Genomic DNA, 922,746 nt, shown 5'->3' with positions numbered 1-922,746 from the left:
TCGAGTATCCGGAGGAGGTCAAGCGGCCGAAGCCTGATGCAGGGGCGGTTTCGGGTGATTCATCCAAGCATGCAGATTCATCCGCGCCTGAAGCGGATCAGAGAAGGAGCGTTTAAGGAATGAGCCTTGAGCTTGTATGGAACAATGAACAAGACCAATTTGAGATTACGGAGGAGCTCATCGCTTTGCTTGAATCGATTCTGCAGAAGGCCGGCGAGGCCGAAGGGGTCGAGGACGGAGAGGTGGATCTGACCTTTGTCGATGATGAAGCCATCCATGAATTGAACCGGGAATATCGCGGAATCGACCGTCCAACGGACGTATTGTCCTTCGCCATGCATGAAGTAACGAATGACGAGCTGGAGATCATTTATGAGCTCGATGAAGGCGAAGAGCAAGGGAACGTGCCGGACGTGCTGGGGGACATCATTATTTCGGTCCCGCGCGCGAAGCTGCAAAGCGAAGAGTACGGCCATTCGCTTGAACGCGAGCTCGGATTTTTATTCGTCCACGGCTTCCTGCATTTGCTCGGCTATGATCATCAGGACGAGGCAAGTGAGGCGGAAATGATGGGCAAGCAGGAGGCCGTTCTAGCCGAAGTGGGACTGACGAGATAGTGAAGCCGTACAGATCCACCTTGCTTAGAGCTTTTGGTTACGCGATGACGGGCATATGGACCGCCGTACAGCGTGAACGAAATATGAAAATTCACATTGCTGCTGCCGTGAGTTGCTTCATCGCAGCAGCTTTGCTGCAGCTGGACAAAATCAGCTGGCTGTTTCTACTATCTGCCGTTGCGGCCGTGTTCATTGCGGAGCTGGTGAATACGGCGATAGAAGCCGTTATTGATCTCGCATCCCCGGCGGAGCATCCGCTTGCCCGGGTGGCGAAGGACACGGCTGCGGGTGCGTCGCTGGTTGCCGCGGTTTATGCAGCAGCTGTCGGCATCCTTGTATTTTGGGAACCGTTCATGCAGTGGATTCAATCCATAACAGGCTGATGAAAGGGAGGAATTGGGTATGGATACAGGATTATTGATGCAGGAAGCGATTAAGGCGCGTACACGGGCTTACATACCTTATTCGCAATTTGGTGTAGGTGCTGCTCTCTTGGATGCGGGCGGTAAGGTTCATCATGGCTGCAATGTCGAGAATGCTGCCTATGGTCCAACCAACTGCGCCGAGCGAACCGCGCTCTTCCGCGCGATTGCCGACGGACATGAGCCCGGAAGCTTCAAGGCGATTGCGATCGTGGCCGACACCGAAGGCCCCTGCTCGCCGTGCGGGGTATGCCGGCAGGTGCTGGTAGAGCTGTGCAAGCCGGATATGACGGTCATTTTGGGAAATATGAAGGGAGACATCCGCGAAACAACGGTAAGCGAGCTGCTTCCGGGCGCGTTTGGTCCTTGGGATCTGAACAACGAATAATCTTCGCATAAATATAGACTGAAATTTAGGTTATCATGTAGTTACGTAGGCGGATGTTGGACCGGCAAGCTGTAGCGTCACCCACGGCCATTTTTTTGGTCAAGAACCTAGATGACGGAATCTCGGAGGGGGACGAAAAAAAGCTGTCAAAGTGCCCATTCGCCTTAAGGTGTTAGTAACGCAGCTGGAGGAATGGTATGCAGAAAAAACAATTCAAATCAGGCTTTGTGGCGATCATCGGCAGACCTAACGTAGGGAAATCTACGCTGATGAATCAGGTCATCGGTCAGAAGATTGCCATTATGTCGGATAAACCGCAGACAACAAGAAATAAAATCCACGGGGTTTACACTACGCTGGACTCCCAGATTGTATTTCTGGACACGCCGGGGATTCACAAGCGTCAATCCAAGCTCGGCGATTACATGAATCAGACGGCGCTCGGCACGCTGGGTGAAGTGGAGGCCGTATTGTTTCTGGTGGACGCATCCGAAGGTATTGGCGGAGGAGACCGGTTCATTGCCGAACAGCTGAGCAAAATCAAGACCCCGGTCATGCTGGTGATGAACAAGATCGACAAGATCGAGCCGCCGGCGCTGCTCCCGCTTATTGAAGAATACCGGAAGCTGCATAATTTCGCGGAGATTGTTCCGATTTCGGCCAAGCTTGGCAGCAACGTCGAGACGCTGCTGGATCAAATCCAGAAATATTTGCCGCCGGGCCCGCAGTACTATCCGGAGGACCAGGTGACGGATCATCCCGAGCAGTTCGTCTGCGCTGAGCTGATCCGGGAGAAAATCCTGCACATGACCCGGGAGGAGGTGCCGCATTCCATCGCTGTCACGATTGAGGATATGCGCGTGGAGGAGAACGGAACCGTCTATATCTCCGCCGTCATTTTTGTGGAGCGCGATTCACAGAAGGGCATCATTATCGGGAAGCAGGGGGCCCTGCTCAAGGAAGTCGGCAAGCAGGCCCGCCAGGACATTCAGCGGCTTCTCGGCTCTAAGATTTTCCTGGAGCTATGGGTTAAGGTAAAAAAAGATTGGCGCAACCAGGAGCGTGTTCTTCGTGACCTCGGATTTCACCGCGGGGAGTAACTAAATACCCGTACCGAAAGAAGGGAGCCTTCGGGGAGCGGTGCCGCCGATTGCTGCTCGCGCAGCCTGCCAACAATTGCAATTCATAAATCCGCACGGTACGCACATCCTATTCTTCGTAGATGCAGACGTCATTTCCGAAGAAAGGATGAATACGAATGCGAGATTTTTCGTGGAAGTATTTTGCGATGACTGGAGATGTCGATGCTTATTTGCTGTATAAAGAAACCGACGGTGAACGGGTTCTTGCAGCTGCATCCGCAGAAGATGAGGCGGCCCAGCATGAAGAGGACGAGTAATTATTGGTTGTTCCAAGAATGGTTGGGGGATAATGCATGCTATATCGGGCGGAAGGAATTGTCATCCGCAGCATGGACTACGGTGAAGGGAACAAAATCATTACGCTTTGCACCAAGGAATCGGGCAAGGTAGGGGTGCTGGTCAGAGGAGCCAAAAAGGTCAAGAGCCGGCATGCTGCTCTGACCCAGCCTTTTACGTATGGGGAGTATGTGTTTTTTCGCAATACGGGGCTTGGAACCCTGAACGCGGGCGAGATTATAGAATCCCATCATGAATTGCGGGAGGATTTGATCAAAGCTGCCTATGCTTCCTATGCCTGCGAGCTCCTGGACCGGGTGCTGCAGGATGAGGAGACGGGGGCTTTTTGGTTCCATCAGCTGAAGGCATGCCTGACATCCCTTCAAGAAGATAAGGATCCTCAGATCATTATCAATCTCTATGAGATGAAAATTTTGCAGGCGGCAGGGTACGGGCCGGAGCTCCATGTATGCATATCGTGCAATCAGCCGAGAAACGATGAGGACATGCTGGTCAGTCCGCGTCTAGGCGGAGTCCTGTGCCGTTATTGCAAGCATTTGGATCCGCCGGCGATGGCTGTATCGGTCCGGACCTTGAAGCTGCTGCGCCTGTTCGCCAGGCTGGATCTCAGACGGCTCGGTAATGTGGACGTTAAGGCCGAGACGAAGGATGAGCTCAAGAAGGTGATGAGAGCCTTGATGGATATGCAGCTCGGCCTCAGGCTCAAATCCCAAAACTTCCTGGACCAGATGGACAAATACAACATTTGACGTAAGGTTCGGATTGAGGTATTATATTTATCAGTTTATTAGTTATTGCATATTGACATGCGTTGAACGGGAAAGTAGTGAATGGCCATTCGTTATAGCGAGCCGGCGGCGGTGGGAGTCCGGTACGAAGCATTCATGAACATGGCACCCGGGAGCATACTTGAAACGATAAAGTGGGTTTAGCTGAAGCGCTGCTGCACGGCGGCTGCGGGGAGGCTGGCCAAGTAGGGTGGAACCGCGGGAAGCGACAGCTCTCGTCCCTATGTCTGTACAGCAGGCATGGGGCGAGAGCTTTTTTGCGTTGTACAGACTGGATTGTCGGATGGTTTATTATGAAAATGAAAGCAAAGGAGCTAAAAATCATGAATTTCCAGCAGATGATTTTGACGCTGCAGCAGTTCTGGGCGGAACAGAATTGCATCATCGTGCAGCCGTATGACACCGAAAAAGGTGCAGGCACCATGAACCCGATGACCTACTTGCGTTCGATCGGGCCGGAGCCGTGGAATGTCGCATACGTTGAGCCATCCCGCCGTCCGGCAGACGGCCGTTACGGGGAAAACCCGAACCGTTTGTACCAGCACCATCAATTCCAGGTCATTCTGAAGCCTTCCCCGGACAATATTCAGGAGCTGTATCTGGAGAGCCTGAAGCGTCTTGGCATTGACCCGCTCGATCACGACATCCGCTTTGTCGAGGATAACTGGGAAGCTCCGACTCTCGGCGCATGGGGCCTCGGATGGGAAGTGTGGCTCGACGGCATGGAAATTACGCAGTTTACGTATTTCCAGCAGGTCGGCGGCATCGATGCCAATCCCGTTGCGGTTGAGATTACCTACGGTATGGAGCGGCTCGCGTCATACATTCAGGACAAGGAGAACGTATTCGACCTCGAATGGGTGGACGGCATTACGTATGGCGACGTGTTCCACCAGCCGGAATATGAACATTCCAAGTACACGTTTGAAGTGTCGGATGTGAAAATGCTGTTTACGCTGTTCAACATGTACGAAGAGGAAGCCAACAAGGCGATGAATCAGCATCTCGTCTTCCCGGCGTACGATTATGTGCTGAAGTGCTCCCATACGTTTAACCTTCTTGACGCCAGAGGAGCGATCAGCGTGACGGAGCGAACCGGTTACATTATGCGCGTGCGCAATCTCGCGCGCCAGGTGGCAGCTACGTATTTGGAGGAGCGGGAGAAGCTTGGCTTCCCGTTGATTAAGAAAGGGGGCGCTGGACATGCCTAAGGATTTATTGTTTGAGATCGGGCTGGAGGAAGTCCCTGCAAGATTTCTGCGTGCGGCGATGGAGCAGCTGGAGGACCGCCTCGTGAAATGGCTGGAAGCATCTAGAATCGGACACGGGGAAGTAACCGCCTATGCAACGCCGCGGCGGCTTGCCGTATGGGTCAAGGATGTTGCAGATAAGCAGGAGGATGTCAGCGAGGAGGTTAAAGGGCCTTCGCGCAAAATCGCGCTGGACGAGAACGGTCAGTGGAGCAAGGCGGCGCTCGGCTTCGCCCGGAGCCAGGGCGTCGATCCGGAGAGCTTTACCTTTAAGGAGCTTGGAGGCGTCGAGTATATCTACGTCACCAAGAGCAGCATCGGCGTGGATACCCAATCGATTCTGTCCGAAGGGCTTCACGGCATCCTGACAGCGATGACGTTCCCGAAAAATATGCGCTGGGGTGCGCATGAGTTCAAGTTCGTACGTCCGATCAAATGGATCGTTGCGCTCCTGGGCAGCAAGACGATCGCGCTTGAGGTCGCCGGCGTGCAGGCGGGCAATGTCACGAGAGGGCATCGCTTCCTGGGATCCGATGCCGTCATTCCGGAAGCGTCGGCCTATCGGGAGATCCTTCGCGAACAGCATGTGATCGTGGACGTGAATGAGCGCCAGGAGATGATCGTATCGCAAATTCAGGCGCTCGCCAAAGAGAAGGGCTGGAATATCGCAATCAAGGATGATCTGCTGGAAGAGGTATTGTTCCTTGTTGAGACGCCAACGGTGCTCTACGGAACCTTCGAATCCTCGTTCCTCCATATCCCGCAGGACGTGCTGATCACCTCGATGCGCGAGCATCAGCGCTACTTCCCGGTTCTGGACGACAAGGGGCAGCTGCTTCCTTATTTCGTGACGGTGCGCAACGGCGATTCCCGTTCGCTTGATGTTATTGCCAAAGGGAATGAAAAGGTATTGCGGGCACGTTTGTCGGATGCGAAGTTTTTCTATGAGGAAGATCAGAAGCTCCAGATCAAGGACGCACTGTCCAAGCTGGAAAGCATCGTCTTCCATGAGGAGCTCGGCACGATCGGGGACAAGGTTCGCCGCATCCGCCGCATTTCCGATCAGCTGGCCGTCAAGCTTGGGATCCCCGCGGATGCAGCGGATTCTGTCAGCCGCGCCGCCGATATCTGCAAATTCGATCTCGTAACCCAAATGGTGTATGAATTCCCGGAGCTCCAAGGGGTTATGGGTGAGGATTACGCGCGTAAAGCAGGAGAGAAGGAAGAGGTGGCCAAAGCGGTATTCGAGCATTATCAGCCGCGCTTTGCCGGCGATGCCGTTCCTTCGACGCAGGTCGGCTCGATCATAAGCATAGCGGACAAAATCGACACGATTACCGGCTGCTTCTCCATCGGCATCATTCCGACGGGCTCCCAGGATCCATACGCGCTGCGCCGCCAGGCGCAAGGCATCGTGCAGATCATCCTGGACCACAAGCTTCCGATTGCCTTGTCTGACGTGTTCGGCATTGCGCTGGACGTTCATGAGAACATCCGGGCGCTCAAGCGGTCCGCGGGCGAAATCCGCAAGGATCTCCAGGAATTCTTCGGGCTGCGCGTGAAGAAGCTGCTGTCCGAGAACCAGCGGTATGACGTTGTCGATGCGGTGATTTCGGCCGGCTTCGATTCCGTGGTATCGGTTGTGAACCGGGGACAGGCGCTGATGCAGGCGGTTGAGTCCGCCGAGGACTTCAAGACCACGGTGGAATCCCTGAACCGCGTCAGCAACCTTGCAGCCAAGGCCGGCAAAGCTGCGGTGAACCGGGAGCTGTTCACGGAATCTGCGGAAGGCGAGCTTTACGAAGCCTGGCAGGCGATCCGGAGCGACTACGAAGCGGCACTGGATGCTGCGGACGGCGAACGCGCATTGTCCCTGCTCAGTGGACTGAAGGCGCCGATTACCGGCTTCTTTGACTCCGTCATGGTCATGGCCGAGGACGAATCGGTGCGGGCCAACCGTCTTGCACTGCTCTCCGGCATTGACGGCGATTTGAAGCGGTACGCCGATTTTTCAAAATTAGTGTGGTAAGCATAGTGACATGATCATTTTGCAAATGTTATAATGGTTTGTTCAGCGAAAGCGACAGCCCGTGCGGTTAAGGCACAGGATGGCGCTTTCGCTGTGAGTAAGAATGGTTGGCCGTACAGCAAGGCAGACTGCAGCCCGTTGTTTTTTGGGAAGCAGGATTTTAATCGGTTCAAGACGTATATAATAGTAAACAGCACAGGATGGTTCCAAAAGTACAGGAAAAGCCGGTGATATCAATGATTGAAGGTTCCTCCTGCCGGATCGTGGTAGACGGCGACGCATGTCCCGTCAAGAAGGAAATCGCAGAGACCGCCCGTGCATTTCAGGTGCCGGTGCTGCTCGTTTCTTCCTATGACCATATGCAGCAGGCCGAGGAAGGCGTCGTGACGATCCAAGTGGACCGGAGCGACCAAAGTGCGGATCTCTATATTGCGAACCATATATCCAAAGGGGATATCGTGGTTACCCAGGACTATGGTCTGGCTGCGCTGGCATTGGCGAAATCCTGCTATGTCATCTCGTTCCGCGGTCGCATATTCCGCAATTCCGACATCGATTTCATGCTGGATTCGCGCCACCATCAAGCCAAAGCCAGAAGGCAGGGGAAATACGGCAAAGGACCAAAAAAGCTGCTTGACGAAGACCGGGTTTTTTTTCAACATAAACTGACAAAACTTTTGCGTGAATTGCAGGAGAATGTCCACTCGTAGCGAATACTATTTACGTGCCAAATGAGATGAAGGTGGTTTGGATGAATACCGGACAAGGCAATATTCCGGATGATGTCATTGAGGCGGTGCTGGCCAAAAGCGATATCGTGGATACGGTCAGCAAATACGTGCATCTTACGAAACAGGGGAAGTATTTAAAGGGCCTTTGCCCTTTTCATTCGGAAAAGACCCCATCCTTTACGGTTACACCGGAACGCCAAATCTTCTACTGCTATGGCTGCGGCAAGGGCGGTAACGCCATTAAATTCAGAATGGAAATCGAAGGATTTTCCTTCCCCGAAGCCGTAAGAACCATGGCCGAAGAGAACGATATCTCGTTACCGGAAGGTCAAGGGGCTCCCGTAATTCCCCGCAATCCGGAGAAAGAACGTTTACTTGAAGCTTATGAGCTGAGCGCCAAGCTGTATCATTATCTGCTTAAGAATACGGAGCATGGCACCGAGGCGATGAAGTACTTACGGTCCCGCGGCATGAGCGACAAGATGATCGATCAGTTTCAGATCGGCTATGCGCCGGATCGCTGGGATACGCTGGTCCAATTTCTTACCAAGCGGTCATTTGACCTGAAAGAGATGGAGAAGGGCGGCTTGTTGTCCGCAAGACATGAACAGGAAGGCTATCTCGACCGGTTTCGGGGACGCATCATGTTTCCGATCCATGACCGCAGCGGCAAAGTAATTGCATTCGCCGGAAGGATACTCGGGGATGGACAGCCGAAATACTTGAACTCCCCGGAAACGCTATTGTTTAACAAAAGCCGTACGTTGTACAACCTGCACCAAGCGAAGACGTCCATACGCAAATTGCGTCAGATCCTATTATTCGAAGGTTACGGCGATGTGATCTCGTCTTGGGAGGCTGGGCTTCAGAACGGCGTGGCAACGATGGGCACGTCCCTAACGGAAAATCAAGTAGCCATCATGAAATCCATGGCCGAAGAGGTTGTTGTCATCTATGACGGCGACCGGGCCGGTATGGCAGCGGCGATGAAGGTCATCCCGATGCTGGAAGGCGCAGGCCTTCGGGTGAAGATCGCGCTTGTCAGCGAAGGGCAGGATCCGGATGAATACATCCGCAAATTCGGTGCCGAGCGATTCAGGCATGTTGTGGAAACAGCCGTTTCAACCACGAAATTTAAACTTATATATCTGAAGAAAAACCATATACTGCTAGAAGAAGATGGCAAGATCGCGTATACGAAAGAAGCGCTGCCGATTATCGCCGCACTTCATTCCTCAACCGAGCGTGAGGTTTATTTGAGGGAATTATCCTCGGAGCTGAACCTTTCCTACGAGAGCCTCAAGCAGGATTGCAATTTGCTCAGGCAGTCCATGCAAAAAAAGAGGGGCGATGGGGATAATAAGGAAAAAAGGTGGAATAATGGTAGGCATATTAACGGGCGTCAGCCCGCCCCGGCGCTGCTGCCTGCCTATCATGCGGCCGAACGGCGGCTGCTGTCGCTGATGCTGCAGGATGCGGAAGCCGCGCGATACGTAGGCGAACGACTGGGAGAAGCGTTTAATATCGAAGATCATGCGGCGATAGCTGTTTATCTATATGCTTATTATGCACAGGGCAAATCTCCGGATATTAGCCGTTTCATGTCATCTCTCCATGACGATCGTCTGGAGAAGACCGTCAGCTCCATTATGATGATGGAGGCACCCGCGGAATGGAATATTCAAGTGCTTGACGACTGCATCCGGGAGGTACTGAAATATCCGCAGCAGCGGGAGATCGAGCAGAAGAAAGAAGAAATGATGAAAGCAGAGCGCTCGGGAGATTTTTTGCGGGCCGCACAAATTGCAAGTGAGATTATCGCCCTAGAAAGACAATGATGTCCGCACATTGCCGCTTCTAGGGAGGAGGGAGTCGAAAAATGGCGAATGATCAGCATACTGAACTAGAAACGGAATTTACGCTGGATCAAGTCAAAGATCAATTGATTGAGCAGGGTAAAAAGAGATCCGTATTAAGCTATAAAGATATTATGGAGAAACTGTCGCCATTCGATCAGGATACGGAGCAAATGGAGGAGTTCTACGAGCAGCTTGCCGACCTCGGCATCGATGTGGTGAACGAAAGCGACGATGAGGTCAGCCACCGGGCATCGGATGATCATGAATCCCATGACAATGAGGATTTCGGCTTCGATGACGATTTGTCGCTGCCGCCGGGCATCAAGATCAACGATCCGGTGAGAATGTACTTGAAAGAAATCGGACGTGTACCGCTCTTGTCCGCGGATGACGAGATTGAGCTTGCGAACCGGATCGAGCAGGGGGATGAGGAGGCCAAGCGCCGCCTGGCCGAGGCGAACCTGCGGCTGGTTGTCAGCATCGCGAAGCGGTACGTCGGTCGCGGCATGCTGTTCTTGGATCTGATCCAGGAAGGCAACATGGGTCTCATTAAAGCGGTGGAGAAGTTCGATTACAAGAAAGGCTTTAAATTCAGTACGTACGCCACATGGTGGATCCGGCAGGCCATTACGCGCGCGATTGCCGACCAGGCCCGTACGATCCGGATTCCGGTGCATATGGTTGAGACGATCAATAAGCTGATCCGGGTATCCAGGCAGCTGCTGCAGGAACTGGGTCGCGAGCCATCGCCGGAAGAGATCGCGGCAGAGATGGAGCTTAGCGTGGAGAAGGTTCGGGAAATTATGAAGATCGCCCAGGAACCGGTGTCCTTGGAAACGCCGATCGGCGAAGAGGACGATTCCCATCTCGGCGACTTTATCGAGGATCAGGAGGCACTCGCTCCAGCCGATGCGGCAGCATACGAGCTTCTTAAGGAACAGCTTGAAGACGTGCTCGATACGCTGACGGAGCGGGAAGAGAACGTGCTTCGTCTACGGTTCGGTCTTGACGACGGGCGCACAAGAACGCTTGAAGAAGTAGGCAAGGTGTTCGGCGTTACGCGTGAACGGATCCGGCAGATCGAGGCCAAGGCGCTTCGGAAGCTTCGTCATCCGAGCCGCAGCAAGCGGCTGAAGGATTTTCTCGAATAGCGTGATCAAGGGACCTTCTGCATTTTTCGGGCAGCAAGGTCTTTTTTCTGTATCAAGATAATCTGCTTATAAGCGCGTAGCAATTGGAGGTTAAAGTTCACCGTAATACGTAATGCGGTTTGCGCCGGACGGCTTGTTCTCCTTGGTTCTGGAATTTCTGCCTGTATTTGTTGTATTGGTCTTTATTTTATCTCTTTTCCAGGATCAATGCAAATGATGGACGGGCCGAATAACCTGAGAATAAAGAACGGTTTTCGAATGAGATGGAATGATTGGGTGGACTCAATATGCTGAGCGGATTTGCAGTTTATGATGCGGTCTGTTACGTTAAAAATGTAACGCATCGTGCAACTATAATGGATGTAGGAGTGTCATCGTGAAATTATCAAAAAGGTTACAGCTAATCCTGGACCAAATCCCCCAAGGCAGCCGGTTGGCCGATATCGGGTCTGACCATGCACTGCTCCCTGTTGCAGCCGTGGAATGCGGAGCGGCCGTCCAAGCGATTGCAGGCGAAGTGAATCAAGGCCCGTTCGAGGCTGCCGCAAAGCAGGTGAAGGAATCCGGGATGGAGGACTGCATTCAGGTCCGCAAAGGGGACGGCCTTGAAGTCCTGTCAGCAGGCGAAGCGGATGTCATTACAATCGCGGGCATGGGCGGGAGTTTGATCGCTGCGATTCTCGATCGAGGCATCGGCAAGCTTGAAGGGGTTCGCCGGCTCGTGTTGCAGCCGAACGTCGGTGAGGATATTTTGCGCAAATGGCTGCTTGCCCATGGCTGGGTGCTGATCAACGAGTTCATTCTGGAGGAAGACGGGAAAATTTATGAGGTGCTCGTGGCCGAGCCGGAGGGTCCGGAGAGCCCTGTGACGAATGAGGAAATCTACTCGCGGCGGAGCATCGCCGGAAAGATCTCGCTATCCGCCGAATGGCTGCAGCGCATGGGCCCGTGGTTAATCCGGGATGCGGGCACCGTGTTCCATGATAAATGGAAATCCGAGATCGGGAAGATGAATCAAATTCTGAAGTCGTTGTCGCGCTCGGATCTGGAAACGGCTAAAGGCAAGGCAGCGGAGATTCGGGCGGATATCGAGTTTATCGAGGAGGTGCTGGCATGCTTGCCAAAGGACAAACCGTAATACAATATATGGAGCAGCTTGCTCCGAAGCATGTGGCTGAGCCGGAGGACCGGATCGGACTTCAGCTCGGTACCCTTCAGAAGGAAATTCGTACAGTGCTGGTTGCGCTGGATGTGAATGATGAAGTGGTTGACGAGGCGATTCGCCTTGAAGCCGATTTGATTATTGCCCATCACGCCATTATCTACCGGCCGCTCAAGCAGCTTCAGACTGATACGCCGATGGGCAAGGTCTACGAGAAGCTGATCAAGCATGATATAGCCGTTTACGTCAGCCATACGAATCTGGACGTAACCGAAGGCGGGATGAACGATTGGATGTCCGAGGCGCTCGGAATCGAGAATACTTCCCCGATTCATGATCTGCATAATGAGCAGCTGTCCAAGCTGGTGGTATTCGTGCCGAAGAGCCATCACGAGGAAGTGCTGAACGCGGTGCTGGGCGCCGGTGCGGGCTGGATCGGAAACTACAGCCATTGCAGCTTTAACATTGAAGGGTTCGGTACGTTTGTCCCGAGAGAAGGAAGCAACCCGTATCAAGGCAAAGCCGGCCGGATGGAACGGGCCGAGGAGGTGCGGATCGAGACGATCGTGCCACATACGATCCGGAACAAGGTCATCCAGGCGATGCTAAAGGCCCATCCGTACGAGGAGGTAGCCTATGATCTGTATGCCATGGATTTGAAGGGACGGTCGCTGGGACTCGGGCGCGTCGGCAAGCTGAAGGAGCCGCTGACGCTGGCGGAGATGGCCGAAGTCGTGAAGGAGAAGCTGGACGTTCCGCATGTCCGGGTCGTAGGCGATCTGAACCGGACGCTTCGCAAGGCGGCGGTGATCGGAGGCTCCGGCGGGCGCTTTTATCCCCAGGCGTTGTTCCGGGGCGCAGATGTGCTCGTAACGGGTGACATTGATTACCATACGGCGCAAGACGCGCTTGCCGCAGGCCTGACCCTTATCGATCCCGGACATAATGCCGAGAAGATCATGAAGGGCAAGGTTGCCGAATGGATGCAGCAGAAGCTGCAGGAGAACAAGTATGACACCAAGGTCGTCGCTTCGTCTGTCAACACGGAGCCGTTTCAATTTATGTGAGTGTCGGTATATCAGCCGTCATTCAGGTACGCGGCGTACAAGGAGGCGGGCGGTTGATATTCAGGCATGATGATTGATGGCCGCCCTGGTAATTTCATCATCATCTGCTAATGATTTAAGGGTTGTGCATGGAGATAAATCAAGATATAATATGTAATGTTGTCCGGAAAGTTTGACAGACAATCGCTGGCGGCGAAAAGCCGCGAGAGGAAAGTCCGGGCTCCATAGGGCAGGGTGCTGGATAACGTCCAGTCAGCGCGAGCTGAAGGATAGTGCCACAGAAATGGACCGCCGATGGCTGTGAATTCACAGCACAGGCAAGGGTGGAACCGAGGTGTAAGAGACCCCGAGGAACGCTGGTGACTTCGTTCCTGGTAAACCCCACCTGGAGCAAGACCTAATGGGACGCGAGTCTCCCTTGAGGAGACAGCCTTTGCCCGAGGCGCGTCTGGGTTGGTCGCTTGAGCCGGTTAGTAATAATCGGCCTAGATAGATGATTGTCGCTTATAGTGGCAGGGTAGTTCCCGAGATGACCACGAAGAGCACAGAACCCGGCTTACGGAAAACTTTCCAAACTGAACAACTGCTACTTTCAAATGTAAACAACCTTATAAACGCGCATATTCTTGAGCTTCCCTAGGGGATACACAAGAGCATGCGCGTTTTTTCATGTCCGGGACCGGGATATTTTTTAGATAACATTTGCCTGAAAAAGGACAGTCGTCCATACCATAATGCCCTTCTGTTAATAAGCTATAATCATCAACGGAAAGGAGATGCGAAAATTATGTCATGTCAACATCATGGACCATGTCCTGAGGTTTCGCCAATCGTGTGCGACCCGATCGTTATCGTAAGAGATCATTATGTTCCGCAAATTGTCCCGGTTATCCATCCGATTAAAGTGGTGGATAAAATTCATTGCTGCCCTGTCGAGAAGCATATTTATACGTATTCGCAGGAAGTGGAGGACGGCGTTTACGGCGGTGCCGGTGTCAGAAACGTTGCGGTTTCCGCCAAGTCGTCCAAGAAGCGCGAACGCGCCCGCTCACGCCGCAAGAGATAACCTCGTGCCGCGTACTTGAGATTGGAGTGCGTACGGCTGACTGAGCAGTTCGCCCGCCGCTTATAAAGAAATTGACCCGCAAGGAATGGCCGCTAATCGAAGCTTCGACCAACCCCTGCGGGTCCTTTATACCAGGTGTAAGCTGCTTTTATTTACTTGCTCCGCCGAGCTTCTGAAGCTCGTTCTCGAGATGGCGAAGCGCCTGGCTCGGCCACATTTGGAGCGGGACCCCGGAATTGCCGGCTGCCTTCAGCGATTGGAAAATATCGATCTGGCCATGGCCGTAATACTTGTCCTTTCCTTTATCCCCCAGATCCACGGCATGGTTGATCATAAGATCCATGACCTCCTGGTTCGTCAGCTCAGGGTTCAAGGAGCGGATAAGCCCCGCCATGGCGGCTGCATGCGGGCTGGCCATCGAGGTTCCCGAGAGCGCTGCATACTGGTTGCCCGGAAAGGTGCTGGCGATATTCGTGCCGGGAGCCGATACGTCGATGTAGTCGCCGTAGTTCGAATATTCGGCACGCTTTTGGTCTGCATCGATGGCAGCGACGGCCAGCACCTCCGGATAAGCGGCCGGGTAGCCTGGACGCTCGGTATTGTCGTTGCCGGAGGCGGCGACAAGCACAACGTCACGATCATAAGCGTACTTTACCGCATCGTGCAGAAATTGGGAATCGGCATAGTTGCCGAGGCTCATATTAATGACCTTGGCCCCGTGATCGGTTGCCCAAATAATGCCTTCGGCGACGGCATAGGTTGTGCCCGAACCTGTGCCGTCAAGCGCTTTGACCGGCATGATCTTGTTGTACCAGCTGACACCGGCAACGCCCTCGCCGTTGTTGACAAGCGCGGCGATAATACCGGCTACATGGGTTCCGTGACCGACATCGTCCTGAGGCTGGGCCTCCTTGTCCACGATGTTGTACCCTTCCACCAGCTGTCCGTCCAGATCGGTATGGGTCAGATCAACGCCTGTGTCGATTACCGCGATGATCACATCCTCGCTGCCCTTGGAAATATCCCAGCCGCGATTCGTCTCGATGACCGGCAGATTCCATTGATACTCGGAGAAGAGCAAATCATTCGGGATGTTGACCTGCCCGTCCGGACCTTCAGGCATGATATCCGAGGCTGCACCGGATTTAGCCTGCCGGTCGTTGGTTAAATAAATATAGTGGGGCTCGGTGTAGTTGATGCTCCACTGCTTCCCGAAATAGCTCCGCAGTTTGTTGTAGTCCATATGTTTGGAGCGGAATACATAGGCATAGCCAAGCTTGCGGGAGGATTCGGCTGAGATGTCGCGCTCGATGCGGCTGAGGTCCTCCTTGCTCGGTTCGGACTGAAACGACACGACGATTTCGTTCTCGTAATAATGGCTGGCCTTTTCATTGTCATGCCCGGTCTTGACGGTAATGTCCGATAACGTATCGGCGTGTATCGATTCGACCTTGAATTTCCCTTCCTTCGGATAGGGAATCATGCGAAGATTGCGCTTTTGATGATTGGACACCTCGTGCAGCACCGCTTGATTCACCAGGGCAGCGGCACCATGCTTGCCGTCCTTCGAGGGCTCGGCCACAACGAAGTAAGGCTTGCCGGCCGCGTAGAATTTCGGGGAATCGTAAGGCTTACCCTGCTTCAGGTTCTGCAGCGCCATCTGGAAATGGTGGGCGATCAAGGCCTTATCCTTTTTGCTCATGGGCGGCAGCTTTCCGTTAATGTCCGTGCTTTGGTTGTTCCGGAGCTGGTACCATCTCACCTGCTCGAAATGCTGATGGGATTTCTGCTCCTTGAGGGCATAGGATTTCACTTGCCCGGCGTTGCGCAGTTTATCGTTGTTCAGCATCGCCCGCAAATGCCCCTTCGCATCAACCCGGTTCAATCGGTCGGTTGATTCGATATCGCTGAGCAGGGTCATATGCTTGGCTTTATGCTCACCCTGAGGCTTCAGCGGCTGCGGGGGCTGTGCGGTCTGGCCGGGCTCCTTGGAGCCTGGAATGAACAGGAGGACCAGAAGCACTCCCAGAACCGACCCCGCAGCGATCCAAGTCCACAGTTGACGTGATTTCACATGTATTCCTCCTCACCGCCTAAGACGGATTTGATATGGTTAGCGTGGGAAATGGGCACCTGTTTTATTCGCGATGAGGGGCTTGTGGAAAGTGGAAGAACTTGAGCTAAGGTCAGCACCATAAATATCCTTGTAAGTGCATTCAGAAGGGATTTCGCTCGCTCCAAATTTGTGTTAGGATAGTACATATTAGTACGACCGTTAGCGTGCAGGGATATTAGCTCTGGCGGTCACACCATTAAGGGGGATCTATCGTAATGCCAGCAGACAATCTTCAGAAATTATGTTCGGAGTCCAGAGACAAGTTGAAATCTGCTATTTCGATTATGGAAGCGTTTTTGAACGAGTATGCTTTACCGCAGCTGGTCGAGGAACGCGATGAAGAGACCGTACATTTTTATAAGGGATTTCTGTCCGATGTTCGTCATCTGCTCGTATTTTCAGAAGTTTCCTATGAGAAGCTTGGCGTTGTGCAGCGTCGCCCTAATTTTGATGCCGATTTTGCCGAGAAGGCTTTGTATAATGTGTATCATCGCTGCGTAAACAGCTTTTTTTATCCTGTCAACGAAAGCTACTCCGAAGACGGCCGCTATGCCTACACTGGCCAGGATGCGATTCGCTTCCGGAAGAAGCCGGTGCGTCCGGCACGCGACGTCATCATGAACATTACGAAGATCTACGAAGAGCTCCGTGACGACCTGGCTTATTATGAGAGTGATTATTTGACGGAGCGCCGGATGCATTCCGAGAAGAGCCACGCTTAATCAGAAAACGCCTAAAAACTTGAACGCCGATCCTTATCCGGCCGCAGGTTGTTCCGCACTCATTTTTAACCTGACAAGAGCTGTCCCCATGCAGTTTGCAACTGCAGTGGGGATGGCTCTTTTTTTTGTGCTTCAGAACTCATCATTGAAACTGATTTGCTCTTAACCTTGTGCTACTCCGCCGGAAACATAAATAGCCTGGCCGAGCTTCGGATTCCTCGTCCTGACACCAACTGACAGTCGAAACGGTGCATACCGCCGCTGTACTCAGGAAAAAATGTTGACGAGGTGATGCTAAATGGCCAACGAAGCCAAACCATTAGTGAAATGCAGTGTAAGCAATTGTCATTATTGGGGAGAACAAAACGTGTGCAAAGCCGAAATGATTATGATCGAAATTGACCGCCATGCCCACATGAAGCTGAATGAGGAGTACGGAGCAGAGGCGTACACGAATGACCACCAGGATGTCGCGGACAAATCCTCCGAAACCTGCTGCTTGACCTTCAAGCCTCGGGCATAATGCTTGGGCGTACGGTAACAATGATTTGTGGTCTCATTCCTTAAATTTGGCAGCTATTCAGGCATTTTAGAATGATCCAATTAGGAGGTGTATGCATTGGATAAGAAACAGGGACGAACTAAGATGAAGGTGGTCAACGGTAAGCGAAGCCGCGTCGATTTTCCGCGCAAGGATCACCGGGAGGAATATGCGGCCGAGGTTGCCCCGCCTAGCGACGTGTCCGTCAACCGGGCCGAAGATGCGGGCAGGGAAGGGACCGCTGGCCGGACCGCCGGATATGTCGGGCTCGGGGTCGGTATCCTTTCATTGTTCATGTGGTCTGTTATTTTGGGGCCGATTGCCGCTGTGGTTGGTTACTACGCTTACAATAAAGGAAGCAGAACGACCGGCGCATGGTCGATCGGTCTTGGCATTCTGGCCACGATCAGTTATTTCATTCTGATTCCGTTCGCCAGATAAACCCATAGCCGCGAAAAGAAGCATTGGGCGAATCCATCCTAGGAGAAAACAAGGGGGGTTCGTCTTTTTTTGTCGAATAGGCCTAGCAGATTGTTCCAAAGCCATGGTAGAATAGGACCAGAACATTGAATTTTGCGGAGGAAAGTGAGTTAGAATTATGCAAATTGATCCGATACTCTGGTCGCAGAGCACAACCCATGTGCAGCGGATGCACACCGGCTCGGGAGAGACCGTGTCAGGGTTCAGCGATGTGCTTAGCCAACTGTTGACGGAGGAGCCGACAACCGCGCCTCAAGCCCGAACGATAAGCGCGCTGCCGCCCGGCGTGACTTGGGAGGACGGTCTGCTGTGGCAGCAGCTCGGTCCGGTCAGCGATACGAACCCGGTTATCGGGACTCAGGATTATTCAATCGAAGAAGATGCGGGATCTACGGTCAAGACAAGCTTTGACGATTTAATCGCCGCGGCTGGGGAACGCTATGGTGTACCGGTATCTTTGATCAAAGCCGTCATTGACGCGGAGTCCTCCTTTAATCCCGATGCGGTTTCATCCGCCGGCGCCAAAGGATTGATGCAGCTTATGGACGGTACCGCCCGGGGCTTGGGTGTAACCAACCCGTTCGACCCGGCGCAAAATATCGAGGGCGGCACGAAATATTTGGCCAATCTGCTCCAGCGGTTCGGCGGGGAGCTGGCGATGGTGCTTGCCGCCTACAATGCGGGACCGACCCGAATTGCGGGGCTGGGCGTTTCGAGTGATGAGGAGCTTATGTCCATGCTTCATGTCCTCCCGGAGGAGACCCAGGCCTACATCGGCAAAGTAATGAATGCACGCACGAAGTATATGGCATAACAAAGATGGAATAATCATGCGCGCTCGCTTGAGGATCAAACGGTAAGCTTGTGGATGTCCGATTCACGGACGGCGGCTTTACCGTTTGATCTTTTTGTGTAAATATAAAAGTCTGGGTTACAATGAACTGCCGTTAGTGGGAATGGAAAGGGGAAATGACCTTGATATATTGGGATCACGCCGCTACGACGCCTCCATTGGAGCAGGTGGTGGATACGATGTCCGAGATTATGAAGATGCATTATGCAAACCCGTCAGCCCTTCATCGCTCAGGCGAGGCTGCCGGGAAGCTTCTGAAGCGGGCACGAGAAGTGTGTGCGGCCGCGCTGCAGGTGCAGCCAAGTGAGATCGTGCTGACATCGGGGGCCACGGAAAGCAACAATATGGCGATTAAGGGCGCAGCGATGAAGTATCGCAGCAGAGGGCAGCATATCATTACGACCGGGACCGAGCATCCATCCGTATACGAATGCTGCAAGCAGCTCGAAGCTCTGGGCTGGGAGGTTACCTATTTGCCGGTGGACGCCGAAGGCGTTGTCGATCTGGCTGAACTGGCCGATGCGATACGGAAGGACACGGTGCTGGTGAGCATCATGCATGTCAACAACGAAATGGGAGCCATCTCCCCGCTTGCGGATATCGGCCGGATCGTGAAGGAACTGAATCCGCGCACGCTGCTGCACGTGGACGGCGTCCAGGGATTCGGAAAGCTTCCGGTTGAGCTGGCCGCATGGAAGGCTGATCTGTACAGCCTGTCCGCTCATAAATTCAACGGTCCCCGAGGAATGGGCCTGCTGTACGTCAAACAGGGCGTCCAGCTATTTCCAATCCTGTCGGGCGGATCGCAAGAAAGCGGCCACCGGGCCGGTACCGAAAATGTTGCCGGAGCGGTCGCGATGTCCAAGGCGATGCGCCTCGCACAGGAGGGCCAGCCTGAATTGTTTGCCCGAATGACCGAAATCAGGGATCTGATGCTTCATGAAATTCGCCAAATTCCGGGACTGGAACTGAACAGCAGCGAACGGAGCGCGCCGCATATCGTTCACTTCTCTTGTCCGGGATTGAAGCCGGAAGTAATGGTGCATGCCTTGGAGGAGCAGGGGATGCTCGTGTCGACCAAGTCGGCGTGCTCCTCCAAGCTAAGCGAGCCGAGCCGGGTACTGCTCGCCATGGGCAAGGATACGGCCCATGCTTCTTCCGGCATCCGCATCAGCCTCGGCAAGGAGCATCAGCCTGAGGATGCGGCTTCTTTGGCGCAGGCGCTCCGCATTGTGTGCGACAAGCTGCGCCCGATTATGGAAAGAGAGGGACAACGAGAATGACTTATGATATGCTGCTGCTTCGCTTCGGCGAATTTACGTTAAAAGGAAAAAACCGCAGCCGGTTCGAGAGATCGGTGCATAACCATATCAAGAGCGTGCTGCGGCCGTTCCCTAACGCGAACATCATAAAGGAATACGGAAGATTGTATGTGGAACTGAACGGGGAGTCTCCCGAGGCGCTGGCGGGTGCGTTGAAGAAGGTATTCGGCCTTGTATCGATCAGCCCCGTCCGAGTATGCCCCTCCGAGCTGGACAGCATTATCAAGACCGCTGTTGAATTTGTAGGGCAGAAGGAATTGACGAAGGAAACAACCTTTAAAGTGACCGCCAGACGGGTGTGGAAGCCGTTCCCCCACTCCTCCCAGGAGATGAACCATCTGGTCGGCTCGCCGCTGCTGCGGGTCTATCCCCAGTTGAAGGTACAGGTGAAAAATCCGGAGATCGAGCTCCGGATCGAGATCCGTCAAGAAAGAACCTATCTGTTCTATGAGGTGATCCCCGGTGTCGGCGGATTTCCTCTCGGAACGAACGGGAAAGCCATGCTGCTCTTGTCCGGCGGGATCGACAGCCCGGTAGCGGGCTGGGAGGCGATGCGGCGAGGACTTGAAATTCAGTGCGTTCATTTTTACAGCTACCCTTACACAAGCCAACTCGCCAAAGAGAAGGTTATGGAATTAACCCGGATTTTATCGGGGTATGCCGGCAGGCTGAAGCTGCATCTCGTTCCATTTACGGATGTGCAGACGTCCTTTGTCGGGATCGGGCAGGATAATCTGATTATCACCCTCATGCGCAGGGCAATGCTGAGAATAGCGACCACCCTTGCCGAGAAGGAGGGGGCGCTGGCGATTGTTACCGGCGACAGCCTGGGCCAGGTAGCGAGCCAGACGCTGGCGAGCATGAACGTCATCGGCCGGGCCACTGACCTGCCGATTCTGCGTCCGCTCGTTACATCCGATAAGAATGAGATTATCCGGACGGCGATTGATATCGGCACATATGAAACGTCCATTCTTCCCTATGAGGATTGCTGCACGCTGTTTGTTCCCAAATCCCCGACAACGAATCCGAACCTGCATGTCGTGGAGAGAGTGGAGGCTTCGTTGGAGCAGCTGGCTGCACGGATTGAGGCAGCCGTAGCCGGAACCGAAACGCTGATCATTAAACCTGACACGAACATCGGCGCAAGCTCCCCGAACGATGAGGAGCCAGTTGTTAACGAGGACTGGTTCTAGGGAGCGGGTTAGCAGATTAGGCTTCAGCAGCTTCAGCATTAGCGTCAGCAGGTTAACAGGGGGCCGCCCGCAGGCTCCAACCCGCAATATACTTAAAAAAAAGCAAGCGGCTAAGGTTTTCCTTGGCTGCTTGCTCTTTTTTACATGAAAAAGGTAAATGTCTCCCGAAGGTTAAGAACCTATTAGGATGCCTCTTATCCACAGAAGCATCAAGACATTGTTGACGATTGCCGCTGCTGCGATTTTTTCTTCAGATGGCCTGCCGTCAACACCCCAACGATAATGAGGGCGATGAACAGATACTTGATGATCTGATGGCCTTCAAAATAAGTATGGAAGTGCTTCTCGTCGGTAATCATGGACGAAGCTGTGTAGGCGAGCACGGCCGAGCCGAGGTAAATGATCCATGGAAAACGATTGATCAGTTTAATAAACAGGGTGCTGCCCCAGACCACGATCGGTACGCTGATCAACAGCCCGATCGTAACCAGCACCATATTGTGCTTGGATGCGCCCGCTACGGCGATGACGTTGTCGAGTCCCATCGCGGCATCCGCCACGATGATGGTGCGGATGGCAGAGCCCAGGCTTTTGCCTGCCTTAATATCGTTATGGTCGCTGTTATCATCGGTCAGCAGCTTGTACGCAATGCCGATCAAAAGAATGCCCCCGACCAGCAGGAGCCATGGAATATTGAGCAGCCAGACAACGAGAATGGTGGCTATAATCCGGAGCACAACCGCTCCGCCCGTTCCGTATAAAATAGCCTTCTTCTGGGTGGTCGGCGGAAGATTCCTTGCCGCGAGCCCAATGACGATGGCGTTGTCCCCGGCTAGAATGAGATCGAGAAAAACGATGTTGATAAGGGCCAGAAAAAATTCGGCGGTGGTTTCCATGCATGTCACTCCTCTTCGTATACGGTTCCACAATAACAGAAAGCCGATTCATTATATGCCTATTTTTCCGGTTGTGCAAGCATAGCCTGACCACCTGACTCATATGTGTTAGAGTGGGGGTGTGACATACATGGAAACGATGCTTCTGCTTGGACAAATTCTGATGATCAATCTCGTATTAAGCGGTGACAATGCACTGGTAATAGCCATGGCCAGCAAGGACCTTCCCGATAAGTACCGCAAACGGGCTGTATGGATCGGAACCGTTGCGGCTGTCTTGATGAGATGTGTGCTGACCCTGGCTGCGGTATTGCTGCTGAAAATCCCCTTTCTGCAGGCTGGAGGCGCACTCCTCCTCGTCTGGATTGCCTTCAAGCTGATGGCCCCTAAGACGGTCGATGATGTTTCCATATCCGCATCGCTTACGCTCTGGTCCGCGATCAACACGATACTTGTTGCCGATTTTGTGATGAGTCTGGACAATGTGCTCGCCATTGCAGGCTTGGCTAACGGCGATTTGGCATTGATCGCGATCGGCATACTGCTGAGTATTCCGATCGTGGTGTGGGGGAGCGGCCTGATTTCTTCGATGCTTCATAAGTTTCCGCTGCTCCTGTACATCGGGGCAGGGATATTGGCCTTTACCGCAGGGGAAATGCTGACGCAGGATGCGCGCGTCGGCGTGCTGCTCGCTTACTGGCTGCCTCACGGCCACAGCCTAATCCCGTTAATGCTTGCGGGGGCCGTCATCCTGATCGGCGGTCTGCAGACGATGGGGAAGCGGCATAGAGCTTAGCTCGTTTGGCGTGGCAAGGGTTGAATCGGCGTACGGAAAGCACGAATAACGATGGGTGACGGGTCCGGTAATGGACCGTCATCCATTTTTTTGTTGAAAACCGCGATTTTGGTTAATTATTTAAATGGAACAAGCTCGGGATATAGTTTTTTTTGTCGGTTTGGGCTAAAATTAACGTATCGAACGACTAATAAAACGCGCGGCTGTAATGAATCATACATATTGAAGAGAGGGTGATCAGATGTCCTCAAGAAAAGATTTGGCGCTCGGCTTGTTTATCGTCGGGGCCGGTATTGTCATATTCCTTGGCAAACTCGGCGTATTCGGCTTTTTGGGCCGGACGTTATGGCCGCTGCTCGTGCTGCTGCCGGGCATATTGCTCCATCTGCTGTATTTCGGCCGCCGGATGTCGGCAGGCATTCTTATCCCGGGCGGGATCTTAACCGTATATGGTCTGCTGTTCCTGATCTGCAATTTTGCAGGATGGGGGCTTATGTCATCCTTGTGGCCGATCTTGATTTTGGGCGTCGGGGTCGGCTTGTTTGAATATTATTGGTTTGAAATGCCGCGGCCGGGCGGAGCGCTTCCGATGGCGCTCGGATTAATCGCGCTGTCCGTGCTCATCCTCTTCTTCACATGGCTGTCGTCGGCGGCACTCTACATCATCGCGCTTCTGTTGATTGCTTCAGGCGTATGGATGATCGTGAGGCGCAATAGCTCCGGACGAAACAACAAGTGGAGCCGGGGATGGTAATATTACTGGAAGTTTTCTGAAAAGACTTGATTTCACCATTCGTTTCCCTATATTATTAGGAGTATGTTGAAGCGTCGGCATGTCGTCCGGCGCTTTCTTTGTGGCTCATTCGAACAGAAGGGATTTGAGATACATTTATGCAATCAAGAGATCAGATTCGCAACATTGCCATTATTGCTCACGTCGACCATGGCAAAACAACACTTGTAGACCAGCTGCTGAAGCAATCCGGTATTTTCCGGGAGCATGAGACGCTGCAGGAGCGCGCGATGGACTCCAACGATCTGGAGCGCGAACGCGGGATTACCATCTTGGCCAAGAACACGGCTATCACGTATAAAGATTATCTGATCAATATTGTAGATACTCCGGGACACGCCGATTTCGGCGGCGAAGTGGAACGGATCATGAAAATGGTTGACGGTGTTCTGCTCGTCGTCGATGCCTATGAAGGCTGCATGCCTCAAACCAAATTTGTGCTCGGCAAAGCGCTTGCACATAACTTGACGCCAATCGTCGTTGTGAACAAAATCGACCGTCCGGCTGCCCGTCCGGCTGAAGTTATCGATGAAGTGCTCGACCTGTTCATCGAGCTTGGCGCAAACGACGATCAACTGGATTTCCCGGTCGTTTATGCATCGGGCTTGAACGGAACCTCAAGCAAGGATCCGGACAAGCAGGATGACAATATGCTCGCCATGTACGAAACGATCATCGAGCACATTCCTTCCCCAACGGAGAAAGTGGACGAGCCGCTTCAGTTCCTCGTTACATTGATGGATTACAACGAGTACTTGGGCCGCATCGCGATTGGCCGCGTAAACCGCGGCATTATCAAGCAAGGACAATCCGTTACGGTCATCATGCGCGACGGATCCAGCAAGAACGCCCGGATCGAGAAGCTGTTCGGCTTCCAGGGCTTGAAGCGGATTGAAGTTTCGGAAGCCGGCGCAGGCGATATCGTTGCCATTGCCGGTATCAAAGACATCAACATCGGAGAGACGATCGCCGATCCTCAGCATCCGGAAGCACTGCCGGTGCTGAAAATCGATGAGCCGACGCTCCAGATGACATTCCTCGTGAACAACAGTCCTTTCGCCGGACGCGAAGGGAAATGGGTGACGTCCCGCAAGCTGCGCGACCGCTTGTTCAAAGAGCTCGAGACGGACGTCAGCTTGAGAGTGGAAGAAACCGACAGCCCGGACGCTTATATCGTCTCCGGACGCGGTGAGCTCCATCTCGGGATCCTGATCGAGAACATGCGCCGCGAAGGCTATGAGCTTCAAGTATCCAAGCCGGAGGTTATCGTCCGCGAAATCGACGGCGTCAAAATGGAGCCGATCGAGCGCTTGATGATCGACGTGCCGGAGGAAAGCATGGGTGCGGTCATGGAGAGCCTTGGAACGCGCAAGGCTGAAATGGTCAATATGGTGAATAACGGCAACGGACAGGTTCGATTGGAATTCCTGATTCCTGCCCGCGGTTTGATTGGATACCGCACGCATTTCTTGACGCTGACCCGCGGTTATGGCGTGATGAACCACGCATTTGACAGCTACGGACCTCTGGTAGGCGGTCAGGTCGGCGGACGCCACCAAGGCGTGCTCGTATCGACGGAGAACGGAACGTCGACCTTCTACGGCATGCTGTCGGTAGAAGACCGCGGAACGCTGTTCCTCGAGCCGGGAACCGAAATTTATGAAGGCATGATCGTCGGCGAGCATACCCGTGACAACGACATCGTCGTAAACATCTGCAAGGAAAAGCAGCTGACCAACGTCCGTTCCGCAACGAAGGACGACACGGTGAAGCTGAAGACACCGCGCATCTTCTCCCTGGAGCAGGCGCTTGAATATCTGAATGATGACGAATATTGCGAAATTACGCCGAAGTCTGTGCGTCTGCGGAAGAAGATCCTGAACAAGAGCGAACGCGAGCGTGCAGAAAAACATCGTAAAATGGCGCAAGCGAATCTATAATAGAGAGTAAGCTAAAGATTACTTGTCCGTAAAAGGAGTGAGCCTGTCATGCAGGAATGGTTGGCCGCGCATCCACTCATCTCGTATATTTTGATCTTTGTGATGATTACCTACGTGTACAACAAGGTGTTTCGGGTTAAGCAGAAGCTCCCCTTGCTTAAGGAGATTCTGCTCTACGTTCTGATGCTGCTCGGATCGGCGATTCTGCTCGTGTTCCAAATCGATAAGCTGCCGATCATCCAATGTCTGCTTGTAGCGGTCGCCTTGATGTTCATGGTACGGATACGCTATTTTGTGGAAGAACGCCAGAAGAAAAAGACGCAGGCGGAATCCAAATCGTAATATCGGTGTCAGCATACACGATTTTATGCTGATGATCGGCAACTTTTTGTCAGTCCCCGTCGTTTAATAAGAGAGAGAAGTAACCCATGGTCCGATGAATGCCCAGTCCTTAGGTCTGAGCGTCCATCGGACATTCATCTAATTTGAATGAAATCAGGTGCAATGATATGAATCCTAATCATACCAATCTCCCTCCAAGATCAAAAAGCGGGGGGAAGGGCAAGAAATCGTCTGCTCCAAAACGAAAAAAAAGCGGCGTGAAAACATTTTTCAAAACGATTCTGATTATTCTGCTGATCGCAATCCTATCCGCCGCAGGCTATGCAGGTTATTTGTTTTTTAAAGGCAATGAAGTTATCGAGAAAAGCGGAATCGACAAGCCGGTGCCTCCAGGGCAATCCGCCAAGGAGAAGCCGATCACGATGCTGCTTCTCGGAACGGACTACCGTCCGAAAACCGGGACTTATTTGACGGACGTTGTCATGGTGGTGTCGCTGCATCCCGAAACGAATACGGCGACGCTGGTATCGCTCCCAAGGGATACGCTCGTCGAGCTTGATGGGTATGTGCCGAACAAGCTGAACTCGTATTATCCGAAGTTCAAAGCTGCCTTCAACAAGGCCGAGAAAAAACAGCCGGGCAGCGGGATTAAGCCTGAGGATGAAATGAAGGTCATGATGAGCAAATACATGGGAGTGAACATCGATTACGTCACCGTCATCGATTTCCAGGGCTTCCGCGATATTGTGGATACCTTTGGCGGCGTTGATGTCAACGTGAAGTACAATATGTGCCACAGGGACTCCGTTGATGGCACGGATATCAACCTGAAAGCAGGCCCGCAGAAGCTGGACGGCGCTAATGCGCTGGATTATGTACGCTACCGGAAATCGATGAACTGCAACCCGAAAACCAAGGAATCCAACGATTTCGACCGCAATGCCCGTCAGAGCGAAGTGCTTCACTCCTTGCTGGACCGCATGAAGTCTTTAGGCGGGGTGGCCAAGGTCGGCAATGCGCTGGATGCGGTATCGGACAATATGATTACCGATCTGGAGCAGGATCAAATCCGCAACCTGATCGCAACATATTACGATATCAAGAAGGATGACGTTCGGTTTATGCCGGTGACCGGCGAATGGCGGAGCCCGAATGTGTATATCAGTTCGGCTGAGCTGGAGAAGGCGAAGCAAGCGCTGCAGGAGGAGCTGGCCGGCAATCATAAAGCCGGGACAGCAGGGGGAGAAGCGGAAGATACCGTCTCGCCGTGACAATTGAAGGCAAGTTTTACCGTGTGATATAATACAATGTAACAGATGGAGATCATTGTACAGGAGGCCTCATTTATGTCCTACCCAATGATGCACACGACACGCGCGCCGATCCGGTATGTTCAGGCTGCTGATGCAGCTTGGGGATTTGTGCGGTCAACTTCCATCCGTATACACTCCGCAGAAGACGACATCTGCTCCGTTTCGAAGTTCGTTCCGCCGCACGGGTCGGAATTGGATCTCGAAACGGGCGGATTTTCGCTGCCATTTCTTGAATACGCCGGCCGTTGCTCTCAACCAGCAGTTTTGCTGAATAAGGGAAAGCTATGGCCATGTAAAAAGCCCAGTGGAATTTCACTGGGCTTTTTTGTATGAAAAATGTGGAGTCTTGACGGACAAACACGGATCTTCGTCCGAAGCCCGAATCGATTGCCGTCATGAAATGTCTATCTGCTGCGGTTGGTGTTTTGCGGTGCATTCCCTTGAGGACTGTTCGGCTGTACCGTCCGTCCTCCGTGATCTTGCGCGTTTCCGTTTCTAGGCGTGACATCTTTGGGCAGCTGCGGAATGATGCGGCCGACGATATCGGCAAGCTCGCTGGCCAGTCCGGCTATCGGGTGGCCCTCCTGGATATGCCGGCCAAGCTCGGCAATGCGGTTTGTAACGTCCAAATCGGCTGTTACGAGCGCGTTGGCCCCGGCAGGATCCTTCTGTAAAGCTTCGGCGACCGTGTATTTGATGGTGCCTACTTCAGCACGGTCGAGATTTCCATCAACATTAAGTCCCACAACGGCCGTATTGCCCATGACCACACAGTTGGCGTTCTTGACGCCTGGTACACTTTCGGCCAACGATTTCAAATGATTGGCGGTAGACGTATCCACCTGCGCATTACCTTGGGTATTGTCAGCCGCGTCCCCCCTGTTCGTGATACCCGGGCCCCAACCATCGACATTGTCGGTGGCAAGGCCTCTGTTACCATTCAAGCTTTGGGCTGTCGTGTTGTTCGTCTGCCCATTCGTTTGATTACGAGGAGAGGGTGATGCATTGTTATTGGCAGTCCCGCAGCCTGCGAGAAGCAACATCGTCAGCACTAGGGATAGAGCAGCTTTCATATGAATCTGTCCTTTCGTCGTAAATTTCATTCGATTACTCCAGAGGCTAAGCTTATTATGTCCGGGACGATATGGTTTAATGTGTACCTGATGATGAAGAAGCAGTGGAGGGATAAGATGAGTAAAATATTTGTGCTGGATACGAACGTACTGCTGCATGATCCTCAATCCATTTATGCTTTTGAGGAGCATGAGGTCATCATTCCTGCGGTGGTTCTTGAGGAGATCGATTCTAAGAAGCGTAATGCCGATGAAATCGGCCGAAATGCCCGCACCGTTTCCCGGCTGCTGGATGGTTTACGGGAACGTGGACACCTCCATGACGGGGTGCTTCTGGAAAATGGCGGGACACTGAAGGTCGAGCTGAATCATCGCAGCTTCGTCAAGGTACAGGAACTGTTTAGTGAGGCTACCAACGACAATCGAATTTTGGCTGTCGCGTTAAATTATAAATTGGAGGAGGAACCGAAGGAGGACGGCAAAGCTGTCGTGCTCGTCAGCAAGGACGTACTGGTCCGGATCAAGGCGGATGTGCTTGGATTAACGACGCAAGACTACCTGTCCGACCGGACGGCCGATCCGAGCGAATTGTTTCCCGGTTATTCGACGATCAAGGTACACCCGTCGGTGATCGACGAGTTTTACAGCTACCGCTATCTTCCGATCAAACCGCTGCAGCTGCCTTATCTGTTGTATCCGCACGAATTCGTCATTTTGAAGGATGAGATGGGCTCGGCCAAGTCGGCATTGCTTCGCGTCAATGAGGATGCGACCCGGCTTGAGCCGCTGCACTTAAGCAATGAGCCGGTGTGGGGAATAAGCGCCCGGAACGCCCAGCAGCGAATGGCGATCGAGCTGCTGCTGAACGACGATATTCCGCTCGTGACGATCACGGGGAAGGCGGGAACGGGGAAAACATTGCTGGCGCTCGCTGCCGGTCTGTCCAAAGTCGAGGATGAGCACCGATACAAGAAGCTGCTCATTGCCCGGCCGGTCGTTCCGATGGGGAAGGATATCGGTTATTTGCCCGGCGAGAAGGAGGATAAGCTGAGACCATGGATGCAGCCGATTTATGATAATCTGGAATTTTTATTCGACACCAAGAAATCGGGCGATATCGATAAAATACTGATGGGGCTCGGCAGTATTCAGGTCGAGGCGCTGACTTACATTCGCGGCCGCTCCATTCCGGGCCAATTCATTATCGTGGATGAAGCGCAAAACTTATCGCGGCACGAAGTCAAGACGATTGTGTCAAGGGCCGGAGAAGGAAGCAAAGTCATTCTTATGGGAGATCCGGAGCAGATCGATCATCCGTATCTGGATGCAGTGAGCAATGGCCTGACCTATGTGGTAGAGCGGTTTAAGCAGGAGCGTCTGAGCGGTCATATCACATTAACGAAGGGAGAGCGCTCCAAGCTGGCTCAGCTGGCTGCAGATTTGCTTTAAAGCTGGTATTTCCCGAGAAATAAAGAAAGAGTACAAACGATATTTCGGATGATAAAAGGGGCGGTTCGGAAGATACTTATATTTCCGGACCGTCTTTTCTGATATATTTCGGAGCATTGGGCTGCAATAGAGATCCTTCGCATTCGCTGCTACTGCCTGAGTGCCTGCCGCTAAGGTACCCGAGGGAGGAGCCACTCAAAGCGTTCCGGATTCACTTGACAAGATTCTATACAGCTGCGCAGGTTATGTTTCGTATAGTTCTATCTGTCTGTTCTTTCAAACCGATGGTATAATCTATAAATGAGATAGGACAAGAGGACTAGAGGTTTGGTAAAATAAGGGCAAGCGGCTTAAAGGAGTGAAGCGGGATATGAAACGGAAAAAATATTGGTTCCTCTTTGCGGTCTTATTATTGTCTTTATCCAGTTTATCTCCCAGTTTCGACTTCACTCATTATACCAAACGTGAGCCGCCCGGAGATGAGCCGGTTCCGCCCGAACAGCGTCCGGAAACGCCGGAGGCTGACCAGGGCCCGATTCAGGTCGGGGTTCAGTTAAGCGGCGCCGAGCTGAGGAAGCTGAATGAACTGAATGAGCAGTTTATGCGAGAATACGGCGCCGAGGTTAAGATTGTTCCTCTGGAATCGGATGATCCGGACGGAGAGGAATCCCTGGATGCCTTTATGAAGCAGTTAAGCCTGGGAGAAGGGCCGGATATCCTTTTGACCGATTCACATGATATAAAAGCGCTTGCAGTGAATGGTTATTTGCTCCCGGTCGATGCCTCCCAAGCGGTTGTGCCGGACGGCGAGGCATTGAGCGGCCTGCTCACGCCCCTGCAGTGGAACGGATACCAATGGGGCCTGCCTTTCGACATCGACCCCTACGTCATGGTCTGGAACGGGCACGGGAAGGACGGATCCTCCGGGGAGTTTCCCCGAAGCCGGAAGGAATGGAAACAATATTTCGGCGTACATACATCCGGTGCGGTGCTATCCTTTGACTTAGGGGATCCCTATGCCTTTGCAGCCGCCATACACCTAATGGAAGGAGATCCGTCCAAGCCTGATCGGGAAGCCCTGGACTTGCTCCTTCGGGGCGTCAGACCGGCTTCGGAGATCACGAGCGACGAGCAGCAGGAGCCCGGGGAAGGATCAGAACCAAGCAAGGAGCCGGGGAGCCTTAAGATCGGGCCATATTCAGGCTTTGCCGGTCAGGATATTGACGGTCGGTCGCTTGCCTTGGCTATGGGGAACGATCGCCCCAAGTCGCCTGTCGTGCGAACGCGATGTCTTGCCGTCGCGGCACAGACGGAATCTTCCGCGCTCGCCATGAAATGGATAACCTATATGACGGGGAAAGAGCAGCAGCGCGAATGGAGCAAGTCGGCGGGGACGCTGCCTGTATTGTCGGAGCTTTACGTGACCAGCAGCCACTTGCTTCATGATCAAGGTATCTGGCAAAAGACGGCCGTACCGGTTCAACTGCTGCTTGCCGAGAACGAAGCTTCGGTGCTCGATTTTGGAGCGTCAGGAAGCTTCCAGACTTATGCCGAAGCGGCCCGGAACCTGCTGAGCGGCGAAATAACCATAGAGAAGTACCTAGAGCTGCATCCTCCTGAGTCACAATAGAACGCGATTAGAATTCGCACGTCAAACAGCTGCCCAAACGTTGATTGTGAACGTTTGGGCAGCTGTTTTGGTTGTTCAACCTATGTAGTCGATAAATAGAGGCAGCGATCTAATGTCAGTTAATCCGTACAAGCATTATCGATGATAGCGGCGGGGGTTGGTACTGTCCATGCTGTGCTTAATTGCAGTGGTCTACTTCAGATAAAACATGCTTATAAATCCAGCTCCATTGTGACCATAAGCCTCTGATTGGCGCTGGAAACCTCCGTTGCTTTCAGAAAGGACACCAGCTGCTTCGGATAGAAATTCATGTCGAATTCCTCCTGAAGCGCTTGGCGCGTCGTGTCGGGAAGCTCGATCCGGTTGAATACAAGCTTGTCGACCTGGAACATAATCGCGTTCTGCGGATCATCGACAACCGTGTACCGGCCTTCGATCAGGAGCGATAAATTGCCGCTTTCTCCGGATGCAATGACCTTGCCGTCGTTGAAATGAAAGGCGAACGAGTTGAAGAGCTCATCCTCGGATCGAAGGAAAGCATTGAGCTCATCCTCATGAATGTTGATCGTATACACTTTCCCATTTGTCTTCAAAATGTTCTTGCTGCCCTGAACGAAATCCGGAAGATTTTCCATTGCGTTTGCCAGGGCCCGGAAATGGCGCTTCACCTCGTAGAGGCCGACGTTCTCCCAATATAAAGTAAACTCCTCAATCAGCTTTTTCATCGCTTCCGGGTTGCTGCTGGCCGATACGGCGCTGTCGACCTGCTTCTCCAGCGCAAGCACTCGTTCCCGCTGCCTGACCAGATTATCCTTGACTTCAACAAGCGCAGCTGCATTCCGGGCAGCCTCAGCCTTGGAGGAGGCAAGCTCCTGGTATTGGCGGTTGTAGGCCGTTAATACGTCCCGGTCATTTTGAATGATCAAATCGTAAAAGTCCAGCACGCGGAAAAAGCCGGCCAAGCTTTTAGCGGATAACAGCATGTAATATAACTGCTCGCGCTCGCCCATGTAATAGGAGCGCAGCACAGCTCCGGCGCGTTCCCGGCGGTCACGAATCGTCAGCTCCAATTCACCGATTTTCCCCTGGAGCTCGTCCTGCAATGCTTCAAGCTCCATAATCCGGCTCGAAATCCGGGAAATCTCCTCATCGATCTCGACAATGGACAGACTATCCTGCAAGATCCGGCGCGCCTCTTCGGAGTCCGGCATGAGGGGGCCGGCATCCTGCTCGGAGTATACCGCAGGAGTAAACATGAAACAGAACAACAGAAGCATCGTAAGCATGAACGGGAGGATCGGCGTTTTTAATCGTTCAATCAACAGGAGTCCTCCTTGAATGGTTGTTTAGACGAAAGGAATCCATCCGCTGTCCCTTCATTGTTAACCAATATATGATGATGACACTATAAATATCAACCTTTTGGAGCTGAAAAAAAACGACCCGCAGCCAAATGCTCCGGATCGCTTTTTCTTTGAAGATACTGTTCACGAATCGCAAGGAAATCATCCGCGCCCGGCTATAGCCTAGCCGGGTTGTCCAAGCTAAAAGCGCCAGCGGGAGCGGATATTCGCCTGCTTGGTTTGTTGGCATTCATTAGAGCGGCTTGCCCATAACGAAGACCGTCCAGTAGCTGAAGCCTGTGAAGGTCACGATCATATAAGCCCAGAAGAGAAGAATATAGGTTCTCTCCGTGAATTTCAAATATCCCAGGATCACGAAAAATGCGGTCTGCAGGAAGAACAGCAGAGCCATTTCAATAAGATCACCGGCGAAGGCCATTAACCCGATCGTTAGGGTAAAAAAGCCCAGCACTCGAAACATCCGTGCCACGATATATCCTCCTCTCGTATGTACGCACATAATGCCGCTATTCCCATTATAGCGTTACGGGAAAATGGTGTAAACGCCTAACTCAAGAAAAACCTGCTTTTATTTTTATTATGTGCAAAGAAGGTTCCGAAATAATCAGGAAGTTTTTCTGGCGTTTCGGACCAATTCCCCGTATAAGCGTATGATCTGTAATCAAAATGGAAATACATTTTAGTATCAAATAGATTCTATGAACTCTATGAGAGGCATAGGAATTAATTAAGCAGTTTTTATACCCTATTCAGCAGCCGATTTACGGTATTGAAGACGGTTATTTTAGGATGTCGTTAGGAGGGTTTTATGGTATGTCAGCAGTAAGACAGGATGCATGGAGCGCAGAGGATGATCTGATTTTAGCGGAGGTGACCCTGCGCCATATTCGGGAGGGCAGCACCCAATTGGCCGCCTTTGAGGAAGTGGGAGAGCGGATCGGCCGCACTTCGGCCGCCTGCGGATTTCGATGGAACAGCTGCGTGCGCAAAAAATACGAGGAAGCGATCAGCTTGGCGAAATCCCAGCGTCAAAAGAGAAGTTATTATAAAAAGCAGTCGTCGCTTAGCGGCCCGCAGGTTGCAGGCGTGGCTGCCCAGGAACTGGAACAGGATGCTTATAAAAATGACGGGGCCACGGAAGAAACGCTGTCCATTGATGCCGTCATCCGTTTCCTTCGTCAATGGAAGGGCGGATTGCAGGAAAGCTCACGCCAGTATAAGCTGCTGGAGAAAACGCTGCGCGAGAAAGAGGAAGAGCTTGCAAGACTACGCAGCGAGAATGAGCGTCTCCTGAAGGAAGTCAGCGAAGTGAAAACCGATTACCATGTCGTCAATGATGACTATAAGGCGCTGATCCAGATCATGGACCGTGCGCGAAGATTGGCCTTTCTGAATGAAGAAGACGAGGAGCTCAAGACCCGCTTCAAAATGGACGCCAACGGAAATCTGGAACGAATCGAATAGAAACAGGCTAGACATTCGATGCTAGCAGCCGTAACCCGCATTAGTGCATTTCATGCGCTTTGGCGGGTTATTTGTGCGTATATGAAATCTTTCTGATATATACTAGAGCTAGTACAGCATTTTGTTATTTCTAGCGATGGCGGAGGTAAGCATGAACATACATATTTTGGGTGCCGGTTCCTTGGGCTTGCTATATGCCGCGAAGCTTGCGGCAGCAGGAAATGACGTTACATTATGGTGCCGCAGCGTTCAACAGGCGGAGAAAATCGGGACAGAAGGGATTTCGCTTGAACATACGGCCGGCGAACGGACCGTGGTCCAGCCGGACCGGATCGAGGCATATCCGCTGTCTGCCTTCTCGGCTCGGGGCGGGGCGGAGGAAGCAGATTATCTATTTCTAATGCTGAAACAGCAAGGAATCGAGGAGACGGCGAAGCAAGTTTTCCTCCCGTACGGGGATGCGAAGCGCAGGTTAGTTTGCTTCCAAAACGGAACAGGCCATATAGAGCTTCTTAATCGCTTCCTGCCGGCCTGGGAGCTTTACGCAGCGATAACGACGGAGGGCGCCAAGCGTAACGGAGCGGCATCGGTGCTTCATGCAGGACACGGAACGACGACGATCGGGAAGCTGCCCCAAGCTGAGGGGTCCAGCGGTCTGGAGCAGGAGGACGAATCCGAAATCGAGCTGGTGAGACAGCTTAACCGTGCAGGATTTGAGTCGTTTTTGTCGAAAGAAATGGAAGAGATGATCTATCGGAAGCTGCTCATGAATGCTGTCATCAATCCGCTGACGGCGTTGTGGCGGGTTCGAAACGGAGAGCTGCTTGCCTCACCGCAGCGGGTGGCGATCATGAGGGCGCTTTACGATGAAGGAAAGGCCGTATATATGGCAGGCAATATCCCGTTTGGGAGCCATCTATGGGAGCAAATCGAGCAAGTCTGCCGGTCTACCTCGGATAACACCTCCTCGATGCTGAAGGATGTGCTTGAGGGGCGCACAACGGAAGCGGCCTGGATTAACGGAAGTATCGTCCGCATGGGCAGAAGGTATAGAGTAGCTACACCACACCACGAGCTCATTTTACAGCTTATTGAGGGGATGACTATATAGGAGGTACGTTGGCATGGGTTTCTTGAATAATCTGTTCTTTTGGTTGAGTGTAATTCCGTTCATTCCGTTCTTCTTGGTGTACTTCATCGTCATTCGAAAGGGAAACAGCCGTAAGCAGGCGATTGAGCTTGCTATGGACGTGACGACCTTCTTTTTAATCTTCTCGGTATCGGCCTTATTTAACATTACCTTCCAGTCAAAATTCGGTTTTTATCTCATCTTACTGCTGCTGCTCATCGGGGCAGGGCTGATCGGAAGTGCACAAAACCGCTGGAAGGGCCGGGTTAATGGGAAAAGACTCGTCAGGGCGGTATGGCGGCTGGGGTTTGTCGGATTAAGCGCAGGGTACTTACTTTTTACATTTTTTGGACTATTAACATACATAATTAAGGTTACATAGGGACAACTTAATCGTTAAGATAACACTTGGGGAATCTGCCAGATCTAGGATCAGGCAGATTTTTCAATTTTCTGATTTATGGATTTTTTTGACCACTGGTTGTATAATCGATAAGCATATACCTAATTTTATGAGGGGGATAACGCAAGATGAAGAAACACAAGAAACTGCTGCTTCTCATGACACTGATTCTTGCCTTCAGTTCAGTGTTGGCCGCATGCGGAGCTGACAAGAATGATCAAAGTGCCAACAGCGGAACAGGGAACAAGCCGAAAGAACAAGTCTTTCGCATGAACCTTGCCTCCGACCCTCCGACATTGGATCCAGGATTGTCCCAGGACAATACATCGAATACGGTAATCAACGCTGTGTTTGAAGGTCTGGTTCGCAAAGGTGCCGACGGCACGGAAGAACCTGGCGTAGCGGAAAAATGGGACATCTCCGAAGATGGCCTCAAATATGTGTTCACCCTTCGCAAGGACGCCAAATGGAGCAACGGCGATCCGGTAACGGCCAAGGATTTCGAATTCGCGTGGAAGCGCGTGCTCGACCCTAACTTTACTCCCGCATCCCCTTACGCTTACCAGCTGTACTACATCAAGAATGCTGAAGCGTACAACAAAGGAGATTTGAAAGACGTTAACGAAGTCGGTGTAAAAGCAACCGATGACTACACGCTGGAAGTGACGCTGGAAAACCCGACGCCATACTTCCTGAGCCTTATGTCGTTCCAAACGTATTTCCCGGTTCATAAATCCGTTGAAGGCAACGCTTCTTGGGCAACGAAACCGGATACGTTGATCGGCAATGGTCCGTTCAAAGTTTCACAAATGACGAAAGGCCAAAAGATCGAGCTTGTGAAGAACGACCAGTATTGGGATAAAGATTCCATCAAGCTTGAGAAAGTACAAATGAGCATCGTTAACAGCTCTGCGACCGAGCTTGCCAGCTATCGTAACGACGAGCTGGATTATGCCGGACATCCGACAGGAAACATTCCGACGGACCAGCTGAACGCGGTGAAGAAAGAGCTTGGCGATGAGCTCGTGATCAAGGGGATCGCCTCGACGTACTTCTATATCTTTAATACAACGGAAGAACCGTTTGATAACGTAAACATCCGAAAAGCATTTTCGATGGCAATCGACCGCAAGGCGATCGTAGAGAAAATTACGCAAGGCGGACAGCTCCCGGCTTACGGCTTCGTTCCTCCGGGCATCAAAGGCGAGAAGGATGAATACCGTAAAGAAGTTCCTGACAACTACTTCAATGAGAATCTGGAAGAAGCGAAGAAGCTGCTCGAGCAAGGCATGAAGGAAAAAGGCTATACGACGCTGCCAGAGGTTACGCTGATCCATAACTCCGATGACAACCACAAGAAAATTGCGCTGGCCATCGCGGATATGTGGAAGAACAACCTTGGCGTAACGGTTAAGGTACAAAACCAAGAGTGGGGCGTATTCTTGAAGAACCGTACGGATCTCAACTACCAAGTCGCACGTTCCGGATGGGGAGCCGACTACAATGACCCGATGACCTATATCGACATGTGGACATCGACCGGCGGCAACAACGATACCGGCTTCAAGAGCGAAGAGTATGACAAGCTTGTCAAGGAAGCCTATGCGACCAGCGACAATGCGAAGCGCATGGAATTGATGTCTCAAGCGGAGAAGATTCTCGTTCAGGACAACCAGGTTGTTATGCCGATCTACTACTACTCCAGCGTTTCCCTGGTTAAACCTTGGGTGAAGAACCTCCATCTTGATTATAAAGGCGATATCGATTTCACACGTGCGTATATCGAGTAGTCTTCTGTAATTCCTTTATAAAAGGTTGCAGTTCGGGATATATATGTGGGGCTTCTTACACCTCATATATATCCCGATTTTTTTGTATGAGCGCCCGGTTACCAAATCCTGTGTCCATTGGTGAAACTTATTGGATGCTCATTTGATTAGGGAAGACTACAATGAAATAGACGGCTTGGTATAGAACAACAGGAGCAGGAGGACGACAAGAATGCTGAGGTATGTGGCGAGTAAGTTTTTTTACATGCTTGTATCCTTGTTCATACTGATCTCAGCCACTTTTTTTCTTATGAAGGCCATACCGGGAGATCCGTTTATGGGAGAGAAAAAACCATCGCCTGAAATCTTGGCGAGGCTGATGGAGCAGTATGATTTGGATAAACCGGTTTTTCAACAATATACGAAATATTTAGGTAATATCATTCAAGGTGATTTCGGATTGTCTATGAAGCATCAGGGGCAATCGGTCACCGATATTATAGTAGATACGTTCGGACCTTCGCTTCGCTTGGGTCTGATCGCGATTGTCGTCTCCGTTATCGTCGGCGTACTGCTGGGGATGCTGGCAGCACTTTATCACCGGAAGCTGATTGACAATATAGCGATGATTATCTCGGTTCTCGGGATCGCGGTTCCGAGCTTCGTCCTGGCATCCATGCTGCAGTTCGTATTGGCGGAGAAGGCCGGCCTGTTCAATGTCATGGGCTTTGACGGTCCGCTCGATTATGTCCTGCCTGTTATGGCATTGTCCGCGCAGCCGATCGCGTTTATCGCCCGTTTGACCCGCTCCAGCATGCTGGAAGTGCTTCATTCGGATTACATCAAGACGGCGAAAGCCAAAGGACTGAACTGGTTTGCGATCATGTTCCGCCATGTCATCCGCAACGGCATCCTGCCGGTGGTTACGTATGTCGGTCCGATGACGGCCAACATTATTACCGGTTCTGTCGTTATCGAGCAAATTTTTGGTATCGGCGGCATCGGCAAGCAGTTTGTGGAAAGCATTACGAACCGTGACTATACGGTGATCATGGGGATTACGATTTTCTACGGCATCCTGCTGATGCTGGCGCGTTTCGTCACGGACATCGTATACGTATTCGTAGATCCGCGCATTAAACTATCCGGCGGGAAGGAGGGGTAAACATGGCGACAGAACAGGGAATGCCTCATCCGGCCGCTCAGCAATTAACGCCTGAAGATTTCCGGAAGATCGGTCCGGATGAGAAGCAGTCGGAAGTCATCCAGCGGGAAAGCTTGTCTTCCTGGCGGGATTCTTGGGAACGATTGCGCAAGAATAAGCTTGCGATGACGGGCCTCGTTGTCATGATCCTGATTGTCATCATGGCGATCATCGGACCGATGATTTCGAATTATGACTATGAAACCAATGATTTGATGAATACGAACGCTCCGCCTTCCGCCGAGCATTGGTTCGGTACGGACGATCTGGGCCGCGACGTGTTTGTCCGCACCTGGATGGGAGCCCGCATATCTTTGACGGTAGGCCTTGCGGCGGCAGCCATTGACCTGATGATCGGCGTTATTTACGGCGGGATTATGGGGTACTTTGGCGGGCGCGTCGACGAATTCATGAATAAGTTCGCAGAAATTTTGTATTCCATTCCTTACTTGCTGGTTACGATTTTGCTTCTGGTCGTATTTGAGCCGAGTCTCGGGACGATCATACTTGCCTTGACGATTACAGGGTGGATCAACATGTCCTGGATCGTGCGAGGCGAAATTATGCAGCTGAAAAACAGGGAGTTCGTGTTGGCTTCCAGGTCCATGGGCGCAAGCGCGCCGCGGCTGCTGTTCCGGCACTTGATTCCGAATGCGATGGGACCGATCATCGTTACGTTGACCTTGTCGGTGCCGAGCGCGATCTTCTCGGAAGCGTTCCTGAGCTTCTTGGGCCTTGGCGTACAAGCGCCGGTCGCTTCGTGGGGCTCCATGATTAATGACGCTCTGTCGGGATGGATGTACTATCCTTGGCGGATGCTGTTCCCGGCTCTGTTCATCAGCTTGACGATGCTTGCATTCAACATTTTCGGTGACGGTCTGCGCGATGCGCTGGATCCGAAATTGAAAAAATAGGAGGTGGGAAGGTATGGAACCGATCTTGCAGGTTAAAGACCTCAACGTATCGTTTCGCGTTCGCGGCGGCGAGGTAAAGGCTGTGCGCGGCGTGAATTTTGAAGTCGGCAAGGGGGAGACGGTTGCCATCGTTGGTGAGTCCGGCAGCGGTAAAAGCGTAACCGCCCAGACCATCATGCGTTTGATTCCGTCGCCGCCGTCAGAGATCAAAAAAGGAGAGGTCATTTTCCAAGGGCAGGACCTTCTCAAAAAAACGAATAAACAGATGGAAGCGATCCGCGGCAAGGATATCGGGATGATCTTCCAGGATCCGATGACCTCGCTGAATCCGACCATCAAAATCGGCAAGCAGATAACCGAGGTGCTCGTGAAGCATCAGCGCATGTCGTTCTCCGAAGCGAAGAAGCAGGCGATCGAAATGCTGAAGCTCGTCGGCATCAAGAATGCCGAGGAACGATTTGATCAATACCCGCATGAATTTTCGGGCGGCATGCGTCAGCGTGCGATGATCGCGATCGCGCTTGCCTGCAAGCCGACGCTGCTTATTGCGGACGAACCTACAACGGCGCTGGACGTGACGATCCAAGCTCAAATCATGGACGTCATGAAGGAGATGCAGCAGCGTCTCGGCACCTCGATTATTCTGATCACCCATGATCTCGGCGTCGTGGCCGGCATGTGCGATCGCGTGATCGTCATGTATGCCGGCGAAGTGGTAGAGACCGGAACGAAATGGGAGATCTTCAAAAATCCCCAGCACCCCTACACGAAAGGGCTGCTTCGTTCCATGCCGCGCCTGGATCAGAAGAAGGACGAGCCGCTCATTCCGATTATCGGAACGCCGCCGGATCTGATTAAGCCGCCTGTCGGCTGCCCGTTCTGCGCCCGCTGCGATGAGGCGATGAAGATTTGCGAACGGATCGACCCGGGGGCGACGGAATTCAGCGACACGCACATGGCGCGCTGCTGGAACCTGCATCCGATGGCGAAGGAGGCGCAAAGCTCATGAAGGATAACCATCTGATTGAAGTGAAAGGCCTCAAGAAGTATTTTAATGTCGGCGGAGGCAATGTGCTCAAGGCGGTCGACAACCTGAACTTCTATATCCGCGAAGGCGAAACGCTCGGTATGGTCGGGGAATCCGGCTGCGGCAAATCAACAGCGGGCCGGACGATTCTGCGTCTGTACGAGCCGACGGCAGGCAGCGTTAACTTTAATGGTACGGACATTTACAAGCTGTCGCCGAAGAAAATGAAGGCGATGCGCCGCGATATGCAGATGATCTTCCAGGATCCGTATGCATCGCTGAATCCGAGATTCACGGTTTCCGACATTATCGGCGAAGCGCTGGATATTCACGGCATGGCCGGCAGCCGCGCAGAGCGCAAGAAGCGGATCGAGGAGCTGCTTGACATGGTCGGCCTGAACAGCGATCATGCGACGCGTTATCCCCACGAGTTCTCGGGCGGCCAGCGGCAGCGGATCGGCATAGCGCGCGCGCTTGCGGTCAATCCGAAATTCATCATTTGCGACGAGCCGATCTCGGCGCTCGACGTATCGATTCAGGCACAGGTCGTTAACCTGCTGAAGGATTTGCAGAACCGCCTCGGTTTGACGTACCTCTTCATCGCTCACGACCTGTCGATGGTCAAGCATATCAGCGACCGCGTAGCGGTAATGTATCTCGGAAAAATGGTCGAGCTGGCCGACAGTGAAGAGCTGTATGCCAACCCGATCCATCCTTACACCAAAACGCTGCTGTCCGCCATTCCGATTCCGGATCCGGAAATCGAGGCGAACAAGACACGTCTTAAAATGGAAAATGACATGCAGGGACCGATTTCGGCCGCCAAGGGCGAGGACGGAACGGTCCAGCTGGATGTGGATGATACCGAACTGGTCGAGGTATCCAAGGGCCATTGGGTTGCCAAGGCTTATGCATAAATCGGCCCTGACAAGTAGGAATAGCCGCAGGCAATAATGCCGGCGGCTATTCTTTTCCTTTGACGCACAATGCCAACATTCGGTACAATCAAGAAAGGTTTTATTAGGTTAGAATAAATGATGATCGTACACATATTGGAATTTTGGCGACGAGAGAATAGGAGGCGACCTCATGAATATCGTTCCGGAACCATTAAACCTCGCCTCGCGTCTTGCTCGGGACTATATTCACCGTTTCGATCAAGTCAGCGGACTATACGGTGGAGATTTCCGCAGCGAGCGAAGTTTTGCCGAGCGGGCAGCATGGCTGGACCTTTCGGAAGACAAGCGCACGCCGCGCAAGGCGCTGGTCAGTTGTCTTCGGGCATATAATAAGAAACACAATAATCATCCTGCAGTACATACGACACTTGATGCACTGGAGCAGGAGGGTGCGCTGGTTATGGTCGGCGGGCAGCAGAGCGGGTTGTTTACAGGACCGCTGCTCGTTGTATATAAGGCCATCACGATCATTCAGTCTGCCCGAGAAGCACAGCGGCGGCTTAACCGGCCGGTCGTGCCTGTATTTTGGATCGCAGGGGAGGATCATGATTGGGACGAGGTGAACCACACGTATTTCTTGTCCCCGGACCAGCGCCTCGCCAAAGTGAAGCTGGATCCAAAGGATGCGCTGAGAACCTCTGTCAGCTATACGAGAGTAGACCGGGCCGATTGGGACGGACTGCTGAACGAGCTGCAGCAGCAGCTGCCTGACAGCGAACACAAGGGCGAGTTGTTGAGGCTTGTCAGCGAATCGGTCCAGGATGCGCCCTGTTTAAGCGATGCCTTTGCAAGGCTGCTTGGCGTGATGTTTGGGAAATACGGATTGATTTTGCTCGATTCCGCCGACCCTGCGCTGCGGGAGCTTGAGGTTCCCGTGTTCGAAGCGATGATCATGCATAATGAAGATTTATGCCGTTCCTATCAGGCGGCCGCTAAAGAGATTACCGGACGGGGCTATGAAGTGCAGGCGGAGGTTGCAGAGAACGGAGCGAATCTCTTCTACGTGCATGAAGGCAGACGGCTCCTGCTGTTCCGCGAGGGGGATGTCTACTCGGACCGGAAGGGCCTGGTATCATTTACGCGGCAGGAGCTTCTGGACGAGCTGCATCAGCATCCGGCCCGGTTCAGCAACAATGTGCTGACCCGTCCGATTATGCAGGACTCGCTGCTCCCTGTACTCGGAACCATTCTCGGCCCAGGCGAGATTTCGTATTGGGCGATTACCCGCGGGGCTTTTGCCGATCTGGGATTGCGGATGCCGCTGATTATCCCGAGAATGTCCTTTACGCTTCTGGACGGAACCGTTCATAAATATATGGATAAGTATGAGCTGACCTTCCAGGATGTGCTGCTCCATCTTGGGGAGAAGCGGGATGCATGGCTAGCTGGTCAAGACAAGCTGAACTTGGATGGCCGGTTTGCCGAGACGAAAGTCGCTTTTGAGGCGCTGTACCAGCCTTTGATAGAAGATATTGGTAAAATGCAGGCGGGGCTGTTAAAATTAGGGGAAACGAACCGCGCGAAAATATTGGAACAGATGGATTTCCTGCTCAGCAGATCGAAAGGTGCCCTGGCCCAGCAGCATGAAGCAGCTCTGGCGCAGTGGAAGCGGATCGAGCTGTCGCTTCTGCCGGAGGGCAGCCCGCAGGAAAGAGTATACAATATCATAGAATACATGAACCGCTACGGGCTGAATCTGGTGGACCGCCTGATGGAGATCCCGTATGAAGGTTCCGGCACTCATCGTGTCGTATTCGTATAATAAGCCGGTATGCATCAAACACACACCATAGGAGGTTAGTTGTATGAGTTCATCCGCATTACAGAACAGCAGCATCGCCGACGTCAAATTGGCGCCGGAGGGTCATTTGAAGATTGACTGGGTGAAGGCGCACATGCCGGTCTTGAACCGGGTGCGGGAGCAGTTCGAACGGGAGCTTCCGTTCAAAGGCTTGAAGGTTGCCATTTCCTTGCATCTTGAAGCGAAGACTGCCTATCTTGCGAAAGTCATTCAGGCCGGAGGAGCCGAAGTGACCATCACCGGCAGCAATCCGCTGTCCACCCAGGACGATGTGTGCGCGGCTTTGGTCGAGGACGGCATTACCGTGTTTGCGAAATATAATCCGGAGCCGGAGGAATACAAGCAGCATCTCATCTCGACATTGGAGACGAGACCCGATCTCATAATTGATGACGGCGGCGATCTCGTTACGATTTTGCATGCCGAGCGCACGGACCTGCTTGAAGGCATTCGCGGCGGTGCCGAAGAGACAACGACAGGCATCCTGCGACTAAAGTCCCTGGAGAAGGATGGAGCGCTGAAATTCCCGATGGTGGCCGTAAATGATGCATACTGCAAATATTTATTCGATAACCGCTACGGTACAGGCCAATCCGTATGGGACGGCATTAATCGGACGACGAATCTGGTCGTGGCAGGCAAAACGGTTGTTGTCGTCGGCTACGGCTGGTGCGGCAAAGGGGTTGCGATGCGGGCCAAAGGTCTTGGTGCCAACGTCATTGTTACCGAAGTGGATGCCATCAAAGCGGTTGAAGCCTATATGGACGGCTTCCGGGTGATGCCGATGCGCGAAGCGGCGAAGCTGGGCGATTTCTTCGTAACCGTAACCGGCAACCGCGACGTAATCAGCGGCGAGGACTTCGACGTCATGAAGGACGGAGCGATCCTGTCGAATGCCGGGCATTTCGATGTGGAGGTCAACAAGCCGGATTTGGCCGAGCGCGCCCAGTCGGTTCGCACCGTTCGTCGCAATATTGAGGAGTACCATCTGAAGGACGGACGCAAAATTTACTTGCTGGCTGAGGGCCGCCTCGTCAATCTGGCGGCGGGCGATGGCCATCCAGCTGAAATTATGGATATGACCTTTGCGCTTCAGGCGCTGTCCCTTAAGTACGTGAATGAACAATACCAGCAGATCGGTACGCGGGTACTGAACGTTCCTTATGAGCTGGATGAGCAAGTGGCGCTCTACAAGCTGGAAAGTCTAGGCATTCAAATCGACAGCTTGAGCGATGAGCAGAAGGCTTACCTGGATAGCTGGGCCCAGCATTAAACCTTACGGCCCCAACACATGAGAACCTCCTTCCATTCCCGGCAGGGATTTGGAAGGAGGTTTTTTGGCGCGGTCATCTTGAGAGAAATAACCAAAAAAACAAAATCCCGCTTGAAGGAATTTGATTCTTGACGCCGAATCTATTATCCTAAAGTGGTGGAAAGTGGTGCAAAGTGGGGACACGGGGTTAAGGGGTGGAATGCCTGATGTTTATGGGGGAGTTTCAGCATAGCATTGATGACAAGGGAAGAATCATCATCCCCGCTAAATTTCGGGAGCTCTTGGGCACCTCGTTTGTCGTTACCCGCGGATTGGACCAATGCCTATTTGTATACCCCAGAGAAGAATGGTCCGTTATGGAGCAGAAGCTCAAATCCCTGCCGCTCATGAAGTCGGATGCCCGTGCATTTACCCGGTTTTTCTTTTCCGGGGCAACCGAATGCGAATGGGATAAACAGGGAAGGGTAAATTTGCCGGGCAATTTGCGCGAGTTCGCCAAGCTGGAGAAGGAGTGCGTCGTTATCGGCGTTTCCAACCGCGTGGAGATCTGGAGCAAGGAGCAGTGGCAGAAGTACTACGAGCAGTCGGAGGAGACATTCAACGAGATCGCCGAGAAGCTGGTCGATTTTGATTTCGATCTTTAAACTGCCCCCAGTAGTACATGAACGATTGAGTAGCAAATGTAAACGACTAGCATGTTGAATTCAGACACAATGGAGGGCTGCAGCTTTGTTCCATCACATCACGGTGCTTAAGCAAGAAGCGACAGAAGGGCTGCGCATCAAACCAGATGGTATATACGTTGACTGTACGCTTGGAGGCGCGGGGCATAGCTCGCTCATTGCTTCTCAGCTAAGTTCGAAAGGGCGGTTGATCGCATTGGATCAGGACGACTGGGCGCTGAATAATGCCCGGGAAGTTATGAAGCCATATGCAGACCGGATTACGCTCGTCAAGACGAATTTTCGCGAGCTGGAGGAGGTGCTCCGGAGCGAAACGACGCCAGGCGGAAACGAACAGCCGCAAGTTGACGGTATACTCTTTGATTTGGGCGTATCTTCTCCCCAATTCGATGAGGGAGAGAGAGGGTTCAGCTACAATCACGATGCGCCGCTGGATATGCGGATGGATCAATCCGCTGAGCTGACCGCTGCAACGATTGTCAACGAATGGCCGGAGCAGGAGATTTCGCGGATATTGCACGAATACGGCGAGGAGAAATTTTCGCGCCGGATCGCCAAGGTCATTGCGGAAAGAAGGGCGCAGCGGCCTATTCAGACAACCGGTGAGCTTGTCGAACTGATTAAGGAAGGAATTCCGGCAGCAGCAAGACGTACGGGCGGCCATCCGGCTAAGCGCAGCTTTCAGGCGTTCCGGATTGCGGTCAATGATGAGCTCGGGGCATTCCAGGATGCGCTGCACCAGGCGGTAAGATGCCTTGCCCCGGGTGGAAGAGTGTCCGTCATCACGTTCCATTCGCTGGAGGACCGGATCTGCAAGCAGATTTTTAATTCGTATATTCCGAAATGCACTTGCCCTCCGGATTTTCCAATGTGCGTATGCGGAGGCGGCCAGGGGGATTTGAAGCTGGTGAACCGCAAGCCGATCATACCGTCGGCGGAGGAAATCGAGGGCAACCCGAGAGCAAGATCGGCGAAGCTGCGGATTGCGGAAAAGCAGTAGCACACATTATACCTGAAGAAGGAGAATCGCCATGGCATACACACGCGGTAATTTGGCTGTACAGGAGAGACAGAAGGAAACGCAGTCCGCCTATCTCGAGAAGACGAAAGTCATCAAACGCCGTTCCCAGTTACCCCAGAAAGAAAAGCTTCTGTACTTGTTGTCCGTGGTATTCATGGTTGTGGTCATGGGCGTGATCGGCATGAGCCATGTTCATTCCTATGACCTGAATCGGCAGATTCATGTAACGGAGAATAAGATTGAAGAAGGGAAACGGACGGTTACACAGCTGCAAGTCGAGAAGCAGACGCTGGAGATGCAAATTTTGGACAAGGCAAAAGAGCTTGGTTACGTGCCCATTGATGAAACAGACGCCATTCATTTGTCGCCGGTATCCGGACAATCCGGAACAGAGGCTTCGAAATCCGGACAAAATGATTAAAGTGTGAGGTTACGCCAATGGTTAAAAAAATCAAACTGCGCACCGTGCTAATAGGGGGATGTATAACCCTCTTTTTTGCTTTATTAATTGGTCGGGTGTTTTGGCTGCAGGTCATCGACAACGATTTCTGGAAGGCCGAAGCAATGAAGCGCTGGTCCCGCTCGCAGGATCTCCCGGCATCCCGGGGGACGATCATGGACCGGGACGGCGATATCCTGGCGATGGATGCGCCGGCCTATACCGTTGTCGTCAATCCAAAGGTCATTCAGGCAAACGGCCTGGAGGAGGATGTCGTTAAGGGGCTGCATGACATTCTGGGCAAGGATGAGGACGAGCTTTTGGAAATGGTCCGGGCCAAGAACGATAAGGGAGAATATCTGCAGGGTCGCGAGGTCCGCAGCGAGGGCTGGAAGATCGACGAGGAGACCAAGGAGAAGGTTGAAGAGCTGAGGAAGAGCCTGGAGCAGAAGCTGAGGAAAGACGGTAAAATCGCCGATTCGGGCATCGGCCTCCAGCGGGAGCAGAAGCGCTTCTATCCGCAAGGCACAGTGGCAGCCCATGTCATAGGATATACGGATCTTCAGGGAGAAGCGGTCGGCGGCATTGAGGCCTTTTACGACGACTACCTGCGGGGAAAGGATGGGTTTGCCTCCTACAAGAGCGACAAGAAGGGCGTCAAGCTGCCGAGCCAGGATGATTTATACCAGCCTGCCATAAATGGGAAAAATTTATTGCTGACGATCGATGATACAATCCAGTATTATATCGAGGACGCAATGCGCGAAACGTTTGAAAAATACAAGCCGATCAGCATGACGGTGATTGCGGCGGATCCGAAGACCGGAGAAATTCTCGGCATGGCGAACCTGCCGACCTATGATCCCAATACATACTGGGAATCGGAATATAAGAACTTTTACAATCATGCGGTAAGATCGCGGTACGAGCCGGGATCGACCTTCAAGATCGTTACCTTGGCGAGCGCCATCCAGGAGAAGCTGTTCAACCCGAATGCAGCTTACCAGTCAGGAACTATCCGGGCCGGGGGGCGGACCCACAAAGACATCCGTCCGGAAGGATGGGGACCGATTACGTATCTGGAAGGCGTAAAGCGGTCGAGTAACGTGGCCTTCGTCAAGCTGGGGTACGAAATGCTTGGCAAGGAGCGCCTCACCAACTATATCAAGCAATTCGGCTTCGCGGAAAAGACCGGTATCGACCTTCCGGGCGAAACCTCCAGTATCCTTAATATGACTTATGATTCAGATATTGCGTCCATGACCTACGGCTATGCCGTATCGGTCTCGCCGATCCAGCAAATTGCGGCCATCTCGGCCGTTGCGAACGGCGGCAAGCTGATGAAGCCGCATTTGGTGAAGGAGGTCGAGGATCCGAACACCGGCAAGACCGAGAAGATCGAGCCGAAGATGGTCCGCCAGGTGATCTCGCCCGAGTCGGCCAGGGAAACCGGCAAATATCTCGAGCAGGTCGTTGCCGACGAAGACAAAGGTACAGGGCACGCGGCGTATATCGACGGTTACCGGGTAGCGGGGAAGACAGGTACCGCCGTCAAATCCACCGGTGGTTATAAGGATACTACCAAGCAGGTCGTCTCCTTTATCGGTTACGCGCCGGTGGAGGATCCGAAGATCGCCGTCCTGGTCATCATCGACGAGCCGAACGAGGAAGTCGGCGGAGGTAAGCTCGCCGCCCCGATCTTCAAAGAGATCGTGTCCAAAACGCTGACGTACTGGGGCGTCCCGAAATCGAATGCCGAGGAGAAGGGCAAGTCGAAGGAGACCGTCATTCCCGACGGGGCCTATGAAGCGCCGAAAATGACGGGCATGAAGGTAAGCGAAGCGAAGGCAAAGCTGCTTGAGGAGGGCGTCGTATTCGAAACGCTCGGCAGCGGAAACACCGTAAAGAAACAGTTTCCGGAGCCCGGCACGCCGATCAGCGGCGCGCAGCGCATCTACCTCTTGACCGAGGATGAGGCGACGATGTCCATTCCGAATCTGCAGGGCGAGTCGCTTCGCGATGCCATGGAGGTTCTGACCTTAATGCGGGTCAAGGTCATGGTTCAAGGTGAAGGCTACGTTACCAAGCAGATGGAGACGACCGAGAACGGCCAGCGGACCGTGCATCTGACGCTGACGCCTGCCGAGGATAAGGAGGCAAGCGACAGCGAAGCCGGGGCTGAATCCGAATCCGATACCGCAGGCCAAGAAGAGAACGCAACCGATGCCGCCGATCAGGCGGCGGAAGGCGAAGGGGACAAGGAATAGCTTGTTCTATCCCCGGTTTGTCCCGAATACTCATGTGATGAAGGCATTTCATGAGCTTTCGGGTTCAAACGGGGAGGGAAGCTTAAGGTGAAAGTATCCAAGGTATCACAGCGGCGCCGTCTGCTCTGGAGCCTGCTGCTGCTGCTCCTGCTGTTCTCGGCATTGATCGTCAGGCTGGGATATGTCCAGATCGGAAAAGGCGCGGAGCTGTCAGCGAAAGCAGAGGAGCTGTGGCGCCGGGCCATTCCGTTTACGGCTAAGCGGGGAGAAATTCTCGATAGAAACGGCACCGCGCTTGTAACCAACATCACGACGCCGACCATATGGGCCATTCCGGCGCAGATCCAAAACCCCGATGAAACGGCCAAGACGCTCTCCGGCATTTTGGGGGTAGGCGAAGCCGACGTGAAGAAGGTCATTACCAAACGGAATTCCATGGTAGAGCAAATCAAACCCGGAGGGCGTAAAATTACGATGGAGCTGGCGCAGGAAATTCGTGATTTGAAGCTGCCGGGTATCGTTGTTGCCGAAGACAACAAGCGCTATTATCCATACGGCGATCTTGCCGCTCATATTCTGGGATTTGCCGGCATTGACAATCAGGGACTTACCGGCATGGAAGCGAAGCATGATGATAAGCTGAAAGGGTTCAACGGGAATATCTCGTACCTGTCGGATGCGGGGGGCAGGCTGATGCCTGGCTCCACCGAGACGTATAAGGAACCGCGAAACGGCTTGAATCTGGAGCTGACGATCGATAAATCGATTCAGTCCATTATGGAACGCGAGCTCGATCAGGCGATGGTGAAATACCAGGCCAACGGTGCTTGGTCCATCGCCATGAATCCGAAGACGGGTGAGATTTTGGCCATGGCCAGCCGTCCGAGCTATTCGCCGGCGAACTATCAGGAATTCTCCCCCGAGACGTACAACCGGAATCTTCCGATCTGGATGACGTACGAGCCGGGGTCGACCTTCAAGATCATCACGCTGGCCGCCGCGCTGGAAGAGGGGAAGGTGGATCTGAAAAACGATCATTTCTTTGATTCCGGCGCGGTCGAAGTTGGGGGCGCACGCCTTCGCTGCTGGAAGCGGGGCGGACACGGCAGCCAGACCTATTTGGAAGTCGTCCAGAACTCCTGCAACCCGGGCTTCGTGGCACTCGGCCAGAAGCTTGGCAAGGAAAGTCTGTTCCAATACATCCGCGATTTCGGCTTCGGCTCGAAGACGGGGATCGATTTGAACGGGGAGGAGAACGGTATCCTGTTCAAGCTGGACAACGTCGGGCCCGTTGAGCTTGCGACGACGGCATTCGGACAGGGGGTCTCGGTGACTCCGATCCAGCAGGTGGCCGCAGTGTCTGCCGCCATTAACGGAGGGAAGCTGTACAAACCTTATGTGGCCAAAGCGTGGATCCATCCGGAAACCGGCGAGGTGGTGGAGGAGGTGAAGCCGCAGATGGTAAGGCAGGTGATCTCGGAAGAGACGTCCAAGCAGGTTCGCGAAGCGCTGGAGAGCGTCGTGGCCAAAGGCACCGGACGGCCAGCCTTCATCGACGGCTACCGCGTCGGCGGGAAGACGGGAACGGCCCAGAAGGTCGTCAACGGGCGTTATTCCTCCACCGAGCATATCGTATCCTTTATCGGCTTCGCGCCGGCGGACGATCCTGAGATTGTCGTCTATACCGCGGTCGACAATCCAAAGGGAATTCAATTCGGGGGCGTGGTTGCGGCTCCGATCGTGCAGAACATTCTGGAGGATGCGCTGCATTATATGAATATCCCGCCGCGGAAGGATCAGGTTCCCCGCGATTACAAATATGGGGAAGTGCCGACCGTAACCGTCCCGGATTTGGTCGGGGCGACGGTTCAGGAGCTGTACGAGGATTTGAACATGAACTTTAACCTGGCCAAGTCAGGGACCGGCAATACGGTCATTTCCCAGGCGCCGAAGCCGGGAAGCCGAGTGGAGCGGGGATCCACGATCCGTATCTACATGGGTGAGGCTCCGGACGAAGCAAAACACGAACATTAAGCCGTATCATCTGGATGGACGCCAAGCCGGATGATACGGATATATAGAGAGAGGGATATCCATGAAATTGAATGAATTATCATCCGTGCTGGCAGCCGCCGTGATCGACGGTGCCGGTGACGTTGAAATTACCGGAATCCAAGTTGATTCTCGGGAAGTAAAGCCGGGCGATCTGTTTATTTGCCTTCCAGGCCATACCGTGGACGGCCATGACTTTGCCGCCCAGGCTGCCGAGCGGGGCGCGGCCGCGCTGGTTGTCGAGCGGAAGCTTGACATCGATCTTCCCCAGATCCTCGTAAAGGACAGCCGGTTTGCGATGGCCGGGCTGGCCAATGCGTTCTTCAACCAGCCCAGCTCGCGGATGAAGATGATCGGTGTAACGGGGACCAACGGCAAGACGACGACCACCTATCTGATCGAGAAAATTATGAATGATCATGGTTTAAAGACCGGATTGATCGGAACCATTCAGATGCGATATGCAGGCAAATCGTTTCCGATGCCGCGCACGACGCCGGAAGCGCTGGAGCTTCAGCGGAACTTGAACGAGATGGCCGAAGCAGGCATGCAGTGCTGCGTGATGGAGGTTTCCTCCCATGCGCTGGAGCAGGGGCGAGTCAAGGGCACGGACTTCCGCACCGCGATCTTTACGAACCTGACGCAGGATCATCTTGACTATCATCATACGATGGAAGAATACCGGGCGGCCAAAGGGTTATTTTTCTCCCGCCTTGGCAACGCTTTTCCCAAGGACGAACCGTCCCGCAAATACGCCGTGCTGAATGCCGATGACGAGGCTTCCGCATATTTCGCCAAGCAGACGGCTGCGGAGGTCATCTACTACGGCCTAGGCGAGCGGGCGGATGTGCGGGCCAGCAACATCTCGATCACGGCGCAGGGCACATCGTTCCATGTGGATACCTTCCGCGGCAGCACGGATATTTCCATCAAGATGGTAGGGAAATTCAATGTCTATAACGCTATGGCTGCCATTGCGGCAGCGCTGCTCGAAGGCGTTCCGCTTGAGGACATCAAGCACAGCCTGGAATCCGTTCCGGGCGTCGACGGCCGCGTTGAGGTTGTCGATGAGGGTCAGCCGTATGCGGTGATCGTTGACTATGCGCATACGCCCGACGGGCTGGAAAACGTGCTGCGGACGGTCAATGAATTTGCGGAGGGACGCGTGCTGACCGTGTTCGGCTGCGGCGGCGACCGTGACCGCACGAAACGCCCGATCATGGGTAAGATCGCTGCCAAGTACAGCGATATCGTGCTGGTTACCTCGGATAATCCGCGCACCGAGGACCCGGCAGCGATCCTTAAGGATATTGAGGCGGGACTGGTTGAGGACCGCGTGTCCGAAGACCGCTATAAGCTCATTGTCGACCGCCGCGAGGCCATTCAAAAGGCTATTGAAATGGCAAGCCCGGGCGATGTAGTATTGATTGCGGGGAAAGGTCATGAGACCTACCAGCTGATTGCGGGCGAAGTGCTTGATTTTGACGACCGCATCGTAGCCAAAGACGCGATAAGGGGCAGACAATAGTGATCCATAAATCATTGCGGAGCATTGCCGACATGTGCGGCGGTACGCTCTTACGAAACCAAGACAACGATATGATGATTCAAGGAGTCGGAACCGACTCCCGCACAATACAGCCGGGCAATCTGTTTGTTCCGATTGTCGGCGAGAAATTCGACGGACATCAATTCGGAGAGGCTGTGCTTGCAGCCGGCGCCGGCGGCCTGCTGTGGCAGCGGGATCATGAGCCGGTTCCTGACGGCCCGGTCATCCTTGTGGATGACACGCTGTCGGCTCTCCAAGCGCTTGCGGGCGCTTATTTGGCGGAGACCAACGCCAAGGTGGTCGGCATTACCGGAAGCAACGGCAAAACCACCGTCAAGGACATGGTGACCGCCCTCCTCGAAACCCGTTACAAAGTTCATAAGACGCAGGGCAACTATAACAACCATATCGGCCTTCCTTTGACGGTGCTTGCCATGAAGGAAGATACGGATATCGCGGTGCTTGAGATGGGGATGAGCGGCCGGCACGAGATCGAGCTCCTCTCTTCGATCGCGCACCCGGATATCGCCGTGGTCACGAATATCGGCGAAGCGCATTTGCTTCAGCTCGGCTCGCGGGAGGAGATTGCCCGGGCCAAGCTTGAAATCGTGAGCGGCATGAAGCCCGGCGGGCTGCTGGTATACCATGGCGATGAGCCGCTGATCGATCAGGTGCTGCAGGAGCCGGGTACGGTCAAGCCGGCATCGATGAACACCTTTACGTTCGGCAGCCGGGACACCAACGATGCTCATCCGACAGGCCTGATGTTTCACGCACGCGGCATTGTGTTCACATCGAACCGGTATGAGGGCGAAGGCTTCAGCCTTCCGCTGCTCGGACGCCATAATGTCATCAACGCCCTGGCTGCCATGGCGGTAGCGACGCATCTGGGCGTCAGCGATGAGGAGATTCGCCGCGGCTTTGCCGGTCTCAAGCTGACGAGCATGCGGATCGAGGCGATTGAGACGAACCATGGGGTTACCGTTCTGAACGATGCTTACAATTCCAGCCCGACGGCAGCAAAGGCTGCGATCGATGTGCTGGGCGACATGAAGGGCTACCGGTGCCGGATTGCCGTTCTTGGGGACATGCTGGAACTTGGGCAGCGCGAGCAGGAGTTTCACGAGGAAATCGGACGTTATCTGTCTCCGGACCAAGTGGAGCTTGTATTAACCTACGGCCCGTTGTCCCAGCACACGGCGGAGGCGGCAAAGGCGAAGTACCCGGACGGAGCTGTTCTCGCGTTCACGGACAAGGAGCAGCTTATTGCGGAGCTGCTGAAGCGGGTGTCCGAGAAGGACATCGTTTTGGTGAAGGCTTCGAGGGGAATGAAGCTGGAGCATGTGGTCGATGCGCTTAAAGCCCTGCCAGGCGGAAACAACGGAGTGAGGGGGTGAGCTTATGGACTTTCAGCTGCTGTTATTGACCATCGGTGTAGCGTTTATACTGGCTGTCATTTCGGCCCCGCTGCTGATTCCGCTGCTTCGCAGATTGAAGTTTGGACAGCAAGTGCGAAACGACGGTCCTCAAAGCCACCTCAAAAAAGCAGGCACGCCGACAATGGGCGGCGTCGTCATTCTGCTTGCGTTCACGCTGACGTTCATCAAGTTTTCGCCGGTCGATACCGACTTTTATGTGCTTCTAGTGGCAACATTGGGCTTTGGCCTGATCGGATTTCTTGATGATTATATTAAAATCGTGTTCCGCCGCTCATTGGGACTGACCCCACGGCAGAAGCTGTTCGGACAGCTTCTGTTCTCGGGGATCATGTGCTGGCTGCTCATCTCCAACGGGCACAGCACGGCGATCGGCGTACCGGGAATGAACTGGTCGTTTGACTGGGGTCCATGGTTCTACTATCCGTTCATCGTGCTGATGATGCTGGCGATCAGCAATGCCGTCAATTTCACGGACGGTCTGGACGGACTGTTATCCGGCGTCAGCGCGATAGCATTCGGAGGCTATGCCATTGTGGCGATCCAGTCGACCTCGTTCGCGGCGGCCTTCTGCGCGGCGGCGATGATCGGCGCGGTGCTCGGGTTTCTGGTGTTTAACGCCCATCCGGCCAAGGTGTTCATGGGAGATACAGGCTCGCTGGGGATCGGGGGCGCGATCGGCGCCATCGCTATCGTGACGAAAAGCGAGCTGCTGTTCCTTATCCTCGGAGGCGTATTCGTTATCGAAATGCTCTCCGTTGTGCTCCAGGTCATCTCGTTCAAAACGAGAGGCAAACGCATCTTCAAGATGAGCCCGATCCACCATCACTTTGAGCTGTCCGGATGGTCGGAGTGGCGCGTCGTTATCACATTTTGGGCCGTGGGACTGGTTTTGGCGGGACTCGGGCTCTATATCAACAAGGGGTTGTAGCATATGAAGCATCCAGATGAATACCGGGGAAAGACCGTCGTTGTTCTCGGACTTGCCAAGAGCGGCGTCCAAGTAGCCAAAGTACTGCATAAAGCCGGGGCGGAGGTCACGGTGAATGATCGAAAAGAAAGAGAGCAGTGTCCCGAAGCGTCGGAGCTCGAAGCTTTGGGCATTTCTGTTATATGCGGGGGGCATCCGGATGACTTGATTCATCCCGGCGTAACGCTCCTCGTCAAAAATCCCGGCATTCCTTACTCGGTGCCGCCCGTTCAGAGGGCGATGGAGCTGGGCGTTCCGGTCGTAACCGAGGTAGAGGTCGCCTACCATATCTGTGCTGCGCCGATGATCGGCATCACCGGCTCCAACGGCAAGACAACAACGACAACCTGGGTCGGACAGCTGCTTGAGGACGCGGGCCTGTCCCCGATCGTTGCGGGCAATATCGGCACGCCGCTGTCGGAGGCTGCCCAGGAGGCGAGACCGGACCATTGGATGGTCGTGGAGCTCAGCAGCTTCCAGCTCAAAGGAACCGAGGATTTCCGGCCGCGCATCGCCGCGCTGCTGAATATAGCCGAAACGCATCTTGACTATCATGGCGGGATGGACGATTATATCGCATCCAAAGCCAAGCTGTTCGCGAATCAGACGGCGGACGATACCGCTGTGCTCAATTGGGATGATCCCGTGTGCAGAAGCCTCGTCCCGTATATCAAGGCCCGCATTTTGCCGTTCTCGATGAACGAAGTCCTTCGTGAAGGGGTTCACGTGATGCCGCCTTACGGAGCAGAGGGTCAACTGGCGGGCGGCGAGGAGCCGGAGAGAACCGTCGTCTATACGGACGGCAAGGGCTTTACGCATGAGATCATCCGTGTGGAGAACATCGGGTTGCCCGGCAGATTCAATGTCGGGAACGCACTCGCGGCATCAGCGATTGCGATCTCGGCAGGCGTGAGTCCGGATAAACTGGCGCCGGTATTGTCAAGCTTCCGCGGGGTGGAGCACCGGCTTGAATTCGTCGGTGAGCGGGACGGCATTGCCTATTACAATAACTCCAAGGCGACGAACTCCAAAGCCACCAACATGGCGCTGACCTCGTTCAAGGAGCCCGTCGTGCTCATTGCAGGCGGTCTTGACCGGGGCTCGGATTACGAGGAGCTTGTGCCTTCCCTAAGAGAGCGGGTGAAGGCTGTCGTTCTCCTGGGCCAGACGAAGGAGAAAATCGCGGCTGCGGCGGAAAAAGCCGGATTAAAGCAAATTATCCTCGTCGATAATGGAAAGGACGCCGCCGATACATTGACTATGGCTGTCCAGGAGGCGGCCCGGCTGGCCGAGCCCGGCGATATCGTTCTGCTGTCGCCGGCATGCGCCAGCTGGGACATGTTCCCTTCCTTTGAAGCCAGAGGACGCATTTTTAAAGAGGCGGTGCATAACCTTTAAGTAGGGGGGTGGATAAGCCCCTACTAAGGATGTACGAGGTGGCCTTTCCATGAACAAGAACCGCCAGGCGCCCGATCTGTGGCTGCTTATATGCATTTTGGCCCTGCTGGCCATCGGGATCGTAATGGTATACAGCGCAGGCTCCGTACTCGCTTTCCATGATTACGGCGATAAGTTTTATTTTGTGAAACGGCAGGCGTTCTTTGCTTGCCTCGGGCTTGCGGCCATGTATTTCACTTCCAAAATCGACTATAAAGTATGGAAGAAATACAGCAAGCTGGTGCTGCTCGTCTGCTTCTTTCTGCTCGTTATCGTTCTGATCCCGGGGATCGGGGTCGTTCGGGGCGGCGCGAGAAGCTGGCTCGGCATCAGCTCGTTCGGCATTCAGCCTTCCGAGTTTATGAAACTCGGAATGATTCTGTTTCTATCTCGGTGGCTCAGCAAACAAGATTATGATATTACTTCATTCAGCAAGGGACTTCTCCCGCCGCTGGGTTTGATCGGCCTCGCCTTCGGATTGATCATGCTGCAGCCGGATCTTGGCACCGGCGCCGTTATGCTCGGGGCAGCCATGATGATCGTGTTCACGGCCGGAGCGCGAATGAAGCATCTGGGATTTCTTGCTCTGGGCGGTGTCGCGGGCTTTGCTGGACTTATCCTTACGGCACCGTATCGTTTGAAGCGGATAACGGGCTTTCTCGATCCTTGGTCGGATCCGCTCGGGACCGGCTACCAGATCATTCAGTCGCTGTATGCGATCGGCCCCGGCGGCCTCGGCGGCCTTGGCCTTGGCATGAGCCGCCAGAAATATGCTTATGTGCCTGAACCGCAAACCGACTTTATCTTTTCCATATTGGCCGAAGAGCTTGGCTTCATCGGCGGGCTGATCGTGCTGCTGTTGTTCGCGGCTTTGGTATGGCGAGGCATGAGGGTCGCCATGACGGTTCCTGACGGCTTCGGCAGCCTGCTCTCCGTAGGGATTGTCGGAATGGTCGCGATTCAGGTTGTCATTAATATCGGCGTTGTCATCGGGATGATGCCGGTAACCGGCATTACGCTGCCGCTGATCAGCTACGGAGGAAGCTCGTTGACACTGATGCTGACCGCGCTCGGCATTCTATTAAATATTTCCCGTTATGCGAGGTGAACAGTATGCGTGTCGTATTAACAGGCGGCGGGACGGGGGGGCATATCTACCCCGCAGTCGCCATTGCAAGACAATGTGAATTGGAAGATCCGAAGACGGAGTTTTTATATATCGGCGGGGAGCGGGGCCTTGAGAGCAAGCTGGTGCCGCAAGAGAAGCTCCCGTTCGAAAGCATTGATATTACGGGCTTTCGGCGCAAGCTGTCGTTTGAAAATGTGAAAACGATCATGCGCTTTTTCAAAGGCGTCAATCGATCCAAGGCGCTGCTGTCCCAATTCAAGCCCGATGTTGTGATCGGTACCGGAGGCTACGTATGCGGACCTGTCGTCTACGCAGCCGCAAAATTAGGGATTCCGACGATGATCCATGAGCAGAATGCAATTCCCGGGCTGACGAATCAATTTTTGAGCCGCTACGCGGATACGGTAGCGGTGAGCTTCGAGGGCTCCGAGAAGGCCTTCCCTAAAGCCAAAAGAGCGGTGTATACAGGGAATCCACGCGCGACGACGGTCCAATCCGCCAATCGCGAGCGTGGATTTGCTTCGCTTGGCATTCCGATGGACAGCCAGGTCGTTCTGATCGTTGGCGGAAGCCGGGGGGCCAAAGCGATCAATGATGCCATGATCGGCATGGCTTCTCATATCGGACGTCTGCCAGGTATTCATTTTGTGTTCGTAACGGGCGATACTTATTTTGAGCGCACGCGCGAGGAGATACGCAGCCGTCTCGGCACGATGCCGAACCATCTTCATATCATGCCTTATGTTCATAACATGCCGGAAGTGCTTGCTGCGACTTCCCTGATCGTAAACCGTGCCGGAGCCTCTTTTCTGGCCGAAATCACTTCGCTGGGCATTCCTTCGGTCCTCATCCCGTCACCGAATGTGACCAACAATCATCAGGAGGCAAACGCCCGACAATTGGAGGATGCAGGCGCATCGAGAATGATCCTGGAGAAGGATCTCACAGCGGAAACCTTATTTGGGCGGCTTGAGGAAATTATGACAAGCCCCGATGTCCGGAAGGCGATGTCCGAAGCTTCCCGAAAGCTCGGGAAGCCGGATTCCGCTGCCGTCATTGTGGAGGAAATCCGCCGGCTTACCGGCAAACGCTAAAACGGCTGGGCGATTGTCACACACCTATGGAGCCTGACATAAGATACTCTATAATCGTGACACACCCATGAGGCCGGCATTACAGACAGCGGCCATCTTCCCGCCAGTTTCGGGGGAATGGCCTTTTGTTTTGAAAGTCAAGGGAGGTTTATTTACAATGCAGCAGTGGAAATCGCTACTATCTGAAGCCAATGTCGGAGCCGTCTTATGGAATGAACCGCTGGCCAAATACACAACTTGGAAAATAGGCGGACCTGCCGATTGTCTGGTTGTTCCCGAGAATAAAGAGCAGCTCGCCGAGCTGATCGCTCTTCTCCATGCCCATCGCATTCCTTGGACACAACTGGGACGCGGCTCGAACATGCTGGTATCCGATAAAGGCATTCGGGGAGCGGTGATCAAGCTGGGCCAGGGCTTCGAGGATTATCGGTTCGAGGGTGAGACGGTGACGGCAGGCGGCGGCCTGTCGCTCGTCAAGCTCAGTGTTCTGGCCGGGAAACAAGGATTATCGGGTCTTGAATTCGCCGGAGGCATTCCGGGATCGGTCGGAGGGGCCGTTTACATGAATGCAGGCGCTCACGGGTCTGATGTGTCACGCATATTTAAGTCCGCTGACATTGTACTGGAAACAGGGGAATTGGTTACGTATGCTGCCAAAGATATGGCGTTCGATTACCGGCACTCCATTCTGCACGAACGAAAAGGGATTGTGACGGAAGCGGTATTTGAGCTCCAGCATGGGGACCGCAAAGAAATTTCTGCTCGGATGGCTTCCTATAAGGACCGCCGCCGGCGCACGCAGCCGCTCCAATCGGCAACGGCAGGCAGTGTGTTCCGCAACCCGCCCGGCGACCATGCCGCGAGGTTGATCGAAGAAGCGGGCCTTAAGGGGCTGCGGATCGGAGGGGCGGAAATTTCGTTGCAGCATGCCAATTTCATCGAAAACACCGGTCAAGCGACAGCAGAGGACGTGCTCGCCTTGATTGAGCATATCAAGGAAACCATTGCGAAGAAGAACGGAATTGATATGGTACCCGAGGTGTATGTTCTAGGCGAGCGGTAAACTCGGAGGTGATACATTGGACAAATTGGTGATTGAGGGTGGAAGGCCCCTATCAGGAACCATACGTATCCATGGTGCGAAAAATGCAGCTTTGCCTATTTTGGCCGCAAGTCTGCTTGCAGAGGGGACTGTAAAATTAAGCAACGTCCCGCATCTGCTGGACATTGAAGTGATGCTCAGCATTCTCAGCCGTCTCGGATCCAAATGCAAGCACGAGCTGGAGACGGTTACCGTGGATACCTCGTCTGCCAATTCGTTTCATGTCCCGGAAGATTTAATGAAGCAGATGCGATCCTCCATCTTCTTGATGGGACCTCTGCTGGCCCGTTTCGGTGAAGTGACCATTTATCAGCCAGGCGGCTGCGCGATCGGAGAACGAAAAATCGACCTTCACCTGCAAGGGCTCCAGGCGCTGGGCGCGCAGATCGAGGAAAGCAGCGATAAAATCCATTGCAGGGCCAGCCGGCTGGTCGGAACGGATATTCATCTGGATTTTGCCAGCGTGGGAGCAACGGAGAATATCATGATGGCGGCGGCTACGGCGCACGGCACGACGGTCATTTCGAATGCCGCAAGGGAGCCGGAAATTCAGGATCTTCAGCATTTTCTGAACAAAATGGGCGCTAACATCATCGGGGCGGGAACCGACACCATTACGATCCACGGCGTGGAGCGCCTGACGCCTTGCGAATACGAGATTATTCCCGACCGGATCGTTGCGGGAACCGTCATGATCGCCGCTGCCGTCACCCGGGGCAGCGTAACGCTGACGAAGACGAATCCGTCCCATCTGACCTCCCTTATGCATGTGCTGAAGCGCGCCGGTGTTCAAACCAGTGTATGCAATGATATAATAAACATAAGCTGCATGAGCCGTCCTAAAGCGGTGGAACGAATCGTGACTTCGCCGTACCCTTCATTCCCAACCGACCTGCAATCCCAGGTGATGGTGCTGCTGTCAGTAGCGGATGGTTTCAGTGTGATGAAAGAAACGGTATTTGAAGGACGATTTAAGCATGTGGAGGAGCTTTCCCGGATGGGGGCCGATATCTCCACGGATATGAACTATGCCTTTATACGCGGCGTTCAGCGAATTTATGGAGCGACCGTAGAGGCAACCGACCTGCGGGCCGGTGCGGCTCTGGTCATTGCCGGATTGGCCGCGCAGGGAACGACGGTGGTCGAGCAAGTGCATCACATCGACCGCGGTTATGATCGGATCGAGAACATGTTCCAAGGCTTGGGAGCGCGTATTTACCGCCAGGCTTCCATACCGAAGCCGCTTGATTTAGCCAATTGAGGTCCTGGTCATCCCCTCCATGCGGAGGGGGTGGGAGGTCTTTATGGAGAGAGAGGATATGTCTAATACTCATATACCTGTCCTGAAACAGGACAAGCCCAAACCGAGGGCGGCGAGAAAGATTATATGGATTCTGCTGCTATTGTTCATAGCCCTGCTGACGATTCTATTCTTCCGTTCGCCGATCAGCCAGGTTACCGAGATTCAATTCAAGGGCAATACGCTGAACACCAAAGAGCAGCTGATGGAGACAAGCGGACTTCGGATCGGAGAGCAATATTTCGGAGTCGATCCCGATGAGGTCAAGCAGCGATTAGCCAGGCTCGGCACGATAAAATCCGCTGAGGTGGTTAAGAGCTTCCCCGGCGAGATCAGCATCGTGATCACCGAGTATCCTGCAGTCGCTTATGAGCTGTCCGCAGACGGCGATTTTCAAGCGATCCTGTCCAGCGGGACATCGGTTCCCGTTGCGGCAAGCGGAATCGCCGTAGAGAAGCCGATTCTGACCAAGTGGGATCCGGCCGACCCGAACAAGGCAAAGCTCAGCGAGGTGCTCGCCGAGATACCGAGCAGCATGACTTCCGACATTTCGGAGATTATGCCTTCGCCAACGCTTTCCTTCCCGGACCGGATCAAGCTGTACACGCGCTCCAAGTTTGAAGTCATTACCTCCATTTCGCTGCTTCGGGATAAGGTGGAGTATCTGAATCAAGTGACGGAATTGGAACAGCCGGGGATCATCACGATGCTGGAAGCAGACTCCTATGTGCCTTTCGATGAAGAAGTTGAAGAAGAGGCCCCGGAAGGGGAATAACCCTCTACTCAGGAATAGGAATAAATGGTACAATTGAAAGTATTGACAACATTGGGCGCTCGTTTATATTTCATGAATTTTACGGTCCTCTATAGCAAATGTTGGCAGTAAAAATAATGTAGAAAAAAGAGGGATAGCCCCTTCTATGTTGAATAAGTAGAAATGTAAATTTTTTATGACGACTTTATTTGTTAAAACAGGAGGTGCCAGAGCTTGAGCAACAATGACATCATTGTTAGTTTGGACATCGGTACATCCAAAGTTCGTGCTATTATTGGGGAAGTTAATAATGGAACCTTTAATATTATTGGAGTTGGATCTGCCGACTCGGAGGGAATTCGCAAGGGTGCAATTGTAGATATCGACCAGACCGTACAATCCATTCGCAACGCTGTTGATCATGCGGAGCGTATGGTCGGTATTCAAATATCCGAAGTATACGTCGGCATAACCGGTAATCATATCGGACTTCAATCCAGCCACGGCGTTGTGGCAGTATCGAACGAGGATCGCGAGATTGGGGAAGAAGACATCGACCGCGTGCTGAAAGCCGCTGAGGTTGTGGCGCTTCCTCCGGATCGGGAAATAATCGATGTGGTGGCAAAGCAATTCGTAGTAGACGGCTTGGAAGGAATCTCCGACCCTCGAGGCATGATTGGTGTGAGGCTTGAGGTCGAAGCGACGATTATTACCGGCGCGAAGACGGCAATACATAATCTGCTCCGCTGCGTGGAGAAATCAGGTTTGAAGGTCAAGGACCTTGTGCTGATTCCGCTAGGCGCCGGCCAATTGGCTCTCTCGAAGGACGAGAAGACGATGGGCTCGGTGCTCGTGGACGTAGGAGCAGGATCAACGACGCTTGCGGTGTTTGAAGAGGGAAGCATTGCTGCAACCTCCACGCTGCCGGTAGGCGGGGATTTCGTGACGAATGACATTGCATACGGATTGCGGACGTTAACCGACCAGGCGGAGAAGGTCAAGCTGAAATACGGCTGTGCGCTTATGGAGAGCGCCGCGCCTGAAGTCACGTTTAAAGTTACGAGAATCGGAAGCAATGTGGACAAGGAGTTTAACCAAGAGGACCTGGCCGCCATCATCGAGCCTCGGGTTCAGGAAATATTCCAGCTGGTGCGTCAGGAAATCAAACGACTGGGTTACAATGAGCTTCCGGGTGGTTATATACTTACCGGGGGCACGATGTCCATGCCTGGTGTGCTGCAGGTGGCACAGAACGAGCTGGCGACCTCCGTCCGGATTGCCGTTCCCGATTTTATCGGTGTGCGTGATCCGGGATACTGCAGCGGAGTCGGCATCCTCCACAATGCAATCCGGAATGTCCGAGTGCGCAGCAGTGCAGGAGGAAGCAGCAACAGCGGAAATAGCAAGAAACCGGTGAACCGCGCTAAGCAGCAAAATCCTGTCGCAGCAACTCAGGAGACCAGCCAGAAGCCGGGATTTATTGAACGCTTGAAAAAAATGTTCAGCGAGTTTATATAGCGGATTCATTTGACTGTGGACGTGCCATCCACGCACATTGAGGGGGAGATGGAATAGATGTTGGAATTTGATTTCGAAATGGAGAGCTTAGCTCAAATTAAAGTAATCGGTGTTGGCGGCGGCGGAAGCAATGCAGTCAACCGAATGATTGAAAACGGCGTGCAGGGCGTTGAGTTTATTACGGTAAATACGGATGCCCAAGCGCTCCATCTTGCTAAATCCGAGCATAAACTGCAAATCGGGGACAAGCTGACTCGAGGACTCGGGGCCGGCGCTAATCCTGAAGTAGGCAAAAAAGCCGCCGAGGAATCCCGCGATTTGATTATGAACACCTTAAAGGGTGCGGATATGGTTTTCGTTACCGCCGGTATGGGCGGGGGCACGGGTACCGGTGCAGCTCCTGTCATTGCGGAAATCGCAAAGGAATGCGGAGCATTGACGGTCGGCGTCGTAACCCGCCCGTTCACATTTGAAGGACGCAAGCGTTCCTCTCATGCAGAGCTTGGCATCGAGGCTTTGAAGGAGAAGGTGGATACGCTTATCGTCATTCCAAATGACCGGCTTCTCGAGATTGTGGACAAGAAGACTCCGATGCTGGAAGCGTTCCGTGAAGCGGACAACGTTCTCCGCCAAGCGGTTCAAGGTATTTCCGACTTGATCGCGGTGCCGGGTCTCATCAACCTCGACTTTGCCGACGTGAAGACAATTATGACGGAACGCGGATCGGCGCTGATGGGCATCGGTATGGCGACCGGGGAGAACCGCGCATCCGAGGCGGCCCGCAAGGCCATCATGAGCCCGCTGCTGGAAACGTCCATCGAGGGCGCGCGCGGCGTCATTATGAATATTACCGGAGGAGCCAACCTCTCCTTGTACGAGGTGAATGAAGCGGCCGAGATCGTAACCTCCGCTTCGGATCCGGAAGTGAACATGATCTTCGGTGCCATCATCGATGACAGCATGAAGGAAGAAATCAAGGTGACGGTGATCGCAACCGGCTTCGAGAGCAAGCCGATGCCGACACCGCCGGGACGGCGTCCGGCGATGCCGCAAGGCGAACAGCAGCCGGCCTCCGACAAGGGCAATGTGAATCTGAGACCATTCGGGAATCAGAGCACCAATGACCAGCTTGATATTCCTACATTCCTTCGCAATCGTTCGCGTAATAATGATTAATACGAATAAGCCTGCGCTTTCAGCCCCTGCGGCAAAGCGCAGGCTTTTTTTTATGAAAATCCACCCCACATTCAACAACCTTGCCCTCCCATGTCAGACTTTCGCGAATATCGCTTATACGAGACCATCCGGCTATAAAGCGCCGACCCGAAGCTGCCTGTGACTTCGTGAATCAGGTATTGGCGGCCGGGTTTACCGCGCCCCTTTCTCCTGTCTCTAAAAACTGCCCTCCATCGACAAAAAAAGTCTGCGAACGGCCCACAGGTTTAGACAGACTTTGATTCCTATTCTTCTTATACTAGTAGCATCTCCCAAAGCCCTGATCAAGAACAAACGCATCCGAGCGAACAAAGAGCGAAAAAGGAATTCAGACTAGGCGGGTGAAGATCCTGGTTGTTTATATCGATCTCATTTTTATCGTGAACCTGCTGATTGACGGGGTTCTGCTGGCGCTGACGGCCTGGATGCGAAGAACCAAGCTCAAGTGGTGGAGGCTGGCCCTGTCATCAGCGGCAGGGGCACTCTATGTCGTCATGATGTTTGTCCCGGAGCTCTCCTTTTTGTACACCTTCCTGATCAAGTTCGGATTATCCCTGCTGATGCTGTGGATTGCTTTCGGGTTTACCAGCCTGCAAAGCTATATTCACCATTTGGGCGCCTTTTACATGGTCAATTTCGCTGCGGCAGGGGGAATCATCGGTGTTCATTATCTGGTTCAGAATTCGGGGGATCTGTTCAGCGGGATATGGTATACGGCAACCGGGGGATTGTCATTTGAGCTGAAGGTGGGGTTTTGGGCTGCGTGTATTACCTTTTTTGTAGTTGTATTCGGGTTTAAGGCCGTTCAGACCACGAAACGCAAAATGGAGAGCAGGGAAACGCTCCTGGGAGAGGTTACGGTATGGATCGGAAGCGTGAAAATAAGCTGCAGGGGCCTACTGGATACCGGCAATCAGCTCAGCGATCCTTTGACTCGTACACCCGTTATGGTCATGGAGGCTTCGCTCTGGGAGGCGTTCCTCCCAGAAGGTTGGAGCGAGCGGCTGGTGCAAGGAGAGCCCGATCGGTTGATTATGGATCTGGGAATGGAGGAATTTGAATGGCAGGATCGCCTGCGGCTCGTTCCTTATCGCGGCGTGAACCGCGGAGCAGCATTCATGCTCGCCTTGAAACCGGATGCAGTCCGAATTGAGCTCGGCGGCATCGAATATACGACGACCAAAGTACTGATCGGTCTAGACGGAGGCACCCTGTCCGGGGACAGAGCCTATCGGGCTATCATTCACCCGGCGCTAACGGAAGGGGAGGGAGCTCCGAATACTTCTTCGCATGCCGCTGCGGATGCGGCGGCAGCCAGAGGGAGCAACCGCGGAGCAGCACCGGAGGAAGCCAAGCCGGCCGGCTGAGCCTTGCGAATGAGTCTTTGAAAACTTGGGTGTAAGCCGCTTTCTATGAAACCTATGATTCATGTCCGTTTTCCCTTCGGGAAAGCCAGCAGGCATAGTAATCAAACGTTCGTTTCCCATCAGGAAAACTTTTAGGAGGATAAGAGATGCCCGTAAAATGGAGATTAGCGCTGCAGCTTCAATATTATCGCGTATTGTTTTTGCTAGGCTTGAAAAGTCAGGAAATCTACTATATCGGTGGAAGCGAGGCCCTTCCGCCTCCGCTTACGAAAGAAGAAGAAGAATACCTGCTGAAAAAGCTGCCGACAGGGGATGCGGCAACCCGGGCGATGCTGATCGAACGCAATCTTCGTCTTGTCGTGTATATTGCCCGCAAATTCGAGAACACGGGCATCAATATCGAGGATTTGGTCTCGATCGGCGCCATCGGATTGATCAAAGCGGTCAATACCTTCGACCCTGAGAAAAAAATCAAGCTGGCCACTTACGCCTCCCGCTGCATTGAGAACGAAATTTTAATGTATTTGAGGCGCAACAATAAAACGCGGAGCGAGGTTTCCTTTGACGAGCCGCTCAATATCGACTGGGACGGCAATGAGCTGCTGCTCTCCGACGTGCTTGGCACCGAGAACGATACCATCTATCGCAACATCGAGGAGCAGGTTGACCGAAAGCTGCTGCAAAAGGCGCTAGATAAGCTGAGCGACCGGGAGCGCATGATTATGGAGCTTCGGTTCGGCCTGCAGGACGGGGAGGAAAAGACGCAAAAGGACGTTGCCGACCTGCTTGGCATCTCGCAATCCTACATTTCCCGATTGGAGAAAAGAATTATTAAGCGGCTCCGGAAGGAATTCAACAAGATGGTGTAACTGGAAAAGGCAAGGAATAAAATAACCCCCCTCGGAGATAATGTACAGTAATGTTTCTCCTTGGGAGGTTAGTCATCATGACGCGAAACAAAGTTGAAATTTGTGGTGTGGATACGTCGAAGCTGCCGGTTTTGACGAATGTGGAAATGAGGGAGCTGTTCCATGATCTGCAGCAGAACAACGAACGGTCAGCTCGAGAAAAATTGGTGAATGGAAATTTGAGGCTGGTCCTCAGCGTCATCCAGCGTTTCAACAATCGGGGGGAATTTGTTGACGATCTGTTTCAGGTCGGCTGCATCGGTTTGATGAAAGCCATCGACAATTTCGATCTGTCGCAAAACGTTAAATTTTCCACGTATGCCGTACCGATGATTATCGGAGAAATACGCCGTTACTTAAGGGATAACAATCCGATCCGCGTCTCGCGCTCCCTGCGCGATATTGCCTACAAGGCGCTGCAGGTGAGAGACCAGCTGACAAATGCGAATTCGCGCGAACCGACCATCTTTGAAATTTCCGAAGCGCTGAACGTGCCCAAGGAAGATGTTGTTTTTGCACTAGATGCCATTCAAGATCCTGTCTCCTTGTTCGAGCCGATCTACCATGACGGCGGCGATCCGATTTATGTGATGGACCAGATCAGCGACGACAAGAACAAGGATATCTCCTGGATTGAGGAAATTGCGCTCCGGGAAGCGATGCATAAGCTCGGACAGCGCGAGAAAATGATATTGTCCATGCGCTTCTACGAAGGGAAAACCCAGATGGAGGTCGCCGATGAAATCGGCATCTCGCAGGCGCAGGTGTCCAGGCTGGAGAAATCAGCAATCAAACAGATGCAGAAGCATGTAAAAACTTAAGATGTACCGCTATCAAACCAAAAAACATAACGATCCCCGTTGACGGGATCGTTTTTTTAATGAAAATAAGCTATTTTACGCGTTTGGCTCATATAGTATACCAAGGGATTCCAGGGGGTCTATGGAGGTCCCGATGAAATACATCTAAGGTGTGATGCGGATGATACCTGATAATCAGATGGTGGGGAAAAAGATGAAAATATCCGATTTTCAAACGAAGGATGTTATTAATATCATCGACGGGAAGCGGCTCGGCCAGATCAGCGATCTGGAGCTTGATCTCCGTCAAGGACGGATCGAGGCGATTGTGGTGCCCAGCTACGGGAAGTTTATGGGGTTATTCGGAGGCGGGAGTGATCTGATCATCCCTTGGCGCAATATCGTGAAGATCGGTTCGGACGTCGTCCTGGTCAAAATGGAGGAGCTTAGACGTGTGCCGGAGGATGAGGGAACGGTGGAATATCTGGACCGGCCGGAGCGGCAGGACAGAAGGAATTTCTAGAGAGGTCAAAAAGGATAAACTTCGGAAGATTTGCTGCCTGATCGGTTTCGATGAGCCGACGTTTGGTATGCTTGATTAGGGTTGCGTTAGGCGGAAGGAGCTGTCACCAATCGCTGACATGCCCTCCACAAGGATATCGAATTCAACGATTTGCGAATGCGGCAGCGGATAGCGGTGTCTCCGGGCTGCGTTTTCTGTTACACTGGGGTAGAGGTGAGTGATTCGATGGAACCTTTCGTAAAACAACATGGGCAGGAGTCCGGACGGTTTGTGCTGGAGAGCTGGGAGCGCGGTGCGCCGGACGGGAGGCTCACCGCCGGGTTTACCGGACGGCATGGCGGAGTCAGCGTGAAGCCCTATGACAGCCTGAATTTGGCATTTCACGTAGGGGACGTTCCGGAGCATGTTATCGGGAACCGGAGGCGGATGGCCGAAGCACTCGGCTTCTCCCTGGAAGACTGGACGTGCGGCGAGCAGGTCCACAGCGGCAATGTCGCGATTGTCCGGGCAGAGGATCGGGGAAGAGGCAGCCTCGACCGTGATTCTGCTTTTCAGGATACGGATGGACTGGTCACGAACGTGCCCGGCATTCTACTGACATCCTTCTACGCGGATTGCGTGCCGCTGTATTTCTGGGACCCGGTAACGGAGGCGGTCGGTCTTGCCCATGCCGGGTGGAAGGGAACGGTGGCCGGCATCGCCGGGAACATGGTCAGCGCGATGGCAGGCGAATATGGCAGCGATCCGAGCCGGATCCGGGCGGCGATCGGCCCCTCGATCGGAGCCTGCTGCTATGAGGTCGATGATCGCGTGATGGATCGCGTAAGAGCGCTACAACTCCCGCCGCAGGATTCCGCGGAGAACCCGCAATTCACCATATGTATCGACAAGGGAAACGGGAAATACATGCTGAACTTGAAAGAAATAAACAGACGCATTATGATTAAAGCAGGAATATTGGCGGAACATATCGAATGTACAACATGGTGTACAAGCTGTAATAACGGCTTGTTCTTCTCGTATCGCAAGGATGGGGGAACGACAGGCCGCATGGCAAGCTGGATCGGGATGAGAAAGAGGTGAGTCGTCCCTTGAGTTTGAAGGAACGTATCGATCAGATAGAACAGCGAATCACGGAGGCATGCGCGCGCAGCGGCCGGGACCGGAGCGAGGTCAATGTCATCGCCGTCACGAAGTATGTCTCCTTGGACACGACAGCTTCGGTACTGGATCAGGGGCTCCGGCATATCGGCGAGAACCGGTGGCAGGATGCCCAGCACAAGTGGCAGGCCCTTGGAGACCGAGGGACATGGCATTTTATCGGCCATCTCCAGACGAACAAGGTCAAAGACGTGATCGATAAATTTCAATATATCCATTCACTGGACCGCTTATCGCTGGCGAAAGAGCTTAATAAGAGAGCTGCCGCTCTGGATCTTCAAGTATCTGCGTTCATGCAGGTGAATATTTCGGGCGAGGAATCGAAATACGGCCTTCCTCCTGAGCAAGCGGCGGAGTTCTTGAAGGGGATCGCGGATTTGTCCCACGTAAAAGTTATCGGACTGATGACAATGGCTCCTTACGAATCATTGGCGGAGCATACGCGTCCCGTATTCCGCGGCTTAAGACAACTAAGAGATGAGCTGAACCGGCAGGCGCTGACGAAGGAGCCGTTGACGGAATTGTCTATGGGCATGTCGAACGATTTTGAAGTGGCTGTTGAGGAAGGGGCGACCTGGGTGCGTCTCGGCTCGATTTTAGTAGGGAAAGAGGAGGAGTGAGGATGGGCGTGATGAACCGGTTTATGAATTTCTTGGGATTGCAGGATGAGGAAGAGGTTGTGGAGCGCGAAGTGCTTGCCGCACAGGACGAGCCGGTGGAGCCGACGCCGTTCGAGCAGCGCAAAAGCCAAAAGGGCGGCAATATCGTCAGCATCCATTCCCAGAAGAATGTTAAGGTAGTATTAGTCGAGCCTCGTTCATATGATGAAGCACAGGAGATTGCAGACCATCTCCGATCCTTCCGGACCGTCGTCGTGAACCTGCAGCGCGTCCGCAACGATCAAGCGCTGCGCATCATCGATTTTCTTAGCGGGACGGTGTACGCGCTAAGCGGAGGCATATCGAAGGTAGGCGGCAATATTTTTCTGTGCACCCCGGATACGGTTGAAATCCAGGGCTCCATCTCAGAGATATTGGCTGACGAGCATGACTATACGAGAATGAGGTGACCTAGACTTTGTCCATAGAAATTTTCCAAATTGTACGTACGCTGTTCCAAATCTATTTTTATATGATTTTGATCTATGTGTTAATGTCCTGGCTTCCGAATGTGAGGGAGAGCTTTGTCGGGGAGCTCCTGGGCAAGCTGGTGGAGCCTTATCTGTCCCCGTTTCGCCGGTTTATCCCGCCGATCATGGGCATGATCGACATTTCCCCGATCATTGCATTGTTCGTCCTGCAGCTAGCCGAGCGGGGAGTTTATGCTATTCTGGAATTCATTCTAGGGTGACGAACGATGAAGCCGGACATCTATGAGCATTTTCACCAAGACGAGCGCGAGTTCGTCGATCGGGCTTGGGAATGGGTCGTCAACGCAGGACAGTATCATGAGGTGAAGCTGACGGACTTTCTCGACCCCCGCCAACGCTTCATTCTCGAGACGCTGGTGAACCGGCACCCTGACGTCCACGCCGCTTTTGAAGGCGGCTACGCGGATGCCGAGCGGGTACGCGCCATCATCGCGCCCGATTACCGCGATCTTGAAGGCGAAGACTTCAAAATCAAGGTGCTCAGCATCACGTCGGGAGACCAGAAGCTTCTGGAGCTCGAGCACGGGGATTATATGGGCTCGATTCTCGGCCTCGGCATCAAGCGATCGAAGCTCGGAGATATTCACGTGATCGAAAGCGGATGCCATGCCGTCGTATCGGAAGAGATCGGCGCATTCCTGAACCTGAACCTGAGCCAGGTGCACAGGGTGCATGTGATGACTGAGCTTCTGCCGATGGACAAGCTGCAGGCAGCCGAGACGAAGCTGGATACGATGGACATTACCGTGGCCTCGCTTAGACTCGACGGCATTGCCAGTGATGCACACCGGATCAGCCGGACAAAGATCGTTGTTCCGATCAAGGCTGGACGATGCCGGGTGAACTGGAAGGTAGAAGAGGATCCGTCAACCAATTTAAAAGAGGGCGATGTCGTCTCCATCCAGGGAATGGGCAGATTTGCCGTGCTGGAGATCGGCGGCCTGACGAAGAAAGGGCGGTACCGTGTCAAGGTTGGTAAATATGTCTGACCTTTGAAGGAATTGCCGTTTTTTTGTCGAAATCATTTAGGACGTACATTTAAAATGCGGAATGAATTGCCGATAAATCAGAATGACCGCTATTGTCCTCAGGGACGGGTGGTCTGGCTTATACAGCGGATAACCGTCTTGTGAGGCCCATATATTTAGGAGGTGCACACCATGCCATTGACACCGCTTGATATACATAACAAAGAATTTGCCCGTCGAATTCGCGGTTATGATGAGGACGAGGTCAACGAGTTTTTGGACCAGGTCATTAAAGATTACGAGAGCGTCATTCGGGAGAATAAAGAGCTCGGTAATCAGCTGATGGCGATGCAGGAGAAGCTGGATCATTTCGCCAACATCGAGGAAACCTTGTCCAAGACGATCATCGTAGCCCAAGAGGCTGCCGATGAGGTGAAGAATAATGCGAAGAAGGAAGCGCAGCTTATCGTGAAGGAAGCGGAGAAGAACGCGGACCGGATCATTAACGAGGCGCTCGGGAAATCCCGTAAGATTGCGCTGGAAGTGGAAGAGCTCAAGAAGCAGGCATCAATCTACCGGACCCGGTTCCGTTCTCTTGTAGAGGCGCAGCTGGAGCTGCTGAAGCAGGACGGATGGGAGTCCTTAGAAAGCCGTGAACCGAGCCTGGAGCCTAAAGAGGTGTATTAGGCCGGGGCGGCCTTGACTTTTCCCTTGAAGTCGTCTATAACTAATATCATATTATTGATTAAGACGAAAATTTGTTGATGGGAACAGTAGGCAGAGGAATTGTCCTTCAGAGAGCCGGCATTTGCTGAGAGTCGGCGGTCAGTCCTGAGCTGAAGATCATCCCGGAGAAGCGAAGCTGAAGCGTTATCGTTACGTGCGTAAGCTGAGCCGTCGGCCGAACGTTATATCGGACCATGCCGGTAGTTATAGGCATGGATATGAGGTGTCGCCCGGTACAGTCGTTCACGGCTGGATTTGCGGGCGGAATTAGGGTGGTAGCGCGAGAACAGGTTCTCGTCCCTTTCGGGATGAGGGCCTTTTTTTATTCCCTTGGGGAATTTTACTCACATTGGTGAAAGGAAGATCTGCAATGAACAGAGTTGACGTGAAAGAGAAGGCGCGGGCCAGAGAGCTTCGCATCCTCGACAAATGGAATAAGGAGAACACCTTCAAGAAGTCGATCGAGCTCCGGGCGGGCAAGCCGAACTATGTCTTTTATGAAGGGCCGCCGACAGCTAACGGCGCACCGCATATCGGTCATGTGTTAGGCCGGGTAATCAAGGATTTCGTAGGCCGTTACCAGACGATGAAGGGCTACCATGTTGTCCGCAAAGCGGGCTGGGACACGCACGGGCTTCCGGTTGAATTGGGCGTCGAGAAGCAGCTCGGCATTTCCGGCAAGCAGGAGATCGAGAATTACGGCGTGGAGGCGTTCATCAAGAAATGTAAGGCCAGCGTGTTCGAATATGAGCATAAGTGGCGCGAGCTGACCGAAGCGATTGCCTACTGGACCGATCTGGACCATCCTTATATCACGCTGGAGAACAACTATATCGAGAGCGTATGGAACATTTTGGCGACGATTCATGACAAGGGGCTGCTGTACCGCGGACATCGCGTCAGCCCGTACTGCCCTTGCTGCCAGACGACGCTGAGCTCCCACGAAGTGGCCCAAGGCTACGAAGATGTAAAGGATTTGAGTGCAACGGCGAAGTTCAAGCTGCATGACAGCGGTGAGTACATCCTTGCATGGACGACCACCCCATGGACGCTGCCATCGCACGTTGCGCTTGCGGTGAACCCGAATATGGAATATGCCCGTGTCCAGCAGGAGGACGGCATCTACATCGTGGCGAAAAACCTGGTGGAAGACGTCATGAAGGGCGAGTACACCGTCCTGTCCACGCTTCAAGGCTCCGAGCTGGTGGGCAAATCTTACACGCCTCCTTTCACATATGTGAAGGCCGAGAAGGCGAATATCGTTGTCGGAGCATCGTTTGTTACGGATGCAAGCGGTACGGGGATCGTGCACATGGCTCCGGCCCACGGGGAAGACGACTACCGCGTATGCCGCGAGAACGGCATCAGCTTCGTAAGCGTCGTAAACGGTCAGGGACGGTATACGGACGAGGTCACGGATTTTGCCGGACGCTTCGTGAAGGATTGCGATCTGGATATCGTGAAGACCCTTTCGGAGAAGGGACTGCTGTACAGCAAAGAGAAATACGAGCACAGCTATCCGTTCTGCTGGCGCTGCAAATCGCCGCTGCTCTACTATGCTATGGAAAGCTGGTTTATCGAAACGACCGCGGTCAAGGATCAGCTCATCGCCAACAACAACGAGGTGACCTGGTATCCTGGCCATGTGCGCGAAGGCCGCTTTGGCAAGTTCCTTGAGGATCTGGTGGATTGGAATATCAGCCGGAACCGGTATTGGGGAACGCCGCTGAATGTATGGGTGTGCGGAACATGCGACGGGCAATTTGCGCCGCACAGCATCGCCGAGCTTCGCGCTCAAGCGGTAAGCGAGGTCTCCGAGGATCTGGAGCTGCATAAGCCGTACGTGGATGAAGTCAAGGTGAAATGTCCGCATTGCGACGGCGGAGTCATGGAACGGACCTCTGAAGTGATCGACGTCTGGTTTGACAGCGGATCGATGCCGTTCGCGCAGTACCATTATCCGTTCGAGGATAACGAGAAATTCGCGCAGCAGTTCCCAGCCGATATGATCTGCGAAGGGATTGACCAAACACGGGGCTGGTTCTACAGCTTGCTCGCGGTATCGACGCTGTTTACGGGCAAGGCGCCATATAAGGCGGTTATGGCTACGGGACATATCCTGGACGAGAACGGGCAAAAAATGTCCAAATCCAAAGGAAACGTCATCGATCCTTGGGAAATCATCGAAGAATACGGCACCGACGCGTTCCGCTGGGCGCTGCTTGCCGACAGTGCGCCTTGGAACAGCAAACGCTTCTCCAAGGGCATCGTAGGCGAAGCCAAGTCGAAGGTGATCGATACCCTTGTAAACACCCATGCTTTCCTGACGTTATATGCCGGAATCGACGGCTACAATCCGGCGGAGCACCCATTCAAGGGCTCGGACAACAAGCTCGACCGCTGGATTCTGTCCCGACTGAACAGCTTGATTCAAGTCGTGGACAAAGGGCTGTCGGTGAACGACTTCTTGAATGCGGCGAAAGCGATTGAAGCTTTTGTCGATGAGCTGAGCAACTGGTATATCCGTCGTTCGCGGGACCGCTTCTGGGGCAGCGGCCTCGGAGAAGATAAGCTGGCCGCCTACGGAACGCTGACCCATGTGCTGCTGACCGTTGCCAAACTGATGGCTCCGTTTACGCCGATGCTGTCAGAGGATATCTTCGTAAACCTCGGCGGCGGAGAGAGCGTGCATTTGGCCGACTTCCCTGAAGCGGACGAAGCGCTGATCGACAAGTCGCTGGAGCAGGACATGGAGACGGCAAGACAGATCGTCGAGCTTGCGCGCAATGTCCGCAACGAGACGGGCATCAAGACGCGTCAACCGCTCTCCGAGCTGATTATCTCGATGGATCGTCAATTTGATCTTGCCGGGTATGAGGCGATCATCAAGGACGAAATCAATGTGAAGTCGATCATCGTGGAAACAAGCGACAGCGGCTTTGTTGATTTCACCTTGAAGATGAACCTGAAGGTGGCGGGTAAAAAGTACGGTAAAAATATCGGCTTCCTGCAGGGCTTCCTGAAGGGCATGAGCAGCGACGAAACCCGTGCGGTCGTACAGAACGGCGGCGTGAACGTCACTTCGCCGGAAGGGGAAGAGCTGCAGATTACGTCGGAAGAGCTGCTGATCGAGAAGAAAGCGAAGGAAGGCTTCGCCTCCGCGTCCGGTTATGGATTGACGGTTGCCCTCAACACCGACATTACGCCTGAGCTTGAGCAGGAAGGCTGGGTGCGCGAGGTTGTGCGGGCGGTGCAGGACACCCGGAAGAAGCTGGACCTCGCCATCGAGAAGCGTGTCGATCTGACTCTTGATACGGATGAGGAACTGAAAGCCGCGATTACGGCATTCGAACAAGTGCTGCGCGAGAATGTACTCGTAAATGAGCTGCATTTCGGCAAAGCAGGCGATATGGAACGTGTTGAGCTCGGTGGAAAGACAATCGGGATTTCCATTGCTTAAATCGGGATTATTGCGAAAGTTCGGATGATCGCGAAAAGCCGGACGATTGCGAAACCTCGGACAAAAATCGGGATGATTGCTTTAATTCGGATGAGTTAGACAGGGCAGTATCTCCCATAGCTTATAATCCTGAACACAAATCTTTGCTTAGAACGACAAGACCATGGAGCGGTAAAGCGGCTTCCATGGTCTTTTTTGTTGGCAGCCAAAGGGACTTGTTCCGGCAATCGAGGGCAGTTGCAGCCGCCGATCTCGGGAGAATGATATGATCGCAGCGGATGCATACTATCCATGTATTTTTTGTAGAACACGGCGAGCGTGTTATGCACGATTTCGGAAAAAGGGGATCGGCCCAGCCCGCATTGCCGAGGCTGTCCAGTGTACAAGGAGGTAGCGGTGCCATGGCGGAACGCACGGATACGAAGGATCCAGCGGAGCATGCGAAAATGAACGAGGAGGAGCGCTTGAACGCCATCCACCGGATGCTTACGGATATCGCACAGCAGCTTGAAAAGTCCAGGATTGCGGATTATACGCAGCTTCTGAATCGCCCATGGCGGCTGATCGGAACCAACTTGCTGGCGGGGACGGCGCGCGGCGTGGGAATTGCGCTCGGATTTACATTTTTCGCCGCAACGATTATTTATGTGCTTCAAGCTCTGGGAGCGCTCAATCTCCCCATTATCGGAGACTATATTGCCGATATCGTGCGTATCGTGCAGCGGCAGCTGGAGCTTCGGTAAGGCCCCGGGCAACTAAGCCGGTGGGAGTATGACTATGAGTATGAGTATGAGTATGAGTATGAGTATGAGTATGAGGTATGTAGAGGCCGGCAGCCTAGAGGATCCCCAAGCTTGCTGCCGGTCCCGCTCACGAGCAAATTAGATAAGCGAATCGTCGTCGGACTCCGCATGAGGATCCAGCAGGTAGCTTCCTTCTCCCCGATTCAGGTAGTCGATGTACTGCGGGCTGCGGACGATGAACACTTCCGACCCGTCGATGTTGGTGGCCACGAAGTTTTCATACACTTCAACAAAACCGCCCAAATCATCCTCGTGCTCGATATCCATTTCGTTATAGCTGTCAATATTATTCGGTTCCGCTAAAGCAGGTGAATTGGAGTTCCCCCAGCTCTCAACGATCTGCCAGGCATCCTCGCCGTCGAAGGCCGCATACTCATGCTCGTCCATGCTGGATTTGCCGAAGGCGGGAGCCAGCACCTCTTCTTCAACCGGGCGGTCTCTGGAAATTTCCGTTTTCGGCGTATGCTCAACGCAATATTTGGTATCGGGAAGGACTTCAAGCCGTTCATACGGAATCGGCTGACCGCAGGTCTCGCATACACCGTATCGCCCGTGGTGGATGGCTTCAAGCGCGAAAATGACGCGCTGCAGCTCAAGATCCACCCTGTCTTGGAGCGCAAGATCCTTCCCTCTTTCATAAACCTCGGTACCCAAGTCTCCGGGATGGTTGTCGATATGGGATAACTCGCCTGTATTATCCCGCTCCGATTCGCCGAGCCCGTGCTGGTCGTTGTGTACCATCCGTGATTCGAGCTCAGCCTTCCGTTCCATCAGTTTCTGCTGCAGGGTACTTAGTTGTTCCTGAGTAAGATGCGACATGTTAGGCTCCTCTCCGGTCCGAAGTTGACCTTCTTGTTCTTACCTATATAGTGCACTGTGCGGGTTTGTTTTACTGACGGAAAATGTTCACCTCATTGGAGAGGAATGGACGTTGTCGGAGCCCCTGTGCTACAATAAGACGAGTTACTGTCCGGCCTTCGAGGAGCTTGCCGACTCGGGGACGAACCGACAGATGTAAAGATCGGAGTGACATAAACGAGTGGTATATTATTTGATTGCATTGGTGATGTTTCTTATCGATCAGGGCACCAAATTTCTGATCGCCTCGAGGCTGGAGCTTCATGAGCAAATCCCGGTCATCGGCAATTTTTTCTTGATTACATCGAGCAGGAATCGGGGAGCCGCATTCGGTATTCTACAAGACCAGCTGTGGTTCTTTATCGTCGTAACGATTGCTGTCGTGGCCGGTATTGTATGGTATCTGCGCAAAATGACGAAGGAAGGCCGCAAATTGCTGCCGACAGCGCTGGCGCTGGTGCTTGGCGGTGCGCTGGGGAATTTTATCGACCGTTTGCTGATGGGCGAGGTTGTCGATTTTCTTCAATTCAATTTCGGCAACTACACCTTCCCGATATTCAACATTGCCGATTCCTGTATCGTGATTGGCGTTGGCCTGATCATATTGGACACCATTCTGGATGGAAGACGGGAGAAGCTCCATTCATCAAGAGAAGTTTCTGGAACGGAAGGGAATGAGTAATGTTGCAGGACGAGCAGCGTACAGATCATGTGATGGATTCGGACGAGCAGGAGCAGGACACTCAAGAGTGGGTCGTCGACGCCGAGTCCGCCAAGACCCGAATTGATAAATATATCACCGAAGGACTCGATGAGGATGTATCTCGCTCACAGGTCCAGCTGTGGATCGCCGATGGGCATGTCCTAGTAAACGATTCGCCGGTGAAGGCCAATTACAAGGTAAGCCAGGGAGACCGAATCTCGCTGGCTATACCAGCCCCATCGGTCGTCGAAATTGTTCCGGAGGATATTCCGCTCGACATTGCGTTTGAAGACCGTGACGTAATCGTGGTCAACAAACCAAGAGGGATGGTGGTTCATCCGGCCCCCGGCCATGTATCCGGGACTTTGGTGAATGCGCTGATGCACCACTGCAAGGATTTGTCCGGCATTAACGGCGAACTCCGTCCGGGGATCGTCCATCGGATCGATAAGGACACCACAGGGCTGATCATGGCCGCCAAGAATGATAAGGCGCACGCGTCTCTGGCCGCACAGCTGAAGGAGCATAGCGTGAACCGGCGCTATCTCGCATTGGTGCATGGCAGCATCAGCCACGATCAGGGAACGATCGATGCGCCGATCGGCCGGGATCCGCAGGATCGCAAAATGTATACGGTCACGGACCGGAACAGCAAGCATGCGGTGACGCACTTTACCGTTGTGGAGCGATTCGGCGATTACAGCCTGCTCGAGCTGAAGCTGGAGACCGGCAGAACGCACCAAATCCGGGTGCATATGAAATATATCGGCCATCCCCTTGTCGGAGATCCGGTATATGGCAAGAGCAAAGGGATCAAGCTGAACGGACAAGCGCTGCATGCAGCCGTCCTCGGCTTCGTCCACCCAGCCACCGGACAATATTTGGAGTTCTCGGCACCTATGCCGGACGATATGGAAGAACTGCTGACGATTTTAAAGAGCCGTTAGCGGTTCTTTTTTTTAGGATATCTGGCGTTCTTCTAAAGGATTACATGGCCTAATGTCGGCACTCTACGCTGCCTAGGTCCGGGTGCAGGCTTCTGCTTGTTGCCCGCAAGCGTCGTCGCTGATCATCGTGCAGCAGTCATCATTACACCGCCCTTTTGCGGCAGCCGTCCATCTGCAGACTTGCGAATTCATTTGGCAATATGGTATATTGTCGATAACTTGAATGAAGGAGGTGAGGCAGGATGAATATCGAGATGGTGAACGACCGTATTAGCCAGCTGCCTATGGCAATTGCTGGCATTGTTCATGCTTTTTCCTACAACGGGAGAGGTCTGTCCATTTTTAAGCATACGGAATTTACCATCGAGAAGTCACCTGCCTGCCTGAACGGATGAAGCCTGATTAATGGGGCTGTTTAGTAATCCTTAAGGTCTCGCGGAGCTTGCTCTGCGGGATCTTTTTTTATTCCGGGCGAGGTCTTCTCCAAAATACGGATTCGGCATGGGCTTTTATGATTATCGTCATGCCGTACAGGAGGAAGCCTAGAATGAATATAATTGATGCACAACAGTTAACGTATTACCATGGCGCCAATCTGGTGCTGGACCATATATCGTTTGAAGTACGCGAAGGCGATAAAACGGCGCTGATCGGACGAAACGGCAGCGGAAAGACGACCCTGATGCGGCTTCTAGCCGGTATCGAGCAGCCGAGTGAAGGGCGATTGGCAATCAAGAAGGATGCAAAGGTCGGATACCTGGAGCAAATTCCGATAGATACGGAGGATTGGACGGTATGGGAGGTACTGTCCTACGGCTTGCGGCCTTTGAAGGAATGCAGGTCGGCGATGGCCGAGCTGGAGTCCCGGATGAGCGATCCGGTAACTGCGGGGAATGCCGATGAGTTGGAGAGGCTGCTCCGCCGGTATGCCGTACTCCAGGAACAGTTCGAACGCGGGGGCGGCTATGAGATGGAGGCCGGCATTGACAGGATCGCATCCGGACTCGACATTTCCAAGTCGGTTTATGACCTTCCTTTCAGTGCCTTATCGGGCGGAGAGAAGACCCGGGTGATGCTGGCTTCCCAGCTGATCGTGAAGCCGGATTTGCTCCTGCTCGACGAGCCGACCAATCACCTGGATTTGCGGCGTACCGAATGGCTGGAGTCATTTTTGCTTGATTATTCCGGCACCTGTATTATCATCTCGCATGATCGGTACTTTTTGGACCGGGTGGCGACGCGGACCATAGAGCTGGAGGACGGGGAGGCCTTTACGGCCGACGGCGGCTATACGGCTTATATGGAAGCTAAGGAGGCAAGGCTGCTCCAGCAGTTCGAGCAGTACCAAGAGCAGCAAAAGGTCGTCAAAAAGATGAAGGAGTCGATACGCCAGCTGGAGGAGTGGGGGAGGATCGGCGGAAACGAGAAGTTCTTCAAGCGGGCGGCCTCGATGCGAAAGGCGCTGGAGCGGATGGAGCAGGTCAAGCAGCCGGTGCTGCAGCGAAGATCGGCCGATTTTGACCTGAACCCGGAGGATCGGGCGGGACGTCGGGTGGTGAGCTTTGAGCAGGTTGTCCATGCTTATGGTGATGAGTCTGTGCTTCAAGGCGTCTCGGGGCTGCTTGAATATGGGGAGAAAATCGTGCTCATGGGGGCGAACGGCAGCGGAAAAACAACGCTGTTCCAGGTGCTGCTCGGCAAACTCACGCCTGCCGCGGGCTCCGTCCAGTGGGGCGCCCGCGTGGATGCCGGTTATCTCGCCCAGGAAGAGAAGCCGGAGAACCCGCAGGAAACCGTCCTCGAATACTTCCGGAAGCATGCCGGGATCGGCGAAGGGGAGGCACGCGGGAAGCTGGCCCGTTTCCTGTTCTACGGTCCGGCGGTTTTCAAGGCGGTGGGCCAGTTATCCGGCGGGGAATGGACGAGGCTGAGGCTGGCTGTGCTGATCCATCGAAAGCCGAATTTGCTGCTCTTGGATGAACCGACCAACCACCTCGACATCGAATCCCGGGAGGCGCTGGAGGATGCACTGCAGGAATTCTCGGGCACCGTGTTTGCCATCTCCCACGACCGGTACTTCGTCAATCGGATCGGCGAGAAAATCTGGGAGCTGGATAATGGCCGCCTGACTGCCTACTTAGGAAGCTACGACGATTTCCGTGCCAAGAAGGAACAGCTTGCTGTGGCTAAAGCAGAGAGAACCGGCAAGACGGAGTCAGCCGATCCGGTGATGATGCCGGCTCAGCAGCTGTCCGCCGAGGATCGGGATAGAAAAAAAGCTTCATCTGCAGCTTCCATCATAGAGCCGCCTGCTAAGGACCGGATGAAGCGGTTGGAGAAGGAAATCGCAGAGCTCGAAACGCGGATCCAGCGCCTGGATGAAGCGATTGAAGGAGAAGCTCATCCGGAGAACGAGGCAGACTTCGCACGGCTCCAGGAGCACTGGAAGGAACGGGAAGCTTTATCGGCAAAGCATGACAGTTTGCTGGCAGAATGGCTTGAGCTCTCGTGAGATTGACGGATTCTCCCAACTAGAAAAAGTACAAATCATCTGATATAAAATACATGGCTCCAGCAGTCCATTTGCGGCATATTTAAATTAAAAATTGGATTGTAAGAGCAGGAGATGAGTACAAACGATGAGTATCGATAAATATCAGGAAACGTACATTCAACAGAACTTTGCCGACCGAATCGGCGGTGCGAACTACGGAAAAGACACAGCCATTTATAAATTCGAGAAGATCAAAAGAGCCAAAGCTGCCGCCAAGCTGGAGCATCCCGATACGGAGCTGATCGATATGGGCGTCGGCGAACCGGACGAGATGGCTGACGCCGGGATCGTTGCGAAGCTGGCCGAAGAAGCGGCTAAGCCGGAAAATCGCGGTTATGCCGATAACGGAATTGCCGAGTTTAAGGAAGCCGCTGTCCGCTATTTGAAAAACGTGTTCGGTGTGCAAGGGATTGACCCGGCCACAGAGGTGCTGCATTCCATCGGCTCCAAGCCGGCGCTTGCCATGCTGCCGTCATGCTTTATCAATCCCGGCGACGTCACGATTATGACCGTTCCGGGATACCCTGTGCTCGGTACGCATACTAAATATTTGGGCGGCGAAGTATATAATGTAGAGCTGAAGAAGGAGAATGATTTCCTGCCGGACCTCAGCTCCATACCGGAAAATATCGCACGCCGGGCGAAGCTGCTGTATCTGAATTACCCGAATAATCCGACGGGAGCAAGCGCAACCTATGAATTTTTCGCCGAGGTCGTTGAGTGGGCCCGCAAATACGGCGTCGTTGTTGTGCATGATGCTCCGTATGCTGCGCTGACCTTCGATGGCTTGAAGCCGCTCAGCTTCTTGTCCGTCCCTGGGGCGAAGGATGTCGGCGTGGAACTGCATTCCCTGTCCAAATCCTATAACATGACCGGCTGGCGCATCGGCTTTGTTGCCGGGAACCCGCTTGTCGTCAAAGCGTTCGGCGACGTAAAAGACAACAACGACTCCGGACAGTTCATCGCAATCCAGAAGGCTGCCGCTTACGGCCTGGACAATCCGCAGATTACGGAGAAGATTGCGGAGAAGTATTCCCGCCGCCACGATATGCTGGTGGAGATGCTGAATGAGCTCGGTTTTACGGCCGAGAAGCCGAAGGGATCCTTCTTCCTATATGTTGAAGCTCCTAAAGGCATTAAAGGCGGACGACGTTTTGAATCCGGCGAGGACTTCTCCCAGTATTTGATCCGCGAGAAGCTGATTTCAACCGTACCCTGGGATGATGCCGGCCATTTCGTTCGGTTTTCCGTAACCTTTATTGCGAACGGGGAAGAGGAAGAACGGCGCGTCATCTCTGAGATTCGCAGAAGGCTCAGCGACGTTGAGTTTGAATTCTAATTGGTAAAATTTTTAGGTTTGGTTCATGACAGCGTTCGACTTGATTACAGTTGACAACTCTTACTGGGTCTGTCATAATGGGATCAATCGAATAGCACCTTTAAATCAGTCCCGTGAGGCTGGCAAGGTAACGTGAACCGAGGTTCATTATTGTGGAGGCATAGCTCTGTCTGCGGACGGTTGCTGCTGCCTGCCTATCTCTGTGAGATCAACTCCTTGCCCAGCGGGCAAGGAGTTTTTTTGTTGTGTATGAATCTGGTCAATTTCCACAGATGGTTAAGGTCTAACCCACTGAAGAGGGGCTAATCCAAGAACGTGATAAGGAGGAAACAAGGATGAGCAGTGAACAGCATGTCATTATGGACGAGACGGCCATCCGCCGTGCGCTGACAAGAATTGCCCATGAAATATTGGAAAAGAACAAAGGAATTGAGGATTGCGTGCTGGTTGGCATCCGAACACGCGGGGTCTTCCTGGCGCAGCGAATCGCTGAGCGCATGAACGACATCGAAGGCACCCCGATTCCTTGGGGGGAGATCGACGTTACCTCTTACCGGGATGACCGTGACAGCAAGGGAGCAGCTGGAGGCGCAGGCGAAGGGGCCAAGCAAAGCCTGGCGCATCTGGACATTCACGACAAGAAAGTAATCCTGTTTGACGATGTGCTGTACACCGGACGGACGATCCGGGCGGCAATGGACGCCTTGATGGATTGCGGTCGTCCGAGAATGATCCAGCTGGCGGTGCTGGCAGACCGCGGACATCGCGAGCTGCCGATAAGACCGGATTATATCGGCAAGAATGTTCCGACCTCCAAGCAGGAGGAAATTACGGTGTCGCTGACCGAAATCGACGGCAAGGACGAAGTGACCATCAGCCACAGAGAGGAACGATAATATGATGACAACGGCCATTTCTTTGAAAGAACGCAGCCTGCTGGGATTAAAGGATATCAGCCGGGACGAGATCGCATCGATCCTGGACCGTGCAGCTTACTGGGAAGCGCAAACGGACAAGGTGATTCCGGTTCTCCAATCGAAATTTGCAGTGAATATGTTCTTCGAAAACAGCACGAGAACGAGATTTTCCTTCGAAATGGCCGAAAAGCGTCTCGGAGCCGAGGTTATGAACTTCGCGGCGGCTGCTTCGAGCGTCGAGAAAGGTGAATCCATCTACGACACGGTACGAACGCTGGAGTCGATGGGCGTTGACGCGGGCGTGATCCGGCTGAAGCCTGCAGGCGTTCTGCAGGAGCTGGCCGAGCGGGTCTCGATCCCGCTCGTGAATGCCGGCGACGGGAACAACGAGCATCCGACGCAGGCGCTGCTGGACCTGTATACGATGCGAAAATGTTTCGGGGAGCTCAGAGGGCTGACCGTATCGATCATCGGTGACATCAAGCACAGCCGGGTGGCCCGCTCCGATTTATGGGCTCTGCAAAAATTCGGCGCGAACGTACAGTTCTGCGCACCGGAATCGATGCAGGCTCCGGAGCTTGCGCAGTATGCGCCTTACGTTTCGATGGAAAAGGCGCTGAAGGCCGATGTGGTCATGATGCTCAGAGTTCAGCTGGAGCGTCACAATGAAGGGCTGTTCAAGTCAAGCAGCGAATACCGGGAGCAATACGGTCTGACGGAAGAGCGTGCCTCGCAGCTGGCCAGCCATACGGTGATCATGCACCCGGCACCGGTCAACCGGAATGTGGAGATCGACGATGCGGTGGTGGAAAGCCCGAAATCGATGATTTTCAAGCAGATGTCCAACGGAGTTCCGATCCGGATGGCGGTCATGGAACGTGCGATGAAAGGGTAAAGATAGCGTCATAAGAAGGAACTCAAATGAATCGATATTAATAAATATACACAAATATGAATTTTTATTATACAATATACAAAGAAGCGAATCGAAGCTTCGCTTTCGGAGGGGAATCTTAAGATGCAGATGCAAGTCATTAAAAATGCAAATGTGATCAATGAGCAGGGGCAGCTGGAACTTAAACATATCGTCATTGCAGGCGGGTTGATCGAAGCGGTGGTCAGTAAGCTGGAGGACCTGCCGCAAGATGACCGCGCACAAATCATCGATGCGGAGGGCAAGCTGGTCACGCCGGGATTCATCGATATGCATGTGCACTTAAGAGAGCCGGGCTACGAGCATAAGGAAACGATCGAAACCGGCAGCCGCTCGGCGGTTAAGGGCGGATTCACGACGATCGCCTGCATGCCGAATACAAGACCGGTAACCGATACGCCGGAGACGGTGAAGCTGATCCTCGATAAAGCGCGCGAAGCGAATCTGGCGAAGGTGCTGCCATACGCGGCCATCACGAAGAACGAGCTTGGACGCGAGCTGACGGATTTCGAAGCCTTGAAGGAAGCCGGGGCCATTGGATTTACGGATGACGGCGTCGGCGTACAGAATGCGCAAATGATGAAGGATGCGATGAGAAAGGCCAAGGCGCTCGGCATGCCGGTCATCGCCCACTGCGAGGATGACTCGCTGGTGAAAGGCGCTTGCGTAACCGAAGGAAAGTTCGCGGAGCGTCACGGTTTGAAGGGAATCCCGAACGAATCGGAAGCGATTCACGTCGGCCGCGACATTTTGCTGACGGAAGCTACGGGTGTGCACTACCATGTGTGCCATGTGAGCACGGAGCAGTCGGTCAGACTGATCCGCCAGGCGAAAGAGATCGGCATTTCCGTAACAGCCGAGGTCTGCCCGCACCATCTGGTGCTCTCGGATGAAGATATTCCGGGGCTTGACGCGAACTGGAAAATGAACCCCCCGCTGCGCTCCCCGCGCGATGTAGAGGCCTGCATCGAAGGGCTGCTGGATGGAACGCTGGACATGATCGTAACTGATCATGCACCGCACAGCGCCGAGGAGAAAGCGAAGGGGATGGAGCTGGCCCCGTTTGGCATCGTCGGATTCGAGACAGCCTTCCCGCTGCTCTACACGAAGTTCGTCGCAACGGGAAAATGGGATCTGTCGCTGCTGGTACGCCGGATGACCAGCGACCCGGCTCGCGTGTTCGGACTGGACAGCGGAGTGCTGAAGGCCGGCGCCGCTGCTGATCTGACCATGATCGATCTGAACGCGGAGAAGGAAGTGGACCCCGAAACGTTTGCGACGAAAGGCCGCAATACCCCGTTTGCCGGATGGAAGCTGAAGGGCTGGCCGGTGATGACGTGGGTCGACGGCGAAATCAAATGGTCCGAACAAGGCGGGTTTTAGTAACACTTAGGCAATTCACCTATACAATATATTACACATAGATGACAGGAGTGATTTGGGATGCAGGCAAGATTGTTACTGGAGGATGGAACGCTGTTCGTCGGGAAATCCTTCGGCGCGGATGCTGAAATGACCGGAGAGGTCGTGTTCAATACAGGAATTACAGGATATCAGGAGGTGCTGAGCGATCCTTCGTACTGCGGACAGATCGTAACGATGACGTACCCACTGATCGGAAACTACGGCATAACGCGGGATGACTTTGAATCCATTCGTCCGTTCGTGCACGGATTCGTCGTTCGCCGACATGAGCCTGTTCCCAGCAACTGGCGTGCAGAGTACAGCGTTGATTCTTTGCTTAAGGAATACGGCATTCCGGGGATCAGCGACATCGACACCCGGATGCTTACCCGGATTATCCGCCACCACGGTACGATGAAAGGGATTCTGACCACGTCGAGCAAACCGGTGGAAGAGCTTAAGGAAATGCTCGGCCTGACCACGATTGACGAGCTGCGGAATCAAGTTGCCAGAACATCCACGCCGCAAATGTTCTCGAGTCCGGGCTCCAAGGAGCGGATCGTCCTGGTAGATTTCGGGGCAAAAAGCGGGATCCTGCGCGAGCTGACCTCCCGCGGCTGCGATGTGATCGTGGTCCCTCATGACACGACAGCCGATGAGATCCGCAGACTGCATCCGGACGGCATTCAGCTGTCCAACGGTCCCGGGGACCCGAAAGACGTGCCTTACGCGGTGAACATGGTGAAAGAGCTGCTCGGCGAATATCCGATCTTCGGGATTTGCCTGGGTCACCAGCTGTTCGCGCTGGCTGCCGGAGCCGATACCGAGAAGCTGAAGTTCGGCCATCGCGGCGGCAACCACCCGGTAAAGGATCTTGCCAGCGGCCGCTGCTACATCACGTCCCAGAACCATGGCTACACGGTCAATGAGGAATCCGTCAAGAACACGGAGCTCGAAGTGACCCACATCAACAATAACGACAAGACGATCGAAGGCCTGAAGCATAAGAAATTCCCGGCTTTCTCCGTACAATATCACCCGGAAGCTGCACCTGGTCCTCACGACAGCAGCTACTTATTCGATCAGTTCCTTGAAATGATTCGAGAGCACAAGCAGAATGAAGTCCGGAAACCGCGCCAGGCGGTTCTGGCCGCAGCCGTGAAAGGAGCTCGCTAATATGCCAAAAAATGAATCCTTGAAAAAAATACTCGTCATCGGCTCCGGTCCGATCGTAATCGGTCAGGCCGCAGAATTCGACTATGCCGGCACGCAAGCCTGCCAGGCGTTGAAGGAAGAGGGCATCGAGGTTGTGCTGATTAACAGCAACCCGGCCACGATCATGACGGATACCAACATGGCGGATAAAGTATATATCGAACCGATTACGCTGGATTTTGTAACCCAAATCATTCGCCAAGAACGTCCGGACGGCCTTCTGCCAACGCTGGGCGGCCAGACCGGCCTTAACATGGCGGTGGAGCTTGCACGCGCCGGTATTTTGGAACAGGAGAACGTGAAGCTGCTCGGAACGCAGCTGGAATCGATCGAGAAAGCGGAGGACCGCGATCTGTTCCGCGAGCTGATGCGCGAGCTTGAGCAGCCCGTGCCGGAAAGCACGATCGTTACGACACTGGAAGAAGCGCTGGCATTTGCCGACGAGATCGGATACCCGGTCATCGTACGTCCGGCTTATACGCTGGGCGGCACGGGCGGCGGCATTTGCGCGAACGAGGAGGAGCTGCGGGAAACAGTTAGCTCCGGACTTCGGTACAGCCCGATCAGCCAGTGTCTGATCGAGAAGAGCATCGCCGGCATGAAGGAAGTGGAGTATGAGGTTATGCGCGACGCGAACGATAACTGCATCGTGGTCTGCAACATGGAGAACTTCGATCCGGTCGGCGTTCATACGGGAGACAGCATCGTTGTGGCGCCGAGCCAAACGCTGTCCGATCGCGAGTATCAAATGCTCAGATCCGCTTCGCTTAAAATCATCCGCGCCCTGAATATTGAAGGCGGATGTAACGTACAGTTCGCGCTTGACCCGAACAGCTACCAGTACTATGTCATCGAGGTTAACCCGCGGGTCAGCCGTTCCTCGGCGCTCGCTTCGAAAGCGACCGGTTATCCGATCGCGAAGATGGCGGCCAAGATTGCCATGGGTTATACGCTGGATGAAATCGTCAATCCGGTAACGGGACAAACCTATGCCTGCTTCGAGCCGACGCTGGACTACATCGTCAGCAAAATCCCGCGCTGGCCGTTCGATAAATTCACGCAAGCAAACCGGAAGCTCGGAACGCAGATGAAAGCAACGGGTGAAGTGATGGCAATCGGCCGTACCTTCGAAGAGTCGATTCATAAAGCGGTCCGCTCGCTTGAGATCGGCGTTCACCGTCTTTACCTGAAGGGTGCGGACGAGCTGAGCGACGAGGTCCTGAAGCAGCGTCTCGTGAAGGCCGATGATGAACGCATCTTCCTGATCGCCGAAGCGTTCCGCCGCGGCTACGGGCTGCAGGAAATTCAGGATCTGACCCATGTTGATTGGTGGTTCCTGGACAAAATCGAGCGCTTGATCCAATACGAAGACCATATCCGCCAGGAAGCTGCGCTGACCTACGAAACCTTGTACGAAGCGAAGCGTCTCGGCTTCACGGACCGCGCGATTGCGGAGCTCCGCGCCGAAGGCAAGGCGAGCACGCATACGACCGAGGAATCGATCCGCTTCCTGCGCCGTGAGCACGGGCTGCGTCCGGTATACAAAATGGTTGACACCTGCGCAGCCGAGTTTGAAGCATCGACACCGTACTATTACTCGACCTACGAGACGGAGAACGAAGTGATCGAATCCTCCAAAGAGAAGATTGTCGTTCTGGGCTCCGGACCGATCCGGATCGGCCAGGGCATCGAGTTTGACTACTCCACGGTGCACGCCGTCTGGGCGATCCAGAAGGCGGGTTATGAAGCCGTCATTATCAACAACAACCCGGAAACGGTATCCACGGACTTCAACACGTCCGACCGTCTCTACTTCGAGCCGCTCTTCTTCGAGGATGTCATGAATGTCATTGAGCAGGAGAAGCCGGTCGGCGTAATCGTGCAGTTCGGCGGACAAACGGCCATTAACCTGGCTGCACCGCTCGCGAAAGCCGGCGTGAAAATTCTCGGCACAAGCCTAGAGAGCATCGATGAGGCCGAGGACCGCAAAAAATTCGAGGCGCTGCTGTCCAGACTCAACATTGCCCAGCCGAAAGGCAGCACGGTGACGTCGGTGGATGAAGCTGTAGGAACCGCCCAATCCCTCGGATATCCGGTTCTGGTGCGCCCGTCGTATGTACTAGGGGGACGTGCGATGGAGATCGTCTACTCCGACAGCGAGCTGCTGAGCTACATGGAGCAGGCCGTGAAGATCAATCCGGAGCATCCGGTTCTGATCGACCGCTACATGCTGGGCAAGGAAGTCGAAGTGGACGCGATCTGCGACGGCGATACGGTACTCATTCCGGGAATCATGGAGCATGTGGAGCGCGCAGGCGTTCACTCCGGCGATTCGATCGCGGTGTACCCGCCGCAATATCTGACGCAGGAGCTGAAGGACAAGATTGCCGAAATTACGATCAAAATCGCTAAAGAATTAAAAACCCGCGGATTGGTGAACATCCAGTTCGTTATCTATAAGAACGAAGTGTACGTCATCGAAGTGAACCCGCGCTCTTCAAGAACAGTGCCATTCCTGAGCAAGGTCACCGGCATTCCGATGGCCAACCTCGCTACCCAGGCCATCCTGGGCGGCAAGCTGAAGGATCTTGGCTACGAGGAAGGCATGTGGCCGGAGAGCGAGCATGTATCCGTCAAGGTACCGGTCTTCTCCTTCGCGAAGCTGCGCCGGGTTGAACCTACGCTCGGTCCGGAGATGAAGTCGACCGGCGAGGTGATGGGCCGTGACGTGAAGTATGCCAAAGCGCTGTACAAAGGCTTGATCGGAGCCGGAATGAAGATTCCGTCCACCGGCGCAATCATTGCAACGATTGCAGACAAGGATAAGGCCGAAGCGGTAGATCTGCTCAAGGGCTTCCATAAGCTCGGATACAAGATTGTGGCTACCGGGGGTACGGCAGCCGCACTGAAGGATGCCGGACTTGATGTGACGACCATCAATAAGCTGTCCGAAGGCAATCCGAACATCCTTGACATGATCCGGACGGGCGAAGCGAACTTCGTCTTCAACACACTGACAAAAGGCAAGACGCCAGAGCGTGACGGATTCCGGATTCGCCGGGAAGCCGTTGAGAACGGCGTAGTATGCATGACCTCACTCGATACGGTTCGCGAGCTTCTGACGATGCTGGAGACAATCAACTTCTCCTCTGAAGCGATGCCGGTTTAAGTCGGGAGGAGGAAACAGATGAACGCCAGCTATCAAGAAATGGCGGGCCGCCTGATGGTGGCCCTGGATTTTCCGGATGCCGGCCGCGCGATGGAGCTGGTGCGCCGGTTAGAGGGTATTCCATGTTACATGAAAGTCGGCATGCAGCTCTTCTATGCTGCAGGTCCGGATTTCGTAAGAGAGCTGAAGGCAGCAGGGTACTCCGTGTTCCTGGATGTCAAGATGCATGATATTCCGAATACCGTAAAAGGCGGCTCGCACAGCGTTACCCGGCTTGGCGTGGACATGTTCAATGTCCACGCCGGCGGCGGGCTGGCGATGATGCAGGCGGCAATAGCCGGGGCGGAAGCCGCAGTGGCGGACACCCCGGGTCTTGCCATGCCTACGGTTATCGCGGTCACGCAATTAACGAGCACGAGCCGCCAGGTTATGAACGAAGAGATCGGTATCGCAGGTTCGGTGGAGGATACCGTCGTTCGATACGCATCGCTTGCCCGCCAAGCCGGACTTCACGGCGTTGTGGCTTCTTCGCTTGAAGTGGAGGCCATTGCCGCAGCCTGCGGGAAGGCGTTTAAGACCGTGATTCCGGGCATCCGGCCGGCAGGCTCGGATGTGGGCGATCAGAAGCGGGTGCTGACACCGGGAGAGGCGATCCGCAAGGGCAGCCATTATCTGGTTGTCGGCCGTCCGATTACGGCCGCTTCGGATCCGCGGCAAGCCGCCGAACAAATTATTGAGGAGATGATTCAAGCATGAGTACACTCGCGAATATTCCGCAACAGATCGCATCCTATTTGCTGAAGATCGAGGCGGTATCGCTTCGTCCGCACCAGCCGTTCACCTGGACATCGGGCATTAAATCCCCGATCTATTGCGACAACCGGCTGACGATGTCCTATCCAGAGATTCGCGAAACCATTGCTGAGTCATTCGCGGCGATCATCCGGGAGCAGTATCCGGAGGCGGAAGCGATCGCGGGAACCGCAACGGCAGGCATTCCTCACGCGGCATGGGTATCCCAGAAGCTGAATCTCCCCATGTCCTATATTCGCGACAAAGCGAAAGGCCATGGCAAGGAAAATTTGATCGAAGGCCTGATCAAGCCCGGCCAAAAGGTCGTTGTCATCGAAGACCTCATCTCCACCGGCGGCAGCTCGCTTAAAGCCGCGCAAGCGGTGAAAGATGCAGGCGCACAGCCGCTCGCCGTGCTGGCGATCTTCAGCTATCAGCTGGATAAAGCGGTACAAGCCTTCGCCGAGGCAGGCATTCCGATGCAGAGCTTATCCAACTATACGGCTCTGATTGACGTAGCGCTTAGCGAGAAACGGATCCTACAGGAGGATGTGGAGCTTCTCAAATCCTGGAGAGCGAATCCGTCGTCCTTCGGAGTATAAATGCATTCATAGATGCCTACTAAACTTAGAGGCTGTTCCAGGTTCAATAGACTTGGGACAGCCTCTTTTTTGCTTAGGGCCATACAGTGCCTTTCCAAACCATTTCCCCGCATTGATTGAAACCGAGGCGGTATTTAGAGATCCACAGAACGAAATTAGACTTTTAAACTCAAAATAGTATAAGAAAGTGGAAATATTTTTTATTAACCTAAATAATTTATACTATAATTAATGTAAAGGGTATAATTTAAGCGGGTGAGGGTGAGGGTGAGGGTGAGGGTGAGAGTGAGAGTGGGAGTGTGGGTGTGGATACGGATATGGAGGTGGGGAGTCTGAAGCTGTACGTCAAGGAAAGCGGCAATGAAGACGCTTCGCGGATGATGGTGTTCCTGCATGGGGGCGGCGTAAGCGGTTGGATGTGGAACAAACAGGTATCCTTTTTTAAGGACAGCTGGTGTTTGGTCCCCGATTTGCCCGGCCATGGCCGGAGCCCCGTAGAGCATGGCTCTTTTACCATACAAGGAACCGTTGAACAGTTATGTGAGCTTATTTCGGAAAAGGCGGACGGCAGGGAGGTTGTTGTTGTCGGCTTTTCATTAGGTGCGCAGATCCTTGTGGACATGCTGTGCCGGAATCCTGATCTTATCCATTATGCCGTCGTAAACAGTGCGCTGCTGCGTCCGATGCCGGCAGCTCTTCGGATGATCGCACCGTCGGTTCGTCTCAGTTTCCCATTAATGAGGAGAAAATGGTTTTCCAAGCTGCAGGCCGGCACGCTGTACGTTGGCGAGGACGATTTCGAGCAGTATTACGCCGAATCGCTTCAGATGAACCGGGAGCTGCTCGTTTCCGTGCTAACGGAGAATATGTCCTATTCGCTCTCGCCGAAGATTGCGGAATCGCATGCGAAGCTGCTGGTAACGGTCGGGGAGAAGGAGCGGGGAATCATGAGAAAATCGGCGGAGGATCTGGTAACGTGCTGCAGCGCTGCTGCCGGCATCGTGTTTCCGGGCGTCGGGCACGGCATACCGCTTGCCAGTCCCGAGCTGTTTAACCATACCGTTGACGGCTGGATTAAGACGGGGGGCGTCTCCTCAGATGTCAACTTGATCCGGGCGAATCCGCGGTAAGCGAAGCAGGAGGGGCCGGGTCCGCAGTGGTCGTCGCAAGGCGATAGGCACAGGGAATCTTATGGGCGCATAACGAAAGAGGAGGATACCCAACTTGATGAAGGCGAAGAAAGAAGCCGTGCTGGAGGCGGGGAAGCGGTTATTTTTAGAGCAGGGTATTATGCAGACGAGCATGGAGCAAATTGCCGAAGCCGTTCCGGTGTCCAAAATGACCCTCTATAACTATTACCGCAGCAAAGAGGGGCTTCTGAATCACGTCGTGGACCGGCTGATTGAGGAAATGATGACATTATACCGCGGCGTGATGGAGCAGGCGAAGGACCCGCTTGAGGCATTGACAAGCTTGTATAAGGATCAGGAGAAATTCCGGAAGATTGCCTCGCAGAAGTTTGTCACCGACCTGGCCAAATTCCCGGATCAAATGAAGAAGCTGAAGCAGTTTAATGACAAGCATGTTGTGCCGGAGTTTGAAAGGCTGATCTTTAAAGGCCAGCAGCTGGGGCAGTTCCGGAAGGATATTTCGCCGCAGGTGCTTGCAGCCTTTTTGGCCTTCATTAAGGAGTTCTCCGCCCGAACGGAGTGGTATGCAAGTCTTGGGAGCTTGAACGCGGTCAGCGAGCAGCTGATGACAATACTGTATTACGGTATCATTCAAAGAGAGGAACCGCCCGAAGAGTGAATATGCGAAGAACATTCCGGAGAGGATCTCTTCACCGGAATGTTTTTTTTGTATGGCTGGGGAAAAGAAACGTTTGAATACTGCCCGATTTGGGTATATGTTCCTATAAATTTAGTTCCGGAATTTGGTAGAGGCTATGAATCGTCCTACCCTATAATATTACTGATGCCGCATCCGGTCGTTCCTTGGCCCGATGCCTAAGCAGAAAGGAGGATGTGAGGCTTTGGACACCCAGAGCAGGATCAAGCTTACCGGCAAGGAGTTTTTTATATTGACCGGCATTGCCCGCGCAGAGGCTGTCATCGGGCTTGAGGATCCTTTTCGAGGGACGCTGTCGGAGGAAATGCCGTTTGAGATTGCCCGGGTGGAGCAGGCTTTGCAGGCCAAGGGCTGGATCCATACGGATCAAGGCGAGCCGGTTCTTGCAAGAGAACTGCTTGAATACATAGAATTATGCAGCCGGACGTTATTCACGATTCATATCAAGGCGATGGAAGCCGGAGGCGTTTGGCGGGAACGGTTTTTATATTTCAGCTCCTCGCTCGTCGTGCAAGCGGAGATTGCAGAAGAGGGCGGAGAACGTATATACCTGCTGGATCAACTGGGCAGCCCTTCAACCGCATGGATGAAGGTGATGTCGTATATGGAGCCGGCGCAGCGCGTTAACCGGAATACGGGGCAGCTGACACTTCCCGGCCGCTGGCTGGAGCAGTGGATGAGCAGGGAGCGCATGGACACGGATCCGAAGGAGCACCTGCTGGCAAACGGCTGCCCGGAAGCCGTTGCGTCCGAGCTGGCTCAAGCGGTCCAAGCGCCTGAGCGCTACGCTTCCTTTACGGTGTATTACCGCAAGGGTCGGGACTGGCGGATTGAAGGGATTCGGCTGCTGAGAGGGCGGGAGTCCCACTGGCTTGTCCGCGGCGAAGGGAATCGGGATCAGCTTCGCGGCGTCTCTGCTGCAGAAATCATTCGGGAGCTGGGCTCGGTCATTGAACGAGTAAAATGATATTTTCCATGGAGGATTGTCCGATATGACGAAAATACGTGTAGTGCCTGAATTTTTAAACCAGCAAGGAGCAGCGGTATCCGGCATCGCCCGAGAAGTTCAGCAGCTTCAGGAACGGATGCAGCATCGCATTCAGAGCATGGCTTGGGAAACCAAGCACCGTGCCCAAGTAGAGCAGCGGCTGTCACAGTGCCGGGCAGCATGCCAAGCAGTAGTCAGCCGGCTGGAACAAAACGGGAGCCAGCTCGTAAAAAAAGCGGGAGATTTCTCGCAGACGGATCAAACGCTGGGGAATCAGCTCGCTTTCGGCAAACAGGCGGTTGCGCATGTAAGCCCGCATCTGCTGCTGCAGACCAGCTTGGCCCAAGGAGGCAGCAATAAAAATGCTCCTCCCGTCACGGCAGCCGGCGTCGAATTCAATGCGCTGGCCCCATTCGGCGGCGGGGCCGATCAATGGTCCAGCAATCCGATTGCGGCAGCCGGCGTCCTGTTCGGAACGGCGACGGCGTCGGGGACGATGTATAAATATTGGGATATGTACCGCAAAGGCTTCGGCGTGTGGCTGGAGCGGGACCGCAGGGGGAACCTGCGTGCCAACGTCACGAACGGGATGCTTGCGAATATCCGTAAAAAATCATATGCGGAATACAATTGGCGGAATCATCCCCGTATACCAAAGTACGTGCTTGCCAGTGCTGCGGTAAAGGACTCGCTCAGCTGGAAGGGCGGAAAGCTGGGCTATGCAGGCATTGCCATGCAGACGGTCGGCAATCTGGCCACCAATATTCGCGAAAATAAGAGCGGCGCCAAAATTGCAGGGGATGCGGCCGTTGATATCGGCGTCGGGGTCGGTACAGTGGTTGCTTCGGCAGCGGCGGGAGCGAAGGCCGGCGCATTGATCGGGACGGCGGTCGGCGGTCCGATCGGAACACTGGCCGGCGCGGCCATCGGCTTTGGCGTATCGGTCGGGGCATCCTACGTCATGGATGGCATTAAATTCGCGGATTTTGACGGCGACGGGAAGAAGGATACCGTGACTGAAGGCTTGAAGATGGGGGCGGAGAAGATCGGTTCAACGATTGCCGGCTGGTTCAAATAACAAGGGGGAGTGGATGGGGCGATGAACATTACAGAGGAGGAACGGTTTCATTTTCGGCTCATTCCGGCGGAGCAGATTCGAGGGGGCGTCGTATGCTTTCTGTTCATTCTGCTAATTCCGGCTCTCGTCACACTGGCGTCGCCGATGATGTCGCCGTACTTCTATGCGGCTTGTGCGATCTGGGTCCTGATGCTCCTATGGGGAATCGGCATCGGGAGCAATCCTTACCGGTCGGAGGTCGCGTTTGTGCTTTTCATGGGCGTCTTCGGGTTGGCGCTGGCATTTACCTGTCAAATTGCGGTCCTTAAAATGATGTACGATTTGGCCGGACTGACCGGCATCGGTTACGGCGCAAGTTCCCTGGGGGTTATGGCGCTGCTGTTCGGCGTGTTCTATATGCTGCACTTCAGGGCCCTTCAGAAAGGCGCTTACCAATCGATGGAACGAAAGGGCGGAGCCGGCAAGGCGGGGAAAGCGGCTTTGCTGTGTGCGGGCATCGGCTATGCAGCTTACTATATAGCAGTCGCTGTGATCGGGGATATCGGCAGCTTTGTGATGGGAATGGCCGCCTTCACGGTGCTGCTGGTCCTCGGCATCTATATGGCGGTCGTCTTTATCCACCGCTATCTCTTTATCCGGCAGCATATGGATAAGCTGAAAGCCCATTACCCTGTGCTGGGCCTGCCGAAAGAGCAGCGAACGGCGGCGCATTTGACAAGGATGAACGGCGGAACCGGGCAGCAACAGGCCCAGCGAACCCGCAAAAAAAGGAGGGGATCGAGATGAAGGAGCAGACGCTGCTTCCGAACGGCTCTATCGTCATTTTAAAGGAAGGCGAGAAGAAGCTTGTCATTTATGGACGCAAGCAAATTCTGGCCCTCGATGAGCCGATCCTGTACGACTATTTGGCCTGTCCGTATCCGGAAGGGTATATCAGCCCGGAGTTTTCCTATGTGTTCAATCACGAGGACATTGCGGAAGTGATATTTACCGGATACACGGATGAGGAGGAAGAAAATTTCCAAGAAGTATTGGCTGAAGCTTAAGCCCAGATTTGCAGCAACGATTGCCAGAATGAATGAGGAGGTGGGTTCCTTCATGTCAGGACGGATTGATGTTTCTCCGGAGGAGCTGCGCCGCGCGGCTGCCGATATCCGCAGCGGGAGCGAATACGGCGGCGAACTGGTGGCGCGCCTGTCGCAAATCATCGAAACGCTGAACGCCGAATGGGAAGGCGTATCCCAGCAGCGCTTTCGGACGGAGGCGGAGGAAACGAAGGCGGAGCTGATGAATTTTATAGCGTTGATGCAGTCCGTGGAGCAGGAGCTGATGAGCATAGCAGCCCGGTTTGCCGAAGCTGACGGTCAGCGGTAATGTAAACGAACGAAACGGCCTGAATTGCAGCCGTCATCTAAATAACCGCTTGCGTGTCGCATGTGCAGCGGTTAATGGGATGATGGTTATTGCATGTGCCCCCGCTTTCGGCGGTACAATGGTTTTTTACAGGACAACTGGACATAATATACTTTGTCTAGATGATCTTGGGCAAAGGAGCAATTGTAGATGAACTGGGTATATTATGGAAAGCTCTACACGAGCAAATTTCAGGCCGGCTGCTTTGCCAAGCGGCTGGAGCAGGATGCATGGCTGTTCGGCTATAATGACCCCCGGATCGTTGAAGTCTACCGATCGAGAAAAGGCCGCTATGGGGTCCGCTTCCTCCCTTAATGAAAATTCCACCAAAACATACTTGACGAGCGCCAGTGAAATAGTGTATATTTATTCTTGTCGCTGTTTATGACAGCATTGTCGCGGGGTGGAGCAGTCCGGTAGCTCGTCGGGCTCATAACCCGAAGGCCGCAGGTTCAAATCCTGCCCCCGCAACCAATTTATAACCTTCGATGTATGACGTCCTTATGAATACGTGTACATGATTAATCAGGGCCCTTAGCTCAGTTGGTTAGAGCGGTCGGCTCATAACCGATTGGTCACAGGTTCGAGTCCTGTAGGGCCCACTCATGAAAGATCCTTGCCGAGCAAGGATCTTTTTCTTTTTTGCAGAGATAACGTTCATGGACCGACGTGTCGGCCTTGGCAGAATCTGATCAGGTGGGTGGGAGATAGACTTAGAACCAGCAAGCTTTAAGATGACAAGATTCTATTATAAATAGGATAGGTTAGTCCGTAATTAACAAACAACCAGGATTATTACGCTGGCCAAAATGCCGCTGCCCGCAATGAGATACAGCCAGCCCATCCTTTTCGTTCTTAGGATCATATGCTCAGCCCCTGTTTGCGAGCGGCCATGCTTCAGCTCCCATGCTTTATACATCGTGCTCCAGGCGGGACGGCATATGCATAACCAGCCACGAACGATAAAAAAGACAGCAAACACCACCATCGTGATGACGGACATGGTTCACCCCTCTATATAAAAGTTCAGTCTATGGCCTGCATCATGGAAAAACGAGACACACGCAATCTTTTATGTGAATTATACCATGATTTGGAAGGTTCTGTGCGGTGATTTCATGACGGCGGGACGTTTATGAATCGAAAACCCTGCGTCCCCATGAAACGGTTGTTCCTGGTGCTGCGTATTAACCATAACGAAGCCTGGAGGGGGAGTCTTAGATTCCCCCATTTGAAATTGTGGACAGCTTAAGTTACATTTTATAAGGGAAAATGGAAAATCATACATTGAACGGGACGGGGGATCAGGCGTGTCAGAATGGCTGCTTAATCAGTCGTGGGGACTGCCGGTATTGGCGGCATTCCTGGCGGTTGTGCTGGTGTTCGAGATAAGGAAGGCCGTCAAGGCCTTTAAGGAGCAGAAACGATTTGAGTTCGGTATGGCGCTTGTGTTTGCGGTTGTCGCAGGCCTGGCCTTGTTTGTATTATTTTATTTTTAGGTAGCTCGGTTGCCGAATAGTCCATATCGTTGCAAAAAAAAGCAAGCTGCCTGAGGATCGGTCCTCGGCAGCTTGCTATATTTTTGACGTTATTTGCTTGTGTCGCCAAGCTCCCGACAGGAAGCTGGATTTGGTCATCCCCGTTCCGGAACTGCGTTTTCCGTCGCCGTCCAGGCTCTTCCGGCTCTCATGGCAAGAATGAAGCATAGAATGAGGACAATCGATGCCGAAATATACGGATAATTAATATCAAGATCGAACAAATAACCTGCGACGAGCGGTCCTGCAATGTTGCCAAGACTGGTGTAGGCCGAGTTCAGACCGGCCACATAACCTTGCTGGTCGCCGGCCAGCTTCGACATCTGCGTACCGATGGCCGGACGCAAAATATCGATGGACAGGAAGACAAGGAACGTTACCAGGAAGATGAGCCAGTACTTGTGCACGAACAGCGTAAGCAGGATGCAAATTCCAGCCGTAATCAGACTGATCGTAATCACTCTCTTTTCGCCGAACCGGTTCAGAATCCAGCCGAAGATGGTCGCTTGGACAACGGCTCCGGAGATCGATCCGAATGTGATGATCATGGCGATATCCGTCGGCGTGAAGCCGAACTTATGGTCGACGAACAGTCCGAATACCGTTTCGTAGTTGGCAAGACCGAAAGACAGTACGAATACGATGATGAGACTCAGGAAATACGGCTCCCGATAGGAGCGGGCCAACTGGACCGCCAGGCTAGGCTGTTTTTGCCCAGGTGAGGCTTGTACCTGCTTCTGAGCGGCCGACTCCGGCAGCATCAGCAAAGTGATCAAGGCGGCAACCGCGCCTGCAACGGCAGCGGCATAGAACGGTACGCGAATACCGAATTCGGCAATAAAGCCGCCGATGCCGGGACCGATGATGAACCCGGTCGTAATGGCAGCGTTGATGAAGCCCATCCCCTTGGCTCGTTCTTCTTTCGATGTCACATCGGCGGTGTAAGCCATAACGGCAGGCATAATCAGCGCTGCCCCAATTCCCCCCAGCATTCTGGAAGCGAATAGCAATACAGGCGAACTTGCGACCCCGAACAGCCATTCCGAAACCGCGAACACGAGCATCCCGGCGATAATGATTCTTTTGCGGCCCATATTGTCCGACAGCCTTCCGGCAAGCGGTGAGAACAGCAGCTGGGTGAGCGAGAAGGCGGCGACGAGCATGCCTACCGTGCCTCCGCTGATGTGCAGCTCCGACATGTAGGTCGGCATGATCGGGATGACAAGCCCGATGCCGGTAAAAACAAGAAAGATGTTGAACATAAGGAGCAGAATGGCTCCATTATTACGAAGTAACAACGACATGATGACAATTCCTCCAAAAGTTGAAAATTCAAGTGTGCATAAAATGGTTCCATATCATATACTGACTGTTCGGTTTGTATGAATGTGTAACCGGGTGCCTGACATAAGCTGACCGACTATGCTTGCAAGAAACAAGGGAAGCAGGTCGCCTGTTTTACGGATCACCGCAGCGGCAGAACTATTTCTTGGCAATGCCGTGCAGGAATACATGCATCGCCGAGTGATATACCGGAAGCGCGTCGGACAGCTTGGTGATGCGGGTTAACTGGCACAAGCCGGCGAGCAGGCTTTCAAAAATGATGGACAGATGCTCGACATTATGTTTCTCGAACTCGCCTGACTCAATGCCCTGCAGCAGCAATTGTTGATTGAATTCCAGCCGCTTATTGAAAATATCGGAAATCTTCTGCTCAACGTCTTCGGTCGCTGCTTCATTATTCGTTATAAATTCATCGAGCGCCTTAGTAAAGGGATGGTTAAGGTCATCCTTCACCAGCTGCTCCGCCATTCGGAACAGTTTATCCATGGTGGTCGTGTACTGTTCTTCCGTGCTCATCCATTTCTGAAACCATTCCAAATCCCATTCCTCTATAAGATGAAGAAAGAGGCCTTCCTTGCTCTTGAAATGATAATAGATATTTCCTTTACTGCTTCCGGTCGCGTCAACAATATCCTCGATGGACGTGGATTTATATCCTTTTTGCATGAACAGGGCTTTTGCGGCTTCGGCAATCCGTCGCTTGGTATCTTCGCTTTGCTGCTGCTTTTTGTTCATTGGCGCCTCCCTGTATGAAAATTGAGTGATAGTTTTATTATACTGAACGTTCGTTCTGTATCTTATCACGAGGTACGTGGACATTCAAGAGAAAAGTGTGCGGCCAGCGTCCGGAATGTAAAAAACCGCCATCATGGATGGCAGTGGTTACGGTTAGCGGCATACGTAGTCGGAACTTAATCGTTTACCTCGATATGCTTATGCGATTTTTCGTGATAAGACAACAGCTCGGATACGGTAACGAACGAGAAGCCCCGTTCTTTAAGCTCCGGCAGGATCGTTTTGAGCGCTTCGACCGTCTGATCGCTGCCCGGTACGAAATCATGCATGAGCACGATGTCGCCATTTCGGGCGTTCTTCAAGACGGTCCGCACGATAGCATTAACGCCAGGCTTGCGCCAATCCAGCGTATCCTGGTGCCAGGACCACAGGACGGTGAGCATCCCGGTTTCCTTGCTCGCGCTGACGATTGCATCGTTATAGCGACCTCCGGGGGGGCGAAACAATACAGAGCGGATCCCCGCAGCTTGATAAATCGCATCCTGTGTCTTGGTCAATTCCTTCCTCAAGGCATCTGCCCCGATATTATAGAATGGAGGATGGGAGTAGGAGTGGTTGCCGATTTCATGCCCTTCATCCAGCGCCCGTGCTACGAGCTCGGGAAACTTCTCGACACGGCTACCCACCACGAAGAAAGTCGCTCTGGCATCATACTGTTGGAGCAGGTTAAGGATTTGTGCCGTGTGCTCCTTATGGGGGCCGTCGTCAAAGGTAAGGGCAATCACTTTATTATCGGTCGGCACTTCCCACACAATATCACCACGCTCCTCGTAGTAGCTCCTTTTCTTCGCCGAGGAAGGCATGGAATTGGCATCGGCATGTCCGTGAGCTGCGCCAAATGCCGTGATTAAGGTTAGAAGTAAAACAATGGCTTGTCTGTTCATAGGTCCCGTTTCCTTTTCTATGCATTATTCGTGGCATCCGGCAGCGGGTTGCAGTTCCTCTTTATCATTTGGCGAATGTGCTCAAAATATTCCGGCACCTGCCGCTAACCCGCGACAAAAAATCCCGAGCGGTGCTCGCCCCATCGGGTGATTCGGCATATGGTAATAGGAGAGAAGGAGTGATGACCGATGCAATCCAGAAGCGTTTCGCACGCGCGGGGAATCGATGTAAGCCGGTGGCAGGGAAGCATTGATTGGAAGCAGGTTCGGGAAGCGGGGATATCCTTTGTTTTCATCAAGGCCTCTCAAGGGAGCGCGCTGGAGGACCCGAAATTTGTTGAGAATGCGCAGGGAGCTAAAGCCGCAGGCTTGCTGATCGGAGCCTATCATTTCCTAGCGGCGGCAAGCGTTGTGGGGGCAAGGCAGGAGGCAAAGCATTTTGTCGAGACCATGAAAAAAGCGGGCCCGCTTGCCTGGTTCGATCTCCCGCCGGCGCTTGATTATGAGAATAATCCGGCAGGGATCAGCCGCGCAGCCATCAATCAAGTTGCGGCTGCCTTCCTTGAAGAAGTGGAGCGATTGACTGGAAGGCAGCCGATTCTATATACCGGCAACGCGTTCGCGGCCAATTTCGATGAGTCCTTGGGCAAGTATGACCTGTGGATTGCAAGGTACAGTGAAACCCGGGTTCCGGATGACCGTCCGGCATGGACCACGTGGACCTTCTGGCAATACACCGATGCCGGACGGATTAACGGCATAACGGGAAAGGTGGATCTGAATGTTTATGCCGGCACCTTGCCAGATCTGAAAGCGTATGCCTCCCGGGGAAGCCGGGAAGACGGTGCGGCTGATCCGCCCGAAGGGACTCGCGATGTCAGTCCTTGGGCCGAAGCGAGCTGGCGGGAAGCGGTCGAGAACGGCTACCTCGATGATGCCCGTCCCGGTGCCCCGATGACGCGCGAAGAAGCGGCCGTCCTTGTGCACCGGCTGCTGCGCGAGCTGCGCCAGCTGATTGAGGACCAGGAGAGACGGATCGAGTCGCTTGAACGGGAACCGGACATTATATAAGAAGAAACCGTTGGAAAGCCGGGTGATGCGTAAAATAATAGAGTTCATATATTGACATCATATGGTTAGGCATGGTATTATCATTTTTGTCGCTGAGACGAAAAACTCGCACGAATGATGTATGAAACTTCCGTTGTTCGGCATGAATCCCATACGGTGATTCGGCATTAAGCGAAGTTAGTTCGCTTGACAGCGCAGCAATATTTGCCGGGGTGGCGGAATTGGCAGACGCACAGGACTTAAAATCCTGCGGTAGGTGACTACCGTACGGGTTCGACCCCCGTCCTCGGCATTATGACTCAACGCCCGAGTATTTATGAAGAATAAGTCGGCCCCCTGCAGGGTGCCGGCTTATTTTTTAAGATACCCATACACATATTTTCGAAGTCCAGCCCAGGGATGTAGGGAGAGTAGGAGCATGCGGTTGTTTAATAATGATTGGGACCTGATCCTGCAGGAAGAGACGGACAAGCCGTATTTCAAAGAACTGCTTGAACGGATCGACGAGGAGTATCGGCTGCATACGGTCTATCCGCCGAGGGATGAAGTTTTTCGTGCTCTTCAAGAGACGCCATATCAATCGACCAAGGTGGTCATTCTCGGACAAGATCCATACCACGGACGGGGACAGGCGCAAGGGCTCAGCTTTTCGGTCCAGCTTGGCGTTACAATCCCCCCGTCTCTGCGCAACATTTACAAAGAGCTGGCAGCCGATCTGGATGCACCGATACCGGATCATGGATCCCTGATCTCTTGGGCTAAGCAGGGGGTTCTATTGTTGAACGCCGTGCTTACCGTCAAGGAAGGCGAGCCCAACTCCCATAAAGGGCTGGGTTGGGAGCAGTTCACGGACGCGGTCATTTCGAAATTGAATGAACGGGAGCAGCCGACGGTCTTTATTCTTTGGGGAAGCTATGCGCAGAAGAAAGGGGCGTTTATCGACCGAAGCCGGCATCTCGTTCTGGAGAGCGCCCATCCCAGCCCCTTTGCTGCACGTAAAGGTTTTTTCGGTAGCCGTCCATTCTCAGCTTCAAACGCATATTTAATCCAGCACGGGATGGCCCCGGTCGATTGGGTCATTCCAAGCATCACGGACATTGGGGATGAATAATCCGTAAGAGATGAAGAGGTGACCTTCATGAAGCATTGGATTGGCCGTCATGTAGTCATTGAGCGTTTAGATGGGGGCAGAACGACGGTGGAAGGCATTCTGAAGGGGTGGGATCCGGTGCAGGAGAAGGCGATTCTCGGACCGGACGAGCTCGCGATTCCGTTTCGCGCCATTCACCGTATCATGCCCAAAACAGCTTATCCGGTGTTGAATTCCATCGGGTATTCGGTGCATCATACCATTCAATTCGATAATGCCGTATATTTCGGATCATGCGTCATGGTGTGGAGAGGGAACCGGCTCATCCATCCGAAGGCCGTTCTTGCTTCCCATGATGAGGAAACCGTGACGCTGACAAACGGACAGCGGCTCCGTAAGGACGAGCATCACTTTGTTGTCCGCTCTCTAAGGGGCAACGCATAAGCGGTACGCAGATTGCGAAATGAAACGAAAAGATGTCCCCAGGCCCTGATTTCCTAAGCGGAATGAGACCTGAGGACATCTTTTTTGCGTGTGCGGGGCTCTATAATTCATCCACTTTCTCGGCCAAGAACATTTCATAAATCCGCACCACAATGATCTTGATGATCATATAAGCTGGGATGGCGAGCAGAATGCCGAGGATGCCGAAGAAGTCGCCGCCGACGAGAATAAGAACAATGGTCGTCAGCGGATGGATATCAAGCTGCTTGCCATAGATCACCGGCGTCAAAATATTATCTTGAATCTGTTGAGCAATAATAATGACGACAAGGGACCATAGGGCAATGGAGGGCGATTCGATAAACCCGATAATAAGGACGGGAATGCTCGCAAGAACCGCGCCGATGTACGGAATGAAATTCAGGAAGAACGAAACGACCGTCAAGAGCAGCGAATACGGAAGGCCGATGATCAGAAATCCGATATACATCAGCACGCTCAGGATCAGATTCAAAATCACTTTGCCGATAATAAAGCTGCTAAGCGCATTGTCGATCTCTACGAGAACCTCCTGCCCGTCGCGCCGGTAGCGTCTTGGCAGCACGCTGAGCAGTTTAGGGGGGAGCTTTCCGCCTTCCTTCAGCATGTAGTACAGAATAATCGGAATCGTTGCAATGATCACGAGCACGCTGGACACAACCGTAATCAGATGATTGACAGAATTGCTGACCCACGTAACGATTCGGTTCATGTATTCGGTTAAGGATGTCGCGAGCTCCGATTCGGTCGGGATAAAGCGGGACCAATACGGCGTCTGCTGCAGCTGGTTAAGCTGATCCTGCATGTCCTCCACCAGAAAAGGCATATGGCTGATGAAATTCTCGATCTGTTCCCGCAATGTCGGCCATACAACGATGCCGAAGATGGCGATCAGGCCGGCGAATACGAAGTACAGCATGAGCACGCCGATCGATCGTTTGATTTTGCGCCGTTCCAAGTAGTCCACAATCGGTCTAAGCAGGTAATAGAAAAAGCCGGCGATTGCCACCGGAAAGATCAGCATGTTGAACATGGAAACGATGGGGCGGAACAGGAAGCTGACTTTAGAGCCTAAGTAGATGATCAAGAGCAGGGCGATTATACCGAGGCATGTACGAAAATATTTGCTCTGCATCATGGCAATCCCTCCATAACGGCAATAGTAGTTAAGATCAAGCACCGTTTAACAGTTGTATTTAACCCGTTTGGCGACATTTGAAAAGGATCGGAGGGCTGCCGTTTGTTTTTTGCAAACTATTTTCGGATGGTCACGCGGGTATGGAGAGGCACGAGTGAGGCGAGCTCAAGCACGTCTTTGTTATACATACGCACACAGCCGTGGGAAACCGATCTGCCGATGGACGAGGGATCGTTCGTCCCGTGGATGCCGTAATGCGGCTTGGACAAGCCGAGCCAGTAGGCGCCAAAAGGACCGCCGGGATTGGGCTGCTTGTTCACGATCGTATAATTGCCAGGGGGCGTCTGGGTTGCCAGCTTGCCGATCGCTACCGGATACGTATGCACGACAATATCTCCGTCCAGCAGATGCAGGCGGTAATCGGATAAATCCACAATAATGCGATATTTGGGCATCAGCATTCTCCTTTCTTCTGAACATGCTATGAAAGCAAGGGGGCATCCGCCCCTCTAAACCCCAAAATAGGCAAATGCTGACTTCACGGAATTGGTGAATATTTCAATTATTGCGCTTCCCCTGCCGATGTTATAGTAAGTACAGATAGTTGATGCACAAGGCGCTAATTTCACAGGAAGGGGATCCTCTTATGTCTCCTGCAGGGTTGTACCGGAAATATATTAAAAACAATATGTTTACCAAAATATTGCTGCTGATCGCCGTGATTGCGGTCATTACGATCGTGGCTTTATCTTATTTAATGTACTATTTTCTGTTTCAGTCTGCGGTCCGCAGCGAGCTGGACATTCAGCGAGGGGCTGTGGAGAGGGTCGAGCGATATGTCGATCAAAAATACGAGAACGTGCAGTCCTATGTCAATGAGCTGTACCGGAACAGCTCGCTCGGGCTGGACGCATCCTATTTCCTCATGAACTCGTTTAACGAGTACATGGTGAAGCGGATGGACCGGATCGTCGACAGCACCCAGTCCAATACCGACAGCGTGCTGGCGTACTTCAAGCAGAGGCTCGACGATGATCCGGACATCCAGAACATCATGCTGTACAGTGCCGAGGAGCAGTATGTATATGTGTACAAGCAGGGGAGCATGACCCGGCTGTATCAGGCTAACGCTACGCGCTCCTATATTCCCGATGTGATGGCGATGGAGACCCAGAGCGTTACGCTGCCGAATCTGTGGCTGCGGAAGCTGACCGGTGATGCCAGCGTGCCTTTGATATCCATTCGCAGTCCGATCAATGACATGACCACATACAAGAATCTGGGCCAGCTCCTCGTACTGTACCGGACGGAAGCGCTGGATAGGGTCCTGCGAAGCAATGAAACCGAAATGAAGGGCTATGTCATGATTCTGTCGGGGGACGGCCAGGTCATGTTTGACTCTTCGGGAAAATACTACGGACAGAAATATCCTTACACGGACCAACTGGGGAAAGTGAAGGATACCGCTGCGCTGGAAGAGGAATCGTATGTGACCACCGCCGTGCACAGTCAAGCCGGCTACACGGTCGTCGGCGTTACGCCCAAACGCGTCATTGCCGGCGCCTTCGAAGGGCTGCGGAACACGATCATTGCGACGGCGCTGCTGTGCATTGTAGTTGCGGTGTCCATTCCATCGCTCATGATCGTCAACTACTCGAAGCGGACCAATAACATCATCCGGTTCATGCGCAAGGTCGAGAAGGGGGATTTTGTGGCCCGGATCCAGGATGCGAAGGAGGATCAGCTCGGGCAGATTTCCAGCAGTTTCAACGAAATGCTCGACAAGCTGACGAGGTATATCGACCAGGTCTATAAAGCCGAGATCAACCAGAAGAACGCGGAGCTGTCCGCGCTGCAGGCGAGGATCAATCCGCATTTTCTATACAACACGCTTGAAGTGATCCGGATGAGGGCCTTGTCGCAAGGGGCTCAGGACGTCGGGGACATGATCTACAGCCTGTCCATGCTGTTCAAAAATATCGTTCAGCATAAAGCGAGATACACGCTGAAGGATGAGCTGGAGGCATGCCGGCTTTATCTGGAGCTGTTCCGCATTCGGTACAAGGACAAATACATTTATAAAATGTATTGTGACGAGCAGATCAAGGATGTGCCGATGATCAAAATGTCGCTGCAGCCGCTGATCGAGAATTATATCGTCCACGGCCTCCGGAGCGAGCGGGACGACAATGTGCTCTCGATAACCGCGGAGCTGAAGGATACAGAGATTTGGATCGAGATTCGGGATAACGGTAAAGGAATCGGGCCGGAGCAGCTCGAGGAGATCAGAGCCAGGCTTGCACTGGCCGAATCGAGCGGGGAGTCATTCGGTCTGCGGAGCGTGAACGAACGCATGAAGCTGACCTATGGACAAGCCTACGAATTGGACATCCAAAGCGAGCCGGACGAAGGTACGGTCGTAACGATCCGTATTCCGGTTACAGAAGAGGAGCTGAACCGAGTTGTATAAAGTATTTATCGTCGATGATGAACCGTTTATTATTGAAGGATTATATGATGTCGTGGATTGGTCCAAGTATGGAATTGAGATTGTAGGGCATGCCGAGAACGGGCGCCAGGCGCTGGACAAAATGATGATCATCCCGGTCGACATCCTCATTACGGACATATCCATGCCCGTTATGACCGGGCTTCAGCTCATCGAGGAGGCGAGAAAGCTCAATCGCAATCTGAAGGTCATCATCCTCAGCGGCTTTGACGATTTCGCTTACTTGAAGGAAGGGATGCGGCTCGGCATCGAAAACTACTTGCTGAAGCCGATCAATCTGAAGGAGCTGGAGGAGACGATCGCCAGCACGATCGACAAGATGAACAACGCCCGCAGGGAGATGCGGCTTGACGAATATGATATGAACATCCTGCGGAGCAATATATTGTACCGCTGGATTACGGATCGCATCGAGCCGGAGGAGCTGAACGAGCGGGCAACCCTGCTCGGCTTGAACCTGAATATGCCCTACCTGATGGTATCCATCCTAAGGGCGGATTTCCCCCCGCTCGAGACGATGCTCCGCGATTTGATGGAAAGGGAGCCGGGCGTGATGTACTTCCGCGACAATGACGGTGATCATGCCTTGATCTTCATGATGAGAGACCCGGATACGGAAAAGGCGAGAGCGGTTCGGCTGCTACAGCAGGTGCGGGAGCAATGCTACGACGAGGAAATCTGCATCTCGCTGGGCAGCGTGCAAAGCCTCGGCGCCAATTATCCGGACAGCTATCTCCATGCCAAGGAGGCGCAGGAGTACTATTTGCTGCTGGAGCAGCCGGCTTATGTGGATTACGTGGACGTCCAGCTGAAGAAAGGGGAGGCCTCCGAATCATATAATGTGCAGTGGCCGGATTATGCCAAGGGCATCGCGGCAAGGGATAAGGCTGCGCTGTTCCGGCTGATCGACACGGATTTCGAAGGGCTCCGCCACACGCAGGGAATGAATCCGGCAATTCTGAAGAGCATTGCTGTGGAAATGGTCATTCGGCTCAAGCTGGAGCTGAACGATATTCAATATACCGCCGCCCCCGATTTTGTGAAGAATACGGTCCATGAAATTATGGAGTCCATCTCGATTGATGATCTGATCGCGGCCGTCAAGGGCGGAGTCGGCGGTCTCGTCGATTCCCTTACGAATGATGTGAAGAGTCCGGTCATCCAGCAGATTCTCCATCATATCCAGCAGCGCTACAATGAGGATCTGTCCCTCAAGGTGCTCGGGGCCCAGTACCACATTCATCCCGTGTATTTGGGCCATCTGTTCCATAAGGAGACGGGCGACAGCTTTACCGAGTATATTAACCGGTTCCGGATCGACAGGGCCAAGGAGCTGCTGCGGACAACCCCGATGAAAGTCCAGGATATCGCGAAGCAGGTCGGTTATTGGGAAACCGGTTACTTCTATAAACAATTCAAAAAATTCGTTGGCGTATCGCCAAGAGATTTTAGAGGAATGCTCTGATTGATCGAATCAGAGCTTTTTCTTTATTTTCACCAGTAATCCTTTAATTTTTCGCCTATATGAAACTGCTTTCATCAGATAATCTTAATGGTGTAGAGATACTGAGATTCAAAAGGGAGGATTCACATGAGTAAATCGAAGAAAAAATGGCTCTTGCCGCTGACGCTTTTGTTATCTGCTTCGATGCTGCTGTCGGCATGCGGAGGCAAGAAAGAAGAAAGCGCTGGCAGCGCTGAAGGAACGGCTGAAAAGCCGGTTGAGCTGATCTGGTACACGATCGGAACTCCGCAGAAGGACGTCGACAAGGTTGAAGCTGAGATCAACAAATATACAGCTGAAAAAATCGGCGTTACGATCGACATGAAAATGATCGATTTCGGTGACTACAACCAGAAGATGCAGGTTATGGCTGCATCCGGCGAACCGATGGACATCCTGTTCACCAGCTCCTGGGCATTCGATTACGTGCAAAACGCGCGTAAAGGCGCATTCCTTGAGCTCGACGAGCTTCTGGAAACCCACGGCAAAGGCATCAAAGAAACGATCGACCCTGCGTTCCTGGAAGGCTCCAAGGTCGATGGCCACAACTACGCAATCCCTGCCAACAAAGAGCTTCCAGCACAAGAGGCATGGCGCTTCAACAAATCTTTGCTTGATAAATACAATCTCGATATCTCCAACGTAAGATCGATGGAAAGCCTTGAGCCGCTGCTCAAAACGATCAAGGAGAACGAGCCGAACGTCGTTCCGCTGGCGATCAGTAAAGACTTCGGACCATTGCTTCCATTCGACTACATCATCGAGAAAATGCCGATGGCCGTTTACCTGGATGACAAGGAAGAGCTGAAGGTTGTTAACTTCCTTGAAATGCCGGAAACATTGGAAACGCTCAAATTGATGAACAAGTACTACAAAGCGGGATATATCTCCCCTGAAGCAGCAACAACGACTTCTACGCAGGATCTGATGACTTCCGGAAACTGGTTCGCCGACCGCGCCGCTACACAGCCGTTCGCGGACAACCTGTGGAGCCAAAGCTACGGCTATCCGGTCGTATCGACGCCTGCCGGCGATGCAACGATCTTCAACTGGTCCGTAATGGGCTCCATGCAGGCGATCTCGGCCAACTCCGAGCATCCTGAGAAAGCGATGGAATTCCTGAACCTGCTCAACACCGACGTATATCTTCGCAACCTGGTGGATTCCGGTATTGAAGGCGTTCACTACAAGAAGCTCAGCGAGAACGTAATGGAGAACCTGCCGGAGTCGAAAAACTACGACATGCCGACCTTCTCCCTCGGTAACGTCATGCTGACGTACCTGAACCCTGAAGATCCTGAGAACAAATGGGAAGAGTTCAAGAAGTTCAACGAGTCCGGTAAGCCTGCACCGCTGCTTGGTTTCAACTTCGACCCAACCAAAGTGTCCACCGAGCTCGCTGCGGTCAACAACGTAAAAGAAGAGTTCTGGGCGCCGCTGATGACAGGTACGGTAAACCCTGAAGAGTACCTGCCTAAAGCGAACGAGAAGCTGAAAGCTGCGGGTCTGGATAAAATCATCGCCGAGGCGCAAAGCCAAATCGATGCGTGGAAAGCAAATAACAAGTAATAGAATTCCCTCGGCCTTCCGGCCTGCTGTTCGCCCCTTGATGGGCGGCAGGCCGGCCTTCAGGGCCGAAACACTGGACGGGGCGGCGGAATATGACCGCCCTTCTTTTGTCATTTCATACTTCACGAGGAGGGGTAAGCGTGAGAGCAATCGGACAGTTTTTCAAAAATCTTATGACAAACAAAGCCATGCTGTTCATGGTTTTGCCGGGGACGCTGTGGTTCCTCTTATTCTCATATTTGCCCATGTTCGGGACGATTATTGCGTTTAAAGAATACCGCTTCAGCCGGGACGGCTTCTGGGCCAGTATCGTAAACAGCGAATGGGTCGGATTCCAGAACTTTAAGTTTTTGTTCAGCACGAACGATGCGTACATTATTACGCGAAACACGGTGCTGTATAACTTTGTCTTTATCATTCTAGGGCTGCTCTTCTCGGTGGCGCTGGCCATCGTGCTGTCCGAAATCGTCAACAAGCGGCTGGCGAAGGTGTACCAGACCGGCATGTTCCTGCCCTACTTCCTGTCCTGGGTTATCGTAGGATACTTCGCGTTCAGCTTTCTGAGCATGGACAAAGGGATGCTCAACCAGATTCTCGGCTGGTTCGGCATGGAGCCGGTGCAATGGTACTCCGAGGCCAAGTATTGGCCGATCTTCCTGACGCTGATCAGCTTGTGGAAATCGGTAGGATATAACAGCGTTGTGTATCTTGCAGCGATCATGGGGATTGACAAGTCCCTGTACGAAGCGGCCATGATCGACGGCGCCAACAAGTGGCAGCAGATCAAGGCGATCACGATTCCGATGCTGAAGCCGCTGATGACCATTCTGACGCTTCTTGCGATCGGCAAAATATTCTACGCCGACTTCGGTCTGTTCTACCAGGTGCCGAGAGATTCCGGAACCTTGTATTCGGTAACGAACGTAATCGATACGTATGTATACCGCGGCCTGAAGACGACCGGAGAGATCGGAATGAGCACGGCTGCAGGTCTGTACCAGTCTGTTGTCGGATTCATCCTCGTCCTCGTATCCAACTATATCGTTCGGAAATATGACCGGGATAACGCATTGTTCTAAGACTCGCAGCTTTCTAAGAGGGAGGTATGTAATGTGTTAAAAGCAAGAAGCAAGATGAAGGATTTCCACCATCTGTCCACCGGATGGAACGTTGTGTTCAACCTGATCGCCGGCATCTTCTCGTTCCTGTGCGTGTTCCCGTTCTTGTTCGTCATGATCATTTCGTTCACGGATGAAGCATCGCTTGCGCGGAACGGTTATCAGATCTGGCCGGAAAAATGGAGCCTGGAAGCCTATAAGTACGTATTTCAGACAGGGGATACGCTGCTCCGTTCTTACGGCGTAACGATCTTCGTAACCGTCGTGGGCACCTTGATCAGCTTGTTCATTATTTCGCTCTATGCTTACGCCATTTCCCGCAAGAGCTTCAGATACCGTAATTTCTTCTCGTTCTTCGCATTTTTCACGATGCTGTTTAACGGCGGCCTGGTGCCGACCTACATCGTGGCGACCCAGCTGCTGAACCTGAAGGACACGATCTGGGCGCTGATTCTGCCGCTGGCGCTGAACGCCTTCTATATTATGATTCTCCGTACGTTCTACAGCACGAGCGTTCCGGACGCCATCATTGAATCCGGAAAAATTGACGGCGCAAGCGAGTTTAAAATATTCTATAAACTGGTGCTGCCGTTGTCCTTGCCGGGCTTGGCTACCATCGGCCTGTTCAGCACACTGGGCTATTGGAACGACTGGTTCAATGCGCTTCTGTATATCGATGACCCGAACCTGGTGCCGCTGCAATCGATGCTGATGCGGATCGAAACCAGCATGCAGTTCATTTTGCAAAATTCCCAAAATTCATCGCTGAGCATGGCTGCACTTCAGAGCATGCCGCAGGATACGTCGCGGATGGCGATGGTCGTTCTCGCCACGGGCCCGATCATTCTCGCCTATCCGTTCTTCCAGCGTTACTTCATTCAAGGTCTGACGATCGGCGCGGTGAAAGAGTAAACTACTGGACGCGAGCGGAGGAGATAAGATGAGTTATAAAGACCCCAGCAAGCCTATTGCCCAGCGGGTAGAGCATCTATTAAGCCTTATGACGGTGAAGGAAAAGGTCGGCCAGCTGGTCCAGCCCTTCGGCTGGAAAACGTATGAGTCGAAGGACGGCAAGATCACGCTGACCGAGTCGTTCAAGGAGCAGGTGAAGGAAGGAGGCGTCGGTTCCTTGTACGGCACGCTGCGTGCCGATCCATGGACCGGCGTCACGCTGGATACGGGCCTGTCCCCGCGTGAAGGAGCAGAGGCTGTGAATGAAATCCAGCGCTATGCGGTCGAGCATTCCCGGCTCGGCATTCCGATCCTGATCGGGGAAGAATGCTCGCATGGGCATATGGCGATCGGCGCGACGGTGTTCCCTGTTCCGCTGTCGCTCGGCAGCACGTGGAACACCGCGCTGTATCGCGAGATGTGCCGCGCCGTAGCGCTTGAAACGCGCAGCCAGGGCGGGGCGGTGACGTACTCGCCGGTGCTTGACGTCGTCCGTGATCCGAGATGGGGACGTACGGAGGAGTGCTTCGGCGAAGATCCGTATCTGATCGGGGAATTCGCTGCCGCATCGGTTGAAGGGCTGCAGGGCGAATCTCTTGATGGAGAGGCCAGCGTGGCGGCCACCCTGAAGCACTTCGTCGGCTACGGAAGCTCGGAAGGGGGCAGAAATGCCGGCCCTGTCCATATGGGAACGCGCGAGCTGATGGAAGTCGATATGTATCCGTTCAAGAAGGCTGTGGAAGCGGGCGCTGCTTCCATCATGCCGGCTTATAACGAAATTGACGGTGTGCCATGCACCGTGAACGAGGAACTGCTGGATGGCGTGCTCCGCAAAGAATGGGGCTTCGACGGCATGGTCATTACCGACTGCGGCGCGATCAATATGCTGGCCGCGGGGCATGACACGGCCGAGGACGGCATGGATGCCGCCGTTTCGGCGATATCGGCCGGCATCGATATGGAGATGTCCGGCGAGATGTTCGGATTGTATCTTGAGCGTGCGGTCGAAGAGAAGCGGCTGGATGTTTCGGTGCTGGATGAGGCCGTGCGCCGGGTGCTGACGCTGAAGTTCAAGCTTGGCTTGTTCGAGAATCCTTACGCCGACCCGGCGCGGGCGGAGCAGGTCATCGGCTGCTCCCGTCACCGGGAGATGGCCAGACAGCTCGCGGCCGAAGGAATCGTGCTGCTTAAAAATGAAGGCAGCACGCTGCCGCTGTCCAAAGAAGACGGCGTTATTGCCGTCATCGGACCGAATGCCGACCAGGGTTACAATCAGCTCGGTGATTATACTTCGCCTCAGCCTCCGTCCCGCGTCGTAACGGTGCTGGAGGGCATCCGCGCGAAACTTGGAGGGGACAAAGGGCGCGTGCTGTATGCGCCCGGCTGCCGGATCAACGGGGATTCCAGGGAAGGGTTCGAGCTTGCGCTTTCCTGCGCCGGGCAGGCCGATACGGTTGTATTGGTGCTCGGGGGCTCTAGCGCCCGCGATTTCGGCGAAGGCACCATCGATCTGCGGACAGGTGCCTCCAAGGTTACCGGCAATGACTGGAGCGATATGGACTGCGGGGAAGGCATCGACCGGATGACGCTCCAGCTGTCCGGCGTCCAGCTGGAGCTGGCCCGGGAGATCCACAAGCTCGGGAAGCGTCTGGTTGTCGTGTACATCAACGGACGGCCGATTGCGGAGCCGTGGATTGACCGGCATGCGGACGCCATTCTGGAGGCATGGTACCCGGGGCAGGAAGGCGGCCACGCGGTTGCCGACATTCTGTTCGGGGACGTGAACCCGTCCGGAAAGCTCACGATTTCGATTCCGAAGCATGTCGGGCAGCTTCCCGTGTACTATAACGGCAAGCGGTCCCGCGGCAAGCGATACCTTGAGGAGGATTCGCAGCCGCAATATCCGTTCGGCTACGGACTCAGCTATACGGAGTTCCGGTATTCCGATCTACAGGTGACCCCGCAAGCGATAAGAACGGGCGAAACCGCGGTCGTCACGGTGAATGTGGAGAACAGCGGCAGCGTAGCCGGAGCCGAAGTCGTGCAGCTATACATTAATGATGCGGCAAGCCGATTTACAAGACCGGCCAAGGAGCTCAAGGGCTTCCGTAAAATATACCTTGAACCCGGAGAGAAACAGCGAATCGAATTTACTGTCGGCCCCGAGCAGCTTCAGTATATCGGGCAAAATTATCAACCCGTCGTTGAGCCCGGCTTGTTCCGGGTCATGGTCGGAAAGCATGTGAACGACACGCTTAGCGCGGATTTGACCGTGCAGGAGGACTGATGCCCATGGAGAGAATCAGACGATTTATTCGCGAATTGTCGGAGCGGCAATGGCTGGAATCCGTTTCATTAAGAGATTGGAGCATCACCCGGTCCACCTACGTGGTGCCGGGGGTGTACGAGAATTCGGCGCCTTACACGGAAGGCGAGGACTTCAATCGGTTTCCGAGCAAGCAGGGAACGACGTATTTCTTCCGCCGCAGACTGGAGCTGCCGAAGGAGTGGCTGGAGGAAGCGGGAACGGTGGGGCTTATATTCGAGTCCGGCGGTGAGGGCCTGCTGCGCGTAAATGGAGCGTCCTATCACGGGTTGGACCGCAATCATACATTCGTCACCCTGGATCCCGAGCGGACGGGCACGCGGATGGAGCTCGAAATCGAGCTGTACGATCCGATTCCGGAGCCGGTTGACCCGCTGAATCAGCAGGCGGTTATCCAGCCGCCGATTACGCGCGTCTCAAGCCAGCTCGTAAAGGTGAACCGGCCGGTCCAAAGCTTGATGTACACCGTTATCATCGTGAGAGATTCGCTCAGGCTGCTGCCGGAGTCCGATATGCGGCGCATCCGGCTTATGGAAGCGCTGCATGCCGCTATGGACGCCTTCGTCAGCATGGATGAAGGCTCAATCCGAGAAGGTGCCGCGGTAACCGGGCTGGAGCAGGAGCTTGTCCAAAGAGTCAAGCGGATCGGAGGCAACAGTGAAGGCACCGAGCATATGGTCGGCCAGTCGCACATCGATATCGCCTGGCTGTGGCCGGTCCGCGAAACGGTGCGCAAGACAAGCCGGACGTTCTCGACGGTCGATGCGCTCATGAACGAATACCCGGAGTATCGCTACGCCCAGAGCCAGCCGCTGCTCTATCAGTTCCTGAAGGACCATGATCCCGAGCTGTACGAGCGGGTGAAGGCAAGAATTAAGGAAGGACGCTGGGAGCTTGTCGGCGGAATGTGGGTCGAGCCCGATCTCAACATTCCGAGCGGGGAGTCGCTGATGCGGCAGATGCTGTACGGCCAGCTCTTTTACCAGGAGGAGTTCGGCAGACGCTCGCATATCGAATGGCTCCCGGACACGTTCGGTTACTGCGCCTCCTTGCCTCAGATTTTGAAGCATGGCGGCATCCGTTACTTCATGACAACGAAGCTCGGCTGGAATGATACGAACGTTTTCCCGTATGACCTGTTCCACTGGGTCGGCATTGACGGAACGCCGATGCTGTCCTATCTGAATCACGGCGTGAACGAGAACACGCTGCCGAAGGACGTGCACGATCATTGGCAGTCCTACCGCCAGAAGGCCGTTCATCCCGAACAGATGCTGCTCTACGGGCATGGCGACGGCGGTGGCGGCGTCACCCGCGAGATGCTGGAGAATATTCATCGAGCCGACCTGATGGTCGGGCAGCCTGCCAGCAAATACAGCACGGCAGCACAATTTTTCGACGGTATCGAAAAGGGGCAGCCGAAGCTCCCGAAATGGCGGGGTGATCTCTATCTTGAGCTCCATCGCGGTACGTACACGACGCATGCCCGCAACAAGCGGCATAACCGGAAAGCCGAAATTCTGTACCGGGAGGCCGAGCTGTGGGGCTCCATGGCATTCCCTGCTCTGGATCCCGGCGAGCGCAAGGGCATGCTCCGCGCATTGCATGAAGGCTGGAAGCTGATTCTGCTGAACCAGTTCCACGACATTATCCCGGGGTCGGCGATAACGGAATCGTATGTCACGTCGGAGAAGGAATACAAAGAGGTATTCAAGCTTGGGCAGACGAGCCTTCATACAGCTGTGAAGGCGGTAGCGGAACAGATCGATACCGATGGGGAAGGCATCCCTTATGTTGTATTTAACGGGCTCGGATGGACCCGGGATGCCGTCATATCCTTGACGGAGGATGAGGCGCTTGCCGGACATGCGCCGCATGAAGCGGACGGAACGCCGCTTCTTTACGATATCATCTCCGGGGAGCCGGGCGCGGAGCCGAAGACGATGTATGTTTACGTTCCTGCCATTCCGGGCCTTGGATACACAACGATTTGGCTCAAGGCTACCGGCGCTAACGAACCAGGCGATAGCCTGATCGATGGACGGCACGATGAATCGAACGATGGACGGAACGAAGAACTGAACGATAAACGGAATGATGAACTGGTCGACGATTCGAACGACAACCGGAACGATGATCAGACAAACGATCTGAACGGCAACCGGAACACTGGACGAGATAACGATCTGAACCATGAACGGATCCATGAACTGAAGGATGGAGATGCGGGTTCGGCGCTTGCGATCGGGCAGATTCAGCTTGGCGACGTTTGGGAGACGAAATATTACCGGATCCGGTTCAATGACCGCGGCGAAATCACGAGCCTATGGGACAAGGAGGCGCAGCGTGAAATCGTGAAGCCGGGCGAGGCGGCAAACCGCTTCCACTTCTTCCATGACCGTCCGACGCTGTGGGATGCGTGGGATATCGATACCCGCTATGAGGAGCAGCCGGCCGGCGACGCCGAACTGATCGGAAAGCAGCTGGCGCATCAAGGCGCCGTTCAGGACGTGCTGCGCTTCAGCTGGCGCATCCATAAATCGGTCATCACGCAGGACATGATCCTGTATCACCATGACAAGCGGATCGATTTTCAGACGCATGTCAGCTGGAACGAATCGCACAAGCTGCTTAAGGTAAGCTTCCCGATCGACGTCGTGGCCGACAAGGCGACCTATGAAATTCCGTTCGGCACGATCGAACGTCCGACCCACCGCAATACGAGCTGGGAACAGGCCCAATACGAGGTGTGCGGCCACCGCTTTGCGGACGTATCCGAGCATGGATACGGCGTCAGCCTGATCAATGACTGCAAGTACGGCTACGACATCCAGGACAGCACCATTCGGCTGTCGCTCCTGAGAGCGCCGAAATGGCCGGACCAGACAGCCGATCTCGGCGAGCATGTATTCACTTATTCGCTGTATCCGCATGAAGGCGATTGGAGACAGGCAGGAGTTGTACGCAAGGCTGCCGAACTGAATCATGAGCTTCCTTGCGTGAAGACGAGTCCGAAGAAAGGAACGCTTGCCCCGGTTCATTCATGGATCGAGCTGGACAGCTTGCATGTCGTGCTGGATACGGTTAAGCCGGCGGAGGACGGCAGCGGCTATATTCTCCGCCTCTACGAATCGGCCGGTGGCCGGGAGGAAGTGAGGCTTGGATGGCCTCACGCTTATGAAGCGGCATACCTTTCCAATGCGCTCGAAGAGGAGCTTGAACCGATCGTTTGCGAAGCCGGCAGCTTAACGCTTGCATTTAAGCCGTACGAGATCCGAACGATCAAGTTAACAACGAAGAACTAGAAACGACACATTACTGAACGTAAAGGAGCCAGAACAACATGGAACAATTCAGACTCCCCAAAATCCCGATGCCGCCACTCGAGCTGCCGGCATCGATCCAGGCCGTGCTAGAGGAAGCCGAGGAGAAGCTGGCGCACCGTCCGAAGCTGCTGCGCCTTTTCAAGAACTGCTTCCCGAACACGCTGGAGACGACCACGAAGCTGATGGACGACGGTACGACCTTCGTCATCACCGGCGATATCCCTGCGATGTGGCTGCGCGATTCGGTGGAGCAGGTCGTCCACTATATCCCGTTTGCGAAGGAAGATCAGCAGCTGCAGCGTATATTGAGCGGGCTGATCAAACGCCATTTTCAATATATTCATATCGATCCTTACGCGAATGCCTTTAATGAGTCGGCCAACGATTGGCACTGGAACACGACAGACGTAACCGACATGTCGCCATGGGTGTGGGAGCGGAAGTTCGAGATCGACTCGCTTTGCTTCTCCGTCCGTCTGGCCTATCTATACTGGAAGGAAACGGGACTTACGGACGTGTTCGACGCGAACTTTAAATCCGCAATGCTGAAAATCGTGGAGCTGTTCAAAACCGAGCAGCGCCATTTCGAAAAGTCTCCGTACCGGTTTACCCGCAACAACGGGATCCCAACGGATTCCCTTCGCAACGATGGTCTCGGCATGCCGGTCAATTATACGGGCATGATCTGGTCCGGCTTCCGCTCCAGCGATGACGCATGCGATTTCCACTACAATATTCCGGGCAATATGTTCGCGGTCGTTGCCCTGCGCCAAATGCAGGAGTTCGCCGAGTGGGTGTTCCGGGATATGGCGCTGCTGGACGAGCTGAAGCGTCTTGAAGCCGACGTAGACCATGGCATTCAGCTGTACGGGATTTACCGTCATCCTGAATTTGGGCCGATCTACGCGTACGAAACCGACGGATTCGGCAATTACTGCCTCATGGACGATGCGGGAACGCCGGGCCTGATGTCGATTCCGTATCTTGGATACGTTACGGCGGATGATCCGATCTATCAGAACACCCGCCGGTTCGCGCTTAGCAAAGAAAACCCGTTCTATTACGAGGGCACCGCGGCCAAAGGCATCGGCAGTCCGCACACGCCGCCGGGCTACATCTGGCATATGGCATTATCGATGCAGGGGCTGACGGCACAGACCGCTGAAGAGAAGCTGGAGATGATCGCGCTTCTTGAAGCGACGGATGCCGATACGGGCTTCATGCACGAAGGCTTCCATGCCGATAATCCGTCGGAGTTCACTCGATCATGGTTCGCCTGGTCCAACAGCCTCTTCTCGCAGCTGGTCTATCAGGCGATGAAGGCGGGGATTCTATGAGCGGGCGTCTGATTGTATTGTATGATCCGGCATTTCCGGCGGCTTCTGCCGCCGGGCTGCCGGCTTCTGCCGCAGTTCTGGAATCGTTCGGCCTCGTGTGCCGTGCCGATGAGCTTGCGGAGGCGTTGTCTGCAGCGGGACCGGGGGCAAGCCTGGTCAACCTGCACGCTCCGTATTTTCCGAAATCCGCATGGCGCTCCATCCTGGATTTCCTCCGGAACGGAGGCGGTCTCGTAAGCATCGGGGGCGCGCCTTTCAAGCGGCCGGTGCGTTTCGAGGACGGCCGCTGGATCGTCGAACATGAGCAGACGGCCTATCATCAGCAGCTGCACATCCATGAGGCGCTGCCGGTTGATTGCGGGCGCGTGGTCCGCTTGGAAGCTAGCGACGAGATTCCATTGATGGAGAACAGCCGGGAGCTGCTGCAGGTAGCAGATACGTGGAACCTGGTTCCGCACGTAACCAAGAGCAGCGACCTTCCGCATCAAATGGGTTCGGCAGGCCCGATGGACACCCGCATTTATGCGCTGCTTAAGGGAATGACGTCCGAGGACCGCGATGTTGCCGCTCCTGCGGTGCTGTGGGAGCATGTGGGCGGCCCGTATGCCGGCGGCCGCTGGCTTCTGGTGAACCAGCCCCTCTCCCCTCGCTTCTGGGAAGAGGGCGGGGGAGAGGAGGTACGACGCTGGGCTGCATTCACGGCTGCCGGGGTGACCGAGCTGTGGATCAAACCGAACTACGCTTCGTATGAAGCCGGCGAGCGCCCCGTCCTTACGCTGCAGACGCAGAGACTGGGACGCGCCCTGCCTATCGCCGAGCCGCAGGAGTGGACGCTCCGCATAACGGTCATGCATGAGCAAGAGGAAGGTTTGCGCTGGACCCGGGACCTTCAAGCGGGCGTAAACGGCCAGTTCCAGGTGGAGCGGATTTCCGTTCCGCTTGATATCAAACCGGGTGCATACCGTGTCGTATGTGAAGCCCAAGGTCCGGACGGTGAAGTGCGGAGGCTGAAACAGGGCTTCTGGGGAGCGGATGCGGAGCTGCTTCAAGCAGGAACGCCGGTCAGCTGCAACCGGGATTATTTTATCAAGGACGGACGTCCGCTGCCTGTGGTGGGCATGACCTATATGACCTCCGATGTGGCGCGGAAATTCCTGTTCCTTCCGAATACCGACGTCTGGGACCGGGATATGGCGCAGATGAGAAAGGCCGGCATCAACTGGATCCGTACCGGCATCTGGACGGCCTACCGGAACGTGATGCAGGTCGACGGACATGCATCCGAAGAGGTGCTTCGCTCGATCGATGCATTTCTGATGACGGCGAAAAAGCATGATTTGCAGGTAACCTTTACCTTCTTCTCCTTTACGCCGGAGACGTGGGAAGGCACGAATCCATATTTGGACCCGCGCAGCGTTGAAGCGCAGAAACGGTTTATCCGCTCGATTGTGTCAAGACACAAGGATACGAAAAACGTGGACTGGGACTTGATCAACGAGCCGTCCATGTTCGATCCGCCGCGCATCTTCTCGGATGGGCCGCGCTCCGCACGGGATTCGTATGAGCGGCTGGCCTTTGCCGAATGGCTGAAGACGCGCCACGGCTCGATCGAGCGGCTTCAGGAGCGCTGGAATATGACGCCGGAGCAGCTGCCTTCATTCGAGGCGGCAGCTGTGCCGGAGCCCGAGGAGATCAACTTCGATGTGCAGGATATGCACCAGGGCAAGAAGGGCACCCGCTGGCTCGATTATGTGCTGTTCTCCATGGAGATGCACAACCGCTGGGCCAAGGAGCTGTATTTGACGATCAAGGATGTGTGCCCGAACCATATGGTGACCGTGGGGCAGGACGAGGCCCTCGGCGCACAGCGGCCATCCCCGTTCTTCTATGCGGAAGCGGTGGATTACACGACCGTCCATTCCTGGTGGCTGAACGATTATTTGATTTGGGACGGCATTTTTGCCAAAACGCCGGATAAACCCAATCTGATTCAGGAAACGGGCATTATGTATGTGGAGACCCCTGACGGCCGGGCGAAGCGGAGCGAAGCCGAGCTGCGGAACCTGCTTGAGCGTAAATACGCATACGCATTCTCCACGGGAGGTGCGGGGGCGATCCACTGGATCTGGAATACGAACTTCTATATGGATAATGCGAATGAATCCCATATCGGGGCGCTGCGCGCTGACGGCACGGAGAAGCCGGAGGCGGACGTCTCCTATGACTTCGGAGCGTTCATGGCCGGAATCCGGGATCTGTTTACCGGACGGAAGCTGGAGGAGACCGCCGTGGTATTCCCGTACTCGAATGATTTTTCGAACCGCAAGCTGGCCTTCGAGGCAACGACCAAGGCGACGCGGGCACTGGCTTATGAGCTGAACGCGCCGTTCCGCGCCGTCGGCGAATATGATCTTAGCTCCCTGCGGGATCAGCCGGTGAAGCTGATCATTCTGCCAAGCGCCCATAATGTGGACGACCGGGCTTTCGACGAGCTGATCGACATCGTTAACAGTACGGGAGCGACGCTTCTGGTAACGGGACCGATCGGGCTGGACGCATATTGGCATCCCGTGAACCGTCTAGCCGACGAGCTCGGCGTACGTGAGCTGGCCAACGTCCGCCGCGAGGAAAGCGTCCGCATCGGTGACCGGCTGATGGCCGTATCCTACGGCCACCGGAAGATTGCGGAGCTGGCGAAGGAAGTGCCGGCCGCAGGCATTGCGGGCAGCGCTTCAGGTTCGGCTGCCGGATATCCGGTGCAGGAAGTGAAGCTCGGACAGGGACGACTCCTTTGGTGTCCGCTGCCGGTTGAACTGAATGACCGAACCGATACGCTCGTTGAGCTGTACCGCTATGCGCTGGAGCTGTCCGGTCCGGATACGGGACTGGTATGGAAGCAGGGCGGCGAGTGGTCCGGCGTTTATGGCCGAAAGCTATCCTTTGATAAAGGTGCGCTCTTCGTATTCGGATCGGAGCAGTCGTGGGACGTTCCGGTTGAAGTGATGGATCCGGCGACCGGACGGGGCTATTCCTTTACGCTTGAGGCGGATCGATCGGTATTGTTCGCGGTCGATGCAGCCGGCGCGCTGCTGGCAGTATATCGGGAACGTGAAGTTGAAATTACCGTATCCTAGCGGTAACAAGGGGGACACGCGAGAGATGGAACAATCGAGAAAAGCACATATCATTTCACATACGCATTGGGATCGAGAGTGGTATCTACCGTATGAAAAGCATCATGTCCGGCTGATCCAGCTGATGGACAGCCTGCTGGAGACGATGGAGAAGGATTCCGAGTACCGCAGCTTCTTCCTTGACGGACAGACCATCATCATCGAGGACTATCTGCAGGTTAGACCCGAGAAGAAGGAGCAGCTGCTGAAGCTGATCGCGGACGGCCGCATCATCATCGGCCCTTGGTATATTTTGCAGGATGCGTTCCTGACAAGCAGCGAAGCCAACGTGCGGAACATGCAGATCGGGCACCAGGATGCGGCACGCTACGGCTCCGTGGCGAAAATCGGATACTTCCCGGATACGTTCGGGCTGACGGGACAAATCCCGCAGCTGATGCGTCAATCCGGGATCGACAATGCCTTTTTCGGACGCGGCGTGAAGCCGACTGGCTTCAATAACACCGTCTCCGACGGCGGCTATGAGTCCTCATTTTCGGAATTAATGTGGGAGAGCCCGGACGGCTCCAAGGTGCTGGGCATTCTGTTCGCGAACTGGTACAGCAACGGAAACGAGGTTCCCGTCGATGAAGAGGAAGCCCGCAAATTCTGGGACCGTAAGCTGGCAGATGCCGAGAAATATGCATCGACGCCGGAGCTGCTCTACATGAACGGGTGCGACCATCAGCCGATCCAGCGCGATCTCGCGGAAGCGATCCGCACGGCAAGAAAGCTGTATCCGGACACGGAGTTCATCCATTCGAACTTCAACGATTATTTGAAGGCATTGCGGGGCAAGCTGCCTGAGGATCTGTCCTCCGTGAAGGGCGAGCTGCGCAGTCAGCGGACGGACGGCTGGGGCACCCTGGTCAACACCGCCTCGGCGCGCGTCTACCTGAAGCAAATGAACCAGCAGGGACAAACTTTGCTTGAGAAGGTGGCGGAGCCGCTTGCTTCCCATGCAAGCATGCTCGGCCAGGAGTACCCGCATCATCTGTTCACGTATGCATGGAAGACGCTGATGCAGAATCATCCGCATGACAGCATCTGCGGCTGCAGCGTGGACGAGGTTCACCGCGAAATGGTGACGCGATTTGAGAAGAGCCGTCACGTAGCGGAATCGATCGTGGCGGACAGCGTACGCGTGATTGCGGATTCGGTGGATACATCGGCTTTCACGCAGTATGGCGAGGATGCGCTGCCGCTGGTCGTATGGAATACGACCGGCTGGAGCCGCAGCGGCACGGTTACGCTCGAGCTTGATGCGAAGCGCCTCTATTTCCGCGAGGGCTTCACGCTTGCAGAAACGAGCCGCCGGATGAAAGAGCTGGATCTGTCGGGCCGCGTGCTCGTTAATGACAAGGGCGAGGCATTGCCTTGCACGGTAGAGGATCTCGGTGTGCAGTTCGGCTACGATCTGCCGGACGACCGGTTCCGTCAGCCGTACATGGCGCGCAGAGTCAGATTGACCTTCGAGGCAAGTGAAGTACCGGCCGTGGGCTTTGCTACGTACGCTTGGGTCAAGAGCGACGCAGCCGCTCCGGAGGGAGCTTCGCTGATCAGCGGAGCAAACGTATTGGAGAACGCATGGCTGAAGGTTGAAATTGCTGCAGACGGATCCTTTACCTTGACCGATAAAAAGGGCGGGCAGGTGTACCGCGACCTCGGCGTTTACGAGGATACCGGGGACATCGGCAACGAATACATGTACAAGCAGCCGAACGGCGAAGCTGCACTTACGACGAAAGGCCTTCCCGCGCAAATCCGGGTGGTGGAGGATACTCCGTACCGGGCCGCGATCGAGATTGTGCACGACTGGGAAGTTCCGGCATCGGCCGACAGCAGATTGGAAGCGGAGCAGATCGAGCTCGTATACTACCCGCAGCGCAAGGCACAGCGGGTTGCCGAGACGGTTCCGATGAAGATTCGTACCGTCGTTGCTTTGAACAAGAGCGGCCGCGGGGTCGAGATCGAGGCGACCCTCGATAACCGGGCGAAGGATCATCGCGTTCGCGCCCTGTTCCCGACCGATCTAGAGACGAAGACCCATTTCGTTGACTCGATGTTCGAGGTTGCCGAGCGCAGCAATGTGCCGGCTGAGGAATGGACCAATCCGAGCAATACGGCACATCAGCAGGCATTTGTCGATGTAAGCACTTCGGAGGCCGGGCTTACCGTGGCGAACCAGGGCTTGAATGAATACGAGGTGCTGCGCGACGGTCGCAACACGATTGCGGTGACGCTGCTTCGTTCCGTAGGCGAGCTCGGCGACTGGGGCTACTTCCCTACGCCGGAAGCCCAGTGCATCGGCGAGTTCACCGTTCGCATGGAGGTCATCCCGCATCAGGGCGATGGCATCGGCTCCGGCGCCTACGCCGAAGCATACCAGTTCCAGGTGCCTTGGACGGCCGCACAGACCGGCATTCATGAAGGATCGATTCCGGCGACATACGCGCCGCTGGGCTGTAGCCGCAGCGACCGCGAGCTGGCCTTCTCATCGATGAAGATCAGCGAACGGACGGGCGATCTGATGCTGCGCTGGTTCAATATGGCCGGTACGCAAGCTGAGCTTGGGCTGCAATGTGAGCTGGCTTGCGAAGGCGTCTATAAGAGTACGATTCTGGAGGATGAGGGCGATGTTCAAGCCTTCAGCGAAGACGGAAGCTATTCCATGACGGTCAAGCCTTATGAAATCGTCACTTTGGGCATTAAGACCGCCCGCTAAGCAAGAGTTCATTGCAGAGCAAGAAGCGATGCATTCATTGTAAGGGCAAGGCCTGTTTGCGAATGCAGGAGATCGGCCTTGCCGCACATGAATAAAGGAGCTGTCCCTTACCAGTCTCGTCAACCTGGATTAAGGGGCAACTCCTTATTTGTTCATCGGGACGGATTTCTCCAAGCACTTATGGTTCAGCTTGTTCCTTCATAGAAAATGAGTCTACTGCTGTTCGCTGCCGTCCTGCTTTTTCTCGTAGGCGATCAGCGTAATCTCCTTGCCGGTGAGCTCCGCAATTTTCGTTTCCGCATCTTCAATCGCCTTCAAGGTGCCTTCGTTTCCGTTTAACGCAGCGATTTTATATTCATTCGTGTGTATATCCATCTACTCGCTCCTCCTCTGTAATTCCTTTGCGGGTCATTAACGTTATATAAGTTTTCCTGTACAATGAACAATCATACAATCAAATGCACAACTGCAAGGAGGGGATATCATTCATGATTCAATTCGAGCGAATTCATCATGTCAGCTTGGCGGTCAGGGATTTGGACAAGGCAAGGGCATTCTACTCGGATATCCTGAAGTTCCGGGAAATTCCGCGACCGCCGTTTCAGTCTAAGGGAATATGGTATGAGGTTGGCGATCAGCAGCTGCATTTGCTGGAGCATCCGATCAGCGACACGCTGCGGGAACGGGGGATCGATACGACGGACGGTCATTTTTCGATCTGGGTGAAGAGCTACAGCGAAACGAAGGCATGGCTTGACCGGATGGGCGTTGAATATGTGGCTAGCCCCGACAGCGTAGCAGGTTTTGCTCAAATCTTCGTATTGGACCCGGACCGGAATATCATCGAATTTGGCGCCGAATACGGATCCTAGGACCAGTCTGGAATGCGAAGCGGGCAGGATAGCAGCAGCCTTAGCCTACTTAAAAAGCCGTACGCGACCCAGGTCACGTCCGGCTTTGGGGTAAAAACGGTATTATTTTTGAATGAGGACGGGCGTGCTCATCTTAACCCGGTCATAAAGCCAGATGACGTCTTTATTATGCATGCGGATGCAGCCTGCGGAGACGTACTTGCCTATGGAGCCGGGGTTATTCGTTCCATGGATGGCGTATGCATAGCTGGCTTTTCCGTTTATTTTTACATTAATGCCGAGCCAGCGGGCCCCAAGCGGATTCCGCGGATCGCCGCCCTTGATGCGTTCCTTGTAATAGGGGCGGTTCTTCACCTTCTCGTGAATCTTGAACAGGCCTTCCGGCGTATAGGAAGGCTTTTTTCCTGTGGCTACAGAAAACGACTTAATCAGCTTGCCTTTTTCGTAATACATTAGCTTGTTGCTGGATTTGTCAATGACGATGAACTGCGCATACCGGGTGTATTTGCTGTCCAGCTTCTGTCCCGAAGCGGCGTGGGCCCCAGAAGGGAGAAGAAAGATCAGCAGAAGCGCAAACACGAGTACGCGGTAGATCCCCCTTATGATGTTACATCACCTCTTTTCGCTCTCCCCCATATATATGCAGCATTTCGCGAATGTTGACGGATTTGTCGGGTGGCATTCATAGAACAAGCCGTTTTCAAAGAATGGCCCTGTTTTCTGATTGAAAACGACATGCATGTCGTTTATAATGAATGCTAATAACGACATTAATGTCTATTTTGGAAAAATGGAGATGAAATGCCCATGTGCCCGAGGGTTAGCGACGAGTACAAAGAAACGAAGAAGCGGGAGATCGCGGCTGCCGCAAGACGCGTCTTTATCCGGAAAGGCTTCGCCCATGCCGTCATGCAGGACATTATGGATGAGGCCGGCATATCGCGCGGTGCGTTGTATGCTTATTTTGACAATCTGGAGCATGTCTTCATGGAAGTGCTGCGTTATGACGATGAAGAGCTGTTTCAGTGGACTGGGCCGGAACTGCAGTCCCCGGTGTGGGAGACGCTCATGAAGTGGCTGCGCGAGATCGAGCAGGATCTGATGAAGCTACAGCATTCGCTGGTACGGGCGAGAGCGGAGTTCTTTCTCTCCTCCGCCTATGTGAGGAACAAACAGCATTATCCGTATATCCAGCAGCGTTACAAGAATGCCGTCGATGCCATCAGCCGGGTGATTCGGGCCGGGGAGGAGCGGGAGGAGTTTCAGCCTTTGCAGGACGCCCGGACCATTGCGGGGTATACCCTCTCGTTTCTTAACGGACTGATGCTGGATACGTATCAGCTTGGACCCGATGCTACCCGGGCGGAGCGGCAGCTGGATGCGTTCCGGAACACGCTCAAGCTAATGCTGAATCCCTCGCGTACGGACGGTCATCCCCATTATCTATAGGAGAGTGAAGAGATGTTATTCCAATCCGAACGTTTGGTTTGCCGGAAAATGACCATGGAGGATGCAGAGCAGTATCATGCATGGAGAAACGATTTGGAGGTCATGCAATCGACTAGCCCTTTCCTGGACACGTATACGATGGAGGAGACCAGAGATTTTATGCAGCATGTCATCCTGGGCTCAGCCTCGTCGAAAAGCTATCTGCTCCTGCTGAAGGAGTCGGGCAAGCCGATCGGCATCATGTCCCTTATCCATATCGACCTCAAGAACCGCAACGCGGAATGCATACTCGACATCGGGGACAAAGACTGCTGGGGGCAGGGGTACGGCGCGGAAGCGATGCGGCTCCTGCTGGATTATGCCTTCCTTGAAATGAATCTGCACCGGCTGGGGTTGCGCGTATTCTCGTTTAACCAACGGGCAATTCGGTTATACGAGAAAGTTGGCTTCACGCGTGAAGGCAGCGCAAGACAGAGCCTGTTCCGGGGCGGGAGCTTGCATGACGTCATCTATATGGGGATTTTGCAAAATGAATATGTCAAGAAAGGTTGATTTTGACCATCTTCCATAATAAGGTAAAGGCAGGCGTTAAAAATTATGGAGGAACAGGAGAACGAATATTCATGTCTACGGAAGAAGTGCTGTCGATTCAGGATCTGAGGATGAAATATGATGGCCGGTATGTGCTTAACGGAATTGATCTTCATGTACGCCGTGGCGAGATGATCGGGTATATCGGTCCGAACGGGGCCGGGAAGAGCACTACCGTCAAGATTATGCTCGGCCTGGTAGAGGGATACACGGGGACCGTCCGGATCTTCGGGCAGGATATTGCCGATGGCAGCGTCGAGTACAAGCGGAGAATCGGATATGTGCCCGAGGTCGCGGAGCTGTACGATCAGCTGACGCCGGCGGAGTATTTGACGTTTACAGGGGAGCTGTACGGGCTTTCTTACGAAGATGCTTATGAGAAGGCCGGACGATTAATGGAGTGCTTCGATCTGGGAAAAGCCTATCACTCGCGGATTGCTACCTTTTCCAAAGGGATGCGGCAGAAGGTGCTGCTCATTTCCAGCCTCCTTCATGACCCGGACCTGTTGTTTCTGGATGAGCCGCTGAGCGGCCTGGATGCGAACAGCGTTATGGTGGTGAAGGAAATTTTGGCCAAACTGTCGGCCGCAGGCACAACGATATTTTACTCCTCCCACATTATGGACGTCGTGGAGAAGATCAGCAGCCGGATCGTGCTGCTTGCCGATAGCCGCATTGTTGCGGACGGAACGTTTAAGGAGCTGCAGCAGCAGTCGCAGGAAGGTTCCTTGGAAGAGGTGTTCAACCAGCTGACCGGATTCCATAACCATGGCGCGATTGCGGACCGATTCGTTTCGATCATTCGGGAGGGCTCCTGATATGCTGCCGCCGGAACCGTCCTTTCGGACGCTGCTGCTGCTGGATAAATTCAAAGGGATCCTGGCCCGAATGGGTGCCGATTACGAGATGCTGCGCCGCATTTTGCAGGTGAAGCTGCTGATGGATTCGCGCCGGGTGCCCATTATCTTATCGAATACGAACCGGAAGGACGACGATGCGGATAAGAACCTGTTCATTCGGTCATTGTGGCTGTACGGCTTGATGGGGATCGTACTCGCGCCGTTCGTATATATTAGCGATCCGAACTATATGATGGCAATGAGTGTCGTGGCTGCCATCCTCATGTTTTTCATTATGACTTCCATGATTTCGGACTTCTCGTCGGTGCTGCTGGATGTGCGCGACCGGAGCATACTCATGACGAAGCCGATAGACGGGCGTACGGTCGGCCTTGCAAGATCCATCCATGCGGGCATATATATGCTGCTGCTCACAGCCTCGCTGTCGGCTGCCTCGCTCGTGACCGGCTTATTGATCAACGGCGTGATGTTCTTCCTGATTTATCTTATCGAGCTTATTCTGATGAATCTCCTCATCTTGGCGGTTACGACGCTTGTTTATCTGCTGCTGCTCAAGTACTGGGACGGGGAGAAGCTCAAGGATTTGATCAATTATGTGCAAATTGGTCTATCTGCGGTCATAGCGATCGGGTATCAGTTCGTGATCCGTTCGTTCGAGCTGGTCGATTTCAATATTTCATTTACGCCGGCTTGGTGGCAGTTGCTGCTTCCACCGGTTTGGTTCGCGGCCCCGTTTGCGTGGCTGCTTGGCGGGGAAGCGGACCCTTGGATTATCGCTCTCTCGCTTATGGCCGTAGCCGGCCCGATCGTGCTGCTGCTCATCTATCTCCGCTATATCCCGTCATTTGAATTATTTCTGGAGAAGCTGTCGCACAGTGACGCGGGATCGGGTAAGGAACGGGGACGCGCGGACCGGGCACTTGCCAGGTGGTTCTGCAGGACGCGTGAAGAACAGGCATGCTTCCGATTGTCGGCCAGCATGATGAAGAGCGAACGGGAATTTAAGCTTAAGGTTTATCCCTCGCTCGGCTTATCGATGATTTTGCCCTATTTGTTTTTCTTTACGGCGCTCAGGGGCTCGTCACTAGCGGAAATCCGGTCGAGCTCGTCTTTTTACGTCCTATACGCCATGCTGGTCATGATCATAACGACCGTGATGATGCTGAAATACTCCGGTAAACCAAAAGCGTTCTGGCTATTTCGAGCGGCACCGCTCCCGTCGCTGGGACCTCTCTACAGGGGAACGCTCAAGGCGTATGCCGTGAAAATGTTTTTGCCGCTGTTTGCGGTCAATGCTGTGATCTTCCTGAGCCTGTTCGGCATGCGGATCGTTTGGGATCTGGTCATCATCCTCCTCACCGGGCTTGCGCTCATTCCTGTAGCTGCCAAAGCCATGCTGCGGACGCCGCCGTTTGCGAGAGCCTTTAGCGTTACCCAGCAAAAAGACGGCTGGATCGTGTTGTTGTCATTTCCGGTGCTGGGCGGACTTGGAGGTCTGCATTATGCCAGCAGCACGATTCCGTTCGGGGCTCCGGCCTATATCCTTCTGCTGCTGATCGCGAACGGATGGCTGTGGACGAAGATGTTCACCAAGGCCGGCCGAACAACCATTCTTGAATGAAGATCAGGATGGGATGGAAGGTATATTTGATGAGCTTAGGCAGGAAGAGGGGAGCATCCGGGGTGAATCCGAAGTCGCCTTCGCTCCGGACGCTGGGCAACAGCTCCTCTGTCGGTGCTTCCAGGTTATAGGCGTCACGCAGCCTCTGTTCCGTTTCGTTGTCAATCGGGCGGGAATCCATGGCATAGCTTGTTCCGATGCCGGATAGGAGGAAGGCCAAGAGAAAAAGGATGGCGGCGGATTTTCGGTAACGCATATGTGAACACGCCTTTCAAAATGAAATCGGGTGTCCTAGAAGCAGAGTCGTATTGCTTCAGGGCACTTTTATATTATATCGTACCTGAATTTGAACCTGTTGGGTAAGTGAGATACGCAGGACGCGTCTCTTCAAACGGTCATTCGTAACTGGGCTGCTTTCTGCCGGCTTGCGACTGAGTGGACCACGAATGGTTGGTGTGAAATATTTGATGGAAATAGATTGAACGGGAACAAATGTTCTTGTATAATAGGGCTTGGATATCCTGCTAAATCTCTTGCGACCGGTTTGCATTGTTATATTCATTGGTATATTTGCATTTAGATTTGCCAACATCCATTTACTCCATGGTTTCAGCCTCGCGAGCATCATTTCCTCCATCTTCTGAGGGATCGCTTTCTACACATTGTGCTTTTGACGCCGCATTTGTATTAAATTACCTGTTAAACCTGCACCATCGCCTTATATAATCATACTTAGAATTTCACAGGAATGAAGTGAGGTCGTCAGAGTCTGTTCAATGGAATATGTTATGGACAAGTCATCATGTATGCCCAACTTCAACATCGATACATGTTGATTGACTTGTGCTTTCCATCAGAGATTCCCGGCATTTTAAGGAGCGGTAGTCGCCACCGGAATAGGCCTCAAGAATTTGCATCATATGTGACGACCTCGATTCGATACCCGCATGTCTTTCTTCTGCTGGCATGACGCATTCAGCAGTGAATTGCAGGGATGCGCTTGGTTTCGGGTTGAGGAGTGGCGTAGACATGAACCATTCTTAAGCTGCAAGGAGGAGTTGTCCTGTATGGAAGCTGTCTTATTTATGTTCTTTTCAACATTAGAAACACTGGCGATTCATGGGCTGATCATGAGCCTGCTGCGGATCCCGATATCCCGGCACCTGGGTCAAGCGCTGCTGGTTATGACTTTGGCAAATGTTCAGAGCCTGATCTTGCGCAGCGAGTATCATTTGGATTTTCTCGTTCCGTTAATTAGTCTTCTAATCTTCTTGTTCTTATACTCGACCATTATCAAGATTCCTGTCATCTGGTCCGCCGTCTGCACGATGATCGGTTACATGCTGTATGCCGTGATCCAGGTTGCCTATTTGTCCTTGATATTCGACTCGATTGAGACTGTGCAAACCGATCGTTTTGACGGATACATTCTTCAGGCACTCAGCGCAGGAACAGGTCTGTTGGCCGCGTGGATCATGTATAGGTTCCGTATCGGCTTTCGTTTTAATATGGAGAGGACGCGCTTGAAATTCGAGCATGTTCTCTTGATTGTCCTCATCGGGATCGTGCTCGTCCTGGTCGCCATCTTGTTTTATCTAAACCATTTGTGGCTTCATTTTGTTTTCTTTGCCAGTACTTTTGGAATCTTCTTGTATTATGCCATCCAATCGGAGGAGCGGGATCGCCGTGATGTTAGAGGAAACCGCCAAACGGATCGCAGAGAGGATCAAACGACAAGTACCCGAACATAAATCGACTCTCCCCGTCTTGGCACATGCTGTTGCCATTGTGTTAAATGTGGTGTTGATCGTATCGCTAACGATGCTGATCGCATGGTTGACCGGCAATACGGGACAGGCTGCGCTCTCCCTGATCGGATTTGCCCTCCTGCGGCAGTTCTCGGGAGGGATGCATCTGAAATCCGGAGCCGCATGCATTGCCGTGACAACCGGAATGTTCACCCTGGTGTCCTTCCTCGAGCCGGGCCTTGTATACATACAACTGTTGAATTTGACAAGCCTGCTGCTTGTCATCCGCTTTGCCCCGAGCCGCATTAAAGGCCAATCCCGTATATCCAGCGTGCATTACCCTAAACTTCGCCTGATCAGCTGTTTGATCGTGGCGATGAATGTGGTGATTCAATCTCCAACGTTAGCGATCGTCTTTTTCATCCAAGCGGTAAGTTTAGTTCACGGGAGAGGAGGAGGCTCGTATGTCCCGGATCGGCAAAGCGAAACACCGCTTCTATAGCGGTGTCGCATCGGCCCTGACGATGGTTGCGGTGTTTGTTGTCAATTCCGCAAGCCCATTATTCGTGTACCGCGGCGAGACCCCGGAAGAATTGCTGAAATGAAGTGAAGTTAGGGAGTCCTGCCGTTCACATCTTTAAACATTCTAACAGGAGCCGGATCCTTGGACACGGCTCCTGTTTGTTATGGATACGCCTAACAATCTATTTGTGAAGGATCCATAATAGGCTGGAAAGCAGGGATGGGGCAGAATCGTTGGAAACATTATATGGTTATTTGGAAGCGGGGGAAGCTTTTATGATCATTTAAGAAGATACACAATCCCGGCCGCTGCTAGTAATACGATCCCGGCTATAAGAACCCATTGGCCGCTTTCTTTTTTGATGCCCGATCATCCTTCGAATCCGCATAAAAGCTCCCCCTTTGCTGGTATCCCGTCGTCCATGCGCCATTGATTCACTCCCCGCTGAAAGGATTGATATAAGATTGTCGTCCATTCGTGCCGTTCCCGCACAAAGTGTTTTGGATAATATGATGTCATGATTTACAATACTTACCGCCTCTCATAGAACATGCCAAACGGTATAATCGATGGAGAGGTGTTCCTATGTTTATTAGCCCGATGTTACTAGAGACAGCAAGTGGCCCATTTAGCCATAATGATTATATATTTGAGCCCAAAATCGACGGGCACCGGCTTCTGTTCTCCCAGGAGGACGGCCGAATCCAGTTGTATACCCGGCATAAGACATGCTGTACGCGGCAGTATCCCGAGCTCCTGAAGCCGTTTGAACATGATATCCTTCTAGATGGTGAGGTTGCTTGTACTGATCCGCAGACGGGGCTGGTTGACTTCGAAAACGTCATGACCCGGTTTCAGGCCAAGAAGGAGCAGCGTATCCGGCAGCTAATGGACATATCGCCAGTGACCTATGTTGCGTTCGATATCCTGAGATACAAGGGGCAGGACCTTCGAGAATTGCCCCTAGTGCGGCGAAAAGAGATTCTGGCAGGCATCAGCATGCCGAACAGACACTTCGGTATCATCCCCTTTGTGGAGGGCGCAGGAGAGGCACTGTTTGAGCAAATGAGGGCCCAGGAGCTTGAGGGAATGGTCGGGAAGCTTCAGGGCAGCCGATACGAGAGCCGCCGATCACCGGCCTGGCAGAAGGTCATCAATTGGACCTATGCCGAGGTGTTTATCACCGGCTATCGGAAAGAAGAATTCGGTTGGTTAACGTCTGTGATGACGGAAAACGGGCGGCTGCGGCCGACTGGTATTGTCGAGCTGGGCGTGCCGCCGAAGGCCAAGCGAGCCTTTTACGGAGTGAGCCAGCAGCTTGTAACGGGTGAGGATAAGAATTTCGTTCACCTGAAGCCACGGATCCGGGCGAAGGTGAAAACCCGGAACTGGACCAAGGCAGGCATGCTGCGGTCGCCGGCGTTTGTTGAATTTGTCATTTGAATAGCAGCAGGGAAATCCCTCTTCTTATCAAACCTGTGGATGTAAGAAAAATAGAAGGGATTTACTTGACCTGAAGTAACTTATAACGGAGATACAACTGAAGGAGATTGAAAGGATAGAAAGCTGCCCTTAGGCGGCTTTTTCTTTTACATAAAAACGCAGGAAGAAGGTGCATGGTATGATTCAGTTGCCGACGAGCGTTGCGTTTATAATTATTTGGGAAAACAGGGATCGACTTCTCGATGTCGAAATACCAAATACATGAGTGACAATCAAATCGGCTCCATGTTGTGGAAGAACTGACCATTAGAAGGGTGGTATCCTATGATTGAACTGGTGTATCATGTTGCCGTAACTGCTGATCTTTTTATTGCGGACAAAAATGGCGTTGCGGATGATTCCGTATTTCTGTATGCGGATGACGGCGGCGATTTCTTCGAAAGTGTCCGGCAGTATCATGCTGTATTCATGGGTAGAAAAACATATGAATATGGATTTCAATATGGATTGAAGCCGGGTGAACCTTCCGGAATTGCGCAGGCGGCTCATCCTGGGCTGAAGCATTATATTTTCTCCAATCAAATGGAGTTTGAATCCAATGAGCAAGTGGAGCTTGTCAAAGAGGATGTGGTGTCGTTTTGTGCGAGGCTAAAACAGGAAACTACGGATCAGCAGAAAAAAATATGGTTATGCGGAGGGGGAAATCTGGCCGGAAAGCTCCTCGACCACCAATTGATTGACACGTTGATTTTGAAGGTCAATCCCATCATTCTTGGTGAAGGCATTCCGTTGTTTGGAGCCAGCAAGAAGAAAATCGATCTGAAATTAACTGACATCAAGTCTTATGAAAGCGGAGTGATCGTGCCTACCTATCAGATTATATATTGAGAGTGTATACACCAGAAGAGAGCTGCAATATACTTACGAGTGCAAGCTCTGAATTTGTAAATATAAAGGCGTACAACTTTAGCTTTATCTAGTGCCCTTCTACTCCTTGACGGGAAATCGTGTGTAATATACGAAAAGCACCTAATTGGGTGCTTTTTTTTATGGGATTTGACGGAGGGGAGTGATGTGTCAACTTACCGCGTAACCCTCAATAAAACCAGTTCGGCACCAATTCGACACCCTGGACTGGTGAGTGAATGAGACAAAAACAAAAGAACCCTTGCTACGCAAGGGCTCTCGGTGATGATCTGTAGTGGGCTCGAACCACTGACCCCCACCCTGTCAAGATGGTGCTCTCCCAGCTGAGCTAACAGATCAGAAATAAAATATAAAATTGAGGTAATTCATATATTACCAGCAGACAAGCTGGCTGTCAACGTTTTTTTCGTTATAAAATAGGACGTTTCGGTTCAGACTAGGGAAAGCGTCATTTTTCCATAAACAGGAGCGTGAAGTCCATGAAACAAGCAGGTTACTTCAGGATATTCAGGATGAATCGAATCGCGGCTGCAGGGTTAATTCTAACCGCAATTGCAGTCGTCAGCGGATGCAGCGTTCCGGAGCGGACGTCGGTTCAGCTTGAGCCCTTGCATTCGCCAGCGGCTCCTGTGCTGTTGGATGTATACAGCCGTTCGGTCCATAACGAAGTATATTCAAGAGACGGGGACCTCCTTCGTGAACCGATGTCAACGCTTGAATCCGATCCATCGCTGCCGGAGCTGACCGATTGATTCCGTTTCGGCATCATATCCGTCATTAGAGGAGCGGTTGTGCCGCTGCTTCATGCCATAACGTGCAAGCGGATGTTCGGTTACCACCGGCACAAAGGCTGGCGGCGGCATGTTAACCCGGTTATCTATTCCTCATCCCATTTGCGGGAGTAACCCTTCTTTATTGCCCAGAATACTGGATAAATGATGAGGACGGCAATGATAGCGGCTACAAAAATCGTGCCTCCGATTCCCATGCTCGGCCAAGCTCCTTTCTAAGAAGACGTTAGCTTCTACTATACAGGAAATCAAATCTTTTGTATAATATTTCGATCTGATAAAGTATAGGGATCCAATAGACGAATCTACATAAAGAGGTGTGAATCAAGTGGCAGCAGAGATTATTAATGTGACGACCGAAGAACAGCTGGAGCAAGCGCTCGACATCCGTAAGGATGTGTTTGTGCTGGAGCAGAAGGTACCGATTGACCTGGAGATTGATCATTACGACCGGTTGGACGCTGAGGCTTGGCATGTATTGATTAAATCCGAAGGGCAGTATGCCGCAACCGGCCGCTTGACCTACTATAATAAGGATTCGGCGAAAATGCAGCGTATTGCCGTCCGCAAGCCGTTCCGTTCCAAAGGCATTGGCCGTGTGCTGATGATGGCCTTAGAAGCGCAGGCTCGTGAGCTGAAGCTGCCTTATGCGGTGCTGGATGCCCAAGTACAGGCAGAGCCGTTTTACCGTAAGCTCGGGTACGAGACGATATCGGATGAACCGTTCGATGATGCGGGCATCCCCCATGTTCGGATGAAAAAAGAGCTATAATCCGTTATATCTCCGTATTCGGCATGAAGAAGAGGCCCAGCGTTGGATCGCTGGGCTTCTTGATCGATCTTTAGAACGTCGGCAGATTGTCCAAATTGTTGCTTGGATCGCCATCGGCATTCGAACGGAGATGCTCGTCACCGTCACGTCCGCGAAATACATTCACATTCTTGATTTGTTTATTTTTCGCCATCTGCTGGGCTGTTTTGTAATCAACGACCGTTCCGTCCTCCATCTTCAGCTCGACGATATCGCCATCGCCGTTTTTCCGGACGCCTACGACTTCTTGTGAATTGTTGTCCATCATATATCGCCTCCCGGGTTTAGAGTTCCCGGGTCCGGTCGTATCTATGCGTGCCAAAACCATGCACTAAATCTCCTGTCGGATTGCTATGGAAAAATCAAACGGTAGTATAAAAGCCTTCCACCAGAACCGAAGTTATTCCTTACGGTAATGGCGTTACAGCTCGTAGATGCGCTGCTGCTCCAGAAATTCCATCGGTCCGGTCTTTCCGATAAAATCTTTGGCATTGTCTCCATAGTGCATCAGATAAGTGCGTTCTTTAACATTCTCCGGCAGACTCAGCAGCTCCTCCAGCGTGGTGTGAACCTCGCCCGGACCCTGAAGCTGACATTCGTGCAGAATCACCTCGCACCCCCGGTCCTGTACCAGCGTGCGAAGCAGCGCAGGATCGAATACCATATCGGCGCTGTAAAAAATGCGTTCATTCAAATAAAGCGAGTAGCTGCTCTTGCCCGGGATATGTCGGGTTTGAATCAGCTCCACGGACAGTCCGGCGGAAATATCCGTCTTTACACCGGGCTTCAGCGGACGAACGTCAAAGATATCGTCCAGCGAAGTGATGTGGCCTTCTTGGTACATGCCGCCCCGCAGAGTGTTCTCCCACAGCGGCTGGACGAGCGCTTCGCCGATGTAGAGTGGAAGCTTGCGCTGGTATTGCAGCTTCGTGATAAAAGCAAGCTCCTCCAAACCGCCGACATGGTCCCCATGAATGTGGGTGATCAGAACCGCATCGATATCATTGAACGTAGCCCCGAGCTGGTGCAGCGCCATAGGCGCCGTGATCCCGCAATCGACCATCAGCGTAAATTCGTTGTCATAAATCAGCGCGTTATTGTTGTAGTACTGCTTGGCAAACGCACTGCCCGTGCCAAGCATTTGCAATTTCAATGTCAATGTGCCAAACCTCCTGATGGAATGATGTGAAAATCCTGGCAAGCTACTTTATATTGTACCGAAACCAAGGCGGAAGTACACGGTCTTTAATTACCTTCCTGAGCCTTTAGCTTTACCAACAAAATCGGACAAAATTTTTTTCGCAAACTGATGGACGGAGCGCAACTTGTCATTTGGGTTGTAGTATACACATATAACAACATGATGAGCTATTGGGGGGAACTGACAAGATGAAGTGGAAGAAGGTTTGGGCATGCGTTCTGGTCCTTTCTCTGATGGGTGGCAGCACGCTTTTATTTGCAGATTCCGTCCAAGAACGTGTCCGGGTATGGCTCAACGGCCGCGAATTAAAGGACGGCGGTTATGTGATCGACGGCAAAACCTACGTGCCGGTGCGGGAGTTTGATGGTGCCGTGGACTGGAATTCGAAGACAGGCAATGTCCAGGTAATCAAACCTAATGTGCATATTTTCTTGTTCAAAGGGGACACTGTATTCGGGAACGTCAACAAGGGCAAGCTGAAATTCAATGTATTCAGCCAGGTCGACAGCCTGAATAACGATATCCATGCGGTGAAGGTAGCGATCGAAGACCCGTCCGGTCATGTAAAGGATATTCAATCCCAGGTCGTTCAAGACCGGAAGGACAATTTTTGGTTCCGCACCTATGATTTTACGTATGACTTTAAAACGTCAGGCAAATACTCGGTCGGCTTTTATGTCCAGGTGAAACCCGATTCCGGCTTCGTCAAGGTTGCTGAAAAGGTGATCACGGCACTGAACTAAACGCAGGTTGTGACCGCCACAGGAAAAATTGACCTGAAGAAGCCTTACGTGATACGATACGAAAGTATGATAATTTAACCCGAAGTGAGGTTTTTTCAATGAGCGAACACAAACACGAACACGGAGATGCTTGCGGCTGCGGTCACGATCATGACCACGACCATGATCATGAGGAGTTTGTGCTTACATTGACGGATGAGCAGGGCAAAGAGGTGGAAATGGTTCTCGTAGAAACTTTTGATGTGGGCGAGAAGCTTTATGCACTGCTGCTTGAGCGCGACAATCCGGAAGCGGACGGCGTCATCCTGCGTATGGAAGAAGAGAACGAGGAAATGGTTCTTTACAATATCGAGGACGAAGCGGAATGGAACGAAGTAGAGGCCGCGTATAACGAGCTGGTCGCTGCAGCGAATCAGGAATAACATCCGCATAGGAACAAGAAATCAGGCTGCCTCTGGGGATCTCCCGGAAGCGGCCTGTTTTTGCGTTCAATCAAGGAACCGGATTTCATCCTAAGTGCACCGTCTTAAGGATTCATTCCATCTGGTATTACGATAAGTACTTGTAAATACACCTCCCGGATTCGAGGACGCTTAACGACCGGCCTTTCTTGCGAAGACAACCTCCGCCACTATCGGCAAATGATCCGATGCTTCCGTTTGGATGACACGCTGGTTTGCGTGTGAAACACCAGGTGAGGTTAAAATATAATCGATTGTAGCGGACGGGTTGCGAACTGGAAAGGTATAGGCATCCTCGACACCTTCAAAGCTGTTGACGAATAACCCGCTGTTCAGCAATAACCCCACTTCCTCGCTTGCAGGCTCGGCGTTCAGATCACCAAGCAGTAAGGCCGGCCCGTCGGAGCCCGAAGCTGAAGCGAGATCAACGATTTCCTGCGCCTGCGCCAATCGGCTCGTTACATCGAGGCCAAGATGCGTGTTATATACGTCCACATGGACTCCCCGTACATTGATCACAGCATGCAATACACCGCGTTGTTCCTTGCCGAAGCTGCTGAGCCACACGTTTTCGGATTTCAGGATCGGATATTTGCTAACAATCGCGGTTCCGTACTGCCGGTTCTCAGTCTGTCCTTCGGCTGGAGCCAAATCCAGGTTCGCCCCGTAAGCATAATGATAGCCCAGCAATTCAGCCAGTTCCTTGGCTTGATCCTGGAAGCCGCTTCGCTCCCCATAGAACCGGTCCACTTCCTGCAGGCCGACGATATCCGCCCCGGCATCCCGTATGACTCCTGCAATCCGCTCGAGACTTAATTGGTTATCCAGGCCGACCCCATGGTGGATGTTGTACGACATAACGGTTGCCGGGACCCTGCTTCCGTATCCGTTGTCCGCAGCATGAGCGCCGAGCGGAAGCATGGACATAAGCAGCATGGCAGTGAAGAGCGAGAATACGTGTTTTTTCATCAACAAATCTCCCTTCTATGAATGGATGCTGGAAGAACAAAAAAACCTGATTTGGATGAAGCGGTTCCAAACCTATTATACATCGCTACTGTAAAGGCCGGATGAAATTGGACATGGGGATGGGAAAATTGAGGAGTAGGACACAGTCTTCCGTTAAGCGAAGCCTTCGTGTGATTCAAACGGCGGGTGTCATTAGCCATATTATTGGATGAAGGGGGTGACCATGGTCCCTGATCACGCTGATTAAATGGTAAAGGACAAAAACCCGGAGCAGACCTGCTCCGGGTTAGACCTGGGTAAAATAAGTTTAACGGTTCATTAGAAGATCGGATCGGCTTCTACAATAACCTTAACGTTCTGAATGCTGCGGTCCTCAGGGCCTTTCACGGGGAGTCCGACTTCAACGTGATCAATAATGTAGTCGATGTTTTCCTGGGAAATAACTTCGCCCGGAAGCAGAATCGGAATTCCCGGCGGGTAGACATAAATAAATTCGGCGATGATGCGCCCGGCCGATTCTTTGAATGGAATGATCTCGGTGTCCCCGTAGAAGGCATCGCGCGGGATAAGGGACAGCTGAGGAATCTCCGGTGTTTTCACAACAAGCTCATTGATTTCATTCACATGAAGATATTCGTCGGACAGCTCGCGCAGAGCAGTCAGCAGCGTATCGACCGTATCCCGGTTATCGCCCGGTGTAATAAGGCACAGGATGTTGTACATATCACTGAGCTCTACCTCGATATTGTAATGATCGCGGAGCCAGTTCTCGGTCTCGTACCCGGTAATGCCCAGATGGCGGACATGGATCGTCAGCTTGGTCGGGTCATAGGAGTAAGTCGCCTCGCTGCCCAGGATTTCATCCCCGAAGCAGTACAGCCCCTCGATCTCGTTGATTTCACGGCGGGCATATTGTGCGAGCTCGATCGTTCTCGCGGCCATTTCCTTCCCGTGCAGCGCCAGATTGCGGCGTGACGTATCCAGCGATGCAAGTAAGATATAGGAGGTTGAGGTCGTCGTCAGCATACTGATAATCGTCTGCACCCGATACGGATTGATATAGCCGTTCTTCGTATTGACGTTCAGAACCGAGCTTTGCGTCATGGAGCCGCCGAGCTTATGGACGCTGGTCGCAGCCATGTCGGCGCCTGCTTCCATAGCGGACATCGGAAGCTCTTCATGGAAATGGATCAGCACGCCATGTGCTTCGTCCACCAGAACCGGCACGTTGTAGCTGTGGGCAAGATCGACAATTTCCTTCAGATTGGCGCTGACGCCGAAATAGGTCGGGTTGATGACTAATACGGCTTTGGCGTCCGGATGGCGCTTCAGTGCTTTGCGCACCGAGCTGATCGTAATCCCGTGGTCGATCCCGACGTTGGGATCCTGGGCCGGGGATACGAATACGGGCTTGGCCCCGGTGAAAATGATGGCGGACAAAACGGATTTATGCACGTTGCGGGGAACGATAATTTTATCCCCTGGGGCACATACGGACATGATCATGGTCATGATCGCCCCGCTTGTCCCTTGTACACTGAAAAACGTATGGTCCGCGCCAAAGGCGTCGGCGGCCAGCTTCTGGGCCTCTTCGATAACACCGGTAGGCTGATGCAGGTCGTCCAGCGGCGCGATGTTGATCAGATCTATGGAAAGGGCATTATCCCCTATAAATTCTCGAAACTCGGCATCGGTGCCTAAGCCCTTCTTATGTCCCGGAATGTGAAATTGAACCGGGTTTTTGGCCGCGTGTTCCTTGAGTGCGGTGAAGAGCGGTGTACGGCTATGGTCCATTGACGCTGTCACAACCTTTCCTTATGTGTATGGTTAATATTTGTCGGTTACTGCTTTTATATAAGCAAAATTGAGTATAGCAAAATGGGGGGGGAATGCAAGAAATTTTCAAGCACGAAAAAAAGAGCTGCCAAAGCAGCCCTTTTCAAATGATGGTCCTGCCGTCAGAACGACATTTTGTACAGCGGCAGAAGCGTCTCGAAGGTCTCCTGGACCTTCTCCAGCAGCTTGTCCCCGCTCAGCTTGACGGCTTCCTCGCGCGGGATGCGCAGTCCGCACATCACTTCAGCCTTCTTGACCTCCTTCAGCTTATGAATAAGCTTCTCGAAGTCGCCTTGACTCATGGCTTGATGCAGCGTTCCCTCGGGGTTCATATGGTCCATGGACCAATAGAAATGGTCCGGCAGCGCTTTGATCGTCTTCTTCAGCTTCGTTTCAAGATTGGCTGCGAACACGGCTTTGTTCGGACTCTCGTAAATGATCGCAAAAATAACAAACAGATGCGTGCCGAAGAGACCCACTTCAAAATGGGGAAGCGCCTTGTAGCCGCGCTTGTTGGCAGCCCAGGCGACCCATGTATCGATTGGAGGGTTCACCTTGCGTCTGGCATGCTTCGCAACGTGCACGTACATGTCCTCCCCGGCGAGAGCGGAAACAAGGGGGGCCAGCTCCGCCCCGATCAGCTCCAGCTTCGGCCGAACGCGCTCGATGAGCGCCTCCATGCGAGCTTCGAGTCCGGGGACGGAGAATACGTCGAAATCTTGATCGTTAAATCCTGTAAACGCTGTTGTCATCTATGTGAAATCCTCCTGTTAAGTATCTTCATATGACCTATGCTAGCTATTCCAATGCCTTATTATACCATAGGTTAACCGTACTTCCCGCAGCATGGGCATAAGCTTCACGGTAATTTCATCTGGGGAAAAATAGTCAATAAACCAAGTTACCGTTACATAAGATGGAGTATAAGATATAGATAAGACAACGTCAAAAAGCTGTGCAAGAGGGGGAATCTTCACCGTCGTTTTGTGATCGGTAGTAAACCGGAGGAGGGAGTGCCGTGAATAAGAGCGAGGAAGTGGAGTATTGCAATCTGGAGCTCCGGTTTGATCGCCGGCATATCCAGGACCTGATCAAGGAACTGATCCAAGAAGGATACTCACTGTATTGGAGCGAGAATGAGTCGCAGTTTATCATATCAATCCGGACGGGACGCAAGCTGGTAAAGCTTCGGTTTCAGCGCACAGGCAGCGGGTTTAAACTGGTCGGCGATTACATGATCCGGGATCCGAAGCTGGCGGAATGGATGGAGAAGCTGATCGAGAATACCCGAGGGCACGCTGTCGTCAAACGCTTCAAGGACCGGCAAATTTTAATCGAAAACATACTGTTCGGCGAGGTTATCCGCCTTGTGGAAATAACGGGCTACCGCCAGCGCGTCCTGTTCCAGAAGGGGACGCCGATGACAGAGCAGGAAATGATGCGATTATTCGAATCGGACGAAGGGGAACGAAGACTGCTGCTGTGCAGGCTGGAAACCGATGATGAGCTGGAGAAGCTGTATGAAGCGATCCAAGCGGGCGACAAGGAGAAGATCATGAGCTGCAAGCAGAGATTGAAGGAGCTTGCCTTAGAGCTGATGAGGCTTGAGTGGTAAGTCCCGTTTTCGATAGTTCCATGCGGAAAGCACGAACAACACTCCGAGCCAAAAGGGGTGTTTTCGCGCGCGTTCGCAGGTGGTCCCCTTGAAGCCGGCATACGACGTTTTTGATACAGGGGTTCACTTCTCCAATGAAAAACGTTAAAATGAGAATAATGTAATCATCCCGATAGGGATTGGGTTGCTTATAAAATATACTGGAGTAAAGGATGGAGAACCAGATGTCAAAACAACAAATCGGTGTCATCGGCCTTGCTGTTATGGGTAAAAACCTGGCCTTGAACATCGAAAGCAAAGGTTTTACCGTTTCTGTATATAACCGCTCTCCGCAAAAAACGGAGGACATGCTGAAGGAAACCGTCGGCAAGCAGGTTAAAGGCACCTATTCGATCGAGGAATTCGTGGACTCCCTTGAGAAGCCGCGCAAAATTCTGATCATGGTTCAAGCCGGACAAGCTACAGATGCTACGATCGAGCAGCTGATCCCGCACTTGGATAAAGGCGATATCATTATCGACGGCGGTAATGCTTACTTCCCGGACACGCAGCGCCGCAGCAAGGAATTGGCCGAGAAAGGCTTCAACTTCATCGGTGCAGGGGTATCCGGCGGAGAAGAAGGCGCCCTGAAAGGCCCATCGATCATGCCTGGCGGACAAGAAAGTGCGTACAAGCTGGTTGAGCCGATCCTGACGGCCATTTCCGCGAAAGTAAACGATGAGCCTTGCTGTACATATATCGGTCCAGACGGTGCCGGCCATTACGTGAAGATGGTTCACAACGGCATCGAGTATGGAGATATGCAGCTGATCTGCGAAGCATACCAATTGCTGAAAGACGTTCTTGGTCTGAATGCGAAGGATCTTCATGAAATCTTCACAGAATGGAATAAAGGCGAGCTCGACAGCTATCTGATCGAGATTACCGCCGACATTTTCTCCAAATACGACGAGGAAACCGGCAAGCCGATGGTGGATGTCATCCTCGATACTGCCGGACAAAAAGGCACGGGCAAATGGACAAGCCAAAGCTCCCTGGATCTTGGCGTGCCGCTTTCTATGATCACCGAATCCGTGTTCTCGCGCTTCCTTTCCGCGATGAAGGACGAGCGCGTTGCGGCAAGCAAAATTTTGAATGGTCCGAAAACCGCTCCATTCGACGGCGACAAAGCGGAATTCATCGAAAATGTACGCAAAGCGCTGTTCGCAAGCAAAATCGTATCTTACGCGCAAGGTTTCGCTCAGCTCCGCGTAGCATCCGATGAGTACGGCTGGAATCTGCAGTACGGCAACCTTGCCAAAATCTGGCGCGGCGGCTGCATTATCCGCTCCCGCTTCCTGCAGAACATCACGGACGCTTATGAGAACAATCCGGAGCTGAAGAACCTTCTGCTCGATCCGTTCTTCAAAGAAATTATCGAATCGTACCAGGATGCTTGGCGTAAAGTCGTGGCTTCCGCGGTTTCCCTCGGTATTCCTGTTCCCGGCTTCTCCAGTGCGCTGGCTTATTATGACAGCTACCGCACGGCGAATCTTCCGGCTAACCTGCTTCAGGCTCAGCGCGATTACTTCGGCGCACATACCTTCAAGCGCGTGGACAAGGAAGGAACGTTCCACTACAATTGGATGGAGTAATTATCGGGTCTATTTGCAAGGAGGGCTTCCGTCGGCTTGGAGGGGATCAATTCCCCTCCTCCGCCGGAGGGAGAAGCTGAGGCTTGCAGACCGGAGAGGGGGCTAAGGCCTCCTGCAGCTCTGAAAGTCCGTGCATCGCCTCCAGCAAGCAATTGCGAATGTCGCCGTTTTGGGCGTGGACATGGCTTCCGCTTCCGAACAGGAGCAGTGCGGCTTCGCAATAGCTGTAGAAGTTTTGCAGCAAACGTGGCTTTGAAAGATCCAGCAGGGCTGGATCCTTCGAAGCCACTTTTTTTTGTACAAAATGAAGCACCCAAACCACATCCTCCCTGCACAGAGGATAGGAGGGATCGAGGATCCGGCGGATCCGCAAGGGCGCCGAAGCGATCGAGGAACGGTGGTCGGACATATGGACGCGGTTCCTCCTTTCTTTCATTCTTGTATTCTTCCATTTCATTATATGATCCGGATGGCCAAACTAGACTTTCTATTAGATCTATCCGTTAACCTTACTAAAGCCGCGTATTGTTCGGGTAAGCGAGTAAGCCAGATCCATTGTCGAAAGTTTTGGGGCTATGGTATGATATGAACAACTTTATAGTGAAGCAGCAAATGGGGTGTAGCATTGAATACAAGGAGCGGGAACATCATCCTGATCGGGATGATGGGAACGGGGAAGTCAACCGTTGGGCGTCTCGTCGCCGAGCATCTGAACTATTCGCTGGTCGATCTTGATGCCGAGATTGAGAGAATGGCCGGCAAGAGCATTCCGGATCTATTCGCAGCGGACGGAGAGGGCCGCTTCCGGGATTTTGAAACGGCGGCGCTGCGTGAGGTGCTGCATCGGTCGAGCCAGGTTATTGCGACCGGAGGGGGAGCGGTGCTCCGTTCCGAGAATTGCGAGGCGATGAAGCGGGGAGGCTGGGTCGTTGCATTGACGGCGGATGCCGATACGATTGTGGAACGGGTCCGGGGCGATGCCAACCGGCCGCTGCTTGCGGGGAATGTGGAAGAGCGAGTGCAGAGCATCCTGATGGAAAGAGCCGATAAATATCGGTTTGCCGATCTGATGGTGGATACCGCAGGTCTGACGGCGGATGAAGTCGCGTCTGAGATTTTAATGCATTACCGCGGCTAAGATAATCAGCAGTCTATCTGATATGCTCTAGCGGGAAAACAACAAGGCGGGGGAAATTGCAGCTTCCCCCGCCTTCCTGCAAACCACTAGCGGCTACTCCTCTTCATGCCACTGAAGCATGCCGCCTTTCAGGTTGATCACATTATGAATCCCTTGATGGTTCAGAAATTCGCACACATGCTGGCTGCGTCCGCCGCTGCGGCAAATAATGACTACCTCTTCATTGCGAGGGATCTCATCGAGCCTGGCAGGGATTTCTCCCATCGGGATATGCTTGGCGCCATTGATCATGCCGGCAGCCACTTCCTCGTCTTCCCGGACATCGATCATGTACACTTGCTCGCCGTTGTGAAGACGGCGTCTAAGCTCGGAAGTTTCCATTTGGGGAATCGGTTTCATCTGTTGACCTCTTTTCTGCAACATGATAACGTCCCGAACAATTCAATCGGGCCGTCGGAACATTTAAAAAAGTGATATGAACAATGATAACCAAGCGGCGATTTCTCTGTCAATCGATCGCATCAGGATCATTTGGAAATCAGCGTATAAGCGCTATACTATATACAAGGAGAGATACATATTATGGATATCATTGTAAGGCCTACTCCCAAACTGCAAGGTGAGATCGGTGCGTTGTCGTCCAAAAACTACACGACGCGCTACCTGCTCGCGGCAGCGCTCGCCGAAGGGACAAGCACGGTTTATTACCCGGCTCACAGCGAGGACAGCGATGCGATGAGACGCTGTATCCAAGATCTCGGAGCCGTCCTCGAGGAGGACGATGAGAAGGCGGTCATTACCGGTTTCGGCAAATCGCCGCGTAACGTCAAGGAATTGAACGTAGGGAATGCCGGAGCGGTGCTGCGTTTCCTAATGGGCGTAGCCGCCCTGTCCGAAGAGGTTACGTTTGTCAACACATATCCGGAATCGCTAGGAAAGCGTCCGCATGATGATTTGATCGATGCGCTCGGACAATTGGGCGTACAGGTGGATCATAACGAGGGGAAGCTTCCGATCACGATTCGCGGAGGCAGCCCGAAGGGCGGACGCATTACCGTCTCCGGCGAGGTGAGCTCGCAATATTTGAGCGCCCTGCTGTTCCTGACGCCGCTGCTGGCTGAGGACAGCGAGATTACGGTGACCGGGGATCTGAAATCGAAGGTGGTAATCGGGCAGACGCTGGAAGTGCTGGGGCAGGCCGGGATTACGATTCATGCGGACGAGGATTACATGTTCTTCCGGGTTCCGGGCGGCCAGTCCTACAAAGCGCAGGTCTACACGGTTCAGGGCGACTATCCGGGTTCCGCGGCGGTCCTTGCGGCTGCGGCGGTAACGGAATCGGATGTAACGATCCGCAATCTGGCGGAGGACAGCAAGCAAGGGGAGCGGGCGATTATCGACGTGCTCCGCATGATGCACGTTCCTCTTACCCACGAGAACGGCAATGTACGCGTCCAGGGCAACGGCCGGCTCAAGGCGCTGGAATTTGACGGGGACACGGCAACGGACGCGGTGCTGGCGATGGTGGCGGCCGCGGTGTTCGCTGAAGGCACCTCCCGTTTTTACAATGTGGAGAATCTCCGCTACAAGGAATGCGACCGGATTACGGATTATTTGACGGAGCTGCGGAAGGCAGGCGCCAATGTGGAAGAGCGCCAAGCCGAGATTATCGTTCACGGCCGTCCGGAAGGTGTTGAGGGCGGCGTGGAAATTAATGCCCACTATGATCACCGCGTGATTATGGCATTAACCGTGGTAGGGCTTCGGTCCAAGCAGCCGCTGCGAATTCGGGACGCGCACCACGTCGCCAAATCCTACCCGCAGTATTTCGATCATTTGAAGGCGCTTGGAGCCGATGTGGAATGGGTAAAATAAGGGTAGCCAAAGGGCCATACGAAAACTCCGAAAGGTGGTAACATCCCATGGCATTTGAAAATCCGACCCGCGAGCAAATTGCGGACATCTTGAGAAATGCAGGCAACATTGCCGTTGTCGGCCTGTCCGACCGGCCGGACCGCACCTCCCATATGGTCGCTGCAGCGATGCAGAGCCGGGGGTACCGGATCATTCCGGTAAATCCCGGAGCAGACGAAATTCTTGGGGAGAAGTGCTATCCTTCCTTGAAGGACATCCCGGAGCCTGTAACGATCGTGAATGTATTCCGGCGGAGCGAATATTGCGCCGACGTGGCACGGGAAGCGGCCGAGATCGGCGCGAAGGTGCTCTGGCTTCAGCAGGGCATCATCAGCGAGGAGGCGGCAGCGATCGCCGAGGAGAACGGCATGGTTGCGGTCATGGACCGCTGCATTAAGGTAGAGGACTCGATCGCCCTGCGCGGGAATTAATTTTCTCGGGCGGCGGCAGAAGGCAAGTCTTGCGTGAGAAGCAACCGGCAGGTCAAGGATACGGCACGTCCCGGTTCCTGGCCGTCTTTGGTTCGATCAGGCAGGACTTGCTTTTTTGTGTGGAGGCATCCGGTTTTCTTTTTGACAAAAAGAGGAGGAACGCTTACCATCAAGGATAGAAAGGAGGGCTCGCCTTGAATTGGTTGGGATCGTTGCAGCAGCTGGGCAGAGCCGTTATGCTCCCTACAATGGCGCTTCCGGCCGCAGCTCTCCTGCTTAGCGTGGGCAGTCTGCCGTGGGCGGCCTGGGGCTTCGGAACTTTGGGCGAGATTGCTCAAGCGGCGGGACACGGCGTGTTTTATTATATGCCGTATTTATTTGCCATCGGGGTTGCCTGGGGGCTCTCGAACCAGGGGGGGCCTGCAGGTCTTGCGGCTCTGGCCGGCATGTTTATATATGATCAGGTAATTTCCCGTCTGGGGGATGGAGGCGTTCAGCCCTCCACCTTGATCGGGATCATTTTTGGTGTGCTATCCGGATATGTCTATAACCGCTTCAAGCATATTAAATTGCCGGAGGCGATCCAGTTCTTCGGAGGCTCCCGCTTCGTGCTGTTGTTCATGGGGCTGTTCTCCGCCGTGTTCGCATGGTTCATGCTGGGGATGGCTCCGATCGTGCAGCGCGGTCTGGACTCCTTCTATGAGCTGACGGTGCATATGGGCGCTTTCGGTCTGTTTCTGTACGGCATCCTGTACCGGGTGCTTACGGCATTTGGCCTTCACCATCTGCTGAACAATGTGTACTGGTTCCAGCTTGGAACGTACGAGACCAGTGACGGCACGATTGTTCAGGGGGATCTGCCGCGGTTCTTCGCCGGCGATCCGACGGCCGGCGATTTCATGGCCGGACTGTTTCCGATCATGATGTTCGCGCTGCCGGCCATCGCATTTGCAATTATCCAGGAGGCGCGCGAGGATTTAAAGCCGAAGGTAAAAAAAACGTTTATGCGCTCGGCGCTCGTCTGCTTTTTGACCGGGGTATCGGAGCAGATCGAGTTCGCGTTTTTATTCGCCTCTCCTTATCTGTATGTGCTGCACGCCCTTATGGCCGGCTTCGCCATGGTGCTTACGTACATGTTTGATATTCATCACGGCTTTTCGTATTCGGCAGGCTTCATTGACTATGTACTAAACTACCACCTGTCACAGAATGCCTGGATGATCATACCGATCGGCATCGTATACGGGCTGGTCTATTATTTTCTGTTCCGCTGGGCGATCCGGACCTTCGAAATTCCGACGCCGGGGCGGGAGGAAGGCTCCGCGCTGGAAGGACGGGCCGGCGATATTCCGTATCAGGCGCCGCTCATTCTGGAAGCGCTGGGGGGCAAGGACAATATTGTACAGGTGCAGTCCTGCATGACCCGGTTAAGGTTGACCGTGTATAATGACCGCCAGATCGATTCCGACGCGCTCAAGCTCCTTGGCTCGGCAGGCATTATCAAGCTTGGCGGAGGCAATGTGCAAGTGGTGTTCGGGACCTATTCCGAGCTGATTCGCGAAGAGATCAACAAGCTGATGCAGCAGGATCTGCCGCGGGTGCTGTTCAGCGCTCCGGTACAAGGACGCATGCTGCCGATTGACGAAGTGCCGGACGACATCTTCGCCGCCAAGCTGGTCGGTAACGGGGTCGCATTTATACCTGAGAAGGGGGAGCTCGTCTCCCCGGTTTACGGTACGGTCATGCATGTGTATCCGACGATGCATGCCATCGGGATCTCCACCCCGGATGGTCTTGAGGTGTTGATCCATATCGGCATCGATACCTCCCAGCTGAAAGGGCCGTTTACGGCTGTCGTCAGCGAAGGGGATACGGTCGAGCCCGGCCAGCTGCTGGTCAAATTCGACCTGGCGTATCTGAAGGCGCACGCCGCATCGCTGGCCACGCCGATGGTGATCACGAACCCGGATAAGGTCAGATCCTGGAGCTACGCTCCGTTCAAATCGGTCAAGAAAGGACAGTCATCCGTCATGTCCGTTGTATTAAATGAGAGTAACGCTGGGGGTAGAGAAACATGATACAAGGCATTGGCGCAGCAACAGGCGTAGCGATCGGAAAGGCTTTCGTATTGCCGCATTGGGAGCTGGATCTTCCGGATTCCGAATTGGACGCCGTCGATTTGGCCAAAGAGTTCGAGCGCCTATATGAAGGCATACGAACCTCCAAGAACGAAATCGAATACATCAAGAATGAATTCAAAGAAATGGTGGGGCATGAGGAATCGCAGATTTTTGACGCGCATCTGGCCATCCTGGACGATCCGGTGTTCATGAACGAAATCCAGGGGATCATCGAACGTCAGTACAAGGCGGCCGAAGTGGCGGTTAAAGAGGCGATTGACCATTTTGTCTCCATGTTCGATTTGCTTGACGACGAATACATGAAGGAACGGGCGCTGGATATCAAGGATGTAGGCAACCGGCTGCTGAAGCATCTGCTCGGCGCGCCGGAGGTTAAGCTGCCTTCCGACACCCAGCCCTATATCCTGGTTGCCAAGGAGCTCTCGCCGTCCCAGCTGGTTCATCTCAATCCTTCCCATGTACTGGGGATTGTCACCTTGACCGGGGGCAAAACCTCCCATTCTGCGATCATGGCCCGTGCCCTCGGCATTCCGCTGGTATCCGGCATCGAGAACAAGCTGGAGAAGCCGATCCAGACCGGTGAGCTGCTTATTGTCGACGGGGATGCTGGCCATCTTTACCTTGAACCGGATCCGCTGACCTTGGAGCGTTATGAAGGCATTCGCAACGAGCAGCGGAAGCGTAAAGAGCAGCTTCAGCTCCTGGCCACGGTGGATGCCGTTACCAAAGACGGGACTTTCTTTAACCTGGCCGCCAACATGAGCTCGGTGAAGGAGCTTGATATTGCCTTGCAGAACGGGGCTAAAGGAGTGGGCTTGTTCCGGACGGAATTTTTGTACATGGACCGCCACAGCTTCCCGACCGAGGAGGAGCAATTCGAGGTCTACCGTCATGTTGCGGAGAAGGCCGGGCAGTCCTCTGTCGTCATTCGCACCTTTGATATCGGCGGCGACAAGCAGCTTGATTATTTCTCGCTGCCAGAGGAAGACAATCCGTTCCTGGGCTACCGCGCCATCCGGATCTGCCTGGACCGCACCGAGCTGTTTCAAACCCAGCTGGCCGCCATTCTTCGGGCCAGCGCCTTCGGCAATGTCAAAATCATGTATCCGATGATTTCGTCGGTCGATGAGATCCGGCAGGCCAATGAGATTCTCCGCCAAGCGATGGCGGATCTTGACCGTCGCGGCATCGCCTATGATCCTAATATTAAGGTAGGGATCATGATCGAAGTGCCGGCCGCGGTGGCCATTGCGGATCTGCTGGCGGAAGAAGCTGACTTCTTCAGCATCGGCACAAACGATTTGGTTCAATATGTGTTGGCCGTGGACCGGATGAACGAGCAGATCGCCCATATGTACCATCCGTTCCATCCCGCCGTCCTGCGGATGCTCCGGACGACCGTTGAAGCGGCGCATCAGGCGGGGATTCCGGTCAGTGTATGCGGGGAGCTTGCCGGAGATGAACGGGCGATTCCAATCTGGCTCGAGCTGGGCGTCAAAGACCTCAGCATGTCGCCGCAATCGCTGCTGCGCGTGAAGCATCGTATTCTGAATACCAATGCGGCGGAGGCGAAGAAGGAGGCGGCTGCCTGCTTCAAGCTGCGGACCAACACGGCTGTCGAGGAACGGCTTAATGCGTTTGCCGAACGGTGCAGCTTCGCAAGCGGAGGCAGCGGTACCGACAGTTCGGCTTCATAGAGGGCTTTCAGCACGTTGTCCGGCTCTATCGAGCGACTCTTTTTTCGATGGACAAGCGATTACGGCACGTTCTGAAGCTCAGATGACATAGGGAGCGCAAGCCTTCGGTTGTGTTGAAAGCGAATTTAGAAATTAGCTGATATCCGATCAAAAAGAGCATATGGTGCTATATAAACCAAAAGCCGCCTGTTTCATGCGATTTTCAAAAGGAATCGCATTCGAAACGGGCGGCTTTTCATTTAGGGATGGCAGCTTACCCGCGTTCGGCGAGCGCGTCGCAGAACGCCTTGCCGTAAGGCGGCAAATCCGGCGGGCGGCGGGCGGATATGATGTGGCCGTCAGTCACGACCGCTTCATCCTTCCAGATCGCGCCGGCATTCTCCATATCATCCCGGATCCCCGGCGTGGAGGTGACGGTGACGCCGTTCAATATTTTGGCCGAGATAAGGACCCAGCCCGCATGGCAAATCTGGCCGATCGGTTTCTTGGCTTCATGCATCTCCTTAACCAGCTGCAGCACTTTGCCATAACGGCGCAGCTTGTCCGGCGCCCATCCGCCAGGTACGAGAATGCCGTCGTAATCGCTGCTGTCCAGCTCGTCGAAGCTGTATTCGGCTGTGGCAGGCACGCCGTATTTGCCGGTATACGTTTTTCCTTTTTCGGCACCGGCAAGATGAACCTCGGCCCCTTCCTCACGAACCCGGTATACCGGGTACCATAACTCCAGATCCTCGAATTCTTCATCCACAAGCGCAATGACTTTTTTGCCTGATAGTCTTGTCATCGTTATAAGCTCCTTTCCCGTGTGCCCATTTAGACATTAGCACCGGCTGCGATCTCTTCTTCATTGTAACAAAGATCGAATGAGGTTTCATAGAACCCGCCAGGTCTGCACATCGATCAAGGAATACGATACAGATTTGGTAAATAAAGCATTATCACATTTTTGAAGGAATCTCTGGTATGATAGTCGAATAGAACTAATTTAGGTGACAGATTTGTGACAATAGAGTTTGCAAAAAAGATTAAGTTGTTAGATTTGGGGTGGGCAATTTGTTCAAAACCTGTAACTGCGGACATTCCATGAGATTGGAACTGCGCAAGCTGATTCATGACAAAAGGATCCGGATACGCCATGTACCAGTATACTCCTGTCAGGCCTGCAAGAAGTATGAGCTGCTACCACTGATTAAACCGCATCTGCTTCGATATATTGCATCGCTTGGCCATGGCACCGAGAGACTAAAGGTTTCATTCGCGGACGTTAATGAAGCGGCTTACGTTCTGCGGGAGGTGTTCCGTACATACGTGGATGAATCAACGGCAGATGAAGAGGGGCAAGCGCTGCAAGCACGCTGCAGGGAGGCTTTTGACGGAAGGATCAATATGCTGCTGGACCTGTTTAGCTATGCGCAAAGCATAAGGGATGAGGAATGGATGAAACAAATTGAGGGACGTTTGGAGCAGCTTAGCGCCTTGAAAACGCTGATTCCTGAAAATTCAGGCTATTTCGCCAGATAATTTTCAGAAAATTTTCGTGGTTGTTGGATTTTTCACGCACTTTTTGTTAGGATAGAGGGTAGGAACTTCAATACAATGATAGGGAATGTATATCCTACGGCGTCGTTGTCGAAAATGACTACTATTAAACAATTACGCGCCGCGCTTGATTCTACGGATAGAAGACCCTTGCTATTGTTCAAGCATAGTACCGGATGCCCAATTGTGTGCGTGAATCTACGGGAAGCGGAAAGCAGTCTTTCTTTAGCGTCCCGGCGGGCAGCATGGCTATGATTTGACCGAGGCCACCCGCGATCCGTACGGTATCGTACCAGGCAGCAGAGGATCTTGGCATCCGACATGAATCGCCTCAAGTTCAAGTTATACTTGTGCAGAAGGAGCGCCAGTCTGGCATACATCCATTCCCATATTACGACTGAAGCGCTGAGCACCCGATTGAAACGGCAGGAAATGCCGTGTCATTGCATGAAGCAGTAATTTGTCGTATCATAAATTCAATTGGTATTGAACGAATGAAAATCTATTGGCAATGGAGAGAAGGAATTTGACGGTAACCATTTACGATGTTGCGCGCGAAGCAGGCGTTTCCATGGCGACGGTATCCCGGGTTGTTAACAATAACCCGAACGTAAAGCCTCAGACCCGGAAGAAAGTATACGAAGCGATTGAACGTTTGGGATATCGTCCGAATGCGGTAGCCAGAGGCCTGGCGAGCAAGAAGACGACAACCGTAGGCGTTGTGATCCCTGATATTTCGAACTCGATCTTTGCGGAAATTGCCCGCGGTATCGAGGATATTGCGAATATGTACCACTATAATATTATCTTGTGTAATGCCGATAAGCGGAAGGAGAAGGAGATCCGCGTCATCAACACCCTGCTCGAGAAGCAGGTGGACGGGCTCCTCTTTATGGGCGGAACCGTAACGGACGAGCATATCCAGGCGTTCCAGACCTCCGCTGTTCCGATCGTCCTGTGTGCGACCAGCGATGAGAAGGGCTCCTATCCATCGGTAGATATCGACCATGAGCAGGCTGCATTTGATGCGGTGAACACCTTGATCCGCCATGGACATCGTGAGATCGCCATGATCAGCGGCACCCTTCAGGATCCCGCGAACGGTTATGCCCGTTTCCAGGGATATAAGAAGGCGCTGGAAGCTGCCGGTATCGAATATCAAGAGGATCTGGTCCGTATCGGCAACTATCGCTATGAATCCGGCGTTGAAGCGATGAAATATTTCCTCGGTCTGAAGAAGAAGCCGACGGCTATTTTTGCGGCTACGGATGAGATGGCGATCGGTGCCATCCACAGCATCCAGGATGAAGGCTACAAGGTTCCGGATGATTTCTCGATCATCAGCGTGGACAATATCCGTATGGCCTCCATGGTTCGTCCTCAGCTGACAACCGTGGCGCAGCCGATGTATGACCTTGGTGCGGTGGCGATGCGGCTGCTGACCAAACTGATGAAAAAGGAAAATGTGGAGAATCCACGTGTTATTTTGCCGCACGAGACGATTTTGCGTCTATCGGTAAGCCATGTAAACGAGTAGGCTTGAGAATGGATGATCGAATCAAAGCATCCATTAATTTGAAAAAAAGCTCCTGGATTCAAGGGGCTTTTTTCTGCTGAAAGCATTTGTGAATATCATTGTGGAGGGGTACAGGAATGACAACACAGGTAATCGGTCTGATCGGGGCCATGGACGAAGAAATCGAATTGCTGCTGCAGCAGCTGGACAATAAGGATACAACGGTGAAAGCAGGCGTTACCTATGCCGCCGGCACCATTCACGGCAAGCAGGTGGTCGTATGCAAGAGCGGCGTCGGCAAGGTGAACGCAGCGGTTACAACCCAAATCTTGATCGATGCCTTTGGCGTGTCGAAGATTGTGTTTACCGGGGTTGCCGGTGCCCTCCACCCGGAGCTTAACATAGGCGATATCGTCATTTCGTCCTCGTGCATGCAGCATGATATGGATGTGACGCCGCTTGGTTTTGCGAAAGGCGTCATCCCTTACCAGGAGGTGTCCGATTTCCCGGCGGATCAAGGGCTGATAACGATTGCCGAGGAAGCGTGCAAGGAGCTGGCGGACGGGCATTATATCGTCGGCAAAGTCCTGTCGGGCGACCAGTTTATCGCAAGCCGGGATACGGTGCAAATGCTGTACAGCGAGCTGAACGGGGCTTGTGCGGAGATGGAAGGCGCAGCCGTGGCGCAAGTGTGCCACATGAATGCGGTGCCGTACGTTGTCATTCGATCGATGTCGGACAAAGCGGACGGCTCGGCCCATGTCAATTTCCCGGAATTTACGGTGAAGGCTTCCAAGCGCTCTCACGAAATCGTAAACCATATGCTGTCGAGACTATAAGAAGCCTGTATCCTCTAGACCCTGGAATACGATGGACGCGCGGAGCTGCTCATAGAATCAAATATCCCCGAGGTTAAGTCCCCGGGGATATATTGGTTTCTTAGTACATAAAGCGCTGTCTGAAACGAATGCGGTCGAACTGCTCCTGCGATGACAGCGGCACTTGCCGGCCGATTCGGACCATAAGACAGTTGGCGGGATGGGAGCATATTTCCGGATCGTCAGTCGCGTACCATTCCATATCCACGACCTTCATCAGCCGTTCCATCATTTTGCGGTAATCCCATACGTTCAAGCCGCTCCCCTTAAGATCCCAATGCCAGTAGTATTCGGTCGTAAAAACGATATACCGCTCCATTTGGTCTTCCTCGAATGCGGTTTTGATCATCTGTTGGCCGAGGCCCATCGAGCGATACTCGCCGGCAACTTCGATTGCCCCCAGCTCAATTAAATCTTTCATATTCCCTTCAGACCACCGTTCTTGCTCATCCGGGTAATGGAAGGTTACATATCCTACAATCGTATCGCGGTCCCGCGTGATAATAATTCTGCCCTCGGGGAGGCCTGCAATTTCCACCAATGCCTCATGCTGCTCCGCAGGACGGCGAAACGCCTTGAGATCAGGGTGCATCGTAAGCTTGGATAACTGCTCGGGAGGTACAGGTCCTTCGATGATCAGGCGGCGGTCTTCAGGAAACAAAACATGAGACTGGTAAAGCTTGCAGTGTTCCATCCGTTACGCTCCTTTCATTTCCATACCCTACTTATAGCAAAAAAATAAAAAAATGAAAAGCAATGACAGGAAAACATAACATATGATATAATCACTTCGACATAAAACCTTCACATTTATCACATTGACAACAGGAGTTGGCTTAACGAATCCCTAGGGTTAATTGCTCGATGATCGGAGGCAACGTGACGACCCGCCGCAAGCGCAATATGCAACTTCCAAAATGTTTCATTCAATTAAATTTGAAAGCGCTGTCCACAAGGACGAGACTGATTTGAGAATGAGGAGGATGTTATGATGAATCAGACGCATAGCGAAATTTTACCAAGTGAAGTCTCGCATTCCAATATGAAGAGCTACGAGGAAGCACGTTCCGAGTTTTCATGGGATACGATCGAGAGACATTTTACATGGTATGAGACGGGGAAAGTCAACATGGCTTATGAAGCCATCGACCGTCATGTAGCGGAAGGTAAAGGGGATAAAATCGCGCTCTTGTACAGCGATGCAGCAAGAGACGAAGCGATTACCTATTCCGAGATGAAAGAGCAGTCCGACAAATTTGGCAATGTGCTGCGCAAGTATGGGATCGGTAAAGGCGACAGAGTTTTTATATTCATGCCGCGCAGCCCGGAGCTCTATGCGAGTCTGCTGGGGATTCTGAAGGTGGGTGCCGTCGTGGGACCGCTGTTCGAAGCGTTCATGGAGACGGCGGTGAAGGACCGGCTGGAAGACAGCGGTGCCGTGGCCTTGGTCACAACGCCTGCGCTTCTGCCGCGCGTCAAGCGTGACGAGCTGCCTGAGCTGAAGCACATCTTCGTGGTTGGGGATCTGGAGGATGAGGATCCGCAGTTGATCTCTTACTTCCGGGAGATGGAATCCGCGTCCAGCGAGCTGGAGCTGGAATGGCTGGAGCGGGAAGACGGATTGATCATGCATTACACTTCGGGCTCAACGGGGAAACCGAAGGGCGTCTATCATGTGCAGAATGCCATGATCCAGCATTATTATACCGGCAAGGTCGTGCTGGATCTGAGAGAAGACGATATATACTGGTGTACGGCTGACCCGGGCTGGGTAACAGGCACCTCGTACGGTATTTTTGCACCATGGCTGCACGGCGTAACGAATGTGATCCGCGGCGGCCGATTCAGTCCGCAGGACTGGTACGGCACGTTGGAGAAGAACAAGGTGACGGTGTGGTACAGCGCCCCGACCGCCTTCCGGATGCTCATGGGAGCGGGCTCGGATTTGATCGACCAATTCGACTTGAGCCATCTGCGCCACGTCCTGTCCGTAGGAGAGCCGCTGAACCCAGAGGTGGTGCGTTGGGGTTATAAAGCTTACAAGCAGCGGATACACGATACATGGTGGATGACGGAGACCGGCGGACAGCTGATCTGCAACTATCCGAGTATGGCGATCAAGCCGGGATCCATGGGGCGTCCGCTTCCAGGCATTACAGCCGCGATTCTGGATGATCAGGGGAACGAGGTTGCTCCATATACGATGGGCAATCTGGCCATCAAGACACCGTGGCCGTCCATGATGCGACAGGTCTGGAACAACCCGGCCAAGTATGAAGAATACTTCCGGATTCCGGGCTGGTATATTTCCGGCGATACGGCGTATATGGACGAAGAGGGCTACTTCTGGTTCCAAGGCCGAATCGATGATGTCATCAATTCTTCCGGCGAGCGCATCGGGCCGTTCGAGGTCGAGAGCAAGCTGGTTGAGCATCCGGCTGTAGCGGAGGCGGGCGTCATCGGGAAGCCGGACGTAACCCGCGGAGAAATCATTAAAGCGTTTATCTCCCTGCGCGAAGGATACACGCCTTCCCAGGAGCTTAAGGATGAAATCTACCGTTTTGTAAAAGAGGGGCTGTCCGCGCATGCTGCTCCGCGCGAGATTGAGTTCAAGGATAAGCTGCCGAAGACACGGTCAGGCAAAATCATGCGCCGGGTATTGAAGGCCTGGGAGCTGGATCTGCCGACCGGGGATTTGTCCACCATCGAGGATTAATATCATATCATAATGCACAAACAGGCTGACTTGCCGCTGAACCATCAGTGGCGGGTCAGTTTTTTTGTGGATGAGAGCTCCGTGAATCGGCAGATGGAAGCAAATCATCGAATTCTGAAAGTGCAGGTCGGATTGAATCGTGGGGAGCCCCGTGGTAAATGAAATGAACGTGATAATGTGATGATCCGCAGCCCGTTCTTCCACCTTGCACATCAAAAACCGCTTCGAACGAAAGCGCACCCGGATGGGTGCAACTCTTTCAAAAGAAGCGGTTTTGTTGATATCTTTATTCGGTTTTCTCGAAAAAGACGGTTGGCGAAGGAGGCGATTCCCCGGCCGAATTCACGGCAGTCACTCTAAACGTACCGCTCATCGGCCCGCCTACGTAATAATAGTCGGTGCTTTTGCTTGTGCCGAGAACTTGGTAGTTCCCGTCACTGTTCGGACTGTAGTAAATGTTATAAGCGATGACCTCTTCCTCCGGCGCGTTGCCGCTCCACTTGACCGTGAAGCCATCCGGCGTAGCGGTGATCGTTGGCTGCCCGGGAGCAGCAGGAGGGGCGGTAATGCCCTCGGAGCCCAGGTCTAGGTCATCCTCCGGAACGTCCTCGATGACCTCTCCGTCCGTGCCGAGGTCTTCCTCCGGCTCCGTCTCCGTCTCATCCGGGGTGGTAAAGCCCGGGGCGCCGGTGCCTACGATCGTGCTAGGCTCGGAAGCGTTGCCGGCCACATCCACCGCCACTACGTAATACGAGGCAAACAGGCCGTCGGAGCCCAGGCCGGAGAAGACGTAGTTGCCATCGGCAAGGACCACCTGCCCCTGATGGGTGAACGGGCTGCCATTGACCGATTTATAGAGGCGATAACCCACAACGTCAGGGGATCCGCTTCCACTGAAGCTGATTGATCCGCTTCCGATATTATAATGGACATTCTTCGGCGGCGTAGGCGCTCTGCCGTCATCCCTTCTCGGATCGAGCTTGGTCGGCATGCCTTTCTTGGCGTCCTGCGGAAGATAGTATTCCAGCGGCATGCGTTCTCCCTTCATCACCTTCAGCGCATTCTCGAGCTCTTTGATCAGCTCATCGAGCGGCTTCTCCCGTTTAACGACGATTTGCTCTTTAAGCATATCGAGCGGCGTTGATTCGTGAGGAATGTAATTCACGCCCCGGTAGGTAATGTATTTAGCCTTGGCAATGCCGTCGTCCGGCTCGGTCGGTACATACTTAGCATTGAAAATATCCGTAACGAATCGGTCGGTCAGCGCCGTTGGGAGCTTCCCGCTGTACGCCGATACAGTCTTGGAAATAATGCCCTCCGGCTTCTCAAAGCTCTTGGTTGGGAAGAGCTCAGGCTTGACGTCGGTGACTTCATTCATAATTTTCGCCCAGATGCTCTGCGCATGCTTCCGCTGATCCCCGACGAGCACATGCTTCTGCTCCTTGTAACCGACCCAGACGCCCAATGTGATGTCAGGGGAATAGCCCATGAACCAAACATCTCCGTAGTTCTGCGTGGAGCCGGTCTTGCCGACAATCGGGATTTCATTGAATTTCTTGTAAGTATCCCGGACCTTGCTTCCGGTACCGTTCGTAATGACGGTACGCATCATGTCGGTCATGAGATAGGCCGTTTGCTCGGAGAACACTTGTTCCGGCTTCACTTCGTGCTTATAAACGATATTTCCTTTGGAATCGACGATCTTCTCGATCATAAAGGCATCGTTGAATTTTCCTTTATTGCCGATCGAGCTGTACGCATTCGTCAGCTCTTCGACGGTTACGCCCCGACTAAGGCCCCCTAGAACTCCTGTAGCCGCGGAATAATCCTTCTCCTCCAGCGTGGTGATGCCGAGCTTTTTGGAGAATGCCCAGGCATTGTCGATACCGACGGTGTTGTTGAACAGTTTCAACGCGACCGTGTTGGTGGAATCGTTCAGCGCTTGCCGCGCCGTCATCAGGCCTCTGTAGCCGGTGTATGCGTTCTTCGGAATATGGTACACCTTCGAATAATCTCTTAAGATGATGGGGGAGTCATCCACGACGCTGGCCGGCTGAATCGCTCCCGATTCAAGCGCCGGCAAGTAGGCGGCGATCGGCTTCATGGCCGACCCCGGCTGACGTTTCATCTGAGTAGCGTGGTTCATCTGCTCGATGTTGAAATCGCGCCCTTCAATCATGCCGAGGATAGCTCCGGTTTTGTTGTCGATCATCATCGCGCCGGTCTGCTCCACGCCTTTCTCGCTGTCCGGGAAGAAGTTGCTGTCATCTTCCGCGATGGCCCGCATCGTGCGGTATACAGTACGGTCTATCGTGGTATATACACGATACCCGCCGGTCAGCAAATCCGATGTTTCTTCATCTTTTTTCTCTTTCTTGTCAACGGCAGAATCCTCGAGCTCCAGCTGAGCTAGAATATCAGCTGCCTGGCGTTCCACTTCCATCATGAGATACGGATAAGTCACATAAGCCTTCTGAGTCCGCGGAGCCAGCGATGCTTTAATATCGAAGTCCAGCGCTTCCCGATATTCCGCCGGCGTAATCTTGCCTTCCTTGAGCATGCTGTCCAGGACCCGGTGCTGGCGGTCTACCGCCCGGTTGAAGGACTTTTCATCAAACTCTCCCTTGCCGTTAAAAGCAGAGTAGGAGGATGGCAGCTGCGGCAGGCCTGCAAGATAAGCAGCCTGGGCGATATTCAGGTCCTCCAGCTTGTTGATGTTGAATATCCCTTTGGCGGCAGCCTTGATGCCAAACACCTGGTAACCGCTTGAACCGTTGCCGTAAGGAACCTTGTTCAAATAGGCGGTCAAAATCTGGTCCTTGCTTAGAAACCGCTCCATACGCATCGCCAGCAGCATTTCCTTCACCTTCCGGTTGTCCGTGCGATCACGGCTGAGAAAGGTCAGTCTCGCCAGCTGCTGGGTCAGTGTGCTTCCCCCGGTCTGGACCGGCTCGTTCAGCAAACGTTCTTTAACTGCGCGCGCAGTGCCTTTTATGTCAACACCCTTATGTGTATAAAAACGGTTGTCTTCTATGGATATGACGGCATCTTTAACGATTTGGGGAATTTCTTCAAATTCGACAGGTCGTCTGTCTTCTTCCGTCCTGAGCTGGCCGATCGGCGAGCCGTCACGGAAGTAGGCAAACCCGGTGATGGCATTATCGTTCATCGTCTTCTCGATGAGTGCCCGCGACCTTACAGGCTCATCCTTAACGATCGAGGTGACATAGCCCGCAACGGCTCCTCCGGCGAACAATACACCTGTCAGGCCTATAATAAAAAGCCATCCGATGACAGATCCGAAAACCCGCAGAAAGGAACGTTTTCGCGGTTTTTTCTGTTTTCCGGAACCCTGTTTTTTCTCCTCAACCATGAATGATACTCCTCCTTTTTAACGCACCTATTATAGCATAAATCGAAGGGTTTGAATCATTTGTCCCTTTATAGAATGTCCTTTTTTAATGAAGAATGATTTATTTTGGGACACGTAAATGCATGATGAATTTATTACCATGCCAAGAAGGCGCTTCTAGCGGCTGACCCACGGAGTAAACCGAGGAGACGGAAGAGGCGGAGGAGATGAGCAGACAGGGCAGATGGAGTAGACGGATCTGACGGGAGAGACGAGGAGATGGACCGGACAGTAGAGGCGGAGAGATAAGCAGGCGGAGCAGATGGAGTAAACGGATCTAACGGGAGAGACGAGGAGATGGTAACTTTAAAGCGGCCGTGTCGTGCATTTTCCTCTGTTTTTCCAAGGGCGTGGTGAAATGATGATTGCTGCACGATGATCAGCGCCAACGCTCGGACGACAAGCCATGCGCCAGGGAAAACGGTCGCATCCTTTAAAGCACCGGATTAGAATAATAAGGACGGGCAGGGGATAGGGGAACAGCATGGACAGGAAGCGGCAAGAAGCTCGAGGGATAGGAGGCATGGCAGCTTCGAGACGGGCATTAGGGGACTAGATGCATTAGAAGCAATAGAAGCTCTAGAAGCATTAAGAGCAATAAGAGCATTAAGAGGATTAAGAGCACTATGAGCATTAAGCGCACTAGGAGCATTTTGGGGAAACAGGCAACAAAAAAAGAAACCTGAAGGCCGCGAGGGCTTTCAGGTTTCTTGGGCTCCGCTTTAATCTTAGCGGTTGTAGAATTCGACGATTTGCTTCTCGTCGATATCTTGGGAGAGCTCGGAACGCTCTGGAAGACGGATATATTTCCCTTCCAATGCAGTTTCGTCGAACTCAAGGTAAGCAGGCAAATGAACGCGGTTAGCCAGTGCTTCTTTAACGGAAGTCAGGTTGCGGCTTCTTTCGCGAAGACCGATTACATCGCCAACACTTACGGAGTAAGAGGCGATATCAACTTTCTTGCCGTTTACAGTGACGTGACCGTGAGCAACGAGCTGACGAGCACCTGCACGGGAATTGCTGAAGCCAAGACGATACACGAGGTTGTCCAGACGGCTCTCAAGCAGGAACATGAAGTTCTCACCCGCGATCCCTTTCATGCTGGTAGCTTTATCAAACAGGGTGCGGAATTGCTTCTCGCCCAAGCCGTACATGTGGCGCAGCTTTTGCTTTTCTTGAAGCTGCATGCCGTAGTTGCTGACTTTTCTCCGTTGGTTAGGACCATGTTGTCCAGGAGGGAAAGGGCGTTTTGCTAATTCTTTACCTGTACCGCTCAGGGAGATTCCCAGACGGCGGCTCAATTTAAATTTAGGACCGGTGTAACGTGCCATTGTTATATAGACTCCTTTTTTAAATAAATTTCATCAGGGCTCTATTTGCGCCGTATTTGTTTGCTCTTACCAGATAAGCCCGGAAGATCTGCCAGGAAAGTTCAGCCGCTGTCCCGACAGTAACAAATAACGTGAGGGTGACACAACGTTTCCGCCCAAATTCATCGAATGCATTGCATTCTTACTCAACAATAAATATTATATGAAGTAATGACTTAAAGTCAAGCTAAACCTATTGAAAAGGTTGATTGAACTTTGTCTAATTTTGTCGATAGGACCATGGACCTAAAAATATTGTGGCGAATGCAGAAAAGTTAATGCTAAAATGGGTAGAAAAGAGTAATATAAGATTGGATTATGTAGTCGTTTGTATCTAGTTGTCTTTCAGCAAGAATGGAATCCTTACATATATTAAATACAATTTATGGACGCCAATATCTTAGATAGGCCTTTATAATGGTGCAAAGGAGCGCCCAATATGTCAGAGGAACAACCGAAAGTGTACGAAAGACCACCCGGTTATGCGGACATGTTCAATGATGCCGGGCCTAATACTGGAAACAAGTCGCTATCCCTCCAGGGATTGGATATAACCCCTTATGACTATCCCTACCTTCGGACTCTAATCGAAAAGAGTTATGCGGAGTGGCAGAAGGAGAACGCAAGCGCGGAAGCATTAAAGAAGTTCAGATGGGCCGTTCTGTCTCATCAAGGGGCGTGGCTTGCAGGGGATGCTGAGCTCAGGGAATATTTTGCTGCCGGGGATGACGGAATCGTGCACCGCTCATTGAGCGGCAAAATTCCGGCATCCGGTATAAGTCCCGGCCTGCACGAAGGCAGTGTCGTATGCTCGGCGCCGCTGTTTACGCGAAGCGAAGGCGACCTGTTCACCGTGATGGTCAGCGTGTCGCAAGACCTTGCGGGGGAAGAGATGGCGCTCATGGTGACGGAGTCCCAGGCGCTATTGTTTCGGACATGCTTTTACCGCAAATTTGAAGCCATGTTCGTGAATGATCTTGTCCGGGTTCACGACCATGCCAAGCTTGAGGCTTACCGCCGATCGGTGCTGTTTCAGTACGTGAAGCGCATGCATGTTCAGATCGATGTGCACAGTGTGTTAAGCGAGGCGATCGACAGCGTGCTTGCGCTGTATCCGGAAGCGAAAGTGGAGCTGTTCATGTCCCAGGACCATGAAAGCAGCCATCCTCTCGTCCGTCCTCTGCTTCTTCATCATTGGCAAGAGGATGTATACGTCCGAACCTTTATGGAGGGCGTCCTAACGATCCGCGAGCATCCCGAGCCGTGGAACACCGTCGAGATCGGATTGCCGATGGGAGGCAAGCAAGGGGTTTACGGTGTTCTGCACATCGAGGTGGACAAGCCGATGCTGCCGGATATGGACCTTGAGCTGCTCGGCATGATGTCCGACGCTGCGGGCACCGCTTTCGAGAATGCCAAGCTGTATGAGCAGTCCAACCTGATGATTCATGAGCTGCGGATGATTAACGAGCTGACACAGAGGCTGAACAAGAGCCTGCATTTGGCGGAAATCTTCCAGTTCGCGAATCATGAGCTGCTTAAGATCCTGGGAGCGGACTATTGCTGCATTCTAATCTACAACGCGGAGCTCGGCGGCCTAGAAGTGGCATCCTGCAATGCGGAATGGCTGGCGAAGGAAGTGTTCGAGAAGGACTATGGCATCGGCGGTCTCGTATATCATTCGAAGGAGCCGCTGATTCTGTCCGATTACAACGAAGAGCGGCCCGCCGAATCGAAGCTGATGGAGACGACGAATTCGAGCTCGTTGATTGCAACCCCGCTAACGGTGAACGGCGAGGTCCGGGGCGTCGTGCTGCTGACCCATGCCAAGCGGCATTATTTTTCCTATGACAGCTACCGCCTGCTGCAGGCGCTGACCAGCCACATCGGCCTGGCGATCGGGAACGCCTTCCTGCACGCGGAGGTCCGCAGAATGGCGAACCGGGACATGCTCACGGAGCTGTATGCAAGGCATTATCTTGATGAAGTGATCTACGAATGCCAGAACCGTGATTTCTGCGGGGCCCTCATCGTTATTGATATCGACCAGTTCAAACAGGTGAATGATACATTCGGCCATCAGCGGGGCGACAAAATACTGAAGCAGGTCAGCAACATCGTCAAGAGCACGATCCGCCACAGCGACATCCCGGCCCGTTGGGGCGGAGAGGAGCTGGCGGTTTATCTGCCGGGCATCGAAATACAACAAGCCGTACAGGTGGCGGAGCGTATACGCACCAGAGTTGCCGAGGAGACGGATCCGAGAGTAACGGTATCCTGCGGAATTTCGGAATGGAACTGGACGAATAACAAGATCAGTGTGGAATCATTGTTTTATAGAGCAGATATGGCTTTGTATGAAGCCAAGAAGAACGGCCGGAATCGCATTGTCGTCGAGAATGCCGAATCGGTATGAACGAGGCTGTCCCGCAAGAGGGGATAGCCTCGTTTTATATTATCCCCAGAGCGTTCAGGAAGCTGGGCAGACCTAGCAGTCCTTCGTGCGTGAAAACATGGCCGCTAGATAGGGATACGGTCATCCATATACCGCTGTAAGGCTGCGCTTTTATATGCGATTGTATAATGTCGCGTCCTGCAAGATAGCCTAAGAGCATGACAAATGAAAGGCTGATGATGATGCTGAAAAAACTGCGGGTTGTGCGGGGCATGCTCTGTGCCGCCCTGTTGCTGTTAAGTTTGCCCGCCTGCGCATGGCAGGATAGGCTAAGTCCGGAGGACTCTTTTAAACGGGCGTTGGCAGGATTATCGGGGGTGGATAATTTCGCATTTAAAGGGGAGGCTGCGATCCGGACGGAGGAGAATGGCTTGTTCCAGGAGACGCTTGCTTTCGAAGGCAAGCTGCAGAACCATACGAGCTTAACTTTGTCCTCGAGAACACCGGAGCGTACCATACAGGACACGATCTCGAAAGCAAATCTTGAGCAGCCGGCAGCCGGCTCGGGCTATACGGCGGATGGACTTACCGTCTCGCTGAAGCGCAAAGAGGGCAAATGGAGCGCGCTTACCTCCGGGCAGGCCGAGGAGCTGTGGATGACCCGGCTCAATCCGCTGGAGCAGCTTGAATATATTGGTGAAGCGGATAAGAAAATATCCGCCGAGCTTGGCGCCGCCAGGGGGACGAAGGTGCTCCGGATCGAGCTGTCGCCGGAGGCAGCGGCCCATATGACAAAGCGTTCGCTTCAAGAACAGATGAAGCTGCTGCTTGAGCGGATGCAGCGGAAGGGTGACCCGTTGTACAGTGAAGACCCCAAAGTCCGGGCCCGGCTGAAGGCCGTATGGGAGCGGGACAATGAGGAGCTGATCCGAATGCTTGATCAAGCGGACGCCGCCTCCGTCTGTCATCTGACGATCGATAAGCGGTCACAGCTGCCGATCCGCATGACCATGGAGAGGTCGGTGTCCTATGTGGACCGGTCCGGCATGGCCAGAACCGAGTCGCTCTTGTCCGATGTTACATTTACTGGATATTGATTGAACCGCGAATGCAGAATTTCTGCATCATGTAGCTGACGGAAGGCAAAGGTGCGTGCTACAATGAGGTATAAATTTACCGCTGTTCAATTTTTGGCAGCGGTCTCAACATAAGGAGGACTAGACATATGCGTGACCCCAGAATTCAGAAGCTGGCTCATAATCTCGTGACCTACTCGGTCGATATGCAGCCGGGCGAAAATGTGCTGATCGAAATGATTGGCTCGGAGCGGGACCTGCTGAATGCGATCATCGAAGAAGTGTCCAAGCATGGCGGACGTCCGTTCGTGCAATTGACCGACCGTACCGTCCAGCGCGCCATGCTGAAACATGCAACCAAGGAGCAGCTTGAGCTGTGGGCGGAGTTCGATGTCGCCCGCATGAAGAAGATGGACTGCTACATCGGGATCCGGGCAGGCGAGAACGTGAACGACTTGGCCGATGTGCCCGAAGAAAATATGAAGCTGTACAACGCACTGTATTCCCATCCGGTACATAGCGAAGAGCGGGTCAAGCACACGAAGTGGGTGGTGCTCCGCTATCCGAACGCCAGCATGGCGCAGCTGGCCAACACCAGCACCGAGGCGTTCGAGGACTTCTATTTCGACGTTTGCAACCTGGATTATTCCAAAATGGACCGCGCCCAGGACCCGCTTGCAGAGCTGATGAGAAAGACCGATAAGGTCCGCATCGTCGGTCCGGGCACGGATCTTACCTTCTCCATCAAAAACATCGGTGCCGAAAAGTGCTCCGGCCAGAAAAACATTCCGGACGGCGAAGTTTATACCGCTCCTGTACGGGATTCCGTCAACGGGACGATTGCTTACAATACTCCGACGCTGTATAACGGCGTCACCTTTGAAAACATCAAATTCCGTTTCGAAAACGGGAAAATTGTAGAGGCGACCGGAAGCGACACGAAGCGTCTGAACGAGATTTTGGATTCGGACGAAGGGGCGAGATACATCGGAGAATTCGCCATCGGCTTCAATCCGTACATCTTAACGCCGATGAAGGATATTTTGTTCGACGAGAAAATCGCCGGCAGCCTGCATTTTACACCGGGGCAGGCATATGATGTAACAGACAACGGCAACCGTTCCTCCATTCACTGGGATCTCGTGCTGATTCAGCGTCCGGAGTACGGCGGCGGTGAAATCTATTTCGACGACCGGCTGATCCGCAAGGACGGATTGTTCGTCATTCCGGAGCTGGAGGCGCTCAACCCGGAAAATCTTAAATAGATTGGAAAATAGGTTGCATAAGAAAACGGATTCAATGTATCATGAAGGTGCAATGTGAGATATTTTTTTCACATCCTAAAAGTTACGGAGGGATTCGTATGTCCAATAACAACACAGCGATCGTAGAAATTTCGCAAACGGCCAGTAAGTTCTCATCCTCCATCGTCTTGCAGGCGGAGAACAAGTACATCGACGTGAAGAGTATTTTGGGCCTGTTCACCACGCTGGTGAGCAACCAAAGCTACGAGCTGCATGTACACGGACCTGATGCTGACGAAGCTAAGCAAGCAATGATCGACGTATTTAACAAGCATGGCTTGAATGTCTCCGTCGTGGCTGAATAACAGCTGAAGAACGCCCTTCCACCGAATGGAAGGGTGTTTTTTCGTTAGCATAGAGTCTATTTTTTTCAGGTCCTTGTATTGCTCCGCGATTTCGACTAATATTAAAGATAGTAACTGTGCTGTGATTTTGGACATAGGGGGGAAGATCATGACTTCATCTGATCTACAGGAACAGCTGAATCTTAAAGCGATCAGTCTTCTACATGAAGATGCAGATAAAATCCTAAAGCTTATTGAAGTACAGATGGAGAATCTGGCGACCCGTTATTGCCCTCTCTATGAGGAAGTGCTGGATACCCAAATGTACGGTTTTTCGAAAGAGGTCGATTTTGCGGTACGGGCCGGACTTCTTCCGGAAAGTACGGGAAAGCAGCTGATCAGCAAGCTTGAACGCAATCTGGCTCTCCTGTACGAAGCCATGAATCAATCCGAATAGCCTGTACTTGTACAGGCGCATACATAGAAGAGGCTGTCCGAATGGTCTGTAGACCTGGACAGCCTCTTGGTATGTTATGGGACGTTAACCGAGGTAACCCCCTGCGCCAATCCAATGAAGCGTGTCACAGGCTAGACGAGGAAGAAGGACACGCCAAGGATGATATACACAGCCAACAGCAGCAAGCCCTCGTACCAGTTGGAGGCGCCGTCCTGGGTGATGGATCTGGCAATGAATACGGCAACCCCGATCGCCACAAGCTCGAGCGTCGTGAATACGAGATCCATCGTGTCGCCCATAAAGAAGCTGACGAACACAAGGACGGGGGCCACGAACAGGGCGATCTGCAGGCTGCTGCCGACCGCAATTTCGACGGCTGCGCTGATCTTGTTTTTCAGAGCCAGCATGATCGCTGCGCTGTGCTCGGCCGCGTTACCGATGATGGCGACTAGAAATGCACCGATAAACAGCTCGCTGAGGCCGTATTCGTGGCTGATCGGCTCCAGCACGCCGACAAGCCATTCACTGACGAAGGCGACCATAACCGTTGCAATGACGAGGTACAGAACGGAGCGTCCCTTCGACCAGGTCGCTTCTTGCTCATGCGGTAGCGCATCCTGGTCGCTCTTATCTTCGCTGACATCAGCCAGATACTCCTTATGCGTGATCATGGAGAAGCCGAGCCATGCTATGTAGGAGACGATCAGAATTCCTGCGACGATCAGGCTGAGCAGCTTCGTTTCGTCTTCCGTAATCGAGTGGGTATTCAGGAAGACAGCGGGAACGAATAGTGCGATGATGGCCAGCGTCATAAGAGAGCCGTTCAGCCCTGCCAGCGTCATGTTGAATTTCTGGATTTTAAACTTGAGTCCCCCCGCAAACAGGCTCAGGCCGAGGACGAGCAGCAAATTGCCGATGATCGAACCGGTGATGCTCGCCTTGACCATATCGTACAGGCCTTCACGAATCAGCAAGATAGCGATGATCAGCTCGGCGGCATTGCCGAAGGTGGCGTTCAGAAAGCCGCCAAGGCGCTGGCCTGCATAATGGGCGACGCTTTCGGTCGCTTTGCCCAGAAAACCGGCGACAAAGATGACCGAAATGGAAGAAAGGATGAACTGGAGGGTAAAGTTCCACCCTGCATAATGACCGATTGCGCTGAGCAGGAAGGTCACGATGAGAAGCGCCGGGCTCAACCATTTTTTCATAATGTACACCTGCCTTTTGTATTGTCGTTCGAAGAAGCGATCGTACGAGCCGAAACGACGATTCTCGGGGTTCTTTTTACAATATACCCATTTTGTTTGAAAAATTATCCGGCGTTTGTGACGCGGGCATTTGCTTTTTGGGCCTGTTAGGATTTACAATAACGGATAATGAGGTGAAGGAGGATTTGGCATGACGGAACAACTTCAACTGGATAACGGTTTGATTCGGATATCGGATGATGTCGTATCGAAAATTGCCGGACTGGCAGCCTTGGAGACACCAGGAATTGCAGCGATGTCCGGCGGATTGTCGGAGGGCTGGGCCAAGCGGCTGAGCGGTAAAAATGTGCAGAAGGGTGTTACGGTAGAGGTAGGGCAGCTTGAGGCCGCAATCGATTTGCGCATCATCGTGCTCTATGAGACACCTATACATGAAGTGTGCCGCATGCTTCAGCAGAACGTCCGCGAAGCGGTCGAGAGCATGACAGGGCTTCGTGTCGTCGAGGTTAACGTCAAGGTCGAAGGCGTGGCGTTCAAGGATGACGAAATCGACGATCTTCCGCAGCGCGCGAAATAAGTCGATACCAAGGGAGGGATAATGTCCCTCCCTGCAGCCATGAACAAGATGGCTTGTACATAAAAAAGACTACCGGGCTGTCCGGTAGTCTTTTTTAATGACGGATTTGACCTGTTCCTGCTTCGCCGGGCGGTTGCTGTCCCTGGATATGCTGAGAACAATCCCCATACTGAGCATCATGACGAGCAGGGATGAGCCGCCGTAGCTGATAAACGGAAGGGTAACGCCGGTAATCGGAATCGTGTTGGTCACGCCGCCGATATTAATGAAGGCCTGAATGGCGATGAGGCCCATGATGCCCACGCCCGTCAGCGTCCCGAAAGGATCGGAGCATCGGAGCGAGACGATGATGCCCCGGATAATGAAATACAAGTAGAACAGTAAAAATAAGGCCGTGCCGATAAAGCCGAATTCCTCGCCGATGACGGAGAAAATAAAGTCGTTGTAGGGGTTTGGCAAATAATGCAGCTTCTGCACGCTCTCGCCGAAGCCTGCCCCGGTGACCCCGCCTTGACCGATGGCAATCAGGGATTGGACCAGGTTGTAGCCCGTACTCGATTCATCCTTGAAGGGATCCAGAAAAGCCTCGATCCGTCCGATCTTATAGTTCTTGGAGGCTTCCTCCGGAGTATCGTCTGAGTTAAACAGCGAGCCGACGCCGAGCGTAAGCACCAAACCGAGCGCGACGAGCGAAATACAGCCGAGAATATGCTTGAGGTTCGCTCCGCCCGCATAGATGAGCAGCCCGCAGGTCGCGACCAGAATGAAGCAGGAGCCGAGATCCGGCTGCAGCATGATGAGCCCGGCGACGATGCCCACGATGATCAGGACGGGGAAGAATCCGCCCTTCCATTGACGGATGCGCTCCCCTTTCTTCGTGATCAAGGCGGACAGATACACGATCGTAGCGATCTTGGCAAGCTCGGTAGGCTGAATGCCCAGCGACCCGAGCTGGAACCAGCTGACGGCGCCGTTGGTCGTCTTGCCGAGCATCACGACCAAGATGAGCAGGATCAGTGTTAGAAAAAATACAGGAAGGAACAGCTTCTTGTATTTCTTGTAGTTGATGTTCATTGCCACGAACATGACAAAGGTACCCAGTACGGCAAAGGCGGCCTGACGCTTCGTAAAGTAAAGCGGATCGTTGTTGAATTTCTCATTGAAGACGGTCAAGCTGGAGCTGGAACTGAACACCATAATCAGTCCGAATCCCACCAGCAGCAAAGTCATGATGAGCAGCTGGAAATCAGGTGTGCCTCTCTTCGGCTGAGGTTTGGTCGTATTCATGGCGTAACCACTACGCTTCCAGCAGAGCTTTCAGCTCCTGAATCTTCTTGGTGGCCACATTCATGACCGGCTGAGGCGCCATGCTCTCATACTCCAGACCGTGAGGGAAGGTAGCCTTGCCCATATAGACGGCTTCAATCTTAAGAATGGTGTCAGGCTTCTCCAGCCTGCCTTCCACGGCGCGCGTGTTGATGCGCAGGAAGTATTCTGCCTGGTTCTTTTTATCTTCGATTTTCAAATCGTATGTAGCGCGGTAGTATTCCCACTGCCAGCGAATGAATCCTACCTTTTCCGCACATTCGTCGAGGTAAGCCAAATCGCTGTGTAATCCGTCTAAGCCTGTATTTTCAAAAATCATGTGGTCATAAACCCCCTTAATATTCCTAGCAAAGTTCTTTAATATGATAGTATGTTTCAAGAACTTCTGCAAGCCTGTAGCGCCCGCCCGGCTTCAATTTGAGACCATGTATCCAGAAGATATTTTGGTGACGACAGGCATTCCTCTTTTCTGTTAGAATAAAACGAGGAGCAGATCGGTTTTGAAATGTACGCTTTCCATCCGCGCGGTTATATATTCATATGGTTTATCATTCAGCGAAAGGCGGGGAGCGAAATGAACCGGACCGTGTACAGGACGGAATATTATGCAGTAGAGGAGAACGATCAGCACGAAATCGTTGTATTCGACCAGCTGCCGGAATCAGCCTCGGTGGTCGCGCTTCATGAAGGGTGCCTGCTGCTGGTGCGCCAGTATCGGGAAGCGGTGGACGAGATGACTTGGGAGCTTCCCGGAGGGACCGTCCGTCCCGGGGAAGAGGCAGCCGCAGCCGCCCGGCGCGAGCTGGAAGAGGAAGCGGGCATTCTGTGCAAGGATTTGAGCTATATGGGCAGTGCATACCCGATGGCTTCGCTCGCGAACCGGAAGGTGCATTATTTTTTTACGGATGCGGTGAAGCCGGACCGCGCTCTGGACCGCCGTCCGGACGATGACGACGTGGCTGCCGTATGGGTTCCGCTTCGGGACGTGTTCCGAAAGGTTCAGCAGGGCAGCGCAGACGCTATGGTCGGACACGGCCTGCTTCTGGGGAGCCTTAACGGTTACATTTCGATCGAATGATCGTTCATAGTTCGGGGAGGATGATGAAGCTTGATGAAGGAAGCATTTTGGGAACAGTGGTTTCCGCGAATGGTAGAGTGGCGACGTCATTTACATATGAATCCGGAAGTATCGTATCATGAGAAGGAAACCTCGAGATTTGTTGCGGACCGGTTGCGGGAGCTCGGCCTCGAGGTCAAGACCGATGTCGGCGGTTACGGCGTCATTGGCATTTTAAGGGGCGACAAGCCTGGAAAAACAATCGTCCTGCGAGCGGACATGGACGCGCTGCCGATCGAGGACGGCAAGAGCTGTGAATACAAATCCAGCGTTCCCGGAGTGATGCATGCCTGCGGACATGACGGCCATACCTCCATGCTGCTTGGAGCAGCCGCTTACTACAGCACATACCGGGAGGAGCTTCCGGGCGAAATCCGGTTCATGTTCCAGCCTGCCGAGGAGGTATGCCCCGGCGGGGCGATCGAGATGATCAAGGACGGTGCCATCGAAGGCGCCGACGTGGTCTACGGTCTTCATCTGTGGACGCCGCTCCCTGTCGGCACCGCAGCAAGCGCCCCGGGGCCGCTCATGGCCGCTGCGGATGAATTCTTCATCGATATTACCGGACGCGGCGGTCACGGCGGGATGCCGCATGTGACGGCGGATGCGCTTGTAGCCGGGGCTGCGCTTGTCATGCAGCTGCAGACGATCGTCAGCCGAACGGTCGATCCGCTGCAGCCTGCGGTTGTCACGATCGGAACGATGCAGGCAGGCACGGCGCAGAACGTGATCGCATCGTCCTGCCGGATTACCGGAACGGTGCGCACGTTCGACGAGGCTACGCGGACGCTGATCCGCGAGCGGATCGAAATGATGGCCCGCACCGTATCCGAAACCTATGGCACGGAATCGTCGGTCCGTTATCTGATCGGCTATCCGGCCCTGGTGAATGATGAGCAGGAGACGGCCCGGTTCTTCCGCATTGCGCCGAAGGTGTTCGGAGAAGGGCAGGTACAGCTGTCGCCGAAGCTGATGCCGGCCGAGGATTTCGCTTACTATCTGCAGAAGCTTCCGGGCTGCTTCATGTTCGTGGGCGCAGGGAACCCGCAGAAAGATGCGGTATACCCGCACCACCATCCGATGTTTGATTTCGATGAAGAGGCGATGCGCTACGGCGTTCAGCTGCTCGTGGAGATGGTGTCAAGCTGCAGGGAGGAAGGCTAGAGAACCTGCCGTCTTTAAGGCAGGCGCATGAACGGGCGATTTTTGGCAATCCTATAGATCATAAGGGGAAGTTCAGATCCAATGCTTGTTTGGATGTGGACTTCTTTTTTTTAGGAACTGAGACCATTTTTCGCAAAATTCATGCCAAAGGAGGAATCGACGATGACCCCGAAGCCATGCATCGTCCAAAGGGATCGGACCGTTCTGCTTGAGACCGCACACCCCGAATTCGAGCAGGCCCGCCGGCAGCTGTCGCAGTATGCCGATCTGCTCAAAAGTCCTTCGTCGTTTCATACATATCGCATCACCCCGTTATCGCTCTGGAATGCCGCCGCAAGCGGGATGAGCGCCGAAACGATCTGCTCCAGCCTGCAAGGGCTGGCCAGATGGGAGGTTCCGTCGCAGGTTCTGGCGGAAATCCGCCAGCTTGTCACCCGTTACGGGCAGCTGTCTCTGCTCCCGCATCCGGGCAAGGAGCAGCATCTGCTTCTGCGCAGCGACAGCGAGCCGCTGCTGAACGAGCTGCGCCCACTTCGCGCGCTGGCGGACATCGGGCTCGTCTTCCGTTCATCCAGGGAAGCGGAGGTCCCGGCGGACCGGCGCGGCTTATTGAAGCAGGAGCTGACGCGCCTGGGCTATCCGGTACTGGACCATGCGGGATACCAGGACGGGCAGCATTTGGATATCCGGTGGCGGGGAGAAACCGTTCAGGTGTCCGTAAATCCAGGCAGCGCATGTATTCCGGAAGCTTCTGATCCCCGCATGGAGGAGAACGGGCAGGGCTTTCAGCTTCGCGATTACCAGCGCGAGGCGGCCGCATCCATTCGGGATGCCGGAGGCGCAGGGGGCAGCGGCGTGATCGTGCTGCCGTGCGGGGCGGGGAAGACGGTAATCGGCATGGCGGCAATGCGCGAGCTGCAGTGCGAGACGCTGATCCTTACTTCCAATACGACCTCGGTCAGACAGTGGGTCGATGAGCTATTAAAGAAAACGACGCTGACCCCGGAGGACATCGGCGAATATTCCGGACATCGCAAAGAAGTCCGGCCGGTCACCGTCGCTACGTATCAGATATTGACGCACCGGCGGGGCAAGGGAGACGAGCAGCTTCATATGAAGCTGTTCAACGAACGCCGCTGGGGGCTGATCATATACGATGAGGTTCATCTGCTGCCCGCCCCGGTATTTCGCGCCACCGCCGATATCCAGGCGACGAGGCGTCTGGGGCTGACGGCCACGCTGATCCGCGAGGATGGACGGGAGCATGACGTTTTTTCACTGATCGGTCCGAAGCGGTATGAGATGCCGTGGAAGGAGCTCGAGGATCAGGGGTGGATCGCCGAGGTGGACTGCCTGGAGGTTAAGGTTCCGATGCCTTCGCATCTGAGAGCCGAATACCGGGCTGCCGGAAAGCGGGAGCAGTATCGGCTCGCGGCCGAGAATCCGGTCAAGCTGCCAACGCTGATCCGGCTTATCGAGCGCCATCCGGGGGCACAGATTCTCGTTATCGGCCAGTACCTGGATCAGCTGAAGGCCATTGCCGATCGGCTGCAGGCCCCGCTCATTACCGGGCGGATGGCGCAGAATGAACGGCATGCATGGTATGCCGCTTTTCGCAGCGGGGAGACCCGGCTGCTGGTCGTCTCGAAGGTTGCCAATTTTGCGGTGGATCTGCCGGATGCGTCGGTCGCTATCGAGGTTTCCGGCAGCTACGGCTCGCGTCAGGAAGAAGCCCAGCGTTTGGGGAGGCTGCTGCGGCCCAAGCAAGGTGAGAACAAGGCGCATTTCTATACGCTCGTAACCGAGGACAGCCGCGAGGAATTATTTGCGCTGCGCCGCCGCATGTTCTTGATTGAGCAGGGGTACGAGTATCATGCGATGACCGTCATGGAGGAGGCGGCACCCGCCCCTGCGGATGCGAAGCGGGCTTCGGGCCGCAACGAGCGGAAGCCGGCGGGCAAAAGGGAGGCATCAAGCACATGACGGCGATGGGGAATCATGAAAGCGGAGGAACGGCCAGCCTGGATCAGCTGCGTCCCTTGGAGCGTACGGTGCTTTGCTCGATTTGGCGCAGGTTCGCCGGGCGGCCCTTTAATGAGGACCATCTGCGTACTTTGATCATTCCGCGTTTGAGCGGCGCGGAGGTGCAGCTCGGGGTGCAGCTCCTGCGAAGACGGGGATGGATTAGGGCGGCAAGCAAAGGATGGAACGAGTGGGAGTACTTTATTCCGTTTCATCAGCTCGGTTCCCTTCAATCGTCGTTTTGCGGCTTGCAGTCAGTCCCGGAGGCCGCAGAGCCCTCCAGGCTGCTGCAGGAAGGGAGTGCCGGCATATCGCTCGATGTATTCAATACGCTGGTCTACGCCCTGAAAACCTCTTTAGCCGTTACATCCCGCGGCGTACTGCACAAGAAGCATATCCGGCGGCTGGAGGAAATCGCCGCCCTTTCTCCTGCCGATCTGGATGCGGCGGTGCTCCGATTCACGCAGCATGAAGCGTATCCGCCCCAAGTAGCGCTTATTCTGGACCTGCTTCAGTCCCTCGGCCTTGCCGCCGTCGAGCGCCACGGGCTGATTATTAACCGCCGGGCTCTCGGAGAATGGCTCAAGCTTTCGCGCGAAGCGATGGACAACAGGCTCCTCTTCATGCTCATGGAACGCTGCATTCCGGAGAATCCGGCCTACCAGCATTTCGTCTGGCGCCTGTGCGATCCGTCGCTGCCTTCCGGCCGATGGATCGATCCGGTTCTGCTCCTGGCGGAAAGCTATGACGACAGTCAGAAGGGGGAGGACTCCGGCACCAGCAACCGGTTAAACGCCGGGGATGTCCTTCCATGGCTTCGTTTGCTGGCCGGCTGCGGGTACATCGACCTCGGAGCGGATGGCGACGGGAGCATCGTATTCCGGTGGCGGATAACGCCATCCCCGGCGCCGGCTTTTTCCGGGGATATCGTAAGCAGCGAGGCAGAATGCGGCCGGCTGTATATTCAGCCCGATTTCGACATCCTGATCCCGCCCGACGTTCCGTATACGCTGAGATTTCAGGCTGCGCTGTGTACGGAACGGTTATCGGATGACGTCATGTCGGTTTATCGGCTGACCCGGGACTCGGTCTTGGATGCCGTTAGGGCAGGCATTGATCCGGATCAGATCATCGAGCTGCTCGAGAAAGGGTCGGCAGCCGGATTCCCTGACCACGTCCGGACAGCGATCGTCCAGTGGGGCATGGAGGACGATTCAGGGAATCGCCCCCATCCGCCGGCCAACCGGCTTCGGCAGGGCAACGCTGACCTTGCCGACCTTGCCGACCTTGCCGACCTTGCCGATGTAGCCGGTGCCGGAATCAACCGCTATTCGCTGCCCTGGTCTCTGGATTCCGCAGCGGCTGGGAGCGAGGAGCGGGTTGGTGGCTTTGACGAAGCCCGGAGCGAGCCGAATGGGATGGAGGAGCAGGTGCCCGATATCGACTCCCTGCTCCCGGATCTCACGCGGATTCCTGCGATGTGGACGAAGGAATGGCGGGCTTACCACAGCTCAACGGCCAAACAAATGATGGAGCAGGCGCTCGCTTTATCCGTAAAACTGGAAATTTCGATCGATGGAAGGCGGATGGAATTTATTCCGCGCGAGCTTGGGCGAAACCCCTGGAAAATGACGGGCGCCCTGTATCCACCCGACTCAGGCGGCCCGGAGTCGGTCGTGCAGCTTGGCGAAGGACAATGGAGAGAAATGCGCCTGCTTCTCCCTGGAAGCGTATGAATTCCCCCCTTCTTAAGAGACGTGCGTTATGCTATGATGGAAGAGTCCACGAATGCACAAGCAAGGGACGAATCTAATAGAGAAGCGGGATGAGTTCATGAGCGTATCGGAAATAAACACGATCGATATGGCCGAGGTGCTCACCTATGCCTACGAGATCGGCGATATGATTAATGCTTCCGTCGAAGTGGCGGATTATTTATATTGGAAGCAGGCGGTTGAGCGTGATCCGGCCATCCAGAGCCTGATCAAGAAGCTGGAAGCCAAGAAGGAGCTGTTCGAGGAGACGCAGCGGTTCGGCCACTTCCATCCGAACTACCATTCGGCGAAGGATGAGGTCAGCAAGGTGGAGGCGGAGCTGGAAGCCTTTGAACCGGTCGTCCGGTTCAAGCAGGCGGAGAAGAACCTGGATGATCTTCTGCACTCAATGTCCGAGCGAATTGCCTTCTCGGTTTCGAGCAGCATCAAGGTCCCTAGCAACGATCCTCTTCCGAAGAAGGGCTGCGGCAGCGGCGGTGCCTGCCAGTGCGGATAAAGCGCTGTTTGCCGATAAGAGAATGAAAGCGAGGCGAGGACCTTAGGATGTTGGCGGAACGTACCGGTTTTATTATATGGGTCAGCGATGTAAAGGCAGCGAGGAATCTGGAGAAGTACGGCAGCGTGCATTATATTTCACGCCGGATGCATTACGTTGTGATGTACGTCAACGCGGACCGTGCCGAGGAAACGATGAAGAATATCCGGAGATTATCATATGTTCGCAAGATCGAACGCTCTTACCGGAACGAGATTAAGACGGAATATAACAGCAAAGGTCCTGACAAGGCGAAGTTCTACGGTCCATAGACTGCAGATAAGCCTTATAAGGCGCTGGTTTAAAGACAGTCAGAAACGAACATAAGGCAACCACAGGTTGCAGCAAGCGGATTAGCGGCCCTTTTCGGGCCGCTTTTTCGTCGTCCGCCGGGGAGAGCCGGTGATCCGACCGAGAACCGTATTTTCATTTTTATAAAAATTATCGGCAATAGCTGAAATAGATTGGAATAAATCGGAATCTCCGTCGATAATATAGATACAACTAGAGGAATTACTAAATTTTCGGTAAATGTTCACAAGAAGCAAGGTTTCAATCTTGTGAATCCTAGTGGAATGATGTAATATGTTGGGTATATATACATAGATATAAAGACCCATTTGGTGGAGAGTGATATTCCATGCGCGACAAAGGGACTGAGCGTTGGAGCACATACGAGCCGTTTTATATTACATTGAATGATAAAAAAGTGGCTGACATCGTCGTCACCAATCATGCGAGAAGCCGGTATACGGATCGGGTAAAGGGCGATGACACGACCCATGAGGAAATCGGGGCATGGATGTGGGAATGCCTGAAGCAGAACCGGATCGTGCCGTACTACCGCAATGAACAGGACGTTTATTTAATTGACGATGATTTGGTCGTGGTAGCGGAGTTTTCCGAGCTGGAGGATGAGCGTGATCTTATCGGCAACCCGCTGCATCGGATGATTATCGTGACTTTTTTGGGACGCATGTCGGAGACGATCGAGCTTCGCGACCTGAAGTCGTATTATTCGTGGCTGCGCCATTCGCGGCGTATGACCTTGATCAAGAACAGCCGTAAGCGAAAGTAATGTTAAACATAATATATCCCTATATAGAAATCCACATTGGCATGCGAGCGATCTGCGCGGATGTCTTTTTTGTGCGTTTGCCGGCAATCGGCTACAATGGTGTTGAGCCAGGCAGCGAGAGGGGTAACGATCGTTATGAATTTTCATCAGCTACATATTTTCTATACGGTGGCGGAGCGGGGGAGCTTCTCGGCAGCCGCCCAGGCGCTTCACATGAGCCAGCCTGCGGTCACGATGCAGATCCAGGCCCTGGAGGAGCATTTCGGCACGAAGCTGCTGAACCGCTCCACGAAGCGCATCGAACTGAGCGAGGCCGGCCGGATTCTGCTGCCCTATGCCCGGAAGATCCTGGAGCTCTCTCGGGAAACGGATGCGGCGATGGCGGCCTTTTCCAATATGCTGCTGGGAAGGCTCCAGCTCGGCGCAAGCCTGACCATCGGCGAATATGTGCTGCCGCGCCTCCTTGGCCCTTTCGGGCGGGCATATCCCGACATTTCGATTATGCTGAAGGTCATGAACACCTCGCAGATCCTCGAGGAGATCGCGGGTCATCAATTGAATTTCGGGCTGATCGAAGCCCCGGTGGAGCACCCGGATATGGTGCTTGAGCCGGTCATGGAGGATGAGCTGAAGCTGATTGTCCCGTCGGGGCATCCGCTCGCGGCTCGACCGGATCCGGTCGAGCTGCACGAAGTGCTTACCTATCCGTTTGTGCTTCGAGAGAAGGGCTCCGGAACCCGGAAGGTGATGGAGGATGTGTTGATAGAGCGGGGGATTGACCCCAGGGGAATCCGGACCGTCATGGAGCTCGGCAGCACCGGCGCGGTCAAATCAGCCGTGGAGGAGGGGCTCGGGATTACGATGCTCTCCACCTCGACCGTCAAGCACGAAACGGCGCTCGGGCTGGTCAAGATGATTGATATTGCGGATGCATCGTTCAGACGAAACTTCTATGCGATTCAGCTGCGGTCCGCACTGCTGCCGATGTCGGCGACGACCTTCCTGACTTACTTGAAAGAGCAGCGGCAGTAACCCGCGCTTGTAGACGTGCAGCGGCCGCAAGTACTGTGGCTATGGCCCAATGCGAAAGGAGATTGGAAATGCCCATACGATTACCGGATGACGTAAAGGGAGGCTGTGATTTGCACACGCACACACAGGCTTCGGATGGAATGAATCGACCGTCTCAAAATGTACAGCTCGCTTTCGAGCGCGGCTTACACGCTCTGGCCATTACGGACCATGATACGGTCGCCGGCGTCGAAGAAGCTCTCCTTGCCGGAGGACGTCTCGGCATTGAGGTGGTGCCCGGCGTGGAGATCAGTACCATGGCCGGCGGCAAGGACATTCATATCCTGGGGTATTATGTGAATATCCATGACGAAGTCTTTCTCGGACGGCTGGCGGAGCTCCGGCGAACGAGGGAGCTGCGCAATGAGAAGATATTGGCGAAGCTTAAGGAGCTCGGAATCAGCATCACGATGGATGAAGTCATCCGGGGGCTGGGGCGGGAGCTTGCTCCCGACGAGAGCATCGGCCGGCCTCATATCGCCGATGCGTTAGTCCGCAAGGGACATGCAGGCAGCATGCGCGAGGCGTTTGACCGCTATCTCGCCCAAGGGGCGGCAGCCTATGTGCCCCAGGAGCGGATTCATCCGTCGGTGGCTTGCGGTTGGATCCGCGATGCAGGAGGCGTTCCCGTTCTTGCCCACCCGGGCATTTACGGGGACGATGAGCTGGTGGATATGATCATTCGGGAGGCCGCGCCGGTAGGCATCGAGGTGTACCACTCCGACCATGGAGCCGACGATGAAACCCGCTACTTGGCCATGGCCGAGCGATACAGCCTCATCGTGACCGGCGGCTCGGACTATCATGGCGTGAGACAGGGCGAGGTGTTTCACGGAGACATCGGTGCAAGGCGCGTAGCGGCCGAGGTGCTGGATCAGCTGCGGAATTCACGGCGATCCGGACAGTGAACGGATATGAATCAGACATATCAATAAAAACGGGTACCCCCGATTTTCGTTATCATGGGGGATACCCGTTTTTTATTCCGGTTCTATACTTTTATACCATCCGCTGCCCGGTCAAGGACGGGCGCTATCGGTTGTTTTTCACGGTGCTCGGCAGTCCCTTGATCAGCTGTTCATCCGGCGTGACGAACAAGGTCTTCTGATTATCGTAGATGACATATCCCGGCTTCGCTCCGTTTGGCTTGCGGACATGCCGGATCAAGGTGTAATCGACAGGCACGCTGCTGGACTCCTTGGCCTGGCTGTGGTAGGCGGCCAGCTGCGCCGCTTCCTGCAGCGTCGCCTCCCCGAATTCGGTGCCGCGGATCACGACATGCGACCCTGGAATATCCTTCGTGTGAAGCCATGTATCGTTTGGGGAAGCCAGACGGTTGGTAAGGTACTCGTTCTGCAGATTGTTCTTCCCGACGTACAGCTCGATGCCCTCCGATGAAGTGTAGACATGAAGCGTAGGCTTGTCGTTCTTCTTCTTTTTCTTCGTCTTGCGGCTTCGGTCCCGAAGGTACCCTTGCTGGATCAATTCTTCCCGTATTTCGTCAATGTCGTTCAAGGTGGCGTGGTCGAGCTGCTGAAGCAGGTTGTCGAGATAGCCGATTTCCTCGCGGGTCTTGATCAGCTGCTCGTTAATGACGGCCAGGCTGTTTTTATATTTGTTGTATTTTTTAAAATAGCGCTGGGCATTATCCGAAGGCGTCAGGAGAGGGTCCAGCGGAATGGTGACGACCGCCTGCTCTTCATCATAATAGTTGACGAGCCGGACTTCCCGATCCCCCTTCTGAATTTGGTGCAGCGAGGCGAACAGAAGCTCGCCGAAGATCCGGTAACGGTCCGCATCGCCGGCTTCCTCCAAATCCTCATGCAGTTTATCGAGCTTCTTGATATTCTTGGTCCGCTCGTTCTGCAGAAAACGCAGAAGATCGCTTACCTTCTGCTTCACGGCGTCGCGCTGGGCTTTATCGCCGTAATAATCCTCCATGCACTCGCTCACCGAGCCATAGGTCTTGGTCTCTTCCGCCAAATGGGTGAGCGGAATGACCGAGAATACCGACTTCCCTTTTGCATTAAGTCCGGATACGGGGCTGTACCGATGCTGGCGCACCATCTCCATGACCTCGTTGAATGCGCTCCACAGGCCGCCGCAGTTTTTCTCCGATTCTTCTCCGGAGGACTCTCCCGCTCCGGCCCGGTGCGTGATCTCCTGGGCGGCGAGCGGGCTCAAACCGCTGAAGGTGCCCACAAGCCACGAAACAGCCGGTTCCTCGCTGAGCAGGCATGCCTCGCGAAAAGCCTCTTGTCCCGTCTCAAGCGGATTCTGCTTGAACTGCTCGGGCGGGCTTGTGTAGGCAAAGCCGGGCATGACAACTCTGTAGCTGCTGATCGCCGGCGTGACATGGTGAATGCCGTCCAGGATCGTGCCCGTGGCCGGATCGAGCAGGATGATGTTGCTGTGCCTACCCATCAGCTCAACGATGATTTTTTTGGTGGATATATCGCCCAGCTCGTCGCGCTGCCGAACCGTGATCTCGATGATCCGCTCCATGCCGACCTGCGATATATCCTCAATGATGCCGCTCTCGCAGTGCTTGCGCATCACCATGCAGAACATGGGAGCTTCCGCCGGATTGACGAACGCTTCGCCGGTAAGATGCACCCGGGGATACGTCGGGTTCGCGGACAGCAGCAGCTTTGCATTGCCCTGCTGCGTGCGGATATGCAGGACGATGTCCCTCTCATTCGGTTGATATATCTTATTGATCCGTGCGCCCCGGCATGATTGAAGCTCATGCACGATCGCCCGTGTAACGATTCCGTCCAGTGCCATGAATACATTCTCCTTCTGTCTCTTACCCTTCCTATCTTACTTCTCTATGATGCCATATTTCCTGCGAAAACTTAATAGCCCCTTCTGTGATAATTCAGGTTTTGTCCGAATACATTTACGTAGCAAGGGTGGAAAAGCTGTCAATCCGCCGGAATTTTGCGTAAAACAACCGGGAGGGAAAGGAAGCATGGAACAAAAGCAATGGCACCAGATGGATGTGGATGAATTGCAGCAGGTGCTGCATTTGCGTCCGGAGCAGGGCCTCACGGAAGAGGAAGCCGGGGAAAGACGGAAAACCAGCGGTTATAACGAGCTCTCCGAGGGGGAGAAAATTTCCCCGCTTGTTCTGTTTTTGAACCAATTCAAGGATTTCATGGTGCTCGTGCTCCTTGGGGCGACCCTGATCTCCGGATTGCTCGGGGAGTATCTGGATGCCGTAACCATCGTGGCGATCATACTGATAAACGGGATACTCGGTTTCGTCCAGGAGTTTAAGGCGGAACGGTCGCTGCGGGCTTTGAAGCAGCTGTCCGCCCCGTCCTCCAAGGTGCTGCGGGACGGCAAAGTGGTGCACCTGGCGGCCAGGGAGCTGGTGCCTGGAGACGTGGTGCTGGTGGAGAGCGGCGACCGCATTCCGGCCGATGTCCGCTGGCTAGAGACAAGCAGCTGCAGCGTCGAGGAGTCGGCATTAACCGGGGAGTCGATGCCGGTGAATAAGCATGCCGAGCCCATCCCCGAGGCGGATGTGCCGCTTGGCGATCGCAAAAACATCGGCTTCATGGGCACGATGGTCACCCGCGGTTCCGCCAAAGGCGTTGTCATCCGGACCGGGATGGATACGGAAATGGGCAAAATCGCCGATCTGATCCAAAGCACGGAATCCCAGGAAACGCCGCTGCAGCATCGTTTGGAGCAGCTTGGGAAAATATTGATCGGCGTGTCGCTCGCCCTTACGGTTCTGGTCGTCGTGGCGGGAATCCTGCACGGGCAGCCGGCGGCGGGCATGTTCCTGGCGGGCGTCAGCCTTGCGGTTGCAGCCATTCCGGAGGGGCTTCCGGCCATCGTTACGATCGCCCTGGCGCTCGGCGTCCAGCGGATGATCAAGCGCAAGGCCATCGTCCGGAAGCTGCCTTCGGTCGAGACGCTCGGCTGCGCCTCTGTCATCTGCTCCGACAAGACGGGCACGCTGACCCAGAATAAAATGACCGTCACCCGGATCTGGCTCGGGGGTCGCATCTTGGAGGTGACCGGACAAGGCTATGATCCGACCGGACAAATCCTCCATAAGGGCAAGCCGGTCGAGCTGCGGTCCGATCAGGCGCTGCGCCGGCTCCTGCAGATCGGAGGACTATGCAACAACGCCGAAATCGTCGAGACCCTGCAGCAAGAAGCGCGCAACAAGCGCAAAGGCAAGGAGGAGCCGGCGGCGCCTTCCGCTTGGGAATTGAAGGGCGATCCGACCGAGGGCGCCCTGCTGACCCTGTCGTCCAAGATGGGTTTGACCAAAGCAAGCTTGGCATCCGTGTACCAGCGGGATAAGGAGTTTCCGTTCGATTCGGAACGGAAGCTGATGTCCGTCATCGTCAGCCATCAGGGGGGACGCCTGCTCTGCACGAAGGGTGCGCCGGATGTGCTGCTTGAAGCATGCACGTATATGTTATGGGACGGAAACGTCGTGCCGCTGACACCGACGCTGCGACAGAAGGTCCTTGCCGCGAACGAAGGCATGGCTTCCGAAGCGCTGCGGGTGCTCGGCCTTGCATACCGGGATCTCCGGCCTTACGACAAGCCGGAAACGGACAAGGAGGCGGAGGGCCAGCTGATCTTCGTCGGATTGGCAGGGATGATCGATCCGCCTCGCCGCGAGGTGCGCGACGCGATTGCGACCTGCCGCCGGGCGGGCATCAAGACGGTGATGATTACCGGCGACCACCGGACCACCGCCGAAGCGATTGCCGGCCAGCTCGGCATCATGCCGAGGAACGGCTTATCCTTGACCGGACAGGAGCTGGCGCGGATGGATGACAAGGAGCTGGATGCCAAAGTGGACCAGACCTTCGTCTATGCCCGCGTATCTCCGGAGCATAAGCTCCGTATCGTCAAATCGCTGCAGCGCAAGGGCCACGTGGTGGCGATGACCGGCGACGGGGTCAACGATGCGCCGGCCATCAAGGCGTCGGATATCGGGATCGCAATGGGGATCACCGGCACGGATGTAACCAAGGAAGCCTCGTCGCTCGTGCTCAGCGACGACAACTTCTCGACTATCGTATCGGCGATAGAAGAAGGCAGGAGCATCTATGAGAACATACGCAAGTTCATCCGCTATTTGCTGGCATCGAATGTCGGCGAAATTTTGACGATGTTCTTCGCGATGATGCTGGGCCTGCCGCTTCCGCTCGTGCCGATCCAGATTCTGTGGGTAAACCTCGTCACCGACGGGCTTCCGGCGATGGCGCTCGGCGTGGACCAGCCGGAGAAGGACCTGATGGAGCACAAGCCGAGAGGGGCCAAGGAGAACATCTTCGCCCGGCGGCTCGGCTGGAAAATTATCAGCCGCGGCGTTTTGATCGGCCTCTGTACGCTGGGAGCCTTCTGGATTACGCTGTCCGGCTCGCCTGACGATTTGGTGAAAGCCCAGTCGGTTGCCTTTGCCACGCTGGTGATGGCGCAGCTGATCCACGTGTTCGATTGCCGCAGCTCACGCTCCATTTTCCACCGTAACCCGCTGCAAAACAAGGCGCTGGTGCTGGCGGTGCTCTCCTCGATCCTTCTGATGCTGGGCGTTATGTACATCGAGGTGTTCCAGCCGATCTTCAAGACGGTTCCGCTCGGGCTGAAGGAATGGGCGCTGGTGCTTGTTGCCGCCGGAATCCCGACCTTCCTGATGGGGGCCGGCAGCGTATGGGGAGGACGGAGAAACCGGAACCGGAGCCGCCGCAGCATGATGACGAAGAGTGCAAATATTTCGGCATAAAATCAATTGGTCAGCCCATCCGATTCGTATATGCTAAACTCAAGTTTTGCTATTGCGGAGGAGATGGGTTTGACGATGGATTTTACAAAAATGCACGGACTCGGCAACGACTTCGTTGTCGTGTACGGAGAACAGGAATTGCCTTCGAACGCCTCCGAGCTGGCGGTGAAGCTGTGTGACCGCTTCTTCGGCATCGGCGCGGACGGACTCGTATATATACTGCCTTCAGCCAAGGCGGATTTCACGATGCGGATTATGAACTCCGACGGATCCGAAGCGGAGCAGTGCGGCAACGCGATCCGCTGCGTTGCGAAGTATGTTTACGATCATGGCCTGATCGATCGCACGGAAATGACGATTGAGACGCTTGGCGCGGGCGTGCAGAAGCTGCGCCTTACCGTCGAGGAAGGAAGGGTCGCCAGCGTGCGGGTCGATATGGGCGAGCCGATCCTGGATGGACTTCGCGTGCCGACAACGGTGGATCAGCATCCGGTGGTGAATCATCCGATCGAGGTTGACGGGCGGGAATTTCGCTTTACGGCCGTGTCGATGGGGAACCCGCACTGCGTAATCTACGTAGACGACGCCGTCAGCTTCGATCTCGGCACCTGGGGGCCGAAGCTGGAGGTTCACCCGCTGTTCCCGCGGAAGACGAACGTCGAATTCGCGACCGTCAACTCCCGGAATCAGATCGATATGCGGGTATGGGAACGCGGTGCAGGACCAACGCTTGCTTGCGGCACCGGAGCCTGTGCAACACTCGTGGCCTCTGTCCTTAACGGTTCGGCCGACCGCAGCGCGACCATCTCCCTTAAAGGCGGCGACTTGTTCATCGAATGGGATGAGCATGACAATCACGTATATATGACCGGGCCAGCCGAAGTTGTGTATACGGGAGCCGTTGTCCTGTAATAGGGTTGCTGCACCGTTGCTTAAGCGTTCATGTCGGAATCGTTAGACGAACTGGATATACCGGTATTTGCGGCAGCAGCTGTCCATTGCCTGGAAAATGCATGAAGGAGACCTGAAGAGGTCTCCTCTTTGTCTCTTTATCTTTAGAGAGGTTTTGTGATACATTAGTGAAAATATTAGTCAGGTGGAGGGAAGGCACAGTGAAACCGGATCTAAGGCAGGCATGGGAGAATCAGGTACTGATCGGGGACGGCGCCATAGGTACCTATTTATATCAACTTGGGTTCCCCGTAGGCATATCATATGAGGAGCTGAACCTGACCTCTCCGGAGGTTATCGGAAACGTTCACCGGCAGTATGTGGACGCTGGCGCGCAGGTGATCGAAACGAATACATTTTCGGCCAACTACGACAAGCTGTCCAAGTACGGTTTGGAGTCCAAGGTCGGGGAGATCAACCGGGCAGGCGTGCGCATTGCCCGCGAGGCTGCAGGCCGCGACGGCTATGTCGTCGGCGCTGTCGGCTCCATTCGGGCCGGCCGCAGAAGCAATATATCGACAGGCGAGCTGAAGCGGTATTTTGAGGAACAGCTCGGCGTTCTATTATCCGAGGACGTGGACGGCATCCTGCTGGAAACATTTTATGATGTCGAAGAAATCCAGCTGGCGCTGCAGCAGGTCCGCAAGCTGACCGACCTGCCCGTCATTTGCCAGTTCGCGGTCGAGAATATCGCCCGGACGCTCGACGGCTTCTCGATGCAGGACGCTTACCGGATTCTAAGCCAGGACGGCGCCGACGTGATCGGCTTTAACTGCCGGACGGGACCGAACGGGATCATGCGCGCATTGGAAACGCTGAGCGGTGTTATGAATCTGCCGGCATCGGTCTATCCTAATGCTGGGATCGCCGATTACGTGGACGGCGAATTCCGTTATGGCGCAAGCCCTGAGTATTTCGGTCAAATGGCGGTGCCGTTCGCGGACCTCGGCGCCCGGATTATCGGCGGATGCTGCGGAACGACGCCGGCTCATATCGCCGAGATCGCTTCGGCTTTATCCGGCTACGCGCCATCGCCTCTGCCGGAGGTCGAACCGGCCGAAATCAACCGGGTCGTCATTCAGGAGCCTGCGGAGAGCAATCCGCCAGAGCCCTCTTCCGAGCCTTCCCTCGTCGATCTTGTGAAGGAACGCCACACCGTCATCGTGGAGCTGGATCCGCCGCGCGACCTCGACATCACCAAGTTTATGAAGGGGGCCGAGGCGCTGAAGAACGCGGGAGCGGATGCGCTGACGCTGGCCGACAACTCCCTCGCGGTCACCCGGATGAGCAATATGGCGCTGGGGCATCTTGTACAAGCCAGAATCGGCCTTCGGCCGTTGATTCATATCGCCTGCCGGGACCGGAACCTGATCGGGACCCAATCCCATATGATGGGCTTTGACGCGCTCGGCATCGATCATGTGCTTGCAGTTACGGGCGATCCGGCCCGTTTTGGCGACCTTCCGGGCTCAAGCTCGGTTTACGACATGACCTCGTTCGAGATCATCCGGATGATCAAGCAGCTGAACGAAGGCATCGCGTTCTCCGGCAAGCCCCTGAAGCAAAAAGCCAAGTTCGTTGTCGGAGCGGCGTTTAATCCGAATGTGCGCCATCTGGATAAGGCGGTTGCGCGTCTGGAGAAGAAGATTGCGTCCGGCGCGGATTATGTGATGACGCAGCCGGTGTATGATCCGGAGCTGATCGCTAGGCTTAGAGAGGCAACCGCTCACCTGGATATCCCGATTTTTATCGGCATTATGCCGCTGGCCAGCGGACGGAACGCAGAGTATCTGCACAACGAGGTGCCGGGCATTCAGCTGTCCGATGAAGTCCGCAGCCGCATGGCAGGGCTGGAAGGGGAAGCCGGGCGAGCGATGGGCGTCCAAATCGGCAAGGAGCTGCTGGATGTCGCAACCAAGCATTTCAACGGCATTTACCTGATGACGCCGTTTATGTTCTATGAAATGAGCGTGCAGTTAATGGAGTACGTGTGGGAGATATCGGGCCGCCGACTGTCCCCCTTGTTTCATTAATAATTATCAATTACAATAGTGTAATGGATGTGATTCCGATGTCATTGAGTATGACCGGATATGGACAGTCCGCCGTCGATTATCAAGGGTATCATGTGTCAATCGAAGTGAAATCGGTCAATCACAGGTATTGTGAAGTCGTCTTCAGAATGCCTCGTGAATGGTCGCGCTTTGAGGATTCGCTTCGGAGGGCCGTGCAGACCCGGATCGGACGCGGACGGGTTGATGTTTACATTAACAAGGAAAATAACGGCGAGTCCCCGAATGCGGTGCTGAATCATGCCATGGTTAAAGCATACCTGCAGGCTGCAGAGGAATTGAAGCCATACGGTATTCAAGGAGAATTGACGGTGCGCGACATGCTGTCCCTGCCGGATGTCCTCGTCAGTCCCGGGGGGCTTCCAATGGATGAAGCGCAGCAGCAGGAGTGGCATGATGCGCTTCTTCAAGGTCTCAACAAGGCGCTTGACGGCTTGGTGCAGATGCGCAGCAAGGAAGGGGCATTCCTGGTGAAGGATATCGAGGAACGGCTGGGCCGCCTTGAATCGCTTCACGGCGAAATGGCCGAGCTGGCGCCTGAAGTGCCCGAAGAGTACCGGAAGCGTCTGAGACAGCGCATCGAGTCGCTCGATGACGGATCGCTTGCCGTTGATGAACATATATTCGGTATGGAAGTGGCTTTGTTTGCCGAACGCTGCAACGTCGAGGAGGAGCTGATCCGTCTTCGCAGCCATTTGGAGCAATGCAGGGAATTGCTTAATCAGAAAGGCCCTGTAGGCCGCAAACTGGATTTTCTGATTCAGGAAATGAACCGAGAAGTCAATACGATTGGATCGAAGGCCAATCATCTGACTCTGGTAAACCGTGTTGTCGAAATGAAAGCGGAACTGGAGAAGATTCGTGAACAAGCCGCCAACGTGGAATGAACTCGGCTTAATCGGCAAATAGAGTCAAATGTATAGGGGGAGCAGTCGCACTATGGCAATCAAACTTATTAATATTGGCTTCGGAAACATCGTATCGGCCAATCGGATCATTTCGATCGTGAGCCCTGAGTCGGCGCCGATCAAGCGAATTATCCAAGAAGCACGGGACCGTCATATGCTGATTGACGCTACGTACGGCCGAAGAACGCGGGCTGTTATTATTACCGACAGCGACCACGTGATTTTATCGGCCGTGCAGCCCGAAACCGTGGCGCACCGTCTGTCCAGCAAAGATGACGACAACGACGAATAAGATGAGGAGTACTATGTCTAGAGGATTATTGATTGTATTATCCGGTCCATCCGGAGTAGGGAAGGGAACCGTCTGCACCGCTCTTCGGAGCCGTGTTCCGGAATTGGTCTATTCCGTGTCGGCCACGACACGTTCGCCCCGCCTCGGCGAGGTAAACGGCGTAAATTATTTTTTCAAGACCCGCGAGCAATTCATGGAGATGATTGAGAACGATCAGCTTCTGGAATATGCGGAATATGTCGGGAACTACTATGGTACTCCGCGGGATTTCGTGGAGGAGACGCTCTCTCAGGGCAAAGACATCATTCTGGAGATTGAAGTCCAGGGTGCGCTGAAGGTGAAGGAGAAATTTCCGGACGGGATCTTTGTGTTCCTGATGCCGCCGTCGCTTGAGGAGCTGAAGGACCGAATTCAGGGCCGAGGCACGGAAAACCAGGCGACCATCGAGCACCGCATGTCCGTTGCCGTCGATGAAATCAATCTGCTGCAGCATTATGACTATGCGGTCGTTAATGATGAGATTAATCTGGCATGCGAGAGAATAGAAGCTATTATTATAGCCGAGCATTGTAAAGTGAGGAAATAAATCTTGCCAGTCGATAACGGCTGCGGGATTCCAGTATAGAAAGAAGAGGTGTTAGAGCTATGTTATACCCATCCATTGATGAAATGATGAACAAAGTGGACAGCAAGTACTCGCTCGTTGTTGCGGCTTCCCGCCGTGCACGTCAGCTGCGCGAAGGCCAGCCAAGCGAACTCCAAAATCCGAAATCGCATAAATTCGTAGGCGTTGCGCTCGAGGAAATCTACGGCGATTATGTGAAGATTGAACGGGAAGAAGCTTAAAACAGCTTCTCCTACATCTGAATAGGAATGCGTTCGCGCAAAAAAATGTGACAACCGAAAGGTTGTTATTTTTTTGCGGGAGCGATTATAAGGTACCTTCAGACCAATCGAAAGCGGGGAATTGTCATGTTGAACGGGAAAGTCATCGTCCTTGGCGTAACCGGCGGCATTGCCGCTTATAAAGCGGCCACGCTGTGCAGCCGGCTTGTTCAGAGGGGAGCGGACGTGCATGTCATAATGACGGAGTCTGCGAAGCAGTTCATTACGGAATTGACGCTGCAATCCCTGACCAAAAACCCGGTATATTCGGATACCTTCGGCGAGAGGGATCCTTCGGTCGTTTCGCATATCCATCTCGCCGATATGGCGGACCTCTTCCTCGTTGCGCCGGCAACGGCCAACGTGATCGGCAAGATGGCCCACGGTCTGGCGGACGATATGCTGACAACGACGCTGCTCGCGACCACGGCCCCTGTCATGATCTCGCCGGCGATGAACGTCCATATGTATACGCATCCGGCCGTGATGGCCAATCTGGAGACGCTGGCTTCCCGCGGCGTTGGCATGATCGAGCCGGGCGAAGGGCTTCTGGCTTGCGGCTATGTCGGCAAAGGAAGGATGGAGGAGCCGGATACGATCGTGGAGGTTGTGGAGCGTTTTTTCCAAGAACAGGACAAGCAGGGCGGCCCATCCCTAAGGGTTGACGGAATGCCCGAATCTTCAGCCGACCATGCAGCGAACGGATCGCATGGCTTGCTGAGCGGCAAGAAAGTGGTCGTTACGGCGGGCGGCACGATCGAGCGGATCGATCCGGTCCGGTATATTACGAATGATTCTTCCGGCAAAATGGGATTTGCGATTGCCAAAGCCGCGAAAGAGCTTGGAGCCGAGGTCCGTTTGATTGCTGCCCATACCGACGAGGCGCCGCCGGAAGGGATCGACACAGAAAGGGTGGAATCCGCGGAGGATATGTACCAGGCGGTGCTGCGCGCTTTTCCTGACAGCGATATCGTCGTAAAGGCGGCGGCAGTCGCCGATTACCGTCCGCGGGAGGCCGCTTCGTCCAAAATCAAGAAGCGCGGCGACACCATGACGCTGGAGCTGGTGAAGACGACGGATATTTTGGAGAATCTGGGACGCCAAAAGACGACCCAGTTCCTGATCGGCTTTGCAGCCGAAACCGACTCCGTGGAGCAGTATGCCAGAGAGAAATTGAAGCGCAAAAATTGCGATTTGCTCGTAGCGAATGACGTTACGGCAGCGGGAGCAGGATTCGGTACGGACACGAACCTCGTCCAGATTTATGACGCAGAGGGACTCGTCGAGCGGCTTCCGCTCATGTCCAAGGAGGAAGTGGGCCTGCGGCTGCTGACGCTGGCGGCCGGGCGGCTGTCCGGGAGGTCTTCTTAATGGAAATGGCACGGGTTATTGTGGACGTGCCGTCCAAGGATACGGACCGTCCGTTCGACTACTTGATTCCGGAGCGGCTTCGGCCATGGATCGAGGTCGGCAGCAGGGTCGGCGTCCCCTTCGGCCACCGGACGCTGCAGGGCTTCGTCGTATCCCTTCATCCGCGTCCCGAGATGGAGACGTCGAAGATGAAGCCGATCCAGGAAATATTGGACGTCATGCCGCCCCTGTCGCCGGAGCTGATCGAGCTTGGCGAATGGATGAAGGAGCGCTACGCCTGCCGGTTGATTACGGCGCTGCAATCCATGCTGCCGACGGCGCTGAAGGGGAAAGCGGAAAGGTATATCTCGCTCGGGGACGGCAGCGGGCTGGAAGCAGAGCAGCCGGACAGCCTGTTTGCGCTGCTGCCGGAGAGTGAGCTGGAGCAGCAGCTGATCGCTTTTGTATCCCAGCGGGGCGAAGTGTCCCTGCAGCAGCTCACCCGCGCGTTCCCGGATGCAGCCCAAGCGATCAAGGGGCTGATTGAACGCGGAAGGCTGAGCGAGCATCAGCAGATTAAAGATAAATTGCAGAAGAAAACGTTGAAGGCGGTTGGTCTTGCCGTAACGGCAGAGGAGGCCGAAGGAATCCTGGCTTCGTTTCCGGCGAAGGCTCGGAGGCAGAAGGAGATTCTGCAGCATTTGCTTGAAATGGAGCCCTTCCTGCCGCTCCCGCTGAAAGACCTGCTGCAGACGCTTGGCGTGACGGCAGGGACGGTCAAGGCGCTTGCCGATAAGGGCTGGGTCACGCTGGAGGATGTAGAGGTGTTCCGCGATCCTTACCGGGGACGGAATTTCAAGCCGAGCGAGCCGCTGGCCCTGACGTCCGAGCAGCAGCATGTTTACGATAGAATTGTCCGTACGCTGGATCAGCGTGCACACGGCGTGTTCCTTCTGCACGGGGTAACCGGCAGCGGCAAGACGGAAATCTACCTTCAGACGATCGCCCGATGCCTCGATCAGGGGCGCCAGGCGATCGTCCTGGTGCCTGAGATTTCGTTGACGCCGCAGATGGTCGAGCGCTTCAAGGGGCGCTTCGGAGACCGCGTAGCCGTCATGCACAGCCGTCTCTCGGACGGGGAGCGCTACGACGAGTGGCGCAAAATCCGGGAAGGCCGGGCTTCGGTCGTGGTCGGGGCTAGATCCGCGGTGTTTGCTCCGTTCGACAACCTCGGGCTCATCATCATGGATGAGGAGCATGAAACTTCCTATAAGCAGGAGGAAACGCCTAAATATCATGCGAGGGACGTGGCGATCCACAGGGCCTACCGGACCGGCGCCGCCGTCATTCTGGGCTCGGCGACGCCTTCGCTGGAGAGCTATCATGCGGCGAGATCGCAGGCGCAGGATGATTTTGCCCCGGTTCTGCTGGAAATGAAGGCCCGGGCGCTCGGGAACAAGCTGCCGGCGGTCCGCGTGATCGATATGCGCGAAGAGCTCCGCGAAGGCAATCGCTCCATGTTCAGCCGGCCGCTGCACGAGGCGATTGCCGGGCGGCTGGAGCGGGGGGAGCAGACGGTGCTCCTCCTGAACCGGCGGGGATACTCCACCTTCGTGATGTGTCGGAGCTGCGGATATGTGGCGGGCTGTCCGGAATGCGACATCTCGCTGACGTATCACCAGAAATCGAACAATTTGCGCTGCCACTACTGCGGTTATGCCGCCAAGACGCCGGAAGTGTGTCCGGATTGCGGCAGCGAGCATATCCGCTATTTCGGAACGGGCACGCAGCGCGTGGAGGAAGAGCTGGCTAAGCTCTTCCCCGGCATACGCGTTATCCGCATGGACGTGGATACAACGACCGAGAAAGGCTCGCACGAGAAGCTGCTGAAGCAGTTTCGGGAGAAGAAAGCCGACGTGCTCCTGGGCACCCAAATGGTAGCAAAGGGACTCGACTTCCCCGATGTGACGCTGGTTGGCGTCATTACCGCCGATTCCGCGCTGAACCTGCCCGATTTCCGGGCGGCGGAGAAGACGTTCCAGCTGCTTACGCAGGTTGCCGGACGGGCGGGGCGGCACCAGCTGCCGGGCGAAGTGGTGATCCAGTCCTACACACCGGAGCATTATTCGATCGTCCATGCAAGCGGGCATGATTATTTATCCTTCGTCAAGGACGAGCTGAAGCACCGCAAGGCGCTCCATTATCCGCCATACTGCAGGCTGATTCTGGTGACGCTGTCCCATGAACAGCTGCCGCTGCTCGTCCGCATGGCTGAAAATTTTGCCGCAGGGATCAAGTCCGAAGCCGACCGGCGCGGATGGTTCGGCAGCCTGGACCGTTTCGACGCGAGCGCGCTCGATATTCTCGGCCCGGTGGCTTCGCCGATTCCACGGCTTAAAAATAGATACCGATTTCAATGTATGATAAAATGGCGGGGAACGATGGACGCCGTCTCGCTGACGCGTTCCGTGGCCGAGCAGCTTCAGGATTCGGCGCGGGACAGCACGCTTCAGATCAGCATTGATGTCGATCCGCAAATGTTAATGTAAACCAGCATATACTGATGAAAAGCACAAGGATGGTGTCGTTGAGATGGCAATTCGCTTGATCGTAAAGGAACCGGATGAGGTTCTTCATAAAAGAGCAAAGGAAGTTACGAAAATTACGCCGAACGTTCAGAAGCTGCTGGACGACATGGCTGATACGATGTACGATGCCGACGGCGTCGGCTTGGCCGCTCCCCAGGTGGGCATTTTGAAGCGGCTGATCGTCGTTGACGCGGGCGATGAGCACGGATTGATCAAGATGATCAACCCGGAAATCATCGAGAGCGAAGGCGAACAGTTCGGTCCTGAAGGCTGCCTCAGCATTCCGGGCTGGAACGGGGACGTGCGCCGCGCGGAGAAGGTCACCGTCAAAGGGCTGGACCGGGAAGGCAATGAGCTTGTCGTGACAGGCACCGGGCTCTTGGCCCGCGCGTTCCAGCACGAGATCGATCATCTGAACGGGGTGCTGTTTACCGATATCGCCGAACGGGTGTATGAATATACGCCGGAGCAGCCGAGAAGAGAGCTGGAAAACCGATGAATATCGTATTTATGGGAACCCCTGCATTTGCCGTGCCGAGCCTGGAGATGCTGATCGAGGAAGGATATAACGTCGTTGCCGTCGTTACGCAGCCGGATCGTCCGCAAGGCCGGAAAAAGGTGCTGACGCCGACGCCGGTCAAGGAAGCCGCGCTTCGCCACGGCATACCGGTGCTGCAGCCGCAGCGCTTGTGGAACCCTGAGGCGGTAGCGGAGCTGGCGGAGTATAAGCCGGATCTGATCGTTACGGCGGCTTACGGCCAAATTTTGCCGAAATCGGTGCTCGATATGCCGCCGCTCGGCTGCCTTAACGTGCATGGCTCGCTGCTCCCGGCTTACCGGGGAGGCGCGCCGATTCAGCGCAGCATTATCAACGGAGAGAAGGTTACGGGCATCACGCTGATGTACATGGCCGAAGGGCTGGATACCGGCGATATGATCGCCAAAGTCGAGGTTCCGATCGAGGATGACGATACGGCCGGGACGATGTTCGACAAGCTGAGCCTGGCCGGCGCGAGACTGCTGAAGGAGCAGCTGCCGGTTTTGGTTCAGGGCAAGGTTGCGGCCGAGGCGCAGGACGAGTCCGAGGCGACCTATGCACCGAACCTGACCCGGGAGGACGAAAAGATCGATTGGACGAAAACCTCCCGTCAAATCTATGATCAAATCCGCGGCCTGGTTCCGTATTCGGGCGGCTTCACGCTCTGGGACGGGGACGTGTTCAAGGTATGGGCCTGCGCTAAGCCGGAAAAGAGCGACCAAGGCAAGGGCGATGCCGAGCCTGGAACCGTGCTTGAGGTTGGCGAGAGCGGCATTGTGGTCAAGACAGGCGACGGCGTGTTGACGCTATTGACAGTGCAGCCGAGCGGCAAGAAGGCGATGGACGCTGCCCAATTCTCGCGGGGGACGAGCCTCGTGCCCGGGACGGTGCTGACGTGAGCGGCAGCCCGAAGGGACGTCCGGCGTCGCCGCGGGAGCTGGCGATGCATGTGCTGACACAGGTTGAGCAGGAGGGGGCGTACAGCAATCTTCTGCTCAACACCGCTTTGCAGAAAGCAGCCCTGTCCAAGAGTGATGCGGGTCTGGCCACAGAGCTGATCTACGGGACGATTTCCCGGCTGAACACGCTCGATTATTTTTTGGACAAGTATGTGAATAAAGGCACCCGCAAGCTCCAGCCTTGGGTGAGGGCCTTGCTGCGGCTGAGCCTGTACCAGATTATCTACTTGGACCGCATCCCGGATCATGCGGTGGTGAGCGAAGCGGTCAATCTGGCAAAGCGGCGGGGGCACCAAGGCATCTCCGGGATGGTGAACGGCGTGCTCCGAAATATACTGCGCCAGAAGGAAAGCTTGGCGATCCCTGCCGATCTGCCGGCCGCGAAGCGGATTTCGCTTCAGCATTCGCATCCGGAGTGGCTGGTCGAGCGCTGGATTTCCCAATACGGGCCGGAGACGGCGGAGGCGATCTGCGCGGCCAACAATGAGCCGCCGGCGGTCAGCGTCAGGGTAAATACGACGATGATCAGCCGGGAGGAGATGCTGAAGGAGATGGAGGGTCACGGCTTGCAGGCGGCTCCATCAACGCTTAGCCCGTACGGCATCGTCGTGAAGGGCGCCGGCAATATGGCCCTGACCGATTGGTATCGTGAAGGCATGATCTCCATCCAGGATGAAAGCTCGATGCTGGTCGCCGAAGCGGTCGCTCCCGAGCCCGGCATGCGGGTGCTGGACTGCTGTGCCGCCCCTGGCGGAAAAAGCGCCCACATGGGGGAATTGATGAAGGACGAGGGCTCCATTGTAGCGAACGACATCCACTCCCACAAAGGCAAGCTGATCGCAGATCAGGCCGCCCGGCTGGGGCTGGACTGCATCCGTACGGTAACGGGCGATGCCCTTGAGCTCCCCGCCCGGTTCGAGCCGGCTTCCTTTGACCGGATTCTGCTGGATGCCCCGTGCTCGGGGCTGGGCGTGATCCGCCGGAAGCCTGACCTGAAATGGGGGAAGACGGAAGAGGATATCCGCGAGATCGCGGCGCTGCAGTCGAAGCTGCTGGATTCCGTATCGGCACTGCTTCGCCCCGGCGGGGTGCTGGTCTACAGCACCTGCACGATCGAGCCGCAGGAGAACGAAGGCGTGGTGACGTCTTTCGTGAACCGTCATCCCGAGTTTGCGCTCGATGAGACGGGAAGCCTGTCCCGGCTCAAGGACAACGCGCTTGTCCGCGGCGGCGGCATTCAGATTTTGCCGCAGCACTATCATAGCGACGGCTTCTATATCGCAAGACTGCGAAGACGCTAAAACGAACCCGCGCGCCAGCCCGGCAAGAGGCCCTGCAGCCGTATCCCGCCCGCCGTGCTCTCCGGCGGGTTTTCTCTTTTACCGTCTCTTTTATTTATGGTAAAATAGGAAGAATGAAAAAAGAGTTGCATATGAATGAAATAGACAGGTGTGGTGAAATGAAACCCTTTATATACGATTTTTCGTTGGAAGAGCTTCAGGCGTGGGCCCAGGAGCAAGGCGAGCCCGCGTTCCGCGGCTCCCAGATTTACGATTGGCTGTACGTTAAACGCGTCGATTCCTTCGAGGAGATGACGAATCTCTCCAAGGAGCTTCGCTCGAAGCTGGATGCGTCGTTCAGCTTTGTAACCTTGACGGAAATTACCAAGCTTGAGTCGAAGGACGGCACGGTCAAATTTCTGTTCGGCCTTCATGATGATCATGCGATTGAAACGGTCATCATGAAGCACAACTACGGCAACAGCATCTGTGTTACGACACAGGTGGGCTGCCGGATCGGCTGCACGTTCTGCGCATCGACGCTGGGCGGCCTGAAGCGGAACCTGACGTCCGGGGAGATCGTTGCCCAGGTGGTTCAGGCGCAGAAAATTCTGGACAAGACGGGCGAGCGCGTTTCCAGCATCGTGATTATGGGCTCGGGCGAGCCGTTCGAGAACTATGATGCCACGATGAAGTTTTTGCGCACGATGATTCACGAGAAAGGACTGAACATCGGACAGCGCCACATTACCGTTTCGACGAGCGGCATCGTGCCGAACATTTATAAATTCGCCGAAGAGGATACGCAGATCAATCTGGCGATTTCGATTCATGCGCCGAACGATAAGCTGCGCTCGAAGCTGATGCCGGTTAACCGCCGCTTCCCGTTCGACGACGTCATTGAAGCGCTGCGCTTCTACCAGGCCAAGACCGGGCGGCGCATTACGTTTGAGTACGCGCTGATCGGCGGCGTGAACGACCAGGTCGAGCATGCCGAGGAGCTGGCGGACGTCATTAAGGATATGAACTGCTTCGTCAACCTGATTCCGGTCAACCATGTGCCGGAACGCAAATACGTTCGAACATCGCGCAATGACATTTTCAAATTTCAACGTGCGTTAGCAGACAAGGGGGTCAATGTGACCATCCGTCGTGAACAAGGCCACGATATTGCTGCCGCTTGCGGACAGCTCCGGGCCAAGCATATGGAGTTGAGGTGAGAAGCTTTGATCAGAACGGTTCATGTCAGCCATGTCGGACGCGTTCGTCCTGTCAATGAAGATTCTGTGTTTGTGAGCACGCTGGAGCACGGCTATACGCTGGGTGTGGTCGCTGACGGCATGGGAGGCCATTTGGCAGGCGACACGGCCAGCCGGCTTGCGGTCGATACGGTTGCCGCGGATTTATCCTCCCTCGAGCCGGGTATGCCTTTGGAAGGGATTCGTGCCGCCCTCGGGGATGCGATTCTGCATGCCAACGAAGTGATCTATCAGGAGGCTTCGTCCGATGAGCGGCTTCACAATATGGGCACGACGATTGTAGCGGTGCTGCTCAGCGGCTCTGAAGGCTATATCGGGCACATCGGGGACAGCAGAGCTTATAAGGTTGCTTCCGGGCAAGTGACGCGCCTTACGGATGATCACACACTGGTGAACGAGCTGTATAAAAGCGGACAGATCACCGAAGATCAGCTGGAGACCCATCCCCGAAAAAATGTGCTGAGCCGGGCGCTCGGAACGGATGAGGATGTGACGGTTGAGCTTACGCCGGTATCGATTGCGGACGGCGAAGTGCTGCTGCTGTGCAGTGATGGACTCAGCAACCGGGTAAGCCGCGACCTGATTGGTCAAATTTCCGGCTCCCTTGACCTTCCTCTGGAGGAACGGGCGGATCGCCTGCTTCAACTGGCGCTTCTCGCCGGCGGCGAGGACAACATTACAGTCGCTATGTTTGAGCATCAAGAAGAGGTTGTCGGGCAACGTAAAAAGGGGTGGGATTCATGATCGGGCATGAATTGGCTGGTCGTTACAAAATTATAGAACGCATCGGCGGAGGCGGCATGGCGCTCGTCTACAAGGCGCAGGATATCCTGCTGAACCGGAATGTAGCGATCAAGGTGCTGCGCCAGCAGTTCGTCCATGACGAGGAATTTATTCGCAGGTTCCGGCGCGAGGCGCAATCGGCCGCATCGCTGTCCCATTCCAATGTGGTCAGCATTTACGATGTCGGCCAAGAGGAAGACGTGCACTATATCGTCATGGAATATATCGAAGGTCAGAATTTGAACGAGATCATTAAAGAGCGGGCGCCGCTGCAGGTGGACGAAGCAGTGCGGATCGCCACCCAGATCTGTGATGCGCTGGATCATGCCCATCATAACCAGATTATTCATCGGGACATCAAGCCGCATAACATTCTGATCGGACGGAACGGACGGGTGAAGGTGACCGATTTCGGGATTGCCCGGGCCGTGACGTCGACGACGATTACGCAAACCGGATCGGTTGTCGGATCCGTGCATTATTTTTCGCCCGAGCATGCCAAAGGCGTCGTGACGGGTGAAAAATCGGATTTATATTCCCTAGGTATCGTGTTATATCAAATGCTGACCGCCCGTCTGCCGTTTCTCGGCGAGAGTCCAATCAGCGTTGCGCTGAAGCATCTGCAGGAGGAGTTCGACGAGCCGCGGGAGGTCAATCCGCTCATTCCGCAAAGCGTGGAGAATGTCATTCTGAAATCGATGCGCAAAAATCCGGAGGAGCGCTACCAGTCTGCTCAAGAAATGATGGCTGACCTGGAGACCTGCCTTCTGCCTTCGCGCTTGAACGAGCCGAAGATGGAGTTCGAGGATGACGAGGATTCCACGCGGGTGATGCCGGCACTCAAGACGATGCAGCGCAGCAGCCATCATCCGGACGATGAGCCGGATGAGGATGACGAAGAGGATGATGAGGAGGACCGGACGCCGGGCAAGCCGAAGAAGAAATGGGTGAAGCCGACGGTCATCGTCGCTTCGGTGCTGCTGTTCCTGGGGATCATGGCCGGTGTGGTCATGTATGTGAACAACATGCTCGAGGTTCCGGAGGTTACTGTACCTGGGGTAATCGGCATGACCGAGGAGGAAGCCATCCGGACGCTGGAGGGCGAAGGATTGACGGTGGATCCGGAAGTGATCCGCGAATACAAGCCGAACGTTGTGGAAGGCGAAGTATTTGACCAGAGTAAGCCGGAGGGCACGAAGGTGAAGAAAGACTCTCCGATTCAGTTGTCCGTAGGAGCTGCGAAGCCGCTTGAGAAAATGCCGAACCTGAGCGAGAAAACGTATGAGCAAGCCGTCGAGGCTCTGACCGCGCTGGGCATTGACGTAAAGGCAATAAATAAGACTGAAGAAAACCACGACGAGATCGAAGCGGGCATGATCATCAGCCAAAATCCGTCGCCCGATACGGACATCGACCCTGCTAAGGCCGCAGTCAGTCTGGTCGTCAGCAAAGGCAAGAAATTTGTCAAGATGCCGGCTCTCGTCGGCATGACCGAAGAGCAGGCCAGAGATGCGATCGAATCACGGGGCCTGGTCGTTGATGCGGTCAAGCAAAAACCGAGCTTTGAAGTCAAGCAAGGCATCGTGATGGAGCAGTGGCCTTACGAGGCGAATCAAGAAGTCGCCCCCGGGGAGAAAATTACGTTTTTCGTCAGCTCCGGCTATCCGCCCGAGGCGCTGGAATACAATTACAGCGTGCCGATCACTCCGGCCTATGAAGGACAGGAGAGCAAAATTCGCATCGTGTTCTCGGACGCGCTGGGCGACAACCAAGAGGCCGTAAACAAAACGATTACGACCTCCGAATGGGTGTCGGTGAAGCTGCTGCTCGCACCGGATAAGCACGCTACCGTCCAAATTTTCCGGGATGGCCGTCAGGTGGAAACGTACAGCGTCAGCTACAGCGACGTCAAGAACGGAACCGTGCCGCAGCCAACGATGGAACAGCCGCCTTTACCGCCGGATATGCAGGTCGATACGAATCCGGATGAAGGCACCGAAGGAATCGATGGCACCGAAGGCACCGATGGCACCGATGGCGCTGAGGAAGGCTCGGACGCGGAAGACGATTCCGCTTACGAGTGGGAGCCGGGCAACGGTAATGGAAATGGTAAGGGCAATGGCCGCGGCAAGGGCAATGAATGATCAAGCGGAATGCGATAGCAGCCAGTCTGGTATATACCATCGTGAAAACCAAATGAAATACATCCAAATTTCAACAAGAAAGGTGAGGCCTATTTTATGCTCGAGGGACTGATCGTGAAGGCACTAAGCGGATATTACTATGTGAAACCATTGCGAGATAACCAGTTGATATCCGGGGAGGACCAAGCGGTTCAATGCAGAGCCCGCGGCATTTTCAAAAAGAGAGGCATCTCTCCGCTCGTTGGAGACCGCGTCATGTATTCATTGACTGAGAATGGAGAGGGGACCGTGGATGAGATTCTTCCACGGTCTTCCGAATTAATTCGCCCGCCTGTCGCTAATGTCGACTTGGCGGTGCTCTTGTTTTCGGTTAAGGAGCCGGATCTGAACCTGCTCCTGCTGGACAAGTTCCTCGTGCATATTGAGCACGCGGGGCTTGACGCCGTCATCGTTCTGACCAAGCAGGATCTGACGGAAGCTTCGGACGAATCCGCGGAAAAGGTGAAGCGGATGTACGAAGAGATCGGCTACGAGGTGATGATCACGAGCTCGCTTCAAGGCATTGGCGTCCAGCAGGTGAAGGATCGCCTGGCAGGCGAGATCAGCGTGTTCTCTGGGCAATCCGGGGTCGGCAAGTCGACTTTGCTCAATGCCCTGATGCCGGGGCTGGCGCTGGAAACGAGCGAAATTAGCCTGCGCCTCGGGCGCGGCCGCCATACGACGCGGCACGTCGAACTGATCGAGCTGGATAACGGCGGGTATGTTGCGGATACGCCGGGCTTTAGCCAGCTGGACTTCCTGGAGCTCGGCGTCGAGGAGCTGTCCAGCTGCTTCCGGGAATTTGCTCCCCTTGCAGCGGAATGCAAATTCAGAGGCTGCAGCCATCTGCACGAGCCGGGCTGCCGGGTGATCCAGGCCGCCGAGGACGGAATCATCCAAGTCGGCCGCTACGAGCACTACGTGGAGTTTTTTACGGAGATGAAAGACAAGAAGCGGAGGTATTAAGCGATATGATTAAAATAGCGCCATCGATATTGTCGGCGGATTTCGCCAAGCTAGGATCCGAAATCAGGGAGGCGGAGGCGGCCGGAGCGGATTGGATTCATGTGGACGTCATGGACGGCCATTTTGTTCCCAATATTACGCTCGGGCCCCCGATCGTCCAGGCGATCCGGCCGCATACAGCGCTGACGCTCGACGTGCATCTGATGATTGAGCAGCCGGAGCGCTACGTTGCCGATTTCGCCAAGGCCGGAGCGGATTTGATCACGGTCCATGCCGAAGCCTGTCCGCATCTTCATCGCGTCGTTCACCTGATCAAGGAGCAGGGGGTAAAGGCAGGGGTTGCCATCAACCCGGCCACGCCGGCGCATGTTCTGGAGGAAATTCTTCCGGATCTCGACCTCGTGCTGGTCATGACCGTCAATCCGGGCTTTGGCGGACAAGCCTTTATCGAACGGACGGTAGGCAAAATCTCGCAGCTGCGGACACGCGCCAATGAACTTGGCCTGGCTTCCCTTCATATCGAAGTGGACGGCGGCATCACGGCCGAGACGGCGCCGCTGGTAGCGGGCGCCGGTGCGGATGTGCTGGTTGCGGGAAGCGCGGTATTCGGCAAGGCCGACCGGGCGGAAGCGATTGCCCGAATCCGGGACAGCGCAACATCTTAATCCGGAAGCGGCAGTCCGAATGTCATAGGGCGGGGAATTTCCGCATAAATATGGTTACATGAGCTGGGTTCTCATGTAGCCTTTTTTGTCTGTGTTCACATCTATGGGCTTGGTGCATAACATAGTCTAGGAAGGCATGAGAATGATGGGGAGGGTGAGACATGAAATTCTATACGTTCAAGCTGCCGAAGTTTCTGGGAGGTTTTGTGAAGGCGATTCTCAACACGTTTCACAAGAGCTGACAGCTTGTCCCGGCGTAACACAAAACCTCCGCCCGGGACGGCCGCGCCATGCCGGCTAGGGGAACAGGCAGGATGCAAACCGATCGAAGTGCCCGAGCGAACAAGACATACTGCAGCTTAAGGGGCTGTTCTTGCGCGGCGCAAGGGAGTGCAGGCTTGGCAGCGGGCCGGCCTCAGCTTCTTATGCGCGGGTAAGAAGCCCAGGACATAATGAACGCCAAGTGGAAGCCCGTACCTAAACCGGAAGTTTTTCCTGCATACAAACAGAATGCATCTGCTTTCGGAAGTCCCGGCATAAGGGCACTCGCTGATCTTTGCCGCTGAAGGCTTGCTAACGGGGAATTCGCGATACAGACGGGGAGGAGCTGCTTTCTCCCACTAAAAAAAGCACCTGCGATCCGCTGAAGGTGCTTTTTGTTTAGGAGCATATTATGTATCGTAAACGCAAGAAAAACTTCCTTGTCCCGATGCCGCCCCTACCATTGGAGCGCCCTGGAGATTACAGAAGTTTTTCTTCATATAGCATGAGATGATTATACGCGAGTCACTTTACCGGATTTCAATGCGCGAGTGCTGACGTATACACGTTTTGGCTTGCCATCCACGAGGATGCGAACCTTCTGAACGTTAACGCCCCAAGTGCGCTTGTTGTGGTTATTAGCATGGGAAACATGGTTACCGCTGCTTGGTTTCTTGCCAGTTACATAACATTTGCGAGCCATCAATTACACCTCCTTGTTCCTAAACCCTGCATGAAACAATACTTAAATATAATATCACAGTAAAAATTGCCGCGTCAACTGCCCTAAAAACATTTATTTCTCTTTCTTCTTATAGTACAATGTTGATTAGTCCATAATATTCGAGATACAAGTGTGTATTGTGGGCTGGTCGGCATGACTCCGTAAGCTTCTGGAGACTGCCCGAGACGAGAGGAGACGAGATCAGCCCATCAGCATGTTGCGATCGGTTTAATCATAGGAAGTCTATTATTTATCGCTTTGGGCATTTCGTCGGCTATTAGCTATCAAATAGAGATAACGTTTTTCGTAAGAAGGTTTAAAGGGTATCAAGCCAGGAAGGGGAATTCTCATTGAGTAAGCGTTCTTTGAATGGAACAGAATTTACCGCGATGGTCCTAGCCGGAGCGGAGCAGCTGCAGCAGCATGCGGAACATGTCAACTCGCTGAACGTGTTTCCGGTGCCGGATGGCGACACGGGAACGAACATGAATTTGACCATGACCGCAGGGGTTGCCGAATTAAAGAGCAAGCACTCGGAATCCGTCGGACACAGCGCCGGTGTACTGTCCAAGGGGCTTCTAATGGGCGCGCGGGGGAACTCGGGGGTTATTCTGTCCCAGCTGTTCCGCGGTTTCAGCCGGTATGCGGCACCTTATGCGGAGCTGAATGCACATCAGTTCGCCGCCGCATTGCAGACCGGGGTTGAAGCTGCCTATAAAGCCGTAGTCAAACCCGTTGAAGGAACGATCCTTACCGTTGCCAAGGAAGCGGCCAAGCATGCCGTCTATTATTCCCGCCGCAGCAGCGACATCATCGAGCTGATGGAGCAAGTGCTGGCTAAGGCGAAGGAGACATTGTCGCAGACTCCGGAGATGCTTCCGGTGCTGAAGCAGGTCGGCGTCGTAGATTCGGGCGGGCAGGGTCTTGTGTATATTTATGAAGGATTCCTGGAAGCGCTCCGTAGAGAGGGTGCACCCGGAACGTTTGCTGCCGCAGGGGGACAAGCCGCAACGGTCACAGGCAAAGCCGAGCCCGTCAGTATCCCGGCTCCGAGCCTCCAGGCGGTTACCGCACCTCCATCATCCGCTCAATCCCAGTTGTCGACGGAAGATATCGAGTTCTTGTATGATATGGAATTTTTCATCAATCGTCAGCTTGGTGATGGAGCACGTGCCGAATTTGATGAGGATCAATTCCGGAAAGCGCTTGCTGTTAATGGGGATTCGATCATCGTCATCTCCGATGACGAAACGATTAAAGTTCATGTTCACTCCAAAGCTCCAGGTGATGTGCTGAATTTGGCACTGCTTTATGGCGAGATCACCCAGATTCATATTTTGAACATGCGTGAGCAGCATCGCGAGCTGTTGACGACCGGCATGGATATTGCGCCGATGCCGGAGCTGTTTGCCGATATCCCGGCCGAGCCGAAGACTCCGGAAGCTCCGGCCGTGCCGCCGGCGGATGAGATCGCACCGTACGGGTTCATCGCCGTATCCTCGGGAGACGGCATTTCGGACATCTTCAAGAGCCTGGGCGTTGACGTCGTGCTGTCCGGCGGGCAGACGATGAATCCGAGCACGGAGGACTTCGTGAACGCGATCTCCTCGATTTCGGCGCAGCAAGTCTATATTTTGCCGAACAATTCCAATATCGTGCTTGCTGCCCAGCAGGCCCGAGAACTGCTGGAAGGCGAGCGTCAAGTGACGGTTATTCCGAGCAAGACAATTCCGCAGGGGATTGCGGCCGCGTTTGCTTTCCAAGAGGATGAGAGCATAGACGTGAATACGGACAACATGCTGGATGCGATCTCCCGGGTGCAGTCCGGGCAGGTGACTTATGCGGTGCGCGACACGACGATCGACGATTTGGAGATTAAGGCGGGACAGTTTATCGGAATCCGCAACTCCAGCATCGTGGCAGCGACTCCTGATCTGATTACGACGTCCCAGGAGCTGCTCGGCAAGATGCTTCAATCCGGAGACGAGATCGTCACGCTGCTTACGGGAGCGGACGCATCCGAGGAATCGACCAACGCATTGACGAATTGGCTTGAAGAGCAGTATCCGGATGCGGAGGTCGAGGTTCATTACGGCGGACAGCCGATCTATGCCTATCTGTTCTCTGTAGAATCTTGATCGATCGGACCGGTGTTCATTTGAAGGTATTTTTTTAGGAGGGGTTCCGGTGAATAAGACCGTGATTGTGACAGACAGCACAGCGGATATTCCGGCAGACCTGGTGAAGCAGCACAACATTCATATCGTGCCGCTGAGACTGATGTTCGGAGAAGAGACCTATTTGGACGGTGTTGAAATATCGGCGGGGGAATTTTACAAGAAGCTGATACAGTCAGCGCAGCTGCCGACCACCTCCCAGCCGTCGCCGGCGGATTTCGTTGCCGTGTATGAATCCATTCTGGACCGGTATCCGGGCTGTTCGATTATATCAATACACATTTCATCGGGACTGAGCGGCACCTACCAGTCCGCTCTGCTCGCGACTTCGCTCATTGAGCGGGATGCGGATATTACCGTATGGGATTCCAAGTCCGCCTCCTACGGCTTCGGCCTGTTTGTCGTACATGCAGCAAGGCTTGCCGAAGAAGGAGCGGCTGCTGCGGATATCGTCGCCTCCTTGGAGGAGCTTCGCAGCAAACGGAGACTGTATTTCCTGGTCGATACGCTGGAGTATTTACAGAAGGGCGGCAGAATCGGCAAGGCTTCGGCGGTGCTCGGTACGCTGCTTAACATCAAGCCGATCCTGTCCATTGATGATGAAGGCATTATTTTTCCGGTGGAGAAGGTTCGGGGACGCAAGAAAGCGACCGCCCGCATGATCGAGCTGTTTCAGCAGGATCTGCCGGAGGTTCGTCATATCAAGGTGGCTGTGGGACATACGGCTGACCGGTCTCTGGTGGAGGATTTCCTGCAGCAGCTGTCAGCGGTGTTCACGGTGGAGGATGTCGTATATTCCGAAATCGGCCCCGTGATCGGCACGCATGTCGGGCCGGGAACGATTGCAGCTTATATTTGGCCTGCTTAAGTGAGGTAGATGATAGATATGAGTCTCAAACTCGATTCCATATCCGTCAGACAGATCAACGGCGTGAGCGCTCTGAAAGAAGGGGAGCTTCACGCCTTTGGCGTCTATACGGTTAAGGATTTGCTCGAATATTATCCGTTCCGGTATGAGGATTACCGGCTACGGAGTTTAAGCGAAGTGAAGGACGGGGATAAAATCACGATCCAGGCGAAAGTCGCCAGCGTCCCCGTTCTGCAGCGTTACGGGCGAAAGTCCCGCCTGACCTGCAAAATGCTGGCCGAGAGCTGGATGTTTACGGCGACCTGGTTCAATCGGCATTTCCTGAAGGACCAGCTGACCGCCGGGCGGGAAATCGTGCTGACCGGCAAGTGGGATCAACGGAGAATGCAGCTGACCGTCTCGGAATCGGAATTTCCCGATAAAGGGGCGTTCCGCAGCGGCACACTGCAGCCCGTCTATTCCATCGGCGGGAAAATTACGCAGTCCTGGATCCGCAAGACGATGGGACAGGCATTGGAGCAGTACGGGGAGATGATTCCTGAAATTTTGCCGAAACCGCTGCTGCAGAAGTACGATCTGATGCCTCGCAAGCGTGCGATTATGACGATCCATCAGCCGGTCGACTCCAAGGAAGGGCAGGAAGGCCGGCGCCGGATGGTATATGAGGAGCTGTTTCTGTTCCAGCTGAAGATGCAGGCGTTCCGCGCATTGAACCGCGGCCGGATGGACGGCGTGGTTCATACGGCCGATAATGCCACCATACGGGAATTCGTGCGCAGCCTGCCGTTCGAGCTGACCGACGCCCAGAAAAAGGTGGAGCTGGAGATTTTGCATGACATGCGCTCTCCTTATTGCATGAACCGTCTCCTTCAAGGAGATGTCGGTTCCGGTAAGACGGTCGTTGCGGCTATCGCCTTGTATACAACCGTGCGATCCGGCTTTCAGGGGGCCTTGATGGTGCCGACCGAAATTTTGGCGGAGCAGCATATGCGCTCTCTGCAGAAGCTGTTCGAGCCGTTCGGCATTACGGTAGGCCTGCTTACCGGAAGCGTGACGGGGAAAAAGCGCAAGGATCTGCTGGCCTCGCTCCAGATGGGATTGACGGATGTCGTTGTCGGCACCCATGCTCTCATCCAGGATGATGTATTTTTCCGGCAGCTGGGTCTTGTCGTCACCGATGAGCAGCACCGGTTTGGGGTCAACCAGCGGAGCATCCTGCGCCGTAAAGGCTACAATCCCGATGTGCTTACGATGACCGCGACGCCGATCCCGCGGACGCTGGCTATCACCGCCTTCGGCGATATGGATGTGTCGACGCTGTCGGAGCGTCCGAAGGGGCGCATTCCGATCACCACGTATTGGGTCAAGCATGATCTGATGGACCGCGTGCTTGGCTTTATCTCCAGGGAAGTGGATCAGGGCCGGCAGGCGTATCTGATCGCGCCGTTGATCGAGGAGTCGGATAAGCTGGATGTGCAAAATGCGATCGATCTGCATGTCCAGATGCAGCAGGCGTTCCCGCGCTATCGGGTCGGCTTGCTGCACGGGCGGATGACGCCCGCCGAGAAGGATGAAGTGATGCGCCAGTTCTATGAGAATGAAGTGCAGCTGTTAATTTCGACCACGGTCGTGGAGGTCGGCGTCGATGTGCCGAACGCCACCCTGATGGTCATCATGGACGCCGACCGTTTCGGCTTGTCGCAGCTGCACCAGCTGCGGGGCCGGGTCGGCCGCGGTGAGCACGCGTCGTACTGCGTGCTGGTCGCCGATCCGAAGTCCGAGGTTGGGCAGGAGCGGATGCAGGTGATGACCGAAACGGAGGACGGCTTCGAGGTGTCCCGGCGGGATTTGGAGCTGCGGGGGCCCGGGGATTTCTTCGGGACGAAGCAAAGCGGTCTGCCGGAATTCCGGCTGGCCGACATGGTGGCCGATTTCAAAGTCGTGGAGGAGGCAAGGGATGATGCGGCCGCTCTGGTGAGCGACAGCTCCTTCTGGACCTCGCCCGAATATGAGCCGCTGCGGGATTATTTGCAGCAGGAGAAGATTTTTCAAGGCGATATTATGGATTAAAATCCAAGGGGCGTAGAAGCTTCGAAGAAGCAGCCTCAAGCCGGGAGCGGGCAGGATGCGGGAATCCGTTGGCACAATGGACGGGCCTTCGTCATATACTCAAAAAAGGCGACAGCAATTATTACGGGAGGTGCCTTACCATTGAGTTATCAGCAGTACGGGATTAGTCCGCAGCTGGTGGAACGCATCAAGCTTAAGATGAAAAACCCGCTCGTCAAAGAAAGAATCAAGGGCCTGACGCAAGGCTTGACCAAGGCGGATCTGCAGAACAGCGTGAAGGTCCATCAATTGGTGCGAACCGCCAGCGGCATCTTAAACGAAAGGCTGAGCTCCGTGCAGGAACAGCAGATCGTTCAATTCGTGCTTGCACAGCGCATCGATCCGAACAATACATTTCATTTAATCAAGCTGTGGGGGATGTTCCGTTAAAAATTGAGCATGCATCGGGAGATTTCAGCATAAGAAGAAGCCCCCCGGAGGAAGGGTCTCCTCCTCAGCCGGGGGCTTCTTGCGTTTGGGTTCATTCGCTGCGGGGATATCAGCTGCTTGTTATCGAGCGGATGCATTCCTCCGTATCATTCTTGACGGAGTTGACGATGGTGCTGACGGGATGGGCCTGCATCTCCTCGGCCGGATAGGGCTTCAGGAGCTCGCGAAGCGGCTCGAGCGCGGAGGATGCGCCCGGATCGCTTCCCTCCAGGGCCGGGCTACGGTCAAGCCATAGCGCTTCGTCCTCCGGGCGGAGAATGACCGGCATCCGGTTATGGATGGGCTCCATCAGCGTGTTGGGCTCCGTTGTAATGATGGTGCAGGTGCTTAATTTCTGCCCGTCCGGCGTGATCCACGTGTCATAGAGTCCGGCCATGCTGAAGATGCGTCCGCTGCGCATGCTGATGCGAAGGGGCTGCTTTCCTGCGTCGGTTTTCTGCCATTCGTAAAATCCGTCGGCAGGAATGAGGCATCTTTTCCGATAAAAGGGCATCCTATAAGCAGGCTTCTCCTCAAGCGTTTCACTTCGCGCATTGATCATCTTGCTGCCGGCGGAGGGGTCCTTCGCCCACGATGGGACAAGTCCCCACTGCAGCTGGCCGATCCGGTTGGACCGCCCGTCATGGATGATGGCCGTTACCATTTGCGTCGGGGCAATATTGTAGCGTGGCATGTGAAAGGGAGAGACGGACTCGGGATCGATCAGATACCTCATCATCAGCTCTTCCCAGGTGACGGTGAGCGTAAAACGTCCGCACATCGGTTTTTTCGGCCTCCTCAACAAGCGAAATCATCGGTTTTTAGTTTCAAGTATACCATGCGCGGGACCGCATCCCCAAGAAGCTCTTGGCTTCTCTCATGTTACAAGCATTAGAAATGGAGGATATTTTGTGTTTGATTTAAAAGCTAACGGCACCTCGGTAAAGACCGAAGTGGTTGCCGGTATTACGACCTTCTTTACAATGGCTTATATTACGGTGGTGAACCCGCTCATATTGTCCGAGGCCGGTGTGCCGTTTGAGCAGAGCTTCACGGCGACGATCATTGCTGCCGTGATCGGCACCCTGCTGATGGGACTTGTGGCAAGGTATCCGATCGCCGTTGCGCCCGGGATGGGGCTGAATGCGTATTTTACATATTCTGTCGTTCAGGGGCATGCGGGACTTGGGTACATCGAAGCGTTCTCGGCGGTGTTCATTGCCGGTATCCTGTTCCTGCTGCTGTCCATGACGACTCTTCGGCGCAGGCTGATCGAGATGATCCCGGCGAATCTGAAGCATGCGATAACCGTCGGAATTGGATTGTTCATTGCCTTTCTCGGCTTGCGGATGAGCGGTATCATTACAGCGCATCCGGATAATTTGGTGGCGCTCGGTGACCTGCATCAACCAAGCGTGGTGCTCGCACTGGTTGGTTTGGTCGTAACATTGATCCTGTTGTCCCGCGATGTGAAGGGCGCTTTGTTTATAGGGATGATTATTACGGGAATCATTGCTTATTTTGCGGAAATGCTGTCGTTTACGAACGGTGTCGTGTCGGCGCCTGCGCTCCCTGAAGGAATTCTCGTATGGAACCCGATCACGGCGGCGTCCGATGTTATTTCCCACAGCCTGTATGCGGTCGTGTTCTCCTTCCTGCTGGTGACGCTGTTCGATACGACCGGCACAGTCGTCGGCGTTGCCGAACAGGCGGGCTTTATGAAGGATAACAAGCTGCCCCGGGCCGAGCGTGCGATGTTCTCGGACTCCGTGGCGACCGTTGCCGGCTCGATGGTCGGCACCAGTCCGACCACCGCCTATATTGAATCGGCGGCAGGCGTCGGCGCAGGCGGCCGGACCGGCCTTACCTCAGTGGTCGTGGCGCTCCTGTTCGTGGTAGCGGCCTTCTTCAGTCCGCTCATCGGCGCCGTCGCCGGCTTGTCTGCGATTACGGCGCCTTCGCTGATCGTGGTCGGATGCCTGATGCTGAGCAATGTCCGCCATATCGATTGGAGGGACTTTGACGAGGCGTTCCCGGCTTTCCTCGTCATTCTGACGATGCCGCTTACGTCCAGCATTGCGACCGGCATTGCGTTCGGGTTCATTTCGTACCCGCTGATGAAAATCGTAAAAGGCAAGTGGAAAGCCGTTCATCCGCTTATGTATATTTTTGCCGTGCTGTTTGTTCTGCAGCTTGTGTTTGTGCCGCATTGATGTTCTGCCCCGCAGGACCACCTTCTTGATGATCCGTTTGTTTTGACAAGCCCCTTCGGCCTTGCGTGCCGGAGGGGCTTGTTTGCTGCGAAAGTTTAATGGATCCCGCCGACTCCCAGGGACGCCCCGGGGACAACAGGGTTAAATTTACATTGATAAAAGAACGAATGTTCGCATATAATACAAACAAACGTTCCCGTTACGAGGTGGATAGTGATGTTGAGTATTGGGCTAAAGTCAGACGAAACCAAGCTGGTAAAGGACTACGCTCTATTGCCGTTATTGCTCGATGTGCTGGAACATGACCGGGACATTCTGTTCCGGTCGGATCTAAAGTCCTCAGAGCTGACCAAGGTTATGATCGAGCGCATACAGAGGGCGGCATTGGCCGATTTAACGGCGGCTCGAAGGAACATGCGAGAGATCGGCTTAAAGGTATACGACAATCGAAAGACCAGGCTCGGAATTGAAGTGGAATTTATGTGCAGAGGGTATCGCCATAAGCTGTCCATGCTGTGGGGGCTGATCGAGGCGGAAATCGAGGAGCGGTCGTACAGCTACCTGGGCTTGAAAATCGCAGACAAGGGGTGTCTGTCATGAAGCCGGCCAAACGGGTTGTCATGTTAGCGGACTGCCAGTCTTTTTACGCCAGCGTGGAGAAGGCGGAGCATCCCGAATATAAAGACCGCCCTCTAGTCGTTGCCGGCGATCCGGAACGACGGTCCGGCATCGTGCTGGCGGCATGCCCGATTGCTAAGGCTAAAGGCATAACGACAGCCGAAAGGCTCGGAGAGGCGCTCGCGAAATGTCCGGACGTCGTCGTTATCAAGCCCCGGATGCAGAGGTATATCGATGTCTCCATGCAGATCACGGAGATTTATAAATCCTATACCGATTTGGTGGAGCCGTACAGCATCGACGAGCAGTTCCTTGACGTGACCGGCAGCTTGCATTTGTACGGCTGCACGCCGGAGGAGCTTGCCCGAATGATTCAGGCTCATGTTAAGGATGCGACAGGGGTGCATACACGCTTCGGAATTTCCGAAACGAAAATTCTCGCCAAGACGGCCTGCGACAATTACGCGAAAAAATCCGCATCCGGAATCTACACCCTGCCTAAAGAAAATCTTGCCGAAACGCTGTGGAAGCTTCCCGTAAACCATATGTTTATGGCCGGCAGCAGAATGACCCGGCATTTCAATGTCATGGGGCTGCCGACGATCGGCAGCGTCGCCCAGACCCCCCTCCCTAAGCTCAAGCAGATGATGCGGCGAAAGTTCGGGAAAAACTCGGATATCCAGGCTGAACTGTACTGGAGAATTGCCAACGGGATCGATGATAGCCCCGTACGTCCGGGCACGCACCAGGTCGATCCTAAGTCGGTTGGTCATATGATGACCCTGCCCCGCGATTACGGCAGGCTGGAGGAAATTAAGGTCGTGCTGCTGGAGCTGACGGAGCTCGTATGCCAGCGATGCCGCGGGCTCGGCTTTATGGGCCATGTCGTAACCGTCGGCTGCATGGGAGCGGATTTTGACCGCCCTACGGGATTTTCGCGGCAAATGAAGATGGAGGACCCCTCCAACATTACGAATCAAGTTTACCGCTGGGCGTGCAGGCTGCTGGAGAAATATTGGGACGGCCTGCCGATCCGCAGGGTGGGCGTCAGTTTATCGCAGCTTACCCCCGATACGGAATATCAATTGTCCCTCTTCGATATGGGGCGCGAGAAATCGATGGCGCTTGAGCGGGTGACCGATGCCTTAAAGCGCAAGTACGGGGATGGCATCGTCATTCGGGCCGTCTCCAAAACCGAGGCCGGCCAAGCGTTGGATCGTTCAGCTAAGATAGGAGGACACTTTAAATGACAACACGAAAAAAGCTGGAAGGCAACGGGCTGTGGGAATCCAGCCGCATGATGCTGCCCGAGCATAAAGCGACGATTATCCGGCGGCAGCTTGAAGAGGGGAGAAAGGATAAGCCGAACCTGGATCCGCAGGAAATGGAGCTGATCGAGCGCATGCTGGCCGAATCTTTTCATGAGTGCCGGACCATTTCGTTGCAGCTTTACGATGAATACGAGGATGTCGAGCTAACCGGTGTCGTTACGACCGTGCTGACTCAAAGACGGGAGATCAAGCTGGCCGTCGGACCCGGGGAGTGGGAATGGATAAAGATCGATGAGATCGTATCCGTCAAATAATAAGCTGGTTTGAGGCGGCGGCAGATTACCTGCCGCCGTTTTGGGTATGAACAGGATAGTAGCGGGCAGAAATGAAATAGAACGAGCTACACAGGTTCTTCACAACCGGTTGATATGATCGGAAGCATCACGGATCGAAAGGAGTTTTTGGAACGATGTTCAAAAAAGGATTAAAACCGATGGCTGTATGGCTCATCGCCGCGTCCTTGCTCTTGGTCCTGGGAGCTTGCGGCAGTACAAATACGAACGGCGATACGGGCGGTGCAGGAAATCAAGGCCATGCGGGGGAAATGGACCATAGCAATATGAATCATTCCGGCTCAGGCGAGGTGCCCGAAGGCTTGAAGGAGGCCCCGAATCCGACTTATGGCATAGGCACGCAAGCCATCATAGACTCCGATCACATGGCGGGCATGAAGGGAGCAACGGCTACGATTGTGGGTGCTTACGATACAACGGTTTATACGATTTCTTACACGCCGACCACCGGCGGGGAAGAGGTCAAGAATCATAAGTGGGTCATTCACGAAGAATTGCAGAACCCGGGAGCTCCACCTTTGCAGCCAGGGACGGAAGTCGTCGTTAATGCATACCACATGGAAGGGATGAAGGGCGCAACCGCAAAGATCGATTCGGCCCAGCAGACGACGGTGTACATGGTGGATTTCACGCCGACGACAGGCGGCGAGGAAGTGAAGAATCATAAATGGGTGACGGAAAGCGAATTATCGCCGGTCCAGTCATGATTTGGCATGGATAGAAGCATTACGTGAAAGCTCCGGCAAGCGGTTTTTTTGGTTACACGTATTCATGAATGAAGCAATTCATTCAGGGCATGTCAAATGGGGTGTCATTTGCAGTCACTTGCAGTCATTGCACGCCCACGCTCTAGGAACGGACTCGCTGCGGCGTGTCCGTTTTTTTCGTTTACTCACTCGCTAGACATCCTCCCGAATCCGTTACCCTAAAAGCCGATGTTGTCCTGGAGGTATCCCGAAACATAGACGCCGGACGAGGAGGGTGCCCAAACCAAACAGCTGCATCGCAAAAAGATCAGAAAGCCCCCTTCACCGCGACAGAATCCGGAGTATAGGTTTACTTTTCATCCAAACGAAGGTTTAATGAAGGTAATCAGAAATTGAAAACGCTTTACGCTTTAGACGTACATATGCCAGGGAGGAAATGGAATGCAGTCTAGCCAAAGCCAAGAAAGGCCTAACATGTTGTTGATTACGGTGGATCAGATGCGTTTTGATTGTCTTAGCATTGCGGGCCATCCCGTCGTCGAGACGCCCAATCTGGACGAGCTCGCCCGAACCGGCGTACGGTTCAGCCGCGCCTATTCGGCTACGCCGACCTGCGTGCCTGCACGGGCAGCCATCTTTACCGGACAATCGCAGCGAACTCACGGCCGCGTCGGATATCAGGACCGCGTCCCTTGGAAGTACGAGAAAACCTTGCCGGGAGAGCTGGCGCAAGCGGGTTATCATACGCAGTGCGTCGGCAAGATGCATGTGTATCCTGCGCGCAGCTTGATGGGATTTCATAACGTCGTCCTCCATGACGGGTATCTGCACCATAACCGCAACAATCACAGCATTCCGATGCAGGAGCACTACGATCAAGTCGACGATTATGTTCCGTGGCTTCGCGAGCGGGTACCCGGGGCGGATCTGATCGATCTCGGCCTTGACTGCAACGCATCGACGGTCGCCCGGCCTTGGCATCTGCCCGAAATGCTGCATCCGACCAATTGGACGGTCACGCAATCCATTGATTTCCTCCGGCGCCGGGACCCCGGGAAGCCGTTCTTCCTGTGGATGTCCTTCGTGCGCCCGCATCCGCCATTCGATCCCCCGCAAGCCTATCTGGACCTGTATGAGGAAGCCGAAATACCGGAGCCGCCGGTTGGAGATTGGGCAGAGAAGGAGGATGTCTCTCAGGCGGGGCTTTCCCCGGTCACGGGGCGGGGACTCGTGCCCAAAAGGCGCCTGCGTAAAGCCATGGCGGCCTATTACGCCCTGATCACGCATTTGGATCATCAGATCGGCCGTTTCCTTCAGGCGTTACACGAATATGGGGAGCTGAACAATACAGTGATTGTGTTCACCTCCGACCATGGCGAGCTGCTCGGGGACCACCATTTGTTCCGCAAGTCTCTGCCGTACGAAGGAAGCGCCCATGTGCCGTTTATCGTAAACGATCCGGGGAACCGTCTGGGATTAAAACGCGGCCTGGTGGCGGATCAACTGGTGGAGCTGCGGGATATTATGCCATCGCTGCTTGAAGCAGCCGGTGTGCCTGTCCCGGATACGGTGGAAGGACAGAGCATCTGGGGGCTCGCATCGGCAGAACAGGGAGGGAAGAAAGGAGCCGTGGCTTGGCGCAGCCACCTGCATGGCGAGCATGCTCAAGGGCTTCAGTCGAGCCACTGGGTCACGGACGGGAAGGCGAAGTTCATCTGGTATTCCCAAACCGGCGAGGAGCAGTTCTTTGATCTGGAGCATGACCCGCAGGAGCTTCACAATGCGATCGAGGATGAACCGCATCAGGAGCGCATCAATCATTGGCGATCCGTCCTGGTTCGGGAGCTGGAAGGGCGCGAAGAGGGCTATACGGATGGCCGGAAGCTCATTGCAGGCCGCCAGCCGAAAGCCGTGCTGTCGCATATCCGGGTATGAGGTTGAATGCCCGCATGTTTTCGAATCCGTCATCCGAAAATGACGCAAAGTCGTGAACGGTTCCCTGAGCCTGCACGCACTTCAGGTATACTTTATGTATAATGACATTATGGTCATGTCGCTTGGAGCAGCTGAATTTCGATAGAAAAGGATGCGATACAATGAAAAAGATCATGAACAAACCGGAGAACCTCGTCAAGGAAATGTGCAGCGGTTTTGTCATGGCTCATCCGGAGCTGGAGTTTGACCCGAAATATACGTTCATTAAGAAAAGAGAGCTTAATCAGGATAAAGTCACCCTGATCAGCGGCGGGGGCAGCGGCCATGAACCGGCGCATGCCGGCTTTGTAGGGAAGGGAATGCTGGACGCGGCCGTCTGCGGCGACGTGTTTGCTTCGCCATCCCAGATCCAGGTATATCAGGCGCTCAAGTCAACGGCCAGCCGCAAGGGAACGCTTATGATCATTAAAAATTACAGCGGAGACATGATGAATTTCAAGAATGCCGCCCACCTGGCCGGCGAGGACGGCCTTCAGGTCGATTATGTCAAAGTCGATGACGACATTGCCGTGGAGGACAGTTTGTATACCGTAGGGCGGCGAGGCGTCGCAGGGACGGTGCTGGTACATAAAATCGCCGGTGCAGCCGCTGAAGCCGGGCTGTCTCTGGATGAGGTCAAAGCCGCGGCGCAAAGCGCGATTGACAACGTCAAAAGCATCGGCTTTGCGCTCACCTCATGCACGGTGCCGGCCAAAGGCACACCGACCTTCTCCATCGGCGATGAGGAGATGGAGTATGGAGTCGGCATCCATGGCGAGCCGGGAATCCGCCGGGAGAAGATGGTGTCCGCGGATGAGCTGGCGAAGCGGATGGTGGCGGAGCTGCTGGCAAGCCTGCAGGCCGGCGGCGCTTCCGTGAAGGAGGCTGCCGTGCTGGTCAACGGATTCGGGGGAACGCCGGTGCAGGAGCTATATTTGCTGAACCATGCGGTTATGCGGGAATTGCATCGCCTGAATGTGGCGGTATACCGGGTCTTTGTCGGGAACTACATGACCAGCATTGATATGGCAGGCGCTTCGCTGTCCATCATGAACTTAAATGATGAACGGAAGCGCTGGCTGAGCGCGGAATGCAGCACGCCGGCCCTCGTCGTCCGGGAGCAGGGGGATCATCAGCCGGTCCGGTACATCGGAGATTCGGCGGAGAAGGACAGCCCGAAGCCGGTGTCGTTCCGGACGATAACCGATGAGGCATATGCGGTCATTCGGGGAGACCGATTGTCGCTTCACAATCTGATTTATGCCATCGATAAAATGAGCGAAATCATTATCGAGAATGAAGTTCCGTTCTGCGAGCTGGATGCCCATGCAGGCGACGGCGACTTCGGCATGAGCGTGGCCAAAGGCTTCAAGCAGCTCAAGACCGAATGGGACGATCTATTATCCCAGGCGAAAGATATGGGGAGCTTCCTCGGGGCATGCTCGCTGGTCATTATGGAGCACTGCGGAGGAGCATCCGGTCCGATATGGGGCTCCGCCTTCCGCGCCGCAGGCAAATATGCCGGCAGCCGTACGGAGCTGAGCGTACCGGAAATCGCCGAAATGCTGGCTGCGGTCGTTAAGGGCATCCAGGAGACGGGGGAACGCTCCTTCGGCAGAGGAGCCGTCGTCGGCGACAAGACGCTGATGGATGCCCTGATCCCTTATGCGGAGTCCTGGAAGGCGAGCGCAGGCTCCGGCGAAGATCTGATCGAAGCCGGCGTCAATGCGGCCCGGGCTGCGGTGGAAGGCGCGAAGCGGACGGAAACTTTTGCAGCGCGGATGGGACGGGCCGGCACGGTCGGCGAGCGGAGCATCGGGTATCCCGACGCTGGTGCCCATGCGCTTGGCGTCATATTTACGGCGCTCTCTGAGTCTTTTCGGAAATAGTCCCTTGCAGCTTCTCCCAGGCATGGAAAGACGACCTCGGCTCTTTAATGTCTTGGGGTTGAGCATGTATTCTTGAGGCGCTGCTATTTATCTGCTGCGGGCCGGAACGAAAATCCTAAGGAAAGCAGAGCGCTGGATGCATGGGGACGGCGAGGACGGTATGCCGGGCATAATTGGATGGGAGCAACTGCTTGGCAATTGGATGGTGTGCGGGTCCCGTTTGTTCATTATAATGAAACTTGCAAGTAAATCGCCGGATCAACTCATGGAGCCGCTCCATGGGGTGTTAGGTCACAATGAATAATCGAATGGGGTTGTATGGGGATTGGTTATGTACATCATCGTGATCGCCCTGGCAATCATCGGCGGCGTATCCACACTGCTGGTGGGATTGTCCAAGGAAAACCAGAAAGAAAATCCGAACTATATGCGCAAAACCCGAAAAAATCTAACGAAACTGCTCATTATCTATCTGGCTTCCATCATTGCGTTCATCGCGATATGGCTGATCTTTAAATGACGATAGGCGCGCAAGGCTCCCGGTCAAGCACCGGGAGCCTTTTGCGTATGGTTACATCATTGAGTTTGGTTACGTCATTGCGTTGGTTACGTCATTGCGTGGTTACCATAATGCGTGGTCAGCATAATAGGAGAGATGTCAGTTTAAGACGGACCTTAAGGCAGCGGCGAACCGGGAGATGCCCTCCGGGATATCCTCCGTATTCGCCCGGCCGTATGTCAGGCGCACATGGCCGGAGGCGGATCCGTAGACGCTGCCCGGAACGAAAACCATGCCCCGCTGAATGCAGGCCTCAAGCAGCTTGCCGTCATTCACCTCGGGCGCGATGGTGCACCACAGATGCAGGCCGCCCTCCGGGTGCCTCCAACGAATCATGCCGGGGAGCTCACGCTCCAGTGCGGCGATCGTTAAATTGCGTTTATGACGCAATCTGGACCTCAGCCGGTCGATGTGGGGAAGAAAATAGCGGGAGTTCAAAAATTGGGCCGCTACCTGTTGGGGAACGACGCTTAATCCGAAATCCATCTGCTGCCTTGCATCGGACAGCCGTTTCACGATCGAATGGGGGGCCACCATCCAGCCGACGCGCAGTCCGGACGCCGCCATTTTGGAGAAGGAGCCGATGTAGAGAACGGAGCCGGCGCGGTCCGCCGATTTCAGTGAAGGCGCCGGCGTCCCGTCATAAGCTGTCATGCTAAACGGATCATCCTCAACGATCGGCAGCCCGAGCTCGCCTGCAATATGCAGCAGACGCTCCCTTCGTTCCGGAGAGAGCAGGGCCCCCGTCGGATTCTGGAAGTTGGGATTGAGAAAAATCATTTTGATGCGGTGTTTATGATACAGCTCGTAAAGGTCATCCGGATGGATGCCCTGTTCGTCGACGGGAAGCCGGAACAGGCGCAGCCCGGCCGATTGGAACATAGGCAGGGAGTAGCAGTACGAAGGATCTTCGATAGCGACCGCATCCCCCGGCGACAGCAAGCATTGCGTAATGAGGTACAGCGATTGCTGGGACCCTGATGTAATTAAAATGGAGGATGCCGCCGTATGGATGCCCCGGTATTCCCGCAAAAATGAAACGAGCGTATCCCGCAGCGGCTCATAGCCCTGCGGGTTGTCGTATCCAAGATACATCAAGGGCAATTTCTCGCTCATGATGGTATGAAGCTCCTCGAGCGGCGACAATTCGGCGGCAAGCTCGCCGCCTGCAAAATCGATCATCGAAGGATCGAGCTCAAGCGCCTCGCGGATTCTGCGCAAAAAGGGCGGGCTTGGAAGAAAGCTGCCGCCTTCGGCATAACGGTGCCAGTTCGGCGTATGCTTTGGCGTGACGCCCCACTTTGTGACGCTGACCCACGTGCCGCTGCCCAGACGGCTCTCCAGAATTCCCAGCGAGCGAAGCTCCGAATAGGCCAAGACCACGGTGCTGCGGTTCACCCCGAGCTGGTCCGCCAGCTTTCGTTCCGATGGGAGCAAGCTGCCGGCCGGGAATTCGCCGTAAGCGATTTTTTGCTCCAGTTCGTCGGCAATTTGTTTATAGAGGGGTTTGGTGCTGGTCCGATCAAGTTCCCACAAATTGTTCATCCTTTCGGTTGAAGATGGTTGCGGCGCTCCTGTTATCATACCATCCTTTGCAAGCCTCATCGCTTTTCAATATGTAACATAATGATGACAAATTCCATATAGGTTGCTGCATATCGTCGCCGTCTCATAGGTGGCGCGGGGTAAGTCAGACAATGAGCGGGGAGGAAGCTATTTCTGCTCCTTTAACTGCGTCAGGGCCGCTGTAAGCTCGGGATATCGGAACCGGAAGCCGTGGGCCAGCGCTTTTGCCGGGACGATGTGTTGGCCCTTGAGCAAAATGAGCGACATTTCGCCGAGGACGCCTTTAAGCAGAACGGCTGGAAGCGGAAACCAGTGCGGCCGGCGGTACACGCTGGCGACCGTTCGCCCGAACTGGTCGTTCGTGACGGCATACGGCGAGGCGGCATTAACCGGGCCTGATATATCGCCATGGCAGATGCAGTAATCTATCAAGCCAACCATGTCGTCAATATGGATCCAGGAGAACCACTGCCTGCCGCTTCCGATTTTGCCGCCCGCCCCGAGCTTATAGGGAAGCAGCATCTTCGGATAAGCGCCGCCTTCATTGCCGAGAACGACGCTGATGCGAAGCTTGATCAAGCGCCCGGCAGGAATGCGGTCTGCCGCCGCCTCCCATTGCTGGACGACACGAGACGGGAAATCCTGGACGGCAGCAGGGCTGGTCTCATCGAACGTCAACGTTTCGGACGTGCCGTAAATGGCCATGGCCGAGGCTTGGACAACGACAGGAGGCTTATGCTTCAGGCGGTGCAAAAGTTCAGCCACAGCCAAAACGGTCTGCTGCCGGGAATCCATGATCCGCTGCTTCCCGCGTTCCGTCCAGCGCTGGCTGAGCGATGCTCCGGCCAGATTGACCAGCGCATCCAGATGCTCGAACCGCTCCGGGCTGTCCTTCATATCATCCCAGGTGGCATAAGATAATTGCCCTTGGCTGTGCTGAACCTGGAGCTGGCGTCCATCATCAGGGAGCGATCTCGTAACGATAATAACCTCATGTCCTTCGTTTAACCACCGCCTGGATAACGCCTGCCCGATAAAGCCGGTGCCTCCGCATATTGCATAACGCATGAATATTCGCCTCCTTCATCTGACCCGTATTGATCTGATTTCATCATAGAGGACGGCGGGGCTTCAATCAACCGCGGCAGGCCCGTCCGCCAGCCTGTTAGGTCAGCGAGGCTGCTTGCGAACGGGCAGCATTTTGCAAAGGCAAAAGGCAAGAGGCAAAAGGCAAAGGCGTGATGCGCTAACGGCAAAGCTTGGCGGTTCGCCTTCAAATTATGGGGTCGTATCCTGAAAGGCCTGCCTGATGCATTCAAACGCCTGATCCAGCTCGGACTTTCGTATGACGAGCGGGGGAGCGAAGCGGATGGTATGCTCATGGGTTTCCTTGCACAGAATGCCAAGCTTCATGAGCCTCTCGCAATAGGGCCGCGCAGGAACGTTAAGCTCCATGCCGATGAATAATCCTCTGCCCCGTACTTCCTTCAAATCGGGATGCTGGATTGTGCGGAGCCTGCCGGCAAAATATTCGCCAAGCTCCCGGGACCTTTCCGCGAGCTCTTCCTCTTCAAGGACATCCAGCGCAGCGATCGCAACGGCGCAGCCCAGCGGATTGCCGCCGAAGGTTGAGCCATGGGAGCCCGGCTCGAAGACGCCAAGTACGTCTTTATCCGCTGCAACGGCAGAGATGGGGAACACGCCGCCGCCTAACGCTTTGCCCAAGATGTAGAGATCCGGCTCCACCTGCTCCCAGTCGCAGGCAAACCGCTTGCCCGTCCGGCCGAAGCCGGTCTGGATCTCGTCGGCGAGCAGGAGGACGCGATGGCGGCTGCAAAGCTCCCGCGCTTCCCTTAAGTAGCCGTCCGGCGGGATGACGATGCCGGATTCGCCCTGGATCGGTTCAACCAGAAATGCGGCGGTATTCGGCGTGATGGCCTGCTCCAAAGCATTCAGGTCGCCATAAGGGACCTGCCTGAACCCCGGCGTAAAGGGACCGAACCCGTTCCGGTATTCCTCCGACGAGGAGAAGGAGGTGATTGTGATCGTCCGGCCGTGGAAATTGCCTTCACAGACGATGATCTCGGCCTGATTCTCAGGGATGCCCTTGTTCCGGTACGCGTAACGGCGGGCTGCCTTGAGGGCCGTTTCCACCGCTTCCGCTCCCGTATTCATCGGAAGAATCAAGTCTTTGCCGGTATAGTTAGACAGCCGTTCATAGAAGAAGCCGAGCTGATCATTGTAAAATGCGCGAGAGGTCAGAGTCACTTTGTCCGCTTGGTCCTTAAGCGCCTGAATAATCCGGGGATGGCGGTGGCCGGCATTTAGGGCGGAGTATGCGCTGAGCATATCGATATAGGTATTGCCTTCGGTATCGGTGACGAGAACACCTTCCGCTTTCGCAACGACGACAGGAAGCGGGTGGTAGTTCCTGGCGCCGAACCTTTCGGACCGCTCGATATGGGATAAATTGCGGTGCATGCTTTTTCGTCCTCCTTCGGGCCATAAAGAGCATGCAGACGGTCAGTGCCGGCCTGCATACATGTACTTCTCCTGTTTCATAAGGCCGTACAGCTTATAGAATTCGTTCTCCTAACAAGGAGGAGATGAGTCCAACCAGGAGCCGGGACGTACGCTGGCCGGAATCCAGGAGCGGATTGTTCTCCACGAACTCGGCCGAGCTGAGAATTCCTGCTTCATGCAGCGTTTCCAGCGCAAGATGCGCCTCCCGGTAGCTTAGGCCGCCCGGCACCGGCGTCCCCGTGCCCGGAGCGATCGATGGGTCGACGCTGTCAATGTCAAAAGAGAGATGAACGCCGTCCGTTCCGGAAGATGCGATGCGAATCGCTTCCTCCATGACACGGAACATGCCCAGACGGTCGATGTCCTGCATCGTGTAACAGGTGATGCCTTCACGGCGGATCAGCTCCCGCTCGCCCTGGTCAAGAGACCGGGCTCCGATAAGCACAACATGCTCAGGCGATATAGAAGAGCCGTCGCAGCTGATGGCGGTCAGCCGGGCGTCGCCTTTCCCAAGGCCGACGGCCAGCGACATGCCGTGAATATTGCCTGAAGGCGTTGTGTCCGGCGTATTCAAATCGGAATGCGCATCCACCCAGATGACGCCCATCCGACGATAGTGCCGGGTTAATCCGGCAAGGGTGCCGATTGCGAGGCTGTGGTCGCCGCCGAGAACAAGGGGGAAGTGGCCGGCTTCCGCTGCAGCGTGGACTCTGGCGGCCAGCGCTTCGTTCACGCCGATGACCTCGGGCAGATTTTTTAGCCGGCCGTCACGTGCCGTGCCTTTGGCATGCGGCGGCGGAGCAAGCCGTTCGGCGGTATATTGGACGCCAAGCGCCTCAAGCTTGCGCGCCAGGCCTGCCCGAAACAGGGCCTCCGGTCCCTGGGCGGCGCCCCTGCGTGCGGCACCCCGGTCGAATGGAACGGAAAAGACGGATACTTGGGAGAATCGATGATTTGTCATTCAATGCTCACCTCCCGTCATCAGTGATACGGTTTTTGGTTTTGGCTGGTTCTGAGGGTCAAGACGCATTGATCGCTGTTTGCACCGCGCGATGACCAGCCTTGGCAGCGGCATGCTGCGGCCCATTGTCTGTGTAGCATATGGATGCTGCGCTAAGCCCGTATCCCGCAGCAGAACTTTAAGCGCCCCCTGCGTCGTTTGATTTGGTCATCCGGATCCGGCCGGCTCGAAATGAATCTGAAAAATGAGTAAAGCGGAACATGCGTGCAGACGAGCAGTCACAACGGGCGGCGATGTATGAGCGGGATGGAATGCTGCCTGTCATGCATCATATGCTTTGGCCTAGCCGTATGGCTTGGGCGGTTGGGTAGGCGAAAGGACAAATAAGGCGGCAGCCTTGTTCATCATCGGAATTACGACATCACTGATAGGCTCGGTGGGGTAGCCAGCACTGCGAAAATGATTGCAGGATAGGCGATAGTGGAAGCAGGACGAGAGATGATTGCAAATAAACAACGGTGAGTGAAGCAATGCGAATAGTACATCTCCAATAGACTGAAGTCGCTGTAAAAAAATCCCGAAGTTAAAATGCTTGCGTCATGAAAGCGTTTGTGATAATCTATACCTGTAACCGGTTACACACCGGTTTACATGGATGAGGTGATGACGCAGATGACGACCATTCGAGATGTGGCCAAGCACGCTGGTGTTTCGGTCGCTACCGTTTCACGGGTTTTAAATGGAAACGGTTACGTTCATGAGGATACCCGCTCCAAGGTGGAGCAGGCGATCCGCGAATTGAATTATACGCCCAATGAGGTGGCAAGGTCTTTATATAAGCGAAAGTCGAAACTAATCGGATTGCTGCTTCCCGATATTATGAACCCGTATTTCCCGCAGCTCGCCCGCGGAGTTGAGGATGAGATGCAGGAGAACGACTACCGGTTGATTTTCGGAAACAGCGACGAGAGCAAGAAGAAGGAAATGGAGTACATCCAGACCTTTATCCAGAACAACGTGGTGGGGGTCATTTCTTCAACCAACGATCCTGAAGCCGACATGTATCAGGATTTGAACATTCCGGTCGTATTTTTGGACCGGACATCCAATGACCGGCCGTCGGTATATGCCGATGGACGTGAGGGCGGACGGATCGCGGCAAGGGAAATCGTGCGCCGCGGCAGCAAGGCTATCACCTTGATGCAAGGTCCGGCGAACGTGCGGCCGGCGCAGGAACGCTTTGAGGGGGCAGCCGAAGCATTGGCGGAGCAAGGCGCGTCGTTTCAAGTGCTGAAGACGACATCCTTTTCGTTATCCCGCGCCGAAGGCTTTGCCCAGGAAGTGTTCCGGCGGTATCCCGATACGGACGGCGTCATTGCAAGTAATGATATCCTGGCATCCGCCGTATTAAAGGAAGCGCACCGGCTGGGAAAGAGAGTACCGGAGGACGTGCAGATCATCGGCTTTGACGATATTTTGCTCAGCAGCCTGCTGTACCCTTCGCTGTCGACCATTCATCAGCCTGCTTATGAAATGGGCAGGGAGGCGGCCAAGCTGCTGATCGGACTGATTGAGGGAGAACGGATGGAGCGAAGCAGCGTCGAGTTTTCCGTCACATTTATCGAGCGCCAGACAACGAGAAAGGTGGAATCATAATGGCTAAAATAACGGTAATCGGAAGCGCATCCATGGACCTGGTGGTAACGTCCGCCACGCGTCCGGGAGCAGGCGAAACCGTGCTCGGGGACAGTTTCAAAACGGTCCCCGGCGGAAAGGGAGCGAATCAAGCGGTTGCTGCGGCAAGGCTTGGCGCCGAGGTGACCATGATCGGACGCGTAGGCGACGATTCGTTCGGCCAGGTCATTTTGAACAATTTGAAAGGTAACGGCATTGTTGCCGACTATGTGGAACCGGTTACAGATATGGAGAGCGGAACGGCTCACATTATTTTGGCCGAAGGGGATAACAGCATCGTTTTTGTGAAGGCAGCGAATGACTTGGTAACGCCGGACTATGTTGACCGGGCCGCCGAGGTTATTCAAGGATCGGATATCGTGCTGATCCAGCAGGAAATTCCGGAGGAAACGGTCGTGCATGTAAGCGATCTGTGTGCGAAATACGGCGTACCGCTTATCCTTAATCCCGCGCCAGCCCGGCCGGTGCCGCAATCGGTCATCGAGAAAGCAGCTTATATTACGCCGAACGAGCACGAAGCTGCCGTTCTGTTTGGCGAAGAGCCTCTTGGCGAGGTGCTGAAGCGTTATCCGAACAAGCTGATCGTGACCGAAGGGAAGAAGGGCGTACGCTATTACGACGGCTCTCAGGAGGTTGTTGTTCCCGGCTACAAGGTCGAAGCAGTCGACACGACGGGAGCAGGCGATACGTTTAACGGAGCATTCGCGGTGGCCCTTGCCGAAGGCATGATTCTTTCGGACAGCCTGGATTTTGCCAATCGGGCGGCTGCCTTATCCGTAATGAAGTTCGGGGCACAGGGCGGCATGCCGACCCGCCGCGAAGTGGAAGGGGGCAGCTTCCAATGAAGAAGAACGGTATGCTGAACAGTCATATTGCGAAGGTGCTGGCCGATCTGGGACATACGGACCGAATCGTTATCGGCGATGTCGGGCTTCCGGTGCCGCCGGGAGTTCCGAAGATCGATCTGGCCTTGCGTCTAGGCACCCCGGGCTTTAAGGAAGTCGTGGATGCCATCGCGGAGGACATGGTCATCGAGAAGGTAGTGATCGCCGAAGAGATGAAGGCTGAAAATAAGGAAACACTGCAGTATATAAATGATACATTCCGGGATTGCGAGATTGAAGCTTGCCCGCATGAGCGGTTCAAGCAGCTGATGGGGGACGCAAAGGCGGTCATCCGGACGGGTGAAGCGAAGCCGTATGCGAATTGCATTTTACAGGCGGGGGTTCATTTCGGTTAATAAGGAGGTTGCACCATGAACATTGAGATGAAGAATATTCATAAGTCCTTCGGGACAAACCGGGTGCTGGCAGGCGTGGACTTTGATCTCCGGGAAGGAGAAGTCCATGCCCTGATGGGAGAGAATGGTGCGGGCAAATCGACGCTTATGAACATCCTGACCGGGCTGCACAGCCGGGACGAAGGCACGATCGTGATCGACGGTCAGGAGACGTACTTCAGCAGCCCGAAGGAAGCGGAAGAGAAAGGCATTGCCTTCATTCATCAAGAGCTGAACATTTGGCCCGAGATGACGGTGCTGGACAATCTGTTTATCGGCAAGGAGCCGACGTCGGGTCTTGGTTTTTTGAACATGAAGCAAATGAAGGCGCTTGCGAAGGAGCAGTTCGGCAAATTGTCCGTGACGATTCCGCTGACCCAGGAGGCCGGTGAATGCTCCGTCGGCCAGCAGCAAATGATCGAGATCGCCAAAGCGCTGATGACCAAGGCAAAAGTCATTATCATGGACGAACCGACGGCGGCGCTAACGGAACGGGAAATCGAGAAGCTGTTCGAGGTCATCCGTTCGCTCAAGAAGGAAGGCGTCTCCATCGTCTATATCTCGCACCGGATGGAAGAGATCTTTACGATATGCGACCGGATTACGGTCATGCGCGACGGCAAATCCGTCGATACGAAGCCGATTCCGGATACGAACTTCGACGAGGTTGTCCGCAAGATGGTCGGACGGGAGCTGACCGAGCGCTATCCGGCCCGGCATCCCGTTCCAGGCGATGTGGTGCTGGAAGTGAAAAACATCAGCAGCAAAGGTAAATTCGAGAACGTAAGCTTCTCGGTAAGAGCCGGCGAAATCGTCGGAATGTCGGGGCTGATGGGCGCAGGACGCACCGAAATGATGCGGGCCATCTTTGGGCTGGATCCGCTGGGTAGCGGCGAGATCTGGGTGCGCGGCAAGAAAGTCAATATCCGCAAACCGGATGACGCGGTTAAGCACGGCATCGGTTTTATTACGGAGGACCGGAAGGATGAAGGCCTTGTGCTCGACTTCTCCGTCCGCGAAAATATGGCGCTGACGAATCTGTTCAGCTTCTCGTCCAAGGGGTTCATATCGGCGAAGAAAGAGCTGGATTTTGTGGACACGCTGACCAAGCGTCTGCAGATCAAGACCCATACGACCGAGACGCCTGCCCGGAATCTGTCGGGGGGCAATCAACAGAAGGTCGTCATCGCCAAGTGGATCGGCATTGGTCCGAGCCTGCTCATCCTGGACGAGCCGACGCGGGGAGTGGATGTCGGAGCCAAGCGGGAAATATACCAGCTGATGAATGAGTTGACCGAACGCGGCGTGGCCATCCTGATGGTTTCTTCAGAGCTGCCGGAGGTGCTCGGCATGAGCGATCGGATTCTTGTCGTTCACGAGGGCCGGATTTCCGGAGAAGTGAGCGGGGAGAATGCAACGCAGGAACAGATCATGACTCTAGCTACAGGAGGACAATAATATGACAACCATTCATGATGCGAAGGCGGGAAAAGGCTTTAATGTCGCAGGCTTCACGCAAAAGCTCGGGCCGCTGCTCGGACTGATTATTCTCATCGTCATCGTTTCGGTTCTGAATCCGAGTTTTTTGGAACCGCTCAACATTCTGAACCTGCTGCGCCAGGTTTCCATTAACGCCCTGATCGCGTTCGGGATGACGTTCGTCATTCTAACGGGAGGCATCGACTTGTCGGTCGGCTCCATTCTGGCACTGTCCAGCGCATTTGTCGCCAATATGATGGTGGCGGGCTTCGACCCGATTCTGTCGATTATTATCGGGGTAGCACTCGGCGGTGTCATGGGGATGATTAACGGCCTCATGATCACGAAAGGAAAAATGGCTCCATTTATTGCAACATTGGCGACCATGACGATATTCCGGGGGCTGACGCTCGTCTATACCAACGGAAATCCGATCACGGGTCTAGGCGACAGCCTGGCGTTCCAGCTGTTCGGCCGCGGTTATTTGTTGGGCATTCCGGTGCCGGCGATTACCATGATCATTACCTTTGCGGCATTGTGGGTAGTTTTGCATAAGACGTCGTTCGGTCGCAAGACCTATGCAATTGGCGGCAACGAAAAGGCTTCGCTGGTATCCGGTATTAAGGTTTCACGCGTAAAAATTATGATATATTCCCTGGCAGGCATGCTGTCCGCGCTGGCGGGCGCGATTCTAACGTCCCGTCTGAACTCCGCCCAGCCGACGGCAGGAACATCGTACGAGCTTGATGCCATCGCCGCTGTTGTGCTTGGCGGTACGAGCCTGACCGGCGGACGGGGACGGATCGTCGGCACCCTGATCGGTGTGCTGATCATCGGTATCCTGAATAACGGACTCAACTTGCTCGGTGTCAATTCCTTCTATCAGATGGTCGTAAAGGGCGTCGTCATTGCGATTGCCGTTCTGCTCGACCGGAAGAAATCGGCTTAAGGGAGAGAGAACTATGAAAAAAATAACGCTATTGCTCATGTCGCTCATGCTGGTCTTCATCACCGGCTGTTCCTTGGAGCCGCCGGAATGGGCGAAGCCGAAGCGGAGTGGAAACATTGAAGATATGAAGATCGGCCTGTCGATCTCCACGTTGAACAATCCGTTCTTCGTATCGTTGAAGGACGGGGTCGTGGAAGAAGCGGCCAAGCAGGGAATCGAGGTTGTTGTCGTGGATGCGCAGAACGACTCTGCCAAGCAGAGTAACGACGTGGACGATCTGATTCAGCAAGGGGTCGACGCACTGCTCATCAATCCGACGGATTCTTCCGCCATCTCCACGGTGGTGCAGACGGCGAACAGCCTTGATATACCGGTTGTAACGCTGGACCGCTCTGCGGATAAAGGCGAGGTAGCGGCGCTGGTCGCATCCGATAACGTGAAGGGCGGTCAGATGGCTGCGGAATTTATCGTGGAGCAGCTGGGCAAGGACGCCAAAGTCATTGAGCTGGAAGGCGTTCCGGGTGCATCCGCAACGCGGGAGCGCGGCAAAGGCTTCCACGACATCGCGGATGAGCAGCTGAACGTAGTTGCGAAGCAGGCGGCTGATTTCGACCGGACGAAGGGTCTGACCGTAACCGAAAACCTGCTGCAGGGCAATCCGGATGCAAAAGCGATTTTCGCCCATAACGACGAGATGGCGCTCGGCGCAATCGAAGCGATCCAAAGCTCCGGCAAGGATATTATGGTCATCGGCTTTGACGGTAACGAGGATGCATTGAAGTCGATCGAGGCCGGCAATATGACGGCAACGGTCGCGCAGCAGCCGGAGCTGATCGGTCAGCTTGCGGTACAAGCGGCGAAGGATGTGCTGCAAGGCAAAGAGGTGGAGAAAAACATCGCCGCTCCGCTGAAGATGGTCGTGAAGGAGTAATAGAGCAATGCGCTCGGCTTGCTTGCAGCTTGATGTGCGTATAATGCCGCCTTGCTGAAGGATTAGAAGAAGCATGGCCAGCTCAAATGGGTGTGAAGAAATATAGATTAGCGCAGTCCCGGTTGAAAAGCCGGGAGCTGCGTTTTTTTATGGCCTTTTTCCAGAAAGGGCTTCCTGAAGCGGATCTTTTGGTGGCAGTTAGGGAGGCTAATTGACTATGAATGCCGCGGCGGGGGCGAGAAACGAGTCTGAGTGGAGCTCAAACGAGCCCGGGAAAGGCGAACAAGTCCCGAAAAGGTACTTGTGGAGCTCAAACGAGCCTGAGAAGGGCAAGCAAGTCCCGAAAAGGGACGTATGGAGCGCAACCGAGCGCGAGAAGGGCGAGCAAGTCCCGAAAAGGTACTTGTGGAGCTCAAACGAGCGCGAGAAGGGCGAGCAAATCCCGAAAAGGTACGTGTGGAGCTCAAACGAGCCCGGGAAAGGCGAACAAGTCCCGAGAAAGTACTTGTGGAGCGCAACCGAGCGCGAGAAGGGCGAGCAAGTCCCGAAAAGGGACGTGTGGAGCGGAAAAGAGCGTGAGAAGAGGGAGCAAGTCCCGAAAAGGGACGTATGGAGCTCAACCGAGCGCGAGAAGGGCGAGCAAGTCCCAAAAAGGGACGTGTGGAGCGAAAACGAGCGCAAGAAGGGCGAACAAGTCCCGAGAAAGTACTTGTGGAGCGCAAACGAGCGTAAGAGGGGCGAGCAATTCCCGAGAAAGTACTTGTGGAGTGCAAACGAGCGCGAGAAGGGCGAGCAAATCCCGAAAAGGTACGTGTGGAGCTCAAACGAGCCCGGGAAAGGCGAACAAGTCCCGAGAAAGTACTTGTGGAGCGCAACCGAGCATAAGAGGGGCGAGCAATTCCCGAGAAGTACGTGTGGAGCGAAACCGAGCCTGAGAAGGGCAAACAAGTCCCGAAAAGGGACGTGTGGAGCGAAAACGAGCGCAAGAAGGGGGAGCAAGTCCCGAGAAAGTACTTGTGGAGCGCAACCGAGCGCGAGAAGGGCGAGCAAGTCCCGAAAAGGAACCTGTGGAGCGAAAACGAGCGCAAGAAAGGCGAACAAGTCCCGAAAAGGTACGTGTGGAGCGCCAAGGAGCGCGAGAAGGGCGAGCAAGTCCCGAAAAGGGACGTATGAGCTGCGTGCTGGCAGCGTATCTGAGCTGCCATGAAGTCCCCTAATCCATCGATCCCGCAAAAAGGCTTCAACGGAGCAGGCGGAATCATGCCGGAAAAGCGGAGCGTTCTCCTTTGTCCTCTAATTTTAACGATAGATAAGACCATTCCAGAAAATTAGAGGACAACAGAGATTGGAGGCATGATCCGCATGCGGAGTGATGGCACACAGAAGGCGGCATGATCCGCATGCGGAGTGATGGCACACAGAAGGCGGCATGATCCGCATGCGGAGTGATGGCACACTGAAGGCAGCATGATCCGCATGCGGAGTGATGGCAAACAGAAGGAGGCATGATCCGCATGCGGAGTGATGGCAAACGGGGGTCCGGGTACCGGCCGTAAAAAACGGCTCACCCCAACACGCGCTGCCCCTCGGCCACCGCCCGCCGGTAGTCGCTCGGCGACCAGCCGGTATCCTGCTTGAACAGCTTCGAGAAATAAGAATAATTCGAGTACCCGACCTTCGCCGCGATCTGATAGACCGAGAGCGAGGTCGTCTCCAGCAGCTGCCGGGCCGCTCTGATGCGGACCTGAATGATGTAGGTCCCGAGCGATACGCCGGTTTCCTTCTTGAATACGCGGGCCAAGTAATCCGGGTTCAGATAGACGATTTCCGCCAAGCTGGCCCGGGTCAGATCGTCCCCGTAATGGCGGTGGATGTACTGTCGGATTTCCTCAACGACCGTAGGAGAGGGGTCGCCGAAAAAGTGGTAATCCGCCGCCGTCTGCACCAAATACGCAATATAGTTCTCCATATCCTCGATCGAGTTCAGCGATTGCAGGAACAGCTGGTCATGCGTCTTGCCGCTGTACAGCTTGTGCGCCTGGATTTCCCGGCTCTTCAGATAGGCGTACACCAGCTGCACGATATCAATCCGGAGCTGCCTCAGCACGGAAGCATTGCAGACGCCTTGGCGGGCAAGATTGCGCAAATAACCGCGGATCTTTTCCAGAAACGCCGCCGGGTCATTCTGGTGCAGGAGTGCCTCCCATGAAGCCGAATCGGGCGGAGAATAAGCGGTTTCCTCCAGCGGATGATGCGCCAGGAACATGATTTGATTGCGCTTCTTGATCAGATCCTCGTTCATCTGCAGCAGCTCCCGGATCAAGCCCGGAACGCGTCCGAGCTCTGCGGTATCGGCGACGCAGCAGCAGGCATCGCTCTTGAGGAATTTGTTGGCTTGCTGAATGAACGAGAGGAACGCCGACTCGATCGCCGCCGGGTCCGGAGCCTGGCTCCATTTCAGCACGAGGATCCAATTATAATCCTTGAATTCCTGGACCGTCTCCACCGAGAAGCGCGGATCCTCCAGCAGCTCGCTAAGGACATTGAGCAGTGCGTAGTCGAACAGATCCTTGTCCTCCTTCCCGAGGCTCCGGTCGTAAGGGAAAATGGTCAGGTGGACCGGGGTAAACCGATCCGACGCGCGATAAGACACATCATGCTCGGCGGCCGATTCCGCAATGGCGGCAGCATCCGCGGGCGGCCTTTTTTCGTGAATCCATTTGCGCCAGAATTGCTCCTGCAGCTTACGCTGATTTTTTTTCCACAGCTGCCCTTCCTTCAGCGCCTCCTGATAGCTTTGCTGCTCCTTCGCCTTGTATGCCGCCTTGGAGATGATCAAGGCGAGCTTATCGAACTCGATCGGCTTCAGAAAATAATCGAAGCTTTGCAGCTCGATCGCCTTCTGCGCGTAGTTGAAGTCCGCGTAATTGGTCAGGAAGATGGTCTGCACGGCGTAACGCTCCTCCCGGATCCAGGCTAACAGCTCAAGGCCGCTGCCCTGCGGCATTTCGATATCGCAGATAAGGATTTGCACGGCATGCTGCTGCAGGATCTCCCGGGCCTGGGCGACATTATAAGCGGTAAACACTCCCTCAATCGAGAGCGCGTTCCAATCGATCTTCTGCTGCAGGGCGGCTACGACAAAAACATCATCATCGACAAGCAATACGTTCATCGTTCGGCTCCTTTCAGGGTAGCGTCGGATAGCAGCAGCGGCAGCTCCAGGGTGATCCGGGCGCCGCCATCCTCACGGTTTTCGAAAAACGCCCGGGCCCGGTGCTGGTAGATAAGCTCCAGCCGCTGCAGGGTGTTCATGATGCCGATGCGTTTGCCGCCGGATTGCATAAGCGGCCGTCCGTTCTGAAGGTGCTCGAGGATGTCCGGCGGGAATCCGGGCCCGGTATCGGAAATTTCGATGCGGAGCCGGGTATGCTCTTCCTCGGTTTGCAGAGCGACATCAAGTGTAATCAGCAGCGTCTGCGTACGGGATACGGCGTATTTAACGGCATTCTCAATGAAGGTCTGAAGCAGCAGCGGCGGGATTTTCAGCCCGCTCAAATCATCGGTCATTCCGGCAATCCGGTACATGAACGCGCCCTGGTAACGGTGCTTTTGGATTTCCAAATAAATGCGGACATGCTCAATTTCGTCGCCCAGCCTGACCAAGTCGTCGCCGCTTTGAAAGATATAGCGGAAGTATTTTGATGTGGACAAGGACATGTACTCGATTTCCTTATACATCTGCATTTGCGCCATACTGTAAATATTCGTCAAGCAATTCAGGAAAAAATGAGGGTTGATCTGCAGCTTCATATAGTTCAGCTGGATCCGCTGCTTCTCGAGCTCTTGCTCGTACATCTCGATCTTGAATTTCTTGATCTGCTCGATCAGGTGCTTGAACTGGGAATTGACCTGCTCCAGCTCGGTGATCTCGCTGCTTCGGAAATCCAAGCTTTCGCTGTCCTCGTGAATGCGCCTCAGATTTTCCGAAAAATTCTGAATGGGCTTCAGCACCTTTTTCTTGAAATACAGCATGACGACGCTGAGCGTGCAGGTCAGCACAACGAACAGCAGCATGATGAGCAGCTGGGCGATCATGATTTTCTCGAACATGCCGAATTGGATCACCAGCTGCACATGAAAGGATGCATTGGAGAACTCTTTGGTCACGGTGGTTGTTGAGGGCGGGAACCTCAGCAAGGAAGCCGCTGCGGCGCTGACGGGGGCTTGCGGGTCGTCGCCCGCTGCCGGGCCCGAAATGGCTTCTCCGCCGGGTCCGATCAAGGAAACGTAGCCTTCCTCGCCCAGGTTCAGCTCGCGCAGGGGCCGGATCAGATCGTCTGCGGAAATGAGGCAGATCAAGTAGCGGTTATGGTAGGGCACGATATTCACGATGTAGTGGGTATCCCGAACTCGGATCGGCTTCCAATTGGAGTAAAAGGTCTCATAAACGTTTTTCGTATCGGTTAAGGAGACGATCTGCTCCTTGATCTCCAGAAACTCCGAATACGTCACGGACATCGGGGCGTAGTTTTGGAAGAAGTCCTGCTCCTTCAGATAAAAAAAGAAGTTGTAGCCCTGGCCGTAATTTTTTTGCAGCTCGTTAAACCGTTTATGAACGCGCTCGCTTGCTTCAATGAAATCGACGTATTCGGTATCCTTCGCATCCAGCATCTTCACGCTTTCGTCGTTAGCCAGCGTCCATCCCATGTAATGATTGATATAAGCGAAATCATGATTGATCTGCTGGATGTACAGGTTGGCCGTATCCTGCAAATACCGCGTGGACTGCTGCTTCACGATGAAGATCGAAGCGAAGCTGATCACGAGATCGACGACAAGGGCGAAGATCGAGATAAAGAGCATGATTTTGACATAATGCCGGATCGGGTAGGGCTTGTTATAAAGCGACTTGACCATCGGAATTCTCCAGTTCCTTTCGCGAACGCCCTGAAATGAAAGCGTTTTTAAGGATAGTAAAGCTATTATAAAACGAAAGGTGCAAAAAAAACATGGCGCTCCAGGACGCTTCCCGCGATAAAGTCCGGATATTGCCGGTTTAAGTCCGGATAACGGCAGGACATTGCCGGGACGGGGGCTAAAGACTTGGCTCGGGTAAAGGAAAGGTCCGATTAGCGTTCCAGAAGGTCCGGTTAATGCTGCTCCGCCGGAGTATACTGAAGCTGTTCGATACAACCTAACGCTTTGGAAGCGGCGGGAGAGAAAGGGGGATTCCATTGAAAGCAGGCCAACTGAATGACTCCCGGCAGCTTTTTTCGCGGATCAAGAAAAATTGGGGGCTGTACCTGCTGCTGCTGCCCGCGGTGGTGCTGGTCCTGTTGTTTTCCTACGTGCCGATGTACGGCATCCTGATCGCCTTTAAGGATTACAGTCCTGCGGCAGGCATTATGGACAGCCCGTGGGCAGGGCTCAAATACTTTGGGAAATTTTTCCGTTCCTATCAATTTGAGACCACGATCAAAAACACGGTCGTTATCAGTCTGTACAGCGTGGCTACGTTTCCGATTCCGATCATGCTCGCATTGATGGTCAACCAGATGCGTCCCAACCGGTTCAAGCGGTTTTTCCAGACGGTGACCTACATGCCGCATTTCATATCGACGGTGGTCATGGTCGGCCTGATGCTCATCCTGTTCTCGCCCAGCACGGGCTTGATCGGCAACCTGTTCCGTCTTTTCGGAGCCGAGGCGCCGAATCTGATGGGCTCGGCCGGGTGGTTCAGCAGCGTCTATGTGTGGTCCGACGTGTGGCAGCACATGGGCTGGGACAGCATCATTTATATCGCGGCGCTGTCGGCCGTCAATCCCAGCCTGTACGAGGCGGCGACGATGGATGGCGCGAGCCGGTGGCAGAAGATCCGCTACATCGATATCCCGATGCTCATGCCGACCATGATTACGCTGCTGATCCTGCGAATCGGAAATCTGCTCGGCGTCGGCTTCGAGAAGGTGTATCTGATGCAAAACAATCTGAATATCACGTCCAGCGAGGTGATCGCGACCTACGTGTACAAAATCGGGATGCTGAGCAGCCAGTACAGCTTTTCCTCGGCCATCAACCTGTTTAACACGGTCATTAATTTCGTGCTCCTGATCATGGTCAACTACATTTCCAAGAAGTACAGCGAGAACAGCTTATGGTAAAGAGAGGAGGGTTTCAATGAGCGGAATGGAAGCAAGAACGAAAAAAGGGGCGCACGCCGTCTATGTCCGTTCCTCTGACCGCATCCTGGAGATCGCCATGTACATCTTCGCCGTCCTCTTGTTGATCGTGCTGATCTATCCGATCTATTTTATCGTCATTGCCTCATTCAGCGATCCAGCGGCCGTTGCGAACGGGCAGGTGTGGCTGTTTCCGAAAGATTTTACGCTGGCAGGCTATCGGGAATTGCTGAAGCATTCTAATATATGGGTGGGGTACCGTAATACGATCCTGTATACCATCGTGGGAACGGCGATCGGCCTGGCGGTCAACATTTCGGCAGCCTACGCGCTGTCCAGACGGGATCTGGTCGGCGGCAAGTACATTTCCCTGCTTTTTATATTCACGATGTTCTTTAACGGCGGCCTGATCCCTACCTTCATGACGATCCGGGATTTCCAGCTGTACGATACGTTTCTCGTCATGGTGCTGCCGTTCTCGGTAGCGGTATTCAACATCATCGTAGCGCGGACGTTCTTCAAGACGAGCATCCCAGAGGATTTATGGGAGGCGGCCCAGATCGACGGATGCGGGAATCTGAGGTATTTTGTCCAGATCGTCATCCCGCTCTCGAAAGCGGTAATCTCGGTCATCGCCTTGTGGACGGCCGTCGGCCATTGGAATTCATACTTCAACGCGCTGATTTATTTGAAGGATTCGAATCTGTATCCGCTGCAGCTTATCCTGCGAAACATTCTGGTGACGAATCAGATGCAATCGGCTCTCGGAACGGGGGAAGCCGCGGCCGTCGCGCTGCGCTTGGCAAACCTGATGCGGTATGCGGTCATCATTGTCGCTACGGTTCCGATCATGTGCATTTACCCGTTTGTGCAGAAATATTTCAACCAGGGGGTGATGATCGGAGCCGTGAAGCAATAATGTTTGATTCGATGCATGTCCTATCATCAAAAAGCTTGGGGGGATTAAGGAATGGTAAAGGGCTTGAAGCTTAAGGCATTTCCGGTCAAGACGGCGGTTTCGCTGCTGCTGGCTGCGCTGCTGGTGTTTAACCTGGCGGGGTGCAGCGGCGGCAAGGAACCGGCTGCGGAGTCGGATGCGGCTTTTAATAAAGAAGGGCTGCCGATCGTGAACGAACCTGTCACGCTGGACGTGCTGACCGTTCGATGGGGGAATATGGGGGATACGTTTCTTCAGAATCAATGGCTGAAAGATCTGGAGAAGCAAACCAACGTGAAGATCAACTGGCAGATTATGTCCTCGAACGATTGGGGCGAACAGAAATCGATCATGCTGGCAAGCGGGACGCTCCCGGATATCATATTCGGGGACATTGTGTTCAGCGATTCCGACATCGTCAACAATCTGTCCTACTTCCGTCCGCTGGACGAATACATCGACCAGTATATGCCGAATTTAAAAGCAGCAATGGAAGAAACGCCGGAGATGAAGCAGATGAGCACCTTCCCGGACGGAAAGATTTACTCTCTTCCGGCACGTCTGCCGTCGAGACCCGAGTCGTCGATCCAGCCGATCATCAACAAAACCTGGCTTGACAAGGTTGGATTGGATGTCCCGGACAACACAGAGGAGCTGTATCAGGTGTTCAAAGCGTTCAAAGAGCAGGATCCGAACGGGAACGGAAAAGCCGATGAAATTCCGGTCAGCGGTTCCGGGGATATCAGCGTGGATTTATACAATCCGTTCGGCATCACCGACCTCAACGCCAACAGCATGATGGTGGTGGACGGGGAGCCCGTGTTCTATCCGATTACGGAAAATTATAAAGAAGCAATAAAATGGGCGCATCAGTTGTACGCCGAAGGTCTGATCGACCAGGAGGTGTTCACCCAGGACAACACCATGCTGACGGCCAAGCAGCAGAATCCCGACGTTCCGCTGGTCGGCTTCTCCAATCAATGGGTACCCGATGCCGTGTTCGGGAAGTGGAAGGATCAATACATCGCCATTCCACCGATCGCCGGCCCGGACGGAAAACGCTACCAGGGCGGAGAGCCGGGCGGCTTGAGCCTGCGGCGGAACCAGCTTCTCATCACGACCTCCAACGAGCATCCGGAAGTATCGGCGCGCTGGGCGGACCAGTTCTATACCAATGAAGCCAGCATCCAGAATTTCTGGGGCGCGATCGGCACCGTTATTAAGAAAAACGATGACGGCACGTACACGCTGATGAATCCGCCGGAGGGCACGAGCGCGGATGCATGGTATTGGGAGCAGTCGGTTCGCGATTTTGGACCGAAATACGTCAGTCCGAGCTTTGAGCGCAATATCATTCTGGACGAAACGACAGGGGACGGCCTGAAGCTGGTCATCGATAAGCTGGGCAGCGATTATGTGACCACCCCGTTCCCGAACGTTATGTACAGCGCGGAGGAATTCCAGGAGCTGCCTACGCTGACGACCGATATCGACGGTTATGTCAGCACAACCCGGGCAAAATGGATTACGGAGGGCAACATCGATCAGGAATGGGACGCTTATGTGAATAAGCTGAACGAAATGGGACTGGAGCGGCTGCTCCAGATTCGCAAGGATGCTTATAAACGGTATACCAGCGCAAAGTGATGCCAGTATAGAGGCGGATGCGGTCCTGCGAATGGGAATAGGCAGGGCCGCCGCCGTTTTCACGGGGCAACCTACATTTCACGAACAAGAGGAGAGCGTTAGGCATGAACAAGTTTCGGATCGGTTTGATTGGGCTCGGCGGTATGGCGCAAGAGCATATCCGCTGGATGAAAGCAGAGCATGTGTATGAGTTTGTTGCCGTAAGCGATGTGAACGGGGAGGCGATGGCGAGAGTCGGCGATCAACTAGGCATCGAAGGCGGCAAGCGCTACGTGAATTATAAGGGACTGATCGAGGACCCGGAGGTGGATGCGGTGGTCTCCGTGACGCCGAATAACGTGCATGCCGACATCATGAGTGCGTGCCTTCAGGCGGGAAAGCCTTTTCTGGCGGAAAAGCCGTTTACGCGCGTCTTCGAGGAGGCTGTGCCGCTGCTCGAAATGTATGAGAAACGTCCGGTCCCCGTCATGATCGGCTTTACGTATCGTTATACGCCCGCATTCCGTTATGCCCGGGAGATCGTGCGTTCCGGGAAACTGGGCACGGTCCGGCACTTCTCTCTCCAATATCTCCAGGGCTTTGGTGTTCCGCACCAACAAATCCCGTATATGTGGAGGTATAACAAGGCTATCACCGGTACGGGCGCTTTAGGCGATCTCGGCTCGCATATGATCGATATGGCTCGCTTTCTCTTCGGAGAGTTCGAGGAGCTGACCGCCCAGCTGCAGACGATCGTTCCGGAACGCCGCGACCCGGTCACGGGCGCGATGGCAAAGATCGAGGTCGATGACTTCGCAAGCTTTCAGGCCCGGATGTCAGGGGACGTTATGGGCGTGTTCCAGACGTCGCGCAATGCATTCGGCTCGGGGAACCAGCATGAAATCACGATCTACGGCGATATGGGGACGCTTCATGCGGGAACGCTGGACCCGGACCACATCGTGTGGATTCGTGAGGAAGAGGGCGGACAGCTGGCGAGAGCACTCGTCGAGGTGCCGGCGCATTGCAAGGTTGCGCAGTATGCCGATTTTGCCGCCGTTTTAAGAGGGACCCCGGCAGACGGCGTGCCCGGCTTTATGGACGGGTACCGGAACCAGGAGGTGCTGGATGCCGTCGTAAGAGCAAGCGAATCCAAGTCTGCCGTGCGGCTTACAGCGGACTGAGCGCATCCGGATCGCTTAAGCGTTTGTGACTTGTCGTGCACTGAAACACCAGATGGCCGTTCACATTGCTTTCCCCATCCAGATATACAGCGGCATTAAAATAAACAGGAACAGGCAGAAGTTAACGGTTACAAAAAGGGATCTGAGCATGGGCTTACGGTGGAGATCCACAGGTGTGCGTAAACCTCCGGTACCCTCGATCACGAACAGGATCAGCAGCGTGTGGATAATCGTATGGCCGATCACCTCTTTGTGGCCGAATACAAGGCTCGTCATGAAGAAGATTCCGGTTACGAGCAGTGCCGTGAAGCGGTTCATAATTCCCATCATAAAGGCCCATGCCAAGCCGATCTCGACGAAGGCGCTGATCAATACAAATTGCTCGAGGGTAAAACCGAAGGTGGGAAGCCCGTAGCTGCCCATGACGGAGCAGGCAAGGGCAGGCATGGTCAGCTTTTCCATGGCGAGCCAGGAGAGCGAGAACCCCATACACAGATACAGGACAGCGGGAGCGGTTCGCATTAACGGCGTGCCATTAACGAACAGGCAGTAAACGATCCCGACATACATCAAATAATCCAAGGCGTGAAAAACTCCGTATTCCAGCGAAGCTTGGACATACAGCAGGAACAGAATGGCGCCGCTCACTTTTAACGTTTTCGTATTGGCCAGGCAGGCGGCGGCAGTGAACAGCCCAAGGACGATCCACATGGATTTGATGGTGAACTCGGGGGCAAGGTAAGACCCGCTAAATAGCTGCAGAAGGAGCCCGATGCCAAGGCCGGTGCGCAGGATGAGCTGGGTGTGCTGCTTCATTCGGCACAGCCACGCATGAATCCGCAGGATCGGACGCGCGCGGCCGATCGGCCCGGAAACGGCACAGGCGAGCCAGAGCATCAGGACGGTAAACCCTAGCCAGAACAGGAAGGACGGGGTGACGATGCGGGAGAAAGGCAGAGGGTCCCATTCGAAGCTTTCCGTAAACCATTTTACGTGTACATAGAAGTTGCTAACCTTGGAGAAATGCATTACCATTCACTATATTCCTCCCTTAACCGCGCTAATCACCTATCCAAGATAATACAAAATTAACTTAAAAAGTATATTCTGGACGAATATATCCCTCCTTGTTAAAAATTTATCCCTTAAAGAACTTAAGGACGACCAAACCTATCATTCAGCCGATGCGAGTAAAGATGGAGCGATCCTCGCCGCCGTTCTGCTATAATGGTCATAACCTAAGTCGAATAACGGAAAAGAGTGACGCAGATGAAACAAAGCCATGAGGGAGGATCCCGACCGTACGAGGACAAGACTCGCCGTATCTACGATCATCCCGGGACACAGCAAGAGAGCGGCGAGCTCAAATACCTAACGGATATCACGGAAATGCCCGTGGAGCGGCGTGAGGAGCAGGGAGCCGTGCTTATGCTGCAGGGGACAGCCTCGGATGTCGGAAAGAGTATTGTCACGACGGCACTATGCCGCATTTTTCTCCAGGACGGCTACCGGCCGGCTCCATACAAATCGCAAAACATGGCGCTTAATTCGTATGTGACGCCAGACGGAAAAGAGATTGGCCGGGCACAGGGCGTTCAGGCTGAAGCCTGCGGCATTGCTGCGACGACCGACATGAATCCGATTTTGATCAAGCCGGTGAAGGACATGACGTCCCAGATCGTCATCCATGGGGTGCCTGAAATGCAGATGAGCGCGATGGATTACAGGAACCGGTTCCTGCCAAAAGCGAAGGACATAGTGCTCGAGGCTCTTGAACGCTTGCGCCGGCAGCATGACATCGTGGTGATGGAGGGAGCGGGCAGTCCGGCGGAGATCAATCTGAAGGATCGGGACATCGTCAATATGAATTTAGCGGGATGGGCCGATGCCCCGGTCATCCTCGTTGCGGACATCGACCGCGGAGGCGTGTTTGCCTCTATTGTCGGGACGCTCGAGCTGCTCGAGCCCCATGAGGCAGCCCGGGTGAAGGGCTTCATCATCAACAAATTCCGAGGGGATGTTGCCCTGCTGAAGCCGGGCCTGGACTGGCTCGAAGAGCGGACAGGCATTCCTGTGCTGGGGGTCCTGCCCTACATTCCGGACATGCGCATCGAGGCGGAGGATTCTGTCGTGCTGGAGAAGCCGGCTGCTCGTTCAGGGCCGCGGAAAGAGCTCGATATCGCGGTCATCCGGTATCCGCGGATCTCGAACTTTACCGATGTGGATGCATTGGCCGGTGAACCGGACGTGCAAGTCCGCTTTGTGAGCATGGCGGAGGATTTGGGTGAGCCGGATGTCATCCTCCTGCCGGGCTCAAAGGATACGATCGGCGATCTGGAGTTTTTGAGAGAGCAAGGCTTGGCGCGGTGCATTCTGGACTTGGCGCCTGGGAGAAACGTGCAGATTGTCGGCATTTGCGGCGGCTATCAGATGCTGGGCAAGCGTCTGTCCGACCCGGATGCGGTGGAAGGAAGCGCACGTGAAGCGGAGGGGCTCGGGCTGCTGCCGCTGACGACGATCTTCCGGAAGGAGAAGAGAACCGTTCGGGTCCGGGGGAAGCTGGCGCAGGGGCATCCTTTAGCGCTGGGGACTTCGGCTCCCGCCGCCGATATGCCCTTAGAAGCGTATGAGATCCATATGGGGATCAGCGAGTCGAACGGGTCGATCGAGGACGGAGCGTATGCTCCGCTGTTCATCATGGGATCCGGACCCGATGGGACTTATCCGGAGGAAGGGCACTCGGAGGGACTGGGCACGACGGACGGTTCGGTATGGGGCAGTTATTTACACGGCCTGTTTGACAATGACGAGCTGCGCAGGGCATGGCTGAACGGCATCCGCGAGAAGAAAGGGCTGGCCCCGATCGGGGAAACCTTCAATGCGCGCAGCCGCAAGCTGCAGGAATTTAACCGGGTGGCCGACATCGTAAGAAGTCATCTGGACATGGACAAAATTTATGCGATAGCCGGATTAAGGCAGCGCGCCAATCGGGAATAAATGGATATTTGAACGGGAATACCAAGTAATAGTTGGAATAGCACCATGCAGACTGCATGGTGTTATTTTGCGTCGTTTTTTTATTGGCTTGCCCCCAAGTGAACTCCAACCTTGATTAAATATAGGATAGGGGGGTATACTAATAACAAGAAAAGATACATGCATGAAAGTATACAACTACAAGATTGGAGTGATCGCGGATGAGTAAGAAAATGGCCCTGCTGACATTAACGACCCTGCTTGCTTTCGGTTTCTTCACGGGATGTGATGATCCGAATCCGGGGGGAGACTCCAATTCCGGAAACCAGCGATCCCCGCAGGATAAGGCCGGCGGTGAAGGGCAGGCTGAGGGGCAAGGCGAGCATGGGGCTCATGCAGCACATGGGGCACATGCAGAACATGGAACACATGGAGCTCATGCAGAGCATGGGACCGGGCATGGAACATCGTCGAATGAGTACAAGGCGGTTTTCCAATTCGACGGGGCGGTGAAGGCTGGCAGCGAGGCGGACCTGACCATTCACATTACCGACCGGGGTCAGCCGGTGCAGCAATTTGATGTTAACCATGAGAAGCTGATGCATCTGATCATCGTCAATGACGATCTGTCGTACTTTGAGCATATTCATCCTGATTATCTCGAGAATGGCAGCTTTACCGTGAACACAATATTTCCTGCAGGCGGGAAGTATAAGCTGTTCGCGGATTTCGTCCCCAAGGGAGCTTTCGGAGCAACCCTCAGTGAGTGGGTAACGATCCCGGGAGAAGAACATCCGCAGACACCGGTCAAGCCGGATACAAACCTCGTGCAGCAGGTGGACGGCAAGCGAGTCGAGCTATCGCTCAGCAATACGTTGTCGAATGAGGAGGCTGTGCTCACTTTCGAATTTCAGGATGCGGCCACCAAGCAAGGGATCGATAATCTGGAGCCTTATCTGGGCGCTGTCGGCCATGTCGTTATTTTGTCGGCCGATGCGGAGCAATACCTTCACGTGCATCCGGTGGATGAAGGCGGAACCGGACCGAGAGCGGAGTTCGCCACATCCTTTCCGAAGAGCGGCATTTACAAAATCTGGGGACAATTTCAGCATAAGAACAAGGTCATCACCACTGCGTTTGTGGTAGAAATTCAATAAATCAAGGAGTGATCGATATGTCCGAAGCGGTGAAAATATATACGATCCCAACGTGCAGCGACTGCCATTTTGCCAAACGTTATTTGAAGGAACGGAACGTTCCATATACGGAATACAACTGTGAGGAAAACCCGGCATATGCCGAGGAAGTAAGGGAGCTGACCGGAAAATCGATCGTTCCGACGATCGTGATCAATGACCAAGTGTTTGTCGGCTTTGCTGACAACCTGGATGAAATTCGCAAGCTGATTCCATAAAATATGCGTTCCGACCGTAAAGAAGCGCAGGCGATCCTATAAGGGTCGCCGCGTTTTTTTGTGGAAGTAGGCGCTGAGGCGGCGGGAACGGCCGCTTTCGTGCATGAAGCCGGGAAATTTTTACGAATTCTGATCCAATTTCACGGGTGTCAAAAATCAGTAAGGGTGTTATTATATGGTTTGTGTGTTTCTTAGGAAAACGGCGATTGATCATAGATTCGAATGACGAATCATGAAACGATCGGAAATATGTCACGTATCAATATTCACCAAGCTTTGAAGGAGGGAGATTATGTTGGATAACGGCATGAATGTCATTTTGTTCGAGAAGAAGCCTGACGGAGAGCTCCGGCAGATTGAAGAGCGGACATGGACGATGAACATGGTAACGGCGCTCGAGCACGTGAATTATATCGTAGCGGGCGGCCAGGAGTATGAGACGATTGAAGGCAGGCTGAATGTAGATTCCGGGAAATTGGAGCTGCTGCTCGTTCCGATGCGGAATGTGTGACACTTGTCCGAAAGGAGAAATCATGTTGAGTAATGAAAAAGACAAACAGGAATCGCCGGCATCCAAATGGCTGACGCCGGAAGGCAAGCCGATCCGCGTCCTGTCGAGCTCGCTCGGCATCGCGCTGCTCGCCAATGCTTTTCTGGTATCCGGGGCCGCTGCCGCCGGCACCCCGAACGAGCTGGCCTCGGAAGCCGTTACATCGGCCGACGAGCCGAAGCTGGTCTCATGGTCGACGGAGGAAGTGAAGAAATACTTCGATAAGCATACCGACTGGAACATCCCGTTCCCTAAAGAAGAGGATTTCCAAGAGGCAGAGGCCGGGTCGGGCTCCGGCGGCACGACGGTTATCAACAACTACAGCGGATACAATGCCGGCTTCGGCTGGGACGATCTGCTGCTCTATCATATGCTGTTTAACAACGGGTCCTATTACTCATCGAGAGGCTGGTACGATAATCACCGCGGCTATTATGCGAATACCGGCAAGCCTTACAAGCCGCGCACGTACACAAGCGGAGCCTTTCAGAACAAGCCGGTAGTCAACTCCAACGTGCGTCCTAAGACCTCGACATCGTCTACCGGGACGATCGTTCGGCGCTCCACCTCTTCCAAATCCGGTGGAATCGGGGGCAAGTCCAGCGGCTTCAGCTCATCGTCCAGCTCGAAATCGAGCTCAAGATCGGGCGGATTCGGCGGATGACCGATTCGAGCGTGTTTGAAGTCGCGGGACAGCCGGCCCATAACCGGAGCGAGCGCGTGAAGCAGCTCGCGGAGCTTGGATTCACATGGGCCGATCTGGAAGAGGAGCCGTATTGGATCGACCAGATCGTGATAATGAATGAAGACGTTTACGCCGAGCTCGAGGCTGCAGCTTCCATGCTGTGGCGGATCGTGGACAAGACCGTTCGCTATATTCACGGCAATCATCATATTTACCATCTGATCGGCATCCCCGAAATTCTATGGGAAATGCTCGATCGATGCCCCATCCCGGAGGAAGGGCTGATCAGCCGCTATGCCCGCTTCGATTTTGCCGTTGCGCATGACGGTGCGATCAAGCTGCTCGAGCTGAATGCCGACACGCCGACGGGATATGTGGAGGCCTCCATCGCAACCCCATGGCTGTGCCGTCAGGCAGGCATCCGATCCGTGAATGACCGGATGGCCGGACTGGTTGCAGAGGCTTGGGGAATCGAGCGGCCGGATACGGCGGCTTGCATCGGCTATGGCGAGCATCTGGAGGATTCCGGTACGATCGAGGCTTTGGTCCGGCACAGCGGATTGGATGTCCGATTGGTGGACTGCCTGGATTTATGGGTGGACGAAGGCGTTCTGAAGGACGGCGAAAATCGCGAAATCCGCAGGATGTTTGCCCTATATCCCAAGGAATGGATGTCCGTTGACGAAGGCGGCGATGCGCTCGCCTATGCGATTGAGACCGGCAACCTTGCGATGTTTAATCCGCCGCACAGCATTCTGATGCAATCCAAAGGCCTGCTCGCCGCAATCTGGGGCATGTTCGAGCTGGGACTGCTGTTCGGTCCGGAAGAACGGGAGGTCATTGAGAAATACATGCTCCCGACCTATAACAAGCCGGTATTCTCCGGCAATTTCGTCTCCAAGTCGATGTTTGGCAGGGAAGGCGGTTCGGTAAAGCTGTACGACAACGCGGGGCAGCTTGAAGTGGAGGACCAGGACGGCTTCGACACCAGCGTAATGTTCCCGACGGTCTATCAGCAGCGAGCCGAGCTGGCCCGGATCCGCACAGCGGAGGGCGAGTTTCATCTATTGACAGGCTTGTTCATCCTGAACGGCACGCCCTGCGGGCTGCTGGGACGGGCGGGCGGTCTGATTACGGGAAATACGAGCCACTTTATCGCAATAGGAGTGAAGTAAATGGATTGGAATGAAGGAAGGGAGCGCCAAGCAGCGCCTCGGAGGAAACGCAGATCCTCGCTTGCCGCGTACGGATGGGTGGCGGCCAGCCTGATGCTGCTGTTCGTGCTGGGCGCGTGCTCCAGCAGCCAGACGGTGTTTCATACCGGAAGCTCAGGGGAGGAATCCATTTCAACGGCAAGAGTTCCCTGGGATTACCGGATCGTTGAAGGCACTGTGGGCGATCTGATCGGCGGGGATATGACCGTGCTGCCGGATAATGAGCTGCTGCCCAACGACGGCAACTATGCGACCGGAGACAAGATCTGGACACTGCAGTTCATGGACGCCGAGCTGACGACCGACGAGAACCAGCGGAATAATATCCGCTTATCCTCCTGGCAGACGATCAAATCCTACAAGGATGAGAAATCGGCGCAAGAGGATTTAACCAACCTCAAAGTCATCGTCAAAACGGATGTGGAACTGGTAGGCGTGTACGCAACCACGCATAAAAACGAAACGAGACGCTTCGCCGTAATCGAGCTGCCGACGGGGAACCGGATCAAGCAGCCGATCGACGAGAAGCGTTATGCGGCAATGGAAAAAGAGAAGACGGTTGACGTTGTATTGGAGGAAGTGCATGACTTCGCCGATTACGACTTGGCCTATGCAAAATTTCGGGGGTGGGCGGAGTGACGGTTGTTATCAATATCGCGGTTAGCGTGGTATGCATGATTTTGCTTCAATTGCTGGGGATGGTAGTATTCAGCTGGATGACCCGGTTTAACGACATGGCAGAGCTGAAGAAGGGAAACGCGGCCGTGGGGCTGGCCTTCGGCGGCAAGTTTATGGGAACGGCGATTATCTTAGGCGTCTCTGCCTATACAAATTCATCGATCTGGCACATGATGCTGTGGTTTGCCGTCGGGTATGTGTGCCTGATCGTCGTCTATTGGGTGTTTGAGCTTGTAACGCCGGGCCTGAATATTTCCGAGCATCTCCAGAAGGGGAATATGGCCATCGGCATTTTGCTGGCGATGGTGTTTATCGGCACGGCTTTTGCTGTAAGCAGCCTGATCATCTGATGGTTCGTACAGCTTATGCGGGAGAGGAGCAGTAGTGGGTGCATTTTTTTCTGAAATGGTCCTTAAAAATGATGCGTCTGCGCAAAACGACCATCACCTGCATCGTGGTGCTGTTTGTCGCATTGAGCGCAACCGCTGCCTATTTGCTGGAGCCTGATACCTATAAGACGTGGTTCAATGCGCTGTACTGGGTGCTGACCACGATGGCAACGGTAGGCTATGGCGATTACTATGCCGTCACGGTACCGGGCAAAGTGCTGACGATATTTTTGTATATTTTCGGAATCGGGCTCCTCAGCCTGGTGATCGGGAAGATCGTAGAAGCTTTCGGCAGCGTCCAGCGACAGAGAGGAGCGGGGAGATTGAATTATCGCGGCAAAGATCATGTCATCATTATTAATTGGAGCAAAAAGGCGCAGTCCGCCATCGATGAAATATTGTCCTATGATTCCGCACCGGGCATCGTCGTTATCGACGAATCCGGTCGTCATCCGGTCGAGCATCTCGAGCAGGTGCATTTTGTTAGCGGTGACCCGGCATCTGATGATACGCTATCAAGAGCCAATATTCATGAGGCAAAAGCGGCGATCATCTTCGCCGATTCGCGGATTGACGAGGCTTCGCTGATCGATGGGAAGTCGCTTCTCATCGCCTCGAGCATCGAACGGATTGCGCCTAAAGTGCATACGACGGTTGAGATCGTGCAGGAGCAGAATGTTCAGAACTTCCGCCACATTAATGTGAACGAGTTCGTGCTGGCGCATGATGCCATTTCCCGGTTAGCGGTCCGGGCCGCGCTGCAGGAAGGCAACTCGGATGTGTTGATGCAGCTGCTGAGCCGTTCGTTTGGCGATGACATTTACGAGATTCCGGTAAGCAGCGTCTGGAAGACCTACGGCGATGCATTCCAGGATTTGCTTCGTCAGGGCGCAACGCTGATCGCCGACCGGAGCGATCTGGGAATCAACCGCAAGCTGGGACAGCCGATTCCTGGGGATGCACGGCTCTATATTGTTTCGGATGAGGCGACGTATCGGAGAATCGTAGATAAAGGATAAAGGCTAAAAGAATAGGATAGTGGATAGAGGTTAGAGGATCTCAAGCCCTCGCTCTCAAGATGGCAATCTTGCGGGCGGGGGCTTTTTTAGGTCCATTGGCGGGATGAATAGGACGTCATTGGCCTGCTAGATCCATGAGCAGACGCTCACTGCTTCTCTCCAGCTTCATGGGAAATCGCTTAACCTTTCCAGGAGAGAGAGCCTCTACTTCATCATAGGCGGCATCGGAGGCGTAGATCCGTTCGGATGTGTTGAGCTGGCGGAGCAGATCCTCCCGGTTATCGAGGCTTGCTGTGCGGGCGATGATGCCATCAATACCAGCCTCTTGGACTCTCCGGGCCATCCACTGGGCCCCCGCCTTCCCTAAACAGACAAAGCTGATATCGCTGCCTGGAGCAAGAAGGGCGATCTCTAGCAGCAGCGATGCTTCTGCTGACGCCCCGATCACGAATGTTTTTTTATCATATTTGGCGAACAGCTGCTTCACTTCGGCATCGTGATTCAGCGTTGTGACCATGACGGAAGAGTACTCCAGCGCCTCGCTTATGGCGGCTTCGCTGCTGCGAAGATCCTCCAGAAATACGGTCTTCACGGAAGCCTTTGTAATATCCTCGATAGCTTTCCTGTAAAAAGGGTGGTCATGCTCCCGGCATTCCACCAGCAGTATGCGCAGACCATCGCTCAACACGGGCTCCCGGAGCATCGTGTAGGCCAGCGAGGCGGCAAAAAATTCAGCCACCGGAAGGTTGAGCGCCCGTGCCTCCTCAATTGTGCGTTCGGCCAGCGTGTGCATCAACGTTCGGCTCGTACGGAGCTCCTCCACCTGAGCATTATCGAGGACCGTCGTACCTCTGCCTTTATGCATGGACACGAGGCCTTCGTCCTTGAGCTGGTTATAGACCAGATTCACGGTATTGCGGTTCACCCCGAGAAGATCGGCAAGCGCTCCTGCAGAAGGCAGCATATCGCCTGGCTTCATCATTCCGATGCCGATTAGCCATTTCAACTGTTCCTTGACCTGAGTGCTTACGGTAAAGGTAACATGCGGATCAATTCGGAGGACTGGCATCTGGTTCATCCGATTTAAACTCCTTCCCTAGTCAATTAGTAATTTAAATGTACCCAAGTGCACACGATTTGGCAACAAAAGCGTTGACAGAAACGGTGGGAAGCTGTAAGTTAATCATAACCAAATAACTAGTTAAATAGTAATATGAGGAGTGAGCAGATGAAACAACAGACGAAGCTGTACCTGCAGAAGATGAAGGGGGGGACAAGAAGCCCCTTAACCGTTCGGCCGCTCAATATCATCGTCGGCTTTATCGGTGGCGTAATTTCCATTGGACTCTTGGCTCTCTTGACTTCGGTTGGGGACAGCGTATGGATTATGGCGCCGTTCGGGGCAAGCTGCGTCCTTGCTTTTGCCGTATGGGATGCGCCGCTGTCACAGCCAAGAAACATCGTTGGCGGCCATCTGGTGTCCACATTGGCAGGACTTACGGTCCATGAACTTTTAGGAGACGGGGTAATTGCGATGGCAATTGGCGTGGGCGCAGCAATCAGTCTCATGGCACTGACTCGTACGACCCATCCTCCGGCAGGCGCCGACCCGCTGGTCGTCATGATGGCCGGAAGCGGCTGGTCATTTTTGCTGACTCCGGTGCTGGCCGGATCCGTCATCATTGTGCTGGTTGCCCTGCTGGTCAATAATGCGGTAAAGGAACGGAGATATCCGACTTTCTGGTGGTAAACCCTTATTTTGCTTTGTTAAATTAATGGATGCATAGGTAATAAATATCTTCATATTGGAGGATCAGTTCCATGGAAATGCACGGCCGGGAATTGATCCTCTCTTTGTTGCGCCGGCAATTATTAAGGATTTGTAACTAATAGATATACCATAAAAAAAGGACTTCGAAACAGCATCCCGGAAAAATAGGATACGATTACCACTTGCACCTGAGTTGTAAAACTATAGAATATAACCCAAACCCGGTACGGGACTCTATTCTTATTTTGTAGATATGGATAATATTTACAAACCTTGATGGAATGCGGATCTCAGCCGTTTTTTTATAAGACTAAGGTATCAATTTTGTAATAACTATGGATAATGATGTAAAAATGACCGGAACTTTAGCAATTTTTCTGCGTTTATATTAACGATTCACGAAAATTTTCAGAAAACCATCGTGATCACGCTGAACTCATCTCGTGTACTGCTGTATAGGGATTCTTCGGGTTAAACAGCGTCCAATTTTCAGACACGCAGCGAGCTAACATTCGGATGCAACCTTGTCAAACAGCACGGCTGAGATTAGAGCGAAGCATGCTTTGGGGGAGATCCGCGAATGATTAAAGGTTTGCTTCTTTATGACTACTATTCCAATCGGAAAAGTTAGTAAAGAAGAAATATGGTATCGGGCGTGTATCGGCCGTAGAATGACGAGTAGCAGCAGCTCCGTCTTCACGAAACAAGCCGGTACACAATCATTAGGGATTGAAAGGGCAGGTGAACGAGGAAGACGATGAGCAGACGAAAATGGTGGGTGATCGCAGCACTGTGCACTATAGTGCTTCTAAGCGGTGCCGCTGTAATACTCGGAAACTTCCGTCCGGTCATAACGACGTATGCGGGAGCGGACGGTGTGAAGATGAAATTCAAAACGGAAGGCACTTCTTTCCTTGTGTACGGGGAAGATGAGAGCTGGCGTGAGGTATTCGCCAAGGGCGTCAATCTCGGCGCGACTGTTCCGGGGCATTTTCCGGGCGCGCTGCCGGCAACCGAAGAGGACTACTTGCGTTGGTTCAAACAGATTGATGAAATGGGAGCGAACATCATCAGGGTCTACACCGTGCACAACCCGGTCTTCTACTCGGCTCTGGTAAAGTACAACCGGAACAAGGGGGAGGATCCTCTGTACTTCATGCAGGGGATATGGTCTCCGGAAGAGCAGCTGATCGAGCGTCGGGACGCATACGACGAAGAGATTGTGCAGATGTTTAAAGCCGAGATTTCCAAAGCGGTAGCGGCTGTATACGGGGATATCACCGTAGAGCCGAAGCATGGACAATCTAGCGGCGAGTATAAGACGAATGCGGGCAAATATTTGATGGCCTGGCATTTGGGAACCGAATGGGATCCGTCCATGGTCGACAACACGAACAGGGTACATAAGGATGCGCCAAGATACGACGGGACATTCTTCTCCGGCACGAAGGACGCGAGCCCGTTCGAGAATTGGCTGGCCTCATTACTGGATTACACGGCACAGCAAGAGCAAAAGTACGGCTGGCAGCATCCGATGACCTTTACGAATTGGGTCACGACCGATGTCCTGGAGCATCCGGGCGAGCCTCTGTTTGAGGAGGATCTGGTGTCCGTCGATGCCCGGCATATTGAACCGGTTAACTGGGATGCCGGATACTTTGCGGCCTATCACGTGTATCCTTACTATCCGGATTTCTTCCGTACCGACAAAACCTTGCGGACGATTCCGGACGGGAATGGCGGATATAACACCTATAAGGCCTACCTCCGCAAGCTGAAAGCGGAGTATGACGATATGCCGATCATGGTTACCGAATACGGCGTTCCATCATCGATCGGCGTGTCGCACCACGGACCCGGGGGTCGGGATCAAGGGGGGCATGATGAAGCCGAGCAGGGCAATATTAACGCTTCACTGACCCAGGAGATATTCGATGAAGGCTACTCCGGGGCGATATTGTTCATGTGGCAGGACGAATGGTTTAAGAAAACATGGAATACGATGCCTTTTGAAATACCGGCAGACCGACGGGCCTTCTGGTTGAATGTCCTGACCAACGAGAAGATGTTCGGGGTGCTCGCCATGGAACCGGGCAAAGCGGGGCAGATTTCCATTGACGGCGATTTGGCCGATTGGGACAACCTTCCTGAGGGAGAGGTCAAGCAGTGGGAAGGAACGGCCCCGGGCGTTAAGGGAATGAAGCTTGCGCACGATGAAGCATACCTGTATATCGGGATGGAGCTTGAGGAAGCCTTCGATCCGGAAGAATCCAAGCTGTTCATCGGAGTCGATACGATTCCCGGCGGGGATATTCCGAAGAAGGAGCTTGCCGGCAGAACACTTGCCGGGGGCGAACTGGAGACGCTGATCCAGCTCGGCCAGGATGAAGAGTCCCAGGTAAGCATCGCGCCGTCCTATGATTTCCACAGCCGTTTGTACGGCCCGGACGGTTATTGGATGCTGCCGGAGAAACCGAAAGCCGGGAGCAAGGATGATCCGCTCGTCCCTGGCGGCACGTTCCATGCCTGGAAGCTCGCGATCAGCCTGATGATGAATCCGCCGGACACGCGGTTTGCGCACCCGTTTATCGATGAGACGGTAGGCATGCTCAAGCGGGGCAGCACTGATCCGGAATCTCCGGATTTCAACTCTCTCACCGCATGGCAGTCCAAGGGCCGATTCGTGGAGATGCGCATTCCTTGGATGCTGCTGGGCTTCGGAGACCCTAGCTCTCTTCAGGTGGTCGATTACAGCCCGCTCAAAAATAAACGGGAGTTCACGACCGTCACAACCGAAGGAATCAGGCTTGCTCCGTGGATCGCGAAGCGGTCGGAGCTCGACGGGTCGGCCGAATCCGCGGCGAAGACAATGGAGATCGATCTTGAGGGGATTCGGCCATACACCTGGGAGCTGTGGGAAACGCCCGTGTACAGTGAACGCTTGAAGCAAAGCTATTACGATATGCAGGAGATATTCACGCGTCTGCCTTAAGTCCGGGAGGGCGGCCAGATGCTAAATACAAAGAGGAGGCACTCGAATATGTTTTCAAATTTAGCCTTGGCCTACGGATTTATCTATGTTTGCCTTGGCCTGATTGCTGCCGGGATCATAATGCTGTTCTGCATGAAAATCAAGCATAATGCCGAGCAGCGGGAAATGGAGCACTATGCTGCCAAGCATCACGATTACTTTGTTTATGTTCAGGCCCATCTGCATGATGATATCAAGCTTGAGCTGCCGCCAGGGAAGCTGACCCGTGCCGAGCGCAGGGTCATCCAGGCGAAATTTATCGAATGGATCGAGCAGTTCAAGGGAGAAGCGAGGGAGAAGCTCCTTCACCTGTGCAGGGAAGCGGGCTTCGTGGAAGAGGATCTGCGGGCGTTGTCCAGCCCGCGCAAGGGGCGGCGCATTGAAGCGGCGTACCGGCTCGGGGGCATGCGTGCCGAAGAAGCGGTACCGCAGCTTCAGCAGCTGATGAACCGGACCCGTTACGGGCCGGTGACCATCATCCTGGCCAGAGCGATCGCCAAGAGCGCGAATGAACAGCGGCAAATCCGCGAAATGCTGTCGCGTTTGCTGTCGTACGGCAAGGCCATTCATCATATGGCTGCCGACATTTTGCTTGAGACGCGGCTGGATGCCCCGAGCTTGATGCGCAAGCTGCTGGATGATCAGGACCCGGGACTCGTCAAGGTGGCGCTCGTTGCGATGTGGGGACAGGCTGTTCCGGCGGCCGTTCCTACTTTGAACCGGCTGGTCGGCTCCGAGGAGAAGGATGTGCGGGCTGAGGCGGTTAAGCTGTATCTGGGCTCGAATCCGGCGCTTAAAGACGATACGATTGCTGCGCTCATGCACGATCATGCCTGGGAGGTACGGGCAGCGGCAGCCAAAGCGCTCGGGAGGCTCCATGCGGCCGGCAGTATTCCGCTGCTTGCCGAAGCGCTGAAGGACGAGAACTGGCATGTGCGCAATCATAGTGCGGAAAGCTTGGCGATGCTGGGCGAGCAGGGTTTCGAAACGCTGTGTCAAGCGGCTTTGACGGGCACAGGTCCTGCGAGAGAGACGGCGCTGTACCGGATTGAACGGATCATGGCGAAGGAAGGCGACCATGAAGAGGTCGAGCAAATGGTGGCCTTCAATAAGAAAAAGCTTGTTTATGACCGTTACTTCGGCGTTCAACCAAGTAAACGGATCGGAACAGTTGCAGGAGTAGGAGGGGATTACACTGCTTAGGGATATCCTGCTCACTTACGGCACGGTGGCGATTTATTACGTCATGGCCGTCAGCGCGCTTTATTTTGTAATTATTATGCTTTCTTTCAGAAACATCTGGAATATTTACAGACGGGCGTCCTATTCCAAATATAATACGCTCTCCGGATCGGAGCTCGTCCCGTCGGTCTCGCTGTTGGTTCCTGCATATAACGAGGAGTTGACCATCACGGAGAACGTCCGCTGCCTCATGACGCTCAATTATCCGACCTATGAGGTAATCGTGATCAACGACGGTTCGTCGGACCGGACGCTCGATGTGCTGATTGAGGAATACGAGCTGACGCTGCTGCCTAATCCGGAAGTTCGCGGAAGACTCGAGACCAAACAAGTACGCGGGATCTATTACAACCCGCAATATCCGCATCTGTACGTCATCGACAAGGAGAACGGCGGCAAGGCCGACTCCTTGAATGCGGGCATCAATCTTTCGCGTTATCCGCTTATTTCCTCGATCGATGCGGATTCCCTGCTGGAGAAGGATGCATTGATCCGTATGGCTCGGATGTACATGGAGAATCCGGAGGAGACCGTGGCCATCGGCGGCGATGTTCGGATCGCGAACGGCTGCGTGATCGAGAACGGAGCGGTCAAGAACGTATCCCTGCCGCGTAAAATGTGGCCGATGTTCCAATCGATCGAATATATGAAAGCCTTTCTGGGCGGACGGATCGGCTGGAGCCAGATCAACGGCCTGATTATCGTCTCCGGCGCCTTCGGCATGTTCCGTAAGGACTACGTGATCGCCGTTGGTGGCTACCGGGGCGGCTATCCGGGCGAGGATATGAACATTATCATCAAGCTGCACCGCTATATGCTTGAAAATAAAATCCGCTACCGCGTCGCGTTTTGTCCCGAAGCGGTGTGCTGGACGCAGGCGCCGGACACGTACAACATCCTGTCCAACCAGCGCAAGCGCTGGGGACGCGGTAACCTGAAGAATATGATTGAGAACCGGGATATGGTTTTCAATCCGAAGTACAAAGTCATGGGGCTCCTGACGATGCCCTACAACGTTATTTTTGAAGCGTTAAACCCTTACTTCAGAATTACGGGCCTTCTGGCTCTGCTTGGATATGTCATGACGGATATGACCAATTGGCAGGTTCTGCTGGTATTCGGATTGGTGAATTTCCTGAGCGGTTATCTGCTCAGCATCGGCGCACTCCTTCTCGAGGAGATCGCCTTCCGCCGCTACACGAAGCTGTCCGACCTGGTGAAAATGCTTCTGTTCTCGGCGCTGAAATTCGTCGGCTACCATCAACTGGGCGTGCTGTGGAGAGTACAGGGCCACATCCAATACCTGCAAAACAACAATTCATGGGGGACCATGACGCGGCAGAGCTGGAAAGATAAGAAGGAAGCGGCATGACATCTGGCCCAAAGTTCACAGCATGATTGCCGTACCAAAAACAATAAAGAGAGGTGGGACTAGCAGTTATGTCTCAATCCGTAACATTGCAACGTGGACAGGCGGTTGATTTTTACGGCCGCCTGGAGGAGAAAGTGAGAGAACACCAAAGCGGCGCAGCCTTGCTGTTTCTGTACTGCGAAGACCAGCCCGGAACGGAGTCCTGCGTTCAGCAGTTCGTGGATCAGCTGCCGGGCGTGGAGACGGAGGTGCTGCGGGACGAGAGCACGGGCGTGCTCGCCGTCGTCATGCCGGGATTCACGCTGGATGCGGCCCACTACCAGGCGCTTCTGCTGAAACAGCAATTGCAAAGCCGGCTTCAGCAGGCGGATCCGCGGATTACGCTGGCGGCCGTACAGGAGGCGCCGTCCATGCAAACGATGAAGCAGATGGCCGAGACGGCGCGTCTCAGCACATCCTCCGACATTCATATATTCACGGAAGAGGATACAGGCAGCGCTCAAAGCCGTATCCTGATCGTTGATCAGGACAAAGCGGTCAGGGAGTTTCTGCAAATTCGGCTTACGATGCAGGGTTATGAAACGCTGGAGGCCGTGGACGGTCTGGAAGCACTGGAGCTCATTCCGAAATGGGAGCCGGATCTGGTGCTGACCGAGCTGAACCTGTATGGGATTGACGGCCTTCCGTTCATCCATCATATCCAGCAGCTGGATATGAAACATCCACCCAAAATTGTCGTGCTGACGGAGAAGCGCGTGGAACAAACGATTAGTCAATGCTTCCAGAGCGGAGTGGATGATTATGTGACGAAGCCCTTCTCGCCGGTGGAGCTGGATGCCCGCATCCGGCGCTGCCTTCACTAAAGCGGGGGGCGGGTGGACTTAAACGACTTTACTCGCACAGGAAACATGTTCATGGGAGCGGGAAAACTGAGCTTTTTCAAGGATCCAAACCGTATCATCCCGGTGCCTCCCGAAAAAGAGAGACCTGCTGCACAATGTTGAGATCCTTTTAAAAGAAGGGCTCAGGCAGACCGAACAGACTATACATCCGATGGAGGTTGAATGCTTGTGAACGAAGAATACGAAACTTTATTGAACGCCATTGAGAATAAAAAGGCGGTATTAGGTGTTGTGGGACTGGGCTATGTAGGATTGCCGCTGGCTGTAGAAATGGTCAAGCAGGGCTTTACGGTTGTCGGGATCGATCTTGATCCGAACAAGATTGAACGGATTTATCGCGGCGATTCGTATATTACCGACATTTCGTCCGAGGAGCTGGCCGCATGCATGGAGACCGGACGCTTCAAGCCGACGACGGACTACAGCATGATTGCGGTGATCGACGCAGTCAGCATCTGCGTACCGACTCCGCTCAGCGAAAACCAGGACCCGGATACGTCTTACATTACGATGGTGGTCGATCAAATCAAGCGATTCATGAAGCCTAATCTGCTCATTACGCTGGAGAGCACGACCTATCCGGGAACGACGGAGGAACTGATCCAGCATGAGATCGAGAAGCTCGGGTTCAAGGTCGGCAAGGACTTCTACCTGTGCTTCTCGCCGGAGCGGGTGGATCCCTCCAACAGCAAGTTCAATACGCGGAATACGCCGAAGGTAATCGGCGGCACGACCGAAGCTTGCCTTAAGCTGGGCGTTGCGCTTTACCGTCAGTATGTCGAGACGGTGGTGCCGGTCAGCAATCCGAAAGTAGCCGAAATGTCGAAGCTGCTGGAGAACACGTTCCGCAGCGTGAACATTGCCTTCGTGAACGAGATGGCGATGATGTGCGACCGGATGGGGATCGATGTCTGGGAAGTCATCAATGCCGCCGCTACGAAGCCGTTCGGGTTCATGCCGTTCTATCCGGGGCCGGGCATCGGCGGACACTGCATTCCGCTTGATCCGATGTATCTGTCCTGGAAGGCGAAGGGCTTCCGCTTCTACAGCAAATTCATCGAGCTGGCCCAATCGACCAACGACAATATGCCGTACTACGTCATCAACAAGACGGCAACGATACTGAACGAATATGCGAAATCGGTCAAGCGCTCCAACATTTTGCTGCTGGGCATGGCCTACAAACCGGACATCAGCGACCTCCGGGAGTCTCCGGGGCTTGAAGTATATGAGCTGTTCAAGGAAAACGGAGCCAAGGTGGAGTACTACGATCCGTACGCCGTCAGCTTTGTCGACAAGAACGGGGAGACCATCCGCAGCGTGGAATACGATCTGGCCAAATTCCGCAGCTACGATTGCATCGTGCTGATCACGAACCACAGCAAGCTGGACTACGGCACCATCGCATCCCTTGGTGTTCCGATTCTGGATACGCGAAATGCGTTTAAGGACTACGCGCGCCCGCATATCTACAAGATCGGCCATTCCGTGCAGCATGTGACCGAGCCGGACGAAGCGGTTCTGATCTAAGGACATCGAAAGGAGAGGAATGAGGTTGAACCACGCAAAAGCAAAGTACGGCATCCTTGCGGTCCTCATCGGTCTTTTGCTGCTGATCCTCTTTCTTCCCCATTCCGAGAAGGTGAATCAGAACAAAGCGACCTGGCTGTGGGATGCAAGTCTGATTCGGAGCGAGCCGGAGGAAATTGTCACGTTTAGCGTGAATCACGGAATTACGACGATCTTTCTGCAGATCCAGCAGGACGTGCAGGAGGAGGAGTATCGCCGCTTTATATCGGCGGCATCGCGTGAGGGCATCCAGGTCCACGCGCTGGACGGCCACCCGGAATGGGCTTATGAGAACGGCCGCGAGGAAGGGCTTAAGCTGTTGTCCTGGCTTGAGGCTTACAATCAGGTAGCCTCGCCTGAGGAGCGGTTTCAGGGTGTGCAGCTGGATGTGGAGCCTTACGTGCTGAAGCGATGGGATCGCGAGCAGGCGCAGGTGGTGAAGGAGTGGAGCGCGAACATGGAAGCCTGGGTACAGGAGGCCGAGCGCATCGCCCTTCCCCTTAGCGCGGCGGTTCCTTTCTGGCTGGATTCCGTGCCGGGGCCGGAAGGCAATCCAGATGGCTCCTTCAGCCGATGGATGATCGAGCGTACGGATTCGATCGCAATCATGGCTTACCGCGACAGCGGCGAGCAGATGTACGAGCTGTCCAAGGAAGAGCTGGAGCAGGCGGATGAGCTCGGCAAATCGGTCTGGATCGGAATGGAGCTTGCCCATACGGATGAAGGAGAGCATCTCACCTTCTATGCCAAAAGCCGGGGAGAAATGGAGGACGAAGCCGAACGGGCGGCCTCGCTCGGGAGCGGGCATCCGTCATTTGCCGGCATCGCGGTCCATCATTATCAGGCGTGGGTGCACAAGAACATGGCGATGGCTAAGGATGAGCAGTAGAGAGGCACCTGTCCGGACGTTCATCCCTTGCTCCGATCCATGACGAATAGGCCATGTATTCTTGGGTGCATGCAGCACTTATATCAAAACCGGAAGCTGTAATCATAAAGACTGCGTAAAAAATTCACAAAGACACCTTTCAACGTCTTCATAGACGGGCGAAGGTGTTTTTTGTTTCTGCAATTTTTTGCTTCTGTAATTTTTTGTTTCTATATATAAGCTGCCAATGCCGTTAAAATGGAAACTCCACGATAAAATCAGGGTGATTTGAGCCGCTGTCAAAATTATTTGAAAAAATTTTTTTTGAAGGATAAAAGCGGCTGGAGACACGGATTACAGGGCGATTGCGTCCTTCCTTTGACGAGCGGCGGCCTTCTGCATGCTCCGACTTATTCAGATTTTATTTAGAGTGTCTCTATATACTGATCCATGGCATGCGGCCGATAAAGTTTATCTATCGCTCGCAAAGGATCAGCTGAAGCGGGATTTCATGTCGGGATTCTTTGAAAATGAAAGTAATCATATGAAAACAAGAAAGAAAAGCTGTCGGAATCAGAAAAAATAATCTATATTCTAAATAGGAAATTAGAAGGGAGACTAAGGTCCCGCAATGAATAGAAGGAGTATAAATATGAATGGATTAACCACGAAATCACAGGCCGCATTACGCAGTATCATGATCGTCGTCATGCTGTCGATGCTGTCTGCTTGCAGCCTTTTCGGAGGATCAGCTGCAACCAAGGAGGAGACCGGCGCGGTCGAGCCTGCAGCCAAAGTCGAACGGTTCACCGGCGAGAAAAGCCGGGAGATCGATTTCGTGTATACGGCACGAAAAGAGCTGTCCTTGACCTTTAACGGCATGGGGGACAAGCAGACGATGCAGGCACTGCTGAACGAGCTTGATACATACAACATCAAGGCTACCTTTTTTCTGCCCGGGATGAGAGTCGCGGAGGAGCCTGACATTGCCAAGGAGATTTTGGCCCGCGGACATGAGATCGAGAATAACACGCTCAATGCGCTCGATTTGAGCAAGCTCGATTATGACGGGGTGTATAAGGAAATTCGTCTTGCGAACGATGTCATCCAGCGCGAGACAGGCGTTCAGCCGAAGTATGTTCGGACCCGGTCCGGCGACTATCCCGAAGATGTCCCGCTGGCGGCCGCACATCTGGGAATGAAGGCTGTCGTAAGCTACAACATTAACCCGAAGGACCGCAACATGCAGAGCGCTCAGGAGCTTGGCGAGTATATCGCAAGGTATATGTCCAGGGGCGGGATTATTTCACTGAACACGGACATCAATCCGGAAGTGGTCGGTTCCGTGAAATATATTGCGGAGGCTGCCGGCGACATCGGGTATTCGCTTGTAACACTGGACGAGCTGGTGAACAACGGCGGCGTGCGGAAGCCCCTGGAGCAAATTCCGGGTTACGACGCGGCCAAGATCAATCCAGACTATAAAAATTCGAAGTACGAGCTGGTCTACAAAGCTGACACGAACCGCAAAGAGGTGGCGCTGACGTTTGACGACTTTGGCAGCGACAAGACGGTGACCAAGATTCTGGACATCCTGGAGGAGCATGATGTCAAAGCAACCTTCTTCCTCCGGGCCAAGGGCGTCGAGTCCAACCCGAACCTGGCCCGGGCCATGGTGGAGGGCGGACATGATGTAGCCAACCATTCCTACAGCCATCCTGTTGTAACCACCCTTACGCCGGAGGCATTGCAAGAGGATGTCGTAAAAGCCCACCAAGTCATTACGGAAGCCATTCAGGAGCAGCCCGTCATGCTATTCCGGCCGCCGACGGGCGTCGTCGACGATATTCGCGCCAAGGCGCTGGCGGCAACCGGATACCCGGTCATCGCCATGTACGATGTCACGACGCTCGATTGGGACGTGAGCAACAGCGCGGACGATATCGTTCACGGAGTCATGACGAAGACGGAGCCGGGAAGCGTCATCCTGCTCCATATGCTTGATGACATCCATACGATTGAAGCACTGCCAAGGGTGCTCGAAGGTCTCAAGGCGAAAGGCTATACGTTTGTAAAGATGGCGGACCTGATTCAGGAACAGGAATAACAATTTGCATATTGGGGATGGAATAAAATGGATACTTATCAAAACATCGCGGACCGTGTTGATAAATTGGCGGTGGTGGGGCTCGGATACGTCGGGCTTCCGCTGGCCGTGGCCTTTGCCAAGAAGGTTGATGTTATCGGCTTCGATCTGAATTCGGAGAAGGTCATGCAGTACCGAAACGGCATCGACGCGACAGGGGAGCTGGAGCTTGAGCTGGCCGGATGCACGGCGGAGTTTACATCCGATCCGGAAAAACTGAAGGAGGCCCGCTGTTTCATCGTAGCGGTCCCGACGCCGGTCAAGAGCGGGAACGTGCCCGATCTGAAATTCGTGCGCGATGCGAGCCGTTTGATCGGCCGCGTGCTTGCACCGGGATCGATCGTTGTGTATGAATCGACCGTATACCCTGGGGTCACCGAGGATGTGTGCATCCCGATCCTGGAAGAGGAGTCGGGGCTTGCCTTCGGAACGGATTTCAAGGTCGGGTATTCTCCGGAACGCATCAATCCGGGGGATCGGGTGCATCGGCTGGAGAATATCGTAAAGATCGTCTCGGGCAGCGATCCGGAAGCGCTGGAGACGGTAGCGCGGCTCTATGAGCTCATTATCGAGGCGGGCGTGCACCGGGCCGAGAGCATCAAAGTCGCTGAGGCGGCCAAGGTGATCGAGAATGCCCAGCGGGATATCAACATCGCCTTCATGAACGAGCTGTCCATGCTGTTCAACGAGATGGATATCGATACGAATGCCGTACTGCGGGCAGCCGGGACAAAGTGGAATTTCCTGCCGTTCCGGCCCGGTCTGGTCGGCGGGCACTGTATCGGAATCGATCCGTACTACCTGACTTACAAAGCAGAGGATAGCGGGTATCATTCAAAAATCATACTGGCCGGAAGACATATTAACGACGGCATGGGCAAATACATCGCGCAGCAGGTCATCAAGCTGGCCGTCCAGAAAGGGCTGGACATCAGCCACGCCAAGGTGGCTGTGCTGGGGCTTACCTTTAAAGAGGATTGCCGCGATATCCGCAACTCCAAGGTGATCGATATTATCCGGGAGCTGCAGGATTACGGCGTGCAGCCGCTGGTCGTGGACCCTTGCGCCGACGGCAAGCAGGCCTATAAGGAGTACGGGATTGAACTGACCGCTTTGGAGGAGCTGCAGGACATTCAGGTTGCGATCGTAGCGGTTGCGCACAGCGAGTTCAAACAGCTTGGAATTACGGAATACACCGAGATGTTCGGCTCCGGCCAAGCGAACATCATGATCGACGTAAAGGGCATTTATCCGAGAAGTTTATTCGAGAATAACGGCTTCCATTACTGGAGCCTGTAACGATGGATGGGAGAGCTCAATGTTGAAGTTTAGAAAAAAAGACAAGAGGATCAAGGAGGTTCTGACGGAACCCCGAGCCGACCGCCGTACCCTGTCCTACGTGCCGGATCCTGAACAGATCCGGGTAACCGCCGACCGAAGAGGCAAGCATGCGATGAAGAATGGAGACAACGGAGCCGATCCGGACTACTTGAACCAGCTTCGAACCCTCAGCCTGCGCTATGTCGCTGAGTTCGACGTGCGGATTCTTCCTGGCGGACAAGGGCGTAAAGCAGCCCTTCAAGGGACCTCTTCGGACATATCGGCCACGGGCATGCTGTTGAAGCTGCCTGCAGCTAATCCAGGCATTAAAGTCGGGGACAAAGTTCGGGCGAAATTCAAAATTCCGCCCGGCGCCATGCCTGAAGGGTTTGAATCGCGCGTTCATATTGACGCAACCGTTGTCCGTGCTTTCGTAGACGCGACCGGCGGCACCCAGGTCCATATGCTGGCCATTGAATTTGATAAGCCCCTGACGGAATACATGAGGCGCAAGCGCTGGGGCTACTCCGTATATTCGGCCAGCGCGCTGCTGTTCGGAGCCGTGCTCTTCATCATGCTCATGCGGGCCGAGAGCATCATCTATTTCAAATATAATATGGTCCTGTATTTGTACAGCTTGATTGCGGCGCTGTTTCTTCTAACCCGGTATCTGTTCGGAGCGCTTTACCGGGATGTGCCGATCAATCCGGAATATACGCCCGGCGTGTCGATCATTATCCCGTGCTTTAACGAGGCGGAATGGATCAAGCGGACGATCCTCAGCTGCATGAATCAGGATTACCCGGTCGATAAGCTGGAGGTCATTGTCGTCGATGACCGGTCAACGGACCAGTCCGTGGAGCAAATTGAAGAGATGATCCAGCTCATCCATAGCGAAGCGGAGCGGTATTCTACCCGGGACCGGCTCACGTACACGGTTCTGCCTGAAAATGCAGGCAAGCGGGTCGCGCTGGTGAAGGGCGTGGAAATGGCCAAGCATGATTTGGTCGTGTTCGTCGATTCGGACAGTTTCCTCGATCCGACGGCCATTCGCCACCTCGTGCAGCCGTTTCAGGATCCGAAGATGGGCGGCGTTGCCGGCCGGACCGATGTCGAGAACAAATACACGAATGCGATCACGAAGCTGCAAACCGTCCGCTACTATATTGCTTTTCGGATTATGAAGGCTGCAGAGTCGTGGTTTGACAGCGTAACCTGCTTGTCCGGACCGCTGTCTTGTTACCGGAAAGAGCTGATTCTCCAGCATGCGGACGCGTGGCTTAACCAGAAGTTTCTGGGGCGGCCGGCTACGTTCGGGGATGATCGGAGCATGACGAACTTTATTTTGAAGACGCATCGCACGACCTACCAGGATTCGGCGATTTGCTCGACGATCGTGCCTTCCCAGACGAAGGTGTTCTTGAAGCAGCAAATGCGCTGGAAGCGTTCCTGGCTGCGGGAATCGCTGCGGGCCGGAGGATTCATTTGGCGCAAAGAGCCGTTTATGGCCCTGTTCTTTTATATCGGCTTGATCGTGCCGATAGCTGCGCCGGTCGTCGTCGTGTATAACCTGATGTACGTTCCGATCGTTCACGGGATTTTCCCGGGGACCTTCCTGATGGGACTCCTGATGATGGCTCTGCTCATGAGCCTCGCGCATCTGCTGCTCCGGAAGAGCAGATTGTGGGTATTTGGCTTCGTGTTCTGCTTGTTCTATGAGTTCGTGCTGTTGTGGCAAATGCCGGTCGCCTGGTTCACGTTCTGGAAATCGACCTGGGGCACGCGGGAAACGCCGCAGGACGTCGAGGCGAAGCTGAAGAAGGAAGCGCGCAGGCGCAAAGGCAAAAAATTCGGACTGCCGCAGTAAGGCAGCTGCCGATGTTGAAATGAGGATGGCGCAAAAATGAGTAAGAAGCGTAACCCTGCCCTCAACGTTAAGAGGAAAAATCGCAGGAAAGTCATAAAGGTCATCGGCCAAATCATACTCCTGGCGGTGGCGGCCGTCGTTTTGATCAACGCGGTCTTCGACCTTCAAACCTACCAGGAGCCGGACAAGTCAAAATGGCGTCAGGACGAAGGCTTCATCGCCTTGTCCTACTTCGGAGTCGGACGGAGCGGGACGTCCAAGCTGGTGTCGCAGGATCAGCTGGACGCCCAGCTCAAAGCACTGTATGATCAAGGCTACGAGACGATTTCGCAGCAGGACGTGATCGATTATTACGAGAAGGGCGCGCCGCTGCCGGATAAAGCCCTGTTCCTGTCGTTTGAAGACGGGCGGAACGATTCCGCGCTGTTCGCGCAGCCGATTTTGGAGAAGTACAACTTCAAAGCAACCTTCCTGTCGTATGCGGACAAAATGGGCAACAGCGAACGAAAATTCCTGCAGCCCAAGGATATGCTGAAGATGACCCGGACCGGCTATTGGGAGCTTGGGACGAACGGTTACCGCTTGACCTATATTAATATTTTTGATGAGGACGGCCGCTACATGGGCGTCAAGGACGAAAAGGATTTGACCGACAAATCGAACGTTGAATATTACAACCATTATCTGATGGACTTTATCCGCGACGAGAATATGATTCCGATCGAGGACCGAGCGGAGATGGAAGCACGGATCGGCGCCGATTATGCGGCGATGCGCGATGTGTACAGCAATAAGCTCGGTTACGTGCCGGGAGCCTATATGATCATGCATGCGAACGCCCTTGGCGAAGGGATGAATGAGCTGGTCGACAAGGCGAATACTGAGCAGATCCGGCAAACGTTCAAGATGAATTTCAGCCGCGAGGGGACGGCGATGAACGACAAGCAGGGAGATTTGTACAACCTGACGCGCGTCCAGCCTGCGCCCTACTGGTCTACCAACCATTTGAGCATGAAGCTGCGCAAGGATTCTGGGCAGGATATGACGTTTGTGACGGGCGACGATAAAGAGGCTGCCCGATGGGCAGTGGAGGGCGGAGCGGCCGAATTCGACGGCAGTCGCATCATCGTAACCTCTCCTCCGTCCGGCGAGGGACGTATTCGTCTTCGCCAGGATCCCGGCGCTGATATGACCGTAACGGCCAACCTGCTCGGCAACGTGGTCGGGCGGCAATCGATCTATGTTCGTGTGGACGAGAAGGGGGATTCGTTCCTGCGGCTCGTTCTTGAAAATAACGTGCTGCGGGTAGAGCAAAAAGCACCGGGCCAAGAGCCGAAAGAGCTGTTCGAGCAGACGCTGCCAGACGTGCAATGGGGCGAAGAGGACCTGAGGTTCGATAAAGCATCCGTATACACGAAAGAGCAGACTTTATCGGGGGATCGGGACGATGATGAAGAATATCCGATCAATATCCTTGGCAACAGGAAGCTGGAGCTGACGGCAATCGGCGATACGCTTAAGATTAGCGTTGACGGCCAGGTGATCCTTGGCGGTCAGCCGGTGGACAGCGCAATCCGGGGAGGCGGCGTCGCCCTGGGATCGATGTACCATGAGCAGAACCAAAAGGACGACATCTACGACGGGATCTTCGAGAACGTTACGGTATCTGCTATTGATCCGAATGGGGGCAAGGACGTACGGTATACGAACAAGCCCTCAGGCTTGGAAGGCGCCGTCTGGCGCGTTCGCCGCACATTCGATACAGCTGTGAATTGGGCGGTCGAAACATTCTAAATGGGATCGAGCCGTCGAAATCTTCTTAAGTGAGATCCAGGCGGTAGCGACACCCCAGGTGAAGTCTAGGCGGTCAGGACATTCTAGGTGAGAGTCAGATGGACGGGACATCCAAGATGATCATAGATGGACGAGACAGCTAGGTGAGATCAGGCGGTCGGGACACCCTGGGTGAGACCATAAATGGACGAGACTATATGAGAAGGTGGCGGTAAATATGAGCCTCAACAAAAAATGGATCTGGGCGGCGGCCGTCACTATTCTCGCTGCGGCGTTTTTTCTATGGCGCGAATGGAGAAGCGGCGCGGATGAACTGCCGCCACCGCCGTCATCCGGGATTCGCCTGTCTGCCTGGATCGCGGATTGGCAGTGGAAGCCCGGGGTGCTAGATCTGGAGCAGCTTGGCGGAAGCGTTAAGGGGCTCAGCATGTTCGCGGCTTATTTTAATCACAGGGATGAGCTTCATTTTACGGAACAGTACGGAGAGGCGCTGCCTGAAGTCCGAGAGGCTGCGACAGCAGCCGGTGTGGAGCGCATGCTGCTGACCATCGTTAATGACAGGTTTGGCGAGGATGGAACGGCGGTTCAGAAGGATCCGGACCTGGTGTCGAGGCTTGTGGCTACGGACACGTCCCGGGAGAAGCATATCAACCAGATCGTCGACACGGTGAAGGACTCCGGATTCGACGGGGTTGAGATTGACTACGAAAAGGTTCATAAACGTGATCTTCGCAAGCTGACTTTGTTCTATGGCGAGCTGTATGAACGCCTCCAGGCAGAGGGATTGAGCCTTCGCATTGTGATTGAGCCCGGCTTGAAGACGGAAGGACTGGATTTTCCGGAGGGTCCTTCTTATGTCATGATGGCCTATAATCTGTACGGTGGCCACAGCGGCCCGGGACCGAAGGCCGACCACCGGATGATCCGGAATTTGGCCGACAAGCTGCGCAGTTTTCCCGGGAACACCTCCTTGGCGCTGTCGGTGGGAGGCTTCGATTGGCCGGATGGCGGCAAGGTCGCCTCGTTGACCGAGAAGCGGGCGGCCGAGCTGGCGGATTCAAGCTCCGCCGCTCCCCAGAGGGATGCCGATAGCGGCGCTCTGCACTTCGAGTATACGGATGATGCGGGGGTCCGTCATACCGTTTGGTATGCGGACGGGACGACGCTTGCAGGCTGGATGGCAACGGCGATGAACGCCGGCATTTCGGATATCGCCATATGGCGTCTGGGTGAGCTCGTGCCGGATACGCTGAAGCGGTTGAGGGAGGAAGCGGGCAGTTGATTGGTGAAGGAGCTAAAAGTAGCTGGTAAGCGTCGGAACAAGTTCCTTCTAGGGGCTTGTTGGGAGCCAAAGTGGCAGGTAAGCACCGGTGCAAGTCCCTTTTGAGGACTTGTGGAGCCAAAGTGGCAGGTAAGCGTCGGAACAAGTCCCTTCTAGGGACTTGTGGAGCCAAGGTAGCTGGCAAGCACTGGAGCAAGTCCCTTTAAGAAACTTGTGGAGCAACCGGAGCAACCGGAGCCCCCTCAGCTAAATAAAATGCGGTTAAAACGGAATTTTGGTAACTATAATCCGTCGATAAATTGCTATAAATAGTGGTAATCGATCATTATTCAAAAATAAAGAGATGGTGGTGCGCGGATAACATCCCGGGCGCCGCCATCTTTTGTCTTGGATAAGGAGTAAAATGTAACGCATGCTGTATAGTGGAGACTATTGCGGCACCCGCGCGGAATGCCATCGAGGATTAATGTATCAATTTGGACTCCCTGGCTTTGCGGACCAGTCCGCTGCTTGCCCGGTTGATCGGCTTTTTAAGGACGATGCCGATGACAAGGGCAATAACAGCGAAAATTAGCAGCATCAGCAAATCCCGGTAGACGATATCCCATAGGATGCCGCCGACGGCTTCACGCATCATGCTGATGGCGTAGGTGAACGGCAGATAAGGGTGCAGCGCCTGGAAGAAGGGCGGCGTCATCTGGATGGGGAACGTGCCCCCCGCGCCGGCCAGCTGCAGAACGAGCAGCACGATCGCCAGCGCCTTGCCGACATTCCCGAACACCGAAACCAGCGTATAGACGATCAGCATGAATACAGCGCTGGCCAGGAGCGCGAATACGATGAACCAGTCCGGATCGGATACGTAGGTTTTCAGTAAATACAGATCACCAATCGTGACGAACAACGCCTGCAAAAGCGCGATGGTAAGAAACGTCAGGTACCGTCCGAAATACACCTCTACGCTGCGAAAGCTCCTTTCCTCGTCATGCACGTCGACCGTAAGGAGCGAGACGAGCAGCAGCGCCCCGACCCACAGCGATAAGGTGGTGAAGAAGGGGGACATTGCCGAGCCGTAGTTGGGAATCGGGTACAATCGATTCTCCTTCAAAACCACAGGCTCGGCAAAAAATTGGCTCTCGAGCTCGAAGTTGTTTTGCAGCAAATCGATAATTTCCTGGATATCCCCGCCCGCCTCCAGCTCGCGTATTTTATTGGCAAGATTCGTTATGCGCTGCTCCGCCTCCGGTAGCCTGTTTTTCGCGAGCTGTACTTCTTGACCCCCGAGCTTCAGGCCAGCCCCGGCATCCTTTAGCAGCTTCTGGATATCCGGTACGATTGCCAGTGCATGGCTGAGCTCGCTTTGTACCCGTTTCGCCGTTTCTTCGCCTTTGTTGAAGGCACCTCGAATCGCCGGGCCAATCTCGCTGTCATACCGCGTCAGCAGAGTGCCGGTCAATGCGTGGATGTCATCGGCCAGCTTCTTGAGCTTGTCGATCGACTCCTGCGGTGGCGTATCGCCTTTCTCCAGCGCTTCTCCGATTACGGTAAGGACGGATTCGGCGGAGGCAAGCCGAGCGGCGATCTCATTCAGCCGTTCCGCCCCTGAGGCGGCTGCAGGCGAAATACTGCCAAGCCGCTGGAACAGTGCGCCGAGCCGCTTGGCTGCCTCGGATCCGACCTTTGCCCGCTCCGCAGCGGTTTGGATCCGGCGTTTGAGCTCTTCGGGATCGATATCGGTCTGACCGAGCGCATCTGCCGCTTGCGATATCGTACCCGATACTTGCTCAAGCACCTCCAGATCCTGACGGAGCGCGGGATCAAGCGAAGCGGAGGCCGCGGCTGCGCGATCAGCAAATTCGACCAGCGCCCCCGCCATTTGCTCTCCTGTCTGCGCAATATCCTTGAGGCGGGGCAGCGCGGCATTCGCCTCTTTAACAAGGCGATTGGCGAGCTTGATATCCTCCTCGGCCGTCATGACCGCTTGATTCAGCTGCGGGAAACTGTCCTCCAAACGGAACAGCAGGTCGCGGACCCTGTTAATGGTCGGCAGCTCGTTCTTGATTTCGATGCCCAGCCGGTTGAAGATTTCAAAGATGGTTCCGTTTGCCGTTTTGATGAAGTTTTTGCTAATCTCCTCCACGACGCCCGACGCGCCCTGTGCGGTCACTTTTGGAGAAATGGCATTGATCTTCTCGTTCGTATAATACAGAATTTCGGCTTTGACCGGTTCATCCCCAAGCACGGTTCCAATGCGGGCAGAGAAATTCTCGGGAATGACGATGGCCGCATAGTCATCGCCGCGGCGCACGCCTTGAACCGCCTCCTCGCTGCCCTCCGTGAACCGCCATCCCAGCTTTTCGTTGGTTTTCAAGGATGCAACGATTTCCTTGCCGAGATTAATCGGCTGATCGCGCAATGTGGTGCCTTTATCCAGATTGGCTACGGCAATCGAAATGCCCGAGGTCTGGGCATAGGGATCCCATGAGGCAAGGATGTTAAACCAAGCGTACAGCGAGGGAAGGACAGCGAGCCCGAGAATGATGACGGATGCGGCCCAGTTTCGGGTTATTCTTCTGAGATCGGCTGCATAGATATGGAAGATATTCTTCATAAAAGCTCCTGCCTTGTGTGTATTTGGAGCTTAGTATGGCTTATAAACGATTTTGGGATACGGCCCCGATCCGTGCTGCAAGCTCCTGCATGAAGGCAGCCGAGTCGAATGCTAGCATGCATTCGTATCCGCGGCACAGATACTTGATTTCGAATCCGGCGGCGGTACGGCGACGGGCCAGAATGCGTATGCCGCGGTGCCGCATCTGCCGCCGGACTGTCCATAGCCGGTCGGCATTATCTCTGCCGGCATGCCGGAGGATGAGAGCATAAAGGTCAGCCAGCTTGAGCTCGAGGGTTGGCAGCAGATTCATATCGCGTGTAAGCACGGATTCAATGACCGCATGCAGCATGTAGTCTTGAATGAGGGCTTCATCCTCCCGGGTGGGAAGAGGGGGGGCCGTCCGTTTCATATGCGACACATCCTCAACGATAGATTCAAAAGGGAACATGTGTTCTATTATACCTATGGTATGCCAATCGTATGCTTCCCGCAATCCATAATTTCTGCCAGAAGGGAGGAGGGGCATCAAAGACGTCAAAAACCTCTTTAATTTTTTACAAAAGCTTATGTGAATTCCAGTAATTGAAAGCTGTCTGTTTAGCTTGCTGCTCTTTTGTGTTATAATGATATTAGCAGTCAACTAAAAGAGAAAGGATCAGGATACCATGAGTCCCCGAAGGACGAATCCCCAAAGGACGATTTGGAAACGTTATGATCTCTCATACACATAGCTTCCTTCGTAGAGCGAAGTCGGACGTCTGAAGACCAGGACGGTCTCTACGAAAGGAATGGGAACTATGGTTCGAAGGATGAACTCCTCACGGTTGCCTCTGCGTAGAGATTGGCCTGTGTCTGACCAATCTACTACGACAAGAGGGATCCTGTATGAGGAAAAATCAAGAGTCGATTATCGCCATGTCGGCGATGATGTTCGGAACGTTTTTAATGGCATTTGCGTATTACCACATTAATTTTTATAATCATTTGACGGAAGGCGGATTTGTTGGCCTGGCGCTGTTGGGCAAGTATGTGCTGGATATTCCGCCTGCGCTCAGCATGATCCTGATGGATATTCCGGTATTGCTGATCGCTTGGTTTGTAAAGGGAAGAAAATTCATCATTCATACGGTTGCGGCAGCGAGCATGTTCACGCTCTTCTATGCGTTGATGGAGCGATACTCGACGCTCGTCATCGATCTTGGGAATAATCTATTGGCAGCTGCGCTGCTGTCCGGGGTGTTGACCGGCTTTGGTGCCGGCATCGTCCTCCGATTCGGCGGAGCTACGGGTGGAGATGACGTGATCTCTGTTCTGTTCAGCGAATGGAGCGGACTGAAGGTAGGAACGGTCTTTTTCCTAATGGATGCGATCGTGCTTCTCCTTTCCCTGTTTTATATGCCGCTGGTTGAAACCTTGTATACCATATTAGCCGTATCCATTGCGGGGCAAATCATCACGTTGACGGTAACCTTCGGTACGGAGAGAACCGGCAAGAAGCAAGGCCCGAAGCCAGCGCGCTCCCAGCGAGCCGCCGTTGCGCCGAAACCTGCGCAGCATACGGTAAGCGGCCGGTGATGATCCGGTTGTACGAGAGGAAGGGGCGGTCTATGCTTAAGCCCCGGTGTGAAATGCACTTGTTCAATAAGCGAATCCATCATACAAGCAAAACGGCCTTTTTCCTGAATGTGATTGGGGGGAAGGCCGTTTAACTTTTACTGGCGTTATTTTGGTGTCCAAGGAAAATGCGAATACTGCACCGAATAAGAAAAACTAACATGCCGGTCGGATCTTGGTCTGCTTACGATAAAAAAGAAGACCGGTCTAACGCTGCGGCAAACCTGAGCTTCATCCTGAACATCCGATATGGGGCAAAACATTATGGATTAGGAGGACAAATATGAAACGAATGCCATTTGAACGTCCAACCGAGCATTACGATGAGGACATTTATCACATTGATGAACAAATTTGCAAACTGCTAAAAGAACGCAAGGAGCTCTCAAACCATAATCCAGGCTATCCGCCATTAGAATACATAGAGAAATGGGCAGCTGATTATGAGTTCTATCCGGATTTTTTAAAATCCGTGTTTGCTGCATTGTTAACCGAACAATATTTCAAGCCCGTCGTAAAGCCGACCGGATTCAGAAAGCATATTCCCGTGCTGAAATCCGTGGAACAAGGGGAATTCTTCTATACCGTGACCTCTGTACGGCAATATGACAATGCAAGCGTAGTCACCTTCAATGTGGACTGGGACGTAACAAACGAATCGGAGCCTTCATATGAACTGAAGCATTTCGAATTATATGTGGGAGATGAATACGACTGCAGCATGGATACCGGACGCAGTGCCTCTGGTCATTCATCGTTTAACTACATCATATCCCCGCCGCTTTCTGATCAAATCCAAGGGATGGAATTCATTTTCAGTGAGTTCAGCAGACCCTTCTCGAATAAACCAACTGGCCAAAAAATCACGATACGAGTAGATTAATTTCCATTTCATGAATGAAACCAGTGGCTTGGGTAGTGAGTGTTTAGCTTTTACTAGAATATTAGCGGGATTCGATATACGCAGCCAATATGAAAAAAACAAGTCCCGTTCTCGGGACTTGTTTTCTATAAATGATATAGGTAGCGTAAACCATCAGACTACTCCTTCTCATCCGGATGGTTCTCGTCCCACTCCTGGGCTTTGGCCGTGGCGATGGCAATCGCGCGGCCTTCATCGTAATCTTCCTCCAGCAGGGCGTTCGCGATTTCCACGGCTTTGTTCCGGACCCGGGGCTCGAGGTTTTTCATGGATGGCGGATAGTCATGCTTGCTCCAAGGCATCGTGAAATCCCTCCATTTATATGTTCGATTACTGTCATATTACCCGGCCGGGCCCGATATTAATCGGATGCAAAGACGGAAGACCCGCTTACTTCTCAAACAGCTGCAGGTATTCGCCGTAGCCTTCCTTCTCCAGATCCTTCTTCGGAACGAACCGAAGCGCGGCCGAATTGATGCAGTAGCGAAGGCCGTTCGGCCCTGGACCGTCGTCAAACACATGCCCCAGATGGGAATCGGCTTTCTTGCTTCTTACCTCGGTGCGCACCATCATGTGGCTGAGGTCGAGCTTCTCCTTGATGTTGTGCTCGCGGATCGGCCGCGTGAAGCTCGGCCAGCCACAGCCGGCATCATATTTGTCGGTCGAGCTGAAAAGCGGCTCGCCCGAGACGATATCCACATAGATGCCTTCGCCGTCATGGTCCCAGAACTCGTTCCGGAACGGCGGCTCGGTCGCGTTATTCTGGGTGACCTCATATTGGATCGGGGTCAAGCGCTGCTTAAGCTCCTCTTTATCGATCGGCTCGGACCAATGGCGCTCGATGAAATCCTCCCTGCCGGAGCCTTTACGATACCGCTTGTAATGGCCCGGATTTTTTTTGTAATAATCCTGGTGGTACTCTTCCGCCTCGTAAAACGTGCTGGCCGGAATAATCGGCGTTACGATCGGCTTATCGAATCTGCCGCTTGCCGCAAGCGCCGCCTTGGATTGCTCGGCGAGCTCGCGCTGCTCCTCGGTATGATAGAAAATCGCGGTACGGTAGGACGTTCCGCGATCATAGAACTGCCCGCCTTCATCGGTCGGGTCAATCTGCTGCCAGAACAGCTCCAGCAGCTTTTCATATGGGAAGACCTCCGGATCATACGTAATTTGGACGGCCTCGTAATGGCCGGTCGTATCGGAGCAGACCTCCTCGTAGGTCGGGTTCTCGGTGTGGCCGCCGGTATAGCCGGACACCACCTTCAGGATGCCTGGCAGTTCGTCAAACGGAGAGACCATGCACCAAAAGCACCCTCCGGCAAACGTGGCCAGTTGACTTGGGGCTGTACGATTATCCATATTTTATCCCTCCATGCGTTCATTACAAGATGATGAAACCTTATGTTCTATTATAATCCTTTTACCCGGTGAAACCAAAATTTCGTCAAACGTTCGCACGGCGCCTTTTCATGCAGCGGTAAAGAGCCAGGACGGCAGCTGCTGCCAGCATCATGGCTGCGGCAAGCAGGGCGAACAAAAGAGGGCGGTCCGCAAGGCCGCTTCCGAGCCAGGCATACAGAACAATTGCAGGGATCTTCCCGAGCGCCGAAGCGGCCGTAAAGGTCCAGAACGGAACCGAAGCAATCCCGGCGTATAGATTCACACCCGTCTGCGGAATGATCGGAAGCAGCCGCGCCAGGAATACCGCTCGAAAGGGATGACGCTCCACGGCTTCCGTAAAGGCGTGCAGCATCTTATACTTGCCGAGCAGGCGCCTGCCGGATTCCCGGTACAGCGTCCGAACGCCAAAATACACGATGCAGGCTGCCGTCGTCGTACCTAGCCATGCAGCGGTCGATGCCCATACAGGGCCATAAGCGTATCCGAGCACGGCAATGACGGCTTTATAGGGGACGATGGGGATCAGGGCGAGAAGAGCGGCCAGCAGCGTCATGAGCGGGAGGGAACGGTTCTGCTGAAGCCAATCCAGCAGCTCATGGCGGAACGTAAGGCCGGCTGCGAGAATTCCGGCATAAATCGCGGGAATCATCCATCGGCTCCATCTTTTCATAAATGTATAAACCTCGCTTTAATAACAACAGGAATAGGAATATGATAACAAACATTCGGACGGAGCGGAAAGCTATTGTAAACGAAAAGAGATCATCTAGCCCGGGGACATTCCGCCGGGGATGTCGAATCCAAGTGAAAGCCTGGGAAACAAGCGTCGAACCAAACCGGTTCAAGCCACCGTTTTGTATACATGCAGGCAAAGCGTTATAATGTCCTCATGATGTAAGAAGGCGGCCATGGGCATGGCTGCTTCTCGGGTGAGGAGGAGAGAGAGAATGGATGCTGAAGGAAAATCCATGGAAGATCGGATCGTGGAATCCTACCGGCAGGACGAGGATATGATGATCCTTGTGTTTGCGCAGTGGTGCGTCAATCACGGCCTGGATCCGGCGGAGCTGTACCGGAAGGCGTATCCCGGACAGCCGGATAACGAACGGCTGGGCCGCGTCCTGGAGCTGACGGTGCCGAAGGAGGAGGCTGGGGATATCCCGGACCAGACGGTTCTTGGCGTGCTGTCGATGTACGGCAATGACGACTTGGCAGCAGTTGTTGCCGAAGCGGCGGCCGCGCGGCACGCTCGGCCGTAAATCGCAGCCCTTGAGGGACGATAGCGCGCTTCTCGTCTATGTAACTAAAATGGAAGGACCGGCAAGGAGCAAATCCTTGGCCGGTCCTTTTTGTGTCGCTCGCAATCGATCGCTGCTTTAAGTCGGCGTCCGGCTGTTCAACCGGAACTGCTTCGGCGATTGGCCGAATCGGGAGCGGAACACCCGGTGAAAATAGGTGTAGTTGGCAAAGCCCGACGTTTCGGCGACGTCCTCCAGCGACAGCGGGCTGAATACGATTCTCTCCTTGGCCATGTTCAGGCGGACATCCATCGTATACTGCATGATGGTGGTTCCGAAGGTTTCCTTGAACAGGTGCACCGCCCGCGAGACGCTGATGCCCACATGCGCGGCGACGTCCTCCAGCTTGAACATGGAGGATGCGTTCTCTTCAATATAATTTTTCATGCGGTAGGCCAGATAGGTCTTCGGCGTGGTGGTCGGCTGCTCGGAGAGCAGGCGGTCGACCTCCAGGCAGAGAATTCTAGCCGTGTAGTCCGATATTTCCGGATAAGGATTCGAAACCCGGCGCTGCTCCAGAACGATCTGGCGGAACAGGCTCAAGTACCGCTCTTCGACCGGGACGCGGATTTTGGAAGGACGCTTCTTCGATTTCCACCAGGCATCCGCCCAAGGCCCCTTGAAAAAAATATGATAATCTCCGCTCTCAATCGTCAGCTCTCCCATGGCATTGACTTCATCGTCAATACGGAGCTCGTAGAATTGGCCCGGAGGAAAAATCAGCAAATCGCCGGCTTCGACGAGCGCAAGCTCATCGTCAATGCGGGCCCGGCAGCGGCCGTCCGTCTGCCACCGCATCAGGTAGGTGTCAAAGCCGTCCGGCATCGTCATGTTAAAGGGCTTGCGATGAAATGAAAAATCGGCTGCTACGACTTGGTTCGTTAAATTGGAATCCATTGCTTACGTCCCCTTCTGAATCACACAAAGAAATGAAGAAAATAATGACCAGATTGTTCATGTTTCGATCATATTATTCATTTTAAACGAAAGCATTAAAGAATACCATGGTACTAGTCCGGGGCACATCTTACACTCAAGGAGTGACATCGATGAACAAAATGAAAGCAGGCATTATCGGCTGCGGCAACATCAGCGGCATTTACTTCACGAACTTGAAGAACAGCCCGTGGATCGAGATCGTGGCATGTGCCGATTTGATTATGGAGAACGCGAAAGCGAAAGCGGAAGAATTCAACATCCCGAATGTTTATACCGTCGAGGAGATGCTCGCACAGCCCGACATTGAATTTATTATCAATCTGACGATACCGGCCAGCCACGCGAATGTGGATATCGCCGCACTGGAAGCGGGCAAGCATGTGTACAGCGAAAAGCCGCTGGCCATAACGCTGGAGGAAGGCCGGCGGGTGCTGAACCTCGCCGATCAGCGGGGGCTTCGCGTTGGCTGCGCGCCGGACACGTTCCTCGGCTCCGGGGTTCAAACGGCCAAGGCCGCCATCGAATCCGGCATGATCGGACGGCCGATCGCCGCTACGGCATTCATGATGGGATCCGGGCCGGAGGCCTGGCACCCGAACCCGGAATTTTTCTATGCTGCGGGCGGAGGCCCGATGATGGATATGGGACCTTATTACGTATCGGCATTGGTCGAGCTGCTTGGTCCTGCACGCCGTGTCAGCGCGTCGACCGGCATCCAGATCCCGGATCGGACGGTTGGCTCGGGCCCGCTTCAAGGCAAGCCTATCCACGTGCAGACGCCGACGCATTTAGCGGGAACGCTTGATTTTGAGAACGGTGCCATCGGCACGATGATCACAAGCTTCGATATCTTCGGCGGTTCTAATCTGCCTTGGATCGAAATTTATGGGACCCAGGGCACGCTCAGCCTTGGCGATCCGAACTTCTTCAACGGCGAAGTGAAGCTGAAGAGACACGGCTCCGATGCATGGGAAGTGCTCGAACCGGTCTTTGAATGCGGCAATAATGAGCGGGGGCTCGGCATCAACGACATGATCCAATCGATTCATGAGCAGAAGGACCATCGCTCCAGCGGCCGCATGGCCTATCATGTGCTGGAGATTATGCAGTCATTCCAGCAGTCCTCGCTTGAAGGCAGACATATCGTTCTGAAGAGCACGTACCGTTACGGCAGCCTTCCGGCTCCGCAGCAGGCCGAATCCGCCGAATAACGGACTTAAAGACTTAGGTCTGTCATATGGCTTGCTTCATACGGGAGGGCCGAAGGTCCTTTTATGATCAATGAGTCCATCATGAACTGGAATCTCGGCCAATCATCCTGTACACTTGGTCATGAAGCAAGCATATGAGCTTATAAATGCGCAATGCGCGAAGGAGCTTATCCGCGCAATTACCGAATGTAAGCGTTACACCACCGCTATTATCACTTACGAAGATGAATTCACAGGGGAGGAAACGGACATGTCGAAAACATTACGAATCGGTATTATCGGCTGCGGCGGGATTGCCAACGGCAAGCATATGCCAAGCTTGAAAAAGCAGGCCCAGGCCGAAATGGTTGCCTTCTGCGACATTGTGGTCGAGCGTGCGGAAAAGGCCGCTGCCGAGTACGGCGCTGAAGGGGCCAAGGTCTATTCCGACTACCGGGAGCTTCTGAGAGACGAAAGCATCGACGTTATTCATGTATGTACGCCGAATGATTCCCACTCGGAGATCACGGTAGCGTCCTTGGAAGCCGGAAAGCACGTGATGTGCGAGAAGCCGATGGCGAAGACCGTTGCCGAGGCGAAGCTGATGCTGGAGGCTGCGGAGCGTACGGGCAAGAAGCTGACGATCGGTTATAACAACCGCTTCCGCAACGACAGCATGTACTTGAAGGGAATCTGCGAGAATGGCGAGCTTGGCGACATCTATTACGGCAAAGCGCTTGCCCTTCGCCGCCGCGCCGTTCCGACCTGGGGCGTATTTCTGGACGAAGAGAAGCAAGGCGGAGGCCCGCTGATCGATATCGGCACGCACGCGCTTGATTTGACGCTGTGGCTGATGGACAACTACAAGCCGAAGAGCGTGCTCGGTTCGACCTTCCACAAGCTGGGACAGCGCGAAAATGCAGCCAATGCCTTCGGTCCTTGGGATCCGAACAAATTCACGGTCGAGGACTCCGCATTCGGCTTTATCACCATGGAGAATGGTGCAACGATCCAACTGGAGTCCAGCTGGGCGCTCAATGTGGTGGAATTCGGCGAAGCGAAGACGATTCTTGCCGGCACGGAAGGCGGCGCCGATATGCAGGATGGTCTTCGCATTAACGGCGAGAAAATGAGCAGACTGTACGAGACGAAAATCGACCTGAACGCCGGCGGAGTCGCATTCTATTCCGGCACGAGCGAAAGCGATGCCGACCGTGAAGCGAGAATGTGGCTTGAAGCGATCATCGAAGACAAGGAACCTGTCGTCAAGCCGGAGCAAGCCTTCGTGGTCACGCAAATCTTGGAAGCTATCTATGAGTCGGCGAAGACCGGCAAAGCGGTTTACTTCGACAACTAAGGTCTAGGCAACTAAGTTCTAATTGATCACCAAATACTTAAACTTTAGAAAATCAGGAGGTATACAATGAAACTAGGCGTATTTATGGTATTGCTGAGCGGACGTAAATTTGAGGATGCACTGGATTACGTGGCTTCCAAAGGCCTGAAGGCGGTGGAGATCGGTACGGGCGGATACCCTGGCAATGCACACTGCAATCCGGCCGAGCTTCTCGAGAACGAAACCGCGCTGAAAAACTTCAAGAACGCCGTAGAATCCCGCGGCTTGATCATAAGCGCGCTGAGCTGCCACGGCAACCCGCTTCACCCGCAAAAAGCGGTAGCCAAAGAGTTCCATGACGTGTTCGTCAAAACCGTGGAGCTTGCAGAAAAACTGGAAGTACCGGTTGTCAACACCTTCTCCGGATGTCCGGGGGACCATGAGGATGCCAAATATCCGAACTGGCCGGTAGCACCTTGGCCTAACGATTATCAAGAAATTCTGACTTGGCAGTGGGAGAATAAAGTCATTCCTTACTGGACTGAGTGGGGCAAATACGCTTCTGACCGCAACGTAAAAATCGGCCTCGAGCTCCATGGCGGATTCTCCGTCCATACGCCGGGAACGCTGCTCCGCCTTCGCGAAGCGGCCGGTGAAGTGATCGGGGCGAACCTCGATCCGAGCCATATGTGGTGGCAGGGCATCGATCCTGTTCAAGCGATCCACATTCTGGGACGTGCCGGAGCCATCCATCACTTCCACGCGAAGGATACCAGCATTGATCCGATCAATGTGAACAAACACGGATTGACCGACATGCAGTCCTACGCGAATATGCTGGACCGCGCTTGGCAGTTCCGCAGCGTGGGCTTCGGGCACGATGTGAAGGAATGGGCTGACATGATGAGCGCCCTTCGCCTTGTCGGATATGATTACGTCGTGAGCATTGAGCATGAAGACGGACTGATGTCCGTTGAGGAAGGCTTCTCCAAAGCGGTGCAAAACCTTCAGCAAGTGCTGATCGAAGAGCCGCTCGGAGAAATGTGGTGGGTCTAACATCGTACAGCAGCAAGTGAATACGCAATTAGGGGGAGCAACAGCATGCTTAATGTAACCATTTGGAATGAGTTCGTACACGAGAAAATCCACGATGAGGTCCGCACCGTATACCCAAGCGGGATCCATACGGCTTTGGCGGAGGGTCTGCAGCATCCGGATTTTATCATCCGCACGGCAACGCTGGATCAGCCGCAGCACGGATTGACGGATGACGTACTGGACTCAACCGATGTGCTGTTATGGTGGGGGCATATGGCTCATGACCAGGTCAGCGACGAAATCGTCAGCAAGGTCGTCAAGCGGGTATTGGACGGTATGGGTCTGATCGTCCTGCATTCGGGACATTTTTCAAAGCCGTTCAAAGCCCTGATGGGAACAAGCTGCGATTTGAAGTGGCGCGAGGCGGGAGAGCAGGAAATCATTTGGAGCGTGAATCCGACGCATCCGATCGCTGCGGGCCTTACAGGTCCGATCATCATTGAGCATGAGGAGATGTACGGGGAATTCTTCGATATTCCGGCACCGGATGAGCTGGTCTTTGTCAGCAACTTCGAAGGCGGCGAAGTATTCCGCAGCGGGTGCACGTTCAAGCGCGGCCACGGGAATATTTTCTACTTCCGTCCAGGGCATGAGACGTATCCGACCTACTACAACCCTGAAGTGCTGAAAGTCATTACGAACGCGATCCATTGGGCTTATTCCGCAGCAGGCAAGCAGACCTTCGGCAACAGTCAGCCGGTTCGTCCGCTGCCGGTGCTGGCATAAATTCCGACTATAATGAAACGAGCCGAGCAAGGCATCTGCCTTGAACGGCTCGTTTTCTACTTTAAAGAACGTGATGCCATTCATTTTTTTATGGGTAAAGGATACAATATACTAAAGCATAGGGTATTTTAAATACTAGGTAGAGTATGGATAACTCGGCGAGCGTCGACGCTGATCATCGTGTAGCAGTCATCATTACACCGCGCGCCGGGAGAGGCACGCGGTAATATCGTCGATGCTGTGCAAGGAGGGATGACGGATGAAGGATACCCAAAGCGCGCCAGTAAGTCCGGAGACGATCGCCTTATGCAGGTCAAGGCTTGCCCATGAGCCTGTCGAGGGATTTTTGCTGGGGAGAGGGGCCGTACCTGCCAAAGTCATGTTCGTCGGGGAAGCGCCCGGTGCCACCGAAATTCAGGAAGGCAAGCCTTTTACCGGCCAAGCCGGCCGGGAGATGGATGCCTATCTGGAGCGCCTGGGTCTCTCCCGCAGCGAGGTCTATATTACAAGCACGGTAAGGAGCCGGCCGTTTAAGGAACGTATCATCACCCGAGCTTCCGGCGAAAGGGTGATCAGCCGTTCGAACCGAACGCCCACGAAAGTCGAAATTTTGGCCCATGCACCGATCCTGGACGAGGAAATTCGCTGGGTTCGTCCGCAATTCCTGATCCCGATGGGGAATATTGCGCTGCACCGGTTGATCGGGAGCCATGAAACCGTCACTTCGCTGCACGGGAAATTGATCGAGGGACCCGTTCAGCAGGCGGCAGAGCGTGACAATCCCGGTGCGGGCTATCGATTTTCGCTGGAGACCTATAGCATCTTCCCGATCTTCCATCCGGCTGCCGTCCTGTATAACCGAAAATTGTCCCGGATCATCGAATCCGACTTGGATATTTTGGCACGGATATTAACGGAATAAGTGCTGAATTTATGGGAAAAAGGGGCCAGGTGGTTTTCAGCTTCCCGAAAATGTGTTAAAATGAAACATACTAACTAATCGTAAGTTTTTCGATCTCTCGTTAAACGAATACATTTTTGAAACATATGGTGACTTCGTAAAGAGGTGAAAGGATATGGAAGTTACAAACATTACGCTGTGTCCCCGCTTTGAATCCGCGTTTTCTTTTCTGGGTAAACGTTGGAACGGATTGATTATCCAGACATTGATGAGCGGTCCGAAGCGTTTTAAAGACATCTCCAACCTGATTCCGTCCATGAGTGACAAGATGCTGTCGGAGCGGATGAAGGATCTGGAATGCGAAGGAATTTTGATTCGTCATGTGTACCCGGAAACGCCGGTTCGTATTGAATACGAGCTTACGGAGAAAGGCAAAGCGCTTCGCCCGGTCATGGAGCAGATTGCTTCCTGGGCTGAACAATGGGTCGAGAAATGAACCATTGGCGGCGTTCCCATCACTAGCTGAACCCTGACATGAGAACAACTCATATCAGGGTTCTTTTTTATTTTGTTACAGAAAATACGAACCTCGGAGGATCTGCTGCCTGATATCGCAAGCGTAATTATTGTTCAGTTGTGATCTGTCTGCTTGGAGCGTACGCCGAATGACGTTTTCTGATGCAGCTTAGCGGGGATCAGCGTGGAGAAAACAGGAAAATCTAACGAGACATGCACCAACTCCGCTGTTCGTTTATATGATGACAGTAGATCTGCTTGACGTCAGACGAAGGAGGCGATCTTAAGGATGGAACGCGGCTGTATTTCCCATTTTCATTATGGACAAGAAGACATCGCCGAGCTGGCGAACGCTTCGCTCAAGGTGAGGCATATTGTCGAGAAGACGCGCCAAATGCTGGTTCAGCATGCCGATGAGCAGCGGCTGACGGTTTTAAAGGGAACAAGCCCGGATCAATCCGGACGCAGCGGAGAGGGCGAACTCATGTTTCAGAAATGGGTGAAGGGTCCGCGCGGCTGGAAGTTTATCGATTATGAGAGATACGGCGTGCAGACCGGAGACAGGCTGGAGAGCGGCCGGACAGGACGATTGCTGCAGATGTTCATCTGGTCGCATTTTGAAAATATACTTATGCTGCATCCGTTTATAGGCGGCGAGCCCTTTTATGACGGAGAGGAGCTAGAAGTGATCGGCAAATATTTCGTGCCTACGTACAGCAGCGCCATTCCATTCTTACAGAGCGGCAAAGCGTTTAAGACGATTCAGGCGGGCATTCCGCTGTATCAGGAGCTGATTCCCGCACCGGTGGTCATCGCCGGAGCCAAGGGGGAAGAGCATGCAGGTAATTGGGTGACCGGCGTGAACCTGAACGCTGCCGGATATGCGGGCATTATGCCCTATTTGAAAACGAACGGAAGACGGGAGTTCATGGAAGCCCGTATGATATAGCCATCCGAATCCACCGGATGTAACCTTGCCTTGATGCATAGGCAGGGTTATTTTTGCTGAAGGTTAAAATTTTAATCAAGAGTGTGAAATATATCACAAGTTATTCGGACATAAGACGATATAATCAATTTGAAAGGATGGATGGGATAACGCAACAATACAGTGTGGGAGGAATAACCATGCCAGCAGCAAAAAAACAAAAGCTAGTGGTCATCGGCAACGGCATCGCAGGAATCAGCACGGTCGAGCAAATTTTGAAGCTTAGCGGGGCATTCGATATTACGGTGATCGGCCAGGAGCCGCACCCGAATTACAACCGGATTATGCTCTCTTATGTGCTTGAAGGCACCAAAACACTGGATGACATCGTCTTGAATGATTGGAAATGGTATGAAGATAACGGAATTACGCTGCATACGGGTACAAGCGGACAGCGGATTAATGAAGCCGCCAAGGTTGTCATGACGGACAACGGGATGGCAGTTCCCTATGATCAGGTCATTATCGCAACGGGGTCCAAGCCCTTCATATTGCCGGTACCCGGCAGCGACAAAGAAGGCGTGATCGGCTTTAGAACCATCGCCGACTGCACCCGGATGCTTCAGGCAGCGAAAACGTACCGGAAAGCTGCGGTCATCGGCGGAGGATTGCTGGGACTGGAGGCTGCGAAAGGCCTCGTGAGTCTCGGCATGGATGTTACCGTCGTGCACCTGATGAACGATCTCATGGAAAGCCAGCTCGATTCTGTGGCTGCGCATATGCTGCAGGATGAGCTTGAGCGGCAGGGTATCCGCTTTTTATTAGGGAAGCAAACGGTCGAGGTATTGGGAGATGCGAGGGTAACCGGTCTGCGCTTCAAGGACGGCGATGAGCTGGACGCGGATCTGGTCGTCATGGCTGTCGGCATCCGTGCCAATGCGGAGGTAGCGCAGGCGAGCGGGATCGAGGTCCGGCGGGGCATCGTCGTAGACGATTATCTGCAAACCTCGATGCAGGATGTGTATGCCGTCGGGGAATGCTGCGAGCATCGCGGTGTATGCTACGGGCTAGTCGCGCCATTATTCGAGCAAGGACAAGTGCTGGCCAAGCGGTTATGCGGCGTGGACACCCCTCCTTATCAAGGTTCGATAGTGTCGACCAAATTGAAGGTAAGCGGCGTGGACGTATTCTCGGCCGGCGAATTTATCGAGCAGCCGGAGCATGACGTTGTTCTTGCCAAGGATGACTGGAAGAAAACCTATAAGAAAATCCTCATCAGGGACGGAAGGATCGTTGGCGCCCTATTGTTCGGGGATGTAAGCGAATCGGCCAATCTGCAGTCTTTGATACGCAAAAAAGCGCAGATGACCGACGATATCTATCACTCGATCATGGGCGGCTGTGCCGGAAAAGGGGCCGATGCGGCCATGCGCATCGCGCAAATGCCCGACGACGAAATCGTGTGCGGCTGCAACGGCGTGACGAAGAAAGCGATCGTGGACGCCGTCACGGTTCAGGGAATGACCACCGTGGATGAGATCAAGGCATGCACCGGGGCGACGCGGTCCTGCGGCGGCTGTAAGCCTGTGGTGGAGCAAATTCTCCAGAGCGTACTGGGAGACGGCTTTACGACGGCGGCCAAGCAGGGAATCTGCCCGTGCACGACGCTTGATCGGGATACCATCGTTGCGGAGATCCGGGCCAAAGGCTTGACCACAACCAAAGAGGTCATGCATGTTCTGGATTGGAGCAATCCGGAAGGGTGCTCGAAATGCCGTCCGGCGCTGAACTACTACCTGACCATGCTGAACCCGCTGACGCACCGGGAGGAGCGGGAGTCGAGGTTCGTGAATGAGCGGATGAACGCCAACATCCAGAAGGACGGCACTTATACGGTCGTTCCCCGTATGTACGGCGGCGTAACAACACCGGAGGCGCTGAAGAGAATTGCGGACGTATCGTTAAAATACAATGTCAAGGTCGTCAAGGTGACGGGGGGACAGCGTCTGGATTTGGTCGGCGTCAAGAAAGAGGACTTGCCGAAGGTGTGGGAGGAGCTGGATATGCCTTCCGGTTATGCCTATGCCAAATCGCTCCGGACCGTGAAGACCTGCGTCGGCTCGCAGTTTTGCCGATTCGGCACGCAGGACTCGATGGGAATGGGCGCTTACCTCGAACGGAAATTCGAGCGGCTTGACTTCCCGGCCAAATTCAAAATGGCGGTGAACGGATGTCCCCGCAACTGTGCGGAAGCTTGCACGAAGGACATCGGCATCGTAGGCAATGACGGCGGCTGGGAAATTTTTGTCGGCGGTAACGGGGGTACGAAGGCACGGCTGGCCGATTCGTTCTGCAAGGTGAAAACCGATGAAGAGCTGATCGAGATCTGCGCAGCCCTCATGCAGTATTACCGCGAGACGGGGAATTACCTGGAGCGGACATCGGAATGGGTCGAGCGGCTTGGGCTTGAGGCGATTCGCGAGGCAATCCTTCATAAAACGCAACAGCGCAAGGAGCTTGTGGGGCGAATCGAGCTGGCCTTGTCGCAGCTGTCGGATCCTTGGAAAAAAGTGCTGGAAGATGACAAGCTTCGGGATGTGTTGTACCGGGACGTGCAGCCGGTCGTCGCGACATAGACCTCGCTTTCGGGTGAGTCCGGCGTGGGGCGAGTAATTTGAGTACACTAGCGCTTATCGCCCCAGACATTCCCGTTGAACCCTTGGCTCGGTATCCAGGTGAGCAGGGCCGTACAGGCAGGTATATACGGCTGCCGACACTCGGCTAAACGCCCGATCAGCGTCATAGCCTCGTGCTCGGTCAGACCTGGGGGATGAGGTAATCGCGTTTGAAGTACCGGATTGATGAAAGAAAGTGGGTCTCATGTTCCGGCGCAGCAGAATGTTATAAGTTTTTTTATGGAGATGTTTCACATTTGCATGGGTCTTCGGAATATTGGTCCGGCTATTTGTGCTCATTTTTAGATGGCAAACGTTGTACATGGAGGTTGATCCTATATGGAAAATGGTCAATACGTAGTGATCGGGCAGGCTGAGGATTTTCTGCCCCAGATCGGCAGGGTCGTCAGGATCGGCGAGCAGGAGATCGCCGTCTTCCGGACCTCCGATCATCGATGGTTCGCGCTGGACAACAACAATCCGCACCCGAAAGGGGGACCGCTGGCGGAGGCCATACTGTCTGGGCATTATATTTACGACCCGCTGTACGATTGGAAAATCGAGCTGGCGACAGGTAACGTTCAGGCGCCCGATTCAGGGAACGTGCGAACCTATCCTGTACGGGAACGGGAAGGAAGGGTCGAGCTTTGCCTCACGTAGCGAAATGTATCCATCGTTTCATCAAACCGACAAAAATAAGAGGTGTTGTCCCATGATCGCAAGCGATGTGGAAGCCGTCGTCCAGACAGCGGTCAAGAAAAAAGAAATGATGAATGAAAGCCTGCTGCGCTATATCGTCTCGACCATGCTCGCCGGCGCTTATGTCGGCATCGGCATCGTCCTGATATTTAAGCTGGGGGCTCCGCTAGCCGCGGCAGGCTCGCCGTTTCAATCTCTCGTGATGGGGGCTGCGTTCGGCATCGCGCTGACGCTGGTCGTATTCGCCGGATCGGAGCTTTTTACCGGTAATCATATGGTATTCACCATGAGCACGTTATCCGGAAAAACAACCATCCTGGATACGCTTAAAAACTGGGGGATCGTGTTCATCGGTAATCTAGCGGGAGCGGTCCTGCTTAGTTATCTGGTTGCTGCCACCGGTCTTTTCAAGGGCCTTCCGGCCGATCACCTCATTTTTACGGCTGCAGCTAAAAAAATGAACGACCCGTTCATGGAGCTGTTCTTCCGGGGAATCCTGTGTAACTGGCTGGTCTGCCTGGCCATTTGGACGGGCATGAGAGCGAAAAACGAGGTTGCCAAACTGATCTTGATCTGGTGGTGCTTGTTTGCCTTTATTGCAACCGGCTATGAGCACAGCGTTGCTAACATGACGCTGCTTACACTTGCCAAGATTCTGCCGGGACATCCGGAGACGGTGTCCGTCGCCGGCTGGATCAGCAACATGGTGCCGGTAACGCTCGGCAATATTGTTGGGGGCGGGCTGTTTGTCGGCAGCGCGTACTGGTTTATTTCGACTCCGAAAGGAAGCAAGAAGCAGCAAGCTTCAGGCTAAACGAAAATACCGGGTTTTAAAAAGTAGCTTCAAGTTTAACAAACAGTCGCTTGTAGTATAACAAAAGTAGCAGTAATCAAAGTGAACCAAGGATTTAAAGCAGCACGAATCTGATACCCTTTTCTATTGCGACTTCATATACCCGGTAACGTAAAAAAGCGGACTCTACGCCAAAGGGCGGGGTCCGTTTTTGTATGCAATGCAAAGTGCGCAGGCCTGCCTGTCTCTTGCCTTGAAATCCATCGCGGAAGAGATGTCAGGCAGGATTGCTGCGCGTAATGTCCTCCAAATCCTTACCGGTGTTCCACCAGGTCAATCGCACCCAGCACGACATGGGCCAGTCCGAAGCCAAGAATACCGGTTGCGGCAAGCTTATACTTGCTGCAAAGCAGAGCGGCGCCTGAAGCAGAAACTACAGTTCCGAGAACAGCAGGAATCAAACCTTCACGCATGCGTTTACACTCCCTTGGAATGGTTTTGGAAAGACAAGGATTATTGTGGGCAAAGACAGGCAGATTATGCACGGCGGCGGGGATGGGAGGAGCGAAGAGGGAGCCGTGCCAGTGCGCAAGTCCCGAAAGGGGACTTGTTGGAGCGCAGTGCGCGCCACAGAAGCAAGCAAGTCCCTATAAGGGACTTTCAGCGGTGGAATGCGTGCCACAGAAGCAAGCAAGTCCCTATAAGGGACTTGTGAAGGCGCAGCGCACGCCACGCAGGGTGACCAAGTCACCCTAGATCCGGCAGATTTCCTTCGGACACAGCTCGCAGTGGCAGATTTCCTGCAGCATCGACAAGTCTTTAATGACGATCAGCCCGCCTGCATATTCGATCGCTTCCTTTTTGCGGAGATCGCTCAGCATGCGGTTGACGCTCTCGCGCGTGGCTCCGATCATGTTCGATAGGTCGGTATGTGTAATTTTTTTGTTGATCAGGGTGCTGCCGTCAGCTTGCTGTTGCCCGTACGTATTGCCAAGACGGATTAGCGTCGAGCACAGCGCCCCTGGTTTGCCGTACATCATCAGATCCCGAAATTTGGTCTGCGTAATCCGGTGGTGGACGCCCATCCACTTCATGAAATCAATCGCAAAGTCGCAATGCTGGCAAACCAGCAGCTCCAGATCCTTATTTTCGATGACGCCGACCACGCTGCTTTCCAGCACTTCAGCCGAGTAGCTGTGATTGCTGCTGATGAACGGATCGGCATGCCCGATCAGATCACCCGGATGATACATATATAGAATAAGCTCTTTGCCTTCATCGGTCGTTTTCGTTAATTTAATGCGTCCCTGCTTTACATAGTAAAGCTTGTCGGCCAAGTCGCCTTCCCAGAACAAATGCGAGCCTTCAGGGAGTGCGCGTTCCTTCATGGTAACCAGCAGACGGTTTCGATTTTGTTCCGAGAAGCACTGGATATTCCCTAAGCTTTCTAGTTCTAAAACGTTGTCTACAGTATTCATGTCGGTGTCTCCTAACATCTTTAAATTTGATCAGTTCAATCTTGAATGATTTGTTACCTCCATTATAACGTGAAAAAAATCACTTGAAAGGGTAATTTGGAGGAAAATAGTGGCGAATTTTCAAACTTTGTGATCTAGTTCACGAACAGGAAGGTTCCTCTTAACCTTTTTTCTTGCGTCTCTCCGATCGTGACAGCTCCGAAGAGGATGTCACAAATCATCAAAAAACATATAGTCGACCCAATATATTGTGAAATAATTCACATAATAATATAAGACGCTATGTTACGATCGAACCGTAGACAACAGATACCTATAAACAACCGCGAAAGCAACCAAACAGAAAACCATGGGAGGATGAGAGAGATGGCTGTAAGCAAAGCATCTGGAGAAACCAAAGCATCCGCAGAAACCAAAGTCAAAGAACAAACGGCTGAACAGTACGTACAGGGCTTAATCGACCGGGCGAACCGGGCTCAAGCGCAGTTTATGGAGCTGGACCAAGGACAGGTGGACCGAATCGTGCATGCGATGGCGATGGCCGGGCTCGAGAAGCATATGATGCTGGCAAAAATGGCGGTCGAAGAAACCGGACGCGGCGTATACGAAGACAAGATCATTAAAAACCTGTTTGCAACAGAGTACATCCATAACAGCATCAAGTACGACAAAACGGTGGGCGTTATAGAGGATAACCCGTATGACCAGTTCCAAAAGATCGCCGAGCCGATCGGGATCATCATGGGGATCACGCCTGTAACGAACCCAACCTCAACCACCATCTTCAAAGCGCTGATTTCAATCAAGACGCGCAACCCGATCATTTTCGGATTCCATCCATCGGCCCAGGCATGCAGCCGGGAGGCTGCCGCCATTTTGCTGGAGGCCGCGCGCAAGCATGGAGCCCCGGCGGATTGCATTCAATGGATTGAAGAGCCGTCCATGGAGAAGACCCATGCTTTAATGCATCATCCGGACGTGGCATGCATATTGGCAACCGGCGGTTCCGCGATGGTAAAAGCGGCTTACAGCTGCGGCAAGCCGGCACTCGGCGTCGGTCCGGGAAACGTGCCGTGCTTTATCGAGAAGTCGGCGGACCTCGACCAAGCCGTGAATGACCTGATTTTATCGAAGACGTTCGACAACGGGATGATCTGCGCGTCGGAGCAGGCCGTTATTATCGAGGAGCCTGTGTTTGAGCAAGTGAAGAAGAAAATGATGGCGGCCGGCTGTTATTTTATGAACAAGGAAGAAACCGTGAAGCTGTCGGCCAAGGCCATGATATCCGACAAATGCGCGGTCAATCCGGCGATAGTCGGTCAGCCGGCGGTTAAGATTGCCGAGCAATGCGGCCTGGATGTCCCGGCAGGCACCAAGATTCTGGTAGCCGAGCTGGACGGCGTCGGGCCGGGCTACCCGCTGTCCGCGGAGAAGCTGAGCCCTGTGCTGGCGTGCTACCGTGTCAAAAACGCGCAGGAAGGCATCAAACGTTCGGAGGAAATGGTCGCCTTCGGGGGGATGGGACACACGTCCGTCATTCATTCGCATAATGAGGACGTGATCCGGGCGTTCTCGAGCCGCATGAAAACCTGCCGCATTCTGGTGAACCAGCCGTCCTCTCAGGGCGGAATCGGGGATATCTACAATACGAATCTTCCATCCCTGACGCTGGGGTGCGGTTCGTATGGCCGCAACGCAACCTCTTCCAACGTAACGGCCGTTAATCTGATCAACGTGAAAAGGGTGAACCGCAGAACCGTGAATATGCAGTGGTTTAAAGTTCCGGATAAAATATACTTCGAAAAAGGCTCCACCCAATATCTTGCCAAAATGCCGGGCATATCGCGCATTGCCATTATCACCGACCCGATAATGGTGAAGCTCGGATACGTGGAGCGGGTTGAGCATTACTTGCGGCAGCGAAGAGCACCCGTAGCGATTGAGGTGTTCTCGGAAGTGGAACCGGATCCTTCAACGACTACGGTTGAACGGGGAACCGAAATGCTGACCAGGTTCCAGCCGGACTGCATCATTGCTCTCGGCGGCGGTTCGCCGATGGATGCGGCAAAAGCGATGTGGCTGTTCTATGAGCACCCGGATGCCGATTTCAAAGATCTGAAGCAGAAGTTTATGGATATCCGCAAACGGGTGTATAAGTATCCGAAGCTTGGCCAGAAAGCGAAGTTCGTTGCCATTCCCACCACGTCGGGCACGGGCTCGGAGGTCACGAGCTTTGCCGTTATCACGGATAAAGTCTCCGGTCACACCAAATACCCGCTGGCCGATTACGAGCTGACGCCGGATGTGGCGATCATTGATCCGGAATTTGTCTATACGCTGCCGAAGACCGCCGTCGCCGACACCGGCATGGACGTGCTGACACATGCCATCGAGGCCTACGTGTCGATCATGGCGAACGATTATACGGATGGGCTTGCCATCAAGGCCATTCAGCTCGTATTCCAGTATCTGGAGCAATCGGCGCTTACCGGCGACAAGCTGGCCCGGGAAAAAATGCATAATGCCTCGACGCTGGCCGGCATGGCCTTTGCCAATGCGTTCCTGGGCATCAACCACAGCCTTGCGCATAAATGGGGCGGTCAGTACCATACCGCGCATGGTAGGACGAATGCGATCCTTATGCCGCACGTCATTCGCTACAATGCGAAGAAGCCGACGAAATTCGCCGCTTGGCCGAAATATACGCATTTTGTGGCCGATCAGCGGTATGCCGAGATCGCCCGAATCCTCGGACTGCCGGCTCGGACGACGGAAGAGGGCGTCGATAGCCTGATCCTTGCAATCCGGGAATTGAACGCCAAGCTCGGCATCGAAGAGTCGTTCCAGCAGCTTGGCATAGATCCGCAGGATTTCGAGAATCGCGTCGACGAGTTAGCCGACCGGGCGTTTGAGGACCAGTGTACGACGAGCAATCCGAAGCTGCCGCTCGTATCGGAGCTTGCGGATGTATACCGCAACGCGTTTTATGGACGGTTTTAATCACGATAAGCGAATGGGGTAAACCCTAGGGATGGATGCAGCCTTCTGCCGGCCGTGCTTGCCGATAGCAGAAGGCTGCCTATTTGTCTTTAATCAGCCAGAGGGTTCAAATTTGATCAGTCATAGGGCTGCATATTTGTCCCTAGCCGGCCCGGATTTGTATCTATCCAGCGATAAGGGGAGATAAGAGAGGAGATAAGGAGGGGGGAGGTAAGGGGGCCATAAGGGGGCTTATACTCAGCGGCAATCGCTTCTCGCGCACACGGTCCCTGAACCCGGAGCATGCTTCGTTGGGTCTCGACACATCCAGCAGCTAAGGGTTAAGGAAAGCGGGATGGAACGCCATGGGAAAGACGCGGTCCAGCCCCAACACGTGATATAAATCACGAAAAGCAGCATCTTTGTGATTATTATCACAGATGTAAGAATCCACGAAGGTTACAATAAAGGTGTACCAAATAAGCGAGATGAATCTCGGATCTTTACAAAAGCAGCTTGCAGGCATATGGAGCAACTAACGCGCTTTAAACCGCATTAATTCACTTTCACTTTAAATTAATCTTAATCCGCCTCAATTAGTGAAATAAATCACATTAAAGTGATTGGATCGGAAAGTCGGGAAGTACCCGTAGCGCGGAGGGTTACGCCGAATGTGCAGGCTGCAGCTTAAAACTAGGAGGGATTCGAAATGTCGGTGATGGAGCAGTACGCAGGCTGGAGAGCATTCAAGCCGGGGAAATGGAATAGGAGAGTCGACGTCAACGATTTTATTGCCAGAAACATAACGCCATATGAGGGGAACGAGGAGTTTCTTGCCGGACCGACGGATCATACGAAGGCTCTTTGGGACATCGTATCCGATCTGACCCGCAGGGAACGGGAGGCCGGAGGGGTGCTGTACGTTGATGTGAATACGCCGTCGACGATCACTTCCCATCAGCCGGGGTATTTGGACAAGGAGAAGGAGCAGATTGTCGGGCTTCAGACCGACGAGCCGTTCAAGCGCTCGATTCAGCCGTTTGGCGGCATCAGGATGATGATTGACGCATGCAATGCATACGGTTTTGAAATGCCGCAGAGCATCATCGATATGTTCACCCATATCCGCAAAACCCATAACCAGGGGGTGTTCGACGCATACACTTCCGAGATGAGGGCCGCGCGCAAAGCCGGAATCATTACCGGCCTTCCGGACGCTTACGGACGCGGGCGCATTATCGGGGACTATCGCCGGGTGGCCCTGTACGGCGTGGATACGCTCGTGCAGGATAAACTCAGAGAGCTGGCCGAGCTTGAAGTGGACGCGATGGATGAACCGGTGATCCGTCTGCGCGAAGAGCTGTCGGAGCAGATCCGGGCGCTGAAAGAGCTGAAGGAAATGGCCGCCATGCACGGCTGCGACATCTCCAAGCCGGCCAATACGGCCAAAGAAGCGTTCCAGTGGCTGTATTTTGGCTATCTGGCCGCAATCAAGGAGCAGAATGGGGCCGCGATGTCGCTGGGGCGGGTCTCTTCCTTCCTTGATATTTACATCGAGCGCGATCTCGCCGAAGGCAAGCTGACGGAAGAAGCGGCTCAGGAGCTGGTGGATCACTTTGTCATGAAGCTGCGTATCGTTAAATTCCTGCGTACGCCGGATTACAATGAATTGTTCAGCGGAGATCCGACTTGGGTGACGGAATCGATCGGCGGCATGTCCTTAAACGGCGTTACCCGCGTGACGAAGAACAGCTTCCGCTTCCTGCACACCCTGTATAATCTGGGACCTGCTCCGGAACCGAACCTGACCGTCCTATGGTCCGAGAAGCTGCCGGAAGCCTTCAAGAAATATTGCGCCAAGGTTTCGATCGAAACGAGCTCGATCCAGTACGAGAACGATGATCTGATGCGTCCGATTTACGGCGATGACTACGGCATTGCCTGCTGCGTATCGGCGATGCGAATCGGCAAGCAAATGCAATTCTTCGGCGCAAGAGCAAACCTGGCCAAAGCGCTGCTCTATGCTATTAACGGCGGCAGGGACGAAAAGAGCGGTGCTCAGGTCGGTCCGGAATATCCGGCGATCACGGCCGAGGTTCTCAGCTACGAAGAGGTGATGAAACGGTTCAAGCCGATGATGGAATGGCTGGCGAAGCTCTACATGAATACGCTGAACGTCATCCACTACATGCATGACAAATACAGCTATGAACGGATCGAGATGGCGCTCCATGACCGGGATATATTACGGACGATGGCATGCGGGATCGCGGGCTTGTCCGTAGCGGCGGATTCGCTGAGCGCAATCAAGCACGCGAGGGTTAAGCCGGTTCGCAATGAGCAGGGACTTGCCGTGGATTTTGAAATCGAAGGGGACTTCCCTTGCTACGGCAACAACGATGACCGGGTGGACAGCATTGCGGTGGAGCTGGTGGAGACGTTTATGAGCATGATTCGCAAGCACAAGGCGTACCGGGATGCCATGCCGACGCAGTCGGTGCTGACCATTACGTCGAACGTCGTGTACGGGAAGAAGACGGGAACGACCCCTGACGGTCGCAAAGCAGGCGAACCGTTCGCGCCTGGAGCGAACCCGATGCACGGCCGCGACAAGAAGGGCGCGCTGGCCTCGCTGACGTCGGTTGCAAAGCTCCCTTACGAGGACAGCCTTGACGGTATCTCGAACACGTTCTCGATCGTGCCGAAGGCGCTGGGCAAGGACGCCGATACCCGCATTCGCAATCTCGTTGCGATGCTGGACGGATACTTCGGCGATGATGCTCATCACCTGAACGTCAACGTATTCGACAGAGAGCAGCTGATCGATGCGATGGAGCATCCGGAGAACTACCCGCAGCTGACGGTGCGCGTATCCGGATATGCGGTCAACTTCGTCAAGCTTACGCGCGAGCAGCAGCTGGACGTCATCAACCGGACCTTCCACGGTTCGATGTAATGAAAAACCGATAGAGATTGTCATACGAAAGCTTGGATGGTCAAGCCGCAATACAAGCCGCGGGGGATTTTCCGCTAGGTTATGCGGATTCAGAAAGAGCGGAGAGTGTTCCCGCTGGCAATGCGGATACGGAAAAAGCGGAGAACGTTCCGGTTGGCTGAGCGGAGACAGAAAGGATGATGCCCCATGCTGAAAGGCCATGTACACTCCATCGAAACGTTCGGAACGGTGGACGGTCCGGGAATCCGCTTCGTGCTTTTCATGCAGGGCTGCCTGCTAAAGTGCCAATACTGCCATAACCCGGACACGTGGGGTTTGCACGAAGGTCAGGAGATGACGGTGGAGGATGTATGCCGGGAGATCGAGCCGTATTTAAGCTATTACCGCGGTTCAGGCGGAGGGCTGACGGTTTCCGGCGGGGAGCCGACGCTGCAATATCCGTTCGTGGCCGAATTGTTCAAGGAAGTGAAGAAACGCTGGAACCTGCATACGGCCTTGGACAGTAACGGATACAACGAACCGGATAAAATTGCGGAGCTGCTGGACTATACAGACCTTGTGCTGCTGGATCTTAAGCATATTCGCGACGACAAGCACATCGCGCTGACAGGCAAATCCAATGAGCGCACGCTAAAGATGGCCAGATGGCTGTCGGACCACGGAAAAACGATGTGGATCAGGCATGTATTCGTTCCGGGCATCCATGACGAAGAGGAAGACCTAACCGATCTAGGGCAATTTATCCGTACGCTTGAGGGCGTGGAAAAATTCGAAATTCTGCCGTATCACCAAATGGGTGTATATAAGTGGAAGGAGCTTGGGATGGCCTATCCGCTGGAAGGCGTGCCTTCGCCGACAGAGGAGGAAGTGGCGCGCGCATACCGGTTGATTGGAGAAGTCGTCTGATATGCAGGGTACTTCATCATCCCTTTAAGCCAGAATTAATGCCACATAATATGTTAAGATAAATGACAATGACCTTTCCTGATTATGGAAGGGTCATTGTTTTTTGTGGAAGATTTTATCCCTAAGATAGAATAATGTCGACCTATCGGAGAATGGAATCGCTTTCTATAATGAAGATGTAACAAAAACAAACAAACCTTTTGGAGGGTCAAAGACAATGAAGAAAAAGGGTCTGGCATTACTCATGTCGCTTCTATTCGTCTCGTCTGCGCTGTTGTCTGCCTGCGGAGACAAGGGAGCTGAGAAGCCGTCAGGCGGTACGGGCGGAGCAGCGGGCAGCGAACCGTTTGAAATTACGATCCGTCACACGCAAGTGGGCGAATCCAAGAAATTCCGTCTTGCGCTGCTGAACGACGTCGTCAGCAAAACCGAAGCGGCGGTCCCAGGTCTGAAGATCAAGCTGGATGCCGTCGACTCGGAGGTGAACCGCAAAGAGAAGCTTAGAGGCGAGATGGCTGCGGGCAAGCCGCCGGAAGTGTTCGATGTGTTCGGAAGCCCGGACGCAGGTGTATATGCGAAGGAAGGGCTGATGCTCGATCTGACGCCGATCCTCGACGAGCTCGGCATTAAAGACAAATTTACGACGCTGGATCCTTTCACCCACGACGGCAAAATCTACGGATTGCCGATCGGCGGCTCCATCGAAGGTATTTTCTATAACAAAGAATATTTCGAGCAGAAAGGCCTCTCCGTGCCGAAATCGCTGGCCGAGCTGGAGCAAATTGCGGAAGCGATCAAGGCGGACGGCAAAATCCCGTTTGCGCAATCCTCGAAGGACGCATGGATTCCGCTCATGACAACCAATAATCTGTGGAGCTACTATGCAGGACCGGAAGTGACGTACGGCTTCAAGACCGGCGAAACGAAATGGACGGATCCGAAAGTGGTCGAAGGCGTGAAGAAGCATCAGGAATGGGTGGAAAAAGGTTATTTCAAGAAGGGCGAGCTCGGATTCGAGTATGCGGACATGAGAAACCAGATTCTCTCCGGCGAAGCTATCATGATGATGGACGGCTCATGGGCCAATTCGGTATTCCGTGATCCGGAGCAGGCTGGCGATATGGTCGGCAAAATCGGTTACTTCAACCTGCCGCCTGTAAACGCGGGCGACCCTGTCGTCGTCATGCAGGATGCGAACAACGGTTACGGCTTCTCGGCCGAAGTGGCGAATGATCCGCGCAAGCTGCAGGCGGTCAAGGAGTTTATCAAGAACATGTGGACCGATGAAATGCAGCTGCGCGGCCTGAAGGAAGACGGGGTGCTGCCGGCTATGAAAATGGATCTGGAAACGATGAACTCGACGTCCGACGATCCGCTTATGCAGGATATTTTCAAAGGGGTCAGCGAGATCGGCAAATCCTTCCCTGCCTTTGATGCGCTCGTGCAGGCTGACGTGAACACCGCGCTGAGCATGGGCATCCAGCAGGTAATCGGCGGCGAGCTTGACGCTCAGAAGATGCTGGAGAACGTTCAAGCGGCGCAAGAAGCAGCCAACGCTGCGGAGGAATAATCAAGTGCAGGCGATCTAAGGCACTACCCGCTGTCATGGGGGTGCCTTTTCGCCTAAACGACTGACATCAATACGGAGGTTACTATGAATAAAGCGCTGAGAAATCCTCTGATCTACATTTTGTTTGTGCTGCCGGCGTTCATTCTGTTCCTGGCATTTTTCATTTACCCGATCTATACGGCAATTGACAACAGCTTTACGAGCTGGAACGGCATTTCCAAGGACGTGAAATATATCGGATTTGACAACTATGCTGCGGCCATGTCGGATATCGCGTTCTGGAAATCGGTTAAAAACAACGTCTATTTCATTCTTTTCTCATGCTTCGTCCAGGTTCCGCTGATCGTCATCTTCTCGCTCCTTATCGCCAATGTGAAGCGGCTGAAGGGTCTGTACAAAACCGCCGTATTCGCCCCGTCGATCATGTCGACGGCCGTCATCGGCATTTTATGGGGCTTCATTTATAATCCGGACTTCGGCTTGATGAATCAAATCCTCGGGCTGTTTGGTGTGGAGCCGATCTATTGGCTGTCGGACAAAAACTGGGCGATGCTCTCGATCTTGATCACAAACGCTTGGCAGTGGACCGGCTTTTACATTGTGATGGTGCTGGCCGCGATCATCTCCATTCCCAAGGAGCTGGATGAGGCAGCGGCAATCGACGGGGCCACCGGCTGGCAGCGAGCCATGAAAATTACGCTCCCTTTGGTTATGCCGATCATCTCCGTTGTCATCATGCTGTCGATCGCCGGGGCGATGAAAGCCGCCGATATTATTCTGGTAATGACCAAGGGCGGGCCGGCCGGCTCGACGGACGTCATGGCAACCTATATGATCCGTTACGCCATTACCAGCTTTAAGCACGGCTTCGGGAATTCGATTGCCGTTCTGATCTTCGTCTTTACGATGATCATTACCGCGCTCTATCAGGTACTGATCGCACGCCGCAACGAAAGGATTGAATACTAAATGAGAGCGATGAAGAAACTGATCCCGCATATTTTCCTGATGGCTTACCTGCTCGTCATTTTGTATCCGTTCCTGTTCGTTCTGTTCTCGTCGGTAAAGACGGATAACCAGTCGATCGCGGCCAACCCGTTCGGGCTGCCCGACACCTTCGTGCTCGACAATTATGTCAATGCGTGGGTGAACGCCAAGATCAGCACTTATTTCTGGAACAGCTTGTATATCGGCGTGCTGTCCGCATGCTTGTCGATCCTGTTTGCGGCGATGCTGGCCTTTGCCATTACGCGTATGCGCTACAACCGGATCAGCGTCATCCTCTTCCAGTGCATCCTGCTGGGCATGCTTATTCCGAACAATTCCTTGATGCTGCCGATCTATGGCATCATGCGTCAGTTGGACATTCTGAATACGCATCTGGCGCTCATTCTGCCTTACGTGGCAAATGCGATACCATTCTCCGTGATCATTTTGGCGGCTTTTATGCGCTCGTTGCCCGGAGAAATCGAGGAAGCCGCCGTCATGGATGGATTGAGGTCGGGGGGCTTGTTTGCTAGAATTATCTTGCCTCTGACCGTTCCGGCGATCGTAACCGTATTTATCATTAATTTTTTGGGGAATTGGAACGAGTTTTTGCTTGCTAACTATTTCTTGTCCAATGACGAGTTGCGAACACTTCCAGTCGGGATGGTCGGTTTCAGGGACGCTTACAACATGAACTACGCCCAAATGTCGGCGGGGATCGTATTCAGTGTTCTGCCGGTTCTGATCATCTATGCGATTCTTCAAGAGAAGATCATTGAAGGGGTCACCGCGGGAAGCGTGAAGGGGTAATACGAGAGCGGGAGCATGCGTATGAATCTGCGGAACAAATTGTTTACGGCTTTTTTGGGACTCATTATCATTCCGTTATTTTTGCTGGGCCTGTTTACTTTTTTTATCACCTATAACTCGATTGAGGAAAAATACAGCCAGCAAGCCGAATACTCGCTTAAAGCGATCAGCTACAGCATTCTGAACGTGTTCAAGGAGATGGAATACGTGACGGACAACGGGATTGCCACCTCGGTGTTCGCGATGGCGCTGAATGCGAAGGATCCGAACGATCAGAACCTGATCAAGGAGTCCAATGCGGAGCAGCTGAAACTGAATGACAGGCAGCGCAGCTTCCGGAATCTTCTATATAATCACCCTGCGATCAGCTACGCTTTTTTGTATCATTTCAACCGGGAGTCGCCGCCGATTCCGATCTTCAGCAAAGAAAATTTTCGAACGCTTCCGTATGACCAGTTTAAGGGCAGCCCGTTATATGATGAAGTGGTGTCGCTGAATGGAAGACCCAAGTGGCTTGCACCCCATGAATTTCAGGAGCTGACAGGCGAAGAGCCGGTTTTCACCCAGATCCGGTTGATCAAGGACGTGACCACGCTGCGCAAGCTCGGCATATTGGTCGTCCAGATCAAGAAATGGGAGTTCGAGGAAATCTTTCGCAATTTGACGATCCCTAACAATCTGCAAAACACCTCGTTCATGCTCGTAAATAATGAAGGATTGGTTCTGTTTGATCCGGAGAACAGCATGGACGGGCAAAATATCAAGCAATACATGAAGCATAAATTCGAGTTCAAGCAAGGCTACCAGAGCTTTAAGGCCAAGTTCAACGGGAAGGAGCACATCGTCTCCATTTACCATCTGAATGATTACGGCTGGAATCTGGTCTCCTTAACCGATTGGAACTCCTTGTCCCAGGAAGTCACGTCGTTTGCCAAATGGTTCTTCGTGATTATGGGTGTCTGTCTTGTAACCGCAATCGTCTTTAACCGGCTGTTCATGAACCGGATTACCGGGACAATTGCCGTTATCGTCCGGTTTATGCGCCGGGTCGAGGACGGAGATCTGAATGCTAGAGTCGAGGAGAAGGGCGAGGATGAGCTTCTGCTGCTCTCGAAAGGCTTTAACAATCTGATGAAACGGATCAACGATCTGTTCGTGCAGGTGAAGAAGGAGCAGCGGCAGAAGACGGAAGCGGAGATGCGGGTGCTGCAGGCGCAGATCAAGCCGCATTTCCTGTTCAACACCCTGGAGTCCATCAATGTGCTTGCTATCCAAAACGAAGGCCGCAAGGTAAGCGAGATGGTATACCGGCTGGCGAGCATCCTGCGCATCAGCATTCAAGGCAAGGAAGAAATCACCCTGGAGGAAGAAATCAAACATCTGCAGAGCTATTTGGAGATCCAGAAGTTCCGGTTCGAGGATGTGTTCGACTATGAAATCGACATTCCGAAGGAGCTGATGCACAGCCGCATCCTCAAGCTGACGCTGCAGCCGCTGGTGGAGAACAGCATCCAGCACGGATTTGAAGGAATCTCGTACAAGGGGCTCATTCGGATATCGGCATGGAAGGAACTCGGCAATGTCATCATCCGGGTGGAAGACAACGGGCTTGGAATGACCCCGGAGCAGTTGTCGATGTTTGAATATATGGTGCATGACGATTCGATGTCGCAGCAGGCGAAGCTTCAAAATTTGAAGGTGAATCAGGAACGCCGCGGGCTTGGACTGCGGAGCGTAGCGGACCGCATACGCATTCAGTACGGGGATTACTACGGTCTGTTTATCTGCTCAAGCCGTCCCGGCGGCACCGTAATACAGTGTGTCATACCCAATTATGATAGGGGGGAAGGGCAGCGTGTTGAAGGTATTATTGGTCGATGACGAGGCTCCGATCTTGAACAATCTGAACAGGGTGCTCCCATGGGAAGAGATGGGCATGAAGGTGATCGGTTTGGCCCGCAGCGGGACGGAAGCATTGGAGATCGCTGAACAGTATACGCCGGATCTGATTCTGTCGGATATACGGATGCCCGTCATGGACGGCCTGACATTCATTTCGAAAATCCGGGAGGAGGGGAGCCGCGCGGAAATCATCCTGCTTACCGGCTATCAGGAATTCGAGTATGCCAGGGAAGCGATAAAGCTCGGCGTCAAGGATTATATCAGCAAACCGATCCATTATGGCGAGCTTGAGGATAAGGTGCGCGGGATCGGGGAGGAGATTCGCAAGAAGAGGGCGAAAGAGAAGTATTACAGCACCGTTTCGCTGATCGATGATGTCCCGGGGCCGGAAACCGCCAAGAAGACGCCCGAGCAGCTGGTTGCTTCCGCCTTGGAATATATCAATACCAACATGGGACAGGATCTGGGCATTGAAGAGCTCTCGGAGCATTTGGGCATCAGCTCGAGTTACTTTTGCCTGCTGTTCAAGAATCATGTCGGGTTGACCTTTGTCGAATATTTGACGAAGCAGCGGATGGAGGCGGCGAAGTTCCTCCTCGTGAACAGTGATAAGAACATTGCGCAGATCGGTTCCTTTGTCGGTTATCATGAACGGCGCTATTTCACGAAGGTGTTTCAGAAAGCGACCGGCATGACCCCGTCCGAATTCCGGGAAATGTCCGGCAAAGCAACGGTATGAGCTTATTCCGGACGCTGCAGGCAGCCTCTTGCATCATGCTGATCTCATCATAGGCCTGCGAAGTCCCTAATATAAGAGAAAGTAGGTACGTAACGATGAAGTGGACCGCAGCAGATTTAACCTTGGAGCAAAAAGTTGGGCAAATGTTCATTTGCGGATTCAATGCGTTGACGCCTAACGAGCATGCGAAAATATTGGTCGAACAGTATCAGGTCGGCGGCATCTGTTATTTCCGCCGCAACGTTGAGACGCTGCCGCAGCTTGCGGAGCTGTCCGAAGCTCTCCAGCGTATGGCCGAGGAGACGCATCGCATCCCGCTGTTGATTTCCATCGACCAGGAGGGCGGCATGGTCGCCCGCATTGACCATGACGGGATCAGCCGCATTCCCGGAAATATGGCGCTCGGCGCTGCAGGCAGCGTCGAGGATTGCTATGAGGTGGCAAGGATCGGAGCCCGCGAGCTGCGCTCCCTCGGCGTGAACATGAACTTCGCCCCTTGCCTTGATGTCAACAATAATCCGCGCAATCCGGTCATCGGGGTGCGTTCCTTCGGCGAGGATCCTGAAGCGGTGGCAGCCCTTGGCGCGGCAAGCATCAGGGGGTATCAGGAAGAAGGCGTATCCGCTACGGCCAAGCATTTTCCCGGGCACGGCGATACGAGCGTCGATTCCCACCTCGGCAGAGCTTCGGTTCCACATGACAGAGAGCGCTTGAACCGGGTGGAGCTGTATCCGTTCATCGAAGCGATCAAGCATGGGGTAGACGCGATTATGACGGCCCATGTCAGCTTCCCGGCAATTGAGCCGAGTGATCTGCCGGCAACCTTATCCCGCGCGGTGTTGACCGGACTGCTCCGGGAGGAGCTGGGCTTCGAAGGGCTGATCGTAACCGACTGCCTGGAAATGCATGCTATTTCCAAAGAATACGGCATACCGGAAGGCGCCATCCGCGCCATCCAGGCCGGGGCGGACTGCGTGCTCGTCAGCCATACGCTCTCGGAGCAGACCGCGGCGATTACCGCTGTCATCGAGGCTGTTCGGAGCGGCAGAATTCCGATGGCGCAAATCGATGCTGCCGTGGGCCGGATCCTGGCTTTGAAGGCGCGTAATGCCAAGCTGGCAGCCGAGCTGCCGGTTCAACCCGTAGCCCGGGTGAGCGAGGAGACAAAGCAGCTGCTGTTCGATATTGCAGGAAGAGGCGTTACCCTTGTCAAAGACGAGGATCGGCTGCCGCTGCAGGCGGAGCAGCCAGTTGCGGTGATCTGGCCGGAGCTGCTTAAGGCCACCCAGGTTGATGAGGCTTGGAGCAAGAGCTATACGCTGGGCAACGCGCTTAGAAGCCGAGGGGTCCAAGCGGACGATGTGCGTGTCGGCACCAATATGACGGACGAAGAAATAGAGCAGGCGCTTCAAGCGGTGAAGGGGTATACGCAGATCGTGGTTGCCACGTATACTTCCGAAAGTCGGCTTCCGGAAGGCCAGAAGAAGCTGGTGGAGCGGCTGTCCGAGCTCGAAGGCATAACGTTGATCGTCGTAGCGACCCGCAACCCGTACGATCTTTGCGATCTCCCTTCGGTTCCAACGTATTTGTGCACGTATGAAAATACGCCATATTACATGCAAGCCGCGGCGGATGTGCTTCTTGGTAAGCTAAAGCCGGGCGGCAGACTCCCGGTCGGAATCAGCGAAACTTATCCGCTGGGCTGGAGCTATAATCAGAATGTTGCCAAGCGTTAATTCGCGATATACCATGCTGTATCACGTGCAAAACCGGAGCCATCCTCCTAGAGGGGGCTCCGGTTTTGCTATTATCCTGACCTTTTATAGAAACTTTTCGGGATTTATGGCGTCTAATAGTATGTCTGATAGAGACAGTAGAGACTATAAAGCAGTGTTAAAGGAGTAGAGGATGAACTTCAGAAGAATCTCATTGATCACCGTCCTTGCTGCGGCACAGGTATTTGCAGCCGTACCGGCAGCAGCCGCATCACCGGATTACACGGCTCCGGCCCAATCCGCCGGTTCGACGCTGCAGTCCACCGCGGTGGAACAAGGCCAGCAGAACCTGCAGCAGCAGACGGATCAGCATGACGTACAACCAGAACAGCAGTCAGTAGAAGAACAATCGGTCCAAACGGATTCCATCGAAACGGATTCAGTACAGCAAGGTAGCGCCGATTCGATTCCGGATGAAGCCGAGGAAGTTTCATCGTCCGTTGATACGGAGCAAGACAGTGAACAGCCTTCGAATCAGCAGCAAGCGGAGGAAGAGGGGAACCGTTCGGGAGACACCGGGAATAGCACCGGGGATAGCACCGGCAACACTGGCAACAGCTCAGGCAATACCGGGAACGATACGGACAAATCCAGCACCTCCGAAACATCGCGGGCTTCCAAAAATGAGCTTGTGCTTTTGATGAACAGCGACGTGATGTACCATAACGGTCAGCGGTATAAGGCCGGTGAGCCGATGGCCGTCAAGAAAGGCGTATCTTATATAGCGGTTCGGGCTATGGTCGAGCGCGCAGGACTTAAGCTATCTTTTGACAATAAGACGAAGGAAACCATTATCATCAAGGATGGCAATGAGCTCCGCTTCAAGACAGGGAGCAGCAATTATAAAGTAAACGGACAGGTTCGCCCGATGAAGGGGCCGGCCTATATTTCCAACAATGTGTTTATGGTTCCATTAACTTCGATTACGCAAGCGCTTGATATTCCATATACGGTTAATCAATCCGAGAAGAAAGTGATTCTTGACCTGTCCCGTGGCGGCAGTGGAGACGGAGGCAGCAGCGATGGAGGCAGCACCCAGCCTGAGCCGGGAGACGGCGGCGGGGGAAGTCAGGTGCCGAACATTCCGAATCTCGGTCCGAACGATCTGATCTTGATGATGAACAGCGATGTTATGTATCAAGGGGGCAAGATGTATAAGGCCGGACAGCCGATGGCCGTGAAGCAGGGGGTATCCTACGTCGCGATCCGATCGCTGGTCAATCGGGTTGGCCTAAGGCTGACCTATGACGCGAAGACGAAAGAAACAATCATTATCCGTGGCGGCAATGAGCTTCGGTTCAAAACGAACAGCAGCGTATATACCGTCAACGGAGAGCGCAAAACGATGAAGGGACCTGCTTATCAGAGCAGCAATACGTTCATGGTACCGCTGACAAGCATCACGCAGGCGCTGGATATTTCCTATAAGGTGGACCAGCCGAACAAGCGCGTCATTCTCAGCTTGAGCACGAAGCCGGTCGCATCCTTCACCGTGTCGCCGGCCGAAATTTATGCCGGAGAGACCTACGTAACGTACCGGACGAATGCCTATTCCCCGACAGGGCTTCCGATTGTGGATGAGCGCTGGGAGGGGCGGGAAGAGATGTTTAGCGAGCCGGGCACCTACCCTGTCACCTACTCGGTCCAGGATTCAAGCGGCGAGTGGAGCGACCCTTACACGCTGAATATTCAGGTCCTTGCACCGAATACGCCGCCGGTCGCCATGTTCACGACAGACAAAGAGCAATACAAAATGGGTGAGAAAATCACCTATATCGACCAGAGCTACGACCAAGACCCGGGCGACGAGCTGACTTACAAATGGGAAAATAACGAAAAGGCCTTCTTTACGGCGGGCTCGCACAAAGTCCGGTTAATCGTAACGGATAAAAAAGGTGCAACCAGCACGTACGAGAAGATCATCACCGTGACGAACGAGGTATTGTATACCCAAGACGAGTTCAATCAATTGTTTACGGATATCGGCGACAGCTATTCATTCAACGGCTCCGTGGTTCCGGCTTGGGATTTGCTGCCAATTACCCGAAGCTCCGAGCCGACGATGCTGATCCGCAGTAACTCCCCGGAAACGGTGTACCAGGAAGGGATTGTGTATCGGGAGACCGGCAACGGCAGCACCCGGTTCATGATCCATCATTTGAACGCTACCGGGAAAAATATGAAGATGTACGTCGTAGCCACCAATATCAACAGCCTACCGACAAGGCTGACAACCGAATATTCCGGCATGGGCGGACCGATTAATATTCCGACCGCTACAGGCAAGGCGGCTGTGCTTCGTTACCTGGAATCCATGCAGTCCTCGGAGGATTATCAAACCATCACGCTGGCTCCGGGGGAGAGCCGAGTGATTTTGAAGGATCTTAACGCCCAATCGCTGAAGAACGGTCAGGTCGTTTCCATGCTCGCTGACCTGTATTCGGATGCGCCGATCCGCTATGATGTCATCATGATCGATGAAACGAAGGATCCGATCCAGAAGCTGCCCCATCTGATCTTGCAGTCGCCGGACGGTGTGCATAACCGGGGATCCTATGCGGACTCGACGAGAATCATCGAATCCTACGAGCTAGTAGGCAATAAGCCGGGACGCCTTGCGATCGGGGACAACACGAATGACCCGAACCTGGAAGGGTACGACGGAATTAACGGCTCCTATACGCTCAATGCCGGCAATTTCGGCGTTCTGTACAAAATCAAGCTGCACCGTGTAGCGCCGAATACGCTGATCACGCTGAATCCGCGCGGCGGCAAGTACATGGGGGCCATGATGGTCAACGGCAAAATTATTCAAACGCCGAATACGAGCAATGGCGCGGTATCCGCTCCGAACGATGCAGCCGTGCTGTATCGAACAGGCAGCTACGAGGAAACAGTGGAATTTCTATTCACGGCAGCGCCGGGAAGCAGTCTTCCGATCAATCTTCTTGTGCAGCCGCTGCCCCAGTTAAAGAACGAATCTTGATCATTGATGAGCTTGTTACGATGAATGGAATCAGCACCGCGGCCTGGCGATCCTAACACTAACCGCTCCGCGGTGCAGGGGAGGCTGTTTTCGAACCGTACATGACGGTTTCGAGAACGGCCTTTTCCCGCTCATGGTGGGTATAGCTTTGACTTTATAGCAGTGCCATTATTCGACGTTCCGGCATGGGCGGATAACCGCTTTCATTGACGATGGCTGTTTTTTGAGGCATTATTAAGAGAGTTGACACGAACAGGAGGTCGCTTGCGTATGCTTACGACGGAACAGATAATTGACGCCATGTCGGAACATGGGCTGCGCATTACCGATCAGCGAAAGACGCTTGCCAAATTGTTTGGAGAGCATCAGGGCTATCTGAAAGCTAAGGACGTTTATGAATATATGGGCCGGAAGTACAGCGGGCTAAGCTTTGATACGGTATACCGTAATTTGCGGGTTCTGTATGAGCTCGGCTTGCTTGAGCAGGTTGTGTTTGAGGAAGGCATCAAATTCAGAGGTCGCTGCAGCGAGAATCATCACCATCATCACATGATCTGCCTGCAATGCCAGAAGACGTATCCGATTACGTTCTGTCCGATGCAGCTGACCGATGCGCCGGACGATTTCCAGGTCGTCCAGCACAAATTCGAGGTGTTCGGTTACTGCCGCGATTGCTGCAAGGCGGATGACGGCGGACAGGCCGCCAGGGGCGAAGGAAAGCAGGAGCACCGGGTATGAGCACCGCACGCCGGGTAGCGAAGGTTCCGATCCGCTTCTATCGGAAATTCATCTCTCCATTGAAGCCGGCGACCTGCCGGTTCTATCCGACTTGCTCGGCCTATGCCCTCGAAGCGATCGAAGTCCACGGCGCTTTGAAGGGCTCTTGGCTGGCTGCCAAGCGAATTGCGAGATGCCACCCGTTTCACCCCGGGGGCATCGACCTGGTCCCGCCCCGGAAGGGCGAGGAGAGGGCACCGTCGGAATAGCCGGCTGCTGTAGCTGCCTGATGGCAAACGAATAAATTCGATGGAATTGCCCATGCTGTGATTACAAGGGCAAGATACACCTTGACACTCGTTATCATGGTTGATTAAAATGGATACAACCTATAAATCGAGATCAAAAAGTGGGATTTTCAAGATTCAATGCCGAGTTACTTCTTGTCTCACTTCGTGATCAAAAGACGACTTTTTGATCAACCTTCTTATAATGATTTCCAATGAAGAGATAAGTACGAGAGCTGACGCCATGTCCAGAGAGCCGGGGAAGCTGCAAACCGGTCTTGGCGCGTTTCGGAAAATGGTCTTGGAGGAACCGCTTTTGAGCGTGCAGCTGGTCGAAGAACGGGCTGCCGTAAAGGAGCGGCGTGAGCCAGCGTTAATGGCAGTCCGCGAATGAAGCGGCAGATGAGCCTGTAATCCGTAAGGGTTGCGGGGAAATTGGGTGGTAACACGTGAGATATGCTCTCGTCCCATTGGGACGGGAGCTTTTTATGTTGATTTGAGCATCTCCATATCACGGTAAAGGAAGGATCACAATGACAGACAAGAAGACATTTTATATTACGACCCCGATCTACTATCCAAGCGACAAGCTGCATATCGGACATGCGTACACAACGGTGGCCGGTGACGCGATGGCCCGCTACAAGCGGCTGCGCGGATACGATGTCCGTTATTTGACGGGCACGGATGAGCATGGTCAGAAGATCGAGCGGAAGGCGGCCGAAGCCGGCAAGACGCCGCAGCAGTTCGTTGATGACATCGTGGCAGGCATCAAGGATCTCTGGACGAAGCTGGACATTTCGAATGAGGACTTCATCCGCACAACCGAGAAACGCCATACGTCGGTTGTACAGGAGGTGTTCGAGCGGCTGCTGAAGCAGGATGATATTTACAAAGGCGAGTACGAGGGCTGGTACTGTACTCCTTGCGAATCGTTCTTCCTGGAGCGGCAGCTGGTAAACGGCAACTGTCCGGACTGCGGACGGCCGGTTGAGCTCGTGAAGGAGGAAAGCTATTTCTTCCGGATGGGCAAATATGTGGATCGACTCCTGCAGTATTATGAGGAGCACCCGGATTTCATTCAGCCGGTATCCCGTAAGAACGAAATGATCAACAACTTTATCAAGCCGGGTCTTGAGGATCTGGCCGTCTCCCGCACAACCTACGAATGGGGCGTCAAGGTCAAGAGCGACCCGAAGCACGTGATCTACGTATGGATCGATGCGCTCCTGAACTATATCACGGCGCTTGGCTACGGCTCGGAGGACAGCTCGCTGTTTGATCGGTACTGGCCGGCGGATGTACATCTGATGAGCAAGGAGATCGTCCGGTTCCATACGATCTACTGGCCGATCATTCTGATGGCCCTGGATCTGCCGCTTCCGAAAAAAGTGTTCGCACACGGATGGCTGCTGATGAAGGATGGCAAAATGTCCAAATCCAAAGGCAATGTGGTCGACCCGGTTACGATGATCGACCGCTACGGCCTGGATTCGCTCCGATATTATTTGCTGCGCGAGGTTCCTTTCGGGGCGGACGGCACGTTCACGCCGGAAAGCTTCGTCGAGCGGGTGAACTCGGATCTGGCCAATGACCTAGGCAATCTGCTGAACCGGACCGTGGCGATGGTATATAAATATTTCGATGGTGAGGTTCCGGCCTTCAAGGCAGGCGTGACTCCTTACGATTCCTCCATCGAGGAAGCCGCTAAGGCGGTCTATGATAAGGTCGAGACCGCTATGGAGAATATGGAGTTCTCCGTGGCCCTGACGGCAATCAGCCAATTCGTCAGCCGCAGCAATAAATATATCGATGAGACCCAGCCGTGGGCACTGGCCAAGGATGAGAGCAAACGCGAGGAGCTTGCTTCCGTCATGAGCCATTTGGTAGAGACGCTGCGCGTTGCCTCGATCCTGCTACAGCCGTTCCTGACCCGGACGCCGAAGAAAATCTGGGAGCAGCTCGGTCTCGAGGAGGGCGAGCTGACCTCGTGGGATAGCGGCCGCGGCTTCGGCGCGATCCCGGCGGGAACGAAGCTTCAGAAGGGCGACCCGATCTTCCCTCGCCTCGATCCCGAGCAGGAGGTCGCTTATATCGCGGAAGCGATGACAGGCGGCGCAAAGGCTGCTGAGGAAGCCAAGAACGATCCGAAGGCGGCAGCTTCGGCTAAGGCGGATGATGAGGCTCCGGAGCTGAAGGAGGAAATCGGCATTGAGGATTTCGCCAAAGTCGAGCTTCGCGTTGCACAGGTAGTTGCAGCCGAGCCGGTCAAGAAGGCCGACAAGCTGCTGAAGCTGCAGCTCGATCTGGGCTTTGAACAGCGTCAAGTCGTGTCGGGCATCGCGAAGTTTTATAAGCCGGAGGAGCTGGTCGGGCAGAAGGTGATCTGCGTGACGAACCTGAAGCCGGTGAAGCTCAGAGGTGAGCTGTCCCAAGGCATGATTCTGGCTGCCTCGAAAGGCGACCAGCTTACGCTCGCAACGGTGCCGGAGAGTATGCCAAACGGAGCGATCGTCAAATAATTAGCGGCTCGAACTGAATGAAGAAGGTTAGAAGGGTGTACCCTGTTAACGGGTACGCCCTTTCTCTATGGAAGAAACTAGATAAGCTAAAATTAATAGTAACGGTTACGATGTAGTTGACAATCTCGTTTTTCTTCTTTTATAATCTTGTTAGTAAAGATTACGATTAGATAGAACGGAGCGGGTGAGAGAAACGTGAGCAGGAACAAGAAAGCGAAGTGGACATGGGGATTGGCTGCATTGCTGTCGGCACTGTTAATCGTGTCGGGCTGCGGCAGTAAATCCGGCGGCAGTATTGTGGAAGGGAAAATCAATGTTATAACGACCTTCTATCCGATATATGAATTTACGAAGGAGATTGGCGGCGAAGAGGTTAATGTCGTTAATTTGCTGCCGACGGGAGTCGAGCCGCATGATTGGACGCCGAAAAGCCAGGACATGGTCAATGCCTCCAAGGCCCAGTTGTTTTTATATAACGGTGCCGGGTTTGAAGGCTGGGTACCTTCCTTTCTCAAGGGACTCAATAAAGATTCCGAAGTGAAGGCCGTCGAGGTAAGCCAAGGCATTCAACTGATTGATGCCGAGGGGGATGACGGTCATAATCATGGAGCCGGCCACGAGGCCGGACATGATCACAGCCATGAAGCTGAGGAAGGGCATGATCATAGTCACGAGTCGGCTGAAGAAGAGCATGACCACAGTCATGATGAGGCAGCAGCGGAAGCGCCTGCCGGAGAGTCGGGTTCCGCCGAAGAAAGCAGCCATCATACCGATCCTCATACATGGGTGAGCCCGAAGTCAGCCTTGATCATGGCCGAAAATATCAAGAACAGCCTGGTCGATGCGGATCCGGAGCATAAAGCGCAGTATGAACAGCGTTATGAAGCATTGAAGGATAAGCTTGCCAAGCTCGATCAAGATTTCACCGAACAATTGTCCGGCCTGCCGAAGAAAGACATCGTCGTCTCCCATCAAGCGTTCGGATATTTATGCCGGGACTACGGGTTAACGCAGCACGCGATCATGGGGTTGTCCCCTGATGCGGAGCCGCGCGCGCAGGATATCGTGAATCTGACGAAGACGGTAAAAGAAAAGGGACTCCGTTATGTGTTCTTCGAGGAGCTTGTGTCGGATAAGCTGGCCAAGACGCTTGCAAGTGAGGCCGGCGTAGAGACGCTTGTGTTAAACCCGGTAGAGGGATTGACGAAGGAGCAGGCGGCGAACGGAGAGAACTACTTCACGATTATGGAGAAAAATTTGCAAAATCTAAAGAAGGCCTTACAATAATAGAGAAGGGGGGAGCCTAAGTCCCCTCTTCTTCCTGTCATTACAGGGGATGAAGTGCGTATATTTGAGATTTCCAAATTAATGGATAGAAAGGCGGCCAGGTTATGGAACCGGCAGCACAGGATTGCCACCAAACGATTATACAAATCAATAATGTATCCTTTAATTACCGGGATCAGAAGGTGATTAAGGACTTGAATTTCTCAATTAAAGAGCGGGATTTTGTAGGCATCGTCGGCTCGAACGGAGCGGGCAAGACGACCTTGCTGCGGATGATCGTCGGGCTGCTTCCGGCTGCGGAGGGCTCGATCGAGCTGTTCGGCCAGCCGATCCGCAAATTCCGGGACTGGGAGCGCATCGGCTATGTGCCGCAGAAAAATGCATTCAATCCGCTCTTTCCTGCTACCGTCAGGGAGGTCGTTCTTTCGGGATTATATAACCGCAAGAAGATGTTCCGCCGCGTCAGCCGCGAGGACCACCGCAAATGCGAGGACGCCCTTGAGGTTATGCGGATTCAGGATATTGCGGATAAGCGGATCGGCGCATTGTCCGGCGGCCAGCAGCAGCGCGTGTTTCTGGCGCGCGCGCTGATCAACCGTCCGGATCTCCTCATATTGGACGAGCCGACGATCGGAATCGACGCCGAGACACAGGCCGGTTTTTTCGACTTGATCACCCATATGCATGCGCATCACCACATGACCTTTCTGATGGTCACGCATGATCTCGATATGGTGAAGGATTATTTGGGAGAATCGCCGGTATCGCATAACGGAAAAATCCAGTTTTTCGTTCGGCATTCCCATGAGATCGAAAACTGCGAGATCGAGGATCTTCAGCATTCTCTCGTTTAAATTAGGTATTAACTCATTGGATGCAAGAGAAGGAGACGTTGTCATTGCTTGATATATTGCAAAGCGATTTTTTTCAGCGGGCGCTTGTCGGGGGAGTATTGATCGGCATCACCGCACCGCTCATCGGCATATTTCTAGTGCTGCGCCGGCTGTCCATGATCGGGGATACGCTGTCCCATGTGACGATAGCCGGCGTTGCTCTCGGATTTCTGATTGAAGTATACCCGCTGGCTGCCGGGCTTGTGTTCGCGGTTGCGGCATCCTTCGCGATTGAGAAGCTGCGAAAGGCGTATAAGAGCTATGCCGAGCTGTCCATTGCGATCATCATGTCAGGCGGCGTAGCGCTCGCCTCGCTGTTCTTCACGCTGGGAATGGGCTATAATACGGATGTCATGAGCTATTTGTTCGGCAGTATCTACACTTTGGACACGACGGATATTTACATGGTTGGCGGCGTTACCGTTATCGTCATTGCGGTTGTCTTCCTGCTGTTCAAGGAGTTTTTCCTGCTAAGCTTTGAGGAGGACGCTGCCAGCGTCAGCGGACTTCCGGTCAAAATGATGAACATGGTGATTACGGTCTTGACCGCACTGGTCGTCAGCACGGCGATCAAAATCGTAGGGGCGCTGCTCGTATCCGCGCTTCTGACAATACCCGTCGCCATCAGCCTGCTGCTGGCACGCAGCTTCCGGAGCTCGATCATTCTGTCCGTAGTCATCTCGGAGATCGCCGTCATCGGGGGCTTGATGCTGGCCGGCGTATTTAATCTGGCGCCTGGAGCAACGATTGTACTGCTGCTGATCGGCCTGCTCATCGTCGCATTGGTCGGCAAAAAGGGTTTTACGACGTAAGGGGGTCTCGTATTCAATGGCTGATATTAACGTCGGCATCGCATTTGCAGCCGGATTCGCATCCTTTATATCTCCATGCTGCTTGCCGTTATATCCGTCTTATTTATCCATCATCACGGGCATGTCGGTCAATGATTTGAAGAATGAGCAGAACCGCAAGGAGGTCCGCTTCCGGACGATGACGCATACCCTTGCGTTCATTCTCGGGTTCTCCGCCGTTTATTACACCCTTGGATGGGGGGCGGGGCTGTTCGGGGAGTTCTTCATGGAGTACCAGGACTTGATCCGCCAGCTGTCCGCGCTGTTAATCATTGTCATGGGGCTTATGCTGGTCGGCATTTTCCAGCCCCGATTTTTGATGAAAGACCGGAAATTCAACTTTAAATCCAAGCCGACCGGATACATAGGAACCTTTCTGTTCGGAATCGGATTTGCCGCAGGCTGGTCGCCTTGCGTCGGACCGATTCTGACGGCCATTATCGCGCTTGCCGCTTCGGATCCGGGCACATGGTTTCCGCTGATCACCTCCTACTCGCTAGGCTTTGCGGTGCCGTTCTTTATTCTTGCCTTTTTCATCGGATCGACGCGGTGGATTTTGAAATATTCCAGCATCTTGATGAAGGTGGGCGGCATATTGATGATCCTGATGGGGATCCTGCTGTTTACGGACCAGATGTACAGAATCACAATTTGGCTGCAGAGTATAACGCCTGAATGGCTGAAGTTTTAATGCCGGTCTGGCTCCTGGGTTTTGGGTTGTGGTAAATAATGGGATATTCAGGGGCCAGGACTTGCCAACAGGTCTAAAAAACATGTATCATTACAAGAGCAGGTAAATTGAGGTTTTGGTACAGGTTATGTAATTATAGAAGAGAGAGGGAAGAAGATGCCGACACCTAGCATGGAGGATTATTTGGAGCGCATCTACAAACTGATTGACGAGAAGGGATATGCGCGCGTTTCGGATATTGCCGAAGGCTTGGAGGTTCACCCCTCATCCGTCACGAAAATGATTCAGAAGCTGGACAAAGACGAATATTTGATATATGAAAAATATCGCGGCTTGGTACTGACCAGCAAAGGAAAGAAGATGGGCAAGCGGCTCATGGAGCGCCACCATCTGCTCGAGGAATTCCTCGAAATGATCGGTGTTCAGGATGAAAATATTTATAGGGATGTTGAAGGAATCGAGCATCATCTAAGCTGGGATTCCATTACGCGTATCGAAACGCTTGTCGAATATTTCAAGCGGGACGAGAACCGGCTGCAGGAGCTGCGGGACATTCATAACGAACTGGTTAGCGAATCGTAATGGGGCATCTGTCCGCTTGTGACAGATGTCTTTTTAAACTGATGGGCATATTAAAGATGTTTGGTTCATAGGTTAGCATTACCTGCAAATTTCATATTTTCGGAGGATTAATAGAATGAAGCTTCGGCGATGGTTACTAGTATTAATGATGCTGCTATTATGTCTCCCGTCGGTAGTCTCTACAGCACAGGCGAAGTCATCCGGTATCAGCATACAGCTGGACGGCGTGAAGCTGGACAGTGACGTATCCCCGTACATACTGCCTAAAGTGAATGTGACGATGGTTCCGACCCGGGTCATCAGCGAAGGACTTGGCGCTTCGGTCGCTTGGGAACAATCCAAACGGACGGTAACGATTCGTAAAGACGGCAACACCCTGCAGCTGACCTCGGGCAAAACCTCCGCATTGGTGAATGGTTCAGCGGTTGCGCTGGACGCTTCGGTGCAGATCAAGCAGAACCGCGTCATGGTACCGCTCCGATTCATCAGCGAGAATCTCGGCTTGAAGGTCGAGTGGAACCAATCGGCGCAGCGGATTTCGCTCTTCTCGGGCCCGGTGGTTGCTCCCCCGCCCGTTTCGACGGTGGATGAAGTAAGGGGAGCCTGGATTTCGACGGTATTTAATCTCGACTGGCCGTCGCCTAAGAGCACGAGCGAACAGCAAAAAGCAGAATATATCGAGCTCCTGGATTCTCTCCAGGAAGTCGGCATTAACACCGTATACGTTCAGGTCCGGCCGGCCGGGGATGCACTGTATCCATCAGAGCTGGTACCTTGGTCCAAGGTACTGACCGGTATACAAGGCACGGACCCGGGCTATGATCCGGTTGCATTCATGGTCGAGGAGACGCACAAACGGAATATGGAATTCCATGCGTGGTTTAACCCCTTCCGGGCCAACACCGACGTGTTGACCGCGTCGCTGGATCCGTCCCATGTCGCGCTTTCTCATCCGGATTGGATCGTAAACACCGGCAAGCAGTTATATATCAATCCGGGGATTCCGGATGCTCGTCAGCATATCATTGATACGATCATGGAAGTGGTTGACCGTTATGATATCGATGGGGTTCATCTGGACGATTACTTTTATCCGTCCAATACGGCCTTTAAAGACGATGCCGCGTACCGCTTGTACAATGATGGTTCTTATACGAACATCGGCGACTGGCGGCGGGCGAACATTAATGATTTCGTCGCTGCATTGGACCAATCGATACACGAGTCCAAGCCGGGCGTCGAATTCGGCATCAGCCCGTTCGGGGTGTGGAGAAACGCCTCCGTGGATAAGACAGGGTCCGATACAAAGGCGGGCGTGACGGCCTACGACAGCATGTATGCCGATGTTCGAGCCTGGATCCAGAACGGCTGGATCGATTATGTTGCCCCGCAGATCTACTGGAGCATGAGCAATGCGACGGTCGATTACGATAAGCTGGTAGACTGGTGGGTGAACGAGGTGAAAGGCACGGGCGTCGATCTGCTGATCGGTCATGCCCCATACAAGCTCGGCACGTCCGAGGTCGGATGGCAGAGCGCATCGGAAATCATCAACCAGTTGAAGTACAATCGAGGATTTTCTGAAATCAAAGGCAGCATCTTCTTCCGTGCGGAGAACATTTTAAGCAATCCGTTAGGCTTTAAAGAGCAATTGCAATCCTATTATAAGTGATAAGTTATAAGTGATCGTTCAAAAGGTCTATTTATGGACTCACTTCGTGATCAAATGATGACGTCTTTTGAGCAACCTTCATAATTAAGATTTGGCGCACGTCCTACAGGTATGAAACATCCCCCGCCCTCATACATAGTCATTAGACCATGTGAGGCGGGGGATTTTTCTGTATGCAGATCAATGCGGTTTTTGAAGGTGGAGGCGTTAAGGGCATCTCTCTCGCCGGCGCTGTCAAAGCAGCCGAAATGGCGGGGATCGAATTTAGCCGCGTTGCCGGAACGTCCTCCGGCTCGATCGTCGCGTCCGTGCTTGCAGCAGGGTACCGTGCGGATGAAATCCGGCAGATCATCGAGGAGACCCCATTTCATACCTTTTTGCAGCGCGCACCGGTGTTCAATGCAAAGATCATCGGACCGGCTTTGAGGGTGTTGATCAAGAAGGGGCTGTATTCAGGCGAAGCGCTGGAGAACTGGATCCGAAAAATTCTGCTGGACAAAGGCATATTCACCTTCTCCGATATTCCGGCCGGAAAGCTTTACATCGTAGCTTCGGATATTACGAACGGCAGGCTGCTGGTCCTGCCGGACGATTTGCGCCAATACGGCATTAATCCGGCGACGTTTCCGGTGGCCAAAGCGGTGCGGATGAGCTGCAGCATTCCCTATTTTTTCGATCCGGTCATTCTTCGGCTCATTGGCAGAGCAGCTAAAGGGAAAGCGTTCGCCGAGCAATTTGTATATATCGTAGACGGGGGACTTCTTAGCAATTTTCCGCTGTGGCTGTTCGATCGCGAATCGAAGGGAGGTCCGAAGCCATTGCCGGTGCTGGGCTTTCAGATGGTGGGGAAGAACAGCAATTCTCCGCATGAGATCGACGGCCCCTTCAGCATGCTGACGGCGATGTTTGAGACGATGCTGTCGGCGCATGATGAGCGGTATATCGAGCAGCAAAACCGCAGCCGCACCATCAAAATTCCGACCCTCGGCATCGGGACGACCCATTTCCACCTGACCAAGGAAGAGAGCATGAACCTGTACAACTCAGGCTTGACGGCAGGCACGCAGTTCTTCTCCAGATGGAAGCCGGAGCAGTCATAGAGGCTTATAAACAAAAAGCGCAGATTCCGAGGCGGCTGTAGCCTTGGGACCTGCGCTTTTGCTTCAGTGATATTTCGGTAGATCATCGGAAGGATCGGACTTGCCCTTCTGACCGTCGATGACCTGGAACGGATACTGTTTGCGTGTAGCGGAGGGGCTTGTTTTTCTTGCCGGGTGGCTCTTGCGCGCCAGCTTGGCGGCGGTTCGCTTGGACGGCTTCACCTTCGGACGCTTGTTAAAGCGGCGGGGCGGAAACTTGTACAGCAAGTAGACGATTGCGACGATGATGGCCGGAATCAGCACCATCATCCTTGTACCCGGGCTAATCAGCAGGGCCAAAACGCCTACTGCGGCCAACCCGATAGCCGTCCAAAAAATGATCGCATGCCTTCTCATGGATTCATCACCCTTTCGCGGGATCCAGCACACTTCCTGTCACAGATTGCGACACGGGAACATTCTCGTATTGGGCATCTAATTCACGCATTCTGTTAAAGGATGCGATGGATACTTCGACTTGATCGTCCGTCGGCTCCTTCGTTGTGAGCAGCTGCAGCCACAGCCCGGGATAACCGAGGAAACGGAGGACGGGAATATCCCGCATGGCGTTGGTAAGCTTCAAGAATTCAAATGATATGCCGAGCACGACCGGAAGAAGAGCGATTCGCTGGATAATCCGTTCTGTCATCGTATCCCATGGGACGATCGAATATACAACGACACCCAGTACGATGGTCAGCATCATGAAGCTGCTGCCGCAACGGTAGTGCAGTCTCGTATACTTCTGCACGTTCTTGACGGTGAGCTCTTCACCGGCCTCATATGCGCTGATCACTTTGTGCTCGGCACCGTGATACTGGAACAGCCGCTTGATGACCGGCGTCTGGGAGATCGCCCATAGGTAGACAAGAAGCAGGATCAATTTAATGATACCTTCAATCAGGTTATGCACGATATAGTTATCAAATGTATTACCAAATAAGAAATCTTCAACAAAAACCGGCACGAGGGTAAAGAGCAGCTTGCCGACGATAAAGGACAGCACGCTGACCGCGGCAACGCCGATGATCATGCTCAGGCTCCAGCCGGACTCTTCCTTCTCCTTCTGCTTCTCGCGCTCTTCCGGGTCCAGGCTGTCATCAGCGAATGCATCTGCGGAGTAGTTCAGATGCTTCGAGCCCTTGATGGTTGAATCTATCAGACTGACGATGCCGCGAAGAAGCGGAACCTTCCGCAGCTTCCGTACCCATTCCTTATCCTCGCGAGGCACCTCTAGAAACTTGATCTCGTTATTCTTGCGACGAACGGCCGTTACATTGACATGCTTGCCGCCGAACATAACGCCTTCGATTACAGCTTGGCCTCCATAGCTGATCGGGGTTGACTTTTGGGACAACCAGTTCACCCTCCCTGACATGTTTTTCGTTCTATTAACTATTGTATCGAATTTTGAAAGTAATTTCTAGTTGGATTGACCGGTGGGAAGCGGAGCATACTATCTGCTAAAGAAGGGAAGACGAGCATCAACTACCAAGCAAAGGAGGATTCAACATGACCGAAGATCAGTTTCGAAAGGACAACAAGGTGACGAATCCGTTTCTGTACGCCCTGGAGCTGGGGTATTACGCAGGGCTGATTTGGGGAGCGGTAAGGTGGATATTTTATACGCTGAAATTCACGAGGGTGGTGCCGGGCTTCCTGATGGAGCCTTTCTTCAAGCATGGGTTTCTTCTCACCGCGGCCGGGCAAATCGCGGGCTGGCTGTCGTTTATCGCATTCTCCGTCATCGCTGCGCTGATTTATGTGTTTTTATTCCGCAAGCTCAAAGGTCCCTGGCCCGGCATCATTTACGGCGTCATCTGGTGGATCGTGCTGTATATTGCCCTCAACCCTTGGCTCCGGTTTACGCCTCCGGTTAAAAAGCTGACGTGGGATACCAACATAACGGAGTTTTGCATTTTTTTATTATGGGGACTCTTTATCGGTTACACGGCTGCCCAGGAATTTACCGACGAACGGATGCGCGAGCCGAAGCAGGTGACGGGTTAAAAACAATAAACTTCTCAATCCGATACCGCCTATGGTAAAATAGCACTTGGTTATTTGACGAAAAGGTGGGAAACCCTATGAAAACCATATGGGTGATAAACGGACCGAATTTAAACCTGCTCGGCTTCCGGGAACCGGGGATATACGGTTCGCTCAGCCTGCAGGCGATCGAGGATAATTTGCGCAAGCAAGCGGATGCTGCGGGGATCGGTATTACCTTCTTTCAGTCTAACCACGAGGGTGCGATCATTGACCGGATCCATGAAGCGATCGGGCAGGCGGATGGAATACTGCTGAATCCGGGCGCGCTGACGCATTACAGCTACGCTGTGCGCGATGCGGTCAGCTCGGCGCGGATTCCCACCGTGGAGGTTCATCTTTCGAACATTCATGCAAGGGAAGAATTCCGTCATACTTCCGTCATTGCGCCTGTTGCCGCCGGTCAAATCGCGGGCTTCGGCGCGGCCAGCTACACGCTGGGCTTGTCAGCCCTTTTACAAATTCTGGAGACCGGGGAGGCATAGCGGCGTTAGGATACCCGCTTTGATCCCGGCATGGGTGAGAGGAGATGGAACAATGAGCAGCAAACGAGTAGCAGGACTGCGCGAGAAGCTCGAGGCCAAAGGCTTGTCGGCCATGCTGATCGGAAGCCCGATCAACCGCAGATATTTGACAGGGTTTACGGGATCTGCAGGATATGTGCTGATCACGAAGGAACAGTCGTATCTGCTGACGGATTTCCGTTACATGACGCAGGCTCCGCAGCAAGCGACCGGCTTTAAGGTCATTGAGCACGGAGCGAAGGTTATGGATACCGTAAAAGAACTGCTTCAATCCGAAGGCATTGCCTCGCTCGGTTTCGAGCAGGACCATGTTACATACGGAGTATATTCCGGTTATACGGAGCAGCTTGCACCGATCAGCCTCGTTCCGGTATCGGGACTGGTGGAGGAGCTCCGTATCATCAAGGATGCCGAGGAATTGAAGATCATGCAGCGCGCTGCCGATTTGGCCGATGAAACGTTCAGCCATGTGCTGACCTTGCTGAAAGCGGGCAAAACCGAGCGCGAAATCGATCTGGAGATGGAAATGTTCATGCGCAGCCGCGGCGCGACTTCCTCCTCCTTCGACACCATCGTCGCTTCCGGGGAACGCTCTGCGCTTCCCCACGGCGTTGCCAGCGACCGGGTGATTCAAGGCAATGAGTTCGTCACCTTTGATTTTGGCGCGCTCCTGGATGGATACTGCTCGGATTTGACCCGGACGGTAGCCCTCGGCAGCCCCGATCCGAAGCTGAAGGAGATCTACGACATCGTGCTCGAAGCGCAGCTGCATGCGCTTGCGCATATCAAGCCGGGCATGACGGGACGCGAGGCCGATGCGCTGGCGCGCGACATCATTACCCGGTACGGATACGGCGAGTATTTCGGGCACAGCACGGGACATGGACTGGGCATGGAGGTTCATGAATCGCCGCGACTGTCCAAGGCGAGCGACGATATTCTGAAGCCGGGCATGGTCGTTACGGTGGAGCCTGGCATTTACCTGCCGGGTCTCGGCGGCGTGCGCATTGAAGATGATATCGTAATCACGGAAACGGGTATTCAAATATTGACAAGCTCGTCCAAAGATTACACCGTGCTCTAAATGAAAAGAAGCTATAACAAACAAGAATTAATCAAACCGTATCCTTTAGGAGGGAAATTCAGTGATTTCAGTCAATGATTTTAAAACAGGATTAACCGTAGAAGTGGATGGCGATATTTTTACCGTTTTGGATTTTCAGCATGTAAAGCCAGGTAAAGGCGCCGCTTTCGTACGCTCCAAATTGAAGAACTTGCGCAACGGCAACACGGTGGAAAAAACGTTCCGTGCCGGCGAAACGATCGGACGCGCGCAAATCGACAACCGCGGCGTGCAGTACTTGTATGCAAGCGGACAGGAGCATGTGTTCATGGATAACGAAACCTATGACCAGTTCAGCTTGACCAGCGAGCAGCTGGAATGGGAACTGAATTTCCTGAAGGAAAACATGAACGTTAACATCATCAGCTATCAGGGAGAAATTCTCGGGATCAACCTGCCGAACAGCGTCGAGCTGAAGGTAGTGGAAACCGAGCCGGGAATTAAAGGTAACACAGCGACAGGCGCTACGAAAAATGCGAAGGTGGAAACAGGCCTCAATGTGCAGGTTCCGCTGTTCATCAACGAAGGCGATGTGCTTCTGATCGATACCCGTGAAGGAAAATACATCTCCCGCGCATAAGGCTGGCTTAATCGGCGAAACGATCTAATCGCTCCGCCTCTGCCAATATCTTCTGTTGCAACGCGACTCCTGTACGTCAAGTACGGGAGTTCTTTTTGTATTTTCTAGATTGAATGGCGTTCAGAGCGGGATATCTTTCAGACGAAAGCCTTGACGGAGGGTGTTACTTTCGTATTATACTGTTTTAAAGTGAGAAACCATGAACCAATGCACTGGTACATACTGATATCAAGTGGGGAGTGAAAGAGGCATTGTCATTGTACGTCATGAAATTCGGAGGCAGCTCTGTAGGGGATACAGAACGCATGAAGCGCGTTGCCGCACGAATTGTAGAGAAACAGGATGAAGGCCATCAGTGCGTTGTTGTTGTATCCGCGATGGGGGATACCACCGACGATCTGATTGATCAAGCTAAACTATTAAATGAAAACCCGCCCGCGCGGGAAATGGATATGCTGTTAACGACAGGAGAGCAGATCTCGATCTCGCTCCTCTCGATGGCGATCCACAGCCTGGGGCGCAAAGCTGTATCTTTTACGGGCTGGCAGGCCGGATTCCGGACGGAAGCCGTCCACGGCAAAGCCCGTATTACCGATATATCTCCGGAGCGCGTGCACAAGGCGCTGGATGACGGTAATATCGTCATCGTCGCCGGCTTCCAGGGCATGTCGGAAGAAGGCGAAATCACGACCCTCGGCCGCGGAGGCTCGGATACGACCGCGGTGGCGCTGGCTGCAGCGATTTCGGCCGATGTGTGCGAAATCTACACGGATGTGGACGGCGTATATTCTACCGATCCGCGAGTCGTAAAATGCGCACGGAAGCTCCCTGAAATTTCATACGATGAAATGCTGGAGCTGGCGAACCTCGGGGCAGCGGTGCTTCATCCGCGGGCCGTTGAATACGCCAAGCACAATCAAGTGAAGCTTGTTGTCCGATCAAGCTTTAATCATAACGAGGGAACGGTTGTTAAGGAGGAAACGAGCATGGAACAAGGTGTAGTCGTCAGCGGTATCGCATTTGATAAGAACGTGGCCAGAATCAGCATTTTGGGAGTAGCCGATACCCCGGGCATTCTGGCGCAGGTGTTCGGAGAACTGGCCAAAGAAGGGATCGACGTGGATATCATCGTACAAAGCGGCGTCCAGAACGGGGAAGCAGATTTCTCCTTCACCGTATCCCTGCATGACCGGGAGCGTGCGCTGTCCGTCATCGAACGGATCCGCGGCGAGCTGCCGTACCGCGACGTAACCTCCGAGGACAATCTGGTGAAGGTATCGATCGTAGGCGCAGGCATGGTAAGCCATCCTGGCGTTGCCGCCCAGATGTTTGACGTGATCTCCCGTCAAGGGGTCAGCATCAAGATGGTCAGCACCTCGGAGATCAAAGTATCCTGTGTGATCGACGGAAGTAATCTCGAAGGCGTCGTTCAAGCACTTCATACGGCGTACGGACTGGACACCGACCAGCAGGCCAGCATCGGAGGCCCGCAAGTTCGCCGTTAAGTTCATATCATTCTAGTGCTGTTCATAGAGCAAAGACTGTCTCAAGGGCAAATGCCCGGGGCAGTCTTTTTTTTGTTGTGAGAATCGTGTCTATGAAATAAAAAAATAGAGATAAATTCGGTGATGCATGCATATTTTTAATCATCACACTATGGAAGAAGGAGGGAAAATTTTTATGCTGGACAAGTTCGTCGCCAGCATGGCAACGCTTCGGCTGTTCTCGGGCAGCCTCGAGATCGTGGCTGCGATTGTCATGCTTCGCCTGAACCAAGTAGATAAGGCGCTCGCCGTCAATTCCGCGCTAGCGTTTACCGGCCCGCTCATTCTGATCCTTACCACGACAATCGGGCTTGTAGGCATGGCGGATAAGCTGTCATGGGGGAAGATCGGCTGGATATTGTGCGGGGTAACCTGCCTCTTATACGGAGTCTTGAAAAAATGATAGATTCCCGTCATAAATGCGGGGTACAAGCATACACATGGGATAAGAAATCTTTTTAACAGAAGGCAGATTTTCAAAAAAAGGACAACTTGGGGGAAATTGATATGACTCTGAATTGGCTGGGGCTGTTTCCCGAATCCGTCAAACGAATGCTGCTGAACCTGCCGAGTGAGCTGCTGGAGCAAGTGGAGGAGGTGCGAATCCGGGAGGAGCGCCCTCTCGAAATCAACTCGCAGGGCAGATACCACTTCCTGGATCGCAGAGGCGGATTGACGCTGCGGCCGGAGGAGGCGTACAAGCCGACACGGGAGGATACACACAGGCTGCTGGATCTGATCAGTAATCATTCCCTTTACACCATGGAAGAGGAACTGCGGAAAGGATTCATAACCATCCCCGGCGGGCACCGGGTCGGTCTGGCCGGGCGTACGGTTCTCAGCGGCGGGAAGGTGGAGCATATTCGGGATATCAGCGGCTTTAATGTGCGGATTGCCAAAGAGATTCGCGGGGCGGCCGACGAGATGCTCCCGCATCTGCTGGATCGCAAACGCAAGCGCGTCATGCACACCTTGATCCTCTCCCCGCCTCAGCATGGAAAGACAACGCTGCTTCGGGATCTGGCCCGTCAGATCAGCTACGGCCAGTGGGGGGCAGGCGCCGTTCGCTGGCCCGGCATGAAAGTGGGCATTGTGGACGAACGCTCCGAAATCGCCGGCTGCCAGCGGGGAGTTCCCGGGTTCGACGTCGGTCCAAGGACGGACGTGCTGGACGGCTGTCCCAAAGCCGAGGGCATGATGATGATGATCAGATCCATGTCGCCGGATGTGCTCATCGTGGACGAGATCGGCAGGGCCGAAGATGCGGAGGCGGTCGTCGAGGCGCTCCATGCCGGCATCAGCGTCATCGCCACGGCGCACGGCTCATCCGTTCAGGATATGCGCGGACGGCCGGCGCTGTCGGGACTCATCGAGAACCGAATGTTCGAGATGTACGCGGTGCTCAGCCGCAGCGGGGATACGAGGTCCTTCAAGCTCTATGACGGAGGGCAGCGAACGCTTCAGTCCGCCGCCAGCGGTCCGCCTGGCGGTGATGCCTATGCTTAAACTGATAGGTGCTTTGCTCGTCATTGGTGCAGGAACGCTGGCAGGCTTTTATCAGGCCCAGCAGTTCGCGGTCAGACCAAGGCAGCTTCGGGAGCTGATATTGGCGCTACAGCGGCTTGAAACCGAGATCAGCTATGGCTTTACGCCGCTTCCGGACGCACTGGAACGAATCAGCGCCTCTCTCCGGGACCCTCTGAAATCCTTGTTTGCCCAAGCCGCGCAGTATATGAGGCCGGATTACGGCTTATCGGCTCAGGACAGCATACGCAAAGCTCTGGAGGATTACTGGAAGCGGACTTCCATGAGAAACGCCGAAAGGGAAGTGATGGAACAGCTCAGCGGCGTACTTGGCACCAGTGACAGGCAGGACCAGATGAAGCATATTGCGCTGGCCGCCCAGCAGCTGAAGCATGAAGAAGAGGCGGCAAGGGAGGACCAGGCGAAATATGAAAAAATGAGCAAGAGTCTGGGGCTGTTAATTGGAGCATTGATCGTCATTTTGATCTTTTAGCGAGGTGCCAAGGAAATGAACATTGAAGTCAACGCCATCTTCCAGATCGCCGGGATCGGCATCATCATCGCCATGATTCATACGGTCCTGAAACAGATGGGCAAAGAGGATATGGCACACTGGGTGACTCTCATCGGTTTTGTGGTGGTGCTGTTTATGGTCGTCAGGCTGCTCGATGATCTGCTTAAGGAAATCAAAAGTATTTTTCTATTCCAGTAGGTGGACCTTATGGAAATTATCCAGGTGGTAGGCCTCGGTCTAATCGCTACCGTACTGATTCTGGTCGTCAAGGACCAGAAGCCGTTATTCGCTTTCCTTCTCGCCGTGGCGACTTCCGTCATGATCTTCCTGTTCCTGATCGGAAAGATCGGCGACGTGATCCGGATGCTGGAGGATTTGGCCGAGAACTCCGGCGTCCAGATGATCTATCTCAAAACGGTGCTGAAGATCATCGGGATAGCCTATATCGCGGAAATGGGGGCGCAAATCGTAAGGGATGCCGGTCAGGAATCGATCGCTTCCAAAATAGAACTGGCGGGAAAAGTGCTCATATTGGTACTCGCTGTACCGATTATCGGGATCATCATCGAGACGGTCCTGAAGCTCCTCCCGGCTTGATAAGGAGGGAGGGGCGTGGCAGGTGGAGGATCGTGTAAAACCGGTTTATACAGGCTGATCATCCTGCAGCTCATGCTGCTGGTGTCGAGCATGTTCATAAGCATAGCGCCTGCGGCCGCTACGGCTACCGCTGCCGACAATCCTGCCGGAGACCTGGTAACGGAGCAAACGGAGCAGCTCCCGACCGAGCAGGTGGAGAAATACTGGGAGCAGCTGATGAAGGACTACGGCGGGTTCTTTCCCGAGGGCAGGACGCCGTCCCTGATGGATATGCTTCTGCCGGGCGGCGATGGCTTCAGCTTTAAAGGCATGATGTCCGGGCTTGGAAAATATCTCTGGCATGAGGTGCTATATAACGGAAAGCTGCTAGTTACGATCATCATGCTGAGTATCATGAGCCTGATCCTGGAAAATTTGCAGACGGCCTTCGAGAAGGGCACCGTGAGCAGGGTAGCGTATACGATCTGCTACATGGTGGTGCTGGTCATTGCGGTCAACAGCTTCAGCGTTGCGATCGGCTACGCCAAAGACGCGATCACCGGCATGATCGACTTCATGATGGCGATGCTGCCGCTGCTCTTTGCCCTGATGGCATCGATGGGCAATGTGGTGACCGTATCGGTTGCGCATCCCTTGGTCATCTTCATGGTACATACGGTAGGAACGCTCATTAGAACCATCGTATTTCCGCTGCTCTTCTTCTCGGCGCTTCTGCACTTGGTGAGCTCGCTGTCGGTAAAGTACAAGCTGACCCAGCTCGGCAATTTGCTCCGGGGGATCGCGATGGGGTTCCTGGGCGTCATGCTGACCGTCTTCCTCGGCGTCATCTCGGTGCAGGGCATTACGAGCTCCGTGGCGGACGGCGTCACGATCCGCACGGCCAAGTACGTCACCGGCAACTTCGTCCCGGTGGTGGGAAAAATGTTCGCGGACGCAACGGATACCGTGATCTCGGCATCGCTGCTCGTTAAAAATTCAATCGGTTTGGCAGGGGTCATCATCATCTTGTTTCTCTGCGCTTTTCCGGCGATCAAGATTTTGACCCTCGCCTTGATCTACAATCTGGCGGCGGCCGTCATGCAGCCGCTGGGCGACACGCCGATCACAACCTGCCTGCAGGCGATCGGCAAGACGCTGCTGTACGTATTCGCCGCGCTGGCTGCCGTGAGCATGATGTTTTTCCTGGCGATTACGATTCTGCTTACCGCAGGCAACATAACGGTCATGATGCGGTGACGCTCTTGCCGGTCAAGCGCAAGGAGGGATAATCGATGGACTGGCTTTCGGATTGGCTCAAAAATGTCATCATGGTCGTGCTCTTCGCTGCTTTTGTAGACCTGATTCTTCCAGGGAAAGCGTTGGAGCGGTACGCGCGGCTGGTTCTGAGCCTGATCATCCTCCTTACGCTGCTCAGCCCGATCATCCGCCTGCTGACAGATCCGCCGGAGCAGCAGCTGGCGCAGGAGCTTGAGCGGCAGGAGAAAGGGCTCCCGCCGGAAATGCAGCTGGAATCCATTCTGGCCCAAGCCGACAAGCTGAAGGATGTGCAGCAGAGCCAGAGCCTGGAGTGGGCAGGCAGCGAGCTTGCCCGCGTCATGAAAGAGGAGATCGCAGCCGAGACGGGAGAAGCGGTGCAGGAGGTCGAGGTCGTGCTGGCGGCAACCCGGGCGGAGGGCAATTCGTACACGGGAGCGGATATTCGCTCCGTGGATGTGAAGCTAAACGCACCATCCGAGGCTGCCGTTTCCGAAGAGGGCGCAGAGGAGAAAGAGCCGATCGGGGTAACCCCTGTCGAAACGATTGAAGTAAATATAGAGTCCGGCACAACGGACAACAAGGGCCGTGCGGAGCCGCCTCAAGGGCGAGAGGCCGTAAGCAAAGAATACAAAGCACGAGAGGCACAGATTGTCAAATACATCAGCCAGAGATGGGATCTTAACCCGGATCTGATAACGATACATTTGCCGGAGCATGGACAGGATGACAAGAAGTTATAACGGAGGTGAGGATGATGGGAAAATGGCTGAAGCGGCTTGAACAGTGGCTTGGCGGCGGCGCCGGCGGAGCCAAAAAAATGCAGACCTTCCGCTGGCTGATAATACTAGGACTCATTGGCGTCGCAATCATGCTGTTCAACTCCTTCGTCAACGTAAAGAAGCTGGATCATGAAAATATCGGCCGCGAGCCGCCGGAAACCGCGGCGGTATCATCGACCGGCCAGGGCAGCGAGCCTGCCGGCGGAAGCAGCGAGTTCGAGAGCATCGAGCAGGACTTCGAGATGCGGACGCGGACGATGCTGGAGCAAATCGTAGGGGTCGGTGCCGTCGATGTCATGGTCACCGTGGAATCCACGGAGGAGCTTGTCGTTCAGAAGGACATCAAGGACACCCAGGAGCTGACCGAGGAGACCGATGCCAACGGCGGCAGGCGCCATGTCACGAGCTACCAGCGCGACGGCCAGATCGTGACTTATGATTCATCCGGCAAAGAAACGCCGATCGTCACAAAGCGGATTAAACCGCAGGTTCGCGGAGTGCTCGTCGTCGCCAAGGGAGCAGAGAACGAGATCGTCAAGAACTTGATTGTGGATGCGATCCAGCGGGGACTCAATGTACCGTCCCACCGCATATCGGTTGTTCCGCGAAAGCAGTAGCAGCGTTTTACCGCCCGGATGACCATTCATTCGCGGCTCAAAGTTAAGGCTTTTTATTTAAAGGAGGATACGTTCAAATGAATAACAAAAGACAAACCATATGGTTGGTTTCGATGCTGAGTTTAATGGTGATCCTGTCAGCCTACTATCTGTTCACGGATGAATCCGGCACGAAAGCGCCGCCTGTCGCCGAAAGCACGCAGGTTGACGGCCAGAAGCCCGCAGCCGGTCAAGGCGCGAACGGCACAAGCGACGAGCTGGTTGTAAATGAAGTGATCGAGGAAGGAACCGACGGGGATTCCGGCGCGAATGAGCAGAATGCCGAGAGCACGGACACTGGAGCACAGACCGGCAGCGAAGATCCGGCCGCAGCCGCGCAAGGAGATCAAGGCAAAGCAGGAGAGCAAAGCAAAGAAGGAGAGCAAGGCAAGCAAGGAGAGCAGGAACAAGCCGGAACCCCACAGGACAATGCTGCAGAGCCTAAGGTAACGGAGACCAAAGAGGGTGAAGAGAATCCTGCAGAAACAAGCAGCACGCAAGGCGGCAAAACCGAGCAGCAGGTGCTCGAGGAAGTAGCGGCCCAAGCCTCCTCGGCTCGAGCTCAGCTGGATGCCTATAAGCTGGACCGGGAACAGAAGAACATGAAATTATATGACGAACTGATTTCGAAGATCGACAACCATGAGAGCAAGCCGGAGGAGACCGCCCAAGCTTCGGAGCAATTAAAAGAAGCGGAGGAAAAAGAGGAGATCATTCTCAACATCGAGGCGCAGCTGCAGCAGCAGTTCGGCAATGCCGTCGTGAAAGAAGAGAGCGAAAAATACAATGTCGTCGTGCTCAGCGACAAGCTTGACGCCAAAGGCGCCGCCGATATCGTCGGCCTCGTCATGAAAGAGCTGAAAGTATCGCAGGATAAGGTTACGGTTCAATATGTTGCCCCGTAAAAGCATCCGCAGTTTTTCAACATAAACCACCTTTATATGATAAACATTGCGGAGTCCGGGATTATCCTGGACTCTTTCTATTTCGCTCGATTGTGATATAATACTCTAAGCTATCGACTGACTGTCCGAATCAGGGCTTCTACAGAAAGTGAAGGAGTGAACGACTGATTATGTTTAAATTAAACGAGATTAAAGAGCTTATTAAACTGGTGGATGAAACATCCGTACATGAGTTGGAAATTGAAAATGAAGGCACGCGTTTGTCTATTAAGAAGCCAAACCCTGCCGAGGCCGTCATTCAGCAGGTAGCGCCGCAAGCCTACATTGCTGCGCCTCAGGCCGTAGCACCGCAAGCCGTACAGCAGCAAGCCGCGGTCAACCAGGCTCCTGCAGCAGCAGCCCCACAGGAAGCAGCGGAGGTCAACAGCTCATTACATAAGATTGTATCGCCGATGGTAGGGACCTTCTACCGCGCCCCTTCGCCTGAAGCGCCGTCTTTCGTCAGCCCCGGCGACAAGGTAAGCGAAAAGACAACGGTCTGCATCATTGAGGCGATGAAGCTGATGAACGAGCTGGAGGCCGAGGTTAAAGGGGAGATCGTTGAAGTCCTCGTCGAGAACGGCCAGCTGGTCGAGTTCGGGCAGCCACTGTTCCTGGTGAAGCCGGAGTAGTGCACGCTGTACTCGCCATGAGCGGGAGTCTTATGAGTCCGAAGGAGGTTACTTCATGACATTTCAAAAAGTCTTAATCGCAAACCGCGGCGAAATTGCAGTCCGCATCATCCGTGCCTGCCGGGAGCTCGGCATCTCGACGGTTGCGGTATATTCCGAGCCTGACCGGGACTCGCTGCATGTTCGCCTGGCGGATGAAGCTTATTGTATCGGTCCGACGTTATCGAAGGACAGCTATCTGAACTTTACGAATATTATGAGCGTGGCGACCTTGACCGAATGCGATGCCGTCCATCCGGGATACGGCTTCCTTGCCGAGAATGCCGACTTCGCCGAAATTTGCGAATCCTGCAACATCACCTTTATCGGTCCGTCAGCCGATGCCATCAACCGCATGGGTGATAAGGCGGTAGCCAAGCAGACGATGAAGGATGCCGGCGTACCGGTTATCCCCGGCTCCGACGGGCTGATCGAGGATCTGAATGAAGCGGTTATGCTGGCCCGCGATATCGGCTATCCAGTGATTATCAAAGCCACCGCAGGCGGCGGAGGCAAGGGCATCCGGATCGCCGAGGACGAGGAAGCGCTGATCAAGCAGATTACGACGGCCCAGCAGGAAGCTCAGAAAGCCTTCGGCAATGCCGGCGTTTATCTGGAGAAATATTTGACGGGCATGAAGCACGTCGAAATTCAAATTATCGCGGACAAGCACGGTAACGCGGTCCATCTCGGAGAGCGGGACTGTTCCGTTCAGCGCCGGAGACAGAAGCTCGTCGAGGAAGCGCCTTGTCCGGTGATCACGGACGAGGTCCGTACCCGGATGGGAGAAGCGGCCGTGCGTGCAGCCAAGGCGGTTCAGTACTCCGGAGCGGGAACGCTGGAGTTCTTGCTCGGTCCGGACGGGCAGTTCTATTTCATGGAGATGAATACCCGGATCCAGGTGGAGCATCCGGTGACCGAGATGGTAACCGGCGTTGACCTGATCCAGGAGATGATTTCGGTGGCTGAAGGCAATCCGCTCTCCTTCACCCAAGAGGATATCGTGATCAATGGTTGGTCGATTGAGTGCCGGATCAATGCCGAGAATCCTGACAAAGGCTTTATGCCGGCACCGGGTACGATTCAATTCTACCTGCCTCCGGGAGGTCCTGGCGTGCGCGTGGACAGCGCGGCTTATCCGGGCTATACCATTTCGCCGTATTACGATTCCATGATCGCGAAGCTGATCGTATGGGCGCCGACCCGGAACGAAGCGATTGCGAAGATGAAGCGCGCGCTTTCCGAGTTCGAGATTGAAGGCATCTATTCCACCATACCGTTCCACCAAAAACTGATGAACCATCCAACCTTTATCAAAGGCGATTTCGATATTAAGTTTTTGGAAGAAAATGAGGTTTAAAACGTTTGGCCAAGTTTGTCATAAACTTGGCCAAATGGTATAGTATGAGTAATAAGAGCGCATGCCTCAAGCAGTCCCTCGAGCATCCGCAAACTTATTCCCGAAAGGTGTGTTGAGACTATGGCTGAGACATTGCCAACTACAGAATTTGAACGTACGGATATCGGTGAAATTCAGATTGCGCCCGAAGTCATCGAAGTTATCGCAGGGCTTGCAACGGTAGAAGTCCGCGGGGTTGCAGGAATGAGCGGCGGCTTTGCCGGCGGCATCGCCGAGCTGCTTGGCCGGAAGAATCTGTCCAAAGGCGTCAAGGTTGAAGTCGGACAACGCGAGGCGGCTGTTGATGTATCCGTTATCGTCGAGTACGGACATCGTCTTCCGGAAGTCGCTGGGGAAATCCAGCGTAACGTGAAGCGGTCCATCGAGAATATGACAGGTCTTACCGTCGTTGAAGTCAACGTACATATTCATGATGTGCATTTCATGAAGACAAGCGAGAAGAACGACGATCTGGATCTGGTGCAGCGCGTGAAATAAAATGAATCATTTCATAGCCCCCGGCAGCAATGTCGAGGGTTTAATCTAATTTAAGGGAGGCTGTGCGGGTCGTGGCCAAAATCATGGACAGACTTCTGCTGTTTATATACAGCTTAAGTATCGGTGTTATATCTGTAATTGCCATCCTCCTGTTAAGCGGTGCGGTTCCGTATCAATTGACGTTTGCCCAGGAGCAGCAGCTCATCCTGGCGGGAATAATCATTGCTGCCGTATGGTTTCTGCTCAGCATCCGGTTCTTTTACATTTCGGTACGGCGCGACCGCTCCACGCTGAATTCGATCGATCAGCGCACGGAGTTTGGAGACATTCAGATTTCGGTGGAAACGATTGAAAATCTGTGCCTGAAGGCAGCGTCCAAGGTGCGAGGCGTGAAGGACCTGAAGTCCCGGATCAAGGTATCCCAATCGGGGCTTGAGATTGCTATCCGTGCCGTGGTGGACGGTGAGGAATCCATTCCGGCGCTGACGACCGAGGTGCAGAAGCAGGTGCATGATTTCGTTGAAGAGACGACGGGCATTCCAGTCTCGTCCGTATCCGTGTATATCGCTAACGTGGTTCAGGCGCCTAGCTTCAAGAGCCGCGTGGAATAGAGGTGAATTTCCCAAATGCCTTGGAAAGAAATATGGGAGAGTCACAGAGGGCGGATCGTCGGCGTCGCCGGCGGACTTGTGTGCGGACTGATTTATCTATTATCCGGTTTTTGGGATATGCTGTTCTTTGCATTAGTGGTTTTTATCGGCTATATATTTGGCAAGCGCAAGGATTTGAACCAAGGCTCCATCTTCCACTTCCAGGAATGGGCGCGCTGGTTGTCCGAGCGTTGGCGGCCGTTTAAATGAACCCTGTGATATGCTTCTTTCGGCAAAAAAGCTAAAGGACAGGTTAATCATGCCTTTTTTGCGGAAAGCAGCGGTTCACAGGTTTTTTTATTGTGAAGATCATGCCATGGATTCCAATGAGGGACCTTTCGGTGCGCGATATCATAGAGGGAAACCGTTCGGTTCGTCAATAAAACCGTTCGGTTCGTCAATAAAACCGTTCCCTTGGAGCAGCTGGAATCGAACTTTGCGAAATCCTGGTCAAAACTTTATGGAAAATTGATAATACTAATCAGAAAAATGGATTCAGGCAGGGTCCACAGGAGGAACAAGATGAAAAGACGTGTAGCTAGGGAGATCGCCGTTCAAAGCCTGTATCAGATGGAAATGAACGATGTCGACAGCCTGGAGGCTGTATCGATGCTGCTCTCGGAGGCGGCCGAAGAGAATGAGACGGAGCGTGTGATCGGCGACGAGGTTCAGATGAAGGAGTATGTGCTGGAGCTGGTCAACGGAACATGGGGCTCAAGGGAAGCGATCGATGAGCTGCTCGCTCATTACTTAAAGGGCTGGCAGGTTAGCCGCCTTTCCCGCGTGGATCGCCAGATTCTCCGTCTGGCTGTATACGAGCTCGGGTACCGTGATGACGTGCCCGGCAAGGTGGCCGTCAACGAAGCGATCGAGCTATCGAAGCATTTCGGTACCGAGGAATCGGGCAAATTCGTAAACGGCGTATTAGGCCGCATTATCCAGGAGCTGGATCAAGTCAAAGCGAAGTTGCATCAATCATAATCCTGCGCCCAACAATGGCAGGCGGTCAGATCATTCAAATCATAGTGAGGAGAGATTAGGATGACAGCAGCAACGATCATTAATGGTAAACTGATATCCGAAGAAATTCGCGAAGGAATCGCGCTGGAGGTGCAGCAGCTGTCGAAGCAGGGCGTGCGCCCGGGCCTGGCGGTCGTGCTGGTCGGAGACGATCCCGCTTCCCATGTCTATGTCCGAAATAAGGAAAAAGCGTGCCATGATCTCGGCTTCTATTCCGAGGTGCATCGACTTCCTGCGGATTCCAGCCAGGACGAGGTGCTCGCTCTGGTGGACAAGCTGAATAAGCAATCGTCCATTCACGGGATTCTCGTTCAGCTTCCGCTCCCGGGCCATATTCAAGAGAAAGCGGTGATCGATGCGATTGCCGTTGAGAAGGATGTGGACGGGTTTCACCCGGTCAATGTGGGGAACCTGGTCATCGGGGACGACAGCCTGCTGCCATGTACCCCGGCGGGCGTCATTGAGTTGATTAAACGGACAGGCGTCGAAATATCGGGCAAGCATGCCGTCGTGATCGGCAGATCCAATATAGTAGGCAAGCCGGTTTCGCTGCTGCTGCAGCGGGAAAACGCGACCGTAACGATGTGCCATTCCAGAACGAGCAACATGCGGGAGATCGCGAAGCAGGCCGATATTCTGGTCGTCGCCATCGGTCGGGCGAATATGATTGACGCCAGCTATGTCAAGCCGGGCGCCGTCGTGATCGATGTCGGAATGAACCGGCTGGAGAACGGCAAGCTTGCAGGTGACGTCGATTTTGCGAGCGTCAAGGCGATTTCGGGTCCGATTACGCCAGTTCCCGGAGGCGTCGGTCCGATGACCATCACGATGCTGATGAAGAATACGCTGCTGGCCGCCAAACGGCTGAGCGGCATTGAATAATATGAAATCCGTGGATCCGGGACGCGTCCTGTCCGTTAAGGATTTGAACCGATACATTCGAATGAAAATGGAAGGCGACTCCAGACTGTCCGACGTCTGGATTCGCGGAGAAATTTCGAATTTTACGCATCATTCCAGCGGACATATGTACTTTACGTTGAAGGATGAAGGCAGCCGAATCCGGGCGATCATGTTTGCGAGCCATAATCAGCGTTTGCCGTTTATCCCCAGAGAAGGCTCGAGGGTGATAGCCAGAGGCAATGTCTCCGTCTATGAACGGGACGGTCAATATCAGTTTTACGCCATTCAGATGCAGCCGGACGGAATCGGCAGCCTGTATCTCGCGTACGAGCAGCTCAAGTCAAGGCTTGAAGAAGAGGGCTTGTTTGCCCAGGAGCTTAAACGTCCGCTGCCGAGCTATCCGAAGACGATCGGGGTCATTACCTCACCGACCGGGGCTGCGGTTCGCGATATTATAACTACGATCCAGAGACGCTATCCGCAAGCGACCGTTCAGCTGTATCCGGTCCTGGTTCAGGGAAAGTCGGCAGCCCCCTCCATTGTGAAGGGGATCCGTGCGATGAACGAGCTTGCCGAAGCGGATGTGCTTATTGTCGGCCGGGGCGGAGGCTCGTTGGAGGAGCTGTGGGCGTTCAATGAGGAGATCGTCGCCAGGGCGATCCATCAATCGAAGATTCCGGTGATCTCGGCCGTCGGCCATGAGACGGACTTTACGATCGCCGATTTTGTGGCTGATGTGCGGGCAGCAACGCCGACAGCGGCAGCCGAGCTTGCGGTTCCGAGCCGTGCGGAGCTGAAGGGACAGATCATGCAGCGCCAACGGCAGCTCAATCAAGGGCTGCAGCAGCGGCTTCAGCGGAGCCGGGAACGCCTAGCGAGACTTCAGCGCTCGCCCGTGCTGAACCATCCTCGCCGCTACATGCTTCAGCATGCCGAGCGCTTGGACATGCTGTCCTACCGTCTGCAAGGAACGCTCAAGTCGCAGCTTTCCTTCTACCGACAGCGGCAGCGGTCGCTGCATCAGGGACTGGTCAGATTCAATCCGCGCGCCCAGGTCGAGCAGGCCGGGGTGCGAAAGGAACAGGCGAAGCGGCGGCTGATGCTTGCCATGCAATCGATCCGCAGATCGAAGCTGTCCCAGCTGCAGACGGAGATTCGCCATCTGGACGCGCTCAGCCCGCTTAAGATCATGTCCCGAGGGTACAGCCTGGTTTATGACGAGCAGGAACAAAGGCTGATCAAATCAGTGGAAGATGTGCAGCTCGGCGATTTGGTTCAAGTGAGGGTCAATGATGGCCGGCTGCAGTGTCAAGTGTGGGGAATGAAGGAGGATGAAGAACGTGGCTAATGAGACAAACGACTTGATGGAGATCAGCTTTGAAGAGGCGATGGCACAGCTTGAACGGATCGTCGAGCAGCTGGAGGACGGAGACGTCCCTTTGGAGAAGGCGATCGACTTGTTCCAGCAAGGGATGAAGCTGTCTCAAATGTGCAGCCAAAAGCTGGAGCAGGTTGAACAGAAAATCGAGATGATCGTCGAAGAAGGCGGGGAACTCAAGCGGAAGCCCTTTGGCGGTGCGCTTGATGAGACAGGTGAATTGAGTGAATAACAGACTTCCTTTTCAGCAATATATGAATGACATCTGCGACAGGCTGGACAGCGAGCTTGCCGCCCTTTTTCCGGAGGGGTGGAAAGTTCCTGAAACCCTTCATCGGTCGATGACGTATTCCTTAATGGCAGGCGGAAAGCGTCTGCGCCCGCTGCTGGTCATCGCGGCTTGCGAAGCAGCCGGCGGGAGCAGAGAAGCGGCTATGCCGGTGGCGTGCGCCGTTGAGATGGTGCATACATACTCGCTCATCCATGACGATCTGCCTGCGATGGACGATGATGATTTCCGGCGGGGGAAGCCTACGAATCATAAAGTATTCGGTGAAGCAGCGGCGATTCTGGCAGGCGATGCGCTGCTGACGCATGCTTTCTACAGCATTGTGCAGTCTTCCCGCAAGCACGGGATTCCTGCCGATCGGGTGCTGTCGATTGTTGAGGACCTAGCGGAATATGCCGGTCCCCGGGGCATGGTTGGCGGCCAAGTGGCCGATATGGAAGGTGAGCAGGGATTAACCAGCCTCGAGCAGCTGGAGTATATTCATCTGCATAAAACGAGTGATCTGATCATGTTCTCCCTCATGGCTGGTGGACGGGTAGCAGGCTGCTCCGAAGCCCAGATCGCGTCGCTGCGCTCCTTCGGCAAGCACATCGGGCTGGCTTTCCAAATCCAGGACGACATCCTCGATTTGATCGGCGATGAGGCCAAGCTCGGCAAGCGGACGCAAAGTGACGTGAAGCAGGAGAAGGTGACGTATCCGTTTTTTATCGGCTTGGAGGCCTCGAAGCGGGAGGTTGAGCGTCTGACCGCCGAAGCGAAGAGCGCCATCTCCGAAGGGAATTTTCCGGACCCGTCCAGACTGCATGAAATTGCGGACTTCCTGTTGGCCCGCGACCACTAGAGCGGGGTTACTTGCACCCAAGTTATTTGTGATATAATGTCTTTATGTGGCTGATGATAGCGCAGCCTTCATGTATTCGTTAACTTTACTTTATCAAGGAAAGCGGGGAGATTCTTCGTGCTGCTTCCAAATATCAAACATCCCAACCAACTGAAAAACCTGTCGGTGGACGAACTTGAGGACCTGGCGGTACAAATCCGTCAGTTTCTGATTGAAAAGCTGTCCGTGACCGGCGGTCATCTTGCACCGAATCTGGGAGTGGTTGAACTCACGCTGGCCTTGCACTATTGCTTTGACAGCCCTCGTGACAAGATGATTTTTGACGTGGGCCATCAAGCCTATGTCCATAAAATATTGACGGGACGGATGGATAAATTCGACACCTTGCGCAAATACAAGGGGCTATGCGGTTTTGTGAAACGCGCGGAAAGCGAGCATGACGTCTGGGAAGCCGGTCATAGCAGCACTTCCCTCTCGGCAGCGATGGGCATGGCGATGGCGCGGGATCTGAAAGGCGACGACAACCGGGTGATCGCGCTCATCGGCGATGGCGCCCTTACGGGCGGGATGGCGTTTGAGGCCCTGAATCATATCGGCCATGAGCGAAAGAAGCTGATGGTCATCCTGAACGATAATGAAATGTCGATTGCTCCGAATGTCGGGGCGATGCATAACTATTTGAGCAAGATCCGCTCGGACCGCTATTATTTACGGGCGAAGGACGAGGTCGAGATGCTGCTCAAGAAAATTCCGGCGATCGGCGGCAAGCTGGCGAAGACCGCGGAGAAAATGAAGGACAGCCTCAAATATATGATGGTTCCCGGCGTTCTGTTCGAGGAGCTTGGCTTTACCTACCTGGGACCGGTGGACGGTCATGATTTGGGCAAGCTGATCGACACGCTGCAGCAGGCCGACAATGTCGACGGACCGGTGCTGATTCACGCGGTAACCACCAAAGGCAAAGGCTACCGCCCAGCCGAGTCGGATTCCCATAAATGGCACGGCATCACGCCGTACAAGATCGAATCCGGACAGGTGTTGAAAGCGGTAGGCAATCCGATGTATACGGAAGTATTCGGGCAAACGCTCGTAGAGCTCGGCGAACAGGATGAGCGTATTGTCGCCGTTACGCCGGCAATGCCGGGAGGCTCGGGCTTGATTCCGTTCGGCAAGAAATTCCCGGACCGGATGATTGACGTCGGCATCGCCGAGCAGCATGCGGCGACGCTTTGCGCCGCGCTGGCCATGGAAGGCTTGAAGCCGGTATTTGCGGTTTATTCCACCTTCATGCAGCGGGCATACGACCAGATCGTGCACGACATCTGCCGCCACAATGCCAACGTGATGATCGCCATCGACCGTGCGGGCTTTGTCGGCGCTGACGGCGAAACCCACCAAGGGGTGTACGATGTGGCCTTTATGCGCCACATTCCGAACATTGTCATTATGATGCCGAAGGACGAGAATGAGCTTCGCCATATGATGAAGACGGCGCTCGACTATAACGACGGACCGATCGCCTATCGTTACCCGCGGAACAATGTTCGCGGCGTTCCATTAGATCCGGAGCTCGTACCGATCCCGATCGGTACATGGGAAACGGTCCGCCGCGGCGAAGGCTATGCGATCTTGGCTGCCGGTCCGATGGTGCAGCTGGCCGAAGAAGCGGCCGATCAGCTGAAGCGGGAAGGCATTTCCGTTGAGGTCGTGAATGCGCGCTTCCTGAAGCCGCTTGACGGCGATATGCTGAAGAAGCTGGCGGCATCCGGAACGAGCATGGTCGTTCTGGAAGAGACTTCGCAGGCCGGCAGCCTTGGCAGCAGCGTGCTGGAGTACTTTGCCGAACAGGGAATTCATGATGCGGTTGTTTCGTTAATGGGGATTGAGGACCGGTTCATTGAGCACGGCAGCATCCAAGAGCAGCGGGAAGAGGTCGGCTTGACGCTGGAGGCGGTATGCAGCGAAATCCGGAGCCTCAAGTCTGCACGGACGGCAGCGCTCGGGAAGAGAAGTTTTACGTCTTAGAAACCATCAGGAGTGTTTTATGGAATCATCTCACAAGGAACGTGTTGATGTCCTGCTTGTGGAGCAGGGATTTTATGATAGCAGGGAGAAAGCCAAATCCGCCATTATGGCGGGTCTGGTCTATGCCGGAACCGAGCGCATCGAGAAAGCCGGCATGAAAATCCCGCGTACGACGGAGCTGAAAGTTAAGGGCTCTGTCCATCCTTATGTAAGCCGGGGCGGCCTCAAGCTTGAGAAGGCGATCTCTCACTTCGGTCTGGATATGAAGGGCAGAACGATGCTGGATATCGGCTCGTCCACCGGCGGCTTTACCGATTGTGCGCTTCAGCACGGAGCAAGCTACGTCTATGCGATCGATGTCGGATACAATCAGCTTGATTGGTCGCTTCGGAATGATGAACGCGTATGCGTTATGGAGCGGACGAATTTCCGCTATATGACGCCCGAGGATCTCAAGGGCCCCCGGCCGGATATCGCCAGCATCGATGTATCCTTTATATCGCTGCGAATTATTTTGCCGACGCTCAAGACGCTTCTGGACAGACCCGGAGATGTGGCGGCGTTAATCAAGCCGCAGTTTGAGGCAGGACGGGACAAGGTCGGCAAATCCGGCGTTGTCCGAGATCCGAAGGTCCACAAGGAAGTTCTTACGCAGGTGCTTCATTTTGCCGAAGAAATCGGATTCAGGCTGAACAACCTGACCTTCTCGCCCATCACGGGCGGGGAAGGCAATATTGAATTCCTGGCCCACTGGCGGCTTGAGCCGGAGGACGCGGCTGAAACGGAAGAACCGGTACAGCGAATGGATTCGTCCGAGCTGGATCAATGGATCGACAGCATTGTTAAGCAAGCAGCTCATACATTTACGGGAAACTCATCGAAATGATGGGTTTCTTTTGCTGAAAAAGAGGAATTTATGTTCCCATCCGCGAATATCAAATTCGAGGTGAGAGGATGAATGAGCGTTATGATGGATTGTTGATGGTGCTGCTCGGCATCGTTATCGTGCTCTTGATCGGCTACAGGGTCAACCGCTGGCTGATGTCACCGCAGCCTGACCTGCTGCCGGGAATCCCGATTAATGACCGAATTCCGGATCACCCAGCCATTGGGTTGCTCGAACAGGAAGGATATGAGGTCGTCGGGGGCAAAGTAAAGGTAAATCTGTCGTTTGACGCGGGGCACAAGCCGATCCGCAGCAGGCTATTCATTGATTACGTCGCATCCGGCAGCAACGGGGAGCTGTATATGGTCAAGCTGGCGCGTGAACGGATGCCGGTGGACTGGACGGGGGCCGGAATCCGGGATCGGCTGATGCCATACCTGCTGCTGTACCCCGAGTGCGCCGGGCTCCTGTATGTAGACATGAACGAGGGGGAAGTGCACCGACTCACCATGGATTGGTCCGATGAAGAATGGAATGGAAATGATGAATATAACACCTAAATTTCGGGAGGCTTTTACGAATATGAAGGGACAACGCCATATTAAAATCAGGGATATCATTACCCACCAGGACATCGAAACGCAGGACGAGCTGGTTGATGCTCTCCGTGCCGAAGGTTTTCAGGTGACCCAGGCTACGATATCCAGAGATATAAAGGAACTGCTGCTGATCAAGGTTCCGACCGACGATGGAAGGTATAAATATTCCATGCCGACGGATCAGCGTTATAATCCGGTACAGAAGCTGAAGCGGGCGTTGGTGGACAATTTCGTATATATTGACCGGGCCGGCAACCTCGTTGTGATGAAATGCTTGCCGGGCACCGCGAATTCGGTAGCCGTGCTCCTCGACAATATGGAATGGAGCCAGATTATGGGCACGATATGCGGGGACGACACGATTTTGCTGATATGCCGCACGGAGGAGGACGGGGAGCACGTTGTATCTCAGATCAAGAGCTATATATCGTAAGACTCGTATTCACGAGGCATTCATTCGATTTGCGGGTTGAGGGGGTTATAGGGATGTTAAATACGTTATCCATTCGGAATTTGGCGGTTGTTGAAAGCGTGGATGCTCAATTCTATCCGGGCTTTCATGTTCTTACGGGGGAGACAGGAGCAGGGAAATCCATCATCATTGATGCGCTGGGGCTGATTGCCGGCGGGCGCGGATCGGCGGATCTGATCCGGTACGGCTGCGATAAAGCGGAGATTGAGGCGCTGTTTGATCTCCCCCCGGCACATCCGGTGTGGCAAACATTAACGCATCTAGGCATTGAGGCGGATGCCGAGGAGCATCTGCTGATTCGGAGAGAGCTGACGTCGCAAGGCAAAAGCACATCCCGGATTAACGGTCAGCTTGTGAACTTGAGTATGCTCCGTGAAGTAGGGGAGAAGCTGATCAACATTCACGGCCAGCATGAGCATCAGAGCCTGCTGCGTTCGGAGCAGCACATGAGCCTGCTCGATACGTACGGGGACAAGATCATCGGTCCGGCAAAGCGAAGATATCAGGAGCTGTATTCGGAATTCAGCAAGGTGGAGCAGGAGCTCAAGGAATTGCAGGAGACGAGCCAGAAGGCATATCAGATGCTCGACATGTACCGGTTCCAGCTGGAGGAAATTGCGGCAGCCCAGCTGAAGCCTGGAGAGGACGAGGAGCTGTCCGAAGAGCGGGTCAAGCTGTCCCACAGCGAGAAAATGATGGACTCCGTCGCAGGCGCCTACGAGCTGTTATATGGGGGTTCATCAGGCTTGGAGGCGGTCAGCCGGGCGCTCAGCAGGCTGGAAGATGTCTCGGCATATGACGAGAAAGGGCTGAAGCCGCTCGTGGAGCAGCTGCAATCAGCTTATTACCAGCTGGAGGATGCCGTATTCCAGCTCCGGGATTACCGGGACGGGATTGAATTCAACCCGGAGCGGCTGAACGAGATTGAGCTTCGTTTAGATATGATCTCCGGTTTGCGGCGGAAATATGGGGATAATGTGGAGCAAATTCTGGAATACTACGGGAGAATCCAGCAGGAAACCGACATGCTGGAGAACAAGGACGAATTCATCCAGAGCTTGGAGAAGCGGCGGGACGAGCTGCTCACTGTAGCTTTGGAAGCCGCCAAGAAGCTAAGCGATGCCCGTAAGCGGTGCGCACGGGATTTGGCGACCCAGGTGGAGCGTGAGCTGAAGGACCTTCAAATGGAACGAACAAGGTTCGAGGTCCGTCTGGAGCTTCAGGATGCGCCGGACGGTTACGAATATGAAGGACAACGCATCCGGTTGACGAGACAAGGGATCGATACCGCGGAATTTCTGATATCGGCGAACCCGGGCGAGCCGCTGCGTCCGCTCGCCAAAATTGCGTCCGGCGGCGAAATGTCCAGAATCATGCTCGCCATGAAAAGCATTTTCGCCCGGCATGATCAAATCCCGGTTTTGATCTTTGACGAGGTGGATACCGGCGTTAGCGGCAGGGCCGCCCAATCGATCGCGGAGAAGCTGTACCTGCTGGCCAAGACATGCCAGGTATTCTCGATCACGCACTTGCCGCAAGTGGCATGCATGGCCGATCATCAATACCTGATCGAGAAGAAGGTCGTATCTTCAAGAACGATGACCCAGGTGGAGAATTTAAGCGAAGAGGGGCGGATCAAGGAGCTGGCACGGATGCTCGGCGGGGTCGAAATTACCGAAAAGACACTTCATCATGCCCAGGAAATGCTCAATCTGGCGGCGGCGCAAAAGGCTTCCAGAACGGCTTCGGGTCAATGATTGACAGTTATAAAAGCCAGGGGGCAGGGTAACTTAAAGGTACGCAATTGGCGACCACCTTTTCGTCAAGCGAAAGAAGAAAAAGGGAGCGTGACAGCCATTGAAGCCCAACCTCAGGAGAAAACTGCTCGGTTTCGTTCTTGCTTTCCTTCTTTGTTACCTTGGAACTGCTGAGCCTGTCCAATCTTTTGCGTCATTGCCTGATGAGCTTAGGTTGATTGCCGGCCGGCAGGCCCGCCTGGACGTGGCGATGCCCGTCCAAGCCCTCGCTTCAGTCGATCGTCCCGATGTGGTGCAGTTAAACGGCTCCCGGGAATCGAAGCTCCGAGTATCATTAAAGCAGCCGCTCCAGCTAAATCCCCAGCAAAGCGGCACAGCAGAAGTTACCCTGAAATTATTCGGTAAAATTCCTTTGAAGACAGTCCATGTCAACGTGATGCCGGAGCTGAAGGTATTCCCTGGCGGGCAGACAATTGGCGTTAAGGTTAAATCCTCCGGCATCCTGGTGGTCGGACATCATCTCGTCCGCGCTTCAAACGGGGCAAAGGTATCTCCCGGCGAGGCTGCCGGTCTCAAGCTTGGAGATCTGCTCACCGCCATGGACGGCAAACCGCTGAACGATGTAACGAAGGTCGCCGAGATCGTGGAGAAGGCGGGGAAAGCCAAACGACCGCTTGACATCACGTTCAAACGAAGCGGCAAGGTCATGAAGACCAAGCTGAGTCCCGCTTTCGACGAGGACGATAAAAGCTGGCGTCTTGGGCTTTATATTCGCGATTCAGCAGCCGGGGTAGGCACGTTAACCTTCTATGCCCCGCATCAAAAGGTCTATGGTGCGCTCGGCCACGTCATTACCGACATGAATACCCAGACCCCTATTGAAGTGGGCAGCGGGCAAATCGTACAATCCAATGTCACATCGATTTCAAGAAGCGAAGAAGGGGAACCAGGGGAGAAACGGGCGACCTTTTCCAAAGACGGCAAGGTGCTTGGTAATGTTGAACGCAACACCCATTTCGGCATTTTCGGTAAAATGAAGGATCTGCCGGAGCATGGCCTGTACACGGAGCCGATTCCAATCGCCATGTCCCATGAGGTGAAGGAAGGCCCGGCTGAAATACTGACCGTGGTGGAAGGCCAGGCGGTCGAGCGTTTCACCGTTGAGATCGTTCATGTCTCCAAGCAGGATACGCCCGCAACCAAAGGGCTTGTGCTGCGCATCACCGATCCTAGGCTTCTCAAGAAGACCGGCGGGATCGTGCAAGGCATGAGCGGCAGTCCCATCGTTCAAGACGGCAAGCTGGTCGGGGCGGTTACCCATGTATTTGTGAATGATCCGAAATCCGGCTACGGCTGCTTTATCGAGTGGATGCTTCAGGACTCCGGCGTGTTACCTTCTACAGAATCAAAACCAACACAAAATCTTAAGGCAGGTTGATGCCTTGAGATTTTTTGTCGTAATACGACGAAATACATACTAATTTGAAATAAAATATTTAATTATAAATCAACTTCAAAAAAAAATAAAGAAAAAATAATTTTCGACAGAAGGAATTTAAATCCGTCTGTCGAAAACCATATACACAAGAAAAATAACCAAAAAATCCTAAGTGATCGGATAAAGGAGGAGCACGAATTGCAAAAGATTGAAGTATTATTGGCAGACGACAACCGTGAATTTACGAATTTGCTCGGCGAATACATTTCGGATCAACCCGATATGGTGGTTTCCGGAATCGCTTATAACGGGGAAGAAGTACTGAGCATGATCGAGGAAACGGGAAAAGTACCGGATGTGCTGATCCTTGATATTATTATGCCGCATTTGGACGGTCTCGGCGTCCTTGAGCGTCTCCGTGATATGAATCTGTCCCCGCAGCCGAAAGTGATCATGCTGACCGCATTCGGTCAGGAGAACATCACCCAGCGGGCCGTTCAATTGGGAGCTTCCTATTACATTTTGAAGCCTTTCGATATGGAAGTGCTGGCAAGCCGGATCCGCCAGCTGGTCGGTTCTCCAAGCAACCTGTCGTCCAGCACGCCGTATACGAATGTGAAATCCAATGTCGTGCCGATGGGCAAGGGCAAAAATCTGGATGCGAACATCACCTCGATCATACATGAAATCGGCGTGCCTGCGCATATTAAGGGATATCAATATCTGCGCGAGGCCATTACGATGGTGTACAACAATATTGAAATTCTCGGCGCGATCACGAAGACGCTGTACCCGGCCATCGCCGAGAAATTCAAAACAACGCCATCCCGCGTGGAGCGCGCGATTCGTCATGCTATCGAGGTTGCCTGGACGCGCGGCAACATCGACAGCATCTCGCATCTGTTCGGCTACACGATCAACATTAGCAAATCCAAGCCGACCAACAGCGAATTCATTGCGATGGTCGCTGACAAGCTGAGAATCGAGCATAAGGTTTCTTGAAATGACGGTGTAACGCGGAAATCGGACGGGGATTAGAACGGGTGTCCGTTAGCCTTATATCGGACATGACTTTGTATGTCTCATAAATCGGCACGCGGCTTCCTTCATCCTCCGGTGCTTTCCGTATTCACCTCAAGCTGCACAGCCTTATTGATCGGATGTTTTTAAGCTGAAATACGAAGTAACTTTGCAAACCTTCCTTACCATCCAATGAAAAGCTCATAGCCGGGTCCCTTACTGCTGTTAGGGATATCGAGTTATGGGCTTTTTCTTATGACACATGAAGGCACAGCTTCCGAAACGAGAAAAGGGGCCCTCCCCTCTGGTCTGAAGACCTTCAGGGAGGACCCCTAATTCATCGTTTCCCGGGCAATAATTACAGATAATAGAGCTTAAACTCGATATCCTGATTGTGATTGCCGAATTTTTTGCCAAAGATCGTAGCTCCGCCGACATGCTCGGCATCCTCTTTAACCTCGATCCGAAAAGTCCACCGGTCGCATGTGGTATCCAGGTCCTGAACGGAAATCGCGGACAGCGGATCCCCATCAATGTAAGAGCCGTGCGATGTAATCCGTATGGTCTTCAGCAGCCCATATTGGTTAAGATTGTGCGGCCACCAGTCCGGCGTAAGCTTCCCTCTCGTATCAGCGAAGTCACCGGGACTCGTCCAGGTGCCGAGCTCGATTCCATTAAGCGAAAACGTAATGTCCGAAGGCCAGACGTCATTGGAGAACGGAAATTCAGAGGAGATTTCCAAGCTGATCTCGAACTGCTGCAGCTTCTCGTCCTTCTTGAGGAAGTTCGGGATGTTGTATTGAATGAAGCCCTCGGTAAACCATAGAATCTCCGCGTCCACTCGTTTCGGATCCATAAAATATTTCGGTTCGTCGACTCTTCCGATGAACTCCTTATCGGTTGCCAGACCGCAGGTCGGCTTAAGATCATAGTCCGTGTAGTGCCCGATTGGCACCGAGGTCTCGTAAGAGGCGAAGGAATGGAAGATTTTCTTAGGAAAATTAATTTCGATATGATCGACCTTCAGTATCGATATTTTCTGCTGACCCGATTTCCCCGGCACCTTCTCGGTCTTGATGATTCCGGCATCCTCCAGCTTTTTGATATGCTTGGTGACAATTGCGCTGCTGAGCTGAAGCTCATGGGCGAGGTCCTTGATGTTCATTTTATTTTTGGAGAGAAGCTGGATAATCCGAATTCGAACTTCACTCGCCAGCGCTTCATAGACGACAAGCGAGGATTTGTCTATTTCCAACTGCATTGATCCCACTTCTTTCAATTGGATTTGATTTCCTGGCTTTCTTAACTAATATGAATGATACCACAATTATGGTTAACCTGTACATAAATCAATCAAAATAATGACTGAAAATTTCGCTAATTTAATTAACTAAAACATTAATTAAGACTAAAATTATATAATTAAATTTATACAAATGTTATTGACACCGTTTTCATAATGCATGTATACTGAATCACAGTTAATCGTTTCCATAGCCTTTGAATGAAACGGTTAACGAAATGAATTGTAACAGGAGGAGAACGTGTTGAAGAAAAAAATGGGGGTTTCATTAATACTTGTATTGTTGGCCGTATCCGTATTATCCGGCTGCGGCAGCGGGGACAAAAATACGATAACCTTCTGGACGCCTCTCACAGGGGATGACGGCGCGTACATGGATCAACTGGTGAAGGACTACAATGCCACGAATCCGGAATACAAGGTTAAGCACGTAATCACATCAGACATGTATACGAAGATTTCTACGGTTCTCAACTCCGGCAAGGGCGTTCCCGACCTGGCCATCATCCATGCCGATCGTGTTCCCGGCTTTGTCAAGCAAGGGGTACTGGAGCCAATGACCGGTGTTATGCAAGCGCAACCAGAGCTGAAGGAAGAGAATTATTTGCCGCAGGCTTGGAACACGGGCAATATCGACGGTACCCAGTACACGGTTCCCCTGGATATTCACAGCAATGCGATGTACTACAACAAGGATTTGCTCAAGAAGTACAATGTGGAAAGCTTCCTGGACGATGATGTCGTAACAATCGATGAAATGCTGTCCCTCCAAGGTAAGCTGGACGAAGGGGATTATGTCGTTAACGATGCCTTGTTAGGATGGGTCGTACTGGCACAGATTCAAAACCTCGGCGGCGATATTCAGCAGGAAGGCAAGCCGGCCGTGAATACGGAAGTGATGAAGCAGGCGTTCCAAGAAATTAAAAAGATTGCCGATGCCGGTCTGATGACACCGTTCGGCGAGGACGGCTACTTGATGTTCCAATCCGGCAACGTGATGTTCTCGACAGACGGAACATGGAGCTCGACCGCTCACGCAACCGTAGAGAACCTGAATTTCGGCGTAACAAACATCTACTCTGCAAATGCGGACAAGTTCACCAACCGCGCCTCCTCCCATCTGTTCGCGATGCTGAAGAACGACAAGCGAACGGATGAGAAGGAAGCCGGAATCGGTCAATTCCTGGAGTTTATTCGCCAGAACTCGATGGAGTGGGCGAAGGCAGGACAGATCGTTGCAAGTAAGCAGGTCATTGAAAATCCGGAATACAACAATTACATCCAGTCCTTCTTTACAGCGAGCGATAAACAAATTGAGTCCTTGTACATTTATACTTACGAATACTACCCTTACGTAGCTGAAGCCGTTGATACGTATGCCGCTGATATCGTGCGCGGAAACGTTGATATTGATGAGACTCTCCAAACGATGCAAAAGTTCGTCGAGGATAAGATCGCTGAGGGCAGTAAGGCAGCGGAATAGGCCGTGCGCATGAACAGATAGCAAAAAAGCAATGTGCCATCCGATCATGGCGCATTGCTTTTCCCAAAGGAGAAATGAAAGGGTATGAAAAAGAAGTCGTTGACACCTTATTTCTTTGTAGGTCCACACTTGATTCTGTTTGCCGTATTTATTTTCTTACCGACCATCTACGGTATCTATGCGTCATTCACCCAGTGGAACCTTATCAACGACCCGGTATGGGTCGGACTGGCCAACTACAAGACGATTTTGTTTGATACGGAGTCTACGTTTTACACGCAATTTTTTAACGGGATCAAGAACACTTTGATTTTCGTTGTCTTAAGCGTTCCGATTCTGATCATCATCCCGCTCTTGATCGCGGTGGCGCTGGAGCATAAGAAGGTAAAGATGAAAGGGCTTATGCAGTCCATTCTGTATATCCCGGGCTTGATTTCGATTTCCGCCGCAGCGCTGATCTGGTCGCTGATCTTCAACAAGCAGCTCGGCATTACGAACAACCTTTTCGGTTCGGATACGGTATGGGCGGCCAATCAGCCGTACGCCTGGCTAATTATTATCATCATCACGGTATGGGGCGGAGTTGGGGGCAATATGATCATCTACCGTGCTTCGATCAGCGGCGTATCCAAGGATCTGTATGAGTCGGCCGAAATGGACGGGGCCGGTCCCATCCGGAGATTCTCAAGCATTACCCTGCCGTCGATCCGTTTCCCGCTGATTTATACCTTCGTGATGACAACGGCCGGGGCATTCAACGTGTTCGGACAGCCGTTAATGATGACTGACGGCGGGCCAAGACAAAGCACCACCGTATTAATGATGTACATCCGTCAGCTTGCCTTCGGTCATGGGGAATCCATCGCCGGCATGGCATCCGCCATGGCGGTGTTGCTCGGACTGGTCATTCTCGTCATCTCGGCATTCCAGTATTACGTGATGAATCGGAATGCTTCATAGCCGCCTTGAGCAAACTGCGGCCGGCTATTCGAACGCCAAACGTTAAAAGGTAGGTGTACTGTACATGTCGAACCCGGTGTTGAAGGATGCGGAGGCGGCTCCAAGGGCGGCTAGCCGCAAAGGCGTCCGGTCATCCTCATCCAGCTTGAACATATCGAAATACTTAGCTTATTTGTTTCTTATCATTCTGTGCGTCATATGGGTCATTCCCGTTATTTTCGGCATAACGACATCCTTCCGTTCCCAAACGGAGGTTGTAACCACCGGTTTTCGGCTGCTGCCGGAAAGCTGGATCTTCGATAACTACGTAGCGATCCTGGAAAATACGTCAACTGCGCCGATCCTGCGCTGGCTGATGAACTCGGTCTTTATTGCGACGCTGCACACGCTGCTTGTCATTGTCGTGATATCCATCACGGGTTACGGATACTCCCGCATGAGCTTTAAGGGAAGGGACACGCTGTTCTTCACGCTGCTGGGCATTTCGTTCTTTCCAGGCGTCGTCAACCTCATCCCATCCTATAAAATCATCGATGCCTTGGGCTGGGTGAATACGTCCTGGGCGATGATTATTCCCGGGCTTGCGGGTATGGGGAATATTTTTCTCGTCCGCCAGTTTATGAAAGGCATCCCGAAGGATCTCGACGAATCTGCCCGGGTGGACGGCGCAGGTGACTTCCGGATTTATTATTCCGTTATCTTGCCGCTCATCAAACCGGTGCTGATCGTGTGCGGGCTGTTTTCTTTCACCGGCTCGTGGAATGATTTTCTCTGGCCGGTCATCGTATACACCGATGTCGAGAAGATGCCGGTTACTGCGGGACTGCTGCTGCTGCAGGATATTTACGGAAACTATCGCATGATCGGGCAATTGATGGGGTCGGCTATTCTGGCCATCATTCCGACCTTGCTGCTGTTCCTTTTTGCCCAGAAGTATTTTGTGCAGTCCATAAATCTGAATGCCGGGATTAAAGGTTAATACGACACAAACCTGCGGGTCCCAACCAATAAATATAAAAATCATCATACTTGGATAGGAGTTATCATCATGTCAGAATTGAAATTGAACAATCCCCTCATCGAGCAGAGGGCAGATCCTTGGATTTATAAGCATACCGACGGTTATTATTATTTTACGGCTTCGGTTCCCGAATACGACCGGATTGAGCTGCGTCGCGCCCGTACCATCGCCGGTTTGGCGGAAGCGGAGGCGAAGACGATCTGGGTGAAGCATGAAACCGGATGGATGAGCGCGAACATCTGGGCACCGGAAATTCATTACATCGACGGCAAGTGGTATGTGTATTATGCCGCTGCACATACATCCGAGACAAGGGACGGATTATTCGATCATCGCATGTTTGTCATCGAGAATGAAGCGGCCAACCCCCTTGAAGGCGAGTGGGTCGAAAAAGGGCAGGTCGTGACGAAATGGGAGTCCTTTGCCCTGGACGCAACTACGTTTGAGCATCGCGGTACTCGGTACTATGTGTGGGCCCAGAAGGACCCGGGCATTCCCGGAAACTCCAATCTGTATATTTCGGAAATGGAGAACCCTTGGACGCTCAAGGGAGATCAGGTCCTGATCTCCAAGCCTGAATATGATTGGGAGAAGCAAGGATATTTAGTCAATGAGGGCGCGGCGATCTTGAAGCGGAACGGCCGGATCTTCATGACGTATTCAGCAAGTGCAACTGACCATAATTATTGTATGGGGTTGTTAACAGCGGATGAGAGCAGTGATTTGCTGAATCCGAACTCATGGAGCAAGTCGCCGAAGCCGGTATTCACTACCTCGGAGGCCAACGGCCAGTATGGACCCGGGCATAACAGCTTCACCGTCTCGGAAGACGGCACGCAGGATATTCTTGTCTATCACGCGCGAAGCTACAAAGAGATCGAAGGCGATCCGCTGTATGACCCGAACCGCCATACCCGGGTGCAGCTGATCCGGTGGCATGAGGACGGTACGCCAGACTTCGGCGTGCCGCGCCCGGATACGAAGCTCGTTAATGCAGACTGATTCAACTGAAGCATAAGAGCGGCCAGCGACCATTGCTAAGCGCAATGGAATGCTGGCCGCTTTTTTCATAAAGGAGCCAATAGGGCAGGTTCATCCTGGACGATTCTTGTCGAAGTATAGCCAAACGACGGGATAGCAGCTTTAAATCGGAGCCCGGATGGATGGCTTAGAAGGAATATCGACCCGCGATGGAGAACAAAGGTAAAGTGCGAATTTTCGGTTCATTAAATCGTGTGGGAGGAATATGCAATGGCTAATGTATTGGTCTTGGGCGGAACCCGTTTTTTTGGCAAAAGACTGGTCCAGCGCCTGATCGATAACGGGGACGAGGTCACCATTCTTACGCGGGGCAACCATGAGGACCCGTTCGGCCGGCATGTGCGGCGGATTGCGGCGGATCGGAAGGATCCGGGCGCGCTGAAGCAGGCTGCCGGTGAATCGGATTGGGATATCGTGTATGATAATATATGTTACACGCCGGAGGAAGCCAGGCAAGCCGCCGATATATTTGCAGATCGAACGGGCCATTACGTGCTGACATCGACGCTGTCGGTTTATGATTTTGCCGATCATTCGCTCCGCGAGGAGGATTTCGATCCGTACCGGTATCCGATTATTATGAACGACCAGCAGGACTACAGCTATAAGGAAGGAAAGCGGCAGGCTGAAGCGGTGTTGTTCGGGAGGCATAATTTGAATGTTACGGCAGTGCGGCTTCCGATCGTGCTCGGCCCCGACGACTATACCAAGCGGCTGCTGTTTCATATCGAGCATGCCGCTGCCGGCGAGCCGATCGGATTGCCGGCGCCTGATGCGGAAATATCGTTCATTCATGCCGAGGAGGCTGCCGAGTTCCTCCAATGGGCAGGGGCAGCGAGGTTCGAAGGGCCGATTAATGCCTGCTCCAATGGAACGATAACGGTTAGAGAAATTATGGTCTTGATCGAGAAGGAGATCGGCAGGTCGGCGCCGCTTATGCCGTCAGCATCTCCCGAGCATATGTCTCCGTTCGGAATTCCGGACAACTGGACGATGGACAACTCGAAGGCGTCCGAGGCCGGCTTCCGGTTTTGGAACTTGCGGGATTGGATGCCGCGGTTAATATCCGAGCTATCCACCGAGGTGAGGTTATCTTAGCTTAAGCTCGGGTAAGGCTATACAGAAAGGAAGAAACACCATGAATGACAAAATCGAAGCTTTCAAGATACGAATCCAGCAGTTGACGGCTGACGGAAAGTGCTCCCCCGAGGCTGCAGCGCTGATCGACGATATGGTTGTGGAGCTTGAGGCGGCCTATAAGCAGAACCTGAACCTGAGAAAGACGGCCCTTAAGGCGGTATCGAAGCAGGATAGGATGTCCAGCAGGCTGAAGGATGCGCTTATGGAGTGAGCCAGGTTCTTTGTATGAACGCTCGGCCGTAAGGTAAAAGTTAATGTTCATTAACGAAGTTTGCCCTAGCTAAAGGGGATGCCCCCAAGATCTGATTGATCTTAAGGGCATCCCCTTTAAGCAGTTGACTGTGCCTAAAGTCAGCTTCCGGATGAGGTTCCCGGCTTCGGTGTAGAACGCTTCTTCTTAAACCGAGGGCCGACATAATTGCGCTTACGGTCACGGAACAGAATCCAGCCGCCAAGAAAGCCAATCCCCAGCACAAAGAGCGCAAGACCGCCAAGGAACGGAAGCCAGCCGAAGGAGGGATCGGTCACGCGATCATCCCCATGGACGGCGATATATAGAAACACCGCATCTTTCATCATTAAGAAGCCTTTCATCGCCATAAAGCCGGGAATAACCAAAATAAGGATGGCGATAAACCGCGAAATAATCATTTTCATAAGGAGATTCCTTCCTGAGACTGATGTAAAGTTCTATCGTTTATCATACCTTTTTCCATAGGAGATGTCTATTTGGTTTAAGGCGGTTTCGATTTTGTGTTCAGCTAAAAAGAGAGTACAATGATAGAGAATAACTGGACTTATGTTGGAGGTGCCGATTGTGGCAATTACATGTGATGTAGCGATACTTGGCGGGGGGACCGGAGGATATGTTGCTGCCATCCGGGCGGCCCAGCTTGGAAAAAATGTGGTCATCATTGAACAGGACAAGCTGGGAGGAACCTGCCTGCATCGCGGCTGTATTCCGAGCAAAGCCTTGCTCCGGAGCGCCGAGCTTTTTGCAGAGATGAAGGACAGCGAGCGCTACGGCATCGAGGCGGACGGCGTCCGTTTATCGTTTGGCAAAGTGCAGCAGCGCAAAGAAGGGATCGTTGATAAACTGTATCAAGGCGTTCAATATTTGATGCGGAAAAATAAAATTACCGTGGTCCAAGGAAAAGGGAGAGTCATCGGTCCTTCCATTTTCTCGCCGCGGAGCGGGGCGGTCGCCGTAGAGCTTCCGGACGGCGAGATGGAGACGGTCGTTCCAACCCATTTGATTATTGCCACGGGCTCCAGACCGCGCCATCTGCCCGGGTTAGAGCCGGACGGCGTACATATCCTGACCAGCGACCATGCGCTCCGGCTGGAGGAGCTTCCCGAATCCATCCTCATTGTCGGTGGCGGCGTCATCGGCGTGGAATGGGCTTCGATGCTGAATGATTTCGGTGTGAACGTCACCGTGATCGAGGCGGCGCCGCAGCTTTTGCCAGCAGAGGATGAAGAAATCGGGCGGGAGCTTAAAAAGCAGCTTGCCGGAAGGGGCGTTGACATCCTGACGGACGCCAAGCTGCTGCTCGAAACCTGCGAGATTCAAGAAGGCAGCGTTACGGTTACGGCCCTGCATAACGGCGAGACCAGGGTGCTGACCGCGGATAAGCTTCTGATGTCCGTAGGAAGGATTGGTAATACCGATCAGATCGGCCTGGAGAACACCGATGTCCGCGTGGAGAACGGAATGATTGCCGTGAATGCGAACATGCAAACGACCGAACCGCATATTTATGCGATCGGCGACTGCATCGGGGGTCTTCAGCTTGCACATGCCGCCAGCCATGAGGGGATCACTGCCGTGAATCATCTGGCCGGCGAGGCTCAGGTGACTTATCGCAAAGAGTGGATCCCGCGCTGCATTTATTCCCGTCCCGAGGCGGCCAGCGTAGGCCTTACGGAGAAGGAAGCCCGGGAGCGCGGACATGCGGTCAAGGTCGGCAAGTTTCCTTTCTCCGCGATCGGCAAGGCGCTGGTCAACGGGGTGCAGGAAGGCTTTGTTAAGGTGATTGCTGACCAGGAGACACAGGATATTTTGGGCGTTCATATGATCGGTCCGCATGTCACGGAGCTGATCGGGGAAGCAGCCCTTGCGCAGGTGCTGGATGCCACGCCTTGGGAAGTAGGAGCAGCGGTTCATGCGCACCCGTCTTTGTCGGAAATCATAGGCGAAGCGATGCTGGCCGTGGACGGAAAATCGATCGGTTTATAGGCCTTAAGGCTTCCTTTGTGGAATCCCTCATTTCTTTTTGGTTAAAAAGGGATTATAATAACATTAAGCCAAGTCTTAGTACCAGGTTTTAATACTTGCTCTGATATGCCGTTGATGACGGTGCTAACGCACCGAACCTGGAGGGCGCGGCTCATGATAAAGGAGGGATCTCCATGAAAGAACAAGAAACGATGACTTCAAAGACCAATCGGCATGAACAGCTTGGGCTTACTGACGGACAGGTTCTGGACATGTACAAATATATGGTGCTGGCGCGCAAGTTCGATGAGCGCAACCTGCTGCTGCAGCGTGCCGGCAAAATTAACTTTCACGTATCCGGGATCGGACAGGAGGCTTGCCAGGTCGCTGCGGCTTTTGCTCTCGACAGGGAGAAGGATTATTTCCTGCCATACTACCGTGATTACGGATTTGTGATGGCTGTCGGTATGACCCCTCGGGAGCTTATGCTGTCGGCATTTGCGAAGGCGGAGGATCCGAACAGCGGCGGCCGGCAAATGCCCGGGCATTTCGGGAGCAAGCGGCTGCGCATCGTGACAGGGTCCAGCCCGGTTACAACGCAGGTTCCGCATGCAGTAGGGATCGCGCTGGCGGCGAAGATGCAGAAGAAGGATTTTGTGACATTTGTTACGTTCGGCGAAGGCTCGAGCAACCAGGGAGATTTCCATGAGGGCTGCAACTTTGCCGGTGTTCATAAGCTTCCGGTCATTTTGATGTGCGAGAACAACCAATACGCGATTTCGGTTCCGATTCACAAGCAGCTCAGCGGCAAAGTGAGCGACCGGGCGCTGGGATACGGCTTCCCGGGCATTCGGGTAGACGGCAATGATGCTCTCGCCGTGTATGCGGCGGTCAAAGAAGCGCGTGAGCGGGCCATCCGCGGCGAAGGGCCGACGCTGATCGAATCGATGATGTATCGTCTGTCCCCGCATTCCACCTCCGATAATGATTTGGCTTATCGTACGAAAGAGGAGGTCGAAGAGAACTGGAAGAAGGATGGCGTCGCCCGGTTCAAGAATTATCTGATCGATTGCGGATTGTGGGACGAAACGCGGGATCAGGACCTGATCGCACAATTGAATCTGGAAATAAAAGAAGCGACTGAATCCGCAGACAATGCGCCGTTTCCTAAGCCGGAAGATACGCTTCTTCACGTATATGCCAGTGATGAAGGAGGGGCTCAAGCATGGCGGTAATGGAGTATATTGATGCAATTCGTCTTGCAATGAAGGAAGAGATGGAACGGGATGAAGCCGTATTCGTCCTCGGTGAGGACGTTGGCGTAAAGGGCGGCGTGTTCACCACAACGAAAGGCCTGATGGAGCAGTTCGGAGAAATGCGCGTAATGGATACTCCGCTCTCGGAGTCGGCGATCGCCGGCGTAGCCATCGGGGCCGCCATGTATGGCATGAAGCCGATTGCGGAGATGCAGTATTCGGATTTTATGCTTCCGGCGACCAACCAGATCATCAGTGAAGCTGCCAAGATCCGTTACCGCTCGAATAACGACTGGAGCTGTCCGGTGGTTATCCGTGCGCCGATCGGAGGGGGAATATTCGGCGGACTGTACCATTCCCAGTGTCCGGAATCGATATTCGTCGGGACGCCGGGACTTAAGATTGTCGCCCCTTTCTCGGCGTATGATGCGAAGGGACTGCTGAAGGCGGCGGTGCGCGATCCGGATCCGGTCCTGTTCTTCGAGAACAAAAAGTGCTACAAGCTGATCAAGGGCGAGGTTCCGGATGACGATTACGTCGTACCGATCGGGAAGGCCAACCTGCTTCGGGAAGGGGCCGACATTACGGTGATCGGCTATAGTCAGCCGCTGCATTTTGTCATGCAGGCCGCTGAGGAGCTGGAGAAGGAAGAGGGCATCACCGCCCACGTGCTCGATCTGCGCACCCTGCAGCCGCTGGATCAGCAGGCGATCATAGATGCAGCCCGCCAGACAGGGAAGGTGCTGATCGTGCATGAGGACAACAAAACCGGCGGTGTCGGCGCTGAAGTAGCGGCGATCATTGCCGAGCACTGCTTGTACGATCTGGATGCGCCGATTATGCGCCTGTGCGGACCGGATGTGCCGGCGATGCCGATTAGTCCGCCGATGGAGAAGTTTTTTATGCTGAACAAAGATAAGGTCAAAGAATCCATGCGTCAGCTGGCGCTTTACTAAGAACAGGGAGTTGTGAGCATGTCCGATAAACAGAAATTGACCGATGTTGCGATGCCTCAGCTAGCGGAATCCCTAGTTTCCGCAACGATTGCCAAGTGGTTGAAGAAGCCGGGGGATCCGATCGAGCAGTATGAACCGATCTGCGAGGTCATCACGGATAAAGTGAATGCCGAGATTCCGTCGACGATGGATGGCGTAATGGGTGAATGGTTGGCCCAGGAAGGACAGACGGTGAACGTCGGTGAAATTATATGTCGGATCGCAACCGCGTCTGCTCCGGAAAGCACGCCATCCGCCCAGCCTGCGGGCTTATCCGCACAGGCTTCCCATAGCAGTACGGTTTCAACGGAGGGAGAATCCATGCGTCACCGGTATTCTCCTGCAGTCCAAAGCCTGGCGGCTGAGCACCAGATAGATCTAAACCAGGTTCAAGGTACCGGAATGGGCGGCAGAATTACCCGTAAAGACGTTCTGGCCTATATCGGGCAGGGACGGCCGGCTGCTGCCGCCAACCGAGCCTCGGGCATGGTCTCGAATGAAGCCCAGACCACGGCGCAACAGTCGCCTTCGCCGTTTGAAGGCATGCAGCGCCAGACGCCTGCCGCGCCGACGCCGCCGCCTGGAACAGCCATCCCGGATGTGCGTCATTCCGGTCTTCATTTGACCGAAACGCCGAAGATTCCGACCATCGAGGTGGAAGGTATGGAAAACGGGCGCTCGGAATATTTTATTGATGTTACGCCGATTCGTAATGCAATTGCAAGAAATATGCGTCAAAGCGTGTCTGAAATCCCGCATGCCTGGACCATGATCGAGGTGGATGTCACCAACGTCGTCCTGCTGCGGAACAAGCTGAAGGATGAATTCAAACGGAAGGAAGGGGTCAATCTCACCTATCTGGCATTCCTGCTGAAGGCAGTTGTCAATGCGATAAAGGATTACCCGATTATGAATTCCTTCTGGGCTGTCGATAAAATCGTCGTTAAACGTGATATCAATCTGTCGCTCGCCGTGGGTACGGAGGATTCGGTGCTTACACCGGTCATCCACCGCGCTGACCAGAAGAATATCGCCGGTCTTGCGAGAGAGATCGACGAGCTTGCGCGCAAAACCCGCGAAGGCAAGCTGACGCTCGATGACATGCAGGGCGGCACTTTTACGGTCAACAATACGGGCTCCTTCGGCTCCATCCTTTCCTATCCGATTATCAACTATCCGCAGGCAGCGATTCTGACGTTCGAATCGATCGTGAAGAAACCGGTCGTGATCAATGACATGATCGCAGTCCGCTCCATGGCGAACCTGTGTCTGTCACTGGATCACCGGATATTGGACGGCGTCATCTGCGGCCGCTTCCTGCAGCGGGTGAAGGATAATCTCGAAGGCTTCAGCATGGACACGAAGCTATACTAAACCGGAGCTGATCCGGTGGTAGGACCTGATAATTGACAGAGTAACACTTTGTAAAATGCCCGTGCGTACGCTCACGGGCTGTTGTGATCATGGCATTCATTTCGGATGCCGGACCCCAGTGGAGAGAAGGGTGAGCACAATGACGAAACCGTTAAATGTCTCGTATACGCCGATGCTCGATTACGGCATGGCCTGGGAGCTGCAAAAGCTCCATGTGGTGGAAATCGACAAAGGGGAGCGTCACGAAAGCCTGATGCTCCTCCAACATCCGCCTACCTATACGATAGGCTCGCAGCGTCATCCGGAGCATTTGCTGCTCAGCAAGGAAGAGCTGGAGAAGAAGGGCATTGGCCTGTTCGAGATCGATCGCGGAGGGGATATTACATATCATGGACCCGGACAGCTGGTCGGGTATCCGCTGTTGGTGCTGGAAGGCGGCAAGGGGCTCGATTTACACGGGTTTCTTCGCAGCGTGGAACAAGTCATCATTGATTATTTGGCGGCGCATCAAATCGAAGCAGGCCGCAAGCCGGAGTATACGGGCGTGTGGGTCGGCGACCGCAAAATATGCGCGATCGGCGTGAAATTCAACAAGCGCCGTCATGACCGGGGATTTGTCACGAGCCACGGCTTCGCCTTTAACATTAAAGCAGGCATAGCCGAATCCGGCTTCACGGGAATCATTCCATGCGGGATTCAGGAGTATGGCGTGACATCGCTGGAGGATTGCACCGGCCGCACCTTCGAAGTAGAGGAAGTGGCCCGGGAGATCGTGCCCTACTTCACCAAGGTATTTCCCTATAAGGCGCATTGGCCGGATAAAGTCTGGTCATAAGCCCTCGCTTAACGCAAGAGAAGGGGCTCCAGGACAATAAGCAGTGTGGATCCGATCATGGCGATCAGCATGAGATAGATAAACACTCGAAACCATTTTTTACGTTGCATGGTGCAGCTCCTTTGAAAAAGTTTAATGATATACGATCTTTATCGTAGCATTTATTTCGTTTAAAAGGCTATAAGCCCATTGTATCGTAACTGTGAAAGAGAGGGAAGTCCAGTGATCTCAAGAGAACGAATCATTCAAGAGTTTATGGAACTGGTTCAGGTGGACAGTGAAACGAAGCATGAAGAGACGATATCCGGCGTATTAAAGGAAAAATTCGTAGGCCTCGGGCTCGAAGTGTTCGAAGACGACGCCAAGGAAAAGACCGGGCACGGGGCCGGCAACCTGATTATAACCTGGAAGGCGGAAGGGGTAGAGCAAGCGCCGAAGGTGCTGTTTACCTGCCATATGGATACCGTTACACCGGGACGGGGAATTAAGCCGGCGCTCGGGGAGGACGGCTGGATACGCAGTGACGGAACTACGATTCTCGGCGCGGACGATAAGGCCGGAATCGCCGCTTTACTCGAAGCGATCCGGGTAATCCAGGAGAACAAGGTTCCGCATGGCCAGATCCAATTCGTCATCACCGTCGGCGAGGAGTCCGGTTTGGTCGGAGCTCGAGCGCTCGATCCGAAATACCTGGAAGCGGAAATGGGATTTGCGCTCGATTCGAACGGAGAGCTCGGCTCCATCGTCGTTGCGGCTCCGACCCAAGCAAAGATCAAGATGATCATTAAGGGGAAATCGGCGCATGCCGGCGTGAACCCGGAGGATGGCATCAGTGCCATTCAGGTCGCCTCCAAAGCGATATCCAAAATGAAGCTGGGGCGTATCGATCAAGAAACGACAGCGAATATCGGCAAGTTCCAGGGCGGCGGAGCTACCAACATCGTGTGCGATTACGTCGAGATCGACGCCGAAGCAAGAAGCATCGTGCAGGAGAAGGTGGATAAGCAAGTTGGCGAAATGCGGGAAGCGCTTGAAACCACGGTCCGGGAGTACAATGCGAATTGCGAGTTTATTAGCGAGATTGTATATCCTGCATACAGCTTTAACGAGCATGATGCGCTTGTGCAGCTTGCACAGCGGGCGATCCGCGGCCTTGGCATGCAGGCGGATACGTTTACGTCCGGAGGGGGCAGTGATGCCAACATTTTCAACGGACTCGGTATTCCGACCGTTAATTTGGCGATCGGGTACCGCGACATTCATACTACCAAGGAACGGATTAAGGCCGAGGACCTGGTCAAGGCCGCACAGATCGTTGTAGCCATCGTGCAAGAAACAGCCAAATCCTAATACCAATAAAGTCCGCAGCGGGCATCACCCGCTGCGGACTTTTTTATTAGGCTGAGGCGCCTCGGCTAAAGAAGAGGGAGCGTACCTTAAAGCTGCTTAACTCTTCGAGGGATTCCCGTCGTCCTTACATGAACCCTAATTGACCAGCGAACGTTCAGCCTCAAAGGGATCGTTCCGCTGCTGCGCCGGTGACCAGGATGTGTGCCAGCCCGTGCTCTCGACCACGTGGAGCGCCGCATTAATTTTGCCCAGATAGGCCTCGATTTCTGTTCTGGCTTCAGCCGAGGCATACACTCTTTCCAGCCTTCCGGAGAGCGAGATCAAGGTGGACTGCAAATAACAGGCCGCTTCGCCGAACCGAGCCGCAGCAAAGGAGGGCCGATGGCTGCGAAGCTGAGCGAATAATTCCGCCGACTCTTCATAGGAGCCTTGGTCGTACAGACGCTCTGCCGCTACAAAAATCAGGTCGGTGCTGTACACGCCCGGATCCTGCAGGGGCAGTTCTTCGAGCGCGTGGATTTTTGTCGCTGCAAGCGACTTATATCCTTCCTGATATAATAGACAAATCAGCGCATAATAAGCATGATCGCCGTATTCGGACAGCAGTTCCTCGGCCGCATCGATCATGCCGAGCGATACGGCGATGTCAGCCCATTCGATCCGCTCGGTCAAGCCGAGACTCGCCTCGAGCTGCGTATGATTCAGCTTTCGTTCACAAAGAAGCTGTATGATCCGCTGCTTGCGCATCCGGTCCGTGAGCTCCTTCCGCCCTTCGCCGCGCTCCGCAGAATTGTACCCACGCCTCATAAGCTGCAGCGCTTCGGAGATATGTTCGCTCCGGATCAGGCTGCATATGTACATATGCCATTGTTCGTGGCTTAAACCATCCAGGCGCGAGAAACATTCAGCGGCAAATGAGTAGGAGCCGATATAATTCAGTGCCTTGCCCAGCATAGCTTCCGAATTCGGACAGCCTTCAACTTCCCGTGCGAGGGAAGCGTAAATATCGGGATCCGCCGATCCCTGTGCATGGAGGAGGGCAGCCCAGTGGTTCAATGCCTCCTGCGCATAAACTCCCTTCTTCGAGAGAACGGTCCGAAACGCACGCTCCGCATCCTGGAAAGATCGAAGACGCATGCTTAATAGACCATACTCCAGCCAGATCAGATCTGAATCCTTCCAGTCGGTTTGGGCCCCTTGGTCTCTATTCAATGGAGAGGATAGCGCCGCCTCCCTGAAGCTCACAAGCGCTTCCTCAAGATATCCGCGTCTTTCGTACCACTTCCCGCGTTCATAGATCGTAGAAGGCGGGCTTGTAATTGGTTCGGTTTCAATAAAAGGTATATGTCGCATGTCGAAGCCTCCCAATGTAATAACACAGGTTCGGGTGTGAAAGTCATGGTCGAAATTCGAAAAAAAGAGAAAAAAGTCGAAAAAAGAGTCTGAAGTCCTAGTCATGATGAGAGTTTGCGTGTTTATTCAATCTTTTGGTGGAAAGGATATCCGCAATGGTTGCCTCCGGCCCCCACTGATTCTGCCACTGCTTGAGCATAATGCGGATCTGCCAGGCTCGTCCCACCATATGAATCGATTGCTCCCCTTGATAGCTCTTCATCGCGCGTTCCTTCTTTCTCGGAAATTTTGATATAATACACCTTATGCACTAGCATGGGCAGACATGCCGTTTTTAAACTTAAGGAGGCTAAATCTATGAACGTGACCGGCAGCAGCAACCGCGAAACTTCAAATAAAATGCTGGAAGAAACGACTTTATCGACAAAGCCTGTATTCGACGGGAAGATCATTTCCCTTCAGGTGGATACCGTCCGGCTTCCGGACGGGCAGACCGCAACGCGGGAAGTGGTAAGGCATCCCGGTGCCGTCGCGGTCCTTGCGCTAAAAGGAGATAAAATGCTGGTCGTCGACCAGTTCAGGCAGCCGCTGGGGCGCTGTGAGGTCGAGATACCTGCGGGCAAGCTGGAGCGCGGCGAGGATCCCCTGGAAGCTGCAAAGCGGGAGCTGCAGGAAGAGACAGGCTATGCATGTGGTTCGATCCGCAAGCTGCACTCCTTTTATACGTCCCCGGGCTTTGCCGACGAAATCATTCATCTTTATCTGGCCGAAGACCTTGTGAGCGGAGCCATGAACCCGGATGAGGATGAATTTCTCCAATTGATGGAAGTCACGCTGGAGGAAGCCTTTGAGCTTATAAAGGAAGAAAGAATCAGCGATGCCAAAACGATTTTGGCGGTGTATGCATGGAAAATGTATACGATGACGGGAACGATCTGACATGAGTTCGGGTAAAAAGCTTGACCAACAGCAGAGCCTGCAAAGCTACTATTGCGATATGCATATTCATATCGGCCGCACGGACAGCGGACAAGCTGTCAAAATTAGCGCAAGCAACAACCTGACATTCGAGAACATTGCGGCGGAAGCTTCCGAGCGGAAGGGAATCCGCATGATCGGCATAATCGACTGCCACTCTCCTTCCGTGCAGGACGATATCACCCGCTGCCTGGACAGCGGGGTCATGGAGGAAATCGAGGGCGGGGGCATCGCCTACCGGGATACGGTCATCCTGCTCGGCAGCGAGATCGAAATTCGAGAGCCGGGTATGGGAGCGGCGCATGTGCTGGCGTATTTTCCGGATTTGGGCACCATGCGCGAGTTCACGGACTGGATGTCCCGTTATATGAAAAATGTCCAGTTGAGCTCGCAGCGAATCTATGTGTCTCCGCGACAGCTGCAGCAGGAAATCATCGGCCGCGGAGGGCTGCTCATTCCCGCGCATGTATTTACGCCTCATAAAGGGCTGTATGGCAGCATGGCGGATCGGATGAGCGATGTGTTTGATCTTGAAGGGATTGCAGGCATCGAGCTTGGTCTCAGCGCCGATTCCTCGATGGCGGGATTGATCAGCGAGCTAGACCGCTACACCTTTCTGACCAATTCGGACGCGCATTCGCTGGGGAAGATCGGCAGGGAATACAACCGGATCGATATGGCCGGCCTATCGTTTGAGGAATTCAAATTGGCGCTTCAAATGAAGGACGGACGGAGGGTGTCCGCAAACTATGGCCTGAACCCGAAGCTTGGGAAATACCACCGGACCTATTGCGGCGGATGCGAGAGCATCCTTGACGAGGAGCATCTGGCTGCTGAAACCGGGCCGCCAAGATGCCCGTACTGCGGCAGCACCAAACTGGTCCAGGGCGTCCTTGACCGGATTCTTGATGTTGCAGACCGTGAGGAACCGCTAATACCGCCGACCCGGCCGCCGTACCACTATCAGGTTCCGCTTGAGTTCATCCCGGGGCTCGGCAAATCGGCGATGGGGAAGCTGCTGGCCGCCTTCGGGACCGAGATGGCGATTCTTCATCAAGCTACCGAATCGGAGCTTGCGGAGGTCGCAGGAGAGGCTCTAGCCGCCAGCATTGTCAAGGCAAGGAACGGAACGCTGGCCCTGTCCTCGGGCGGCGGAGGGACCTATGGCAAGGTAATGAAATAAGAAACTCCGAGGCTCGCCCCGGAACCTTTCTTCCAGTCATAGAATCCGAGAGGGGATCATAGAGTAGAGTAGAGACAGGAAAGGAGACTCTATTCTATGCAATTTTTTCGCCAGACGTTAAAGGATCAGACACCGCTCTATGTATTTGTTGCTGTCTTGTTTCTGGTCGGCGTGCTCTTCGGGGCGCTGATGGTCAATGCGCTGTCGTTGGAGCAGCAGCAGGACATGGCCAGGCACTTGAACCACTTTTTTATCAGCGTGCAGGACAGCGGCGAAACCATGATGCAGTCCTCCTACTGGAGCATAGCGGGTCTTCATCTGAAGTGGATCGGATTAATATGGATTTTGGGCCTGTCGGTGATCGGCCTGCCGGGCATTCTCATCCTCGATTTTCTGAAGGGGGTGTTGATCGGCTTTACCGTCGGGTATTTGGTCGGGCAATACTCCTGGACCGGTCTGCTATTCGCGCTGGTATCCATCGCGCCGCAAAACCTGGTCATTATCCCGATGCTGATGATGTGCAGCGTTGCTGCCATCTCGTTCTCCCTATATATCATCAGGAATCGATTTCTGATGCATCGCGGAGGCAGCATGGTCAGGCCGCTGGCATCTTATGCGCTGATAACGCTCTGCATGGTGGTTTTGGCGCTAAGCATTTCGTCCTTTGAGACGTGGGTAACGCCGGCGATGATGCAGTGGGTAACCCCGATGCTGCTGTAATGCCGCGAGTTTTAGCGGAGAGTAAAAGCGTTTGACTTTGTTTGTCAAATCCCCCTATAATGAAGGAAGTGACAATGACGTGCAGTGATTTCCAAGGGGGAGGGAAACGATGGAAGCGCGGATCGACAAAATTAAGCAGCAGCTGCAATCCCAAGGTTACAAATTAACGCCCCAGCGGGAAGCCACGGTTAGCGTGTTGTTGGAGAATGAAGACGACCACCTTAGCGCAGAAGATGTATTTATGCTCGTAAAAGAGAAAGCTCCGGAGATCGGTCTGGCAACCGTATACCGTACCCTGGAGCTGCTGAGTGAGCTTCATGTCGTAGAGAAGATCAATTTCGGCGATGGTGTCGCAAGATACGACCTTCGAACAGATACTTCGAAGCATCATCACCATCATCTAATATGCACTCAATGTGGAAGCATGGATGAAATACGCGAGGATTGGCTCGGTCCCCTAGAGGAACGGCTGGAGCGCGAATTTAATTTCACCGTGCACGACCATCGGCTTGATTTCCACGGCATATGCTACCGTTGCAAGGAGAAGGGCAAGAACGACCCTGATAAATCTTAACTTATAACCAACATCATATGGCGTGATGATTCATCACGGCAAAGCCCTCTTTAACGCATACAGCCGGGAGGGCTTTTCATTTGGGGATGGAATGGGCATTAGTACATACTCCATTCAAGGAATCATGGCGCATTGCGCCTAGCCTCTACCCGGTGCCGGTATAAATATCTGGACGGCATCATAGTCTTTATGTGATACGAGCTTTTTAGGCTCGGACGCACAAAGACCATAATGAGGGGACGCATGATCATGATTATTTCGGTCCGTAAAATCGCCGCATGGATCCGCTTCATTTCCATGTTCGCCTTATTAACGATGTTTTTCTATTATATCCTTGGATGGGTGGGAGATTGGTTAACCCCATCCGACCCTTACCGTACGCCGACCGGTCATGCCGTAAAGGCATTTCAGCCGGAGAGCACGTTAGATGCTAGATATTCGCCGATGGAACGTCTACGTTTATATTACTGGTATGGCGAGTAGATGTTTCATGGGCATGCGGGGTCAGGTGTAAACGATGCTTCAATATGTAGATGAATACTTAGAATACCTGGAAGAAACCAAACGATTGTCGCCGCGGACGATCGAGTCGTACCGGACGGACATCACCAGCTTTATCGCTTTTGCGGCCGAGAGGGAGGTCACGGAACCCGGGGATGTAAACCGTGCGCTGCTCGGAATATATCTTGCACGAATGCGCCAGCAGGGGAGAGCGGTTTCAACCCAGCTGCGCTGCATCGCATCGCTCCGGTCTTTTTTTCAATATTTGGTTCGTCAGGCCGTCATGATCCAGGATCCCACCCTGCTGCTGGAATCGCCCAAGCCGGAGCGCAAGCCTCCAAAGGCTCTTGAGGAGGAGCAGGTGGACAAGCTGCTGGCGGCTCCCGATTGCGATTCTCCACAAGGGGCAAGGGATAAAGCGATGCTAGAGCTTCTCTATGCCTCCGGAATTAAAGTTTCGGAGCTGGTGTCGCTGAGCTTGGCCGATGTGGATCTTCGGATGCGGTTTTTGCGCTGCGCGGCTGCCGGGGGCAAGGAACGGATTTTGCCGATTACCAGAACCGCCGCCCGGCATGTGGAGTTTTATGTTCTTGAAATGAGGGACAAGCTGCTCAAGGATCCTGGAGAAGACGGCCTGTTCCTGAATACGCAGGGCAAACGCCTGTCGAGACAAGGCTTCTGGAAAATCATCAAAAAATACGGCAAGTCGGCCGGTATCGAGGAGGAGATAACGCCGCACACGCTCCGGCATTCCTTCGCGGTCCATCTGCTGCAGAATGGTGCCGATCTTCGCTCGGTACAGGAAATGCTCGGGCATTCGGCCCTGTCGACGACAGGCATGTATCAATCGGCCAAGAAGAGCATGAAGGAAGTTTACGACCATTTTCATCCCAGGGCTTGACTCTAGACAAGCGTTGGTTGTGAACGGCAACTTTATCGATAACCTTACAGTTAGGAGAGAACGAGATGAGTTCAGTAAACCAAGCAAGCATTAAAGAAGCCGCGGATTATATCCGCGGGCAGCATGACGTCAAGCCCGAGGTGGGTCTCATCCTGGGCTCGGGTCTCGGCGTCCTGGCGGATCTAATGGAGAATGCGGTATCGATCAACTATCAAGACATCCCGCATTTTCCGGTATCGACGGTTGAAGGCCACGAAGGCGAGCTGCTGCTGGGAACGATTCACGGCCGCAGCGTCGTGCTGATGAAGGGCCGGTTTCATATGTATGAGGGCTATGGTCCCGAGCTGACTGCTTTCCCTGTCCGGGTCATGAAGGAGCTTGGGGTGCAGAGCCTGCTTGTCACCAATGCCGCCGGCGGCATCAACACGTCTTTCGAGCCGGGAGATCTCATGCTGATCTCGGATCATCTGAATATGACGGGGAAAAATCCGCTGATCGGACCTAACGATCCGGCCCTGGGCGTCCGGTTCCCGGACATGTCCGAGGCTTACAGCCGCAGACTGCGTCAGCTGGCGAAGGAAGTTGCGGTAAGCCAGAGCGTTGTCCTCCGGGAAGGGGTATATGCCGGCTTGCTGGGTCCTACCTATGAAACCCCGGCCGAAATCCGGATGCTGCGTACCCTTGGCGCCGACGCGGTTGGCATGTCGACCGTTTCCGAAGTGATCGTTGCAAGACATGCCGGACTAGAGGTGCTGGGTATTTCCTGCATCAGTAACATGGCGGCGGGAATTTTGGATCAGCCGCTTTCCCATGACGAGGTTATGGAGACCGCGGAGAAGGTGCGGGAGAAGTTCCTCGGTTTGGTCATGGCGATTATCCCGAAAATGTAATCTATCTTCCCAAGCGCTACAGAGACCTGTACTTGCGAGCGTGAATAACGCTGTCGGCAAGGACGGGTCTTTTTTTGCATCCAGCCTAAATACTGGAATAATTTGTTTCCAACCTGACGACAATGGTTAGAGAGACCCGTATACATACGGGATGCCATTACGAAGTCAGGAGGGGACGGAATTGAAAAAAGCGTTAATTGCTGGATTGCTTGCTTTCGTTATGGGATGGTCCAGTGCGGCAGTACCAAGCTATGCCGAGGAAAACATCAATACCGGCGGATCATCCCAGGGGGAGCTGGCGCCTAGTGCCCGTTCCGCCATCTTGCTTGATGCGGATACCGGAACCATCATTTACGAAAAAAACAGCCATGATAAGCTGCCTCCGGCGAGCATCACAAAGATTATGACGATGCTGCTGACGATGGAGGCCATTGACGAAGGGCGCTTGAAGTTGACCGATAAGGTTCGCACCAGCGAATATGCCGCTTCGATGGGGGGATCCCAAATCTTCCTCGAGCCCGGGGAAGAAATGACCGTCGAAGAGATGCTCAAGGGGATCGCTATGGCATCCGGCAACGACGCTTCCGTAGCGATGGCGGAGAAGATTGCAGGCACGGAGGAAGCCTTTGTCAAGCTGATGAACGAGAAGGCGGCGGAGCTCGGTATGAAGGATACGCATTTCGTCAACTGCAACGGATTGCCGGCAGACAATCATTACACTTCGGCGCATGACATCGCCGTGATGAGCCGCGAGCTGCTGAAGTATGAGGGTATTACGAAGTATACCGGCGCCTATCAGGATTATTTGCGGAAAGATACGCCAAAGCCGTTCTGGCTGGTCAATACGAACAAGCTGGTCCGTTTTTACACGGGGGCGGACGGTTTGAAGACCGGCTACACCTCGGAGGCCAAATTCTGCTTGTCGGCAACGGCCAAGCGGGACGGGCTGCGCACGATCGCGGTGGTGATGGGAGCTCCGGATACGAAGACCCGCAACAATGAAGTATCCCGGTTATTCGATTATGCGTTCTCCCAATATGCGATGCATTCCATTTATAAGCCGGGCGAAGTGCTCGGCGTCCTGAAGGTGGAGAAGGGCAGCGTGCCGGAGATTACCATTCAGGCGGACAAAGAGTACAACGTGCTGGTTAAAAAGACTGCGAAAACCGAGGATATCCGGCATGAGCTTCAGTGGAACGAGGGTCTGAAGGCTCCGGTTGCTGCCGGGCAAGTGATCGGGAAGCTGTCGGTTTATCAAGGGGACGCGCTGGTGAAGGAATTTGAACTGACATCACCGGTCGAGGTGAAGAAAGCCGGATTCTGGAAGCTGTTTAAACGGACGACAGGCAAGTTGTTTCATGTAGATTGATAGGAGTTTTCTTCTAGTTTTGTCGGGGGGCAGGAAAGTCTTTTTCCATTGTAGAAATCTTTGTTCATGTCAGGGAGGAGAGTGAGCAAACATGAATCTGCATGTTGATATGGAGCATCACAGGCATGTGCTGATCGTCCGCTTGTCGGGGGAACTTGACCATCACACGGCCGATTCGGTTCGCCTTCAGCTGGATGAGGCAATCCAGCGGCGGCAAACCGAGCACCTGGTGCTGAGCTTGAAGGATCTGGAGTTTATGGACAGCTCGGGTCTTGGCGTCATTCTGGGACGCTATAAATTCATCAAGCAAAAAGGCGGCAAGATGGCGGTCTGCGACGTCAAACCGCAGGTTTATCGTCTGCTTGAAATGTCGGGCTTGTTCAAGATCATGCCGATCTATGAGAACGAGGGTACGGCGCTCTCGGGTTTGGAGGTAGTGTCATGAGTGAAGGTAAGTCGCAGCATAATTTTATGACTCTGCAGTTTGCCGCCAAGTCGGAGAACGAATCCTTTGCCCGTGTTGCCGTGGCAGCGTTCATCTCGCAGCTGGATCCGACGATGGATGAGCTGAGCGACCTGAAGACGGTCGTTTCCGAAGCGGTGACCAACTGCATCATTCACGGCTATGACAGCAATCCGGAGGGGATCGTGAAGATCGAGGCTTCGATTGACGGAGATGTCATCACCCTCTGCATTGAAGATGACGGCAGGGGCATCGAGGATCTTGAAATGGCCAAGCAGCCGCTGTATACGTCCAAGCCTGAGCTGGAGCGGTCCGGTATGGGGTTCACGATTATGGAGAACTTCATGGATGAATTTGAAGTGGTCAGCCAGCCGGGCAGCGGCACCTCGATCAAAATGAAAAAGAGGATCGAATCTAAGAAAGCTTTATATAATTAGGGGTTGGACAAATGGATGCCGATGTGAAAAAAACTTCGCAGACTTATTTGGACGACGCGGAGGTCAAACGACTCATTGCACTCAGCCAAAACGGGGATCATGTTGCCCGGGATACGCTTGTCAATTGTAATATTCGGCTTGTCTGGTCTGTCGTTCAGCGGTTTATGAACCGGGGGTATGAGCCGGATGATCTTTTTCAAATCGGCTGTATCGGTCTCCTGAAGTCCGTGGACAAGTTCGATCTCAGTTATGACGTAAAGTTCTCTACCTATGCCGTGCCGATGATTATCGGGGAGATTCAGCGCTTCCTGCGGGATGACGGGACCTTGAAGGTCAGCCGCTCCCTCAAGGAAATGGCCAATAAAGTCAGGAAGAAGCGGGACGAGCTGTCCAAGCAGCTCGACCGTCTGCCGACGGTGAAGGAGGTTGCCGAGGAGCTGGGGGTAACGCCGGAGGACGTGGTGTTTGCCCAGGAAGCCAACAAGCCGCCGACCTCCATTCACGAAACGGTATTTGAAAATGACGGGGATCCGATTACGCTGATGGATCAGATTGCCGATGATTCGCAGGAGCGCTGGTTCGACAAGCTGGCTTTGAATGAAGCGATCGGAAGCTTGACCGAACGGGAACGCCTTATCGTCTATTTGCGGTATTACCGCGATCAGACGCAATCAGAGGTGGCAACCCGGCTCGGGATCTCCCAGGTCCAGGTGTCGAGGCTGGAGAAAAAAATACTGCAGAGCATACGGAATGAAATCGCGCAGTAGCGTAATTGCCGATTCCGGAATGCGATGTGCTCGGAAGGAGCGCCTCTTTCATAATTGAAGAGGCGCTTTTTCATGTCCTCCTGACCGCAAAGAGGTACAGGCCGTGATTCTAATCGCGGGAATGCTGCATGATTTTTCAGTTGACACAGCAGTCTTTTTGGGGAATTGGAGTAGAATTCACAGGGATTTCCCATACTAACGGTAATTTAGCAGTAAAGGAGTGTTTCTGGATGAAGGTCAATCCCACTCCGACGGTGTTTCTGCAGCTGCGAAGCCGCATTCGTATTCCGAAAGACCAAACCGTTAAGCTTGGCGATGTCGCTTTCATCGTCTGCGATCCGGAATGGGAAGATCGGTTAGCCGCCCTTCCCCTCGTGCAGCCGAAGGACATGGACGGCAATCGGATGGTGATGGACTTGATCCAGATCATACCGAGGATCCGGCAGCTCATTCCGGACGTTCATATCGAGCCGATGGGCAATCATCATACGCTCGTCGAGCTTACCGGACCGGAGAGCAGAGGCTCCAGGCTGTGGTTCCCTCTCGTTTGGCTGCTGCTGTTCTTCGGATCGGCGCTTACGATCATGAATTTCCATGCGGACGTCAATATGCTCGAGGTGCAGATACGAATAGTCGAGATGGTAACGGGAGAAAGGGATGAGCATCCTTACCTGTTCCAAATTGCCTATTCCCTCGGTCTTGGGTTCGGCATGACGGTATTCTTCAATCATTTGTTCAAGAAAAAATGGAATGAGGAGCCGACACCGCTGGAGGTCGAGATGTATTTGTATCAGGAAAACCTCGATCAATATGTCGTGGCTGAAGAATACCGCAAAATGAACAAAGCGGCTGAAGGGCGCGGGAATGAATCGTGATGACTTCCATACTCCAAGGGATATTTACGTGCATGCTCGGCGTGGCCGGGGGAATCGCGGTCGGAGGCGGGGTCATTGCCCTGATTATCGTGCTCGATATCATTCCGCGGCTGTCCCAGCTAACCTCGACCTACCGTCGGGTTCATTGGTATGAGGGAGCGCTGATTTCCGGCTCCTTCGTCGGCACGCTTGCCGACTTTTGGCATTGGTCGATTCCGCTCGGACCGGTTGTGAGCACGGTGATCGGGCTGATGTGCGGCATCTTTATCGGCATGCTGGCAGCCGCACTGACCGAGGTGTTGAATGTTCTGCCGATTTTGGCGAAGCGGCTTCGTTTAACCGGTTATTTATTCGGGCTCCTGATGGCGATGGTCGCCGGAAAGGTCGCCGGCTCGCTGTTCGATTGGCTTATATACAATCAATGATAGTTACACGATCAGGAGGTATACGATGGACGAGAATAGAACCTATAACGACGGCATAGAACCGGACATCCCGGTGATCCCGCCTCCCGAAATCAAGGAGCTGGAGGAGGAGGCGCTTAAGGAAAAGAGAAATGCGGAAACCTCGGACAGCACGGAGGAATCGGTCATATACTGGCAGGGTGAGGACCGCGTGCCGGAGAAGATCAGCGTCCTGAAAGAGACGCTGAAGGAAGTGATGGGCTACGGCGTGTCCTTTGACGTCATCATTCGCGAGATGACCTTTGCAGGGAGGCCGGCAGCGCTTCTGTTCCTGAACGGCTTCACGAACGACGTCATCGTTTCCGAAATATTAACCCGTCTTACCTACCTGAAGCCGGAGGATGTCAGGGACGGCCACGCGCTGAACGACATGATGAAGGCGTATATTCCTCATGTTCAGGTCGAGCAGGTGTCGAAGCTGAGCAAGGTGATCAATGACGTGTTATGCGGAATATGCGCGTTGTTCATCGAGGGCTCAAGCACCGCCATCCTGCTGGATACCCGGAAGTATCCCGTACGCGGGCTGGAAGAGCCGGCGGTCGAACGCGTCGTTCGGGGGGCGAGGGACGGGTTTACGGAGACGATCGTAACCAATATCAATCTCGTGCGGCGCCGGGTCCGTGACCCGGGGCTTCATGTGGAGACGATGAAGGTCGGAAGACGGACCAAGACGGATGTGAGCCTGCTCTTCATCGACGATATCGTTGATCGCGTGCAGGTAGAAGCGATTCGCCGGAAAATCAAGCAGCTCGATCTCGAAGGGCTGCCCCTTGGCGACAAGCAGCTGGAGGAAGCAATCGTGAATAAGGGCTGGCATCCGTACCCGCTCGTCCGATATTCCGAACGGCCGGACGTGGTGGCCTCTCACCTGCTGGAGGGACGGATCGTCGTCATGGTCGATACATCGCCCAGCGTGATGATCATGCCGACGACCTTCTTCGATCTATGCCAGCATGCCGAGGAGAACCGGCAGACCGCGTTCATGGGCACCTATTTAAGATGGATCCGGTTTGGGGGCATCTTTGCCTCGATGTTTCTGCTGCCGCTCTGGATGCTGCTCGTCGTCCATCCGGAGCTGAAACCGCCGGCGCTGGACATCCTCGGGCCGCAGGAGAACGCCAAGATTCCGATTATCGGACAGTTTCTGATCGTCGAATTCGGCGTGGATTTGCTGCGCTTGGCTGCCGTTCATACGCCGACACCGCTTGCCTCGGCCATGGGCCTGATTGCCGCGATTCTGATCGGCGATATCGCCGTCAAAACCGGGCTGTTTGTCAACGAGGTGGTGCTTTATATGGCCGTGGCGGCTATCGGCATGTTCGCCACACCAAGCTATGAGCTCGGGCTGGCCAACCGGATGGTCCGGCTCGTTCTGCTTGTGGCGACCGCGCTGTTCGGTGTGAAAGGGTTCGTTATCGGCAGCACGCTGCTGATTCTATCCTTAACGACGCACCGGTCCTATAACTCGTCATATTTATGGCCTTTTATACCATTTAGTGCAAAGGCCATGGGCGAGATTTTGTTCCGCAAACCGCTGCTGACGTCAACGAGACGCCCGGCCCTTAACAAAACAAGGGATCACACCAAAATGGGAACTGAAATGAATTCCAAAAGAAGGCATTGATAATAACACAAATGATGTGTTGAAAAATCCATTTTGCTTACGTTTCGTTGTCTGCTATACTGTGAACAATTATTCGATTATCCTATTTTTGATAAAGCGATCGGAGGAATTGTAAGCATGTTTCTACACGGTACCAGCAAGATAAACGAACAGGGACACTTGGAGATCGGCGGATGCGACACATCCGAATTGAAAGCCCAGTACGGTACGCCTCTATATATTGTGGACGAGCAAGCGGTCCGGAACCGCTGCCGGGAATATATTGAAGCCTTTAAGGCATCCGGCTTGAAGTTTCAAGTCGCGTACGCCAGCAAGGCGTTCTGCGTAATGGCTATGTGCCAGCTGGCCGATGAGGAAGGAATGTCGCTGGACGTCGTTTCCGACGGGGAGCTGTATACGGCGCTGCAGGCCGGCTTTCCGGTGCAGCGGATCCATTTTCACGGCAACAACAAGACGCCTGAAGAAATCGAAATGGCCATTGATGCCGAAATCGGCTGCTTCGTCGTGGACAATGTAGTCGAGCTGCATATGCTCCAGGCCATTGCTGCCGAGAAGAACCGGAAGGTGAACATTCTCCTTCGGTTAACGCCGGGCGTTGAGGCGCATACCCATGAATATATCTCGACAGGCCAAACCGATTCCAAATTCGGATTCGATATCGGAAACGGCTCGGCTTTTGAAGCGGTGAAGCTGGCAGCCGCCCAGAACAATCTTCAATTGATCGGCATCCATTCCCATATCGGCTCGCAGATTTTCGAAGTCGAAGGCTTCCAGATGGCCGTTTCGCGCGTTGCCGAATTTGCGGCGAAGGTCAAGGCGGATCTTGGCGTCACCTTCAAGGTCGTCAATCTTGGCGGCGGCTTCGGAATTCGTTATGTCGACGGGGATACCCCGCTTCATGTATCCGACTACGTTAAAGCGATTACGGATGCGGTGAAAACCCATTTTGCCGGCATTGACAGCGAGCTGCCAGAGATTTGGGTAGAGCCTGGCCGCAGCATCGTGGGTGAGGCAGGCACCACGCTGTATACAGTAGGCACCAGCAAAGACATTCCGGGGGTACGGAAATACGTTGCCGTAGACGGCGGGATGACTGATAACCCGAGACCGGCCCTATACGAATCGAAATATGAAGCCATGCTGGCCAACCGTGCCAACGAGAAGCCGGAGGAGACGGTTTCGATTGCCGGCAAGTGCTGCGAGAGCGGCGACATGCTGATCTGGGACCTGGATCTGCCTAAGGTCAACACGGGAGACCTGCTGGCCGTATCCTGCACGGGCGCGTACAACTATTCCATGGCTAGCAACTACAACCGGATCCGCAGACCTGCCGTCGTTTTTGTTAAGGATGGCCAGAGCCGGCTTGTCGTTCGACGCGAGTCGCTTCAGGATATTATCAGCAATGACGTCGTTCCTGCGCGGATCGCTAAAGAAACCGTTACAAGCTAAAGTCGTTTCCATCGGCACAAATTGCACCTTACAGGGTGTGAATCAACAGCCGACGATTCCTGTGCAAAGCCCGCCATGCCGGTACGATCGGTTTGGCCGGGCTTTTTTAAGGACTGCCGGGTCTTCACGGGACGATGGATGGACGCTGCAAGATGCAGGTTCATTTTGCGTCCCAAGTTATTTCATAGTAAACTAGAAGTTGCATGTTTTATGAAATGCGTATCTTAGGGAATGTACATCGAAAGGAGATATTCGATATGGCAAAAAAAGCGAGAATTACATTGGAAAACGGTAAAGAGGTACTGCTCGATCTGTTTGAAAAGGATGCACCGAACACGGTTGCAAATTTTGAGAAGCTCGCGAATTCCGGCTTCTATAACGGTCTAGTATTCCACCGTGTCATTCCGGGCTTCGTTGCTCAAGGCGGCTGCCCGAACGGAACAGGTACAGGCGGACCGGGCTACACGATCGATTGCGAGATCAACCCGAACAAGCATGAGCGTGGAAGCTTGGCTATGGCGCATGCCGGACGCAATACGGGCGGAAGCCAGTTCTATGTATGCTATGAGCCGCAGCCTCACCTGGACGGACAGCATACCGTATTCGGCAAGGTGGTTGAAGGCATGGAGCACATCGATGCTTTTAAAGGCCGTGACAAAATGGAAAAGGTCGAAGTATTCGAAGCGTAATATGTAAGTATTGGATGGACAGGCCTCCCTTGCGGAGGCCTGTTTTTTATGCGGTCGGGTAAAGCCATAGGCGAAGCTTGTAGCCGTCGATAGTCGGCGGTTTAACTGGGCTAAACCCGTGTAATGGCTGGTTATTCCAAAATTATGTCGAGGCTCGTTGAAACAACGCCCGTAATTCATCCGGAACAGGCCGGCTCTTGCGGGAGTGAATATCGATCGTCACGATCGTTACAGCGGCATCGGCGCAAAGCTCGCCGTCAGCGTTATGGATCTGCTGCAGGAGCACCAGGCTGCTGCTTCCAAGCTTGTGGGACTCGGTTGTGATGGTCAGCCGCTCTCCCTGTCTGCATTCCTTCCTGTAATTAATATTAATGTTGACCGTGACGGTCTGCACACCCAGTTCTTTCAGCACATCGTAGTGCAGATTTCCCGCCTCGTACCATTCTTCTCTTCCCCATTCCAGGTACTCCAGGTATTTGGCGTTATTGACATGACCGTTCACATCGATTTCCGTCGGTCTTACGATGATGTTAAGCGACGTTTTCATTTGCTTGATCTCCTTTACCACGATACAAATACGTACTTGGTTTTTCTTCAGCATTATTGGGTTCTCCTTGAGCGCAGCAATTTCCTTCCGGGACAGGAACAGGGATAAAAAAATGCAGCGGAAAAGTTACTGACTAAATAAAAGTGAGTTATTTATCTTGCATTTTCGTCTTTGGAGTGTTAAGATTCATCGTAAGTAACAGCTAATTTCATATGAATCCTTCGGGGCAGGGTGAAATTCCCTACCGGCGGTGATGATCGCAGCTCCGGCTGCGTCTTAGTCCGTGACCCGGATACGTATCGTATGCGGTGGACCTGGTGAAATTCCGGGACCGACAGTATAGTCTGGATGGGAGAAGGAACGAAAGTGGACTTGAGAGCACTTACCATAGGTATCTCTTGTCTTAGCTTTCTGATGTCATGCGTTATGTGGAGTTTTTCACATATGACGATGTTCGGAGCGGGTGTGTATAGGTTAATGCCGCTTCTTTGGTCGTTGTATGAGAATCTCGGAACGAACGGTTATTTATGATGTCGTAAAGTGAACTGGTTTATTACGCCCTGTTTTGGATGAATGCTAATCCGAAAACAGGGCTTTTTTATTCTGGAAAGGGGCATGGGGGTCATGGAGATCATCAACGATGAATTTTATATGTCGCTTGCACTGGATATGGCGGAACGGGCTCAAGGGCAGACCGGCATAAACCCGGTCGTAGGCTGCGTCGTCGTGAAGGACGGAGCCCTTGCGGGCGTCGGGACCCATCTGGAGCGGGGAATGCCGCATGCTGAGGTCCATGCATTGAATATGGCCGGAAGCAAGGCTGCGGGAAGCACCGTATACGTGACCCTTGAGCCCTGCAGCCATTACGGGGCAACTCCCCCATGCAGCGAAAGACTCATAGCGGAAGGCGTTAAGCGTGTCGTCGTCGCCTGCCAGGATCCCAATCCGCTGGTTGCCGGCCGTGGGCTGCAGATGCTGCGGGCTGCGGGCATTGAAGTAACGACCGGCGTCCTCGAAGAGCGTGCGATCCGGTTGAATGAAGCCTTCAACAAGTTCATTACGACCGGACTGCCTTTTATCACCTTAAAAACAGCCAGTACGCTGGACGGGAAAATCGCCTCAAAGACCGGTGACAGCAAATGGATATCCAATGAGGAGTCCCGTGAGCTGGTGCACTCCCTCCGGCATCGTCACCAGGGGATCATGGTAGGAGTGGCCACCGTGATTGCGGACGACCCAGCGCTGACGACGAGACTCCGCGTAGACGGTCTCCAGCCTGTACGAATTATCGTGGACTCGCAGCTTCGCATCCCTTTGGATAGTCGGGTAGCGCGTGATGGCGCCGCCAAAACAGTGGTGCTGACGACGGAGCTGGCCGACAACGCGAAACGGAGCGCGCTGGAAGGACAGGGAGTGCAAATTCTGGTCTGTGGCCCTGGCCCTAGAGTCGACCTGAAGGCTGCGCTTATGGAGCTTGGTCGCATGGGCATCGCCTCCATTCTTGTTGAAGGAGGAGGCACCTTAAGCGGAAGCTTGCTGGAAAACAAACTGGTGGATCGCATTATCCAATTCATTGCCCCGAAGATTATTGGAGGGTACGATGCACCGGGAAACTATATGTTCAGCGGGTTTGAGTTGATGAGCGAAGCGATTGAGCTGACAGGACTTGAGACCCAAAGACTTGGCGACAATATTTATGTGACCGGCCAGCCGGTATGGAAGTCGTAAACGATTGAATGAAAGGAGGGACAGGATATGTTTACAGGGCTGATTGAAGAGATCGGCGAGATGAGACGAATCGGCCGCCAAGGTGAAGCGATGGTGCTCAGCATTTCGGCAAGGAAGATCCTGGATGATCTAAAGCTTGGTGACAGTGTCGCCGTCAATGGTGTTTGCTTGACTGCGACAACGATCGACAAAGACAGCTTTACCGTGGATGTCATGCCGGAAACGTATCGAAACACGAACCTGAAGCAGCTTCAACCGGGCAGCAAAGTCAATCTGGAACGGGCCATGGCAGCCGGCGGACGATTCGGCGGTCATATTGTACAGGGCCATGTGGACGGGGTCGGCGTGATTCGAAGCGTGAGATCCGACCAGAATGCGGTCGTCTATGAAATTGCCCCGTCGGACGACGATGTGTTCAAATATATCCTTCCGAAAGGGTCCGTAACGCTGGATGGAATCAGTCTGACCGTCGTTCGAACGACGGAGCATTCCTTTACCGTCTCCATCATTCCCCACACGCTTGCCGAAACGGTACTGGCTTATAAGGGACCGGGAGACACGATTAACATCGAGTGCGACATTTTGGGCAAATACGTAGAGCATCTGCTGAATTACGGCAGCGACGGAAACAGCTCAAGAAGGAGCAAAGCGGGGATCAGCCGGGATTATTTAGCCGAGCACGGCTTTGCTTGATTCGAGCATCCGACGGACCCGAACCGGATTTACGAGAAGGAGGAGTAGGAATGGAAGAACGATTTTCTTTTCATCCCATAGAAGAGGCATTGCAGGATTTAAAGGAAGGGAAGATCGTTATCGTCGTTGACGATGAGGACCGCGAGAATGAAGGGGATTTTATCGCTCTGGCCGACAAGGCAACCCCCGAGGTGATCAATTTCATGATTACGGAAGGGCGTGGGCTGGTGTGTCTCCCGATGACGCAGTCGCGGGCTCAGGAGCTGGATCTGAAACCGATGGTAAGCCAAAATACGGACTATCACGGAACGGCCTTCACCGTCTCCATTGACCATAAAGATACGACAACCGGCATTTCGGCCTATGAGCGCTCCGTAACGGTTCGCGGCATTATGGATCCGGATGCGACCGCAGCGGATTTCCGCAGGCCGGGCCATATGTTTCCGTTGATTGCCAAAGAAGGGGGCGTCCTTCGCCGGGCAGGTCACACGGAGGCGGCTGTCGATCTCGCGAAACTATGCGGCTCTTATCCTGCCGGTGTCATCTGCGAAGTCATCAAGGAAGACGGAACCATGGCGCGCTTGCCGGATCTGATCGAAATATCGAAGAAACACGGGATGAAGCTGATCAGCATCAAGGATCTGATTCATTACCGCAATGAGAAGGAGAAGCTGGTGCACCGGGAAGTGGCGGTGCGGATGCCGACGGATTACGGGGTATTCCAGGCCGTGGCTTACACGAACGACGTCGACAACAAAGAGCATGTGGCTTTGGTCAAAGGAGAGATCAACGGCGATGAGCCGGTGCTGGTTCGGGTCCATTCCGAATGCTTGACCGGCGATGTTTTCCACTCCCACCGCTGCGACTGCGGCCCGCAGTTCGAGGCAGCGCTGCGGCAGATTGAGGAGGCCGGCAACGGCGTACTGCTGTACATGCGCCAAGAGGGCCGGGGCATCGGCTTGATCAACAAGCTGAAGGCTTATAAGCTGCAGGAGGAGGGCCTCGATACGGTCGATGCCAACCTGAAGCTGGGCTTCCCGGCGGATTTGAGAGATTACGGCATCGGCGCGCAAATTTTGAAGGATCTCGGCATCCGGAAGATCCGATTGCTTACCAACAACCCGCGGAAGATCAAGGGCCTTGAGGGATATGGGCTTGAGGTTGTGGAGCGGGTGCCGATCCAAATGCCGGAGAACGAGGACAATACCGGGTACCTGCATACCAAGCAGGCTAAGCTAGGGCATATGCTGAAGTTCGACGATTTGGAGCAGAACGAGAGCGCCAATTCTTAAAGGGAAATGCCCCAGCGGAGCGGCGGAATGCAGCAGAAGAACCGAAGCGTTCGCCCTTTGCCGCCGGATTCCTACCTTGTAAATGAGTCGTTCAGGGAATCCGGTGGCAACAGCGATCGGAAGCTGCATCCGAGGCGCGGCGGACAGGGAAATAGCATCGAAGCAGGCGACCTGCATCCGGTGCGCAGCGGACAATTCAAAATGCGCCCACCAATTTAGGGTGGGCACGAATCCCCAACTCCGCAAGCGTAATGGTCCATGATGCATTCGCAAACGCCGACTAGCTCGAAGAGTCAGCCCGCATTTGCTACCAGAATGGACCTAGCGGAGCGGCGGAATGCAGCAGAAGAAGCGAAGCGTTCGCCTTTGCCGCCGGATTCCTACCTTGTATATGAGTCGTTCAGGGAATCCGGTGACAACAGCGATCGGAAGCTGCATCCGACGCGCAGCGGACAGAAATCGATAGGCATCAACGAGCGCTCATCGAGCGCAAAAGTGCAGCATGCATCAACAATAACAATACTCCCATTTGAAAGGATGTCCATAACCATGGCAAACATTTTTGAAGGCAACTTAGTATCGGAAGGCTTGAAATACGGAATCGTGGTCGGACGGTTTAATGAATTTATTACCAGCAAGCTGCTGAGCGGCGCGCTCGACGCGTTGAAGCGCCACGGCGTGCAGGATGATGAAGTGGATGTAGCTTGGGTGCCGGGCGCATTCGAAATTCCGCTGATCGCCCAAAAAATGGCGGAAAGCGGCAAATACGATGCGATCATCACCTTGGGCACCGTCATCCGCGGATCGACAACCCACTACGATTACGTCTGCAATGAAGTCGCGAAGGGCGTGTCGGCCATCAACCTGAAGACCGGCGTGCCAACCATCTTCGGCGTCGTGACGACGGAGAACATCGAGCAGGCGGTCGAGCGCGCCGGAACGAAGGCTGGCAACAAAGGCTGGGATTCCGCGATGGCGGCGATCGAAATGGCAAACTTGACGAAAAGCTTAAAATAGTGCTTATTTAATGTAGTGCTCTTTTTCATCAGGGCACTGCATTTTATTTTTATGGCGGGAGGATTCACCGTGAGCGTATTATATAAGCTGGAGACGTTTGAAGGACCGCTCGATCTGCTGCTTCACCTCATTGATAGAGCGGAAATCGACATCCAGGATATCCCCGTCAGCGAGATTACCGAACAATACATGGCCTATCTGCACAACATGCAGGAATTGGAGCTTGAAATTACAAGTGAATTTCTGGTGATGGCGGCGACGCTGCTGTCTATTAAATCGAAGCTGCTGCTTCCAAAGCCTCCGGTTATCGAGATGGACGAGTTTGATTTTTACGAAGAGGAAGACGTGGATCCGAGAGCGGAGCTCGTTCAGCGGCTGATCGAATATCGTAAATATAAGGGAATTGCTCGGCATCTGCACGAGAGAGAATGGGAGCGGAGCATGATTTACTCGAAAGAGGCGGAGGATTTAACGCCCTACATGCCGGAAGCCCAAGAGAATCCGGTCGAAGGGCTCCACGTTGCCGATTTGATCCGGGCATTCCAGAAAGCCTTAAGCAAAGCCGTAAGACGAACGTCGTATGCCCGGATTCAGCGCGATGAAATATCGGTTAAGGATCGGATCCGCCAGGTGATCGATACGCTCGAGCAGGCGGGGCCGGGGGGAAGGGTGCTCTTCTCCAAGCTGCTTCACGAGGAGATGGAGCGGCATGAAATCGTGGTTACCTTCCTGGCGATATTGGAATTGATGAAGATGAAGCAGATCGTTTGCTATCAGGAGCGGCTCTTTGAGGATATTGTGATGGAATGGAGAGGGGAAGAACGCATTGATGGATTATCCGAAGCTGAAATCGATTATTGAGGGACTGCTGTTCTTGGCCGGCGAGGAAGGTTTGTCGGTCAAGCAGGTCGCCGAGATTACGGAGCAGTCCACGGGGTTGGTTGAGGAAGCGCTGGAGGATATGAAGGAGGAGTGGGCGCGCCAGGAGCGGGGCTTGCAGATCGTTCAGATCGCCGGCAGCTACAAGATGGCGACGCTGGCGGAGCATGCGCCATACTTCGAACGTCTGGCCTATTCGCCTTCGCGCTCCTCCCTATCCCAGGCGGCGCTCGAAACGCTATCCATCGTCGCTTACAGACAGCCGATCACCCGGGTTGACATCGAGGAGATCCGCGGCGTCAAATCCGAGCGGGCGATTCATACGCTGACCACCAAAGGCTTGATTGAGGAGGTGGGCCGGGCAGAAGCGATCGGCAGACCGATTTTGTACGGCACGACGAAATCATTCCTCGACTATTTCGGGCTTGCCAGCATTAAGGATTTGCCGGAGCCGTCCCAATTTGAGGATGCGGAGTCGCTTGAGGAAGAGACGCAATTGCTGTTTGATAAGCTGGACGGTCACCAGCTGACATTTGATGATGTGGAGAATTGATCGACAATGGACGTTATATGAAGATACTGAAATCCCGAGCGGAAAAACTGCTCGGGATTTTTACGTTGCATCGCTTTCCTTTCCCACAAGCCGTTGGTTCGATCCGCTTAACCACCTCAAGTGATTAAATTGGGGCACGGTCCATTGGTTACCCCTGCGACGTGATGGGAAGGAACGGAACAGGTTCGCATCATTTACCTGGCGATTTGCCATACTAAGCCAAGCGGATGCATTATATTAAGCTCGTTTCTGGGGGTTACGCTTGTGAGCATTTGGATTTATATTGCGATCGGACTTGGGGTGCTGCTCATTGTACTGGCTGTCATCCTGTTGAACTCGGCCGTGACGATTCGGCTGGACATGGTCATGCGAAAAAATGAATACAAGCTGCATGCCGAGGTAAAGATGGTCTATGGATTGATCAAGCGGATCTATGATCTGCCCTTTCATCTGGCGAACGGCGGTATTGAATTCAACCAGGAATCGGTATTCAAGCAGGGGATGACATTTGGACAGGACGAGGACGAACAGGCGGATCAGAAACCAGCAAGCCGAACCATTCGGTTTCGGCAGTATTCAAGCGCTATAATGGCCACCAAAGGATTCAAGAAATGGGTGCGGCAAACGCTGGCAAACGTCCATCTTCGGGATATCCGGTGGTCGACGGAGGTGGCCCTTGAGCATGCTGCCGATACGGCCGTCGCTTCCGGGCTGCTGCACGCCGTCAAGCATACCGTGCTCGGCTGGTTGTCCTACCGTCTGATTATGGAAGAGAAGCCGGCCGTCGATGTCGTCCCCCGCTTTAACGGCCCGCCGCATTTTTCCACAGAGCTGAACTGCATAGCGAAAATCTCCTTCGGAAAAGCTATGGTTGCTGGACTGGTATTCATAGTTCGCGTGTTAAAGGTGAAAGGAGGAGTTAGATCATGGCAGAACACCCTATTCAAGGCTTGATGCAAACCGCGATGGAGAACATCAAGGGAATGGTGGACGTGAATACGATCGTTGGCGACCCCGTAAACACACCTGACGGCAGCGTAATTTTGCCAATCAGTAAAGTGGCGTTTGGCTTTGCGGCCGGCGGAAGCGACTACAACATTGAAGCCGGAGGCACTCGCCATTCCGCAGACGGGATGCACGGCCATTCATCCACGCATCCGTTTGGCGGCGGAAGCGGCGGCGGCGTATCCATCAGACCGATTGCGTTCCTTGTCGTAGGCAAGGAGGGCGTCCACATCGTTCCGCTCGACAATCAAACGCATCTGTTCGAGCGCATCATTGATGCGACCCCGTATTTGCTGGAGCAAATCCAGGCGATGTTCCAATCAGGCAGCAACGCCAATGCCAACAACGGCGGTAACGTGTCGGCGTACTAAACGGCGCTTAGCAAATCCCCTCTCGCTTGAAGCGAACAGGGGATTTTTGCATGTGGACATACTTTCGGGTGGGACAACATATACTTGTACAAGATTTCTGAACACCGGAGGAAAAAATAATGAAAATGAAACGGACGACATGCAAGTCCTTGTTATCCATACTGCTGGTGGTTTGCCTAATGGCCGCCGCCGGTCCTGCCTATGCGGATCATGAGGGGGGGCCGGCCAATCACGCCCAGGCTGCCGCGTTGATCGATGTCACATCCGGCAGGCTTCTGTACAGCAAGAACGGGGACAAGCGGCTGCGGATTGCCAGCCTTACCAAAATCATGACGGCGATCGTTGCCATCGAGCACGGCAAGCTGAGCGACCGGGTCACGGTTTCGAAGAACGCATTTGCCAAGGAGGGCTCCTCCCTCTTCTTGAAGCTTGGCGAGGAGATGACATTGGAAAACCTGCTCTACGGCTTAATGCTTCGTTCGGGCAATGACGCCGCCACCGCCATTGCAGAGCATGTGGGGGGGACGGAGGAAGGCTTCGTCCTGCTGATGAATCAGAAGGCGCAGGAGCTCGGGTTGACCAACACGCATTTTATGAATCCGCACGGGCTGGATCATGACGAGCACTATTCCTCCGCCAACGATGTCGCCAGGATGACCGCCTATGCGCTTCAGAACCCGACGTTCAAAGAAATCGTGAAGACCCCGACCAAGCGGGCGCCGAACCCGAACGAGTCCTGGGATTACAAATGGGATAACAAAAATAAAATGCTGCACCTTTACGAAGGGGCCGACGGTGTTAAGACCGGTTTTACGAAGAAAGCGTTCCGCTGCCTGGTCAGCTCTGCCACGCGAAACGGTCAGCAGATCGCCGCGGTTACGCTTAACGACGGCAATGATTGGAATGACCATGCCAATATGCTCGATTACGGCTTCAAGCATTTTCCGCTAAAGCAGGTGATCGAGAAAGGACAAAAAATCCAAGGTTACACACTCGTCACAGGAAGCATATTTCAGTATGCGTTCACCCATGACGAGGAAGCCCGGCTAGTCAAAAGGCTCGTTCTTCACAAACAAAGCTCGCCGGATGTGTCCTTCGGGCTGCGGGGACACATCGAGCTGCTGCTGGACGGCATCAGCATCGGCAAAGTTCCTGTATACGAGCAAGGAGCCAGACTTCCCGAGCCGCCGACTGCCTTGCAGAAGTCAAGAAGCGCATCCGCGCAGGGAGCTGCCTTGTCCTTATGGCAATCGGCCGCCGAAGTGCTCAGGCATCTGGTGCGGGCCAATCATCACTAGGTTTCGCTAAGATGGCGAACTCTCGATATCGCGAGTCAAGAACGGGGGCGTGGAAAAGCTATGATCAATATGATCTGGATGGGGATGATCCTGATCGGGTTTGGCTTTGCAGCGGTGAACGGAAATATCGACGCGGTAACCAAAGCCGTATTTGATGGAGCACAAACAGGTGTAACCGTGTCTTTCGGGCTGATCAGCATCCTGGTTTTTTGGCTGGGCATGATGCGGATTGCCGAGGATTCGGGTCTTCTGAAGAAGGTTGCAGTCATGCTGGGACCGGTCGTAAGATTTCTGTTCCCCGACGTGCCGAAGGATCATCCGGCGATCGGGTATATTTTATCGAATATGAGCGCGAATTTGTTCGGTCTTGGCAATGCGGCGACACCGATGGGAATCAAAGCGATGCAGGAGCTGCAGAAGCTGAATCCGGATAAAGACACCGCGACACCGGCGATGTGCACGCTGCTGGCGCTTAACACAGCCAGCATCACGTTGATCCCGACAACGCTGATTGCCATCCGCCTGAATTACGAATCGGCGAATCCGGCGGAAATCGTAGGTACGACGCTGCTGGCTACGGCAATCGCGACAGCGGCGGCCATTCTAGCGGACAGGTGGTATAGAAGGCGTTCCATTCGTCGCCAGCAGCCGTCCGGAATCGGAGCTGGAAGGAATCCGGATATGAAAGGGTGATGAACATTGCTGTCATGGATTAGCGTCATCTCGGCCTGGTCTATTCCCATTATGGTCGCGTTCATCCCGCTTTATGCCTATACCCGCAAAGTACCGGTATATGAATCGTTTGTGGAAGGAGCCAAGGGCGGCTTCTCCACTGCGATCGGCATCATCCCCCATTTGGTCGGCATGATGGTGGCAATCAGCGTCTTCCGCTCCTCCGGAGCGCTGGAGTTCTTTGTGGGATGGACGGGCCCGTTTCTGCAGTCTCTCGGAGTCCCGAGCGAAATTCTGCCGCTTGGCTTGCTTCGACCGCTGACTGGGACAGGATCGCTGGCTTATACAACCGAGCTGATCCGCGCGTACGGGCCGGATTCAATGATCGGCCGAATCGCTTCCACGATCCAAGGAAGCACCGACACGACATTGTATGTGTTGACCGTCTATTTCGGAGCCGTTGGCATCCGCAACGGCAGATATGCGCTGAAGGTCGGCCTGTTCTCCGATCTGGTCGGATTTATTGCCGCTATCGCCGTATGCTTGCTCGTATTTGGATGACGACGGCGCGATATAGGCGCGAATATATCAGCTTCGTATGAGCTTAAGGGCTTGCATCAGACCGAGCCCCATGTCAAAAGAGGTAAACGAAGATGCATCATCTAAGATCAATACGTAACCCCGATATCGTGCTTGCGGCTGCGCGATAATCGGGGATTTTTGTTTACTGTAATGGGAACAGGCGCCTATACCGGGGGATCCGCACAGTCATATACTGCTGAATCAAAAGAATGAATCTTGTGCGGCAGAGGTGATGATATGGAATTCGAAGGCTTTGTGATCCATCATTCCGCATGCGAGCAGGAGACGCGAGTAGGGTTCGATTTTACGGTTCATTCGGACGGATCGGTCACGTCCTCCCCGATGCTTCTGCATCAGAAACTGATCCATATCTGTTTGGAAGGCAATTTCAATCGTCGTTATGAGCTTATGAGCCTTGAACAGAAAACCCAGCTGTTTACCGCCAGCAAAATCATTATGGAGCTTTCGAGATTGCATGATATTTCCCCGCTGTACCTGTTTCCGCATGCAGAAAGCTGCCCGGGAGCGGCTTTTCCGTGGAACGCGCTTGTGATTTATCCTGTCGATGGTTATCATTAGGGATGAGGTGACCTATCGAACATGGAGAGATTACAGAAAATTATGGCACAGGCCGGAGTCGCATCCCGCCGAAAGTGCGAGGAACTGATTCTGGAGGGCAAGGTGCAGGTGAACGGGGTGACCGTTACCGAGCTCGGGACCAAGGCCGACCCTGCCGAAGATATCATTACGGTTTCAGGGAAACCGATCAAGCATGAGAAAAAGGTCTATTTGATGTTGAATAAACCAAAGGGAGTCATTACGAGCGCATCGGATCCGGAAGGCCGAAAGATCGTATCGGACTACCTCAAGGGCATAAAGGAGCGCGTCTATCCGATCGGCCGTCTGGATTACGATACGGAAGGCTTGCTGCTGCTGACCAATGACGGCGAATTCGCCAATCTGCTCAGCCACCCCAAGTATCATGTGCCGAAAACCTACCTGGCGACGGTGAAAGGGGTGCCCCACGGATCCGAGCTGGACAAGCTTCGCCAAGGCATCATGCTCGAGGACGGGATGACCGCCCCGGCCGAAGTCGAATACCGTGACGTAGACCCGGAAAACAAGCAGTCCGTCATCACCATTACGATTCACGAGGGACGCAACCGCCAGGTGCGGAGGATGTTCGAAGCGATCAATCATCCGGTAATCCGGCTGAAGCGGATCGCGTACGGCGATTTGCTGCTTCAGAATCTAAAGCGGGGCCTGTACCGTCATTTGACGCCAAGTGAAGTCAATGAGCTGCAGCAGATGGCCAAGGCGGCGAAACCAGGCGGCAAACCGAAGAAAAAACGGTAACCCGACACATAATATTCAAAATGGCGAGCGGCGTTTATGACGAATTTCGTTATAATTGTTCATAGGATGTTCACACCCGCCTGCACATTTATGATGAAAGTCATAGAAAGGAAGCTGCTGCACTATGGGCAAATCGAAGAAAAGCATACAGATCGTTATACTGCTTGCCATCGTCCTGATCGGCGCGTACGCCGTTGCAACCGTTGTATTCGGCTCTGACGAGGTGCCTAAGGTCGGTGAGAAGGCTGCGAATTTCGAGCTTCTGGGCATGGATGGCAATGTACATACCATGAACGAATACGAAGGCAAAGCCAGGGTTATCAATTTCTGGGGGACCTACTGCCCACCATGCGTCCGGGAGATGCCGGCACTGCAGGCGCAGTGGGAGAAGTGGAAGGATCAAGGGGTCGAAATCGTCGGGATCAACGTGGGCGAGAACAAAATGACGGTGGAAAATTTTGTGGCTCAGACCGGCGTGAAGTTCCCGATCCTGATGGATCCGAATCGGGATGCGGTGGCCAGCTACGGCGTTGGCCCGATGCCCACGACCTTCTTCGTGACGGCCTCCGGGAAGATTCACCATATTCGCATCGGCGAGCTGGATCTGGATACGCTGGATAAACAAATCGAACAGTTGGTGAAAGCAAAATGAGTGAAGGTTCCAAGCCTTTGATCCAAAACACGAAATGTGAATGCGGACATCAGAACCCGCCCGGAACCGTCCTGTGCGAAGCCTGCGGGAAACCGCTGACAAAGGAAGCGGAAGCCCAGTCGATCCTGGAGATGCGTTACGACGGGGTGGCCCGCCGCTCGCAGAAAGCCAACCCCGGCTTCATCGACAAGGTCTGGAATTTCTTCTCCTCGGTGAAGGTTGCGATCTATTTGATCCTGCTGACGCTGATCGGCTCATCGCTCGGAACCATCCTGCCGCAGGAGAGCACATTCCTTAACATTGACCCCTCTGTCTACTACAAAGAGGAGTACGGACAGCTGGGGCATATTTATTATCTGCTCGGGCTGTCCCATACATATACGTCTTGGTGGTTCGTGCTTCTGCTGGTTATGATCGGCGCATCCTTGGTCATCTGCAGCCTGGACCGCGTGCTGCCGCTTTACAAGGCGCTAAGCAGACAGCGCATCCCGAAGCATATGTCGTTTCTGACCCGCCAGCGGGTGGTCTACCAGGGAACGGTCGAGCAAGATGGAGCCGAGTGGGTTGAGCGGGTTAAGCCGCTGATCAAGAAAAAAGGATACCGCGTCCGCACGGACGGGGGCACGCTGCTTGCGGAGAAGCAGCGTTTCAGCCGATGGGGGCCGTATGTGCTCCATATCGGCCTGATCATCTTTCTTCTGGCTGTTCTCGGACGGAATTTGCCGGGCCTTCATATGGACGAGCATATGGCGTTTCCGGAAGGCGAGCCCGTGCACATCAAGAACACGAGTTATTATCTGATGAATGACGGATTCAATGTAGAATTCTATACGGAAGAGGATTTGCCGAATGAATTCAAGGGCAAGGGCAAGGTGCTGCCTAAGAAATTCGAAACCGAGGCGATCCTGTATGTGTGCGAGTCCAATTGCGATACACCGGGCCAAGAGCCGCAGCTTAAAGAGGTCACCCGCCATAACATCGAGGTGAACCACCCGCTCAACTACAAGGGGCTGAAGGCATATCAATTCGATTATGATTTGACTCCGATTCTCCGGACCGTATCCCCGATGTTGATTGACAGCAAAACCGGGGAACAATATGGAAAGATCGATCTGTCGATCAAGGATCCCGTAAGAGAGTACAAGGCGGGGGATTACACCTTGACGCTGACGCAGACGTTTACGGATTTCGGTCTCGGTGACGACGGAAAGCCCGTCAATCTGTCACCGAACCCGAACGCACCCGCGTTCCTGTTCCTGATCAAGGGACCGAACCTGCCGGAGGAAGGCATTCAATATTTCTACTTCCCGAAACAGGTCGACAAGGAGCGATTCCAGCAGGATGCGATCAACGCGCAGCTTGCCGGAGGCGAGAATCTCATAACGCTGGACGTACTCAGCATGGAGGACGTCGACTTTGCGGAGTCAACGACGTATTTGAACATCCGCGTGGACAAGGCGATGCCGTTCATCTGGGTCGGCGCATTTATCGGCATGATCGGCCTGGTCATGGGCTTCTATTTCCATCATCGCCGGATTTGGCTGCGGATCGATGACGGAACGCTGACGCTCGGTGCCCACACGAACAAGAACTGGTTCGGTCTGCGCAGGGAAGTCGCCGCCATCCTGAATCAGATGAATATCGAGGTCGACGAAAAGTCGCTGGAGAATAACAGGGGGAGTCAAGCATGAATCTAATCGATTTTAGCGGTGATGCATTTGTTGTGTCCTTTTTGCTATATTGCGCATCGTTTATCATGTATGCCATTGCGGTCATGGGCCGCCGTTTCCGGAAGCGGGAGCCCGAAGCCCATCTTGCCAAATGGGGCAAGATCGCATTCGTAACGGCATCGATCGGCCTGATCGGCCATCTGCTGTATTTCTTCACCAGATGGGCAGGCTCCGGACATGTGCCGGTGAGCAACATGTACGAGTTTATGTCGTTCCTGGCCATGGCGATCATGATTGCATTTCTGGTGCTGTATTTTATTTATAAAAAATCGCTGCTCGGCCTGTTCGCGCTGCCGCTCGTCATTCTCATTATGGCGTATGCGGCCGTGTTCCCTCAGGAAGTGCAGCCGTTGATTCCATCGCTGCAGTCGTATTGGCTCGGCATTCACGTCACGCTGGCTGCGCTCGGCGATGCGTTCTTCGCCGTCGGCTTTATCGCAGGTCTGATGCACCTGCTGCGGACGGTCAACTTCGCCGCTACAGACAAAGGCGCGCGGAGAGAACAGCGTTGGCTCGAGCTGTGCATGTTCGCGATCGTCGTTCTGCTCGGCTTCATCCTGTCGGTCTACAGCTTCCGCACAGCCGGTTACGAAGCCGTGTTCAATCAAACGCAAGTTGACCCTAAAACGGAAACCAGTAAAATAGTAAAAGTGGAGTACAACATGCCGCCGATTGTAGCCCCGTATCAGAGCGAGACGGAGAGCATGCAATCATTCCTGGGCATGAAGGCCCCGCTGTTCGAAGCTCCGTCATGGATGCATGGCGTGAACGCGGGCAGGAAGCTCAACACCGTGATCTGGTCGCTGGTGAGCGGCATCATCCTGTACGGACTGCTGAGGCTCATCATCCGAAGACCGATTGCGAAATTCATTCAGCCTGCACTGAACAAGCTGAATCCCGATGATCTGGACGAAATCAGCTACCGTGCCATCGCGATCGGATTCCCGGTATTCACGCTGGGCGGACTCATCTTCGCCATGATTTGGGCGGAGATTGCTTGGGGCCGCTTCTGGGGCTGGGATCCGAAGGAAGTCTGGGCGCTGATTACGTGGCTCTTTTACAGCGTGTACCTGCATTTGCGGCTGTCCCGCGGATGGCAGGGCAAATACTCGTCCTGGCTGTCGGTTATCGGATTTATCGTCGTCATGTTTACGCTGGTTGGCGTCAACCTGATCATTGCCGGTCTGCATTCCTATGCCGGAACGGATTAAAAATGAAGTTAAATAGCAACGGATTAGAAAATCAGGAGGGCCCTTACGTTTTGAGGGCCGTTCTGATTTTCCCCTATAACAATGAAGGAGCTGCTGTCAATGTCTGAGCATGGAAACCGGATACTCGTAGTCGATGATGAAGAGCGTATTCGACGTTTGTTGAAGATGTACCTGGAGAAGGAAGGATATGAGATTGACGAGGCTGAAGACGGGGAAACGGCCCTACGCAAGGCAACCGGTGAGGATTACGGATTGGTTATATTGGATGTGATGCTGCCGGGTATGGACGGGGTGGAGGTATGTACACGTCTTCGGCAGGTGAAGTCGACGCCGATCCTGATGCTGACTGCCAAGGGCGAGGAGATCAACCGCGTGCAAGGCTTCGAGGTCGGCGCGGACGATTACGTCGTTAAGCCGTTCAGCCCGCGGGAAGTCATCTATCGGGTCAAGGCGATTCTGCGCCGCTCCTCGGCTACCGCTTATCTTAGCAAGGAAACCAACCCGAGCAACAGCATTGTCTTCCCTCATCTCGTCATTGAGCACGACGCCCACCGGGTGACGGCAGGGGGACATGAAATCAGTCTGACGCCGAAGGAGTATGAGCTGCTGCACTATTTGGCCTCCTCGCCGGATAAAGTGTTTTCCCGGGAGGAGCTCCTGAAGGATGTTTGGAATTATGAATTTTTCGGTGATCTGCGTACCGTCGATACGCATGTGAAACGGCTGCGGGAGAAGCTGAACAAGGTTTCTTCGGAGGCCGCCGCCATGATCACAACCGTATGGGGAGTAGGCTACAAGCTGGAGGTTCCGAAGTAACGTGAACTTCTGGAGATCGCTTGTCGGCAAGCTGTGGATCACGATTACGTGCTTGGTTGCCTGCGTGCTGTTGACGCTGGGATTATTTTTGCTCCCCTACATTGATACAACCTTCACAAATTCAAGTGCTATCAAACGTTTGTTTACGTATGTGTCGATCATCGGATTTTCGATGACGACCTTTTTCGGGCTCTTCTTGTTAACGAAAATTACGCAGCCGATGCAGCAGCTGATTGAGGCTGCCAATGACATCCGCAAAGGGAAGTACGGAACCCGCCTCAATTTGGTCACGAGCGATGAAATCGGCGAGCTTGCGAATACGTTCAATCATATGGCCGCCGAGCTGGAGACGAATATCCGCAATCTCAATCACGAGAAGGAGCATTTGTCCAGCGTGCTTCGAAGCATGAGCGACGCCGTGATTACGTTCGATAACCACGGACAGGTAATTCTCGTTAACCCCCCCGGACAGGAAATCATGAAGACCTGGAAGGGGCTTGAGTGGGATGATGATTTGCAAGGGGGCGGCTGGGCGGCAGACGTGATGCCTAAGCCGCTGAGCGAGCTGTTCTACAGCACCGTGAATGAAGGCAGGGATCAAAGCGCAGATCTGCATGTGAACCAGGGGATTTGGTCGGCACACATGGCGCCGCTCTATTCCGATGACGTGATCAGGGGCGCTGTCGTCGTGCTCCGGGATATTACGGAACAGGTCAAGCTGGAGAAGATGCGGACGGATTTCATCGCCAACGTATCGCATGAAATCCGGACTCCGCTGTCGATGATGCAGGGATATAGCGAGGCGCTGCTCGACGGAATGGCGGCTTCGCCTGAAGAAGGCCGGGAGCTGATTCAGGTCATCCATGAAGAGTCGCTGCGCATGGGCCGTCTGGTGAAGGACTTGCTGGATCTGACGCGAATGGAGGCAGGACACGCCGAAATGTCGCTGAGACAGGTGGATGCGGGCGAGCTGTGCGAGCGTGTCTACCGGAAGTTCTCCGTCAGAGCCAAGGAACAGGAGATTGATCTGCAGCTCTCTTTGCATTCGGATCTTATCCTTGAATCGGCTGATGAGGATAAGCTCGAGCAGGTGCTGACCAACCTGTTGGACAACGCTTTCCGGCATACGCCGTCCGGCAGGCAGGTGAAGATCCAGGCACACCGGGTCAAAGCGCCTAAAGGAGATACGCTGCAGGTGATCGTCTCCGACCAAGGCGTCGGCATACCTGCAGGGGATTTGCCGTTCGTGTTTGAACGTTTCTATAAAGCCGATAAAGCGCGTGTCCGCGGCGAAACCGTCGGAACAGGGATCGGCCTGGCCATCGTCAAAAACATCGTGACTGCCCATCACGGCACGATTACAGCGGCTAGCGAGGTAGGAAAGGGCACCGTGTTTACGGTGACGATTCCGATGAATGCGGCAGAATCTTAGGAAAAGAACGCCTAAAAGACAAAACACGCTCCGATCGGAGCGTGTTTTTTGTTGAAATTCGTGGGCTAATCTTGTTCAACGTGGAACATAGGGATTAGCTAAGCACGATTTGTTGAGCTGTATTGAGTTCCGGAAGTCCGGTCAGCTTCACGAGCACTTCCTTAGGAACGTCCTTGTCGACGGTCAGGCACATGATCGCTTCACCGCCGATGACTTTCCGGCCGACCTGCATCGAGGCGATATTCACGTCGTTCTCGCCGAGCAGGGTGCCGACGCGTCCGATAATGCCAGGCTTATCGTTATGCGAGATCAAGATCAGGTGGCCTTCAGGCGCTACATCGACCGGGAATTTGTCGAGGCGCACGATCCGTTCGCCGTATCCGAGGAGCAGGGTGCCTGCAACGATGCGTTCCTGTCCGTTCTGGGTTTTTAGCGTTACGGTAACGAGATTCGCGAAATCCTTCGTTTTCGGAGTCTGGGACACAACGACATGCAGATCGCGGCTTTTTGCCAAGTGCATCGAGTTGACGATATTCACTTCGCTGCCGAGATGACGCTCCAGCACGCCTTTCACAATGTAGCGGGTGAGCGCTTGGGTATCGACCTCCGCCAGCTCGCCTGCATAGTCGACATGAATTTCTTTCACGGCATGAGCGGTAATTTGAGCCGCTACGCTGCCCAGCTTCTCACCGAGGGAGAAGTACGGCTGCAGCTTGTTCATGACGCTAGCCGCTACCAGCGGGAAGTTGACGGCATTTTTGAAAGGCTCGTTACGCAAAATATGAAGGACCTGTTCCGAAACGTCAATAGCCACGTTCTCTTGGGCTTCGATGGTCGATGCGCCAAGATGCGGTGTGACGATGACCTTCGGATGGCTAAGGAATGGATGGTCGCTTTCAGGCGGCTCATGCTCGAACACGTCAAACGCGGCTCCGGCAACAATGCCTTCGTCGATTGCTTCAACGAGCGCGCGTTCGTCGATGATTCCGCCGCGGGCACAGTTCACGATGCGCATGCCGCGCTTCATAACCTCGAATTGAGGGCGGGCGATCATATGACGGGTTTCCGGAGTCAGCGGCGTGTGAACCGTGATGAAATCGGCGCTGCGGATAATGCTGTCGACGGAAGCGAGCTCGACGCCAAGCTTATCGGCGCGTTCCTCGGTCAGGAACGGATCGAATGCCATAATATTCATGCCGAATGCCTTAGCGCGTTTTGCGACCTCGCTGCCGATCCGGCCCATTCCCATCACACCCAGGGTTTTGTTGCGCAGCTCCACTCCGAGGAAGGATTTGCGGTCCCATACACCGTTGACCGTCTTGGCATAGGCCTGAGGAATATGGCGGGCCAGGGCGATCATCATGGCAAACGTATGCTCAGCAGTCGTAATCGTGTTTCCATCAGGAGCATTGATAACAACGATACCGCGCTTCGTGGCGGCTTCCAGGTCGATGTTATCCACTCCGACACCGGCGCGGCCAACCACCTTCAGCTTCGTTCCGGCGCTCATAATACGCTCGGTGACACGGGTCTGGCTCCGGACCAGAAGGCCGTCGTACTCTCCGATAATGGCAGTGAGCTCATCTTCGCTGAGCCCAGTCTTTTTGTCTACCTGCACATCGGCTGCATCCATCAATTGCTGGATCCCCAAATCGCTGATCGGATCCGATACCAAAACTTTAAACATGGTTTCACTTCCTCCTTAAATTCTCTATAAATAGTGCTGCAAATATTGAATAAGGAGCGCGCCGGTTAACGCGCATCCGTTATACCGTTGGCTTGGTAACGCTTGGTTCTTGTGGCAATTGACGCGGTGCCGTAGCAAAGGATCGAGAAATATAAAAACTCCCGACTCCGCATACTACCTCCGTAGTAAGGGACGAGAGTTATTCGTGGTGCCACCCTTATTCACTGTCCGTCAATCGGACAGCCTCAAGCGGTCTACATCAGACCATGATTGGTAACGGAATCATCCGATTTGCGCCTACTAATGCCTTCAGCGAAATATCTCAGGAACGCTCAAGAATAACCTTCCGCCGCCGATTCTCACCAACCATCGGCTCTCTGCAGGCGTAACAGCTTCTTATTTCCATCATCGGTTTTGTACGAGATTAATTTTTTCATAATGTAACATGGCTTTTACATTGTGTCAATAGTCGGCCATCATCGGTATAATAGGGCAATAAAGGACTTCTTATGCTTGCGGGAGCCTTGAATGTCATGCCAACAATTTGCTATGATGCATATGCCCGCCATATTTCGCGTCAGCCCTGGATTTGTCGAATTTAGGGTGAAGAAGCACGAACCGTTCAAATACAATGATGAAAGACAGGCACAACTTTTATGAAAAAATTTAAAATAAGAGTGAAAAGAATCGAAGCCCACCAGCTAAACGACCGCCTTCTTCTTATTAATTTGTACCTGACCCAAGCGCTTACGCTTATTGTCGGCCTGATCTGGATTTTGTTCCAGGGCCGGAATCCGCTGACGCTTCTCGCTGTGCCGAAGGAGCTGGAGTTCCTGTATTGGGGGCTGGGGCTTGCAGCGGCCATGCTGGTCGTGGATTTGATATTATCCCGCTTTGTGTCCGAGGACAGCATGGATGACGGGGGAATCAACGAGATGCTGTTCCGGAATCGGCCAGTCTGGCATATTCTCGTCATAGCAATCGTCGTTTCCGTATGCGAGGAGCTGCTGTTTCGCGGAGCGATCCAGCATGCATTCGGGCCATATTGGACCAGCATTTTATTCGCACTGATCCACGTCAGGTATCTGAAGCACTGGCTTCCGACCGGCTGGGTATTCTTGAGCAGCTACGGTCTTGGTCTTGTCTATATTTATACGGGAACATTATGGGCACCGATCCTGTGCCATTTCCTGATCGATTTCATCTCGGGAATGCTGATTCGATTTCGGAGGAAAGAGGAGAATGAACGAACTTAGCAGAATGGAAAGACACCGGGGCCGAAGCAAAGGCCGGAAGAGCCAAGCATCATCTGTCTCTGTCTCGCCTGCATCGCCCGCCGCAAAGCCAACAAGACCGGATGCCGGTGAATACACCGGGCTTAGCCGGTCTAAGCCGAAGGCGGCTGAGGAGCGGCGGACATATGCGGCCGGCGGGGAGGAAGGGCTCTCCCGGTCCCGCAGAAAGCAGTCGGCTACCCACGACACCATGGAGGAAGCTTCCGCCCCGCGTCGAACACATACATATTCTTCCTACCGTGTTCGGATGAGCAAATGGTTTGTGAACTCATTAATCGTCATTTTTATTTTATTGATGGCCAGCTTGCTGTGGTGGGGGCTGATCGGGGCGCCACCTGTAAGCGAGCTGATAAAGGAGTTATTATGAGCATATGGTTGTGGCTGTCGGGCGCCGCGGCGGCGGGTGTCGGTGTCCTTGGCTGGATGAGAGCTGAAGCGGAGGGCTACCGGGTACGCGAGGAAGAGGTGGCGTCGGAGCGAATTCCGGCTTCCTTTGACGGATTCAGAATTCTGTTCCTGACCGATATCCATCGCAGAGAGTTGTCGGAACGGAAGCTGATGGCTGCGCTGCAGCCCGTAGACTGCGTCCTTCTTGGCGGCGACATTACGGAGAAAGGCGTTCCCCTGGAAAGGCTGAGGCATAACATGGAGGTGCTCCGGCGGGTTGCTCCAGTCTATGCGGTCCTCGGCAACCATGATCTGTATGCAGGCAAGGATGCAGTGAAGAAGGTGCTGAAGGAAACCGCCGTGACCCTGCTGAGCGATAAAACGGTTCCGATCACGGTCGGGAGCGACTGCATCTCCCTTAGCGGCATTCGCCAGCCTAAGAGCAAACGGCATCCGTACTCCCAGTTCAAGGGCAGCTTGCAGGGCGGCGAATACCATATCCTGCTCGTGCATGATCCGATTTGGCTCAAGGGCCGGGAGGAGGCGAATTGCGATCTGCTGCTTGCCGGGCATACGCACGGCGGACAAATCGTGCTTCCGCTTGCGGGGGCGGTCCGGCTCGAGCGTTTCTACAAATCCTTCAAGTCCGGATGGTACTCGATCCCAAGGGCTGCAAGCGGCGATCTGCCGGACACGCGCGTGCTGATCAGCCGGGGGTTCGGAACTTCGCACATCCCCCTCCGGCTGTTATGCCCGGCGGAGTACCACGTGCTGACTTTGCGTAAAAAGTGAAAAAGCCTTTATTCTTCCCTGTAAAGCCAGGAGTAGAATAAAGGCTTTTTTTATTGCGCTTCAGCGTATGTGAGGCTCAATGGTCCGGGGATCCACGAAGCCATATCCTTTGGCTTCCAGCTTCGTCAGCAGATCGTCGAGCGCTTCGACCGTCCATGGAAGCTCGTGCATCAAAATATTGCTGCCCGGATGGAGCTGCTCCAGTACGTTGTTGATGACCGCTTCGGGCTTGTTTTTATTATTGCCCTCCCAGTCCAGCGAGCCGTTGGACCAGGTCATGTACAGCAAGTCGTTCTCTGCAGCGATATCCTTGACGACATCCCCGCCGGATCCGAACGGAGGTCGGAAGAACGCAGGCTCCGTGCCGACCGTATCCTTCACGATTTGCTGCACGTCTTCAATTTGCTGACGGACCTTCGCTTTGCTCTCCTGCTTCAAGTCGATATGGTCCCAAGCGTGATTGCCGATGATTTGCCCCCGGTCATGAATGATGCCGAGCAGTTCGGGATTGGCTTTGACCCGGTATCCGTTCACGAAGAAGATCGCCTTGGCCTGGTGCTTGTCCAGCGTGTCGATCAATCGGTTGATCATGTCCGCATCCTTCGGTCCATCGTCGAACGTGAGCAGCACGACCTTCGAAGGGACGGATTCGTCATTCGGCACGATGCGGTACACCTTGTTCATGTGATACTTCAGCTCCGGCTTCTCTTCAGCTGCCGGCTTTCCGCTGGCTTCATCCTTCGCAGGGCCTGATCCTTCCGTAATGCCGGCAGTTCCGTTCGGCACTTTATCGGCGGCAGGAGGAGGGGCTTCTTGCTCCTTAGGCGCTGCAGGCTCAGTCGTCTTCGCATTTGGCGTGGTTTGATTGCCCGATTCAGAGGGCATGCTATGGTTCTGTCCGTTTCCTTGGTCTCCGCAGGCGCTGAGCAGAACGCAGCAGGCCAGCAGGATGATCTTTGTTGTCGATTTAACCATGATTCCATCTCTCTTTCCTGTATTTATGTAGCATGAGTTGTTGCCGGCTCGAGAACACTAATCCCGAGTTTAACATAGAAGGAGGTATCATTTGTGAAGACTTCGTCATTTCTGTACGGCGTAATCATCGGTGCGGTCGCAAGCCGTATGATATCCCGCAAAGGCAATTTGTCGCTCTCCTCGATGATGAAAAACGTCAACGTCGGCCGGTTTGCCGACACGGCATTAAGCAAGATTCAACACGGAATCGGTAATCATGATGGCTCAAGCCAAGAAAGCGTGCGTCCCAGTTCAAGCCGACATGATTCCGCTAATCCCGTTGGAGTTGCAGGGGTATCGTCATCGTCTAATTCGAAGGCTGCCAACCTGAAGCAGCTGAAGGATTTTATCCGCAGCAATCCGGACGTTAAACACGAGGTTGAGCAAATCTTGAAAGAAACGCATACCGTCTTACCGGGATTGTAAACGAGGCAATTCTTTTTGAATCATTCCGTGGGGAAACCATCCTTCCATCCCTGTGAATGATTCTTTTTTCTTAAACTACATATTTACGTGCATTTGCGGGTATTAAATGATAAAATCAATTATATAAAACCATTTTTATCACGTCATAATCCAGGCATCATAATTTGTTATAAACTTTTGTATACGTTAGGAGGATCCTGTCATGAAAATAGAACGTTTGAGTCAAGATAAGATACGGATTTTCCTCACGTTTGACGATCTGAGTGAGCGTGGGATCCAGAAGGAAGAAATGTGGCAGGAAATACCGAAAGTTTATGACCTGTTTACAGAGATGATGGATCAGGCATACAGTGAGCTCGGATTTGATGCCACCGGACCTCTTGCCGTTGAGGTGTTTGCACTGCCTGCCCAAGGCATGGTGGTTATAGTGACGAGAGGGAAGTACGATCATCATTTCGGCGGCTTGTCCGAAGACGATATGCCGGACGAGATTTATGAAATGGAAGTTACCCTGGATGAAAGTGATAAAATCGTCTATGTTTTCCAGGATTTTGAAGTGCTCATTGAAGCATCGCATATGCTGAAAGACCTCGTAGACGGAGCAGGTACGCTTTATCACTATATGGATAGATGGTTTTTGTATCTGGAGCCTGAGGAGCTTCAGAGCGAGAAGTTGCCGGCGGTCATTGCAGTTCTGGCAGAATTCGGCGAATCCTCCTCGGTAACGGAGGCTATGCTGGAGGAGTACGGGAAGAAGATCATGCCTCAGCAAGCGATTGAGGTTATTTGCAGTCACTTCCAGCGTCAGCATTAATACAATGTGGGCGTGAGTGCCGGACTAGAGGCTCGAAACTAACGGAGGGGAATTTTGGTGCTGGTGTTCTCGATCATAGCGTCGGCTTTGGCGCCGGGACTCGCGTTGCTCACGTATTTTTACCTGAAGGACAGGTATGATCAGGAACCTTTGCATATGGTCATCAAGGTATTTCTGCTTGGGGTTCTGGTCGTCTTTCCTGTCATGATTCTGCAGCGGGGAATGATACTTTGGCTTGGCGATCATCCGGTTGTCCAATCATTGCTCGTATCTGCGGGCATCGAAGAGTTTTTGAAATGGTTTGTCATGTATCACATTATTTTCAACCATACGGAATTCGATGAGCCTTACGACGGGATTCTGTATGCTGCGGCGATTTCGCTGGGCTTTGCTACCGTGGAGAATTTGCTGTACGCATGGTACAGCCAGGCAGCGTTCGGTCCCATGTTCCTGCGGGCGCTGCTCCCTGTGTCGGGTCACGCCATGTTCGGCGTGATTATGGGCTATTACATCGGGCACGCCAGGTTTTCAGGGGAGAGTCGCAAGAGGTTTTATCTGGCTCTTTCGTTCATCGTCCCCTGGATATGGCATGGACTGTATGATTTGATTTTGAATCTCTTGACCCATACGTGGATTTGGTTTATCGTTCCGCTCATGGTCCTGTTGTGGTACGGGGGCATGGGGAAAATCTCCAGGGCAAACAATCGCTCGCCTTTTCGTTTCATTAACCGGGAGGAAGAGATTAACACGTAACCAAAAAGGACACACTGGGGCTATAGGCGCTTATGCTGAAGGCATAAGGGCGAATATAGCTCTGGAGGTGTCTTTTTTTGCGTATCAAGGTGAAAATTCTTTGCAAGGATTGCGGCGAGCGCTTCATTCTTCGCGGCAAGAAAGAGCATGGCCGGATCGAGACCGGCTTTAAGCAATGCTTATGCAACAATCGTGATCATTTCGAGATTGAGGAAGATTTCTAAAACATGAAGTGATCGCACAGCGATGCATAAGACTTCTTTTTTCTAGTCAAACTAACGGCAGTGAGTAGAAGAAAGGAGACTAACGCATCATGTATAAACGACTTAGCGCGATTCTGTTCCCTGTCGCCACCGTTTTACTGATCGGGGCTTTGGTGTGGGGATATCAGGAGAACAAAGAGAAGAACGCGATATTGATTAATGCAGAAAACCAGTATCAACGGGCCTTTCATGATTTGTCCTATCATATGGACCGGCTGCATACCGAGTTAGGGAATACGCTCGCCGTCAGCTCCACTTCTCAGGGCATGCACCGGAAGGGCCTTATGAATGTGTGGCGCATTACGAGCGAAGCCCAAAATGAGATCAACCAGCTTCCATTAGGTCTGCTGCCGTTCAACAAGACGGAAGAATTCCTGTCCCGCATTTCCAATTTCGCCTATAAGACAGGCGTTCGGGATTTGACGAAGGAACCGCTGAGCGAAAATGAAGTCAAGACGCTGAAGACGCTCTACACCAATTCCGGTGAAATTACGAAGGATCTTCAATCGGTGCAGAACAAGGTCATTGCCAGCGGGCTTCGCTGGATGGATGTCGAGACTGCGCTTGTGTCGAACAATACGCAGGATAACTCCATCATCGACGGCTTTAGAACCGTTGACAAAAAGGTCGAGGCTTATCCCGAGCTGGATTGGGGCCCGTCGGTCAGCAGCATCTACGACCGCAGGTCCGTGAAGCAATTGGCAGGCATGCCTGTATCCGCCGAGGACGTCAAACGCAAAGCGATGAAATTCGCGGATACGGACGGAAGCGCCAGATTACGCGTAACCCAAAACGGGAAGGGGACCGATTGGTCATCCTATACCGTTCAGGTGAATCAACGCCAAGGCCACAAAATCAGCATGGACTTTACCGAAAAAGGCGGCCAGCTGATCTCGTATACGAAGGAGCGCAACGTGGGCGCGAAGAAGGTTTCCGTGCAGGAGGCCATCGATAAGGCGCAGGATTTCCTGGCCAAAAAAGGATATGCCGACATGACGGCGGTATCCGCAGACCAGTTTGACAATATGGCAAACTTCTCCTTTGTCCGCGAGGAGGACGGCGTTCTCATCTATCCGGAGAAGATCACGGTCCGCTCAGCCATGGACAACGGGGAGGTTCTCGGGTTCCAAGCCAGCGATTTTGTGTACGAGCATCAGATCAAGCGCGAGATTCCGCAGCCTAAGCTGAAGCTCGCCCAAGCGAAAAAGACGCTGAATCCGGAATACAACATTTTGTACAACCGCAAGGCGTTAATTAAGAACGACCGCAACGAGGATGTGCTGTGCTATGAATTTGGAGGGCGCATCAACGGGTCGCAGTATCGGATCTATATCAATGCGGATACAGGGTTAGAAGAAACGGTTGAAGTCATCAAGGACGCGCAAGCCGGTATTCGGTAACTGCCGGACGTGTTGAGGGTCGGCCGCTCAAGCATCATTGCTTGGGCGGCTTTTTTGATAGGATTGCCGACATCATAAGGATTAGGCCCGGTCATACTGCCGTGAAAAACGAGCGAATTATCCGTACAGCCCGCCTGCCCCCGTGATATAATGGAAATTATTGATTATGAAGAAATTGTAGGTGAGCGCTTTGTATCCGAAGATCAATGAGGTCCTCTATATCCAGCTCGATACGGGGGATCAGAAAGAAGCAGATATTTTGTATAAATCCCGCATTTCCGACATGGATGACGAATCGATTTATATGGAGGTTCCCCTTCAAGAAGGGACAGGGAGACTGAAGAAGCTGTATATCGGCGATGAGATATCCGCTTACTTTCTGACCGAGGGCGGAGTGAAAAATTATTTTAATTCCTACGTGCTGAGCCACCATGAGGACGTCATCAAGCTGGTTCGGATCAAGAAGCCGGAGTCCGACCAGATTACGAAGGTGCAGCGAAGGGGCTTCCTTAGGGTACAGGCCGAGCTGGAAGCAGCCGTGAAGGCAAAGGACGGAACCCGGTTTTTAACCAAGACCGAGGATGTTGGCGGCGGCGGTATCTCGCTGTATTTGGAGCCGGGCCAGACGCTTAAAGAAGGGGATCTTCTGGATTGCTGGATGCTGGTTCCCTTTAAAAACGGATCGGTTGAGCATATTCCGTTCGAAGGCGAGGTCGTCCGGCTGAAGGAGCTTCCCATGGGCCGAAGCATCGTGATGATGAAATTCAATCAGATTTCGGATATGGAGCGCCAAAAGCTGATCCGGTATTGCTTTGAAAGACAGTTCGATTTTCGAAACCGATAATTCCTTGCCCCGCGGATGCATAATTTACGCCGGGCTGTGGCACACTACCGGAAATTTCATGGTGGAAGGAAGGTTGTGTCATTATTGAGGAGCGAAACGAATCGATAACGGGGCAGCGCGAACGGGAGACCGGCGAGGTGCATGATTCAATGGGACAAGCCATGGAAGCGCTGGCCGGAAGGCTGCTCCTGCGCGTGCTGATCGGTCTCGCGGCGGCAATGGTCATCATCCAGCTGCTGCTGCATTACGAGCCTGCCAGGCCCTATATTTCGCCGGTTCAGCAGATGGAGGGAGTCCCCGTAAACGAGCAAAATGTCAACGATTGGATGGGGGGAAACACCCCTTCTCTTTTGCATCACTCCAGCTAGTGTGGTATAATTTTCACGTCGCAGGCAGGCGCCTGCTTTTTTCTTGAAGGTTAAGAGGGTATAAGTCTAATCTTGCACTTTCTTATCTTATTTTCTCTACAATCATCTGTCATATCATACGCAGGAATGCAATGCTAGAGGCGGCGGATGGGCTGGAGACGTACGTTTGAGGAGGAATGCCCCGTTGGTTATGCAGGGGACAGGTTACCAGGACAGAATCAATATTGCCATCGACGGTCCTGCAGGGGCGGGTAAAAGCACAGTAGCGCGTATGGTGGCCAGCAGGCTGCAATACATCTATGTGGATACCGGCGCCATGTACCGGGCGGTGACTTGGTTTATGCTAAATCAAGGAATTGATGCAGAAAATCACGAAAAAGTGCTTCAACATGCGCAAAACATGGTGATTGAATTAAAACCGCATGAAACAGGCCAAATGGTGTTGTTGAATGGGGAAGATGTCACACCGTTTATCCGCCTGCATCAGGTGAGTGCATCCGTTTCCAAGTATGCGCGGATCGAAGGCTTGCGAACCAAGCTTGTCCACCTGCAGCAGCAAATGGCGACACAAAAAGGCGTCGTCATGGACGGACGCGACATCGGCACTACGGTTCTGCCGGACGCTGAGCTCAAGATCTTCATGACAGCCAGCGTCAAGGAGCGGGCGCTTCGCCGGTTCAATGAGCTTCGCGACGAGAGCATTACGCTGGAACAGCTGGAACATGATATCGCAGAACGCGACCGTCTCGATGCGGAGCGTGAAGTATCGCCGCTGAGATGCGCGGAGGATGCCATCGTTCTGGATACGACGCAAATGGATATCAACCAGGTGGTCGAAGCGATTCTTTCATATTGCGAAACTGTATTGGATGGGGAGAGGAAGGCATGATTTACGTTTTTTGCAGAGCGGTGGTCCGCGGTTTGTTCGCTATTCTGTACCGGTTTGAGTCTGTCGGCGTACATAATATCCCTTCCGAGGGCGGCGTACTGATCTGCAGCAATCATCTCAGCGTGCGAGACCCGATTTCGGTCGGCATTCACGTGAAGCGCCAGGTTAAATTTATGGCGAAAGCGGAGCTGTTCAAAATTCCGGTATTCGGATGGCTGATTGACAAGCTTGGCGCATTTCCGGTAAAGCGGGGCGGCGTCAGCAAAGAATCGATCAAGACCGCACTGACCATTCTGCGTCAGGGAGAAGTGATGGGGATTTTCCCGGAGGGGACCCGGAATTCGGATGCAACCGCAGCGAAGCGGGGGGCGGCAAGCTTTGCGCTCCGGAGCGGAGCGACGGTAATCCCGGCGGCGATCATCGGTGACTATAAGCTGTTTCGGAAGGTTAAGATCATTTACGGAGCGCCTGTAGACTTATCCCGTTTCGAAGGCGACAAGTCGCCCGAAGCACTCGATGCGGCAACCGAGATCATTATGAGCAAAATCCATGAAATGCGGGCAACCGGTAAGCCGACCGTCAACTGATCAATCGGTTTGATGCATAAAAAGCGGTGTTTTCATGGAAAGATACTACAACAATTTATGTTTTGAACTTCGCCTATGCGAGTTTAAATAAATGGGGTTTGAATTGAGGAGGTTATTTGACATGTCGGAAGAAACAAGAAACCAAGAGTCTGCTGAAATGCAAAGCCAGGAGCAGCTCGACCAAATCGTATCCTTGAAAAAAGGGGACACCGTGAAAGGGACGATCGTCAAATTGGAGGACAACCAGGCTTATGTAAGCATTGGATATAAATACGACGGCGTAATTCCTGTTCGCGAACTGTCTTCTGTCCAGCTGGACAACGCATCCGATGCGGTTCAGGTTGGCCAAGAGGTTGAGTGCAAGGTTGTGAGCATCAATGACGACAAGGAAAGCCTTGTTCTGTCCAAGCGCGCAATCGACTCCGAGAACGCTTGGGATGAGCTGGAGAAGCATTTCGAAGCACAAGACGTGTTCGAAGTGACTGTTGCAGACGTCGTTAAAGGCGGTCTTGTAGCTGACGTTGGCGCACGCGGCTTTATCCCTGCTTCCATGGTAGAGCGTCACTTTGTAGAGGATTTCAGCGACTACAAAGGCCGCACGCTTCGCGTAAAAGTGAAGGAGCTTGACCGTGAGAACAACAAGGTCATCCTTTCCCAGAAGGACGTTTTGGAAGAGGAATTCGAAGCCAACAAGCAGAAGGTAATGGCCGAGCTTAAAGAAGGTCAAGTGCTCGAGGGCACGGTACAGCGTCTGACCCAATTCGGCGCATTCGTTGACGTAGGCGGCGTTGACGGACTGGTTCACGTATCCGAAATCGCTTGGAATCACGTGGATAAGCCTTCCGACGTATTGTCCGAAGGAGATCAGGTTCGCGTGAAGGTGCTTAAGGTTGATCCTGAAAAAGGAAAAATCAGCCTCAGCATCAAGGCAGCGGGGCCAGGACCATGGGAAACTGCAGGCGAGCAATTCCACACCGGCGACATCGTTACAGGCGTGGTTAAACGTCTTGTGAGCTTTGGCGCATTCGTTGAATTGGCTCCTGGCGTAGAAGGCCTGGTTCATATCTCTCAAATCTCGCACAAGCACATCGGCACTCCGCAAGAAGTGCTGAAAGAAGGACAGGAAGTTCAAGTTAAAGTTCTTGACATCAATCCTTCCGAGCAGCGTGTAAGCTTGAGCATTAAAGAAACAGAAGAAGCGCCGGCGCAGGCTCCTAGAGCAGAAAAACCGTCCAAAGGTCCTAAAATCGACCTGAAAGACAACCCGAACGTTTCTTTGAACAATCAGGGTATGAGCGTAACGCTTGGAGAGCGCTTTGGCGATAAGCTGAGCAAATTCAAGTAAGCCCGAAAATTGTCATGTACGGTCTAATGACCTGTCATAACGAGTCGGCGAACCCACATTTCTGGGTTCGCCGTTTGTTTTTGTTAGGGACGAATGCGAACGGATGTTGTAACATGGGGAAGAGCATAATAGAAATGATATGAAAGGTTAGCCAATTGAAACGATTTTTGCTATGATGATAATCGTAAGAATTGACAGGAGGAGTGAATATGGCAAGACCCGTAGTGGCCATTGTCGGAAGGCCAAATGTTGGCAAATCAACGATTTTTAACAGGCTGATCGGCGACCGGTTGGCCATTGTTGAAGATAAACCGGGCATCACCCGGGACCGGATTTACGGAAGCGCCGAATGGAACGGCAAGGCGTTCAGCGTCATTGATACCGGAGGCATCGAAATCGACGGAGACGACATGATCTTAAAGTCGATCCGGATGCAGGCTGAGCTGGCTATCGAGGAAGCAGACGTTATTATTTTTATGTGCGACGCAAAGACCGGTGTAACGCAATCTGACGAGGAAGTGGCACAGATTCTGTTCCGGTCGGGCAAACCGGTCATTCTCGCAGTGAATAAAGTGGATAATTTGAAGCGCGCTGAAGATATTTACGAATTCTATTCCCTGGGCTTCGGCGATCCGGTAGGCATATCCGGAAGCCACGGCACCGGAATCGGAGATTTGCTGGATGTGGTCGTTGAGAACCTGCCGGATCTGGCGGACGACGACTATGATGAGGATGTGATCCGCGTGGCGCTGATCGGTCGTCCGAACGTCGGCAAATCATCGCTTGTCAACGCCATTCTTGGCGAAGAACGGGTCATCGTCAGCGATATCGCCGGCACTACCCGCGATGCGATCGATACTCCGTTCGAGAAGGACGGTCAGCGTTATGTGCTGATCGATACGGCCGGCATGCGCAAACGCGGCAAGGTGTACGAGACGACGGAGAAATACAGCGTCATGCGCGCGATGCGCGCCATTGAGCGTGCGGATGTCGTACTGGTGCTGATTAACGGCGAAGAGGGCATTATCGAGCAGGACAAGCATATTGCCGGCTATGCGTACGAAGCCGGGAAGGCTTCTTTGTTCGTCGTCAACAAATGGGATGTCGTCGAGAAGGATGACAAAACGATGCAGCAGTTCGAGCGCAAGATCCGGGACCATTTCCTGTTCATGACCTATGCGCCGATCGTTTTCCTGTCGGCCAAAACCAAACAGCGGCTGCACAAGCTGCTGCCGGTAGTCAAGCATGTGGCAGAGCAGCACTCGCTGCGCGTGCAGACGCATCTATTGAATGACGTCATCTCCGATGCGATTGCGATCAACCCGCCTCCAACAGACAAAGGCAGAAGATTGCGCATTAACTATTCAACACAGGTAGCGGTCAAGCCGCCGACGATGGTTGTATTCGTTAATGACCCGGAACTGATGCACTTCTCTTATGAGCGATATCTGGAGAACAAGATCCGGGCCGCATTTAATTTTGAAGGTACGCCCATCAGGATATTTACACGAAGAAAGTCTGATGAGAGTTAGGGGAGAATAGCTTGGTTCTGGAGATCGTAGCGATACTTGTATGTTACTTATTGGGTTCGGTGAGCTTTAGCGTGCTGTTTGCCAAGTTTCTCAAAGGAATCGACATACGGCAGCACGGCAGCGGCAATGCGGGGGCAACCAATACCCTTCGTGTCCTTGGAAAAGGACCTGCAATCATGGTGCTTGCACTCGACGTTCTCAAAGGCATCGCAGCCGTATGGATTGGCCGGTGGCTGGGGGGAGACAACGAATGGCTTCCGGGACTTTGCGGCATTGCAGCGATCGTTGGCCATAATTGGCCGCTATATTTCCGCTTCCGCGGGGGCAAAGGCATCGCCACGGCGATCGGCGTACTCGCAACGCTGTGCTTCCTGCCCGCGCTCTATGCGGGCATCATCGCGATTACGTCCATTGTATTTACCCGGTACGTTTCATTGGGGTCTCTTATTTTCGTCGTGCTTACACCGATATTTTTGCTGATTGCCGGGTATCCTTGGCCGGTATTTTGGACCAGTCTGATCATATGCGTGTTCGCCTTCTGGCGGCACCGCAGCAACATTGTAAAGATCGTACAGGGCCGCGAAAACAAGCTCGGCTCCGGCGGTAAAGGCAAGGATAAAGGAGGAAAGCGCGTTGTCTGATAAAGTGGCCGTTCTCGTTGCTGGAAGCTGGGGAACAGCGCTGGCAAGCGTTCTCGCTTCCAACAACCGGGAAGTATGGGTTTGGACCAGAACGGAGGAGCAGGCCCGGGAGATTAATGAATCGCACACCAACAGCCGTTATCTGCCAGGGATCACGCTCCCTTCCAATATACAAGCGACTACCGATATGAAGGCCGCCGTTGAATCGGCAGCAGCCGTCGTGATCGTTGCTCCATCCTCCGCCATGCGTGAGGTTGCCGGGCAGCTCAAGGAGCACTGGAATGATGAGAAACTCGTCATTCATGCAACGAAGGGCTTTGAGCTCGATTCGTTAAAGCGGATGTCAACGGTAATTGCCGAGGAGCTCGGCTGTGAGGAAGGGCGGATCGTGGTGTTATCGGGACCGAGCCACGCGGAAGAGGTGGTAAGACGGTGTCCGACGACCGTGGTCGTGGCTTCCGCGGATGCGAGCGCGGCCGAAGCCGCCCAAGACCTATTTATGAATACCTATTTCAGGGTATACACGAACCGGGATATGCTGGGCGTTGAGCTGGCCGGTGCCTTAAAGAACATTATCGCGCTCGGGGCGGGCATGTCCGATGGCCTCGGCTTCGGCGATAATGCGAAGGCGGCGCTGATTACGAGAGGCATTGCGGAGATTCTGCGCGTCGGCATGGAGATGGGGGCGAACCCGCTAACCTTTGCCGGTCTTGCAGGAATCGGCGATCTCGTCGTAACCGCAACGAGCCGCCACAGCCGGAACTGGCGCGCAGGCTCCATGCTGGGACAGGGCAAGAGCCTCGATGAGGTGTTGAGCTCGATGGGGATGGTTGTGGAAGGCGTTCGAACGACCAAGGCTGCCTACACCATCTCACAGAAGTACGGCGTCCAGATGCCGATCGCGGACCAGTTATATCACGTGCTGTTTGAAAACCGCGACCCCCGAAGCGCTGTAGAGGGGCTCATGGGACGCGGGCCGAAGACCGAGATGGAGATGATGCCGCTCGAAACTTGGGAGCAGTGGCATACCTAGCTTATTCACCAATCCGAGGACTTCCTCATATATTAAGTTGAGGATGCCCGGAGGAGGGGTGGAAATGAGCAAAAGCTTTCACAAGGATGTACTGAACGCAATCAACAAGAAAAGCGGCAAAAAAATTTCTGCAGGGGCAGTCAACAAGCTGGCTAGCACGGTAAAACCGTCTACCATGCAAAATGAAGCCCAGCTCCGTCAGCTGATCAAGCAGGTATCGTCCATGGCGAACATACCTGTCAGTGAAGATACGGTTCAGGAAATCATTGCTGCTGTCAAGAAGAGCGGGATGAATCCGAGCAATATGGAAGCCTTGATGAAAATGATGATGAACAAATAGGTTAGGCCTAGCGTATTTGGCGCTAAAGCCGCGCCCGTTCCCGGGCGCGGCTTTTGTTTTTTTCGGGCAGGGCTTGGATGAGCGGATGCGGTTTTCATGGTATAATAGGTTGATATTACATGAGAGAATGGAGAGTTTCGTGACATGGATCCGATGCAAAAGATGTGGCTGTCCCTTGTCGCATTGTTGATTATGGCTCTGTCCGTCATCGTTGTTACGCTTGCGCGAAGCAAGACCAAAGGGTTTATCCGCGGAGGTCTGTCGTTCGTCGCCTTTATGATGATGATCGTGGGCTTCATCCTTGGACTGGCCTCGATCATTTAACATGGGGAAGGATCGCGCGGAAGATGGTAAAAAGGGGTGCAGAATGAAGCTGAGTGATGTGCCAGTGCTTGAGAGACTGCTGTTCGAGACCGTCTGCAAGCTGAACCCTACGGGTCAGCCGTGGCTGCTCGGAGGAAGCTGCAGCTTGCTTCTTCAAGGCGTACAGCTGGACAAGCCGCCTAGAGATATTGATATTTATGCGGATGCGGAAAGCGTCCGTAAGCTGCATGCCTCGCTTGCCGATTGGGCGGAGGATTCCCCTCATCTGGATCAGGAGGGCATATATGCCTCCATACTGAGCCACTATGGTCAGCACGGTGTATCCATCGAGCTGGTGGGTGGCTTTATCGTCATGACGGGGGGATCCGAATATCGCGTGGAGATCGGCCCGCTGCTGCATCATGCCGCTCCGGAGCATCGAATTCAGGGCGCGGCGGTCCGCTTAATGCCGCTGGCGCATGAATTGGTATTCAATGTGCTTCGAGACAGGCCGGACCGGTATGAAGCGATTGCCGAAACCATCCTGCTCAGGCCGGATGAGCATCTTCCGCTGCTCTCGCAGATCTTAATCCGGAATAAGCTCAACGCGCAGCATCGCTTAATCTTGAGCGGTCTGCTTGACCATTTGATTTGAGTGCCGATGGTGCTCTGCACGAACCATACATACAAGGCAGGAGAGGAGTGCAACAGCCATTGGATTACGAGGTGCTGTTTCAGCCGGATGGCAAAAAGGTCAGGGTCCGTCCCTTGACGAACGTCCTGGACGCCTCCCGCCGGGCCGGTGTGCGCATCCCGACCCGCTGCGGCGGCAAGGCCGGCTGTTTGATGTGCAAGGTGATCATACCGGAGGGACAGCGCGAGTCCTGCCTGCCCCCGGAGGACAAGGAGCGGAGGAAGCTGGGCTCCGCTCTGCTGGAGCAGGGGTACCGGCTGTCCTGCCAGACGAAGATTACGGGAGGCTTGCAGGTAAGCATTCCCGAGGACCCGCTGAAGGCGGCGATCCGCAAACAGCTGGAGGCCGCACGAAACCGGGATGCGGATGACTTTATTTAAGCGAAGGATGATGTTGATTTGAATAGGATCCATCGGATGATTCCTGCTGCAGGAAGCGCAAAGCCTCTTTGGGCAGCCCTGGTCCTGGTGTTGTTCTCATTGCTGATGACCGGATGCCTGTACCCTGACGAGGGAGCGGGCGAGAATAAAGTTTCATACAGAGAGAGTGTTAAGCGGATTCAATCCGCCGTAGATGATTACTTTAAGGAGCAAGGGGTGCTGCCTATCATTACGGCAGGACCTGAGGTGCCTCGTTATGAGAAGTACCGCGTGGACCTGGAACTGCTGAAGAACCGCGGCTATATCGATCAAATCCCGGCAACCGCTTTTGAAAAAGGCGGGACCGGCTATTTCCTGATCATTAATGAAGAGAGCGATCCGACCGTCAAGGTGATGGACCTGACAACCGTTCAAGCGGTCAACGATGTACAGCGTGCCGTCAATTTGTACAAAATGGGCAATGATGGTGCCCTGCCGGCGGGGGAGACGCTGTATCCCGGTTATACGGCAGTGGACCTGTCCAAGACCGATGCCAAATCGCTGAAGCTGATGAGCGTCTTCTCCGGCCAGGAGATGACCTTCATTATGGATGAGGCAGGCAAGGTGTATGCCGATTATGCCTTCGATATCATGCAGGCCGTCCAGAAGGATGGCTCAGAGCCCAAGGAAGGCGAGGACTTAAGGGTATTCCTGGAGAAGGAGTCCTATTTCGTTCCGGTAAAATCCGTGCCGTACGCCTGGATCAATCAACAGCCGGTTGCCCAGCCGGTATCTTGAATAATTCCATAAGAGCATTCCCTTCGTAGGTTATCCTACCGGGGAGTGCTCTTTTTTCTATCGATCAAAAAGTTGATCCATATTGCCAATCTATTGGAATATCTATCAGCGTCCCGACATACACATAATCTGAAAGAGTCGTGCGGGCATGATGCCGGTTGCCCATAGCATGATCGCGTTAAGATTAGTATCTATCAAAGCAAAAAAAAAGGACGGAGACATCGTGGGCAACCGTCATATTTTTAGACCCGGTACATAAGATGTTACTAGTCCAAATGCATGTACGAGTTACGCCGCTTTGCCGTTTCCATCCATAAAAACCATGGAATCTTCGGCGGCGGACTGCTGGCGACAAAGGTGAAAGCTGCTCATCTGTTGCAATGGCTTTGGCTGTGAGTGGAACACGAAGCGGATGCTCTTAAAGCATTTTTCCTTCGGAGTAATTTGAGGAGGGGATCTCTTTTGGAAAAAGTGGACATTTTTAAGGACATTGCCGAACGGACCGGAGGGGACATTTATTTAGGTGTCGTCGGGGCCGTCCGTACGGGAAAATCAACCTTCATCAAGCGTTTTATGGAGACGGTTGTGCTCCCGAACATTACGAACGAGGCGGATCGGGTAAGAGCTGTCGATGAGCTGCCTCAAAGCGCTGCAGGAAAAACGATCATGACCACCGAACCAAAATTTGTACCGAACAACGCGGTGCAGATTAAAGTTACGGAAGGGCTTGAGGTCAACGTAAGACTGGTAGACTGCGTCGGGTATGCCGTGGAAGGGGCCAAGGGCTATGAGGATGAAAACGGTCCGCGAATGATCTCCACGCCATGGTTCGAGGAGCCGATTCCGTTCCAGGAGGCGGCCGAAATCGGAACCCGCAAGGTCATCCAAGAGCATTCCACGCTCGGCGTTGTCGTTACGACCGACGGAAGCATCGCGGAAATTCCGCGCAGCTCCTATGTTGAGGCGGAAGAGCGAGTCATTGAAGAGCTCAAGGAAGTCGGAAAGCCGTTCGTTGTCGTCATCAACTCCACCCGCCCTCGAAGCGAGGAGGCACTGCAGCTGCGGAACGAGCTGGCCGAGAAATATGATATTCCGGTCATGACGCTCAGCGCGGCCACGATGACCGAGGATGATGTTACCGGGGTTCTGCGTGAAGTATTGTATGAATTCCCGGTTCATGAAGTCAACGTAAACTTGCCGAGCTGGGTCATGGTGCTGAACGAGAACCACTGGCTGCGCAGCAACTACGAGAACTCGGTAAGGGATACCGTGAAGGATATCCGCCGTCTGCGCGATGTCGACCGGGTTGTAAGCCAGTTCATGGAATATGACTTTATCGACCGCGCCGGACTGAGCGGCATGAATATGGGGCAGGGCGTGGCCGAGATTGATCTCTTCGCGCCGGACGAATTGTACGACCGGATTTTGATGGAGGTCGTCGGGGTCGAAATCCGCGGCAAAGATCACCTGCTGCAGCTGATGCAGGAATTCTCCCATGCGAAGCGCGAGTATGACCGGTTCGCAGAGGCGCTTGAGATGGTGAAGACGACCGGATACGGCATTGCGGCGCCTTCCCTTGCCGAAATGGCGCTGGATGAGCCGGAGCTGATCCGTCAAGGCACCCGCTTCGGGGTCCGCCTCAAAGCGACCGCACCGTCCATCCATATGATCCGCGTCGATGTCGAATCGGAGTTCTCGCCGATTATCGGCACCGAGAAGCAGAGCGAGGAGCTTGTCCGCTATCTGATGCAGGACTTCGAGAACGATCCGATCAAGATTTGGGAGTCCGATATTTTCGGCCGATCCCTCCATTCCATCGTCCGGGAAGGCATCCAGGGCAAAATCGCGATGATGCCGGACAATGCCAGATACAAGCTTCAGGAAACGCTGGGACGTATTATTAACGAGGGCTCCGGCGGTCTGATCGCAATCATTCTTTAAGAGGAAGTTCAAAAAGTCGCCTTTTGATCACGAAGTGAGTCAAGAAGTAATTCGGCATCGAATCTTGAATTTAGCCGGGCCTAAGATTATGCTTCTGAAGTATGTTTCCTGCGGAAACATTTCAGGTGCTCACGTACCCAGAACAGCAGATGCTTTCGAAGACGTTTTCTGCGAAAACGTGTAGCTCCGCTCCTCAGTCCCTTGCTTTATCAAACCTAAAGCGTTTTGAAAAAACGCACTTCGGAAGCATAAGCCTCGGTGCTGAAAATTCGACTTTTTGAACACGCATTGTAAGTGAGCGCCAATTTAGTGTTGAAAACACAGCCGCTAGCGGGCCAAAAGTCCCGATTAGCGGCTGTTTTTCGTGTTTTCATCGGTCTGCTAAAGCAAAACGCTTGAAATTATGAGATGGCTGTATTACTATAAATTTGTTCCGCGTCATGCATTCGAAGCGCGAAATAGGGGAAAATACCCGATTGCACGTATAATTTGCGGTAAAACGGAAACAGTGTATAGCAAGTGGAGCACATTCCTTGTTAGGGAGGTGAAAGAATGAATAAATCGGATCTGATTACTCAAGTAGCTGAATCTGCTGAGCTTTCCAAGAAAGATGCGACTAAAGCGGTTGATGCCGTTTTCGATGCAATTTCCGAAGCACTGCAAAACGGGGATAAAGTTCAATTGGTTGGTTTCGGCAACTTCGAGGTTCGCGAGCGTTCCGCACGGAAAGGCCGCAACCCGCAAACAGGTGAAGAAATCGAAATCCCTGCGAGCAAAATTCCTGCATTTAAACCTGGTAAAGCGCTCAAAGACGGAATCAAATAAAGATTTCTACATATTACCTAAGAGCACAGGTCGTGAATTCGTTCACGGCCTTTTCTTTTAGATTGACGGTGAGGAGGTCTGTGGAATGGAGAACGTTCAAAACGGCGATTATTTCGTAATCAAGGCGCTGGATCACGGCGTACAGGTGATCGGCCTTACACGCGGTCAGGACACGCGGTTTCATCATACCGAGAAGCTGGACAAGGGCGAGGTTATCATCGCCCAGTTTACGGATCATACATCTGCGGTGAAGATCCGCGGCAAAGCTGAGATCATGACGAAGCACGGAAAGATCGAATCCGGCAGCTGATTTTGGGAAAGCCATCGGGGAAGCGGCTATGAACGATGGCGGCTTAAAGGCAGGCAATATCGAACATTCATCTATCATTTATTTTGCAGCAGGCATAGCCTGCTTTCAGATTGTCGAGAAACCCTGTACTTTTTTCTAAAGTGCAGGGTTTCTCAATTTCAAGTGGTCACTTCAAAAGTGAAAACGGGGAGATTACCCCCGTTTTTCCAGGCGATCCAGGTGGATCGCCATCTTCTTCATGTTCTGTACAGCTGCTGTCATCAGGGCCTGTTCCCTGACGTTTTGCAGCCCGCGCAAACGGCAATAGCGAAACCCATGGAGCTCTTTGGCATCCGCGAAGCTTCGCTCAATCGTTTCTTTTCGTTTTCGGTAGAGATATTTCCCGGATCGACTCAACCGGTTGCCTCGCACCCACTCTTTGCTGTCCTCCCAGACATGACGAGTTACCACCTTTCGGTGGTTGCGAGACCGCGTGCATTCATTTAATAACGGGCAGTTCTTGCAGTGCTGTGGATCCGAAGCGTACTGTCGGTATCCCTCACGGTTGGTCGTCTTGTACGGTAATTCGTGCTTTGCAGGGCAAACATAAAGATTGCGCTCCGCATCATACGTGAACTTCCATTTAGGGAATAAACCCTGGGTCGGGTGAAATCTTCGGTGAGCAATAACGGCAAAGATGTTTCGGCTTTGCAGCCCTTTGCAGATGGGTGAAGTCAAGTACCCGGAGTCCAGAGCAACGGCTTCGACTTTAAAACCAAATCGTTCTTGTTGACGATCCAAACGGGACAAATATGGTACAGAATCATGGACATTTCCGGCGGTGACATGGACATCCGTAATCATATTATATTTCAGGTCCACGGTACGGTGGTCTAAATAGAAGAATCCTTCCGGTTTCCCATCACGAATCATATAACCGCTTTCGGGATCTGTCGTGCTCACTTTAACTTCCTTTTCCTCGATCACGTCCTCTCTTGGCTTTAGCGCTTTTTTCCATGTGCATTCCGGTCAGCCTCTACGGCCGCATTAAGTTCACTCACATAATCACGAGTGTTTTGCAAAACCTGTTCTTTTGTGTATTTATGCTTGTTCGCATTCGCTTTGACGTGGGTTGAGTCGGTAACTAAGACACGTCCGCCCACCATACGGTGCTGGATAGCTTGAAGCACAATCTCATCGAAGATCTCCTGAAAAATCTCGGTGTCTTTAAAGCGCGTGCGACGATTCCAGCTAATCGTAGAGTGGTCCGGCACTTTGTCGGTTAAACCTAACCCCAAAAACCAGCGGTAAGCAAGGTTGGTTTGAATTTCACGTTCGAGTTGGCGTTCGGAACGGATGCCATAAAAATAACCGAGGAAAATCATCTTAAATAACACGACAGGGTCGATAGCAGGCCGCCCAGTATCCGCACAGTAAAGCGGACGAACCTTTTCGTCGATGAAAGAGAAATCGATATACTTGTCCACTTTACGGAGCAGATGATCTTGAGGAACCAATTCTTCAATCGAAACAAATTCGTAAGTCTGCTGTTTTTCTCGATTCGAACGCAACATATGTAACACCCTTCCGAACGGTTTATTTACTATTATTATACAACATTAACGCGGTGTCGTGTTGAATTAAATTCACAAGAAAATAGCTGTCGAGACTTTCTCGACAGCCTGAGCAGGCATAGCCTGCTTTTTTTCTTTATACAATGAGGTATGGACTTAAGAGGAGCGGAAGAAACTAAGGCTAGGGGGGTATAGGACATGAAGCAATGGCAAATTGTACGGGCTGTGCTTGTGCCGGCCGCGATCGCATTCATGATGCTCGTCATCCTGCTGGAGCTCCAATCGCATGCGCGCCAAAAAATCGAGACGGTTACCGCTGCGGTCCCTTATCACAGCCGTGAGCTGTCGGATGCCGGATTAGTCGACTCGCTGATGAATCTGCCGCTTCATCTCGGAATAAGCCGGGCGGATTATGATGACGGCACGCTGACGATGGATATCAAACTAAGCGACCCCTCGGAGGAGGTCGGCGACGTGTATGAGGATATCGCCGGCATCCTGTCCTTCGCGTTCGAAGGCACGGATAATGTGAATCAACTGTATTTGCGAGTGATCGCGATCGATCGCTGGGGCGGGAAGCGGTATCTGCTGCTGGCTTCCAATATGAACAGGGATTCCTGGGAGCCGCGTTATGCGGAGGCGCTGAGCCGGCTGCGAAACGGCGACGTGCCGCCATCCTTGGCTGCCTCGCTCAATTTAACTTTTACGAATCTTTGGCAGAAGCAATTCAGCCGTCCGTGAAACGGTTAAAATAGTAAGTGACAGGCATGTACGTGTCCTGAACATGTGTTATAATAGATTGGATTGTTGGCTCAATAGACCATAGAACATCAAGTGCACGGAGGCTGAGGATGAAACCGTATCGCGTACCAGAACTGGCAGAGAAATATATAAATTATGATATGATCCAGAATCACACGGAACTACCGGACTTTCCGGACGCCCGTGTTCATTTGCTATACATATTTTTGAAGGACTCGGGAAGGAATATTGCCGGACTCGAAGAATTATACGCGCTGGTCGCCTCGCTGGTTCAGATGGGTCTTGATACGCATGAGAGCATCGATGTTGCCGAAGGCAACCAAGGGGAGGCCATGATGCGCTCCCGTCAATTAAAGGTGCTTGCCGGGGACTACTTCAGCAGCCGGTTTTACCAGCTTCTTGCACAGAAGGGCGAAATCGCGGTCATCTCGCTTTTGAGCCGGGCGGTAAGCAGTGTCAATGTGATGAAAATGAACCTGTATGGCAAAATGAAAGATACGCTGGTGCCTTCTGAAGAATATTTACGGCAAACGGTACAGCTGAATATGCAGCTGTTTCTTTCTTTTACCCCCCTGCTTGAGAAATCGGTTCACGAGACATGGAGGACGCTGCTGAAGGAATTCACGCAGTGCGAAACCCTGGTTCAAGAGATGAAGCGCTGCGTTTCTCCGGATTCGGGAAGATGGAGCTACAGTTATTGGCACTTGATCGAAACGGCAAACGAAGAGGAGCGCAAGCTGCTGGTCGGGAAGAAGGCGGACCCGAAGGATTGGAAAAAGCTGATCCTGAAATACAAGGCTGCCGAACGGATCCTGGACAAGCTGCGGGAGACGGTGGCGAACCTGCAGCAGCTGCTTGCGGGACGGTCTGGGGATTGCCCGTACGCCGGCTTGCTCGAGCCGTTCCTGCACCGGCTGGGTACCGTTTCGTCCGTTGTAAGGGGAGGATAGGGAGATGTCTGTGGATAAACAAACGATGATGCCGGATTCCCGGCGTAACGGCGGCACGCCGAAAGAGGAGCATGTCCATTCCGTATTTGAGAGCATTGCCGGCAAGTACGATCTGATGAATGATATCCTCAGCTTTAGAAGGCACAAGGCCTGGCGCAGGTTTACGATGAAGAAGATGAACATGCGCCCGGGCGACACCGCAATTGACTTGTGCTGCGGAACTTGCGACTGGACGATTAGCATGGCCCAGGCAAGTGAAACTGGACACATAGTCGGGCTTGATTTCAGCGAGGGGATGCTGAAGGTCGGCCGGGAGAAGGTGTCCAGAAACGGTCTGGAGGGGCAGATCCGGCTCGTGCAAGGCAATGCGATGGAACTGCCGTTCGAGGACAATCAGTTCGATTATGCGACGATCGGGTTCGGGCTCCGGAACGTTCCGGATTATATGCAGGTTCTTCGCGAAATGCAAAGAGTGGTAAAGCCGGGCGGGATGGTGGTATGCCTCGAATTGTCCAAGCCGACCTGGCAGCCGTTCAAAGGACTTTATTATTTTTACTTTCAACAACTGCTGCCGCGCATGGGACAACTGGTGGCGAAGCGGTATGAGCAGTATAAATGGCTGCCCGATTCGCTGAAGCTGTTTCCCGGCCGAGAGGAGCTAGCCGAAGCTTTCCGTCAGACCGGACTTAAGGAGGTCCAGGCCTATCCCTTGACTGGTGGCATCGCAGCCTTACACATTGGGATCAAGGAGAATCGGAATGTTTAAGAAAATTGGGACTTATCTGGAAATGATCAAAGTGGAGCATACCTTGTTTGCTCTGCCTTTCGCATTTATGGGGGCGATTCTGGGATCGGCGGTCGTGTTCGACCACCTGCCTTCCTGGGGAGACATCGGCTGGATTTTTCTGGCCATGTTCGGTGCGCGAAGCGCCGCGTTCGGGCTTAACCGGCTGACCGACCAATACATTGACGCGAAAAACCCGCGGACTGCAGGACGGGCCATTCCGGCCGGACTGCTCAAGCCGTTTGAAGTCATTATCTTTATCATTTTATCGTTCGCCGTCTTTTTCTGGGCTACCTATGAGCTGGACCCGTTCGCTTTCCGGCTGCTGCCGATCGCTATCTTTTTGCTTGTTATTTATTCCTTTACGAAGCGTTTTACATGGCTGTGCCACGTCGTTCTTGGCTTGACCACCGCGCTTGCGCCTCTGGGGGGCTGGGTCGCCGTTACGGGCCAGGTGGATTGGAAGGCGCTGCTCTTCTATGTCGCACTGGCATTCTGGACGGCCGGATTCGATGTGATCTATGCATGCCAGGACCAGGAGTTCGATGAGAAGGAAGGCCTGTACTCGATCCCTTCCCGCTTCGGGCTGCAGCATGCGCTATGGTTCGCCCGCGGCTTTCATGTGATCACTGCCGTAGGCTTTATCGTGTTGTTTTTCATAACGCCGCTCAGCTGGTGGTATCTGATCGGGATGATCATCGCCCTAGGCATTCTGTTTTACCAGCATTACATCCTGTCGCCGAACGATATGAGCCGCCTGCAGACCGCTTTCTTTACGATGAACAGCACGCTGAGCATCGTCCTGTTCGTCTTTACCCTGATTGATTTGGTGGTGCGTTACCTTTGATGGAGGCCGTGAGGAAAAAAAGCTGGGTCGTCGGGATTACGGGCGCAAGCGGAAGCATATACGGCGTGCGTCTCACGGAAAGCCTGCTCTCGCTTGGATATGACGTCCACCTCGTCATCACGAATGCCGGTTGGCGCGTGCTGAAAGAGGAGCTGGGCTTTGAAGCGGCAAGCCGGGAGGCTGCCGTTCTCGAGCGCTTCGGAGGATATGAGGGACAGGTCGTTTATCATCCGATCGCCGATATCGGGGCCACCATTGCCAGCGGCTCCTATCTGGTCGAGGGCATGATCATTATGCCATGCTCCATGGGGACCTTGTCTTCGGTGGCCCACGGGGCTTCCGACAATTTGATGGGACGGGCCGCCGACGTCATGATGAAGGAAGGGCGTCCGCTCGTGCTCGTTCCGAGGGAAACGCCGCTGCATGCGATCCATCTGGAGAACATGCTGACGCTGGCCCGGCTCGGCGTAAAGATTATTCCGGCGATGCCGGCATTTTACTTCGGGCCGCAAACGCTCGATGATATCGTGAATTTTATGGTGGGCAAAGTACTGGACAGCTTGAGAATCGAACATCATTTGTATAAAAGATGGGGTGACTAATATGCCGGGGGAAGACAACAAAACCATCATCGGCAAGATCAGTTATACCAACGCTTGGCCCGTGTTTCATTATGTGGATCCTGCAGCGCTCGGCACGCAGGCGGAAATGGTCGCGGCCGTTCCGGCCGAGCTCAACCGGAGAATGCATGAGGGCAGCATCCACATCGGCGCATTATCCTCGTTCGCCTATGCGGAGGTTGCGGATCGCTTGCTGCTTCTGCCGGATTTATCCGTCAGCGCGGACGGGGCGGTTAACTCGATCTTCTTGTTTACGAAGGTGCCGCTTCCGGAGCTGAAGGAAGCCAAGGTCGCGCTTACGAATACGTCGGCAACGTCGATCAACTTATTGAAGATCCTGTTGGAAAAATCGCTCGGCGGCTCCTATTCCTACATCACCTGCGAGCCGGATCTGACCGAGATGATGGCTCAAGCGGATGCGGCCCTCTTAATCGGCGATCATGCGATTCGGGCTTCATGGAGCAATACGGAATATTACAGAACGGATCTCGGCCAGTGGTGGAAGGATTGGACGGGGTGCAGCATGACGTTTGCCGTCTGGGCGGTGAACCGGGACGCCGTGGAGCGTGATCCGGAAGGCATGGCGGAGATCGCCGATATGTTCCTTGACAGCAAGCGGCGGAGCTTGAGCGATTTGACCCCGATCGTTGAGGAGGCGGTCAGCCGGATCGGGGGAAGCGCAGCCTACTGGCAGCATTATTTTACGAACCTGTGCTACGATTTTGATGAACGACAACAGGAAGGACTTCGCTTATATTTCAAATTCGCTTATGAGCTCGGCCTGCTGGATCATCTCGTCGTGCCGGAGCTGTGGAATGAGAAACGAAGCGTGCGGGTGAAGAAATGAAACGATTTGATATATTCGGAACTCTTAAAAAAGATATGGATGTCATTGAAAAAGAGCTGTACCGCAGTGTGGAAGGCGACAGTCCGGAACTGACGGAGACCTCGCTGCATCTGCTCCGGGCGGGCGGCAAGCGGCTTCGTCCCGTTTTCGTTCTGATGGGCGGCAAGTTCGGCAGCTATGACATTGAGAAGCTGAAGCATGTTGCCGTACCTCTGGAGCTGATTCACAGCGCTTCTCTGGTGCATGACGACGTGATCGATGATGCCAGCACGCGCCGGGGGAAGCCGACGGTAAAAGCGAAATGGGACAATCGGATCGCGATGTACACCGGCGATTACATATACGGCAAGGCGCTGGATTTGACCACCCGGCTGAAGCAGCCGGAAATTCATCAAATTCTGGCCAAAGCCATGGTTGAGATGTCCATCGGCGAGATGGAGCAAATCCGCGATTTCTTTAATGTCTCGCAGGATGTCAGAAGGTACCTGCTGCGTATCCGCCGCAAAACCTCCCTCCTGATCGCGATCAGCTGCCAGCTCGGAGCGCTGGCCGCCGATGCGGACCGGAGAATCGCGGCCAGCCTGTACAGGTTCGGCTACAATGTCGGAATGGCCTTTCAGATCCAGGACGACCTCCTGGACCTGTGCGGCAGCGAGAAGCAGATCGGCAAGCCGCCGGGAAGCGACATGCGCCAAGGGAATATCACGCTCCCGGTCATCTATGCCCTCGAGGATCCCGAGCGCAGGGAGCCGCTGCTGAAAGAGCTGGACCGGATCCATGCGCTGAACGGCCAGTGCGACGTTACCGAAGCCGTTAAGCTTGTGACGTCGAGCAGCGGGATCGCCAGATCGGAAGCGCTGGCGGACCGGTATATCGCGAAGGCGCTGGACGCCTTGGCGGACCTCCCGGACATCAAGACGAGAAAACAGCTGAAGGATATCGCACATTTTATAACCAAGCGGTCATATTAGTCATATCGGCAGGAGACGCTTTCTGTTAAAATAAGGGTACACATGTAACATCACATGAGCATGGCAAGATTGTTCAATATCCTGGCAGGAGAGGAAAGTGATGAGGGCAATGGAACGTACTTTTTTAATGATTAAGCCGGATGGGGTCCAGCGCGGATTGATCGGCCGCATCGTCGGCCGTTTGGAGGATAAAGGCTTCAAAATGGTTGCCGGCAAGTTTCTGCAGATTTCGGACGAGCAGGCAAAGCGCCATTATGCGGAGCATGAAGGTAAGGATTTCTACGATAATCTCGTCGGCTTTATTACTTCGGGACCGGTATTCGCGATGGTATGGGAAGGCGATGACATTATCGCCCTGTCCCGTCAGGTCATCGGCAAAACGAATGTGAAGGAAGCGCAGCCGGGTACGATCCGCGGCGACTTTGCCTCCCATACGCCGCATAATCTGATCCACGGATCGGATTCGCCGGAGAGCGCGCAGCGCGAGATCGCCAACTTTTTCGATGAGTCGGAGCTGGTGCAATATGAGAAAACGCTTGCTCCTTGGCTGTAGCCGAACAGGAATTGCTAAGCAGGTCAGAATAATTTACAGTAACAGGATGATAACATGACGGAACATGGACTATTGACGGAGGACCAGGATTATGTCGGCTTTGTCCGCAGCATCGAGCGGAGCACGGGAATCAATCTGGCCGATTACAAGGAAGCGCAGATGAAACGGCGGCTGACGACGCTGCGCAACAAGAAGGGCTACTCGACCTTTGCGGCATTTTACGATGCGATGATGAAGGACAAGCCGCTATTTCACGAGTTTCTGGACCGGATGACGATCAACGTATCAGAGTTCTGGCGAAACCCGAACCGGTGGGAAATTTTGAAAGAGAAGATTTTACCCTCCATCGCCGAGCAGAACCCGGGTACGCTTAAGCTGTGGAGCGCAGCCTGCTCTACGGGCGAGGAGCCGTATACCCTTGCGATGATTTTGGCGGAGAAGAAGCTGCTGAACCGGGCGCGCATTACGGCAAGCGATATCGATGAAGGAGCGCTGCAGAAGGCGAAGGAAGGAATGTATCTGGAGCGTTCGCTAAAGGACGTGCCGCAGGAGGTTGCCTCGCGGTATTTCACGGAAGAAGGCGCCCTGTACCGGTTCAGCGACAGTCTGAAGAAGGAGATCGTTTTCCAGAAGCAGAACTTGTTGACGGACCGGTTCGAGACCGGCTTCGATCTGATCGTGTGCCGGAATGTCATGATTTATTTTACAGAGGATGCCAAGCATAAGCTGTACATGAAGTTTGCGGCAAGTCTGAAGCCCGGCGGATTTCTGTTTGTGGGCAGCACCGAGCAAATCTTCAATCCGGGCCAATACGGCTTGGAGAGCAATGAAACGTTTTTTTACCGGAAGCTCTAGCTCACTGTGTGCGAAGCTGCGCCGGAGCGAGCAGCCGGGATCAGGATCGATACCATCCAATCATGGTTGGCAATCGCGGTGCGCGAGCAGGCTGACCATAAAGGCGAAGCGCTTTTCCATCCGGGGATGAGAGGCGCTTTTGCTGTATAGAGGGATTCTTGTCAAAGCGTATTAGCTATACTATAATGATCAGAAGATATTTACGGATTTTAGCGTTTTAACGCTTAAAAGTTTAAAGGGGGAAAAGCATCATGAGTTTACGTTTTCTAACGGCGGGAGAAACGCACGGGCCTCAGCTGACTACGATTATCGAAGGGCTTCCGAGCAATATGAAGATCGATTTCGATGCGCTGAATTTTCAGCTGCACCGGCGCCAGAAGGGATACGGCCGCGGACGGCGCATGCAGATCGAGAAGGATACGGCCCAGATTCTCGGGGGAGTGCGCCACGGATATACGACCGGCGCGCCGGTTGCGCTTGTCGTGGAGAACAAGGACTGGACGCACTGGAGAAACATCATGAATGTGGAGCCGATCGAAGGCAATGACGAAGCGAAGCGGCGTGTGCACCGCCCAAGACCCGGCCATGCGGATCTGAACGGCGGGTTGAAATATAACCTGAAGGATCTGCGCAACGTGCTGGAGCGCTCCAGCGCGCGGGAGACGACCGTACGGGTAGCCGTCGGCGCCATCGCCAGACAGTTTCTGGAGCAGTTCGGCGTGAAGGTGGCGGGACAGGTCATCCGGATCGGCGAGATTGAGGCGCCTCCGCACAATCTCCCGATTGACGAGCTGATCGAGCGCACGGAGGCCTCCTCGGTCCGGGTCGTTGATGCTGAGACGGAGAAGAAGATGGAAGCCTATATTGACCAAATCAAGCAGGAGGGCGATTCCATCGGCGGCGTCGTCGAGTGCATTATCGAGGGATTGCCGGTCGGCCTTGGCAGCCATGTGCAGTATGACCGCAAGCTTGACGGCCGCATCGCCCAGGGCGTGATGTCGATCAATGCCTTTAAGGGCGTCGAGGTCGGCATCGGATTTGAAGCCGGAGAGCTTCGCGGCTCCCAGGTGCATGACGAGATCATGTACAGCGAGGAACGCGGCTACTACCGCGCGACCAATCGCTTGGGCGGCTTCGAGGGCGGGATGACCAACGGCATGCCGATCGTTGTCCGCGGCGTCATGAAGCCGATCCCAACGCTGTATAAGCCGCTTCAAAGCGTGGATATCGATACGAAGGAGCCTTTTACCGCCCAGGTGGAACGCTCGGATGCATGTGCGGTCCCTGCGGCCAGCGTCGTCATGGAGCATGTCGTCACATGGGAGGTAGCCAAAGCGTTCCTGGAGAAATTCGGCGGCGATTCGATGGAGGAGATCCATGCGAATTACCAAAACTACCTGAAGCAGCTGGAGAGCTACTAAGATGAGGACGCTGCGAGTTGAATTGGGAGAGCGCTCATACCCCATCTATATCGGCTCAGGGATAATGGATTCGATCGGGGAACTGAGCCGAAAGCACGGCATTAGCGTCAAGAGCCCCCAGCTGATCGTAACGGATGACAAGGTAGCGCCTTATTACTTGGCCCAGGTTGAGCAAGCGTTGACAGCGGAAGGCTACTCGGTTGTTACGCATACCGTACCGTCCGGGGAATCCTCCAAATCGCTGCAAGTGTACGAGGAGGTTATGACAACCGCGATCCGCGGCAAGCTGGACCGCAGCTCGGCGGTGTTTGCCCTCGGAGGAGGCGTCGTCGGCGACCTCGCCGGCTTCGTCGCGGCTACTTATATGCGCGGGGTCACGTTCGTCCAGATCCCGACGACCATTCTCGCCCATGACAGCAGCGTGGGCGGCAAGGTTGCGGTCAACCACCCGCTTGCCAAAAACATGATCGGCGCCTTCCACCAGCCGGCGATGGTGCTCTATGACGTGGATACGCTGAAGTCTCTCCCGCCGCGCGAGGTCTCGTCCGGACTCGCCGAAATGGTGAAGCACGGGCTCATTTTGGATCGTGATTTCGCGTATTGGTGCCGGGATCATGCCGAGGAGCTGCTCGGGCTCGTTCCGGAGACGTTGATCTACGGCCTGGAGCGGGGCTGTGCCATTAAAGCCGATGTCGTCTCCAAGGACGAGCGGGAAGGCGGTCTTCGCGCCATTCTTAATTTGGGCCACACGATCGGCCATGCGATCGAAGCTGTCGGTGGTTACGGACGTTTCCTTCACGGGGAAGCGATTGCGATCGGAATGGCCGGCTCGGCTATGCTGGCAGGCATGCTGGGAAGAGACCAGAGCCTGTATGCCGAGACGGTCGGCATGCTGCAGGCATTGAATCTCCCGGTGACGCTTCCTGCCGATATCATGGTCGAGGACATTATGGACGCGATGCAGCATGACAAGAAATTCGCCGAAGGCCGGATGGTGTTTATCGTCCCCGAGGCCATCGGGTCAGTCAGCATCGTCAAGGATGTACCGGTCGATGCTGTTCGAACGGTCGTTGAACAGCTGAAGGGAGAGGTTAATACATGATGAATCGGGGAATCCGGGGAGCCACAACGGTGACCCGCAATGAAGAGCAGGAGATTTTGCAGGAGACGCTTCGCCTGTTGGAAGAGATCGTTAGGCGCAACGACCTTCAGCCGGAATATATAAGCAACATCTGGATTACGATGACGCAGGATTTGGACGCGGCCTTCCCTGCTCGTGCCATCCGCCAGCTGGAGGGCTGGGACCTCGTGCCTTTGATGTGCTCCGTCGAAATACCGGTGAAGGGCAGTCTTCCGCGCTGTATCCGCTTCATGGTGCAGGTCAATACCGACAAGAGCCAGAGCGAGATCAAGCATGTGTATTTGAACGAAGCGAAGCGGCTTCGCCCGGATTTGTCCGGCGCGGGGGCCGACAAGCAAAATTAAGGGTTGCGGATTACCGCCATCATCCTGTATAGTGGTATCAGAATATAGCTGAGTAGAGTTTAGGTTTCACAGATGAGTTGAGTTGAGAAGAGCAGAGTTAGCATTTTAGGCAATTTCATATCGGGATTAGGAATCCGTGGTTCATTGATCATGATTGGGCTATTCTAACTTGGCGGAAGGAATGCCGGCAGATGCCGCATTTTATGTCGCGTCAGGTATACGAACAGCACGGCATTGGATTTGGTGAAGCCTTCGGGGATTTCTGTACCGTGCTCTTAATAACAATTCTCATATGCAGAACGAACCAAACCTCTACTTCGGTAGAGGTTTTTTTGTATTTGACAATCATGAAGGAGGGTTTGGCATGGCACATCCATCGATGGAGAAAGTGGTGGCAATGGCAGGCGAATATAATCTGATTCCGGTAGCGATCCGATTGCTGGCCGACATGGAAACGCCGATTCGCTTATTTCAGCGGTATGCGGAGCGGAAGCGGGCATTTTTACTTGAAAGCGTAGAGGGCGGCGTGCAATGGGCGCGCTATTCGTTCATCGGAACAGATCCCTTCTTGATGATTCGCGGCAAAAAAGGCGGCATCGAAATCGAAATGAACGGCGAGCGTTCCGTGCTGAAGGGAAAGCCGGTAGAAGAGCTTAAGGCGCTCTTGCGAAAATACCGCAGCCCGCAGCTCAAGGATATGCCTCCCTTTACAGGCGGGGCGATCGGATTTTTCGGATACGATCTGCTGCAGTATTACGAGAAGCTGCCTGCGCATGCGCTCGACGATTTGGGCATGGATGATATCCGGTTCATGTTCTGTGACCAGGTCATCGTGTTCGACCACGTGAAGCAGCAAATCATGCTTATCGGCAACGTGCACGTCGAGCACGGGGATACGGACGAGGACATTCGTCAGAAGTATGACCATGTACGCCGCAGGCTCGAGGCGGCGGCGGAGCAGCTGCAGGAAGACGGGCCGAGGGAGAATGTGAATTCCAGAAGCATTCCGGCAGATGTCGAGCTCGGAGATATTCAATCGAACATGACCAAAGAGAAATATATGGCCAACGTAGAGCAGGCGAAGGAGTATATTCGGGCTGGCGATATTTTTCAGGTCGTGCTCTCCCAGCGGTTTCATATTGAGACGGACGTAACGCCGCTTCATGTCTATCGCGTGCTTCGCACGCTGAATCCTTCGCCGTATATGTATTACCTCAAATTGGACGACGACATCATCGTGGGGACGTCGCCGGAAGCGCTGGTCAAGGTTGATGGACGTCGCGTAGAGACGAGACCGATTGCAGGAACCCGGCCAAGAGGCATCGACGAAGCCGAGGATCAGCTGCTGGCGGAGGAGCTGCTGCAAGACGAGAAGGAGCGGGCGGAGCATCTGATGCTGGTGGATCTGGGGCGTAACGACCTCGGACGCGTATCGGAGTTCGGCTCGGTGAAATGCGACACCTTTATGGAGATTGAAAAATACTCGCATGTGATGCATATGGTATCCGGGGTTTCCGGACGCCTCAGCGAGAATAAGGACTTCTTCGATGCATTCCTTTCCTGCCTTCCGGCCGGAACCGTGTCAGGCGCGCCGAAGCTCAGAGCGATGGAGATCATTGCGGAGCTGGAGCGGGAAGCCCGAGGCGTTTATGCCGGAGCGATCGGATATCTCGGCTTTGGCGGCAACATGGATTCCTGCATCACCATCCGGACGATTATTTTCCGCGGGGGAAAAGCATATGTTCAGGCCGGCGCCGGCATCGTCTGGGATTCCGTACCCGAGAAGGAGTATGAGGAGACGGTCAATAAAGCCAAAGGCATGCTGAAAGCGATCCGGGTAGCGGAAGCGATGTTCCCTGCTAACAGCGGCGCTGAGGATTTCATTAATCAGGATTACCTGTATCAATACACACCTTAACCTAGAGGAGGAGAACGAGATGAACATTATGGAACCGGTACAATCCAGCCTTTCCAAGCTGATTGAAGGCCAGGACCTGAGCCGTGAAGAAGCGCGCGGAGTGATGCAGTCCATTATGGACGGGCAGGCCACTCCTTCTCAGATCGGAGGCCTGCTGACCGCCCTGAGGATCAAAGGGGAGACTGTCGATGAAATCACTGGCTTTGCCGAGGCGATGAGAGGAGCCGGCGGGAGAGTTGTCACGGAGCGCAACCGGCTGCTGGACACCTGCGGAACCGGCGGGTCGGGCATTCATAAATTCAACATTTCAACGGTATCGGCCATCATATCCTCCTCGGTATCGGTCCGGGTGGCTAAGCACGGCAACCGCTCCGCTTCGGGGCGCGCCGGGAGCGCGGATGTGCTGGAAGCGCTAGGAGTTAACATTCACCTGACGCCGGAGCAGGCCAAGGCATGTCTTGACGAAATCGGCATCTGCTTCCTGTTCGCCCAGATCTATCATCCGTCGATGAAGCATGCGGCCGCGCCGCGGAAGGAGCTGGGGGTAAGGACGGTGTTCAATATGCTGGGACCGCTGACGAATCCGGCCGGGGCGGACCGGCAGATGCTCGGGATATATGACATGAGCAAGACGGAAACGATCGCCCATGTGCTGAAAGAGCTCGGACTGAAGAGAGCCATGGTCGTCACAAGCCATGAGGGGTTGGATGAAATCAGCGTATCCGCTCCGACCCGAGTATCCGAGCTTCGGGGCGGGGAAGTGCGCACCTATGACATTCATCCTGCCGACCTTGGCCTGCAGGTTCATCCGATGGAGGCGATCCTCGGCGGTGACGCCCAGGAAAATGCCGCGATTATCGGCTCGGTGCTCCGCGGGGAGAAAAGCGCATACCGGGATATCGTGCTGGCGAATGCCGGAGCCTGCATCTACGTAGCCGGACTCGCGGACAGTCTTAAGGAAGGCGTGCAGCAGGCTGCGCATGCTATTGATTCAGGGCTTGCCCAGGCGAAACTGGAGCAGCTTATTATACGGACGGGGGAATTAAGCTATGTATCTTGATCGAATCGTAGCCACGAAGAAGCAGGAGGTCGCGAAGCTGCGCGAAACGTTCTCCGCTGCGGAAGCGGAAAGCCGGATTAAGGAATTGCCGCCGACTATCGGATTTGCACGAACGCTTGCGGAAGGGCGCAAACGCAGCATGGGCTTGATCGCCGAAGTGAAGAAGGCTTCGCCGTCCAAAGGATTGATACGGCCGGATTTTGATCCGGTCATGATCGCGAAGGCCTACGAGGCCGCAGATGCCGATTGCCTTTCCGTCCTGACGGACCGGGAGTACTTTCAGGGCAGCGGAGATTATTTAAAGGCCGTTCGCGAGGCTGTCCGTTTGCCCCTGCTCCGCAAGGATTTCATTATCGACGAGACGCAAATTTATGAAGCGCGCTTGCTTGGCGCGGACGCTATTCTGCTCATTGCCGCAATTCTTACGGAGGAGCGTATGGCGGAATTTATGGACCTGGCCTCTTCCATCGGGCTGGACTGCCTGGTTGAGGTGCATGACAGTGAGGAGCTTCGTACGGTGCTTAAGCTCAATCCGTCTTTGATCGGCATCAACAACCGGAATTTGCGCACATTCGAAACCTCGCTCGAGACGACAGCCGATCTGGCAGGCGATGTGCCTGAAGGAGTGACGCTTATCAGCGAGAGCGGCATATCGCGGCCGGCCGATATCTCGTATTTGCATTATGTTGGGGCGCATGGCGTACTGGTTGGAGAACATTTCATGCGACAGCCGGATGTTTTCCGTGCCGTGAATGATTTGATGGGACCGGTCCCGGTTGCCACTGACTCGGAATAAAAGGGGAGCGGCTTGATGAGCGAGACGGCAGTAAAAATATGTGGACTTCAAAGCGTTGAAGTGCTAAAATCTATGATAAACTTACCTGTGGATTATATCGGATTTGTATTTGCCAAGAGCCGGCGGAAGGTGACGCCCGAGCAAGCCGGGGAGCTGATCGGCATATTGAAGAAGTGGAGCTCAGGACAGGCGCCCGCCGCCGTCGGCGTGTTGGTTAATCCTGATTGGAGCGAGCTTGAGGAGCTGCTTTCGCATGCCCCGCTCGACATCGTACAACTGCACGGTCAGGAAACGCCGCAGTTTTGCCGGGAAGTGAAAGAGCGCTTCCCGGTTTCCGTTTTTAAAGTGGTGTCGATCGGCGGGGAGAAGAGCGATGAAGCACGAATGGCTGCGCTCGACTCGTATGCAGGCTGCATCGACGGACTGCTCGTCGATACCTTCGATCCGGAGTATGGCGGGGGATCAGGCAAGACATTCGCCTGGGACCTCATTCCGCCTTACCAAGACTGGGCCAAGCAGCATGGAATTCCGCTCTTCGTGGCCGGAGGGCTCGATGCGGATAATGTATCGCAATTAATTAGCCGGTACGCTCCCGATGGCGTGGATGTATCCAGCGGTGTCGAGCGCGAGCCGGGCGTGAAGGACATACAGAAGGTGCAAGCATTCGTGGAAAGGGTGAAGGGGATATGAGAACAGAGCTGCCTGACGTCAATGGACGTTTCGGGGTGTTCGGCGGACGGTTCGTACCGGAAACGCTGATGAACGCCTTGATCGAGCTGGAACAGGAGTATAACCGCTATGCGGAAGATGCTGAATTCAAGGAGGAGATCGCCTATCTGCTGAAGCAGTATTCCGGCAGGGAGACTCCGCTGTATTACGCCGAGCGGTTCAGCCGTCATCTTGGCAAGGCCAAGATCTATTTGAAGCGGGAGGACCTGAACCATACGGGCGCCCATAAAATTAATAATGCCATTGCCCAAGGCGTACTTGCCAAACGGATGGGCAAGACCAAGGTCATTGCCGAGACTGGGGCCGGCCAGCATGGAGTGGCGACGGCCACCGTGGCTGCGCTGCTTGGACTGGAATGCAAAGTATTTATGGGCGAAGAAGACACGAAGCGGCAGCAGCTTAACGTGTTCCGCATGAAGATGCTCGGAGCCGAGGTTATACCGATAACGTCCGGCAGCCGCACGCTGAAGGATGCCGGCAACGAAGCGCTCCGATACTGGGTCAGCAACGTGGAGGACACGTTCTATGTGCTCGGATCGGCTGTGGGACCGCATCCGTATCCGATGATGGTTCGCAATTTCCAGCGAATCATCGGAGACGAGACGCGCAGACAGATTCTGGAGAGCGAAGGCCGGCTTCCGAGCATGATATTGGCACCGGTGGGCGGCGGCAGCAATGCAATCGGCATGTTCTATCCGTTTCTGGAGGATAGCGAGGTGCGCCTGATCGGCGTTGAGGCGGCCGGCAAGGGCGTTGAGACCGAGTTCCATGCCGCTACGATGACTAAGGGAACCCAGGGCGTATTCCAGGGCTCGATGAGCTATCTGCTTCAGGATGAGTACGGCCAGGTTCAGGAGGCCCATTCCATCTCGGCCGGCTTGGATTACCCGGGCGTCGGCCCAGAGCATTCGTATTTGAAGGATATCGAGCGGGTCCAATACGAGCCGATCACGGACGCGGAGGCGCTTGAAGCGCTGCAGCTGCTGTGCCGGACCGAAGGGATCATTCCGGCGCTGGAGTCCGCGCATGCCCTGGCTCAAGCCGTGAAGATGGCCCCGCAATGGACCGAGGAGGACCTGATCGTCATCAACTTGTCAGGTCGCGGCGACAAGGACGTAGAGTCCATTATGGCATATACGGGAGGGAAGACGCTATGAACCGGATCGATCAGACGTTTGAAACATTAAAATTGCATAACAAAACGGCGCTCATCCCGTATTTGACCGTTGGCGATCCCGACCCGGAGACGACCCTGGACATCATCGCCGAGCTCGAAAGCTCCGGCGCCGACATCATTGAGCTGGGCGTGCCGTATTCGGATCCGCTGGCCGACGGACCGGTGATCCAGCGGGCTTCCGAGCGGGCGCTCAAGAACAAAGTCACGATCCGCACCTGCATGGACATCGCACTAAAGGCTCGGGAACGCGGCAGCCAATTACCTTTCATCCTGTTCACTTATTATAACCCGGTGCTGCAGATGGGCCTGGACACCTTCTTTGAGGAAGTGCTGAAGCACGATATCAGCGGCCTGATCATACCGGATCTGCCCGTGGAGGAATCGGCGGAGATCCGTACCCGTGCAGCAGCGGCTGGCGTTCACCTCATTCCGTTAGTGGCACCGACCTCCCATGAGCGGATCGCTACCATCCTTTCGGAGGCAACCGGATTCGTTTATTGCGTGTCTTCGCTCGGAGTAACGGGTGAGCGCACGGATTTCTATTCCGGCGTGGAGGCTTTCCTTGAGACGGTGAAGGAATACAGCCGCGTGCCGATCGCGATCGGCTTTGGCATTTCAACAGGGGAGCAGGTGGCCAGATTCTCCAAGATTTGTGACGGCGTCGTAGTCGGCAGCGCCATCGTCCGCACGATCGAATCGAATATTCCGCTGCTGGAGCGCGAGGAGACTCGCGGACAAGGGCTTTCGCAAATCGGACAATTTGTGGCACAATTAAAAGGAGCGAAGCTTGCCCTAGACCGATAGGGTGTTTAAAGAATTAGTTGTAGAGATAGATATGAAAGGTGAGGCGAATATCAAATGAAACCAAAAGCGCAAATCGTGGATCTTCCCGTCTACCAGCCGGGAAAACCGATCGAAGAGGTGAAGAAGGAGCTGGGGCTGGATCGCGTGATCAAGCTGGCTTCGAACGAAAATCCATACGGCTGCTCGCCGCTTGCAAGAGAAGCGATCACGGCGGAGCTGGAAACGCTCAGCCTGTATCCGGACGGCAGTGCAGCGGAATTGACAGCTGCGCTGGCGGAGCATTTGAACGTTGCAAGCCCTCAGATTATTTTCGGCTGCGGCTCCGATGAGATCATCGCGCTCATTATCCGGGCATTCCTCGTTCCGGGCGACGAAACGATCATGGCCGACCAGACGTTCTCGGTATATAAGACAAACGCCGAGATTGAAGGTGCGGTCAGCATCGAGGTTCCGCTTGTCGATGGAAAACACGACCTCCAAGGCATGCTCGACGCGATCACGGATAAAACCAAAATCATCTGGGTATGCAATCCGAACAACCCGACCGGCACCATCGTTTCGGAGGCGGAGCTTGTTCAGTTCCTGGACGCCGTTCCTGAGCACATTATGGTCGTTCTCGATGAAGCTTACTTCGAATACGTCACCGATGCTTCGTACCCGAACAGCATCCCGCTGATGGGTCGCTACCCGAATCTGGTCATCCTCCGCACCTTCTCCAAGATTTACGGGCTGGCGGCGATGCGGATCGGGTATGGGGTTGCACAAGAAGAGGTGATCTCCCTAATCAACCGTGTACGGGAGCCGTTCAATACGGGACGTCTAGCGCAGGCAGCAGCCAAGGCAGCGCTGAAAGATCAGGCGTTCGTGGCCAAATGCCGCAAGCGGAATGAAGAAGGGATCAAGTACCTTCAAGGAGAATTAGACCGTCTCGGGCTGTCGTATTTCCCGGCACACGGCAACTTCATCATGATCGATGTGAGAAGATCCGGAAAGGATGTCTTCCAGTCTCTTCTCAGCAAAGGCATTATCATCCGCCCTGGATTTGAGCGGTATCCGAATTGGATTCGGGTAACGGTCGGGTCGCAGGAGCAGAACGATGCTTTTATCGGAGCGCTTGAGCAGGTAATCGCCGAAGTGAGCCCTGTAGTATAACAATCAAGGAACGGATTTGAAACAACCATAATCACCATAATCAGCTAAACATCGCAGTTTGAAACGAGTGAGAGAACATGACCATGCATATATCCATATTTGGTGTCGGCTTGATCGGCGGATCGCTGGCCTTGTGCTTTAAAGGGAAGCCGGGCATCACCGTTACCGGCTACGCGCACACCGAAGCTTACGCCGAACAGGTGAGGTCCAAAGGCGTAGTAGACCATGTTACATTATCGGTGGAGGAGGCAGCCCGGGACGCAGACGTTATTTTCCTTTGCGTTCCCGTGGGCAGCCTTGAATATTACCTGAAACAGTTGAACGAGATTCAATTAAAGCCCGGCTGTATCATAACCGATGTGGGAAGCACGAAAGCAAGCATCGCCGAGTGCGCCTCGCAGCTTGAGCTGAAGGATGCCTGCTTTATCGGCGGGCATCCGATGGCCGGTTCGGAGCGTTCCGGCGTCGGGGCGGCTTCGACGCTGCTGTTCGAAAATGCCTATTATGTGCTTACCCCGGCGGATAACGTACCGGAGGAGAAGCTGGATACCCTTGCACGCCTTCTGGCGCATACCCGGGCGCATATCGTACGGGTTGAGCCGCGTCTTCATGATGAGATTGTGGGTGCCATCAGTCATCTGCCTCATATCATTGCCGTCGCGCTCGTGAACCAGATCAGCGCTTATAACGACGATAATGCGCTGTACCGCACGCTGGCGGCCGGCGGCTTCCGCGATATTACCCGGATTGCATCGAGCGACCCGGTCGTTTGGCGGGATATCCTGCTGAATAACCGGAACGTCATGCTGCCGCTGCTGCGTGATTGGAATGAGGGGATTCAGCGCTTTATGGATATGCTGGAGGAGGGCAACGGAGCTGCCATAGAAGAGGCTTTCCGCCGAGCGGGCGAGTTCCGCAGCGTGCTGCCGGAAAGACGCAAAGGCATGATTGTATCCCAGTATGACTTGTATCTGGATGTGCCTGACCACCCGGGTATTATCGGCCGCATCGCGACCGAGCTCGGTGCCAACAGCATCAACCTGAGCAATATTCAAATCATCGAAAGCCGGGAAGATGTGCCGGGCGTTATGAGGCTGTCCTTCCGGAACGAAGTGGATCAGGAACGGGCGAAAGAGCTGCTGTTATCGAAAGGTCATCCCGTTTATCAATAGCTGTTGCGGTTGTTTTTAAAACAACCGCAAATAAATACGTTTACTGTATTGACAAAATGAAAACGTATACATATAATAAAAGTACAGTATGGTTTCTCTCCACTCCTATCCAAAATATTGCACTATGTGCGGCCGTCTTCAGATGAAGGCGGTTTTTTTTTGTCAATTTCCTGAACATGCCAAGGAATCTGGCATAAAACTGATTCTTTCTCCAATATGTGCTATAATGCTAGAGTGCTAGTGTAGAAGATTTGGGGAAATTGCCAAATACATAGAATAGTCAGTCACCAAGAGGCGTAACTATATATGGTTTGACGGTACTTTTACAGATCCTAATTGATCGTTTCCTTGGACATTCAAGGAAGTTGAGGCACCGGTGGGAGAAGGAGGAACGAAAAATCATATGACGGATTCCCAGTTAATACAAGAAATCAAGCAGGGCAATACCGAGCTGTACTCGGAGCTTATGCGTCGTTACCAGAGAAAAATATTGGCATTTGTCTATCATATGTTAAAGAGCTCCAATATGGAGCTGATGGCGGAGGATTTATGCTCCGAGACATTCTATAAGGCTTTCCGCAGCCTGCATTCGTTTCGCGAGGTGGATGCATCGTTCTCGACATGGCTGTATACCATCGCGCGGAATACGGTGCTGAGCGAGCTCCGGAAGCATCGCAGCGGTACGCTGCCGCTGGAGGAGAGCGGGGTCGTTCCCGTGGCTCCGATTGAGGTCGCACCCGAACAGGCGATTTTACGAAGCGAACGCGTACATATGGTAAGGGAAGCCATCAATAATTTACCCGAGAAGCAGCGGTCAGCGCTGATTCTCCGGGAGTACGATCAGCTGGACTATCAGGAAATTGCAGACATATTAGGTCAAAGCGTCAGCTCCGTCAAATCCCTGCTGTTTCGAGCCAGAGGCAGTGTCAAAATTCAGCTCGAGCCTTATTTCTACGAACCGGTCATGGAAGAGCTGAGAGGGATGGGGAGCAAATGAATTGCCAAGAAGCCCGAGAGCTGATGGAAAGTGTCTGGGATTTGCCTGACGAAGATCCGCGGCGACAGCGGCTGAATGCGCATGTAAATACCTGCAGCGCGTGCGCGGCGGAGTACGAATTGTGGCTTCAGAGTTTGAACATGGTTCATGTTCTGGAAGAGGAGGATATTCCGGGAATCGATAGCGAACGGATCAACCGCAACGTCATGGACCGGATTTATCGGGATTTTCCTTGGCTGGTGGAGGAAACCTCGAAGAGCCGGGCAGTAAGCCGAGTATTTCGTAAGCGGTTGACCTTATGGATAGCCGGATTTTTGGCACTGTTCGTTTGCAGCTTCATTTATTTTGCAGTCATCGAAAGCCCGGCTAAACCGGCACCCGAGGCGGTTGCAACCGGGATTATCCCGACGGGGATCGCAGATACCGGTCAGAGCCTGACGGGCAAGGATTACAACATTCCGAAGACCAACAGCGGAATTATCGATCCGTTCGTGGTTGGAATGAGTCCTACCGAGCCGCAGTATTGGATGCTGCTGTCGCTCCTGAGTGTGGGGCTGGCCATGTATTTCCTGATGCGGCTAAATCGGGTCAGACGGTAACGTATGCTATGAAAGATAGATGAGGAGGAAGATCATGCTGATAGGGTTGGTTCGCCACGGTTTAACGGACTGGAATGCGATGGGGAAAATACAGGGACAGACGGATATTCCGCTGAATGAGGAAGGACGGCGGCAGGCACGGCTGCTTGGCGAGCGGCTTCGCCAGGAGCCCTATCATTGGGATTTTGCGATCAGCAGCGGCCTGTCCCGTGCGGAAGAAACCGCGCAGATCGTCGCGTCCATGCTCGGCATTCCGGTAGCTGACCCGGATCCCCGTGTAAGGGAGCGCAGATACGGGCAGGTCGAAGGCCTCACGGCGGAGGAGCGGGAGGCCCGTTTCGGTCCCGACTGGCATCAGCAGGATCTGGGACAAGAGACCGATGTGGAGCTGATGTCCAGAGGACTTGTCTTTTTGGACGATATGGCGCTCAAGCATCGGAACAGCAATATCCTTGTTGTAAGCCATGGCGGTTTCCTCGCACAGCTGTATAAGCTCGTCTGCCGCGGTCAGCTAAGCCAGCGTATCGGCAACCTGTCGCTGACGATCGTGGAGCGCAAGGACGATGACTGGTCGCCGCTCCTGTACAACTGCACGAAGCATTTATTGACGGAACCGGCGGAAGGCCAAGGATCGAATGTGCTGCCGACGAAATAATTCCCCACGATTCAAAATAAGACGTCCCTAATCGATGATTCAGCAGATCATCGATCAGGGGCGATTTTTTTATATAAATGAGATCAGCCGAGGGAATAACAGTTCCGCAATACCCTATTACAATGAGGCGATCATAATAAAACGATGCTGCCTTACCTCAAAATAGCCCCGGGATCGGATCAATTCATGAATGTGATGCAGCTCATCCCGATACCGATCCACCGTAAAATTCGGGACCTGCCATGGAATCGCTGCAAGATAATGCGAGCGTCAGATTTTTGTTACATACACCAGCAGACGTTTTGTAGCCCGCAGCTTAACATATATTTTCCTTTTCGCTGAGAATACCGCATATTCTATCATGGAATAAGAGGGCATAGAGATAGTATAAAAAAATACGCAATTTCACGTTTATGGAGCCGCTATTCCGTTAAAGATGATAAAACCACCATGCAGATCAATTGATTACGCCTCTTACTAGGGACAAGAAACTTCATGAAACGTAAGAGAACAGGTATCAAATGATCAAAACATTCCCATAATGGATGTAAAACGGCGAGGCGATGAACGATGAATCTAGCGGATATGCTCACTTATGCCGATATCGGTCAGCTCAGCAGCATCGCGAATCACTATCAATGCGACGCCAAGAGAAACTCGAAGCATGAATTGATCCAGAGCATCTTAAGCAAGCTGGGAGGAAGGGAATTCTTAGAGCAGCATATCAGCAGCCTGTCCCCAAGCGATCTTCGCTTTCTGAACCATCTGGTCTTTGACGCCAGGAGCGGCTACTCTCTGGAAGAGCTGACGGCGGCGATCCGCCAAGCTGCTGAGATTAACAGCGACAATCAGCAGGGGAAGAGCGAAGCGGGAACAACCGAAAGCCCTCGCGAAGCCGTAGCTCGCTACCGCAGAAGCGGCTGGCTGTTTAACGGATTCACCCATTCCACGAAATATATGTTCCAGGTTCCTTCCGATCTGAAGCTGCGCTTCAGGGAAGTGCTTCGTGAACGCCTTCTCGAACCGCTGCAGCGGCTGCCGGCCGATCCGGAGGCCTACCGGGACGAGCAGGGGTTGATCGTGGAAGATTTGCTGCTCATGCTCAAGTATATCAGCAGCCATGACATTGAGCTGAACCAAGAAGGGTTTATGTATCGGCGGAACCAACAGCAGCTTATGGGCAAGCTCCACATTGATGAACCGCTCATAGCCAAAGGGGCGTGGAGGTTCGGATACGGACGATCCTGCATTGCCTATCCTGACCGCTTAGCTTTGTTATACGATTACGCGTATGCCCGGCAATGGGTCAGGGAGAACGGCAGCCGGCTGGTGCTTACCGACAGCGGAGCCTCGCTCCTCGATGAAGGAAATCAAGTTAGCGTGATGCAGATATTCCGCTTTTGGTTAAGACTTTATAAAGGCGCAATTCCCAATATGACCTCGCTTGTATACTGGATCAGTCAATGCACGCGGGATTGGGTAAGTGCCGCATCGCTCTATGAATCGCTGGGATGGCTCGTCCGACCGTTCTATTATGACAGCCCGAACAACATTCTCGAACAGAGGCTGATTCGGATGCTGATGCATCTGGGCTTGCTGCGAATCGGGGAAAGCGCGTCGCACGGCACAGCGTACAAGATAACGGCGCTCGGCATAAAGGCAGCGGAGGCTTGCATCCATATCAACGATTCGAAAGAGCTGAAATAAAGGCAGCAAATGGCCGTCCGGGTGACGAATGATATGGTGGTTGGTGGTCAATTAGGAAAGCAAGACATAAGGCAAATCCCTTATTTAAAATTTGGTTTGGAGGTGCATCCTAATGGATAAGATGAAGGTTACTTACGAAGTTATGTTAGGTCTGGCTGCTGAAATGGTATGGGACGAGGCATTGCGTAAGCATCGGAGTGAAGAACTGTATAAGGAAATTGACGCAGCGCTGGCATCCGGAGATGAAGTGGCTTTCAAAAACCTGACGGATGAACTGAGGACTTTGAACTGAAGAAATGCCTCCATGCATTTCTTCTTTTTTTTGCCTAAACCGGGCTCTCACTCGTATAATGATGTAAAAAAGCGTTTGGCGTGAGAGAAAGGATGTAACGTTTACATGAAATTTAGTGAAGTGGACGAGCAGACTTGGCCGGAGCTGCAGCCTTATTATGACACCTGTTTAATACCGTTCACCGGGTTGACCGGCCAGGAGCCTCCATGGGAAGCGACCGGCGCGCTAGAGAGACTGCGAGACTTCATGGATTTGGCTGAAATTCCGTTTAAGGGCAGAATCGTTACATATCCTGCCGTACAATATGGAAAGACTGAAGATACGACGCTTTTAAATGAAGTATGTCACAATGTTAAAAAGGCCGGCTTTAAATATGTCGTCGTTATGACGGCGGACGTTGATCTTAGCCCGGAGGATGTCCCCGAGAGCACGCTCGTGCTGTCCCGGCGCAGGATCGAGGCGGATGGAAGCAAGGCTGGCGCAGCCGTTTCGGCGGGCATCAGTGAAATGTGGCAGGGGTAGTGAACAACGGTGCATGAAATTGTGACAAAATACCAACAATTTAAGAGAGGCCTGTTGGAAGCGAACCCATTTTTGGCCTTCACATTCTTGACGGTCTTGGGTGCCTAATATATTATTAGTATGTCCTAGTACGTCGTGTGATTTTAATCATTGATGACACTTAAGAACGGTTGACAAAGGGGGTTGAACACAGAATGAGCAGCAACCACAATGACGAGCATGAAGAATCGCACAATCCACCCCGCCGGAAAGAGATGTCCCGCAGACAATTTCTTACATACACGTTGGGCGGTGCCACAGCTTACATGGCTGCTGGGGTAGTTTTGCCAATGCTCCGTTTTGCCGTGGATCCAATTCTTCAGAACAAGGAAGAGGGAGCTTTCGTTAAGGTCGTAGAGGAGAGCAAAATTACCAACGAACCACAAGAGTTCCATTTTGAGCTGCAGCAGCAGGACGGCTGGTACAACAGTACGGCTACGTTGACGGCGTGGATTCGCAAGAATGATCAGGGTGAGATTATAGCGCTTTCGCCGATTTGTAAGCATCTGGGATGCCTTGTCGGATGGAACAGCAACAAGAATTTCCCGGATGAGTACCACTGCCCTTGCCACGGTGCCCGTTATACGCCGGACGGCAAGAACCTTGCAGTCGCGCCGAAGCCGCTTGACCAGTACGAGACGAAAGTGGAGAACGGCTGGATTTACCTCGGCGAAATTGTACCAAATACCGTAGTATCATAGGAGGCGTAGATTCGGATGTTGAAGAATGTCTACAACTGGATTGACGAGCGTCTCGATATCACGCCGATTTGGAGAGATGTTGCGGACCACGAGGTCCCTGAGCACGTAAACCCTGCACACCATTTCTCCGCGTTTGTGTACTGTTTCGGCGGTTTGACGTTTTTTATCACAGTCATCCAGATTTTGTCGGGAATGTTCCTGACGATGTATTATGTGCCCGATATCATCAACGCGTACAACAGTGTCGAATACCTGCAGACCCAGGTTGCCTTCGGGCAAATCGTCCGCGGTATGCACCACTGGGGCGCGAGCTTGGTTATCGTCATGATGTTTCTGCATACGATGCGCGTGTTCTTCACAGGCTCTTACAAGGCGCCTCGTGAAATGAACTGGGTAGTCGGCATGCTTATTTTCTTTGTTATGCTTGGCCTTGGCCTGACAGGCTATCTGCTGCCATGGGATAACAAAGCTTACTTTGCAACAAAGGTTACACTCGAAATTGCGAACTCCGTGCCTTGGCTCGGTCCGATCATTAAAGAATTGCTGCAGGGCGGTACCATTGTCGGCGCCGAAACGCTCACACGTTTCTTCGCCATCCATGTATTCTTCCTCCCGGCTGTGCTCCTGGCCCTACTGGTAGGACACTTTATCATGATCCGCAGACAGGGTATTTCCGGACCACTATAAGAAGAAGGGAGGCGCAAATTTATGGCACATGGTCATAAATCTGATGAGAAAGTTGTTTTTGTCGGTGATTCCCGTGTACGCAAGGGCAACGGCTGGGTCGTACCGCCGGATTACACCGCTTACCCTGGCAAATCAGAAGCGTTCATTCCTAACTTCTTGTTAAAGGAATGGATGGTTGGTGTTGTCGTTCTGGTCGGTTTCCTAGTGCTGACCATCTCGGAGCCGGCTCCGCTCGGTTATCCGGCTGACCCGGGGGCATCCGTAATTCCGATGCCTGACTGGTACTTCTTGTTCCTTTATGAGTATTTGAAGCTTCCGTACGCTTCCGGCGATTATGTGGTGCTCGGAACGATCGGCGTGACCGGTATCGCATTCGGCTCACTGCTGCTCGCGCCATTCCTGGATACAGGCAAGGAACGCCGCTTCTATAAGCGTCCGATCGCTTCGTCGCTCATGATTTTGTCGTTGATTTCGATCGTCTATCTGACGAACTCGGCTTGGACGCACTATCAGCATGAGCTGAAAGAATCCGGTCAGAAGCCTGAGCATATTCAGCGGGAAGAAGAGGCTGAAGAGAAGCATGCTGCAGGGCTGCCGACGTCGAATGCGAAGCAGCCTGAGGACAGCGTGGTAGCGATTGTCGATAAAGACAATCCGGCCATGGAGACGTTCAAGACGGCTACTTGTATCTCGTGTCATGCAGCTGACTTGAAGGGAGCTTCCGGTCCATCCCTTCGCGGTGTCGGTGATACCCATACGAAGGAAGAGATCGTTGCCATTATCGAGAAGGGTCAAGGCTCGATGCCTCCAATGAAAGACACTGCGCTTAATGCCGGTGTAACGGAAGAGGAGCTCGACCAATTGGCCGAATGGCTTGCAAGCCAGAAGGCTGAAGCGGCCGAATAGCAAGAAGCAAGAACCTGATCGCATCATGCGGTCAGGTTTTTTCTTTGAAAGGCTATCGTTGATGATCCCGTCCGGTTGAACCGGAAACGAACTGCGACAGGTGAAAAAGAGAGTTAGATGGGTTATAATACCCGTTAGTCGCGAACATCGAATGAACGTTAACATTAGAGGGGGACGGAGTTTGTCACTATCATATTATTGGAGCAAGGAATTCATCGGAAAACGGCCGTTCCTGTGGCTGCTGCTAATCTGCAACGTGCTGGGCACGATATATGGATACATATGGTACGGCCATCAAATTTCCGACACGGTGACCCGGGGCCAGTATTGGCAGGTCATCTTTGTGCCCGACAGTCCGACGGCCAGCTTGTTTTTCAGCATTGCGATCCTGCTGCTTCTTTATCCTCCCAGAACAGCTTTAAGCGCGATGGTTCAGCAATGGATCGAGGCGCTGGCGGTCGTTACGTCGGTCAAGTACGGGATCTGGGCCGTCGCAATCATCTTTGCCGGACAAGCCCAAGGGGATGTGCTGGTGTGGCAGGATTGGATGCTGGTTGTGTCCCACACGGCGATGGCCGTGGAAGCGCTCCTGTTCGTAAGACTGTTTCATTATCGGTGGACCGCCCTTGCAGGGGCGATCGCTTGGACATTCCTGAACGATACGGTGGATTATTCCTTCGGTGTCTTCCCGTGGCTGCCGGGTCAGCTGTATGACGATTTGTCGGCCGTTGAGCTATTCACCTATCTGCTTACACTGTTCAGCGGTCTGGCCGCCTGGCTGTCCAGGAAATACGCATTACCTAAATCAAGCATGTGACTGACTCATATTACCTTTTGGGTTCTATGGACATCCCTCCTGCCATAACATATACGGTAGGAGGGATGTCCCATGTTACGAAACATGCCTAAACTGAGCCGATACGTACCTGCTGTTCTCATTTTGCTCGTATTCGCGATCGGCACGGGGAATCCGATAGGGGCGGGGTCGGCCGCTGCATATGATGCAGACGAATCCTCACCCGCTGCCCCGATACAAGCGAAGGCATTTAATAAGGAAGTGGAGCTGCTGTATCGTCAAGTTGAAGAAGGCAATATCCAGGCGGTTTTGGAGCAGGTCAGGAGAGTGTCAGGCATCTTTGAAGCCTCCTCTTTTCAGGGCTTAACCGGAGTCGAAGGCATTCATGTGCTGGCTGAGAGCATCATTGAAATGAAGGAAGCGACAGCGCATGCCTCCCAGGATCCGGAGCACTGGATGTTGACCGCTGGGAAGCTGCGGTTGGCCGCGGACAGCCTGACCCATACGAAGGACGCGCTGTGGCTGCAGTATTTTAAGGTCGTAAGAGAAGATTTGGATAGGATGAAGGAGTTTGCGGGTAAGCAGGATAAGCAGGGAATGTCAGGCGCATTCGAGAGCCTGCAGGGCCATTATGAGCTCATTCGTCCATCGGTCATCATCCAGCGCAAGCCGGATGAAGTCAATATGGTCGAGTCCTGGCTTTCTTATGCGGGCGGACTCGTATCGTCCGGAGATACCGAGGGAGTTCAGCGGATCGTTCCGCAAGGGGAAGAGCTCGTCAATGCTTTATTCGGTAAAAAGAGGGATGAGCCCGCCCTGGCTCCGCTCGGTGAAGTAAAGGAGCCGTGGACCTGGCAGGTCGTCATAGGCGCAATCATACTGGCTGCGTTAACCTTTGCAGGGTACCGGAAATATCGGGGACAGCTGAACAGCTCCAAGCCGCTGTTTCCGCCCAAGGCCTAAAAGCTTATGGGCCAAGGGGCAGCGTCAACGCAGCAAATTATGAACAGCCCGGCGAAAGCCGGGCTATTCTTCTTTAAATCCTTCCCCGTGCACATCATTGACATCGTTTATGATCATAAACGCCTTAGGATCGACGGATTTGACGATCCCGGTCAGCCGCCTGATTTCCTGCCTGGAAACGACGCAGTAAATGATGTGCTTGGCTTTTTTGGAGTATACGCCTATCGCCGGGATCAATGTCACTCCCCGCTCCATGTCAACGGTGATGCGGCCGGCGATGTTCTCCGCCTGATCGCTGATAATGGTAAAGGCCCTGGCGGCATACGCCCCCTCCTGGATAAAGTCGATTACCTTGGAAGCGATAAATACGGCAACCAGGGTATACAGAATCCGTTCAAGCGGGATAAAAAACAAGGACAGCCCGATGATAAGGATATCCAGACTCAAGATCACCTGCCCCATGCTAAAACCAAGCTTCCGGTTAACGATTCGGGCGATAATGTCGGAGCCCCCGGTCGTTCCGCCAAAACGGAACACGATTCCGAGTCCTGTGCCCAGCGTGACTCCAGCGTAAAGGGAGGCGAGAATATAATCATGCTCCGTCCGGAAGGGGATCATCCAGCCCTTGTCGATCAGAAGCTCGAACAGCCAGAGGAACAGCGTTAAGGAAACGATCCCGAGCCCGGTATAGATGGATTGGCGCTTGCCAAGAATTTTCATGCCGAGAAGAAACAGCGGGATATTGATGACGATCGTAGAGATGGAGGGGGCGATATGGAACGCATAATTAAGAAGTACGGTAATGCCGGTAACGCCGCCTTCCATCAATTCGTTCGGAATGATAAAGTACAGCAGTCCGAAAGCATAAATCGCCGTCCCGAGCATGATCGGGATGATCAACTGAAGCTGTCCAAGCCATTTGATTGATTTCATGTTACCCCTCGCATTCTGGTCTGTAATGTTCCGTTATGTTCAGGTTTCCAGATTAACCCGCCTAGTATGTACCGATCGGGGATGGGATAAAAAATATTTGTTTTCAAAACCGCTTTACGATAACATAGGTTTAAAACAATCTTGGGATCCCTTCATGGCATGAGGCGGATTCGGAAAGATCGGGCACAAGCCTGGAAGAAAACGAGCATTGAAGGGAGTTAATGATCTTGGAAAAATCAATGGCTGAAATGCAGCAGGAAGTCGATCGCTACATCTCGCAATTTAAAGAAGGATATTTCAGCCCGTTGTCCATGATGGCCCGGATGTCGGAAGAGGTTGGCGAGCTGGCACGCGAGGTTAACCACCAATTCGGCGAGAAGCCGAAGAAAGCGGATGAAGCGGACAATTCCATTGAGCTCGAGCTTGGCGATATTTTGTTCATCACGATCTGCTTCGCGAATTCGCTTGGCATTGATTTGACCGAAGCCCATAATAAAGTGATGCACAAATTCACGACGCGTGACGCCGACCGGTGGACGAAAATAAACACCGATTAGGCCGCTGTTACATATGCTGTACCAAAACCCGCTGCGGGGGAGGGACAGCCAGTGAAATCGGAAACTTATATACAAAAAGCATACCGATGCATACTTCAAAATGATTTCGAAGAGGCGCTCCGCTGGTTCGAGGAAGCGATCCAGGCCAATCCCGGGGATGCCGAGGTTCATTATCGCTGCTCGATCACGTACGGCCGGAGCAACCGGCTGGAAATGGCAATCTCCCACGCGGAGGAAGCGGTGCGGCTTCAGCCGGACAAACCTGAATACGCCCTTCATTTGCAGCATATCAAAGCTGCTGAGCTGGTTCAAAAGGCTAGAAAAATGGTCGAGGGGCGTACGGATGTCACCAAGTCGGAGCTGTACCAGGCGGTTTCGCACCTGAAGTCCGCCGTTGCAATGGATCCGTTACATTCGCAAGCCTATGTATGGCTTGCCCTCGTTTATAGCGAGCTGAATGAGCATGCCTTGGCTATTGCCACCCTGAGGGAAGTGATAGCATTATTTCCGCAGGAGAGCAGTCTGCAGCATATTATGGAAGAGCTTAAGCAGCGGCTGAAATCATATTTGCAAGAACCGGCATCGGACAGAAAGAGAGGACATGAAAATGGCAGATAAAATATCGGTAATCGTTGTCGGCGCCGGCGGGCGGATGGGTAAAGAGGTTGTGAAGCTCGTGCTGGGGGATCCTGAGCTCGAGCTGGCGGCAGCGGTCGGGCTGTCGGATGCGGGCAAGGATGCGGGGACCCTGGTAGGTCTTCCGGCCTGCGGTATTGAAGTGACATCGGATTTGGAAATGGCGCTGGTAGAGTCAAAGCCTGACGTTATGGTTGATTTTACGGCGCCTCAGTTCGCATACAGCAATACGGCGCTGGCGATTAAGCACGGTGTCCGCCCGGTCATGGGCACTACCGGCTTCACGCCGGAGCAGATCGAAGAGCTGGACAAGCAGTGCGAGGAGCGGGGAATCGGCGGATTAATCGCGCCGAACTTCTCGATCGGGGCCATTCTGATGATGAAGTTTGCGGCGCAAGCGGCCAAATACCTGCCGCATGTTGAAATCATCGAAACGCATGGCGATCAGAAGCTGGACGCACCGTCCGGGACCTCGATCAAAACGGCTGAGATGATAGCCGCTAACCGCGAGGAAATCCGGCAAGGCAATCCGAAAGAGGAAGAGGTTATCGAAGGCGCAAGAGGCGGTTATTACAAAGGATTCCGTATCCACAGCTTGCGGCTTCCCGGCGTATTCGCGCAGCAGGAGGTCATATTCGGCGGCTACGGACAAAGCTTGAAGATTCGTCACGATTCCTATGAACGTGCAGCATATATGCCGGGCGTGAAGATGGCAATCGAGAAGGTAATGGGGTATACCGGATTAATCTATGGATTTGATCATTTTATCGACTAACATAGGGGAGAAATCAGATGAATATTGCATTTATCGCACACGACCGTAAAAAAGAAGAGATGGTCAACTTTGTTATCGCCTATGAGGGCGTTTTTAAAGACCATAAGTTATATTCGACCGGCACGACAGGTACGCGCATTATGGAGCAGACCGAGCTGAGCATTCACCGATTCGCTTCCGGCCCGCTTGGCGGCGATCAGCAGATTGGAGCGCTCGTTGCGGACAATGAGATGGATCTTATCATTTTCTTGCGCGATCCGTTAATGGCTCAGCCCCATGAACCGGACATTAACGCTCTGCTTCGCTTGTGCGATGTTCAGGGAATCCCGCTTGCAACGAATGTGGCAACGGCAGAAATTTTGGTCAAAGCACTGGACCGCGGAGATTTTGCATGGCGGGAGCTCGTTCATAAGTATAAGCCGGGCGTGGACGGACAATGAGCGACAAGCTGGATATATTAATCTTCGGCGCGCATGCGGATGATGCGGAGATCGGCATGGCCGGCACGATCGCCAAGCATGTTGCGGCAGGACGGTCCGTCGGTATATGCGATCTTACGCAGGCAGAGATGTCGTCCAATGGGACGGTGGAAATCCGCCGGGAGGAAGCGAAGCAGGCAGCCGAGGTGCTAAACCTTAAGGTCCGAACAAACTTAGGACTGCCCGATCGAGGATTATTCGTAACGCCCGAGCATGTCGAGCGGATCACGGCCGAGATTCGGAAGCATGCTCCGTCCATCGTGTTTGCACCGTACTGGGAAGACCGGCATCCGGATCACGTGGCTGCCAGTCGTCTTGTTGAAGAGGCGGTGTTTAATGCGAAGCTGCGGCGGTATCTGCCTGAGCTTCCGCCGGTCAAAGTGGACGAGCTTTATTTTTACTTCATTAATGATATCGGCAGAACGGATCTGATCGTGGACGTGACCGAGCATTACGGCACGAAGGAACAGGCACTCTCCTGCTACCGCTCGCAATTTGAGAAGACGGACGAGAATTCCGTGTCCACGCCGCTGACCGAGGGGTATATCGAGCGCGTGCGGGCCAGGGATTCGTTACTGGGAGCTCGCAGCCTGATTCCATACGCGGAAGGCTTTGCTTCGAAAAGTCCGTATACCGTTCATCTATTCGGCTCCAAACAGGCATAATATACAGAAGGTGACGTTTAAGGAGGCCTTATATGAAACAGCAACCTTTAAAAATCGGGATTACCTGCTATCCTTCATTGGGCGGGTCTGGCGTGGTGGCGACGGAGCTTGGGAAGCTTTTGGCGGAACAAGGCCATCAGGTTCATTTTATAGCACACAGCATTCCGTTTCGTTTGGGCTCCTTTCATAAAAATATTTTCTATCATGAGGTAGAAGTAAACGATTATTATGTATTCCGGTACCCGCCTTATGATCTTTCGCTGGCGACCAAGATGGCGCAGGTGGCGAACATGCAGCAGCTTGACGTGCTTCATGTACATTATGCGGTTCCGCATGCCGTCTGCGCATTCCTCGCCAAGCAGATGGTGGGGGACCAGCTGAAAGTCGTAACGACGCTTCACGGGACCGACATCACGGTGCTGGCCCAGGACGAATCTCTGAAGGACCTGATCCGGTTGGCGATCAATGAGAGTGATGCCGTAACAGCGGTTTCCGAGGATTTGATCCGCGAGACAAGGGAGCTGCTCGACATTACCCGCGACATCGACTTGACCTATAATTTCGTTGATCCGAGAGTGTACTATCCTCGGCATTCGGAATCGCTCCGCAGGGACTACGCCAGCCCGGCGGAGAAGGTACTCATGCATATCTCCAACTTCCGCCCGGTTAAACGGGTAGGGGATGTGCTGGATATATTCGATCGGGTCCAGCAGAATATGCCTGCGAAGCTGCTGCTGGTAGGGGAAGGGCCGGAGCTTCCGAAGATTCAATGCCGCATCAAGGAGATGGGGCTGGAGGATAAGGTTCATTTCCTCGGCAAGCAAGACGAAATTGCGCATGTCATCTCGATGGCCGATGTGCTGCTGCTTCCATCCGAGAAGGAAAGCTTCGGCCTAGTTGCACTGGAGGCGATGGCCTGCGGCGTGCCGACGGTAGGCTCTACGGCCGGCGGGATTCCGGAGCTGGTCACGCACGGCGAGACGGGCTACCTGGCCCCGATCGGCGATACGGCGGCGATGGCGGAGCATGTGCTTACCATATTCAAAGATGCGGAGCTTGGGGAGCGGATGCGCAAGGCTTGCCTTCAGCGCGCCACAACGATGTTCTGCAATGAGCTGATTCGCGGCAAGTATGAGCAAATCTATTACCGAGTATTGGGGCGGGAGGTTAACGAGCTGAAGCCGGTATGCGGCTGAAGCTCAGATCCTCTCGTCTATTTTTCGGATAAAAAAGGAACGTCAAATCATGAGTAATGGGCAGAAATCAATACAATGGCGATATGCGGATCAAACCATGGCGGATCGGAGCGCGGAAGTCATCCGGACGCTGCTTCAGCACGGCTACGAGGCTTATTGGGTCGGCGGTTGCGTTCGCGATGAGTATATGGGCCGCCGGGTCAGCGATATGGACATCACGACCTCTGCCCGGCCGGAGATTACGGCCTCGCTGTTCCCGAAGGTCATTCCAACCGGCATCCAGCACGGGACGGTAACCGTTCTTGTGGAAGACGATGCCTTTGAGGTGACGACCTTCCGCATTGAAGGCGGATACGAGGACCACCGGCATCCGACGGAGGTGGCTTTTGTCGGAGAGGTCAAAGAAGATCTGAGACGGCGGGATTTTACGATGAATGCGATGGCGATCGGGCTTGACGGAACATGGGTAGATCCGTTCGGCGGGCGGGCGGATATCGACCGGCGCAGGATCCGCTGCGTGGGGGACGCTTCCTTGCGATTCCGGGAAGACGCGCTGCGCATGGTCCGCTGCATTCGGTTCGCTTCGGTATTCGGCTTCTCGATCGCGCCGCGAACATGGATGGGGATCCTGGCGGAAAGAGATACGCTAGGCTTTATCGCCATGGAGCGCATCCGAAGCGAATTCGAAAAAATTATGGCAGGTCCTTCGCCGCTTCGGGGCTTGAGCATGTTCGTCCGCAGCGGGCTTTATTCACGGATGAAAGCACCGTTCGTTTATGCCGGCCATGACGATCGCATGATATCGGCGATCCCGCTCATCGACCCGGCACATGCGCATATCCGTTGGTCGCTCCTCCTGCTGGCTTGCGGCATCCAATCCCCCGCCGCGGACGAGCTGCTGCGGGGGTGGACATTCTCCAACAAGCAGCGGCAGAACATCGTGAGCCTGATGTCCATTCAAGAAGAATGGCTTAAGCTTACCGGGGCCAATCAAGAAGGAATGGATAAGCTTTCATGGGTTCGCCTTGCGCTTACGCATGGGAAGGAATCGGCTGATGGCTGGCTGCTGATGCAGCGGGCGCTCCATCAAGCCGGTGCCCCCGCGATGGCGCAAACTGCGAACAGGCAGCTTGCCGGTTGGCTGGAGGAGATGTCGATCCGGAGTCTGAAGGATTTGGCCGTGACGGGTAATGAGCTCGTACAGGCGCTTGGCAAACGCGGCGGACCATGGCTTGGCGAGCTGCTCGGGCAGCTGCTGCTGCATGCTGCGGCCGGCCAGATTAACAACGATAAGGAATCGTTGATTGATGAAGCAAAGCGGGTGGTAATGAATCATGAAGGATCATGATCAAGAGTATTCCTTGCTCCATATGTTCCAGGAGCATCCCGGTCAGTTCCTGTCGGGAGAAGAAATCAGCCGCAGGCTGTCTATCAGCCGCACGGCGGTATGGAAACAGATCAACAAGCTCCGCAGCCTCGGATATGAGTTCGAAGCCCTTCCGAGGCTCGGCTACCGCATGGTGGACGAGCCCGACGTGCTGGATGAACAGCTGCTGGCAGCCGGGATGAAGAGCTGCTCCTTCGGAAAGCAGATCAAGCTGCTGGACCGAACCGTGTCGACCCAAGAGGATGCACGTGAGCTTGCGGAGGCAGGCGCGCCCGAAGGGACGCTTGTCATCTCGGAGGAGCAGACGGGCGGCCGCGGCCGGATGGGGCGCAAATTCCATTCGCCCCGCGGCAAAGGTATCTGGATGAGCTTGATTCTAAGGCCGAAGCAGCCGCTGCATTTAACCCAGCAGCTGACTTTGCTCACAGGTGTGGCGGTATGCCGCGCCATCGGAAAATCAGCGGGTGTGCAGACACAAATCAAGTGGCCTAACGATATTTTATATCAAGGGAAAAAGGTTTGCGGCATTCTGCTGGAATCCACTGCCGAAGACGGGCGGATCCGTTATTGTGTTGCGGGAATCGGAATCAGCGTAAACCTGAAGGAGACCGATTTTCCGGAGGAGCTGCGAAGCGTGGCAACTTCGGTAAGGATGGCGGGCGGAAACGTCGTCAACCGGACGGAGTTGATTCAAACGATCATGCAGGAGATGGAAGTTCTCTACGAATTATATAATGAGCAGGGTTTTGAGCCTATCGCTTCCGCATGGGAGGCGCTGTCGGGCACGGTCGGGCGCGAAGTCCGGGTGCAGTCGCCGCAAGGCGATTTCACGGGAACGGCTACCGGCTTGAATAAGGACGGCGCGCTGATGGTGCGCAGCGACGCAGGTGAGACGGTTCCGGTATATTCCGGCGAAATTCTTTTTAATACCAGGTAAATCAAACAGGGTGAAAAAAATTTCGGACTTTGTTATACTATAGCCAGAGGCGGTATCGCAATCGATTGCGAGCTGCACTCTTGGCAAGTAGCTTTTGAAATCATGCCTTATTATAGAACACCTTCATAACTGTTATGCCGGTTACGTTGGATTCTGCTCTGAGCCGAAAGGACCGAGACAGAAGGGACGATCGCGAGTGACTCTTTTTTGCCTTTCGGACCTTTTTAGCAAAGCTGTGCTAAAAGGTTTTTTTGTTGTGCTTATACTTTATACGACAGGGAGGCTGTGTCACAATGGCAGGCAAGCAACCATTGAACATTGTTAAGATGAGAAATATGAAGCGGGACGGCAAGCCGATCAGCATGCTGACCGCCTACGACTACCCGTCCGCAAAGCTGGCGGAGGAAGCGGATATTGATATGATCCTGGTCGGGGATTCCCTCGGCAACGTCGTGCTGGGCTACAATTCAACGATTCCGGTTACGCTGGATGACATGGTGTACCATACGCGGTCCGTGGCCCGCGGTGCGGAGTATACGTTCATCGTTGCCGATATGCCGTTTATGACGTATCACGGGGGAATCGACGAAAGCCTGAAAGGCGTGCGCAGACTCATGCAGGAAGGACATGCGCATGCCGTTAAGCTCGAAGGCGGCGCTGAAATCGCCGATACCGTCAAACGGATCGTTCAGTCGGGCGTGCCCGTGCTCGGACACATCGGCCTCACTCCGCAGTCGGTTAATCAGATCGGCGGCTACCGGATTCAAGGCAAGGACGCCGAGGATGCCAAGCGGTTGATGAACGATGCCAAAGCGCTCGAGGCAGCAGGCGCCTTCGCGGTGGTGCTGGAGCTTGTCACGGAAGAGACCGCAGCCGAGATTACGAAAGCATTGGCCATCCCGACCATCGGGATCGGCGCGGGCCGATATTGTGACGGACAAGTGCTTGTGTACCATGATATCTTGAAGTACGCATCCCCGTACCGCGACAAACGCTTTGTCAAAACTTACGCGGACATCGGATCCGTCATCCGAGACGGAATCGCTCAATATGTAAGAGAGGTCAAAGACCGCTCGTTCCCGGCCGAAGAGCATGTATTCAAATCCGAGAATAAACAAGCCTCCGAACCGGCGCTCTACGGCGGCAATAAGGAAAAGGTGGGCACTTCATGAACGTCATTCGCACCATTGCGGAAGCAAGAGCATTTATCCAAGCAAAACAAAACGAAGGAAGCGGTGCCGTCGGACTTGTCCCGACCATGGGTTATCTCCATGAAGGACACGCGAGCCTGATGCGCAAGGCCAGAGAAATGTGCGGAACGGTTGTTGTCAGCATATTCGTCAATCCGATCCAGTTCGGACCGGGTGAGGATTACGAGACCTATCCGAGAGACGAAGCGCGGGACCTGGCCCTGGCGGAAGCAGAAGGGGTGGATGCCGTATTCATCCCGTCCGTGGAGGAAATGTATCCCCAACCAACAAAAACGAAGATAGCCGTAGCGGAGATTACCTCGCTGCTATGCGGCGCTTCGCGTCCGGGGCATTTTGACGGGGTGACCACCGTTGTATCCAAGTTGTTTCATATCGTAAAGCCGGCCTATGCCTTCTTCGGAATGAAGGATGCACAGCAGGTGGCCGTCATCGAGCAGATGGTTCGGGATTTGAATATGGACGTAAGCATTGTCCCATGTCCGATTGTCCGTGAACCCGACGGCCTGGCCCTAAGCTCCCGCAACGTTTATTTGAGCCCGGAAGAGCGGAGACAGGCGCTGGTCTTGTCCGGCTCCCTGAAGGCGGCGAAGGCATTGCTTGAGCAAAGCACCGAGGTGACGGCAGGCGAGATCCGGACGCTGCTTCGTGAGCATATTTCGCAGTCGCCGCTGGCCGATATCGATTACGCCGAGGTGCTCACGTTCCCGGAGCTTGCGCCGATTGCGGATTCCGAGCGTGTCGCGGGGACTGACCATGGAGTCATTATGGCGCTCGCTGTACGGTTCGGCCGTACGCGCCTGATCGATAATGCGTTAATTCAACCGAAAGTGGGGGATTCCCATGTTTAGAACAATGATGAAATCCAAAATTCACCGTGCAACCGTTACGGAAGCGAATTTGAACTACGTGGGCAGCATTACCATCGATGAGAACCTTATGGAAGCGGCGGACCTGCTTGAGAATGAAAAGGTTCAAATCGTGAATAATAATAACGGCGCCCGGCTGGAGACCTATGTCATTAAAGGAGAGCGCGGCAGCGGCGTAATTTGCCTTAATGGAGCTGCTGCACGGCTCGTTCAGCCGGGGGACAACGTCATCATTATTTCTTATGCCATGATGTCCAAAGAGGAGTATGAGAACCACACGCCGACGGTCGTCATCGTTGACGAGAACAATAAGCCCGTTACGACATCATACCGCGAAGTACACGCTGCAATGCTGTAATGACCAAAATGTGTCGGGAGCATAAAGGGATGAAAAGCACCACTTCTACAAAAAATGAGTTCAGGTCGACGCACTGATCTCATTTTTTCGCTAAGGGTGGGATGCACGCTATGTTTCAACATGTATTCGCCGAAATGAACAACATGTTAGATGAAATTGTGAAGCATTACCCTACCGCTAATGGCCCTAAAAAGCAGGCGCTTGTACAAAACTGGAATATGCTGAAAAGCATGAGCGACGGCATTATTGAGGAATGGCTCCGTTTCGAGGAACGGATGGCCGTCTTCCGCGAATCTGCCGTTTCTCCTCCGGTTTTTCCGCCGACCGAGGCGCCTGAGCTGCAGCATGATGCCTTCATCCGGGGACAAGGCTATTACAAGCTGCTGATGTTTGAGCCGGCGATCGCGCAGTTCAAGCTCGCTGCAGCCGTTTATCCGGAAAGTCTCTTGATTAAGCTGTACATTGCACTATCCCAGCTCCACTTGGGGGAGACCTCACAGGCATCCGACGTGCTCATGTCCATCCTGCCGATGGCCGAAGACCGGAAGCTGCGGGCCATTGTGTATAATGCGCTCGGCTGCGTTCAAGCTTTAAACGGATGCCAGGCGGAGGCAGAGGAATGTTTTACGCTTGCGATTCACAGCGACCCGACATTACCCGACCCGATAATCAATTTAGAGGTTTGCAAGAAAAACCGGGGTGATCTGCAGTACGGCAGTCAGTTGATCTCGCTGCTGTAAGCAGCAGATTGAACAAGAAGCGATGCTAAGGCTCAGGGATTGAGCTTTTCAGCATCGCTTTTTGCCGTTTGAACAAGGGATACCGGTTACCTTCAATTACCTTATCAGGGACACGCGGAAACCTGTGATGCGCGAACGAATCCGGAGCATGGGAGCCGGTATTCTGTATGCCGGAATGTTCAAAAGCCGCAACTTCTGGTATGCTGTTAATTAGTCTGGAAGAAAGGGATTTTAACGAAATGAAATTTGCCGTATTGGATTTTGAAACCACGGGCAACCAGTCTGCCGATGAAATTATCCAGGTCGGGCTGGCCATCATCGAAGAGGATCGGGGCATCTCCCGCGTGTACGGCACGTACGTCAATCCCGGGATTCCGATTCCTCCGTTTATTACCGGTCTGACCGGAATTTCCGACAGCGATGTGGCCGATGCGCCATCCTTGGAGGAAATGATGATGGAGCTCGTGCCCATGCTGGACGATGTGGTCCTGGTCGGGCACAACGTGGCTTTCGATTTTAACTTTTTGCAAAACGCGCTGGATCGCTGCGGTTATTTGCCGTTCAGCGGCCGGATTTTAGATACGATGCACTTTTTGAAAATATGCTTCCCCTCACTGCCATCCTATCAGCTCGGCATGGTATCCTCGCATTTCGGCCTCGAGCATGACCGTCCGCACCAGGCGGACAGCGATGCGCTTGCCACAGCGAATGTGCTGCTGAAATGCTTGCAGGAAATCGATGAGCTTCCCCTGCTGACCATACAGCGGCTGAGTGATCTGTTTGCGGAAGAGGACAGCGATTTGGCCTGGTTCTTTGACGGCATCCGCGTGGAGCGGGAGATGCAGGCCGTCCAGGATGGCAGCATTCATACCTACTACCGCCAATTCGCATTAGGCGTTGAGGACTGGACGGATATCGCCCCGGTCCGCGATGAAGCCGAGCCTAATCCGCTGGCAAACATGAGCTTCGAAGAGTATATGGATGAGGTTCGGAGACGCTTGAAGGAAGTGCTTCCGCAATATGAGAGCCGGGATGCGCAGGACATGATGTTCCAGGAAGTGATGCAGGCTCTTGAAGAAGACAAGCATCTGTTGATCGAAGCCGGCACCGGAACGGGCAAATCGCTTGGATACCTGCTTCCGTCCATTTACCAAAGCGTCAAGCAGGAGCAGAAGGTGATGGTCAGCACGCATACGATCAACCTGCAGGAGCAGCTTCGAGACCGGGACATACCTCTGCTTACCCAGGTAGTGCCATTCCCTTTTAAAGCAGCCATTTTTAAGGGAAGAGGTCATTATTTGTGTTTGAGAAAATTTGAACATAAAATAAATAGGAGAGATTTTCATTCGCCGAAGGAGGACGTCATCACGGCGGCCCAGATGCTGGTGTGGCTCACGCAAACCGAAAGCGGCGACGACGAGGAGCTGAATCTCGGCGGCCGCGGGGGCGATTTCTGGGAAACGATCGCCAGCGATTCCGATTCATGCCTTGGACGCAGCTGCCCCTGGTTCCGCAAGTGCTACTACCATCGGGCGAAGCATGAGGCCGGCATTGCGGATGTCGTGATCACGAATCACTCCAAGCTGTTTACCGACGTAAAAGCGAACCACCAGCTGCTTCCGAGCTATGAACGGCTCGTCATCGACGAAGCCCATCACTTGGAGGATGTGGCAGGCAAGCATCTCGGGCTGCAGATGAAATATTTTACGGTGGTTCATACATTGACCCGTCTGTACAAGGACAGCCGAAGCGGGCAGCTCCCTGCGCTGCGGCAGCTGCTGCAGGCTTCTCCGCATGAGAAATCCGGGGAATGGTCGGCGGTCATCGACCGGATCTATCCTGATCTGATCACGGTGAAAGAAACTTGGGACCGCCTCAGCGACCAGCTGTTCGGCCTGCTCCCGGAACGCGGCGACGCTTCGCCGGGAGATGCCGGGCAGTATTCGCTGCGGCTCTCGCCTGCGAAGAAGCCGAAGGATTGGGGAACGCTCGCCGAGCTGGAACAGCAGATTCACGTTACGCTGGGAGATGTCGTGCGCAAGGGAGACAAGCTCGTCGCCGAAATAAAGGAAGAGCTGGACGATTACAGTGCGGACAGCCTGCTGACGGACCTGTCGGGCTTGTTTAAGGATCTGGCTGCGCACCGCGAGGATTTGCGGTCCTTCATGGCTTTGAACGACGAAGGCACCGTGTACTGGATGGAGGCCAACGGCAATTTCCGCAGCAAGTCGCTGCAGCTCTACGCCGTGCCCGTTGATGTCAGCAAGCATTTGAAGGAATTGTTTTTTGACAAGAAGCGGAGCGTGATTCTCACATCGGCGACGCTGTCGGTCGATAAATCGTTTCAATTCATGATCGACAATTTAGGGCTCCAGGAAGCGGCGGACGCAGGAAATCTGAACACGGTTCAGCTGCCCTCCCCGTTCAATTACAGGGAGCAGGCGCTGCTTGTCATTCCGCGGGATTTTCCTAGCGTGAAGGGGTCTGTGGGGGATGCGGTATTTGTAAACACGCTCGTGAAGTCGCTCTCCGAAGCGGCAATAGCGACCCATGGTCGTATGCTCGTCCTGTTTACGTCCTATCGGATGCTCCGCCAGGTGCATGAGCCGCTTAAGGAAGCGCTGGCTGCCAGCGATATTACGGTGCTTGGCCAGGGAATGGATGGAACGAGCCGTACGAAGCTGATTCGCCGGTTCCAGGATAGCAGCGCCTCAGTTCTGCTGGGGACCAGCTCCTTCTGGGAGGGCGTTGACATTCCCGGAGAAGCGCTGACCTGCCTGGCGATTGTCCGGCTGCCGTTCCAGCCGCCCAACCATCCGCTGGTCGAGGCGAAGAGCGAGCTGCTGCAGCAGCAGAAGAAGAATCCGTTCATGAAGCTTTCGGTGCCGCAAGCGGTCATCCGCTTCAAGCAGGGCTTCGGGCGGCTTGTTCGGACTGCCCACGATAAGGGGATCGTGATTGTCTACGATACGCGGGTGATCGAATCATATTATGGAAAATACTTCTTGTATTCCCTGCCCGGACCGAAGATGGAGCATATGCCGACCGAGGGGATCGTCCCTCGTATTGCGCAGTGGCTCCAGGAAAGGGAAAATGAAAAAGAGTGAACCTCGAGGGGAGCAGGGTTATTACATTGGAAGCGATGAACTATCATCCTATTAATAGGGGGAGCATGCATGAAATCGGATAAAATTTCAGAGGCCGTCGTCCGCAGATTGCCAGTCTATTTGCGCTATTTGAATGAGCTTCATAAGCGGGAGGTGTCCACCGTCTCCTCACAGGAGCTTGGGCAGAAGCTCGACCTGAATCCGGCCCAAATCCGTAAGGATTTGGCCTATTTCGGTGATTTCGGCCGGAAGGGCATCGGTTATGATGTCTCCTATCTCATTGAGAAAATCCGCCAAATCCTGAAGCTGGACCAGAAGATCAACGTTGCGCTGGTCGGTGCGGGCAATCTCGGACATGCGCTATCCAACTACAACGCATTTCTGAAGGATAATATGAAGATTGTGGCGATTTTCGACTCGTATCCTCCGAAGATCGGGCTTAAGATCAATAATTTGACGGTGCAGCCGATGGAAGAGCTGGACCAGACGGTCCAGGAATACGGCATTCGAATCGGGATTATTACGGTTCCGGACTTTGAAGCGCAGAACGTAGCCAATCAGCTGATCAATGCCGGAATCGAGGCGATTTTGAATTTTGCCCCGACGATTTTGAAGGCACCGTCCCACATCCGCATTCATACCGCGGATTTTACGACGGATCTGCAAAGCCTGGCTTACTATTTGGACAATGGGAAGGAGGATGCACAGCATGACAACGAAGTGGATGGTTAAGAACGGAACATTTGCCGTGCTTCAGGAAGGACAACCGGTTATCCGCGGGTATATGGTTGTGGAGGACGACCGCATCACGTATCTGGGGGAAGAAGAGCCTCAGGTCGATGCCGAAACCCGGGTGATGGACGGGACGCATCTGTTATTCCTTCCGGGGCTCGTCAACACGCATGGGCATGCAGCCATGTCGCTGCTCCGCGGCTTTGGCGACGATCTGGCGCTGCAAGTTTGGCTGCAGGAGAAGATGTGGCCGATGGAAGCGAAGTTTACGGCAGACGATGTCTATTGGGGCACTTCGCTCTCGGTGCTGGAGATGCTGAAGGGCGGTACGACAACCTTCGTTGACATGTATGACCATATGGATCAGGTAGCGAAGGTTGTCCAAGACTCCGGCATGCGGGGAGTTCTGACGAGAGGCGTCATCGGCTTATGCCCGCCAGAAGTGCAGAAGCAGAAGCTGGATGAAGCGGTTGCTTTTGCGAAAGACTGGCACGGTCAGGCGGAGGGGCGGATCACGACGATGATTTCGCCGCATGCGCCTTACACATGCCCGCCGGACTTTATCGAGAAATTCGTTCAAGCGGCGCATGATTTGAATCTGCCGATCCATACCCACATGTCCGAAACGGCAGCCGAAGTGCAGCAGAATGTGAATGACTATGGACTGCGCCCGGTGGCCCATCTGGAGAAGCTTGGCGTGTTCTCGCGTCCGGCGCTCGTTGCGCATGCGGTGCATTTGACGGATGAAGAGATTGAGATCTTGGCTAAGCATCAGGTGGCGGTATCCCATAACCCGGGCAGCAACCTGAAGCTCGCCAGCGGGGTTGCGCGCGTGCCCGAGCTGTTGAAAGCAGGCGTGACGGTGTCCCTGGGAACCGATGGACCAGCGAGCAATAACAACCTGGACATGTTCGAAGAGATGCGTCTGGCCGCTCTTATCCACAAGGGCGTCAGCGGCGATCCGACAGCCGTTCCGGCAGCCGAAGCGCTTCGAATGGGAACCGAGTATGGAGCGAAATCGGCATTTCTTGATAACGTAGGCAGACTGGCCGTCGGGATGAAGGCCGACATGATCGCGCTGAATACCGATCAAGCGCATTTCCTGCCGCGCACGGATTACATTTCGCATTCGATTTACTCGGCATCCGCCAAGGATGTGGAGCATGTATGGGTTGACGGCAAGCAGGTTGTTAAGCACGGCTCCTGCCTCACGCTGGATGAGGAACGGATCCGCCGTGAAGCCCAGCGTTCATTCGAGCGTCTTTCGACCCTTTAGGGCAGATTAAGGGGAGGATCAGACGGTTTGAAAAAGAGAACAAAGTGGATACTGCTTAGTATATCCGGGCTGCTGCTGGCGCTGCTGTGCGTGCAGCTGTACTATTCCTATGTCATGAAGGACACGTGGAATGAGGAAAGCTTGGCGGTGCAAGCCGCTCGTCAGCATGGCGGCCTGGTGACGAAAGATAAAACCTACAAATCGGTTTGGGGCGAGAACAACAATTATTGGGTCATCACCGGCACGAATCAGAACCAGCAGGAGATCATGGTTTGGGTGAAGTTTACGGATGACAACATGCCTGTAGAGGGCAAGGACGCGGTTCAGGCCGAGCTGCTCGGCAACGGATTGTCCGAAGAGCAGATGCGCGAGCAGATTCGGAAGGAGATGCCGGGTGCTGTGGTCAAGCGACTGCTCCCTGTAATGTACGAAGGCGAGTATACATGGCAGCTCCAATATGAGAATCAGGGCCAATTAGGTTATCGGTTCTATCGCTTCCAGGACGGACAGGCGATCGGAGAGGACATTATTCTTCCAAATCAATAAATCAGCTATACAGAAAGAGGCTTTCTTGTACGCGGTTGTACAAGCAAGCCTCTTTGTTTTGAGTTTGAAAGCGTTGTCTGAAAAAAATGGAAAAACTGTTCTTAATATTTTCACAGGAAGGCATGAAAAAGTATAGATTATATGATATACTCATTGTTGTACTCACAAGGCAAATAATAATCTATTAGTCATAGCATATGTTGTTCTATATAAAGTGATAGATAATTTCTACAAATTATTACTGAAGGAGGCACTTCATGAAACTACGCATTGTCCCTATCATGCTGACGGTTGTCATTTCGGCATTGGTGCTTTTCGGCGGATGGTTTCTATATCAGCGTTTCGCTGTTCAAAGTCCGCTGGCCGATGTCGTTTCCCAATATGAAGGCGTGAAAAGTTCTCATATAGATATTAAACAGGATGCCGTATCTTTGAAACTCGATCTGGCTCCGGACACGAATTTGCAGGACTTGGTTCAGCATATCAAGCGGGAAGGCAAATCCGTAATTGGCAGCCGGGAGCTTAAAATTCAAGTCGAGGACCACTCCTCGAAGGCCTTGGACGAGTGGTGGGAAAAGGCGATGCTGTCCGTTGCGGAAGCTATGGACAACAAGCAGTATACCAACATTCAAACCTCCCTGGATCGGCTGGCAGCCGATACTCCGAATTTGAAGGCGAAAGCGACGATCGACGACAACAATGTTTACATCAGCCTGTCGGATGGAGAGTCCGGTAAATTCATCATCCTGCCGCGTCAGCCCGGCAAAATGGAGGTGTGGAGCCATGCCTAAATGGACAAAAGAAGTAGCGATCGGCTTTGTCCCGGTATTATTGGTGTTCCTGGCTTTTATCGGGGTGAATATCGTGCCGGTCATCATTGCGGTTGCTCTTGTAGGCGGTTTGCTGTTCATCGCAAAGATGCGAGGCGGGATCGCCGTCGGAGCAGGCAATGAGCGCAAACGCAAGAAAGCGGGTCCTTCGAAGCTGACCTTTGAAGAGATCGGCGGGCAGGACAATGCCAAGCAGGAGCTCCGGGAAGCACTTGATTTTCTGATTCGGCATGAAGATATCAAGAAATTCGGCATTCGTCCGCTGAAGGGCATTCTGCTCACCGGTCCTCCGGGGACGGGGAAGACGCTCATGGCCAGAGCGGCCGCCCATTATACCAATTCCGTCTTCGTGGCTGCATCCGGCAGCGAATTCGTTGAAATGTATGTCGGCGTCGGCGCAGGACGCATCCGGGATTTGTTCAAGGATGCCCGCACCCGGGCCGAGAAGGAGAATAAACAGAGCGCGATTATCTTTATCGATGAGATCGACGTCATCGGCGGGAAGCGTGAAGGCGGGCAGCAGCGCGAATATGATCAGACGCTGAACCAGCTGCTGACCGAAATGGACGGGATCTATTCGACCGAAGCGCCGCGTATTCTCGTCATCGCCGCCACGAACCGCAAGGAGATGCTGGATAGCGCCCTGCTTCGTCCGGGAAGATTTGACCGTCATATTCAGGTGGATCTGCCCGATAAGAAGGGACGAGCCCATATTCTGAGACTGCATGCGGCCAACAAACCGCTGCATGAGGATGTGGACCTTGAGAAAATCGCCGAGGAAGCGTACGGCTTCTCGGGCGCCCAGCTGGAAAGCGTCATGAACGAAGCGGCGATTTACACGATGCGCGAGAATGAGCAATTCATTCACCAGCGCCATTTGTCCATGGCCATCGATAAGGTCATGATGGGTGAGCGGTCAGACCGCGAATCCAATATCGAGGAGAAGAAGCGGGTAGCGATCCATGAGCTGGGTCATGCCATTATGGCGGAGCTCGTACGTCCCGGCAGCGTGAAGCAGGTGGCGCTCAGCCCGCGCGGCAAGGCTCTTGGCTATGTGCGTCACAATCCGCAGCAGGAGCAGTATCTCTATACGAAATCGTTCCTGGAAGAGCAGATTATGATCGCGCTTGGCGGAGCTGCCGCGGAAGAAATTTATTACGGCGGACGGAGCACGGGCTCCAGCAATGACTTTGAGCAATCGCTGAACATTGTGGAGACGATGATGAAATCCGGCTTAACCTCACTCGGCATCATCAACATGAATATGGTTACGACCGAGGAATTGATGCGGGAGAATAATATGATCCTAGAAGAGCTCATGTCCCGGACGAAAGGCCTGTTGGAACGGAATCGGGCGATATTCGACAATTCGCTTGACATCCTGATGAAAGAGGAAATCCTGTCCGGTGAGCAGTTTCGTTGTCAATTTCGTGAAAACGCGCTTTTACCAGCATAATTTGTTATGCTGGTTATTTTTTTTTACTTTTTTCTCATGCTAAGATATTATTATATTTTGTGCTCTAAAAATGCATGTTCAAAAAGTCGGTTTTTTAATTTTTTGAACTACTTCTAAAAATGCATTTTTCGACAAATAGGGGTACAATACTGTATAGAGATAAGGAAAGGGTGGAGTAGAAACCATGTACTTCAAAAAAATCGGCGTTGTCGGCGGCGGTACGATGGGGCAGGGCATTGCGGAAATGCTCGCCGCCAAAGGGCTTGACGTGCTGCTCGTTGAGAAATCTCCAGAGAGATTGGACTATTCATACCGCATGATCGAAACCAGTCTGGATAAACAGCTGGAGAAATGGGGCATCACGCAGGCAGAGAAGAAGCTTATCCTTAGCCGGATTCAGAAGGTGACGCATATCAAGGAGCTTGGTACCTGCGATATGGTCATCGAGACGATTATAGAAGATTTGGATGCAAAAAAGGAAGTATTTGAACAGCTTGACCAAGTATGTCCGAGCAGTGTCATCTTGGCGAGCAATACATCCACGCTCAGCTTGACGGAGCTTGCCAGCTCCACGAAATATCCCGAGCGTGTTATTGGCATGCACTTTATACATCCCGTATCCAAGGTGGATCTCGTTGAAATTATTCGCGGCTTGAAAACGTCCGAGCAGACGTTTACCGAAACGAAGCGTTTCGTCGAGGAAGTGGCTGACAAGAAAGGCATTATGGTCTATGAGTCTCCTGGCTTCGTAACGACGCGCATGATTACGCTCATGATCAACGAAGCGCTGCATCTGCTTCAGGAAGGCGTAGCGTCTGCGGAAGATATCGACGATGCGATGCGAATCGGCTACAACTTCCAGCACGGGCCGCTTGAAATGGCGGACCGTTTCGGTCTTGACTCCATTCTTGCCGCACTGGAACGCATGTTCCGCGAATACGGCGAGCTGAAATACCGTCCGTCCATCGTGCTTAAGAAGATGGTGCGTGCCGGACAGCTGGGCGTGAAGACCGGCGAGGGCTTTTTCAAGTACGACAAGGATGGTGACCGGATATGAATATTCTCGTAATTAACGCAGGCAGCTCCTCGCTTAAATATCAGCTATACAATATGGAGGATGAATCCGTACTGGCCAAAGGCCTGGTGGAACGGATCGGGATGGATTCCTCGATTCTGACCCATAAGCCGACCGGGAAACAGGAAGTGACCGAGGTCAGCGAAATATTGGAGCATACGACCGCGATCCGCAAAGTGCTCGGCATGCTGACGAATGAAGAGCATGGCGTCATCGAATCCATCGACAGCATTCAGGCCGTCGGCCATCGGGTCGTCCACGGCGGCGAGTCCTTCAAGGAATCGGCCCTGGTAGACAGCGAAGTCAAGGCGGAAATCCGCCGCCTGTTCGACCTGGCTCCGCTCCACAATCCCGCTTCCATGATGGGGATCCGGGCAGCGGAAATGAATATGCCGGGCGTACCGCAGGTCGTTGTGTTCGATACTGCCTTCCATCAGACGATGCCGGAAAAATCATACCTGTACGCTATCCCGAGAGTTCTTTATAATAAATATAAAGTACGTCGTTACGGTGCGCATGGTACGTCCCATGCTTATGTGAGCCAAGCGGCAGCCGAGTTTCTGAACCGTCCGATCGAAGAGCTCAAGATCATTACCTGCCACATTGGTAACGGGGCTTCCCTGACCGCCGTTGACGGCGGAAAGTCGGTCGATACATCGATGGGGATGACGCCGCTTGAAGGCTTGATGATGGGTACGCGCAGCGGCGACCTGGATCCTGCCATCGTTCCTTTTGTCATGCATAAGGAAGAGCTTACCGTCAATGAAGTGAATTCGATGCTGAACAAGCACAGCGGCTTGCTCGCGATTTCCGGAATTAGCAGCGATATGCGCGAAATTACGGAAGGCATGGAAAAAGGCGAGCCGAATACGACTTTGGCATTCAACATGTACGAGTACCGGCTCCGTAAATATATCGGGTCCTACGCTGCCGCGATGAACGGCGTGGATGTCATCGTATTTACGGCGGGCGTAGGGGAAAACTCGATTGTCCTCCGCAAAAAGGTGCTTGAGCAGCTTACCTATCTCGGCGTAGAATTGGATGAGGAGCTGAACAGCATTCGTTCCGGCGAACCTCGCCGCATTTCCACGGCGAATTCGAAGGTCGAGGTGCTTGTCATTCCTACCAACGAGGAATTGGTTATCGCTCGGGATACGCATCGTATCGTACAAGCTTTATACCGTTAATTCGCAGTGATAAAGGGAGAGATTTAAGCATGGCCACCAAAAGTGTGATTCGTCACGTCAGCCAGCATGTCGGTGAGACGGTAACCATCGGCGCCTGGATTAACAACAAGCGTTCCAGCGGCAAGATTCAATTCCTGCAGCTTCGGGACGGTACCGGATATATTCAAGGCGTAGTCGTTAAGAATGAAGTGTCCGAGCAGGTATGGAATGATGCAAAAAGCCTGACGCAGGAAAGCTCGCTCTATGTAACGGGCGAGATCCGCGAGGAGCCCCGCAGCCAATCCGGTTATGAGATGACGGTAACGGGCATCGAAATCATCCATCTGACAGAGAATTATCCGATTACGCCTAAAGAGCACGGCGTCGATTTTCTGATGGATCATCGCCATCTGTGGCTGCGTACGCAGAAGCAGCGCGCGATTATGGTCATCCGTGCGGAAATTATCCGTGCGATTCAGGAGTATTTTGATACGAACGGATTTACGCTGGTGGATCCGCCGATTTTGACGCCGACATCCGCGGAAGGAACGACGAACCTGTTCCATACGAAGTATTTCGATGAGGATGCCTATCTGACGCAAAGCGGACAGCTGTATATGGAAGCGGCCGCCATGGCACTTGGCAAGGTCTACTCCTTCGGTCCGACATTCCGGGCCGAGAAATCGAAAACCCGCCGTCACCTGATCGAGTTCTGGATGATCGAGCCGGAAATGGCGTTCACGGACCATGAAGAGAGTCTGAAGGTACAGGAGCAGTTCATCGCTCATGTCGTGCAATCGGTCGTTAAAAACTGCCGCCGGGAGCTGGAAACGATCGGCCGCGATATTTCGAAGCTGGAAGCGATCCAGGCTCCGTTCCCGCGGATTACGTATGACGAGGCCATCGAATTCCTGCACACGCAAGGCTTCGATATTCCTTGGGGTGAGGATTTTGGCGCGCCGCATGAAACGGCGATTGCCGAAAAATATGACAAGCCGGTCTTTATTACGCATTATCCGGCCGGCATCAAGGCATTCTACATGAAGCCGGATCCGAACCGTCCGGAAGTCGTGCTGTGCGCGGACATGATCGCGCCAGAAGGCTATGGCGAGATCATCGGCGGTTCGCAGCGGATCGACGATCCGCAGCTGCTCGAAGAGCGCTTCAAGGAGCATGACCTGTCGATGGACACCTACCAGTGGTATATGGATCTGCGGAAATACGGAACGGTTCCACACTCCGGCTTCGGGCTCGGACTGGAGCGGACGGTAGCCTGGATCTGCGGGCTGGATCATGTGCGTGAAACGATTCCGTTCCCAAGAACATTGTATCGGTTGTATCCATAAGCCGTGAGAGGTGAGTCTATGGATCACGGCAATGCCGGCGGCAGCCGGGGATCTTGGGCCGACGGCGCGGCAGCGGGAATGAGCCAGGGCATGGCGATTATACCGTACTCGCTCCTTCGCTACTACCGGAAGCTGGGCCTGACGGACCGAGAGGCGATGCTGCTGATCCATTTGATCGGTTTTCAGCAGGTCGAATTCAAGGCATTTCCGTCCCTGGAGGAGCTGTCCGATGTAACGGGCATTCCAGCTGCTTCGATCGCTCCCAGCCTGCAGCGGCTCATGAAGGAAGGGCTTCTCGGTATCGATGAATACGTCGACGGAGCGCAAGGAATCCATTATGAGCGGTACAACCTGAACGGGTTGTACAAGAAGCTGGCGGATTGCATGGCCGAAGAGGATACGGCCCCTCAGCCGGACCGAAGCAAACCGCAGTCCCCGCTCTCGGGTCGAGGAGGGTCCGCTTCGCCGGAATCCGCAGGAGCCCGGACGGTTCCGGAGAAGGAAGAGCGCAATCTGTTCACCATTTTCGAGAAGGAGTTCGGCCGCCCGCTGTCACCGATGGAACTCGAGACGATCTCCGGGTGGGTGGATGCGGACCGTTATCCGGATGAGCTGATCCTGCTGGCCTTGAAGGAAGCGGTGTTTGCCGGAAAGCTGCATTTTCGCTACATCGACCGGATTCTGCTGGAGTGGAGCCGCAATCGCGTGCGCACGGCCCAGGATGCCAAAGCTTATACGCAGAAATTCAGAAATATCGGAAGATAGACAAGCAGCACGCCCTTAGAGGCGTGTTGTTTTTGTTTGGTGAACTTTATTAAAAAATTCCCTGGCAAAGGACCAATGCTTGAAACAGCGGATTTTCCGTCTTTGAACGATCTATGTTCATGCGTTGATCCCGGAGTCGTAGGCTTCGGCTCAATCACTCAGGTATACTTCGAGCGTTCTTTTCGATATAATGAACGTAACCTGTCGGAATTCCATTATCTAGAAGGGAGGGGCCCAATATGAAGAAGTTGACAGTGTGCTCTATGCAAAGTCTATTTGATGAACAACGGCGGTTGTTTGCATGGAGCGAGAAGATGGTTACCGCCTGATTTCCTCTTGGTGAAAAGAGGCCGTTTATCACGTGGACTTTGCATCCTTAAAATTTCGAATTTACATTTTAAGGAGCAAGGATGCCATGAAATATATAAACGCGGATATTATACTTCCTGAGGAGCTGCTGAAGGAAGTTCAGAAATATGTGCAGGGCAAGATGGTGTACATCCCGAAGCCCGAGGGGCTGCGGAAGAAATGGGGAGAGAACTCCGGAAGCAGGGCCTATTTGAAAAATAGGAACGAGGAAATCCGCCGGAAATTTGCGGAGGGGGCTTCCATCGACGAACTGTCCTCACACTATTGCCTGTCGTGCGATTCGATCAAGAAAATCGTTTATACCAAAAACAACAAGTAAGCGCAAGTCACATTAGATCCACGTTCTAATGTGGCTTTTTTGTGTTTACATTGGTTCAACTCATTTGCTGCATATCCCTGGGCATGGTTTGCCGGCTAGAATCGATGATGTAAGAATCGAGTCGGGAGGTGTAGAGATGGAGCATGATATAAAAGTGGATGCGGAAGAAACGCGGGCAGCTTTACTGGACAAGGCGCAGAAGCTGGCAGGGTCCGCGTGCAAGCATTATGAACTGCACGGAGCCGATGTGGCGTTTATCGGATTTTCCGAATGTGCAACCTACCGTATTCGTACGGCGGGGGAGGACAAGCATCTGTTGCGGATCCACTTGGATCGGCGAAGCAAAGCGGAGATCCAGTCGGAGCTGTTCTTTCTCGAAGCATTACAAGGAGTCGACTCAGGCGTTCCTGACCGAAACGGAGAAACCGTGATAGAGCTTCGTACGGACGATGGCAATTCCTCTTCATATATAACGCTGATGAATTGGATTGATGGGCAACCGGCTGCGGAGGGAATCACGGATCAACAGGTGTATAACGTTGGCCAATTGCTCCAGAGGCTTCATCAGGCAGTGGAAGGCATCGTACTTCCTCCCGGGTTCATCAGGCCGCGATGGGGAGCACGCAGCTTTGACGAGGCCATGACCAGACTTGCGCGATATTACAGCAGCTTTTTAACAGAGCCGGAATGGCGGTTGTATGGGCATGCAGCAGCAAAGATCCGTACAGCGCTTGCAGGAATGAAAAGAAACGCGCATACCTATGGACTCATCCATGCCGATCTGCACATTGGAAATATCGTATTCGACGAGGATGACCCTCGTCCGATCGATTTCGGAAGATGCGGTTTCGGTTATTTTCTGTATGACGCAGCAGCAATCCTGCTCGCGCTCGGGCCGGAACAGCGGCGGAATATGCTCCGGGCATATCATGGAACCCGCCAAATGCGCGAGGATGAAGTGAAGCAATTGGAGTGCTTTTTTTATCATGACCATGATGGAGAACTACAGCCACCATGCTTCCAATCCGCTGGAATGGGAAGGAGCGCGGGCTGAGCAGCCGTACGCCTTGGCCTATATTCAGGCGTTTCTAATGGGGGAGTCCTTTCTGTTCCGCAAGCTTGACCCAGTGAATAGGAGGCAGAATCACTAATTTCTACATGAAAATATATCCAAAATGGCAGGTGTTATTGCGGCTCTATTCCATATAGAATAGGTGGCGTAATACACTGCCGTCCTTTTTGGCAAGCGCTTTCAATCTATACTGCGCATTTGGATTTCACCAAGTCATGAATGGCGCAATAAGAGGGGGGAGCATCGAAACCGGTTCAACGAAAAAGTTATCGCAAGCATGCAGTTTTTTGGTTGTCCAGAACGGTACAGGAGGGATTTCATGTTCAAAAAGCTTTGTAGTATCACCTTAGCCGCCTCGCTGACATTCTCGATCGGTGGAGCTGCCTTCGCCGGCTCGCCGGGAGATCAGGGCAAGCAACCACCAGGAAGAAACGGCATCCAGGAACAAGCTTACAGCTGGGATCGTGCCAAAGTGGTCGGGGGCGGCTTCATTCCGGGCATTGTATTCAATCCGAGCGAGAAGGATCTCATCTATGCCCGTACTGATATCGGCGGTGCATATCGCTGGAATCCGGAGACCGGCTCCTGGATCCAGCTGATGAATTTCGTAGGCTTTGACGAATGGAATATGCTCGGAGTGGAAAGCTTGGCAACGGATCCTGTCGACCCGGACCGGTTGTATATTGCGGCCGGTACATACACGAACGACTGGACGGATATGAACGGCGTGCTGCTTCGATCCAAGGACCGCGGCGACAGCTTCGAACGAACAGCGCTTCCATTCAAGCTTGGCGGCAATATGCCGGGCCGGTCAATGGGCGAGCGGCTCGCGATCGATCCGAACGACAATCGGATCCTGTATTTAGGGGCCCGCAGCGGAAACGGGCTGTGGAGAAGCACAGATTACGGGAAAACCTGGAGCAAGGTGACCAGCTTCCCGAATGACGGAAGCGCCAAGGATTTCTATGGCGATATCGTTGGACCGGTATGGATTACATTCGATCCGTCAACGGGCAGTCGGGGACAAGCTACGCAGACCATCTATGTCGGAGTTGCCGATACGGCCAACAGTATCTACCGGAGCACTGATGGCGGCCAATCTTGGGAGCTGCTTCCGGGACAGCCGCGCCAGAATTTCTTCCCGCATCACGGCGTATTAAGCTCTAATGGAAACTTGTATATTACGTACAATGAGTTTATCGGTCCGTATGACGGCGGTACGGGAGCCGTATGGAAGTATAATACGAAGACGGGCCAGTGGACGGATGTCAGCCCGACAGGCAGCACCGAGCATCCGTATGGGGGCATCTCGGTGGATGCCAGACATCCGGATACACTGATGGTGGCGACGATGAACAAGTGGTGGCCGGACGAGTTCATCTTCCGCAGCACGGACGGCGGCAAAACATGGACATCGCTATGGACGCTGGACTATTCGAAGGATCCGGTCAGGGATAACCGGTTCACGATCGATTACGCGATATCTCCATGGCTGGACTGGGGAGAGAAGAAAGCGCTGCCCGAAATTTCGCCTAAGCTGGGCTGGATGATCGGCGATCTGGAGATCGATCCGTTCAATTCGGACCGCATCCTGTATGGTACGGGGGCGACGCTATACGGGACCGATAACATGACCGCACTTGATCGGGGGCAGAACGTCAACATTTCCGTGCAGGCGAACGGGATCGAAGAAACGGCGATTCTCGGCTTGATCAGTCCTCCATCGGGAGCGCCGCTGCTGAGCGCGATGGGGGATATCGGGGGCTTCCGGCATGAAGATTTGACGAAAGCGCCGCAGATGATTACCAATCCGTATCTCGGTACGAGCACCGATATCGACTATGCGGAATTGAACCCCAACATCATCGTTCGGGTAGGTAATGCTGAAGGTACGGCTCCAAGAATGGGCATTTCCATGGATAACGGGAAGACCTGGACGCCAGCCGCCAATGCCTGGCCATCGGCCGAGGGCGACAAGACCGAAGGCGGATGGGTGGCCGTCGGTGCTGACGGAAGCCGAATTGTCTGGAGTCCGAAGAGCAGCTCATCCGAAAGCGTACGCCCTGTAAGCTACACCAAGGACCGGGGTCTTACCTGGCATGCTTCGCAAGGGATACCGGAAGGAGCAATCATTTCTTCCGACCGCGTAAACCCGAGCAAGTTCTATGGAATGGCCAACGGCAAGTTCTATATCAGTAATGATGGCGGGGCAACCTTTAGAGCCTCTCAGGCGACGGGGCTGCCGCAGACCTTGACCAGCAAATTCAAGGCGGTTCCGGGAACGGAAGGGGAGATTTGGATCGCGGCCGCCAGAGACAACAGCAACACGCAAAGTGCTTATGGTTTATGGCACTCGACGGATTCCGGCAAGAGCTTCGTCAAGCTGGAGGGGATCCAGGAGGCGGCTACCATCGGCTTCGGCAAGGCAGCACCTGGGCAAAACGTGATGGCCCTGTACACCTACGCCAAAATAAATAACAAGTACGGAATCTATCGTTCGGACAACGGGGGAGCGAGCTGGATTCGAATCAATGACGATGAGCATCAATTCGGATCGGCCAATCGCGTCATAACCGGCGATCCGCGGGTATACGGAAGAGTGTACATCGGGACCAACGGTTTGGGTATCGTGGTCGGAGATATCCAGTCCGATTCCAAGGGAAACGCGAAGCCTGACAAACAGGATAAAGACAAAGACAAAGACAAAGACAAGGATAAAAATAAAGATAAAAAAGAAAAGCAGGACAATAAAAATAACAAGGACAATAAAAACAACAGCAAAAACAACGGAAGTAAGAGCAACAACGGAAATAAAAACAACAACGGAAATTAAAGTAACAGCAGTACGACCAAAATCGACAAAAAATAGTTGAGCATCGAGACGAGATGTCTACGTCAGCGGGCCGGGAAGGATCCTTCCCGGGCCTTTCTTTTTGTTATGGCAGCATACGAATAAGACTTGGTTGTCATGTCCCGCTTCATCCGAACCTGACTCCGCCAGGCAGCTGCCTGATCCCGCGAAGCGCCGACATTTGCTAAATGTATTGAATGTGAGCCGCTTCAAGCGTATCATGAAAAGACAACAGTATTTCGGATGGGGAGAACAGATTGCTGCATAAGAAAATATCAGGCGAATGGACGGCCTGTCTGCTGCTGATGGCAATAACCATCATTGGCGCCCAGCTGGCCGCTCCGGGAGTGGCATGGTTATGGGGATTAGGCCTCCTCCTGGTTGGTTATGCCCTCCGTCACGCCTCGGAGGTATTAAGCAGAGCCGCTATAACGGCTGCCTGCATCATGGTTGGATATCGGATGTACAGCGCGCTGGGAGACGGCATAAAAGAGTGGCTAGCCGATGACATGGGACTGGCAGTGGGCTTGTCAAGGCTAAGTCTAATTGCCTTCATTCTCCCTATGGCCATCTTCAGTCGCTTTCAAAAGAGCAAGCCCCGTTATATGGCCATAGGGAAATGGACCAACCCGATCTATTTCCCATGGATCATGAGCGGGGTATTCAAGGAACCAATCTGGAGATTCATTCTTATATTCACAGCCGTAACTGGAGCCGTATTTGCTTTCATCATCGATTGGGGGCAGCCTGGACTCTTCGCTCTGACCGGATATGCGCTCCTGTTTGCATCCATGAATTCCGTGCTGGAGGAGCTGCTGTGGCGCGGGTATATCCTAAGCCGGCTGACGGAAGACTTTGGCGAGATCCGGGGGTTGGTGATTGCCGGAGCCGCTTTCGGCTTCTATCATCTGCATTTGGGCTTCCCGTGGATCGTTTGCCTGCTATTTTCCATCTTTGGCATGATGATGGGCGGCGTTACCATCCGCTCGCAGGGACTGGTTCCGGTCATCACCATGCATTTCGTCATGAACATATGGTTTGTTCTCAGCGGGATGATCCTTTGACGAAGAGAGTGCAAGGAGCCGCTGGAGAATTGATTTCGCATGGATCTGCATATCAAGCCATCGTCAAGGTCAAAATACGTTCGGAATAAGACCTTGAAGAAACTCAAAATCGAAAATAGCGGCAGATCAAGGGCGCCCTTCGGGCCGCCCTCTTTTTATGGAGCCGGCGCTTGGCATCGCCAGATCCCGCTGTGGGATTGATTCCGTCCAGGGCAACTCCGGCGGCTTCAAGGGGGGAATGCAAGCTTTTTTCCTTTACGCACGCAGGGGGAGATGAATTAGCTCTGCCTAGGTGAACGATTTTTCTGGTATCTTAAAAATTTTTTTCGAAATTTGCAGGGGCGGGCGTGATGTCTTGCGTCAATGGATATTGGGAAGGAGGGGAGAGTTATTGAAGTCGAACGATTAATAAGGCGTATCCTTCAAGGCGAGCAGGAAGCCTTTCGGGAGCTGGTGGATACGTACAGCCAGCACGTGTTCCATACCACATACTCGGTGCTTCGAGATGTGAAGGATGCGGAGGATGCGTCGCAGGAAGTGTTCATACAAGTCTTTAGAGCTCTCCCCCAATACCGTTCCGAAGGCTTTAAGACATGGATCACACGCATTGCCTTAAACAAGGCGATCGACATGAAACGTAAGCGGGATCGAAAACCGCCTGAGCATAGAGCGGGCGGAAGTGAAGAAGTATTAGACAAGCTCCCCTCCGGAGATGAGGATACCGTTACTTTGCTCATTCATAAGGAGCGAAGGGAGACGCTGCGGGCGCGAATTGATCAGCTGCCTGCCAATCACCGGGAGATCATATCGGCATTTTATTTGGAAGAGAAAAATTATGAGCAGATTAGCTCCGAGCTGAACGTGTCGGTCAAAACGGTGGAATCCAAGCTGTACCGGGCCCGGCAATGGATCCGGACGCACTGGAAGGAGGAAGAGTGGAAATGACATGGTCGATTCAAGAGCGCAAAGAATTGACGGAGCGTTATGTAAAAGGGGAAGCTGCCCCGGAAGAACAGGCTTTGTATGAAGAGCGCCTGTTGTCGGACGATTCGCTGCTGGAGCTTTACATGGAGACGCTTGGCCGCCAAGAAGGGCTGCCGGATCTGCCGGACCCGGCCTCCTTCGCAGATCAAGTCATGCATCACGATAAGATTAAGCCGTATCCGCGAAGAGCAGCGGCATACGCCCCGGACCGGCCGAAGCGATGGTATGAGAAGGCGATCGTTCACTATGCGATTGCTGCATCCGTCACACTGCTGTTCCTGTTTACCGGTGCGTTCGACCGGCTGCAGACGGTCAGCCCGGAGCATGAGGCGCCGCTTTCCCAATCGCCGTCCTACAGCGATCAGCTGGTAGAGAAAACATCGGGCTGGATCGACAATCTAATATCCAAATAAGGATTTTTGGAAAGGAAGATGAACTGTGCAACCACCGCGTAGCAAAATGCTTGCATTCATATTGAACCTCGTCCCGGGTCTCGGCCATTATTACTGGGGGAGAAACGGGCGTGCTGTCCTCTATCCGCTGCTTTTCTTCGGCGGCTTGTTCGGAGGATTTGTGCTCACGTTTATGGCTGGCTCCAATTCCGTGTTTGTTATGACCATTCTTGGCGCATTGCTGATCTGGGGCATCAGCATGCTTGATTTACTAATAGTTCTGCTTCGTTACACGCCGGTTTCCTACGTTTATGATGAATTTGGCCGGCCAATCGAAGTGCCGAACGAACGAAGCGACGATTCCGAGCGCTTCTTCACGATTCTGCTGTCGTTTATTCCCGGGCTGGGACATTTCCAGCTTGGCCTGATGCAGCGCGGACTGTCATTTCTGATCGCATTCTTCGGCCTTGGCACCATCCTGGTGTTCCTGACCGGATTGACGCACGAGTCGGTATTTCTGCTCTTTCTGGGCATCTTGCCGGTGATCTGGCTGTACTGCATGTTCGATGTCGTTCAGCTGCTTAACCGCAAGCAGGCAGGAGAGTTTTTGATGGACCGGACGCTGTTCGAAGAGCTGGAGAGCGGTCGTGAGAGCGGACGGCGCAGCAAAGTGTTCGCAACGCTGCTGTCTGCATTCCCTGGAGCAGGGCAAATGTACCTCGGATTGCAGAAACGGGGCCTTCAGCTGATGATCCTGTTTCTGGGCAGCATCTATGTGCTGGATGTGCTGAGACTGTCGCTGTTTCTGTTTATGATTCCGCTGATCTGGTGCTACGCCTTTTTCGACGGCCTGCAGCAGGTCAGCCGGTACGGCCGGGAGCCGCTTCGCGACCGGCCGATCATCGCCAGCACATCCGGCCAGCAGCGCTGGCTCGGTCTAGGACTTGTGCTGCTGGGCGTTTACTTCGTATTTTCCAGTGTGGTCCTGCCGTATCTCGAAACGCTGTTTCCGAATATGTACCTGGATTCCCGGATTCGGGATTTCATGAAGACGGCGATCGTCACCGTGCTGCTGATCGGCGGCGGCATCAAGCTGATGATGGGACCCAAGCGGGGAGCCCGGTTCGAGGACCGGCCCTACGATGATTTCGATCGCGATTAATCGGCTAGAGGGATGAGGAGGAGACGTTATGGTTAAAAATTTGGCGTATGTGCTGTACATTTTACTGTTTGTCGTGACATGCCTGTTCGTCGTAAGCCATTACCTGCCATCGGATCCGGAGCCGTATTCAAGGATTTCCTACGCCGAGTATGAGCAGGGACATTTATAACAGGCATCCGCCAGTCATATGCAAGAAGCAAAAAAACATGTAAAGCGATCCTGGAGAAGGATCGCTCTACATGTTTTTTAATTTGCGTTCAACCAGAATGTAAATCAGAATGAACACGACGATGGTTGCAATGCCGGTAGCCGTAAAGCTGCCGGTCAGCCTTGCGATGACGAGCAGGACGGCCCCGAATATCATGAGCAGCAGGCTGACGTATGCGTTGGCGACTTTAAAACGCCGCTCGCTTTTAAGCGAAGACGTTGTTTTGTAGGCATAAAAGCTCTTGGTGCTCTTGGGGGGAACGAGATATAGGAGCAAACCATACAAAATGAAGATAATGCCTATGGCTAATCCTTGAATCACGGAAAACACTCCTCAGGAAATGATGCCCGCTCTGTGCCCCGAGCGTCTAGCAACAATCGGGGCGCAGCGGACTTTTCGCACAGCGCAGCGGTTACCCGGGTCCGGGCCCGCTAACTTAAAGGGTTACCTAGCCTGGTTGCTGCCTGCCGCATTCAGGAGCAGGCGGCGGTAGGTGTATTCAAAAATAAATTCAAACGCCTCCAGATGCTTCTTCGCCTCGAAGGCGTTCCGGCCCCAGGCGTAAATGCCGTGGTTCCGCAGCAGGATCCCGGGCACGGCGGGATCAAGAGCGTCCGGCACAAGCGCGGCAATTTTCGGGATGTCCGCATAGTTGGGCAGGATCGGGATGGAGATGGCCGCGTCCTCTTCCCAAATATTGAATGCCTTGATCAGCTCGATGCCTTGCGCAGGAACGAAGCCCTGATCGCCGTACCAGTCGCTGACCAGGTTGTTGTCGATTGTATGGACATGGAAAATGGCACCGCAGCCGGTCTTGCGATAAATCTCGCAATGGATCAAGGTTTCGGCGCTGGGCTTGAGCGCGGTCGCCTCGCACGGCTTCCCGTTACGGTCAACGAACAGATAATCCTCCGGCGTATGTACGGACTTGTCCTTTCCGCTCGCGGTTATGGCAAAGTAAAACTCCTCGGGCGTAAAGTCGCCGACGCGGACCGAGAGATTTCCGCTTGTTCCGGGAAACCAGTTGCGCGAGGCAAAAAGCTCCTTGACGCCGCGCAGGTCGTCAAGGGCTGCTTGTTTTTGTTCCAGCAGGATATCGGTATATGCCATATCACAGCACCCCCTGTTTCAGCTTGTCGTTCAGATCGGCATAGATGTCGGTAAAGGTTTCGAACGGCACATGGTGCACGCCAAGCTTCCGGCACTGCTCCGTGAGCGTTGAGCGCGAGTACACCAGATCAGCCTGCTTGGCCCCTTCGAAATCGGTGAGGCTGTCTCCGATCAAAATCCGGTAATATCGATCCGCCGGGAATCGGTCCATCACAGTTACCTTACACATGCCGCAATCGTTGGTGCACGAATCCTTGCATGGGTGAGGCCATGTAATCTCGATCGTGTCTCCCTCAAAGTTGGAGCCGTTGCAGAATATATGGTCTGCCGGAATGCCGTACGGCTTCAGGATCGGATCGACGAAGAAATCGATACCGCCGCTCGTGACGAAGAACTCGATGCGTTCCTGCTTCAGATACTCGAGGAAAGCGCCGAAGCCTTCGCGGATGCCCGCATGCTCAAGCACGAAGGACGTAATCTCCTCTTTCATCGAGGAAGGGAAGAGGGCGAACATCCGTCCGACCCCTTCCCGGATCGATATCGCCCGCTCGACCGTATCCTTCATGATTCCCTCATAGCCTTCCGGTTTGAAATGCTTCATAATGGCTACGATATTGTCATTGTTCGTGATCGTTCCGTCAAAATCGCAAAAAATGACGGGTGTTCTTCCGTGAGCTGTCATGCTTCTCCTCCCCAGATGTCCAGTGCGGCTTTCAGTTCTTCGCGCTCTTCCGCATAGTGGGCGAGCGGCACGGATTTCATCGTGGCTTCGATCGCCTGAACGAAGGCTCTACCGCCGGCTTCAGTGCCCAGCGGATGGCCGTGGATGCCTCCGCCGGCATTCACGACCACATCCGTTCCAAAGTCGCGGATAATGCGCGGGACGAGTCCGGGATGGATGCCTGCGGACGGAACCGGCATGCTCCGCTTGACGCCGAGCTTGACCGTATGCAGCTCGTCCCGAATGCCGAGGTTCTCTTCCCGGGGCATCGTGACCGAGCCGTACGGCGACGGGAACAGGACCAGGTCTGCGCCGGCGATCCGCATCAGCTGGCCGAGCAGAACCGGCGCGGCGATTCCGTGATACGGAGACGGGTAGATGGCACCTGCAAGCGCGGGATGGGCGGCGATCGGCACGTTGATGTCCGGATCGGAGCTGAGCTCGTGCAGGACGTCATACCCGTAGGACAGGACGTTGAACAGCAGCGCGTTGGCCCCGGCGTCGATCGCTCGAAGGGCCTGATCCCTCAGCTTCGAAGTATGACCTGTCAGGTTGGCAGCATACAGCAGCTTCTTGCCCGTCTGCTGCTCGACCTCGCGGGCGGCTTCGATGCATAACCGAACCCGTTTCTGGATCGGGGTCAGCTCATTTTCGAACAGAATTTCATCATCCTTGATCAGGTCAACGCCGCCGAGGGCCTGGCGAATGAACTGCTCCCTTAGCTCATCGGCGCTTAGCCCGATCACCGATTTGAAGATGCTCATCAAGAGCGGACGGTCGTGAACCCCTAGCAGGTCGCGAACGCCGTCGATCCCGAATTTCGGCCCCGGGAAAGCCGACAGGAATTCCGGCGATAGATCCAGGTTGGTCAGCTTGATGCGGCCGTCCATGGAGATCTTGCCGAATACCGTCACAAGCAGGGCAGGAATGTCCCGGCTGAAGTTAATATCCGGATAGGCGATGCTGATATCGGCATAACGGCTTCCGGGCTCCCAGCCTTCATGGACCTGAATGTCCACCACTTCGCCAAGATGCTTCTGCATGGCTTCCTGCTTGGCCGCAGGCAGCTCGGTCCAGCTCCCGACCGTCATGCCTACGGCGATGGAGGTCGCCTTTTTACGAAAATCCGCCTGGTCGTCATAAATTCTGTAGGTTGCGATTGAACGGCTCATAGGGCTTGCTCCTTCAGCATTGCGCCCATTTCTTTGGAGCGCTCTGCGCAGCGATTGACGGCAGCGATGACCGTCTCGAAGAAATCGCCGCGGTCCAGCGTCTCAAGAGCTGCTTGCGTGGAGCCGTTCGGCGAAGTGATTTTTGCTCGTAGCGATGCCGGCGGCTCGCCGGTCTGCTGCACCATTCGGGCTGCGCCCAGAATTGTCTGGAGCGTCAGGTCACGGCTTTGTTCAGGCGATAAGCCGCCGCGGATGCCGGCAGCCGTCATCGCTTCCATCATGTAGTAGAAGTAAGCTGGACCGCTTCCCGAGATGCCGGTAAGGATGTCCATTTTCTCCTCTTCAATGACGGTTACCTGGCCCACCGCTTCAAATAGTGTAAGGACGAGCTGGCGCTGCTCCTCGCTGATTTCCTTCGAGAAGGAGATGCCGGTCGAGCCCAGCCCGATCGAAGCGGACGTATTCGGCATCGTGCGTGCTACTGGCTGATTCTTGCCGAGCAGCGTTTGGGTCGTATGAATCGAGAGGCCGGCAATGACCGAAATAATCAGCTGATCGGGGGACAGCATCGTCCCCAGCTCCTTCAATACTTTTGCTGCATCTTTCGGCTTCATGGCCAGCACGATGACGGGGGAGGTTTTGAGAATTTGATGCTTCGCATCCGCATCGCTATTAAACTGCACGCCGTATCGTTGGCTGAGCTCCTCGAGACGCTGGACATTGCTGCGGTTCAGCATCGTGATGCGTTCGGGATGTATGACATGTCGGGTAATGAGGCCTTTCACGATCGCTTCAGCCATCGAGCCCGCACCGTAAAATGTAATGGCACTATCGATCAATGGGCGGTTCTGTGGGGTTTGGCACATAGTAGGTTTCCTCCTTCATGGATGATATGAATGTATGGATTTATTCTCGTATTTGGCCACTACCGATAATAACATATTTGGAGGAAGTAAGCGCAGGAAGACCCATAGGTCCCCGGGCATGCAGCTTCTGGGTGCTGATTCCGATTTCGGCTCCGAAACCGAATTCGAATCCGTCGGTAAAGCGCGTCGACGCATTGTGATACACGGCGGCGGCGTCGACTTCTTGAAGGAAGCGCTCGGCATTTTGCCCGTTCTCCGTCACGATGCATTCCGAATGCTTGGTGCCGTACTCGGCAATGTGCGCCAGGGCCTGATCAAGATCGTCGACGATTTTAACATTTAAAATATAGTCGTTGTACTCGGTCGCATAATCCTCGGAAGAGGCTTCGCGCGCCCATGGCGCGTAAGACAGCGTGCGCGCGCAGCCGCGAAGCTCCACATTCCGTTCCTTGAACGCTTCGGCCAAGGAATGGAGATGGGATTTGGCAAACGCCTCATGCACGAGCAGCGTCTCCATCGCATTGCAGACCGAAGGACGCTGAACCTTGGCATTGAGGCTGATCGCGGCAGCCATGTCCGGCTGGGCCGACTCGTCGATATACGTATGGCAAATGCCGGCACCTGTTTCAATGACAGGCACGGTGGAATTCATTACGACATTTTGAATCAGCGAGCTGCCTCCGCGAGGAATAATGACATCGAGCAGCCCGTTCAGCTTCAGCATCTCGTCCACGGACGAGCGGTTCGCATCCTCAATGAGCTGCAGGGATGCGGCAGGGAGGGCGGTCCGCTCCATCGCTTCGTGGAGCACCTCCACGATTTTGCGGTTGGAGGAGAGGGCGGAGGAGCCCCCGCGGAGGACGACGGCGTTGCCCGTCTTCAGGCATAGTCCCGCCGCATCCACCGTTACGTTCGGACGGGCTTCATAGATGATGCCGATGACGCCAATCGGGACGCGTTTCTTGACAATATGCAGGCCGTTCGGACGTTCGATCGTCTCGAGCGTGTCGCCGATCGGATCCGGAAGCTCCACGATCTGCCGCAGCCCCTCGGCAATGCCGCGGATCCGTTCTTCATTCAGCGCTAGCCGGTCAAGCAGGGAGGAGGACGTTCCGTTCTCCTTGCCGCGCCGCAGGTCGTCGGCGTTCGCCTCAATGATATCGCCGGCGCGCGCAATCAGCGCATCGGCCATTTCAAGCAGAGCCTTATTCTTTTCATTCGTGGTCAGCTTGCCGAGCACGGCGGCGGTTTGTTTGGCAAGCTGTGCTTTTTCCCTTACTTCACTCACGGTTCATTCCTCCTTATAATCAAACGGTTGTTTATGATCCAATCATCCTTATTTCAAGGTAATCCATTCGTCACGGTGGATCACCTCAAGCCGGTGCACGTCGCCGATCAGCTCGAAGACGCGGCTGCTCGGCAAGCCGATCACGGCCTGGAGCTGCTCCTCGTCATAATTGACGATGCCTCTTCCGAGCCGTTCCCGGTTCGTGTTCAGCACTTCGACGACATCTCCGGCATGGAAGCTGCCTTCCAGCCGCTTGATGCCGACCGGAAGCAGGCTGTGCCCGCCGTGAAGGAGCGCTTCCTCCGCCCCCTCATCGACGATGATCCTTCCCAAGGGGGAGGACATAAAGCCGAGCCACTGCTTTTTCATCGGCAGAGAAGAGAGCTGTGTCGCAAAATACGTGCCCTTCCCGCGATGCTGATAAGCCAGCAGCAGATCTCCGGCCTCGTCGGCTTTTCCGATGAAGACCGGAACGCCGCCGCGCGTTGCGATTTTGGCTGCGTCGATCTTGGAGCGCATCCCGCCCGTACCGACGCTGGTGCCGGCCCCTCCGGCCATGCTGTAAATCTCTTCGGTAATTTCCTCGATCTCCTCATACCGGGTGGCATCGGGAGATTTGCGCGGATCCGCGGTGTACAATCCGTCGGTATCCGTCAGGATAATGAGCTGCTGGGCTCGAACGAGGTTAGCCACGAGGGCGGAAAGCGTATCATTGTCTCCGAATTTCAGCTCGTCAATCGAGACGGTGTCATTCTCGTTAATGATCGGAATGATGCCCTGCTTCAGCAGCTCCGAAATGGTCATATTCGCATTGTTCATGCGCTTCCGGTTCGCAAAATCCGTCCGGGTCAGCAATATCTGCGCCGCCTTCAGCCGGTGCTCCGCTAGGGCATTCTGATAGGCCCTCATCAGCAGCGCCTGACCGAGCGCCGCCGCGGCCTGCTTCTCATGAAGCAGCTTCGGTCTGCTATCATAGCCGATCTCGCGGAAGCCTGCGGCAACCGCGCCGGAGGTCACGAGGAGAACCTCATGGCCGGCATCGCGCAGGGCTGCCAGCTCGGCAGCGAAGAAGGCGACGGAATCCAGATTCAAGCCGCCTTCCTCGGTTGTGAGGGAGCTGCTTCCGATCTTGACGACGATGCGTGCGCTCATCGCAATCACTTCCTTGTACGTAATTTTTAGTCTCTACCATGGATGGATGCATGATCATGGAAATAAAAAAACTTCCGCCCTTATGAAAAAGGACGAAAGCTAGTCTTCCGCGGTACCACCTTTATTGATGAGCTTAACGTCATGCCCATCCGGCTTTGGCCTTGTAACAGAAGGCGCTGTCCTGCTTGACGCAGGCCGCTCGGGGGTAGGTTTCGGAAAGGGGCCGCGCCGAGCCCTCTCAGCCAGTGGAGCTCGTTCTCTGGTTTGCGCGCCGTATGCTTTCGTACTGGTCCCGTCATCGCGTTTGACGATTCAATGTTCATGTATTGCAAGAATATCATATTGATGCCGTTTTTTCAAAGCAAAAACAAAGCTTCTAGAAGAGGCCCAGCTTCCCGATGCGATATGCCGCCTCCTGCATCCGCTCCTCGCTGCTCAGCAGACCGACGCGGACATACCCTTCACCGTGATCGCCGAAACCGACTCCCGGGGCAACGGCAACCTTGGCTTCCTCAAGGAGCAGGTTCGCGAACGCGACGGACGTATAGCCCTTGGGAACAGGCAGCCAGCTAAAGAACGAGCCTGCCGGCTTCGGCGCATCCCAACCGATCTCCGACAACGCTGCGAAGAATGCGTCCCGCCGGCTTTGATAACGGCTTACCAGCGATTTGACGCAATCCTGGGGGGAAGTCAGGGCAGTAGCTGCTGCTGCCTGGATTCCTCCGAACAAGCTGACGTAAATATGGTCCTGAAGCAGGTTGATCAACGAGATGATCTTCGCGTTCCCGAGAGCGAAGCCAACCCGCCAGCCGGCCATATTATATGTTTTGGACAGCGTATAGAACTCCACGCCGATGTCTTTGGCTCCCTCAGCCTGCAGAAAGCTGACAGGCTGCTTGCCGTCGAAGCCGATCGCGCCGTAAGCGAAATCGCTGGCCACGACGATTCCGTGCTTTGCGGCAAAGTCCACGGTTTCCTCGTAAAAGGACAGGGGAGCTACCGCTGAGGTCGGGTTGTTTGGATAGTTCAGGAACATCAGTTTGGCCCGCTCCCGGTCGGACGGGGCGATGCTGCTATAATCGGGAAGAAAGCCGTTGTCCGCCGTAAGCGGCATAAACTTCATTTCCGCGCGGGCAAGGGCAACGCCGGACCAGTAATCCGGATAACCCGGATCGGGCACGAGACAGACGTCCCCGGGGTTGAGGAGCACCTGCGGCAGCTGAACGAGCCCGGTCTTTCCGCCGAACAGAATGGCGACCTCGGTTTCAGGATCCAGGTCCACGTTATAATCCTCCTTATAACGATGGGCAATCGCTTCCTTAAGAAACGAATACCCGGTAAACGGCGAGTATTTATGATATTGAGGATTGTCGGCCGCCTCCTTCAGGCTTGCCACGATATGAGGAGGCGTCGGCTGATCGGGATTCCCCTGGCCGAGATTAATGACGTCGTGACCCTGGGCCACCTGCCGGTTGACATTCGAGACCAGCGTCGCGAAAAACTGGGTCGGCAGCGTCGGCATTATCTCGGCCGGCTCGATATGGAATGGTTGATTAGGTTTGCTCATGGCGGATTCATCACTCCGGTTATTGAATTGCGCTTGATTCCCCTTCATTATGCATGGTTGTATCAGCGGTCTTAAAACAATTAGCATTAATTTATCACGATTTATCCGGGGTGTATAGAGGGAAATGGCGTACAGGGTTGCGGCGGCAGGCCCTTCGGGGCTATGATGTTGACATGAACAGCCGCGGGTAGGTTTTGGACAGGGATCGCAGTCGTTAATGGAGAAGGTTTGCCAGGATTCCTGCAACAAGATTACCGGCATGACAAGGGGGAACCGAAAGTGACTGATGGAGCTAAGCCTCAACTGAATATCGCGCTCATTCAAGCTTATATCGAGATAGGCGAACCGGGCGTCAATATGAACCATTTGGCGGAGATAATGGAGAAAGCCGTAGCCGCAGAACAAAAGCCGGACGTAATCGTGCTGCCGGAGATGTGGAATACCGGATATGCGCTGGACCGGATTGGAGAGCTGGCCGACCCGAACGGGGAGGAGACGAAGCGGCGGCTGAGCGACTTCGCCAAACGGCATGGCGTTCATATCGTAGGCGGATCGGTAGCGGAGAAGATCGGCGATCGGATATACAACACGATGTACGTCTTTGGAAGAAACGGCGAGTCAACCGCCAAGTATTCGAAAATGCATCTGTTCCGCTTGATGGACGAAGAGAAATTTCTTCATGCCGGGGAGGAGGCGGTCACCTTTGAACTGGACGGAATGAAAGCCGGGGCATCGATCTGCTATGACATCCGATTCCCCGAGCTGTCCCGCACGCTGGCGCTCGCAGGCGCGGACGTGCTGTTCGTTCCGGCCGAGTGGCCGCATCCGAGACTCCATCACTGGAGAACGCTCCTGACGGCCCGGGCTATTGAGAATCAAATGTACGTCGTTGCCTGTAATCGGGTCGGCCGCAGCGGAGAGACGGAGTTTTTCGGGCATTCCATGCTGATCGATCCATGGGGTGAAGTGATTGCAGAAGGCGGTGAAGAGGAAGCCGTCGTCACCGGCACGCTGGACTGCGCTCTGCCGGAAGAAGTAAAGGGCCGGATTCCGGTATTCGAGGATCGGAGGCCTCACTTGTATTTTAAATAAGGATTATGCAACACCCAAAGCAAGCGAAAACGGATTGCGCCCCTGAAATTTCAGTTTCATATGCGGACAGCCGGGTATACTATGGGTAATCCGACTGAGAGGAGGTTTTCGAACGCATGGCAGAGAACAACCAATTCGACAGCCGCGGCATTGAGCAGGAAGATCAGAAGGCGCAGTTTCGCAGCTTCGTCGAGCAAGTAACGGGCGGTGGAAGCAGCAGCAAAAACGAATCCTTGCAGGATCAATCGCGCACGGCGGATGAGCAAAATCGGATGTTCGACCAGCACAATTTGCGAAAATAGGCGGCTGACCTTAAAATTGCGGCAGCTTCGCTCTTTCGCAGGTTATGATGGCAGGCACGGTGCTAGGACAGAGAACTATAAATGGAAGGCCCTTGTAATAGGTCATCGACCTCGGCAAGGGCCTTTGTTTCGGGATTATTCGTTATAGAAGGAACCCGTTTCCGGTTTGAAAATGGTGAAGGACCGAATCCCCGTCTAGTCACGCACGCTTTCCACCACGAGCTTATCCATGACCTGCTTGAACGTATCGATGAAGGCGTCCGCCGCCTTCGATAAGTACCGTCCATTGCGGAAGGCAACGACGAGCGTCCGGCTGGGGACGGGCTCGGCTAGCGGCAAATAGACCGGGATAAACTCGCTCCGCTTCGCCCTGGCAATGAAGCGCGGGACGAGCGTAACCCCCATGCCTGTAGCAACCAGGGATTGCAAGGTTTCGATGTTATTGCTCTCGAACACCACCTTCGGCTCGAAGCCGGCCTCGCGGCAAATATCAAATGTAAGCTTCCGAAAGCCCTGCCCCTTCTTCAGCACCACGAAGTCCTCGTCCCGAATTTCATCCAGCGAAATCGGCTGTATCGGCTCAAGCGCCGCCCGCTCTGCCAGCTTGTGCTGCGGAGGAACCGCGAGATCGATCATCTCTTCGCCGATCGGTATCCAGGATAGCGAAGGCTCGGTGAGCGGAAGCGCCAGCAGGCTCAAATCAGCCTTTCCGCTCGCCGTCAGCTTCTCCAAGTTCATGGACGAATCCTCCAGGAGTGTAATTTCAATATCCGGATACCCTTTCTTGAACGCCGGCAGCACCCTTGGCAGCAGATGGGACCCCGTGATCGGCATGCTGCCGACGACGACCTTGCCTTTGCGAAGCTGGGAAATGTCGGACATCTCCTGCTTCAGCTGCTCGACGGCGTCCATGATCTTCTGGGCATGCTCAACAAAGCTTGCGCCCGCGTGGGTTAGCTCGACCGAGCTGGTGTTGCGCTGAAACAGCAGAACGCCAAGCTCCTTCTCCAGCTTGGACAGCTGCTGGCTCAGGGAGGGCTGGGCGATGTGGAGCTTCTCCGCGGCTCGGGAAAAGTTCTTGTCCGCCGCGATTTGCAGCGTATATTGCAGTTGTCTTAGTTCCATGAAGGTCATCACCCCGTTATAGCTGTATCCTATTACATCTATAGTTATTATATCTTGGAACAATGAAGAAGGAAATGATATATTACTATCAACGTAAGGATGATGCGCGGCAATGCCTGTACCACCGGGCGATCAACGGCGTTCATCCTGTTAATGGACGATAGAACAATGGGGTGATATTGATGGGTAAGAAGACAATGTTCGAAAAGATTTGGGATAATCACGTTATTCATCAGGAAGAGGGTAAACCGGGCATTTTGTACATCGACCTGCATCTCGTTCACGAGGTGACTTCGCCTCAGGCGTTCGAGGGACTGCGTCTCAGCGGCCGCAAGGTGCGCCGTCCGGAGCTGACATTCGCTACAATGGACCACAACGTGCCGACAAAGGACCGCTATAACATTACGGATCCGATCTCCAAGCAGCAGATCGATACGTTGACCAAGAACTGCCAGGATTTCGGCGTAACGCTGTTTGATCTGGACACCATCGATCAGGGTGTCGTTCACGTCATGGGACCGGAGCTTGGACTCACGCATCCGGGGAAAACGATCGTGTGCGGCGACAGCCACACCTCGACGCACGGGGCATTCGGAGCGCTTGCCTTCGGAATCGGCACAAGCGAGGTGGAGCATGTGCTTGCCACGCAGTGTCTTCAGCAGGCGAAAGCCAAGACGATGGAAGTGCGCTTTGTAGGCAAACGCAATCCGGGCGTAACGGCTAAGGATATGATCCTCGGCGTCATCGCGAAATACGGAACGGATTTTGCGACCGGATACGTCATTGAATACACAGGCGAAGCGATCCGCGAGCTGTCGATGGAAGAGCGGATGACGGTCTGCAACATGTCGATCGAAGGCGGAGCGAGAGCAGGGATGATCGCACCCGATGAAACCACCTTCGAATATCTGCGCGGACGTCAATACGTGCCGCAGGGCGAAGCCTTTGACGAGGCTGTTGCGGCTTGGAAAGAGCTCGTAACCGACGAGGGTGCCGAGTTCGACAAGGTTGTGGAATTCGACGTTGAATCGCTGATTCCGCAAGTAACGTGGGGAACGAGCCCGGGCATGGGAACCGACATTACGTCAACCGTTCCGAATCCGGCCGATTTCAAGACGGAGAACGAGCGGAAAGCTGCCGAAAAGGCGCTTGAATACATGGCGCTCGTTCCGGGTACGCCGATGTCGGAAATTCCGATCGACTACGTGTTCATCGGCTCCTGTACCAACGGGCGCATCGAAGACCTGCGTGCAGCGGCCGCCGTTGCCAAAGGCCATAAAGTGGCGGACAACGTGACGGCCATCGTCGTGCCGGGCTCGGGGCGCGTCAAGCTCCAAGCCGAGAAGGAAGGGCTTGACAAAATTTTCATCGAGGCCGGTTTTGAATGGCGTGAAGCGGGCTGCAGCATGTGCCTTGCGATGAACCCGGATGTGCTTCAGCCAGGACAGCGCTGCGCATCGACGTCGAACCGGAACTTTGAAGGACGTCAAGGCCGCGGGGGCAGAACGCATCTCGTATCTCCTGCCATGGCGGCGGCAGCTGCGGTGAAGGGCCGTTTCGTTGATGTTCGCGACTGGAATTTTATTGCTGAAGAAGTTGTAAGCTAAGAGGACGGAGGAGAAACGTATGCAAGCATTTACGAAATTAACCGGTATCGTGGCGCCTGTCGACCGCGTAAATGTCGATACCGACGCAATTATACCTAAGCAATTTCTGAAACGGATCGAGCGCACAGGGTTTGGGCAGTTCCTGTTCTATGAGTGGCGCTTCGACGAGCAGGGGAAGGAAATCGAAAGCTTCCCGCTTAACCAGCCGCGTTATCAAGGCGCTTCGATCCTGATTTCGCGGGCGAACTTCGGCTGCGGTTCCTCCCGGGAGCACGCGCCTTGGGCAATCCTGGATTACGGCTTCCGCGTTGTCATTGCACCGTCGTTTGCCGATATTTTCTATAACAACTGCTTCAAGAACGGCATTCTGCCGATCAAGCTGTCCGAGGAGCAGGTGGAAGAGCTGTTCCAGCGCACCGATGCCAGCGCCGGTTATCAGCTGAACGTGGATCTTGAGAGCAAGACGATTACCGATAATCAAGGTCTTCATATCGACTTCGAGCTTGACGAGCATCGCCGTCAGTTTCTGCTTCAGGGCTTGGACGATATCGGCTTGACGCTCCAGCACGAGAGTGCAATCGACGCTTACGAGAAGAAGCACGCATCCCGTTTGTTCGCCTAATCTTGCAGGCTCGTCCGTCAAAAGATTACAAGATTATTAAACTTCCATTTCTTATGTAGGAAATGGAAGTTTTTTTTGGTATGATGGAAGTAATATGCAGCATTTGTTCATGGACAAGCGTTGAATGTCGGTATTTGTCCGGTACATTTTTTCTCCGAAAATGCCGATTTACATAAATGATAGATTGTAAGTGGCGGTTTGTCGGGTTGTCGGTTTTACGTATGTTGTGTATTTCAATCATGGGATGATCGAGGTGGATTCATGAAGAAGTTAGGTTTTTTGTTGGCGCTGATTCTATGTTTGATGGTGTTCCCTAAGTCCGTGGACGCGGCTTCTTCCGGCGCGACCATTTATCTGGACGGGGAGCAGCTGAGCTTGTCGTCCGGCGTCAAAGTTGACAACATCAAGGGAAATGTGATGATTCCGATCCGGGTCGTATCGGAGAACCTCGGATTTGACGTCCGCTGGGACAAGTCCACGCGGTCGGTGACCGTATCCAATAGCGACAAGAGCGTGCGCATGGTCGTTGGAAATGCTCAAGCGGAGCTGGACGGAGCCCTGGTCGATTTAAATCTTCCTCCGGTATTAAGCGGGGACACGACGCTGGTTCCGCTGCGCTTCGTCAGCCATCAGATGGGCCTGGACGTCAAGTGGGACAACGCTGCGAAAGCGGTCTACCTGACATCGCCTGTTCCTTCGTCCCCCGATGCTGGAGCACCGGGTAGCGGAGGAGGTTCGGGGACGGACTCGCCAGCTCCGGGGAATAACGCCGAATTATCGGCCCTGACCGGCATTTCGTTCAGCGACAATCGTCTGATGATCTCGACAGACGGAACGGTTACCCCGAGTGTATTCCCGATGAAGGGGCCGGACCGGATCGTGGTGGATTTGCCGAATACGGCATTTTCCGAAGCCTTTCTGGCCGATCACGTAATGAATCCTACAAGCGGCGGCGAGATGGCCGTGACAGATTATCCCGACGTATCAAAGATCCGGTTTGCGCTCTTCAGCCATAGCCCGTCAACCGTACGGGTTGTCATTGATTTGAACGGACCTGCGAGCTACGGGGTGACGCATGAATCGGGGCTCACGATCGTTGATCTCAATGCGGAGGGAGACACGGGCATCCCGCCGATTCCTCCGGTATCGGGAAGCGGGAAGAAGATTGTGGTGATCGACGCCGGACATGGCGGGAGCCAGCCGGGTGCGACCAGTGTGACGGGCAAATCGGAGAAGGTCATGAACCTTGACCTGGCACTGAAGGTTGAGGCCCTGCTTAAGAATGAGAAGAACATTGAAGTCGTGATGACACGCAGCGATGATTCCACGCTAGGACTCAAGGATCGGGTGAAGATAGCCAACGATTTGAAAGCGGACATTTTCGTTTCGATCCACGGCAACAGCAGCACGTCCAGCAGTCCGAACGGCACGGAAACGTATTATACGAGAGATGCGAGCAAACAGCTTGCCAACGTGATCCACAAGCATTTAGCCAAAGCGACTGGGCTGTTCGACAGGGGCGTTAAATACAGCAGCCTGCATGTAACCCGGGAAACGAAGATGCCGGCGGTCCTCCTCGAAATCGGCTTCCTGAGCAATAAGGGTGATGAAGCCCAGTTGTTTAACGAAGATTTCCAAAATCGTGTTGCACAAGGTATTGTTGAGGGTATAAAAGAATATCTTAAGTGAGGTTTTATTAAGGCTCATCGATCCGGGACCACTTACATAGGACTGATCAAAAATGATGAGACCCGAACACTTCCTTCACGTACAATTACCTGTACAAGATTTTATGAACCTAGAGGGGGACACAACGATGAACAAGAAATACTGGATGACAGGAATGCTGGCGCTGCTGCTTGTTTTTAGCGCAGGCTGCGGCCAGAAGCCGGCTGCAGCCCCCGCCGATACCCCGGAACAGACCGCGGATGTGGATCAGGCGGATCCAGGCGATAAGGCGGCTGACCAAGTGAACGAGGAAGAAGCAGTTGAACCGGTTAACGCGGGAGCAGGGGAGGGAACAGGCAGCACTGCGTCCGGCGGGGAAAGCACAACAACTACAACAACAACACCGGCCGGCGGAGAAAAGACGCCTCCGACTGAACCCGAGAAGGTAGATGCCGCCGTCAACCCTGAGAATAAGTCGAGCATCAAGCTTTACTATACCGACCCGGAGATTATGGAGCTAAAAGAGACAAGCCGTGAAATCACCTACGCGGGTGACGAGGATAAGTATAAAAAAGCATTCGAAGCCCTTCAAACAAGCTCCGACGCATCCCTTAACCCGTTATGGTCGGATAAAATTACGTTGAAGTCGCTAAAGTTCGATCAAGGTGCATTGACGCTCGACATCAGCAAGCCGGCTGAGGCGAATTTGGGTGCCGGCGGCGAAATGTTTGCCATCGACGCCTTGCAGAAAACCTTTTTCCAATTTGAAGAGGTCAAATCGATCGAATTGCTGGTTGACGGACAGCAGATCGAAAGCTTGATGGGGCATGTGGAGCTTGAACACCCGATGACCCGGAATTAATACCGCAGAACTATTTGGTTTCTCATATATGAAAGTCAAAACTCCTATTTCAGTGATGAAGTAGGAGTTTTTTTTGGTAATATGGGAACAATTTCGCAACTTTCAGCAAGGGTTAGCGTCTATAGTTTGTCAGGTAATGTCGTACAGGCCGATTGCAGAAACGCCAATCTATGGCAAAATAATAGGATGGTAGGGGTGAAGGATGAAGAAGTTCGGTTTTTTATTGTTTCTGGTTGTCATGATGATTGCGTTTCCTAAGATGGCGGATGCAAGTTCGTACAGCGCAAAAATTTACCTGGACAGTCAACAAATCAATGTGTCATCGGGTGCCAAGGTGGAGAACATCAATGGGACGGTCATGGTGCCGATCCGAATCGTATCCGAGAATCTTGGCTTTCAGGTTGATTGGAGTAAGGCAGCCAAAACGGTAATTGTCCAAGACGGATCCCAGACAGTAACGATGACCATCGGAAGCCAGTATGCCGACATCAACGGGCAGCGGGTCCAAATGACCAAAGCCCCGATTCTTCGAGGCGGGACGACGATCGTTCCGATTCGATTTGTCAGTGAACAGATGGGGCTGCAGGTTCGATGGGACAATGGGACGAAATCGGTGCATTTGACTTCCGGATATACAGGAAGCATCCCGGATGGAGACGCCGGTGCTCATACGGCCACAGTAGACGGCATCACCTTTAGCGACAATAAACTGATGGTTGCAGTCACTGGTAATGCCAAACCGAGCATTTCGAAGCTGAGCAATCCGGACCGGATCGTCATTGATATGGTAAATACGGAGTTTTCTGACAGCTTCGGCACCATGAACGATTATGACGAAGTGAACAAAATCGGACAAATGACGGTGTCCGGGTACTCCGACGTAAAGTCGGTTCGTTATTCGCTCTTTAACAGCAGCCCGCTCACGGTTAGGATCGTGCTTGATCTGAACCAACCGGCAAACTATACGGTTTCCGGACTTGAGAACGGCTCCGGGATCTTGACCGTGGCATTGACTGCCGCCACAGATCCATCACCGGGTACCGGCGGCAAAAAGGTCGTCGTGATTGATGCCGGTCATGGGGATCATGATCCGGGTGCGATCGGCGTTACGAAGAAGAGGGAGAAGGATTTCAACCTTGCCATGGCGCTGAAGGTCGAGAAGCTGCTTGCGAATGAACCGAATATTGATGTTGTGTTGACCCGAAGCACGGATAAATTTCTCGAGCTGAAGGATCGCGCAAAATTGGCGAACGATCTGAAAGCGGACGTTTTCATATCGATACATGCGAACAGCGGCCCCTCCGCCGCAACGGGCACGGAAACGTATTATTACGACCAATCCGACAAAGCGCTGGCAGCCGCCTTGCACAAAGAAATCGTCAAGGCCATGGGCTTGAAGGACCGCGGAGTAAGATACGGCAATTTCCATGTCATTCGTGAGACGAAGATGCCGGGAGCGCTGCTGGAAGTCGGCTTCATGAGCAACAAGACCGACGAGAGCAAGCTGTTTGATCCCGCAACCCAGGATCGTGTGGCAGCGGCCATTGTTCGCGGTATTAAAAATTATTTGAATGTGAATTGATGAGACAAGTCCAGCGTAATTTGCAGGAGGTGGCGATTTTGAACAAAAAAATATGGTCGGCCGGATTTCTGGCAGCTGTCATGCTGATCGGCGCCGGCTGCGGACAGAAGCCCGGAGCTGCGCCGGACGATACGCCGGAGCAGGTAACTCCTGCACCCGAAGATCAGACAGGCCAGGGAAGCGGCGGCGTGACGAACGGCTCGGGCGGAACGTCAGGTGCCGGAAACGAAGCGACTGCGCCCGAAATGAAGACGGAGAGCATCAAAGCGTATTATACCGATCCCGAAATGATGGAGCTGGTCGAAGGTTCGGCTGAGATTTCCTATAAGGATGAGCTTGGGAAATACGAGGCCGCATTCAAGACGCTTCAGCAGAGCAGCGATGCGGACAAGCTTCCGCTGTGGGAGAAAATCCAGCTTCATTCGGTTCAATTCGAAGGCGGGAAGCTGACGATTGATGTAGCCGTTCCGGACGAAGCCAATCTGGGAGCCGGCGGGGAGTCGTTTGCTGTCGATGCGCTTAAGAAGACATTCTTCCAGTTCGACGAGGTGGATTCGATCCAGCTTCTCGTAGACGGACAGCAGACGGAGTCCTTGATGGGACACGTCGATATGGAAAATCCGATGACTCGGTAATGATGGTTGAAGGAGATCACGATCTGCTGTCGAATAGTAGTATATGATGAAGCAGTAGTTAGGAGAGGGGAAAGAGAATGGTACTTAGACACAGCAAACATATTCATTCCAAAAAAGTGGTCTCCGCCGTCATGGCCGGACTTATAGCATTGGGGGGCGGCGCTTCCGCCGTATCAGCAAACGAAACCGCGGGAGGCACGGCAGCAAGCACAACGCAATCAAGCCTAAGAGCATTCAGTGATGTCGCTGCAGGCTATTGGGGAGAAAAGTACATTTATCAGTTGGCGGCACAAGGGATCGTAACGGGGAACAACGGAAAGTTCAGACCGAATGATCCGGTTACACAGCAGGAAGCTGTGACGATGGCGATCCGCTTTTTAAGCATGCAGGATCAGCTAGGCAGCGGCGCTGCGACATTACCGACAAATATTAAAGTTAACGATTATTTCACGCAGTACGTTCAACTGGCTTTTCAGCAAAACCTGCTCGACAAGCAAAAGGAGTCCGGTTATTCGGACGAAAAGGTCATCTGGGGTGCGCAGAAGGCATCGCGGGAATGGATTACCGAAATGCTGGTGCGCTCCATCGGACGTACCGCGGAGGCAAATGCCGCCAAGAATAATGCGACAGGCTTTGCAGACAATGCCAAAATTTCTCCGGATCGCCTGGGCTATGTGAATGTAGCGGTAGAATTAGGACTGGCCCAGGGCGTTACCGGCAATAAATTCGATCCGCAGGGGGCTGTAACGAGAGCCCAGCTGGCAACGTTCTTCAGCCGCGCGCAAGCGTATATCGATACGAAATATGCCAACCAGTACGAAGGCTATATCGCTTCCCTGGATAACGGCAAGCTCGAATTGTACGTTGACGGCAAGCTGCAATCGTTCAAGCTGGATGCATCGACCGCATACTTTACTTCGGATTCCGCGAAGAGACAGCAATTCTCCGATCTGAAACCTTTTACGAAGGTTGTAGTCGTGGCGAATAACGGAACAGCGGCTTACGTAGAAACCACGGATCCCGCGCAGCAAGTGGAGCGTTTCGAGCGTACATATGCACGACTGTCGCCCAATCATGTCATTTGGTTTGACACGGGCAGCACCTTTGAGGAGCTGAGCTATGATGCCAATACGCTGTTCCTCGATCAAAACGGCAATAAAATTGATCCGAAGACGCTTGCGGCGGGCAGCCTGCTTACCATCGAGCGCGAAACCTTCAGCCCGCAAAAACGAATCGTATCGATTCGCGTGAAGAGCGGGTTGGTGAATAAGGCGTCCGAGGGCGTCATCACAAGCATCGACACCGTAAATAAAACGATGACCCTGAAGGACAGCACCGGGTACGAGGATACGTTTGCCTGGGATGAGAAGACCGTGATCCGTTACCAGAATCAAATTCTGACTCCAGCTGAGCTGAAGGCCGGCTATACGGTAAAATTCTCCGTGGAGAACAGTGTTCTTCAGACCGTGGAAGTTGCGCAAAGCGTAGAACGTACCGTTCAAGGCATGCTGTATTCGGTTGAAGAGAACGGCAAGACGATCACGTACAAGCGCAATGGCAGCACGCAGCTGGAAACGAAGTTTTTGGCGGACAAGCCTGAGATTATCGTTAGCGGCGTAGCCAAGCCGGTGCTTTCGGATCTACTCGCGGATGCCGTTTCCGGAGACAAGGTTCTCCTGACCATCAATGGGGAAGAGCAAGTGACCAAGATCGAGGTCACCGGCCGGCAGATGGAACAGCTGGATGCCGCCACCATCGTGAACTACGATCCCAAAACGCGCTGGTTGACCGTTCGTGATGCGAATAACCAGCCGCGGGTCATCATTTTGGATGAGAAGACCAAGCTCGAAGCAAGCACTGGCACGACGCTAGACAAAGTGGAGCCGCTCCTGGGGGCGGGACGCAAAGTCAGCGTGTCTGTGATCGGGACCCGGGCACTGTCGCTCGAAGTCGTTTACAAGGTCGAAGGCAAGGTCAGCAGCATGAACACGTCCAAGAGAGTCATCTCGATTGTGGATGCGAACGGTAAAGTGGAGGAGATACCGTATAACACTACGCTGAGCGTCGAAATTTTCGGCAAGTCCTCCGCATCGCTGGCGGATGTCCGGGTAGGTGACGAAGTGTCAGCTCAATTGTCTACCAACCAGGATTATCTGCAGACGTTGAAAGTGAAGACGGCTGCCCAGTTCGAGGTTGTCTTTACGGAGCCTTCGAAGAACCGGATTCGTGTAAAAGCAAACGGAACGACCAGCGATATTTATACCGATAAAGCAACGCTGACGGGCGAGAGCGGACAAGCCATCCTGCTTGCAGACCTCCGTCCTGGCACGTTGGTCAACATTTCGCTGCAAGGGAACACGGCCGTAGCGATTACCCAAGTGAAGCTGACGCTTGGCGAGATCACCAACGTGGACGCGTCCGGTAATGTGGTGACCGTGAAGGATTACGCCGGCAACAGCCAAGCCATCGGGGTAAGCACAGGAGTGAAGGTCCTCCGCAACGGGTCAACGGCTGCGAATCTGAGCACGCTTGCCGTCTCGGATCGCGTTGAAGTCCGTAAGGATATTCAAGGCGTGACGATCATTAATGTGATGGATAAGCTGGAGCGCTCCTTCTGGCAGGCCAGCAATTCCGAAATCCAGGTGAAGCGCAAATCGATCAACGATAACTACCGCTTCGCCCTGTCGGACAAAGTTTTTGTTCATCAAGGTGACACGACTTTGTCCGTGCAATCCCTGAAGGAAAATGATAATATTGTACTGTACCTGAACAACGGTGTCGTTGTGGAGATTGTAAAACAGTAGGATTTTATCATCCGGGGATTACTTGAGACACACCGTCTTGATGCGGGGGCTTCTTCGCATCAAGATTTTTTTTTGCGGGAGGGAAATCATGTTATGAATGCGGCAACGGTACGGCATATTCTGGATACGATGGCTACGATGTTTCCGGATGCACACTGCGAACTGAATCACAGCAATGCGTTTGAGCTGACCATCGCTGTGCTGCTGTCCGCCCAGTGTACGGATGAAACCGTGAATAAAGTGACCAAGGATCTGTTTCAGAAATACAAAACTCCGCTGGATTACGTATCGGTGCCGCTTGAGGAGCTGGAGCAGGATATCCGACGGATCGGCTTATACCGAAACAAGGCGAAGCATATTCAGAACCTGTGCGCGATCCTGATCGAGCAGTACGGCGGCGAGGTGCCGGAAGCTCATGACGAGCTGGTCAAGCTGCCGGGCGTGGGACGGAAGACGGCGAATGTCGTCGTATCCAATGCTTTCGGCGTCCCGGCCATCGCAGTGGACACGCATGTCGAGCGAGTATCCAAGCGTCTCGGTCTGGCCGCGTGGAAGGATTCGGTGCTGGAGGTGGAGAAGAAGCTGATGAAGCGTGTGCCCCGTGAGGAATGGACGATCACGCATCATCGGATTATCTTCTTCGGCAGGTACCACTGTAAAGCGCAAAATCCACAGTGCCAGATTTGTCCGCTTCTCGATGTCTGCCGTGAAGGAAAGAAGCGTATGAAAACATCGGCAGTCAGGAAGAATAAGGAACAGCCGAAAGTAAGCAAGACATAGACAAGATAAGAGGATGGGATAACACATGAAATGCATCTCCGTTTACACCGACAACTTTGAATTGTTCTCCGATATTTTCGAGCATGTGGTGGAGAGCCAAAGCCAACTGAATGAGAATGAAGAGCAAGAGGTGGAGGGTATAACCTTCAGCCATTCCGGGGAAGCGCCGGAGCACTATTTGGAAAGAATGTCGCAAAAGCCGGAAGTTGTGGTCATGCGCGACAAATCCCGCGGTTTGACGATTCTGCAGCACGGCAGCGTGTTTGAGATTCTGATTCCGGCGGAAGACGAAGCCGTCGTATCTTAAAGCACGCATGTCCGCGCTCGCCATTTGCTTCATTTAAATGGCTCAGCTGCGTGCAATCGATCCGATGTTTGACAAGAGGCTGTCCCATAAGGTCTATGACCGGGGGCAGCCTCTTCGTATGTTGAGGAAGCAGAACGGAATGACTGGTTACGGAGATCTTGCGTATCGACAGCCCGATGACGTAATCTCGAAGAAGCATGCGGCTGAGGGCAAATGAAGGCATATGTCGGTTAATTAGAGTCTCCATTGGTTGAGCCGTGATCTTTCATTAATATAAAACCATAATAATAAGAGGAGATCTGGACCGGAAAAATCTAACCAATCATCATCTTGGAAGACAGGATACGCAGGGATGAGCAGGGCAAATCTGCACATGAAGAAATTAACCCAACTTACCAATAGAGCAATTGGCAAGAGTAAAGAGGAACGTGGATAAAGGAAAGAGGTAAGGGGAAAGAGAAGAGACGCGCACGGATCCGAGGAAATCGGGAGCTTGTTCAGTCGCATTCCAAACAACGGTACGCATTCCGCAAATCGCAGGAGTCTTCATTCAGGTCTATGCCCAAGCCGCATGCTGCGCAGGAAGCCAAGACTTCCGCTTCGTAAGCGCGGATATCCCCGCCTCAATGATAACAGGAATCGAACGAATGGCTTATAGCGTGCCTAACATGTGTTTGTCGATTCATTCATCTACTAATAAATTGCGCGGTACCTTATCATCTTCTGCGGGAGTGAATCCACGATCCCCGGGAGAGCATCCTGCGTCGTATTGGTAATATGCCATGTCCTTCTTACGAAGAATGAAAGGATGGATCCGGAAGGGGACTTAATGTGTGCTTCGTACATAAAATGTCGCAAAATCGAAACCAGGCTCGAAATGGGATGATTCCTTTAATGCCCAAGCGATGATACAATAAAAAGATGTGAATAGAATGTGTCAGAAATATAGGATTCATGGATTGGAGCGAGAAAGGACATTGAAGACAGCCGAACATGAACTGGGAACCCATGAGCTTGAGCTTAACAAGACGATGACAACGGTCAGGGACCGCTTTTTGGATTGGAATGACGAATCTTCCGCGGCCTTAGCCGAGGATTTGATACGCAAGGGAGCGAGCGGGGAACTGACGCTTGCGTTCTGCGGCCACTTCTCGGCCGGCAAGTCCAGTATGATCAATGCGCTCTGCGGCAAGCCGGTCCTGCCATCCGGACCGGTGCCGACCAGCGCCAATATCGTGACGATTCGCAACGGCTCACCGAAAGCCCTCATTCATCGCGCAGCCGATGACCATGGAGAGCCGATGGCGGTGACGATCGAGGAGCTTGCTGATTATTGCAAAGAGGGCAGAGCCTATTCAGCCATCGAGGTATGGGAGGACATTCCGCTGCTCGGCGAATCCGGCGTTCTGATGGATACGCCAGGGGTGGATTCGACGGATGATGGTCACCGGCTGGCGACCCACTCCGCGCTTCATATGGCCGATGTCGTTTTTTACGTGATGGATTATAACCATGTACAGTCGGAGAGCAATCTGTTGTTCGCGAAAAGCCTGTCCGATTGGGGCAAGCCCCTGTATCTCATCGTGAATCAGGTCGATAAGCACCGGGATCAGGAGCTGTCGATAACGGATTATTTGCAGGATGTAAAAAAAGCCTTTGCGCAGTGGAAAATCGCCTACAAAGGGCTTCTCTGCACGTCGCTGAAAGCGAAGGATCATCCGTATAACCAATGGGAACGGCTCACGTCGCTGATTCGTGAGCTTATCACGATCAAGGATCCGCTGCTTGGCTATAGCGTATCCTGCTCGATGCATCATGCGGCGAATCAGCATGTCGACGCTTTCGTCCGCTCCCACCAGCCGGAGAAAGAACGGCTGCTTGAGGAGATGGGCGGTGAGGAGGCGGCCGCGGCCCTAAAGGCCCGACTTGAAAAGCTGGAGTCACGGAAGAGGGAGGCGGAATCGCTGCCTGCAGCTGCCCGCCAAGCGCTTCGCAGCGAGGCGGATTCCCTTCTTGCCAATGCCAACCTGACGCCGGCGGATGTGCGCGAGCTTGCCCGCCTGTTCTTGGAAAGCCGCCGCAGCGGGTTCAAGGTCGGATTCCTGTTCTCCGGCGGAAAAACCGAAGAAGAGAAGCGCCGCCGTCTGGAAGCGTTCCGTGCCCGATTGAAGGAACAGACCTCGGCTCAGGTCGATTGGCATGTCCGGCAATTGTTCCGCAGCATCACCGAGAAGTACACGGAATGGAATACGGAATGGGAAAGCATGCTGGATCATGAGCTGCCTACGATGCAGGACGATATGATTACCGGACGGATTCAGGCGGATGCGACTGTATCCGGCGAGTATGTGTTGAACTATTGCCGGGAGCTGGCGGAGAGCATCAAGGCCAGCTACCGCCGTGCCGTGTCGGTGCTGGCCGACCGGCTGCAGGCGGCGCTGACGGACGCTTCGGCCGACCGTCTGCAGGAGCTGGGGCGCCAGCAGGAGGAGCTGCTGGCGCAATCGGCGGCTTCCGCCCGCTATGCTGCCCTGCAGCAGGCGGAAGCCGCCCGCGCGGCGGAGCTGGCGCAGCTGCTCCCGCCGCGGGCCTCCCTCACCCCCGGCCTCCTGCCGGAAGTGAGGGAGCCGAAAGGGCAGCCCGCCCAGGCGGCTGCCCAAGGCGCCCCGGCTGCGCAGCCGGGGCCGGGGCGCACCGCGCCGCGCCGCAGCAGCGCCGCGCCGGGGGCGCCCCAGCGGCGCCAGCAGCTTGACGCTGCGGCAGCGCAGCTGCACGCGGCCGCCGCGCTGCTGGCGCCGTACCCCGCGCTGGGCTCCGCCGCGCGGGACTTGACCGCCCGCGCCGAGGCGCTTGCGGGCGGCTCGTTCACGATGGCGCTGTTCGGAGCGTTCAGCGCCGGCAAATCCTCCTTCGCCAACGCCTTGCTTGGCGAAGCGGTGCTGCCGGTATCACCGCATCCGACGACAGCTGCGGTGAACCGCATTCTCGCGCCGGCTGAAGGCAAGCCCCATGGGACCGCAGCCGTGCGCATGAAGACGCGCGAGATGTGGTGGGACGATCTGAAGTATTCCTTCAGCGTGCTGGGACTGCCCGAGCCAAGTCCGGACCGCTGGCGGGTGGCGGCGGAGCAGCTGACCCCGTCAGGGCTGCACCCGGCAGCTTTGCCGCATTACGGATTTCTGAAGGCGGCAGCCTCCGGCTGGGAGGAGATGGAGAGCAGGCTCGGGACGACGGAGCTTGTACAGCTGCCGGAATACCGCGGATATGTTGCCGACGAGCGGAAATCCTGCTTCGTGGACGGGATTGATCTGTATTACAGCTGCCCGCTCACCGAGCAAGGGATCATCCTGGTCGATACGCCGGGGGCAGACTCGCTGCATGCCCGGCATACGGGCGTCACGTTCAGCTATATTAAGAACGCCGATGCGATTGTATATGTGACGTATTATAATCATGCCTTTTCCAAAGCGGACCGCCAATTCCTGTCCCAGCTCGGACGGGTGAAGGACAGCTTCGCGCTCGATAAAATGTTCTTTATCGTAAATGCCGCCGATCTGGCCCAGTCTGAAGAGGAGCTTGGGGAAGTCATCAAGCACGTGCGCAGCAATCTGACGGCAAACGGCGTCGGCAGCCCGCATCTTTATCCGGTGTCGAGTCAATCGGCCTTAACCGGGAAGCTGCAGGACGATGAGGACATCCTCGCCGCATCCGGCTTTCCGGCATTCGAGGAGGCGCTAGGCCGCTTTGCCGCCGTTGAATTGCCGAAGCTGTCGCTGCGCGCAGGGTATGATGAGGTGGCCTCCATCCGGGACCGGATTCGGACGTGGGCCGAAATGGCCGCTCAGGATGCTTCGACGCGCCAGCAGAAGATCCATGCGATGGAAGAAGTGCGAAGACAGGCGATTGCGCGGCTTGAGCGGTTAACCGAGGATACGATGGCGCGCGATATTGCGCAGGAATGCAGCGAGCTGTTGTTCCATGTGCGGCAGCGGCTCGATTACGCGATGAACCGATTCTTTCAGGAGTCGTTCAACCCATCCGTCCTCCGCGAAGACAGCGGAAATATGAAATCGGCATTTGCCGCATGCGGCCAGGAGTTGCTGCGTACGCTATCCCTAGAGCTGGATCAGGAGCTGTGGGCGACGACGCTCCGTTTGGAGCAAGCGGGACGTAAGCTGACCGAAGGCGCAGCCGGCAAAGCGGCCGCCGAAATTCAAGCGATGGAAGAGGGCCTGGCGTTCATCCTCCGGCTCGAGCCGGAGTGGCCTTCTCCGGAGCTTGCCGAAACGGAGCTTTCGATCGAGGGCGGCTGGCTGGCGTTCTGGTCCTTGTTCAAAAATCCGAAGCATTTCTTTGAAGGCAGCGGCAGCGCCAAGCTGCGTGAAGCGGCCGAGCCGAAGGTGAAGGAAGCGATCGCTTCGGTCGTCAGCAAACGCGAGGAGCAGCTGGCGGAGCATTATGCCCGTATGGTCGCCAATTCCTTGCGCCATCATGCAGGAGCACTTGAGGAACAGCTTCAGGAGTCGGTTGAAGCCATCATCGACTCGCTGAAGGATGGGCAATCCCCGCAAGTGTGGAATAAGCTGGCTGATGAATTGCAGGAGCTGACGGTCGCCGGACTTCAAGGCTGATTCAAACCAAACGTCCTGTAAGCAAATGGGACGATAGAGCGGTTCGCGCTTTTTAAATGAAACTTAGCTAGCATAGACGTCTTCCGAGCCATTCAACATGGCGGTGAAGGCGTCTTTTTTATGGAGCTGTGCATTTCCTATTTATGTAACTTCAATGCTTGACTGAAAAGTAACGGCTGCACAATATCTTGTGGATATGAGGCAGGAGACTCACATCACGCAATCGTCGGATGGTTGCTATCGGGCCTAAAATCACCGAATCCCGCCTTCGGAAACCCTTCTCAAAAAAGTCCGGAACCGGGACAAATTGCACAGTCGCTGCCCGGAGCGGCCGCTTACGGGAGAAAGCGTAGCATAGGTGAGAATTAACGATTATTTAATCAGTAAACAAAGATAAGTTTAACTATTTGCCTTCATTAGGTCCTTTTGGCTCATTTATGACGGTTATTTCTCTTTGCCGCCCGTTCAGGTCGATGATAAACTTCATAAATGCTACATAACCTGAACGAAAAAAATCCTACGGAGGAAAATCATGAATGTTCTTAGGCAACTGCAGGGCTTCTTTTGGGAGAAACGAAGTTATCTCTTTCTCTCCATTCTCTGTCTGGCGATTGCAACGGCGCTGGGACTTGTGTACCCGTACCTCTTGCAAGTCCTGATTGACGATGCGATCAAGATGGAGAACTTCGGCATGGTTCCGCAGCTGGCACTGACCGTATTGGGGGTTGTCATCCTCAAAGCCTGCATGCAGTTTCTGCACGGCTTTTTTGGAGGGAGGCTGGGCAACTACCTCGCCTACTCGCTGCGTAACGCCTGCTACGAAAAATTGCAATTTTTATCGTTCCGTTACTATGACACGGCACGCACCGGGGACTTGATGTCGCGGCTGACCGGCGATCTGGAAGCGATCCGGATGTTTATCGGCTTCGGCTTCGCCCAGCTGCTCAATCTGGTGCTGATGGTCACCTTCGGGTCCATCATGATGTTCACGATCAGCTGGAAGCTGACGCTGATCACGCTTGTCGCAATGCCGTTTCTCGTCGTCGCAGCGCTCAAATTCGAATCGAAAATTCATCCGGCGTTCCAGGAGATGCGGCTTGCGCTCAGCTCACTGACCACCGCCGTGCAGGAGAACATTACGGGTGTCCGCACGGTCAAGTCTTTCGCCCGCGAGCCGCATGAAGTCGAGAAGTTCTCGGAGCGCAACGAGCGCTACAAGACGAATCAGATCTTTGCATCCTCCTTGTGGGCACGCTACTTCCCGATGATGGAGCTGTTCGCGAACATCAGCGTGGTCATTTTGCTCGGCGTCGGCGGCAGCCTGGTCATTAACGGATCGATGTCGGTCGGACAGCTGGCGGCATTCTTTACCCTGATCTGGTATATCATTGGTCCGCTTTGGGGGATCGGCTTCCATATCAACAACTACACGCAATCGAAGGCGTCCGGCGAACGGGTGCTGGAACTGCTGAACCAGCCGATTGACGTGAAGGACCGCGAGAACGCCGTGGATTTGGTGCCTAGTGAAGTAAAGGGCCATGTGGAATTCAATGAAGTGACTTTCGCATACGGAAACAAAATGGCGGCGGTCAAAGACATTAATTTGAATGCGCCTCCAGGATCGGTCATCGGCCTTCTGGGCGGAACCGGATCCGGCAAATCGACGATCATCCAGCTCCTTATGCACGCATACAACGTGAACCAGGGGACCATAAAGCTGGACGGGATCAATATTAATGACATCAAGGTGCGCAGCCTGCGAAGCCAGATCGCTACCGTATTCCAGGAGACCTTCCTGTTCTCGTCGAGCATCCGCAACAACATCGCCTACGGCATGAAAGACGTGAGCATGGAGGATATCATTCGGGCTGCGAAGCTGGCGAAGGCGCATGATTTTATTATGGAAATGAAGGACGGCTACGATACGATCGTCGGCGAGCGGGGCATGGGGTTATCCGGAGGCCAAAAGCAGCGGATTGCGATTGCCCGCGCCCTGCTGAAAAACCCGAAAATTCTGATTCTGGACGATGCGACGAGCGCCGTCGATATGGAAACCGAGCATGAGATCCAATCCGGTTTCCAGGAAGTCATGAAGGGGAGAACGACCTTTATTATTGCCCACCGCATCTCCTCGCTGCGCCATGCCGACGAAATTCTCGTTCTCGACGAAGGACGGGTCGTTCAGCGCGGCAAGCATGAGGAATTGATTGCAGTACCGGGGCCATACCAGGATGTATACAAAATACAATATGCGGACCTTATCGCGAGGCAGGCTCAAGCGGGAGGGAAGCAAGGGCAGGTGCAAGCATGAACGCCAACGTAAATACAGAACCCCATCATAGGAGAAAGGCTCCCAAGTCCGAGCAGGGCCCGGGAGCGAAGAACGAGCGCTTTGTATACAAGGATGACGATGCGATCGAGAAACCGTTCAACTGGAAGCAGCTGACGCGGCTGATCTCGTACATGAAGCCATACGCAAAGCAAATTTTGCCGCTGGTCGGGCTGATGATGATCATCGGAACGATCACGAAGTTGGCGATTCCTTTTCTGACGAGCCAGGCCATTGACCATGCCATCGAGCCGGAAAACGGAAGTCCGAGCCTGACGCTGCTCTATCAGATCACGGTCGGCGTGCTGGCTATGTACGTTATTCAGTGGATCGCGGGTATCTTCCGAATCAAGTACACCAATATTATCGGGCAGCGGGTCATTTACGATCTTCGCGCCGATTTGTTCAGGCACATCCAGCGGCTGTCCTTTAACTTCTTTGACAAACGGCCGGCGGGATCGGTGCTCGTGCGGGTGACGAATGACGTCAACTCGCTGCAGGATCTGTTCACGAACGGGGTCGTCAATCTGATCATCGACTGCGTTCAACTCGTCGGCATTGTCGTTATTTTGCTCGTGATTAACTGGAAGCTCGGTCTTGCGGTGATCGTAACCGTGCCGATCATGTTCTTCATTTCCACGAAGCTTCGCGTACGGATCCGCCGGGCGTGGCAGGACGTACGGATCCGGAACTCCCGCATCAACTCCCACTTGAACGAGTCGATTCAGGGGATCCGGGTGACCCAGGCGTACACGCAGGAAGAAGAGAACATGAAGTTCTTCGACCATATGAACCTGGACAGCAAAAAATCCTGGGATAAGGCTTCGGCCATGAACCAATCCTTCGGCCCGCTGATTGAAATTACCGGCGGCTTCGGAACGCTGATCCTGTTCTGGCTCGGTGCAACCCTTATCCAGCAAGGGGAGCTGACGATCGGTCTTTTGATCGCCTTCACCCAATATGTCGGTAACTTCTGGGAGCCGATCAACCGGCTCGGCCAAATGTATAACCAGCTGTTGGTTGCGATGGCTTCCTCGGAACGGATCTTTGAATTTATCGACGAGAAGCCGAGCATCGACGATAAGCCGGGCGCGGTCAAGCTGCCGAAAATTCAAGGGGACATCAAGCTCGAGAACGTAGTATTTGAATACGAGAAAGGCCGGCAGGCGCTGAAAGGAATCAATCTGGACGTCAAAGCCGGGCAATCGATCGCCCTCGTCGGCCACACCGGCTCCGGGAAGAGCACCATTATCAATCTGCTGAGCCGTTTTTACGACATCACGGCAGGCAAGCTCACCATCGACGGCTATGATATTCAATCGGTTACGGTAGAGAGCCTGCGCAACCAGATCGGCATCGTGCTCCAAGATACGTTTATCTTCTCCGGCACGATTCGGGACAATATCCGTTTTGGCCGGCTGGATGCAACGAACGAGGAGATCGAGCAGGTGGCCAAAGCCGTCGGCGCACACGAATTCATCGTTCAAATGCCTGGCGGCTATGACACCGAGGTCGAGGAACGCGGAAACATGCTGTCCATGGGGCAGCGCCAGCTGCTGTCCTTCGCCAGAGCGCTTCTTGCCGATCCGAGAATTCTCATTCTGGATGAGGCCACGGCGAGCATCGATACGGAAACCGAGCTCAAGATCCAGGAGGCGCTAAAAGTCCTGCTTAAAGGCCGGACCTCCTTCATCGTGGCGCATCGTCTCTCAACGATCCGGCATGCGGATCACATCGTCGTTCTGGATCATGGACGGATTATCGAGGAAGGTAACCATAACCAGCTTATGCAGAAGCAGGGAACCTACCATGGACTTATTGAAGCGCAATACCGCTTTTTGTAAAAACGTCTTAACAAAGGTTTAACAAAACCGACACAAATGTAAAAAAAATGTCGCCTGACACTTGCAATCTTCTTCATAAACTTACAAAATAGAAATAGAGTGATTCAAGAATTTCATAGAAGAAGGGAAGCATGAGGGTATAATGAGCATCGAAAGCGTCTTGTCTGCGCCTGCACTGCTGATTCGAAACTTTGAGAAGAATGATTTGGAAGCTGTCACATCCTTGATGCGAGAACTGAATTATCCGACCACGCTGAACGTGATGCGTGAACGGATGGAGAACATGTCGTGCAATCCGCTGTACTGCAACATGGTTGCTGAATTGGACGGAACCGTCGTCGGCATGATCATGCTTCGTCAAGTCAAATCCTTCGTTATGACCGAACCGGTCACTCAAATTACTTCGGTTATTGTAACCTCAAGCTGCCGCCGCCAAGGCATTGGCAAACGATTAATTCAAGCTGCAGAAACTTGGGCTAGACAGCAGGGCAGCGACCTCTTGTTTCTCACGAGCGGCAACCGGGAAGAATTAGCCCCGGCACATGCATTTTATGAACATATCGGATTTGAAAAGGCAGGCTATCAGTTTAACAAAAAGCTGTAGCTGCAACCTTTTGTTAACCCATCCCGGGCACGGGGTGGGTTTTTTCTTGCGTGAATCTGAAGGATTTCCAACAATTGTGGTCTTGTTGAGGGTATCAATTATGTTACAATGTGTTCGTAGGTGATTACAAAAATGTAACCAACGCTTGATCCTCTGACATCAAGAACTCACCCTCTAGAATTTATGAGGATCAAGCAGCCCAACAACAAGACTACAGGAGATGATGGATTGATGAATAAGCAATGGATGAAGAAAGTCGCAGGCGGCAGCATCGCTGCGGTAATGGCTGTAGGCATTATGCTTCCGACAACGGCATCTGCCGCGCCCGCTGAAAACAGCCACGTCGTAAGCTGGCAGCAAAAGATTCAACAGTTTCTGGAGTCTCAAGGCTGGGAAGGACAGTTCAAATGGGTAATTCAAATGCCGCAGGCAGAAAAGCCTGAAGCATCGAAACCTGCAGCTCCGAAACCGGAAGCGTCCAAGCCGGAAGCCGAGAAGCCGCAACCGCAGCAGCCTGCGGAGAAGCCGCAGACGAGCAAACCGGATACGAGCGCGCCGACAACGCCGGCGAAGCCTTCCGAACCATCCGGATCGACGGATACGAGCGACAAGGCGAGCTTTGCTTCCCAAGTTGTCGAGCTCGTTAACCAAGAGCGTGCAAAGGCGGGCTTGAAGCCGCTTACCGTACATGCCAAGCTGACGACCATGGCATTGGATAAAGCGAAGGATATGAATAATAATAATTACTTCAGCCATACTTCTCCAACCTACGGTTCGCCGTTTGATATGATGAAATCTTACGGAATCTCTTTCGGCTATGCCGGCGAGAATATTGCTAAAGGCCAGCGTTCGCCGCAAGAGGTCATGGAAGCGTGGATGAACAGCCAGGGACACCGTGAAAATATTTTGTCTCCGAACTTTACGATGATCGGGGTAGGATACTACAACGGTTACTGGGTACAGGAATTTATCAGCCAATAATATGGAATGGAACATCGACAGGGACTGTCCTGATCGCGAGAGCCTGCTCTTGCGCGTCAGGGTGGTCTTTTTTTGGCTTCATGATTTGCAAATTTTTGAAAGAAGTTTTATGGTAGAGTACATGAGGATTTTTGCGGGGGGGAGTGTCATGAGAACATCGTCATGGATTTGGAGGATTACCGCTTGCGCCTCGGCTTTGGCAACCATTGTGCTCGTCATTGGCTTTATATATGCATGGAATGATATCAACTATCCCCAGGGAGAGCCTCTTGCCGCAGGGAGCGATGCGGGATCAGCATCGCCTTCGGCGCCTGGTGCCGTACCGGGGGAAGAGGTCGGCGCGGACCGGGAGGATCAGACTGGCCAGGGCGAAGACGCAGCGATTGCACAGCCGCTGCCGGATCACCTGAACGTGACGGCGATCGGTGATTCCCTTGCCAAGGGGACCGGCGACAACACGGGGAGCGGGTTTGTCCGGCGGAGCATTGAACAGCTGAGCGGTGATGGGCGGTCGGCCAAGCTGCTAGCCAACCTGGCGATCAACGGGATGACGACCGAGGCGCTTCTGCCTAAGCTCGACGACAAAGGCATCCGTTACGCCCTGCAGCGGGCTAACGTAATTATGCTGTCGATCGGCGGCAACGACCTGTTTCAGAACAGCGGGCTGTTGAGCGAAGAGACCGACCCGGATGCGCTCGAGGTCGACCCGGTGAAGCTGATGGCTTCGCTGCCTGAGGCCTCCGAACGCCTGCAGTCGATTCTGCAGAAGCTGCGGGCCATTAATCCGGATGCCCGCATCATTTATGTCGGGCTGTACCACCCGTTCGCTGATCTGAAGGAGCTGCAGATCCCGGGGAATATCGTCGTATCGACGTGGAACCATAGCGTGATGGAAATTGTGAATCAGGACCCGAATATGACGCTGGTCCCCACGTTTGATCTGTTTCAGCACAAGCTGGATGCCTATTTGTCTTCCGACCATTTCCATCCGAATGGTGCGGGCTATCAGGCCATTGCGGACCGAATCGTACAGGGCTTGAAGTAAAACGGGGATATAGGGAACCCATTGATTCATAGAAGGAGTTGTGGCCGATTGAATGACCATTTCTCGGAAATCGTGTTATCGGTAAAGAATGTGACGAAGAAAATCGGACGAAAATGGATTATACATGACGTGACCTTCGACGTTCGCAAAGGGGAAATTTTCGGTTTTCTTGGCCCGAACGGTGCGGGGAAGACGACAACGATCCGGATGCTTGTCGATCTGATCAAGCCGACCTCGGGAACGATCAAGGTGTGCGGCTATGATGTCAACCGCCAGCAGGAGCAGGCGCTGCGACACATCGGTTCGATCGTCGAGAATCCCGAGATGTACTCTTTTCTGACCGGCTGGGAGAATCTTGAGCATTTTGCACGCATGCAGCCCGGAATCGACCGCGACCGGATCGCCGAAGTGGTGAATATTGTCCGGTTGGAGCGGAGAATCCATGACAAGGTCAGCACGTATTCACTAGGCATGAGGCAGCGGCTTGGAATCGCACAGGCGCTTTTGGGAAGACCGAAGCTGCTTATACTGGACGAGCCGACCAACGGGCTGGATCCGAAAGGCATCAAGGAGATGCGCCATTTCATTCAGCAGCTGGCAGAGGAAGGCCTGGCGGTATTCGTTTCAAGCCACCTGCTGAGCGAGATTCAGCTGCTGTGCGACCGGGTTGCCATCATAAGCGGAGGGCGTGTGCTCGCCGTCGGCGAAGTGGATGCACTGATCTCCGAGAGCAACGATTATGTCGTCTGGGAGCTGAAACCGGCGGCGCAAGGGAAGCGAATATTGGCGGGGCTTGAATACTGCGTCATTGTGGATGAGCCCGAATCGGTGCTTGATGATAGCCTGCTGGCCGGAATGTCGGCCGAGGCGATCGTAACGCGGATATCTCCCGAGCATACCTTCCGCGCCGTCGAGCGTCTGGTAGCCGCCGGAGTGGAGGTTCGGGAAGTCCACCGGATGAATCCTACGCTGGAGCAGCTGTTTCTCCAAATGACGGAGGGGGAGAGCCTTGAGTAACTTGGTCCCGCTGATACAAAACGAATGTTTGAAAATTTTGAAAAGGAAGCGTTTTTACGTCGTGCTCCTTGTCCTGCTCGTTCTGGTACCGATGTTTACCTATGCACAGATGAAAGCGGCGGAACGGAGCCAGGAGAAGTTTAACAGCGATTGGCGCCTGGAGCTTCAGCAGCGGATCACGGATAATGAAAACTCGCTCAGCAGCGACCGGGTACCGGATGAATGGAAGAGATACCGCCAAATTTTCATTCAGCAAATGCAGTATTATTTGGAGCATGATGTGAATCCTAATCATCCAAACGGGGTTACCTTTACCCGGGAGTTCCTGAATAATGCGATATCATTATTCATTCCGCTCTTAATTATGGCAATCGCCTCGGATATCGTATCCGGTGAACGCACGTCGGGAACGATCAAAATGCTGCTTACGCGTCCGGTAAAACGGTGGAAGGTGCTTCTGAGCAAGCTGATCGCCCTGCTGATGTTCGTATCGTTGATCAATGTATCAACGTTTATTATCGCCTATCTCATTTCGGGACTGGCTTTCGGATATAAAGGCTTTGACATCCCGGTATTTACGGGCTTTCGGATTGTCGGCTCGGAAGTGGATATGTCCGGGGTGCATGCGGTGCCGCAGTGGATGTATTTGCTGATGCAAGGCGGCCTGGTATGGTTTGTCGGCATTTGCGTGGCCATGCTGGCATTTATGGTTTCGGTGCTAGTCCGGAGCACGGCGGCAAGCATCGTCATCATGATGGCAGCCTTGATCGCTGGAAATATACTGACCAATATGGCCTCTGCGTGGAGCAGCGCCAAATATTTGTTTATGGTCAATCTGAACCTGACGGACTATCTAGCAGGAAATTTGCCGCCGATCGAAGGGATGTCGCTGAATTTCTCACTCGCCGTATTGGCCGTCTGGGCAGTCTGCGCGGTGATCGTTTCATTCAGTGTCTTTACGAGAAGGGATATCTTGAATTAAAATGGACAAAGCATGAAACATTTGTTTGCATTTTTACCGGAGGTTATTGCAAATATCCAAAGAACGAGCTTCAGATCAGCATATCGGGGCGAAACTTGGTTTGGTTCGTCTAAATGCTGTACACTGGAGCGCCCGGATTCAATTTTGCAAAGTATTTAAAACTCGTGTGTAAACGAATGGTACAATGAATAGAACTGAACATGATACGCGAAAATTTGAAGGAGGAGCATGAATGGTCGAACAGATCGATTTGTTTGCAGAGTCATCACCGAATGGCGGAGGAAGCCGTTCAGGATACGATGCTGACGACATTCAAGTGCTCGAAGGCCTTGTTGCGGTACGCAAACGGCCAGGCATGTACATAGGGAGCACAAGCTCGTCGGGCTTGCATCATCTAGTGTGGGAAATTGTGGATAACGCTGTCGACGAGCATTTGGCCAAGTACTGCTCGAGAATTGAACTTACCTTGCATAAAGACGGGTCCGTTACCGTGTATGATAACGGACGGGGCATTCCGACCGGCATGCATAAGACCGGCATTCCGACGCCGCAGGTCGTATTTACGATCCTGCATGCGGGCGGCAAGTTCGGCGGCTCCGGATACAAGAAATCCGGCGGCTTGCACGGGGTTGGCGCGTCGGTAACGAACGCATTATCCGAGTGGCTGGAAGTGGAGATTTACCGGGAGGGCAAGATCCACCGCCAGCGTTTCGAATATTGGCAGGACAAGAAAGGGAAAGAGCATGTCGGGGAGCCGGTTACCGGACTCGAGGTGCTGGGCAACACGTCGAAGACCGGAACGAAAGTTACGTTCAAGCCGGATGCGCGCGTGTTCTCCTCCGGCATCCAATTGAATTACGACACGCTGGCGGAGCGGCTGCAGGAGATTGCGTTCCTGAACTCGGGTCTTCGCATCGTCTTGAAGGATGAGCGCAGCGGGAACAACGACGAGTTTTTCTACGAAGGCGGAGCAAGCCAGTTCGTACAGTTCCTGAACGAGGGCAAGGATGTACTGCATGACGTCATCCATTTCTTTGCCGAGAAGGACGATATTGAGGTGGAAATTGCGCTTCAATATAACGCAGGTTATACGGAGACGCTGGCCTCGTTCGTCAACTCGATTCCGACGCGCGGCGGCGGTACGCATGAGACCGGCTTCAAGACCGCTTATACCCGCGTGATGAATGATTATGCCCGCAAGAATAATCTGTTGAAGGAAAAGGACAAGAACCTGGAGGGCAACGATCTGCGGGAAGGCATGATGGCGGTCATCAGCGTGAAGATGGCCGAGGTCGAATTCGTCGGACAGACGAAGGACCAGCTCGGGAGCGCTTCGGCGCGCAGTGCGGTTGACAGCATCGTTACCGAGAAAATGCAAATCTTCCTCGAAGAGAATCCACAGGTTGCCCAAACGCTGCTCAGGAAGGCCATCCAGGCTTCGAAGGCGCGCGAAGCGGCGCGGAAAGCCCGGGATGAAATGCGAAGCGGCAAGAAGCGAAGCGAAAGCTCGAATCTGGGCGGCAAGCTGACGCCGGCGCAGTCGAAGGATTTCTCGAGAACCGAGCTGTTCATCGTCGAAGGCGATTCGGCGGGCGGTTCGGCGAAGCAGGGGCGCGATTCGAAGATTCAGGCCATCCTGCCGCTGAAAGGAAAACCGATGAATCCGGAAAAATCAAAGCTGGCCGACATCCTCAAGAATGAAGAGTACCGGGCTATCGTTTCGGCGATCGGCTCAGGAATCGGCAATGAATTTTCCTCGGCGGACAGCAATTATTCCAAGATCATTATCATGACGGACGCGGATACGGACGGCGCCCATATTCAGGTGCTGCTGCTGACGTTCTTCTACCGGTACATGAAGCCGCTGATCGATGAAGGCCGTGTCTACATCGCACAGCCTCCGCTGTACAAAATCGCCAGCAAATCCGGGAAACTGGAAACGGTCCGTTATGCGTGGACCGAAGAGCAGCTTGCGAACTACTTGAAGGAATTCAAAAATTACGAGCTGCAGCGTTATAAGGGACTTGGCGAGATGAATCCGGAGCAGCTGTGGGAAACGACGATGAATCCCGAGACGCGGACGCTGCTTCAGGTGCAGATCGAGGATGCGGCCAAGGCGGAAAGACGCGTATCAACCCTGATGGGAGATAAGGTCGATCCCCGCAAACGTTGGATCGTAGAGAACGTTAATTTTGCGGAGTTTGAGGAATAGAAGGTGGAAGCATGAGTTTATCTGAACAGTTTTTGCCGGCATACCTGGAAGAGGTCGTAGGGGACCGCTTCGGCCGGTATTCGAAATATATTATTCAGGACCGGGCGATCCCCGACGTTCGCGACGGCCTGAAGCCGGTTCAGCGCCGCATTTTGTATGCGATGTACGACTCCGGCAACACGCCGGACAAGCCCTACCGCAAATCCGCCAAGACCGTCGGGGACGTTATGGGTAATTATCACCCTCACGGTGATTCGTCCATTTACGAGGGCATGGTCCGGATGGCCCAGCCTTGGAAGATGGGGCATGTACTGGTCGACGGACATGGCAACTGGGGCTCCCAGGACGATGACCCGGCTGCAGCGATGCGTTATACCGAGGCGCGTCTCTCGCCGATCGCGATGGAGCTTCTGCGCGATATCGAGAAGCGGACCGTGCTGTTCAAGGACAATTTCGACAATACGGCGAAGGAACCGGTCGTTCTGCCGTCCCGGTATCCGAATCTGCTGGTCAACGGGGCAAGCGGAATTTCGGCAGGCTTTGCGACGGAAATTCCGCCTCACAACTTGCGGGAAGTGATCGATGCCTGCATTGCGGTCATGCAAAAGCCCGAGATCGAGCTGTCGGAAATTATGACCTTTATCAAGGGACCGGACTTTCCGACGAGCGGCATCATCATGGGCGGCGATGGCATCCTGGATGCCTACCGGACGGGCAAAGGCCGCGTATACCTTCGCTCCAAGACGGAGATTGAATCGCTTCGCGGCGGCAAGCAGCAGATCGTCATTACGGAGATTCCGTATCAGGTCGTCAAGTCGAGACTGGTAACCGCGATGGAAAACATCCGGCTGGAGAAGAAGGTCGAGGGCATTGCCGAAGTGCGGGACGAGAGCGGACGCGAAGGGCTCCGCATCGTGGTGGAGCTGAAGAAGGACGCCGATGCGAACGGCATTCTTGCTTATCTGTTCAAGAAGACCGATCTGCAGATTACGTACAATTTCAATATGGTTGCGATTGTAAACAAAACCCCTCAGCAGCTGGGCCTTAAAGCGATGCTGGAGGCATACATCGAGCACCAGCGCGAGGTCGTCACGCACCGAACGCAGTATGAGCTGGAGAAGGCGGAGGACCGGGCGCATGTATTGGAGGGCCTGGTTAAGGCGCTGAACATTTTGGATGAAGTCATTGCGGCGATCAAAGCATCCAAGAACCGTCAGGATGCACAGAATAACCTGCAGTGGATGTTCGGCTTTACGGAGCGCCAGGCGGATTCTATTCTAACTTTGCAATTATACCGCCTAACGAATCTTGAGATCCATTCGCTGCAAAAAGAGCTGGACGAGCTCATGAAGAAAATCGACAACCTGCGCGGCATTCTCGCCAGCGACAAAAAGCTGATCGGGGTAATCCGCAAGGAGCTGCTCGAAATTCGCGAGAAATACGGGGTGGACCGCCGCTCCGTTATTCAGGAAGAAGTGGAAGAGATCAAGGTGAATCTCGAGGTGCTCGTCAATGCGGAGGACGTGCTCGTTACGATGTCCCATGATGGATACATTAAGCGGACCAGCATGCTCTCCTTCACCCGAAGCGGCGGGGAGCTTGAGAGCTCGGGGATCAAGGAAGGGGACCACATCACCCGTCTATTCGAAGTGAACACGCTGGACAACCTGCTGCTGTTCACAAGCCGCGGGCAGTATTTCCTGCTGCCGGTTCACCAGATACCGGAATATAAATGGAAGGATGCCGGAACGGCGATCGTCAATGTCATCCAGCTTCCGAAAGAGGATACGATCGTATCCGCCATTCCGGTAACGAATTTTGAAGAGCCTGGAAAATCGCTCGTCTTCGTTACCCGCAAAGGGCAGGTGAAGCGAACCGAGCTGAAGGATTACGTCACCAAACGATCAGGGGCGGTTGCTGCGGCCAAGGTAGCAGCGGATGACAGCGTCATCCAGGTCGTGCTGAGCGACGGGACGAAGGATATTGTGCTCATCTCCAAAGACGGCATGAGCATTCGCTTCAAGGAGCAAGAGGTTAACGCGATGGGCCGCGTGTCCGCCGGCGTCCGGGGCATCCAGCTCCGTGAAGGGGATGAGGTGGTTTCCGCCTTGTGGGTGGAAGAGGATGAAGGCGAAATCTTGACGATTACCGATCTGGGATACGGCAAACGGAGTCTGCTGATCGACTATCCTGCCCAAAGCCGAGGCGGCAAAGGAATCGCGACCTTCGAGTTCAAGGAAGGCAAGCGGGTGAAGCCGAACGGCAGCGCCATCGCCGGAGCATTCTATTGCAGAGAACCGATCGATATTACAGCCTACGGGGATGACGGGCAAGCGTATCCGATTCATTCCGAGAAAGTACCGATCGCTGAACGGAAGTCGATAGGCAAGCTTCTGGCCGATGTCGGCAAAAAAGGACGGATTGTGAGTCTGGTTCATTTGCCTAACAGCGGGCAGGACAAAGAAGTTTAGTTTCGCTAAGCTGATGAAGTTGTTAGCTGTAAAGCTGTTAAGTTAGACAGTTAAGTTTAAATCTGCTAAAGCATCCCTTGCGAGTCACATGTGCGTCTCTATGCGCAAGTGCTTCAACAGGGATGCTTTTTCATATTCATAATAGGAGTCACCGAGCGACTGTTGGTAGTAAGTTCGGAGATTAGTAGAAAGCGGAAGTCATCCTCTGCTGCTTGGATTTATACTTTTTGACATATGTCTTGCCTTGTCGAAGGAATGTGATTATTGAAAAATGCCGTCATACTAGGGCTGGTGGGTTTTGTCGCATTGTTGGAAATTATATTTTTTAACGAAAAAAGAAGGATATTGGTAGGCGATCCGCGAACAATTAATCTAATAAACGACTTATGGAGAGCTGGCAGCTCGGCTTAACAACGGCGGCCTATGGAGATGCGGTGCAGATATCGGGTGATTTCGAATCAGGTTCGATCAGATATAGCAGAAGGGATGGATGAACATGCATACTGCTGAATTCGCGAAGGTATGGTCCAAGCTGGCCAAGGATTACAAGCTTCATATGGAGGCTGGACTTGCGCCTACGTTGACCGAAGCGCAACTGACCGTGCTGGAGGTGCTTCAGGAACAGGAGCGGATGAAGCCCTCGGATTTTATCCCGTATCTGGCTACCAGTCCGGCTGCGGTCACGATGCTTCTTGATCGCATGGAGAAGAATGGCTTGATTAAGCGGGAGCGTGATGAGCATGATCGGCGCATTGTGTGGGTTACGATTTCCTATAAAGGAAACGAGGAATACAGCCGCGGCATGCGGGTTCGGGATGAATATCTGTCACAGGTGCTAAATCGTATCTCTTCGCATAATCAGCAGCTGCTGGTATATTTGCTTGGTAAGATCAGCACGTCTCCACAGGAAGCCTTAGTGGAGGTATAACTGCCAGCTTATCATCGGATGATGCTATTATTCAGATGATATTATTATTCGGATGATGTTATTATTCGGATATTGCTCGCGACGGATAACATGAAGCAGCCCCGCCTGCGTCGAGCCGAGAGGTCCGCGAGTGGGGCTGCTTCTGTTTTATGCGTTTTGCGCTGCCAGAATTCCTTCAAGCAGGCCGTTTAAGCACATCTTATTTCAGGAGCCACAATGCCGGAACATTGGCCGGCTCCCAGCCCGGAAGAGAGGTATGGGCTTGGCGGCATTCGTATGTTTTCCCGCCATAGGATACGAGTGCACCCTGCTGATAGGAGGTATTTGGAGCCCATGCAGGGATCTCCGGCGCCGAGCCGTCCAGCGTCTTTACCTCCAGCGCATTGCTGGCGGCCGAGGCGTTGCCGGCTGCATCACGCGCTTTCACGGTAAACGAATAGGCCGTATCCGGCGTCAGGCCGGTGACCGTGTAGCTGAGGGCAGTGCCGGAAACAGTCGTAACCAAAGCGTCACCGCGGTATATTTCGTACCCGGTTACGCCGACATTATCGGTTGCCGCGTTCCATTCCAGCGAGACGCTGGTCGATGTCAAGTCGGCTGCTCTCAGATGGACGGGGGCGGAAGGAGCCTGCGTGTCGGGGACCGGATCGCTCGTTGAAGCGGTCAGCGGAGTGCTCGCGGCCGAGACGTTGCCTGCCCCATCAAGCGCTTTTACGGTAAACGTATAGGAGGCTCCTGCTTGTAATCCGGTGATCGTATGGCTCAAATTAGATCCGGACACCGTGGCGACCCGGGAGGAGCCTTGGTAGACTTCATAGCCGGTTACGCCGATATTGTCGGTTGAGGCGTTCCATGCGAGCGATATGGAGCTGCTTGTCGCTCCGGTCGATCGAAGGCCGGTCGGGGCGCTTGGAGGCTGGGTATCCTGATTGCCCCCGCCATTGTTCAGATTCACGTCGATAACGTTATAGAAGGCATTGCCTGTATCGGCGATTTCCCACACGGCGAGGATCAGGTAATAACCGCTGCGGTCATTCGGAACGTTGCACGCATGGGTTACCGTGTTCGGCGGTCGCTTGCCGCCGTCATTGAACGAGCAGAACAGCTCGAGGTCGGCTCTTGCCAGCGGTTTGTTGGCATCCCAGCCTTTCTTCGTAATATAATACTTCCAATCCGATGTTGCATGCGCAGCGGTCAACACCCATTTAAAAGTGTTCGGACCGCCGTTCATGTTCACTTTGCTCCACCGCGTCGGGGTTTGTTCATATAGCTCGGTAAAAATGCCCGCGCCCGTAATTTGCCCGTCCGCCGGTCCGCCCGTCGGGAAATTCCCTTTCCCTTCCAGGGACTGTGGTTCATAAATAATCCGGCCGCAATTTTTGTTCTCGCCGAGCTTGCATTTGTAGGCACGACTGGCAGGCGATTCGATATAGCCATGTGCGGAGGCCGTATTCGTCGTAATGACCATTACGAGGAAGAAAGCAGCAAACTTCCGAGAAAAATCCACAGCGGTTCAACGATAGGCGGCGTGAAGCTTGAACGTGAATCTCTTGCATCATGAAATTCCCTCCTTCAACATATGTGCTTCTTAATGAACGTCTGGTTGCAGGGTTCAGCCACTTTCCGATCATGTCAGTGCTTTCATTACGATCAACAACGCATGTGACAGGCTGACTCCGGAGCGTTCACCTCCTTAAATAGGGGATAGCTTATATAAACTCATACGAAATGAGTTTATACCATGATTGTACAATTCGACTAAAAATTGTTAAACTATTCTATTCCTATTCTTCGGAATTCCTTGGCTCGTGTAAAGGATAAAATTGTATTATCGAGGGGGAAAATATTTGAACGTAATGGGTTGGCTACATAAAAAAGACGAGCTCCGCTGTGTTATCAGCGGAGCTCGTCTTTTACTATGTTCAGCAAGTGAAGGTGGCAGTCAATGCCTCTTGGTTATCGAAAATGCATTCTTGTCGAACGATACGAATGATTCCCAACGATTCAACGATTCGAAGGATTCGAACTTGAGCGCGGTTTATCTTTCCTCATTGGCTTTGGAGCGTCCGCATCAACGAATCCATCGAGAATTGGGACCATGGATGAACGGCAGGGGGCGCCGAGTAAATATTGACCTCCTCTTTGGTGGTAGGGTGGGGGAAGCCGACCCGTACAGACCAGAGCGCAATTTGCTGCCCGGCTTGATTCACCTTGCTGCCGTATTTTTGGTCTCCATACAGCGGGTTATCCGCATGACTGAATTGCACGCGGATTTGATGCGGTCGGCCCGTGTGCAGCTCGATCAGCACAAGACTTAGGCCATTCATGGATTCAAGGACGGTGTAATCCAATAGCGCTTCCTTCGCGCCAGCCGTGGCTTTGGGAACGACCCGAACCGTATTGGTCTTCGTATCCTTCAAGAGGTAATTGTGAAGCCTTCCGGAAGGCTTTGACGGAATACCGTGAACAATGGCTGCATACTGTTTCAGAAAGCTCCTTGAGCGAACGGCCTCCGATAATCGGGAGGCTGCCTTGGAGGTTTTGGCAAACACCATAGCTCCTCCGACCGGACGGTCCAAGCGGTGCACCAATCCCAGATATACGTTGCCCGGTTTGTTGTACCGTTCTTTGATATCCTGCTTCAGGATGGTCAGCATATCGGGATCACCCGTAGCATCCTCTTGGGACGGCACATTGACCGGCTTGGCTACGCCGAGCACATGATTATCCTCGAAGAGAATCGGCACGCTTGGGTACGGGCGGTGAGAGTCACGGTTCGTCATCGTATCAGGACTCCCATCTGCCAAGAATGCCGCAGGGGAGATTCAGCCCCGAACGGGTGATCGGGAGGCCGATTTCACCGGCGCTGATCGTACCGCCATACTTTGGCTTCATCGTCATGGAGAGCATATTGTGCAGAACGGTCGGCGAAATGCCGGTCGTATAGGAATTGATCAGCATAAACAGCGGCTGGTCGGAGACGATGCTCAGGCAGCTTTCGAGGAACGGGTACAGGCTCTGCTCGAGCTTCCATGTTTCGCCTCCCGGTCCCCGGCCGTAGGACGGCGGGTCCATAATGATCGCATCATATTTGTTGCCGCGGCGCTGCTCCCGCTGGACGAATTTAAATACATCATCGGTGATGTACCGGATCGGCTTGTCGGCTAGGCCGGATAAAGCGGCATTTTCCTTGGCCCACTGGACCATGCCCTTCGCCGCGTCCACATGCACGACCTGGGCTCCGGCATAGGCCGCCGCCACGGTTGCGCCACCGGTGTATGCGAACAGATTAAGCACCCGAATCGGCCGCTTGGCCGCTTGGATTTTGTCCATCATCCAGCGCCAGTTCGCCGCTTGCTCCGGGAACAGGCCGGTATGCTTGAAGTTCGTCGGCCGGATGTGAAATTTTAGTTGATCGTAGGAAATCGTCCAACGTTCCGGGAGCTGCTTCTTCATCTCCCATTGGCCGCCTCCGGACGAGCTGCGGTGATAATGGCCGTGAACATTCCGCCATAATCCGTCCTCCCGTTCGATAGGCCAGATGATCTGCGGATCCGGACGCCGGAGAATAATATCGCCCCAGCGCTCCAGCTTCTCGCCGCCGCCGGTATCAAGAACCTCGTAGTCTTGCCAATCCTGTGCTACATACATGTTGAAATCCATCCTTCAAATAGTCATTTAGATTTTATTGTACAACAAACCGGAAGCCGAATGCCACCTAGTACAGCCGGTGAGCGAAAAAGGAATAGAGCTTGCTTTGCCAGCCTGCTGGAGTACAACAGAGCGATCCTGTCCCTGGACACGCCTATCCTGCTTTTTTTAGCCGAGTCCTTCGAACGCCGAGTGGAAACGAAATTCACCCTGCATCGATTCAAGCGAACCTCGATGAAGCTCTGCTACCATAAAGACCTCATCGGGCACCGTAAACTGGCGGATCTCGAAGCCATGCGCCCTGGCTTGAACAAAGCCAAACCGCGGGTAATAGTCCTTGTGGCCGAACAAGAACACGAGCGGATAACCGTGTGCCCCGCATCGTTTCTTGCCTTCTTCGATCAGCTGCTCGCCGACGCCCCGCCGCTGGCATTCGGGAAGGACCGCAAGCGGTCCGAGGGCGGCAACCTGATAGAGCGTCCCGCCGTCATTCAGGGTGGCAGGACTGAACATGATGTGCCCGATCACGATCCCATTATCTTCGGCAACGATGGATAGCTCCGGGTTTATGGCCGGATCTATGCGCAGCCTTTCCATTAATATTTTCTCGTCCTCTCCGCCAAAGGCGCGGAGCAGAAGCTGATGAACGCTATCGATATCGTCCTTGCTCTCTGTTCGAATCCTCATATTCCATCTCTCCTTATCAGCGTTGGAATCGGTTCAATAATCTATACTTGATTGACGCCGTTACACCGACAAATTTATGTCTCATCCGGCTTTGTTTCGATCGTAAGTCCGTCAATATGCTTCCGTCTCATCAAGTTTCGTTTCTTGCGGTTCTCTTTGCTCTCAAAAACGATGTCGAGATCATAGTCATCCGGATACAAGTCTTCAGCAGCAATGAACGGCTTCAGCCGCTTGTGGTTGATCCGATGCTTGACCTGCTGAATCAATACGCCGACATTCCCTTTGGCATCCTTCGGCTCATACACCGTGCCGCTTCGTTTCAAATAAGGCACATAGACCCGGTCGCCGAGACGGAAGAGGGGAGGAGAAGCTGCTTCCACGTTCTCCGCGGCTATCGGTGCTGCGCCTGAATCCGGGAACCCTGTTTCCGTAGCCGGAGCTTTAACGGCCTCAGTTGTTTCCACAGACTCTGCTGCTACCGCTTCCGCCGGCGGCGTGGCAGCATTTTCTTTCTTTGGCTCGCCGGCCATCGGCAGAGCTGTATTCGCCTGAACAGCCGCCGTGGCCGTTGGCTGCGCCGCGCCCAACACCGTTTCCCGGGGCGTACCTTGATGAGCTTCAATCGGTGCTTCTTCATCGGTTGTATTAGGCATATACGTGCCGAACTCACCCGGAAGCGCCCTCGTCTCCCCAGGCTCCGCGAAGTGAGCCGTTACCGCTTTGGCTTTCGTAATTTCACGGGATCTCGCGATAATCGGTTCCGGAATTCCGAGTTTAGCCGCGATGACAAAGGCATAGCTGTGACCTGCCTCACCAATGCGCAGCCGATACAGCGGCTCCAGCGTCTCCGTGTCGAATTCCATGCGGGCATTTTCAAATCCCGGGGTGCGTGCGGCAAAATTTTTAATCTCGGTAAAATGGGTCGTTACGACTACGGTCGATTGACGCTTATGAAGTTCCTCCAGTATGGCAATTGACAAGCCGACCCCTTCTCCGGGATCGGTTCCTGACGCCATTTCATCCAGCAAGATCAACGTGGAGGGGCCTGCGGTCTGCAAAATTTCCCGGATGTTGCGAATATGGGCAGAGAAGGTGCTGAGCGCATGCTCGAGGCTTTGCCCGTCGCCGATGTCTACGGCAACCTCGTCGAAGACGGCGCACTGGCTGCCTTCTCCGACGGGAACGAGCAGTCCTGACTGCACCATCAGCGTAATGAGCCCGACAGTTTTAAGCGCCGATGTTTTTCCGCCGGTATTGGGCCCAGTAATGATGAGCGTCTTATAACGATCACCGATCGCGAAATCCAGCGGTACCATGGAGGCGCCGATCAGCGGATGCGTGGCGCTCCGGAGCCGGATCAGGCCTTCCTGATTGATGCCGACGTTCCTGCCGCCGATGGACAATGCATATTTGCCCCTGGCGATAATGAAATCATAAATGCCGACGGTATCCGCATTCATTCTGAGCTCGTGCTCATACTGCTCGGTCATCGAGGTCAGCTCGCTCAGCACTTTCGTCTCCTCGCGGGCTTCATCGGCATGAAGCAGATTCAGTTCCATCTGCAGCGATTGGAGCTCGGAAGGCTCGATAAACACCGTTTGGCCGCTTGCGGATTCATCCAGCACGCTCCCGTTCAGCGTTTTCCGGAACTCCTTCTTGATCGGCAGGACATACCGGTCGCCGCGCTTACTGATGACATGCTCCTGCATGATCCCTTTATAACGGCTGACAAGACTGTCGAGCTTGCGCTTTATCCGTTCTTCGGCAACAAGGATTTTCTTGCGAATTTTGGCCAAATCTTTGCTGGCGCTGTCAACCACCCGGCCGGCATGGATGCTGCGCTCAAGCTCGGACAGCAGCGGCTTCAGCTCATGCATGGAGGAGGCGTAAGAGCTGACGGTCGGTGCGATAGCACTCTTGTTCTCCATATATTTGATCAGCTGACGGCAGCTGCGAAGGAACTGGATCAGATGCCCGAAATCGCGTTCGGTCAGCACATATCCGGTACCGATCAGGTCGAGAATCAGCTCGATCCCTTCAAGCGACGGTATGGGTACGCTGGCGCCCGCATTCAGCAGCGCGCGGGCTTCCTCGGTTTCATCAAGCCTGTGGCGAATGGCTTTCAATTGCGTGAGCGGAGTCATGTTCCGGATATGCCGGATACCCAGATACGACATGGCAAAGCGTTCAAGCTCGCCCTGGATTCGGTAATACTCTAATTTGTTTAATGCGGAAGGATTCATGCTCTTCGATTCTCCTTTATTGTTCATAATGGCTAGGCAAAGGGATGCGGTAAAGTTTCATACAAACGCAAAAGGGCGGAAAGTGAACATAGGGTTCACTCTCCGCCCGGATGCAAGGCTATTCCGATAAATGTATGCTCATGAGTTGCGCCTAAATAACCCTTGGCCTAGACAAGGGGGGGCGAACCTAAAAAATCCGCGCCAAAACTGCAGCGCGGATGAGCATAGCATATCTGAATAAAGCCTAAAGGGGCTTCAATTGATATCCGCAGTTCTTAACTAATTCATCGGAGGAAATGTGGATACCCATCAAGAAATAAACATAGACCCGGAGGGGTTATGCCCATTATTTGCCAATCTTGACGATCACGCATTCCATCCCTATGAAATTGGCTTAGTTAAGAACGACCACCGACATCAAAATCTCTCCTTTAGGTAAGGTATGGTCCTACTATATACATATTCCCGAATAGTTGTCAAGGGGCAAGGGGGGAAATGGCTGGGTTGATCGAAACTGTGATATGATGGAAATGGTTTCTTTAACGGAACATGAACAGACGGGATTCATTCGATCGCACAACATGTGAGAGGAGCTGTAACCATGGGGAAAATGCTGGCTAGAAATGAGGTTAAAGTCGAAGCAACCTGGAATCTGGACGATTTATTTGCAACGGAGCAGGAATTCGAAGCAGGCTTGCAGGACGTGGAAGCACAGGCGGCCCGATTGACGCGGTTTCAAGGCAGACTGGGCGAGGGGGCGCATGTTCTTCTTGAATGCTTGAATGAGCATGAAGCGCTTATGGAGCGAATCGGAAAGGTATCGGCCTATGCCCGTCTCCGGCAATCGGAGGACGGGACCAATCCGGCGAATCTTGCCAGAGCCGCCAAGACGGGCGACTTGGTATCACGGATCAAATCCTCGCTGACATTCCTTGAATCAGAGCTGCTTGAGCTGGAAGAAGGCGTCATTGATACATATATCCATCAGGAGGAGGGACTTAAATCGTATGAACGCAGCTTGAAGCTGCTGCTCGAAACGAAGCCGCACCGGCTCAGTCCCGAATCGGAGCGCGTTCTTGCATCGCTCAGCGAAGTGCTTGGGGCTCCATACCGTATTTATTTGCGGGGCAAGCTGTCGGATATGACGTTCGACGATATTTCGCTGCGGGAAGAAACGATGCCGGTTTCCTTCCGCCTCTACGAGAACGCGTACGAGATGTCGGAGGATACCGAGCTCCGCCGTGAAGCTTATGCTTCGTTCACCAAGTCGCTCCAAGGCTCGAGGCACACGTTTGCCGAAGCATACGCGACCGAGGTGAAGAAACAGGTCGTGCTGTCCCGGCTGCGCGGCTACGAGTCCGTGACGGACATGCTGCTGCAGCCGCAGCAGGTGACGAAGGAGATGTACAATCATATCCACGATACGATCCTATCCGAGCTTGCTCCCCATATGCGCAGGCTCATGGCTCTGAAGAAGCGGGTGCTCGGTCTGGATCGGATGCAGTTTTGCGACCTGAAGGCGCCGATGGATCCGGACTTCAATCCAAGCATTACGTATGAGGAAGCATGTGCCACGATTACCGACTCGCTGGCGATTCTGGGGTCTGAATATACGGATATCGTCGAGACCGCATTTGCGAACCGCTGGGTGGATTATGCGGACAACATCGGTAAGTCGACGGGGGCCTTTTGCTCCTCGGTATACGGCGCACACTCCTATATACTCTTGACATGGGCGGACAACATGCGAGGCGCTTTTACGCTGGCGCATGAAATCGGCCATGCCGGTCATCTGATGCTGGCAGCCCGCAACCAGCGTATGACCAATGCGCGCCCTTCCATGTATTTTATCGAAGCTCCGTCCACGATGAACGAGCTTCTGCTGGCAGACCACCTGATGAGCAAATCCCAGGACAAGCGGATGCGCCGCTGGATCATTCTTCAGCTGCTCAGCACCTACTATCATAATTATGTGACGCACCTGCTGGAAGCCGAATTGCAGAGACGGGTATACGCGCATGCGATGGCGGATCAGCCGATCACGGCCGATACGCTCTCGTCATTGAAAGGCGCCGTGCTGTCCGACTTCTGGGGAGATGCGCTGGAGCTGGACGAAGGCGCTAAATTAACCTGGATGAGGCAGCCGCATTACTATATGGGCTTGTACCCGTATACCTACGCGGCGGGCTTGACGGCCTCGACGGCCGCGGCACAGCTCATTCGCGAGGAAGGCCAGCCCGCGGTAGACCGCTGGCTGCAAGTGCTCAAGGCTGGCGGCAGCATGACGCCGCTGGAGCTGATGTCCCTTGCCGGCGTCGATATGACGACAGCCGAGCCGATCTCTAAAGCCGTAGCCTATGTTGGGTCGCTGGTGGATGAGCTGGAGTCTTTATACGCTTGATCTTCACAAAAAAAAGGAGAACCGAGGGGCATTTCTCATGCCCTCGGTTCTTTTTTTCATTATTCATGCGCTTCCTCAAACATCGTCCGGACCGTATCCTCCGGCTCTACGGCCCTTGTCGGAATGGAGAAATAGAACGTGGAGCCGCCGAATTCCCGGCTGTCTACGCCGATCATGCCGCCCATGAGCTCGACGAGCTTCTTGCTGATCGCCAGTCCCAGCCCGGTACCGCCGTACTTGCGGTTTAACGATGGGTGAAGCTGGGAGAAGGAGAGGAACAGCTGATGCTGACGGTCGGACGGAATACCGATCCCGGTATCCGTCACCCGGATCGTCAGGGTGAACTCGCCGGTACCGGTGCGCCGGATCGCATCGGCGGTCAGCGTCACGCTGCCATGCTCCGTAAACTTGATGGCGTTGCTGACCAAATTGACAAGCACCTGGCGAAGCCGCAAAGGATCGGCCATGATGGCATCAGGAACGCTCTCTTCGTTCACGCTCCAGGATAGACTCAGCCCTTTCTCGCTTGCTTTGGCGGAGAACAAGTCGGCAATGCTTCCCAGCAGGCTGCGGACATCAACACGCTCCTCGCTAATCGTCATTTTACCGGTCTCGATCCGGCTGAAATCGAGGATTTCGTTCAGGATATGCAGCAGCGATTCCCCGCTCTCCTGAAGAATGTCCGTATAATTTGCCTGTTCTTCATCGAGGTCGGTCGATTTCAGAAGATCGATCATCCCGATAATGCCATTCATCGGCGTACGAAGCTCATGGCTCATCATCGTCAAAAATTCCGTCTTGGCCTGATCCGCCCGCTCAGCCGATTCTTTGGCGCGTATGATCTCTTTCTCATCGGTAATATCGCGGAATACCATCACGGCGCCTTTTCGCTCGCCCCGGTCCCAGATCGGATTGACCTGGTAGTTGGCCAGAAAGCTGGTTCCGTCGCGCCGCCACAGCACGATCTCGGTACGGAGGAGAGGCGTTCCTTCAAGGAGTGCCATCACGAGGGGAGAGTTCCTCCTGCGGTAAAAGCTGCCGTCATGGCGAATCTCCCTGATGATTTGATGACAGGACCTGCCGATGACATCATCCGCATCTTCCCCCAGCATGGACGCACCGGCCGGATTGATGAAGGCGACCTTGCCGTTTATGTCCAGCCCGATAATGCCTTCGGATACCGTGTTCAGCAGCAGCGTGAGCTCACGGCTCAGCTTTTTGATCTCCTCCATCGAACGGTTACGCTCGGTAATGTCCCGGGTAATTCCGTAAACGCCGACAACCTCTTCATCCACGATGATCGGAATGTTGACGGTATTGATTTCAATCGGATGTCCTTCCTTGTGAATAATCGTCAGGTCATAGCTCTGCGGTTTTCCTTCCTTCGCCTGGCTAAAATGGTACTGCGTCCGCGGCAAATCCTTATCCGCCACGATGGGACCGTAATACATGCCGACAAGCTCGTCCAGCGAATAGCCGGTCAATGTCTGCAAATTCCGATTAGCCGTCAAATATTCGCCTTCCAGATTCATGGAGTAGACGGCAAGCGGATTATACTCGAAGAGTGATCGGTACCGCTGCTCGCTTTCTTTCAGCTTGAACTCGATGCGCTTTCGTTCGGATATATCCCGGGCGATGGAGATGATTTCTCGATGCCCGTCCTGGCCCGTAATGAACTTGCAGTTTACTTCGAACCAGATATGCCTTCCGTCTTTATGTAAGTAACGGAAGGTGATCGGAGTAAGAGAGGTTTCCTCGAGGGTGCGCTGCAGATACGCTTTGAGCGGCCCGATGTCCTCCGGATATACGTAATCGTAAGCGCTGGTCCCCACAAGCTCTTCAGGATTGTAACCGAGGAGCGAAAAACAGGAAGGCGAGCAGTATAGAAAGGTGCAATCGTCAGTCGTATTCCGCGAGATGAAATCCAGCGAATTTTCCGTAATCAGCCTGTATTTCTTCTCGTTCTCAACCATTTGCTGCGCGATTAGCGATTCCTCTGTTATGTCCTGGGCCATCCCGACCAATTCGATCGGCTTGCCCTCGCTTCTGGCCGATACTTCCCACTGTGCCCGGAGCGTTCGGATAGAGCCATCGGCAATTTGGATCCTGTAAATAATCTCGTCGGGCTGCCCCTTGATAGCCGACAGAATCGCACGGCGGAGACGCTTGCGGTCTTCAGGGACAACCGCGGAAAGAAGGGATAAATGATTGCGCTCGACCGCCTGCAGCCGGTAGCCGTAAATTCGGCGTATTTCTTCGCTGAAGGATAATGTCCGGGTCACAAGATCCCATCTCCAGGAACCGATTTTCGCGATCCGCTGGGCTCGGGCGAGCGTGTCCTCATCGATTTTGCGCTTGGTAATATTGCGTGCGATCGCCAGCACCTTTGTTATATGACCGTCGGCCTCCCGGATGATGTGGAAGGAGGTTTCAAACCACAGATAATGTCCGTCCTTATGGCGGATGCGCCTGTTAAATATTTCGCTATCCGAGAACAGCTTGCCGGGCTGTTTCATTTCTTCGGAATCGGCCGGATGGTAAAACTCGGCGCGATGCCTCCCAACCATCTCTTCCTGACGATACCCTAACAAGGGGGTTGCGGAAGGGGAGACATATTCAATAATCCCGTCTGCATTGCTGATCGAGATAAGATCTTGTCCGCTCTTCAGTATGAGCGCAAGCAGTTCTTCCTGACGGATCATCGGCAAGGGAGGTTCCTCGGTCTGCACCCTGTCAATGCAGCACAGGATGAGCGGAGCCTCTCCGCTGGCCGGTGATGCCAGGAGAGAGAACTCCGCGGTTATGGACCTTGCTCGTCCATCCGCGGACTGAAACGTAATCGCCTCTTGAAGTCCATCGGCGATATCATAGCTTTCAATTCGCTGCAAAGCTTGTTGGGAGAGGCCCTCCAGAACCTGGAGATCACGAGGCGTTCGTGTCAGCAGCTCGGAACGCGGGGATCCAAGGATTTCGCAGAAGCGTTCGTTCAGCATTACAATCTGCTCCGTCTTTAAGGATATCAAAACCGCCCCGACAGGCAGTTTGTTAAACATGGGTTCCCAGAACCAATCTTCCGTAAAATTCCTCATATCATAGGCTGCCTCCCTGAGAAATGCTCTACCACTTTGATCATAGTGGATCGTTCTTTGTTCTAGCAATAGATAAAAGGATACAAATCAACATGACAAAACTTATGCGAAAGAGCTTACCGGTAAGCCCTGTTCGTACGAGATTTGGTGCAAATATGTAGGATGGATACCGAACATGCTTGCTTAACGCGGGTTCGAACTTCTAAGGAAATCTTAACATCCGTTCTTCAGATAAAAAGCCCCTGAATCTTGTCAGGCTCCCGCAAACGCGTGCTTGAACAATCCGTAACCTCCTTATTTGGTTGTACTATACCCGTATCATTCTTCGTTTAAACCGTATTTCGGCTGTAGGCTAACACCCTGTGCGGCCTAATTGCATAGTATGCAGGGTAGAAGATAACGAAGGAGGAAACATCATGAACACCTATCCAACTCAACAACAAATGCTGTTTCAATGCGATCATCATATGGCCCATTCCATGAAGAAGCACAAGGAGAACGCCCATGCTGCCTTGAAAAAGGCAATGAAACACAAGGTCCGCGTAGAGACGATGGATGATGAAGTATTCGAAGGGGTCGTCGTCAATGTAGACGCTAAATACGTGTACATCCAGATCGAGCAGGAAGGAAGCAGAGGCTTTTATCCGGGCTATCCATATCCGAGACCGCCGTTTGCGCCGTATCCATACAATCCGTATTACAGTAACGTCATCCTGCCGTTGGCGCTGTTTGACCTGCTGGCCGTCAGTCTGCTGTGGTAATTCATTAGTGCACGGGGTGCTCCTGAAGGTGATTGGACCAGGTGCACCCCCTATTTTTGGAGCAGTGAAGTGCAGCATCCTACTTGTCAGGGAAGAACAGCATTGTCGAAATAACGAGAAACGACCGCGCTGTATCAAACAGCTTTTGCTTCTTCAACGTTGGCATTTTGATGGGAAGGAGAAAAAAAATTTAAATGTTTACATACATGCTGTATGTATGTTAAATTATACCCATAAACGAACAAGGAGTTGTTGATGCAATGAACGTACAAGGCTTTTATCCGGTTATCATGTCGGGGGTTATGGAAGAGAGCAAGGATTTTTATACCCGTTTGTTCGGCTTCGAGGTTGTCTTTGAAGCGGATTGGTACATAAGCCTGAAACGAAATGCCGGACCGGACAAGGCATACGAGCTCGCCGTATTATCTTGGAATCATGAAACGATACCGTCTGCTTTTCAGAGAAAGGTGCAGGGAATGATTCTCAATTTTGAGGTGGACGATGTCGACGCTGAATATGAACGGCTGATCAAGCAGGAGGGTCTCCCGCTGCATCTGGATATTCGTGACGAGGCCTTCGGTCAAAGACATTTCATCACAAGCGATCCGAGCGGTGTGCTGATCGACATGATCCAGATTATCCCCCCATCCGAGGACTTTGCGGACAACTATAAGGAAGACGTATGGACCGATCCGGAATCCAAGGCCGTCCAATGACGCAATCCAAGCCATTAAAAAGTTATTTCGGGAGGGAGCTGGCCCTGACCTTATCGGATCTGATTCAGCCGCTCGTTCCCCGGTTTCCTGCCGAATCATTCGTTGTGTCCGTAACCCGGCAATCCGAATCCCTAGAGCTCAAAGGAAGAGTTGCGATGATCGCGGCCGAGCTTCATCAAGCGCTGGACATGCCTTATGAGGACAGTCTTGAGGTTCTCCTTAATATCCTCGGCCCGGAAAATGAAACCGAGCAGGGCATGTTCACGAACGGCTATTTCTTAATGCCGGTTGCGTACTATGTCGAGCGTTACGGACTTCAGCATATTGATCTGTCCATGCATGCTTTATATGAGATTACGAAGCGGCATACTTCGGAGTATGCAATCCGTCCTTTTTTGCTGCAGTATGAGGATCAGTGCCTTGAACGGTTGATGGAGTGGAGAACGGATTCCAGCCTGCATGTCCGCAGACTCGTTAGCGAAGGAACGCGTCCCCGCCTCCCTTGGGCCAAGCGGATTCCGTTTATAAAGGGGGATCCTTCCCATCATCTTGCTTTAATCGAGCCGCTGCTCAATGACCCATCCCTCTATGTCAGAAAGTCCGTGGCCAATCATCTGCACGATGTAAGCAAGGATGACCGGGATCTTGTAATCCATTGGCTGGCAGAGAGACAGCACAGCGGCGGGGAGCATTTTCCTTGGATCGTTCGGCATGCGTGCAGATCATGGATGAAGAGCAGTGAAATGAAGAGCATGCAGGAGCTTTTCTCTTCTGCTATATTTACAACATAGAAAGAAGATTTGAAGAGAGGCATTCACCATGAAAAGAAGCAAGACAGAAGCCCAGGAGACGATGGAACGTCTGCTGCAGGTTGCAAGAGAAGAGTTCGCGGAAAAAGGCTATGCCGACACTGCGCTGGAAATGGTTGCGGATATCGCCCAGGTAACCCGGGGCGCGCTCTATCATCATTTCAAAAATAAAAAAGGGCTGTTTCTCGCCGTTCTGGATCTCGTACAGCGCGAAGTTTCAGAACGCGTCGCCTCGGAGGCGAGCCGTTCCGGGGAACCCTGGGAGCAGCTTCTGCTTGGCTGCAGAGCTTTTATCGCCGCGGCGGTAGAACCGCAGAACAAGCGGATCATGCTGATTGACGGTCCGGCAGTCGCCGGCTGGGAGACTTGGCGCCAGATGGATGAAATCCATTCGATGCGTCATCTGCGGGAGCAACTGGACGGAATGCAGCAGAAGGGGGAGATGAAACAGCTTCCCGTCGATGCGATGACCCATGCGCTGTCGGGCGCCATGAATGAATGCTCGTTGTGGGTAGCCGAAGCTGAGGATACGGCTCAAGCAGCTGATGAGTCGATGCAGATTATCGAAACGATGCTGACGGGATTTCGGCACTGACAAGCTGCAAGCCGTTCGCGGATACCGAATCAGGAGATATGCGATCGGTCCGCAAGACAAACAAGCACCCGAACGGGAGGGATCTCCAAGGTTCGGGTGCTTTTCTTCCAATAGTTGCTTTCCGGCAGGATCATTCTGGCTTCGCGGGAGGCTTTGTTCAGAGCATGGCTCGAAACCTTCCTGCCGCTTTAATCCATCGAGTCCATCAGCTTAACGATAGAGGGAGTTGTTCGCTCGTAAGATCAAGCCAATCCAATTCTTCCCGCGTCAGCCTGATCTGCGCTCCCTCATCACAGGATTTCAGTTCTTCCGCGTTTTGGGCGCCGATCAGCGCGCAGGTCGGGAAGGGCTGATTCAGAACATAAGCGAGTGCGATCTGAATCGTCGTAACCTGCTTGGCTTCAGCAAGCTTCTTGGCACGCTCGAGCCGCTCCCAGTTGGCATCGCTATAGAACACACGGACCAGATCCGCGTTGTCCCGCACCTCAGGAGTGAATCGCCCCGTGAAAAATCCTCTGGCCTGCGACGACCAGGACAATAGCGGGAATTGCTCGGCTTCATGCCATGCGCAGGTCTCTGAATCCGCAGATACGCAGCCTTTCCAGAAAGGCTCATTCGGTTTTGCAAGGCTCAAATTCGGACTGCTGAAGGAGAAGCCGACGAGTCCGTTCGCTTCCGCATATTGATTCGCCTCCCGGATCCGTTCCCAGGTCCAGTTGGACACGCCGATCGCTTTCACGGTTCCGGATTCGACATATTCGTTGAGCGCTTCCACAACTTCGCCAGCCGGCACATTCGGATCGTCGCGATGCAGTGCATACAGATCGATATAGTCGGTCTGCAGCCGCTGCAGGCTGTCGGTGATGTCACTCTTGATATCCTTCCGGGTCACGCGCGGACCGTTATGGTCGTGGTGGGCGCCCTTGGTCAGAATAACAAGCTGCTCCCGATTGCCCCGCTCCTGCATATAACGTCCGATAACTTCCTCACTTTGTCCGCCGCAATAAATATGGGCCGTATCGATCGAATTGCCCCCGATGGCCAGAAATGCGTCCAGATTGGCAGCTGCCCGCTCGTAGGAATCATGGTAGAAGTAGTCCGATCCTTTCATAAGCACGGAGACGGGTTTGTGCAAGCCCTTGATTGAAATATACTTCATGTTCATACCTCCCTTAAAAAAGTCACAATACGATTCTTGACCGCTCATGAGCGGATTTCAGACAGGCATCAATGACCCTCATATTGCGGACGGCGTCTTCAGTTGTGTATCGGAGCGGCTTGCCGTCCAATACCGCTTCGGCGATACGGTCACCCTGCTCGCTGTATGCGTTGGCGGAAGGAACCTCGATTTCCTTCCGGTCTTCACCGGTCGTCAAGAAGAAATTGGCCCCGTTCTCGGGCAGGCTGTATGCATACGGCACCTCGATCAGCCCTTCGGTCCCCACGATTTCAAGCGGATTACGGTAGGCGGCCCACATGCCGCAGTCAAAGGTCAGCGATACGTCGCCTTCAAATTCGACCAGTCCGGATGCCATCATGTCGACATGATCATGCTCCGGCGAGAAGAAGGCCTGGACGGTAACGGCTTCAGGCTCTTTATCAAGCAAAATCCGGGCTGCGTTAATCGGGTAACAGCCGACGTCATAAATGGAACCGCCGCCCCAGTCCTTACGGAATCGGACGTTGCCATGGTTGGCCGAGCTGTTAAAAGTGAAGGCGCTGCGGATGCCTCGGATCTCGCCGATCGCTCCGGATGCGATATATTCCTTCAAAATATCGTACCGCGGGTGGTAACGGTACATGAACGCTTCGGCCAGAACCACGCCGGCTTTCGCTGCGGCATCAGCCATCTCGGCGGCTTCCGCCTCCGTCAGCGCGATCGGCTTCTCGCAGAGCACATGCTTTCCGGCTTCGGCCGCCCGGATGCTCCATTCTTTATGTAAATGGTTAGGAAGGGGAATGTAGACCGCATCAATGTTGGGATCCTCGAGCAGGGCTTCATAGCTTCCATACGATATATTTATGTTAAGATCTTCGGCGGCTTGCCTTGCTTTATCCTCCTGCCGGCTTGCGATGGCTGCAACTTCATTGCGCCGGGATTGCTGGAGTCCGGGAATGACCGCGCGCTTGGCGATGCTGGCGCAGCCTAAAATGCCCCACCGTAGTTTCTTGCTCATCTTCATCAGCTCCTCCTTCGTTCTTTGAATAAGATTATATTGCGATTATAAGAGAGAATAATTAAAATTAATATAATATTATTTTGTATTCCATTAGAACAATATTGTCATCAAGGAGACCCAGGGATGAAACGCCAAATCCACTTGTTGACCCTGCCGGAGATGCCGTTCTTCTGCTTTCCCGAATCGGTGGGCATTTACCGGGATGAGCCGGAGCATTCGGTTATACGGGCTGCGGGGGCGCTGAACAATTTCAATATTCACTACGTCGCTTCCGGGACGGGCTATGTGGAAATCGATCAGCAAGTGCATACGCTTGGGCCCGGTGAAGCTGTCCTGTATTTCCCCATGCAGGCGCAGCGTTATTACAGCAGCGAAGACGATCCATGGGACGTGCGCTGGTTCCATTTTTACGGAAGCGGGCTGCAGAACTATTTGATCGAACGGGGATTCAACCGCAGTCAGCTGTGGAGTGTCCGGCAGCCTGCTGCATACGAGGAGGCGCATGAAACGCTGTTAAGGGAGGCGGAGAGGCATCGGATGCTGAACCCGGCCCAGCTGTCGACGCTAACCTATTCGCTGCTGACGGTCTTCGTGGAGCAGGCGTCCGCGCTCTCTGACCATAAATCCAGCAATTCGGGCAGCCGGATTCTCGAATTACTGCCGATCATTCAGCAGGAAGCCGCCAAGCCGTTTATATTGGAGGAATGGGCATCAAGGATCGGGGTCAGCACCTATTACTTCTGCAAGCTGTTTCGAAACGTCATGGAAATGACACCGATGGAGTTTGTTACCAGGTGCCGCCTGCAAATGGCTAAGCAATGGCTGCTGGAGCACAAGGAGAAGACGATCGGACAAATTGCCGTTGAGGCCGGTTATCCGAGCGTCAGCTATTTCAATAAGCGGTTTATGGAGCATGAAGGGATGACGCCGTCTTCCTACCGGCGCTTGCACGGAGGATAGTCCGGTCGTCCTGTTCCGTCGAACGGGAACGAGCCCGACTTAGGTCCAGGTTCTAATCACTTCTAGAGTCGGTTTTGGCTTTGGTTTAACCGGATTACAATGGAGTTAACGAAGGATTTGACGAAATCCTGACCGATGATCACGTTAAACGGGGGAAAGACCAATGTCCGATACTAAGAACTTATATATATTGTTAACCGATACGGGAACGATGTTTACGAGGCTGATCAAGCGAATTACGGCTGCGCCGTATAACCATGCTTCCATTGCACTGGATGGCCAGCTGAATGAGGTGTTCAGCTTCGGCCGGAAATGTGCCGATAATCCTTGGGTGGGAGGCTTTGTCGAGGAAGACGTATATGAAGGAACCTTCAGCCATTTTCCGGGTACGCGATGCGCGTTATTGCGCTTTGGGGTGACCCAGCAGCAGTATGATCAGGTCCGCACGGTGATCCAGCGCTATAAAGACGAGGAGGACGCCTACCGGTATAATCTGATCGGATTGTTCGGTGTACTGATGAGGCTGGATATTACGAGAGAGCGGTCCTACTTCTGCTCTCAATTCGTTGCCGAGACTTTGCGCCAGAGCGGGATCCGCCTGTGGGACCGTTCGTCCACGCTGGTGACGCCGCATGATTTTCTGCTGCACCCCTCGATGGAGGTTGTGTATGAAGGCATGCTGTACGACTATCCGCTGCTAGATCAGACAAGACTGGCAAGCTTCCATCATCCGTTTCAATCGGCGGCACAGTAGAAGGCGTCCTGAAATGGCTGGGTAGGACAGCTGAATATGATGATGTTCATCCTCTGCCGGATGGCAGAGGATGATTTATTGTTGCCGATCTCCATGGAGTCGTGCCGATCCTTATTAGAGGTATGTATGTTGATCTTCATGGGAGCCGCTCCGATCCTCGTGGGAGTCGGTCTGATTCTCATTGGAGCCGCTCCGATCCTCATGGGAATCGCGCCCATCTTTCCTATTGGAGTTGTGTCGATAGCTTCCAGCTTGAGTTGTCACGAACCATGGACAACAGGCATACCGTTATTTAATGTGTGCATTAGCCTGCCGGATTATCGTTTCAATCCGCTGTTCGTGTTGGAAAATGCTCTGCTTCTTCTCCAGAATTTGGCCGGAGAGGGTGAGCATCCGTCCCAAGGTATCCGATGTCCTTGACGGATCCTGCGATTTTACGGCGGCTTTAAAATTCTTCCATTCGGTGTTCAGCAGCTTGTTCGGAGTCGAAATCGCACTTTTTTCGCTTTTGATTTTGCTCTTGTACGGATCGATCCCGGATAGAACGGACCGCACTTTGGCCGCCTTGCCGGTACGTTCCTTCTTGGCTGCCGTCAGCGCCGCTTGCTTCCGCTTGATATCCTGCCTCCCGATATTTACCAGCAGCTTCATGCTGTTAGCCTGCGTCTGCAGCATCTTCGATAACGTCTTGTCCTTCAATTTCTTGGCTGCCGCAACTTGCTTGTTCAGCGCCGTGTAGCTGTCGAATAAAGGCTGATATTTACGCTTCGCCGCACTCAGCTGCTCCTCCAGCTGACGGATCTTATCCTTATCCAAATCGCTGATCCTCCTGCGTACTTCCGATGCCTTGGCTTCGTTGGCATAATGCAGCGCCGCGATCTTGTCATCCCAATCCATGGTCTCTTTCCGTTCGGCTTTGAACGTATCGTACTGCTTGAGCAGCTTGGTTCCGCCCGCACCGCCGGCACGGCCTGCGGTTTCGCTTAGCTGTCGGTTGATCGCATCCGTGAATTCGATCGCTGCGGCTGCGGCTTCTCGGACCGGAACTATACCGAGCAGCATATGCACTGCAAGATAGATCATGAACATTTTCTTCATCATGACAGTAACGCTCCTTCCATGCATTGGATTCGTTCCGAAAAGCTGCTCGTAAGCTCATATGAAGTCCGGGTAACTACGCAAAAAAGCACCCGGGCAGCAGGCATCAATGCCTGGCTTACGGGTGCTTCCTTCGTAAGAATCCAGAATAAGTTTAGTAGAATATACAATATATATCCTATATTTGTCAATCCACTTTTTAGGTCTATCGTTTTCCCAATGATTTTTATAATGATTATTCGAGACGAATCTTTGACAGGATCGCTGCCCATGCTTCCGTATCGCCTTCCCATGTCCTGCCTCTAGGGATGCGGACAAGCCTGGCATCTTCAGCGAATGAGGGCAGCTTCGAAATATCCGATTCCGGTCCATGAAGAATGAATAGCATGGAAATATGGGGATTGGCATACGTTTCATGGATGGAGGCATAGATGGCTTCGGCCTCATGCTGATGCTGAATGATCCGGACGAGGAGAACCCTCCGTTCGGATGACAGGCAATCATTGAACCGGGCGATCCTTCGATCCAGCCGTTCCCGAAACTCGACATAGTCGTACAGCGGCGGCTGGTTGGGGATATTTTTAAAATCGTGAAATGACAAACAGGTTGACTGCCGATCGCGTACATAGTAGTTGTTGACGGATTTGCCGTAAGCTTCTAAATGCTCAAGCTGCATAAAGCCTTCAAACCGCCTCCGGATTACGCCGCAAAATTCCGCAGCCGAAGCGAAATTGAACCAATCCCAGGGACCTGCCTGCCGACGCAAACCGTTTCGTTTGAGCTGAGCGGCAACCTGACAGTTATGACCCAGGCTGTAAATTGACTCGAACCGGTACGGTTGTATCTCCATTTTCGAGGACCTCCCTTCCAATCTATCATTTTTATTCTATGTTGATTGATAGAAAGGGGAAGGGCGAAGGAGATTTCCGAAGGCACTCCAGCTGCTTCACCACCGTCTAAGGTAACGTTTCGGAAAGCGTGCGGCGCATATTGGGCGATCTTCTTTCATTTCCGGCATTACCATCGTCGTGATGGCGGGAGGCTTCCATATGCGGCGGTTTACGGTCTATTGCTATGGCAACGGCTCATTGACAGGAATAGAGGTGAGGTGATATCCTCCAATCAAACACGGGGTTTATCCGGGAAGACAACGAAATGATCCGAATCTGCCCCCTTGCCGCGGGCCCTGCTCCGGCGCGTGAGGTCGGTTACGGCGGCATCGAATATACCGTTAACCAGAAGCTCTTCACTTGCGAAGAGTTTTTTTCATGCGGAAGAACCGTGTACTACTGCGAAAAGAATGTGATGACAGATGCTGGTTCGACTACGAACCCGAATGAACGGTTTACTTCATAATCATTTTTCCGGCGAGTCGATGGACTACCGGCAAATCTTTGCACTCATGCTCCCGATCCTGATCGACCAGGCTTTTATCATTGGCCTTAATTTGGTCAACACGGCAATGATCAGTTCATCAGGCGTGGCGGCGGTCAGTGCCGTCAACATGGTCGATGCGCTGAATATTTTTCTGATCAACGTATTTGTAGCGGTGGCTACCGGGGGCACCGTCGTGGTTGCACAGTATAAAGGCAGCGGCAACGGGCAGATGGTGTCCAGGGCATCGGCGGCTACGGTCACCTCGGTCACGTTGATTGCACTGGCCATTGCGCTTCTTATCATCGGACTGCATAATCCGATCCTCCAGCTTCTGTTCGGCTCCGCTTCGCCGGAGGTATTGGAGAGTGCCCGGATATACCTGATCGGCAGCGGAACATCCTTTTTAGGTATTGCGGTTGTCCAGGCGGTATGCGGCGCGCTCCGGGGCATCGGAAAGACGCGTGCGTCCCTGGCGCTTTCCCTGATCATGAATCTGTTGTACGTGCTGCTGAATATTTTGTTTATTACGCTGCTGCATATGGGAGTCTTCGGCATGACCCTGGCCATCAACATTGCCCGGTTTGCGGGCGCGGCCTGCGCCCTGTACTATTTGTTCAAGGTCGATGCAACGCTGCATATCCGGCTGAAGGACTTGTTTCATTTTCCACTGTCAATGCTTCGCAAAATCATGTTTATCGGCCTTCCGTTCGCGGCAGAGCAGATGTTCTTCAACGGGGGAAAGCTGCTGACGCAGGTGTTTATCGTAAGCTTAGGCACCTATGCGATCGCTACGAATGCGATCGGCGGATCACTTGCGATGCTGACGCAAATACCCGCGAGCGCCTTGTCGCTGACGATCGTGACGGTAGTCGGCCAATGCATCGGCCGGGGGGATATCGCGGATGCCCGGAAGTTCATCCGGTCATTTCTATGGCTAGGTGCCATCTCTCTGGCGGTAATGGGACTCATCCTGATCCCGCTGTTCAATCCGCTCGTCGGATTGTTTAATCCGCCGCAGGAAATCGTGCATGAGCTGTTCGTTGTCATGCTGATCAACGTGATCATTCAGGTCCCGCTGTGGTCGATCAGCTTCATACTGCCCTCCGCACTCCGGGCGGCGGGCGATTCACGGTTTACTTCCATTACCTCCATGATGACTATGTGGCTGTTCCGGGTCATCCTCGGTTACATCATGGGGATCGTGCTCGGCTGGGGCATTCTCGGCGTCTGGCTCGCCATGAACTGCGAGTGGGGCGTGCGTGGCGCACTCTTCCTCTGGCGGTTCCGCGGCAAAAAGTGGTATGCGCATAAACTGATATAGCTATTATCCATCTAATCCAAGCTCCTTTCGAGGAGCTTTTTTTATTTGCTCCATGCGACTGGAATATAATCCCAACTTGACTATATACCTATGGGGGTATATATTTTAACCATGCACCAAAGTCATTTATCGGTGATATCCGATGGGTTGGAATACAATGAACGAGGAGGGAATGGGATGAGGTACGACGATCAGATGAAAAATCGGGTGAAACGGATCGAGGGCCAGCTCCGCGGCATCCTGCGGATGATGGAGGAGGGGAAGGATTGCAGGGACGTCATTACGCAGCTGTCGGCCACGCGCGCGGCCATGGACCGGGCGATCGGCGTCATTGTCAGCACCAATCTCGTGGACTGTGTCAAAGAGGCCCAGGAGAACGGCCGGGATACGGAGCAGCTGGTGGTGGAAGCGGTGAACCTGCTTGTCAAAAGCAGATAATATCGCGCGCGATGTAAGCGGGCATTTGACCCAGGGTGAAGCCTCGAAATCAATGGGTTGATGTCCATTTGTTTTAGCAAAATATATACCCCTGCGGGTATGTATTAACAAAAGGAAACTACGAAGGAGGAATGTTGGAATGCGTGCTGATCAAGTATTGGATGCCAAAGGCTTGGCATGCCCTATGCCGATCGTTAAAACGAAGAAGGCAATGAAAGACATGGAGAAGGGTCAAGTGCTCGAGATTCATGCGACGGATCTGGGCGTAAAGAGCGATTTGACGGCCTGGGCCCAATCGATGGGGAATGAACTGCTGGAGCACCGCGAGGAGGACGGCGTGTTGAAGTTTTGGATCCGAAAAGGATGATTTTTCATATCGAGAAATATACCCTTGGGGGTAAGAGAGCACATAGACAGGAGGAAGGGAAATCGTGACCGAACAGAAGCGAACGACCATTATTTTATTCAGCGGTGATTATGATAAAGCGATGGCGGCCTACATTATTGCTAATGGCGCGGCTGCGTATGACCATGAAGTGACCATTTTTCACACCTTCTGGGGGCTGAATGCTCTGCGGAAGGATGAGGACGTGATGCTGCCCAAGAAGAAAGGAATGATGGAGAACCTGTTTGCCAAAATGATGCCGCGTGGCGCCAACAAAATGGGACTCTCCAAAATGAATTTTGCCGGCATGGGACCGAAAATGATTAAGGATGTCATCAAGAAGCACAAAGCGGTTCCGCTTCCGCAGCTGATCGAAATGGCGCAGGAGCAGGATATCAAGCTGGTTGCATGCACGATGACGATGGATCTTCTCGGCCTGCAGGCGGAGGAGCTGCTCGACGGCATCGAGTATGCGGGCGTTGCGGCCTATCTGGGAGATGCCCAGGATGGGAATGTAAATTTGTTTATTTGACAAGGAGATCCAGGCGCAAAGTTGAAAGGATCCCGAGTATTAATGCCATTTTTCTTTAATGAAAATGCAGATTGAATTTTTTTAATCGAAATTATACCCCTATGGGTATATAAAAATTCGAATGGAGGTTTGATTGTAATGACTGCAATCCAATCCGATGCAAAGCTGGACGCGAAAGGGCTGGCATGTCCGATGCCGATCGTGCGAACGAAGAAAGCCATGAAGGATCTGCAATCGGGCCAGGTGCTCGAGGTCGAGGCAACCGATCCGGGATCCAAGGCCGACATGAAAGCCTGGGCGGAAAGCTCGGGGCATCAGTATCTGGGTACCTTGGAGGAAGATGGCGTACTGAAGCATTATCTTCGCAAAACGACTGATCAGGAGCAGGCTGTGCTCGAGTATTCCGAAGTATGTGAACCCGCAGAACTACAGAAGACGCTTGAAGCCGGAGAGTCCATCGTTGTGGTGGACGTCAGGGAGGCGGCGGAATTTGCTTTCTGTCACATTCCAAACGCGGTTTCGATCCCGCTCGGGGAGCTGGAGCTTCGGTTAAGTGAGCTGGACAAGGAAGACCGGATCTATGTGATTTGCCGGACAGGCGCACGCAGCGACATGGCGGCGAAAAGGCTTGCAGACAGCGGCTTCTCGCGTGTCGTTAACGTTGTGCCCGGCATGAGCGGCTGGAGCGGCCAGACATGCAGTCTGGAGAAATGAGCGGGTCCATGGTGTGACCGATCGATGACGAAGATGCTCTCATCATGATAATCAAGCACGGAGAATGCTGAACAGGAAATAACGGGTTTTTTAAAGATGGAGGAGGAAAAGCACGATGTCAATAAGAGCGATGCTCCCGCAGGAGGCTGCAGAGAAAGCGATCCGTAAGGAGCAGTTATTCATTCTGGATGTTCGCAATGCTGCCGATTTTGCAGATTGGAGGATCGAAGGGAAGCGATTCCAGCATTTGAATATTCCGTATTTCGACCTGATCGACGGCGTGGAGGAAATTCTAGCGCAGCTACCGGAGGAAGAAGAGATTCTGGTCGTATGCGCCAAAGAGGGCTCGTCTATTATGATAGCCGAAATGTTAGCCGAGCAAGGCCGGAAGGCTGCTTACCTGAAGGGAGGAATGAAAGCGTGGAGTGAGCATCTCGTTCCGCTCAAGCTCGGGGATTTGAAGGATGGAGGCGAGCTGTACCAGTTCGTTCGGATCGGCAAAGGGTGTCTGTCGTACCTGGTGGTGTCCGGCAACGAAGCCGCTTTGATTGACGCGACGCGGATGACGGAGGCATATACCGATTTTGCGGCACAATTAAACGTAAGCATCAAGCATGTCTTGGATACGCATCTGCATGCAGACCATATTTCGGGCGGGCGAAAGATCGCCGAGGCGACCGGCGCGCGGTACTGGCTGCCTGCCAAGGACGCCAAAGAAGCGGCATTCCAGTATGAGCCGCTCGAAGACGGGAGCGAGCTTCTGCTTGGGAGCAGCGTGATCCGGATTGAAGCGCTCCATTCCCCGGGCCATACGGCCGGATCGACCTCATTTGTGATTGACGGTCAATATTTGCTTACCGGAGATATCCTGTTCATCGATTCGATCGGCCGGCCGGATCTTGCAGGGCATGCGGAGGATTGGGCCGGCGATTTAAGGGAGACGCTGTACTCCAAATATAAAGAGCTCTCAGGGGAGCTGGTGGTGCTGCCGGCTCACTTCATGATCATGGACGAGCTGAACGCGGATGGAACCGTAGCTAAGAAGCTCGGCGAGCTGTATGAGCGGAATCACGGGCTGAGCATACGGAACGAGGAGGAATTCAGAATGCTGGTAACGAAGAGCTTGCCGCCGCAGCCGAACGCGTATCGGGAGATCCGGCAAACGAATATGGGAATCCTGATGCCGGATGCGGAGCAGCAGCGTGAAATGGAGATCGGACCGAACCGGTGCGCGGTTCGTTCATAAGGACACGGATTGCTAAGCGACAAGGGAACCGGGTGACGGTTCCCTTTTTTAAAGAAACAAGGGGGCATGGACATGGAATGGTCTGTAACTTACATCTTGGCGATATTCCTCATCGGTTTTATCGGCTCCTATATATCGGGCATGGTCGGTATCGGCGGCTCAATCATCAAATACCCGATGCTGCTGTATATTCCGCCATTGCTCGGGCTTGCGGCCTTCACGGCGCATGAAGTATCCGGCATCAGTGCGGTTCAAGTGTTTTTTGCCACGATTGGCGGCGTCTGGGCTTACCGGAAGGGCGGATATTTGAATAAAACCCTAATCTTGTATATGGGTTCGGCGATTTTACTTGGCAGTCTTCTCGGCAGCTTTGGCTCGAACCTCATGAGCGAAAGTTCTATCAATATCATGTACGGCATATTGGCATTGCTTGCAGCCGTGATGATGTTTATTCCCAATAAAGGACTGGATGATATTCCGGTGGCTCAGGTAACCTTCAACAAATGGCTGGCTGCGGGATTGGCGCTTGCGGTCGGCATCGGAGCAGGGATCGTCGGGGCGGCAGGCGCGTTTTTGCTCGTGCCGTTGATGCTGGTCGTCCTGAAAATTCCCACGCGGATGACGATTGCCACCTCGCTCGCGATCACCTTCATCTCCTCCATCGGATCGACCCTAGGCAAGCTTTCGACGGGGCAAGTCGATTACGTGCCGGCCGCCATCATGGTGGTTGCAAGCCTGATCGCCTCCCCGCTAGGCGCTTCCGCCGGAAAGCGAATGAAGACAAACGTGCTGAAGATGATTTTGGCACTGCTCATCCTGGCGACAGCGATTAAAATTTGGCTCGATATATTGTAGCTCCGCTGCATCTTAGTATAATGGCTATAACGGATTTGCCGCTGAGAAGGCGAGCTAAATGACCCGATCCAGCCCATTTGGATAGGATGTGAGCAGTCTTTCATTGAAGCGGCAAGATGATGCCGATGTAAATCGAATAAGAAGGCAGGTGGCAGAAGATGAATCCGTGGAACAAGCGCTTCCAGGGAGAGGAATATGTATACGGAACGGAGCCGAACGCCTTTGTTGTCGACATGCAGAGCCGGCTCTCCTTATCCGGCCGGACGCTGGCGATTGCAGAGGGAGAAGGAAGAAATGCGGTATATCTGGCCGGGCATGGCCACGAGGTAACCGTGTGGGATTACGCAGAAGCGGGGCTGAACAAGGCGAATAAGCTTGCGAAGGAGAAGGGCGTTAAGATTGCTGCCCGTCTTCAGGATCTGCAGGATGCGGCGTGGACGCCGGATCAGTGGGATAACATCGTGTGCATATTCGGGCATTTTCCGAAGGAGCTGCGCCTCCGGACGCTTCGCGGCGTTAAGGAGGCGGTGAAGGCGGGCGGATATTTCATAACCGAGGTGTATTCTACTTATCAGCTCCCTTACAAGAGCGGCGGTCCTCAGGAGATAGACATGTTATATGAGCCGGAGGATATTTTGCGGAACTTAGCGGATTGGAGAATCCTTCATTTTTTCATGGGAGAGGTTCATCGCAGCGAAGGAGCGCTGCATCAAGGTCTGTCCCATGTGATTCAATTTGCCGGGCAAAAGCCCGTGATTACGTGAGCGCCGGGGGAAAGGAATGTGACGGGTGATTTCAAAGATTGGGCAAGAACCTATAATGATGATTGAACGTTTGATCCAACAGTGCTGGCCGGAGTGGGTCGGGACGGTCAGTCAAGGCGCAGGCGGCTGGAACAATACGACGTGTTTCATCCATCAAGCAGGCCGCGGCTGCGTGCTCCGCATCTATAACACCCACCGCGACAAGGACAAAATCGAATTCGAGCTTGACGTACTGGAATCGCTGAGACATAGCGAGCTATCCTTCGAGACGCCGATGCCGATCCCCTCGGCAACAGGGGAACGGATCGTGCAGATCCCGGACGGAAGCGAACGTTATGCGGTGGTGTTCGAGTTCCTTGAAGGGCAGCGACCGGAAGGGAACAGCCTCCTAGCGGCTTATTCCTTCGGGGAGAAGACGGGAGAGCTTGTGGAGGCATTGGGGCAGATCGATATGGTGCGTCCTCCCGTTTACCGGCCGTATCATGAACTGCTTCAGTCCTATCCCGCCTGCACGAGGGAAGCGATCGAGGGATTCTGTTTGCAGCCGGAACCGGCATTTCTGGGTCTGCACCAGGAGCTCCGGCAATTACTTGATGCGTACGACGACATCAGCCGAAGACTCGGGGCGTTAAGGAAGCTCCCGCAGCAGCTGGTCCACGGGGATCTCAATTTCTCCAATTTGCTGGTCGATCCCCTTCAGCCCGAGAAAGTTACGGCGCTGCTGGACTTTGAATTTTGCACCCGGGATGTCCGGGTGGTGGAGCCGGCCGTGGTAATCTCGGGATTCCTTGGGCTCGAGGGCGAGCACGAGGCCATCAGCCGATTCTGCCAAGGTTTCGGGAGCCGAATCCGCCTAAATGCCGAAGAGATTGAGGCGATCCCGGTCTTAATCCGGCTGCGCATGGTGGATGTATTTCTGCACTTCCTGAGCCGGTACCGCGAAGGTACGGATGATGCCGCGGTGCTGCAAGAGCAGGTCCGCATATTGTCGTCAGGGTTGAGGCAGCTTACGGACAGCGTGGCTTGGATCAGGGAAGCTGCAGCAAGGTATTTGCTCTGATTGCTTGAAGACAGGATTGGCAGATGCAGGTCTTGCCCGCGTATTTCTTGGGGATGCTCTTCAAGACGCGCTCCGGAAAACTCTCTCGCGTACACCAGCATGCATTGGCATCAGAGAGCTTCGCCGCGTACGCGCACTGATTGGGCTGCCGGCAGAGAGGACAGGTCGTCTGATCGACGAGGGCTTCGTCTTCCGGCTCGGCAGGTCTCGTTTCCATCGAATAAGAACACCTCGATTCATGGTCTAATCAACCTTAAGCGTATCCGGATAAGGCCTTATTGTCCAGTAAGCTCTCTCTACTACGAACAAAAACGAAAAGCCCGGCCCTCCGTCAAGGAAGAGCCGGGTTTCTTGGCATGCGCCCCCCAGGTGAAGAAAGCTTTGAGAGAGCTGCAGGGAAGAACGTGTTATTTTTTCAATAAATTGATATGATCCAAATCCGTGCTGCTGTTAAAGATGAACTCCAGCTTGTAGGCACCCCGATGATAAGTGAGCTTCGTCTGCGTGCTGTCGCCGTTCTTGAATGTCGTGGTGGAGGCTGGGGCATACCAATTCTGCTTCAGCATCTTCATCGTAATGCCTCCGATATTCGTTTGCCGTTCCACATTCGTGCCGTAATAACGAATCTCGCGAATCTTGTTCAGCTTATAGGAGATCGCGTAACCGGGACTGCCCATATTCGCGCTATACAGATCAAAATCATCTGCATGCTTACGCGTTATGGAAGGTTCGCCGATCGTGTTGATCACGTCCTGCCGGGTGCTCTTGCCGACGGTCAGTTGGCCGACCACGCCGGGAAACTGACCTTTCAAAGCGGGTTTATAGAAGCTGTTCAGCGTCTTTAATGCTTCCTTGGCTGCGTAGCTGTCGGCAGCGGCGGCTTCACTGTGGCCGGCCGCCTCAGCATGTGGCGCGGATAAAACGGCCGGAGTGATTCCGAGCCCCGCCAAACCGACGGTCCCCGCCACCGTAAGTGCGATGACTGCTTTTGAAATACGCTGTTCGTTGTTCATGATGCATCCTCTCCTTGTAACATGACATTACCACCAGTGATGTTCTTCAAACAAAATCTATGTTTATCGTAGTGGAAGAGGGGAGGGATTGGGTTACGAATCCATGAAAATGAAATTTCAGAATTGTGATTAATGGATAAGAGAGTATACATTCGTATCATAGGATTTCCCGTTCTGATGGATGTATTTACGAAGGACGCCTTCCATTTCAAAGCCTAAGCGGATGAGCAGGGCATGAGAAGCTTTGTTGTCGATGAATACGACGGCCCCGACGCGATCAAGCCCCAGTTGTTGAAATCCGAACGACAGGACGGCGGAAGCCGCCTCACGGGCATAGCCCTGCCGCCAATAGTCCGGATGGAGCTCATAGCCAATCTCGGCTCGCTTATGCTTGGGTGCCCACGCGTTGAAGCCGATCGTCCCCACCAAGCCTTTCCTGTCTTTCAGCTCGATTCCCCAGCGGATTCCGCGCCGTTCCAAGCGGTTCTTGGCGAACAAATCGATCAGCTGCTCCGCTTGCTCGAGCGTCGTGAAAGCTTCCTGCCCGTAATATCGGGTTACTTCTTGATCTGAAAAACAGCGGAAAATCGCCGGGGCATCATCCGGCGTAATTTCCCTTAAATGCAGACGTTCCGTTTCGAGGATCGGAAACATGGCTACCTCCCGTTATAAAAAACTGCCGCTTCGCTCAACAGCGAAGGGCAGTTTGGGTTGATTGAATGTCAGGGCTATGCTATTGCTGCACAATGGCGATAATTTCGTCTTCGAGCTCCAGCCTTACCTGTTCGCTGTATGCCCGAATGTTGTACTCGGAGTGCAGATAACGGAGGATGGCTTCGATCAGATTCGCTTCGATCAAATACTGCGTTCTTCCGTTAACCCATACTTCCGCCGTATATCCGGTATCCTCATCCCAGCTCAGCTCAAGCGACACATCCGTCGGTTTCACGCCTCTGCGCTCCGCCTGATGCAGGCAGACCGCGTTGACGATTTCGTCCATGCTAAGAATCATGGCTTAGTACCGATTGTTGTTGTTATTGTTGTAACGGTCATCATCATTACGATGATGCTCGACAGCCGGCTTGCGGCGGTTTCTTACGGCGCGTACAACCGCCATGATCACCATGATGAGCGCCCAGATCGCAATGAGGTTAATCAGCAAGCCCATAATCTCGCCCATGAAGCCCATGCCTGCGAACATGCTGCCGAACAGGAGTCCTGCCAGACCGCCGATCATCAGGCCTTTCATTAAGCTTCCCCCGCTGAAGAATCCGCGGTTTGCTGTATTTCCGGCAGTTGTCCCGGATTTATTCGTGTTGCTCGTGCTGTTGGATTGCTGCACGTTGCTATCGTTCTTTTTCGGTGTGTTCGAGTAGGACTTTGTGCCGGATTTAAAGCCGCCTCTTCGGGCGTCTACGGAATCGACCGGCGCGAGCGCTACAAAGAACAGGGTAAACGCAACTAGAATCGTGAGTACTTTTTTCATCTTGTACTGTCGTACCTCCCGGTAAATAAAATTAGAGAATAATGTGTAATACGGACGGGTCACGATAAGGTTTCAAAAATTATTCACCATGCTTCGCTGCCGCTGCACGCTGATGCTCCTTCAGCAAGCCCAGCACCCAGTCGCACCATTTCAGCTCCGTTTCGGCCATCATCAGGCCTTTGGTTGCCAAAATGTAATTGCTGAACGCTTTGCTTCCGATCTCCCGGGTATCCTCGGGAATCCCGGCCAGAATCTGCTCGAAGTAACGCTTCTTCTCTAAATAGCTGCTTCTGCGGTCCTCGTAGATATCGATCGCGATGCCGATCTCGGTCAGCCACAGACAGAAGGTGCGCAGGGAAAGCTCATCCTTGGTGACGGCAGGCGCAATGGGCTGGTACATCCACTCGCGCAGCTTTTGCATGCCTTTCTCCGTAATCGCGTAGATCTTCTTATCCGGTTTGTCGGTCTGCTGAACCCAATGCGAGGATAGCAGCTGCTTCTCTTCCATACTGGCCAAGAGAGGGTAGATTTGACTGTGCTTGGCCTGCCAAAACGGTTGGATCCGAAGCATGAGGTCATAACCCGACGACTCTCTTCTGGCGAGCAACCCTAACAAGCCGTATGACAACGTATTCATGGACATAACTCCCTTTGAAACGCATATCGTGGACACAAGGCAATCATGGTTATTGCCTAAGGGGTCCGGTTGATAGAAAGTGTACACTGAAACTGTATGGTTTGACAACAGGGGAGAAGGCTGACGTGATGGTTTTTTGGTAAAATTGTGACTAAAAAAGCACAAACGCAACGTGCGCTTGTGCTTGAAATTGACTTTTATTGTTTTATTTGTTCTCGTATCCCTCGACAACGAGATCCAAGGCCCCGGTGTTCGGGTCAATGACCATGCCGTGAACCGGAACGTTCGGCGGCAGCAGCGGGTGATTCTTGATGAGACTAACGGTGTTGCGAACGCCGTCGGTCACGTTGTCGAAGCCGCGAAGCCATTTATTAAGCCGGATGCCGGAATTCTCAAGGGTGGAGAGCACTTCGTCCGAGATGCCGCGCTCCTTCATATGGGAGATCATGACGTCAGCGTCCAGCGATGCCATGCCGCACTCGTAGTGGCCGACCACGATCACTTCCTCCGCATGCAGCTCATATAGAGCGACCAGCACACTGCGCATAACGCTGCCGAATGGCTGGGAGATGATGGCTCCGGCGTTTTTGATGATTTTGACGTCTCCGTTCTTGAAGTTCATTGCTTTGGGGAGCAGCTCCACCAGTCTTGTATCCATACAGGTTACAACGACAAGCTTCTTCTCAGGGAAGCGGCCGGTCAGGTAAGGCTCATATTCTTTCTTCTCTACAAAGCTGCGGTTATGCTCCAGAATGCGGTCCAAATGTTTTTCCATAGAGTATCTCTCCTTCTGTATCTAAGAGTAGTTTCAAACACGGGTGTCGGTTGCTATGATATTTGTTCCATACGTCTGATTGCGGCTTGTGAGACGAAAATTAACGGTGCCGGCGTGCACGTCCAGCTTCAGCTCTTCCTCGAAAAAAACCTCCTGCTTGCCATGGATGACCAGAGGGATCGAGCTTTCCGTTTGAATCGCGGTATCGCCTTCGGCAGCACCATCCACGATCTGAAGTCCCGGAACGCCGTTGACGGCGCATCCGCAGCCCTCGGTATCATAGATCAGTCTCACGGCCCCAGGCTTGTTCCCGAGCATTTCCTTCAGCTTCAGGTCGGCCTCCGGGGTAAGTTGGATTATCACAGTACCAGGCCTCCCTCGATACAGCATCTGATATTGCCGTTTCTGAAAGTTGATTATATACCTAGCAGAACGTATCATCAATAGAGTAGTTATGAATCCACTCTAAAAAATTTAAAAGAGCAGGTGAGCTGATTATGGAAGCGCAGGTATCTCAGCAATGGGAACAATTTCAGCAATTGGTACACAAAATCATGAGCTACTATGAAGCGCTGGGCCTTCTTCAATGGGATCTGCGGACAGGCGCCCCGCGCAAAGGAACCGACGTACGCTCGGAAACGATCGGCGTACTATCGACGGAAGCATTTAAACTGCAGGTATCGGAGGAGATGGGACAGTTTCTCGAGTTCTTTGCCGATCCGAAGCACGAAGGGCAACTGGACAGCCGAAATCGCCGCATCGTAGCCGAGATGCGCAAGGTCTATGAGCAGAACAAATCGATTCCGCCGGAACGCTTCCAGGAATATTCCATCCTTGCCTCCCAGTCGGAGACGAAGTGGGAGGAAGCCAAGAAGAACAGCGATTTCGCCGGATTCGAGCCCTACTTGACGAAGGTCGTCGCATTCAAGCAGGAGTTTATCGACTATTGGGGCGTGAAAAATACCCGTTATGACACGCTTCTAGACATGTATGAGCCCGACTTGACGGTGGAGAAGGTGGATGCGATTTTCGACCGGCTTAAGGCTCGGCTTGTGCCGCTTGTGCAAGCGGTATCAGAATCCTCATTCAAACCGGAAACCGGATTTCTCAAGCAGCTGTTCGATAAGGAACAGCAGGATAAATTCAGCAAGTTTCTGCTCGGGGAGATGGGGTATGACTTTGAGGCCGGCCGGCTCGATGAGAGCGTCCATCCGTTTGCGATCGGACTTAATCCGGGCGATGTCCGGATCACCACCCATTATTTGCAGGATGACGTCCTCAGCGCGGTATTCAGCTCCCTGCATGAAGGCGGACATGCCTTGTACGAGCAAAATATCGACAAGAGCCTGGCGGGCACGCCGCTGTCGGCAGGGGCATCGATGGGCATCCACGAGTCCCAGTCGCGGTTATGGGAAAATATGATCGGTCGGAGCCGTCCGTTCTGGCGCCGCTATTTCGGCGATCTTCAGCAGCATTTCCCTGAACAGCTGAAGGACGTTGCGCTGGAGGATTTCTATCTGGCCGTCAATAAGGTCGAGAACTCCCTGATCCGCATCGAGGCTGATGAGCTGACTTATAACCTGCACATCATTATCCGTTATGAGATTGAGAAGCAGCTCTTTAACGAAGGGCTTGCCGTGAAGGACCTGCCGGAGGTATGGAATGCGAAGTACAAGGAGTATCTCGGCATCATGCCTCCGAATGACGGGCTCGGCGTGCTTCAGGATGTCCATTGGTCCGGCGGGGACTTCGGTTACTTTGCTTCTTATTCGCTCGGCAATATGTATGCGGCGCAAATGCTCCATACCCTTCGCAAGGAAATGCCGAATCTCGATGCGTTGATTGAGCAAGGAAATTTGGCGCCGATCAAGGAATGGCTGACGGAGAAGGTCTACCGATACGGAAAGAGCGAGACTCCGTCGGAAATTATCCTCCGCGTAACCGGTGAAGAACTGAATCCGGATTACTTGGCCGATTATCTGGAGGCCAAATATAAAGAGATATATAAACTGTAGGCCCTTCATAAAATAAGAAGCCGTATCACAGCTCCCGGAGGAATGAAATCTGACGGGAAGGCGCGGCTGACCCCATAGACGTTCGTTTAGGAACGGCGGTGCACAGGGATCGTATCCCGGCACCGCCGTTTTTATTATGGGGAAAAGCACGAGCTGCAAAGAGAAGACTTTAGAAAAAGACTTACGTTTCTTAGCAGCGCCGGTCCCTTCCACCTCTATGAAGGCTAGTTAACCATTGGGCGAGTGGGTGCATATGCTGAAATGAAACGGTAGGTTAAGGGAATGGAGGGGTAGCATGAAGCGTCGGATATGGCGGGGGCTGGCGGCAAGCCTTGTGCTTGTGTGCGCCGCAGCGCTGGCAGGATGCGGGGGCGGCAGCGGCTCGGCAACGAAGGTCAAGGTGGGCGAAGTCACACGCTCAATTTTCTATGCGCCGCAGTATGTCGCACTGGAGAAAGGTTTTTTCAAGGAAGAGGGGCTTGACGTCGAGCTGCAGACGACTCCCGGCGGAGATAAAACGATGACGGCGCTCTTGTCTGGGGCCATCGATGTTGCGCTTGTCGGGTCGGAAACTTCCATTTATGTGTATCAGCAGGGCTCGGAGGATCCGGTGATCAACTTCGGGCAGGTAACGCAGACGGACGGCACGTTTCTTATGGCGCGGAACGCCGGCGCAGAATTTGATTGGGATCAGCTGAAGGGGAGCGTGTTCCTCGGACAGCGCAAAGGCGGAATGCCGCAGATGGCCGGAGAATTTACGCTGAAGAAAAATGGCATCGATCCCCATGCCGATCTGGAGCTGATACAGAACATTGATTTTGCAAACATCGCATCGGCTTATGCCTCGGGGACAGGGGAATATGTGCAGCTGTTTGAGCCGCAGGCCTCGATATTCGAGAAAGAAGGGCGCGGCAAGGTGGTGGCATCCTTCGGCGTCGAGAGCGGTAACTTGCCGTACACCGTGTTCATGACCAAGCAAAGCTACATTAATAACAATGAGGCAACGGTGCAAAAATTTACGAACGCTCTTTATAAAGCCCAGCAGTGGGTAGACGCAAACAGTCCGGAGGACATCGCCGACGCGATCATGCCGTATTTCAAGGACAGCGACCGGGATATCGTCATCTCGTCTGTCAAGCGTTACAAGGAGCAGGGCAGCTTTGCAACGGATCCGATCGTGGATGAGGCCGAGTGGAACAATCTGCTGGACGTCATGGAGCAGGCCGGCGAGCTGAAGGAGCGGGTCGCCCCTGACAAAATCGTCAATAACAGCTTTGCTGAGAAAGCCAAACAGGCAAAATAGCGCTTCACCTCCCATCCATGGAATGAAAGGAGAGTGCACCATGGTACCGGTAGTTGAACTGAACGATATCACGCATGTATATGTGACGGATCGGGAAGCCTCTCTGGCTGTGGAAGGAATTGATTTGAGTGTGGAACCGGGCGAGTTCATCAGCTTGGTCGGACCGAGCGGCTGCGGCAAGACAACGATATTGTCCGTCATTGCCGGCCTGCTCCAGCCAACGAAAGGCACGGCGATCGTTAACGGCAAGCAGGTCAGCGGCCCGTCGCCGGAAGTCGGCTATATGCTTCAGCAGGATTACTTATTCCCGTGGCGGACCATCATGGACAACGCCTTGATCGGATTGGAATTGACGGAGCGTCTCAATCCGGACAGCCGGAGCGAGGTGCAAAGCCTGCTGAAGGAGATGGGGCTTGGCGGCAGCGGTCCATTGTACCCGTCCCAGCTGTCGGGGGGCATGAGGCAGCGGGTAGCCCTGGTGCGTACGCTGGCTACGGATCCGGGGCTGCTGCTGCTCGATGAGCCTTTCTCCGCCCTGGATTATCAGACCAAGCTGCAGCTGGAGGACCTTATTGTCGAAACGCTGAAGGAGCGGGGAAAAACCGCCATCCTGGTAACCCATGACTTGTCCGAAGCGATCGCCATGAGCGACCGCGTCGTCCTGCTGAACCGCAATCCGGGACGCATTCACCGCATGTTCGATGTGCCAGGGAATATTCGGGCCGTACAGCCGTTTTATGCCCGCAAGGAGCCCGGCTTTAATGAACTGTTTCATGAAATATGGGGCGAAATGCAGCGAATCGGGAAGGAGTGAAGCCATTGACGACGAAAAGCGAGCGGAAAGAGCCGGCTTCTTCTTCAAATCGCTGGCTCCAGGATATTTATGATAAGCATCGAAGGAAAAAACGCAGCACCCAGAGCCGGGTGCTCGCCGTCCAGCTCAGCCTGCTGCTCCTGTTCTTCGCATGGTGGGAGGCGGCGGGCAGATTAAAGTGGATCGACGTGCTTCTGTTCAGTTATCCTACCAAAATATTTTCGAATATTTGGGATAACATCGTGAGCGGGGAGCTGTGGGGCCATCTGGGGATTACCGTCGGAGAGACCGTCGTCGGATTTCTGCTCGGCACCCTGGTCGGCACCCTGCTTGCGGTCATCATCTGGTGGTCGCCGTTCTTGAACAAGGTGCTCGATCCCTATATGGTGGTATTCAACAGTATGCCGAAGGTGGCGCTGGGGCCGATCTTCATCGTCATGTTTGGCGCCGGCTTTACGGCGATTGTCGTGACGACGCTGTCGATCACGGTGATTGTGACGACCCTCGTCGTATACAACAGCTTCAATGAGGTGGACTCCAATCTGATCAAGGTTGTCCGCACCTTCGGCGGCACGAAGCGCCAAGTATTCCAGCGCGTCATTCTGCCGGCCTCCTATCCAGCCATCGTATCGACCTTGAAGGTTAATGTGGGCATGGCCTGGGTCGGCGTGATCGTCGGCGAATTCCTGGTTGCGAAATCCGGGCTTGGATATTTGATAATGTACGGATTTCAGGTGTTCAACTTCACGCTGGTGCTGTCGAGTCTTCTCATCATTGCCGTCGTGGCGACGGCGATGTACCAGATCGTTGTCTATATTGAAAGAAAGCTGCTGACCCACAGGTAGCATCCGCTTGCGGAGACTCGCTTTTCGCGGCAGAGGCTGAGGGCGGTTGTGAATGACATGAAAATAGGCTAGGATGGAACAAGATCGAACTTGATTATCCACGCTTGGAGGCTTCTGATTTTCATGGGATTCCGTGTCATTAAAACCGCTGTAGCAAGTCTGCTTGCCATCCTAATAACTGATGCTTTTAATATACCGGGGGCTACGTCCGCCGGTCTTCTTGCGATCCTGGGCGTCGACGTCACCCGCAAGCGCAGCGTCATCTCCATCTCGTCGCGGTTCTTCGCGTCACTGCTGGGGCTGGCGCTGGCTTGCATTTTATTCTATTTGCTCGGGTTCCATTATTGGGTACTGGCCCTATATATTCTGCTTGCGTTTCCACTCATATCGAGAGCCAATTTCAAGGAAGGCATCGTCACCAGCTCGGTTGTCGTGTTCCGGGTGTTCCAGGGAGAAGAGATCGCGCTGGACATTATGCTCACTCAGGTAGTGCTGCTTGTGATCGGGCTGGGCTCCGCGATGCTTGTGAATCTGGTGTACATGCCCAATAGTGAAGGAACCATGATGGACATCCGGCGTAAGGTGGACGGGCTGTTTTCCGTGATCTTCAGTCACTTCTCCCTGACCCTGCGAGATCCGGAGCATATCTGGGACGGAAAGGAATTGATCAAGGCAAGCCGCCAGATCGACCAGGGGATTGAGGAGGCCAAGCGGGCATCGGAGAACCAGATGATCCATCCGGACGGATCGTGGAACATCTATTTCTATATGAGAAAGGAACAGATGGAAAATATCCAAAGCATGATGCATCAAATCTCTCAGGTATACGAGAGGCTGCCGCACGGGATCCTCGCTGCCGAAGTATTCGAGCAATTAAGCAAGGACGTCATATCCGAAGGCTATACCGGCAAATCGGAAGCCTTGCTGAATGAGCTGGAAGATCGCTTCAAGCGGATGGAGCTGCCGGCCACGCGGGAGGAATTCGAGGTCCGGTCGGCGATTCTCCAGCTGTGCCGGGAGCTTGCTTATTACTTGAATATTTCAAAGAAATACAAGGCCCCTACGGCTAAAAAAACGCGGAAGCCTGCGGGTTCCGCAGGCTGAATGCGACAATTCTGAACGTTTCTTTCAATTTTTTTGGCATCATCCGAATTTATTTGGACCACTTCATTCAACATTCGCCCATGTCGTGCATACACATGTATGGAATGAGTGTAAGGAGGAGGTTCGAAGATGTCATTGAGTCATAAACACCAATGTAGAGAAATCATCACGAAGGCGATCTGCGGCAAGGGTCGTAAGTTCTCTACCGTAACACATACCGTGACTCCGCCTAATAATCCGACCAGTATTTTGGGGGCTTGGATTATAAACCATCAATACGAGGCGGTTGCCGCCGGAGACGGAATTGAGGTTATTGGTACTTACGATGTGAACATCTGGTATTCCTATGACAAAAATTCGCAGACCGACGTGGCGAAAGAGACGGTATCCTATGTAGAACGCGTACCTCTCTCCTATCTGGATCCGAAGCATCGTGCTTCAACGGTTGAGGTGTCGGCAGAAGCGACACAGGAGCCGAGTTGTGTGGAAGCTAGCGTATCCTCCAATGGCACGAGTGTCATTCTACGGGTAGAGAGAGAGTTCGCGGTAGAGCTTGTAGCCGAGACGAAGGTGGTCGTCAAAGTGTGCAGCCACCATCACGGCGATTATGAAGACAAAGAGTTCGACTACGTCCTGGGAGACGGAGGCGACGATTACGAAGACCTGGACTATGAAGGTCTGGAGGATGAATTGTAAGTTAACCCTCCATCAGGGAAGCTTATAATCCAGCATATGCGGTGAAAGCAGCTTTGCGGAGGGCGGATGCCCTCTTTTTTATTTTATTTTTTGAGGGGGCCGTCTGATATGGCACTGGTCATGGGGGGAACAGGGGAAAAACGCGGATCCGCCGTTCTTGACGGCTCCGCCGCAGCGCGCGCTGCGGCTAGATTGTCGAGATCCGGCATCCCGTGCCGGCTTGGCGCAAGACCCGATCCGGCAGGAGGCTATGCGGCCAGATACACGGTGCGCGTACGGGAGCTGACGGCCGAATGGATAAAGCATGATCAGATCGGAGGCGGCAGCACCCGCCATGAGCCGGAGCATGACAGCGGAAGATATGCCGACGGTCTGCACCGAAGGCTGGAGAAGGCGGCGGTGCGTTCGCTGTACACACTGGGAGCCGAGGAAGGGGAAGTGATGATTGCGGTTCGGCCCGGCCGCAGATATGTCGTGGAGGAACTTCGATTCCAGGGCTCTCCCGGCCGGGCGGTCATGAGCGCCAAGGCGGATCCTGCAGGACGAGGCTCCCGCCTGAGCCCGGGTGGTGCGGAGGCGGGGGCAAGCGCAGGTGCAGATGCAGGTGCAGGTGCAGGTGCAGGTGCAGGTGCAGGTAACCTGCTGCTGGGAATGGATCCTGAGTTTATACTGATGAGGGATAACGGAGAGGTTGTTCACGCATCAGCGTTTATGGAGCGCGGCGGATTGGCCGGCAGCGATGCCGTCAGGTTTCGCGGCGAAGTCATTTATCCGCTGGCAGAGCTGCGGCCTGATCCGAAGCCGCAGCCGAAGGAGCTGCTTTGCGAGCTGCAGCGGGCGATGCGTGAAGCGTATGCCCTCATTACGGACCGGACGCTGTCGTGGCGGGCGGGGGCATTGCCATATACGGATTTTCCGCTCGGCGGTCATATCCACTTCAGCGGCGTGCCGCTGACTTTATCGCTTCTGCAAGTGCTCGATAATTATCTGGCGCTGCCGCTGGCTCTTCTGGAAGACCCGCAAGGACGGGTGCGGAGGCCGCGCTACGGCTTTCTGGGCGATTTCCGCCGCCAGCCGTACGGAGGGTTCGAATACCGGACGCTTCCGAGCTTCCTGATCTCGCCCTTTGTAACCAAGCTGTCGCTTGCGATCGCATACCTGGCGGCCAAATACAGCGACCTTATGCCGGCAAGGCCGCTGAATGCCGAGCGGTACCACCGCGCGTACTATGAAGGCGACAAAGCCGCGCTTAGGGAATGTGTTCCCGGCTGGCACCGGGATCTGTCGGCGCTGCCGGAATACCCCCGGTTTGCCTGTGAAATCGAAAAGGCGCTGTCGTATATCGAAAGCGGCCGGACGTGGGATGAGAGCAGGGATATCCGGCCGCTGTGGAATATTCCTTCGATGCCGTGAGACAAAGGATGCATTTCTGTTATAATAGAGTTCAGCTATAAACGGCATGGAGGTTAGTCATGGCTAAATATACGCCGATGATCGAGCAATATTTGAAAGTGAAGGAACAAGCGCAGGACGCGTTTCTTTTTTTCCGTCTGGGCGATTTCTATGAAATGTTTTTTGATGATGCGATTTTGGCTGCCAAGGAGCTGGAAATTACGCTGACCGGCCGCGAGGGCGGAGGCGCCGAGAGGATTCCGATGTGCGGCGTGCCTTACCATTCGGCAGAAGGCTATATTCAGCGTTTGATCGAAAAAGGCTACAAAGTCGCCATATGCGAACAGATGGAGGATGCCTCCGTCACGAAGGGCATGGTCCGCCGGGAGATCGTCCGGGTCGTCACGCCGGGAACGATCATGGAAGGCAAGGCGGTTAGCGATAAATCCAACAACTATATGGTGTGCGTAACGGAGGCCGGGGGTCTTTTGTCTCTCGCCGCATGCGATCTGTCCACAGGGGAGCTGTACGTCACCTCGGTGCCGTTTTCCGAGGAATGGCTGAGGGATGAGATCAATATTTACGAGCCGTCCGAAATTATCGGGGATTCCAAGCTGCTGGAGATCATTGCATCCCAGGCGCTTCCCGGCAGCCGTAACGTGGTGCACACGGCATGGGAACGGCGGGAGGACGGTCTGGTCAAATCCCAATTCGGGGAGGCTGCCTGGGCCCGCCTTGAGGAGGAACGAAGAGCGTGCATATCTCTTCTGATCTCGTACCTGAGCGAAACCCAGAAGCGTTCGCTCGGCCAGCTAACCCAGATCGATTCCTATGAGCCGGGTCAATTCATGGTTCTGGATCCGTTCACCAGACGCAATCTGGAGCTGGTCGAAACGGTGAGGGAGCGGTCGAAGAAAGGCTCGCTGCTGTGGCTTCTGGATCAAACCGAGACGTCGATGGGTGCGAGGCTGCTGCGTCGATGGATCGATAAGCCGCTCTTGTCCCGTGCGCGGATTGAGGAGCGGCTTGAGGCTGTTGAGCATCTGTACAACCAGTACATACTGCGTGAAGATTTGCGGATGGCGCTGAAGGAAATTTATGATCTCGAGCGTTTGGTAGGCCGGATCGCATTCGGCAGCGCCAACGGACGGGATCTGAATGCGCTGAAGCTGTCGCTGCGGCAAATCCCGGCACTGAAGGAGCTGTGCTCGCAGTCAACCTCCAGTACCCTTCGCCGCTTGGCGGAGGAGACCGATACTTGCGAGGAACTGTATCAGCTTATCGAGGATGCCATCGTGGATGAACCGCCGGTTTCGGTGCGGGACGGCGGAATCATCAAGCCCGGCTACCATGAGCGGCTCGACGAGCTGCGGGAAGCGAGCACGAACGGCAAGCGCTGGATCGCGGAGCTTGAAGCGAGGGAGCGCGCCGCGACAGGCATTAAGTCGCTTAAGATCGGTTACAACAAAGTGTTCGGCTATTATATTGAGGTGACGAAATCCAATCTGTCCTCTCTGCCTGAAGGCCGGTATGAGCGCAAGCAGACGCTGGCGAATGCCGAGCGGTTCGTCACGCCCGAGCTCAAGGAGAAGGAAGGATTGATCCTTGAAGCGCAGGAGAAGATGGTCGATCTCGAATATGCCTTGTTCACCGAGCTGCGGGACAAGCTGAATATGCAGGTGTCCAGATTGCAGAAGCTGGCCGAACGAATCGCGGAGATGGATGTGTATCAGTCGCTGGCTGCGGTCAGTGCGGAGCACCGGTTCGTGAAGCCGGAGCTGAGCGAAGGCTATGATTATATCGTCGAAGGCGGACGCCACCCGGTGGTGGAGGCGGTGATGAAGGATGCGGCGTTCATTGCCAATGGGACGGAGCTGCGCAAGGAGGGTTCCTCCATCCTGCTGATAACCGGTCCGAACATGGCGGGAAAGAGCACCTATATGCGCCAGGTTGCGTTGCTGTCGATTCTGGCGCAGATCGGCTGCTTTGTGCCGGCGGAGCGCGCCGTCATTCCGCTGGTAGACCGCATCTTTACCCGGATCGGGGCCGCTGACGACCTGATCGGGGGCCAGAGCACCTTCATGGTGGAAATGGCCGATATTCAGGTCATGACCGAGAAGGCGACTCCGCGAAGCCTTATCATTATTGACGAGCTGGGACGGGGAACCTCCACAAGCGAAGGAATGGCAATAGCCCAAGCCGTGATCGAATACGTGCATGACCATATCGGCTGCAAGGCGTTAGTATCGACGCATTTCCATGAGCTGGCCCATCTGCAGGAAAGCCTGAGCGGGCTTCGCAACTATTCGATGGCCGTTCAGGAGAGCGGGGACAAGGTGCATTTTCTGCGCAAGCTGATTCCTGGCGCCGCCGACAGCAGCTATGGAATATACTGCGCACGGCTGGCGGGTCTTCCGGGCAGCATCATCGATCGTGCCTATGGCCTGCTGCAAGGCCTGGAGCAGGCTTCCTTGGCCGCTGTCGCTTCCGAGCACGGCGCTGCGCTTCAGCGTGCCGAATCTGCGCAAGGAGCCGCCGCGGAGGGATATGTCACTGCGCAGCCGCGCGATATTGTCAGGGAAGCGGTGGAGGGAGCCGAGCCCTTCGCGAAGGCTGGATCAGAGAGCCGTGAGAGCCGCGAAAACGGCAGAACCGGAGAGGTGATTCAGCTCTCGATTTTTGACGATGAGGACGTCAAAGAGCCGCAGAATGCCGTAACCGGCAAGGAACAAGGAGCTTCCGAGGAGGCAGGCGTCTCCGCGTCGCAGGATCCGTCCGTTCGGGCGCTTATCGAAGCGGTGAAGGGTGCAGACCTGATGAATATGACGCCGCTGCAAGCAATGCAGCTATTGAATGATCTGAAGATGAAGGCGAAGGATATGTAGCGGTGAATTAAGACCGAATCCGACTTATAAACGAATCTGACTTGTGATCAAAGCTGCTTTGCAATCGAAGCTGTATCGCAATGAAGCAGCATTGTTCCCGAATGTGCAATGGTGATTTAATCCAATCTGCAGTTTGTAAGATGCATTTGCTATTAAATTAGTGCAAGGAAACGGAGGTAGGGTTTCATGGGAAAAATTCGCGTATTGGACGAGCATATTGCGAACCAGATTGCAGCCGGCGAGGTGGTTGAACGGCCTGCCTCCGTGGTGAAGGAGCTTGTGGAGAACGCGATCGATGCCGGCAGCACGAGGATCGACGTGGCCGTCGAAGAAGGGGGCCTTGACAGCATCCGCGTTACGGATAACGGCTCCGGCATTGATCCTGACGATTGCGAGACCGCCTTCTATCGGCATGCGACGAGCAAGATTGCCGAGGGGCGCGATCTGTTCCAGATTATCAGTCTCGGCTTTCGGGGCGAAGCGCTGCCTTCGATCGCAGCCGTGTCCAAAGTGCGTGTCGTAACGTCGAACGAGCAGGACGGCCGCGGGCGTAAAATCGAAATCGAGGGCGGCAACCTGCGTGTGAACGAAGAAACCGCATCGCCTAAAGGGACGGATTTCCTTGTAAGGGAATTGTTTTACAACACGCCGGCAAGGCTGAAGTATATGAAGACGATTCAAACGGAGCTTGGCCATATATCCGACTATATGTACCGCCTGGCGCTGTCCAGGCCGGATATCGCTTTTACGCTCCGCCATAACGGCAATACCCTCCTGCAGACGCTCGGTAACGGGGATGCCCTGCAGGTCATCGCTGCCATCTACGGCACGCAATCCGCGAAAGCGATGATGAAAATCGAAGCGGAAAATATGGACTATACGCTTCACGGTTATATCAGCCGCCCGGATTTTACAAGAGCCAACCGGAACGGCATGTCCTTGATCGTCAACGGACGTTATATTCGGAACTACGGCCTCATGCAGGCGGTTCTGAAGGGGTATCATACGCTGCTGCCGATCAACCGATATCCGCTCGTCGTGCTTCAGCTGTCGATGCATCCGTCGCTGATCGACGTAAACGTCCATCCGTCCAAGCTGGAGGTCCGCTTCAGCAAGGAGCCGGAGCTGTTCTCGTTCGTAGAGGAAGCGGTCCGGAATGTGCTCCGGCAGGAGATTCTCATTCCGCGTCCGGCCAAGCAAACGATCGGCAAAAGCGATAACGCATTTATCCAGGAACAGCTTAATTTTCCTGCTCCATCCTATGAAGCGCCGAGCCGAGGGGAGCGGGCGGGAATGCCTCAAGAGAGCCTTGGCGGCAGGTCCCAGGCGGAAACTGCTGGCAGTGATTTTCGGCGGGAGTCATCGCCGAAACCTGATTCGCTGCGTGCTTCCATAACGGGTTCTTCGCCTGATTACAAGGACTGGACCGCGCAGCAGCCGCAAATGAGAGAAACGGCTGCGGCGGCCGCATATCCATCGAAGCCTGGCTATGAGGACCGTACGGTGGAACGCAGATCGGCCAATGTGCCGGCCGTCACGAAGGAATGGATGACGGCGGCATCGGGGCCCGCTCCGGACATTCCGCCGTTTCCGGAGCTGACCTATATCGGGCAGCATCATGGAACCTATATTATCGCGCAGAATGAGACGGGCCTGTATCTGATTGACCAGCACGCGGCCCATGAGCGCATTAACTACGAATACTACTATGAGCAATTCGGCAAGCCTGCGGATGCCTCGCAAGAGCTGCTGCTGCCGATCACGCTGGAGTTCACGCCTTCGGAAACGGAGAAAGTGAAGGAACGCCTGCATTGGTTCGAGAAGGCCGGCGTATACATGGAATTTTTCGGAGGGAATACCTTCCTGGTCCGTTCCCATCCGTTCTGGTTCCCAAAAGGCGATGAGAAGGCGCTGATCGAGGAAATGGCTGAGTGGGTGCTAAGCGAGCGGCACATCGATATCGCCAAGCTAAGAGAAGCGTCCTCGATCATGTGCTCCTGCAAAGCCTCGATCAAAGCAAACCAGAAGCTGACCGAGCAGGAGGCGATGATGCTGATCCGGCGTTTGGCCGAATGCCGGCAGCCGTATACCTGCCCACACGGACGACCGATTGTCGTCTCCTTCTCCCCGTATGATTTGGAGAAAATGTTCAAGCGCGTCATGTAACAACAAGGAGGAAATTCATGATTATTACAACTGGAGAAGCGGAAGCGCCGGACATTGTGGAACGCGCCAAGCGCTTAGCCCAGGAAACCGGCTGCCGGTATGTTCCAAGAGGCGGCCAATCGTTAAGAAAGCTGGCCCGCCGGATGGGCGAAGAGGACGTGCTGGTCGTGCTGCACGACCATGTCCGCTTAAGCGGTCCGGATGGGTCGGTCACGGAGTTTCATCCCAGCATGGGCTTTGTAAGGCTGAAGCGAGTGCTCCGCGGCAAACCGGACCCGATGCTGGAGGCTTCGCGCATGGAGGAGGGCGATTCGGTGCTCGACTGCACGGCGGGGCTGGGCGCGGATGCGCTTGTTTTTTCCGGAAAAGGCGGGCCGAACAGCCGCGTGGTTGCGCTAGAGAGCTCTCTGCCGCTGTTCGCCATGCTGAAAGAGGGGCTCAGGACCTATAAGAGCCAGTTCGAGAAGAGTGATGAAGCGATGCGGCGCATTATTGTCAAGCATGGCCATCATTTGGAATATTTGCGGTCGCTGCCGGACCGAAGCGTCGATATCGTTTATTTTGATCCGATGTTCCGTGAGCCGATTACAAGCTCCGACTCCATGAATCCGCTCAGACTTTATGCTAACGGCGAGCCGCTGGATGAGGAGAGCGTGAGACAGGCGGTCAGAGTAGCCCGCAAAACCGTTGTCATGAAGGAAACCCGGTACAGCGGCGAGTTCGAGCGATTGGGCTTTACGGTCATGCCGCGGGGGCAATCGAAAACTACGTACGGAGTGATATCCATTGACAGTTGAATCCAAACCGAGATTGCTTGTCCTGATCGGTCCTACAGCCGTCGGCAAAACAAAACTGAGCATTCAGATCGCCAAGGAATTTGACTGTGAAATTATTTCCGGCGATTCCATGCAGGTATACCGGGGCATGGATATCGGAACCGCCAAGATTACGAAAGACGAGATGGAGGGCGTTCCCCATCACTTGATCGATATCCATGAGCCGGACTACCCTTACTCGGTGGCGGAATTTCAGGAGCAGTCCCAGCGCTTGATTACCGAAATTACGGAGCGCGGCAAGCTGCCCTTCATCGTCGGCGGAACCGGGCTTTATGTCGAATCCGTCTGCTACGGCTACCAATTCAGTGAGAGCGGAGCGGATGAGGAGTTTCGCAAGGAGCAGTTCCGTTATGCCGATGAAAACGGGGCGGAGGCGCTTCACTGGAGGCTAGCGGAAATAGACCCGGAGAGCGCGGAGCGGCTGCATCCGAACGATCTGCGCCGGGTCGTTCGTGCTTTGGAAGTATTCCATGTGACGGGCATCCCACTTTCGTCCCAGTTGGCCCCTCAGAAGAAGGAGTCTCCGTACCGATTATGCCTGGTCGGTTTGACAATGGACAGGCAAATGCTATATAACCGTATTGAAGAACGAATCGATCTGATGTTGCAGCAGGGGCTTGTCGATGAGGTGGCAGCGCTTATGGAGAAAGGGTTCGGTCCCGGGCTTGTTGCGATGCAGGGTCTTGGCTACAAGGAAATCGTTTCGTATCTTCAAGGGGAATGCAGCTATGAGGAAGCGGTGACGCTGCTCAAGCGCGATACCCGCCGGTTTGCGAAGAGGCAGCTATCTTGGTTCCGCCATATGAAGGACATCGAGTGGGTAGACGTCACCGACTCGGGAAATTTTTCTGCGAACTATCAAAAAATCCGTGCTATAATAGCAGGAAAGTTTCACTAATATCTTGAATATATTTTTCAAAACAATCTAAATGAACCATTGGGGGTACGGCTAATGAACAAGTCCATCAACATCCAAGATACGTTCTTGAACCAACTGCGCAAAGAGAACATCCCGGCTACGGTATACCTGACCAACGGCTTTCAGATCCGTGGAACGATCAAGGCTTTTGACAACTTTACCATCGTGATTGACAGCGACGGCCGTCAGCAAATGGTGTACAAGCATGCCATCTCCACGTTCATGCCACAGCGCAATGTTTCCCTGATGCAGGATAACAGCAACGATCAATAAAATTTCACGGATTTTTGCACGATATGATTGGGATTATGTCTCTATTCCTGGATTTCCCTAATTATCGCTGCAATCATGAGGTCATTAGCGGGCCCTGGCTTCTTGGAATGATCGCGTCCTGATTAACTTGAAACTTTTTGGTTTATATTTCGTTTAGTTTATAAGGAGTGCAGAGAGCAACCTGAGAAGGTTGTTCTTTTCTTTCCGAGAGCCTGTACAACGCACAGAGTTTTGATCCCGCAAGGGAGCAAGGAGGGGGACAAATGGCTGGAAGAGATAACGAGATGTCCAGGGTGAACAAAAACAAAGACAACCCGAAGGCATCCAAAGGATCCAAATCAGGGTCAAAGAAGAAGAAAAAAGGCAGAGGCAAGCGGATTGCATGGGCTTTGTTTTTTACGGCGGTTATCGCCATATTTTGCGCCCTGGCAGGGTATTTGTTTATCTTGGTCAGCGGCGAGAAGCTCCTGGAGCAGAATAAGGACAAACTGACCGCTTACGGTACGTCGAAAGTATATGATCGACAGGGCAATTTAATGGGCGAGCTGTCGATTCAGAAGAGCGATCCGGTTGATTACGAGGATATTCCGGAACAATTGGTTAATGCATTTATAGCAACAGAGGATAGAAGATTCTGGGAGCATAACGGCGTCGACATTTGGTCGATCGGCCGCGCTGCCGTGAAGGATATTATGGCCCGTTCCATGGTGGAGGGCGGAAGTACGATCACCCAGCAGCTGGCGAAAAACATTTTTCTGACCCGGGACAAAACCTTCTTCCGCAAAGCGACCGAAATGTCGATCGCGCTGGCATTGGAGCGGAAGCACAGCAAGGAAGAGATCATTGAGATGTATTTGAACCGGATTAACTTCGGCGGACCTTATTACGGCATTAAGGCGGCTTCCGAGCGTTACTTCGGCAAATCGGATCTTAATGAGCTCGACCTGTGGGAAATGGCGACGCTGGCCGCCATGCCAAAGGGGCCTTCCCGATACAACCCGCTGAAAAATCCGGAGCTGTCCAAGGAGCGCCGTGCGGTCGTGCTTACGCTGATGGAGCAGCAGGGCTATATTACGGCCGAAGAGGCGGAGAAGGCGAAGAAAGTCGATTACGACTATACGCCGCCGGAGAGAAAGCAGAAATATACGGCCTTTATCGACTACGTTATGGATGAGGCCGAGGAGAAGTGGGGACTTACCGAGGACGATTTGAATATCGGCGGCTACCAGATCTATACGACGATGGACGCGAACGCCCAGCAGGCGATGGAGGAAGAATTCAACAATCCGGCCAACTTCGAGGAGAGTCCGGATGAGGAGATCGTTCAAGGCTCCATGGTTATCATTAATCAGGAGAACGGCGGGATCGTGGCGATATCAGGCGGCAGAGAGTACATGCGCGGCGGATTCAACCGTGCGACCGACAGCCGTCGTCAGCCGGGCTCGGCACTGAAGCCGATCGTGTCGTATGCGCCGGCTCTGGAATCCGGCAACTTTACGAAGGATTCCAGGCTGAGCAACAAGAAGCAATGCTTCGGAGATTACTGTCCGAACAATCTGCATGGATATTCCGAGACGATCAGCATGCCGGAAGCGATTCAGCGCTCCGAGAACATCCCGGCGGTATGGCTGCTGAACCAGATCGGGGTTAAAACCGGGGTCGAGTTCGCCAAGAGTCTGGGCATCCAGATGACAGAGGCCGACGCGAACCTGTCCCTGGCTCTTGGCGGCATGAATTCCGGAACGAACACGTTCGAGATGGCTCAAGCGTTCAGCGCATTCGCCAATGGCGGCGAGCTGAAGGAAGCTTTCGCCATCAAGGAAATCCGGGACAATAAAGGCAAAGTCGTGCATGAGAATAAGGGAAGCAAGGGCAAGCGTGTCATGAGCGAGTCGACGGCTTCCCAGATGACGGAAATGATGGAGCGTGTCGTTCAGGACGGAACGGGCCGGAATGCCCGGATCAGCCGTCCGGTTGCCGGTAAAACCGGTACGACGCAAAGCGGTTATGAAGGCATCAGTTCCAACCGTGACGTTTGGTTTGTCGGTTACACGCCGGAACTGACGGCGGCCGTATGGATGGGATACGACAAACCGAACAAGCAGCATCTGCTGAAGCGAAGCAGCTCAATGTCCGCAGCGCTCTGGGGCAAGATTATGGAGAAGGCGGTTCAGTCCTATGAGCCGAAAAACTTCCCGAGCACCGAGCCGGCCCCGCCGGTGGTGGAGACGCCGAAGCTGGAGCCTGTCAGCGGCCTGACCGGATCTTATGACGGCGCGAATCAGACCGTCTATCTGAGCTGGAATGGCGTTCAGGGCAGCGGCATTCAATACCGGATTTATCGCCGGGAAACCTCGGAGAGCGAATTCACGCGGATTCTGGATGCGGTGAACAGCACCTCCACGGATGATATGAGCGCGATGGAGGGGCTGACGTACGAATATTACGTAACGGCTTATGACCCGGCAACGGATCAAGAATCCGAGCGCTCGAACGTGCTGCAGATCGCTGCCGTATCCGAGCTGCCGCCGGAGGATCTGGAGCCGGACCCGGGGGATATTGAGGATGTGATCCCACCGGATGAAGGAGATGCCGGCGATGGCATCGACAATCCAAGCGGCGAAGACAATGGCAGCGGCCAAGACAACGGCAACGGTCAAGGCAATGGAAACGGCCAGGGCAACGGCAATGGTCAAGGCAATGGAAATGGAAATGGAAATGGAAATGGTAACGGTCAAGGCAATGGTCAAGGAAACGGCCAGGACAACGGCAGTACCAATCCGCCTGTAGATGGCGGACAGGACGGTGGATCCGGGTCGGATGCAGGTGATGGCACCGGCGGCGAGGATTCTGGAACGATTGAAGGCACTACCGATTCGGGCAACGTCACGACGGTTCCCGGAACAATCGTGGAGCCGGAAGTACCGGCCACCGAGTCTGAACCGAACCAAGTAAGTCCATAATGAACAAAGAAGCCTTCGCGGATAAGCGGGGGCTTCTTTGTTTTGAGTGTGAAACCTAAATGTGGTAAGCTGGGAATACGATATGGGGAGGAAAAGTTCCATGAAACGTAAATTCGGAGATCGGGCAAATTGGCGCCGTATCACCCGCCGGCACTTCACTTCCCGGTATGTGGATTCCGAGCAATTCACAGGGTACCTGACCTTATACACCATATATGGCCTGAAAGAACCATTATGGAAAACCTATGGCAGCCATACATACCGCATTGCGGACAAAGGCTATTCTTGGCTGCAGTATTATCCGAAGGACAGCCATTATATCGTTACGGCCATGTTTGACGACAAGCGAAACATCGTGCAGTGGTATATCGATATTTGCAAGAAGCAGGGCGTAACCGACCAGGGCGTGCCGTGGTTCGATGATTTGTATCTCGACGTTGTGGTCGTCAGCAACGGCGAAGTGTTCCTGCTGGATGAAGATGAGCTGGAGGATGCCCTGAACCGCAATGATATTACCCGCGACGACTATCGGTTGGCCAAAGTAACGGCGAAAGGTCTGCTCCGGGCGATCGATGCGCATGAATTCCCCTATTTCATGATGTCTCTGGAGCATCGGCAGCAGCTATTTCACAACGGCGAATTCAGGAGGAAGTCATAATGCGGCAGGAAATTAACGGAGAAGAGCGGGTTATACGTGCCATGACCGGGAAGAAATTATGGATGAAGAGGGCTTTATATGCGCTGCTCATCCTCGTTGCGGCCGGCGTATTATGGTCAGGGTATGCCTACTGGAAGATCGAAAGCGCCGTCAGCAATCCGGCTGACAAGGCGGATGTTGGCATCATACTCGGAGCATCCATGTGGGGAGAGCAGCCGAGTCCGGGGCTCCGCGAGCGGCTTGAGCATGCTCTCTCCGAGTATAAGGCAGGGCGGTTTCGCACGTTTATCGTAACCGGCGGACTCGACAAGCCCGGCTATCCTTATACCGAAGCGGAAGGGATGCGCAATTATTTAGTTGCGGCGGGTGTGCCGGAGAGCGACATTTATTTGGAAAACAAAGCGACCAGCACCTATGAGAATTTGCTGTACAGCCAGGCAATTATGAAAGAACAGGGATGGAAGACCTCGATCATCATCACGCATGACTATCATGGAACGAGATCGATGGAAGTGGCGGCTGCGCTCGGCTATGAGCGACCGACGGTTTCGCTGACGAAATCTACCGTGCTTCCAATGGCGAAGCATAAATCCAGGGAAGTGCTTGCCTATACGAAATGGACGGCCGATCGGCTTCTGATTGCAGCCGGGCTCCTATGAGGACGAAACTTCTAATAAGCAGGCTGTCAGTAGAATACATTGGAATAGATAGTCAGCCCTTTGGATAAAGAGGTGAGGAGCTATGAACGGGCGAGTAACGGCCGCAAACGGCCGATCTGAAGGACGGCCATCCAGACAGATTAATGTCGTGCTCCGCAGCGCGGAACCTCCGCTTATCAGCAGCGCAGTTCCCGAGCGGGAACCGTCCCCATCGCCAAACCCTGTTTCCCAGCACAGTCTATTCCAGGAAATACAGAAGGAGCTGGATCAGCTTGTAGTTCAAAGGAAAGAGCGATGCTAAAAAGAAAGAAGGTGTTTCCGTTAATTTACGAAGTACATTATGAACATAATTTATCGCTTTCTGAGATATATAAAAAATATGGCTTTAGTCCAACCCATTCTAAATAAGTTCTGAGCGAAGGTAATTGTCAAGACACCATAAAGACTTTATAGACGAGTAGAAATGAATACACGGGCATTTAGAACGTCTGAGAGGCATTTAAGCAAATTAGCCCACCTTTAGAATAAAAGCAATTACATACTTTGTTGTTGCGAGGTGATTTCTTTGGGCGGGAGCCTTAGACAAATAACCATAAACGATTCCCGAATGAACATTACATTTAAATCTCAAGAAGAAGAGAAGGAGTTCATAAAGGAAAAACTAAAGGAATCGTCTATTCAGCCTGAACAGAATGAATCAATTAACCATATATTTCACGAATTAAATTCAATGATCGGATTGGAAAAAGTTAAGGATCTAATTTATGAAATATATGCGTTTTTGCAAATCGAGAAAATGCGGAGTGAGGTTGGATTAAAGGCTGGAGCCCAATCTTTTCATATGTTGTTTAAAGGGAATCCTGGGACAGGGAAGACAACAGTGGCTAGACTGGTTGCTAAGTTGTTTCAGAAGATGGGTTTATTAAGTAAGGGACATTTGATCGAAGTGGAGAGAGCAGACCTTGTTGGTGAATACATTGGACATACCGCTCAGAAAACACGGGATCTGGTCAAAAAGGCTATGGGTGGAGTTCTGTTTATAGATGAGGCTTATAGTTTAGCTCGTGGAGGAGAAAAGGACTTTGGTAAAGAGGCTATAGATTGCCTTGTTAAAGTGATGGAGGATAAGAAGGACGATCTAATAATTATTCTTGCTGGGTATCCCGATGAAATGGCTGACTTTATGGATACCAATACTGGTCTTCCTTCACGGTTTCCAATCAAAATTGACTTCCGAGATTATACTGTTGATGAGCTAATCTCAATTGCTCATAAGATGGTAAAGGAACGTGAATATATCCTCAGTGAAGCAGCGGTGAGAAAACTTAGAGAATTACTGGTCGATGAAAAAAATAATGAGTTCGTATTTAGCAATGCAAGACTTGTTCGGAACCTAATTGAAAAGGCGATACGTAATCAAGCAGTGAGATTGATGAGCAGACATACAAAATTATCTAAACAAGATTTAATGCTAATCCTGCCTAATGATATGGTTGGAACTATGGAGAGTAGCGTAAAAACTGAAAGTATTAGTTCGTGAAAAAAGCCCCTCAAAAGGAATTATATCCTTAAGAGGGGCTTTAGTGTATCTTATGCTGTTTTTCATCTTTTCTGCGTACTCAAAGAACAGGACGATATAGAACAGTTACAAGTGTTTAGAAGTCAGTGCTTTGACCGCAGGAGTATTTACAACTGGATTTCCATTCGGAACTTTTTGTTCTGTTATTGCCTCCACAGCTTCTAATATCCATTGGATACATATTTTCAACACTTGACAACGTTGCTTCGAGTTCCTTATGGTTGTCAGCTTTCAGCACCAGCTTCGATGGGGGAGGGTAAAAGAATTAAAAAAATTTTACAAAAAGAATCTTTGATGATACCATATGTATCGATTGCGATTCAATTTGTAGCAAAAAACTAAAATTATATATTTTATCGGGAGTGATATGTGATGGCCTTTGCAATAATTATTTCTGTATCCACTACATTATTTTTCTCTTTTATTGAATATATGAGAATGAAACACAGGATGAAATAAGGAGAGGTGCATAATGACTCAACCAGCTGTATATACTGACTCATTAAATAGTGTAGTTAAACGCGACAGTGGATTCATAAAACTCTACTTAATCTTTCCTTTTGCTCTACAAACAATTTTGATAATGTCTTTATCCAATTTCATGAATCCAACAATAGGATTATTTATGAATGTGATATGCACAATAGCAGTTGTAGCTACTTACGTTTTTATATTGGAAAGAACTATGCTGATGTTTATACATCTTTTTGTGCTTATAGTAACTCAAAACTTGACTATTGGAATAGGTATGACGTTCACCAATATTGAAATTGGAAGTGATAGTTTAAAGTTTTTACTAATCAACAAGGAAATATTTGCAATAGTATTTTTGCTGTGTATGCTGATAAGGTATATAAATAAGATAAGGCTGTATAAATACGAATTAACTATACCATTAGTTTTTGGCGTCTCATTTTTGAGCTTTATTATTTCTGACGCCAGTTTTGATGCAAAAGCATACTATCTCAGAACGCTTTTTATTATATTTGTAGCTTACGCTATTGGGCGAATACTGTTCTTCAGTTTTTATAATAAAAAAATCGAATTAAATAGAGTACTATCCTTTGTTAGCTACACAGGGCTTTTAGTTGCCATTATAGGTTTCGGGATGATGATGCTACCTAAATATACCTATATATGGCAAGATTGGTTTAACCTTGGTGTAATTACCGAAACGAAAACAGGAAAATACAGTCCCTATCCAAACTGGTCTACCCCATTGGGATCTTTAATTTTTCCAAGAATGTTTTCAATAATTTTTGACCCCATATGCCTTGGCTACATATTGGCTACTTCGTTACTTTGTTACATTATAAAAGGTAATCGTATGCCTTTTGTAACTCCAATACTTGCAACAGCTTTGTTATTTACCTTGGTTAAGGGCGCAATCGCTATAGTAATAATATCTTTACTTTGGACATTGTTTTTGCGAAATAAAAAAATACCGCCGCTGCCCATCGTATTAACATTTATAGCCGCAACAATAGCGGTATTCTATATACTTCCTTACACAGGTTTTAAATCGAGTCATGATGTACATTTCAATGGTTTCATTGAGCCCATACTTAATTTGCCACAAAATTTAATTGGGGAAGGCTTGGGTAATGGAGGAAACTATTACTCTATGAAGGTTGGTATACCTGCCTGGGAGCTGTCTTACATGGGAACAGAGAGCGTAATTGGTGTTCTTGTTTATCAATTGGGATTGCCTGGCCTTATTCCATATGTATCCTTTTTTATGTTATTGACTAGTAATTTAATGAAACACTCCTATGTTTTAAAATGCAAGGAAAGAATCCTCTATACTTTACTTTCTGGTATAGTCCTTTCAATTTTTTTGGCCGGTATGTTACAAGAGAGTGCATTAGGAATCAATTATACAGGTATACTCATGGCTATTATAGGATTTTATGTTTCAAAGATGAGTCAGAATAAGCAGTATAATCATACACCATGAAGATTATACCAAAGATGAGATCTAAATCGTCTTTGGTATTTTTAATTACCAGATAGAAATTTTTTATCTACCCATGAAGTTTGAAGATCGTCATCGGGTTATAGGAGTCCGGTCAAAAAGTTCCAGTAACAAAGGTGATATAATCGCCGGCAATCCATAATATACGGAACTGTATAATGCCGGAATAAAGTATATATTGATCTTGGGAATGTATCGCCGATGGAACCCCTGGGATTATATGGAAACTCAGATAGGGGACAAGCCGCTTACGAATCTAAAAAGTAAGCAGTTTAATTTACTCACTAAAATAAAAGGCGTTTTTCACAGATAAATTAATAAACGGTACACACTTGAAGTATAAAGATGTGTCGTTTATTAATTTATCAAATGCATTATATAAACCCCCGACCAGTTCCCAGATACTGAACGTTAAAAGCGACTTGGCAGCGTTTCTTTTGATTAGTAACCCTAAAGCTAAGATAATTGAATCCATCATCCTTAGTTACGAAAGCGGGAGAGGAGATGAGTATGCGAGAAGCACTATCGGTAGTCACTGGTGATGATACATTAAATCCTTTGGCGATAATTAGAGTATTCTTCTGAATAAAAGCATCAGAATTATCATCATTTCTAATTAAGGAACAAATATCGAATGAAAGGATTCCTGGTGTCGTAAGTGGCTGCGGAATAAGAGTTTTAATATTTACATCGATAGTTGCTCCATCTTCTATCATTAATCCCTGAGATTGATAGGTGTCTGCAGATCGATTATACCTGGAGAGGGAGCCAGAGCAATTAGTTAATCGTATTGCATTGTTCTCAACTATTCCATTGACAGGACTATCGGAGTAACAGCCTATAAGATCAACTTGACTTAGTGAATCGATATTAAAGCCAGCCAACTTAGGCTCGCTACCCATACCAGATGAGCGACAACCAATTAGTTTTATGTTTTTAGATTTTCTAATTGCAAAGTCATTCTCGTATGCATAGACATTGGATGACTTATATGACCAACAATCAATAAGACTAAATCCGTTAACGGTATCTTGTATTTGCCAACCATTGCGGCCATTCGTATCAGCATAACATGCGGTAAACTGCGAGAAGTCAGCACCCACAAGGTAAAAACCCATTTCTTTATTGTTATACGAGTGAACATGGTATCCAGTTATAGAACCCACACCATTTGAATAAAGTCCGTGAGTATTGAATTCAAGATATACATTTTGCAAATAAAGATCCGGTTTTTGAACTTTAATTCCTGCAATTGATCCTCCCTTGTAATTCCCGAAAAGTACTATTGTTTCAAGTCCATCAACTACTAAAGCGTTTTCTGATTTTCCTTCAACGGTGCAATTTTTTAGTGTAACTCTAAACCCCTGTGTCTTTATCGCGTTTTTAACAGAACCGGAAGTGTTGATTGTCGCATTAATTAATTGGCAATAGTCTGCTTTTAGCGTGACAACATCACCGAGGGAAGTGCTTATTAGTTTAGAATTAGATGCAAAACTAATGATCTGATTGTTAGTACTCACAACTAAATTCGATACCTTATATGACCCGCCTTGACCATGAACATGCTTCCCAGTATCAAGCGCTTTTTGAAAAGGGGTAGTATCGTCTGTTATTCCATCTCTTTTAGCGCCAAACCATTCAGGATATATCTTTTCTACTCGAAAGTCCCCGTTTATTTCCCCACCTAAAGATAAGTCAAAAATCTGATCATTAGTATTGGCATCCCATGATCCATTAATGGTTACAACTGTGTTCAATGAAGGTTTTAATCGAGCATTTCGGTCAAAAATAATTTTCTTTGAGGAGGGAAAGGTGATATTTTGTGTTATTAGGTAGGTTCCTTTTGGAATGAATATGGAATCGGTCGTGTTAACGGCTAAAGCCTTGCGTATAGCTTCAAAATTATTAGAAGATCCTGTCGGATCTGCCTTACCCGTATCTATTATGTTGACTGGATTAACATCTTTATTATTAATCATCTGTTTCACCTCCCTAATTCACTTTATTCAAAAACTGTTCCAAGTGATCTAGGCGAAATATTGATTTCGTTAAAAGAAACTTGCCCTTATCCGGTGGGTTTTTCTTTAGGTTCTTTATCTTTTGGGATGTTTTTTTCGAAGAGGCTAGTTGTTCTAAACTTCTTAATATATATCTGCATTAAATTATGCAAATCTTCTGTTAAGGGAGAAAGTAGATGGGTGTTACCACATCTCAGCTCATCACTTATGACTACGAAACTCAACGAAGCTCTAAATATAAAAGAACCTAAGGATGGTGTAGTTCCTGTTCCTGATGTAAACAAAAATTGTGTAGAAGATATTGCTTCAAATACGTTAAATGAGACTTATTGCTGACATCATTACTTTTAATGTATATTCTGAAGAAGTTGAGCCTTTAGATCATGACCCTAAAACCAGAACATTAATTAAAGATGAAGGGGCAACCCTATCAGTTCTTAATGGGTTCATCGTCTCCAAGCTGCGGTAAGAGCATATCAGTGAACCCTAATGTAGAATTAGAGTTAATACTTTCAATAATTCCATCTTAATGATACAGACACGGCTAAAAAGTATTTTGGTCGAGTTAAAACAGTTAATGTAGTAAAACCAGAGCGAATTAGGGAATTGAAATCTGAAAAACATTCGGATATAGTTGTTAGAGATTTGAAACTAATATTTGATTTTAAAGGAAACATTGCTTCCTCATCTAGAGTAAGTGAAATAGGTGGACAACTCACTACATATGATATTTGTCTTACGCAATTGACGAAACTTTTGCACCTAAAACGAAATATAAGCTAAAGGGGTTTCAGGATGTCTTGTTGATTTCTTTAACTATTTAGTTGTTTCTTTTGTTCGCAGTTGTTAAATAATCCAAATAACTTCAGTTTCACTTATATTAATCACGAATCCCGGCCTGCATTCCCGTTTTCCGATTCAGATGGATTTCCCGGATTATAATTTGGATCAGCTGATCCAAATCTCCGAGCTGATGGCCAAGGAGCGCGATTACATCCTGATGCCCCAGTCGCTCGGGAAGCTCAAGGAGCATCTGCAAAACGAGAAGGAGCAGCGGCTGCATGCGTTCAGCAACGCCCGCTATGTTCGCAATTTGATCGAGAAATCGATCCGCAATCAATCGGTCCGTCTTCTGAATCAGTATGTGACGGGGAACCCCGGCAAGCTGGAGCTGATGACGCTTCGGCCGGAAGACTTCAAATTAAACGGAAAATTACAATGATTTGACGCAGTTTTTCGGCCATAATGAAGAGGTAACGAAGCATTCGTCTCGAAAGGGATGGTTTAGAAGGAGCGAATGCGGGTTGTATATGTTTTAAGGTACGTTATTGTTCAAAGGAGCTGGATATATGGCAAATATAACACATAATACCTCGACCGAGATTGAAGATAAAGCGATATTGGTGAGCTTGGTAACCGATGCGGTGAAGCGCTCGGGCATCAATCCGGAGCATTCGCTGCAGGAGCTGGTACAGCTTGCCGAGACGGCAGGCGTGATCGTGCTGGATGTCATCACGCAAAACCGGGAAACGCCGGATTCGAAATGGTTTATCGGTAAAGGAAAAGTAGAGGAGCTACGCATGGCGGTCGATGGCCTAGGAGCGACTACGGCTATTTTTGACCAGGAGCTCTCCGGAGCGCAGGTACGCAATTTGGAGGAAGCGCTGGATGTGAAGATCATTGATCGGACCCAGCTGATTCTCGATATTTTCGCACAGCGGGCCAAGACGCGAGAGGGCATTATCCAGGTTGAGCTGGCCCAGCTTACCTATTTGCTGCCGCGTCTGTCGGGTCACGGCAAGAACCTGTCGCGCCTTGGGGCAGGGATCGGGACACGAGGACCGGGGGAAACGAAGCTGGAGACGGACCGCCGGCATATCCGCGACCGGATCAGCGATTTGAAGCGCCAGCTGGATGAAGTAACGCGGCACCGCAATCTTCACCGCGAGCGCCGCAAGAAGAGCGGCGCCGTCCAGGTAGCCTTGGTTGGCTATACGAATGCGGGAAAATCCACCCTGCTGAACCGTTTGACCAATGCCGATGTCTACATTGAGAATCAGCTGTTCGCAACGCTCGACCCGACCTCCAGAGTGCTGGAGCTGCCTAGCGGCAAGGAAGTCGTGCTGACCGACACGGTCGGCTTCATTCAGAACCTGCCCCACGATCTGGTAGCGGCATTCCGCGCCACGCTGGAGGAGGCCAATGAAGCGGACTTGATTCTCCATGTGGTCGATGCGTCTTCCACGATGCGGGAGGAGCAGATGGCGGTCGTCCAATCGATACTGGAGGACCTAGGCGCAGCGGATAAACCGCAAATCGTCCTGTTCAATAAGAAGGACGCCTGCCAGCCGGAGCAGCTTGAAATGCTGCCTTCCGGGGACGGCTACTTGAAGATCAGCGCCTACGATGACCAAGATTTGACGAAAGTCCGCGAAACGATCCAGGAGCGTTTATCCGGCGGGAACGTGACGTTCCGGATCCCGGCCGACCGTGGCGATTTGAGCTCGGTTGTGTACCGGGTAGGAGATGTCGTGGAGCAAACTTTTGATGAGTCCGATATTTTGTACGAGGTGAGGATCAACAAGGCCGACTACGAAAAAATGGGATATCTGCTGCAGGATTATGTCCAGCAATGAGCGGCATGGATGCCTGGCGGCAGCGATCGTCCATAAACATGCTTGATGTCTTCTAAGGATACGCCCTGCCGGCGCTGAAACCGCGGATGATTTTAATGTGATTGCTAGATAGAGTAAAGATCGAGAAGGCAAGCGAGGCATGAATCCGAATACGCATTCGATTGCAAGTAGAGCCCCAATCGGGGCTTTATTTGCGGTTTGGCGGAGTTGGCCGACCCATGCTCTTTAAAGAAATACGTTGGACCCGTGATGGAATCAAGGGGAACCGCGGGTGATAAGGCAGGGCGGGCCTGTCCGTGCGGCGTTGTAAGGTGGTCCGCTGCCTTTTGCCTGCGGAGTGAAGTAGAGCGCGCAAACGGATCGAAAGGTCAACGGTCGCAACCACCAGGCGAGATATGTTAAGATGTGAGACATGATGTGTTATAGAGGAGAGAGCTGTACGAGATGGTGAAATTTTCGCAGGACTTAATGGATTTAAGCCAACAGATTGAAATGAACATAGCAGATCGGGTTCGTGAGATCGATCGGATCGTAGACGTTAACCAGTGGAAGGTGATCGATGCATTCCAGAAATACCAGGTGAGCGATTATCACTTCGCGAATTCCACCGGTTATGGATACAATGACCGCGGTCGGGAAGTGCTCGATGAGGTGTATGCGGAAGTATTCGGTGCCGAGTCGGCGCTGGTGCGTCCGCATTTCGCTTCCGGAACCCATACGATATCGGCAGCGTTGTTTGGCGTGCTGCGCCCTGGGGATGAGCTGCTGTATATTACCGGACGTCCCTACGACACGCTGCATAAAGTCATTGGACAAGCGGGCGATGGCACTGGCTCGCTGAGGGATTTCGGCATCGGGTATGGAGAGGTAGCGCTGACTGAAGAAGGCGGCATCGACTGGGAAGGCGTGGAGAAGGCGATTAAACCGGAGACGAAGGTCATCGGTATCCAACGCTCCCGAGGGTATGATTGGCGTTCTTCTTTCACGGTGCCGCAGATTGGCGAGATGGTCAGCCGGCTCAAAGCAATCCGCGAGGATTTGATCGTGTTTGTCGACAACTGTTACGGAGAGTTTACAGAAACGATGGAGCCGACTGAGGTTGGCGCGGATTTGATGGCGGGATCGCTGATCAAAAATCCAGGCGGAGGCATTGCAGAAACCGGCGGGTATATTTGCGGCAAAGAATCCTACGTGGAGCTGGCTGCGTACCGCTTGACCGCCCCCGGCATCGGACGCGAAGTAGGGGCCATGCTCGGAACGACGCGCTCGATGTATCAAGGGCTGTTCCTCGCCCCTTCCACGGTTGGACAGGCGGTGAAAGGAAGCGTATATGCAGCGGCTATGTTCGAAGCGGTAGGCTTCATAACCAAGCCCGGATGGGAGGAGGCGCGGACCGATCTGATCCAAGCGGTGTCGTTTACGAGCCCCGAGCATCTGATCGCTTTCGTGCAAGGCATTCAGAGAGCGGCGGCGGTTGACAGCCATGTCGTGCCTGAGCCGTGGGACATGCCGGGATACGAACATCCGGTGATTATGGCGGCAGGAACCTTTATTCAAGGAGGAAGCCTGGAGTTATCCGCAGACGCGCCGATTCGCGAACCCTATATCGGTTATATGCAAGGCGGCCTAACCTATTCTCATGTCAAATACGGGGTGCTTATGTCACTTCAGCGTATGAAGGACCGTAATCTCTTGTGAGTTATCCTTACATGCGGTTGACGCAGCTGATCAGGAAATGTACAATAGGATCAGAATAGACCACTTGGAAGGTTGATGAGATATGGGTGATGAGATTCGGAGGAATATGGCGCTATTTCCGATCGGCATCGTAATGAAGCTTACGGATTTATCCGCCAGACAAATTCGTTATTATGAACAGCATAATTTGATTGTCCCCGCACGCACATCAGGTAATCAGCGCCTGTTCTCCTTCAATGATGTCGAGCGTCTCCTGGAGATCAAGGCATTGATTGAGAAGGGCGTCAATATCGCCGGCATCAAGCAGGTCATGAACCCTGTCACGAAGGAGTCCGAGGAGGCAACCGTGATTACGGCGGATACGGAGAGCAAACGACGGGAAATGTCGGAGTCTCAGCTTCGGCGTTTACTGAAGCAGGAATTGATTACCGCTAAAAGACCGGGTCAGGTTTCATTGATTCAAGGGGAGTTATCCCGGTTTTTTAATAAATAAAGAAGCTGTTAATTCTTGACCAAGCCATTCATGACAAAGGAGAGGGTAAAGTGAGTTATACCAAAGAGGACATACTACGCATTTGTAAAGAGGAAAATGTTCGTTTTATCCGCTTGCAGTTCACCGATTTGCTCGGGACGATCAAGAACGTTGAAATTCCGCTAAGCCAACTGCCCAAAGCGCTTGATAATAAAATGATGTTTGACGGTTCTTCCATCGAGGGATACGTGCGTATCGAAGAATCCGATATGTATCTGTATCCGGACCTGGATACGTTTATGATTTTCCCATGGGTATCCGAAGATCGCGTTGCCCGTATGATTTGCGACGTGTATTTGCCTGACGGAACGCCATTTGCCGGAGATCCTCGTGGTATACTCAAGAGATGCCTGAAGGAAGCCGAGGAAATGGGCTTCACCTCGATGAATGTCGGCCCAGAGCCGGAGTTCTTCTTGTTCAAGACCGATGAGAAGGGCAATCCGACGATGGAATTGAATGACCAGGGCGGATACTTTGACCTCGCGCCAACGGACCTTGGCGAGAACTGCCGCCGCGATATCGTATTGACCCTGGAAGAGATGGGCTTCGAGATCGAAGCTTCCCACCATGAGGTAGCTCCGGGGCAGCATGAAATCGACTTTAAATATGCGGACGCCGTGAAGGCGGCCGACCAGATTCAAACCTTCAAGCTGGTCGTCAAGACGATTGCCCGCCAGCATGGCCTGATCGCAACGTTTATGCCGAAGCCGATCTTCGGGGTGAACGGTTCCGGTATGCACTGCAACCAGTCGCTCTTCAAAGGTTCGGAGAATGCCTTCGTAGACGAGTCGGATGAGCTCGGCCTGAGCAAGACGGCACGCCATTACATGGCAGGCATCCTGAAGCATGCCCGTGCATTCACGGTGATTACCAACCCGACGGTCAACTCGTATAAGCGTCTTGTACCAGGCTATGAAGCACCTTGTTACGTGGCATGGTCTGCGAGCAACCGGAGCCCGATGATTCGTATTCCGGCTTCCCGCGGGCTGAGCACGCGGATCGAGGTTCGTAACCCGGATCCGGCCGCCAACCCTTACCTGGCCCTTGCAGTTATGCTGAAAGCCGGTCTTGACGGCATCAAGCGCGAGCTGGCACTGCCGGCGCCGATTGACCGCAACATTTATGTGATGAGCGAAGAGGAGCGGATCGAGGAAGGCATACCAAGCCTGCCGGCCGACCTGAAGGAAGCGCTGAATGAGCTGGTCCGCAATGAGGTAATCTGCGAGGCGCTCGGCGACCATGCACTGGCTCACTTCTATGAGTTGAAAGAGATCGAGTGGGACATGTACCGCACGCAAGTTCACCAATGGGAACGCGATCAGTACATCACCATGTATTAATAGAGGAATCCCTTGCGCCGTATGGCGTGGGGGATTTTTTTGTTTGGGGGCAAAATGAGGATTGAGGTCATTTCGAAGGATGTGCCCCCAAAACGCCCCCAGAAAATCTATTTTCGTATTTCTCCATATTGTCTTTCTCCATCTTCTTAGAAATGTGAGCATACACGTCTGAAGTAATTTGAATACTCCCATGACCTAAGCGTTCCTGAACATATTTCATTTCTACACCGGCTTCAAGTAGCATTACTGCATGGGTATGACGAAGTGCATGGATTGGGATGCTCTCAATCCCAGCTCTTTTCAATATTCTTGAAAATGAATTGAACAATGAAGACTTAGGCATGAAATTACCATCATCTCTACAGAGAACAAGGTTTAAATCATGGTGATATAGATCATTAATCGCTAGTTTATTCTGATTCTGATAATTCATGTGGTACCTTAAATCATTTGTTAGTGAGCTACTCATTTTAATTGTTCTTTTAGAGTTGAAGGTTTTTGGGTCACCAAACAGCTCTTCTTTGGTTTTAGCTGTGAAATCAAGTGTTTTGTCAATGGTGATTGTTTGATTCTTAAAGTCTATGTCTGTCCATTGCAAAGCGGCTGCTTCACCTTTTCGCATACCTGTTTCTATCAGAACTTTGAAAAATATCCAATAGATATATCCATACTGATGAGCAGCTTGCAAGAATTTAGGAATATCACTTGATTCAATAAAGTGAATACTTTGTTGTTTTTTTTCTTGGCCTTTAATAGTTACGCCAACACAAGGATTTTTTTCTAATTTCCCCAAAGTTACCGCTTTATCCAAGGCATTATGCATCGTTGCATGGATTAATTCGACAGTCCGTTTACTATAGGATCCTGTTAAAGAATTCAAAAACTCCTGATACATAATCGGCTTGATTTCTCTCAAATTAATCTCTTTGAAATAAGGAATAATATGGTTCTTTATATTATTTTGATGCAAAACCAGAGTGTTTTTTCTAACCGTTCCCTCTTTATATTCTGTCATCCAGCGTTCAAGAAAAGCGGTTAACTTTATATCCTCTGTTTGCTCGTAACCTTCCTTTATACTCATTTCAAAGGCAGCCGCAGCTAGTTGTGCTTCTTTTTTTGTAAGGAATCCTCTTTGTGATTTTTCCTTATACTTCTGTGTGAATGGATCCTTGTATTTAAGTCGATACTCCCAACCAGTACTATGTTTTTTGAAATTTGCCATTACACTCCCTCTCCTCCGAATGTATGTTCTGTTTCGGTGTATGTTAAACCGCATTATGCGGTGAAAGCGCAGAATGATTAATTTTGTTATTCAAATACATTTAAAGGGTCAAGATAAATGACCTTGTCATCTAAACTGATATGTAAACCATATTTGCTTTTGTAGTAATTTAATGCATCCTCCAAAAAATCCTCTGAAATACCCAGCATTTCAGAAAACTCAAATCTATTACGAACCCCATTTCGATAGGCTTCTAGAATAGCAGAAACAGGAACAAGCTTTTCATAGGCCCATCTACGGGCAATTTCTTCTTGCTTCTTATTTTCTATAATTCGTTGATTAAAAATGTTTCCAACAGTTTTATGATAGTGGCCAATTTCTTCAGCGAGAACACATTTTCTCTCGCACTCACTGGTTATGTACTTACTAATCATTATGAATTTTTTGGACCTTGTTTCTAAATATAATCCCTTAAACCTTGAAGGCAAATCAGCGCGATCATCCAGCAAAACATCTATCTCATTTACCAAATCATCGTACGTAATCATAAGGTTTACCTCCTGCTGTTCATCAAGATGGTGAGATTATTTTTCTCTAGATAATGCGATCTTCATAGCAAGTTTTATTTGTTCTATTTCCTGCTCTGATAACGGACCGTCATGACCTATTTGATGGGCAGCTAAAGTAATAATCTCTTCCTCGCTAAGTTTGTTGTTGCTGTCTAACTTTTCAATTTCTCTAAGATCAGTGGTCCCAAATTCGGCCATCTTTTCAAGTTGGTCTGTTGTAATTCCGAGACCTTTGCACACTTTGATTACGTTATCAACCGATGCTTTTCCGACTCCTCTCGATAGCATAGATTGCAGTGTTGTAGCCGGCAACCCGATTTTTTCGGCAAAAGCTCGTCTACTCAAGCCCATTTCTTCGATCAATTTATCTATAATCACAGCTTTCTCCACTTTCAATCCGCCTTCCTAAACTAATATGTATACGAAATTTCGTATACAACCTCATGATACAATATAAATCTTTCCGTGTAAACAGATATTTATACGCAAATTCGTTCAGTTAAATAAATTTATCGTTGACTTTGAACGCAAATGCGTTTATAGTTTGAATCAAGCCGAACGCAATTGCGTTCATCAGCAGGAAGGAGGTGAGTAGGTTGTACAAAAACCTTCGTGCAGAGATGACAAGGAACGATGTGACCATCGGCGATATGGCGAAAGTTTTGGGCGTTAGGTATGCCACTGTCAATGATAAGTTAAATGGGAAGTTTCGGTTTTATTATGACGAGGCATCCAAAATAAAACGTCATTTCTTTCCTAACTGCGATCTTGAATATCTGTTCGATTCCACTAACCAGAACACTGCATGATGTTCTGAGAAAGGAGGAAAAATGGGAGGTCTGGTTACAGTTCAGCTTAATGAAACTGAAGTTTTGAAAATCTACGAAGAAAAAATAGCCGAGATGCTAAAAGACGCTGACAAGGATCTTGTGTTTTGGGATTCAGGGGAACTAACCAAACGGACGTGTATGAGCTGGAGCACGATTCAGAATACATTTTTTTATGACCCGAGATTTGTTAAGAGAAAAATCGGAGGTAAGTGGTACTTTCCAGCACAAGAGACTAGACAGTTTCTTGAAATGTGGATAAGAGAGCAGAGGGCTCGATGAAAGGAGCAATGAAATGAGTCAACTACAACCTATCGAGCATCAAGGTCAAAGAGTTCTTACCACTTCACAACTTGCAGAATCATTCGGAACCGATGCTCGAAGAATCTCGGAGAATTTCGGACGAAACCTTGAGCGTTATAAATCAGGAAAGCACTACTTTGTTTTGTCTGGTAACGAAAAGCGTTCTTTTCTGGACCGTACGCAAATTGCGGATAGTTCGAAAAATGCACAACTCCTGTATCTCTGGACTGAAAAGGGAGCTTGGATGCATGCAAAGTCACTGAACACCGAGCGAGCATGGGAAGCTTACGAAATGCTTGTTGATGATTATTACCGAGTGAAGGAAACGGCAATAGACTTAACCGGCTTAAGCCCTCAACTCCAGCTCCTAATCGCTATGGAACACCGTCAATTACAGATCGAGCAGAAACAGCAGGAACATGAACAGCAGCTTGCAACGATCAAAGAGACGTTCTTGCAACGTGATGATAACTGGAGACAGAAGATCAACGGAATGCTGAACGGTGCCGCTCGGAGATCCGGTAAGAGCTTCCGAGACATCCGGACAGAAAGCTACCAACTGCTCGAAGAACGCGGTAAGTGCCAGCTGAACATCCGGCTGAAGAATCTACAGGATCGTTTAGCTGATACGGGAGCCACCAAAACGAAGATCAACGAAACGAACCGGCTGGACGTGATTGAAGCTGATGCTCGACTGAAAGAGATTTACACGACCATAGTCAAGGAACTGTCGATTGGCACTTTAGTTTAATCCAATGAAATGGAGAGTGGTCCCATGAAAGGCCTCGCTATCCATCCTAGCCATCGTAAATTAGCCGAGATAACATTCTTGAACTTAGACAAGAAAGGCAACTTGATCATTGATGAATTAACGCTTCGAGTGTTAGCGCCGTACCTGATGCAAAATCTTGAGATCATCCGCACCTTAGATGAGCTAAGTAACTTGTCTATGGTAGCTTATACGGCTGGTCAAATGGATTGGTTGCATGATATTTGCGGTGCTATTGATTACATCCAGGACGAAGGTTTCCTGAAGAAAGGAGTAAGCACATGCCGAAACCAGATGAATCCTTGAGAGCTGCTTTTCAAAACTGCATTGATCGTAAATGCACAACCGATCAACTTAAAAGCTTTTTGAATAGATCCCGTACCCAATGGGCCGGAGATACAAAGATGCTTCAGGTCATTGATGAACTTCAAAATCAAATTTAGGAGGGTCGACATGACAAACGAACGCTTAAACCAACGTTTAGCAGCTTACATCCGTCTCAAAGAACTTTACAGAATCAAAGGTCACCAGCACTTGTTGTATGGGGCCGGAAGTGACTTGATCGACAATGAGATTCACCGGTTAGAGAATGAACTTCGACTGAAGGAGTGGCAGCTATGAACCTAGATCGATTCGAACAAGGCCTGCCGGATCCGCAAGAGTCCGAAGTGGTTGACGAGTGCCTTGGGTGTAACGCAGAAATATATGCCGGTCAGGAAGTCGTGCAGTTTGGTGATGGACTATGTTGCAACTATCGGTGCTTAGCAACTGCTATGGGTGCTGTAGTGATTACGGTAGGTGAGGACAAATGAACCTAGGCTACCGCATCAAGGCAAGCGAAGAATACGCCGACATCCAAGCTCTGGCGTTTGTGGGAGGCAGAGTATCAGACGGTCCTTATCCAAAATTCATTTTTAGTAGTGACGCTCAATACGGCACTTACGATGAAATCAGAAGACGGATCAGGGGAGGGGAGAGCCTTGAGGCAATTGCAAAGAGCTATAACATTTCTTGAGGAATTACAGGAGTGTCAGAAGCGTCCAACCAAGTATGGCAGCATTGATGCTCAACAACTTATTGCCGGAATGCTGGATCCTGTTATAGACGATTTGAAGGAGTTGCAGAACGATTTATTAACGAAAAATGACCACAGCTGCAACTGTAGTCATTGAAAGATCATTTTCAAAATTTTCTTACGGTTAAAATAACATATTTTTTAGGAGGTTGTAAAGGGATGAGTTTCGATAATGAACAAGAGATAGATTATTCGAGCTACCTTCCATCAGCGCCGCAAGCACGTTCTGCGGCTGCTGAAATGGTGGCAACGCGCCAAAGTGAACAGGTGAAGGCGGCGTTGTTTTCTGCGAAGCAGTTCCCTCGTGACCAGCAAGCGGCATTTAACCGCATTATGCAAGCTTGCCAACGCAAGAAGTTGGCTGAAGAAGCAGAATATGAGTTTCCGAAAGGCGGATCTAAGGTTAGTGGCCCATCTATCCGACTTGCAGAAGTCATTGCGCAAAACTGGGGGAACATGGAATACGGCGTGATTGAGCTCGAACAGGTCAATGGAGTCTCGAAGATGGAAGCATATGCTTGGGATATCGAAACGAATACACGGCGTTCCATGATCTTTAATGTCAAGCACGAACGGAAAGCAAAAGGGAAACTCAGCAAATTAGACGATCCTCGGGACGTTTACGAGCTTACCGCAAATATGGGGGCCCGTAGGGTGCGTGCTTGTATCCTTGGTGTTATTCCTGGAGATATCGTTGACGCTGCATTAGAGCAGTGCCGGAAGACGCTTAAGGATGGCTATAAAGAACCGTTGGCTGATCGTGTCAGAAATGCCCTTCTCAAGTTCCATGAAAAATACGGTGTAACCAAAGAAATGATTGAGGAGTATTTGGGTTGCAGCCAGGAGTCATTCACGGAAAATGATTTTCTTAGAATTGCAAACATATGGCGTTCGTTGAATGACAACATGGCAAAACGAGAGGATTATTTCAACTTCAAGCCGGTTAAGATCACAACCGCGGCTGAGGAAGAGTTCAAACAATTGCAAGCTCAAGAGACGGGCGGTGAATCTGATGTTCAAACTGGACAATCAAAATTACCACTCGAATGAGGCTAATTTACAATACTGGTCTAACAGCCAGTACAAGGACTTTCTGAGCTGTGAAGCCCAGGCAATGGCAAAGCTTCAGGGGTGGAGTGAACCACCCTCCGATGCCCTTCTGATTGGCTCCTATGTGCATGCATTCTTTGAAAGTCCGGAAGCATTTCAAGAGTTCAAGGATACACATCCGCAGATCATTTCATCAAAAGGACCGACCAAGGGACAACTGAAGGCGGATTATCGTTTTGCAGATCGGATGATACAGACATTGGCTGATGATCCCTTGTGTATGTTTATCCTTCAGGGACAGAAGGAAGTTATCATGACTGCGGAGTTTGCTGGGGCTCAATGGAAAATCAAAATGGATAACTACAATCCAGAACGGCTGCGTTTTTCAGACATTAAGACCGTGCAATCCATTACAAAGGAGACCTGGGACCCTGAAGGCGGTTATGTATCGTTCGTGCAAGCCCAGGGATATGTAACCCAGATGGCGCTATATGCAGAGGTTGAGCGGCGGCAGCATGGCCGTGACGGTTGGATTGAGCCGTATATCGTTGCTGTATCTAAAGAAGATCCACCAGATAAGGCAGTCATCAGCATAAATGCAATGGATGTTGATCGAGAACTGGAATCCATTCAAGCGCGTATGCCTCGACTTATAGAGGTAAAGGCAGGTCGGGAAGAACCAATTCGATGCGAATCATGTCGGTACTGCCGTGAGACAAAACGCCTTAATAAAATCATTCATTATTCCGAGCTTGTGGCTCGTTGAGAAAGAAGGTTTATAGATGCTAAATCGAGTTATCCTGATCGGCAGATTAACCCGGGATCCGGAATTGAGATACACCCCAACAGGGGTTGCAACAACAACATTTACGTTAGCTGTTGATCGGCCTTTTACTAATCAAAGTGGTGAACGTGAGGCTGATTTCCCCCCAGTCGTGACATGGCGGCAGTTGGCTGAGACATGCGCCAACTATTTGCGTAAAGGTCGTCTGACAGCCATAGAAGGCCGCATTCAGACACGTAACTATGAAAACAACGAAGGCAAGCGCGTTTATGTAACGGAAGTTATCGCGGACAATGTGCGTTTCCTTGAATCGAATCGCGAAAACAGACAACCGGATAACCAGAACACCACTCGTAACAATCAAGACCCTTTCAGTGAAGACGGAAAACCAATTGATATATCTGACGATGATCTCCCGTTCTAGGAGGTGTCTGAATGAATGACTTCGGATTTCACCCTGTACCCAAACCAGGGAAGGCTACGAAAGAACGGCGTAACAAGATTCAGACCAAGCAACGGACTAGAAAGAAAGAAGGATCTGAACTCTCCAAAGAACAGGTCAGAGAAGAAGTCAAAAGGCGTGACGGGAACTGGTGCTTGCTAAGTGGCAAGCCCGGTCCCGGCCTTCATCTTCATCGGGTTGTATACAGTGGCATGGGCGGCGGTAACGGAAAGTATGAGGTTTGGAACTGTGTTCTGCTCTCAAATGAGATGCACGCTTTGGTGCACTCCAGTAAACGAACCTGGATGCCAATGTTACTTGAATACTTGACCCTAAAGAAGTTAGGAAAAGATCCTTCCGCTGTCCTTAGAAAAATGCGTGATAAAGCGAAAGAGAGTGAGGGGTGACGAATGGCGCGTCCTCGCAAAGAAGGAATGGATTACTTCCCTCATGATACGGATGCGGTGAATGATACCAAAATTGAAGCGCTGCGGATGCTGTACGGTAATGACGGTTACGCATTTTACTTTATCCTTTTGGAACTCATTTATCGGCAGCCTAATTTTGAGCTAGACGTTTCTGACGCAGAAACCCTCCAGATACTCGCCAAGAAAGTGGAAGTATCACCGGAGAAATTCAGCAATATGATGCAAACTGCGATTAAAAGAGAGTGTTTTGATCCTGTTGCATACCACGAAAGAGGTGTTTTGACATCCGAAGGGGTGAAAAAACGGTCAAAAGTAGTGGTTGATAAGCGTGAGAAGATGCGTAAAAAGTCCAGTAACGGCGCGGAAAACGAGTTATTGCCGGATTCCTGTATAGTTTCTGACGCAGAAACTAGGGAAGAAAGTACACAAAGTAAAAGTAAAAGTAAAAGGAAAGTAAAAGAAAAGATAAATAAAATACACTACGCAGAATTCGTAACTCTTTCTCGGGAGGAATATGACAAACTCATTTCCTCCCACGGGGAAGAGAAGACGAATCGAATGATTGAGATTCTGAACAATTACAAAGGATCAAACGGCAAGAAATATAAGAGTGATTACCTAGCCATTTTAAACTGGGTTGTCAAAAGAGTAGAAGAGGAGGAGCAACGCGGTGAACGTAGACAATCTGAACCTTTCTCCCGAGAACAAACAACTGCTAATCAATACAATGCGAACGGCTCCTACCATTCCAACTCGAACGGTAAGCCGGTCACCAATACAGGGTATGCTTCGGGAGCTAGAGTCCAACCACAGGCAAGCGGAAGTGACAAGGCCCCTTCGAAGTACAACGAGTTTGTTCGCAGATGATCAGTATGAGGGAACATACTGCTGCCTCGGATGCCGCCAAGAGATCACCCGAACCTTTTTCCCCTTCAAAAAGCAATGGGGCCTAAACAAAGCTTGCCCATGCGTCATTGCTGAAAAGGAACGGGAAGAGAAAGAGAATGAGCGCCGATATCGCAGGGGCCAGATGGAACGGGTATTTGCACGGAGCATTATGAACGACAAACTCAAGCAAGCATCGTTTGATAGTTTTGAGCGCCGTACAGGAACGGAAACGGCCCTCTCAGCCGCTTTAGAGTTCGTCAAGGGTTACGACACCCGAGAGACTGGATTGCTCCTCTACGGGCCTCCTGGTAACGGAAAGAGTCATCTAGCCGCAGCTATCCATCATGAGTTAACCCGACAAGGTTATGTATGCCTCTTCCTGGACGTTCCACAGTTGATCGAAATGGCGAAGGGAACCATGAAAAACAACTCAAAGATATCGATCACTGACATCGTTTCTGGGGCCGTATCTTGCGACCTGCTAACACTGGATGAATTGGGGGCCGGGAGCCTAACAGAGTTTGAATACAAGGATCTATTGTTCCCGATCATCAACGGGCGGCAGGGGAAAATCACAAACTTCACATCAAACCTTGATTTAGACCGACTGGAAGACTGGCTGCTCTACGACAAGTACGGAAATATAGTGGATGAACAAGGACGATTATTTGACCGGATCCTAGGTTGCACGGACATTTACGAAAATACAGCCACATCAAAGCGCCGAGAGGATGCTTTGCGGCGAATGAATGGGGGATAAGTGAATGAACGTCATGGAGAGAAAGAAAGATGTTGAACTCATTGAAATCATAATGAACTGTGAACTTGACTTTGACTGTAGGAAGCATGCGGCTATGGAAGCAATAAAACGCCTGGGAGTGAGTGCGGAATGGGTCGTAAGCAAAAGAATCATGAGCCAGTGATGGATGAAATATTTGGAGCTTGGGAATGGCACATATTCCAGCACTTACAAAGCGCTGATCGGATGATTGCCAAGGCTTCAGAGGAAGCGACAATGTTTGGTGTACCGGCTCCTTACCGCAAAGAATATATCCGAAACAAGATAGTCGATATGATCGATCAAATAGCTGAACGGCGTGAAGGTGAAGGAAACAACAAACCAAGTTTATGGCGGGTGAGCGTATGAAAAAGGTATTTGAAAAAGGCCAACCATACAGACCGGCTGCAATCGTCGACAAAGTCAAAAAAGGTGAGCCTACAGTTCTGATAATACGGGGAAAACGCTATGTACTAGACCATAAAGATAGGGGACGGGCGAAATGACAAGATACATTGGAATCGATCCAAGCGGCGAAACGGGAGTTGTGATCTTGGATCGGAACGGGAATTACCTGGATGGTTTCGAAATTGCTCCAGATACCAATGACAAGACAGTCAAGATATGCGAGATTGTAGAAACCATATTCGACAACTTGGAACTTGGTGACGTGATAGCGATTGAAGGATTCAGTTTCGGATCTAAGGGCAAAGGAATCGACTTTCAATTTGGTTTAGGCCATGCAATCAGACTTGAACTATACCGGCAGAACATGAAATGGATTGAAGTCACTCCGACTCAGGTAAAGAAATTCGCAACCGGCAAAGGAACAACCAAGAAAGAAAACATGATTCTCCCAATAAATCGACTGTGGGGGTTCGAACACGAATCTAACAACGTACGAGATGCGTTTGTTTTGGCCCAGGTTGCGCGATCTGTCCATAACGGATTAACTCTGACTGAGTACCAACAGGACGTAATAGAGGCGATTTTAGGCCCATCAGAGAGCAAGCGAAAAAGAGCATAAGAGCCAATAGCAATTATTTCGTACCCTGTTACACCCATCAAACCAAACTGGTGTTCCAGTGAATACAAATTATGGAGGTAAAACATGCGAGTAAAAAAGTTGCACCCTGATGCAGTTATCCCTAAATATGCAAAGCCCGGAGATAGTGGATTTGATCTGGTGGCGGTAGAAGATGTTCATATCCTGCCGGGAGAAACAACAAAAGTTAAGACTGGATTAGCCTTCGAGATTCCAGAAGGGTTTGAAATGCAAATACGGCCCCGGTCGGGCGTGACTTCAATAACAAAGCTTCGTGTTCAGCTCGGAACTATTGATGCCGGTTATCGTGGTGAGGTGTCTGTGATTGTCGATAACATATCCCAATGCGAAGAAGGTCATTGCATAGGAATTGACGGTAAAACAATCTATCTTCGTTTGGGTGGAGAAAAGGTTGATCAGCCAGAAGGGAATTATCTAATCCGCAAAGGTGACCGGATAGCACAAGGTGTAATTGCTCCAGTAACTCACACAACATTCGAAGAGGCAGATGAACTAGGAGAAACAGAACGCGGCACAGGCGGCTTTGGCAGCACCGGCTATTAACCCATTAACCCCCAAAGGAGCGATAAAGGATGGAACTTGAACAATTCATCGAAATGCTGGACGAAAAAATATTCGAATTAATGGACCAACTTCGAGAAGAACACGGAGCTTCAAACTTGGTAATCAAGCAAGAAAGTGATTACAGCACAGGGAAGATTCGAATTGACATATTCGACAAAGATCAGTCTTAACCCCCATACCCCATATAAGGAGAGATAACGGATGGAACTAACAATAACAGAAGAACAAGTTGCTGCCATCGTAGAAAAAGAAATAATCGAGCGCATTGATAAGAATTTGACCCTTTTGCTCAAGAAAAAATACATGAACTATCAATACCTCGGAGAGATTTTCGAACGGACCCTCGAGAACGTATTGGAAAAGAGATTGACACAGATGTTTAGCGATAAGCAAATCAAAGAGCTGGTCACTTCGGAAAATGTTTCTAAGGTGCTTGCAGAAAAGTTAATCAAAACAGTGTCAGAGGACCTTGTAGATCGACTATTGGAGGGAAGATAACATGAAAGTTTGCATAGAAAACAACCTGTATCTGGAATCGGATGGACAGCAATTCATCATAAAGGAATATACCGGCAAGCAATCGGTAAGCGAAGGCGGCAAAACAACGGACATTTATAAAACGATCGGCTATTTCCCAACCATCCGCAGCGCATTGAACAAGCTGGTAAAGATGAAAGTCATGGATAGCACTGCTCAGACGCTCGGACAGCTTCTACAAGAGGTTGAAGGAATCCGGCAATACATTGAATCCAAAGTAACGGTATAGGGGCTGTATAAGCCCCACAATAGCCCATAAGGAGAGATAACAAATGCACGAACCAAAAGCACAAGCGCTTAACGCAACCACAGTTGCTCTATTCAATAATGGAACAATCACAATCATAGAAGCTCAACAGGAATACGAAGGTGAACAGGGCGCGGTTGTTCCGGCGAAATCAATTTGGCTTAACAAATATCACGCTCAACTACTGAGAGACTTTCTGAACGAACAATTTCCAATGGAGGGCAGATAACAATGAGCGAACAGAACAAGATAGACGAGATAAAAGACAGATTGCGGAAGGCACCGGTTGGAAGTGGCTACTACGAGGATGTTTCATACCTATTACAAGAGATCGAACGCCTACAAGGAGAAGTAGTGTTCTGGAAGGTAGCAGCTGAGAACCAAAAGGATAACAACATGAAACTGATCTCTGTAATCCATGACAAAGATGAAAAGGCTCGCGAAGCAATCAAGATATGGGAAACGGCGACTCCAGAAGATGACTTTGACGATATCATGCATGCAGTAATTGACGAGATAAAAGACTCTTTAGCCCTATAAACCCAAGGAGGGATAAGACGGAATGAAACACGTAGTCATGTACTCCGGTGGAGTTGGTAGCTGGGCAGCAGCTAAGAGAGTAATAGAACAGCACGGAACGGAAGACACCATCCTGTTGTTTACAGATACAAAGATTGAAGACGAGGACCTTTACCGGTTCCTCAACGAAACGGCTGTAAAAATGGGCGTGGACCTCGTTTGGTTAGAGGATGGGCGCGACCCTTGGCAAGTATTTAAAGACGTTAGATGGATCGGTAACAGCCGCATAGCCCAGTGCTCTCATTTACTCAAACAGAAAGTGTCCAGGGAATGGGTAGAGGCGAATTTTAAGCCTGATGAAGTGGTCTTATATGTCGGTATTGACTGGACAGAGATACACCGCCTTCCCTCCATCGAGAAGAACTGGAAGCCGTACACATTAAAAGCACCAATGACCGAATCACCGTATTGGGATAAGCAAGAAATGCTGAGAGCGCTAAAACGTGATGGAATCCGAAGACCACGGCTCTATGATATGGGATTTGCGCATAACAACTGCGGCGGTTTCTGTGTTCGTGCTGGACAAGGACATTTTATAAATCTGCTGCAAAACAAACGGGACTTATACCTTTATCACGAATCAAAAGAGCTTGAAATGCAAGAGTACCTAGGCCGCACAGATATATCCATCCTCACACGAACGGTAAACGGTAAAGAAGAGACGCTAACCCTCCGGCAATTGCGAGAAGAATGGGAATCTGGACTAGGCAATCAAATCGACTTACTTGATATTGGCGGCTGCGGATGCTTTGCATTTGACGCTTAACAAAGGAGCATAACCATGGATCGTTATCTAACAAAATGCTGCTGGGCCGAAACCGAATCAACCCGAGACGATGGCGGCAATCCGGAATCCTATTACTGCACAAGATGCCGGCGCATTGAGCCCGAAATGGAACTCGTCGAATTTTGCCCTTATTGCAACAGACCGGGAATGCACTGTACGTGCCCTTAATCGATGGCGGCTATGCCAAACCAAAGGAGAGAATACGATGCCAAACCATGTTACGAACAAAGTAAAAATCATAGGTACAACTGAGCAAGTAAATGAAGTGCTTGAATTCATCAAGAATGACGAATTGGGTATTGGGACGATTGATTTTAATAAAATCACACCTATGCCTAAATGGGTGTATGGTAATTCACCTGATGTATTTGGAATTAGTTTGGCAGACGAAAGAAGATGGGGAGAAGAGAATACTGTTCTAGGTTGGGCTAGGCTTAACTGGGGAACTAAGTGGAATGCTTACGAACAACCTGACAAACGAAACGGCGGAGGAATTATTTATTTCAACACAGCATGGAACGGCGTACCTGACCTTATTCGAAAAATAGCTTGGATTTTCCCGGAAATTGAAATCGAATATAGCTTTGCAGACGAAGACTTAGGCAGCAGTAATTGCGGCATCTATAGATTTAAATACGACAAGGTACAAGAATTTGCTAACTACCCATCCCAAAGTAAAGAGGCCTACGAACTTGCATTTAATCTTGTTCATGGGGGTATTCCTGATTACTACGTTTTTGATCCTGATACAAACACTTATGAGTACAAAGAAGATTAATTGGCCGAAGGCCTCCGATTCGACCGCAATACCCAGTGAAACGGGGGCCGTATAAGGCCCTTCAGGTTATCCCTTTAGAGAGGAAGAAGAGAAGATATGAATAGACAACAGTTGCAGGATGACTATGTGAGACGATGGGGAAATGCTCAAAAGTGTGAATCATGCGGTTTCGTTCTGGCTTATGGGCCATTTGATAAAATCCATAAATGCTGTGGCAAGGCAATGCAACCAGTCAAGGAGGTAACCCATGAATAACCAAGTAAAGCTAATAGATGCTGATAAGCTTATGAAATGGCTGGAGGAAAGCCCAGAAGCCGCTAAGTTTTGGCTTACACAAGTTGAACCTATTGAAAAATATGATTTGATCGAGGATGCAATAGGGATGGGCAAGTTTGACCCCGACACCCCACCAGTACCCACCATAGGATGCTCAGAATGCGATTACAAAGGCTATTTTGAATACGAGACTGGAGTGGTAGACGAGGGAACACAGATCAAAGAGATCGCAAAAGAGCCGTGTGACTGCGTTATTGATCGGGTACCCACCATTAAGCCGGGAGATACCAGAAACGCAGAAAAGATACTCGACGGAGTACTTAGAGAAATAGATAAACTGAAGCTACGCACCATAAACCCAGCAGCATTTAAGAGGGTCATGGACATTATCAATGGGGAGGTAGTGGAATGAGTAGAGACTGGCAGCTAGACATGGAACGTTGCAAGGACTTTACATCAATGGAGAGTAAAAGCGTGTACATCAAAGCGCTAGAATACTGGCTCCAACAATACGCAGCCACCAAAGAAGAACTAGCCAAGATCAACTGTGACTATTATGCAGATAAGCAAAGGTTTGTGGTACAGCGTAGAGAGTTGGAAGAGAGCAAGGCACGGGAAAAGAAGTTGCGTAGTGCAATACAAACCGTGCTAGAAATGGAAAGTTTAAATATTGAACAGATGGAAAATGACCCTAAGGGCGTTTACAATGCCGCAATGTGGTTTCTCTCAGGCATTATGGATTCCCTTTATCCAAAGGAGGAAACCAACCCAGCAGTATTAGAGGATATCAACCTCCCAGGGGAGGAAACAACCGAATGAATACGGAAAAATTCAGCACACTTATGTATGCACTGACAAAGATCGCTGCACGTGATAGTTTCATGGAATTCTTGGAAAATTGGGATATCACAGAAGAAGAGTACAACAGCATTCGTGACTACTTGAAAGAAAAATACGGCGTTAAAACATACGTTTGATGGTCAAGGAGGAATAACAGTGACACCTAACACCGTAAAAGCACAAAGCTATTGGGTCTGGACTCAAAAGGCCGAGGAAGCCGATCCTAAGCGTCATAGAGCCGGGGAAAGGGTTTGGCCCCACTATGAGAAGGAAGCACCAGCAAGATGGCTAGAAGACGGTCTAATATGTGACTCTACTGAAGTGGTGAAGGAAGGGCAAACGGACTTATTTGATTATATAAAGGGGTGAGTACATTGGAAGACCTGTTAAAGCTTTATAAAGAGGCAAGAGCCAAGCTAATGAAAGCTAAAGAGCTGCCTATGGATGAAGAAGACAAAAAGCTAATCAACAGCATGCTTTCCGATGTGCAATTTGCAATTGACTGGCTCCATAAGGGGCATAATCCAGGACCAAGGAGGGGCATACATCGCAGATCAGGCCGACAACGCACCATTACAGTAGATCCGCTACATATGCAGTCATATGCGCAGCCAGCGGCCTGTGGTAGCCCGACAACCTTATCCGACTTCGAACGGTTCCAGATAGATGATGCCTTAAGTACGTTATCAGAGAGAGAAAAGCAAGCATATATTCTCCATTTTGGATTGTGCTTCAGCATGAGACAGGTTGCCTTAGAGATGGGGATCACAAAAGGCGCAGTACAGACCATGCTTGAGAGAGCAGAGAAAAAGATACTGGACAATAAAGCAAATAGCCTATTCCTTGTGGGATAGGCTTATAGTAATGTAAATAGGTAAATGGTATTATATACCTAAAAGTAGGAGGTGCTGTATGGACACTAAGGAGACGGAAGATAGTTCAATCAAACCTGAATCTACTGATGAGAAGAAAAAACCTACTTCAAATAGGATAACTAAAGCTGAGAGAACCCAAAGGGAGATTGATCGGTTAAACACTGCTCTAGCTACTGGGAAGTTAGATACACTCATCTCAAGGGTGGCGTATATACTAAACAACTTTAAAGAGAGTCGCAACTCTGATATGGTGCTTAAATTAAAGTACTGGGAAATTTTCCAAGGGTTTAAAGGAAATGTAGTTGATGTTAATCAAATGTTTAAGTTGGAAAGAGACACATCAATTGCAAGAGCAAGGGCAAAGATTCAAAACGAATATAAATTGTTTCAAGCGGATGACAAGATAAGGTGGTTCAGAAAAAGTAGTGAGGAAATAGAAAAAGAACAACAAATAGCTAACAAGCCTGGGAATCCAGTAGTTTCAATATATGCTGACGAAAGTGGTAAGAATGATACATATTTGATCATTGGAGGCCTCTGGGTACTTGTACCAGAGAGAGTAAGATCATTAGAAGCGCATTTTAGTCAATGGAGAAGAGATAGAGCAGATAGGAATTTGCCGAAAGAATTTCATTTCACTGAAATGAAAAAACATCAGTTGGAGATGTATAAGGAAATATTTACTGAATTGGTTTCATTATCAGATATGATTAGTTTGAAGGCGGTTGTTACAGAGCGATCCAAGAGCAGATCAAAGTCTATTGATAATTTAGTTTACTCACTTTACTACCAACATGTTCATCATGGCATTGAACATGAGGTGTCTACAGGGAGAGTAACATTACCTAGGTCAATTAATTTCTGGAAGGATATGGAGGAAGGGACAGACGCGGTTTTTCTTGCTGAGTTGAAGCAACATATGGTAACAAATTTTGAAGGTTACTTTAAAGATTCTCTTGTACTAAGCACTTTTAGCCCAATTAGCTCCATTTCGAGTATACTAATCCAACTAGCTGACTTGTATACAGGAAGCATCAATCGTATTTTGAACCCACCAAAAGAAAACACTAGAAATCATAAAGATGAATTTGCTGAATTTGTTTTTGATATTCTGAAGTTGGATAAAAGCAATTTTAAGAATCAAGAGCAGGATATGGCTATGATTCATTTCCTTGAAATTGAAACCACTGAATACAATGCCAATTCTGATGATTTGGAGCCATAAATATAGATTGAGAAATCTTACATTACTTACCACCAATCACTGATTATTCGTAACTGTATAATCAGTAGAGAGGTGGTTTTGTGTTTATATCCCCGATGTTACTAGAAACGGCGCATAGCCCTTTCAGTCATTCAAACTATATATTTGAACCTAAGATAGACGGTCATAGGCTAATATTTTCTCAGCAAGGTGGAAAAATCAAATTATACACCCGACATGAGACGGATTGTACACGGCAATATCCCGAGCTACTGCATCCATTTGGTGATGACATTATATTCGATGGAGAAGTGGCTTGTACCGATCCAGAGACAGGCGCGATTGACTTCGAAATGGTGATGAACCGGTTCCAGGCCAAGAAACCAGATAAGATACGGCAGATAACTGTCACTCAGCCGGTAACATATGTGGTATTCGACATTCTTTCTTATAAGGGCCAAGACCTACGCAAGCTGCCACTGATGAAACGCAAGGAAATCCTAAGCAGCATTTCAATGCCGAATAAACACTTTGGAATAATACCGTTTATTGAAGCAGAAGGAGAGACATTGTTCAGTCAGATGGAAGCTCAGGAGCTTGAGGGTATGGTTGGAAAGAGAATGAATAGCGTATATGAGAGCCGCCGATCTCCATCATGGCAAAAGGTGATTAACTGGACTTATGCAGAGGTATTTATCACTGGATACCGTAAAGACGAGTTTGGATGGCTTACTTCAGTCGTTACCGAGTCAGGAAGACTACGTCCAACCGGGATTATAGAGCTTGGTGTACCGCCTAAAGCTAAACAAGCATTCTACGGAGTAAGTAAATCAATCGTAACTGGCGAAGATAAGAATTTCGTATACCTTGAGCCTAGAATAAGAGCAAAGGTAAAAACACGGAACTGGACTAAGAATGGAATGCTTCGATCACCAGCATTTGTTGAATTTAATTTATCTACGGGGTGAAGAAGCGTGAAACAAGGCAATAAAGGAACGAACTCTTCAAAAGTAAATGAACGCAAAGTGAACATGGTATTCAGCTCTCAATCTAAAGAAATAAGAAGACAGGTTCTCAAGGATTTTGCAATAAATAAGATCAGTGAGAAAAAAACAACATAGCATATAATAAAAGTCGCTAAAAAAGCGGCTCTTTTTTGTATTACGCTTGCCACCTATATATGACGGGTGAATACGGGATGCCGAGATAACTATACGGCACGGTCTCGGTGTCCCTTATTATGAATTAAAATAAAAAAAGCCCACTGTGAGTGGGCAACCCATTATTCAAAAGAACATTACTTCGCCTGTTGTAATGTCGCATGCACCAACTGTTACACTTAGTCCATGTTTTCGAAGAGTTGTTCTAACGGCTGCGACGTGTAACGGGCGAGAAAATTCATCACATGGGATGACTATGGAAGTTTTGTGGCCTGTCTTGCTAAAGGCTTTTAATTGTGCGATAGAATGAGGATCTTTGTAACTATCAAGAGTTTCCACCTCGATGATATGGATTGATCCGTTGATGTCGGCAACAATATCTGGGATGTAACCATTCATCTCTGGTGGTTGGGACAAACCAATGTGGTCGGCCATGAGTCGATAACCGTTATTATGTAATCTGTTTGCAACTAATCTCACGACTCTTTTGTGAATCGTATCAGAATTATGTTTTCTGAAGTAAGACAGCGGTTTTAATGCCTTCTTTTCCAACATAGTTTCACCTCCAAATAATTATTTCATCTATTATACCATCCAGTCACAATATGTTGTATATATTTCCCGTAATTGCCCAATATTTTGTGATTATAGCTGCCGAGAGGCGGTTTTTTAATTTCGATTTCTAAAGGAGAGAGGAGAGAATGACCATTGAAAGGGAAATACGGATAGACCGGCACGCCTATGATCGGTATTGCGAAAGAGTAGAGCCGATAGGATGGCGAGAACTTGAGAAACAGGTCCGGGGATATGTTGACCAAGAATACTTCCAACAAGATGGGTACCTAAAATTGGGCGAAATTTGGTGGCGAGGTTTTGTGTCGGATTCTGAAATAATGCTGCACACATGTTACGGCAAAACTCACATCGATATTCCTAACGCGATTAGGTGGGCAAAACGCTATAATGATCGGCTGAGGTTAAACATATATGCCGACTAAACCATTAAGGCCATGTAACAAGCCAGGATGTAGAGAGTTAACATCTGATGGTTACTGCACTACACACAGGAGAGACACCAACCGATACTATGACCGACACATACGGGACAAAAAAGCCACGGACTTTTACCACAGTGTAGAGTGGCAAAGAGCCCGGGAGGCCGTGCTCATGAGAGACCATGGCTTGTGTCAGCATTGCTTAAAAGATAATCGTGTGACACCAGCAGACATGGTACACCACATCAAGCCACTGAAGACGCACTGGATGTTAAGAGTAGTGTTGAGCAACCTGATAAGCCTGTGCAATGCATGCCATAACAAAGTGCATGGAAAGGGTGAACAGTAATGGAGAAGTCAACGGATATCAGTGAGCATCCGTCAAGCTTTGCAGTGAGTACGAGCAATGATGAGGATGTGTAAGCCAAGATGGAATACTTCAAGACACCAGAGAAGGCGAATGCACGCTTTGACATGGTTGTTGGTGAGTATGACAACGTCTATCTGTACAAACTCCTGCGTTGCTCCGAGGTCCGCGAGGGCTAAAGGAGGGGGCGAGGGAGGTGCCGAGGGGTGCCGGGGGAGGCAAAAAAAATTTTCGATTCACGCTTCCGAAGACCGGCGCGCCGTCTTCTGCGAAGAAAGTTCCCCACGAAAAATTTCGAAAGGAGGGTCCGGTATGGCTGGGCAGAGGGAGCCTTTAAATTTGCTTCTGATTAAAGGGAAGAAGCATTTGACCAAAGAAGAGATCAAAACGCGCCTGGAGAGCGAGGTGAAGGCGAAGGATGACAATGTTAAGCCGCCGAGCTACCTTCCCAAAAAGTTGAAAACTGAATTCGAAGAAATTGCAAACGAGCTAATGCGCATTGAGATCATGTCTAACCTGGATGTGGATGCCTTAGCTCGTTTTTTGTTGGCCCGAGAGCAGTATGTAAGGGTAAATAAATCGTTGCGCTCAATGCCTGTGATGGTTGATGCAGAAACAAAGAGCGGCGAAACTATAAAGATACCGAATGAGTCTTATGGTGAGCTGCTCATAAGCCAGGACAAGCTATTCAAACAATGCCGACAAGCTGCTGCGGATCTTGGATTAACCATCAGTTCTCGTTGCCGTTTAGTGGTTCCTAAGAAGTCGGAGGAGAAGCCGAAGACAGCAGAAGAGAAGATGTTTGGTGATGTGTTATGAATGAAATCGAACGCTTGATTGAGTCGATTGTCCAATACTCAGAAGATGTGGTGGATGGTCGGGTAGTAGCGTGCAGAAAACATAGGTCGGCATGCGCTAGATTCCTTGAGGATATCCAGAAAAGCGACTCCGATGATTCCCTGTTCTACTTTGACATAGATGAAGTATACCGATTCTACCGATGGGCACGGATGTTTAAACACAGTAAGGGTGTTTTGGCCGGGAAACCAATCGAGTTAACGCCGTTCCAACTCTTTGTAACAGGCAATATCTTTGGGTGGAAACGGCGTGATAACGGCCTTAGAAGGTTCCGAAAGGCTTACATCCAGTTGGCGCGGAAGAATGCAAAGTCCCAATTGCTTGCACTAATCGCAAGTTATGAGGCGTTTCTATCGCCGGAACAGTCCGAAGTTTACATTGCTGGATGGGGCCGAGAGCAATCAAGCATCGTATATGGGGAAATTCTAACCCAAATCCGCGGCGTTGAGATGCTTGAGGGGAAGTTTACCGACTCTTACGGTCGGATCCGGCATTTGCGCAGCGGCAGCGTGATTCAGCCATTGTCCAAGGAAGCTCGTAAAACTGGTGACGGTAAGAACCCGAGTTTGGGGGTCGTGGATGAATACCACGTTCACGAAACGAGCGAGATATACGATGTTCTGATATCCGGTATGGTTGCAAGACCGAATCCATTGCTCGTTATCATTACAACAGCCGGCTTTGACATGTCGAAACCGTGTTTCACTGAATACCAGTATTGTTCCGATATCGTTGATCCTAACAGCCCAATCGAAAACGAGGAATATTTCGTAATGATCTGTGAGTTGGATAAAGACGATGATATAAAAGATGAACGAAACTGGCCGAAGGCAAACCCGATCGTATGCACGTACGAAGAAGGGGTTGCCTTTTTGCGTTCAGAACTCCAGACGGCACTTGATGTGCCTGAAAAAATGAGAAACTTCCTAACCAAGAACATGAACCGGTGGGTGGATCAGAAGGAGAATGGTTATATGCCGATGGATGCATGGCGCGATTGCGGGCCGAGTGAAGGGAAGAAACTGCCTGATTTGTCCGTACGTGACTGCTATGTAGGCGTAGACCTTTCGATGAAAGTCGATTTGACCAGCATCGGCGGCGTTGTTCCTCTTGGTGATGGTCGTGTTTATGTATGGCAGCACAGCTTTATACCTGAAGACACGCTGTCAGCAAAGCGAAAAACAGATAAATTCGATTATGATTTAGCGATTCAGCAAGGGGCGTTGACTGTAACGCCTGGAGCTGTCGTTGATTATAGATTTATACAGCAAAAACTCAAGGAAATAGCAGCGGAGAACCTTTGGACGGTTCAGGAAGTCTGTTATGACCCTTACAACGCCACTCAGTTCGCTCAGGAGATGGAGACTGATGGTTTTACCATGGTCGAGATCAGACAGGGCATGCGGACGCTCTCAGAGCCTACCAAACTGCTCAGAGAACTCGTGAAGTCGGGCAGATTAATCCATAACGGAGATAAACTCCTAACCTGGGCCGTTGGTAATGCGATCGTAAAACAAGATCATAACGAAAACATTCAATTGGATAAAGAAAAATCCACGAATCGGATTGACCCAATTGCCGCAATTATTAATGCCATGGTGCGTGTGGTCATAAACGAACAAAGCGCCGATGTTTCGGAATTCGCTGAAGAAGATTTCCTCAGTAAACTTTGGGGCTGACTATGAGGGGAGGAGGTGTGAATGTGAAAATCATAGACTACACAAAGCGAATGTTTGGCATCAAAGAAAAACGTGAGACGTTAGAGTTGAACGTGGACGACAGACGATTGCTAGAGGTCCTAGGGATCGATATGGATGATATCAATGTCAAAGGTAAGGGCGCTCTTAAAATCGACACAGTCTATGCTTGCGTGCGGATCCGCAGCGAGTCGGTTGCCAAACTGCCTCTTAAAGTGTACCAAGAGGATGAATCAGGGGTCCAAAGCCAAAAGAGACACCAGATTTACCAACTGCTGAAGCTTAGACCTAACCCATATATGAGTGCTTTTGACTTCTGGAAGGTTATTGAGGCTCAAAACTGCTTATACGGCAACGCTTATGCAAACATCGAGTTTGACCGTAAGGGTAATGTCGTTGGATTGTGGCCTATGGACACGAGCCGAGTGAAAATAGTCGTGGATGATGACACATCCATGAGCGGCATGGCAATGCCGCGTTCACATGTGGCGTATAAGGTCGATTTAGGCTATGAACAGCGGAAATTGAAAGCAGATGAGGTTCTTCACTTCAAAGGCGGCGTAACTCTTGACGGTCTTGTTGGTCTTTCGCCGTTGGACTGCCTAAAAGGCACGCTTGAGAACGGGGCTTCGGCAAGCAAATTCGTCAATAACTTCTACAAGCAGGGGCTGCAAGTGAAAGGCCTTGTGCAGTATGTTGGCGACCTGGACGAAAAAGCGAAGCGAAATTTCCGTGAAAAGTTTGAAGCCATGTCATCCGGCCTCAACAACAGTCACCGGATAGCCCTTTTGCCAGTGGGTTATCAGTTCCAACCGATCTCAATCAGCATGCATGACGCTCAATTCCTGGAGAATAACCAGTTGACCATCCGGCAGATTGCGGCGGCGTTTGGAATTAAGATGCATCAACTCAATGATTTGACGAGAGCAACGCACACCAACGTTGCAGAACAGCAAAACGAATTCTATACCGATACCCTTCAACCAATCCTCACGATGTATGAACAGGAGATGACTTACAAGCTCTTGTTGGATGAGGAAATCCAAGAAGGGTATTTTTTTAGGTTCAATATTGATGCAATCCTAAGGGCCGACCTCAAAACACGTTATGAAGCGTACAGAATCGGCGTACAAGGCGGTTTCCTGAAGGCGAATGAAGCGAGAGCTAAAGAGAACTTGCCGCCAGCAGAAGGCGGTGACGAGTTGCTCGTAAACGGTAGTTACGTGCCGATTTCACAGGCAGGCATTGCTTACGCCAGGAAAGGGGGTGATGGAACTGGACAAGGAGAAGACGCTGACGAATCAGAAGGAGATTCGAGCACTGCCGGTGACGCTGGAAGTGAGAGCGAGTGAAGGTGAAGAAGGGCAACGGACCATCACCGGGGCGATTAAGTACAACACAGAAAGCGCGGAGATGCGCGACTATTGGGGCGATACATTTGTTGAGACAATCGACAAAGAGGCCTTTAAAGACAGCCTAGCAAGCCGTAACGTCATTGGTTTGTGGAGCCATGACACAAGCCAAGTGCTCGGAAATACCAAGTCGGGAACGTTGCGGTTGACCAACATGGAAAACGAACTACGGTTTGAACTCGATATTCCGAACACAACCGTTGGAAATGACGCTTGGGAGTTGATTCAGCGCGGCGATGTTGACGGTGTTAGCTTTGGAATGAAGGTGACCAAGGAACAATGGTCAAGCGAAAAGCGCGATGACGGCCGTCTGTACCGCAGAAACATCCTGAATGCGGATCTGTACGAGATTAGCCCTGTGGCTTTCCCGGCATACCCTGCGAACGAAGTGGCAGCGAGATCCTTAGAGGAATTTAAGGCTTCGGAAAAACGCGCTGCTGAAAAGTATGAAACTGAAAAAATGCTTCTCGAACTCGACCTTTACGGTTGAGTTTTTTTATTTCCCAAATAAACCACGGAGGTATCCAAATGACTAAAGAAATGCGCGCTTTGCTCCAAAAACTGGAGAACGCAAAACAAGAAGCAAGAAGCTTGCTTATGGAGGACAAGACTGAAGAGGCTAAAAAAATGATGCCGGAAATTCGCAGTCTCCAAGAAAAAGTTGATATGCAAAAGGAACTGGATGAAGTAGAAAACCGCGACTTTGGCGGCAGAGAGCACAGAGAAGGCGGTCAAGGCGAAGAACGCGACATGAAGGAACTCGAAGCCGAATACCGCAGCATCTTCCTCCAAGGCATCCGGCGCAAAAGAATCACTGAAGAACAGCGTTCCGTGATCCGTGATTATGAAAAACGTGCTGTTATGAACGAGGGTGGCACGAATCCAGCCATTCCGGACGGTGATTCGGGCATTGTGGTTCCGCAAGACATCCAAACTCGTATCAACGAATTGATGCGTGACTGGAACGACCTTTCCCAATATGTAACGGTGGAGAACGTTACAACCTTGTCCGGATCCCGGGTCCTTGAAACAGACGCTGATATGACTCCTTTTGCTGATGTGGATGAGTACGGGAATATCCAAGAAACGGACAACCCTAAATTCACTCCAATCAGTTACAAAGTTAAGAAGCGCGCCGGTTACCTGCCACTTACCAATGAGCTGCTTCAGGATAACGATGCGAACCTGCTTGGTTATGTAACCAGCTGGATTGCTCGCAAGGCGGCACACACAAGAAACGTGCACATCCTGGCTCTCTTGAAAACACTGACTCCTAAAGCGCTCGCTGATCTGAAGGCTATTAACTCCGTCCTTAACGTTGATTTGGATCCGGCAATCAGCCGCAGCTCGGTTATCTTGACGAACCAGGACGGTTTCAACTGGTTGGATAACCAAGTTGATGGAATGGGCCGTCCAATCCTGATGGACGACTTCACGCAACCAGGACGTAAGCTCTTCAAAGGTCGTCCAATTGCGGTCGTATCTAACCGCAACCTGCCTTCGGATGGTACCAATGCACCGTTGATCATCGGTAACCTGAAGCAATTCATGGTGCTGTTCAACCGTCAATTCTTCGAACTTGCATCTACTCGCGAGGGTGGCGATGCTTGGAGACGCGATACCACAGAGCTTCGTACCATTATGCGCGATGATTACGTTAAGTGGGATGCTGAAGCTGCTGTATTCGGACAACTGGACATTACACCAACGCCTTAAAATTACTGAGTAGGGGGCTGTTAAATCAGCCTCCTTTTCTATTGGAGGTGAGATTGTGGCTAAGGTTATCCAAACATTCAGAGAGAAGTACCATGACGACAAAATCTATTATGTCGGTCAAGATTACCCTGAAGACGACAAAGAACGTGTCAAATATCTTGTGAAACAGGGTTTTTTGGACGCTGTGATTGAAGAAGAACCTGAAAATCACAAAAAACGGCGCAAGAAAGACGTGAATTCTGATGGCGATTCTGACGCTTGATGAAACGAAACTATGGCTGCGAGTAGACGGAAACGATGAAGATGCTATAATTCAGACCCTTATGGGGGCTGCTGAAACGTATCTCGGCAACGCTGTAGAGGTCCAATTTGACTCTACAAATCAACTCGCAAAGCTGTTTTGTCTCGTTTTATGTGCTGATTGGTACGAAAACAGGGAGTTAATCGGCTCGCAGCCGAGCGATAAGGTGCGTTTTACTTGTCAATCCATCATGACGCAACTACAAAACGCCTACGGGCCGCCAGAATACGAGGAGGGGTAGCGTGTCGGGATCAAGTGCTAAGAACTTTTTGCAAAACGGTGACACCTGGGTCATCGGGGGAGAAATTCAACTTGTCGGAGACGGTGTTATCACAAAGGACGGTCAGCCGGTAGTTGGAGGAGATGGATCGGGTGTTGATATCCCAGACGGAAGCATTACCACGGCTAAGATTGCAAGCAAAGCAATTACGGACGACAAGCTCGCAAACCCGAAAGTGGATGTGCCGCCCACCTTAATTCCGAAGATGGTGATCGGTACAACATTGGAAGGCAATAAATTGGGCATTGTGCCTTATGAGCAAACACCAACCGCCGACCATCTCGCCATGTATCAGTTTGGCGGACAATTGGCTGTGGCGGATCCGCAAGCAGATAATGATGCGGCGAACAAGAAATACGTAGATACCAAGACGTATAACGCCTCAGCCATTAATGCCGGAACTTTTGATGCGGCGCGCATCCCAACGTTGCCACAGTCGAAGATAACCAACCTGACGACCGATCTTGCGGCCAAATTAACTGCATCCAAAGCGGCGGCGCAAGCCGATAGCACGGCTACGGACGTGGATGGGCTGAGAGCAGACCTCAACGCCGTGCTTGCGAAGTTGAGAACCGCAGGAATCATGTTAACATGAAGCCTTTCGTAAATGATCTGAATCGGCGAATCACCATTCAGCATTACACAACGGTGGAAGTCGATGACGAAGGGATTGCACGAAAGGATTGGGTTCCTTTGGCTACGGTATGGGCTGCTAAGAGTTACGCTGCAACCGGGGCGAGAGAATACTTTCAGGCTGCTGCAATCAACGCCGAGAAACGCATTCAGTACAGGATCCGTTATCGGAAGGACATTCTTCCTAAGATGCGTGTTGTAGATGACGGGAAAACGCTAGAAATCATCACGGTCATGGAGGATATCAACAGCGATAGAACCGTTACGCAAATTATTGCGGAGATGTTGGAAGATGGCTAGACGTGAAATCCAGTTGCAGGGTATCGATCAACTACTATCTGAGTTGCGGCGGCGGAGTGAAGCTGCTTCAAAACGAGTAGAGAGTAAAGCTTTAAAGGCTGGCGGCGAGGTTATGGCTGAGGATATGCGCGAACGTGCGCCTTATTCTAGCTTCGACAAGGTCCATCTAAGGGATAACATTGTCGTCACCAATGTAAGGCGTAAAGACGGCGTGAAATACGTGCTTGTGGGTCCTAACAAGCGCGTTTCTTGGCGTGCCCACTTTCCTGAGTTTGGGACAAGTAAAATGCCAGCTACGCCGTATATTACGCCCGCGTTTATAGCCAAACGCCGAGAAGCCTTGGAAGCAATTGCTGAAGAACTAGGAAAGGGGCTGAGAGGGTGAATCTGAACGATATAACCATTAATGTCGCAGTCACAGAGACAGACCTTTTCAGGAATATGCTTGAGGTATTCAAGGATTTTGCTAATGACGAAGAGATACCGGCAGACAAACGAAAGTTGTTTGTTGAAAGGCTGGTACAGATTGGGGCCATTCGCGGATGAAGACGGATGTGAAAGCCGAGATACGCACGGCCTTGATTTCAAACCAACAACTAGTATCGTTGCTTGGGGGCCAGCGAGTCTATCAGCTCGCAGCGCCGAATGCAACAGAATATCCACGAATCACTTTTTTTGAAATCGAAAACTCAGATAGTCAGTTCGCAGATAACGAAGTGTACGCATCTGAAGTTTTCGTTCAAATAGATGTTTGGTCCAAAGGCAGCACCTCCGAAATTAGCGGCGAAGTTGATCGCACTATGCGGCAACTTGAGTACAGCCGTTACGGGGGTGCTGATTTATTTGAGCCGGACACACAAATCTATCACAAGGCGCTGAGATATCGGCGCACATTTGAGGAGGGTTAACATGGCAGGAGTACGCATTGGTATGGATAGCATTTACTACGCCATTATGACAGATGAGGCACTCGAGACTTACGACACGCCTAAACGAATCCCAGGGGCTATCACGGCGACTGTATCGCCAACAACGAACAGCACCACGCTTTACGCTGACGACCAAGCTGACGAAGTTGCAACAAGCATGGGTGATATTGAGATCGAGATCAATCCTAAGGACCTTACGCCAGAAATCCTGAAGGACATTCTTGGTGCAACAACAGATTCCAACGGGGTCTTGATTCAATCGTCCACGGACAATGCACCTTACGTTGCTCTCGGATGGCGCAGCCGGAAATCCAACGGCAAATACCGTTACTTCTGGTACTACAAAGGTAAGTTCCAACCGAACGAAGAGGAGTTCCAAACGAAGGAAGATACTCCGACCTACCAAACGCCTACGATCACAGGCTTGTTTGTTCCACGTCAAAAGGACAATCAGTGGAAAGCTAGCGTAGACGAAGATGGTACCGGCGTAGGCGCAGATGTCACTAAGAACTGGTTCACAACTGTATACGAAACACCAGTACCTACACCATAATGCAGCGGCCTTCGGGCCGCTCTTTAATTTAAAGGAGGCGTAATTTATGTTGAAAATTGAAATTCGTAAAGGCGATGAAGTAAAAACGTACGTGCAGGACTTTATCAGTGGTCGGATGTTCCGCCGGACTATCGAAATCCAAAAGCTTTTTCAAGTTAATGAACAAGGTAAGAACGTCATTGACGAAACGCACATTGATGCACTAGTTGCTTACGTTGTGGAACTGTTTGGCAAACAATTTACAGTTGACGAATTTTACGATGGTGTTGAAGCTAGATCCCTGATTAGCACGATCATGAGTTGTGTTCAAGAAGTTGCAGGTCAAGTAACCCAAGCAGCAGGGGTTACGGACCCAAACTAGAAGGGGCGGACGGCGATCCGCTCGATTCAACTAAGGATCTTTATTTAACTCTGCTCAAACAAGGGTGGACATTGCCGGAAATAGACGGAATGGACATCCTTTTTTACTTTGAATTGCTTCGACATTCAAGCAAAGAGAACAACGAAAAAACAGTTCCTGTTGATAGCGTGGGCTGGTTGTAAGGGGTGAGGAAATGGCAGATATCGAAGTGGGCGATCTTGTCGCCCGAATATCTTTTGATGATACCGGCTTGAACAAGTCGATGGCGCAAATTAACCGCCAGATGCAAATCGTACAATCTGAATTCCAAAAAGCATCTAGTGCGTTACAGGGATACGGGCGAGAAGAAGACCTATTGAATGCAAAAGCTTTAAGCCTCAGCCAGCAAATGCAGTTGCAACAACAGAAAATCAACAATCTGAATCAAGCGTTTCAGAAAGCGGCCCGGGAAAAAGGGTTAGATGCTCAACAGACTCAAAATCTTGCGGTCAAACTTAACAAGGCTCAAGCTGAATACAGCAAGCTGGAATCCGAATTAAAGCAGACCAACTCCCAACTGAACACGCAAGAAAAGGAATTGTCATCTCTACAGAGAGCATGGAATGATTCGATGGTTCAGGCTAGGCAATCCGTAGGGAATCTGTCGGACCAGCTTAAAAATGTTGGGGCGGGAATAACGGCTGTGGGTGCCGGAATCGCTGCTGGTCTGGGTGTTGCCGTCAATAAAGCGGCAGACTTCGAACAGGGCATGGCTAACGCCTACTCAGTCATGGCTCCAGATGAGGTGGCGAGGTTCCGGGATGAATTGGAACAGTTAGCTATTACGATGGGCTCAGACACCAAATACAGCGCCACAGAAGCCGCCCAAGGTATCGAGGAACTGGTTAAAGCTGGTGTTAGTGTCGAGGACATTATGTCCGGTGGTTTGTCCGGCGCTCTGTCCCTCGCAACCGCTGGTGAACTTGAGCTGGCTGACGCTGCCGAGATTGCTTCCACGGCCCTCAACGCATTCCGGGATGATGCGCTGGACGTTAACAAGGCGGCTGACATCCTAGCCGGAGCCGCTAACGCTTCTGCAACATCGGTCAGTGAGCTGAAATTCGGCTTATCGCAGGTTTCCGCTGTTGCAAGTTCTGTAGGCCTATCGTTCGAAGATACAGCCACAGCGCTTGCGGTATTCGCTCAGAATGGCCTTAAAGGTTCTGATGCTGGTACATCACTTAAAACCATGCTAACAAGACTCACCCCAACGACAACCGAAGCTTACGAGCAGTTCGATGAATTGGGATTGATCTCTTTCCAAACAGCGGACGCATTGGAATACCTCACTAAAAACGGGATTAAGCCAGCGTCCACACAAACCAAAGATGTTGTTGATGCGCTCATGACATACGCAGCCAAATCCGTAGGGGCTAAAGTCGGTACGGATAAAGCAAACAAGGCATTTAGAGATATGGCATTCCAGGTAGGGGCCCTGTCTTCAGTGTTCTATGATGCGAATGGTGATTTGAAGGGCATGGCAGAAATCAGCGGCATCCTGCAAGATTCCATGTCCCATTTGAATAGTGAGCAGCGTCTGGTTGCCATGAACACCATGTTTGGATCGGATGCTATCCGAGCGGCAAACATCTTGTTTAAAGAAGGCGCTGAAGGCGTTAATACGATGGCGACGGCAATGGGCAAAATCTCCGCTGCTGATGTCGCAAAACAAAAGATGGATACCCTCAAGGGTGCCGTTGAGGAATTGAACGGCTCCATGGAGACCGCTCAGATTTCTATTGGTGATGCACTTGTGCCGGCAATTCGAAAAGTTAGCGAATGGGTGCAGAAACTGGTAGATAAATTCAATGACCTATCGCCTTCAACGAAATCATTTATAGCGATCGGCGGGGCGGTAGCGGCAGCACTGGCTCTTATCATCGGCCCGATTACGCTTCTTATAGGATTCCTCCCAAGCATCGTAGCAGGTTTTGGCATGCTGGCTCCTGTATTTGGCGCATTACTCGGTCCAATAGGGCTCGTTGTTGCTGGCCTTGCTGGCTTGGTTGTTGGTGGTGTTGCTCTTTACAACCACCTAAGCAAAGAATCAATACCGGAAATACAACGGTTCGGCAAGGAAGTTTCGGAGTCGACACAGAAGGCCGTTGGCGGCTTCCTGGACCTCAATGACCAAGCGACTTTAGCATTGAATCAACTGCATTGGTCTGGTCAAACGGTAACGGCTCAAACAGCGCAACGCATTATCACAACGTTCTCTCAAATGGGCGATCAGGTTCTGGTGGCGATGAAAGAAGATCACGCTGCTCAGCTCCAAGAAATGACCAACTTCTATGCGTCAACTTCTGTGCTTACCGAGCAAGAGGAACAAGCGGCTCTCGCTAAAATGAAAGAGTACCAAACGGCGCAAACCACAGCGATTCAAGAAGGACAAGCCCGAATCAAGGAAATCTTGGAGACAGCGAAAGCTGAAAAACGAGCAATCACAGATGCCGAGCGGAATGAAATAAATAAGATCCAGCAGGAAATGGTCAAAACCGGCATCAAGCATATGTCCGAAAACGAACTCGAACAAAAAGCCATCCTTGAACGCATGCGTCAAAATGCTAGTGCTCTCTCTGCACGACAAGCGGCTGAAGTGGTGAAAAACAGCGTCAAGCAGCGTGATGAAACGATTAAAGCGGCAGAGGAACAGTATAACGATGTCGTTAAACAGATCATTATGCAACGCGATGAAGTTGGAAGCATCACAAAGGAACAAGCAGACAAACTCATTGCTGAAGCCAAGAAACAAAGGGACGGCGCTGTAAAACATGCACAAAGCATGCACAACGATGTTCTGAGAGAAGCAAAGGCCCAGGCCGGGGAGCATGTGAACCAAGTCGATTGGGAGACGGGTAACATCCTTTCGAAGTGGCAAGTTTTCGTCAATAAAGTGAAAGAAAAGTGGCAGCAGTTGAAACAATGGGCGGCCAACATTTTCGGCGACTTGTTCAAGACCATAAACAACAAGACAGAAGAGATCAAAACGAGTGTAGTCAACAAGTGGAATGACATCGTGAACTTCTTTAAAAACATCGACTTGAAGAAGATCGGTGCGGACATCATGAATGGCCTCAAGAACGGAATCAAGAGTAAAACGCAGGAACTGTACCAAGAGGCTATTAACATATCCTCCAAAATCGGTAAGGCAATCCGGGACTTCTTCAACATCAAATCTCCGTCACGTCTCATGATGGGATATGGTGAGTATATTTCTGAAGGTCTGGCTATCGGTATTGCAGATTCAGGGAAAGAGGCCATAAAAGCCGCTGAAGATGTTGCTAAAGGCACCAGTGATGGAATAAGAAAGACCCTTCAGATCAATTCGCCGTCCAAGGTCACCACTAAGTTAGGCGAGGAAACTGGAGAAGGATTATCAGCAGGGCTTAACAACAAGAAAAAAAAGGTCAAAAAATCTGCTGAGGAATTGGCGAAAGCGGCATTCGATGCCAGCAAAAAATGGATAGATGAACGCAAATACTACAATGAACTTTCGCTGGAGCAAGAACTGAAAGTTTGGCAGAAGATTTCGCAGAAGTACAAAGCCGGTACGGAGCAAAGGAAGCAAGCCGACCGGGAAGTTTACCGGATTAAACAAGAGCTCATCAAAGCCGAGCAAGAAGCTGAGAAAAAGGCATTCGACCAATCGAAAACTTGGATCGAAAGCAAGAAAGAACTCAACAAATTATCACTCGCTGAAGAGTTGGCTGCCTGGGAACGCCTCACGGCTCGCCAAAAAGAAGGTAGTGCAGAACGGGCCGAAGCCGAGAAGCAAGTTATGAGGGTACGACAAACCATCTATACTGAGCTTAAAGCTGCGTCAGACGACTATTTAGCGAAGGTAAAGCAAGTAAACGAGAATGTAGCTGCGGAAGAACAACGTCTGAACGAAGTGTACGAACAGGCGGTTGAGAATCGCGCCAAATCAATTTATAGCTTTGCTGGCTTGTTTGATGAGGTTACTCAGAAGGCTGAAGTATCAGGACAGCAACTTGTTGAAAACCTCAAGGGTCAAGTAGAGACCATAACCGAGTGGTCAGAGACGCTTAATCTCTTGGGTAAGCGCGGCCTAGATGATGGCCTTATGTCCGAGCTTAGAGAAATGGGGCCAAAGGCTGCGGCTGAGATTATGGCGCTCAACTCTCTGACAGATGCCGAACTGACGGAATATCAAAATCTCTGGCGCACCAAGAACCAAATGGCACGCACTCAAGCGGTCAGGGAATTGGAAGGCCTTCGGGTTGATACACTCCTGCAAATTAAAGACCTGAATGTTAAGGCTGCTGCCGAACTGGATGTATTGCAAAAAGAGTTTGCGGATCGCGTAAAGAAAATTAGATCCGGCACCAAGAACGAGTTTAACGCCATGACAGCATCCATGCCGGAAATCGGACGAGAAATCATCAACGGTTTGATGGCTGGAATTGACGAAATGGCCGGACCACTCAAAAACAAAGTATCTCAATTGTCTAAGAGCATTTCAAACACAATCAAGAACACCCTTAAAATCAAGTCACCATCCCGAGTTACTATGGGGCTTGGTGAGTTTGTTTCTGAGGGGCTTGCAGTTGGTATAGAGAATGCCCAAGGGCTTGCTGTTAAGTCAGCAATAAACCTCTCAGGTGCTGTGGCAAACGCCATGGCAACGGATGCGGCAAAGGTTGCATTCTCAACCTCGGGAGTTGCCGCTCAACAAGCGGCTACGAACCACAACGTAAACATGTACGGGCTGTTTGCAGGAGCCAATATCCACATTCGAGAGGATAACGACATACGCAAGCTTGCACAACAAATTGGAAGCCTCACAACGGGGAACGCAAGAGGATTAGGAGGTGCGCCGGCTTGAGCCGATACGCAGTATTAACTTTAGATGGTAAAGCACCACAGGAGTTAGGCATGGGCGTGTTCCGGGGGAGCCAGCGCCCTATCCTCTCCTCTACGGTTGATACCATAGTAACCGTCCCAGGAATGCATGGAGCCTATGATTTCGGAGCGACCATGGGGCCAAGACAATTCGATCTGGAATGTGCCTTCGTTGCCAAAAACTCAATGGAATTGCAGCAACGTGTTTCCGCGTTTGCTGCTTTTTTATTGGGGCCAGATGGAAGGCCGAGAACCATGCCGGTTGTCTTCTCAAACGATCCATCGAAGCAGTACATGGTTAGATATTCCGGAGACCTTCCGATCGACCGTGTAAGTGGTCTTGGAACATTTACGCTCCCGTTTGTAGCTTATGATCCATGGGCGTATAGCAAGGAGTCAACTTCAGATTTACTTACATGGGATACAGATTATACATGGGATGATGACTTTGCTTGGGATGATGGTTATTCCTATGAATTCAGAGGTCCGGGGACGGCGGAGATCAATAATCTAGGCACCCTTAATGCCGAACCAATCATAGAAATCACCGGCAGCTTTTCTTCACTATCCTTAACAGTGGGAGGAGTTGTTTTCACATATAACGTTCCGATGTCTGGGACGTTGGTGCTCGACTTCAGGCGGAAGACCGCCAAGATCGGAACGCAAAATGTATTACAAAACACAAATGCTCAATTCGGAAAGTTGCCACTTGGCATTTCAAATATCGTTGTTGGTGGTTCCGGACTAAACATAACCATGGACGTCAACTTCAAGTTTAAGTACGCGGCCTAAAGGAGGCGAGTATATTGGCAAACATTCAGAACATTCCTTTGAAAGAGAAACTGAGAGACAGTAACCCCAAGATCAATCAAAACTTTCAAAATCTAAATACTGAATTGACCGGTCATATTAGTTCTAAAACAGCGCACAAGGCCGAAGATATAACATACACAGGGCAAGTACCTGGAGATGATGTAAAAGAAGCAATCGATAATGTTAATAGACGTATTAGCGAAATAGTTGCACAGTCCGGAAACGACAACACAGAAATCGTTGATGCTCGTGGTGGGTATCCGGTTTTGGGGGATAGGCTTAATGATTTTGATGAACGGTTTTCAGATTTATCATATAACGTAAAAGCATTTGGAGCTAAGGGTGATGGCGTTACAGATGACACAGCAGCGATTCAAGCAGCATTAGACTCAAATGCGACAAAAATTTATTTCCCTGCCGGGAAGTATTTAATTACAACCCCTTTATTTCTAAGACGACGTGGTGTATGTATTGAAGGCCCGAACGCATCCCAAAATGATGATAGTGGAGGTAATGAATACACCGGAGCTGCCATATACAAAATGAATAACGCGACCCGAACATTCACGGGAATTAATCAAGATGGAGATCCGGAAACTCATACGGTCAACGCTCACCTAATCATAGCCATCGAAAATGGATATGGCGCGCCTTACTGGGCGCATGGAACTAGAGTCAAGAATCTTGGTTTCTTCGGTGATGAAAATTCACAAGATAAACCAGTTGCAATATTTGGTTACAGAGTTCCTAACTCTACTTTCGAAAATATAATCGCTAAACATGTGTCCTACGGGTTTCAAGGCTATGATTGTTGGCGTACTCGTTGGGTGGCATATCAAGTTTGGTATGCAGATGTATGTGGTATTAAAAGCGTCGCCGCAACGTCTAACCATTTGGATAATTGTTACGTAAGCAATGCCCCTGTTAGTTATATACTCAATAATACCTACTCACAGTTATCGAATTGCGCGTCAGACCACGCCGTAGAGATTGCATATTGGATTCAAGGTGGTCAATGTACGATGTCAGCGTGCGGCGAAGAAGGTTCAAAGGGTATAAAGGTCCTTTCTGGATTCAACGGGTCTGCAAATGGTGTTGTTAATCTGGTTGGTTTTTACCCGAATACTACAGATGACTTAGTGAGAACAACTGAATTTAAAACTGTTGAAACCAATTGGGTAAACCCAGTGATTCTGCAATACAATTATTTCGGGTATGGAGAAATTAACGTTACAGGTATGCGCAGTAGGGCTTCCGACGAGCGTGGAGCAAGTTACATTCATAACGAAAACGTTAACTTTGTCAATAGCAGTTATCCAGGTACATTGGGTATGCCGACAGAAACAAAAGCAGTGAACTATACCGAACAGTGGGAATATCACGATGTTATGTTGAATGACGGCAGCCCTACAGGTGGTGCAGTCGTGGGAAAAGCGTACGTTGGTTATGATGGTCACTTCAAACACATCATATTTGACATTGATATTGATCCTAATGTTGCGCCTGCTTGGGGAAGTGTAGGATGGATACTTCGTGATAATTATGGGGCGAATTACGGAGTAGACCGACAAGACAAAAACAATCAGTATGCAGATGGAGGACAGAAGAAGATATATTACACCTTTGGGAGTGGAATGTTTCCATATAACTTAATCAACTTTTTTAATCTGTTTGATTTCGTTGTATATGACAAATCTACTGGAACAAACAGTGGTAAGAATGCTAATTATTATGTTAGGTACAACACTAACACAAGAGCTTTTGAGTTGAGCGAGGTGTCGTCTCAGTCTGTTGTTAATCCTGCCACTACAATAGGAGGTGCCAACAAAAAACTGTTAATTATCGGGAAGTTGCCAAATTGGGCGTAACAAAACAATCCACAAATTACCACTTATATGCTAATATTATTAGTATTATTTTTTTGTGGAGGATTAAATGAAAAGAGTAATAGGAATAGACATCGTGAAGGTAGTAGCAGCTTTCTTTGTAATATCAGTGCATTTTTTTCTCAATACCCGTTATTATAACCAGCCATTAACTCCTGGAGAAAATCTCTTTACACAAACAAGTCTAAGGTGGCTATTCCTAAACTGCGTTCCGCTATTTTTGATTTCGACTGGTTTTCTTCAAATGAATAAAACAGTTTCTTCAAAATACTATAAAGGTATTCTCCCAATATTGGGAGTTTACTTATTCTATTCTGTGATTACCATAATTGTGAGAGACGTTCACTTCGATGAACATAATAGTTTTTTGGGATGGGGTTATCAAATACTTAGTTTCGGAGCAGTACCTTATGCATGGTACGTAAACATGTTTATAGGTCTGTATTTGATCATCCCGTTCCTAAATGCTATCTTTCACAGTTTAGCGGACAAACAAAAGAGGCTTATTCTGATCTTGATACTAATCATTCTTACGGGATTACCTTTATTTTTTAATTATTTGCCGGTTAAGATAATGTTTTTCCCGGGGTGGTGGATGGGGCTATACCCCTTGGCATATTATTTTATCGGCTGCTATATAAGGGAATATAGGCCGAAAATCAATAAATGGATCGCGCTTGTACTTCTGGTACTAGTTACTCTCTCTGAAACGATTATTACTTATTTATTGGCAGCGGGAGGCCCCTTTAAATCGGACTTGGGGGATTACGGTTCTATTATTGTAATGGCTTCATCTGTTTTGTTGTTTTTGCTTTTGTATGATCTGGATTTTAAAAACTCGACATTACGGACTGTTGTTAGTAAAATCTCTACAATAACACTGGATATATACTTAGCATCATATCTGGCCGACAGATTCGTTTACCAATATGTGTGGGACAAAATTTTCGAGTCTAACTATCAGATTATTTATTATTTCGTGCCAATTGTGGGTTCAATAATTGCTATATCCGTAACGGTGGGGTTAGTCCGGAAATGGTGTACTGATTTTGTTTTGGGAATTATAAATGGAAACGTAAGGAAAAGAAATACAGAAGGGGTGGACATCCAATAAAGGTTACATGGAGGTGATACCTTGATAACCATCCTAAACCAATCACATCAACCTCTAGCCGTCATAGAGGATTACTTCAATGATGAGATTCTCGAGCAAATCAACGGGTCATACACGTTAAGTTTCTCGCTATACCTGGATGACGAGAAAAGCCAATACATTGCAATGGGTAACATTGCTGAAGTGGAAAACCAATACTTTAACATTATCCATCACCGCCGAACCCGCTCTGAAGACGGGAAAGTAGAAATAGTGGTATATTGTGAGCAGGTCGCCTATGACCTGCTCTTTCATTTGTTCGAAGGTGGTTTCATCCATTCCGGCACGCCGCAACAGCTTTTAACCCTGGCGCTTGATGGCACCAAATTTGCAGTAGGGTCGGTACAACCAACCGGATATATCAGCATTGAACTCAAAGAGGGCGTAAATGCGCGTGGTGTCTTGATGGAGATCGCTGCTCAATCTGGTTGTGAATTGCTCTTTGATCAATACGTGGTTTCCTTGCTTAATAAAAGGGGCCAGGATCGCGGCGTACAGTTCCGATTAGGCAAGAACCTCAAAGGCATCATAAAGGACGTGAACGGGCAAACAGGCGAGATTTTAACGTCATATGAAATCGATGTAGTGGAGCTCAACACGTTGCCAGAGTTTGCAGGTCTGGAATACTTTGAACTTGGAGATGTTGTGGACATCATTGACGAGGAATTGGGCATCAATGAACAGCAGCGCATCATCGAATATTCCTACTCGCCTAAACGCCGGATTAACAGCAAGGTGAAAATTGCGAATTACATCGAAGGTATCCAAGACACCATATACCGGATTCAGACGACAACCGTAGGTAAGGATAAATGGATGTATGGTGTTAAGATTGGACCGGATGAGGGAATAGTGATTGAGCGCTATGACAAGATGGCCCGTTCAATTTGGAACGCTGATGAATTCCGGATGCAAAAAGGAAACGGAAACGGCAGCTACACCGATTCGCTATACTTCGATCCGATCAATCAGGAGTATGAGTTCACAGGAGTCGTGAGAGCTGGTCAGTTCATCGGAGGAAGCATTCAGATAGGTAATGATTTCAGCGTTGATGAAACAGGCCACATGAAGGCCGTAGGGGCTGAATTCAGCGGTGATATATCCGCCTCGACCATAACCGGGGGAGATATCTACGGATCGTTCATACAAGGCGCTGATATCCTTGGTAGTACGATCAGGACGGCAGCGTCAGGTGAAAGGATTGTCCTTGATCCCTACGGATTCGAATTCTTTGATTCCTTCAATGCGTTGAGGGTTACACTCGGGACAAATCCACAGGCCAACATTTCAGGTCACACTTATTACAACTCATCAAGCCAGTCACAGGGATTAATATACGCTTCCGGCAACCAGTTGCATGTCATAGGGGTTAACGACTTATTCATGCGAGCACTGAACGGTTCTACCATATTCCAAGGTACTGTGGACTTCAGCCAAGCAAATGTTATCGGGCTGTAATATGAAACATTTACCATGTTTCTCCGTAGTGTTATATTGACTGTATTAGAACCTACGGAGGAGGACAATTCATGAAAACGAAAAGGTTGCTCGGTTTTGTTGTTGCATTTGTACTTGGTGTTTCTGTAGCTGCGTTCGGACAAGATGTGTATGCTCAGATAAATTCAATGATCGGCAAGAAAGTTACTGGTGAGTATACAGTTATAGTAAATGGCGAAACACTCTCCGAAAAAGGAGCAATCATTGATGGTCGGGCTAACGTTCCGGTTAGAGCGTTGTCTGAGTCCTTAGGAGCTGATATAAAGGTGGAAGGAAACACAATCATGGTTACGGCTGAGGAAACTCCAGTTAACAACCAAGTCGTTCTGTTGGATGGTAAATACTACACGAAATATGACTTGCTGAACGAACAGAAAAAGATTACGGATTTACTGGAGCATTTAAATAGCAGCATTGAAAAAGAAGAAGCAAAGACAGAATCCATGAGTGAACAAACTGGTGTGGTTAAACAGGTGTGGGAAGATGGTTTGAAGAGCCTTAGAGAAAAGGTTGATCAGAACACATTGAAACTAAACAATATCAACGAAGCATTAAAAGCATTCGAATAAGTACAATGAAAAGTCCTGCCAAACGGTAGGGCTTTTTAATTTGACTAAGGGGTGGTTGAATTGGCGAGGATCCAGAACAAATTGATGGTCGAGCTATATCCGACTGTACAAGACGTGTGTGAAGTAATCTCGGCAGTCGGGACCTATTACCAAGGTCAGGAGGTGGAATACTTATCGAGCATCCAGAGAGCCATTACAAAAAGGTTAGAAGTCATCAGTAACCATAAAGAAACCACGAAGCAAGAAGAATAGGGGGAACCGGAGTGGATGGAGTACAATCCGAAATGCTGCAAAGAATCACCAGAGTAGAAACGAAGGTGGACAACATGGATGAAAAGTTAGATAGAGCGATTAATGCCAACGAGACAGCAATCAAAGCATTACACGAAGCGAATTTGGCAAACACCAGGCTGGACAAAATCGAAGATAACCAAAAATGGCTCTGGCGTACATTCGCCGGGGCTTTTGTTTTGGCAGTCGCTGCCTTTATTATCTCGGGCGGCCTTAAATAATTTGAAAGGGTGATTATAGTGGAGTGGAACATGATTATGGAATATATCAATGCTGAACTGGTTGGGGTCGTCTTAGCTTGCTGGATTATCGGATATGTACTGAAGCAAACTCCGCTTATTCCAGATTGGAGCATTATTTACCTGGTTACGATCATTGCTATAGTATTCGCTTGTATGTTGTTGGGCTTCACTGTCCAAAGCGTTATCCAAGGCATTCTTTGTGGGGCTGTGGCTGTATTCGGCAATCAACTCGTTAAGCAGGGCAAGAAGGGAGTGGAGGGAGAGTGATTTACCGCAAGGACCACATACCACGCTCGACCGCTTGTAACCGGCGGCCGGGCCTGTCTATGTCCGCGAAAACAATCACGATCCACAATACAGGAAATCCATCTTCTTCAGCTAACGGCGAAAGGGGATGGCTCACCAATCCGGCTAATGAACGTCAGGCATCTTTTCATATCGTAGTGGATGAACGCGAAGCCATTGAATGCATTCCACTGAACGAAAATGCATGGCATGCTGGTGATGGTAGCGGCAGCGCTAGTGGTAACCGGACATCGATCGGCATTGAAATCTGTGAGAGTGGAAATTACGCCAAGACAATTGATAACGCAGTGACGTTAGTCGCTCAGATGTTGATGGAGCGAGGTTGGGGCGTGGATCGACTGCGCAGACATTGGGACTGGTCGCGCAAGATATGTCCGCGCCTTATGTATGATGGCGGCACATGGTCAGGGTGGTATGCATTTAAGGCCGCTGTACAAGGTCGCTTGAACGAGATGAAGAAGGGGGGCTCTGCTGTCGTGAATGATAAAGTAACCGTGGAAGCTTACGGGAAACAGATCAAAGACGGAAAACTAATCGATGGTACGGTGTATGTCCCATTGCGAGCTGTTGCAGAGGCCCGGGGTGATAAAGTATCCTGGGACAATAAAACAAAGACAGCAACAATTTCCGAAAAGTAATTTACAATATGTCCCAAATGCATTATAATGATGACAAAACCGAAAGCATCGGTAAGAGAAGCCCTGCTATGCTACGCGCTGGTGGGGCTTCTTTTTTAATATTTCTCCTTCAATTCCTTCGGCAGCGTAGGATCGTAAAAAGACGATATATCCAACCCGAGATACTTACGCATCATTATAGAAGCTTCCGCTCTTATATACTCCCATCTCAATTCAATAAATGATGTATACCCACGACACATAAACTTCGCTTTTCTCCCGATCTCGGTTGACTGTTCATCGTACACTTTTATCCCCTTAATCCAAAAATGCTTCTTCACATCCATCAAATCCTTGTGAGCCCGATCAATTGCTCCCTTGATTACATCCACATATGGCCCGGGTGTCTTTAGCTGCTCCTCAATATACCGGCTATCACGCTCAAATGCCGTTATGATCATGGGTAATATAATGTATCGTTTTACATAGTGACGGTCTTCGTTTGTAATTGCCTCCGCTATACTCATCTAACACGCCTCCATCTATACGAACGTATGTTTCTATGATAAATGCAATATTTCGATAAAGCAACTGGAACAAAAAAAGCACCTCGACTCCTTAGAGTCTTAGTGCTTAACTAAAATGCCCCCGGAATTGCCCCCGAAGTGCCCCCAAATAGAAGAAAAGGTTAATGAATATAAACGAATGTGTTTTTCAGAAACGCACTAAACATCTTGTATAATAGAAGAAAAAAGCGTATTTATAAGCGATAACCATAAACCGCACGCAAGTTCACCAATGGGAACGCGATCAGTACATCACCATGTATTAATAGAGGAATCCCTTGCGCCGTATGGCGTGGGGGATTTTTTGTTTGGGTCAATTTAATTCAAAGAGGATATTTCGAAGGGAGTGCCCCAAAACGCCGCACCTAGAGAATCTGTTTTCTATACCTTGTGGCAATTCCAAGCTTGGACGGCATATCCATCCATCGGAGGGCCTCGGAAAAATCATGAACGCCGGTGCGCGCGGGTAGGGGGCAGCCCAGACTGTACGCCGATAACTGAACTGCAGGGGACCCATGAAACTATTTTACAGTGAGATCATCAATTCTCATTTTTTTTTAAGTCAGTGAGTTGGTATCGATAAAAGAACTCGGTAGCTATTTTGCATGCAGGGTTATTTTTTTGGCCCTCGACTGTTTTTTTCTCCGATTTTATATTCATATAGAGAAGAATACATACAAAGAACCCAATACCAATCGATCCAGTAACAATCGGCATCAATCGCGTTTCGCCAAAATCAAAAAAGATATGCCCAGTATGTATAATGCTAAGAGAACAATCCAGTGATCCGGTTTGGGGAGGGCCCGAATATGTTTATGGCAAAATATATCATATGTACAATTTCCTGATACTGTTGTGTGCAGTCGTTGTTATGGCGGAGCGGACAACTCCGTTATTTTGGAGAAAAATAACATTGATGCAAGAACTAATGTTCGCATATAATACAAACGAATGTTCTTGTATTGGAGGCGGGGGTTGATGGAAAAGTACATTGGAAATGTAATTGAGATCATTTACATTGATCGCGAAGGGAAGCTTACACATCGTAAAATTAAGCTGCAGGGTATCAGAAATAAATTGATTCGTGCGACGTGTCTAAACACCAATCAACCAAGGATTTTCCGAATGGATAACGTTTTGTCCTGGGGCCCGGCAAAAGGGGCTGGAATGGATGCTTCCTGATCCAGAGCATAAATTGCTCCGATTTTTATAACGAAATGCACCCTTCCGGAATGCAGCGGATGAATACGAGTTCGTTTCTCCAACGGCTAATCTAGAGGGTGCACTTCGTCCAGCTGCAGTGTTTTCTAACTACAGGCTGTCGATCACTTCTTTATATTTATCAAATTCCGAAGCTTCCATATCACCGGACATTTGAATGAGTACATTACCTTTTGCATGTGTATGCGAGAAGAACATGGCGGAGGTCTTGCCGAGCTCATCGTAGTAGCTCTTCAGCTCCTCCATATCCGCTTTCTTCTTGAACACGAACAGTCGGCCTCCAACATCTTCTCCGAGCGAAGGGACGACGATCCGCTTGCCTTCCTCGAACTTCATAGGAGCAATCCCCATATCATCTGCAGCAAGATCTTTGACATTCTCCGCCTCTAATCCGGCTTCTTTCAGCTTGGCGACCACATCATCCAGCTTTACAGCCGGTTCACCGCTCGAGCAGGCCGATCCAAAAACAAGCAGCATAGCAACGACAAGCAACAAACTAAATCTTTTTCTCAACAACACGGTTCCCCCAATTCTGAGATATAATGACAAATTCCAGTCTATCAGAACTAGGAAAATATTGCTAGAACATTTATGGAAATTCTGGGTCTCTCGGAGGGTGCGGACTGCACCTGCGAATGACAGTCATGCTCGCTGCGGGAAGGATAGATTTTTCTTCAATAAAAGGGAACTTTTCGCCCTGAGTTGGACTCTAATTGGATGAGGTGAATCGGTTGGAGTTCGAATACGTAAAGCACATGGCTTCCATGGATACCGACACGTTAGACGCGATCATGGAGCATTACGGCAGTGAGATCTGGAATTACTCATACTTTTTGACGGGGCAGCACGCGCTTGCGGACGACATTGCTCAAGAAGTCTTTATCAAAGCTTATTACGGCATACATACCTTTCGCGGACAATCCAGTTTGAAAACTTGGCTGCTTACGATTACGCGGCATACGGCTTTTCGGCATAAGAAGTCATTTTTTCTAAGGCGGGTAACCTTATTGGATCGGATTCAACCGGCAGGGCACAGCACCTCGGCGGAGACGGAGTATCTGGACAGGCAGTACACGGACGATATCTGGGATATCATCATGGAGCTTCCGGTTAAATTCCGAGAGGTGCTGATGCTGGATCTTCATTATGATATGCCGATTCAACAGATTGCCGAGCTGCTGGGGATTGCGGCCGGCACGGTTAAATCCAGGCTGCATCGGGCTAGGCAAAAAGTACAGAACAAACTGGGGGAGCATCAGATATGAACGAGCATAAACCTGGGTGGTATGAAAGGGCGAAGAATGGGCCGTTTGAAGCCGTGCTGTTGCTGCCTGAACTGAAGAGGCGGGTGTATAAGCGTCTGAAGGAGAGGGAGGGCCAGAGTATGAGGAGACCTAAACGCCGCAGGAGATGGACTGCTGCCATCGCCGGCGTTTTGTTGATTATCGCTTTCCTTTGGTTGGGGGGAGGAGATCCATTTTCGCCCAAGCCGAAGCCGAAGCCGGAGACGGCTCCGCTTGCGACGGAGGCCGCAAACCGGCAAGCCGGAACGGTTCGTGCGCAAGGGACCGGGCCGGAAGGGAAGCTGCTCGTCGTAGCGGAAGGGAGCGAGGCCGTTCAGCGGCTCGGTGCGCCAAGCTGTTTCGGAATGGAATCGGATCAAAAGATTTCAGGAAGATATGATGTCATTTATACAGCTGCGGATGGCAGTGTAACCAAAATCGGGGTATTGGAAGATCGAACATTTATCCAGCCGAATTCGGAACCGATTGAAATGCTCTGCTTGCCGCTTCAGGATGCGGACGTATTTTTGCTCGCCCCGCAGTATCGGGATTGCCATGCCATCGAAATTTATGCTTTCGCCATGGATCGGGGAACCGGCGAAGCCTTCCCGCTGTCGTTCAAGGAAAAAGAGGCGAGCTTTGCCACTTCCTACTACAAGCCGCTAAGCCAACCTGCGGTGAGAAACAATCGATTGGTGCTGCAATCGACGGAAGGACCCGGAGGAGAAGGCTCGCCTGATTTTGACGGGGAGCGCGAGTACAGGCTTGACCTCCAGGAGAAAGCCCTCATTCTGGAATGATGTGCAAAATATAATGAGCATCCTTTGGGGTGCTTTTTTAATGATTTTTTATAATTGCTTTTAAATCCGGTTACCTTTTAGTGAATATCCAGGGATATTTAAACTAGAGAACAAAAGCTGCATGTGAAATATGCGGTTGATTAAGACGACTAAGAAATTACCGTGACTTGTAACTTTTTTCCTGATCAAAAATCATTGACTCCTTGGATCCGTGTAAGTAAAATCGTATAGTATACAAAGTATATTGAATTAGTCGGATTAATAGATAAGGGGGCATCGAATTTGGCACAAATGATTATTACAGGATTATTATGCGGTGCTTTACTCGGATTTGTCATGCAGCGGGGACGTTTTTGTCTGACAGGTGGATTCCGGGATATGTATCTGACAAAAGATAACCGGATGTTTTACGCGCTGCTGATTGCGATCAGCGTACAGAGTATCGGCGTATTCGCATTGATCCAGATGGGACTTATTCAGTTCCAAGCCGGGGAGTTTAACTGGCTGGCTACGATCCTCGGTTCTTTCATATTTGGAATAGGCATTATATTGGCCGGCGGCTGTGCGACAGGGACATGGTATCGGGCAGGGGAAGGGCTGATCGGAAGCTGGATCGCTCTTTTCGGATACATGGGGATGAGCGCTGTTATGAAATCCGGAGCCCTGTCGCCGGTGAACAACAGCCTTAAAGGAATTTCAACACCTACGAACTCCATTCCGGCCACGTTCGGTTTATCGGTATGGCCATTTATCGCTTTACTTGCTCTAATTACTATTTTTCTTGTCGTCAAGCAGCTGCGCAAGCCAAAAGTGTTTATTCCGTCGCTGCCGCCGAAGCGTAAAGGCCTTAATCATCTGTTGTTCGAGAAGCGCTGGCATCCGTTCTTCACCGCGATCCTCGTCGGACTGGTTGCTTTATTGGCATGGCCGCTGAGCGAAGCGACGGGCAGGATGTCGGGGCTTGGAATTACCACGCCTTCCGCTAACATTCTTCAGTATCTGGTAACCGGAGATGGCGACAAATATTTGAATTGGGGCGTGTTCCTTGTACTAGGTATTTTCCTAGGCTCATTCGTCGCCGCCAAAGGAAGCCGCGAGTTTCGCTTCCGGGCTCCTGATGCCAAGACGGCCGTATCCAGTTTTTCCGGCGGCATTTTGATGGGGTTCGGGGCCAGCTGGGCAGGCGGCTGCTCCATCGGAAACGGCCTGGTCATGACGGCGATGATGACGTGGCAGGGTTGGGTATCCTTAATCTTTATGATTTTAGGTACGTGGGCAGCTTCTTATTTTGTATATGTGCGACCACGTGCCAGCGCCAAGAAGAAGGCGGCAGTTTATCAAACGACAACGGCTTAGGAGGTTATATTAATGAAACAAAAATTAGCTGTGCTTGGAATGGTATGTCCTTTTCCTTTGATTGAAGCGAAAGAAGCGATGGAATCTCTAAAAAGCGGCGACGAGCTGGAGATCGATTTTGACTGCACGCAGGCAACGGAAAGTATTCCGCGTTGGGCTGCCGAAGCGGGCCACAAAATTACTAATTTCGTTCAGCTTACGGATGCATCCTGGTCGATTACGGTTCAGAAGAAGTAACGGACCATACTAAATCTTGACTGAAGTATTCCATGGATAAAAATATGTATCTTTAAAACGGCTGGTCATTTGTTTGATCGGCCATATCTATCTGCCCATCTTGCTAAGTTCCTGCGTCATTAGGCAAATATTTGCGCGTTTGATCGTTTCCGATCTTACGCGGCGGTTGTTTTCAGATTCCAAGGTAAGGTTTAACCCGATGCTGTCCTGTATGTAGTTGGAGGGTATTTTTGGATCTGAGGTTACAGGAATATTATATCTAGCATATCACCGCTAGAATAATAGAACCCGCTCATCCTCTTGTTGAAGAGGGAGCGGGTTCTAATGGGTTGAGCCTATGCTAGTGAACATCGCGGAACAATCCAATGACTTTACCGAGGATCGTCACGTGATTGAGGCGCAGCGGCTCATAACTTGGGTTCTCCGGCTGAAGCCGAATATGGTCCTTCTCCTTGTAAAAGGTCTTCACCGTTGCTTCGTCCTCTTCCGTCATGGCCACGACAATATCGCCGTTATCGGCGGTTTGCTGTTGACGGACGATCACATAATCGCCGCTGTGGATGCCTGCTTCGATCATACTGTCGCCGACGACGGACAACATGAACACCTTGTCGTCGCCCACATAGTGCTGCGGCAGCGGGAAATAATCTTCGATGTTCTCGGTCGCCGTGATCGGAACCCCGGCTGTAACTTTGCCGACTACGGGAACCCGGGCGATGGTGTGGGTAAACAGGTTGCTGCTCTCGGATTCTTCCTGGCCAAGCAGCTCAATGGCTCTTGGCTTCGTAGGGTCGCGGCGGATCAAGCCTTTCTTCTCCAGGCGGTCAAGGTGGCCGTGGACTGTTGAACTGGAAGCTAGTCCGACAGCCTCGCCGATTTCCCGGACAGAAGGCGGATAGCCTTTGCTACGAACTTCGTTTCGGATAAACTCTAAGATCGCCAGCTGGCGGCTGGATATTTTCGACATGCCGTATCAACCCCATTTAGTAACGTTTGGGAAAATTATAACATAGAACTGCCGTTCGTACAAACATAAGTTCTAAAATAATTGGAACAAATGTTCGATTGGGTATTGAAACAAACAAGTGTTCGTGTTATTATCGATTTGTAGTTAAGAGAACACTTGTTTGGGGGATGATATTTCATGTTGAAATATAGTACATACCGCAGCATTTATGAGAATATACCGACAGAGACGGGTTCCGGCTCCGAAGCCTGGATCCATCAGATAAAGTCAAAGATCGCTTCCCTCCCGTTAACGAAGCTTCTGATCATTCTGCTTATCGTTGTATTCGGTTGGACAGGCGCATACTCCGTATTCGCCGGGGGAACGGAAGAACCGACCGGAGAGAAGCAAGTTATTGTTCAATCGGGTGACTCCTTGTGGAAGATCGCTTCCGTTCATAAGCCGGAGAATGTGGACATTCGGGTATATATCGATACCATTCGCAGAAATAACGGCTTGAAGGGGCCGGATATTCAGGCCGGTGATGTATTATCCTTGCCGGTATGGTAAGCATCCGTTCAGGAGGCTGCACGCTGGGACGTTCGGTTTAACATGATCACCGCAAGGGCGAAGTGACACTCGTCATTCACTGATCATTTATTTTCACATCTGAAATTAACCATAGAATGATAGAGTTATCGGATATTCTTTTGATATCGATCATTACGTTCCTTCCTTTATATGTTTATATTTATGGAATGCAAGAGCTTGCAAGGGTATTCGCCTTGACAAGCTCTTTTTCACATGGTTAAGTTATAATGATATTTAAAATGGAGGAGAAACCATGGACATCGATACATTGGTAGAACGCATCAATACATTGGCACGCAAGCAGAAAAGCGAGGGGTTGACCGAAGAGGAACTGAAGGAACGGGCAGAGCTTCGGGAAATCTACCTTAACAATATTCGCAAAAACTTCAGACAGCAGCTGGAATCGATCGAATGGGTTGATGATAACGACCAAAAGGGCGGTCCCCGTCTGAAGCACTAGGCTCCGAGTCCATAAATCATCAGAAGCCATTAGGCATTAACGCACTTGCCCTAACATCCATTCATTGGTTCAACTTTTATAGATAGAGCAAGGGATATCAGATTCGGGAGGAACAATATGTCAAGATCTTGGGAACGAAAAGTCAGCAAAAATTTGCAGCAACTGAACAAAAAACGGAAGAAGCAGGGAATGTCCACCTATCAAGGATCTGCCATTTCCGATCAAATGGACGTGTTTAAGGGACGGAAATATGTGCTGCCGATCGTACTGCTTGCCCTTGCAGCCCTTTATGCGCTTCTCGGCTCCGCAACGGCTAAAACGACCGGCCAAAGCAATGATGTATTGAACTGGGTCGGCGTCGGTCTGTACATTCTGCTTGCGTTGATGATTTTCCTGCGCAAGCCCTATCTAAAGATCGAGCGTTCATCCGTGTCCACCATGAAGTTCAATCGGGAGCGAAGATTGTCCGCTTCGGAGATCGAGAAGATCAAAATCGCGTCAGGCTCTGTCGTCATACAAGGCAAGGGGAAAGCAGGCAACTGGGTATTTTCGCGTATGATCAATTTGTACGACACCCAAGCGATGGGAGAACGGCTTGAAGAGTTCGCGAAGGCCCATCATATTCCGGTAGAACATCATTAATATATATATTGCTTAATCGTACAAAGGGAGAGGGAGAACATGCCGATTACTGCCGTGTTGTTTGACTTGGATGATACGTTGTTATGGGATGAACGAAGCGTGGAAGAAGCCTTTGAAGTGACGGCAGAAGCAGGAGCTTCTGCAGCGGGGGTTGATGCCAAGGAGCTGCTGAATGCGGTACGGGAAGAGGCACGATCACTGTACGCATCCTATGATACCTTTGCATTTACCCAGATGATCGGGATCAATCCCTTCGAGGGGCTGTGGGCGAATTTTACGGCTGGAACACAGCCGGAATTTCGAAGATTACAGGAGCTTGCACCGATATATCGGAAGGAATCCTGGCGCCGCGGTCTTGCACGGGTAGGCGTTCAGAATGAAAGCCTCGCCGAAACGCTGGCAGAGCGGTTTGCGGCAGAGCGCAGGGCCAGACCTTATGTATATGAAGAAACGTTTGATGTGCTGAAGGAACTGCAAGGAAAGGTGAAGCTGCTGCTGCTCACAAACGGCAGCCCGGATCTTCAGCAGGAAAAGCTTGATGGTGTTCCCGAGCTGACTCCTTATTTTGACCACATTGTCATTTCAGGCGACTTCGGCAAAGGCAAGCCGGATGTGTCGATCTTCCAGCATGCGCTTGGACTGCTTGACGCTAAGCCTGGCGAGGCAGTCATGGTGGGCGATAAGCTGACGACGGATATCAAGGGCGGCAATGCGGCCGGACTTCATACCGTCTGGATCAACCGGGTGGACCGGCCGAAGGATCCTGCCATTGTTCCGGAGTTTGAGATCAAGCATTTGTCCGAGCTTCACGCCATTTTGTCCACTCTTTAAAAGCATATAAGCCAATCGATTTGTTCGACGAGATATACGATGGCGAATACATATGGCACAGCCTGGATGCGGTTATCGCGACTTCCGGGCTGTTTTTTTCTTACCTGATCTCGGATCATCTCGTCTTGTCAATCCGTGTGAGAAACGTCACACAATTGTAAGCTTCATGAGATCGAAAAAAAAGGTTGTTGGGATATAATGATGGTGAGCTGATTGTGCAAGATCCGGACCATGGCGTGCAGCATACATAGGCACGATATTGTAAAGAGGTGTAGTGCATGACAAGAAGAAAGTTAGCATTGCTTGCGGCGATGGTGCTGATGGCGGTCGCCCTGGCAGCATGTAATGACAGCAAGGCGGATTTGGATGAAGATACGCTCGCCGAACCGATCATCGTGGATCTGACGATAAATCCGGAAACGGTTGCAGTTGGCGAGAAGGTCTTCATTCAGGCAAAGGTAACGCAGGCCGGCCAGCCGGTTGAAGATGCCGATAAGGTTGAGATCGAGGTCACGCAGGAAGGCGGGGGCTTATCGGCAACGGTGCCGATCGAGCATGACGAGGGCGGTATTTACAAGCTGGAGAAAACCTTCGATCAGCCCGGGACCTACCGCATCATATCTCACGTAACCGCCAGAGGGCAGCATTCCATGCCGCTTAAGGAGCTTACGGTAACGGAATAAACGATCGGAATATTGCAAAAAGGCAGCACCGGAACGCGCCGCTGGCGGGTCGTGGGCTGCCTTTTTGTTTGTGTAGCATCAATAAGCGTTCATCCTTAAACCTTGTGGTTTATTGGAATTGCGGATCCGCCACCGGTGTGGCAATCCAGCCATTCTCTTCAATAAAGAGACGCACGGCCACAATCTGCTTGTTATCCATCAGCGTGAAGAAGTGAGGCGTATTTTCCGGAACCGAAATGACATCGCCCGGCTCAAGCTCAACATTGAAATAGCCTACGTCCTCGGAGCCTTTTATAATGAAGATGCCTTTACCGCCTACAATCGCACGGATTTCATCCTCGGAGTGCGTGTGAACCTCTTCGAACTTCTGGAGCAGCTCCTCAAGATTCGGAGTGGATTCGGAGAGCGTGATGATATCCCAAATTTTGTAGCCTCGACGAGCAGCCAGGTCACGAATTTCAGGATCGAATGTGTCGAGAATACGCTGCTTATCCTCATCGCTCAGCTGAAATTTCTCTTGAAGATCAGCCGGGAACTTATCCATATTCCAATGCTCGTACAGCACCTCTTGTTTTTCCAGGAATTCACGAACATTTTCTTCCCCGCTAATGCGTTCGTTCGTATTACGAATCACGATTTCTGCCATAGGTCTAACCCTCTTTCTCCAGTTGGTTTAATATGTATTATAGACGCGTCACCGCGTTTTGTCATCTGTAAATCATGAATAATACGCGCTGTGGCGCATATTTCGCCTTTTCTATTGAAAAGGATTCTGATACACTAAGATTTAACGTTTTCCGGGGAGGTTTATGAGTTGAACAAGCCTAGCTTACAGGAAGTACTGAAAGAACGAATATTAATCCTTGACGGTGCCATGGGTACGATGATCCAGCGGGAGGACCTCTCGGCTGACGATTTCGGCGGCGCCGAACTGGAAGGATGCAATGAAACACTCGTCATTTACCGGCCGGATGTCATCCAGAACATCCATGAGCAGTATCTGGCGGCAGGTGCCGATTTGATCGAAACCAATACCTTCGGCGCAACCTCGGTTGTGCTGGCGGAATACGATATACCTCAGCTTGCCCGGGAAATCAACTTGGAGGCCGCACGGCTGGCACGAGCCGCTGCCGATAAATATTCGACACCGGAGCAGCCGCGTTTTGTGATCGGGGCAATGGGACCAACGACAAAGACGTTGTCCGTAACCGGAGGCGTTACCTTCGCAGAGCTGGTCGCAAGCTATGAAGAGCAAGCTATTGCATTAATCGAGGGTAAAGTGGATGCCCTTCTCCTGGAGACATCCCAGGATACCCTTAATGTAAAGGCAGGCAGCATCGGAATACGCCAAGCTTTTGAGAAGACGGGCATTACGCTGCCGATTATGATTTCCGGAACGATTGAGCCGATGGGCACCACGCTCGCCGGACAGAATATAGAAGCGTTCTATATATCACTTGAGCACTTAAATCCGATCTCGATCGGTTTGAACTGCGCGACGGGGCCGGAGTTTATGCGGGACCATATCCGTTCCCTGTCCGAAATGTCACGCAGCGCCATCAGCTGCTATCCGAATGCCGGCTTGCCGGATGAGAATGGCCAGTATCATGAATCCCCCGAGTCGCTCGCACAGAAAATGGCAGCATTTGCGGAAAAGGGATGGCTGAACATCGCCGGAGGCTGCTGCGGGACGACGCCGGAGCATATCAGCGCGCTGAAGGATGCCATGAGCCGGTTTAACCCGCGCCCGCTGACGGGAACGCATCTCCCGGCGTTGTCGGGTATCGAGCCGGTGTACATTGAGCAGGACAACCGACCTTATATGGTAGGCGAGCGCACCAACGTGCTGGGCTCCCGCAAATTCAAGCGGCTGATCGTGGAAGGGAAATACGAAGAGGCTTCCGAAATAGCAAGGGCTCAGGTTAAGAACGGTGCGCATATTATCGATATTTGCGTACAGGATCCAGACCGCGAGGAAGCGGAGGATATGGTTAAATTTTTGGAATTGGTCGCCAAGAAGGTCAAGGTTCCATTAATGATCGATACGACGGATCCGGAGGTCATCGATATCGCACTGCAGTATTCCCAGGGCAAGGCGATCATTAACTCCATTAATCTTGAAGATGGTGAAGAAAAATTCGAACGGGTCATTCCGCTGGTCCACAAATACGGAGCTGCGGTCGTTGTCGGAACGATCGATGAGAACGGGCAAGCGATTACCCGCGAGGACAAGCTGAAGGTTGCGAAGCGTTCGTATGACCTGCTCGTTCATAAATACGGCGTTTTGCCGGAGGACATTATTTTCGACACGCTGGTATTTCCTGTCGGAACAGGGGACGAGCAGTACATCGGATCCGCGAAGGAGACCATTGAAGGAATTCGACTCATCAAAGAAGCGATGCCGAAGGTCCATACGATTCTTGGAATCAGCAACGTCTCCTTTGGCTTGCCGGAGGCCGGTCGCGAGGTGCTGAACTCGGTATATTTATACGAATGCACGAAGGCGGGTCTCGACTATGCGATTGTCAACACCGAGAAGCTTGAACGTTATGCATCGATACCGGAGGAAGAGCGGAGGCTTGCGGAGGATCTGATCTATCGCACCAACGATGAGACGCTGGCGGCATTTGTTGCAGCATTCCGGGACAAAAAGGTGGAGAAGAAGGAGAAGGTCTCCAATCTAAGCCTGGAGGAGCGTCTTGCTTCCTATGTTGTTGAAGGCTCCAAGGAAGGCTTGATTCCCGATCTCAATGAAGCCTTGAAGAAATACGGACCGCTGGACATTATCAACGGCCCGTTGATGGCGGGAATGACCGAGGTTGGCCGCCTGTTTAACAATAATGAGCTCATCGTAGCTGAGGTGCTCCAAAGCGCTGAAGTGATGAAGGCATCGGTTGCCCATCTCGAGCCTTTTATGGAAAAAAATGAGACGTCCGTCAAAGGGAAAATCATGCTGGCGACCGTCAAGGGTGATGTCCATGACATCGGCAAAAACCTGGTTGAGATCATCCTCTCCAACAATGGTTATGAAATTGTGAATTTGGGTATAAAAGTACCACCGGAGCAAATTATCGAGGCATATCGGCGCGAGAAGCCCGACGCCATCGGTTTGTCCGGACTGCTTGTAAAGTCCGCTCAACAAATGGTGCTGACCGCGCAGGATTTGAAAAACGCAGGCATCGACGTGCCAATTATGGTGGGCGGAGCAGCGTTGACGCGGAAATTCACGAAAACACGCATTCGTCCCGAATATGACGGCATGGTGCTGTATGCGAAGGATGCGATGGAAGGTCTGGATCTGGCAAACAAGCTGAGCGACCCGCATCAGCGGGCTGAAATGGCCAAGGATATCGAGGCCGAGATGGAGGCAGATGCCGCTGCACCGCAGGCCGTGAAGGTTATGCCGAAGCTTTCCGAAGGGCTCCGTTCCAAAATATCGACCGAGGCCCCGGTGTATATCCCGCCGGATATGGAGCGCCATGTGCTCCGCAACTATCCGATCTCGCATATTTTGCCGTATATCAACATGCAGATGCTGTTAGGCCATCATCTGGGATTAAAAGGGTCTGTTGAGCAGCTGCTGAAGGCCAATGATCCGAAGGCGGTGTCGCTCAAGGAAACGGTTGACGGAATCCTGAATGAAGCGATCCAATCGGGGATCATTCAAGCGCATGCCATGTACCGCTTCTTCCCGGCACAGGGGAGAGATAATGACATCCTCATCTATGATCCGGCAGATCCATCAAAGATTCTGCATACGTTCACTTTCCCGAGACAGCAGGTCGAGCCTTATCTATGCTTGGCGGATTTCTTGAAGCCGGTGGATAGCGGCATTATGGACTACGTGGGCTTTTTGGTGGTCACGGCGGGTCATGGTGTCGGCAAATTGTCCGGCGAATGGAAGGACAAGGGAGATTATTTGCGTTCCCATGCGCTTCAAGCCGTCGCGCTGGAGACAGCAGAGGGGCTTGCCGAGCGCGTCCATCATATGATGCGGGATACTTGGGGCTTCCCGGATCCGGCGGATATGACCATGAAGCAGCGCCTTGGTGCGCGGTACCAGGGAATCCGGGTGTCGTTTGGGTATCCGGCTTGTCCGGATCTGGAGGACCAGGAGCCGTTGTTCCGCCTAATGCAGCCAGAGGATATCGGTGTGGCGCTGACGGAGGGATTCATGATGGAGCCGGAGGCGTCTGTATCCGCAATGGTATTCAGTCATCCTGAGGCCCATTATTTTAATGTAGATAAAGCTTAACTTGACTATACCGGTGCATCCGGCTCGAAATCCTCCGACCGTTTCGGAGGATTTCTCCGGTTTGCGACCGAAAGGGAGTAGAGGGATGGAACTGTATTTTTTGGGAACCAATGCCGGCGTTCCTTCACTCCAGCGCAATGTTACGTCCATTGCCCTGCGTCTCCTGGAGGAACGCAGAAGCTTATGGCTGTTCGATTGCGGGGAAGGAACGCAGCATCAAATTTTGAAATCCCCTCTCAAGCTGTCCAAGCTTGAAAAGGTATTCATTACACACATGCATGGGGATCATGTCTTTGGACTGCCCGGATTGCTTTCGAGCCGCGGAGCACAGGGGGTAACCGCACCCCTTGCGATCTACGGTCCTCCGGGAATCAAATCCTTTATCGAAACGTCGCTGACGATCAGCCAATCCCGTGTGCCGTATACAATGGACATCATCGAGCACACCGGCGGCGTTATTTTTGAAGACAAGTACTTTCGCGTGGAGGCTGCCGGCCTTGATCACCGAGCGGACAGCTATGGCTACCGGGTCGTGGAGAAGGATTTGCCCGGAAGCCTTGATCCCAAACGGCTGGAGGCCTATGGATTGAAGCCTGGTCCGCAATACGGAAAGTTAAAGCGGGGGGAAAGCGTAGAGCTGGGTGACGGAAGCTGGATTCATCCCGCGGATGTGCTGCTTGCACCCAAGAAAGGCAGAGTCGTAACAATCCTCGGAGATACGCGTCCTTGCCCGGGAGTGGAAGTGCTCGCGAAAGATGCGGATGTCCTTGTCCATGAGGCGACCTTTATGGAGGACTTGGCCGAGCTCGCTCATGAATACTATCACAGCACGGCCAAGCAGGCGGCAGAAGCAGCGGTGCGGGGCGGCGTGAAGTCGCTATTCTTAACGCATTTCAGCTCCAGATATAAAGATGTGGAGCATTTACAGCCGCTGCTGCAAGAAGCGAAAGAGGTATTTGAGCATACGCGGCTCGCCGAGGATTTCGGTTTGTATCCCGTGCAGCGCAGCACATAAGCAGGCGTTTCCCCGGGAAATGAAGCATTATTTTCCGGGAAAGCGCAGAATATGACAAACGGATTGCAGAAACGATAAAGTGCGTACAGCCTTCGATTTCTTTCGACGACGCGGAAAGCGGAAGCGAAAAGACGAAGGCTCATTTCGTCACCTCCTTATCATCGAATGACCTTCCATGAGGACAGATTGGATTCAGGCGGTGATTCCTTGCAACAGGCTGTCCCCTTCTTTACAATGGTACTAGGCTGTGTCAGGACAGCAATCGAAGGGCAGGACGGGATCCAGCGGGTGCCGCGCTTAAAATACATAATCTTATTAAGATTCGAAGAAGCTGACCTTATACGAAATACCAAAGATTTACGATATGAATTATTCATTGGATGAAAGACAGGAATAAAGAAGGTGCATACATCAATGGAACAACCAAAAGGGATCCTGATTGATCTGGATGGGACCCTGTATCATGGAAAGATGCGAATCGAAGGTGCGGATCGCCTCATATTGCGTCTAAAGGAAAGAGGCATTCCGTACTTATTTGTAACGAATAACTCGTCAAGAACCCCGGAGCAAGTAGCTGCCCATCTTCGGGATATGGGTATACCGGCCTTGCCGGAGGAGGTCTGTACGTCGTCATTGGCGGCGGCGAAGCATATTGCGGAAAAGACGCCGGGGGCGAGAGTTGCGATGCTGGGTGAGGAAGGACTGCGACAGGCACTGCTCGGGCAAGGGCTTCACCTGGTCGAGGAGTCACCGCAGTATGTCGTTCAAGGAATCGACCGTTCGTTCGATTATGACGCGCTTGCCCGGGCTGTTCGCTGGATCCAGGAAGGTGCCGTGTCGGTATTGACCAACCCGGATTTGCTCCTTCCATCCGACACCGGGCTCATGCCGGGCGCCGGATCGCTAGGAGCGGCCGTAGAAGCGGCGTCCGGCGTGAAGCCGCTGGTCATCGGCAAGCCTTCATCGATTTTGATGACATTCGCTGCGGATCGTCTCGGGGTTCGGGTCGAAGATATTTACGTGGTTGGAGATAATATACGGACGGATATTGCTGCAGGCGTTCATGCCGGATGCAAAACGGTACTTGTCTTAACAGGAATTACGACGGATCAAAATATGCAATCGCATATCGAAGCAGCCGGCGTTTCTCCGGATTATATATGCCGGGATTTAGAAGAAGCGGCCCGGCTGCTGTGTCCGTAGGTCACCTTATTGAATTAGCTCATGATGCTGATGGACGAAAGGGAAGATGAACCATGCCTGAACTGCCGGAAATGGAAAATTACCGAAGATTATTGACCCAGACGATCGTGAATCTTCCGATCACGAATGTCGTCGTGAACCGGGAGAAGTCGCTGAATGTAACGATAGAGCAATTTACGGAGGCCCTTACGGGAAGCAGGGTTATTTTTGTGGAACGTAGGGGCAAGCATCTCGTGTTTCACCTGAACAACGGTGGCCGACTGCTGCTGCATCTCATGCTGGGCGGCATGCTGTATTTCGGACGGAAGGATGAGGAACGCCCATCGCGTTCCACACAGGTTGAGATTACTTTCGGAGACCATATTTTATATTTCATCGGCCTTCGTTTAGGCTATTTGCATTTATTGACGGCAAGAGAAACCGATGAGGCGTTGAAACATCTTGGGCCGGAGCTGATGGATCGCCGGATGAACAAAGCTCGCTTCGTCGAGCTCATTGGCAAACGCCGGGGAGCGCTGAAGAGCACGATGGTTAACCAGCAGGTGGTGGCCGGAATCGGCAATTGCTATGCAGACGAGATCGCCTTCGATGCCCGGATTCATCCGCTCTCGAAAATTCAGAACCTGTCTGCGGAGGCGCTGGAACAGCTGTATGACAGTACAGTTAAGGTGATGACGGAAGCGGCCGACGGAGGGGGCTACATGGAAATGCCGTTTCAAGCCGGTGACGAGTTGACCGGAGCTTACAATGACCGTTGCAAGGTGTATGACCGTGAAGGAGAGCCCTGCGTCCGATGCGGGACTCCGGTTATAAAAACGGAGCATACCGGGCGGAAGGTATTCTTCTGTCCAAATTGCCAGCATGAAACCTAAACTGCGGATCGGAAGCCATGTCAGTACCCGGGGCGGATTTCTTGCCGCCGCCCAGCACGCCCTGTCCCTGGGTTCGCTGTCGTATCAATATTTCCCGAAAAACCCGCGCAGCCTGCACTTAAAAGCACCGGACCTTAGTAATGCCGCTGCTTGCGCAAAATTTTGCCGCGAGCATCATTTGGTCTCGATTGCTCATACGCCGTACCCGACAAACATGGCAACCGGGTTCACCCGCGGTGAAGAGCATTACAGGCTGACGGTGGATTCCCTCAAGAACGACCTGGTGATCGCAGAAGCCTGCGGCTCGCTTGGCATCGTCGTTCATTTCGGACACCTGAAAAGCGAAAACCCGCTCGTAGGTTATCAGAATATTATCCAATGCTTGAACGATGTTCTCGCGGATTGGAAAGGACAAACCAAGCTCCTGATTGAGAATCAGGCGGGCGATCATGGTCCGATGGGCATTACGCTGGAGGAGTGCGTGAAGATCAGGCAGCTTGCGGATTACCCTGAAAAAATCGGCTTTTGTCTCGATACCTGCCACTTGTACGCCGCAGGGGGCTGGGATCCAACCAATACGAAGGAGCTGCTTGCCAGAGGGCGATCGCTTCAATATTGGGACAATCTGGCTGCAGTTCATCTTAATGATTCAAAATATGGTGCCGGCTCCAGGAAAGACCGCCATGCCCGGATCGGTCAAGGGAAGATCGGGATGGACGCGCTGAAACAGCTGGCGCTGGCGCCTGAAATTGCCGGCAAGGCACTAGTTTTGGAAAGCGAAAAAGGACCGGACGGCACGCATCGCGAAGATATCGCCACCGTATTGTCCTGGTCTTAAATCAAGGGAGAGTAGGCAATGAGGATCCATTTATATTTGGATGACTGGCGCCCGCATCCGAAAGGATTTGCATTGGCGCGAAACGGGGAAGAATGTCTGATGATGCTCCGTGAATGTGAAGTGGACGTACTGTCACTGGATTATGAGCTGGGATACGACCAGATGAACGGCGGTGACGTCGTGGCGGCCATGGTAGCCGAGAAGCTGCGCGCGAAGGAAATATACCTTCATACATCAAGCCCCTACGGCCGGCGCAAAATGTACGAAATGCTCTACGAGCATATGCCGGAGGATGTTCGTGTCCATAACGGACCGATGCCGGAAACCCTGATTCGCGAAATCGCGGAGGGTGCCAGATGAAGGCCGTGACGGAGCGGGAGTTGCTGGATCGGCTGGAATGGCTCGAGAGGCTTGCCGGCAGAAAAATGGAGGGCGAGCCGGTCGTAGTCTTTTTCCACACGCCTTTATGCGGTACGTGCGCGGCAGCCCGCAAAATGATCCAAATCGTGGAGCATATCATGCCGGAGGTGGAGATTCTGGAGGCGGATGTCAACTTTCTTCCTACTGTCGTAAACCGGTACCGGATTCGAAGCGTGCCTGCCTTAATGACGGCCGGGAGTACTCCGGGCAAGGAGCCTGAAGTATTGTACCGGATGGGATCGGTCGAGGATATGTTGAATTTTGTCAGGAGCGTGAAGTCATGATCAAGATGGAGCATGTATCGCTGACTCGCGGAGAACGCCAAATCCTGCATGATGTTACGCTGACGATCAGCCCGGGAGAGCATTGGGTAATTCTGGGGAGGAACGGATCCGGAAAAACGACGCTCCTCGAGCTGCTGACAGGCTATCAATTCCCAAGCAGCGGCAGGGTTGAGGTGCTGGGGAATGTGTATGGTCATTGCGATATCAGGGAAGTGCGCAAGGAAATCGGCTATATCAGCCAATCGTTGCTGGAGAAGCTAACGCTGCATGATCCGGTATGGGAGGTTGTAGCCACGGGCGCGTATGCGTTTTTGCGGTTTTATCAGGAAATCCCGGCAGAGGTCCGCGCGAAGGCATACGCACTGCTGGAGGAGATGGGCTTCGGCCACCTGGCCGAGCAGCCGCTGGGCACCTTGTCCCAAGGGGAACGGAAGAAAGTGATGCTGGCACGCGCCTTAATGCATGGACCGAAGCTTTTGATTTTGGATGAGCCTTGTGCCGGCCTGGATCTGTACGAACGCGAACAGATGCTGGCGGAGATTGGCCGATTGGGGAAACGGGATGTCGCCGTCATTTATGTAACCCATCATATTGAGGAGATCGTCCCGCTGTTCACCCATGCAGCGCTAATTAAGGAAGGACGGCTTGAAGGAGCCGGCTTGAAAGAGGAAGTTTTGAACAGCGAACTTATTAAACAAACTTATGATATTGACGCCCGGCTGGAATGGGAAAGCGGTCGTCCCTGGATCAAAGTTATTTCTGGAGGTTAATCCGATTGGACGAATGGAATGTGAATGATGATCAGGAGCAGCAGCAGGATTTCCACAGCAAGCTGGTGTGCACGGCGAATCACGGGTTCGCTCCCTATGCGCAGGAGGAGCTGCGCCGGATGTTCGGCAGCCTAAAAAGCTCCATGTTAATACCCGGTGAAGTGTTTCTCGTTACATTGGCAAGATCCGCAGAAGAGGCAGTGAGGGGGATTCGAACACAGCCCCCTATATTTCTGAGGCATCTGTTTCCCGTGAATGTCGAACTGACTGCCAGTCATGCGGAAGAAGCGCTGAACGAGGCGGAGCGGTATTTGCTGAATCGGGAGGAGATCGGCAAGAGCCGGGTTGCACTCCAAATCCGGAAGAGCGAACACAGCTCTTGGACGGATAGTCCGGGAGCATTACGCGATTTGCTGCAGAGCCGATTGTCGGCGCTGGAGCTGGAATTTATCGTGCAGGAACCGGAGTGGATCATTTCGATCTTTGCCGATGAGGAAACCTGGTACCTGGGCGTTTCGAGACCCGAGGACAATTTGTCCGACTGGAACGGCGGAGCCATACGATTCCAACGCGAGGAGGGTCAGATCTCCAGAGCGAAGTTCAAGCTTCTTGAAGCCGAAAAGCAGTTCGGGATTCCTTTCCGCAGCTTCCGTCGAGCCTTGGATATCGGTGCGGCCCCCGGCGGGTGGACATCGTTTTTACTGGAGCAGGGCTTGGAGGTAACGGCTGTGGATCCGGCGCGCATGCACCCGTCCTTGGAGGGGAACCCGATGCTTCGGGTCATTCATAAAAATGCGGCGGACGTATCGTTTAAGGAGCAGGAGTTCGATCTGCTGGTCTGCGATATGAGCTGGAGTCCGAAGCAAATGGCCAGATTGGTGACAGGCCTGCTGTACAGTCTTCAGACAGGCGGAACGGCGGTTATTACCGTCAAGCTCCTGACCAAGAAGCCAATGGCGCTTATTAAGGAGATCATCGCGATATTTGAGGATGCCCGGATGCAGATTCAGGGAGCGAAGCAGCTGTTCCACAACCGGGATGAAATTACGCTCTACATGATAAAGTATTAAAAAAGTCTTTACAAAAGAGATCAACCTGGTCTATAATGATTCCAAAATTAACCAAACAACACAAAGGGAAAGCATCCCGCTTCGTATCGACGATCGATACGGCGGTGTGCCTTCCCTTTTTTTGTTGCCTATGCAAGGCAAAGGAGTGGACGATGTAATGAGGCATGCTTCGAGATTGGTACATGGTGAAGTGATTGGCGGACGTTATGCGATTGACCGCGTAATCGGCCAAGGAGGCATGAGCTGTGTGTATTTGGCGGAAGATTTGAAGCTCCCCGGTAAGCGGTGGGCGGTGAAGGAAAGCCTGTCGGAGCCGTCCATGCAGCGCACGGTCGATGAGGAGGCGCGGCTGCTGGTCAGGCTCAGCCACCCTCGTCTGCCGCGGATTGTCGATTTTTTTCGTACGGAAGACACCGGTTGCACTTATTTGGTGATGGATTATATTGACGGCGTGACCTTGGAGAAGTATTTCCGGGAACGGCGGGCGGATGTGCCGCCCGAGTTTATCTTGTCTCTTGCGGATCAGCTGCTGGAAGTATTGGCTTATTTGCACAGCCATGAGCCTCAGGTCATATTCAGAGACTTAAAGCCCTCGAACATTATGTTAACGAAGATGCTGGAGGTCCGATTAATAGACTTCGGGATCGCCCGCAGCTATAAGCAGGCCGGGAGCGAGGATACCGTTAAGCTCGGCACTGTCGGGTTCGCGGCACCGGAGCAGTATGGAGGGAGGCAAAGCGATGCGAGGTCAGACCTCTACGGTTTGGGAGCCTTGCTGCTGTACCTTGCGACTGCCGGCCGATTCAGTGAATGGATCACCGGCGTGGAGCGGCATATTCGGGGGGACTTGCCAAGAGAAATGGTGCCGGTGATCCGAAAGCTGCTGCAGTATGCGCCCGAGCAGCGGTACCAGTCGACGGACGACGTCCGCAAAGCTTTAAGCCGGCAACGCAATCTTGCCGTCATGCAGGAGCCCCGCGCGGGGGCTGCAGCCGGAACATTGGTGGCCGCGGTCCTCGGCGCGTCGCCCGGTGTCGGTACGACGCATACCTGCATCGCCCTCGGACATTTTCTGGCCGTGAGATACGGTAAAGTCGCAGTTGTAGAGATGAGCGCTAAAGCCAATGCGTTCAGCCGCATCCAGGAGATTGCGGAAGGGAGGGGAGGAGGAGCAGGGCGAGCATTTGAGCTGAACGGCATTGACTTCTGGCGACAAACCTCCAGAGGAGAAGTAATCCGCGTGCTCGGTGGGAGCTATGAGGCAGTCGTGCTGGATTTGGGAGCCTACCGAGATAGCGAGCGCCTGGAAGAGTTTCTACGCGCGGATTTGCCGATCGTCATCGGCTCCGGGGCGGAGTGGAGACAGCATGACGTGGTGACAATAGCCCGGATGCTGTCCAGGCATCCGCAGCCGCATCGGATATATGCACTGCCGCTGGCAGGCGCGGATGCCGTGCAACGGATGAAGCGGGCGCTCGAAACGGAGAGGGTGGTCGCGCTTCCGCTACAGCTGGACCCTTTTGAAATGCTGGAGGATAGCGAGTCTATATACGCCTCGATTTGTCAGGATTTTTTACCGGCAGCCGGACGGAAGCGCAAATTTCTTTTCCGCAAGAATTGACGGGCATTAACAAGAAGGAGATGAAGCAATGCCGATAATCAGACGGCGCAGCCGCAAGCTGATCGCAGCGGGACTGGCGGGAGCGGCTGTGATGGGGGCGGTAGGTGGCGGCACCATGATGTATGTTTTGCAAGATATGAAGGAGAAGCAGAGTATGGAGCGCTCCAAATACGAGCGGCGGATAACCGAGCTCGAACAGTCCCAGCTCCTGCAATTGAATACGATGAAGACGGCATGGGTTCCGATTAAGGATATCCCGCCCGGATCTCGGATTGAAGCGAAGGACCTAAAGGAGGTACGCCTTCCGGCTGATGCGGCACCAATGAATTTGGCTTCGCTTAAGGACGAGGTCGAAGGAAAGGGAGCCAAGATCGGACTGCTGAAAGGAACACCCATTACCCGATCGATGCTGTTCGAGGAGGCGCCGACGCCTGACGATCTCAGGCATCGCGAGATGAAAGCCGTGTACCTGCCAAGCAATTTAAGCAAAGGGGACGTTGTCGATATAAGGGTCCAATTCCCGACGGGTCAGGATTATATCGTTTTATCCAAAAAGAAAATTGATAAGCTGCAGAGTCCGGCCTTCTGGACGACCTTGAGCGAGCAAGAGATTCTTCTTCTATCGAGTGCGCTGGTGGATGCCTATTTGCACGAGGCTACCATTTACGCGCTGACTTACGTCGAGCCTGAGCTGCAGGCGAAGGCAATCCCGACCTATCCACCGAATGCGGAGGTGGCGAAGCTGATCGCAAGCGACCCGAATATTGTCCAGCGAGCTGAGAAGCAGCTGGAGGCAGCGGTCCGGAAATTACTGGAGGAGGATCTAAGCAGGATGAATACGGAACAACAGGCCCATGCGTCCGAAGTTCATGATGCTCCGGCTATGGCCGGAACGGCGAGGAGTCCGGATTCCTGGAGCCCTGCAAGCAGCGGGCAGACCGCTGGCGTTAAGGGCGACGAATCTTACCCAGGCGGCGGGAGCGTTGAGGAAAATGACACTCGCGCCGAGAGGGACGTTGAAGCCGAGCGGATTTTGGGAGGCTATGGACTGGAAGCTCCCGCATCGACAGCGACTGAAGGTGCTCAAGATGATGAGCTGATATTCTCCGCTCCGTAATCAGAGTGAACAAAAAAATGAAGGGAGCAGCAAACGTGAAAAAGTGGATATTTACGGGGATATGCGACAAAAGCGACCTGCTGTTGTATATGTGCAAAATACTGGCGCATGGCGACAAGAGGGTTCTGTTGGTGGATGCCGCGCTTGATGCAAAGTACAGGTACTGTATCGGGCACCAGCAGCCGCAGCTTCCTGTTACGGAGTTCGCCGGGTTCGACGTTGCCGGAGGGTTCGATACACTGTCCGGTCTCAAGCTGCATTTGCTGAACGAAGACGAGAAGGATTACGACTACATCCTTATGGATGTGGAGAGAACCGACTTTCTGCAGCATCGCGACTGGATGGATGCCGATGCATGCATCTGGGTTAGCGGATTCGATGTGACAAGTCTGAAGCGAAGCGCGGCTCTGCTCGAAGAATTAAGGGAACAGTGGCTGAACCTGGCCTCCCCTTCCTTCCACCGAGTATACCTGAATGTGATCGAGGATATGACGGACGAAGCATATATTGAAGGCTATCTGAATACGGTCGGGATGGCATGGCAGGGCCAGCCGATAAAAATGCCGTGGGACGAGCTGTTCTTTGGCCTGAAAATTCAAAATGAACATGCGGGGAGACTGGTTCTGAAGCCTCTGTCCCGGCATTATAAGCGCGCGTTGATCGAGCTGATCCTTCAATTGTCCGAATGGGATCGCAGGCATGTCCGACGAGCCATGAGGGATGCGGAGAGGAGACGCGCATGAGCCTTATTGCTGTTTGGAGTCCGTTGAAGGGCGGTACCGGAAGCACGATGCTGGCTGCAGCCCTGCCCATCGTGCTCGCAATGGAATATCAGATACGTGTCCTGCTCACCCATGGCGGTTATGCCGGGGAAAGGGTAGAGCTTGCATATTCCGATCGTAAGGAAATGAAAATGATGGACAATGCGCTATCGTTTCCTGATCAAGGCATGGATGCTCTGGAGCGTCTCAGCACAAGCGGCAGGCTGAATCCGGAAAATGTTCGTAATTATTCGGTTCCGCTTATCGCCGGGCGTCTGGATCTGCTGGGTGGGTCCCGGGTATTGGGGACAGACTTAAGTGCGAATGAGCAGGGGGCTACCTTGATGTCGAGGGTTCTGGAGGCATCCCGGCAAAGCTATGATGTTACGATAGCCGATGCAGGCAATGGCGAGCCGGGGGCTGCCGACCGGGCAATCTTGAATGCCGCCGACCTTGTTGTCATCGGTATTCATCAGAACCTGCGCTCATTGGACGCTGTGTTTTCCAAGGTTGGATTGCTGGAAGAGGTGAAAGGAAAGCCTTGCTTCTACAGCATCGGCAGATATGACCGGGAATGCAGCGCAACCTTGCAGAATATTAAGCGGCGCTTTGGCCTGAAAGGATATGTGGCCGGGGTACCTTACTGCTCCGGAATGACGGATGCGTGGAATACGAGAACCGTATTAATGTACATGCAGCGCAGCCGCGGAGGATTCGGGCGGAAAAGATGGGGTTCACTGTACTTGGCCGTGCAGGGATTGGCACAAGAGATTGCCGAGGAGTATGGACTCCCTGCCGTTCCGGCGAAAGCGAGGGCTATGCATGCTCTTGGGTAGCGCGATGAATATGATGTGGATCATCGTGATCCTCCTGTTTTTGCTGCTGCTGATCTATTTGCGGTATCTGGAGAGGAAAGGGAGTCCTTCAGCCGTCGGCCGTAGTCCCGACCCGTACTCCATCCCGGCGATGACCACCTTCGTGAAAGAAACGCTCCATCAGCTGACCCACAGTCAATTATCCGATCTCGGCTTGCATGAGGAGGAATACCGCCGCAGATTGAATAAGCGAAGCGAGCTGCGGCGGGCGCTTAAAGGATGCGTAACCGGGGATGTGCTGGACAAGGCTTACGTGAAGGATTTTATGAAGGAGCTGCTTGTGAACCATTTAGGCGTGAACGAAACCAATATCGACTTGGCGATTCCATTCGAGCACCCTGCCATGCTGACACCGCAGGACCAATTTGAGATCATTCTGTATTTGTATAAACAGCGTCATGGGCAGGACGCTTTGTCCATGCTGCTCGAGACTTATGATCTGGCAACCCCGCGCGTATTGCCTGGCTTCGGCAATGACAGTGTCTTTGCCGTAACAGCCGATGATATTGCCTATATCTATGAGTTGGAGCAGCGCCCGCTTCAGTTTCAGGAGAAGCTGGACATCGTGGTGCAGCGTATTTACCAGCAGTATAAGGGCTTCTCCGTCGTCGACGAACTCCGGGACCAGCGCATAGACGGCGTCAGCGGAGGGGTCAGCGGCGTCATCGAAGACGGATATATCGAAGAATTTCCTTCCGGACACGATGCGTTCGGATGGGGGAGGGGCACCTTGGAGCAGCCAGCCTCCGGCTGTGAAAGCGTCTGGGTGTTCTACCGCGGGATTTCCTTACATCTATCCTTCTTGTCTTTCGGAAGCATGTTGGAGCTGAAACGGGTCTGTCAAAATATTTATAAATATAATCATCCCGGCCAATTATCGGAGGCAAGCGGGTATAAGGTGAACGAAATGAAGGACGGGTCGAGGGTTGTGGTGGTTAGGCCCCCTTTTGCGGAATCATGGGCCTTTTTTGTCCGGAAATTCGATTTGCCCAAAGCCACGCTGGATCAGCTGATAACAGGAAGCGGATCGGAGCTTGTAATCGGCCTGCTTCAATATTTAATGAAGGGAAGCCGGATCACAGCGATTACAGGGGCGCAAGGCTCGGGCAAAACGACCCTGCTAATGGCCATGGTTGGGCATATCTATGCTTCCTACACCCTTCGGGTTCAAGAGATGGCGTTCGAGCTTCATCTGCGAAAAATTTACAGCAGACGGAACATTCTCAGCTTCAGGGAAACGGAGCACATTACCGGGCAAGCAGGTCTTGATCTCCAGAAAAAAACGGACGGGACGGTCAATATCCTGGGCGAGGTCGCCAGTGATGAGGTTGCGGCATGGATGATCCAGATGTCGCAGGTAGCCAGCCTGTTCACTGTATTTACCCATCATGCCAAGACTTTCAAGGACCTGGTTCAATCTCTTCGCAACTCGCTGCTGAAGAGCGGGGTCTTCAGGCAGGAGCGAATTGCCGAGGAACAAGTTGCCGATGTTATAAACTTTGATGTTCATCTTAAGCGCGATGCGTTCGGCAATCGATATATCGAACGCATCACGGAATGCATTCCTCTAGACCGGGGGTTGGATCGCGGCGTTCACTCAACCGCTTACCTGCAAGTCGAGCAGGAAACGATGCAAGGGCAGCCGGCACTTAAAGGTCAGCTTGATGATGTGGGCGACTGTTATATTTCGCGGAATGTTATCGAGTATCGAAACGGCGCATACGTTCCGGCTGCGCCATTGACGGATCGCAGTATACGCGAGATGGCCGAGCAGATGCAGCCGGAGGATGCTAGCCGGTTCAGCGCATTCCTTGCGGCAGGTTGGGGGGAGTCGGTTGGCCGTTAAACCAATTTTGATGATTGTTTTATTGCTTGCGCTGGCCTTCTTCGCCATTACATTGGGAATATCGGCTTGGATCGGCCGGAGCAGACAGCGGTCACGGATCGACCCTTTCCATGCCGGCACAGGAGAGGGCAAAGCCCTGCGGGAGCTCTATCGGCAGTGGGCTCAGCTAGCCTACCATTATGGAATAAAGCTCCCGTTAATCAACGCTTACATCAAGCGAATCCGGCAGCGAATCGTCCTTATTCATCCTTATGATGAAATAGCGCTCCGCTACGAGACCATGAAGCTGATCTTGGCGATTGCAGGAACGATCGGTTTGACGGCGCTGCTGCTCGTATGGAGCCGTCCGGATTGGAGCTTTATCGTCATTGTCTTGCTGGCCGCGGTCGTCGTCAGCAATATGCTGGTCGAAGTGTTTATCCATCGGCTTGAACGCAAACTGTTGGGACAAGCCGTCGAATTGTTTTCCGTTGTCCGCCATCATTATCAGCAGCACGGCATGGTGGAAGAGGCGCTGTACGAAGCGGCTGAGAGCGCCGGTCATGAAATTTCCCTGCATGCCAACCGGATCTACAATGCTCTGGTATCCCAGGATCCTGACGATGCGCTTGAGCGTTATTACGAGATAGCTCCGAACCGGTATCTAAAAGCATTTGCCGGGATATCCCATCTTGTGATGGAGTTCGGGGATCGGGCAAGAAAGCAGGGCTCGATCTATTTGCAAGGCTTGAGCGGATTAACCAAGGAAATTCAGCTCGACATTTTGAGGAGGGATAAGCTCGACTATCTCATGAAGGGGCTGCATGTTATTGCTCTGGCACCCGTTTTTTTTACCAAGCCGATCGAGAGGTGGGCGAGAAGCAGCTTCCCCTCTATGGATGAATTTTATATGAGCAAGCTCGGCTTTGTGACGAAGATTTCAATTTATGTCATCATCGTAATTTCCTATATTCTGCTCCAGAAGCTTCAGCAGCACCGGGAGACGGAGTATCGGGCCGGATTGGAGCGTCAGTCCTGGGAGGAGCGGATGTATCGAGTTCCTATCGTCAGATTTCTTGTCCGCATGGCGGCTCCGGGAATAGGGACAAGCACCTTTCACCGCCAGCTGCGTCTATTGAAGGAAAGCAATGCACGTATCAAATTCGAATGGCTTTATGTAAGAAGATTGGTGCTGTTCTTTACGGTTTTCGTCCTATCTATAAGTTTGGCATTAGGCCTGCATGTACAGGCAAGGCATCATTTGCTCTATACTCCGGTCCCTGCCAATCCATCTCTGTTTGGTCAGATGAATGAAGGGGAACGAGCTCAGGCAGAAAAAACTGCTGAACAGGACCGGAACGTGATGAGAAAGATGGGGATGTCTCCGGATGCGACTCATGAACAAGTAAGGAATATGATCAGCCAATCCGGACATACGGGCTTATCCGCCGAGCAGGTTGAGATGGCTGTGAAGCGCATCATGACCAAGCTTAGCCGATATGACAGCGAGTATTTAAAATGGTGGGAATTCCTGCTGTCGCTGGGCATGGGCTGGCTTGCCTATTATTCGCCGCTGTGGCTGCTGTATTTTCACCGTAAGGTGCGCAATATGGAGATGCGGCATGAGGTATATCAATTCCAGACGGTGATTTCGATTCTTCGCGGAATGGAGCGTATCTCGGTTGAAGGAATCCTCGAATGGCTCAACCGTTTTGCTGTCATATTTAAAGTCCCGATCCAGAAATGCCTGCTTCATTATGAGCACGGTGCCCAGATGGCGCTGGAGGAGCTGAAGGAGGACGTATGGCTTCCGGAATTTCAACGATTGGTGGACAAGCTTCTCCTGGCGATGGACAAAGTCCCGATCAAGGATGTGTTTGATGATCTCGAGGGTGAGATGATCTTCAGTTTTGAGCAGCGCAAGCAGCAATACGAGGCCATGATCGACACCAAGGCTGCCTGGGCAAGGATGATCGGCTTTACCCCGATGTATGCATTGATCTTTATGTATCTTGTCATTCCATTAATCGGGATGAGCCTCACCCAGATGGAGATTTATTACGAACAGATTCAACGGCTTTGAATTAGAAGTGGCTGTAGACAGAATCTTTTAATGCCGTAATTTTAAAAAAATTTAAAGAAATGGGGAGCGTCAAATGAATAATGCTTCATCTGCTTTAAAAGTGGCTGCCGGAATTTTTCTGACGATTGCCTTGATCACGATTGTAGTCATCCTGTTTATTTCTGCACAAGAAGCGACCAAAACGGCGCAAAACAACTTCTCGGACATTCAGACCGAGCTGTCGCAAGCCGCATTCACCGTATATGACGGCACGACGATTAGCGGCTCGCAAGTGACAAACGCGCTTCGCAAGTATAAGGATAAGGATCAATTCGGCATATTTATCGCTACGGGCAAGAATAGAGCGGGACAATGGTACGGGAATGTGCTGGATAACAGCGGGCTGATACTGAATCCGGATTCGAGGCAGGGCAATATCAGCTTGACCATGAACGAGAAGAGCGCGGAGTATGTAAATCCAAGCGGGAAGTTTCATGCGAGTATCGTGAAGGATGATTCCAACGTGATCCGGGGGATCAAATTTATTCAGTAGCTGGGATGGAGGGTGATAGGATTGCGCGAGCAAACGATCCGCGCGATAGAGCTCGCAGCCGGGCTGGGACTTTTTTTGAGCGCCTGCTTGTATGCCATGACGATCCTGTCCGTACTTGACTCCGGATTGACCGCGGCAGCCGCAATGACGGAAGAACAAAATGCCGGGGTGTCAACGTTTCCAGCCGTATCTGAATCAATGGAGCCCTATTTTACGGGCAGTGAGGTGCTGTTTACGCTTCGCGAGGTACAGTCAGGGCAGCTTGAAGCGGTTATTGACGGATTGCGGTTCGCTCCAGGGACCGAGCTCGAGTCGATGGATCTCTCGGTCATCGATTCGGATGGCCGTTATGCGGCGGACTACCACCGGGAAAGCGACGGGGCGGTGGACTTAATTCGGTTTGTTAAAGTGAGGTAGGACGTAGTGTCGAATTCGGTATCGAAATGGTTTGCGGCTTTTCTTGCATTGCTGCTTTTGTACATCGTCCCTGCAGGGGAGCTGGCCAGAAGGCAAGATGACCTATCTCGGATCGTCGTCTACCAGGCGGTAACCAAATTTGTGGATAGTGTCCGAACGAAAGGGTACATCACGCCGACCATGTACCAGGATTTTTTGCAGGAGCTTGCAGCGACAGGTAATGAATATGACGTCCAGATGGAGCATCGCCATAAGAAATACCAGCCGGAGTATGCGGATCCCGCCGACCCGGACACATTTCTTAACCGGTATGTCGTTGTATATGATGCTTACTATCAGGAAGATCTCGCAGCCTATCTGTTTCCGGAGTCGGATATGCCAAGGGATGACGAACGGCGGGTGTATCGTCTGACAGCCGGGGACCTGTTTCAAGTCCGGGTGCAGAGCCTGAACAGAACGCCGGGGATGCTGATTATGGATGCGTTAACCGGGACGGATTCGAGTGGAAAAGCAGCCATCGTTTTTCCTTACGGAGGGCTAGTGCTTAATGAAGATTACTGATCTGGCGATCGTGTTCACAGCCATATTCTTTCCGCTTCTTCTCATTCTTGGCTTCCGCTATGATAGCCTGGGGGATATTCGCTATATTGAAATGAAATATACCGCCGCGCTGCGATCCGCAGTGCAGGACGGCAGCATGAGTTTGAACTTGAATGAAACCCCGTCGTTCGAAGCAGCTTATGATTCCAAGAAATTTATGCGGGCGGATAAAGATCAGGCGCTGAAGGCGTTTGCCCAAACGTTATACATGAATATGGGCATAGAAGAGGGAGATTTCGCGTCACAAGCTGCTCTATGGTGGTATATCCCCGCGCTTGTCGTATTGGATTATGACGGTTATTTTATCTATGCTTTGCAGAGCCATACCAATGAAGCAGGTGAAGAAGAGATGCGCCACCAATGGACTCCGAAGGTGCCATATGCATGGTCGGATGGCGAGGGCAACAGCGTGCAGTTTACTTTGGATTCGTTCGTTCGCGTCTATGAATCGCGCTCTTCCCGGTGGTACGCCGGGTGGAGGCATGAGTTGGCCGCGCAGGCAGGCGTTTCCCTGCTTCAGAGTGAAGAGACGTTCGAACAAATTCGGCGAATAACGATCGTGAACGCCGTTCAGGATCGGCTGGCGTATTACATACAGCGTCATAATGAATCAGCTCTGCGCAACGGCATGACCTATATCTTTACGCTCCCCGCCATCTCGCAGGAGGAATGGGTGAATACGATCGATGATGTCGGCATGCTGGCTTTTGTTCAAGGGATTCCGCTGGGGGACCGCTATTATAACAATTATGCATTTGGCGGGGGAAGGCTGGTGAAGTCCCCGGTTTATTTCGGTGGCGTGGACGACCGGGGGTTGAAATATTATTTCCGGGATGACTGCTCGTTTCCTTTCCGGGTGGAAGAGACATTTTCCCATCCGAAGGAGGCGGCCGCAGCAGGCTATCGAGAGCGGAGCTGCCGTAATCCGGGGGTTATGGCCCCCTGAAAGTTGTAGTTTCAGGGGAGCTGCTTGGTGTGATACAATAAATTCTTGACTGTGTACTTTTTTACTAACTACCAAGAATGAATTTCATATTATACAGACAGGAGTTACTATAGCCATGAGTTTATTGACTGTAGAGAACGTATCGCATAACTTCGGAGACCGGACGCTGTTCAAAAATGTGTCTTTCCGATTGCTGGCCGGAGAGCATGTCGGCCTGGTCGGAGCGAACGGGGTGGGCAAATCGACCTTGATGAATATTTTAACCGGACAGCTGTTAAAGGACAGCGGTAAGGTAGAGTGGACGCCAAAGGTACGATACGGCTATCTGGATCAGCATACCAAGCTTACGCCGGGCAAGACCGTGCGCGACGTTCTTAAGGATGCGTTTCTTCCTCTGCTGGAGCTGGAGAAGGAAATGATGGAAGTTACGAACAAGATGGCCGAAGCCTCTCCCGAGGAGCTGGAAGTGCTGCTTGAGCAAATGGGCGAGATTCAGGAGCAGCTGGAGATCGGAGATTTCTATCTGCTGGATGTGAAAGTAGAAGAGATGGCCAATGGATTGGGGTTGTCCGCCATCGGGCTCGACCGTGACGTTGCAACGCTAAGCGGCGGACAGCGGACTAAGGTGCTGCTCGCGAAGCTATTGCTGGAGAAGCCGAATGTGCTTCTGCTGGACGAGCCGACGAACTATTTGGATGTGGAGCATATTGAGTGGCTGACGCAATATTTAAAGCAATATCCTTATGCTTTCATTCTGATCTCACACGATACGGAATTCATGAATCAAGTGGTGGATGTCATCTATCATTTGGAATTTGCCAAGCTGACCCGGTATACCGCCAATTATGAGAAGTTTCTCGAGATGGCGGATATTAACAAGAACCAGCATATCGATGCGTACGAGAAGCAGCAGGAGTTCATCAAGAAGCAGGAGGATTTCATTCAGCGGAACAAAGCCCGGTATTCCACTTCAGGACGGGCCAAGAGCCGGGAGAAGCAGCTTGAGCGTCTCGAGCGGATTGACCGGCCGGAAGAGGCGGCAAAGCCGGTCTTCAACTTCAAAGAAGCTCGGGCCAGCGGCAAAACCGTATTTGAAGGGATCGAGTTTGAGATTGGATATGACCGACCGCTGTTGCCTAAAATGAGCATCACCATTGAGCGTGGTGAAAAAATAGCGATCGTGGGCTGCAACGGCGTCGGTAAATCGACCTTGCTGAAAACGATTTTGGGCAAGATCGAGCCTTTCAGCGGCAAAACGTATCAAGGGGATTTCCTGTATCCGGCTTATTTTGAGCAAGAGGTGCGCCCAGGCAACTTGACGCCGATCGATGACGTTTGGAACGAGTTTCCGCATTTGAACCAGCACGAGGTAAGAGCCCATCTTGCCCGCTGCGGCCTTAAGAATGAGCATATTACCCGTCCGTTAAAGGCGCTCAGCGGCGGCGAGCAGGCAAAGGTGCGTTTGTGCAAGCTGCTGATGCGCGAGAGCAACTGGATTCTGTTTGACGAACCGACAAACCACCTGGACGTTGCCGCAAAGGATGAGCTGAAGCGTGCCTTGAAGGAGTATAAAGGAACAATCCTGCTCGTTTCCCACGAGCCGGACTTTTACGAGGATTGGGTAACGAAAATCTGGAACGTGGAAGACTGGTCCACCCAGCAGGCGTAATCATTTTGTTTTTGCATTAAGCATGCAGGAGCGGTAATATTGCCGATCTAGACAGGGAAATCCCCAGGCGGGGTGTATAGCTTGAGGGGCGGATCATGAATTATCAATCTAGGATCCCAACATACAAATAGGCGGTGCTATGGGTCTCGATGTCCCAGTGCCGCCTTTTTTATGTTTTCGTGTATTGTAAGCAGTGTTCATTTCCATCTTCATCGCTAAGCATGCAGTGATTGATGATATCGTACCATTATGCAGTTTGTGATATGCTAGAGTCAATTTAACGAAGATCGGGGGGATGGTACATGGAAGAAATGGATCCATGTTTGGGGCTGTCATCATTATGGGGGATTCCGCATGACTAGCCCCTGTCCAACCGTGCGGAAGTCCCCGCCGAAAGGGGAATGACCTTGGAGTCGAACAAGAATGGAAATGATGGCGAGAACATCATCCTATCCGAAGAGAAGTCGGTTGTCCTCCGCAGCGGCGTCGTCTACCGGCCGGCAGGTCCGTGGACGCCCGGCATACATGCCTTGCTAAGGCATTTGCAGGCTAGGGGCTTTGAATCGCTGCCGACCGTCATAGGTGCCGGCACCAATGAGGAAGGACAGGAAACGGTAAGCTATATTGAAGGAGATTTCATCCATCCTGGACCCTGGAGCGATGATGCCATCGTCGAAGTGGGCCGAATGGTTCGAAGGCTCCATGATGCTTCCGCTTCGTTCAGCCCGGATCCGCATGCTGTGTGGAAGCCATGGTTCCTACGGAGACTCGGGGGACCCAACCTGGTCTACAGCCATGGAGATATAGCACCGTGGAACATGGTGACGAAGGACGGCCTGCCTGCCGCCTTGATCGATTGGGAATACGCTGGGCCGGTCGATCCGCTGGCGGAGCTTGCCCGCGTGTGCTGGCTGTTTCCGCAGCTGCATGACGATGACGTCGCCATGATGAACGGCCTGCCTTCACCGGAAGCGCGTGCAAGGCAGGTTCGGCTGCTCGTGGACGCTTACGGTCTGGGGCCGGGCGGCAGAGCCGCCTTGTTCGAAATGATTGTTGCCGTCGTCGTCACGGAAACGGCAGAGGAAGCGATTGAAATGAAGGTTACACCTGATAGCCACGGGCCGCTTTGGGGTCTGGCTTGGAGAGCGAGAAGCGCAGCCTGGATATTGCGTCATCGCCGTATGCTCGAGCATGCGCTCGAGTAAAGGATGAAGCTTTGGAAGTACCGAATGGAAGCTAGGATTGAAGATGCTTGAGAAATTGCAGGAGGGGTCGACTTGAACGGTATGGAAGAGAACAACGCAACATCTCATGGCAGCATGGATATCGGGATGGGGAGCGATAAGGAAAGGGAGACTCCGGGTTCGGAGCACAGCCAGCGATATTCAAGGCAAGAACGGTTTGCTCCTTTCGGCAGCGAGGGGCAGCAACGGCTGCTGGACAGCCATGTTCTGGTTGTAGGAGCAGGCGCCCTTGGCAGCGCCGTGTCGGAAACGCTCGTTCGCGCGGGTGTGGGACGCCTAACGATTGCGGATCGCGATTACGTGGAATGGAGCAATCTGCAGCGTCAGCAGCTGTTTACGGAGCAGGATGCCGATGAACGTCTGCCTAAAGCTATCGCGGCACAAAGGCGCCTATCGCAGATCAACTCGGGTGTCGAGGTGATCGGGAGGGTAACCGATGTTCGGGCCCAGGAATTAGCGGAGCTATCTCAAGGTGTTCATCTCATTATGGATGCTACCGATAACTTTGAAACGCGGCTGATCATGAATGACGTCGCTTATCAACGCGGAATCCCATGGATTTATGGCGGATGTGTTGGAAGCTCCGGTATGAGCTTTACGTTTTTGCCGGGGGAGACCCCTTGCTTGAACTGCCTGCTCGGAACGATTCCGATGGGCGGCGATACGTGCGATGTTCATGGCATTCTTCCACAAGCGGTCCAGATGGTAGCTGCACATCAGACGATGGAGGCGATGAAGCTGCTGGCCGGGCAGCGTCACGTCCTCCGAAAGAAGATGCTCTCGTTTGACATTTGGCGCAACGAGCGCGTGGAATTCGGTGTGGAACGGGCAAGGAGAATGGACTGTCCCACATGCGGCGAGCATCCGGTGTATCCGTATTTGTCGGCAGCCAATGTCGAAAAAAGCGAAGTGTTGTGCGGGAGAGATACCGTTCAAATCCGTCCGGCCAGGCCGAAGCGGATTGCCCTGCAACAGCTGGCGGAGCAGCTGAACAGCCTTCGGGAAGGCAAAGCAACAGCGACTCCTTATATGGTCATGTATCGGGTTAACGGGCATCGCTTGGTCATCTTCGAAGACGGACGAACATTAGTTCACGGTACATCCGATCTGGCCGCAGCGCGATCGCTTTACAATAAATACGTCGGAGGCTAAGGGCCGGCAGGGTTGTGTGAATAACGGTGCAACAGTCGGATGTAGCGGCAAATTTGCTGCAGACAGGTCGGTTGGAGTGGCAAATTTGCTGAAGACAGTGCATCAGTCGGTTGCAGTGGCGAATATGCTCGCAGAACGGTGCAACATTCGGATGTAGTGCAGATTTGCTGAATAGGATTGCTTCAGTTTCGCATTCTAGGCCAATGATTCATAGGAAAGTGGAGTGTTCAAGGTCGCTGGACCTATGGGCGCTCCTTTTTTCGTTTTGGGTCAAATCACGCTAACTCCAAGCCATAGTGCCTGGCTGTGTAACCATTCAGGAGTGAAATCGCCATAAATCAGACATACTTACTGTATCAAGCAGCGAAGTGGGAGGAGGCACCGTGGAAATATTGATCCTTATTGCGGCAGATCCATCGGATCGCTCCCGTGCAGTGTCCGTGATGCTGGAAGAGGCGGGGTACCAGATCGCATTTGCTCATCATTATTCCGAAGTGGTCTCTTCCATCGAGCGTACAGCTCCGGACATTTTGCTAATCGACAGCAAGCTGCCGGGGATGAGCCGGTTTAATCTGGTTGAACGGTTGACGGGGAATGGAAAAGCCGTTCCCGTTATGGTGTTAGGGAATGACGGGGCGGAAGAGGCGGTGCAAGCGCTGGAGGCCGGCGCTCATGATTACATTCCCCAAGAATGGGATCCAAGAGAGATGCTTGCGCGCATTGCGAATCTGCTTCGCATCTTCCAGCCGGTTCAACGCGAGATTAACGAGGCCATCCAGATCGGCGATCTTGTAATCGATCCGTTAAAACGGAGCGTGGTCCGGGGGGAGGAGTCCGTCGAGCTGACGCACCGCGAATTCGACTTGCTGCTTTTCTTGGCCAAACGGGCGGGGCAGGTCTGTACGCGCGAAGATATTTTACGATATGTATGGGACTATGATTTCCACACCGGAACGAATGTGGTAGATGTGTATATCCTCCATTTAAGAGAGAAGGTCGACAAAGGAAGGAAGCTAAAGCTGCTGCGAACGATCCGGGGTGCCGGTTATAAGCTGATGGCTCCGGATGAGATTGATGTGAGCGCAAAAAACCGCCTTCCTTGATAGGAAGACGGCCGGTTGTTTGCGATTCAGCTATATATTAAAGTACGCGGCGTGCTTTCAGGTAAGTCTTCTTCCAGTTGCCGGAGTTCAGGTTAGAAATCGTTACGCCCGGCTTGCCATAAGTGTGCAGGATTTTACCATTGCCCATGTAAACGGCCACATGCGTTACGTTTCGTCCGTTAGCGCGGCTTCCGCTGGAGAAGAATACCAAATCGCCGGCTTTCAGGTTCGACTTGGAGACAGCTTTACCTACTTTGGACTGTGCAGCAGATGTCCGCGGCAGATTAACGCCATACTTCTTAAAGATATGCTTCATGAAAGAAGAGCAGTCAAACACTCTTGTTGTGGATGTGGATGCGCCGAATTTGTAAGGTGTTCCCATATATTGTTTGCCGTAGTTGACGACTTGAGTTCCCTTGCTGACGGATGCGGCTTCTACAGGAGCCGGAGGAGCAACGGTAAGCACCGCGCCTGCACCCAAAGTTGCGCTCAAGCTAACGACTACAGCTTTCTTAATCCAGTTCTGTCGATTCATGTTGTATAGTACCTCCATGCGTTTTTGTTTTTTGCGATGAACCGAGTATAGCAGATTTGAAACCGACCAAAATGTGGCTAATCGGCGCAAACGCTTGGCACGCATGGAATGAAAGCGAATTATTAAAAAACGATTAAAAGTTACAAAAAATTAAGAAATGGCGGATCGAGCAAGCCGGAAAAGCAACAAAAACCCTTGCGTCGCAAGGGTTTTATCGATTGTTACAAATAGGTTTACACCGCCAAGTAAAGATGACAAAAAAGTAACGATTACTGATCTTTGCTCTGGATGATAAGAAGCAGTCCGCCTTCGATATGCACGATGCCTTTGTCCCCGGACAGCCGGTTGCTGACCCCGAGGGACTGCCCCATGCGAAGCGAAGCATTGTGAAGCGGATATTCAAAGCCTTCCAGTTCGATGCCGGTGACCTCGGTGGTGAGGGGCAGCAGAGAGACGTATTTAAATCCGCGATCCTCTACGACACAGCTGGAGCCGGTCAAGGTGATGTAATTGTTCTTATCTAATATGGAGCATGGAATGTGGTGCTGCAGCCCGCGGATCAGCATATGGATGTTGGCCAGCGTATGATCCAGCCGGGTGCCGCTTGCTCCCATAATCAAGATGGACTCAGGCGACTGTTCGAGCGCCAGGTCAAAGGCCAGCTCGGTATCGGTTAGGTTTTTGTCAACCGGATCGCATTCGATGATTTTTCCGCTCATCGCTTGAACCTTCGCCAATTCTTCGGGAGTGATGGAATCGAAATCCCCGACCGACAGGTCCGGCCTGATCCCGTGCTCGATTAAAAACAAAGCGCCGCGATCCGCGCCGATAATGAAATCCCCGCTTCGGATTTCCTCCAAAAATTGCGCAGACAACTCCCCTCCGGTAAAGATCAGAGCTCGTGCAGGCAGCATGTCATTTCCTCCTTTTTTAAGAGAATTGCCGTTTCGTCTAGTATATAGCAGGATTCGCACTTGCACAATTTAGTAGGCCTGACTACAATGTAGTAGGTAATTTTTCGCGGAGCGGGGGAATCGGGAATTGTGGACATGCATGTGTTTGATGTATTCAGTATCATTGGAACAATAGCGTTCGCCATGTCGGGAGCCATTGTGGCAATGGAAGAGGATTATGATATTCTGGGAGTTGTGGTCCTTGGCCTCGTAACCGCCTTCGGCGGGGGCATCATAAGAAACGTGCTGATCGGCGTTCCCGTAACGACGCTGTGGAGCCAAAGCGATCTGATTATACTGGCCTTGATATCGGTATTTTGCGCGTTTGTGCTGCCTCTCGGATGGCTCCATCATTGGAAGAGGACCGAAGCCTTATTCGATGCGATCGGGTTGTCCGCTTTTGCGATTCAAGGGGCGCTCTATGCGACGCAAATGAATCATCCGCTCAGCGCAGTGCTTGTCGCAGCCGTGCTGACAGGAAGCGGGGGCGGTATGGTCCGGGATCTGCTTGCCGGGCGCAAGCCGCTTGTCCTGCGGGACGAGATCTATGCAGTTTGGGCGATGGTGGCCGGCGCGGCCGTCGGTCTCGGAGCTGCGACAGCGACGTGGCAGCTGTTGACGTTATTCGTGGTCGTGATTGTATTCCGAATGCTGTCCGTTCATTATAAATGGAGACTGCCGAGACGATCGCTATCGCATGGAGGCGCATCGGGCGGCGGCATGAGTGCCGGCAGCTGAGTTTCCCCGGGTGACAATCTTGCGCAATGATCAAGTTTCATCCGTTAAATGAGGTTCTTTAGGTACGTTGATGACAAGGAGGCTGAAGCGATGGTATCCGTCTTGTTTGTATGTTTGGGCAATATTTGCCGCTCTCCGATGGCGGAAGCGGTGCTTCGACACAAGATCGCCGCAAAAGGCTTGCAGGATAAGGTAAAGGTGGATTCGGCAGGCACCGGCGACTGGCATGTCGGCAAAATCCCCCACGAAGGAACGCGCAAGCTGCTGGACAGCTGGAACATCAGCTACGAAGGGATGACGGCACGGCAGGTGTTGAGCAAGGACCTGGAGGCGTTCGATTACGTGATCGGGATGGACGACTCCAATGTAGCTAATATGCGCAAGCTGCCAGGAGGCGGTGATGCGAACATCATGAAATTCATGGATTTGCTGCCTGACGAAAAGCTGCGAGAGGTACCGGATCCTTATTTCACCGGAAATTTCGAAGAGGTGTACCGCCTCATCGACGCCGGATGCGACATCCTGCTGGACAAGATCATCCAAGAAAAGCTATAATCGATTCGAATAAAGCGGTCTGTGTTTTAAACCGCTTATTCAACGGGCCGGATTGAAAGCGTAACCAAGAAGGACGTTTCATAAGATGAACAATGCACATTCCATAATAATGCGCGGTTGTTCATCTTTTTTTACAGACGAAAGCCCGGGATGAAGAGGGCGGGGTAATCCCTCAATTTTTTTGCCGGAAAGGGTTCGAGCCCGAACAGTCTGCAGAACGTAAAATGGCCCGAGCCCCTCTTGAAGGGATCAGGCCATGGCAGCTTAACGTACCGTATCATTATGGTAATTGTCTTACCAATTAAGGAACGACCATCATGTCAGTCCTAGTTTAACCCAGAAAGTACATAAGGGCAGCAGGCAGCTCTTTTTGCCAGAAGCCCCAAAGGTGACGCCCGTCTTTCTCATGATAAGCTACTTTAGCTCCGCGTTCTTCGAGCAACGCCTTGGTCTGGCGGTTCAATTCGACGAAATTGTAGACGCCCGTATCGGTTGCGTAATTGTCCTCTTGCAGGCCTACGATCATATAGATGTCCAGCCAGGACAAATCCTGCTCTTGCTTGATGATGCTCTGGGACATCTCGTAGAAGGCGCCGGACAAGCTGATCACGCGCGTGAACAGCTGCGGGTAGCGGAGCGCCAGATGCACGGAGACGCTGCCGCCAAGGGAGTCGCCCGCAAGCAGCCGCTCGCCGGGTTCTCTTCGAACAGGATAATTTTGTTCAACGAAGGGAATAATCTCTTCGGCGAAGCAGGATACGTAGGCATCGAACCGGTTGCCGAATGGTGCGTATTCTTCGGTACGGACTTTGGTATTCACTTCAACGCCAACGATAATAAAAGGTTCGACCCCTTCGTCAAGGATCAGCTGGTTGGCCCAGGTTGCAATCCGGCCGAAGTTGAAAAATTCCTCGCCGTCCTGACAGTAGACGACAGGATAGCTGAGAATTTCGTTATAGCCGGGTGGAAGGTAGATGCGCAGCGTCCGCGGTTCTTGAAGAAACCGGCTTTCAATCGTTTCCTTCACAATGGTTCGCTTCAATAGTCGTTCATTCGTCATCACTCGTCACCTTTTTCGGGTTAGTTTTTGAAATGGAGTAAACAATAAGTTAAAATTACCCTATTCGTACTTTACTGTCTGCTGTTCTATGATGTTTGTCATACTGTTATAGTATTATCCACACACTGTTATACATACAAACGTCAAGGAATCTGAAATTTTATGAGGTATTTCTTTGACGAATGGAGTAAAACAGGTGTATAATAATTCTATAACAGCGGAACTTGATATTCAAATATTTATTGAGGTGAAAAAAATGACCAAGGTTCCTTATGAAGTATATACCGAGGAAGTGGATACTCTATCTGTACTTTCCCCGGATGGCGAAATCGTAAACCAGGATCTTCTGCCAGAACTGTCGGACGATCAATTGAAAGAAATTATGTACCGCATGGTGTTTACCCGTACTTGGGATGATCGTGCCGTTAACCTCGGCCGTCAAGGTCGCCTCGGCTTCTACGCGCCGGTATCCGGTCAAGAAGCAACGATGGTCGGCAGTGAATTCGCGATCGAGAAGGACGACTTTATCTGCCCGGGCTACCGCGATATGCCGCAGATCGTATGGCATGGTCTTCCGCTTTACCAAGCGTTCTTGTACTCCCGTGGCCATCAGCATGGCGGACAAATTCCCGAAGGCGTTAACGTTTTGATGCCGCAAATCATCATCGGTGCACAGATTTTGCACGCGATGGGTATTGCTATGGGCTATAAATTGAAGAAACAGAAGCAAGTGGTTATTACTTACACCGGTGACGGCGGTTCGTCCGAAGGTGATTTCTACGAAGGCTTGAACTTTGCCGGCGTTTACAAGCTGCCTGTCATCTTCTTCGTACAGAACAACGGCTACGCGATTACTACTCCGTTCTCCAAGCAGACGGCGGCGCTGTCCATCGCGCACAAAGCGGTAGCAGCCGGCATCAAGGGCGTTAGAGTTGACGGCATGGACGTGTTCGCGGTTATCAAGGCGGTTCGTGACGCTGCCGAGCGCGCTCGCAACGGCGAAGGCGCAACGCTGATCGAAGCTGTGACTTACCGTTTCCGTCCGCATTCCCTTTCCGACGATGCAACCAAATACCGCACGAAGGAAGAAGAAGGCGAATGGAGCGAGAAGGATCCGATCGCGCGTCTTGCGAAATATCTGGAGAAGAAGGGTCTTTGGACAGAAGAAGATACGGCTCGCGTGAAAGAGGAAGCGAAGGCGAAAGTCAACGAGCAGATCAAGAAAGCAGAACAAACGGAGAAAATGACGGTCCCAGGATTGATCGACAGCATGTTCGAGCAAACTCCGAAGCATCTTGAAGAGCAAAAAGCCGATTTCCAATAAGGAAGCTTAACCGATAATTGTTCCCCCTCTTTGAACGGACAATTATTCGGTTTTGTCATGGGTGCACAAGGTCAGGGATTGAATATAGCGTAAACGGCGCCTAAGTCGCTGGAATAGTGAACTGTAACACTTAAGGAGGAAATCAAGCAATGGCACAAATGAACATGAAAGAAGCGATTCGCGACGCCATGCGCGTTGAATTGAGCCGTGATCCGAACGTTGTCATCTTCGGTGAAGACGTGGGTAATGTCGGCGGTGTGTTCCGGGTAACAGAAGGCCTTCAGAAGGAGTTTGGCGAGGAACGCGTATTTGATACGCCGCTTGCCGAATCCGCGATCGGCGGTCTTGCGGTAGGTCTGGGTATTCAAGGCTTCCGTCCGATTGCTGAGATTCAATTCGTAGGTTTTATTTTCGAAGCGTTGGACCAAATCGCCGTACAGGCTGCTCGTATGCGTTACCGCTCCGGCGGACGCTACAATTCGCCAATCGTATTCCGCACACCATTTGGCGGCGGAGTTAAAGCTGCAGAGCTGCACACCGACGCATTGGAAGGTTTGCTTGCGCAAACCCCGGGTATTAAAGTTGTAGTTCCTTCCAATCCTTATGATGCAAAAGGACTTATGATCGCATCGATCCGCGACAACGATCCTGTATTCTTCATGGAGCACTTGAACCTGTACCATGCGTTCCGCGCCGAAGTGCCGGAAGGCGAGTATACGGTTGAGCTCGGTAAAGCTAATGTGGTTCGCGAAGGCTCCGACGTAACGATTATTGCGTACGGTCTGATGGTTCATACCGCAACCAAGGCTGCTGAAGAGCTCGAGAAGAACGGTATTAAAGCGGAAATCATCGACCTGCGCACCATCGCGCCGATCGACATCGACACGGTGGTTGCTTCGGTGAAGAAGACCAACCGCGCGATCGTCGTGCAGGAAGCTCAAAAATCCGCCGGCGTGGCAGCAGAAGTCATTGCACAGATCAACGAAAAGGCAATTTTGCACCTGGAAGCTCCAGTTCTGCGTGTAGCACCTCCGGACACCGTGTATCCATTCGCTCAAATCGAGGATGCTTGGCTCCCTACGCCTGCGCGGATCGTAGATGCCGTTAATAAAGTCATGAATTTCTAATTGCAGCAAATATTTAGGGAGGTTTTTCAGTTGGCAAAATTTGAATATCGTTTTCCAGAGCTGGGCGAGGGTTTGCATGAAGGTGAAATCATCAAAATGCATATCAAGCCGGGCGACAAAGTAACAGACGACGACATCATCATGGAAGTACAGAACGACAAAGCGGTCGTAGAAGTTCCTTGTCCCGTGAACGGTACGGTTCAAGAAGTTTTTGCCAAGGACGGCCAGGTTTGCCGCGTCGGTGAAGTGGTAGCGATCATCGATGCCGAAGGCGACATTCCTGAGCAGGCAGGCGGCCATGCAGAAGAGCAGTCCGCTCAAGAAGCTGACGCTGCAAAAGGTAGCGCGGACACCACTTCCTCGCCTGCACAAGACGCGCCGGCGGATGCGAAGCAGGGCGGAAACGGCGGCGCAAGCGCACCGGCAGCTCCGAACCGTGAAGTGCTTGCAACGCCTAGCGTACGCAAGTTTGCTCGTGAGCAGGGTGTGGATATTACGCAGGTCCAAGGCTCCGGCAACAACGGCAAAGTAACCCGCGAAGATGTGGAAGCCTTCAAGAACGGCGGCGGCCAAGCGGCAGCAGCTCCTGCACAAGAAGCGGCTTCCGAGGCGAAAGCGGCTCCTGCAGCAGCATCCGCAGCAGTGGATCCACGTGCCGAAGAAGAGCGCGTACCATTCAAAGGCATCCGCAAAGCGATCTCGAATGCTATGGTTAAATCGGCTTACACCGCTCCGCATGTAACGATCATGGACGAAGTGGACGTAACCGAGCTTGTGGCATTCCGTACCCGCATGAAGCCGATCGCCGAGAAGAAAGGCACGAAAGTTACGTATCTGCCGTTCATCGTCAAGGCTCTTGTTGCGGCTTGCCGTCAGTTCCCTGCCTTGAACGCGATGATCGACGAAGAAGCGAACGAAATTGTGTACAAAAAGTACTACAACATCGGTATCGCAACCGACACCGACAACGGCCTGATCGTACCGGTCATCAAGGATGCCGACCGTAAGAGCATCTGGATGATCGCCGACAGCATCCGTGACCTGGCAGCGCGCGGCCGCGAAGGCAAGCTGGCTCCTAACGAAATGAAAGGCAGCACGATTTCCATCACGAACATCGGTTCCGCAGGCGGCATGTTCTTTACGCCGATCATCAACTTCCCAGAAGTTGCGATTCTCGGTACCGGCCGCATCAGCGAAAAAGCGGTCGTGAAGAACGGTGAAATTGTAGCGGCACCTGTCATGGCGCTGTCCCTCAGCTTTGACCACCGCATCATCGACGGCGCTACGGCTCAAAACTTTATGAACTATATTAAACAACTGCTCGCTAACCCTGAGCTGCTTGTTATGGAGGTGTAACTAATGGTAGTTGGAGATGCTTCTCTGGATATTGATACATTAGTCATTGGTGCAGGACCTGGCGGTTACGTGGCGGCGATTCGCGCCGCCCAGCTGGGCCAGAAAGTTCTGATCGTGGATAAGTCCGAGCTCGGCGGCGTCTGCTTGAACCGCGGCTGTATCCCTTCGAAAGCGCTGATCTCTGCTGCTCATCAGTATGAGGCTGCCAAGCATGCCGATGCATTCGGTATTTCCGTGGAGAACGTAAAGGTTGACTTCGCGAAAACCCAGGAGTTCAAAAACGGCGTCGTTAAGAAAATGACCGGCGGCGTTGCCGGCTTGCTGAAAGGCAACAAGGTCGAGGTATTTAACGGCGAGTGCATGTTCATCAACGAGAACGAAGCGCGCGTATTCAACGATCATGAATCTCCGCGTTACCGTTTCAAAAACTGCATCATCGCTACCGGCTCCCGTCCGATCGAGCTGAAGCCATTCCCGTTCGGCGGCCGCATCCTGTCGTCCACCGAAGCGCTGAACCTGCAGGAAGTGCCTAAGAGCCTGATCGTTATCGGCGGCGGTTACATCGGCGCAGAGCTTGGCCAAATGTACTCCAAATTCGGTGCGAAGGTAACGATTATCGAAGGCATGGACAGCGTTCTTGCCGGATTCGATAAGGATATGACGAGCCTCGTAACGAAAAACATGAAAAAAACCGGCATTGAGGTTATCACCGGTGCGAAAGCTGAAAGTGCGGAGCAAAACGATAAAGAAGTTACCGTTAAATACTCCGTAAACGGCGAAACCAAAGAAGTAACGGCTGAGTACCTGCTCGTAACGGTTGGACGTCGTCCAAACACCGACGGCGAGCTTGGTCTTGACCTGATCGGACTTGAGCTTGACGAGCGCGGCTTCGTGAAAGTTGACCATCAAGGCCGCACCAGCATTCCGCATATCTTCGCCATCGGCGATATCGTTGCCGGACCTGCGCTTGCCCACAAAGCTTCCTATGAAGGCAAAGTGGCAGCTGAGGTTATTGCCGGAATGCCGTCGGTTGTGGACTACAAGTGCATCCCTGCCGTTGTATTTACGGATCCTGAATGCTCCAGCGTAGGTTACACCGAAGCTCAAGCGAAGGAAAAGGGCCATAAAGTAAAGGCTGGTAAATTCCCTTACGCGGGCAACGGACGTTCTGTATCCCTGAACCATCCGGAAGGCTTCGTTAAGATCGTAGCCGAAGAAGGAACAGGACTTGTGCTGGGCGCGCAAATCGTAGGTCTGGAGGCTTCCAACCTGATTGCCGAGCTTGGTCTTGCGATCGAGATGGGTGCTACGCTTGAGGATCTGGCATTGACGATCCATGCTCACCCAACGCTTGGCGAAATCGTAATGGAAGCGGCGGAAGTGGTTATGGGTCATCCGATCCACATTATCTCCCGCTAATCCGTTCGAATTTTAACGGGTCATCATATATTTGCCAAGGAGGCAGAGAACGCTGTAAAGGCGCGATCTGCCTCCTTTTTTAGATAACGGGAAGGATAAATTTCGGAGCATCTGCTGCTTGGATATCGCAAGTAAACTTTGCTTTCTTCAGCAGCGATCCGGCGCGGAGCGCTGTTGATCAACCTATATGGATTACGGCAGTCGGCCAGTCCTATGGCTTCGTCGGCATCGTGAAAAAGAAGCGGGATGATATTTCAACTGCCCAACCTGCCATGAACATGATAGACTATGCATATGAGATTCCAGAGAGGTGAGATTGAAGATGAAGCAATATTTGGAGCTGCTGCAGGACATCCTGGAGCATGGAGTAGAGAAGGAAGACCGGACGGGTACAGGAACGCTGTCCGTCTTTGGAAGGCAGCTAAGGTTTGACCTGTCCCAGGGCTTTCCGCTCGTCACGACGAAACGGATCCATCTAAAATCGGTCATTCACGAGCTGCTGTGGTTCCTGAGCGGTGAAACGAATATCCGGTATTTAAAAGAGAACGGCGTGCGGATCTGGGACGAATGGGCCGATGAGAACGGCGATTTGGGACCGGTATACGGCTCGCAATGGCGTGCCTGGGAAGCGCCGGACGGCCGCCGGATCGATCAGATCGCGAATGTCATCGAATCGATCAAGACGAATCCGGATTCGCGCCGGCATATCGTCAATGCGTGGAACGTGGCGGAGATCGACAACATGAAGCTGCCGCCGTGCCACTTCGTGTTTCAATTTTACGTGGCGGGAGGCAAGCTTTCCTGCATGCTGACGATGCGCTCGGTTGACAGCTTCCTCGGCCTGCCGTTTAACATCGCAAGCTATGCGCTGCTGACGCATATGGTAGCCCAGCAGTGTGATTTGGAGCCAGGCGAGTTTATCTGGTCCGGCGGGGACGTTCATATTTATTCGAATCATTTGGAGCAGGTAAAAACCCAGCTGCAGCGCGAGCCGTACGATCTTCCAAAGCTGATTATCAAACGCAAGCCGGAGAGCATCTTCGATTATACATTCGAGGATTTCGAATTCGAAGGCTACCGGTATCATCCGACGATAAAAGCGACGGTAGCCGTCTAGTGGATTAGCCTGGTTTTCATTTGCCGGAACAGCCGAAATGGCCGGAGTAATGACAATAAGCTTCAGAGGGGCCAATACATTTGGCTGCCGAAGAAAGGGGAAGCGAATATGATTTCGATGATTTGGGCGATGGGCAAGGATCAGGTAATCGGACGAAACGGTACGATGCCTTGGCATTTGCCGAGGGACCTTGCCTTTTTCAAAGAGAAGACCCTTGGCAAGCCGATCGTTATGGGACGGAAAACCTGGGAATCATTCGGAAGCAAACCGCTTCCGAAACGAACGAATATCGTGCTGACCCGGGATGAGAGCTTTACGCTTCCGCCTGAGCAGGGGATCGTCATTCACGATCTGCAGGATGCATTGCCGTATGCCCGGGAGCGGGAGCTGATGGTGATCGGGGGCTCCCAGATTTACGAGCAGATGATGCCAATGGCTGATCGTTTATATTGTACATTCATCGATGAGGCGTTTGAGGGCGATACTTTTTTCCCGGAGATCGACTGGGAGCAGTGGCAGGTTGTTGAGGAAACGCCGGGGATTACGGATGAGAAGAATCCGTACAGGTACCGCTTCGTCATCTATGACCGGAAGCGATAATCGAGCATTGTAGTTTTGCTCCACTTTCTCTCCCATCTATTACCCTTGTCCGATTATGGCGGGATAGTACAAATGATCATGCATATAATCCATTTAATTGGCGAAAAGCGAAATGCTACTATATTTTTAATGTTTACAGGTAAAATTGCTTGAATTGCCTTATACTGCGCGGATTTCGGAACTGATACAAACTTTTATTAAGGATAATAAAAAAGATGAATCAGGAAAAGTGCCGTTTCTAGGCAGATTTGACGCTCGTTAGTATGCGATTATGATATGATATTTTGTACATGGAAATTAGATTAGATAGAACGGATGGGGGAAAAGCAGGATGTCTACACCAACAGGCTTTATGGAATATCAGCGTCAGCTTCCGGCAGACCGGGACCCGGCAGAACGAGTTAAGGACTGGGAAGAGTTTCATAAACATCTAGAAGAAGAAGAGCTCCAAACCCAAGGAGCGCGCTGCATGGACTGCGGCACGCCATATTGCCATACGGGAATTGACATGATCGGAGGCACTTCGGGCTGTCCGATTCACAATCTGATCCCCGAATGGAACAACCTGGTGTATCGCGGACTGTGGAGAGAGGCCTTGGAGCGTCTACACAAAACGAATAATTTCCCTGAGTTTACAGGCCGGGTATGTCCGGCGCCATGCGAAGGCTCCTGTACGGTCGGACTGATCGGCGAGCCGGTTACGATCAAATCGATCGAGCAGGCGATCATCGACAAGGGCTTCGAGGAGGGCTGGGTCGTACCTGAGCCGCCGGAGAAGCGTACCGGCCGGCGGGTAGCGGTCGTCGGCTCTGGTCCTGCCGGTCTTGCGGCTGCTGCCCAGCTCAACAAGGCAGGGCATACCGTGACCGTGTACGAGCGTGCAGACCGGATTGGCGGCTTGCTGACGTACGGTATTCCATCGATGAAGCTCGATAAGGAAGTCGTACAGCGGCGCGTGGATTTGCTGCGGGCCGAGGGGATCGAATTTGTTGTCAACACCGAAATCGGCAAGGATATTCCGGCGCAGAAGCTCGTTGAGGATTACGACGCCGTCGTATTATGCGGAGGGGCGACGAAGCCGCGCGAATTCAACATTGAGGGCAGCGAGCTGAAGGGCGTCCATTATGCGATGGACTACCTCAACGGAACCATCAAGAGCTATCTGGATTCTGGTCTTGCCGACGGCAACTATATCTCTGCAAAAGACAAGGACGTTATCGTCATTGGCGGCGGCGACACCGGCTCCGACTGCGTAGCCACAGCACTCCGCCACGGCTGCAGAAGCGTGACCCAATTCGGTACGCATAAGCGGGCGCCGCTTACACGGGATCCGATCGAGAACCCATGGCCGCAGTTCCCGAATGTATACACCCTTGATTATGCGCATGAAGAAGCCAAGGCGCTGTTCGGAAGCGATCCGCGTGAATTTTCCATTATGACAACGAAATTTGTCGGCGATGACGAAGGCAATCTGAAAGAGCTTCATACCGTTCAAATCGAGCGGATCGTCGACGAAACCGGCCGCAAAATTTACCAGCCGATTCCGGGGACCGAAAAAGTGTTTCCTGCTCAAATGGCGTTGATTGCCATCGGTTTTGACGGACCGGAGCAGACGCTTGTGCAGCAGCTCGGTCTCGAAACGGATCGCCGCTCCAACGTAAAGGCCCCGTACGGCAAGTATACGACGAATGTGGATAAGGTCTTTGCTGCCGGCGATATGCGCCGCGGTCAAAGCTTGGTCGTATGGGCCATCAACGAAGGCCGCGAGGTTGCCCGTGAAGTGGATAAATATTTGATGGGGGCAACCGTTCTGGTTTAAAAACATCGTTAAATATGCTATAGTTTGTGTATGAGAAGAAGGACTTCGCACCCGCGGAGTCCTTTTTGGAGTTAGCGGCCTATAGCACATATTGCTGCGAACTCGGCCGGGAGGAGAATGTCAGATGAAAACACTGGTCATTGCCGAAAAGCCGGATATGGGACGGAATATCGCGGCGGTGATCGAGCCACGGGCAAAGAATCACCGCACCTATCTGGAGGGCGAGCAGTATATTATCACTTGGGCGATCGGACATCTTGTAGGTCTGGCGGAGCCGGATGCCTATGATCCGAAATACAAGCGATGGAATTTAAGAGATTTGCCGATCATTCCGGAGCAATTCAAAATCGTACCGAATCCGAAAACGAAGGATCAGCTGAAGGTCATCGGGGAAGTGGCGAAGCGATGCAGTCATATCGTCAATGCATGCGATGCGGGGCGTGAAGGACAGTATATCTTTGCATTGATCCAGCAGCAGCTGAAGTTAAGACAGCCTGTCAAGCGGCTGTGGATATCGGACTTAACGCCGGAAAGCATCGCCAAAGGCTTCGCCGAACTGAAGGACGGGGCGGAATTCGAGGATTTGACGCAAGCGGCGCGAGCCCGCAGCGAGGCGGATTGGCTGATCGGCATGAACGCATCCCGTGCCTTTACCACGCGTCATCAGACGCTATTGTCCGTCGGACGGGTGCAGACGCCGGTGCTGGCTTTAATCTATGACCGGCAGAAGGAGATCGAGGCTTTCGAGTCCCAGACCTTCTATGAGGTCAAAGCCGTGTTTCGTCAGGATGAGCTTGAATATACGGGAACATGGCAGGGAGAACGGTTAACCTCGAAGGAGAAGTCGGACGCGATCGCCGGGAAGGTCCAAGGCAAGCAAGGGGCAGTCGCCAAATATGAGGTTAAGGAAACGAAGGAATACCCGTTCAAGCTGTATGACCTGACTTTGCTTCAGCGGGAAGCCAATGCGAAGTATGGCTATTCGGCCAAGAAGACGCTGGACCTCGCACAGGCGCTGTACGAGCGGCACAAGGTGATATCTTATCCGCGTACCAACTCCAACTATGTGAACGAGCAAAATATCGAAGGTATGCACAAGGCGCTCCATATGCTGAAATCGACCTCTTACGGGCAAATGGCGGAAGGAGCGGATCCAAAGCGGGTCCATATCCATAATAAGGCGGTGTGTAACCCGCAGCGGGTAGAGGATCACCATGCAATCCTGCCGACGCTGAAGCGGCCCGGCAATCTGAGCAAGGAAGAGGCGAATATTTACGATTTGATTATCATCCGTTTTCTCTCGCACTTTTACCCGCCTGCAATGTACAAGCAGCATACGGTGCTGACCGAGGCTGAAGGCGAAACGTTTAAGACCGGGATCAAGGAGCTGCTGTCGTTAGGCTGGAAGGTGCTTATCGAGAAGGATAAGGAGCAGAAGAAGTCGAAGGGACCGTCCCGCAAGAGCAAAGACGAGGAGGAGGACGAGACCCAGGAATGGAACGAACGTTCATTTGATATCGCACCCGACCGTCCGGTGTTTTGCCGGAAATCGGAAGTGAAGGAGAAGGCCACGCAGCCGCCGAAGAGCTATACCGAAGGAACCTTGCTTAAAGCGATGGAGAGTGCCGGCAAGTCGATTGAGGATGACGAGCTGAGAGAGGCAATGAAGGACAGCGGTCTGGGAACGCCGGCTACCCGCGCCGCAACGATCGAACGGCTGAAGAAGGTCGGATATATTACGATGCAGGGCAAGAAAATCACGGTGACCCAGAAAGGGAGAACTGCCGTCGAGCTGATCCGCCACGCCGGCGTCGAGCTGCTTGCTTCGCCGGAAATGACCGGGCAGTGGGAACGGCGGCTTCATCAAATATCCAAAGGCGAGGCGTCTGCAGAAACGTTCATGCAGAATGTCCAGAAATTTACGGTTTCCATTATCAATAAAGTGTCCTCGCAGCCGCCGGCACCGCCTTCCCTGTTTGGTGGAGATGCGGACAAGCCGAAGGGAAGAGGCAGGGGCAGAAGCGGCAAGGCGGCGGCCGGGAATCCTCCAGGGGCTCGGAAGCGTCCGGAGCGGTCGCCAAGTACGCCGGACAACCCGGTTCCGTCCATCCGTGAGCCTCTTGGCCGATGTCCAAGAGCCGGCTGCGGCGGTCAAATTATTGAGGGCCGGAAAGGATATGGCTGCGCAAACTTCAAATCCGGATGCTCCTTCGTGATCTGGAAGGAGTTTGCCGGCAAATCGATTTCCCAGGCTATGCTGAAATCGCTGCTCGAGCAGGGCAGAACGAAGCTTCTGGCATTTAAACGCGAAGACGGAACTGCATATAAAGCCCGGATTGTACTCTCATCGGGTGGCAATGGCAAGCTGTCCCTCGAAACCGAGACGGGAACGGCGGTTTAACAGTGACAACAAGCTGGTTGAAAGATAGAATGAGCTTTTTATAATGATAACATAGAGGGGTACCCTGCTTAAGGTTTAGGAACAACCTTCAGGGTACCCCGATTGAATTTACATGAGATGATGATTTATAACCTCCGGGACTTCGGTCAGCGCGGATACCGTGTACAGCACGTTATGAGGCTCTTCCTTCAGCTCGACGAGGTTGTATTCCCATTCCCGCTGCTGCTTAAGATAGATGCTGTTGATGCCGGCAGTAAGCGCTGGAACGACATCGGTACGTAGGGAATTGCCGATCATCCAGGTATGGGAGCGGTCAAAGCTTCCGGCCCTGATAATTTCCTCAAGGGCTTCAATATTTTTATGACGGCGGATGTAGATCCGGTCTTCGAAATAGTCGGCAAGCTTCATCTGCTCGATTTTCCGCTGCTGAATGCGGGCTTCCCCGCCGGTATACAAATACAACCGATGCCCATCCCCTTGAAGCCGCTCCAGCGTCTCCACCATGCCGGGGTAGGGTTCAACCTCCTGATCGTAGACGCTCATGCCGAGAGCGAATAGCTGCTCTTCCTCGGCCGGTGACGTAGCCCGCCCGTGAATCTGGCCGTAATGCCGATAGGTAGCGATCAGGGATTGCGGGAAGTTCGTACTGGCGAAGCCGAGCTGTTTCGTTCCGGCAATATCGATTTCGATCTGCTTGCTCCGGACCTCCTCGGTCGTCAAGCCGAAGGGCGCAAACCAATCGGTCATCCATTCGAAAAAATCCCCGAGGATCAAATCAAAGTATTTATTGCAGTGGATCAAGGTATCATCCATATCGAAGATAATATGCTGTGGTGTTATGCTCATGGTTGTCTCCTTCTTGCCTTAGTTCAGTTTATCGTCGGTCGTTTTACTCCACTCGGAAATCACGACAAACGGATATAATCCTCCAGGAACATCTGGAGCTCGGAGGCTCCATCCGGACGCAGGCTGAATCGCTCGTTGTTCTCGGACTTCAAATGGGATCGCAGCAGACCCGCTGCCCGAAGAATCATCAGATGATGCATCAGCTCTTCGTAAGGCTGGTTCAAATCAGCCGCCATCTCCGACACGGCCTTCGGCTCATCGGCGACGTAACGGAGCAGGCGCAGACGCTCCGGATCGGCTAACGCTTCGGTCATGCGCAGCAGGACGACAGGCGGCTCGTCCTCATCCTCTTCCGGAATATCGATCGGATACTGAAGCAGCAGCGTATTTTCATAGAAGCAATATGTATTGATCGGGCGGAAATGGGTGCCGGGGAACAAGACGACGTTCTCTTGGGGCACCTGATCCAGAATGACGCCGCTTGTCGCATATTCGATCAGATGCTCGTCGTCCATTTTCGGCAGCAGCGTTTGCTTCTCTTCAGCATCCTCCTCAAGCAGCTGCCGCAGCTCGTTCTCGACGAACGAGAAGTAGTGCGTATGCCAGAGCTTCATCAGAGGTATATAGCTTTCGCGGATTCTCGCGATTTCATCCCGGGACAAAGACGGAAGATGAGGATGCAGCAGCTCGCCTAATGCTTCGATTGAAGAGCTTTGGATCCAGTTCAGGAAATCGGGGATCTCCTGATGGTCGCCCCGGAGCATGACCAGCGCATACAGCACGTCGTAGTCGGATAACGGCCACTGCCGGGCCGCGATGAACCGCACCCTTGCGTCCTCGGGCATGCGCTCGTCCATTTCGGTGATAAGCCGCTTGCCGATGTCCAGGTTATCGGTCCATTTTCTCGTTGCATATATCATGAAGCTGCCCAGCAGCTCGTATACCATGGATACATCGATACGCACTTTATATTTCATTTACAGATACCCTCCCAATTGATGGCATTGTTATTATTATGGCTTGTATCGATTGGGCTTGTCCACTATAATGTTCATTTGGCTGTTTAAATTCATTGTTTTTTTCTACATAGAGGAGGCCTTGTTTTACGTGACAGAAGCTGCACAACCCCGTCAAGGGAGAACTCATTATTTCATATTGATTGCCGTCGTAGTGGCGGCGGGCCTGAGCCAGGGGCTGCTGCTGCCCGTGCTGGCGATTTTCCTGGAACGAATGGGGATATCATCCTCGATGAACGGCTTGAACGCCGCAGCGCTCTACGTCGGCTCATTCGCGATGACGCTGATCGCGGAGAGGATGCTGGGCTTGATCGGCTTTAAGAAGCTGATCGCATCCGGACTTGTCCTGGTGATGCTGTCGCTGCTGGCTTTCCCGCTGTTCCCAAGCGTTGCGCTCTGGTTTGTGCTGAGATTGCTGGTCGGAATCGGAGACAGCGCGCTGCACTATGCAGCCCAGCTGTGGGTGCTGATGATGTCGACGGCTAAGAACCGGGGAAGGAGCATTTCCTTCTACGGCATGTCTTACGGGTTAGGCTTCAGCATCGGGCCGCTTGGCATCCCCCTCCTTAAATACGGGGAGGCTGTTCCTTTCGTGGTCCTTGCGGTGCTGTTCCTGTTCATGCTGATCATCGTGCTGATCAAGCTGCCGAACATCAAGCCTGAAAAAGTCGAAGGCGGTGATCAGCAATCATCCGGAAGATATATGAGGAGCTACCGTCTGGCATGGTACGCTCTGCTGCCGGCATTTCTCTACGGGTATATGGAAGCCGGAATGAACAGCAATTTTCCCGTGTACGGTCTTAGAAGCGGATTTACGCTGGACGAAATCTCGATGCTGCTGCCGTTTGTCGGGATCGGCGGGCTGCTGCTGCAGCTCCCGCTCGGCATTTGGAGTGACAAGTTCGGGCGCAAGCGTGTGCTGGTGATCGCAGGGATCACCGGGGGGTTATGCTTCGCGCTTATTCCGCTCGCGGGAACGAACTTTTGGGCAACGCTTGTATTGCTGACCGCGGCCGGGGGCCTCGTCGGTTCCTTTTTCTCACTGGGGCTTGCTTACGCCGCCGACATCTTGCCCAAGCTGCTCCTTCCGGCAGCGAACGTCGTCGCCTCCTTTCACTTTAATGTCGGGAGCATCGCGGGCCCTAATGCAGGCGGCGCTTTAATGGAGACCGGGTGGAATGGCGGCATATTCTTCCTGCTTGGAGGACTGTACATTCTATTTGGATGTGCGGGTGCGCTTTTTAAACCTGCTGTCGATTCAAAACTGTAAACACGAACATTTGTTCTCATGGCAATTGCCCTCGCTTTCTTCTAAACTAGAGAGTAGGAATACGCACTTGACGGGAGAGACGATAACATGATTAAAGTGGATCGGCTGAAGAAAACGATAGGTCCTGACCGCACGCCGGTGCTGAAGGATATTACCTTTCAGATGGAGCGCGGGGAGATGATCGGACTCATCGGTGCGAGCGGAAGCGGAAAAAGCTTGATGATGAGCTGCCTGTCCATGCAGGAAAAATGGGACGGCGGCAAATTGACGATGGATGGCGAAGATATGATGAATCCCGCAGGTAAACGGAAAATTCGCCGGGAATGGGCGTATCTCGAGCAAAACCCTTCCTTAAACGTCAACCGCACCGCACTTAAAAACGTGCTGATCGGACAATCGAGTCAGACGCCATGGTGGCGGATGCTAACCGGAATGGTCCGTTCGGATGATTATATGGGAGCCATGGATACGATCGAGCATTTGGGTTTGCTGGACAAGGCCCACCGGAAAGCCGGGGAGCTGAGCGGGGGAGAAAGACAGCGAATCGCGATCGCCCGGGCGCTCGTGCACGGAGCGAAGGTGATTCTTGCGGACGAGCCGGTCACGGGCCTGGATCCGGGGTCGGCCGAGCATGTGCTCAAAACGTTAAAGACTCTCTGTGAAGAGGAGAAGCTTACGGTCGTTACGGTGATCCCGCTGGAGCTGGCGGAGAAATACTGCACCCGCGTGATGGGACTGGCCGGCGGGGAGCTTGTCGTTGACGTGACGGGACGGCGTTTAACTCATGGCGAGAAGTCAAGACTGTAATTATATGTAGGTTTTATAAATGAGGCTATGGATATAGAAATGAGTTGATCTGGATTGAAATATAGAGGGATACAAGCCTTGCTGTCCGGCTTGCTGGTGTTTCTGATTAGCGGCTGCACGTTTATTCAGGATCCGGTCTCGCTGATGAAGCGGCCGGAACTGCCCGCGGATAAAGCGACGCTGTACGGTGCGATCCAGAATGTGCTCCTGAAACGGAAGACGGATAACGGGGCGATCATCAGACCAAGGAGCGACGTGGACAGCAGCTCGATTCGGATTCAGGATCTGGACAATGACGGCGTGCTGGAAGCGGTCGTCTTTTATCAGACGCCGGATGAAGAAGTGAAGATTCATGGCATGATCATGCAGCAGCAGGGAGATGCCTGGGTCAAGCTGCTGGATTTTGACGGGGAAGGGACCGTGCTGGAATCGTTTGATTTCGTAGATTTCACGAACGACGGCAAGGTCGATATCGTTGCAGGCTTCTCCCGCGGCGAGGAAAATCTCCAGAACCTGCTCATCGTCTATTCGTTCGCGGGCGACTCGCTCGAGAAGGTTGCGCCGCTGCCCTATACCCACTTTAATATCGGGGATTTGAACGGCGACAAGATCAAGGATATTACCGTCGTTTATCTGCAGCAGAAGGAGCTGTCGTACGTCAGCACCTATCAATATGACAAGTTCGAAGAAGCCTTTGTTGAACTGGATAAGCTGGATCTCGGACCGAATATTGAAAGTTATTACAATGTTGTCGCAGGGAAAGTGGCCAAAAATAAAGAAGGTATTATTCTCGATGCTTCGGTCATATCCAATTCCTCCTATTCGAAGCTGATCATCATGGAGGATAATAAGTTTGTCGATATCCTGCAGGATGAGCTGCTGACCTTCAAAGAAATGCCGATCGAGAGCGAAGACGTGAACGATGACGGCATTCTGGAAATTGGATTGCTGGAAAGGCCGGCTGGCTGGGAGGACCGGCTCTTCGAGGAGATCCCTTACTTTACCACCTATTACCAGTGGGACGGTGAAATTCGCGAAGTGAATGAAAATGAAGGACTGCAATTCGTGCTTCAAAGATACTATGATATCAATAACCACTTCTATTTGGATTTCCCGGCCGACCTGTATAACCAGATTACGATCACCCCGGAATCCAACAAAGATTCCTATTTGAATTTTGTAATGATCGATTCTGGCGAGTCGGTGGCGGAGATTAAATTTTTCACGATGGCCCAGTGGGCAGAAGCTGAGCCTGATTGGGAAGTTTTAGTGAAGGAAAAAAGCCGCGTTATCGCGTACCGAAGCCACGGCGATCTGAAGCTCAGCAAAAAAGAGAACAAGCCAAGCAGCAATGTGGCTCCTATCGAAAGAAAGGGGAACTAGATCTTGAGTAAAGTACTCATATTGGAAGACGAAGAATCCATTCGCAGTTTTATCGTGATCAATCTCAAACGCAACGGGTTTGAAGTTCTCGAAACCGGGGACGGCAACGAAGCGCTGCGTCTCCTGCAGTCGACGCCGGATATCGATATTGCCTTGCTGGACGTCATGGTTCCCGGGATCGACGGGTTCGAAGTGTGCCGGAGAATTCGGGAGACGAACGAGCGAATCGGCATTATCTTCCTGACCGCCAAGGTTCAGGAGCAGGATAAGGTTTATGCGCTGTCCGTCGGCGCTGACGACCATGTCAGCAAGCCGTTCAGTCCGACGGAGCTGATTGCAAGGCTCCAGTCCCTGCTGCGCCGGGTCAACGTTCAGCGTGCCGGAGCCGCCAAGGTATCATTCCAGTCCGGTCCGTTCACGCTTGACCTGATATCCAAGCAATTCAAGAAAAACGGCCAGTCCGTCGAGCTGACGCCGACCGAATTCTCGCTGGTGCAGTTTTTCCTGGAAAAAGAAAATACGCCGCTTAGCCGTGATGTCCTGCTGGACCATGTTTGGGGCAAAGAATATATGGGCGACCCCAAAATCGTGGACGTCAATATTCGGAGACTGCGCCAAAAAATCGAGAGCAATCCTTCCGAGCCGGAATATCTCCAAACGGTATGGGGACACGGCTATAAATGGAAGGGTCAGGGCTAATGATCAAAAAAGGCATTCGGCGGCAAATCGTGCTGCACTACTTTCTGGTAGTGTTCATCGCGTTGCTGCTGGTTGAAGTCATCTTCCTTATCGCAATTCGAACGTATTATTACGATACGGTATATAACCATGTGAGCAACCATATTCGCCTCTCTAACGAATTCTATCAGCCGTTCCGGGTGACGTCGTCGGACAATGTGAATCAGCTGAGTGAAATGGTTCGGCATTTTTATCTGTACAATACCGAGCTGCAAATTTTGAACACATCGGGGCAGGTGTTGACGACATCGGCCGGCTTCGATCTGGAGCAGACGATCAAGACCAGTGACGTGACGCAGGCTCTTGCGGGCGACACCAGCCGCTGGGTCGGCAAACAGCCGGGTACCGGGCAAATTGTAATGGCCGTATCCCAGACGATTCAAAGCGGCTTCGATCAAACGTATATCCTTCGTTACGTAACGTCGCTGGATCTGATTAACGATCGGCTGCTCAAGCTGACGCTGTTCGCCGTCAGCATCGGGGCGGCGGTGCTTGCGATCGTGCTGGCATTCAGCATCGGTCTGGCCAACTCGATCGTGAAGCCGATCAATAATATTACGACGGTATCCACCCAGATGGCCAAGGGCAAATTTAATGTCCGCATCAAGGGGGATTACAAATACGAGCTTGGCGAGCTGTCGTCCACCCTGAACTACATGGCCCAGGAAATCGTGCGGAGCAACCAGGTTAAGGATGATTTTATCTCCTCGATCTCCCATGAGCTCCGGACCCCGCTCACCAGCATCAAGGGCTGGAGCGAAACGCTCGACTCGGGCGGCTATGATCCGGAGGAAACGAAGATCGGAATGCAGATTATCGCCAAGGAAACCGATCGGCTGATCGGTCTCGTGGAAGAGCTGCTGGACTTCTCCAAGCTCCAGCAGAATGAAATGAAGCTGGTGAAGGGGATCGTCAATCTGCGTGAGCTGCTGCAGGAGATAATTTTGAACCTGTGGGCGAAGGCAGAGAAGAAGGGCGTCACCATCAAGCTGGAGTCGGAAGAGAAGCCGATCATATACGGCGATGTCAACCGGTTGAAGCAGGTGTTTCTCAATATTGTGGATAATGCGGTGAAATTCTCGCATGAGAACGGCGTCATCAACCTGTACTTTACGATGGAGGAGAAGTACGTCACGGTGACGGTCAGGGATTACGGGATCGGCATTTCGGAAGAGCATCTCCGCAGAGTAAAGGATCGCTTCTTCCAGGTCAATCCGCTCAACGGCGGCACCGGTCTCGGCCTTGCGATTACCCAGCAGCTGGTTGAGCTGCACGGCGGTACGATGGAGATGGAGAGCGAGCTTGGGCACGGCACATCCGTCATCGTCAAACTGCCGCTCCCGGAAGGGAAAATTCCGGTGGCCGGCGGATTGGAGAACGCGGAGGAAGGTATGCCCGGACCGACCGTATAAGGCTTTGCCGAAGCGATTCGGCAAAGCCTTTTTTTTAGATAAACCTATACGAAACGGGGGAGAATTTGATGTCGAGTACAGCGCTAAAAATTTTTAATACGGCGAAAGGAAGCTTTCAGCTCGGACCGGCAGTACAGGAGGACGCTGAGGCAATGCTGTCCTTGCTGCGGGAGACAGCCGAATTGATGGTGAAGCAAGGCCTTGGGCAATGGACGCCGTCCCTGTTTACGATGGAGCTTATGCAGCAGTATTTGGCGGAGCGCGAGGTTTTTCTGCTGCGGCATCACGGGGAAGCGGCCGGAATGTTTACCCTTCAATACGGGGATCCCTTGTACTGGGGAGAACGGGATGACCCGTCGTTCGGTTATTTGCATCGATTGACCGTCCGGCCGAATTTCCGTGGATTATCCCTTGGAGCGGGCATGCTGTCGTTCGCGGAAGAGAAGCTGCGTGCCGAAGGCAGGGCAGGCTTTCGCCTGGACTGCGTGTCCCATCTTCCGGGACTGAATCAGTTCTACGTAAGCCAGGGATTTCAATTCGTAGCCGAGCAGGATCTGGGCGGGCGAATCGTGAATTTGTACGAAAAGGTGTTTGCCTGATCATGCTGCCAGCTTTCGTAAACAAAAGAAAAGCGCAGGAGGTTGGCTGAAAGAACGTGAGCCGCAATAGGCGATATGGGCAAAGCTTGTAAACATAAAAAAAGCGATCCGGGTCGGATCGCTTTTTTTTATATATGGCTTAATCATCGATCACCCAAGGGGACTACGATGTTAGGACGAAGAGACGTTGGCCCGAAGGCGCCCCTTTTCGTACACGTCCTGCAGCAGACGGCTCGGCTGTGTCCGGATCGTCGGCTTTGGCATCACGGTTTCGTAAGGACCGACAACGACGACGTTGCCCAGTGAGCCTTTGACGACGGCTCCGTCCCGGATTACGGCCCCTTCGCCGATGATGGCATGCTCAATATGGACGCCCTTGCCCACTTTGGCATTCGGCATAATCACGCTGTCCTTGACGATGGAATATTTGCCGATTTCCGCTCCGCAGAATACGACGGAGTTCTTCGCCTTGCCTTCGAACGAGCAGTGCTCGTGAATGAGGCAGTCGGCGTGCTCGTGATTGCGGGTACGGGCCGTGGAAGGCTTCGACATCCACGGACGGGTATACATAGGCCAATCGGTTCTTTCCAGCACGAGTTCGCTGGCGCGCAGCACATCCATATGGGCTTCCCACAAGCTTTCGACCGTGCCGACATCGCGCCAATAGCCCTGAAAGCGGAAGGCCAGTAAGGATTCATTGCCGGACAGCATTTTAGGGATGACGTCTTTCCCGAAATCATGACTGGAGTTCGGGTCGGCGGCATCCTCAAGCAGGTGCTGCTTCAGATAGTCCCAACGGAACAAATAAATCCCCATGGAAGCCAGGTTGCTTTGCGGCTCGGCCGGCTTCTCCGCAAATTCGATAATATTCAAATTGTCATCCACACTCATCACGCCGAACCGGCTGGCTTCTTCCCATGGAACCTCCATTACCGAGATCGTTGCAGGGGCTCCTTGCCGCTTGTGGGCCTCCAGCATCTCACGGTAATCCATCTGATAAATGTGGTCTCCGGACAAGATCAGCACATGCTCCGGATCCTGCTCATCAATGAATGATATGTTTTTATATATGGCATCCGCAGTTCCTAAATATTCCCGGGTTTCAGTATTGTGCGAAGGCAGGAGCGCAATGCCATTTGCGCTTGTACGGGCCATGCCCCAAGGCTCGCCTTCACCGATATGCTCGTGCAGCGATTCTGCCTCGTACTGCGTCAGAACTCCGACGGTGTCAATACCGGAATTGACGCAATTGCTGAGAGGAAAATCGATTATGCGGTAGCGGCCGCCGAACGGAACAGCGGGTTTTGCCAGCTTCGAAGTCAGAGGAGCCAATCGTTTGCCCTCACCTCCGGCTAAAAGCATAGCAATACAGTCTTTTTTCTTCATCACGTTTCCCTCCCAAAGTATTTTCGAGCGTTGTACATACATAAACGTCATTTCCGGGGTTTGAAACGATTATATTGAAATGTGAAATTGAAAATTACAAAATTATTTTTCAAGGACATTTTTTATTTTCAACATGGTTAGAATGGGGTAATAGCATTAATAATCTATGGATTTTTATGACAAAGCAGGTGAAGAATATTGAGCCAAGCAATTAGGGAAGGAAACATGACTCCGGAACAAGTGTACTTGTTCCATGAAGGAACCTGGTTCCACAGCTACCGATGCATGGGAGCGCACCCCGCCCGGGAAGACGGGGAGGAGGGCGTCCGGTTTACCGTGTGGGCTCCGCATGCGCAGCAAGTCGGACTTGCGGGCGATTGGAACGGTTGGGACGGCAGCAAAGACACGTTATATAGGATACCCGATTCGGGAATTTGGAGTCGTTTTTTCCCCGGCATGCAAGCTGGAACTTTTTACAAATACCAGCTTATGGGCCCCCATGGAGAAACATTCCTTAAGGCTGATCCTTATGCGTTTCAAGCCGAAGTCAGACCGGCAACGGCTTCGGTGGTCACGGATTTGTCAGGCTACCAATGGAATGACGGAGCGTGGCGCCGCAGGGGCAAGTCCCCGTTTAACAAGCCATTGAACATCTATGAGATGCATTTGGGCACATGGAGGCAAAAGGACGACGGCACTTTTTATACATACCGGGAAATGGCAGAGCTTTTAATCCCTTATTTGCTGGAAATGAGCTATACCCATGTGGAATTCATGCCGCTCGCGGAGCATCCGTATGACCGTTCATGGGGGTACCAAGGCACCGGTTTTTACGCGCTGACGAGCCGATATGGCGCACCCCATGATTTCATGTATCTGGTCGATAAGCTGCATCAGGCCGGAATCGGTGTGCTCCTCGATTGGGTGCCGGCCCATTTCGCCAAGGATGCTCACGGACTGCGCCAATTTGACGGGACGCCGCTATACGAATACGGTGACCCTCAGAAAGCGGAGAGGCCCGGATGGGGAACATTGTCTTTCGATTATGCCAAGCCGGAAGTCGTTTCATACTTGATTTCCAATGCATTATTCTGGATGGATATGTATCATATCGACGGGCTGCGTGTCGATGCGGTGACCAGTATGATCCGGCTTGATTTTGAGAAGCCGCCGGGCCAGTACCGCACGAATGCGCATGGGGGCTTGGAAAATCTGGAGGCGATCTCGTTTCTGCAGCTGTTGAACAAAACGGTGTTCCACTATTACCCGAATGCCCTCATGATGGCGGAAGAGTCGAGCGCATGGCCGGGCGTCACCGCCCCCGTGCACGAAGGCGGACTAGGCTTCAACTACAAGTGGAACATGGGCTGGATGAACGATACCCTCTCATATATGGAGCATGATTTTGATCAAAGGCCGTCGAAGCATAACCTGCTGACGTTTCCGATGATGTACGCCTATTCCGAAAACTTTACGCTGCCCCTTTCCCACGATGAGGTGGTGCATGGAAAAAGATCGCTGCTGAACAAAATGCCGGGCAGCTACGAGCAAAAGTTTGCCGGACTCCGGATTCTGCTCGGATATCTCATGACCCACCCGGGCAAAAAGCTGCTGTTCATGGGCGGCGAGTTCGGCCAGTTCATCGAATGGAAGGATGAGGAGCAGCTGGATTGGCTGCTGCTGGATTATGAAAGCCACCGGAAGCATATGTATTACACAGCAGCCTTAAACCGGTTATATGCGAAAGAGAAAGCACTGTGGGAAATGGATCATGACATTCACGGATTCGAGTGGCTGAGTGCGGATGATAACAATCAAAGCGTCATATCTTTTATGCGAAAAGGGAAGAAGCCGGGCGATACCCTGCTCGTGGTCATCAACTTTCAGCCCCGGTCCTACGCAGCCTACCGGATCGGTGCCCCGCGTCCGGGACAGTACATTGAAATCTTTAACTCGGACCATGCCGATTTCGGAGGAGAGGGTCTGCTGAACGTTGGGGAAATCAAGACGGAGAAGCTGGCGTGGCATCAGCAAGCGCAAAGCCTGGAGATTAAGCTGCCGCCGCTTGGCATGGTGATTTTGAAGAAGAAGCCGCCTAAGACGCGGAGGATGAAAGAGTCCGTAGAGACGAAAGGCGCTAAAACAGGTAAAACAGCTAAATCATCTAAATCAGCTAAATCAGCTAAATCAGCTAAATCAGCTATATCAGTCAACACAGCAGATCCGGCAGAAACAGCCGGCACGGCGGTAACCTCAAGCGCGGAACCGAACATAAAGCGGTCTGGACGGTTGCCGACGAGCAAGAACAGCACGAGGGAGGAACAGGAATGAAGCTAATATACGCCGCTTCGGAATGCGGACCATTCATCAAGACCGGAGGCTTGGCCGATGTTATCGCTGCCCTGCCGAAGGCATTGCGCGGCCTCGGCACCGATATTCGGGTCGTGCTGCCGAAATACAAGGACATCCCCGGAGAATACCGGGACCGCATGACTCATCTCGGAGAGACCCGGGTTCAGGTCGGCTGGAGGCAGCAGTACTGCGGAATTGAGTCTTTAGTGGAGGACGGCGTTACGATTTATTTCATCGACAATGAATATTATTTCGGACGGGACGGCATTTATGGTTATATGGACGACGGCGAACGCTTTGCATTTTTCAACCGGGCCGTGCTCGATATGCTGCCGATCATCGACTATCAGCCCGATGTGCTTCATTGTCACGATTGGCACACGGCAATGATCCCGCTTTTGCTGGAGGACATATACCGCCATGATCCATTCTATTCGGACATAAGGACCGTCTTTACGATTCATAATTTGCTGTACCAAGGCATGTTTCCTTATGAGGTGCTTGTTGATCTGCTGGGCATTCACAGCCGTTATTTCACGGCGGACGGCGTGGAGTACTACGGGAACCTGAACTTCATGAAAGCCGGGATCATCTATTCCGACCATGTAACCACGGTGAGCCCGACCTATGCATCCGAGATCCAAACGGGATATTACGGCTACGGACTTGATGGTCTTCTATCGGCGCAAGGAGCCCGGCTCAGCGGCATCGTGAACGGGATCGATACGAAAAGCTACAATCCGGCAAACGATCCCCATCTGGCCGTCAAGTACCGGAGCGATCTGCAGAAGAAAACCCAAAATAAAATCGATCTCCAGCAGGAGCTCGGCCTGCCGGTGGCTCCGCATGTACCGATGATTTCTATGGTGACCCGCCTCGTGGATTCCAAGGGGCTGGATCTGGTGATCCGGATCCTTGATGAGCTTTTATATTACGACGAGGTTCAGTTCGTCGTTCTGGGAACCGGGGATCCTTCCTATGAGCATTGGTTCCGGGAAGCGGCCAACCGCTATCCGAACAAAATGTCGGCCCAGATCCGCTTCAACGAGCCGTTATCCCGGCGGTTTTATGCCGGGAGCGATCTGTTTCTTATGCCTTCCAAATTCGAGCCTTGCGGCATCAGCCAGCTGATTGCGATGCGGTACGGCAGCGTGCCGATCGTTAGGGAGACGGGGGGCCTGAACGATACGGTCCAGTCGTATAACGAAGTTACGGGGGAAGGCAACGGTTTCTCCTTCAAGAATTATAATGCGCATGATATGATGCATACGATCCGCCGTGCGACATCCTTGTACCGTCAGCCGGAGCACTGGCGCAAGGTGACGAAGAACGCCTTAAGCGGCGATTACAGCTGGAACACTTCGGCCAAGCAGTACATGGAAATTTATGAGCGGATCATAACCGGTTAAGTCGGCTGGACGAGCAAATCAAAAGGGACTGAATGAACAGGCGGTTGATGGCAACCTGCCTGCGATTCAGTCCCTTTCTTTTTGTTAAAATGCAAGGGGTGGATCAGTTTAGTTCTTCAGCTTTCTGCGAATAATCCGGAACCCGAACGGCTCAAGCTCGATATGCATGGTGCCTTTTACCGGCTTGACCGGCTCCTCCGTCAAGGCATCCACCCAATCGGTCGTGACGATGGGATGGGAGAGGGTGCGCGGACGGTCGCTGTTGTTCATCCAGATGATGAAGTGCATTTTATCATCCGCACGCTCATAGACGATGCTAGGGTCATGGTGACGGGCCTGAAGGAATCGGAAGCGTCCTTGCCGCAGGGCCGGATGCCTTTTCCGCAGGCCGATCATGCTCCTGTAGAACTCATACAGATCCCGGTCCTGTTTGGCCGGATCCCATTCCATGCATTTGCGGCAGTCCGGATCCCCGTCTCCCGTCAGACCGATTTCATCCCCATAAAAAATGCATGGCGTTCCCATGAAGGTGAACAAAAATGCGACCGTCAGCTTCATCCGGCGTGTATCCCCGCCTACGCGGGTCAGCAGCCTTGGCGTGTCATGACTGCAGAGCAGGTTAAAGACGACTTCGTTCGTTTGCTGCGGGTACCTCATCAGCAGCGATCCGATCCGGTTCGCGAAGGTAAGCCCGTCCATTTGTCCGTTGAAGAACTCAAGCACCTTGTCGGCAAAGGGGTAATTCATGACGGAATCGAACTGATCCCCGATCAGCCACAGCAGGGAGTCGGACCATACCTCGCCTACGATGTAGGCATCCGGATTGGCCTGTTTTACCACCTGCCTGAAATCTCTCCAGAAATGATGGTCAATTTCGTTGGCCACATCCAGGCGCCAGCCGTCCAGCTTGATCTCCTTGATCCAATATTCCGCCACGTCGAGCAGATAGGCCTTGACCTCGGGGTTAGCGGTATTGAATTTCGGCATATTGCCGAAAAATCCGAAGGTATCATAAGTCGGTATGCCGTCCCGGATTTCACAAGGGAAATCATTCACATGAAACCACTCTGCATATCTGGATTTTTCGCCGTTCTTCAACACGTCCTGAAACGGCGGGAATTGGTCGCTGCAATGGTTGAACACCGCGTCAAGCATGACCCGGATCCCCTTGGCATGGCAGGTGTCGACGACCTTTTTAAGCAGCTCATTATCCCCGAAATGCGGATCGACTTGTTTGTAATCAACGGTATCGTATTTATGATTGGAAGGGGAGCGGAAGAGCGGGGTGAAGTAAATCGCATTGATTCCGAGGTGAACGAGATCATCCAGATGATCCAGCACCCCCTGCAAATCGCCGCCAAAAAAATTGTCAACCTTCGGCTGGCCTCCCCAAGGCTCCGTTCCTTCCGGGTCATTGCCGGGATCCCCGTTGGCGAAGCGTTCGGTCATAATTTGGTAAAATACCGCTTCCTTCGCCCATTCCGGTACCTTGAATACATCGATTTCATGTATGTAAGGGAACTCGAAATAACCTGCCGGGGGATGAGGATAATCCCAGCCGATGCCGCTGTCGACCATATAAACTGTTTCATCGCCGGCATGAATGCGGAAGCCGTAGGATAATCGTTTATACTTCGGTTTGACGTGACATTCGTAGTAATCAAACATATCGTCGGAGGCGGACTTCTCCATGGTGATTTCGAAGTACGTCCGGTCCCAATCGTATTTGTCTCCGGTCATGGCCACAACCGAATCGATATCGTTTTTCTTGGTTCGCACCCTTAAATGGATGGTATGCGGATCATAGGCATAAGCCCATTTATCCCTTGGAACGTGATACAGCGCTTCTAACAGCATGGCTACACCTCCTTGAATTTAGCTATTAAATAACCATTCGACCAATAGAATGAAACAAAGGATGAAAGCGCGGCGGTGAAGGTGCTGCTGTTCATCTCTGTAATGCTCTCCAAGGTGCTTCCAGGGCGCTTACGGAACCTGCGGAGCATGTCCAACGAGCCGGCCCTTGCCCTTCCAGATAGGATGAACGATTATAAGATGAAGCACGCCAGGGCAGATTATGCATCAAGATGCTCCAAGGTAAGTCCGTTTAACGAGTTGATGCAGGTCGTTACACTCACTACACCGGACATGACTCAAGAACTAGTCCTTGCTGCTAATAAGATAACGATTTTCTAAAATAAAATCATCATCCGATCTAAAATATCTGTGAATATATGGAATCTAAATGCGCTTAACTGCTTGTGCTGTTTACTCACCAAATAATTGGCGATAACAAAAATGATCGTCCGGCGGGTATATGGACCGGCCTGCATTACATATTAACCGTTGTATGATAAATTCGCCGGCTTTGAGTTGTATTAAAGCCGGACGACAAGGGCTATGGAAAAATCCATGAATTTTCATTGCATATTCATGCATCGTGTTTTATAATGTCTCAGTCGCAGGTTTAACGAAGGGAAATATGAATTGGATCAGTTAGGGGAGAAAGCATTCAAATGAAACGTAAATTTATCGCTTGGATGACCCTGTGCATGGCGGTTGTGCTTGCTTTCGGAAGCATCGTGCATGCAGAGGTCGAGAAGAAAACCATCATTCTCGGCACCAGTGCCGATTATGCGCCTTATGAATTTCACAAAACGATCGACGGCGTAGATACCATCGTCGGATTTGATATTGAAATCGCGAAGGAGATCGCCAAGGATCTTGGCGCCGAGCTCGTCATCAAAGATACGTCCTTTGATGCGCTGCTGCCGGAACTGACCAGCGGCCGGGTCGATTTCGTGATCTCGGGCATGAACCCGACGGAAGAACGGCGCAAGAGCATCGACTTTTCCGATCCGTATTACGCGGCCGAGCAGTCGGTCGTGGTGCGCAAGGGCGATGAACAGAAATACAACACCGTTGAGAGCCTGGAAGGCGCGCGTATCGGCGTTCAGAAGAGCTCGATCCAGGAAACGATCGCGAAAGAGATACCGAATGCCCAGGTCGTCTCCCTGGATAAAATACCGGATCTGATGCTCCAGCTGGACTCGGAGCGCGTTGACGTCGTGTTGGCGGAGTATCCGATCGCCCTTACGAACATGAATGTCGAAACGATGGCGATTACAGACGCCAAGCCGACGACGGAGAATGACGAGTATGCCATCGGCGTCCGCAAAGGCAACCAGGAGCTTCTGGACAGCATTAACGCAACGCTTAAACGGCTGAAGGAGAATAACCAGATCCAGAAGTTCGTCGACGAGGCTAGTGATCTTGCCGCCGGACGTACGAAGGAGAACCTCAATACCTTCGAATTTTTCTGGAAATACCGCGATTATTATGCGCAAGGCATTCAATTTACGCTGCTTATATCGGCTCTAGGCGTATTCTTCGGATTTATTCTCGGTCTCGTGATCGCGCTGATGCGTATGTCCGGGGTCGGTATCCTGAAGTTCTTAGCTACAGCCTATATTGAAATTATGCGCGGCACGCCGATGCTCGTTCAGCTGTTTATTATTCATTACAGCCTCGCCGCGTTTGACATCAAATTTACGCCGATTCAGTCCGGTATTCTGACACTGTCACTGAACAGTGCGGCGTACTTGGCCGAAATTTTCCGGGCAGGTATTCAAGGCGTCGACCGCGGACAGCTGGAAGCGGCCCGTTCACTCGGGATGACCAAGGGCAAGGCGATGCGTCATATCATTCTTCCGCAGGCGCTGAAGGGGGTACTGCCGGCCATCGGTAACGAGTTCGTGGTCATCATCAAGGAATCGTCCATCGTATCGTTCATCGGGGTTTTCGACATCATGTACCAGGCTCAGATTTTGCGCGGTTCAACCTTTGCCCCGCTGAATCCGCTTCTTGTTGCCGCATTGATTTACTTTATACTGACATTCGTTCTTTCGAAGCTTCTGGGTGTCTGGGAAAGGAAGTTGAGTGCAAGTGATAACCGTTAAGGGACTTCATAAATCGTTTGGCAAGCTGGAAATCTTGAAAGGCATCGACGTGGAAATCGCAAAAGGGGAGGTCGTCGTTGTCATTGGCCCCAGCGGCTCCGGCAAGAGCACGTTCCTTCGCTGCCTGAACCTGCTCGAGGTGCCGACCAGCGGCGAGATATCGTTCGAGGGCGAGCTGATTACGGCCAAGAACCACAATATTAACGCCACCCGCGAAAAAATGGGCATGGTATTCCAGCAGTTCAATCTGTTTCCGCACAAAACGGTGCTGCAGAACATTACGCTGGCGCCAATGCAAGTAAAGGGCGTCTCGGCCAAAGAAGCTGAAGCGACCGCCGACGAGCTGCTAAAATCTGTAGGGCTGCTGGACAAGAAAGAGGCGTATCCCGCGCAGCTGTCCGGCGGACAGAAGCAGCGGATCGCGATCGCACGGGCGCTCGCCATGCAGCCGCATGTCATGCTGTTCGATGAGCCAACCTCCGCGCTTGATCCGGAAATGGTCGGCGAGGTGCTTGAGGTCATGAAGAAGCTGGCCGAAGGCGGAATGACCATGGTCATCGTTACCCATGAAATGGGCTTTGCACGCGAGGTCGGCGATCGGATTTTGTTCATGGACGGCGGAAAAATCATCGAAGAGGGAACGCCGGAGGAATTGTTCGGCCAGCCTTCCCATCCGCGCACGAAGGAGTTTTTGAGCAAGGTTTTGTAACTTTTTTAACGACATCGAGCATTGCGCGAACAGCGTCATACCTGAACTATTGAGGTATTGACGCTGTTTTTTTGCGCCTGCTGGTAACAATTGCATGCGCTATTGGTTACAAAATTGTGATATATTCAGTTCCGTCAGATAACCGAGATTGCTTGATTCATACATAGGAGGCATCGACATATGACATCTATGAAACAACGACCATTAAAAAAAGCACAAAAGGATAAGATTGCCCGACTCGCCGGAAAAACGGCAAAGTGGTTCACGATGACCGCGCTGGCGATCGGACTGACATTCAGCGGCGGTATGCTGCAAGCCCATGCCAGCTCGGTTCATGTCGCTAAGCAAGGAGACACCTTCTACTTCCTGTCGAAGCAGTACGGCGTAAAGCTGGACAAGCTGATGAGCGCAAATCCGACCATCAAGGCGACGAATATCTATCCGGGTCTCAAAATCAAAATTCCAGGCACCGTATCGGCGAAATCGGTTGCTTCGGCTGCACCGGCAGCTGCCTTTTCGCCGACCCTGAACGTATTCCATGATAAGAACGTGGTCGAAGCTTGGGGCAAGACCTTCAACTACAGCAAGACCTTGTCCGTGAAGGCTACCGCATACTCCTCAGCAGCCAGCGAGAACGGCGGATGGGGAGCGGTCGATTACTTCGGCAACAAGCTGGAGATCGGCACGATCGCCGTTGACCCGAAGGTCATCCCGCTTGGTACGAAGGTGCTCGTTACCGGGCATGAGCATCCCGGGCTTCCGAAAAAGGCTTTTGTCGCGGAAGCGCGCGATATCGGCGGAGCCATTAAAGGAAACAAGATTGATATCTTTATTCCAGGCTCTCCGTCCTTTGTCAGCAAATTCGGCATTCAGGATATCAAATTGTACATTATTGAGTAATGGCTAATCCCGTTGAATTGGGATCTAGAATGTAAAACGAACATGATGATCAAGGGGCGGCGCTGCAGGGATATCTCTGAAGCGCCGCCTTTTATATACACACAGGGTTTGCGAACGGAATCCTCGGCATGCTGTTCTCCAGGATCCTAAGCTCTCCTGAAACGTTCTTTGCTTGCTCCTTGCGAGGAGCCCTAGCGGACCAACGGCTATGATTAAGGCTCTCCAAGGCTTCCTAATGCTTAAAGCTCTCAGGCAACCCGAGCATTTCCGGAAGAGTGACGAAGGTATATCCCTTGCCCCGGAGCTCGCGAATGATACCTGGGAGCGCCTCGATCGTTCCGGTCAGATCGGAGCCGACGCCACCCCCTGCGTGCTGCAGAACGATCGAGCCCGGTCCGACCGCGGAAAGAATATTGCTCATGACCTCATCCTTTCCTAGACCCTTCCAATCCAATGAATCGACATTCCAGTTAACGACTTTGAAGCCGTTCTTCCGGGCCCATTGAAGCTGCTCCTCATTAATCTCGCCATATGGCGGCCGAATCAGCCTTGGCTCGATCCCGGTTATGGATTTGATGACCATATTGGTCCGCTCGATCTGATCCTTGAATTTATGGAGGCTCAGCTTGTTAAGCTGGGCGTGGTTATAGGAGTGGTTCCCGATGGCATGCCCTTCCTCGTGCATGCGCTTAACGAGGCCGGGATGCTTCTTGGCCCGCTCGCCGACGGCAAAGAAAGTGGCTTTCACCTGCTGCTCCTTCAGAACATCCAGCACTTTTCCGGTAAATCGGGGATCGGGGACGTCATCGAACGTCAAGGCGATTTTTTTGACGCGGGGCCCGCTGGTCCGAAAGGTATCGGGGTATTTCTTCATTAATTGGCTCAGCGACAGAGACTCCCTTGAACGGCCGCCTGCACGTTTCGCATGGTCCTCAATGGAAGACCAAGATTCGGACATGACGGAGGAGGTTTCATCCGGCTGCGCAGTCAAGCCGTTCAAAGCCGCGGCATCGGCGGGGAGAGCCGGCATGGCGAGCAGGATACAAAGCATCCCAAGGATGCGAAACCCTGCATGAATTCGGTTGAACATCTCGATCAGCCCCTATAGCATTTTCTGTATGGTATTCCCAACCAGCACCGACTTTATCCATGAGAGCCCCCGAGGCTCATTTTTAGTTTTTGGACGAAAAAGGTGTATAATAACGGTTGAGTGTACATCACATATTTGGATTCGGAAGGGAGATATTCGATTGGCAGACTTGTTTACACCCTATAACTTTAAAAATTTGACGCTGAAGAACCGGATCGTGATGCCACCGATGTGTCAATATTCCGTGAAAGCGGAGGACGGGATCCCGAACGACTGGCATTTCGTCCATTATGTCAGCCGCGCCGTGGGCGGTACCGGCTTGATCATTGTCGAGATGACCGGGGTTCACCCTGACGGACGCATATCGAACCAGGATACAGGCATTTGGAGCGATGAACATATTCCTGCCTATCGCCGGCTGGTTGAAGCCGTGCATTCCTACGGCACGAAGATCGGGATTCAGCTCGGCCATGCCGGAAGAAAGGCACAGGATGCGGAACCGTCGGTAGCACCGTCGGCCATCGCGTTCAGCTCCCAATATAAAATACCGAAGGCGCTGTCGGCGGCCGAGATCGAAGAGCTGATCCAGGCGTTTAAGGATGGGGCCCGCCGGGCCGTTGAGGCCGGATTCGACACCGTTGAAATCCATGGGGCCCACGGATATTTGATTCACCAGTTCCACTCCCCGTTGACCAATCAGCGAAGCGATGAATATGGGCAGGATCTTCCCCTGTTCGGCGAACGGGTCGTCCGGGCCGTGAAGGAAGTCCTTCCGGAGGGCATGCCGGTCATCATGCGCGTATCGGCGAAGGAGTATGTCGATGGCGGTTATGATGTGGATTACTGCGCCGAGGTTTGCCGAAGATATAAGGACGCCGGGGTGGATATCTTTCATATCTCTTCCGGCGGCGAGGGCCCCGTCGGATCAGGCGGGGGACCGGAGGCTGCGCCGGGTTATCAAGTGGACTTGGCAGCGGAGTTCAAACGATTGCTGAAGGTGCCCGTCATTGCCGTCGGATTGCTGGATGATTATGAAGTCGCTCAAAATGTTATTTTGTCGGGGAAGGCGGATTTGGTTGCGATCGGCAGAGGCATGCTGAGAGATCCGTATTGGGCCGTGCATGCTGCGAAGGCGCTCGGCGGGGAGCAGAAGGTTCCGAAGCAATATCAAAGAGGTTTCTAAAAAATTTTGAAACGTTTTGCCGCGGACGGCGTAAATAATAAACATACAGCGATTATTAATGTAAAAGCGGGAGGAAGAATAAGATGTCCATATTTAAACGATTGCGTGATTTGACCATGTCCAATATTAACGCCATTATCGACAAGGCGGAAGACCCGATCAAAATGACGGATCAATATATTCGGGATATGACGGAAGATCTTGAGGATGCGGAGAAAGCCGTTGCCGCTCAGATTGCGATCGAGAAGCGCTTCAAGGCGCTCTACGAAGAGCAGGCGGCGCTTGTCGAGAAGCGTACGCAGCAAGCGCATACGGCCGCGCAGGCGCAGAACGTGGACCTTGCCCGCCGTGCCCTTGAAGAGAAGAAGGCTGCCGAAGCCAAGCGCGACGAATACAAGGCAAGCTACGATCAGAACAAACTCGCGGCAGACAATTTGCGTTCGAAGCTCGAGGAGATGCGCAAGCAGCTGACGGCAATGAAGAACAAGCGTGAAACGCTGGTAGCCCGTTACAATGCAGCCAAAGCGCAAACCGAAATCAACAAAGCAATGAACGGCTTCGGCTCCGACACGGCTGCCGCCGGCCTTAAGCGAATGGAAGAGAAGATGCTGGCGATGGAAGCAAGAGCGGAAGCGAGCAATGAAATGTCGCAGCGCGAAAAGTCCTTGGATGAAGAGTTTGAAAACCTCGGCAAAGACAAAGCGGTTGAAGATGAGCTGGCCGCTTTGATGAAGCAGTACGAGAATAAGCAATAACACAAATCCGGGCAACGGACATCGGAATGACTGGGCGAGGGAGGAAGAGCTAAAGCTTGAAACAGCTTGGCTCCTCCTTCGTTTTTGTTTTCGAGATGTCATAATGGATGAATGATCACTGGAGGTTTGGACGATGGATTTTGAGATGATCTTGAGTGTTCTGGTTTGGACCGCTGTTGGCGCTCTGCTGCTGTTCGTACTGATGTTCGTGGATTCCCTGTTTACGAAGTACAATGATCTGGAAGAGGTCAAGGCCGGCAACATGGCCGTAACGACCCGATTGGTCCTAAAGCTTGCGGCTCAGGGATATATATTGTCCGTGTCCATCGGAACTTCCTACCATCTGCTTGAGGCGATCATGGTATCTGTGGTTTCTTTTGTCATTCTATTCGTGCTGGAGGCCTTGACGGAAGGGCTGCTTCGCCACTTTGCCAACCTCAACCTGGATAAGGGGACCCGCGATGGAAAAACGGGATACGGCTTGTTTGCAGGTTCGCTTCATGTGGTAGGCGCGTTAATAATTACCGCTTGCTTATAGAACGCATAATGGAGATTGGAGACAGGAAAGATGAGTGTATGGAAACGAATCAGCAACTTGTTTGCGAAGCCTGAACCGCCCAAAGCAGAGAAAAGCATGCTGCAGCTGGCGCCGGGAGATATATGCGAAGTATCTTTGGTAACGTATGAAGTAACGGGCCGGGTACATAACCGCGGCCGGAATGCGGTTGTCCTGACGCTTCAGGACGGCGCCCGTATCGCGTATTTGCACATTGAAGAACGAGAAACGGTGCAATATGCGCTGTATACGCCGATTGACGGTCGCCTCGACTCTCCGGAAGAAGTACCGTCCATCATCGATCTGGACGATCATGTCTTCCATTTGGAGGAGGAATACGGCGGACATGTCTCGATCGCGGGGCGAACGCCTTTCATGCAGGGCGGGGAGCAGCATGTGTGGCAATACCAATCCGATGACTACAAGCTCTTGCGAATCGAATGGCAGAACGGCAGATTTATGCTGTATGAAGGAGAGAAAGTGATCCCGGGGGATGTACGAGTCATCCGGGCGACGTAGGGAGTGGTGACATGAGGGAACGCTCTTTATTAACGATCAAGGTGCTGCTGGTTGTCAGCCTGTTCGTATCCTTGCTCAGCGGATGCGGAGCGCCGAATGTTACGGATACGTATCCGCTCGAATCCGTGAACCGGGACGGGAACGCGACATCCTATGTCTACCGTGCGGCGGATAAGAGCGTACCGGAGGTTGCCGACGAGCTTATGTCCGCGGGCACGCCGGACCAGTCTTCCCCCGTTGACATCGAGCGGATGTTTCTGGTCTACGGGGACGAGTATTATCATCTGCAGCAGGATCCGCAAAAGCCTGAGGATACGCTGATTGAAATCGATTCCAAGGAATATGTGCAGCGCAATTATGATTCGAGCTTTCTACAGGGCTATTTGACAGCGGTCCTGATCGGCAATTTATTCGATTCGTTCGGCGGAGGGAGCTACCGCGGGTATACGAGCAAGGACGTGTATAAACCCAGGGAAGGTACTTACCGTAAGCCAACGACTCAGGACAAGAAGGTAGCGCCTCCGCTTACAGTCGACCGCAGCGGGAAGATAACCCGCAGGGGTCAGGATAAGGTCGGGACGGGAGGCGGCTTGTTCCAGCGAAATCCGGACGGCGGGGGAACCCGCGGTTCGATTGAACGAGGCGAGCGGGGAGGCGGTTTGTTTGACTCTCCTAAACGATCCTATAAAAAACCGAAAACCCGATTCGGATCCGGCAAAATATACAGGCGGGGCCGAAGATGAGGAGCAGCGTACGGCAGGTTGACCGTGCGCTTTTTTCGTTGCCGATCATGATAGGCTGCCTGATCCGCTTGAGATGACGGTCCGGTTTGAATGTTGGGAACCAGCTCCGGTTTCCGAGTATCGAAACGCCGATCATTTGCTGCTTCTTAAGGACCGTTCACGGTATCGTTGTTTGCCACGGATACGCGATTCGCGTTATAACTGAATGGAGAAGTTCGTTTGCAAGCTATCAGGAAAGCGAGGTTATTATATGTCGCAGCATAACGCGATGGACGACTTGAGCCATCATCCTAAATTCAAGCGCCGGGCCATGCAGGTAACGGATGCCCAGGAGCTGGCCGTCTCCTATGCAGCTAAGGGACTTACGGAATGCATCCGTCTCCAGGACAGCGACGGACGCGTGCTGGCTGCCGATATGATCGCACCGCATCCTTTCCCGGCGTTTGCCCGGTCGGGGATGGACGGGTACGCGATCCGTTCGGCAGATACGAGCGGGTGCGAGTTGGGCGAAACCGTCTGGCTCAAAGTGGTGGATGAAATTCCATGCGGATACGTATCCTCCATTCCGATCGAATCCGGTACCGCTTCGCGAATCATGACCGGCGCTCAGGTGCCCGCAGGCGCGGATGCCGTTGTGATGCTGGAAGCGACGGAGATTCGGCACGAGGGTCCCGAGACGATGGTGGGGATCAAGCGGCGGCTTGATCCAGGCAAAAATATTACCCCAATGGGCTTCGAGCTGCAGGAAGGCGATCTCATCCTGCGCAAGGGAACGAAGATCGGCCCGGGGGAAATCTCGGTCTTGGCGACGTTCGGGCTTCATCAGGTGGAGGTATACCGCAAGCCCGTTGTCGGAATTTTCTCGACAGGAACCGAGCTGCTCGATATCGAATCGCCGCTGGAACCCGGCAAAATCCGCAACAGCAACACGTACATGCTGGCTTCGCAAATCCGGGAAGCAGGCGGGGAACCGGTCATCATGGATGCGATTCCGGATCGCATCGAGCTTGCCAAGCAGCGGGTTGAGGAAGCGCTGGCCGAATATGATCTCGTCGTAACGACAGGCGGCGTCTCTGTCGGCGATTACGACATTATGGGGGAGCTTGTAACCTCCGGCAGCATGCAGATGCTGTTTAACAAGGTGACGATGAGGCCTGGAAGCGTGACAACCGCCGCCGTGAAGGACGGAAAGCTGCTGTTTGCCCTCTCGGGCAATCCGGGCGCCTGTTATGTCGGATTCCTGCTGTTTGTCCGGCCGGCGATCCGCAAAATGCTCGGCATGGAGCAGTTCTACTTGAAAGAATGGACGGCTGAGCTCGGAGCCGACTATGCCAAGGTGAACAATTTCACCCGGTTTGTCCGTGGGCGGCTTGAGGTGCAGGAAGGGAAGCTGGTAGCGACACCGGCGCTGCTGGATGAATCGAGCGTAATGATCACGATCAAGGACAGCGACTGCTTGATCGTCATTCCGCCGGAGCTGAAGGGCGCGGCGAAGGGACAAGCCGTGCAGGTGCTTGTGCTTCCTGGGGCTTGGACATGAACGTGGTTCAACTATGCGGGTATAAGAACAGCGGAAAGACGACGCTCATTGCCGCCCTGCTGCCGCTCTTGAAGAAGCGGGGATTGCGGATCGCGGTGATCAAGCATGACAGCCACGGCTTTGACATCGACCATGAAGGGACGGATACGTTTCGGTTCCGCGAAGCGGGAGCGGAAGGGGTAGCGATCGCTTCGCCTGGCCGAACCGCCATCATGAAGGAATCCGAGGCCAACCTGGGAGAACTGCTGGCCTGCTATGACGATTTCGATCTGGTTCTGATCGAGGGATATAAGCGAGAGAGGTATCCGAAGCTGGTGCTGCTTCGAAGTGCGGATGATTTGACGCTGCTGGATGAGGCTGTGGCCGTACAAGCCGTTATCGTTCGGCCGGACATGCTGAAAGAACCGTCCGCGCTGCCGGAGATCCGACAGCGGCAGACGGTTCCTGTGCTAACCTGGGACGATGTTTCACAGATCGCTGCAATCATCATGAACCTGTGCTGATCGCACATATTTTACATTTCACCTGAGCGGCGTTCAATCGCCTCGGACATCGTTTTGTCCGTCAGATGGGCGTATACCTCCGTCGTCTCCGTTGACGCATGACCAAGCTGCTCCTTGGTCTTGTAAATATCATTTTGCAAATAATAGTCCGTAGCAAAGGAATGACGAAGCTTATGAACGGTCAGTGAAGGCTTGCCAAAGCGCTTGGCGTATTTGATGATCATCGCCTGAATCGCCCGCTTGGTCATTCGCTGGCCTTCCTGCTGCCCGTTGCGGAGCGCGACGAACAGTGCTTTTTCCTTCTTGGGCACCTTATATCGCGTCTGCCGGAGCTGGAGGTAGCATTCCAGATCGTCCTTGGCCTGCGCCCGGAAATAGACGGGAGTTTTAAAGGTCTCGTCATTGTTGCCTTTTCGGAACACATGGAGCAGCTTGTTGCTCAGGTCGATATCCGACAAATTCAAATTGACGACCTCGGACACGCGAAGACCGGAGTTCAGGATCAAGCTGGCGATGCATGCGTCCCTGACTTTATTCTGTTCATGGGCGTACAGTGCCTGCTTGTTGTTGGCGACATCCTGACCGTAACCTTCGTGAATGTACGTGATAAAATCCTGGAGCTCTTCCTCCTCAAGAATTTTGCCCTTCAGCTTGGCGGCCGTATCCTTCGGCTTATGGATGCGTTTGATTTCTACCTTCGCCATGATGTTTCGCTTCAGCAGCGGATAGAAATCCTCATCCTCGGCAATCTGACTTAGGTAATGAAACAGGGACCGCAGGGAGGAAAGCTTGCGGGATACGGTAATCCTGGAATTGGCTCCTTCCCTGCGCGTGGTGAGGTACAGCCGGTATCCCGTAATGCTGTCCATCCGCAGACGCTCCAGCTCGGCCAAGGTCACCTCGGCATTGGAGGCGGCTTCCGATAAACCTTCCGAACGCAGCCAATTGAAGAAGGTTTCATAGTCCCGCACGTATTCAAGCAGGGTTGAAGGGGACAGGTCCGGCAGCTTGTAGTCGATAAATTGCTGTACATACCAGGGCATGGTTGGAGATTTTTCGTCCAGCTTCGCCCGGTCCATATCTTTCTGTATATTCATATACGCCACCTCGATTTTGAATCATAATACCCTTGATTCCTATTATACGGATTATACGTTCTAGTGTAACATATGGAAAACTTTCAGTCTCATAACCTCCATCGCCGCCTAAAGAAACTTGCGATAGAATGCCACCTTGATTGCACTGCCGTTCATCGCATAAGATGGATATGCATGGCAGTTCCGCATGGTACATAACACAATGCTTGGGAGGCGGCAGCATGATATCCATTCAATCGGAGCGGAAAGGAATCGAACTGGTTCCAAGAAGGAAGCAAGCCGTAATCGAAAATTTAATGCAGCTGTACCTGTATGATTTTACGAAATATTTGGATATTTCCGTAAATGATAAAGGATTGTTCCCGCCTTATCCTGATTTGGATGACTTCTGGAAGAAGCGGGACAGGAAATTTCCGTTCCTGATTAAGTATGACGGCAGGCCCGCGGGATTCGCGCTGATTGAGCGGGTGACGGACGATCCGAAAGCGGATTATTATATGACGGAATTTTTCATCATGCAGAGATACCGGCGCAGCCGGCTCGGCACATGGGCCGCAACCCGGCTATTCGAGCAGTTCCAGGGGCGCTGGAAGGTGACGCAGGTGAGCATTAATTTTCCCGCCCAGGCTTTCTGGAGAAAGGTGATCGAAGCATATACTGGCGGAAAATACGAGGAAGTGATCGAGTCGCCGCATAATAACCCGAGCCAGTATTTTCAATCCAAGCGTTATTAGATTTGTCTATTTTCAATCCAAGCATCGCTAGATTTGTCTAACGTTATAACCGTGCACATCGATCCAATTTATAACCGGGAAACAGCAAACGGAGGGATAGTTGATGTATTTACCAAGCTTCATTCTTGAGGGGAAGAGAGCCTTTGTTACGGGTGCCGGACGCGGAATCGGGCGCGCGATTGCCATCGGGCTGGCGGAGGCCGGCTGCGTTGTCGGGCTGATGTCCAGAACCCGAAGCGATTTGGAGGAGACAGCTGAGATCATTGCCGGTTTGAAAAAAGGCGGAAGCTTCGTGCTGCCGGGAGATTTAACGAAGCGAACGGAGATGGAAGCGGCCATCGCGGAATTCGCCTCGCAAACCGGCGGGATCGATATCCTGGTCAATAATGCCGGGATGAATATCCGCACACCTGCCCTTGAAGTGACGGACGACGAATGGGAGCTCATCGTGCAGACCAATCTGAAATCGGCTTTTGTCGCTTCCCAGACGGCTGCAAGATACATGAAGGAACAGAATGAAGGACGCATCATCAACATCGCTTCAGTCGGCGGACATACCGCGCTTCGAACCGGAGTGGTGTACGGATCAACGAAGGCGGCCCTAATCCATATGACCAAAGTATTGGCGATGGAGTGGGCGCAATACGGCATCCAAGTCAATGCGGTCGGCCCTTGGTACTTCCGGACGCCGCTAACGGAGAAGCTGCTTAGCGATGAAGCATATCTGAAGGACATTTTGGACCGTACGCCGATGAAGCGGGTCGGGAAGCTGGAGGAGGTCGTCGGTCCCGTTGTTTTCCTGGCGTCCGATGCCGCGAACTACATGACGGGACAGACGCTGCTTGTGGATGGCGGGATGAGCATTTACGGCTTTTAGAAAATTTCGGAATCCCATTTGACCCTGTTAGAAAAGGGTTCAATAATGGGTAATAAAATACGGGAGTTTGTTAAATTAAGATCGGATGCTGCAAATCAGACAGTAGAGGAGCGTGAAGTATGGAACGGAGAGCATTTGGAAACACGGATATGGTTGTCAGCATTCTGGGATTTGGCGGAGCGGAAATCGGGAATGCCGACCAGCGCACGGTTGACCGGCTGCTGCACAGCGCCATGGATGCAGGGCTCAATATGATCGATACCGCCGAATGCTACGGCAGCAGTGAGGAACTGATCGGAAAGGCATTGGCAGGCCGACGGGATGATTGTTACCTGTTTACGAAATGCGGCCACGCTGCAGGGATGGATTATCCGGATTGGGATCCGGTGCTGCTTGCAAGAAGCTTTGATCGAAGTCTGGAACGCCTCAAGGTGGACTACGTGGACGTCGTTCATCTTCACAGCTGCTCTGAAGAAGTTCTCCGGCGAGGAGAAGTCATCGAGGTGCTTCAAAGAGCCAAGGAGCAGGGGAAAACCCGATATATCGGATACAGCGGCGATTCGACAAGCGCACGGTATGCGGTTGAGACCGGTGTCTTTGACAGCTTCGAGACATCGGTGAACATCGCCGATCAGGAAGCGATCGAGCTGACGATACCCTTGGCTGTGGAGCAGGGGATGGGGATCATCGCCAAGCGCCCCATTGCGAATGTCGCCTGGAAGCACGAGTCTTTAAGCGAGCAAGATTATGCATATCCCTATTGGCTGCGGCTTCAGGAATTGAACTACGATTTCCTGGAAGATGTCCAGCAGGGCGTCGAAATCGCCATGAAATTTACATTAAGCACGCCAGGCGTCGCTACGGCTATCGTCGGAACGGGGAACCCGGACCGCTGGCGCCAGAATGCCCAGCTCCTCGAGGGCGGCATGCTGCCGGAAGAGAACTATCAGGCGATCCGCAGCCGATGGAAAGAGGTTGCGGGAAGCGATTGGGTCGGCAAAGTATAATGACTTTCAAATCTATTCGTAAAAGCTTTGATTCGGGGTGGATGGAGACAATGTCAGCCGTCCGTCCCGATCCGGGCTTTTTTTCATGGGTAAAGATCGCGCCAAGCGCCTAGGTATAAACGATAAGATCCCAGCGAGCTACTAATTCCAAAAATGCATTATATGAAAAATTCACAATAGAAAGTGATGTCCAGTTCCCTCGCATCTATCTTCGGTTGTCAATCAAGATCATCTCGCGTTACCCATTAACGTTTATGGCCTTGCATTTTTCGTCAAAAGCAAGCGTTCTTCTGCCCGATATTGAACAAAGGACCAAATGGTAATAAAGTGAAAATCCCTTGATGTCCTTGGAAATATTTCCCCCATCAGAAGATGATTATCCCCCTTTCGGTCCCAGATGGCATGGACTAAAATGCAGGTAGACAGCAAGTTATACATACGTCATGAAAAAATACTTAGGGGGATTCCAAATGAAAAGGTCTTCAATGCTACTTCTGAGTGTCATGCTCATGCTCACGATGTTCCTTGCCGCTTGCGGAAACAATGGAAGCAACGGCGGCACGACGCCGGCAGCGGATGGCGAGAAGCAGAGCACGGAAACGCCTGCGCCAGAGAAGAAGGATGACGCAGCACCTGTTTCACTCCGCGTGTTCTCGACATTCGGCGGTACCGACGCAGCCCGTGAAGCATTCCAGTCCGCGCTGGATGAATTTACGGCAGCACATCCGAACGTAAAGATCGAGAATGACACGATGTCCGCCAACGATGACGGCTTCAGAACGAAGGTCAATACCGATATGAACAGCGGCAATGAGCCGGACCTGCTGTTCTACTTCATCGGGGCAGATGCTGAAGGCTTCGTGAATGCAGGCAAGGTCGTTCCTTTGAATGAACTCCTCGACGCCAACCCGGACTGGAAGAACGGATTTATCCCGGATGCCCTGGAGCTTGCAAGACAGAAGGACGGCAACATTTACGCCGCGCCATTGACCGGTTTCTATGAGGGCTTGTTTGTGAACAAGAAGATTTTTGAGGAGAACGGCTTGGAGCTTCCTACTGACTGGGAGAAGCTGACGACAGCCGTGAAAACGCTGTCCAAGAAAGGCATCATTCCATTATCCGTGCCATTTGACCAATCCCACTATCTGATCGAGCATACGATTCTGTCTGCAGCCGGTCCGGAAAGCCAGGCCAAGGGCTTGATCGACGGTATCGATCCGAACTGGGAGAAGGGCTATGCAGCCATGAAGGAGCTGTATGACCTTGGAGCATTCCCGAAGGACGCGGCTACGATTGACCTGGGCATGGCAGGAAACTACTACAGCGAAGGCCTTGCAGCCATGATTCTGGAAGGATCTTGGGCTGTCGGCGGCTGGAGCGACGAGACTCGCGACAATTCGACCGTCGTACCATTCCCGACCGTACCTGGCGGTGCCGGCAGCAGCAACGATATTGTCGGCGGTTTCGGATCCGGCTTCTATCTATCGAAGAAAACCTATGATGATGCAGCCAAGAAGGATGCTGCAATTGAGCTCTTGAAGCATCTGACTTCTCCGGCAACCATTCAAAAAATCGCTTCCGCAAACGGCGGTACGCCAGCAGCGGATGTGGAAGTAACCGGCTTGCCGCAGGTGGCGCTTGACGGGTTCGCTATGGCAGCGAAGGCGAATTCGATCAGCTCTCCGGTAGACAGCAAAGTGTCGCAGGAAACATTCAGCAATCTGCGTGCGAGCGTTCAGCCGGTCGTTGAGGGCAAAAAGTCGCCTGCAGATGCGATCGCCGAAGCGAAAAAGGTCGAGGACGCCAACAAAAAATAATGGATGCTTGTAGAAACGGTAGATTATATGTGACGAAACGCCGCCCTAGTTGTTATTCATTCGGGCGGCGTAGTCATTTCGATAGAAATGCACAAACTAACCTCGAAGGTGATGAAAAATGAAGGGTGATCGAAAGTATATCGTACTGTTTTTATTGCCTGCGGCAGCGATCATGACAATCTTTCTATACTATCCGTTCTTTAAGAGCTTGTACCTGAGCTTTTATCGAACCACCGGTTTCTTTGACAAGAAGTTTGTCGGCTGGGCGAACTACGAGAGACTGTTCACGGATAAATTGCTTGGTGCGGCAACCCTGCACACATTAGAAATCATGCTGTATGTTATCGTGTTCCAGGTCGGTATTGCCCTTGTGCTCGCCGTCCTTGTTGACAATATCTCCAAGCTGAAATCATTCTACCGGACCGTGTTCTTCTTCCCTGTCGTCATCTCCGGCACGGCTATATCGCTGTTGTTCGTCCTGTTCTATAATTACAATTTCGGCTTGCTTAACAATTTGCTTGCACATTTCGATATCGAGAAGGTGCTGTGGCTGGATGAGAAGAATGCGTTAAAAGCCGTATCCATTCCGACCGTATGGCATTATGTAGGGTTTTATTTTGTTTTGTTCCTCACGGCGATGTCCAAAATTCCTTCAGACTATTACGAAGCAGCGAAGCTGGAAGGGATCTCCGCCTTTAAACGAACTACGATGCTGACCATTCCGCTCATCATGAGCGATATCAAGGTTGTGATCACGCTGGCGATCACCGGTACGCTGAAAGTGTTTGAGTTCGTATGGGTAATTACCAGCGGCCAGAACGGGACCGAGGTGCTCGGAACCTATATGTACAAAAAGGCCATGGTGGATCAGAACTTCGGCTACGGTTCGACTGTTGCGATCTATATGGTGGTCTTCGGCGTCCTGCTGGCGGTCATCGCGAACCGATTGCTGAAGAGAGATGAGATTACATACTAAGCATTATAGGGGTGTACAGTTATGGAGCCAACCATCGTCGTTGAACACAACACGCAGCGCGTGAAGAAGCGTCGGTTTAAAATAAGCACCGCTGTGATGTATATCGTATTGACCTTATGGTCTTTAACAACGATCTATCCGTTGTTCTGGATCGTCAACAACTCCTTCAAGGTTTCCCGGGACGTTATGAATAATTCCTTTGCCATCTCCTGGGATCCGGTGTTTGTGAATTATCAAAATGCGTTTGACCGCATCAATATCGGACGCAGCTATATCAACAGCTTGATCATGTCGTTCGGCACCGTATTTTTGGTGCTCCTCCTTGGCGGATTAGCCGCTTACGTGTTATCACGATTCAACTTTAGAGGAAAGAGAACGATTTATTCCATTTTGTACGCGACGCTGCTTATTCCAGCGTTTGCAACCGTCGTTCCCGTATACGAGCTCCTGATCAAAACAAGTCTCGTCAATACGTACTGGGGATTGATCTTCCCGCAAACGGCGGGCAACCTGACCTTTGCGACCCTGGTTATTGCGGGTTATATGTCCACCATTCCGAAAGAGCTGGAGGAAGCAGCCTTCATGGACGGCTGTAATCGGTGGCAGATGTTCGTCAAGATCTTCGTGCCGATCTCGCAGCCCGTATTTGCATCGGCAAGCATATTTGTGTTCATGTGGTCGTATAACGATCTCTTCTCGGCGTTGATCTTCGTAAATAAGGAGAATGTTCGCCCGATCGTCGCGCTTCTCAACGAAATCAGCTCTCAATACGGGACGGACTTCGGTCTTATGGCTACCGCCGTTTCTTTGACCGTCATCCCGGTACTTATCGTGTATCTGTTCATATCAAAATATATCCAAAAGGGATTGACCGAAGGCGCGGTTAAAGGCTGATTCAAACTGCGGAACCAACGAATAGGCAAGTCAAGAGCCGACCTGCGGGTCACTCGGTTGACTTGCCTATTCGTTTTGGGCCAAGAGGGCAAAATAATCGTTGATCTTGACACTAGTGTCAAGGTTTATAATGGAAGGGAATCCCTGTGTACCGAGGAGGTTTCTTCATGAAAATTAGCCAGCTGTCTAAACTGACAGGTGTCAGTGCCCGGTCGATACGCCATTACGAGAAGAAACGGCTGATTCGCCCGAAGCGCCTGGATAATGATTACCGGGAGTTTGACGAAGATGCGATCGAAAGGGTCAAGGCCATTCAAATTTATTTGGGAATGGGATTGACGACGGATGAAATCGCGGAGGTTCTGGATTGTAATGATGATTACTCGGAAGTATATGAATACTGCGAAGAGATGATGGATTTCTACGAAGACAAGCTGGACGAAATTAATGGCAGGATTCTAAGGCTCGCTGCCGTCAAGCTGAGGCTGGAGGAGAAAATCGGCGAGATGAACCGGATGAAAGACGATGTGCCGCAGGTGGCGGAGAGCCGTATGTCCGAAGCCGGCTACGGCGTTTATAATTGAGGCCCGAACGGCGTTTAAAACGCCGTTCGGGCCTTTTGTCCCTCCATTCCGAACGTTGCTTCGACAGCATCGTCACCGTTTATGGAACTCAACGAGACGCGAGAAGCCTTCCTCCCCGAATCCTGCCTGAATCGCCTTGTTGGCGACGGTCAGGCCCGCACCAAGTATGCTGCTGTCAAGGCCGTGATGCTCCGCAACGTGAGTGATGTGTTCCATTGAGGCAGCCGCAGAGATAATGTTCGAGCGGTCCCCCGGATAGACGCCGCGGTCGACTTCTTCTGCAAGTTGGGTCATGATGGCAGGCATGATCTCTACGATACCATGTGCATAAGGGGCCAGATCGGAGGCTGCAATGTTCTCGGCCCGTGCAAGGGCAAGCGAATGCATATAACCGTTCATGGCCGTCCAGTAAAGATTAAGTAAGGTAATGTCGTAAGCGGCCGCACGCCCGGGATCGCTGCCGAGGTAAGACGCCTTTCCTCCCAAGCTGGCCAATGCTTGCCTATGCCGCAGGTATACATCCTCCGGGCCGCTGTATAAAATGACAGCCGTCGCTTCGCCAATGGTCGGAGTTGGCGTCATAATGGCCCCGTCCACGTAATCAATGCCGTTGGCAGATGCCCAGCCGGCCATCTCCCTGGCCCGTTCCGGCGTGTCTGCCGTCAGATTGACGACGGTTCGTCCTTTCAGTTCTACCATAGCCGGCGATAAAATGGCGCGCACGGCATTATAATCGAGCACACAGATCATGATCAGTTCGCTTGCGGAAGCTGCGTCCGTCACGGATTCCGCCAGAACAGCCCCTTGCCGGGTCAAATCGCCTGCCTTACCAGGCGTACGATTCCATACGGTCACCGGATGACCGTTCTTCAGAAAGGCACCGGCGAGCGCTTGCCCCATCGGTCCCAGGCCGAGCACCGAGACGGCTACTTTCGTATGCGGTTCTGTATCATTGCTAATAGAGCTGGAAAATTCCCATTCGTTAACCATTTGTTGTTCCTCCTTATATATGTCATCCGGTCCTATTCTAAACCTTGTCACTAATGTCAAAGTCAACATGGTATTCGCGAAGGCAGCAAAAAACGATTCGCGTCACGATCTAAACGTAATCTAAAAAACGAATATATATCGGCTGCTACCAGTCAAGAGCGGGCGGATTGTAGAATATGTACAGAAACAACCTGATAATTTCAATATATGAAAAATTCACAATAAAATAAAACATTTCCCTCTCCCTAGTTCTTTTACTCAACATCGCACAATTAAATCTCCCTAACGTATATCGATCATGTTTTAAATGGAGGGCCCAGACCCCGCATTAAACAGCTTGCTGCGCGCCATCGGTGTAAAATGACCCGACTTGGCGCAGATGGCGCGCATTTCGCTGCTCTTCGAACAATCAAAGAAACCGGATGTGTACGTCGTGATAGCGACCGCTGCTCATTTTCGGCATTTTGATTTGCAGTGAGGACTGTTTGTACGTAGCGATGCTTTGTGAGGGCTGCACGGGCGCAGGCAGCTGGATGATCTGGACGTGCTCTTTCGGAAGTCCATTGATTTTGATATGTGTCCGGTTCACCTGCACCCATAAATTCTCGGGGTGAATGCGCTTGGGAACATGGCATTTCACAACAAGGAATTTATGGGTATCAAAGGTTTCATAGCGCAGCTCGGACGGGCTCGGCAGGATATCATTGCCCGACATCGCCTGTTTAATGGTGTTCCTTACATAATCCTCTATAAAGGCCGGATCCAGTTGAACGTCTTCATTCAGGTTGTTCAAGTCTTTGAACGGAAACGGGTTGCTGCTGAAGAAGGAATCCTGGGTCAGCCATTCGGGCAGCCGGTTCTTGGAGCTCAAGTATTCGTCACCCCCCTTTGTAACTGATACATTGTATGGGCGAATGAAGGTCGCAGTGACATCTGGGCGTATATCTACATAACCTATTTTAGGACGATTCTGATTGAAGAGGTGGAATTGTGGTTTCGATTATCGGCAATATGAAGATTGTAAACGTTGGCCCCAGTTCTACGGTCTTGGTTGGAAATACCGGCGCCATAGATTTGAACAGCTCCACGAAAACCTACTCGGGCTCCAACTCGTTCAATACCGGCGACAATATCGGTCTCAATATCGCGAATAACCAGGGCAACAGCTTAAATACGGTGGATCCGGACCTTATCGATTCCGCGAATGCTTAGTAAGGTTGTGATACATTGTGAATGTGACGGTTCATCAAAGCATAACGATTCATCAGCTGCGCGTGGAAGCCGTAACGAATTCATCCGTGCTCCAGATCGGGACTGCGGGTGAAATCAGAGCCTTATCCAATATATATAATACGGGTGGCTTTACCGGACCCGCGCCAGAATTCGAGCCTATCGATAACGCCAGCCCGATTGTTCCACTGCCTGCTCCCGAGGAAGGATTGTACAGGCAAGAATGACGAGATTCCCCCCTGCATACAATTGCAGGGGAGGGGGTTCTATGTACCCGTATCATTTACAGCAGCTGCTGGACGGTCTTCAACTCCAAGCGGAGCAGCTACGTCGGATCGAGCAAATGGTGAAGGATTTGAGGGCAGAGATGGATACGCTGCGCCAGTCCAAATCGAGTGCTGCCGACCGGATTGAATATCACTTTGATTTATTAAAAATCGAGAGGCTGGAAGGAACGTTGAATATCGGAGTCATGCCCACGGGCGGCAAGCCGGAAGGGGATATTGAGGTTAACGGTCAATCTCTGGTCCCGCCGCAAGGGAGCAATGGCGGAAACGCAGCATATTCCGAGATTTACGAAGACGTTGCGCAATATCTGGATGATGATATCGCCGGGGAGCTTGAACGGAGTCTGAAGAAGCTTCCCGGCGATTCAGCAGGACCAAGTTCTTCTGTTATTCTAGAGGACATTCGCAAACAGGTCGGGGAACGCATCCAGGTATACATGGACCAATACGGCCGGAGCGGCAAAGAGCCGGACGCCGTGCTTATGAAGCAAACCATTGCTCAGCAGGTCAAAAAGGAGATTGCTTACGCCATCAATCAGCATCTTCAACAAGTGCAAGGGAAGTGGAAATGGAATGAAGCTGACAGTCATCAATAAGGAGCTGCATGTGGGCTGCATCCGGGTAACCGCGGTATCCAGCTCGTCCGTGCTGTTAATCGGAGATACGAAAATCATCAACAGCTCATCGATATACGATACGCCATCGGAGTCGTTGCTGGTCAGTCCGCTCGTACCGTTAGCATCGGGATCAGCTCCATGAAGCGAAACGTATATGTGGAGAACATGCATATCATTAACATCTCGGACGGCTCGACATGTATTTGCGGTAGATCCGAGGATCTTCATGCGTATACGGAGGCACTCGCCGTACAACGGCAGGTGCCCGTCTTTTACGAGGATGAAGGCAGCTTTGAAGATTATCCTATTTTCACGAGGGATATTCCGAAGTTACCGGACATATCGGATGTAGAAATGGACATCATCCAAGAGCATAATCTGATCCGTGTGAATCGTGTCGATGTCTTGTCTGTCGCATCCGCGTCCACGGTCCAAATAGGAACCACGGAGCAGCTTGATCTGGAAGCACGTGTCAAAGCCATTCGCCATTTTATCACAGACCAGCCGAAGGCGCTGGAACGTTATAAGGGCATCATTATTTTGCCCTATCCTGATTGAAAACGAATAGGAGAGTCTGCTCGGGAAGGGGGAAGCGCCTTGCCTGATGCAGGCTCTTTTTGCCGGATGATGCAGACGGCCCAGGACAGTAATGATTCCATTTATCATTTTCCCCGCCAGTCATGACGCTCCTGTGTTAAAATATGATGTGGCTAAATATCGTAATGGTTCAATGGTGGGGGATTCATACACCCTTTTCATTGTCAAGATCGCATTGTCAAGATCGCAGCTCAACATGATAGAGAGAGAGGACCAATAGATGTTTACACTCACTTCTTTACTGCTGTTTCTAGGATCGGCGATACTGATCATCCTGGTGCCGGGACCGGATCTGTTGTTTGCCGTTACGCAGGGCATGACCAGCGGCAAGCGAGCGGGCATTCTAAGCGCCATCGGCTTAAGCCTTGGTAATATCGTACATACGCTTGCAGCTGCGCTTGGCGTATCCATCATCATTAAAACGTCTGCGACGGTGTTTACGCTGTTTAAAATCGCGGGCGCTTGTTATTTATTTTATCTTGCGTATAAATCGTTCAAGCACCGGAAGGAACCGATCGGCATTCAGAAAGGCAAGCCTGAGCCCGGACGGAATCTGATCTTAAAGGGATTTCTGATGAACGTTCTGAACCCGAAGGTCGCGATTTTCTTCCTCTCGTTCCTGCCGCAGTTCGTAAATGATACGCAAGGCCATGCCGGCATACAGCTCTTTATTTTAGGAATGATCTTTCTCATCCTGACCGGTTTGATATTCGGGATTTTGGCCTACTTTGCGGGGGCATTCAGCCAGCGGCTTCTATCGAATTCGCGTTTTGGCGAATGGATGAACATCCTGGGAGGCTGCATTTTTTCCATTATCGGGATGAAACTGGTATTTACCCGATTATAATAAGCTCGTTCGTTTACAAAAAAATCAGGAGGCGCTTAAGCAGCGGACCTCCTGATTTTCTTATGGCAACATCCCGATTATTCGCCCTGATGGGCGGCCTCATCTTTAATTTCCTCACGGAAGCCGGAGATGCTTCTCTTGCGGCGCTCATTGCGATCCTGGATTTGCTCCTTCTCCGAGGCAGGAATCTCATCGCCGAACTCTTCCAGATAATCCTCCGCTTCGCGGAAGTTTTCAATGGTGTTCTGCACAGCATCCTGCAGATGCTCTACGTTATCTTCGCGATTGTCCGGTTTTGCCACGAAAATCACCCCCTGGGCATGATATGGTTTCTTGCACCTCAAAAGTTTTCCAATCCGAGAGCTTCCTTATGCATCTTGACGAACAATATCCGCAAAAAGCTACAGGATTGTAAATATTGCAAGCCGGATCTGTACTTATCTGATCGAATGAATATGTTATAATGTCGAAGAAACGCAACCTGGCTTAGTGGTATGGAAGAGGAGGAACCGTTTTGAGACCACGACGTTTTCTATTGCGGCTTAGCACGCTGGCATTCATTGTATGCATGTTAGCGTCATGTACCTCGGAGCCGGTAAAAAAACAACAGCAGCCTTCACCAGAAGGACCTCCTGAACCGATTATGCAGGATACAGCGGAAGAAGAAGGGCAGGTAATTACGCTCGTCACGCCGGAGACAAGCCAGAAAGCTCCGGAGGAGAAGAGCAAATACCAGATACATACCCGGCTTACCGACTTTCATCTGTTAAGCGAAACGACAGGCATCGCATGGGGAATCACCAACGCTTCGCTCCGACTATACCAGACGCAGGATTATGGTGAAACGTGGATGGACATCTCGCCATCGTCCAATGTCGAATTCGGCAGCAAGCTGGTGTATGGCAAAGATATCGTATTTACCGATAAAGATCATGGATGGATTGTGCGGAACATGCAGGGCGCGACGGAGACCGTGCTGCTTCATACCTCTGACGGGGGGAAGAGCTGGAAAATATCGTCCCTTCCGAAATCCGGCACCGTGACCGCTTTATCCTTCGTGTCCTCACAGCAAGGCTGGATCATGGCTTCAGGCAGCTCTTCCAAAGGCATGGAGGAGAAGCTGCTGTATCGAACCAACGACGGGGTCGTGTGGCATGAGGTTATGCAGAATACAGAGTACCCGAGAACCCGGATCCCGGGAACGGTGATTCCAAGAACAGGCTCGATGATCGGCATGAGGTTCACCAATCCTCAAGTCGGGTTTGCGACGGTGCAGGAGCTGCAATCGTCCAAGCTGTACATCACACGCGACGGCGGGAGCCAATGGAAATCTTCTGCTCAGGTATTCCGGAGCGATTCGCTCGACCGCTGCGGATCGGTCTATGCAGGTACGCCCCAGGCCCTCGGTTACGTGGGTGAAGAGGTCTATATTCCCGTTGTGTGCATGGTCGAAGATACCCCTGAGTACATGGGTTATTTTACAGCCGATAACGGGAAGTCATGGAACCTGGTTTCATTCCCAATGACGGGAGACCCAGACTACGGTAGCATCCAACCTGTGTTCCGCAGACTGCATGACGGATGGGCGATGGTGAACGGCATTGTTTACCATACGACCGATATGGGCCGGAATTGGAAGCCCTATCCGAGGGATGAGCTGTTGACGAGCAACTTGAAAAAGTACCCGAAAGTGGTGAAAATGCAGTTTATTTCATCGGATGTCGGCTGGCTCCTGATTGAGACGGAAGACAAGAAACGCTCCCGGCTCATGATGAGCACGGATGGCGGGGTATCATGGCAAGGATTATAATCATGGACAAGCAGGGCTTTACCGGGCGGGAGATCCGTTACGGTAAGGCCTTTTAATATGCTAAGGCGATAGCAATTAGGACATCGATGAACATAATATGAAACGCTGGAACAAGAGAAAAGTGGGAGGTCCCGTTCAGAGGATCTGCGACGCATTCGAAAAACGACACAAACAACGCCTTCGGGTGGACAAACTTCCTAAATTTTTCGCTAAAACTTCCCTTCCGATGGAGTTAAATTGTCCGAGTCTAAGCATATACATATGTCAAGACAAGGTGGAGGGGGGAGCCGCATGGGATCGGGATCGGAGTGGATGTTCGATTTTTTCGGCAGCGTTATGCCCATATTTTTCATCGTCGTCATTGGGATTATTATACTGTCGGCAGGGAAAGGAATATTGCAATGGAGCCAGAACAACCGACAGCCTTTGCTAACCGTCGATTCTAAAATTGTGAGCAAGCGGACCGAAGTGAAGCATTCGCATCATACAGATGAAGCGATGTCGAGCCGTACTCGAACCACCTATTACTTAACGTTCGAAGTCGAAAGCGGCGACAGGATGGAGTTTGTCGTGAATGGCGAGGAATTCGGCATGTGTGCGGAAGGGGACGAGGGACTGCTGCGTTTTCAGGGGACCCGCTATTACAGCTTCGTCCGGCATCCGAAGTCGCATCGTGATACCGTCCGAGGATATGGGCAGCATAAAACCTAACAAGCAAAGATTTAGTCAGGCTCCTCCTGTGGTATATAATGAAGGAGAATAAAGGAGGAGCTCGCATGAAATTTGACAATACAACGGTAATTATAACCGGTGCTGCAAACGGTATCGGACGCGGATTGGCGGAAGGGTATGCGTCTAGAGGCGCTCAGGTCGTAGTAAGCGATATGGATCAAACGCGCGGAAAGGAGACGGCCGCTTCCCTGAAGGAGCAGGGATGGTCTGCTCTCTTTATACCTTGCGACGTCCGCAACGAGGACGATATCCGTCATCTGATGAATGAAACGGTAAGCCAGTTCGGCAGGATTGATATATTAATCAATAACGCGGGGGTTTCACGTTTCAAGTCGCCTTTTGATATGACCGTTCAGGATTGGGACGATGTGCTGAACACGAATGCAAGAAGCTGTTTTTTGGCTACCCGGGAAGCGGCTGTACATATGAGAAAATCCGGCCGGGGAGGTGCCGTCGTCAACCTGTCCTCCACCCGTTTCATGATGTCGGAGCCGAATTCGGAGGCTTATGCCGCATCCAAGGGCGCGATCGTAGCATTGACCCATGCCATGGCGGTCAGCCTGGGACCGGATCGGATCCGGGTGAACTGTATCAGTCCGGGGTGGATCGAGACCGGTAGCTATGAGGAGCTTCGCCCGGAGGATCACAGCCAGCATCCGGCCGGCCGGGTCGGGGTTCCATCCGATATCGCGAAAGCCTGCTATTACTTGACCGATCCGGAGAACGATTTCGTCACGGGCACACATCTGGTCGTCGACGGCGGAATGACGCGTAAAATGATATATGAGCCATAAACACGGATAAAGAGTAAGGAGCCGCCCACAGGATTTGCTGGTTGGGGCCGGCTCCTTTCGCATATCTAACAATAAAGCATCCAAAGCTCTAACCGTTCATGGATTAGCGCCTTTCCTTCGCCTAAATCCCTCCTATACGATTTTTGTTTCCCCGCAATGATTTTACATAATCCCTGTATATAAAGGCGCAGCATCCCGTTTGCCGACCGGGCGCCTTTCTCCCGGGATAATACAATTTCGTGATCGATTAACATTTTTCAAGAAAGTCTGTTCATGATAATTAATTCCAGTATGATGGAATTAATCTATGTGGTCATCATGAATCGACCCAAATCGAACTGGAGGGAAGAGAGTAGATGGGAGTGTTTCCAACAAGAGCAAAATTCGAGCGATCAAGCCGTACGTCCGTATTCGTTACATTGCTCCTGTCCTATCTTGTGGTGCTGCTCATACCGGTGATCGTATTCGGAGGGCTGTATACGAGGATCGAGAGCATTATGGTCGAGAACGCCAACAATGCCAACATGGCGCTCATTGAACAGGCCAAGCAAGTAGTGGACGGCCGCCTGGATGAGATGCACCTGATCTCCCGGAATACTTCATCGCATCCGAAGCTGGACACCCTGCTCAAATCCGGAGAGCTCCAAACGGCCGAAGAACGTTATGATTATTTGAGCTTTATGAAGGAGCTGGAGCGTTACCGGAACAGCAGCAGTTTTATTACGGATTTCTACGTGTATCTTCGGAAGAGCGATACTGTGGTGAGCCCGGGCTTCAAAACGAACTCATCGATTTTGTTTTCGGAGATATATGGCTACCCCAACCTGACGTATCAGCAGTTTCAGGACGATATCCTTCACGGCGTTCATTTTAATCGCTTTCTTCCGGTAACCGACGTCGGTAAGGGCTTAAACAAGAAACGGATGCTCACCTATTTGCAAACGCTTCCATTCGGAGAGAAGAGCAGCCCGAAGGGCGCCTTGGTGATCCTCATCGAAGAACGGCAAATCATGGGATTGCTCGAAGAGATCGTGAAAGCGAATCACGGTACGATTTATATCAAGGATGCGGAGGGACAGATCCTGTTAAGTGCGGGTGAGCACAGTGCGCTTGCGAACGGGGCATCGGCTTCGGAGAGCCGGATGATGACCGTGTCAACCACTTCGGCCCGAAACGGCTGGGAATATGTATCGCTCGTTCCCGAGGACGTATTCATGGCGAAGGTGATCATGGTCAAGCGAATGGCGGTTGGCGTTCTGGCCTTGTGTCTGGCTGCCGGCATTATCGTGTGCGCGTATATGACCTATCGGGCTTATCATCCGCTCCGTGACATCATCCGGTTTATCCGGCAATCCCACCCGACTCGAGGAGGAAATATCCGCAACGAATACGAGTTTATCAAATCTACCATGGCGGATTCCTTCGGCAAGCAGGTGGAGATGGAAGAGCAGCTGTTCAGGCAGACCCCGGTCATCCGTGCGAATTTCCTGCTCCGTTTGTTGAAGGGGCATGTCGATACGGCGGATATTTCGCAGCAATCCCTAACCTTTATGGGCATAACCTTCCCTCACGCAAGCTTTGCCGTGGCGCTGATCGAGCTTCGGGACGCAAGCGGCTTTATCCATCATGATTCCGAGCGGGAATGGGCGTTAATCCGTTTCGTGACCGGGAAAGTGGCGGAAGAGATGCCGGGCTACGCCGCTTATGCCGTTGAACTGGAGAAAAACGAAGTCGCGATAATATTGAACGTTCCTGAAGAGTGCGATAAAGGAGTTGAGCTGTACGAATGGGCTGAGCAGGTAAAGAGAGTCATCGAGCAGCGCTTCCGGACGGTGACCACGATCGGAATCAGCAGCATCCATTCAGGGATAGGACAGCTGCCAAGCTGCTATGCCGAGAGCGTGAGAGCACTGGAATACTCGATATTTACCGCTTACAAACCCATTCTCTTTTATGAAGAAATGAAACGGGAAGCGGAGGTGTATTATGATTTTCCGATCGAAACGGAAATCCAGCTGATCAATGCGATGAAAAGCGGAGACGCCGCCAAAACGAAGGACATCATTCAGCAGCTGTACGAAAACAACTTCACAGGGAAGCAGATCACCCCGGAGCATGGACGGCTGTTGTTTGCGAATCTGCTCAGCACGTTGTTCAAATTGCTGAATGCTTTGAATTTACGGTATGAGGATATCTTCGGGACCCCCGCTAAGCCTATTGAAAATATGACCGAAGCGGGTTCTGTGGAAGAGCTGCATTCGGAGATGCAGGCCATGTTCCATAAGGCTTGCCTGTATGTCAAACAGCAGAGAGGCGATTCCTCAACGCTCCTGCTGGAGAAAATCAAAAAATACATTATCGAGCATCATGACGATGCGATGATCAGTCTGGCATCCATTGCCGAGCAGTTCAATATTACGCCTCCGTATTTATCGGCTTTCTTCAAGAAGAACAGCGGATCGAATCTGACCGATTATTTGGCGAAGATCCGGATCGAGCGCTCCAAGGAAATGATGAAGGAGGCGGGGAGCACCATCTCGCAGATCGCCAGGGCGGTCGGGTACACAAGCGACGTCGGCTTTATCCGGGTATTCAAGAAATACGAAGGGATCACGCCCGGAAAATATAAGGAAACGCTGCACTCCCTACCATCCACATTAAGAAAAGATCATGCCGAATCTTAATTGGTGTTAACCGATATTGAATTTGTATGATGTACGATTCCGGCGCTTTCTCCCTAATATTAGGCAAGGGCGGCAGAGCTGTCCCGAGGCTGACATGAAATCATTGTGCAATCGAAAAAAGGAGGCGTCGACAATGGGAACCATTCGTAAACGTGCGGCAAAAATGGCGATCTTGGTGTTAATCGTGGCCATGATCGCCGGCTGCAGCGGCAAAGGCTCAGGAGCGGAGGAGCAGGGAGGAGAACAAGGCAAGGAGGTTGCATCCGGCGGTGAGGTCGGTTATCCCGAGAAGCTGACTTATTGGGTGACATTAAATGCAAACGCTTCCGCGACCATGCAGGACATGAATGGCATTGCTGCCTATCAAGAACTGGAAAAGACGACAGGAACCAAAATCAGCTTCCAGCATCCGCCGGCCGGACAGGAAGCGGACGCCTTCAATATTATGGTGTCCTCGGGCAATTTGCCGGACGTCATCGAGTACGGCTGGGCGAACGTATCCGGCGGTCCGGATAAAGCGATCTCGGACGGCACGATTATCCGCCTCAACGAATTGATCGAGGAGCACGCGCCGAATTTAACCAAGGTATTGAACGACAACCCGGAATACCGGAAGCTCATCACGACCGATGACGGCAATATTTACGTGTTCCCGTTCCTGCGGGGAGACGAATACTTGCTGACGTTCAACGGGCTCATTTTTCGGCAGGATTGGCTGGACCAGCTCAAGCTTGAGGTGCCGGAGACGATCGATGAATGGTATGAGGTGCTTAAGGCGATCAAGACCGGCGATCCGAACGGAAACGGGAAGGCGGATGAAATCCCGCTGCTGCTTGACCTGGACATGACGGGGATCAACCATGCTTTCGTGGGTGCCTGGGGTATTACGACCGGATTTTATCAGGTCGATGGTCAGGTGAAGTACGGGCCGATCCAGCCGGAGTTCAAATCTTATCTGGAAACGATGAGCAAGTGGTATGCCGAAGGGCTGATCGATCAAGATTTTGCCGCCACGGACGCCACACTGAAGGACGCGAAGGTTACGAACAGCCAAGTGGGCGCTTTCTCGGGCTACATGGGCAGCAGTTTGGGCCGGTATACCGAGCTGATGAAGGCATCCAATCCGGATGTCAAGCTGACGGGGGCGCCGAACGTGGTGCTGAAGAAGGGCGATATGCCGATACTGGGACAGAAGGACTCCGCGTATAACGGCTTTGGAGCAGCGATTACAAAGGCCAACAAAAATCCGGCCGAAACGGTGAAATGGCTCGATTACAAATACGGCGAAGAAGGGCATATGCTGTTTAACTTCGGCGTCGAAGGCGTCAGCTACGAGATGAAGGACGGGTACCCGACGTATACGGAAGAAGTGATGAAGAATCCGGACGGGCTGTCCATTACGCAAGCGCTGGCCAAATACAATCTGGCGAGCTATTCCGGTCCATTCGTGCAGGACCGCCGGTATATCGAGCAATATTCCGCGCTGCCGGAGCAGAAAGCGGCGATCGAGACCTGGATGAAGGCGGACAACAGCCGCCTGATGCCGGTCATCTCCCCAACGGCTGAAGAGAGCACGCAATATGCATCCATCATGAACGATGTGAACACCTATTACGAGGAAATGGTGAACAAATTCATCATGGGCGTGGAGCCGATCAGCGGATTCGACAAGTTCGTCGAGACGATCCAGGGTATGGGGATCGAAGAAGCGGTGAAGATCCAGCAGGCGGCGCTGGACCGCTTCAACAGCCGTTAAGGCAGCTAACGCGCATATGCTTCGCCATGCGGGAAGGCAGCCGGATAAGGCTCTCATCTCCCGCATGGTTCTATTTTCCAAGTCAGGGGAGGGCTGAAATTGCAGCTTAAGCAGGAGATGAACCCAATCGTAAGACCGGTTAAAAAAGAAAGCTTCAAGACCAGGGCAGCAAGGGATTTCCGGCGGAATTCCATGATTTATCTCATGCTGCTCCCGGTGGTGGCATTTTATGCCGTGTTTCATTACGGGCCCTTGTACGGCCTGCAGATCGCGTTCAAAAATTTTTCGGCAGGACTTGGCATATGGAACAGCCCGTGGGTGGGCTTCGACCATTTCATCGAATTTTTCAACGGCTTCTTCTTTGAACGCGTCGTCACCAATACGATCATCCTGGGGCTGTACGACCTGATCTTCGTATTCCCGGCCTCGATCGTGCTGGCGCTGATGCTCAATGAAGTCCGGAATCGGATGTTCAAGCGGACGGTTCAGTCCATTACGTATATTCCGCATTTCATCTCGGTTGTGGTCGTCGTCGGCATGCTGGTGGATTTTTTGTCCGTTGACGGGCTGATCAATCAGTTGATCGCTTATTTCGGCGGCAAGCCGATATCGTTCATGCGGCTCCCGGAATGGTTCCGCACCATCTATACCTCGTCTGCGATATGGCAGGGAATCGGCTGGGGCTCGATCATTTATCTGGCAGCCATATCGAACATCGATCCGTCACTGTATGAGGCGGCGAAGGTCGACGGGGCGGGACGCTGGAAGCAGATGCTGATGATTACGCTGCCCGGCATCATGCCGACGGTGATCATTTTGCTGATCCTTCGGATCGGTTCTTTCATGGCCCTTCAGGATGAGAAAATACTGATTATGTACAATCCGGTCACATACGAAACGGCGGATGTGATCGGGACTTACGTCTACCGCAAGGGCATATTGGAGGCGAGCTACAGCTTCAGTGCCGCGGTCGGCATGTTTAACTCCCTGATCAATTTTGTACTGCTGTTCGGGGCGAATTACCTCAGCAAACGGTTTACCGAAACGAAGCTGTGGTAGGGAGGGGGAAGCCATGCGAACTTCGAGATCTGTGAGTGAAATCCTATTCGATACGGCCAACGTCGTCTTGCTGTGCCTGTTATCCATCGTGACTTTGTATCCGTTTCTGTACGTCTTGTTTGCATCCGTCAGCACGCCCTCCGAGTTCGTTCAGCATCGCGGGATTCTGCTGTGGCCCAAAGGCTTCTCGCTGGACTCCTACCGGATGGTGTTTGAGAATCCGAATATAATCCGAAGCTATCTCAACACGCTGCTGTACGTGGTGGTCGGAACGACGCTGAACATCTTCATGACCGCGCTTGGCGCATATGGCTTATCCCGGAAAAATGTCATGTGGAAAAGCACCATCATGATGCTGATCGTGCTGACGATGTTTTTTGACGGCGGACTGATCCCGAAATATCTGCTCGTGAAAAATATCGGCCTGCTGGATACGTACTGGGCGCTTATTATTCCCAGTGCGATGACGACGTGGAATCTGATCATCATGCGTACGGCCTTCCAGGGGGTCCCGGTGGCACTCGAGGAGTCGGCGCGGATCGATGGGGCCAATGATTGGACGATTCTGTTCCGCGTCATCATACCGCTTTCGCTGCCTGTCATCGCCGTCATGATTTTATTCTACGGCGTATGGCATTGGAATAAATGGTTTGATGCACTTATCTACTTGAGGGACCGAAATTTGTTTCCGCTGCAGCTGATTCTGCGCGAGATCCTTATCCAGAACGACACGAACAGCATGATGACATCCGTCGGAGGCGGCGACCGGATGCCGGTAGGCGAGACGATCAAATATGCGACCATCATGGTGGCGACGCTGCCGATTTTGTTCTTGTATCCATTTTTACAGAAATACTTCGTGAAGGGCGTCATGATCGGCGCGATTAAAGAATAGGAGGACTTTGGGATATGTGGGAGCAAGCGATTCACGATGCGGTTGTGAAGACGAGGAGAAATCTTGAACGACATCCGATGAAATTTCCGCACATCACGCAGGAGCAGCGTTATGAGTGGGGGGAAAGCACGGATTGGATCGAAGGCTTCTACACGGGAATGGTCTGGCTGTGTTATGAGCACACGAAGGACCCGTTCTTTAAGGAGACTGCGCTTGTGCAGATGGATGATTTTAAAACACGGCTTGCGGAACGCAAGCATCTGGATCATCATGATATCGGGTTTCTGTATCTTCCCTCTGCATTGGCCGCATGGATCGTGGACGGCCGGAATGAGGGGAGGGAGCTCGCGCTGAAGGCTGCGGATCACTTGATGCTCCGTTTCCGGGAAGGCGGGCAGTATATCCAGGCTTGGGGGCCTAAAGGAGACGAGAAAAACGGCGGCCGCATCATTATCGACTGCATGATGAACATTCCGCTCCTGTACTGGGCACACCAACAGACCGGAGAGGAGAGGTACTTCAACGCCGCCATTGCCCATGCAGAAAAGAGCCGGCGCTACTTGATGCGCGGCGACGATTCCTCCTACCACACCTTTTATTTCGATCAAGCCGACGGCACGCCGGTTCGGGGTGGGACGCATCAAGGCTATCATGACGGCTCTACCTGGACACGCGGACAGGCTTGGGCGATTTATGGATTCGCGCTGTCCTACAGGTATACCCGCAATCCGTTGTACCTGGAAACAGCGAAACGTGCGGCTCGTTATTTTATACAGCATTTGCCTGAGGATCACGTCGCTTATTGGGATTTCGATGTGTCGATCGAAGCGGGGACTCCGCGTGACAGCTCGGCTTCGGCGATTGCCGCATGCGGGATGCTGGAAATCATGGAGTTTCTCGCTGAAGGAGATACGGACCGGGCGCTGCTGAACGATGCGGTGCAGAAGTCGATGAGCTCGCTTGTCCGGTCGTATTCTACGATGCAGGAGCCTGAAGAAGAGGGGCTGATCAAACATGGCTCCTATTATGTAAGAGGAGGGATGGGACCCGACGATTACATGGTCTGGGGCGACTATTATTATTTGGAGGCGCTGATGAGGTTAACGTCCAGTATACCGGGTTATTGGTATGAGCGAGCATAGCTGCATAAGTTTAAGATCGATGCAGGCAGGGGAGCAAAAGATATTCGAAAAAGTCGAAAGCTATGAGAGGCAGTCCGATGTCAATGGCCATAAAGGGCTACCTCTCTAATAATCAGGTCATCCGAACCGTTCGGGTGGCCTTCTTGCCGTTCAGGAAAATATGCCGCAAGCCGGGAGAATACGGGCAGCCCCTGCCTGTCCGATCCGGAAACGAACGTTCACAATTTACTCGATAGCTTTAGCATACTCTCTTTGTTATGATGGGGATGATTAAAAATTAAGATACACGGTGTGGAGGAGATTAGCATGTTGAAATCATTAAAGACCTCATTCTTATTAACGTTGGGTCTCCTGTTTGTGCTGGCATTTCCAGCAGCAACCTGGGCCCATTCCAAACTAGAGACCAGCAGCCCCGCTGCGGATGCCAAGCTCACTGAAAGCGTGAAGGAATTCAGCCTGACCTTCAATGAAAATATCGACGAGAACTTAAGCACGCTCAAAGTGAAGAATGACCAAGGGGAAGAGGTCAAGCTGTCCGGAACGCAGGTAAACGGAAAGACGTTGTCCGGCACGGTTGACGAACCGCTTCCTTCCGGATCCTATACCGTGGAATGGAAAATTGTAGGCGGCGACGGACACCCGGTCGACGGAACCTATTCCTTCCAAGTGGATGCTCCTGAGAACGAGCCTGCCCTGGAAGAAGAGCCTGCTCCTGATGCAGCAGCAGGTACCGATAATGCCTCAGCAGATGACGGAACGGCTTCGAACGGAGAAGCTGCCACGGGTCAAACGGACAGCGCAGCAGATACGGTTCAGCAAGCAAATGCGGATCAGCAAGCAGATAACGGGGCGGATAACGAGAAGCAAGCTGCTAACGGGGAGCCGAAGCAATCCGAAGGCGGAAATTCGACGGTTTGGATTGTAGTCGTTGTTATCGTAGTATTCATTGCTGCCTATTTCGCTATTAGAGCTTCGCGCAAGAGAAAATAATGTCTTACTATTGGATAACCGAACCGCTGCTGTATTTCGCCTATGCTCTCCTTGCAGGACTGACCGTCATGGCGCTGATTCCAAGAAGCAGCACGCCTGGCCTTTCCGTTCCCGCCTGGCTGGGACCGGCTGCCTCCATTACGGTGGCGGCCTGCAGCTTCATCCCGCTTCTCAAGATCATTATGTTCTTTAAGGATGACATCGGATTCTGGCAGTCCTTCAACAGCATCATGTTCAAATTCAGTGAAGGCGAGCACTATGCATGGATATTGGTGCTTTCCATTGTCATGGCTGTGCTTACGGTAACCGTGCGGCGGAACCCCGGCTCTATGCTCCGCTGGCTGATGCCGGCTGCACTGCTTGGCATAGCGGCGGCGATGTCCTCTTTTAATCATGCGGCATCGTTGTTCGAAAGCGTCGGGCAGCTCGCCTTCTTCGGGCATTTTACGGCCATGGCGATATGGTCGGGCACCTTGCTGCTTGCGGGATGGTTCGGCAAGGAGCTGAACCGGTGGGACGCCTTTCTGAGATGGTTCCACCCGATGGCGATCATTTGCGTCATCATCGTCATCGGCTCCGGTCTGTTTCTGATGACAGGCGTCACACCGGAACCAGTAAACAGCTGGGCTTTATCTTACGGGCAAGCGCTGCTGGTCAAGCATATCCTGATTCTGCCACTGCTCGTGTTCGGATTCGTTAACGGGTATCTGGTGAAGCGGAGGTTGAACCGCGACAAAGCCTTCCGGCCTGAACGCTGGGCGAAGAGTGAAAGCATCTTGATCGGACTGGTGTATATCGTGACCGGATACATGAACCAGCAGCCGGCGCCGCACGAGGTTGCCGATACGCTCGTCGTATACGGACCGGCCCCCACCTTTGAATGGTTTCACCCGGGGTATGCATCCGGTTCGCTTACATTTGCCTGGAGCTGGTACGGGATCGTTAGTCTGGGGATCGGCCTGGTGCTGCTATGGAACGTGATTCGGGCTTTTCGCAAAAACCGGAGTGCCCTCGAGGGACTGCTCAGCGGGTTGGCTGCCGTTATCCTGCTGTATTCCGGTTTGATGTTTTCGGTAACCGCAATATAACCAAAGATCATGGACAATGAAGGTCCTTGCTGACTGATGCAGCAGGGACCTTTTTTATGCAGCCGTTAATACGAAAGGACCACTCGTGGGCGGGATTGGATAATGATGGTATACTAATAAGGATTCTTGCATCCAGAAGACTTCGGGAAAGGTTGGGATCGGATTTCATGAATCGAGTACCCAAGGTGCGTTTGGCCACAAGCTCGGATGCGCCGGCACTGGTGAGCTTAAACGATGAATTTAATGGGGGAAGAATGCCGGTCGCCATTGTGGAGAGGCGCTTGCAGCATGGAGACGAGATCGTCGTGATTGCCCTGCTGAACGATGAGCCGGTCGGCTTTGCTTGCGCGCAGACCTATACGTCGTTCTGCTATGAGGAGCTGCTGGGGGAGATTACGGAAATGTACGTCCAGGAACAGGTCCGGGGGATGGGGCTTGCAGGGATGATGCTCGAATGCATTGAAGAGCAGCTGCGTTCTCAGGGCGTGTCTACGATTAAAGTGCTGACCGGCTGCGATAATGACGCGGCGATCCGGGCTTACGAGAAATCCGGCTTCGTCAAGGAAGATGAAGTCATGCTGGAGAAGCAGCTGGAGTAGGCTCGGATCAGGCATAAGAAAAAGGGCTCTGTTAGTTGAGCCCAATTGAAAGGGATCGAGCATCGATGATCCCACGATCGGCATGCAGGCAAAGAATATCAGGGTGCCGTTCTCCCTATGCCTGCTTTTTGAACGATAACCCGCCAGCTTCCAAAGCTGTTCGCAGCTTCGGCATCGAAGCGGGGCCCATCCCGTGAAGCTTCAAAATTTCCTTCTCGCTGTAATTCGACAGCTCCTCCAAGGTCGTGATTCCGTGGTTCTCCAAGGCCCGTCTTGCAGGTGCCGAGAGCATGGAGAGAAATCCGCTTTCAGGCCGTTGCTCCTGCTCGCAGATAGGACAGGTCGGACAATCGCTGCTTTTATAGTAAGTGTGGCCCTGGCTGCATGTCCTTTGATTATTGCTTGAGGTTGTCATTGCCTGTGGCTCCTTATTTTGAAAATGATGGCTGACTCGCAGATAATCCTCACGTTCCCCATACAATTTCGCCGTCAATAATGAAGCTTCCTTCTTTTCGGATTCCAATGAAATGATCCTAATTTTCCGCAGGTTACCATTTTACGATAGATGAGGTGTGGCCTTTATGTTAGAGCATCGGGAGCAGCATGTAAGAGAGCTTACGATCTTAAAGACCATCGCAGAGACGCTCAACCAAAGCAGCGACATGCTCCAAATGCTGCAGACTACGCTTGAGAAGCTGCTGGATTTGACTCAGCTTGAGACGGGCTGGCTGTTTCTGGCCGGCGATAAACCGGAGTACAGCATGATGGCAGACCGTCGTCTGCCCCCTGCCTTAACTTGGGAGGGGAAGAAGCCTATGCGCTGCGGCGACTGTCTATGCCTTCGAATGTACTGGTCCGGCAGCCTGACGGAGCCGGTTACGATTATTGAGTGTGAGCGGCTGCATAATGCTATTAAAGAGAATTGGGGGGAGACCCATCAACTAACGCACCATGCGACGATCCCTCTGACAGTTCAAGGCAACCGGATCGGGATTCTCAATGTGGGTTCTCCAGGCAAAGAGCACTTCTCGGAAAGCGAGCTTGCGCTGCTGCAATCGGTCGCTTACCAGATCGGAACCGCAGTCGAGCGGACCAGATTGTATGAACTAAGGGAGAAGCAGGCGGTGGATAGCGTTGCCCGCTTCATCGTTGATTACTATGCGAAAGCAACGAGAGTGACCAGATATCTTTGGAAGATCAACGATTTAAATCGAATGTATACGGCGATCGTCGAGCAGCTGGGTGCCTCCTTCGGCTGGCCGAGCGTCGCCTTGATTTCGGTCGAGAAAGATCATGAGCTTTACCTGCACACCGTTTATCATCATGGGGTGACGAACAATTCCATGAAACCGGTCCGTAAAAGCTCTCGAAAGTCCGGGAAAGATGGAGGAATCATCCATCGCGCCTTCGCTGAGCAGCGGGGCATAGCTCATGAAGGCCCTGTACGGGTTCTGCCTGGTATTGGGCCCCATCCCCATTCGGCAGCCCTGCCGTTAACCTACCAGGAGCGCACATTTCATACCAAGGAATCCATAGGCGTGCTGTTCATCGGGCGGGATAACGAGCCGTTCAGCGCGCTGGAAATGGAAATTCTCGAGATGCTCGCCGAGCATATTTCACTTGCGCTAGAGAAGATCTGCATTTATTACGAATGGCAGGAATTGCTGCTGGTTGAGGAGCGTAATCGCCTTGCCCGCGATCTCCATGATTCGGTCAATCAGAAGCTATTCTCCTTATCGCTGCTAGCGCAAGGGGTTCGTGAGCAAATGCTGAACGAGGATCCGCATACGGCAGAAGCGATCCACGATATCGGGCAGTTAGCCCAAGAGACGCTATCCGAAATGCGCTCGCTAATTTGGCAGCTTCGTCCGTACGGGGAAGCAAGGGGGATCTTGTCATCCCTGAAGGAATATGCCGAAAAGCTGAACATCCAGCTCATCTTCCTCATGAAGGAGCCTCCCGAGCTGGCGAAGAAAGTGGAAGAGGCGCTGTATCGGATCGGTCAGGAGGCGCTTAACAATATCAGCAAGCATGCAGGCACGAATCGCGCCTGGATCCGGATTGCGCGGGAGGGATCCAATATATTCATGAAAATCTCGGACCAAGGACGGGGGTTCAACCCGGGGGGAACCGAGAAAAGGCATCGCTCGCTTGGGCTCACCAGCATGAAGGAGAGAGCTGAGGAAATCAACGGCACTTTGAATATCAGCAGTGAGGAAGGCATGGGGACCGTCCTTACGGTAACGGTTCCTCTACCGGCCAGGAAAGAGGGTACGGATGAATAAGATAAAGGTATTAATTGTGGATGATCATCTGGTAGTATTACGAGGTTTGCGATATTTCCTGCAGACGCAGCCCATGATCGAAATCGTGGACCAGGCGTTGAACGGGCTTGAGGCGCTGGAGAAGGCAGAGCTGCTGCAGCCTGACGTAATTCTGATGGATCTGGTGATGCCGGAAATGGACGGCATTGAAGCGACGAAGCAAATTATGGCCCGGTTTCCCAAGATGAAGGTCATTATGCTTACCAGCTTTGCCGACCGTGATTCTGTTCTGCCGGCGATAAAAGCAGGAGCGATCGGGTACCAGCTCAAGGATATCGAGCCGAAAGTGCTGGTTGAGACGATCATCGCGGCGATGAACGGAAGCCGCACGCTCCATCCGCAAGTAACGAATCAGCTGATCGCCCATGTGGCAACAGACGACGGAGCGCCCAAAGGCATTCACATCCTGACCGCCCGCGAACGGGATGTGCTGGAGCAGATTACCATGGGGCGAAGTAACAAGGAAATTGCAGCTGCATTGCATATTACCGAGAAGACGGTCAAGACGCATATAACGCATATCCTCGGAAAAATGGAGGTCCAGGATCGGACCCAAGCCGCGCTGCACGCAATCAAAAATGGATGGTTTAAGGCGTAATCCTTCTGCGACCAAGGTCGTAGAGTAAGGTCTTATCTTCGGATAAGGCCTTTTTTGTATGTCAGGATTCGACCAGTGCCGGACGTTCCGCTCCGGATTTTTCGATTAAATAGAGGTAAGCACTTCAAGGATTGCACACTAATTTAGATACCGGAGGGACACAAGGATGAGTACCGTATTATTTGTCAAAGCCAATGATCGTCCGGCGGAAGAGTCCGTCAGCGTCAAAATGTATGAAGCCTTTTTAAAGCATTACAAGGAGACGCATGCGGAGGACACGGTTGTCGAGGTTCATTTGCACGAGCAGGAACTGCCGCTGCTGGGGTGGGATATGATCCAGGCGAATTACAAATCGGCCACCGGGAAGGAGCTGAGCGGAAAAGAAAAGCAGATCCGATCCATTGTGGAGAAGCATTTGGAGCAGTTCACTTCCGCCGACAAAATCGTCATGGCGTTCCCGCTGTGGAATCTGACCGTGCCTTCCGTTCTCCATGCGTACCTGGACCTCATGCATCTTCCCGGTAAAACGTTCAGATACACGGAGGCAGGACCTGTTGGATTATTGTCGGATAAAAGAGCAGTGCTGCTGAATGCACGGGGAGGCGTATACGGGGAGGATAGCCCGTTCGAAATGGCCGTCCATTTCGTTAAGCGTCATTTGAATTTTTTCGGGATAACGAATATTTCGACCGTCGTTATCGAAGGACACCATCAGTTTCCCGACCAGGGGGCATCCATTATCGAAGAAGGGATGCGGAAGGTCGTCATGGAGGCAAAACGGTTCTAAAGGGAGCAGGATGCTGGTGACATTTTGATTGGGAGTTACAAACAAGTCATTAAATAGAATATTAAAGGAGGATTTACTATGACTATTTTAGTTACGGGGGCGACGGGAAGAGTAGGCCGTCAACTTATCCAAGAGCTGTTGAAGGAGGGGCACCGCCTAAGGGCGCTGACCCGGAATCCGGCTTCGGCTAAATTTCCTTCGGAGGTTGAAGTGTTCGCAGGTGATCTTAGCGAACCGGCAACGCTGGGTCCAGCGCTTCGAGGCGTAACCGCACTGCACTTAATAACGACCGGGGCAGGTTATATTCCGCTTACGACAGGAGATGAAATCATACGGATGGCTGAGAAAGCCGGCGTAAAGCGCGTGACCGTCCTGTGGGATGGAAGGAAGGGAACGGTTGAGCAGGCCGTTGAAGCTAGCGACTTGGAGTGGACCCAGCTGCAGCCGGTGGACTTTATGTCCAATGTGTTGAGTTGGAAGGAGTCCATTCAAACGGAAGGAGTCGTTCGGGATCTCTTCGGGGATTCTTTGCAGGCTTCTGTCCATGAAGGCGACGTGGCTCGTGTCGCAGCCGCGGCCCTGACGAGAGACGGTCATGCAGGTAAAACATATACGCTCACCGGACCGGAGGTACTAATCGTCCCGCAGAAAGTCGGCATTCTGAGCAAAGCCATTGGTAAGGACATCCGGTTCGTACAAATAACGGAGGCAGAGGAGCGTGCACGCATGGCAAAGCTGGGCGTAGAGGAAGAGATTATTGACTACGTCATCAATTGGCATAAGCATCCGCCGGTCGAGGCCTATACCGTCAACCTCACAGTGGAGCAGGTTACCGGCACACCTGCCAGAACGTTCTCCGATTGGGCTCGGGAACATGCGGGTTACTTTACAGAAGAAACATCGGGATAACCACCAACATATGAGCAATTACACGTGGGAATCTCAAATCTTGAAACAGGATGGGGAGATCCACGAATCCCGCGGGGAATAGAAAAAGGCATTTCCAATCAGAGCGGAAGTGACGCCTATTGCATGCGACATTTTTCCGCTCTGATTGCGTTACATAAGCCCGTATATTGTGATGCAGTGAAACATAAACACGGTCGCCATGTTGAAAAAATCAGGGAGCGTGCGAGCCCTTTAAGACCGCTGCCACCGTGGTTACGCCAAGAACTTTACTTTTTACTTTTAAAAAGGGTCCATCAGTAGCCGGGTCTCCATGGAGAGACGAGCCTCTTTACGGTATTGTCCCGGTGTAAGCCCCATGCTCCGTTTGAATACCCTGTTGAAGGAATGGATGTCTTTATATCCGACCTGCTCGGCAACGGCACTGATCTTGGACGAGGTGCTTCGCAGCAGCCTTCGGCTCATACGGATGCGAACCGTTTGCAGGTAATGGTGCCATGTCATCCCGGTATACTGCAGGAACAAGCGCTGCAAATGTCGCTCGCTGAAGCCGCTGGCATGCGCAAGATGCGTTAACGTCAGCTCTTTCATATAATGGTTTTCCACGTATTGCAGGACTTCCTGAAAGGAATAGTCATTTGCCTGCATTGGACCTGCGGGTTCGAGCTCGTCTCTGGCTCGTTTCAATTCGATAATGAGCTGCAGCAGAAGCGCATGCAGGTAATCATTGGAGCCGGACATGGAGCGGGCATTCTGCTCATACAGCGTTTCGAATAATTGCTCGAAGCGATCATTTCGATCCGTTACGGAAATATGACCGAGAAGCCCCTCCTCCATCTGCTTCAGGAAGGTAACCATACCCGGATCGGACGCAAATGCGATCAGCTTCGGCAAGAGAAGGACCGAGAAGATGCAATTGTTCACGATGAGCGGTTTACCGTTAGCGGAGGTGGGCCTGAACACGTGAGGCACGCCGAGCGGGATGAAGAACAGCTGCCCCTTACGGACCTTTTGCACCTGATCCTCAATGTGGTGAAAGCCTTCTCCCTCCGCAATGTAGGCAAGCTCCAGAAAATCATGATTATGGTAAGAGACCGAGAAGCTTTCCGAGCTCCGATTCACAAAAACCATGGCACCCTGCCGGAAAAAATAGTCTCCGCGGTACGTTTCCATCGGTCGCTTCATGGCTTGTCGCCCCTTTATGAAGTTATCGTAAATTATGTCCATTATACCTCATGTAAATGTCCTTTTTACAATCAATCCCGAACAAAACAATCCCTATAATGGAAGTTGAACCTCTCCTTGAAGAGGAAAATAACGATGATGCTTTGAGATGAAAAATAATGCAATCACGCGTACATCACTATGAACGGAGGAATGGGCATGTTGGAAGTGACGGATCTTCGATGCGAATATTGGCATAATCCGATCGGGATCGGGGAGAGACATCCTAGATTAAGCTGGCGGCTGCAATCGGATAAACGGGCTGTCGCGCAAAAGACTTATGAGCTTGAAGTGGCCGAGGACGAGCAGTTTACGATTCCGTCCTGGAAGTCAGGGAAGGTGGATTCCGCGCAATCGGTTCATGTTGAACTCAGCCATTTCGAGGCAGCATCTTGTAAGCGCTATTTCTATAGAGTGCGGGTCTGGGATCACGAAGGAGCATGCTCCGAATGGTCCGACACCTCCTATTGGGAAACGGGCAAGCTGGAAGGGGAAGCATGGACTGGCCAATGGATTGCAGCACCCTTGTCTCTAATCTCGGAGGAATCCACCCAATTGCCGCTGCTGCGCCGGGATTTTCGACTTGAAGCCGCCGTGAAGGAGGCCAGAGTGTACGCAACATCGCTTGGTCTGTATGAGCTGGAGCTTAATGGACAGCGAGTGGGAGACCGATATTTTACGCCGGGATGGACGAGTTACGCACATACGATCCAAACGCAAACCTATGATGTAACTTCGATGCTGAAGCAAGGCAATAACACCATTGGCGCATGGCTGGGCAACGGCTGGTATAAAGGCAATTTAGGATGGCAGGGCGGCCGTAATTTCTACGGAAGCCGGCTTGCGCTTCTGCTTGAACTTCACGTCATTTACGAGGATGGCCTGAAGGAGATCATCGGAACCGACTCCAGTTGGATGGCTGCGCAAGGACCGATCCTGATATCGGAGCTCTATCATGGGGAAACCTATGATGCACGGCTGGAAATTTCTGCATGGAGCACAGGGGAGGCTGGGGCCTCCGGGTGGCAGGCCGCAGAGGTGATTGATCATGGGGTCGACATGCTGAAGCCGCAGATCAATGAGCCCGTACGCGCCATCGAAACGATCCGTCCGGTACAAGTGTTCACGACCCCTGACGGAGATACCGTCCTTGATTTTGGACAGAATTTGGTTGGCTGGGTCCGGTTTCGTGCAGCGGGACCGGCAGGAACTTCCGTGACGCTGCAGCATGCCGAGGTGCTGGATGCACACGGGAATTTTTATACGGATAATCTTCGGACGGCAAAACAAACCATTTCGTATACGTTTAAAGGTGAGGGAATTGAAACGTATGCCCCGCGGTTTACATTCCAAGGATTCCGTTACGTTCGGGTCGCAGGGTTTCCGGAGCCCATTGACTTGGATGCGTTCGAAGCCGTCGTTCTTCATACCGATATGGAAGAGACGGGAACGTTCCGCTGCTCCGAGCCGCTTGTCAATCAGCTGCAGAGCAATATCCGCTGGGGCTTGAAGGGGAATTTTCTGGATATCCCGACCGATTGTCCGCAGCGCGACGAACGTCTCGGCTGGACGGGAGATGCGCAGATGTTTATCCGTACCGCCGCATTCCTGTCGAATACGGCACCGTTTTTTACAAAGTGGTTGTCCGACCTGGCGCACGATCAGCGAGAGGATGGGGCGGTTCCGTTCGTGGTGCCGAATATTCTCGGCGATTCGTTCGGCTCCGCGGCATGGGGAGATGCTGCCGTGATCTGCCCTTGGACGGTGTATGTCAGCTATGGCGATGAACGGATCCTCGCGCGGCAGTATGAGAGCATGAAGCAGTGGGTGGCCTATATTCAAGCGCAAGGCGAGCAGGAGTTTCTATGGAATACGGGGTTTCATTTTGGAGATTGGTTGGGGTTGGATGCCAAATCGGGCGACTATGTCGGCGCAACGGAGCGGGACATTATCGCTTCGGCTTATTACGCCTATTCAGTGGATTTGCTGCAGAAAACGGCAGCTGTATTGGGTAAAGAGGAAGACGCCCGGAAGTATGCCGAGCTTCGCAGCAACGTCGTAAAGGCGTTCCGGGAGGAATTCGTGACGCCTTCCGGACGGCTGGCCGCTTCCACGCAAACGGCGCATGTGCTTGCCATCTTCTTCGATCTGCTCGATGAGCCGGCAGAGAAGCGGGCGGCAGCCAAGCTCCACCGTCTGCTTGAAGAGAGCAAGTTCCACTTGACGACGGGGTTTGTCGGCACGCCTTATATCAGCCATGCGTTAAGCAAACACGGAATGCACGAAGCGGCCTACAAGCTGCTTCTGCAGCAAGATTTTCCGTCGTGGCTGTACCCGGTAACGAAAGGCGCGACGACCATCTGGGAGCATTGGGACGGCATTAAGGAAGACGGAAGCTTCTGGAGCAGTGACATGAATTCATTCAACCATTATGCATACGGCGCCATCGGCGATTGGTTATACCGGACTGTGGCCGGCATCCAAACGGTGGAGGCTTCTCCAGGGTATAAGCACATGGTAATTGCACCTATCCCGGGGCCGGGCCTGACGTGGGCGGAGGGCACGATTAATACCATGTACGGCACGGCTCGGTCGTTCTGGAAGCTGGAGGCCGACAGCCTTATGCATGTGGAGGTAACCATTCCGCCGAATACGACGGCGGAAATTCGATTGCCGGGTACAACCGATCCTGCAAGCATTACAGAGAGCGGGGGCGTGCCGCTAAGCCAAGCGGCAGGCATTCTCTCGATAAGCGCTGGCGAAACGGATGTCATGGTCCAAGCGGGCTCCGGGAAGTACAGCTTTAAGTACAAGTACAGCTTGCAGATATCGTGAGGTCCCGGTACCTGGGACCGGATCGAATGTCGCGCGATACCGAATAACAATTAAAATATGGATTGTATTGAAATGAATCTTGACGTTTGCGAATGCTGGCAATGATGGCAGGGGGCTTCTGAAATTTGCAATGATCTTGAAACGTCAGTAGTTGGAGCGTCAGCAAGGGAAGCATCAGCAAGGGAAGCATCGGTACATTAAGAGTAAGTACATGAAGAGTAAGGACGCGAAGCATTAGTACGGAAGGCGTCAGTAGTTGAAGAAATTCAGTGTTGTAATGTCCCGGCAATTGTGTATCTCAATATTTGTATTTCCCCATCAACGTAATGTCCCTGTCATGTTCCAGCAAACATAATGTTTCAGGTAAACTGTCATGTTCCAGTATTAGTAATCCCGTAATTATAAAGTCACATTGATCGTAAAATTTCTTGGATTGTATATCATCGACTATAAAATCTTCCCATTGACTGTATAGTTTTCGGTAAGTAGTGATTTTCCTTGTTAAGCCTCCTCTTGGACGGGTGTTCTGTTCGAGAGGAGGCTTAAGTGTGTTTCCTATAGAAAGCGGGCTCCAGCGGCGCAGCAAGTTCCGAAAAGGGACTTGTGCAAGTTGTGTGCTGTTATTACTTATGGTTACTTGATGTAGTGAGTTGCATCATCCGCAAGTGTATACCGATAATAGCGTTTTGCAGCCGGATTAAGCGGTCTAATAAGCTGCTTAGCTAGTAGATTATGCATGATTTTAATGGACTTGTTACGAGAAATTTTGAAGTGTCGCTGGATGTCCGCTTATCCCGATTCAGCATTTCAAGGCGGCGCTTGTCGGTTGTGCGTTTTTGTTCCTTGAGAAATTCAGTGAACCTTTCTTCAAAGTTAATCATAATGTCCTCCTTTTCAGTCCGAGTACACAAAAAAGCCCCGACTGTTCCTGACGGAACTATCGAGGCGTTCTTCACGAATGGTAGTAATCCACAATATTTACTTATTCTCCATTCTACTTTATCTAGCCTGCCAAGTAAATGTGAAGTTGCTATTGAGATCTGCGGCTCGCCAGTTCCATAGCGCACATTGGAATTGCTGCTAAGATCATCTGCCAGTTGTAAGCTGGCGTAATAACAAGCGAGCTAGCAAAGATCTAACTTTGAAGCGGTGAGAATTTTAGGGATCGCCCTGTTCCGGAACGAACGTTCACTCTAAGACTTCAGCAATATGTACTATCAAGGGAAATGGTACTTGAACGGATTAAGATTTTGCTTGTTGGTTCGATGGCAGCGGAAGAAAATCTCCCCCACCACATTCCCAAACCGTTCAACAAAAATTTTGCGAGCCCAGGCACATTTATGGGCGAATGCACATACGATACAGAGTGATATCAAGGAAGCGAGGGGAAATCTGTGGCAGTCATCAATGTCAACTCAAACGATGTGGATCTGCTGGCTAGACTCATTCGCGCGGAGGCGGAAGGCGAAGGGGAGCAGGGGATGCTCATGGTGGGGAATGTCGGCGTAAATCGCATTCGCTCCAACTGCTTGGACTTTCAAGGCATCCGCACCATGAACCAAATGGTGTTTCAAAACCCTGGAGGATTTGAAGCTACCCAGAAGGGATACTTTTATCAAAGAGCCCGGGATAGAGATCGGCGGCTTGCTCAACGAGTCATCAACGGGGAACGAATCTGGCCTGCTTCTAACGCCCTTTGGTTCTTCCGCCCGGCGGGCGAATGCCCGGCAACCTGGTACAATCAGCAGAATACGGGGCGTTTCAAGGCGCACTGCTTCTTCACTCCGTCCTACGCCGATTGTCCGAGTGTGTTTTGACCGATTTTGTAAACCACCGCATCTTGCGGGCATATAGAAGGAGGAATACTTATGTTTAATCAAGGCGTGCCACCTGTGAATTTCCTGAATGGAGTCCGTTATCCGGGCGTACCAAGCCGGGGGACTGCCGGCTATGCCGGAAACGTACCTCCGCAAGTATCAAGCGGAAGCCAAATTACGCAGGGGGGCGCTGTCATGCCGACTCCTCAATTTGAGCAGTCGTATGTTGAGAACATTCTTCGTCTGAATCTGGGCAAAACCGGCACCTTCTACATGACTTATGAAAACAACTCGCAGTGGAACGCCAAAGTGTTCACTGGCGTAATCGAAGCCGCCGGCCGCGACCATATCATTATCAGTGAGCGCTCGACCGGCCGCCGCATTCTTCTCCTGATGGTCAATCTCGACTATGTCGTATTTGACGAGCCGCTGCAATACCAATATCCGGGTGTGATCGGCAACCCGCCGACCGGCCGGTAAATCCATCCATATTCTCGCTCTTGTAACCTTCGCTTTCCTGGGAAAGCGGAGGTTATTTCGCATTGTGCAACAAAACGAATGCTTCTGTTGCCGCGTTAACAGATATCGCCGGGTACCGAAACAATTAACAGATGTCATCGGGTTCCGGGACAAGCAACAAACCCACCGGATACCGGATTAATGAACAGATGCCATATGAACAGACATATGTCCGTACCAGCCACCGCAGGGTCTCGGACTCCTCTTTGGTCAGTTGCTCCTCCCACTCCCCGTGCGTCACCTTGCCTGCTGGCCGATGTTCACGTGAGGATGCTTCTCCTTCAACTTCTCGATGATAAACATGACGATCAGGTTCGACAGGTCGTGCCGCACAGCTGCCTTCGACACCCCAACGGACAGCGGGTGGATGGATGATGAATTGGAGAAATACTCTTTACCGAGATGGTGTTAAGTAAATGTTGCCATTCTGTGCTCAGATGAGTAACTGATACGTCGGCAATTGAATAATTTACAAATACGCCAAGGGTGCCTAGTTGAGAGAGGTACAGGTCCCAGCGTTTACCGAACATGAGGAACCAATTCTATCGGTTATTAATAGAATATATCAATTCCCGGGAATCGAGGGTTAAGTGAAGAAAATCAAATCATAGCTTGTAACAACGCGTTTTAATGTCATAAGACAAAGTTTGACTGTGTATCGTAGTACTATATAATTACTTATATAGCTCGTAAACGTCGGAATAAGATAAGGAGATGAGTCCATTGGGAAGTTGACGCTTTGTCCGAACAGGTCGTTATGCTTAATGGCACCACACATTTTTAATAACCGAAGGAGGTGTTCCTGTTCGTCATCGCATCTGGAATGACGGATAGGAGATCGATTGAGTGACCCCTTACCGAGTTTGATTAGTCTTACCTTGGTATTGTTTCTCGTATTGTTAAATGGTTTTTTTGTATCGGCTGAAATCGCTTTGGTTAAAGTGAAAAGCAGCCGAATCGATGCATTAGCTGAGGAAGGGCATCGGAACGCAAGGTATGCCCAGAAAATATTAAGAAATCTGGACGGATATATATCGGCCTGCCAGTTCGGCATCACGCTGGTGTCCATTGGACTTGGCTGGATCGGCGAACGGACGATATCCTCCCTGATTTCGCCATGGTTTACCGGAATCGGCTGGAGCGATACGGCCATCCATGCGGTATCGCTGGTGATTGCATTCGTACTGATTGCCATCATGCACATTGTGTTCGGCGCACTGGCTCCAAAAACGGTTGCTGTCCGCAAAGCAGAACAAATCACGCTGTTATCTTCAGCGCCGCTCAGTGTTTTTTACAAGATCATGTTTCCATTTATTTGGTTCGTCAACGGATTCTCGAATACCATTCTGCGCCTCTTCCGCATGCAGCCGGTGGTTGAACGGAACGTGCATACCGAAGAAGAGCTTCGGGATATGATGAAGGAGAGCAGTGAGATCGGCCTGATCGACAATACGGAAATGACGCTGGTTGACAACATCTTCGAGTTTTCTGATACGACCGCCCGAGAAATCATGATTCCCCGCACTGAAATGATCTGTCTGTACAACAATTTGCCGATGGAAGAAAATATGAAGATCGCCAGCGAAGGCATGCGTACCAGATATCCGGTCTGTGATGAAGATAAAGACCATATTATTGGATTCATTCATATTAAAGACTTGATGCGTGGACACATCCGTGACCAGCTTTCCTTGATTCGTCCGATACTCGCCGTGCCTGAATCGATCAAGATTAGCGAGCTGCTGCGAAGAATGCAGCGAAGCAAGACGCAGATCGCTATCCTTATCGATGAATACGGAGGGACTTCCGGTCTAGTGACATTGGAGGACATTATGGAAGAGATCGTCGGCGAAATTCAGGACGAATTCGATGAGGAGCGGCCCGGCATCGAGTTGGTGGGGGAGGATGAATACTCCATCGACGGATTGATGCTGATTGAAGAGGTTAACGAACAGTTTGGTCTGGATATGGAGACGGAAGACTACGACACCATCGGTGGGTGGCTGTCATCCCGTTTGGAAGTTTTGCATCCGCATAAAGGCCAATCGGTCTTGTATAGAGATTATATGTTCATGATTGAGGAGACGGAGAACAAACGGATTTCGCGTATCCACCTTGCAAGACAGCAGCAGGAGCTGCTGCAAGAGGAAGCGGGGGCTTGAACTGGTTGTTACAAGAAACAACGACAATAATTGTTGTTGTTTCTTTTTTTTTGCAGAAAAGTTTCAAAAAATATATCAAAAGATGAAGAAAACGAAAAGATTGTGTTGATAGGCTATGTTAAAATATGGATGTTCCTATCAAATGAGAGAAAGGTGATGTTATGTCAAACGTACGCAGTCCTAAACGTATAGCCTCCGCTCTTGCAGTAAGTGCACTTTTAAGTTTATCTTTGGCGGGAGGGGCATACGCGGATTCGGCTACAGACATTGCACCCGGTGCCTTAACTCCTCCCCCTCCTGTGGAATTGAACGTGAATTCCATGAATCTGATGGCCAATAAGTACCTTTCGAGCTACTACTCCTCGATCAGCAAGGCGAGCAGCTCGCAGGTCAACGTGTTTGGCTCTACGACCGCCGGTCAAACCGTTGACTCGATTGGCATCCAATTCGTCCTTCAACGATGGACGGGAACCACATGGGTTGATGCAGGCGGCGCTTCCGATAACGGGACGAATAAAGCTTCCCATACTGCTACCAAGACGTTCAGCGTGACCCAAGGCTACTATTATCGCGCCAAGACTACGCATTGGATCAACGAGAATGGTACATATGAAGAAGGGACTTATTTTACGAGTTCTTTGTTAGTAGAAAAATGAGCATAAAACAAGAAGAGCACCCTGCCCGGGTGCTCTTCTTCTATGATAAAGCCTCAAATGACTCGCATGGACTAGTGTATGCCGTTCGCGATCTTGAGGAATTCTTCCTTGGACATAAAACCGCTGATTAAAACGAGCGTCTGATCGTTATCATGCAGGAAACGGAGCGTTGTTTCTGTCAAATAAGCGGTAGCTCCCGAATCCAGCTTCACCGTGTCCGTCACCTCGCCGCCTACGCCGATGGATTTGTCAGCCGCCATTTCGATGAAATTGATATGGATGACTTTACCTTCCCCGTTCATGTACTCAAGGATGAGATCCTCGATAGGGCCTTGTTCCGAATTGGATATTCCTGAGGCTTCCTGGAACTTGAAGCCGCTTGGCATATAGCTGATTTCAGGAATGCTGAAATTCACGCGCTTCTGGGATTCGGTTAGTGATTCATCGACGTCGGTGAAGCGGTATGTTTCGGTTTCGACCACTTCCGCAGGCGGCACGCTCTCTTGATCAGGTGCGGATGAAACGTCCGGCGGCGGCGGAGTCAGGGCTTTGCTCTCATCAACAGGCGCTTTTTTGCCGAAGATTTGTCCGGCTAAACCGTTGCCCCAATCCACAATCTGCTGATAAATCGGTGATACCGCTTGTGTGACCGTAGGCTGCGAGAACATGAAGGCACCGAAAGCCATCGAAGCGGCAACAATTCCGGCATATTGAAATCTGCGCCGGCGTTTCTTGCGTTGATTCAGCTTCTCGATCTCCAGCTTGACTTGCTGCCAGGATCGACGCTTGCTATCGTCGTTAGTAGGGTATGAGGAGCTAGAAGCTGCACGATCAAAGGCTTCATCGAAAGCCTTATCAAACCAATCATCGTATTTTTCGTTGCTCATCTAATTCACCCCACTCTCTATATAGCATTTTCTTTACGGATTCCCTGGCTCGAAACAATCGCTGCTTGACGATCTCTTCCCGGGTATTGAGCAGGTCTGCAATTTCCTTGTAAGTCATGTTATGCTTCCAGCGGCACTCGATCAACAGCCGGTACTCCGGCTTTAACTGATCCAGATATTGGACAATCGACTCCTCCAGCATATTCGACTCCACTTGCTGCTCAACATTGGTGGAAGAAACCACCATTTCTTCTTCATTTATAAAAACACGCTCAACATCCACTTGGTTACGGTATTTTTTATTTTTTCGCAAATAATTCATGGTGGAATTTTTGGCAACGACCCGAAGCCAACCACGCATCTTGCTTTCCATGTCAAATGTAGGCTTGCTGGTAATGACTTTAATAAAGGATTCTTGAATTATATCCTCAACCGCAGCATGATCCCGGACTACGTATAAAATTTGCCCGTACACAAGATCATAAAATTCATAATAGATTTCTTCTTGAATAGGCTCACTGAGTTCCGTGAAATCTGCTGCAAGGAGGAGTTGTAATCGGTTGGACACGCGATATTCCCCTCTCTGGTGTAACCATCCTATTTCTCTCATCATTTTACAACACATTGAAAGAAAAAGCCCTATGATTTCAATTAACAATTACAGTAAGAGACTCTTATAAGAATATGCCGGCGGTCTTCACGATATTATCTAGAGATCATTCGGGTATGAACAAGCTGGAGATGAAAGCAGGGGATCGGTATTCTAAAAAAGACAATAAAGCCGAAGAGGCTGTCCCCGGTAGAACAAATCTACTCTAGGACAGCCTCATGCAGCATGTGGTTGTGGGTCTAAGAATGATCAGGTTGATGCCAAGGCTTTTATAATAACGAATCGTTACGCCCAGTTTCCGTCAATGAAGACAGGCTCTTCTCTGCCATCGCGGGTAATGCCGGTAATTTGCAGTTCTTTGGAGCCCATCATGAAATCGACATGCGTAATGCTTGCGTTCAAGCCGTGTTCCTGAAGCTGTTCGGGCGTCATCGTCTTGCCGCCTTCCAGGTTAAAGGCATACGCGCTTCCGATTGCCAGATGACAGGAAGCATTTTCATCAAACAGGGTATTGTAGTACAGGATTCCGCTTTCGGAGATCGGGGAGCGATAAGGCACGAGAGCGACTTCGCCCAAGTAATGCGAGCCTTCGTCCATGGATATGAGACGGGACAGTGTATCCTCGCCCTGCTCGGCAGAGAAGCTCACGATACGCCCGTTCTCGAAGGTCAAGGAGAAATTGTCGATAATGTTACCGCCATAGCTGAGCGGCTTCGTGCTGCGAACCGTTCCGTTGACTCCGGTCTTGAGCGGAGCCGTGAACACTTCTTCGGTCGGGATATTGGCCACAAAGCGCTCGCCCTTTTCATTATGACTGCCGGCTTGCGCCCATATATGTCCTTCCGGCAGCTCGATCGTCAGATCGGTCCCTGGAGATGTAAACCGCAGCTTATGGTATTTCTTCTGGTTCAACTCGTCAGACTTGAGCTGAAGCGTTTCGATATGATCTTCCCAAGCTTGGATCGGATCCTCAAGATCGGCACGCACGGCATGAAAGATGGCGTCCCACATTTTATCTACCTGCTGTTCTTTGGGGATGTCAGGGAACACCTTGGCCGCCCAGTCGGGAGAGGCGTAAGCAAGACCCGTCCAGCTCATCTTATCCGCTTGCTGGTATTGCCGGTATTTCGACATGGCGGCGCCGTATGTGCGTTGATAATTGGAGATGCGCTGAGGGTCTACGCCCTTAAGAAGATCGGGATTGGAGGACAGGATCGTAAGGAAAGCGGCTCCCTGTTCCGCGAGCTCCGTGACTTCCTCGGCATAGTATTTCGGCGGTTCGAGAAAGGATTCGTCCGGCGCCAGATCGTAACGGATCCGGTTGACTACCTCATCGCTGTAATTTACTTTTACCAGCTTGGCACCGACCTCATAAGCCTTCTTCACAATCAGGCGCACGAGCGGGGCCGCATCAATCATGGCATTGACGACGAGCGTCTGGCCAGGCTGCACATTGGCACCGACTTTTACGGCAAGCTCTGCGTAATTTTCTAATTTTTGTTCAAAACTTAGCATGGATGATCCTCCAATTCTTAGCGTATTTCTGAAGGTCCTGTAAAAATAACGGAATCATTCCTACGTATCCACTATCTGTTTACAAATCGACCTCAGGTCAATAAAAAGGCGAAGCTTGTTAAGAAAGCAGCTGCTAAGGAAGCAGCTGCTTTATGTATGATCCGCCGGGAGCTTAGAACGCCCAGTTTCCTTTCAGGAATACAGGCTCTTCACGTCCATCCTCGGTAATCCCGTAGATATCCATTTCGGCGGAGCCGATCATGAAATCCACATGGGTTACGCTTGTGTTCAGGCCCTTCTGAGCCAGCTGCTCTTGATTCATGTCTTTGCCGCCCTCGAGGCAGAAGGCATACGCGCTTCCTAAAGCGAGGTGATTGGAGGCATTCTCATCGAACAGGGTATTGTAGTATAGAATGTTGGACTCGGAAATAGGGGACTGATGGGGTACCAGCGCGACTTCGCCAAGGTAACGGGCACCTTCGTCCATGTTCAAGAGACGCTCCAGCGTTTCGTAACCTTGCTCTGCCGTGAAGCTGACGACCTTGCCGTTCTCGAAGGTAAGCGAGAAGTTGTCCACGATATTGCCTGCATAGCTGAGCGGCTTCGTGCTTGCGACCGTTCCGTTGACACCGGTCTTAAGCGGCGCTGTAAACACTTCTTCCGTCGGCATATTCGCAACGAAGGAATGACCGCGCTCATTGATGCTGTCGCCTTGCGCCCAAATATGGCCCTCCGGCAGTTCAATGGTGAGATCCGTACCCGGCGCGACATAGTGGAGCTTCTTGTATTTTTTCGCATTCAGTACGGAGGACTTCTGCTCCAGCACAGCCAAATGCTTGTTCCATGCTTCTACAGGATTTTCCTGGTCCACGCGGACCGTATGGAAGATGGCATCCCACAGCTTCCGTACTTGCTCCGATTCCGGAGCATCCGGGAAAACCTTGGCTGCCCACGCATGCGACGGCACGGCGATCAGACACCAGCTAAACTTGTCGGCTTGCTGGTACGCACGGTATTTCTTCATTGCCTCGCCGCGAGTTTTGTAGTAATTCGCGATCCGCTGCGGGTCAACCCCGCTCAGCAGGTCCGGATTTTCCGAGAGCACATGCAGAATTGCGGCGCCGTTCTCGACCAGCTCCGTCAGCTCGCCCGCATACCATTTTGGCGCTTCGGTGAACACGTCATCGGCTGCCTTCTCGAATTGAAGACGGGTGATGGCTTCATCGTTCCACATGATCTTGACCAGGCGCGCACCTGCTTCATATGCCTTCTCGGCAATCAAACGGGTAAAATCGGCGGCATCTACAGGGGCGTGCACGATCAAAGTTTGTCCTTCCTGGACATTAACCCCAACCTTGACGGCCAGCTCGGCATACTTGTGGAGTGATGTATTCAAATCGGACATTTGGTACCCTCCATTGCGGTAATTAAATTTTAACACTCATATTATATACTAGAACAAGCATCATATGAAAAACAATAATCAGGAGCAAATAAAAGTGATATACTAAAGTTCTATGATGAGTCATCATCGGATAACCGAAGGAGAGTGAAACACATGTCACAAGTCCGGATTGAACGTGCGGACATGAAACGTGATGAAGAGGATCAGTTCGTGGGATACACCGTGTTTTCCATAGATGGACATGCAGCATCCTATGAAATTACATTCCTGAGCAAGAACGGCCGGGATTGGGACTACAGCTTGAACTTTGCGGCCGAGCCCGGGCTTGAAGAGCAGTTCCTGCAGGTGGACGAACGCCTCGAGGAGGAGGACGAGCTGTTTGACGATCTGTTGGATGCCGCGATTGATGCCGGCCATTTCGATGACGCATCGGAATAAGCGAGCCGTATGAATTCTTGATGATGAGAAACAACAAACCGTACACTTCCGGTGGATAAGGAAGCGTACGGTTTGTTTTTCGCGTGGAAGCTAGGCCCAAGACTTTAGCCGGTTATCCGATCGTGATTCGGCCTTCCGGGTGCCGGTACAGCTCTTTGGCGTTTTTTCTGCTGATCGCATATGCCAGCGTCAGCGGCCCAAGACGGCCCAGGAACATGAGTAAGGCGATCGTGATCTTGCCGATCCCGGACAGCTCGCCGGTGAGGCCCATCGATAAACCGACGGTACCGAATGCCGAGACGGCCTCGAACAGGATTCTCAGAAATTCGCCCGACTCGGTGATGGACAGGAACATCGAGGCGCCGACAAGGAGCAGCAAGGACAGAATGGTTAGCGTAACGGAACGGTAAACGACGGCCTGTGATATTCGGTGACGGTACAGGACGACATCGCGCTTGCCTTGGACCATCGTAATGACCGCCCCGATCAGTACCGCGAACGTCGTTACCTTAATGCCTCCGCCGGTAGAACCCGGGGCAGCTCCAATGAACATGAGCAAGATCATGAAGAATTGGGTGGATTGCTCCAAGCTTGCAATATCAAGCGTGCTCACGCCTCCTGAACGGGGCGTAATGGACTGAAAGATGGCGGCCATCCATTTCGTCGGGTACGATAACGGACCAAGCGTCTTCGCATTATGATATTCCAGCACGAAAATCATGAGGGCTCCGATGACGATCAGGAGCGAAGTGACGGTCAATACCACCTTGGAATGCAGCGACAGCTTCCGGCACTTCGGATATTCAATCAGGTCGAAAATGACAATAAACCCGATCCCTCCAAAAAAAATCAGTACCATCAATACAATATTAACGAACGGATCCGCAACGTAGCTGGCGAACCCGGCAAAGGGTCCGTGAATTTGGCTCATGAGATCAAATCCGGCATTATTGAATATGGAAATACTTTGGAATATCCCGAAATAGGCAGCCTCGGACAGCGGCATCATCGATGAGAACCGCAGTGTCAGCAGGAGAGCGCCGGTGCCTTCGATAATCAAGGTGTAGATCAGAACCCGGCGAATCAGGTCAACGATACCTTGAATCTGGTACTGCCCCATGGCCTCTTGAAGAATAATTCGTTCCCGCAGCGAGATCCGCCGGTTGAACATCAGGGCAACCCAGGTTGCAGAGGTCATGAATCCCAAGCCTCCGAGCTGAATCAGCAGAAGCATGACAACTTGTCCGAATCCGGACCAGTGGAGGCCGGTATCTACCACCGCCAGGCCGGTTACGCTGATGGCGGATACGGCTGTGAACAAAGCGTCGATAATCGGCGTGGATGTTCCATCTGCCGTTGAAATTGGAAGCTTGAGTAAAAACGTGCCTACCAAGGTAATCGCCGCAAACCCGATGGCCAGAAATTTTGGCGGGGTCATTTGGTTTCGCAGATCTTTCTTTTTCATTCTTTTGATCCTTTGCATGTAAAATAATATTGAAATCCTTCTCTAATATAACACGAAAGGTGAATCATATAACTAACATGAATGCAGACAGAGCACCGATCCCCGTATTCATCCCTTTATTTATTGGCATAATCGCCATTTCATTCTCTTCCATTTTTGTGAAATGGTCCGACAGTCCCGTTTCCGTTCAGGCCATGTACCGGCTGATGATCACAGCGATCATAATGCTGCCCTTTTCAGGCAAGTATGTGCGCGATGCCGCATCGTTGAAGCGCTCGGATTGGGCTCTGCTGGCCCTTTCCGCATCCATGCTGGCCCTTCACTTTCTGTTGTGGATGGGCTCCCTGCAGTGGACCAGCGTCGCCAGCTCAACGATCATTTTAGCGCTTCAGCCGGTATTTGTCATGATTGGAGCGTATTTTTGGTTCAAGGAGAGAACCTCGCTCGGCGCGCTGGGCGGCATGTCGATTGCCTTCCTGGGCGTATTTCTGCTGATCGGCAGCAGCGGCTTTAGCGGACAGGAAGGGCATCTCAAAGGCGATCTGATGTCTCTTCTCGGTACGGCTGCAGTTGCGGTCCATATGCTGCTCGGACAGCTGCTGCTAAGACGTCTTCCTTCCTTTCTGTACAGCTGGCTCGTGTTCGTGATGGCGTCCTTGGTTCTGGCCGTCTATAACCTGATCCAAGGCTATTCCTTCACCGGGTATTCGGGCAGGGAGTGGGGAATCTTTCTGCTGCTTGCGATCGTGCCCACGGTGTTCGGACATTTATTGTTCAATTGGCTCATGAAATTCGCTTCGGCTTCAACCGTGTCCATGAGCGTGCTCGGGGAGCCGGTGGGAGCCAGCGTGCTGGCTTTTCTGATCCTTCACGAGAGGATGTATCCGCTGCAGGCTGCCGGCGGAGCGCTTGTGCTGCTTGGGCTTATTCTGTTTTTACGGGTCGGAAAAGCGGCTAAGCGTCCGAGAGCGTATGAGCAGAAGGGGGCGGCTTAAAGCACATCGCATCTTGTAGCCGACTAGTTACGCTTGTAATGGCGCACACTGAGATTATCTTGCCCTACGCCTAATTTTTGTTCGCAGCCGCTGCGGACGGTCAAAGGAGAATCTTGCGTGTGAAAGCTGTTACCTATCAAGGCAGGCATAACATCAAAGTCAAAGAGATGAGGGATGCTTCGCTTCTGCGCAGTGATGATATTGTGATCCGGGTTACAACAACGGCCATTTGCGGCTCGGATCTGCATTTGTACAACGGCGAGCTCAGACAGATGACCGACGATTATATTATCGGGCATGAACCGATGGGCATTGTGGAGGAGACGGGGCCCGAGGTCAGCAAGGTGAAAAAAGGGGACCGCGTCGTCATCCCGTTCGTCGTCTCTTGCGGGAAGTGCCTGTACTGCCTGAACCAAATGGAAAGCCAGTGCGATTACGCAAATGACGCGAGGGATACCGGGGGCTTCTTCGGCTACAGCAGCGCTTTTGGCGGTTTTCAGGGCGCGCAGGCTGAGCTTCTCCGTGTCCCTTACGGAAATTTTATGCCTTTTGTCATTCCGCCGAGCGCCGAAATCGAGGATGAGAAGCTGCTGATGCTGTCTGACGCCCTGCCGACGGCGCTGTGGAGCGTGGAGAATGCCGGCGTCAAGCCTGGCGATACGGTGGTCGTCCTCGGCTGCGGTCCCATCGGTTTGCTGACCCAAAAGTTTGCCTGGCTCAAAGGTGCAGAGCGTGTTATTGCCATTGACCATGTACAATACCGCCTTGAGCACGCCAAACGGACGAATCTCGTGGAAACCTACAATTTTGAAAGCAACAAGGAGATCGAAGGGCATATCCGGGAAATAACCAAAGGAGGGGCCAGAGTTGTCATCGATTGCGTGGGATTGGATGCCAAGCGGACGGGGCTGGAAATGGTAGGCACGATGATGATGGTACAGGGGGGGTCCCTCGGAGCGTTACGGATGGCAGCCGGCATGGTCCGCAAATTCGGGACGATTCAGCTGACCGGTATTTACGGGCTCCAATATAATGCCTTCCCGCTTGGCCAGCTGTTCGAACGGAATATTACCCTGAAGATGGGCTTGGCGCCTGTGACCCACTACATCCCGATGATCTATCGAATGCTGAATGACGGAATCGTCGATCCTTCGGATATCATTACGCACCGGCTGCCGATCGATAAAGCTCCGCATGCATATGATATTTTCAACGAGCGCAAGGACGGATGCATTAAAGTCATTTTGAAGCCTTAACGATGCGAGTCCCGCGGGAGCGGAGTGAAGGAGCAGAGGCATATCCTGCGTTTCGACAGATCTCTAAATCTGATCGAAGCGCTTTTTTTGTGCGATGGGAATTGAAGCAAGGCCGTTGACAGAATGGTTGGAAGTATTATAGTAATTAGAAATAGAAATGGGAGTAGGAGAGGGATCACCATGAGCACCAGATACAACGAGCTCGCGCCGAAAGTGGTCGAGCACTCGTTTCTGCAGGGGGTTAAAGATTGCATTCCGACCCTGCTCGGATATTTAAGCATCGGCTTTGCGGCGGGGGTCGTCGAACGCACGGCAGGCTTCAGTCTGCTTGAGATTGCGCTGATATCGCTTCTGCTGTATGCAGGATCGGGGCAATTTATCGCAGCCGGCATGGTTGCTGCAGCAAGCCCGGTCATTTCGATTATTGTCACCATATTTTTTGTGAATGCGAGACATTTTCTGCTTAGCGCGGCCATAGCGCCCTATTTCAAAGGACTGTCGCTAGGAAAGAGCTTCTTCATCGGCTCCTTGCTGACAGATGAAACCTTCGGGGTCGCATCGGCGAAGGCGGTCGAGGAGAAGAGACTGGGATACAAGTGGATGGTCGGGCTCAACATAACCGCTTACCTGTTCTGGTGCGCTGCGAACGTTGCGGGTGGACTGGTCGGAGAATGGATACCGGACCCGGAGCGGTACGGTCTGGATTTTGCATTGCCGGGCATGTTTATCGGCCTCCTGGCGCTGCAGCTGATCAGCCGTAAGAAATATAAGCTGGATATGCTGGTTGTTATCGTTTCGGTGATTGCCGTCATGGCGGCAAGTACATTCGTGCTTGGCAGCGCAGCGGTCATTATTGCGATTATGGTCGCAGCTACGGCGGGATTGGCGGTGGAACGATGGAAATAAGATGGCATATCGCTCTTCTCATCATCGGCTCAGCCGTGGTCACGCTGATTCCGCGCGTGCTGCCGCTTATGATTCTTAGCAAGCTCCGCATCCCCGAGCTGGCGATCCGTTGGCTTGACCATGTGCCGATCGCGGTGATGGGCGCGCTGCTGGCCTCGGAGCTGCTGCTTTCGGACGGCCGGGTGGATCCCGGCAGTCATCTGCTTGAGCTGATCGCCGCTGTGCCTGCCTTCCTTACCGCCTTCCTGACAAAGAGCTTATTCGCGACAGTGGTGGTCGGCATTTTATCCTTGGTAGCACTCCGGCTGATCGTTTGATATCAACCCGCCGTCAAGGCACAACAGCTATTCTTGTCTGCTGGAAAGCAGATAAGGATAGCTTTTTTTCATTGATGGTGCTGGGGTGAATTGGTCGAATGTCAGGGGACAGGGGTCCTAGCGGAAAGCGGAGACGATGCATATGGTGTACTAACCCATGATGTGTTAACACGAGCAAAAGAACGAAACAAGGCAAAAGGGAGGAGAGACGGGGGATGATGCCGACGGTTACGATAGTCGTACCTTTCTATAACTGCCCGTATATACAGCAAGCTTTAGAAAGCGCGGTCCAGCAAACGTATCCCGCGGTTGAAATCATCGTGGTGGACGACGGGTCGACGCGTTACGCTGATCTGATTGCCCCTTACACAAACAGGGTCTACTATATGGGGAAAGGCAATGGGGGAACGGCCAGCGCCTTAAATCACGGCATTTTGCATGCTTCGGGAGAATACATTGCTTGGCTCAGCTCGGATGACCGGCTGGTTCCCCAAAAGGTCGAGCGACAGCTGGCGTTCATGTTGAGCCGGGGACTCGATATTAGCTACACCGGGTTTGCTGTCATTGATGAGCATAACCGGGTGATTCGACCGTACGAAGGGATCCCAATGGCAAGTAAGAGCGATCTGTGCCAACAGCTCCTTAACTACAATCCGATAAACGGCTGTACGGTGATCGCGAAGAAATCGTGGCTTCGCCAAGTTGGGATGTTTAATCAGGAACTTCCATACACGCATGATTTCGATTTGTGGGTTCGGCTTCTTATGAACGGGGCCTCGTTCGGCTTCTTGCCGGATATGCTCACGCTTTACCGGGTGCATTCCCAGATGGGAACGATAAAGCATCAAGCTACGATCGAACGGGAATATGCAATGGTCAAAAATAATTATCGCGGCGTGCTTGAATATATGGCCCGCCAGTATCCTTGACTGCGGGGGATATGATGAAAATACTGTTGGCTACCCATTGGTTAATCCCCCATTTAGGCGGGGTTTGGAACTTTATGCAGCAGCTCAAGCAACGGCTGGAGCTGCTCGGCCATGAAGTCGATTTGCTCGGAGATAGTCCGGATTATCAAAAAATCCATATCGTCAATCGCGGGCTGGAGCTTTCCAAGGCCGAACTGCTTCCAATGCTTGAAGCCAAGCTCACCCCGCAAGCAGCCCCCGGCATGAATCAACATGATATTATCCGAAACTATGAATTAAGCCGATACTGCATGGAGCTTGCTGCAGCGTATTTCGGCTTGGATCAATACGATATTATCCATACCCAGGATATTTTTGCTGCCCGCTCCCTCGGAAGGGTAAAGCCCAAAAAAACACCTTTAATCGCGCATGTTCATGGGTCGGTATCACGGGAAATGAGCGATCACTTTCGGAACAATCCGTCCCTTGGCGTGACAGAGGGGAGCCCAGCGTGGCGTTATTTCCCTGCGGTAGAATATCATGCCGCCATGTCTTCGGATATTATGATCACGGCGAATCAATGGGCGAAAAACATCCTTGTTCATGAGTGCGGAATTCCAGATTACAGGGTGACCGTGTTCCAGTACGGCCTCGATTCAGCGGCATTTCAGGCTAAGTATCATGCAGAAAGCACGATCCAAAGACCGTTAGGTAAAAAAGTCATCATCTGCCCAGCGAGACTGGTACATGTCAAGGGAATCCATGTCCTTTTGTCTGCACTTGCCATCCTAAAGCAATGGCGCAAGGATTGGGTGTGCTGGATTGCCGGCGATGGGGCTATGCGCGCTGAGCTGGAGGCGCAGACGGTGCAGGCTTCGCTGCAACACGAAGTGTTCTTTCTCGGCGAGCAGCAGAACGTGCCGGCCTTGCTGTCACAGTCCGATATTTTCGTCCACACCTGTATCCACGATAACCAGCCGTTTTCGGTCATGGAGGCTCAGATGGCGGGCCTTCCTTCCGTTGTATCCACTACCGGGGGCTTGCCTGAGATGGTTACCCACGGACATACAGGCCTAATCGTCCCGGTTAACGATGCAGCGAGTACAGCTCACCATCTGAATTTGCTGCTGACGCATGATGACTACCGCCTATATCTGGGTCAGAATGCGAGAAGCTTTGCACAGCAGCATTGGTCCATGGACCAGATGATCGACCGGATATTGAACATTTATTACAGCGCCCTTGCGCAAAAATCTTCTTAAGGGGGACTTGTATGAACCAGGAAGCGTTTATGGTGATGAGCGATTTGTATAATCGTCTTTTTGTTAACCAGGTATCGACTCCGCAGCAGATGGTCAACTATACGGTATGGAACCGAATCATGCAATCGCTGCCCAAAGATTACAAGCTTCCGGATGAACCGGTGAATTATATTTGAGCGGACAGGGATGGAGCAGGAAGGATCTACACTATAAAGGCAGGTCATGGCGCGCTCATGACCTGCCTTTTGAGGTGTTTTCAAATTTGTTTTGTAAGAACAGCTGAGCAATATTCCGCACGTCCTTCAAACCAAGTATATTCCGTTAAACAGGAAAGTCCAACGGAAGCCGTTGCCGTACCACTCATCCTGGTTAGGCATGTGAATGGCGCACACGCGGTTCAGCCCCCAGTTCAGCCATTCGATTTCGGCAACCGGCGCATGGTTTACGACCAGTAAGTGGAACGGCCCCGCACACAGTTCCGTCAGCACAGCTTCCAGCTCCTTGACGTCTTCATAGCTTGAATCCGTACGGATGAAGAGAACCCGCCCCCCGCTTGCTAAGGTTTGAAGAAACCTTGCAATGCGACGGTCATATTTGGCTTTAACCTCAGGGTAGGCGGCAAAATGGGGAGGGAAATTGCTGTGAACGAAAAAGTCATGATTCAAATACAACTCATACTCCAAATCCACGACATTATACAGCTCATGGGTGGCTTGGTTTGCCAGCATTAAATTCGGATAATGAAGCATGCCTTGAAACCGGTTGCGAAGTAATCTGGTAACCTGGGGAAGCTTGAGACTGGACATCCAGTCAAGAGGGCCGGCGAATTTACGTAAGCCGTGGGCTTTTAACTGTACCGCAGGCAGGCAGTTATTACCCAAGCTGAAGATTGCCGAATAGGGTCCTTTTATATCCTGCAGCGTTGCCAAGGTGAATCACCGATCCTTTCGCTTAATAAATATGGCTCGTAATATTAAATGCAAGTCCGGGATATACGGCTTGGACCGCTGAATAGTAGGAACACAATTGGATGATCGCCTCTAATGGAGATGCCCTTCCCATTCAGGCTAAGGTACATACCCTGTTATTAATGATGCTGTAACAGCAGGAGGGAATAGGATGTCTATCTTTCGATTAGATGCTGTCGAGTACGGAAGGATTGATGCGAGATATATCCAGTCGGTCGATCTGACGATTACGAACACGGGCGGGGAGGCTTTTGACGTACTGATCCACGGGTATTATCCCCATGGCGTTTATTACGTCGGGCTGGTGCATGCCGCAGCGGGGGCGACCGTGACAGTGCCGGATATCACGAACCAAAATTTAACGTTCAGCTTACTGCTCGTAACGAACATCAACTACACGTACTCTACGCAAATAACGGTGCATGCCAAAAATCAGGGTCAGCTTGTAGCCGTATTTTCCAATTCCGATTTTTATGCGATCGAATAAAGGAGGGCCCGACATGAAGGTGCTGTTCGTATACTATGTACCGAGCGGAGGCGTCGAGACATTGAACAGACAAAGATGCCGTGCGCTCCGTCTGGCAGGAATGGAATCCCATTGCCTGTATTATTCCTGGGGCTCAGGGATGCAGAATCCTGCGGATTTTCCGATATATGTAACCCGAAACGATATTGAGATCAAGCATATCCTGGATTCGTGCGGCTTTGACTGCATTGTGGTGACGACGGATCATGCAAGCTTCCCAAGATTCCGGATGCTGGGCTTCCAGGGAAAAATGCTGCTGGAAATTCAGGGCTACGGACCAAGAAGCGTGGCCCAGGCACAGCTGACTCAAGCCGTTCCTTATGTGAACGCCTATGCGGACGGGCTGCTCAATCCGAACACGCCGCATATTTCCGCGCTGTTTCGGGATTTATATCCGAACAAGCCGCAGTTCAATTTCAATAATTGCTTTGACGGCACTGAATTCACGTACAGGCCGTATGGGATCCATGCCAGCCCCATCATAGCATGGCTAGGGCGCATTGAGGACAATAAGAACTGGCGTGAGTTTCTCCATATTGGTCACCAGCTTAAGGAGCATGTGCCCGATCTTCAATTATGGATGTTCGAGGATAATCAGCTGAGCATTCCATCCGAACGCGAGCAATTTCACGCGCTGATCGCCGAGCTCGGCTTGTCCGACCGGCTAACGATCCGAGCCAATGTCCCGAATGCGCAGATGCCTTACTATTACTCGATCATCGGGGACTCTGGAGGCTTCCTGTGCAGCACCTCGAAGGTGGAAGGAGCACCGTATGCGGTGCTTGAGGCGATGAGCTGCCGCTGTCCGGTGCTTACGACGGATTCGGACGGCGTCTCGACCTCGGTGTATCATAACGAAACGGGAAAGTTCTATGTGCTGGGGAACATCCAGCATGCGGTCCAGGAGGGGCTTGAGCTGATGAGGAACCAGGGATTGCGAGAGCACATCCGGACGCGAGCAAAGAACCATGTGCACGAGAGCTTTAATCCGCATCTGTATGCGATGAACTTTGCCTCCATGCTTCAGGCGATCGGGCTGTGAGGAGCGCGAGCACGGCCTGCTTTGTACGAAGTGTCGTACTGAGCAGGCCAGCTTGCATGGGTTTTGGCCGGAATGGTCCGGAAAAACATGCAAAGCGGGTCAGTTCGGGTGAACAACTACTTGATTTGCGGAGCTCCGGGAGTACAGCAAGTCCTGAAAAAGGACTTGTGCGGGTTGAGCGGAGCTCCGAGGGGGCAGCACGTCCCGAAAAGGGACTTGCACCGTGACCAATAGCCCGGCTCATTCCACTCCAGGAATCGAGCCGGGCTATTGTTTTAAGTGATTACCGTCAGCTCTTCCCGCCCGAAAAGGGATGCGGGAAAAGGAGCTCGGGCCTTCCTATTTCTGCTGGAGCCAGGATTGGTAGGTTTCCGCAATGCCATTCTCAAGCCGGTAACGGGGAGTCCACCCCAGAACCTCGCGGGCTCGGGAATTGTTCAGGCAGCTATGGTGAATATCACCCGGCTTTGCGGGGTGATATTCAATATGGATCGGTTCGGGATGATTGCGACGAATCAACTCGACCAGATTGTTGATCGATTGGCTGCCTCCGGTGCTGACGTGCAGAATCTCCTGATCGCCATGATGGATGGCTGCCAGGTTGGCTTCCACGACGTCCTTGACAAAAATAAAGTCTCTCGTCTGGCTGCCGTCCCCATATATGTGAAGCGGCAGCTTCTGGAGCAGCCGATCCCCGAATACGGCCACGACGCCGCCCTCGCCCTTGGGCGTCTGACCCGGTCCATATACGTTGCCGTACCGCAGAATGGTGTAGGTCAAGCCGAAGAAGAGGTGATAGAGCTTCACATAATGTTCGCCTACCATTTTCGATAACGCATAGAAAGAGATAGGCGAGAGCGGGTCGTTCTCGTGGAGCTCGGGCTTTTCAAGATCACCATATACTCCGGCCGTCGATGCATACACGAGCTTGCGCACACCTGCTTTGCGGCATGCTTCAAGCAGGTTCAGGGTCCCCATGATGTTCGCATCCGCGTCCAGTCTCGGATTCGTGATCGAACGCTGCACATCGGCCTGGGCGGCAAGATGAAAGACAACGTCCGGTTTTAGCCTCGCGATATACTCCGTGGTATGGGGGCTGTTCACATCGGCCACATGCAAAATCGCCTCACTGTGCAGGCGGCCGGGATCACCGGTTGTCAGATTATCTATAACATGAACCTCGTATCCGCGATTAACGAGTCCGTTCACCAGGTGGTACCCGATAAAACCCGCTCCGCCGGTTACAACCATCTTCATGAATGGTCCCTCCAGCCTTGTAGTATAGGATGCTCTATCCTACGCTGAACGGGGCCCTTCCGCATGAGACAATTGACCCCTCGGGGGAAGGAATGGGCGAGGGAGGCCTTGGAATTAGATCGGATTTTACATTCCTGTTATAATGGAGGCTGCACGTTTAAATTCATTTTACAAAAGAGGGATCGAGTCATGGATCGGAATCATGAACATAGGTTGAAAATATATATTTTTATGTTTTTGACATTATTCTTAAAGCTCATCCTATTAAGGGTGTTCTTGTTTAACGGGGTGGCATGGGGAAAAGTGCTGACGGATGCGCTATCCCTTCTGGCCCTGCTCAGTTTGCTGGAGCTGCTGCTTCCGATGAAAGGCAAGAAAACCGCTTACGGGGTGATCAATCTCATCTTCTCCTTCATTCTGTTCGCTTCGGCTGTTTATAACGTACATTTCGGGTCCATACCGACGTATACAGCCATGGCAGGGCTAGGTCAGGTGAATCAGGTGAGATCCAGCATTATTCCTTTGCTGGAGCCTGCGCATTTTTTATTCTTTCTGGATTTGCTGATCGTTCTGCTGGTCATTATGGTTCGGAAAATACGTGCACGCGCACATAGAGGACTGCATTTCAGTACGCAGCGGTCCTATATTTCTTCCGCAAGATCTGGCATGAAGTGGCGGATGGCCATGGGAGGCATATTAGTGCTAACCTTGGTGCTCTCTGTTTTGATCGTGAGGAAGGCATGGGGGATCGAGAATGAAATTGTCCGGGCGGAAAACATGGGCTTCATGAATTATCAGGTATCTGCCGTCGTCCGGCAATCGCAGGAGAACCGAGCACTGGCGCAGGGAAATCTGCAAGAGAAAATCGGAGAGATCCGGAAGCTGCAGGCATCGTATCCCTACGGTGACGACCAGGAGAAGAAGCCTGAAGGGTTCGGGGCAGCGAAAGGCAAAAACCTGATCATCGTACAGATGGAATCGCTCCAGCGATTCCCGATCGGCCAGTCCCTGGACGGGCAGGAAATTACGCCTGTTATGAACAAGCTGGCGAAGGAAGGGTTGTATTTCCCGCATATTTTCCAGCAGATCGGGCAAGGAAACACCTCGGACGCCGAGTTCGCGGTCAATACATCCATCTATCCGACGGGTACGGTCGCGATGTCGACCGGCTTCGGCAGCAAGGAGCTGCCAAGCCTTCCGAGACTATTGGGTCAGCACGGGTATGTCACCAGCACGTTTCATGTCAACGACCTGAAGTTCTGGGATCGGAATAAATTGTATCCTGCTCTGGATTTTCAACATTTTTTTGATAAGCCTTATTATACGAATGATCATTTTAATGACTTCGGCCCTTCGGATGAAGAGCTGTTTCGCGTCGGGATGGAGAAGCTGATCGAGAACCGACAGCAGAATAAGCTGTCCTATGCGCATATGATTACGGTCTCGAATCATTCTCCGTACACCGTGAAGGAGGAATTTGCGAGATTGGGGCTACCGGCCGAGCTCAAGGGTACCCACCTTGGGAACTACCTGCAATCGGTGAACTACTCGGATTATGCGCTGGGCACCTTGGTGGATCGGCTGAAGCAAAACGGGATGTGGGACGAGACGGTCCTTGTCGTGTATGGCGATCATTTCGGCATCAATCCGGCGGAAGCCGATGCGAATATGATCTCGCAGGTATTGGGCATTCCCTACCATGAACGGATCAGCCGCTTCAATATTCCGCTGATTATTCATGTTCCGGGCATGGACAAGGGGCGCACGATTGAACAGGTGGGGGGGCAGGTTGATATCCTCCCGACCGTAGCGAACCTGCTCGGCATCTCGCTTAAGGACGAACAGTTTACGGCATTCGGGCATGACCTGCTGAATGTAAAGCGAAATGTGATAGGCATGCGCTACTATCTCCCGACAGGCTCGTTCTTCAATAACGACATTTTGTTCGTTCCCGGAGACGGCTTTGAGGATGGAACCGCCGTATCCATCAAGACGATGGAGCCGGTTGACGACCTGATGCCATACCGGCAGGATTATGATTATATTTTGCAGTTGATGAAGCTGTCGGACGACTATGTCAAGATGCTTCCGAAGCGGGAGCCTTGAAGCAAGGATGACGCAAGGAGCGGGTAATAACTAGGAGCTGTTTCACGGGCGATTCATCGCCTGAGAAGCGGCTCCTTTGTTCGTTCATAAACAACCTTTTGCATCTCGTTGACCAAAGAGCGAAGGCTGATCCATCCTTGGGTTTGTCGAATATGTATTGTTGTCACCTGAGCTCCTATGGTATGATTACCCATAATGTCAACCTAATATCGATGCTTATAGGTTGACATTGATTTGATTGATAGAGGAGAAGTGAGAGATGACGACTTCCGTTCAGTTGGATTGGCTGAAGCTGGCAGAGCAGATCGTGCAAGGGTATTCCGTAACACCGGAAGAAGCGTTGGCGATCTTGCAAAGCGATGATGCAGAGCTGCTGACCGTTATGCAGGCTTCCTACCGAATTCGCAGAGAGCATTACGGCAATAAGGTAAAGCTGAATATGATCGTAAACGCCAAATCGGGGATGTGTCCCGAGGATTGCGGCTATTGCTCGCAGTCTATCGTATCCGAAGCTCCGATTGAGAAATACGCATGGCTGACCAAGGAAAAAATTCTGGAGGGTGCCCGGGAGTCGATCCGACGCAAAGCCGGAACCTATTGCATCGTTGCTTCCGGCCGGCGTCCGTCCAACCGGGAAATGGAGCATGTGGTCGAAGCGGTGAAGGAGATCCGGGCGACAACGGACTTGAAGGTGTGCTGCTGCCTGGGCTTTCTTAGCGAACAACATGCGGCGGAGCTAGCTGAAGCGGGAGTGCACCGGTACAACCACAACCTCAATACGTCCCGGGACAATTATGCAAACATCACAACGACGCACACGTATGATCAACGCGTGGACACGGTCAAGCAGGCGGCAGCCTCCGGCATGTCCCCGTGCTCAGGTGCAATTTTCGGGATGGGCGAAAGCCTGGAGGAACGGGTGCAGATTGCATTCGCACTGAAAGAGCTTGATGCGGATTCGATCCCCTGCAATTTCCTGAACGCGATTGACGGCACGCCGATGGAAGGGAGGAAGGAGCTCACGCCGAGGATGTGCTTGAAAATTCTGGCGATGATGCGATTTGTCAACCCGTCGAAGGAGATTCGGATCGCGGGCGGCCGGGAAGTCAATCTGAGATCCCTGCAGCCGCTCGGTTTGTACGCAGCCAATTCCATCTTCATCGGCGATTACCTGACAACGTCCGGCCAGGCGCATGCAGCCGACTGGGGCATGATTGAAGATATGGGCTTTGAGATTGAGGAATGCGCATTATAAACATGGGTTGACATTTGGCAGGGAAGCACATACGATATACCCGTACGGGTAGAGAAGCGTTGAAGTAAACCATCGCTTGATCTGTCGGTCCCCTGGCGAGGATCAGCCAGGGCACGAATAACCAATACTGGGGGAGTGCTTCCATGCTGATTGCATTTGCCTTCTTAATAGCGGCCTTTATCGTTCTATACCGGCGCTATGTGCCGATCGCCGACTTGCGGCTGATGAAGTGCAGCGACCTGCAGCAAGCGAGGAAGGAATGCCCGGATTTGAAGCTGCTGGATGTCCGCGATGTCTCCGAGTTTACGCCGGACCCGCATAAAGAAATGATCAATATTTCGCTCGGAAGATTACCTTATGTGTGGGAGAAAGAGCTTCGCCCGGGCGATCATGTCGTAATCGTAACACCCAAGCGTTCCGAGGGCTTCCGTGCGGCGCGTAAACTGAAAAAGGCAGGGTTTCGGAGCCTTTCCTATCTGCAGGAAGACTGTAAGGGGTGCCAAGCCGTTCGGCGTCCAACGCTAAATTGATAAAGGTCTGGTCAGCAATCAGGTTGCTGACCAGACCTTTCTTTTATACAGAAATCACCGTTCAATTTGACAATGATAATCGTTATCATCTAGAATGGAGTTATTATGTTATCGTATTATCCTTAAAGGAGTGCTTCCGAATATGTTAATTGAAACGAAAACCATCGTCGTAAAAGCCGGCACCTCGCATCTTGTTGTCGAGCGCTTCAGTAAGCCCGGACCGATTGAAGAAATCGAAGGATTTATCGATCTGAGCGTTCTCGTTAAGAATGCCAAGCGCAGCGATGAGACCGAAGAAGTGATCGTCATGATCCGTTGGGAAGACAAGGAAGCCTGGAAGCGTTGGGAGACCAGCCCGGCTCATATTCAAGGGCACCGCGATTCCCGCGGCAAGCCGCAGCCCGAGCATATCGTCAGCTCCAGCCACGCCATGTATGAGGTTAAGGCTACGAAAGGTCCAAGGCCAGTTCAACAGGCGTAATCCGATCATAGCTGCATTCTTGAACGAGGAAGCGTATCACGCATACGCTTCTTTTTTTGTTGATCGCAGTCATCTGATTTAGGGATTAAAACGGAAGATATTAGGGAATCGTATGGTGTGGAGATTGTCCTGATTGATTCTATATACGACCTGCAAGGAGGATGCTGTATTATGTATCATCTCTACAGCCATAACGACCTGGATGGCGTTGGCTGCGGTATTATTGCAAAATGCGCGTTCGGCGACGGAGTCGACGTGCGTTACAACACGATCAATGGGTTGAACCAGCAGGTTGCAAGATACTTGAGCCGGTTCTCCTTGGAAGAGCATCCCTACGACATGTTATTCATCACAGATTTGTCGGTAGCACCTGACATCGAGAAGCAGTTGAATCTGTTTGTGGAGGAGGGCGGACAAGTTCAGCTTATTGATCATCATAAAACCGCGCTCCATCTGAACGATTATATGTGGGGCCAGGTGATGGTGACGCACAGGGACGGGCGATTGGCCTCGGCAACCTCCCTGCTCTATGAGTATCTCGTTCAACACGGGCATCTGAACCAATCACAATCCCTTGACCAATTCGTGGAGCTCGTTCGGCTGTACGATACCTGGGAATGGGAGGAGGCAGAGAAGCCGGAAGCCAAAAGGCTGAATGACCTGTTCTACATGCTTTCCATTGATGAGTTTGAAGCGAAGATGGTCGAGCGTCTGCGCAGTGCGGACCAATTTTATTTTGACGAGTTTGAAGAAAAGATTCTGGATATGGAGGAGGACAAGATTGGCCGCTATATCCGGCGCAAGCAGCGGGAGATCATTCAAACCTTCGTTGACGAGTACTGCGTCGGCATCGTATACGCAGAGTCCTATCATTCCGAATTGGCCAGTGAGCTGGGGACGATTTACCCGCATCTGGACTATATCGCCATTTTGAATATGGGGGGCCGGAAAATGAGCCTGCGGACGATTCACGACCATGTCGATGTATCCGAGGTGGCGATGCGCTACGGAGGCGGAGGGCATTCCAAGGCGTCCGGGTGCACGATTACGGAAGAGGTGTACAGGCTGTTTGCAGCCGAGCCTTTCGAATTGGAGCCGATCCGGCTGGATGCGCACCGGAATCAATTCAACCTCAAAGGCTCCGAATCGGGTGTGCTGTATGAGAGCTGGGGGGAGGATCTTGTATTCGTATACTGCCGATCCGGAGAATGGATCGTGGAATGGAACGGGGAGGAGCTGCCGTTTCGATTCAGCTCTTTCGATGAAGCGGAGCGGCATTTGAAGCGGCAGTACGGCGTCTGGCTCGCCCGGGACGACGCATTCGTCCGGATGCTGAAGGATCAGCTGATGCAGAGACGCTCCGGCGAACGGTTAGCCCTGTCAGCCGATATGGAAGAGGAAAAGCTGCTGGAAGAACTTTAAGCTCGTATTCATATCAAAAGGGAGGCTGTTCTAAAGATCTCTAGATCTTGAAGAGGCCTCCTGTTTGGTCTGGAATTCTGGTTCTTTTAGCTGGATATAATTGACATAACCAACCTCCAATGATACACTTGGATGTCCTGTTACATATAGCTCCCCTGAAGAGGGAAGGAGGATGAATCCATGTCCGGGTATGTGGTCAAAGTCGTTCCATACAACTCCGAATGGTCTTTGGAGTTCGAGAAAGAGAAAGACCGATTGCTTCACATTCTGGCCCCTCACATCGTCACCATCGAGCATGCAGGCAGTACTTCGATACCGAATCAAGATGCCAAACCCATCATCGATATGTTCGCGGCCGTCCACCCATTGCTTCATGAACAAGACTATACAGAGTTGCTTAGCAGTTCAGGCTACCGCTTCATAGAGAACGGCATGACCGGACGCTATCTATTCATCAAAGAAGACGCTGGGGTGCGCACGCATCACTTGCATATCCTGCCGAAGGAGGGATTTTACGAAAGAAAAGAATTGCTGTTTCGCGACTACCTCCGGGCTCACCCCGATTTGGTTCTGGAATACGGCGAACTTAAACGATTGTTGGCGGAACGGTATCCTACCGATCCGGATGAATATACGAAAGCCAAAACGGCCTTTATCCAGCGGGTTGTTGATTTAGCGCGAACAGAACGGGGACTACCGCTCCAAAGCGTATGGGAAACGTGAGGCTAGAACTGCTGCTAAATGCTATGGGAATCATAAGGTTATAACTCCTATGTTAATGTTAAATGTTATGGCGGCAACGAGAAGGCGTAGAAGAGCAGCACCCTAGGCCCTGATTCTCCACCGGCTTAGATCGAAAACATGAAAAAACTGTCCCGCCGTAGAAAACCTACGAATGGGACAGTTTTTTGTAGTTTAAATGTATCCTAATTTCCATTTGCCGCGCTGCGACGGACTCCTGTTCTAGGAGTACCAGCCCCATACAAAGATGAACAGCGTACCCAAGATGGTCACTAGCGCAACGAAAAGGGCATAGATGATATTGATGTAGATGGATTTCTTATCGTCGCTTTCTCCGACGTGCATGAAGAGCATAAGCTGAACGGCAGCCTGCAAAACTGCAGTTACCAGCAAAATGGCCATTTTCGAGCCTGCCGGAATATCCAGCAGAACGACAAGTGCGACGGCTGAAAGGATGAGGGACGATATATAACCCGCTACATGCTTGATAGGAAACAGCTGTTTTAACATGTCACATCAGTCCTTTCAGATAGACAAAGCTGAAGATAAAGATCCACACAACATCGAGGAAGTGCCAGTACAGCGAGAAGATAAAGGATTTGTTCGCCGTAGAGTGATCCAGCCCGTACTTCTTGAGTTGAATGAGGATTGCGATCCCCCAGAGCAGACCGAAGGTCACGTGAGCTCCGTGCGTACCCAGAATGGTGAACAAGCTTGATGCGAAGGCACTGGTCGACAGCGTGACGCCTTCGTGAACATACGTAAAGAATTCAAAAATTTCGATGCCGAGAAAGCCTGCTCCCAGCAGAAGCGTGATGATCATAAAGATCATCATCTGCTTCTTAAGACCAAGGCGCATCGCGTGAACCGCAAGGCCGATGGTAAAGCTGCTTGTCAGGAGCACGAATGTTTCAAGCAGGACCGGCGTAATTTCAAAGATCTCCGCTCCGCTCGGACCGCTGGCATGGCGGTCTGCGAGGACGAAGTAGACGGTAAACAAGGTAGCAAAGAGCGCAATTTCAGCTCCGAGGAACAGCCAGAATCCAAATATTCGATTACGGTTCTCCTCTGTTCCATATTCCAGCGGCTGAGAGGCATCTATTTTCATACCGTATCACCCCGCAGTTTCTGTTCGGTTTGAACGATCTCTTCAACCGGAATGTAATAGCCATGATCACGGTCGAAGGACATGGTAGCCAATATGATCAGCACGGCAATACCGGCGATGATGGATGGAATCCACCAGCTGAATACAAGGAAGAAGCCAAGGAAGAAGAAGGCGATCCCCAGAATAAACGGCTTTCCGGTGTTGCTCGGCATATGAATCTTCGTAATTTTCTCATTCGACAGCGGCTCGTTATTCTTCTTCGAGAACCAGAACGCATCGCGGCTTTTAACCTCTGGCGCAACGGCAAAGTTATAGACCGGCACCGGGCTTGGCGTAGACCACTCGAGTGCGCGTGCATCCCATGGATCGCCCGTTTTGTCCCGCGGCTGATAACGCGTACTCCAGTAAATGTTGTACACCAGCAGGATAAATCCGATCGCAAGGCCGATCGCACCGACCATCGACAGCATGTTCAGCGGACCGAAGCCGGTCTCGGCCGAATATGTGTACGTCCGTCGCGTCATCCCCATCAGTCCCAGGAAGAACAGCGGGAAGAAAGTGACGTTGAACGAAATCGCGATAAACCAGAATGCTGCTTTGCCAAGCTTTTCGTTCAGGCGGAAGCCGAACACTTTCGGGAACCAGTAATGGAAGCCGGCAATGACGGCGAATACGGCACCTGGAATAAGCACGTAGTGGAAGTGGGCAACCAGGAACATCGTATTGTGATACTGGTAGTCTGCACTTGCCATAGCCAGCATGACGCCGGTCACGCCGCCAATCGTAAAGATCGGAATGAAGGCGAGTGAATACAGCATCGGCGTCGTAAAGCTGATTCGGCCTTTATGAAGCGTAAAGAGCCAGTTGAATATTTTGACACCTGTCGGGACCGCGATCGCCATCGTGGTGATCGAGAAGAAGCCGTTGACCATTGCGCCTTGGCCCATCGTATAGAAGTGGTGAGCCCAGACGAGGAATGACAGGCCGGAGATGACAACCATACTCATGACCATCGAGCTGTAGCCGTACAGATTTTTTCGCGAAAACGTCGAGATAATCTCACTGAATATGCCGAACGCCGGCAGAATAACGATATATACCTCAGGGTGGCCCCATACCCAGAACAGGTTGGCCCACAGCATATCCATACCGCCATTAGCCATCGTGAAGAACTGGGAGCCGAAGATACGGTCGAACATCATCAGCAGCAGGGCGATCGTAAGAACCGGGAATGCAAAGATGATGATGACACACGTAATCAGCACGGACCAAGTAAACATTGGCATACGCATTAAAGTCATGCCCTTGGCACGCATCTTGAGGATGGTTACGATAAAGTTAAGGCCTGTGAGCAGGGTACCAATCCCCGAGATCTGAAGCGACAGAGAGTAGTAGTTATTACCGACAGTCGGACTGAATTCGATACTCGCGAGCGGGAAGTATGCGGTCCAGCCGGCATCCGGCGATCCTCCAATGACGAAGGAGATATTGAACAGCATCGCCCCGGCAAAGAACAGCCAGAAGCTGATCGCATTCAGCTTAGGAAACGCTACGTCGCGCGCTCCAATTTGAAGCGGAACGACCACGTTCATAAGTCCGAAGATAAACGGCATCGCCATAAACAGAATCATGATGACGCCATGGGTTGTAAATACCTCATTGTAGTGCTGTCCGGTAAGAAACTTCATATCCGGCGCAGCGGTCTGCGCGCGCATCATGATCGCGTCCACGCCGCCGCGGAACAGCATGATCAGGGCACAGATGATGTACATGACACCGATTTTCTTATGATCCACGGTGGTCAGCCATTCCCGCCAAAGATATCCCCATTTCTTGTAATAGGTCAATCCGAAGAGGATTGCGAGCGAGACGAGAACAATGCTCACCATGGCACCGTAAATTAACGGTTCACCGGTAACGAAAAATTCGTCCCATTTCATAAAGGCCTAGCTCCTTTCTAGATGTATGAAGTCGATCGGACGCTTCGCATCAAAAAGCTTCCAGATTAATGTCCATCATGTTGATGTTGATGTGTTGAACTCTCTTCAGCCGGGGAAGTTGGCAGCGGCTCATTCGGATTGACGTTGCTCTCGCTGTCGAACTCCGTTTCTTCCGTCGTGGCAGGGTCCGGATGAAGCTCTTTATGTTCCTGGTGTTCTTCATTGCCGTTACTGTCGCCGCCATGATGATGTCCTTCAGGCGGAGGGCTGAACTCCAAGTGGTTGGTCGAGAAAGTCATTCTTCCGACATGCTCGGTTTTCAGAAGCTTGTTGAATTCGTCCTGTGTCAGCTCCGGAGCGGTATCCTTCACGTCCTTGACCCATTCTTCGTACTCGGAAGGCGACATAGCCAGCGCCTCGAATTCCATGTGGGCGAAGCCTTCACCGCTGAAGTTTGCGTTGCGGCCCAGCATGGAGCCCGGCTCGTCGGCAACCATGTTAAGCTTTGTGACCATATCGCTCATCGCGTATTTCTGGCCGTGCAGCTGTGGAATCCAGAAGCTTGTAATCGGACCGAACGAGTAGAGTCTGAACTCGATCGGGCGATTGGTCGGGATGTTAACGTAATTGACGGTTTCGATCCCTTCTTCCGGATAGCTGAAGTGCCATTTCCAGTTGGAGGAGGAAGCATAAATGACGAGAGGCTTCTGATTCTCATAACCTTCAGGCACTTTTTCAACAGCCACCGTAGTCTTAACCGTGACGACCGACAGGATCGCGACGATCACGATCGGGATGGCCGTCCACAGAATTTCCAGCCATTTGTTCCCTTCCTCGTGAGGAGGCTCATATCCCTCGTTGGATTTTTTCGCCCGGTATTTGGTGAGCATATAAATGTAAAGCACATAAACTACAACCAAAATTCCGATCATCATCAGAATGGAGAATATGATTGTATCGGATAGGGTTCTGGCAGCCGGTCCCTTCGGATTTAATACCGTAAGCGAGCTGCATCCCGATAAGAGCAAGGTAAAAATTACAAACATTGCAAATAACGGCCCTCTTTTGTTCATGATGTACCCCTTTCCTTGAAACGGCTTCGTTCGATTCAATGTTCTTGTCACCTATATACTAGGAAGTTCCGCTACGCTTTGCAAAAGACATAAACAGGTTTTAATAACATAAAAATCCAAATTCTTGTCAATGTGTTTAACGTTATGTGTGCAAATTGTTACAAAACGAGGGGGCTATGAGAGAAATCATTGTAATGGCGCGGTTTTTCGGCAGTTCATACTTTGTTCAAAACTTCACGAGAGTTACCAGTTTCGTCACAAATCCGGGCCTGTTTTTGCTTAATTTAGAGGAGGGAAACAAGCTAAAGAGCCCTTTATTTATAAGGCTTCAAGCTGGTATGTTGATGTTTTCACAAATGGTGAGCAGCCAAAGGTCATTTCCAATTTGATGTGTGAACCGACGATAGCGAGTATGATATGATAATGCAAATGGAGAATTTGGGATTCGACGTTACCTGTCATTTCGATAAAAATGGCAGCCGGATAGCATTTCATCCGGCTGCCTTTAATTGTATTGGTATATCGTATTCTCTGTTTACGCCAACCCGCGGATCATGCGGGAAAGGCGCCGGAGACCTTCGCGCAGCTCCTCCATTGAGGCATACGCATAAGACAGTCTAAGGTGCTGCCGGTCGTTCCGGTCGTAGATCAAGCCCGGATTAAGCAGAATGCCTTCAGCCAGCGCTTGCTCGAACAGGGAACGAATCGAGAGGGGCTGTTTGAGACGGAGCCATATGTAAAATCCACCCTGTGGGCAATTCCAATCGGCGAGCTCGCGATAATCCTCCTCCAACAAACGAAGCGTGTAATCCCTGCGGAGCTTCAGCTCGCCGCGAATCCGCGCCAAATGTCCCTCGTACAGCCCCTCGGACAGCCACTGGGCTACCGCATGCTGTGACAAGGCGCTTGAGCCGTAGTCGGTCTGCATTTTAATATCCGCCAGCCGGTCGATGACCGGTTCCGGACCGACGATCCAGCCGATGCGCAGGCCGGGACCTAATGTCTTGGACATGCTGCCCAAGTAAAGCACAAGGCCTTGCTGATCCCGTGCCTTCAACGGAAGCGGTGCCGGCTGGTCAAACCAGAGATCACCGTAAACATCATCTTCAATGACAGGAAGTCGCTCCCGGGAGCAAATATTCAGCAGCTCCTGCCTTCTTGCGGATGTCATCAGAGAGCCGGTCGGATTGTGGAAGGAAGGAACCGTATAGAGCAGCGAAGCGTTATGCTGCCGTTTCAGCCTGCTGATGGAATCCGTTCGCAGCCCTTCCTCGTCCATGGGAAGCCCATGCATACGTACGCCTGCGGATTGGAATACATGAATGGAATTTAGATAGGACGGGTTCTCGACGAATATCGTGGAGCCGCGGTGCAGCAGGCCTAACGATATAAGCTGAAGCGCCTGGAGACCGCCGGATACGATCAAAATGGAAGCGGGCGACGCATTAATCGCTTTGCTGCGTAAATAATGGCTTACGGCTTCCCTTAATACCAGGCTGCCTTTCGGCTCGGAATATCCAAGTGAAAAGGCGGCGGTTTGACTCCGGTTAAGCTTCTCCAGCATCTCGCCGGCAGGCAGCAGTTCCGGTGAGAGCTCACCGGTTCCGAGGCGGACGATGCCAGGGGCGGCCTCTGCCTGATTGATAGCTTGAATTATCTGTATATTGGGCTGATAGAGACCCGATTTCACATAACGGTTCCAATCAGGGGACGGAGCGGAAGACAGCAAATTCCAGGTGTTGTTGGCGACGACGGTCCCCCGGCCGGTCATCGCCTCGATCAAGCCATCGGCTGCGAGCTCGCCCAGCGCATACACCACCGTGCTCCGGTTCACCCCGAACCGGGCGGCCAGCTCCCGCTGCGGTGGTATCCGGGTGCCGACAGGCCATTCCCCGTTCATAATTTTCTCTTTGATGCGGTCATAAATTTGCTGATGAAGCGGAATGCCTTCCGACTTGCTCAAGCTCCACTCTTCCGTCACAACTAACCCCCCGCTTTACGTAAGGTGATTCCACTATTATATTCGATTGGTTGGGTAAAGTGCCAACCAATTGGTCGGAGACAAGAGGATCACCTTACTCTACAATAGGGTAAAAATGAAGCTGGAGGGGTAAAAAAAAGATGGCCGGCGTTATTGTTCATGGTTTTATATTGGCATTGGGTTTGATTTTGCCCCTGGGGGTGCAAAACGTGTTTGTCTTTAATCAAGGGGCGGTCCAACCGAAGCTGGCTAGGGCGCTCCCGGTGATTATTACGGCAGCGTTGTGCGATACGCTGCTCATTACGTTGGCTATTATGGGAGTATCGGTGGTCGTTCTCCAATACGATTGGCTGCGCGTTGCCATGATCATACTCGGGGTCGGATTTCTAATTTACATGGGGCTAGCGACATGGAAGAGCAGACCCCATAAGCCGGAGGAAGGCAGTCCCCGTTCGTTAAGCCCCAAGAAGCAGATCGCATTCGCCATGTCCGTATCGCTGCTGAATCCGCATGCACTTCTGGATACGGTTGGGGTAATCGGTACCAGCTCTATCCAGTATGCAGGGGGAGAGAAGGCGGCTTTTGCCGCCGTGTGCATTGCGGTATCCTGGTTGTGGTTTATGGCGCTTGGAATCGCCGGGAAAGCGGTGGGAAGCATGGACACCTCGGGCCGGCTGCTTACGGTGATCAACCGGATATCGGCGGTAATCATGTGGGGGACGGCAGCTTACCTTGCCTACGGGTTGATTGCAGGTTATTAAGCCTACAGTAAAGTCACACGGACCCGCAAAACGTGAAGGGGGATCGATCGCCCCTCTGTAGGGAAGTTAATGTTTCCTGGAGACTTCTAAACCGAGGCAGATACTCGAATCGCTCGCTTCTGAACTCTCCGAAGTGACTTTACTGATGGACTAAGGATATCCGGGCCCCCATAAGCCAGCTTAACGAAATGCGTTCATAAGCTGGGTGGGGCTCTTGCACGCTAAGGCAGCGCGAAAACATCCCCATGCTTGTGCATGGGGATGTTTTCACGTTATCCGGGAAGCTTGAACTGGCTGTTGTACAGATCGAAGTAAAAGCCGCGCTGTGCCAGGAGCTGCTCGTGCGTGCCGCGTTCCGCTATGCCGCCCTGGTGCATGACGAGAATTTCGTCCGCTTCGCGGATCGTGCTCAGACGGTGCGCAATGACAAAGCTGGTCCGTCCCTGCATCAGCGTGCGCATCGCAGACTGGATATGCATCTCGGTGCGCGTGTCGATGCTGCTTGTCGCCTCATCCAGGATCAGAATGACCGGATCGGCGAGCACGGCTCTGGCAATGGTCAGGAGCTGCCGCTGCCCTTGACTCAGGTTGCTTCCGCCGGATACCAGCATCGTGTCATAGCCCTCCGGCAGCTTCATGATAAAATCATGCGCGTTGGCCAGCTTGGCCGCCTCCTCGATCTCTTCATCCGTCGCATCGGTTCGCCCGTAGCGGATGTTCTCCCGGATGGAAGCGGAGAATACATAGGCGTCCTGAAGCACGATGCCCAGCTTGCGGCGAAGGCTGTCTTTATCCAGCAGACGGATATCGATGCCATCCAGCGTAATGCTGCCCGAATCAATATCATAGAAACGGGTGAGCAGGTTGATGATGGTTGTTTTGCCTGCGCCGGTCGGACCGACCAGTGCAATGGTTTGCCCTGGACGGGCCGTCAGCGATACATTGTTCAGAACCGGTACGCTTTCCTTATAGCCGAAGGATACCCGGTCAAATACAACCTCGCCGCGGAGGCGGCTGGCGTCCTGCAAGGGTTCATGATTTTCGTATTCGGATTCCGTATCCATGATTTCAAACACGCGCTCGGCTCCCGCGACGGCTGACTGCACGAGGTTAAACTGATTCGCCAGATCGTTCAGCGGACGCTGGAACTGCTTGGAATAATTCAGGAAAGCTACGACGATTCCAACGGTGGTCCAATCCTGGAAGGCCATGTAACCGCCAACCGCAGCGATCAAAGCGAAGCTGACGTTGTTCAGCACGTTCATAACAGGACCGACGGTGCCGGCATAGATCTGTGCCTGAATGCTCGCTTCAGTCAGCTTTTTGTTATATGCATCAAACTGCTCCCCCGCATGCCGCTCTCTCCGGTAGATCTGGACCACCTTCTGCCCGGAGACGGTTTCTTCAATAAACCCGTTAAGCTCCCCCAAATGTGCCTGCTGCTTGGAGAAATATTTTCGGGTGCGCCCGGCTACCGTCTTCGTAAACAGCATGACCAGCGGTATGGTTACCATGCTGAGCAGCGTCAGCCTTACGTTTAAGTAAAGCATAATGACCAGCGAGCCGATGAGGGACAGTATGCTGGCGATCAGCTGCGTTACGCTTTGGTTCAGCGTGCCGGAGACGTTCTCGATATCGTTCGTCGTGCGGCTCATCAATTCTCCGTGCGTCTTGCTGTCAAAGAAACGAAGAGGGAGCAGCTGCAGTCTTGCAAAAATATCCCGGCGCATGTCCTGTATGGATAATTGGGATACCTTCACCATCACATGCTGCTGCAGCCAGGCGAAGAGGGCTGTTCCTGCATACACGGACAATAAAGCCGCGCATAAACCGGCAAGCCCCTTGTAATCCCCTGGAATAATGTAGTCGTCCACAGCGCTCCCGAGCAAATATGGAGCGATGAGGGAGAGCACCGTGCTGACCAAGGTGAGCAGGAATACGGCAGCCATTCCTGCCTTGTAAGGCCGAATATAGCTCCAGATCCGGCGAATGGTGCCGAACGTATTTTTGGGCTTGCTTTTGGCGGCGGTCATGCCATGCGTCGGTCTTCCGCCTCTCATGCTGAGATCCGGGGGATGATCGGCACGCTGCGTTCTATCCTGATCCATTCTTTGCTGATCCGTTCTAGCCATGGGCGGACACCTCCTTGCCGTATTGGGATTGGTAAATATCCCGGTACAGCTCGCAGGATGCAAGAAGCTCGGCGTGCGTGCCTTCCGCCACGATGCTTCCGTTATCCATGACCAGGATTTTGTCCGCGTCGATCACGGACGAGACCCGCTGCGCGATCATAAAGCAAGTCCGGCCAGACATGAGCCGGGATAATTCCTGCTGCAGGCGGGATTCGGTTCCCATATCGAGCGCGCTTGTGCTGTCATCGAGAATTAAAATGGACGGCCTTACGAGCAAAGCCCTGGCGATCGAAATCCGCTGCTTCTGCCCGCCCGACAGATTGACGCCCCGCTGCCCGAGCACCGTATCGTAACCATCCGGCATGGCGGCGATGAAATCATGCGCTTGAGCGGCTTTGGCCGCAGCAACGACCTCCTCATCGGATGCGTCAGGCTTGCCGTAACGGATGTTATCGCGGATCGTCCCGGTAAAAAGAATGGTCTCTTGCAGCACGATGCCGATCCGCTCGCGCAGTGCGTCCAAATCGTACTCCCGCACATCCACGCCGTCGATCCGCACGCTTCCGGCCGATGCGTCGTACAGACGAGGAAGCAGGGAGACCAAAGTGCTCTTGCCTGCTCCGGTTGCTCCCATGATGGCGATTTTCTGCCCGGGCTGTGCCGTAAACCGAATATCCTGCAGAACGGGTTTTCCACCGTCCGCCCGATAAGCGAATGAAACCCGGTCAAATACTACCTCGCCATGAGGGTCCACCTGTTGTACCGGAGCGGATTGGTTGATAATGTCAGGCCGGGTGTCCATGACCTCCTGGATCCGGTCGGCAGATACCTTTGCGGTAGATATCCTTACGAGCATCATCGCGACGGATGAAACGGCAAACAGCACCTGGGTGACATAATTGATGAAAGCGACAAGGCTGCCGACCTCAAAGCTGCCGTCGATGGCATTTTTTCCGCCAAACCATAAGACGGCTACGATGCTGACATTCAAAATCATCGTAAGAATCGGCATATTAAGCGCAACGAGACGCTGGGTCTTGACGGAAGCTTCCGTGAAATCCGCGTTTGCCTCGTGAAATCTCCGCTTCTCATATCCTGCCCTGACAAACGCCTTGGACACGCGAATGCCCGCGAAGTTCTCTTTGAGTACCGTATTGACCATATCGAGTTTGTTCTGGACCTTGGTAAACAGCGGCAAGGTTGCCCGGATCAGCAAAAACATGACAATGAACAGCAGCGGAACGGCAATAGCCAGGATGACCGCAAGCCTTGGGCTGATGATCACGGCCATGATGATGCTGCCTATGGCCAGCAGCGGGGAGCGCACGAAGATGCGGAGCAGCATTTGGACCATCGTCTGGAGCTGCACGATATCATTCGTCAGCCGCGTAATCAGCGAGCCGGTCGACAGCTCATCCAGGTTACGGAAGGAGAGGGTTTGAACTTTGCGGAACAAATCCCGCCTCAGGTCGGCGCCAAAACGCTGGGAAGCGATCGAGGAGTAAACCGTGCAGCCGAGACCGCCCACCAGCCCGACCCCGGCACATCCAAGCATAAGCAAGCCCGTATGCAGGATGCGGGCCGTATCATTCTGCATGACCCCTTGGTCGATAATGCGCGCCATGAAAACCGGCTGAAGGAGATCCATGGCGACCTCCAGCAGCATGAGCAGCGGTGCCAGAACAGCCGCAGCCCAGTGGGGACGCAAATAACGGAATAATTTGAGCAAGAGTGCGATTCACCTTCTTTAGTATATGGTGTGTATGGTCTAGTTACCAAGTTAAGCCATCCTCTCCCAGATTGTCAAAGGGGTTCATGTATATCGCGGTCGATCGCTTCTTAAGAAAATCTTTAGGTTTCATCTGCTATTTTCTTAATAGTTATCACGTAAGCTGAGGGAGTTAATGACGACAGAGGGAGATGCTTAAGTTGAAGAAATGGATCATGCTTTTGATAATCGTATTCATTCTGGCGGGCTGCGATTCGGCCGAGAAACCGCAGCATACGGGGAATGGCCGGAACGAGAGTGCGGGTCAGGATTCCGCAGTCCAACCCGCCAAGCAGAATACCGATGATAGTCAGACTCATCAAAAACCGGATGCCGGGGTGCAGACCGTTCTAGTAAAAGAAGATCAAATTCGCCGCGGCAACCTGGTCCTGGTAAACAAGGAGTTTAAACTGGATGCCGATGCGGTTCCATCCGATATCGTTCATCTGCATGATACCCCCGAACTCCTCCAAGGGTATGCACTGCTGGACAATTCCATTCGGCTGTCACGGCAAGTAGCGGAGCATTTCAACGGGATGATGGAAGCTGCCGCGAAGGATGGCGTTGTTCATTTCATGCTCAGCAGCGGCTATCGGGACATGGAGGAGCAGGAGCAGCTGTATCGTGAAAAAGGGGCTGATTATGCGCTGCCCGCCGGATACAGCGAGCATAATCTCGGCCTGTCCATGGATATCGGCTCAACCCAGATGCCGATTGACCGGTCGCCGGAAGGCAGATGGCTTCAGGAGCATGCCTGGAAGTATGGTTTTATTCTCAGGTATCCGAAGGACAAAACCGAAATTACGGGGATCCAGTATGAGCCGTGGCATTTTCGGTATGTCGGCTTGCCGCACAGCCGGATCATGGAAGAGAAGAGGTTTACGTTAGAAGAATACTTAATGTTTTTGAAGAAGGAGAAAGAGTTCTCGACAACCGTTGAAGGACAACGGTACGATATTCGCTATGTACCCGTTGCCAAGGGCGGAACCTCGATTAAGCTTCCTGATCATAGCCCATATGTGCTTTCCGGCAACAATATGGATGGTGTTATCGTGACGGTGATCCGGGGCGGGGGGGACCGATAATGAAGCCTTGGCCCAAATTTACGTTAATCGTATTGTATGGCGGATACTTGTATGTGCTGCTCAAGATCATCCTGTTTAAGTTCGGTCCGGTGGATGCATCCTTACTTATGAAACAGCTGGCTCGCGCGATGCAGCACCCCGAAATGATGCAGAATCGGCTGGAGTTCGCGAATCTCACGCCTTTTGTAACGATTAAACAGAATATCCACCGGATCTCGGACCTGCATCATATGATCAATTTGCTGGGGAATGTCGTTATTTTTATGCCGAACGGCATATTCATGGGACTTCTGACCAAAGGGAAGGCCTTGGGGGCTTTGATCGCTTCTTTCGCTGTCAGTCTTGCGCTGGAGTGCTCGCAGCTGCTTTTCTCCATGGGCAGCTTTGACGTGGATGATCTGATTCTTAACAGTTTCGGGGGGCTTCTCGGTTATTTCGGCTATTGGCTGATGCTCCAGCTGTTTACCGATCCCTCATCCAACCAAGGCACCGTGAGAGCTTCCAATCGTCCTGCAACCTAGAGGGAAGGGAGCATTCTGCCCTGCCAATTCAACCGTAAATGGGAGAGGCACGCGATTCTTCGCTTTTCACTCAAAGTATACGATTATCCCGCTTATAAAGGCACAAGAAATTAAGGAGGAGCCGGCATAGGATATATTAATTACTAGAGTGGGAGCGAGGTGAACAGTGCAGGATGCCATCAAGACGGAAGAGACCTGCAAGATCCAGATCTGAGTCGGCAAAGCGATGGGTCGGTCACCCTGTCGTTGTCGTACTGAAGGATGGCAGCTGTTATATCGGCGAGCTGAATAAGGTACACGGCAAAGAGGTCACCCTTTCGGGATTCCGGGTTAACGATCAGGCTGCGGCCCGAATCGCAAGAAGCGGCGATCGAGCTCGAATATCCGGATTGTTCAGCGATTTATTCGGTGCGGGCGCGTTCAGCGGCGGTTCTCCAGCTGCTGCCGAAGCTGCTCCCGGAGCTGCCGTCGAAGCCGAAAACCGAGGCGGACCGGGACCTCTCGGCTTCATCGGGGATATCTTGCCTCACATCAAGCTTGGCGTGAATGTAATCCAGTCTATCATGCCTCTCCTCAATATGATGAAAATATAAGATGAATCGGTCCGCCGATGCTCCATGACCAAGAAGCTTGATTGATTCAAGCTTCTTTCTTGTTTGCCTGTATGGCTTGTCGTCCGAGCGTCGACGCCTGATCATCGTGCAGCAGTCATCATTACACCTCGAGCCGGGAGAGGCACGCGGTAAGGAAATGGGCTGTTTAGGCGAGTGCACGCATAATGGTCCGTGTTGCCTCGAGCTTGTTTCGTTCATCCCGGTCGTCGATGGACTGCAGCAAAATGAGCATCGGCATAAATACAGCGAGCATGCGTGCCAGGACATGAGTCTCGTCGTCGACCTCTCCATACGTTTCAAAGAAGGCGGGCCGGGATGACGGGGGCAGGAAGCTATAGGCAACGCTTAAGTCGCAGGCGGGATGCCCCACGTTAACGTCGCCCCAATCAATGATCCCGGATATGACCCCAACATCGTCGACCAGCATGTTTTTATAATGCAGATCTCCGTGGATCAGAGCCTTTCGTGTGGAAGCCCGGTCGAGCCTGATCGTATCGATATACCTTTCCAATGCGCCGGCCGTTTCCCTTCCGAGATGCGGACTTAGCTTCGGCAGAAAGCCAAGCATGCGGTCTTTGCGTCCACTGACATCCGCTAGATTTCGCTGATCATGCGGCACTCCCTCAGCTTCGGCCTTATCCAGCGGGAACGCGTGAAGAGACTTCAGGAACTGTGCAAGAATCGGCGCGGAACGTGCGCGCAGAGTATTGCTTAAGCCGTTTGGAAGCACGCCGGGTACATGGGTGTAACCTAGAAAAGGTGACGGATACGCCACGCTTTCCGTGCCAAAATAAATCGGTTTCGAATAAGGCACGGTTATGCAGCTCGACAGCTTCGGAAGGATCCTCGCTTCGGTCTGCAAGAGAGGAATAGCGGCCCGCCTTCTTGGAAACCGGAAGACATAGTCGGACCCGACCCGGTAGACGATATTATCCCAGCCATGGCCCAGCAGCTCAACCGTTTCAGCGGAGAGCTCAGGGAACTGGTGGTCCAGCAAACGCCGGACGAGTGCGTGGGAGACATCCCACTCGGCATCCCAAGGATTTGCACTCATGGTATTACCCCCTTTATTTTGCTGAAAACTTCAAACGCTTATGGTTCATACGAGGAAGCAGCTGCTCGTCCGATGAAATAAATGGCTCATCCATTCATTGTAGGCCATTGTAAGCCCAAATCCGTTCGCCTGCAATGTGAGCCTGACAATCCAACAGCTTGGCCGGCATCGAATGTGCAGCTGGCCCGAAGCGCTGCGAACAAGATCATGGGAGCGATCGACGTACTCGAGCAGGGGAGGATATACTATTTCATGAGAGGGGGCCCTTTATGATGTTCAGAATCCGGTCCATAATGAAGAATCACTATGGCATCGAACTACGCAGCGTCAGGCCGCAGCAAGGCGGCTGGGCGGCGCTGGCATTTAAAGTGAACGATGATCGCCGCTCCTATTTTCTTAAGCAATATGAGAAGAACCGTGCCTCTAGCCGAAATGGACGGCTGCCATTCGGGAATACATACCGATTCTGGCGTGGCTTTCGGAGCAGGAAGCCTTTCGGGGCAAGGTGCCGGTGCCTGTCCGAACCCTGGACGGCCAGTACCGCTGTGAGGATCAATCCGGGATCTATCTGCTGTTTGAGTATATCGAAGGCGAAACGGTTGGCGAGAAGGCATTGACGGGAGCGCAGGTCAGGCAGCTGTCCGAAATCGTCAGCGAGCTTCACCTGCTGGGTGAGGATATCCCGTATTCTACGCCGGGCATTCGCGAGAGCTTCGAGATTCCGTTTCTGCGACAGCTGGAAGACCGCTTGCAAGACGGCCTGCCGAATGATATGGAAGCCGCAATAGCCCCTGCTCGTTCGCACTTGTTCGATGGAATACGCAGGGCCCGCACGCTAGCTGAGCGCTTATCTGGCCGTAATCTGCGCATGGCGCTCTGCCATATGGACCTGCACCCCTGGAATCTCATGATGAACGGGGACAAATTAGTGCTGCTCGATTGGGAAGGCATGAAATTAGCGCCGGTTGAATCGGATCTGATGTTCATGACGAATACGCCGTATTTTGAGCGATTTATGCGTATTTACCGTACCCGCCATAACGGCTATCAGATGAATGAAGACGCGCTGCGTTTCTATCAATTCAGGCGTCGGCTCGAGGATATATGGGAATTCATGGAGCAGCTGCTTTATGACGAACAAGCAGAAGAAGAACGCAGGGATACGCTGGGCAGTCTGCGCAAAGAGCTGCTCGAGTTCGAATCCGGGATATAAAGACGATTACATCGCGTAACGTGCTATCAACCAGCTGATCAACACCATAAACCATGATACAAATCCGAAAATGACCACGATCTTGTTCTCGCTCCAGCCGTATTTCAAGCTGAAATGAAAATGGATGGGCGTCATTCGGAATAATCTCAGCTTCGTGCGCTTGTAATACCAGACTTGCAGAATGACCGAGAGCTGTTCGGCTAAATAAACGAAAAATAGCAGCGGAATCAAAATCTCAACCTTCTCGATCACGGCCAGGAATGAAAGGGAGCCGCCGATGGCAAGCGATCCCGTATCCCCCATGAACGCTCTGGCAGGATAAATGTTGTACAACAGCAAACCGAGAAGACAGCCGATCATAACGAGCGAGAATGCTTGTACCTCCGGCTTGTCGGATATGACAAAAAAGAAGAAATACGTAGGGATGGATACGTTGATCAGCAGCCCGTCCAATCCGTCCGTAAAATTGATCGCATTGGCGGATCCGACGATAAAGAGCAGCATAATAATCACATACACCGCAATCGGCAGCTGCAGGGAATACCCGCCCAATAGATCAATATCGCTCGAGAGCGAGAAATACCGGAATAGAACGAGCAGCAGCCCGCCGGTAAACAGAAATTGAAACACCAGCTTCATCCGCCCGGAAATGCCGGAGGGATCTTGAAACACAGCCTTTTTAAAATCATCCATGAATCCGATCGAGCTGAACAGAAGAAAGGTCGAGCACAGGAAGATCATAAGCGGATCGGGATGAAATTGCAAAGAGACGATGATTCCGATGAAGAGGATAAGACCGGCCATGAGAGGCGTTCCGCGCTTGGCTTGATGATCGGGAGGAAGTTCCGTGCGGATCGGCTGCATCAGCTTCAAGGTGCGCAGCCCCCAGATAAGGAGCGGCGTAAATAAGGTTACCAACAAGAACGCAAGTCCGGATACACCGAGCATACTGCTCATTTCCTATGCACCGCTTTCTTTAGAAAAATTAGGCAATATGATTATATTGTATTTCTGGGTGATAGACAATTATGCCAAGTAAGGATTCGGCGTCATATAAAGCAGGAAACCCAGCTTTCAACATACAACCGATTCAGCAAAGATCAGATTAGGAGAGAGTCCGTATGCGGACCGATTCAAGCGTCATCTCATAATCATGATGCTGATATGATGAGTGGGCAAACTAGGTTCGGTTATCCGACATACGGCACATCCGGCCATGGCTGGCATGGAGCAGATGGATGTGAAATTCTTACTATAGAAAAGGGACGGCCGTTTTGATGACGGCCATCTCTTTTTTTGCGGTTGACTGCTGGCTTTCTCTCTCAATTGGGCTCGATATGGACATGAACGTCATAGACGCCGTGCGAGAGCTTTAATGCATGCTCCACCTGATCTGCGATATCATGGGCAACCCGAATGTCCAGATTGGATTTTACGAGAATTACGACATCAACGACGGCGTTACTTCCGTAATTTCTGGCGCGGATATTCTTAACGCCTTTAACGCCCTGAACGCGCTGCACCGTTTTTCGGAAGGCGCTGATTTTATCCTCATCGAATCCATCGGTTAGATGGTGGGAGGCATCGCGAAAAATATCCCATGCCGTCTTGCAGATCAGGAAGCCGACAAGCACGGCCGTCACCGGATCGAGCCAAGGCAAGCCGAGAGCGGCGCCGACGATACCGACAACGGTGCCGATGCTGACCCAAGCATCCGACAGGTTGTCCTTGGCTGCAGCCATGACCGCTTGGCTGTTGATTTTGGCGGCAAGGCGCTTATTGTACCGATAGACAACGAACATCACAATGGCGCAGAATGCCCCGGTCCATGCGGAGATCAGGTCAGGTGCTTCATGCTTGCCTTCAAATATAGATGAAACTGCCCCGAACAGGACCTGAATTCCGACTGCCATCATGATAAAGGAAGCCATTAAGGACGCGACCGTTTCGGCCTTCCAATGTCCGTACGGATGGTCCTGATCCGCTGGCTTCTGCGATAAGCGGAGCCCGATCAGCACCGCGATCGAGGCAACGATATCTGTTGCATTATTCAATCCGTCCGCCCTTAGGGCTTCGGAGTTCCCGGCATAACCGATCACGAGTTTAATCGCAGATAAGCACAAATAAGCAATTATACTGATAATGGCGCCCTTTTCACCTGTTTTCAAATCTTCGTAACGCTGTTGTTCCACATCCAGTCGACTCCTTTTTTCGCATCCCTCAAACAATACTTGACTATATTATCAAGGCGAAGTCGGGTGGGTCTAGAGCAACGTTGTTTCCTATCACTTAATAAGTGACGAGGGGCAAAAAGAGTTGCACCGGACTAAGAAAGATAGAGAGGGGCGAAATGATAGCAGTCGGCAGTGCTCGGTGATAGACGCAGCTTCCTGAAGCCCGTCGCGGACGGCGAAACAACGCACGAGGGACGGATGATGGGCCGGTTACATGATGTTGTTCAGGTACAGCATGTACTCCCCGCGGTGAAGCGGATTTATCTGCTTGCGGGCGTTCACCGGAATCATTCCGCGGACACGAACGTGACCGCCTGGCCTGATGGTCAGCAGGCCTTCGCCGCTCGTCAAGGCGTGGACCTCGGCTTTGAGCTGGTCGGAGGTGCGAACAGGGATCGTTCCATTGATGTGGACGATGCCGTTCACAAACCTTGGTTCCTCGAAGGCTCCTTCTAGAGCAGCCAGGGATGACAACACCTTGCTCAAGCTAAATTCCGGGACGATGAATTGAAGCTTGTTTACCGGTTCATATACATCCGTTCCAGCCTCGTTCAACGCCTTCATCAGCACGAGCGGCGTCAGACTCCGGAAATCCTTGGCGGTCGAGACGGGGCTTGCATAGCCGGTATGGGTTAAAGTCACGACGATATCCGTGACGGACCAACCATAGAGCCCTTCCTGCAGAACCTCATACACGGTATCTTTGATTGCTTTCTGAAAGGCTAGCGGAAGGGATCCGAGCTCAACCTCCAACCGGTATTGCAATCCCGATCCATCGGTTCCCGGCTCAACCCGGAAACCGACGGTTGCATAGAAGGGATTCTGGGGCTCTCCCATCCGCTCCACGGCCGCGCCGGCAGAAACGGGCTTCTCCAAACACATCACTTTCGGAGCGGAGAAGACGGCCTCGATCCCGTACTGCTCCCTGATGGTTTCAAGCAGGATCTCCTGCTGAACCTTGCCGAACACGTGAATAAAGCTTTCATTCGTTCTTGAATCCCGGTTATATTGCAGGAAAGGGTCCTCCATAGTGAGGTCGCTCAGTGCGAGATGCAGGATTGGAGCATCCTTTGCATCCATGGCGGATACCTTGACCTGGATCGGCGGGCGTTCAAAGTGGAAAGACTTCATGCGATCGGAAACAACGCCGATCACGTCGCCTACCTTAACATCCACGCCGCCCAGGACCGCGATGTCCCCTGCATGGACGCCGTCCGTTGGCACGATGGCTCCATGCATCAGGCTAAACAGCTGCTTTACCTTAACATGCGATGTATGCCCGTCTTTCGAAACGACCGGTATTCGCTCCCGCTTACGGATGCTTCCGGCGAACAATCGAAGATAGGCAAGACGCTCACCATTTGCCTGCTTCATGACCTTGAATGCAAGGCCGGATAAAGGATCGGCGCTGTCCTCGGCGGGAGTATGAACAGGCAGGAAGGACTGCATCGCCTCCAGCAGGGGCTCGATCCCTACGCCCCTGGCTGCGGATCCCGCAAATAGCGGATAAGCTTCGGCGTTCTTGGTCTGCTGGCGCAATTCCGCCTGCAATCGAACCGCAGAAACAGGGATGTCGTGCGCATAATGCCGCAGCATATCTTCGTTGTTCGAAGCCAGAATCTCGAGCCAGCCAGCTTCATGAGGGTCGGCGGGACGGACCGTGGCCCACGCCGTACCTTCCTCCGATGGGACCGACATCTCGCACACGTTCCCGCTCAGCCGCTGACGGATCATGCTGCAGACTTTGCGGTAGTCCGCACCCATCCGGTCGAGCTTGTTTATAAATAAAATGGTCGGGATACCCTGTTCCTTTAACGTTTGCATCAGCACCCTTGTTTGTGCCTGCACGCCTTCAATGGCAGAAATAACCAGGATAACGCCGTCCAGAACGCTTAACGAATGCTCGACTTCCGATATAAAATCCGCATGACCGGGCGTGTCGATCAAATTGACCTTCAATTCTCCCAGCATAAACGAAACCGCCGCGGATTTGACCGTAATTCCCCGACGGCGCTCAATATCGAGCGAATCGGTCGTTGTATTGCCCTGATCAACCGAGCCGGCTCGGTTGATCACGCCTGTTTTAAAGAGAATCTGTTCGGTTAATGTCGTTTTGCCGGCATCAACATGGGCCAACACCCCGATATTCAATATGTTCTTCATATATAGCAGCCCTCATTATTAAATTCATTGTGATCGTTCCTTTCGATTGCGCATTCTGTTTCAGTTGCCGCATCAATACCGCCTCCATTTTCAATAAAGTTACTAATAGTTTATCCAGTAAACCGTACTCAGGCATATGGCGAAAACATGTATAATGAATCATTCCCTTGCTTCATAATCGCGCAGCACGGATATGCTGTTTCCAAGTGAATTGTTTAGTTATATCTGATTAATACCGTGAACGGCTTCCCGGTTTGGATTAGGATAGACCCATACACCAGATAAAAAGGAGTCTTGCGTATGATTTCACTTCATGCGATCAATAAAAACAACTGGGAGGACTGCATCCGCCTCAAGCCGAAGGCTGAGCAAGTGAAGTGGATTGCACCCAACCTATACTCCATCGCGGAGGCGCAGTTTATGGATGGATTCCGGACAAGGGCCATATATCATGATGAGGACATGGTTGGTTTTGTCATGTACGGGGTCCATACCTACGATGATAACTATTGGATTTACCGGTTCATGATCGATGAGCATTATCAGGGACTGCATTATGCGAAGCCGGCCCTGCGGCTGGTGCTGGAAGAGATTCGCAGCGCGCCGGATCGGACGAAGCATGTGATGCTTTGTTATAAAAAAGAGAATGAGCGGGCGGAGAAATTATATCTCCAGATCGGTTTTCGTGAAGCGGGGATCGCGCCTTGGGGGGATAAGATGGCAAAATATACGTTTGCCGGCTGAGAAATTACCGTACGCATCTGCCCTTCGGATCAGGTTCGTTCCAGCAATATGCTTGGGCGATCTTTTTTGCCTAATATGATATGCTATCCTTACGTACAGGGAAGGATTTGAAGGAGGCCACCGGATGTTGTTGATGAACGAAAAAATAAAAGCGCGCGAGGTTGAGCTGACGGGACTGGACGGCGAGGATCTCGGCATCATGTCAAGAGACGAGGCGCTAGCGCTGGCGAAAGCGAACAAGGCGGATTTAGTGTGCACTTCGCTGTTCAGCAGCCCGCCGCCATGCAAGCTGGTCAGCCGCGGAATGGCCAAGCAGGAGGCCGTGAAGGAGAAGAGGGGACAGAAGCAGGCTGACGGTCCTGTCAAAGTAAAAGAATTTCGCCTGACCGTACATATCGAGGACTATGACTATGACACCAAGCTGTCCCAAATGCAGCGGCTGCTTGAATCGGGCAAGGCGGTCCAGCCGATCATCCGCATTCAGGGCAAGGAGGGCGATGCCGCCCGGAAGCTCCTGGAACGGTTAATCCAGGACCTCGCCGGGAAGGGCACGAAGGAAACCGGCATCCAGATTAGCGGCAAGCAGGCGACAGTTAAGCTGCTTCCGGTGTAATTGCCGCAGGCATGCCATTCCATGATTTACTTTTGCGTTCTTTGATGATACTATAATTCAAATTGTAAACGCGATGAAGAGAAGAGTAGATGATTCAGGATTCCCTACAGAGAGCCCCGGCAAGCTGAAAAGGGGCGGGATACCGTTCGTTGAACCAAGCCTCTGAGCGGCGCATCGGAACTTGTGCATGTGTATTGCATACAGTAGATGGTGCGACAGGAGCTCCTGTTATAGAGCTAGGGTATAAGCCGTCAGCCGATGGCCGTACCTGATAAGGCCGGTATTGTGAAATATCGGCAAATAGGGGTGGCACCGCGATATCAAATCTCGTCCCCAAGGCAATTGTCTTGGAGGCGGGATTTTTTTGTCGTTCCGCCGCTGGTTTGAACATTTCAAATAGGAGGAGGGTATAACCATGAGCACTGACAAAAAGAACGCGGATATGACTGATTTTCTGACGGATATCGTGCGGGTGGATATCGCGGGCGGTGTGTACAGCAGGCCGATCGCAACGCGGTTCCCGCCTGAGCCGAACGGTTACCTTCACATCGGAAGCGCTTATGCCATCCATGTTAACCATTCGATTGCCGAACGGTTTGGCGGCAGATTTAATCTGCGCTTCGACGATACGAATCCGCTTAAGGAAGACGTTAAATATGTGGAAGCGATCAAGCGGGATATCGAATGGCTCGGATTGAAGCCGGAGGTCTGCTTCGGATCGGATTACTCGCAGCAAATATACGAGGCCGCGATCAAGCTGATCCGCAAGGGCAAGGCTTATGTCTGTGACCTTAGTCCGGAGCAGATGGCTGCTTACCGCGGCACGCTGACCGAGCCGGGGAAGGATAGTCCATACCGAGGCCGGACGGTGGAAGCAAACGAGTCTTTGTTCAAGCAGATGAAGAATGGAGAGCATGCAGCCGCTTCGAAGGTGCTTCGGGCGAAGATCGATATGTCATCACCCAATCTTAATTTGCGGGATCCCGTACTGTACCGGATTATCCATGCTGAGCATTATCGAACCGGAAAAGAGTGGTGTATCTACCCGATGTATGACTTTGCCCATCCGATCCAGGATGCCATTGAAGGGATTACGCATTCCCTATGCTCGGCTGAGTTCAAAGATCACCGCCCGCTTTATGAATGGGTACTCAGGGAGCTTGAAATTTCCGAGCCTCCCAAGCAGAGGGAATTCGGCCGGCTGAACGTATCGGGAACGGTCACAAGCAAGCGATATTTAAGGGAGCTGGTTGAAGGAGGCTATGTCGACGGCTGGGATGATCCGAGGCTGCCGACGCTGCAAGGATTGCGACGAAGAGGCGTGACTCCGGGAGGGCTTCGTCGATTCTTCGAAGAGCTTGGCGCGCTAAAAAATCCAAGTACCGTGGACTCGGCGATGCTCGAGCATTATGTCCGTCAGGATTTGAAGATGCGGGCCATCAATGCCATGGCCGTCATGCATCCACTTAAAGTGGTCATCACGAATTTTCCGGCGGACCGCAAGGAAATGCTTGTGCTGCCGAACCGTGAAGGCGATGAGTCTCTGGGGACTAGAAAAGTCCCGTTCACCAGAGAGCTGTTGATCGAGCGGGAGGATTTCATGGAGAACCCGATCGCCGGATTTCACCGGCTGTCGCCGGGGCAGGAGGTGCGGCTGAAGGGGGCTTACTTTATCCGCTGCGAGCATGTCGTAAAGGATCCGGCGACCGGTGAAATTACCGAGCTGTACTGCACCTATGACCCGTTGACACGAAGCGGAAGCGGGTTCAATGCGCGTAAAGTGAAGTCGACGATTCAATGGGTGTCCAAGGAATGCGGGGTTCCTGCGGAGCTGCATCTGTATGACCGCCTTCTGAAGGAGTCCGCTGTTCTCGAGGAATCCGGCAACGATTGGAAGGAGCTGCTGAATCCGGCATCTTTGATCCGAGTGGAGAAGGCCATTCTTGAGCCAAGCATGAAAAATGCCTCCTCCCATGAAACCTACCAGTTCATCAGACACGGCTACTTCTGTCTCGATAACAAGCACGCCCATTCGGGGAAGCTGGTGTTTAACCGTGTTGTTCCGCTGAAGGATTCGTGGAAGAGGCAAAACAGCGATATATTGAAATAACCATGTATGCCATGCATTAAGCTCTGCGCACGCTAGTTATAGTGCAGCATGCCATCGGTATCGAATTAGGCAGACCAATGCTGCGGATGCGTCAACGAAGGCGGGAGCTTCGTGCTTGCATCCCCGACGGCTGCTTGGACCTGGGCTTGGGTTAGGAAGAGGCACCCGGTCAAATTGGCTCCACGAATGTCTGCATCCCGGAAATCCGCGCCGATCAGATCGGCTGCTCTCAGATCCGCGCCCCGCAGATCAGCTGCGATGAGATAAGCCCCTCTCAGATTGGCATAACGAAGATCTGCGCCATTTAGCTTAGCGCCGATCAGGTCCGCTCCCCGGCCGCCGATCTTCTTCCTGATGGGAGGACCAGTGTGCTTGCGGCGGGCATCCTCCCGGACAAGCTCGCTGGTCCGAAGCAGCAGCAGATTGACTTCGGCCCGATGAGCTGCCACATCCAGCTTGAGCAGTGCAGGCGGGGGGAGAAGCGTCATCCGCTCGGTCTCCGCCAGCGCATGCTCGATATCGGCATGAATCTCTTGAGCAGGCTGCTGTTCCAATGCTTCGCTTAAATACCATAACAGCTCGTGGAGCTGCCGCATAATCGGAAATACGTCGAACATTTCCTTGGCGGTCTCAGGTGCCTGCCGCCAGTCGCGTCGCTGATAAGTAAGCTGGGACACCTTCTGTCCTGCGCCAAAGCAATCGAAAACGGTGCAGCCGCGGAAGCCCTTTTGTCTCAGATGATCGTGAATGCCGCAGCGGAAATCGGCTCTCAGATTGCTGCAGGGTGTTCCGGCGTCCTTATTCACCGCAAAATCCGATGAAGCCGCAAAGGGCAGTGCCACGCAGCATAAGCCGAAGCAGCTGGAGCAGTCCGATTGCAGGCTTTGCCGGAGCGTTTCGGGTGAGGATTGTTTGTTCGTCATGAATGATATGAATCTCCTTCCACATGGGCGATGCGCATGAATACATATATGCTATTTTAGACCAAAAAGACGGTAGAGTCATAGATGCAATCCTAGTTTAATCATTTTTGCCCGTTTAGGACATATGTCCTTTTCTCGAACGCAGGATATGCTCTTAAATAATATACAGATCTATTACGACGTGAGGGGTTTATACGCATGAGAGGAATTGGATTTGCTATGCTGGGCGGTGCATGCATAACGATGCAAGGTGTGGCGAACGCAAGGATCAGTCAGGACATGGGGACATGGCCGGCCGCAACCGTAACGCAGCTGACGGGGTTTTTGATGGCTTTGGTGATTTTGTCCTTCTTCCGTGACGGCAGGCGGCATTGGGTCAAGCAGGTGAATCCGCTCTATCTATTAGGAGGCGCTTTGGCGGCACCCATCATCTTCAGTGAAGTTACCGCGATCCGGCATATCGGGGTGACCTTGACGATATCGGCGCTGTTGATCGCGCAGCTGAGCCTGACGTTCGTGATTGACGCCGGTGGCTGGTTTGGCGTGCCCAAGAAGAGGATTACGGCAGCTCATTGCATCGGTATTGCCATGATGATTGCCGGTGTGCTGATCCTTAAGATGTAACAGCCACGGACAGATTCACGAACAGATTGGAGGTGAATGGATCGATGAAAGAAAGCCGCGACCCGGAACGGCTGCGTTCCTTGATTTATGAGCACCGGATGGAGAATGTGTTCCCGGAGGAACTGGAGCCTTATCTGTTGCTGTGTAATTACGACCAGGGGGAAAGCATCTGCCAGCAAGGGGGGACAGCCGAGTATCTTTATGTGCTTGTCGAAGGGAAAATCAAAGTATTTACAACGTCACCGGAAGGCAAGGCGCTTATACTGTCCTTTAAAACGCCGCTGGAGGTGATCGGGGATATTGAGTATATTCAAGGAAATCCGTTCATCAATACGGTGCAGGCGGTGATGCCGACGACCATGGTTGCCGTTCATCATCGCTGGCTGGATAAATACGGTCAGTCGCATCCGCCGCTGCTTCAGTTTCTGCTGCAAATTCTCACCCGCAAATTCTATATTAAGTCCAATTTCATGAGCTTTAATCTGATGCATCCGGTGGAAGTCCGCCTAGCCAGTTATCTGCTTTCGATCTCGCAAGGCGGTTCCGGAGCATTCGAAAGTGATCCTCCCGATGCCTTCCAGCTGTCTGACATTGCGAATCTGCTCGGGACAAGCTACAGGCATCTGAATCGGGTGATTCATAAATTTTGCAAGGAAGGCTTGATCGAGCGCCGCCGCGGCATCATCCTGATCAAGAACCGGGAGAAGCTGCTGGAGGTGGCCGGGGGCAATATTTATGAAGAATAATGACCGCTTAAGGACATGTTATGCGGGAAACGGAAGGAGGCGCCCAATGTGGCCGGAGGATTGGTATTGGCGCTTATCGCCGGCGCTCTGGTAAGTCTGCAAAATATATTTAACAACCGGGTGAATGCGGCCACGGGATTATGGTCTACGACAACGCTGGTGCTCGGATTGGGCTTTGCCGCATCCTTGATCATAAGCCTGGCTGTCGAGGGTGCCGGCACGTTCCAGCTGGAACGGATGAAGCCCTGGTATTGGATCAGCGGGGTAATCGGCGTAGGCGTCGTAATATGCCTGGTTCAAGCAACGAGAATGCTTGGACCGACGTTTGCCATCTCGATTGTCATGACGTCCCAGCTCGGATTCGCTCTATTATGGGATTCCTTGGGCTGGCTCGGTCTTGAGAAGGTTCCGTTTACGATGAACCAGCTGATTGGAGTTCTGGTTATCATCAGCGGCATTCTGGTGTTTAAATTAGGAGGAACACAAGAGAAGCAGGAGTCACGGAGAGTACACGAAGGAGGAGAGTGAAAACATGGAATCCATCATTGATAAAGTCGCATGGCTGCATGTGGTTGACGGACGTATCTTGTGCGCCCGCTCCAGAGGTAAGGATACGTACTATATTCCCGGAGGAAAGCGGGAGGCCGGCGAGACGGAGGTTGAAACGCTAGTCAGGGAAATTGAAGAGGAGCTGTCCGTCAGGGTAAAGGCAGAAAGCGCCGTCCACTATGGAACATTTGAGGCGGAGGCGCACGGCAAAACCGATGGCGTCATCGTGAAGATGTCCTGTTATACGGCAGAGGCGGACGGAGAGCTGTCGCCAGCCTCGGAAATCGAGGAGCTGGCATGGTTGACTTATCAAGATAAAGGACATGTGTCCGAGGTGAGCCGGCTGATCTTTGATCGGTTATACGAGACCAAGCAGCTGATCGATTAACCAGAGAACGATATTGCATTTAAGTCTAAAAAAGACGCCTCCGCGGAGGCGTCTTTAATTATTAGATTAGAACGTACGTTCGATTTAAGGAACATTTGAATCAAACCGGGTCTTATTCGATTTTCATATTATTAGTATAAACGAACGTCTAATATAAGTCTATATTTTGCCTGGAAATTATTTTATAGTAGGTGATGCCCGGCCGGGATATCTAAGCCATTGCGCTGTGAAGCTAAAGGGAGCCTGTTTCTTATGCAAATTCGTTTATGGAATACCAATTTAAAAGTTCGATTATTTGGCGAAGCGCTGTTCAATATGCTCGTGTGGATGTACTTTCCGTTTATTGCGGTTTACTTCGGGAACGCATTAGGAAATGATATCGCGGGGATGCTGATGACGGTTCCTCCGTTATTCAGCATGGCCGGGAGCTTGATCGGAGGCGCTTTGGCGGACCGGGTGGGACGCCGTCCCGTCATGCTGATGGGCGCTGCGCTCCAAACCTTGATGTTTGCCGTATTCGCCATGTCGCCTTCTCATTGGCTCGATTATGCCGCATTTATCGCCATCGGTTTTGGCGGGGCCGTGTATCGGCCGGCCAGTACGGCGATGGTGGCAGACCTGGTTCCGGCACAAGACCGGCGTCAAGTGTTCGCTACATTCACGACCGCCAATAATATCGGGGCTGTGTTAGGCCCGGCCCTTGGAGCGGTATTCTTCTTCTATTACCGGCAGGAGCTGTTGTGGACCTGCTCGATCATCCTGCTGCTGTATTTCATCGCCATTTATTTTATCGTTAAAGAATCCATGCCGACTGGTGAGCGAAGCGCAGAGCGTTCCTCACCGGTGGGCGAGATATGGAAGGAGCAGTGGAAGGGATACGGCGTAATTTTTCGCGACAAAGTGTTTCTGGTGTACATACTAGCAGGGATATTCGCGCTGGTAGCGATTATGCAGCTGGATTTGTATTTAGCCGTCTACGTCACGAACTACGTGCCTGCTCAGGCTTTGTTCTCCTGGGAGGAGGGCGAGCTGATGCTCACCAGCACCGAAATTTTAGGATGGCTGCTCGGCTTGAACGGTCTCTTGTTTGTACTGTTTATCCTGCCGGTAACCAAATGGCTGCGCCACTGGAAAGAACGCGACGTATTCATTATGTCATCACTGTTATCCGGAATAGGGACGTTCGCCCTCGGCTTCAGCACCAATCTATGGTTCCTGTTTATCGTTACGATCGTGTTTACATTCGGCGAGATTGTTCGCTCACCGGTCATGCAGAGCTTTATCAGCCATTATGCGCCCGAGCATGCAAGAGGACAATACATGGGCGCGGATAACCTGCAGTATACGATCGGGCGATTTTTAGCGCCGGTGACCGTGTTTTTATCGGCGTGGATCCCGCCAATGGGGATATTCAGCCTGATCCTGCTGTCAGCACTTATTAGCGTCGTTCTATACGTTCAGTTGTTCAGAATATACCCCGCCTCGTCAAAACAATAGATGGGCCCATGTCGGTTAGATGGGGGAGCAATCCTCTGGGCAATCAAACAGGCAAAACCAAAGCCGTCAGATTTGCTGCTTGCTCACTATGAGCGGTCGTAATCTTGACGGCTTTCATTTATTGCCGTTCGTATTTACAAACCGATGGTCGGTATATATAATAAAGAACAAAGAGGATGAGGAGTTGGTGGAGATGGCACCATTCATAGGCATGGTTTTTTCGTTTCTCGTATTTCGGACACTCGGTTTAGCCGGGTGGGAGTACATGAACGACACCGTCATATCGCTTCGCTTTGCAGCAGCGGTAATGCTGCTGATCGCAGCGTCGGCTCACTGGGGCAGAATGCGTCCCGATCTGATCGCGATGGTACCGCCATGGATCCCTAAGGCGGGGTTGATCGTAAGCTTGACAGGTATTTTTGAAATATCGGGTGCCATTCTGCTGCTCTTCCCGTCGACGACAACGACAGCAGCAACCTTGCTGACGCTGCTGCTGATTGCCATGTTTCCCGCTAACATGCATGCAGCCCGTCATAAGCTCAAGCTAGCGGGCAGGCCGGTTCCAGCGCTTGGGATCAGATCGGTTATCCAAATCGTGTTCATAGCCGCGATCTTAATTGCAGGCTGGCTGCCGCCGCAAGGGTAATGCGGTACCTATGAAGGAGGAATCCCAATATGAAGCAAGAAGAACGCCGAGAGCAAACGCAGCACATCCTCCTGGAAGCAACAGAGGAATTGATCCGGGAGAAGGGCTGCAGTCAAACGACGTTAACGGATATAATGAAGCGCACCGGACTCTCCAAAGGCGCGATCTTTCATTACGTTTCCGGCAAAGATGAGCTGTATATCAATGTATTGAAAGCGAAGCTCGCGGAATCAAACGAACGGTTTATGAATGAAGTAAACAAGCAGGGGAAGGAGAAGCAGTTTGAAGGACCCATGAACGCCATCGCGCATGGGATGACGAAGCTGGAAAGCCGCGATGACATAAGCAACCAGATTTTGATGTATTTGATCGGAAAGAGCGATCAGCCGGGGATTGCCGAGATTGTAGCCGGGTTTTACAGGGAATCGACGGCGACCTCGAGGAATTGGATCGAGACCGGGCAGGAAGCGGGCGTAATTCCAAAGTCCATCGATGCCGAGCGGACGGCGGAGCTGTTCGAATTGCTGTCTTTCGGGCTGCGGGTACGGGGATTGATCGGGGCCAAGAGCGACGTCTTCGGTACGAAGGAATATGAGGATTTTATCATCGGTATTCTGCAGCCCGGAGAAGCCGGGAAGGGGGGCAGGAGCCGATGACGGTATGGCTGTTTCTTCATATAACCGGAAGCGTGCTGTTTGTGGGGAATATCATAACGGCAGCGTTCTGGAAGGTAAGGGCCGATATTGAAGGCAATCCGTCCCACATCCACCGGACGGCGAAGAATGTAATGCTGGCCGACTACGTGTTTACGCTGCCGGGATTGTTGCTGCTTATCGTTTCCGGCATCGTGATGGCTGGTCGCTACGGATTCGGGATCGGCGGAATGAATTGGCTCACCGCATCGCTTGTCTTGTTTGGCGTGACGGGACTGATTTGGGGAGGCATATTGATCCCATTACAGAAAAGCATGATTAAGCACAGCGGACACTCCGTAGAACTTGGAGCGGTCACGGCAGGGTATAAGCAGGCGTCAAGGTATTGGGCGATATTCGGGACGATCGCAACCCTGCTTCCCCTCGCCATCCTTTATTTTATGGTGTCTAAGCCATTTTGATAAAGTAAATGGTCCCAAATAGTACTCCTAGGCTCCCTTTCATCGAAGAGGAAGCCATTGCAGAATCATATAGAGAGAAGGCCAGAGCACGGTAAAGAAACTTTACCGTGCGTTTTTTTATAACGAACACTTAACAAAAAGTACGGAACCCCTTATAATGGTCAAAGTCTTGTCGACCGGAAAACCACATGCTTGAGCATGCATTTACTTGCTCGACAAGCTATGGCTTGGCTGTCACATCCATAGTTAAAGCTAAATTAATCGTAAAGGTGTTTGATACGCATGCTTCATAATCCAACGGGAAGAGAACGCCTAGGCCTAGCATTTCTTCTCAGTTTGCTTGGTATTTTGGGACCATTCAATATCGATATGTATCTGCCCAGCTTCCCCGATATATCGGCTGACTTGGGAGCGCGAGCCTCGCTGGTGCAGCTGAGTTTAACCTCGTGCTTGATCGGTCTGGCTTTGGGACAAATTATTGTGGGACCAATCAGTGACGCACGAGGGAGAAGAATGCCCCTGATCATCTCTCTGGGACTGTTCGCCTTATCTTCTCTATTTTGCGCGCTAGCGCCGAATATTACGACGCTGATTATCGCTCGATTTTTGCAGGGATTCACGGCTGCTGCCGGCCTTGTCATCTCCCGTGCAGTGGTGCGGGATGTGTTCAGCGGCAGGGAGCTGACCAAGTTCTTTGCGCTGCTGTCAGTCATCAATGCTGTTGCGCCGATGGTCGCCCCGATGTCAGGCGGAGCGATTTTGCTGCTTCCGTCTGCGAGCTGGCATTCGATCTTTTATTTTCTAAGCTTATTCGGCCTGTTTATCGTGCTCACCATTACGCTGCGGTTAAAGGAAACCTTGCCGCCCGAGAAACGGATGCCCAGCTCGATTGGCCACTCGATTCGGACTATGGGGGATCTGTTCAAGGATCGTTCCTTCATCGGATACGCCTTGACGGTCGGCTTTATCCATGGAGGGAGCTTTGCTTATGTGTCAGGCACCCCGTTTGTTTATCAAGGGATTTATGGTGTGTCGCCGCAGGTGTTCAGCATTCTGTTCGGCATCAATGGCCTTGCAATCATTTTCGGCAGCTTTCTGATCGGACGCTTTGGCGGCATTATTCCGGAAAGGACATTGCTGCGCTTCGGCGTATGGACGGCGGTAAGCGCAACTTCTCTGCTGCTTATCATGACGGCGATCCGAGGACCGCTTGCCCTAATCGTCATCTTAATCTTTATATATATGATCACGATCGGAATCGTTGCCACCAGCACATTTACCCTGGCCATGGAGAAGCAAGGACATCGGGCGGGAAGCGCAAGCGCCGTGCTTGGCCTGGTACCGTTATTGCTGGGCTCGGCGGTATCGCCCCTGGTCGGTATTGACGAGACGACAGCCGTTCCGATGGGAGCCGTGTTGTTCATCACTTCGTGCCTCGGTGCTTGGGCGTTTACGAAGCTGACAAGAGCAAGCAGAGATGAAGCATCGGCAAGCTAAAAAATCCCTCGAATGACATTTCGTTATCCGTTGCAAAATGTAGGTAAGGCGGGTGACGAAATGCGAACAATGGGAATGAAGTGGTTAGCCGTAGTCCTCATCCTGGCGACAGTAGTTGGCTGTGGAAATAAAGAGACGAAAGAGCATGACTTGCTTCATGTGAAGTCCAAGCAGGGAACCGATAAGAAGAAAGTTATCTTTCTTATGGTTGACACGTTAATGGCCCAATCGATCGATGAAGGGATCCGTCAAAAGCAGCTCCCGACCTTTCAGTATCTTATCGGGAAAGGGCATTACCATAAGGATATGGTCAGTTCGTTTCCGACGATGTCCGTGACGATTGACAGCTCGATGCTGACCGGTGCCTATCCTCATGAACATCGAGTCCCCGGCCTTCTTTGGTATTCGGCCGAGGAGAAGCGTTTAATCAACTACGGAACCGGTCCGATGGAGATTCTGAGGCAGGGCGTGAATCATGTGCTCGAAGATGCCCTTATCAACCTGAACGGCCGGCACCTCAATCCAAAGATTCATACGATCTATGAAGACGCAGCCAGACTCGGGCTGACTTCCGGCTCGATCAACGGATTGGTGTATCGGGGAAAAGCGGAGCATACCCTCTCCATTCCGGCTTGGATCGAGGTGCCGACCACCCTGCATCGAAACATCAAGGTCAAAGGTCCCGATCTGTTGACCTTGGGTGCCCTTTCCAATCCGCTGAACGGCAAGAAGAATATGCCTGACAGCATTGCCAACCGATTGGGAATGGATAACAAATTTGCAATGGAAGCCTTGGAATATTTAATCAGGGAGAAAAAGCTGCCTGACTTTTTATACGTGTATTTGCCGGATTTGGATCAGAAGATTCATAAGAACGGGCCTTCGGATATGGAAGGCATCAAGAAGCTTGACGATCAGCTTCAATCCATGCTGCAAGCCTTCGGCTCCCCCGAAAAAGCGCTTGAGGAAGCCATCATCGTCATTGCGGGCGACAGCGGCATGACGCAGCTCCTTCCGGCCGATCAGCATTCGGAAATCGACCTTCCGGCCATATTGAACGGGTATCGGATCCTGCGTCCGGGCGAGCGGCCAACGGATGAAACCGATGTAATCCTCGCCGTGAACGAAACGATGGCTTATATATACAACCCGAATGGGAAGCACTCGCTGCAAGAAATCGCGGGCAGGCTTCTTAAGGACAACCGGATAGACATGGCCGCGTGGAAGGATGAAGGATGGATTCATGTTCTACGTGGTTCTGCAGGCAAGCAGCTGAAATATCATGCGGATGGTTCATTCACGGACTCTTATGGACAGAAGTGGACGATCGAAGGAGACAAGGACGCTTTGGATCTGAAAGCAGGCAGGGGGAAGCCGGATGAAGGTCAACCCATAAGCTATGGAGAGTACCCTGATGTCCTGCAAAGATTGGCAAGCGCTCTTCATTCCCACACCGGGAGCTATATGGTCGTTACCTCGAAACCCGGATACGAGCTCAAGGACCGAAGCTCTCCGACGCATGAAGGAGGAGGCGGGCACGGATCTATAGGGAAGAAGGAGTCGCTTGTGCCGCTGATCATATGCGGAACAGACCGTGAGCCCCGTTACTTGCGCATGATAGATCTTAAGGCGTTCCTGCTGGATTTGCTGGCGGAGCCGTCACAGGACGGGAAGCCACGTACAATGGACCGGAAAACCGCGCGTTAGCGCGGTTTTTTCATGGGTATTAAAGGGGAACCTGACGGGCGGATGGCATATATCCCTGGGCAAGCAGAAATGCTTTCAGCGCTGCCACACCTTCTTCGATTTGCTGCGGTTCCAGGTGACCATAGCCGAATAACAGTTTATTGGCGTGGAATCCTTTGGCAATCGCATGGTATTCGACGGGCGTGATCCGGATCCGGTTACTCCTGCACTTGTCTTTAAAGGACGAATCGAAACACATGTTCTCGAATTCGATGGCAAGATGCAGGCCGGCGGCATCGCCCCATGGGTGCCAACGATCGCCGAACGACCTCTTTAATGCCGTCATAAGCGCCTGTCTCCGTTCACGGTACAGCTTGCGCATGTTTCGAATATGCCTGTCAAATTTCCGCGTTCGCAAAAATTCGGCTAAAGCCGCTTGCTCAAAAGGAGGGTTCTGGACATCCGTATGCGTGCGCAAATAACGCCATCGCTCTTGGAGGCAATGCGGGAGAATGACATAACCGATGCGAAGGGCAGGAAACAGCACTTTGCTGAACGTTCCGATATAGATCACGCGATCCGGATCCATCGCATAGAGCGGCGAAACCGGGTCTCCGTCATACCGAAATTCACTGTCGTAATCATCCTCTACGATGTAGCTGCCTTGTCCCCTTGCAAACCGAATCAAGGCTGCCCGACGATCGGCAGGCAATATTCCGCCAAGCGGGAATTGATGCGAGGGAGTCACATAGATGGGGCCGCTGTTGCTTGGCAGCTTGTCCGTTATCAAGCCACACTCATCCACAGGAACCCGCTTCACATCATAACCTTTATTGATGAACGACTGGAGCATTTCGATGTTCGTCGGATCCTCGACGATAATCGCCTGTTCTGGCTGATACAACAGATGGGCAATGACACTCAAGGCATGGGTTGCGCCTGCCGTTATGAAAATATCCAGCGGATCGACCGCCAGCCCTTTACTCCGGTACAGCCAGGAGGATATTTCGTAACGCAAGCTTGGCAGTCCCTGGGGGCCGGTATACCCGAGCATATCGTCAGGCATCTCGCGGGAAGCCTTGATCGAGATTTGCTGCCATAAGTATTTCGGGAAGCTTCCTAGATCCGGTTGGCCAGTACGGAAATCGACCAGGAAGGAAACGCCCTGATGCTCGCGCTGCCGTGGCATCTCCTTTTTCTCCGTATGGACAGCTGCGCCGTCCGCGATTCTTGTCGGTGATCCCTGCCGGCTTACAACGAATCCTTCGGCCAACAGCATGTCAAAAGCCTCATTTACCGTATTTCGGGACACCTTCAGTTCCTCTGCCAACTGGCGGGTGGAAGGAAGGGCTTCCCCTGCGCGAAGCCTTCCGGCAACGATTTGCTCTTTTATTTCCAGATAAATTTGCCGTTTTAACGGAATCTCGATGTCTCGCCGCAATTCAAATCCCCACATAGTTCCTCCAACTGGTTTGTATGAATTGGAGCTGAACTGGTTCTTCAACCAACTCCGATAAGATTGTACCATGTTGGAGATATCAAGCGACTATGATTTTGTGAGGATGTGAACTCGGGTGGAAAGATGGAAAGGGATGTTGTATCTGTTCGGAGCATTTACGCTGGCGGGTTCTTCGGTGATAACAGGATCGCTGTTGAACGGCAAGCTGGGAGCGTTCACGATTACGGCAATCAGCCTGCTGCTGGCGCTTATGATTCTTATTCCGATGTGCTTTCGCGAGCTTGTTCGTTCATTCGGACGCCGAGCCAGGGTAAATTGGCCTCAACTGCTGCTTCAGGCGGCCTTTGGCATGTTTCTGTTTCGTATGTTTATGCTCTTTGGCCTCTCTCATACCAGCGCTGCGGAAGCGGGCATCATAACCGGGGCAACGCCGGCTCTTACCGTATTGCTCGCAAGACTAGTACTTAAGGAGCCGGTCAACCGCTTTAGTCTAACCGGAATCGCAAGCACGGTCAGCGGAATTATTCTGATTCAGGGGTTGTTCTCGCAAGGAAATTCCTTTACCCTGCAGCACTTAATCGGAAATATGCTGGTGCTCTTCGCGGCTGCTAGCGAATCGGTATTTAATATTTTGTCACGAAGGAGCTCGCTTAGGAGCGGTGGTCCTTATGAACAACCGGTGGATCCGGCTGTGCAAACGACGCTGGTATCCGCCATGGCCTTCCTTCTATGTCTAGTCCCAGCGGGGTTTGAGAATCCGCTTCGGTCCTTGGCCGGGATCGGATGGGAGGAGTGGCTTGCACTTGTTTGGTACGGTCCCTTTGTGACCGCCCTTGCTTTTGTGTTGTGGTACGCCGGAATCCATCGATGCGATGCTTCCACGGCGGCAGCATTTTCAGGCATGATGCCGTTTACCGCTTTGGTGCTGTCGGTGGTCTTGCTGCGACAGCAGGCGGGTGTAGAGCAATGGGCCGGAGGGCTGTTGGTGGCGGCAGGCATGGTGCTCATCGGCGTGAACCAGACGCGAACGGGAGGTAAGCGCGTCAAAGCGGTAACGGCTGACTGAATCTTTTATCCTGCGTGTTTGAACGCGCTGAAACGGGTTATAAAAGTAACAATTGGATAACCTAATTTCAGAAGGAGTGATATTCATGGAAAAGCTGTTGGTTAAGCTGCTGGTTCACGGCGTCATGATCACGGGCTTGCTGCTCGCTCTGTCGAACGCCACGCTGATTGCGGCCCTGATCACCGCGCTGGGCATAGGCATCGTTGCTTATCTGCTTGGGGACCTTCTGATTCTGCCGAGGACGAAGAACATGGTGGCGACCATCGCGGATGCAGGCTTGGTATTCGTTATGCTGTGGATCATTGCCGATGCGGCCAATTGGACGCTAAGCTTCCCGGAAATACTGCTGCTTACTGTATTGGCAGGGGGCTTTGAGTATTTGTTCCATATGTGGCTGTTGCGCGATCATACCCCGGTTCGAAGACAGCGTGCGTAACCGGTAGTTATAGCCGCTAGCCGCTTTGATGGCAGATAACGTGAGTCTATAAAACAAAGAGACTCAGCAGGGCAACTAGTTCTGCGAGTCTCTTCGTTTTTTGTTCGCCTGCTGCTATTCAGGCCTTTTCGCTTGCAGCGGTGGAGGAATAAGCCAGCCCTTATCCTTGTTCATTCGCAATATCCGCAGACCGAGGGCCGTTTTCGTTGCATGGTATTTCGCAAACAAAGCGCCGATATCTTCCCGGATGCTCTGTCCCATCACTTTGCTGCAAGAGACAAGCCCCAGGGCGTTCTCGGCAGCGATTTTGGCGGCGATTTCCGGATCGGTGAATCGGGCGCCCATCGGAATTTCCTCAAGCTTGGCAGGTGGCCGTTCAGCCAGCGCCGGGGCCGGCGTAATGCCGTTGTCGGTCAGCAATTCGTCGCATTCCTTCATTTCAAGTCTCGCCTGGTCGAGCAGATCTTCAAGGAGCTTCTTCAACTCCTTGTCTCCTGCATGATACATATACGCCTCATAACATGAAACCGTGCCTTTTGCCATCATGGACGTTTCCCATACGCTGAAGATTTCGCCGTAATGCATAGGCTCATCTTTCGGATTACCGCTTAAGATACCCAATTTGATTCGCTCCTTTGGAATTAGTGAACATCGTCATTATGTACAGGAAGCATCAAAATCATGCTGCAACTTCCTGGTCGTACCCGGCAGGAAATTATTGCATATGCCCTTTGGTGCATGAAACTTCCCGCCGAGATTGAAACTGAAGGCATCAATACAATCCAGGAAATCGGAGGCATGGCAATGTATTTTTACAAAGAAGATCTGATCAATTTGATCGTGCCGGATAAGCCTGATCCCGCTGCCGCTAAAGTGCTGCAGGAAACACTTGGCGGACGGTTCGGCGAGATGCGGACCATGATGCAGTTCTTTTTCCAAAGCAATAACTTTCGGGGAATGGATACCCAGTTTCGGGACTTGATCCGGGGAGTGTTTCTGGAGGAAATCAGCCACGTCGAGCTTGTGCAGCATACGATCAACCAGCTGTTGACGGGAGCAGGCGCCGAAGGCGCGGGAACTGCCGGAATCGACGAAGCGCCGCTGGATGAAGCGGTCAAGCACGCGAACCCGCATCACTTTATTATGGGAGCCCAAAGCTCGCTGCCGGTCGATGCAGCAGGCAATCCCTGGATGGGGAATTATGTGTACGACCACGGCAATCTGGTTGCGAATCTGCTCGATAATCTCGTTCTTGAGTCGACGGGAGTGTTGCAAAAATCCAGAATCTATGAGATGAGCACGAACAAAACGTTCCGGGAGACGCTGGCCTTTCTGATCGTCCGCGACAACGCCCATCAAAACGCGTTTGCCAAGGCGCTGGAAACGCTTGGCGTCGAGTGGGGCAAGCTGTTCCCCGTGCCGAATTACGACATCCATAAATATCCGGAGTGTAAAAAATATGTGGATATGGGCTTCCATAATGCCCAATTCAACTTCCGACTAGACAACACGCGGATCGGGGAAATTTTCAGCGGCCAGACGCCAAGCCGTAATGGCGGCAGTCTCCAAGTCACTCCGCCGCCGGAAGGCTATCCGGTACCGAATTTGCCTGAGCTTCCTAACGAGCATAGCCCTGGGACACGCGATCTGAATGCGTAAAGCGTGTTCGCAAACAAAACCGCCTTGGATTCAAGGCGGTTTTGTTACGGGCGTACCTGGCAGCAGGTAGGCGGATTCGGTCTTCAAGTAGGCAGCAAGCCCTGTTCTCAGGACAACCTGATAAACCGGGCGGGCGGCAGCTGCGACTTCATTATAATCTGATAACAAGGCCTTCTTGATCCCGTTATGACGCTTACGCTATGATTAGAGACAGTGTCATGATTGAGGAGGTCCTGTTTATGATCCTTCATAAAGGAGAAACCTTATTCCGGCAAGGCGAATCCGGCCCGCTGTTTCATGTGAAGAGCGGCATGCTCAAAATCGAGCGCGTACACCAGGACGGCAATGCTTTGCTAGTGAATTTGATTGTCCCTGGAGAAACGATTCCGCATCATTCCTTAATTACGCCCAAGCCCTATTTCGGGACGGCAGTCGCATTAGTGACAAGCGAGATTCAGGTTTACCGCCCGGATGAATGGTATGGGGCCTTGGAGGAGGACCCGGTACGTTATCGTTCCATAGCGCTCCAGCTGCAGGATAAGCTGCGGATGATGCAGGAGCGGATTGATCAATTAAGCGAAATTGAGCCCATTGAGCGTCTACGCAAGCTTCAGCGGTGGTTCGAGCAGTATATTTCACCCGCTCGTCTCACGGACGTCTTGACCCAAGTGGAGATCGGCCAGCTGATCGGGCTGCGCCGGGAAACGGTCAACCGGCTGCTGCGTCAGGAAAGGCCCGCAGTAGGGCCGAAGAACTCGTAATGGATCCGGTCTGAAGGAATGTCCATTGCCAGAAGCGCATCGTTGATCGTCTTCATGAACGGAATTGGGCCGCAGAAATAATAAACGGCCGACTGGCCCGGAACGGTATCTTTTAACCATGCCTGGTCGATCCATCCCCTCTTATGGTATCCGCCATCCTCTGCGCCCGGGCTGCTGTAGCACCACCGGTAAGAAATATTCGGATTCATTTCCGCGAGCTGCTCGACATGCTCTTTCATTGCATGGGCACCGGCATTCCGTGCTGCGTGGATAAACATAACCTTACGCTCCGGCTGTGCTTCAACAACGGAGTTGAGCATGCTGATCATCGGGGTTAGTCCAACACCGCCGCTGATCAGGACAACTGGTGAGGAATCCTCCAGGCTTAATGAAAAATCGCCGGCAGGAGCCGAAAGCTCCACGATCCCGTTCTCTTCAACGGACTGATGGAGGTAATTCGATACTTTTCCTTCCGGCGTATCGGTGCCTTCAGCTTCCCGTTTTACTGATATCCGGTAATACGGCTTGCCAGGCGCATCGGACAGGCTGTACTGGCGGTTCAAGGTGTAAGCTTCACCGGGAATTTGCAGTCTGATGCTGACATATTGTCCAGGCTCAAAAGAGGCCAGCGGGCCTCCGTCCTCCGGAACAAGATAGAAGGACGTAATAACTTCGCTCTCCCGCACTTTTCGATTGACCCGGAACGGTTTGAAGCCGCTCCATCCCCCGACCTGCGTCTCCGTTTGCTTGTACATCTCATCTTCCACGGATATGAATGCATCCGCGATAACGCCGTATGCTTCCTTCCACGCTTGTAAAATTTCATCGGTTGCTGCTTCTCCAAGCACCTCTTTAATTGCTCCTAGCAGATGTTCCCCGACAATAGGATAATGCTCCGGTTTGACGCCAAGACTCCGGTGTTTGTGCGCGATTTGCTTCACGGCAGGCAAAATGGCCTCCAGACGGTCGATGTGCTGGGCCGCGGCATACACCGTGTCTGCAAGGGCGGTTTGCTGGCGGCCTCGTTGCTGGTTGGCATGGTTGAACATATTCAACAGCTCCGGATGCGCCTTGAACATATTCCGGTAGAAGGTGGACGTGATGGTAACGCCATGTTGTTCCAGGACAGGAACCGTTGATTTGATGGTTGCGATCGTTTGTTCGCTTAGCATAAAGCTGCGCCTCGCTTTCATAAAGTGGATGGTACCATTATAGATACCCCTCCTTGAACAGTATTGTGATTTGAATCACATAAAATCGTAACAATTTGTGACTTTAAAATTTGAACAGGAGCATTTTAAAAGAAGCGTGACTGCTTTCTTTAGGGAGGCTTTTATAGAGCTTCGAATGGGTGCTCTGGGGCCTGTCGTTCACAATTTGTCCCCAATCACTATGACTGCAATCACTGAGGCGGATGGGAGGCCTCTCTATACTTGAGGCGTGAGAAACGGCCAGATGACTTCGCAATAGCCATTGGTCCACAAATGACAGGAGGTTTTTTCTATGAGTACCTTTACGCTTCATACCCATGTCTCGGATATCGTTTCCTGCGTCCCTCAGACGGCTGACCTGTTCCGTTCGCTTCGCATCGATTTTTGCTGCGGCGGCCAGATTACCCTGGAGGCAGCAGCTGCGCAGCGGGGGCTGGATCCCGAAGAAGTGCTAAGTCAGGTCAAGCTGCTGCAAGACAAATTTGAGAAGTATCAGGAGAGGCGTCCGGCTTCCCTGAGCGCGCCTGAGCTCATCGAACATATTCAGCACAAGCATCATGCATTCCTGCGCGATGAACTGCCTGCCCTGACCCCTTATGTCACAAAACTTGCCCGTGTCCACGGGGAACGGCATCCCGAGCTGCTCCGGGTTCAGGAGCTGTTCTCACAGCTCAAGAAGGAGCTGCTGGAGCACACGCAGGATGAAGAGCAGAATGTGTTCCCGCTTATGGTCCTGGTACTGACCGAACCCGAGTCGGTTGCTCGAAAGCAATTGCTGCCCCTCATAACCGGGCTTGAAGAGGAGCACTCCAGTGCAGGGGGCATATTGCAGGAGCTTCGGGAAGTCACCAATGATTGGGAACTGCCGGATGATGCATGCGGCACATACAGGCTTGTCTATCAACGTCTTGCGGATCTTGAGAAAGACACCTATGAGCATATCCATTTGGAGAACAATGTTCTTTTCCAAGAGATTCGTAAAATCATATAGCGAAACTCATTCTAACACTTCGATATCTTTCGAGAGCCTCTGCCTGCTTGTTCGCCGGGCAAGGGCTCTTTTTGTCTACCCTCAAGATGAGTGTGGAATGCACCCCCGTTAAAAACACCGCGAGCGGATGACGAGGGATTTTCCCTGCGAATATAGGAGTTTCCCTAGTAGGATGCCTCTGGCGATACCTGCATAATGAAGGCATACGAATGGACGATACATGGATTCCCCAACCATGGTCATTCAAGCAGAAGGAGTTGACGTGTCCTATGAAACGCAAAGCACTGACATTCTTCAAAAGGGTGGAGAGCTACTCGGACAATTGGTCCGTCCTGGAAGAGAAGAGCCGGGAATGGGAGGATATGTACCGCAAGCGCTGGTCGCACGATAAGGTCGTCAGGACGACGCACGGCGTGAACTGTACCGGGTCCTGCAGCTGGAAGGTGTTCGTGAAGAACGGGATCATTACCTGGGAGAACCAGCAGATCGATTATCCGTCATGCGGGCCGGATATGCCGGAATTTGAGCCGAGAGGCTGTCCCCGTGGCGCTTCCTTCTCCTGGTATGAATACAGCCCGCTTCGAATCAAACACCCATATATCCGCGGCAAGCTTTGGCGGATGTGGAGCAAGGCTTTGGAGGTGCACGGGGATCCGGTTGCGGCCTGGGCCAGCATTGTGGAGGACCCGGATCAAGCCAAGGCTTACAAGCAGGCTCGAGGAAAGGGAGGCCATGTGCGCGTTACTTGGCCGGATGCAACCAAGCTCATCTCCGCGCAGCTGATTTATACGATTCGTAAATACGGGCCCGATCGGATCGCTGGATTTACGCCGATCCCGGCCATGTCGATGATCAGTTATGCGTCCGGAGCCCGGTTCATTTCCCTGCTGGGTGGGGAGATGCTCAGCTTTTACGATTGGTATGCGGATCTGCCGCCCGCCTCGCCGCAAATCTGGGGGGAGCAGACCGACGTTCCCGAGTCAAGCGACTGGTATAATGCCGGCTACCTTATTATGTGGGGCTCCAATGTGCCGTTGACGCGCACGCCGGACGCACACTTTATGACCGAGGTGCGCTACAAGGGAACCAAGGTCGTATCCGTGGCTCCGGATTATGCGGAGAACGTGAAATTCGCCGATAACTGGCTCGCACCGAATCCCGGAACGGACGCAGCTCTTGCCCAGGCAATGACGCACGTCATTTTGAACGAATATTATCGGGAGCGCCAGGAGCCGATGTTTCTGAATTATGCGAAGCAGTATACCGACATGCCGTTCTTGATTATGCTCGATGCGCATGGAGACGGTCTGAAAGCCGGGCGTTTCCTGCGGGCAAGCGACCTGGGAGATGCCTCGCCGCATGCCGAGTGGAAGCCGGTGATTCTGGATGAGGCAGCGGATGAAATCATCGTCCCGAACGGTACGATGGGCCAGCGATGGGAGCAGGGAAAGAAATGGAATTTAATGCTGGAACGGGAAGACGGGACACGGATCGAACCGGCGCTTTCGATGGAAGGCCATGATGCGGATTGGCATAAAATTGGTTTTCCCTATTTCGATTCCAGCGGCAGCGGCATATTCGAACGGATGATTCCAGCAAGAAAGGTTCATTTGGCCGATGGAACAACATGTCTCGCCGCGACCGTCTATGACTTAATGCTGAGCCAGTACGGAATCCGGCGGACCGGGAGCGAGCTCGAAGCCGCAAGTTATGAGGACGCAGGCTCGTTCTATACGCCGGCATGGCAGGAGGCGATCACCGGGGTAAAGGCTTCGGTCGTGATCCAGATCGGCCGCGAATTTGCGCAGAACGCGCTGGATACCGGCGGCCGGTCCATGATTATCATGGGCGCCGGAATTAACCATTGGTTCAATAGCGACACGATTTATCGCTCCATCTTGAATCTGGTCATCCTTACGGCATCCCAGGGAGTGAACGGCGGGGGCTGGGCGCATTATGTGGGTCAGGAGAAATGCCGGCCGATCGAGGGCTGGTCGACCGTCGCCTTTTCCAAAGACTGGCAGGGACCGCCGCGCCAGCAGAATGCGACCTCCTTCTTCTATTTCGCCACCGACCAATGGAAATACGAGGAATCGGGAATGGATGCGCTGAAATCCCCGACCGGCGAGGAAATCCGGTACCGTCATCCTGCTGATTATAACGTATTGGCTGCACGCCTCGGATGGCTGCCGTCCTATCCGCAATTTAACAAGAGCAGTCTTGCTTTTGCAGAGGAGGCGGAGAGAGACGGGAAGCGCACGGCCGAAGAGATCGTCCAGCATGCGCTGGATCAGCTGGTTAAGGGTGAGACGCGATTTGCGATTGAGGATCCCGATGCCCCGGAAAACTTCCCGCGTTCGCTGTTTGTATGGCGATCCAATCTGATATCCAGCTCAGCGAAAGGTCAGGAATATTTCATGAAGCACTTGCTGGGCGCCTCTGACAATCTCCTGTCGCAGCCGAATGAAGAAGAGAAGCCGGAGGAAGTGGTGTGGCGCGGCGATGTGGAAGGCAAGCTGGATCTGCTTGTCGCGCTTGATTTTCGAATGACCGCCACGCCGATGTACGCAGACGTGGTGCTTCCTGCAGCAACCTGGTATGAGAAGACGGATTTATCCTCAACGGATATGCATCCCTTCGTTCACCCGTTTAACCCTGCGGTAGACCCTTTGTGGGAATCGCGTTCGGACTGGGATATTTACAGAACGATCGCTAAGGAGTTCTCGGACATGGCCAAGACCCACCTGCCGGGCGTGTATAAGGATCTGGTTGCCACTCCGCTCGCGCACGAAAGCAAGGGCGAAATTTCGCAGCCGTTCGGTCTGGTCAAGGATTGGAGGGCCGGCGAGACTCATGCGATTCCGGGAACTACGATGCCGAATCTGACGGTGGTCGAGCGTGATTATACGTTAATTTACGATAAATATATAACGCTCGGGCCGAACTTGGCCGCCGGCAAGGTTGGGGCTCACGGCGTAAGCTTCCCGGTGGCTGAAGAATTCGAAGAACTGAAACGAATCAACGGGACATACCAGGATGGAACGATCAAGGATGGGCTGCCCAAACTGTACACGGCCCGGCATGCGGCGGATGTCATCCTGAATATATCGTCAGCCACGAACGGGAGGGTCTCCCAGCGCGCCTGGGAGGCGATGGAGGAGGATACCGGCGTCAAGCTGAAGGATATATCGGCAGACCGGGCAGCCGAGCGAATCACCTTCCAGAGCATAACCGCCCAGCCGCGGGAAGTCATCCCGACGCCGGTGTTCAGCGGTTCCAACAAGATGGGCAGACGGTATTCGCCCTTTACGACGAATATTGAACGCCTGGTTCCGTTTCGTACGCTAACCGGAAGACAGCACTATTACATCGACCATGAGCTGTTTCTGCAGTTCGGCGAAGCGCTGCCGGTCTACAAGCCGACGCTTCCCCCGATGGTGATGGGTCCTCGCGACAAGCCGGTCGCCGGCGGGAAGGATGGGCTTGTTCTCCGGTATCTAACACCGCACGGAAAGTGGAACATTCACAGCACCTATCAGGATAATTTGCATATGCTGACGCTTTTCCGCGGCGGGCCGACGGTATGGATCAACAACGATGACGCGGCAGCTCATGCCATCCAGGACAACGACTGGCTCGAGGTATACAACCGCAACGGGGTCGTTACCGCAAGGGCGGTTGTCAGCCACCGGATGCCGAAGGGCACGATGTACATGTACCACGCTCAGGATAAGCACATCAATGTGCCGGGCTCGGAGATTACGAAAGACCGGGGCGGCAGCCATAATGCGCCGACGCGGATTCACGTCAAGCCGACCCAGATGGTGGGAGGCTACGCGCAGCTCAGCTATGGCTTCAATTATTACGGACCGATCGGAAATCAGCGGGATGTGTACGTGGCTGTCCGCAAAATGAAAGAGGTGGATTGGCTTGAAAATTAAAGCACAAGTCGCCATGGTCATGAATTTGGATAAATGCATCGGCTGCCACACCTGCAGCGTGACTTGCAAGAGCACCTGGACCAATAGACCGGGCGCAGAATATATGTGGTTCAACAATGTAGAGACGAAACCGGGCGTCGGCTATCCTGTCCGCTGGGAGGATCAAGAGAAGTACAAAGGCGGATGGACGCTGAACAAAGGCAAGCTGGAGCTCAAATCCGGCAGCAGATTGTCCAAAATCGCGCTCGGCAAAATCTTCTACAATCCCGATATGCCGGAAATGAAGGATTATTACGAGCCTTGGACTTATAACTACGAGCATCTGACCGCATCGGGGGAGAAGAAGCATCAGCCGGTCGCCCGGCCGAAATCGGCCGTAACCGGCGAAACGATGGATTTGGAATGGGGACCGAACTGGGAAGACGATTTGGCCGGGGCACATGTAACGGGGCAGCGGGATCCGAATATCGAGAAGATCGAGGAGGAAATCAAGTTCAACTTCGAGCAATCGTTCATGGTGTATTTGCCCCGCCTGTGCGAGCACTGCCTGAACCCAAGCTGCGTCGCTTCCTGCCCGTCCGGAGCGATGTACAAGCGCGATGAGGACGGCATCGTGCTGGTGGACCAGGAAGCATGCCGGGGCTGGAGATATTGCATGACAGGCTGTCCGTACAAAAAGGTCTACTTCAACTGGAAAACGAACAAGGCGGAGAAATGCACCTTCTGCTTTCCTAGAATCGAGGCTGGACTGCCGACGGTATGCTCCGAAACGTGCACCGGGCGGATTCGTTATCTGGGCGTGCTGCTCTATGACGCAGACCGAGTTCAGGAAGTCGCGTCTACTCCCGACGAGCAGGATTTATACGAAGCGCAGTGCAGTTTGTTCTTGGATCCGCACGATCCTGAGGTCATCCGGCAGGCGCGGGCGGACGGGATCGCCGAAGAGTGGATCGAGGCGGCGCAGCAATCCCCGGTGTATAAGCTCGCAATCGAATACAAGCTGGCATTCCCGCTTCACCCGGAATATCGGACATTGCCGATGGTATGGTATGTTCCGCCGCTTAGTCCGATTATGAATGTGTTTGAGGGCAAGGATTCCGTAGCGAATCCGGATCTGATCTTTCCGGCCATCGAGGAGATGCGCACCCCGATCCAATATTTAGCGAACCTGCTGACGGCAGGCGATACCGCCGTGGTCAAAGGAGCGCTGCAGCGGATGGCGATGATGCGTTCCTACATGCGGGCCGAATCCTCGGGAGCCGAATACGATGACAGCCGATTGGAGCGGGTAGGGCTTACCACGCAGCAGGTGAAGGAAATGTACCGCTTGCTGGCTATCGCAAAATACGAAGACCGGTTTGTCATCCCAACCTCGCATAAGGAGCAGCATCTGGACGTGTACCGCTCACAGGGATTTGAAGGCTTTGAGTCGGGCTGCGGCGGCTGCGGGCCGGATAATCCTTTCGATAAGAGCGGCAAGGAGTTGTATGAAGAAAACTTCTACGGGGGGATATGGCGTGATTGATCTTGATAAGCTCCTGATGCAGCAGCCGTCATTCGGCTTTTTTGCACGGCACCTCACCTATCCGGACAAACTGGACTTTCACCCTTCGCTCTTGGAGGAGGCCTGGGATGCGGGCCACCCGGCTTATGCTTCAATCAAGCGATATTGGGACAGCATGCATGAGTTCAGCTTGGAGCAGATTGAAGAATTGTATGTTCAGACGTTTGACTTTCAAAAAAAGACGACGCTGTACATGACCTATTTCAAGATGGAGGACAGCAGGGAGCGGGGGCAAATGCTTGTCCGGCTAAAGGAGACCTACGAGCTGTTCGGTCTGGAAATAGCCAGCTCCGAGCTCTCGGATTATCTGCCCCTGATGTGTGAATTTCTATATGCCGCCCGGTGGGAGGGGCACAGGAAGGAAGCGAAGGAGAGCCTGTCCCTTATGCTGGCGGTCTTGGAGGACGGAACGTATCATCTGTTGAAGGAGCTGGATCGGCTGGACAGCCCGTACGCCGGATTAATACGTGCGCTTCGCGACACGCTCAAAATGTGCACGATTCAGGAGGCGGAGCTCGGATGAACATGATGGATCAGCTCTTGTGGGTCATTGTCCCTTATGTCTGCATCGTGGTCTTTATTGTCGGACATATCTACAGATACCGGACGGATCAGTTTAACTGGACGGCCAAATCCAGCGAGTTTATCGAGAAGAAGCGGCTGAAAGCAGGCAGCCTGATGTTCCATCTGGGCATCATCCCGGTCATCGGGGGACATGTCGCGGGACTCGGCATCCCCCAGTCCTGGATGGAGGCGGTCGGCGTTAATGAGCATTTGTACCATATCGGAGCGGTGTATGTCGGCGGCGCTTTCGGCATGCTGACATTGGCAGGCATGGTTCTGCTGACATCGCGCAGGTTTACGCTGCGAAGCGTGCGGAAGCTCAGCACGGCATCGGATCTGATCGTCAATGTGCTGCTGCTGTTCATCATTATTATGGGGATGTATAGTACGCTGGTTACGAATGCAGTGGAGCCGGATTTCAATTACCGGGAGACGATATCGGTATGGTTCCGCCAATTGTTCGTCCTTCGTCCGGATGCGTCACTAATGACAGAGGTGCCTTTGTCTTTCAAAATCCACATTCTGGCCGGGCTCGGTATTTTCGCTTTATGGCCGTTCACCCGTCTTGTCCATGTCTGGAGCGTTCCGTTGAATTATGTCGGAAGAAGATATATCCTTTATAGAAAGCACCGTAAATATGAATCGTAGACGAGAGAAGGCTTTGCGGCCTTCTTTTCTACATCAGAGGAGTTAGGGCTATGACGGTAATAGAACAGTCTGGCTATGATTATCAGCTGGAAATCGATAGGCTGCGGGATCGGTTTCAATTCGATTTCGTGTCGCTAGCGCTCGTCCAGCCTGCCGAAGACCGGTTTGTGCTGACGTGGCAGTATGCTTCAGGCAATCACAATGAGCGGTTTAAACGGATCGTGCTCCATTCGGGCAAAGGCGTCGCCGGAATTGTGTTCAAGACCGGAAAATCGATGCTCATTCAAAACGTTAACGCCGATATTGGTGCACGCGACTTATTTAATTTTCCGATCATTGCCGCCGAGAAGCTCAAGAGTCTGGGGGCCCTTCCGCTGTGGGTGGAGGCCCGGGTAATGGGCGTTTTGCTGGCCGGGTTCCGGGAGGAGAACCGAATGAATCCGGCGGTTTTTACCGATTTCCGGGAGCAGCTCGGGGCGACGTTCGGAGCTTTTCGGATCAGGGAGGTGTCGCAGGCTTGATTACCATGACCGGAGATCGATTGAGCGAACTGCTCGATAAGCTGTACCGCAAGGGTACGGAAGCCATCTTCTTCATGGATCAAAAAGGCGGCGTTGTCGGCATGAATCCGGCTGCAGAGCGGATTCTGGAGGTCGATGTGATCGAGCGGATTCAGTCGGGGATTGACGATTCGTTCTGTCAAACCTGCGAGGGATACACGGATGAACAGGAGCTGATGTCCTGCGCCCGGTGCTATTTGGATTACCCTAAGGGAGAGTTCTCTTCCTTTCAAGTATACCTAAGGACAAGGGACGAGGGCGTCGTCCCGTTCGCGGCAAGCTATCATACGATCGACGAAGAACAAGGTATCCGGGTACTGATGCTGCTGGATCTTACCAAGCAGCAGAAGACGCAGGAAATGCTGCAGCGTAATCATATGCTGAAATATGTGATCAAAGCGCAGGAGGATGAACGCAAGCGGATTTCCCGCGAGCTGCATGACAGCGTCGCCCAGGAGCTTCTCAGCTCCTTGGTGGATTTGCGGGTGCTGAAATACATGAACGTTAACGATGATGTGCTCAACAAAATTCAGCAGACGGAGCAGTCCTTGACCCGGCTGCTGGATGATATCCGGCATTTATCGGTAGAGCTTCGTCCTGCATCGCTGGACGATCTGGGTCTCGAGGCTGCCTTTCGCTCGCATTTTAAATGGATGGAGAAGAATTATGGGCTGCTTGTGCATTTTTCCGCCGAGCTTGCGGCAGCCCGGTACAGCAACGAAATTGAAACCGTCGTTTACCGGGTTTGCCAGGAGGCCGTGCTGAATGCGCTGAAGTATTCCGGGCTGGATGAGGTTCATGTGCGGCTGTGGGAGGAGAATGGGGTCCTTCAGCTGACCGTGCGGGATGAAGGTGTCGGCTTTAATATGTTTATTAACGAGGCGCAAGGGACCGGGCTCGGATTGTACGGCATGCGGGAGCGGGCGGAGCTGGTCGGCGGGCAGTTCACGCTGGCTTCGGCGGTCGGCGCAGGGACAACGGTGCAGCTCCGTATACCGCTGTCTCAAGATGTAATCCAGGAGGGGGACCGTTCATGAAGATTGTCATTGCCGACGACCATGCCGTCGTCCGCAGCGGGTTCTCGATGATTCTCAACTATCAGGAGGATATGGAGGTTGTAGCAACGGCTGCGGACGGACTGGAGGCATACGCGATGGTAGCCAAACATAGGCCGGATGTGCTGCTGATGGACCTGAGCATGCCCCCTGGCGAAAGCGGACTTATTGCTACCGGCAAAATCAGTGCCGATTATCCGGGCACCAAGATTATCGTGTTGACCATGTATGACGACGAGGATTATTTGTTTCATGTGTTGAAGAACGGAGCGTCCGGCTATGTGCTCAAGAACGCGCCGGATGATGAGCTGATCTCCGCCATACGGATGGTTTACGCCGGAGGCACGTACATTCATCCGCAGATGGCCACCTCCCTGGTGCGGGAATTTATCAAGAAGGACAGCGAAAGCCCCGAGCAAGATCCGCTCAGCAGTCTTTCGCAGCGGGAGCTCGAGATCTTGCCATTGATTGCCAAGGGATACGGGAATAAAGAGATTGCGGAGATGCTGTATGTGTCCGTGAAGACGGTTGAAGCGCACAAAGCTAAAATTATGGAGAAGCTCAACTTGAAGAGCCGGCCTCAGCTGGTTGAATATGCGCTTAAGAAGAAGCTGCTGGATTTCTGATCCGTCTCGCCATTAGCTGTCGAGGGAAACCATATGCTTATGAATAGGGAAGTTCCTTGCCAAGGTTAAGGGAACTTCCCTATTATCTTTGTGAATACATGCACTTACAATGGGATTGGGGATCCATGATAAGAAAGCCATTCATTTTTCGAGAGAAAAGGTGATGGGGATGATCAAAAAAGTGCAGCTGCCGCTGCAAACGATGAATCTGGTGCTCGGTTTTATGGTATGGGTGATCATATCCGCGCTGCTGCCGTTTATCCGCGAGGATATTGCGGTTCCGGACGGCCGCGTTGCCATCCTGACCGCCATCCCGGTGGTGCTGGGCTCCGTGCTGCGCATTCCGCTCGGCTATTATGCGAATGTCGTCGGGGCAAGAGTGGTATTCATGTTCAGCTTTATCGCGCTTTTATTTCCGGTATATCTGATCAGCACGGCCACCACGTTTACGCATCTTGTCATTGGAGGACTGTTTCTCGGCATCGGGGGCGCTGTGTTTTCCGTCGGCGTCACCTCGCTTCCGAAGTATTATGCCAAAGAAAAGCTTGGGCTGGTGAACGGCATTTACGGCATGGGGAACCTGGGCACGGCCGTGACGACATTTGCAACGCCGGTGATTGCCACGCAGATCGGCTGGTCGAGAACGGTGCAGCTGTATCTGGTCCTGCTGCTGATCTTCGCGGGATTGAACGCGTTCTTGGGCGACCGCAAGGAAATCAAGGTTCGGACGCCGATCTTGGAACAGATTCGAGGCGTGTACAAGAACGATAAGCTGTGGTATTTCTCGCTCTTTTATTTTATTACCTTCGGTTCATTTGTCGCCTTTACCGTCTACCTGCCGAACTTCTTGGTCACGCATTTCGAGCTCGCCAAGGTGGATGCCGGGCTGCGGACGGCAGGATTCATCCTGCTTGCTACATTGATGCGGCCCATCGGCGGCTTTCTCGCCGACAAATTCAAACCGCTGTTCCTGCTGATGGGCGTGTTTATCGGACTTACGGGCGCCGCGATCCTGTTGGCATTCTCCCCGTCGATCGGATTATATACCGTCGGTTGTCTAACGATTGCGGTCGGTGCCGGGCTGGGAAACGGAATCATCTTCAAGCTGGTTCCGCTGTATTTCAACAAGCAGGCCGGGATCGTAAACGGCATCGTGTCCATGATGGGAGGTCTCGGCGGTTTTTTTCCGCCGCTCATGCTGTCGTTCATCCATTCGGTTACAGGTCAGTACGCGATCGGATTCATGGCTTTGTCCCAAGTGGCCCTTGCCAGCTTCATCATTGTCGTCTGGATGTATTTCCAGGACAAACTCTCGGTTTCCTCGAAGGTGTTTAACTCGACCGGGCAAGGCATTCTGGTCACGGATGCCAATGGAAGAATCCATGCGGTCAATCCGGCATTCACTGCGCTGACCGGATATACCGAGGAAGAGGTGATCGGGAGAAATCCGAGCATCCTGAAATCCGGGCGGCAATCCAAGGCCTTCTATACCGGGATGTGGACGGAAATTGCAGAGCGGGGGAGCTGGCAAGGTGAAATTTGGAACCGCAGAAAGAACGGGGAAGAGTATCTCGAGCTGCTTACGATCAATGCCGTAAAGGACGAAACGGGGGACATTATTCATTATGTCGGCACATTCAGCGACATTACGGCACAAGCGGCAGCGGAACGAGCAAAGGCGGGGACAACATAAGGGCTGGAGTGTCGAAGCTGCGGTAAAGCAAAGGGTTTGGAGAAATAAGATTACAGGAAGTGTCTTCAAGTTCTGGTGCCAGGGGTCCGGAACGACATTCCACTTTGAAAGTGCAGGGGAGAAGGATGAACCGATCGAAGATCGTTATACCGCGGGAACACGGAGGATGGGCGATGCTCATCGTACCCTATATGATCGGAATGGCGGCGGCGAAGCCAACGATTTTGCATGCTCCGCTGTTTCTGGCTTGGCTGCTGCTCTATTTCGCTTCGTATCCGCTGTTACAGTCGCTCAAGAGGAGGAGACAAACCTCGGAGGTGTATTGGGGAATCGGATATGCTGCTGCCGGAGCGGGATTTCTCATCCCCGTCATCTGGCATGATCCGTGGATGCTATGGCTCGCTCCGGTGCTGCTTGCATTGATCACCGTTAACATATGGCATGTCGTCCGGCGCAAGGAGCGTGCACTTCTGAATGATTTATGCGCTATCCTGCTGTTCTGCACAGGCGGCGCAGCGGCCTATATGCTTGGCGGCGGTACAGTCGGCAAAGAACTGGCGGTTGTAGTTTTGGTGAATGCGGTCTATTTTGCCGGAACCGTTTTCTTCGTGAAATCCGTCTTCAGGGAACGGAAGAACAAGCGGTATTCGGTCTACTCGAGGGTATATCATCTTGCCGCGCTGGCCGTTCCGCCGATCCTCGGCTTACCCTGGCTCACTGCCGCGTTTCTGTTCCCGCTTAGCCGGAGTTTGCTGTATTCCGGAAAAGTCATCAAGCCGATGAAGGTGGGCATCATCGAGATTATAGGCTCCGTGCAATTTTTAGGCATCGGCATGATGGTCCTTTCATCGTAAACCTGACAGCCCGCTTCGATTGCCTCCCATGCTGCCTTCTTCTGTTGGGGCGGGGGAAGGGCGAAGGATGCAATTTGATCCTATGGAAAGCCAAAACAGCCTCGGTGCATCGTCCACCGAAGGCTGTTTTCGTTTCCAAGGAATCCATTATGGGGGCCCGCAGGGCTATGAGCGAAGTCTTAACCTCGGCTTACGAATGTGCGGATGTTAGGCACGGTTAACTGTCTGGCATTTCGGGACATAAGCTCTTTGTCGCTGATGATCCAGGTATGATTCCGGGAATTGCGGCGCCGCTGTGCCAGGAAGTTGTATGGACTGGTCGCGTAAATTCGATATCCCTTCGCAGCCGCCGCTGCACAAAATCTAACGCATTCGCTGCGGTTTTGATCGGGAAACCGGATATGGCGGAAGACGCGGCGGTTCGCGAGCAGCGTTGCTCCCTGCACGATGGGAACTTCGCGATTCGCCATGTTCCCATAGCGGCAGAGAACGGTCTGATGACCGTCAAGCTGCATGAAATGGGCTCTTTTGCCGACAATGTCAGCACCCTTTTTGATCATTGCCCGCATTCCCTCCGCGAGATACCCCGAAGCATAATAATCGTCATCATCAAATTTAGCGATATAGCTAAACTTCGATACTTGAACGCCAAAATTCAGGCAGCTTCCCAAGGACATTCGCTCAGGCTTGCGGTAGACGCGGATATTGCGATACTTCTTAGCGGCTTCCAGGTATATAGGCAGCTTCAGGCTGTCGTGATTCAAAATGATGATGAGCTCTTTGTTATCGTACTTCTGCCTGTTGAAATTGGCCAAAAGCCGATTCAGGCATTCCGCCCGCTTCGTGCAAGTAATAACGGAGACTCCGGGATTCGTCATGTTAGTGCACCGCCTGTTTTTGCTGTACGTACCTTTTGTAGTTATGAACGCCCGGGATTTGTTTGTGATTGGCCAGCAGCTCGCTGTCGCTGATGATCCACGTATGATTGGCGGAGTTTTTTCGTCGGACTGCAGCAAAATGATATTTGTTCCCTGAGTATACCTTGAAGCCCTTTCGTTTGCTCCTTAGGCAAAACAGGTCGTCTTCCCCAACGTTTTGGTGCGGAAAGCGCACGTGGTTAAACACTTCTTTTCTTATGATGAGCGTAGCACCCGGCAGCTTGGACGCCGGACGGTTCTCGGCAAACGGAAAACGAAGGATCAGCGTTTTCGAGCCGTTCAGATACATGTAATGCGAACGTTTCCCCAGAACATCGGCTTTGGATCTTCTCAAAGTCTGCAGGCTGTCCGCGATATAACGCGGCGCGTAATAATCATCATCGTCGAATTTAGCAATGATGCCGTATTTCGCCTTGCCTATGGCGTAATTCAAGCATGCGCCCAGAGTGTGATGCTCAGGAAGGCGGTATATGCGAATGTTTCCTTGACGGGCAGCCAATTGCTTATAAGGTTCAAGGGGAATGCCATTATGGTTGATAATGACGATAAGTTCCTTAGGCCCACAAGACTGCCGATTAAAATTAGCGAACAAATTTTGGATATAGCTGCGGCGGTTCGTGCAGGTGATGATGGAAACACCCTGCCGATCTGTTGCTTCTGGCCTGCTTGCCTTCATTTCATCCCCTCCTCAAGGAATCGTCCAACCTATCTCAACATACAATATGTGAACGAATGGTAGAGGTAACGGCATTTCTACCACAATCCCCGCATATTAAGAGATAAAAGATTGCCCGAAGCTCCCGCTAGAATGCGGTTAAAGGGCTTGTGCTGGCGAAAGCTCGAGCCCCATTGATATGTAATAAGCGGGGCGGCTTTCTTTTTGAAAAAAACAGGACAGCGAGGAGCGGAATCTATGGTATTCTGAGGAATAGCATACGAAAGGGGAGCGAATCATGCCGAAATTACAGGAACGTTCCGGAAGAAAGCAAGAACTACCAAAGATTCAGAAATACATAGATTCTCCCGTTCTTCAGGAACGGCTGTACAAGCGAACGCTTATCATCGTAATCCTGTCGCAAATCTTCGGGGGGGCGGGACTCGCGGCAGGCTTGACCGTCGGAGCGCTGCTTGCCCAGGAAATGCTTAAAACCGATAGCTATGCGGGAATTCCAGCCGCGCTGATTACGGTAGGCTCCGCATTTGGTGCCTGGTATGTCGGTCGGCTTAGCCAGCGCTTCGGACGGGGGCCGGGTCTCGCTACAGGGTTCCTTGCCGGCGGGATCGGAGCCATCGGGGTCATCATTGCAGCGTCCTTACAGAACATCATTCTGCTGTTTGCTTCGCTGCTGATCTATGGCGTAGGCACCGCCACCAATTTGCAGGCAAGATATGCAGGAACGGATTTGGCAAAGCCATCCCAGCGCGCATCGGCTGTCAGCGCGGCGATGGTATCGACTACATTCGGCGCCGTCGCAGGGCCCAATCTGGTCAATGTCATGGGTCGGGCCGCTGAATCAATCGGCGTGCCGGCTTTAGCGGGGCCTTTTATTCTAGCGGCTGCGGCATTCATTCTGGCGGGCTTGGTGCTGCTGGTATTGCTTCGTCCCGACCCTTACGCTATAGCGCAGGCGATCGCTCAAGCGAACCGCACCAACGCCGGGACAGCTTCGGATTCGACTCCTGCGGACGGGAACAAGCGCGGGCTCGTAGTGGGAACAGCCGTGATGATCCTGACTCAAGTGGTGATGATCTCCATCATGACCATGACGCCGGTGCACATGAAGCATCACGGTCACGGACTCGGCGCTGTCGGTTTAGTCATCGGCATCCATATCGGGGCCATGTATCTTCCGTCGCTCATTACCGGCTATCTCGTGGATAAAGTGGGACGGCTTGCCATGTCCATCGCATCCGGCATGGTCCTGTTGATCTCCGGAATATTAGCTGCGTTTGCGCCGGCCGATTCGCTCATGCTGCTCATCCTTGCCCTCGCCTTGCTTGGCGTGGGCTGGAACCTGGGCTTGATCAGCGGAACGGCGATGATCGTTGACGCTACGCATCCAACTACCCGGGCTAAGACGCAGGGAACGATTGATGTGCTGATTGCCCTTGCCGGCGCTTCGGGCGGCGCGCTGTCTGGCGTGGTCGCAGCCAGCACGAGCTACAGCACGCTGTCGCTGGCTGGAGGCTTGCTATCGCTGGTATTGATCCCAGTCTGCCTGGGATCAATCAAGCTGGGTAAAACGGCGGCGCAATCCGGCAAGAGCGCTTAATTCGACAATAGGGTTTATAGCAAAAAACAGCCTCCGGCCTGCATGGGCCGGGGGCTGTTTTTTGCTCTGACAGAGTTTTGCTCTGACAGTCTATATATTCTGCTAGTGCTTAAGGAAGGATGTTGCCTGCCGCGCGGTAGATCGCATACCATTCCTCGCGCGTCAGCACGATATCGCTCGCCTTGATGCAATCCTTTAAGCGATCGACATTCATCGTCCCGATCACAGGCTGCATACGGGCAGGGTGGCGAAGCAGCCACGCGATGGCGATGGTTGTACCGTTTACGCCGTATTTATCTGCAATTTCATCGATCTGCTGATTCAGCTCAGGGAATTTGTCGCTTCCCAAGAATACCCCTTCGAAAAATCCGTATTGGAATGGGGACCACGGCTGAATCGTAATATCATGCAGCCTGCAGAAATCCAGCACGCTTCCGTCGCGGTTGACGGCGGATTCATTCTCCATGTTCACGTTGATTCCGCTTGAGATCATCGTAGCATTTGTGATGCTGAGCTGAAGCTGGTTAGCCACGATCGGCTGCTTCACCGCTTTTTTCAGCAGCTGAATCTGCATCGGGTTTTGATTGGACACACCGAAGTGTCTTACCTTGCCCGAACGCTCAAGCTGATCAAAAGCTTCGGCAACCTCCTCCGGTTCAACAAGGGCATCCGGACGGTGCAGGAGCAGCACATCGAGGTATTCGGTTTTCAATCTTTTCAAAATGCCGTCAACTGAATTCAGAATATGCTCTTTCGAGAAGTCAAACATTCCTTGACGAATCCCGCATTTCGACTGCAGGATGATTTGCTCGCGGACGCTCGCGCTCATATGTATCGCTTCGGAGAAGATTTCCTCGCAGTCTCCGCCGCCGTAGATGTCGGCATGGTCGAAAAAGTTGGCCCCTTCCTCAAGCGCCGTTTGAACAAAACGCTCGGCCTCCGCTTTATCCAGCGAATTTATACGCATACAACCGACGGCTACGACAGGTACTTCAAGCGAACTGTTTCCAAGTTTAATCGTTTTCAAGACAAGACCTCCGATTTCGTAGTAGGTTTAGTTGCTTTGGCTAAAGTCTCTCTTGTTATTGTGACATGTTCATTGGAGGTTGCACAAGAGTTATTTGTCCTAAACAACCCGTGTCCTATACGACTCCTTGGTTACGGCTTTAAACGCTTGACGTTGCGGATGATGATGCGGCTGTGCGGCAGAGACGGCATGTCATGAAAACGGAAGCTGAGATCCTGCGCAGGCACCTCATACCGAATCCAGTTAGCCAGAACGTCCGCGCTCTCCTTCATAATCTCGAGCGTAATCCATTCGCCGGCGCAGCGGTGACCGGAATCATGATCTCCGCCGCCTTGCGGAATAAAGCTGAACGGGCTTCCGTTCCAATCCTTGAACCGATCCGGCTTGAACAGCTCGGGCTGGTCCCACTGCTTAGGATCATGATTCGTTCCATACAGGTCAAGGAGCGTGAGCACACCCTCGTTAAATTCATAGCCCTTCCAAGTAAAATCCCGGATCGCACGGGCGGGAACAAAGGGGAAGAATGGATAGAATCTTCGCACCTCTTGAATAAAATGCTGAAGCTTGTCCTCCTCGGAGGACATCAATTTCGCGCGCTCCTCCGGATGCTGAATGACAGCAAGAGCCGTAAAGCAGACATAGACGGCAACGGCTACGATCGGACGCAGGATGTTCAGGAGTTCGACCGCTGCGATCTTGGGGTCCAGCATGTTGCCGGCCAGATCCCGATGCTTGGAAAAGACCGAAAGGGCTGTTCCGTCGGCAGGCTGAATTCGGCCTTCGCGGACGTCCAGCACCAAGCCTTCCAGCCACCGCTCCGCCTTGGAGCGGGCCATTCTTCCTCGCCGATGCTTGATGCCTATTGCAGCCGCGGACTCCATCATGGTACCGAGCCATCCCGTCTTCTCCTTCACCTCCTCCCCGGAAATGGGAATGCCCGCCCATTCGCAGGCAGCACGGCAAAGAAGCTCCTTGGCTTCATCGTAGATCACAATCTGCTCCAGCTCCTCAAAACGTTCGACGGCAAGCTTCCACTGCTTCCGGGTGATTTCACGCATGGCCAAAAGGCCATCACGGTTCATAATGGACATGAACATTGCTTTTCGATGCCGGTGATCTTCACCGTCAAGGGTCTGCACGCCGTTTTCACCGAACAAGGATTTCAGCACACGCTTAGGTGCCGCGCCATGCCGCTGAAATTTCTCCCCGTCGTACAAAAGCTTGGCCGCCTCTTCGCCTCGCATACAGATGGCCCGTTCGCCTAAGAGCCGTGTTTCGAATATGTCGGATTGAAAGCCGATTGCCCGGTTGGTTACGTAGAGATAACCTTCGCGGAGCACGCTTAAGCTATTGTCGATGCCTTCTTCTTTTGGAATCGGTCTTGATGTTTCCATATGAAACCTCCTGCTGTTTAAATAGGGGAGCAATCATTGCAAATGAGCTAGTATCTCCTTTATACCCGCGGAGCTCCTTTTTGAACAAATCATGGACTTGATCGCCAGAGTCCGATTGCATGCTGCGAGATTTCTCTGTTCAAAAATGTATAAGTTGGATGCCTATTGCAGGAAATAGAGATGGCTTCATCGAAAAATATAGGATTGGGAGACCATTCTAAATTAGGAGGCTGTTAGGAGATATGGCGGCTGAAATTGTTAAGGTTTATCAGGAGCATTTGCCGGCGCTGCGGCTGATCGGCAAACGATATACAGATCAGGACCGCGATGCTGTCGGCAGCTTTGGGGAGAAGTGGGGGGAATGGGTCGCGAGCGGTTGGATCGATGAGCTTGTTAACCTTGGCCCGCTGCCGGAGACGGAAGGGGCTTCTTACGGAATGATGCGAATGGAGGGAGGACAGTTCGAATATTGGATCGGCATGCTGTTTCCACGTGATACCCAAGTTCCGGAAGGATATGCGCATGCCGATATCGCGGAGGGAAACGTAGGCATCTGCTGGCTGTACGGCTCTGATGATAACGGGGAGCTGTACGGCATCGATCCTCACAATCAATGCATGAACCAATTGGCCGAGCATGGCTGGCAGCTTAAGGAAAACCCATGGTTCTTCGAAAAGTATCACCCGCAGCGCTTTGCTTCGCCGGATGACAAAGGCAAGGTTATATTGGATTATGGAGCGTATCTTCGTTAGAATCGCATGATACATAACGGCTTCATGGATAGTCAGGACTCACGCAACGGTATAAATTCAGCCCGCCCCCTTGAAAGGAACGGACTGGTCCGTATTCGATTAGAGGAACTCTAAGGAAGCAGAAGCTCAAGATGATGAGGACCTCGTTGGAAGAAGGGAGGTGCTCGGGCAGATCCTTCGCATTAGACCTCTGCTCGAAACGTCTTCCCTAAGCGATGGCCAAGCCCAAAATACTGGCGGAAATTATAAATGAGCGGACTCCATTGGTTTGGATCAATGTGGTTCTCGTCACGTACGATATCCTGGTGGGCGTGAATATGGACCGCTTCCGTTTCAACAATGGCAAATAAGGAAGCATTCGCAGGATTGTGGATGTTACTGACGCGGGCCTCAATCTGTATCGGACATTCCAGAATGCGCGTGGGCGTAACGGACAAGGAAGGCATCGGAGTAAGCCCGGCGATGCCGTACTTATCCTTTTCGTGCCGGAAGCCGCTTTGAAGCTTGAAGTCCGGCACAGGATCTTTACCGGTATACGGAGCAAGCTTCTCAACCTGCTCCCATAGTGAAGGATCCGGTATGTTAATCACGCATTCCGGCCGCTTCTTAAGATTCTCAATCGCTTTCCCACCAAGTCCGATGCCCAGCACGATGGAGCGTCCGAGCGCCCATGATGAAGACAAAGGTGATATGTTCATGCTATCGTCTTCATTTAACGTTGTAAGAAGAATAACAGGCGTACCGTAGTAGAGGATGCTTGGATGAATGGTCTTGATAAGCGGTTTTTCTGCAGATGTGTGCATGGTTTCTCCTCCTGATTCATTCATTTCGTTCGTCAAGAATCATTGTAGACCAAGGACGATTCGATTATGATCGAAATATGGATGACATGGGAGGAGAAATGAAATGAAGGCACAAGCAAACGCCAATCTGGCTATCGTTGCATCACTGGTTAGCGAGGGCTCGCGTGCGGCCATGCTCACCGCGATGCTTGACGGCCGTTATCACCCGGCCAGCGAGCTGGCTTATATGGCGGGAATCAAACCGCAAACGGCCAGCTTTCATCTGTCCAAAATGGCGGATGCGGGCATCGTCAGCGTTGAACAGCAGGGGAGGCATCGATACTACGGCATCCGGGACCCGGAGGTCGCACGGATGCTGGAGTCCTTATTATCAATCGCGCCTCCGGCGGAAATCAAATCGCTCAGGCAAGCCGACGAAGACCGGGCGATCCGTTCCGCAAGGACCTGTTACGACCATCTAGCGGGGAAGCTCGGCACCCAGCTGACGGCTTCCTTATTGAAGATGGGCGTTCTTGACGAGAGTCATCAGCAATTTGAGGTAACCGCTTCAGGGGAGGCCTTCTTTAAAAATTTCCGTATTGATCTGGATCGGGCGAGAGCAAAGCGCCGTTCCTTCTCGCATAAATGCCTGGATTGGAGCGAAAGACGCCACCATCTGGCGGGAGCGCTTGGAAGTGTTTTGCTTGAGAAGCTGCTTGAATTGAAATGGATCGAGCGTTTGCCAAAAACACGGGCCGTGCGCGTTACGGAGGAGGGAAAGAAGGGCTTCAAGGCAACCTTCGGGATTGAGGTTGATGGCCTTTGATTCCGTTTGAGATGGCTTTACAGCTGGAGCTTTATTAGGTAAGCGTGGGTTAATGTAAAAAGACTGCTGTGCCATCATCTTAAAGATGGCCCAGCAGTCCCTTATAAAGATTATTGACGCAGTGTCTTCAAAGCACCGCTCCATGCGAGCACTTGGTCCAGCATGCCGTTCACGTTCGTGAGGTGAAGGTCGGCCGGCTTAAACACCGTTCCGTTCTCGAAATCCGTGAACAAGGACAGCGCAGGGTGGATGCGAACATCGGCAACGGACAATTCGCCCAAAATGCCGCGCAGATGCTCGGCAGCGCGTGCGCCGCCGACGGAGCCGTAGCTTACGATGCCCGCGGCTTTGTTGTTCCAAGCTTCTCGAGCGTAATCGAGGGCGTTTTTCAGAGCGCCTGTAATACTGTGGTTATATTCTTGCACGATGAATACGAATCCGTCGAGGCTGGCAAGCTTCGTGTTCCATGCGGCTGCCTGCTCGGACGCATCGGCTTCACCCAACAGCGGAAGCTTGTAGTCCGCGATGTCTACGATCTCATAATTCGCGTCCCCGCGCTGATCGGCGATGCTCTTCACCCATTCGCCTACCTGTGGGCTCAAGCGGCCTTGACGTGTGCTGCCCAAAATAATACCGATGTTCAATTTCGACACTGTAATTCCCTCCTGATATTAAAAGTTGTATTTGATCTTTGTTGATGTCCTGGTTGCATGAGATAATCATAAACTCAGTCGGTTATTAATGTCAAGTAGCTAACAAAAAGTTTGTTGGTTTTTATAAATCAAGAAATCTTGTACCTGTAGTCCATTGACATGAAAATGTTATACTAGAGGAATCGGCGCTCCCCATAGGATATAAGCTTCAGCTTGACGATGCCTTGGGAGGCGCATTCCAGAAATTGCGAGGTGGAAACATGATGATCAGACAGTTGAATACGGACGAGTTCGAAGCCAGCACATCATTAGGTGAATATGCATTTCAATACACATTGACACCCGAGGAGAAAGAAGAGCGGAAAAGCCGTTTCAAGCCCGAGCAGACCTGGGGAATTTTCGATGGGGGCGACCTGCAAGCGAAGCTGACCATTCTGCCGCTGCGAACCTATCTTCATGGCATGGCTTTTGACATGGGCGGCATCGCAGGAGTCGCGACATGGCCGGAGAACCGCAGGCAGGGCCATGTTTCAAGGCTTCTGAAGCATGCTTTGAACGAGATGAAGAACGCGGGTCAGACGGTCTCCTTCCTGCATCCATTCTCCATCCCCTTTTATCGCAAATTTGGGTGGGAGCTGTATGCGGAGTATAAGAAATACGTCATCCCTGTACATAAATTTCCGCCTAAGACCGAGTCGCCGGGACGGATCGTTCGCGATGCGGCGGATCTGCCGGCACTTGATTCCGTCTATCGCTCATTCGCAAGCAAGTATAACGGGACGCTGCTTCGGACAGAAGAGTGGTGGAAGCAATCCGTTCTGGATGATGACGGTCACAGTGTGATCTATTATTCGGCTGATAGGGAGCCTCAGGGCTATGCATTGTACCAGCTTAAGGACAAGGAGCTGGCATGCGACGAGTTTGTCTTTCTGAATGAAGAAGCCCGCAGCGCTCTATGGACGTTCTTCGCCAATCATGATTCGCGCATTGAGCAAGTAAGCCTGAAGATGGTTCCTGTGGACGACGAACTGCCATTCCTGCTTCCGGACCCGCGGGTGTCGCAAGAAACGGTCCCGTATTTCATGGCACGCATCGTCGATCTGAGATCGCTCATTGTGCAGTATCCGTTTATGCGGGATGTGGAGTCCGATATTACGCTCAAGGTGCAGGATTCCGCCGCTCCTTGGAACGACGGGGTGTGGCGGTTGTCCGTCAATGTCGGTGGCAGCGGAGCGGCTGAAATGCTGGAGCCGAAGGAAGGCACGGAGGCTGACCTGACGCTGGACATTCAGGCATTAAGCGCTATTTTAACGGGATATAAAAGGGCGCAAGCCCTGCACAAAGCCGGTCGCATCCAAGGGGATGCGCAAAAGGTGGCCGAGCTGGATTCGGTTGTTCCTGTTCGGCATACATTGCTGATGGACTTTTTCTAATACAATCAAAAAAGCCTGATCCCAAAGGGAACTGCACCCCAATTGTTAGACACATCTAACAGTTGAAGGTGCAGTTTTTTATCGTCCGTCACGGCGTCCGTTCCGCACCTCATGCTTGGAATAGAAGCGGAGCTCTCCGTCATCGCCGTACTCGGCATACGCGATATCATCCATGCGCTCGAAGCCTTGTTCCCGCGCTTTTTTCTTCACGAGCTCAGGGTCGATCCTCCGGCCCAGCATGGATTCCTCCAAAATCGTTCCTTTATCGATCACCGTTACGGTGAAGTTGTCAGGCCCGGAAGCAACGCCCAAATCTTTGGCGGAAGGCGGCTCGAATTCAGGTTTCTTCATGACAGACAACGAGCCGTCCGTTTCCAGGATTGCGAATTTAACCTCCTGCAGCGAGAAAATGTTTTGCCGCCGAAGCATGGATAACAGCTGCTTGTATTCAATATCGTATTTGTCGAGCCATTTCTGGTTCAGTTTCCCGTTGTCGATGAGCAGGACGGCTCGACCCTCTGTTAAGTAACCGAACTTTACGAAGTGCGTGGTCGCCTTCTCAAAGAGGTAGGAAAGCGCAGTCCATAATGCAAGCGCGAATAACAAATGCGAAATGTGAACCTTGTCGTCGTACAAGGTGTTGCCTACGATTTCGCTTAATATTAATGAAGTCAGGAAATCAAGCGGCGTAAGCTGACTAAGCGTTTTGCGCCCTGTAACAAATGTGATGACCCATAACCCGAAGAAGCTGATTACCAGTTTCAAGCCCAAATCTATAAACATGTCCATGGCAAAAGCCTCCTAAGCTAGGTACGGTAGGAACCGAATTTGCTAATGTATTAAACGGGAAGCAAGCCCCATAAACAAGGAGGCTGGCATGAGTATGCCGCAATCGGCAGGTCTGTCCATATCCAGCTAAACAAAAACGGCCTGTCAACCGGTTCGACTCCGGATGACAGGCCGCTTCACAATTGAGTTGTTGTATGATCAGAAACGATCAAAAGGAGTTTCCAGGCTGCTGCTCTTCCACTTCTTTAACGGCATTCTGGTCACTGCTGACCTCCTGCTTCGTGGAGGTGAACCATCCGACGAGCGCAATCAGGACAAGAACGACATAGAAGATTGCTTTCCAGATCGGGTTCTCCGGGAAATGATGGTTAATGATTGCAACGTCCGGATGCGCCAAGGTAATAACAGCGAGCTTGACACCGACCCAACCGACAATAATAAACGCCGCAACTTCCAGACCCGGGCGCTGCTGCAGCAGCTTGACGAAATAGGACGCTGCAAAGCGCATGATGATCAGTCCGATGAATCCGCCGAGGAAGATAACGATGAATTGTCCTCCATCCAGGCCCCCGATATCCGGAATGCCGCTCGGCGGAAGCGCCACCGCAAGGGCGACCGCTGCAAGGATCGAGTCCACGGCAAAGGCAATGTCGGCAACCTCGACCTTGAATACGGTCATCCAGAAGCCGGATTGTTTCTTTGGTTTCTCCGGCTTCGGTTCCGCGTCCTCGGTTGGCTTCTTGCCTTTAATGAAGTGCTTCAGGGTGTGATTGATCGAAATGTACAGAAGGTAGAGGGCACCAATTGCCTGTACCTGCCATACGTCCACCAAGAACGAGATGACAAACAGCGATCCGAGACGGAACACAAACGCACCGAGCAGGCCGTAAAAGAGCGCCTTTTTGCGCTGAGCTTCAGGCAGATGCTTGACCATGATCGCCAGGACCAGCGCGTTATCCGCGGCCAGCAGTCCTTCGAGCGCAACGAGCACAAGCAGCACCCATCCGTACTCTAATAATAGCTCCATTCCACATCCTCCTAAGACTTATTGACGAGCATAAAAAAAACCTTCACCGCAGGTGAAGGTCTCAAACACACAAAAAGAGACCTTCACCACAGTGTCTTTGTGGTAAAGGTCTCGCTAACAACGAATCGTTGCCAACAAAGCCGGAGAATAATCTCGAACTGACGACTTTGTTGTAGCAGCTACTCCCCTTTAATCACGTTCATCCTCAGCAGATCGTTGGATCAGCTAAGCCGTGATATAAAGATATAAAATTCGAAGCGGGAAGTCAAGAATTTTTTTATAGCAACCGTCCGAAGCTGGAAGAATCGAGGAGATGAAAAGAAAGGAGATCCCCATAATTCATGGGATTATTTAGCTATAAAAATTTGTTACATCCTCGTGGCGGCCATTTTGTCATATCATGATATTAACCATAAACAGGAAGGGTGTTGAAGATGAGAAAAACGGGATACGCCATCATCAAAAAAAGCTGGAGGGGTATGACAATCTAACCCTCCATCACGGAGGAGATCCTATTTGAATTCCCGAACGAGGAAATTCCTGTCGTATTACAAGCCGTATATCGGGCTGCTCTCGGCTGATTTGGCCTGTGCGTTCATCGTATCGGCCATTACGCTCCTGCTTCCGTTATGCGTAAGGTATATCACGATTCATGTCCTGGAAGAACAAAGGCCGGATGCGCTAACTCAGATCTACTTGATGGGTGCCGTGATGCTCGGCATGGTGATCGTTCACACCTTGTGCGACATGTTTATCTCTTACAAAGGGCATATGATGGGCGCTTATATGGAGCGGGATATGCGAAGTGAGTTGTTCGACCATTTTCAGAAGCTTTCGTTCAGCTTTTACGACGAGCATAAAACCGGTCAGTTAATGACCCGCGCCACCAACGATATCCTTTCGCTGACCGAACTGTATCATCACGGTCCGGAGGACTTAGCGATATCCGTGCTGAAATTTACCGGTGCTTTTATCATTTTGATGTATATTGACGTAAAGCTTACATTGATCGTATTTATGTTTCTTCCGGTGATGGCCGTGTTCGCGTTTTATTTCAACAAGAGGATGAACAGGGCGCTCCGGGTCAGCAAGGACCGGATCGGGGACATCAACGCCCAAGTGGAGGATTCCTTGTCGGGCATCCGAGTCGTGAAGTCGTTCACGAATGAACGGGTGGAAAAAGAGAAGTTCGAATACGAGAACCGCCGCTTTGTCGAGAGCAGGAGGGAAGGGTATAAGAGCGAAACTTATTTTCATGAAGGCTTGGTCGGGTTTACACAGCTGATCACTGTAGCGGTGATCGTTTTCGGCGGTGCTGCGATCGTAGATGCTTCGCTAGAGCTTGCGGACCTGTTGACCTTTTTCCTGTGCATCGGCATCTTGATTGAACCGATACAGCGGCTGGTTAATTTTGCGAGGTTGTATCAGGAGGGGATCACCGGATTCGACCGGTTTATGGAGATTCTGGAGGTCGAGCCGGACATCGTGGATGCTCCCAATGCCGTTGAGCTGACCCAAGTGCGGGGAAGTGTGGAGTTCCGGGATGTAAGCTTTAAGTACAGGGAGGATCACGGCGAAGTTCTTAACCATGTGTCTCTCCGCATCAATGCCGGGGAGTACATTGCGCTTGTCGGGCCGTCCGGTGTCGGCAAAACCACCTTCTGCTCCTTGATCCCAAGGTTCTATGAAACGAGCGAAGGCAGTATTCTCATTGACGGCATCCCGATCCGCGATGTGACGCTGCGCTCGCTTCGGAGAAGCATTGGCATCGTTCAACAGGATGTATATTTGTTCGCCGGAACGGTTGCAGACAATATCCGGTACGGGAACATGGAGGCGAGCATGGAGGAGATCGTGGAGGCGGCGAAGAGAGCGAACGCCCATGATTTCATCATGGCATTGCCCGGAGGGTATGAGACGGATGTCGGCCAACGCGGCGTCAAATTGTCGGGCGGACAGAAGCAGCGGCTCAGCATTGCGCGTGTGTTTTTGAAGAATCCGCCAATCATCATTTTCGACGAAGCGACAAGCTCGCTGGATAACGAGAGCGAACGGGCAGTCCAGCAATCGCTGGAACAGCTGAGCCAGAACCGGACTACCATCGTCATTGCCCATCGTCTGTCGACCGTCCGCAACGCGCAGCGCATCATCGTCCTATCCGATGAAGGAATTGAGGAGCAGGGGACGCACGAAGAGCTGATCGGGAAGAAAGGGCGATACACCCATTTATATGACATGCAGCTGCGGGTTTAGGGTTCTGTTAAGGCTTGCAAGGCATGGTTTGAATTAATAAATCATCGCGGTGCGTTGGGATGCAGTTAACCGATGTGCCGCCCGGATTCGTGGAAAGCCTGCCAACGCAGGCTTTTTCAAATTGTACCCGCAGCGTCAAGGACAACCAAGCACGATTTTCCGGGTCCAAAATATGGTTTATTTGTCTTTCTTCATCGAGTACAATGTACATAATTTATTGATGTACGCTGGCAAGCAGTTCGAAGTACGCTGCGTAAACATTCGCGTGGCAAAAGTTGGGGAAATGCCGGCATACGATGCCGTATTTTATCGGTACGGGCAGGCGGCTTTAAGCGTGATGCCAATATTGAAGAGGAGGGCTATTGAAATGGGAAAACAATTTCCTTCCATGCTCCCGGAGCATGTGGCGTTTATCGGAAAGCAGCATTTGTTTTTTGTCGGGACTGCGGCATCGTCGCCGGACGGGCACGTGAATCTGTCGCCGAAAGGATACGATACCTTTCGCATCCTGTCCGAAAATCAAGTTGCCTATCTGGATCTGACCGGAAGCGGGAATGAGACAAGCGCCCATATTGAGGAGAATGGCCGGATTACGGTCATGTTCTGCGCATTTGAAGGACCTCCCAACATTTTGCGCCTCTATGGAACCGGAACGGTGGTGCTGCCCGGAGACGAGCAGTGGGAGGAGCTGTACAGCCGTTTCGAGCCGATTGCCGGCGCGAGGCAAATTATTGTCGTTGACGTGCACAAGGTACAGACGTCATGCGGTTACGCCGTGCCGTTCATGACTTATGAGAAGGAACGTGACACGCTCCAGCGATGGGCGGAGCATAAAGGAGAAGAGGGGCTCGTGAGTTATTGGCAGGAGAAAAACATGCATACCATCGACGGATTGCCGACCCCTCTTGGAAGGAAAATCGGGAAGTAGAACTCGGGTGTTTTTTGTTTATCGGATGAACTCGAGCGTTCGGCTGAGCTGAAGGATGTGTTCCCTGTCCGCCCATAAGATCAAATACGAATAAGCGCTGCCCTGAATAACAACCGGCTCCGGATATTTAACGATCAGCGCGGATTGGGTCCCCATCTCGGGTGGCTGATCGGCGGAAGGGAATATATAGCAGGCTGCTTGAAACTGAATGACCGTAGGGATGATCTTCGGATTGCTGCCATAAGGCCTTAAGGCATGAAATGCCTCCGATCTGCACACTTCGTGAATGTCCGCTTCGGACATGATGGCGGATATTTGGAAAAAGCCGTCCGGGCCCTCGTATCGCTCAACAGTCACCTGTACCCAATTCTTCGGGTAGTAGAAAGATACGTTGTATGCCGCATTGCGATATAAGCGGTACGGAGGGGCAACCGGCCTGGGCGGTGACCACGCTAAAGCAGTAATTCGCCCTGCGTCAACGATCTTAACGGGGGGAAAGGATGCTGCTGTATTGACGATCCAAATTTGGGATGCAGTCTCTTGTTCGCCGCAGCCGGATAAGTAAGCAATGCGGCTGCCGTCCGGAGACCAGCTTACCGGCGTTGCGAAACAGCTCGAGACCGCCAGCGTTCGTTGCTGCCCCCCGTTCCGGCTATCGGTCTGGATGTAAGAAACGTACTGATTCTGGACCAAATCCGTCGCACTGTACGAGATCAGCGAGGAGTCCGGCGACCATGCGGGAAAATAGTTTTTGGCCTGCGGACCGCCTTCGAGTCGATGGCCCTCACCCGTGGCCAGGTTCACAACCGTGATCAAGGATATGCTGGCTCCCGGCGAAGTATAGAGCGCAAACTGCCCGTTAGGGGAAATCCTGACGTTGTGAAGCGGCCCTTCGTTGTTCTGCGTTAGCTGTACCCTGTCTGTGCCAGCCACATTGCTTCGGAATAGTTGGACATTGCCCGCTTCATCCGGGGCGGCATAGAGGAGCGCTTCCCCTGAAGGAAACCACTGGGCATCGGAAGCCCCCTCATGAACGAACGCAGTGCCGACATGTAAGTGAATGTCGTAAATGACGACCCGACTGTCCTTCACGTAGGTTAAATACCGGCTGTCCGGCGACCAGCTCAGCAGCGTGTAGGGCTCGATCTGATCGATGCGGGCCAGGTCGCCGTCCTGCAAATCCAACACGAACACAATACCGTTTCGGCCGATGAAGGATACATAGCGGGTATCCGGCGACCAGTAAGGTATGGAATAGGCATCGCCCAGATTTTCGGTCAGCCTGAATAAGCGGCCGTCTGCAATCCGGTACAACCAGATGTCATACTTCGCGCTCTCCGAAGCTGCTGTAAATACTATTGCATCTTCCATGTTATCATCCCTAGGGATCCACCTTTCGTGAACGATGATCTTATAGTGTATTCATTCGTCCGAATTAGGCGAATCGGAAGTCGAAATGAGAAAATTGTTCAGTCGCCTCGCAGAAAAGTTTGCTATCATAGTTTCAATAACGCGAGTGTTGAAATTACTGAACGGAGGAACGATCATGAACGGAGCACGTAAAGAAGCGGATGGACTGTCATCCGTTAGCCCGATCAAGAATAAAGTAGGGAGCATTTTCATACCGGTCCGCGATATCGAACGATCCCGCGTCTGGTACTGCCGAATGCTTGGATTCAATGAAGAGGAATGCTCGATCCTGAACGGTCATCTTTGTCCGCTGCCAATGGAGGGGACCGGAGTTATCCTGGACACGATGCCGAAGTGGGGCGGTGGCCGGGAAGAGGGAGCGCCTCATATCGAGACGCCGGCCTTTATGCTCCTGACGCAAGACTTGCAAGGATCTTATACTTACATGAAGGAGCTGGGTGCTGAAATCGTCACCGAGATCGAGCACGACCACTGGTTCGTCATCAAGGATCCGGATGGAAACAAGCTGATGATCTGCAAAGAATAAGATTTTGTCCACACAACATGGCAGCCGACTATGGCTGCGTAAGCCGGCGGATCACCGTCGGCTTATTAGCGCATCCGGAACAGCCAACACATTGCGATCAGCGGCATGCTCAGTATGGTGAGGAACTTGTTTCAGGCAATTGTTTAAACTTTCGATACTGAAACCTCATCTTATCGTAACCTCTGACGAGCCGTACCCGGTTATAATGTGGTAAATCCTATTCGTCACATCATGGATTGGAGGGAAACCATGTTTCGAATATATCGCTCCTTCTTAGGGGGCGGATTATTGATGATGTCTGTTCTGTTGGCTGGCTGTGTGACTCATAACGCTACCCCTGATGATACTTTGCGAAATTCTTTGGAGCTCGGGCGAAATGTGCTCTATTCTGAAGATCGACCTGAAATTATATTGCAAGAAAAGGATCAGAGCACGACAATCAGCTCGAAAGAAGACTTTCCCTCCAAACCGATGGTTTCGCCGGATGGTCTTAAATTAGCTTTTATTGCCCCGTTTGAATTCGAATTGTCGGGTGAAATATGGCTGTATGATTATATCGGAAACAATACGAAAAAAATATTGTCATCGGATGACTTTTCTTCCGATCATTCGCCGAAACGCGTGTTTTGGCTGGATGATGGACATCTGCTGATCTCCACGGGCAATAAATATGGAACCATTCCTTCCACAAGACAGCTTTTTGTCTATTCGTTGGATAGCGGAAAGATGCAGGAGAAGTATGCGGTTCAAGAAACGCAGCATATCGCCTCGATTACGCTGGAGGAATCCCTGATCCAATTATCTATCGAAACCTATGACGATCATTTTATGGAGATTACGGGTACTCGCAATGTCAACTTTCCAATCCGTAAATTTCTAGAATAAACCGGTATAAATAGCGAAAGAACCTCGCTGACATCTTGCCGCAGGTTCTTTTTTTGGTTGCCGGCCATAACGCTGGTCATGCTGGACTTCCCGTAAGCCGAAGCTTGCAGGAACCGGGTAGCTGCTGACTTAAGAAAGGTGCCCGGAACATCATGAAACAAGCGGTCTTTGGAAGCTTCATGCAAAAAAATAGGAAGTATGTTCTCGTTCATCGAAAACATACTTCCTTAGCGCTTTATGAGCGGCCTGTTTCGTTCTGCTGCTTCAGCAGGTCGCGGATTTCGGTTAGCAGCACCTCTTCCTTAGATGGAGCAGGAGGCTCGTCCGGTTTGGCTTCTTCTTTTCGCTTGAAGCGGTTGATGGTTCGAATGAACATGAAGATCGAGAATGACACGATCAGAAAGTCCAGGACCGTCTGCAAAAATACCCCGTACGTAATCGTGGCATTTCCAAGGGTTTTCTTCAATCCGGATAAATCAACGCCGCCGATCAGCAATCCGATCAGAGGCATTATGATGTCGCTGACCAGCGAGGATACGATTTTACCAAAGGCAGCACCGATGATGACCCCGATGGCCAGATCCAAGACGTTCCCCTTGAGCGCAAAGGCTTTAAATTCTTTTAACAGATTCATAATGAATCACCTGCTTTCCTGCTTGAGATGAATGGCGTCCATCCTTGCAGCTCAAGAGCCACTGACCTTGGCACCAGATATATGTATGGGGAATCGCAGTCTTCCTTATCTGGATGTGCATGGTTTCAGAAGTCTTGCGCTGGTTAAACGCCGGCCGTATCATGATCGGACAAGTTATGATAGAAGTATGCTCCTTATAAATGTCCTTCATCATGGTAGCGTCAAGATTTCGGTTCGTCAATCTTTTTTCTATCATCATCCAATCGAAACATATAGACTCAACTTATGCAGCTCTATGGAAGATTTTCGCCAAACAGAACAAGGGGCGTCCGCCAGATCCGAGATCTTGCGGCACACCCCGCTTATCTACGAATAACCGATCAAGGCTTCGCATTCTTCCAGTATTCGTAAGCATGAACGACATGGCCGGTGTATGCAGGGGAATCCTGCAGCAATCCGGGAAGCTTGGCCAGTTCTTCTTCCATAAAGGCAGCCCCTTCTTCAAAGAAGGTGATATGGTCGCCCTCATGGCTTTCCTTCATCTCTACAGAGAGAATGATTGGCTTTCCAAGCTCATTTGCAAATCCGATTTCCTCTTTGGAGACGCCGACGATGCCATTGGAGCCTGCGGCCGTGTCGCGGAAGGCCATCAACGCTACATGATCCATCCGGCTGATCATCCATTGGCTGAGAGAAATGTCTGCACCGGGAGCCTTGTGTTTATCAAGCCAGACGGCCATATCCATGCTGGCTTCAAGGCTGGAGTCCTTCTTCAGCTCGCTCACGAATGCGTCCAAATTGGTCGTCCATTCGGCAATAACCTGATCCGAATCGGCCTGCCAGGCTGGCAGGACATACGGCTCGATATCCAGGTGGATGCCATGGAATCGTTCGTCGCCGGCAACGGAGCGGTTGTATTCTTTTACATAGTTCACCAGTCTCATCATCCGTGGACGGTTTTCCTGCAGCGCCCAAATCGGATGTCCGCCCAAGGCGTGTACTTCAATGCCCGCTGCGGATGCTTGTTTCACAAAAGAAGAATACGATTCGAACGGCTGCTCCAAATCCAATCTCACATACAGCCAATTCAAATTCTTCTCTTTGGCGAACGCCAAAATTTCTTGACTGTCCTCGATAACGTCACGCGCTTCCCAAATATAGGTGCCCCTTACCTGGGGATCCCGTTCGATCGGATCCGCATCCGGCACCCTTCTCCCATCACCAGGACTTGGGCTGGAAGGAGGAGCCGGATTCGGTGCCGGCTTCTCTCCGTTCGGGGGTTCAGCATCAACGCCCGCCGGCATGTCCCTCCAGCTGCGGGCATCGTGGACAGCCAGTCCCGCGAATGAGCTGTAAGAGCTTAGATCGGCGGATAATTGATCCAAAGCGCTGGACAGATATTCACGGCCAAGTCCATGGAATGTCGTGTGGGCTTCGCCGGGCATTTCTTTCGTATTTACCGCCACCACGACCTGCTTGCCGAGCCGATCCGCCAGCTCGAGCTCAGTCCGGGTAAGGGACAGAATGCCATGCTCGGAATCCACCTGGTTCCGATAAGCCATCACGGTGACATGATCAAAGGAGCCCATGAGCCATTCGTTGACCGGCGTTCCGTCTTCCAGCGTGTATGAGTCGAACCAGAAGGGGATGTCGATCCCGAGCTCAAGATCGGATCCCGAGACACGGCTGAGCAAAGCGCTTATATTGCTTTTCCATGATGAAATAACCTGCTCCTGCCGAATCTCCCATTCGGGCAGCACGTAGGGCTCGATATCAAGATGGATCCCGTCGAAGCGGCCGCTTTCCGGCACACCGGCATTATAGTCATTCACCCAATCGGCTAGGCCCAGCATATCCGGCAAGTGCTTCTCAAGCGCCCAACCCGGATCGCCCCCCAAAGCGTGGACTGCAATATTTGCCGCATGAGCCTTCTCGACAAAGGTTTGGTAGCTCGCTGCAGGCATTTGACGATTTATTTGCAGATAGATCAGATTAATGCCTTCCTCACGCGAATAATCAAGGAGATCTTCACCGCCATCCTTGATCCATTCGGTCTGCCATACCCAGGTCGCTTTCACCTCGGCCTGCTCTGCATATGCCAGTGTCTGCAACCCTACCAGAAGCAAGGCCATCAGAAGGCCGGCAAGCTTCCGGCATCCTCTTACATTCATAGTTTCCCTCCATTCCTCTATAAGTCTTTCTTTGTAAACGGGGTTATTATATCACTGATGATTTGAAAAGGGATGAGCCCATGTTCTTACGGGACGCGCTATTCGCACAATCGGGAATGCATGTTCGGGTAACAAGGAACTATGCCCCATCCGTTAATATAATAACGATTTTATAAGAAAATGGACGAAAACCGGAAATTTGAGGCTAATCGCTCAGGAATAAAGTTACGGGAACATCGTCCGTTCTTCACCGTGTGTCATGGTTTTCGTTGTTCACCGGTATCAGGTCCCAGGGGCCAATCCGGGGAGGGTGAGAACCGTTTAAGTTTATGTATTTCTATCCATTTAGCAAATTCCACAAGCCGAATATCCGTTTATTAGCATACTGAGCGGGGATGAGAATGCAGCGGATGCGAAAAATAACAGACGGTGGAAATACGCTCCTTTACGAAAAAAGGAAGGTATTCCTATACTAAAGGTGCTTAATGGGCCTTCTGCTGGCTTGGCGGTGGAAGGCGTGAACCCGATGCAAACGCGGCAGCTCAATTAAGAAGCGAAATGGCGTTCGTCCACTACTTGATTGATCATGACGCATGTGAGTGCGAGGGTCGTGATCACAGAGGAGGAACGGGGCGAAACGAATCCATCGGTTTGGAGCTTGGGGCGTTAAACGGGAACAACGGTTGAGGGGGGATTGCGAACTTATAGGCAGTTTTGCTGACAAATCAGTTTAAAGCGCTTTCAAAATAACAAGAAACGGGGGATCCCATTCATGCAAAAAAGGATCGTTTACGCAAAGAAGCGCATCATATTAACGCTTGCGCTCATCTTGGTTCTTGCATCGCAGTCGTGGCTCGCCGCTCCGGCGGATGCACGGGTGGACAAAGCGTTCAGTGAACCGATAACCATCGGCTCCCCGATTGAGAATGTAGCCATTTTTGATGCAGCTTTCGGGAAAGAAGATGGCCGGGATGTCATGTATACAACGGTAACGGGCAAGCCGGGCATTTTCCAGGTCGTTGATCTGGTCAGCAGGGAGGTGCTGCGTAAATACCGACTGGAAGGAACCGAAAGCTCCTGGACGCATGTAACCCTGCCGGACGGTACGGTGTATATCGGCGGTAACGGCAAGCTGTATACGTATTCCCCCACAACGAAAGAACTGCGCGATCTGGGCGGGATCGGTGAGAGCGTTGTATATGGGCTGACCTATGACGAGCAGGGCCGGGTGTATTTCGGTTCTTATCCGAATGCCAAGGTTGGCCGCTATGATCCCTCCACCGGCGAGATGAAGGATTACGGCAGCGTGATGCCTGGCCAGAGCTATACCCGGGCCACGGCTTACCATAACGGATATTTGTATGCAGGTATCGGTATTCAGGGAAGCCTCGTTAAAGTGAACGTGGAAACAGGAGAGAAGGAGCAGATTCCGCTGCCGACATACGGCGGTGCGGTGCAGACGGCACAAGTGTATCAGCTTGATGCTGCCGGCAAGTATATCGTAGCCGGCTTGAGCGGAGGGAATAACGCACTGTTGTTCTATGACACGGAAGTCGGGGCTTGGAGCGACACCTACTTCCTGAACAATAAGGGAATCCGCTTATCGTATGGCGAGCCGGGCAGCAATAAGGTGTATTTCGTGCAGAATAACCGATTGATGGAGCTGGATCTGATCTCGATGGAGGCGGTCGACACCGGAATCGAATATACCACCTATCTTCGCAATACCGCTTGGGTCGAGATGCCGAACGATCCGGAGCTTCCGGGAAAATCGCTCGCGACCGTCATGTGGTCGGGGGCGGTTGCTTATATGAATCTGGAGACGAAGCAGGTCAAATCGGTCACCTACCCGTTCTCAGGCAATCCGATTCCGATCCAGACGCTGGAGAAAGGGCCGGACGGCAAGCTGTATATGAGCGGCTATCCGGGAGGGAAAGGGGCTTCATATTCCCCTGCCACCGAACGAATCGAGACCTTCTCCTTAGGACAGGCCGAAGGCATGGCTGCACTCGGTGAAAAAATGTACTTCGGTCTCTATCCGGGAGGCCGCATTTGGGAGCTGGATGTCAATCAGCCGATTCAGGACGGGACGAATCCGAAAGAAATTTATAAAATTCCTCACCAGGACAGACCGTTCGTCATGACGCCCGGCGAAGGCAAGCTGTTCATCGGCACGATCCCGGACTACGGCGAACTGGGCGGCTCGCTGACCGTCTATGATCCGTCGCTCGGTCCCGAGCAAGGCTTTACCGTCTATGAAGATGTCGTGCACAACCAATCGATCGTCGGCCTCGCCGTACGTAACGGGAAGCTGTACGGGTCAACGACGGTGGCCGGCGGGCTCGGCATCGATCCGACGGAAACCGCAGCCAAAATATTCGTATGGGATATCGCCAGCGGTAAAAAGCTTCAAGAATTCGTTCCGTCCATTCCGGGCGCATCCGCCCAACCAGGAATGATCAGCGGGCTCAGTATCGGTCCTGACGGATTGCTGTGGGCAGCGGCGGATGGGACGATCTTCGCCATGGATCCGGAGACGATGAACATCGTGAAGAGCGCGAATATTTATCCGTCCGTATCCAATTATGGAAGATGGCGTCCGGCACACATCCGGTGGGGCGAAGACGGTTATATGTACACAACGCTTGCGGGCAGGATTACCGTGATCGATCCGAACGAGCCGGAAGCGGCGGTCACGTTGTCGACAACGCCATTGATGACGCTCGGTGATGACGGACATATCTATTATTCGGATGATACCTTACTTAAAAAAATCGAAGTGACGAAAGGCGACGGAGCCGTTCACATTCCGATCGAGCTCCCAATCTTGAACGGAAGCTTTGACCAATCTGCAGATAACGGTGCGATCCCCGGCTGGAGCCCCTTGTTCAATAAAACGCCGAACGTGTCTTTCGGATTAAGCAATGAGCAGAGCGTAAGCGGCCCGAGCAGCTTGTACATTACGGATGCTTCCGCGACAGAAACGGTGGCCGTTGCATCCGATTCCGTTCCCGTGAAGCCCGGGACGGCGTATACGGCGAGATTCCAGGTGTACCTTCAGGAAGGACGCACCCTCGCCTCCATGAACTACTACGATGCCAACGGCAAGCAAGTGGGCGGGACCTCGCTTCAAATTACAGCAGGCGGCGGCAAATGGCAGCAGCTTGAGATGAGCGCCGTGGCTCCAGAGAATGCAGCTTACGTGAGACTGGTCTTTTTCTGCTCCCAGTTGTGGATGACGAAGGCTTATTATGATGATGCATCCATAACCTATACGGAAACCGTCACGCCGGATCAGCTGCCGGTTTGGATCGAATCCCAAATCGACCAAGGAGAGATTCGGCACCCGCTCGCGCAGCAGCTCACCAATGCAATTCGTCAAGCGCATTTCCACTATGGCGCGGGGCGCCTAGAACAAGCCGTACACCAGTTGGAAAATGCGCTTAAGCATCTGGAACGTTCGGGGGAGGAGGACATCGAGGCGAATGTCCGGAATGGTATCCAAAGCGTCATCCGAGCGTTCATCCAATCCTGGCGTTGAATAGATAAACGGAATATAGATCGTTGATCCCAATGAAGAGAGCTGGAAATCAATCCTTCCAAGCTCTCTTTATTTGTGCACCGGGATTAATTAGAGCACATTTCAGGCATTTGCCCGGATTTTCGTCTAGCGTTTATACTAAGAAGGTGAGGAGAAGAGTATAATATAAGATCTGATACAAGTTATTGCCAACAGGCTGTCCAGGATTGGCAATGGACCGCTGGCCCTTATTCCGATTGTTGCTTGACAGGGTCCCCGCACGGCATTTGTTGGCCACAGGGGACAAGCTAGCGCGACCTATTTTAATGCAGATCCTTGCGATTTCGAGCAGAATCTATGGAAGTTAATGCTGATAGCCAAATGAGGTGGCTTATGAACACGGAAGATTGGAAACAGGCTGAAAATGCTCTGTCCTGCATGGAAGTCATGAAGCAAGGGACTAACGATCCGGTGACCATTGAAGGCGAATCGAATGAGCTGCATTGCATCGGGATTGGCACTGACGCCGCGGTATTTGTCTATGAACCGCTGCCGGATTATGCTTACAAGCTGTACGCGGCCGAGGCCCTTCCCAAAAAAGAAGCCGAAATTAGCGTATACCGATCACTGCAAGGTAGCCCTTATTTCCCTACGTTTTACGGTGCCGGCGAGCGTTACGTGGCGATCAGCAGGGAGAGCGGGATGACGTTGTATGATTGTCTTCTGTACGGCGTACCGGTACCGAGGCAAGTCATTGATGATGTAGAGGCCGCACGGAGCTTCGTCAGGGAGAAAGGGCTGAATCCCAGAGACATTCACTTGAAAAATGTGCTGCTGCAAAACGGCCGAGGCAAAGTGCTGGATGTATCGGAGTATATCCAGAGCGGTAACGACAGACGCTGGGAGCATCTCTTGTGGGCGTACGATAACGTGTATCCGCTCATCGAAGGTAAGAAGCTGCCGCTGTGGGTATTGGAGGCGGTGAAAAACGGGTATTACCGGCTCGATCCGTCCAGCGCTAATCTGCAGGAATTTGCCGAGCGGATCAAAAAGCTGTTTTTCCATCGATAAATGGCAGATAGGATATAAAAGCAAATGGAAGAAACCGTGCAGCATACACGGTTTCTTTTTTTGTAAATAGGAGCCCGGATCATTAGCGGTGTTGGATGGAAGATTCGTTCCCTGATATGAAGCGTCGCCAGACCTTTAGGTCGTCAAAACATGCTCCAATCGAGTTCTCTCGATATCACCTCGAGTAAGTGGACGCCGGCTTGGCTGTTTCCCTTGTCATTGAGCGCGGGACCAAATACCCCAATCCCGTACTGCCCGGGGACAAGCGCCAAGATGCCGCCGGAGACTCCGCTTTTGGCAGGCAACCCGACCTGAATGGCGAATTCGCCTGATGCATTGTACATTCCGCAAGTCGTCATGAAGGTTTTGGCGATCTGGACATATCGCCGGGGGATCAGCCGGGTACCCGTCTGCGGGTCAAGACCGCCGCAAGCAAGGACCAGCGCCATTCGCGCCAGGTCGGAGCAATCGGCTTGGATGGAGCAATGCCGGAAGTAAACGTCAAGAACGTCCTCGACATTTCCCGAGAGTACCCCGTTTTGTTTAAGAAAATAAGCAATGGACCGGTTCAGATTACCGGTTTCGGATTCGGAGCGGTACACCTCCTCATCGCAGCTTAACCGCTGGTTCCCGGCAAGCACGCGCAGGAAATCCAGGATCCGTCTGTATACCTCCTCCGGGCTGCTGCCCCGAATGAGTGATGATATTGTAATAGCCCCTGCGTTGATCATCGGATTGAACGGAATGCCCGGGCGAACGAGCTCCAGCTTCAGCATGGAGTTGAAGTTGTCGCCGGTCGGCTCCATGCCGACCTTGCGGAACACCTCCTCTTCACCGTTATCCATCAATGCAAGGATCAGCGTAAAGACCTTAGAGATGCTCTGCATGGTGAACCTGTTTCCGCAATCGCCCGCCGTAGCGGATTCGCCGCTTGCATGGAGCAGGCTGATTCCGAGGGCATGGTGCGGGGATTTGGCAAGCTCGGGGATGTAGGACGCAACGCAACCGCTTGCGGCGTAAGGTCGGCTCGCCTCCACCCAATTCGCCAGCCGTTCTCGTATCGTTCCGATTTCGTAAGATGGCACGCTCCCATCTCCTTTTGCAAAGTTATAAAGAATTGGTAATAATAGCATTCGTTGATGGAAGCCGCTTTATCCCTTCATATGCGCTGCGCCGTTTTGCTCTGTTATTTTTGCCCTCATAAAAGTATAGCGTCAGCCGTCTAAGCCCATCCTTTAATTATAACGGCAAGGGGGCTAAGCGAATGAGAAACTTGGAATCGAGGCTGGAGAATATCGAGGGCAGATTCGATGAAATCGATCAATATTTTTGTACCCATCAGTTCTCTTTAGCAGGCAATTGGGATTATAAGCACGGGTATTTGGATAAGCGTCTGGATCATGAACGAATGGTATGGCTCCGGATCCCGTTTCATGTCATCAGAGGCAGCCTGGACGGGGAATGCGGCGGTTGCAAGGCCACAGTCAAGCTCGGACGTCCATTTGTTTTCCGCCATATCTACAATACAGGGACAGACAAGCATGCCAAGCCGCGTTTGATTGGAGCGCTGTTTGATCAGTTCCAATCGCCGATTGATCCGGATGCCTCTTTGGACGAGCAATGGATTGAGCAAGCCAAGCAAGTGCTGCAGGAAGTAGAATCAGGATATCTTCAATAAAAGAGAAGAACGCTGATGCTCCGTCGAAAGTGTCATTACGGTATGCATCTGGACAAGCAAGGCTGTCGAGCTTTTCGGCAGTCTTTTTTTCTGCGGGCATTTGCAGGCGAAAGTTTGCATAAGAGTATATGTTTCTTACATGCCTATCTATGACCCCCCGGCTAAACGAAAGGTCTGCTGTTGAGGTAGAGGGAACGGAACATGCATAGACTGTAACTAAAAGACGATTCCAGACCGCGTTAGCTGCAATGCTAAGCTGGCGAAGTCCCGAATATGGATCATCCACGATATTCTGATGACGATTTCGTAACCGATGAGATTCTTTCACGTATATAGGAATGAATATGTTCGGACGATAACGTATCTAATCCAATTAGAAGCTGAGGTAATGCATCAATGAATGTGGAGCTTACAGATTATGCCGACGTGTGGTATCAGGAAGCTGAGGAGAAGGCCGCCCGGTATTTTGAGATTTTACAAGCGCAGGTTACGGATAAAAGCTATGCAACCGGGCTGGCAGAAGATATCCGGTTGTGGAGCAGGAAGCATATCGGCCGCCAACCGTGGCTGTCCTTTATAACCCGGGGCACGGGTAAACCCGATTCGCGGGATTACCATCGATATATGAAATGGTTGAATTATACGGGGAAAATGAAAGACTACCTGGATCGCAGCGTGTCCTATATTTATATGAGGGATCTTGGCAAGGCACTGGATTGCCCGAAGACCCAATCCCGGATCCAACATGTCGTTAAGGGGCTTGAGCAGTTCCTGATTCGCTCGACCGGGACCGGCGGGGGACAACAGCCCGCGTTCATTAGCTTTGCGGGTCTATACCGCTGGGCCCAGAAGGAAGGCGTAGAGAGCGCCGTGATCTGGGTTATGAACAAGCTGAAAAGCGTTGCGGCCCATATCCCCGAAGACATGAACCCGGAGCATGCCCAGCGCAAGCTCATCAAAATCATCGTCGGTGTCGTGATGCATGCCATCGAAGAGATTGAAGAGTCTCCCGGCGAAATTTTTCCCGCTGAGCGTGCACGGAGGCTGGATCATGCCATCCGGCTTGGTTATTCTTACGGATTGACTTACCCGTATATCGATGATCTTCTCGATTCCGGGGTGCTGAATGACCAGGAGAAGGAGCGTTATTCCCGCATGATCCGGAGCGCACTGCTCACGGGCACGGTACCGGCGCTTGGAGCATGGAGCGGCAGCAACATGAACCTGATCCGCTTTATACACGCCGAGCTTCGCGAAGCCTTTGAATACATTAAAGGACATCAACGGCCGGAATTCAGAATGCCGTTCTTCGAGCAATCGTACGTATTTTTTCATTCCCAGCATTTGGACCGCGTGAAGGATTTATCGAAAGCCGATTACACCAACGAGGAGCTTTATTTGCCGGTTATCTTGAAATCCTCTTCCTCGCGATTGATCGTTCGTTCGGTATTGAGCGCCCCGGAGGATGAAGGCTTTGACCAGCGTACGTTTTATTACGGCATTTATAACCAGCTGGCCGATGACTTCGCGGATATGTTCGACGATATGAGGGAGGGAGCCGTAACGCCGTATACGTATTTCTTGAAATACAGGGAGCAGCGTCCCGATTTGATCAACCCTTACGAATTGTACTGGGCGGTCATCGCGCATCTGATTCGAAACGTATACCGTTCGGACGCCATGACGCGCGAGGTGATCCTGGATCGTGCCATCAACGGTCTTAAACGGTGCAAAGCGCGGCTCGGCTCTGACAAATATAACGAGATCATGAGCGTCCTCGCTTCCGGACAGCCGGAGCTCCACCGTCTCATTCAGCGAATGGTCCGAAAGGCGGATGATGTGGATTTCCTCGACAAACTGCTTCGGGACCAGATGGTTACGATCCTGAAAAATGAAAGGCAGGAGCGTGAAGCCTTTTTCGATACGGTTCAGTCGGTCCGCGAGCAGATCAATAATCAGCTTCGCATCGATGAGCCGGAGGATCATCCCCCGATGAAGACGTCGTTGATTGAAGCGGCCAACTACAGTCTGGATGGGGACGGGAAGCGGCTGCGGCCCATCCTGACATGGGTGATGGGCGTGAAGGAATACGGGCTTGATGCGTCAGCGATTACTCCACTTTTAAAATCACTGGAGTATATGCATACCGCTTCCTTGATTTTTGACGATTTGCCTTCGCAGGACAATGCCTCTACCCGCCGGGGAAGGGCGACCCTGCATGAAGTGTATAACAGTTCAACAGCCGAGTTAACCGGCCTGTACCTGATCCAGAAGGCGACAGAAGAACAAGCATCCCTGTCCGGCTTCGATCCGAAGGTCGTACTCCGCTTGATGCGTTATTCATCGCAAAAAGCCGGGGAGATGTGCATGGGGCAGGCGATGGACCTTCAATCCAAGGGGGCGGCGCTCACGCTTCAGGAATTAAACAGGATCTGCTTTTACAAAACCGGCATTGCTTTCGAGGCTTCGCTGGTCATGCCAGCGATCCTGGCCCGCGTCGGCGAGACGGAGATCTCTGTTTTGAAGCGGTATGCCTATCATGCAGGCATCGCATTTCAAATCAAGGATGATCTGCTTGATGCGGAAGGCGATCAGCATGTGCTTGGGAAACCGACGCGTCAGGATGTGGAGAACAATACGTCGACTTTTGTGACCATACTTGGCGTTGAAGGCGCCAAACGAGAAATGTGGGAGCATTATTGCCTGGCGATGGAAGCCTTGGATGAACTGCCTCGTCCGATCGCTTTTCTCACGCATCTCCTGAATTATATGGTGAATCGCGATAATTAACAGACCGCCAGCGTGCTCGAGGGTTTTGACTCATCTCAGTGCATCGATCAAGTTGTGCGATAACAATATATGCTGATGCAGCAATGGGAACCGCGAGCTTCGCGGTTTTCATTTTTTCACGGGAATGTGTGGTCTCAAACCAAACATCGTGAGTTTCCCCCTTGACTTTATAGTCGACTCGAAGGTATATACTCAATTCGAAATATGAAGGAGGAAGGTGAGCTATTGTTTAAAATCAGCGAGTTTTCCAGGCTGAGCCGCATCCCGCTGCAGACATTGCGTTATTACGATCATATCGGGTTATTAAAGCCCGCACGGATCGATAGGTCGACCGGGTATCGGTATTACGCCGCCGAGCAGCTTCTGGAGATCAACCGCATTGTCATTTTCAAGGAACTCGGGTTCACACTCCAGCAAATTGCTCAGCTGCTTCAAGAAGATATATCCGCTGAACAGATTCGCGGCATGCTGAGGTTAAAGGAAAGTGAGATTCAGCTGCTGGTGGAGAACGAAATGTCCAAGCTGTCTCGTATTAAAGAACGAATGCAGCTTGTGGAACGAGAGGGAAGAATGGAGACGGAGCAGGAGGCCGTCATCAAGCAGGTTGATGCCTTGCACTATATTTCCTATGCTTCGTTAGGCAATGCCGAAGAAATTCCACAGCTATTTCAACATTTTCAGGACCTTCTGGGTGCAAGTACACGTTCGGTCCTGTCAGGGCCTCAAACGGTGCTTTGGAAGGAAAGCAGCCTCCGGGATCATGCATTCGAGCTGGAGGTCGGCTTTGCCGCCAAACCGGGATCCTACAAGCTTCCTGAGGGTCTTGAGCAACGCTGCATGCCCCCTGAAACGATGGCTACACTCCTGTTCCGCTCCGATTCTTCGTTCTCGGAAACGGCTTGCGCGGACCTGGCCGCCTGGATCGAACGTAACGGCTATCGCATCCGGGAGGATCAGCCTGGAAGGGAAATCTATGTGCCATTATCGGATGAACCGGGCTTGTGCCTGATCGAGATCCAAATTCCGATCATGGATGCGGGGGCAGCTGAATGAACAATAAATGGGTCGTGTATTTGCTTGCCTTGGCGGTATTTCTGATTGGGACAGTCGAGTATATTATCAGCGGAATTATACAAATGGTGGCTGCCGAACTGAGCGTAACGACCTCTGCCGCCGGATTGCTTGTCACTGTGTTCGCCCTTGCGGCTGCCATTGGCGCACCTGTCATCATTGCGATTACGATCAATGCAGACCGTAAAAGCGTGCTGCTTATCGCGCTCGGCATTTTCATTCTAAGCAGCCTTATGATCTATGTAAGTCATTCATTTAAGATGATCCTGGTTACCCGCATGTTCCAAGGGCTTAGCGGAGGGGTCGCCACCGTCGTTGCGATGGCGGTAGCCACCAGGATTGCCGGAGTGCAGCATCGTGGAAGGGCCATCGGCATCATATTGATGGGATTGAGCGGTTCGCTGGTTCTTGGCGTACCCGCCGGTACGTTCTTGAGCGAATTGCTGGGCTGGCGAACGCTGTTTATTGTAATCGGCCTCTTGACTCTGATCCCGCTGCTCGCTGTTTACCGTAAAGTTCCCTCGATCCGGGAACGGAGCGCCGTCACGCTCGGTATGCAGCTGTCGATATTGAAGGATGGCAAGATCGTCCTAGCACTCATGATTACACTGTTGTATATTGGCGCTTACTCTACCTTATTTACTTATATCACGCCTTATCTGAAGGCCAATGCCGAGCTTTCGGCAGCAGAGCTTTCGGGCATTCTGTTCGCTGCAGGCATTTGCAGTTTTATCGGCTCGAGAATCGGAGGCGTGGTGGCGGATACCAAGGGATCGAAGTTCACCATCTATTTCGGACTTTCTTTACAGGCTGCCATGCTGTTTATGCTCTCGATGGTTAACGGGTGGTTGCCTGGTGTCATTGTGATGATCATGCTATGGATGGTAGCGACATGGGCGACATCACCGGCACAGCAGCTATATCTCGTCACTCGGGTGCCCCGGTCCCCGGATATCGCCCTCAGCGTGAACACGTCCTTTATTCAATTTGGATTTGCATTAGGCTCGGGCATTGGTGGAGCGGTGATGAGTCGTACATCTGTAGAGGTTCTAGGCTGGGCGGGATTCTTCATCGTATTGCTGGCATTGCTGCTTGCGATCGGGTTGTTTGCGGGAGCCCGGAAAGCCGGTCAAGAGCGGCAGTCGGAGCGAATGTAAAGCGGTTGAAGAAATGCAAACTGAAAATGCTGACCTGGGCGGGGGGGATGAATAAAGCGAAGGATACAAGGCGTGGAATTGGGGCATGGCGGCTATGAGCATGAAAAAACCCTCAATAAAGAGGGTAAGGAGTGCTTCTTACAGGTTAGCTTGAGCTGTATTTTCTGCCTTTATAGTAGCCGTGCCCACGGTGACCATGCTGATGCTTGAAGTCTGAGGAAGAGGCTTTGCGGCGTGAAAATCCGTGGCTGCTGCTGTAACGTTTGCCGTAATGCTTTCCTGAGCTGCTGTATCGCTTACCATATTGTTTTCCTGAACTGCTGTAACGCTTGCCATAGTGCTGTCTTGAGCTGTCGTAGCGCTTCCGTCCATGTGTGCTGGATGCGGAGTGAAGAAGCTTATTCACGATCTTTTTAAACATTTTGTTGTGGCCTCCTGTCTTGTTCGAGGTCATTTCATCGTGCTAATCGGATATTATCATAGAATAAACCCCGTATTCAACTTTACCCGCCGCTGTAGAGATTTAAAGAAGAAGCGACCATTTAAACGGGCATGTCGCTCATTGCCGGGCCGTATGACGAATAGAGCTCGCGCAGCTCATTCATGAAATGCGAGGATCCCTGGTAAGGTTCCCGGATCCCAAGCAAGCGTTCAAGCATGAGCTTTAACTCAGCTGAGAGATTCAATTCTTCCTGCCAGCTTCGCTCAGTCTGATCCGGACTGTTTTCCACCTCATAGGCCGAGTACAGCATGAACAGCATAAAATGACCGATATCCGCCAAATCCGAGTTTTCTTCGGCCCGTTTGGCCGGTATTGAGGAATCCAAGCGGGATGTTCGTGTCCATATTCGCTTAGGTTTTTGCAGCGGCGGGGGCTCTCCAACTCTGCGAGCAAGGCCGAAGTCGATTAATCGCAGCTCTCCGTTCATAAACAGCACGTTCGGGATCCGAAGATCAAGGTGGATCACCCCTTGCTGATGAATGCAGGTCACAATCTCCAAAAGCTGCAGCGTAATGTTCAGGCATTCCTGTTCCGTGTACCTTCGGCCTTGGTCGAAGATTAAATCCTCCAGCGTATCCCCTTCGATAAAGGACATCACCAGAAAGTCCTTATTCTTGTCCGTGAAGAAATCCTTGTACTCTGGAATATGAGGATGTTCTAATGATTTCAGAACGGCTGCCTCCCGGTGAAGCAGGGTTTTGGCCAAATGGCCCTTGCTCGGCCTCGCCTGCTTCACGGCTACGATTTCCTTGCTGTCCCGGTCTTCGCATAAGTAGATCATTCCGTAGCTTCCTTCACCAAGCATGCGCTTGACGGTATATCGGTCTCCAAGCACGGAATCCGCTTCTGCCGGGTAATCCCGCCATGCGGCAATGAAGGAAGCTGCATATGAAAAAAGACGCATTCCAGTTCTTATCTCCCTTGGTACCATGACATGAGGCGATCGATGATAATATGATCGGTTACCGTATCATTATAACAGGCACATCAGGATCAAGTGAATGCGTGCTGTTCAAGCCCAATATTGATCGTTTGATGCTCGGCACGGATGATCTTAATGCTTCTGCCCGAAGAGTTCTTCAGCAGTCCGAAGAAATAGCCGCACTGCCCGGGAAGCGTTATGAAGGGACGGTACCGCGATGCCGATCTCCCGGGTAATGCGGGGCGTTATCGGTTTTACGGTCATATGATGCGGATACATGGACATGGCCAGGGAGGACACGATCCCAATCCCAAGCCCTTCCCGGACCATGCTCACGAGCGTGCCTACATTATGCGTCGTAAACTTGATATGAAGCTGGCAGTTCTCGCGCTCGAAGGCATCCATAATCGCAACCTCATGTCCCCCTTTGCACAGCACCATATCCTGATTGTGCAGCTGGTGGATATCAATGCTGTCCCCTTCTCCTAGAGGATGGCCGTCCGGGAGGAGGACGATCATATGGTCGCGGTATAGCGGGATGAGGTCCACCTCATCATCCGGGAGAAGAATGATGCCGGCTTCGATTTTTTTCGTATGAACCCATTCCTTCACCTCATTGGTAGAGCCTTCATGAAGATCAAATACGAGGTTCGGATAATGCTGACGGATATGCCGAATGATTGGCGGAAGAAAGTAGGCCGATGCGGAAGGGAACGCACCGATGGTCAGCGTCCCGACCTCCAGCCCTTTCTCGGCGGCGATATGCTGCTGTGCCCGTTCCATATGCTGCAGGATGCCGCGAAAATGGACAAGCACCTTCTGGCCGATCTCCGTGAGCATGACGCCGCGCTTGCGATCGCGGAGAAGGAGCTTGACGTCCAGCTCCCCCTCGATGCTGGCGATGGCATGGCTGACTGCCGGCTGCGTCATGTGCAAATCCTGCGCAGTCTGCGTAAAGCTCAAGGTTTCGGCCACCCGGACATATATCATGATTTGTGTGATTGTCATAACTTTATAGTTATCTCCTCTATTAAAAAGATTCATTTTATTTATAACCTATTACAGTATACCCTAAGAAGGCGGTAATGACGAAGTCCTGGGACGTTGATGATCAACAGGCTTCAAGAAACAAAGATGCCATCCAAACGGCATCAGGATTGGAGGGGAACCCATTGCACCAACGATTATCACCGAAAGCTACGCTGGGGCTTGTCCTTTTTCTGGTCGCGGTGTGGGGAATCAATTGGCCGCTCACCAAGCTGGCGCTCACCGATGTCCCGCCCCTGTTGTTTTCAGGGCTGCGGACGTTGATCGGGGGGCTGCTGCTGCTCTTGATTTCGCTGCGGAACGCGTCCAGACTGAACTGGAAGCAGAACAAGGGAGCGTACCTCGTGCTGGCCCTATTCAACATTATTGGATATTACGGACTGCAGACCGTGGGCATCGGCTATCTGCCCGCCGGCCTGTTTTCGACGATTGTTTTTTTGCAGCCGGTGCTGCTTGGATTGTTCTCGTGGATGTGGCTGGGTGAAAGCATGACCTGGCTCAAGGTCCTCGGGCTCATCCTTGGCTTCGGAGGCGTCGCCGAGATCAGCATTGGCGGATTGCAGGGACATATCTCCCCGATCGGCATTCTGCTCGCCATTCTGTCGGCTCTCTGCTGGGCGATCGGCAGCATCTACATGAAGAAAAAAAGCGCGCAGCTGGATTCTCTATGGGCCGTAACGATGCAAATGCTCATCGGCGGCGTGTTTCTGATGGTGACCGGATCGGCAGCCGAAAGCTGGGGGGATATCCACTGGACGCCGGCATTTGTCGGTACCCTGATGTTTATCTCCGTGTTCGTCATAGCCGCCGGCTGGTGGGTGTACTTTAAATTGCTGGACAGCGGGGAAGCAAGCACGGTCGGGTCTTATACGTTTGCGATTCCGGTTATCGCCAGCGTCTTTAGCATCTTCATGCTGGATGAATCGGTAACGCTGACCCTGCTCTTCGGGCTGCTGATGATATGTATCAGCATCGCGCTCGTGAACCGGAAGAAGCCGATTCGGGCTGATCAAGCGGCATTGGCATCGCAGCGTTCCTGCGGACAAGGATCCTGATCACCGCTTTCGGTCCTTCCCGAATTTCTAAAACCTCCTGACTGCATCAGAAGTAGTCAGGAGGTTTTTTTATTGTGCGGCAAAAGATCAAGGTGTCTGTTATAGCTTTTGGCTATAACTAGATATAGTTTAAAACGGTTACTGCTCGCAAAGGGATCCGTGATATCTTACATGTAATCCAAATATGTGTGTAAGGGGTGTTACGAGAATGACAATTAGCAGTAGTTTGGGATACCCGCGAATTGGTGCGGACCGGGAATGGAAAAAAGCGCTCGAGGCTTTCTGGTCGGGCAAGCTGGATGAGCCGTCATTCCAGAGCAGATTAGAGGAAATCCGGCTGGGGCACTTGCTCAAGCAGCGGGAGAAGGGGATCGATCTCATTCCCGTGAATGATTTCAGTTATTATGATCACATGCTGGATACGGCCGCCATGTTCGGCATCATTCCCAAGCGTTTCCGATATGAAGGAGGCACCGTACCACTCTCCGTATATTATGGGGTTGCCCGGGGAACCAAGGATGCCGCGGCCAGTGAAATGACCAAGTGGTTCAATACGAACTATCATTATATTGTGCCGGAGCTCGAAGGAGCGGTTCCTGTCATCACCGAAAATAAGCCGCTGGCCGCTTATCGCGAAGCAAAGGAGAAGCTCGGGATTGAAGGAAAGCCGGTGATCGTCGGGCCGCTGACCTTCCTGAAGCTGTCAAAGGGCTACGCCGAGAGCGAGACGGACGCATGGCTCGGACGCTTGCTGCCATTATATGTACATATTCTTCGGGAGCTCGAACAAGAAGGAGTGAAATGGGTACAGCTGGATGAGCCGGTACTGGTTACAAAATTGGATGCTGCGGATAACAAGCGGTTGAAGACCGTTTATGAGACGATTGCGGCATCCGTACCCGGACTGAATATTATGCTGCAGACCTATTTTGAGTCGGTGGAGAATTACCAGGATATCGTGAGCTTGCCGGTTCAAGGCATCGGTCTTGATTTTGTGCATGGCTTGAAAGGAAATATCGCTTCCATTCGAGCCTTCGGTTTCCCGAAGAATAAAATACTCGGTGCCGGGATCATTGACGGCCGCGGTATCTGGAAAGCGCCGCTTCGTGACAAGCTCGGCCTGCTGCAGGAGCTTACGTATGCTGTGGCGCCCGAAAGGCTTATCGTGCAGACCTCATGCAGCCTGCTTCATGTGCCGGTGACCGCAAAGCGCGAGACCAAGCTCCCGCCGGAACTGCAGCATGCCCTTGCCTTCGCGGACGAGAAGCTGGACGAGCTCAAGCTTCTGTCCAGAGCGCTGTCTTCTGGCACCGAGTCCATTCGAGATGAACTGGCCCAATGTGATCATGATCTTGAAGCCTTGAAGATGTCCGATGCCCGCAATCGGCAGGACGTGCAGCAGGCCGTCACCGAGCTTCGCTCGAAGGAGCCGCAGCGAAAGCATCCGTTTGAGCAGAGACACATCGCGCAGCAGAAGAAATGGCGGCTGCCGATTCTGCCGACGACGACGATCGGCAGCTTCCCGCAGTCAGCGGAGGTGCGTAAAGCAAGGCAGCAGTGGCGCAAAGGCGAATGGTCCGAGGAGCGATACGAGGCCTTCATCCGGGAGCAGATCGACATTTGGATCAAGCTGCAGGAGGAGATCGGACTGGATGTTCTTGTGCACGGTGAATTCGAGCGTACGGATATGGTCGAATTTTTCGGGGAGAAGCTTGCCGGATTCGCCTTTACCCAATTTGGATGGGTACAGTCGTATGGATCCCGCTGCGTGAAGCCGCCGATCATTTTCGGAGATGTTGCCTTTGAGCAGCCGATGACGGTCAAAGAGACGATATATGCTCAGTCGCAGACGATACGGCCGGTGAAGGGCATGCTGACCGGACCGATTACGATTATGAATTGGTCGTTTGTCCGGGAGGACATCCCGCGCGAGCATATCGCGTATCAGCTGGCTTATGCTCTCCGTCAAGAGGTAGAGTCGCTCGAACGAGCCGGCATCGGGATGATCCAGGTGGATGAGCCGGCGGTTCGCGAAGGACTTCCGCTCAAGGTGGAGGAGCAGGCTGAATACTTGTCCTGGGCGGTAGCAGCATTCCGCATGACGACATGCACGGTCCAGGAGACCACGCAAATCCACACCCATATGTGTTATTGCGAGTTCCATGACATGATCGATTCGATTGAAGCGATGGACGCGGACGTCATCTCGATTGAAACGTCGCGCAGCCATGGGGAATTAATCCACAGCTTCGAGGAGAACACTTACAAGCTCGGCATCGGCCTGGGGGTATACGATATCCATAGTCCGCGGGTTCCGAAGGTAGAGGAAATGACAAATATGATTGAGCGTGCCCTGCGCGTGTTGGATCCGAAGCTGTTCTGGATTAATCCGGATTGCGGCCTGAAAACGAGAGGAATCGAGGAAACGGTCGAGTCATTGCGCAACATGGTGGAGGCCACCCGGATCGCACGCGGAAAGTATACGCTAACGGTGTAAAGGGCTTGAACATCAGCTTGATAAAAATTTTTAAAAATTGGATTCCCCAGATCCCGATTTATGTATTATAATCTTATTAAATGCGATGAAGAGATGAGTAAATATTGAATTCTTTGTGCAGAGAGCTCCGGCAGCTGGGAAGGAGTAAAGAATTCCTTATTGAATAAAGCCTCTGAGCAGCACATCGGAACTAAGGTTAAAGTGCGAGTTGAAAAAGTCGGTTCGACGACTTTTTGAACAACCTCTTAAAGGGGATGGTGTGACAGGCGCTCCTGTTACAGAGCTAGAGTATATGCATGCAGGAAGCATGCCGTACTCGATGAGGCTGGTATGGCGACATGCCGGCAAATCTGGGGTGGTACCACGAGAACTCAATCTTGTCCCTTTAGACTTCGGTCTTGGGGGTGGGATTTTTTTATTTGTGCCGGCAGGATGGATGGAATACCTGTAAGAAACGTGCACCATTTCAGACGGTTTGAATAGTAATCTAGAGAAAAGCTTACTGCATGACCTCCTTCGCTACCGGAAGCTGGTCCGTGCACGCGAATCAAAGATGCCATTACGAAAGGATTTGAAGTACACATGTCACAAAAACTTAAAGTTGGTATTGTTGGCGGAACAGGAATGGTCGGTCAGCGCTTCATCCAGCTGCTGGATGGTCACCCTTGGTTTCAAGTAACGGTCATTGCAGCAAGCAGCAACTCGGCAGGGAAAACGTATGAGGAATCCGTGCAGGGAAGATGGAAGCTGGCCACTCCGATTCCGGAGGATGTGAAGCCGATCGTCGTCCAGGATGCTTCGCAGGTGGAGCAGGTTGCCGATCAGGTGGACTTTGTCTTCTGTGCCGTAGATATGAAGAAAAATGAAATCCAAGCGCTCGAAGAAGCATACGCCAAAACGGGCACGCCAGTCATCTCCAACAATTCGGCTCACCGCTGGACGCCGGACGTGCCTATGGTGATTCCGGAAATTAACCCGGAGCATATCGAAGTGATTGCGGCGCAGCGCAAACGCCTTGGAACCTCGACCGGCTTCATCGCCGTGAAGCCGAACTGCTCGATTCAGAGCTATGTGCCGGCGCTCCATGCCCTGCTTGATTACAAGCCGACGCAAGTGGTGGCATCGACGTACCAGGCCATTTCCGGTGCAGGCAAGAACTTTACCGATTGGCCGGAAATGCTCGATAACGTCATCCCGTACATCGGCGGCGAGGAAGAGAAGAGCGAGCAGGAGCCGCTGCGGATTTGGGGACGCGTTGACAATGGGGAGATCGTGAAAGCCGCTTCCCCAATCATTACAACCCAGTGTATCCGCGTACCCGTTACGGACGGACATTTGGCTACCGTCTTTGCTTCGTTCGAGAATAAGCCGTCGAAGGATGAAATCATCGGCCGCTGGCGGCAATATAAGGGCAGACCACAGGAGCTCCGCCTGCCAAGCGCCCCGGAGCAGTTCATCACCTATTTTGAAGAGGAGAACAGACCGCAGACGAACCTGGATCGCGATATCGAGCGCGGCATGGGCGTTTCGGTCGGAAGACTGCGTGAGGATACCATCTACGATTATAAATTCGTAGGGCTGTCTCATAACACGCTGCGCGGCGCAGCCGGCGGTGCGGTTCTGATCGCGGAGCTGCTGAAGGCAGAAGGCTATATTCAAGCTAAATAATAACGGCGGATCCCAGAGAACCAGGCGGCGCAAGTATGCCCTGGTTCTTTGTGCTCTCGATCCGATTCCTTATGGATATATTTGGCTTCGAAAAGAGAGAATAGGTACGCACGCTAGGTAAGGATGCGAAGAGCAGCTTCGGGAGCGAAGCGTTTTGCAACTTGATGTATGGGGCATTTTCCGCTATCATTACTCGTAATGTCAGATCGCATCGTGCTGCGAAGAGAGCGGCATGAGTTTATTTTTATAGCAGAAGGAGAAGAACCTATATGAATTGGAAAGAAATCACGACCCAGGACGAATGGAAGAACATATTGGAGAAGTCGGCGGAACGCGGACAAGTTATCCTTAAACACAGCACAACATGTCCCGTGAGCGCGAACGCTTTGAGAGAATATGAGCAGTACTTGAAAGATACCCCGAACGCCGACGTGGATTATACGCTCGTTAAGGTGATCGAATCCCGGCCGGTATCGAATCAGATTGCCGAGGATCTGAATGAAAAGCATGAATCCCCGCAAATTATCTACATTAAAGACAAGGCGAAATACTGGACCGCCTCTCATTGGGCCGTGACGACCGAGCATATCAAAGCGGTCCTGGATTAAGGAACCGAAAGCCGATGGAACTGCAATGAAAGAGCTGCAAGAGCTGAACTCGGTCAGAGCCATTGATGCGTTTATCCATGATCATCCGTTAAGCTTTGTGTATATTTCCCGGCAGGATTGCAGCGTGTGCCATGCCGTTCTGCCGAAGCTGAGATCGCTGTTGGAGGATTATCCGCAAATCCGGTTAGGTTTGGTCGATGCGGAAGCCGCCCGAGACATTGCCTCCGAATTTCTGATATTCTCTGTGCCTGCACTGCTCTTGTTTGTAAATGGCAAGGAGCTGATCAGGGAAGGCCGATTCGTGCAGTTTGATTCCTTAAGGACACAAATCGACAGAATTTATGAGGCGTATGCCACCTGAATGGTTGAAGTCGATGAGCGGCATGCTCATCGACTTTTTTTGTTTAGTCGAAGCCAGACACATTCCTTGTCACTGCCGGGTGCTTTGGCGTCTGTTGACCACACAATCACGCATCCTAGAGGCGTCCTTTTCCTGACTATGACCGAATTGTATTTCATGAGCGGATCAGATATAATGTCCGTATCCATTGACGAGAGGAGGCAGCAAACATGAGATCCGTATTCGCATCCGCTTACCTGGACCAATCCGTAAAAAAATCCGGCGATTTGACGTTAACGGGATACGTCTGCCCATTTTGCCGCGTGGTTTATGGTTTTGAAGAATACGGTGCCCGGAAGCTTGTTGCCTTCGTGACGGACAAATCTCGCTGATCACGCGTGATTTTCAGCGAATCAAACGCTTCAGGAAGGGGTACCGATGAGTCGGTGCCTCTTTTTTTATCGTTGGCTGACGTTTGCCAAGAGAGACCATCGATGCATCTCATCATGAAATGGAGTGAGGAACCGGTGAAGAAGGCAGTGGATGCAGCCTCCTAAAAAAGAATTTTATTTTTTAGGAGGCGTATAGAATGACTCATGATACGAATACAAAAGCTTTGGCTTCAACACCAAGACAGGGCGGGGCAAGTCTCTTTATCGCAACAGTCGCGATATCTGTGCTCGTGGCTGCCATTACAGTCGACATGGTGAATCCGGTGCTGCCGCTCTTAATCGATCAATTCGGTGCTTCCAAAGCCGAGGTCAGCTGGGTGGTCAGCGGCGTTGCGCTTATGCTGGCTTTCGGCGTCCCCTTATACGGACGGATGTCCGATGTTGTGGAGCTGAGAAAGCTGTTTCTGATTGCGGTAACTATTTTAGCCTTTGGAAGCTTGATTTGTGCCCTCGCAAGGGATCTTATCGTACTGGTTGCGGGAAGGATGGTCCAGGGAGCGGGGATGTCGGCCATTCCCGTCTTGTCCATTGTCGCCGTTTCGAAGGTGTTCCCGCCGGGCAAACGCGGCGGGGTTCTAGGCATCATGGCAGGATGCATCGGCGTGGGAACTGCCGGCGGCCCGATCTTCGGCGGCATGATCGGGCAAACATTGGGCTGGCAATCCCTGTTTTGGATTACGCTTGGTCTGTCCCTGCTCATCATGGTCGGTTCGATGTTTGCGCTGCCGAAGCTGGAACCATCGCCGGAAGGAGCAGGTGGCCGAAGGTTTGACCTGCTCGGCGGCGTGCTGCTGGGGCTTTCTGCAGGTATGCTTCTGCTAGGCGTCACACTTGGAGAGAGCTCCGGGTTCGGTTCCTTAGCGTCATTAAGCACGTTTGCCTGCTCGCTGTTAGCCTTGGCCGGTTTTATCCGGAGAATTACCATCGTAGACAATCCGTTCGTTCCTCCGGCATTGTTTGCAAACCGGTATTACGTCTGTTCCATCCTGGTTTCTGTCTTTTCAATGTTCGCTTATTTTGCCGTGCTCGTGTTCGTTCCGCTCCTGGTCGCAGAATCGAACGGGCTTACGCCGGGGGAGGCTGGGCTGGTCCTGCTGCCGGGAGGGGCAGCGGTTGCGCTCCTGTCTCCTTGGATCGGTCGGATATCGGATCGGGTGGGGACGAAACGACTGATCCTTGCCGGTGTCAGCTTGATGGGCGTCTCCACATTATTCTTGTCAACGCATGCGGCAGGATCTCCTCCAGCGATCGTATCCGTGGGTGTACTCGGAGCAGGGATCGCATTCGCGCTGACCAATTCTCCGGCTAACAGCGCTGCGGTCAGTTCGTTGTCTAAAGAGGAGGTGGGCGTTGGAATCGGCATATACCAAGGTGCGCTTTATCTTGGTGCCGGATCGGGTGCCGGCGTTATCGGGGCGGTGCTCTCGTCGCGCCGAACTGCTGCCGCCCCGCTTAATCCCTTTTACATGCTGGACGCCATCCCATATTCCGATGCGTTCCTAGTGACGACGGCAGCGCTGATCGCGGCGCTCATCGCCGGAATTGGGTTGCGAAACGACAATGTAAAATAATCAGCCGCAAAAGCAGATGGATAGCTGCTGAAAAACGCAAATCTGCTCTAATAACAATGCATTAAAAGCTTTAGACCATCATCCTGCGATCAGGATGATGGTTTTTTTTCATGTTCGTTATAGATTGTCAATGCCAAGACAAGATCAGTTCTTCTTCCTGTAGTAGGACGGGGGAACGTCTTCAAGCTTGCGGAATGCCCGGCTGAAGGCGTAAATGCTTTGGAAACCGAGCATCTCGGCAATGCGGGAGAGCGGCAGGTCGGTAAATTGAATCATCTGCTTGGCTTTCTCCAGTCGGACGGTCACATGGTATTGAATCGGGGTCATGCCATAGGCCTGTTTGAACAGGCGGCATAGATAAAACTTGCTCAGGTTGGCGAGTCTGGCGAGCTCATCCAGCGTTATCTCATGGTCAGTATGATGGCTTAGATATTGCTTAACGCGGTCAAGCAGCTCTTGCTTCGATTGCAGGTGCGGGTTTCGGAGCCAATGAACCTCGCGCAGCAGCTGAATCCACAGCTGAATGAATAAACCTTTGGCGGCAATGTCGTGGTACGGAAATTTTCGTTCCTGCTCGTGAATAATGTCAAACAGGAGCTTCTCGATGATGATCGGCTGATGAAGCCGGATGTGGTTGGGCAGCGGCAGATCAAGCAGCGGGGTTACATCCTCGCGAAAGCTCCTCCGCTCTTCCTGGGTCATCGCTTTCAGAGGCTTGAAGGATACTTTGACTTCAGGACTGTCGGTTCGATAGAACAAGTCGAAGTGAATATGGGGCTGGCGAAGGCGTTTGCCGTTAAGAAGCCGAATGGAATGCGGCTGTCTTGGCTTGAACAGGAACAGGTCTCCGGGCACGCCGCGGAATGTTTGGTCCTCTATTTTAACCTCGACCTCGCCTTCCTTGACGTACATCAGCTCGTAGTCATAGAGAACCCGCTCCGAGATGATGAAAGGCGGTTCCACGATACTATCCCAAGCTACGCGTATATAGGGTGAAAGCATGTTCATATCCATAATGAAACCTCCTGTGGCCAATATGCATAGGATCACAAACGGGCGGTCGATATAATGAGCAATTTCGGTTAAAAGAATGACTTGATCGGATATGTCCGGCCATTGTTAAATATTTTAAACTCAATACAAAGTCAAATATATCACAAAATTGCATTGTCGTAGTCAATAGCAATAGAACGCTTACAATTGGAGGGTGAACAAGCATGTCAGCATTCAATGGCCTCGATATGGGGCTCGGAAACTTGCCGCGCTTATCGAAAGCGGTCACACGTTCGATCAGCCCGGAAAACTTCACCGGAGAAAAAGGGAAAGGAGCGATGGCGACGGAAGGAACCGGGGCGGCATGTGCCCGCGATCTGGGCCAAGGCTGGAAGGTATCGCCATCCGTATCCATACCGGCAGGAACCACCTTTGTATTGGCCGACATCACCGGTCCGGGAGCGATCCAGCATATGTGGATGACCACGTTTCCAGGCCATTGGCGGAATTTAATTTTGCGTTTCTACTGGGATCACGAAGAGACGCCGTCCGTTGAGGTGCCTATTGGCGATTTCTTCTGCAATGGCTGGTGCGAGCGCAGCAATGTAAATTCCATGCCGATCTCCGTAAATCCGGCTGGAGGAATGAACAGCTACTGGCTGATGCCGTTCCGCGGGAAGGCGCGATTGACCGTGGAGAATCGAGCGACAGAGGATGTCATCCTGTACTATCAGATTAATTACACGTTGACCGAGGTGCCGGAGGATACCGCCTATTTCCATGCTGCATGGAACCGAAGCAATCCCGTGAAATATAAGGATGTCCATACGATTATCGATGGAATTCAAGGAAGAGGACATTATGTCGGCACTTATTTGGCATGGCAGGTGAACAATACCGGCTGGTGGGGCGAAGGGGAAGTCAAGTTTTACATGGACGGCGATGGCGAGTTTCCGACCATCTGTGGGACGGGGACGGAGGATTATTTCGGCGGAGCTTGGAATTTCGAGCATCCGACCGGCGAGTACGGCACGTTCTCCACGCCGTTCTTGGGACTGCCGCAGATCATTAAACCGGATGGCTTGTACCGCAGTCAGCAGCGCTTCGGCATGTACCGCTGGCACATCATGGATCCGATCCGGTTTGAGGAGGATTTGCGGGTAACGGTTCAGGCCCTCGGATGGCGCTCGGGTGGAAGGTATTTGCCGCTGCAGGACGATATCGCGTCCGTTGCGTATTGGTACCAGGCTGAGCCGCATGCGACCTTCCGTGCTCTGCCGGATAAAGATCATCTGGAAGTGATCTGACAAGCGTAAGAGCAGGATAGTCGTCGTGTAGTGCTTGAACAAACACATAACGTGTAATATACGGGGTGCGGCTTATAAAGCCGTGCCTTTTGTCTGTTTTTTAAAATTTTAGAATTGTTGAATTGCGACCATTTTACGTGGATATGAAAGGGAAAAACGTTTATAATGTGTACATTCATTTACCACAAAAGTGGGTGCGAGATATGGGAAAAGCAGATGTTCATCAGAACTTTAATTTTTTCTTTGACGGTCTGGAGATGCGCAGGCAAACGGATAACCGGACGGAACAGATGAGACTTCACCACCGATTGGGAGAAGGGTCCGTGCACCGCTGGGTTCCCCGTGCCGATCTGGGGATGGCCATTGCCGACTTCAAACTTCGTCAAGACAGAAAAATTGATCTCCATACAGAAGCTGCCATGGTGGAACTTAGTTACTGCTTACAGGGCAGCAGGGATATTCTGGTCTCAGGCAAGCGGTACGAAGTTGCGCCGGAAAGCTATTGTCTTCAATTCGTTAACCCGACGGAAGCAAGCATGCATTTTTCCAAAGATCAATCTTTTCAAATGCTGAGCATCGGTATCCCCGTTTCGACCTTTCATCACTTTATGGAAGAAGGAACCGGAACGCGCTCGGTCGATTTTTACCATATTATCGGAAATATGCCATACAGGCTGTTCCAGGAAAAAATGGACCCTGCAACCTCTATTCTCCTTCAGCAAATGCTGAAATCCAGCATGGAACAACGCGTGCGAAATGTGGAGATGGAGTACAGGATACTCGAGCTGGTGTCCTATGCTTTTCGATCCTTCTTATTGGACGGTAAGCAGGCATCCACCAAGCTCTCAAGGACGGATATGGACAAGATCGAACAGGCGCGGGATATTATTGTAGCTCGGATGGCGGATCCTCCATCGCTTATGGAGCTGTCCCGAATCATTGGCATGAGCGATTATAAACTGAAAATCTGTTTTAAAAGAATGTACGGTACGACCGTGTTTGGCTACCTCAGGGATCGCCGCCTGGAATTGGCTTACCGACTGCTGCAAGAAGGCAGCTCCAGCGTGATTGACGTGTCTTATGCGGTCGGTTATACGAATCCCAGCTATTTTTCGGAAGCTTTTCGCGGGAAATATGGCTCGAACCCCGGGGAAATTCTTCGGAGGCTGTAACTCCCTCCCTACTCCTTGATGATTGAGCAACATCCCGCTAACCAGCATGTTGCTCCGTTTACTGGTAGAGCAGTCCGTATACGCATGCTACGATGATTGCAGTACAAGAAGAGGAGAGATGAACCGTGACAAATTTCCGGAAATTAAAACTGCATGACGAATTGGAAACCCTGAAAAAGCATGGTATGGAGGTGCTTCCCCAGGATGTCATAGAGGCATTCGAGCAATCTATTCAAGATCTCCGGGACTCGGGAGCTGCGAAAGGCTTGAGTGTGGGTGCCGTTGCTCCGGATTTCACTTTAGTTAATCATGCTGGCGAAAGCATTACGTTATCTGAAAAACTTTTGAAAGGTCCTGTAATTATTACCTTTTACCGGGGGGAATGGTGCCCATTCTGCAACCTGGAGCTCCGGGCATACCAGCGAATCATGGACGACATTCACGAAGCCGGGTCCGATCTGCTCGCCATCAGCCCGATGACTCCGGATCATTCCCTAACTATTCAGGAGAAAAATGGGCTGGATTTTCACGTCCTTAGCGATTTGAATAACCAGGTAGCGGAGAAATACAGGCTTCAATTCAAGCTTCCGGAGGAGCTGCAAAGCGTCTACCGGACGCTTGGCTTCGCCTTGGATCAATTCAACGGGGATGATTCATGGCAGCTCCCCGTGCCTGCAACTTTCATCGTCGATCAGCAGGGAATCATCCGGTTTGCCGATGTGAATCCTGACTATAAAGTACGAGCAGAGCCCAGTGAAGTCTTGAGCAAGCTACTTTTCATATAGATCAAACAAAAGCACCCCGTTGATGGCTTGGGAACTGACCCCCATTTGTGAGACTGGGATCACAACACCTTGCGAGTTTAACAACCAGTTGCCGGAAACGAACCGGCGACTGGTTGTTTAGTTTTGCTTAAATGCGAATTGAGTTATAGTAAGTAATGTAGTCTCGAACGGTCTGTTCGACTATTGCTGTCGTCGTACAGGTTAAACCTTCGAGTTAGAACGTTTCGGATGTCTGTCTACGAACGCACCAAAATGGGCAACCGAAGGCTGGTATAGGAGGAAATCGATCATGATCACATTAAAATCGAATAGAGAAATCCAATCCATGCACGAGGCAGGCAAGCTGCTCGCCGCATGTCATCGCGAGGTCGCGAAGTTAATCAAGCCCGGCATTTCGACTTCGGCCATCGACCGTTTTGTTGAAACCTATTTAAAGAAGCATGGGGCTATTCCGGAGCAGATCGGATATAACGGTTACCAGTATGCAACATGCGCGTCTGTGAACGATGAAATCTGCCATGGATATCCCCGGAAGGAGCCGCTTGCGAACGGGGACATCGTTACGATCGATTTCGTCGTTAATTTGAACGGCAGCTTGGCGGATTCGGCATGGACTTACGCAGTCGGTGACATATCCGATGAAGCGAAAGGACTGATGGACGTAACCCTTGAATGCCTGTATAAAGGAATTGAGCAAGCACAGATCGGAAACCGGATCGGTGATATCGGCCATGCGGTTCAGACGTATGCCGAAGCTCGGGGATACGGGGTTGTCCGGGAGTTCACCGGTCATGGCATCGGCCCACGAATTCATGAAGAACCTCAGATCCCCCATTTCGGATCGCCAGGGAAAGGGCTGCGTTTGAAGGAAGGCATGGTGATTACTATCGAGCCGATGATTAATGTCGGGGTATGGGAAAGCAAGATGGACGCAAACGGCTGGACCGCCAGGACGGCGGATGGCAAGCTGTCTGCGCAATACGAGCATACCATTGCCATTACGAAGGACGGACCGCTTATTTTAACGATGCAGTAATGCAGGTGTTGGAAGCAAAGGCTTCGGGTTGATTCCTGGGCCTTTTTTTTGCGTCTTCGGCAAGCCTATGGTTTTGATTTTGATATAATGAGAAAAAACATCGGAGGACATAACCATGAAACCAGTCCTGTTTATGAACGGAAAATTATGGATGCCGCAGTCACCCACAGCTGCGGATGCAGTATTTGTGGAGGATGGCGTCATTCGCGCCATTGGCAGCGCGGCCGACCTGCGGCTTCAGCTGGCAGGCAAAGACTATCGCATGGTGGATTGGGAAGGTGCCTGGGTGCTTCCGGGCCTTGTCGATGCCCATATGCATTTGGGCATGCATGGATTGAAGCTTGGCATGCTCGACTTTACGGAAGTGACTAGCAAAGAAGAAATGCTGGATATGCTGAGGAAACGTGCTGCGGCTACGCCGCCGGGAGATTGGATTCTGGGGCTGAATTGGAACGAGAACAGCTTCCCGGGAGGCACGGTCCTCCATAGGCTGGAGCTTGATGAAATTTCGACGGATCATCCGATATTTTTAACAAGGACCTGTTTTCATGCTTATTTGGGCAATTCGGCAGCATTTCGCAAAGCAGGCATTCCCGAAGGGGCTCCGGACCCGGAATCCGGGGCTTTCGGGAGGGATCCGAGCGGACAGCTGAATGGCTGGATCTATGAGAATGCATCCATTCCTTTCTTTGACGTTCAGCCGCAGCCTGAGCCTGCTGCCTTGAAGCACGCACTGCATGAGGCTTGCCGGGATGCGCTCCGTCTTGGCCTGACGGCTGCGCACACGGAAGACCTGCGGCTTCTCGGCAGTGCGGACGACATGCTTCGCATCCATCGGGAGCTGAGAGAGCAGGGATTGCATTTCCGCACCCACCAGCTCATGTATCATGCGTTTCTGGCAGAAATAGAGGATCTTCAATTGAAGGCTGGCAGCGGAGACGAATGGAATCGTATCGGTGCAATCAAGCTGTTCGTCGATGGAGCCGTCGGCGGAAGAACGGCATTGTTAATGGATCCCTATGACGATGCTCCGCATACCCGCGGGCTCGCAATGCATTCGCCGGAAGAGCTTGCACATATTGTTCGAAGCGCGCGCAGGCTGGGTTATCCGGTGGCCTTCCATGCGATCGGTGACGCTGCTGCCGAACGCATGGCGGAAGTGCTGGAAGCCAACCCGCTTCCGATGAATGCTAAGCTTCCAGACCGTTTCATACATGCCCAGATTGTTCAGCCGCCTACAGTTGAGCGGATGATGAAGCTCCGTCTGGCCGTCGATCTTCAGCCAAGGTTCGTTGCCAGCGACTTTCCATGGGTGCTTGAACGGGTCGGCTCCAATCGGACAAACTATTTGTATGCATGGAAGAAATGGCTCCAAAGCGGGCTCCCTTGCTCGGGCGGGAGCGATGCGCCGATTGAACCGTTGGATCCGTTTCTTGGCATTCATGCCGCCGTTACAAGGAGAAAGCCGGGTGAACGGCATGAGGGCTACATCCCGGAAGAAAAGCTTAGCGTAACCGAGGCCGTGGAGCTGTTCACCATGGGCAGTGCAGCAGCGGCGGGTGAAGCGGGGGAAAGAGGGAGCATCGAGGTCGGGAAGTATGCCGATTTTACAGTCGTCGATCGCTCGGTACATGACGGTATGGATCCGGATGATCTGCTCAAGATCAAGGTTCGGATGACGGTTGTGAACGGGGAAATCGGATATATGGCGGACTCCTTAAGCTACCTGCGCGGGGAATAATGTTGAAGCTCGTCCCAAGCGGGCGTGGCCATGTTCGCCCGCTTCTTCAATTGATTGAAGGCGTGCTGTAAAGCGGTCGTCTCGTTTGCCGATACGGCCTTATCGCTTAACAGGATTCCGCTAATCGGGGTTGACAGCAATATCTTTAACAGGAAGTAGAACAGCTTTCTTTGTTTGCGGGCGAATTGTTTCTGAGCGGCGGGAGTAACCGTATAACCGTTCTTCTCCAACACATGATGTCCCTCATCTACAGCATCGATCACGAGCTGAAGGAGCTTCTTGTCTTTTGCGGCTCTCCGCAAATGTCCGTTATAGGAAGAAGCTATGAAATTCAGGGATAAGATGAACACAAAATGACTTTTCAGCCAATCATCCATATCTTTCTGATAAGACCACTTAAATTTGGTGTTAACCAAAGCCTGGTCGATTACCGAACGCCAAGACAGGTCCTTGCCTAAACCTCCGATGTTGATTTTGGTTCTTGGGCTGCGGACGCTTATGACAAGACCATTCTCTCTCCAGCCAGCGATCGACAGAAAAGCGAATGCAACCTTTTTGGGTACCGGACTATGGGTTTGCAAATATTCCTCCATTTGCCCTGGACTTGCATTGTTGCCCATCAAGACGATATGGCGGCTGCGGTTTGCTGCAAGTGCAGGCAATACCGACTCGAAATCCGGGTATTTCATCACGACAAAAATCAGGTCATAAACATCGTCCGGCTGAAGTTCGCGGATGACCCTTACGTTATGTACCGTGGTCCGAAATTGAAAATAGTGGCGGATGACATTGCCGTTCTTCTCCAGCTCATCCGCCCGCCGTCCTCTGGCCAGCATCGTGACCCTGTGTCCTCCGCGCTCCAGCTCGTGGGCTAAATAACTGCCCAGCACTCCTGCGCCGTAAACCAGTATTCGCATCGTGGATCCCCCTTTGGCGCCCTCTCTCATCGTCATGTCGGATTGAGTGTTGCTCAAGCGCGCTATTTCTTTTCTTCGATAAGGTTTTTAAATATCATCTTCGAAATTTAAAAATTACAGCTTGATTCTATATGGATACCAACCGGGATGTCAACAGGTTTTTAAATATTACTCGCGAAATTTAAAAATTATTGTGTTTATGTTAAACTATCTGAAGTGATGACATTTGGAAGCGAGTGAAGGCGGATGAACAAATTCGAAATCAGAACGCGGCAGAAGAAGGATGCGATCATTCATGCGGCATTAAAGCTTTTTAAAGAAAAAGGCTTCATCCATGTCAGCATCAAGGACATCGCCGAGGAATCCGGCGTATCATCGGTATCCCTGTACAACTATTTCGGCAGTAAAGAAGGGGTGGTCAAAGAATGTGCTAACGTTCTGATGCAGCATACCATCCGAAGGGCGAAGGAGCTGTTGAATCAAAATATCGACTTCAGGGACAAGCTATCCCAGGTACTGGAGATTTGTGCCGAACAGGACTATCAATTGCTTGGGACACCGGGTGCCGTTGAAGATCAGGTGCTTGCAAGCTTATATAGTGAAAGCACCAATCAAATTAGAATTGAGCTTATCCAGGAGTTTATTGAGCTGGGGAGGAAGGAGGGGGCAATTCACGCTTCGGTTACGCTGGAAACGCTCTTGGAAATATTAAGTGCCGTAGGAACGCTCCAAGCATCTTGGGCTAGATCCGGAAATTATAGAGAGAAGATGGCTGAGCTTATCCAGCTGCTCTTGTATGGTTTTGTTGGACGACGCTAAATGGTTAGATGGAAGGCCTTTCCGATTTCGGAGGGTTCTTTTTTATGTTTTTATTTTTAACTAGACTGAGAAGTTTGAGGGACTGCTTGCGTTTTATAGGTTGTACTAAATGAGCAGGGAAATGAGGTGAAACACTTGACCGAACCTTCTGCCGAATCGGAGATCATTCGTCGTATCGTCGAAGGCGAGAAGCAATTATTTGCGGTTATCGTCGATCGTTACAAAGTTAAAGTATACGGAATCATCCGGAGTATGGGGTTAAATCATCAGGATTCTCAGGACATAGCCCAGGAAGCATTTGTTAAAATCTACCGCAGCTTGGCGAACTATCAGGACGAGGGGCATTTTTCGGCCTGGGTATATAGAATCGTCGTTCATGCGGTGAAGGATCTTCAGCGCCGAAATCGAATCCGTTCTGCTTCAAATGATGAAGGCATCCATGAACCAAGCCATCAGCATACGCCTGAACAGCTTGTCCTTCAAAAGGAAATGCAGCGGGAAATCTACCGACAGCTTCAGGAATTGCCTCTTAAGTATCGATTGGTGCTGCTTCTCAAGTATACGAATGACTTGACATATGAAGAAATCTGCGAGATTACCGGATTAAACGCTGACCAAGTTCGAAATGCCATGCACAGAGGTAAAAGGAGTCTTAAGAAACAAATCGAGAACAAGGGAGGGATATGGTTTGAGACCTATACTAAAGGCTAGTGACGAGGAGTGTTGGGGCTCCAAAATATATGAGGAAGAACCGGATCCCGAATTTACTTCAAACGTGATGAAAGCAATAGAACACATCGAAATGGATCCGAAAAGGCCGTTTGGAGACTTGAAAAGGAAAGCGGCTCTCAAGCAGGTATTTCGTCGAATAGTGATGACTGGAGCTGCTGTCGTCATTCTTATGGGCGGAGCGTATATGGTATGGCAGACCTCGCCAGATCGTACCTCAATGATCGGTGAGCAGCTTAACCAAGGGAGCGACCCGTTGTCCACCAGCAGCGATTGGTTATGGAATGAGGAATATGAAAGGGCTCAACAGTTCGGTCTTCTTCAAACGCAGAACGTCAAAGTTGAAGATGACGGATTCTCGCTGGAAATCTTGGCCGTTTTGAAGGACCGTTCCCATATCGTTATCGTGACAAAGCAATTCGGACCGGATGGCCGTTCACTAAAATACAGCGTGCGCGATCCGTTCTTGATTACGGACACGCAGGGACGCCAAGTTGCAATTCCCGGCAGGTATCTTCGCAATACGGATCCGGGAATACAGGATTATGTTTATGTATTCGACGGCACCGTTCCGGATCACATTGTTATCCACGGGAAAGCAGAAGAAGTAGCAGTTGATCCAGAACAACAACCGGAAGAACGTGTCCTGGTTAATTGGCCTTTGGAGTTGACGCTGGATATGACAAAGGCCAAATCATTATCGGTATCAAAACCTTTAGAGAGTACATATTCACCGCAGGATGGGCTCAATATGGACATGAAACAGCTTCTAGTTACACCAAATGGTGTGCGCTTGGATATGTCGGTATCCCTGGCTCCTCAGATGCTCGAACAGGTCCCGCCCAACTGGCATGACGGACTGGAGGTTTTGTATGATGTGAAGATTGAGGAAGGTAACGGGTATAAGACCATCGGATCCTATGTTAAAAAAGTGGAAACGCAGCAAATGAATACTTCAAGCGGGACTCTGGAATGGTCCAATGAATTCGATTCGGCCGTAATTCCTCCGGATTCACGTCATATGAGGGTGGTCGTCAACGGATTGGTCATGCGTTTCACCAACGAAGGCGCCATTCAGTTTAACCCGAAGGAGCTGGATAAGAGACCAGCTGTGATGAATGATGCAGGAGACACTCTTACGTTTACAAAATCTTCACTTCTGAAAGATCCTTCTACGGGAGAACAAGTTATGGCTGTGTACGCAAAAGGTAGATTTGTGAATCAGCCTTTACTGGATGAATGGGTAGCAGTTGATCATAATGGACGGGAATACAAGGTCCATATCGGTGGAGCTTATACGCAAGGGGAGCCAATAACGTCGGAAAATCTGGAATTTGCGATTCAAGGCTTAACAAACATTCCGCCTTCTATTACGTTAAAACGAGTCGTTATTGGCAAGAAGCGGAATTTCCAGTGGGCATTTGACTTGCCCGCCTTTTCGAACCTGCCTTGGTAAAGTCGCTAGGACCTCTACCCAAGAGTCGACGATCAGCCGCAAAAAAGGAAATCAGCCTCCCAAGGAGAACCATATACTACTTGGAGGAGGATGCTTTAATGCCAAAAACCATACTTGTTGTCGATGATGATCCCGATATTATCGATATGCTTAAACTTTATCTGGACGCAGAAGGATATCAGACGCTGGAAGCCTTCGACGGTAAAGCAGCCTTAGCGCATTTGCGAAGCAAGCACGTCGATCTCGCGCTCTTCGACATTATGATGCCGTTCATCGATGGTTTCCAGCTGCTCCGCATGATGCGGCAGGATTATAAAATCCCGGTCATACTGATTTCGGCCAAAAATCAGGAGCTCGATAAAATAACCGGTCTGAAGCTGGGGGCCGACGATTATGTGTCCAAACCGTTCAGTCCGCTGGAAGTGATGGCCAGAATACAGGCTCAGTTAAGGCGTTCTTATGAGTTTAATGAGTCGTCGGAAGCTGCGCCGGCATCTGAAACCTGCATCGGGGACCTGCAGCTGGATCACCGGGAATGCACGTTATACATCAAGGGAACGCCGATTTCGCTGAGCGCGATCGAATACAAATTATTGAAGCTGTTCATGGGGGAGCCGGGGCGCGTATTTACGAGGAAGCAAATTTTTGAGTATGCCTGGGACGAGCATTATCTTGCTGACGATAACGCCGTCATGGTCCAAATCAGCAGGCTGCGCGACAAAATCGAGGCTTGTCCGAGGAAGCCTGTCTATATCAAAACCATTCGCGGGCTCGGCTACCGGTTTGCGAAGAAAGAAGAGCTCCATTCATGAAAACCTCTAATCGCTTGCAGCGTTCGCTCATTCGCCATTATATTTTCTTTTTTATAACGATTGCGCTAATAGCCGCGTTTTCACTGTTCGTATTAAATGCGCAAATGGTGAATTACTTTAGGGAGGCTTCCGGACCGGTCAAGTCGGAGGAGGCTGAAGTTATGGGCGGTCCAACAGCGACGCCTGGAGTGAACAGCGAACAGCATGAGCAAGAGAAAGTGAAAGTATTTTATGGAATGGCTCTGAAAACGCTGCTGCTGTTCCTCGCTTTGTTTGCAATCATCGTATATGCCTTCGGAAGGTGGACGGCATCCCGGGTAACCACTCCGCTTCGGTCGATTGCAGACGGCATCCGGAGCATCGCTCGGGGACATTACCACGAACGGCTGAATTTTCAAGCGAGCTATGAGCTTGCGCAAATTCAGGATGATTTCAATGAAATGGCAGCGCGGCTCGAACAAATCGAGAAGGAGAAGCGGGAGCTGGAAGAGAGCAAGCAGCGAATGCTGATGGACATTTCCCACGACTTAAAAACTCCCATGACCACCCTTCGGGGATATATCGAAGCGATGGAGGCAGGGCTCGTTGATTCGGAAGAGAGAAGGGCGCAAATCCTGAGCATGATTTCCAATAAAGCCAGTCTGATGTTAGAGCTGATCGACGGGATCTTTGAGCTGTCCAAGCTGGACAGTCCGGAGTATCCTTTTGACGTGCAGACCTCGGACATAACGGAATTTACGAGGGCCATCGCGGCCGAGTATTACGAGGTATTCGAGGAACATAAGTTTTATTTCCATTACGATATTCCCGATCGGGAAATCTGGATCCCATTTAACGCGACCTGGTTATATCGGGCCGTGTCCAATATTCTGTCCAACGCCTTGAAATACAACCCGCCCGGAACAACCGTCGGCTTGAAATTGGCAGCTGCGGGTAACGGGGTCGAGATTCACCTGTCGGACGATGGAGTCGGCATTCCGGAAGCCATCAAGGGGACGGTGTTCGATGCATTTGTCCGCGGAGACCTAGCCCGGACAAGCGATGGCGGTACGGGGCTCGGCCTTGCCATTGCCAAACAGGTCATTGAAAAGCATGGAGGCACGATCACACTGACCACGAACGGGCAAACGACATTCGTTCTTTTTCTGCCTGAAGAAATGTAAGATTACTGAAAGAAAAGGGAAAGCGGGATGAAAGAGTTGTCCGGTAATCTCTGATGTAGAACCAACTATATAGGGTATACAGGAGGACTGGAGAGCTTGGAGACACAAGAAGAGAAAAAAACAGAGAAGGGCCCGATCTTGATTCGAAGCATGATCACCTGCAGGAAACGCATAAAGCCGCTGACGGCCGGTTGGAAGGGAGCGTCACTCGGGCTTGGTCTCATCGCATTGATCCTGTTCCTTATTCAGGCAAGGTATCTATTGACGGGGCAAGGTTTCGTCCGCTTTTTCACAGGTACATTCCTGTTTGTCTTAGCGGCATCGCTCATAAGCGGCCTGGCTGCATTATTGCTGCACGGGGTCAAAAAACTGCCAAGTCGCTATATTTGGATATTGCTGTACTCCCTTATCATGCTTTTATTTTGCTTCATTGGACCGTTGGAAGTATCGGTAGTTTTCATCGTGTTGTTTGCAGTTGTTTTTTCTATGTTTGGTGCATTGGTTTATAATTTTGCAACCGGAAGATACAAGCAGGCTTCCAAAACCAGGAAAATTGGTGCAGTGGCCTGTTTGTCCCTGATCGCATTCGTGATTGGCTCCGGCAGCTTCTGGTTGATTCGTGCGGGGGATGAAGCCGCTCCGGACGTGACCTTGAAACAGCTGAAAACTTCAGCCCGGTATGAGGGCACTGCGATGAAAAACCCTGCCGAGCGAGGCGAGTATCCAGTCAAAGTCCTGCTGTACGGAAGTCCGGACAACTATCGAAAAGAGTTCAATCAAAGCGGTTCGCTGACCACCAAGACGGTGGATGCTTCCGAGTTTGTCGACAAATGGTCATCCGTTCGGACGAAGTCGCTTGGATTTGGCCCCGATGCCATGCCGTTAAACGGAAAAGTGTGGTATCCCGAAGGGGAGGGCGCCTTTCCGTTAGTTCTCATCGTCCATGGCAATCACTTGATGAACGATTATTCGGATGCGGGATATGATTACCTGGGCAAGCTGCTGGCGAGCAAAGGGTATATCTTCGTGTCGGTGGATGAAAATTTCCTGAATTTCTCCCCGTATGAGGATCTGTTCCTGATTAGCCCGCTGCTGAATGAAAATCCGGCAAGAGGCTTGCTGCTGCTGGAGCATTTGAAAACCTGGAAGGGCTGGAACAGCGATCCGAACCATCCCTTTTATCAAAAGGTCGATATGGAAAGAATCGCCCTCATCGGCCATTCCCGCGGCGGGGAAGCGGTCGCGATCGCCGCAGCCTTCAACAAGCTCCCGAATCATCCGGATCGCGGTCATATAAAGTGGGATTATAACTTTTCGATCCGCTCCCTGGTTTCCATAGCCGGCACGGACGGGCAATATAAGCCTCAGGGCAAACCGCTGCCGCTGAAAGATGTGAATTATTTGGCTCTGCATGGAGCTCATGATATGGATGTCAGCAGCCTGGACGGTGCCAAGCAGTATCATCGGATTCGGTATGAGGAAGGCACGGATTACATGAAAGCCCTGGTCTATATTTATGGTGCCAACCACGGCCAGTTTAACGGAGGCTGGGGCAGAGGAGATGTGGCAGGCTTGGGGAACCAACTGTTTAACGTGCGTCAAATCATGCCGCGGGATGAACAGGAAGCGATTGCGAAAGTGTTCATATCCTCGTTTTTGGATGCCACGCTGAAGGACCAAGGGCAATATCGAGAGGTGTTCAGAGATTTGGGGTACGCCAAGGAATGGCTTCCCGATAATCTGTACGTAGGCAATTATAATGATTCGCAAACGATCCTGCTTGCGGATTTTCAAGAAGACATTGATCTGCAGAGCACCACGATTTCAGGCGGCAGCTTATTGGGCGAGAACCTCCAGCAATGGAAGGAGGAGAAGGTGAGGGTCAAAATGGGCGAAGCGGATTACAGCGCAGTCCGTTTAGGTTGGAATTCAATAAAAGCTTCGGCTGAACCCGCTGCCTATACGGTTACGCTCCCTGAACGAGGGGTGAAGACAGGCGAGGGGAGCTCCATCGTATTCTCGCTGGCGGATGCCCGCCGAAAAGAGGAGAACGGCGATCCGAAAGAGCTGATCAATTTTACGATTACCGTCGAAGACAAGAAGGGCCGTCAGGCAAGCCTTCCCCTCAGCCATATATCCAAACTGCCGCCTGTCATTAAGGGCAAACTGCTGAAATGGCCATTATCTAATTTTGGGGAGACCTCGGAACCCGTCTTTCAGAGCTATGATTTCGAGCTAGGTGATTTCAAAAAAATGAATCCGGATTTCAATCCGGAGCAGTTAACCAAGATCCGTCTCCAGTTCAACCTGACCAAGCGCGGAACCATCCTGCTGAATGAAGTAGGTATCCGTCCATAAACCTGCAGGGATGGTCTGAAGGAAGGCTTGCATCTTGACGAACCTACAAAATTATAGACACGCTAAAGAGCCGCCGGCAAATGGCGGCTTTTCTCTGTTGTCATCCATGCGCTGCCGCTGCCCAACCCGCCATTCACTCGCTGATCGGATTGAGCTTTGTCAGCCTTCTTTGATAGACGAGGCGGGAGAGTCCGACACTAATCTCATACAAAAGGAACAGCGGGACGATCACGAGAATGTCTGACACGAAATCAGGCGGCGTTATGGTCACGGCCGCAATGGTCAGCAGCAAATAAGCAACTTTTCGCATTTTGGCCAGACGCAGCGGATTCAGGATACCAAGCGACGTTAAGAACATGATGACGACAGGCATTTCGAATAGAACCCCGAACGGTACGGTCATATTGATCATGAAGCGGAAATACTTCTCCGCCGTGTATGCGGTCATAAAGTTGTCCGACAGTGAATCCAGAAAGGAAAGCACCATCGGATAGATCACAAAGTAACCGAAGGAGAGGCCCATGACAAACAGCCCTGCAATGGCCGGAATATAGGCCAGCGTAATGCGGCGCTCCACGGGGTGAAGTCCCGGCACGACAAACCGCCAGACCTGATATCCGGCAACGGGGGTTGTTACCGCCAATGCAATCACGCCCGCAATCATGAGATACACCCAGATAACATCCGTAGGCCCCAGAACCTGAAGCTGACCCTCGACATCGCGGGTCAGCATTTTGTACAGGGGTTCTACATACAGGAAAGCGGCACAGAGGGCAACCAAGAAGGTGCCCAATGTAATCATGATCCGCTTGCGAAGTTCCATAAAGTGCTCCGTCAGATGCTGCTCCTGCTCCCGATCCGTCATTTCAGCTTGTCTCCTTCTTCCGTATCGTTCGCGGATACGAGCTCGCGCGTCGAGTTTTTAAACTCGCTGAGCGTCCGTCCGAAAGCCCGCCCCAGCTCAGGCAGCTTCGATGGCCCGAAAATAATCAAGGCGATCAACAGGATCAGAATCAATCCGGTTACTCCGATGTTTCCAAGTGGCATAAGATCAACTCCCCTACATTTATTGTTCTTTCGAAGTCAATTGCAGAAGCTTGGTGATATCACCGGCAATGGATGCATCTCGCGGCGAATCATGCAGCTTGGATGCGATCCGGTCGATCAGGCCAGGCGCCTCCGGATTTGTGACGGTGAGAATTTGCACATGTTTATTAAACATGTTCCTCACTTCTTCTTTCGCCTGAGACAGATTATCGGTCTGCGAGGTTTCTTTCCCTGTAACGCCTGGATCAGGCTCGCCTTTACCCGATAAACCGTCCATCTGGCTTAATACCCTCCTCTGGATATGGTCATATTGGTTTGAAGACACGGTGGATTCGGCTTGTGCCAGAATGATCGTGTCATTCACGACAAATGCCTTAATGCCTTCAATGCCCAGACCCGCGAGTCTTGATTGAACGTGGGAGGACACGCCCCCTTCATGCAGGCTGGAGGAGCCGATCAAGCTGTATACGGTCGTGCCCATTTCGCTTGACGTCTCCCCATTTTCATTGGTTGTACGGGTTTTCATGCCATGGTAGCTCGGGATGAGCCCCGGATCCTGCACATGATGCGTTGCATTTGGATGCGTGTTCTGAGCAGACTGCGTGTTTTGAGCAGACTGTGTGTTTTGAGCTGATTGCGTGTTCTGTTGATTGTCCGTTTGATTACAGGCTGTCAGCGCTAGCAGCAGCGCAGATACTAGAATCGGAGCTTGGCAGCGACTCCAAAATGGATTCATAACTATTCGCCTCCATATGGTTTGGTAAATGTAGCATGCCCGGATGGAGAATAATGTATGAATGGAATTTTGCTGGGGACAATAACGGTATCCAAATGAACTAGAGTAGGGGTGCAAAGCCTTGAGCGAACAAGATCAACATTCACAACAAAATGAAAACCGTGAAGCGACGAAAACCAAAGAGTCGCAAAGAATGTCACGACGGAAGTTCTTGACGAGATCCGGCTATGCTGTCGGAGGCGTCGTGCTAGGGGGATTGCTAGGATATCTGATCCCGAAGGAGGAAACCAAGCCGGCAACGCCGCCGGCCCCGCAGCAGCAACAAAAGAACTACAATGAAGCTTTAATGTTTTTCACGCAAGAGCAGTATGCTATTACGCAAGCCGCTGTGGAGCGAATCTTCCCGGCGGATGATAACGGTCCAGGAGCAAAGGACCTGGGCGTAGCTTTTTTTATCGACCACCAGCTGGCCGGGGATTGGGGCTTCAATGCCAGAGACTATATGCAGCCGCCATTCTATGTCGGTGAGAAGACGCAGGGGTATCAGGGGCGCATTAACCGGCGGGAGATTTTCTATATCGGTTTGCGGGAGCTACAGAACTACAGCCAGAAGAAATACAAGAAAGACTTCCCGGCTCTGTCTCCTGAAGAGCAGGATGCCGTATTGACCGCATTTCAGAATGATGAAGTGAACCTTACGACGATCTCAGCAAGCGGATTCTTTAATCTGCTCCGCAGCAGTACCTTGGAAGGGGTCTACAGCGATCCTTTATATGGCGGCAATAAGAACATGCAGGGCTGGGCGATGAGGGATTATCCCGGCAACCAGATGACGTACACGAATATTATCGAGAAAGATTACACCGTTGTTCCGCCACAGAGTTTGAGAGATCACTTGTAGTTCAATCACTATACACGTAAGAGAGGTAACCAAATGGCCAAAAAATTGCCTAAGACGGATGTTGTCATAATCGGCGTCGGCTGGGCCGGCGGCATTATCGCTTCGGAATTGACCAAACAAGGGCTGTCCGTTGTTGGATTGGAAAGAGGAAAAGAAAGAGTGACGGAAGATTACTATATGGCGCATGACGAACTTCGTTACGCCCTTCGTTATGAACTGATGCAGGACCTATCCAAAGAAACGATTACGTTCCGGGGCAATGAGAAAATTCGTGCCCTGCCTATGCGGCAGTATGGATCCTTCCTTCTCGGAGAGGGAGTAGGCGGGGCCGGCGTACACTGGAACGGGCAGACGTACCGGTTCCTTCCGTATGATTTTGAAATCCGCAGCATGACGGAAGAGCGATATGGGAAAGATAAAATACCGCCGGGCATGATGATTCAGGATTGGGGAATTACCTACGACAAGCTTGAGCCGTACTTTGATAAATTCGAGAAAATGGCGGGCATCTCAGGCGAGGTGAACCCGCTCGCGGGTAAGCGTTCGAACGAGTATCCGACACCGCCGATGCTCCATACGCCATCGATGAAGATGTTCGTGGAGGCTGCGAAAAAGCTCAATCTCCACCCGTACACCGTTCCTTCCGCCAACCTGTCGGAAAGCTACACGAACCCGGATGGCATTTCGCGTGCGGCGTGCCAATATTGCGGATATTGCGAGCGGTTTGGCTGCGAATACGGCGCGAAAGCCGACCCTGTCGTTACCGTGATTCCGGTTGCGAAGAAAACCGGTAAGTTCGAAATCCGGACGCACTCCTACGTAAGAAGGATCTTACATAGCGGAGGCAAAGCGACCGGAGTTATGTACACGGACATGACAACGGGCGAGGAAATTGAGCAGCCTGCGGATATTGTGGTCTCAACGGGGTATGTATTTAATAACACCCGCCTGATGCTGCTGTCCAAGATTGGCAAGCCGTACGATCCGGCCACCGGTAAGGGAGTCATTGGCAAAAACTACGCCTATCAGGTTATCAAAGGAAATGCGGTCGGCTTCTTCGACGATCAGAAATTCAACCTGTACGCCGGTGCGGGCAGTCTCGGCGTCTGCGTGGACGATTATAACGGGGACAATTTCGATCACTCCGATCTGAAGTTCATCCATGGCGGAAACATTGCCCATACGTTTACCGGCCAGCGTCCGATTCAGAATAACCCGGTACCTGAGGATTCACCGCGTTGGGGCAAAGAGTTCAAGGCAAATTCCTTGAAATACGCCAACAGCGTGCTTACGATCGGTTCCCAAGGCTCCTCGATGCCGTTTCGGCATCACTACCTCGATTTGGATCCGACCTACAAGGATGCGTTCGGGGATCCGCTTATTCGGATCACTTTCGACTTCGAGGAGCAGGACCGGGAGCTGGCACGATATCTATCGGACCGCTGCGGGGACATTATGAAGGAGATGGGCACCGACCGCATTTTGAAAATGAAAGAGCTTGGGCCGTACGAAATCACGACTTACCAATCCACGCATAATACCGGCGGCGTCATTATGGGGGCAAGCCCCGACACTTCGGCAGTGAACAACTATATGCAGATGTGGGATATGGAAAACTTGTTTGTCATCGGGGCGTCCGCCTTCCCGCATAACAGCGGCTACAATCCGACAGGCACTGTTGGAGCTTTAGCTTATCGCGCGGCTGAGGGGATTGTCCAATACAGTAAAAAGGGCGGGCTGTTGGTATAACCTGCAGCTTACACATCACACTTCAAGGAGGTACTACACACAATGTTCAAAAAAAGTTGGTTCGCAGCGGCACTGATCACCGTGCTGGTTCTATCGCTGGCAGCCTGCGGCGGCGGAGGGAATAATGCAACAGAACCCGCTCCGGCTGACGGAACCGAGCAGGCTCCGGATACGGCGAATGGCGGAAATGCAGGTAATGGCGAGGGAGCGACTGGCGGGGATGTCAGCGCTCAAGCGCAGTCGCTGTATAATGCAAACTGCATGGCTTGCCATGCAACGGATTTGGGCGGCGGCGGCAACTTTCCAAGCCTTCAGAAGATAGGCGCTGAGCATTCCGCCGAAGAGATTGCCGGCATTATTTCAAACGGCCGCGGAGGCATGCCAGCGTTCAAGGACAGACTTTCGGAAGACGATATTACGGTGCTGTCGCAGTGGCTGGCACAGAAGAAATAGAAGTATCAGCATATAGCAGAACAAGCCGGTGTCCGGTCAAGGGCATCGGCTTTTCCTTTATTGCCGGAAATCATTGTTGCCTGAATTCATAGTACCCGCATGGGTCAAATGATAAAATGATGGTGAAGGACATTATATTACATGAAGGATGGAATCGAAAGGAGCTCAAGGAGATGGACTTAGGACTTCAAGGCAAAGTGGCTCTCGTAACCGGCGGGAGCAAGGGCATCGGGTTGGAAACGGCTGTCACGTTCGCTGCGGAAGGGGCGATGGTTGCCATTTGCGCCCGGAACGAGGAGCAGCTGGAAGACGCGGCCGCGATCATCAAGGACCGGGCAGGAGCGGATGTCCTGATCATCAGCGCCGACGTGACGAAGCCGGCGGATTGCGAGCGGGCGGTAGCGGAAACCGTCAAGCGCTACGGCCGGCTCGACATCGTCATCAATAATGCTGGAACCGCTGCTGCGAAGCCGTTTGAAGGGATAGACGACGAAGCATGGACAGCCGATTTGGATCTGAAGCTGTTCGGAGCGATTCGCATCTCCCGTGCAGCGGTGCCGCATTTGCGTGCCGCGGGGGGCGGATGCATCGTGAATATCACGACATCTTCAGCCAAGACCCCGCCTGCATCATCGATGCCCAGCAGTGTAAGCCGCGCCGCCGGACAAGCCTTGACGAAGGCCATGAGCCGTGATTTGGCGCAGGACGGAATTCGGGTCAACACCGTTTGCATCGGCATGATCCGAAGCGACCAGCTGGAGCAGCGCTGGAAGCGAGAAGAGCCGGGTCTCACATGGGAGCAATACGCCCGGGATCCCCGTCACCACATTCCGCTCGGCCGGATCGGCGACACCGATGAAGCGGCGAAAGTCATCGTGTTCCTTGCATCCGAAGCAGCTTCTTACGTCACAGGAACATCGGTGAATATTGACGGCGGAGCAGGACCATCGCTATAAGCAAGGTTGCATGCAGTTGCATGCAGCCTTCAACACAAAAGCAGTCTGCAGTGGACGCGCTCCATGCAGGCAACCACTGAACAGCGGAGAATCCGCTGTTTTTTTGTGTCTTGTTTCGGAATTTGATGATTAAAGTGGCCTGGCAAATGTTTCAACCTGGCCGCAAAATGTTTCAACCTCCGCGCCGGGATAAGCCTCATTTTTTTCAATGGATTCACGAGATTGTTCATGGGTCCGGCCACATAGCTTCGTCTATGATGATTACGACGAACGAAGAAGAACCCTTAGGCGATCTGAGAGCTTGCAGCAAGGAGGTGATAGAGGTTATCCATCAGGAGGTCATTCATTATTCGTAAAGGAGCGTGTGAAATGACGAGTAAGAAATCCATGTTCGCGCTGTGCCGCAAGGGGCTGCTGTGCGCCGCCCTCCTCCTGTCATCCATCGGAGCCGGCACGGCAGCCGCAGATTCCAGTTTGGCAGACAGCCCTGCAAGCCATACGGTTCGCATTGACCCCGGTACGGTCATTCAGGAGGACTTCAGGGGAGTCGGCGTCAACGTCATCCCGAGCAGCCTGATGCCGGGAACCACCCAGTTTGGATACACGGACACGGACTGGGAGATCGACAAGAAACGAATCGTCGCCATGAAGCCCAAAGTGGCGCGGGTATGGTTTCAGGTGGATTGGATGGAGAAAACCAAAGGAAGCTACGATTGGGAAAGCGCTGAAATGCAAGCCTTTTATAAGTATATGGACGCCTTTCAAGCAGCCGGAACGGAGATCGAGCTCAATTTCGGTTGGAAGAACGGCTCGGCCATCCATGACTGGTTCGTCCTTCCGGGCGTCGATCCTTATATTAGCGCACCGGCGGATCTGGGCGCATTCGCGCGCTCGGCTTCGGCGGCTTTAAGCGAATTAATCGATGGGCGCGGTTACGACAACATTAAATATTTGACCTTCTATAATGAGCCTAACGGCAATTGGGATTATGAGACGACTGGGGACCAAAAGGCATATTACGCGGAAATGGTCAGGAAAGTTAGCCAGCAGCTGAGCACTGACGGTCTCCGTGACCGTATTGAAATTTGGGCTCCCGAAGAGACGGGTGCACCGGATTGGACGGCTTACATGGCAGAGCATGCGTCCGAACATATCGACGGCTACAGCTTCCACGTTTACGGGGCGAGCTACGAGTCCGTCACGGCAGCGATGAACGAGCGAATTCAGGCAGCGGCCGGCAAGCCCGTTCATCTGACGGAATTCGGATGGTCCGACGACGGGATGAGCGGATGGGACGCAGGATTTGCCAACCATGTGATTCAGGCGGCGAACATGGGGGTTAAGTCGGCGCTTGTCTGGCAGCTCAATGGCGTATGGCCGACGGATCCTTTCGGAGACACGAACGGCAATTACACGATGTGGGATTCGACCGTACAGGGCATGACGCCGAAGAAGACCTTCTATTCCGCGGGTTTGCTTGCGCGTTATGTTCCCGCGCACAGCACGGTTGTGAAGGTGGACACAGGCTCTCCGGATTTGCGAGCGGCGGCCTTCAAAACGGAACGCGGCGATTACACGATCGTCCTGGAGAGCAAGGCGGGGTCCCGAAAGGAGATTACGTTTGATTTCGGCGGGGTGAAGATCAACAAAACCTTCCGCAAGTTTGTTTATTCGGATGACGTGATCCGCGACGGGAATGCCCTCCTGCCTTCGTCGTCCGGTGCCTTCAAAGCTAAAAGCTCGTTCAGGGATACCAGTATCGGCCCCGATTATAACGTTATCGTCTATACGACCGAGGCGCCTCAGACCCAGATCAAGCTGACGCCGATCGAGGCAACGGTTGCGGGCAAAGGAACGATCCAGCTGTCGGCTGAGCTCCTTGACAATAACGGTGCAGTGAAGTGGAGTGTCATCGGGGGGGAAGGCAACGGCACGATCAGCAGCAAGGGGCTTTATACGGCGCCGGATGTGGCTACCCAAAGACAAGTAGCGATTAAGGCAGCCAGCAGCAAAGACCCTGCAAGCTACAACATCGCGAAAATTACCGTAACGCCTGCCAGCACGCCCGGCAAGGTTGACGCCCCGGTGTTTAGCCTTCCATACGGCGTTTACGATTCAGCCGAAGCCGTAACGGTAACGTCGTCGACGCCGGGAGCGGAGATCCGCTATACGACCGACGGAAGCATCCCGACGGCATCCTCCAGGCTCTACACCGGCCCCGTAATTTTAAATAACGGCACGGTGCAGCTGTTTCAGGCGATCGCCATAAAGCCGGGCATGCAGGACTCTGGCGTGACATCCGCTTACTATCGAATCCGAGACATCAGCAATGCGCCGGATGGATATCAATTCTGCACCTACGAGGGCGGGTTCTGCGACTTTGAGGGCGAGGCGGTGGTCGCTTATGGTGCCGAGGGATTGTTTAATTATGCCATCCATGCGGACGGGGCGGCATGCTCGGACGAAGTGTTCGGGGATCCGAGTCCGAATTCCGCCAAGCGCTGCTACTACAGCAAGGAGATTCCGGAAGAGCTGCCGCTGGTAACATTCTATAACGCAGGCTTCGAGAAGCCGGCGACAGGCAATACACGGGTAGGACCGTTTACGAACGGGTGGGTGTTCGGGGACCGGACCGGAATCATGCATAACGGCAGCGTTTTCGAGAATCCGGATGCGCCGCAGGGCGTTCAAGCCGCATATCTGAAGACGGATGGCGGGGTCGCAGGACAGTTCAGCCAGAGGATTCAATTCAAGGAAGGCACGTACCAAATGAGCTTTCAGGCGGCCAAGCGGACCAGCTTCGGCGGTTTGCAGACCTTTAACGTCTACTTTGACGATACGGTGATCGGCTCTTATGCGCCGTCTTCCGGTACGTACATGACCTTTACAACCGACACGTTCACCGCATCGGCAGGGGAACATACGATCAAATTCGTGGCGACGACAGCCGAAGGCGACAACACGGCTTACATCGACGATATTCGAATCGGGTCACCGCAGCCGCCGAAGGCACCGGCGTTCGCGAATGCCGGCTTTGAATCGCCTTCAACGAGCGGAGCAAAAGCAGGTCCCATGACGGACGGATGGGTATTCAACAACCGTGCCGGCGTGCAGCGCAACGGGTCCGCCTTCGGGGCCGCCGAAGCGCCGGAGGGGATACAGACCGGCCTGCTTCAATCCAAGGACGGTGAACAGGCCGAGATCAAGCAGTCGCTGTATTTCCCGGCAGGGTCCTATTCGATCCGGTTCCAGGCAGCGAAGCGGGGAGGCTTCGGCGGGCTGCAATCCTTCGATGTCTATGTTGACGATACGCGAATCGGCTCGTATCAGCCGGCAACCACTGCGTTTGAAGCTTATACGACCGATGTCTTCACCGTTTCGTCCGGGAATCACACTGTTACCTTTCGTGCGACGACAACGGCAGGGGACAATACGGCATTCATTGATGATGTACAGATCGTCGTCCCTTGATGTAAGGATGTCCATCCGGACGTCGTCGGCTGCGTATCGGTAAGGACGGTGATAGCCTTAAGCAGGATCGTAACCGAATGGAAGAGCTGCGGCCGGCGTGCTGCAGCTCTTTCCTGGTGATTTTACAAAGGTTTGTGCATGAAAACATGAAGAGCGGAGGATTTCGGAAATGATGAAGCGCATTACGCCTATTGGACTAGAGAATATGGAACGGTTCGATCTGCTCCCGCTGCTGCGGAACGGTGTACAGGTACATTACGAGGGGAGCATCGACAAGCAGGGCTATAACGCGGACTGGGACTGGTGGTTGTACCAGGATCGGGAGGAATGGGTCATATTTGATCATGTCGGCCCCGGCTGCCTGTACAACTTTGTCCAGCACCGGTATCCCGAAAGCGAGGAGCCTACGTTCAAGTTCTATTTCGATCATGAGGATGAGCCGCGGGTCGTCATTAAGCCTTCGGAATTCGGTTCGAAGCATCCGTTTGTCACACCGCTTGCGGATGCCTATATCGGACCGGAGGATAACGGAAGGGGACCGATCCGCGTCATTCGCAGCTTCGTTCCGATGCCGTTTGCCAAGGCGTGCCGAATCACGACCGATATCCGGCTAAAGGGGGCGGCAAAGGGGGACGGAGGCTGGGGTCACGTCGTCTATCACGCTTATGCCGATGCCAACGGGGTCTCAACGTTCACAGGTTCCGAAAACTACGAGGGGCTCCTTCAGATGTGGAGCAGCGTAGGGGAGGATCCGAAGCCGCGCGTAAACGTCGAATCGCAAACCAGTCATCCTGTGGAGATCAAGCCCGGGGAGGCTGTCGCCGTGTTCGAGGATCACGGGCAGGGCAGCATCGTCTCCATTACCGGCGACTCCTTGAAGCAGGACGAAACTCGGGAACTGTGGATACGGGCAACCTGGGATCATCATGAAGTCCCGGATATCGATTGTCCGCTGGGGACTTTTTTCGGAAGCGAGCTCGGCATGAATCCGATCGGGGTGCTCTCCCATGGGCAAACGGCCGATGGGCGGTGCTATCATTACTTTCCGATGCCCTATTGGGAACATGCGCGCATTGAGCTTGTAAACCGTGGGGACGGCCCGGCCCGATTACCTTTGCTGGAAGTCCGCTCAACAAGAGATCGGAATCCGATATACCTCCGCGGGTCTACCGGTTATTTCCGGACGTCTCCTTATTATGAACGGAAGGCAACCCCCGGCGCGGACAGCATCATCGCACGCCTGTCCGGCAGAGGCCATTTGGTGGCCGGCCACATCACGGGGCATGCCCGGCATGCAGGCATTATCAGCTGCGAGGGGGATGTCCGCGTCCATATTGATGGGGGCGCAACGCCACGGGTGGAGAGCGACGGCTCCGAGAGCTGGGTATGTTATGGCTGGGGATTTCCCACCCCGCCGGAGACCAATCCGTCAAGCGCGTACGATGGACTCCCTGACAATCCATGGTCCATGCTCCGGCTGTGCTCCGGGGACTGGTATCCGTTTCTTACGGAGCTAGCTTTCGGCATTGAATCCGGCGAGTTCAACAATCAGTACATCGAGCATAGCGGAATTCTGTTCTATTACGGCGTCGACGAGCCGGGAATGGTATTGACGGATCAGCTGGATATCGGCAATCGCGCTTCGGAGCAGCTCCACGAATACAGATATGAGGGCAGCAGGGGGTACTATACGTTGGAATCAGCCTATGAAGGCGATCACGATAACAAGCTGGTCCGGGATACAGGGCATGAAACAGAGGGGTTCAGCGAGTTCACCGTTTCGATCCGGCCGGAGAACCGGGGCGTGAGGCTGCGCCGGCGGTCGGATCAAATTACCGGAAGACAGCGGGCCAATGTCTATGTCGACGGGATCCCGGTTACGGAAAAATGCTGGTACTATGCGGATCGCAACCCCTATAAACGCTGGCTGGAGGACGAATTCGACATCCCTGCCTCGTATACCGAAGGGAAGAAGGATCTCCGGATCAAACTCGAATATGTGCAAGCAGGTGAGACACGGGCATGGAACGAATTTTACTACTGGGTGTATACGATTTTGTGAACGAGAGGAGGGGGAGGGACCATTGATTCAAACCGTGCTCGGACACGTAAATCCTCACGATCTCGGCATATGCCACAGCCATGAGCACTTATTTCTCGCTAAGGGTCACCCGCATAAGGTTCATCCCGATTTGTGGATGGACGATTATGCGCGGACCGTGCAGGAGTTGACCGAGTTCCGGAATGCGGGCGGCATGGCCGTGGTGGATGCGCAGCCGCTTGGCTGCGGTCGCATGGAAAGGGAGCTGGTCAACGCCTCATTGGATACCGGGGTACATGTGATTGCTTCGACGGGGTTTCATAAACTGGCGTTCTACCCGGATGATCATTGGATACGCAGCCTTAACGAGGAACGCTTGGCCGAGCTGTTTGCGGATGAGCTCATCCACGGCATGCGAGCGGGAACGGACCGCGATCATCCGTTTGGGGAACAGGTGCAGCAGCTTGACGCAAGGGCGGGGCTCATCAAGACGGCGGTTGACGCAGAACGTATGGCTGATTCGGATAAGCGATGGTTTCTAGCCGCGGCTGCAGCGGCCGTCGAGACCGGCGCCTCGTTGATGTGCCATACCGAAGGACCGGAGCAGGCCTTGTGGCTGAGCGATTTGTATGAGAAAGCCGGCGTTCCCCCGCAGAAGCTGATCATGTGCCATCTGGACCGCGTACTTACGAAACCGGAGGTTTCCAGGGAGCTTGCCCGGCGGGGAATCTATTTGGAATATGACACGATCGGACGTTTCAAATACCATGACGACGAGTCGGAAGCCCGCTGGATCGTCAGCATGCTGGAACACGGCCTTGAGGATCGGCTGCTGTTGGGACTTGATACGACGAGGACGAGAATGAAGGCTTACGGAGGAGAGATTGGCCTGACTTACCTGCATGATCAGTTTCTTCCGCTGCTGCTTGCTATGGGTGCCGGTAAGGAGAATATTCGCAAAATGATGGTCGATAATCCGGCACAAGCATTTGCCGTCGGGTTGCAGGGAAGGAGGGGGCTAGCATGAAAGATACGGCGGATGTCCCGTTAAGGTATAGCCGCAATGCATCGGGAGCCTCCGAAACCGCAAAAAGGCTGTGCTTGGAGCAGGCAGTACATAACATGGCACCGGGACGTCTTAACCTGCCGTTATTGCGAGTGGCGGAAAATCGCCGATTCCTGGAGGATGAGAACGGCAAACCTTTCTTCTGGCTGGGCGATACCGCCTGGGAGCTGTTTCACAGGCTCGATGCGCCGGCGGCGGAGCATTATCTGAAGACGCGTGCCGCCCAGGGGTTTACGGTCATCCAAGCTGTGCTGCTTGCCGAGCTCGAGGGCATTACAACCGGAAATGCCTATGGGCGGCTGCCGCTGCACAGAAATGCGGAAGGGGAATGGGATCCTGGGATGCCCGATCTGGAATGCCCCTATTCCTACTGGGAACATGTAGACCGATTGATCGATATGGCCGCGGATAACGGACTTTACTTGGCGCTTCTTCCTACTTGGGGTGATAAGTTTAACCAGTTATGGGGAAAAGGGCCGGAAATTTTTACGCCTGCGAACGCGTTTGGTTACGGGAACTGGCTGGGAGCCCGGTATCGCGACAAATCGAACATCGTATGGATCCTTGGAGGCGACCGTCCCCTTCATACGAGGAACCACTTCGAGATTGTCGGCCGCATGGCCGAAGGCTTGAAAGCAGGCGGTGCTCCCCAGCTCATGTCCTTTCATCCCAAAGGGGCGGAATCCTCATCCCATCATCTGCATCATGAAGGCTGGCTTGATTTCAATATGATCCAGTCGGGTCACGGCGAGAGGGAGATTCGGAATTACGAGCGCGTGCGGCACGACTATGAGCTCTCTCCTCCCAAACCGACCCTGGACGCGGAGCCCTGTTATGAAGATATCCCGATCGGATTTCAGGAGGCAAACGGCTATTTTGATGAAGCCGACGTCAGAAGGGCAGCTTATTACGCCATGCTGTCGGGCGCATTCGGCCATACGTACGGACACCATTCCGTGTGGCCGATGTGCGAAGGGCATTATGCTTCCACCGATTTCAACGAGGCCGGCGTGTTTTTCATCATGTCCTGGCGGGAGGCGCTTGAAAGACCCGGCGCCGGGCAAATGCAGCATCTGCGTGGATTGCTCGAGCCTTATCTCGGCCCCGACTTCAGGCCAGAGCCCCGAATAATTGCCCATAACCGGGAAGGCTCCAATTACATGGCGGCCGCCAGAACGTGCGATACCGCTTTCATTTATTGCCCGAACGGGTTGTACGTGGATGTAGCTTTAGGTTATATTGATGGCACGGAAGTCGCGGCCGCCTGGTTTTCCCCGAGAGACGGAAACACCTTGCCGGCCGGACGCTATCCAAACTCCGGCACAAGACGCTTTATCGCCCCGACAAGCGGGCGCGGAAACGACTGGGTATTGATTATGGAGGGGGTTTAGCATATGTACAAGGTAATGATCGTAGAGGATGAAATGCTGGTTCGGATCGGACTGAAAAATTCGGTGGAATGGAGTAAATTCGACCTGGAGGTTGCCGCCGATTTTCCGGACGGCCAGGCCGCGTGGGACTATTACGAACGAGAAAAACCCGATGTGGTCATTACCGACATCTGCATGCCCAAAATGGACGGGATGGAGCTGATCGCCAATATCCGGAAGAATGATAAAGACACCCGGGTAGTCGTGCTGTCATGCTTGGAGGAGTTCGAGCTGGTGCGCAAGGCGATGACTCTCGGGGTATCCAATTACATCTTGAAGCTGACCATGACCGAGCAGGAGATCGAGCAAGTTCTTGGAACCGTGCGCGAGGAGCTGGACGGCCGGATGCCGCAAAAGGGAGAGGCTGTTCTGCCCGCTCCGAACCTGGATTTGATGAAGGAGAAGATGTTTAAAGATTTTATGTTTTACCATATCTTCAGCCCGGAGGAATTCGGCCGGTTTGCCGCTCAATTCAACCTGAGGCTGACGGCGTCCCGGCTCGTCGTGTGCGTGATGGAAGTTGACCGGTACGCCCGGCTGAAGGATCGGTTCCGGGATGAGTACGGGCATCTCGTCAAGATGACGCTTTTGAACATGCTTGGCGAAATAATGGCGACGCACAAGCGGGGAGAAGCATTCCAGATCGACGACCGGCGTTATGCCCTCGTACTCCATTTCGGCGATATCGTCTCCGAGCAAAGCATCGTCCAGGAAGTAGGCAAAATCCTTACCCATATCCAGGATATGATCCGTCTTTATTTTAACGGCTCGGTATCGTTTGGCATCAGTGGCATCCGCAGCGGCTTTGCCGCTCTTCCCAAGCTGTACGGAGAGGCGCAGCGCGCATTGGAGCGCAAATTCATCGCCGGTCCTGGTCTGTATCATCAAGGTGAGCAGCCGGCTGATCCGTCATCCGTGCTCGAACGGCTGGAGACGATCCGTGCATTCATCCCGGTCAGGACCCTGCTAACAGCCAACCGGCAGCAGGAGTATGACGATTTTCTGGACGGTCTCGAACGCGAGCTGTCCGGTGATCGCAAATCGCTTGAGATCATGATGTTTCGATTCGTTCAATGGATCAGCTCGAATCTTTATGACAATCATCACCACGAAAAAATGCTGCTGACCAGCATCACCGAAAATCTGGAGGATTGCGATACGCTGCCCGATATGCTGGATGAGGTGATAACCTACATCGGAAGCCTTGCCGAGCAAATTCGTAACCGCTTACAGATGAGCGGTGAAATTACGAAAGCGATCCAGTATATCAAGCAGCATTATACCGAGAACATCAGTCTGCAGACGGTTGCCGATCACGTCGGCCTAAGCTTCAGCTATTTAAGCAGCCTGTTCAGGAAGGAGCTGCAGATTTCATTCATCGACTACCTGAACCGATACCGGATCGAGCGGGCCAAGGAGCTGCTTACGGAGGGCAGGCACAAGCCGTCCGACGTTGCCGTCATGGTCGGTTTCTCGCCGGAATACACCTACTTCAGCAAGGTGTTTAAAAAAATCACCGGGCTTAATCCGAATGAATACCGGAGGCAAATGCTGCCACCGGCCGTGAGGAAATCATGAGGCCCGTTTTCCGGTTTCAGCAGTTAAGGACGCAGCTGATTGTGTACATTACGGTAGTCAGTCTTGCCGTCTTGGCCGGCGCTTCCTATTTTATCTTCTCGTTCATGCAGAATATGATCAAGGATCAGAACGAGAAGCTGCTATTCCAGCAATTTCAGCAGCTTGACCACAATATCAGCAGCCTCGTCAGCGAGATTGACCGGCTGTCGATGCTGTTTCTCCGGGATGACAAGATCCAGCAGCTGCTGTACAAAATCTCGGAGAAGACGGAAGTGGAGTTTTTGGAATCGAAGAACGATGTGCAGGATGTCATTGCGGACTTTATCGATAATTACAATTATATCGATTCCATTTATATTACCGCGGACAATCTTGGGGCTGTAGGCGGCAGTCAGACCAGGACCCTCGTGTATTCCAAGGAAGAGTGGGAACGCAGCTTTTTCACATCGGAGCCGTTTCATAAGACGCTCGAACGATACCCTGAGCTCATCATTCATTCCGGTATCAAAAAATCGTTCTACAATCCCTACCTGACCGGATCCGACGACGGCCATCTCGTCAGTTTGATGCGCGGAACGAGGGCGATCTATGATCCGCTGACGAGCGCTACGCTGATCTTCAACATCGATGAACGATACCTGGCCTCCATTTATGCGACCGCTCTTGATCAGGAGCAGGGGGATATGTATATCGTCGATGAGGACGGGAAGATTGCTTCGGCTAGCCGGCCGGAGCTTGTCGGCACGCACAGCACGTTTCGTCCTCCAGCCGGGGAGGAGGGCGGGTACGGAAGTTACGACGACCGAACCGATGACCGCAGCGTGCAGGTCGTGTATTACCGCATGCATGAAGCCGGCTGGTACCTGCTGAAGGAAATTCCGCTCAGTCAATATACGGACCAGATTTTCGTCGTGCAGCGGATGCTTGTGATCGTGCTCCTGCTGAGCGTGGCCGTCATATTTATCGTCTCCTACTTCTGGCTCCGGAAGATCATCAAGCCTCTTCACCTGCTATCGACGAAAATGAAGGATATGAGCCGCGGCGAGCTGGGGGTGACCTTGAGCGATATTCCGAATAACGAGCTTGGCACCGTCATCAGGCGATTCAATGAAATGTCGCTAGCCATGGTGGAGTTGATCGACAAAAATAATGAAATCCAGGAGAAGAAGCGTGAGCTTGAAATCGAAGCGCTCCAATATCAGATCAATCCCCACTTCCTTTATAATACGCTGAACATGATCCGCTGGATGGCCGTCATCGTCAAAGCCGACAACATCGTCCAGACCATCGTGGCGCTCGGCAATATATTGAGGCCGGTATTTTCGAGCAAGGATCCGATGTGTCTGCTCCGCGACGAGCTGAGCTATCTTGAGAACTACATCAAAATTATTAACATGCGGTTCAACAACAGCATCAGCATCGAGATGGACGTGGCGGACGACTTACTGGATTGCCTGGTGCCGAGATTCATTCTCCAGCCGCTCGTCGAAAATTCCATTACGTCCGGACGCAAGCAGGAGGAATATGCCATCCATATTCGGATCGGCGCCGAGATCAGGGACGATACCCTCCATTTGATCGTATCCGACTCCGGAGCGGGAATTGAGCCCGGAAGACTCGAGGAGTTGAACAGGCAATTGGAGAAGGGGGAGGCCCCTCTTTCGACCGGCGGGGGAAGCGGAATCGGCCTGAACAATGTCAACAAGCGGATCCATCTGTATTTCGGACCGGGCTACGGAGTCAGGTTCCATCCGCGATCGAGCGGGGCAGAGGTCGTTGTGACCTTGCCTATCCAACATAACTAATATAGATCAGCGCACAGAAGGTGCTTTCAAAGCGTCATTGCCGGACGGGGCAGGGCGCTTAGAAGGCACCTTTTGTCGTGTTTGGAATCGTTCAAGAGGATCGCAAAATCGTTCAAGCAACTTCGCCGCCCCGGCAGATGTTTTTTCAAGTCCAGCCGTATATCTTTCATTTAATGCCTTCCGGTGAAACGCTATCATAGACTTAAGCAAAACGCTAGATTCTGCATAAAGGAGAAGACCTATGGAGTATACGCAGACCGCAAAGCCCTTGAAGAAGAGCAGAAAAAACAAGCTCTATCGCAGGGACGGCATCATCCTCCTGCTGCTGGCCCTCCCGTTCATCCTGTTTGCCTTTGCATTCAGCTACGTTCCGCTGTTCGGCTGGATCTATGCTTTCTTTGACTATCGCCCCGGCATCCCGCTCAGTCAGGCAGCCTTTCTCGGGCTGGAGAATTTCCGCAACATGTTCGACGATCCCCGGATGGGGCCCGTGCTCATCAATACGCTGGCACTGAGCTTCCTGTCAATCCTGACTGCCCCGATTCCGATGCTGCTGGCGATCATGATCTCCGAGGTGCGCGCCGGCTGGTTCAAGCGGCTGGTGCAAACCGTATCGACGCTGCCCAATTACATCAGCTGGATCATCGTCTTCTCGCTGGCTTTCAGCATGTTCAGCACGGAGGGTGCCGTCAACTCGATCATGCTAAAGACGGGGATCGGCAGCCCGCCCGTCGACGTGCTGGGCAATTACGACCGGGTATGGACGGTCCAGACGCTGCTTCTGCTGTGGAAGTCTGTCGGCTGGAGCGCGATCATCTACTTGGCCGCTATTGTCAGCATCGACAGCGAGCAATACGACGCCGCCAAGGTGGACGGAGCCGGGCGTCTCCGCTCAATCTGGTATATCACGATTCCGAGCATCATGCCGACCTTCATCGTGCTGCTGCTGCTGTCGATCAGCAATCTGATGTCAGCGGGCTTCGAGCAGTATCTCGTCTTCAGCAACGTTATGATCGCTGACCGGATTGAAGTGTTGGACCTGTACGTATACCGCTTGGGGCTTGTTACCGGTGACTATTCCTACTCCACGGCCGTGGGCATATTCAAGACGGTCATCAGTGTCGTGCTGCTCTTCAGCGTCAATTTCTTGTCCAAGAAATTCAGGGGCCAAGGCATTGTATAACTCGAACGAAAGGAGAACGGCATGATTTCACAAGCCAAGATTACCGTAAATCGCCGCAGAAAGCGTCTTGATTGGAAGGACGCGGTCATCAGCTCCATCAATTATCTGCTCCTGCTGCTGCTCGTGGTGATCACAATCTACCCGTTTTACTATATCTTCATTTATTCCGTGAGCGATCCCATCGAAGCACAGAAAGGCGTTTATTTATGGCCTGCAGGATTTTCCCTGGAAGCGTACCAAGCCACGATCAAGCTTCCGGGCATTGCGGATTCCGCCATCGTCTCGGTCTCGCGTACGATTCTGGGGACGCTCATTACCGTGTTCAGCTGCTCGTTCTTCGCTTATCTGATCACCAAGAACGAGATGCCGATGCGCAAAGCCATCTACCGTTTCGTGCTGATCACGATGTATTTCAATGCAGGGTTTATCCCATGGTATCTGACGATGAAGACCTACGGGCTGCAAAATAATTTTCTGCTGTATATCATCCCGAGCGCGATATCAGGCTTCAACATCATCTTGATCAAGACGTTTATCGAGCAGCTGCCGGCCTCGCTTGAGGAATCCGCGAAGATCGACGGAGCAGGGTATTTCAAGATTTATACGAGCATCATCTTTCCGCTCTCCATGCCGATCATCGCGACCATCGCGGTATTCTCGGCCGTCGGTCAATGGAACACGTGGTTCGACAACTTCTTTCTCGTCGAAAATCCGAAGCTGCAGACGCTCCAGCTCGTACTGTACAACTTCCTGAACCAATCGAGCAACCTGTCGAATATGTCAACCGAGCAGCTGACGCGGGGAGATCTGGTGCGCACGATTACCCCGCAATCGATTCGAATGACGATCACCATGATCGTAACGCTGCCGATCGTCCTGGTGTACCCGATGCTGCAGCGGTATTTCGTCAAAGGCATCATGATGGGCGCGGTTAAAGGCTAACGTCCCCGGATGCTTCATCCAAATGGATTATCCGGCGCGTGCCGCCGATAATTTATAAAAATCATGTACAGGAGGGTTCATGAATGAGAAAACGTAAAGCGTTCCGTTATTCGCTCGTCATGCTCATGATTTCAGCCTTGCTGCTGTCCGCATGCTCAAACGGGTCAAGCGGAACTACGGATCCGGGCCAAACCGCCGGGGAACAGGAAAGCTCGGAGAAAGGGCCGGTCACCCTGCGCGTCCTGGTCATGGAAACGGGAGCGAAATGGAACAGCCATCAGGACAGCGCTGTCGTCAAAGAAATCGCCGATAAGATCGGCGTCAAGATCGAGTACGTGGAGGCAGACGAAAATAAATTCAACGTACTGCTGGCGGGCGGCGATCTGCCGGATATCGTCCGTACGGACGTCAATAAGTTCCAGAAGCAGCTGATCGAAGGCGACCTGATCATCCCGATGGACGATATGCTGGCAGAGCACGGAAAGGATATCACCGCCAATATCCCAACCGTCGTCGACTACAGCAGAAAGAACTGGAGCAACGGAACCGGCAAGCTGTATTTCCTGCCGCCCCAGGTTCAATCCAAGCCGGGAGAGTCGATTGCACCGATCACGATCGGGCCTACGATCCGGTGGGATTGGTACAAGGAGATCGGCGCGCCTCCGATCGGTACGATGGACGATCTGCTCGACGTTGTCGATCAAATTGTACAGAAGCATCCGCAAACCGAGGACGGCAAGAAGGTGTACGGCGTTTCGATGTGGCAGGACTGGGGCTTGTGGCCTTACTTGATTCCGCCGCTTATCTTTACCGAGATGTCCGGCGCGACGAGCGATTTGACGGCTGCAACCGTTGGCGGGCATGAGTTTATCAGCGTGCTGACAGATGAATCGTCCAATTTCTGGGTGGCGATGGATTTCTACAATAAGGCGCATCGCAGAGGGCTGCTGGATCCTGATTCGCTGACCATGAAGAACAACGATTATATGGCAAAAGCAACGGCGGGGCAGATCGTTGTCGGACCGGCGACGTGGGCAATGGGGGATTATAACTCCCAGAACGCGGACAAAGGCAAAGGATATCTTGTGGTTCCTGCCGGCAAAATGGCATGGACCGGAGCCGTCAACCCGCTGGGCTGGCAGGATAAGGCCTACAGCATTTCCAAGAGCTCGAAGCACCCGGAGAAAGCGATGGATTTCCTGAACTATATCTTTTCGTATGAGGGAGCGAGAACGATGTATAACGGCATTGAAGGCACCCATTGGAGCAAGGTTGACGGAAAGCCGACACCGACGGAGGAGACGCTTGCGCTTAAAGCGGCAGGCGGTGCGCCATACGAGGCAACGGGACTGTCCTTGGACCGGAATATCATCGGTCTTGGCAGCGACATGATCAATCCGAACGACGGTCAGCCGGTGGATCTCTTCACGTCCGAAGAGGCGCTGTCCAAGGCAGCGACCACGCTGGAGAAAGACTTCGCGGAATATTTCGGTGCTTCCTATGCCGGGGAAGTGTTCAAGAAGCAGATCGAGGAAGGCAAACTCAGAACGTTCACGTCCTGGATGGACGGCATGTCCGATGAGGAAATCATCAAGCGCAACACGGTGCCTGGCGTCACGCTCAGCGACGATCTCAAGAAGAAGGAAGCCGAGCTGAAGGAGCTTGCCGCCCGCGAAGCGGCAAAAATCATATTGTCCAAGGACGAGGCGGCCTTTGAAGCGAATAAGCAAACGGCGCTGGAAGCATTCCGGAAGGCGGGTGCAGATGATTTCACAAAATGGTACAACGAGGAAGTTGCCAAATTGCGGGCAGCTCACGGACTGTAAGCGAAACGCGGAACACGAATCAGCGAAGAAAGGAATTTGTCCGACATGCCAATGATTGATATGCCGCTTGCGGAGCTGCGGCAGTACCAAGGAACGAATCCGAAGCCGGCGGACTTCGATGCGTATTGGGACCGGGCGCTTATGGAGCTTCGCAGCGTCGAGCCGATGGTCGAGCTGGTTGCGAGCGACTTTCAGACGCCGCAAGCGGAGTGCTTCGATATGTATTACAACGGCGTCAGGGGTGCGCGAATCCATGCCAAGTATTTGCGGCCTAGAGACCTGGAACAACCGCATCCCGCCGTATTGTTATTCCACGGGTACAGCGGGAACGCAGGGGATTGGAGCGACAAGCTAAGCTACGTGTCACTCGGCTATTCCGTGCTGGCCATGGACTGCCGGGGGCAGGGAGGACTTTCCGAGGATACCGGAGGGGTAAAAGGGACGACCTTGAACGGCCACATCGTTCGGGGATTGGATGATCATCCCGACCAGCTGTTGTTCCGGCAAATTTTCCTGGATACGGCCCAGCTTGCCAGAGTGGCCTTCGAGCTGCCGGAGACCGATGTTTCCCGCGTGTATGCCACCGGCGGATCACAAGGAGGAGCGCTCACGCTCGCCTGTGCGGCACTGGAGCCGCGAATCCGCAAGCTTGCCGCGGTGTTTCCATTCCTATGCGATTACAAGAGGGTGTGGGAAATAGATCTGGCCAAGGATGCATACCAAGAACTGCGGACCTTCTTCCGCTATCATGACCCGCTTCATGAGCGTGAGGAGGAAATGTTCACGAAGCTTGGTTATATCGATTTGCAGTTTCTTGCAGAACGTATCCGCGGCGAGGTTTTGATGCTGGTCGGTCTCATGGATACGGTCTGTCCGCCTTCTACGCAATTTGCAGCCTATAACAAAATGACGGCAAAGAAACAGCTTGTCATCTATCCGGACTACGGGCACGAGCATTTGCCGGCGGCCAACGACAAGGTGATGCAATTTTTGCTGAATCCATAAGGAAGAGGCTGTCCTTCGCTCATCAACGATGATCGGGGGCAGCCTTTCCACTTCAAACGGGAAGCAGGAAAAAGACGATTCGAGTGATCCGATTCCGTTAGATCGAGCAAGAAATATAAAAAATCTGACCTTATGAAACCCAAATAGGAGGCAACATGGCAGACATTCATTATTACCGGCCGCAACCCGGGAAGGTTTATCTTGATGAGCTGCAGGATGAAGCTTTCTCCCGGTCTTCCCTGCACGGCGATGCGCTTCTTGAAGCCGAGAGTCGCATCCCGGTCCGCAGCGTTGCTACAATGCTGCCGCAAGCGGACCTGTCCGCATCTCATGCAGAAGTGATGTCTTTGTCGGGATCGTGGCGCATGCTGGATTCCGAACCGGCGGACCCGGGCGAGCCGGCGCCGTCCACCGGCTGGTTCGGCAGAGCATCCACAGCCAGCCGGGGAATGGAGGAGCGCTGGTACGAGCCCGGTGTTGACCGCAGCAGCTGGCACAAGGTAACCGTACCGACGACGGTGCAGCGGGCGCTTGTCTCGTCGGGACTTCTGCCCGACCCGAACTGGAACACCAACATGATCGACGAGCTGGAGGAGCATGGGGAGCCGAAGGAGTTCCCGTTGTGGTTCCGCAGGACGCGTGTCGAACAGCGGGAATGGTGGTTTGCGAAGACCTTCAACCTGCCGGAAGAATGGAGGGGCCGGCAGCTCACGCTTCGTTTTGACGGAATCGATTATTCGGGAACGGTCTTCGTGAACGGCATGTCCCTCGGTCATCACAAAGGCATGTTTGGCGGCCCCGAGCTGGATATTACCGGACTGGCTCAATTCGGCAAGCCTAACGAGCTCGTCGTGCGGATCGACCCGGCCCCGCAAACCTGGAACGGATTGCTGAAGGGAAGCCCCGGCTTCGGCTGGCATTACGGACATCTGATCTCGATGGGAATATGGCGGGACGTCACCGTCCGTGTTGAGCCTGAGATCGCGATCAGGGACCCTTATGTCGCGACGATGTCGATCAGCCCGGACGAGGCGAGGCTGTGCATTGAATATACCGTGGACAGCAGGCTGGAGCAGCGAGCGGACATTGCGATAGAAGGCGTGCTTCAGCTTGGAGAAGGGACCGAGGGGGAAGGAAGCCGGCCGGATGCGAAGCATCGTTTCCGCAATCATGTTGAGATTGCTTACGGCAAGCACCGGTTTCGGACGGAGGTAACGCTGCCCGCACCCTGTCTGTGGTGGCCGGCCGGATATGGAGAGCAGGCCTTGTATTGTCTAACGCTGACGGCAGGTCTTCAGGAGAAGGAGCACCAGGGTGCTGTGCAAGGCAAGGTACGGATAGCGGGCGCGTCCACAGTGTTCGGCGTCCGCACGATTGAAATGGAGCCAGCCAAAGATGCGAAGCCGCATGAGCACTACCGCTGGCAGTTTGTAATTAACGGTGTGCCGATGTTCATCAAGGGAGCCAACTGGTGTTGGCCGGACCCGATGCTCGAGCAGAGCGAGGAGACGTATGAGCGATTGCTTGAGCTTGCGCGCCGCGGGCATGTGCAGATGCTGCGTGCCTGGGGCGGAGGACTGGTGGAAGGCGATTATTTCTATCGCCTATGCGATGAGAAAGGCATTATGGTTTATCAGGAATTTCCGTTATGCTGGGGACCTCCTGACTCCCCGTATACCGATCTGGGCGTAATCGACCGGCAAGTCACCCAATCGGTCAAATCGCTGCGAAATCACCCGTCGCTTGTCATGTGGGGCGGCGGCAATGAGAACGGTGTGCACGGCGGCGCGGACGAGGGCTTATTTCTTGTCGGCAGGCGCTGCCGGCAGCTGGACCCGTCACGGCCGTTCCATCGCACCGATCCATGGGGCGGCAGCGTCCATAACTGGAACGTATATCATGGCGGGGAACCGCTGGACGCCGCGACACTCGCCATGCCTTCCGTGTTCTACGGCGAGTTCGGCATCCCAAGCATGACCAGCCGCTCCAGCTGCATAAGGTTCTTGCCCGAAGAGGAGCTTGAGGCTTTCCCGCCTATGGAAGACAGCCGCGGCTGGATGGCCCACCTTCATCAATTCGGCCTGAAGGATGTCATTAAGGTGATGCGCTACGCCGCCTACGGTCCGATCACCACCTGGGATGCGTACATTGCATATTCCCAGACAGCCCAGGGCGATTCGATCCGGTTCACGGCGGATGTTCAGCGGGCCGGAGCCGGGCACGGGAAGACCGGTTTCTGGTATTACAAATTGACGGATTTGTTTCCCGGTCATTCTTGGGGCGTCGTCGATTTCTACGGCGCGCCTAAGCTGTCCTATTATCGGGCGAAGCAAGCGTGCCGGCCGCAGAACGCGTTTCTCGTTTACGGGAAGAGCGACGGCTGGCTTCCAGGCGAATCCTTTACGGCCGATCTCTATGCGATAAGCGATACATTGACCGGACTCAAGGGAGCGAGGATTTCCTTCGTCCTCTACGACAGCTCGCTGAATGTCATGCTGTCGCGCAGCTACGACAACGTTTCGCTTCAGGCCGGGTCTGCGTTTCAGGTTGACCGGATCCTGTATGCCTTGCCGTCCGCGGAATCCATCCAGCCGTTGATTGCGGCTGTTACCTTGCATAAGGAGGATGGAACGCTGCTGTCCGATCAATGGTACTGGTTCAATGCCAGATCGAAGCTTGCCGAGCTGCTGGAATTTGAGCAGCGTCATACTCATCGGGACAACGAGTATCCGGGAGAACTCGCGGTAAAGGCTTTCGAATTATATGCCGGATTAACCGATTCCCCTCTGAAGAGCCTTCCGGAGACTTCACTTGAATGGTCCATTGAAAGAAAGGGCAGGTTAGGACGCTTCCGGATACGCAATTCCGGTGAGCGGCCAGCCATTCGCGTGATCCTCGAGCATTTCCCGGAGGAAGGGGATTGTTATCTTGACGACAACGATTTCGGTTTGTTTCCGGGTGAAGAGCGGGTGGTTTTATTCGAAGCGGACCCGGATCGCAGTCTTCAAGATATCATCGTCAGAGCATGGAACGCGCAAGGGGCGCCGGCTGGGATAACAAGCAAATGAGCAGTACAACGAAGCGATGAAATGAAGGGAGCAAGCTAACGTGGCATCATCATGGACTGATTCTAACGCATTCCCTGACACATACGGAGGATGGAGTGCTAGCTGGATCACGAGACCTGTTCAGTCCCATATGAACTGGTACGGCTATGCCGTGGATGTAGAAATCACCATTGAAGAGGGCGGAGCAGGGCTGTTGTTCGATTACCGAGGACATGAAGATCACCTGGGCTGCGAGCTGGATACGCGGAGCCAGACGGTTATGCTGTACGCCGTAGAGTACGGCACAAGGCGCGTGCTCGGCAGCGTCCATGCACCGGAACTGAGTGAACTGCCTTCAAGCATCCATGTTACCGTCGCTCATCTGGAGGATCGGGTTCTTCTTCACCTGAACGGACGCCTTGCTTTCACATGCGATGCCTTATGCCGGGAGGGTACGATTGGATTTTATACCGGGGAAGGAAACAAGGCCGTTTACCGAAAACTTCGGGTGATGGATGCGGACGGGAGGTCGCTGTATGTCAACTGCTTCTATGATCCGGGCACGATCCAGTTCACCGCCGGCGGGATCGATGCCTCGGGCACGGGATTAAGACTCGAAGGGCATGCTATTGCCCTATGCGAAGACCCGGTGCCTGCGGACAGCCCGATGTTCCGAAAGGAGTTCCGGCTGCCCGCCGGCGTTACGCGGGCGACAGTCCGAATGTATGCCATCGGGTGGTACGAACTCCACATCAACGGCCGCAAGCTGGAGAACAGAGTGTTATCGCCCGCCAATAGCCCATACGAACGTTTGATGTTATATGACGTGTATGATGCGTCTTCCGCAGTTCAAGACGGAGACAACGTGATCGGCGTATGGCTAGGCAACGGCTACAATATGAACTACTCCCGGTGGGGATGGAAGTGGAAGCGGGATAAAGCGTTTATCCTGGAGCTGGATCTGGAGCTCGCAGACGGCAGCAGCACGCGGATCGCGTCGGACGAATCCTGGAAAACCTCATATAGCCCTATTTTGGAAAACGATATTTATGACGGGGAGACCTTCGACGGCCGCCAAATGCCATGGGGCTGGGATTCGGCCTTGTATGCGGATCACCATTGGGGCCCGGTCGTTCTGGCCGACCCGCCGCAGGGCATGCTGAAGCCGAATAGGCAGCCCCCTGTCAGGGCATGGGAGCCTATCGAACCGGTAAGCGTTCAACGTCCCCGAGACGGCGTCCTCGTATACGATTTCGGCCAGAATCTGGCAGGATGGATCAGGCTTGGGGTGTCCGGTAACGCCGGCAGCATAATCACGATTCGCTACAGCGAACTGGCGGATGCCGAAGGAAACATCGACCCTTGGACGAACCGCCGCGCCGAGGCCAAGGATGCATACATCCTGCGCGGCGGAGAGACGGAATTTTACGAGCCGCGATTTACGTATCACGGTTTCCGCTATGTCGAGATCAGCGGGGGAATCGAGCCTGCTGTGATCCAGGCGATTCCTATTCATGCGGATGTGCGCGAAACGGGAACGTTCTCCTGCTCTGACCCCATGCTGAACCGGCTCCATAGCAATATTCGGTGGTCCTTTCTGAACAACCTGGTCAGCATTCCAACCGATTGCTGCCAGCGGGATGAACGTACGCCCTGCTTGATGGATTCGGCGGTCGTGGAAGAGATGGGCATGCACAATTTCGATATGCGCCACTATTATCGAAAATGGCTGGACGATATTGCGGACAGCGATACGAATCCCGATTGGAGCGGGGATAAAATTACGCTGCCTTGGCATTTATATTGGCATTACGGCGATCAAGACGCACTTGCAGCGAGCTACCCTTCGATGAAAGCCTATATGGAGCTGCTGGCCGATAGATGGCCGGAGGGAATCGTGAAGGACGGGTTTGGGGACTGGTGTGCGCCGAATGAAGACGGCTGGGAGCACTATTTTCACGAAGTGGAGCTTGTCAATACGGCCCTGTATTACCAGCAGGCAACGATTGTATCCAAAACCGCCGGCGTATTGGGATTGGCGGAGGAATGCCGCGCGTACGAAAAGTTGGCACACGAGATTCGTATATCATTTCACAAGGCTTTTGGCCGCGGGAACGGCCTATTCGGAAGCGGATCCCAGACGGCCCAGCTGATGCCGCTTGCGCTCGGGCTGGTATCGGGCGAAGCGGCCCGGATGTCTGTACAGCGGCTGGTCGATGCAATTCATGGGAAAAACAACCGACTTCATACGGGAATCTACGGCACGAGGTACTTGCTGGATGTGCTGGCCGACCACGGCTATATCGATCTCGCTTATGAACTTTTGACCCAAAAGCAATACCCGGGCTTCGGGTACCAAATCGAGCAAGGGGCGACGACCCTTTGGGAACAGTGGAGTGCCAAGGGAGCGATGCATTCGCATGACCATGCGATGTTCGGGGGAATCGGGGTATCCTTCTATACCCGCCTTGGAGGCATTCGCCCAATGCTGCCGGGCTATGAACGAATACGTTTCGAGCCTTGTTACCCAAGCGGACTCGATTGGGTCGACGTGTCGCTCGATACCGTCAAGGGCAGGATTCGATCCGCATGGCGGAAAGAAGGCGATGACCTGCGACTTCAGGTTACGATTCCTTCCCATGCAGCTGCTGTTATTGCCCTTCGCCATCCGGATGACGTTCGCGGCTCGGAACGCCGTCTCCTTGAAGCCGGCCCCGGCGATCACGAATTCATCATAACCAAGGATGCCGTCAAACCATAAGGATCGGCGGGATAACCCCGAACATCCAACCAAAAACAAACGAAAGCGAGGATTCAAGATATGGCTTCATTCATTGGCGTCTGCGTCATCGGCGCAGGGCGGGCCGGCATGATCCATGCGGCGAATTTCCGCCGCAGCGTGCCGTATGCACGGCTGATCGCGGTGGTCGATCCGTTGGAGGACGCGGCTAAGCGGGCGGCGGAGGAGCTTGAAATCGATACCTATTATACCGATTACCGGCAAGCCATGGAGGATCAGCGGATTCAAGCGGTTATCGTCGTAACGCCGACCATATATCACCGCGACCTTGTCGTGGCAGCAGCTGCTGCGGGCAAGCATGTGCTGTGCGAGAAGCCGATGGCGATGAACGAGCAGGAGTGCGATGACATGATCGAGGCATGCAAGCAGGCCGGCGTCAAGCTGCAGATCGGCTTCATGCGGCGGTTCGATCCTTCCTTCATCGAGGCGAAGCGCCAGATCGATGCCGGAAGGATCGGCGACGTGGTGCTGATCAAATCGCTCACCCGCGGCCCGAGCGTTCCGCAAGAATGGATGTATGACCTTGCCAAGAGCAATGGCCCGCTGGCCGAAGTCAACAGCCACGACATCGATACGCTGCGCTGGCTGTCCGGATCGGAGATCGCATCGGTGTATGCGATGGCCGCTAACTATCGCTGCCCGCAGGCCGCAGACCGCTATCCTGATTTTTACGATAATGTGGTCCTGTCCGCAGCCTTAACGAGCGGAGCCCAGGGAATGATCGATGGCGCGGTGTCCGTAAAGTACGGCTACGATGCGCGCGTCGAGATTCTCGGCACGGAAGGCGTTATGTTCATCGGTGACCCCGGCCGGAATTCACCGGTAACCGTACGCGCCGATCATCAGCTGATTCGCCCGTTCACGACAAGCTGGCGAACGCTTTACAAAGAAGCGTATCTGGCGGAGGATATGCATTTCATCGAGTCCATCATCGAAGACAGAACACCGAACGTAACCGGGTATGACGGGAAGAAAGCCGTCGCCATCGTGAATGCGGGCAATCGCTCCATACGCGAAGGAACGGTCGTGAAGCTGCTTGAACCTCAGGCTGGATGAAGGAGGTGAACAAGAATATGCAAGCAGCGAGATTATACGGTCAAAACGACGTGCGCGTGTTGGATGTGCCAAAGCCCGCCATTGGAGAGGATGAGGTTTTGCTGCAGGTGAAGTGCGCGGGGATTTGCGGAACGGATCTGCGAATGATCAAGAACGGGTCTCCGTATATCGGGGAAGACTCGCCGCGAATACTCGGTCATGAGCTCAGCGGGGTTCTGTGTGAAGTGGGCGGTGCGGTTGAAGGTTATGAATGCGGGATGCGAGTGGCCGTCGCCCCCAATATGGGCTGTGGCATCTGCGAATCCTGCGTCCGGGCAGACTACCATCTTTGCGCGAAATATAAAGCCCTGGGCGTACAACTGGATGGAGGATTTGCCGAGTACGTGCGAATTCCGGCAAGCGCGGTCCGGTTCGGTAATATCGCCGTGCTGCCAAGCCACGTAACCTTCGAGCAGGCGACCTTGATCGAGCCTCTATCCTGTGTATACAACGGACTGTTACAGTCACCGGTTCATCTGGGCGATGATGTGCTGATCATCGGCGCAGGTCCGATCGGCATCATGTATGCTTTGCTGGCAAAGCATTCCGGCGCAGGGCGAGTCTTCATCGCCAATCGATCGCATGAACGGCTGCGTCTGTGCCGGGAAATCGATGACTCGCTGATCACACTGCCTGCCGAGGGACTGACGGAGGAAATCGACAGGCTGACGGGAGGCCGCGGCGTCGATATGTGCGTAACGGCAAATCCGTCACCCGAATCGCAGCAGCTGGCAATTGAGCTTACGGCCATGAACGGACGCATCAATTTCTTTGGGGGCTTGCCCCAGCAGATGAGCGGGGTAGAGCTGCACACCAACCGGATTCATTACAAGCAGATATCCGTTACCGGATCGACGAAAGCGAACAATCATCACTTTCGAAAGACGCTCCAGCTGATCGCGAGCGGGCTGCTGGATGCGGATCGGCTCATATCCCGGAGGTTCCCGCTATCCGGAACGCAAGAGGCCCTCGCATACGCGGGCAGCTCGCTCGGAATCAAGACATTAATAGGATTCGAATAACAAGGAGTTGACAACCTTCAGAGGGGAAGGGGGAATACCGCTTGAGGTATTTTATTAGCGCCGATATCGGCACGCAAGGGACAAAAGCGGCGGTCGTCGACGATACGGGCCGGATCGTCTCTTCCGCCTTCCGCCCGTCCCGGCTCATTCGGGGGCAAGATGGCCGGATCGAACAGGAGCCGGAGGAGATGTTTGCCTCGACCGTGGATGCCATCGAGGAGGCCGTTTCGAAACCGCAGGTTCCGAAAGGGCGGATCGCTGCAATCGGCCTGGACGGGCAAATGGCCGGCATCCTCGGCATCGATCGGGAATGGAGGGCCGTGACGCCCTACGATTCCTGGCTGGACTCTCGCTGTTCCTCCGTGATGGGGGACATGAAGGCTTGGGGCGAGGAACGGTTCATCGCCCTTACCGGATGTCCCGTCACGAATGCGCATGGGCCCAAGCAGCTGTGGTGGAAACGGGAGCGACCGGATGTCTACCGGAAGATCGCCAAGTTTGTCGTCCCGGCAGTTTATATCACCGGGAGGCTTGCCGGACTGCGGGCTGACCAGGCATTTATCGATGATACGTACCTTCATTTCACCGGTTTTGCCGATACCGGTCAGGGCATATGGTCCGAAGAGCTCATCAGGGCGTTCGGCATGGACATCGAGAAGCTGCCTTCCATCGTGCGTCCATGGAAAGTGATCGGCTACCTCCAACCGGAACACGCTGATGCTGCAGCATTGCCTCCCGGAATCCCGATCGTCGCCGGATGCGGAGATACGGCGGCTTGTGCGCTCGGGGCAGGGCTGACCGAACCCGGCCGCCTGCTGGACATTGCCGGAACGGCGTCCGTACTGGCAGGCTGTACGGATCATTATAAGCCGGACACGCAAACCCGCACGCTCATGTATGCGCGTTCCGTGATCCCGGACCTCTATTTGCCGCTCGCTTATATTAACGGCGGAGGGGAATGCATTGCCTGGTTCGGCAAGCTGGTCGGCAGCCGCTCCGGCGCTGCATCATCCTACGATGAACTGAACCGGGAAGCGGGCAGGATTCCCCCGGGAAGCGACGGTCTGCTGTTCATACCGCATTTCGGCGGAAGGGTATGCCCCAGCGATTCGCAGCTTCGGGGCGGGTGGATCGGAATGCACTGGGGGCATGGCCAAGCGGCCATGTACCGGTCCATCCTCGAGTCGATCGCCTACGAGTATGCGGGGTATCTCTCGATTCTTAAGCATGCTGTCGGCCAGGTCGCATTTTCGCAGGTTCATGTGGTCGGGGGCGGAGCATCGTCAGCCTTATTCAACCAGATTAAAGCCGATGTGCTGGGTCTGCCGTATCGGACGATGCAGAATCAAGAAACGGCGCTCACCGCCATTGCGCTTATCGCCGGATATGGGATCGGCACGGTCCCAAGCCTTGCTGAAGCGGCTGCCGGGCAAGCCAAACCGGAACAAATGTATGATCCGGACCATTCAAAACGGGGGACATACGCACGCTATGCAGCTGCTTATCACGAAGCCGTATCGAGGCTCTCGGAGCTCTATCAGCAGCGGCTGCAGCAGCATGGTTAGCAGGAACGAAACATCGATCTACGCTTTACAAGTGACCGGTTACGAAAGCTTCGAAACGAATGGGGAGGAAAGCATTGTGCCATACGAAAACAACGATAAACCGACGTTTTATTTTATCGGCGTCTCGACGGGGCAGTCGTCCATTATGAGATTGTTTCCGCTCTGGGCGGAAGCTTTACAGCTCGGCGACGTTCAGATTAAGGGGATGGACCTGCCGATTCATGCCGCTCCGGAGGCGTACCGGGATGCCGTAAGCTTTATCAAGCAGGATCCCATGTCGCTCGGAGCCCTGGTGACGACGCATAAAATCGACTTATATCTCGCCGCCAAGGATCTGTTCGATGAGCTGGATGATTATGCCAGCATGTTCAACGAGCTAAGCTCCATCTCGAAGCGCGGCGGCAAGCTGGTCGGATGCGCCAAAGACCCGATATCCAGCGGCTTGTCCATGGAGGCGTTTATCCCGGAAGGCCACTGGAATGGTTCAGGCGAAGCGTTCATTATGGGCGCTGGCGGAAGCGCGCTGGCGATCAGCTCTTATCTTACGCAGGCTGACCATGGCACCGACATTCCTTCGAAAATCATCATCAGCAACCGGAGCCGTCCTCGACTGGAATCGGCAGAGCGGCTGCTTAGCAGCATCGATACGGCCACCCGGTTCGAGTACCGCCTGTGCCCTGAGCCCGAAGATAATGATCGCATTCTCCATGAGCTTCCGGAACAATCCCTTATCATAAACGCCACAGGCTTGGGCAAGGATCGTCCCGGCTCGCCGCTGACGGACAATGCAAGGTTTCCTCGGGGCAGTCTCGTTTGGGAGCTGAATTACCGCGGCGATCTGAAGTTTATGCATCAAGCCCGTGCCCAAAAGGAGCAGAGCGGGCTGCACGTTGAGGATGGCTGGGTGTATTTCCTCCATGGCTGGACTCAGGTTATTCAGGAGGTTTTCGACATCCGCATCTCAGGCGATCAGTTTGATCGATTAGCGCGGATTGCATCCAGCCTGCGGTCCTGAGAAAGTGTTCCGATCCTTCAACAATGTAAGAGAGGAGATGGATTTCATGAAAGACAATTATGGAGCGGCCAGTGCTCTCGCACCGTTTGCCGTCTATTTCAGTCTGCACAACGGACGTTCCGACACGCGGGCATCGCTTCGGCGCCATCTATCCAATATGAAGGGCATGTATGCGGATGACCATGCTTTGTCTTTGATGCTTGAACAGGAAGACGTCCTTTTATATGAATTCCACGAGCTTGGCATTCCCGAGTCTCCGGGAAATCTTGCGTTCGGCACAAGCATCGTCTACCCCGGCAAGATCGGCGAAGAGTACTTTATGACCAAAGGTCACTTCCATACGATTCTGGATACGGCTGAGGTGTATTACTGCATCGGCGGCAAGGGATTGATGCTGATGGAAAATCCCGAGGGGGAATGGGAGGTTCAGGAGTTTACGCCGGGCCGCGCCGTTTATGTCCCTGGGCGGTATGCGCACCGAAGTATCAACACGGGCACGGAGCCGCTCATCACCTTCTATGTATTTCGTGCCGATGCGGGTCATGACTATGGCTCGATCGAAACGAGAGGCTTCCGGAAAATTGCGGTGGAGCGGGACGGCAAGCCGGCCCTTGTAGACAATCCGAAATGGCATGCGTAAAAGGAGGGGGACAATTTGGGAAGAAAGGTGCTGGCAACGCCGAGGTCCTTCGGAACGGGAAGCCAGGGAGCGGCGGACCTTCTGGCCAGGCGCGGTTTCGACCTCCGTCTTAATCCGTACGGCCGGATCCTCACGAAGGCAGAGATGATTCGCGAGATCCGGGATGCGGAGGCGGTGATCGTCGGCGTCGATCCGTTGGATCGGGAGGTGCTCAGTCAGGCAGAACGGCTCAAGCTTATCTCCAAATACGGCGTCGGCACGGACAATATCGATGCGGCTTACGCGGCCCAGCGGGGGATTCGGATCACAACGACGGTCGGCGCCAATACCGAGGCGGTTGCGGATTACGCGTTCACACTCATGCTGGCCGCTGCGCGAAGGGTGATCCCGATCGATAGGGCATGCCGCCGGGGAGACTGGACCAAGACGTTGACCGTGGATGTGCATGGCAGCACGCTCGGTTTGATTGGTCTGGGGCATATCGGAAAAGCGGTGGCCCGCCGGGCAAAAGGCTTTGATATGAAAATTATGGCTTATGACCATCTTCGTGATGAGGATTTCGCCGTCCGTCACGGCATCACGTACGTCGATACGCTGCAGACACTGATCGAGCAAGCGGACTTCGTCAGCCTGCATCTCCCGCTGAATGAGCATACGCGCCATCTGATCGGTCCGCGCGAGTTCGAGACCATGAAGGAATCCGCCGTGCTGATCAACACCGCCCGCGGCGGGCTTATCGATGAAACCGCCATGCTGGATGCGCTGAAAGCGGGGCGAATCTGGGGAGCCGGACTCGATGTATTCGAGCGGGAACCGCCCGATCTTGAAGACCTGCATACGCTTGATAATCTTGTGATCGGCTCTCACTGCGCCGCGTCCACAAGACATGCGGTCGAAAATATGGGCATGATGGCGGTCAGGAACGTCATTCAACATTTGTGCGGGGAGGAAGGATGATGAAGCTTGGAATCCATGCATACGCTTGGTGCTCCGAGTGGAGCAACCAATCGCTTGATCTGATTGACAGGGTGAAGGGACTTGAGCTTGATTTTATCGAGATTCCTCTGATGAAGCTGGATTCATTCGATGCTTCGGCCGTGAGGCGACGGTTAACCGATGCAGGCTTGGATGCCGTGACGTCGACCGTGCTGCTTAAGGGGACAGACATCTCGAGCCGGGATCCGGATGTGAGGCGACGCGGGGTTGCATATTTGAAGTCCTGCGTGGAGGCGACCGCTGCGATCGGGAAAACGAATCTGTCAGGCGTGCTGTATTCGCAGCATGTCAAGGACGCGCATGAGAGGCCGTCGGAAGCCGATTGGGAGTATGCCGCAGGTGGTCTTCGCGAAGCGGCAAGGCATGCCCAAAAATACGGCGTATTGCTAGGGCTGGAGCCGGTGAATCGCTACGAGTCCAACTTGATTAACACATGCGCCCAGGCGCTTCAGCTTCGGGACATGATCGGCGAGCCGAACGTCAAGATCCATCTGGACACCTATCATATGAACATCGAGGAAAAAAGCTTCTACGATGCAACGAAGCTTGCCGGGGCTGATCTCATCCATTACCACCTGTGCGAGAATGACCGCGGAATTCCAGGAACCGGCCTCGTAAACTGGGACGATATCTTTCGAGCGCTGGGCGAAATCGGATATAGCGGCTATGCCGCATTGGAATCATTCGTCGACATGACGGACAACATGAACACTTGGGTCTGGCGACAGCTGGCGCCTAGCGGGGACGCGCTGGTTGCTGAAGGCGTGGCTTTCATCCGAAGGATGATGAAGAAGCATCGCCTGCCTGGATCGGCTGCAGGAGGATTTGTTTGAGATTTAAAAATACTGTGGATCAAGAACAGCAAGGAGGGATACGCATGAAAGAGCTTAACCATCGATACGCAGGCGGCTTTCCGAAGATCGGGATCAGGCCGATCATCGACAGGCGCAAGCTCGTAAAGGCGGCACTGAAGGGGATGACCATGGCGCTGGCGCACGAAGCGGCATCGGTCCTGACGGCATCCGTTCGGAACCCGGACGGTACTCCCGTCGAAGTCGTGGTGTTCGAGACCTGCATTTCCGGTATGGCGGAGGCGGCCCGATGTGCGGAGACGTTCCGTAAGGAAGGGGTCGGAGTCATCGTTACCGTGGCAAGCGGCTGGTGCTACCCGCTCGAGACGATGGAGACGGACCCGACGCTGCCGCATGCGGTGTGGGGGTTTAACGGGACGGAGAGGCCGGGAGCGGTGTACCTCGCCGCGCTTCATGCCGCGCATAATCAGAAAGGACTTCCGGTCTTCAAAATTTACGGCCGTCACATCCAGGATCAAGAAGAACGGAACATTCCCGAGGATGTGCGGGATAAGCTCGTTCGATTTGCGCGCGCGGGCATGGCTGCAGCCCTCCTTCGCGGCAAATCGTATTTATCCATAGGCTCGGTATCCATGGGCATTGCGGGCTGCGTCGTGAACGAGGATTTTTACCAGCGCTACCTTGGGATGAAGAATGCTTACGTGGATATGACGGAGGTCGTCCGCCGTATGGACTTAGGCATCTTCGATCCGGATGAATTCGAGACCGCGCTGGCATGGGTGAAACGGTATTGCCGGGAAGGGGAGGATCCGAACGCCGAGCAGGATCGGATTGACCCGGAGCGAAAGAAAGCGAACTGGGCCGCCTCGGTCAAAATGGCGCTGATTGTCCGTGATCTCATGATCGGGAATCCCAAGCTCGCGGCGCTTGGATACGAGGAGGAGTCCTACGGGTATAATGCCATCGCATCGGGATTCCAGGGCCAGCGGGAATGGACTGACCATTATCCAAGCGCCGATGTTCTTGAGGCTATCCTGTGCAGTTCATTCGATTGGAACGGGATCCGCGAGCCGTTCACGGTTGCTACCGAGAACGATAATCTGAACGCGGTGACCATGCTGTTTAATCATTACTTGTCGCATACCGCCCAGATTTTCGCCGACGTCCGTGCCTACTGGAGCCCGGAAGCGGTGGAGCGCGTCACCGGCTGGAAGCCGGAAGAGAAGCTGGCGGGAGGGTTTATTCACCTCATCAATTCCGGCCCGGCCGCCCTTGACGGTACGGGCGAGCAATCAAGGGAAGGCAGGCCGGTCATGAAGCCTCATTGGGAAATTACAAAGGAGGAAGCAGAGGCTTGCCTATCCGCAACGCTTTGGAGACCCGTCTATATGGATCAATTCGCCGGCGGCGGATATTCAACGGATTTCCAAACGAAGGGGGGCATGCCGGTTACGATGTCCAGGATCAACCTTGTGGACGGCGTCGGTCCCGTACTACAGCTTGCGGAAGGCTGGACGGCAGAGCTTCCGCCGGATGTGCATGATATGCTGAATCGACGAACAACGCCTGCATGGCCGACCACCTGGTTCGTACCCGACCTGATCCCGGGCGATCCCGTATTTGACGATGTCTATTCGGTCATGGAGAATTGGGGCTCTAATCATTGCGCGGTCAGCTACGGCCATATCGGCGCCGATTTGATCACGCTGGCCAGCATGCTCCGGATCCCGGTCAATATGCATAATGTTGGGATCAAGCGATTGTTCCGGCCGAGCGCTTGGAGCGCGTTCGGCACGAAGGATCCCGAAGACGCGGATTTCAGGGCATGCTCGGCTTACGGGCCTTTGTATAAATAAATTCATTCTGAGCTATCTGCAAAGGTACTGAATGAGGCACTCTATCGGATCCGGCTCTCAACATTCGCAAGCATAAAACTTGTTACGGTCGTCCGAGCGTCGACGCTGATTATCGTGCCAGTCATCCTTACACCGCGCCGGGAGAGGCACGCGGCTGGCCATGCGGGGGATGATAGACGTGAACTTGGCACCTGCGGTAGGTACCTATGGTGCCTATTTTTTACTTCCGATGATTGAAGGATGTCGTAATTTTATAGTCGAACATGTCGCATAGTTGGACTAAAAAAAATCGCAAGATGTGGTACCTTATATTTGGATGTCAGGAATCAAGGCGCTGCTGCTTACAGAGGACCTGGCCGGCCCGCATCCCATGATCGGCTCAGGCCGACTTGCCGATGGCGGATAGCCCTAGCGGTTCAATATGGCAGAATTACATAGAAGAACGTATACCTGACCCGCTTGCACGTGAAGCGTGCGCATTGGATTCATACCGATTACATTTTATGCAAAGAGACGGTGATGATTGATGAGTAAAGTATATCGTATCGGCATTATCGGCTGCGGCGGCATTGCAAACGGAAAGCATCTGCCGAGCCTTAGCAAATTGAAGAACGTGGAGCTCGTTGCGTTCTGCGATATCGTGAAGGAGCGCGCAGAGGAAGCTGCCAAGACGTACGGAACCGCGGATGCCAGCGTGGTTACCGATTATACCGAGCTTCTTAAAGACGAGACCATCGATATTGTCCATGTTCTGACTCCGAACGATTCCCATGCCGACATTTCGATTGCAGCGTTAGAAGCGGGCAAGCATGTCATGTGCGAGAAACCGATGGCCAAGACGGCGGCGGATGCCAAGCGCATGCTGGAAACAGCAAAGCGCACAGGCAAGAAGCTGACGATCGGTTATAATAACCGGTTCCGTGAAGACAGCTTGTATTTGAAGCAAATGTGCGAAGCCGGCGAGCTCGGCCACATCTACTACGCAAAGGCACATGCCGTGCGCAGAAGAGCCGTGCCGACTTGGGGCGTGTTCTTGGACGAGGAGAAGCAAGGCGGGGGTCCGTTGATCGATATTGGTACGCACGCGCTTGACCTGACCCTGTGGATGATGGATAACTACAAGCCGAAAGTTGTGCTTGGCACTACGTATCATGAGTTGTCCAGTAAGGAAAATGCGGCAAATGCATGGGGGCCTTGGGATCCGAAGAAATTTACGGTCGAGGACTCGGCTTTCGGCATGATCGTCATGGAGAACGGCGCGACCATCATTCTGGAATCGAGCTGGGCGCTTAATACGCTCGAGGTCGATGAAGCGAAGTGCAGCTTAAGCGGCACCGAAGGCGGCGCGGACATGAAGAACGGGCTTCGGATCAACGGGGAGCAATTCAGCCGGTTATACACGAAGGAAATCGAGCTGAATTCCGGCGGCGTTGCTTTCTATGAAGGGCGTAAGGAATCGGCGCCTGATATCGAAATGAGAAAATGGATTGAAGCAATCGAAGAGGATAAGGATCCTGTCGTGACACCGGAGCAGGCGTATGTGGTATCTCGTATTCTTGAAGCGCTGTACGAATCCGCACGCCTTGGTCAGGCGGTATACTTGGATTAAATTTGCCATTTCATATACGTAATATCTGAGGAAAGCTCTGAATTTCAGAGCTTTCTTTACATTTATAGCAAACAGGAAGAATTTTCGAGGGAGCGATTGAATTAATATGGTGCTTAGATGATGGATATGGAAAGCGAGGTAACCGTGTGATTTTTGAAATAACGATACAGGTTCGCGTTGCGAATTATCCGGAGGGGCTGGAATGGTACCGAATGTTGATGAACCGGGAGCCCGATTTTATTCCTCATGAGGGATTTGCAGAATGGGAGCTGATTCCCGGATGCTGGCTTCAAATAGCGGAAGGTGAACCGGCTCCGGGGAGCGGTCCGATCCGTTTAGGTGTACAACATATCGAACGGGAGCGCGATCGTCTTGCCCAGCATTTAAAGACGGAGAGCTTCACCATCCACACCCGGGATGAAGTTCCTGTTAAATGGGGAACGTTTACCGATCCATGGGGGAATCGAATCGGCTTATTTGAATATCTGAATAAGGATGAAGAGAGAGAACGGATCCGAACGATCATTAGTAAATGAAATCATGAAGGATTCCTTGATGTCCCCGTCCACGAGCCGCAGGATATGGAACGCCGATACGGGCGAATGAGAGCTACCTGCTTGGCAATAATATATTTAATAGATTAGGCAGGAGGGGCGGCGGGATGATCTTCATATACCACGATTACGGCGGGACCCACACGACGTCGCTGGCGGCCGCTTACCATTTGAATAAGCTGCCGACGCACCGTAAGCTTTCAAAGGAAGAAATAATGGCCGTTGATTATTTCAACCAGCTCACGGCTTCAGATATGGGCAAGCTCATATTTCGCGGACTGGATGAGGACGGAAATCCAGTATACACGGTTGGCAAAGGAAATTCCAAAGCCGTCCTCCCTGCGATGATTCAAATGGCCGCCATGCTTCAGGAAAAATTCAAAAATGAAGAGCCGATCGTTTTCTCTAATACGTCGCCTACCGTACCGATGGTATTGAGTTTTGGAGGCTTTCTATCCCGGGGACTGAAGATGGATGCGCTTGGCGTTCCGTTTCTGGTTAAGGGGGCACAGCGATGCTGCAGAACGATCCACGAGCTCGTGCTTCACACCAAAGAGACGGCGGCGGCCAGGGCAGCTAAGGATTCGGTGATCGTGCTCGATAACAAGCATTTCAAGCGCAAAGGGCAGTAACAAGACCTTGATCCGTCAGGGTCTTTTTTTGATGCCTTCAATAAGACGTTCATTGATGTGGCCTCTGAAATAGACCGATTCATCAATTTTGTCCATCACGTAACTAGGGGATACACCCTCGAATATAATCCAAAAAGGAGGCATGTCGAACCTAAAGGATAAAGGAGGAGTCAGACTGCCAAAAGATCTTCTGCTGTACGATGTAGACTGGTGGATTCTGGGGAAAACAGCCCGGGTTCTGCAGCGCTATCATCCGGATCTGGAGCTCATGTCGGTAGCCGAAGCAGAAAGGCTCGTTGAATCCGCGGGAGCCCAAGCAATCAACCAGCGTTATTCTGTCATCAGCTCGATGTGCTTAGGAATTGCCGCATGGGCGATCTTTAAGCATATCCGAATCGATTCTTCCGCTGCCGTATCTTATTATTATTTCACGCGAAACTATGAAACCTTTCGGGAATGGACGGATCCGATCGATCCAGACTCTGAATTCCTTCGATTGGTGCTTTCCCGCATCCCCGTCATCGGTGCGATGAACCGCAGGCTGACAGCTGTTCTCCAGGAGTTGACTCCTCAAGGAAGCATCGATTTTATCGGACATTTCGTCGACACGGAGCATTTTACCCCGGCGCAATCCGGGCGAGGTCCAGATCAACCGTTTGTGATCGGGTGGGCGGGCGACAAGGGGAAGAAGTCGAAAAATTATCATTCGCTTTATGAACCGATCAAGCAGCATTTTGACCGTCATCCGGGAATACGGTTTGTGGAAACAAGCGGAGCGTATGCCTATGAAGACATGCCGCGCTTTTACCAATCCATTGATCTTCTTCTGATCACCTCATCAAGTGAAGGCGGCGGAGCGACGGCGCTGGAGGCCTTTGCCTGCGGCAAGCCGGTCCTGTCCACGGACGTCGGGTACATCAGGGAAGCCGCTGCCCCTGAATTATTTCCTCTCATTCTGAAAACCGATCATCCGCTTGATTTCATTCAAGCTATAGAGGGCTGGATGCATCGTAGGGAAGAGCTGGACTTGTTTGGCCAAAAGTGCCGAAAGAACGTGGAAGCGAACTGGAGCATCGAATCGGGTGCACGCCGTTGGATATCCCAGATGTTTAACCGATCGGAGGTGAAGTGATGGGAACTTCGAATTGGCAGAATATTTCGTACTGCGTGGAGCTGATCCGCAGGGTTGCACCGTCTACCGTGCTTGATGTCGGCGTGGGCTTTGGGCGCTGGGGCATGATTTGCCGCGAGTTCCTCGATGTATGGCAGGGAAGGGTGTTCCGGGAGCAGTGGACGACAACCATCGAAGGGATTGAGGTGTTCGAACGAAGCATCGACGATTATCACGAATTTTTCTATAACCGGATATACCGCGCCGAAGCTTACGACTTCTTGGTGACACAGAAGGAACAGAGAATGTACGACTTGATTATTCTAGGCGATGTGCTTGAGCATTTCACGAAACAGCGGGGCGATGAGCTTCTGCGATCTTGTTTGGAGATAAGCCGCTATGTCCTGCTTAACATTCCGATTGGACCGGATTGGCCGCAAGGGAGCGAGTATGGCAATGAGTATGAAACGCACCGGAGTGACTGGAGTGAAGCAGACTTTCAAAAATATCCGGTCGTGGAAAAAAAGATGTTCAAGGACTATATTAACCGCGACTTTGCAACGATGCTGCTGCAAGGAAGTCTGCTTCACTGAGCCTAAACCAAGACAATTGGGTGAGAGGAGCAACTTGGAATGGCTGATCAAACCAGCATGAACCCGCATAAGGTGATATGCTCCGTGCCGATCGAGCTAGTATTTACGGATATCGATGTGAAATCATCACGTACGGAGCATAGGATTGATCATTACACGGAAGCCTGGTTCGAGCATCATCTGCTGCATAGCGATATATCCATTATGCGCTTTACGCCTCACCGGGACCTCTATTCGTATTTCATGGGGCACCAAAATTCTGCGGAAGCCTATCTGGAATGGCACGATAAGATCTACACGACTAGGGGTCTGAAAGCTCCCGACAGGGAGAGTGTGCTTCGTCAAAAGCAGATGGAATTCATCAATATGAGGAATGAAATCCTGAGCAACAGCAGCTTTTTCATGGATCATCCCATTCAAGCCCGATTTAATCCTGCAGGATATTTTAATATCAAGGACGGTCATCACCGGGCCGCCTTCCTGTATGTCTTCGGCTTTCGCCGCGTGTATTTGGAAATGAGCGCTTCAGACTATACACAGTGGATCAATGCTGAACAAGCGGAAGCGGTACGCGCAACGATCCAAGACCAGCAGCGACAGCTTATCTATACGCCGATCCTGCATCCGGCGTTTTATTCTTGGAGCAGTGAGAGAGACAATGTATACCCGACCAGACTCGATTATATGATGCGTTATTTGGGATTGTCTGCTCTGCGCGGAACTCGCGTTATCGATATCGGCTGCAATATCGGATATCATGCACGCTGCTTTACCCGCGAAGGGGCAGTCGTGACAGGTGTTGAACATGATGCCGATCACTGCCGGATGCTGAAGGAGCTGAATGGTTTGGAGCATACGCATTTTCAATGGATCCAGGAGTCCTTCGAAAATGCGAGCGTTGGGAGCTATGATATCGGAATTATGCTGACCGTCTTCTATCATGTCATGAAGAATGATGAGGTATGCCGGGCGTTTCTTGCAAGATTGGATCAATCCGTCGGTCAGCTGCTGTTCTGGGAATCCGGAGATGATCCAAAGAAGGAGAAGATTCTGATCATGGAGCATACCGGCTTCACAAGGTATGAGAAGCTCGCCGACACGTTTGGAACCGGCAAGCTCCGGGAGCTCGGCGTTTTTCAGAGATGATCATCTAACTAAAGGCGAAAGGGGGGGGAGAGCACGATGTTCGAAGACGTTTCTGTGCTGATACCGTATCAACCGGATGGAGGGCCCCGGGACGAAGCTTTTCGCTATGTGAAGGAATTTTACAGGCTTCTTCTGCCAGAGGCCGAAGTATGTGTCGGAGACCTGCCGGAGCATGAACGGTTCAGCCGTTCCAAAGCGATCAACAAGGCGGCAGCATCGGCAACGGGCAACCGTTTCATTATTGCGGACGGGGACTTGATCTACGATCCGAAAAAGATCAGAGAGGCTGTACGACGGCTGGAGGATCATGAATGGATCATTCCGTTTACCAGCATTACTCGGCTGACCCTGAATAATTCCCAGAGCATACTGCGTACCGAGGTATGCTGGCCTCCGAAGATCGAGCTTGAATCGCATCCGCAGGATGCCCGTTTTTTTGTCGGCGGCTTGAATCTCGTAACCCGGAAAGCCTTCGAGGCCGTCGGGGGATATGACGAGCGGTTTGTGGGATGGGGCGGGGAAGATGAAGCTTTTGCCTATTCCTTGGATACGATCGTCGGAAAGCATATTCGTCTGGACGGGAATCTGCTGCATTTCTGGCACCCGTTCGTGGGCCCTGAGGGGAATCCGAATTATGAGTCCAATTATGCGCTGTATCATCGGTACAAGGCCGTACTTGGCAAGCCGGAAGAAATGAGGCGGCTGATTGAGGAAAAGAGGAAAGGAGTCTGACAGGATGCGATTGTCATTGATCGTCCCGGTACTGAATGAAGAAACGTTCATCCCGCTTTATTTGGAAAGCGCTGCAGCATTTGCAGATGAAATTATTATGGTGGATGGCGGCAGCAGTGACCGTTCGGTTCCGCTGATTGAGGAATACAAGCGCCATCTTCCCATTCGCTTGTATCCTATGCATCAAACCGGTCTGCCCTATACGGAGGACTGGAATGAATCGAAGGTGCGCAACTTTCTGATCGAGCAGGCGACCGGTGACTGGATCATGAATCTGGATATCGATGAAATCGTCGACGACCGTTTCCCCGAGATTCTGCCTGAGCTGATGCGGCGAACCGATGCGGATATCTTTCAGTTTCCTTTCGTCAACTTCTGGGGCAATCCCTGGACACTCCGGGTGAACAGTCCGGGGGATGAGCGGTGGTCCAACGATATTACCCGGATGTGGCGGGCGAACATCGGTATAAAGTACCGCGATGAGCGGCATCACTGCACGCTTGAAGCAAGCGGGGGCCAGAGCATATGGAGCCTGCCGCGCGGTCGGGTCGATGTAAATATCTATCACTACCATTACGCGCTCGGCAAAAAAATCAAGTTTAACGATAATCGGCGCGGAGACGTCAACCTTCTGACCAACGTGGGGGACCCGGACTGGAATTTCGAGCATGACGAATACAGCATCGCAACGATGCCGTTCAAGGGGACTCATCCGGAGGTTATCCGGCGGCATCTTCAGGCTGATGCACCTTAAAAAACGGAAGTTCATATCAGCGGAATGCGAATAAGCCTTCGCATCCCGGACCCCTTGCAAACCGGTCCGTGATGCTGAAGGCTTATCGTACTTGGAGGTCTGGTCTGGATGTGTGGGGTTAGCCGGGCTGCGGCTCCTTGGGCCGTAAGGCCTCCTGAACCAGCTGGTCAGGCCGAAGTCCCTTCAGCACTTCGGCATTCTCTAACGTTGCATTCAAATCGAGCAGCTGGTGTGCATGGTAGGAGGGGGCGTCGATGAGCTCACGCCGCGCTTGGACATCGTGCTGTTGTTCGGTTTCGCCGCAATAGATTACGCTATCGAAACGGACACGGCTGAACAAATCCAGCCGATTCGTGAGATAAACCTGCGGACCGGCTTTCCGTATGCCGATGACATCATGCTGATGATACTTCATCAAGTGAACCACGATGAGCTGTTTCCGGTCGGCGGCAAGCTGCTTAACGATCCGCTTCCATCGGGAATCTTGGCGGCTCCACTCCCGCGCTCCGAGCACCAGTACGCACTGGTTCGCACTGTTTGCAAGTCTCGCGGCCACCTCCGGTGCAGATTCCGCTCCGGAAAATAGATTTTCCGGCGGTTTAGGCATTTGCCAGACTTTATTCCATTTCCGCTCATAATAGGACTTGTTGTTTCGCCACAGCTGATCATACTCGCCCGGCTTCAGCTTTTTGATCGTGGCGCTGCCATGATGATATACAAAGGCGTCCTCGATGATTGCCAGTTTGTAACCGGCCCGCTTGACCCGCTCGCAATAATCATCGTCTTCAAACATGCCGACCCCATAATTACGGTCCAAGTCGCCAATTTGTTCGAATACGCTGCGCTTTATGGCCACACAGAAGAAGCCAAGCAGATCGGTATACCGACTTCTGCCTTGGTAAAACTCGTAAAAATCGCGAAGCCAATCCGCATTGGCGCCTTCTACCGGGTTGCCTACGAAATGGTCCACGGCCTGATCATTGCCGACATGATTGGACATAGGCCCGGTCATCGCCAGATCCTGCTCCATCGCCAAAGGGCGGATTAATCGCCTGATCCAGCTTCCATCAGGTACGATCGTATCATTGTTCAACAGAATGATATATTCGCCGCTGGCTTTGCGGCATCCCAAGGCGTTTCCTGCGGCGAATCCGAGATTCGCCCCGGAATACATGACCCGAAATAAACCGGTATCGAGTTCTGCCAAGTAACGCCTGGTCTCGTCGGTGGAACCGTTATCGATTACAATGACCTCCATATTGGGATAGCGGCCCTGCTTCTGGAGGCTGGTCAGACATTGACGCGTGTAAGCCCAGTTGTTATAGGTCAAAATGACAATGCTCACCTTCGGGAATAGCTTTGCCAAGATGTATTCATGGAGCTCCTTATATCTCATGTGCCATGTATGAGATCGAGCAAACTGCATCCTTGCTTGGGCCACGCTCGGGTCCTCCTGCTGGAGGGATCGTTCAATCGCATGCTCGAAGTCTTCAGGCGTCCGGGCGACGAGCGTTAAACCGCTCGCCACGCTTTCCAGCTCGGGCAGATAAGTGGAAACAACAGGCTTCCCTGCTGCCAAATATTCATAAAGCTTCACCGGATTGGTTGCACGGGTAAGCTCGTTTTCCAGAAAAGGAATCAAGGCAACATCAAAACGGTGGAGGTAGGATGGAAGCTGTTCATATGGCTTCTCGCCTAGGAGCATGATGTTCGGGAGCCTCTCGACGACAGATGTGTCGCAGCCGAACGTGTGACCGATCAGGACGAATGTCCAATCCGGCCTTCTTGCTGCCAGCTGGCCAATGAGCCGGATATCGAACCAGTCGGAAATGGCTCCATAGTACCCGATGACCGGTCCCCGAATCGACATGAGCTCGGGTGCAACGGGCATGGGATTGTGAAAATGGGATGCATCTGCCGCATTTCGTAAAAGCAGTGTAGAAGGATGAAGTGTCTGCAAACGGTCATACAAAGCTTGGGAGGAGGCTACGACCAAGTCGGCGCTGCGAACCAATTGCTCCTCCTGGCTCAGTATGGCTTTGTCATTAGTAGAGAATCCTTGATGTTCGTCCATGCAGTCATACACTAGCTTGTGATCGTCCATGGCGGTTACGAGCGGCGTCCAGAACGGCAGGTCGACAATCGAAACAAGATGCTCTACCTGGAAGCGATCCCGGACATGATCAATGGACCACCTAAGATACCGGATATCCGTCTCATTCATCAAGTCCCTGTACAGATTCAGCTTGCGGGTGGCACAGAGCGTAATCAACCAGATGTTGGGCTCAATCCGTTTGATTCCGACATGCCGTGCCACATCTTCATAAGCGGGTTCTTCCATTGGAAGCACCGCGATGTCGGTGGTTATATAAAACACCCTGTGGCCGTGGAGGGCGAACTGCTCCGATATTTGCTGCGGCCGTTGCCACCGGAAGTCCCAATCAATGACCGGAAACCGGAACACGTCATATTGGCCGCGCTCTCCTGCTGGCGGATGCGAGCGAATATGCGCAGCTTCCGATCGGGTCAGTTCCTTGTCTTGGGCAGGTAAGAAGGGGCTTAAAGGCAGCGGCTGGGCCGGATGAGGCTTCAGCTGTTTGGAGGTGCCCGGAAGCGGATAGGGGACGTTCAGCAAGCGTTGTCGAGCGGATCTGTTGCGTTCTCCAAGTTTCTTAACTGATCGAGAATTTCGTTTTTTTATCGGCTTTCGGGACCTCTTCCGTGGTCTGTTCAACACCATTCTCCTCCCTAAGCGATTGTCTATGGTCATAAATTATGTATCCATCCGGATTTCCGCTTGGGTAGATCACCATTTTTTGCAATCGATGGGGTATCCTTTCACGATTTTGTTTCCATTAGTGGACGAATCGGTAGGCCTTTTGATCATCTTTAATACAGCATGTATCCACTTGCAGGATGCCGACATATTGTACTCAAGACCAAATGAAGGAGGTAGAGCCGTGAAATTGCGCAGAACATTTGTTTACCGTTCCGATTGCATTCCAGCCTTCCGGAGGAAAAATACGACACCTACTAGAAAGAAAACAAGCGGCATTCGAAAGCATTGGGTACGATTGAAAAGGTTTGTGGTCGTAAGGTTGGCAAGGCTGGCGGATCAACTGACAATACTAAGACAGCAGGTGGATCGCTTGTCCGTCAATGTGAGTGCTCTTCAGGAGCGGGTTAATGCTCTGACACCCGGCCAAGGAGGAGGCGGAGGTGGAGGCGGGGGCATCGTATCCTTCTTGCGCGCTCGCGTCGGGACCCTCGTCACACTGGAGACGCCTGCCGGAACGTTATTTGGAACGATTATCTTTGTGGGGGTGGATTTCGTTCAGCTGCAAGAGGCCGATGGGAGCATTGTATTAATCCCGCTTCGCAACGTGTTGTCCCTAGTATAACAATGAAGACAGGAGAGATGTATACCCATGAACTTTTTGGAAGCCATAAGACAATTCATAGGGAGAACCGTCGAGGTCGTCCAGCCGGGACAGTTTCTTCAAGGGAGATTGGCATCGGCCGTCGACGGAGTTGTGACAATTGAAATCGTAAGCTCGAGCTATATTCCATCCGTGGAGCAGGTTGCAGTTTTTGGAAATAATATTACATTCATCCGGATTCTTCCTTAAGTATGCCTAAACGTATCATCGGCCAAGGCCTTATTTATCCGGGTCCATTATAGATAAGCTCCACGGTTTATATTGATGCTCATGCATTCGCGTCATGCTGCCGCTTCGAATTCGCCGGTGATAAAGCGGCAAGGGGAGGTAGCGCATCGTTTCTTCGGTGGCAAGCCGGGCGAGCAGCTCAATATCCTCGTATAACCTTCCTTCCTGCGGCATCAAAGTGCTCCATCCGTTATGTTTGATTAACAGACCGACACGGAACATCCGGGGAGCCAGGGCAGGTCCTTCTTCAAGAAGCCATTGACGGGAGAGCGCTTCCGGCGGTTTCTTAACGCCCCGGAAGACCAGCTCCCCGCTTCTGCGCTCATTCCATTCGTAGTGGTCGGCGTATATCACCCCTGACCCCTTCGAGTTCAGGGCAGCTTCTGACAGCCGTATCAAGCTCTCGTGCGACAGCCAGTCATCGGCGTCAAGCTCCAGCAGCCACTTGCCGCGGGCCCTTTTCAGGGCTGCATTCAGGCAGGCGGCTTTGCCTTCGTTTTGGTGCTGTCTATAACAGCGGATTCGCGGATCGCCCTGCAGCGTCTCCAAATACGCCGGGGTTGCATCGGTTGATCCGTCATCGATGATCAGAAGCTCCCATACAGGGCCGGTCTGGGCCATAACGGAACGGACAGCCCAAGGCAGATAATCGGCGTTATTGTAGGTGCAGATCACGACCGATATGACAGGGGAACATAAAGCCTCCCGTTGCCCTTCGATCAACGTCCGGCTGCGTTGAATGATCGGCATAAGCTCGCTGGCTTCCAGCTCGGGATTTCTAATAGGCTGCTCAGGATAGGTCCTAGCGGGCATATAAGCGTCTGTGCTCACCATCTTCCACCGATAAGCATGGCGAATCCGGACATATTGGTCAAAGAGAACCAATGAATCGAAGGGCAAGAAATTTCGTCCTGCAAAACCCGGGCACGTGCCAGTCATCACCGCCGAGGTACGCCATAGAACCGCGCAGTCCTGGATCATTTCCGGAGATCGCGTTGCGAATAATGGCCGAGGTAGGATGACGATTCCGCCATCCCCGTTTTCCAGATCTTGCATCCAGCCTTGAAGCTGTTCCCCAAGCTCGGGCCGGAGAATATCGCCGCCATATAAAGTGAGAAAATACGATTCGTCATAGCTTTGAAGCGATCGGTTCAAAGAATCGGCTGTGCGTGTCTCGGGGATCGTGATCACTTCCCAATCGGGCAGCACGGCTTTCAGGGATATTTTCGTCTGTAGGGTGCCAGATTGACTTCCCCTGGAAATGATAAAAGCGATCATGGCGTCTCCTTTTTCCATCCGCGGTTATTGAATCGGTTCTTTAGTGCTGCGTATAGCATTGTATGCAGCAAATGCCCAAATGACACGCAGCCGTAAGAGGTCATGGGGTGTCCAATCCAATCTTAAGGCAGACGGTTTACGCAGAACGCAGATCAACCTAACCATAAGTGCAGGATTTGAGGAGTGAGCGGCGGAGGAGAGTACAAAATAGACTCGGGGGCAACATAAGAAGCTAGAGAAGCTAGGCGATGCTCGAAGGTGGGATTCAACAACCAACGACTTATACACCTTAACGATTCAACGTTCAGGTATGTCAGGTTTCATAACTACTCAGACTTACAATATCTGCCATTTGGTAATTGTAATGTCGCTTTTCGGATAATGGCATGCGAGTATCTTATTTCAATACATTATAAAGTTTATAGAAAAATAATATAAAGTGATTATTGTTGACATAATCAAAGGAATTAAAATAACATTAGGATTATTTCATCATGAA

General features: G+C 52.7%; 869 protein-coding genes, 4 tRNA genes, 1 other RNA gene, 5 pseudogenes, 1 riboswitch and 3 other annotated features (1 of these 883 running past the window's edge). Of the genes and pseudogenes, 722 read left to right on the top strand and 157 right to left on the bottom strand.

What is annotated here, in order from left to right:
- The 16 genes from BBD41_RS06160 to BBD41_RS06085 all read left to right on the top strand — a co-directional run.
- On the top strand, window positions 1–116 hold the final stretch of the coding sequence (locus BBD41_RS06160; RefSeq protein ID WP_099477011.1) for an HD family phosphohydrolase. It extends 2,191 nt beyond the left edge of the window; the window shows 116 of its 2,307 coding nt (coding positions 2,192–2,307); the start codon falls outside the window, past its left edge; the stop codon is at window positions 114–116.
- A 3-nt stretch (window positions 117–119) separates the two neighbouring features.
- Complete coding sequence (gene ybeY / locus BBD41_RS06155; protein WP_077564961.1) at window positions 120–617, top strand: rRNA maturation RNase YbeY; 498 nt, start codon at window positions 120–122, stop codon at window positions 615–617.
- Window positions 617–1,000, top strand: coding sequence for a diacylglycerol kinase family protein (locus tag BBD41_RS06150; RefSeq protein ID WP_099477010.1), 384 nt, complete (start codon window positions 617–619; stop codon window positions 998–1,000). Before ybeY ends, BBD41_RS06150 begins: the two co-directional genes overlap by 1 nt.
- A 19-nt stretch (window positions 1,001–1,019) precedes the next feature.
- Window positions 1,020–1,427 (top strand): cytidine deaminase, encoded by a 408-nt coding sequence (gene cdd, locus BBD41_RS06145; RefSeq protein ID WP_099477009.1) that lies wholly within the window; start codon window positions 1,020–1,022, stop codon window positions 1,425–1,427.
- 197 nt (window positions 1,428–1,624) lie between these two features.
- Window positions 1,625–2,527, top strand: coding sequence for a GTPase Era (gene era / locus BBD41_RS06140; protein ID WP_099477008.1), 903 nt, complete (start codon window positions 1,625–1,627; stop codon window positions 2,525–2,527).
- Between the two features lie 158 nt (window positions 2,528–2,685).
- Window positions 2,686–2,826: a YqzL family protein gene (locus BBD41_RS06135; RefSeq protein ID WP_007129418.1), complete on the top strand. Its 141-nt coding sequence runs from the start codon at window positions 2,686–2,688 to the stop codon at window positions 2,824–2,826.
- A 36-nt stretch (window positions 2,827–2,862) separates the two neighbouring features.
- Complete coding sequence (recO, locus tag BBD41_RS06130) at window positions 2,863–3,615, top strand: DNA repair protein RecO (protein WP_077564967.1); 753 nt, start codon at window positions 2,863–2,865, stop codon at window positions 3,613–3,615.
- Between the two features lie 362 nt (window positions 3,616–3,977).
- Window positions 3,978–4,865: a glycine--tRNA ligase subunit alpha gene (gene glyQ, locus BBD41_RS06125; RefSeq protein ID WP_099480483.1), complete on the top strand. Its 888-nt coding sequence runs from the start codon at window positions 3,978–3,980 to the stop codon at window positions 4,863–4,865.
- Entirely contained in the window at window positions 4,858–6,933 is a 2,076-nt protein-coding gene (gene glyS, locus BBD41_RS06120; protein WP_099477007.1) for a glycine--tRNA ligase subunit beta, read from the top strand. Before glyQ ends, glyS begins: the two co-directional genes overlap by 8 nt.
- Window positions 6,934–7,169: 236 nt before the next feature.
- A complete protein-coding gene (locus tag BBD41_RS06115) occupies window positions 7,170–7,643 on the top strand; it encodes a YaiI/YqxD family protein (RefSeq protein ID WP_099477006.1) in 474 nt (157 codons plus the stop codon).
- 41 nt (window positions 7,644–7,684) lie between these two features.
- Window positions 7,685–9,502 carry a DNA primase gene (gene dnaG / locus BBD41_RS06110; RefSeq protein WP_077564971.1) on the top strand — a complete coding sequence of 606 codons (1,818 nt, stop codon included), beginning with the start codon at window positions 7,685–7,687 and terminating at the stop codon, window positions 9,500–9,502.
- A gap of 41 nt (window positions 9,503–9,543) precedes the next feature.
- Window positions 9,544–10,674 (top strand): RNA polymerase sigma factor RpoD, encoded by a 1,131-nt coding sequence (gene rpoD / locus BBD41_RS06105; RefSeq protein ID WP_077564973.1) that lies wholly within the window; start codon window positions 9,544–9,546, stop codon window positions 10,672–10,674.
- Between the two features lie 376 nt (window positions 10,675–11,050).
- The gene (locus BBD41_RS06100; RefSeq protein WP_077564975.1) at window positions 11,051–11,812 is read left to right on the top strand and encodes a tRNA (adenine(22)-N(1))-methyltransferase; all 762 of its coding nucleotides are present in this window, start codon (window positions 11,051–11,053) and stop codon (window positions 11,810–11,812) included.
- Window positions 11,788–12,903: a Nif3-like dinuclear metal center hexameric protein gene (locus BBD41_RS06095; protein ID WP_077564977.1), complete on the top strand. Its 1,116-nt coding sequence runs from the start codon at window positions 11,788–11,790 to the stop codon at window positions 12,901–12,903. Before BBD41_RS06100 ends, BBD41_RS06095 begins: the two co-directional genes overlap by 25 nt.
- Window positions 12,904–13,070: 167 nt before the next feature.
- Window positions 13,071–13,477, top strand: an RNA gene (gene rnpB, locus BBD41_RS06090) — RNase P RNA component class A.
- Window positions 13,478–13,690: 213 nt separating this feature from the next.
- Window positions 13,691–13,969, top strand: a complete 279-nt coding sequence (locus BBD41_RS06085) for a hypothetical protein (RefSeq protein ID WP_099477005.1) — start codon at window positions 13,691–13,693, stop codon at window positions 13,967–13,969.
- Between the two features lie 148 nt (window positions 13,970–14,117).
- Here BBD41_RS06085 and BBD41_RS06080 read toward each other — a convergent pair whose 3' ends face one another.
- Entirely contained in the window at window positions 14,118–16,043 is a 1,926-nt protein-coding gene (locus tag BBD41_RS06080; protein ID WP_077564980.1) for a S8 family peptidase, read from the bottom strand.
- Window positions 16,044–16,300: 257 nt separating this feature from the next.
- On the opposite strand from BBD41_RS06080, the gene BBD41_RS06075 reads away from it, so the two are divergent.
- From BBD41_RS06075 to thiI, 6 genes are all read left to right on the top strand, one after another.
- The gene (locus BBD41_RS06075) at window positions 16,301–16,807 is read left to right on the top strand and encodes a YpuI family protein (RefSeq protein WP_007129430.1); all 507 of its coding nucleotides are present in this window, start codon (window positions 16,301–16,303) and stop codon (window positions 16,805–16,807) included.
- A 367-nt stretch (window positions 16,808–17,174) separates the two neighbouring features.
- The gene (locus tag BBD41_RS06070; RefSeq protein ID WP_342574577.1) at window positions 17,175–17,330 is read left to right on the top strand and encodes a DUF1540 domain-containing protein; all 156 of its coding nucleotides are present in this window, start codon (window positions 17,175–17,177) and stop codon (window positions 17,328–17,330) included.
- A 96-nt stretch (window positions 17,331–17,426) separates the two neighbouring features.
- Window positions 17,427–17,789, top strand: coding sequence for a hypothetical protein (locus BBD41_RS06065; RefSeq protein ID WP_099477004.1), 363 nt, complete (start codon window positions 17,427–17,429; stop codon window positions 17,787–17,789).
- Between the two features lie 157 nt (window positions 17,790–17,946).
- Window positions 17,947–18,642, top strand: a complete 696-nt coding sequence (locus BBD41_RS06060; protein ID WP_099477003.1) for a lytic transglycosylase domain-containing protein — start codon at window positions 17,947–17,949, stop codon at window positions 18,640–18,642.
- A gap of 161 nt (window positions 18,643–18,803) precedes the next feature.
- Window positions 18,804–19,964 (top strand): cysteine desulfurase family protein, encoded by a 1,161-nt coding sequence (locus BBD41_RS06055; protein WP_099477002.1) that lies wholly within the window; start codon window positions 18,804–18,806, stop codon window positions 19,962–19,964.
- The gene (gene thiI / locus BBD41_RS06050; protein WP_099477001.1) at window positions 19,961–21,199 is read left to right on the top strand and encodes a tRNA uracil 4-sulfurtransferase ThiI; all 1,239 of its coding nucleotides are present in this window, start codon (window positions 19,961–19,963) and stop codon (window positions 21,197–21,199) included. Before BBD41_RS06055 ends, thiI begins: the two co-directional genes overlap by 4 nt.
- Window positions 21,200–21,408: 209 nt before the next feature.
- Here the strand turns inward: thiI and BBD41_RS06045 are convergent, their stop codons facing one another.
- Window positions 21,409–22,095, bottom strand: a complete 687-nt coding sequence (locus tag BBD41_RS06045; protein WP_077564988.1) for a TerC family protein — start codon at window positions 22,093–22,095, stop codon at window positions 21,409–21,411.
- A gap of 130 nt (window positions 22,096–22,225) precedes the next feature.
- On the opposite strand from BBD41_RS06045, the gene BBD41_RS06040 reads away from it, so the two are divergent.
- The 5 genes from BBD41_RS06040 to BBD41_RS06020 all read left to right on the top strand — a co-directional run bounded on the left by BBD41_RS06040 (window position 22,226) and on the right by BBD41_RS06020 (window position 27,237).
- On the top strand, window positions 22,226–22,891 hold the full coding sequence (locus BBD41_RS06040) for a TerC family protein (RefSeq protein ID WP_099477000.1): 666 nt from the start codon (window positions 22,226–22,228) through the stop codon (window positions 22,889–22,891).
- Between the two features lie 241 nt (window positions 22,892–23,132).
- Complete coding sequence (locus BBD41_RS06035) at window positions 23,133–23,645, top strand: hypothetical protein (RefSeq protein WP_099476999.1); 513 nt, start codon at window positions 23,133–23,135, stop codon at window positions 23,643–23,645.
- A 137-nt stretch (window positions 23,646–23,782) separates the two neighbouring features.
- Entirely contained in the window at window positions 23,783–25,624 is a 1,842-nt protein-coding gene (gene typA / locus BBD41_RS06030; protein WP_077564994.1) for a translational GTPase TypA, read from the top strand.
- Window positions 25,625–25,672: 48 nt separating this feature from the next.
- Window positions 25,673–25,966 carry a YlaH-like family protein gene (locus BBD41_RS06025; RefSeq protein WP_077564996.1) on the top strand — a complete coding sequence of 98 codons (294 nt, stop codon included), beginning with the start codon at window positions 25,673–25,675 and terminating at the stop codon, window positions 25,964–25,966.
- A gap of 167 nt (window positions 25,967–26,133) precedes the next feature.
- Window positions 26,134–27,237: an LCP family protein gene (locus BBD41_RS06020; RefSeq protein ID WP_099476998.1), complete on the top strand. Its 1,104-nt coding sequence runs from the start codon at window positions 26,134–26,136 to the stop codon at window positions 27,235–27,237.
- 446 nt (window positions 27,238–27,683) lie between these two features.
- Here BBD41_RS06020 and BBD41_RS06010 read toward each other — a convergent pair whose 3' ends face one another.
- Window positions 27,684–28,352, bottom strand: coding sequence for a YhcN/YlaJ family sporulation lipoprotein (locus tag BBD41_RS06010; protein WP_099480481.1), 669 nt, complete (start codon window positions 28,350–28,352; stop codon window positions 27,684–27,686).
- A 117-nt stretch (window positions 28,353–28,469) separates the two neighbouring features.
- Between BBD41_RS06010 and BBD41_RS06005 the strand changes: the two genes are divergently transcribed.
- Both BBD41_RS06005 and BBD41_RS06000 read left to right on the top strand, forming a co-directional pair.
- A complete protein-coding gene (locus BBD41_RS06005; protein ID WP_040738501.1) occupies window positions 28,470–29,801 on the top strand; it encodes a PhoH family protein in 1,332 nt (443 codons plus the stop codon).
- Window positions 29,802–30,171: 370 nt separating this feature from the next.
- On the top strand, window positions 30,172–31,431 hold the full coding sequence (locus BBD41_RS06000) for an extracellular solute-binding protein (protein ID WP_077565002.1): 1,260 nt from the start codon (window positions 30,172–30,174) through the stop codon (window positions 31,429–31,431).
- A gap of 212 nt (window positions 31,432–31,643) precedes the next feature.
- On the opposite strand, the gene BBD41_RS05995 is transcribed toward BBD41_RS06000, so the two are convergent.
- Window positions 31,644–32,753 (bottom strand): coiled-coil domain-containing protein, encoded by a 1,110-nt coding sequence (locus BBD41_RS05995; protein WP_099476996.1) that lies wholly within the window; start codon window positions 32,751–32,753, stop codon window positions 31,644–31,646.
- A gap of 274 nt (window positions 32,754–33,027) precedes the next feature.
- Window positions 33,028–33,264: a DUF2626 domain-containing protein gene (locus BBD41_RS05990; RefSeq protein ID WP_007129447.1), complete on the bottom strand. Its 237-nt coding sequence runs from the start codon at window positions 33,262–33,264 to the stop codon at window positions 33,028–33,030.
- A gap of 344 nt (window positions 33,265–33,608) precedes the next feature.
- Here BBD41_RS05990 and BBD41_RS05985 point away from each other — a divergent pair, with 344 nt between their 5' ends.
- The 38 genes from BBD41_RS05985 (at window position 33,609) to BBD41_RS05800 (ending at window position 76,510) form a co-directional block, all read left to right on the top strand.
- Complete coding sequence (locus BBD41_RS05985; RefSeq protein WP_099476995.1) at window positions 33,609–34,259, top strand: RsfA family transcriptional regulator; 651 nt, start codon at window positions 33,609–33,611, stop codon at window positions 34,257–34,259.
- 151 nt (window positions 34,260–34,410) lie between these two features.
- On the top strand, window positions 34,411–35,370 hold the full coding sequence (locus tag BBD41_RS05980; protein WP_099476994.1) for a ketopantoate reductase family protein: 960 nt from the start codon (window positions 34,411–34,413) through the stop codon (window positions 35,368–35,370).
- A 13-nt stretch (window positions 35,371–35,383) separates the two neighbouring features.
- On the top strand, window positions 35,384–35,770 hold the full coding sequence (locus tag BBD41_RS05975; protein ID WP_077565008.1) for a DUF3397 domain-containing protein: 387 nt from the start codon (window positions 35,384–35,386) through the stop codon (window positions 35,768–35,770).
- 149 nt (window positions 35,771–35,919) lie between these two features.
- Window positions 35,920–37,581, top strand: coding sequence for a peptide ABC transporter substrate-binding protein (locus tag BBD41_RS05970; protein ID WP_077565010.1), 1,662 nt, complete (start codon window positions 35,920–35,922; stop codon window positions 37,579–37,581).
- A gap of 211 nt (window positions 37,582–37,792) precedes the next feature.
- A complete protein-coding gene (locus BBD41_RS05965; protein ID WP_077565012.1) occupies window positions 37,793–38,725 on the top strand; it encodes an ABC transporter permease in 933 nt (310 codons plus the stop codon).
- A 2-nt stretch (window positions 38,726–38,727) separates the two neighbouring features.
- Window positions 38,728–39,678 (top strand): ABC transporter permease, encoded by a 951-nt coding sequence (locus tag BBD41_RS05960; RefSeq protein ID WP_007129453.1) that lies wholly within the window; start codon window positions 38,728–38,730, stop codon window positions 39,676–39,678.
- 13 nt (window positions 39,679–39,691) lie between these two features.
- Entirely contained in the window at window positions 39,692–40,687 is a 996-nt protein-coding gene (locus BBD41_RS05955; RefSeq protein WP_007129454.1) for an ABC transporter ATP-binding protein, read from the top strand.
- Entirely contained in the window at window positions 40,684–41,622 is a 939-nt protein-coding gene (locus BBD41_RS05950) for an ABC transporter ATP-binding protein (protein ID WP_007129455.1), read from the top strand. Before BBD41_RS05955 ends, BBD41_RS05950 begins: the two co-directional genes overlap by 4 nt.
- Window positions 41,623–41,794: 172 nt before the next feature.
- Window positions 41,795–43,426: a bacillithiol biosynthesis cysteine-adding enzyme BshC gene (bshC, locus tag BBD41_RS05945; RefSeq protein WP_099476993.1), complete on the top strand. Its 1,632-nt coding sequence runs from the start codon at window positions 41,795–41,797 to the stop codon at window positions 43,424–43,426.
- Window positions 43,427–43,469: 43 nt separating this feature from the next.
- On the top strand, window positions 43,470–44,738 hold the full coding sequence (locus BBD41_RS05940; protein ID WP_077565016.1) for an adenosylhomocysteinase: 1,269 nt from the start codon (window positions 43,470–43,472) through the stop codon (window positions 44,736–44,738).
- 206 nt (window positions 44,739–44,944) lie between these two features.
- Window positions 44,945–45,382 carry a division/cell wall cluster transcriptional repressor MraZ gene (mraZ, locus tag BBD41_RS05935; RefSeq protein WP_077565018.1) on the top strand — a complete coding sequence of 146 codons (438 nt, stop codon included), beginning with the start codon at window positions 44,945–44,947 and terminating at the stop codon, window positions 45,380–45,382.
- An 85-nt stretch (window positions 45,383–45,467) separates the two neighbouring features.
- Window positions 45,468–46,421, top strand: a complete 954-nt coding sequence (gene rsmH, locus BBD41_RS05930) for a 16S rRNA (cytosine(1402)-N(4))-methyltransferase RsmH (protein WP_077565019.1) — start codon at window positions 45,468–45,470, stop codon at window positions 46,419–46,421.
- A 31-nt stretch (window positions 46,422–46,452) separates the two neighbouring features.
- Window positions 46,453–46,863, top strand: coding sequence for a cell division protein FtsL (locus BBD41_RS05925; protein ID WP_077565021.1), 411 nt, complete (start codon window positions 46,453–46,455; stop codon window positions 46,861–46,863).
- A gap of 17 nt (window positions 46,864–46,880) precedes the next feature.
- Window positions 46,881–49,148, top strand: a complete 2,268-nt coding sequence (locus BBD41_RS05920; protein ID WP_099476992.1) for a penicillin-binding transpeptidase domain-containing protein — start codon at window positions 46,881–46,883, stop codon at window positions 49,146–49,148.
- 87 nt (window positions 49,149–49,235) lie between these two features.
- Window positions 49,236–51,182, top strand: coding sequence for a stage V sporulation protein D (locus tag BBD41_RS05915; RefSeq protein WP_099476991.1), 1,947 nt, complete (start codon window positions 49,236–49,238; stop codon window positions 51,180–51,182).
- A gap of 61 nt (window positions 51,183–51,243) precedes the next feature.
- Window positions 51,244–52,728, top strand: coding sequence for a UDP-N-acetylmuramoyl-L-alanyl-D-glutamate--2,6-diaminopimelate ligase (locus BBD41_RS05910; RefSeq protein WP_077565027.1), 1,485 nt, complete (start codon window positions 51,244–51,246; stop codon window positions 52,726–52,728).
- Window positions 52,728–54,146, top strand: coding sequence for a UDP-N-acetylmuramoyl-tripeptide--D-alanyl-D-alanine ligase (locus BBD41_RS05905; protein WP_099476990.1), 1,419 nt, complete (start codon window positions 52,728–52,730; stop codon window positions 54,144–54,146). The genes BBD41_RS05910 and BBD41_RS05905 overlap by 1 nt, the downstream gene beginning before the upstream one ends.
- Window positions 54,147–54,150: 4 nt before the next feature.
- Window positions 54,151–55,116: a phospho-N-acetylmuramoyl-pentapeptide-transferase gene (gene mraY, locus BBD41_RS05900; protein WP_077565031.1), complete on the top strand. Its 966-nt coding sequence runs from the start codon at window positions 54,151–54,153 to the stop codon at window positions 55,114–55,116.
- Window positions 55,117–55,119: 3 nt separating this feature from the next.
- Complete coding sequence (gene murD, locus BBD41_RS05895) at window positions 55,120–56,553, top strand: UDP-N-acetylmuramoyl-L-alanine--D-glutamate ligase (RefSeq protein WP_099476989.1); 1,434 nt, start codon at window positions 55,120–55,122, stop codon at window positions 56,551–56,553.
- A 49-nt stretch (window positions 56,554–56,602) separates the two neighbouring features.
- Window positions 56,603–57,700 (top strand): stage V sporulation protein E, encoded by a 1,098-nt coding sequence (gene spoVE / locus BBD41_RS05890; protein WP_099476988.1) that lies wholly within the window; start codon window positions 56,603–56,605, stop codon window positions 57,698–57,700.
- Between the two features lie 5 nt (window positions 57,701–57,705).
- Window positions 57,706–58,815, top strand: coding sequence for an undecaprenyldiphospho-muramoylpentapeptide beta-N-acetylglucosaminyltransferase (murG, locus tag BBD41_RS05885; protein WP_077565036.1), 1,110 nt, complete (start codon window positions 57,706–57,708; stop codon window positions 58,813–58,815).
- Window positions 58,816–58,972: 157 nt separating this feature from the next.
- Entirely contained in the window at window positions 58,973–59,878 is a 906-nt protein-coding gene (gene murB, locus BBD41_RS05880; protein WP_077565038.1) for a UDP-N-acetylmuramate dehydrogenase, read from the top strand.
- A 16-nt stretch (window positions 59,879–59,894) separates the two neighbouring features.
- On the top strand, window positions 59,895–61,178 hold the full coding sequence (murA, locus tag BBD41_RS05875) for a UDP-N-acetylglucosamine 1-carboxyvinyltransferase (protein ID WP_077565040.1): 1,284 nt from the start codon (window positions 59,895–59,897) through the stop codon (window positions 61,176–61,178).
- Window positions 61,179–61,236: 58 nt separating this feature from the next.
- Window positions 61,237–61,992, top strand: coding sequence for a cell division protein FtsQ/DivIB (locus BBD41_RS05870; protein WP_077568901.1), 756 nt, complete (start codon window positions 61,237–61,239; stop codon window positions 61,990–61,992).
- A 213-nt stretch (window positions 61,993–62,205) separates the two neighbouring features.
- Window positions 62,206–63,489: a cell division protein FtsA gene (gene ftsA, locus BBD41_RS05865; RefSeq protein ID WP_077565041.1), complete on the top strand. Its 1,284-nt coding sequence runs from the start codon at window positions 62,206–62,208 to the stop codon at window positions 63,487–63,489.
- Between the two features lie 57 nt (window positions 63,490–63,546).
- A complete protein-coding gene (gene ftsZ, locus BBD41_RS05860) occupies window positions 63,547–64,665 on the top strand; it encodes a cell division protein FtsZ (protein WP_077565043.1) in 1,119 nt (372 codons plus the stop codon).
- Window positions 64,666–65,054: 389 nt separating this feature from the next.
- A complete protein-coding gene (gene spoIIGA / locus BBD41_RS05855; RefSeq protein ID WP_223260566.1) occupies window positions 65,055–66,071 on the top strand; it encodes a sigma-E processing peptidase SpoIIGA in 1,017 nt (338 codons plus the stop codon).
- Window positions 66,072–66,217: 146 nt separating this feature from the next.
- Window positions 66,218–66,940 carry an RNA polymerase sporulation sigma factor SigE gene (gene sigE, locus BBD41_RS05850; protein WP_077565046.1) on the top strand — a complete coding sequence of 241 codons (723 nt, stop codon included), beginning with the start codon at window positions 66,218–66,220 and terminating at the stop codon, window positions 66,938–66,940.
- A gap of 77 nt (window positions 66,941–67,017) precedes the next feature.
- Entirely contained in the window at window positions 67,018–67,800 is a 783-nt protein-coding gene (sigG, locus tag BBD41_RS05845; RefSeq protein WP_007129476.1) for an RNA polymerase sporulation sigma factor SigG, read from the top strand.
- A gap of 160 nt (window positions 67,801–67,960) precedes the next feature.
- Window positions 67,961–68,302 carry a YlmC/YmxH family sporulation protein gene (locus BBD41_RS05840; RefSeq protein WP_077568902.1) on the top strand — a complete coding sequence of 114 codons (342 nt, stop codon included), beginning with the start codon at window positions 67,961–67,963 and terminating at the stop codon, window positions 68,300–68,302.
- 225 nt (window positions 68,303–68,527) lie between these two features.
- On the top strand, window positions 68,528–69,385 hold the full coding sequence (gene pgeF / locus BBD41_RS05835; RefSeq protein WP_099476987.1) for a peptidoglycan editing factor PgeF: 858 nt from the start codon (window positions 68,528–68,530) through the stop codon (window positions 69,383–69,385).
- An 8-nt stretch (window positions 69,386–69,393) separates the two neighbouring features.
- Window positions 69,394–70,083, top strand: coding sequence for a YggS family pyridoxal phosphate-dependent enzyme (locus BBD41_RS05830; protein ID WP_077565050.1), 690 nt, complete (start codon window positions 69,394–69,396; stop codon window positions 70,081–70,083).
- 2 nt (window positions 70,084–70,085) lie between these two features.
- The gene (locus BBD41_RS05825) at window positions 70,086–70,532 is read left to right on the top strand and encodes a cell division protein SepF (protein WP_007129480.1); all 447 of its coding nucleotides are present in this window, start codon (window positions 70,086–70,088) and stop codon (window positions 70,530–70,532) included.
- A gap of 8 nt (window positions 70,533–70,540) precedes the next feature.
- Window positions 70,541–70,813 carry a YggT family protein gene (locus BBD41_RS05820; protein ID WP_077565052.1) on the top strand — a complete coding sequence of 91 codons (273 nt, stop codon included), beginning with the start codon at window positions 70,541–70,543 and terminating at the stop codon, window positions 70,811–70,813.
- Window positions 70,814–70,819: 6 nt separating this feature from the next.
- Window positions 70,820–71,602, top strand: coding sequence for a YlmH family RNA-binding protein (locus tag BBD41_RS05815; protein ID WP_099476986.1), 783 nt, complete (start codon window positions 70,820–70,822; stop codon window positions 71,600–71,602).
- Window positions 71,603–71,773: 171 nt separating this feature from the next.
- Complete coding sequence (locus tag BBD41_RS05810) at window positions 71,774–72,268, top strand: DivIVA domain-containing protein (protein ID WP_077565055.1); 495 nt, start codon at window positions 71,774–71,776, stop codon at window positions 72,266–72,268.
- A 65-nt stretch (window positions 72,269–72,333) separates the two neighbouring features.
- Window positions 72,334–72,612 (top strand) — a binding site (T-box leader).
- 65 nt (window positions 72,613–72,677) lie between these two features.
- Entirely contained in the window at window positions 72,678–75,767 is a 3,090-nt protein-coding gene (ileS, locus tag BBD41_RS05805; RefSeq protein WP_099476985.1) for an isoleucine--tRNA ligase, read from the top strand.
- A gap of 401 nt (window positions 75,768–76,168) precedes the next feature.
- Window positions 76,169–76,510, top strand: a complete 342-nt coding sequence (locus BBD41_RS05800; RefSeq protein ID WP_077565058.1) for a DUF5665 domain-containing protein — start codon at window positions 76,169–76,171, stop codon at window positions 76,508–76,510.
- Between the two features lie 138 nt (window positions 76,511–76,648).
- On the opposite strand, the gene BBD41_RS05795 is transcribed toward BBD41_RS05800, so the two are convergent.
- Entirely contained in the window at window positions 76,649–77,389 is a 741-nt protein-coding gene (locus BBD41_RS05795; protein ID WP_077565060.1) for a TraR/DksA C4-type zinc finger protein, read from the bottom strand.
- 220 nt (window positions 77,390–77,609) lie between these two features.
- Here BBD41_RS05795 and lspA point away from each other — a divergent pair, with 220 nt between their 5' ends.
- The 22 genes from lspA (at window position 77,610) to BBD41_RS05695 (ending at window position 97,933) form a co-directional block, all read left to right on the top strand.
- Complete coding sequence (lspA, locus tag BBD41_RS05790; protein WP_099476983.1) at window positions 77,610–78,110, top strand: signal peptidase II; 501 nt, start codon at window positions 77,610–77,612, stop codon at window positions 78,108–78,110.
- Window positions 78,110–79,078, top strand: coding sequence for an RluA family pseudouridine synthase (locus BBD41_RS05785; RefSeq protein WP_099476981.1), 969 nt, complete (start codon window positions 78,110–78,112; stop codon window positions 79,076–79,078). The genes lspA and BBD41_RS05785 overlap by 1 nt, the downstream gene beginning before the upstream one ends.
- Window positions 79,079–79,320: 242 nt before the next feature.
- A complete protein-coding gene (locus BBD41_RS29965) occupies window positions 79,321–79,473 on the top strand; it encodes an RAxF-45 family protein (protein WP_167392961.1) in 153 nt (50 codons plus the stop codon).
- Between the two features lie 152 nt (window positions 79,474–79,625).
- On the top strand, window positions 79,626–81,590 hold the full coding sequence (abc-f, locus tag BBD41_RS05780; RefSeq protein WP_099476980.1) for a ribosomal protection-like ABC-F family protein: 1,965 nt from the start codon (window positions 79,626–79,628) through the stop codon (window positions 81,588–81,590).
- A 127-nt stretch (window positions 81,591–81,717) separates the two neighbouring features.
- Complete coding sequence (locus tag BBD41_RS05775) at window positions 81,718–82,971, top strand: LL-diaminopimelate aminotransferase (protein ID WP_077565066.1); 1,254 nt, start codon at window positions 81,718–81,720, stop codon at window positions 82,969–82,971.
- 305 nt (window positions 82,972–83,276) lie between these two features.
- Complete coding sequence (gene pyrR / locus BBD41_RS05770) at window positions 83,277–83,867, top strand: bifunctional pyr operon transcriptional regulator/uracil phosphoribosyltransferase PyrR (RefSeq protein ID WP_269467206.1); 591 nt, start codon at window positions 83,277–83,279, stop codon at window positions 83,865–83,867.
- A gap of 1 nt (window position 83,868) precedes the next feature.
- A complete protein-coding gene (locus tag BBD41_RS05765) occupies window positions 83,869–84,783 on the top strand; it encodes an aspartate carbamoyltransferase catalytic subunit (protein ID WP_167392960.1) in 915 nt (304 codons plus the stop codon).
- Window positions 84,784–84,906: 123 nt separating this feature from the next.
- Window positions 84,907–86,205, top strand: coding sequence for a dihydroorotase (locus BBD41_RS05760; RefSeq protein ID WP_099476976.1), 1,299 nt, complete (start codon window positions 84,907–84,909; stop codon window positions 86,203–86,205).
- 60 nt (window positions 86,206–86,265) lie between these two features.
- On the top strand, window positions 86,266–87,402 hold the full coding sequence (gene carA / locus BBD41_RS05755; RefSeq protein WP_077565071.1) for a glutamine-hydrolyzing carbamoyl-phosphate synthase small subunit: 1,137 nt from the start codon (window positions 86,266–86,268) through the stop codon (window positions 87,400–87,402).
- A 1-nt stretch (window position 87,403) separates the two neighbouring features.
- Complete coding sequence (gene carB / locus BBD41_RS05750) at window positions 87,404–90,610, top strand: carbamoyl-phosphate synthase large subunit (protein WP_099476975.1); 3,207 nt, start codon at window positions 87,404–87,406, stop codon at window positions 90,608–90,610.
- A gap of 18 nt (window positions 90,611–90,628) precedes the next feature.
- Window positions 90,629–91,366, top strand: a complete 738-nt coding sequence (pyrF, locus tag BBD41_RS05745) for an orotidine-5'-phosphate decarboxylase (RefSeq protein WP_099476973.1) — start codon at window positions 90,629–90,631, stop codon at window positions 91,364–91,366.
- Window positions 91,363–92,004, top strand: coding sequence for an orotate phosphoribosyltransferase (gene pyrE, locus BBD41_RS05740; RefSeq protein ID WP_099476972.1), 642 nt, complete (start codon window positions 91,363–91,365; stop codon window positions 92,002–92,004). Before pyrF ends, pyrE begins: the two co-directional genes overlap by 4 nt.
- Window positions 92,005–92,309: 305 nt before the next feature.
- A complete protein-coding gene (locus BBD41_RS05735) occupies window positions 92,310–93,134 on the top strand; it encodes an alpha/beta fold hydrolase (RefSeq protein ID WP_237087018.1) in 825 nt (274 codons plus the stop codon).
- Between the two features lie 97 nt (window positions 93,135–93,231).
- Complete coding sequence (locus BBD41_RS05730) at window positions 93,232–93,813, top strand: TetR/AcrR family transcriptional regulator (RefSeq protein WP_099476970.1); 582 nt, start codon at window positions 93,232–93,234, stop codon at window positions 93,811–93,813.
- Window positions 93,814–94,036: 223 nt separating this feature from the next.
- Entirely contained in the window at window positions 94,037–94,819 is a 783-nt protein-coding gene (locus tag BBD41_RS05725) for a hypothetical protein (RefSeq protein WP_099476968.1), read from the top strand.
- A 25-nt stretch (window positions 94,820–94,844) separates the two neighbouring features.
- On the top strand, window positions 94,845–95,918 hold the full coding sequence (locus tag BBD41_RS05720; protein ID WP_099476966.1) for a WXG100 family type VII secretion target: 1,074 nt from the start codon (window positions 94,845–94,847) through the stop codon (window positions 95,916–95,918).
- Between the two features lie 21 nt (window positions 95,919–95,939).
- Entirely contained in the window at window positions 95,940–96,704 is a 765-nt protein-coding gene (locus BBD41_RS05715) for a hypothetical protein (protein ID WP_077565082.1), read from the top strand.
- Entirely contained in the window at window positions 96,701–96,964 is a 264-nt protein-coding gene (locus BBD41_RS05710) for a DUF4176 domain-containing protein (RefSeq protein ID WP_099476964.1), read from the top strand. The genes BBD41_RS05715 and BBD41_RS05710 overlap by 4 nt, the downstream gene beginning before the upstream one ends.
- 52 nt (window positions 96,965–97,016) lie before the next feature.
- Window positions 97,017–97,292: a WXG100 family type VII secretion target gene (locus tag BBD41_RS05705; RefSeq protein WP_099476962.1), complete on the top strand. Its 276-nt coding sequence runs from the start codon at window positions 97,017–97,019 to the stop codon at window positions 97,290–97,292.
- A 189-nt stretch (window positions 97,293–97,481) separates the two neighbouring features.
- Window positions 97,482–97,646, top strand: a complete 165-nt coding sequence (locus BBD41_RS29960; protein WP_167392959.1) for a hypothetical protein — start codon at window positions 97,482–97,484, stop codon at window positions 97,644–97,646.
- Window positions 97,647–97,728: 82 nt separating this feature from the next.
- Window positions 97,729–97,805, top strand: a tRNA-Met gene (locus tag BBD41_RS05700).
- Between the two features lie 54 nt (window positions 97,806–97,859).
- Window positions 97,860–97,933: transfer RNA gene (locus BBD41_RS05695), tRNA-Ile, on the top strand.
- A 173-nt stretch (window positions 97,934–98,106) separates the two neighbouring features.
- Here the strand turns inward: BBD41_RS05695 and BBD41_RS05690 are convergent.
- On the bottom strand, window positions 98,107–98,334 hold the full coding sequence (locus tag BBD41_RS05690; protein ID WP_099476960.1) for a hypothetical protein: 228 nt from the start codon (window positions 98,332–98,334) through the stop codon (window positions 98,107–98,109).
- 307 nt (window positions 98,335–98,641) lie between these two features.
- On the opposite strand from BBD41_RS05690, the gene BBD41_RS05685 reads away from it, so the two are divergent.
- On the top strand, window positions 98,642–98,830 hold the full coding sequence (locus BBD41_RS05685; protein ID WP_077565089.1) for a hypothetical protein: 189 nt from the start codon (window positions 98,642–98,644) through the stop codon (window positions 98,828–98,830).
- Window positions 98,831–98,964: 134 nt separating this feature from the next.
- Here the strand turns inward: BBD41_RS05685 and BBD41_RS05680 are convergent, their stop codons facing one another.
- From BBD41_RS05680 to BBD41_RS05670, 3 genes are all read right to left on the bottom strand, one after another.
- Entirely contained in the window at window positions 98,965–100,173 is a 1,209-nt protein-coding gene (locus BBD41_RS05680; RefSeq protein ID WP_077565091.1) for an MFS transporter, read from the bottom strand.
- A 178-nt stretch (window positions 100,174–100,351) separates the two neighbouring features.
- Window positions 100,352–100,948: a TetR/AcrR family transcriptional regulator gene (locus BBD41_RS05675; RefSeq protein WP_007129508.1), complete on the bottom strand. Its 597-nt coding sequence runs from the start codon at window positions 100,946–100,948 to the stop codon at window positions 100,352–100,354.
- Window positions 100,949–101,124: 176 nt separating this feature from the next.
- The gene (locus BBD41_RS05670) at window positions 101,125–101,892 is read right to left on the bottom strand and encodes a polysaccharide deacetylase family protein (protein WP_077565096.1); all 768 of its coding nucleotides are present in this window, start codon (window positions 101,890–101,892) and stop codon (window positions 101,125–101,127) included.
- 189 nt (window positions 101,893–102,081) lie between these two features.
- On the opposite strand from BBD41_RS05670, the gene BBD41_RS05665 reads away from it, so the two are divergent.
- The 4 genes from BBD41_RS05665 (at window position 102,082) to BBD41_RS05650 (ending at window position 104,497) form a co-directional block, all read left to right on the top strand.
- Window positions 102,082–102,963, top strand: coding sequence for a glycoside hydrolase family 25 protein (locus BBD41_RS05665; RefSeq protein ID WP_099476959.1), 882 nt, complete (start codon window positions 102,082–102,084; stop codon window positions 102,961–102,963).
- Between the two features lie 206 nt (window positions 102,964–103,169).
- Window positions 103,170–103,255 (top strand) — tRNA-Leu (locus BBD41_RS05660).
- A gap of 132 nt (window positions 103,256–103,387) precedes the next feature.
- A complete protein-coding gene (locus BBD41_RS05655; RefSeq protein ID WP_077568905.1) occupies window positions 103,388–104,074 on the top strand; it encodes a uracil-DNA glycosylase in 687 nt (228 codons plus the stop codon).
- A gap of 27 nt (window positions 104,075–104,101) precedes the next feature.
- On the top strand, window positions 104,102–104,497 hold the full coding sequence (locus tag BBD41_RS05650; RefSeq protein WP_077565100.1) for a hypothetical protein: 396 nt from the start codon (window positions 104,102–104,104) through the stop codon (window positions 104,495–104,497).
- 100 nt (window positions 104,498–104,597) lie between these two features.
- Here BBD41_RS05650 and BBD41_RS05645 read toward each other — a convergent pair whose 3' ends face one another.
- Both BBD41_RS05645 and BBD41_RS05640 read right to left on the bottom strand, forming a co-directional pair.
- Complete coding sequence (locus BBD41_RS05645; protein ID WP_077565102.1) at window positions 104,598–105,674, bottom strand: AI-2E family transporter; 1,077 nt, start codon at window positions 105,672–105,674, stop codon at window positions 104,598–104,600.
- A gap of 116 nt (window positions 105,675–105,790) precedes the next feature.
- Window positions 105,791–106,129, bottom strand: coding sequence for a L,D-transpeptidase (locus BBD41_RS05640; RefSeq protein ID WP_077565103.1), 339 nt, complete (start codon window positions 106,127–106,129; stop codon window positions 105,791–105,793).
- 191 nt (window positions 106,130–106,320) lie between these two features.
- On the opposite strand from BBD41_RS05640, the gene BBD41_RS05635 reads away from it, so the two are divergent.
- The 10 genes from BBD41_RS05635 to BBD41_RS05590 all read left to right on the top strand — a co-directional run bounded on the left by BBD41_RS05635 (window position 106,321) and on the right by BBD41_RS05590 (window position 126,212).
- Window positions 106,321–108,144 (top strand): cache domain-containing sensor histidine kinase, encoded by a 1,824-nt coding sequence (locus tag BBD41_RS05635; RefSeq protein WP_099476957.1) that lies wholly within the window; start codon window positions 106,321–106,323, stop codon window positions 108,142–108,144.
- Window positions 108,137–109,648 (top strand): response regulator transcription factor, encoded by a 1,512-nt coding sequence (locus BBD41_RS05630; protein WP_077565107.1) that lies wholly within the window; start codon window positions 108,137–108,139, stop codon window positions 109,646–109,648. The genes BBD41_RS05635 and BBD41_RS05630 overlap by 8 nt, the downstream gene beginning before the upstream one ends.
- Before the next feature lie 126 nt (window positions 109,649–109,774).
- The gene (locus tag BBD41_RS05625; RefSeq protein ID WP_077565108.1) at window positions 109,775–111,256 is read left to right on the top strand and encodes an ABC transporter substrate-binding protein; all 1,482 of its coding nucleotides are present in this window, start codon (window positions 109,775–109,777) and stop codon (window positions 111,254–111,256) included.
- A 149-nt stretch (window positions 111,257–111,405) separates the two neighbouring features.
- The gene (locus BBD41_RS05620) at window positions 111,406–112,335 is read left to right on the top strand and encodes an ABC transporter permease (RefSeq protein ID WP_167324103.1); all 930 of its coding nucleotides are present in this window, start codon (window positions 111,406–111,408) and stop codon (window positions 112,333–112,335) included.
- Between the two features lie 54 nt (window positions 112,336–112,389).
- Window positions 112,390–113,286 carry a carbohydrate ABC transporter permease gene (locus BBD41_RS05615; RefSeq protein WP_034273797.1) on the top strand — a complete coding sequence of 299 codons (897 nt, stop codon included), beginning with the start codon at window positions 112,390–112,392 and terminating at the stop codon, window positions 113,284–113,286.
- Between the two features lie 28 nt (window positions 113,287–113,314).
- Window positions 113,315–115,612 carry a glycoside hydrolase family 3 N-terminal domain-containing protein gene (locus BBD41_RS05610; RefSeq protein WP_099476955.1) on the top strand — a complete coding sequence of 766 codons (2,298 nt, stop codon included), beginning with the start codon at window positions 113,315–113,317 and terminating at the stop codon, window positions 115,610–115,612.
- Window positions 115,613–115,617: 5 nt separating this feature from the next.
- Window positions 115,618–118,956 (top strand): alpha-mannosidase, encoded by a 3,339-nt coding sequence (locus tag BBD41_RS05605; protein ID WP_099476953.1) that lies wholly within the window; start codon window positions 115,618–115,620, stop codon window positions 118,954–118,956.
- Window positions 118,957–118,994: 38 nt separating this feature from the next.
- A complete protein-coding gene (locus tag BBD41_RS05600; RefSeq protein ID WP_099476952.1) occupies window positions 118,995–120,314 on the top strand; it encodes a glycoside hydrolase family 125 protein in 1,320 nt (439 codons plus the stop codon).
- Entirely contained in the window at window positions 120,311–123,448 is a 3,138-nt protein-coding gene (locus tag BBD41_RS05595; protein ID WP_099476950.1) for an alpha-amylase family protein, read from the top strand. Before BBD41_RS05600 ends, BBD41_RS05595 begins: the two co-directional genes overlap by 4 nt.
- Window positions 123,449–123,473: 25 nt before the next feature.
- Window positions 123,474–126,212: an alpha-mannosidase gene (locus BBD41_RS05590; RefSeq protein ID WP_099476949.1), complete on the top strand. Its 2,739-nt coding sequence runs from the start codon at window positions 123,474–123,476 to the stop codon at window positions 126,210–126,212.
- A gap of 213 nt (window positions 126,213–126,425) precedes the next feature.
- Here the strand turns inward: BBD41_RS05590 and BBD41_RS29955 are convergent, their stop codons facing one another.
- Window positions 126,426–126,587 (bottom strand): hypothetical protein, encoded by a 162-nt coding sequence (locus BBD41_RS29955; RefSeq protein ID WP_007129525.1) that lies wholly within the window; start codon window positions 126,585–126,587, stop codon window positions 126,426–126,428.
- A 113-nt stretch (window positions 126,588–126,700) separates the two neighbouring features.
- Between BBD41_RS29955 and BBD41_RS05585 the strand changes: the two genes are divergently transcribed.
- Window positions 126,701–127,084 (top strand): VOC family protein, encoded by a 384-nt coding sequence (locus tag BBD41_RS05585; RefSeq protein WP_077565120.1) that lies wholly within the window; start codon window positions 126,701–126,703, stop codon window positions 127,082–127,084.
- Between the two features lie 102 nt (window positions 127,085–127,186).
- On the opposite strand, the gene BBD41_RS05580 is transcribed toward BBD41_RS05585, so the two are convergent.
- Complete coding sequence (locus BBD41_RS05580) at window positions 127,187–127,663, bottom strand: L,D-transpeptidase (RefSeq protein WP_099476947.1); 477 nt, start codon at window positions 127,661–127,663, stop codon at window positions 127,187–127,189.
- Window positions 127,664–127,891: 228 nt separating this feature from the next.
- On the opposite strand from BBD41_RS05580, the gene BBD41_RS05575 reads away from it, so the two are divergent.
- From BBD41_RS05575 to BBD41_RS05560, 4 genes are all read left to right on the top strand, one after another.
- Entirely contained in the window at window positions 127,892–128,533 is a 642-nt protein-coding gene (locus BBD41_RS05575) for a TetR/AcrR family transcriptional regulator (RefSeq protein WP_077565122.1), read from the top strand.
- Window positions 128,534–128,545: 12 nt separating this feature from the next.
- Window positions 128,546–129,085: a GNAT family N-acetyltransferase gene (locus BBD41_RS05570; RefSeq protein WP_099476945.1), complete on the top strand. Its 540-nt coding sequence runs from the start codon at window positions 128,546–128,548 to the stop codon at window positions 129,083–129,085.
- 71 nt (window positions 129,086–129,156) lie between these two features.
- A complete protein-coding gene (locus BBD41_RS05565) occupies window positions 129,157–129,942 on the top strand; it encodes an ABC transporter ATP-binding protein (protein WP_099476944.1) in 786 nt (261 codons plus the stop codon).
- A gap of 1 nt (window position 129,943) precedes the next feature.
- On the top strand, window positions 129,944–131,605 hold the full coding sequence (locus BBD41_RS05560; protein ID WP_099476942.1) for a hypothetical protein: 1,662 nt from the start codon (window positions 129,944–129,946) through the stop codon (window positions 131,603–131,605).
- On the opposite strand, the gene BBD41_RS05555 is transcribed toward BBD41_RS05560, so the two are convergent.
- A complete protein-coding gene (locus BBD41_RS05555) occupies window positions 131,571–131,861 on the bottom strand; it encodes a hypothetical protein (RefSeq protein ID WP_099476940.1) in 291 nt (96 codons plus the stop codon). The two genes, BBD41_RS05560 and BBD41_RS05555, sit on opposite strands and share 35 nt — an antisense overlap.
- An 811-nt stretch (window positions 131,862–132,672) precedes the next feature.
- On the opposite strand from BBD41_RS05555, the gene BBD41_RS05550 reads away from it, so the two are divergent.
- From BBD41_RS05550 to BBD41_RS05530, 5 genes are all read left to right on the top strand, one after another.
- Window positions 132,673–133,356: a hypothetical protein gene (locus BBD41_RS05550; RefSeq protein WP_077565130.1), complete on the top strand. Its 684-nt coding sequence runs from the start codon at window positions 132,673–132,675 to the stop codon at window positions 133,354–133,356.
- The gene (locus BBD41_RS05545; protein WP_099476939.1) at window positions 133,295–133,855 is read left to right on the top strand and encodes an accessory gene regulator ArgB-like protein; all 561 of its coding nucleotides are present in this window, start codon (window positions 133,295–133,297) and stop codon (window positions 133,853–133,855) included. Before BBD41_RS05550 ends, BBD41_RS05545 begins: the two co-directional genes overlap by 62 nt.
- Window positions 133,818–133,958, top strand: a complete 141-nt coding sequence (locus BBD41_RS05540) for a cyclic lactone autoinducer peptide (RefSeq protein WP_077565134.1) — start codon at window positions 133,818–133,820, stop codon at window positions 133,956–133,958. The genes BBD41_RS05545 and BBD41_RS05540 overlap by 38 nt, the downstream gene beginning before the upstream one ends.
- 503 nt (window positions 133,959–134,461) lie before the next feature.
- Entirely contained in the window at window positions 134,462–135,319 is an 858-nt protein-coding gene (locus BBD41_RS05535; RefSeq protein WP_099476938.1) for an ATP-dependent DNA ligase, read from the top strand.
- 324 nt (window positions 135,320–135,643) lie between these two features.
- A complete protein-coding gene (locus BBD41_RS05530) occupies window positions 135,644–136,207 on the top strand; it encodes a dihydrofolate reductase family protein (protein ID WP_077565137.1) in 564 nt (187 codons plus the stop codon).
- A gap of 304 nt (window positions 136,208–136,511) precedes the next feature.
- On the opposite strand, the gene BBD41_RS05525 is transcribed toward BBD41_RS05530, so the two are convergent.
- A tRNA-Val gene (locus BBD41_RS05525) sits at window positions 136,512–136,584 on the bottom strand.
- A gap of 141 nt (window positions 136,585–136,725) precedes the next feature.
- Here BBD41_RS05525 and BBD41_RS05520 point away from each other — a divergent pair.
- Window positions 136,726–136,998: a hypothetical protein gene (locus BBD41_RS05520; RefSeq protein WP_099476936.1), complete on the top strand. Its 273-nt coding sequence runs from the start codon at window positions 136,726–136,728 to the stop codon at window positions 136,996–136,998.
- 367 nt (window positions 136,999–137,365) lie between these two features.
- Window positions 137,366–137,809 (top strand): GNAT family N-acetyltransferase, encoded by a 444-nt coding sequence (locus tag BBD41_RS05515; protein WP_077565139.1) that lies wholly within the window; start codon window positions 137,366–137,368, stop codon window positions 137,807–137,809.
- A gap of 70 nt (window positions 137,810–137,879) precedes the next feature.
- Here BBD41_RS05515 and BBD41_RS05510 read toward each other — a convergent pair whose 3' ends face one another.
- Both BBD41_RS05510 and BBD41_RS05505 read right to left on the bottom strand, forming a co-directional pair.
- Window positions 137,880–138,113: a DUF3892 domain-containing protein gene (locus BBD41_RS05510; protein WP_077568907.1), complete on the bottom strand. Its 234-nt coding sequence runs from the start codon at window positions 138,111–138,113 to the stop codon at window positions 137,880–137,882.
- Between the two features lie 156 nt (window positions 138,114–138,269).
- The gene (locus BBD41_RS05505; protein WP_077565141.1) at window positions 138,270–139,007 is read right to left on the bottom strand and encodes an MBL fold metallo-hydrolase; all 738 of its coding nucleotides are present in this window, start codon (window positions 139,005–139,007) and stop codon (window positions 138,270–138,272) included.
- Window positions 139,008–139,237: 230 nt separating this feature from the next.
- Here BBD41_RS05505 and BBD41_RS05500 point away from each other — a divergent pair, with 230 nt between their 5' ends.
- Together BBD41_RS05500 and BBD41_RS05495 are read left to right on the top strand one after the other, a co-directional pair.
- Entirely contained in the window at window positions 139,238–139,792 is a 555-nt protein-coding gene (locus BBD41_RS05500; protein WP_077565143.1) for a copper amine oxidase, read from the top strand.
- Between the two features lie 98 nt (window positions 139,793–139,890).
- The gene (locus tag BBD41_RS05495; protein WP_007129602.1) at window positions 139,891–140,214 is read left to right on the top strand and encodes a DUF1292 domain-containing protein; all 324 of its coding nucleotides are present in this window, start codon (window positions 139,891–139,893) and stop codon (window positions 140,212–140,214) included.
- 171 nt (window positions 140,215–140,385) lie between these two features.
- On the opposite strand, the gene BBD41_RS05490 is transcribed toward BBD41_RS05495, so the two are convergent.
- From BBD41_RS05490 to BBD41_RS05480, 3 genes are all read right to left on the bottom strand, one after another.
- Window positions 140,386–141,222 carry an endonuclease/exonuclease/phosphatase family protein gene (locus tag BBD41_RS05490; protein ID WP_099476935.1) on the bottom strand — a complete coding sequence of 279 codons (837 nt, stop codon included), beginning with the start codon at window positions 141,220–141,222 and terminating at the stop codon, window positions 140,386–140,388.
- A 318-nt stretch (window positions 141,223–141,540) separates the two neighbouring features.
- On the bottom strand, window positions 141,541–143,016 hold the full coding sequence (locus BBD41_RS05485) for an aminotransferase class I/II-fold pyridoxal phosphate-dependent enzyme (protein ID WP_099476933.1): 1,476 nt from the start codon (window positions 143,014–143,016) through the stop codon (window positions 141,541–141,543).
- A 164-nt stretch (window positions 143,017–143,180) separates the two neighbouring features.
- Window positions 143,181–143,810 carry a YktB family protein gene (locus tag BBD41_RS05480; protein ID WP_099476931.1) on the bottom strand — a complete coding sequence of 210 codons (630 nt, stop codon included), beginning with the start codon at window positions 143,808–143,810 and terminating at the stop codon, window positions 143,181–143,183.
- 266 nt (window positions 143,811–144,076) lie between these two features.
- Between BBD41_RS05480 and BBD41_RS05475 the strand changes: the two genes are divergently transcribed.
- Window positions 144,077–144,673: a hypothetical protein gene (locus BBD41_RS05475; protein ID WP_077565149.1), complete on the top strand. Its 597-nt coding sequence runs from the start codon at window positions 144,077–144,079 to the stop codon at window positions 144,671–144,673.
- A gap of 224 nt (window positions 144,674–144,897) precedes the next feature.
- On the top strand, window positions 144,898–146,307 hold the full coding sequence (gndA, locus tag BBD41_RS05470; protein ID WP_028405207.1) for an NADP-dependent phosphogluconate dehydrogenase: 1,410 nt from the start codon (window positions 144,898–144,900) through the stop codon (window positions 146,305–146,307).
- Window positions 146,308–146,353: 46 nt separating this feature from the next.
- On the opposite strand, the gene BBD41_RS05465 is transcribed toward gndA, so the two are convergent.
- On the bottom strand, window positions 146,354–146,716 hold the full coding sequence (locus BBD41_RS05465; protein WP_099476930.1) for a hypothetical protein: 363 nt from the start codon (window positions 146,714–146,716) through the stop codon (window positions 146,354–146,356).
- 216 nt (window positions 146,717–146,932) lie between these two features.
- On the opposite strand from BBD41_RS05465, the gene BBD41_RS05460 reads away from it, so the two are divergent.
- A complete protein-coding gene (locus BBD41_RS05460) occupies window positions 146,933–147,445 on the top strand; it encodes a shikimate kinase (protein WP_262984073.1) in 513 nt (170 codons plus the stop codon).
- A 93-nt stretch (window positions 147,446–147,538) separates the two neighbouring features.
- On the opposite strand, the gene BBD41_RS05455 is transcribed toward BBD41_RS05460, so the two are convergent.
- Complete coding sequence (locus BBD41_RS05455; RefSeq protein ID WP_099476928.1) at window positions 147,539–147,844, bottom strand: rhodanese-like domain-containing protein; 306 nt, start codon at window positions 147,842–147,844, stop codon at window positions 147,539–147,541.
- Between the two features lie 183 nt (window positions 147,845–148,027).
- Between BBD41_RS05455 and aroA the strand changes: the two genes are divergently transcribed.
- The 4 genes from aroA to ptsP all read left to right on the top strand — a co-directional run bounded on the left by aroA (window position 148,028) and on the right by ptsP (window position 153,628).
- Window positions 148,028–149,320: a 3-phosphoshikimate 1-carboxyvinyltransferase gene (gene aroA / locus BBD41_RS05450; RefSeq protein ID WP_077565155.1), complete on the top strand. Its 1,293-nt coding sequence runs from the start codon at window positions 148,028–148,030 to the stop codon at window positions 149,318–149,320.
- Between the two features lie 47 nt (window positions 149,321–149,367).
- Window positions 149,368–149,790 carry a CoA-binding protein gene (locus tag BBD41_RS05445; RefSeq protein WP_077565157.1) on the top strand — a complete coding sequence of 141 codons (423 nt, stop codon included), beginning with the start codon at window positions 149,368–149,370 and terminating at the stop codon, window positions 149,788–149,790.
- A gap of 194 nt (window positions 149,791–149,984) precedes the next feature.
- Window positions 149,985–151,868 (top strand): glucose PTS transporter subunit IIA, encoded by a 1,884-nt coding sequence (locus tag BBD41_RS05440; protein ID WP_007129613.1) that lies wholly within the window; start codon window positions 149,985–149,987, stop codon window positions 151,866–151,868.
- On the top strand, window positions 151,865–153,628 hold the full coding sequence (gene ptsP, locus BBD41_RS05435) for a phosphoenolpyruvate--protein phosphotransferase (protein WP_077565159.1): 1,764 nt from the start codon (window positions 151,865–151,867) through the stop codon (window positions 153,626–153,628). The genes BBD41_RS05440 and ptsP overlap by 4 nt, the downstream gene beginning before the upstream one ends.
- 253 nt (window positions 153,629–153,881) lie before the next feature.
- Here ptsP and BBD41_RS05430 read toward each other — a convergent pair whose 3' ends face one another.
- Window positions 153,882–154,412, bottom strand: a complete 531-nt coding sequence (locus tag BBD41_RS05430; protein ID WP_077565161.1) for a type 1 glutamine amidotransferase domain-containing protein — start codon at window positions 154,410–154,412, stop codon at window positions 153,882–153,884.
- Window positions 154,413–154,711: 299 nt separating this feature from the next.
- On the opposite strand from BBD41_RS05430, the gene BBD41_RS05425 reads away from it, so the two are divergent.
- The 4 genes from BBD41_RS05425 to BBD41_RS05410 all read left to right on the top strand — a co-directional run bounded on the left by BBD41_RS05425 (window position 154,712) and on the right by BBD41_RS05410 (window position 157,522).
- On the top strand, window positions 154,712–155,149 hold the full coding sequence (locus BBD41_RS05425) for a hypothetical protein (protein ID WP_237087017.1): 438 nt from the start codon (window positions 154,712–154,714) through the stop codon (window positions 155,147–155,149).
- A 75-nt stretch (window positions 155,150–155,224) separates the two neighbouring features.
- On the top strand, window positions 155,225–155,422 hold the full coding sequence (locus tag BBD41_RS30765) for a monothiol bacilliredoxin BrxC family protein (RefSeq protein ID WP_157929274.1): 198 nt from the start codon (window positions 155,225–155,227) through the stop codon (window positions 155,420–155,422).
- A 271-nt stretch (window positions 155,423–155,693) separates the two neighbouring features.
- Complete coding sequence (ccpA, locus tag BBD41_RS05415; RefSeq protein WP_007129617.1) at window positions 155,694–156,704, top strand: catabolite control protein A; 1,011 nt, start codon at window positions 155,694–155,696, stop codon at window positions 156,702–156,704.
- A 116-nt stretch (window positions 156,705–156,820) separates the two neighbouring features.
- Window positions 156,821–157,522 (top strand): 5'-methylthioadenosine/adenosylhomocysteine nucleosidase, encoded by a 702-nt coding sequence (locus tag BBD41_RS05410; protein WP_099476926.1) that lies wholly within the window; start codon window positions 156,821–156,823, stop codon window positions 157,520–157,522.
- A 100-nt stretch (window positions 157,523–157,622) separates the two neighbouring features.
- Here BBD41_RS05410 and BBD41_RS05405 read toward each other — a convergent pair whose 3' ends face one another.
- On the bottom strand, window positions 157,623–158,255 hold the full coding sequence (locus tag BBD41_RS05405; RefSeq protein ID WP_099476924.1) for a GNAT family N-acetyltransferase: 633 nt from the start codon (window positions 158,253–158,255) through the stop codon (window positions 157,623–157,625).
- A 297-nt stretch (window positions 158,256–158,552) separates the two neighbouring features.
- On the opposite strand from BBD41_RS05405, the gene acsA reads away from it, so the two are divergent.
- Window positions 158,553–160,277: an acetate--CoA ligase gene (acsA, locus tag BBD41_RS05400; protein WP_099476922.1), complete on the top strand. Its 1,725-nt coding sequence runs from the start codon at window positions 158,553–158,555 to the stop codon at window positions 160,275–160,277.
- Window positions 160,278–160,563: 286 nt separating this feature from the next.
- On the opposite strand, the gene BBD41_RS05395 is transcribed toward acsA, so the two are convergent.
- A complete protein-coding gene (locus tag BBD41_RS05395) occupies window positions 160,564–163,650 on the bottom strand; it encodes a penicillin-binding protein 1A (protein WP_099476920.1) in 3,087 nt (1,028 codons plus the stop codon).
- Window positions 163,651–164,417: 767 nt separating this feature from the next.
- Entirely contained in the window at window positions 164,418–165,020 is a 603-nt protein-coding gene (gene rpsD, locus BBD41_RS05390) for a 30S ribosomal protein S4 (protein WP_077565172.1), read from the bottom strand.
- A gap of 478 nt (window positions 165,021–165,498) precedes the next feature.
- Between rpsD and BBD41_RS05385 the strand changes: the two genes are divergently transcribed.
- From BBD41_RS05385 to BBD41_RS05365, 5 genes are all read left to right on the top strand, one after another.
- On the top strand, window positions 165,499–167,475 hold the full coding sequence (locus BBD41_RS05385) for a sensor domain-containing diguanylate cyclase (protein ID WP_099476919.1): 1,977 nt from the start codon (window positions 165,499–165,501) through the stop codon (window positions 167,473–167,475).
- Window positions 167,476–167,672: 197 nt separating this feature from the next.
- Entirely contained in the window at window positions 167,673–168,551 is an 879-nt protein-coding gene (locus BBD41_RS05380) for a hypothetical protein (RefSeq protein WP_237087016.1), read from the top strand.
- 128 nt (window positions 168,552–168,679) lie between these two features.
- Window positions 168,680–169,795 (top strand): aminopeptidase, encoded by a 1,116-nt coding sequence (locus BBD41_RS05375; RefSeq protein ID WP_077565176.1) that lies wholly within the window; start codon window positions 168,680–168,682, stop codon window positions 169,793–169,795.
- Window positions 169,796–169,893: 98 nt separating this feature from the next.
- The gene (locus BBD41_RS05370; RefSeq protein WP_007129627.1) at window positions 169,894–170,139 is read left to right on the top strand and encodes an HPr family phosphocarrier protein; all 246 of its coding nucleotides are present in this window, start codon (window positions 169,894–169,896) and stop codon (window positions 170,137–170,139) included.
- Window positions 170,140–170,287: 148 nt separating this feature from the next.
- Window positions 170,288–170,575, top strand: a complete 288-nt coding sequence (locus BBD41_RS05365; protein WP_007129628.1) for an Fpa/YlaN family protein — start codon at window positions 170,288–170,290, stop codon at window positions 170,573–170,575.
- A 131-nt stretch (window positions 170,576–170,706) separates the two neighbouring features.
- Here the strand turns inward: BBD41_RS05365 and cax are convergent, their stop codons facing one another.
- On the bottom strand, window positions 170,707–171,786 hold the full coding sequence (cax, locus tag BBD41_RS05360; RefSeq protein ID WP_262984084.1) for a calcium/proton exchanger: 1,080 nt from the start codon (window positions 171,784–171,786) through the stop codon (window positions 170,707–170,709).
- A 187-nt stretch (window positions 171,787–171,973) separates the two neighbouring features.
- On the opposite strand from cax, the gene BBD41_RS05355 reads away from it, so the two are divergent.
- Complete coding sequence (locus BBD41_RS05355; RefSeq protein WP_007129630.1) at window positions 171,974–172,360, top strand: Asp23/Gls24 family envelope stress response protein; 387 nt, start codon at window positions 171,974–171,976, stop codon at window positions 172,358–172,360.
- 69 nt (window positions 172,361–172,429) lie between these two features.
- Here BBD41_RS05355 and ftsW read toward each other — a convergent pair whose 3' ends face one another.
- On the bottom strand, window positions 172,430–173,647 hold the full coding sequence (gene ftsW, locus BBD41_RS05350; RefSeq protein ID WP_099476918.1) for a putative lipid II flippase FtsW: 1,218 nt from the start codon (window positions 173,645–173,647) through the stop codon (window positions 172,430–172,432).
- 10 nt (window positions 173,648–173,657) lie between these two features.
- Window positions 173,658–174,005, bottom strand: coding sequence for a YugN family protein (locus BBD41_RS05345; protein ID WP_077565181.1), 348 nt, complete (start codon window positions 174,003–174,005; stop codon window positions 173,658–173,660).
- A gap of 255 nt (window positions 174,006–174,260) precedes the next feature.
- Here BBD41_RS05345 and BBD41_RS05340 point away from each other — a divergent pair, with 255 nt between their 5' ends.
- From BBD41_RS05340 to BBD41_RS05300, 9 genes are all read left to right on the top strand, one after another.
- Window positions 174,261–174,764, top strand: a complete 504-nt coding sequence (locus BBD41_RS05340; RefSeq protein ID WP_077568910.1) for an NUDIX domain-containing protein — start codon at window positions 174,261–174,263, stop codon at window positions 174,762–174,764.
- A gap of 33 nt (window positions 174,765–174,797) precedes the next feature.
- Entirely contained in the window at window positions 174,798–175,967 is a 1,170-nt protein-coding gene (locus tag BBD41_RS05335; protein WP_099476917.1) for a M20 family metallopeptidase, read from the top strand.
- Between the two features lie 162 nt (window positions 175,968–176,129).
- Complete coding sequence (locus BBD41_RS05330) at window positions 176,130–177,950, top strand: DNA repair helicase XPB (protein WP_099476916.1); 1,821 nt, start codon at window positions 176,130–176,132, stop codon at window positions 177,948–177,950.
- A complete protein-coding gene (locus BBD41_RS05325; protein ID WP_237087015.1) occupies window positions 177,947–179,725 on the top strand; it encodes a helicase-associated domain-containing protein in 1,779 nt (592 codons plus the stop codon). The genes BBD41_RS05330 and BBD41_RS05325 overlap by 4 nt, the downstream gene beginning before the upstream one ends.
- Window positions 179,726–179,822: 97 nt before the next feature.
- Window positions 179,823–180,260 carry a YlbF/YmcA family competence regulator gene (locus tag BBD41_RS05320; protein WP_077568911.1) on the top strand — a complete coding sequence of 146 codons (438 nt, stop codon included), beginning with the start codon at window positions 179,823–179,825 and terminating at the stop codon, window positions 180,258–180,260.
- Between the two features lie 47 nt (window positions 180,261–180,307).
- On the top strand, window positions 180,308–180,571 hold the full coding sequence (locus BBD41_RS05315) for a YlbG family protein (protein WP_007129638.1): 264 nt from the start codon (window positions 180,308–180,310) through the stop codon (window positions 180,569–180,571).
- A gap of 368 nt (window positions 180,572–180,939) precedes the next feature.
- On the top strand, window positions 180,940–181,377 hold the full coding sequence (locus BBD41_RS05310; protein ID WP_007129639.1) for a hypothetical protein: 438 nt from the start codon (window positions 180,940–180,942) through the stop codon (window positions 181,375–181,377).
- A 135-nt stretch (window positions 181,378–181,512) separates the two neighbouring features.
- A complete protein-coding gene (locus BBD41_RS05305) occupies window positions 181,513–182,409 on the top strand; it encodes a selenium metabolism-associated LysR family transcriptional regulator (protein ID WP_099476915.1) in 897 nt (298 codons plus the stop codon).
- Between the two features lie 68 nt (window positions 182,410–182,477).
- Window positions 182,478–183,356: a PHP domain-containing protein gene (locus BBD41_RS05300; RefSeq protein ID WP_077565190.1), complete on the top strand. Its 879-nt coding sequence runs from the start codon at window positions 182,478–182,480 to the stop codon at window positions 183,354–183,356.
- A 124-nt stretch (window positions 183,357–183,480) separates the two neighbouring features.
- Here BBD41_RS05300 and BBD41_RS05295 read toward each other — a convergent pair whose 3' ends face one another.
- Window positions 183,481–185,235 (bottom strand): Rqc2 family fibronectin-binding protein, encoded by a 1,755-nt coding sequence (locus BBD41_RS05295; protein WP_077565191.1) that lies wholly within the window; start codon window positions 185,233–185,235, stop codon window positions 183,481–183,483.
- A 187-nt stretch (window positions 185,236–185,422) separates the two neighbouring features.
- On the opposite strand from BBD41_RS05295, the gene BBD41_RS05290 reads away from it, so the two are divergent.
- The 18 genes from BBD41_RS05290 (at window position 185,423) to spoVM (ending at window position 206,133) form a co-directional block, all read left to right on the top strand.
- On the top strand, window positions 185,423–188,212 hold the full coding sequence (locus BBD41_RS05290) for a calcium-translocating P-type ATPase, SERCA-type (RefSeq protein WP_099476913.1): 2,790 nt from the start codon (window positions 185,423–185,425) through the stop codon (window positions 188,210–188,212).
- 75 nt (window positions 188,213–188,287) lie between these two features.
- Window positions 188,288–189,124, top strand: a complete 837-nt coding sequence (dapF, locus tag BBD41_RS05285) for a diaminopimelate epimerase (protein ID WP_099476912.1) — start codon at window positions 188,288–188,290, stop codon at window positions 189,122–189,124.
- Window positions 189,125–189,324: 200 nt separating this feature from the next.
- Window positions 189,325–191,196, top strand: a complete 1,872-nt coding sequence (locus BBD41_RS05280; protein WP_099476911.1) for a bifunctional homocysteine S-methyltransferase/methylenetetrahydrofolate reductase — start codon at window positions 189,325–189,327, stop codon at window positions 191,194–191,196.
- A gap of 38 nt (window positions 191,197–191,234) precedes the next feature.
- Window positions 191,235–192,122: a YicC/YloC family endoribonuclease gene (locus BBD41_RS05275; RefSeq protein ID WP_077565197.1), complete on the top strand. Its 888-nt coding sequence runs from the start codon at window positions 191,235–191,237 to the stop codon at window positions 192,120–192,122.
- 52 nt (window positions 192,123–192,174) lie between these two features.
- Window positions 192,175–192,435 (top strand): extracellular matrix/biofilm regulator RemA, encoded by a 261-nt coding sequence (gene remA / locus BBD41_RS05270; RefSeq protein ID WP_006209218.1) that lies wholly within the window; start codon window positions 192,175–192,177, stop codon window positions 192,433–192,435.
- Between the two features lie 13 nt (window positions 192,436–192,448).
- Window positions 192,449–193,021, top strand: a complete 573-nt coding sequence (gmk, locus tag BBD41_RS05265; RefSeq protein WP_077565199.1) for a guanylate kinase — start codon at window positions 192,449–192,451, stop codon at window positions 193,019–193,021.
- 59 nt (window positions 193,022–193,080) lie between these two features.
- Window positions 193,081–193,281, top strand: coding sequence for a DNA-directed RNA polymerase subunit omega (gene rpoZ, locus BBD41_RS05260; RefSeq protein ID WP_007129648.1), 201 nt, complete (start codon window positions 193,081–193,083; stop codon window positions 193,279–193,281).
- Window positions 193,282–193,407: 126 nt separating this feature from the next.
- Window positions 193,408–194,691, top strand: a complete 1,284-nt coding sequence (gene coaBC, locus BBD41_RS05255) for a bifunctional phosphopantothenoylcysteine decarboxylase/phosphopantothenate--cysteine ligase CoaBC (RefSeq protein ID WP_099476910.1) — start codon at window positions 193,408–193,410, stop codon at window positions 194,689–194,691.
- Window positions 194,691–197,219 carry a primosomal protein N' gene (gene priA, locus BBD41_RS05250; protein ID WP_077565203.1) on the top strand — a complete coding sequence of 843 codons (2,529 nt, stop codon included), beginning with the start codon at window positions 194,691–194,693 and terminating at the stop codon, window positions 197,217–197,219. Before coaBC ends, priA begins: the two co-directional genes overlap by 1 nt.
- 43 nt (window positions 197,220–197,262) lie before the next feature.
- On the top strand, window positions 197,263–197,757 hold the full coding sequence (gene def / locus BBD41_RS05245) for a peptide deformylase (protein WP_077565204.1): 495 nt from the start codon (window positions 197,263–197,265) through the stop codon (window positions 197,755–197,757).
- Window positions 197,754–198,695 carry a methionyl-tRNA formyltransferase gene (gene fmt, locus BBD41_RS05240; protein WP_099476909.1) on the top strand — a complete coding sequence of 314 codons (942 nt, stop codon included), beginning with the start codon at window positions 197,754–197,756 and terminating at the stop codon, window positions 198,693–198,695. Before def ends, fmt begins: the two co-directional genes overlap by 4 nt.
- A 44-nt stretch (window positions 198,696–198,739) precedes the next feature.
- A complete protein-coding gene (rsmB, locus tag BBD41_RS05235) occupies window positions 198,740–200,056 on the top strand; it encodes a 16S rRNA (cytosine(967)-C(5))-methyltransferase RsmB (protein ID WP_237087084.1) in 1,317 nt (438 codons plus the stop codon).
- 158 nt (window positions 200,057–200,214) lie between these two features.
- On the top strand, window positions 200,215–201,255 hold the full coding sequence (gene rlmN, locus BBD41_RS05230; protein WP_007129654.1) for a dual-specificity RNA methyltransferase RlmN: 1,041 nt from the start codon (window positions 200,215–200,217) through the stop codon (window positions 201,253–201,255).
- Window positions 201,256–201,261: 6 nt separating this feature from the next.
- Window positions 201,262–202,038 (top strand): Stp1/IreP family PP2C-type Ser/Thr phosphatase, encoded by a 777-nt coding sequence (locus tag BBD41_RS05225; protein ID WP_077565211.1) that lies wholly within the window; start codon window positions 201,262–201,264, stop codon window positions 202,036–202,038.
- Window positions 202,035–204,221 (top strand): Stk1 family PASTA domain-containing Ser/Thr kinase, encoded by a 2,187-nt coding sequence (gene pknB, locus BBD41_RS05220; RefSeq protein ID WP_099476906.1) that lies wholly within the window; start codon window positions 202,035–202,037, stop codon window positions 204,219–204,221. The genes BBD41_RS05225 and pknB overlap by 4 nt, the downstream gene beginning before the upstream one ends.
- A 96-nt stretch (window positions 204,222–204,317) precedes the next feature.
- On the top strand, window positions 204,318–205,226 hold the full coding sequence (gene rsgA, locus BBD41_RS05215) for a ribosome small subunit-dependent GTPase A (RefSeq protein ID WP_099476905.1): 909 nt from the start codon (window positions 204,318–204,320) through the stop codon (window positions 205,224–205,226).
- A gap of 5 nt (window positions 205,227–205,231) precedes the next feature.
- Window positions 205,232–205,891, top strand: coding sequence for a ribulose-phosphate 3-epimerase (rpe, locus tag BBD41_RS05210; RefSeq protein WP_099476904.1), 660 nt, complete (start codon window positions 205,232–205,234; stop codon window positions 205,889–205,891).
- 161 nt (window positions 205,892–206,052) lie between these two features.
- Window positions 206,053–206,133 carry a stage V sporulation protein SpoVM gene (spoVM, locus tag BBD41_RS05205; RefSeq protein ID WP_034273235.1) on the top strand — a complete coding sequence of 27 codons (81 nt, stop codon included), beginning with the start codon at window positions 206,053–206,055 and terminating at the stop codon, window positions 206,131–206,133.
- A gap of 533 nt (window positions 206,134–206,666) precedes the next feature.
- Here spoVM and rpmB read toward each other — a convergent pair.
- Window positions 206,667–206,855, bottom strand: coding sequence for a 50S ribosomal protein L28 (gene rpmB / locus BBD41_RS05200; protein WP_007129659.1), 189 nt, complete (start codon window positions 206,853–206,855; stop codon window positions 206,667–206,669).
- A 371-nt stretch (window positions 206,856–207,226) separates the two neighbouring features.
- Here rpmB and BBD41_RS05195 point away from each other — a divergent pair, with 371 nt between their 5' ends.
- From BBD41_RS05195 to BBD41_RS05180, 4 genes are all read left to right on the top strand, one after another.
- A complete protein-coding gene (locus BBD41_RS05195) occupies window positions 207,227–209,014 on the top strand; it encodes a DAK2 domain-containing protein (protein ID WP_077565219.1) in 1,788 nt (595 codons plus the stop codon).
- Window positions 209,015–209,063: 49 nt separating this feature from the next.
- Entirely contained in the window at window positions 209,064–209,921 is an 858-nt protein-coding gene (locus BBD41_RS05190) for a DegV family protein (protein WP_099476903.1), read from the top strand.
- 18 nt (window positions 209,922–209,939) lie between these two features.
- Window positions 209,940–211,991, top strand: coding sequence for an ATP-dependent DNA helicase RecG (recG, locus tag BBD41_RS05185; RefSeq protein WP_077565223.1), 2,052 nt, complete (start codon window positions 209,940–209,942; stop codon window positions 211,989–211,991).
- A 141-nt stretch (window positions 211,992–212,132) separates the two neighbouring features.
- Window positions 212,133–212,420 carry a stage VI sporulation protein F gene (locus tag BBD41_RS05180; protein ID WP_077565224.1) on the top strand — a complete coding sequence of 96 codons (288 nt, stop codon included), beginning with the start codon at window positions 212,133–212,135 and terminating at the stop codon, window positions 212,418–212,420.
- Between the two features lie 109 nt (window positions 212,421–212,529).
- Here BBD41_RS05180 and BBD41_RS05175 read toward each other — a convergent pair whose 3' ends face one another.
- A complete protein-coding gene (locus tag BBD41_RS05175) occupies window positions 212,530–213,240 on the bottom strand; it encodes an SOS response-associated peptidase (RefSeq protein ID WP_077565226.1) in 711 nt (236 codons plus the stop codon).
- Window positions 213,241–213,370: 130 nt separating this feature from the next.
- Between BBD41_RS05175 and BBD41_RS05170 the strand changes: the two genes are divergently transcribed.
- The 8 genes from BBD41_RS05170 (at window position 213,371) to BBD41_RS05135 (ending at window position 222,004) form a co-directional block, all read left to right on the top strand.
- Window positions 213,371–214,672: an NCS2 family permease gene (locus BBD41_RS05170; RefSeq protein ID WP_077565228.1), complete on the top strand. Its 1,302-nt coding sequence runs from the start codon at window positions 213,371–213,373 to the stop codon at window positions 214,670–214,672.
- A gap of 216 nt (window positions 214,673–214,888) precedes the next feature.
- Window positions 214,889–215,272: a YhjD family protein gene (locus tag BBD41_RS05165; RefSeq protein ID WP_077565230.1), complete on the top strand. Its 384-nt coding sequence runs from the start codon at window positions 214,889–214,891 to the stop codon at window positions 215,270–215,272.
- Window positions 215,269–216,540, top strand: a complete 1,272-nt coding sequence (locus BBD41_RS05160) for a DNA polymerase IV (protein ID WP_077565232.1) — start codon at window positions 215,269–215,271, stop codon at window positions 216,538–216,540. Before BBD41_RS05165 ends, BBD41_RS05160 begins: the two co-directional genes overlap by 4 nt.
- The gene (locus tag BBD41_RS05155) at window positions 216,537–216,875 is read left to right on the top strand and encodes a YolD-like family protein (RefSeq protein ID WP_077565234.1); all 339 of its coding nucleotides are present in this window, start codon (window positions 216,537–216,539) and stop codon (window positions 216,873–216,875) included. Before BBD41_RS05160 ends, BBD41_RS05155 begins: the two co-directional genes overlap by 4 nt.
- A gap of 155 nt (window positions 216,876–217,030) precedes the next feature.
- A complete protein-coding gene (locus tag BBD41_RS05150) occupies window positions 217,031–217,621 on the top strand; it encodes a YdhK family protein (protein WP_099476902.1) in 591 nt (196 codons plus the stop codon).
- A 441-nt stretch (window positions 217,622–218,062) separates the two neighbouring features.
- Complete coding sequence (locus tag BBD41_RS05145; RefSeq protein ID WP_099476901.1) at window positions 218,063–219,556, top strand: arylsulfatase; 1,494 nt, start codon at window positions 218,063–218,065, stop codon at window positions 219,554–219,556.
- A 161-nt stretch (window positions 219,557–219,717) separates the two neighbouring features.
- The gene (gene dhaK / locus BBD41_RS05140; RefSeq protein ID WP_099476900.1) at window positions 219,718–221,484 is read left to right on the top strand and encodes a dihydroxyacetone kinase subunit DhaK; all 1,767 of its coding nucleotides are present in this window, start codon (window positions 219,718–219,720) and stop codon (window positions 221,482–221,484) included.
- Between the two features lie 331 nt (window positions 221,485–221,815).
- Window positions 221,816–222,004 carry a hypothetical protein gene (locus tag BBD41_RS05135; RefSeq protein WP_007129672.1) on the top strand — a complete coding sequence of 63 codons (189 nt, stop codon included), beginning with the start codon at window positions 221,816–221,818 and terminating at the stop codon, window positions 222,002–222,004.
- Window positions 222,005–222,142: 138 nt separating this feature from the next.
- Here the strand turns inward: BBD41_RS05135 and pdxR (BBD41_RS05130) are convergent, their stop codons facing one another.
- The 4 genes from pdxR (BBD41_RS05130) to rocF form a co-directional block, all read right to left on the bottom strand.
- The gene (gene pdxR, locus BBD41_RS05130) at window positions 222,143–223,579 is read right to left on the bottom strand and encodes a MocR-like pyridoxine biosynthesis transcription factor PdxR (protein WP_237087014.1); all 1,437 of its coding nucleotides are present in this window, start codon (window positions 223,577–223,579) and stop codon (window positions 222,143–222,145) included.
- A 177-nt stretch (window positions 223,580–223,756) separates the two neighbouring features.
- The gene (locus BBD41_RS05125) at window positions 223,757–224,677 is read right to left on the bottom strand and encodes a TIGR01777 family oxidoreductase (RefSeq protein ID WP_099476897.1); all 921 of its coding nucleotides are present in this window, start codon (window positions 224,675–224,677) and stop codon (window positions 223,757–223,759) included.
- Window positions 224,678–224,887: 210 nt separating this feature from the next.
- The gene (locus BBD41_RS05120; protein ID WP_099476896.1) at window positions 224,888–226,090 is read right to left on the bottom strand and encodes an ornithine--oxo-acid transaminase; all 1,203 of its coding nucleotides are present in this window, start codon (window positions 226,088–226,090) and stop codon (window positions 224,888–224,890) included.
- Window positions 226,091–226,184: 94 nt separating this feature from the next.
- A complete protein-coding gene (gene rocF / locus BBD41_RS05115) occupies window positions 226,185–227,093 on the bottom strand; it encodes an arginase (protein ID WP_099476895.1) in 909 nt (302 codons plus the stop codon).
- A gap of 672 nt (window positions 227,094–227,765) precedes the next feature.
- On the opposite strand from rocF, the gene BBD41_RS05110 reads away from it, so the two are divergent.
- The 7 genes from BBD41_RS05110 (at window position 227,766) to BBD41_RS05080 (ending at window position 234,633) form a co-directional block, all read left to right on the top strand.
- Window positions 227,766–228,749, top strand: a complete 984-nt coding sequence (locus tag BBD41_RS05110) for a LacI family DNA-binding transcriptional regulator (protein WP_077565250.1) — start codon at window positions 227,766–227,768, stop codon at window positions 228,747–228,749.
- On the top strand, window positions 228,749–229,633 hold the full coding sequence (gene rbsK / locus BBD41_RS05105; protein ID WP_099476894.1) for a ribokinase: 885 nt from the start codon (window positions 228,749–228,751) through the stop codon (window positions 229,631–229,633). The genes BBD41_RS05110 and rbsK overlap by 1 nt, the downstream gene beginning before the upstream one ends.
- A complete protein-coding gene (rbsD, locus tag BBD41_RS05100) occupies window positions 229,630–230,028 on the top strand; it encodes a D-ribose pyranase (RefSeq protein ID WP_077565254.1) in 399 nt (132 codons plus the stop codon). Before rbsK ends, rbsD begins: the two co-directional genes overlap by 4 nt.
- A 15-nt stretch (window positions 230,029–230,043) precedes the next feature.
- The gene (locus BBD41_RS05095) at window positions 230,044–231,525 is read left to right on the top strand and encodes a sugar ABC transporter ATP-binding protein (RefSeq protein WP_099476893.1); all 1,482 of its coding nucleotides are present in this window, start codon (window positions 230,044–230,046) and stop codon (window positions 231,523–231,525) included.
- Between the two features lies 1 nt (window position 231,526).
- On the top strand, window positions 231,527–232,495 hold the full coding sequence (gene rbsC, locus BBD41_RS05090) for a ribose ABC transporter permease RbsC (protein ID WP_099476892.1): 969 nt from the start codon (window positions 231,527–231,529) through the stop codon (window positions 232,493–232,495).
- Window positions 232,496–232,508: 13 nt separating this feature from the next.
- Window positions 232,509–233,426: a ribose ABC transporter substrate-binding protein RbsB gene (rbsB, locus tag BBD41_RS05085; protein WP_077565260.1), complete on the top strand. Its 918-nt coding sequence runs from the start codon at window positions 232,509–232,511 to the stop codon at window positions 233,424–233,426.
- 217 nt (window positions 233,427–233,643) lie between these two features.
- Window positions 233,644–234,633 (top strand): hypothetical protein, encoded by a 990-nt coding sequence (locus BBD41_RS05080; RefSeq protein WP_099476891.1) that lies wholly within the window; start codon window positions 233,644–233,646, stop codon window positions 234,631–234,633.
- Between the two features lie 357 nt (window positions 234,634–234,990).
- Here the strand turns inward: BBD41_RS05080 and BBD41_RS05075 are convergent, their stop codons facing one another.
- Together BBD41_RS05075 and BBD41_RS05070 are read right to left on the bottom strand one after the other, a co-directional pair.
- Window positions 234,991–236,601, bottom strand: coding sequence for a response regulator (locus BBD41_RS05075; protein ID WP_099476889.1), 1,611 nt, complete (start codon window positions 236,599–236,601; stop codon window positions 234,991–234,993).
- The gene (locus tag BBD41_RS05070; protein WP_099476888.1) at window positions 236,598–238,346 is read right to left on the bottom strand and encodes a sensor histidine kinase; all 1,749 of its coding nucleotides are present in this window, start codon (window positions 238,344–238,346) and stop codon (window positions 236,598–236,600) included. The genes BBD41_RS05075 and BBD41_RS05070 overlap by 4 nt, the downstream gene beginning before the upstream one ends.
- A gap of 317 nt (window positions 238,347–238,663) precedes the next feature.
- Between BBD41_RS05070 and BBD41_RS05065 the strand changes: the two genes are divergently transcribed.
- The 4 genes from BBD41_RS05065 (at window position 238,664) to BBD41_RS05050 (ending at window position 243,355) form a co-directional block, all read left to right on the top strand.
- Window positions 238,664–239,590, top strand: a complete 927-nt coding sequence (locus BBD41_RS05065; protein ID WP_099476887.1) for an ABC transporter permease — start codon at window positions 238,664–238,666, stop codon at window positions 239,588–239,590.
- 16 nt (window positions 239,591–239,606) lie between these two features.
- Window positions 239,607–240,527, top strand: a complete 921-nt coding sequence (locus BBD41_RS05060; RefSeq protein WP_099476886.1) for a carbohydrate ABC transporter permease — start codon at window positions 239,607–239,609, stop codon at window positions 240,525–240,527.
- A 51-nt stretch (window positions 240,528–240,578) separates the two neighbouring features.
- Window positions 240,579–242,192: an extracellular solute-binding protein gene (locus BBD41_RS05055; protein WP_099476885.1), complete on the top strand. Its 1,614-nt coding sequence runs from the start codon at window positions 240,579–240,581 to the stop codon at window positions 242,190–242,192.
- Between the two features lie 104 nt (window positions 242,193–242,296).
- Window positions 242,297–243,355 carry a Gfo/Idh/MocA family protein gene (locus BBD41_RS05050; protein WP_099476884.1) on the top strand — a complete coding sequence of 353 codons (1,059 nt, stop codon included), beginning with the start codon at window positions 242,297–242,299 and terminating at the stop codon, window positions 243,353–243,355.
- A gap of 60 nt (window positions 243,356–243,415) precedes the next feature.
- Here the strand turns inward: BBD41_RS05050 and BBD41_RS05045 are convergent, their stop codons facing one another.
- Complete coding sequence (locus BBD41_RS05045) at window positions 243,416–244,390, bottom strand: hypothetical protein (protein WP_099476883.1); 975 nt, start codon at window positions 244,388–244,390, stop codon at window positions 243,416–243,418.
- 393 nt (window positions 244,391–244,783) lie between these two features.
- Between BBD41_RS05045 and BBD41_RS05040 the strand changes: the two genes are divergently transcribed.
- From BBD41_RS05040 to BBD41_RS05000, 9 genes are all read left to right on the top strand, one after another.
- Window positions 244,784–246,352, top strand: a complete 1,569-nt coding sequence (locus tag BBD41_RS05040; protein ID WP_206098313.1) for a cobyric acid synthase — start codon at window positions 244,784–244,786, stop codon at window positions 246,350–246,352.
- A gap of 200 nt (window positions 246,353–246,552) precedes the next feature.
- Window positions 246,553–247,488: a hypothetical protein gene (locus BBD41_RS05035; RefSeq protein ID WP_099476882.1), complete on the top strand. Its 936-nt coding sequence runs from the start codon at window positions 246,553–246,555 to the stop codon at window positions 247,486–247,488.
- Window positions 247,489–247,505: 17 nt separating this feature from the next.
- Window positions 247,506–247,745, top strand: a complete 240-nt coding sequence (locus BBD41_RS05030) for a glutaredoxin family protein (RefSeq protein ID WP_077565282.1) — start codon at window positions 247,506–247,508, stop codon at window positions 247,743–247,745.
- A 292-nt stretch (window positions 247,746–248,037) separates the two neighbouring features.
- Window positions 248,038–248,256 (top strand): hypothetical protein, encoded by a 219-nt coding sequence (locus tag BBD41_RS05025; RefSeq protein ID WP_007133111.1) that lies wholly within the window; start codon window positions 248,038–248,040, stop codon window positions 248,254–248,256.
- A 22-nt stretch (window positions 248,257–248,278) separates the two neighbouring features.
- Window positions 248,279–248,959: a hypothetical protein gene (locus BBD41_RS05020; RefSeq protein WP_189635988.1), complete on the top strand. Its 681-nt coding sequence runs from the start codon at window positions 248,279–248,281 to the stop codon at window positions 248,957–248,959.
- Window positions 248,956–250,155, top strand: a complete 1,200-nt coding sequence (locus BBD41_RS05015; protein WP_099476881.1) for a glutathionylspermidine synthase family protein — start codon at window positions 248,956–248,958, stop codon at window positions 250,153–250,155. The genes BBD41_RS05020 and BBD41_RS05015 overlap by 4 nt, the downstream gene beginning before the upstream one ends.
- Complete coding sequence (locus tag BBD41_RS05010; protein WP_099476879.1) at window positions 250,156–250,833, top strand: hypothetical protein; 678 nt, start codon at window positions 250,156–250,158, stop codon at window positions 250,831–250,833. It begins immediately after the preceding gene.
- A complete protein-coding gene (locus BBD41_RS05005) occupies window positions 250,830–251,222 on the top strand; it encodes a DUF350 domain-containing protein (RefSeq protein WP_099476878.1) in 393 nt (130 codons plus the stop codon). Before BBD41_RS05010 ends, BBD41_RS05005 begins: the two co-directional genes overlap by 4 nt.
- Before the next feature lie 38 nt (window positions 251,223–251,260).
- Window positions 251,261–252,280, top strand: coding sequence for a potassium channel family protein (locus BBD41_RS05000; protein ID WP_099476877.1), 1,020 nt, complete (start codon window positions 251,261–251,263; stop codon window positions 252,278–252,280).
- A gap of 115 nt (window positions 252,281–252,395) precedes the next feature.
- Here BBD41_RS05000 and BBD41_RS04995 read toward each other — a convergent pair whose 3' ends face one another.
- Window positions 252,396–253,358 (bottom strand): GntR family transcriptional regulator, encoded by a 963-nt coding sequence (locus BBD41_RS04995; RefSeq protein ID WP_077565290.1) that lies wholly within the window; start codon window positions 253,356–253,358, stop codon window positions 252,396–252,398.
- Window positions 253,359–253,508: 150 nt separating this feature from the next.
- On the opposite strand from BBD41_RS04995, the gene BBD41_RS04990 reads away from it, so the two are divergent.
- The 12 genes from BBD41_RS04990 (at window position 253,509) to BBD41_RS04935 (ending at window position 271,444) form a co-directional block, all read left to right on the top strand.
- On the top strand, window positions 253,509–254,030 hold the full coding sequence (locus BBD41_RS04990) for an HPP family protein (RefSeq protein ID WP_077565291.1): 522 nt from the start codon (window positions 253,509–253,511) through the stop codon (window positions 254,028–254,030).
- Window positions 254,031–254,808: 778 nt separating this feature from the next.
- Window positions 254,809–257,043, top strand: a complete 2,235-nt coding sequence (locus BBD41_RS04985; RefSeq protein ID WP_099476876.1) for a hypothetical protein — start codon at window positions 254,809–254,811, stop codon at window positions 257,041–257,043.
- 48 nt (window positions 257,044–257,091) lie between these two features.
- A complete protein-coding gene (locus tag BBD41_RS04980) occupies window positions 257,092–258,285 on the top strand; it encodes a HEAT repeat domain-containing protein (protein ID WP_099476874.1) in 1,194 nt (397 codons plus the stop codon).
- A 43-nt stretch (window positions 258,286–258,328) separates the two neighbouring features.
- Window positions 258,329–259,696, top strand: a complete 1,368-nt coding sequence (locus BBD41_RS04975; protein WP_189635989.1) for a glycosyltransferase family 2 protein — start codon at window positions 258,329–258,331, stop codon at window positions 259,694–259,696.
- Between the two features lie 68 nt (window positions 259,697–259,764).
- Entirely contained in the window at window positions 259,765–260,559 is a 795-nt protein-coding gene (locus BBD41_RS04970; RefSeq protein WP_099476873.1) for a response regulator transcription factor, read from the top strand.
- Window positions 260,560–260,766: 207 nt separating this feature from the next.
- Entirely contained in the window at window positions 260,767–262,128 is a 1,362-nt protein-coding gene (locus tag BBD41_RS04965; RefSeq protein WP_077568914.1) for a nucleotide sugar dehydrogenase, read from the top strand.
- Window positions 262,129–262,147: 19 nt separating this feature from the next.
- Window positions 262,148–263,056 (top strand): hypothetical protein, encoded by a 909-nt coding sequence (locus tag BBD41_RS04960; RefSeq protein WP_167392958.1) that lies wholly within the window; start codon window positions 262,148–262,150, stop codon window positions 263,054–263,056.
- 631 nt (window positions 263,057–263,687) lie between these two features.
- The gene (locus BBD41_RS04955; protein WP_099476871.1) at window positions 263,688–265,142 is read left to right on the top strand and encodes a polysaccharide deacetylase family protein; all 1,455 of its coding nucleotides are present in this window, start codon (window positions 263,688–263,690) and stop codon (window positions 265,140–265,142) included.
- A 27-nt stretch (window positions 265,143–265,169) separates the two neighbouring features.
- Window positions 265,170–266,480: a nucleotide sugar dehydrogenase gene (locus BBD41_RS04950; RefSeq protein WP_099476870.1), complete on the top strand. Its 1,311-nt coding sequence runs from the start codon at window positions 265,170–265,172 to the stop codon at window positions 266,478–266,480.
- Between the two features lie 19 nt (window positions 266,481–266,499).
- Window positions 266,500–268,368 carry a glycosyltransferase gene (locus tag BBD41_RS04945; protein WP_099476869.1) on the top strand — a complete coding sequence of 623 codons (1,869 nt, stop codon included), beginning with the start codon at window positions 266,500–266,502 and terminating at the stop codon, window positions 268,366–268,368.
- Window positions 268,369–268,404: 36 nt separating this feature from the next.
- Entirely contained in the window at window positions 268,405–270,162 is a 1,758-nt protein-coding gene (locus BBD41_RS04940) for a polysaccharide deacetylase family protein (protein WP_099476868.1), read from the top strand.
- A 217-nt stretch (window positions 270,163–270,379) separates the two neighbouring features.
- Window positions 270,380–271,444 (top strand): glycosyl hydrolase family 18 protein, encoded by a 1,065-nt coding sequence (locus BBD41_RS04935; RefSeq protein WP_099476867.1) that lies wholly within the window; start codon window positions 270,380–270,382, stop codon window positions 271,442–271,444.
- A gap of 463 nt (window positions 271,445–271,907) precedes the next feature.
- On the opposite strand, the gene BBD41_RS04930 is transcribed toward BBD41_RS04935, so the two are convergent.
- Together BBD41_RS04930 and BBD41_RS04925 are read right to left on the bottom strand one after the other, a co-directional pair.
- The gene (locus BBD41_RS04930) at window positions 271,908–274,055 is read right to left on the bottom strand and encodes a YhgE/Pip domain-containing protein (protein ID WP_099476866.1); all 2,148 of its coding nucleotides are present in this window, start codon (window positions 274,053–274,055) and stop codon (window positions 271,908–271,910) included.
- A gap of 40 nt (window positions 274,056–274,095) precedes the next feature.
- Window positions 274,096–274,467 carry a YhjD family protein gene (locus BBD41_RS04925; RefSeq protein ID WP_099476865.1) on the bottom strand — a complete coding sequence of 124 codons (372 nt, stop codon included), beginning with the start codon at window positions 274,465–274,467 and terminating at the stop codon, window positions 274,096–274,098.
- 476 nt (window positions 274,468–274,943) lie between these two features.
- Here BBD41_RS04925 and BBD41_RS04920 point away from each other — a divergent pair, with 476 nt between their 5' ends.
- Together BBD41_RS04920 and BBD41_RS04915 are read left to right on the top strand one after the other, a co-directional pair.
- The gene (locus BBD41_RS04920; protein WP_028407303.1) at window positions 274,944–275,633 is read left to right on the top strand and encodes a YitT family protein; all 690 of its coding nucleotides are present in this window, start codon (window positions 274,944–274,946) and stop codon (window positions 275,631–275,633) included.
- Between the two features lie 322 nt (window positions 275,634–275,955).
- Window positions 275,956–276,555, top strand: a complete 600-nt coding sequence (locus tag BBD41_RS04915) for a chorismate mutase family protein (protein ID WP_099476864.1) — start codon at window positions 275,956–275,958, stop codon at window positions 276,553–276,555.
- Window positions 276,556–276,713: 158 nt separating this feature from the next.
- Here the strand turns inward: BBD41_RS04915 and BBD41_RS04910 are convergent, their stop codons facing one another.
- The 3 genes from BBD41_RS04910 to BBD41_RS04900 all read right to left on the bottom strand — a co-directional run bounded on the left by BBD41_RS04910 (window position 276,714) and on the right by BBD41_RS04900 (window position 278,665).
- Window positions 276,714–276,896 (bottom strand): DUF2188 domain-containing protein, encoded by a 183-nt coding sequence (locus tag BBD41_RS04910; protein ID WP_028407302.1) that lies wholly within the window; start codon window positions 276,894–276,896, stop codon window positions 276,714–276,716.
- An 88-nt stretch (window positions 276,897–276,984) separates the two neighbouring features.
- Window positions 276,985–277,953: a peptide-methionine (S)-S-oxide reductase MsrA gene (gene msrA / locus BBD41_RS04905; protein WP_099476863.1), complete on the bottom strand. Its 969-nt coding sequence runs from the start codon at window positions 277,951–277,953 to the stop codon at window positions 276,985–276,987.
- Window positions 277,954–278,038: 85 nt separating this feature from the next.
- Window positions 278,039–278,665, bottom strand: coding sequence for a TVP38/TMEM64 family protein (locus BBD41_RS04900; protein ID WP_167392957.1), 627 nt, complete (start codon window positions 278,663–278,665; stop codon window positions 278,039–278,041).
- A 277-nt stretch (window positions 278,666–278,942) separates the two neighbouring features.
- Here BBD41_RS04900 and BBD41_RS04895 point away from each other — a divergent pair, with 277 nt between their 5' ends.
- A complete protein-coding gene (locus BBD41_RS04895; protein ID WP_099476861.1) occupies window positions 278,943–279,254 on the top strand; it encodes a hypothetical protein in 312 nt (103 codons plus the stop codon).
- Window positions 279,255–279,371: 117 nt separating this feature from the next.
- Here the strand turns inward: BBD41_RS04895 and BBD41_RS04890 are convergent, their stop codons facing one another.
- Entirely contained in the window at window positions 279,372–280,190 is an 819-nt protein-coding gene (locus BBD41_RS04890) for a helix-turn-helix transcriptional regulator (RefSeq protein ID WP_077565306.1), read from the bottom strand.
- 152 nt (window positions 280,191–280,342) lie between these two features.
- Between BBD41_RS04890 and BBD41_RS04885 the strand changes: the two genes are divergently transcribed.
- The 10 genes from BBD41_RS04885 to BBD41_RS04840 all read left to right on the top strand — a co-directional run bounded on the left by BBD41_RS04885 (window position 280,343) and on the right by BBD41_RS04840 (window position 291,115).
- Window positions 280,343–281,443, top strand: a complete 1,101-nt coding sequence (locus tag BBD41_RS04885) for a Gfo/Idh/MocA family protein (RefSeq protein ID WP_099476860.1) — start codon at window positions 280,343–280,345, stop codon at window positions 281,441–281,443.
- A gap of 250 nt (window positions 281,444–281,693) precedes the next feature.
- Window positions 281,694–282,779: a Gfo/Idh/MocA family protein gene (locus tag BBD41_RS04880; protein ID WP_099480469.1), complete on the top strand. Its 1,086-nt coding sequence runs from the start codon at window positions 281,694–281,696 to the stop codon at window positions 282,777–282,779.
- Window positions 282,780–282,845: 66 nt separating this feature from the next.
- The gene (locus BBD41_RS04875; protein WP_007133079.1) at window positions 282,846–283,814 is read left to right on the top strand and encodes a sugar phosphate isomerase/epimerase family protein; all 969 of its coding nucleotides are present in this window, start codon (window positions 282,846–282,848) and stop codon (window positions 283,812–283,814) included.
- A gap of 45 nt (window positions 283,815–283,859) precedes the next feature.
- A complete protein-coding gene (locus BBD41_RS04870; protein ID WP_077565308.1) occupies window positions 283,860–284,582 on the top strand; it encodes a ThuA domain-containing protein in 723 nt (240 codons plus the stop codon).
- 259 nt (window positions 284,583–284,841) lie between these two features.
- Window positions 284,842–285,504: a uracil-DNA glycosylase gene (locus tag BBD41_RS04865; protein WP_077565309.1), complete on the top strand. Its 663-nt coding sequence runs from the start codon at window positions 284,842–284,844 to the stop codon at window positions 285,502–285,504.
- 154 nt (window positions 285,505–285,658) lie between these two features.
- Complete coding sequence (locus BBD41_RS04860; protein ID WP_077565310.1) at window positions 285,659–285,979, top strand: winged helix-turn-helix transcriptional regulator; 321 nt, start codon at window positions 285,659–285,661, stop codon at window positions 285,977–285,979.
- Between the two features lie 309 nt (window positions 285,980–286,288).
- A complete protein-coding gene (locus BBD41_RS04855; protein ID WP_099476859.1) occupies window positions 286,289–286,948 on the top strand; it encodes a hypothetical protein in 660 nt (219 codons plus the stop codon).
- 179 nt (window positions 286,949–287,127) lie between these two features.
- Window positions 287,128–289,563 carry a nitrite reductase large subunit NirB gene (nirB, locus tag BBD41_RS04850; RefSeq protein WP_099476858.1) on the top strand — a complete coding sequence of 812 codons (2,436 nt, stop codon included), beginning with the start codon at window positions 287,128–287,130 and terminating at the stop codon, window positions 289,561–289,563.
- A 378-nt stretch (window positions 289,564–289,941) separates the two neighbouring features.
- Entirely contained in the window at window positions 289,942–290,262 is a 321-nt protein-coding gene (gene nirD, locus BBD41_RS04845) for a nitrite reductase small subunit NirD (RefSeq protein WP_077565313.1), read from the top strand.
- Between the two features lie 52 nt (window positions 290,263–290,314).
- Window positions 290,315–291,115, top strand: coding sequence for a formate/nitrite transporter family protein (locus BBD41_RS04840; protein ID WP_099476857.1), 801 nt, complete (start codon window positions 290,315–290,317; stop codon window positions 291,113–291,115).
- Between the two features lie 293 nt (window positions 291,116–291,408).
- On the opposite strand, the gene BBD41_RS04835 is transcribed toward BBD41_RS04840, so the two are convergent.
- Window positions 291,409–291,567 carry a hypothetical protein gene (locus BBD41_RS04835; RefSeq protein ID WP_007133071.1) on the bottom strand — a complete coding sequence of 53 codons (159 nt, stop codon included), beginning with the start codon at window positions 291,565–291,567 and terminating at the stop codon, window positions 291,409–291,411.
- A gap of 279 nt (window positions 291,568–291,846) precedes the next feature.
- Entirely contained in the window at window positions 291,847–292,572 is a 726-nt protein-coding gene (locus BBD41_RS04830) for a Crp/Fnr family transcriptional regulator (RefSeq protein WP_099476856.1), read from the bottom strand.
- A 366-nt stretch (window positions 292,573–292,938) separates the two neighbouring features.
- On the opposite strand from BBD41_RS04830, the gene adhE reads away from it, so the two are divergent.
- From adhE to BBD41_RS04730, 21 genes are all read left to right on the top strand, one after another.
- Complete coding sequence (gene adhE, locus BBD41_RS04825; RefSeq protein WP_099476855.1) at window positions 292,939–295,572, top strand: bifunctional acetaldehyde-CoA/alcohol dehydrogenase; 2,634 nt, start codon at window positions 292,939–292,941, stop codon at window positions 295,570–295,572.
- Between the two features lie 688 nt (window positions 295,573–296,260).
- A complete protein-coding gene (gene pflB, locus BBD41_RS04820; protein WP_099476854.1) occupies window positions 296,261–298,507 on the top strand; it encodes a formate C-acetyltransferase in 2,247 nt (748 codons plus the stop codon).
- A 186-nt stretch (window positions 298,508–298,693) separates the two neighbouring features.
- A complete protein-coding gene (pflA, locus tag BBD41_RS04815) occupies window positions 298,694–299,413 on the top strand; it encodes a pyruvate formate-lyase-activating protein (RefSeq protein ID WP_099476853.1) in 720 nt (239 codons plus the stop codon).
- 217 nt (window positions 299,414–299,630) lie between these two features.
- Window positions 299,631–300,983 (top strand): ABC transporter substrate-binding protein, encoded by a 1,353-nt coding sequence (locus BBD41_RS04810; protein WP_077565319.1) that lies wholly within the window; start codon window positions 299,631–299,633, stop codon window positions 300,981–300,983.
- A gap of 84 nt (window positions 300,984–301,067) precedes the next feature.
- A complete protein-coding gene (locus BBD41_RS04805; RefSeq protein ID WP_077565320.1) occupies window positions 301,068–301,952 on the top strand; it encodes a carbohydrate ABC transporter permease in 885 nt (294 codons plus the stop codon).
- Entirely contained in the window at window positions 301,953–302,780 is an 828-nt protein-coding gene (locus tag BBD41_RS04800; protein WP_099476852.1) for a carbohydrate ABC transporter permease, read from the top strand. It begins immediately after the preceding gene.
- A 21-nt stretch (window positions 302,781–302,801) separates the two neighbouring features.
- The gene (locus BBD41_RS04795) at window positions 302,802–304,661 is read left to right on the top strand and encodes a cache domain-containing sensor histidine kinase (protein ID WP_077565322.1); all 1,860 of its coding nucleotides are present in this window, start codon (window positions 302,802–302,804) and stop codon (window positions 304,659–304,661) included.
- Window positions 304,636–305,421 carry a response regulator transcription factor gene (locus tag BBD41_RS04790; protein ID WP_077565323.1) on the top strand — a complete coding sequence of 262 codons (786 nt, stop codon included), beginning with the start codon at window positions 304,636–304,638 and terminating at the stop codon, window positions 305,419–305,421. Before BBD41_RS04795 ends, BBD41_RS04790 begins: the two co-directional genes overlap by 26 nt.
- A 95-nt stretch (window positions 305,422–305,516) precedes the next feature.
- Window positions 305,517–307,157 carry a glycoside hydrolase family 3 protein gene (locus tag BBD41_RS04785; protein WP_099476851.1) on the top strand — a complete coding sequence of 547 codons (1,641 nt, stop codon included), beginning with the start codon at window positions 305,517–305,519 and terminating at the stop codon, window positions 307,155–307,157.
- A 172-nt stretch (window positions 307,158–307,329) separates the two neighbouring features.
- A complete protein-coding gene (locus BBD41_RS04780) occupies window positions 307,330–310,182 on the top strand; it encodes a stalk domain-containing protein (RefSeq protein WP_099476850.1) in 2,853 nt (950 codons plus the stop codon).
- A 270-nt stretch (window positions 310,183–310,452) separates the two neighbouring features.
- Window positions 310,453–310,920 (top strand): Fur family transcriptional regulator, encoded by a 468-nt coding sequence (locus BBD41_RS04775; RefSeq protein ID WP_099476849.1) that lies wholly within the window; start codon window positions 310,453–310,455, stop codon window positions 310,918–310,920.
- Window positions 310,917–311,168 carry a membrane protein insertion efficiency factor YidD gene (gene yidD, locus BBD41_RS04770; RefSeq protein WP_077565326.1) on the top strand — a complete coding sequence of 84 codons (252 nt, stop codon included), beginning with the start codon at window positions 310,917–310,919 and terminating at the stop codon, window positions 311,166–311,168. Before BBD41_RS04775 ends, yidD begins: the two co-directional genes overlap by 4 nt.
- Before the next feature lie 262 nt (window positions 311,169–311,430).
- On the top strand, window positions 311,431–311,580 hold the full coding sequence (locus BBD41_RS29740; protein ID WP_157929273.1) for a hypothetical protein: 150 nt from the start codon (window positions 311,431–311,433) through the stop codon (window positions 311,578–311,580).
- A 139-nt stretch (window positions 311,581–311,719) separates the two neighbouring features.
- Window positions 311,720–313,708 carry a methionine--tRNA ligase gene (gene metG, locus BBD41_RS04765; RefSeq protein ID WP_099476848.1) on the top strand — a complete coding sequence of 663 codons (1,989 nt, stop codon included), beginning with the start codon at window positions 311,720–311,722 and terminating at the stop codon, window positions 313,706–313,708.
- A gap of 195 nt (window positions 313,709–313,903) precedes the next feature.
- Window positions 313,904–314,995: a metal ABC transporter solute-binding protein, Zn/Mn family gene (locus BBD41_RS04760; RefSeq protein ID WP_099476847.1), complete on the top strand. Its 1,092-nt coding sequence runs from the start codon at window positions 313,904–313,906 to the stop codon at window positions 314,993–314,995.
- Between the two features lie 104 nt (window positions 314,996–315,099).
- Window positions 315,100–315,849 (top strand): metal ABC transporter ATP-binding protein, encoded by a 750-nt coding sequence (locus tag BBD41_RS04755; protein WP_077565329.1) that lies wholly within the window; start codon window positions 315,100–315,102, stop codon window positions 315,847–315,849.
- 20 nt (window positions 315,850–315,869) lie between these two features.
- Window positions 315,870–316,700, top strand: coding sequence for a metal ABC transporter permease (locus BBD41_RS04750; protein ID WP_189635992.1), 831 nt, complete (start codon window positions 315,870–315,872; stop codon window positions 316,698–316,700).
- A 16-nt stretch (window positions 316,701–316,716) separates the two neighbouring features.
- Window positions 316,717–317,430, top strand: a complete 714-nt coding sequence (locus BBD41_RS04745; RefSeq protein ID WP_077565331.1) for a cytochrome c biogenesis CcdA family protein — start codon at window positions 316,717–316,719, stop codon at window positions 317,428–317,430.
- Window positions 317,431–317,586: 156 nt separating this feature from the next.
- Window positions 317,587–318,012, top strand: a complete 426-nt coding sequence (gene mntR / locus BBD41_RS04740) for a transcriptional regulator MntR (RefSeq protein WP_007129702.1) — start codon at window positions 317,587–317,589, stop codon at window positions 318,010–318,012.
- Between the two features lie 115 nt (window positions 318,013–318,127).
- Complete coding sequence (locus BBD41_RS04735; RefSeq protein ID WP_077565332.1) at window positions 318,128–319,684, top strand: family 10 glycosylhydrolase; 1,557 nt, start codon at window positions 318,128–318,130, stop codon at window positions 319,682–319,684.
- Window positions 319,685–319,857: 173 nt separating this feature from the next.
- On the top strand, window positions 319,858–320,784 hold the full coding sequence (locus BBD41_RS04730; protein ID WP_077565333.1) for a patatin-like phospholipase family protein: 927 nt from the start codon (window positions 319,858–319,860) through the stop codon (window positions 320,782–320,784).
- Window positions 320,785–320,847: 63 nt separating this feature from the next.
- On the opposite strand, the gene BBD41_RS04725 is transcribed toward BBD41_RS04730, so the two are convergent.
- Both BBD41_RS04725 and BBD41_RS04720 read right to left on the bottom strand, forming a co-directional pair.
- Window positions 320,848–321,180: an MFS transporter gene (locus BBD41_RS04725; RefSeq protein WP_077565334.1), complete on the bottom strand. Its 333-nt coding sequence runs from the start codon at window positions 321,178–321,180 to the stop codon at window positions 320,848–320,850.
- A gap of 7 nt (window positions 321,181–321,187) precedes the next feature.
- Window positions 321,188–322,180, bottom strand: coding sequence for a DUF1385 domain-containing protein (locus tag BBD41_RS04720; RefSeq protein ID WP_077565335.1), 993 nt, complete (start codon window positions 322,178–322,180; stop codon window positions 321,188–321,190).
- A 155-nt stretch (window positions 322,181–322,335) separates the two neighbouring features.
- Between BBD41_RS04720 and BBD41_RS04715 the strand changes: the two genes are divergently transcribed.
- The 31 genes from BBD41_RS04715 to spo0A all read left to right on the top strand — a co-directional run bounded on the left by BBD41_RS04715 (window position 322,336) and on the right by spo0A (window position 348,742).
- On the top strand, window positions 322,336–322,833 hold the full coding sequence (locus BBD41_RS04715) for a YqhR family membrane protein (RefSeq protein ID WP_077565336.1): 498 nt from the start codon (window positions 322,336–322,338) through the stop codon (window positions 322,831–322,833).
- Between the two features lie 77 nt (window positions 322,834–322,910).
- Window positions 322,911–323,357, top strand: coding sequence for a type II 3-dehydroquinate dehydratase (aroQ, locus tag BBD41_RS04710; RefSeq protein ID WP_077565337.1), 447 nt, complete (start codon window positions 322,911–322,913; stop codon window positions 323,355–323,357).
- Between the two features lie 52 nt (window positions 323,358–323,409).
- On the top strand, window positions 323,410–324,480 hold the full coding sequence (locus BBD41_RS04705; protein WP_077565338.1) for a M24 family metallopeptidase: 1,071 nt from the start codon (window positions 323,410–323,412) through the stop codon (window positions 324,478–324,480).
- A gap of 61 nt (window positions 324,481–324,541) precedes the next feature.
- The gene (gene efp, locus BBD41_RS04700; RefSeq protein ID WP_007129710.1) at window positions 324,542–325,099 is read left to right on the top strand and encodes an elongation factor P; all 558 of its coding nucleotides are present in this window, start codon (window positions 324,542–324,544) and stop codon (window positions 325,097–325,099) included.
- Window positions 325,100–325,350: 251 nt separating this feature from the next.
- Complete coding sequence (locus tag BBD41_RS04695) at window positions 325,351–326,604, top strand: aspartate kinase (RefSeq protein WP_099476846.1); 1,254 nt, start codon at window positions 325,351–325,353, stop codon at window positions 326,602–326,604.
- A gap of 175 nt (window positions 326,605–326,779) precedes the next feature.
- Window positions 326,780–327,046, top strand: a complete 267-nt coding sequence (locus BBD41_RS04690) for a YqhV family protein (protein ID WP_077565340.1) — start codon at window positions 326,780–326,782, stop codon at window positions 327,044–327,046.
- Between the two features lie 104 nt (window positions 327,047–327,150).
- Window positions 327,151–328,149 carry a stage III sporulation protein AA gene (gene spoIIIAA, locus BBD41_RS04685; RefSeq protein WP_077565341.1) on the top strand — a complete coding sequence of 333 codons (999 nt, stop codon included), beginning with the start codon at window positions 327,151–327,153 and terminating at the stop codon, window positions 328,147–328,149.
- A complete protein-coding gene (spoIIIAB, locus tag BBD41_RS04680) occupies window positions 328,142–328,660 on the top strand; it encodes a stage III sporulation protein SpoIIIAB (RefSeq protein ID WP_077565342.1) in 519 nt (172 codons plus the stop codon). Before spoIIIAA ends, spoIIIAB begins: the two co-directional genes overlap by 8 nt.
- A 15-nt stretch (window positions 328,661–328,675) precedes the next feature.
- The gene (gene spoIIIAC / locus BBD41_RS04675; protein WP_007129715.1) at window positions 328,676–328,879 is read left to right on the top strand and encodes a stage III sporulation protein AC; all 204 of its coding nucleotides are present in this window, start codon (window positions 328,676–328,678) and stop codon (window positions 328,877–328,879) included.
- Between the two features lie 9 nt (window positions 328,880–328,888).
- The gene (gene spoIIIAD, locus BBD41_RS04670) at window positions 328,889–329,278 is read left to right on the top strand and encodes a stage III sporulation protein AD (RefSeq protein WP_007129716.1); all 390 of its coding nucleotides are present in this window, start codon (window positions 328,889–328,891) and stop codon (window positions 329,276–329,278) included.
- 72 nt (window positions 329,279–329,350) lie between these two features.
- The gene (gene spoIIIAE, locus BBD41_RS04665) at window positions 329,351–330,514 is read left to right on the top strand and encodes a stage III sporulation protein AE (protein ID WP_099480467.1); all 1,164 of its coding nucleotides are present in this window, start codon (window positions 329,351–329,353) and stop codon (window positions 330,512–330,514) included.
- Window positions 330,515–330,549: 35 nt separating this feature from the next.
- A complete protein-coding gene (gene spoIIIAF, locus BBD41_RS04660; protein WP_099476845.1) occupies window positions 330,550–331,275 on the top strand; it encodes a stage III sporulation protein AF in 726 nt (241 codons plus the stop codon).
- Window positions 331,276–331,289: 14 nt separating this feature from the next.
- On the top strand, window positions 331,290–331,931 hold the full coding sequence (gene spoIIIAG, locus BBD41_RS04655) for a stage III sporulation protein AG (RefSeq protein ID WP_206098312.1): 642 nt from the start codon (window positions 331,290–331,292) through the stop codon (window positions 331,929–331,931).
- A 77-nt stretch (window positions 331,932–332,008) separates the two neighbouring features.
- On the top strand, window positions 332,009–332,875 hold the full coding sequence (locus tag BBD41_RS04650; protein ID WP_077565346.1) for a SpoIIIAH-like family protein: 867 nt from the start codon (window positions 332,009–332,011) through the stop codon (window positions 332,873–332,875).
- A 170-nt stretch (window positions 332,876–333,045) separates the two neighbouring features.
- Window positions 333,046–333,546 carry an acetyl-CoA carboxylase biotin carboxyl carrier protein gene (gene accB / locus BBD41_RS04645; RefSeq protein ID WP_077565347.1) on the top strand — a complete coding sequence of 167 codons (501 nt, stop codon included), beginning with the start codon at window positions 333,046–333,048 and terminating at the stop codon, window positions 333,544–333,546.
- A gap of 55 nt (window positions 333,547–333,601) precedes the next feature.
- The gene (gene accC, locus BBD41_RS04640) at window positions 333,602–334,945 is read left to right on the top strand and encodes an acetyl-CoA carboxylase biotin carboxylase subunit (RefSeq protein ID WP_077565348.1); all 1,344 of its coding nucleotides are present in this window, start codon (window positions 333,602–333,604) and stop codon (window positions 334,943–334,945) included.
- Between the two features lie 120 nt (window positions 334,946–335,065).
- The gene (locus BBD41_RS04635; RefSeq protein WP_007129723.1) at window positions 335,066–335,482 is read left to right on the top strand and encodes an Asp23/Gls24 family envelope stress response protein; all 417 of its coding nucleotides are present in this window, start codon (window positions 335,066–335,068) and stop codon (window positions 335,480–335,482) included.
- A 71-nt stretch (window positions 335,483–335,553) separates the two neighbouring features.
- Complete coding sequence (amaP, locus tag BBD41_RS04630) at window positions 335,554–336,093, top strand: alkaline shock response membrane anchor protein AmaP (RefSeq protein WP_077565349.1); 540 nt, start codon at window positions 335,554–335,556, stop codon at window positions 336,091–336,093.
- Window positions 336,094–336,108: 15 nt separating this feature from the next.
- Window positions 336,109–336,342: a DUF2273 domain-containing protein gene (locus BBD41_RS04625; protein WP_077565350.1), complete on the top strand. Its 234-nt coding sequence runs from the start codon at window positions 336,109–336,111 to the stop codon at window positions 336,340–336,342.
- 312 nt (window positions 336,343–336,654) lie between these two features.
- The gene (gene nusB / locus BBD41_RS04620) at window positions 336,655–337,113 is read left to right on the top strand and encodes a transcription antitermination factor NusB (RefSeq protein WP_099476843.1); all 459 of its coding nucleotides are present in this window, start codon (window positions 336,655–336,657) and stop codon (window positions 337,111–337,113) included.
- Window positions 337,114–337,173: 60 nt separating this feature from the next.
- Window positions 337,174–338,034: a bifunctional methylenetetrahydrofolate dehydrogenase/methenyltetrahydrofolate cyclohydrolase FolD gene (gene folD / locus BBD41_RS04615; RefSeq protein WP_077565352.1), complete on the top strand. Its 861-nt coding sequence runs from the start codon at window positions 337,174–337,176 to the stop codon at window positions 338,032–338,034.
- Window position 338,035: 1 nt separating this feature from the next.
- Window positions 338,036–339,403, top strand: a complete 1,368-nt coding sequence (gene xseA, locus BBD41_RS04610; RefSeq protein WP_099476842.1) for an exodeoxyribonuclease VII large subunit — start codon at window positions 338,036–338,038, stop codon at window positions 339,401–339,403.
- Window positions 339,396–339,665 (top strand): exodeoxyribonuclease VII small subunit, encoded by a 270-nt coding sequence (gene xseB, locus BBD41_RS04605; RefSeq protein WP_077565354.1) that lies wholly within the window; start codon window positions 339,396–339,398, stop codon window positions 339,663–339,665. The genes xseA and xseB overlap by 8 nt, the downstream gene beginning before the upstream one ends.
- 22 nt (window positions 339,666–339,687) lie before the next feature.
- Window positions 339,688–340,563: a polyprenyl synthetase family protein gene (locus BBD41_RS04600; protein WP_206098311.1), complete on the top strand. Its 876-nt coding sequence runs from the start codon at window positions 339,688–339,690 to the stop codon at window positions 340,561–340,563.
- A 117-nt stretch (window positions 340,564–340,680) separates the two neighbouring features.
- Window positions 340,681–342,588: a 1-deoxy-D-xylulose-5-phosphate synthase gene (gene dxs / locus BBD41_RS04595; RefSeq protein WP_099476840.1), complete on the top strand. Its 1,908-nt coding sequence runs from the start codon at window positions 340,681–340,683 to the stop codon at window positions 342,586–342,588.
- 19 nt (window positions 342,589–342,607) lie between these two features.
- Window positions 342,608–343,474 carry a TlyA family RNA methyltransferase gene (locus tag BBD41_RS04590; protein ID WP_099476839.1) on the top strand — a complete coding sequence of 289 codons (867 nt, stop codon included), beginning with the start codon at window positions 342,608–342,610 and terminating at the stop codon, window positions 343,472–343,474.
- 68 nt (window positions 343,475–343,542) lie between these two features.
- Window positions 343,543–344,034: a hypothetical protein gene (locus BBD41_RS04585; RefSeq protein WP_099476838.1), complete on the top strand. Its 492-nt coding sequence runs from the start codon at window positions 343,543–343,545 to the stop codon at window positions 344,032–344,034.
- A 22-nt stretch (window positions 344,035–344,056) separates the two neighbouring features.
- Window positions 344,057–344,506 carry a transcriptional regulator AhrC/ArgR gene (gene ahrC / locus BBD41_RS04580; RefSeq protein ID WP_007129734.1) on the top strand — a complete coding sequence of 150 codons (450 nt, stop codon included), beginning with the start codon at window positions 344,057–344,059 and terminating at the stop codon, window positions 344,504–344,506.
- A gap of 53 nt (window positions 344,507–344,559) precedes the next feature.
- Window positions 344,560–346,302 carry a DNA repair protein RecN gene (gene recN, locus BBD41_RS04575; RefSeq protein ID WP_099476837.1) on the top strand — a complete coding sequence of 581 codons (1,743 nt, stop codon included), beginning with the start codon at window positions 344,560–344,562 and terminating at the stop codon, window positions 346,300–346,302.
- 100 nt (window positions 346,303–346,402) lie between these two features.
- A complete protein-coding gene (spoIVB, locus tag BBD41_RS04570) occupies window positions 346,403–347,740 on the top strand; it encodes a SpoIVB peptidase (protein ID WP_099476836.1) in 1,338 nt (445 codons plus the stop codon).
- 198 nt (window positions 347,741–347,938) lie between these two features.
- Window positions 347,939–348,742 carry a sporulation transcription factor Spo0A gene (gene spo0A / locus BBD41_RS04565; protein WP_077565361.1) on the top strand — a complete coding sequence of 268 codons (804 nt, stop codon included), beginning with the start codon at window positions 347,939–347,941 and terminating at the stop codon, window positions 348,740–348,742.
- Between the two features lie 376 nt (window positions 348,743–349,118).
- Here spo0A and BBD41_RS04560 read toward each other — a convergent pair whose 3' ends face one another.
- The gene (locus BBD41_RS04560; protein WP_077565362.1) at window positions 349,119–350,021 is read right to left on the bottom strand and encodes an ArsR/SmtB family transcription factor; all 903 of its coding nucleotides are present in this window, start codon (window positions 350,019–350,021) and stop codon (window positions 349,119–349,121) included.
- Between the two features lie 283 nt (window positions 350,022–350,304).
- Between BBD41_RS04560 and BBD41_RS04555 the strand changes: the two genes are divergently transcribed.
- The 6 genes from BBD41_RS04555 (at window position 350,305) to BBD41_RS04530 (ending at window position 355,919) form a co-directional block, all read left to right on the top strand.
- A complete protein-coding gene (locus BBD41_RS04555) occupies window positions 350,305–351,546 on the top strand; it encodes an extracellular solute-binding protein (RefSeq protein WP_099476835.1) in 1,242 nt (413 codons plus the stop codon).
- 84 nt (window positions 351,547–351,630) lie between these two features.
- The gene (locus BBD41_RS04550) at window positions 351,631–352,506 is read left to right on the top strand and encodes a carbohydrate ABC transporter permease (RefSeq protein WP_099476834.1); all 876 of its coding nucleotides are present in this window, start codon (window positions 351,631–351,633) and stop codon (window positions 352,504–352,506) included.
- Window positions 352,507–352,570: 64 nt separating this feature from the next.
- Window positions 352,571–353,485, top strand: coding sequence for a carbohydrate ABC transporter permease (locus BBD41_RS04545; protein WP_099476833.1), 915 nt, complete (start codon window positions 352,571–352,573; stop codon window positions 353,483–353,485).
- Window positions 353,486–353,554: 69 nt separating this feature from the next.
- Window positions 353,555–354,529, top strand: a complete 975-nt coding sequence (locus BBD41_RS04540; RefSeq protein WP_077565366.1) for a glycoside hydrolase family 43 protein — start codon at window positions 353,555–353,557, stop codon at window positions 354,527–354,529.
- Window positions 354,530–354,778: 249 nt separating this feature from the next.
- Window positions 354,779–355,666, top strand: a complete 888-nt coding sequence (locus BBD41_RS04535) for an NAD-dependent epimerase/dehydratase family protein (RefSeq protein ID WP_099476832.1) — start codon at window positions 354,779–354,781, stop codon at window positions 355,664–355,666.
- Between the two features lie 40 nt (window positions 355,667–355,706).
- Entirely contained in the window at window positions 355,707–355,919 is a 213-nt protein-coding gene (locus tag BBD41_RS04530; protein ID WP_099476831.1) for a hypothetical protein, read from the top strand.
- A gap of 140 nt (window positions 355,920–356,059) precedes the next feature.
- Here BBD41_RS04530 and BBD41_RS04525 read toward each other — a convergent pair whose 3' ends face one another.
- Window positions 356,060–356,365: a DUF2627 domain-containing protein gene (locus BBD41_RS04525; RefSeq protein ID WP_077565369.1), complete on the bottom strand. Its 306-nt coding sequence runs from the start codon at window positions 356,363–356,365 to the stop codon at window positions 356,060–356,062.
- 160 nt (window positions 356,366–356,525) lie between these two features.
- Here BBD41_RS04525 and lpdA (BBD41_RS04520) point away from each other — a divergent pair, with 160 nt between their 5' ends.
- The 5 genes from lpdA (BBD41_RS04520) (at window position 356,526) to lipB (ending at window position 362,386) form a co-directional block, all read left to right on the top strand.
- Window positions 356,526–357,947: a dihydrolipoyl dehydrogenase gene (gene lpdA, locus BBD41_RS04520; protein ID WP_099476830.1), complete on the top strand. Its 1,422-nt coding sequence runs from the start codon at window positions 356,526–356,528 to the stop codon at window positions 357,945–357,947.
- A 173-nt stretch (window positions 357,948–358,120) separates the two neighbouring features.
- Window positions 358,121–359,161, top strand: a complete 1,041-nt coding sequence (locus tag BBD41_RS04515) for a thiamine pyrophosphate-dependent dehydrogenase E1 component subunit alpha (RefSeq protein ID WP_099476829.1) — start codon at window positions 358,121–358,123, stop codon at window positions 359,159–359,161.
- Entirely contained in the window at window positions 359,152–360,138 is a 987-nt protein-coding gene (locus tag BBD41_RS04510; RefSeq protein WP_077565372.1) for an alpha-ketoacid dehydrogenase subunit beta, read from the top strand. The genes BBD41_RS04515 and BBD41_RS04510 overlap by 10 nt, the downstream gene beginning before the upstream one ends.
- Before the next feature lie 18 nt (window positions 360,139–360,156).
- Window positions 360,157–361,551, top strand: coding sequence for a dihydrolipoamide acetyltransferase family protein (locus BBD41_RS04505; protein WP_099476828.1), 1,395 nt, complete (start codon window positions 360,157–360,159; stop codon window positions 361,549–361,551).
- A gap of 139 nt (window positions 361,552–361,690) precedes the next feature.
- Window positions 361,691–362,386 (top strand): lipoyl(octanoyl) transferase LipB, encoded by a 696-nt coding sequence (lipB, locus tag BBD41_RS04500; RefSeq protein ID WP_099476827.1) that lies wholly within the window; start codon window positions 361,691–361,693, stop codon window positions 362,384–362,386.
- An 8-nt stretch (window positions 362,387–362,394) separates the two neighbouring features.
- Here lipB and prli42 read toward each other — a convergent pair whose 3' ends face one another.
- On the bottom strand, window positions 362,395–362,496 hold the full coding sequence (gene prli42 / locus BBD41_RS04495) for a stressosome-associated protein Prli42 (protein WP_007129751.1): 102 nt from the start codon (window positions 362,494–362,496) through the stop codon (window positions 362,395–362,397).
- 112 nt (window positions 362,497–362,608) lie between these two features.
- Between prli42 and BBD41_RS04490 the strand changes: the two genes are divergently transcribed.
- On the top strand, window positions 362,609–363,736 hold the full coding sequence (locus BBD41_RS04490; RefSeq protein WP_099476826.1) for a tripeptidase T: 1,128 nt from the start codon (window positions 362,609–362,611) through the stop codon (window positions 363,734–363,736).
- Between the two features lie 135 nt (window positions 363,737–363,871).
- Here BBD41_RS04490 and BBD41_RS04485 read toward each other — a convergent pair whose 3' ends face one another.
- Window positions 363,872–365,089 carry a tetratricopeptide repeat protein gene (locus BBD41_RS04485; protein WP_099476825.1) on the bottom strand — a complete coding sequence of 406 codons (1,218 nt, stop codon included), beginning with the start codon at window positions 365,087–365,089 and terminating at the stop codon, window positions 363,872–363,874.
- A gap of 97 nt (window positions 365,090–365,186) precedes the next feature.
- Window positions 365,187–365,351 carry a Z-ring formation inhibitor MciZ gene (mciZ, locus tag BBD41_RS04480; RefSeq protein ID WP_099476824.1) on the bottom strand — a complete coding sequence of 55 codons (165 nt, stop codon included), beginning with the start codon at window positions 365,349–365,351 and terminating at the stop codon, window positions 365,187–365,189.
- Between the two features lie 95 nt (window positions 365,352–365,446).
- Here mciZ and BBD41_RS04475 point away from each other — a divergent pair, with 95 nt between their 5' ends.
- The 16 genes from BBD41_RS04475 (at window position 365,447) to BBD41_RS04400 (ending at window position 378,973) form a co-directional block, all read left to right on the top strand.
- Complete coding sequence (locus BBD41_RS04475; RefSeq protein ID WP_077565378.1) at window positions 365,447–366,028, top strand: NUDIX domain-containing protein; 582 nt, start codon at window positions 365,447–365,449, stop codon at window positions 366,026–366,028.
- A 1-nt stretch (window position 366,029) separates the two neighbouring features.
- Window positions 366,030–367,250 carry an endonuclease Q family protein gene (locus BBD41_RS04470; protein WP_077565379.1) on the top strand — a complete coding sequence of 407 codons (1,221 nt, stop codon included), beginning with the start codon at window positions 366,030–366,032 and terminating at the stop codon, window positions 367,248–367,250.
- Between the two features lie 96 nt (window positions 367,251–367,346).
- Window positions 367,347–367,970 carry a stage II sporulation protein M gene (gene spoIIM, locus BBD41_RS04465; protein WP_077565380.1) on the top strand — a complete coding sequence of 208 codons (624 nt, stop codon included), beginning with the start codon at window positions 367,347–367,349 and terminating at the stop codon, window positions 367,968–367,970.
- A gap of 109 nt (window positions 367,971–368,079) precedes the next feature.
- Window positions 368,080–368,544: a ferric iron uptake transcriptional regulator gene (gene fur, locus BBD41_RS04460; protein ID WP_007129758.1), complete on the top strand. Its 465-nt coding sequence runs from the start codon at window positions 368,080–368,082 to the stop codon at window positions 368,542–368,544.
- A gap of 249 nt (window positions 368,545–368,793) precedes the next feature.
- The gene (locus BBD41_RS04455; RefSeq protein WP_077568917.1) at window positions 368,794–369,027 is read left to right on the top strand and encodes a YqzK family protein; all 234 of its coding nucleotides are present in this window, start codon (window positions 368,794–368,796) and stop codon (window positions 369,025–369,027) included.
- A gap of 34 nt (window positions 369,028–369,061) precedes the next feature.
- On the top strand, window positions 369,062–369,946 hold the full coding sequence (gene xerD / locus BBD41_RS04450) for a site-specific tyrosine recombinase XerD (protein ID WP_099476823.1): 885 nt from the start codon (window positions 369,062–369,064) through the stop codon (window positions 369,944–369,946).
- Window positions 369,947–370,011: 65 nt separating this feature from the next.
- The gene (locus BBD41_RS04445) at window positions 370,012–370,836 is read left to right on the top strand and encodes a purine-nucleoside phosphorylase (RefSeq protein WP_077565382.1); all 825 of its coding nucleotides are present in this window, start codon (window positions 370,012–370,014) and stop codon (window positions 370,834–370,836) included.
- A 181-nt stretch (window positions 370,837–371,017) separates the two neighbouring features.
- Window positions 371,018–372,205, top strand: coding sequence for a D-alanyl-D-alanine carboxypeptidase family protein (locus BBD41_RS04440; RefSeq protein ID WP_099476822.1), 1,188 nt, complete (start codon window positions 371,018–371,020; stop codon window positions 372,203–372,205).
- A gap of 91 nt (window positions 372,206–372,296) precedes the next feature.
- Window positions 372,297–372,650: an anti-sigma F factor antagonist gene (gene spoIIAA, locus BBD41_RS04435; RefSeq protein ID WP_007129763.1), complete on the top strand. Its 354-nt coding sequence runs from the start codon at window positions 372,297–372,299 to the stop codon at window positions 372,648–372,650.
- Window positions 372,647–373,105, top strand: coding sequence for an anti-sigma F factor (gene spoIIAB, locus BBD41_RS04430; RefSeq protein ID WP_077565384.1), 459 nt, complete (start codon window positions 372,647–372,649; stop codon window positions 373,103–373,105). The genes spoIIAA and spoIIAB overlap by 4 nt, the downstream gene beginning before the upstream one ends.
- A gap of 11 nt (window positions 373,106–373,116) precedes the next feature.
- On the top strand, window positions 373,117–373,872 hold the full coding sequence (gene sigF, locus BBD41_RS04425; RefSeq protein WP_077565385.1) for an RNA polymerase sporulation sigma factor SigF: 756 nt from the start codon (window positions 373,117–373,119) through the stop codon (window positions 373,870–373,872).
- Window positions 373,873–374,102: 230 nt separating this feature from the next.
- On the top strand, window positions 374,103–374,747 hold the full coding sequence (locus tag BBD41_RS04420; protein WP_077565386.1) for a stage V sporulation protein AA: 645 nt from the start codon (window positions 374,103–374,105) through the stop codon (window positions 374,745–374,747).
- A complete protein-coding gene (locus BBD41_RS04415; protein WP_077565387.1) occupies window positions 374,744–375,172 on the top strand; it encodes a stage V sporulation protein AB in 429 nt (142 codons plus the stop codon). The genes BBD41_RS04420 and BBD41_RS04415 overlap by 4 nt, the downstream gene beginning before the upstream one ends.
- A gap of 25 nt (window positions 375,173–375,197) precedes the next feature.
- Window positions 375,198–376,835, top strand: coding sequence for a spore germination protein (locus BBD41_RS04410; protein ID WP_099476821.1), 1,638 nt, complete (start codon window positions 375,198–375,200; stop codon window positions 376,833–376,835).
- Between the two features lie 117 nt (window positions 376,836–376,952).
- Window positions 376,953–378,284, top strand: a complete 1,332-nt coding sequence (lysA, locus tag BBD41_RS04405; RefSeq protein WP_099476820.1) for a diaminopimelate decarboxylase — start codon at window positions 376,953–376,955, stop codon at window positions 378,282–378,284.
- Window positions 378,285–378,541: 257 nt separating this feature from the next.
- On the top strand, window positions 378,542–378,973 hold the full coding sequence (locus BBD41_RS04400) for a peptidylprolyl isomerase (protein ID WP_007129770.1): 432 nt from the start codon (window positions 378,542–378,544) through the stop codon (window positions 378,971–378,973).
- Between the two features lie 142 nt (window positions 378,974–379,115).
- Here BBD41_RS04400 and BBD41_RS04395 read toward each other — a convergent pair whose 3' ends face one another.
- Window positions 379,116–379,520 (bottom strand): acyl-CoA thioesterase, encoded by a 405-nt coding sequence (locus BBD41_RS04395; protein WP_099480465.1) that lies wholly within the window; start codon window positions 379,518–379,520, stop codon window positions 379,116–379,118.
- Between the two features lie 213 nt (window positions 379,521–379,733).
- Window positions 379,734–379,884, top strand: a riboswitch (FMN riboswitch).
- Window positions 379,885–380,144: 260 nt separating this feature from the next.
- On the opposite strand from BBD41_RS04395, the gene ribD reads away from it, so the two are divergent.
- From ribD to BBD41_RS04300, 19 genes are all read left to right on the top strand, one after another.
- A complete protein-coding gene (gene ribD, locus BBD41_RS04390) occupies window positions 380,145–381,248 on the top strand; it encodes a bifunctional diaminohydroxyphosphoribosylaminopyrimidine deaminase/5-amino-6-(5-phosphoribosylamino)uracil reductase RibD (RefSeq protein WP_077565391.1) in 1,104 nt (367 codons plus the stop codon).
- Between the two features lie 27 nt (window positions 381,249–381,275).
- Window positions 381,276–381,941, top strand: a complete 666-nt coding sequence (ribE, locus tag BBD41_RS04385; protein WP_077565392.1) for a riboflavin synthase — start codon at window positions 381,276–381,278, stop codon at window positions 381,939–381,941.
- Between the two features lie 50 nt (window positions 381,942–381,991).
- A complete protein-coding gene (locus BBD41_RS04380) occupies window positions 381,992–383,233 on the top strand; it encodes a bifunctional 3,4-dihydroxy-2-butanone-4-phosphate synthase/GTP cyclohydrolase II (RefSeq protein WP_077565393.1) in 1,242 nt (413 codons plus the stop codon).
- A 27-nt stretch (window positions 383,234–383,260) separates the two neighbouring features.
- Complete coding sequence (locus BBD41_RS04375) at window positions 383,261–383,452, top strand: hypothetical protein (protein ID WP_157929272.1); 192 nt, start codon at window positions 383,261–383,263, stop codon at window positions 383,450–383,452.
- A gap of 330 nt (window positions 383,453–383,782) precedes the next feature.
- On the top strand, window positions 383,783–384,250 hold the full coding sequence (gene ribH / locus BBD41_RS04370) for a 6,7-dimethyl-8-ribityllumazine synthase (RefSeq protein WP_007129777.1): 468 nt from the start codon (window positions 383,783–383,785) through the stop codon (window positions 384,248–384,250).
- A gap of 51 nt (window positions 384,251–384,301) precedes the next feature.
- Entirely contained in the window at window positions 384,302–385,111 is an 810-nt protein-coding gene (locus tag BBD41_RS04365) for a segregation and condensation protein A (RefSeq protein WP_189635995.1), read from the top strand.
- Complete coding sequence (gene scpB, locus BBD41_RS04360) at window positions 385,080–385,682, top strand: SMC-Scp complex subunit ScpB (protein WP_099476818.1); 603 nt, start codon at window positions 385,080–385,082, stop codon at window positions 385,680–385,682. Before BBD41_RS04365 ends, scpB begins: the two co-directional genes overlap by 32 nt.
- A 264-nt stretch (window positions 385,683–385,946) precedes the next feature.
- The gene (locus BBD41_RS04355; protein WP_077565396.1) at window positions 385,947–386,636 is read left to right on the top strand and encodes a DUF2953 domain-containing protein; all 690 of its coding nucleotides are present in this window, start codon (window positions 385,947–385,949) and stop codon (window positions 386,634–386,636) included.
- The gene (ytfJ, locus tag BBD41_RS04350; RefSeq protein WP_099476817.1) at window positions 386,609–387,058 is read left to right on the top strand and encodes a GerW family sporulation protein; all 450 of its coding nucleotides are present in this window, start codon (window positions 386,609–386,611) and stop codon (window positions 387,056–387,058) included. The genes BBD41_RS04355 and ytfJ overlap by 28 nt, the downstream gene beginning before the upstream one ends.
- A 119-nt stretch (window positions 387,059–387,177) precedes the next feature.
- Complete coding sequence (locus BBD41_RS04345) at window positions 387,178–388,356, top strand: D-alanyl-D-alanine carboxypeptidase family protein (protein ID WP_206098287.1); 1,179 nt, start codon at window positions 387,178–387,180, stop codon at window positions 388,354–388,356.
- 60 nt (window positions 388,357–388,416) lie between these two features.
- The gene (locus BBD41_RS04340; RefSeq protein ID WP_077565398.1) at window positions 388,417–389,049 is read left to right on the top strand and encodes a nucleoside recognition domain-containing protein; all 633 of its coding nucleotides are present in this window, start codon (window positions 388,417–388,419) and stop codon (window positions 389,047–389,049) included.
- 6 nt (window positions 389,050–389,055) lie between these two features.
- On the top strand, window positions 389,056–389,589 hold the full coding sequence (locus tag BBD41_RS04335; RefSeq protein ID WP_077565399.1) for a spore maturation protein: 534 nt from the start codon (window positions 389,056–389,058) through the stop codon (window positions 389,587–389,589).
- A gap of 258 nt (window positions 389,590–389,847) precedes the next feature.
- Complete coding sequence (locus tag BBD41_RS04330) at window positions 389,848–390,189, top strand: N-acetylmuramoyl-L-alanine amidase (protein ID WP_077565400.1); 342 nt, start codon at window positions 389,848–389,850, stop codon at window positions 390,187–390,189.
- A gap of 21 nt (window positions 390,190–390,210) precedes the next feature.
- Window positions 390,211–390,966 carry a pseudouridine synthase gene (locus tag BBD41_RS04325; RefSeq protein ID WP_077565401.1) on the top strand — a complete coding sequence of 252 codons (756 nt, stop codon included), beginning with the start codon at window positions 390,211–390,213 and terminating at the stop codon, window positions 390,964–390,966.
- Window positions 390,967–391,090: 124 nt separating this feature from the next.
- A complete protein-coding gene (locus tag BBD41_RS04320) occupies window positions 391,091–391,618 on the top strand; it encodes a redoxin domain-containing protein (RefSeq protein ID WP_077565402.1) in 528 nt (175 codons plus the stop codon).
- The gene (locus BBD41_RS04315; RefSeq protein WP_099476815.1) at window positions 391,615–393,309 is read left to right on the top strand and encodes a cytochrome c biogenesis protein ResB; all 1,695 of its coding nucleotides are present in this window, start codon (window positions 391,615–391,617) and stop codon (window positions 393,307–393,309) included. The genes BBD41_RS04320 and BBD41_RS04315 overlap by 4 nt, the downstream gene beginning before the upstream one ends.
- Window positions 393,306–394,559, top strand: coding sequence for a c-type cytochrome biogenesis protein CcsB (gene ccsB, locus BBD41_RS04310; protein ID WP_077565404.1), 1,254 nt, complete (start codon window positions 393,306–393,308; stop codon window positions 394,557–394,559). Before BBD41_RS04315 ends, ccsB begins: the two co-directional genes overlap by 4 nt.
- 99 nt (window positions 394,560–394,658) lie before the next feature.
- Window positions 394,659–395,375 carry a response regulator transcription factor gene (locus BBD41_RS04305; protein ID WP_077565405.1) on the top strand — a complete coding sequence of 239 codons (717 nt, stop codon included), beginning with the start codon at window positions 394,659–394,661 and terminating at the stop codon, window positions 395,373–395,375.
- Window position 395,376: 1 nt separating this feature from the next.
- A complete protein-coding gene (locus BBD41_RS04300) occupies window positions 395,377–396,807 on the top strand; it encodes a HAMP domain-containing sensor histidine kinase (RefSeq protein WP_099476814.1) in 1,431 nt (476 codons plus the stop codon).
- Between the two features lie 94 nt (window positions 396,808–396,901).
- Here the strand turns inward: BBD41_RS04300 and serA are convergent, their stop codons facing one another.
- A complete protein-coding gene (gene serA / locus BBD41_RS04295) occupies window positions 396,902–398,494 on the bottom strand; it encodes a phosphoglycerate dehydrogenase (protein WP_077565406.1) in 1,593 nt (530 codons plus the stop codon).
- Window positions 398,495–398,679: 185 nt separating this feature from the next.
- Window positions 398,680–398,912, bottom strand: a binding site (T-box leader).
- Between the two features lie 238 nt (window positions 398,913–399,150).
- On the opposite strand from serA, the gene BBD41_RS04290 reads away from it, so the two are divergent.
- From BBD41_RS04290 to BBD41_RS04280, 3 genes are read left to right on the top strand one after another with little or no spacing between them, the layout of a single operon-like run.
- Window positions 399,151–399,750: a CPBP family intramembrane glutamic endopeptidase gene (locus tag BBD41_RS04290; protein WP_077565407.1), complete on the top strand. Its 600-nt coding sequence runs from the start codon at window positions 399,151–399,153 to the stop codon at window positions 399,748–399,750.
- On the top strand, window positions 399,737–400,156 hold the full coding sequence (locus BBD41_RS04285) for a hypothetical protein (RefSeq protein ID WP_077565408.1): 420 nt from the start codon (window positions 399,737–399,739) through the stop codon (window positions 400,154–400,156). The genes BBD41_RS04290 and BBD41_RS04285 overlap by 14 nt, the downstream gene beginning before the upstream one ends.
- Window positions 400,153–400,968 carry a metallophosphoesterase gene (locus tag BBD41_RS04280; protein ID WP_077565409.1) on the top strand — a complete coding sequence of 272 codons (816 nt, stop codon included), beginning with the start codon at window positions 400,153–400,155 and terminating at the stop codon, window positions 400,966–400,968. Before BBD41_RS04285 ends, BBD41_RS04280 begins: the two co-directional genes overlap by 4 nt.
- Window positions 400,969–401,028: 60 nt before the next feature.
- Here BBD41_RS04280 and BBD41_RS04275 read toward each other — a convergent pair whose 3' ends face one another.
- Entirely contained in the window at window positions 401,029–401,943 is a 915-nt protein-coding gene (locus BBD41_RS04275; RefSeq protein WP_077565410.1) for a polysaccharide deacetylase family protein, read from the bottom strand.
- A 93-nt stretch (window positions 401,944–402,036) separates the two neighbouring features.
- On the opposite strand from BBD41_RS04275, the gene BBD41_RS04270 reads away from it, so the two are divergent.
- From BBD41_RS04270 to mtrB, 21 genes are all read left to right on the top strand, one after another.
- Complete coding sequence (locus BBD41_RS04270; protein WP_099476813.1) at window positions 402,037–402,408, top strand: hypothetical protein; 372 nt, start codon at window positions 402,037–402,039, stop codon at window positions 402,406–402,408.
- 202 nt (window positions 402,409–402,610) lie between these two features.
- Window positions 402,611–403,222, top strand: coding sequence for a genetic competence negative regulator (locus BBD41_RS04265; protein ID WP_099476812.1), 612 nt, complete (start codon window positions 402,611–402,613; stop codon window positions 403,220–403,222).
- 57 nt (window positions 403,223–403,279) lie between these two features.
- Window positions 403,280–403,975, top strand: a complete 696-nt coding sequence (prsW, locus tag BBD41_RS04260; protein WP_077568918.1) for a glutamic-type intramembrane protease PrsW — start codon at window positions 403,280–403,282, stop codon at window positions 403,973–403,975.
- A 77-nt stretch (window positions 403,976–404,052) separates the two neighbouring features.
- The gene (locus tag BBD41_RS29950) at window positions 404,053–404,199 is read left to right on the top strand and encodes a hypothetical protein (RefSeq protein WP_007129800.1); all 147 of its coding nucleotides are present in this window, start codon (window positions 404,053–404,055) and stop codon (window positions 404,197–404,199) included.
- Window positions 404,200–404,288: 89 nt separating this feature from the next.
- Window positions 404,289–405,638 carry a germination protein YpeB gene (ypeB, locus tag BBD41_RS04255; protein WP_099476811.1) on the top strand — a complete coding sequence of 450 codons (1,350 nt, stop codon included), beginning with the start codon at window positions 404,289–404,291 and terminating at the stop codon, window positions 405,636–405,638.
- A gap of 190 nt (window positions 405,639–405,828) precedes the next feature.
- A complete protein-coding gene (locus tag BBD41_RS04250) occupies window positions 405,829–406,482 on the top strand; it encodes a flagellar brake protein (protein ID WP_237087012.1) in 654 nt (217 codons plus the stop codon).
- Between the two features lie 137 nt (window positions 406,483–406,619).
- A complete protein-coding gene (locus BBD41_RS04245) occupies window positions 406,620–406,850 on the top strand; it encodes a DUF5359 family protein (protein WP_237087011.1) in 231 nt (76 codons plus the stop codon).
- Window positions 406,851–407,034: 184 nt separating this feature from the next.
- Entirely contained in the window at window positions 407,035–407,739 is a 705-nt protein-coding gene (gene cmk / locus BBD41_RS04240) for a (d)CMP kinase (protein ID WP_077565416.1), read from the top strand.
- Entirely contained in the window at window positions 407,736–408,326 is a 591-nt protein-coding gene (locus BBD41_RS04235) for a lysophospholipid acyltransferase family protein (protein ID WP_077565417.1), read from the top strand. The genes cmk and BBD41_RS04235 overlap by 4 nt, the downstream gene beginning before the upstream one ends.
- A 121-nt stretch (window positions 408,327–408,447) precedes the next feature.
- Entirely contained in the window at window positions 408,448–409,671 is a 1,224-nt protein-coding gene (rpsA, locus tag BBD41_RS04230) for a 30S ribosomal protein S1 (RefSeq protein WP_099476808.1), read from the top strand.
- Between the two features lie 209 nt (window positions 409,672–409,880).
- Window positions 409,881–411,203 carry a ribosome biogenesis GTPase Der gene (gene der, locus BBD41_RS04225; RefSeq protein WP_077565418.1) on the top strand — a complete coding sequence of 441 codons (1,323 nt, stop codon included), beginning with the start codon at window positions 409,881–409,883 and terminating at the stop codon, window positions 411,201–411,203.
- 11 nt (window positions 411,204–411,214) lie between these two features.
- Window positions 411,215–411,844: a glycerol-3-phosphate 1-O-acyltransferase PlsY gene (plsY, locus tag BBD41_RS04220; RefSeq protein ID WP_077565419.1), complete on the top strand. Its 630-nt coding sequence runs from the start codon at window positions 411,215–411,217 to the stop codon at window positions 411,842–411,844.
- On the top strand, window positions 411,837–412,877 hold the full coding sequence (locus BBD41_RS04215) for an NAD(P)H-dependent glycerol-3-phosphate dehydrogenase (RefSeq protein WP_099476807.1): 1,041 nt from the start codon (window positions 411,837–411,839) through the stop codon (window positions 412,875–412,877). Before plsY ends, BBD41_RS04215 begins: the two co-directional genes overlap by 8 nt.
- Window positions 412,878–412,941: 64 nt before the next feature.
- Window positions 412,942–413,217: a stage VI sporulation protein F gene (locus tag BBD41_RS04210; RefSeq protein ID WP_007129809.1), complete on the top strand. Its 276-nt coding sequence runs from the start codon at window positions 412,942–412,944 to the stop codon at window positions 413,215–413,217.
- 144 nt (window positions 413,218–413,361) lie between these two features.
- Entirely contained in the window at window positions 413,362–413,541 is a 180-nt protein-coding gene (locus BBD41_RS04205) for a DUF2768 family protein (protein ID WP_077565421.1), read from the top strand.
- 43 nt (window positions 413,542–413,584) lie between these two features.
- Window positions 413,585–414,175: a hypothetical protein gene (locus BBD41_RS04200; RefSeq protein ID WP_077565422.1), complete on the top strand. Its 591-nt coding sequence runs from the start codon at window positions 413,585–413,587 to the stop codon at window positions 414,173–414,175.
- 59 nt (window positions 414,176–414,234) lie between these two features.
- On the top strand, window positions 414,235–414,594 hold the full coding sequence (locus tag BBD41_RS04195; protein WP_077565423.1) for a 2Fe-2S iron-sulfur cluster-binding protein: 360 nt from the start codon (window positions 414,235–414,237) through the stop codon (window positions 414,592–414,594).
- Window positions 414,595–414,612: 18 nt separating this feature from the next.
- Window positions 414,613–415,371: a DUF3939 domain-containing protein gene (locus tag BBD41_RS04190; protein ID WP_397311170.1), complete on the top strand. Its 759-nt coding sequence runs from the start codon at window positions 414,613–414,615 to the stop codon at window positions 415,369–415,371.
- A 462-nt stretch (window positions 415,372–415,833) separates the two neighbouring features.
- Window positions 415,834–417,312, top strand: coding sequence for a stage IV sporulation protein A (gene spoIVA / locus BBD41_RS04185; protein ID WP_007129814.1), 1,479 nt, complete (start codon window positions 415,834–415,836; stop codon window positions 417,310–417,312).
- Between the two features lie 552 nt (window positions 417,313–417,864).
- Window positions 417,865–418,137 carry an HU family DNA-binding protein gene (locus BBD41_RS04180; RefSeq protein WP_007129815.1) on the top strand — a complete coding sequence of 91 codons (273 nt, stop codon included), beginning with the start codon at window positions 417,865–417,867 and terminating at the stop codon, window positions 418,135–418,137.
- Window positions 418,138–418,222: 85 nt separating this feature from the next.
- Window positions 418,223–418,447: a trp RNA-binding attenuation protein MtrB gene (mtrB, locus tag BBD41_RS04175; protein WP_077565424.1), complete on the top strand. Its 225-nt coding sequence runs from the start codon at window positions 418,223–418,225 to the stop codon at window positions 418,445–418,447.
- A gap of 192 nt (window positions 418,448–418,639) precedes the next feature.
- Here the strand turns inward: mtrB and BBD41_RS04170 are convergent.
- Window positions 418,640–420,000 (bottom strand): IS1182 family transposase gene (locus BBD41_RS04170; protein ID WP_099476806.1). Its coding sequence is split into 2 segments (ribosomal slippage): window positions 418,640–419,433 and window positions 419,433–420,000, totalling 1,362 coding nucleotides; the frame shifts between segments, so codons are not numbered across the junction.
- A gap of 198 nt (window positions 420,001–420,198) precedes the next feature.
- Between BBD41_RS04170 and BBD41_RS04165 the strand changes: the two genes are divergently transcribed.
- The 23 genes from BBD41_RS04165 to BBD41_RS04055 all read left to right on the top strand — a co-directional run bounded on the left by BBD41_RS04165 (window position 420,199) and on the right by BBD41_RS04055 (window position 441,154).
- Window positions 420,199–420,741: a hypothetical protein gene (locus tag BBD41_RS04165; RefSeq protein WP_077565425.1), complete on the top strand. Its 543-nt coding sequence runs from the start codon at window positions 420,199–420,201 to the stop codon at window positions 420,739–420,741.
- A 110-nt stretch (window positions 420,742–420,851) separates the two neighbouring features.
- A complete protein-coding gene (locus BBD41_RS04160; RefSeq protein ID WP_077565426.1) occupies window positions 420,852–421,712 on the top strand; it encodes a heptaprenyl diphosphate synthase component 1 in 861 nt (286 codons plus the stop codon).
- Between the two features lie 4 nt (window positions 421,713–421,716).
- Window positions 421,717–422,478, top strand: coding sequence for a demethylmenaquinone methyltransferase (locus BBD41_RS04155; RefSeq protein ID WP_237087010.1), 762 nt, complete (start codon window positions 421,717–421,719; stop codon window positions 422,476–422,478).
- Complete coding sequence (locus tag BBD41_RS04150) at window positions 422,471–423,343, top strand: UbiA-like polyprenyltransferase (RefSeq protein ID WP_077565427.1); 873 nt, start codon at window positions 422,471–422,473, stop codon at window positions 423,341–423,343. The genes BBD41_RS04155 and BBD41_RS04150 overlap by 8 nt, the downstream gene beginning before the upstream one ends.
- Complete coding sequence (locus tag BBD41_RS04145) at window positions 423,343–423,945, top strand: UbiX family flavin prenyltransferase (protein WP_077565428.1); 603 nt, start codon at window positions 423,343–423,345, stop codon at window positions 423,943–423,945. Before BBD41_RS04150 ends, BBD41_RS04145 begins: the two co-directional genes overlap by 1 nt.
- A 1-nt stretch (window position 423,946) precedes the next feature.
- Window positions 423,947–424,810 (top strand): menaquinone biosynthesis protein, encoded by an 864-nt coding sequence (locus tag BBD41_RS04140; RefSeq protein WP_077565429.1) that lies wholly within the window; start codon window positions 423,947–423,949, stop codon window positions 424,808–424,810.
- Window positions 424,807–425,781: a polyprenyl synthetase family protein gene (locus tag BBD41_RS04135; RefSeq protein ID WP_077565430.1), complete on the top strand. Its 975-nt coding sequence runs from the start codon at window positions 424,807–424,809 to the stop codon at window positions 425,779–425,781. Before BBD41_RS04140 ends, BBD41_RS04135 begins: the two co-directional genes overlap by 4 nt.
- A 109-nt stretch (window positions 425,782–425,890) precedes the next feature.
- Entirely contained in the window at window positions 425,891–426,334 is a 444-nt protein-coding gene (ndk, locus tag BBD41_RS04130; protein ID WP_077568921.1) for a nucleoside-diphosphate kinase, read from the top strand.
- Window positions 426,335–426,388: 54 nt separating this feature from the next.
- Window positions 426,389–427,189 carry a CheR family methyltransferase gene (locus BBD41_RS04125; protein ID WP_099476805.1) on the top strand — a complete coding sequence of 267 codons (801 nt, stop codon included), beginning with the start codon at window positions 426,389–426,391 and terminating at the stop codon, window positions 427,187–427,189.
- A 251-nt stretch (window positions 427,190–427,440) separates the two neighbouring features.
- Complete coding sequence (gene aroC, locus BBD41_RS04120) at window positions 427,441–428,610, top strand: chorismate synthase (protein ID WP_077565432.1); 1,170 nt, start codon at window positions 427,441–427,443, stop codon at window positions 428,608–428,610.
- A gap of 1 nt (window position 428,611) precedes the next feature.
- Window positions 428,612–429,712 carry a 3-dehydroquinate synthase gene (aroB, locus tag BBD41_RS04115; protein ID WP_077565433.1) on the top strand — a complete coding sequence of 367 codons (1,101 nt, stop codon included), beginning with the start codon at window positions 428,612–428,614 and terminating at the stop codon, window positions 429,710–429,712.
- The gene (gene aroH, locus BBD41_RS04110; RefSeq protein WP_007129828.1) at window positions 429,709–430,095 is read left to right on the top strand and encodes a chorismate mutase; all 387 of its coding nucleotides are present in this window, start codon (window positions 429,709–429,711) and stop codon (window positions 430,093–430,095) included. Before aroB ends, aroH begins: the two co-directional genes overlap by 4 nt.
- A 364-nt stretch (window positions 430,096–430,459) precedes the next feature.
- Window positions 430,460–432,013 carry an anthranilate synthase component I gene (gene trpE, locus BBD41_RS04105; protein ID WP_099476804.1) on the top strand — a complete coding sequence of 518 codons (1,554 nt, stop codon included), beginning with the start codon at window positions 430,460–430,462 and terminating at the stop codon, window positions 432,011–432,013.
- A gap of 19 nt (window positions 432,014–432,032) precedes the next feature.
- Window positions 432,033–433,073 (top strand): anthranilate phosphoribosyltransferase, encoded by a 1,041-nt coding sequence (gene trpD, locus BBD41_RS04100; RefSeq protein ID WP_099476803.1) that lies wholly within the window; start codon window positions 432,033–432,035, stop codon window positions 433,071–433,073.
- On the top strand, window positions 433,063–433,869 hold the full coding sequence (gene trpC, locus BBD41_RS04095; RefSeq protein WP_099476802.1) for an indole-3-glycerol phosphate synthase TrpC: 807 nt from the start codon (window positions 433,063–433,065) through the stop codon (window positions 433,867–433,869). Before trpD ends, trpC begins: the two co-directional genes overlap by 11 nt.
- A 15-nt stretch (window positions 433,870–433,884) precedes the next feature.
- Window positions 433,885–434,559, top strand: coding sequence for a phosphoribosylanthranilate isomerase (locus BBD41_RS04090; protein WP_099476801.1), 675 nt, complete (start codon window positions 433,885–433,887; stop codon window positions 434,557–434,559).
- The gene (trpB, locus tag BBD41_RS04085; RefSeq protein WP_099476800.1) at window positions 434,556–435,755 is read left to right on the top strand and encodes a tryptophan synthase subunit beta; all 1,200 of its coding nucleotides are present in this window, start codon (window positions 434,556–434,558) and stop codon (window positions 435,753–435,755) included. The genes BBD41_RS04090 and trpB overlap by 4 nt, the downstream gene beginning before the upstream one ends.
- Window positions 435,752–436,579, top strand: coding sequence for a tryptophan synthase subunit alpha (gene trpA, locus BBD41_RS04080; protein ID WP_077565439.1), 828 nt, complete (start codon window positions 435,752–435,754; stop codon window positions 436,577–436,579). Before trpB ends, trpA begins: the two co-directional genes overlap by 4 nt.
- A gap of 54 nt (window positions 436,580–436,633) precedes the next feature.
- On the top strand, window positions 436,634–437,731 hold the full coding sequence (gene hisC / locus BBD41_RS04075) for a histidinol-phosphate transaminase (RefSeq protein WP_099476799.1): 1,098 nt from the start codon (window positions 436,634–436,636) through the stop codon (window positions 437,729–437,731).
- Window positions 437,732–437,814: 83 nt separating this feature from the next.
- A complete protein-coding gene (locus BBD41_RS04070; protein WP_189636099.1) occupies window positions 437,815–438,903 on the top strand; it encodes a prephenate dehydrogenase in 1,089 nt (362 codons plus the stop codon).
- 403 nt (window positions 438,904–439,306) lie between these two features.
- Window positions 439,307–439,900, top strand: a complete 594-nt coding sequence (locus BBD41_RS04065; protein WP_077565442.1) for an RNA polymerase sigma factor — start codon at window positions 439,307–439,309, stop codon at window positions 439,898–439,900.
- Entirely contained in the window at window positions 439,897–440,499 is a 603-nt protein-coding gene (locus BBD41_RS04060; RefSeq protein ID WP_077565443.1) for an anti-sigma factor family protein, read from the top strand. The genes BBD41_RS04065 and BBD41_RS04060 overlap by 4 nt, the downstream gene beginning before the upstream one ends.
- A 34-nt stretch (window positions 440,500–440,533) precedes the next feature.
- Window positions 440,534–441,154, top strand: coding sequence for a histidine phosphatase family protein (locus BBD41_RS04055; protein WP_099476798.1), 621 nt, complete (start codon window positions 440,534–440,536; stop codon window positions 441,152–441,154).
- 117 nt (window positions 441,155–441,271) lie between these two features.
- On the opposite strand, the pseudogene BBD41_RS30190 reads toward BBD41_RS04055, so the two are convergent.
- Window positions 441,272–441,418: pseudogene (locus tag BBD41_RS30190) on the bottom strand (SAM-dependent methyltransferase); the annotation flags it as partial.
- Between the two features lie 306 nt (window positions 441,419–441,724).
- Between BBD41_RS30190 and BBD41_RS04045 the strand changes: the two are divergent.
- The 8 genes from BBD41_RS04045 to BBD41_RS04010 all read left to right on the top strand — a co-directional run bounded on the left by BBD41_RS04045 (window position 441,725) and on the right by BBD41_RS04010 (window position 447,767).
- On the top strand, window positions 441,725–442,861 hold the full coding sequence (locus tag BBD41_RS04045; protein WP_099476797.1) for a hypothetical protein: 1,137 nt from the start codon (window positions 441,725–441,727) through the stop codon (window positions 442,859–442,861).
- Window positions 442,862–442,973: 112 nt separating this feature from the next.
- Complete coding sequence (locus tag BBD41_RS04040) at window positions 442,974–443,153, top strand: IDEAL domain-containing protein (protein ID WP_007129842.1); 180 nt, start codon at window positions 442,974–442,976, stop codon at window positions 443,151–443,153.
- A 105-nt stretch (window positions 443,154–443,258) separates the two neighbouring features.
- Window positions 443,259–443,675: a DUF2487 family protein gene (locus BBD41_RS04035; protein ID WP_077565446.1), complete on the top strand. Its 417-nt coding sequence runs from the start codon at window positions 443,259–443,261 to the stop codon at window positions 443,673–443,675.
- 194 nt (window positions 443,676–443,869) lie between these two features.
- Window positions 443,870–444,415 (top strand): Rieske (2Fe-2S) protein, encoded by a 546-nt coding sequence (locus tag BBD41_RS04030; protein WP_007129844.1) that lies wholly within the window; start codon window positions 443,870–443,872, stop codon window positions 444,413–444,415.
- A gap of 15 nt (window positions 444,416–444,430) precedes the next feature.
- Window positions 444,431–445,102, top strand: a complete 672-nt coding sequence (qcrB, locus tag BBD41_RS04025; RefSeq protein WP_006209500.1) for a menaquinol-cytochrome c reductase cytochrome b subunit — start codon at window positions 444,431–444,433, stop codon at window positions 445,100–445,102.
- Window positions 445,103–445,123: 21 nt separating this feature from the next.
- Window positions 445,124–446,008 carry a menaquinol-cytochrome c reductase cytochrome b/c subunit gene (locus tag BBD41_RS04020; RefSeq protein WP_007129845.1) on the top strand — a complete coding sequence of 295 codons (885 nt, stop codon included), beginning with the start codon at window positions 445,124–445,126 and terminating at the stop codon, window positions 446,006–446,008.
- A gap of 181 nt (window positions 446,009–446,189) precedes the next feature.
- Window positions 446,190–446,825 (top strand): DUF1405 domain-containing protein, encoded by a 636-nt coding sequence (locus tag BBD41_RS04015; RefSeq protein WP_099476796.1) that lies wholly within the window; start codon window positions 446,190–446,192, stop codon window positions 446,823–446,825.
- Between the two features lie 72 nt (window positions 446,826–446,897).
- Entirely contained in the window at window positions 446,898–447,767 is an 870-nt protein-coding gene (locus BBD41_RS04010; protein ID WP_099476795.1) for a sporulation protein YpjB, read from the top strand.
- A 63-nt stretch (window positions 447,768–447,830) separates the two neighbouring features.
- Here BBD41_RS04010 and BBD41_RS04005 read toward each other — a convergent pair whose 3' ends face one another.
- Window positions 447,831–448,700, bottom strand: coding sequence for a YitT family protein (locus BBD41_RS04005; RefSeq protein ID WP_099476794.1), 870 nt, complete (start codon window positions 448,698–448,700; stop codon window positions 447,831–447,833).
- Window positions 448,701–448,927: 227 nt separating this feature from the next.
- Between BBD41_RS04005 and BBD41_RS04000 the strand changes: the two genes are divergently transcribed.
- The 30 genes from BBD41_RS04000 (at window position 448,928) to BBD41_RS29945 (ending at window position 479,188) form a co-directional block, all read left to right on the top strand.
- Entirely contained in the window at window positions 448,928–449,257 is a 330-nt protein-coding gene (locus BBD41_RS04000) for a nucleotide pyrophosphohydrolase (protein ID WP_099480461.1), read from the top strand.
- Window positions 449,258–449,308: 51 nt separating this feature from the next.
- A complete protein-coding gene (locus BBD41_RS03995; protein WP_099476793.1) occupies window positions 449,309–449,875 on the top strand; it encodes a tetratricopeptide repeat protein in 567 nt (188 codons plus the stop codon).
- Window positions 449,865–450,668 (top strand): 4-hydroxy-tetrahydrodipicolinate reductase, encoded by an 804-nt coding sequence (dapB, locus tag BBD41_RS03990; RefSeq protein WP_077565453.1) that lies wholly within the window; start codon window positions 449,865–449,867, stop codon window positions 450,666–450,668. Before BBD41_RS03995 ends, dapB begins: the two co-directional genes overlap by 11 nt.
- Before the next feature lie 17 nt (window positions 450,669–450,685).
- Window positions 450,686–451,108 carry a methylglyoxal synthase gene (gene mgsA / locus BBD41_RS03985; protein ID WP_007129852.1) on the top strand — a complete coding sequence of 141 codons (423 nt, stop codon included), beginning with the start codon at window positions 450,686–450,688 and terminating at the stop codon, window positions 451,106–451,108.
- On the top strand, window positions 451,105–451,812 hold the full coding sequence (gene bshB1, locus BBD41_RS03980) for a bacillithiol biosynthesis deacetylase BshB1 (RefSeq protein WP_099476792.1): 708 nt from the start codon (window positions 451,105–451,107) through the stop codon (window positions 451,810–451,812). Before mgsA ends, bshB1 begins: the two co-directional genes overlap by 4 nt.
- 32 nt (window positions 451,813–451,844) lie before the next feature.
- Window positions 451,845–453,008 (top strand): N-acetyl-alpha-D-glucosaminyl L-malate synthase BshA, encoded by a 1,164-nt coding sequence (gene bshA / locus BBD41_RS03975; RefSeq protein WP_077565455.1) that lies wholly within the window; start codon window positions 451,845–451,847, stop codon window positions 453,006–453,008.
- A 49-nt stretch (window positions 453,009–453,057) separates the two neighbouring features.
- Entirely contained in the window at window positions 453,058–454,356 is a 1,299-nt protein-coding gene (locus BBD41_RS03970; RefSeq protein WP_099476791.1) for a CCA tRNA nucleotidyltransferase, read from the top strand.
- The gene (locus BBD41_RS03965) at window positions 454,343–455,332 is read left to right on the top strand and encodes a biotin--[acetyl-CoA-carboxylase] ligase (RefSeq protein ID WP_099476790.1); all 990 of its coding nucleotides are present in this window, start codon (window positions 454,343–454,345) and stop codon (window positions 455,330–455,332) included. The genes BBD41_RS03970 and BBD41_RS03965 overlap by 14 nt, the downstream gene beginning before the upstream one ends.
- A 293-nt stretch (window positions 455,333–455,625) precedes the next feature.
- Window positions 455,626–456,504, top strand: a complete 879-nt coding sequence (gene panB, locus BBD41_RS03960; protein ID WP_099476789.1) for a 3-methyl-2-oxobutanoate hydroxymethyltransferase — start codon at window positions 455,626–455,628, stop codon at window positions 456,502–456,504.
- Window positions 456,501–457,391, top strand: coding sequence for a pantoate--beta-alanine ligase (panC, locus tag BBD41_RS03955; protein ID WP_099476788.1), 891 nt, complete (start codon window positions 456,501–456,503; stop codon window positions 457,389–457,391). The genes panB and panC overlap by 4 nt, the downstream gene beginning before the upstream one ends.
- The gene (gene panD / locus BBD41_RS03950; protein WP_028403611.1) at window positions 457,384–457,767 is read left to right on the top strand and encodes an aspartate 1-decarboxylase; all 384 of its coding nucleotides are present in this window, start codon (window positions 457,384–457,386) and stop codon (window positions 457,765–457,767) included. The genes panC and panD overlap by 8 nt, the downstream gene beginning before the upstream one ends.
- A 110-nt stretch (window positions 457,768–457,877) precedes the next feature.
- Window positions 457,878–458,507, top strand: coding sequence for a hypothetical protein (locus BBD41_RS03945; RefSeq protein WP_099476787.1), 630 nt, complete (start codon window positions 457,878–457,880; stop codon window positions 458,505–458,507).
- A 239-nt stretch (window positions 458,508–458,746) separates the two neighbouring features.
- Window positions 458,747–461,614 carry an ATP-dependent DNA helicase DinG gene (gene dinG / locus BBD41_RS03940; RefSeq protein WP_099480459.1) on the top strand — a complete coding sequence of 956 codons (2,868 nt, stop codon included), beginning with the start codon at window positions 458,747–458,749 and terminating at the stop codon, window positions 461,612–461,614.
- Window positions 461,615–461,683: 69 nt separating this feature from the next.
- Entirely contained in the window at window positions 461,684–462,346 is a 663-nt protein-coding gene (locus BBD41_RS03935) for a redox-sensing transcriptional repressor Rex (RefSeq protein ID WP_077565461.1), read from the top strand.
- Window positions 462,324–463,622: an amidohydrolase gene (locus BBD41_RS03930; protein ID WP_077565462.1), complete on the top strand. Its 1,299-nt coding sequence runs from the start codon at window positions 462,324–462,326 to the stop codon at window positions 463,620–463,622. The genes BBD41_RS03935 and BBD41_RS03930 overlap by 23 nt, the downstream gene beginning before the upstream one ends.
- 27 nt (window positions 463,623–463,649) lie before the next feature.
- Entirely contained in the window at window positions 463,650–464,168 is a 519-nt protein-coding gene (locus tag BBD41_RS03925) for a cell wall elongation regulator TseB-like domain-containing protein (RefSeq protein WP_099476786.1), read from the top strand.
- A 257-nt stretch (window positions 464,169–464,425) separates the two neighbouring features.
- Window positions 464,426–464,959, top strand: a complete 534-nt coding sequence (locus tag BBD41_RS03920) for a hypothetical protein (RefSeq protein WP_077565464.1) — start codon at window positions 464,426–464,428, stop codon at window positions 464,957–464,959.
- Complete coding sequence (locus BBD41_RS03915; protein ID WP_007129866.1) at window positions 464,952–466,454, top strand: AAA family ATPase; 1,503 nt, start codon at window positions 464,952–464,954, stop codon at window positions 466,452–466,454. The genes BBD41_RS03920 and BBD41_RS03915 overlap by 8 nt, the downstream gene beginning before the upstream one ends.
- Before the next feature lie 184 nt (window positions 466,455–466,638).
- The gene (locus tag BBD41_RS03910) at window positions 466,639–467,511 is read left to right on the top strand and encodes a 3-hydroxyacyl-CoA dehydrogenase family protein (protein ID WP_077565465.1); all 873 of its coding nucleotides are present in this window, start codon (window positions 466,639–466,641) and stop codon (window positions 467,509–467,511) included.
- A complete protein-coding gene (locus BBD41_RS03905; protein WP_077565466.1) occupies window positions 467,508–468,716 on the top strand; it encodes an acetate/propionate family kinase in 1,209 nt (402 codons plus the stop codon). The genes BBD41_RS03910 and BBD41_RS03905 overlap by 4 nt, the downstream gene beginning before the upstream one ends.
- Before the next feature lie 29 nt (window positions 468,717–468,745).
- Window positions 468,746–470,041: an asparagine--tRNA ligase gene (gene asnS, locus BBD41_RS03900; protein ID WP_077565467.1), complete on the top strand. Its 1,296-nt coding sequence runs from the start codon at window positions 468,746–468,748 to the stop codon at window positions 470,039–470,041.
- A gap of 18 nt (window positions 470,042–470,059) precedes the next feature.
- On the top strand, window positions 470,060–470,806 hold the full coding sequence (locus tag BBD41_RS03895; RefSeq protein WP_099476785.1) for a DnaD domain-containing protein: 747 nt from the start codon (window positions 470,060–470,062) through the stop codon (window positions 470,804–470,806).
- 415 nt (window positions 470,807–471,221) lie between these two features.
- The gene (locus tag BBD41_RS03890) at window positions 471,222–471,494 is read left to right on the top strand and encodes a CD3324 family protein (RefSeq protein ID WP_077565469.1); all 273 of its coding nucleotides are present in this window, start codon (window positions 471,222–471,224) and stop codon (window positions 471,492–471,494) included.
- A 136-nt stretch (window positions 471,495–471,630) separates the two neighbouring features.
- Entirely contained in the window at window positions 471,631–472,548 is a 918-nt protein-coding gene (locus BBD41_RS03885) for a phosphotransferase enzyme family protein (RefSeq protein ID WP_157929271.1), read from the top strand.
- Between the two features lie 337 nt (window positions 472,549–472,885).
- Window positions 472,886–475,399 carry a WD40/YVTN/BNR-like repeat-containing protein gene (locus BBD41_RS03880; RefSeq protein ID WP_099476783.1) on the top strand — a complete coding sequence of 838 codons (2,514 nt, stop codon included), beginning with the start codon at window positions 472,886–472,888 and terminating at the stop codon, window positions 475,397–475,399.
- A gap of 275 nt (window positions 475,400–475,674) precedes the next feature.
- Window positions 475,675–476,481 carry a CPBP family intramembrane glutamic endopeptidase gene (locus BBD41_RS03875; RefSeq protein WP_099476782.1) on the top strand — a complete coding sequence of 269 codons (807 nt, stop codon included), beginning with the start codon at window positions 475,675–475,677 and terminating at the stop codon, window positions 476,479–476,481.
- A 363-nt stretch (window positions 476,482–476,844) separates the two neighbouring features.
- Window positions 476,845–477,426: an RNA polymerase sigma factor gene (locus BBD41_RS03870; protein WP_077565473.1), complete on the top strand. Its 582-nt coding sequence runs from the start codon at window positions 476,845–476,847 to the stop codon at window positions 477,424–477,426.
- On the top strand, window positions 477,423–477,878 hold the full coding sequence (locus BBD41_RS03865) for a hypothetical protein (RefSeq protein WP_099476781.1): 456 nt from the start codon (window positions 477,423–477,425) through the stop codon (window positions 477,876–477,878). Before BBD41_RS03870 ends, BBD41_RS03865 begins: the two co-directional genes overlap by 4 nt.
- Window positions 477,879–477,903: 25 nt before the next feature.
- Window positions 477,904–479,019, top strand: a complete 1,116-nt coding sequence (locus tag BBD41_RS03860) for a hypothetical protein (RefSeq protein ID WP_099476780.1) — start codon at window positions 477,904–477,906, stop codon at window positions 479,017–479,019.
- Between the two features lie 28 nt (window positions 479,020–479,047).
- Window positions 479,048–479,188, top strand: coding sequence for a hypothetical protein (locus tag BBD41_RS29945; protein ID WP_167392955.1), 141 nt, complete (start codon window positions 479,048–479,050; stop codon window positions 479,186–479,188).
- A gap of 66 nt (window positions 479,189–479,254) precedes the next feature.
- Here BBD41_RS29945 and BBD41_RS03855 read toward each other — a convergent pair whose 3' ends face one another.
- From BBD41_RS03855 to BBD41_RS03820, 8 genes are all read right to left on the bottom strand, one after another.
- Entirely contained in the window at window positions 479,255–479,548 is a 294-nt protein-coding gene (locus BBD41_RS03855) for an SdpI family protein (protein ID WP_099476779.1), read from the bottom strand.
- 123 nt (window positions 479,549–479,671) lie between these two features.
- Window positions 479,672–480,337, bottom strand: coding sequence for a methylthioribulose 1-phosphate dehydratase (locus BBD41_RS03850; protein ID WP_099476778.1), 666 nt, complete (start codon window positions 480,335–480,337; stop codon window positions 479,672–479,674).
- A gap of 1 nt (window position 480,338) precedes the next feature.
- Window positions 480,339–481,019, bottom strand: coding sequence for a 2-hydroxy-3-keto-5-methylthiopentenyl-1-phosphate phosphatase (locus BBD41_RS03845; RefSeq protein WP_077565478.1), 681 nt, complete (start codon window positions 481,017–481,019; stop codon window positions 480,339–480,341).
- Window positions 481,016–482,230: a 2,3-diketo-5-methylthiopentyl-1-phosphate enolase gene (locus tag BBD41_RS03840; RefSeq protein WP_099476777.1), complete on the bottom strand. Its 1,215-nt coding sequence runs from the start codon at window positions 482,228–482,230 to the stop codon at window positions 481,016–481,018. The genes BBD41_RS03845 and BBD41_RS03840 overlap by 4 nt, the downstream gene beginning before the upstream one ends.
- A complete protein-coding gene (gene proC, locus BBD41_RS03835; RefSeq protein WP_077565480.1) occupies window positions 482,227–483,096 on the bottom strand; it encodes a pyrroline-5-carboxylate reductase in 870 nt (289 codons plus the stop codon). The genes BBD41_RS03840 and proC overlap by 4 nt, the downstream gene beginning before the upstream one ends.
- Before the next feature lie 40 nt (window positions 483,097–483,136).
- A complete protein-coding gene (locus tag BBD41_RS03830; protein WP_077565481.1) occupies window positions 483,137–484,384 on the bottom strand; it encodes a glutamate-5-semialdehyde dehydrogenase in 1,248 nt (415 codons plus the stop codon).
- Between the two features lie 48 nt (window positions 484,385–484,432).
- Window positions 484,433–485,536 carry a glutamate 5-kinase gene (gene proB, locus BBD41_RS03825; protein WP_099476776.1) on the bottom strand — a complete coding sequence of 368 codons (1,104 nt, stop codon included), beginning with the start codon at window positions 485,534–485,536 and terminating at the stop codon, window positions 484,433–484,435.
- Between the two features lie 376 nt (window positions 485,537–485,912).
- On the bottom strand, window positions 485,913–487,103 hold the full coding sequence (locus BBD41_RS03820; protein WP_099476775.1) for a pyridoxal phosphate-dependent aminotransferase: 1,191 nt from the start codon (window positions 487,101–487,103) through the stop codon (window positions 485,913–485,915).
- 279 nt (window positions 487,104–487,382) lie between these two features.
- Here BBD41_RS03820 and BBD41_RS03815 point away from each other — a divergent pair, with 279 nt between their 5' ends.
- Entirely contained in the window at window positions 487,383–488,195 is an 813-nt protein-coding gene (locus tag BBD41_RS03815; RefSeq protein ID WP_099476774.1) for a carbon-nitrogen family hydrolase, read from the top strand.
- 116 nt (window positions 488,196–488,311) lie between these two features.
- A complete protein-coding gene (locus tag BBD41_RS03810) occupies window positions 488,312–488,497 on the top strand; it encodes a hypothetical protein (protein ID WP_099476773.1) in 186 nt (61 codons plus the stop codon).
- Between the two features lie 195 nt (window positions 488,498–488,692).
- Here BBD41_RS03810 and BBD41_RS03805 read toward each other — a convergent pair whose 3' ends face one another.
- On the bottom strand, window positions 488,693–489,622 hold the full coding sequence (locus BBD41_RS03805) for a LysR family transcriptional regulator (protein ID WP_077565485.1): 930 nt from the start codon (window positions 489,620–489,622) through the stop codon (window positions 488,693–488,695).
- 182 nt (window positions 489,623–489,804) lie between these two features.
- Between BBD41_RS03805 and leuC the strand changes: the two genes are divergently transcribed.
- The 20 genes from leuC (at window position 489,805) to BBD41_RS03705 (ending at window position 519,533) form a co-directional block, all read left to right on the top strand.
- Entirely contained in the window at window positions 489,805–491,229 is a 1,425-nt protein-coding gene (gene leuC, locus BBD41_RS03800) for a 3-isopropylmalate dehydratase large subunit (RefSeq protein ID WP_099476772.1), read from the top strand.
- Window positions 491,230–491,248: 19 nt separating this feature from the next.
- Window positions 491,249–491,851, top strand: coding sequence for a 3-isopropylmalate dehydratase small subunit (gene leuD, locus BBD41_RS03795; RefSeq protein ID WP_099476771.1), 603 nt, complete (start codon window positions 491,249–491,251; stop codon window positions 491,849–491,851).
- A gap of 261 nt (window positions 491,852–492,112) precedes the next feature.
- The gene (locus tag BBD41_RS03790) at window positions 492,113–493,540 is read left to right on the top strand and encodes an N-acetylmuramoyl-L-alanine amidase family protein (protein ID WP_099476770.1); all 1,428 of its coding nucleotides are present in this window, start codon (window positions 492,113–492,115) and stop codon (window positions 493,538–493,540) included.
- 127 nt (window positions 493,541–493,667) lie between these two features.
- Complete coding sequence (locus BBD41_RS03785) at window positions 493,668–494,381, top strand: GerMN domain-containing protein (protein ID WP_099476769.1); 714 nt, start codon at window positions 493,668–493,670, stop codon at window positions 494,379–494,381.
- Between the two features lie 202 nt (window positions 494,382–494,583).
- Window positions 494,584–495,963, top strand: a complete 1,380-nt coding sequence (locus tag BBD41_RS03780) for an N-acetylmuramoyl-L-alanine amidase family protein (RefSeq protein ID WP_099476768.1) — start codon at window positions 494,584–494,586, stop codon at window positions 495,961–495,963.
- Between the two features lie 38 nt (window positions 495,964–496,001).
- Window positions 496,002–496,598, top strand: coding sequence for a GerMN domain-containing protein (locus BBD41_RS03775; RefSeq protein WP_077565491.1), 597 nt, complete (start codon window positions 496,002–496,004; stop codon window positions 496,596–496,598).
- Window positions 496,599–496,675: 77 nt separating this feature from the next.
- A complete protein-coding gene (locus BBD41_RS03770) occupies window positions 496,676–499,402 on the top strand; it encodes an S-layer homology domain-containing protein (protein WP_099476767.1) in 2,727 nt (908 codons plus the stop codon).
- Window positions 499,403–499,495: 93 nt separating this feature from the next.
- Window positions 499,496–500,182, top strand: coding sequence for an endonuclease III (nth, locus tag BBD41_RS03765; RefSeq protein WP_077565493.1), 687 nt, complete (start codon window positions 499,496–499,498; stop codon window positions 500,180–500,182).
- 25 nt (window positions 500,183–500,207) lie between these two features.
- On the top strand, window positions 500,208–500,489 hold the full coding sequence (locus BBD41_RS03760; RefSeq protein WP_077565494.1) for an NAD/NADP transhydrogenase alpha subunit: 282 nt from the start codon (window positions 500,208–500,210) through the stop codon (window positions 500,487–500,489).
- 977 nt (window positions 500,490–501,466) lie between these two features.
- Window positions 501,467–505,120: a dynamin family protein gene (locus BBD41_RS03755; protein ID WP_099476766.1), complete on the top strand. Its 3,654-nt coding sequence runs from the start codon at window positions 501,467–501,469 to the stop codon at window positions 505,118–505,120.
- A gap of 532 nt (window positions 505,121–505,652) precedes the next feature.
- Entirely contained in the window at window positions 505,653–507,431 is a 1,779-nt protein-coding gene (locus BBD41_RS03750) for an ABC transporter ATP-binding protein (protein WP_077565496.1), read from the top strand.
- Window positions 507,428–509,293, top strand: a complete 1,866-nt coding sequence (locus BBD41_RS03745; protein WP_099476765.1) for an ABC transporter ATP-binding protein — start codon at window positions 507,428–507,430, stop codon at window positions 509,291–509,293. Before BBD41_RS03750 ends, BBD41_RS03745 begins: the two co-directional genes overlap by 4 nt.
- A 142-nt stretch (window positions 509,294–509,435) precedes the next feature.
- Window positions 509,436–509,897 carry a GNAT family N-acetyltransferase gene (locus BBD41_RS03740; RefSeq protein WP_007129902.1) on the top strand — a complete coding sequence of 154 codons (462 nt, stop codon included), beginning with the start codon at window positions 509,436–509,438 and terminating at the stop codon, window positions 509,895–509,897.
- Between the two features lie 231 nt (window positions 509,898–510,128).
- Complete coding sequence (locus tag BBD41_RS03735; RefSeq protein WP_099476764.1) at window positions 510,129–510,878, top strand: CAP domain-containing protein; 750 nt, start codon at window positions 510,129–510,131, stop codon at window positions 510,876–510,878.
- Between the two features lie 148 nt (window positions 510,879–511,026).
- A complete protein-coding gene (locus BBD41_RS03730) occupies window positions 511,027–511,923 on the top strand; it encodes a GDSL-type esterase/lipase family protein (RefSeq protein WP_099476763.1) in 897 nt (298 codons plus the stop codon).
- A 48-nt stretch (window positions 511,924–511,971) separates the two neighbouring features.
- Complete coding sequence (locus tag BBD41_RS03725) at window positions 511,972–512,940, top strand: ABC transporter ATP-binding protein (RefSeq protein WP_099476762.1); 969 nt, start codon at window positions 511,972–511,974, stop codon at window positions 512,938–512,940.
- Entirely contained in the window at window positions 512,933–513,922 is a 990-nt protein-coding gene (locus BBD41_RS03720) for an ABC transporter permease (RefSeq protein WP_077565501.1), read from the top strand. The genes BBD41_RS03725 and BBD41_RS03720 overlap by 8 nt, the downstream gene beginning before the upstream one ends.
- Before the next feature lie 232 nt (window positions 513,923–514,154).
- Entirely contained in the window at window positions 514,155–516,134 is a 1,980-nt protein-coding gene (parE, locus tag BBD41_RS03715) for a DNA topoisomerase IV subunit B (protein ID WP_077565502.1), read from the top strand.
- Between the two features lie 11 nt (window positions 516,135–516,145).
- Complete coding sequence (gyrA, locus tag BBD41_RS03710) at window positions 516,146–518,605, top strand: DNA gyrase subunit A (RefSeq protein WP_099476761.1); 2,460 nt, start codon at window positions 516,146–516,148, stop codon at window positions 518,603–518,605.
- A gap of 496 nt (window positions 518,606–519,101) precedes the next feature.
- The gene (locus BBD41_RS03705) at window positions 519,102–519,533 is read left to right on the top strand and encodes a MarR family winged helix-turn-helix transcriptional regulator (RefSeq protein ID WP_077568923.1); all 432 of its coding nucleotides are present in this window, start codon (window positions 519,102–519,104) and stop codon (window positions 519,531–519,533) included.
- 199 nt (window positions 519,534–519,732) lie between these two features.
- Here the strand turns inward: BBD41_RS03705 and BBD41_RS03700 are convergent, their stop codons facing one another.
- The 5 genes from BBD41_RS03700 to BBD41_RS03680 form a co-directional block, all read right to left on the bottom strand.
- Window positions 519,733–521,040 (bottom strand): lytic polysaccharide monooxygenase, encoded by a 1,308-nt coding sequence (locus BBD41_RS03700; protein ID WP_237087009.1) that lies wholly within the window; start codon window positions 521,038–521,040, stop codon window positions 519,733–519,735.
- Between the two features lie 541 nt (window positions 521,041–521,581).
- Entirely contained in the window at window positions 521,582–522,316 is a 735-nt protein-coding gene (locus BBD41_RS03695) for an RluA family pseudouridine synthase (protein ID WP_099476760.1), read from the bottom strand.
- A 4-nt stretch (window positions 522,317–522,320) separates the two neighbouring features.
- Window positions 522,321–523,184 (bottom strand): class I SAM-dependent methyltransferase, encoded by an 864-nt coding sequence (locus BBD41_RS03690; RefSeq protein WP_077565505.1) that lies wholly within the window; start codon window positions 523,182–523,184, stop codon window positions 522,321–522,323.
- A gap of 168 nt (window positions 523,185–523,352) precedes the next feature.
- Window positions 523,353–523,871 (bottom strand): GNAT family N-acetyltransferase, encoded by a 519-nt coding sequence (locus BBD41_RS03685; protein ID WP_099476759.1) that lies wholly within the window; start codon window positions 523,869–523,871, stop codon window positions 523,353–523,355.
- A gap of 74 nt (window positions 523,872–523,945) precedes the next feature.
- Window positions 523,946–526,114 carry an endonuclease MutS2 gene (locus tag BBD41_RS03680; protein WP_099476758.1) on the bottom strand — a complete coding sequence of 723 codons (2,169 nt, stop codon included), beginning with the start codon at window positions 526,112–526,114 and terminating at the stop codon, window positions 523,946–523,948.
- 601 nt (window positions 526,115–526,715) lie between these two features.
- On the opposite strand from BBD41_RS03680, the gene pepF reads away from it, so the two are divergent.
- Window positions 526,716–528,515, top strand: coding sequence for an oligoendopeptidase F (gene pepF, locus BBD41_RS03675; protein WP_099476757.1), 1,800 nt, complete (start codon window positions 526,716–526,718; stop codon window positions 528,513–528,515).
- Window positions 528,516–528,574: 59 nt separating this feature from the next.
- Here the strand turns inward: pepF and BBD41_RS03670 are convergent, their stop codons facing one another.
- A complete protein-coding gene (locus BBD41_RS03670; RefSeq protein ID WP_099476756.1) occupies window positions 528,575–531,604 on the bottom strand; it encodes a PAS domain-containing protein in 3,030 nt (1,009 codons plus the stop codon).
- Window positions 531,605–532,020: 416 nt separating this feature from the next.
- Here BBD41_RS03670 and BBD41_RS03665 point away from each other — a divergent pair, with 416 nt between their 5' ends.
- From BBD41_RS03665 to BBD41_RS03650, 4 genes are all read left to right on the top strand, one after another.
- Entirely contained in the window at window positions 532,021–532,365 is a 345-nt protein-coding gene (locus BBD41_RS03665; RefSeq protein ID WP_077565510.1) for an LSm family protein, read from the top strand.
- A gap of 260 nt (window positions 532,366–532,625) precedes the next feature.
- Complete coding sequence (locus BBD41_RS03660) at window positions 532,626–533,081, top strand: VOC family protein (protein ID WP_099476755.1); 456 nt, start codon at window positions 532,626–532,628, stop codon at window positions 533,079–533,081.
- Window positions 533,078–533,872: a DNA alkylation repair protein gene (locus BBD41_RS03655; RefSeq protein ID WP_099476754.1), complete on the top strand. Its 795-nt coding sequence runs from the start codon at window positions 533,078–533,080 to the stop codon at window positions 533,870–533,872. The genes BBD41_RS03660 and BBD41_RS03655 overlap by 4 nt, the downstream gene beginning before the upstream one ends.
- 28 nt (window positions 533,873–533,900) lie before the next feature.
- A complete protein-coding gene (locus tag BBD41_RS03650; RefSeq protein ID WP_099476753.1) occupies window positions 533,901–534,485 on the top strand; it encodes a TetR/AcrR family transcriptional regulator in 585 nt (194 codons plus the stop codon).
- A 205-nt stretch (window positions 534,486–534,690) separates the two neighbouring features.
- Here the strand turns inward: BBD41_RS03650 and BBD41_RS03645 are convergent, their stop codons facing one another.
- Together BBD41_RS03645 and BBD41_RS03640 are read right to left on the bottom strand one after the other, a co-directional pair.
- Window positions 534,691–535,644, bottom strand: a complete 954-nt coding sequence (locus tag BBD41_RS03645; RefSeq protein WP_099476752.1) for an aldo/keto reductase — start codon at window positions 535,642–535,644, stop codon at window positions 534,691–534,693.
- A gap of 22 nt (window positions 535,645–535,666) precedes the next feature.
- Complete coding sequence (locus tag BBD41_RS03640; protein ID WP_099480455.1) at window positions 535,667–536,662, bottom strand: Gfo/Idh/MocA family protein; 996 nt, start codon at window positions 536,660–536,662, stop codon at window positions 535,667–535,669.
- A gap of 126 nt (window positions 536,663–536,788) precedes the next feature.
- Between BBD41_RS03640 and BBD41_RS03635 the strand changes: the two genes are divergently transcribed.
- Both BBD41_RS03635 and BBD41_RS03630 read left to right on the top strand, forming a co-directional pair.
- On the top strand, window positions 536,789–537,625 hold the full coding sequence (locus BBD41_RS03635) for a helix-turn-helix transcriptional regulator (RefSeq protein ID WP_077565515.1): 837 nt from the start codon (window positions 536,789–536,791) through the stop codon (window positions 537,623–537,625).
- A gap of 163 nt (window positions 537,626–537,788) precedes the next feature.
- The gene (locus tag BBD41_RS03630; protein ID WP_077565516.1) at window positions 537,789–538,379 is read left to right on the top strand and encodes a C40 family peptidase; all 591 of its coding nucleotides are present in this window, start codon (window positions 537,789–537,791) and stop codon (window positions 538,377–538,379) included.
- 288 nt (window positions 538,380–538,667) lie between these two features.
- Here the strand turns inward: BBD41_RS03630 and BBD41_RS03620 are convergent, their stop codons facing one another.
- Both BBD41_RS03620 and BBD41_RS03615 read right to left on the bottom strand, forming a co-directional pair.
- Complete coding sequence (locus BBD41_RS03620) at window positions 538,668–539,480, bottom strand: hypothetical protein (RefSeq protein ID WP_099476750.1); 813 nt, start codon at window positions 539,478–539,480, stop codon at window positions 538,668–538,670.
- A gap of 232 nt (window positions 539,481–539,712) precedes the next feature.
- Complete coding sequence (locus tag BBD41_RS03615) at window positions 539,713–540,327, bottom strand: DUF1796 family putative cysteine peptidase (RefSeq protein WP_099476749.1); 615 nt, start codon at window positions 540,325–540,327, stop codon at window positions 539,713–539,715.
- Between the two features lie 462 nt (window positions 540,328–540,789).
- On the opposite strand from BBD41_RS03615, the gene BBD41_RS03610 reads away from it, so the two are divergent.
- The 9 genes from BBD41_RS03610 (at window position 540,790) to BBD41_RS03570 (ending at window position 548,169) form a co-directional block, all read left to right on the top strand.
- On the top strand, window positions 540,790–542,175 hold the full coding sequence (locus BBD41_RS03610) for an MATE family efflux transporter (RefSeq protein ID WP_099476748.1): 1,386 nt from the start codon (window positions 540,790–540,792) through the stop codon (window positions 542,173–542,175).
- Between the two features lie 177 nt (window positions 542,176–542,352).
- Entirely contained in the window at window positions 542,353–542,613 is a 261-nt protein-coding gene (locus tag BBD41_RS03605; protein ID WP_077565521.1) for a metal-sensitive transcriptional regulator, read from the top strand.
- Between the two features lie 139 nt (window positions 542,614–542,752).
- The gene (locus BBD41_RS03600) at window positions 542,753–542,980 is read left to right on the top strand and encodes a sulfurtransferase TusA family protein (protein ID WP_077565522.1); all 228 of its coding nucleotides are present in this window, start codon (window positions 542,753–542,755) and stop codon (window positions 542,978–542,980) included.
- Window positions 542,981–543,044: 64 nt separating this feature from the next.
- Window positions 543,045–543,530, top strand: coding sequence for a DsrE/DsrF/DrsH-like family protein (locus BBD41_RS03595; RefSeq protein WP_099476747.1), 486 nt, complete (start codon window positions 543,045–543,047; stop codon window positions 543,528–543,530).
- 138 nt (window positions 543,531–543,668) lie between these two features.
- Entirely contained in the window at window positions 543,669–544,244 is a 576-nt protein-coding gene (locus BBD41_RS03590) for a sulfurtransferase TusA family protein (RefSeq protein WP_099476746.1), read from the top strand.
- A 115-nt stretch (window positions 544,245–544,359) separates the two neighbouring features.
- Window positions 544,360–545,490 (top strand): MBL fold metallo-hydrolase, encoded by a 1,131-nt coding sequence (locus tag BBD41_RS03585; RefSeq protein ID WP_099476745.1) that lies wholly within the window; start codon window positions 544,360–544,362, stop codon window positions 545,488–545,490.
- Window positions 545,491–545,562: 72 nt separating this feature from the next.
- Window positions 545,563–546,345, top strand: a complete 783-nt coding sequence (locus BBD41_RS03580) for a sulfite exporter TauE/SafE family protein (protein ID WP_099476744.1) — start codon at window positions 545,563–545,565, stop codon at window positions 546,343–546,345.
- 158 nt (window positions 546,346–546,503) lie between these two features.
- The gene (locus BBD41_RS03575; protein WP_099476743.1) at window positions 546,504–547,109 is read left to right on the top strand and encodes a class I SAM-dependent methyltransferase; all 606 of its coding nucleotides are present in this window, start codon (window positions 546,504–546,506) and stop codon (window positions 547,107–547,109) included.
- A 58-nt stretch (window positions 547,110–547,167) separates the two neighbouring features.
- Complete coding sequence (locus tag BBD41_RS03570) at window positions 547,168–548,169, top strand: phosphotransferase enzyme family protein (RefSeq protein ID WP_099476742.1); 1,002 nt, start codon at window positions 547,168–547,170, stop codon at window positions 548,167–548,169.
- Here the strand turns inward: BBD41_RS03570 and BBD41_RS30615 are convergent.
- The 8 genes from BBD41_RS30615 to BBD41_RS03530 form a co-directional block, all read right to left on the bottom strand.
- Window positions 548,138–548,386 (bottom strand): cysteine-rich CWC family protein, encoded by a 249-nt coding sequence (locus BBD41_RS30615; RefSeq protein ID WP_099476741.1) that lies wholly within the window; start codon window positions 548,384–548,386, stop codon window positions 548,138–548,140. The two genes, BBD41_RS03570 and BBD41_RS30615, sit on opposite strands and share 32 nt — an antisense overlap.
- A gap of 190 nt (window positions 548,387–548,576) precedes the next feature.
- Complete coding sequence (locus tag BBD41_RS03560) at window positions 548,577–549,182, bottom strand: YjgB family protein (protein ID WP_099476740.1); 606 nt, start codon at window positions 549,180–549,182, stop codon at window positions 548,577–548,579.
- A 129-nt stretch (window positions 549,183–549,311) separates the two neighbouring features.
- Window positions 549,312–549,836 carry a GNAT family N-acetyltransferase gene (locus tag BBD41_RS03555; protein ID WP_077565531.1) on the bottom strand — a complete coding sequence of 175 codons (525 nt, stop codon included), beginning with the start codon at window positions 549,834–549,836 and terminating at the stop codon, window positions 549,312–549,314.
- A gap of 79 nt (window positions 549,837–549,915) precedes the next feature.
- Entirely contained in the window at window positions 549,916–550,194 is a 279-nt protein-coding gene (locus BBD41_RS03550) for a YxcD family protein (protein ID WP_007129937.1), read from the bottom strand.
- 3 nt (window positions 550,195–550,197) lie between these two features.
- Window positions 550,198–550,668, bottom strand: coding sequence for a hypothetical protein (locus tag BBD41_RS03545; protein WP_077565532.1), 471 nt, complete (start codon window positions 550,666–550,668; stop codon window positions 550,198–550,200).
- A gap of 79 nt (window positions 550,669–550,747) precedes the next feature.
- Window positions 550,748–551,305, bottom strand: a complete 558-nt coding sequence (locus tag BBD41_RS03540; RefSeq protein WP_077565533.1) for a PadR family transcriptional regulator — start codon at window positions 551,303–551,305, stop codon at window positions 550,748–550,750.
- 205 nt (window positions 551,306–551,510) lie between these two features.
- Window positions 551,511–552,080 carry a beta-class carbonic anhydrase gene (locus tag BBD41_RS03535; protein ID WP_077565534.1) on the bottom strand — a complete coding sequence of 190 codons (570 nt, stop codon included), beginning with the start codon at window positions 552,078–552,080 and terminating at the stop codon, window positions 551,511–551,513.
- Window positions 552,081–552,113: 33 nt separating this feature from the next.
- A complete protein-coding gene (locus BBD41_RS03530) occupies window positions 552,114–552,443 on the bottom strand; it encodes an iron-sulfur cluster biosynthesis family protein (protein ID WP_077565535.1) in 330 nt (109 codons plus the stop codon).
- A gap of 134 nt (window positions 552,444–552,577) precedes the next feature.
- Between BBD41_RS03530 and BBD41_RS03525 the strand changes: the two genes are divergently transcribed.
- The 18 genes and pseudogenes from BBD41_RS03525 to BBD41_RS03440 all read left to right on the top strand — a co-directional run bounded on the left by BBD41_RS03525 (window position 552,578) and on the right by BBD41_RS03440 (window position 575,144).
- Entirely contained in the window at window positions 552,578–554,095 is a 1,518-nt protein-coding gene (locus tag BBD41_RS03525) for a carboxypeptidase M32 (protein WP_099476739.1), read from the top strand.
- A 295-nt stretch (window positions 554,096–554,390) separates the two neighbouring features.
- Window positions 554,391–555,398 carry an ABC transporter substrate-binding protein gene (locus BBD41_RS03520; RefSeq protein ID WP_099476738.1) on the top strand — a complete coding sequence of 336 codons (1,008 nt, stop codon included), beginning with the start codon at window positions 554,391–554,393 and terminating at the stop codon, window positions 555,396–555,398.
- Between the two features lie 40 nt (window positions 555,399–555,438).
- The gene (locus BBD41_RS03515) at window positions 555,439–556,212 is read left to right on the top strand and encodes an ABC transporter ATP-binding protein (protein ID WP_077565538.1); all 774 of its coding nucleotides are present in this window, start codon (window positions 555,439–555,441) and stop codon (window positions 556,210–556,212) included.
- Window positions 556,179–557,057, top strand: coding sequence for an ABC transporter permease (locus BBD41_RS03510; protein ID WP_099476737.1), 879 nt, complete (start codon window positions 556,179–556,181; stop codon window positions 557,055–557,057). Before BBD41_RS03515 ends, BBD41_RS03510 begins: the two co-directional genes overlap by 34 nt.
- Before the next feature lie 123 nt (window positions 557,058–557,180).
- Complete coding sequence (locus BBD41_RS03505; RefSeq protein ID WP_099476736.1) at window positions 557,181–558,161, top strand: aromatic acid exporter family protein; 981 nt, start codon at window positions 557,181–557,183, stop codon at window positions 558,159–558,161.
- A 129-nt stretch (window positions 558,162–558,290) separates the two neighbouring features.
- Window positions 558,291–558,857 carry an outer spore coat protein CotE gene (locus tag BBD41_RS03500; RefSeq protein WP_077565541.1) on the top strand — a complete coding sequence of 189 codons (567 nt, stop codon included), beginning with the start codon at window positions 558,291–558,293 and terminating at the stop codon, window positions 558,855–558,857.
- A gap of 108 nt (window positions 558,858–558,965) precedes the next feature.
- Window positions 558,966–560,270 carry a putative amidoligase domain-containing protein gene (locus BBD41_RS03495; RefSeq protein WP_099476735.1) on the top strand — a complete coding sequence of 435 codons (1,305 nt, stop codon included), beginning with the start codon at window positions 558,966–558,968 and terminating at the stop codon, window positions 560,268–560,270.
- Window positions 560,271–560,329: 59 nt separating this feature from the next.
- The gene (gene mutS, locus BBD41_RS03490) at window positions 560,330–563,134 is read left to right on the top strand and encodes a DNA mismatch repair protein MutS (protein WP_077565543.1); all 2,805 of its coding nucleotides are present in this window, start codon (window positions 560,330–560,332) and stop codon (window positions 563,132–563,134) included.
- A 186-nt stretch (window positions 563,135–563,320) separates the two neighbouring features.
- Complete coding sequence (gene mutL, locus BBD41_RS03485) at window positions 563,321–565,300, top strand: DNA mismatch repair endonuclease MutL (RefSeq protein WP_099476734.1); 1,980 nt, start codon at window positions 563,321–563,323, stop codon at window positions 565,298–565,300.
- Window positions 565,301–565,317: 17 nt separating this feature from the next.
- Window positions 565,318–566,097 carry a class I SAM-dependent methyltransferase gene (locus tag BBD41_RS03480; RefSeq protein WP_077565545.1) on the top strand — a complete coding sequence of 260 codons (780 nt, stop codon included), beginning with the start codon at window positions 565,318–565,320 and terminating at the stop codon, window positions 566,095–566,097.
- Complete coding sequence (gene miaA / locus BBD41_RS03475; RefSeq protein WP_099476733.1) at window positions 566,087–567,034, top strand: tRNA (adenosine(37)-N6)-dimethylallyltransferase MiaA; 948 nt, start codon at window positions 566,087–566,089, stop codon at window positions 567,032–567,034. Before BBD41_RS03480 ends, miaA begins: the two co-directional genes overlap by 11 nt.
- A 54-nt stretch (window positions 567,035–567,088) precedes the next feature.
- Entirely contained in the window at window positions 567,089–567,328 is a 240-nt protein-coding gene (gene hfq / locus BBD41_RS03470; RefSeq protein ID WP_077565547.1) for an RNA chaperone Hfq, read from the top strand.
- 263 nt (window positions 567,329–567,591) lie between these two features.
- The gene (locus tag BBD41_RS03465) at window positions 567,592–570,291 is read left to right on the top strand and encodes a transglycosylase domain-containing protein (RefSeq protein WP_099476732.1); all 2,700 of its coding nucleotides are present in this window, start codon (window positions 567,592–567,594) and stop codon (window positions 570,289–570,291) included.
- A gap of 100 nt (window positions 570,292–570,391) precedes the next feature.
- Complete coding sequence (locus tag BBD41_RS03460; protein ID WP_077565549.1) at window positions 570,392–570,949, top strand: ribonuclease FAU-1 family protein; 558 nt, start codon at window positions 570,392–570,394, stop codon at window positions 570,947–570,949.
- Entirely contained in the window at window positions 570,949–571,608 is a 660-nt protein-coding gene (locus BBD41_RS03455; RefSeq protein ID WP_099476731.1) for a YdcF family protein, read from the top strand. Before BBD41_RS03460 ends, BBD41_RS03455 begins: the two co-directional genes overlap by 1 nt.
- Before the next feature lie 82 nt (window positions 571,609–571,690).
- Window positions 571,691–571,885 (top strand): annotated as a pseudogene (locus BBD41_RS03450) (AAA family ATPase); the annotation flags it as partial.
- A gap of 330 nt (window positions 571,886–572,215) precedes the next feature.
- Entirely contained in the window at window positions 572,216–573,148 is a 933-nt protein-coding gene (locus tag BBD41_RS03445) for an AAA family ATPase (RefSeq protein WP_099480453.1), read from the top strand.
- Between the two features lie 511 nt (window positions 573,149–573,659).
- Window positions 573,660–575,144, top strand: coding sequence for a hypothetical protein (locus BBD41_RS03440; RefSeq protein WP_099476730.1), 1,485 nt, complete (start codon window positions 573,660–573,662; stop codon window positions 575,142–575,144).
- Between the two features lie 392 nt (window positions 575,145–575,536).
- Here BBD41_RS03440 and BBD41_RS03435 read toward each other — a convergent pair whose 3' ends face one another.
- Window positions 575,537–577,141: a hypothetical protein gene (locus BBD41_RS03435; protein ID WP_099476729.1), complete on the bottom strand. Its 1,605-nt coding sequence runs from the start codon at window positions 577,139–577,141 to the stop codon at window positions 575,537–575,539.
- Between the two features lie 919 nt (window positions 577,142–578,060).
- Here BBD41_RS03435 and BBD41_RS03430 point away from each other — a divergent pair.
- The 5 genes and pseudogenes from BBD41_RS03430 to glnA form a co-directional block, all read left to right on the top strand.
- A pseudogene (locus BBD41_RS03430) lies at window positions 578,061–578,402 on the top strand (AAA family ATPase); the annotation flags it as partial.
- 127 nt (window positions 578,403–578,529) lie between these two features.
- Window positions 578,530–579,816, top strand: coding sequence for a GTPase HflX (gene hflX / locus BBD41_RS03425; RefSeq protein ID WP_099476728.1), 1,287 nt, complete (start codon window positions 578,530–578,532; stop codon window positions 579,814–579,816).
- A gap of 444 nt (window positions 579,817–580,260) precedes the next feature.
- The gene (locus BBD41_RS03420) at window positions 580,261–581,514 is read left to right on the top strand and encodes a methionine gamma-lyase family protein (protein ID WP_099476727.1); all 1,254 of its coding nucleotides are present in this window, start codon (window positions 580,261–580,263) and stop codon (window positions 581,512–581,514) included.
- Between the two features lie 82 nt (window positions 581,515–581,596).
- Window positions 581,597–582,007, top strand: a complete 411-nt coding sequence (locus BBD41_RS03415; RefSeq protein ID WP_007129961.1) for a MerR family transcriptional regulator — start codon at window positions 581,597–581,599, stop codon at window positions 582,005–582,007.
- Between the two features lie 50 nt (window positions 582,008–582,057).
- Window positions 582,058–583,386, top strand: a complete 1,329-nt coding sequence (gene glnA, locus BBD41_RS03410; protein ID WP_077565554.1) for a type I glutamate--ammonia ligase — start codon at window positions 582,058–582,060, stop codon at window positions 583,384–583,386.
- 67 nt (window positions 583,387–583,453) lie between these two features.
- On the opposite strand, the gene BBD41_RS03405 is transcribed toward glnA, so the two are convergent.
- The 3 genes and pseudogenes from BBD41_RS03405 to BBD41_RS30545 all read right to left on the bottom strand — a co-directional run.
- Window positions 583,454–584,608, bottom strand: coding sequence for a site-specific integrase (locus BBD41_RS03405; RefSeq protein ID WP_099476726.1), 1,155 nt, complete (start codon window positions 584,606–584,608; stop codon window positions 583,454–583,456).
- Window positions 584,609–584,694: 86 nt separating this feature from the next.
- The gene (locus tag BBD41_RS03400; RefSeq protein WP_237087006.1) at window positions 584,695–585,156 is read right to left on the bottom strand and encodes an ImmA/IrrE family metallo-endopeptidase; all 462 of its coding nucleotides are present in this window, start codon (window positions 585,154–585,156) and stop codon (window positions 584,695–584,697) included.
- Between the two features lie 213 nt (window positions 585,157–585,369).
- Window positions 585,370–585,528: pseudogene (locus BBD41_RS30545) on the bottom strand (helix-turn-helix domain-containing protein); the annotation flags it as partial.
- 479 nt (window positions 585,529–586,007) lie between these two features.
- On the opposite strand from BBD41_RS30545, the gene BBD41_RS03385 reads away from it, so the two are divergent.
- The 27 genes from BBD41_RS03385 to BBD41_RS03260 all read left to right on the top strand — a co-directional run bounded on the left by BBD41_RS03385 (window position 586,008) and on the right by BBD41_RS03260 (window position 601,242).
- Window positions 586,008–586,286 carry a group-specific protein gene (locus BBD41_RS03385; protein ID WP_418304243.1) on the top strand — a complete coding sequence of 93 codons (279 nt, stop codon included), beginning with the start codon at window positions 586,008–586,010 and terminating at the stop codon, window positions 586,284–586,286.
- 13 nt (window positions 586,287–586,299) lie between these two features.
- Complete coding sequence (locus BBD41_RS03380) at window positions 586,300–587,058, top strand: ORF6N domain-containing protein (RefSeq protein ID WP_099476724.1); 759 nt, start codon at window positions 586,300–586,302, stop codon at window positions 587,056–587,058.
- Between the two features lie 24 nt (window positions 587,059–587,082).
- Window positions 587,083–587,382: a DUF7667 family protein gene (locus tag BBD41_RS03375; RefSeq protein WP_099476723.1), complete on the top strand. Its 300-nt coding sequence runs from the start codon at window positions 587,083–587,085 to the stop codon at window positions 587,380–587,382.
- Between the two features lie 147 nt (window positions 587,383–587,529).
- A complete protein-coding gene (locus BBD41_RS29730) occupies window positions 587,530–587,697 on the top strand; it encodes a hypothetical protein (RefSeq protein WP_157929269.1) in 168 nt (55 codons plus the stop codon).
- Between the two features lie 359 nt (window positions 587,698–588,056).
- Window positions 588,057–588,248 (top strand): hypothetical protein, encoded by a 192-nt coding sequence (locus BBD41_RS29725; protein WP_157929268.1) that lies wholly within the window; start codon window positions 588,057–588,059, stop codon window positions 588,246–588,248.
- A 62-nt stretch (window positions 588,249–588,310) separates the two neighbouring features.
- On the top strand, window positions 588,311–589,201 hold the full coding sequence (locus BBD41_RS03360) for a hypothetical protein (protein WP_099476720.1): 891 nt from the start codon (window positions 588,311–588,313) through the stop codon (window positions 589,199–589,201).
- On the top strand, window positions 589,164–589,967 hold the full coding sequence (locus BBD41_RS03355) for a PD-(D/E)XK nuclease-like domain-containing protein (RefSeq protein ID WP_099476719.1): 804 nt from the start codon (window positions 589,164–589,166) through the stop codon (window positions 589,965–589,967). The genes BBD41_RS03360 and BBD41_RS03355 overlap by 38 nt, the downstream gene beginning before the upstream one ends.
- 16 nt (window positions 589,968–589,983) lie before the next feature.
- Window positions 589,984–590,409 carry a single-stranded DNA-binding protein gene (ssb, locus tag BBD41_RS03350; protein ID WP_099476718.1) on the top strand — a complete coding sequence of 142 codons (426 nt, stop codon included), beginning with the start codon at window positions 589,984–589,986 and terminating at the stop codon, window positions 590,407–590,409.
- A gap of 11 nt (window positions 590,410–590,420) precedes the next feature.
- Window positions 590,421–590,834: a hypothetical protein gene (locus BBD41_RS03345; RefSeq protein WP_099476717.1), complete on the top strand. Its 414-nt coding sequence runs from the start codon at window positions 590,421–590,423 to the stop codon at window positions 590,832–590,834.
- 3 nt (window positions 590,835–590,837) lie between these two features.
- Window positions 590,838–591,722: a DUF4373 domain-containing protein gene (locus tag BBD41_RS03340; RefSeq protein ID WP_099476716.1), complete on the top strand. Its 885-nt coding sequence runs from the start codon at window positions 590,838–590,840 to the stop codon at window positions 591,720–591,722.
- Window positions 591,709–592,503 carry an ATP-binding protein gene (locus BBD41_RS03335; RefSeq protein ID WP_157929267.1) on the top strand — a complete coding sequence of 265 codons (795 nt, stop codon included), beginning with the start codon at window positions 591,709–591,711 and terminating at the stop codon, window positions 592,501–592,503. Before BBD41_RS03340 ends, BBD41_RS03335 begins: the two co-directional genes overlap by 14 nt.
- Before the next feature lie 129 nt (window positions 592,504–592,632).
- A complete protein-coding gene (locus tag BBD41_RS03330) occupies window positions 592,633–592,890 on the top strand; it encodes a hypothetical protein (protein WP_157929266.1) in 258 nt (85 codons plus the stop codon).
- 133 nt (window positions 592,891–593,023) lie between these two features.
- Window positions 593,024–593,548, top strand: a complete 525-nt coding sequence (locus BBD41_RS03325; protein ID WP_099476713.1) for a crossover junction endodeoxyribonuclease RuvC — start codon at window positions 593,024–593,026, stop codon at window positions 593,546–593,548.
- Between the two features lie 84 nt (window positions 593,549–593,632).
- The gene (locus BBD41_RS03320; RefSeq protein WP_099476712.1) at window positions 593,633–594,130 is read left to right on the top strand and encodes a dUTP diphosphatase; all 498 of its coding nucleotides are present in this window, start codon (window positions 593,633–593,635) and stop codon (window positions 594,128–594,130) included.
- 29 nt (window positions 594,131–594,159) lie between these two features.
- Window positions 594,160–594,321 (top strand): hypothetical protein, encoded by a 162-nt coding sequence (locus BBD41_RS29720; protein ID WP_157929265.1) that lies wholly within the window; start codon window positions 594,160–594,162, stop codon window positions 594,319–594,321.
- A 31-nt stretch (window positions 594,322–594,352) separates the two neighbouring features.
- Window positions 594,353–594,649 (top strand): hypothetical protein, encoded by a 297-nt coding sequence (locus BBD41_RS03315; protein ID WP_099476711.1) that lies wholly within the window; start codon window positions 594,353–594,355, stop codon window positions 594,647–594,649.
- A 1-nt stretch (window position 594,650) separates the two neighbouring features.
- Complete coding sequence (locus tag BBD41_RS03310) at window positions 594,651–594,917, top strand: hypothetical protein (protein WP_099476710.1); 267 nt, start codon at window positions 594,651–594,653, stop codon at window positions 594,915–594,917.
- A gap of 43 nt (window positions 594,918–594,960) precedes the next feature.
- Window positions 594,961–595,164 (top strand): hypothetical protein, encoded by a 204-nt coding sequence (locus tag BBD41_RS03305; RefSeq protein ID WP_099476709.1) that lies wholly within the window; start codon window positions 594,961–594,963, stop codon window positions 595,162–595,164.
- 2 nt (window positions 595,165–595,166) lie between these two features.
- Window positions 595,167–595,475: a hypothetical protein gene (locus BBD41_RS03300; RefSeq protein ID WP_099476708.1), complete on the top strand. Its 309-nt coding sequence runs from the start codon at window positions 595,167–595,169 to the stop codon at window positions 595,473–595,475.
- Window positions 595,476–595,497: 22 nt separating this feature from the next.
- A complete protein-coding gene (locus tag BBD41_RS03295; protein ID WP_099476707.1) occupies window positions 595,498–596,280 on the top strand; it encodes a hypothetical protein in 783 nt (260 codons plus the stop codon).
- Between the two features lie 226 nt (window positions 596,281–596,506).
- Entirely contained in the window at window positions 596,507–597,079 is a 573-nt protein-coding gene (locus BBD41_RS03290; RefSeq protein WP_099476706.1) for a DUF1281 family ferredoxin-like fold protein, read from the top strand.
- Window positions 597,080–597,326: 247 nt separating this feature from the next.
- Complete coding sequence (locus tag BBD41_RS03285; protein ID WP_099476705.1) at window positions 597,327–597,767, top strand: hypothetical protein; 441 nt, start codon at window positions 597,327–597,329, stop codon at window positions 597,765–597,767.
- Window positions 597,764–598,174, top strand: a complete 411-nt coding sequence (locus BBD41_RS03280) for a hypothetical protein (RefSeq protein WP_099476704.1) — start codon at window positions 597,764–597,766, stop codon at window positions 598,172–598,174. Before BBD41_RS03285 ends, BBD41_RS03280 begins: the two co-directional genes overlap by 4 nt.
- Entirely contained in the window at window positions 598,171–598,332 is a 162-nt protein-coding gene (locus BBD41_RS29715) for a hypothetical protein (protein WP_157929264.1), read from the top strand. Before BBD41_RS03280 ends, BBD41_RS29715 begins: the two co-directional genes overlap by 4 nt.
- 237 nt (window positions 598,333–598,569) lie before the next feature.
- Window positions 598,570–599,049 (top strand): sigma factor-like helix-turn-helix DNA-binding protein, encoded by a 480-nt coding sequence (locus BBD41_RS03270; RefSeq protein WP_099476702.1) that lies wholly within the window; start codon window positions 598,570–598,572, stop codon window positions 599,047–599,049.
- Window positions 599,050–599,107: 58 nt separating this feature from the next.
- Entirely contained in the window at window positions 599,108–600,295 is a 1,188-nt protein-coding gene (locus tag BBD41_RS03265) for a DUF3800 domain-containing protein (RefSeq protein ID WP_099476701.1), read from the top strand.
- Between the two features lie 80 nt (window positions 600,296–600,375).
- Window positions 600,376–601,242, top strand: coding sequence for an ATP-dependent DNA ligase (locus tag BBD41_RS03260; protein WP_099476700.1), 867 nt, complete (start codon window positions 600,376–600,378; stop codon window positions 601,240–601,242).
- Between the two features lie 318 nt (window positions 601,243–601,560).
- Here BBD41_RS03260 and BBD41_RS03255 read toward each other — a convergent pair whose 3' ends face one another.
- Complete coding sequence (locus tag BBD41_RS03255) at window positions 601,561–601,989, bottom strand: hypothetical protein (RefSeq protein WP_099476699.1); 429 nt, start codon at window positions 601,987–601,989, stop codon at window positions 601,561–601,563.
- Window positions 601,990–602,421: 432 nt separating this feature from the next.
- Between BBD41_RS03255 and BBD41_RS03245 the strand changes: the two genes are divergently transcribed.
- The 23 genes from BBD41_RS03245 (at window position 602,422) to BBD41_RS03125 (ending at window position 624,133) form a co-directional block, all read left to right on the top strand.
- Window positions 602,422–602,778: an HNH endonuclease gene (locus tag BBD41_RS03245; RefSeq protein ID WP_099476697.1), complete on the top strand. Its 357-nt coding sequence runs from the start codon at window positions 602,422–602,424 to the stop codon at window positions 602,776–602,778.
- A 330-nt stretch (window positions 602,779–603,108) separates the two neighbouring features.
- A complete protein-coding gene (locus BBD41_RS03240; protein ID WP_099476696.1) occupies window positions 603,109–603,615 on the top strand; it encodes a phage terminase small subunit P27 family in 507 nt (168 codons plus the stop codon).
- Complete coding sequence (locus tag BBD41_RS03235; protein ID WP_099476695.1) at window positions 603,612–605,333, top strand: terminase large subunit; 1,722 nt, start codon at window positions 603,612–603,614, stop codon at window positions 605,331–605,333. Before BBD41_RS03240 ends, BBD41_RS03235 begins: the two co-directional genes overlap by 4 nt.
- A gap of 23 nt (window positions 605,334–605,356) precedes the next feature.
- Window positions 605,357–606,703: a phage portal protein gene (locus BBD41_RS03230; RefSeq protein WP_237087004.1), complete on the top strand. Its 1,347-nt coding sequence runs from the start codon at window positions 605,357–605,359 to the stop codon at window positions 606,701–606,703.
- Window positions 606,621–607,253, top strand: coding sequence for an HK97 family phage prohead protease (locus BBD41_RS03225; RefSeq protein WP_099476694.1), 633 nt, complete (start codon window positions 606,621–606,623; stop codon window positions 607,251–607,253). Before BBD41_RS03230 ends, BBD41_RS03225 begins: the two co-directional genes overlap by 83 nt.
- A 38-nt stretch (window positions 607,254–607,291) precedes the next feature.
- Window positions 607,292–608,479, top strand: coding sequence for a phage major capsid protein (locus BBD41_RS03220; RefSeq protein ID WP_099476693.1), 1,188 nt, complete (start codon window positions 607,292–607,294; stop codon window positions 608,477–608,479).
- A 55-nt stretch (window positions 608,480–608,534) separates the two neighbouring features.
- The gene (locus tag BBD41_RS03215) at window positions 608,535–608,741 is read left to right on the top strand and encodes a hypothetical protein (protein WP_099476692.1); all 207 of its coding nucleotides are present in this window, start codon (window positions 608,535–608,537) and stop codon (window positions 608,739–608,741) included.
- On the top strand, window positions 608,722–609,021 hold the full coding sequence (locus BBD41_RS03210) for a head-tail connector protein (protein WP_099476691.1): 300 nt from the start codon (window positions 608,722–608,724) through the stop codon (window positions 609,019–609,021). Before BBD41_RS03215 ends, BBD41_RS03210 begins: the two co-directional genes overlap by 20 nt.
- A gap of 1 nt (window position 609,022) precedes the next feature.
- On the top strand, window positions 609,023–609,655 hold the full coding sequence (locus BBD41_RS30760; protein ID WP_237087003.1) for a hypothetical protein: 633 nt from the start codon (window positions 609,023–609,025) through the stop codon (window positions 609,653–609,655).
- Complete coding sequence (locus tag BBD41_RS03200; protein WP_099476690.1) at window positions 609,652–609,993, top strand: phage head closure protein; 342 nt, start codon at window positions 609,652–609,654, stop codon at window positions 609,991–609,993. Before BBD41_RS30760 ends, BBD41_RS03200 begins: the two co-directional genes overlap by 4 nt.
- On the top strand, window positions 609,986–610,378 hold the full coding sequence (locus BBD41_RS03195; RefSeq protein WP_099476689.1) for an HK97-gp10 family putative phage morphogenesis protein: 393 nt from the start codon (window positions 609,986–609,988) through the stop codon (window positions 610,376–610,378). Before BBD41_RS03200 ends, BBD41_RS03195 begins: the two co-directional genes overlap by 8 nt.
- A 157-nt stretch (window positions 610,379–610,535) precedes the next feature.
- A complete protein-coding gene (locus BBD41_RS03190) occupies window positions 610,536–610,901 on the top strand; it encodes a DUF3168 domain-containing protein (protein WP_099476688.1) in 366 nt (121 codons plus the stop codon).
- Window position 610,902: 1 nt separating this feature from the next.
- On the top strand, window positions 610,903–611,475 hold the full coding sequence (locus BBD41_RS03185) for a major tail protein (RefSeq protein ID WP_099476687.1): 573 nt from the start codon (window positions 610,903–610,905) through the stop codon (window positions 611,473–611,475).
- A 46-nt stretch (window positions 611,476–611,521) separates the two neighbouring features.
- Window positions 611,522–611,836 (top strand): phage tail assembly chaperone G, encoded by a 315-nt coding sequence (gene gpG, locus BBD41_RS03180; RefSeq protein WP_237087002.1) that lies wholly within the window; start codon window positions 611,522–611,524, stop codon window positions 611,834–611,836.
- 193 nt (window positions 611,837–612,029) lie between these two features.
- On the top strand, window positions 612,030–616,721 hold the full coding sequence (locus BBD41_RS03170) for a phage tail tape measure protein (RefSeq protein WP_099476685.1): 4,692 nt from the start codon (window positions 612,030–612,032) through the stop codon (window positions 616,719–616,721).
- Window positions 616,718–617,530, top strand: a complete 813-nt coding sequence (locus tag BBD41_RS03165; protein ID WP_099476684.1) for a distal tail protein Dit — start codon at window positions 616,718–616,720, stop codon at window positions 617,528–617,530. The genes BBD41_RS03170 and BBD41_RS03165 overlap by 4 nt, the downstream gene beginning before the upstream one ends.
- A gap of 14 nt (window positions 617,531–617,544) precedes the next feature.
- Window positions 617,545–619,419 (top strand): glycosyl hydrolase family 28-related protein, encoded by a 1,875-nt coding sequence (locus BBD41_RS03160; RefSeq protein ID WP_157929263.1) that lies wholly within the window; start codon window positions 617,545–617,547, stop codon window positions 619,417–619,419.
- A 67-nt stretch (window positions 619,420–619,486) separates the two neighbouring features.
- The gene (locus BBD41_RS03155; protein WP_099476682.1) at window positions 619,487–620,551 is read left to right on the top strand and encodes an acyltransferase; all 1,065 of its coding nucleotides are present in this window, start codon (window positions 619,487–619,489) and stop codon (window positions 620,549–620,551) included.
- A gap of 21 nt (window positions 620,552–620,572) precedes the next feature.
- A complete protein-coding gene (locus BBD41_RS03150; protein ID WP_099476681.1) occupies window positions 620,573–622,048 on the top strand; it encodes a phage tail protein in 1,476 nt (491 codons plus the stop codon).
- Between the two features lie 71 nt (window positions 622,049–622,119).
- Window positions 622,120–622,656 (top strand): stalk domain-containing protein, encoded by a 537-nt coding sequence (locus BBD41_RS03145; protein ID WP_099476680.1) that lies wholly within the window; start codon window positions 622,120–622,122, stop codon window positions 622,654–622,656.
- Window positions 622,657–622,919: 263 nt separating this feature from the next.
- Entirely contained in the window at window positions 622,920–623,168 is a 249-nt protein-coding gene (locus tag BBD41_RS03135; RefSeq protein ID WP_099476678.1) for a hemolysin XhlA family protein, read from the top strand.
- 36 nt (window positions 623,169–623,204) lie between these two features.
- Entirely contained in the window at window positions 623,205–623,456 is a 252-nt protein-coding gene (locus tag BBD41_RS03130; protein ID WP_237087001.1) for a phage holin family protein, read from the top strand.
- A 59-nt stretch (window positions 623,457–623,515) separates the two neighbouring features.
- Window positions 623,516–624,133 carry an N-acetylmuramoyl-L-alanine amidase gene (locus tag BBD41_RS03125; protein WP_099480440.1) on the top strand — a complete coding sequence of 206 codons (618 nt, stop codon included), beginning with the start codon at window positions 623,516–623,518 and terminating at the stop codon, window positions 624,131–624,133.
- Between the two features lie 95 nt (window positions 624,134–624,228).
- On the opposite strand, the gene BBD41_RS03120 is transcribed toward BBD41_RS03125, so the two are convergent.
- A complete protein-coding gene (locus BBD41_RS03120) occupies window positions 624,229–624,639 on the bottom strand; it encodes a YhjD family protein (RefSeq protein ID WP_099476676.1) in 411 nt (136 codons plus the stop codon).
- Between the two features lie 1,350 nt (window positions 624,640–625,989).
- The gene (locus BBD41_RS03105; protein WP_077568926.1) at window positions 625,990–626,412 is read right to left on the bottom strand and encodes a hypothetical protein; all 423 of its coding nucleotides are present in this window, start codon (window positions 626,410–626,412) and stop codon (window positions 625,990–625,992) included.
- A 209-nt stretch (window positions 626,413–626,621) separates the two neighbouring features.
- On the opposite strand from BBD41_RS03105, the gene BBD41_RS03100 reads away from it, so the two are divergent.
- The 4 genes from BBD41_RS03100 (at window position 626,622) to BBD41_RS03085 (ending at window position 629,575) form a co-directional block, all read left to right on the top strand.
- Entirely contained in the window at window positions 626,622–627,164 is a 543-nt protein-coding gene (locus BBD41_RS03100) for an RNA polymerase sigma factor (protein ID WP_418304247.1), read from the top strand.
- A 119-nt stretch (window positions 627,165–627,283) separates the two neighbouring features.
- Window positions 627,284–627,982, top strand: a complete 699-nt coding sequence (locus tag BBD41_RS03095) for a hypothetical protein (protein ID WP_157929262.1) — start codon at window positions 627,284–627,286, stop codon at window positions 627,980–627,982.
- 291 nt (window positions 627,983–628,273) lie between these two features.
- The gene (locus tag BBD41_RS03090; RefSeq protein ID WP_099480438.1) at window positions 628,274–629,338 is read left to right on the top strand and encodes a YeeE/YedE family protein; all 1,065 of its coding nucleotides are present in this window, start codon (window positions 628,274–628,276) and stop codon (window positions 629,336–629,338) included.
- Between the two features lie 12 nt (window positions 629,339–629,350).
- On the top strand, window positions 629,351–629,575 hold the full coding sequence (locus BBD41_RS03085) for a sulfurtransferase TusA family protein (protein ID WP_007129966.1): 225 nt from the start codon (window positions 629,351–629,353) through the stop codon (window positions 629,573–629,575).
- A 340-nt stretch (window positions 629,576–629,915) separates the two neighbouring features.
- On the opposite strand, the gene lexA is transcribed toward BBD41_RS03085, so the two are convergent.
- Window positions 629,916–630,542, bottom strand: a complete 627-nt coding sequence (lexA, locus tag BBD41_RS03080) for a transcriptional repressor LexA (RefSeq protein WP_007129967.1) — start codon at window positions 630,540–630,542, stop codon at window positions 629,916–629,918.
- A gap of 177 nt (window positions 630,543–630,719) precedes the next feature.
- On the opposite strand from lexA, the gene BBD41_RS03075 reads away from it, so the two are divergent.
- The 5 genes from BBD41_RS03075 to BBD41_RS03055 all read left to right on the top strand — a co-directional run bounded on the left by BBD41_RS03075 (window position 630,720) and on the right by BBD41_RS03055 (window position 633,728).
- Window positions 630,720–631,091 (top strand): LysM peptidoglycan-binding domain-containing protein, encoded by a 372-nt coding sequence (locus BBD41_RS03075; RefSeq protein ID WP_099476672.1) that lies wholly within the window; start codon window positions 630,720–630,722, stop codon window positions 631,089–631,091.
- Between the two features lie 274 nt (window positions 631,092–631,365).
- The gene (locus BBD41_RS03070; protein ID WP_077565560.1) at window positions 631,366–631,572 is read left to right on the top strand and encodes a DUF896 domain-containing protein; all 207 of its coding nucleotides are present in this window, start codon (window positions 631,366–631,368) and stop codon (window positions 631,570–631,572) included.
- A gap of 117 nt (window positions 631,573–631,689) precedes the next feature.
- Window positions 631,690–632,214, top strand: coding sequence for a hypothetical protein (locus tag BBD41_RS03065; RefSeq protein WP_099476671.1), 525 nt, complete (start codon window positions 631,690–631,692; stop codon window positions 632,212–632,214).
- Between the two features lie 39 nt (window positions 632,215–632,253).
- The gene (locus BBD41_RS03060) at window positions 632,254–633,045 is read left to right on the top strand and encodes an HAD family hydrolase (RefSeq protein WP_099476670.1); all 792 of its coding nucleotides are present in this window, start codon (window positions 632,254–632,256) and stop codon (window positions 633,043–633,045) included.
- Between the two features lie 278 nt (window positions 633,046–633,323).
- Window positions 633,324–633,728, top strand: a complete 405-nt coding sequence (locus tag BBD41_RS03055; protein WP_099476669.1) for a FixH family protein — start codon at window positions 633,324–633,326, stop codon at window positions 633,726–633,728.
- A 109-nt stretch (window positions 633,729–633,837) separates the two neighbouring features.
- On the opposite strand, the gene BBD41_RS03050 is transcribed toward BBD41_RS03055, so the two are convergent.
- Entirely contained in the window at window positions 633,838–634,374 is a 537-nt protein-coding gene (locus BBD41_RS03050; protein ID WP_099476668.1) for a cupin domain-containing protein, read from the bottom strand.
- A gap of 168 nt (window positions 634,375–634,542) precedes the next feature.
- Between BBD41_RS03050 and metH the strand changes: the two genes are divergently transcribed.
- The 23 genes from metH to BBD41_RS02935 all read left to right on the top strand — a co-directional run bounded on the left by metH (window position 634,543) and on the right by BBD41_RS02935 (window position 660,400).
- The gene (metH, locus tag BBD41_RS03045; RefSeq protein ID WP_099476667.1) at window positions 634,543–637,983 is read left to right on the top strand and encodes a methionine synthase; all 3,441 of its coding nucleotides are present in this window, start codon (window positions 634,543–634,545) and stop codon (window positions 637,981–637,983) included.
- A gap of 85 nt (window positions 637,984–638,068) precedes the next feature.
- Window positions 638,069–638,998 carry a ribonuclease Z gene (rnz, locus tag BBD41_RS03040; protein ID WP_077565566.1) on the top strand — a complete coding sequence of 310 codons (930 nt, stop codon included), beginning with the start codon at window positions 638,069–638,071 and terminating at the stop codon, window positions 638,996–638,998.
- Window positions 638,999–639,412: 414 nt separating this feature from the next.
- Window positions 639,413–640,201, top strand: a complete 789-nt coding sequence (locus BBD41_RS03035; protein ID WP_077565567.1) for a TIGR01457 family HAD-type hydrolase — start codon at window positions 639,413–639,415, stop codon at window positions 640,199–640,201.
- A 53-nt stretch (window positions 640,202–640,254) separates the two neighbouring features.
- Window positions 640,255–641,073, top strand: coding sequence for a DNA-formamidopyrimidine glycosylase (mutM, locus tag BBD41_RS03030; protein ID WP_099476666.1), 819 nt, complete (start codon window positions 640,255–640,257; stop codon window positions 641,071–641,073).
- Window positions 641,063–641,911, top strand: coding sequence for a deoxyribonuclease IV (locus tag BBD41_RS03025; protein WP_099476665.1), 849 nt, complete (start codon window positions 641,063–641,065; stop codon window positions 641,909–641,911). The genes mutM and BBD41_RS03025 overlap by 11 nt, the downstream gene beginning before the upstream one ends.
- Window positions 641,912–641,929: 18 nt before the next feature.
- Window positions 641,930–642,271 (top strand): cyclic-phosphate processing receiver domain-containing protein, encoded by a 342-nt coding sequence (locus BBD41_RS03020; RefSeq protein ID WP_099476664.1) that lies wholly within the window; start codon window positions 641,930–641,932, stop codon window positions 642,269–642,271.
- Window positions 642,268–642,615 carry a thioredoxin family protein gene (locus BBD41_RS03015; protein ID WP_077565571.1) on the top strand — a complete coding sequence of 116 codons (348 nt, stop codon included), beginning with the start codon at window positions 642,268–642,270 and terminating at the stop codon, window positions 642,613–642,615. Before BBD41_RS03020 ends, BBD41_RS03015 begins: the two co-directional genes overlap by 4 nt.
- On the top strand, window positions 642,612–643,385 hold the full coding sequence (locus BBD41_RS03010; RefSeq protein ID WP_099476663.1) for an ABC transporter ATP-binding protein: 774 nt from the start codon (window positions 642,612–642,614) through the stop codon (window positions 643,383–643,385). The genes BBD41_RS03015 and BBD41_RS03010 overlap by 4 nt, the downstream gene beginning before the upstream one ends.
- A 5-nt stretch (window positions 643,386–643,390) precedes the next feature.
- Window positions 643,391–644,455: an SAM-dependent methyltransferase gene (locus BBD41_RS03005; RefSeq protein ID WP_099476662.1), complete on the top strand. Its 1,065-nt coding sequence runs from the start codon at window positions 643,391–643,393 to the stop codon at window positions 644,453–644,455.
- A gap of 157 nt (window positions 644,456–644,612) precedes the next feature.
- A complete protein-coding gene (locus BBD41_RS03000; RefSeq protein WP_099476661.1) occupies window positions 644,613–646,076 on the top strand; it encodes a serine/threonine protein kinase in 1,464 nt (487 codons plus the stop codon).
- 28 nt (window positions 646,077–646,104) lie between these two features.
- Window positions 646,105–647,193 carry an SAF domain-containing protein gene (locus BBD41_RS02995; RefSeq protein WP_099476660.1) on the top strand — a complete coding sequence of 363 codons (1,089 nt, stop codon included), beginning with the start codon at window positions 646,105–646,107 and terminating at the stop codon, window positions 647,191–647,193.
- Window positions 647,194–647,228: 35 nt separating this feature from the next.
- Window positions 647,229–647,936, top strand: coding sequence for a hypothetical protein (locus BBD41_RS02990; RefSeq protein ID WP_077565575.1), 708 nt, complete (start codon window positions 647,229–647,231; stop codon window positions 647,934–647,936).
- A complete protein-coding gene (locus BBD41_RS02985; protein WP_077565576.1) occupies window positions 647,933–648,790 on the top strand; it encodes a CpaE/TadZ family protein in 858 nt (285 codons plus the stop codon). The genes BBD41_RS02990 and BBD41_RS02985 overlap by 4 nt, the downstream gene beginning before the upstream one ends.
- The gene (locus BBD41_RS02980; protein ID WP_099476659.1) at window positions 648,777–650,675 is read left to right on the top strand and encodes an ATPase, T2SS/T4P/T4SS family; all 1,899 of its coding nucleotides are present in this window, start codon (window positions 648,777–648,779) and stop codon (window positions 650,673–650,675) included. The genes BBD41_RS02985 and BBD41_RS02980 overlap by 14 nt, the downstream gene beginning before the upstream one ends.
- On the top strand, window positions 650,665–652,737 hold the full coding sequence (locus BBD41_RS02975; protein ID WP_099476658.1) for a hypothetical protein: 2,073 nt from the start codon (window positions 650,665–650,667) through the stop codon (window positions 652,735–652,737). Before BBD41_RS02980 ends, BBD41_RS02975 begins: the two co-directional genes overlap by 11 nt.
- 73 nt (window positions 652,738–652,810) lie before the next feature.
- Complete coding sequence (locus BBD41_RS02970) at window positions 652,811–653,269, top strand: ABC transporter permease (RefSeq protein WP_099476657.1); 459 nt, start codon at window positions 652,811–652,813, stop codon at window positions 653,267–653,269.
- 21 nt (window positions 653,270–653,290) lie between these two features.
- Window positions 653,291–653,686, top strand: a complete 396-nt coding sequence (locus tag BBD41_RS02965; protein WP_099476656.1) for a hypothetical protein — start codon at window positions 653,291–653,293, stop codon at window positions 653,684–653,686.
- 6 nt (window positions 653,687–653,692) lie between these two features.
- Window positions 653,693–654,247: a hypothetical protein gene (locus tag BBD41_RS02960; protein WP_077565581.1), complete on the top strand. Its 555-nt coding sequence runs from the start codon at window positions 653,693–653,695 to the stop codon at window positions 654,245–654,247.
- The gene (locus BBD41_RS02955) at window positions 654,234–655,232 is read left to right on the top strand and encodes a hypothetical protein (protein ID WP_099476655.1); all 999 of its coding nucleotides are present in this window, start codon (window positions 654,234–654,236) and stop codon (window positions 655,230–655,232) included. Before BBD41_RS02960 ends, BBD41_RS02955 begins: the two co-directional genes overlap by 14 nt.
- A gap of 115 nt (window positions 655,233–655,347) precedes the next feature.
- Entirely contained in the window at window positions 655,348–656,901 is a 1,554-nt protein-coding gene (locus BBD41_RS02950) for an ABC-F family ATP-binding cassette domain-containing protein (protein ID WP_099476654.1), read from the top strand.
- A 401-nt stretch (window positions 656,902–657,302) separates the two neighbouring features.
- Window positions 657,303–658,106, top strand: coding sequence for a phosphotransferase (locus tag BBD41_RS02945; protein ID WP_099476653.1), 804 nt, complete (start codon window positions 657,303–657,305; stop codon window positions 658,104–658,106).
- 126 nt (window positions 658,107–658,232) lie between these two features.
- Window positions 658,233–659,297: a ThiF family adenylyltransferase gene (locus tag BBD41_RS02940; protein ID WP_237087078.1), complete on the top strand. Its 1,065-nt coding sequence runs from the start codon at window positions 658,233–658,235 to the stop codon at window positions 659,295–659,297.
- Window positions 659,298–659,680: 383 nt separating this feature from the next.
- Window positions 659,681–660,400 (top strand): response regulator transcription factor, encoded by a 720-nt coding sequence (locus tag BBD41_RS02935; protein WP_099476652.1) that lies wholly within the window; start codon window positions 659,681–659,683, stop codon window positions 660,398–660,400.
- A 37-nt stretch (window positions 660,401–660,437) separates the two neighbouring features.
- Here the strand turns inward: BBD41_RS02935 and BBD41_RS02930 are convergent, their stop codons facing one another.
- The gene (locus BBD41_RS02930; protein ID WP_099476651.1) at window positions 660,438–660,935 is read right to left on the bottom strand and encodes a C40 family peptidase; all 498 of its coding nucleotides are present in this window, start codon (window positions 660,933–660,935) and stop codon (window positions 660,438–660,440) included.
- 269 nt (window positions 660,936–661,204) lie between these two features.
- Window positions 661,205–661,849, bottom strand: coding sequence for a thiamine diphosphokinase (locus BBD41_RS02925; protein WP_099476650.1), 645 nt, complete (start codon window positions 661,847–661,849; stop codon window positions 661,205–661,207).
- A gap of 135 nt (window positions 661,850–661,984) precedes the next feature.
- On the opposite strand from BBD41_RS02925, the gene BBD41_RS02920 reads away from it, so the two are divergent.
- Window positions 661,985–662,626, top strand: coding sequence for a trimeric intracellular cation channel family protein (locus BBD41_RS02920; RefSeq protein WP_077568929.1), 642 nt, complete (start codon window positions 661,985–661,987; stop codon window positions 662,624–662,626).
- A gap of 90 nt (window positions 662,627–662,716) precedes the next feature.
- Window positions 662,717–663,181, top strand: coding sequence for a low molecular weight protein-tyrosine-phosphatase (locus tag BBD41_RS02915; RefSeq protein WP_077565588.1), 465 nt, complete (start codon window positions 662,717–662,719; stop codon window positions 663,179–663,181).
- A gap of 331 nt (window positions 663,182–663,512) precedes the next feature.
- Here the strand turns inward: BBD41_RS02915 and BBD41_RS02910 are convergent, their stop codons facing one another.
- Window positions 663,513–664,241 carry an alpha/beta hydrolase gene (locus BBD41_RS02910; protein ID WP_099476649.1) on the bottom strand — a complete coding sequence of 243 codons (729 nt, stop codon included), beginning with the start codon at window positions 664,239–664,241 and terminating at the stop codon, window positions 663,513–663,515.
- Between the two features lie 256 nt (window positions 664,242–664,497).
- Here BBD41_RS02910 and pdhA point away from each other — a divergent pair, with 256 nt between their 5' ends.
- The 8 genes from pdhA to BBD41_RS02870 all read left to right on the top strand — a co-directional run bounded on the left by pdhA (window position 664,498) and on the right by BBD41_RS02870 (window position 675,404).
- The gene (gene pdhA, locus BBD41_RS02905) at window positions 664,498–665,565 is read left to right on the top strand and encodes a pyruvate dehydrogenase (acetyl-transferring) E1 component subunit alpha (RefSeq protein WP_099480433.1); all 1,068 of its coding nucleotides are present in this window, start codon (window positions 664,498–664,500) and stop codon (window positions 665,563–665,565) included.
- A gap of 149 nt (window positions 665,566–665,714) precedes the next feature.
- A complete protein-coding gene (locus tag BBD41_RS02900; protein ID WP_077565590.1) occupies window positions 665,715–666,692 on the top strand; it encodes an alpha-ketoacid dehydrogenase subunit beta in 978 nt (325 codons plus the stop codon).
- A gap of 30 nt (window positions 666,693–666,722) precedes the next feature.
- Window positions 666,723–668,048, top strand: coding sequence for a dihydrolipoamide acetyltransferase family protein (locus tag BBD41_RS02895; protein WP_077565591.1), 1,326 nt, complete (start codon window positions 666,723–666,725; stop codon window positions 668,046–668,048).
- Window positions 668,049–668,051: 3 nt separating this feature from the next.
- On the top strand, window positions 668,052–669,467 hold the full coding sequence (lpdA, locus tag BBD41_RS02890; RefSeq protein ID WP_099476648.1) for a dihydrolipoyl dehydrogenase: 1,416 nt from the start codon (window positions 668,052–668,054) through the stop codon (window positions 669,465–669,467).
- Window positions 669,468–669,789: 322 nt separating this feature from the next.
- Window positions 669,790–670,584, top strand: a complete 795-nt coding sequence (gene thyA / locus BBD41_RS02885) for a thymidylate synthase (RefSeq protein WP_077565593.1) — start codon at window positions 669,790–669,792, stop codon at window positions 670,582–670,584.
- Window positions 670,585–670,692: 108 nt separating this feature from the next.
- Entirely contained in the window at window positions 670,693–671,184 is a 492-nt protein-coding gene (locus BBD41_RS02880) for a dihydrofolate reductase (RefSeq protein WP_099476647.1), read from the top strand.
- Window positions 671,185–671,515: 331 nt separating this feature from the next.
- On the top strand, window positions 671,516–673,003 hold the full coding sequence (locus BBD41_RS02875; protein WP_099476646.1) for a glutamate synthase subunit beta: 1,488 nt from the start codon (window positions 671,516–671,518) through the stop codon (window positions 673,001–673,003).
- A gap of 124 nt (window positions 673,004–673,127) precedes the next feature.
- Window positions 673,128–675,404 (top strand): type IA DNA topoisomerase, encoded by a 2,277-nt coding sequence (locus BBD41_RS02870; protein ID WP_099476645.1) that lies wholly within the window; start codon window positions 673,128–673,130, stop codon window positions 675,402–675,404.
- A gap of 108 nt (window positions 675,405–675,512) precedes the next feature.
- On the opposite strand, the gene BBD41_RS02865 is transcribed toward BBD41_RS02870, so the two are convergent.
- The gene (locus BBD41_RS02865; protein WP_077565597.1) at window positions 675,513–676,250 is read right to left on the bottom strand and encodes an HAD family hydrolase; all 738 of its coding nucleotides are present in this window, start codon (window positions 676,248–676,250) and stop codon (window positions 675,513–675,515) included.
- A gap of 59 nt (window positions 676,251–676,309) precedes the next feature.
- Window positions 676,310–677,227 (bottom strand): ArsR/SmtB family transcription factor, encoded by a 918-nt coding sequence (locus tag BBD41_RS02860; RefSeq protein WP_077565598.1) that lies wholly within the window; start codon window positions 677,225–677,227, stop codon window positions 676,310–676,312.
- Window positions 677,228–677,357: 130 nt separating this feature from the next.
- Between BBD41_RS02860 and BBD41_RS02855 the strand changes: the two genes are divergently transcribed.
- The 6 genes from BBD41_RS02855 (at window position 677,358) to BBD41_RS02830 (ending at window position 683,475) form a co-directional block, all read left to right on the top strand.
- Complete coding sequence (locus BBD41_RS02855) at window positions 677,358–678,536, top strand: MFS transporter (protein ID WP_099476644.1); 1,179 nt, start codon at window positions 677,358–677,360, stop codon at window positions 678,534–678,536.
- A gap of 87 nt (window positions 678,537–678,623) precedes the next feature.
- Window positions 678,624–679,343, top strand: coding sequence for a phosphonate ABC transporter ATP-binding protein (locus BBD41_RS02850; RefSeq protein ID WP_077565600.1), 720 nt, complete (start codon window positions 678,624–678,626; stop codon window positions 679,341–679,343).
- Window positions 679,344–679,397: 54 nt separating this feature from the next.
- Window positions 679,398–680,726 carry a hypothetical protein gene (locus tag BBD41_RS02845; RefSeq protein ID WP_099476643.1) on the top strand — a complete coding sequence of 443 codons (1,329 nt, stop codon included), beginning with the start codon at window positions 679,398–679,400 and terminating at the stop codon, window positions 680,724–680,726.
- A 3-nt stretch (window positions 680,727–680,729) separates the two neighbouring features.
- Window positions 680,730–681,425, top strand: a complete 696-nt coding sequence (locus BBD41_RS02840) for a response regulator transcription factor (protein ID WP_007130017.1) — start codon at window positions 680,730–680,732, stop codon at window positions 681,423–681,425.
- Window positions 681,425–682,876 (top strand): sensor histidine kinase, encoded by a 1,452-nt coding sequence (locus BBD41_RS02835; protein ID WP_099476642.1) that lies wholly within the window; start codon window positions 681,425–681,427, stop codon window positions 682,874–682,876. The genes BBD41_RS02840 and BBD41_RS02835 overlap by 1 nt, the downstream gene beginning before the upstream one ends.
- A gap of 68 nt (window positions 682,877–682,944) precedes the next feature.
- Window positions 682,945–683,475, top strand: a complete 531-nt coding sequence (locus BBD41_RS02830) for a GNAT family N-acetyltransferase (RefSeq protein ID WP_099476641.1) — start codon at window positions 682,945–682,947, stop codon at window positions 683,473–683,475.
- Between the two features lie 171 nt (window positions 683,476–683,646).
- Here the strand turns inward: BBD41_RS02830 and BBD41_RS02825 are convergent, their stop codons facing one another.
- Window positions 683,647–684,861 carry a glucose-1-phosphate adenylyltransferase gene (locus BBD41_RS02825; protein ID WP_099476640.1) on the bottom strand — a complete coding sequence of 405 codons (1,215 nt, stop codon included), beginning with the start codon at window positions 684,859–684,861 and terminating at the stop codon, window positions 683,647–683,649.
- A gap of 225 nt (window positions 684,862–685,086) precedes the next feature.
- Between BBD41_RS02825 and glgB the strand changes: the two genes are divergently transcribed.
- On the top strand, window positions 685,087–687,192 hold the full coding sequence (gene glgB / locus BBD41_RS02820) for a 1,4-alpha-glucan branching protein GlgB (RefSeq protein ID WP_237086999.1): 2,106 nt from the start codon (window positions 685,087–685,089) through the stop codon (window positions 687,190–687,192).
- Window positions 687,189–688,622, top strand: a complete 1,434-nt coding sequence (gene glgA / locus BBD41_RS02815) for a glycogen synthase GlgA (RefSeq protein WP_099476638.1) — start codon at window positions 687,189–687,191, stop codon at window positions 688,620–688,622. Before glgB ends, glgA begins: the two co-directional genes overlap by 4 nt.
- A gap of 108 nt (window positions 688,623–688,730) precedes the next feature.
- Here glgA and BBD41_RS02810 read toward each other — a convergent pair whose 3' ends face one another.
- Complete coding sequence (locus tag BBD41_RS02810; RefSeq protein WP_099476637.1) at window positions 688,731–690,479, bottom strand: alpha-glycosidase; 1,749 nt, start codon at window positions 690,477–690,479, stop codon at window positions 688,731–688,733.
- A gap of 659 nt (window positions 690,480–691,138) precedes the next feature.
- On the opposite strand from BBD41_RS02810, the gene BBD41_RS02800 reads away from it, so the two are divergent.
- From BBD41_RS02800 to BBD41_RS02790, 3 genes are all read left to right on the top strand, one after another.
- Window positions 691,139–692,581: an ABC transporter substrate-binding protein/permease gene (locus tag BBD41_RS02800; RefSeq protein WP_099476635.1), complete on the top strand. Its 1,443-nt coding sequence runs from the start codon at window positions 691,139–691,141 to the stop codon at window positions 692,579–692,581.
- Entirely contained in the window at window positions 692,568–693,290 is a 723-nt protein-coding gene (locus BBD41_RS02795) for an amino acid ABC transporter ATP-binding protein (protein WP_167392954.1), read from the top strand. The genes BBD41_RS02800 and BBD41_RS02795 overlap by 14 nt, the downstream gene beginning before the upstream one ends.
- A gap of 189 nt (window positions 693,291–693,479) precedes the next feature.
- On the top strand, window positions 693,480–694,190 hold the full coding sequence (locus BBD41_RS02790; RefSeq protein WP_077568931.1) for a 3D domain-containing protein: 711 nt from the start codon (window positions 693,480–693,482) through the stop codon (window positions 694,188–694,190).
- A 232-nt stretch (window positions 694,191–694,422) separates the two neighbouring features.
- Here the strand turns inward: BBD41_RS02790 and BBD41_RS02785 are convergent, their stop codons facing one another.
- Window positions 694,423–695,280 carry a polysaccharide deacetylase family protein gene (locus BBD41_RS02785; RefSeq protein ID WP_099476633.1) on the bottom strand — a complete coding sequence of 286 codons (858 nt, stop codon included), beginning with the start codon at window positions 695,278–695,280 and terminating at the stop codon, window positions 694,423–694,425.
- Window positions 695,281–695,440: 160 nt separating this feature from the next.
- Here BBD41_RS02785 and BBD41_RS02780 point away from each other — a divergent pair, with 160 nt between their 5' ends.
- The 7 genes from BBD41_RS02780 to mobB all read left to right on the top strand — a co-directional run bounded on the left by BBD41_RS02780 (window position 695,441) and on the right by mobB (window position 701,079).
- Window positions 695,441–696,463, top strand: a complete 1,023-nt coding sequence (locus tag BBD41_RS02780; RefSeq protein WP_099476632.1) for an NADH:flavin oxidoreductase/NADH oxidase — start codon at window positions 695,441–695,443, stop codon at window positions 696,461–696,463.
- 83 nt (window positions 696,464–696,546) lie between these two features.
- On the top strand, window positions 696,547–697,218 hold the full coding sequence (locus BBD41_RS02775; RefSeq protein ID WP_099476631.1) for a PspA/IM30 family protein: 672 nt from the start codon (window positions 696,547–696,549) through the stop codon (window positions 697,216–697,218).
- Between the two features lie 133 nt (window positions 697,219–697,351).
- Window positions 697,352–697,756, top strand: coding sequence for a DUF350 domain-containing protein (locus tag BBD41_RS02770; RefSeq protein WP_077565614.1), 405 nt, complete (start codon window positions 697,352–697,354; stop codon window positions 697,754–697,756).
- A gap of 30 nt (window positions 697,757–697,786) precedes the next feature.
- Window positions 697,787–698,293 carry a DUF4178 domain-containing protein gene (locus BBD41_RS02765; protein WP_077565615.1) on the top strand — a complete coding sequence of 169 codons (507 nt, stop codon included), beginning with the start codon at window positions 697,787–697,789 and terminating at the stop codon, window positions 698,291–698,293.
- Between the two features lie 11 nt (window positions 698,294–698,304).
- Window positions 698,305–699,036, top strand: a complete 732-nt coding sequence (locus BBD41_RS02760; protein WP_077565616.1) for a DUF4247 domain-containing protein — start codon at window positions 698,305–698,307, stop codon at window positions 699,034–699,036.
- 250 nt (window positions 699,037–699,286) lie between these two features.
- Window positions 699,287–700,576, top strand: coding sequence for a molybdopterin molybdotransferase MoeA (locus BBD41_RS02755; protein ID WP_099476630.1), 1,290 nt, complete (start codon window positions 699,287–699,289; stop codon window positions 700,574–700,576).
- Complete coding sequence (gene mobB / locus BBD41_RS02750; RefSeq protein ID WP_099476629.1) at window positions 700,573–701,079, top strand: molybdopterin-guanine dinucleotide biosynthesis protein B; 507 nt, start codon at window positions 700,573–700,575, stop codon at window positions 701,077–701,079. Before BBD41_RS02755 ends, mobB begins: the two co-directional genes overlap by 4 nt.
- Window positions 701,080–701,090: 11 nt before the next feature.
- Here the strand turns inward: mobB and xerS are convergent, their stop codons facing one another.
- On the bottom strand, window positions 701,091–702,176 hold the full coding sequence (gene xerS, locus BBD41_RS02745; RefSeq protein WP_077565619.1) for a tyrosine recombinase XerS: 1,086 nt from the start codon (window positions 702,174–702,176) through the stop codon (window positions 701,091–701,093).
- Window positions 702,177–702,397: 221 nt separating this feature from the next.
- Here xerS and BBD41_RS02740 point away from each other — a divergent pair, with 221 nt between their 5' ends.
- The 7 genes from BBD41_RS02740 (at window position 702,398) to BBD41_RS02710 (ending at window position 709,065) form a co-directional block, all read left to right on the top strand.
- Complete coding sequence (locus tag BBD41_RS02740; RefSeq protein ID WP_077565620.1) at window positions 702,398–702,910, top strand: GNAT family N-acetyltransferase; 513 nt, start codon at window positions 702,398–702,400, stop codon at window positions 702,908–702,910.
- Window positions 702,911–703,013: 103 nt separating this feature from the next.
- Window positions 703,014–703,787 (top strand): SDR family NAD(P)-dependent oxidoreductase, encoded by a 774-nt coding sequence (locus BBD41_RS02735; protein WP_099476628.1) that lies wholly within the window; start codon window positions 703,014–703,016, stop codon window positions 703,785–703,787.
- Window positions 703,788–703,906: 119 nt separating this feature from the next.
- Window positions 703,907–704,794, top strand: a complete 888-nt coding sequence (locus tag BBD41_RS02730; protein ID WP_099476627.1) for an aldo/keto reductase — start codon at window positions 703,907–703,909, stop codon at window positions 704,792–704,794.
- 470 nt (window positions 704,795–705,264) lie between these two features.
- A complete protein-coding gene (locus BBD41_RS02725; protein WP_099476626.1) occupies window positions 705,265–706,611 on the top strand; it encodes an ABC transporter substrate-binding protein in 1,347 nt (448 codons plus the stop codon).
- 118 nt (window positions 706,612–706,729) lie between these two features.
- The gene (locus BBD41_RS02720; protein WP_099476625.1) at window positions 706,730–707,587 is read left to right on the top strand and encodes a carbohydrate ABC transporter permease; all 858 of its coding nucleotides are present in this window, start codon (window positions 706,730–706,732) and stop codon (window positions 707,585–707,587) included.
- 21 nt (window positions 707,588–707,608) lie between these two features.
- Entirely contained in the window at window positions 707,609–708,481 is an 873-nt protein-coding gene (locus BBD41_RS02715; RefSeq protein WP_099476624.1) for a carbohydrate ABC transporter permease, read from the top strand.
- Window positions 708,482–708,648: 167 nt separating this feature from the next.
- Window positions 708,649–709,065 carry a MerR family transcriptional regulator gene (locus BBD41_RS02710; protein WP_099476623.1) on the top strand — a complete coding sequence of 139 codons (417 nt, stop codon included), beginning with the start codon at window positions 708,649–708,651 and terminating at the stop codon, window positions 709,063–709,065.
- Between the two features lie 72 nt (window positions 709,066–709,137).
- On the opposite strand, the gene BBD41_RS02705 is transcribed toward BBD41_RS02710, so the two are convergent.
- On the bottom strand, window positions 709,138–710,055 hold the full coding sequence (locus BBD41_RS02705; RefSeq protein ID WP_099476622.1) for an NAD(P)-dependent oxidoreductase: 918 nt from the start codon (window positions 710,053–710,055) through the stop codon (window positions 709,138–709,140).
- Window positions 710,056–710,464: 409 nt separating this feature from the next.
- Window positions 710,465–710,926: an Hsp20/alpha crystallin family protein gene (locus BBD41_RS02700; protein WP_099476621.1), complete on the bottom strand. Its 462-nt coding sequence runs from the start codon at window positions 710,924–710,926 to the stop codon at window positions 710,465–710,467.
- Between the two features lie 119 nt (window positions 710,927–711,045).
- Between BBD41_RS02700 and BBD41_RS02695 the strand changes: the two genes are divergently transcribed.
- From BBD41_RS02695 to BBD41_RS02670, 6 genes are all read left to right on the top strand, one after another.
- Window positions 711,046–711,267 (top strand): spore germination protein, encoded by a 222-nt coding sequence (locus BBD41_RS02695; protein WP_077565627.1) that lies wholly within the window; start codon window positions 711,046–711,048, stop codon window positions 711,265–711,267.
- 17 nt (window positions 711,268–711,284) lie between these two features.
- Window positions 711,285–711,512, top strand: a complete 228-nt coding sequence (locus BBD41_RS02690) for a spore germination protein GerPB (protein ID WP_040738616.1) — start codon at window positions 711,285–711,287, stop codon at window positions 711,510–711,512.
- A 41-nt stretch (window positions 711,513–711,553) separates the two neighbouring features.
- Window positions 711,554–712,168 carry a spore germination protein GerPC gene (gene gerPC, locus BBD41_RS02685; protein WP_157929260.1) on the top strand — a complete coding sequence of 205 codons (615 nt, stop codon included), beginning with the start codon at window positions 711,554–711,556 and terminating at the stop codon, window positions 712,166–712,168.
- The gene (locus BBD41_RS02680) at window positions 712,146–712,331 is read left to right on the top strand and encodes a spore gernimation protein GerPD (RefSeq protein WP_077565629.1); all 186 of its coding nucleotides are present in this window, start codon (window positions 712,146–712,148) and stop codon (window positions 712,329–712,331) included. Before gerPC ends, BBD41_RS02680 begins: the two co-directional genes overlap by 23 nt.
- Window positions 712,328–712,747, top strand: a complete 420-nt coding sequence (locus tag BBD41_RS02675) for a spore germination protein GerPE (RefSeq protein ID WP_099476619.1) — start codon at window positions 712,328–712,330, stop codon at window positions 712,745–712,747. Before BBD41_RS02680 ends, BBD41_RS02675 begins: the two co-directional genes overlap by 4 nt.
- A gap of 259 nt (window positions 712,748–713,006) precedes the next feature.
- On the top strand, window positions 713,007–713,633 hold the full coding sequence (locus BBD41_RS02670) for a LysE family translocator (protein WP_099476618.1): 627 nt from the start codon (window positions 713,007–713,009) through the stop codon (window positions 713,631–713,633).
- Window positions 713,634–713,710: 77 nt separating this feature from the next.
- Here BBD41_RS02670 and tlp read toward each other — a convergent pair whose 3' ends face one another.
- Window positions 713,711–713,935, bottom strand: coding sequence for a small acid-soluble spore protein Tlp (gene tlp / locus BBD41_RS02665; protein WP_077565632.1), 225 nt, complete (start codon window positions 713,933–713,935; stop codon window positions 713,711–713,713).
- A 212-nt stretch (window positions 713,936–714,147) separates the two neighbouring features.
- Here tlp and BBD41_RS02660 point away from each other — a divergent pair, with 212 nt between their 5' ends.
- The 11 genes from BBD41_RS02660 (at window position 714,148) to BBD41_RS02610 (ending at window position 727,182) form a co-directional block, all read left to right on the top strand.
- A complete protein-coding gene (locus BBD41_RS02660) occupies window positions 714,148–715,443 on the top strand; it encodes a WD40/YVTN/BNR-like repeat-containing protein (RefSeq protein WP_099476617.1) in 1,296 nt (431 codons plus the stop codon).
- Window positions 715,444–715,734: 291 nt separating this feature from the next.
- Window positions 715,735–716,154, top strand: a complete 420-nt coding sequence (locus BBD41_RS02655) for a DUF2500 domain-containing protein (RefSeq protein WP_077565633.1) — start codon at window positions 715,735–715,737, stop codon at window positions 716,152–716,154.
- 65 nt (window positions 716,155–716,219) lie between these two features.
- Entirely contained in the window at window positions 716,220–716,969 is a 750-nt protein-coding gene (locus BBD41_RS02650; RefSeq protein WP_099476616.1) for an SDR family NAD(P)-dependent oxidoreductase, read from the top strand.
- Between the two features lie 356 nt (window positions 716,970–717,325).
- Window positions 717,326–719,653 (top strand): helix-turn-helix domain-containing protein, encoded by a 2,328-nt coding sequence (locus tag BBD41_RS02645; protein ID WP_099476615.1) that lies wholly within the window; start codon window positions 717,326–717,328, stop codon window positions 719,651–719,653.
- A 133-nt stretch (window positions 719,654–719,786) separates the two neighbouring features.
- Window positions 719,787–721,409 (top strand): extracellular solute-binding protein, encoded by a 1,623-nt coding sequence (locus tag BBD41_RS02640; RefSeq protein WP_099476614.1) that lies wholly within the window; start codon window positions 719,787–719,789, stop codon window positions 721,407–721,409.
- Between the two features lie 117 nt (window positions 721,410–721,526).
- Window positions 721,527–722,468, top strand: a complete 942-nt coding sequence (locus BBD41_RS02635) for an ABC transporter permease (protein WP_099480431.1) — start codon at window positions 721,527–721,529, stop codon at window positions 722,466–722,468.
- A 13-nt stretch (window positions 722,469–722,481) separates the two neighbouring features.
- On the top strand, window positions 722,482–723,363 hold the full coding sequence (locus tag BBD41_RS02630; protein ID WP_007130057.1) for a carbohydrate ABC transporter permease: 882 nt from the start codon (window positions 722,482–722,484) through the stop codon (window positions 723,361–723,363).
- Window positions 723,364–723,377: 14 nt separating this feature from the next.
- Window positions 723,378–724,505 carry a glycoside hydrolase family 88 protein gene (locus tag BBD41_RS02625; protein ID WP_099476613.1) on the top strand — a complete coding sequence of 376 codons (1,128 nt, stop codon included), beginning with the start codon at window positions 723,378–723,380 and terminating at the stop codon, window positions 724,503–724,505.
- Window positions 724,506–724,811: 306 nt separating this feature from the next.
- Complete coding sequence (locus BBD41_RS02620) at window positions 724,812–725,495, top strand: copper resistance CopC family protein (RefSeq protein WP_099476612.1); 684 nt, start codon at window positions 724,812–724,814, stop codon at window positions 725,493–725,495.
- Window positions 725,495–726,583 (top strand): copper resistance D family protein, encoded by a 1,089-nt coding sequence (locus tag BBD41_RS02615; protein ID WP_099476611.1) that lies wholly within the window; start codon window positions 725,495–725,497, stop codon window positions 726,581–726,583. The genes BBD41_RS02620 and BBD41_RS02615 overlap by 1 nt, the downstream gene beginning before the upstream one ends.
- Before the next feature lie 167 nt (window positions 726,584–726,750).
- On the top strand, window positions 726,751–727,182 hold the full coding sequence (locus BBD41_RS02610) for a GNAT family N-acetyltransferase (RefSeq protein ID WP_099480430.1): 432 nt from the start codon (window positions 726,751–726,753) through the stop codon (window positions 727,180–727,182).
- 115 nt (window positions 727,183–727,297) lie between these two features.
- Here BBD41_RS02610 and BBD41_RS02605 read toward each other — a convergent pair whose 3' ends face one another.
- The gene (locus BBD41_RS02605) at window positions 727,298–727,597 is read right to left on the bottom strand and encodes an RNA polymerase alpha subunit C-terminal domain-containing protein (protein ID WP_099480428.1); all 300 of its coding nucleotides are present in this window, start codon (window positions 727,595–727,597) and stop codon (window positions 727,298–727,300) included.
- A gap of 166 nt (window positions 727,598–727,763) precedes the next feature.
- On the opposite strand from BBD41_RS02605, the gene BBD41_RS02600 reads away from it, so the two are divergent.
- From BBD41_RS02600 to BBD41_RS02585, 4 genes are all read left to right on the top strand, one after another.
- Window positions 727,764–729,467 carry a GAF domain-containing sensor histidine kinase gene (locus tag BBD41_RS02600; protein ID WP_099476610.1) on the top strand — a complete coding sequence of 568 codons (1,704 nt, stop codon included), beginning with the start codon at window positions 727,764–727,766 and terminating at the stop codon, window positions 729,465–729,467.
- Window positions 729,460–730,104 (top strand): response regulator, encoded by a 645-nt coding sequence (locus BBD41_RS02595; protein ID WP_077565644.1) that lies wholly within the window; start codon window positions 729,460–729,462, stop codon window positions 730,102–730,104. Before BBD41_RS02600 ends, BBD41_RS02595 begins: the two co-directional genes overlap by 8 nt.
- A gap of 166 nt (window positions 730,105–730,270) precedes the next feature.
- Entirely contained in the window at window positions 730,271–730,891 is a 621-nt protein-coding gene (locus BBD41_RS02590) for an FMN-dependent NADH-azoreductase (RefSeq protein ID WP_077565645.1), read from the top strand.
- 78 nt (window positions 730,892–730,969) lie between these two features.
- Window positions 730,970–731,800: an NAD(P)H-binding protein gene (locus BBD41_RS02585; RefSeq protein WP_099476609.1), complete on the top strand. Its 831-nt coding sequence runs from the start codon at window positions 730,970–730,972 to the stop codon at window positions 731,798–731,800.
- A 279-nt stretch (window positions 731,801–732,079) separates the two neighbouring features.
- On the opposite strand, the gene BBD41_RS02580 is transcribed toward BBD41_RS02585, so the two are convergent.
- Window positions 732,080–732,982, bottom strand: a complete 903-nt coding sequence (locus BBD41_RS02580; protein WP_099476608.1) for an AraC family transcriptional regulator — start codon at window positions 732,980–732,982, stop codon at window positions 732,080–732,082.
- Between the two features lie 198 nt (window positions 732,983–733,180).
- Between BBD41_RS02580 and BBD41_RS02575 the strand changes: the two genes are divergently transcribed.
- The 5 genes from BBD41_RS02575 to BBD41_RS02555 all read left to right on the top strand — a co-directional run bounded on the left by BBD41_RS02575 (window position 733,181) and on the right by BBD41_RS02555 (window position 741,010).
- Window positions 733,181–735,856, top strand: coding sequence for a family 78 glycoside hydrolase catalytic domain (locus tag BBD41_RS02575; RefSeq protein ID WP_099476607.1), 2,676 nt, complete (start codon window positions 733,181–733,183; stop codon window positions 735,854–735,856).
- A 1,394-nt stretch (window positions 735,857–737,250) separates the two neighbouring features.
- Window positions 737,251–737,673, top strand: coding sequence for a cell wall hydrolase (locus BBD41_RS02570; protein WP_007130406.1), 423 nt, complete (start codon window positions 737,251–737,253; stop codon window positions 737,671–737,673).
- 51 nt (window positions 737,674–737,724) lie between these two features.
- On the top strand, window positions 737,725–738,153 hold the full coding sequence (gene gerQ / locus BBD41_RS02565) for a spore coat protein GerQ (protein WP_077565649.1): 429 nt from the start codon (window positions 737,725–737,727) through the stop codon (window positions 738,151–738,153).
- Between the two features lie 881 nt (window positions 738,154–739,034).
- Window positions 739,035–740,354 carry a hemolysin family protein gene (locus BBD41_RS02560; protein ID WP_099476606.1) on the top strand — a complete coding sequence of 440 codons (1,320 nt, stop codon included), beginning with the start codon at window positions 739,035–739,037 and terminating at the stop codon, window positions 740,352–740,354.
- Window positions 740,355–740,665: 311 nt separating this feature from the next.
- Entirely contained in the window at window positions 740,666–741,010 is a 345-nt protein-coding gene (locus BBD41_RS02555) for a hypothetical protein (protein WP_223260428.1), read from the top strand.
- A 71-nt stretch (window positions 741,011–741,081) separates the two neighbouring features.
- Here the strand turns inward: BBD41_RS02555 and BBD41_RS02550 are convergent, their stop codons facing one another.
- From BBD41_RS02550 to BBD41_RS02535, 4 genes are all read right to left on the bottom strand, one after another.
- A complete protein-coding gene (locus tag BBD41_RS02550) occupies window positions 741,082–741,897 on the bottom strand; it encodes a DUF4367 domain-containing protein (RefSeq protein ID WP_077565652.1) in 816 nt (271 codons plus the stop codon).
- The gene (locus tag BBD41_RS02545) at window positions 741,875–742,465 is read right to left on the bottom strand and encodes an RNA polymerase sigma factor (protein ID WP_077565653.1); all 591 of its coding nucleotides are present in this window, start codon (window positions 742,463–742,465) and stop codon (window positions 741,875–741,877) included. Before BBD41_RS02545 ends, BBD41_RS02550 begins: the two co-directional genes overlap by 23 nt.
- 327 nt (window positions 742,466–742,792) lie before the next feature.
- The gene (locus BBD41_RS02540) at window positions 742,793–744,022 is read right to left on the bottom strand and encodes an aminopeptidase (protein WP_099476605.1); all 1,230 of its coding nucleotides are present in this window, start codon (window positions 744,020–744,022) and stop codon (window positions 742,793–742,795) included.
- A gap of 172 nt (window positions 744,023–744,194) precedes the next feature.
- Window positions 744,195–745,427, bottom strand: coding sequence for an aminopeptidase (locus BBD41_RS02535; protein ID WP_099476604.1), 1,233 nt, complete (start codon window positions 745,425–745,427; stop codon window positions 744,195–744,197).
- A 153-nt stretch (window positions 745,428–745,580) separates the two neighbouring features.
- Between BBD41_RS02535 and BBD41_RS02530 the strand changes: the two genes are divergently transcribed.
- Window positions 745,581–745,865, top strand: a complete 285-nt coding sequence (locus tag BBD41_RS02530) for a hypothetical protein (RefSeq protein WP_099476603.1) — start codon at window positions 745,581–745,583, stop codon at window positions 745,863–745,865.
- A 112-nt stretch (window positions 745,866–745,977) separates the two neighbouring features.
- Here BBD41_RS02530 and BBD41_RS02525 read toward each other — a convergent pair whose 3' ends face one another.
- Window positions 745,978–747,330, bottom strand: a complete 1,353-nt coding sequence (locus BBD41_RS02525; protein WP_099476602.1) for a TrkH family potassium uptake protein — start codon at window positions 747,328–747,330, stop codon at window positions 745,978–745,980.
- Window positions 747,331–747,407: 77 nt separating this feature from the next.
- Here BBD41_RS02525 and BBD41_RS02520 point away from each other — a divergent pair, with 77 nt between their 5' ends.
- The 7 genes from BBD41_RS02520 (at window position 747,408) to BBD41_RS29935 (ending at window position 753,150) form a co-directional block, all read left to right on the top strand.
- Window positions 747,408–748,325, top strand: coding sequence for a DMT family transporter (locus BBD41_RS02520; RefSeq protein ID WP_099476601.1), 918 nt, complete (start codon window positions 747,408–747,410; stop codon window positions 748,323–748,325).
- 119 nt (window positions 748,326–748,444) lie between these two features.
- Window positions 748,445–749,581: an alcohol dehydrogenase catalytic domain-containing protein gene (locus BBD41_RS02515; protein ID WP_099476600.1), complete on the top strand. Its 1,137-nt coding sequence runs from the start codon at window positions 748,445–748,447 to the stop codon at window positions 749,579–749,581.
- Between the two features lie 180 nt (window positions 749,582–749,761).
- Complete coding sequence (locus BBD41_RS02510; protein ID WP_099476599.1) at window positions 749,762–750,487, top strand: AzlC family ABC transporter permease; 726 nt, start codon at window positions 749,762–749,764, stop codon at window positions 750,485–750,487.
- Complete coding sequence (locus BBD41_RS02505; RefSeq protein ID WP_077565659.1) at window positions 750,478–750,804, top strand: AzlD domain-containing protein; 327 nt, start codon at window positions 750,478–750,480, stop codon at window positions 750,802–750,804. The genes BBD41_RS02510 and BBD41_RS02505 overlap by 10 nt, the downstream gene beginning before the upstream one ends.
- Before the next feature lie 215 nt (window positions 750,805–751,019).
- Window positions 751,020–751,733, top strand: a complete 714-nt coding sequence (locus BBD41_RS02500; protein WP_077565660.1) for a glycosyltransferase — start codon at window positions 751,020–751,022, stop codon at window positions 751,731–751,733.
- Window positions 751,734–751,744: 11 nt separating this feature from the next.
- Window positions 751,745–752,974 carry a glycosyltransferase family 4 protein gene (locus tag BBD41_RS02495; protein ID WP_237086998.1) on the top strand — a complete coding sequence of 410 codons (1,230 nt, stop codon included), beginning with the start codon at window positions 751,745–751,747 and terminating at the stop codon, window positions 752,972–752,974.
- 11 nt (window positions 752,975–752,985) lie between these two features.
- Window positions 752,986–753,150, top strand: coding sequence for a hypothetical protein (locus BBD41_RS29935; protein ID WP_167392953.1), 165 nt, complete (start codon window positions 752,986–752,988; stop codon window positions 753,148–753,150).
- 126 nt (window positions 753,151–753,276) lie between these two features.
- Here BBD41_RS29935 and BBD41_RS02490 read toward each other — a convergent pair whose 3' ends face one another.
- Window positions 753,277–753,903, bottom strand: coding sequence for a DUF1796 family putative cysteine peptidase (locus BBD41_RS02490; protein ID WP_077565662.1), 627 nt, complete (start codon window positions 753,901–753,903; stop codon window positions 753,277–753,279).
- Window positions 753,904–754,093: 190 nt separating this feature from the next.
- On the opposite strand from BBD41_RS02490, the gene BBD41_RS02485 reads away from it, so the two are divergent.
- Window positions 754,094–754,429 carry a hypothetical protein gene (locus tag BBD41_RS02485; RefSeq protein ID WP_077565663.1) on the top strand — a complete coding sequence of 112 codons (336 nt, stop codon included), beginning with the start codon at window positions 754,094–754,096 and terminating at the stop codon, window positions 754,427–754,429.
- Between the two features lie 13 nt (window positions 754,430–754,442).
- Complete coding sequence (locus tag BBD41_RS02480) at window positions 754,443–755,510, top strand: glycosyltransferase family 4 protein (RefSeq protein ID WP_099476597.1); 1,068 nt, start codon at window positions 754,443–754,445, stop codon at window positions 755,508–755,510.
- 339 nt (window positions 755,511–755,849) lie between these two features.
- Here the strand turns inward: BBD41_RS02480 and BBD41_RS02475 are convergent, their stop codons facing one another.
- Window positions 755,850–756,767: an NAD-dependent epimerase/dehydratase family protein gene (locus tag BBD41_RS02475; protein ID WP_099476596.1), complete on the bottom strand. Its 918-nt coding sequence runs from the start codon at window positions 756,765–756,767 to the stop codon at window positions 755,850–755,852.
- Between the two features lie 189 nt (window positions 756,768–756,956).
- Here BBD41_RS02475 and BBD41_RS02470 point away from each other — a divergent pair, with 189 nt between their 5' ends.
- The 6 genes from BBD41_RS02470 to BBD41_RS02445 all read left to right on the top strand — a co-directional run bounded on the left by BBD41_RS02470 (window position 756,957) and on the right by BBD41_RS02445 (window position 763,284).
- Complete coding sequence (locus tag BBD41_RS02470; protein ID WP_099476595.1) at window positions 756,957–758,873, top strand: LTA synthase family protein; 1,917 nt, start codon at window positions 756,957–756,959, stop codon at window positions 758,871–758,873.
- A gap of 259 nt (window positions 758,874–759,132) precedes the next feature.
- A complete protein-coding gene (gene bioB / locus BBD41_RS02465; protein ID WP_099476594.1) occupies window positions 759,133–760,128 on the top strand; it encodes a biotin synthase BioB in 996 nt (331 codons plus the stop codon).
- Window positions 760,129–760,271: 143 nt separating this feature from the next.
- Window positions 760,272–760,658: a rhodanese-like domain-containing protein gene (locus BBD41_RS02460; RefSeq protein ID WP_077565668.1), complete on the top strand. Its 387-nt coding sequence runs from the start codon at window positions 760,272–760,274 to the stop codon at window positions 760,656–760,658.
- Window positions 760,659–760,800: 142 nt separating this feature from the next.
- The gene (locus BBD41_RS02455) at window positions 760,801–761,139 is read left to right on the top strand and encodes an antibiotic biosynthesis monooxygenase (RefSeq protein WP_077565669.1); all 339 of its coding nucleotides are present in this window, start codon (window positions 760,801–760,803) and stop codon (window positions 761,137–761,139) included.
- Window positions 761,140–761,310: 171 nt separating this feature from the next.
- Entirely contained in the window at window positions 761,311–762,561 is a 1,251-nt protein-coding gene (locus tag BBD41_RS02450; RefSeq protein ID WP_099476593.1) for a DHH family phosphoesterase, read from the top strand.
- 180 nt (window positions 762,562–762,741) lie between these two features.
- Window positions 762,742–763,284 carry a GrpB family protein gene (locus BBD41_RS02445; RefSeq protein WP_099476592.1) on the top strand — a complete coding sequence of 181 codons (543 nt, stop codon included), beginning with the start codon at window positions 762,742–762,744 and terminating at the stop codon, window positions 763,282–763,284.
- Window positions 763,285–763,524: 240 nt separating this feature from the next.
- On the opposite strand, the gene qoxD is transcribed toward BBD41_RS02445, so the two are convergent.
- The 5 genes from qoxD to BBD41_RS02415 all read right to left on the bottom strand — a co-directional run bounded on the left by qoxD (window position 763,525) and on the right by BBD41_RS02415 (window position 769,404).
- Window positions 763,525–763,812: a cytochrome aa3 quinol oxidase subunit IV gene (gene qoxD / locus BBD41_RS02440; protein WP_077565672.1), complete on the bottom strand. Its 288-nt coding sequence runs from the start codon at window positions 763,810–763,812 to the stop codon at window positions 763,525–763,527.
- A gap of 1 nt (window position 763,813) precedes the next feature.
- Complete coding sequence (gene qoxC, locus BBD41_RS02435; RefSeq protein WP_077565673.1) at window positions 763,814–764,410, bottom strand: cytochrome aa3 quinol oxidase subunit III; 597 nt, start codon at window positions 764,408–764,410, stop codon at window positions 763,814–763,816.
- Window positions 764,407–766,350, bottom strand: coding sequence for a cytochrome aa3 quinol oxidase subunit I (qoxB, locus tag BBD41_RS02430; protein ID WP_077565674.1), 1,944 nt, complete (start codon window positions 766,348–766,350; stop codon window positions 764,407–764,409). The genes qoxC and qoxB overlap by 4 nt, the downstream gene beginning before the upstream one ends.
- A gap of 65 nt (window positions 766,351–766,415) precedes the next feature.
- Window positions 766,416–767,423 carry a cytochrome aa3 quinol oxidase subunit II gene (qoxA, locus tag BBD41_RS02425; RefSeq protein WP_077568935.1) on the bottom strand — a complete coding sequence of 336 codons (1,008 nt, stop codon included), beginning with the start codon at window positions 767,421–767,423 and terminating at the stop codon, window positions 766,416–766,418.
- 535 nt (window positions 767,424–767,958) lie between these two features.
- Window positions 767,959–769,404, bottom strand: coding sequence for an aminotransferase-like domain-containing protein (locus BBD41_RS02415; protein WP_099476591.1), 1,446 nt, complete (start codon window positions 769,402–769,404; stop codon window positions 767,959–767,961).
- A gap of 140 nt (window positions 769,405–769,544) precedes the next feature.
- Between BBD41_RS02415 and BBD41_RS02410 the strand changes: the two genes are divergently transcribed.
- On the top strand, window positions 769,545–770,165 hold the full coding sequence (locus tag BBD41_RS02410; RefSeq protein ID WP_099476590.1) for a LysE/ArgO family amino acid transporter: 621 nt from the start codon (window positions 769,545–769,547) through the stop codon (window positions 770,163–770,165).
- 272 nt (window positions 770,166–770,437) lie between these two features.
- On the opposite strand, the gene BBD41_RS02405 is transcribed toward BBD41_RS02410, so the two are convergent.
- On the bottom strand, window positions 770,438–772,297 hold the full coding sequence (locus BBD41_RS02405) for an ABC transporter ATP-binding protein (RefSeq protein WP_206098283.1): 1,860 nt from the start codon (window positions 772,295–772,297) through the stop codon (window positions 770,438–770,440).
- On the bottom strand, window positions 772,290–774,026 hold the full coding sequence (locus tag BBD41_RS02400) for an ABC transporter ATP-binding protein (protein ID WP_099476589.1): 1,737 nt from the start codon (window positions 774,024–774,026) through the stop codon (window positions 772,290–772,292). Before BBD41_RS02400 ends, BBD41_RS02405 begins: the two co-directional genes overlap by 8 nt.
- A gap of 200 nt (window positions 774,027–774,226) precedes the next feature.
- Here BBD41_RS02400 and BBD41_RS02395 point away from each other — a divergent pair, with 200 nt between their 5' ends.
- From BBD41_RS02395 to BBD41_RS02385, 3 genes are all read left to right on the top strand, one after another.
- On the top strand, window positions 774,227–775,150 hold the full coding sequence (locus BBD41_RS02395; protein WP_099476588.1) for a M15 family metallopeptidase: 924 nt from the start codon (window positions 774,227–774,229) through the stop codon (window positions 775,148–775,150).
- A complete protein-coding gene (locus BBD41_RS02390) occupies window positions 775,150–775,671 on the top strand; it encodes a VanZ family protein (protein ID WP_077565686.1) in 522 nt (173 codons plus the stop codon). Before BBD41_RS02395 ends, BBD41_RS02390 begins: the two co-directional genes overlap by 1 nt.
- A gap of 173 nt (window positions 775,672–775,844) precedes the next feature.
- Window positions 775,845–776,264, top strand: a complete 420-nt coding sequence (locus BBD41_RS02385; RefSeq protein ID WP_099476587.1) for a hypothetical protein — start codon at window positions 775,845–775,847, stop codon at window positions 776,262–776,264.
- A 166-nt stretch (window positions 776,265–776,430) separates the two neighbouring features.
- Here BBD41_RS02385 and BBD41_RS02380 read toward each other — a convergent pair whose 3' ends face one another.
- On the bottom strand, window positions 776,431–777,339 hold the full coding sequence (locus BBD41_RS02380; protein WP_099476586.1) for a phosphotransferase: 909 nt from the start codon (window positions 777,337–777,339) through the stop codon (window positions 776,431–776,433).
- A gap of 445 nt (window positions 777,340–777,784) precedes the next feature.
- On the opposite strand from BBD41_RS02380, the gene BBD41_RS02375 reads away from it, so the two are divergent.
- Window positions 777,785–778,552 (top strand): phosphotransferase enzyme family protein, encoded by a 768-nt coding sequence (locus BBD41_RS02375; RefSeq protein ID WP_335582735.1) that lies wholly within the window; start codon window positions 777,785–777,787, stop codon window positions 778,550–778,552.
- Between the two features lie 6 nt (window positions 778,553–778,558).
- Here BBD41_RS02375 and mraY (BBD41_RS02370) read toward each other — a convergent pair whose 3' ends face one another.
- From mraY (BBD41_RS02370) to BBD41_RS02360, 3 genes are all read right to left on the bottom strand, one after another.
- A complete protein-coding gene (gene mraY, locus BBD41_RS02370; protein ID WP_099476585.1) occupies window positions 778,559–779,509 on the bottom strand; it encodes a phospho-N-acetylmuramoyl-pentapeptide-transferase in 951 nt (316 codons plus the stop codon).
- 365 nt (window positions 779,510–779,874) lie between these two features.
- Window positions 779,875–780,744, bottom strand: coding sequence for a cation diffusion facilitator family transporter (locus BBD41_RS02365; RefSeq protein ID WP_099476584.1), 870 nt, complete (start codon window positions 780,742–780,744; stop codon window positions 779,875–779,877).
- 252 nt (window positions 780,745–780,996) lie between these two features.
- Window positions 780,997–782,949: an elongation factor G gene (locus BBD41_RS02360; RefSeq protein WP_099476583.1), complete on the bottom strand. Its 1,953-nt coding sequence runs from the start codon at window positions 782,947–782,949 to the stop codon at window positions 780,997–780,999.
- Window positions 782,950–783,249: 300 nt separating this feature from the next.
- On the opposite strand from BBD41_RS02360, the gene BBD41_RS02355 reads away from it, so the two are divergent.
- From BBD41_RS02355 to BBD41_RS02345, 3 genes are all read left to right on the top strand, one after another.
- The gene (locus BBD41_RS02355; protein WP_099476582.1) at window positions 783,250–783,693 is read left to right on the top strand and encodes a GNAT family N-acetyltransferase; all 444 of its coding nucleotides are present in this window, start codon (window positions 783,250–783,252) and stop codon (window positions 783,691–783,693) included.
- A gap of 124 nt (window positions 783,694–783,817) precedes the next feature.
- A complete protein-coding gene (infC, locus tag BBD41_RS02350; RefSeq protein WP_099476581.1) occupies window positions 783,818–784,306 on the top strand; it encodes a translation initiation factor IF-3 in 489 nt (162 codons plus the stop codon).
- 64 nt (window positions 784,307–784,370) lie between these two features.
- Window positions 784,371–784,644, top strand: a binding site (T-box leader).
- A 77-nt stretch (window positions 784,645–784,721) separates the two neighbouring features.
- Entirely contained in the window at window positions 784,722–786,416 is a 1,695-nt protein-coding gene (locus BBD41_RS02345) for a glutamine--tRNA ligase/YqeY domain fusion protein (RefSeq protein ID WP_099476580.1), read from the top strand.
- Window positions 786,417–786,481: 65 nt separating this feature from the next.
- On the opposite strand, the gene BBD41_RS02340 is transcribed toward BBD41_RS02345, so the two are convergent.
- The gene (locus BBD41_RS02340; RefSeq protein ID WP_077565694.1) at window positions 786,482–787,339 is read right to left on the bottom strand and encodes a pentapeptide repeat-containing protein; all 858 of its coding nucleotides are present in this window, start codon (window positions 787,337–787,339) and stop codon (window positions 786,482–786,484) included.
- A 198-nt stretch (window positions 787,340–787,537) separates the two neighbouring features.
- On the opposite strand from BBD41_RS02340, the gene BBD41_RS02335 reads away from it, so the two are divergent.
- From BBD41_RS02335 to BBD41_RS02290, 10 genes are all read left to right on the top strand, one after another.
- Window positions 787,538–787,963 carry a DMT family transporter gene (locus BBD41_RS02335; protein WP_099476579.1) on the top strand — a complete coding sequence of 142 codons (426 nt, stop codon included), beginning with the start codon at window positions 787,538–787,540 and terminating at the stop codon, window positions 787,961–787,963.
- 44 nt (window positions 787,964–788,007) lie between these two features.
- Complete coding sequence (locus BBD41_RS02330) at window positions 788,008–788,709, top strand: Crp/Fnr family transcriptional regulator (protein ID WP_099476578.1); 702 nt, start codon at window positions 788,008–788,010, stop codon at window positions 788,707–788,709.
- Window positions 788,710–788,757: 48 nt separating this feature from the next.
- Window positions 788,758–789,237: a DMT family transporter gene (locus BBD41_RS02325; RefSeq protein ID WP_099476577.1), complete on the top strand. Its 480-nt coding sequence runs from the start codon at window positions 788,758–788,760 to the stop codon at window positions 789,235–789,237.
- A 4-nt stretch (window positions 789,238–789,241) separates the two neighbouring features.
- Window positions 789,242–789,646 carry an NUDIX hydrolase gene (locus BBD41_RS02320; RefSeq protein WP_099476576.1) on the top strand — a complete coding sequence of 135 codons (405 nt, stop codon included), beginning with the start codon at window positions 789,242–789,244 and terminating at the stop codon, window positions 789,644–789,646.
- A 252-nt stretch (window positions 789,647–789,898) separates the two neighbouring features.
- Window positions 789,899–791,143 (top strand): MDR family MFS transporter, encoded by a 1,245-nt coding sequence (locus BBD41_RS02315; protein WP_099476575.1) that lies wholly within the window; start codon window positions 789,899–789,901, stop codon window positions 791,141–791,143.
- A 193-nt stretch (window positions 791,144–791,336) separates the two neighbouring features.
- The gene (locus BBD41_RS02310; RefSeq protein WP_077565698.1) at window positions 791,337–791,789 is read left to right on the top strand and encodes a DoxX family protein; all 453 of its coding nucleotides are present in this window, start codon (window positions 791,337–791,339) and stop codon (window positions 791,787–791,789) included.
- A 29-nt stretch (window positions 791,790–791,818) separates the two neighbouring features.
- Entirely contained in the window at window positions 791,819–792,445 is a 627-nt protein-coding gene (locus tag BBD41_RS02305; protein ID WP_099476574.1) for a TetR/AcrR family transcriptional regulator, read from the top strand.
- A complete protein-coding gene (locus tag BBD41_RS02300; RefSeq protein ID WP_099476573.1) occupies window positions 792,442–792,903 on the top strand; it encodes a DUF2269 family protein in 462 nt (153 codons plus the stop codon). Before BBD41_RS02305 ends, BBD41_RS02300 begins: the two co-directional genes overlap by 4 nt.
- Before the next feature lie 282 nt (window positions 792,904–793,185).
- Window positions 793,186–794,400, top strand: coding sequence for a Bcr/CflA family efflux MFS transporter (locus tag BBD41_RS02295; RefSeq protein WP_099476572.1), 1,215 nt, complete (start codon window positions 793,186–793,188; stop codon window positions 794,398–794,400).
- 60 nt (window positions 794,401–794,460) lie between these two features.
- Entirely contained in the window at window positions 794,461–796,107 is a 1,647-nt protein-coding gene (locus BBD41_RS02290) for an alkaline phosphatase family protein (RefSeq protein WP_099476571.1), read from the top strand.
- Between the two features lie 19 nt (window positions 796,108–796,126).
- On the opposite strand, the gene pdxR (BBD41_RS02285) is transcribed toward BBD41_RS02290, so the two are convergent.
- Entirely contained in the window at window positions 796,127–797,542 is a 1,416-nt protein-coding gene (pdxR, locus tag BBD41_RS02285; protein WP_099476570.1) for a MocR-like pyridoxine biosynthesis transcription factor PdxR, read from the bottom strand.
- A gap of 118 nt (window positions 797,543–797,660) precedes the next feature.
- Here pdxR (BBD41_RS02285) and BBD41_RS02280 point away from each other — a divergent pair, with 118 nt between their 5' ends.
- Both BBD41_RS02280 and BBD41_RS02275 read left to right on the top strand, forming a co-directional pair.
- Window positions 797,661–798,611 (top strand): DMT family transporter, encoded by a 951-nt coding sequence (locus tag BBD41_RS02280; protein ID WP_099476569.1) that lies wholly within the window; start codon window positions 797,661–797,663, stop codon window positions 798,609–798,611.
- A gap of 85 nt (window positions 798,612–798,696) precedes the next feature.
- A complete protein-coding gene (locus BBD41_RS02275) occupies window positions 798,697–799,047 on the top strand; it encodes a DUF2512 family protein (RefSeq protein WP_099476568.1) in 351 nt (116 codons plus the stop codon).
- Between the two features lie 114 nt (window positions 799,048–799,161).
- On the opposite strand, the gene BBD41_RS02270 is transcribed toward BBD41_RS02275, so the two are convergent.
- Complete coding sequence (locus tag BBD41_RS02270; protein ID WP_077565705.1) at window positions 799,162–799,668, bottom strand: DUF3231 family protein; 507 nt, start codon at window positions 799,666–799,668, stop codon at window positions 799,162–799,164.
- 183 nt (window positions 799,669–799,851) lie between these two features.
- On the opposite strand from BBD41_RS02270, the gene BBD41_RS02265 reads away from it, so the two are divergent.
- Together BBD41_RS02265 and BBD41_RS02260 are read left to right on the top strand one after the other, a co-directional pair.
- Complete coding sequence (locus BBD41_RS02265) at window positions 799,852–800,706, top strand: manganese catalase family protein (RefSeq protein WP_077568939.1); 855 nt, start codon at window positions 799,852–799,854, stop codon at window positions 800,704–800,706.
- A gap of 239 nt (window positions 800,707–800,945) precedes the next feature.
- Complete coding sequence (locus BBD41_RS02260; protein WP_099476567.1) at window positions 800,946–801,467, top strand: Crp/Fnr family transcriptional regulator; 522 nt, start codon at window positions 800,946–800,948, stop codon at window positions 801,465–801,467.
- Here BBD41_RS02260 and hmpA read toward each other — a convergent pair.
- Window positions 801,431–802,639 (bottom strand): NO-inducible flavohemoprotein, encoded by a 1,209-nt coding sequence (gene hmpA / locus BBD41_RS02255; protein WP_099480423.1) that lies wholly within the window; start codon window positions 802,637–802,639, stop codon window positions 801,431–801,433. The two genes, BBD41_RS02260 and hmpA, sit on opposite strands and share 37 nt — an antisense overlap.
- Window positions 802,640–802,970: 331 nt before the next feature.
- Here hmpA and ric point away from each other — a divergent pair, with 331 nt between their 5' ends.
- From ric to BBD41_RS02205, 10 genes are all read left to right on the top strand, one after another.
- The gene (ric, locus tag BBD41_RS02250; RefSeq protein ID WP_099476566.1) at window positions 802,971–803,669 is read left to right on the top strand and encodes an iron-sulfur cluster repair di-iron protein; all 699 of its coding nucleotides are present in this window, start codon (window positions 802,971–802,973) and stop codon (window positions 803,667–803,669) included.
- A gap of 269 nt (window positions 803,670–803,938) precedes the next feature.
- Entirely contained in the window at window positions 803,939–807,610 is a 3,672-nt protein-coding gene (locus BBD41_RS02245) for a nitrate reductase subunit alpha (RefSeq protein WP_099476565.1), read from the top strand.
- Window positions 807,600–809,135 carry a nitrate reductase subunit beta gene (narH, locus tag BBD41_RS02240; RefSeq protein WP_099476564.1) on the top strand — a complete coding sequence of 512 codons (1,536 nt, stop codon included), beginning with the start codon at window positions 807,600–807,602 and terminating at the stop codon, window positions 809,133–809,135. The genes BBD41_RS02245 and narH overlap by 11 nt, the downstream gene beginning before the upstream one ends.
- Window positions 809,128–809,697, top strand: coding sequence for a nitrate reductase molybdenum cofactor assembly chaperone (gene narJ / locus BBD41_RS02235; RefSeq protein ID WP_099476563.1), 570 nt, complete (start codon window positions 809,128–809,130; stop codon window positions 809,695–809,697). Before narH ends, narJ begins: the two co-directional genes overlap by 8 nt.
- Window positions 809,694–810,386, top strand: a complete 693-nt coding sequence (gene narI, locus BBD41_RS02230; RefSeq protein ID WP_007130327.1) for a respiratory nitrate reductase subunit gamma — start codon at window positions 809,694–809,696, stop codon at window positions 810,384–810,386. The genes narJ and narI overlap by 4 nt, the downstream gene beginning before the upstream one ends.
- 50 nt (window positions 810,387–810,436) lie before the next feature.
- Window positions 810,437–810,907 carry a GAF domain-containing protein gene (locus BBD41_RS02225; protein ID WP_099476562.1) on the top strand — a complete coding sequence of 157 codons (471 nt, stop codon included), beginning with the start codon at window positions 810,437–810,439 and terminating at the stop codon, window positions 810,905–810,907.
- The gene (locus BBD41_RS02220; protein WP_099476561.1) at window positions 810,904–811,983 is read left to right on the top strand and encodes a sensor histidine kinase; all 1,080 of its coding nucleotides are present in this window, start codon (window positions 810,904–810,906) and stop codon (window positions 811,981–811,983) included. Before BBD41_RS02225 ends, BBD41_RS02220 begins: the two co-directional genes overlap by 4 nt.
- Window positions 811,980–812,627 (top strand): response regulator transcription factor, encoded by a 648-nt coding sequence (locus BBD41_RS02215; RefSeq protein WP_099476560.1) that lies wholly within the window; start codon window positions 811,980–811,982, stop codon window positions 812,625–812,627. The genes BBD41_RS02220 and BBD41_RS02215 overlap by 4 nt, the downstream gene beginning before the upstream one ends.
- A gap of 169 nt (window positions 812,628–812,796) precedes the next feature.
- Entirely contained in the window at window positions 812,797–814,320 is a 1,524-nt protein-coding gene (locus tag BBD41_RS02210) for a nitrate/nitrite transporter (RefSeq protein ID WP_099480421.1), read from the top strand.
- 125 nt (window positions 814,321–814,445) lie between these two features.
- Window positions 814,446–815,174 carry a YwiC-like family protein gene (locus BBD41_RS02205; RefSeq protein ID WP_099476559.1) on the top strand — a complete coding sequence of 243 codons (729 nt, stop codon included), beginning with the start codon at window positions 814,446–814,448 and terminating at the stop codon, window positions 815,172–815,174.
- 179 nt (window positions 815,175–815,353) lie between these two features.
- Here BBD41_RS02205 and BBD41_RS02200 read toward each other — a convergent pair whose 3' ends face one another.
- Both BBD41_RS02200 and BBD41_RS02195 read right to left on the bottom strand, forming a co-directional pair.
- Window positions 815,354–816,052, bottom strand: coding sequence for a glycosyltransferase family 2 protein (locus BBD41_RS02200; RefSeq protein WP_099476558.1), 699 nt, complete (start codon window positions 816,050–816,052; stop codon window positions 815,354–815,356).
- Between the two features lies 1 nt (window position 816,053).
- The gene (locus BBD41_RS02195; RefSeq protein WP_077565709.1) at window positions 816,054–816,788 is read right to left on the bottom strand and encodes a glycosyltransferase family 2 protein; all 735 of its coding nucleotides are present in this window, start codon (window positions 816,786–816,788) and stop codon (window positions 816,054–816,056) included.
- 277 nt (window positions 816,789–817,065) lie between these two features.
- On the opposite strand from BBD41_RS02195, the gene BBD41_RS02190 reads away from it, so the two are divergent.
- Window positions 817,066–818,385, top strand: coding sequence for an MFS transporter (locus BBD41_RS02190; RefSeq protein ID WP_077565710.1), 1,320 nt, complete (start codon window positions 817,066–817,068; stop codon window positions 818,383–818,385).
- Between the two features lie 109 nt (window positions 818,386–818,494).
- Here the strand turns inward: BBD41_RS02190 and BBD41_RS02185 are convergent, their stop codons facing one another.
- The gene (locus tag BBD41_RS02185; protein WP_099476557.1) at window positions 818,495–819,412 is read right to left on the bottom strand and encodes an aldo/keto reductase; all 918 of its coding nucleotides are present in this window, start codon (window positions 819,410–819,412) and stop codon (window positions 818,495–818,497) included.
- A gap of 131 nt (window positions 819,413–819,543) precedes the next feature.
- The gene (locus tag BBD41_RS02180) at window positions 819,544–820,806 is read right to left on the bottom strand and encodes a CYP152 family fatty-acid peroxygenase CypC (protein WP_099476556.1); all 1,263 of its coding nucleotides are present in this window, start codon (window positions 820,804–820,806) and stop codon (window positions 819,544–819,546) included.
- 242 nt (window positions 820,807–821,048) lie between these two features.
- Here BBD41_RS02180 and BBD41_RS02175 point away from each other — a divergent pair, with 242 nt between their 5' ends.
- Complete coding sequence (locus BBD41_RS02175) at window positions 821,049–821,558, top strand: GyrI-like domain-containing protein (RefSeq protein WP_077565713.1); 510 nt, start codon at window positions 821,049–821,051, stop codon at window positions 821,556–821,558.
- 182 nt (window positions 821,559–821,740) lie between these two features.
- Here BBD41_RS02175 and BBD41_RS02170 read toward each other — a convergent pair whose 3' ends face one another.
- Window positions 821,741–822,361 (bottom strand): flavin reductase family protein, encoded by a 621-nt coding sequence (locus BBD41_RS02170; protein WP_099476555.1) that lies wholly within the window; start codon window positions 822,359–822,361, stop codon window positions 821,741–821,743.
- A gap of 103 nt (window positions 822,362–822,464) precedes the next feature.
- Between BBD41_RS02170 and BBD41_RS02165 the strand changes: the two genes are divergently transcribed.
- Window positions 822,465–823,166: an ArsR/SmtB family transcription factor gene (locus BBD41_RS02165; RefSeq protein WP_099476554.1), complete on the top strand. Its 702-nt coding sequence runs from the start codon at window positions 822,465–822,467 to the stop codon at window positions 823,164–823,166.
- Window positions 823,167–823,276: 110 nt separating this feature from the next.
- Here BBD41_RS02165 and BBD41_RS02160 read toward each other — a convergent pair whose 3' ends face one another.
- Window positions 823,277–823,819, bottom strand: a complete 543-nt coding sequence (locus tag BBD41_RS02160; RefSeq protein ID WP_077565715.1) for an NADPH-dependent FMN reductase — start codon at window positions 823,817–823,819, stop codon at window positions 823,277–823,279.
- 260 nt (window positions 823,820–824,079) lie between these two features.
- On the opposite strand from BBD41_RS02160, the gene BBD41_RS02155 reads away from it, so the two are divergent.
- Complete coding sequence (locus BBD41_RS02155; protein WP_099476553.1) at window positions 824,080–825,252, top strand: GNAT family N-acetyltransferase; 1,173 nt, start codon at window positions 824,080–824,082, stop codon at window positions 825,250–825,252.
- A 78-nt stretch (window positions 825,253–825,330) separates the two neighbouring features.
- Here the strand turns inward: BBD41_RS02155 and BBD41_RS02150 are convergent, their stop codons facing one another.
- Both BBD41_RS02150 and BBD41_RS02145 read right to left on the bottom strand, forming a co-directional pair.
- Window positions 825,331–826,041: a DUF421 domain-containing protein gene (locus BBD41_RS02150; RefSeq protein WP_077565717.1), complete on the bottom strand. Its 711-nt coding sequence runs from the start codon at window positions 826,039–826,041 to the stop codon at window positions 825,331–825,333.
- Window positions 826,042–826,249: 208 nt separating this feature from the next.
- On the bottom strand, window positions 826,250–827,068 hold the full coding sequence (locus BBD41_RS02145; protein ID WP_077565718.1) for a TerC family protein: 819 nt from the start codon (window positions 827,066–827,068) through the stop codon (window positions 826,250–826,252).
- A 516-nt stretch (window positions 827,069–827,584) separates the two neighbouring features.
- Between BBD41_RS02145 and BBD41_RS02140 the strand changes: the two genes are divergently transcribed.
- Window positions 827,585–829,321 carry an ABC transporter ATP-binding protein gene (locus BBD41_RS02140; protein WP_099476552.1) on the top strand — a complete coding sequence of 579 codons (1,737 nt, stop codon included), beginning with the start codon at window positions 827,585–827,587 and terminating at the stop codon, window positions 829,319–829,321.
- 367 nt (window positions 829,322–829,688) lie between these two features.
- A complete protein-coding gene (locus BBD41_RS02135) occupies window positions 829,689–830,249 on the top strand; it encodes a pyridoxamine 5'-phosphate oxidase family protein (RefSeq protein ID WP_099476551.1) in 561 nt (186 codons plus the stop codon).
- A gap of 18 nt (window positions 830,250–830,267) precedes the next feature.
- Here the strand turns inward: BBD41_RS02135 and BBD41_RS02130 are convergent, their stop codons facing one another.
- A complete protein-coding gene (locus BBD41_RS02130) occupies window positions 830,268–831,620 on the bottom strand; it encodes a TolB family protein (RefSeq protein WP_099476550.1) in 1,353 nt (450 codons plus the stop codon).
- Between the two features lie 175 nt (window positions 831,621–831,795).
- Here BBD41_RS02130 and BBD41_RS02125 point away from each other — a divergent pair, with 175 nt between their 5' ends.
- Both BBD41_RS02125 and BBD41_RS02120 read left to right on the top strand, forming a co-directional pair.
- Window positions 831,796–832,206 carry a VOC family protein gene (locus tag BBD41_RS02125; RefSeq protein ID WP_206098282.1) on the top strand — a complete coding sequence of 137 codons (411 nt, stop codon included), beginning with the start codon at window positions 831,796–831,798 and terminating at the stop codon, window positions 832,204–832,206.
- 291 nt (window positions 832,207–832,497) lie between these two features.
- Window positions 832,498–833,091, top strand: coding sequence for a DUF4652 domain-containing protein (locus tag BBD41_RS02120; RefSeq protein WP_099476549.1), 594 nt, complete (start codon window positions 832,498–832,500; stop codon window positions 833,089–833,091).
- 235 nt (window positions 833,092–833,326) lie between these two features.
- Here the strand turns inward: BBD41_RS02120 and mscL are convergent, their stop codons facing one another.
- Together mscL and BBD41_RS02110 are read right to left on the bottom strand one after the other, a co-directional pair.
- Window positions 833,327–833,725 (bottom strand): large conductance mechanosensitive channel protein MscL, encoded by a 399-nt coding sequence (gene mscL / locus BBD41_RS02115; protein WP_077565723.1) that lies wholly within the window; start codon window positions 833,723–833,725, stop codon window positions 833,327–833,329.
- Window positions 833,726–834,105: 380 nt separating this feature from the next.
- A complete protein-coding gene (locus tag BBD41_RS02110) occupies window positions 834,106–835,896 on the bottom strand; it encodes a glycoside hydrolase family protein (RefSeq protein WP_099476548.1) in 1,791 nt (596 codons plus the stop codon).
- 772 nt (window positions 835,897–836,668) lie between these two features.
- On the opposite strand from BBD41_RS02110, the gene BBD41_RS02105 reads away from it, so the two are divergent.
- Window positions 836,669–839,437 carry an FIMAH domain-containing protein gene (locus BBD41_RS02105; protein WP_099476547.1) on the top strand — a complete coding sequence of 923 codons (2,769 nt, stop codon included), beginning with the start codon at window positions 836,669–836,671 and terminating at the stop codon, window positions 839,435–839,437.
- A 372-nt stretch (window positions 839,438–839,809) separates the two neighbouring features.
- Window positions 839,810–840,487 (top strand): protein kinase family protein, encoded by a 678-nt coding sequence (locus BBD41_RS02100; RefSeq protein WP_077565726.1) that lies wholly within the window; start codon window positions 839,810–839,812, stop codon window positions 840,485–840,487.
- A 143-nt stretch (window positions 840,488–840,630) separates the two neighbouring features.
- Here the strand turns inward: BBD41_RS02100 and glsA are convergent, their stop codons facing one another.
- Window positions 840,631–841,572: a glutaminase A gene (gene glsA, locus BBD41_RS02095; protein ID WP_077565727.1), complete on the bottom strand. Its 942-nt coding sequence runs from the start codon at window positions 841,570–841,572 to the stop codon at window positions 840,631–840,633.
- A gap of 179 nt (window positions 841,573–841,751) precedes the next feature.
- Between glsA and BBD41_RS02090 the strand changes: the two genes are divergently transcribed.
- The 4 genes from BBD41_RS02090 to BBD41_RS02075 all read left to right on the top strand — a co-directional run bounded on the left by BBD41_RS02090 (window position 841,752) and on the right by BBD41_RS02075 (window position 847,183).
- Window positions 841,752–842,165 carry a YugN-like family protein gene (locus BBD41_RS02090; RefSeq protein WP_077565728.1) on the top strand — a complete coding sequence of 138 codons (414 nt, stop codon included), beginning with the start codon at window positions 841,752–841,754 and terminating at the stop codon, window positions 842,163–842,165.
- A 396-nt stretch (window positions 842,166–842,561) separates the two neighbouring features.
- Window positions 842,562–844,955: a polyprenyl synthetase family protein gene (locus BBD41_RS02085; protein WP_099476546.1), complete on the top strand. Its 2,394-nt coding sequence runs from the start codon at window positions 842,562–842,564 to the stop codon at window positions 844,953–844,955.
- A gap of 225 nt (window positions 844,956–845,180) precedes the next feature.
- Window positions 845,181–846,008 carry a MerR family transcriptional regulator gene (locus tag BBD41_RS02080; RefSeq protein WP_077565730.1) on the top strand — a complete coding sequence of 276 codons (828 nt, stop codon included), beginning with the start codon at window positions 845,181–845,183 and terminating at the stop codon, window positions 846,006–846,008.
- Entirely contained in the window at window positions 846,005–847,183 is a 1,179-nt protein-coding gene (locus tag BBD41_RS02075; RefSeq protein WP_099476545.1) for an MFS transporter, read from the top strand. Before BBD41_RS02080 ends, BBD41_RS02075 begins: the two co-directional genes overlap by 4 nt.
- A 145-nt stretch (window positions 847,184–847,328) precedes the next feature.
- Here the strand turns inward: BBD41_RS02075 and BBD41_RS02070 are convergent, their stop codons facing one another.
- The 3 genes from BBD41_RS02070 to BBD41_RS02060 form a co-directional block, all read right to left on the bottom strand.
- Window positions 847,329–847,604, bottom strand: a complete 276-nt coding sequence (locus BBD41_RS02070; protein ID WP_077565732.1) for a hypothetical protein — start codon at window positions 847,602–847,604, stop codon at window positions 847,329–847,331.
- Between the two features lie 121 nt (window positions 847,605–847,725).
- Window positions 847,726–848,589, bottom strand: coding sequence for a serine/threonine protein kinase (locus BBD41_RS02065; protein ID WP_099476544.1), 864 nt, complete (start codon window positions 848,587–848,589; stop codon window positions 847,726–847,728).
- Between the two features lie 150 nt (window positions 848,590–848,739).
- A complete protein-coding gene (locus BBD41_RS02060) occupies window positions 848,740–849,615 on the bottom strand; it encodes a LysR family transcriptional regulator (protein ID WP_099476543.1) in 876 nt (291 codons plus the stop codon).
- A gap of 164 nt (window positions 849,616–849,779) precedes the next feature.
- Here BBD41_RS02060 and BBD41_RS02055 point away from each other — a divergent pair, with 164 nt between their 5' ends.
- The 7 genes from BBD41_RS02055 (at window position 849,780) to BBD41_RS02030 (ending at window position 857,845) form a co-directional block, all read left to right on the top strand.
- On the top strand, window positions 849,780–850,709 hold the full coding sequence (locus tag BBD41_RS02055; protein WP_223260431.1) for a DMT family transporter: 930 nt from the start codon (window positions 849,780–849,782) through the stop codon (window positions 850,707–850,709).
- Window positions 850,710–850,917: 208 nt separating this feature from the next.
- Window positions 850,918–853,206, top strand: coding sequence for a 5-methyltetrahydropteroyltriglutamate--homocysteine S-methyltransferase (gene metE, locus BBD41_RS02050; protein WP_099476542.1), 2,289 nt, complete (start codon window positions 850,918–850,920; stop codon window positions 853,204–853,206).
- A 582-nt stretch (window positions 853,207–853,788) separates the two neighbouring features.
- Window positions 853,789–854,874, top strand: a complete 1,086-nt coding sequence (asd, locus tag BBD41_RS02045) for an aspartate-semialdehyde dehydrogenase (protein ID WP_099476541.1) — start codon at window positions 853,789–853,791, stop codon at window positions 854,872–854,874.
- A 269-nt stretch (window positions 854,875–855,143) separates the two neighbouring features.
- Window positions 855,144–855,482: a bacillithiol system redox-active protein YtxJ gene (gene ytxJ, locus BBD41_RS02040; RefSeq protein WP_099476540.1), complete on the top strand. Its 339-nt coding sequence runs from the start codon at window positions 855,144–855,146 to the stop codon at window positions 855,480–855,482.
- Between the two features lie 25 nt (window positions 855,483–855,507).
- Window positions 855,508–855,843 carry a thioredoxin family protein gene (locus tag BBD41_RS02035; protein ID WP_099476539.1) on the top strand — a complete coding sequence of 112 codons (336 nt, stop codon included), beginning with the start codon at window positions 855,508–855,510 and terminating at the stop codon, window positions 855,841–855,843.
- 209 nt (window positions 855,844–856,052) lie between these two features.
- Window positions 856,053–856,214 (top strand): hypothetical protein, encoded by a 162-nt coding sequence (locus BBD41_RS29710; RefSeq protein WP_157929259.1) that lies wholly within the window; start codon window positions 856,053–856,055, stop codon window positions 856,212–856,214.
- Between the two features lie 197 nt (window positions 856,215–856,411).
- Window positions 856,412–857,845 carry an MFS transporter gene (locus tag BBD41_RS02030; RefSeq protein WP_077565741.1) on the top strand — a complete coding sequence of 478 codons (1,434 nt, stop codon included), beginning with the start codon at window positions 856,412–856,414 and terminating at the stop codon, window positions 857,843–857,845.
- 144 nt (window positions 857,846–857,989) lie between these two features.
- Here BBD41_RS02030 and BBD41_RS02025 read toward each other — a convergent pair whose 3' ends face one another.
- Window positions 857,990–858,859 carry an AraC family transcriptional regulator gene (locus BBD41_RS02025; protein WP_077565742.1) on the bottom strand — a complete coding sequence of 290 codons (870 nt, stop codon included), beginning with the start codon at window positions 858,857–858,859 and terminating at the stop codon, window positions 857,990–857,992.
- Window positions 858,860–859,062: 203 nt separating this feature from the next.
- On the opposite strand from BBD41_RS02025, the gene BBD41_RS02020 reads away from it, so the two are divergent.
- The 3 genes from BBD41_RS02020 (at window position 859,063) to BBD41_RS02010 (ending at window position 862,102) form a co-directional block, all read left to right on the top strand.
- A complete protein-coding gene (locus BBD41_RS02020) occupies window positions 859,063–860,145 on the top strand; it encodes a glycoside hydrolase family 172 protein (protein ID WP_099476538.1) in 1,083 nt (360 codons plus the stop codon).
- 203 nt (window positions 860,146–860,348) lie between these two features.
- Window positions 860,349–861,317, top strand: a complete 969-nt coding sequence (locus BBD41_RS02015; RefSeq protein WP_077565746.1) for a helix-turn-helix domain-containing protein — start codon at window positions 860,349–860,351, stop codon at window positions 861,315–861,317.
- 125 nt (window positions 861,318–861,442) lie between these two features.
- Window positions 861,443–862,102, top strand: a complete 660-nt coding sequence (locus tag BBD41_RS02010; RefSeq protein WP_237086997.1) for a peroxiredoxin-like family protein — start codon at window positions 861,443–861,445, stop codon at window positions 862,100–862,102.
- 127 nt (window positions 862,103–862,229) lie between these two features.
- Here BBD41_RS02010 and BBD41_RS30170 read toward each other — a convergent pair.
- Window positions 862,230–862,298: pseudogene (locus tag BBD41_RS30170) on the bottom strand (IS3 family transposase); the annotation flags it as partial.
- A 93-nt stretch (window positions 862,299–862,391) separates the two neighbouring features.
- Here BBD41_RS30170 and map point away from each other — a divergent pair.
- Together map and BBD41_RS01995 are read left to right on the top strand one after the other, a co-directional pair.
- On the top strand, window positions 862,392–863,138 hold the full coding sequence (gene map / locus BBD41_RS02000) for a type I methionyl aminopeptidase (protein WP_099476537.1): 747 nt from the start codon (window positions 862,392–862,394) through the stop codon (window positions 863,136–863,138).
- Window positions 863,139–863,253: 115 nt separating this feature from the next.
- Window positions 863,254–864,879 carry an amidohydrolase gene (locus BBD41_RS01995; protein ID WP_099476536.1) on the top strand — a complete coding sequence of 542 codons (1,626 nt, stop codon included), beginning with the start codon at window positions 863,254–863,256 and terminating at the stop codon, window positions 864,877–864,879.
- On the opposite strand, the gene BBD41_RS01990 is transcribed toward BBD41_RS01995, so the two are convergent.
- Entirely contained in the window at window positions 864,861–865,796 is a 936-nt protein-coding gene (locus tag BBD41_RS01990) for a ketopantoate reductase family protein (RefSeq protein ID WP_099476535.1), read from the bottom strand. The two genes, BBD41_RS01995 and BBD41_RS01990, sit on opposite strands and share 19 nt — an antisense overlap.
- A 246-nt stretch (window positions 865,797–866,042) precedes the next feature.
- Between BBD41_RS01990 and BBD41_RS01985 the strand changes: the two genes are divergently transcribed.
- The 6 genes from BBD41_RS01985 (at window position 866,043) to bahA (ending at window position 873,133) form a co-directional block, all read left to right on the top strand.
- Window positions 866,043–866,615 (top strand): TetR/AcrR family transcriptional regulator, encoded by a 573-nt coding sequence (locus BBD41_RS01985; protein ID WP_077565753.1) that lies wholly within the window; start codon window positions 866,043–866,045, stop codon window positions 866,613–866,615.
- Between the two features lie 135 nt (window positions 866,616–866,750).
- Window positions 866,751–867,326, top strand: coding sequence for an RNA polymerase sigma factor (locus BBD41_RS01980; RefSeq protein ID WP_077565754.1), 576 nt, complete (start codon window positions 866,751–866,753; stop codon window positions 867,324–867,326).
- On the top strand, window positions 867,304–868,800 hold the full coding sequence (locus tag BBD41_RS01975) for a hypothetical protein (RefSeq protein ID WP_077565755.1): 1,497 nt from the start codon (window positions 867,304–867,306) through the stop codon (window positions 868,798–868,800). Before BBD41_RS01980 ends, BBD41_RS01975 begins: the two co-directional genes overlap by 23 nt.
- A gap of 98 nt (window positions 868,801–868,898) precedes the next feature.
- Window positions 868,899–869,612, top strand: a complete 714-nt coding sequence (locus BBD41_RS01970) for a response regulator transcription factor (RefSeq protein WP_099476534.1) — start codon at window positions 868,899–868,901, stop codon at window positions 869,610–869,612.
- On the top strand, window positions 869,609–870,775 hold the full coding sequence (locus tag BBD41_RS01965) for a HAMP domain-containing sensor histidine kinase (RefSeq protein ID WP_077565758.1): 1,167 nt from the start codon (window positions 869,609–869,611) through the stop codon (window positions 870,773–870,775). The genes BBD41_RS01970 and BBD41_RS01965 overlap by 4 nt, the downstream gene beginning before the upstream one ends.
- Before the next feature lie 150 nt (window positions 870,776–870,925).
- Entirely contained in the window at window positions 870,926–873,133 is a 2,208-nt protein-coding gene (gene bahA, locus BBD41_RS01960; RefSeq protein WP_418304265.1) for a bacitracin amidohydrolase BahA, read from the top strand.
- Window positions 873,134–873,266: 133 nt separating this feature from the next.
- On the opposite strand, the gene tatC is transcribed toward bahA, so the two are convergent.
- Genes tatC through BBD41_RS01945 form a run of 3 tightly spaced genes read right to left on the bottom strand, consistent with a single transcriptional unit; the run spans window position 873,267 to window position 874,916 of the window.
- Window positions 873,267–873,998 carry a twin-arginine translocase subunit TatC gene (gene tatC, locus BBD41_RS01955; RefSeq protein WP_077565762.1) on the bottom strand — a complete coding sequence of 244 codons (732 nt, stop codon included), beginning with the start codon at window positions 873,996–873,998 and terminating at the stop codon, window positions 873,267–873,269.
- Complete coding sequence (gene tatA / locus BBD41_RS01950) at window positions 873,995–874,180, bottom strand: twin-arginine translocase TatA/TatE family subunit (protein ID WP_007128362.1); 186 nt, start codon at window positions 874,178–874,180, stop codon at window positions 873,995–873,997. The genes tatC and tatA overlap by 4 nt, the downstream gene beginning before the upstream one ends.
- Before the next feature lie 19 nt (window positions 874,181–874,199).
- Window positions 874,200–874,916 (bottom strand): hypothetical protein, encoded by a 717-nt coding sequence (locus BBD41_RS01945; RefSeq protein WP_099476532.1) that lies wholly within the window; start codon window positions 874,914–874,916, stop codon window positions 874,200–874,202.
- A 121-nt stretch (window positions 874,917–875,037) separates the two neighbouring features.
- Here BBD41_RS01945 and BBD41_RS01940 point away from each other — a divergent pair, with 121 nt between their 5' ends.
- The 32 genes from BBD41_RS01940 (at window position 875,038) to BBD41_RS01780 (ending at window position 917,301) form a co-directional block, all read left to right on the top strand.
- Window positions 875,038–875,817 (top strand): gluconate 2-dehydrogenase subunit 3 family protein, encoded by a 780-nt coding sequence (locus tag BBD41_RS01940; protein ID WP_418304242.1) that lies wholly within the window; start codon window positions 875,038–875,040, stop codon window positions 875,815–875,817.
- Window positions 875,818–875,850: 33 nt separating this feature from the next.
- A complete protein-coding gene (locus BBD41_RS01935; protein WP_099476530.1) occupies window positions 875,851–877,566 on the top strand; it encodes a GMC family oxidoreductase in 1,716 nt (571 codons plus the stop codon).
- Window positions 877,567–877,608: 42 nt separating this feature from the next.
- Window positions 877,609–878,019, top strand: coding sequence for a c-type cytochrome (locus BBD41_RS01930; protein WP_077565768.1), 411 nt, complete (start codon window positions 877,609–877,611; stop codon window positions 878,017–878,019).
- Between the two features lie 173 nt (window positions 878,020–878,192).
- Window positions 878,193–878,975 (top strand): SDR family NAD(P)-dependent oxidoreductase, encoded by a 783-nt coding sequence (locus BBD41_RS01925; protein WP_099480414.1) that lies wholly within the window; start codon window positions 878,193–878,195, stop codon window positions 878,973–878,975.
- A 369-nt stretch (window positions 878,976–879,344) separates the two neighbouring features.
- Window positions 879,345–882,446, top strand: coding sequence for a chitobiase/beta-hexosaminidase C-terminal domain-containing protein (locus tag BBD41_RS01915; RefSeq protein ID WP_099476528.1), 3,102 nt, complete (start codon window positions 879,345–879,347; stop codon window positions 882,444–882,446).
- A 169-nt stretch (window positions 882,447–882,615) separates the two neighbouring features.
- The gene (locus tag BBD41_RS01910) at window positions 882,616–884,508 is read left to right on the top strand and encodes a DUF2961 domain-containing protein (RefSeq protein WP_099476527.1); all 1,893 of its coding nucleotides are present in this window, start codon (window positions 882,616–882,618) and stop codon (window positions 884,506–884,508) included.
- A 22-nt stretch (window positions 884,509–884,530) separates the two neighbouring features.
- Window positions 884,531–885,514 carry a phosphotriesterase family protein gene (locus BBD41_RS01905; RefSeq protein WP_223260433.1) on the top strand — a complete coding sequence of 328 codons (984 nt, stop codon included), beginning with the start codon at window positions 884,531–884,533 and terminating at the stop codon, window positions 885,512–885,514.
- Window positions 885,511–886,944, top strand: a complete 1,434-nt coding sequence (locus tag BBD41_RS01900) for a glycoside hydrolase family 140 protein (RefSeq protein ID WP_237086996.1) — start codon at window positions 885,511–885,513, stop codon at window positions 886,942–886,944. Before BBD41_RS01905 ends, BBD41_RS01900 begins: the two co-directional genes overlap by 4 nt.
- A gap of 3 nt (window positions 886,945–886,947) precedes the next feature.
- Window positions 886,948–888,561: a response regulator gene (locus BBD41_RS01895; protein ID WP_077565778.1), complete on the top strand. Its 1,614-nt coding sequence runs from the start codon at window positions 886,948–886,950 to the stop codon at window positions 888,559–888,561.
- Window positions 888,558–890,366 (top strand): cache domain-containing sensor histidine kinase, encoded by a 1,809-nt coding sequence (locus BBD41_RS01890; protein WP_077565780.1) that lies wholly within the window; start codon window positions 888,558–888,560, stop codon window positions 890,364–890,366. The genes BBD41_RS01895 and BBD41_RS01890 overlap by 4 nt, the downstream gene beginning before the upstream one ends.
- A gap of 241 nt (window positions 890,367–890,607) precedes the next feature.
- Window positions 890,608–891,549, top strand: coding sequence for an ABC transporter permease (locus tag BBD41_RS01885; RefSeq protein WP_028404557.1), 942 nt, complete (start codon window positions 890,608–890,610; stop codon window positions 891,547–891,549).
- Window positions 891,550–891,570: 21 nt separating this feature from the next.
- Window positions 891,571–892,491, top strand: coding sequence for a carbohydrate ABC transporter permease (locus tag BBD41_RS01880; protein WP_077565782.1), 921 nt, complete (start codon window positions 891,571–891,573; stop codon window positions 892,489–892,491).
- A gap of 83 nt (window positions 892,492–892,574) precedes the next feature.
- Window positions 892,575–894,317, top strand: coding sequence for an extracellular solute-binding protein (locus BBD41_RS01875; RefSeq protein WP_099476526.1), 1,743 nt, complete (start codon window positions 892,575–892,577; stop codon window positions 894,315–894,317).
- A 45-nt stretch (window positions 894,318–894,362) separates the two neighbouring features.
- Entirely contained in the window at window positions 894,363–895,322 is a 960-nt protein-coding gene (locus BBD41_RS01870) for an alpha/beta fold hydrolase (protein ID WP_099476525.1), read from the top strand.
- A 155-nt stretch (window positions 895,323–895,477) separates the two neighbouring features.
- Window positions 895,478–898,390 (top strand): glycoside hydrolase family 2 protein, encoded by a 2,913-nt coding sequence (locus tag BBD41_RS01865; protein WP_099476524.1) that lies wholly within the window; start codon window positions 895,478–895,480, stop codon window positions 898,388–898,390.
- Window positions 898,391–898,430: 40 nt separating this feature from the next.
- Window positions 898,431–901,130 carry an alpha-L-rhamnosidase gene (locus BBD41_RS01860; RefSeq protein ID WP_157929258.1) on the top strand — a complete coding sequence of 900 codons (2,700 nt, stop codon included), beginning with the start codon at window positions 898,431–898,433 and terminating at the stop codon, window positions 901,128–901,130.
- Window positions 901,131–901,190: 60 nt separating this feature from the next.
- Window positions 901,191–902,225, top strand: coding sequence for a Gfo/Idh/MocA family oxidoreductase (locus BBD41_RS01855; RefSeq protein ID WP_099476522.1), 1,035 nt, complete (start codon window positions 901,191–901,193; stop codon window positions 902,223–902,225).
- A 17-nt stretch (window positions 902,226–902,242) separates the two neighbouring features.
- Window positions 902,243–903,286, top strand: coding sequence for an alcohol dehydrogenase catalytic domain-containing protein (locus tag BBD41_RS01850; RefSeq protein ID WP_099476521.1), 1,044 nt, complete (start codon window positions 902,243–902,245; stop codon window positions 903,284–903,286).
- Window positions 903,287–903,327: 41 nt separating this feature from the next.
- Window positions 903,328–904,851: an FGGY-family carbohydrate kinase gene (locus BBD41_RS01845; RefSeq protein WP_099476520.1), complete on the top strand. Its 1,524-nt coding sequence runs from the start codon at window positions 903,328–903,330 to the stop codon at window positions 904,849–904,851.
- 76 nt (window positions 904,852–904,927) lie between these two features.
- Window positions 904,928–905,866 (top strand): shikimate dehydrogenase family protein, encoded by a 939-nt coding sequence (locus tag BBD41_RS01840; protein WP_099480410.1) that lies wholly within the window; start codon window positions 904,928–904,930, stop codon window positions 905,864–905,866.
- 46 nt (window positions 905,867–905,912) lie between these two features.
- Window positions 905,913–906,506, top strand: coding sequence for a glucose-6-phosphate isomerase (locus BBD41_RS01835; protein ID WP_206098281.1), 594 nt, complete (start codon window positions 905,913–905,915; stop codon window positions 906,504–906,506).
- A gap of 15 nt (window positions 906,507–906,521) precedes the next feature.
- Window positions 906,522–907,463 (top strand): phosphoglycerate dehydrogenase, encoded by a 942-nt coding sequence (locus BBD41_RS01830; protein WP_099476519.1) that lies wholly within the window; start codon window positions 906,522–906,524, stop codon window positions 907,461–907,463.
- Window positions 907,460–908,335 carry a sugar phosphate isomerase/epimerase family protein gene (locus tag BBD41_RS01825; RefSeq protein WP_237086995.1) on the top strand — a complete coding sequence of 292 codons (876 nt, stop codon included), beginning with the start codon at window positions 907,460–907,462 and terminating at the stop codon, window positions 908,333–908,335. Before BBD41_RS01830 ends, BBD41_RS01825 begins: the two co-directional genes overlap by 4 nt.
- Window positions 908,336–908,379: 44 nt before the next feature.
- Entirely contained in the window at window positions 908,380–910,170 is a 1,791-nt protein-coding gene (locus BBD41_RS01820; RefSeq protein ID WP_099476517.1) for an L-fucose isomerase, read from the top strand.
- A gap of 526 nt (window positions 910,171–910,696) precedes the next feature.
- On the top strand, window positions 910,697–911,779 hold the full coding sequence (locus tag BBD41_RS01815; RefSeq protein WP_077565801.1) for a Gfo/Idh/MocA family protein: 1,083 nt from the start codon (window positions 910,697–910,699) through the stop codon (window positions 911,777–911,779).
- 146 nt (window positions 911,780–911,925) lie between these two features.
- Window positions 911,926–912,315 carry a VOC family protein gene (locus tag BBD41_RS01810; protein ID WP_099476516.1) on the top strand — a complete coding sequence of 130 codons (390 nt, stop codon included), beginning with the start codon at window positions 911,926–911,928 and terminating at the stop codon, window positions 912,313–912,315.
- Between the two features lie 125 nt (window positions 912,316–912,440).
- Window positions 912,441–912,965 (top strand): DUF3189 family protein, encoded by a 525-nt coding sequence (locus tag BBD41_RS01805; RefSeq protein ID WP_099476515.1) that lies wholly within the window; start codon window positions 912,441–912,443, stop codon window positions 912,963–912,965.
- A 142-nt stretch (window positions 912,966–913,107) separates the two neighbouring features.
- Entirely contained in the window at window positions 913,108–914,097 is a 990-nt protein-coding gene (locus tag BBD41_RS01800) for a glycosyltransferase family 4 protein (protein ID WP_099476514.1), read from the top strand.
- Window positions 914,097–914,669 (top strand): class I SAM-dependent methyltransferase, encoded by a 573-nt coding sequence (locus BBD41_RS01795; protein ID WP_077565806.1) that lies wholly within the window; start codon window positions 914,097–914,099, stop codon window positions 914,667–914,669. Before BBD41_RS01800 ends, BBD41_RS01795 begins: the two co-directional genes overlap by 1 nt.
- Window positions 914,670–914,708: 39 nt before the next feature.
- Window positions 914,709–915,815 carry a class I SAM-dependent methyltransferase gene (locus BBD41_RS01790; RefSeq protein ID WP_077565807.1) on the top strand — a complete coding sequence of 369 codons (1,107 nt, stop codon included), beginning with the start codon at window positions 914,709–914,711 and terminating at the stop codon, window positions 915,813–915,815.
- Between the two features lie 36 nt (window positions 915,816–915,851).
- Entirely contained in the window at window positions 915,852–916,547 is a 696-nt protein-coding gene (locus BBD41_RS01785; protein WP_077565809.1) for a galactosyltransferase-related protein, read from the top strand.
- A gap of 4 nt (window positions 916,548–916,551) precedes the next feature.
- The gene (locus BBD41_RS01780) at window positions 916,552–917,301 is read left to right on the top strand and encodes a glycosyltransferase (protein WP_099476513.1); all 750 of its coding nucleotides are present in this window, start codon (window positions 916,552–916,554) and stop codon (window positions 917,299–917,301) included.
- A gap of 118 nt (window positions 917,302–917,419) precedes the next feature.
- Here BBD41_RS01780 and BBD41_RS01775 read toward each other — a convergent pair whose 3' ends face one another.
- Entirely contained in the window at window positions 917,420–920,041 is a 2,622-nt protein-coding gene (locus tag BBD41_RS01775; protein WP_237086994.1) for a glycosyltransferase, read from the bottom strand.
- A 220-nt stretch (window positions 920,042–920,261) separates the two neighbouring features.
- Here BBD41_RS01775 and BBD41_RS01770 point away from each other — a divergent pair, with 220 nt between their 5' ends.
- Together BBD41_RS01770 and BBD41_RS01765 are read left to right on the top strand one after the other, a co-directional pair.
- Window positions 920,262–920,702 (top strand): hypothetical protein, encoded by a 441-nt coding sequence (locus tag BBD41_RS01770; protein ID WP_077565813.1) that lies wholly within the window; start codon window positions 920,262–920,264, stop codon window positions 920,700–920,702.
- 27 nt (window positions 920,703–920,729) lie between these two features.
- Window positions 920,730–920,930 (top strand): hypothetical protein, encoded by a 201-nt coding sequence (locus BBD41_RS01765; RefSeq protein WP_077565814.1) that lies wholly within the window; start codon window positions 920,730–920,732, stop codon window positions 920,928–920,930.
- A 30-nt stretch (window positions 920,931–920,960) separates the two neighbouring features.
- Here BBD41_RS01765 and BBD41_RS01760 read toward each other — a convergent pair whose 3' ends face one another.
- The gene (locus tag BBD41_RS01760) at window positions 920,961–922,247 is read right to left on the bottom strand and encodes a glycosyltransferase family 2 protein (RefSeq protein ID WP_157929257.1); all 1,287 of its coding nucleotides are present in this window, start codon (window positions 922,245–922,247) and stop codon (window positions 920,961–920,963) included.
- Between the last annotated feature and the right edge of the window lie 499 nt (window positions 922,248–922,746).

The organism is Paenibacillus ihbetae, from assembly GCF_002741055.1.
GTDB lineage: Bacteria > Bacillota > Bacilli > Paenibacillales > Paenibacillaceae > Paenibacillus_AQ > Paenibacillus_AQ ihbetae.
The sequence above is the reverse complement of the archived record's forward strand: the minus strand, read 5'-3'. Positions and strand labels throughout refer to the sequence as shown.

What these genes read in the sequence shown, in the direction of transcription:
- BBD41_RS03850 (WP_099476778.1), bottom strand. Translation starts at nt 480,337, where the DNA reads ATGGCATATACCGATATCCTGCTGGAACAAAAACAAGCAGCCCTTGAC.
- BBD41_RS04730 (WP_077565333.1), top strand. Translation starts at nt 319,858, where the DNA reads ATGCAGATCAATGCGGTTTTTGAAGGTGGAGGCGTTAAGGGCATCTCT.
- BBD41_RS02385 (WP_099476587.1), top strand. Translation starts at nt 775,845, where the DNA reads ATGCCATCAAGACGGAAGAGACCTGCAAGATCCAGATCTGAGTCGGCA.
- BBD41_RS02455 (WP_077565669.1), top strand. Translation starts at nt 760,801, where the DNA reads ATGTTAATTGAAACGAAAACCATCGTCGTAAAAGCCGGCACCTCGCAT.
- BBD41_RS02060 (WP_099476543.1), bottom strand. Translation starts at nt 849,615, where the DNA reads ATGACAATCACACAAATCATGATATATGTCCGGGTGGCCGAAACCTTG.
- BBD41_RS04020 (WP_007129845.1), top strand. Translation starts at nt 445,124, where the DNA reads ATGGCACATGGTCATAAATCTGATGAGAAAGTTGTTTTTGTCGGTGAT.
- BBD41_RS03560 (WP_099476740.1), bottom strand. Translation starts at nt 549,182, where the DNA reads ATGAACAACGAACAGCGTATTTCAAAAGCAGTCATCGCACTTACGGTG.
- BBD41_RS05690 (WP_099476960.1), bottom strand. Translation starts at nt 98,334, where the DNA reads ATGTCCGTCATCACGATGGTGGTGTTTGCTGTCTTTTTTATCGTTCGT.
- BBD41_RS02580 (WP_099476608.1), bottom strand. Translation starts at nt 732,982, where the DNA reads ATGAAGCGACCGATGGAAACGTACCGCGGAGACTATTTTTTCCGGCAG.
- BBD41_RS02800 (WP_099476635.1), top strand. Translation starts at nt 691,139, where the DNA reads ATGAAACGTAAATTTATCGCTTGGATGACCCTGTGCATGGCGGTTGTG.
- BBD41_RS02705 (WP_099476622.1), bottom strand. Translation starts at nt 710,055, where the DNA reads ATGGTTAACGAATGGGAATTTTCCAGCTCTATTAGCAATGATACAGAA.
- BBD41_RS03620 (WP_099476750.1), bottom strand. Translation starts at nt 539,480, where the DNA reads ATGATGAAGAAAATGTTCATGATCTATCTTGCAGTGCATATGCTGCTC.
- hisC (WP_099476799.1), top strand. Translation starts at nt 436,634, where the DNA reads ATGAAACCAAAAGCGCAAATCGTGGATCTTCCCGTCTACCAGCCGGGA.
- BBD41_RS04055 (WP_099476798.1), top strand. Translation starts at nt 440,534, where the DNA reads ATGCTGATAGGGTTGGTTCGCCACGGTTTAACGGACTGGAATGCGATG.
- BBD41_RS03055 (WP_099476669.1), top strand. Translation starts at nt 633,324, where the DNA reads ATGACAAGAAGAAAGTTAGCATTGCTTGCGGCGATGGTGCTGATGGCG.
- BBD41_RS02550 (WP_077565652.1), bottom strand. Translation starts at nt 741,897, where the DNA reads ATGAGCAACGAAAAATACGATGATTGGTTTGATAAGGCTTTCGATGAA.
- BBD41_RS05410 (WP_099476926.1), top strand. Translation starts at nt 156,821, where the DNA reads ATGACAACACAGGTAATCGGTCTGATCGGGGCCATGGACGAAGAAATC.
- BBD41_RS02760 (WP_077565616.1), top strand. Translation starts at nt 698,305, where the DNA reads ATGAGGGAACGCTCTTTATTAACGATCAAGGTGCTGCTGGTTGTCAGC.
- BBD41_RS02320 (WP_099476576.1), top strand. Translation starts at nt 789,242, where the DNA reads ATGGAATCCATCATTGATAAAGTCGCATGGCTGCATGTGGTTGACGGA.
- BBD41_RS04900 (WP_167392957.1), bottom strand. Translation starts at nt 278,665, where the DNA reads ATGAAAAGATGGAGCCGATGGATGATTCCCGCGATTTATGCCGGAATT.
- BBD41_RS02445 (WP_099476592.1), top strand. Translation starts at nt 762,742, where the DNA reads ATGTCCGGGTATGTGGTCAAAGTCGTTCCATACAACTCCGAATGGTCT.
- BBD41_RS02770 (WP_077565614.1), top strand. Translation starts at nt 697,352, where the DNA reads ATGGATTTTGAGATGATCTTGAGTGTTCTGGTTTGGACCGCTGTTGGC.
- BBD41_RS04505 (WP_099476828.1), top strand. Translation starts at nt 360,157, where the DNA reads ATGTCCGATAAACAGAAATTGACCGATGTTGCGATGCCTCAGCTAGCG.
- proB (WP_099476776.1), bottom strand. Translation starts at nt 485,536, where the DNA reads ATGAGCGCACGCATCGTCGTCAAGATCGGAAGCAGCTCCCTCACAACC.
- BBD41_RS03060 (WP_099476670.1), top strand. Translation starts at nt 632,254, where the DNA reads ATGCCGATTACTGCCGTGTTGTTTGACTTGGATGATACGTTGTTATGG.
- BBD41_RS01815 (WP_077565801.1), top strand. Translation starts at nt 910,697, where the DNA reads ATGAGTAAAGTATATCGTATCGGCATTATCGGCTGCGGCGGCATTGCA.
- BBD41_RS05670 (WP_077565096.1), bottom strand. Translation starts at nt 101,892, where the DNA reads ATGAACAGACAAGCCATTGTTTTACTTCTAACCTTAATCACGGCATTT.
- BBD41_RS04890 (WP_077565306.1), bottom strand. Translation starts at nt 280,190, where the DNA reads ATGGATTCCAATTTAACGAACCAAGTCGTAGCAGCCGATTTTTCATTT.
- BBD41_RS05015 (WP_099476881.1), top strand. Translation starts at nt 248,956, where the DNA reads ATGACCGATTCGAGCGTGTTTGAAGTCGCGGGACAGCCGGCCCATAAC.
- BBD41_RS03890 (WP_077565469.1), top strand. Translation starts at nt 471,222, where the DNA reads ATGAAATATATAAACGCGGATATTATACTTCCTGAGGAGCTGCTGAAG.
- BBD41_RS02595 (WP_077565644.1), top strand. Translation starts at nt 729,460, where the DNA reads ATGAATAAGATAAAGGTATTAATTGTGGATGATCATCTGGTAGTATTA.
- nirB (WP_099476858.1), top strand. Translation starts at nt 287,128, where the DNA reads ATGCCAGCAGCAAAAAAACAAAAGCTAGTGGTCATCGGCAACGGCATC.
- murG (WP_077565036.1), top strand. Translation starts at nt 57,706, where the DNA reads ATGCGTGTCGTATTAACAGGCGGCGGGACGGGGGGGCATATCTACCCC.
- BBD41_RS05560 (WP_099476942.1), top strand. Translation starts at nt 129,944, where the DNA reads ATGCTGCCGCCGGAACCGTCCTTTCGGACGCTGCTGCTGCTGGATAAA.
- BBD41_RS03300 (WP_099476708.1), top strand. Translation starts at nt 595,167, where the DNA reads ATGAGCGAACAGAACAAGATAGACGAGATAAAAGACAGATTGCGGAAG.
- BBD41_RS03740 (WP_007129902.1), top strand. Translation starts at nt 509,436, where the DNA reads ATGAGCATCGAAAGCGTCTTGTCTGCGCCTGCACTGCTGATTCGAAAC.
- BBD41_RS05615 (WP_034273797.1), top strand. Translation starts at nt 112,390, where the DNA reads ATGAAGGATTTCCACCATCTGTCCACCGGATGGAACGTTGTGTTCAAC.
- dnaG (WP_077564971.1), top strand. Translation starts at nt 7,685, where the DNA reads ATGAATACCGGACAAGGCAATATTCCGGATGATGTCATTGAGGCGGTG.
- BBD41_RS04210 (WP_007129809.1), top strand. Translation starts at nt 412,942, where the DNA reads ATGAGCAAAAGCTTTCACAAGGATGTACTGAACGCAATCAACAAGAAA.
- BBD41_RS05985 (WP_099476995.1), top strand. Translation starts at nt 33,609, where the DNA reads ATGTCAGCAGTAAGACAGGATGCATGGAGCGCAGAGGATGATCTGATT.
- lysA (WP_099476820.1), top strand. Translation starts at nt 376,953, where the DNA reads ATGTTTCTACACGGTACCAGCAAGATAAACGAACAGGGACACTTGGAG.
- BBD41_RS04635 (WP_007129723.1), top strand. Translation starts at nt 335,066, where the DNA reads ATGGCTGAGACATTGCCAACTACAGAATTTGAACGTACGGATATCGGT.
- BBD41_RS04855 (WP_099476859.1), top strand. Translation starts at nt 286,289, where the DNA reads ATGGAACGCGGCTGTATTTCCCATTTTCATTATGGACAAGAAGACATC.
- BBD41_RS02605 (WP_099480428.1), bottom strand. Translation starts at nt 727,597, where the DNA reads ATGACAACCTCAAGCAATAATCAAAGGACATGCAGCCAGGGCCACACT.
- BBD41_RS03245 (WP_099476697.1), top strand. Translation starts at nt 602,422, where the DNA reads ATGCCGACTAAACCATTAAGGCCATGTAACAAGCCAGGATGTAGAGAG.
- BBD41_RS05485 (WP_099476933.1), bottom strand. Translation starts at nt 143,016, where the DNA reads ATGGACCATAGCCGTACACCGCTCTTCACCGCACTCAAGGAACACGCG.
- BBD41_RS29715 (WP_157929264.1), top strand. Translation starts at nt 598,171, where the DNA reads ATGAATACGGAAAAATTCAGCACACTTATGTATGCACTGACAAAGATC.
- BBD41_RS01805 (WP_099476515.1), top strand. Translation starts at nt 912,441, where the DNA reads ATGATCTTCATATACCACGATTACGGCGGGACCCACACGACGTCGCTG.
- BBD41_RS02620 (WP_099476612.1), top strand. Translation starts at nt 724,812, where the DNA reads ATGTTGAAATCATTAAAGACCTCATTCTTATTAACGTTGGGTCTCCTG.
- BBD41_RS02870 (WP_099476645.1), top strand. Translation starts at nt 673,128, where the DNA reads ATGAAAACACTGGTCATTGCCGAAAAGCCGGATATGGGACGGAATATC.
- BBD41_RS29945 (WP_167392955.1), top strand. Translation starts at nt 479,048, where the DNA reads ATGGTTAAAAATTTGGCGTATGTGCTGTACATTTTACTGTTTGTCGTG.
- BBD41_RS04885 (WP_099476860.1), top strand. Translation starts at nt 280,343, where the DNA reads ATGAACAAAATGAAAGCAGGCATTATCGGCTGCGGCAACATCAGCGGC.
- BBD41_RS01930 (WP_077565768.1), top strand. Translation starts at nt 877,609, where the DNA reads ATGTTCAAAAAAAGTTGGTTCGCAGCGGCACTGATCACCGTGCTGGTT.
- acsA (WP_099476922.1), top strand. Translation starts at nt 158,553, where the DNA reads ATGAATCAGACGCATAGCGAAATTTTACCAAGTGAAGTCTCGCATTCC.
- mciZ (WP_099476824.1), bottom strand. Translation starts at nt 365,351, where the DNA reads ATGAAGAGCTATCAAGGGGAGCAATCGATTCATATGGTGGGACGAGCC.
- BBD41_RS04785 (WP_099476851.1), top strand. Translation starts at nt 305,517, where the DNA reads ATGAAGTGGACCGCAGCAGATTTAACCTTGGAGCAAAAAGTTGGGCAA.
- BBD41_RS04780 (WP_099476850.1), top strand. Translation starts at nt 307,330, where the DNA reads ATGAACTTCAGAAGAATCTCATTGATCACCGTCCTTGCTGCGGCACAG.
- BBD41_RS05055 (WP_099476885.1), top strand. Translation starts at nt 240,579, where the DNA reads ATGGTAAAGGGCTTGAAGCTTAAGGCATTTCCGGTCAAGACGGCGGTT.
- BBD41_RS03810 (WP_099476773.1), top strand. Translation starts at nt 488,312, where the DNA reads ATGGCAGAGAACAACCAATTCGACAGCCGCGGCATTGAGCAGGAAGAT.
- BBD41_RS02610 (WP_099480430.1), top strand. Translation starts at nt 726,751, where the DNA reads ATGAATCGAGTACCCAAGGTGCGTTTGGCCACAAGCTCGGATGCGCCG.
- BBD41_RS02335 (WP_099476579.1), top strand. Translation starts at nt 787,538, where the DNA reads ATGAGAGGAATTGGATTTGCTATGCTGGGCGGTGCATGCATAACGATG.
- BBD41_RS05385 (WP_099476919.1), top strand. Translation starts at nt 165,499, where the DNA reads ATGTCAGAGGAACAACCGAAAGTGTACGAAAGACCACCCGGTTATGCG.
- BBD41_RS04600 (WP_206098311.1), top strand. Translation starts at nt 339,688, where the DNA reads ATGAATGACATCTGCGACAGGCTGGACAGCGAGCTTGCCGCCCTTTTT.
- mntR (WP_007129702.1), top strand. Translation starts at nt 317,587, where the DNA reads ATGCCGACACCTAGCATGGAGGATTATTTGGAGCGCATCTACAAACTG.
- metE (WP_099476542.1), top strand. Translation starts at nt 850,918, where the DNA reads ATGACAATTAGCAGTAGTTTGGGATACCCGCGAATTGGTGCGGACCGG.
- BBD41_RS03680 (WP_099476758.1), bottom strand. Translation starts at nt 526,114, where the DNA reads ATGAATCCTTCCGCATTAAACAAATTAGAGTATTACCGAATCCAGGGC.
- BBD41_RS03895 (WP_099476785.1), top strand. Translation starts at nt 470,060, where the DNA reads ATGGATCACGGCAATGCCGGCGGCAGCCGGGGATCTTGGGCCGACGGC.
- mraZ (WP_077565018.1), top strand. Translation starts at nt 44,945, where the DNA reads ATGTTTATGGGGGAGTTTCAGCATAGCATTGATGACAAGGGAAGAATC.
- BBD41_RS03650 (WP_099476753.1), top strand. Translation starts at nt 533,901, where the DNA reads ATGAAAAGAAGCAAGACAGAAGCCCAGGAGACGATGGAACGTCTGCTG.
- BBD41_RS05940 (WP_077565016.1), top strand. Translation starts at nt 43,470, where the DNA reads ATGAGTTCATCCGCATTACAGAACAGCAGCATCGCCGACGTCAAATTG.
- BBD41_RS03580 (WP_099476744.1), top strand. Translation starts at nt 545,563, where the DNA reads ATGGAATGGTCTGTAACTTACATCTTGGCGATATTCCTCATCGGTTTT.
- BBD41_RS04325 (WP_077565401.1), top strand. Translation starts at nt 390,211, where the DNA reads ATGGAGAGATTACAGAAAATTATGGCACAGGCCGGAGTCGCATCCCGC.
- BBD41_RS02930 (WP_099476651.1), bottom strand. Translation starts at nt 660,935, where the DNA reads ATGAATCGACAGAACTGGATTAAGAAAGCTGTAGTCGTTAGCTTGAGC.
- lpdA (WP_099476648.1), top strand. Translation starts at nt 668,052, where the DNA reads ATGGTAGTTGGAGATGCTTCTCTGGATATTGATACATTAGTCATTGGT.
- lexA (WP_007129967.1), bottom strand. Translation starts at nt 630,542, where the DNA reads ATGTCGAAAATATCCAGCCGCCAGCTGGCGATCTTAGAGTTTATCCGA.
- infC (WP_099476581.1), top strand. Translation starts at nt 783,818, where the DNA reads ATGTTGTTGATGAACGAAAAAATAAAAGCGCGCGAGGTTGAGCTGACG.
- BBD41_RS05600 (WP_099476952.1), top strand. Translation starts at nt 118,995, where the DNA reads ATGGAACAATTCAGACTCCCCAAAATCCCGATGCCGCCACTCGAGCTG.
- aroB (WP_077565433.1), top strand. Translation starts at nt 428,612, where the DNA reads ATGAGGACGCTGCGAGTTGAATTGGGAGAGCGCTCATACCCCATCTAT.
- spoIIAA (WP_007129763.1), top strand. Translation starts at nt 372,297, where the DNA reads ATGAATCTGCATGTTGATATGGAGCATCACAGGCATGTGCTGATCGTC.
- BBD41_RS04345 (WP_206098287.1), top strand. Translation starts at nt 387,178, where the DNA reads ATGAAAATGAAACGGACGACATGCAAGTCCTTGTTATCCATACTGCTG.
- ribD (WP_077565391.1), top strand. Translation starts at nt 380,145, where the DNA reads ATGGAGATCATCAACGATGAATTTTATATGTCGCTTGCACTGGATATG.
- BBD41_RS01915 (WP_099476528.1), top strand. Translation starts at nt 879,345, where the DNA reads ATGACGAGTAAGAAATCCATGTTCGCGCTGTGCCGCAAGGGGCTGCTG.
- BBD41_RS04550 (WP_099476834.1), top strand. Translation starts at nt 351,631, where the DNA reads ATGAAAAAGAAGTCGTTGACACCTTATTTCTTTGTAGGTCCACACTTG.
- BBD41_RS06035 (WP_099476999.1), top strand. Translation starts at nt 23,133, where the DNA reads ATGTCCTCAAGAAAAGATTTGGCGCTCGGCTTGTTTATCGTCGGGGCC.
- cdd (WP_099477009.1), top strand. Translation starts at nt 1,020, where the DNA reads ATGGATACAGGATTATTGATGCAGGAAGCGATTAAGGCGCGTACACGG.
- BBD41_RS02225 (WP_099476562.1), top strand. Translation starts at nt 810,437, where the DNA reads ATGACGGTAATAGAACAGTCTGGCTATGATTATCAGCTGGAAATCGAT.
- BBD41_RS03920 (WP_077565464.1), top strand. Translation starts at nt 464,426, where the DNA reads ATGAAACTACGCATTGTCCCTATCATGCTGACGGTTGTCATTTCGGCA.
- spoIIM (WP_077565380.1), top strand. Translation starts at nt 367,347, where the DNA reads ATGCAATTTTTTCGCCAGACGTTAAAGGATCAGACACCGCTCTATGTA.
- BBD41_RS05650 (WP_077565100.1), top strand. Translation starts at nt 104,102, where the DNA reads ATGAAGCATTGGATTGGCCGTCATGTAGTCATTGAGCGTTTAGATGGG.
- BBD41_RS02775 (WP_099476631.1), top strand. Translation starts at nt 696,547, where the DNA reads ATGTCCATATTTAAACGATTGCGTGATTTGACCATGTCCAATATTAAC.
- BBD41_RS05950 (WP_007129455.1), top strand. Translation starts at nt 40,684, where the DNA reads ATGAAGGATAACCATCTGATTGAAGTGAAAGGCCTCAAGAAGTATTTT.
- ribE (WP_077565392.1), top strand. Translation starts at nt 381,276, where the DNA reads ATGTTTACAGGGCTGATTGAAGAGATCGGCGAGATGAGACGAATCGGC.
- BBD41_RS04880 (WP_099480469.1), top strand. Translation starts at nt 281,694, where the DNA reads ATGTCGAAAACATTACGAATCGGTATTATCGGCTGCGGCGGGATTGCC.
- BBD41_RS04045 (WP_099476797.1), top strand. Translation starts at nt 441,725, where the DNA reads ATGAATCTAGCGGATATGCTCACTTATGCCGATATCGGTCAGCTCAGC.
- BBD41_RS01925 (WP_099480414.1), top strand. Translation starts at nt 878,193, where the DNA reads ATGGACTTAGGACTTCAAGGCAAAGTGGCTCTCGTAACCGGCGGGAGC.
- BBD41_RS01965 (WP_077565758.1), top strand. Translation starts at nt 869,609, where the DNA reads ATGAAAACCTCTAATCGCTTGCAGCGTTCGCTCATTCGCCATTATATT.
- spoIIIAD (WP_007129716.1), top strand. Translation starts at nt 328,889, where the DNA reads ATGGAAATTATCCAGGTGGTAGGCCTCGGTCTAATCGCTACCGTACTG.
- BBD41_RS05045 (WP_099476883.1), bottom strand. Translation starts at nt 244,390, where the DNA reads ATGGTAATGCATTTCTCCAAGGTTAGCAACTTCTATGTACACGTAAAA.
- BBD41_RS02035 (WP_099476539.1), top strand. Translation starts at nt 855,508, where the DNA reads ATGAAAGAGCTGCAAGAGCTGAACTCGGTCAGAGCCATTGATGCGTTT.
- BBD41_RS06005 (WP_040738501.1), top strand. Translation starts at nt 28,470, where the DNA reads ATGAGTAAAATATTTGTGCTGGATACGAACGTACTGCTGCATGATCCT.
- BBD41_RS02720 (WP_099476625.1), top strand. Translation starts at nt 706,730, where the DNA reads ATGAAGGGTGATCGAAAGTATATCGTACTGTTTTTATTGCCTGCGGCA.
- BBD41_RS03130 (WP_237087001.1), top strand. Translation starts at nt 623,205, where the DNA reads ATGGAATATATCAATGCTGAACTGGTTGGGGTCGTCTTAGCTTGCTGG.
- mscL (WP_077565723.1), bottom strand. Translation starts at nt 833,725, where the DNA reads ATGAATCTGTTAAAAGAATTTAAAGCCTTTGCGCTCAAGGGGAACGTC.
- mgsA (WP_007129852.1), top strand. Translation starts at nt 450,686, where the DNA reads ATGAATATTGCATTTATCGCACACGACCGTAAAAAAGAAGAGATGGTC.
- BBD41_RS02215 (WP_099476560.1), top strand. Translation starts at nt 811,980, where the DNA reads ATGAAGATTGTCATTGCCGACGACCATGCCGTCGTCCGCAGCGGGTTC.
- der (WP_077565418.1), top strand. Translation starts at nt 409,881, where the DNA reads ATGGCAAGACCCGTAGTGGCCATTGTCGGAAGGCCAAATGTTGGCAAA.
- BBD41_RS02755 (WP_099476630.1), top strand. Translation starts at nt 699,287, where the DNA reads ATGTCGCAGCATAACGCGATGGACGACTTGAGCCATCATCCTAAATTC.
- parE (WP_077565502.1), top strand. Translation starts at nt 514,155, where the DNA reads ATGGTCGAACAGATCGATTTGTTTGCAGAGTCATCACCGAATGGCGGA.
- rpoD (WP_077564973.1), top strand. Translation starts at nt 9,544, where the DNA reads ATGGCGAATGATCAGCATACTGAACTAGAAACGGAATTTACGCTGGAT.
- BBD41_RS04650 (WP_077565346.1), top strand. Translation starts at nt 332,009, where the DNA reads ATGAATAACAAAAGACAAACCATATGGTTGGTTTCGATGCTGAGTTTA.
- BBD41_RS04265 (WP_099476812.1), top strand. Translation starts at nt 402,611, where the DNA reads ATGAAAATAGAACGTTTGAGTCAAGATAAGATACGGATTTTCCTCACG.
- BBD41_RS02980 (WP_099476659.1), top strand. Translation starts at nt 648,777, where the DNA reads ATGCTCTTGGGTAGCGCGATGAATATGATGTGGATCATCGTGATCCTC.
- BBD41_RS01885 (WP_028404557.1), top strand. Translation starts at nt 890,608, where the DNA reads ATGGAGTATACGCAGACCGCAAAGCCCTTGAAGAAGAGCAGAAAAAAC.
- BBD41_RS04280 (WP_077565409.1), top strand. Translation starts at nt 400,153, where the DNA reads ATGAGCATATGGTTGTGGCTGTCGGGCGCCGCGGCGGCGGGTGTCGGT.
- BBD41_RS03320 (WP_099476712.1), top strand. Translation starts at nt 593,633, where the DNA reads ATGCGAGTAAAAAAGTTGCACCCTGATGCAGTTATCCCTAAATATGCA.
- pflA (WP_099476853.1), top strand. Translation starts at nt 298,694, where the DNA reads ATGCTGAAAGGCCATGTACACTCCATCGAAACGTTCGGAACGGTGGAC.
- BBD41_RS05910 (WP_077565027.1), top strand. Translation starts at nt 51,244, where the DNA reads ATGAAATTGAATGAATTATCATCCGTGCTGGCAGCCGCCGTGATCGAC.
- BBD41_RS04690 (WP_077565340.1), top strand. Translation starts at nt 326,780, where the DNA reads ATGCTGGACAAGTTCGTCGCCAGCATGGCAACGCTTCGGCTGTTCTCG.
- BBD41_RS05715 (WP_077565082.1), top strand. Translation starts at nt 95,940, where the DNA reads ATGAACATTACAGAGGAGGAACGGTTTCATTTTCGGCTCATTCCGGCG.
- BBD41_RS03280 (WP_099476704.1), top strand. Translation starts at nt 597,764, where the DNA reads ATGAGTAGAGACTGGCAGCTAGACATGGAACGTTGCAAGGACTTTACA.
- BBD41_RS06115 (WP_099477006.1), top strand. Translation starts at nt 7,170, where the DNA reads ATGATTGAAGGTTCCTCCTGCCGGATCGTGGTAGACGGCGACGCATGT.
- BBD41_RS05795 (WP_077565060.1), bottom strand. Translation starts at nt 77,389, where the DNA reads ATGTCGCATCTTACTCAGGAACAACTAAGTACCCTGCAGCAGAAACTG.
- BBD41_RS03935 (WP_077565461.1), top strand. Translation starts at nt 461,684, where the DNA reads ATGAAATCGGATAAAATTTCAGAGGCCGTCGTCCGCAGATTGCCAGTC.
- BBD41_RS05345 (WP_077565181.1), bottom strand. Translation starts at nt 174,005, where the DNA reads ATGATTTTTGAAAATACAGGCTTAGACGGATTACACAGCGATTTGGCT.
- BBD41_RS05395 (WP_099476920.1), bottom strand. Translation starts at nt 163,650, where the DNA reads ATGGTTGAGGAGAAAAAACAGGGTTCCGGAAAACAGAAAAAACCGCGA.
- lipB (WP_099476827.1), top strand. Translation starts at nt 361,691, where the DNA reads ATGACGAAACCGTTAAATGTCTCGTATACGCCGATGCTCGATTACGGC.
- panC (WP_099476788.1), top strand. Translation starts at nt 456,501, where the DNA reads ATGAACGTCATTCGCACCATTGCGGAAGCAAGAGCATTTATCCAAGCA.
- BBD41_RS03865 (WP_099476781.1), top strand. Translation starts at nt 477,423, where the DNA reads ATGACATGGTCGATTCAAGAGCGCAAAGAATTGACGGAGCGTTATGTA.
- BBD41_RS02590 (WP_077565645.1), top strand. Translation starts at nt 730,271, where the DNA reads ATGAGTACCGTATTATTTGTCAAAGCCAATGATCGTCCGGCGGAAGAG.
- BBD41_RS03455 (WP_099476731.1), top strand. Translation starts at nt 570,949, where the DNA reads ATGCGGCAGGAAATTAACGGAGAAGAGCGGGTTATACGTGCCATGACC.
- ftsW (WP_099476918.1), bottom strand. Translation starts at nt 173,647, where the DNA reads ATGAATACGACCAAACCTCAGCCGAAGAGAGGCACACCTGATTTCCAG.
- BBD41_RS03420 (WP_099476727.1), top strand. Translation starts at nt 580,261, where the DNA reads ATGGTGAAATTTTCGCAGGACTTAATGGATTTAAGCCAACAGATTGAA.
- BBD41_RS04040 (WP_007129842.1), top strand. Translation starts at nt 442,974, where the DNA reads ATGGATAAGATGAAGGTTACTTACGAAGTTATGTTAGGTCTGGCTGCT.
- aroQ (WP_077565337.1), top strand. Translation starts at nt 322,911, where the DNA reads ATGAAAACCATATGGGTGATAAACGGACCGAATTTAAACCTGCTCGGC.
- qoxC (WP_077565673.1), bottom strand. Translation starts at nt 764,410, where the DNA reads ATGAAAATAGATGCCTCTCAGCCGCTGGAATATGGAACAGAGGAGAAC.
- gyrA (WP_099476761.1), top strand. Translation starts at nt 516,146, where the DNA reads ATGAGTTTATCTGAACAGTTTTTGCCGGCATACCTGGAAGAGGTCGTA.
- BBD41_RS03885 (WP_157929271.1), top strand. Translation starts at nt 471,631, where the DNA reads ATGGAGCATGATATAAAAGTGGATGCGGAAGAAACGCGGGCAGCTTTA.
- BBD41_RS02410 (WP_099476590.1), top strand. Translation starts at nt 769,545, where the DNA reads ATGGCCGGCGTTATTGTTCATGGTTTTATATTGGCATTGGGTTTGATT.
- BBD41_RS02170 (WP_099476555.1), bottom strand. Translation starts at nt 822,361, where the DNA reads ATGCACACATCTGCAGAAAAACCGCTTATCAAGACCATTCATCCAAGC.
- metG (WP_099476848.1), top strand. Translation starts at nt 311,720, where the DNA reads ATGACAGACAAGAAGACATTTTATATTACGACCCCGATCTACTATCCA.
- BBD41_RS01985 (WP_077565753.1), top strand. Translation starts at nt 866,043, where the DNA reads ATGAACAAATTCGAAATCAGAACGCGGCAGAAGAAGGATGCGATCATT.
- ftsZ (WP_077565043.1), top strand. Translation starts at nt 63,547, where the DNA reads ATGTTGGAATTTGATTTCGAAATGGAGAGCTTAGCTCAAATTAAAGTA.
- pdhA (WP_099480433.1), top strand. Translation starts at nt 664,498, where the DNA reads ATGACCAAGGTTCCTTATGAAGTATATACCGAGGAAGTGGATACTCTA.
- rpoZ (WP_007129648.1), top strand. Translation starts at nt 193,081, where the DNA reads ATGTTATACCCATCCATTGATGAAATGATGAACAAAGTGGACAGCAAG.
- serA (WP_077565406.1), bottom strand. Translation starts at nt 398,494, where the DNA reads ATGTTTAAAGTTTTGGTATCGGATCCGATCAGCGATTTGGGGATCCAG.
- BBD41_RS05555 (WP_099476940.1), bottom strand. Translation starts at nt 131,861, where the DNA reads ATGCGTTACCGAAAATCCGCCGCCATCCTTTTTCTCTTGGCCTTCCTC.
- BBD41_RS03345 (WP_099476717.1), top strand. Translation starts at nt 590,421, where the DNA reads ATGAATGACTTCGGATTTCACCCTGTACCCAAACCAGGGAAGGCTACG.
- BBD41_RS04990 (WP_077565291.1), top strand. Translation starts at nt 253,509, where the DNA reads ATGAAACAACAGACGAAGCTGTACCTGCAGAAGATGAAGGGGGGGACA.
- BBD41_RS03020 (WP_099476664.1), top strand. Translation starts at nt 641,930, where the DNA reads ATGAGGATCCATTTATATTTGGATGACTGGCGCCCGCATCCGAAAGGA.
- BBD41_RS03790 (WP_099476770.1), top strand. Translation starts at nt 492,113, where the DNA reads ATGAAGAAGTTAGGTTTTTTGTTGGCGCTGATTCTATGTTTGATGGTG.
- BBD41_RS06045 (WP_077564988.1), bottom strand. Translation starts at nt 22,095, where the DNA reads ATGGAAACCACCGCCGAATTTTTTCTGGCCCTTATCAACATCGTTTTT.
- BBD41_RS03340 (WP_099476716.1), top strand. Translation starts at nt 590,838, where the DNA reads ATGGCGCGTCCTCGCAAAGAAGGAATGGATTACTTCCCTCATGATACG.
- BBD41_RS03970 (WP_099476791.1), top strand. Translation starts at nt 453,058, where the DNA reads ATGAGTAATGGGCAGAAATCAATACAATGGCGATATGCGGATCAAACC.
- BBD41_RS01785 (WP_077565809.1), top strand. Translation starts at nt 915,852, where the DNA reads ATGTTCGAAGACGTTTCTGTGCTGATACCGTATCAACCGGATGGAGGG.
- BBD41_RS02865 (WP_077565597.1), bottom strand. Translation starts at nt 676,250, where the DNA reads ATGAGCATAACACCACAGCATATTATCTTCGATATGGATGATACCTTG.
- BBD41_RS03265 (WP_099476701.1), top strand. Translation starts at nt 599,108, where the DNA reads ATGGACACTAAGGAGACGGAAGATAGTTCAATCAAACCTGAATCTACT.
- BBD41_RS02710 (WP_099476623.1), top strand. Translation starts at nt 708,649, where the DNA reads ATGAAAATTAGCCAGCTGTCTAAACTGACAGGTGTCAGTGCCCGGTCG.
- BBD41_RS02290 (WP_099476571.1), top strand. Translation starts at nt 794,461, where the DNA reads ATGCGAACAATGGGAATGAAGTGGTTAGCCGTAGTCCTCATCCTGGCG.
- BBD41_RS29710 (WP_157929259.1), top strand. Translation starts at nt 856,053, where the DNA reads ATGAGATCCGTATTCGCATCCGCTTACCTGGACCAATCCGTAAAAAAA.
- BBD41_RS03240 (WP_099476696.1), top strand. Translation starts at nt 603,109, where the DNA reads ATGGCTGGGCAGAGGGAGCCTTTAAATTTGCTTCTGATTAAAGGGAAG.
- BBD41_RS04625 (WP_077565350.1), top strand. Translation starts at nt 336,109, where the DNA reads ATGCCTTGGAAAGAAATATGGGAGAGTCACAGAGGGCGGATCGTCGGC.
- BBD41_RS05080 (WP_099476891.1), top strand. Translation starts at nt 233,644, where the DNA reads ATGAATGCCGCGGCGGGGGCGAGAAACGAGTCTGAGTGGAGCTCAAAC.
- BBD41_RS05120 (WP_099476896.1), bottom strand. Translation starts at nt 226,090, where the DNA reads ATGCACCGCAATTTATCCCATATCGAGCGGTCCGAAAGGTTCGGCGCC.
- BBD41_RS03315 (WP_099476711.1), top strand. Translation starts at nt 594,353, where the DNA reads ATGGAACTAACAATAACAGAAGAACAAGTTGCTGCCATCGTAGAAAAA.
- BBD41_RS04005 (WP_099476794.1), bottom strand. Translation starts at nt 448,700, where the DNA reads ATGAAATCAATCAAATGGCTTGGACAGCTTCAGTTGATCATCCCGATC.
- BBD41_RS02785 (WP_099476633.1), bottom strand. Translation starts at nt 695,280, where the DNA reads ATGTTCAACCGAATTCATGCAGGGTTTCGCATCCTTGGGATGCTTTGT.
- BBD41_RS02130 (WP_099476550.1), bottom strand. Translation starts at nt 831,620, where the DNA reads ATGGAAGATGCAATAGTATTTACAGCAGCTTCGGAGAGCGCGAAGTAT.
- BBD41_RS03225 (WP_099476694.1), top strand. Translation starts at nt 606,621, where the DNA reads ATGGAACTGGACAAGGAGAAGACGCTGACGAATCAGAAGGAGATTCGA.
- BBD41_RS05610 (WP_099476955.1), top strand. Translation starts at nt 113,315, where the DNA reads ATGAGTTATAAAGACCCCAGCAAGCCTATTGCCCAGCGGGTAGAGCAT.
- BBD41_RS02925 (WP_099476650.1), bottom strand. Translation starts at nt 661,849, where the DNA reads ATGCTGCCTGCACGAGCTCTGATCTTTACCGGAGGGGAGTTGTCTGCG.
- ahrC (WP_007129734.1), top strand. Translation starts at nt 344,057, where the DNA reads ATGAAGGGACAACGCCATATTAAAATCAGGGATATCATTACCCACCAG.
- BBD41_RS02510 (WP_099476599.1), top strand. Translation starts at nt 749,762, where the DNA reads ATGAGCACCAGATACAACGAGCTCGCGCCGAAAGTGGTCGAGCACTCG.
- BBD41_RS02940 (WP_237087078.1), top strand. Translation starts at nt 658,233, where the DNA reads ATGGGGAGCGATAAGGAAAGGGAGACTCCGGGTTCGGAGCACAGCCAG.
- BBD41_RS03065 (WP_099476671.1), top strand. Translation starts at nt 631,690, where the DNA reads ATGTCAAGATCTTGGGAACGAAAAGTCAGCAAAAATTTGCAGCAACTG.
- spoIIIAB (WP_077565342.1), top strand. Translation starts at nt 328,142, where the DNA reads ATGCTTAAACTGATAGGTGCTTTGCTCGTCATTGGTGCAGGAACGCTG.
- BBD41_RS02725 (WP_099476626.1), top strand. Translation starts at nt 705,265, where the DNA reads ATGAAAAGGTCTTCAATGCTACTTCTGAGTGTCATGCTCATGCTCACG.
- BBD41_RS03310 (WP_099476710.1), top strand. Translation starts at nt 594,651, where the DNA reads ATGAAAGTTTGCATAGAAAACAACCTGTATCTGGAATCGGATGGACAG.
- BBD41_RS02955 (WP_099476655.1), top strand. Translation starts at nt 654,234, where the DNA reads ATGAAGATTACTGATCTGGCGATCGTGTTCACAGCCATATTCTTTCCG.
- BBD41_RS04590 (WP_099476839.1), top strand. Translation starts at nt 342,608, where the DNA reads ATGGAATCATCTCACAAGGAACGTGTTGATGTCCTGCTTGTGGAGCAG.
- BBD41_RS05290 (WP_099476913.1), top strand. Translation starts at nt 185,423, where the DNA reads ATGGAACAAAAGCAATGGCACCAGATGGATGTGGATGAATTGCAGCAG.
- BBD41_RS02205 (WP_099476559.1), top strand. Translation starts at nt 814,446, where the DNA reads ATGAACCGATCGAAGATCGTTATACCGCGGGAACACGGAGGATGGGCG.
- bshC (WP_099476993.1), top strand. Translation starts at nt 41,795, where the DNA reads ATGAATATCGTTCCGGAACCATTAAACCTCGCCTCGCGTCTTGCTCGG.
- BBD41_RS05535 (WP_099476938.1), top strand. Translation starts at nt 134,462, where the DNA reads ATGTTTATTAGCCCGATGTTACTAGAGACAGCAAGTGGCCCATTTAGC.
- rbsK (WP_099476894.1), top strand. Translation starts at nt 228,749, where the DNA reads ATGGCTAAAATAACGGTAATCGGAAGCGCATCCATGGACCTGGTGGTA.
- BBD41_RS05920 (WP_099476992.1), top strand. Translation starts at nt 46,881, where the DNA reads ATGGTTAAAAAAATCAAACTGCGCACCGTGCTAATAGGGGGATGTATA.
- BBD41_RS03015 (WP_077565571.1), top strand. Translation starts at nt 642,268, where the DNA reads ATGAAGGCCGTGACGGAGCGGGAGTTGCTGGATCGGCTGGAATGGCTC.
- BBD41_RS02540 (WP_099476605.1), bottom strand. Translation starts at nt 744,022, where the DNA reads ATGCTAAGTTTTGAACAAAAATTAGAAAATTACGCAGAGCTTGCCGTA.
- BBD41_RS02295 (WP_099476572.1), top strand. Translation starts at nt 793,186, where the DNA reads ATGCTTCATAATCCAACGGGAAGAGAACGCCTAGGCCTAGCATTTCTT.
- BBD41_RS02165 (WP_099476554.1), top strand. Translation starts at nt 822,465, where the DNA reads ATGAAGGCACAAGCAAACGCCAATCTGGCTATCGTTGCATCACTGGTT.
- aroH (WP_007129828.1), top strand. Translation starts at nt 429,709, where the DNA reads ATGATGAATCGGGGAATCCGGGGAGCCACAACGGTGACCCGCAATGAA.
- trpD (WP_099476803.1), top strand. Translation starts at nt 432,033, where the DNA reads ATGAACATTATGGAACCGGTACAATCCAGCCTTTCCAAGCTGATTGAA.
- BBD41_RS03435 (WP_099476729.1), bottom strand. Translation starts at nt 577,141, where the DNA reads ATGATTAATAATAAAGATGTTAATCCAGTCAACATAATAGATACGGGT.
- spoIIIAC (WP_007129715.1), top strand. Translation starts at nt 328,676, where the DNA reads ATGAACATTGAAGTCAACGCCATCTTCCAGATCGCCGGGATCGGCATC.
- BBD41_RS04150 (WP_077565427.1), top strand. Translation starts at nt 422,471, where the DNA reads ATGTTTAAGAAAATTGGGACTTATCTGGAAATGATCAAAGTGGAGCAT.
- BBD41_RS02480 (WP_099476597.1), top strand. Translation starts at nt 754,443, where the DNA reads ATGAAGGTGCTGTTCGTATACTATGTACCGAGCGGAGGCGTCGAGACA.
- BBD41_RS04545 (WP_099476833.1), top strand. Translation starts at nt 352,571, where the DNA reads ATGTCGAACCCGGTGTTGAAGGATGCGGAGGCGGCTCCAAGGGCGGCT.
- BBD41_RS03210 (WP_099476691.1), top strand. Translation starts at nt 608,722, where the DNA reads ATGGCGATTCTGACGCTTGATGAAACGAAACTATGGCTGCGAGTAGAC.
- BBD41_RS02910 (WP_099476649.1), bottom strand. Translation starts at nt 664,241, where the DNA reads ATGACGAATGAACGACTATTGAAGCGAACCATTGTGAAGGAAACGATT.
- qoxB (WP_077565674.1), bottom strand. Translation starts at nt 766,350, where the DNA reads ATGAAATGGGACGAATTTTTCGTTACCGGTGAACCGTTAATTTACGGT.
- BBD41_RS05340 (WP_077568910.1), top strand. Translation starts at nt 174,261, where the DNA reads ATGAACCGGACCGTGTACAGGACGGAATATTATGCAGTAGAGGAGAAC.
- BBD41_RS05325 (WP_237087015.1), top strand. Translation starts at nt 177,947, where the DNA reads ATGACGGCGATGGGGAATCATGAAAGCGGAGGAACGGCCAGCCTGGAT.
- thyA (WP_077565593.1), top strand. Translation starts at nt 669,790, where the DNA reads ATGAAGCAATATTTGGAGCTGCTGCAGGACATCCTGGAGCATGGAGTA.
- BBD41_RS03690 (WP_077565505.1), bottom strand. Translation starts at nt 523,184, where the DNA reads ATGTATGTAGCACAGGATTGGCAAGACTACGAGGTTCTTGATACCGGC.
- mraY (WP_077565031.1), top strand. Translation starts at nt 54,151, where the DNA reads ATGGACTTTCAGCTGCTGTTATTGACCATCGGTGTAGCGTTTATACTG.
- BBD41_RS06095 (WP_077564977.1), top strand. Translation starts at nt 11,788, where the DNA reads ATGCTTGCCAAAGGACAAACCGTAATACAATATATGGAGCAGCTTGCT.
- asnS (WP_077565467.1), top strand. Translation starts at nt 468,746, where the DNA reads ATGGCCACCAAAAGTGTGATTCGTCACGTCAGCCAGCATGTCGGTGAG.
- BBD41_RS05925 (WP_077565021.1), top strand. Translation starts at nt 46,453, where the DNA reads ATGGCATACACACGCGGTAATTTGGCTGTACAGGAGAGACAGAAGGAA.
- BBD41_RS05370 (WP_007129627.1), top strand. Translation starts at nt 169,894, where the DNA reads ATGTCCAATAACAACACAGCGATCGTAGAAATTTCGCAAACGGCCAGT.
- BBD41_RS03965 (WP_099476790.1), top strand. Translation starts at nt 454,343, where the DNA reads ATGAAGGATCATGATCAAGAGTATTCCTTGCTCCATATGTTCCAGGAG.
- BBD41_RS03670 (WP_099476756.1), bottom strand. Translation starts at nt 531,604, where the DNA reads ATGAGGAATTTTACGGAAGATTGGTTCTGGGAACCCATGTTTAACAAA.
- BBD41_RS03655 (WP_099476754.1), top strand. Translation starts at nt 533,078, where the DNA reads ATGACGCAATCCAAGCCATTAAAAAGTTATTTCGGGAGGGAGCTGGCC.
- BBD41_RS04915 (WP_099476864.1), top strand. Translation starts at nt 275,956, where the DNA reads ATGAAACGAATGCCATTTGAACGTCCAACCGAGCATTACGATGAGGAC.
- ndk (WP_077568921.1), top strand. Translation starts at nt 425,891, where the DNA reads ATGGAACGTACTTTTTTAATGATTAAGCCGGATGGGGTCCAGCGCGGA.
- BBD41_RS02860 (WP_077565598.1), bottom strand. Translation starts at nt 677,227, where the DNA reads ATGAAATATAAAGTGCGTATCGATGTATCCATGGTATACGAGCTGCTG.
- BBD41_RS03695 (WP_099476760.1), bottom strand. Translation starts at nt 522,316, where the DNA reads ATGACGAACCGTGACTCTCACCGCCCGTACCCAAGCGTGCCGATTCTC.
- BBD41_RS01820 (WP_099476517.1), top strand. Translation starts at nt 908,380, where the DNA reads ATGAAAGAGCTTAACCATCGATACGCAGGCGGCTTTCCGAAGATCGGG.
- BBD41_RS03385 (WP_418304243.1), top strand. Translation starts at nt 586,008, where the DNA reads ATGGGAGGTCTGGTTACAGTTCAGCTTAATGAAACTGAAGTTTTGAAA.
- BBD41_RS02675 (WP_099476619.1), top strand. Translation starts at nt 712,328, where the DNA reads ATGAAGCGAAACGTATATGTGGAGAACATGCATATCATTAACATCTCG.
- BBD41_RS02670 (WP_099476618.1), top strand. Translation starts at nt 713,007, where the DNA reads ATGTTTACACTCACTTCTTTACTGCTGTTTCTAGGATCGGCGATACTG.
- BBD41_RS02830 (WP_099476641.1), top strand. Translation starts at nt 682,945, where the DNA reads ATGTCGAGTACAGCGCTAAAAATTTTTAATACGGCGAAAGGAAGCTTT.
- BBD41_RS04800 (WP_099476852.1), top strand. Translation starts at nt 301,953, where the DNA reads ATGAGAGCGATGAAGAAACTGATCCCGCATATTTTCCTGATGGCTTAC.
- BBD41_RS04975 (WP_189635989.1), top strand. Translation starts at nt 258,329, where the DNA reads ATGGCCGTCAGCGCGCTTTATTTTGTAATTATTATGCTTTCTTTCAGA.
- BBD41_RS05530 (WP_077565137.1), top strand. Translation starts at nt 135,644, where the DNA reads ATGATTGAACTGGTGTATCATGTTGCCGTAACTGCTGATCTTTTTATT.
- gerQ (WP_077565649.1), top strand. Translation starts at nt 737,725, where the DNA reads ATGTTTAATCAAGGCGTGCCACCTGTGAATTTCCTGAATGGAGTCCGT.
- BBD41_RS05155 (WP_077565234.1), top strand. Translation starts at nt 216,537, where the DNA reads ATGACAACACGAAAAAAGCTGGAAGGCAACGGGCTGTGGGAATCCAGC.
- BBD41_RS04155 (WP_237087010.1), top strand. Translation starts at nt 421,717, where the DNA reads ATGTCTGTGGATAAACAAACGATGATGCCGGATTCCCGGCGTAACGGC.
- BBD41_RS02650 (WP_099476616.1), top strand. Translation starts at nt 716,220, where the DNA reads ATGAAATTTGACAATACAACGGTAATTATAACCGGTGCTGCAAACGGT.
- def (WP_077565204.1), top strand. Translation starts at nt 197,263, where the DNA reads ATGGCAATTCGCTTGATCGTAAAGGAACCGGATGAGGTTCTTCATAAA.
- BBD41_RS04395 (WP_099480465.1), bottom strand. Translation starts at nt 379,520, where the DNA reads ATGAAAACGTCGCTTAACATCATCGTAAGACCGACGGAAATCGATGTG.
- BBD41_RS02180 (WP_099476556.1), bottom strand. Translation starts at nt 820,806, where the DNA reads ATGGAAACATCAAGACCGATTCCAAAAGAAGAAGGCATCGACAATAGC.
- qcrB (WP_006209500.1), top strand. Translation starts at nt 444,431, where the DNA reads ATGTTGAAGAATGTCTACAACTGGATTGACGAGCGTCTCGATATCACG.
- BBD41_RS02110 (WP_099476548.1), bottom strand. Translation starts at nt 835,896, where the DNA reads ATGAATGTAAGAGGATGCCGGAAGCTTGCCGGCCTTCTGATGGCCTTG.
- BBD41_RS03200 (WP_099476690.1), top strand. Translation starts at nt 609,652, where the DNA reads ATGAAGCCTTTCGTAAATGATCTGAATCGGCGAATCACCATTCAGCAT.
- BBD41_RS02210 (WP_099480421.1), top strand. Translation starts at nt 812,797, where the DNA reads ATGATCAAAAAAGTGCAGCTGCCGCTGCAAACGATGAATCTGGTGCTC.
- BBD41_RS05035 (WP_099476882.1), top strand. Translation starts at nt 246,553, where the DNA reads ATGAGTAAGAAAATGGCCCTGCTGACATTAACGACCCTGCTTGCTTTC.
- BBD41_RS05960 (WP_007129453.1), top strand. Translation starts at nt 38,728, where the DNA reads ATGGCGACAGAACAGGGAATGCCTCATCCGGCCGCTCAGCAATTAACG.
- BBD41_RS03785 (WP_099476769.1), top strand. Translation starts at nt 493,668, where the DNA reads ATGAACAAGAAATACTGGATGACAGGAATGCTGGCGCTGCTGCTTGTT.
- BBD41_RS04410 (WP_099476821.1), top strand. Translation starts at nt 375,198, where the DNA reads ATGGACGAGAATAGAACCTATAACGACGGCATAGAACCGGACATCCCG.
- spoVE (WP_099476988.1), top strand. Translation starts at nt 56,603, where the DNA reads ATGAACAAGAACCGCCAGGCGCCCGATCTGTGGCTGCTTATATGCATT.
- BBD41_RS05625 (WP_077565108.1), top strand. Translation starts at nt 109,775, where the DNA reads ATGAGTAAATCGAAGAAAAAATGGCTCTTGCCGCTGACGCTTTTGTTA.
- xerS (WP_077565619.1), bottom strand. Translation starts at nt 702,176, where the DNA reads ATGAATATACAGAAAGATATGGACCGGGCGAAGCTGGACGAAAAATCT.
- BBD41_RS02300 (WP_099476573.1), top strand. Translation starts at nt 792,442, where the DNA reads ATGACGGTATGGCTGTTTCTTCATATAACCGGAAGCGTGCTGTTTGTG.
- BBD41_RS05125 (WP_099476897.1), bottom strand. Translation starts at nt 224,677, where the DNA reads ATGCGTTATGCAATATGCGGAGGCACCGGCTTTATCGGGCAGGCGTTA.
- BBD41_RS01945 (WP_099476532.1), bottom strand. Translation starts at nt 874,916, where the DNA reads ATGAATCCATTTTGGAGTCGCTGCCAAGCTCCGATTCTAGTATCTGCG.
- BBD41_RS01900 (WP_237086996.1), top strand. Translation starts at nt 885,511, where the DNA reads ATGAAAGATACGGCGGATGTCCCGTTAAGGTATAGCCGCAATGCATCG.
- BBD41_RS04910 (WP_028407302.1), bottom strand. Translation starts at nt 276,896, where the DNA reads ATGCCTTGGAGCAAGCATGACTATCCGCCATCCATGAAAAACCTCGAG.
- BBD41_RS05275 (WP_077565197.1), top strand. Translation starts at nt 191,235, where the DNA reads ATGTCATTGAGTATGACCGGATATGGACAGTCCGCCGTCGATTATCAA.
- BBD41_RS05305 (WP_099476915.1), top strand. Translation starts at nt 181,513, where the DNA reads ATGAATTTTCATCAGCTACATATTTTCTATACGGTGGCGGAGCGGGGG.
- BBD41_RS05550 (WP_077565130.1), top strand. Translation starts at nt 132,673, where the DNA reads ATGGAAGCTGTCTTATTTATGTTCTTTTCAACATTAGAAACACTGGCG.
- BBD41_RS02015 (WP_077565746.1), top strand. Translation starts at nt 860,349, where the DNA reads ATGGGAAAAGCAGATGTTCATCAGAACTTTAATTTTTTCTTTGACGGT.
- BBD41_RS04735 (WP_077565332.1), top strand. Translation starts at nt 318,128, where the DNA reads ATGAAGCTTCGGCGATGGTTACTAGTATTAATGATGCTGCTATTATGT.
- BBD41_RS03585 (WP_099476745.1), top strand. Translation starts at nt 544,360, where the DNA reads ATGTCAATAAGAGCGATGCTCCCGCAGGAGGCTGCAGAGAAAGCGATC.
- carB (WP_099476975.1), top strand. Translation starts at nt 87,404, where the DNA reads ATGCCAAAAAATGAATCCTTGAAAAAAATACTCGTCATCGGCTCCGGT.
- spoIIIAG (WP_206098312.1), top strand. Translation starts at nt 331,290, where the DNA reads ATGGGAAAATGGCTGAAGCGGCTTGAACAGTGGCTTGGCGGCGGCGCC.
- BBD41_RS05010 (WP_099476879.1), top strand. Translation starts at nt 250,156, where the DNA reads ATGGATTGGAATGAAGGAAGGGAGCGCCAAGCAGCGCCTCGGAGGAAA.
- BBD41_RS03440 (WP_099476730.1), top strand. Translation starts at nt 573,660, where the DNA reads ATGACTCAACCAGCTGTATATACTGACTCATTAAATAGTGTAGTTAAA.
- BBD41_RS01990 (WP_099476535.1), bottom strand. Translation starts at nt 865,796, where the DNA reads ATGCGAATACTGGTTTACGGCGCAGGAGTGCTGGGCAGTTATTTAGCC.
- prli42 (WP_007129751.1), bottom strand. Translation starts at nt 362,496, where the DNA reads ATGCAACGTAAAAAATGGTTTCGAGTGTTTATCTATCTCATGCTGATC.
- BBD41_RS02900 (WP_077565590.1), top strand. Translation starts at nt 665,715, where the DNA reads ATGGCACAAATGAACATGAAAGAAGCGATTCGCGACGCCATGCGCGTT.
- murB (WP_077565038.1), top strand. Translation starts at nt 58,973, where the DNA reads ATGCAGCAGTGGAAATCGCTACTATCTGAAGCCAATGTCGGAGCCGTC.
- BBD41_RS02485 (WP_077565663.1), top strand. Translation starts at nt 754,094, where the DNA reads ATGTCTATCTTTCGATTAGATGCTGTCGAGTACGGAAGGATTGATGCG.
- BBD41_RS05355 (WP_007129630.1), top strand. Translation starts at nt 171,974, where the DNA reads ATGACGGAACAACTTCAACTGGATAACGGTTTGATTCGGATATCGGAT.
- BBD41_RS02075 (WP_099476545.1), top strand. Translation starts at nt 846,005, where the DNA reads ATGAACAATAAATGGGTCGTGTATTTGCTTGCCTTGGCGGTATTTCTG.
- BBD41_RS03845 (WP_077565478.1), bottom strand. Translation starts at nt 481,019, where the DNA reads ATGACAGCTCACGGAAGAACACCCGTCATTTTTTGCGATTTTGACGGA.
- BBD41_RS04070 (WP_189636099.1), top strand. Translation starts at nt 437,815, where the DNA reads ATGCATATATCCATATTTGGTGTCGGCTTGATCGGCGGATCGCTGGCC.
- BBD41_RS02390 (WP_077565686.1), top strand. Translation starts at nt 775,150, where the DNA reads ATGAAGCCTTGGCCCAAATTTACGTTAATCGTATTGTATGGCGGATAC.
- BBD41_RS01835 (WP_206098281.1), top strand. Translation starts at nt 905,913, where the DNA reads ATGAAAGACAATTATGGAGCGGCCAGTGCTCTCGCACCGTTTGCCGTC.
- BBD41_RS03605 (WP_077565521.1), top strand. Translation starts at nt 542,353, where the DNA reads ATGAGGTACGACGATCAGATGAAAAATCGGGTGAAACGGATCGAGGGC.
- BBD41_RS02575 (WP_099476607.1), top strand. Translation starts at nt 733,181, where the DNA reads ATGTTGGAAGTGACGGATCTTCGATGCGAATATTGGCATAATCCGATC.
- BBD41_RS03085 (WP_007129966.1), top strand. Translation starts at nt 629,351, where the DNA reads ATGAAACAAAAATTAGCTGTGCTTGGAATGGTATGTCCTTTTCCTTTG.
- BBD41_RS05070 (WP_099476888.1), bottom strand. Translation starts at nt 238,346, where the DNA reads ATGGTCAAGTCGCTTTATAACAAGCCCTACCCGATCCGGCATTATGTC.
- BBD41_RS29935 (WP_167392953.1), top strand. Translation starts at nt 752,986, where the DNA reads ATGAACCAGGAAGCGTTTATGGTGATGAGCGATTTGTATAATCGTCTT.
- BBD41_RS02340 (WP_077565694.1), bottom strand. Translation starts at nt 787,339, where the DNA reads ATGACGAACAAACAATCCTCACCCGAAACGCTCCGGCAAAGCCTGCAA.
- BBD41_RS02535 (WP_099476604.1), bottom strand. Translation starts at nt 745,427, where the DNA reads ATGTCCGATTTGAATACATCACTCCACAAGTATGCCGAGCTGGCCGTC.
- proC (WP_077565480.1), bottom strand. Translation starts at nt 483,096, where the DNA reads ATGTGCCAAACCCCACAGAACCGCCCATTGATCGATAGTGCCATTACA.
- BBD41_RS02640 (WP_099476614.1), top strand. Translation starts at nt 719,787, where the DNA reads ATGGGAACCATTCGTAAACGTGCGGCAAAAATGGCGATCTTGGTGTTA.
- mutL (WP_099476734.1), top strand. Translation starts at nt 563,321, where the DNA reads ATGGGAAAAATTCGCGTATTGGACGAGCATATTGCGAACCAGATTGCA.
- BBD41_RS04810 (WP_077565319.1), top strand. Translation starts at nt 299,631, where the DNA reads ATGAAGAAAAAGGGTCTGGCATTACTCATGTCGCTTCTATTCGTCTCG.
- mutM (WP_099476666.1), top strand. Translation starts at nt 640,255, where the DNA reads ATGCCTGAACTGCCGGAAATGGAAAATTACCGAAGATTATTGACCCAG.
- BBD41_RS03840 (WP_099476777.1), bottom strand. Translation starts at nt 482,230, where the DNA reads ATGAGCCGTTCAATCGCAACCTACAGAATTTATGACGACCAGGCGGAT.
- BBD41_RS01775 (WP_237086994.1), bottom strand. Translation starts at nt 920,041, where the DNA reads ATGGTGTTGAACAGACCACGGAAGAGGTCCCGAAAGCCGATAAAAAAA.
- BBD41_RS29730 (WP_157929269.1), top strand. Translation starts at nt 587,530, where the DNA reads ATGACAAACGAACGCTTAAACCAACGTTTAGCAGCTTACATCCGTCTC.
- BBD41_RS05540 (WP_077565134.1), top strand. Translation starts at nt 133,818, where the DNA reads ATGTCCCGGATCGGCAAAGCGAAACACCGCTTCTATAGCGGTGTCGCA.
- BBD41_RS04925 (WP_099476865.1), bottom strand. Translation starts at nt 274,467, where the DNA reads ATGAAACGGACGGCCCCCCCTCTTCCCACCCGGGAGGATGAAGCCCTC.
- BBD41_RS02970 (WP_099476657.1), top strand. Translation starts at nt 652,811, where the DNA reads ATGAATAATGCTTCATCTGCTTTAAAAGTGGCTGCCGGAATTTTTCTG.
- BBD41_RS05520 (WP_099476936.1), top strand. Translation starts at nt 136,726, where the DNA reads ATGAAACAAGCAGGTTACTTCAGGATATTCAGGATGAATCGAATCGCG.
- BBD41_RS04340 (WP_077565398.1), top strand. Translation starts at nt 388,417, where the DNA reads ATGATCAATATGATCTGGATGGGGATGATCCTGATCGGGTTTGGCTTT.
- fmt (WP_099476909.1), top strand. Translation starts at nt 197,754, where the DNA reads ATGAATATCGTATTTATGGGAACCCCTGCATTTGCCGTGCCGAGCCTG.
- BBD41_RS05815 (WP_099476986.1), top strand. Translation starts at nt 70,820, where the DNA reads ATGAAGCCGGACATCTATGAGCATTTTCACCAAGACGAGCGCGAGTTC.
- BBD41_RS04950 (WP_099476870.1), top strand. Translation starts at nt 265,170, where the DNA reads ATGGATACTTATCAAAACATCGCGGACCGTGTTGATAAATTGGCGGTG.
- BBD41_RS03295 (WP_099476707.1), top strand. Translation starts at nt 595,498, where the DNA reads ATGAAACACGTAGTCATGTACTCCGGTGGAGTTGGTAGCTGGGCAGCA.
- ptsP (WP_077565159.1), top strand. Translation starts at nt 151,865, where the DNA reads ATGATACAAGGCATTGGCGCAGCAACAGGCGTAGCGATCGGAAAGGCT.
- bshA (WP_077565455.1), top strand. Translation starts at nt 451,845, where the DNA reads ATGAAACAGCAACCTTTAAAAATCGGGATTACCTGCTATCCTTCATTG.
- BBD41_RS02105 (WP_099476547.1), top strand. Translation starts at nt 836,669, where the DNA reads ATGCAAAAAAGGATCGTTTACGCAAAGAAGCGCATCATATTAACGCTT.
- BBD41_RS02740 (WP_077565620.1), top strand. Translation starts at nt 702,398, where the DNA reads ATGATATCCATTCAATCGGAGCGGAAAGGAATCGAACTGGTTCCAAGA.
- leuC (WP_099476772.1), top strand. Translation starts at nt 489,805, where the DNA reads ATGGGTAAGAAGACAATGTTCGAAAAGATTTGGGATAATCACGTTATT.
- BBD41_RS03780 (WP_099476768.1), top strand. Translation starts at nt 494,584, where the DNA reads ATGAAGAAGTTCGGTTTTTTATTGTTTCTGGTTGTCATGATGATTGCG.
- BBD41_RS04125 (WP_099476805.1), top strand. Translation starts at nt 426,389, where the DNA reads ATGACGGAACATGGACTATTGACGGAGGACCAGGATTATGTCGGCTTT.
- BBD41_RS03290 (WP_099476706.1), top strand. Translation starts at nt 596,507, where the DNA reads ATGCCAAACCATGTTACGAACAAAGTAAAAATCATAGGTACAACTGAG.
- BBD41_RS05800 (WP_077565058.1), top strand. Translation starts at nt 76,169, where the DNA reads ATGGCGGAACGCACGGATACGAAGGATCCAGCGGAGCATGCGAAAATG.
- BBD41_RS02950 (WP_099476654.1), top strand. Translation starts at nt 655,348, where the DNA reads ATGAGTTTATTGACTGTAGAGAACGTATCGCATAACTTCGGAGACCGG.
- accC (WP_077565348.1), top strand. Translation starts at nt 333,602, where the DNA reads ATGACATTTCAAAAAGTCTTAATCGCAAACCGCGGCGAAATTGCAGTC.
- BBD41_RS02100 (WP_077565726.1), top strand. Translation starts at nt 839,810, where the DNA reads ATGAACACGGAAGATTGGAAACAGGCTGAAAATGCTCTGTCCTGCATG.
- BBD41_RS03750 (WP_077565496.1), top strand. Translation starts at nt 505,653, where the DNA reads ATGAATGTTCTTAGGCAACTGCAGGGCTTCTTTTGGGAGAAACGAAGT.
- BBD41_RS04285 (WP_077565408.1), top strand. Translation starts at nt 399,737, where the DNA reads ATGAACGAACTTAGCAGAATGGAAAGACACCGGGGCCGAAGCAAAGGC.
- BBD41_RS04455 (WP_077568917.1), top strand. Translation starts at nt 368,794, where the DNA reads ATGATTATTTCGGTCCGTAAAATCGCCGCATGGATCCGCTTCATTTCC.
- tatC (WP_077565762.1), bottom strand. Translation starts at nt 873,998, where the DNA reads ATGACGGATCGGGAGCAGGAGCAGCATCTGACGGAGCACTTTATGGAA.
- BBD41_RS04510 (WP_077565372.1), top strand. Translation starts at nt 359,152, where the DNA reads ATGGCGGTAATGGAGTATATTGATGCAATTCGTCTTGCAATGAAGGAA.
- BBD41_RS02850 (WP_077565600.1), top strand. Translation starts at nt 678,624, where the DNA reads ATGATTAAAGTGGATCGGCTGAAGAAAACGATAGGTCCTGACCGCACG.
- BBD41_RS02790 (WP_077568931.1), top strand. Translation starts at nt 693,480, where the DNA reads ATGAAACAACGACCATTAAAAAAAGCACAAAAGGATAAGATTGCCCGA.
- rpsA (WP_099476808.1), top strand. Translation starts at nt 408,448, where the DNA reads ATGTCGGAAGAAACAAGAAACCAAGAGTCTGCTGAAATGCAAAGCCAG.
- BBD41_RS05430 (WP_077565161.1), bottom strand. Translation starts at nt 154,412, where the DNA reads ATGACAAGACTATCAGGCAAAAAAGTCATTGCGCTTGTGGATGAAGAA.
- BBD41_RS04955 (WP_099476871.1), top strand. Translation starts at nt 263,688, where the DNA reads ATGAATGGATTAACCACGAAATCACAGGCCGCATTACGCAGTATCATG.
- BBD41_RS03480 (WP_077565545.1), top strand. Translation starts at nt 565,318, where the DNA reads ATGATTATTACAACTGGAGAAGCGGAAGCGCCGGACATTGTGGAACGC.
- BBD41_RS05810 (WP_077565055.1), top strand. Translation starts at nt 71,774, where the DNA reads ATGCCATTGACACCGCTTGATATACATAACAAAGAATTTGCCCGTCGA.
- BBD41_RS03600 (WP_077565522.1), top strand. Translation starts at nt 542,753, where the DNA reads ATGCGTGCTGATCAAGTATTGGATGCCAAAGGCTTGGCATGCCCTATG.
- BBD41_RS03170 (WP_099476685.1), top strand. Translation starts at nt 612,030, where the DNA reads ATGGCAGATATCGAAGTGGGCGATCTTGTCGCCCGAATATCTTTTGAT.
- BBD41_RS02995 (WP_099476660.1), top strand. Translation starts at nt 646,105, where the DNA reads ATGCCGATAATCAGACGGCGCAGCCGCAAGCTGATCGCAGCGGGACTG.
- BBD41_RS05480 (WP_099476931.1), bottom strand. Translation starts at nt 143,810, where the DNA reads ATGACAACAGCGTTTACAGGATTTAACGATCAAGATTTCGACGTATTC.
- rlmN (WP_007129654.1), top strand. Translation starts at nt 200,215, where the DNA reads ATGAAACCCTTTATATACGATTTTTCGTTGGAAGAGCTTCAGGCGTGG.
- BBD41_RS02985 (WP_077565576.1), top strand. Translation starts at nt 647,933, where the DNA reads ATGAGCCTTATTGCTGTTTGGAGTCCGTTGAAGGGCGGTACCGGAAGC.
- BBD41_RS04235 (WP_077565417.1), top strand. Translation starts at nt 407,736, where the DNA reads ATGATTTACGTTTTTTGCAGAGCGGTGGTCCGCGGTTTGTTCGCTATT.
- pflB (WP_099476854.1), top strand. Translation starts at nt 296,261, where the DNA reads ATGTCGGTGATGGAGCAGTACGCAGGCTGGAGAGCATTCAAGCCGGGG.
- BBD41_RS05595 (WP_099476950.1), top strand. Translation starts at nt 120,311, where the DNA reads ATGAGCGGGCGTCTGATTGTATTGTATGATCCGGCATTTCCGGCGGCT.
- BBD41_RS01895 (WP_077565778.1), top strand. Translation starts at nt 886,948, where the DNA reads ATGTACAAGGTAATGATCGTAGAGGATGAAATGCTGGTTCGGATCGGA.
- BBD41_RS04400 (WP_007129770.1), top strand. Translation starts at nt 378,542, where the DNA reads ATGGCAAAAAAAGCGAGAATTACATTGGAAAACGGTAAAGAGGTACTG.
- murD (WP_099476989.1), top strand. Translation starts at nt 55,120, where the DNA reads ATGAAGCATCCAGATGAATACCGGGGAAAGACCGTCGTTGTTCTCGGA.
- BBD41_RS05575 (WP_077565122.1), top strand. Translation starts at nt 127,892, where the DNA reads ATGTGCCCGAGGGTTAGCGACGAGTACAAAGAAACGAAGAAGCGGGAG.
- glgB (WP_237086999.1), top strand. Translation starts at nt 685,087, where the DNA reads ATGACTCCGGAACAAGTGTACTTGTTCCATGAAGGAACCTGGTTCCAC.
- BBD41_RS02195 (WP_077565709.1), bottom strand. Translation starts at nt 816,788, where the DNA reads ATGAAGGCAAGCAGGCCAGAAGCAACAGATCGGCAGGGTGTTTCCATC.
- bioB (WP_099476594.1), top strand. Translation starts at nt 759,133, where the DNA reads ATGACGACTTCCGTTCAGTTGGATTGGCTGAAGCTGGCAGAGCAGATC.
- BBD41_RS04060 (WP_077565443.1), top strand. Translation starts at nt 439,897, where the DNA reads ATGAATTGCCAAGAAGCCCGAGAGCTGATGGAAAGTGTCTGGGATTTG.
- coaBC (WP_099476910.1), top strand. Translation starts at nt 193,408, where the DNA reads ATGTTGAACGGGAAAGTCATCGTCCTTGGCGTAACCGGCGGCATTGCC.
- BBD41_RS02380 (WP_099476586.1), bottom strand. Translation starts at nt 777,339, where the DNA reads ATGAGTGCAAATCCTTGGGATGCCGAGTGGGATGTCTCCCACGCACTC.
- BBD41_RS02875 (WP_099476646.1), top strand. Translation starts at nt 671,516, where the DNA reads ATGTCTACACCAACAGGCTTTATGGAATATCAGCGTCAGCTTCCGGCA.
- BBD41_RS06000 (WP_077565002.1), top strand. Translation starts at nt 30,172, where the DNA reads ATGAAACGGAAAAAATATTGGTTCCTCTTTGCGGTCTTATTATTGTCT.
- BBD41_RS03615 (WP_099476749.1), bottom strand. Translation starts at nt 540,327, where the DNA reads ATGGAGATACAACCGTACCGGTTCGAGTCAATTTACAGCCTGGGTCAT.
- BBD41_RS29960 (WP_167392959.1), top strand. Translation starts at nt 97,482, where the DNA reads ATGAACTGGGTATATTATGGAAAGCTCTACACGAGCAAATTTCAGGCC.
- spoIIIAE (WP_099480467.1), top strand. Translation starts at nt 329,351, where the DNA reads ATGCTGCTGGTGTCGAGCATGTTCATAAGCATAGCGCCTGCGGCCGCT.
- bshB1 (WP_099476792.1), top strand. Translation starts at nt 451,105, where the DNA reads ATGAGCGACAAGCTGGATATATTAATCTTCGGCGCGCATGCGGATGAT.
- BBD41_RS01855 (WP_099476522.1), top strand. Translation starts at nt 901,191, where the DNA reads ATGGCTTCATTCATTGGCGTCTGCGTCATCGGCGCAGGGCGGGCCGGC.
- BBD41_RS04515 (WP_099476829.1), top strand. Translation starts at nt 358,121, where the DNA reads ATGAAAGAACAAGAAACGATGACTTCAAAGACCAATCGGCATGAACAG.
- pepF (WP_099476757.1), top strand. Translation starts at nt 526,716, where the DNA reads ATGGGGAAAATGCTGGCTAGAAATGAGGTTAAAGTCGAAGCAACCTGG.
- BBD41_RS29965 (WP_167392961.1), top strand. Translation starts at nt 79,321, where the DNA reads ATGAATATCGAGATGGTGAACGACCGTATTAGCCAGCTGCCTATGGCA.
- priA (WP_077565203.1), top strand. Translation starts at nt 194,691, where the DNA reads ATGGAAATGGCACGGGTTATTGTGGACGTGCCGTCCAAGGATACGGAC.
- BBD41_RS04525 (WP_077565369.1), bottom strand. Translation starts at nt 356,365, where the DNA reads ATGAAAATGATTATTTCGCGGTTTATCGCCATCCTTATTTTGGTTATT.
- BBD41_RS04475 (WP_077565378.1), top strand. Translation starts at nt 365,447, where the DNA reads ATGAACGTGACCGGCAGCAGCAACCGCGAAACTTCAAATAAAATGCTG.
- BBD41_RS02025 (WP_077565742.1), bottom strand. Translation starts at nt 858,859, where the DNA reads ATGGATATGAACATGCTTTCACCCTATATACGCGTAGCTTGGGATAGT.
- nusB (WP_099476843.1), top strand. Translation starts at nt 336,655, where the DNA reads ATGAAAAGACGTGTAGCTAGGGAGATCGCCGTTCAAAGCCTGTATCAG.
- BBD41_RS03095 (WP_157929262.1), top strand. Translation starts at nt 627,284, where the DNA reads ATGAGGAGACCTAAACGCCGCAGGAGATGGACTGCTGCCATCGCCGGC.
- BBD41_RS05775 (WP_077565066.1), top strand. Translation starts at nt 81,718, where the DNA reads ATGAGTATCGATAAATATCAGGAAACGTACATTCAACAGAACTTTGCC.
- adhE (WP_099476855.1), top strand. Translation starts at nt 292,939, where the DNA reads ATGGCTGTAAGCAAAGCATCTGGAGAAACCAAAGCATCCGCAGAAACC.
- BBD41_RS03415 (WP_007129961.1), top strand. Translation starts at nt 581,597, where the DNA reads ATGGGTGATGAGATTCGGAGGAATATGGCGCTATTTCCGATCGGCATC.
- recN (WP_099476837.1), top strand. Translation starts at nt 344,560, where the DNA reads ATGTTAAATACGTTATCCATTCGGAATTTGGCGGTTGTTGAAAGCGTG.
- BBD41_RS03220 (WP_099476693.1), top strand. Translation starts at nt 607,292, where the DNA reads ATGACTAAAGAAATGCGCGCTTTGCTCCAAAAACTGGAGAACGCAAAA.
- BBD41_RS03685 (WP_099476759.1), bottom strand. Translation starts at nt 523,871, where the DNA reads ATGAGGATTCGAACAGAGAGCAAGGACGATATCGATAGCGTTCATCAG.
- BBD41_RS01995 (WP_099476536.1), top strand. Translation starts at nt 863,254, where the DNA reads ATGAAACCAGTCCTGTTTATGAACGGAAAATTATGGATGCCGCAGTCA.
- BBD41_RS04145 (WP_077565428.1), top strand. Translation starts at nt 423,343, where the DNA reads ATGGAGGCCGTGAGGAAAAAAAGCTGGGTCGTCGGGATTACGGGCGCA.
- hmpA (WP_099480423.1), bottom strand. Translation starts at nt 802,639, where the DNA reads ATGCTAAGCGAACAAACGATCGCAACCATCAAATCAACGGTTCCTGTC.
- BBD41_RS04935 (WP_099476867.1), top strand. Translation starts at nt 270,380, where the DNA reads ATGAGCCTCAACAAAAAATGGATCTGGGCGGCGGCCGTCACTATTCTC.
- BBD41_RS04380 (WP_077565393.1), top strand. Translation starts at nt 381,992, where the DNA reads ATGGAAGAACGATTTTCTTTTCATCCCATAGAAGAGGCATTGCAGGAT.
- BBD41_RS02145 (WP_077565718.1), bottom strand. Translation starts at nt 827,068, where the DNA reads ATGGAGCTATTATTAGAGTACGGATGGGTGCTGCTTGTGCTCGTTGCG.
- BBD41_RS05310 (WP_007129639.1), top strand. Translation starts at nt 180,940, where the DNA reads ATGCGCGACAAAGGGACTGAGCGTTGGAGCACATACGAGCCGTTTTAT.
- BBD41_RS02825 (WP_099476640.1), bottom strand. Translation starts at nt 684,861, where the DNA reads ATGAAGAAAAAAGACTGTATTGCTATGCTTTTAGCCGGAGGTGAGGGC.
- BBD41_RS03330 (WP_157929266.1), top strand. Translation starts at nt 592,633, where the DNA reads ATGGGTCGTAAGCAAAAGAATCATGAGCCAGTGATGGATGAAATATTT.
- BBD41_RS03525 (WP_099476739.1), top strand. Translation starts at nt 552,578, where the DNA reads ATGGAAGCGCAGGTATCTCAGCAATGGGAACAATTTCAGCAATTGGTA.
- hfq (WP_077565547.1), top strand. Translation starts at nt 567,089, where the DNA reads ATGAACAAGTCCATCAACATCCAAGATACGTTCTTGAACCAACTGCGC.
- scpB (WP_099476818.1), top strand. Translation starts at nt 385,080, where the DNA reads ATGGATTATCCGAAGCTGAAATCGATTATTGAGGGACTGCTGTTCTTG.
- msrA (WP_099476863.1), bottom strand. Translation starts at nt 277,953, where the DNA reads ATGGATAATCGTACAGCCCCAAGTCAACTGGCCACGTTTGCCGGAGGG.
- BBD41_RS03400 (WP_237087006.1), bottom strand. Translation starts at nt 585,156, where the DNA reads ATGATTACGTACGATGATTTGGTAAATGAGATAGATGTTTTGCTGGAT.
- BBD41_RS03505 (WP_099476736.1), top strand. Translation starts at nt 557,181, where the DNA reads ATGGGATTCCGTGTCATTAAAACCGCTGTAGCAAGTCTGCTTGCCATC.
- BBD41_RS06135 (WP_007129418.1), top strand. Translation starts at nt 2,686, where the DNA reads ATGCGAGATTTTTCGTGGAAGTATTTTGCGATGACTGGAGATGTCGAT.
- BBD41_RS02450 (WP_099476593.1), top strand. Translation starts at nt 761,311, where the DNA reads ATGTATCATCTCTACAGCCATAACGACCTGGATGGCGTTGGCTGCGGT.
- BBD41_RS02730 (WP_099476627.1), top strand. Translation starts at nt 703,907, where the DNA reads ATGGAACGGAGAGCATTTGGAAACACGGATATGGTTGTCAGCATTCTG.
- mtrB (WP_077565424.1), top strand. Translation starts at nt 418,223, where the DNA reads ATGGAGAACGTTCAAAACGGCGATTATTTCGTAATCAAGGCGCTGGAT.
- BBD41_RS05365 (WP_007129628.1), top strand. Translation starts at nt 170,288, where the DNA reads ATGACTTCATCTGATCTACAGGAACAGCTGAATCTTAAAGCGATCAGT.
- bahA (WP_418304265.1), top strand. Translation starts at nt 870,926, where the DNA reads ATGATCACCTGCAGGAAACGCATAAAGCCGCTGACGGCCGGTTGGAAG.
- tatA (WP_007128362.1), bottom strand. Translation starts at nt 874,180, where the DNA reads ATGCCACTTGGAAACATCGGAGTAACCGGATTGATTCTGATCCTGTTG.
- glgA (WP_099476638.1), top strand. Translation starts at nt 687,189, where the DNA reads ATGAAGCTAATATACGCCGCTTCGGAATGCGGACCATTCATCAAGACC.
- BBD41_RS05640 (WP_077565103.1), bottom strand. Translation starts at nt 106,129, where the DNA reads ATGCCCAAATATCGCATTATTGTGGATTTATCCGATTACCGCCTGCAT.
- BBD41_RS04375 (WP_157929272.1), top strand. Translation starts at nt 383,261, where the DNA reads ATGCAGCAGAAGAACCGAAGCGTTCGCCCTTTGCCGCCGGATTCCTAC.
- BBD41_RS02030 (WP_077565741.1), top strand. Translation starts at nt 856,412, where the DNA reads ATGACTCATGATACGAATACAAAAGCTTTGGCTTCAACACCAAGACAG.
- pyrE (WP_099476972.1), top strand. Translation starts at nt 91,363, where the DNA reads ATGAGTACACTCGCGAATATTCCGCAACAGATCGCATCCTATTTGCTG.
- accB (WP_077565347.1), top strand. Translation starts at nt 333,046, where the DNA reads ATGTTTAAATTAAACGAGATTAAAGAGCTTATTAAACTGGTGGATGAA.
- BBD41_RS03550 (WP_007129937.1), bottom strand. Translation starts at nt 550,194, where the DNA reads ATGATTCTTAGCATGGACGAAATCGTCAACGCGGTCTGCCTGCATCAG.
- abc-f (WP_099476980.1), top strand. Translation starts at nt 79,626, where the DNA reads ATGAATATAATTGATGCACAACAGTTAACGTATTACCATGGCGCCAAT.
- rpe (WP_099476904.1), top strand. Translation starts at nt 205,232, where the DNA reads ATGATTAAAATAGCGCCATCGATATTGTCGGCGGATTTCGCCAAGCTA.
- BBD41_RS03185 (WP_099476687.1), top strand. Translation starts at nt 610,903, where the DNA reads ATGGCAGGAGTACGCATTGGTATGGATAGCATTTACTACGCCATTATG.
- BBD41_RS05165 (WP_077565230.1), top strand. Translation starts at nt 214,889, where the DNA reads ATGTTGAGTATTGGGCTAAAGTCAGACGAAACCAAGCTGGTAAAGGAC.
- BBD41_RS04140 (WP_077565429.1), top strand. Translation starts at nt 423,947, where the DNA reads ATGCCGGGGGAAGACAACAAAACCATCATCGGCAAGATCAGTTATACC.
- BBD41_RS03575 (WP_099476743.1), top strand. Translation starts at nt 546,504, where the DNA reads ATGAATCCGTGGAACAAGCGCTTCCAGGGAGAGGAATATGTATACGGA.
- BBD41_RS05335 (WP_099476917.1), top strand. Translation starts at nt 174,798, where the DNA reads ATGAAGGAAGCATTTTGGGAACAGTGGTTTCCGCGAATGGTAGAGTGG.
- BBD41_RS05330 (WP_099476916.1), top strand. Translation starts at nt 176,130, where the DNA reads ATGACCCCGAAGCCATGCATCGTCCAAAGGGATCGGACCGTTCTGCTT.
- BBD41_RS03325 (WP_099476713.1), top strand. Translation starts at nt 593,024, where the DNA reads ATGACAAGATACATTGGAATCGATCCAAGCGGCGAAACGGGAGTTGTG.
- BBD41_RS01935 (WP_099476530.1), top strand. Translation starts at nt 875,851, where the DNA reads ATGGCCAAAAAATTGCCTAAGACGGATGTTGTCATAATCGGCGTCGGC.
- BBD41_RS05965 (WP_077565012.1), top strand. Translation starts at nt 37,793, where the DNA reads ATGCTGAGGTATGTGGCGAGTAAGTTTTTTTACATGCTTGTATCCTTG.
- ybeY (WP_077564961.1), top strand. Translation starts at nt 120, where the DNA reads ATGAGCCTTGAGCTTGTATGGAACAATGAACAAGACCAATTTGAGATT.
- BBD41_RS05570 (WP_099476945.1), top strand. Translation starts at nt 128,546, where the DNA reads ATGTTATTCCAATCCGAACGTTTGGTTTGCCGGAAAATGACCATGGAG.
- BBD41_RS04835 (WP_007133071.1), bottom strand. Translation starts at nt 291,567, where the DNA reads ATGCGTGAAGGTTTGATTCCTGCTGTTCTCGGAACTGTAGTTTCTGCT.
- typA (WP_077564994.1), top strand. Translation starts at nt 23,783, where the DNA reads ATGCAATCAAGAGATCAGATTCGCAACATTGCCATTATTGCTCACGTC.
- BBD41_RS03125 (WP_099480440.1), top strand. Translation starts at nt 623,516, where the DNA reads ATGTCCGCGAAAACAATCACGATCCACAATACAGGAAATCCATCTTCT.
- BBD41_RS02625 (WP_099476613.1), top strand. Translation starts at nt 723,378, where the DNA reads ATGTGGGAGCAAGCGATTCACGATGCGGTTGTGAAGACGAGGAGAAAT.
- BBD41_RS04705 (WP_077565338.1), top strand. Translation starts at nt 323,410, where the DNA reads ATGAGCAGCAAACGAGTAGCAGGACTGCGCGAGAAGCTCGAGGCCAAA.
- BBD41_RS01870 (WP_099476525.1), top strand. Translation starts at nt 894,363, where the DNA reads ATGCCAATGATTGATATGCCGCTTGCGGAGCTGCGGCAGTACCAAGGA.
- BBD41_RS03050 (WP_099476668.1), bottom strand. Translation starts at nt 634,374, where the DNA reads ATGGCAGAAATCGTGATTCGTAATACGAACGAACGCATTAGCGGGGAA.
- dapF (WP_099476912.1), top strand. Translation starts at nt 188,288, where the DNA reads ATGGATTTTACAAAAATGCACGGACTCGGCAACGACTTCGTTGTCGTG.
- BBD41_RS02070 (WP_077565732.1), bottom strand. Translation starts at nt 847,604, where the DNA reads ATGTTTAAAAAGATCGTGAATAAGCTTCTTCACTCCGCATCCAGCACA.
- BBD41_RS05145 (WP_099476901.1), top strand. Translation starts at nt 218,063, where the DNA reads ATGCAGTCTAGCCAAAGCCAAGAAAGGCCTAACATGTTGTTGATTACG.
- BBD41_RS02310 (WP_077565698.1), top strand. Translation starts at nt 791,337, where the DNA reads ATGGCACCATTCATAGGCATGGTTTTTTCGTTTCTCGTATTTCGGACA.
- BBD41_RS03075 (WP_099476672.1), top strand. Translation starts at nt 630,720, where the DNA reads ATGTTGAAATATAGTACATACCGCAGCATTTATGAGAATATACCGACA.
- asd (WP_099476541.1), top strand. Translation starts at nt 853,789, where the DNA reads ATGTCACAAAAACTTAAAGTTGGTATTGTTGGCGGAACAGGAATGGTC.
- BBD41_RS03070 (WP_077565560.1), top strand. Translation starts at nt 631,366, where the DNA reads ATGGACATCGATACATTGGTAGAACGCATCAATACATTGGCACGCAAG.
- rsgA (WP_099476905.1), top strand. Translation starts at nt 204,318, where the DNA reads ATGCTCGAGGGACTGATCGTGAAGGCACTAAGCGGATATTACTATGTG.
- BBD41_RS05020 (WP_189635988.1), top strand. Translation starts at nt 248,279, where the DNA reads ATGTTGAGTAATGAAAAAGACAAACAGGAATCGCCGGCATCCAAATGG.
- BBD41_RS29740 (WP_157929273.1), top strand. Translation starts at nt 311,431, where the DNA reads ATGTCCAGAGAGCCGGGGAAGCTGCAAACCGGTCTTGGCGCGTTTCGG.
- BBD41_RS02600 (WP_099476610.1), top strand. Translation starts at nt 727,764, where the DNA reads ATGTTAGAGCATCGGGAGCAGCATGTAAGAGAGCTTACGATCTTAAAG.
- BBD41_RS02330 (WP_099476578.1), top strand. Translation starts at nt 788,008, where the DNA reads ATGAAAGAAAGCCGCGACCCGGAACGGCTGCGTTCCTTGATTTATGAG.
- BBD41_RS01865 (WP_099476524.1), top strand. Translation starts at nt 895,478, where the DNA reads ATGGCAGACATTCATTATTACCGGCCGCAACCCGGGAAGGTTTATCTT.
- BBD41_RS03665 (WP_077565510.1), top strand. Translation starts at nt 532,021, where the DNA reads ATGAACACCTATCCAACTCAACAACAAATGCTGTTTCAATGCGATCAT.
- BBD41_RS03805 (WP_077565485.1), bottom strand. Translation starts at nt 489,622, where the DNA reads ATGGAACTAAGACAACTGCAATATACGCTGCAAATCGCGGCGGACAAG.
- BBD41_RS02305 (WP_099476574.1), top strand. Translation starts at nt 791,819, where the DNA reads ATGAAGCAAGAAGAACGCCGAGAGCAAACGCAGCACATCCTCCTGGAA.
- BBD41_RS03705 (WP_077568923.1), top strand. Translation starts at nt 519,102, where the DNA reads ATGCATACTGCTGAATTCGCGAAGGTATGGTCCAAGCTGGCCAAGGAT.
- xerD (WP_099476823.1), top strand. Translation starts at nt 369,062, where the DNA reads ATGCTTCAATATGTAGATGAATACTTAGAATACCTGGAAGAAACCAAA.
- BBD41_RS04470 (WP_077565379.1), top strand. Translation starts at nt 366,030, where the DNA reads ATGAGTTCGGGTAAAAAGCTTGACCAACAGCAGAGCCTGCAAAGCTAC.
- BBD41_RS06060 (WP_099477003.1), top strand. Translation starts at nt 17,947, where the DNA reads ATGCAAATTGATCCGATACTCTGGTCGCAGAGCACAACCCATGTGCAG.
- BBD41_RS04275 (WP_077565410.1), bottom strand. Translation starts at nt 401,943, where the DNA reads ATGGTTAAATCGACAACAAAGATCATCCTGCTGGCCTGCTGCGTTCTG.
- BBD41_RS05300 (WP_077565190.1), top strand. Translation starts at nt 182,478, where the DNA reads ATGCCCATACGATTACCGGATGACGTAAAGGGAGGCTGTGATTTGCAC.
- BBD41_RS04745 (WP_077565331.1), top strand. Translation starts at nt 316,717, where the DNA reads ATGGCTGATATTAACGTCGGCATCGCATTTGCAGCCGGATTCGCATCC.
- BBD41_RS02615 (WP_099476611.1), top strand. Translation starts at nt 725,495, where the DNA reads ATGTCTTACTATTGGATAACCGAACCGCTGCTGTATTTCGCCTATGCT.
- BBD41_RS02475 (WP_099476596.1), bottom strand. Translation starts at nt 756,767, where the DNA reads ATGAAGATGGTTGTAACCGGCGGAGCGGGTTTTATCGGGTACCACCTG.
- BBD41_RS05025 (WP_007133111.1), top strand. Translation starts at nt 248,038, where the DNA reads ATGTTGGATAACGGCATGAATGTCATTTTGTTCGAGAAGAAGCCTGAC.
- BBD41_RS04535 (WP_099476832.1), top strand. Translation starts at nt 354,779, where the DNA reads ATGGCTAATGTATTGGTCTTGGGCGGAACCCGTTTTTTTGGCAAAAGA.
- dapB (WP_077565453.1), top strand. Translation starts at nt 449,865, where the DNA reads ATGGCAGATAAAATATCGGTAATCGTTGTCGGCGCCGGCGGGCGGATG.
- BBD41_RS02735 (WP_099476628.1), top strand. Translation starts at nt 703,014, where the DNA reads ATGTATTTACCAAGCTTCATTCTTGAGGGGAAGAGAGCCTTTGTTACG.
- BBD41_RS03630 (WP_077565516.1), top strand. Translation starts at nt 537,789, where the DNA reads ATGTCCGATACTAAGAACTTATATATATTGTTAACCGATACGGGAACG.
- BBD41_RS04165 (WP_077565425.1), top strand. Translation starts at nt 420,199, where the DNA reads ATGAAGCAATGGCAAATTGTACGGGCTGTGCTTGTGCCGGCCGCGATC.
- pyrF (WP_099476973.1), top strand. Translation starts at nt 90,629, where the DNA reads ATGAACGCCAGCTATCAAGAAATGGCGGGCCGCCTGATGGTGGCCCTG.
- BBD41_RS04960 (WP_167392958.1), top strand. Translation starts at nt 262,148, where the DNA reads ATGAGGTTGAACCACGCAAAAGCAAAGTACGGCATCCTTGCGGTCCTC.
- BBD41_RS05060 (WP_099476886.1), top strand. Translation starts at nt 239,607, where the DNA reads ATGAGCGGAATGGAAGCAAGAACGAAAAAAGGGGCGCACGCCGTCTAT.
- nirD (WP_077565313.1), top strand. Translation starts at nt 289,942, where the DNA reads ATGGAAAATGGTCAATACGTAGTGATCGGGCAGGCTGAGGATTTTCTG.
- BBD41_RS04985 (WP_099476876.1), top strand. Translation starts at nt 254,809, where the DNA reads ATGAGCAGACGAAAATGGTGGGTGATCGCAGCACTGTGCACTATAGTG.
- BBD41_RS03305 (WP_099476709.1), top strand. Translation starts at nt 594,961, where the DNA reads ATGCACGAACCAAAAGCACAAGCGCTTAACGCAACCACAGTTGCTCTA.
- BBD41_RS01890 (WP_077565780.1), top strand. Translation starts at nt 888,558, where the DNA reads ATGAGGCCCGTTTTCCGGTTTCAGCAGTTAAGGACGCAGCTGATTGTG.
- BBD41_RS05160 (WP_077565232.1), top strand. Translation starts at nt 215,269, where the DNA reads ATGAAGCCGGCCAAACGGGTTGTCATGTTAGCGGACTGCCAGTCTTTT.
- remA (WP_006209218.1), top strand. Translation starts at nt 192,175, where the DNA reads ATGGCAATCAAACTTATTAATATTGGCTTCGGAAACATCGTATCGGCC.
- BBD41_RS04585 (WP_099476838.1), top strand. Translation starts at nt 343,543, where the DNA reads ATGAATGAGCGTTATGATGGATTGTTGATGGTGCTGCTCGGCATCGTT.
- BBD41_RS02065 (WP_099476544.1), bottom strand. Translation starts at nt 848,589, where the DNA reads ATGCGTCTTTTTTCATATGCAGCTTCCTTCATTGCCGCATGGCGGGAT.
- ric (WP_099476566.1), top strand. Translation starts at nt 802,971, where the DNA reads ATGAGTACCTTTACGCTTCATACCCATGTCTCGGATATCGTTTCCTGC.
- BBD41_RS04750 (WP_189635992.1), top strand. Translation starts at nt 315,870, where the DNA reads ATGCAAGAGAAGGAGACGTTGTCATTGCTTGATATATTGCAAAGCGAT.
- BBD41_RS05510 (WP_077568907.1), bottom strand. Translation starts at nt 138,113, where the DNA reads ATGGACAACAATTCACAAGAAGTCGTAGGCGTCCGGAAAAACGGCGAT.
- BBD41_RS05665 (WP_099476959.1), top strand. Translation starts at nt 102,082, where the DNA reads ATGCAATCCAGAAGCGTTTCGCACGCGCGGGGAATCGATGTAAGCCGG.
- BBD41_RS30765 (WP_157929274.1), top strand. Translation starts at nt 155,225, where the DNA reads ATGATAGGGAATGTATATCCTACGGCGTCGTTGTCGAAAATGACTACT.
- BBD41_RS03495 (WP_099476735.1), top strand. Translation starts at nt 558,966, where the DNA reads ATGGCACTGGTCATGGGGGGAACAGGGGAAAAACGCGGATCCGCCGTT.
- BBD41_RS03465 (WP_099476732.1), top strand. Translation starts at nt 567,592, where the DNA reads ATGGCTGGAAGAGATAACGAGATGTCCAGGGTGAACAAAAACAAAGAC.
- BBD41_RS03035 (WP_077565567.1), top strand. Translation starts at nt 639,413, where the DNA reads ATGGAACAACCAAAAGGGATCCTGATTGATCTGGATGGGACCCTGTAT.
- BBD41_RS04160 (WP_077565426.1), top strand. Translation starts at nt 420,852, where the DNA reads ATGAAACCGTATCGCGTACCAGAACTGGCAGAGAAATATATAAATTAT.
- BBD41_RS05315 (WP_007129638.1), top strand. Translation starts at nt 180,308, where the DNA reads ATGTTGGCGGAACGTACCGGTTTTATTATATGGGTCAGCGATGTAAAG.
- BBD41_RS05970 (WP_077565010.1), top strand. Translation starts at nt 35,920, where the DNA reads ATGAAGAAACACAAGAAACTGCTGCTTCTCATGACACTGATTCTTGCC.
- BBD41_RS03120 (WP_099476676.1), bottom strand. Translation starts at nt 624,639, where the DNA reads ATGAGTATAGCGGAGGCAATTACAAACGAAGACCGTCACTATGTAAAA.
- BBD41_RS05380 (WP_237087016.1), top strand. Translation starts at nt 167,673, where the DNA reads ATGACAAATGAAAGGCTGATGATGATGCTGAAAAAACTGCGGGTTGTG.
- BBD41_RS06010 (WP_099480481.1), bottom strand. Translation starts at nt 28,352, where the DNA reads ATGAAAGCTGCTCTATCCCTAGTGCTGACGATGTTGCTTCTCGCAGGC.
- BBD41_RS05585 (WP_077565120.1), top strand. Translation starts at nt 126,701, where the DNA reads ATGATTCAATTCGAGCGAATTCATCATGTCAGCTTGGCGGTCAGGGAT.
- ccsB (WP_077565404.1), top strand. Translation starts at nt 393,306, where the DNA reads ATGAATCTAATCGATTTTAGCGGTGATGCATTTGTTGTGTCCTTTTTG.
- BBD41_RS06085 (WP_099477005.1), top strand. Translation starts at nt 13,691, where the DNA reads ATGTCATGTCAACATCATGGACCATGTCCTGAGGTTTCGCCAATCGTG.
- trpE (WP_099476804.1), top strand. Translation starts at nt 430,460, where the DNA reads ATGGCACATCCATCGATGGAGAAAGTGGTGGCAATGGCAGGCGAATAT.
- BBD41_RS04035 (WP_077565446.1), top strand. Translation starts at nt 443,259, where the DNA reads ATGAAATTTAGTGAAGTGGACGAGCAGACTTGGCCGGAGCTGCAGCCT.
- BBD41_RS05955 (WP_007129454.1), top strand. Translation starts at nt 39,692, where the DNA reads ATGGAACCGATCTTGCAGGTTAAAGACCTCAACGTATCGTTTCGCGTT.
- BBD41_RS05050 (WP_099476884.1), top strand. Translation starts at nt 242,297, where the DNA reads ATGAACAAGTTTCGGATCGGTTTGATTGGGCTCGGCGGTATGGCGCAA.
- leuD (WP_099476771.1), top strand. Translation starts at nt 491,249, where the DNA reads ATGCAAGCATTTACGAAATTAACCGGTATCGTGGCGCCTGTCGACCGC.
- BBD41_RS29720 (WP_157929265.1), top strand. Translation starts at nt 594,160, where the DNA reads ATGGAACTTGAACAATTCATCGAAATGCTGGACGAAAAAATATTCGAA.
- trpB (WP_099476800.1), top strand. Translation starts at nt 434,556, where the DNA reads ATGAGAACAGAGCTGCCTGACGTCAATGGACGTTTCGGGGTGTTCGGC.
- gndA (WP_028405207.1), top strand. Translation starts at nt 144,898, where the DNA reads ATGTCAAAACAACAAATCGGTGTCATCGGCCTTGCTGTTATGGGTAAA.
- BBD41_RS04065 (WP_077565442.1), top strand. Translation starts at nt 439,307, where the DNA reads ATGACGGATTCCCAGTTAATACAAGAAATCAAGCAGGGCAATACCGAG.
- BBD41_RS02680 (WP_077565629.1), top strand. Translation starts at nt 712,146, where the DNA reads ATGAAGCTGACAGTCATCAATAAGGAGCTGCATGTGGGCTGCATCCGG.
- fur (WP_007129758.1), top strand. Translation starts at nt 368,080, where the DNA reads ATGGAAGCGCGGATCGACAAAATTAAGCAGCAGCTGCAATCCCAAGGT.
- BBD41_RS05150 (WP_099476902.1), top strand. Translation starts at nt 217,031, where the DNA reads ATGTTCAAAAAAGGATTAAAACCGATGGCTGTATGGCTCATCGCCGCG.
- rbsC (WP_099476892.1), top strand. Translation starts at nt 231,527, where the DNA reads ATGACAACCATTCATGATGCGAAGGCGGGAAAAGGCTTTAATGTCGCA.
- BBD41_RS03355 (WP_099476719.1), top strand. Translation starts at nt 589,164, where the DNA reads ATGTTCAAACTGGACAATCAAAATTACCACTCGAATGAGGCTAATTTA.
- aroA (WP_077565155.1), top strand. Translation starts at nt 148,028, where the DNA reads ATGGATATCATTGTAAGGCCTACTCCCAAACTGCAAGGTGAGATCGGT.
- BBD41_RS02880 (WP_099476647.1), top strand. Translation starts at nt 670,693, where the DNA reads ATGATTTCGATGATTTGGGCGATGGGCAAGGATCAGGTAATCGGACGA.
- glyS (WP_099477007.1), top strand. Translation starts at nt 4,858, where the DNA reads ATGCCTAAGGATTTATTGTTTGAGATCGGGCTGGAGGAAGTCCCTGCA.
- BBD41_RS05030 (WP_077565282.1), top strand. Translation starts at nt 247,506, where the DNA reads ATGTCCGAAGCGGTGAAAATATATACGATCCCAACGTGCAGCGACTGC.
- BBD41_RS04920 (WP_028407303.1), top strand. Translation starts at nt 274,944, where the DNA reads ATGAGGAAAAATCAAGAGTCGATTATCGCCATGTCGGCGATGATGTTC.
- ileS (WP_099476985.1), top strand. Translation starts at nt 72,678, where the DNA reads ATGAACAGAGTTGACGTGAAAGAGAAGGCGCGGGCCAGAGAGCTTCGC.
- BBD41_RS02470 (WP_099476595.1), top strand. Translation starts at nt 756,957, where the DNA reads ATGGATCGGAATCATGAACATAGGTTGAAAATATATATTTTTATGTTT.
- thiI (WP_099477001.1), top strand. Translation starts at nt 19,961, where the DNA reads ATGACTTATGATATGCTGCTGCTTCGCTTCGGCGAATTTACGTTAAAA.
- BBD41_RS04930 (WP_099476866.1), bottom strand. Translation starts at nt 274,055, where the DNA reads ATGAAGAATATCTTCCATATCTATGCAGCCGATCTCAGAAGAATAACC.
- BBD41_RS01875 (WP_099476526.1), top strand. Translation starts at nt 892,575, where the DNA reads ATGAGAAAACGTAAAGCGTTCCGTTATTCGCTCGTCATGCTCATGATT.
- carA (WP_077565071.1), top strand. Translation starts at nt 86,266, where the DNA reads ATGCAGGCAAGATTGTTACTGGAGGATGGAACGCTGTTCGTCGGGAAA.
- BBD41_RS02945 (WP_099476653.1), top strand. Translation starts at nt 657,303, where the DNA reads ATGACCTTGGAGTCGAACAAGAATGGAAATGATGGCGAGAACATCATC.
- BBD41_RS01910 (WP_099476527.1), top strand. Translation starts at nt 882,616, where the DNA reads ATGATGAAGCGCATTACGCCTATTGGACTAGAGAATATGGAACGGTTC.
- BBD41_RS04940 (WP_099476868.1), top strand. Translation starts at nt 268,405, where the DNA reads ATGAGTAAGAAGCGTAACCCTGCCCTCAACGTTAAGAGGAAAAATCGC.
- BBD41_RS02585 (WP_099476609.1), top strand. Translation starts at nt 730,970, where the DNA reads ATGACTATTTTAGTTACGGGGGCGACGGGAAGAGTAGGCCGTCAACTT.
- BBD41_RS05135 (WP_007129672.1), top strand. Translation starts at nt 221,816, where the DNA reads ATGTACATCATCGTGATCGCCCTGGCAATCATCGGCGGCGTATCCACA.
- BBD41_RS05405 (WP_099476924.1), bottom strand. Translation starts at nt 158,255, where the DNA reads ATGGAACACTGCAAGCTTTACCAGTCTCATGTTTTGTTTCCTGAAGAC.
- BBD41_RS02810 (WP_099476637.1), bottom strand. Translation starts at nt 690,479, where the DNA reads ATGCTGTTAGAAGCGCTGTATCACGTTCCAAGGGATAAATGGGCTTAT.
- BBD41_RS05680 (WP_077565091.1), bottom strand. Translation starts at nt 100,173, where the DNA reads ATGTCGTTGTTACTTCGTAATAATGGAGCCATTCTGCTCCTTATGTTC.
- BBD41_RS03555 (WP_077565531.1), bottom strand. Translation starts at nt 549,836, where the DNA reads ATGTTTCCGATCCTCGAAACGGAACGTCTGCATTTAAGGGAAATTACG.
- BBD41_RS05870 (WP_077568901.1), top strand. Translation starts at nt 61,237, where the DNA reads ATGTCTAATACTCATATACCTGTCCTGAAACAGGACAAGCCCAAACCG.
- yidD (WP_077565326.1), top strand. Translation starts at nt 310,917, where the DNA reads ATGAGCACCGCACGCCGGGTAGCGAAGGTTCCGATCCGCTTCTATCGG.
- BBD41_RS03025 (WP_099476665.1), top strand. Translation starts at nt 641,063, where the DNA reads ATGAAACCTAAACTGCGGATCGGAAGCCATGTCAGTACCCGGGGCGGA.
- pgeF (WP_099476987.1), top strand. Translation starts at nt 68,528, where the DNA reads ATGGAACCTTTCGTAAAACAACATGGGCAGGAGTCCGGACGGTTTGTG.
- BBD41_RS02500 (WP_077565660.1), top strand. Translation starts at nt 751,020, where the DNA reads ATGATGCCGACGGTTACGATAGTCGTACCTTTCTATAACTGCCCGTAT.
- BBD41_RS04830 (WP_099476856.1), bottom strand. Translation starts at nt 292,572, where the DNA reads ATGAATACTGTAGACAACGTTTTAGAACTAGAAAGCTTAGGGAATATC.
- BBD41_RS02175 (WP_077565713.1), top strand. Translation starts at nt 821,049, where the DNA reads ATGGCGGCTGAAATTGTTAAGGTTTATCAGGAGCATTTGCCGGCGCTG.
- BBD41_RS06025 (WP_077564996.1), top strand. Translation starts at nt 25,673, where the DNA reads ATGCAGGAATGGTTGGCCGCGCATCCACTCATCTCGTATATTTTGATC.
- BBD41_RS05095 (WP_099476893.1), top strand. Translation starts at nt 230,044, where the DNA reads ATGAACATTGAGATGAAGAATATTCATAAGTCCTTCGGGACAAACCGG.
- BBD41_RS04755 (WP_077565329.1), top strand. Translation starts at nt 315,100, where the DNA reads ATGGAACCGGCAGCACAGGATTGCCACCAAACGATTATACAAATCAAT.
- BBD41_RS04560 (WP_077565362.1), bottom strand. Translation starts at nt 350,021, where the DNA reads ATGCAGTTGGAAATAGACAAATCCTCGCTTGTCGTCTATGAAGCGCTG.
- BBD41_RS02265 (WP_077568939.1), top strand. Translation starts at nt 799,852, where the DNA reads ATGTATTTTTACAAAGAAGATCTGATCAATTTGATCGTGCCGGATAAG.
- pknB (WP_099476906.1), top strand. Translation starts at nt 202,035, where the DNA reads ATGATCGGGCATGAATTGGCTGGTCGTTACAAAATTATAGAACGCATC.
- gpG (WP_237087002.1), top strand. Translation starts at nt 611,522, where the DNA reads ATGTTGAAAATTGAAATTCGTAAAGGCGATGAAGTAAAAACGTACGTG.
- rsmB (WP_237087084.1), top strand. Translation starts at nt 198,740, where the DNA reads ATGCATGTGCTGACACAGGTTGAGCAGGAGGGGGCGTACAGCAATCTT.
- BBD41_RS03735 (WP_099476764.1), top strand. Translation starts at nt 510,129, where the DNA reads ATGAATAAGCAATGGATGAAGAAAGTCGCAGGCGGCAGCATCGCTGCG.
- BBD41_RS03945 (WP_099476787.1), top strand. Translation starts at nt 457,878, where the DNA reads ATGTTTCAACATGTATTCGCCGAAATGAACAACATGTTAGATGAAATT.
- BBD41_RS02460 (WP_077565668.1), top strand. Translation starts at nt 760,272, where the DNA reads ATGCTGATTGCATTTGCCTTCTTAATAGCGGCCTTTATCGTTCTATAC.
- BBD41_RS04305 (WP_077565405.1), top strand. Translation starts at nt 394,659, where the DNA reads ATGTCTGAGCATGGAAACCGGATACTCGTAGTCGATGATGAAGAGCGT.
- BBD41_RS02835 (WP_099476642.1), top strand. Translation starts at nt 681,425, where the DNA reads ATGATCAAAAAAGGCATTCGGCGGCAAATCGTGCTGCACTACTTTCTG.
- qoxD (WP_077565672.1), bottom strand. Translation starts at nt 763,812, where the DNA reads ATGTTAAAACAGCTGTTTCCTATCAAGCATGTAGCGGGTTATATATCG.
- BBD41_RS04010 (WP_099476795.1), top strand. Translation starts at nt 446,898, where the DNA reads ATGTTACGAAACATGCCTAAACTGAGCCGATACGTACCTGCTGTTCTC.
- BBD41_RS03590 (WP_099476746.1), top strand. Translation starts at nt 543,669, where the DNA reads ATGACTGCAATCCAATCCGATGCAAAGCTGGACGCGAAAGGGCTGGCA.
- BBD41_RS04775 (WP_099476849.1), top strand. Translation starts at nt 310,453, where the DNA reads ATGCTTACGACGGAACAGATAATTGACGCCATGTCGGAACATGGGCTG.
- gerPC (WP_157929260.1), top strand. Translation starts at nt 711,554, where the DNA reads ATGTACCCGTATCATTTACAGCAGCTGCTGGACGGTCTTCAACTCCAA.
- BBD41_RS04865 (WP_077565309.1), top strand. Translation starts at nt 284,842, where the DNA reads ATGAAGGATACCCAAAGCGCGCCAGTAAGTCCGGAGACGATCGCCTTA.
- sigF (WP_077565385.1), top strand. Translation starts at nt 373,117, where the DNA reads ATGGATGCCGATGTGAAAAAAACTTCGCAGACTTATTTGGACGACGCG.
- BBD41_RS03640 (WP_099480455.1), bottom strand. Translation starts at nt 536,662, where the DNA reads ATGAGCAAGAAACTACGGTGGGGCATTTTAGGCTGCGCCAGCATCGCC.
- BBD41_RS04290 (WP_077565407.1), top strand. Translation starts at nt 399,151, where the DNA reads ATGAAAAAATTTAAAATAAGAGTGAAAAGAATCGAAGCCCACCAGCTA.
- BBD41_RS01970 (WP_099476534.1), top strand. Translation starts at nt 868,899, where the DNA reads ATGCCAAAAACCATACTTGTTGTCGATGATGATCCCGATATTATCGAT.
- BBD41_RS02150 (WP_077565717.1), bottom strand. Translation starts at nt 826,041, where the DNA reads ATGGACATGTTTATAGATTTGGGCTTGAAACTGGTAATCAGCTTCTTC.
- BBD41_RS03645 (WP_099476752.1), bottom strand. Translation starts at nt 535,644, where the DNA reads ATGAAGTATATTTCAATCAAGGGCTTGCACAAACCCGTCTCCGTGCTT.
- BBD41_RS01795 (WP_077565806.1), top strand. Translation starts at nt 914,097, where the DNA reads ATGGGAACTTCGAATTGGCAGAATATTTCGTACTGCGTGGAGCTGATC.
- BBD41_RS06040 (WP_099477000.1), top strand. Translation starts at nt 22,226, where the DNA reads ATGGAAACGATGCTTCTGCTTGGACAAATTCTGATGATCAATCTCGTA.
- BBD41_RS04840 (WP_099476857.1), top strand. Translation starts at nt 290,315, where the DNA reads ATGATCGCAAGCGATGTGGAAGCCGTCGTCCAGACAGCGGTCAAGAAA.
- BBD41_RS03360 (WP_099476720.1), top strand. Translation starts at nt 588,311, where the DNA reads ATGAGTTTCGATAATGAACAAGAGATAGATTATTCGAGCTACCTTCCA.
- BBD41_RS02530 (WP_099476603.1), top strand. Translation starts at nt 745,581, where the DNA reads ATGTCACAAGTCCGGATTGAACGTGCGGACATGAAACGTGATGAAGAG.
- BBD41_RS01780 (WP_099476513.1), top strand. Translation starts at nt 916,552, where the DNA reads ATGCGATTGTCATTGATCGTCCCGGTACTGAATGAAGAAACGTTCATC.
- BBD41_RS03520 (WP_099476738.1), top strand. Translation starts at nt 554,391, where the DNA reads ATGAAGCGTCGGATATGGCGGGGGCTGGCGGCAAGCCTTGTGCTTGTG.
- BBD41_RS03190 (WP_099476688.1), top strand. Translation starts at nt 610,536, where the DNA reads ATGAAGACGGATGTGAAAGCCGAGATACGCACGGCCTTGATTTCAAAC.
- BBD41_RS02345 (WP_099476580.1), top strand. Translation starts at nt 784,722, where the DNA reads ATGAGCACTGACAAAAAGAACGCGGATATGACTGATTTTCTGACGGAT.
- BBD41_RS05975 (WP_077565008.1), top strand. Translation starts at nt 35,384, where the DNA reads ATGGGTTTCTTGAATAATCTGTTCTTTTGGTTGAGTGTAATTCCGTTC.
- BBD41_RS04485 (WP_099476825.1), bottom strand. Translation starts at nt 365,089, where the DNA reads ATGCGACATATACCTTTTATTGAAACCGAACCAATTACAAGCCCGCCT.
- BBD41_RS03375 (WP_099476723.1), top strand. Translation starts at nt 587,083, where the DNA reads ATGAAAGGCCTCGCTATCCATCCTAGCCATCGTAAATTAGCCGAGATA.
- BBD41_RS03870 (WP_077565473.1), top strand. Translation starts at nt 476,845, where the DNA reads ATGGATATTGGGAAGGAGGGGAGAGTTATTGAAGTCGAACGATTAATA.
- BBD41_RS02920 (WP_077568929.1), top strand. Translation starts at nt 661,985, where the DNA reads ATGCATGTGTTTGATGTATTCAGTATCATTGGAACAATAGCGTTCGCC.
- recG (WP_077565223.1), top strand. Translation starts at nt 209,940, where the DNA reads ATGAGTCTCAAACTCGATTCCATATCCGTCAGACAGATCAACGGCGTG.
- BBD41_RS03195 (WP_099476689.1), top strand. Translation starts at nt 609,986, where the DNA reads ATGGCTAGACGTGAAATCCAGTTGCAGGGTATCGATCAACTACTATCT.
- BBD41_RS03770 (WP_099476767.1), top strand. Translation starts at nt 496,676, where the DNA reads ATGGTACTTAGACACAGCAAACATATTCATTCCAAAAAAGTGGTCTCC.
- spoIIIAF (WP_099476845.1), top strand. Translation starts at nt 330,550, where the DNA reads ATGGACTGGCTTTCGGATTGGCTCAAAAATGTCATCATGGTCGTGCTC.
- BBD41_RS05040 (WP_206098313.1), top strand. Translation starts at nt 244,784, where the DNA reads ATGCTGCAGGGGACAGCCTCGGATGTCGGAAAGAGTATTGTCACGACG.
- BBD41_RS02275 (WP_099476568.1), top strand. Translation starts at nt 798,697, where the DNA reads ATGGAAAAGCTGTTGGTTAAGCTGCTGGTTCACGGCGTCATGATCACG.
- BBD41_RS03660 (WP_099476755.1), top strand. Translation starts at nt 532,626, where the DNA reads ATGAACGTACAAGGCTTTTATCCGGTTATCATGTCGGGGGTTATGGAA.
- BBD41_RS03445 (WP_099480453.1), top strand. Translation starts at nt 572,216, where the DNA reads ATGAACATTACATTTAAATCTCAAGAAGAAGAGAAGGAGTTCATAAAG.
- BBD41_RS01800 (WP_099476514.1), top strand. Translation starts at nt 913,108, where the DNA reads ATGTCGAACCTAAAGGATAAAGGAGGAGTCAGACTGCCAAAAGATCTT.
- BBD41_RS02630 (WP_007130057.1), top strand. Translation starts at nt 722,482, where the DNA reads ATGCGAACTTCGAGATCTGTGAGTGAAATCCTATTCGATACGGCCAAC.
- trpA (WP_077565439.1), top strand. Translation starts at nt 435,752, where the DNA reads ATGAACCGGATCGATCAGACGTTTGAAACATTAAAATTGCATAACAAA.
- BBD41_RS04715 (WP_077565336.1), top strand. Translation starts at nt 322,336, where the DNA reads ATGACCGAAGATCAGTTTCGAAAGGACAACAAGGTGACGAATCCGTTT.
- BBD41_RS03820 (WP_099476775.1), bottom strand. Translation starts at nt 487,103, where the DNA reads ATGAGCAAACCTAATCAACCATTCCATATCGAGCCGGCCGAGATAATG.
- BBD41_RS03235 (WP_099476695.1), top strand. Translation starts at nt 603,612, where the DNA reads ATGAATGAAATCGAACGCTTGATTGAGTCGATTGTCCAATACTCAGAA.
- BBD41_RS03285 (WP_099476705.1), top strand. Translation starts at nt 597,327, where the DNA reads ATGAATAACCAAGTAAAGCTAATAGATGCTGATAAGCTTATGAAATGG.
- dinG (WP_099480459.1), top strand. Translation starts at nt 458,747, where the DNA reads ATGAAATTTGCCGTATTGGATTTTGAAACCACGGGCAACCAGTCTGCC.
- BBD41_RS02505 (WP_077565659.1), top strand. Translation starts at nt 750,478, where the DNA reads ATGGAAATAAGATGGCATATCGCTCTTCTCATCATCGGCTCAGCCGTG.
- BBD41_RS02520 (WP_099476601.1), top strand. Translation starts at nt 747,408, where the DNA reads ATGAATGCAGACAGAGCACCGATCCCCGTATTCATCCCTTTATTTATT.
- BBD41_RS03405 (WP_099476726.1), bottom strand. Translation starts at nt 584,608, where the DNA reads ATGGCAAATTTCAAAAAACATAGTACTGGTTGGGAGTATCGACTTAAA.
- BBD41_RS04945 (WP_099476869.1), top strand. Translation starts at nt 266,500, where the DNA reads ATGTTGAAGTTTAGAAAAAAAGACAAGAGGATCAAGGAGGTTCTGACG.
- BBD41_RS02495 (WP_237086998.1), top strand. Translation starts at nt 751,745, where the DNA reads ATGATGAAAATACTGTTGGCTACCCATTGGTTAATCCCCCATTTAGGC.
- BBD41_RS03500 (WP_077565541.1), top strand. Translation starts at nt 558,291, where the DNA reads ATGTCATTGAGTCATAAACACCAATGTAGAGAAATCATCACGAAGGCG.
- BBD41_RS03000 (WP_099476661.1), top strand. Translation starts at nt 644,613, where the DNA reads ATGAGGCATGCTTCGAGATTGGTACATGGTGAAGTGATTGGCGGACGT.
- BBD41_RS06020 (WP_099476998.1), top strand. Translation starts at nt 26,134, where the DNA reads ATGAATCCTAATCATACCAATCTCCCTCCAAGATCAAAAAGCGGGGGG.
- BBD41_RS04445 (WP_077565382.1), top strand. Translation starts at nt 370,012, where the DNA reads ATGAGTTCAGTAAACCAAGCAAGCATTAAAGAAGCCGCGGATTATATC.
- ytfJ (WP_099476817.1), top strand. Translation starts at nt 386,609, where the DNA reads ATGGCAGAACACCCTATTCAAGGCTTGATGCAAACCGCGATGGAGAAC.
- BBD41_RS05840 (WP_077568902.1), top strand. Translation starts at nt 67,961, where the DNA reads ATGATACCTGATAATCAGATGGTGGGGAAAAAGATGAAAATATCCGAT.
- spoIIAB (WP_077565384.1), top strand. Translation starts at nt 372,647, where the DNA reads ATGAGTGAAGGTAAGTCGCAGCATAATTTTATGACTCTGCAGTTTGCC.
- BBD41_RS05320 (WP_077568911.1), top strand. Translation starts at nt 179,823, where the DNA reads ATGAGCGTATCGGAAATAAACACGATCGATATGGCCGAGGTGCTCACC.
- BBD41_RS03010 (WP_099476663.1), top strand. Translation starts at nt 642,612, where the DNA reads ATGATCAAGATGGAGCATGTATCGCTGACTCGCGGAGAACGCCAAATC.
- BBD41_RS04205 (WP_077565421.1), top strand. Translation starts at nt 413,362, where the DNA reads ATGGATCCGATGCAAAAGATGTGGCTGTCCCTTGTCGCATTGTTGATT.
- BBD41_RS04315 (WP_099476815.1), top strand. Translation starts at nt 391,615, where the DNA reads ATGAGTGAAGGTTCCAAGCCTTTGATCCAAAACACGAAATGTGAATGC.
- qoxA (WP_077568935.1), bottom strand. Translation starts at nt 767,423, where the DNA reads ATGAACAAAAGAGGGCCGTTATTTGCAATGTTTGTAATTTTTACCTTG.
- ytxJ (WP_099476540.1), top strand. Translation starts at nt 855,144, where the DNA reads ATGAATTGGAAAGAAATCACGACCCAGGACGAATGGAAGAACATATTG.
- BBD41_RS06075 (WP_007129430.1), top strand. Translation starts at nt 16,301, where the DNA reads ATGCCAGCAGACAATCTTCAGAAATTATGTTCGGAGTCCAGAGACAAG.
- BBD41_RS02125 (WP_206098282.1), top strand. Translation starts at nt 831,796, where the DNA reads ATGAACGGAGCACGTAAAGAAGCGGATGGACTGTCATCCGTTAGCCCG.
- BBD41_RS02090 (WP_077565728.1), top strand. Translation starts at nt 841,752, where the DNA reads ATGAGAAACTTGGAATCGAGGCTGGAGAATATCGAGGGCAGATTCGAT.
- nth (WP_077565493.1), top strand. Translation starts at nt 499,496, where the DNA reads ATGAATGCGGCAACGGTACGGCATATTCTGGATACGATGGCTACGATG.
- BBD41_RS02200 (WP_099476558.1), bottom strand. Translation starts at nt 816,052, where the DNA reads ATGACGAATCCCGGAGTCTCCGTTATTACTTGCACGAAGCGGGCGGAA.
- BBD41_RS02260 (WP_099476567.1), top strand. Translation starts at nt 800,946, where the DNA reads ATGATCCTTCATAAAGGAGAAACCTTATTCCGGCAAGGCGAATCCGGC.
- BBD41_RS02405 (WP_206098283.1), bottom strand. Translation starts at nt 772,297, where the DNA reads ATGGCTAGAACGGATCAGCAAAGAATGGATCAGGATAGAACGCAGCGT.
- BBD41_RS05720 (WP_099476966.1), top strand. Translation starts at nt 94,845, where the DNA reads ATGACGAAAATACGTGTAGTGCCTGAATTTTTAAACCAGCAAGGAGCA.
- BBD41_RS04540 (WP_077565366.1), top strand. Translation starts at nt 353,555, where the DNA reads ATGTCAGAATTGAAATTGAACAATCCCCTCATCGAGCAGAGGGCAGAT.
- BBD41_RS05175 (WP_077565226.1), bottom strand. Translation starts at nt 213,240, where the DNA reads ATGTGCGGACGTTTTACGCTCACCGTCACCTGGGAAGAGCTGATGATG.
- BBD41_RS02135 (WP_099476551.1), top strand. Translation starts at nt 829,689, where the DNA reads ATGGGAAAACAATTTCCTTCCATGCTCCCGGAGCATGTGGCGTTTATC.
- BBD41_RS05075 (WP_099476889.1), bottom strand. Translation starts at nt 236,601, where the DNA reads ATGAACGTATTGCTTGTCGATGATGATGTTTTTGTCGTAGCCGCCCTG.
- rpsD (WP_077565172.1), bottom strand. Translation starts at nt 165,020, where the DNA reads ATGGCACGTTACACCGGTCCTAAATTTAAATTGAGCCGCCGTCTGGGA.
- BBD41_RS01850 (WP_099476521.1), top strand. Translation starts at nt 902,243, where the DNA reads ATGCAAGCAGCGAGATTATACGGTCAAAACGACGTGCGCGTGTTGGAT.
- BBD41_RS05785 (WP_099476981.1), top strand. Translation starts at nt 78,110, where the DNA reads ATGTTGCAGGACGAGCAGCGTACAGATCATGTGATGGATTCGGACGAG.
- BBD41_RS02525 (WP_099476602.1), bottom strand. Translation starts at nt 747,330, where the DNA reads ATGAAAAAGAAAGATCTGCGAAACCAAATGACCCCGCCAAAATTTCTG.
- BBD41_RS05980 (WP_099476994.1), top strand. Translation starts at nt 34,411, where the DNA reads ATGAACATACATATTTTGGGTGCCGGTTCCTTGGGCTTGCTATATGCC.
- BBD41_RS04980 (WP_099476874.1), top strand. Translation starts at nt 257,092, where the DNA reads ATGTTTTCAAATTTAGCCTTGGCCTACGGATTTATCTATGTTTGCCTT.
- xseA (WP_099476842.1), top strand. Translation starts at nt 338,036, where the DNA reads ATGAAATCCGTGGATCCGGGACGCGTCCTGTCCGTTAAGGATTTGAAC.
- BBD41_RS02315 (WP_099476575.1), top strand. Translation starts at nt 789,899, where the DNA reads ATGCAAATTCGTTTATGGAATACCAATTTAAAAGTTCGATTATTTGGC.
- dhaK (WP_099476900.1), top strand. Translation starts at nt 219,718, where the DNA reads ATGAAAAAGATCATGAACAAACCGGAGAACCTCGTCAAGGAAATGTGC.
- BBD41_RS03540 (WP_077565533.1), bottom strand. Translation starts at nt 551,305, where the DNA reads ATGAATACGTTGTCATACGGCTTGTTAGGGTTGCTCGCCAGAAGAGAG.
- BBD41_RS05375 (WP_077565176.1), top strand. Translation starts at nt 168,680, where the DNA reads ATGCGTGACCCCAGAATTCAGAAGCTGGCTCATAATCTCGTGACCTAC.
- BBD41_RS05635 (WP_099476957.1), top strand. Translation starts at nt 106,321, where the DNA reads ATGTCTCCTGCAGGGTTGTACCGGAAATATATTAAAAACAATATGTTT.
- ssb (WP_099476718.1), top strand. Translation starts at nt 589,984, where the DNA reads ATGCTAAATCGAGTTATCCTGATCGGCAGATTAACCCGGGATCCGGAA.
- rbsD (WP_077565254.1), top strand. Translation starts at nt 229,630, where the DNA reads ATGAAGAAGAACGGTATGCTGAACAGTCATATTGCGAAGGTGCTGGCC.
- BBD41_RS02360 (WP_099476583.1), bottom strand. Translation starts at nt 782,949, where the DNA reads ATGAAGAACATATTGAATATCGGGGTGTTGGCCCATGTTGATGCCGGC.
- BBD41_RS03570 (WP_099476742.1), top strand. Translation starts at nt 547,168, where the DNA reads ATGATTGAACGTTTGATCCAACAGTGCTGGCCGGAGTGGGTCGGGACG.
- aroC (WP_077565432.1), top strand. Translation starts at nt 427,441, where the DNA reads ATGAGTTTACGTTTTCTAACGGCGGGAGAAACGCACGGGCCTCAGCTG.
- BBD41_RS05705 (WP_099476962.1), top strand. Translation starts at nt 97,017, where the DNA reads ATGTCAGGACGGATTGATGTTTCTCCGGAGGAGCTGCGCCGCGCGGCT.
- BBD41_RS03515 (WP_077565538.1), top strand. Translation starts at nt 555,439, where the DNA reads ATGGTACCGGTAGTTGAACTGAACGATATCACGCATGTATATGTGACG.
- BBD41_RS05675 (WP_007129508.1), bottom strand. Translation starts at nt 100,948, where the DNA reads ATGAACAAAAAGCAGCAGCAAAGCGAAGATACCAAGCGACGGATTGCC.
- BBD41_RS03460 (WP_077565549.1), top strand. Translation starts at nt 570,392, where the DNA reads ATGAAACGTAAATTCGGAGATCGGGCAAATTGGCGCCGTATCACCCGC.
- recO (WP_077564967.1), top strand. Translation starts at nt 2,863, where the DNA reads ATGCTATATCGGGCGGAAGGAATTGTCATCCGCAGCATGGACTACGGT.
- spoIIIAA (WP_077565341.1), top strand. Translation starts at nt 327,151, where the DNA reads ATGACTCTGAATTGGCTGGGGCTGTTTCCCGAATCCGTCAAACGAATG.
- mraY (WP_099476585.1), bottom strand. Translation starts at nt 779,509, where the DNA reads ATGAGCAGTATGCTCGGTGTATCCGGACTTGCGTTCTTGTTGGTAACC.
- BBD41_RS05445 (WP_077565157.1), top strand. Translation starts at nt 149,368, where the DNA reads ATGGCATTTGAAAATCCGACCCGCGAGCAAATTGCGGACATCTTGAGA.
- BBD41_RS05465 (WP_099476930.1), bottom strand. Translation starts at nt 146,716, where the DNA reads ATGTCCGACCACCGTTCCTCGATCGCTTCGGCGCCCTTGCGGATCCGC.
- rocF (WP_099476895.1), bottom strand. Translation starts at nt 227,093, where the DNA reads ATGACAAATCATCGATTCTCCCAAGTATCCGTCTTTTCCGTTCCATTC.
- rnz (WP_077565566.1), top strand. Translation starts at nt 638,069, where the DNA reads ATGGAACTGTATTTTTTGGGAACCAATGCCGGCGTTCCTTCACTCCAG.
- BBD41_RS02635 (WP_099480431.1), top strand. Translation starts at nt 721,527, where the DNA reads ATGAACCCAATCGTAAGACCGGTTAAAAAAGAAAGCTTCAAGACCAGG.
- rpmB (WP_007129659.1), bottom strand. Translation starts at nt 206,855, where the DNA reads ATGGCTCGCAAATGTTATGTAACTGGCAAGAAACCAAGCAGCGGTAAC.
- BBD41_RS05425 (WP_237087017.1), top strand. Translation starts at nt 154,712, where the DNA reads ATGAGATTGGAACTGCGCAAGCTGATTCATGACAAAAGGATCCGGATA.
- BBD41_RS04180 (WP_007129815.1), top strand. Translation starts at nt 417,865, where the DNA reads ATGAATAAATCGGATCTGATTACTCAAGTAGCTGAATCTGCTGAGCTT.
- BBD41_RS04860 (WP_077565310.1), top strand. Translation starts at nt 285,659, where the DNA reads ATGGAAGTTACAAACATTACGCTGTGTCCCCGCTTTGAATCCGCGTTT.
- BBD41_RS02020 (WP_099476538.1), top strand. Translation starts at nt 859,063, where the DNA reads ATGTCAGCATTCAATGGCCTCGATATGGGGCTCGGAAACTTGCCGCGC.
- BBD41_RS02765 (WP_077565615.1), top strand. Translation starts at nt 697,787, where the DNA reads ATGAGTGTATGGAAACGAATCAGCAACTTGTTTGCGAAGCCTGAACCG.
- BBD41_RS02355 (WP_099476582.1), top strand. Translation starts at nt 783,250, where the DNA reads ATGATTTCACTTCATGCGATCAATAAAAACAACTGGGAGGACTGCATC.
- BBD41_RS02155 (WP_099476553.1), top strand. Translation starts at nt 824,080, where the DNA reads ATGATGATCAGACAGTTGAATACGGACGAGTTCGAAGCCAGCACATCA.
- BBD41_RS04805 (WP_077565320.1), top strand. Translation starts at nt 301,068, where the DNA reads ATGAATAAAGCGCTGAGAAATCCTCTGATCTACATTTTGTTTGTGCTG.
- ribH (WP_007129777.1), top strand. Translation starts at nt 383,783, where the DNA reads ATGGCAAACATTTTTGAAGGCAACTTAGTATCGGAAGGCTTGAAATAC.
- BBD41_RS02085 (WP_099476546.1), top strand. Translation starts at nt 842,562, where the DNA reads ATGAATGTGGAGCTTACAGATTATGCCGACGTGTGGTATCAGGAAGCT.
- BBD41_RS02190 (WP_077565710.1), top strand. Translation starts at nt 817,066, where the DNA reads ATGCCGAAATTACAGGAACGTTCCGGAAGAAAGCAAGAACTACCAAAG.
- BBD41_RS03255 (WP_099476699.1), bottom strand. Translation starts at nt 601,989, where the DNA reads ATGTTGGAAAAGAAGGCATTAAAACCGCTGTCTTACTTCAGAAAACAT.
- BBD41_RS03545 (WP_077565532.1), bottom strand. Translation starts at nt 550,668, where the DNA reads ATGAAAAAAGTACTCACGATTCTAGTTGCGTTTACCCTGTTCTTTGTA.
- BBD41_RS04030 (WP_007129844.1), top strand. Translation starts at nt 443,870, where the DNA reads ATGAGCAGCAACCACAATGACGAGCATGAAGAATCGCACAATCCACCC.
- panB (WP_099476789.1), top strand. Translation starts at nt 455,626, where the DNA reads ATGGCAGGCAAGCAACCATTGAACATTGTTAAGATGAGAAATATGAAG.
- BBD41_RS04420 (WP_077565386.1), top strand. Translation starts at nt 374,103, where the DNA reads ATGAAGGTCAATCCCACTCCGACGGTGTTTCTGCAGCTGCGAAGCCGC.
- hflX (WP_099476728.1), top strand. Translation starts at nt 578,530, where the DNA reads ATGGCAAATATAACACATAATACCTCGACCGAGATTGAAGATAAAGCG.
- BBD41_RS05455 (WP_099476928.1), bottom strand. Translation starts at nt 147,844, where the DNA reads ATGAAACCGATTCCCCAAATGGAAACTTCCGAGCTTAGACGCCGTCTT.
- BBD41_RS04870 (WP_077565308.1), top strand. Translation starts at nt 283,860, where the DNA reads ATGCTTAATGTAACCATTTGGAATGAGTTCGTACACGAGAAAATCCAC.
- folD (WP_077565352.1), top strand. Translation starts at nt 337,174, where the DNA reads ATGACAGCAGCAACGATCATTAATGGTAAACTGATATCCGAAGAAATT.
- BBD41_RS01760 (WP_157929257.1), bottom strand. Translation starts at nt 922,247, where the DNA reads ATGATCGCTTTTATCATTTCCAGGGGAAGTCAATCTGGCACCCTACAG.
- BBD41_RS05760 (WP_099476976.1), top strand. Translation starts at nt 84,907, where the DNA reads ATGCAGATGCAAGTCATTAAAAATGCAAATGTGATCAATGAGCAGGGG.
- BBD41_RS01825 (WP_237086995.1), top strand. Translation starts at nt 907,460, where the DNA reads ATGATGAAGCTTGGAATCCATGCATACGCTTGGTGCTCCGAGTGGAGC.
- BBD41_RS05605 (WP_099476953.1), top strand. Translation starts at nt 115,618, where the DNA reads ATGGAGAGAATCAGACGATTTATTCGCGAATTGTCGGAGCGGCAATGG.
- BBD41_RS04200 (WP_077565422.1), top strand. Translation starts at nt 413,585, where the DNA reads ATGAAGCTGAGTGATGTGCCAGTGCTTGAGAGACTGCTGTTCGAGACC.
- BBD41_RS04895 (WP_099476861.1), top strand. Translation starts at nt 278,943, where the DNA reads ATGGATGCTGAAGGAAAATCCATGGAAGATCGGATCGTGGAATCCTAC.
- BBD41_RS05565 (WP_099476944.1), top strand. Translation starts at nt 129,157, where the DNA reads ATGTCTACGGAAGAAGTGCTGTCGATTCAGGATCTGAGGATGAAATAT.
- BBD41_RS01790 (WP_077565807.1), top strand. Translation starts at nt 914,709, where the DNA reads ATGGCTGATCAAACCAGCATGAACCCGCATAAGGTGATATGCTCCGTG.
- BBD41_RS03145 (WP_099476680.1), top strand. Translation starts at nt 622,120, where the DNA reads ATGAAAACGAAAAGGTTGCTCGGTTTTGTTGTTGCATTTGTACTTGGT.
- BBD41_RS03510 (WP_099476737.1), top strand. Translation starts at nt 556,179, where the DNA reads ATGGGGCGAAATGCAGCGAATCGGGAAGGAGTGAAGCCATTGACGACG.
- BBD41_RS03910 (WP_077565465.1), top strand. Translation starts at nt 466,639, where the DNA reads ATGTACTTCAAAAAAATCGGCGTTGTCGGCGGCGGTACGATGGGGCAG.
- BBD41_RS03090 (WP_099480438.1), top strand. Translation starts at nt 628,274, where the DNA reads ATGATTATTACAGGATTATTATGCGGTGCTTTACTCGGATTTGTCATG.
- BBD41_RS05110 (WP_077565250.1), top strand. Translation starts at nt 227,766, where the DNA reads ATGACGACCATTCGAGATGTGGCCAAGCACGCTGGTGTTTCGGTCGCT.
- BBD41_RS04725 (WP_077565334.1), bottom strand. Translation starts at nt 321,180, where the DNA reads ATGAGAAGGCATGCGATCATTTTTTGGACGGCTATCGGGTTGGCCGCA.
- BBD41_RS04995 (WP_077565290.1), bottom strand. Translation starts at nt 253,358, where the DNA reads ATGAACCAGATGCCAGTCCTCCGAATTGATCCGCATGTTACCTTTACC.
- BBD41_RS05825 (WP_007129480.1), top strand. Translation starts at nt 70,086, where the DNA reads ATGGGCGTGATGAACCGGTTTATGAATTTCTTGGGATTGCAGGATGAG.
- BBD41_RS03880 (WP_099476783.1), top strand. Translation starts at nt 472,886, where the DNA reads ATGTTCAAAAAGCTTTGTAGTATCACCTTAGCCGCCTCGCTGACATTC.
- BBD41_RS05500 (WP_077565143.1), top strand. Translation starts at nt 139,238, where the DNA reads ATGAAGTGGAAGAAGGTTTGGGCATGCGTTCTGGTCCTTTCTCTGATG.
- BBD41_RS04365 (WP_189635995.1), top strand. Translation starts at nt 384,302, where the DNA reads ATGGCGGGAGGATTCACCGTGAGCGTATTATATAAGCTGGAGACGTTT.
- BBD41_RS30615 (WP_099476741.1), bottom strand. Translation starts at nt 548,386, where the DNA reads ATGGAAACGAGACCTGCCGAGCCGGAAGACGAAGCCCTCGTCGATCAG.
- BBD41_RS05765 (WP_167392960.1), top strand. Translation starts at nt 83,869, where the DNA reads ATGATGACAACGGCCATTTCTTTGAAAGAACGCAGCCTGCTGGGATTA.
- trpC (WP_099476802.1), top strand. Translation starts at nt 433,063, where the DNA reads ATGTATCTTGATCGAATCGTAGCCACGAAGAAGCAGGAGGTCGCGAAG.
- BBD41_RS29955 (WP_007129525.1), bottom strand. Translation starts at nt 126,587, where the DNA reads ATGGATATACACACGAATGAATATAAAATCGCTGCGTTAAACGGAAAC.
- narI (WP_007130327.1), top strand. Translation starts at nt 809,694, where the DNA reads ATGAACATGATGGATCAGCTCTTGTGGGTCATTGTCCCTTATGTCTGC.
- BBD41_RS04530 (WP_099476831.1), top strand. Translation starts at nt 355,707, where the DNA reads ATGAATGACAAAATCGAAGCTTTCAAGATACGAATCCAGCAGTTGACG.
- mutS (WP_077565543.1), top strand. Translation starts at nt 560,330, where the DNA reads ATGGCTAAATATACGCCGATGATCGAGCAATATTTGAAAGTGAAGGAA.
- BBD41_RS03905 (WP_077565466.1), top strand. Translation starts at nt 467,508, where the DNA reads ATGAATATTCTCGTAATTAACGCAGGCAGCTCCTCGCTTAAATATCAG.
- BBD41_RS03915 (WP_007129866.1), top strand. Translation starts at nt 464,952, where the DNA reads ATGCCTAAATGGACAAAAGAAGTAGCGATCGGCTTTGTCCCGGTATTA.
- BBD41_RS04135 (WP_077565430.1), top strand. Translation starts at nt 424,807, where the DNA reads ATGAAACGATTTGATATATTCGGAACTCTTAAAAAAGATATGGATGTC.
- BBD41_RS04330 (WP_077565400.1), top strand. Translation starts at nt 389,848, where the DNA reads ATGGAATTCGAAGGCTTTGTGATCCATCATTCCGCATGCGAGCAGGAG.
- BBD41_RS03155 (WP_099476682.1), top strand. Translation starts at nt 619,487, where the DNA reads ATGAAAAGAGTAATAGGAATAGACATCGTGAAGGTAGTAGCAGCTTTC.
- BBD41_RS03760 (WP_077565494.1), top strand. Translation starts at nt 500,208, where the DNA reads ATGAAATGCATCTCCGTTTACACCGACAACTTTGAATTGTTCTCCGAT.
- BBD41_RS04875 (WP_007133079.1), top strand. Translation starts at nt 282,846, where the DNA reads ATGAAACTAGGCGTATTTATGGTATTGCTGAGCGGACGTAAATTTGAG.
- BBD41_RS03535 (WP_077565534.1), bottom strand. Translation starts at nt 552,080, where the DNA reads ATGGAAAAACATTTGGACCGCATTCTGGAGCATAACCGCAGCTTTGTA.
- BBD41_RS05590 (WP_099476949.1), top strand. Translation starts at nt 123,474, where the DNA reads ATGGAACAATCGAGAAAAGCACATATCATTTCACATACGCATTGGGAT.
- map (WP_099476537.1), top strand. Translation starts at nt 862,392, where the DNA reads ATGATCACATTAAAATCGAATAGAGAAATCCAATCCATGCACGAGGCA.
- sigE (WP_077565046.1), top strand. Translation starts at nt 66,218, where the DNA reads ATGCCCGTAAAATGGAGATTAGCGCTGCAGCTTCAATATTATCGCGTA.
- BBD41_RS04320 (WP_077565402.1), top strand. Translation starts at nt 391,091, where the DNA reads ATGGGCAAATCGAAGAAAAGCATACAGATCGTTATACTGCTTGCCATC.
- BBD41_RS01880 (WP_077565782.1), top strand. Translation starts at nt 891,571, where the DNA reads ATGATTTCACAAGCCAAGATTACCGTAAATCGCCGCAGAAAGCGTCTT.
- BBD41_RS03380 (WP_099476724.1), top strand. Translation starts at nt 586,300, where the DNA reads ATGAGTCAACTACAACCTATCGAGCATCAAGGTCAAAGAGTTCTTACC.
- BBD41_RS05545 (WP_099476939.1), top strand. Translation starts at nt 133,295, where the DNA reads ATGTTAGAGGAAACCGCCAAACGGATCGCAGAGAGGATCAAACGACAA.
- rbsB (WP_077565260.1), top strand. Translation starts at nt 232,509, where the DNA reads ATGAAAAAAATAACGCTATTGCTCATGTCGCTCATGCTGGTCTTCATC.
- BBD41_RS02715 (WP_099476624.1), top strand. Translation starts at nt 707,609, where the DNA reads ATGGAGCCAACCATCGTCGTTGAACACAACACGCAGCGCGTGAAGAAG.
- era (WP_099477008.1), top strand. Translation starts at nt 1,625, where the DNA reads ATGCAGAAAAAACAATTCAAATCAGGCTTTGTGGCGATCATCGGCAGA.
- BBD41_RS03745 (WP_099476765.1), top strand. Translation starts at nt 507,428, where the DNA reads ATGAACGCCAACGTAAATACAGAACCCCATCATAGGAGAAAGGCTCCC.
- BBD41_RS04090 (WP_099476801.1), top strand. Translation starts at nt 433,885, where the DNA reads ATGAGCGAGACGGCAGTAAAAATATGTGGACTTCAAAGCGTTGAAGTG.
- BBD41_RS02645 (WP_099476615.1), top strand. Translation starts at nt 717,326, where the DNA reads ATGGGAGTGTTTCCAACAAGAGCAAAATTCGAGCGATCAAGCCGTACG.
- BBD41_RS03610 (WP_099476748.1), top strand. Translation starts at nt 540,790, where the DNA reads ATGCTGGTTCGACTACGAACCCGAATGAACGGTTTACTTCATAATCAT.
- BBD41_RS05710 (WP_099476964.1), top strand. Translation starts at nt 96,701, where the DNA reads ATGAAGGAGCAGACGCTGCTTCCGAACGGCTCTATCGTCATTTTAAAG.
- BBD41_RS05295 (WP_077565191.1), bottom strand. Translation starts at nt 185,235, where the DNA reads ATGGCACTGGACGGAATCGTTACACGGGCGATCGTGCATGAGCTTCAA.
- BBD41_RS02245 (WP_099476565.1), top strand. Translation starts at nt 803,939, where the DNA reads ATGAAACGCAAAGCACTGACATTCTTCAAAAGGGTGGAGAGCTACTCG.
- ypeB (WP_099476811.1), top strand. Translation starts at nt 404,289, where the DNA reads ATGTATAAACGACTTAGCGCGATTCTGTTCCCTGTCGCCACCGTTTTA.
- BBD41_RS02915 (WP_077565588.1), top strand. Translation starts at nt 662,717, where the DNA reads ATGGTATCCGTCTTGTTTGTATGTTTGGGCAATATTTGCCGCTCTCCG.
- BBD41_RS04795 (WP_077565322.1), top strand. Translation starts at nt 302,802, where the DNA reads ATGAATCTGCGGAACAAATTGTTTACGGCTTTTTTGGGACTCATTATC.
- BBD41_RS05645 (WP_077565102.1), bottom strand. Translation starts at nt 105,674, where the DNA reads ATGATGCAGAGCAAATATTTTCGTACATGCCTCGGTATAATCGCCCTG.
- pdxR (WP_099476570.1), bottom strand. Translation starts at nt 797,542, where the DNA reads ATGTGGGGATTTGAATTGCGGCGAGACATCGAGATTCCGTTAAAACGG.
- BBD41_RS02120 (WP_099476549.1), top strand. Translation starts at nt 832,498, where the DNA reads ATGATGTCTGTTCTGTTGGCTGGCTGTGTGACTCATAACGCTACCCCT.
- BBD41_RS03635 (WP_077565515.1), top strand. Translation starts at nt 536,789, where the DNA reads ATGAAACGCCAAATCCACTTGTTGACCCTGCCGGAGATGCCGTTCTTC.
- BBD41_RS04970 (WP_099476873.1), top strand. Translation starts at nt 259,765, where the DNA reads ATGTCTCAATCCGTAACATTGCAACGTGGACAGGCGGTTGATTTTTAC.
- BBD41_RS03930 (WP_077565462.1), top strand. Translation starts at nt 462,324, where the DNA reads ATGACAACGAAGTGGATGGTTAAGAACGGAACATTTGCCGTGCTTCAG.
- BBD41_RS05490 (WP_099476935.1), bottom strand. Translation starts at nt 141,222, where the DNA reads ATGAAAAAACACGTATTCTCGCTCTTCACTGCCATGCTGCTTATGTCC.
- BBD41_RS03730 (WP_099476763.1), top strand. Translation starts at nt 511,027, where the DNA reads ATGAGAACATCGTCATGGATTTGGAGGATTACCGCTTGCGCCTCGGCT.
- gmk (WP_077565199.1), top strand. Translation starts at nt 192,449, where the DNA reads ATGTCTAGAGGATTATTGATTGTATTATCCGGTCCATCCGGAGTAGGG.
- BBD41_RS01765 (WP_077565814.1), top strand. Translation starts at nt 920,730, where the DNA reads ATGAACTTTTTGGAAGCCATAAGACAATTCATAGGGAGAACCGTCGAG.
- spoVM (WP_034273235.1), top strand. Translation starts at nt 206,053, where the DNA reads ATGAAATTCTATACGTTCAAGCTGCCGAAGTTTCTGGGAGGTTTTGTG.
- BBD41_RS02655 (WP_077565633.1), top strand. Translation starts at nt 715,735, where the DNA reads ATGGGATCGGGATCGGAGTGGATGTTCGATTTTTTCGGCAGCGTTATG.
- BBD41_RS05730 (WP_099476970.1), top strand. Translation starts at nt 93,232, where the DNA reads ATGAAGGCGAAGAAAGAAGCCGTGCTGGAGGCGGGGAAGCGGTTATTT.
- mobB (WP_099476629.1), top strand. Translation starts at nt 700,573, where the DNA reads ATGAACGTGGTTCAACTATGCGGGTATAAGAACAGCGGAAAGACGACG.
- BBD41_RS05495 (WP_007129602.1), top strand. Translation starts at nt 139,891, where the DNA reads ATGAGCGAACACAAACACGAACACGGAGATGCTTGCGGCTGCGGTCAC.
- panD (WP_028403611.1), top strand. Translation starts at nt 457,384, where the DNA reads ATGTTTAGAACAATGATGAAATCCAAAATTCACCGTGCAACCGTTACG.
- sigG (WP_007129476.1), top strand. Translation starts at nt 67,018, where the DNA reads ATGACGCGAAACAAAGTTGAAATTTGTGGTGTGGATACGTCGAAGCTG.
- glyQ (WP_099480483.1), top strand. Translation starts at nt 3,978, where the DNA reads ATGAATTTCCAGCAGATGATTTTGACGCTGCAGCAGTTCTGGGCGGAA.